Source organism: Pseudoduganella sp. UC29_106 (assembly GCF_044055365.1).
Taxonomy (GTDB): Bacteria; Pseudomonadota; Gammaproteobacteria; order Burkholderiales; family Burkholderiaceae_D; genus Rugamonas.
Genome location: NZ_CP171977.1, coordinates 1,514,562 through 2,423,145 on the forward strand (window position 1 = coordinate 1,514,562; position 908,584 = coordinate 2,423,145).

795 protein-coding genes, 14 tRNA genes, 3 rRNA genes, 2 other RNA genes, 105 pseudogenes and 4 riboswitches (2 of these 923 only partly in view) are annotated in these 908,584 nt (G+C 63.2%); of the genes and pseudogenes, 549 read left to right on the forward strand and 370 right to left on the reverse strand.

Translation table 11 applies throughout. From position 1 onward, the window contains the following. The 9 genes in view from ACHMW6_RS07985 to kduI are tightly spaced (at most 57 nt apart) and all read right to left on the reverse strand, a layout consistent with a single transcriptional unit that may run on beyond the window. Positions 1 to 452, reverse strand: partial view of a glycoside hydrolase family 88 protein gene (locus tag ACHMW6_RS07985; protein WP_395406588.1) — the start only. 748 nt of this gene lie to the left of the window's left edge; only the first 452 of its 1,200 coding nucleotides appear in the window; it begins with the start codon at positions 450 to 452; its stop codon lies beyond the left edge, outside the window. Next, positions 449 to 1,696, reverse strand: coding sequence for an oligosaccharide MFS transporter (locus ACHMW6_RS07990; RefSeq protein ID WP_395406589.1), 1,248 nt, complete (start codon positions 1,694 to 1,696; stop codon positions 449 to 451). Before ACHMW6_RS07990 ends, ACHMW6_RS07985 begins: the two co-directional genes overlap by 4 nt. A 10-nt stretch (positions 1,697 to 1,706) precedes the next feature. After that, positions 1,707 to 3,563, reverse strand: coding sequence for a glycoside hydrolase family 97 catalytic domain-containing protein (locus tag ACHMW6_RS07995; RefSeq protein WP_395406590.1), 1,857 nt, complete (start codon positions 3,561 to 3,563; stop codon positions 1,707 to 1,709). Between the two features lie 57 nt (positions 3,564 to 3,620). Next, positions 3,621 to 4,532 carry a carbohydrate kinase gene (locus ACHMW6_RS08000; protein WP_395406591.1) on the reverse strand — a complete coding sequence of 304 codons (912 nt, stop codon included), beginning with the start codon at positions 4,530 to 4,532 and terminating at the stop codon, positions 3,621 to 3,623. Then, positions 4,529 to 5,743 (reverse strand): AGE family epimerase/isomerase, encoded by a 1,215-nt coding sequence (locus ACHMW6_RS08005; RefSeq protein ID WP_395406592.1) that lies wholly within the window; start codon positions 5,741 to 5,743, stop codon positions 4,529 to 4,531. The genes ACHMW6_RS08000 and ACHMW6_RS08005 overlap by 4 nt, the downstream gene beginning before the upstream one ends. 11 nt (positions 5,744 to 5,754) lie before the next feature. Beyond that, positions 5,755 to 6,780: a hypothetical protein gene (locus ACHMW6_RS08010; RefSeq protein WP_395406593.1), complete on the reverse strand. Its 1,026-nt coding sequence runs from the start codon at positions 6,778 to 6,780 to the stop codon at positions 5,755 to 5,757. After that, positions 6,767 to 7,759: a sugar kinase gene (locus ACHMW6_RS08015; RefSeq protein WP_395406595.1), complete on the reverse strand. Its 993-nt coding sequence runs from the start codon at positions 7,757 to 7,759 to the stop codon at positions 6,767 to 6,769. The genes ACHMW6_RS08010 and ACHMW6_RS08015 overlap by 14 nt, the downstream gene beginning before the upstream one ends. Further along, positions 7,756 to 8,511: a 2-dehydro-3-deoxy-D-gluconate 5-dehydrogenase KduD gene (gene kduD / locus ACHMW6_RS08020; protein ID WP_395406597.1), complete on the reverse strand. Its 756-nt coding sequence runs from the start codon at positions 8,509 to 8,511 to the stop codon at positions 7,756 to 7,758. The genes ACHMW6_RS08015 and kduD overlap by 4 nt, the downstream gene beginning before the upstream one ends. 10 nt (positions 8,512 to 8,521) lie before the next feature. Continuing rightward, positions 8,522 to 9,370, reverse strand: coding sequence for a 5-dehydro-4-deoxy-D-glucuronate isomerase (kduI, locus tag ACHMW6_RS08025; RefSeq protein ID WP_395406599.1), 849 nt, complete (start codon positions 9,368 to 9,370; stop codon positions 8,522 to 8,524). Between the two features lie 281 nt (positions 9,371 to 9,651). On the opposite strand from kduI, the gene ACHMW6_RS08030 reads away from it, so the two are divergent. From ACHMW6_RS08030 to ACHMW6_RS08045, 4 genes are all read left to right on the forward strand, one after another. Then, positions 9,652 to 11,106, forward strand: a complete 1,455-nt coding sequence (locus tag ACHMW6_RS08030; RefSeq protein WP_395406600.1) for a hypothetical protein — start codon at positions 9,652 to 9,654, stop codon at positions 11,104 to 11,106. 84 nt (positions 11,107 to 11,190) lie between these two features. Next, positions 11,191 to 14,133 carry a TonB-dependent receptor gene (locus tag ACHMW6_RS08035; RefSeq protein ID WP_395406601.1) on the forward strand — a complete coding sequence of 981 codons (2,943 nt, stop codon included), beginning with the start codon at positions 11,191 to 11,193 and terminating at the stop codon, positions 14,131 to 14,133. 120 nt (positions 14,134 to 14,253) lie between these two features. After that, a complete protein-coding gene (locus tag ACHMW6_RS08040; protein WP_395406603.1) occupies positions 14,254 to 17,355 on the forward strand; it encodes a glycoside hydrolase family 2 TIM barrel-domain containing protein in 3,102 nt (1,033 codons plus the stop codon). Beyond that, positions 17,352 to 18,920, forward strand: coding sequence for a glycoside hydrolase 43 family protein (locus ACHMW6_RS08045; protein ID WP_395406604.1), 1,569 nt, complete (start codon positions 17,352 to 17,354; stop codon positions 18,918 to 18,920). The genes ACHMW6_RS08040 and ACHMW6_RS08045 overlap by 4 nt, the downstream gene beginning before the upstream one ends. On the opposite strand, the gene ACHMW6_RS08050 is transcribed toward ACHMW6_RS08045, so the two are convergent. Beyond that, positions 18,907 to 19,824 (reverse strand): AEC family transporter, encoded by a 918-nt coding sequence (locus ACHMW6_RS08050; RefSeq protein ID WP_395406605.1) that lies wholly within the window; start codon positions 19,822 to 19,824, stop codon positions 18,907 to 18,909. The two genes, ACHMW6_RS08045 and ACHMW6_RS08050, sit on opposite strands and share 14 nt — an antisense overlap. Before the next feature lie 182 nt (positions 19,825 to 20,006). Beyond that, a complete protein-coding gene (locus ACHMW6_RS08055) occupies positions 20,007 to 21,551 on the reverse strand; it encodes a beta-xylosidase (protein ID WP_395406607.1) in 1,545 nt (514 codons plus the stop codon). A 96-nt stretch (positions 21,552 to 21,647) separates the two neighbouring features. Here ACHMW6_RS08055 and ACHMW6_RS08060 point away from each other — a divergent pair, with 96 nt between their 5' ends. After that, positions 21,648 to 22,553, forward strand: a complete 906-nt coding sequence (locus ACHMW6_RS08060; RefSeq protein WP_395406608.1) for a LysR family transcriptional regulator — start codon at positions 21,648 to 21,650, stop codon at positions 22,551 to 22,553. On the opposite strand, the gene ACHMW6_RS08065 is transcribed toward ACHMW6_RS08060, so the two are convergent. The 6 genes from ACHMW6_RS08065 to ACHMW6_RS08090 all read right to left on the reverse strand — a co-directional run bounded on the left by ACHMW6_RS08065 (position 22,550) and on the right by ACHMW6_RS08090 (position 27,542). Continuing rightward, positions 22,550 to 24,808, reverse strand: coding sequence for a molybdopterin cofactor-binding domain-containing protein (locus ACHMW6_RS08065; protein WP_395406609.1), 2,259 nt, complete (start codon positions 24,806 to 24,808; stop codon positions 22,550 to 22,552). The genes ACHMW6_RS08060 and ACHMW6_RS08065 overlap by 4 nt on opposite strands. Further along, positions 24,808 to 25,275: a (2Fe-2S)-binding protein gene (locus ACHMW6_RS08070; protein ID WP_395406611.1), complete on the reverse strand. Its 468-nt coding sequence runs from the start codon at positions 25,273 to 25,275 to the stop codon at positions 24,808 to 24,810. Before ACHMW6_RS08070 ends, ACHMW6_RS08065 begins: the two co-directional genes overlap by 1 nt. A 63-nt stretch (positions 25,276 to 25,338) precedes the next feature. Further along, the gene (locus ACHMW6_RS08075; protein ID WP_395406612.1) at positions 25,339 to 26,004 is read right to left on the reverse strand and encodes a DUF429 domain-containing protein; all 666 of its coding nucleotides are present in this window, start codon (positions 26,002 to 26,004) and stop codon (positions 25,339 to 25,341) included. Positions 26,005 to 26,120: 116 nt separating this feature from the next. Next, the gene (locus tag ACHMW6_RS08080) at positions 26,121 to 26,828 is read right to left on the reverse strand and encodes a DNA-binding protein (RefSeq protein ID WP_395406614.1); all 708 of its coding nucleotides are present in this window, start codon (positions 26,826 to 26,828) and stop codon (positions 26,121 to 26,123) included. A gap of 102 nt (positions 26,829 to 26,930) precedes the next feature. Next, positions 26,931 to 27,341, reverse strand: a complete 411-nt coding sequence (locus ACHMW6_RS08085) for a type II toxin-antitoxin system HicB family antitoxin (protein WP_395406615.1) — start codon at positions 27,339 to 27,341, stop codon at positions 26,931 to 26,933. Positions 27,342 to 27,362: 21 nt separating this feature from the next. Next, positions 27,363 to 27,542 (reverse strand): type II toxin-antitoxin system HicA family toxin, encoded by a 180-nt coding sequence (locus ACHMW6_RS08090; protein WP_395406616.1) that lies wholly within the window; start codon positions 27,540 to 27,542, stop codon positions 27,363 to 27,365. A gap of 119 nt (positions 27,543 to 27,661) precedes the next feature. Here ACHMW6_RS08090 and ACHMW6_RS08095 point away from each other — a divergent pair, with 119 nt between their 5' ends. Continuing rightward, positions 27,662 to 27,892, forward strand: a complete 231-nt coding sequence (locus ACHMW6_RS08095; protein ID WP_395406618.1) for a hypothetical protein — start codon at positions 27,662 to 27,664, stop codon at positions 27,890 to 27,892. Between the two features lies 1 nt (position 27,893). Here the strand turns inward: ACHMW6_RS08095 and ACHMW6_RS08100 are convergent, their stop codons facing one another. Genes ACHMW6_RS08100 through merR form a run of 3 tightly spaced genes read right to left on the reverse strand, consistent with a single transcriptional unit; the run spans position 27,894 to position 29,476 of the window. Continuing rightward, positions 27,894 to 28,424, reverse strand: a complete 531-nt coding sequence (locus ACHMW6_RS08100) for a GNAT family N-acetyltransferase (RefSeq protein ID WP_395406620.1) — start codon at positions 28,422 to 28,424, stop codon at positions 27,894 to 27,896. Beyond that, complete coding sequence (locus tag ACHMW6_RS08105; protein WP_395406621.1) at positions 28,421 to 29,008, reverse strand: helix-turn-helix domain-containing protein; 588 nt, start codon at positions 29,006 to 29,008, stop codon at positions 28,421 to 28,423. Before ACHMW6_RS08105 ends, ACHMW6_RS08100 begins: the two co-directional genes overlap by 4 nt. A gap of 60 nt (positions 29,009 to 29,068) precedes the next feature. Next, on the reverse strand, positions 29,069 to 29,476 hold the full coding sequence (merR, locus tag ACHMW6_RS08110; RefSeq protein WP_395406623.1) for an Hg(II)-responsive transcriptional regulator: 408 nt from the start codon (positions 29,474 to 29,476) through the stop codon (positions 29,069 to 29,071). A gap of 42 nt (positions 29,477 to 29,518) precedes the next feature. Here merR and ACHMW6_RS08115 point away from each other — a divergent pair, with 42 nt between their 5' ends. The 4 genes from ACHMW6_RS08115 to ACHMW6_RS08130 are packed head-to-tail and all read left to right on the forward strand — an operon-like array spanning position 29,519 to position 30,812. Beyond that, positions 29,519 to 29,890, forward strand: coding sequence for a mercuric transporter MerT family protein (locus tag ACHMW6_RS08115; protein WP_395406625.1), 372 nt, complete (start codon positions 29,519 to 29,521; stop codon positions 29,888 to 29,890). Positions 29,891 to 29,906: 16 nt separating this feature from the next. Continuing rightward, positions 29,907 to 30,191 carry a mercury resistance system periplasmic binding protein MerP gene (gene merP / locus ACHMW6_RS08120; RefSeq protein WP_395408558.1) on the forward strand — a complete coding sequence of 95 codons (285 nt, stop codon included), beginning with the start codon at positions 29,907 to 29,909 and terminating at the stop codon, positions 30,189 to 30,191. Then, positions 30,188 to 30,418, forward strand: coding sequence for a GDCCVxC domain-containing (seleno)protein (locus tag ACHMW6_RS08125; RefSeq protein WP_395406626.1), 231 nt, complete (start codon positions 30,188 to 30,190; stop codon positions 30,416 to 30,418). Before merP ends, ACHMW6_RS08125 begins: the two co-directional genes overlap by 4 nt. Before the next feature lie 7 nt (positions 30,419 to 30,425). Next, positions 30,426 to 30,812, forward strand: a complete 387-nt coding sequence (locus ACHMW6_RS08130; RefSeq protein WP_395406627.1) for a response regulator — start codon at positions 30,426 to 30,428, stop codon at positions 30,810 to 30,812. Positions 30,813 to 31,112: 300 nt separating this feature from the next. Here the strand turns inward: ACHMW6_RS08130 and arsH are convergent, their stop codons facing one another. The 6 genes from arsH to ACHMW6_RS08160 all read right to left on the reverse strand — a co-directional run bounded on the left by arsH (position 31,113) and on the right by ACHMW6_RS08160 (position 33,778). Then, entirely contained in the window at positions 31,113 to 31,820 is a 708-nt protein-coding gene (arsH, locus tag ACHMW6_RS08135) for an arsenical resistance protein ArsH (RefSeq protein ID WP_395408559.1), read from the reverse strand. 8 nt (positions 31,821 to 31,828) lie between these two features. Continuing rightward, positions 31,829 to 32,164 carry a hypothetical protein gene (locus ACHMW6_RS08140; RefSeq protein ID WP_395406628.1) on the reverse strand — a complete coding sequence of 112 codons (336 nt, stop codon included), beginning with the start codon at positions 32,162 to 32,164 and terminating at the stop codon, positions 31,829 to 31,831. Further along, positions 32,146 to 32,550: an aquaporin gene (locus ACHMW6_RS08145; protein WP_395406629.1), complete on the reverse strand. Its 405-nt coding sequence runs from the start codon at positions 32,548 to 32,550 to the stop codon at positions 32,146 to 32,148. The genes ACHMW6_RS08140 and ACHMW6_RS08145 overlap by 19 nt, the downstream gene beginning before the upstream one ends. Continuing rightward, positions 32,547 to 33,032 carry an arsenate reductase ArsC gene (locus ACHMW6_RS08150; RefSeq protein ID WP_395406630.1) on the reverse strand — a complete coding sequence of 162 codons (486 nt, stop codon included), beginning with the start codon at positions 33,030 to 33,032 and terminating at the stop codon, positions 32,547 to 32,549. The genes ACHMW6_RS08145 and ACHMW6_RS08150 overlap by 4 nt, the downstream gene beginning before the upstream one ends. Beyond that, positions 33,029 to 33,355, reverse strand: a complete 327-nt coding sequence (locus ACHMW6_RS08155) for an ArsR/SmtB family transcription factor (RefSeq protein WP_395406631.1) — start codon at positions 33,353 to 33,355, stop codon at positions 33,029 to 33,031. Before ACHMW6_RS08155 ends, ACHMW6_RS08150 begins: the two co-directional genes overlap by 4 nt. A 102-nt stretch (positions 33,356 to 33,457) precedes the next feature. Next, positions 33,458 to 33,778: a hypothetical protein gene (locus tag ACHMW6_RS08160; RefSeq protein WP_395406632.1), complete on the reverse strand. Its 321-nt coding sequence runs from the start codon at positions 33,776 to 33,778 to the stop codon at positions 33,458 to 33,460. Between the two features lie 239 nt (positions 33,779 to 34,017). Between ACHMW6_RS08160 and ACHMW6_RS08165 the strand changes: the two genes are divergently transcribed. Next, entirely contained in the window at positions 34,018 to 34,389 is a 372-nt protein-coding gene (locus ACHMW6_RS08165; protein WP_395406633.1) for a LysR substrate-binding domain-containing protein, read from the forward strand. A 7-nt stretch (positions 34,390 to 34,396) separates the two neighbouring features. On the opposite strand, the gene ACHMW6_RS08170 is transcribed toward ACHMW6_RS08165, so the two are convergent. The 3 genes from ACHMW6_RS08170 to ssrA form a co-directional block, all read right to left on the reverse strand. Continuing rightward, positions 34,397 to 35,518, reverse strand: coding sequence for a TIGR03118 family protein (locus ACHMW6_RS08170; RefSeq protein ID WP_395406634.1), 1,122 nt, complete (start codon positions 35,516 to 35,518; stop codon positions 34,397 to 34,399). 96 nt (positions 35,519 to 35,614) lie between these two features. After that, entirely contained in the window at positions 35,615 to 37,285 is a 1,671-nt protein-coding gene (locus ACHMW6_RS08175; RefSeq protein ID WP_395406635.1) for an AMP-binding protein, read from the reverse strand. Between the two features lie 569 nt (positions 37,286 to 37,854). Beyond that, positions 37,855 to 38,213: a transfer-messenger RNA gene (gene ssrA, locus ACHMW6_RS08180) on the reverse strand. A gap of 252 nt (positions 38,214 to 38,465) precedes the next feature. Here ssrA and ACHMW6_RS08185 point away from each other — a divergent pair. Together ACHMW6_RS08185 and ACHMW6_RS08190 are read left to right on the forward strand one after the other, a co-directional pair. Then, on the forward strand, positions 38,466 to 38,786 hold the full coding sequence (locus ACHMW6_RS08185; protein WP_395406636.1) for a BPSL0067 family protein: 321 nt from the start codon (positions 38,466 to 38,468) through the stop codon (positions 38,784 to 38,786). 3 nt (positions 38,787 to 38,789) lie between these two features. Next, positions 38,790 to 39,226, forward strand: a pseudogene (locus tag ACHMW6_RS08190) (STY0301 family protein). A gap of 23 nt (positions 39,227 to 39,249) precedes the next feature. On the opposite strand, the gene ACHMW6_RS08195 reads toward ACHMW6_RS08190, so the two are convergent. The 5 genes from ACHMW6_RS08195 to ompA form a co-directional block, all read right to left on the reverse strand. After that, positions 39,250 to 40,221 carry a hypothetical protein gene (locus ACHMW6_RS08195; protein WP_395406637.1) on the reverse strand — a complete coding sequence of 324 codons (972 nt, stop codon included), beginning with the start codon at positions 40,219 to 40,221 and terminating at the stop codon, positions 39,250 to 39,252. 120 nt (positions 40,222 to 40,341) lie between these two features. Continuing rightward, positions 40,342 to 41,034, reverse strand: coding sequence for an HAD family hydrolase (locus ACHMW6_RS08200; protein ID WP_395406638.1), 693 nt, complete (start codon positions 41,032 to 41,034; stop codon positions 40,342 to 40,344). Between the two features lie 3 nt (positions 41,035 to 41,037). Next, positions 41,038 to 41,733 (reverse strand): bifunctional 2-polyprenyl-6-hydroxyphenol methylase/3-demethylubiquinol 3-O-methyltransferase UbiG, encoded by a 696-nt coding sequence (ubiG, locus tag ACHMW6_RS08205; RefSeq protein WP_395406640.1) that lies wholly within the window; start codon positions 41,731 to 41,733, stop codon positions 41,038 to 41,040. A gap of 138 nt (positions 41,734 to 41,871) precedes the next feature. Then, positions 41,872 to 42,594 carry a DUF899 family protein gene (locus tag ACHMW6_RS08210; protein ID WP_395406641.1) on the reverse strand — a complete coding sequence of 241 codons (723 nt, stop codon included), beginning with the start codon at positions 42,592 to 42,594 and terminating at the stop codon, positions 41,872 to 41,874. A gap of 225 nt (positions 42,595 to 42,819) precedes the next feature. Further along, complete coding sequence (gene ompA, locus ACHMW6_RS08215) at positions 42,820 to 43,533, reverse strand: outer membrane protein OmpA (protein ID WP_395406642.1); 714 nt, start codon at positions 43,531 to 43,533, stop codon at positions 42,820 to 42,822. Positions 43,534 to 43,807: 274 nt separating this feature from the next. Here ompA and gyrA point away from each other — a divergent pair, with 274 nt between their 5' ends. The 23 genes and pseudogenes from gyrA to ACHMW6_RS08330 all read left to right on the forward strand — a co-directional run bounded on the left by gyrA (position 43,808) and on the right by ACHMW6_RS08330 (position 66,685). Then, positions 43,808 to 46,453, forward strand: a complete 2,646-nt coding sequence (gene gyrA / locus ACHMW6_RS08220) for a DNA gyrase subunit A (protein ID WP_395406643.1) — start codon at positions 43,808 to 43,810, stop codon at positions 46,451 to 46,453. A 70-nt stretch (positions 46,454 to 46,523) separates the two neighbouring features. Continuing rightward, positions 46,524 to 47,114: a DUF2059 domain-containing protein gene (locus ACHMW6_RS08225; protein ID WP_395406644.1), complete on the forward strand. Its 591-nt coding sequence runs from the start codon at positions 46,524 to 46,526 to the stop codon at positions 47,112 to 47,114. Between the two features lie 13 nt (positions 47,115 to 47,127). Beyond that, positions 47,128 to 48,210 (forward strand): 3-phosphoserine/phosphohydroxythreonine transaminase, encoded by a 1,083-nt coding sequence (gene serC, locus ACHMW6_RS08230; protein WP_395406645.1) that lies wholly within the window; start codon positions 47,128 to 47,130, stop codon positions 48,208 to 48,210. 108 nt (positions 48,211 to 48,318) lie between these two features. Continuing rightward, positions 48,319 to 49,392: a prephenate dehydratase gene (pheA, locus tag ACHMW6_RS08235; protein ID WP_395406646.1), complete on the forward strand. Its 1,074-nt coding sequence runs from the start codon at positions 48,319 to 48,321 to the stop codon at positions 49,390 to 49,392. A 17-nt stretch (positions 49,393 to 49,409) separates the two neighbouring features. Further along, positions 49,410 to 50,525: a histidinol-phosphate transaminase gene (hisC, locus tag ACHMW6_RS08240; RefSeq protein WP_395406647.1), complete on the forward strand. Its 1,116-nt coding sequence runs from the start codon at positions 49,410 to 49,412 to the stop codon at positions 50,523 to 50,525. Further along, positions 50,515 to 51,504 carry a prephenate dehydrogenase gene (locus ACHMW6_RS08245; protein WP_395406648.1) on the forward strand — a complete coding sequence of 330 codons (990 nt, stop codon included), beginning with the start codon at positions 50,515 to 50,517 and terminating at the stop codon, positions 51,502 to 51,504. Before hisC ends, ACHMW6_RS08245 begins: the two co-directional genes overlap by 11 nt. A 29-nt stretch (positions 51,505 to 51,533) precedes the next feature. Next, positions 51,534 to 52,874: a 3-phosphoshikimate 1-carboxyvinyltransferase gene (gene aroA / locus ACHMW6_RS08250; protein ID WP_395408560.1), complete on the forward strand. Its 1,341-nt coding sequence runs from the start codon at positions 51,534 to 51,536 to the stop codon at positions 52,872 to 52,874. 86 nt (positions 52,875 to 52,960) lie between these two features. Then, on the forward strand, positions 52,961 to 53,629 hold the full coding sequence (gene cmk / locus ACHMW6_RS08255) for a (d)CMP kinase (protein WP_395406650.1): 669 nt from the start codon (positions 52,961 to 52,963) through the stop codon (positions 53,627 to 53,629). An 86-nt stretch (positions 53,630 to 53,715) separates the two neighbouring features. Continuing rightward, on the forward strand, positions 53,716 to 55,392 hold the full coding sequence (gene rpsA, locus ACHMW6_RS08260) for a 30S ribosomal protein S1 (protein WP_395406651.1): 1,677 nt from the start codon (positions 53,716 to 53,718) through the stop codon (positions 55,390 to 55,392). A 16-nt stretch (positions 55,393 to 55,408) separates the two neighbouring features. Further along, a complete protein-coding gene (locus ACHMW6_RS08265; RefSeq protein WP_107141261.1) occupies positions 55,409 to 55,714 on the forward strand; it encodes an integration host factor subunit beta in 306 nt (101 codons plus the stop codon). A 163-nt stretch (positions 55,715 to 55,877) separates the two neighbouring features. Continuing rightward, positions 55,878 to 56,183, forward strand: a complete 306-nt coding sequence (locus tag ACHMW6_RS08270; protein WP_395406653.1) for a lipopolysaccharide assembly LapA domain-containing protein — start codon at positions 55,878 to 55,880, stop codon at positions 56,181 to 56,183. A 12-nt stretch (positions 56,184 to 56,195) separates the two neighbouring features. Then, a complete protein-coding gene (gene lapB, locus ACHMW6_RS08275; protein ID WP_395406655.1) occupies positions 56,196 to 57,371 on the forward strand; it encodes a lipopolysaccharide assembly protein LapB in 1,176 nt (391 codons plus the stop codon). A gap of 2 nt (positions 57,372 to 57,373) precedes the next feature. Continuing rightward, positions 57,374 to 58,309, forward strand: a complete 936-nt coding sequence (rfaE1, locus tag ACHMW6_RS08280; RefSeq protein ID WP_395406656.1) for a D-glycero-beta-D-manno-heptose-7-phosphate kinase — start codon at positions 57,374 to 57,376, stop codon at positions 58,307 to 58,309. A 250-nt stretch (positions 58,310 to 58,559) separates the two neighbouring features. After that, positions 58,560 to 59,453 carry an OmpA family protein gene (locus ACHMW6_RS08285; RefSeq protein WP_395406657.1) on the forward strand — a complete coding sequence of 298 codons (894 nt, stop codon included), beginning with the start codon at positions 58,560 to 58,562 and terminating at the stop codon, positions 59,451 to 59,453. 102 nt (positions 59,454 to 59,555) lie between these two features. Further along, positions 59,556 to 59,858: a ComEA family DNA-binding protein gene (locus ACHMW6_RS08290; protein WP_395406658.1), complete on the forward strand. Its 303-nt coding sequence runs from the start codon at positions 59,556 to 59,558 to the stop codon at positions 59,856 to 59,858. 37 nt (positions 59,859 to 59,895) lie between these two features. After that, positions 59,896 to 60,276, forward strand: a pseudogene (locus ACHMW6_RS08295) (TlpA disulfide reductase family protein); the annotation flags it as partial. A gap of 91 nt (positions 60,277 to 60,367) precedes the next feature. Next, the gene (locus tag ACHMW6_RS08300; protein WP_395406660.1) at positions 60,368 to 60,607 is read left to right on the forward strand and encodes a DUF4266 domain-containing protein; all 240 of its coding nucleotides are present in this window, start codon (positions 60,368 to 60,370) and stop codon (positions 60,605 to 60,607) included. Next, positions 60,607 to 61,743: a DUF3570 domain-containing protein gene (locus ACHMW6_RS08305; RefSeq protein ID WP_395406661.1), complete on the forward strand. Its 1,137-nt coding sequence runs from the start codon at positions 60,607 to 60,609 to the stop codon at positions 61,741 to 61,743. The genes ACHMW6_RS08300 and ACHMW6_RS08305 overlap by 1 nt, the downstream gene beginning before the upstream one ends. Then, a complete protein-coding gene (locus ACHMW6_RS08310; RefSeq protein ID WP_395406662.1) occupies positions 61,737 to 62,630 on the forward strand; it encodes an FAD:protein FMN transferase in 894 nt (297 codons plus the stop codon). The genes ACHMW6_RS08305 and ACHMW6_RS08310 overlap by 7 nt, the downstream gene beginning before the upstream one ends. A gap of 622 nt (positions 62,631 to 63,252) precedes the next feature. After that, a pseudogene (locus tag ACHMW6_RS08315) lies at positions 63,253 to 64,223 on the forward strand (M20/M25/M40 family metallo-hydrolase). 118 nt (positions 64,224 to 64,341) lie between these two features. After that, positions 64,342 to 64,914 (forward strand): transcriptional regulator, encoded by a 573-nt coding sequence (locus ACHMW6_RS08320; RefSeq protein ID WP_395406664.1) that lies wholly within the window; start codon positions 64,342 to 64,344, stop codon positions 64,912 to 64,914. Further along, positions 64,911 to 65,954 carry a sensor histidine kinase gene (locus tag ACHMW6_RS08325; protein ID WP_395406666.1) on the forward strand — a complete coding sequence of 348 codons (1,044 nt, stop codon included), beginning with the start codon at positions 64,911 to 64,913 and terminating at the stop codon, positions 65,952 to 65,954. The genes ACHMW6_RS08320 and ACHMW6_RS08325 overlap by 4 nt, the downstream gene beginning before the upstream one ends. Further along, the gene (locus ACHMW6_RS08330; protein WP_395406668.1) at positions 65,951 to 66,685 is read left to right on the forward strand and encodes a LytR/AlgR family response regulator transcription factor; all 735 of its coding nucleotides are present in this window, start codon (positions 65,951 to 65,953) and stop codon (positions 66,683 to 66,685) included. The genes ACHMW6_RS08325 and ACHMW6_RS08330 overlap by 4 nt, the downstream gene beginning before the upstream one ends. Before the next feature lie 3 nt (positions 66,686 to 66,688). On the opposite strand, the gene ACHMW6_RS08335 is transcribed toward ACHMW6_RS08330, so the two are convergent. Beyond that, the gene (locus tag ACHMW6_RS08335) at positions 66,689 to 68,440 is read right to left on the reverse strand and encodes an FAD-dependent oxidoreductase (RefSeq protein ID WP_395406670.1); all 1,752 of its coding nucleotides are present in this window, start codon (positions 68,438 to 68,440) and stop codon (positions 66,689 to 66,691) included. A gap of 64 nt (positions 68,441 to 68,504) precedes the next feature. Between ACHMW6_RS08335 and ACHMW6_RS08340 the strand changes: the two genes are divergently transcribed. Next, positions 68,505 to 69,053, forward strand: coding sequence for a GNAT family N-acetyltransferase (locus ACHMW6_RS08340; RefSeq protein WP_395406672.1), 549 nt, complete (start codon positions 68,505 to 68,507; stop codon positions 69,051 to 69,053). 33 nt (positions 69,054 to 69,086) lie between these two features. Next, on the forward strand, positions 69,087 to 69,989 hold the full coding sequence (gene cysM, locus ACHMW6_RS08345; protein WP_395406674.1) for a cysteine synthase CysM: 903 nt from the start codon (positions 69,087 to 69,089) through the stop codon (positions 69,987 to 69,989). Between the two features lie 60 nt (positions 69,990 to 70,049). Here the strand turns inward: cysM and ACHMW6_RS08350 are convergent, their stop codons facing one another. From ACHMW6_RS08350 to ACHMW6_RS08375, 6 genes are all read right to left on the reverse strand, one after another. Further along, positions 70,050 to 70,385, reverse strand: a complete 336-nt coding sequence (locus ACHMW6_RS08350) for a hypothetical protein (RefSeq protein ID WP_395406676.1) — start codon at positions 70,383 to 70,385, stop codon at positions 70,050 to 70,052. Between the two features lie 394 nt (positions 70,386 to 70,779). Further along, positions 70,780 to 71,940, reverse strand: coding sequence for a lytic murein transglycosylase B (gene mltB / locus ACHMW6_RS08355; protein WP_395406677.1), 1,161 nt, complete (start codon positions 71,938 to 71,940; stop codon positions 70,780 to 70,782). Continuing rightward, a complete protein-coding gene (locus ACHMW6_RS08360) occupies positions 71,937 to 74,015 on the reverse strand; it encodes a DUF3488 and DUF4129 domain-containing transglutaminase family protein (RefSeq protein ID WP_395406678.1) in 2,079 nt (692 codons plus the stop codon). Before ACHMW6_RS08360 ends, mltB begins: the two co-directional genes overlap by 4 nt. Beyond that, a complete protein-coding gene (locus tag ACHMW6_RS08365; protein ID WP_395406679.1) occupies positions 74,012 to 74,368 on the reverse strand; it encodes a DUF58 domain-containing protein in 357 nt (118 codons plus the stop codon). The genes ACHMW6_RS08360 and ACHMW6_RS08365 overlap by 4 nt, the downstream gene beginning before the upstream one ends. After that, a complete protein-coding gene (locus tag ACHMW6_RS08370) occupies positions 74,355 to 74,996 on the reverse strand; it encodes a hypothetical protein (protein ID WP_395406680.1) in 642 nt (213 codons plus the stop codon). The genes ACHMW6_RS08365 and ACHMW6_RS08370 overlap by 14 nt, the downstream gene beginning before the upstream one ends. Positions 74,997 to 75,001: 5 nt before the next feature. Beyond that, positions 75,002 to 75,922 (reverse strand): AAA family ATPase, encoded by a 921-nt coding sequence (locus tag ACHMW6_RS08375; RefSeq protein ID WP_395406681.1) that lies wholly within the window; start codon positions 75,920 to 75,922, stop codon positions 75,002 to 75,004. An 84-nt stretch (positions 75,923 to 76,006) separates the two neighbouring features. Here ACHMW6_RS08375 and ACHMW6_RS08380 point away from each other — a divergent pair. Both ACHMW6_RS08380 and ylqF read left to right on the forward strand, forming a co-directional pair. Beyond that, positions 76,007 to 76,937, forward strand: a pseudogene (locus tag ACHMW6_RS08380) (histone deacetylase family protein). A 52-nt stretch (positions 76,938 to 76,989) separates the two neighbouring features. Further along, entirely contained in the window at positions 76,990 to 77,937 is a 948-nt protein-coding gene (ylqF, locus tag ACHMW6_RS08385; RefSeq protein WP_395406682.1) for a ribosome biogenesis GTPase YlqF, read from the forward strand. 63 nt (positions 77,938 to 78,000) lie between these two features. Here ylqF and ACHMW6_RS08390 read toward each other — a convergent pair. The 4 genes and pseudogenes from ACHMW6_RS08390 to ACHMW6_RS08405 all read right to left on the reverse strand — a co-directional run bounded on the left by ACHMW6_RS08390 (position 78,001) and on the right by ACHMW6_RS08405 (position 81,871). Next, positions 78,001 to 78,799: pseudogene (locus ACHMW6_RS08390) on the reverse strand (DODA-type extradiol aromatic ring-opening family dioxygenase). A 34-nt stretch (positions 78,800 to 78,833) separates the two neighbouring features. Next, positions 78,834 to 79,721, reverse strand: a complete 888-nt coding sequence (locus ACHMW6_RS08395) for a hypothetical protein (RefSeq protein WP_395406683.1) — start codon at positions 79,719 to 79,721, stop codon at positions 78,834 to 78,836. Between the two features lie 109 nt (positions 79,722 to 79,830). Then, on the reverse strand, positions 79,831 to 81,228 hold the full coding sequence (locus ACHMW6_RS08400) for a M1 family metallopeptidase (RefSeq protein ID WP_395406684.1): 1,398 nt from the start codon (positions 81,226 to 81,228) through the stop codon (positions 79,831 to 79,833). After that, entirely contained in the window at positions 81,146 to 81,871 is a 726-nt protein-coding gene (locus tag ACHMW6_RS08405) for a hypothetical protein (protein WP_395406685.1), read from the reverse strand. The genes ACHMW6_RS08400 and ACHMW6_RS08405 overlap by 83 nt, the downstream gene beginning before the upstream one ends. Positions 81,872 to 81,949: 78 nt before the next feature. Beyond that, a riboswitch (cobalamin riboswitch) is annotated at positions 81,950 to 82,232 on the forward strand. Positions 82,233 to 82,295: 63 nt separating this feature from the next. Here ACHMW6_RS08405 and ACHMW6_RS08410 point away from each other — a divergent pair. From ACHMW6_RS08410 to ACHMW6_RS08420, 3 genes are all read left to right on the forward strand, one after another. Continuing rightward, entirely contained in the window at positions 82,296 to 84,143 is a 1,848-nt protein-coding gene (locus ACHMW6_RS08410; protein WP_395406686.1) for a TonB-dependent receptor, read from the forward strand. 265 nt (positions 84,144 to 84,408) lie between these two features. Continuing rightward, positions 84,409 to 85,071, forward strand: coding sequence for a thiol:disulfide interchange protein DsbA/DsbL (locus tag ACHMW6_RS08415; protein ID WP_395406687.1), 663 nt, complete (start codon positions 84,409 to 84,411; stop codon positions 85,069 to 85,071). Between the two features lie 3 nt (positions 85,072 to 85,074). Then, the gene (locus ACHMW6_RS08420; protein WP_395406688.1) at positions 85,075 to 85,386 is read left to right on the forward strand and encodes a hypothetical protein; all 312 of its coding nucleotides are present in this window, start codon (positions 85,075 to 85,077) and stop codon (positions 85,384 to 85,386) included. A gap of 103 nt (positions 85,387 to 85,489) precedes the next feature. Here the strand turns inward: ACHMW6_RS08420 and ACHMW6_RS08425 are convergent, their stop codons facing one another. From ACHMW6_RS08425 to ACHMW6_RS08455, 7 genes are read right to left on the reverse strand one after another with little or no spacing between them, the layout of a single operon-like run. Further along, positions 85,490 to 86,347, reverse strand: a complete 858-nt coding sequence (locus ACHMW6_RS08425) for an efflux RND transporter periplasmic adaptor subunit (RefSeq protein WP_395406689.1) — start codon at positions 86,345 to 86,347, stop codon at positions 85,490 to 85,492. A gap of 13 nt (positions 86,348 to 86,360) precedes the next feature. Then, the gene (locus tag ACHMW6_RS08430) at positions 86,361 to 86,561 is read right to left on the reverse strand and encodes a DUF1656 domain-containing protein (RefSeq protein ID WP_395406690.1); all 201 of its coding nucleotides are present in this window, start codon (positions 86,559 to 86,561) and stop codon (positions 86,361 to 86,363) included. After that, positions 86,551 to 87,963 carry an FUSC family protein gene (locus ACHMW6_RS08435; RefSeq protein ID WP_395406691.1) on the reverse strand — a complete coding sequence of 471 codons (1,413 nt, stop codon included), beginning with the start codon at positions 87,961 to 87,963 and terminating at the stop codon, positions 86,551 to 86,553. Before ACHMW6_RS08435 ends, ACHMW6_RS08430 begins: the two co-directional genes overlap by 11 nt. Next, positions 87,960 to 88,736: an FUSC family protein gene (locus tag ACHMW6_RS08440; protein WP_395406692.1), complete on the reverse strand. Its 777-nt coding sequence runs from the start codon at positions 88,734 to 88,736 to the stop codon at positions 87,960 to 87,962. The genes ACHMW6_RS08435 and ACHMW6_RS08440 overlap by 4 nt, the downstream gene beginning before the upstream one ends. Before the next feature lie 8 nt (positions 88,737 to 88,744). Continuing rightward, on the reverse strand, positions 88,745 to 89,242 hold the full coding sequence (locus ACHMW6_RS08445; RefSeq protein ID WP_395406693.1) for a MarR family winged helix-turn-helix transcriptional regulator: 498 nt from the start codon (positions 89,240 to 89,242) through the stop codon (positions 88,745 to 88,747). A 52-nt stretch (positions 89,243 to 89,294) separates the two neighbouring features. Beyond that, complete coding sequence (locus tag ACHMW6_RS08450) at positions 89,295 to 90,719, reverse strand: efflux transporter outer membrane subunit (RefSeq protein ID WP_395406694.1); 1,425 nt, start codon at positions 90,717 to 90,719, stop codon at positions 89,295 to 89,297. Between the two features lie 21 nt (positions 90,720 to 90,740). After that, positions 90,741 to 91,004 (reverse strand): DUF4148 domain-containing protein, encoded by a 264-nt coding sequence (locus ACHMW6_RS08455; RefSeq protein WP_395406695.1) that lies wholly within the window; start codon positions 91,002 to 91,004, stop codon positions 90,741 to 90,743. A 159-nt stretch (positions 91,005 to 91,163) separates the two neighbouring features. On the opposite strand from ACHMW6_RS08455, the gene ACHMW6_RS08460 reads away from it, so the two are divergent. Continuing rightward, a complete protein-coding gene (locus ACHMW6_RS08460) occupies positions 91,164 to 91,559 on the forward strand; it encodes a hypothetical protein (RefSeq protein ID WP_395406696.1) in 396 nt (131 codons plus the stop codon). A 110-nt stretch (positions 91,560 to 91,669) separates the two neighbouring features. Here the strand turns inward: ACHMW6_RS08460 and ACHMW6_RS08465 are convergent, their stop codons facing one another. Then, a complete protein-coding gene (locus ACHMW6_RS08465) occupies positions 91,670 to 92,566 on the reverse strand; it encodes a LysR substrate-binding domain-containing protein (protein ID WP_395406697.1) in 897 nt (298 codons plus the stop codon). 100 nt (positions 92,567 to 92,666) lie between these two features. On the opposite strand from ACHMW6_RS08465, the gene ACHMW6_RS08470 reads away from it, so the two are divergent. Genes ACHMW6_RS08470 through ACHMW6_RS08480 form a run of 3 tightly spaced genes read left to right on the forward strand, consistent with a single transcriptional unit; the run spans position 92,667 to position 94,815 of the window. Next, positions 92,667 to 93,398, forward strand: a complete 732-nt coding sequence (locus tag ACHMW6_RS08470) for a glucose 1-dehydrogenase (protein ID WP_395406698.1) — start codon at positions 92,667 to 92,669, stop codon at positions 93,396 to 93,398. An 11-nt stretch (positions 93,399 to 93,409) separates the two neighbouring features. Continuing rightward, the gene (locus tag ACHMW6_RS08475) at positions 93,410 to 94,300 is read left to right on the forward strand and encodes an SDR family oxidoreductase (RefSeq protein ID WP_395406699.1); all 891 of its coding nucleotides are present in this window, start codon (positions 93,410 to 93,412) and stop codon (positions 94,298 to 94,300) included. Continuing rightward, the gene (locus ACHMW6_RS08480; protein ID WP_395406700.1) at positions 94,297 to 94,815 is read left to right on the forward strand and encodes a hypothetical protein; all 519 of its coding nucleotides are present in this window, start codon (positions 94,297 to 94,299) and stop codon (positions 94,813 to 94,815) included. Before ACHMW6_RS08475 ends, ACHMW6_RS08480 begins: the two co-directional genes overlap by 4 nt. On the opposite strand, the gene mgrA is transcribed toward ACHMW6_RS08480, so the two are convergent. Then, positions 94,784 to 95,821 (reverse strand): L-glyceraldehyde 3-phosphate reductase, encoded by a 1,038-nt coding sequence (gene mgrA, locus ACHMW6_RS08485; protein ID WP_395406701.1) that lies wholly within the window; start codon positions 95,819 to 95,821, stop codon positions 94,784 to 94,786. The two genes, ACHMW6_RS08480 and mgrA, sit on opposite strands and share 32 nt — an antisense overlap. A 65-nt stretch (positions 95,822 to 95,886) precedes the next feature. Here mgrA and ACHMW6_RS08490 point away from each other — a divergent pair, with 65 nt between their 5' ends. Next, positions 95,887 to 96,945 (forward strand): DUF2252 family protein, encoded by a 1,059-nt coding sequence (locus ACHMW6_RS08490; protein WP_395406702.1) that lies wholly within the window; start codon positions 95,887 to 95,889, stop codon positions 96,943 to 96,945. Here ACHMW6_RS08490 and ACHMW6_RS08495 read toward each other — a convergent pair. From ACHMW6_RS08495 to ACHMW6_RS08505, 3 genes are all read right to left on the reverse strand, one after another. After that, complete coding sequence (locus ACHMW6_RS08495) at positions 96,918 to 98,510, reverse strand: family 43 glycosylhydrolase (RefSeq protein ID WP_395406703.1); 1,593 nt, start codon at positions 98,508 to 98,510, stop codon at positions 96,918 to 96,920. The two genes, ACHMW6_RS08490 and ACHMW6_RS08495, sit on opposite strands and share 28 nt — an antisense overlap. A gap of 301 nt (positions 98,511 to 98,811) precedes the next feature. Continuing rightward, positions 98,812 to 99,510, reverse strand: a complete 699-nt coding sequence (locus tag ACHMW6_RS08500) for a hypothetical protein (protein ID WP_395406704.1) — start codon at positions 99,508 to 99,510, stop codon at positions 98,812 to 98,814. Then, positions 99,507 to 99,992, reverse strand: coding sequence for a hypothetical protein (locus ACHMW6_RS08505; RefSeq protein WP_395406705.1), 486 nt, complete (start codon positions 99,990 to 99,992; stop codon positions 99,507 to 99,509). The genes ACHMW6_RS08500 and ACHMW6_RS08505 overlap by 4 nt, the downstream gene beginning before the upstream one ends. Positions 99,993 to 100,306: 314 nt before the next feature. Between ACHMW6_RS08505 and ACHMW6_RS08510 the strand changes: the two genes are divergently transcribed. Beyond that, positions 100,307 to 100,900 carry a hypothetical protein gene (locus ACHMW6_RS08510; RefSeq protein ID WP_395406706.1) on the forward strand — a complete coding sequence of 198 codons (594 nt, stop codon included), beginning with the start codon at positions 100,307 to 100,309 and terminating at the stop codon, positions 100,898 to 100,900. A 49-nt stretch (positions 100,901 to 100,949) separates the two neighbouring features. Here the strand turns inward: ACHMW6_RS08510 and sodB are convergent, their stop codons facing one another. The 3 genes and pseudogenes from sodB to xseA form a co-directional block, all read right to left on the reverse strand. Then, the gene (gene sodB, locus ACHMW6_RS08515; RefSeq protein WP_395406707.1) at positions 100,950 to 101,528 is read right to left on the reverse strand and encodes a superoxide dismutase [Fe]; all 579 of its coding nucleotides are present in this window, start codon (positions 101,526 to 101,528) and stop codon (positions 100,950 to 100,952) included. A 76-nt stretch (positions 101,529 to 101,604) separates the two neighbouring features. Further along, positions 101,605 to 102,672 (reverse strand): LacI family DNA-binding transcriptional regulator, encoded by a 1,068-nt coding sequence (locus ACHMW6_RS08520; RefSeq protein WP_395406708.1) that lies wholly within the window; start codon positions 102,670 to 102,672, stop codon positions 101,605 to 101,607. An 18-nt stretch (positions 102,673 to 102,690) separates the two neighbouring features. Further along, positions 102,691 to 104,029: pseudogene (xseA, locus tag ACHMW6_RS08525) on the reverse strand (exodeoxyribonuclease VII large subunit). A gap of 967 nt (positions 104,030 to 104,996) precedes the next feature. Here xseA and ACHMW6_RS08530 point away from each other — a divergent pair. The 21 genes and pseudogenes from ACHMW6_RS08530 to ACHMW6_RS08630 all read left to right on the forward strand — a co-directional run bounded on the left by ACHMW6_RS08530 (position 104,997) and on the right by ACHMW6_RS08630 (position 129,697). Continuing rightward, positions 104,997 to 105,602, forward strand: a complete 606-nt coding sequence (locus ACHMW6_RS08530; protein WP_395406709.1) for a MotA/TolQ/ExbB proton channel family protein — start codon at positions 104,997 to 104,999, stop codon at positions 105,600 to 105,602. An 18-nt stretch (positions 105,603 to 105,620) separates the two neighbouring features. Then, positions 105,621 to 106,043, forward strand: coding sequence for an ExbD/TolR family protein (locus ACHMW6_RS08535; protein WP_395408561.1), 423 nt, complete (start codon positions 105,621 to 105,623; stop codon positions 106,041 to 106,043). Continuing rightward, entirely contained in the window at positions 106,043 to 107,098 is a 1,056-nt protein-coding gene (lpxK, locus tag ACHMW6_RS08540) for a tetraacyldisaccharide 4'-kinase (protein ID WP_395406710.1), read from the forward strand. The genes ACHMW6_RS08535 and lpxK overlap by 1 nt, the downstream gene beginning before the upstream one ends. Next, on the forward strand, positions 107,079 to 107,255 hold the full coding sequence (locus ACHMW6_RS08545; protein ID WP_395406711.1) for a Trm112 family protein: 177 nt from the start codon (positions 107,079 to 107,081) through the stop codon (positions 107,253 to 107,255). The genes lpxK and ACHMW6_RS08545 overlap by 20 nt, the downstream gene beginning before the upstream one ends. Before the next feature lie 3 nt (positions 107,256 to 107,258). Then, positions 107,259 to 108,009: pseudogene (kdsB, locus tag ACHMW6_RS08550) on the forward strand (3-deoxy-manno-octulosonate cytidylyltransferase). 116 nt (positions 108,010 to 108,125) lie between these two features. Continuing rightward, positions 108,126 to 108,782 (forward strand): adenylate kinase, encoded by a 657-nt coding sequence (gene adk, locus ACHMW6_RS08555; RefSeq protein WP_395406712.1) that lies wholly within the window; start codon positions 108,126 to 108,128, stop codon positions 108,780 to 108,782. A 508-nt stretch (positions 108,783 to 109,290) separates the two neighbouring features. Then, positions 109,291 to 111,468 carry a sodium-translocating pyrophosphatase gene (locus ACHMW6_RS08560; RefSeq protein ID WP_395406713.1) on the forward strand — a complete coding sequence of 726 codons (2,178 nt, stop codon included), beginning with the start codon at positions 109,291 to 109,293 and terminating at the stop codon, positions 111,466 to 111,468. Between the two features lie 72 nt (positions 111,469 to 111,540). Beyond that, positions 111,541 to 112,050 carry a hypothetical protein gene (locus ACHMW6_RS08565; RefSeq protein WP_395406714.1) on the forward strand — a complete coding sequence of 170 codons (510 nt, stop codon included), beginning with the start codon at positions 111,541 to 111,543 and terminating at the stop codon, positions 112,048 to 112,050. A 69-nt stretch (positions 112,051 to 112,119) separates the two neighbouring features. Next, a pseudogene (locus ACHMW6_RS08570) lies at positions 112,120 to 112,877 on the forward strand (3-hydroxyacyl-CoA dehydrogenase). Positions 112,878 to 113,021: 144 nt separating this feature from the next. Continuing rightward, positions 113,022 to 114,791: pseudogene (gene ggt, locus ACHMW6_RS08575) on the forward strand (gamma-glutamyltransferase). Between the two features lie 42 nt (positions 114,792 to 114,833). Further along, a pseudogene (locus tag ACHMW6_RS08580) lies at positions 114,834 to 116,002 on the forward strand (patatin-like phospholipase family protein). A 37-nt stretch (positions 116,003 to 116,039) separates the two neighbouring features. Beyond that, positions 116,040 to 120,227 carry a two-component regulator propeller domain-containing protein gene (locus ACHMW6_RS08585; RefSeq protein WP_395406715.1) on the forward strand — a complete coding sequence of 1,396 codons (4,188 nt, stop codon included), beginning with the start codon at positions 116,040 to 116,042 and terminating at the stop codon, positions 120,225 to 120,227. 48 nt (positions 120,228 to 120,275) lie between these two features. Continuing rightward, complete coding sequence (locus tag ACHMW6_RS08590) at positions 120,276 to 120,977, forward strand: response regulator (RefSeq protein ID WP_395406716.1); 702 nt, start codon at positions 120,276 to 120,278, stop codon at positions 120,975 to 120,977. Between the two features lie 172 nt (positions 120,978 to 121,149). Continuing rightward, positions 121,150 to 122,752, forward strand: a pseudogene (locus tag ACHMW6_RS08595) (AMP-binding protein). After that, a pseudogene (locus ACHMW6_RS08600) lies at positions 122,752 to 125,132 on the forward strand (bifunctional salicylyl-CoA 5-hydroxylase/oxidoreductase). Before ACHMW6_RS08595 ends, ACHMW6_RS08600 begins: the two co-directional pseudogenes overlap by 1 nt. Before the next feature lie 2 nt (positions 125,133 to 125,134). Then, a complete protein-coding gene (locus ACHMW6_RS08605; RefSeq protein WP_395406717.1) occupies positions 125,135 to 126,001 on the forward strand; it encodes an SDR family NAD(P)-dependent oxidoreductase in 867 nt (288 codons plus the stop codon). Between the two features lie 8 nt (positions 126,002 to 126,009). Continuing rightward, positions 126,010 to 126,480, forward strand: a complete 471-nt coding sequence (locus ACHMW6_RS08610) for a MarR family winged helix-turn-helix transcriptional regulator (protein WP_395408562.1) — start codon at positions 126,010 to 126,012, stop codon at positions 126,478 to 126,480. After that, a complete protein-coding gene (locus tag ACHMW6_RS08615; RefSeq protein WP_395406718.1) occupies positions 126,477 to 127,331 on the forward strand; it encodes an enoyl-CoA hydratase family protein in 855 nt (284 codons plus the stop codon). Before ACHMW6_RS08610 ends, ACHMW6_RS08615 begins: the two co-directional genes overlap by 4 nt. Position 127,332: 1 nt before the next feature. Then, a complete protein-coding gene (locus tag ACHMW6_RS08620) occupies positions 127,333 to 128,487 on the forward strand; it encodes an acyl-CoA dehydrogenase family protein (protein ID WP_395406719.1) in 1,155 nt (384 codons plus the stop codon). A gap of 9 nt (positions 128,488 to 128,496) precedes the next feature. Continuing rightward, complete coding sequence (locus ACHMW6_RS08625; protein WP_395406720.1) at positions 128,497 to 128,889, forward strand: RidA family protein; 393 nt, start codon at positions 128,497 to 128,499, stop codon at positions 128,887 to 128,889. Between the two features lie 58 nt (positions 128,890 to 128,947). Next, positions 128,948 to 129,697: a PEP_CTERM-anchored TLD domain-containing protein gene (locus ACHMW6_RS08630; RefSeq protein ID WP_395406721.1), complete on the forward strand. Its 750-nt coding sequence runs from the start codon at positions 128,948 to 128,950 to the stop codon at positions 129,695 to 129,697. On the opposite strand, the gene ACHMW6_RS08635 is transcribed toward ACHMW6_RS08630, so the two are convergent. Next, positions 129,636 to 130,532 (reverse strand): LysR family transcriptional regulator, encoded by an 897-nt coding sequence (locus ACHMW6_RS08635; RefSeq protein WP_395406722.1) that lies wholly within the window; start codon positions 130,530 to 130,532, stop codon positions 129,636 to 129,638. The genes ACHMW6_RS08630 and ACHMW6_RS08635 overlap by 62 nt on opposite strands. A 100-nt stretch (positions 130,533 to 130,632) precedes the next feature. Here ACHMW6_RS08635 and ACHMW6_RS08640 point away from each other — a divergent pair, with 100 nt between their 5' ends. The 3 genes from ACHMW6_RS08640 to ACHMW6_RS08650 all read left to right on the forward strand — a co-directional run bounded on the left by ACHMW6_RS08640 (position 130,633) and on the right by ACHMW6_RS08650 (position 132,927). After that, the gene (locus ACHMW6_RS08640) at positions 130,633 to 131,646 is read left to right on the forward strand and encodes an aldo/keto reductase (RefSeq protein WP_395406723.1); all 1,014 of its coding nucleotides are present in this window, start codon (positions 130,633 to 130,635) and stop codon (positions 131,644 to 131,646) included. An 8-nt stretch (positions 131,647 to 131,654) separates the two neighbouring features. After that, positions 131,655 to 132,071: an SRPBCC family protein gene (locus tag ACHMW6_RS08645; RefSeq protein ID WP_395406724.1), complete on the forward strand. Its 417-nt coding sequence runs from the start codon at positions 131,655 to 131,657 to the stop codon at positions 132,069 to 132,071. A 232-nt stretch (positions 132,072 to 132,303) separates the two neighbouring features. After that, positions 132,304 to 132,927 (forward strand): PEP-CTERM sorting domain-containing protein, encoded by a 624-nt coding sequence (locus ACHMW6_RS08650; protein ID WP_395406725.1) that lies wholly within the window; start codon positions 132,304 to 132,306, stop codon positions 132,925 to 132,927. Positions 132,928 to 133,012: 85 nt separating this feature from the next. Here the strand turns inward: ACHMW6_RS08650 and ACHMW6_RS08655 are convergent, their stop codons facing one another. Continuing rightward, a complete protein-coding gene (locus tag ACHMW6_RS08655) occupies positions 133,013 to 133,261 on the reverse strand; it encodes a hypothetical protein (protein ID WP_395406726.1) in 249 nt (82 codons plus the stop codon). Between the two features lie 104 nt (positions 133,262 to 133,365). After that, a tRNA-Arg gene (locus ACHMW6_RS08660) sits at positions 133,366 to 133,440 on the reverse strand. 79 nt (positions 133,441 to 133,519) lie between these two features. Here ACHMW6_RS08660 and ACHMW6_RS08665 point away from each other — a divergent pair. The 31 genes from ACHMW6_RS08665 (at position 133,520) to ACHMW6_RS08815 (ending at position 171,237) form a co-directional block, all read left to right on the forward strand. Then, on the forward strand, positions 133,520 to 135,427 hold the full coding sequence (locus ACHMW6_RS08665) for an ATP-binding cassette domain-containing protein (protein WP_395406727.1): 1,908 nt from the start codon (positions 133,520 to 133,522) through the stop codon (positions 135,425 to 135,427). A 110-nt stretch (positions 135,428 to 135,537) separates the two neighbouring features. After that, positions 135,538 to 136,266, forward strand: a complete 729-nt coding sequence (locus ACHMW6_RS08670) for a CAAX prenyl protease-related protein (RefSeq protein WP_395406728.1) — start codon at positions 135,538 to 135,540, stop codon at positions 136,264 to 136,266. A 15-nt stretch (positions 136,267 to 136,281) separates the two neighbouring features. Next, complete coding sequence (epsL, locus tag ACHMW6_RS08675) at positions 136,282 to 137,478, forward strand: XrtB/PEP-CTERM-associated polysaccharide biosynthesis outer membrane protein EpsL (protein WP_395406729.1); 1,197 nt, start codon at positions 136,282 to 136,284, stop codon at positions 137,476 to 137,478. 24 nt (positions 137,479 to 137,502) lie between these two features. Continuing rightward, entirely contained in the window at positions 137,503 to 138,885 is a 1,383-nt protein-coding gene (locus tag ACHMW6_RS08680) for an undecaprenyl-phosphate glucose phosphotransferase (RefSeq protein WP_395406730.1), read from the forward strand. A gap of 99 nt (positions 138,886 to 138,984) precedes the next feature. After that, entirely contained in the window at positions 138,985 to 139,959 is a 975-nt protein-coding gene (locus tag ACHMW6_RS08685; RefSeq protein WP_395406731.1) for an EpsD family peptidyl-prolyl cis-trans isomerase, read from the forward strand. A 39-nt stretch (positions 139,960 to 139,998) separates the two neighbouring features. Next, entirely contained in the window at positions 139,999 to 140,790 is a 792-nt protein-coding gene (gene epsE, locus ACHMW6_RS08690) for a polysaccharide export protein EpsE (RefSeq protein WP_395406732.1), read from the forward strand. Positions 140,791 to 140,808: 18 nt separating this feature from the next. Beyond that, complete coding sequence (epsF, locus tag ACHMW6_RS08695) at positions 140,809 to 142,215, forward strand: chain length determinant protein EpsF (RefSeq protein ID WP_395406733.1); 1,407 nt, start codon at positions 140,809 to 140,811, stop codon at positions 142,213 to 142,215. 13 nt (positions 142,216 to 142,228) lie between these two features. After that, positions 142,229 to 143,098 (forward strand): chain length determinant protein tyrosine kinase EpsG, encoded by an 870-nt coding sequence (gene epsG, locus ACHMW6_RS08700; RefSeq protein ID WP_395406734.1) that lies wholly within the window; start codon positions 142,229 to 142,231, stop codon positions 143,096 to 143,098. A 2-nt stretch (positions 143,099 to 143,100) separates the two neighbouring features. Further along, positions 143,101 to 143,982 (forward strand): exosortase B, encoded by an 882-nt coding sequence (xrtB, locus tag ACHMW6_RS08705; RefSeq protein ID WP_395406735.1) that lies wholly within the window; start codon positions 143,101 to 143,103, stop codon positions 143,980 to 143,982. Further along, entirely contained in the window at positions 143,979 to 144,665 is a 687-nt protein-coding gene (gene epsI, locus ACHMW6_RS08710) for an exosortase-associated protein EpsI, B-type (protein WP_395406736.1), read from the forward strand. The genes xrtB and epsI overlap by 4 nt, the downstream gene beginning before the upstream one ends. Further along, positions 144,662 to 146,245, forward strand: a complete 1,584-nt coding sequence (locus tag ACHMW6_RS08715) for a hypothetical protein (protein WP_395406737.1) — start codon at positions 144,662 to 144,664, stop codon at positions 146,243 to 146,245. Before epsI ends, ACHMW6_RS08715 begins: the two co-directional genes overlap by 4 nt. Positions 146,246 to 146,417: 172 nt before the next feature. Next, a complete protein-coding gene (locus tag ACHMW6_RS08720) occupies positions 146,418 to 148,793 on the forward strand; it encodes a heparinase II/III family protein (protein ID WP_395406738.1) in 2,376 nt (791 codons plus the stop codon). Between the two features lie 277 nt (positions 148,794 to 149,070). Beyond that, entirely contained in the window at positions 149,071 to 150,576 is a 1,506-nt protein-coding gene (locus ACHMW6_RS08725) for a lipopolysaccharide biosynthesis protein (protein WP_395406739.1), read from the forward strand. After that, positions 150,573 to 151,697: a glycosyltransferase gene (locus ACHMW6_RS08730; protein ID WP_395406740.1), complete on the forward strand. Its 1,125-nt coding sequence runs from the start codon at positions 150,573 to 150,575 to the stop codon at positions 151,695 to 151,697. Before ACHMW6_RS08725 ends, ACHMW6_RS08730 begins: the two co-directional genes overlap by 4 nt. Beyond that, entirely contained in the window at positions 151,694 to 152,671 is a 978-nt protein-coding gene (locus ACHMW6_RS08735) for a glycosyltransferase (RefSeq protein WP_395406741.1), read from the forward strand. The genes ACHMW6_RS08730 and ACHMW6_RS08735 overlap by 4 nt, the downstream gene beginning before the upstream one ends. Positions 152,672 to 152,676: 5 nt before the next feature. Beyond that, complete coding sequence (locus ACHMW6_RS08740; RefSeq protein WP_395406742.1) at positions 152,677 to 153,903, forward strand: glycosyltransferase; 1,227 nt, start codon at positions 152,677 to 152,679, stop codon at positions 153,901 to 153,903. After that, positions 153,893 to 155,233 carry a phenylacetate--CoA ligase family protein gene (locus ACHMW6_RS08745; protein WP_395406743.1) on the forward strand — a complete coding sequence of 447 codons (1,341 nt, stop codon included), beginning with the start codon at positions 153,893 to 153,895 and terminating at the stop codon, positions 155,231 to 155,233. Before ACHMW6_RS08740 ends, ACHMW6_RS08745 begins: the two co-directional genes overlap by 11 nt. Next, positions 155,230 to 156,300 (forward strand): glycosyltransferase family 4 protein, encoded by a 1,071-nt coding sequence (locus ACHMW6_RS08750; protein WP_395406744.1) that lies wholly within the window; start codon positions 155,230 to 155,232, stop codon positions 156,298 to 156,300. Before ACHMW6_RS08745 ends, ACHMW6_RS08750 begins: the two co-directional genes overlap by 4 nt. Next, positions 156,297 to 158,264, forward strand: a complete 1,968-nt coding sequence (locus ACHMW6_RS08755; protein WP_395406745.1) for an alginate lyase family protein — start codon at positions 156,297 to 156,299, stop codon at positions 158,262 to 158,264. Before ACHMW6_RS08750 ends, ACHMW6_RS08755 begins: the two co-directional genes overlap by 4 nt. 31 nt (positions 158,265 to 158,295) lie before the next feature. Beyond that, positions 158,296 to 159,606 carry a nucleotide sugar dehydrogenase gene (locus ACHMW6_RS08760; RefSeq protein ID WP_395406746.1) on the forward strand — a complete coding sequence of 437 codons (1,311 nt, stop codon included), beginning with the start codon at positions 158,296 to 158,298 and terminating at the stop codon, positions 159,604 to 159,606. Further along, entirely contained in the window at positions 159,590 to 160,837 is a 1,248-nt protein-coding gene (locus ACHMW6_RS08765; protein ID WP_395406747.1) for a glycosyltransferase family 4 protein, read from the forward strand. The genes ACHMW6_RS08760 and ACHMW6_RS08765 overlap by 17 nt, the downstream gene beginning before the upstream one ends. Further along, entirely contained in the window at positions 160,834 to 161,832 is a 999-nt protein-coding gene (gene galE / locus ACHMW6_RS08770) for a UDP-glucose 4-epimerase GalE (protein ID WP_395406748.1), read from the forward strand. Before ACHMW6_RS08765 ends, galE begins: the two co-directional genes overlap by 4 nt. Positions 161,833 to 161,852: 20 nt before the next feature. Further along, positions 161,853 to 163,004: a sugar phosphate nucleotidyltransferase gene (locus ACHMW6_RS08775; protein ID WP_395406749.1), complete on the forward strand. Its 1,152-nt coding sequence runs from the start codon at positions 161,853 to 161,855 to the stop codon at positions 163,002 to 163,004. An 11-nt stretch (positions 163,005 to 163,015) separates the two neighbouring features. Next, entirely contained in the window at positions 163,016 to 164,434 is a 1,419-nt protein-coding gene (locus ACHMW6_RS08780) for a mannose-1-phosphate guanylyltransferase/mannose-6-phosphate isomerase (RefSeq protein ID WP_395406750.1), read from the forward strand. Then, a complete protein-coding gene (locus ACHMW6_RS08785) occupies positions 164,431 to 165,447 on the forward strand; it encodes a TIGR03790 family protein (protein ID WP_395406751.1) in 1,017 nt (338 codons plus the stop codon). Before ACHMW6_RS08780 ends, ACHMW6_RS08785 begins: the two co-directional genes overlap by 4 nt. A gap of 428 nt (positions 165,448 to 165,875) precedes the next feature. Further along, entirely contained in the window at positions 165,876 to 166,400 is a 525-nt protein-coding gene (locus ACHMW6_RS08790; RefSeq protein WP_395406752.1) for a hypothetical protein, read from the forward strand. 124 nt (positions 166,401 to 166,524) lie between these two features. After that, complete coding sequence (locus ACHMW6_RS08795; protein WP_395406753.1) at positions 166,525 to 168,660, forward strand: ExeM/NucH family extracellular endonuclease; 2,136 nt, start codon at positions 166,525 to 166,527, stop codon at positions 168,658 to 168,660. A gap of 10 nt (positions 168,661 to 168,670) precedes the next feature. After that, entirely contained in the window at positions 168,671 to 169,285 is a 615-nt protein-coding gene (locus tag ACHMW6_RS08800) for an NF038129 family PEP-CTERM protein (protein ID WP_395406754.1), read from the forward strand. A gap of 164 nt (positions 169,286 to 169,449) precedes the next feature. Beyond that, positions 169,450 to 170,157, forward strand: coding sequence for a winged helix-turn-helix domain-containing protein (locus ACHMW6_RS08805; RefSeq protein WP_395406755.1), 708 nt, complete (start codon positions 169,450 to 169,452; stop codon positions 170,155 to 170,157). Then, the gene (locus ACHMW6_RS08810) at positions 170,145 to 170,831 is read left to right on the forward strand and encodes a LuxR C-terminal-related transcriptional regulator (RefSeq protein ID WP_395406756.1); all 687 of its coding nucleotides are present in this window, start codon (positions 170,145 to 170,147) and stop codon (positions 170,829 to 170,831) included. Before ACHMW6_RS08805 ends, ACHMW6_RS08810 begins: the two co-directional genes overlap by 13 nt. A 52-nt stretch (positions 170,832 to 170,883) precedes the next feature. Continuing rightward, on the forward strand, positions 170,884 to 171,237 hold the full coding sequence (locus tag ACHMW6_RS08815) for a hypothetical protein (protein WP_395406757.1): 354 nt from the start codon (positions 170,884 to 170,886) through the stop codon (positions 171,235 to 171,237). Between the two features lie 48 nt (positions 171,238 to 171,285). Here ACHMW6_RS08815 and ACHMW6_RS08820 read toward each other — a convergent pair whose 3' ends face one another. Together ACHMW6_RS08820 and ACHMW6_RS08825 are read right to left on the reverse strand one after the other, a co-directional pair. Then, positions 171,286 to 174,465 (reverse strand): S8 family serine peptidase, encoded by a 3,180-nt coding sequence (locus ACHMW6_RS08820; RefSeq protein WP_395406758.1) that lies wholly within the window; start codon positions 174,463 to 174,465, stop codon positions 171,286 to 171,288. 24 nt (positions 174,466 to 174,489) lie between these two features. After that, positions 174,490 to 175,260 (reverse strand): NF038120 family PEP-CTERM protein, encoded by a 771-nt coding sequence (locus ACHMW6_RS08825; protein WP_395406759.1) that lies wholly within the window; start codon positions 175,258 to 175,260, stop codon positions 174,490 to 174,492. Between the two features lie 362 nt (positions 175,261 to 175,622). Between ACHMW6_RS08825 and gspG the strand changes: the two genes are divergently transcribed. From gspG to ACHMW6_RS08885, 12 genes are all read left to right on the forward strand, one after another. Continuing rightward, a complete protein-coding gene (gspG, locus tag ACHMW6_RS08830) occupies positions 175,623 to 176,045 on the forward strand; it encodes a type II secretion system major pseudopilin GspG (RefSeq protein WP_395406760.1) in 423 nt (140 codons plus the stop codon). 14 nt (positions 176,046 to 176,059) lie between these two features. Then, complete coding sequence (locus tag ACHMW6_RS08835; RefSeq protein ID WP_395406761.1) at positions 176,060 to 177,244, forward strand: type II secretion system F family protein; 1,185 nt, start codon at positions 176,060 to 176,062, stop codon at positions 177,242 to 177,244. Then, on the forward strand, positions 177,241 to 178,926 hold the full coding sequence (locus ACHMW6_RS08840; protein WP_395406762.1) for a GspE/PulE family protein: 1,686 nt from the start codon (positions 177,241 to 177,243) through the stop codon (positions 178,924 to 178,926). Before ACHMW6_RS08835 ends, ACHMW6_RS08840 begins: the two co-directional genes overlap by 4 nt. After that, the gene (locus tag ACHMW6_RS08845) at positions 178,919 to 179,722 is read left to right on the forward strand and encodes a hypothetical protein (RefSeq protein WP_395406763.1); all 804 of its coding nucleotides are present in this window, start codon (positions 178,919 to 178,921) and stop codon (positions 179,720 to 179,722) included. The genes ACHMW6_RS08840 and ACHMW6_RS08845 overlap by 8 nt, the downstream gene beginning before the upstream one ends. After that, positions 179,719 to 180,258: a PilN domain-containing protein gene (locus tag ACHMW6_RS08850; RefSeq protein ID WP_395406764.1), complete on the forward strand. Its 540-nt coding sequence runs from the start codon at positions 179,719 to 179,721 to the stop codon at positions 180,256 to 180,258. Before ACHMW6_RS08845 ends, ACHMW6_RS08850 begins: the two co-directional genes overlap by 4 nt. Continuing rightward, on the forward strand, positions 180,255 to 180,794 hold the full coding sequence (locus ACHMW6_RS08855) for a hypothetical protein (protein WP_395406765.1): 540 nt from the start codon (positions 180,255 to 180,257) through the stop codon (positions 180,792 to 180,794). The genes ACHMW6_RS08850 and ACHMW6_RS08855 overlap by 4 nt, the downstream gene beginning before the upstream one ends. Continuing rightward, positions 180,791 to 181,381: a hypothetical protein gene (locus ACHMW6_RS08860; protein ID WP_395406766.1), complete on the forward strand. Its 591-nt coding sequence runs from the start codon at positions 180,791 to 180,793 to the stop codon at positions 181,379 to 181,381. Before ACHMW6_RS08855 ends, ACHMW6_RS08860 begins: the two co-directional genes overlap by 4 nt. An 8-nt stretch (positions 181,382 to 181,389) precedes the next feature. Then, the gene (locus ACHMW6_RS08865; protein ID WP_395406767.1) at positions 181,390 to 183,423 is read left to right on the forward strand and encodes a secretin N-terminal domain-containing protein; all 2,034 of its coding nucleotides are present in this window, start codon (positions 181,390 to 181,392) and stop codon (positions 183,421 to 183,423) included. 31 nt (positions 183,424 to 183,454) lie between these two features. Continuing rightward, positions 183,455 to 183,925 carry a type II secretion system protein gene (locus ACHMW6_RS08870; RefSeq protein ID WP_395406768.1) on the forward strand — a complete coding sequence of 157 codons (471 nt, stop codon included), beginning with the start codon at positions 183,455 to 183,457 and terminating at the stop codon, positions 183,923 to 183,925. Continuing rightward, positions 183,919 to 184,293 carry a type II secretion system protein gene (locus tag ACHMW6_RS08875; protein ID WP_395406769.1) on the forward strand — a complete coding sequence of 125 codons (375 nt, stop codon included), beginning with the start codon at positions 183,919 to 183,921 and terminating at the stop codon, positions 184,291 to 184,293. The genes ACHMW6_RS08870 and ACHMW6_RS08875 overlap by 7 nt, the downstream gene beginning before the upstream one ends. After that, positions 184,259 to 185,104 carry a type II secretion system protein gene (locus tag ACHMW6_RS08880; RefSeq protein ID WP_395406770.1) on the forward strand — a complete coding sequence of 282 codons (846 nt, stop codon included), beginning with the start codon at positions 184,259 to 184,261 and terminating at the stop codon, positions 185,102 to 185,104. The genes ACHMW6_RS08875 and ACHMW6_RS08880 overlap by 35 nt, the downstream gene beginning before the upstream one ends. Positions 185,105 to 185,232: 128 nt before the next feature. After that, the gene (locus ACHMW6_RS08885; RefSeq protein ID WP_395406771.1) at positions 185,233 to 185,733 is read left to right on the forward strand and encodes an FxDxF family PEP-CTERM protein; all 501 of its coding nucleotides are present in this window, start codon (positions 185,233 to 185,235) and stop codon (positions 185,731 to 185,733) included. Here ACHMW6_RS08885 and murJ read toward each other — a convergent pair. After that, a pseudogene (gene murJ, locus ACHMW6_RS08890) lies at positions 185,714 to 187,260 on the reverse strand (murein biosynthesis integral membrane protein MurJ). The gene ACHMW6_RS08885 and the pseudogene murJ sit on opposite strands and share 20 nt — an antisense overlap. 187 nt (positions 187,261 to 187,447) lie before the next feature. On the opposite strand from murJ, the gene rpsT reads away from it, so the two are divergent. After that, positions 187,448 to 187,714 (forward strand): 30S ribosomal protein S20, encoded by a 267-nt coding sequence (rpsT, locus tag ACHMW6_RS08895; protein WP_395406772.1) that lies wholly within the window; start codon positions 187,448 to 187,450, stop codon positions 187,712 to 187,714. 83 nt (positions 187,715 to 187,797) lie between these two features. Here the strand turns inward: rpsT and ACHMW6_RS08900 are convergent, their stop codons facing one another. Further along, positions 187,798 to 188,361 carry a pseudouridine synthase gene (locus tag ACHMW6_RS08900; RefSeq protein WP_395406773.1) on the reverse strand — a complete coding sequence of 188 codons (564 nt, stop codon included), beginning with the start codon at positions 188,359 to 188,361 and terminating at the stop codon, positions 187,798 to 187,800. A gap of 101 nt (positions 188,362 to 188,462) precedes the next feature. Here ACHMW6_RS08900 and icd point away from each other — a divergent pair, with 101 nt between their 5' ends. Next, entirely contained in the window at positions 188,463 to 189,716 is a 1,254-nt protein-coding gene (gene icd / locus ACHMW6_RS08905) for an NADP-dependent isocitrate dehydrogenase (protein ID WP_395406774.1), read from the forward strand. A 73-nt stretch (positions 189,717 to 189,789) separates the two neighbouring features. On the opposite strand, the gene ACHMW6_RS08910 is transcribed toward icd, so the two are convergent. Together ACHMW6_RS08910 and ACHMW6_RS08915 are read right to left on the reverse strand one after the other, a co-directional pair. Next, the gene (locus ACHMW6_RS08910) at positions 189,790 to 190,209 is read right to left on the reverse strand and encodes a hypothetical protein (RefSeq protein ID WP_395406775.1); all 420 of its coding nucleotides are present in this window, start codon (positions 190,207 to 190,209) and stop codon (positions 189,790 to 189,792) included. A gap of 147 nt (positions 190,210 to 190,356) precedes the next feature. Then, the gene (locus tag ACHMW6_RS08915; protein ID WP_107141363.1) at positions 190,357 to 190,560 is read right to left on the reverse strand and encodes a cold-shock protein; all 204 of its coding nucleotides are present in this window, start codon (positions 190,558 to 190,560) and stop codon (positions 190,357 to 190,359) included. 321 nt (positions 190,561 to 190,881) lie between these two features. On the opposite strand from ACHMW6_RS08915, the gene clpS reads away from it, so the two are divergent. The 3 genes from clpS (at position 190,882) to ACHMW6_RS08930 (ending at position 195,440) form a co-directional block, all read left to right on the forward strand. After that, the gene (gene clpS / locus ACHMW6_RS08920) at positions 190,882 to 191,184 is read left to right on the forward strand and encodes an ATP-dependent Clp protease adapter ClpS (protein ID WP_130185626.1); all 303 of its coding nucleotides are present in this window, start codon (positions 190,882 to 190,884) and stop codon (positions 191,182 to 191,184) included. Beyond that, on the forward strand, positions 191,181 to 193,481 hold the full coding sequence (gene clpA / locus ACHMW6_RS08925; RefSeq protein ID WP_395406776.1) for an ATP-dependent Clp protease ATP-binding subunit ClpA: 2,301 nt from the start codon (positions 191,181 to 191,183) through the stop codon (positions 193,479 to 193,481). The genes clpS and clpA overlap by 4 nt, the downstream gene beginning before the upstream one ends. Positions 193,482 to 193,550: 69 nt before the next feature. Beyond that, a complete protein-coding gene (locus ACHMW6_RS08930) occupies positions 193,551 to 195,440 on the forward strand; it encodes a hypothetical protein (protein WP_395406777.1) in 1,890 nt (629 codons plus the stop codon). Here ACHMW6_RS08930 and ACHMW6_RS08935 read toward each other — a convergent pair. The 6 genes from ACHMW6_RS08935 to prpR all read right to left on the reverse strand — a co-directional run bounded on the left by ACHMW6_RS08935 (position 195,437) and on the right by prpR (position 201,396). Continuing rightward, a complete protein-coding gene (locus ACHMW6_RS08935; protein WP_395406778.1) occupies positions 195,437 to 196,147 on the reverse strand; it encodes a LytR/AlgR family response regulator transcription factor in 711 nt (236 codons plus the stop codon). The two genes, ACHMW6_RS08930 and ACHMW6_RS08935, sit on opposite strands and share 4 nt — an antisense overlap. Then, on the reverse strand, positions 196,144 to 197,196 hold the full coding sequence (locus tag ACHMW6_RS08940; RefSeq protein ID WP_395406779.1) for a sensor histidine kinase: 1,053 nt from the start codon (positions 197,194 to 197,196) through the stop codon (positions 196,144 to 196,146). Before ACHMW6_RS08940 ends, ACHMW6_RS08935 begins: the two co-directional genes overlap by 4 nt. Positions 197,197 to 197,207: 11 nt before the next feature. After that, on the reverse strand, positions 197,208 to 198,059 hold the full coding sequence (locus ACHMW6_RS08945) for an alpha/beta fold hydrolase (protein WP_395406780.1): 852 nt from the start codon (positions 198,057 to 198,059) through the stop codon (positions 197,208 to 197,210). Positions 198,060 to 198,154: 95 nt separating this feature from the next. Further along, positions 198,155 to 199,186, reverse strand: a complete 1,032-nt coding sequence (locus tag ACHMW6_RS08950; protein WP_395406781.1) for a sensor histidine kinase — start codon at positions 199,184 to 199,186, stop codon at positions 198,155 to 198,157. Positions 199,187 to 199,263: 77 nt separating this feature from the next. Further along, the gene (locus ACHMW6_RS08955; protein WP_395406782.1) at positions 199,264 to 199,734 is read right to left on the reverse strand and encodes a DUF6328 family protein; all 471 of its coding nucleotides are present in this window, start codon (positions 199,732 to 199,734) and stop codon (positions 199,264 to 199,266) included. Between the two features lie 42 nt (positions 199,735 to 199,776). After that, complete coding sequence (prpR, locus tag ACHMW6_RS08960; RefSeq protein WP_395406783.1) at positions 199,777 to 201,396, reverse strand: propionate catabolism operon regulatory protein PrpR; 1,620 nt, start codon at positions 201,394 to 201,396, stop codon at positions 199,777 to 199,779. Positions 201,397 to 201,540: 144 nt separating this feature from the next. Here prpR and prpB point away from each other — a divergent pair, with 144 nt between their 5' ends. The 7 genes and pseudogenes from prpB to ACHMW6_RS08995 all read left to right on the forward strand — a co-directional run bounded on the left by prpB (position 201,541) and on the right by ACHMW6_RS08995 (position 210,778). Further along, on the forward strand, positions 201,541 to 202,458 hold the full coding sequence (prpB, locus tag ACHMW6_RS08965; protein WP_395406784.1) for a methylisocitrate lyase: 918 nt from the start codon (positions 201,541 to 201,543) through the stop codon (positions 202,456 to 202,458). 49 nt (positions 202,459 to 202,507) lie between these two features. Further along, positions 202,508 to 203,656: a 2-methylcitrate synthase gene (gene prpC / locus ACHMW6_RS08970; RefSeq protein WP_395406785.1), complete on the forward strand. Its 1,149-nt coding sequence runs from the start codon at positions 202,508 to 202,510 to the stop codon at positions 203,654 to 203,656. Positions 203,657 to 203,658: 2 nt separating this feature from the next. Further along, positions 203,659 to 205,196, forward strand: a pseudogene (gene acnA / locus ACHMW6_RS08975) (aconitate hydratase AcnA); the annotation flags it as partial. A gap of 444 nt (positions 205,197 to 205,640) precedes the next feature. Continuing rightward, positions 205,641 to 206,255, forward strand: a complete 615-nt coding sequence (locus ACHMW6_RS08980; RefSeq protein WP_395408563.1) for a hypothetical protein — start codon at positions 205,641 to 205,643, stop codon at positions 206,253 to 206,255. Then, the gene (gene prpF, locus ACHMW6_RS08985; protein ID WP_395406786.1) at positions 206,256 to 207,443 is read left to right on the forward strand and encodes a 2-methylaconitate cis-trans isomerase PrpF; all 1,188 of its coding nucleotides are present in this window, start codon (positions 206,256 to 206,258) and stop codon (positions 207,441 to 207,443) included. A gap of 88 nt (positions 207,444 to 207,531) precedes the next feature. After that, a complete protein-coding gene (locus ACHMW6_RS08990) occupies positions 207,532 to 208,347 on the forward strand; it encodes a PAS domain-containing protein (RefSeq protein WP_395406787.1) in 816 nt (271 codons plus the stop codon). Then, positions 208,331 to 210,778 (forward strand): EAL domain-containing protein, encoded by a 2,448-nt coding sequence (locus tag ACHMW6_RS08995; RefSeq protein WP_395406788.1) that lies wholly within the window; start codon positions 208,331 to 208,333, stop codon positions 210,776 to 210,778. Before ACHMW6_RS08990 ends, ACHMW6_RS08995 begins: the two co-directional genes overlap by 17 nt. Positions 210,779 to 210,826: 48 nt before the next feature. On the opposite strand, the gene xth is transcribed toward ACHMW6_RS08995, so the two are convergent. Beyond that, on the reverse strand, positions 210,827 to 211,591 hold the full coding sequence (gene xth / locus ACHMW6_RS09000; RefSeq protein WP_395406789.1) for an exodeoxyribonuclease III: 765 nt from the start codon (positions 211,589 to 211,591) through the stop codon (positions 210,827 to 210,829). A gap of 413 nt (positions 211,592 to 212,004) precedes the next feature. Between xth and ACHMW6_RS09005 the strand changes: the two genes are divergently transcribed. The 3 genes from ACHMW6_RS09005 to ACHMW6_RS09015 all read left to right on the forward strand — a co-directional run bounded on the left by ACHMW6_RS09005 (position 212,005) and on the right by ACHMW6_RS09015 (position 214,588). Next, positions 212,005 to 212,373 (forward strand): hypothetical protein, encoded by a 369-nt coding sequence (locus ACHMW6_RS09005; protein ID WP_395406790.1) that lies wholly within the window; start codon positions 212,005 to 212,007, stop codon positions 212,371 to 212,373. A 10-nt stretch (positions 212,374 to 212,383) separates the two neighbouring features. Continuing rightward, entirely contained in the window at positions 212,384 to 212,863 is a 480-nt protein-coding gene (locus ACHMW6_RS09010; protein WP_395406791.1) for a hypothetical protein, read from the forward strand. Between the two features lie 123 nt (positions 212,864 to 212,986). Then, positions 212,987 to 214,588 (forward strand): methyl-accepting chemotaxis protein, encoded by a 1,602-nt coding sequence (locus ACHMW6_RS09015; RefSeq protein ID WP_395406792.1) that lies wholly within the window; start codon positions 212,987 to 212,989, stop codon positions 214,586 to 214,588. Position 214,589: 1 nt separating this feature from the next. Here ACHMW6_RS09015 and ACHMW6_RS09020 read toward each other — a convergent pair. Beyond that, positions 214,590 to 216,084, reverse strand: a pseudogene (locus ACHMW6_RS09020) (leucyl aminopeptidase). Positions 216,085 to 216,154: 70 nt separating this feature from the next. Between ACHMW6_RS09020 and lptF the strand changes: the two are divergent. The 4 genes and pseudogenes from lptF to ACHMW6_RS09040 all read left to right on the forward strand — a co-directional run bounded on the left by lptF (position 216,155) and on the right by ACHMW6_RS09040 (position 219,586). Beyond that, positions 216,155 to 217,279: an LPS export ABC transporter permease LptF gene (lptF, locus tag ACHMW6_RS09025; RefSeq protein WP_395406793.1), complete on the forward strand. Its 1,125-nt coding sequence runs from the start codon at positions 216,155 to 216,157 to the stop codon at positions 217,277 to 217,279. Beyond that, positions 217,276 to 218,444 (forward strand): annotated as a pseudogene (gene lptG / locus ACHMW6_RS09030) (LPS export ABC transporter permease LptG). The gene lptF and the pseudogene lptG overlap by 4 nt, the downstream one beginning before the upstream one ends. Before the next feature lies 1 nt (position 218,445). Beyond that, complete coding sequence (locus tag ACHMW6_RS09035; protein WP_395406794.1) at positions 218,446 to 218,823, forward strand: sirohydrochlorin chelatase; 378 nt, start codon at positions 218,446 to 218,448, stop codon at positions 218,821 to 218,823. Further along, positions 218,813 to 219,586, forward strand: a complete 774-nt coding sequence (locus ACHMW6_RS09040; protein WP_395406795.1) for a carbon-nitrogen hydrolase family protein — start codon at positions 218,813 to 218,815, stop codon at positions 219,584 to 219,586. Before ACHMW6_RS09035 ends, ACHMW6_RS09040 begins: the two co-directional genes overlap by 11 nt. Here ACHMW6_RS09040 and ACHMW6_RS09045 read toward each other — a convergent pair. The 8 genes and pseudogenes from ACHMW6_RS09045 to ACHMW6_RS09080 form a co-directional block, all read right to left on the reverse strand. Next, on the reverse strand, positions 219,555 to 221,024 hold the full coding sequence (locus ACHMW6_RS09045; RefSeq protein ID WP_395406796.1) for a hypothetical protein: 1,470 nt from the start codon (positions 221,022 to 221,024) through the stop codon (positions 219,555 to 219,557). The genes ACHMW6_RS09040 and ACHMW6_RS09045 overlap by 32 nt on opposite strands. A gap of 48 nt (positions 221,025 to 221,072) precedes the next feature. Beyond that, positions 221,073 to 223,109 carry a M13 family metallopeptidase gene (locus tag ACHMW6_RS09050; protein ID WP_395406797.1) on the reverse strand — a complete coding sequence of 679 codons (2,037 nt, stop codon included), beginning with the start codon at positions 223,107 to 223,109 and terminating at the stop codon, positions 221,073 to 221,075. A 128-nt stretch (positions 223,110 to 223,237) separates the two neighbouring features. Continuing rightward, positions 223,238 to 224,006 (reverse strand): annotated as a pseudogene (gene cobA, locus ACHMW6_RS09055) (uroporphyrinogen-III C-methyltransferase). A 20-nt stretch (positions 224,007 to 224,026) separates the two neighbouring features. Beyond that, positions 224,027 to 225,335, reverse strand: a pseudogene (locus ACHMW6_RS09060) (sulfate adenylyltransferase subunit 1). Then, positions 225,335 to 226,258: a sulfate adenylyltransferase subunit CysD gene (cysD, locus tag ACHMW6_RS09065; RefSeq protein ID WP_395406798.1), complete on the reverse strand. Its 924-nt coding sequence runs from the start codon at positions 226,256 to 226,258 to the stop codon at positions 225,335 to 225,337. Before cysD ends, ACHMW6_RS09060 begins: the two are co-directional and overlap by 1 nt. Beyond that, positions 226,259 to 226,972, reverse strand: coding sequence for a phosphoadenylyl-sulfate reductase (locus ACHMW6_RS09070; protein WP_395406799.1), 714 nt, complete (start codon positions 226,970 to 226,972; stop codon positions 226,259 to 226,261). Between the two features lie 2 nt (positions 226,973 to 226,974). Then, positions 226,975 to 227,523, reverse strand: coding sequence for a DUF934 domain-containing protein (locus ACHMW6_RS09075; RefSeq protein ID WP_395406800.1), 549 nt, complete (start codon positions 227,521 to 227,523; stop codon positions 226,975 to 226,977). Further along, positions 227,516 to 229,210: a nitrite/sulfite reductase gene (locus ACHMW6_RS09080; RefSeq protein ID WP_395406801.1), complete on the reverse strand. Its 1,695-nt coding sequence runs from the start codon at positions 229,208 to 229,210 to the stop codon at positions 227,516 to 227,518. The genes ACHMW6_RS09075 and ACHMW6_RS09080 overlap by 8 nt, the downstream gene beginning before the upstream one ends. 150 nt (positions 229,211 to 229,360) lie before the next feature. Between ACHMW6_RS09080 and ACHMW6_RS09085 the strand changes: the two are divergent. From ACHMW6_RS09085 to ACHMW6_RS09095, 3 genes and pseudogenes are all read left to right on the forward strand, one after another. Next, positions 229,361 to 230,315 (forward strand): annotated as a pseudogene (locus ACHMW6_RS09085) (CysB family HTH-type transcriptional regulator). 80 nt (positions 230,316 to 230,395) lie between these two features. After that, a complete protein-coding gene (locus ACHMW6_RS09090; protein ID WP_395406802.1) occupies positions 230,396 to 230,809 on the forward strand; it encodes a hypothetical protein in 414 nt (137 codons plus the stop codon). A gap of 80 nt (positions 230,810 to 230,889) precedes the next feature. Continuing rightward, positions 230,890 to 231,972, forward strand: coding sequence for a porin (locus ACHMW6_RS09095; RefSeq protein ID WP_395406803.1), 1,083 nt, complete (start codon positions 230,890 to 230,892; stop codon positions 231,970 to 231,972). Positions 231,973 to 232,144: 172 nt separating this feature from the next. Here ACHMW6_RS09095 and ACHMW6_RS09100 read toward each other — a convergent pair whose 3' ends face one another. From ACHMW6_RS09100 to ACHMW6_RS09110, 3 genes are all read right to left on the reverse strand, one after another. Next, positions 232,145 to 232,876 carry a sensor histidine kinase gene (locus ACHMW6_RS09100; protein WP_395406804.1) on the reverse strand — a complete coding sequence of 244 codons (732 nt, stop codon included), beginning with the start codon at positions 232,874 to 232,876 and terminating at the stop codon, positions 232,145 to 232,147. 75 nt (positions 232,877 to 232,951) lie between these two features. Next, on the reverse strand, positions 232,952 to 233,719 hold the full coding sequence (locus tag ACHMW6_RS09105; protein ID WP_395406805.1) for a LytR/AlgR family response regulator transcription factor: 768 nt from the start codon (positions 233,717 to 233,719) through the stop codon (positions 232,952 to 232,954). 62 nt (positions 233,720 to 233,781) lie between these two features. Further along, the gene (locus ACHMW6_RS09110; protein ID WP_395406806.1) at positions 233,782 to 235,152 is read right to left on the reverse strand and encodes a sensor histidine kinase; all 1,371 of its coding nucleotides are present in this window, start codon (positions 235,150 to 235,152) and stop codon (positions 233,782 to 233,784) included. 514 nt (positions 235,153 to 235,666) lie between these two features. Here ACHMW6_RS09110 and ACHMW6_RS09115 point away from each other — a divergent pair. The 18 genes and pseudogenes from ACHMW6_RS09115 to ACHMW6_RS09200 all read left to right on the forward strand — a co-directional run bounded on the left by ACHMW6_RS09115 (position 235,667) and on the right by ACHMW6_RS09200 (position 255,134). Continuing rightward, positions 235,667 to 237,198 (forward strand): 16S ribosomal RNA (locus tag ACHMW6_RS09115). Between the two features lie 63 nt (positions 237,199 to 237,261). Beyond that, positions 237,262 to 237,338: transfer RNA gene (locus tag ACHMW6_RS09120), tRNA-Ile, on the forward strand. A gap of 18 nt (positions 237,339 to 237,356) precedes the next feature. Continuing rightward, positions 237,357 to 237,432, forward strand: a tRNA-Ala gene (locus ACHMW6_RS09125). A 189-nt stretch (positions 237,433 to 237,621) separates the two neighbouring features. Then, positions 237,622 to 240,494, forward strand: a 23S ribosomal RNA gene (locus tag ACHMW6_RS09130). Positions 240,495 to 240,599: 105 nt separating this feature from the next. Next, positions 240,600 to 240,712, forward strand: a 5S ribosomal RNA gene (gene rrf / locus ACHMW6_RS09135). Together the 16S, 23S and 5S rRNA genes with 2 tRNA genes alongside form the textbook arrangement of a ribosomal RNA operon. A gap of 87 nt (positions 240,713 to 240,799) precedes the next feature. Then, positions 240,800 to 242,203 (forward strand): SWIM zinc finger family protein, encoded by a 1,404-nt coding sequence (locus tag ACHMW6_RS09140; RefSeq protein WP_395406807.1) that lies wholly within the window; start codon positions 240,800 to 240,802, stop codon positions 242,201 to 242,203. Then, a complete protein-coding gene (locus ACHMW6_RS09145; RefSeq protein ID WP_395406808.1) occupies positions 242,200 to 244,818 on the forward strand; it encodes a DUF6493 family protein in 2,619 nt (872 codons plus the stop codon). Before ACHMW6_RS09140 ends, ACHMW6_RS09145 begins: the two co-directional genes overlap by 4 nt. An 88-nt stretch (positions 244,819 to 244,906) precedes the next feature. Then, the gene (locus tag ACHMW6_RS09150; protein WP_395406809.1) at positions 244,907 to 245,866 is read left to right on the forward strand and encodes an ABC transporter substrate-binding protein; all 960 of its coding nucleotides are present in this window, start codon (positions 244,907 to 244,909) and stop codon (positions 245,864 to 245,866) included. After that, entirely contained in the window at positions 245,845 to 246,144 is a 300-nt protein-coding gene (locus tag ACHMW6_RS09155; RefSeq protein WP_395406810.1) for a hypothetical protein, read from the forward strand. The genes ACHMW6_RS09150 and ACHMW6_RS09155 overlap by 22 nt, the downstream gene beginning before the upstream one ends. Positions 246,145 to 246,170: 26 nt before the next feature. Then, a pseudogene (locus ACHMW6_RS09160) lies at positions 246,171 to 246,984 on the forward strand (carbohydrate ABC transporter permease). After that, a pseudogene (locus ACHMW6_RS09165) lies at positions 246,981 to 247,824 on the forward strand (carbohydrate ABC transporter permease). The pseudogenes ACHMW6_RS09160 and ACHMW6_RS09165 overlap by 4 nt, the downstream one beginning before the upstream one ends. 2 nt (positions 247,825 to 247,826) lie before the next feature. Continuing rightward, positions 247,827 to 248,922, forward strand: a pseudogene (locus ACHMW6_RS09170) (ABC transporter ATP-binding protein). Positions 248,923 to 248,934: 12 nt separating this feature from the next. After that, positions 248,935 to 249,970: pseudogene (locus tag ACHMW6_RS09175) on the forward strand (LacI family DNA-binding transcriptional regulator). 92 nt (positions 249,971 to 250,062) lie between these two features. After that, positions 250,063 to 251,067: pseudogene (locus ACHMW6_RS09180) on the forward strand (family 1 glycosylhydrolase); the annotation flags it as partial. A gap of 76 nt (positions 251,068 to 251,143) precedes the next feature. Next, positions 251,144 to 251,437: a family 1 glycosylhydrolase gene (locus ACHMW6_RS09185; RefSeq protein WP_395408564.1), complete on the forward strand. Its 294-nt coding sequence runs from the start codon at positions 251,144 to 251,146 to the stop codon at positions 251,435 to 251,437. Continuing rightward, positions 251,434 to 251,991, forward strand: coding sequence for a glycoside hydrolase family 3 N-terminal domain-containing protein (locus ACHMW6_RS09190; protein WP_395406811.1), 558 nt, complete (start codon positions 251,434 to 251,436; stop codon positions 251,989 to 251,991). Before ACHMW6_RS09185 ends, ACHMW6_RS09190 begins: the two co-directional genes overlap by 4 nt. Beyond that, positions 251,873 to 253,888, forward strand: a complete 2,016-nt coding sequence (locus tag ACHMW6_RS09195; RefSeq protein WP_395408565.1) for a glycoside hydrolase family 3 N-terminal domain-containing protein — start codon at positions 251,873 to 251,875, stop codon at positions 253,886 to 253,888. The genes ACHMW6_RS09190 and ACHMW6_RS09195 overlap by 119 nt, the downstream gene beginning before the upstream one ends. 9 nt (positions 253,889 to 253,897) lie before the next feature. Then, positions 253,898 to 255,134 (forward strand): annotated as a pseudogene (locus ACHMW6_RS09200) (sugar MFS transporter). Here ACHMW6_RS09200 and ACHMW6_RS09205 read toward each other — a convergent pair. From ACHMW6_RS09205 to ACHMW6_RS09235, 7 genes are all read right to left on the reverse strand, one after another. Then, entirely contained in the window at positions 255,131 to 256,423 is a 1,293-nt protein-coding gene (locus ACHMW6_RS09205) for a tryptophan halogenase family protein (protein ID WP_395406812.1), read from the reverse strand. The pseudogene ACHMW6_RS09200 and the gene ACHMW6_RS09205 overlap by 4 nt on opposite strands. Then, entirely contained in the window at positions 256,344 to 256,643 is a 300-nt protein-coding gene (locus tag ACHMW6_RS09210; RefSeq protein ID WP_395406813.1) for a tryptophan 7-halogenase, read from the reverse strand. Before ACHMW6_RS09210 ends, ACHMW6_RS09205 begins: the two co-directional genes overlap by 80 nt. Positions 256,644 to 256,654: 11 nt before the next feature. Then, a complete protein-coding gene (locus tag ACHMW6_RS09215; protein ID WP_395406814.1) occupies positions 256,655 to 257,542 on the reverse strand; it encodes a cupin-like domain-containing protein in 888 nt (295 codons plus the stop codon). Between the two features lie 113 nt (positions 257,543 to 257,655). Further along, entirely contained in the window at positions 257,656 to 258,357 is a 702-nt protein-coding gene (locus ACHMW6_RS09220; protein WP_395406815.1) for a SapC family protein, read from the reverse strand. Between the two features lie 10 nt (positions 258,358 to 258,367). Next, complete coding sequence (locus ACHMW6_RS09225) at positions 258,368 to 259,903, reverse strand: tryptophan halogenase family protein (RefSeq protein WP_395406816.1); 1,536 nt, start codon at positions 259,901 to 259,903, stop codon at positions 258,368 to 258,370. 73 nt (positions 259,904 to 259,976) lie between these two features. Then, positions 259,977 to 261,533: a TonB-dependent receptor gene (locus ACHMW6_RS09230; RefSeq protein WP_395406817.1), complete on the reverse strand. Its 1,557-nt coding sequence runs from the start codon at positions 261,531 to 261,533 to the stop codon at positions 259,977 to 259,979. After that, positions 261,439 to 262,959, reverse strand: a complete 1,521-nt coding sequence (locus ACHMW6_RS09235; RefSeq protein WP_395406818.1) for a TonB-dependent receptor — start codon at positions 262,957 to 262,959, stop codon at positions 261,439 to 261,441. Before ACHMW6_RS09235 ends, ACHMW6_RS09230 begins: the two co-directional genes overlap by 95 nt. Positions 262,960 to 263,368: 409 nt before the next feature. Between ACHMW6_RS09235 and ACHMW6_RS09240 the strand changes: the two genes are divergently transcribed. The 7 genes and pseudogenes from ACHMW6_RS09240 to ACHMW6_RS09270 all read left to right on the forward strand — a co-directional run bounded on the left by ACHMW6_RS09240 (position 263,369) and on the right by ACHMW6_RS09270 (position 271,348). After that, positions 263,369 to 264,856, forward strand: coding sequence for a family 16 glycosylhydrolase (locus tag ACHMW6_RS09240; protein WP_395406819.1), 1,488 nt, complete (start codon positions 263,369 to 263,371; stop codon positions 264,854 to 264,856). 83 nt (positions 264,857 to 264,939) lie between these two features. Then, complete coding sequence (locus tag ACHMW6_RS09245; RefSeq protein ID WP_395406820.1) at positions 264,940 to 265,599, forward strand: hypothetical protein; 660 nt, start codon at positions 264,940 to 264,942, stop codon at positions 265,597 to 265,599. Continuing rightward, the gene (locus tag ACHMW6_RS09250) at positions 265,496 to 265,999 is read left to right on the forward strand and encodes a hypothetical protein (protein ID WP_395406821.1); all 504 of its coding nucleotides are present in this window, start codon (positions 265,496 to 265,498) and stop codon (positions 265,997 to 265,999) included. The genes ACHMW6_RS09245 and ACHMW6_RS09250 overlap by 104 nt, the downstream gene beginning before the upstream one ends. Positions 266,000 to 266,068: 69 nt before the next feature. After that, entirely contained in the window at positions 266,069 to 267,505 is a 1,437-nt protein-coding gene (locus ACHMW6_RS09255) for a DUF2868 domain-containing protein (RefSeq protein WP_395406822.1), read from the forward strand. Then, a complete protein-coding gene (locus tag ACHMW6_RS09260; protein ID WP_395406823.1) occupies positions 267,502 to 268,965 on the forward strand; it encodes a DUF3482 domain-containing protein in 1,464 nt (487 codons plus the stop codon). Before ACHMW6_RS09255 ends, ACHMW6_RS09260 begins: the two co-directional genes overlap by 4 nt. 44 nt (positions 268,966 to 269,009) lie before the next feature. Next, positions 269,010 to 270,441: pseudogene (locus ACHMW6_RS09265) on the forward strand (aldehyde dehydrogenase family protein). Further along, positions 270,425 to 271,348, forward strand: coding sequence for an AraC family transcriptional regulator N-terminal domain-containing protein (locus ACHMW6_RS09270; protein ID WP_395406824.1), 924 nt, complete (start codon positions 270,425 to 270,427; stop codon positions 271,346 to 271,348). Before ACHMW6_RS09265 ends, ACHMW6_RS09270 begins: the two are co-directional and overlap by 17 nt. Positions 271,349 to 271,447: 99 nt before the next feature. Here ACHMW6_RS09270 and ACHMW6_RS09275 read toward each other — a convergent pair whose 3' ends face one another. Then, the gene (locus tag ACHMW6_RS09275; protein WP_395406825.1) at positions 271,448 to 272,185 is read right to left on the reverse strand and encodes an SDR family oxidoreductase; all 738 of its coding nucleotides are present in this window, start codon (positions 272,183 to 272,185) and stop codon (positions 271,448 to 271,450) included. A 102-nt stretch (positions 272,186 to 272,287) separates the two neighbouring features. Between ACHMW6_RS09275 and ACHMW6_RS09280 the strand changes: the two genes are divergently transcribed. Then, positions 272,288 to 273,211 carry a LysR family transcriptional regulator gene (locus ACHMW6_RS09280; RefSeq protein ID WP_395406826.1) on the forward strand — a complete coding sequence of 308 codons (924 nt, stop codon included), beginning with the start codon at positions 272,288 to 272,290 and terminating at the stop codon, positions 273,209 to 273,211. A 49-nt stretch (positions 273,212 to 273,260) separates the two neighbouring features. Further along, positions 273,261 to 274,200: pseudogene (locus ACHMW6_RS09285) on the forward strand (exopolyphosphatase). A gap of 118 nt (positions 274,201 to 274,318) precedes the next feature. Here ACHMW6_RS09285 and ACHMW6_RS09290 read toward each other — a convergent pair. Together ACHMW6_RS09290 and ACHMW6_RS09295 are read right to left on the reverse strand one after the other, a co-directional pair. Then, positions 274,319 to 275,579, reverse strand: a pseudogene (locus tag ACHMW6_RS09290) (nitronate monooxygenase). A gap of 12 nt (positions 275,580 to 275,591) precedes the next feature. Further along, positions 275,592 to 276,077, reverse strand: a complete 486-nt coding sequence (locus tag ACHMW6_RS09295; RefSeq protein ID WP_395406827.1) for a YajQ family cyclic di-GMP-binding protein — start codon at positions 276,075 to 276,077, stop codon at positions 275,592 to 275,594. Between the two features lie 136 nt (positions 276,078 to 276,213). Here ACHMW6_RS09295 and murB point away from each other — a divergent pair, with 136 nt between their 5' ends. Continuing rightward, positions 276,214 to 277,239, forward strand: coding sequence for a UDP-N-acetylmuramate dehydrogenase (gene murB, locus ACHMW6_RS09300; protein ID WP_395408566.1), 1,026 nt, complete (start codon positions 276,214 to 276,216; stop codon positions 277,237 to 277,239). A 95-nt stretch (positions 277,240 to 277,334) separates the two neighbouring features. Here murB and ACHMW6_RS09305 read toward each other — a convergent pair whose 3' ends face one another. The 14 genes and pseudogenes from ACHMW6_RS09305 to ACHMW6_RS09370 form a co-directional block, all read right to left on the reverse strand. Beyond that, positions 277,335 to 278,360 carry a diguanylate cyclase gene (locus ACHMW6_RS09305; protein ID WP_395406828.1) on the reverse strand — a complete coding sequence of 342 codons (1,026 nt, stop codon included), beginning with the start codon at positions 278,358 to 278,360 and terminating at the stop codon, positions 277,335 to 277,337. 15 nt (positions 278,361 to 278,375) lie between these two features. Next, positions 278,376 to 279,401, reverse strand: a complete 1,026-nt coding sequence (gene cheB / locus ACHMW6_RS09310) for a chemotaxis-specific protein-glutamate methyltransferase CheB (protein WP_395406829.1) — start codon at positions 279,399 to 279,401, stop codon at positions 278,376 to 278,378. After that, complete coding sequence (locus tag ACHMW6_RS09315) at positions 279,398 to 281,257, reverse strand: response regulator (RefSeq protein WP_395406830.1); 1,860 nt, start codon at positions 281,255 to 281,257, stop codon at positions 279,398 to 279,400. Before ACHMW6_RS09315 ends, cheB begins: the two co-directional genes overlap by 4 nt. A 175-nt stretch (positions 281,258 to 281,432) precedes the next feature. Beyond that, positions 281,433 to 281,681 (reverse strand): annotated as a pseudogene (locus ACHMW6_RS09320) (Hpt domain-containing protein); the annotation flags it as partial. Beyond that, positions 281,678 to 282,346: a chemotaxis protein CheW gene (locus tag ACHMW6_RS09325; RefSeq protein WP_395406831.1), complete on the reverse strand. Its 669-nt coding sequence runs from the start codon at positions 282,344 to 282,346 to the stop codon at positions 281,678 to 281,680. The pseudogene ACHMW6_RS09320 and the gene ACHMW6_RS09325, both read right to left, overlap by 4 nt. 3 nt (positions 282,347 to 282,349) lie before the next feature. Then, a complete protein-coding gene (locus ACHMW6_RS09330) occupies positions 282,350 to 283,705 on the reverse strand; it encodes a CheR family methyltransferase (protein ID WP_395406832.1) in 1,356 nt (451 codons plus the stop codon). Further along, positions 283,702 to 284,160 carry a chemotaxis protein CheW gene (locus ACHMW6_RS09335; RefSeq protein WP_395406833.1) on the reverse strand — a complete coding sequence of 153 codons (459 nt, stop codon included), beginning with the start codon at positions 284,158 to 284,160 and terminating at the stop codon, positions 283,702 to 283,704. The genes ACHMW6_RS09330 and ACHMW6_RS09335 overlap by 4 nt, the downstream gene beginning before the upstream one ends. Before the next feature lie 4 nt (positions 284,161 to 284,164). Further along, entirely contained in the window at positions 284,165 to 285,976 is a 1,812-nt protein-coding gene (locus ACHMW6_RS09340; protein WP_395406834.1) for a methyl-accepting chemotaxis protein, read from the reverse strand. 129 nt (positions 285,977 to 286,105) lie between these two features. Continuing rightward, positions 286,106 to 287,338, reverse strand: coding sequence for an argininosuccinate synthase (locus ACHMW6_RS09345; protein WP_395406835.1), 1,233 nt, complete (start codon positions 287,336 to 287,338; stop codon positions 286,106 to 286,108). A gap of 78 nt (positions 287,339 to 287,416) precedes the next feature. Next, positions 287,417 to 288,352 (reverse strand): ornithine carbamoyltransferase, encoded by a 936-nt coding sequence (argF, locus tag ACHMW6_RS09350; RefSeq protein ID WP_395406836.1) that lies wholly within the window; start codon positions 288,350 to 288,352, stop codon positions 287,417 to 287,419. A gap of 47 nt (positions 288,353 to 288,399) precedes the next feature. After that, on the reverse strand, positions 288,400 to 291,225 hold the full coding sequence (locus ACHMW6_RS09355; RefSeq protein WP_395406837.1) for an ATP-binding protein: 2,826 nt from the start codon (positions 291,223 to 291,225) through the stop codon (positions 288,400 to 288,402). A gap of 18 nt (positions 291,226 to 291,243) precedes the next feature. Then, positions 291,244 to 292,140: a ribosome small subunit-dependent GTPase A gene (gene rsgA, locus ACHMW6_RS09360; RefSeq protein WP_395406838.1), complete on the reverse strand. Its 897-nt coding sequence runs from the start codon at positions 292,138 to 292,140 to the stop codon at positions 291,244 to 291,246. Continuing rightward, positions 292,137 to 292,472, reverse strand: coding sequence for a 4a-hydroxytetrahydrobiopterin dehydratase (locus tag ACHMW6_RS09365; RefSeq protein ID WP_395406839.1), 336 nt, complete (start codon positions 292,470 to 292,472; stop codon positions 292,137 to 292,139). The genes rsgA and ACHMW6_RS09365 overlap by 4 nt, the downstream gene beginning before the upstream one ends. Continuing rightward, positions 292,469 to 293,740, reverse strand: a complete 1,272-nt coding sequence (locus tag ACHMW6_RS09370; protein ID WP_395406840.1) for a M48 family metallopeptidase — start codon at positions 293,738 to 293,740, stop codon at positions 292,469 to 292,471. Before ACHMW6_RS09370 ends, ACHMW6_RS09365 begins: the two co-directional genes overlap by 4 nt. 46 nt (positions 293,741 to 293,786) lie before the next feature. Here ACHMW6_RS09370 and orn point away from each other — a divergent pair, with 46 nt between their 5' ends. From orn to ACHMW6_RS09390, 4 genes are all read left to right on the forward strand, one after another. Further along, positions 293,787 to 294,392: an oligoribonuclease gene (orn, locus tag ACHMW6_RS09375; RefSeq protein WP_395406841.1), complete on the forward strand. Its 606-nt coding sequence runs from the start codon at positions 293,787 to 293,789 to the stop codon at positions 294,390 to 294,392. A 75-nt stretch (positions 294,393 to 294,467) separates the two neighbouring features. After that, positions 294,468 to 294,956 (forward strand): energy transducer TonB, encoded by a 489-nt coding sequence (locus ACHMW6_RS09380; RefSeq protein ID WP_395406842.1) that lies wholly within the window; start codon positions 294,468 to 294,470, stop codon positions 294,954 to 294,956. 56 nt (positions 294,957 to 295,012) lie between these two features. Then, positions 295,013 to 295,558 (forward strand): DUF488 family protein, encoded by a 546-nt coding sequence (locus tag ACHMW6_RS09385; RefSeq protein ID WP_395406843.1) that lies wholly within the window; start codon positions 295,013 to 295,015, stop codon positions 295,556 to 295,558. A 96-nt stretch (positions 295,559 to 295,654) separates the two neighbouring features. Further along, entirely contained in the window at positions 295,655 to 296,059 is a 405-nt protein-coding gene (locus ACHMW6_RS09390) for a VOC family protein (protein ID WP_395406844.1), read from the forward strand. 64 nt (positions 296,060 to 296,123) lie between these two features. Here the strand turns inward: ACHMW6_RS09390 and ACHMW6_RS09395 are convergent, their stop codons facing one another. Beyond that, complete coding sequence (locus ACHMW6_RS09395) at positions 296,124 to 296,465, reverse strand: energy transducer TonB (RefSeq protein ID WP_395406845.1); 342 nt, start codon at positions 296,463 to 296,465, stop codon at positions 296,124 to 296,126. Between the two features lie 397 nt (positions 296,466 to 296,862). On the opposite strand from ACHMW6_RS09395, the gene ACHMW6_RS09400 reads away from it, so the two are divergent. After that, positions 296,863 to 297,474, forward strand: a complete 612-nt coding sequence (locus ACHMW6_RS09400; protein ID WP_395406846.1) for a hypothetical protein — start codon at positions 296,863 to 296,865, stop codon at positions 297,472 to 297,474. 183 nt (positions 297,475 to 297,657) lie between these two features. On the opposite strand, the gene ACHMW6_RS09405 is transcribed toward ACHMW6_RS09400, so the two are convergent. The 4 genes from ACHMW6_RS09405 to ACHMW6_RS09420 form a co-directional block, all read right to left on the reverse strand. Next, positions 297,658 to 298,035 (reverse strand): energy transducer TonB, encoded by a 378-nt coding sequence (locus ACHMW6_RS09405; RefSeq protein ID WP_395406847.1) that lies wholly within the window; start codon positions 298,033 to 298,035, stop codon positions 297,658 to 297,660. A 104-nt stretch (positions 298,036 to 298,139) separates the two neighbouring features. Next, positions 298,140 to 299,513, reverse strand: coding sequence for a DUF1501 domain-containing protein (locus ACHMW6_RS09410; RefSeq protein WP_395406848.1), 1,374 nt, complete (start codon positions 299,511 to 299,513; stop codon positions 298,140 to 298,142). 13 nt (positions 299,514 to 299,526) lie between these two features. Beyond that, a complete protein-coding gene (locus ACHMW6_RS09415; RefSeq protein WP_395406849.1) occupies positions 299,527 to 301,392 on the reverse strand; it encodes a DUF1800 family protein in 1,866 nt (621 codons plus the stop codon). Between the two features lie 185 nt (positions 301,393 to 301,577). Beyond that, complete coding sequence (locus ACHMW6_RS09420) at positions 301,578 to 302,270, reverse strand: UPF0149 family protein (RefSeq protein WP_395406850.1); 693 nt, start codon at positions 302,268 to 302,270, stop codon at positions 301,578 to 301,580. A 52-nt stretch (positions 302,271 to 302,322) separates the two neighbouring features. Here ACHMW6_RS09420 and ACHMW6_RS09425 point away from each other — a divergent pair, with 52 nt between their 5' ends. From ACHMW6_RS09425 to ACHMW6_RS09505, 17 genes and pseudogenes are all read left to right on the forward strand, one after another. Further along, the gene (locus tag ACHMW6_RS09425; protein WP_395406851.1) at positions 302,323 to 303,315 is read left to right on the forward strand and encodes a serine/threonine protein kinase; all 993 of its coding nucleotides are present in this window, start codon (positions 302,323 to 302,325) and stop codon (positions 303,313 to 303,315) included. Between the two features lie 291 nt (positions 303,316 to 303,606). Then, on the forward strand, positions 303,607 to 304,491 hold the full coding sequence (locus ACHMW6_RS09430; RefSeq protein WP_395406852.1) for a hypothetical protein: 885 nt from the start codon (positions 303,607 to 303,609) through the stop codon (positions 304,489 to 304,491). 141 nt (positions 304,492 to 304,632) lie between these two features. Continuing rightward, complete coding sequence (locus tag ACHMW6_RS09435; RefSeq protein ID WP_395406853.1) at positions 304,633 to 305,241, forward strand: TetR/AcrR family transcriptional regulator; 609 nt, start codon at positions 304,633 to 304,635, stop codon at positions 305,239 to 305,241. A 113-nt stretch (positions 305,242 to 305,354) separates the two neighbouring features. After that, positions 305,355 to 306,164, forward strand: coding sequence for an oxidoreductase (locus ACHMW6_RS09440; protein WP_395406854.1), 810 nt, complete (start codon positions 305,355 to 305,357; stop codon positions 306,162 to 306,164). 63 nt (positions 306,165 to 306,227) lie between these two features. After that, positions 306,228 to 307,304 (forward strand): alkene reductase, encoded by a 1,077-nt coding sequence (locus tag ACHMW6_RS09445; RefSeq protein ID WP_395408567.1) that lies wholly within the window; start codon positions 306,228 to 306,230, stop codon positions 307,302 to 307,304. A gap of 4 nt (positions 307,305 to 307,308) precedes the next feature. Continuing rightward, a complete protein-coding gene (locus ACHMW6_RS09450; protein WP_395406855.1) occupies positions 307,309 to 307,734 on the forward strand; it encodes a hypothetical protein in 426 nt (141 codons plus the stop codon). After that, positions 307,731 to 308,737, forward strand: a pseudogene (locus ACHMW6_RS09455) (NADP-dependent oxidoreductase). The gene ACHMW6_RS09450 and the pseudogene ACHMW6_RS09455 overlap by 4 nt, the downstream one beginning before the upstream one ends. Before the next feature lie 70 nt (positions 308,738 to 308,807). Continuing rightward, positions 308,808 to 309,266: a DUF2147 domain-containing protein gene (locus tag ACHMW6_RS09460; protein ID WP_395406856.1), complete on the forward strand. Its 459-nt coding sequence runs from the start codon at positions 308,808 to 308,810 to the stop codon at positions 309,264 to 309,266. Between the two features lie 149 nt (positions 309,267 to 309,415). Continuing rightward, positions 309,416 to 310,036, forward strand: coding sequence for a TetR-like C-terminal domain-containing protein (locus ACHMW6_RS09465; protein WP_395406857.1), 621 nt, complete (start codon positions 309,416 to 309,418; stop codon positions 310,034 to 310,036). Positions 310,037 to 310,148: 112 nt separating this feature from the next. After that, positions 310,149 to 311,123 carry an enoyl-CoA hydratase/isomerase family protein gene (locus ACHMW6_RS09470; RefSeq protein ID WP_395406858.1) on the forward strand — a complete coding sequence of 325 codons (975 nt, stop codon included), beginning with the start codon at positions 310,149 to 310,151 and terminating at the stop codon, positions 311,121 to 311,123. Beyond that, positions 311,105 to 312,046: pseudogene (locus ACHMW6_RS09475) on the forward strand (alpha/beta hydrolase); the annotation flags it as partial. The gene ACHMW6_RS09470 and the pseudogene ACHMW6_RS09475, both read left to right, overlap by 19 nt. A gap of 206 nt (positions 312,047 to 312,252) precedes the next feature. Then, positions 312,253 to 313,557 carry a class I adenylate-forming enzyme family protein gene (locus ACHMW6_RS09480; protein ID WP_395408568.1) on the forward strand — a complete coding sequence of 435 codons (1,305 nt, stop codon included), beginning with the start codon at positions 312,253 to 312,255 and terminating at the stop codon, positions 313,555 to 313,557. Beyond that, positions 313,554 to 314,332: pseudogene (locus ACHMW6_RS09485) on the forward strand (SDR family oxidoreductase). Before ACHMW6_RS09480 ends, ACHMW6_RS09485 begins: the two are co-directional and overlap by 4 nt. 404 nt (positions 314,333 to 314,736) lie before the next feature. Continuing rightward, positions 314,737 to 315,084, forward strand: a complete 348-nt coding sequence (locus ACHMW6_RS09490; protein ID WP_395406859.1) for an OmpW family protein — start codon at positions 314,737 to 314,739, stop codon at positions 315,082 to 315,084. Positions 315,085 to 315,098: 14 nt separating this feature from the next. Next, a complete protein-coding gene (locus ACHMW6_RS09495; protein ID WP_395406860.1) occupies positions 315,099 to 316,763 on the forward strand; it encodes an FAD-dependent oxidoreductase in 1,665 nt (554 codons plus the stop codon). Then, on the forward strand, positions 316,760 to 317,764 hold the full coding sequence (locus tag ACHMW6_RS09500; RefSeq protein ID WP_395406861.1) for an NADP-dependent oxidoreductase: 1,005 nt from the start codon (positions 316,760 to 316,762) through the stop codon (positions 317,762 to 317,764). The genes ACHMW6_RS09495 and ACHMW6_RS09500 overlap by 4 nt, the downstream gene beginning before the upstream one ends. A 110-nt stretch (positions 317,765 to 317,874) precedes the next feature. After that, positions 317,875 to 320,235, forward strand: a complete 2,361-nt coding sequence (locus ACHMW6_RS09505; RefSeq protein ID WP_395406862.1) for a hypothetical protein — start codon at positions 317,875 to 317,877, stop codon at positions 320,233 to 320,235. Here the strand turns inward: ACHMW6_RS09505 and ACHMW6_RS09510 are convergent. Together ACHMW6_RS09510 and ACHMW6_RS09515 are read right to left on the reverse strand one after the other, a co-directional pair. Further along, a complete protein-coding gene (locus ACHMW6_RS09510; protein ID WP_395406863.1) occupies positions 320,120 to 320,479 on the reverse strand; it encodes a hypothetical protein in 360 nt (119 codons plus the stop codon). The genes ACHMW6_RS09505 and ACHMW6_RS09510 overlap by 116 nt on opposite strands. A gap of 37 nt (positions 320,480 to 320,516) precedes the next feature. Continuing rightward, positions 320,517 to 321,548, reverse strand: a complete 1,032-nt coding sequence (locus tag ACHMW6_RS09515; RefSeq protein ID WP_395406864.1) for a DUF475 domain-containing protein — start codon at positions 321,546 to 321,548, stop codon at positions 320,517 to 320,519. Between the two features lie 77 nt (positions 321,549 to 321,625). Here ACHMW6_RS09515 and ACHMW6_RS09520 point away from each other — a divergent pair, with 77 nt between their 5' ends. The 4 genes from ACHMW6_RS09520 to ACHMW6_RS09535 all read left to right on the forward strand — a co-directional run bounded on the left by ACHMW6_RS09520 (position 321,626) and on the right by ACHMW6_RS09535 (position 328,257). Beyond that, positions 321,626 to 322,045, forward strand: a complete 420-nt coding sequence (locus tag ACHMW6_RS09520) for a divergent PAP2 family protein (protein WP_395406865.1) — start codon at positions 321,626 to 321,628, stop codon at positions 322,043 to 322,045. A gap of 240 nt (positions 322,046 to 322,285) precedes the next feature. Beyond that, complete coding sequence (locus ACHMW6_RS09525) at positions 322,286 to 323,467, forward strand: efflux RND transporter periplasmic adaptor subunit (RefSeq protein WP_395406866.1); 1,182 nt, start codon at positions 322,286 to 322,288, stop codon at positions 323,465 to 323,467. A gap of 3 nt (positions 323,468 to 323,470) precedes the next feature. Further along, entirely contained in the window at positions 323,471 to 326,677 is a 3,207-nt protein-coding gene (locus ACHMW6_RS09530; protein WP_395406867.1) for an efflux RND transporter permease subunit, read from the forward strand. 167 nt (positions 326,678 to 326,844) lie between these two features. Next, positions 326,845 to 328,257, forward strand: a complete 1,413-nt coding sequence (locus tag ACHMW6_RS09535; protein WP_395406868.1) for an OmpP1/FadL family transporter — start codon at positions 326,845 to 326,847, stop codon at positions 328,255 to 328,257. A gap of 162 nt (positions 328,258 to 328,419) precedes the next feature. On the opposite strand, the gene ACHMW6_RS09540 is transcribed toward ACHMW6_RS09535, so the two are convergent. From ACHMW6_RS09540 to ACHMW6_RS09555, 4 genes are all read right to left on the reverse strand, one after another. Beyond that, on the reverse strand, positions 328,420 to 328,839 hold the full coding sequence (locus tag ACHMW6_RS09540) for a hypothetical protein (RefSeq protein ID WP_395406869.1): 420 nt from the start codon (positions 328,837 to 328,839) through the stop codon (positions 328,420 to 328,422). A gap of 23 nt (positions 328,840 to 328,862) precedes the next feature. Beyond that, a complete protein-coding gene (locus ACHMW6_RS09545; protein WP_395406870.1) occupies positions 328,863 to 329,777 on the reverse strand; it encodes an NAD(P)H-hydrate dehydratase in 915 nt (304 codons plus the stop codon). A 9-nt stretch (positions 329,778 to 329,786) separates the two neighbouring features. Then, on the reverse strand, positions 329,787 to 330,551 hold the full coding sequence (locus tag ACHMW6_RS09550; RefSeq protein WP_395406871.1) for a histidine phosphatase family protein: 765 nt from the start codon (positions 330,549 to 330,551) through the stop codon (positions 329,787 to 329,789). A 135-nt stretch (positions 330,552 to 330,686) separates the two neighbouring features. Next, positions 330,687 to 332,087: an L-cystine transporter gene (locus ACHMW6_RS09555; RefSeq protein ID WP_395406872.1), complete on the reverse strand. Its 1,401-nt coding sequence runs from the start codon at positions 332,085 to 332,087 to the stop codon at positions 330,687 to 330,689. 83 nt (positions 332,088 to 332,170) lie between these two features. On the opposite strand from ACHMW6_RS09555, the gene ACHMW6_RS09560 reads away from it, so the two are divergent. Continuing rightward, positions 332,171 to 333,796 (forward strand): methyl-accepting chemotaxis protein, encoded by a 1,626-nt coding sequence (locus ACHMW6_RS09560; RefSeq protein ID WP_395406873.1) that lies wholly within the window; start codon positions 332,171 to 332,173, stop codon positions 333,794 to 333,796. Between the two features lie 51 nt (positions 333,797 to 333,847). Here ACHMW6_RS09560 and ACHMW6_RS09565 read toward each other — a convergent pair. Further along, a pseudogene (locus ACHMW6_RS09565) lies at positions 333,848 to 333,934 on the reverse strand (DUF2970 domain-containing protein); the annotation flags it as partial. 162 nt (positions 333,935 to 334,096) lie between these two features. Here ACHMW6_RS09565 and ACHMW6_RS09570 point away from each other — a divergent pair. Next, positions 334,097 to 334,300, forward strand: a complete 204-nt coding sequence (locus ACHMW6_RS09570) for a hypothetical protein (RefSeq protein WP_395406874.1) — start codon at positions 334,097 to 334,099, stop codon at positions 334,298 to 334,300. A 33-nt stretch (positions 334,301 to 334,333) separates the two neighbouring features. On the opposite strand, the gene ACHMW6_RS09575 is transcribed toward ACHMW6_RS09570, so the two are convergent. The 7 genes and pseudogenes from ACHMW6_RS09575 to ACHMW6_RS09605 form a co-directional block, all read right to left on the reverse strand. Beyond that, entirely contained in the window at positions 334,334 to 335,623 is a 1,290-nt protein-coding gene (locus tag ACHMW6_RS09575; protein ID WP_395406875.1) for a hypothetical protein, read from the reverse strand. 87 nt (positions 335,624 to 335,710) lie between these two features. Further along, positions 335,711 to 339,256 carry a pectinesterase family protein gene (locus ACHMW6_RS09580; RefSeq protein ID WP_395406876.1) on the reverse strand — a complete coding sequence of 1,182 codons (3,546 nt, stop codon included), beginning with the start codon at positions 339,254 to 339,256 and terminating at the stop codon, positions 335,711 to 335,713. 139 nt (positions 339,257 to 339,395) lie between these two features. After that, positions 339,396 to 339,974, reverse strand: a complete 579-nt coding sequence (locus tag ACHMW6_RS09585; protein WP_395406877.1) for a PEP-CTERM sorting domain-containing protein — start codon at positions 339,972 to 339,974, stop codon at positions 339,396 to 339,398. A gap of 296 nt (positions 339,975 to 340,270) precedes the next feature. Next, complete coding sequence (locus ACHMW6_RS09590; protein WP_395406878.1) at positions 340,271 to 341,188, reverse strand: GGDEF domain-containing protein; 918 nt, start codon at positions 341,186 to 341,188, stop codon at positions 340,271 to 340,273. Between the two features lie 76 nt (positions 341,189 to 341,264). Continuing rightward, positions 341,265 to 343,204, reverse strand: a pseudogene (locus ACHMW6_RS09595) (TRAP transporter large permease subunit). After that, positions 343,201 to 343,776 carry a TRAP transporter small permease subunit gene (locus ACHMW6_RS09600; RefSeq protein WP_395406879.1) on the reverse strand — a complete coding sequence of 192 codons (576 nt, stop codon included), beginning with the start codon at positions 343,774 to 343,776 and terminating at the stop codon, positions 343,201 to 343,203. Before ACHMW6_RS09600 ends, ACHMW6_RS09595 begins: the two are co-directional and overlap by 4 nt. A 21-nt stretch (positions 343,777 to 343,797) precedes the next feature. After that, positions 343,798 to 344,924, reverse strand: a pseudogene (locus ACHMW6_RS09605) (TRAP transporter substrate-binding protein). A 248-nt stretch (positions 344,925 to 345,172) separates the two neighbouring features. Here ACHMW6_RS09605 and ACHMW6_RS09610 point away from each other — a divergent pair. After that, positions 345,173 to 347,039, forward strand: a pseudogene (locus tag ACHMW6_RS09610) (helicase-related protein). On the opposite strand, the gene ACHMW6_RS09615 reads toward ACHMW6_RS09610, so the two are convergent. The 7 genes and pseudogenes from ACHMW6_RS09615 to ACHMW6_RS09645 all read right to left on the reverse strand — a co-directional run bounded on the left by ACHMW6_RS09615 (position 347,036) and on the right by ACHMW6_RS09645 (position 353,848). Beyond that, entirely contained in the window at positions 347,036 to 347,626 is a 591-nt protein-coding gene (locus tag ACHMW6_RS09615; protein WP_395406880.1) for an IMPACT family protein, read from the reverse strand. The pseudogene ACHMW6_RS09610 and the gene ACHMW6_RS09615 sit on opposite strands and share 4 nt — an antisense overlap. A 40-nt stretch (positions 347,627 to 347,666) precedes the next feature. Next, positions 347,667 to 349,289, reverse strand: a complete 1,623-nt coding sequence (locus tag ACHMW6_RS09620) for an amino acid permease (RefSeq protein WP_395406881.1) — start codon at positions 349,287 to 349,289, stop codon at positions 347,667 to 347,669. A gap of 19 nt (positions 349,290 to 349,308) precedes the next feature. After that, entirely contained in the window at positions 349,309 to 349,851 is a 543-nt protein-coding gene (locus tag ACHMW6_RS09625; protein ID WP_395406882.1) for an SRPBCC family protein, read from the reverse strand. Between the two features lie 215 nt (positions 349,852 to 350,066). Next, positions 350,067 to 350,375 (reverse strand): annotated as a pseudogene (locus ACHMW6_RS09630) (Rieske 2Fe-2S domain-containing protein); the annotation flags it as partial. 67 nt (positions 350,376 to 350,442) lie between these two features. After that, positions 350,443 to 352,050, reverse strand: a complete 1,608-nt coding sequence (locus ACHMW6_RS09635) for a GMC family oxidoreductase (protein ID WP_395406883.1) — start codon at positions 352,048 to 352,050, stop codon at positions 350,443 to 350,445. A 133-nt stretch (positions 352,051 to 352,183) separates the two neighbouring features. Then, positions 352,184 to 353,389 (reverse strand): YbfB/YjiJ family MFS transporter, encoded by a 1,206-nt coding sequence (locus ACHMW6_RS09640; protein WP_395406884.1) that lies wholly within the window; start codon positions 353,387 to 353,389, stop codon positions 352,184 to 352,186. Positions 353,390 to 353,398: 9 nt separating this feature from the next. Continuing rightward, entirely contained in the window at positions 353,399 to 353,848 is a 450-nt protein-coding gene (locus ACHMW6_RS09645) for a DUF6130 family protein (protein ID WP_395406885.1), read from the reverse strand. Positions 353,849 to 354,230: 382 nt separating this feature from the next. On the opposite strand from ACHMW6_RS09645, the gene ACHMW6_RS09650 reads away from it, so the two are divergent. Continuing rightward, the gene (locus tag ACHMW6_RS09650; RefSeq protein ID WP_395406886.1) at positions 354,231 to 355,166 is read left to right on the forward strand and encodes an acyltransferase family protein; all 936 of its coding nucleotides are present in this window, start codon (positions 354,231 to 354,233) and stop codon (positions 355,164 to 355,166) included. Between the two features lie 2 nt (positions 355,167 to 355,168). On the opposite strand, the gene prsT is transcribed toward ACHMW6_RS09650, so the two are convergent. From prsT to ACHMW6_RS09730, 16 genes are all read right to left on the reverse strand, one after another. Beyond that, positions 355,169 to 357,946: an XrtA/PEP-CTERM system TPR-repeat protein PrsT gene (prsT, locus tag ACHMW6_RS09655; RefSeq protein WP_395406887.1), complete on the reverse strand. Its 2,778-nt coding sequence runs from the start codon at positions 357,944 to 357,946 to the stop codon at positions 355,169 to 355,171. A gap of 67 nt (positions 357,947 to 358,013) precedes the next feature. Then, entirely contained in the window at positions 358,014 to 359,012 is a 999-nt protein-coding gene (locus ACHMW6_RS09660; protein WP_395406888.1) for an EDSAP-1 family PEP-CTERM protein, read from the reverse strand. A gap of 1,054 nt (positions 359,013 to 360,066) precedes the next feature. Next, on the reverse strand, positions 360,067 to 360,357 hold the full coding sequence (locus ACHMW6_RS09665; protein WP_395406889.1) for an Arm DNA-binding domain-containing protein: 291 nt from the start codon (positions 360,355 to 360,357) through the stop codon (positions 360,067 to 360,069). 589 nt (positions 360,358 to 360,946) lie between these two features. Further along, on the reverse strand, positions 360,947 to 361,264 hold the full coding sequence (locus ACHMW6_RS09670; RefSeq protein WP_395406890.1) for an HNH endonuclease family protein: 318 nt from the start codon (positions 361,262 to 361,264) through the stop codon (positions 360,947 to 360,949). A 44-nt stretch (positions 361,265 to 361,308) separates the two neighbouring features. Beyond that, the gene (locus tag ACHMW6_RS09675) at positions 361,309 to 361,839 is read right to left on the reverse strand and encodes a hypothetical protein (RefSeq protein WP_395406891.1); all 531 of its coding nucleotides are present in this window, start codon (positions 361,837 to 361,839) and stop codon (positions 361,309 to 361,311) included. Positions 361,840 to 361,910: 71 nt separating this feature from the next. After that, the gene (locus tag ACHMW6_RS09680; protein ID WP_395406892.1) at positions 361,911 to 362,471 is read right to left on the reverse strand and encodes a DUF262 domain-containing protein; all 561 of its coding nucleotides are present in this window, start codon (positions 362,469 to 362,471) and stop codon (positions 361,911 to 361,913) included. 425 nt (positions 362,472 to 362,896) lie between these two features. Then, a tRNA-Lys gene (locus ACHMW6_RS09685) sits at positions 362,897 to 362,972 on the reverse strand. 26 nt (positions 362,973 to 362,998) lie between these two features. Further along, positions 362,999 to 363,074 (reverse strand) — tRNA-Lys (locus ACHMW6_RS09690). Positions 363,075 to 363,200: 126 nt separating this feature from the next. Next, positions 363,201 to 363,950 carry a tol-pal system protein YbgF gene (gene ybgF / locus ACHMW6_RS09695; protein WP_395406893.1) on the reverse strand — a complete coding sequence of 250 codons (750 nt, stop codon included), beginning with the start codon at positions 363,948 to 363,950 and terminating at the stop codon, positions 363,201 to 363,203. A gap of 90 nt (positions 363,951 to 364,040) precedes the next feature. Beyond that, complete coding sequence (gene pal / locus ACHMW6_RS09700; protein WP_395406894.1) at positions 364,041 to 364,562, reverse strand: peptidoglycan-associated lipoprotein Pal; 522 nt, start codon at positions 364,560 to 364,562, stop codon at positions 364,041 to 364,043. Between the two features lie 34 nt (positions 364,563 to 364,596). Next, on the reverse strand, positions 364,597 to 365,859 hold the full coding sequence (gene tolB, locus ACHMW6_RS09705; RefSeq protein ID WP_395406895.1) for a Tol-Pal system beta propeller repeat protein TolB: 1,263 nt from the start codon (positions 365,857 to 365,859) through the stop codon (positions 364,597 to 364,599). Then, the gene (gene tolA, locus ACHMW6_RS09710) at positions 365,859 to 366,731 is read right to left on the reverse strand and encodes a cell envelope integrity protein TolA (protein WP_395406896.1); all 873 of its coding nucleotides are present in this window, start codon (positions 366,729 to 366,731) and stop codon (positions 365,859 to 365,861) included. Before tolA ends, tolB begins: the two co-directional genes overlap by 1 nt. Before the next feature lie 9 nt (positions 366,732 to 366,740). Then, the gene (locus tag ACHMW6_RS09715) at positions 366,741 to 367,178 is read right to left on the reverse strand and encodes an ExbD/TolR family protein (protein ID WP_395406897.1); all 438 of its coding nucleotides are present in this window, start codon (positions 367,176 to 367,178) and stop codon (positions 366,741 to 366,743) included. A 15-nt stretch (positions 367,179 to 367,193) separates the two neighbouring features. Beyond that, on the reverse strand, positions 367,194 to 367,886 hold the full coding sequence (gene tolQ / locus ACHMW6_RS09720) for a protein TolQ (RefSeq protein ID WP_395406898.1): 693 nt from the start codon (positions 367,884 to 367,886) through the stop codon (positions 367,194 to 367,196). A gap of 17 nt (positions 367,887 to 367,903) precedes the next feature. Then, positions 367,904 to 368,302, reverse strand: a complete 399-nt coding sequence (gene ybgC, locus ACHMW6_RS09725; protein WP_395406899.1) for a tol-pal system-associated acyl-CoA thioesterase — start codon at positions 368,300 to 368,302, stop codon at positions 367,904 to 367,906. Between the two features lie 116 nt (positions 368,303 to 368,418). Continuing rightward, a complete protein-coding gene (locus ACHMW6_RS09730) occupies positions 368,419 to 369,165 on the reverse strand; it encodes an SDR family NAD(P)-dependent oxidoreductase (protein WP_395406900.1) in 747 nt (248 codons plus the stop codon). A gap of 139 nt (positions 369,166 to 369,304) precedes the next feature. After that, a riboswitch (ZMP/ZTP riboswitch) is annotated at positions 369,305 to 369,406 on the forward strand. Positions 369,407 to 369,494: 88 nt separating this feature from the next. Here ACHMW6_RS09730 and glyA point away from each other — a divergent pair. The 9 genes and pseudogenes from glyA (at position 369,495) to ACHMW6_RS09775 (ending at position 376,530) form a co-directional block, all read left to right on the forward strand. Further along, positions 369,495 to 370,740, forward strand: a pseudogene (gene glyA / locus ACHMW6_RS09735) (serine hydroxymethyltransferase). A gap of 84 nt (positions 370,741 to 370,824) precedes the next feature. Further along, positions 370,825 to 371,283, forward strand: a complete 459-nt coding sequence (gene nrdR / locus ACHMW6_RS09740; protein ID WP_395406901.1) for a transcriptional regulator NrdR — start codon at positions 370,825 to 370,827, stop codon at positions 371,281 to 371,283. A 103-nt stretch (positions 371,284 to 371,386) separates the two neighbouring features. Next, positions 371,387 to 372,304 carry a type IV pilus modification protein PilV gene (pilV, locus tag ACHMW6_RS09745; RefSeq protein ID WP_395406902.1) on the forward strand — a complete coding sequence of 306 codons (918 nt, stop codon included), beginning with the start codon at positions 371,387 to 371,389 and terminating at the stop codon, positions 372,302 to 372,304. Between the two features lie 62 nt (positions 372,305 to 372,366). Continuing rightward, on the forward strand, positions 372,367 to 373,191 hold the full coding sequence (locus ACHMW6_RS09750; RefSeq protein ID WP_395406903.1) for a PilW family protein: 825 nt from the start codon (positions 372,367 to 372,369) through the stop codon (positions 373,189 to 373,191). Further along, the gene (locus ACHMW6_RS09755; protein ID WP_395406904.1) at positions 373,188 to 373,799 is read left to right on the forward strand and encodes a PilX N-terminal domain-containing pilus assembly protein; all 612 of its coding nucleotides are present in this window, start codon (positions 373,188 to 373,190) and stop codon (positions 373,797 to 373,799) included. The genes ACHMW6_RS09750 and ACHMW6_RS09755 overlap by 4 nt, the downstream gene beginning before the upstream one ends. Then, positions 373,796 to 374,248, forward strand: coding sequence for a type IV pilin protein (locus tag ACHMW6_RS09760; RefSeq protein WP_395406905.1), 453 nt, complete (start codon positions 373,796 to 373,798; stop codon positions 374,246 to 374,248). The genes ACHMW6_RS09755 and ACHMW6_RS09760 overlap by 4 nt, the downstream gene beginning before the upstream one ends. Then, positions 374,176 to 374,694 (forward strand): Tfp pilus assembly protein FimT/FimU, encoded by a 519-nt coding sequence (locus tag ACHMW6_RS09765; RefSeq protein ID WP_395406906.1) that lies wholly within the window; start codon positions 374,176 to 374,178, stop codon positions 374,692 to 374,694. Before ACHMW6_RS09760 ends, ACHMW6_RS09765 begins: the two co-directional genes overlap by 73 nt. A gap of 106 nt (positions 374,695 to 374,800) precedes the next feature. After that, positions 374,801 to 375,898 (forward strand): bifunctional diaminohydroxyphosphoribosylaminopyrimidine deaminase/5-amino-6-(5-phosphoribosylamino)uracil reductase RibD, encoded by a 1,098-nt coding sequence (ribD, locus tag ACHMW6_RS09770; protein WP_395406907.1) that lies wholly within the window; start codon positions 374,801 to 374,803, stop codon positions 375,896 to 375,898. 8 nt (positions 375,899 to 375,906) lie between these two features. Continuing rightward, entirely contained in the window at positions 375,907 to 376,530 is a 624-nt protein-coding gene (locus ACHMW6_RS09775; protein WP_395406908.1) for a riboflavin synthase, read from the forward strand. On the opposite strand, the gene ACHMW6_RS09780 is transcribed toward ACHMW6_RS09775, so the two are convergent. The 5 genes and pseudogenes from ACHMW6_RS09780 to ACHMW6_RS09800 form a co-directional block, all read right to left on the reverse strand. Continuing rightward, the gene (locus ACHMW6_RS09780; RefSeq protein ID WP_395406909.1) at positions 376,527 to 376,838 is read right to left on the reverse strand and encodes a hypothetical protein; all 312 of its coding nucleotides are present in this window, start codon (positions 376,836 to 376,838) and stop codon (positions 376,527 to 376,529) included. The genes ACHMW6_RS09775 and ACHMW6_RS09780 overlap by 4 nt on opposite strands. Beyond that, positions 376,792 to 377,856 carry a flavodoxin domain-containing protein gene (locus ACHMW6_RS09785; protein WP_395408569.1) on the reverse strand — a complete coding sequence of 355 codons (1,065 nt, stop codon included), beginning with the start codon at positions 377,854 to 377,856 and terminating at the stop codon, positions 376,792 to 376,794. Before ACHMW6_RS09785 ends, ACHMW6_RS09780 begins: the two co-directional genes overlap by 47 nt. Before the next feature lie 42 nt (positions 377,857 to 377,898). Then, a pseudogene (locus ACHMW6_RS09790) lies at positions 377,899 to 378,923 on the reverse strand (PepSY-associated TM helix domain-containing protein); the annotation flags it as partial. A gap of 9 nt (positions 378,924 to 378,932) precedes the next feature. Beyond that, positions 378,933 to 380,561 carry a tannase/feruloyl esterase family alpha/beta hydrolase gene (locus ACHMW6_RS09795; RefSeq protein WP_395406910.1) on the reverse strand — a complete coding sequence of 543 codons (1,629 nt, stop codon included), beginning with the start codon at positions 380,559 to 380,561 and terminating at the stop codon, positions 378,933 to 378,935. 77 nt (positions 380,562 to 380,638) lie between these two features. After that, the gene (locus ACHMW6_RS09800) at positions 380,639 to 382,810 is read right to left on the reverse strand and encodes a TonB-dependent siderophore receptor (RefSeq protein WP_395406911.1); all 2,172 of its coding nucleotides are present in this window, start codon (positions 382,808 to 382,810) and stop codon (positions 380,639 to 380,641) included. A 270-nt stretch (positions 382,811 to 383,080) separates the two neighbouring features. Here ACHMW6_RS09800 and ACHMW6_RS09805 point away from each other — a divergent pair. From ACHMW6_RS09805 to ACHMW6_RS09825, 5 genes and pseudogenes are all read left to right on the forward strand, one after another. Then, positions 383,081 to 384,842: pseudogene (locus ACHMW6_RS09805) on the forward strand (ABC transporter permease). A gap of 15 nt (positions 384,843 to 384,857) precedes the next feature. Continuing rightward, positions 384,858 to 385,939, forward strand: a pseudogene (locus tag ACHMW6_RS09810) (ABC transporter ATP-binding protein). Between the two features lie 26 nt (positions 385,940 to 385,965). Then, positions 385,966 to 387,060 (forward strand): YncE family protein, encoded by a 1,095-nt coding sequence (locus ACHMW6_RS09815; RefSeq protein WP_395406912.1) that lies wholly within the window; start codon positions 385,966 to 385,968, stop codon positions 387,058 to 387,060. Continuing rightward, positions 387,050 to 388,792, forward strand: coding sequence for an amidohydrolase (locus ACHMW6_RS09820; RefSeq protein ID WP_395406913.1), 1,743 nt, complete (start codon positions 387,050 to 387,052; stop codon positions 388,790 to 388,792). The genes ACHMW6_RS09815 and ACHMW6_RS09820 overlap by 11 nt, the downstream gene beginning before the upstream one ends. Next, positions 388,789 to 389,511, forward strand: a complete 723-nt coding sequence (locus tag ACHMW6_RS09825) for a GDSL-type esterase/lipase family protein (RefSeq protein WP_395406914.1) — start codon at positions 388,789 to 388,791, stop codon at positions 389,509 to 389,511. Before ACHMW6_RS09820 ends, ACHMW6_RS09825 begins: the two co-directional genes overlap by 4 nt. Positions 389,512 to 389,538: 27 nt before the next feature. Here the strand turns inward: ACHMW6_RS09825 and ACHMW6_RS09830 are convergent, their stop codons facing one another. After that, entirely contained in the window at positions 389,539 to 390,444 is a 906-nt protein-coding gene (locus ACHMW6_RS09830; protein WP_395406915.1) for a GntR family transcriptional regulator, read from the reverse strand. 132 nt (positions 390,445 to 390,576) lie between these two features. Here ACHMW6_RS09830 and ACHMW6_RS09835 point away from each other — a divergent pair, with 132 nt between their 5' ends. From ACHMW6_RS09835 to ACHMW6_RS09870, 8 genes are all read left to right on the forward strand, one after another. Then, positions 390,577 to 391,683, forward strand: coding sequence for a C45 family autoproteolytic acyltransferase/hydolase (locus tag ACHMW6_RS09835; RefSeq protein ID WP_395406916.1), 1,107 nt, complete (start codon positions 390,577 to 390,579; stop codon positions 391,681 to 391,683). 15 nt (positions 391,684 to 391,698) lie between these two features. After that, positions 391,699 to 393,264 (forward strand): ABC transporter substrate-binding protein, encoded by a 1,566-nt coding sequence (locus ACHMW6_RS09840; protein ID WP_395406917.1) that lies wholly within the window; start codon positions 391,699 to 391,701, stop codon positions 393,262 to 393,264. A gap of 6 nt (positions 393,265 to 393,270) precedes the next feature. After that, entirely contained in the window at positions 393,271 to 394,212 is a 942-nt protein-coding gene (locus tag ACHMW6_RS09845; RefSeq protein WP_395406918.1) for an ABC transporter permease, read from the forward strand. Then, positions 394,209 to 395,033: an ABC transporter permease gene (locus ACHMW6_RS09850; protein WP_395406919.1), complete on the forward strand. Its 825-nt coding sequence runs from the start codon at positions 394,209 to 394,211 to the stop codon at positions 395,031 to 395,033. Before ACHMW6_RS09845 ends, ACHMW6_RS09850 begins: the two co-directional genes overlap by 4 nt. Then, positions 395,033 to 396,829 (forward strand): ABC transporter ATP-binding protein, encoded by a 1,797-nt coding sequence (locus ACHMW6_RS09855; protein ID WP_395406920.1) that lies wholly within the window; start codon positions 395,033 to 395,035, stop codon positions 396,827 to 396,829. The genes ACHMW6_RS09850 and ACHMW6_RS09855 overlap by 1 nt, the downstream gene beginning before the upstream one ends. A 107-nt stretch (positions 396,830 to 396,936) precedes the next feature. Beyond that, on the forward strand, positions 396,937 to 397,980 hold the full coding sequence (locus tag ACHMW6_RS09860) for an arginine N-succinyltransferase (RefSeq protein WP_395406921.1): 1,044 nt from the start codon (positions 396,937 to 396,939) through the stop codon (positions 397,978 to 397,980). Next, positions 397,977 to 398,999 carry an arginine N-succinyltransferase gene (astA, locus tag ACHMW6_RS09865; RefSeq protein WP_395406922.1) on the forward strand — a complete coding sequence of 341 codons (1,023 nt, stop codon included), beginning with the start codon at positions 397,977 to 397,979 and terminating at the stop codon, positions 398,997 to 398,999. Before ACHMW6_RS09860 ends, astA begins: the two co-directional genes overlap by 4 nt. Positions 399,000 to 399,029: 30 nt before the next feature. Then, positions 399,030 to 399,830, forward strand: a complete 801-nt coding sequence (locus tag ACHMW6_RS09870) for a hypothetical protein (protein WP_395406923.1) — start codon at positions 399,030 to 399,032, stop codon at positions 399,828 to 399,830. 63 nt (positions 399,831 to 399,893) lie between these two features. Here the strand turns inward: ACHMW6_RS09870 and ACHMW6_RS09875 are convergent, their stop codons facing one another. Continuing rightward, a complete protein-coding gene (locus ACHMW6_RS09875; protein WP_395406924.1) occupies positions 399,894 to 400,994 on the reverse strand; it encodes an ABC transporter substrate-binding protein in 1,101 nt (366 codons plus the stop codon). 11 nt (positions 400,995 to 401,005) lie between these two features. Next, entirely contained in the window at positions 401,006 to 401,728 is a 723-nt protein-coding gene (locus ACHMW6_RS09880) for an ABC transporter substrate-binding protein (protein ID WP_395406925.1), read from the reverse strand. Positions 401,729 to 401,803: 75 nt separating this feature from the next. Between ACHMW6_RS09880 and acnA (ACHMW6_RS09885) the strand changes: the two genes are divergently transcribed. Both acnA (ACHMW6_RS09885) and ACHMW6_RS09890 read left to right on the forward strand, forming a co-directional pair. Beyond that, the gene (gene acnA, locus ACHMW6_RS09885; protein ID WP_395406926.1) at positions 401,804 to 404,431 is read left to right on the forward strand and encodes an aconitate hydratase AcnA; all 2,628 of its coding nucleotides are present in this window, start codon (positions 401,804 to 401,806) and stop codon (positions 404,429 to 404,431) included. Beyond that, positions 404,422 to 405,111 carry a hypothetical protein gene (locus ACHMW6_RS09890; RefSeq protein ID WP_395406927.1) on the forward strand — a complete coding sequence of 230 codons (690 nt, stop codon included), beginning with the start codon at positions 404,422 to 404,424 and terminating at the stop codon, positions 405,109 to 405,111. Before acnA (ACHMW6_RS09885) ends, ACHMW6_RS09890 begins: the two co-directional genes overlap by 10 nt. On the opposite strand, the gene ACHMW6_RS09895 is transcribed toward ACHMW6_RS09890, so the two are convergent. From ACHMW6_RS09895 to ACHMW6_RS09905, 3 genes are read right to left on the reverse strand one after another with little or no spacing between them, the layout of a single operon-like run. Further along, on the reverse strand, positions 405,108 to 406,178 hold the full coding sequence (locus ACHMW6_RS09895) for an isocitrate/isopropylmalate dehydrogenase family protein (protein ID WP_395406928.1): 1,071 nt from the start codon (positions 406,176 to 406,178) through the stop codon (positions 405,108 to 405,110). The genes ACHMW6_RS09890 and ACHMW6_RS09895 overlap by 4 nt on opposite strands. Before the next feature lie 2 nt (positions 406,179 to 406,180). Beyond that, on the reverse strand, positions 406,181 to 406,606 hold the full coding sequence (locus ACHMW6_RS09900) for a cupin domain-containing protein (RefSeq protein ID WP_395406929.1): 426 nt from the start codon (positions 406,604 to 406,606) through the stop codon (positions 406,181 to 406,183). Between the two features lie 11 nt (positions 406,607 to 406,617). After that, on the reverse strand, positions 406,618 to 407,988 hold the full coding sequence (locus tag ACHMW6_RS09905) for an NAD-dependent succinate-semialdehyde dehydrogenase (protein WP_395406930.1): 1,371 nt from the start codon (positions 407,986 to 407,988) through the stop codon (positions 406,618 to 406,620). Positions 407,989 to 408,112: 124 nt separating this feature from the next. Here ACHMW6_RS09905 and ACHMW6_RS09910 point away from each other — a divergent pair, with 124 nt between their 5' ends. Beyond that, positions 408,113 to 408,976: a GntR family transcriptional regulator gene (locus tag ACHMW6_RS09910; protein ID WP_395406931.1), complete on the forward strand. Its 864-nt coding sequence runs from the start codon at positions 408,113 to 408,115 to the stop codon at positions 408,974 to 408,976. 6 nt (positions 408,977 to 408,982) lie between these two features. Here the strand turns inward: ACHMW6_RS09910 and ACHMW6_RS09915 are convergent, their stop codons facing one another. The 3 genes from ACHMW6_RS09915 to ACHMW6_RS09925 form a co-directional block, all read right to left on the reverse strand. Beyond that, on the reverse strand, positions 408,983 to 409,378 hold the full coding sequence (locus tag ACHMW6_RS09915) for a 4-oxalocrotonate tautomerase family protein (RefSeq protein ID WP_395406932.1): 396 nt from the start codon (positions 409,376 to 409,378) through the stop codon (positions 408,983 to 408,985). A 36-nt stretch (positions 409,379 to 409,414) separates the two neighbouring features. Then, positions 409,415 to 410,122 carry an SDR family oxidoreductase gene (locus tag ACHMW6_RS09920; protein ID WP_395406933.1) on the reverse strand — a complete coding sequence of 236 codons (708 nt, stop codon included), beginning with the start codon at positions 410,120 to 410,122 and terminating at the stop codon, positions 409,415 to 409,417. A 110-nt stretch (positions 410,123 to 410,232) separates the two neighbouring features. Beyond that, positions 410,233 to 413,697, reverse strand: a complete 3,465-nt coding sequence (locus ACHMW6_RS09925) for an EAL domain-containing protein (RefSeq protein WP_395406934.1) — start codon at positions 413,695 to 413,697, stop codon at positions 410,233 to 410,235. A 231-nt stretch (positions 413,698 to 413,928) separates the two neighbouring features. On the opposite strand from ACHMW6_RS09925, the gene ribBA reads away from it, so the two are divergent. Genes ribBA through nusB form a run of 3 tightly spaced genes read left to right on the forward strand, consistent with a single transcriptional unit; the run spans position 413,929 to position 416,054 of the window. Continuing rightward, positions 413,929 to 415,038, forward strand: a complete 1,110-nt coding sequence (gene ribBA, locus ACHMW6_RS09930; RefSeq protein ID WP_395406935.1) for a bifunctional 3,4-dihydroxy-2-butanone-4-phosphate synthase/GTP cyclohydrolase II — start codon at positions 413,929 to 413,931, stop codon at positions 415,036 to 415,038. A gap of 34 nt (positions 415,039 to 415,072) precedes the next feature. Beyond that, positions 415,073 to 415,561, forward strand: a complete 489-nt coding sequence (gene ribH, locus ACHMW6_RS09935; protein ID WP_395406936.1) for a 6,7-dimethyl-8-ribityllumazine synthase — start codon at positions 415,073 to 415,075, stop codon at positions 415,559 to 415,561. Between the two features lie 22 nt (positions 415,562 to 415,583). Next, a complete protein-coding gene (gene nusB, locus ACHMW6_RS09940) occupies positions 415,584 to 416,054 on the forward strand; it encodes a transcription antitermination factor NusB (RefSeq protein WP_395406937.1) in 471 nt (156 codons plus the stop codon). 140 nt (positions 416,055 to 416,194) lie between these two features. Here nusB and ACHMW6_RS09945 read toward each other — a convergent pair. After that, a pseudogene (locus ACHMW6_RS09945) lies at positions 416,195 to 417,563 on the reverse strand (IS3 family transposase). A gap of 79 nt (positions 417,564 to 417,642) precedes the next feature. Further along, positions 417,643 to 418,557: a transglycosylase SLT domain-containing protein gene (locus tag ACHMW6_RS09950; RefSeq protein ID WP_395406938.1), complete on the reverse strand. Its 915-nt coding sequence runs from the start codon at positions 418,555 to 418,557 to the stop codon at positions 417,643 to 417,645. 474 nt (positions 418,558 to 419,031) lie between these two features. Here ACHMW6_RS09950 and ubiD point away from each other — a divergent pair, with 474 nt between their 5' ends. Next, positions 419,032 to 420,516 carry a 4-hydroxy-3-polyprenylbenzoate decarboxylase gene (gene ubiD / locus ACHMW6_RS09955; protein WP_395406939.1) on the forward strand — a complete coding sequence of 495 codons (1,485 nt, stop codon included), beginning with the start codon at positions 419,032 to 419,034 and terminating at the stop codon, positions 420,514 to 420,516. Between the two features lie 16 nt (positions 420,517 to 420,532). Then, positions 420,533 to 420,631, forward strand: an RNA gene (gene ffs, locus ACHMW6_RS09960) — signal recognition particle sRNA small type. Between the two features lie 8 nt (positions 420,632 to 420,639). Here the strand turns inward: ffs and ACHMW6_RS09965 are convergent. Then, positions 420,640 to 421,299 (reverse strand): DUF2987 domain-containing protein, encoded by a 660-nt coding sequence (locus ACHMW6_RS09965; protein WP_395406940.1) that lies wholly within the window; start codon positions 421,297 to 421,299, stop codon positions 420,640 to 420,642. A 95-nt stretch (positions 421,300 to 421,394) separates the two neighbouring features. On the opposite strand from ACHMW6_RS09965, the pseudogene ACHMW6_RS09970 reads away from it, so the two are divergent. The 4 genes and pseudogenes from ACHMW6_RS09970 (at position 421,395) to recR (ending at position 424,974) form a co-directional block, all read left to right on the forward strand. Next, positions 421,395 to 423,720 (forward strand): annotated as a pseudogene (locus ACHMW6_RS09970) (DNA polymerase III subunit gamma/tau). 33 nt (positions 423,721 to 423,753) lie between these two features. Continuing rightward, a complete protein-coding gene (locus ACHMW6_RS09975; RefSeq protein ID WP_395406941.1) occupies positions 423,754 to 424,080 on the forward strand; it encodes a YbaB/EbfC family nucleoid-associated protein in 327 nt (108 codons plus the stop codon). Positions 424,081 to 424,088: 8 nt separating this feature from the next. Continuing rightward, positions 424,089 to 424,379, forward strand: a complete 291-nt coding sequence (locus ACHMW6_RS09980; protein WP_395406942.1) for a YciI family protein — start codon at positions 424,089 to 424,091, stop codon at positions 424,377 to 424,379. A 4-nt stretch (positions 424,380 to 424,383) separates the two neighbouring features. Continuing rightward, entirely contained in the window at positions 424,384 to 424,974 is a 591-nt protein-coding gene (recR, locus tag ACHMW6_RS09985) for a recombination mediator RecR (RefSeq protein ID WP_395406943.1), read from the forward strand. Between the two features lie 288 nt (positions 424,975 to 425,262). Here recR and ACHMW6_RS09990 read toward each other — a convergent pair. The 5 genes and pseudogenes from ACHMW6_RS09990 to ACHMW6_RS10010 form a co-directional block, all read right to left on the reverse strand. Next, positions 425,263 to 427,355, reverse strand: a pseudogene (locus tag ACHMW6_RS09990) (putative bifunctional diguanylate cyclase/phosphodiesterase). Positions 427,356 to 427,357: 2 nt separating this feature from the next. Then, positions 427,358 to 429,904, reverse strand: coding sequence for a response regulator (locus ACHMW6_RS09995; RefSeq protein WP_395406944.1), 2,547 nt, complete (start codon positions 429,902 to 429,904; stop codon positions 427,358 to 427,360). A gap of 85 nt (positions 429,905 to 429,989) precedes the next feature. Further along, positions 429,990 to 430,244: pseudogene (locus ACHMW6_RS10000) on the reverse strand (hypothetical protein); the annotation flags it as partial. Positions 430,245 to 430,388: 144 nt separating this feature from the next. Then, a complete protein-coding gene (locus ACHMW6_RS10005) occupies positions 430,389 to 430,589 on the reverse strand; it encodes a YbdD/YjiX family protein (RefSeq protein WP_395406945.1) in 201 nt (66 codons plus the stop codon). Continuing rightward, positions 430,589 to 432,649: a carbon starvation CstA family protein gene (locus ACHMW6_RS10010; RefSeq protein ID WP_395406946.1), complete on the reverse strand. Its 2,061-nt coding sequence runs from the start codon at positions 432,647 to 432,649 to the stop codon at positions 430,589 to 430,591. The genes ACHMW6_RS10005 and ACHMW6_RS10010 overlap by 1 nt, the downstream gene beginning before the upstream one ends. Before the next feature lie 150 nt (positions 432,650 to 432,799). Here ACHMW6_RS10010 and ACHMW6_RS10015 point away from each other — a divergent pair, with 150 nt between their 5' ends. The 6 genes from ACHMW6_RS10015 (at position 432,800) to ACHMW6_RS10040 (ending at position 439,158) form a co-directional block, all read left to right on the forward strand. Continuing rightward, positions 432,800 to 434,155, forward strand: a complete 1,356-nt coding sequence (locus tag ACHMW6_RS10015) for a cache domain-containing protein (protein WP_395406947.1) — start codon at positions 432,800 to 432,802, stop codon at positions 434,153 to 434,155. A 4-nt stretch (positions 434,156 to 434,159) separates the two neighbouring features. Continuing rightward, complete coding sequence (locus ACHMW6_RS10020) at positions 434,160 to 434,789, forward strand: response regulator (RefSeq protein WP_395406948.1); 630 nt, start codon at positions 434,160 to 434,162, stop codon at positions 434,787 to 434,789. A gap of 230 nt (positions 434,790 to 435,019) precedes the next feature. After that, on the forward strand, positions 435,020 to 436,180 hold the full coding sequence (locus tag ACHMW6_RS10025) for an HDOD domain-containing protein (RefSeq protein WP_395406949.1): 1,161 nt from the start codon (positions 435,020 to 435,022) through the stop codon (positions 436,178 to 436,180). Between the two features lie 3 nt (positions 436,181 to 436,183). Beyond that, on the forward strand, positions 436,184 to 438,229 hold the full coding sequence (locus ACHMW6_RS10030; RefSeq protein WP_395406950.1) for a putative bifunctional diguanylate cyclase/phosphodiesterase: 2,046 nt from the start codon (positions 436,184 to 436,186) through the stop codon (positions 438,227 to 438,229). 225 nt (positions 438,230 to 438,454) lie between these two features. Beyond that, the gene (locus ACHMW6_RS10035) at positions 438,455 to 439,045 is read left to right on the forward strand and encodes an ABC transporter substrate-binding protein (RefSeq protein ID WP_395406951.1); all 591 of its coding nucleotides are present in this window, start codon (positions 438,455 to 438,457) and stop codon (positions 439,043 to 439,045) included. 23 nt (positions 439,046 to 439,068) lie between these two features. Next, positions 439,069 to 439,158 (forward strand) — tRNA-Ser (locus tag ACHMW6_RS10040). Between the two features lie 261 nt (positions 439,159 to 439,419). Here the strand turns inward: ACHMW6_RS10040 and ACHMW6_RS10045 are convergent. Together ACHMW6_RS10045 and ACHMW6_RS10050 are read right to left on the reverse strand one after the other, a co-directional pair. Then, on the reverse strand, positions 439,420 to 439,722 hold the full coding sequence (locus ACHMW6_RS10045; RefSeq protein WP_395406952.1) for a hypothetical protein: 303 nt from the start codon (positions 439,720 to 439,722) through the stop codon (positions 439,420 to 439,422). 113 nt (positions 439,723 to 439,835) lie between these two features. Continuing rightward, the gene (locus ACHMW6_RS10050) at positions 439,836 to 440,222 is read right to left on the reverse strand and encodes a YybH family protein (protein WP_395406953.1); all 387 of its coding nucleotides are present in this window, start codon (positions 440,220 to 440,222) and stop codon (positions 439,836 to 439,838) included. A gap of 238 nt (positions 440,223 to 440,460) precedes the next feature. Here ACHMW6_RS10050 and ACHMW6_RS10055 point away from each other — a divergent pair, with 238 nt between their 5' ends. Further along, positions 440,461 to 440,637 carry a DUF3606 domain-containing protein gene (locus ACHMW6_RS10055; RefSeq protein ID WP_395406954.1) on the forward strand — a complete coding sequence of 59 codons (177 nt, stop codon included), beginning with the start codon at positions 440,461 to 440,463 and terminating at the stop codon, positions 440,635 to 440,637. A 71-nt stretch (positions 440,638 to 440,708) separates the two neighbouring features. Here ACHMW6_RS10055 and ACHMW6_RS10060 read toward each other — a convergent pair whose 3' ends face one another. Then, positions 440,709 to 441,692 carry an oxidoreductase gene (locus tag ACHMW6_RS10060; protein WP_395406955.1) on the reverse strand — a complete coding sequence of 328 codons (984 nt, stop codon included), beginning with the start codon at positions 441,690 to 441,692 and terminating at the stop codon, positions 440,709 to 440,711. Between the two features lie 91 nt (positions 441,693 to 441,783). Between ACHMW6_RS10060 and ACHMW6_RS10065 the strand changes: the two genes are divergently transcribed. The 5 genes and pseudogenes from ACHMW6_RS10065 to ACHMW6_RS10085 all read left to right on the forward strand — a co-directional run bounded on the left by ACHMW6_RS10065 (position 441,784) and on the right by ACHMW6_RS10085 (position 445,199). After that, positions 441,784 to 442,698 carry an AraC family transcriptional regulator gene (locus ACHMW6_RS10065; RefSeq protein ID WP_395406956.1) on the forward strand — a complete coding sequence of 305 codons (915 nt, stop codon included), beginning with the start codon at positions 441,784 to 441,786 and terminating at the stop codon, positions 442,696 to 442,698. Beyond that, entirely contained in the window at positions 442,695 to 442,967 is a 273-nt protein-coding gene (locus ACHMW6_RS10070) for a hypothetical protein (RefSeq protein WP_395406957.1), read from the forward strand. Before ACHMW6_RS10065 ends, ACHMW6_RS10070 begins: the two co-directional genes overlap by 4 nt. A gap of 112 nt (positions 442,968 to 443,079) precedes the next feature. Next, positions 443,080 to 443,547 carry a MaoC/PaaZ C-terminal domain-containing protein gene (locus ACHMW6_RS10075; protein ID WP_395406958.1) on the forward strand — a complete coding sequence of 156 codons (468 nt, stop codon included), beginning with the start codon at positions 443,080 to 443,082 and terminating at the stop codon, positions 443,545 to 443,547. A 33-nt stretch (positions 443,548 to 443,580) separates the two neighbouring features. Further along, positions 443,581 to 444,469 (forward strand): annotated as a pseudogene (locus ACHMW6_RS10080) (ribose-phosphate pyrophosphokinase). Positions 444,470 to 444,473: 4 nt separating this feature from the next. Continuing rightward, positions 444,474 to 445,199, forward strand: a complete 726-nt coding sequence (locus ACHMW6_RS10085) for a hypothetical protein (RefSeq protein WP_395406959.1) — start codon at positions 444,474 to 444,476, stop codon at positions 445,197 to 445,199. Between the two features lie 234 nt (positions 445,200 to 445,433). On the opposite strand, the gene ACHMW6_RS10090 is transcribed toward ACHMW6_RS10085, so the two are convergent. Together ACHMW6_RS10090 and ACHMW6_RS10095 are read right to left on the reverse strand one after the other, a co-directional pair. Then, entirely contained in the window at positions 445,434 to 445,775 is a 342-nt protein-coding gene (locus ACHMW6_RS10090) for a hypothetical protein (protein WP_395406960.1), read from the reverse strand. A gap of 102 nt (positions 445,776 to 445,877) precedes the next feature. Beyond that, a pseudogene (locus ACHMW6_RS10095) lies at positions 445,878 to 446,892 on the reverse strand (zinc-binding alcohol dehydrogenase family protein). A gap of 100 nt (positions 446,893 to 446,992) precedes the next feature. On the opposite strand from ACHMW6_RS10095, the gene ACHMW6_RS10100 reads away from it, so the two are divergent. Beyond that, positions 446,993 to 447,889: a LysR family transcriptional regulator gene (locus ACHMW6_RS10100; protein ID WP_395408570.1), complete on the forward strand. Its 897-nt coding sequence runs from the start codon at positions 446,993 to 446,995 to the stop codon at positions 447,887 to 447,889. An 8-nt stretch (positions 447,890 to 447,897) separates the two neighbouring features. Here the strand turns inward: ACHMW6_RS10100 and ACHMW6_RS10105 are convergent, their stop codons facing one another. Next, positions 447,898 to 448,122 carry a hypothetical protein gene (locus tag ACHMW6_RS10105; RefSeq protein ID WP_395406961.1) on the reverse strand — a complete coding sequence of 75 codons (225 nt, stop codon included), beginning with the start codon at positions 448,120 to 448,122 and terminating at the stop codon, positions 447,898 to 447,900. A 126-nt stretch (positions 448,123 to 448,248) separates the two neighbouring features. Here ACHMW6_RS10105 and ACHMW6_RS10110 point away from each other — a divergent pair, with 126 nt between their 5' ends. From ACHMW6_RS10110 to ACHMW6_RS10125, 4 genes are read left to right on the forward strand one after another with little or no spacing between them, the layout of a single operon-like run. Beyond that, on the forward strand, positions 448,249 to 448,680 hold the full coding sequence (locus ACHMW6_RS10110) for a hypothetical protein (protein WP_395406962.1): 432 nt from the start codon (positions 448,249 to 448,251) through the stop codon (positions 448,678 to 448,680). Then, a complete protein-coding gene (locus ACHMW6_RS10115) occupies positions 448,634 to 448,972 on the forward strand; it encodes a phosphatase PAP2 family protein (RefSeq protein WP_395406963.1) in 339 nt (112 codons plus the stop codon). The genes ACHMW6_RS10110 and ACHMW6_RS10115 overlap by 47 nt, the downstream gene beginning before the upstream one ends. Then, positions 448,969 to 449,856: a diacylglycerol/lipid kinase family protein gene (locus tag ACHMW6_RS10120; protein ID WP_395406964.1), complete on the forward strand. Its 888-nt coding sequence runs from the start codon at positions 448,969 to 448,971 to the stop codon at positions 449,854 to 449,856. The genes ACHMW6_RS10115 and ACHMW6_RS10120 overlap by 4 nt, the downstream gene beginning before the upstream one ends. 12 nt (positions 449,857 to 449,868) lie before the next feature. Next, positions 449,869 to 450,699, forward strand: a complete 831-nt coding sequence (locus tag ACHMW6_RS10125; protein WP_395406965.1) for a metallophosphoesterase family protein — start codon at positions 449,869 to 449,871, stop codon at positions 450,697 to 450,699. 420 nt (positions 450,700 to 451,119) lie between these two features. Here the strand turns inward: ACHMW6_RS10125 and ACHMW6_RS10130 are convergent, their stop codons facing one another. After that, positions 451,120 to 452,628 (reverse strand): phosphatidylserine/phosphatidylglycerophosphate/cardiolipin synthase family protein, encoded by a 1,509-nt coding sequence (locus tag ACHMW6_RS10130; RefSeq protein WP_395406966.1) that lies wholly within the window; start codon positions 452,626 to 452,628, stop codon positions 451,120 to 451,122. 67 nt (positions 452,629 to 452,695) lie between these two features. Then, positions 452,696 to 453,992, reverse strand: a pseudogene (locus ACHMW6_RS10135) (acetyl-CoA hydrolase/transferase family protein). A 212-nt stretch (positions 453,993 to 454,204) separates the two neighbouring features. On the opposite strand from ACHMW6_RS10135, the gene ACHMW6_RS10140 reads away from it, so the two are divergent. Both ACHMW6_RS10140 and ACHMW6_RS10145 read left to right on the forward strand, forming a co-directional pair. Further along, positions 454,205 to 454,756, forward strand: coding sequence for a porin (locus tag ACHMW6_RS10140; protein WP_395406967.1), 552 nt, complete (start codon positions 454,205 to 454,207; stop codon positions 454,754 to 454,756). Then, positions 454,750 to 455,154, forward strand: a complete 405-nt coding sequence (locus ACHMW6_RS10145; RefSeq protein WP_395408571.1) for a porin — start codon at positions 454,750 to 454,752, stop codon at positions 455,152 to 455,154. The genes ACHMW6_RS10140 and ACHMW6_RS10145 overlap by 7 nt, the downstream gene beginning before the upstream one ends. On the opposite strand, the gene ACHMW6_RS10150 is transcribed toward ACHMW6_RS10145, so the two are convergent. The 4 genes and pseudogenes from ACHMW6_RS10150 to ACHMW6_RS10165 form a co-directional block, all read right to left on the reverse strand. Beyond that, positions 455,151 to 455,711 (reverse strand): DUF3617 domain-containing protein, encoded by a 561-nt coding sequence (locus ACHMW6_RS10150; protein WP_395406968.1) that lies wholly within the window; start codon positions 455,709 to 455,711, stop codon positions 455,151 to 455,153. The two genes, ACHMW6_RS10145 and ACHMW6_RS10150, sit on opposite strands and share 4 nt — an antisense overlap. Positions 455,712 to 455,723: 12 nt before the next feature. Then, positions 455,724 to 456,401 (reverse strand): annotated as a pseudogene (locus ACHMW6_RS10155) (OmpA family protein). Between the two features lie 95 nt (positions 456,402 to 456,496). Next, entirely contained in the window at positions 456,497 to 456,643 is a 147-nt protein-coding gene (locus tag ACHMW6_RS10160) for a lmo0937 family membrane protein (RefSeq protein WP_395406969.1), read from the reverse strand. 78 nt (positions 456,644 to 456,721) lie between these two features. Then, entirely contained in the window at positions 456,722 to 457,411 is a 690-nt protein-coding gene (locus ACHMW6_RS10165; RefSeq protein WP_395406970.1) for a glycine zipper 2TM domain-containing protein, read from the reverse strand. A 127-nt stretch (positions 457,412 to 457,538) separates the two neighbouring features. Here ACHMW6_RS10165 and ACHMW6_RS10170 point away from each other — a divergent pair, with 127 nt between their 5' ends. Further along, the gene (locus ACHMW6_RS10170; protein WP_395406971.1) at positions 457,539 to 458,285 is read left to right on the forward strand and encodes a Crp/Fnr family transcriptional regulator; all 747 of its coding nucleotides are present in this window, start codon (positions 457,539 to 457,541) and stop codon (positions 458,283 to 458,285) included. Here the strand turns inward: ACHMW6_RS10170 and ACHMW6_RS10175 are convergent. From ACHMW6_RS10175 to ACHMW6_RS10185, 3 genes are all read right to left on the reverse strand, one after another. Beyond that, a complete protein-coding gene (locus tag ACHMW6_RS10175) occupies positions 458,282 to 458,497 on the reverse strand; it encodes a glycine zipper 2TM domain-containing protein (RefSeq protein WP_395406972.1) in 216 nt (71 codons plus the stop codon). The two genes, ACHMW6_RS10170 and ACHMW6_RS10175, sit on opposite strands and share 4 nt — an antisense overlap. A gap of 23 nt (positions 458,498 to 458,520) precedes the next feature. Continuing rightward, complete coding sequence (locus ACHMW6_RS10180; RefSeq protein WP_395406973.1) at positions 458,521 to 458,832, reverse strand: BON domain-containing protein; 312 nt, start codon at positions 458,830 to 458,832, stop codon at positions 458,521 to 458,523. Positions 458,833 to 458,932: 100 nt separating this feature from the next. Beyond that, a complete protein-coding gene (locus ACHMW6_RS10185; RefSeq protein ID WP_395406974.1) occupies positions 458,933 to 460,975 on the reverse strand; it encodes an AsmA family protein in 2,043 nt (680 codons plus the stop codon). 175 nt (positions 460,976 to 461,150) lie between these two features. On the opposite strand from ACHMW6_RS10185, the gene ACHMW6_RS10190 reads away from it, so the two are divergent. From ACHMW6_RS10190 to ACHMW6_RS10215, 6 genes are read left to right on the forward strand one after another with little or no spacing between them, the layout of a single operon-like run. Continuing rightward, complete coding sequence (locus ACHMW6_RS10190) at positions 461,151 to 461,534, forward strand: DUF4398 domain-containing protein (RefSeq protein ID WP_395406975.1); 384 nt, start codon at positions 461,151 to 461,153, stop codon at positions 461,532 to 461,534. Between the two features lie 15 nt (positions 461,535 to 461,549). Beyond that, the gene (locus ACHMW6_RS10195; RefSeq protein ID WP_395406976.1) at positions 461,550 to 462,443 is read left to right on the forward strand and encodes an OmpA family protein; all 894 of its coding nucleotides are present in this window, start codon (positions 461,550 to 461,552) and stop codon (positions 462,441 to 462,443) included. Between the two features lie 20 nt (positions 462,444 to 462,463). Next, positions 462,464 to 462,997, forward strand: coding sequence for a bacterioferritin (locus ACHMW6_RS10200; protein ID WP_395406977.1), 534 nt, complete (start codon positions 462,464 to 462,466; stop codon positions 462,995 to 462,997). A gap of 24 nt (positions 462,998 to 463,021) precedes the next feature. Beyond that, entirely contained in the window at positions 463,022 to 463,324 is a 303-nt protein-coding gene (locus ACHMW6_RS10205; protein ID WP_395406978.1) for a YqjD family protein, read from the forward strand. Between the two features lie 6 nt (positions 463,325 to 463,330). Beyond that, complete coding sequence (locus ACHMW6_RS10210) at positions 463,331 to 463,729, forward strand: phage holin family protein (protein WP_395406979.1); 399 nt, start codon at positions 463,331 to 463,333, stop codon at positions 463,727 to 463,729. Between the two features lie 9 nt (positions 463,730 to 463,738). Beyond that, positions 463,739 to 464,125: a hypothetical protein gene (locus tag ACHMW6_RS10215; RefSeq protein ID WP_395406980.1), complete on the forward strand. Its 387-nt coding sequence runs from the start codon at positions 463,739 to 463,741 to the stop codon at positions 464,123 to 464,125. Positions 464,126 to 464,238: 113 nt separating this feature from the next. Here the strand turns inward: ACHMW6_RS10215 and ACHMW6_RS10220 are convergent, their stop codons facing one another. Genes ACHMW6_RS10220 through ACHMW6_RS10230 form a run of 3 tightly spaced genes read right to left on the reverse strand, consistent with a single transcriptional unit; the run spans position 464,239 to position 465,252 of the window. Further along, positions 464,239 to 464,592, reverse strand: coding sequence for a hypothetical protein (locus ACHMW6_RS10220; RefSeq protein WP_395406981.1), 354 nt, complete (start codon positions 464,590 to 464,592; stop codon positions 464,239 to 464,241). A 48-nt stretch (positions 464,593 to 464,640) separates the two neighbouring features. Then, positions 464,641 to 464,793, reverse strand: a complete 153-nt coding sequence (locus ACHMW6_RS10225) for a DUF3309 domain-containing protein (protein ID WP_395406982.1) — start codon at positions 464,791 to 464,793, stop codon at positions 464,641 to 464,643. A gap of 12 nt (positions 464,794 to 464,805) precedes the next feature. Beyond that, entirely contained in the window at positions 464,806 to 465,252 is a 447-nt protein-coding gene (locus tag ACHMW6_RS10230; protein ID WP_395406983.1) for a glycine zipper 2TM domain-containing protein, read from the reverse strand. Between the two features lie 199 nt (positions 465,253 to 465,451). Here ACHMW6_RS10230 and ACHMW6_RS10235 point away from each other — a divergent pair. The 3 genes and pseudogenes from ACHMW6_RS10235 (at position 465,452) to ACHMW6_RS10245 (ending at position 466,889) form a co-directional block, all read left to right on the forward strand. Further along, positions 465,452 to 465,741: pseudogene (locus tag ACHMW6_RS10235) on the forward strand (BON domain-containing protein). A gap of 151 nt (positions 465,742 to 465,892) precedes the next feature. After that, positions 465,893 to 466,066 (forward strand): annotated as a pseudogene (locus tag ACHMW6_RS10240) (AI-2E family transporter); the annotation flags it as partial. Between the two features lie 154 nt (positions 466,067 to 466,220). Continuing rightward, positions 466,221 to 466,889, forward strand: coding sequence for an AI-2E family transporter (locus ACHMW6_RS10245; RefSeq protein ID WP_395408572.1), 669 nt, complete (start codon positions 466,221 to 466,223; stop codon positions 466,887 to 466,889). On the opposite strand, the gene ACHMW6_RS10250 is transcribed toward ACHMW6_RS10245, so the two are convergent. The 4 genes from ACHMW6_RS10250 to ACHMW6_RS10265 all read right to left on the reverse strand — a co-directional run bounded on the left by ACHMW6_RS10250 (position 466,890) and on the right by ACHMW6_RS10265 (position 469,410). Then, positions 466,890 to 467,768: a YihY/virulence factor BrkB family protein gene (locus ACHMW6_RS10250; protein ID WP_395406984.1), complete on the reverse strand. Its 879-nt coding sequence runs from the start codon at positions 467,766 to 467,768 to the stop codon at positions 466,890 to 466,892. It abuts the gene before it with no gap. Between the two features lie 79 nt (positions 467,769 to 467,847). Then, positions 467,848 to 468,360, reverse strand: a complete 513-nt coding sequence (locus ACHMW6_RS10255) for an OmpA family protein (protein WP_395406985.1) — start codon at positions 468,358 to 468,360, stop codon at positions 467,848 to 467,850. A 13-nt stretch (positions 468,361 to 468,373) separates the two neighbouring features. Continuing rightward, entirely contained in the window at positions 468,374 to 468,889 is a 516-nt protein-coding gene (locus tag ACHMW6_RS10260; RefSeq protein WP_395406986.1) for an outer membrane beta-barrel protein, read from the reverse strand. Between the two features lie 275 nt (positions 468,890 to 469,164). Beyond that, entirely contained in the window at positions 469,165 to 469,410 is a 246-nt protein-coding gene (locus ACHMW6_RS10265) for a hypothetical protein (protein ID WP_395406987.1), read from the reverse strand. A gap of 227 nt (positions 469,411 to 469,637) precedes the next feature. Between ACHMW6_RS10265 and ACHMW6_RS10270 the strand changes: the two genes are divergently transcribed. From ACHMW6_RS10270 to ACHMW6_RS10280, 3 genes are all read left to right on the forward strand, one after another. Further along, on the forward strand, positions 469,638 to 470,276 hold the full coding sequence (locus ACHMW6_RS10270) for a winged helix-turn-helix domain-containing protein (protein ID WP_395406988.1): 639 nt from the start codon (positions 469,638 to 469,640) through the stop codon (positions 470,274 to 470,276). An 88-nt stretch (positions 470,277 to 470,364) separates the two neighbouring features. After that, complete coding sequence (locus ACHMW6_RS10275; protein WP_395406989.1) at positions 470,365 to 471,261, forward strand: zinc-dependent peptidase; 897 nt, start codon at positions 470,365 to 470,367, stop codon at positions 471,259 to 471,261. Positions 471,262 to 471,268: 7 nt separating this feature from the next. Next, positions 471,269 to 472,534, forward strand: coding sequence for an ATP-binding protein (locus ACHMW6_RS10280; protein ID WP_395406990.1), 1,266 nt, complete (start codon positions 471,269 to 471,271; stop codon positions 472,532 to 472,534). Here ACHMW6_RS10280 and ACHMW6_RS10285 read toward each other — a convergent pair. After that, on the reverse strand, positions 472,518 to 473,780 hold the full coding sequence (locus ACHMW6_RS10285) for an HD domain-containing phosphohydrolase (RefSeq protein ID WP_395406991.1): 1,263 nt from the start codon (positions 473,778 to 473,780) through the stop codon (positions 472,518 to 472,520). The genes ACHMW6_RS10280 and ACHMW6_RS10285 overlap by 17 nt on opposite strands. Beyond that, complete coding sequence (locus tag ACHMW6_RS10290) at positions 473,777 to 475,249, reverse strand: ATP-binding protein (protein WP_395406992.1); 1,473 nt, start codon at positions 475,247 to 475,249, stop codon at positions 473,777 to 473,779. Before ACHMW6_RS10290 ends, ACHMW6_RS10285 begins: the two co-directional genes overlap by 4 nt. A 134-nt stretch (positions 475,250 to 475,383) precedes the next feature. On the opposite strand from ACHMW6_RS10290, the gene ACHMW6_RS10295 reads away from it, so the two are divergent. Together ACHMW6_RS10295 and ACHMW6_RS10300 are read left to right on the forward strand one after the other, a co-directional pair. Next, entirely contained in the window at positions 475,384 to 475,935 is a 552-nt protein-coding gene (locus ACHMW6_RS10295; RefSeq protein WP_395406993.1) for a hypothetical protein, read from the forward strand. A gap of 167 nt (positions 475,936 to 476,102) precedes the next feature. Beyond that, positions 476,103 to 476,462 (forward strand): hypothetical protein, encoded by a 360-nt coding sequence (locus ACHMW6_RS10300; RefSeq protein ID WP_395406994.1) that lies wholly within the window; start codon positions 476,103 to 476,105, stop codon positions 476,460 to 476,462. On the opposite strand, the gene ACHMW6_RS10305 is transcribed toward ACHMW6_RS10300, so the two are convergent. The 7 genes from ACHMW6_RS10305 to ACHMW6_RS10335 all read right to left on the reverse strand — a co-directional run bounded on the left by ACHMW6_RS10305 (position 476,459) and on the right by ACHMW6_RS10335 (position 482,897). Next, positions 476,459 to 477,361, reverse strand: coding sequence for a universal stress protein (locus tag ACHMW6_RS10305; protein ID WP_395406995.1), 903 nt, complete (start codon positions 477,359 to 477,361; stop codon positions 476,459 to 476,461). The two genes, ACHMW6_RS10300 and ACHMW6_RS10305, sit on opposite strands and share 4 nt — an antisense overlap. 61 nt (positions 477,362 to 477,422) lie before the next feature. After that, positions 477,423 to 477,728, reverse strand: coding sequence for a TraR/DksA family transcriptional regulator (locus ACHMW6_RS10310; protein ID WP_395406996.1), 306 nt, complete (start codon positions 477,726 to 477,728; stop codon positions 477,423 to 477,425). Between the two features lie 21 nt (positions 477,729 to 477,749). Then, complete coding sequence (locus tag ACHMW6_RS10315) at positions 477,750 to 478,670, reverse strand: VOC family protein (protein ID WP_395406997.1); 921 nt, start codon at positions 478,668 to 478,670, stop codon at positions 477,750 to 477,752. Further along, positions 478,667 to 479,470, reverse strand: coding sequence for a hypothetical protein (locus ACHMW6_RS10320; protein WP_395406998.1), 804 nt, complete (start codon positions 479,468 to 479,470; stop codon positions 478,667 to 478,669). The genes ACHMW6_RS10315 and ACHMW6_RS10320 overlap by 4 nt, the downstream gene beginning before the upstream one ends. Before the next feature lie 100 nt (positions 479,471 to 479,570). Next, on the reverse strand, positions 479,571 to 480,359 hold the full coding sequence (gene hyi, locus ACHMW6_RS10325) for a hydroxypyruvate isomerase (RefSeq protein WP_395406999.1): 789 nt from the start codon (positions 480,357 to 480,359) through the stop codon (positions 479,571 to 479,573). Between the two features lie 95 nt (positions 480,360 to 480,454). Beyond that, positions 480,455 to 481,912: a DEAD/DEAH box helicase gene (locus tag ACHMW6_RS10330; RefSeq protein WP_395407000.1), complete on the reverse strand. Its 1,458-nt coding sequence runs from the start codon at positions 481,910 to 481,912 to the stop codon at positions 480,455 to 480,457. A 202-nt stretch (positions 481,913 to 482,114) separates the two neighbouring features. Further along, positions 482,115 to 482,897: an inositol monophosphatase family protein gene (locus ACHMW6_RS10335; protein WP_395408573.1), complete on the reverse strand. Its 783-nt coding sequence runs from the start codon at positions 482,895 to 482,897 to the stop codon at positions 482,115 to 482,117. Between the two features lie 154 nt (positions 482,898 to 483,051). Between ACHMW6_RS10335 and ACHMW6_RS10340 the strand changes: the two genes are divergently transcribed. From ACHMW6_RS10340 to ACHMW6_RS10375, 8 genes and pseudogenes are all read left to right on the forward strand, one after another. Beyond that, entirely contained in the window at positions 483,052 to 483,831 is a 780-nt protein-coding gene (locus ACHMW6_RS10340) for an RNA methyltransferase (RefSeq protein ID WP_395407001.1), read from the forward strand. Positions 483,832 to 484,020: 189 nt separating this feature from the next. Further along, complete coding sequence (locus ACHMW6_RS10345; RefSeq protein WP_395407002.1) at positions 484,021 to 484,536, forward strand: hypothetical protein; 516 nt, start codon at positions 484,021 to 484,023, stop codon at positions 484,534 to 484,536. Further along, positions 484,533 to 486,155 carry a GMC family oxidoreductase N-terminal domain-containing protein gene (locus tag ACHMW6_RS10350; RefSeq protein ID WP_395407003.1) on the forward strand — a complete coding sequence of 541 codons (1,623 nt, stop codon included), beginning with the start codon at positions 484,533 to 484,535 and terminating at the stop codon, positions 486,153 to 486,155. Before ACHMW6_RS10345 ends, ACHMW6_RS10350 begins: the two co-directional genes overlap by 4 nt. A gap of 12 nt (positions 486,156 to 486,167) precedes the next feature. Then, the gene (locus tag ACHMW6_RS10355) at positions 486,168 to 487,064 is read left to right on the forward strand and encodes an esterase/lipase family protein (RefSeq protein ID WP_395407004.1); all 897 of its coding nucleotides are present in this window, start codon (positions 486,168 to 486,170) and stop codon (positions 487,062 to 487,064) included. A 53-nt stretch (positions 487,065 to 487,117) separates the two neighbouring features. Then, positions 487,118 to 488,266: a sensor histidine kinase gene (locus tag ACHMW6_RS10360; RefSeq protein ID WP_395407005.1), complete on the forward strand. Its 1,149-nt coding sequence runs from the start codon at positions 487,118 to 487,120 to the stop codon at positions 488,264 to 488,266. 11 nt (positions 488,267 to 488,277) lie between these two features. After that, positions 488,278 to 488,691, forward strand: a complete 414-nt coding sequence (locus ACHMW6_RS10365; RefSeq protein ID WP_395407006.1) for a response regulator — start codon at positions 488,278 to 488,280, stop codon at positions 488,689 to 488,691. Between the two features lie 51 nt (positions 488,692 to 488,742). After that, positions 488,743 to 491,151, forward strand: a pseudogene (locus ACHMW6_RS10370) (EAL domain-containing protein); the annotation flags it as partial. Between the two features lie 118 nt (positions 491,152 to 491,269). Beyond that, on the forward strand, positions 491,270 to 491,944 hold the full coding sequence (locus ACHMW6_RS10375; protein ID WP_395408574.1) for a response regulator: 675 nt from the start codon (positions 491,270 to 491,272) through the stop codon (positions 491,942 to 491,944). On the opposite strand, the gene ACHMW6_RS10380 is transcribed toward ACHMW6_RS10375, so the two are convergent. The 3 genes from ACHMW6_RS10380 to ACHMW6_RS10390 form a co-directional block, all read right to left on the reverse strand. Next, entirely contained in the window at positions 491,941 to 492,153 is a 213-nt protein-coding gene (locus ACHMW6_RS10380; protein ID WP_395407007.1) for a nitroreductase family protein, read from the reverse strand. The genes ACHMW6_RS10375 and ACHMW6_RS10380 overlap by 4 nt on opposite strands. Before the next feature lie 450 nt (positions 492,154 to 492,603). Next, on the reverse strand, positions 492,604 to 493,794 hold the full coding sequence (locus ACHMW6_RS10385; protein WP_395407008.1) for a SagB/ThcOx family dehydrogenase: 1,191 nt from the start codon (positions 493,792 to 493,794) through the stop codon (positions 492,604 to 492,606). Further along, positions 493,745 to 493,990, reverse strand: coding sequence for a hypothetical protein (locus ACHMW6_RS10390; protein WP_395407009.1), 246 nt, complete (start codon positions 493,988 to 493,990; stop codon positions 493,745 to 493,747). Before ACHMW6_RS10390 ends, ACHMW6_RS10385 begins: the two co-directional genes overlap by 50 nt. A gap of 80 nt (positions 493,991 to 494,070) precedes the next feature. Between ACHMW6_RS10390 and ACHMW6_RS10395 the strand changes: the two genes are divergently transcribed. From ACHMW6_RS10395 to ACHMW6_RS10405, 3 genes are all read left to right on the forward strand, one after another. Continuing rightward, complete coding sequence (locus tag ACHMW6_RS10395) at positions 494,071 to 494,457, forward strand: phasin family protein (protein WP_395407010.1); 387 nt, start codon at positions 494,071 to 494,073, stop codon at positions 494,455 to 494,457. Between the two features lie 62 nt (positions 494,458 to 494,519). Next, entirely contained in the window at positions 494,520 to 495,185 is a 666-nt protein-coding gene (locus ACHMW6_RS10400) for a TetR/AcrR family transcriptional regulator (RefSeq protein ID WP_395407011.1), read from the forward strand. Further along, positions 495,182 to 495,751, forward strand: coding sequence for a TIGR00730 family Rossman fold protein (locus ACHMW6_RS10405; RefSeq protein WP_395407012.1), 570 nt, complete (start codon positions 495,182 to 495,184; stop codon positions 495,749 to 495,751). Before ACHMW6_RS10400 ends, ACHMW6_RS10405 begins: the two co-directional genes overlap by 4 nt. Positions 495,752 to 495,891: 140 nt before the next feature. On the opposite strand, the gene ACHMW6_RS10410 is transcribed toward ACHMW6_RS10405, so the two are convergent. From ACHMW6_RS10410 to ACHMW6_RS10430, 5 genes and pseudogenes are all read right to left on the reverse strand, one after another. After that, positions 495,892 to 496,413: a YgjP-like metallopeptidase domain-containing protein gene (locus ACHMW6_RS10410; RefSeq protein ID WP_395407013.1), complete on the reverse strand. Its 522-nt coding sequence runs from the start codon at positions 496,411 to 496,413 to the stop codon at positions 495,892 to 495,894. A 53-nt stretch (positions 496,414 to 496,466) separates the two neighbouring features. Then, positions 496,467 to 496,943: a GNAT family N-acetyltransferase gene (locus ACHMW6_RS10415; protein ID WP_395407014.1), complete on the reverse strand. Its 477-nt coding sequence runs from the start codon at positions 496,941 to 496,943 to the stop codon at positions 496,467 to 496,469. An 85-nt stretch (positions 496,944 to 497,028) separates the two neighbouring features. Next, entirely contained in the window at positions 497,029 to 497,319 is a 291-nt protein-coding gene (locus ACHMW6_RS10420) for a KGG domain-containing protein (protein ID WP_395407015.1), read from the reverse strand. A gap of 112 nt (positions 497,320 to 497,431) precedes the next feature. Further along, positions 497,432 to 497,962, reverse strand: coding sequence for a hemerythrin domain-containing protein (locus ACHMW6_RS10425; RefSeq protein WP_395407016.1), 531 nt, complete (start codon positions 497,960 to 497,962; stop codon positions 497,432 to 497,434). A gap of 55 nt (positions 497,963 to 498,017) precedes the next feature. After that, positions 498,018 to 499,028, reverse strand: a pseudogene (locus tag ACHMW6_RS10430) (NADP-dependent oxidoreductase). 123 nt (positions 499,029 to 499,151) lie between these two features. Here ACHMW6_RS10430 and purU point away from each other — a divergent pair. From purU to ACHMW6_RS10515, 17 genes and pseudogenes are all read left to right on the forward strand, one after another. Beyond that, a pseudogene (gene purU / locus ACHMW6_RS10435) lies at positions 499,152 to 500,020 on the forward strand (formyltetrahydrofolate deformylase). Positions 500,021 to 500,029: 9 nt separating this feature from the next. After that, positions 500,030 to 500,566 carry a YaeQ family protein gene (locus ACHMW6_RS10440; protein WP_395407017.1) on the forward strand — a complete coding sequence of 179 codons (537 nt, stop codon included), beginning with the start codon at positions 500,030 to 500,032 and terminating at the stop codon, positions 500,564 to 500,566. 18 nt (positions 500,567 to 500,584) lie between these two features. Then, positions 500,585 to 501,175, forward strand: a complete 591-nt coding sequence (locus tag ACHMW6_RS10445) for a hypothetical protein (RefSeq protein WP_395407018.1) — start codon at positions 500,585 to 500,587, stop codon at positions 501,173 to 501,175. A 28-nt stretch (positions 501,176 to 501,203) separates the two neighbouring features. Continuing rightward, positions 501,204 to 501,755, forward strand: coding sequence for a hypothetical protein (locus ACHMW6_RS10450; RefSeq protein WP_395407019.1), 552 nt, complete (start codon positions 501,204 to 501,206; stop codon positions 501,753 to 501,755). Between the two features lie 106 nt (positions 501,756 to 501,861). Next, complete coding sequence (locus ACHMW6_RS10455) at positions 501,862 to 502,203, forward strand: VOC family protein (RefSeq protein WP_395407020.1); 342 nt, start codon at positions 501,862 to 501,864, stop codon at positions 502,201 to 502,203. A 250-nt stretch (positions 502,204 to 502,453) separates the two neighbouring features. Beyond that, the gene (locus ACHMW6_RS10460) at positions 502,454 to 502,759 is read left to right on the forward strand and encodes a hypothetical protein (protein WP_395407021.1); all 306 of its coding nucleotides are present in this window, start codon (positions 502,454 to 502,456) and stop codon (positions 502,757 to 502,759) included. Beyond that, on the forward strand, positions 502,728 to 503,168 hold the full coding sequence (locus ACHMW6_RS10465) for a M48 family metalloprotease (protein WP_395407023.1): 441 nt from the start codon (positions 502,728 to 502,730) through the stop codon (positions 503,166 to 503,168). Before ACHMW6_RS10460 ends, ACHMW6_RS10465 begins: the two co-directional genes overlap by 32 nt. A 98-nt stretch (positions 503,169 to 503,266) precedes the next feature. Beyond that, the gene (locus tag ACHMW6_RS10470) at positions 503,267 to 503,662 is read left to right on the forward strand and encodes a DUF2946 domain-containing protein (protein WP_395407024.1); all 396 of its coding nucleotides are present in this window, start codon (positions 503,267 to 503,269) and stop codon (positions 503,660 to 503,662) included. A 32-nt stretch (positions 503,663 to 503,694) separates the two neighbouring features. Then, complete coding sequence (locus ACHMW6_RS10475; protein ID WP_395407025.1) at positions 503,695 to 504,045, forward strand: copper chaperone PCu(A)C; 351 nt, start codon at positions 503,695 to 503,697, stop codon at positions 504,043 to 504,045. Continuing rightward, positions 504,036 to 504,158: a hypothetical protein gene (locus ACHMW6_RS10480; protein ID WP_395407026.1), complete on the forward strand. Its 123-nt coding sequence runs from the start codon at positions 504,036 to 504,038 to the stop codon at positions 504,156 to 504,158. Before ACHMW6_RS10475 ends, ACHMW6_RS10480 begins: the two co-directional genes overlap by 10 nt. A gap of 10 nt (positions 504,159 to 504,168) precedes the next feature. After that, entirely contained in the window at positions 504,169 to 504,345 is a 177-nt protein-coding gene (locus ACHMW6_RS10485) for a hypothetical protein (protein WP_395407027.1), read from the forward strand. Further along, positions 504,309 to 504,617 (forward strand): annotated as a pseudogene (locus ACHMW6_RS10490) (DUF1775 domain-containing protein); the annotation flags it as partial. The gene ACHMW6_RS10485 and the pseudogene ACHMW6_RS10490, both read left to right, overlap by 37 nt. Before the next feature lie 262 nt (positions 504,618 to 504,879). Beyond that, the gene (locus ACHMW6_RS10495; RefSeq protein ID WP_395407028.1) at positions 504,880 to 505,458 is read left to right on the forward strand and encodes a TonB-dependent receptor plug domain-containing protein; all 579 of its coding nucleotides are present in this window, start codon (positions 504,880 to 504,882) and stop codon (positions 505,456 to 505,458) included. Beyond that, positions 505,433 to 505,798, forward strand: a complete 366-nt coding sequence (locus ACHMW6_RS10500; RefSeq protein ID WP_395407030.1) for a hypothetical protein — start codon at positions 505,433 to 505,435, stop codon at positions 505,796 to 505,798. The genes ACHMW6_RS10495 and ACHMW6_RS10500 overlap by 26 nt, the downstream gene beginning before the upstream one ends. Positions 505,799 to 505,805: 7 nt before the next feature. Continuing rightward, positions 505,806 to 506,090: a TonB-dependent receptor domain-containing protein gene (locus ACHMW6_RS10505; protein ID WP_395407032.1), complete on the forward strand. Its 285-nt coding sequence runs from the start codon at positions 505,806 to 505,808 to the stop codon at positions 506,088 to 506,090. A gap of 69 nt (positions 506,091 to 506,159) precedes the next feature. Continuing rightward, positions 506,160 to 506,324, forward strand: coding sequence for a hypothetical protein (locus tag ACHMW6_RS10510; protein WP_395407034.1), 165 nt, complete (start codon positions 506,160 to 506,162; stop codon positions 506,322 to 506,324). A 178-nt stretch (positions 506,325 to 506,502) separates the two neighbouring features. After that, on the forward strand, positions 506,503 to 506,790 hold the full coding sequence (locus ACHMW6_RS10515; protein WP_395408575.1) for a TonB-dependent receptor domain-containing protein: 288 nt from the start codon (positions 506,503 to 506,505) through the stop codon (positions 506,788 to 506,790). 4 nt (positions 506,791 to 506,794) lie between these two features. On the opposite strand, the gene ACHMW6_RS10520 is transcribed toward ACHMW6_RS10515, so the two are convergent. The 5 genes from ACHMW6_RS10520 to ACHMW6_RS10540 form a co-directional block, all read right to left on the reverse strand. After that, positions 506,795 to 506,926 (reverse strand): hypothetical protein, encoded by a 132-nt coding sequence (locus ACHMW6_RS10520; RefSeq protein ID WP_395407035.1) that lies wholly within the window; start codon positions 506,924 to 506,926, stop codon positions 506,795 to 506,797. 25 nt (positions 506,927 to 506,951) lie between these two features. Then, positions 506,952 to 507,173, reverse strand: a complete 222-nt coding sequence (locus tag ACHMW6_RS10525; RefSeq protein WP_395407037.1) for a GIN domain-containing protein — start codon at positions 507,171 to 507,173, stop codon at positions 506,952 to 506,954. After that, on the reverse strand, positions 507,077 to 507,451 hold the full coding sequence (locus ACHMW6_RS10530) for a GIN domain-containing protein (RefSeq protein ID WP_395407038.1): 375 nt from the start codon (positions 507,449 to 507,451) through the stop codon (positions 507,077 to 507,079). Before ACHMW6_RS10530 ends, ACHMW6_RS10525 begins: the two co-directional genes overlap by 97 nt. Further along, a complete protein-coding gene (locus ACHMW6_RS10535) occupies positions 507,417 to 507,566 on the reverse strand; it encodes a hypothetical protein (protein ID WP_395407039.1) in 150 nt (49 codons plus the stop codon). The genes ACHMW6_RS10530 and ACHMW6_RS10535 overlap by 35 nt, the downstream gene beginning before the upstream one ends. A 154-nt stretch (positions 507,567 to 507,720) precedes the next feature. Beyond that, a complete protein-coding gene (locus ACHMW6_RS10540) occupies positions 507,721 to 508,038 on the reverse strand; it encodes a hypothetical protein (protein WP_395407040.1) in 318 nt (105 codons plus the stop codon). Between the two features lie 544 nt (positions 508,039 to 508,582). On the opposite strand from ACHMW6_RS10540, the gene ACHMW6_RS10545 reads away from it, so the two are divergent. Beyond that, positions 508,583 to 509,695: a type IV pilus twitching motility protein PilT gene (locus tag ACHMW6_RS10545; RefSeq protein ID WP_395407041.1), complete on the forward strand. Its 1,113-nt coding sequence runs from the start codon at positions 508,583 to 508,585 to the stop codon at positions 509,693 to 509,695. Between the two features lie 63 nt (positions 509,696 to 509,758). On the opposite strand, the gene ACHMW6_RS10550 is transcribed toward ACHMW6_RS10545, so the two are convergent. After that, positions 509,759 to 511,033: a c-type cytochrome gene (locus tag ACHMW6_RS10550; protein WP_395408576.1), complete on the reverse strand. Its 1,275-nt coding sequence runs from the start codon at positions 511,031 to 511,033 to the stop codon at positions 509,759 to 509,761. Positions 511,034 to 511,049: 16 nt separating this feature from the next. Beyond that, positions 511,050 to 511,748 (reverse strand): c-type cytochrome, encoded by a 699-nt coding sequence (locus tag ACHMW6_RS10555; RefSeq protein WP_395407042.1) that lies wholly within the window; start codon positions 511,746 to 511,748, stop codon positions 511,050 to 511,052. Between the two features lie 91 nt (positions 511,749 to 511,839). Between ACHMW6_RS10555 and ACHMW6_RS10560 the strand changes: the two are divergent. Then, positions 511,840 to 513,277, forward strand: a pseudogene (locus tag ACHMW6_RS10560) (PLP-dependent aminotransferase family protein). On the opposite strand, the gene ACHMW6_RS10565 reads toward ACHMW6_RS10560, so the two are convergent. Further along, positions 513,244 to 513,936, reverse strand: a complete 693-nt coding sequence (locus ACHMW6_RS10565) for a 3'-5' exonuclease (RefSeq protein ID WP_395407043.1) — start codon at positions 513,934 to 513,936, stop codon at positions 513,244 to 513,246. The pseudogene ACHMW6_RS10560 and the gene ACHMW6_RS10565 sit on opposite strands and share 34 nt — an antisense overlap. Next, a complete protein-coding gene (locus ACHMW6_RS10570; protein ID WP_395407044.1) occupies positions 513,933 to 514,403 on the reverse strand; it encodes a ProQ/FINO family protein in 471 nt (156 codons plus the stop codon). The genes ACHMW6_RS10565 and ACHMW6_RS10570 overlap by 4 nt, the downstream gene beginning before the upstream one ends. A gap of 355 nt (positions 514,404 to 514,758) precedes the next feature. Here ACHMW6_RS10570 and rpoD point away from each other — a divergent pair, with 355 nt between their 5' ends. After that, positions 514,759 to 517,209 carry an RNA polymerase sigma factor RpoD gene (rpoD, locus tag ACHMW6_RS10575; protein WP_395407045.1) on the forward strand — a complete coding sequence of 817 codons (2,451 nt, stop codon included), beginning with the start codon at positions 514,759 to 514,761 and terminating at the stop codon, positions 517,207 to 517,209. A 140-nt stretch (positions 517,210 to 517,349) separates the two neighbouring features. Further along, positions 517,350 to 518,453, forward strand: a complete 1,104-nt coding sequence (locus tag ACHMW6_RS10580; protein WP_395407046.1) for a Gfo/Idh/MocA family protein — start codon at positions 517,350 to 517,352, stop codon at positions 518,451 to 518,453. A 180-nt stretch (positions 518,454 to 518,633) separates the two neighbouring features. On the opposite strand, the gene ACHMW6_RS10585 is transcribed toward ACHMW6_RS10580, so the two are convergent. Next, positions 518,634 to 518,969: an SMP-30/gluconolactonase/LRE family protein gene (locus ACHMW6_RS10585; protein ID WP_395407047.1), complete on the reverse strand. Its 336-nt coding sequence runs from the start codon at positions 518,967 to 518,969 to the stop codon at positions 518,634 to 518,636. A 59-nt stretch (positions 518,970 to 519,028) separates the two neighbouring features. Next, positions 519,029 to 519,502, reverse strand: a complete 474-nt coding sequence (locus ACHMW6_RS10590; protein WP_395407048.1) for an SMP-30/gluconolactonase/LRE family protein — start codon at positions 519,500 to 519,502, stop codon at positions 519,029 to 519,031. 225 nt (positions 519,503 to 519,727) lie between these two features. Here ACHMW6_RS10590 and ACHMW6_RS10595 point away from each other — a divergent pair, with 225 nt between their 5' ends. Next, positions 519,728 to 520,621: a DUF4351 domain-containing protein gene (locus ACHMW6_RS10595; RefSeq protein WP_395407049.1), complete on the forward strand. Its 894-nt coding sequence runs from the start codon at positions 519,728 to 519,730 to the stop codon at positions 520,619 to 520,621. 110 nt (positions 520,622 to 520,731) lie between these two features. Here the strand turns inward: ACHMW6_RS10595 and ACHMW6_RS10600 are convergent, their stop codons facing one another. Further along, positions 520,732 to 521,844 (reverse strand): HAF repeat-containing protein, encoded by a 1,113-nt coding sequence (locus ACHMW6_RS10600; RefSeq protein ID WP_395407050.1) that lies wholly within the window; start codon positions 521,842 to 521,844, stop codon positions 520,732 to 520,734. 79 nt (positions 521,845 to 521,923) lie between these two features. Here ACHMW6_RS10600 and ACHMW6_RS10605 point away from each other — a divergent pair, with 79 nt between their 5' ends. Continuing rightward, positions 521,924 to 522,280, forward strand: coding sequence for a hypothetical protein (locus ACHMW6_RS10605; protein WP_395407051.1), 357 nt, complete (start codon positions 521,924 to 521,926; stop codon positions 522,278 to 522,280). On the opposite strand, the gene ACHMW6_RS10610 is transcribed toward ACHMW6_RS10605, so the two are convergent. Then, positions 522,267 to 522,608 carry a zinc ribbon domain-containing protein YjdM gene (locus ACHMW6_RS10610; protein ID WP_395407053.1) on the reverse strand — a complete coding sequence of 114 codons (342 nt, stop codon included), beginning with the start codon at positions 522,606 to 522,608 and terminating at the stop codon, positions 522,267 to 522,269. The genes ACHMW6_RS10605 and ACHMW6_RS10610 overlap by 14 nt on opposite strands. Before the next feature lie 10 nt (positions 522,609 to 522,618). On the opposite strand from ACHMW6_RS10610, the gene ACHMW6_RS10615 reads away from it, so the two are divergent. Beyond that, positions 522,619 to 523,290, forward strand: coding sequence for a GNAT family N-acetyltransferase (locus ACHMW6_RS10615; RefSeq protein WP_395407054.1), 672 nt, complete (start codon positions 522,619 to 522,621; stop codon positions 523,288 to 523,290). Here the strand turns inward: ACHMW6_RS10615 and ACHMW6_RS10620 are convergent. After that, the gene (locus ACHMW6_RS10620; RefSeq protein WP_395407055.1) at positions 523,274 to 523,897 is read right to left on the reverse strand and encodes a head GIN domain-containing protein; all 624 of its coding nucleotides are present in this window, start codon (positions 523,895 to 523,897) and stop codon (positions 523,274 to 523,276) included. The two genes, ACHMW6_RS10615 and ACHMW6_RS10620, sit on opposite strands and share 17 nt — an antisense overlap. 99 nt (positions 523,898 to 523,996) lie before the next feature. Beyond that, a complete protein-coding gene (gene ppc / locus ACHMW6_RS10625; RefSeq protein ID WP_395407057.1) occupies positions 523,997 to 526,810 on the reverse strand; it encodes a phosphoenolpyruvate carboxylase in 2,814 nt (937 codons plus the stop codon). A 163-nt stretch (positions 526,811 to 526,973) separates the two neighbouring features. Between ppc and hemC the strand changes: the two genes are divergently transcribed. The 5 genes and pseudogenes from hemC to ppa all read left to right on the forward strand — a co-directional run bounded on the left by hemC (position 526,974) and on the right by ppa (position 531,782). Further along, on the forward strand, positions 526,974 to 528,008 hold the full coding sequence (gene hemC / locus ACHMW6_RS10630; RefSeq protein WP_395407058.1) for a hydroxymethylbilane synthase: 1,035 nt from the start codon (positions 526,974 to 526,976) through the stop codon (positions 528,006 to 528,008). Positions 528,009 to 528,043: 35 nt separating this feature from the next. After that, positions 528,044 to 528,807 (forward strand): annotated as a pseudogene (locus ACHMW6_RS10635) (uroporphyrinogen-III synthase). Next, on the forward strand, positions 528,804 to 529,964 hold the full coding sequence (locus ACHMW6_RS10640; protein ID WP_395407059.1) for a uroporphyrinogen-III C-methyltransferase: 1,161 nt from the start codon (positions 528,804 to 528,806) through the stop codon (positions 529,962 to 529,964). Before ACHMW6_RS10635 ends, ACHMW6_RS10640 begins: the two are co-directional and overlap by 4 nt. Continuing rightward, positions 529,961 to 531,163 (forward strand): heme biosynthesis protein HemY, encoded by a 1,203-nt coding sequence (locus ACHMW6_RS10645; RefSeq protein ID WP_395408577.1) that lies wholly within the window; start codon positions 529,961 to 529,963, stop codon positions 531,161 to 531,163. Before ACHMW6_RS10640 ends, ACHMW6_RS10645 begins: the two co-directional genes overlap by 4 nt. Positions 531,164 to 531,245: 82 nt before the next feature. Continuing rightward, a complete protein-coding gene (gene ppa, locus ACHMW6_RS10650) occupies positions 531,246 to 531,782 on the forward strand; it encodes an inorganic diphosphatase (RefSeq protein WP_395407060.1) in 537 nt (178 codons plus the stop codon). Positions 531,783 to 531,859: 77 nt separating this feature from the next. Here ppa and ACHMW6_RS10655 read toward each other — a convergent pair whose 3' ends face one another. Continuing rightward, complete coding sequence (locus ACHMW6_RS10655) at positions 531,860 to 532,396, reverse strand: carboxymuconolactone decarboxylase family protein (protein WP_395407062.1); 537 nt, start codon at positions 532,394 to 532,396, stop codon at positions 531,860 to 531,862. Positions 532,397 to 532,544: 148 nt separating this feature from the next. Between ACHMW6_RS10655 and ACHMW6_RS10660 the strand changes: the two are divergent. Then, positions 532,545 to 532,637, forward strand: a pseudogene (locus tag ACHMW6_RS10660) (AraC family transcriptional regulator); the annotation flags it as partial. Positions 532,638 to 532,738: 101 nt separating this feature from the next. Next, the gene (locus ACHMW6_RS10665; RefSeq protein ID WP_395407064.1) at positions 532,739 to 533,401 is read left to right on the forward strand and encodes a helix-turn-helix domain-containing protein; all 663 of its coding nucleotides are present in this window, start codon (positions 532,739 to 532,741) and stop codon (positions 533,399 to 533,401) included. 4 nt (positions 533,402 to 533,405) lie between these two features. Here the strand turns inward: ACHMW6_RS10665 and ACHMW6_RS10670 are convergent. After that, a pseudogene (locus tag ACHMW6_RS10670) lies at positions 533,406 to 534,529 on the reverse strand (GNAT family N-acetyltransferase). 169 nt (positions 534,530 to 534,698) lie between these two features. Here ACHMW6_RS10670 and ACHMW6_RS10675 point away from each other — a divergent pair. Then, positions 534,699 to 536,753: an NAD(+) synthase gene (locus ACHMW6_RS10675; protein WP_395407066.1), complete on the forward strand. Its 2,055-nt coding sequence runs from the start codon at positions 534,699 to 534,701 to the stop codon at positions 536,751 to 536,753. 20 nt (positions 536,754 to 536,773) lie between these two features. Next, a complete protein-coding gene (locus tag ACHMW6_RS10680; RefSeq protein WP_395407067.1) occupies positions 536,774 to 537,112 on the forward strand; it encodes a P-II family nitrogen regulator in 339 nt (112 codons plus the stop codon). Between the two features lie 20 nt (positions 537,113 to 537,132). Here ACHMW6_RS10680 and ACHMW6_RS10685 read toward each other — a convergent pair whose 3' ends face one another. The 3 genes from ACHMW6_RS10685 to trxB all read right to left on the reverse strand — a co-directional run bounded on the left by ACHMW6_RS10685 (position 537,133) and on the right by trxB (position 539,590). Further along, positions 537,133 to 537,762: a trimeric intracellular cation channel family protein gene (locus ACHMW6_RS10685; RefSeq protein ID WP_395407068.1), complete on the reverse strand. Its 630-nt coding sequence runs from the start codon at positions 537,760 to 537,762 to the stop codon at positions 537,133 to 537,135. Between the two features lie 168 nt (positions 537,763 to 537,930). Then, positions 537,931 to 538,632 (reverse strand): Smr/MutS family protein, encoded by a 702-nt coding sequence (locus ACHMW6_RS10690; RefSeq protein WP_395407069.1) that lies wholly within the window; start codon positions 538,630 to 538,632, stop codon positions 537,931 to 537,933. 7 nt (positions 538,633 to 538,639) lie between these two features. Beyond that, on the reverse strand, positions 538,640 to 539,590 hold the full coding sequence (gene trxB / locus ACHMW6_RS10695) for a thioredoxin-disulfide reductase (protein ID WP_395407070.1): 951 nt from the start codon (positions 539,588 to 539,590) through the stop codon (positions 538,640 to 538,642). 179 nt (positions 539,591 to 539,769) lie between these two features. On the opposite strand from trxB, the pseudogene ACHMW6_RS10700 reads away from it, so the two are divergent. The 3 genes and pseudogenes from ACHMW6_RS10700 to ACHMW6_RS10710 all read left to right on the forward strand — a co-directional run bounded on the left by ACHMW6_RS10700 (position 539,770) and on the right by ACHMW6_RS10710 (position 544,123). After that, positions 539,770 to 542,176, forward strand: a pseudogene (locus ACHMW6_RS10700) (DNA translocase FtsK). A gap of 8 nt (positions 542,177 to 542,184) precedes the next feature. Beyond that, positions 542,185 to 542,811 (forward strand): outer membrane lipoprotein chaperone LolA, encoded by a 627-nt coding sequence (gene lolA, locus ACHMW6_RS10705; protein WP_395407071.1) that lies wholly within the window; start codon positions 542,185 to 542,187, stop codon positions 542,809 to 542,811. Between the two features lie 4 nt (positions 542,812 to 542,815). Further along, entirely contained in the window at positions 542,816 to 544,123 is a 1,308-nt protein-coding gene (locus ACHMW6_RS10710) for a replication-associated recombination protein A (protein WP_395407072.1), read from the forward strand. Here the strand turns inward: ACHMW6_RS10710 and ACHMW6_RS10715 are convergent. Both ACHMW6_RS10715 and ACHMW6_RS10720 read right to left on the reverse strand, forming a co-directional pair. Next, positions 544,120 to 545,175 (reverse strand): PLP-dependent aminotransferase family protein, encoded by a 1,056-nt coding sequence (locus ACHMW6_RS10715; RefSeq protein WP_395407073.1) that lies wholly within the window; start codon positions 545,173 to 545,175, stop codon positions 544,120 to 544,122. The genes ACHMW6_RS10710 and ACHMW6_RS10715 overlap by 4 nt on opposite strands. Then, positions 545,120 to 545,596 (reverse strand): GntR family transcriptional regulator, encoded by a 477-nt coding sequence (locus ACHMW6_RS10720; RefSeq protein ID WP_395407074.1) that lies wholly within the window; start codon positions 545,594 to 545,596, stop codon positions 545,120 to 545,122. Before ACHMW6_RS10720 ends, ACHMW6_RS10715 begins: the two co-directional genes overlap by 56 nt. A gap of 99 nt (positions 545,597 to 545,695) precedes the next feature. Here ACHMW6_RS10720 and ACHMW6_RS10725 point away from each other — a divergent pair, with 99 nt between their 5' ends. The 7 genes from ACHMW6_RS10725 to ACHMW6_RS10755 all read left to right on the forward strand — a co-directional run bounded on the left by ACHMW6_RS10725 (position 545,696) and on the right by ACHMW6_RS10755 (position 550,348). After that, the gene (locus ACHMW6_RS10725) at positions 545,696 to 546,058 is read left to right on the forward strand and encodes an NAD(P)H-dependent oxidoreductase (protein WP_395407075.1); all 363 of its coding nucleotides are present in this window, start codon (positions 545,696 to 545,698) and stop codon (positions 546,056 to 546,058) included. After that, positions 546,045 to 546,356, forward strand: a complete 312-nt coding sequence (locus ACHMW6_RS10730) for an NAD(P)H-dependent oxidoreductase (RefSeq protein WP_395407076.1) — start codon at positions 546,045 to 546,047, stop codon at positions 546,354 to 546,356. The genes ACHMW6_RS10725 and ACHMW6_RS10730 overlap by 14 nt, the downstream gene beginning before the upstream one ends. After that, positions 546,353 to 547,405, forward strand: a complete 1,053-nt coding sequence (locus ACHMW6_RS10735) for a hypothetical protein (protein ID WP_395407077.1) — start codon at positions 546,353 to 546,355, stop codon at positions 547,403 to 547,405. Before ACHMW6_RS10730 ends, ACHMW6_RS10735 begins: the two co-directional genes overlap by 4 nt. A 117-nt stretch (positions 547,406 to 547,522) precedes the next feature. Next, the gene (locus ACHMW6_RS10740) at positions 547,523 to 548,281 is read left to right on the forward strand and encodes an alpha/beta fold hydrolase (protein ID WP_395407078.1); all 759 of its coding nucleotides are present in this window, start codon (positions 547,523 to 547,525) and stop codon (positions 548,279 to 548,281) included. Positions 548,282 to 548,581: 300 nt separating this feature from the next. Next, a complete protein-coding gene (locus ACHMW6_RS10745) occupies positions 548,582 to 548,779 on the forward strand; it encodes a hypothetical protein (protein WP_395407079.1) in 198 nt (65 codons plus the stop codon). A gap of 85 nt (positions 548,780 to 548,864) precedes the next feature. Next, positions 548,865 to 550,157 carry a serine--tRNA ligase gene (gene serS, locus ACHMW6_RS10750; protein ID WP_395407080.1) on the forward strand — a complete coding sequence of 431 codons (1,293 nt, stop codon included), beginning with the start codon at positions 548,865 to 548,867 and terminating at the stop codon, positions 550,155 to 550,157. Positions 550,158 to 550,258: 101 nt separating this feature from the next. Next, a tRNA-Ser gene (locus ACHMW6_RS10755) sits at positions 550,259 to 550,348 on the forward strand. Between the two features lie 195 nt (positions 550,349 to 550,543). Here the strand turns inward: ACHMW6_RS10755 and ACHMW6_RS10760 are convergent. Together ACHMW6_RS10760 and ACHMW6_RS10765 are read right to left on the reverse strand one after the other, a co-directional pair. Continuing rightward, positions 550,544 to 550,627 (reverse strand): annotated as a pseudogene (locus ACHMW6_RS10760) (PAS domain-containing protein); the annotation flags it as partial. 96 nt (positions 550,628 to 550,723) lie between these two features. Then, positions 550,724 to 551,008 carry a hypothetical protein gene (locus tag ACHMW6_RS10765; RefSeq protein WP_395407081.1) on the reverse strand — a complete coding sequence of 95 codons (285 nt, stop codon included), beginning with the start codon at positions 551,006 to 551,008 and terminating at the stop codon, positions 550,724 to 550,726. 5 nt (positions 551,009 to 551,013) lie between these two features. Between ACHMW6_RS10765 and ACHMW6_RS10770 the strand changes: the two genes are divergently transcribed. From ACHMW6_RS10770 to ACHMW6_RS10790, 5 genes are all read left to right on the forward strand, one after another. Continuing rightward, positions 551,014 to 551,652, forward strand: a complete 639-nt coding sequence (locus ACHMW6_RS10770; RefSeq protein ID WP_395407082.1) for a PEP-CTERM sorting domain-containing protein — start codon at positions 551,014 to 551,016, stop codon at positions 551,650 to 551,652. Positions 551,653 to 552,657: 1,005 nt separating this feature from the next. Continuing rightward, positions 552,658 to 553,632, forward strand: coding sequence for a transporter (locus ACHMW6_RS10775; RefSeq protein WP_395407083.1), 975 nt, complete (start codon positions 552,658 to 552,660; stop codon positions 553,630 to 553,632). Positions 553,633 to 553,685: 53 nt separating this feature from the next. Next, entirely contained in the window at positions 553,686 to 555,458 is a 1,773-nt protein-coding gene (locus ACHMW6_RS10780; RefSeq protein ID WP_395407084.1) for an FAD-dependent oxidoreductase, read from the forward strand. Positions 555,459 to 555,507: 49 nt separating this feature from the next. Then, positions 555,508 to 555,894 (forward strand): c-type cytochrome, encoded by a 387-nt coding sequence (locus ACHMW6_RS10785; RefSeq protein WP_395407085.1) that lies wholly within the window; start codon positions 555,508 to 555,510, stop codon positions 555,892 to 555,894. Between the two features lie 44 nt (positions 555,895 to 555,938). Next, positions 555,939 to 556,370, forward strand: coding sequence for a nuclear transport factor 2 family protein (locus tag ACHMW6_RS10790; protein WP_395407087.1), 432 nt, complete (start codon positions 555,939 to 555,941; stop codon positions 556,368 to 556,370). A 92-nt stretch (positions 556,371 to 556,462) separates the two neighbouring features. Here ACHMW6_RS10790 and ACHMW6_RS10795 read toward each other — a convergent pair whose 3' ends face one another. Beyond that, on the reverse strand, positions 556,463 to 557,290 hold the full coding sequence (locus ACHMW6_RS10795) for an IclR family transcriptional regulator C-terminal domain-containing protein (protein WP_395407088.1): 828 nt from the start codon (positions 557,288 to 557,290) through the stop codon (positions 556,463 to 556,465). A gap of 135 nt (positions 557,291 to 557,425) precedes the next feature. Here ACHMW6_RS10795 and ACHMW6_RS10800 point away from each other — a divergent pair, with 135 nt between their 5' ends. From ACHMW6_RS10800 to ACHMW6_RS10890, 19 genes and pseudogenes are all read left to right on the forward strand, one after another. After that, on the forward strand, positions 557,426 to 558,091 hold the full coding sequence (locus ACHMW6_RS10800) for a 3-oxoacid CoA-transferase subunit A (RefSeq protein WP_395407089.1): 666 nt from the start codon (positions 557,426 to 557,428) through the stop codon (positions 558,089 to 558,091). After that, positions 558,088 to 558,739 (forward strand): annotated as a pseudogene (locus ACHMW6_RS10805) (CoA transferase subunit B). The gene ACHMW6_RS10800 and the pseudogene ACHMW6_RS10805 overlap by 4 nt, the downstream one beginning before the upstream one ends. Beyond that, a pseudogene (gene pcaF, locus ACHMW6_RS10810) lies at positions 558,736 to 559,937 on the forward strand (3-oxoadipyl-CoA thiolase). The pseudogenes ACHMW6_RS10805 and pcaF overlap by 4 nt, the downstream one beginning before the upstream one ends. Positions 559,938 to 560,213: 276 nt before the next feature. Beyond that, positions 560,214 to 561,157: pseudogene (locus ACHMW6_RS10815) on the forward strand (LysR family transcriptional regulator). 156 nt (positions 561,158 to 561,313) lie between these two features. Then, positions 561,314 to 561,670, forward strand: a complete 357-nt coding sequence (locus ACHMW6_RS10820; RefSeq protein WP_395407090.1) for a Dabb family protein — start codon at positions 561,314 to 561,316, stop codon at positions 561,668 to 561,670. Between the two features lie 101 nt (positions 561,671 to 561,771). Further along, positions 561,772 to 562,306: pseudogene (locus tag ACHMW6_RS10825) on the forward strand (hydroxyquinol 1,2-dioxygenase). Between the two features lie 28 nt (positions 562,307 to 562,334). Beyond that, positions 562,335 to 563,339, forward strand: a complete 1,005-nt coding sequence (locus ACHMW6_RS10830) for a hydroxyquinol 1,2-dioxygenase (RefSeq protein WP_395407091.1) — start codon at positions 562,335 to 562,337, stop codon at positions 563,337 to 563,339. Between the two features lie 91 nt (positions 563,340 to 563,430). Next, a pseudogene (locus ACHMW6_RS10835) lies at positions 563,431 to 564,892 on the forward strand (aldehyde dehydrogenase family protein). A 41-nt stretch (positions 564,893 to 564,933) separates the two neighbouring features. Next, positions 564,934 to 566,000, forward strand: a pseudogene (locus tag ACHMW6_RS10840) (maleylacetate reductase). A gap of 74 nt (positions 566,001 to 566,074) precedes the next feature. Next, positions 566,075 to 566,626: an ABC transporter substrate-binding protein gene (locus ACHMW6_RS10845; protein ID WP_395407092.1), complete on the forward strand. Its 552-nt coding sequence runs from the start codon at positions 566,075 to 566,077 to the stop codon at positions 566,624 to 566,626. Next, on the forward strand, positions 566,551 to 567,348 hold the full coding sequence (locus ACHMW6_RS10850) for an ABC transporter substrate-binding protein (RefSeq protein ID WP_395407093.1): 798 nt from the start codon (positions 566,551 to 566,553) through the stop codon (positions 567,346 to 567,348). The genes ACHMW6_RS10845 and ACHMW6_RS10850 overlap by 76 nt, the downstream gene beginning before the upstream one ends. A gap of 67 nt (positions 567,349 to 567,415) precedes the next feature. Then, complete coding sequence (locus tag ACHMW6_RS10855; RefSeq protein ID WP_395407094.1) at positions 567,416 to 567,697, forward strand: ATP-binding cassette domain-containing protein; 282 nt, start codon at positions 567,416 to 567,418, stop codon at positions 567,695 to 567,697. After that, positions 567,595 to 568,137 (forward strand): ABC transporter ATP-binding protein, encoded by a 543-nt coding sequence (locus ACHMW6_RS10860; RefSeq protein ID WP_395407095.1) that lies wholly within the window; start codon positions 567,595 to 567,597, stop codon positions 568,135 to 568,137. Before ACHMW6_RS10855 ends, ACHMW6_RS10860 begins: the two co-directional genes overlap by 103 nt. Further along, positions 568,134 to 569,393: an ATP-binding cassette domain-containing protein gene (locus ACHMW6_RS10865; protein WP_395407096.1), complete on the forward strand. Its 1,260-nt coding sequence runs from the start codon at positions 568,134 to 568,136 to the stop codon at positions 569,391 to 569,393. Before ACHMW6_RS10860 ends, ACHMW6_RS10865 begins: the two co-directional genes overlap by 4 nt. Next, positions 569,317 to 569,544: a hypothetical protein gene (locus ACHMW6_RS10870; RefSeq protein WP_395407097.1), complete on the forward strand. Its 228-nt coding sequence runs from the start codon at positions 569,317 to 569,319 to the stop codon at positions 569,542 to 569,544. Before ACHMW6_RS10865 ends, ACHMW6_RS10870 begins: the two co-directional genes overlap by 77 nt. 389 nt (positions 569,545 to 569,933) lie before the next feature. After that, positions 569,934 to 570,353, forward strand: a pseudogene (locus ACHMW6_RS10875) (branched-chain amino acid ABC transporter permease); the annotation flags it as partial. 43 nt (positions 570,354 to 570,396) lie between these two features. Continuing rightward, a complete protein-coding gene (locus tag ACHMW6_RS10880) occupies positions 570,397 to 570,813 on the forward strand; it encodes a hypothetical protein (protein ID WP_395408578.1) in 417 nt (138 codons plus the stop codon). Positions 570,814 to 570,884: 71 nt separating this feature from the next. Then, positions 570,885 to 571,241 (forward strand): dioxygenase, encoded by a 357-nt coding sequence (locus ACHMW6_RS10885; RefSeq protein WP_395407098.1) that lies wholly within the window; start codon positions 570,885 to 570,887, stop codon positions 571,239 to 571,241. Positions 571,242 to 571,277: 36 nt separating this feature from the next. Beyond that, positions 571,278 to 571,793 (forward strand): hypothetical protein, encoded by a 516-nt coding sequence (locus ACHMW6_RS10890; protein WP_395407099.1) that lies wholly within the window; start codon positions 571,278 to 571,280, stop codon positions 571,791 to 571,793. 83 nt (positions 571,794 to 571,876) lie between these two features. Here the strand turns inward: ACHMW6_RS10890 and ACHMW6_RS10895 are convergent, their stop codons facing one another. The 4 genes and pseudogenes from ACHMW6_RS10895 to ACHMW6_RS10910 all read right to left on the reverse strand — a co-directional run bounded on the left by ACHMW6_RS10895 (position 571,877) and on the right by ACHMW6_RS10910 (position 575,606). After that, positions 571,877 to 572,680 (reverse strand): 2-keto-4-pentenoate hydratase, encoded by an 804-nt coding sequence (locus ACHMW6_RS10895; RefSeq protein WP_395407100.1) that lies wholly within the window; start codon positions 572,678 to 572,680, stop codon positions 571,877 to 571,879. A 76-nt stretch (positions 572,681 to 572,756) separates the two neighbouring features. Beyond that, positions 572,757 to 573,362 carry a L(+)-tartrate dehydratase subunit beta gene (ttdB, locus tag ACHMW6_RS10900; protein WP_395407102.1) on the reverse strand — a complete coding sequence of 202 codons (606 nt, stop codon included), beginning with the start codon at positions 573,360 to 573,362 and terminating at the stop codon, positions 572,757 to 572,759. After that, the gene (gene ttdA, locus ACHMW6_RS10905; protein WP_395407103.1) at positions 573,359 to 574,258 is read right to left on the reverse strand and encodes a L(+)-tartrate dehydratase subunit alpha; all 900 of its coding nucleotides are present in this window, start codon (positions 574,256 to 574,258) and stop codon (positions 573,359 to 573,361) included. The genes ttdB and ttdA overlap by 4 nt, the downstream gene beginning before the upstream one ends. A 47-nt stretch (positions 574,259 to 574,305) precedes the next feature. Next, positions 574,306 to 575,606 (reverse strand): annotated as a pseudogene (locus ACHMW6_RS10910) (MFS transporter). Between the two features lie 170 nt (positions 575,607 to 575,776). Here ACHMW6_RS10910 and ACHMW6_RS10915 point away from each other — a divergent pair. Continuing rightward, on the forward strand, positions 575,777 to 576,700 hold the full coding sequence (locus ACHMW6_RS10915; RefSeq protein ID WP_395407104.1) for a LysR family transcriptional regulator: 924 nt from the start codon (positions 575,777 to 575,779) through the stop codon (positions 576,698 to 576,700). A gap of 10 nt (positions 576,701 to 576,710) precedes the next feature. Here the strand turns inward: ACHMW6_RS10915 and ACHMW6_RS10920 are convergent, their stop codons facing one another. Further along, entirely contained in the window at positions 576,711 to 578,093 is a 1,383-nt protein-coding gene (locus ACHMW6_RS10920) for a sigma-70 family RNA polymerase sigma factor (RefSeq protein ID WP_395407105.1), read from the reverse strand. Then, positions 578,066 to 578,275, reverse strand: coding sequence for a hypothetical protein (locus ACHMW6_RS10925; protein WP_395407106.1), 210 nt, complete (start codon positions 578,273 to 578,275; stop codon positions 578,066 to 578,068). Before ACHMW6_RS10925 ends, ACHMW6_RS10920 begins: the two co-directional genes overlap by 28 nt. 182 nt (positions 578,276 to 578,457) lie before the next feature. Between ACHMW6_RS10925 and ACHMW6_RS10930 the strand changes: the two genes are divergently transcribed. From ACHMW6_RS10930 to zwf, 9 genes and pseudogenes are all read left to right on the forward strand, one after another. After that, positions 578,458 to 580,923 carry a TonB-dependent receptor domain-containing protein gene (locus ACHMW6_RS10930; RefSeq protein WP_395407107.1) on the forward strand — a complete coding sequence of 822 codons (2,466 nt, stop codon included), beginning with the start codon at positions 578,458 to 578,460 and terminating at the stop codon, positions 580,921 to 580,923. A gap of 48 nt (positions 580,924 to 580,971) precedes the next feature. Further along, positions 580,972 to 582,336 (forward strand): MFS transporter, encoded by a 1,365-nt coding sequence (locus ACHMW6_RS10935; RefSeq protein WP_395407108.1) that lies wholly within the window; start codon positions 580,972 to 580,974, stop codon positions 582,334 to 582,336. A gap of 19 nt (positions 582,337 to 582,355) precedes the next feature. Further along, positions 582,356 to 583,096, forward strand: a complete 741-nt coding sequence (locus ACHMW6_RS10940) for a serine hydrolase domain-containing protein (RefSeq protein WP_395407109.1) — start codon at positions 582,356 to 582,358, stop codon at positions 583,094 to 583,096. Continuing rightward, a complete protein-coding gene (locus tag ACHMW6_RS10945; protein WP_395407111.1) occupies positions 582,996 to 584,027 on the forward strand; it encodes a serine hydrolase in 1,032 nt (343 codons plus the stop codon). The genes ACHMW6_RS10940 and ACHMW6_RS10945 overlap by 101 nt, the downstream gene beginning before the upstream one ends. Positions 584,028 to 584,038: 11 nt before the next feature. After that, the gene (locus ACHMW6_RS10950; RefSeq protein ID WP_395407112.1) at positions 584,039 to 585,523 is read left to right on the forward strand and encodes a M81 family metallopeptidase; all 1,485 of its coding nucleotides are present in this window, start codon (positions 584,039 to 584,041) and stop codon (positions 585,521 to 585,523) included. 21 nt (positions 585,524 to 585,544) lie between these two features. Beyond that, positions 585,545 to 586,573 carry a DUF1611 domain-containing protein gene (locus ACHMW6_RS10955; protein ID WP_395407113.1) on the forward strand — a complete coding sequence of 343 codons (1,029 nt, stop codon included), beginning with the start codon at positions 585,545 to 585,547 and terminating at the stop codon, positions 586,571 to 586,573. Further along, positions 586,563 to 587,549 (forward strand): N-acetyl-D-Glu racemase DgcA, encoded by a 987-nt coding sequence (gene dgcA, locus ACHMW6_RS10960; protein WP_395407114.1) that lies wholly within the window; start codon positions 586,563 to 586,565, stop codon positions 587,547 to 587,549. The genes ACHMW6_RS10955 and dgcA overlap by 11 nt, the downstream gene beginning before the upstream one ends. 2 nt (positions 587,550 to 587,551) lie before the next feature. After that, a pseudogene (locus ACHMW6_RS10965) lies at positions 587,552 to 589,049 on the forward strand (leucyl aminopeptidase). Positions 589,050 to 589,156: 107 nt separating this feature from the next. Next, a pseudogene (gene zwf, locus ACHMW6_RS10970) lies at positions 589,157 to 590,619 on the forward strand (glucose-6-phosphate dehydrogenase). A 74-nt stretch (positions 590,620 to 590,693) separates the two neighbouring features. Here zwf and ACHMW6_RS10975 read toward each other — a convergent pair. Then, entirely contained in the window at positions 590,694 to 590,927 is a 234-nt protein-coding gene (locus tag ACHMW6_RS10975) for a hypothetical protein (protein WP_395408813.1), read from the reverse strand. Between the two features lie 218 nt (positions 590,928 to 591,145). On the opposite strand from ACHMW6_RS10975, the gene ACHMW6_RS10980 reads away from it, so the two are divergent. Further along, positions 591,146 to 591,367 (forward strand): hypothetical protein, encoded by a 222-nt coding sequence (locus ACHMW6_RS10980; RefSeq protein WP_395407115.1) that lies wholly within the window; start codon positions 591,146 to 591,148, stop codon positions 591,365 to 591,367. 254 nt (positions 591,368 to 591,621) lie between these two features. Next, positions 591,622 to 592,806, forward strand: coding sequence for an acetyl-CoA C-acyltransferase family protein (locus ACHMW6_RS10985; protein ID WP_395407116.1), 1,185 nt, complete (start codon positions 591,622 to 591,624; stop codon positions 592,804 to 592,806). A gap of 18 nt (positions 592,807 to 592,824) precedes the next feature. Here the strand turns inward: ACHMW6_RS10985 and ACHMW6_RS10990 are convergent, their stop codons facing one another. Beyond that, positions 592,825 to 593,835, reverse strand: a complete 1,011-nt coding sequence (locus tag ACHMW6_RS10990) for an AraC family transcriptional regulator (RefSeq protein ID WP_395407117.1) — start codon at positions 593,833 to 593,835, stop codon at positions 592,825 to 592,827. A 177-nt stretch (positions 593,836 to 594,012) separates the two neighbouring features. On the opposite strand from ACHMW6_RS10990, the gene icmF reads away from it, so the two are divergent. After that, entirely contained in the window at positions 594,013 to 597,303 is a 3,291-nt protein-coding gene (gene icmF / locus ACHMW6_RS10995) for a fused isobutyryl-CoA mutase/GTPase IcmF (RefSeq protein WP_395407118.1), read from the forward strand. A gap of 13 nt (positions 597,304 to 597,316) precedes the next feature. After that, entirely contained in the window at positions 597,317 to 599,107 is a 1,791-nt protein-coding gene (locus ACHMW6_RS11000) for an acyl-CoA dehydrogenase (protein ID WP_395407119.1), read from the forward strand. Positions 599,108 to 599,109: 2 nt separating this feature from the next. Here ACHMW6_RS11000 and ACHMW6_RS11005 read toward each other — a convergent pair whose 3' ends face one another. Continuing rightward, complete coding sequence (locus ACHMW6_RS11005; protein ID WP_395407120.1) at positions 599,110 to 599,814, reverse strand: biotin/lipoate A/B protein ligase family protein; 705 nt, start codon at positions 599,812 to 599,814, stop codon at positions 599,110 to 599,112. Between the two features lie 9 nt (positions 599,815 to 599,823). Further along, positions 599,824 to 600,270: a hemerythrin domain-containing protein gene (locus ACHMW6_RS11010; protein ID WP_395407121.1), complete on the reverse strand. Its 447-nt coding sequence runs from the start codon at positions 600,268 to 600,270 to the stop codon at positions 599,824 to 599,826. A 146-nt stretch (positions 600,271 to 600,416) separates the two neighbouring features. Here ACHMW6_RS11010 and ACHMW6_RS11015 point away from each other — a divergent pair. From ACHMW6_RS11015 to ACHMW6_RS11045, 7 genes and pseudogenes are all read left to right on the forward strand, one after another. Beyond that, positions 600,417 to 602,502: pseudogene (locus ACHMW6_RS11015) on the forward strand (acetate--CoA ligase family protein). A gap of 27 nt (positions 602,503 to 602,529) precedes the next feature. After that, on the forward strand, positions 602,530 to 603,711 hold the full coding sequence (locus ACHMW6_RS11020; protein ID WP_395407122.1) for an acyl-CoA dehydrogenase family protein: 1,182 nt from the start codon (positions 602,530 to 602,532) through the stop codon (positions 603,709 to 603,711). Further along, the gene (locus tag ACHMW6_RS11025; RefSeq protein WP_395407123.1) at positions 603,701 to 604,879 is read left to right on the forward strand and encodes an acyl-CoA dehydrogenase family protein; all 1,179 of its coding nucleotides are present in this window, start codon (positions 603,701 to 603,703) and stop codon (positions 604,877 to 604,879) included. Before ACHMW6_RS11020 ends, ACHMW6_RS11025 begins: the two co-directional genes overlap by 11 nt. Positions 604,880 to 604,911: 32 nt before the next feature. Then, the gene (locus ACHMW6_RS11030) at positions 604,912 to 605,724 is read left to right on the forward strand and encodes an SDR family oxidoreductase (protein ID WP_395407124.1); all 813 of its coding nucleotides are present in this window, start codon (positions 604,912 to 604,914) and stop codon (positions 605,722 to 605,724) included. A 167-nt stretch (positions 605,725 to 605,891) separates the two neighbouring features. Then, positions 605,892 to 607,238 (forward strand): spinster family MFS transporter, encoded by a 1,347-nt coding sequence (locus ACHMW6_RS11035; protein ID WP_395407125.1) that lies wholly within the window; start codon positions 605,892 to 605,894, stop codon positions 607,236 to 607,238. A gap of 37 nt (positions 607,239 to 607,275) precedes the next feature. Further along, entirely contained in the window at positions 607,276 to 608,241 is a 966-nt protein-coding gene (locus ACHMW6_RS11040; RefSeq protein ID WP_395407127.1) for a putative 2-dehydropantoate 2-reductase, read from the forward strand. A 9-nt stretch (positions 608,242 to 608,250) separates the two neighbouring features. After that, positions 608,251 to 609,111, forward strand: a complete 861-nt coding sequence (locus ACHMW6_RS11045; protein ID WP_395407128.1) for a sugar phosphate isomerase/epimerase family protein — start codon at positions 608,251 to 608,253, stop codon at positions 609,109 to 609,111. Here the strand turns inward: ACHMW6_RS11045 and ACHMW6_RS11050 are convergent. From ACHMW6_RS11050 to ACHMW6_RS11070, 5 genes and pseudogenes are all read right to left on the reverse strand, one after another. Then, a complete protein-coding gene (locus ACHMW6_RS11050) occupies positions 609,085 to 610,047 on the reverse strand; it encodes an aldo/keto reductase (RefSeq protein ID WP_395407130.1) in 963 nt (320 codons plus the stop codon). The genes ACHMW6_RS11045 and ACHMW6_RS11050 overlap by 27 nt on opposite strands. A gap of 18 nt (positions 610,048 to 610,065) precedes the next feature. Continuing rightward, a complete protein-coding gene (locus tag ACHMW6_RS11055; protein ID WP_395407131.1) occupies positions 610,066 to 611,679 on the reverse strand; it encodes a GMC family oxidoreductase in 1,614 nt (537 codons plus the stop codon). Beyond that, positions 611,672 to 611,869 (reverse strand): FAD-binding protein, encoded by a 198-nt coding sequence (locus ACHMW6_RS11060; protein ID WP_395408579.1) that lies wholly within the window; start codon positions 611,867 to 611,869, stop codon positions 611,672 to 611,674. Before ACHMW6_RS11060 ends, ACHMW6_RS11055 begins: the two co-directional genes overlap by 8 nt. A 52-nt stretch (positions 611,870 to 611,921) precedes the next feature. Further along, positions 611,922 to 613,433: pseudogene (locus tag ACHMW6_RS11065) on the reverse strand (FAD-dependent oxidoreductase); the annotation flags it as partial. Positions 613,434 to 613,457: 24 nt separating this feature from the next. Then, the gene (locus ACHMW6_RS11070; protein ID WP_395407132.1) at positions 613,458 to 614,831 is read right to left on the reverse strand and encodes an MFS transporter; all 1,374 of its coding nucleotides are present in this window, start codon (positions 614,829 to 614,831) and stop codon (positions 613,458 to 613,460) included. Between the two features lie 311 nt (positions 614,832 to 615,142). On the opposite strand from ACHMW6_RS11070, the gene ACHMW6_RS11075 reads away from it, so the two are divergent. From ACHMW6_RS11075 to ACHMW6_RS11120, 10 genes are all read left to right on the forward strand, one after another. Continuing rightward, the gene (locus ACHMW6_RS11075; protein WP_395407133.1) at positions 615,143 to 616,537 is read left to right on the forward strand and encodes an SRPBCC family protein; all 1,395 of its coding nucleotides are present in this window, start codon (positions 615,143 to 615,145) and stop codon (positions 616,535 to 616,537) included. Beyond that, a complete protein-coding gene (locus ACHMW6_RS11080) occupies positions 616,534 to 617,544 on the forward strand; it encodes an NAD(P)H-quinone oxidoreductase (protein ID WP_395407134.1) in 1,011 nt (336 codons plus the stop codon). Before ACHMW6_RS11075 ends, ACHMW6_RS11080 begins: the two co-directional genes overlap by 4 nt. A gap of 65 nt (positions 617,545 to 617,609) precedes the next feature. Then, complete coding sequence (locus ACHMW6_RS11085) at positions 617,610 to 619,178, forward strand: DUF1302 domain-containing protein (protein WP_395407136.1); 1,569 nt, start codon at positions 617,610 to 617,612, stop codon at positions 619,176 to 619,178. A 41-nt stretch (positions 619,179 to 619,219) separates the two neighbouring features. Then, complete coding sequence (locus ACHMW6_RS11090) at positions 619,220 to 620,587, forward strand: DUF1329 domain-containing protein (RefSeq protein WP_395407137.1); 1,368 nt, start codon at positions 619,220 to 619,222, stop codon at positions 620,585 to 620,587. Between the two features lie 7 nt (positions 620,588 to 620,594). Further along, entirely contained in the window at positions 620,595 to 621,674 is a 1,080-nt protein-coding gene (locus ACHMW6_RS11095; protein WP_395407138.1) for a WD40/YVTN/BNR-like repeat-containing protein, read from the forward strand. Between the two features lies 1 nt (position 621,675). Beyond that, entirely contained in the window at positions 621,676 to 624,177 is a 2,502-nt protein-coding gene (locus ACHMW6_RS11100) for an RND family transporter (RefSeq protein ID WP_395407139.1), read from the forward strand. 19 nt (positions 624,178 to 624,196) lie between these two features. Continuing rightward, positions 624,197 to 624,535: a hypothetical protein gene (locus ACHMW6_RS11105; RefSeq protein WP_395407140.1), complete on the forward strand. Its 339-nt coding sequence runs from the start codon at positions 624,197 to 624,199 to the stop codon at positions 624,533 to 624,535. A 13-nt stretch (positions 624,536 to 624,548) separates the two neighbouring features. Next, entirely contained in the window at positions 624,549 to 625,127 is a 579-nt protein-coding gene (locus tag ACHMW6_RS11110; RefSeq protein WP_395407141.1) for a VOC family protein, read from the forward strand. Then, positions 625,127 to 625,936, forward strand: a complete 810-nt coding sequence (locus ACHMW6_RS11115; protein WP_395407142.1) for a sugar phosphate isomerase/epimerase family protein — start codon at positions 625,127 to 625,129, stop codon at positions 625,934 to 625,936. Before ACHMW6_RS11110 ends, ACHMW6_RS11115 begins: the two co-directional genes overlap by 1 nt. A gap of 387 nt (positions 625,937 to 626,323) precedes the next feature. After that, positions 626,324 to 627,109, forward strand: coding sequence for a TetR/AcrR family transcriptional regulator (locus ACHMW6_RS11120; RefSeq protein ID WP_395407143.1), 786 nt, complete (start codon positions 626,324 to 626,326; stop codon positions 627,107 to 627,109). 14 nt (positions 627,110 to 627,123) lie between these two features. Here the strand turns inward: ACHMW6_RS11120 and ACHMW6_RS11125 are convergent, their stop codons facing one another. Genes ACHMW6_RS11125 through ACHMW6_RS11140 form a run of 4 tightly spaced genes read right to left on the reverse strand, consistent with a single transcriptional unit; the run spans position 627,124 to position 631,284 of the window. Beyond that, entirely contained in the window at positions 627,124 to 628,359 is a 1,236-nt protein-coding gene (locus tag ACHMW6_RS11125) for an NAD(P)/FAD-dependent oxidoreductase (RefSeq protein ID WP_395407144.1), read from the reverse strand. Positions 628,360 to 628,389: 30 nt separating this feature from the next. After that, the gene (locus ACHMW6_RS11130) at positions 628,390 to 629,739 is read right to left on the reverse strand and encodes an MFS transporter (RefSeq protein ID WP_395407145.1); all 1,350 of its coding nucleotides are present in this window, start codon (positions 629,737 to 629,739) and stop codon (positions 628,390 to 628,392) included. Between the two features lie 33 nt (positions 629,740 to 629,772). After that, the gene (locus tag ACHMW6_RS11135) at positions 629,773 to 630,510 is read right to left on the reverse strand and encodes a ThuA domain-containing protein (RefSeq protein ID WP_395407146.1); all 738 of its coding nucleotides are present in this window, start codon (positions 630,508 to 630,510) and stop codon (positions 629,773 to 629,775) included. A 12-nt stretch (positions 630,511 to 630,522) separates the two neighbouring features. After that, positions 630,523 to 631,284 carry an SDR family NAD(P)-dependent oxidoreductase gene (locus ACHMW6_RS11140; RefSeq protein WP_395407147.1) on the reverse strand — a complete coding sequence of 254 codons (762 nt, stop codon included), beginning with the start codon at positions 631,282 to 631,284 and terminating at the stop codon, positions 630,523 to 630,525. A 206-nt stretch (positions 631,285 to 631,490) separates the two neighbouring features. On the opposite strand from ACHMW6_RS11140, the gene ACHMW6_RS11145 reads away from it, so the two are divergent. The 13 genes and pseudogenes from ACHMW6_RS11145 to ACHMW6_RS11205 all read left to right on the forward strand — a co-directional run bounded on the left by ACHMW6_RS11145 (position 631,491) and on the right by ACHMW6_RS11205 (position 644,359). After that, the gene (locus ACHMW6_RS11145) at positions 631,491 to 632,735 is read left to right on the forward strand and encodes an SRPBCC family protein (protein ID WP_395407149.1); all 1,245 of its coding nucleotides are present in this window, start codon (positions 631,491 to 631,493) and stop codon (positions 632,733 to 632,735) included. 271 nt (positions 632,736 to 633,006) lie between these two features. After that, positions 633,007 to 633,933 (forward strand): thiamine pyrophosphate-dependent dehydrogenase E1 component subunit alpha, encoded by a 927-nt coding sequence (locus ACHMW6_RS11150; protein ID WP_395408581.1) that lies wholly within the window; start codon positions 633,007 to 633,009, stop codon positions 633,931 to 633,933. A 14-nt stretch (positions 633,934 to 633,947) separates the two neighbouring features. Further along, a complete protein-coding gene (locus ACHMW6_RS11155; RefSeq protein ID WP_395407151.1) occupies positions 633,948 to 634,955 on the forward strand; it encodes an alpha-ketoacid dehydrogenase subunit beta in 1,008 nt (335 codons plus the stop codon). 35 nt (positions 634,956 to 634,990) lie between these two features. Beyond that, complete coding sequence (locus ACHMW6_RS11160) at positions 634,991 to 636,676, forward strand: 2-oxo acid dehydrogenase subunit E2 (protein ID WP_395407153.1); 1,686 nt, start codon at positions 634,991 to 634,993, stop codon at positions 636,674 to 636,676. 7 nt (positions 636,677 to 636,683) lie between these two features. Further along, complete coding sequence (locus tag ACHMW6_RS11165) at positions 636,684 to 637,442, forward strand: SDR family oxidoreductase (protein WP_395407154.1); 759 nt, start codon at positions 636,684 to 636,686, stop codon at positions 637,440 to 637,442. Beyond that, positions 637,439 to 638,260 carry an SDR family oxidoreductase gene (locus tag ACHMW6_RS11170; RefSeq protein ID WP_395407155.1) on the forward strand — a complete coding sequence of 274 codons (822 nt, stop codon included), beginning with the start codon at positions 637,439 to 637,441 and terminating at the stop codon, positions 638,258 to 638,260. Before ACHMW6_RS11165 ends, ACHMW6_RS11170 begins: the two co-directional genes overlap by 4 nt. 19 nt (positions 638,261 to 638,279) lie before the next feature. Beyond that, positions 638,280 to 638,606 carry a 2Fe-2S iron-sulfur cluster-binding protein gene (locus tag ACHMW6_RS11175; protein ID WP_395407156.1) on the forward strand — a complete coding sequence of 109 codons (327 nt, stop codon included), beginning with the start codon at positions 638,280 to 638,282 and terminating at the stop codon, positions 638,604 to 638,606. Between the two features lie 31 nt (positions 638,607 to 638,637). After that, positions 638,638 to 639,411 carry an enoyl-CoA hydratase/isomerase family protein gene (locus ACHMW6_RS11180; RefSeq protein WP_395407157.1) on the forward strand — a complete coding sequence of 258 codons (774 nt, stop codon included), beginning with the start codon at positions 638,638 to 638,640 and terminating at the stop codon, positions 639,409 to 639,411. Then, positions 639,408 to 640,293: pseudogene (locus tag ACHMW6_RS11185) on the forward strand (enoyl-CoA hydratase). The gene ACHMW6_RS11180 and the pseudogene ACHMW6_RS11185 overlap by 4 nt, the downstream one beginning before the upstream one ends. 18 nt (positions 640,294 to 640,311) lie before the next feature. Beyond that, complete coding sequence (locus ACHMW6_RS11190) at positions 640,312 to 641,745, forward strand: aldehyde dehydrogenase family protein (RefSeq protein ID WP_395407159.1); 1,434 nt, start codon at positions 640,312 to 640,314, stop codon at positions 641,743 to 641,745. Positions 641,746 to 641,758: 13 nt separating this feature from the next. Next, positions 641,759 to 642,721: a DMT family transporter gene (locus ACHMW6_RS11195; RefSeq protein ID WP_395407160.1), complete on the forward strand. Its 963-nt coding sequence runs from the start codon at positions 641,759 to 641,761 to the stop codon at positions 642,719 to 642,721. Continuing rightward, positions 642,718 to 643,488 carry a TetR/AcrR family transcriptional regulator gene (locus ACHMW6_RS11200; protein WP_395407161.1) on the forward strand — a complete coding sequence of 257 codons (771 nt, stop codon included), beginning with the start codon at positions 642,718 to 642,720 and terminating at the stop codon, positions 643,486 to 643,488. Before ACHMW6_RS11195 ends, ACHMW6_RS11200 begins: the two co-directional genes overlap by 4 nt. After that, the gene (locus tag ACHMW6_RS11205; protein ID WP_395407162.1) at positions 643,481 to 644,359 is read left to right on the forward strand and encodes a ThuA domain-containing protein; all 879 of its coding nucleotides are present in this window, start codon (positions 643,481 to 643,483) and stop codon (positions 644,357 to 644,359) included. Before ACHMW6_RS11200 ends, ACHMW6_RS11205 begins: the two co-directional genes overlap by 8 nt. Here the strand turns inward: ACHMW6_RS11205 and ACHMW6_RS11210 are convergent. Next, a complete protein-coding gene (locus tag ACHMW6_RS11210; RefSeq protein WP_395407163.1) occupies positions 644,356 to 645,084 on the reverse strand; it encodes a Crp/Fnr family transcriptional regulator in 729 nt (242 codons plus the stop codon). The two genes, ACHMW6_RS11205 and ACHMW6_RS11210, sit on opposite strands and share 4 nt — an antisense overlap. A 47-nt stretch (positions 645,085 to 645,131) precedes the next feature. Between ACHMW6_RS11210 and ACHMW6_RS11215 the strand changes: the two genes are divergently transcribed. The 6 genes from ACHMW6_RS11215 (at position 645,132) to ACHMW6_RS11240 (ending at position 650,160) form a co-directional block, all read left to right on the forward strand. Then, positions 645,132 to 645,926 carry a class II aldolase/adducin family protein gene (locus tag ACHMW6_RS11215; protein ID WP_395407164.1) on the forward strand — a complete coding sequence of 265 codons (795 nt, stop codon included), beginning with the start codon at positions 645,132 to 645,134 and terminating at the stop codon, positions 645,924 to 645,926. Between the two features lie 11 nt (positions 645,927 to 645,937). Next, positions 645,938 to 646,522 (forward strand): HD domain-containing protein, encoded by a 585-nt coding sequence (locus tag ACHMW6_RS11220; protein WP_395407165.1) that lies wholly within the window; start codon positions 645,938 to 645,940, stop codon positions 646,520 to 646,522. 97 nt (positions 646,523 to 646,619) lie between these two features. Further along, a complete protein-coding gene (locus ACHMW6_RS11225; RefSeq protein WP_395407166.1) occupies positions 646,620 to 647,474 on the forward strand; it encodes a 3-hydroxybutyryl-CoA dehydrogenase in 855 nt (284 codons plus the stop codon). A gap of 15 nt (positions 647,475 to 647,489) precedes the next feature. Further along, positions 647,490 to 648,239 (forward strand): electron transfer flavoprotein subunit beta/FixA family protein, encoded by a 750-nt coding sequence (locus tag ACHMW6_RS11230; RefSeq protein ID WP_395407168.1) that lies wholly within the window; start codon positions 647,490 to 647,492, stop codon positions 648,237 to 648,239. Positions 648,240 to 648,436: 197 nt separating this feature from the next. Continuing rightward, positions 648,437 to 649,366, forward strand: coding sequence for an electron transfer flavoprotein subunit alpha/FixB family protein (locus ACHMW6_RS11235; RefSeq protein WP_395407169.1), 930 nt, complete (start codon positions 648,437 to 648,439; stop codon positions 649,364 to 649,366). 17 nt (positions 649,367 to 649,383) lie between these two features. After that, on the forward strand, positions 649,384 to 650,160 hold the full coding sequence (locus tag ACHMW6_RS11240) for an enoyl-CoA hydratase (RefSeq protein WP_395407170.1): 777 nt from the start codon (positions 649,384 to 649,386) through the stop codon (positions 650,158 to 650,160). A 15-nt stretch (positions 650,161 to 650,175) separates the two neighbouring features. On the opposite strand, the gene ACHMW6_RS11245 is transcribed toward ACHMW6_RS11240, so the two are convergent. Next, a complete protein-coding gene (locus ACHMW6_RS11245) occupies positions 650,176 to 651,276 on the reverse strand; it encodes an alkene reductase (RefSeq protein WP_395407172.1) in 1,101 nt (366 codons plus the stop codon). A gap of 147 nt (positions 651,277 to 651,423) precedes the next feature. On the opposite strand from ACHMW6_RS11245, the gene ACHMW6_RS11250 reads away from it, so the two are divergent. Continuing rightward, positions 651,424 to 652,308: a LysR family transcriptional regulator gene (locus ACHMW6_RS11250; protein ID WP_395407173.1), complete on the forward strand. Its 885-nt coding sequence runs from the start codon at positions 651,424 to 651,426 to the stop codon at positions 652,306 to 652,308. Here the strand turns inward: ACHMW6_RS11250 and ACHMW6_RS11255 are convergent, their stop codons facing one another. The 8 genes from ACHMW6_RS11255 to modA all read right to left on the reverse strand — a co-directional run bounded on the left by ACHMW6_RS11255 (position 652,309) and on the right by modA (position 660,321). Then, on the reverse strand, positions 652,309 to 653,397 hold the full coding sequence (locus ACHMW6_RS11255) for a Gfo/Idh/MocA family protein (RefSeq protein WP_395407174.1): 1,089 nt from the start codon (positions 653,395 to 653,397) through the stop codon (positions 652,309 to 652,311). A 13-nt stretch (positions 653,398 to 653,410) separates the two neighbouring features. Continuing rightward, entirely contained in the window at positions 653,411 to 654,622 is a 1,212-nt protein-coding gene (locus ACHMW6_RS11260; protein ID WP_395407175.1) for an MFS transporter, read from the reverse strand. 137 nt (positions 654,623 to 654,759) lie between these two features. Then, positions 654,760 to 656,535, reverse strand: a complete 1,776-nt coding sequence (locus tag ACHMW6_RS11265; protein WP_395407176.1) for an EAL domain-containing protein — start codon at positions 656,533 to 656,535, stop codon at positions 654,760 to 654,762. An 86-nt stretch (positions 656,536 to 656,621) separates the two neighbouring features. Then, entirely contained in the window at positions 656,622 to 656,852 is a 231-nt protein-coding gene (locus ACHMW6_RS11270) for a hypothetical protein (RefSeq protein WP_395407177.1), read from the reverse strand. A gap of 152 nt (positions 656,853 to 657,004) precedes the next feature. Beyond that, the gene (locus ACHMW6_RS11275; RefSeq protein ID WP_395407178.1) at positions 657,005 to 657,814 is read right to left on the reverse strand and encodes a TOBE domain-containing protein; all 810 of its coding nucleotides are present in this window, start codon (positions 657,812 to 657,814) and stop codon (positions 657,005 to 657,007) included. Position 657,815: 1 nt separating this feature from the next. Continuing rightward, positions 657,816 to 658,892 carry a molybdenum ABC transporter ATP-binding protein gene (gene modC / locus ACHMW6_RS11280; RefSeq protein ID WP_395407179.1) on the reverse strand — a complete coding sequence of 359 codons (1,077 nt, stop codon included), beginning with the start codon at positions 658,890 to 658,892 and terminating at the stop codon, positions 657,816 to 657,818. Further along, positions 658,889 to 659,563, reverse strand: a complete 675-nt coding sequence (gene modB / locus ACHMW6_RS11285; protein ID WP_395407180.1) for a molybdate ABC transporter permease subunit — start codon at positions 659,561 to 659,563, stop codon at positions 658,889 to 658,891. Before modB ends, modC begins: the two co-directional genes overlap by 4 nt. Before the next feature lie 2 nt (positions 659,564 to 659,565). Next, positions 659,566 to 660,321, reverse strand: coding sequence for a molybdate ABC transporter substrate-binding protein (modA, locus tag ACHMW6_RS11290; protein WP_395407181.1), 756 nt, complete (start codon positions 660,319 to 660,321; stop codon positions 659,566 to 659,568). A gap of 424 nt (positions 660,322 to 660,745) precedes the next feature. Here modA and ACHMW6_RS11295 point away from each other — a divergent pair, with 424 nt between their 5' ends. From ACHMW6_RS11295 to ACHMW6_RS11310, 4 genes are all read left to right on the forward strand, one after another. Continuing rightward, on the forward strand, positions 660,746 to 662,668 hold the full coding sequence (locus ACHMW6_RS11295; protein WP_395407182.1) for a TonB-dependent receptor plug domain-containing protein: 1,923 nt from the start codon (positions 660,746 to 660,748) through the stop codon (positions 662,666 to 662,668). Continuing rightward, complete coding sequence (locus ACHMW6_RS11300; RefSeq protein WP_395407183.1) at positions 662,665 to 663,264, forward strand: YfiR family protein; 600 nt, start codon at positions 662,665 to 662,667, stop codon at positions 663,262 to 663,264. Before ACHMW6_RS11295 ends, ACHMW6_RS11300 begins: the two co-directional genes overlap by 4 nt. 132 nt (positions 663,265 to 663,396) lie before the next feature. After that, a complete protein-coding gene (locus ACHMW6_RS11305) occupies positions 663,397 to 665,160 on the forward strand; it encodes an ATP-binding protein (RefSeq protein ID WP_395407184.1) in 1,764 nt (587 codons plus the stop codon). Further along, positions 665,150 to 666,079: a LysR family transcriptional regulator gene (locus ACHMW6_RS11310; protein ID WP_395407185.1), complete on the forward strand. Its 930-nt coding sequence runs from the start codon at positions 665,150 to 665,152 to the stop codon at positions 666,077 to 666,079. Before ACHMW6_RS11305 ends, ACHMW6_RS11310 begins: the two co-directional genes overlap by 11 nt. Before the next feature lie 13 nt (positions 666,080 to 666,092). Here ACHMW6_RS11310 and ACHMW6_RS11315 read toward each other — a convergent pair whose 3' ends face one another. From ACHMW6_RS11315 to ACHMW6_RS11345, 7 genes are all read right to left on the reverse strand, one after another. Then, complete coding sequence (locus ACHMW6_RS11315; RefSeq protein WP_395407187.1) at positions 666,093 to 667,094, reverse strand: TRAP transporter substrate-binding protein; 1,002 nt, start codon at positions 667,092 to 667,094, stop codon at positions 666,093 to 666,095. 13 nt (positions 667,095 to 667,107) lie between these two features. After that, positions 667,108 to 667,914, reverse strand: coding sequence for an HpcH/HpaI aldolase/citrate lyase family protein (locus tag ACHMW6_RS11320; protein WP_395407189.1), 807 nt, complete (start codon positions 667,912 to 667,914; stop codon positions 667,108 to 667,110). Continuing rightward, on the reverse strand, positions 667,911 to 669,260 hold the full coding sequence (locus ACHMW6_RS11325) for an MmgE/PrpD family protein (RefSeq protein WP_395407190.1): 1,350 nt from the start codon (positions 669,258 to 669,260) through the stop codon (positions 667,911 to 667,913). Before ACHMW6_RS11325 ends, ACHMW6_RS11320 begins: the two co-directional genes overlap by 4 nt. Before the next feature lie 9 nt (positions 669,261 to 669,269). Continuing rightward, a complete protein-coding gene (locus ACHMW6_RS11330; protein ID WP_395407191.1) occupies positions 669,270 to 670,448 on the reverse strand; it encodes a CaiB/BaiF CoA transferase family protein in 1,179 nt (392 codons plus the stop codon). Between the two features lie 11 nt (positions 670,449 to 670,459). After that, positions 670,460 to 671,617, reverse strand: a complete 1,158-nt coding sequence (locus tag ACHMW6_RS11335) for an acyl-CoA dehydrogenase family protein (RefSeq protein ID WP_395407192.1) — start codon at positions 671,615 to 671,617, stop codon at positions 670,460 to 670,462. A gap of 8 nt (positions 671,618 to 671,625) precedes the next feature. Further along, the gene (locus ACHMW6_RS11340; RefSeq protein ID WP_395407193.1) at positions 671,626 to 672,468 is read right to left on the reverse strand and encodes a MaoC family dehydratase N-terminal domain-containing protein; all 843 of its coding nucleotides are present in this window, start codon (positions 672,466 to 672,468) and stop codon (positions 671,626 to 671,628) included. 296 nt (positions 672,469 to 672,764) lie between these two features. Then, positions 672,765 to 672,923 carry a hypothetical protein gene (locus ACHMW6_RS11345; RefSeq protein WP_395407194.1) on the reverse strand — a complete coding sequence of 53 codons (159 nt, stop codon included), beginning with the start codon at positions 672,921 to 672,923 and terminating at the stop codon, positions 672,765 to 672,767. Positions 672,924 to 673,109: 186 nt separating this feature from the next. Here ACHMW6_RS11345 and ACHMW6_RS11350 point away from each other — a divergent pair, with 186 nt between their 5' ends. Both ACHMW6_RS11350 and ACHMW6_RS11355 read left to right on the forward strand, forming a co-directional pair. Beyond that, positions 673,110 to 673,247, forward strand: coding sequence for a hypothetical protein (locus tag ACHMW6_RS11350; protein WP_395407195.1), 138 nt, complete (start codon positions 673,110 to 673,112; stop codon positions 673,245 to 673,247). Between the two features lie 66 nt (positions 673,248 to 673,313). Further along, a complete protein-coding gene (locus tag ACHMW6_RS11355; RefSeq protein WP_395407196.1) occupies positions 673,314 to 673,676 on the forward strand; it encodes a hypothetical protein in 363 nt (120 codons plus the stop codon). Between the two features lie 91 nt (positions 673,677 to 673,767). Here the strand turns inward: ACHMW6_RS11355 and ACHMW6_RS11360 are convergent, their stop codons facing one another. From ACHMW6_RS11360 to ACHMW6_RS11370, 3 genes are all read right to left on the reverse strand, one after another. After that, positions 673,768 to 675,153 (reverse strand): M16 family metallopeptidase, encoded by a 1,386-nt coding sequence (locus ACHMW6_RS11360; RefSeq protein ID WP_395407197.1) that lies wholly within the window; start codon positions 675,151 to 675,153, stop codon positions 673,768 to 673,770. Positions 675,154 to 675,157: 4 nt separating this feature from the next. Then, a complete protein-coding gene (locus ACHMW6_RS11365) occupies positions 675,158 to 676,474 on the reverse strand; it encodes a M16 family metallopeptidase (RefSeq protein ID WP_395407198.1) in 1,317 nt (438 codons plus the stop codon). Between the two features lie 90 nt (positions 676,475 to 676,564). Continuing rightward, entirely contained in the window at positions 676,565 to 677,380 is an 816-nt protein-coding gene (locus ACHMW6_RS11370) for a transposase (RefSeq protein WP_395408583.1), read from the reverse strand. A 195-nt stretch (positions 677,381 to 677,575) separates the two neighbouring features. Here ACHMW6_RS11370 and ACHMW6_RS11375 point away from each other — a divergent pair, with 195 nt between their 5' ends. Next, positions 677,576 to 678,055 carry an acyl-CoA thioesterase gene (locus ACHMW6_RS11375; RefSeq protein ID WP_395407200.1) on the forward strand — a complete coding sequence of 160 codons (480 nt, stop codon included), beginning with the start codon at positions 677,576 to 677,578 and terminating at the stop codon, positions 678,053 to 678,055. Here the strand turns inward: ACHMW6_RS11375 and ACHMW6_RS11380 are convergent, their stop codons facing one another. From ACHMW6_RS11380 to ACHMW6_RS11395, 4 genes are all read right to left on the reverse strand, one after another. Further along, positions 678,056 to 678,244, reverse strand: a complete 189-nt coding sequence (locus tag ACHMW6_RS11380) for a hypothetical protein (RefSeq protein WP_395407201.1) — start codon at positions 678,242 to 678,244, stop codon at positions 678,056 to 678,058. Between the two features lie 26 nt (positions 678,245 to 678,270). After that, positions 678,271 to 680,115, reverse strand: a complete 1,845-nt coding sequence (locus ACHMW6_RS11385) for a putative bifunctional diguanylate cyclase/phosphodiesterase (protein WP_395407202.1) — start codon at positions 680,113 to 680,115, stop codon at positions 678,271 to 678,273. Beyond that, positions 680,030 to 681,139, reverse strand: coding sequence for a CHASE domain-containing protein (locus tag ACHMW6_RS11390; RefSeq protein WP_395407203.1), 1,110 nt, complete (start codon positions 681,137 to 681,139; stop codon positions 680,030 to 680,032). The genes ACHMW6_RS11385 and ACHMW6_RS11390 overlap by 86 nt, the downstream gene beginning before the upstream one ends. A gap of 87 nt (positions 681,140 to 681,226) precedes the next feature. Further along, positions 681,227 to 681,991 carry a transferase spermidine synthase gene (locus tag ACHMW6_RS11395; protein ID WP_395407204.1) on the reverse strand — a complete coding sequence of 255 codons (765 nt, stop codon included), beginning with the start codon at positions 681,989 to 681,991 and terminating at the stop codon, positions 681,227 to 681,229. A gap of 139 nt (positions 681,992 to 682,130) precedes the next feature. Between ACHMW6_RS11395 and ACHMW6_RS11400 the strand changes: the two are divergent. From ACHMW6_RS11400 to ACHMW6_RS11440, 9 genes and pseudogenes are all read left to right on the forward strand, one after another. Further along, positions 682,131 to 682,407 (forward strand): annotated as a pseudogene (locus tag ACHMW6_RS11400) (hypothetical protein). Positions 682,408 to 682,525: 118 nt separating this feature from the next. After that, on the forward strand, positions 682,526 to 683,584 hold the full coding sequence (locus ACHMW6_RS11405; protein WP_395407205.1) for a GGDEF domain-containing protein: 1,059 nt from the start codon (positions 682,526 to 682,528) through the stop codon (positions 683,582 to 683,584). A 223-nt stretch (positions 683,585 to 683,807) separates the two neighbouring features. Beyond that, positions 683,808 to 685,262 carry a Ppx/GppA family phosphatase gene (locus ACHMW6_RS11410; protein WP_395408584.1) on the forward strand — a complete coding sequence of 485 codons (1,455 nt, stop codon included), beginning with the start codon at positions 683,808 to 683,810 and terminating at the stop codon, positions 685,260 to 685,262. A gap of 51 nt (positions 685,263 to 685,313) precedes the next feature. Further along, positions 685,314 to 685,835 (forward strand): hypothetical protein, encoded by a 522-nt coding sequence (locus tag ACHMW6_RS11415; protein WP_395407206.1) that lies wholly within the window; start codon positions 685,314 to 685,316, stop codon positions 685,833 to 685,835. A 105-nt stretch (positions 685,836 to 685,940) separates the two neighbouring features. Continuing rightward, on the forward strand, positions 685,941 to 686,699 hold the full coding sequence (locus ACHMW6_RS11420; protein WP_395407207.1) for a GNAT family N-acetyltransferase: 759 nt from the start codon (positions 685,941 to 685,943) through the stop codon (positions 686,697 to 686,699). A gap of 97 nt (positions 686,700 to 686,796) precedes the next feature. After that, on the forward strand, positions 686,797 to 687,612 hold the full coding sequence (fdhD, locus tag ACHMW6_RS11425; RefSeq protein ID WP_395407209.1) for a formate dehydrogenase accessory sulfurtransferase FdhD: 816 nt from the start codon (positions 686,797 to 686,799) through the stop codon (positions 687,610 to 687,612). Further along, a complete protein-coding gene (locus tag ACHMW6_RS11430) occupies positions 687,605 to 688,123 on the forward strand; it encodes a molybdenum cofactor synthesis domain-containing protein (RefSeq protein WP_395407210.1) in 519 nt (172 codons plus the stop codon). Before fdhD ends, ACHMW6_RS11430 begins: the two co-directional genes overlap by 8 nt. 92 nt (positions 688,124 to 688,215) lie before the next feature. Then, positions 688,216 to 688,740, forward strand: coding sequence for a DUF1348 family protein (locus ACHMW6_RS11435; protein ID WP_395407211.1), 525 nt, complete (start codon positions 688,216 to 688,218; stop codon positions 688,738 to 688,740). Positions 688,741 to 688,749: 9 nt separating this feature from the next. After that, positions 688,750 to 689,310 carry a TetR/AcrR family transcriptional regulator gene (locus tag ACHMW6_RS11440; protein WP_395407212.1) on the forward strand — a complete coding sequence of 187 codons (561 nt, stop codon included), beginning with the start codon at positions 688,750 to 688,752 and terminating at the stop codon, positions 689,308 to 689,310. A gap of 54 nt (positions 689,311 to 689,364) precedes the next feature. Here ACHMW6_RS11440 and ACHMW6_RS11445 read toward each other — a convergent pair whose 3' ends face one another. The 6 genes and pseudogenes from ACHMW6_RS11445 to ACHMW6_RS11470 all read right to left on the reverse strand — a co-directional run bounded on the left by ACHMW6_RS11445 (position 689,365) and on the right by ACHMW6_RS11470 (position 693,851). Next, positions 689,365 to 689,655: a hypothetical protein gene (locus ACHMW6_RS11445; protein ID WP_395407214.1), complete on the reverse strand. Its 291-nt coding sequence runs from the start codon at positions 689,653 to 689,655 to the stop codon at positions 689,365 to 689,367. Between the two features lie 174 nt (positions 689,656 to 689,829). Continuing rightward, positions 689,830 to 690,511, reverse strand: a pseudogene (locus ACHMW6_RS11450) (ABC transporter ATP-binding protein). A gap of 4 nt (positions 690,512 to 690,515) precedes the next feature. Continuing rightward, positions 690,516 to 691,307, reverse strand: coding sequence for a phosphonate ABC transporter, permease protein PhnE (phnE, locus tag ACHMW6_RS11455; RefSeq protein ID WP_395407215.1), 792 nt, complete (start codon positions 691,305 to 691,307; stop codon positions 690,516 to 690,518). 1 nt (position 691,308) lies between these two features. Next, positions 691,309 to 692,148 (reverse strand): annotated as a pseudogene (locus ACHMW6_RS11460) (PhnE/PtxC family ABC transporter permease); the annotation flags it as partial. Next, positions 692,148 to 692,981, reverse strand: a complete 834-nt coding sequence (locus tag ACHMW6_RS11465; protein WP_395407216.1) for a phosphonate ABC transporter ATP-binding protein — start codon at positions 692,979 to 692,981, stop codon at positions 692,148 to 692,150. The gene ACHMW6_RS11465 and the pseudogene ACHMW6_RS11460, both read right to left, overlap by 1 nt. Positions 692,982 to 692,984: 3 nt before the next feature. Continuing rightward, positions 692,985 to 693,851, reverse strand: coding sequence for a putative selenate ABC transporter substrate-binding protein (locus tag ACHMW6_RS11470; RefSeq protein WP_395407217.1), 867 nt, complete (start codon positions 693,849 to 693,851; stop codon positions 692,985 to 692,987). 96 nt (positions 693,852 to 693,947) lie between these two features. Between ACHMW6_RS11470 and egtD the strand changes: the two genes are divergently transcribed. Beyond that, positions 693,948 to 694,946: an L-histidine N(alpha)-methyltransferase gene (gene egtD / locus ACHMW6_RS11475; RefSeq protein ID WP_395407218.1), complete on the forward strand. Its 999-nt coding sequence runs from the start codon at positions 693,948 to 693,950 to the stop codon at positions 694,944 to 694,946. Positions 694,947 to 694,956: 10 nt separating this feature from the next. Continuing rightward, a complete protein-coding gene (egtB, locus tag ACHMW6_RS11480) occupies positions 694,957 to 696,135 on the forward strand; it encodes an ergothioneine biosynthesis protein EgtB (RefSeq protein WP_395407220.1) in 1,179 nt (392 codons plus the stop codon). Here egtB and ACHMW6_RS11485 read toward each other — a convergent pair. The 3 genes and pseudogenes from ACHMW6_RS11485 to leuA all read right to left on the reverse strand — a co-directional run bounded on the left by ACHMW6_RS11485 (position 696,110) and on the right by leuA (position 699,630). After that, positions 696,110 to 696,529 (reverse strand): methyl-accepting chemotaxis protein, encoded by a 420-nt coding sequence (locus ACHMW6_RS11485; protein ID WP_395408585.1) that lies wholly within the window; start codon positions 696,527 to 696,529, stop codon positions 696,110 to 696,112. The two genes, egtB and ACHMW6_RS11485, sit on opposite strands and share 26 nt — an antisense overlap. 85 nt (positions 696,530 to 696,614) lie before the next feature. After that, a pseudogene (locus tag ACHMW6_RS11490) lies at positions 696,615 to 697,841 on the reverse strand (MCP four helix bundle domain-containing protein); the annotation flags it as partial. Between the two features lie 91 nt (positions 697,842 to 697,932). Further along, complete coding sequence (gene leuA / locus ACHMW6_RS11495; RefSeq protein ID WP_395407221.1) at positions 697,933 to 699,630, reverse strand: 2-isopropylmalate synthase; 1,698 nt, start codon at positions 699,628 to 699,630, stop codon at positions 697,933 to 697,935. 426 nt (positions 699,631 to 700,056) lie between these two features. Here leuA and ACHMW6_RS11500 point away from each other — a divergent pair, with 426 nt between their 5' ends. After that, a complete protein-coding gene (locus ACHMW6_RS11500; protein WP_395407223.1) occupies positions 700,057 to 700,494 on the forward strand; it encodes an Lrp/AsnC family transcriptional regulator in 438 nt (145 codons plus the stop codon). A gap of 198 nt (positions 700,495 to 700,692) precedes the next feature. After that, on the forward strand, positions 700,693 to 702,426 hold the full coding sequence (locus ACHMW6_RS11505) for an ABC transporter ATP-binding protein/permease (protein ID WP_395407225.1): 1,734 nt from the start codon (positions 700,693 to 700,695) through the stop codon (positions 702,424 to 702,426). Here ACHMW6_RS11505 and ACHMW6_RS11510 read toward each other — a convergent pair. Beyond that, on the reverse strand, positions 702,371 to 702,697 hold the full coding sequence (locus ACHMW6_RS11510; RefSeq protein ID WP_395407226.1) for a hypothetical protein: 327 nt from the start codon (positions 702,695 to 702,697) through the stop codon (positions 702,371 to 702,373). The genes ACHMW6_RS11505 and ACHMW6_RS11510 overlap by 56 nt on opposite strands. Positions 702,698 to 702,739: 42 nt before the next feature. Beyond that, positions 702,740 to 702,843, reverse strand: a riboswitch (SAM-I-IV-variant riboswitch). Between the two features lie 275 nt (positions 702,844 to 703,118). On the opposite strand from ACHMW6_RS11510, the gene ACHMW6_RS11515 reads away from it, so the two are divergent. Next, positions 703,119 to 704,309 carry a hypothetical protein gene (locus ACHMW6_RS11515; RefSeq protein ID WP_395407227.1) on the forward strand — a complete coding sequence of 397 codons (1,191 nt, stop codon included), beginning with the start codon at positions 703,119 to 703,121 and terminating at the stop codon, positions 704,307 to 704,309. Here ACHMW6_RS11515 and ACHMW6_RS11520 read toward each other — a convergent pair. From ACHMW6_RS11520 to ACHMW6_RS11530, 3 genes are read right to left on the reverse strand one after another with little or no spacing between them, the layout of a single operon-like run. Beyond that, positions 704,203 to 705,471: a YdcF family protein gene (locus tag ACHMW6_RS11520; protein WP_395407229.1), complete on the reverse strand. Its 1,269-nt coding sequence runs from the start codon at positions 705,469 to 705,471 to the stop codon at positions 704,203 to 704,205. The genes ACHMW6_RS11515 and ACHMW6_RS11520 overlap by 107 nt on opposite strands. Positions 705,472 to 705,476: 5 nt before the next feature. Beyond that, entirely contained in the window at positions 705,477 to 706,604 is a 1,128-nt protein-coding gene (locus ACHMW6_RS11525) for a TonB-dependent receptor domain-containing protein (RefSeq protein ID WP_395407231.1), read from the reverse strand. Beyond that, a complete protein-coding gene (locus ACHMW6_RS11530) occupies positions 706,598 to 707,977 on the reverse strand; it encodes a TonB-dependent receptor plug domain-containing protein (RefSeq protein WP_395407232.1) in 1,380 nt (459 codons plus the stop codon). The genes ACHMW6_RS11525 and ACHMW6_RS11530 overlap by 7 nt, the downstream gene beginning before the upstream one ends. Before the next feature lie 117 nt (positions 707,978 to 708,094). On the opposite strand from ACHMW6_RS11530, the gene ACHMW6_RS11535 reads away from it, so the two are divergent. From ACHMW6_RS11535 to ACHMW6_RS11545, 3 genes and pseudogenes are all read left to right on the forward strand, one after another. Then, positions 708,095 to 709,216, forward strand: a complete 1,122-nt coding sequence (locus ACHMW6_RS11535; RefSeq protein WP_395407234.1) for an ROK family protein — start codon at positions 708,095 to 708,097, stop codon at positions 709,214 to 709,216. Positions 709,217 to 709,357: 141 nt separating this feature from the next. Beyond that, positions 709,358 to 709,972 (forward strand): annotated as a pseudogene (locus ACHMW6_RS11540) (MFS transporter); the annotation flags it as partial. A gap of 67 nt (positions 709,973 to 710,039) precedes the next feature. Further along, complete coding sequence (locus ACHMW6_RS11545; protein ID WP_395407235.1) at positions 710,040 to 710,705, forward strand: MFS transporter; 666 nt, start codon at positions 710,040 to 710,042, stop codon at positions 710,703 to 710,705. Here ACHMW6_RS11545 and ACHMW6_RS11550 read toward each other — a convergent pair. The 3 genes and pseudogenes from ACHMW6_RS11550 to senB form a co-directional block, all read right to left on the reverse strand. Continuing rightward, a complete protein-coding gene (locus ACHMW6_RS11550) occupies positions 710,646 to 711,179 on the reverse strand; it encodes a hypothetical protein (protein WP_395407236.1) in 534 nt (177 codons plus the stop codon). The genes ACHMW6_RS11545 and ACHMW6_RS11550 overlap by 60 nt on opposite strands. Positions 711,180 to 711,183: 4 nt before the next feature. Next, a pseudogene (gene selD / locus ACHMW6_RS11555) lies at positions 711,184 to 712,232 on the reverse strand (selenide, water dikinase SelD). A 9-nt stretch (positions 712,233 to 712,241) separates the two neighbouring features. After that, positions 712,242 to 713,261, reverse strand: a complete 1,020-nt coding sequence (gene senB / locus ACHMW6_RS11560; protein WP_395407238.1) for a selenoneine biosynthesis selenosugar synthase SenB — start codon at positions 713,259 to 713,261, stop codon at positions 712,242 to 712,244. Between the two features lie 36 nt (positions 713,262 to 713,297). Here senB and senA point away from each other — a divergent pair, with 36 nt between their 5' ends. After that, positions 713,298 to 714,533: a selenoneine synthase SenA gene (senA, locus tag ACHMW6_RS11565; RefSeq protein ID WP_395407240.1), complete on the forward strand. Its 1,236-nt coding sequence runs from the start codon at positions 713,298 to 713,300 to the stop codon at positions 714,531 to 714,533. Here the strand turns inward: senA and ACHMW6_RS11570 are convergent. Beyond that, entirely contained in the window at positions 714,499 to 714,831 is a 333-nt protein-coding gene (locus ACHMW6_RS11570) for a hypothetical protein (protein WP_395407241.1), read from the reverse strand. The two genes, senA and ACHMW6_RS11570, sit on opposite strands and share 35 nt — an antisense overlap. Before the next feature lie 147 nt (positions 714,832 to 714,978). After that, positions 714,979 to 717,045 (reverse strand): prolyl oligopeptidase family serine peptidase, encoded by a 2,067-nt coding sequence (locus tag ACHMW6_RS11575; RefSeq protein WP_395407243.1) that lies wholly within the window; start codon positions 717,043 to 717,045, stop codon positions 714,979 to 714,981. A gap of 95 nt (positions 717,046 to 717,140) precedes the next feature. On the opposite strand from ACHMW6_RS11575, the gene ACHMW6_RS11580 reads away from it, so the two are divergent. Beyond that, complete coding sequence (locus ACHMW6_RS11580) at positions 717,141 to 718,964, forward strand: DUF885 domain-containing protein (protein WP_395407245.1); 1,824 nt, start codon at positions 717,141 to 717,143, stop codon at positions 718,962 to 718,964. Positions 718,965 to 719,184: 220 nt separating this feature from the next. Here the strand turns inward: ACHMW6_RS11580 and ACHMW6_RS11585 are convergent. From ACHMW6_RS11585 to ACHMW6_RS11610, 6 genes and pseudogenes are all read right to left on the reverse strand, one after another. Next, a pseudogene (locus ACHMW6_RS11585) lies at positions 719,185 to 720,388 on the reverse strand (malic enzyme-like NAD(P)-binding protein); the annotation flags it as partial. A 105-nt stretch (positions 720,389 to 720,493) separates the two neighbouring features. Then, entirely contained in the window at positions 720,494 to 721,777 is a 1,284-nt protein-coding gene (locus ACHMW6_RS11590; RefSeq protein WP_395407246.1) for a Glu/Leu/Phe/Val dehydrogenase, read from the reverse strand. Positions 721,778 to 721,933: 156 nt separating this feature from the next. Beyond that, on the reverse strand, positions 721,934 to 722,896 hold the full coding sequence (locus ACHMW6_RS11595; protein ID WP_395407247.1) for a LysR family transcriptional regulator: 963 nt from the start codon (positions 722,894 to 722,896) through the stop codon (positions 721,934 to 721,936). Between the two features lie 10 nt (positions 722,897 to 722,906). Then, a complete protein-coding gene (locus tag ACHMW6_RS11600) occupies positions 722,907 to 724,187 on the reverse strand; it encodes an MFS transporter (RefSeq protein ID WP_395407249.1) in 1,281 nt (426 codons plus the stop codon). Then, positions 724,184 to 724,372: a hypothetical protein gene (locus tag ACHMW6_RS11605; RefSeq protein WP_395407250.1), complete on the reverse strand. Its 189-nt coding sequence runs from the start codon at positions 724,370 to 724,372 to the stop codon at positions 724,184 to 724,186. Before ACHMW6_RS11605 ends, ACHMW6_RS11600 begins: the two co-directional genes overlap by 4 nt. Further along, entirely contained in the window at positions 724,356 to 724,613 is a 258-nt protein-coding gene (locus ACHMW6_RS11610) for a MarR family transcriptional regulator (protein WP_395407251.1), read from the reverse strand. The genes ACHMW6_RS11605 and ACHMW6_RS11610 overlap by 17 nt, the downstream gene beginning before the upstream one ends. Positions 724,614 to 724,711: 98 nt before the next feature. Here ACHMW6_RS11610 and ACHMW6_RS11615 point away from each other — a divergent pair, with 98 nt between their 5' ends. Further along, on the forward strand, positions 724,712 to 725,248 hold the full coding sequence (locus ACHMW6_RS11615) for a DUF882 domain-containing protein (protein ID WP_395407253.1): 537 nt from the start codon (positions 724,712 to 724,714) through the stop codon (positions 725,246 to 725,248). On the opposite strand, the gene ACHMW6_RS11620 is transcribed toward ACHMW6_RS11615, so the two are convergent. From ACHMW6_RS11620 to ACHMW6_RS11640, 5 genes and pseudogenes are all read right to left on the reverse strand, one after another. After that, a complete protein-coding gene (locus tag ACHMW6_RS11620; RefSeq protein WP_395407255.1) occupies positions 725,239 to 725,985 on the reverse strand; it encodes a M23 family metallopeptidase in 747 nt (248 codons plus the stop codon). The genes ACHMW6_RS11615 and ACHMW6_RS11620 overlap by 10 nt on opposite strands. Before the next feature lie 9 nt (positions 725,986 to 725,994). Next, positions 725,995 to 726,891, reverse strand: coding sequence for a L,D-transpeptidase family protein (locus ACHMW6_RS11625; protein WP_395407256.1), 897 nt, complete (start codon positions 726,889 to 726,891; stop codon positions 725,995 to 725,997). 238 nt (positions 726,892 to 727,129) lie between these two features. Continuing rightward, positions 727,130 to 728,694: pseudogene (locus ACHMW6_RS11630) on the reverse strand (DEAD/DEAH box helicase). A 254-nt stretch (positions 728,695 to 728,948) separates the two neighbouring features. Beyond that, positions 728,949 to 729,146 carry a hypothetical protein gene (locus tag ACHMW6_RS11635; RefSeq protein WP_395407257.1) on the reverse strand — a complete coding sequence of 66 codons (198 nt, stop codon included), beginning with the start codon at positions 729,144 to 729,146 and terminating at the stop codon, positions 728,949 to 728,951. Beyond that, on the reverse strand, positions 729,147 to 729,695 hold the full coding sequence (locus ACHMW6_RS11640) for an SPFH domain-containing protein (protein ID WP_395407258.1): 549 nt from the start codon (positions 729,693 to 729,695) through the stop codon (positions 729,147 to 729,149). On the opposite strand from ACHMW6_RS11640, the gene ACHMW6_RS11645 reads away from it, so the two are divergent. Beyond that, positions 729,685 to 729,936 (forward strand): hypothetical protein, encoded by a 252-nt coding sequence (locus ACHMW6_RS11645; RefSeq protein ID WP_395407259.1) that lies wholly within the window; start codon positions 729,685 to 729,687, stop codon positions 729,934 to 729,936. The genes ACHMW6_RS11640 and ACHMW6_RS11645 overlap by 11 nt on opposite strands. 250 nt (positions 729,937 to 730,186) lie before the next feature. Here ACHMW6_RS11645 and fabI read toward each other — a convergent pair. Then, a pseudogene (gene fabI / locus ACHMW6_RS11650) lies at positions 730,187 to 730,979 on the reverse strand (enoyl-ACP reductase FabI). A 195-nt stretch (positions 730,980 to 731,174) separates the two neighbouring features. Further along, positions 731,175 to 732,521 (reverse strand): transglycosylase SLT domain-containing protein, encoded by a 1,347-nt coding sequence (locus ACHMW6_RS11655; RefSeq protein WP_395407261.1) that lies wholly within the window; start codon positions 732,519 to 732,521, stop codon positions 731,175 to 731,177. 180 nt (positions 732,522 to 732,701) lie between these two features. Here ACHMW6_RS11655 and ACHMW6_RS11660 point away from each other — a divergent pair, with 180 nt between their 5' ends. Both ACHMW6_RS11660 and ACHMW6_RS11665 read left to right on the forward strand, forming a co-directional pair. Then, positions 732,702 to 733,262, forward strand: coding sequence for a DUF1415 domain-containing protein (locus ACHMW6_RS11660; RefSeq protein ID WP_395407262.1), 561 nt, complete (start codon positions 732,702 to 732,704; stop codon positions 733,260 to 733,262). Next, entirely contained in the window at positions 733,262 to 733,456 is a 195-nt protein-coding gene (locus ACHMW6_RS11665) for a DUF1289 domain-containing protein (RefSeq protein ID WP_395407264.1), read from the forward strand. Before ACHMW6_RS11660 ends, ACHMW6_RS11665 begins: the two co-directional genes overlap by 1 nt. A 109-nt stretch (positions 733,457 to 733,565) precedes the next feature. Here the strand turns inward: ACHMW6_RS11665 and ACHMW6_RS11670 are convergent, their stop codons facing one another. Then, entirely contained in the window at positions 733,566 to 734,072 is a 507-nt protein-coding gene (locus ACHMW6_RS11670; protein WP_395407265.1) for a DUF1993 family protein, read from the reverse strand. A 119-nt stretch (positions 734,073 to 734,191) separates the two neighbouring features. On the opposite strand from ACHMW6_RS11670, the gene ACHMW6_RS11675 reads away from it, so the two are divergent. The 4 genes from ACHMW6_RS11675 to ACHMW6_RS11690 are packed head-to-tail and all read left to right on the forward strand — an operon-like array spanning position 734,192 to position 739,590. Beyond that, positions 734,192 to 734,695: a hypothetical protein gene (locus ACHMW6_RS11675; protein ID WP_395407267.1), complete on the forward strand. Its 504-nt coding sequence runs from the start codon at positions 734,192 to 734,194 to the stop codon at positions 734,693 to 734,695. Then, the gene (locus ACHMW6_RS11680) at positions 734,611 to 737,307 is read left to right on the forward strand and encodes an EAL domain-containing protein (RefSeq protein WP_395407268.1); all 2,697 of its coding nucleotides are present in this window, start codon (positions 734,611 to 734,613) and stop codon (positions 737,305 to 737,307) included. Before ACHMW6_RS11675 ends, ACHMW6_RS11680 begins: the two co-directional genes overlap by 85 nt. Positions 737,308 to 737,320: 13 nt before the next feature. Next, positions 737,321 to 737,476 carry a hypothetical protein gene (locus ACHMW6_RS11685; RefSeq protein ID WP_395407269.1) on the forward strand — a complete coding sequence of 52 codons (156 nt, stop codon included), beginning with the start codon at positions 737,321 to 737,323 and terminating at the stop codon, positions 737,474 to 737,476. Continuing rightward, entirely contained in the window at positions 737,401 to 739,590 is a 2,190-nt protein-coding gene (locus ACHMW6_RS11690; RefSeq protein ID WP_395408586.1) for a molybdopterin cofactor-binding domain-containing protein, read from the forward strand. The genes ACHMW6_RS11685 and ACHMW6_RS11690 overlap by 76 nt, the downstream gene beginning before the upstream one ends. 88 nt (positions 739,591 to 739,678) lie before the next feature. On the opposite strand, the gene ACHMW6_RS11695 is transcribed toward ACHMW6_RS11690, so the two are convergent. Continuing rightward, positions 739,679 to 740,107 carry a thioredoxin family protein gene (locus ACHMW6_RS11695; protein ID WP_395407270.1) on the reverse strand — a complete coding sequence of 143 codons (429 nt, stop codon included), beginning with the start codon at positions 740,105 to 740,107 and terminating at the stop codon, positions 739,679 to 739,681. A 37-nt stretch (positions 740,108 to 740,144) separates the two neighbouring features. On the opposite strand from ACHMW6_RS11695, the pseudogene tsaB reads away from it, so the two are divergent. From tsaB to ACHMW6_RS11715, 4 genes and pseudogenes are all read left to right on the forward strand, one after another. Then, positions 740,145 to 740,853 (forward strand): annotated as a pseudogene (gene tsaB / locus ACHMW6_RS11700) (tRNA (adenosine(37)-N6)-threonylcarbamoyltransferase complex dimerization subunit type 1 TsaB). Then, a complete protein-coding gene (gene rimI / locus ACHMW6_RS11705) occupies positions 740,850 to 741,323 on the forward strand; it encodes a ribosomal protein S18-alanine N-acetyltransferase (protein ID WP_395407271.1) in 474 nt (157 codons plus the stop codon). The pseudogene tsaB and the gene rimI overlap by 4 nt, the downstream one beginning before the upstream one ends. Further along, the gene (locus ACHMW6_RS11710) at positions 741,320 to 742,489 is read left to right on the forward strand and encodes a uracil-DNA glycosylase (protein ID WP_395407272.1); all 1,170 of its coding nucleotides are present in this window, start codon (positions 741,320 to 741,322) and stop codon (positions 742,487 to 742,489) included. Before rimI ends, ACHMW6_RS11710 begins: the two co-directional genes overlap by 4 nt. Further along, positions 742,473 to 743,480: a DUF1853 family protein gene (locus ACHMW6_RS11715; RefSeq protein ID WP_395407274.1), complete on the forward strand. Its 1,008-nt coding sequence runs from the start codon at positions 742,473 to 742,475 to the stop codon at positions 743,478 to 743,480. Before ACHMW6_RS11710 ends, ACHMW6_RS11715 begins: the two co-directional genes overlap by 17 nt. A gap of 148 nt (positions 743,481 to 743,628) precedes the next feature. On the opposite strand, the pseudogene lplT reads toward ACHMW6_RS11715, so the two are convergent. After that, positions 743,629 to 744,892: pseudogene (gene lplT, locus ACHMW6_RS11720) on the reverse strand (lysophospholipid transporter LplT). Between the two features lie 128 nt (positions 744,893 to 745,020). Between lplT and alr the strand changes: the two are divergent. The 4 genes and pseudogenes from alr (at position 745,021) to fliD (ending at position 749,281) form a co-directional block, all read left to right on the forward strand. Continuing rightward, entirely contained in the window at positions 745,021 to 746,109 is a 1,089-nt protein-coding gene (gene alr, locus ACHMW6_RS11725; protein ID WP_395407275.1) for an alanine racemase, read from the forward strand. A 4-nt stretch (positions 746,110 to 746,113) separates the two neighbouring features. Beyond that, a pseudogene (gene radA, locus ACHMW6_RS11730) lies at positions 746,114 to 747,494 on the forward strand (DNA repair protein RadA). 63 nt (positions 747,495 to 747,557) lie between these two features. After that, positions 747,558 to 747,878, forward strand: coding sequence for a PilZ domain-containing protein (locus ACHMW6_RS11735; protein WP_395407276.1), 321 nt, complete (start codon positions 747,558 to 747,560; stop codon positions 747,876 to 747,878). A gap of 74 nt (positions 747,879 to 747,952) precedes the next feature. After that, complete coding sequence (fliD, locus tag ACHMW6_RS11740; RefSeq protein ID WP_395407277.1) at positions 747,953 to 749,281, forward strand: flagellar filament capping protein FliD; 1,329 nt, start codon at positions 747,953 to 747,955, stop codon at positions 749,279 to 749,281. Positions 749,282 to 749,684: 403 nt separating this feature from the next. Here the strand turns inward: fliD and sixA are convergent, their stop codons facing one another. Continuing rightward, the gene (sixA, locus tag ACHMW6_RS11745; protein ID WP_395407278.1) at positions 749,685 to 750,149 is read right to left on the reverse strand and encodes a phosphohistidine phosphatase SixA; all 465 of its coding nucleotides are present in this window, start codon (positions 750,147 to 750,149) and stop codon (positions 749,685 to 749,687) included. 25 nt (positions 750,150 to 750,174) lie between these two features. Next, positions 750,175 to 752,270, reverse strand: a pseudogene (gene ppk1 / locus ACHMW6_RS11750) (polyphosphate kinase 1). Positions 752,271 to 752,444: 174 nt separating this feature from the next. Here ppk1 and pstS point away from each other — a divergent pair. From pstS to ACHMW6_RS11820, 14 genes and pseudogenes are all read left to right on the forward strand, one after another. After that, positions 752,445 to 753,482, forward strand: a complete 1,038-nt coding sequence (pstS, locus tag ACHMW6_RS11755; RefSeq protein WP_395407279.1) for a phosphate ABC transporter substrate-binding protein PstS — start codon at positions 752,445 to 752,447, stop codon at positions 753,480 to 753,482. Positions 753,483 to 753,626: 144 nt separating this feature from the next. Then, positions 753,627 to 754,598, forward strand: coding sequence for a phosphate ABC transporter permease subunit PstC (pstC, locus tag ACHMW6_RS11760; protein WP_395407280.1), 972 nt, complete (start codon positions 753,627 to 753,629; stop codon positions 754,596 to 754,598). Beyond that, a pseudogene (pstA, locus tag ACHMW6_RS11765) lies at positions 754,598 to 755,453 on the forward strand (phosphate ABC transporter permease PstA). The gene pstC and the pseudogene pstA overlap by 1 nt, the downstream one beginning before the upstream one ends. A gap of 16 nt (positions 755,454 to 755,469) precedes the next feature. Further along, on the forward strand, positions 755,470 to 756,234 hold the full coding sequence (gene pstB, locus ACHMW6_RS11770) for a phosphate ABC transporter ATP-binding protein PstB (protein ID WP_395407281.1): 765 nt from the start codon (positions 755,470 to 755,472) through the stop codon (positions 756,232 to 756,234). A gap of 129 nt (positions 756,235 to 756,363) precedes the next feature. Further along, positions 756,364 to 757,074, forward strand: coding sequence for a phosphate signaling complex protein PhoU (phoU, locus tag ACHMW6_RS11775; protein WP_395407282.1), 711 nt, complete (start codon positions 756,364 to 756,366; stop codon positions 757,072 to 757,074). 8 nt (positions 757,075 to 757,082) lie between these two features. After that, positions 757,083 to 757,775, forward strand: coding sequence for a response regulator (locus tag ACHMW6_RS11780; RefSeq protein ID WP_395407283.1), 693 nt, complete (start codon positions 757,083 to 757,085; stop codon positions 757,773 to 757,775). Beyond that, positions 757,772 to 759,100: a phosphate regulon sensor histidine kinase PhoR gene (gene phoR, locus ACHMW6_RS11785; protein WP_395407284.1), complete on the forward strand. Its 1,329-nt coding sequence runs from the start codon at positions 757,772 to 757,774 to the stop codon at positions 759,098 to 759,100. The genes ACHMW6_RS11780 and phoR overlap by 4 nt, the downstream gene beginning before the upstream one ends. 58 nt (positions 759,101 to 759,158) lie before the next feature. Then, positions 759,159 to 760,167, forward strand: a pseudogene (locus ACHMW6_RS11790) (patatin-like phospholipase family protein). Positions 760,168 to 760,179: 12 nt separating this feature from the next. Then, positions 760,180 to 760,584, forward strand: a complete 405-nt coding sequence (locus tag ACHMW6_RS11795) for a heme-binding protein (protein WP_395407285.1) — start codon at positions 760,180 to 760,182, stop codon at positions 760,582 to 760,584. 26 nt (positions 760,585 to 760,610) lie between these two features. Next, positions 760,611 to 761,129 carry a GNAT family N-acetyltransferase gene (locus ACHMW6_RS11800; RefSeq protein ID WP_395407286.1) on the forward strand — a complete coding sequence of 173 codons (519 nt, stop codon included), beginning with the start codon at positions 760,611 to 760,613 and terminating at the stop codon, positions 761,127 to 761,129. Positions 761,130 to 761,368: 239 nt separating this feature from the next. Next, a complete protein-coding gene (gene carA, locus ACHMW6_RS11805) occupies positions 761,369 to 762,532 on the forward strand; it encodes a glutamine-hydrolyzing carbamoyl-phosphate synthase small subunit (RefSeq protein WP_395407287.1) in 1,164 nt (387 codons plus the stop codon). A 2-nt stretch (positions 762,533 to 762,534) separates the two neighbouring features. Continuing rightward, the gene (gene carB, locus ACHMW6_RS11810; RefSeq protein ID WP_395407288.1) at positions 762,535 to 765,753 is read left to right on the forward strand and encodes a carbamoyl-phosphate synthase large subunit; all 3,219 of its coding nucleotides are present in this window, start codon (positions 762,535 to 762,537) and stop codon (positions 765,751 to 765,753) included. Between the two features lie 103 nt (positions 765,754 to 765,856). Beyond that, positions 765,857 to 766,333: a transcription elongation factor GreA gene (gene greA, locus ACHMW6_RS11815; protein ID WP_395407289.1), complete on the forward strand. Its 477-nt coding sequence runs from the start codon at positions 765,857 to 765,859 to the stop codon at positions 766,331 to 766,333. Then, on the forward strand, positions 766,333 to 766,767 hold the full coding sequence (locus ACHMW6_RS11820; protein ID WP_395407290.1) for a DUF4149 domain-containing protein: 435 nt from the start codon (positions 766,333 to 766,335) through the stop codon (positions 766,765 to 766,767). The genes greA and ACHMW6_RS11820 overlap by 1 nt, the downstream gene beginning before the upstream one ends. A 115-nt stretch (positions 766,768 to 766,882) precedes the next feature. Here ACHMW6_RS11820 and yhbY read toward each other — a convergent pair whose 3' ends face one another. Continuing rightward, on the reverse strand, positions 766,883 to 767,350 hold the full coding sequence (gene yhbY / locus ACHMW6_RS11825; protein ID WP_395407291.1) for a ribosome assembly RNA-binding protein YhbY: 468 nt from the start codon (positions 767,348 to 767,350) through the stop codon (positions 766,883 to 766,885). A gap of 52 nt (positions 767,351 to 767,402) precedes the next feature. Here yhbY and ACHMW6_RS11830 point away from each other — a divergent pair. The 6 genes and pseudogenes from ACHMW6_RS11830 (at position 767,403) to ACHMW6_RS11855 (ending at position 772,754) form a co-directional block, all read left to right on the forward strand. After that, positions 767,403 to 768,051 (forward strand): annotated as a pseudogene (locus tag ACHMW6_RS11830) (RlmE family RNA methyltransferase). A 160-nt stretch (positions 768,052 to 768,211) separates the two neighbouring features. Further along, positions 768,212 to 770,099 (forward strand): annotated as a pseudogene (gene ftsH, locus ACHMW6_RS11835) (ATP-dependent zinc metalloprotease FtsH). Between the two features lie 129 nt (positions 770,100 to 770,228). After that, positions 770,229 to 771,054 (forward strand): annotated as a pseudogene (folP, locus tag ACHMW6_RS11840) (dihydropteroate synthase). Positions 771,055 to 771,073: 19 nt separating this feature from the next. Next, a pseudogene (glmM, locus tag ACHMW6_RS11845) lies at positions 771,074 to 772,425 on the forward strand (phosphoglucosamine mutase). A gap of 115 nt (positions 772,426 to 772,540) precedes the next feature. After that, positions 772,541 to 772,617: transfer RNA gene (locus ACHMW6_RS11850), tRNA-Pro, on the forward strand. Between the two features lie 60 nt (positions 772,618 to 772,677). After that, a tRNA-Arg gene (locus tag ACHMW6_RS11855) sits at positions 772,678 to 772,754 on the forward strand. 352 nt (positions 772,755 to 773,106) lie between these two features. Here the strand turns inward: ACHMW6_RS11855 and ACHMW6_RS11860 are convergent. Further along, positions 773,107 to 774,303 carry an IS256 family transposase gene (locus ACHMW6_RS11860; RefSeq protein ID WP_395404401.1) on the reverse strand — a complete coding sequence of 399 codons (1,197 nt, stop codon included), beginning with the start codon at positions 774,301 to 774,303 and terminating at the stop codon, positions 773,107 to 773,109. Between the two features lie 407 nt (positions 774,304 to 774,710). On the opposite strand from ACHMW6_RS11860, the gene ACHMW6_RS11865 reads away from it, so the two are divergent. Continuing rightward, positions 774,711 to 775,085: a response regulator gene (locus ACHMW6_RS11865; RefSeq protein ID WP_395407292.1), complete on the forward strand. Its 375-nt coding sequence runs from the start codon at positions 774,711 to 774,713 to the stop codon at positions 775,083 to 775,085. Between the two features lie 90 nt (positions 775,086 to 775,175). Here ACHMW6_RS11865 and ACHMW6_RS11870 read toward each other — a convergent pair whose 3' ends face one another. The 5 genes from ACHMW6_RS11870 to ACHMW6_RS11890 all read right to left on the reverse strand — a co-directional run bounded on the left by ACHMW6_RS11870 (position 775,176) and on the right by ACHMW6_RS11890 (position 779,345). Further along, positions 775,176 to 775,826, reverse strand: coding sequence for an acyltransferase family protein (locus ACHMW6_RS11870; RefSeq protein WP_395407293.1), 651 nt, complete (start codon positions 775,824 to 775,826; stop codon positions 775,176 to 775,178). Positions 775,827 to 775,869: 43 nt separating this feature from the next. Next, a protein-coding gene (locus ACHMW6_RS11875; RefSeq protein ID WP_395407294.1) for an IS3 family transposase occupies positions 775,870 to 777,128 on the reverse strand; the annotation gives its coding sequence in 2 pieces (ribosomal slippage) (positions 775,870 to 776,789 and positions 776,789 to 777,128; 1,260 coding nt in all). A gap of 54 nt (positions 777,129 to 777,182) precedes the next feature. Next, the gene (locus tag ACHMW6_RS11880; protein ID WP_395407295.1) at positions 777,183 to 777,761 is read right to left on the reverse strand and encodes an acyltransferase family protein; all 579 of its coding nucleotides are present in this window, start codon (positions 777,759 to 777,761) and stop codon (positions 777,183 to 777,185) included. A 153-nt stretch (positions 777,762 to 777,914) separates the two neighbouring features. Next, complete coding sequence (locus tag ACHMW6_RS11885) at positions 777,915 to 778,280, reverse strand: hypothetical protein (protein ID WP_395407296.1); 366 nt, start codon at positions 778,278 to 778,280, stop codon at positions 777,915 to 777,917. Positions 778,281 to 778,361: 81 nt separating this feature from the next. Beyond that, complete coding sequence (locus ACHMW6_RS11890) at positions 778,362 to 779,345, reverse strand: catalase family peroxidase (RefSeq protein ID WP_395407297.1); 984 nt, start codon at positions 779,343 to 779,345, stop codon at positions 778,362 to 778,364. 143 nt (positions 779,346 to 779,488) lie between these two features. Here ACHMW6_RS11890 and ACHMW6_RS11895 point away from each other — a divergent pair, with 143 nt between their 5' ends. Genes ACHMW6_RS11895 through ACHMW6_RS11915 form a run of 5 tightly spaced genes read left to right on the forward strand, consistent with a single transcriptional unit; the run spans position 779,489 to position 782,266 of the window. Then, positions 779,489 to 779,839 (forward strand): CidA/LrgA family protein, encoded by a 351-nt coding sequence (locus ACHMW6_RS11895; RefSeq protein WP_395407298.1) that lies wholly within the window; start codon positions 779,489 to 779,491, stop codon positions 779,837 to 779,839. Continuing rightward, entirely contained in the window at positions 779,832 to 780,569 is a 738-nt protein-coding gene (locus ACHMW6_RS11900) for an LrgB family protein (RefSeq protein WP_395407299.1), read from the forward strand. Before ACHMW6_RS11895 ends, ACHMW6_RS11900 begins: the two co-directional genes overlap by 8 nt. A gap of 9 nt (positions 780,570 to 780,578) precedes the next feature. Then, entirely contained in the window at positions 780,579 to 781,214 is a 636-nt protein-coding gene (locus tag ACHMW6_RS11905; RefSeq protein WP_395407300.1) for an NAD-dependent dehydratase, read from the forward strand. Between the two features lie 2 nt (positions 781,215 to 781,216). Next, on the forward strand, positions 781,217 to 781,786 hold the full coding sequence (locus ACHMW6_RS11910) for a flavin reductase family protein (protein WP_395407301.1): 570 nt from the start codon (positions 781,217 to 781,219) through the stop codon (positions 781,784 to 781,786). Positions 781,787 to 781,816: 30 nt separating this feature from the next. Then, on the forward strand, positions 781,817 to 782,266 hold the full coding sequence (locus tag ACHMW6_RS11915) for a MarR family winged helix-turn-helix transcriptional regulator (RefSeq protein WP_395407302.1): 450 nt from the start codon (positions 781,817 to 781,819) through the stop codon (positions 782,264 to 782,266). Here the strand turns inward: ACHMW6_RS11915 and ACHMW6_RS11920 are convergent, their stop codons facing one another. From ACHMW6_RS11920 to ACHMW6_RS11930, 3 genes and pseudogenes are all read right to left on the reverse strand, one after another. Further along, a complete protein-coding gene (locus tag ACHMW6_RS11920; RefSeq protein WP_395407303.1) occupies positions 782,267 to 782,752 on the reverse strand; it encodes a Dps family protein in 486 nt (161 codons plus the stop codon). It abuts the gene before it with no gap. Between the two features lie 26 nt (positions 782,753 to 782,778). Beyond that, positions 782,779 to 784,047 (reverse strand): glycerate kinase, encoded by a 1,269-nt coding sequence (locus ACHMW6_RS11925; protein WP_395407304.1) that lies wholly within the window; start codon positions 784,045 to 784,047, stop codon positions 782,779 to 782,781. 11 nt (positions 784,048 to 784,058) lie between these two features. After that, positions 784,059 to 785,391, reverse strand: a pseudogene (locus ACHMW6_RS11930) (MFS transporter). Between the two features lie 132 nt (positions 785,392 to 785,523). Between ACHMW6_RS11930 and ACHMW6_RS11935 the strand changes: the two are divergent. From ACHMW6_RS11935 to ACHMW6_RS11945, 3 genes and pseudogenes are all read left to right on the forward strand, one after another. Then, a pseudogene (locus tag ACHMW6_RS11935) lies at positions 785,524 to 785,922 on the forward strand (sugar diacid recognition domain-containing protein); the annotation flags it as partial. A 115-nt stretch (positions 785,923 to 786,037) separates the two neighbouring features. Beyond that, positions 786,038 to 786,388 (forward strand): hypothetical protein, encoded by a 351-nt coding sequence (locus ACHMW6_RS11940; RefSeq protein WP_395408587.1) that lies wholly within the window; start codon positions 786,038 to 786,040, stop codon positions 786,386 to 786,388. 104 nt (positions 786,389 to 786,492) lie between these two features. Continuing rightward, complete coding sequence (locus ACHMW6_RS11945) at positions 786,493 to 786,675, forward strand: helix-turn-helix domain-containing protein (RefSeq protein WP_395408588.1); 183 nt, start codon at positions 786,493 to 786,495, stop codon at positions 786,673 to 786,675. A 63-nt stretch (positions 786,676 to 786,738) separates the two neighbouring features. On the opposite strand, the gene ACHMW6_RS11950 is transcribed toward ACHMW6_RS11945, so the two are convergent. The 6 genes and pseudogenes from ACHMW6_RS11950 to ACHMW6_RS11975 form a co-directional block, all read right to left on the reverse strand. Beyond that, the gene (locus ACHMW6_RS11950; RefSeq protein WP_395407306.1) at positions 786,739 to 787,632 is read right to left on the reverse strand and encodes a TolC family protein; all 894 of its coding nucleotides are present in this window, start codon (positions 787,630 to 787,632) and stop codon (positions 786,739 to 786,741) included. 85 nt (positions 787,633 to 787,717) lie between these two features. Continuing rightward, a pseudogene (locus tag ACHMW6_RS11955) lies at positions 787,718 to 788,149 on the reverse strand (hypothetical protein); the annotation flags it as partial. Next, positions 788,146 to 791,433 carry an efflux RND transporter permease subunit gene (locus ACHMW6_RS11960; RefSeq protein WP_395407307.1) on the reverse strand — a complete coding sequence of 1,096 codons (3,288 nt, stop codon included), beginning with the start codon at positions 791,431 to 791,433 and terminating at the stop codon, positions 788,146 to 788,148. The pseudogene ACHMW6_RS11955 and the gene ACHMW6_RS11960, both read right to left, overlap by 4 nt. 10 nt (positions 791,434 to 791,443) lie before the next feature. Next, on the reverse strand, positions 791,444 to 792,628 hold the full coding sequence (locus ACHMW6_RS11965) for an efflux RND transporter periplasmic adaptor subunit (protein ID WP_395407308.1): 1,185 nt from the start codon (positions 792,626 to 792,628) through the stop codon (positions 791,444 to 791,446). Between the two features lie 105 nt (positions 792,629 to 792,733). After that, positions 792,734 to 794,977, reverse strand: coding sequence for a spermidine synthase (locus tag ACHMW6_RS11970; RefSeq protein ID WP_395407309.1), 2,244 nt, complete (start codon positions 794,975 to 794,977; stop codon positions 792,734 to 792,736). A 67-nt stretch (positions 794,978 to 795,044) separates the two neighbouring features. Beyond that, complete coding sequence (locus tag ACHMW6_RS11975) at positions 795,045 to 795,653, reverse strand: LysE/ArgO family amino acid transporter (protein WP_395407310.1); 609 nt, start codon at positions 795,651 to 795,653, stop codon at positions 795,045 to 795,047. A 98-nt stretch (positions 795,654 to 795,751) separates the two neighbouring features. Between ACHMW6_RS11975 and ACHMW6_RS11980 the strand changes: the two genes are divergently transcribed. Together ACHMW6_RS11980 and ACHMW6_RS11985 are read left to right on the forward strand one after the other, a co-directional pair. Then, a complete protein-coding gene (locus ACHMW6_RS11980) occupies positions 795,752 to 796,489 on the forward strand; it encodes an ArgP/LysG family DNA-binding transcriptional regulator (RefSeq protein ID WP_395407311.1) in 738 nt (245 codons plus the stop codon). Beyond that, the gene (locus tag ACHMW6_RS11985; RefSeq protein WP_395407312.1) at positions 796,467 to 796,649 is read left to right on the forward strand and encodes a hypothetical protein; all 183 of its coding nucleotides are present in this window, start codon (positions 796,467 to 796,469) and stop codon (positions 796,647 to 796,649) included. Before ACHMW6_RS11980 ends, ACHMW6_RS11985 begins: the two co-directional genes overlap by 23 nt. Positions 796,650 to 797,240: 591 nt before the next feature. On the opposite strand, the gene ACHMW6_RS11990 is transcribed toward ACHMW6_RS11985, so the two are convergent. Next, entirely contained in the window at positions 797,241 to 798,308 is a 1,068-nt protein-coding gene (locus ACHMW6_RS11990; RefSeq protein WP_395407313.1) for a type II asparaginase, read from the reverse strand. Positions 798,309 to 798,509: 201 nt separating this feature from the next. Between ACHMW6_RS11990 and ACHMW6_RS11995 the strand changes: the two genes are divergently transcribed. From ACHMW6_RS11995 to ACHMW6_RS12045, 11 genes and pseudogenes are all read left to right on the forward strand, one after another. Next, on the forward strand, positions 798,510 to 798,989 hold the full coding sequence (locus ACHMW6_RS11995; RefSeq protein WP_395407314.1) for a DUF3305 domain-containing protein: 480 nt from the start codon (positions 798,510 to 798,512) through the stop codon (positions 798,987 to 798,989). Next, on the forward strand, positions 798,979 to 799,563 hold the full coding sequence (locus ACHMW6_RS12000) for a DUF3306 domain-containing protein (protein WP_395407315.1): 585 nt from the start codon (positions 798,979 to 798,981) through the stop codon (positions 799,561 to 799,563). Before ACHMW6_RS11995 ends, ACHMW6_RS12000 begins: the two co-directional genes overlap by 11 nt. Continuing rightward, a complete protein-coding gene (locus tag ACHMW6_RS12005; RefSeq protein WP_395407316.1) occupies positions 799,538 to 801,616 on the forward strand; it encodes a 4Fe-4S binding protein in 2,079 nt (692 codons plus the stop codon). Before ACHMW6_RS12000 ends, ACHMW6_RS12005 begins: the two co-directional genes overlap by 26 nt. Then, on the forward strand, positions 801,616 to 802,227 hold the full coding sequence (locus ACHMW6_RS12010; RefSeq protein WP_395407317.1) for a molecular chaperone: 612 nt from the start codon (positions 801,616 to 801,618) through the stop codon (positions 802,225 to 802,227). Before ACHMW6_RS12005 ends, ACHMW6_RS12010 begins: the two co-directional genes overlap by 1 nt. 64 nt (positions 802,228 to 802,291) lie before the next feature. After that, on the forward strand, positions 802,292 to 802,486 hold the full coding sequence (locus ACHMW6_RS12015) for a hypothetical protein (protein WP_395407318.1): 195 nt from the start codon (positions 802,292 to 802,294) through the stop codon (positions 802,484 to 802,486). 17 nt (positions 802,487 to 802,503) lie between these two features. After that, positions 802,504 to 805,461: pseudogene (locus ACHMW6_RS12020) on the forward strand (formate dehydrogenase subunit alpha). A 10-nt stretch (positions 805,462 to 805,471) separates the two neighbouring features. Then, on the forward strand, positions 805,472 to 806,077 hold the full coding sequence (fdh3B, locus tag ACHMW6_RS12025; protein WP_395407319.1) for a formate dehydrogenase FDH3 subunit beta: 606 nt from the start codon (positions 805,472 to 805,474) through the stop codon (positions 806,075 to 806,077). Then, positions 806,074 to 806,301, forward strand: a complete 228-nt coding sequence (locus ACHMW6_RS12030; protein WP_395407320.1) for a hypothetical protein — start codon at positions 806,074 to 806,076, stop codon at positions 806,299 to 806,301. The genes fdh3B and ACHMW6_RS12030 overlap by 4 nt, the downstream gene beginning before the upstream one ends. A 12-nt stretch (positions 806,302 to 806,313) precedes the next feature. Continuing rightward, positions 806,314 to 807,561 (forward strand): formate dehydrogenase subunit gamma, encoded by a 1,248-nt coding sequence (locus tag ACHMW6_RS12035; protein WP_395407322.1) that lies wholly within the window; start codon positions 806,314 to 806,316, stop codon positions 807,559 to 807,561. Positions 807,562 to 807,571: 10 nt separating this feature from the next. Next, positions 807,572 to 807,934 (forward strand): hypothetical protein, encoded by a 363-nt coding sequence (locus tag ACHMW6_RS12040; RefSeq protein WP_395407323.1) that lies wholly within the window; start codon positions 807,572 to 807,574, stop codon positions 807,932 to 807,934. Between the two features lie 2 nt (positions 807,935 to 807,936). Continuing rightward, positions 807,937 to 808,779: a formate dehydrogenase accessory sulfurtransferase FdhD gene (locus tag ACHMW6_RS12045; RefSeq protein ID WP_395407324.1), complete on the forward strand. Its 843-nt coding sequence runs from the start codon at positions 807,937 to 807,939 to the stop codon at positions 808,777 to 808,779. Positions 808,780 to 808,825: 46 nt separating this feature from the next. Here ACHMW6_RS12045 and ACHMW6_RS12050 read toward each other — a convergent pair whose 3' ends face one another. Next, a complete protein-coding gene (locus tag ACHMW6_RS12050) occupies positions 808,826 to 809,377 on the reverse strand; it encodes an FxDxF family PEP-CTERM protein (RefSeq protein WP_395407325.1) in 552 nt (183 codons plus the stop codon). A 288-nt stretch (positions 809,378 to 809,665) separates the two neighbouring features. On the opposite strand from ACHMW6_RS12050, the gene ACHMW6_RS12055 reads away from it, so the two are divergent. From ACHMW6_RS12055 to ACHMW6_RS12080, 6 genes are all read left to right on the forward strand, one after another. Next, positions 809,666 to 810,547 (forward strand): LysR substrate-binding domain-containing protein, encoded by an 882-nt coding sequence (locus ACHMW6_RS12055; RefSeq protein ID WP_395407326.1) that lies wholly within the window; start codon positions 809,666 to 809,668, stop codon positions 810,545 to 810,547. Positions 810,548 to 810,762: 215 nt separating this feature from the next. Beyond that, positions 810,763 to 810,921, forward strand: a complete 159-nt coding sequence (locus ACHMW6_RS12060) for a hypothetical protein (RefSeq protein ID WP_395407327.1) — start codon at positions 810,763 to 810,765, stop codon at positions 810,919 to 810,921. 180 nt (positions 810,922 to 811,101) lie between these two features. Beyond that, positions 811,102 to 811,461, forward strand: a complete 360-nt coding sequence (locus ACHMW6_RS12065) for a LiaF transmembrane domain-containing protein (protein ID WP_395407328.1) — start codon at positions 811,102 to 811,104, stop codon at positions 811,459 to 811,461. Beyond that, complete coding sequence (locus tag ACHMW6_RS12070) at positions 811,462 to 812,166, forward strand: LiaF transmembrane domain-containing protein (protein ID WP_395407330.1); 705 nt, start codon at positions 811,462 to 811,464, stop codon at positions 812,164 to 812,166. Next, complete coding sequence (locus ACHMW6_RS12075; protein ID WP_395407331.1) at positions 812,166 to 813,221, forward strand: sensor histidine kinase; 1,056 nt, start codon at positions 812,166 to 812,168, stop codon at positions 813,219 to 813,221. The genes ACHMW6_RS12070 and ACHMW6_RS12075 overlap by 1 nt, the downstream gene beginning before the upstream one ends. Then, on the forward strand, positions 813,222 to 813,977 hold the full coding sequence (locus ACHMW6_RS12080) for a LytR/AlgR family response regulator transcription factor (protein WP_395407332.1): 756 nt from the start codon (positions 813,222 to 813,224) through the stop codon (positions 813,975 to 813,977). Positions 813,978 to 813,980: 3 nt separating this feature from the next. On the opposite strand, the gene ACHMW6_RS12085 is transcribed toward ACHMW6_RS12080, so the two are convergent. Together ACHMW6_RS12085 and ACHMW6_RS12090 are read right to left on the reverse strand one after the other, a co-directional pair. Beyond that, positions 813,981 to 815,522 carry a jacalin-like lectin gene (locus ACHMW6_RS12085; RefSeq protein WP_395407333.1) on the reverse strand — a complete coding sequence of 514 codons (1,542 nt, stop codon included), beginning with the start codon at positions 815,520 to 815,522 and terminating at the stop codon, positions 813,981 to 813,983. A gap of 55 nt (positions 815,523 to 815,577) precedes the next feature. Further along, positions 815,578 to 816,603, reverse strand: coding sequence for an NAD-dependent epimerase/dehydratase family protein (locus tag ACHMW6_RS12090; RefSeq protein ID WP_395407334.1), 1,026 nt, complete (start codon positions 816,601 to 816,603; stop codon positions 815,578 to 815,580). A 93-nt stretch (positions 816,604 to 816,696) separates the two neighbouring features. On the opposite strand from ACHMW6_RS12090, the gene ACHMW6_RS12095 reads away from it, so the two are divergent. Beyond that, on the forward strand, positions 816,697 to 817,593 hold the full coding sequence (locus ACHMW6_RS12095; protein WP_395407335.1) for a LysR family transcriptional regulator: 897 nt from the start codon (positions 816,697 to 816,699) through the stop codon (positions 817,591 to 817,593). Here ACHMW6_RS12095 and ACHMW6_RS12100 read toward each other — a convergent pair. The 6 genes from ACHMW6_RS12100 to ACHMW6_RS12125 form a co-directional block, all read right to left on the reverse strand. Next, positions 817,590 to 819,857 (reverse strand): helicase C-terminal domain-containing protein, encoded by a 2,268-nt coding sequence (locus ACHMW6_RS12100; protein WP_395407336.1) that lies wholly within the window; start codon positions 819,855 to 819,857, stop codon positions 817,590 to 817,592. The genes ACHMW6_RS12095 and ACHMW6_RS12100 overlap by 4 nt on opposite strands. After that, positions 819,854 to 821,497, reverse strand: a complete 1,644-nt coding sequence (locus ACHMW6_RS12105) for a VRR-NUC domain-containing protein (protein WP_395407337.1) — start codon at positions 821,495 to 821,497, stop codon at positions 819,854 to 819,856. Before ACHMW6_RS12105 ends, ACHMW6_RS12100 begins: the two co-directional genes overlap by 4 nt. 62 nt (positions 821,498 to 821,559) lie before the next feature. Next, on the reverse strand, positions 821,560 to 822,102 hold the full coding sequence (locus ACHMW6_RS12110; RefSeq protein ID WP_395407338.1) for a phasin family protein: 543 nt from the start codon (positions 822,100 to 822,102) through the stop codon (positions 821,560 to 821,562). A gap of 49 nt (positions 822,103 to 822,151) precedes the next feature. Further along, positions 822,152 to 822,346, reverse strand: coding sequence for a hypothetical protein (locus tag ACHMW6_RS12115; RefSeq protein WP_395407339.1), 195 nt, complete (start codon positions 822,344 to 822,346; stop codon positions 822,152 to 822,154). Next, positions 822,343 to 824,439 (reverse strand): ATP-binding protein, encoded by a 2,097-nt coding sequence (locus ACHMW6_RS12120; protein WP_395407340.1) that lies wholly within the window; start codon positions 824,437 to 824,439, stop codon positions 822,343 to 822,345. Before ACHMW6_RS12120 ends, ACHMW6_RS12115 begins: the two co-directional genes overlap by 4 nt. A gap of 42 nt (positions 824,440 to 824,481) precedes the next feature. Further along, complete coding sequence (locus ACHMW6_RS12125; protein WP_395407341.1) at positions 824,482 to 824,910, reverse strand: winged helix-turn-helix transcriptional regulator; 429 nt, start codon at positions 824,908 to 824,910, stop codon at positions 824,482 to 824,484. 87 nt (positions 824,911 to 824,997) lie between these two features. On the opposite strand from ACHMW6_RS12125, the pseudogene ACHMW6_RS12130 reads away from it, so the two are divergent. Beyond that, a pseudogene (locus ACHMW6_RS12130) lies at positions 824,998 to 825,857 on the forward strand (SDR family oxidoreductase). A gap of 104 nt (positions 825,858 to 825,961) precedes the next feature. On the opposite strand, the gene ACHMW6_RS12135 reads toward ACHMW6_RS12130, so the two are convergent. From ACHMW6_RS12135 to ACHMW6_RS12155, 5 genes are all read right to left on the reverse strand, one after another. Further along, a tRNA-Leu gene (locus tag ACHMW6_RS12135) sits at positions 825,962 to 826,046 on the reverse strand. Between the two features lie 34 nt (positions 826,047 to 826,080). Next, positions 826,081 to 826,165 (reverse strand) — tRNA-Leu (locus ACHMW6_RS12140). 108 nt (positions 826,166 to 826,273) lie between these two features. Continuing rightward, the gene (locus ACHMW6_RS12145; RefSeq protein WP_395407342.1) at positions 826,274 to 826,933 is read right to left on the reverse strand and encodes a phosphotransferase; all 660 of its coding nucleotides are present in this window, start codon (positions 826,931 to 826,933) and stop codon (positions 826,274 to 826,276) included. Continuing rightward, positions 826,892 to 826,976: transfer RNA gene (locus tag ACHMW6_RS12150), tRNA-Leu, on the reverse strand. The genes ACHMW6_RS12145 and ACHMW6_RS12150 overlap by 42 nt, the downstream gene beginning before the upstream one ends. Before the next feature lie 166 nt (positions 826,977 to 827,142). Further along, a tRNA-Leu gene (locus ACHMW6_RS12155) sits at positions 827,143 to 827,227 on the reverse strand. A 223-nt stretch (positions 827,228 to 827,450) separates the two neighbouring features. Here ACHMW6_RS12155 and rnr point away from each other — a divergent pair. The 6 genes and pseudogenes from rnr (at position 827,451) to ACHMW6_RS12185 (ending at position 834,452) form a co-directional block, all read left to right on the forward strand. After that, a complete protein-coding gene (rnr, locus tag ACHMW6_RS12160; RefSeq protein ID WP_395407343.1) occupies positions 827,451 to 829,964 on the forward strand; it encodes a ribonuclease R in 2,514 nt (837 codons plus the stop codon). A gap of 144 nt (positions 829,965 to 830,108) precedes the next feature. After that, positions 830,109 to 830,840, forward strand: coding sequence for a 23S rRNA (guanosine(2251)-2'-O)-methyltransferase RlmB (gene rlmB, locus ACHMW6_RS12165; protein WP_395408589.1), 732 nt, complete (start codon positions 830,109 to 830,111; stop codon positions 830,838 to 830,840). Between the two features lie 131 nt (positions 830,841 to 830,971). After that, positions 830,972 to 831,715 carry a serine O-acetyltransferase gene (gene cysE, locus ACHMW6_RS12170; protein ID WP_395407344.1) on the forward strand — a complete coding sequence of 248 codons (744 nt, stop codon included), beginning with the start codon at positions 830,972 to 830,974 and terminating at the stop codon, positions 831,713 to 831,715. A gap of 20 nt (positions 831,716 to 831,735) precedes the next feature. Further along, a complete protein-coding gene (locus ACHMW6_RS12175; protein WP_395408590.1) occupies positions 831,736 to 832,431 on the forward strand; it encodes a YceH family protein in 696 nt (231 codons plus the stop codon). A gap of 157 nt (positions 832,432 to 832,588) precedes the next feature. Continuing rightward, positions 832,589 to 833,587, forward strand: a pseudogene (locus tag ACHMW6_RS12180) (cache domain-containing protein); the annotation flags it as partial. A gap of 190 nt (positions 833,588 to 833,777) precedes the next feature. Continuing rightward, positions 833,778 to 834,452: a methyl-accepting chemotaxis protein gene (locus ACHMW6_RS12185; RefSeq protein WP_395407345.1), complete on the forward strand. Its 675-nt coding sequence runs from the start codon at positions 833,778 to 833,780 to the stop codon at positions 834,450 to 834,452. A 106-nt stretch (positions 834,453 to 834,558) separates the two neighbouring features. Here the strand turns inward: ACHMW6_RS12185 and ACHMW6_RS12190 are convergent, their stop codons facing one another. Genes ACHMW6_RS12190 through ACHMW6_RS12205 form a run of 4 tightly spaced genes read right to left on the reverse strand, consistent with a single transcriptional unit; the run spans position 834,559 to position 836,756 of the window. Continuing rightward, positions 834,559 to 834,837 (reverse strand): hypothetical protein, encoded by a 279-nt coding sequence (locus tag ACHMW6_RS12190; protein ID WP_395407346.1) that lies wholly within the window; start codon positions 834,835 to 834,837, stop codon positions 834,559 to 834,561. Then, a complete protein-coding gene (locus ACHMW6_RS12195) occupies positions 834,797 to 835,528 on the reverse strand; it encodes a hypothetical protein (protein ID WP_395407347.1) in 732 nt (243 codons plus the stop codon). Before ACHMW6_RS12195 ends, ACHMW6_RS12190 begins: the two co-directional genes overlap by 41 nt. Then, a complete protein-coding gene (locus tag ACHMW6_RS12200; protein ID WP_395407348.1) occupies positions 835,525 to 836,385 on the reverse strand; it encodes an ABC transporter ATP-binding protein in 861 nt (286 codons plus the stop codon). The genes ACHMW6_RS12195 and ACHMW6_RS12200 overlap by 4 nt, the downstream gene beginning before the upstream one ends. Further along, the gene (locus tag ACHMW6_RS12205; RefSeq protein WP_395407349.1) at positions 836,382 to 836,756 is read right to left on the reverse strand and encodes a GntR family transcriptional regulator; all 375 of its coding nucleotides are present in this window, start codon (positions 836,754 to 836,756) and stop codon (positions 836,382 to 836,384) included. The genes ACHMW6_RS12200 and ACHMW6_RS12205 overlap by 4 nt, the downstream gene beginning before the upstream one ends. Before the next feature lie 187 nt (positions 836,757 to 836,943). Between ACHMW6_RS12205 and ACHMW6_RS12210 the strand changes: the two genes are divergently transcribed. Beyond that, complete coding sequence (locus ACHMW6_RS12210; protein ID WP_395407350.1) at positions 836,944 to 837,696, forward strand: type 1 glutamine amidotransferase domain-containing protein; 753 nt, start codon at positions 836,944 to 836,946, stop codon at positions 837,694 to 837,696. On the opposite strand, the gene ACHMW6_RS12215 is transcribed toward ACHMW6_RS12210, so the two are convergent. Together ACHMW6_RS12215 and ACHMW6_RS12220 are read right to left on the reverse strand one after the other, a co-directional pair. After that, positions 837,644 to 838,387 carry an alpha/beta fold hydrolase gene (locus tag ACHMW6_RS12215; protein ID WP_395407351.1) on the reverse strand — a complete coding sequence of 248 codons (744 nt, stop codon included), beginning with the start codon at positions 838,385 to 838,387 and terminating at the stop codon, positions 837,644 to 837,646. The genes ACHMW6_RS12210 and ACHMW6_RS12215 overlap by 53 nt on opposite strands. 31 nt (positions 838,388 to 838,418) lie before the next feature. Beyond that, a complete protein-coding gene (locus ACHMW6_RS12220) occupies positions 838,419 to 839,174 on the reverse strand; it encodes a DUF72 domain-containing protein (protein ID WP_395407353.1) in 756 nt (251 codons plus the stop codon). A 47-nt stretch (positions 839,175 to 839,221) separates the two neighbouring features. Between ACHMW6_RS12220 and ACHMW6_RS12225 the strand changes: the two genes are divergently transcribed. From ACHMW6_RS12225 to ACHMW6_RS12250, 6 genes are read left to right on the forward strand one after another with little or no spacing between them, the layout of a single operon-like run. Next, positions 839,222 to 839,785 carry a DUF1439 domain-containing protein gene (locus ACHMW6_RS12225; RefSeq protein ID WP_395407354.1) on the forward strand — a complete coding sequence of 188 codons (564 nt, stop codon included), beginning with the start codon at positions 839,222 to 839,224 and terminating at the stop codon, positions 839,783 to 839,785. A gap of 47 nt (positions 839,786 to 839,832) precedes the next feature. Further along, complete coding sequence (locus ACHMW6_RS12230; protein ID WP_395407355.1) at positions 839,833 to 840,588, forward strand: tetratricopeptide repeat protein; 756 nt, start codon at positions 839,833 to 839,835, stop codon at positions 840,586 to 840,588. Positions 840,589 to 840,607: 19 nt separating this feature from the next. Next, on the forward strand, positions 840,608 to 840,994 hold the full coding sequence (locus ACHMW6_RS12235) for a hypothetical protein (RefSeq protein ID WP_395407357.1): 387 nt from the start codon (positions 840,608 to 840,610) through the stop codon (positions 840,992 to 840,994). Further along, positions 840,995 to 841,384, forward strand: a complete 390-nt coding sequence (locus ACHMW6_RS12240) for an NUDIX domain-containing protein (RefSeq protein WP_395407359.1) — start codon at positions 840,995 to 840,997, stop codon at positions 841,382 to 841,384. Next, positions 841,381 to 841,980, forward strand: coding sequence for a DinB family protein (locus ACHMW6_RS12245; RefSeq protein WP_395407361.1), 600 nt, complete (start codon positions 841,381 to 841,383; stop codon positions 841,978 to 841,980). Before ACHMW6_RS12240 ends, ACHMW6_RS12245 begins: the two co-directional genes overlap by 4 nt. Beyond that, positions 841,970 to 842,614, forward strand: a complete 645-nt coding sequence (locus tag ACHMW6_RS12250) for a DUF6928 family protein (protein WP_395407362.1) — start codon at positions 841,970 to 841,972, stop codon at positions 842,612 to 842,614. Before ACHMW6_RS12245 ends, ACHMW6_RS12250 begins: the two co-directional genes overlap by 11 nt. Before the next feature lie 129 nt (positions 842,615 to 842,743). Here ACHMW6_RS12250 and ACHMW6_RS12255 read toward each other — a convergent pair whose 3' ends face one another. Genes ACHMW6_RS12255 through ACHMW6_RS12265 form a run of 3 tightly spaced genes read right to left on the reverse strand, consistent with a single transcriptional unit; the run spans position 842,744 to position 844,745 of the window. Next, entirely contained in the window at positions 842,744 to 843,487 is a 744-nt protein-coding gene (locus tag ACHMW6_RS12255; protein WP_395408591.1) for a UDP-2,3-diacylglucosamine diphosphatase, read from the reverse strand. After that, positions 843,488 to 843,979, reverse strand: coding sequence for a peptidylprolyl isomerase (locus ACHMW6_RS12260; RefSeq protein ID WP_395407363.1), 492 nt, complete (start codon positions 843,977 to 843,979; stop codon positions 843,488 to 843,490). Between the two features lie 55 nt (positions 843,980 to 844,034). Continuing rightward, entirely contained in the window at positions 844,035 to 844,745 is a 711-nt protein-coding gene (locus ACHMW6_RS12265; protein WP_395407364.1) for a peptidylprolyl isomerase, read from the reverse strand. Positions 844,746 to 844,940: 195 nt separating this feature from the next. Here ACHMW6_RS12265 and cysS point away from each other — a divergent pair, with 195 nt between their 5' ends. From cysS to ACHMW6_RS12300, 7 genes are all read left to right on the forward strand, one after another. Continuing rightward, positions 844,941 to 846,341: a cysteine--tRNA ligase gene (cysS, locus tag ACHMW6_RS12270; RefSeq protein WP_395407365.1), complete on the forward strand. Its 1,401-nt coding sequence runs from the start codon at positions 844,941 to 844,943 to the stop codon at positions 846,339 to 846,341. 65 nt (positions 846,342 to 846,406) lie between these two features. Next, entirely contained in the window at positions 846,407 to 846,982 is a 576-nt protein-coding gene (locus ACHMW6_RS12275; protein WP_395407366.1) for a DNA-3-methyladenine glycosylase family protein, read from the forward strand. Positions 846,983 to 847,049: 67 nt separating this feature from the next. Beyond that, positions 847,050 to 848,024, forward strand: coding sequence for an acetyl-CoA carboxylase carboxyltransferase subunit alpha (locus ACHMW6_RS12280; RefSeq protein WP_395407367.1), 975 nt, complete (start codon positions 847,050 to 847,052; stop codon positions 848,022 to 848,024). 108 nt (positions 848,025 to 848,132) lie between these two features. Further along, a complete protein-coding gene (gene tilS / locus ACHMW6_RS12285) occupies positions 848,133 to 848,876 on the forward strand; it encodes a tRNA lysidine(34) synthetase TilS (protein WP_395408592.1) in 744 nt (247 codons plus the stop codon). Between the two features lie 23 nt (positions 848,877 to 848,899). Next, positions 848,900 to 849,436, forward strand: a complete 537-nt coding sequence (tilS, locus tag ACHMW6_RS12290; RefSeq protein WP_395408593.1) for a tRNA lysidine(34) synthetase TilS — start codon at positions 848,900 to 848,902, stop codon at positions 849,434 to 849,436. A gap of 136 nt (positions 849,437 to 849,572) precedes the next feature. After that, positions 849,573 to 850,820, forward strand: a complete 1,248-nt coding sequence (locus ACHMW6_RS12295; protein WP_395407368.1) for an aspartate kinase — start codon at positions 849,573 to 849,575, stop codon at positions 850,818 to 850,820. Between the two features lie 119 nt (positions 850,821 to 850,939). After that, positions 850,940 to 851,032 (forward strand) — tRNA-Ser (locus ACHMW6_RS12300). 437 nt (positions 851,033 to 851,469) lie between these two features. Here the strand turns inward: ACHMW6_RS12300 and ACHMW6_RS12305 are convergent. From ACHMW6_RS12305 to ACHMW6_RS12320, 4 genes are all read right to left on the reverse strand, one after another. Next, positions 851,470 to 852,666 (reverse strand): IS256 family transposase, encoded by a 1,197-nt coding sequence (locus tag ACHMW6_RS12305; RefSeq protein ID WP_395398832.1) that lies wholly within the window; start codon positions 852,664 to 852,666, stop codon positions 851,470 to 851,472. A gap of 108 nt (positions 852,667 to 852,774) precedes the next feature. After that, positions 852,775 to 853,071: a cupin domain-containing protein gene (locus tag ACHMW6_RS12310; protein ID WP_395407369.1), complete on the reverse strand. Its 297-nt coding sequence runs from the start codon at positions 853,069 to 853,071 to the stop codon at positions 852,775 to 852,777. Next, the gene (locus tag ACHMW6_RS12315; RefSeq protein ID WP_395408594.1) at positions 853,064 to 853,639 is read right to left on the reverse strand and encodes a LysR substrate-binding domain-containing protein; all 576 of its coding nucleotides are present in this window, start codon (positions 853,637 to 853,639) and stop codon (positions 853,064 to 853,066) included. The genes ACHMW6_RS12310 and ACHMW6_RS12315 overlap by 8 nt, the downstream gene beginning before the upstream one ends. After that, positions 853,608 to 854,006 (reverse strand): LysR family transcriptional regulator, encoded by a 399-nt coding sequence (locus ACHMW6_RS12320; RefSeq protein ID WP_395407370.1) that lies wholly within the window; start codon positions 854,004 to 854,006, stop codon positions 853,608 to 853,610. The genes ACHMW6_RS12315 and ACHMW6_RS12320 overlap by 32 nt, the downstream gene beginning before the upstream one ends. Positions 854,007 to 854,218: 212 nt before the next feature. Between ACHMW6_RS12320 and ACHMW6_RS12325 the strand changes: the two genes are divergently transcribed. From ACHMW6_RS12325 to ACHMW6_RS12340, 4 genes are all read left to right on the forward strand, one after another. Beyond that, positions 854,219 to 854,650 (forward strand): OsmC family protein, encoded by a 432-nt coding sequence (locus ACHMW6_RS12325; RefSeq protein ID WP_395407371.1) that lies wholly within the window; start codon positions 854,219 to 854,221, stop codon positions 854,648 to 854,650. A 343-nt stretch (positions 854,651 to 854,993) separates the two neighbouring features. After that, positions 854,994 to 855,584, forward strand: coding sequence for a hypothetical protein (locus ACHMW6_RS12330; protein ID WP_395407372.1), 591 nt, complete (start codon positions 854,994 to 854,996; stop codon positions 855,582 to 855,584). A gap of 224 nt (positions 855,585 to 855,808) precedes the next feature. Then, on the forward strand, positions 855,809 to 857,275 hold the full coding sequence (locus tag ACHMW6_RS12335; protein ID WP_395407373.1) for a putative bifunctional diguanylate cyclase/phosphodiesterase: 1,467 nt from the start codon (positions 855,809 to 855,811) through the stop codon (positions 857,273 to 857,275). Continuing rightward, positions 857,266 to 859,791, forward strand: coding sequence for a chemotaxis protein CheW (locus ACHMW6_RS12340; protein WP_395407374.1), 2,526 nt, complete (start codon positions 857,266 to 857,268; stop codon positions 859,789 to 859,791). Before ACHMW6_RS12335 ends, ACHMW6_RS12340 begins: the two co-directional genes overlap by 10 nt. Here the strand turns inward: ACHMW6_RS12340 and ACHMW6_RS12345 are convergent. From ACHMW6_RS12345 to ACHMW6_RS12360, 4 genes are read right to left on the reverse strand one after another with little or no spacing between them, the layout of a single operon-like run. After that, complete coding sequence (locus ACHMW6_RS12345; RefSeq protein ID WP_395407375.1) at positions 859,779 to 860,102, reverse strand: sensor histidine kinase; 324 nt, start codon at positions 860,100 to 860,102, stop codon at positions 859,779 to 859,781. The genes ACHMW6_RS12340 and ACHMW6_RS12345 overlap by 13 nt on opposite strands. After that, the gene (locus ACHMW6_RS12350) at positions 860,099 to 861,136 is read right to left on the reverse strand and encodes a HAMP domain-containing protein (protein WP_395407377.1); all 1,038 of its coding nucleotides are present in this window, start codon (positions 861,134 to 861,136) and stop codon (positions 860,099 to 860,101) included. The genes ACHMW6_RS12345 and ACHMW6_RS12350 overlap by 4 nt, the downstream gene beginning before the upstream one ends. Next, a complete protein-coding gene (locus ACHMW6_RS12355; protein WP_395407378.1) occupies positions 861,129 to 861,824 on the reverse strand; it encodes a response regulator transcription factor in 696 nt (231 codons plus the stop codon). Before ACHMW6_RS12355 ends, ACHMW6_RS12350 begins: the two co-directional genes overlap by 8 nt. 44 nt (positions 861,825 to 861,868) lie before the next feature. Continuing rightward, positions 861,869 to 862,165, reverse strand: a complete 297-nt coding sequence (locus tag ACHMW6_RS12360; protein ID WP_395407380.1) for a hypothetical protein — start codon at positions 862,163 to 862,165, stop codon at positions 861,869 to 861,871. Between ACHMW6_RS12360 and ACHMW6_RS12365 the strand changes: the two genes are divergently transcribed. The 7 genes from ACHMW6_RS12365 to ACHMW6_RS12395 are packed head-to-tail and all read left to right on the forward strand — an operon-like array spanning position 862,154 to position 868,605. Further along, positions 862,154 to 862,318, forward strand: coding sequence for a hypothetical protein (locus tag ACHMW6_RS12365; RefSeq protein ID WP_395407381.1), 165 nt, complete (start codon positions 862,154 to 862,156; stop codon positions 862,316 to 862,318). The genes ACHMW6_RS12360 and ACHMW6_RS12365 overlap by 12 nt on opposite strands. Continuing rightward, complete coding sequence (locus ACHMW6_RS12370; RefSeq protein ID WP_395407382.1) at positions 862,315 to 863,577, forward strand: TolC family protein; 1,263 nt, start codon at positions 862,315 to 862,317, stop codon at positions 863,575 to 863,577. The genes ACHMW6_RS12365 and ACHMW6_RS12370 overlap by 4 nt, the downstream gene beginning before the upstream one ends. Next, positions 863,574 to 864,656, forward strand: coding sequence for an efflux RND transporter periplasmic adaptor subunit (locus tag ACHMW6_RS12375; protein ID WP_395407383.1), 1,083 nt, complete (start codon positions 863,574 to 863,576; stop codon positions 864,654 to 864,656). The genes ACHMW6_RS12370 and ACHMW6_RS12375 overlap by 4 nt, the downstream gene beginning before the upstream one ends. Further along, positions 864,646 to 864,795, forward strand: a complete 150-nt coding sequence (locus ACHMW6_RS12380) for a hypothetical protein (protein WP_395407384.1) — start codon at positions 864,646 to 864,648, stop codon at positions 864,793 to 864,795. The genes ACHMW6_RS12375 and ACHMW6_RS12380 overlap by 11 nt, the downstream gene beginning before the upstream one ends. After that, positions 864,792 to 865,880 (forward strand): efflux RND transporter permease subunit, encoded by a 1,089-nt coding sequence (locus ACHMW6_RS12385; protein WP_395407385.1) that lies wholly within the window; start codon positions 864,792 to 864,794, stop codon positions 865,878 to 865,880. Before ACHMW6_RS12380 ends, ACHMW6_RS12385 begins: the two co-directional genes overlap by 4 nt. After that, complete coding sequence (locus ACHMW6_RS12390; protein ID WP_395408595.1) at positions 865,810 to 867,717, forward strand: efflux RND transporter permease subunit; 1,908 nt, start codon at positions 865,810 to 865,812, stop codon at positions 867,715 to 867,717. The genes ACHMW6_RS12385 and ACHMW6_RS12390 overlap by 71 nt, the downstream gene beginning before the upstream one ends. A 6-nt stretch (positions 867,718 to 867,723) precedes the next feature. Further along, positions 867,724 to 868,605 (forward strand): DUF535 family protein, encoded by an 882-nt coding sequence (locus ACHMW6_RS12395; protein WP_395407386.1) that lies wholly within the window; start codon positions 867,724 to 867,726, stop codon positions 868,603 to 868,605. Positions 868,606 to 868,620: 15 nt separating this feature from the next. Here ACHMW6_RS12395 and ACHMW6_RS12400 read toward each other — a convergent pair whose 3' ends face one another. Then, the gene (locus ACHMW6_RS12400; RefSeq protein WP_395407387.1) at positions 868,621 to 870,207 is read right to left on the reverse strand and encodes a glycosyltransferase family 39 protein; all 1,587 of its coding nucleotides are present in this window, start codon (positions 870,205 to 870,207) and stop codon (positions 868,621 to 868,623) included. 190 nt (positions 870,208 to 870,397) lie between these two features. Here ACHMW6_RS12400 and ACHMW6_RS12405 point away from each other — a divergent pair, with 190 nt between their 5' ends. The 11 genes and pseudogenes from ACHMW6_RS12405 (at position 870,398) to maiA (ending at position 881,602) form a co-directional block, all read left to right on the forward strand. Then, a complete protein-coding gene (locus tag ACHMW6_RS12405) occupies positions 870,398 to 871,486 on the forward strand; it encodes a LacI family DNA-binding transcriptional regulator (RefSeq protein WP_395407388.1) in 1,089 nt (362 codons plus the stop codon). Between the two features lie 84 nt (positions 871,487 to 871,570). Then, positions 871,571 to 871,996 (forward strand): sulfatase-like hydrolase/transferase, encoded by a 426-nt coding sequence (locus ACHMW6_RS12410; RefSeq protein WP_395407389.1) that lies wholly within the window; start codon positions 871,571 to 871,573, stop codon positions 871,994 to 871,996. Positions 871,997 to 872,027: 31 nt separating this feature from the next. Then, positions 872,028 to 873,176: a sulfatase-like hydrolase/transferase gene (locus ACHMW6_RS12415; RefSeq protein WP_395407390.1), complete on the forward strand. Its 1,149-nt coding sequence runs from the start codon at positions 872,028 to 872,030 to the stop codon at positions 873,174 to 873,176. Between the two features lie 320 nt (positions 873,177 to 873,496). Continuing rightward, positions 873,497 to 874,186 (forward strand): TonB-dependent receptor plug domain-containing protein, encoded by a 690-nt coding sequence (locus tag ACHMW6_RS12420; protein WP_395407391.1) that lies wholly within the window; start codon positions 873,497 to 873,499, stop codon positions 874,184 to 874,186. Continuing rightward, positions 874,131 to 874,709 (forward strand): hypothetical protein, encoded by a 579-nt coding sequence (locus ACHMW6_RS12425; RefSeq protein ID WP_395407392.1) that lies wholly within the window; start codon positions 874,131 to 874,133, stop codon positions 874,707 to 874,709. The genes ACHMW6_RS12420 and ACHMW6_RS12425 overlap by 56 nt, the downstream gene beginning before the upstream one ends. After that, positions 874,672 to 875,118 (forward strand): TonB-dependent receptor domain-containing protein, encoded by a 447-nt coding sequence (locus ACHMW6_RS12430; protein WP_395407393.1) that lies wholly within the window; start codon positions 874,672 to 874,674, stop codon positions 875,116 to 875,118. The genes ACHMW6_RS12425 and ACHMW6_RS12430 overlap by 38 nt, the downstream gene beginning before the upstream one ends. Continuing rightward, entirely contained in the window at positions 875,115 to 875,828 is a 714-nt protein-coding gene (locus ACHMW6_RS12435; RefSeq protein WP_395407394.1) for a TonB-dependent receptor domain-containing protein, read from the forward strand. The genes ACHMW6_RS12430 and ACHMW6_RS12435 overlap by 4 nt, the downstream gene beginning before the upstream one ends. An 88-nt stretch (positions 875,829 to 875,916) precedes the next feature. Continuing rightward, a complete protein-coding gene (locus tag ACHMW6_RS12440; protein ID WP_395407396.1) occupies positions 875,917 to 878,994 on the forward strand; it encodes a glycoside-pentoside-hexuronide (GPH):cation symporter in 3,078 nt (1,025 codons plus the stop codon). Between the two features lie 168 nt (positions 878,995 to 879,162). Further along, positions 879,163 to 880,240, forward strand: a pseudogene (gene gtdA, locus ACHMW6_RS12445) (gentisate 1,2-dioxygenase). 23 nt (positions 880,241 to 880,263) lie between these two features. Further along, positions 880,264 to 880,960, forward strand: a pseudogene (locus ACHMW6_RS12450) (fumarylacetoacetate hydrolase family protein). Positions 880,961 to 880,963: 3 nt separating this feature from the next. Continuing rightward, positions 880,964 to 881,602 carry a maleylacetoacetate isomerase gene (gene maiA / locus ACHMW6_RS12455; protein WP_395407397.1) on the forward strand — a complete coding sequence of 213 codons (639 nt, stop codon included), beginning with the start codon at positions 880,964 to 880,966 and terminating at the stop codon, positions 881,600 to 881,602. A gap of 89 nt (positions 881,603 to 881,691) precedes the next feature. On the opposite strand, the gene ACHMW6_RS12460 is transcribed toward maiA, so the two are convergent. Next, the gene (locus ACHMW6_RS12460) at positions 881,692 to 883,299 is read right to left on the reverse strand and encodes a DUF1593 domain-containing protein (RefSeq protein WP_395407398.1); all 1,608 of its coding nucleotides are present in this window, start codon (positions 883,297 to 883,299) and stop codon (positions 881,692 to 881,694) included. A gap of 169 nt (positions 883,300 to 883,468) precedes the next feature. Beyond that, positions 883,469 to 883,687: riboswitch (cobalamin riboswitch) on the forward strand. A 346-nt stretch (positions 883,688 to 884,033) separates the two neighbouring features. On the opposite strand from ACHMW6_RS12460, the gene ACHMW6_RS12465 reads away from it, so the two are divergent. The 10 genes and pseudogenes from ACHMW6_RS12465 to ACHMW6_RS12510 all read left to right on the forward strand — a co-directional run bounded on the left by ACHMW6_RS12465 (position 884,034) and on the right by ACHMW6_RS12510 (position 893,872). After that, positions 884,034 to 884,756, forward strand: coding sequence for a hypothetical protein (locus ACHMW6_RS12465; protein ID WP_395407399.1), 723 nt, complete (start codon positions 884,034 to 884,036; stop codon positions 884,754 to 884,756). A gap of 40 nt (positions 884,757 to 884,796) precedes the next feature. Beyond that, a pseudogene (locus tag ACHMW6_RS12470) lies at positions 884,797 to 884,913 on the forward strand (hypothetical protein); the annotation flags it as partial. 82 nt (positions 884,914 to 884,995) lie between these two features. Beyond that, the gene (locus tag ACHMW6_RS12475) at positions 884,996 to 887,143 is read left to right on the forward strand and encodes a cobaltochelatase subunit CobN (protein WP_395407400.1); all 2,148 of its coding nucleotides are present in this window, start codon (positions 884,996 to 884,998) and stop codon (positions 887,141 to 887,143) included. Further along, positions 887,041 to 888,219 carry a cobaltochelatase subunit CobN gene (locus tag ACHMW6_RS12480; RefSeq protein ID WP_395408596.1) on the forward strand — a complete coding sequence of 393 codons (1,179 nt, stop codon included), beginning with the start codon at positions 887,041 to 887,043 and terminating at the stop codon, positions 888,217 to 888,219. Before ACHMW6_RS12475 ends, ACHMW6_RS12480 begins: the two co-directional genes overlap by 103 nt. Further along, positions 888,216 to 888,659, forward strand: a complete 444-nt coding sequence (locus tag ACHMW6_RS12485) for a MotA/TolQ/ExbB proton channel family protein (protein WP_395407401.1) — start codon at positions 888,216 to 888,218, stop codon at positions 888,657 to 888,659. The genes ACHMW6_RS12480 and ACHMW6_RS12485 overlap by 4 nt, the downstream gene beginning before the upstream one ends. After that, positions 888,656 to 889,015 carry a hypothetical protein gene (locus ACHMW6_RS12490; RefSeq protein ID WP_395407402.1) on the forward strand — a complete coding sequence of 120 codons (360 nt, stop codon included), beginning with the start codon at positions 888,656 to 888,658 and terminating at the stop codon, positions 889,013 to 889,015. The genes ACHMW6_RS12485 and ACHMW6_RS12490 overlap by 4 nt, the downstream gene beginning before the upstream one ends. Then, complete coding sequence (locus ACHMW6_RS12495) at positions 889,012 to 891,051, forward strand: TonB-dependent receptor (protein ID WP_395407403.1); 2,040 nt, start codon at positions 889,012 to 889,014, stop codon at positions 891,049 to 891,051. The genes ACHMW6_RS12490 and ACHMW6_RS12495 overlap by 4 nt, the downstream gene beginning before the upstream one ends. A gap of 151 nt (positions 891,052 to 891,202) precedes the next feature. Next, positions 891,203 to 891,616 (forward strand): response regulator, encoded by a 414-nt coding sequence (locus ACHMW6_RS12500; RefSeq protein ID WP_395407404.1) that lies wholly within the window; start codon positions 891,203 to 891,205, stop codon positions 891,614 to 891,616. Between the two features lie 74 nt (positions 891,617 to 891,690). Next, positions 891,691 to 893,583, forward strand: a complete 1,893-nt coding sequence (locus ACHMW6_RS12505) for a putative bifunctional diguanylate cyclase/phosphodiesterase (RefSeq protein WP_395407405.1) — start codon at positions 891,691 to 891,693, stop codon at positions 893,581 to 893,583. Positions 893,584 to 893,692: 109 nt separating this feature from the next. Continuing rightward, positions 893,693 to 893,872 (forward strand): DUF3606 domain-containing protein, encoded by a 180-nt coding sequence (locus tag ACHMW6_RS12510; RefSeq protein ID WP_395407406.1) that lies wholly within the window; start codon positions 893,693 to 893,695, stop codon positions 893,870 to 893,872. A gap of 37 nt (positions 893,873 to 893,909) precedes the next feature. Here ACHMW6_RS12510 and ACHMW6_RS12515 read toward each other — a convergent pair whose 3' ends face one another. Then, positions 893,910 to 894,710, reverse strand: coding sequence for a hypothetical protein (locus tag ACHMW6_RS12515; protein WP_395407407.1), 801 nt, complete (start codon positions 894,708 to 894,710; stop codon positions 893,910 to 893,912). A 48-nt stretch (positions 894,711 to 894,758) separates the two neighbouring features. Here ACHMW6_RS12515 and ACHMW6_RS12520 point away from each other — a divergent pair, with 48 nt between their 5' ends. The 12 genes and pseudogenes from ACHMW6_RS12520 to ACHMW6_RS12575 all read left to right on the forward strand — a co-directional run. Further along, positions 894,759 to 895,457: a TetR/AcrR family transcriptional regulator gene (locus ACHMW6_RS12520; RefSeq protein WP_395407408.1), complete on the forward strand. Its 699-nt coding sequence runs from the start codon at positions 894,759 to 894,761 to the stop codon at positions 895,455 to 895,457. A 163-nt stretch (positions 895,458 to 895,620) separates the two neighbouring features. Further along, the gene (locus ACHMW6_RS12525; RefSeq protein WP_395407409.1) at positions 895,621 to 896,910 is read left to right on the forward strand and encodes an acyl-CoA dehydrogenase family protein; all 1,290 of its coding nucleotides are present in this window, start codon (positions 895,621 to 895,623) and stop codon (positions 896,908 to 896,910) included. A gap of 5 nt (positions 896,911 to 896,915) precedes the next feature. Beyond that, the gene (locus ACHMW6_RS12530; RefSeq protein WP_395407410.1) at positions 896,916 to 897,599 is read left to right on the forward strand and encodes a hypothetical protein; all 684 of its coding nucleotides are present in this window, start codon (positions 896,916 to 896,918) and stop codon (positions 897,597 to 897,599) included. Beyond that, the gene (locus tag ACHMW6_RS12535; protein ID WP_395407411.1) at positions 897,596 to 897,997 is read left to right on the forward strand and encodes a RidA family protein; all 402 of its coding nucleotides are present in this window, start codon (positions 897,596 to 897,598) and stop codon (positions 897,995 to 897,997) included. Before ACHMW6_RS12530 ends, ACHMW6_RS12535 begins: the two co-directional genes overlap by 4 nt. A 99-nt stretch (positions 897,998 to 898,096) precedes the next feature. Beyond that, a complete protein-coding gene (locus tag ACHMW6_RS12540) occupies positions 898,097 to 899,461 on the forward strand; it encodes a DUF1329 domain-containing protein (RefSeq protein ID WP_395407412.1) in 1,365 nt (454 codons plus the stop codon). A 98-nt stretch (positions 899,462 to 899,559) separates the two neighbouring features. After that, positions 899,560 to 901,249, forward strand: a pseudogene (locus ACHMW6_RS12545) (DUF1302 domain-containing protein). Between the two features lie 2 nt (positions 901,250 to 901,251). Next, a pseudogene (locus ACHMW6_RS12550) lies at positions 901,252 to 903,628 on the forward strand (RND family transporter). A 118-nt stretch (positions 903,629 to 903,746) separates the two neighbouring features. Next, positions 903,747 to 904,589 (forward strand): YCF48-related protein, encoded by an 843-nt coding sequence (locus tag ACHMW6_RS12555; RefSeq protein ID WP_395407413.1) that lies wholly within the window; start codon positions 903,747 to 903,749, stop codon positions 904,587 to 904,589. Positions 904,590 to 904,591: 2 nt separating this feature from the next. After that, the gene (locus tag ACHMW6_RS12560; protein WP_395407414.1) at positions 904,592 to 906,094 is read left to right on the forward strand and encodes a flavin monoamine oxidase family protein; all 1,503 of its coding nucleotides are present in this window, start codon (positions 904,592 to 904,594) and stop codon (positions 906,092 to 906,094) included. Positions 906,095 to 906,110: 16 nt separating this feature from the next. Further along, entirely contained in the window at positions 906,111 to 907,607 is a 1,497-nt protein-coding gene (locus tag ACHMW6_RS12565) for a flavin monoamine oxidase family protein (protein ID WP_395407415.1), read from the forward strand. 47 nt (positions 907,608 to 907,654) lie between these two features. Beyond that, positions 907,655 to 908,287 carry a c-type cytochrome gene (locus ACHMW6_RS12570; protein WP_395407416.1) on the forward strand — a complete coding sequence of 211 codons (633 nt, stop codon included), beginning with the start codon at positions 907,655 to 907,657 and terminating at the stop codon, positions 908,285 to 908,287. Between the two features lie 76 nt (positions 908,288 to 908,363). Further along, positions 908,364 to 908,584, forward strand: a pseudogene (locus ACHMW6_RS12575) (saccharopine dehydrogenase family protein) (it continues 909 nt past the right edge of the window).

Consider the following 908,584-nt stretch of genomic DNA (forward strand, 5'->3'; position numbering starts at 1 on the left):
TCCAGCAGCAGGCGCGCCGCGCCCATGGCCGCTTCCGCAGCCATTTCGCTGCCGGTCAGCTTGTAGGCCGCCACGCAGGACAGGCTGTAGAGGAAGCCCAGGTCATGGTGGTTGGTGCTGATGCGCCCGGCTTGGCGGTGATGGAAGCTGCGCACGTGGTTTTCTGCGGCATCGCGGTAACGTTGTGCCCCCGTCAGCTCGTAGGCCAGCCACAGCATGCCGGTCCAGAAGCCGTTGGTCCACTCGGTATTGCCCATGGCCGGATAGACACCGCCGGTGCTGGAGGGGGCCGGGAAGGCGTCGCCGAAGTGAGCCAGGTTGCGATCGATCGATGCCAGCGCGCGGTCGATGGCGCCTCGCAGCACGGCAAACGGAGGGCGGCCGGTCCAGTGGGCGGGCAGCGCATCATGGCACAGGGGCTCCAGGGCCGGGAGGTGGAGACGGGCATTCATGCGGATAACTCCTTGGCAGGCGCCGCCGAATTGCTACGGCGCGGAATTTCAGGTGGCGTGGGCGAGAGGAAGATGGCGGACAGCACCAGGAATATCAGCGCCAGTCCCGCCATGCTCAGGTAAGTGGCCGGGAAGCCAATCAGGTCATAGCTCTTGCCGGCGATCGGCGACAGGATGGCCAGGCCGAGCGAATGGCCGAAGCTCACGCCGACCATATAGATGGTGGAAGCCAGGCGGTTGTCGAAATGGTGGGCGATGTAGCGGAAGATGGAGACGACCAGGATCGGCAGCTCGAACGAGTGCAGCATCTTCATTGCCGAAATCGAGGCAGGCCCCACGGCCAGGCCGGAGCCGGCCACCCGGATCAGCATGATGGAGCCGGCCAGCAGCAGGCCGTTCTTGGCGCCGATGCGCTTGACCAGCAGCGGCGACAGGAACAGGCCACAGGCCTCGATAAAGATCTGCATCGAGTTCAGGTAGCCGAACATGGCAGCGCCGGTGGCCGGGTCGGGGAACAGCGAGGTGAAGTAGCTGGGGAACTGCTGGTCGAACACCAGGTAGAGGTTCGTCACGCCGAGGATGAAGACCATGAAGCGCCAGAACTGCGGCTGGCGCAGCACCTTCAGCGCTTCGGCCAGGGTGACGGTATGCGCCGGCGCTGCGTCGTGCTCGTCCCCGGCGCTGCGCCAGAACGCCAGCAGCACAAGCAGCAGCAGGCCGGCGCCGGAAGCGAGGAAGAAGTTGATGCCCGGGTTGATGTTGTAGATTTGCCCGCTCATGAAGGCGGCGGTGGCAAAGCCGAGGGAACCGAACAGCCTCACGCGGCTGTACTCAAAGCCGTGGCGGCGCCCGATGCGGTCGACGTAGGACTCGATGGCGTAGCTGCCGGCGATGAAGGTGATGCCCAGATACAGGCCGCCGACGGCCGCGCCGAGATAGATGTTCGCCTGCAGCAGCGGGGCGTACACATAGGTGAAGAACAGGCCGCAGCCCGAGACCAGGGCGGCTACGGTCCACAGGATATGCTTGCGCACGCCCACCTTGTCGGACACCAGGCCGTAGATCGGCTGCGAACACATGGCGGCAATGAAGTTGGCCGCGAACACGATGCCGGTCTCCGTGCCGGAAAGCTTCAGCGTGGAGCGCAGCCATAGCGCGAGCAGGGACACGCTCATCGCCTGTGCGAAGAAATAGATGAACAGGAATCCGCACAGGAAGCGGAAGTGCAACTGCTTGCTTGTCATTGTCTCCTCCTTATTTCAGCGGACGAATCCAGACGGCTTGTCCGCCGGATGCCTGCAGCGGCGCTTCCAGCACCGTGCGCGCATCGACTTTAATGGTGCGCATGCCGACCCTGGTCGCCGTTGGCGCCTTCGCGTCATCCGCATAGATGGTGGCTTCGTAGCGCTGGCCCGGCTGCAGGAAGTCAAGCGGGATTTTCAGCGTACGCGCTTCGTTATTGGTGATTGTGCCGACAAACCATTCCTCGCCCATGCGGCGCGCCGTGGTCACGAACTCGCCGGGGCGGCCGTCGATGATGCGCGTGTCGTCCCAGGTGGTCGGAATGCGGTCCCAGAATGCCAGCTCCGGCTCGTGCTGCGATTGCTCCGGCTTGTCGTACCAGTACAGCGTTTGCAACGGGCTGTAATAGATCGCGGCCAGGGCCAGCTGGTGGGCATGGGTGGTCCTGATGCGGGGGCTGTAGTAGCAGATCGTGTAGTCCGCGGCGCCGGCCAGGAAGCGGGTGAAGGGCAGCACCGTGTTGTGCGTGGCGTCCGGCATTTCCTCGTTGCCGCGGATACCTTCGGACGTCATCAGGTTGGGCCAGGTGCGCTGCTCGCCGGTGGGGCGCCAGTCGTCGTGGATGTTGACCATGATCTTTGCGTCCGCCGCCTGCTGGATAGCTTTTTCGATCCACGTGGTCCAGCGGTGGGAACCGACCTGCACGAAGCCGAATTTCACGCCTTGCACGCCCCAGTCGTGGTAGGTCTTGAACAGGGTGTCCGACTGCATCAGCAAGGCTTGCTGGTTCACGTAGAGCCAGACGCCGATGCCTTTCTGCTTGCCGTAGGCGATGATGCCGGGCAGGTCGAAGTCCGGGATGGCGACCCTGGTGGCGTCCGAATCGAAGGAGAAGGCGGGGCCGTACCACTTCCAGTCGAACAGGATGTATTGCAGACCGTGGCGGGCTGCGAAGTCGATATTCGCCTTGGCGTCCGCCGTGGTCTGGCTCATCACGCGGATGATCTTGCCCGGCTTGATCCAGCTTTCGTCCGGCAGCTTGCTTGGCTCATTCAGGTTCAGGATGAAGTGGCTGTTCTGCGCCAGCGCCGGATAGGACCCGGCGACCATGATGCCGCGCCAGGGTGTGGCAAAGGGCGAGATCAGGTCGGCCGGGTCGTGCATCGAAGTGACGATGGTGTCCGGTTTAGTCTTGTGCAGCTTGAACTTGGTGCGCGAGTAGTCGACCATCTGCGCTTCCAGCAGCGCGACGTTCAGGCCATTCGGCAGCTGCAGCGTGAGCGGACGCTCCGATTCGTCCGGCCAGTCCGCCAGCGGCAGCAGCTTGTACGGCGCTTGCGCCCAGCCGTGGAACCAGGCCTTCGTCCCCTTCGGCAGCGCGAACTCGGTGTTTTCCTGCGTGATGCGGTAGTAGCTCCCTTTTTCGTTTTCCGGGAAGGCGAAGCGGAAGGCGACGCCTTCATCGTAGGCCCTGGCTTCCAGCGCGAGCTTGTAGACCGGATTGTCATCCTTGACGAGGTTGACGGTCAGGGTGTTGTAGCGGTCCTTGATTTCCGCACGCTCGCCGGTTGTCGGGCGCCAGGTCTTGTCGGCGCTGCCTTGCTGGATGCCGGTGATCTTCAGGTTCTCGAACCATTTGCCGTGGCGGTCGATAGGCAGGGCCATCGCGCTCTCGGTCAGGTGGTTGTCCAGCTGCAGGTCCATCAGCGAATCGAGGATCACCGGCTTGCCGGCGTAGCTGACCGAGTAGCGCAGCTGGCGCTTGCCGTCGGCTTGCTGCTGCTGGCGGATCTCCATCTGCAGTTTTCCGTCCGGCGAACGCACGACCGCGTCCTGCGCCTGTGCAGCCGGCAGCAGCGCAGCGCCCAAGCATCAGGGCCGCCGCCAGGCGCCGTACTATCGCAGCGCAGGCCGGAGCGAGAGACGTCATGCGGCCTCCCGCAGCAGGGCCTGAATGGATGCAAGGGAAGGCGGCGTGGCGCCGGGGGACATGCAGGCGGCGGCGCCGGCGGCGACGGCGAAGCGCAGGTGGGCGCCGCCGTCGCGCTCAGGCCAGCTCATGAAGCTGTAGAGCAGCGCGCCGATGCTGGCGTCGCCCGCGCCGACCGTGTCCACCACATTCACCGGCAGGGCCGACGCGTGCCACGTCTGCTCGCCTTCCAGCAGTTGCGCGCCGCGCTCGCCGTGCGTGTACAGCACACGCGCCGCAGGATTCATCGCGCGCAGCGAGGCCAGTGCGGCATCGACGGACTCGGTGCGGAACAGGCCTCGCAAATCCTCGTCGGACACCTTGATCACATCCGCCAGCCCCGCCATGCGGCGCAGCGTCGCATCATAGCGCTCGTCCATCAGCGCCCGGAAATTCGGGTCATAGCTGATGCGCACCCCGCGCTGCTTCAATTCAGTAGCCAGCGCAATCAGCTTGCCGGCCAAAGGCTCCCGCGCCAGGCTGATGCCGCCGAAGTGCACCCAACGGACGCTGTCCTGCCAGCCGTCAGGCAAGCGGGCGGCGTCGAAATGCAGGTCCGCGCTGTCGTCGCCGATGAAAAAATAGCTGGGCGGATTCAGCTCGTGCACGACCGCCAGCAGCGGCGAACGGCCCACCAGCTGCAGGAAGCGCGGATCGAGGCCCGCCTCCGCATTGGCCGCGGCCAAAGCGCGGCCAAACACATCGCTGCTCACAGCGCCCGCAAACGCGCTCGCCACGCCCAGCCGCGCCATCACGCGCGCCACATTCCAGGTGGAGCCGCCCGGCTGGCTGTTCCAGGTCGAAGGACCGGTGCGCAGCAAATCCGTCAGCGCCTCTCCGGCCGACACAAAGGAAGGCAAAGCCGTCATGACGCCGATCCGATCACATTCAGCACCTCATAGCATGCGCCCATCGTGTGGTAGTCCACCTTGCCGGCTGGGCTCTTCTCGTTGGTCAGCTTCCCGTTGGACGGGCTCAGGATGCGATACCAGGCGCCATGCTCGTGGTCCACGAAATGCTCCCAGCTGTAGGCCCAGATGCGGTCGTACCAGTCCCAGTAGCGCTCCAGGCCAGTGCGCTGCGCCAGCACAGCCGCCGCGGCCAGGCTCTCGGCCTGCACCCAGAAATACTTGTCGCCGTCGCAGATCGAACGGTCCGGCGCGAAGCCGTAGTGGATGCCGCCGTGGACCGGATCCCATGCGCTGTCCAGCGCGATATCGAACAGCTGGGATGCGCGCGGCACCAGCCAGTCCGCCGCGCCGGCAAGGTGCGCAGCATGGCGCTCGAGCAGCAGCAGGAGCTTGGCCCACTCGGTCAGGTGGCCCGGCTGGTAGCCCCAGGGACGGAAGATATTGGTCTTGTCCTCGCGGTTGTAGTCCCAATCCACCGACCAGTCGGACTTGTAATGCTCCCACACCATGCCATCGGCCAGCGCCGCCTGGCGTATGGTGATGTTATGGGCCAGCTTTTCGGCGCGGTGCAGGTAGCGCACATCATCGGTCGCCTCGAACGCGGCAATCAATGCCTCGCAGGCGTGCATGTTCGCATTCTGGCCGCGGTAGGAGTCGAGCACCGACCAGTCGGCATTGGCCTGGTCGGCGTACAGGCCGTATTCAGGCTGCCAGAAACGCTGCTCCATCAGGGCGAAGGTTTCCTCGATCCATGGCAGGGCCTCATCGACACCGGCCGCGAATGCGTGCGAGTAGGCCAGCAGAACGAAGGCCAGCCCATAGCAGTGGTTGTCGCCGTCGAGGACTTCCTTGCGGCCATCGCGCCAGGAAAGCTGCCATGCATAGCCGCCGGTGGCCGGGTCGCGGTGCACATTGCGCAGGAAGGCCACGCCGTGGCGCAGCGCCTGGGCATAGGCCGGATCGCCGAAGCGGCGGCTGGCCATGGCGTAATTGAAGACGAAGCGCGTGCTGGAAACCAGGTGGCGCGTGTGCCTGTCATAGACCGTGCCGTCGTCCAGGAAGAAGTGATAGAAGCCCCCGCTCGGATCGATGCAGCGTGGATGGTAGAACTGCATGGTGTGGGCGATATGGGCCAGCAGCGAGTCGGGCGATCGGAAATCAGGGAGCATGGGATCTCTCATCAGGTTTGCGGCCATGCCGCGATACGGTATCGGGTAGTCCAGGGTTGCGCGGGATCGAGCGCAATGCCCGTGCGGGAAGCGAGCGGATGGTCCTGCGGTGCGCTGGCGACGCGGCCCAGGTCGAACTGTCCGTTGACCGGCTCCGCGCCAAGCGCGAGGTGGCGGCTCATCCAGGGGAAGTGAATGCGGCCGCCGTTGCTAATCCAGAGCATCAGGTCGGGCAGCTGGGCGGTGTCCCACCACAGGCCGACGCAGGCATCGTAATCGAGATAGTGCAGGGCGAGCGGCGCGCGGTTGCCGGCGCCATGGATGCCCTTGACCTGCACCAGTTCCTCGCCGGCGACCGCCAGCGGCAGGCGCGACAGATCGAGCGGGCCGTCCACGCCGGCCATGGCGGACAGATTCTCCGAGCGCGCATCCGGCACCAGGCGCGACACGGCGCCGGCCGGGCTGGCGGGATAGCTGTGGATGCCCTCATGCTCGCCCAGCAGCACGCGCACGCGCCCTGGCGCCGGCGGCAGGCGGAACGTCGGGTGCAGGCCTGCCGGCAGGCGGCCGGCGTGGCGCGCATGCACGGTCAGCGTAATGTCCAGTGCCGGCGCATCGGCGGCCGCTTCGATCACGCGTTCGATGCGCGAGACCGGCGAATCAGCCGGATATTCGATTGCCAGGTGCACGCGGGTCGGCGTGGCGGAGATGCATTCCCAGCGATGATTTGCGGCGTAACCATGCGGCCAGGTGTCGCCGGGATCGCGCGGCTGCCAGCCCTCCGGCAAGTCGGACGGCAGGTCGGTGCGGCCGAAGGGTACACAGGGCCACTCGCCGCGCAGGCGGCGCATCAAGCCGGGCAGGGCGGAGGCGCGCGTCATGCCCGCCCAGGGCGCCACGTGCATCACGTCCAGCTCGCGCTCTTCGCCGAGCCGGAACGTGACGGGGCCGAGCATGCCGCCCAGCGCCTGCACCTCCGCGCTGCCGTGTTCCCACTGCAGCCGCCAGGCCAGCCGTCCTGAATCAACGACGGACATCCAGCCCTCCTGCCGCTACAGCCTTGACCTGCGCTTCGCTGACGGCCAGGAAATCGCCGGCCAGCGAATGTTTCAATGCTGCCGCGGCTACGCCAAACTCCAGCGCGGCGGCATCGTCCCAGCCGGATTCCAGGCCATGCAGCACGCCGGATGCGAAAGCGTCGCCGGTGCCGATGCGCTCGACGATGCCCGGCAGCGAATAGCTGCCCGTATCGAACATGCCGCTGCGCGTGTACAGTGTGGCCTTGATCTCGTGATGGTCCACACTGTGCTGGGTGCGGATCGTGGCGGCCACGCGCTGCAACTGCGGGAAGGCGGCAAACGCAGCCTGCATGGCTGCCGCGCGGTCCTTCGCCAGTTCAGGACGGCGCAACACCAGGGCGATGTCGCGCTGGTCTGCAAATGCCAGGTCGGCGTGGGACAGCAATTCCTTCAGCACGTCCGCGCCGTCGCTGCCCTGCAGCGCCCACAAGGAAGCCCGGTAGTTGCCGTCGAAGGACACGCGCACGCCGGCGGAACGGGCCGCGCGCACGGCAGCCAGCACGGCCGCCGACGTTTGCGGGCCCACGGCCGGCGTAATACCGGAAACATGCAGCCAGCTGGCGCCGGCCAGCAGCGCCGGCCAGTCATAAGCCTCGTTCTGGGCGAAGACGGAAGCTGCACGGTCGTAAATGATTTCGGACGGGCGCAGCACGGCGCCGGGCGTCAGGAAATAAAGCCCCATGCGGCCGGGATGGAACTGGATGGCGCGCGTATCCACGCCCTGGGCGCGCAAGGCGTTGCGGGCCGCGTGGCCGAGGGCATTGTCCGGCAGCGCGCTGACCACGCGGGCATCATGGCCGAAGTGGGCCAGCGACACGGCCACATTCGCTTCCGCACCGCCGATGCAAGTATCGACCATCGGCGATTGCAGCAGCAGCTCGCCGGCCGGCGCGGAAAGGCGAAGGAGGATTTCGCCAAAGCAGACAATAGTATTCATCGCGCGAGCCATCCCCCATCAACCGGCAGTACGATGCCGTGGACATAATTGCTGGCGGCGCTGGCGAGGAATACCGCCGCGCCGGCGAGGTCGTCCGGCACGCCCCAGCGGCCGGCGGGAATGCGGGCCAGGATCGCGGGCGCGCGGTTCGGATCGTCGCGCAGCGGCGCCGTGTTATTGGTCTCGAAGTAGCCGGGCGCAATGGCATTGACGTTGATGCCCAGCGCGGCCCACTCATTGGCCAGGGCGTGCGTGATGCCGGCCACCGCGCTCTTGCTGGCAGTATAGGCAGGCACGCGGATGCCGCCCTGGAAGGAGAGCAGGGAAGCGACGTTGATGATCTTGCCGCCGCCATGCTTGGCCATGTAGCGCGCCGCAGCCTGGGACACGAAGAATACCGACTTCATATTCGTGTTCACCACCGCGTCCCAGTCATCCTCGGTCACGTCCAGGCTGTCGGCCCGGCGGATGATGCCTGCATTGTTGACGACGACATCGAGGCGGCCGCGGAAGGCAATCGCCGCGTCCACCACGCGCTGCACATCGGCCGTGCTGCCGAAATCGGCCTGCACGAAGTGGAAACCGCGGCCCGCTTCAGCCACGGCTTGAGCGGTTTCGCTGGCGTCGCTGCGGCCGGCGGCCACGATGTCGGCGCCGGCGCGGGCGAGGGCGATGGCGATCGCCTGGCCCAGGCCCGTGTTGGCGCCGGTGACCAGGGCGGTGCGCCCGGTCAGGTCGAACAGATTGGACATGGCGCGTTCCTTATTTGAGCTGGCAGATATCGAGCACGTTCATGTCGGTATAGTCGAGGTTTTCCCCGCCCATGGCCCAGATGAACGCGTAATTGGCGGTGCCCGAACCCATGTGGATGGACCAGGGCGGTGACACCACCGCTTCCTCGTTGGCCACGATGATGTGGCGTGCCTTGTCCGGCTCGCCCATGAAGTGGAACACGCGCTCGGATTCTTTCAGGTCGAAGTAGAAATAGACTTCGGAGCGGCGCTCGTGCAAGTGCGGCGGCATGGTATTCCACACGCTGCCCGTCTTCAGCACGGTCAGGCCAAGCAGCAGTTGGGCCGACTGGCACACGCCCGGAATCACGTACTGATAAATGGTGCGGGCATTCGAGGTTTCCAGGCTGCCGCGCTCCAGCGGAATGGCCTGGGAGTGATTGATCTTCACCAGCTCGAAGCGCGCATGGGCCGGCGTGGAAGCCAGATAGAAGCGGGCAGGTTTGGCCGCGTCCAGTGATTCGAAGGTGACGTCGGTGCTGCCCATCGGCACATACAGGCCGTCGCGCGGTGCCAGCTCGAAAGCCTGGCCATCAACGGTGACGCGGCCGGTGCCGGCCGACACATTGATGATGCCCAGTTCGCGGCGCACCAGGAAGGGCTGGCCTGCGGCGGACGCGGGTTCGGTCTGGTGGGGCAGGGCGAGCGGCGTATCCAGCGGCGCGGCGCCGCCGATCACGAAGCGTTCGTTATGGCAGTAATTGAGTGCGATCCGGCCTGATTCGAACAGGCCGTTGATCAGGTAGCGCTCGCGCAGCTGTTCGTTGCTGGCGTTCGCCATCATGTCGGGATGCGTAGCGTGAAGGGTCTTTTGGAACATGCGACCAGTCTCCAATGTAGTGAATTGCTGTTATCGATAACAAGTATAGCAGTGGATTTCGTGAAAAGGCAAAGAGCTTTTCACGTATTTTTCATAATTAATTATGCCGCTTCAGAAATGAAACAACAGAAGCTATGCCGATTCGATATGGATCAAAAGAAAAATTTGATAACTCTACTTGTTGTTAAGAACCCTCACAGGCTTGACCCGCTCAAGAGATTGACCTAACATCGATTCTGATATCGATAACAAGCGCCGCACAATGCGGGCAGGAGACAAGAGTGATCAGGAAGCTTTTCGCGTTGGCTGCAGCCACCTGCGCATTTGCCAGTACGGGCCAGGCCGCGCCGGTGGACAAACTGCAGGTATTTCCCTTTCCGCAGCCGATCCGCTACACCCACCACAACGACGACTTCACGGTGCGCGTGCGCACTCCGGGCGGCGTGTGGCAGGACCTGTACGAATATAACGTGAAAGTGGACCTGGACACCAAGCAGAACGCCTCCATGGTCTATTTCAATTTCGACGGCGCCGTTGAAGTGTCGGTGCAAAAGAACAACGGCATCTTCAGCAAAGTGGCCGTGCGTCCGGAATCGAAGGGTATCAAGCATACGGTCCGCAATGGCATCGTCTACTTCACGCTGAACCGCGCCGAAAACCTGAGCGTGGAATTCGACGACGACCGCCTGCACAACCTGCACATCTTCACCCACGCCATCCGCAAGGATATGCCGCAGCAGCCGGAAGATCTGACTTCCTACGACATCACCCAGGGCAAGGCGCCTGACCTGACCCAGCCCGTGGTGTATTTTGGCCCGGGCGTCCATAGCGGCGAGTTCCGCCTGCGCTCCAACACCACCGTCTACATCGATGGTTCCGCCCTGCTGAAAAGCCCGCTGGTCATCGATGGCGTGGAAAACGTGAAGGTGATCAGCGACGGCATCTTCGACGGTGTCGATATGACCACCATCCGCAACGCGAAGAACATCTCGATCGACGGCCCGATCTTCATCAACCAGCCGCACGGTACCATGCGCTGCATCACCTCGCAGGACATCGAAGAGCGCAGCATCCGCACCATCGGCGCCGGCCAGTGGTCCGATGGCCTGGGCCACTTCGCCTGCGAGCGAGTGAAGATCAGCGACAGCTTTGTCCGCACCTCGGACGACAGCATCACCCTGTACAACCACCGCTGGGACATCTGGGGCAATACGCGCGACATCACCGTGACCGACAGCACGCTGTGGGCCGACATCGCGCATGCGGTCATGATTGGAATTCACGGCAACACGCCAACAGCGGCCCATCCGGAGGCCGAAGTGCTGGAGCGTATCCGCTTCAGCAATATCGATATCCTCGACCACGACGAGGACGAACCGGAATACGAAGGCGCCATCGGCATCATGGCCGGTGACGACAACCTGGTGCGCGACGTGACCTTCGAGAACATCCGGGTCGAGCGCATCGAGGAGGGCAAGCTGTTCAACCTGCACATCGCCTACACGCCGAAGTACAACACCAGCCCGGGGCGCGGCATCGAGAACATCACCCTTCGCAATATCCACTACAGCGGCAAGGGCTCGCCCAGCGCGTCTGTCATCTATGGCTACGACAAGGACCGCAAGGTTAAAAACGTGGTCATCGAAAACGTCACGGTGGAGGGCAAGCGGCTCAAGGGCGCGGAGGCGAACGTGCTGGATATCGGTCCGCATACGGAAGGCATCAGTTTCAAATGACCTGAGGCCTTGCCGGGCGCTGCCCGGCTGGTCCGAAACTGTTATCGATAACGAAAATATAGACAACAAAGAGGAGATGGTGAAATGAGCAACAAGATCGTTTTGACGGGTATCGCATTGGCCGTTAGCCAGGCATTCGTTCCCGCGGCTTTTGCGCAGCAGAGCGGCAGTCCCGTCGTGGTTAATGGAGCCGCCGAACCGGAAGCACAGACCGTGGTGGTGAGCGGCATCCGCGCCAGTGCCCGTTCTTCGGTCGCCATCAAGCGCGATTCCGCCGAGGTGGTCGATTCCATCACCGCCGAAGATATCGGCAAGCTGCCCGATCCGAACGTGGCTGAAACCCTGACCCGCATTCCGGGCGTGCAGGGCTACCGTTACGGCGGCGAGGGCGCATCGCCGGTCGGCGCCGGCTCGGGCCTGACCATTCGCGGCCTGTCCGGACAGACGGCGTCGCAGGTCAATGGCCGCGCCTTCTTCACTGCAGGCGGCCGCGAATTCAATATCGAAGGCGCGATCCCTGGCATGGTGGCCGGCATCGACGTCTACAAGAATCCGACTGCGGAACACATCGAAGGCGGCATTGGCGGCCTGGTGAATATCCGCACCCGCAACCCGAGCGATTTCAAAAGCCTGACTGCATCGCTGGCCGTCAACGGCCGCTGGAACGACCTGGCCAAGAAATCCGATCCGGAACTGTTCGGCCTTGTCGCCAACCGCTTCGACCTCGGCGGCGGCCAGCGCATCGGCGTGCTGGCGGCGGCCATGTATCAGAAGAGCACCGGCCGTTCGGACAACAACCCGGCCAACGGTGGCTCCAACCTGAAGCGCGTGGTGCGCGCGGACAGCGCCGAGTACGCGACCAGGGCTGCCAGCAATACGAGCAACAGCCCGTTTCAGCCGCTGTCCGCCTACGTTGGCCGCAGCGACGTCAGCTTCCTGGACGCCGGCACCATGCCCACCGCTTCGGGACAGGACGCCAACCTGATCGCGGCACCGGCGCTGACCAGCAACGCCTTCCAGGAAACCATCATGCGCGAGCGCAAAGGCCTGAACCTGGCGGCCGACTGGCGCGTTTCGAACACGCTGCGCTTCTACACTGAAGCGAACTACATCTACTACCTGTACCACCAGAACTACCGCGGCCTGAACTCGGTCGACGGCGGCAACGTGCAGAACCTGCAAACCACGCCGTTCGCGCTGACCGAAGGCCTGGCCAACCGCAACATCAACGGCGGTAGCGATGATGTACTGGTCAGCAAGCGCTTCCTGAGCGGCAGCATGCTGAATTCCACCGTCAACACCGTGGGCGGCGACGAGCACCGTCCTTATACCACTTGGATCGGCGCCGGCGGCGTGGAATGGAGCCCGACGGACGCCCTGTCCCTGAAACTGGACCTCTCCTACATCAAGTCCGACCAGACCCAGGACAACCGCTCGGTGAATATGGACTCCGCGCCGGGCCTGATCTGGTCTACCAACCGCGTGGCTGACGGCGCTCCGCACCAGTTGACCTTCACCGGTCCGAACCTGAGCGACCCGAACAACTTCGTGTTCCGCGACTACAACAACGGCACCAACCAGACCTGGGACGACAAAGGTTATGCGGCCGCCTTCAGTGGCGCCTACAGCATGGACGGCCTGTTCAACAAGATCAAGTTCGGTACCCGCTACGCCCACCAGCAAAGCCTGTACACCAACGTGAACTTCTCCGGCCGGCCGATGACCACCGACGGCAAGGCCCTGGTGCCGATCACCCGCACCAACGGCATCAAGGTTGGCAGCACCAGTTTCTGGGAGCAGGCCCCGAGCAACTTCATGCGCGGCGATGCCGGTTATTCCGGCGGCTATGTGGTGTATCAGCCGGATGCACTGCTGGGCGACCAGGTGAAAAATGCCTTCCCCAACGCCGGCATTCTGGCGCAAGGCGCCTATCTGGAAAACCTCGGCGCACGCCGCTTCATCCGCGAGAATACGACTGCGGTATACGGCATGGGCGAGTTCTCCGCGATGGATGACCGCCTGAAAGGTAATATCGGTGTGCGCGTGGTGCGCACCGAGGGCCGCGCCATTGCCAAGATCGCCGACCTGCGTCCGGGCGCTGCCGCTGGCGCACTGGTGGACAACGTGCGCGACACTTCGTACAACAATGTGCTGCCTTCGGCTAACGTCACCTATGACATCACCAAGGACTTCCTGGCCCGCTTCGGCTACGGCAAGAGCCTGACCCGCGCCGGCCTGAGTGACCTGAACCCGAGCATCACGGCGAACGTGACTGCCGGTACCGCCAATGTCGGCAATCCGGACCTGCGTCCACAGACCGCCAACAGCTTCGACATCTCGCTGGAACGCTACTTCAGCCCGACCAACTATGTGGCAGCGGCGGTCTTCGACAAGGAGATCAACGGCTTCTTCAACGCCATCGTCGAATGCCAGACCTTGCCGGTGGCTTATGCCGGTGGCCAATCGAACAGCTGCTCGAACGGCCAGTGGCAGGTTTCGAAGTCGGTCAACTCCGAGAAGGGCTATGCACGCGGCGTGGAACTGTCCGGCCAGTATTTCTTCGATTCCAGCTACGGTATGCTGAACAACTTCGGCCTGTCCGGTTCTTACACCTATGTGAAGACCTCGAACCCGGTCAATTTCGGCAGCGCAGCGGCGCCGCGCATCGTCGATACGCCGCAGCCGTTCCAGTCGAAGAACAACTTCAGCATCTCCGGCATGTACGACGACAACAAGCTGTCGGCCCGCGTGGTCTACACCTGGCGTTCGCCGTCGATCCTGTTCGGCGTTTCGACAAACCCGATCGATGGCCGCTATATCGGTTCCTACGGCATCCTGGACGCGTCGCTCAACTACGAGATTGCGCCAAACCTGACCCTGTCCTTCAACGGTTCCAATCTGACGGACAAGGCCCTGAACCGCTTCGTCGGCGAGCCGGGCACGTATGAAACCGGCCTGGAACGCCAGCACTATGCGAATGGCCGTACCTACAGCATCGGCCTGCGTTACAAGTTCGGCGGCAAGTAATTCTTCTCCCACCTCTGCCGGACCTATGTCGAATCGATATGGGTCCGGTCTTTTTTTGATAACTCCTTGTTGTCAGTTCACCTAGCATAGCCTGATAACAACAATGGAGGAGAACAGTCAGTGAATATTCGCTTCAGTCTCGCGCCGCTCGCCCTGGCGGCCATGCTTTGCTGCGCCCACAGCGCGGCGCAAACCCCGGAGTGGGAACAGCCGGAAGTGGTGGCAGTCAACCGCTTGCCGATGAAGGCCACTTTCTTCAATTTCGAGAGCGTGGACAAGGCCGTCGCCGGGGAGCTGTCCGCATCCCAGTATTACCGCTCGCTCGATGGCGCCTGGTCCTTCGCCTATTCGCCCGGCGTTGACGCCCGTCCGATTGACTTCTACAAGCCCGGCTTCGACGTCAGCGCCTGGAAGACCATCCAGGTGCCCGGCATGATCCAGGCCCAGGGCTTCGGCAAGCCGATCTTCACCAATATCAAATACCCGTTCCCGGCCAACGAGCCCTTCATCCCGCACGAGACGAACGAAGTCGGCTCCTACCGCCGCGATTTCGAGGTCCCGGCGGGCTGGGACGGGCGTGACGTATTCCTTCACATCGGCGCGGCCGGCGCAGCTTACTATGTCTGGGTGAACGGCGAAAAGGTCGGCTACTCTGAAGACTCCAAGCTGCCTTCCGAATTTGACCTCACGCGCTTCGTGCGCCCCGGCCGCAACACGATCGCCATCGAAGTCTATCGCTGGGCGGACGGCTCCTACCTGGAAGACCAGGACTTCTGGCGCCTGTCCGGGATCGAGCGCAGCGTCTACGTGTATGCCGAACCGAAGGCTCGCCTGCGCGACTTCAGCGTGAACGCCTTGCTGGACAAGGCCACTTACCGCGACGGCCAGTTCTCGCTGCGCGCAGACTTCGCGGGCCAGCCCGCCGCGGGCGAGGTTGTGGCCACCCTGTACGACGGCGACCGTTCCGTTCTGAGCACTCGCGCGCCGATTGCCGGCGCCGGCGCTGCGCTGCAGGGCGTGATCAGGAATGTGAAGCCATGGTCCGCCGAAACGCCGAACCTGTACCGCCTGGTGCTGGAATACCGAGGCGCGGACGGCAAGCTCATTTCGGCAACATCGAAGCGCATCGGCTTCCGCACCGTGGAAATCGCGGACGGCGAAGTGCGCGTGAACGGCAAGCGCGTGATGATCAAGGGCATGAACCGCCACGAGCATGATCCGGTGACTTTCCGCACACTGTCGATGGAGTCGATGCGCAAGGACATCGAGTTGATGAAGCAGGCGAACATCAATGCCGTGCGCACTTCGCACTATCCGAACGATCCGCGCTGGTATGACCTGGCGGATGAATATGGCCTCTACATCATGGACGAGGCCAATATCGAGTCCCACGAATACATGCAGAAGGGCGATGCCGAACCGGCGAAGCGCGAGCAGATCCAGCTGGGCTACAAGGCGCACTGGCGCGCGGCCCACCTGGACCGCGTATCGCGCATGGTGCAGCGCGACCGCAACCATCCGTCGATCATCTTCTGGTCGCTGGGGAACGAGGCTGGCACGGGACCGAATTTTGAGAACGCGGCCAACTGGATACGCGAGAACGACCCTACGCGCCTGGTCAGCTACCTGGGGCACGGCACTATCGGCGAGGAGCACCTGCCGAATTCTTATGTCGATATCTATGCGCCGATGTATGACGATATCGAGAAGATGGCCGATTACGCCCAGGACCCGCGCTACCGCCAGCCGATGATCCAGTGCGAGTATGCGCACGCGATGGGCAACTCGCTGGGCAATTTCGAGGATTACTGGCAGACCATCCGCGCCCACCGCAAGCTGCAGGGCGGTTTCGTGTGGGATTGGGTGGACCAGGGCGTTTCCGCAGTCGATGCGCAGGGCCGCAAATACTGGGCCTCGGGCTTCGACCTGAATCCGGACCATGGCGACAACAGCGTGGTCGGCGACGGCGTGGTGCAGGCGGATCGCACGCCGGACCCGGAGTATTACGAGCTGCAGAAGGTGTATTCGCCGGTGGTGTTCGAAGGCGACCCGGCGCGCGGCTCGCTGCGCGTAGTGAACCGTTACGATTTCCGCGACTTGTCAGGCCTGGAGTTCGACTGGTCGGTCACGCGCGATGGCGTTGCTGTCGCCAATGGCACGCTGGCCGGCGTGCAGGCTGCTGCCGGCAAGTCGGCGCCTGTGGCATTCAAACTGCCAGCCGTCGCTGCGCAGGGCGGTGAGCTGGTGCTCACGCTGCGCGCCAAAGCGAAGGAGGGCGCCACCAAGGGCGTCCCGGCTGGGACGGTGCTGGGATGGACGCAGTTCGTGCTGGCGTCGCCGGCGACCGCGCCGGCCCGCCCGCAAACTGCCGGCGTGCGGCCGGTGCGCGACGGCGGCGAAGTGCGGCTGGCCGCAGCGGGCGCAGTGCTGGCAATCGACGCCAGCACTGGCCTGGTGCGCTACACGGCCAAGGGCAAGACTCTGCTGAAAGGCGGCACGCCGAACTTCTGGCGCGGCCTGACCGACAACGACGAAGGCACGGGCGTCGATAAATCCCACAAGGTATGGCAGCAGTTCACCGCCAACCGCAACCTGCGCGCGCTGGATGTGGGCAGCGACTCGGTGCGGGTGCTGTACAGCTTTGGCGCCGGCGCCGCACACTGGGAAACCATCTACCGCATGGCGAAGGATGGCACCGTGCATGTGAACGCCATCTTCACGCCGCTGCGCGACGACCTGCCAGACCCTCTGCGCCTGGGCCTGCGCTTCGATAGCGAACCCTCGCTGGACAAGCTGACCTGGTACGGCCGCGGCCCGCAGGAATCATACGCCGACCGCCTCACCGGCGCGGCGCTCGGCCTCTACAGCGGCGGCCTGAAAGACCAGTATCATGGCTATATGCGTCCGCAGGAGAGCGGCAACAAGACCGATGTACGCTGGGTTTCGCTGTCCGGCGCCGGTGTTGGCGTAAAGGTCGTTGGCGCCAAACCGCTGGCCGTGAACGCGCTGGCCTTCCCGTATGAAGACCTCTACATGCGTCCGCGCGGCGCCTGGAAGGGCAGCGAGATCGCGCAGCATGGCGACGGCACGCTGCTGGTCGACCTGGCGCAGACCGGCGTGGGCGGCGATACCGGCTGGAGCCTGGATGGGCGCCCGCTGGCCAAGTACCGCATCAAGCTGCAGCCTGCCAGCTACAGCTTTACGATCAAGGAGACTGAATGAAGCGCGCATTTAGCGCAGTCGTACTCGCGCTGGCGGCCTGCACCGCCGCCGGCGCGGCCGAATACCGCAACCCCATTCTTCACGCCGACTATTCCGATCCGGACGCGATCCGCGTCGGCCAGACCTATTACATGACAGCGTCCAGCTTCAACAGCGCTCCCGGCCTGCCGCTGCTGGAGTCGCGCGACATGGTGCACTGGGAGCTGGTCGGCCACGCTTTGCCGCAGCTGGTGCCGCAGGAGATGTTCGAGCGTCCGCAGCACGGCAAGGGCGTGTGGGCGCCAACCTTGCGCCACCATGACGGCAAGTTCTGGATCTTCTATCCCGACCCGGACCAGGGCATCTACGTGACCACGGCCACGGACTTTCGCGGCCCCTGGAGCGCGCCGCAGCTGCTAGCCGCCGGCAAGGGCCTGATCGATCCCACGCCGCTGTGGGACGATGATGGCCAGGCCTATCTGATGTATGCCTATGCGATGAGCCGCGCCGGCATCAACAACGTCCTTCGGCTGCGCAAGATGTCGCCGGACGCGACGCGTCTGCTGGACGAAGGCAAGATCGTCATCGACGGCAGCAAATACCCGACCTATCACACGCTGGAAGGTCCCAAGCTGTACAAGGCGCGCGGCTATTACTATGTGTTCGCCCCGGTGGGCGGCGTGGAATACGGCTGGCAGTCCGTGTTCCGCTCGCGCAGCATCGAAGGCCCGTATGAGGCACGCACTGTGATGGCGCAGGGCAGCAGCAATACCAATGGCCCGCACCAGGGCGCCTGGGTGCAGGCGGCCGACGGCAAGGACTGGTTCTATCACTTCCAGCACAAAGGCGCCTACGGACGTATCGTCCACCTGCAGCCCATGCGCTGGCAGGACGACTGGCCGGTGATCGGCGAAGCGGATCCCGGCAACATCACCGGTCAGCCCGTGGCGCGCTACGAGCAGCCGCTGGCCGGCGCGATGGCGGCCGTGGAGCCGGCGGCCAGCGACGATTTCTCGCAGCCCAGGCTTGGCCTGCAATGGCAGTGGAACGCCAACTGGAAGCCGGAGTGGTATTCGCTCAATGCCCGCAAGGGCTTCCTGCGCCTGAACAGCCAGCCGCTGGAACACTTGTGGAATATGCCTTCGATCCTGCTGCAGAAGGTATCCGCCGAACGCTTCACGACGACCACGAAGCTGGACCTGCGCGGCCTGGCCGATGGTGACAGCGCGGGCCTGGTGATGTATGGCACTGACTACGCCTGGCTGGGCGTGCGCCGCGCAGAGGGCGCCAACAAGCTGGTGCTGGTGACCTGCCTCGGTGCGATGACCGGCTGCACGGAAAACACAGTGGCCAGCGAGCCGCTGGCAGCCGCCGGCGTGAACCTGCGCATGCAGGTGGAAGAGGGGGCGCGCACGCAATTCTCGTACAGCGTGGACGGCAAGCGCTACACGCCGATCGGTGCGCCTTTCATCGCCTCCGTTGGCCGCTGGGTTGGCGCGCGCATGGGATTGTTCAGCGCCGGCAGCGGTGCGGCACGCGGCTACCTGGACGTGGACGACTTCAATGTGAAGGTCAGCCGCCCATAAGCGCGAGGAAGCCCTTGCTGGCGGGGACAGTGAGCGCCGCCAGCAGGGTTTGCAGCGTAATCAGGGATGCCATCAGCCTCGCATCGCCGCCCATCTGGCGCGCCATGATGTAGGCGTTGGGCGCCGTGGGCAACGCGCAGTAGAAGCAGGCTGCCAGCGTCACGGCCGGCGAAACGCCGAATGTCAGGCAGACCCACGCGGCAATCAGCGGCATCAGCAGCAGCTTGAGCGCGGACGTAAGGCCCAGCGCCATCGGGCGCAGTCCGTCGCGCGAGAAAACAAGGCCGCTGCCCACGCACACCAGGCCGAGGGCCAGGGCCGACTTGCCGAGGATATCCAGCGTATTCGTCAGCGGTGCCGGCAAGGCCAGGCCGGACAGGCTTGCGATCATCCCCGCCAGCGTGGACAGGATGATGGGGTTCTTGCCCAGCATCGCGGCCACCTTGCCGAGGTCCGCCTTGCTGCCGCTCCACCAGGCCAGCGCCAGAATGGACAGCATGTTCACCACCGGCAGGCAAAGCGCCAGGGCCAGCATCACAAGGGAAGCCGTCTGCGGCGGGAAGAAGAGCGTGGAGACGGCGATGCCGAAATAGCTGTTCGGCCGCATCGCACCCTGCACCACGGAGGAGCGGCTGGCGTCGGGCAGTCCGCGCCAGAACAGCAGCGCAAGCAGGGCCACGCCGACCACGATGAAGGTCGGCAGCAGCGTGGCCAGGGCCAGTTCGCTGACCATGCGGCCCTCGAACTTCAGGCGCGCCGTTCCGGTGAAGAGCAGGGCGGGGAAGGCGATGAAGTAGGAGAACTTCTCCACCGAGGGGAAGAACTCGTCCGGCAGCCAGCGGAACTGACGGATCGCTACACCCAGCATGATGACCAGAAAGACGGGAATGATTGAGGCAAGCATGGAGCCAGATATTACTCGACATTTCCATGCGGCGGCGAAAACCCAACCCGGCCTGCGGCCAAATGCTGGTGGCTGCCACGATGTGGCAGCCACCTGGTCAATGCCTGCGGCTATGGTTGGAGCCCGTGGCCCAAAACAGGTGTCTGCCACATCGTGGCAGACACCAGGGTTTGCCTCGGGTTTTAGCGCGGCGTAAGCTTGACGAGAACGATATCGTTAGTCTTCATCGGCAGCTTGACCGCCGCCTTGCCATCCTTGCCCACGCTGACCTGCCGCTGCACCTCAGGCTTGTCGACAGTAAGCGACTGCAATTGCTGCAGGTTCGCCGGCGTCAGCGACTTCGGCACCCCCATATCGATATAAGCCGAATAAGCATCATTCTTGCGGTACCCGGTGCGCTGCACGGTCAGCGCATAGCTGCCCGGCTTCAGGCCGCTGAAAGTCACGGTCGCCGGCTCCACAGCCTTGTTCGGTACGATCCGGCTATAGAAGGGACGATTGCTGATCTTCTGTTCCGGCTGCACGAAAGTCCAGACCAGGGCTGCAGCCGCCTTGCCATCGTAGGAAGCCATCACCTGCGCATCGGATGCCGGCACGACGTTGCCATTCAGCGCATGCAGATACTTGTAAGCGAACCATGCCGGCTTGCGGATGCCCTCGCGGTTCATCAGGCCAAAGCCGCCGTGGAATGGTGTCGGTGGCGGACCCGATTCCTCGAACAGATCCGAATAAGTCCAGTAGCTCATGCCCTGCAGCTGGCCCTGGCTCGCCTTCAGCTTGGCCAGGATGTAGGCCGCGCTGATATACGAATCGTGCACCAGGTCGCGCGACGTATAGCTCGTGCTCCATTCGGTGAAGTACAGCGGCAGGCCCGGATAGGCCGACGACTCGATCTCGCGCCGCACCTTGCGGATATCGCCAACGATCGCGTCCGGCGAAGGCGAGAGCTTGGTATCTGCCTTGCCCATCTCGTCGAGGAAGCCGCCATCCACGCCATAGGTATGGGTGGTCACGAAATCCACCGGCGTGCTGTTCGCCTTCACATGCGACAGGAATTCCGGCACCCAGGCCGCGCCCGCCGTGGAAGGACCGCCGACCTTCAGCTCCGGATCGATGGCCTTGATGGTGCGCGCGGTATTGTCATACAAATCAAAATAGGCCTTCTGGTCCGCCTTCTCCCAGAAACCGTCCAGGTTCGGCTCATTCCATACTTCGAACGGCCAGCTGCGCACTTCTTCCTTGCCGTAGCGCTCAATGATATGGGTGACGAAGGTGTGCACCAGGTCGCGCCATGCTTCCGGACGCGGATGCGAGGTATTGGCCTTCCAGTAGAAGATATCGTTGCCCGACGTGGCCATCGCCAGCGGCGTGAAGCCCAGTTCCACGAAAGGCTTGATGCCGCGCTTTAGCATCGAGTCGTACAGTTCATCGATTTTCGCCCAGTCGTAGACGATCTTGCCATCCTTCTCCTGCACGGTCTTGAACACGTCATGGAAGATGCCGTGGAAGCGCAGGTAGCGGAAGCCCAGTTCGTCCACAGCAGTCTTCAGCTGCCCCATGCTGTCGTCGCGCAGCAGCGTGCCTGGGAAATCCGAGCCGACGCTCAGGTCATAAAAGCGGTCCAGCGGCTGGGTGGCCTTGCTTACGTCCAGCTGGATGTCGCGTTCGGCGAAAGCGGGCGCCGCGAAGGCCGCGGCAAGGGCGAATGCAATCAGGGTTTTTGCCATTGATGTCTCCGGGTTTATTTCGAAACATTTTATAACAAGAAATGGATAGCGCTACCATAATTTAAACTGCGGGGGTTATTTTTAGACCGAGAATCCATGTCCAACCGGCTTGAAGCCCTGCGCGTATTCATCGTTGCCGCCAATTCGACCAACTTCCGCGAAGCTGCCGTGAAACTGGCGGTATCGCCGCAAGTCGTGTCGCGGGTGATCAAGGAGCTGGAGGACGATCTCGGCGAACCGCTATTCCACCGCAATACGCACGGCGTGCAGCTCACTTCATTCGGCGCGCAGTTCACGGAGCGCGCCAGGGCGGCGCTGACGGGCGTGGACGCGCTTTTCCACCGCAGCAGCCGGCGCAAACCGTCCGACCTTGCCGGCACCGTGCGCATTACCGCCCCATCCGGCCTGGGACGCTTCAAGCTGCTGCAGCCGCTGGCGGAACGCGTCGCGGCCTATCCCGGCCTGCTGCTCGACATGCGTTTCTCCAGCACTTTCGTGGACGTGGTGGACCAGCAGATCGATATTGGCCTGCGCGTCGGCACCCTCAAGGACAGCAACTTCATTGCGAAGCCGGTGTCGAAAATGACTTTTCACGTAGTGGCAGCGCCGTCCCTGCTGGCGCGCATCGCCCGCCCGCAGACGGTGGAAGAGGTGCTGCAGGCGCCCACCACAACGCTGATCGATTCGAATACGGGCCGTCCCTGGACCTGGTTCTTCAAGGGCGGCCGTCACTTGATGCCGTCCGCGCCGGCGTATATGACGGACGACCCGCTGGCCGAAGAAGCCGCCGTGCTGGCCGGTTTCGGCATCGGCCAGTTGTCCGGCCATCTGGCCTTGCCTCATGTCCGTGCCGGCCGCCTGGTGTCCTTGATCGAGCATGAGGCGCCCGACCCGTGGAATATTTACGTATACCGGCCGCGCCGCGGTCCGGTGCCGGCCCGCGTGCGACTGGTGTATGACAGCCTGGTCGACGCGCTGGCCGGTTTCGAAGACGGCGATTAAGCCTTCAACTGGTCGCGGATCGGCAGCTGGCGGATACGCTTGCCGGTCGCCGCGAAGATCGCATTGGCAAGGGCCGGTGCGATCGGCGGCACGGAAGGCTCGCCCACGCCGCCCGGCGGTACGGAGAAATCGCCGCCAACCATGTGCACGTGGAGCTGCTTCGGCGCTTCGTTCAGGCGCAGCACGGGGAAGTCGTGGTAGTTCGACTGTTCCGGCTGGCCATCCTTGAACGAGATTTCACCCATCAGCGCAAGCGTGAGGCCCTGGATGCAGCCGCCTTCCACCTGGGCGCGGATGCGCTCCGGATTGACTTGCGGGCCGCAGTCGACCGCCACGTCCACGCGCCTCACCGTTACCTCGCCGGCCGGCGAGACTTCGGCTTCGATCACCGCCGCCACATAAGTCACGAAGCTGTAGGCCACGGCGAGGCCCAGACCGCGGCCGGCAGGCAGCTTCCTGCCCCAGCCGGCTTCCTTGCTTGCGCGTTCGATCACGGCGCGCATGCGGCCGGTATCAATCGGATAAAGCTCGGGCGATTCGCCGTAGTTCCACTTGTCGCCCAGCGTTGTCGGGTCGATCCTGCGTGCGGGAACGATCAGCTCCAGCAGGTAGTCGCGATGGTCGCGCCCGGCCCTGTGGGCCAGTTCAGCTACAAAGCTCTGCACCGCGAAAGCGTGCGGGATGTTGGAGACGGAGCGGAACCAGCCGATGCGGGCATGCGCTTCCACGTCCGCCGCTTCCAGGCGCAGGTTTGGAATCTGGAAGGGCACATTGATCGCAGTCATGCCTGCTTCGAAGTCCGCCTTGCCCTTCGCGCCTTCCGCGAAGGTGGAGGCGATCGTGGGCGCGGCCGAGCGGTGCAGCCATGCTTCCGGACGTCCCGCCACATTCAGCACGCTTTCCAGGCGTTCGACGGATACCGTGTGCAGGTAGTCGTGGCGGATATCGTCCTCACGCGTCCATACGACCTTCACATGGCGGCCTTCGAACTGCTTCGCCAGCAGGGCCGCTTCCGCCACGAAGTCCGGCTTGGACTTGCGGCCGAAGCCGCCGCCCAGTAGGGTGGGGCGCAGGGTGACCTGTTCCGGCTTGATGCCCAGGTGCTGGGCCACGTTGTCCAGCGCGCCTTGCGGCGCCTGGACCGGCGCCCACACTTCGCATTTGCCGTCCTTGAAAATCGCGGTCGCTGCGGGAGCCTCCATGCTGGCGTGGGCCAGGTGCGGCAGATAGTATTCCGCGACCACGCGGCGCGAATCGTCGCCTTTGCGCAGCGCCTGATAAACGTCGCCATCGTCGCGCAGCGACTTTACAGGCTGCTGCACGGCGGCTGTGAGTTCCTTGCGGTAGGCGGCTGAATCGTAGGAATCGTGCTTGCTGGCGGCCCATTCGATCTTCAGCGCCGCGCGGCCCTGGTTGGCCGACCAGGTATTGCGGGCCACCACAGCCACGCCGCCCAGCGGATGGAACATCGGCGCACCGGGGTAGCTTTCCAGCTGCACGACCTTGATCACGCCGGGAACTTTCAGCGCTTCGCTCGCATCGACCTTCGCCACACGGCCGCCCAGCACCGGCGGGCGTGCGATCACGGCGTAGAGCATGTCCGGGAAGCGCACATCGATGCCGTAAGTGGCATGGCCGGTGACGATGTCCTTGTTGTCGTAGGCCCGCACCTTGCCTTTGCCGATGTAGCGGAAGTCTTTCGGCTCCTTCAGGCGCAGCTGGGTTGGCACCGGCTGCTTCATCGCCGCTTCCGCCAGCTGGCCGTAGGACAGGCGGCGTCCGCTGCGCTCATGCTTCACCTCGTGCCGCACTGCGTGCACTTCGGACACTGGCACGCCCCACTGCGCGGCAGCCGCCGCTTCCAGCATCTGTCGCATGGCCGCGCCTACGCGGCGCATCGGCGCCATGAAGTGACGCATGCTGCGCGAGCCGTCCACGTTCTGGCTGCCGTATTTCGCTTCATTCGCTTCCGCCTGGACGATCTTCACGCGCGACCATTCCGCTTCCATCTCGTCCGCCACCACCATGGGCAGGCTGGTACGGATGCCGGTGCCCATCTCGACGCGGTGCGCCGTGATGGTGACGGTGCCGTCCGTCGCGATGCTGACAAAGACCAGCGGCTTGTCGACTATCCCGCCGGGCATGGCGTCGCCGCCGGATTTTTTGCGGGCTTCCTGCGCCCACAGGCGGCCGCTCATGCTGACTGCCAGGACGGCGGCGCCGGCCTGGAGGAAACTGCGTCGGGAGGCTTGCATCAGCGGCCTCCGTTCAGTTTGGCCGCGGCGGTCTTGATCGCTTCGCGGATGCGCGGATAGGTGCCGCAGCGGCAGATATTGCCGCTCATGGCTTCGTCGATCTGCTTGTCGTTAGGCTTTGTATTGGACTTCAGCAGCGCCGTGGCGGACATGATCTGGCCCGCCTGGCAGTAGCCGCATTGCGCCACGCCGAGATCCATCCAGGCCTGCTGCACGACCTTGCCTACGCGGTCCGCTTCCATCGACTCGATGGTGGAAATCTTCTTGCCGACCGCTGCCGACACCGGCGTGGTGCAGGAGCGCACAGGCTCTCCGTCCAGGTGCACGGTGCAGGCGCCGCACAGCGCCATGCCGCAGCCGAATTTGGTGCCGGTCATGCCAAGTTCATCGCGCAACACCCACAGCAGGGGCATTTCCTCCGGCACGTCGACGCTGTGCGCCTTGCCGTTGATTTGTATCGTAGCCATGCTAACTCCCGGTTAATTGTTGCGGGAATTATGCATAGCGGTCCATGGCGACGGAATGCGTGTTTATGGAATACAGAAGTCCTGTCTACGGAATTCTGTGTTTTCCCCGGGCGCCGGGACAAGGATATAGCCACTTTCGGCATCGCCATAGGCGCGGGTTTGGCCCTGCAGGTAGTAGCGTGCGGTGAGCGCGCACAGAGCGGCGTCGATAGCGTCGATGGACTTCAGCGAGACAGTGGGAATACCTTCGTCTTCAAGCAGTTTGCGCCGCTGTGCTTTTTTCTGCTTCGCCGACGCTACTTCGCGGCCGAGCAGGACGCATGTGATCGCGTGGGGAAACGTCTCGAAGCAGACCCGCCCCGTGGCATGTTCGCCGAGCAGCGGATAGCTTGGCGCGAACGCGCGATAAATGCGCTCGCCGCAGAACATCCAGCCATAGAATCCGGTGGTGTTTGCGAGCGCGCGTTCGCGGGTGGGCGTGGCGAAAGAAAAGATGCGCTCCTTCGCCAGTTCCCGCTCGGCGCGGCGGCCGGCGCCCGCGATGCCCCACAGGCAGGGCGAGTCCACACCAACTGCAAGTACATCGTGCTCGAGGCAGAGCGCAAGCAGTTCTTGCGGCTCGCGGCTGTTCATGCTGCAAACCACTTCGTCACCGCGCAGCACGACAAGGTGGCAGCCCTTGCGCTCGCCGCCAATGTCGATGCCCGCGACGGTAAAAGAAGCGTTCACTATTTCGGCCCCCAACGCTGGTTCAACCCCACAGCGTAGGGCGGATCATTGATCCGCCGTCCCAGCTCAGTCAGAGCGCATCCCGAAGCGACGCCACCAGTGCACCTGAAAGTCAATCACCGCACCCGCAGCGACTCCAGCTCCGCCCGCAGCGCGCTACGATCCGCCCGCGCTGCATCCAGCTGCGCACGCAACTCCTGCAATTCCGCGGCGAGATTGTCGCGCGCCGTCACGGCGCCAACCAATTCCATCTGCGCGGCCAGCTTCGCATCCGAATCCGAAGAAGCGTTCGAAACGTAGCGCTCAACCTGCGCGCGCAGATCGGCAATCTGGGCATCCTTGCCCTCGATCGCAAGCTGGTCCTTCGCCTTGCCGACCAGCGCGTCCGCCGCGACCTGCTTGGCCTGGCGCACTTCAGCCGTCAGCCGCTCGATGCGCTCATCGCGTTCTTCCCGTTCGATCTTGGCGGCTGCTATGCCCGCCTGCAGCTCCTCACGCTCCGTCTCCAGCTCTTCGCCTGCCGCCAGCAGCGCCTGCATCTCGCGTTCGGACTGCGCCAGCGCGTCACGCGCGCCGCCGCCGGCCTGCTCCGCATGCTGCTGCGCCCAGCGCGTCAGCTCGTTCAGCAGCGACTCCGGCAGTACTGCACCGGCAGGTTCCGCCGGCTTGACGTTATCGGCGCGCCACGCAGCCAGGTGTTTGCCGATCGCGCTGAGCGACCCGCCGCCCAGGGCGTCACGTACCGTTTCGATGGTGACAGCCTGGCCGTCGATTTGCAGACCAGTGACTGCTGCCGTCACGTCGTCGAATGTGACCGTTTTCATAAGATAAAGATGCTAGTTGCCCAAAATCAATATGATACGCATGCGGGACCTGTCGGCGCAACAGCGGGAAGGGCCAGCGTGGCTGCGAGGCCGCATCCTGGGCTATGTGGTGGTTTCTTTCGCAATGAGGCTCAGCGCGGCTCTTGTCAGAAAGCCACTGCGGCTTTCGTGACGCGATTCGGCGTATTGGTCGATCTTGCTCAGCGCGAAGCGGGGGATGCTTACATTGATCCGCTCGGGCTTGGGATCCAGCTTGGCCATGTCAATTTCCACCAGGGCCCAGATCGCGCCTGCATACTCTTGCCGCTGTGCCAGTTCATCGATGCTGCTTGGCTCGATGTCCACAGGAAGGGATTCAAGCAGGGCCGCTTCAACGTGGACCCGAATCGCTTCGCGCACGTTCTTCATTGCGGTCTCAATAGTCTCTCCCGACGAAAAGCAGCCTGGCAGGTCAGGAACGCTCACGCCGTAGACGCTGCCAGCGTCCTTGTGAATTGCGACTGGTATTTCCATGTTCGGCTCTCCCTGCTTTAATCAAGTTCCGCGTTTCTCAGGATCTGTTTCACGATCCCCAATTGGCAGGTCTTTCGCTGGATGGGGCACAGTGCAGAGTTTTGGCTTTGTTGGGTGTTTGAACGTGATGTGACTGCCACGACTTCTGACTTCGTACCACCCGTTCCGATGCAAGATGCGGATGAGGGGCGCGGAGTCCATAACTGCTCCATCGGTGTAAGTGATGCTACACAGGATAAGAGTTTGTGTAAATGTGTGTATTGAGGTAAAGCAGAGGCGGGAGTGGAGCGGCGGCGGGCTGCTGACGTACAATGGCGCTCATGGCTACCCATATCCGTCACCGCAAAACCCGCATCGTCACCCTCGAACAGGGCGAAGAACTGATGGCGCATTGCAAGCCGAACGATATTGCCATCGTGCCCGATCCGGACGGCTGGTGGACTTGCTTCATCGCCGAAGATGGGAGCGTCGACAAGTACGACATCCCATTCCCCACCTATAACGAAGCGCTGTGGTCGGCCAAGGCCGCCGCCGAATTTGCCGCGGAATAGTTTAGCCGTCTACTGGATTGGCCGGCGTGTCGAGCAGCAGCTGGTAGAAGGCCAGATCCAGCCAGCGACCGAATTTGAACCCGACCTCCGGCAGCGTGCCAACGTGCCGGAAGCCGAGGCGCTCGTGCAGCGCAATGCTTCCTGCATTCGTGGCATCAATCCCGCCCATCATGGCGTGCACACCGTTCTTGCGGGCCTCCGCAACCAGCGCCTGCATGATCTGCAGACCCAGGCCCTTGCCGCGATGGTCCTTGTGCACGTATACCGAATGCTCAACCGAATACTTGTACGCGGGCCATGCACGGAAGGTGCCATAACTGCCGAACGCCAGAAGCGTACCGTCCTCGTCCTCGATCCCGATCACAGGAAAGTTACCCTTTGACTTGGTTTCAAACCAGGTGGACATGCTTTCGGGCGGACGGGGCTTGTAGTCGTAAAGCGCCGTCGAGTTCAGGATCGCTTCGTTGAAGATATCCAGGATGGCATTCGCATGCCGCTCGTGCGTGCAGTGAACGATCGTTTGCGACGTCATGGCGCTCTCCTTGCTGTAGTTTCGTTACTGGTCAATGCCAGCAAGTAGCGCGCTTGCTGGTTGGTCGGGTTGTGGAACACGATGCGTTCTCCATACTCCATCGCCAGGCAATCGCCCAGACCGATGCGCCAGGTCTGGTCCGCCACGGTGATGTCCATCTGCCCCTCCAGCATCCAGACCTGCTGGTGAAGCGCTACGCTGCGGACCGGGTTATCAAAAATGACGGTTTCGCTGGCCGGAAAGCGAACTTCCACAAGTTCGATCCGGGAGCCCCATCCAGGCGGGGACAGGTGGCGCCGGACATAGCCCGAGGCAGGGTCCGACCAGACCGCTTGATCTTCATGGCGGGAAACTGGCGATTTGACGTCGGCCCCGGCGTCGTGGGAAAACAGGCCCGGCAGCGATACGCCCAGTGCATCGGCCAGCTTGTTGAGGACAGCGGCGGTCGGGCTGGTCTCCTGGCGCTCGATCAACGAAATCATCGAGCGGCTGACGCCACTGCGTTCCGCCAGCTGTTCGAGCGACAGCCCGCGCGACCTGCGCAGCTCCCGGACCCGTCTGGAAATGAGTTTGTCGACATCCATCCATCTAGTATATTGGATTTTTCCTCCATCAAACAAGATGGAGCAGGTCTGACCCCACGGTTAGCGGCGGTAGAGGGATTCGATCAGGGGGCATTTCACGTTGTCCGCGGCTTCGCCGCAGTTGGCGACGAGTTGGTCCAGCGCCGCTTCGATTCCGCGCAGGTCGGCGATGCGCTGGCGGACGTCGCGCAATTTTTGTTCGGCTATGCTGCGGGCTTCGGAGCAATGTGTGCCTTCGTCGAGTTCCAGCAACTCGGCGACTTCATCCAGGGAAAAGCCGATTCGCTGGGCGGCCTTGATGAATTGCAGGCGCGCCAGATCATCGTCCGTATAGCGACGGATTGCACCCTGCATTCGGTCAGGTTCGGCCATCAGGCCCTTGCGCTGATAAAAGCGGATGGTTTCCACATTGACGCCTGTCGCCTTGGCCAGGGAGCCAATTGTAAATTTCGCATTATTGACGGTCATATGTCTTGATTCCGTACTTATGTACGGACGTAAGATTACCTGATGAACCTGAAATTACCAACGGCGGGTATCCGCCCGCCCGAGGGCGTCAGCTTGCTCGCGGCTGGTGTCGCCGCGATCCTGGCGTCGACCTGCTGCCTTGGTCCGCTGCTATTGCTGATGCTGGGTATTTCCGGCGCCTGGATTGGAATGCTAGCCCTGCTGGAGCCTTACCGGCCATATTTCATCGGACTCTCTTTCATCGCCCTGGTCCTGTCATGGCGTCGTATCTGGCGCCCCGTGCGGGCGTGTGCACCCGGTGAGTTTTGCGCCGCGCCTCGGATGAAGTGGACTTATCGCGTGCTCCATGTTGTCGTTGTCGGGCTGCTTCTCGTCGCTGTCAGCTTCTCGTGGATAGCGCCTTGGTTTTATTAATATGAGGGACTTCAACATGCGGAAGATTATTGCGGCCTTTGCCTTGTCTGCGCTAAGCGTCGTTTGCTGGGCTGCGCCCAAAGCCGTTACCTTGTCGGTGCCGGGGATGGACTGCGCCACCTGCCCAATAACGGTGAAGATGGCGCTTGGGAAAGTGCCTGGTGTGAGCACGATCGAGATCGCGCTGGAGAAGCGCGAAGCCATGGTTACCTTCGACGATGCAAAAACCAGCGTCGCCGCATTGATGCATGCGACGGAAGCTGCCGGCTATCCTTCGAAGCCTGTGGGGGCCGGCAAGTGAGCGGTTTCGTTCTCGAATCAGTCCTGACGTGTCCTGCCTGCGGCCATGCCAGACGGGAGAACATGCCGGTCGACGCGTGCCAGTGGCATTACGAATGCGAGAGTTGCCATACCGTGCTTCGGCCGAAGCAAGGCGATTGCTGCGTGTACTGCTCTTATGGGAGCGTCGTGTGTCCGCCGATGCAAAATCCGGCGGCGGGATGCTGTTCCTCGCCCGCGCGTCGATGAGGTGCGCATGAAAAGCACGGTACTGATCATTGATGATAATCGGCAGGCGCTGGATTCGCTGGCATCGCTTTTTCTGCGAAACGGCTGGATGGTCCAGCGGGCTGAGAGTGGCGACGAAGCGCTGGCGATGGCCAAATTGCATATGCCTTCCACCGTGGTGTCGAGTCTGACAATGCCGGGAGTGAGCGGATGCGACGTGGCCAGATCGATGCGTGCGAAGTATCGCGATGAGTGCCCTGTTCTGATTGCGCTGGCAGGGAACGCTGAAAGCGACATCGCCAAACAGGCGATCGAGGCCGGTTTCAGCATGGTGCTGGCAAAGCCTGTCGATTTCCAGCATTTGCTCTCGATGATCAGGCTGGGTAGAAGGGGGCAGAGGTCCGGTGCAAAGTAGAATCGATTGCGCGCAGGCGTGCAAGGCGTGTCATGAAGTGTGCAGCCGGGAGGTATCAAGACTGATGGACCGGAGCGTACCAACTGTCCTGGATGACGAAGCGATAGAAGCACTGATCCAGTGCGCTGCCATGTGCCAGACCGCCACCAAACTCCTTTACGGGAACAAGGGTTTCGCAGATGCGATCCGCATGACATGCGCAAGCAATTGCGAACGATGCGCTGAATCGCTCGGGCGCTATGAAGAGATGCGCGATTGTGTCGAGGCAGCCCTCCGGTGTGCCGCGTCCTGTCGAGAGATTTAGAGGCGTTCTATTTGCCTGTTGATCGTCTTGACTGCGCGTTCATTGCGTTCGCTATAGCGGTCGGTGAGATAGTCCGTGCGGCCCCGCATCAGCAAGGTAATCTTGAACAGCTCTTCCATCACGTCCACAACGCGGTCGTAGTAGGCGGAAGGGCGCATCCTGCCCGCATCGTCGAACTCCTTATAGGCCATCGGCACGGAAGACTGGTTCGGAATCGTGAACATCCGCATCCAGCGCCCAAGCAGCCGCAGTGTGTTCACCACGTTGAACGACTGCGAGCCGCCACAAACCTGCATGACAGCCAGCGTGCGGCCCTGGCTGGGACGCACGGCGCCTTGCTCCAGCGGTATCCAGTCGATCTGGTTCTTCATCACCGCGGTGATCGCGCCGTGACGCTCGGGGCTGCACCACACCTGGCCTTCCGACCACAGGCAAAGCTCGCGCAGTTCAACGACCTTGGGATGGGTCTCGGGAACGCTGCCCACCATCGGCAGTTCCATCGGGTCGAAGATTCTGACCTCGGCGCCGAAGTGCTCAAGGATGCGCGCTGCTTCATAGGTGAGGAACCTGCTGAAGGAGCGCTCCCGCAGCGAGCCATACAGCATCAGGATGCGCGGCGCGTGCGACATGTCGCCCTGTGGCGCGAGCTTGTCCGTGGTCGGAATATCGAATAATTCCGCCTTGATGTTCGGCAGGTCAGGCATGCTCATATTCAGTGCTTTTCCAGAGAGTCCGCAAAGTCGCCCGGTGCGACGGTGCCGCCGACCGTTGCGTCGGCTGGCGGTGCAGGATACAGCCAGCAGAACACCGTGGTGGCGGCAGCCATGCCCGCCAGTTGGGCGAGGATGAATCCCGGCGCATCGACGGGACGAATGCCGGCGAAGGTATTGGACGCAGCGCGTGCCAGGGTCACCGCCGGATTGGCAAACGAGGTCGAAGCGGTGAACCAGTACGCCGCCGTAATGTAGGCCGCAACGGCAAACGGCGTAATCGCAGGGCGGCTGCGGGAGCAGCCGATGATCACGCCGATCAGACCAAAGGTCGCCACGAACTCGCTCCACCACTGTGCAGGCCCGCTGCGCACATGTTCCGAGGCGAAGAACATCGGTTCGCCAAACATGCCGTGCGCAGCGGCGACGCCGGCAAACGCACCAATGACCTGTACCACGATGTACGGCAGCATTCGCCGGCAGGCACGTTGCGCTGCCAGGCTTCGGACAGCGTGACGGCAGGATTGAAGTGGGCGCCGGAGATCGTGCCGAACATCAGGATCAATGCGACCAGTCCCGCGCCGGTGGCGATGGTATTGGCGAGCAGCGCGACACCGACGTTGCCGCCGGAAAGGCGCTCCGCCATGATGCCGGAGCCAACCACCACCGCCAGCAGCAATGTCGTGCCGAGACCCTCAGCTGCAAGTCGTCGGGACAAAGTCATGGCTTTGCCAGCAGAGTACCAATGCGTTCCAGCTCCACCTTCATGCGCGCCGGATCCTTTTTCAATTCTTCCAGCGGCAGCGCGAAGAAGGTTTCAATGCGGTGACGCAGGATGAGATAGGCTTTCATGAAGGCCGCATCGATTTCTTCGTCGGTGCCGGTCGCATGGGCCGGGTCCTCGACGCCCCAGTGTGCCCGCATCACCGGGCCAAGGTAGGCAGGGCAAGTTTCGCCGGCGGCGCTGCCGCAAACGGTGATGACGATGTCCGGCGTGACCGGCAGATCCTCCCAGGACTTGCTGTGATAGCCCGCAGTCGAAATGCCTTCGCGTTCCAGCAAGGCCAGCGAGCGCGGATGGATGTAGCCGGCGGGTTTGCTACCGGCGCTGATCGCGTGCCAGCCAGCGGGGGCAAGGTGGTTGAAGGTTGCTTCGCCAAGGATGGAGCGGCAGGAATTGCCGGTGCAGAGAATCAGGACGTTCATGGATTGCAGCACTTGATGTTGGTTGAGGGGACGCAGCTTTCGCCGGCGCAGCAGTTCTCGGTCAGATAGGACAGCAAGCCGTTCATGGTGCCGAAGTTGGCGCTATAGAAGATGAACCGGCCGTCCTGGCGGGATTCGATCAGTCCGGCGTTGGTCAGCTCCTTCAGATGGAACGATAGGGAGGACGGCGCAACGTCCAGTTTTTCGGAGATCTTGCTGGCGGCAAGTCCCTGCGGCCCGGTCTGGACCAGCAGGCGGAAAGCACTGAGACGTGACTCCTGCGCCAGTGCCGCCAGCGCGGCGAGTACAGCTTTCGTTTCCATGATGCTTTCCTGTAAAGGGGTAATTCGACAATTCAAAGAATATCGAAATATTATGACAGATTGATGACTTGAGCGTTCCGGCTGCGCCGGTATCGTAGCGCTTCAATGATGAGATCTGCGCTCGCGCAGCCATTCAAACAGACTATTCATGTCTTCGTCGTTCGCGCCCGTCCAGGTGTGGATTTGGCCGCGAGGCGCGTTTGAAGAGCGGCGCCGCGCGCGCCCACCGCCGAAGAGCAGCCTCTGGATAATTTGCGAAGGGACTTTTTCACTGATCAGATAGGCGATGGCATAGCGCCATCCACATTCTTCGGCCAGGTCAAGCGCATCGTCAATGACGCCCGCCAGCCGATCACGCATACGGCGCTCCTGGACATTTAGTAGCACGTCAGTCTCCATTTTCGCGTAGCTGCGATTGGCCATGCGATTTTTTCAGGGTGCCGTCACCTTAGCATGTCTTGGCCTCGCAGGACAACCAACGCGAAAGGAGAGCAAGTCGCCTGCGACTTTTGGCCGAGTACCTGTACAGGTTGCCCGGTGGACGTCGATACGCTGACCTGCAATCCGCAGCTATCGCTCGATCTGCGCTTGTCGGAAACGATTTCCAGCGCGGTTGATGAGCGCATCGATGTCGGCCTGCGGATCGGCATCTTGCGCGATACGTGGTTTGTGGCTCGGCGGGAGGCGCAAATCAGCTTTCACATCGTCGGTTCGCCTGCGCTGGTCGCAGCCCGTGGCCCTGGCAATTCGGGCATGCCAAGTCATTCCTCGCCAAGCCATCGTTCGCGACCGATGAGATGGAGGCCGCAGTGCAGGCGGCCTTGCTGGGGCTGGGCTACGTCCAGTTGCCGAACTACCTGGTGGGCAGGCACCTGCGCGCGGGCACACTGGTCGAGGTACTGGCCAATGAGGCGCCCGCACTTTGGCCAGTGTCCGTGTACCGCTCCAGTGTTTCGCCCGTTCCGCCGCGTGTGAAAGTCGTGTTCGATGGCCTCGTTTCAGGGCTGGCGCACGCGGATGAACTCAGGGTTTGACTCCGATCTACTGCATGTCTATGCGCCCATACTGTCCGTGCTTCTCGTCACCAGGACCCGCAGTAAAGAAGAGGGTATTGGTGGGCTGGCTGTTGACGCCAGGTCCAAACGCGAGGCCCCACAAGCCGGCGATCACGATGGGCGTGCCGTCAGCCCTCGCCAGGGCGCCGGCAAATGCACCGGTGTTGGGATTGTAGGCGTTGATCTTCCCGTCGCCAAAATTGGCCACCAACAGCATATTGCTGGCTGCGCCGAAGTTGGCCGGCGCCATGACCATTCCCCACGGCGCATTCAGTGCGCCACCGGACGTGAGTTGCCGGATGTAGTTGCCACCGGTGTCGAATACGCTGATGGACCCGAGTCCCGGACCGGCATCCTCGTCGTCTCCAGTGGTTTCGCGCTTCGCATAGGCCACATAAATGCGGTCGCCGATCGCTTGCACATTGAACGGTGCATAGCCCGCCGGCAGGCCAGGAGTCTTGAACTGGCCCGGCAGCACGGCCGGCGCGAAGTTCCTGTCGAACACATCGATCGCATTGTTGTGGAAGTCTGCCGCATACAGGTAGTTCAGGCCCAGATAGCTGGCGGCGGCAAGCCCCTTGTACACCTTGTTGGCCGAGCTGCCATCAAATACCGTGACCGTGGCAGTACGGTTCACCGAAGGCGACCACGCGGCGATCATGCCGCTTTCGCTGGCGAAGACAAAGGGACTGGCGGCTGTGACGCCGTTCTGGGTGATCTTGAAGTCCTGCGAGCCGTTGAAGATGATGCCGGTGGGGCCGGGCGGCGTGGCCACCACCAGCGTTTGCGGCACTCCGTTACCGTCATATAGCGTAGAGGTAGCGGTGCCATTATTGACAACCCAGACAAATCCCGTGGGATCGAAGGCGATGCCCCAGGCGTTGATCAGCTTGGCATCTGTGTTGGCTGCGCCTGCAGTGGAAGTGTCGGCGACCAGGCTGGTGGTCTTGAAATTGGCCAGCACCATAGGCTGTTGCATCGTAGGCGGCGTGTACGGGGGCATATTGTGGTCGTGATGGCCACCGCCGCACGCTGCGAGGATTGCGCCGGCGATAGTCGCGGCGATGCCAGCCGCAAACATTCTGGCGGAAAAGGGTCGGAGTTCCATGGTTGCTCCTTTCGAGGGTGGGTTGTATGTTTATTCCCCACCGTGCTCGAAAGGTTCAATTGAATTCAATGTGTGCGTTGCGCTGTGTCCGGCGGGCTACGGTTCGGCCCAGACGATTGGCGCCTTGCGCGCGTACCAGCTGTCGAGGCTGGCGCTTACACCCTCCTCGATGCGGCTGCGCTTGATCTTCATGGTGGGCGTCAGGCAGCCGTTTTCGATGGACCAGTGCTCGTGGGCGACCACCAGCATCTGCAGCTTTTCGCAATTTGCCAGTCGCGCGTTGACCTCTTCCAGGTGGCGGCCCAGGGCCTGCTCCACCATGCTGCGGGTGGCGGGATCGTTTATCTTGTCGCGCAGCTCGTCCTTCAGTTCCACCAGCGCGTAGGCGGCCGCCTGTCCTGCGCCTGAGACCATGGCCAGTTCCAGCATGGGGTGTTCGCACAGATAGCTTTCGATGGGGGCGGGCGCCACATACTTGCCCTTGGCCGTCTTGAAGAGCTCCTTCTTGCGGCCGGTGATCCGGAGCAGGCCATCGTCGCTGTACTCGCCCAGGTCGCCGGTGCGGAAGTAGCCATCCTCCGTGAAACATTCCGCGTTCAGCTCAGGCAGCTTGTAGTAGCCGTGGAAGCAGCCAGGGGACTTGATCAGCAACTCGCCATCGTCCGCGATGCGGGTGAGCACGCCGGGGAAGGGGCGGCCCACATAGCCCGGCCTGGCGTGCTCAGGGTCGGACACATGGGACAAACTGAAGTCCTCTGACATGCCATAGCCTTCGATCAGGTTCAGGCCCAGGCGTCGGTACCACTCGATCAGCCCATTCGGCAGAGGAGCGGAGCCGCTGCCCGCCAGCCGTACCTGGTCCAGCCCCAGTCCGGCGAGGATCTTGCGGCTGACCAGCTTGCCCACCACTGGCAGGCGCAGCAGCAAATCCAGCCGCTTGGGCGGGATGTGGCTGAAGACGCCCAGCTGGAATTTGGTCCACAAGCGCGGCACGGACAGGAAGAGGGTGGGGCGGGCGCGCTGCAGGTCGGCGATGAAGGTGTCCAGGCTCTCGGCGAAGAAGATGCGGAAGCCAGCCACAAAAGAGCTGCATTCGATGTAGACGCGTTCCATCACGTGCGCCAGCGGGAGGTAGGAAAGCATGCGGTCGCTCTCGCTGCTGATTCCCATGTCGACCATTACTGTGGTGGCCGCCGTCATATTGCCGAAGTGGTGGATCACGCCCTTGGGCTGGCCGGTGGAGCCTGAAGTGTAGACCAGGATTGCCATCTCGTCTGCGCCACGCACGGGGCGGCCCTTGATCGGCGGTGTGCGGGCAATGATCTCGCTCCAGTCTTCGCCCGCGCCTGCAGGCGCCAGCGGCAGGGCGATGCGGCGCATGTCTTCCGGAACGCCTGCGGCCTGCTGCGCCCAGCTATCGAGTTTGCCGACCAGGAGCAGGGACGCTTCGCTGTGCTCCAGTACAAAGCGCACGTTGGCGGCGGTTTCGGTGGCGAAGATGGCGACCGTGGCGCCGCCCGCCATCCAGATCGCCAGCTCGGCGATGATGAAGTGGGCGCAATTCTTGGAGAGGATGGCCACCTTGATGCCGGGTCCGACGCCGCTCTGCTGCAGGTGGCTGGCCATGCGCCGTGCTTCGTCGAGGGCCTGGCCCCAGGTGTAATCGATCACCTTGCCGCCGCCGATGGGCTGGGTCAGGTAGATCCGCTCCGGGTGGGACGCTTCCCGGTCGTAGACATAATCCAACAGCAGAGACGGGGCGGCCATGATCTTCCCTTTCGGTGCTTTTGTTATCAAATCAGGAAGTACTTGCTTGCCAGTTTATACCGGCAGCTCGGCAGGGCCAGCAGAATGTGCAACGCGTGGCGGTCTTGATTTCGACGAGCTAGCCGTTTCAATTCGGAATTGTGAGAGAACGTCCGCCGCTGTCAAGCGAAGCCACAAGCGTTAGTCAGACCCCGATCATCAAGATCAGGTGGGAAGCTACAGCGAGGAAAGCGGCATGACCAGCTTCACACGTGGCGTTTCGTTTCTCACTTATTTTGTGGCCAAGGTTCGCTTTGGATTCGATGCACGATGATCGCTTTACGGCTGAGCTCGCCGTGAGCCGCTAACGCGGCGCGAAATCGCGGAGCGATTTCGAGAATGGGCGAATCGGAGAGCCGCCCGCTTGCAAGCGGGCGTCGCATTTCCGGCGCGCCGCATGCGGCGCGAAACCCCGGAAATGCCCCGCGTCCGTCTTCGACGAACGCGGATTTGATTCCAGCCAACTCTGCGCTGTCGAACAAAAAATTAGGGCCCCAAGCTTGCGCTTGGGGCCCTAATTTTTTGTTCGGTGGTGGAGACGGCGGGAATCGAACCCGCGTCCGCAAGCACTCTACAGACAGTTCTACATACTTAGCTCTATCAATTAGTTTAACCCGTACAACGCGGACGAGCACGCTTTGGACGGGCGATTCACCTTAAATTTAGGACTACTCGAAGTGACCCCTTGTAGTCCGAGTCCTTATAAATGACTCAACCGGCCTTGCGGCCACACCCTAAGGACGAGGTGTTGTTGAGCTGGTGCATTAAGCAGCCAGTGCGTACGAAGAATCGTTTGCAGTTAGTTTGTTTCTGGGTGTATTTACGAGGTAACCAGCCCTCGGTATGCCCTGTTCTGCTTTGCAACCCACGTCGAAACCAGGTCGTCCCCACAGAAGGAAACTCTATTCTACATGATTTTTTTGTTGGAAGTGGAGGGCTCTTATGCTTACGTTCAGCGGACGATGCTGAGCCGAATCGAAGCACAATCCTGGGTGGGGCAAAGTTTGTCTAATAGCAAAATATGGCTGTCTCCCTCGCCGTAAAGTCGAATCTCCGCACTTTTCGGGAGCTCGATCATGGCTTATGTGTACTCCAAGGCAGCTGAGTTGAGGGCAAGCCCCTCGTCGGCAGTCGGCAATGCGTGGCGCTGGTACAAAAGTATGCGGGTGCGCCTGTTACGTCCCGATGGCATCAGGGCCAGACGGTGCTTGGCAACAGTCAACTGAAAGCGGGGACTGCAATTGCTACCTTCGTGAAGGGGCGTTACGGCAACCGCCCGCATGGCAACCACGCCGCTCTCTATCTCAGGCAGGGAATCGACGGAATTTACGTCGTTGACCAGTGGAAGGCTGACAACAAAAACAGCATTTCGGTACGCTTCATCCGGTCCAAGGGCAAGGACAAGAACGGAAACTTCTTTCACCCTAGCGATAATGCTGACGCTTTCTTCGTCATCGAGTGAATTATGAAAATTCGATCAGCTCGGCTGTCAATAGGGGCGTTGATTGTTGCCGCGGCCCACGCGAGCGCAAGCTCATATGCGCCCCAGTGTCCGCCTTCCATTCCGGAGCAATCCATTCAAGTGACCAGTGTGGAACCTGGCTGGAGTTCCTTCGTCGGGGCTCCGCTCTTTTGCATGCGGCGGCGCCGATGAGCGGTCCCCCTGAGCAACAGGGTGAGCTTTCGGACTACACACAATATCGGAGAAAGGAGGGGACCACTTACGCTTACAAGCTGGATGGTCCGTTCGCCAGCGGCAAATGGTTGGCTTGCAGGTATGGCGAATCCGACCAGGTGACACTGGGCATGAAACTGCCCGACGCCACCCGGTCCTGCGCCTTCACCTACAGCAAAGGAGCAAACGTCGGGCAGAAGAAGATAAGGATTCGGTGTGAATCGTAGACGTGGAGAAGCACGCCGGCCGCTCATTCCTCCAGCTCGACCAGCGGACGGAAGTCGTCCGGCAGGGGCTTGATGGAGATTTCGCCATCCTCGAACGCGCAGTCGAGCAGGTGGCGGCGGGATTTGGCGGCGTGTTCGGACACGAGGTCGTGGAAGCCGTCCGCACCCTTGAAGCCAAGGTCGATGATCAGGCTTTCCAGCTGATAGGTGTCGATCAATGTGAGCAGGCGCTCGGCGCGCGTGCTCTGGTCGATTATTGAGCGGCCGCGCGGCTTTTCGCCTTCGAAGTGGCGGATCAGCATGGCCTCCAGCACGTCCACATGGGTGCGCATGGACGCTTCTTCGGACCAGTCGGTGGCCGCGGTGTCGACCGCCACTTTCATGCGCTTGATGAGCAGGAAGCAGTCGCTTTCTGCCTCCACTTCTTCACAGGCCCGGTTGACCGCCGTGTGGCGGCCTTTGGCCAGCTTGGCCGCAGGATCGCGGGTCTGGCCGACCATCAGCACCTTGCTGGGGAAGGAAAGGCCGGTGTCGAATTGCTGGATCAGGTCGTGCACGGAGAACACTTCCGTCATTGAGCCCCAGTTGAGGGCCAGGTACTTGTCGTGCAGCGTGACCTGTGGCTTCTTGAACGTGGCTTCGAACGGCACGGTCAGTTCGATCTGCAGGGAGTGCTTGCGCTCGTCCTTGCCGATCAGGATCGGCACGGATAGTTTCAGGCCGAAAAAGCCCCAGCTCGTGCCTTTTTTGACGTCGATACGAAGCCGTTCGCGCGCCACCAGCAAGTACAGCAGGCGCTTTTCCATCGTCGCATCGAGGGCGAACTGCATGCGGCGCTGATAGCGGCCGATGGGGTCGCGGAAGTCAGCGACCGGTGGGTCGTTGACGAGCAAGTCATACCAATAGTATTTGGCCTCGGCGACCGTGGCGTCCCAGCGCTGTGGCGCATTGCTGCGTGGGGGGAGGGATAGCTCGCTGTTTTCCTCGCCAGTCATACTTGGTCTCCGATCTAGAGTCTGTTTCTATTTCTAGTAAAACACGTTCCTCTACATGGTACGCCCGTTCGTTGCCGCGAGGCAATACGAAAATTGTATAGGCTTGCTAAAACGCAAACTTTAGGCGGCAAGTGGTGTCGGAGATGGTACAGTCGAGCGGATCAGGGCCAGCAAATCGGCCGGGGATGCCAGGAGATGGTCGGCGCCCCAGGCGGCCGGTTCCTCGGCGCCGCAGTAGCCCCATTGGCAGGCGACAGTTGCCATGCCGGCTGCCTGGCCGGCCTGGATGTCGCGCAGGTCGTCGCCCACATACCAGCACTGTTCCGGCGCGAGGCCGAGGCGGGAGGCCGCTTCCAGCAGCGGGGCAGGGTGGGGTTTCGCGTGCGGCGTGGTGTCGCCGGATACGACGCAGGAGGCCAGGTGCAGGCCGATCTGCGGCACCAGCGGATCGGTGAAGCGGGCAGGCTTGTTGGTGACGATGCCCCAGCGCAGGCCGGCGTCGGCAATGCCGGACAGCAGTTCGGCCACACCCTCGAACAGGGTGCTGTGCACGGCCATTGCGGCTTCGTAGTTGCTGAAGAAGCCGAGACGCAGTTCTTCAAAGCCTTCATCCTGTGGCGAGAGGCCGAAGGAGACGCCGATCATGCCGCGCGCGCCGGCCGAAGCCTGCGGACGCAGCAACTCATACGGCGTCGGTTCCAGCCCGCGCACGGTGCGCAGCAGATTGATCGCGGCGGCCAGGTCGGGCGCCGTGTCGGCCAGGGTGCCATCCAGGTCGAACAGGATGGCGCGCGGGGAGGAATTCAGGTTCATGCTTTACTCAGGACGGGTGCACGCCACCATGTAGTTCACACTGGTGTCGTTATTCAGCGAGTAGACCTTGGTCAGCGGGTTGTAGCCCAGGCCTTTCAGGGCATCGACTTGCAGGCCGGCGCTGCGGATGTATTGCGACAGCTCGGCCGGGGTGATGAATTTGTCGTAATCGTGCGTGCCCTTGGGCAGCATGCGCAACAGGTACTCGGCGCCGATCACGGCGAACAGGTAGGCCTTGGGGTTGCGGTTCAGGGTCGAGAAGAAGACTTTGCCGCCCGGTTTTACCAGCTTTGCCGCAGCGCGCACGATGGCGGCGGGATCGGGGACGTGTTCCAGCATTTCCATGCAGGTGACCACGTCGAACTGGCCCTCTTCGGCGGTGGCCATGTCTTCGGCGGCGATCAGCTTGTAGCGTACTTGCACGCCGGATTCGAGGCTGTGCAGGTCGGCGACTTTCAACGCTTTTTCGGACAGGTCGATGCCGGTGACTTTCGCGCCCTTGCGTGCCATGGACTCGGACAGGATCCCGCCGCCGCAGCCGATGTCGATCACGTTCTTGCCCGCCAGCGGGGCGCGCGCGTTGATCCACTCCAGGCGCAGCGGATTGATCTCGTGCAGAGGTTTGAATTCGGACGTGGGGTCCCACCAGTGGTGGGCCAGCTCACTGAATTTTTGCAGTTCTAATGGATCGGCGTTCATAGGGCGCATCATAGCAGGACATTTGTTGGGTTCCCAAGCGCGGTGTGGCGAACGTGCGCGGTGTCGGATGATCGAGCGCCCTCGGGGCGTGTAGGGCGGATCATTGATCCGCCGTGCGTGCGGACCGGGGACGCCAAATCACGCCACGTGCGGGCGCGTGTCGCCTGCCGTGTATGAGAGCTGCGGATACCAATCCTTGCCCCGACCGCCCGGCGTGAGGTCGAGCAGGGTCCAGAGGATCACCGGATCAGGCGCGCCGCGCGGGTCCTGGCCGGGGTCCTGGGTGCCGCCCATTTCCGGGCCCCAGAAATGGAACACCTTGCCGTCGCGCTTCGTCCACACATCCAGCGCCGGCCACTCGCTGCCGTCCGGCGCCAGGCCGCGGTAGTCGCGCGGAAAATCATCGCCAATGCATTGATAAAACTTCAAATTGCGCCAGCCGCGCTCGCGGGCGAAGGCCAGTTGGCGCGCTACCGGCGAGCGGCCGATGATGGCCAGCGCCACGCGCTGCGTGAGGTCGACGGCAGGGATTTCGAAGCCGCTGAGCAGGGCAGTGCACATGGGGCAGGGACGTTCGCGCTGTGGGCCGAACATCCAGAAGTAGGTGAGCAAGGTGTCGTGTTGTCCGAACATATCGGCCAGCGTGATGGTCTTGCCGTTTTCGTCGAGAAAGGTATAGCCGGGAGGTTCGCCGCCCATGGGCAGGGCGCGGCGTTGCTCTGCTACGCGCTCGATGTGGCGCCGCAGCTCGATTTCCTCGGCCAGCAGGGCGGTGCGGGCGGCGCGGTATTCGGGGCTGTCGTTCGGATAGGGATGGCTGTGGGCGGCGGCCAGGTCTTTTGCTGGTGTGAGGGTGGTCATGATGGCATCTCCTTGCCTTGGGATGCCGTCGTTTTAGCACTGCGGGGGAGGTCGCGGCGCGCAGTTCGGCCAGCGGCGTAGATGAGCGCGCAGGTCAATCAAAAGAAACCAAAGGCGTGAACCTGGTGTCAGGCACATCGTGCCTGACACCTGCTTTTGGGCCGTGGGGGTGAAAAAAGCCCCGCACTAGGCGGGGCTGCTTTCCGGCGCGGAAGCGCTCAGGAATTACTTCTTGGTGCCGACAACTTCGATTTCCACGCGACGGTTCTGGGCGCGGCCGGCGGCGGTCTTGTTGTCCGCAACTGGCTGCTTCTCGCCCTTGCCTTCGGTGTAAACACGGTTGGCTTCCACGCCCTTGCTCAGCAGGTAGGCCTTCACGGCTTCAGCGCGGCGCAGGGACAGCTTGTCGTTGTAGGCATCGGTGCCAACGGAGTCGGTGTGGCCGACAGCGATGATCACTTCCAGGTTGACGGTACCCAGCTTGGCGGTCACGTCGTCCAGCTTGGCTTTGCCTTCAGGCTTCAGCACGGCCTTGTCGAAGTCGAAGAAGGCGTCCGCAGCGAAGGACACTTTCTCGGAAACCGGTGCAGCCACCACAGGCGCCGGAGCCGGTGCCGGAGCGGCAGGTGCTGGTGGCGGTGGTGGAGGAGGCGGAGCAACGCACTTACCGTCTTTCAGTTCCTCTGGTGGAGTGCAAATCGGCAGATCGCAGCCTGGAACGGCGTCAGCCGGAGTCCAGTAGCCGGTGCGCCAGCACAGGCCGAAGGGATCACGGGCGATAATGCCGCGGGCATCCTGCACATATGCGCTCTTCGGCGTTGGAGCCTTGATGTCCTGCGTGACTGGAGCGAACGGGGGAGCGGTCGGCTTCTCCTGCGCCAGCGCGGCGCCGGCCAGCATGGCCGAAGCAGCGAAGATCGTGGTGATCAGTTGTTTCATATTGTGGTTGTCCTTTCTTGGGGTGAAACTAATTGATTTCTCGTCCATTTTGCCACATTTCGCGAAATGCCCAAAAAAAGCGCGCAAAAGGGCACATTTGCGTGTTCGACCAAAATGTTGTTTTCTTGCAACCAAGACGGAATAATAATTGATAATTATGTCAATCCCATTACTTTCGTCCGGTGCACCATGCCCCGTGATAAAATCGTAGGGTTGTGTGCCATGCGTCCGGGCCGCAACACTAACTAACGCCTGACAACAGATCGACCCGCCAATGGATCAATTCGCAAAAGAAACAATCCCAATTTCCCTCGAAGAAGAGATGCGCAAGAGCTACCTGGATTACGCCATGAGCGTGATCGTGGGTCGAGCCTTGCCGGATGCGCGCGACGGCCTGAAGCCGGTACACCGCCGCGTCCTGTTCGGGATGCACGAACTGAACAACGTCTGGAACCGCCCCTATGTGAAGTGCGCCCGTGTCGTGGGTGAAGTCATGGGTAAATACCACCCGCACGGCGACGCGTCGATCTACGACACGCTGGTGCGTATGGCCCAGGATTTCTCGCTGCGCTACATGCTGGTGGACGGCCAGGGCAACTTCGGCTCGATCGACGGCGACAACGCGGCGGCAATGCGTTATACCGAGTGCCGCCTGGACAAGATTTCGCAGGAACTGCTGGCCGACATCGACAAGGAAACCGTCGATTTCGCGCCCAACTACGACGGCAAGGAAAAAGAGCCGACCGTCCTGCCGACCAAGATCCCCAACCTGCTGATCAACGGTTCGTCCGGTATCGCGGTGGGTATGGCGACCAACATCCCTCCGCACAACCTGACGGAAGTGATCAACGGCGCCCTGCACGTGCTGGCCAATCCGGATTGCTCGATCGATGAACTGATCGAACTGATCCCGGCGCCGGACTTCCCGACCGGCGGCACGATCTATGGCGTGTCCGGCGTGCGCGACGGCTACCGCACCGGCCGCGGCCGCGTGGTGATGCGCGCCAAGACCCACTTCGAGGAATACGGCAAGGAAGGCGGCCGCATCGCGATCATCGTCGACGAGCTGCCCTACCAGGTCAACAAGAAGTCCCTGCTGGAGCGCATCGCCGAGAACGTGCGCGACAAGAAGCTGGAAGGCATTTCCGATATCCGCGACGAGTCCGACAAGTCGGGCATGCGCGTGGTGATCGAGCTGAAACGCGGTGAAGTGCCGGAAGTGGTGCTGAACAACCTGTACAAGCAGACCCAGTTGCAGGACACCTTTGGCATGAACATGGTCGCCCTGGTGGACGGCCAGCCGAAGCTGATGAACCTGAAGGACATGCTGGCGACCTTCCTGTCGCACCGCCGCGAGGTGGTGACCCGCCGCACCGTGTTCGAACTGCGCAAGGCGCGCGAACGCGGCCACGTGCTGGAAGGCCTGGCAGTCGCGCTGGCGAACATCGACGAATTCATCGCCATCATCAAGGCTGCGCCAACGCCGCCGATCGCGAAAGCGGAACTGATGGCCAAGGCATGGGACTCGTCCCTGGTGCGCGAGATGCTGGCGCGCACCGGCGAAGAAGGCCAGGCGGGCATTGAAGCCTTCCGTCCTGAGCACCTGCCGAAGCACTACGGCATGCAGGCCGATGGCCTGTACAAGCTGTCGGACGACCAGGCCAGCGAAATCCTGCAGATGCGCCTGCAGCGCCTGACCGGCCTGGAACAGGACAAGATCGTCAACGAGTACAAGGACGTGATGGCCCTGATCGCCGACCTGCTGGACATCCTGTCCAAGCCGGCCCGCGTGACCGCGATCATCACCGACGAACTGACGCTGGCGAAGAACGAATACGGCGAAAAGGATCCGCGCCGCTCGACCATCGAGCACAACGCAACCGATCTGGAAACCGAAGACCTGATCACGCCGCAGGACATGGTGGTGACCCTGTCCCACATGGGCTATATGAAGGCCCAGCCGCTGTCCGAATACCGCGCCCAGAAGCGCGGCGGCCGCGGCAAGCAGGCTACGTCGACCAAGGATGAAGACTGGGTCGACCAGCTGTTCATCGCCAATACCCACGACTACATCCTGTGCTTCTCCAACCGCGGCCGCCTGTACTGGCTGAAGGTGTGGGAAGTGCCGCAAGGCTCGCGCACTTCGCGCGGCAAGCCGATCGTGAACATGTTCCCGCTGCAGGACAACGAGAAGATCACCGTGGTGCTGCCGCTGTCCGGCGAAAACCGCACCTTCCCGGAAGACCACTATGTGTTCATGGCCACCAGCCTGGGCACCGTGAAGAAGACGCCGCTGAAGGACTTCAGCAACCCGCGCAAGGCCGGCATCATTGCCGTGGACCTGGACGAGGGCGACTTCCTGATCGGCGCCGCGCTGACCGACGGCGAGCACGATGTGATGCTCTTCTCCGACTCCGGCAAGGCGGTGCGCTTCGACGAGAACGATGTGCGTCCGATGGGCCGTACCGCGCGCGGCGTGCGCGGCATGAACCTGGAAGACGGCCAGAACGTGATCGCGCTGCTGGTGGCCGAGAATGAGCAGCAGTCCGTGCTCACGGCAACCGAGAACGGCTTCGGCAAGCGTACTCCGATCACCGAGTACACCCGCCACGGCCGCGGCACCAAGGGCATGATCGCGATCCAGACCTCCGAGCGTAACGGCAAGGTGGTGGCCGCGACCCTGGTCGATTCGGCGGACGAGATCATGCTGATCACGACCGGCGGTGTGCTGATCCGCACCCGTGTTTCCGAGATCCGCGAGATGGGCCGCGCGACCCAGGGTGTGACCCTGATCGCCGTGGAGGATGGCACCAAGCTGTCCGGCCTGCAGCGTATCGTGGAGGCGGATGCCGACGAACCCGAAGCAGAGAATGGCGAGGCCGGCGACAACGGCGGCGCGCCCGAAACGCCAGCCGAATAAGGCTGCAGCCCTGCGGGCCCCGTCTGAGCAAATCGGACCGGGCCCGTTAGTTTTTTTTGGAGTCACAATCATGATGATGAAGAAGACTGCCGTAACCGTATTCACCGCGCTGGCGCTGGCTGCCGGCGCGCCTGCTTTTGCCCAGCTGATTCCGCCGCCTCCGGCGCCTACCAATGCACCACCGGCCGCTGCGCCAGCGCCGGCCGTGTCGCCTGCCGCTGCCGCCAGCGTGCGCGGCTTGCTGGAAGCGATGCGCTACCGTGAGACGCTTGCCGCCAACAACAAGGCGATGTCGGACCAGTTGGTAAACGTCATGCGCAACCAGGTGGAAGCATCCATCCGCAACAATCCGAAGCTGGACGACGCCGCTCGCAAGACCGAGATGGCGAAGGCGGAAAAGGCATTGCCGAAGGCCGCGGCGGCCGTGCAGGGCGTGCTGACCGACCCGAAGGTGGTCGATGAGATGTACAACGAGGCGTCCTCGCTGTATGCGCGCTTTTTCACGCCGCAGGAGATGGACCAGCTGGCGGCTTTCTACCGCACGCCGACCGGCCAGAAAGCACTGAATGTAATGCCGCAATTGACGGCGGAAGCGATGAAGAGCGCCCAGCGCATCGTGGCGCCACGCGTACAGGCCGCGCTGAAACAGGCCAAGCAATAAGGAGATCGAAGCTGTGACGAACGTTTATAACTTCTCTGCCGGCCCGGCCGTGCTGCCCAAGGAAGTGCTGCAACAGGCGGCCGCTGAAATGCTGGACTGGCATGGCAGCGGAATGTCCGTCATGGAGATGAGCCACCGCGGACCGGAGTTCATGTCCATCTACCGCGCGGCGGAGGCGGACCTGCGCGAACTGCTTGCGGTGCCGGCCAACTACAAGATCCTGTTCATGCAGGGCGGCGGGCTGTCGCAGAACGCCGTGGTGCCGATGAACCTGATCGGCACGCCGGGCCGCACGGTCGATTTCGTGCATACCGGTTCCTGGTCCGGCAAGTCGCTGAAGGAAGCTGCGCGCTATGCCACCGTGAACGTGGCGGCCTCCTCGCAGGCGGATGGTTTCTCGGGCGTGCCGGCGCAGGAATCGTGGAAGCTCACGAAAGATGCCGCTTATGTGCACATCTGCACCAACGAGACCATCGATGGCGTCGAGTACAACTTCACGCCGACCGTGCAGGGCGATGTGCCGCTGGTGGCGGATATGTCCTCGCACATCCTGTCGCGCCCTGTCGATGTGAGCAAGTACGGCGTGATCTTCGGCGGCGCGCAAAAGAATATCGGCCCCGCCGGCGTGACGGTGGTAATCATCCGTGAAGACTTGCTGGGCAAGGCGCTGCCGATCACGCCGTCCGCGATGAATTTCCAGACGGTGGCCGAACACGAATCCATGTTCAACACACCGCCGACCTACGGCATCTACATCGCCGGCCTGGTGTTCCAGTGGCTGAAGCGGCAGGGCGGTGTGGCGGCCATGGAAAAGCGTAATATTGAAAAAGCAGAGCTGCTGTATGCGGCCCTGGACGCGGACGATTTTTACCAGAATCGCGTCGCGAAAGAATACCGCTCGCGCATGAATATACCGTTCTACCTGCGCGACGAATCGAAGAATGAAGCATTCCTGGCCGGCGCGAAGGCGCGCGGGCTGCTGCAGCTGAAGGGCCACAAGTCCGTCGGTGGTATGCGGGCATCGATCTATAACGCGATGCCGATCGAGGGCGTGCAAGCCCTGGTCGACTACCTGAATGAGTTTGCGGGCCGTTGAGTTTTTAGAACCCACGGCATGAACCGGGTGTCTGCCACGATGTGGCAGACACCAGCTTTAAGCCTTGGGTTTTGCAAGAGCCAACGGCACTTTGAATACGTTAAACGAATGACTGACAAACTGAAACCCTTACGCGAGAAGATCGATTCGATCGACGCGCAGATTCTCGATTTACTGAACCAGCGGGCGCAGGTCGCGCAGGAAGTCGGCCATGTGAAGGCCGAGACCAACGCGCCGGTATTCCGTCCCGAGCGCGAAGCCCAGGTGCTGCGCGGCGTGGCCGAGCGCAACCCGGGTCCGCTGGGCGACAAGGAAGTGCAATCCATCTTCCGCGAAATCATGTCCTCCTGCCGCGCGCTGGAGCGCCGCGTGACCGTGGCCTACCTGGGCCCGGCCGGCACCTTCAGCGAGCAGGCGGTGTATGCGCAATTCGGCACAGCCGTCGAAGGCCTGCCATGCCCGTCCATCGACGAAGTGTTCCGCGCCACCGAGGCGGGAACGGCCGATTTCGGCGTGGTGCCGGTCGAGAATTCGTCCGAAGGCGCCATCAACCGCACGCTGGACCTGCTGCTCACCACCCCTTGCCTGATCAGCGGCGAAGTGGCGATTGCCGTGCACCACAGCCTGATGAGCAAGACCGGCACGATGGACGGCGTGACTGTCATCTGCGCCCACTCGCAGGCGCTGGCCCAGTGCCAGGCATGGCTGAACCAGAACTATCCGAACATCGAGCGCCGCGCCGTGGCATCGAATGCCGAAGCGGCGCGCATGGCGGGCGACGACCCGGCCATCGCCGCCATCGCCAGCGAACTGGCGGGCAATATGTACGGCCTGGGCGTGGTGAAAGGCCATATCCAGGACGATCCGCATAACCGCACACGCTTCGCCGTAATTGGCAAGCTGGAGACGGGGCCTTCGGGCAGCGACCACACTTCGCTGGTGCTGGCCGTGCCGAACAAGGCGGGCGCCGTGTACCAGTTGCTGGCGCCGCTGGCCACGCACGGCGTGTCGATGACGCGCTTCGAATCGCGCCCGGCCCGCATGGGCACCTGGGAGTATTATTTTTACGTTGACATCGAGGGACACGTCCATAACCCGGCCGTGGCCAAGGCGCTGGCCGAACTCAAGGACAACGCCGCCTTCTTCAAAGTGCTGGGCTCTTACCCGACCAGCCTCACCTGATAAATCGAGAATTGAACATGTCCAAGCAATACGGTCCTGAATACGTTCGTGCAATCGCTCCTTACCAGGCTGGCAAGCCGATTTCGGAAGTGGCGCGCGAATTTGGTCTGAACGAAGAAGCCATCGTCAAGCTGGCTTCCAATGAAAATCCCTTTGGCGTGCCGGAATCGGCGCAGAAAGCCATGGCCGCCGCGGCCGCGGAGCTGGGCCGCTATCCTGACGCGAACGCCTACGATCTGAAACTGGCGCTGTCCAAGCGCTATGACGTGCCGATGGACTGGATCACCCTCGGCAACGGCTCCAACGACATCCTGGAAATTGCCGCCCACGCCTTCTGCGAGCGCGGCCAGTCCATCGTCTATTCCGAGTTCTCCTTTGCTGTGTACGCGCTGGCCACCCAGGGCATCGGCGCGCGCCACATCGTGGTGCCGGCCAAGGATTATGGCCATGACCTGGACGCAATGGCCGCCGCCATCGCTCCCGACACGAAACTGGTTTTCATCGCCAACCCGAACAACCCGACCGGCACCTTCATTCCCGGTGCGCAGATCGAAGCCTTCCTGAAGAAGGTGCCGTCGAATGTGGTCGTGGTGCTGGATGAGGCGTACAACGAGTTCCTGTCACCGGAAGACCAGTTCGAGTCAGCCCTGTGGGTGAAGCAGTTCCCGAACCTGCTGGTATCGCGCACCTTCTCCAAGGCTTACGGCCTGGCGGGCCTGCGCGTGGGCTTCTCGCTGGCCCAGCCGGAACTGACGGACCTGATGAACCGCGTGCGCCAGCCTTTCAACGTGAACTCGCTGGCCCAGGCAGCCGCTATCGCGGCGCTGAACGACAGGGAATTCCTGGCGAGGTCCGCGCAGAACAACAAGGCCGGCTACGAGCAGTTCGTGCAAGCCTTCCAGGAGCTGGGCCTGGAGTACGTGCCTTCCTATGGCAACTTCGTGCTGGTCAAGGTCGGCAACGACGACGGCGCCGGCGCGCGCGTCAACCTGGCGCTGCTGAAGCAGGGCGTGATCGTGCGCCCGGTCGGCAACTACGGCCTGCCGCAATGGCTGCGCATCTCCATCGGCCTGCCGCAGGAGAACGCCATCCTCATTGCGGCCTTGCAGAAGGCCCTGGCCAGTGCTGAATAAAGTCGTCATCTTCGGCGTTGGCCTGATCGGCGGGTCGTTTGCACGCTCGCTGAAGAGGGCTGGTTTTGTTCGGCATATAGTCGGCGTTGACCGCTCGCCGGCTTTCCTCGGCCGGGCGCTGGAGCTGGGCATCATCGATTCGTGCGTGTTGCCGGCTGACACCGAAACCAACGGCGTAAAGCTGGTGGCTGCCACATCGTGGCAGCCACCTGGTCCTGGCCGTGGGTTTGAAACAAGCATCGCCGGCGCGCTGGCCGGTGCCGACCTGGTGTTTCTCGCCGCGCCGGTGGCACAGACGGAGCGGATTCTCGCGGCAATCAAACCGCACCTCGATGCGAACACCATCGTCACCGACGGCGGCAGCACCAAGTCCGACGTTGTCGCCGCCGCCCGCCGCGCCTTGGGCGAGCGCGTGAAGCAATTCGTCCCCGGCCACCCCATCGCCGGCCGCGAAACCAACGGTCCCGATGCCGCCATCGACAACCTGTATGTCGGCAAAAAGGCCGTCCTCACGCCGCTGCAAGAAAACGCGCAGGAAGACATCGACCGCGTGGCCGCCGCATGGAAAGCCTGCGGCGCCATCATCCACAAGCTGACCCCGGAAGAGCACGACAAAGTCTTCGCCGCCGTCAGCCACCTCCCGCATCTGCTGGCCTACGCGCTGGTGGATGACATTGCCGGCAAGCCCCACTCAGGCCTGCTGTTTCAATATGCTGCCAGCGGCTTCCGCGACTTCACCCGCATCGCCGGCAGCTCGCCTGAAATGTGGCGCGATATCAGCCTCGCCAACCAGGCCGCCCTCCTGACTGAGCTGGATGCATATCTGGCACAATTAACCCGTTTGCGCGCCAGCCTGGCCGCCGGCGACGCCGCCGCCCTCGAATCCGTCTATGCCAACGCGCAGCGTGCGCGCAAGCAATGGATCGAGGCCATCGAGGCCGCCGAGACGCCGCTGCCGAAGGACTCGGCCGCCGAATGAAACGCGACCCCAAGGATTTCGCATGACTGATTACCCCGCATTACCTCGACCTGCAACCGGTCAGCCACGTTGAAGGCGTGGTGCGCCTGCCGGGCTCGAAGAGCATTTCCAACCGCATCCTGCTGCTGGCCGCGCTGGCCGAAGGCGAGACCAAGATCGTCGACCTGCTGGCTTCCGACGATACCGCCGTGATGCTGGCCGCACTGCGCTCGCTGGGCGTGGAATGGCAGGAAGAACCGCCGTCCGCCGTGCATGGCGACGCGCGCACCATCCACCGTGTGCAGGGCGTGGCCGGCGCCTTCCCGAACCGCACGGCCGACCTCTTCATGGGCAACGCCGGTACCGCGATCCGTCCGCTGACGGCGGCGCTGGCCGTGATCGGCGGCGACTTCAAGATCCACGGCGTGCCGCGCATGCACGAGCGCCCGATCGGCGACCTGGTGGACGCGCTGAACGCCGTCGGCGCCAATATCGAATACACGGGCAACAAGGGCTATCCGCCGCTGCACATCCACGCCGGCAACTTCGCGACCAGCAAGCTCTCGGTGCGCGGCAATGTCTCCAGCCAGTTCCTGACGGCGCTGCTGATGGTGGCGCCGCTGATGGCGCGCGACAAGGCCGTGACCATCGCCGTGGAAGGCGAGCTGATTTCCAAGCCCTACATCGAAATCACCCTGAACCTGATGCGCCGCTTCGGCGTGACGGTGGAGCAGGAAGAGTGGTCTTCTTTCACCATTCCGGCCGGCCAGGTCTACCAGAGCCCGGGCAATATCCACGTGGAAGGCGACGCTTCCAGCGCTTCCTACTTCATGGCGGCCGGCGCGATTGCCGGCGGTCCGGTGCGCGTGGAAGGCGTGGGCCGCGATTCCATCCAGGGCGATGTGCGCTTTGCGCATGCGCTGGAACAGATGGGCGTCCAGATCACGATGGGCGATAACTGGATCGAGTCGCGCTGCGACGGTCCGCTGAAGGCCATCGATATGGACTTCAACCACATCCCCGATGCGGCGATGACCATCGCCGTCGCCGCCCTGTACGCGGACGGCCCGTCCACCCTGCGCAATATCGCTTCCTGGCGCGTGAAGGAAACCGACCGCCTGTCCGCCATGGCGACCGAGCTGCGCAAGCTGGGCGCAGAGGTGGAGGAGGGGCCGGACTGGCTGAAGGTCACGCCGCCGCCGTCGATGCAGCCGGCCGAAATCGATACCTATGACGACCACCGCATGGCGATGTGCTTCTCCCTCGCTTCGCTGGACGGCGCGATCCGCCGCGGCACCGAGGTGCGCATCAACGACCCGAAATGCGTGGCCAAGACTTTCCCTGACTACTTCACGGCTTTCGCGTCCATCGCGCGCCGCGAAAGCCTTTAAAACCCAAGGCAAGGAGCAGGTGTCTTGCCACGATGTGGCAGACACCAGTTTTCGGCCTCGGGTTTTAGTTTGATATATTGACATACATGCCAACATCGCAAATCCCTGTCATCACCATCGACGGCCCTACCGCTTCCGGGAAGGGCACCGTGGCCCACAAGGTCGCGGACAAACTGGGTTACCACCTCCTCGATTCCGGCGCGCTGTACCGCCTGACGGCGCTGCAGGCCCTGCGCCGTGGCACACGGCTCGACGACGAGCACGCGATCGCCAAGCTGGCCGAGCACCTGAACATCCATTTCACGGGCGAAGCCGTCTTCTTGTCGCAAGAAAACGTCACTGACGCCATCCGCGTCGAGGAAGTTGGCAATACGGCATCAAAGATCGCGGCCCTGCCCATGGTGCGCCAGGCCTTGTTCGCTCTGCAACTGAGTTTCCGCAAGACTCCGGGCCTGGTGGCGGACGGCCGCGATATGGGCACGGTGATCTTCCCGCATGCCCAATTGAAGGTGTTTTTGACCGCTTCCGTGGAAGCCCGGGCCGATCGGCGCTATAAGCAATTGATCGCAAAGGGAATTTCTGCTAATATGCAAGACCTGCTGATGGATTTGAAAGCGCGCGATGACCGGGATATGAACCGGGCCGTTGCACCGCTGGCCCCCGCGGCAGATGCCCACGTGCTGGATACCTCCTCGATGACGGCTGAAGAAGCTGTTGATCAGGTCTTGAAATGGTACGCAGCCGTCGGCAAATAAGTAGCTGTTTGTGAGCAGTTTTGTTCAACCCTCAACCCAGTTGAAGCCGCATCGTGCGGGCCTTACTGGCTAACCTGGAATTAACAATGGAAAGTTTTGCAGCCCTCTTCGAAGAGTCCCTGTCGCGTCAAGACATGCGCTCTGGCGAAGTGATCTCCGCTGAAGTCGTGCGTCTGGACCACAACTTTGTTATCGTCAACGCCGGCCTGAAATCGGAAGCTTTCATCCCTGTTGAAGAATTCAAGAATGACCAAGGCGAACTGGAAGTCAAAGTTGGTGACTTCGTTTCCGTGGCCATCGAATCGCTGGAAAATGGTTTCGGCGACACCATCCTGTCCCGCGACAAAGCCAAGCGTCTGGCTTCGTGGCTGGCTCTGGAAAAAGCAATGGAATCCGGCGAAATCGTCGTTGGTACCGTCAATGGCAAAGTCAAGGGCGGCCTGACCGTTCTGACCAACGGCATCCGTGCTTTCCTGCCAGGTTCGCTGGTAGACACCCGTCCTGTCAAGGACACCACCCCGTTCGAAGGCAAGACCCTCGAATTCAAGGTTATCAAGCTGGACCGCAAGCGTAACAACGTGGTTCTGTCCCGCCGCGCCGTCATCGAAGCTTCGATGGGCGAAGAGCGTCAGAAGCTGATGGAAACCCTGAAAGAAGGCACCGTGGTGACCGGCGTTGTGAAGAACATCACCGACTACGGCGCGTTCGTGGATCTGGGCGGCATCGACGGCCTGCTGCACATCACCGACCTGGCATGGCGTCGTGTGCGTCACCCGTCCGAAGTGCTGACCGTTGGCCAGGAAATCACCGCCAAGGTCCTGAAGTACGATCAGGAAAAGAACCGTGTGTCCCTGGGCGTGAAGCAACTGGGCGACGATCCTTGGACCGGTCTGTCCCGTCGTTACCCGCAAGGCACCCGCCTGTTCGGCAAGGTCACCAACCTGACCGACTACGGTGCGTTCGTTGAAGTGGAACAGGGCATCGAAGGCCTGGTACACGTGTCCGAAATGGACTGGACCAACAAGAACGTGGCGCCGAACAAGGTTGTCCAGCTGGGCGACGAAGTGGAAGTCATGGTTCTGGAAATCGACGAAGAGCGTCGTCGTATTTCGCTGGGCATGAAGCAGTGCAAGGCCAATCCTTGGGACGACTTCGGCATGAGCCACAAGAAGGGCGACAAGGTAAAGGGCGCGATCAAGTCGATCACCGACTTCGGCGTGTTCATTGGCCTGCCGGGCAACATCGACGGCCTGGTGCACCTGTCCGACCTGTCCTGGACCGAGCCGGGCGAAGAAGCCGTGCGCAAGTTCAAGAAGGGCGACGAGCTGGAAGCTGTTGTTCTGGCCATCGACGTGGAACGCGAGCGCGTGTCCCTGGGCGTGAAGCAGCTGGAAGGTGATCCTTTCAACAACTTCGCAGCCATGAACGACAAGGGCTCCCTGGTTACCGGTACCGTTAAGTCGGTTGAGCCGAAAGGCGCCGTGATCCAGCTGTCCGACGAAGTTGAAGGCTACCTGCGCGCTTCCGAAATCTCCCGCGACCGCGTGGAAGATGCCGGCACCCACCTGAAGGTTGGTGATTCCGTGGAAGCCCTGGTGATCAACATCGATCGCAAGGCACGTTCGATCCAGCTGTCCATCAAGGCTAAAGACAACGCCGAAACCGCTGAAGCGATGCAGAAGCTGTCCGCTGATTCCAGCGCTGCTTCCGGCACGACCAGCCTGGGCGCACTGCTGAAGGCCAAGTTCGACAACAAGAACTAATTATCCGAGCGCTTAGATGACTAAGTCCGAATTGATCAACCGCCTGGCTGAGCGTTATTCTCAGCTGGTGGCCAAAGATGCGGAGTACGCCGTCAAGACCATTCTCGATGCGATGACCACCGCTCTTGCGAGCGGCCAGCGCATCGAGATCCGCGGTTTTGGCAGCTTTGCCCTGAATTCGCGGCCGCCGCGCATTGGACGCAATCCCAAGTCCGGCGACAAGGTGATGGTCCCTGAAAAGCGGGTGCCGCACTTCAAGCCTGGCAAGCAATTGCGCGAGCGGGTCGATGCGATGGTCGGGCAACCGATCATCGAGGACTGAGTCTCTGCAAGGAGAATGGAGGGGCGGGCATTTGCCTGCCCCTTTTTCGTTGACGAAACCAACGGCGAAATGCTGGTGCCAGGCACCTGTGTTGGCGCTAACCGGGTGTCAGGCACATCGTGCCTGACACCAGCTCTTGAATCGGGTTTAACAGGAACTGACGATGAAATTGATTTCCACCGCCATTGGCGTTGTTGTATTTGTCCTGTTCTTTGGTTTTGCCGTCAAAAACACGCAGGAAGTTGACCTGCACCTCTTCCTCAACTACGAATTGCGCGGCCCCCTGGTGCTGATGCTGCTGGCCTTCTTTGTGGCCGGGGCGGTACTGGGCGTTCTGGCCCTGACTCCGACCGTGTTCCGCCACCGTCGCGAGTCGAACAAGCAAAAGACCACGATCCAGACGCTGCAAAGCTCGGCCCTGAAAGCGGCCGTCCAGCCGGCGCCGGACAGCGTCAACACCCAGCACTAAAAAGAAGAAACTATGGAATTTGAATTCTGGTGGCTACTGGGCATACCTGCCTTCTTCGGCCTCGGATGGCTTGCTGCGCGCGTTGATATCCGCGCCGTGGTGTCCGAAGCCGGCACGCTCTCTCGCGGCTATTACAAGGGCCTGAACCATCTGTTGAACGACCAGCCGGACAAGGCCATCGATTCCTTCATCGACATCGTCAAGCTCGATCCCGATGCGGCGGACATGCACTTCGCCCTCGGCAACCTGTTCCGCCGCCGCGGCGAAACGGAGCGCGCCATCCGCGTGCACCAGAACCTGCTGTCGCGCCCGGACCTGCCGAGCGAGCAGCGCGCCCATGCCGAGTATGAGCTGGGCCAGGATTACCTGAAGGCCGGCCTGCTGGACCGCGCCGAGGAAACCTACCAGCGCCTGCTGGACACGTCCTACGCCGTGCAGGCCCGCCGCGCGCTGCTGGAGATTTTCCAGCGCGAGAAGGAATGGCAGCGCGCCATTGAAGCGGCCGTCGCCCTGCAGGAAGCGGGTGCCGGCTCGCGCCAGAAAGAAATTGCCCAGTTCTACTGCGAACTGGCGCAGGACGCGCTGGTGCGCCTGCACTACGACGAGGCGGAAGCTCAGCTGGAAAACGCCCTGCATGCGGACCGCAGCAGCGTGCGCGCCATGATCCTGTGCGGCGATGTGCAGCTGGGCCGCGGCGACGTGGAAGGCGCGCTCGTGACCTGGGGCCGCGTGGAGCAGCAAAGCGTGCCGCACGTGGCGCTGGTCGCCACGCGCCTGATGGATGGCTACCGCAAGGTGGGCCGTCCGCAGGAGGGCCTTAGTCTGTTGAAGTCCTACCTGGAGCAGGCATCGTCGATCGACTTGCTGGAAGTAGTGTTCAAGGCCGTGATCGAACTGGAAGGCGTGGACGCGGCCAAGCAGGTGGTGTCCGATGAACTGCGCCGCACGCCGACCCTGCTGGGCCTGGACAAGCTGCTGGAAGCGCGCATGATGGATGCGCCGGCCGGCGTGCTGTCCGAGCTGTCGATGGTGAAGAACCTGGTGCACGGCTACACGCAGAAGCTGGCGCGCTACCAGTGCAGCCACTGCGGCTTCAAGGCGCGCCAGTTCTACTGGCATTGTCCGGGATGCAGCCGCTGGGATTCCTACCCGCCGCGCCGCACCGAAGAACTCAATGTGATGAATTGAAGATGACCACCTATCCTGCACCAGCCCTGGACAAAGTCCGCATCCTCGTCGTTGGCGACGTCATGCTCGACCGCTACTGGTTCGGCGACGTAAGCCGCATCTCGCCGGAAGCCCCGGTGCCAGTCGTGCGCATCCAGAAGCGCGAAGCGCGCCTGGGCGGCGCGGCCAACGTGGCGCGCAATGCCGCCGCACTGGGCGCGCACGCCGGCCTGCTCGGCATCGTCGGCGCGGACGAAGCGGGCACCGAAGTGGAGAACCTGCTGGAAGGCGGCGGCATCCACTCCTACCTGAAGCGCGACGAAGCCATTTCCACCATCATCAAGCTGCGCGTGATCGGCCGCCAGCAGCAGATGGTGCGCATCGACTTCGAGGAGCCTCCCAGCGACACCGTCCTGCGCAACAAGCTGGTCCAGTTCAAGACCCTGCTGCCGGACTATGACGTGATCGTGCTGTCCGACTACAACAAGGGCAGCCTGGTCAACGTGGCGGACATGATCGCCACCGCGCGCGCCGAGGGCAAAATCGTGATGGTCGACCCGAAAGGCGAGGACTTCACACCCTACACCGGCGCCACCGTGCTCACGCCGAACAAGTCGGAGCTGAAACGCATCGTCGGCAGCTGGAACTCCGAAGACCAGCTGACCGCCAAGGCGCAGAACCTGCGCGCGGAACTGAAACTCGATGCCTTGCTGCTCACGCGCTCGGAAGAGGGCATGACTCTCTATACCGCCACCGACCGCTTCCACATTCCGGCCGACGCGCGCGAAGTGTTCGACGTGTCCGGCGCCGGCGACACCGTGATCGCCACCATGGCCGCCATGCTCGGCGCGGGCATGAGCTGGAACGAAGCCGTGCAGACGGCCAATCGCGCCGGCGGCATTGTCGTCGGCAAGCTGGGCACGGCTACCGTCACCCGCGAAGAGCTCTTCGGCGCCTGATTCAAAACCCACGGCCAAAACCAGGTGTCAGCCACGATGTGGCTGACACCAGCTTCTGCCCTGGGTTCTAAGAACGCCAGCGGCCCTTCGGTCATTACCCCCGCCGATTACCGGCGCATTGCGGCGCGGCTTCCTGCTATATTGACCTCCCGTCAACTCAAAGCCGGACATCGCATGCGCCACATCCCTCTTGCGGCTATCTTGCTGGTAGCCGCCTCTCATCGCCAACGCCGCCGACTACGACAAGGATATGGCCGGCGCCTCTGACCACCCCATGCTGAAGCGCTACGAAGGCTCGTCCCTGTACATGACAGGCGGCGAAAACCTCGGACAGGCGAAGATCGTGGCGCCCGGCCAGGGCAAACTGGTACTGCAAAGCGTCGAGGGCCGCACCAGCAACCGCTTCTACTGGGGGCCGAAAAACCGCAGCACCCTCGAAGTCCACCGCAACTTCCAGCAAGCGCTGGCCGCCGCCGGCTTCCAGACCATCTACGCCTGCGAAACCAGCCAGTGCGAACAGCAGAAGGTGCAGCAGCTAGTGCAGGAGCTGCCGCGCGAGGCGAACTGGAAGTCCTTCAATCCCCACGTCAGCAACATCTTCAACAGCGCCAACCAGCCGGCCTTCCACTACATCAGCGCCAGCAAGCAGCTGCCGGGCGGAACGATGTACGTGCAGGTGGGCCTGGTCGGCGGCGGCGAAGAAGGGCGCGTGCGCCAGTTCGTCCAGATTATCGAGCCGGCCAAACTCGAAGGCGGCAAAGTCACCGTCGACACGCGCGCCATCCAGGATGCGCTGCAGCGCGAAGGCAAGGTGGCCCTGTACGGCGTGACCTTCGACACCAACAAGGCCGTGATCCGCGAGCAGTCCGCCGAACAGCTGGAGCAGATGGCGCAGGCATTGAAGGCAAAGCCGCAGCAGAAGGTCTTCATCGTCGGCCACACCGACGACCAGGGCGAGTTCGAAGCGAATATGACGCTGTCGCAGAGGCGTGCGCAGGCCGTGGCCGAAGCCCTCGCCAGTAAGTACGGCATCGCCGCCAGCCGCATGACGGCGCGCGGCGTTGCCAACCTGGCGCCGGTCGCCAGCAATGCCAGCGACGAGGGCAGGGCGAAGAACCGCCGGGTGGAGCTGGTTGCACGCTGATTGATCTGCCTCAAACGCGCCGCGCGCGGCGTCAACGCCCGGCGAGGCGCGCCGTTGTGTGCGATGCGAGGTCGTCTCGCGTTCACACACATGGAGGCAGGTATGATCAGGAAACTGTTGCTGTCATTGGTGGCCTGGGTGGCGTTCATGGGCGTCGCGTTCGCCCAGGTCGATGTCAATAAAGCCGACGCCGCGGCGCTGGACTCGGTCAAAGGCATCGGGCCGGCCAAGAGCAAGGCCATCATGGAAGAGCGCGCCAAGGGTGAGTTCAAGGACTGGCCGGACCTTGAACGGCGCGTAAAGGGCATCGGCGAGAAGAATGCGATGCGCCTGTCCGAAGCCGGACTGCAGGTGAACGGCAAGTCCCGCGATGGCGCCCCACGTAAGGAAAGCGGCAAGAAATAACTGCTAAGATAGGCGCACGTCGGATTATGGAGTCGCTATGGTTCGTAGCTGCACGTGCGCCGTACTGTCTGGTCTTGCGTCGATTGCGGTGGCCGCGCCTGCGCCGCCGTTCGAGCTGCCGGGCGATCACGGCTCCGTGAACCTCGCCGCCCTGCGCGGCAAACTGGTCTACGTCGATTTCTGGGCGTCCTGGTGCGCGCCCTGCAGGAAATCATTCCCCTGGATGAACGGCCTGCACAAGCGGCACGCTGCCGAAGGCCTGCACATTGTCGCCATCAATCTCGACGAAAAAAGTGAGGACGCGGCAGCCTTCCTGGCCCAGGTGCCCGCAACCTTCACCATCGTCTACGACCCGGCCGGCGCCACGGCAAAGGCTTACAGGATCAAGGGCATGCCCAGCAGCGCGCTGATTGGCCGCGACGGGCAGTTGCTTTGGATGCACACCGGATTCAATCCAGCCGAAGCCGCGCAACTGGAAGCGAAGGTGGGGGCTGCCCTGAAGGAGGAAAATGAAACGCTCGCTGATTGGCCGCATTTGCCTGTTGATTGCGCCCTTGCTGGCGCCGGGATTGTCCGCCTGCGGCATGGTGCAGCCTGTGGCGCCCTGGGAAAAGGGCGCGCTGGCGCGTCCCGCCATGCGCTTCGACGGCAACCGTCTCGAATCGGCTTACTCCGCCCACACCTATGACAGCAAGGAAGCCGCCTTCGGTTCCGGCAGCGTGGGCGGCGGCGGATGCGGGTGCAACTGATGGCGGCCCCGAACGAGAAGCGCAGTCCCGGCCAGGCGCTGATGCTGGCGGCGCTGGCCCTGCCGGGACTGGACGCGGCGGCGCAAACCCTGCCTGAATACAGCGAAATCAGCGTCGGCTATCTTTACTACAAGGATGAGCAGCCCAGCCTGGACCGCGTCAGCGTGCGTTCGCCCTCGCTGCGGCTGATGGTGCCGGTGGCAGGCGAATGGCTGCTGGAGGGCGGGGCGGTATCCGACCATCTGTCCGGCGCCACGCCGCGCTATCACACGGCGCTTTCCGGCGCCTCGCGCATGGAGGAAAAGCGCAATGCGGGCGATGCGCGCGTTACGCGCTACTTCAATAACGCCACGCTGGGCGTTGGCCACACGACGTCGATCGAGAACGATTACCGCTCGCATGCATGGTCGGTGTCCGGCAGCTGGTCCACGGAAGACCGCAATACGACGGCCGGCCTGTCGCTGGGCGTATCGAATGACCGCATCGATCCGGTCAACCTGCTGGTGCGCAATGAGCGGCGGCATTCGACGGAAGCCATGCTCTCGCTGGAGCAAGTGCTGGGCAAGCGCGATGTGATGAAGGCCGATTACACGCATGTGCGCGGCCGCGGCTACTACTCCGATCCCTACAAGTTGCTGGACAACCGTCCCCGTGAACGGGACAGCGACAGCCTGCTGCTGCGCTGGAATCACGCGCTGGAGCGGGGACCGACGATCCGCAGTGGCTACCGCTATTACCGCGACAGCTACGGCATCCGCGCCCATACGCTGAGCCTTGAGATTGAGCATCCGATGCAGCACGGCTGGTCCTGGACGCCGAACCTGCGCTACTACACGCAGTCTGCGGCTGACTTCTACTTCGATCCCGTGTACGATCCGCGTTTCGGCCCGCCTTTCCCGCTGGGCTTCGTGATCGGTAGCACCGGCTTTACTTCTGCGGACCAGCGCCTGTCCGGCTTCGGCGCCGTAACGGCGGGGCTGCGCGTGGCCAAGCAGTTCGGCCAGGGCTGGAGCGCCTGGCTGAAAGGCGAGAAGTACCGGCAACGCGGTTCCTGGCGTGCCTTCGGCAGCGGCAGCCCGGGCCTGGAACGTTTTGATGCGCAGTTGTGGCAACTTGGAGTCAGCAAGCAATGGTAGCCTGGAAGGTCAGTTTCAACGCAATGGCAAGTCCCTGCCACCTGATGCTGGTGGCACCCACGCAGGAAGATGCGGAGCGCATCGCCGAGCCGGCGATAGCTGAGGTGCGCCGCATCGAAACCGATTACTCGCGCTATCGTGCGGACAGCATCGTTTCCCGCATCAACGCTGCGGCCGGCAACGGCAAATGGATCACGCTGGAAGACGAAGCATCCAGCCTGCTCGATTACGCGACCAGCCTGTTCGCCATCAGCGGCGGCCTGTTCGACATCACCTCCGGCGTGCTGCGCCGCGCCTGGAATTTCAAGGTACCGCGGATACCGTCAAGCGAAGAGCTGGAACCCTTGCTGGCGCTGGTCGGCTGGCACAAGGTCGAACGCAGGCGCGGCGCCGTGCGCTTGCAGAAGCCTGGCATGGAACTGGACTTCGGCGGCTTCGGCAAGGAATATGCGGCCGACCGCGCCGCCGCCGTGCTGCGCGCGCTGGGCGTGCAGCATGGCTATGTGAACCTGGGCGGCGACATTAGCGTCATCGGCCCACAGCCCGATGGCGAACCCTGGCTGATCGGCATCCAGGACCCGCGCAACGCCGATCGCACTATCGCGTCGCTGGCTGTCGCCCGCGGCGGCCTGGCGACGTCCGGCGACTACGAACGCTACTTCGAACTCGATGCCCGCCGCTACTGCCACATCCTCGACCCGCGCAGCGGCATGCCCGTTACCTACTGGCGCTCCGTCAGCGTGCTTGCCCCGCTGGCGGTGGCCGCCGGCAGCACCACCACCATCGCCATGCTGCTGGGCGCAGACGCCCCCCGCTTCCTCGAACAATCCGGCTTCTCCTGGCTCGCCCAGGACGCCGACGGCCGCCTGCACAGCCAGCGCTGCTAGCCCGGCTCCATGATCCGCCGCCGGAACTCTATGATCCGCCGCGGGGTTCCATGATCCGTCCCACGGGTTCCATGATCCGCCCCGGAGCGTAGGGCGGATCATTGATCCGCCGTCTCCGCGCAGAGCCACCGTCTGCAGCATCAAACAGCGCGCCTCCCTACAATATGATGCACAAGTCAAGCCGCAGCCATGCGATGATAGCTCGGTCATTTCACCGGGAGAGAAAATGAAACAGCAGTTCAAGCAGGCAGCGCTGGCGGCGGCGCTGGCCGCATGCGCCGTCAACAGCGGCGCGGCAACGCAGGGGCCGGACCTGGCCCGTCACCAGCCGGACATCGACAAGATCGTCAAGGAAATTTCCCCGCAGCGCATCGAAGCCATCATCCGCAAGCTGGTCAGCTTCAAGACGCGCCATACCATGTCCGAAACGGAATCCGATACCGTGGGCATTGGCGCGGCGCGCCGCTGGATCAAGGCGGAGATGGAGAAGTGCGGCGCGGGCACGCTGCAGGTTGCATTCGACAGCCATATCGCGCCCGTGTCCGCGCGCATCAGCCGCCCCACCGAAATCGTGAACGTCGTCGCTACGCTGCCCGGCGCGCAGGCCGAATCTCGCGACCGCATGTACGTGGTCAGCGGCCACTATGACTCGCGCAACTCCGATGTGATGGACGCCAAGGGCGATGCACCCGGTGCCAACGACGATGCCTCCGGCACGGCAGCCGTGATGGAAATGGCCTGCGTGATGTCGAAATATAGTTCGACGCCACCATCGTCTTCATGACCGTGGCCGCCGAAGAGCAGGGCCTGCTGGGCGCCGCCCACTGGGCCGAACAGGCGAAGCAGAAGAACCTGAACATCGCCGGCATGTTCACCAACGATATCATTGGCAGCTCGCGCTCGGACACCGGCAAGGTGGACGACAAGCAGGTGCGCCTGTTCGCCGAAGGCGTGCCGGCTGCGAAGGAAATGAGCGAGGCCGTGCGCAACCTCGTGACCACCGGCGGCGAGAACGACTCCATCAGCCGCCAGCTCGCGCGCCACGTGAAAGAGCAGGGCGAGCGTTATGTGCCGGGCTTCAAGGTCAGCGTGATCCAGCGCCGCGACCGTTACCTGCGCGGCGGCGACCACATGCCCTTCCTGGAGCGCGGCTTTGCGGCCCTGCGCTTCACCGAGCCGGCCGAGGACTTCTCGCACCAGCACCAGAACCTGCGCACTGAGAACGGCAAGGTGTACGGCGACCTGCCCGAGTACAACGACTACAACTACATCGCCCAAGTCGCGCGCGTGAACGCCGCTGCGCTGGCCACGCTGGCCAACGCGCCAGCGGCGCCGCAGCAGGTCAAACTGCGCACGGCGCAACTGGAGAACGACTCCACGTTGGTGTGGGCAGCCAACCGCGAACCCGATGTCGCCGGCTACCGCGTCGTCTGGCGCGACACCACGGCTGCCGACTGGCAGGGCAGCCAGTTCGTGGGCAATGTGACGGAAGCGAAGATCCCGCTGTCCAAGGACAATGTCTTCTTCGGCGTGCAGGCAGTCGACAAGGACGGCAACGCCAGTCCCGCCACCTACCCGTCGCCGCAGCGCTGATCCCGTTCAAGGCGCGCTTATCCTCGCGGGGCGGCGTTCATCGCAAGCCGCCCCGCTGGCGCCTGGCATGGTGCAAAGTTGCCATGACAATTTTGTCATGCCATGAGAGACTAATGCGATGAAACCTCACTTTGTGCTGCTGGCGGCCCTCGGCGCCGCATCCCTGCTGGCCTTTGCCCAACCGACCGCGAAACTCGGCGAGCCATGGATTATTTCCGGCGCTGCGCCGGACCACTATGAAATCGGCGTGGACAGCGAAGGCTACACGCGCGGCAGCAATGCGAAATACCTGCGCGCCAAGTCGGAGTCCGAGGAAGGCTGGGCCTCGCTGATGCAGCAGTTTTCCGCCAACGACTATCGCGGCAAGCGCGTGCGCTTTCACGCCATGGTGCGCACACGCGATATCGGCAAGTGGGCGGGCTTGTGGATGCGCGTCGATCGTCCTGGCCCGGAGATATCGGCCTTCTACAACAGCCATGACAAACCGATCAAGGGCACGACGGGCTGGCAGGAACGCAGCGTCGTGCTCGATGTGGCGCCGGACGCCAGCATCATTTCCTTTGGCGTGATTGGCGCCGGCAAGGGCACGGTGTTGATCGATGACCTGAAGATCGAAGTGGTCGGCAAGGACGTCCCAACGAACAGCATGCCATCCAGCCCGCAGGCCCTGGCCAGCAAGCCGAACCTGTGAGCGCAGCGGCTGATCATCACGGCCCCTATGCGGCGCTGCGCCAACTGACGGCATTCACCCTGCGTCAGGCGGCGCTCAGCGCCGTGTTTCTGCTGCTGCTTGCTGTGACAGGCTTTTCCCGGCAGGAATACGCGTGGCTGGCGCTGTTTGCCGCGCTGCTCACGCAATGCGGCGTCAGCCTGGCGTGCCTGCGCCTGCTGGGGCTTGTGCTGCCACGCGATGCCTCCTGGTCGTGGTGCTGGACCGCGTTGCCGCTCGTGCTGATGGTTGGCGCATGCCTGGCGGAGCTGCTGTATAGCCACCTCACGCTGCCATGGCTGCTGCCCGCACTGTCGGCGTCCCAGTTGCTTGTTGCCACGCTGTGCTTCGGCGCCGCCGTGATCGCGCTGCCCTTGCTGAACGCGCGCCGCCAGGCCAACGCGCTGCAGCTGGCGGACTTGCGGCAGGCAGCATTGTCGGCCGAGCTCAAATCGCTGCAAGCCCAGGTCGAGCCGCACTTCCTGTACAACACGCTGGCCAACACGCGCTACCTCATGCGCCATGAGCCGGACAAGGCTGTCGCCATGCTGGACCATCTCATAGCCTACCTGCGTACTGCCTTGCCGGACATGCGCGCGGCCATGTCGACTGCCGGCCGCGAACTCGAGCTGGCCAGCCACTATCTCTCTCTGATGGCGATCCGCTATGGCGACCGCCTGAGCACCAGCATCGACTGCCCGGCAGCGCTGCGCGATGCAGCAATGCCGCCGTTGATGCTGATGTCGCTGGTGGAGAACGCGGTCCAGCATGGACTGGAACCCAAGCCCGGCGCGGTGCACATTGCGGTGCAGGTCCGGGAAGAACAGGGCAGCCTCCACGTGCTCGTGTCGGACACCGGCGCAGGACCCGGCGTCGCAGTGCTGGGCAGCGGCGTCGGCTTGCGCAATGTGCGCGAGCGCTTGCAAGCCCTTTATGGCGAAGGGGCCGCGTTCACGCTGCGCGCAGGCGAGGGTGCGACCGAAGCGCTGCTGCAGCTGCCCCTGCAGCGGGAGACCACATGACTACACGCATCCTGATTGCCGACGATGAACCGCTGCTGCGCGCTGAACTGGCGGACCAGTTGCGCCAGCTATGGCCCGAGGCTGCGCTGCATGAAGCGGAGGATGGCTATTCCGCGCTGCGCATGGTGCGCGAACTGGCGCCCGACATTGCCTTTCTCGACATCCGCATGCCCGGCCTGAGCGGACTGGAAATTGCCGCGGCCTTCAGTGCCCGCGTGCATGTGGTCTTCGTCACCGCCTACAGCGAGCACGCCGTGGAAGCCTTCGATCAGGGTGCGGTCGACTACGTGCTGAAGCCCATCGATCCGGCACGGTTCGCGCGCACCGTTGCGCGTGTACGTGAACGGCAGGCATTGCCACCGGCCGATCTGGGCCGGCTGATGGATCGCCTGGAGCGTCCGGCGGGCGCACCGTCATGGATACAGGCTTCTGTCGGCCAGACCGTGCACTTCATCGACCTGGCGGACATCCTCTACTTCACCGCCGAGGACAAATACACGCGCGTGGTGACGGACACGCTGGAAGCCCATATCCGCACGCCGCTGAAAGACCTGGCGGAATCGCTGGAAAGCGCGGGGTTCTGGCAAGTGCACCGCAGCCACGTGGTCGCCGTCAAGCGCATTGCAGCCGCAGTGCGGGACGGAGATGGCGCGATGTGGCTGACTTTGCGCCAACACGCCGCGCGCCTGCCCGTCAGCCAGCGTTACCAGTACCGTTTCAAGGCAATGTAAAACTCAGACCTTGCGCGGCAGGTTGGCGAGGAAGGCGTGGATCTGGGACACCACGTTCGCGCCTTCGCCCACACCTGCCGCCACGCGCTTGGTGGAACCGGCGCGCACGTCGCCGATGGCGAACACGCCGGGCACGCTGGTTTCCAGCGAAGCGCGCACCGGCATATTCTTCGGATAGACGCCGTTCTCGAAGTTGGCGCGGCACTGGGCCTTGGCCACGTCGAAGCCGGTGCGGATGAAGCCCTGTCCGTCCACGTCCACGCCACAGTCTTCCAGCCAGGCCGTGTTCGGGTCGGCGCCGATGAAGAGGAACATGCGGCACACGTCGCAGTTCTCTTCCTGGCCGGTCTGGTTGTTACGGAACAGGACCTGCTTCAGGCCTTCCTCATCGCCTTCCAGCGCCACCACTTCCGTGTGCGTGTGCAGTTCGATGTTCGGCGTGGACTTGATGCGGTCGATCAGGTAGGTGGACATGGTCGCTTTCAGGCCGTCGCCGCGGATCACCATGTGCACCCTTTTCGCGAAGCCGGACAGGAATACGGCCGCCTGGCCGGCGGAGTTGCCGCCGCCAACCAGCACGATTTCCTCCGACGCGCACAGGCGCGCCTCGATCGGCGAAGCCCAGTAATAGATGCCCTTGCCCTCGAACTGCTTGATGTTGGCCAGCGGCGGACGGCGGTAGCGCGCGCCGCAGGACAGTACGACGGTCTTCGCCTTGATGCGCTGGCCTTCGGCCGTTTCGACCTGCAGGGGATAGGTGTCGCAGATCATGCGCGCGGCCGGGGCGGGGATGGCGATTTCCACACCGAACTTCTGCGCCTGCACGTAAGCCCGGCCTGCCAGCGCGCCGCCCGAAATGCCGGTCGGGAAGCCGAGGTAATTTTCGATACGCGCGCTGGCTGCTGCCTGGCCGCCGTAAGCGCGCTGCTCCAGCGCCAGCACGGACAAGCCTTCCGAACCCGCATACACAGCGGTCGCCAGACCCGCGGGGCCGGCGCCCACAACGACCACGTCCCAAATCTTCTCGCAATCGAGATCCGGCAGCATGCCGAGGCAGCGGCCGATTTCAGCGAGGGTCGGGTTTTTCTTCACGGCGCCGTCCGGGCAGACGACCAGCGGCCAGTCGTCATCGGTCGGCTGATAGTATTCGCATAGCGCGCGCGCCTGCTCATCGTCCTTCGGATCGAGCACGCGGTAGGGATGGGCATTGCTGTTCAGGAAAGCGCGCAGGTGGAACAGGGCGCCGTTGCCGGGCGGGGACACCAGCAGCAAGCCGCCGCCTTCCGATTCCAGCAGGCCTACGCGGCGCAGGATCAGCGCACGCACGATGCGCTCACCCAGTTCCGCTTCCGCAATCACCAGCGCACGCAGGTTCTCCGGCGAGATCACGAGCGCTTCCACGTCCGTGCTGGCAAAAGCATTGACCAGGGAAGGGCGGCCCGCCAGCTGCGACACTTCGCCCGTGAATTCGCCCGGACCGTGTTCGGTCATGTGCGAGGAATTGCCCAGGCCATCGTAGCGGGCGATCTCGATCGTGCCGGACAGCGTGACGATCAGGCCGAATGTGCTGTGGCCCGCTTCCAGGATGCGCACACCGCGCGGATAGGTGCGCTGCGTGCCGAAGCGCTGGATGCGTTTGAGTTCAACTTCGTTGAGCACAGGATTGACCTGGTGCATTCGGGTGGCCAGTACTGCCGGCATCGCAGGCACTTGCTCGTCTTTATTGGACTCGGGTTCGAATTCGGGGGCATTCATGTTGCGGATCTCCTGTGATACCGCCAGTGTAAACTAATTGAATAACCTTGCCTGAAATTCACATATGCATATACGTTCCCTGGCAGCCTCCGAGCTGGACGCCTTCCTCCGCTATCTCAACGAGCACTTGCTGGGCAACGGCCACGATGGCGCGCCGCTGTTCCAGCCCATGCCGCGCGGCCAGGGCTTCCCGCCGGAGAAGGGGGCGGCTTTCCGCAATGGCGCGGCGGCCGCGCTGGGGCAGCCGGGCTGGCGCCGTGTGTGGGTGGCGGAAAGCGACTCCGGCATCATGGGCCACATCGACCTGCGCTCGCGCCCCGAGCCGGGAACGGCGCACCGCGCCTTGCTGGGCATGGGCGTGCAGCGCGAGGTACGCCGCGCCGGTGTTGGCATGGCCCTGCTGGATGCGGCCATCGCCTGGGCCACGGAGCAGGGCCTGGAATGGATCGACCTGGAAGTATTGAGCGCGAATGCGCCGGCCGTGGCGCTGTACCGCAAGCGCGGTTTCGTGCAGACCGGCGAGATCCCGGACATGTTCCGCATCGACGGTGAAAGCCTCGCCTATACCTATATGAGCCTTGCGCTCCAAGCGGCGCCGCGCCAGCCGGTTTAAAATGGCTGTTTTGGTCAACGCATTTGGAATCCGATGGCTTACAAGACAATCGCCGACACGATCGGTAATACACCGCTGGTGCAACTGGTGCGCATCCCCGGCGCGGAAGCTGCCGCGCGCGGCAACATCATCCTGGGCAAGCTGGAAGGCGACAATCCCGCCGGTTCGGTGAAGGATAGGGCAGCGATGTCCATGCTGCGCCGCGCCGAAGAACGCGGCGACATCAAGCCGGGCGATACCCTGATTGAAGCCACCAGCGGCAATACCGGCATCGCGCTGGCGATGGCGGCCGCGATCCGCGGCTACAAGATGCTGCTGCTGATGCCCGAGAACCTGAGCGAGGAACGGCGCCAGAGCATGGCAGCCTACGGCGCGCAAATCATCCTGACCCCGAAAACCGGCGGCATGGAATACGCGCGCGACCTGGCGGAGCAGATGCAGAAGGATGGCAAGGGTATCATCCTCGACCAGTTCGCGAACGGCGATAACCCGCGCGCCCACTACGAGGCTACGGGTCCTGAAATCTGGCGCGATACGGAAGGCCGCGTCACCCACTTCGTGAGCGCCATGGGCACCACGGGCACGATCATGGGCGTTTCCCAGTTCCTCAAGGAGAAGAACGAGAACGTGCGCATCATCGGCGCCCAGCCGGAAGAGGGTTCTTCGATCCCCGGCATCCGCAAATGGCCGGAAGCCTACCTGCCGAAGATCTTCGACAAGGCGCGTGTGGACCAGATTGAATACGTGTCGCAGGCTGCGGCGGAGCGCATGGCGCGCCGCATGGCTGCGGAGGAAGGCATCTTCTGCGGGATTTCGGCAGCAGGCGCCTGTGAGATTGCACTGCGTATTTCGCAGACCGTGGAAAACGCAACGATCGTGTTCATCGTGTGCGACCGCGGTGACCGCTATCTTTCGACCGGGGTGTTCCCGGCCTGAGAAAAGTCGTTCCCTCTCCCCTCGGGAGGGGAGGGAGCGCTCAACTCCGGAGCAGCTGGATCAGCCTTTCGACGGGCTTTCGCCTTCTTTAGGCTTGAACTGCTTGTCGCTGATGCGGAACTTGTTGCGGCGGTCGCCCATCAAGTAGCGCAGGTCGCGGATGCTCAGGTCGCTAACCTCGTGCATGCGGATCAGCAGGGATGCGCCCACCGGCAGGCGGTGGTGACGAATCTTGCTGATCACTGGCGGGGCCACTTCCAGGGCGCGCGACAGGGCTGCGTCATTCTTCAGACGCAGGTTTTCGATCAGGGTGTCCAGCAGACGATTTGGGTTGTACTGCAGCAGATCATCGCCTTCCGACTCGCTGTTCATATCAATGCCGACTTGGTTGGTCATGTTGTCTGTTCCTTCTGTAAAGTTGTCCTGCAAAGTGAAACACTCGGAGCTCGATCTTGCTGCGTTAATGTTCTTCCTTCACTAAGGAACGAAATCACACACTGACGGATTCCGGGATAACAAGTTTCATAATATATACACAATTGTACAACAGTAGGCTTTGGCAGTACTTATTAGCAACAAAAAATATAAAAATGCTCTCGCCCGCCGTTGTCGTGTTGCAACATTGTGAGAGAATTCTACCCCATTTTTTGTGCTAGGGTAATGCTGGAGCATGTCTATCGTGCAAGCTTAAGTATACCTTCAGGTTACAAAAGTTGCTGCACAATACAAGGGCGTATATCTGCACAATATATGCTGCTTAGCAACTTTTTCAACCGCGTTTTACGCTTGCTTACAAACTCTCGCCCCGTGACAGGCGCACGGCGCGCCCGAGTTCTACCACCGACATCGCGTAGAAATAGCTGCGGTTGTATTGTGTGATTGTGTAGAAATTGTTACTACCCACCCAGTATTCCGTCGGCTCCGAGCCGTTTTGCAAATCCACCAAGCCATAGAGCATGCCTGGCGGCAATGAGGAAGTGGTGGCAACACCGGCCGCAATCAAGTCTTCGGCGCGGAATTTCGCTTCAAGTCCCTGATTGATATAGGGTTCCCAGGCGCGGGCGGGGGAGACGGTGGCCGCGTACACCAGAGGACCCGAGTCCTCGCGGCGCCAGCCGTGACCGACCAGGAAGGCAGCCACGCTGCCGATCGCGTCGGCAGCGGAATTGCGCAAGTCGATCTTGCCGTCGCCATCAAAGTCGACGGCAAACTTGGCAATATTGCCTGGCATGAATTGCACCATGCCAACGGCACCGGCGAAGGAGCCGGTCAATGCAAATGGATCGGTGCCGGTCTGGCGAGCGTACAGCAGGGTCTGCTCCAGCTCGCTGCGGAAGAAGGCCATGCGCGACTCGCGGTTGGGCGCTTCCGGATAGGAGAAGGCAAGCGTGGCCAGCACATCCATCACGCGGAACTTGCCCATGTCCCGCCCATAAATCGTCTCCACGCCGATGATACCGACAATTACTTCGGCCGGAACGCCGTACAGCGCTTCGGCGCGCGCCAGCGTGTCACGGTTTTCGTTCCAGAAATTCACGCCCGCGTTGATGCGGATGGGCTCGATAAAGCGACTGCTGTAGGCCTGCCAGTTCTTTGGTTTGCCCGGCGGTGCAGGTTTCACCAGTTGCACGGCGGATTCGATATAGCGCACCTGCAGGAACAGGTTCTCCAGTTCGCTGCGCTGGTAGCCATGCTTTTCGACCATTTCGTCGAAGAATTGCTGTACTTCCTTCCACTGGCCGAAGTTGACGAACTCGCCCGTGTAATCGATGGCGGGCTTTTTCGGAGGGATCGGATTTTTCGCCTTCTTGGCCGGCTTGCGCGCTGCAGCATGGCTTACGGTCGCGGCGTGGGAATCCGTGGCCGGCAGGGCAGCGGCGCCAGCCCCCATCACGGCTGCCAGCAACAGGGCGCCGAGCTGGCGGGGGCGGTATTGCGATTTCAGTTTCATTGCGATTGCTTCAACAATTTCGCCAGCCGCTTGACTGACTGTGTTCTTTCGTCGGTCCGCGGCACGCCGTACTTGAGCGCGCCGTAGAGTTCCAGGAATTCGGTCATGGCAGCTCGCTTTTCCCCCGGCAGTTCCAGCGCCTGCAACCGTCGGGACAGAGTCATCGGTCCCTCGTCCGGCGCCCGTTGCACGCCGCGCCGCGCCAGTGCTTCGCAGAAGGCGCGGAAGGCGGCCTCGACCGGGTCCGTCGAGCGCACTTGCTGGCGCCAGCGCACCAGTCCGATGAGTGCGGCGATCAGGGCCAGGCCGGCCAGCGTGCGCCAGGTGGCGAATGCATCAGCTAGTTCCTTGAGGAAATTTTGCTGCCTGTCTGGATTGTAATCCAGGACCCATTGATTCCAAGCATTATTCATCGCACTGACGTTAAAACGCATCTTCGACAGCCACGAATCCTTGTCGTTCTGTAAAGCGGCCAGGCCCTCGAAACCGAACGGGGCGGACTGGGGCAGGGCGCGGGCCAGGCTCTGGCGCACCCGCTCGGGCGCAACGGCCGCCGTGGGATCGACCCGCACCCAGCCCCGTTCGCCCAGCCATACTTCGGCCCAGGCGTGGGCGTCGGACTGGCGCACCGTGTAATAGCCGTCCACCGGATTGAACTCGCCACCCTGGTAGCCGGTGATCACGCGGGCCGGCAGGCCGGCGGCGCGCATCAGGAACACGAAGGCGCTGGCATAGTGCTCGCAGAAGCCCTGGCGGGTCTGGAACAGGAATTCATCGATGCTGTCGCGGCCCAGCAGCGGCGGCTCCAGCGTGTACTCGAACTTCTCCTTGCGGAACAGCGTCAGCACGGCGCGCACGGCCGCTTCCGGCGAGTCATGGCCGGCCAGCGCGCGGCCCAGTTCCAGCGCGCGCGGGTTATAGCCGCCCGGCAGCAGCAGCCAGCGCCGCAGCTGCTCGCGCTCCAGGGCGGGCTCCATGGTGTAGCTGGGGTGGGCGCTGGAGACGTAGCGCACGCGCTTGGCGACGGGAGTAAAGGCAAGGGATTCGAATTCGTCGGTGCGGCCTGCACGCAAGTCGCCCAGCATCACGCGGGTGTCGCTGTACTCGAGCGTAAACAGGAAGCGCTTGTTGCTGGGCTCCATGGTCACTTCGTAGCGGTAGGCGTTGCCGCGCGTTTGCACATGCTCGCTGTCCATCGGGCGCAGCAGACGCCCGCCGCGCGTCCAGGTACGGCCATCGTAGTTGCTGAGGACAACGCCGCGCCAGTACAGCTTGTCCTGCGTCGGTGCGCCCTCGGTGAAGAGTACGCGGAAGGCGATTTCGTCGGACAGCGCCAGGGCGGACATGGAGCCCGGCGCCATCGTGTCCGAAATGCCGGTGCGGCCGCCGTGGGCGTCGCCGGGCATGCCCCACAGCGGACCCTGGATGCGTGGGAAGGCCACGAACAGCAGCAGGCCAAGCGGGGCGGCCATCAGGAACATCTTGCCGGACGTCTTCAGCCGCGTCGCCAGCGGCGGCACCTTGCCCGTGTACTGGAAGGTCAGCTGGGCGGTGAGCAGCACGACCAGGGTCGCCATCATCGTCAGCGCCGTGAGAATGCTCTGCGAGTAGAAGAAATTCGTCAGCAGCAGGAAGAAACTGAGGAAGGTGACCACGTACAGGTCGCGCCGCGCATGCATTTCCAGCAGCTTGAAGGCGAGCAGCAGCGCCAGCATGGCGACGCCGGGATCGCGTCCCAGCAGGGTGCGGTAGGAATACAGCACGCCGGCCATGGCGGCGATCGAGATCGGCAGCAGCAGCCACAGTGGCGGCATGCGCGTGCCGCGCAGCGTGATCACGGCGCGCCAGGCCAGCGTGAGCAGCACGGTGGCGCAGGTCCACAGCGGCAGGTGGTTGAAATGGGGCGCGATCACCAGCAGGGAAGACAGCAGGAGCAGCAGGGTATCGGCCTTGTCGCGCGTCAGGCGCTGGGCCGCCACGCGCCAGGAGGAGCCTGCGTCGCGCGCCATGCCGGCGCGGCTCGCGCCCCGGGTGGCGCCGCGCCTTTCCTTCACGCCCGGCGGCGGGCCGTTCATGTGAAAGCCTCCTGCCCGTACAGGGCCAGCGCGCGCAGGCAGGCTGCCTGGTGGGCGTCGCCGTTGGCAGGCGGGTAGTAGTGCTGGGCGATGCGGAAGGAATAGGGCAGGGCGCGCCGTTCGGCCTCCAGCACCCAGGCCGCCATGCGCGACAGGCGCAGCTCCACGTCCAGCTGGTGCGGCAGCTGGCTGAAGTCCAGCCCCAGTTCGGCCACGGCGCCGCCTTCGAACTGCTTGGTCAGCAGGTTGCCGCCCAGTGCGGGATCGACACGCGCAATCTGGCGCCAGGCCAGGTGGCGGATCGGGTCGCCGGGCTGGTAGCTGCGCACGCCGCTGAAATTATCCAGGCCCACGGTGCCGTAGCCGTCTTCGCTGGCGGCGCCGCGCGTGGGCAGGGGCGGCGGATTCGGCCTCGGGCTGGGGATAGACCAGGATCCGGATGTCCGGCTGCCAGTAGCTCCAGGCATTGAACAGACCAAGGGGAAAGCGGGTGGAGAGGCGCACGCGCGGCGCCTTCAGCCAGCCCCGCTCGCGCGCGGACAGGGCCAGCACGGCCACGCCGCTGCCGCGCGCCGGCACGTCCACCACATGGCGCGGTTCTCCGTCCTGCTGGAAGCCGAGCCAGATCGCATAGCGGTCGCGCGTGGTGGGGTTCAGCAGGTGCAGCTCGAACTGGGCTTCGCTGCCGGCGAACACGGACTGGGCGCGGCCCGGGCGCAGGCGCAGCAGGCCGAGGTTCTTGGCGGTCAGGTACATGTCCGCCACGGCGCAGGCGCCGGTAAAGAAGGTCAGTGCAAAGCCCAGGCCCAGGGTGTAGTTGATGGAGCCGATCAGCATCACCAGCAGCAGGCCGACGAACGCCAGGCCGGCGCGCGTGGGCAGGATGAACACGCGCCGCATCGACAGCACGATTTCACCGGGCTCGCTGTCCTTCAGCTGGAACAGCCAGCGGTCGGTGAGAGTCCTGACGGCGGCGAACATGGGGCTCAGACCGGAACGGATTTCTGCAGCTGCAGCACCAGGTCACGGCTGGCGAGCGCCACGCCGTGCGCGGACTTCACGGGCCGCAGCCGGTGCGCACAGACGGGAATCAGCATGGCTTGCACGTCCTCCGGCATCACGTGGTTGCGGCCTTCCAGCGCCGCCCAGGCGCGCGCGGCCTGCAGCAGGGCCAGTGCCGCGCGCGGACTCAGGCCCTCGGCAAAGGAACCGTTCTGGCGCGAAGCCTGGGCCAGCGCCTGCACGTAGTCGATCAGCGCGGAGGAGGCATGGATCTGGCGCAGGCCCTGCTGCGCTTCCGCCAGTTCGGCCGGCGTCATCGCCGGGCGCATCTCTTTCAGCATGGCGCGGCGGTCCTCGCCCATCAACAGTGCGCGCTCGGCCTGGGCATCGGGGTAGCCTAAGGAGAGGCACATCAGGAAGCGGTCCAGCTGCGATTCGGGCAGGGGGAAGGTGCCGATCTGGTGGGTCGGGTTCTGGGTGGCGATAACGAAGAAAGGCACCGGCAGGGTACGGGTCACGCCGTCCGCCGAGACCTGGCGCTCCTCCATCGCTTCCAGCAGGCCGGACTGGGTCTTGGGCGTGGCGCGGTTGATTTCGTCGGCCAGCAGGACCTGGGTGAAGATCGGGCCAGGGTGGAACACGAAGCCGTTTTTCTCGCGCTCGTAGATCGAGATGCCTGCCACATCGGCCGGCAGCAGGTCGCTGGTGAACTGGATGCGGTTGAATTGCAGGCCTAGGGACTGGGCCAGCGCATGGGAAAGCGTGGTCTTGCCGACACCGGGCACGTCTTCCAGCAGCAGGTGGCCGCCCGCCAGCAGGCAGGTCAGGGCCTGCCGCACTTGCAAGTCCTTGCCAACGATGATCTGGCTGACCTGGCGCGCGACGGCGTGCAATTTTGTGTACATGAGATTATCCTGTTGTTATATTTGCCCTTGCCGGCGATTTTATGCGAGAAATTGGGGACACGCAGTAGTACTGAACAGAAAACCATGAGCACAGCCATCTACAGCCATCCCGATTGCCGCCGCCACGAAATGGGCGAGTGGCATCCAGAATGCCCGGCGCGGCTGCAAGCCATCGCCGACCAGCTGATCGCTTCCAAGATCGACGACTTCATCGACCACCGCGATGCGCCGCTGGCCGATGTCTCCTCCATCGCCCGCAACCACACGGCCAATGCCATCGCCATCGTGCGCGACCATGTGCCGCAAACGAGCGGCGACTACTACCCCGATCGATCCCGACACCTCGCTGAACCAGCATAGCTGGCAGGCCGCCCTGCGCGCCGCCGGCGCCGCCGTGGCTGCAACGGATGCCGTGATCGACGGTGAGATCGACAACGCCTTCTGCGCCGTGCGCCCGCCCGGCCACCACGCCCGTCCCACCGAGCCGATGGGCTTCTGCCTGTTCAATAATGTGGCAATCGCCGTCAAGCATGCGCTGGATGCGCGCGGGATCGCGCGCGTGGCCGTGGTCGATTTCGATGTCCATCATGGCAATGGCACGGAGGAGGCGCTGCTGAATGAGCCGCGTGCGCTGATGGTGAGCTTCTTCCAGCATCCCTTCTATCCCTATACGCCGGTGCTCGAAGAGACGCCGAACCGCGTCAACGTGCCGGTCCCGGCCGGGACCAAGGGCGACGTGATCCGCCAGCTGGTGCAGGAAAAGTGGCTGCCGGCGCTGCACGCCTTCCAGCCCGAGATGATCTTCATCAGCGCCGGTTTCGATGCCCACCGCGAGGATGACCTGGGCGGCATGGGCCTGGTGGAGGCGGACTACGCCTGGATGACGCAGCAGGTGATGGAAATCGCCCGCCTGTACGCCAAGGGCCGCATCGTCAGCTGCCTGGAAGGGGGCTACAACCTGTCCGCCCTGGGCCGCAGCGTGGCGGCCCATGTGAAGGCGCTGGCGGGGATCTGAGGCCGATCTGGGTAAAATAGCCGGTTTTCCCTCAGATTCAGAAGGCAAGAGCATGTCTATTCAATGGTTCCCCGGTCATATGAACGCCGCCAAAAAGAAGGCGGCGGAGCAGATGGCGGACGTGGATGTGGTGATCGAGGTGGTGGATGCCCGCCTGCCTGCGGCCAGCTGCAACCCGCTGGTCGAGGAGCTGCGCAAGTTCCGCCAGCGCCCTTGCCTGAAGATCCTGAACAAGATCGACCTGGCCGATCCGAACGCCACGGCGGCCTGGATCAGGCACTTCGAGCAGGACAAGACCGTTACCGCCTACGCGATGACGACCAAGAAGCAGTCCGACGTGGCCCAGGTGATCGGCAAGGCGCGCAAGCTGGCGCCGCACCGCAATGAACCGACCAAGCCGCTGCGCATGATGATCATGGGGATTCCCAACGTCGGCAAGTCCACCCTGATGAACGCGCTGCTCAAGCGCCGCGTGGCCAAGGTGGGCGACGAGCCGGCCGTGACCAAGACCCAGCAGAAGATTTACCTGGACATCAATACCGCCATCATCGATACCCCCGGCCTGCTGTGGCCCAAGATCGAGATGCCGAGCGATGGCCTGGCCCTGGCGGCCAGCCACGCCATCGGCGCCAATGCGCTGATCGAGGATGAGGTGGCGGAGTGGCTGGCGGAGCTCTTGCTGGCCCGCTATCCGGAGCTGCTGGCGGCACGCTATAAGCTGAAGCCCGAGGGGATGGACGGCGTGGCCGTGGTGGAACGCGTGGCGCAACTGCGCGGCTACCGCCTGCGCGGCGGGGACTGGGACTATGAGAAGGCGTCCCATATGCTGCTGCAGGATTACCGCAGCGGGGCGCTGGGGAGGATTTCGCTGGAGACGCCTGAAACCCGAGCGGCTGCGCTGGCGGTGTTCATGGAAGAGGAGCGGGTCAAGGCCGAGAATGCGGCCGCAAAAGCGGCTGAGAAAGAGGCCGAGCGCATGAAGGGCAAGCGCGGCACTTAAAACCAGCGGCGTGAACCTGGTGTCTGCCACATCGTGGCAGACACCTGCTCCTTGCCTTGGGTTTTAACCAAGCCGGAAGCTGGTCACTGCAAGGGCGCCAAAGAAGTCATCCTCATGGTAGGGCACGGATGCAACTTCATCCTCCGCCGCACCCACCACCACCATCAACGGCAGCAAATGCTCCTCGCGCGGATGCGCGGCGCGGGCAGCGGGCGCCTTCTCCCAATCCAGCAAAGCCTGCGTGCGCTCGCCAGCCGGAAGCGCCATCGCCGCGCGCAGCCAGTCGTCAAACTGATGCGAAGCCGCCGCGCCCATGGCATTGAACGCCCGCAGATTGTGATAGCTCAGCCCCGAGCCCACGATCAGCACACCCTCGTCGCGCAAGGGCTTCAGCGCGCGGCCGACGGCCAGGTGGGTGGCTGGGTCCAGCCCGTGCTTGAGCGACAGCTGCACGATAGGCACATCCGCCTCCGGGAACACCGGATACAGGGCGCTGAACGTGCCGTGGTCGAACCCGCGCTCGGGGTCGAGTTGCGAGGCGTGTCCAGCGGCGGACAGCAAGCCTTGCACGCGCTCCGCCAGCTCGGGCGAGCCGGGCGCCGGGTACTGGATCTGGTAGGTATGCGCCGGGAAGCCGCCGTAATCGTAGATCATGGGCGGACGCGGGCTGGCCGAGATCATGAAGTCGCGGCCTTCCCAGTGCGCCGTGATCACGAGGACAGCTTTCGGCTTGCCGCCGATCTGGGCCGGGATATCTTTGAGGGAAGCATCCAGCTTGTCATAAGCGGAGCCGAATTGATCGCGCATCCAGGGCCAGGGGCCGCCGCCGTGCGAAAAGGAAGTAGGTGGGCAGTGTTTTCATGATATATCCAATATACGGCCTGCCCACCCCGGTATCAATGCACAATTTGTGAATGCTGCATTGCCTTATCCGCAGCGGACACCGTCATCAGCGCAAACAGCCGCGTAGCCCGCATCCAGGCCAGGACGAGGGCGATCAGCTGGGTGACAAGGAAAGCCACGATCAGCAGCGCGGTATTGCTGCCGGGGATATTCACGCGCAGCACGGCCAGCAGGGCGACCGCCAGCAGGCCCACCATGCTTACGCCGAGATAGATGCCCAGCACCGTAGCGGGATTCTGCCACAGCAGCTTTACGCCGCGCCACCAGGCTTTCACGGCCGAGGTGCGGCGGCGGTCGATGGCCAGTTCCGCGCGTCCCGCGTCCAGCGTGGCATGGACGAGGGCCAGCAGCAGCGCCAGCACCAGCGCTGCCGCATGCTTCCACAGGTGCGCGTCGGACTGCAGGATGGCTTGCTCGCCATGCTTGTCCGCCAGTTCGATCAGCTGGCCGCCGATGGCGCCAGCCGCCGCCAGCAGCACCACGCCCCAGACCAGCATGCGGAACATGCGCGGATACTCGGCCACGCCGCCTGCGAACAGCTCGCGGAAGCGCGCCGTGTCGTGGGCGCGCGCCGCCGTCACCGCCACGCCGGTCAGGAAGGGCGACAGCAGCAGCGTGAACACCAGCGCGGCAATGCCGCCGCCGTGGATCGCTGCGCCGTTGCGGCGCACTTCCGCCATCAGGTCGGCCAGCGTTAGCAGGTCCAGCTGCTGCGCCAGTGCGGCCGCGTGCACGGAGCGGTCGAGGCTTCCCGACAGCGTGTTCCACACGGGCAGCGCCATCAGCAGCATGGGCAGCAGCACGGCGCCCAGCCAGATCAATAAAAGGCGCCACTGCAGGGCGACGCGGCTGGCGTTCTTCAGATTGGTGGTCAGCTTCATACGGTCACGATCAGGGCAATGAGGGACTGGATAATGGCGGCGATGTCGAAGCTCCAGCGGCGCGAAGCGCTGCCATCGGATTTGATGGTCTTGCTGTCATCGAGCTTGCTCACGTCCAGCAGATGCTTGCGTTCGGGTCGATTTCGGCGGAGACGGCCTTCACCGGCTTGGTCCACTCGAACTTCTGCCAGCGCTGTTCGCCGCCCCAGCGCACGGTTTCCTTGCTGCCGTCGACAAAGGTCACGACCAGCGTCTGCGGCACATCGGCGCCGCGGCGGCGCACGATGACTTCGGTGCGGTAGGGGAAGGGACCGGTGCCATCCTTGGCGTGCGGATGGGCCTTGTCCCAATCTTCGCGGATCTTGTCTTCCTTTTCCTCCGCCTGCTTGGCGCTCAGCTTGACGCCCGGCTGCGGCAGCACTTCCTCGCTGGAGAAGCTGCTGATGCGGTCATCCACGCGCGTGGTGGCATAGACCTGCTGGGCGAACACGCGTTCCACCAGCTGGCGCTGGCCGCTTACCTCGGCCAGCGTTTCGCGCAGGTCGGCCACGCTTGGGTGGCGGAATTTCCAGCGCTTGTAATACTCCTTAAAGGCGCGTTCGAGGACTTCCTTGCCCAGCTGCTCCTCCAGGTCGTGCATGGCGGTTGCCGTGCGCGCATAGACCGGGCCGATGCCCTGCAGTCGCGTATAGGCATTTTCGCCCAGCGGGTCGGCCGGTTCCTCGCGGGGACTGCCCAGGCGCGAGAAGTCGAATACCTTGAAGCGCGGTGCGATGCCGATGGCCTTGAGGAGCGGCGTGGTGGCATCGATCCCGCGGCCGGCTGCGCGCAGCATGCGCTCGTCCCAGTACTCGTTCAAGCCTTCATCCAGCATGGGTTCTTCGAACTCGTTGCTGGCGAGGATGCCGTAGAAGTAGCCGTGGCCGAATTCGTGGATGGTCACGAAGTCCAGCTGGTACGCATCAAGGGTGCCGGGTTGCAGGCCGGCGTAGCTGTCGGCAGTGAAGAAGGTCGGGTATTCCATGCCGGCCGCTTCCCCCGCGTTATGGGGCGGGATGACGACGGTCACGGTCTTGTAAGGGTAGGGGCCGAGCGTATTGGAGAACCACGTCAGCGAATCCTTGGTGGCCTTCAGCGCCGGCGCCGCGTTGGATTCATACTCGGGCGGGAACAGCACGGTGATTTTCACCTGCGGGCTGCCGGGGCCGGACCAGGTATCGACCAGCGGCCTGGCGGTGCGCTTGTCCGCCGTCCAGGCGAAGTCGTGGACGTCGCCCTGCACGTAGTGGTGGGTCAGCTTGCCGTCCTTTTCGGCCGGCGTGCCTTGCAGCTCGCCCGTGGCGCCGATGGTGTATTCCTTCGGCGCGGTCAGCTTCACGTCGTAATTGCCGAAGTCCGCGTAGAACTCGGATTCGGCGTGGTATTCATGCGCGTTCCAGCGGACCGCCGTTGCGCCCCGTTCGCCCGGCAGTTCCAGCACGGCGATCTTGGGGAACCATTGCGCCACCAGGTGGAAGCTGCCGAAGTAGCCCGCTGCGCGCGATCACGCGCGGCAGCTGGTCGAAGAAGGCGATGTCCAGCGTGGTGCTGGCGCCGGGCGCGACGGCCTGCGGCAGGTCCAGGCGCACCACGGTCTGGTCGGTGGCGGGGCCGCCATCCGGCCGCACGAATTTCCACGACACGGCTGCGCCGTTCTGCGCCACGCTGCGCAGGTCCGTGTAGCCCCATTCGTCATCCTTGACCTGACGGATGTCGTCGCCGCGGTGGCGCATCTCCGTGAAGAAAGTGCTGTCCTTGCCCCGGAAGGCATTCAGGTAAAGGTGCAGGTAGACGCTGTGCACCGGCCGGTCGCTGCGGTTGCGCCAGGTGAGTTTTTGCTTGCCGTCGATGGTGTGCTTGACGGGATCGAGGCTGGCTTCGATTTCGTAGTTCACCACGCGGTCGGACAGCGTGGCTTCGCTGCCGCTGCGGGCTCCGCCCCAGGCATCGGGCGCGCTCGGGGTGGTGACGGCGGCGGCTTTGGCAGGCGCGAGCGGGATATCGCCGGCCGTCGCAGCCTGCGCTGGCGCGGGCGGTGCGGCCGTCTTCGCGCCTTGCGCCATCAGGGCCGATCCTGCGGCCAGCAGCGCGATCGCGGGCAGCCACTTCATGATGCTTCGCATAACTCTCCAATATCAGAATGGCAACCCATTAACTATAGCTAGGCTTATGGCATAAAAGCAAACGGTTTATAATGGCGGCGCTCTGGTGCCCGCGTCCTGCTCATGGACGCAGTTAAACGGGAAACACCGGGGCCGCGCGCGAAGCACAGCGCGGCGGCCAAGGTGTGCTGCCCCCGCAACGGTAAGCAAGCGTCGACCAGAACCTCAAATCTAGTGGCTGCCACGATGTGGCAGCCACTTGTTTTGCGGTTTGGCGGCAAGCCGGTTTTGAGACCACTGCGCTTTGGCGTAGGAAGGTGAACCGGTTCGGCTTGTAGCCCGGATACCGGCCAGGGAGGTGGAGGCGTTTGCGCCTCTGTGGATTCCGGCTGCGGGGACGCAGGCGGATACTCTTTTCAGTACTGGTTTATCCATGAATATCTTTGCATCCCGCCGCGCGCTGGCGCTGGCCGTTTCCCTGTGCTTTGCCGCGCCTGCGTTCGCGGAAGGCGACGTGGTCGTGATTTCAGGCGCGCGCTTCGCGGCCGATCCGGCCCTGCTGCCGATCGGCGCGACTTCGATCACCGCCGCTGAAATCCGCCGCTCCGGTGTTTCCGACGTCAATCAGGCCATCCGCAAGATCGGCGGCGTGTACGGCCGCCAGAGCCTGACCGGCAGCCCGGACTTCGGCCTGGACCTGCGCGGCTTCGGCACCAACAGCGACCAGAATATGGTGGTGGTGCTGGACGGCGTGCGCCTGTCCGAGAATGAGCTGACTGGCCCGCTGCTGTCCACCATTCCGGTCGATTCCGTCGAGCGCATCGACATCATGCGCGGCGGCGCCAGTGTGCTGTATGGTGAAGGCGCCACGGGCGGCGTGATCAACATCGTCACCAAGCGTCCGGAAGCGGGCGCCACGCGCGGCACCGTGTTCGCCGAAGGCGGCCAGTTCAGCGCTGGCGAAGTGCGCGGCTCCGTGGCCAAAGCGTGGGACGGCTTTGCGATGGACCTCTCGGCCGGCCACCAGCGCACCGACAACTACCGCGACAACAATGAATTCAAGCAGAGCCACTTCGGCGGCGGCGCCCAGTGGAGCACGTCCTACGGCCGCTTCGGCGTGCGTGCCGAGATCACGCGCCAGGACAACCGCTTCGCCGGCTCGCTGACCCAGGCCCAGTTCGACGCCAATCCGCGCCAGACCAATACGCCTAACGATTTCGGCAAGCTGGATAGCGATCGCTACACCGCTTTCTATGAGCAGAAGCTGGGCGCCTTCGACTTCGCAGCCGAACTGTCGCACCGCAAGAAGGAAACCGAGGCGACTTATGTCAGCTCCTTCGGCACCTTCAGTTCCCACTACGACAGCAAGCAGACCCAGTTCTCGCCGCGCGTGCGCCACCTGGCGCAGTTCGGCGAGCTGCTGAACGAAGTGGTGGCCGGCGTGGACCTGACGCGCTGGAACCGCGTCACCGACGGCACTTACGACACGACGCAGCGCTCCAAGGCATTCTATCTGCGCGACGAGATCAAGTTTGGCGGCGTGTACCAGCCGCGCCTCGCCGCAGGCGTGCGCCGTGAGCTGTTCGACAAGGAAGCCACCGATCCGCTGCGCGCCCAGCCGGCCTACGACATCACCCAGGCCCACAACGCATGGGAAGTGCAGGGCAGCGTGCTGGCCGCGCCGAATCTGACCGTGTACGCCAAGGCGGGCCAGAGCTACCGCGTGGCGAACGCCGACGAGAATGGCTTCACCGTTGCCTGGGGCGTGCCGCTGAAGACCCAGACTTCGCATGATGTGGAGCTGGGCGCGGGTTATTCGATCGCCGGCGTGAAGCTGGATGGCCGCGTGTTCCGTCATAACCTCAACAACGAGATCTTCTTCGATCCGACCGCAGGCGATTTCGGCTTCGGCGCGAACACCAACCTGGATCCGACCCGCCGCGAAGGCTTCGAACTGGACGCAAGCGCCCATGTGGCGCGCGACTGGCAGGTCAGCGGCCATTACCAGCATGTGAAGGCGGAGTTCCGCGAAGGCCCGAATTCCGGCCGCGAGATGGTGCTGGTGCCGAAGAATATCGTCACCGCGCGCCTGGCCTGGCTGCCGTCCGATGGCCAAACCGCGGATGTCGGCGTGCAGTGGGTGGATGAGCAGCGCTTCGGGTCTGATTTCAGCAATACCTGCAGCGCGCGCATTCCTTCGTTTACGACCGTGGATGCACGGTATGCACGCAAGTTTGGACAGTGGGAGGTGGCGGTGTCCCGGACTGAATCTGGCGGATAAGCATTATTACACTGCGGCTTTCGGCTGCCGGTCGGGGATTTATCCGAGTGATGGTCGGCAGTTGAAGCTGTCCGTGCGTTACGATTTCTGACGCAGCGGCGGATCAATGATCCGCCCTACGCGGTGCGTCGGCGCGGCGGGCGCGGGCTTAAACGGTGCTTAAATTGGGTGCGGCGGCGGCATTTTTGCCGCCGGGGCTGAAATTGGGGGCCGAAAAAATGGTAATCTCGCGGCGTTTACCACCCCAATTCATTAAAGGATGACTATGCGTTTCCTGCGCCTCATGCTGGCTTCCGCCGCCCTGATGTTCGCCGCCACCGGCGCTGCTTATGCTGCCGAACCGAAGGAGGGCGTTGAATTCAAGACTCTCGATACGCCTGTGCGCGCCGACACCGGCGGCAAGAAGGTGGAAGTGGTCGAGTTCTTCATGTACTCCTGCCCGCACTGCAATGCACTGGAACCGCTGATGGCCGACTGGGTCAAGAAGAATGCGGACAAGATCGTGTTCAAGCGCGTGCACTTCCCGCGCACCGGCGAGAAAGACCCGCAAGCCCACGCTTACCTGACGCTGGAAGCGATGAACAAGCTGGATGCTGTGCACGACAAACTGTTCCGCGCTATCCACGTTGAGCATAACCGCCTGATGACCGACGATTCGATCACCGAGGTGGTCACCAAGAACGGCGTGGACAAGGCCAAGTACCTGGAAACCTTCAATTCCTTTGGCGTGCAGACTAAAATGAAGCGTGCCAATGCGCTGATCAATTCCTATAAGGTGGACAGCGCGCCGACCATCGTCATCGACGGTAAATACGTGACTTCGCCGTCGCAGGCAGGCCGTCCGGGCGAGTCGGAAGTAGTATCCCAGCAAAAGACCCTGGCCGTGATGGACTACCTGGTCGCAAAGGCTGCTGCTACCAAGAAGTAAACAATGAAGAACCGTGAAGAAGACGTAATGGAGGCATTCAGGCAGTCCTCTCCGGACGAGGCGGGGTTGTACGACCGCCCCTGGATCAACCACCTCGCCTGGACCCTGGTCGTGCTGCTGACTGGCCTCGTGTTCTGGATGGCCATCGCCATCGTGAATGCCGAGAACCAGCGCAATGCACTGGCCAATAAGCAGTGCCGCGACAGGGTGTTCAAGGAGGAGATCGACAAGACTTGCATGCTGACCGTGCAGTCGCGCGAACATTGGTGGGAACACCTCGCTTACGCTATGTGGCATACGAAGCCGCAGAAATGAAAGAAGCCCGCTAGCAGATAGCGGGCTTTTTTTTTAGAACCCAAGGCAAAAGCAGGTGTCAGGCACATCGTGCCTGACACCAGGGTTACGCCTCTGGTTTTTGCTAGCTGTGCCGGATCACGACGGTGCAGGTGCTGCCTGCCACCAGGGGCTGGCCAGGCGGGGGCGTGTCGATGTGGATGCGCACCGGAATGCGCTGGGCCAGGCGCACCCAGTTGAAGGTCGGGTTCACATCGGCCAGCAGTTCGCGGCCCGTGGTGGCGTCGCGGTCGGTGATGCCGCGCGCGATGCTCTCGACGTGCCCCTGCAGCGAGGCGCCGTCCATCAGCTGCATGTCCACCTTCGCGCCGGGCTGGAGCTGCGGCAGCTTGGTTTCCTCGAAATAGCCGATCACGTAATACGATTCGCTGTCGATCAGCGCCAGCCTGGCGGCGCCCACGGCTGCGAAGTCGCCCACGTGCACATTCAGGTTGGTCACATAGCCGCTGACGGGCGCGCGCACCACCGTGCGCTCCAGGTTCAGCGCGGCCACCTTGCGCGCCGCCTGCAGCGCTTCCAGCTGGGCGGCGGCGCTGCTGACAGCGTAGTCCGCATTGTCCTTCGCTTCGGCAGACACGATCTCGCTGCCCAGCGCCGCGCGGCGGCTCGCTTCACGGGCGCGGCGGCCTTTCTCGACCTGCTGCGCGGCCAGAGTGGCGTTGGCCTGGGACAGGGCGCTGGCATAGCGCTCCTTGTCGATCACAAACAGGATGTCGCCCTTATGCACGAACTGGTTGTCGCGCACCTGGACTTCGGTCACGATGCCGGCCACGTCGGCCGAGATGTTGATGACGTCGGCGCGGATATGGCCATCGCGCGTCCATGGCGATTCCATATAACGGTCCCAGGCCATCTTGCCGGCCCAGACGGCAGCGGCCAGCAGCAGGGCGGTCAACGTGAAGCGGAAGATCTTGGTCAGCATAGCGATCCTTTTTTTATTGGTAGAGAGTGATGGTCAGGCCGCCGAAGATGCAGGCGAGCAGGCAAAAGCGCGCCAGGGCCGGATGCCACAGATGACGGTAGACGCCGGCCCAGCCAAGCACGCGGTCCAGCAAGCCTTGCAGCAGCAGGCTGGCGAAGAAAATGGGCAGCAGGGTCGGAATCAGAACGCCGAACACGGAAAGTTCACGCGGCATGGCTTGGTTCTCCTCGGTCGAGCAAAGACGTGTAAATGGAATGCAGGTCGGTCAGCGCCGTGTGCAGGCGCGGCACGCGCTCAGGGGACGCCTCCGGCAGCGCGGCGCGCACGATCGGGCCGGCGGCCAGCAGCGCGTCCAGCGCCGCCTCGCGCGCCCTGGCGCCGGCGGGCGACATCGGTTCGCGCAGGAAGCGGGACAATTCATCGACCACGCGCCGCAGCACTTCCTGCACCACGCCCGGTTCGGAAGTGGCGATCAGCGCGCGCAATTCGATCACGGAGTGGCCCAGTTCCAGCAGCGTGAGGCCGCGGCGCACCACGGCACGGGCGGCATCGCCCGGCGCCGGGCCGGAAGCGGCATTCAACTGGCTTAGCAAGTCGCGCACGCGGTTGTCGAAGCGGTGGCGCAGGCGGCGTGCCGCTGCCGCCGTGCCGCGGCGCGGCAGGCGCGCGGTGCAGGCGTTCAGGGCTTCGCGCCACAGCGCCTCGGACACGTGCTCGCGGTTGCCCATCGTATGCTCGGGCAGCAGGATTACGAAGGCCAAATAGGCGATCAGCACGCCGACAATCTGCGAGATGGCGCCATTCAGGTAACTGCCGGCGTCGAGGCGAACCAGGTTGGAGGGCGCGATATACATGCTGCTGAAGAGGGCAGCGCCCACGCCCATGCCGCCGCGCTTGGGATCGGTTATCAGCCACATGGCCAGGGCCAACAGGGGCAGGGTGGCCAGCACCAGGGTCGGGTAGTCGTGGCTCTGCACGACCAGGCCGAAGATGGTGAGGAAGCACAGCGGGGCGGCAATCAGGAAGCCGGCCATCAGCTGGTTCACCATCGCCGTGGGACGCGGCGAGGAGGAAGCCAGCGCGCAGAAGATTGTGCCCAGGATGATGGAGTTGGCCAGCTGCGGCCATGCCAGCCAATACCAGATGGCGGCTGCCGCCAGCAGCGACAGCCCGGCGCGCGCGCCGCTGGCCAGCACGATGGCCGGCGGCGTCTTCGGCGAATAGGCCTGCGGTTCGCTGACCTGCATGCGGCGGCGCTGGGCCAGGCCATCATAGAGCTGGGCGAAGCCGGTGATATTGGCGCTGAAGCGCTGCAGCAGTTCAACGGCCGTGTCGAAATCGATGCGCCAGCGGCGCGCGGCTTCCGAGCCGCCATCCGAGTCCGCCAGCGCCAGCGCGTCGCTTGCATCGGCAATCGCGGCTTGCAGGCGCGGGCCCAGCGCAGACAGGGCCGCAGCCGCGCCGCCTGGCGTGCCTGCGGCGGCAATCGCCGCGGACAAAGCGCCGGCGAATTGGCGGTTCAGCGGCTCGAGCAGGCCAGGCACCGGCGAATCGGGCTGCGTGCCGGCGCGGTGGATCAGGCGGTGCAGCGTGTAGAAGGTGGTCAGCGCCGTCATGAACGATTCATTGAAGGCGTGCAGCTGGCGCGTCTGCGAGCGCGCATGGGCCGCTTCGAAGAAAGCTGCCGCGCGGCCGGACTCCAGCGCCGCATATCGGCCGCGAAGCGCAGGTGGGCCACTTCGGCTTCCGAGGGCGGCAGGCTGTGTTCCAGCACCTTCTGGCAAAAGCCGAGGAAGCTCTCGAAGCGCGCCTGCACGGTGCGCATCACCAGCAGGCCATGGGCGCGCGGGAACAGCAGGTCGTTGACGACGGAGGCGCAGATAATGCCCAGCCCGACCTCCGACACGCGGGTGACGGCCAGCGAAAAGGCGGAAGCGGGATGGTCCAGCGCGGGCACGGCGATCATCACCGCCGTATAGCCGGCCAGCACGAAGCTGTAGGACTGCTGGTTGCGGTGCATGGCCGCGCCGGCGGTGCACACGCCGACCCACAGCGCCAGGCCGAGGAAGAGCAGCGGCGCCTGTTGCGGGAAGAGGCCCACCAGGGTCAGTGCGGCGGACAGCCCGACGACAGTGCCGAGCAAGCGGTAGAAAGCCTTCTCCAGCACCATGCCGCTGCTGGGCAGGGCGAGGATGAAGGTGGTGGTCATCGCTGTCGACGGCGAATCGAGGCCGAGGCGGAAGGCCAGCCATAAAGCGGAAAAGGCTGCCACCAGCGTACGGGCCACGAAAATCAGGCGCCCGCCGTCGGTGGCAGCCCAATCGCGGAACTGCCTGCCCAGCCAGCCCGCCTTGCTTGTGTTACTGGTGTTGGCGGGGGCTGGTGTCATCGTGTTCTCTACAAACTGTGGTCTAAATTATCCAGCTGTCGCTTGAACAACTGTTCCTGGACCCGGATTTCTTCCAGGTTGTAGCCGTCATAGGCCCTGGTAGTGCGTTCCCATACTTCCGGCAGGACCTGCTCGATCAGCGTACGGCCCGTATCGGTCAGCGAAATCATCACGCAACGGCGGTCGCCGGGGCGGTTGCCTCGCGTGATCAGGCCCTGCGATTCCAGGTCATTGCAAACGCGCGTCAGGTTCGCCGGTTTCTCCATGCATGCCTCGCCGAGCGTGGATGCGGTGGAGGTTTCGTTTTCGGAACCGTACAGCACGGCCAGGACCATATAGCTTGCGTCCACCAGGTCATACTTGCGCAATACCGCGTTGGACAGGTCCTTCATGCGCTTCTGAACGTGGTAAGTCATGCGCAGCAGGCGGACCAGATCTTCCGGAAAGCCCGGCATGCGCGTATGAATGTTCTTCAGTCGCTTGTTGGTGGCATCAAAACTGCCCATTTGCAGTCACTCCCTGTGCAATATCGAAAGTCTTGATTCTACTATTGTTGACCTAAGGTAAAGACATTTTTAGGCCTCCCCCGAGCGCCGCCATCAGGCTGGCGTAGTTATCCAGGCGCTGCATTTCGACCCGCGCGGCCTGCTGTTCCTCGCCCAGCAGAACCAGCCGCGCGGACAGCACAGTCAGCGAATCGGTTATACCTGCGCGGAAAGATCGATCCGCGAGGGTATGCGCCTGGCGTGCTGAAGCCAGCGCTTGCGTGGCAAGTTGGCGCTGCGTTTCGTTAGATTGCATCTGAGTCACGGTGTTGGCAACTTCCAACAGTGCGTGAATCAAAGTCGAGTTGTATTGCTCTACGGCGGCGTCGTAATTCGCTGATTGCGCTCCCAACTGGCTGCGCAGCCGCCCGCCCTCGAAAATCGGCAGGCTCAGTGCCGGCGTCACGCCGCGCACCATCGAGCCTGAGTCCAGGAACTTGCTGAAGCCCAGCGACTGGAAGCCCGCGAACGCCACGATATTGATGTTCGGGTAGAACGCAGCCTTGGCGGCGGCGATGCCCTGGCTTGCCGACTCCACGCGCCAGCGCTGGGCCGCCAGGTCGGGGCGGCGGCTTACCAGTTCAGCGGGCAGGGCGGACGGCAAGCCTGCCTCGGCGCGAAGGTCCAGCCTGGGCCGGGTGATCGATTCGCCGTCACCCGGTCCCCTGCCGATCAGGGCTGCCAGCTGGTTGCGCAGCAGGGCGATCGCTTCTTCGATCTGCTCCTGGTCGCGCCGGCCGGCTGGCAGCGTTGTCTCCACCGTCGACACGTCGATCGAACTGGCCAGTCCGGCGGCGTGGCGGCGTTTGGTAATCTCCAGAATTCTTTCGCGCTGTTTCAGGCTGTCGTGCACCTGGTCCAGCACGAGATAGTCGTACCACAGCTGGATGTAGTTGCGCACCACGGCCGTTTCCAGCGTGAGGCGTGAAGCCTGCGCTTCGGCGGACGCCACTTGCGCATCGTCCAGCGCCTGCGCCAGCAGGTCGCGGTTGCGGCCCCACAGGTCGAGGTCATGCGCCGCCGTGATGTTGGCCGTATTGCGCCACGCCCAGTTGCCGGCCAGCGGAGCGGGCACGGTACTGTGGGCGGAATAGCGTTCGCGGTCCAGGCTCACGCTGCCGTCGACGCGGGGCAGGGTGGCGGCTTCCGCCACGCCGGCATAGGCCTGGGCCTGGCGCACACGCGCCTGGGCCACTTTCAGCGTCGGATTGTCGGCGATCGCTGCCTGCACCAGGCGGTTCAGCTGCGCGTCGCCCAGCGCTTCCCACCAGGCATCCGTCGGCCAGGCCACGGCTTTCGCGGCATGGATGGCGCTGCCGGCTTTCAGCTCGTTGGCGGGCACGGTGTGCGACTGGGGCTTGATATCGCCCATGTCGGCACAGCCGGCCAGCGCCAGCGCGGCCATTGCCAGTGCGGTGGGAGCGAAGCGGCGCAGCATGATCTCGGCTTGCCTTCCAGCTTACTTGGCGGTCTGCTGGCGGGTCTGTGCAACGTCCAGGTCGGCTTCGGTCTGGATCAGGGTGCCGTTCTTGCGCGCTTCATAGAATTCAGCCATGACTTGCTCGCGGGTCAGGGCCGGGGCTTTTTGGGTCGCTGCGACAGCGGCTGCGGCGGGGGCGGCGGATGCGGCGGTGGTGGTGGTCGCGTTGCTGTTGTCGGCTGCGAAGGCAGCGCTGGCGGCAGACAGGGTGATCGTGGCGATAAGGAAGTGAGCGGCGTTCATGGCATTTCTCCTGAGAAGTGATCTACGATGAACACAGTATATACATGAATAGTACATTCATGAAATAAGTAGAAATACGGTACGCCGCCAAATTTTTTTCCTTGTTAAAGTAAATGCAAGACCCACTTGTGAATCATGGACTTGCAACAGGAGGACGATATGACTGGCACAAGTACTTTAGATCCGGACAATATGCCGAACAGTAAGGACCGTACCCTGCACAAGGGGCATGGCACCCGGGCCCTGGGCCCCAGCGACAGTTCGGATTCCGGCAGTGACGTGACGGGTGGACCGGGCCTGGCGCAACAGGACAATCTTGGCCTCGACCGCGGCGCCTATGACGACCTGGAACAAAGCACGGCCGGCGGCACCGCCGGACCGGACGTCGGCGATGCGAACCTGGACAGCGATTCCGATTCCTACGGCACCGGCGAAGTGGCCGCCGCCGGGCGCGACACGGTGGCCCCCGATGGGGCCGACATCAATGTGGACCACATCGAAACCATCTCCTCCCCCGAGAGGAAGGAGAAGGATGACGTGGAACGCGGCCCGTAAACCCAAGGCGTAACCCTGGTGTCTGCCACGATGTGGCAGACACCCGTTCGGAGTCCGCGGCACAAAACAGGTGTCTGCCACATCGTGGCAGACACCTGCCTTTCCGGTTTTTAATGCGCCACCGACATCACGTCGGCCAGCCAGTCGACAAAGGCGCGCACGCGCGGCGACAGCTGGCGCTGGTGCGGATACAGCACGGACACCGGCATCGGCGGCGGCACCAACTCCGCCAGTACTTCGCGCAACGCGCCGCCCTGCAGCAGGCTCTCGACGTGGTAGCGCGGCAGCTGAATCAGTCCCAGGTCATTCAGGCAGCACGCCACATAAGCTTCGGCATTGATGACGCCGACCTTGCCCGGCAAGTCCACATAGCGCATCTCACCGCCCACGCGGAACTCGAAGGGCACCATGCGCCCGCTGGCGCTAGAGTAGAAGTTGACGGCGCGATGGCCGGTCAGCTCATCGGGCGTTGCCGGCACACCGTGCCTGTCGAAATAGCCGGGCGTGGCCACGGTCACCTGGGCCAGTGATGCGACACGCCGCGCCACCATGCTCGAATCGCGCAGTTCGCCCGCGCGCAGCACGCAATCCATGCCCTCGCGCACCAGGTCCACGAAGCGGTCGCCCATGCCGATTTCGAGGTCGATGTCCGGATAGCGGGCGAAGAATTCGCGCAGGCGCGGCAGCACATAGTGACGTGCCAAGGTTTCCTGCAAATCCACGCGCACCTTCCCCTTGGGCAGCACGCCGCTGGTGCCGAAGCCCGCTTCCGTTTCCTCCACGTCTGCCAGGATGCGCAGGCAGCGCTGGTAATAGGCTTCCCCATCCAGCGTGGGACTGACCTGACGCGTGGTCCGGTGCAGCAGACGCACGCCCAGCCGCGTTTCCAGTTGCTTGATCGTGTGCGTGGCGGTGGCGGCGGGCAGCATCAAGTCGTCCGCCGCCTTGCTGAAGCTGCGTAGTTCCACGATGCGGGTGAACAGCCGCATGGCATCGAATCGGTCCATTATTGATGATTTTTGAATAGTCATCGCAACTTTACCTCATTTATCCAAGTGGCGAAAAGGAAGAAACTGTCTCCATCAACTCAACCACTGGAGAAAAATCATGAAACAAGTCGCAATCGTTACCGGCGCATCCCGCGGCATCGGTGCCGCCATCGCCCACCGCCTGGCGGGTGAAGGCTACGCGGTCATCGTCAACTACGCGGGCAAGCAGGAAGAAGCCCAGGCCGTGGTGGGCGCCATCGAAGCCAGGGGCGGCGCCGCCTTCGCCGTGCGCGCCGACGTGTCGGACAGCGCGGCCGTGCGCAGCCTGTTCGATGCCGCCATCGACCGCTACGGCCGGGTGGACGTGCTGGTGAACAATGCCGGCATCATGCCGCCGGCCCTGCCGCACTTGGCCGAGACGGACGACGACACCTTCGACCGCCTGTTCGCCGTGAACGTGAAGGGCACCTTCAACACGCTGCGCGAAGCGGCGGCCCGCCTGCAGCAGGGCGGCCGCATCGTGAACTTCTCGACCAGCGTGATCGGCATCGCGCTGCCGGGTTATGCAGTCTACGCCGCCACCAAGGGTGCGGTGGAAGTGATGACCAATATCCTGGCCAAGGAATTGCGCGGCAAGAACATCACGGTCAATGCCGTGGCCCCTGGTCCTACCGGCACCGATCTGTTCCTGAACGGGAAAACGCCGGAGCAGATCGAGCGCCTGGCGAAGATGGCGCCGCTGGAGCGCCTCGGCAAGCCGGAAGACATCGCCGACGCCGTCGCCTTCCTCGCCACGCCCGGCAGCTGGATCAATGGACAAACCCTGCGCGCCAACGGCGGCATCGTTTAAGGAGAGACATCATGACGCAATCTGTCGTTCTCGTTACCGGCGCCGCCACCGGCATTGGCGCACTGACCGTCCGTTCGCTGGCGAAAGCCGGCCACGTCGTGTACGCCAGCATGCGCGATATCGCGGGCCGCAATGCCGCCAGAGTGCGCGAGCTGCGCGACTGGGGCTTTGCCAACGGCGCCGATGTGCGCGTGGTGGAGCTGGATGTGCTGTCCCAGGCTTCGGCCGATGCGGCAGTGGCGTCCATCATCGCTGACCGCGGCCGCCTCGATGCGGTGGTGCATAACGCGGGCCACCTCGTCATCGGCCCGACGGAAGCCTTCACGCCTGAGGAAATTGCGCAAGTGTTCGACACGAATTTCCTCGGCGCCCAGCGCGTGAACCGCGCCGTGCTGCCGGTGCTGCGCCGGCAGGGCAGGGGACTGGTGCTGTGGGTCAGCAGTTCCACGGTGCGCGGCGGCTTCCCGCCTTTCCTCGGCCCCTATGCGGCAGCCAAGGCGGCGATGGATTCGCTGGCGGTGAGCCTGTCCTACGAACTGGCGCGCTTCGGCATCGAAACCTCGATCGTGGTGCCGGGCGCGTTCACTGCGGGCACCGAGCACTTCCCGAAGGCGGGCAAGCCGGCGGACTCGGACACCGCTGCGGCCTACGCCCGCTACGATGGCCTGCTGGACCAGGTTGGCGTTCGCCTGAGCGAACTGTCGCCGCCCGAATCCGATCCGGCGGCGGTAGGCGAGGAGATCGCCCGCATCGTCAGCCTGCCGCACGGCACGCGTCCCTTCCGCTCGGTGGTGGACTTCATCGACGATGGCGCGGCTGAAGTGACCGAAGTGGCGGAGCGCGTGCGCGAGCAGTTCGCCCACCGCATCGGCATCGCCGACCTGCTGAAGGTGAACGCATGATGCTGCGCAACCTGTCCGCCGCGGCGGGTGTCGCTGCCGCGGTGGCCTTCTGCCTGAGCGCGTGCGCCGAGGAGAAGGGAATGAAACAGTCCGTGACTTATCTGCACCTGCTGCGCCACACGCCGTTCTTCACGGCGCTGGACAGGGAACAGCTGCAGTACGTGATCGCGCATTCGACGGAATGGGAGGCGCGCGCCGGCCAGGTGATCAGCACCGGCGCGGAAGCCGGCGATTATATGTGGGTGCTGCTGGATGGCGGCTGGCAGGTGGAGCAGGCGGGGCGCACCTCGCCGTCCGGCCACGACGACCCGGGCAAATGGTATGGCGGCGTGCCGTCCGCCATGCCGCCGGCCGACAGCCGGCTGGTCGCCAACCAGCGCAGCTACGTGATGCGCATTGCGCGGCGCGACCTGGAGCAGATGCTGTCCCGGGGCTTCGATTTCGGACCGCACCTGCAGCAGGGCGCGGGCTTCTACGCCGGGCTCAATGCTTTGACGACACAGCCCACAAATTGAGGTTGCCCTCCTGGGCTTGCGCGTCGATGGCGCGCAATTCGTCGGCGCTGAAGGAGAGATTCTTCAGCGCCGCGACGTTTTCGCGGATCTGCGCCGCATTCGATGCGCCGATCAGCGTGGAGGTGATGCGCGTATCGCGCAACACCCAGGCCAGCGCCATCTGCGCCAGCGTCTGGCCGCGCGACTTGGCAATATCGTTCAGGGCGCGCACCCGTTTCAGGTTTTCCTCGCTCAGGTGCTGCTCCTTCAGCGAGCCGCCGCCGGGACGGTTGACGCGCGCATCCTGCGGAATGCCGTTCAGGTATTTGTCGGAGAGGATGCCCTGCGCCAGCGCAGTGAAGGTGATGCAGCCTATGCCTTCCTGGCCCAGCGTGTCCAGCAGGCCCTCGGTTTCGATCCAGCGGTTCAGCATATTGTAGGAAGGCTGGTGGATCAGGCAGGGCACCTTCCATTCGGCCAGCAGGCGCTTGGCTTCCTTCGTCTTTTCGGCCGAGTAGGACGAGATGCCCACGTACAGCGCCTTGCCCTGCTGGACGGCGTGGGCGAGGGCAGACATGGTTTCCTCCAGCGGCGTGTTCGGATCGAAGCGGTGGGAGTAGAAGATGTCCACATAATCGAGCTGCATGCGCTTCAGGCTCTGGTCCAGGCTCGCCAGCACATATTTGCGCGAGCCGCCGCCCTGGCCGTAGGGACCGGGCCACATATCCCAGCCGGCCTTGGTGGAAATGATCAGCTCATCGCGGTAGGGCTTGAAATCCTGCTTGAACAGGTGGCCGAAATTGGTTTCGGCGCTGCCGTAGGGCGGGCCATAGTTGTTGGCGAGGTCGAAGTGGGTGATGCCGTGGTCGAAGGCGGTGCGCAGCATTTCGCGCTGCGTGGCCAGGCTGGTGGTGTCGCCGAAGTTATGCCACAGCCCGAGCGACATCAGCGGCAGTTGCAGGCCGCTGCGCCCGCAAGTGCGGTACTCCATCTCTTCATAACGGTGGCGGGAAGCGGTATAGGTCATGTTGGCTCCTGGCGGGGTATTTCGGGGATAATGAATTCTACGTCTTTGATCGTCCGGAGGGGAGGATGGTTGATTTTTACAGCGATAACATGCACTACGAGTTCTGGCTGCGCAGCCAGTGCGACGTGGTGGAAGATGGCTTGCGCAGGAAATACGAGCGCATGGCCGAGAATCCCTTCCGCTTCCTGCGCGCGACCTACTTCCGCTGGGCGAAGCGCTTCGAGGAATTCGCTGCCGAATGCGCGGGCGATCCTTCCGTGCTGGCCGTGGGCGACTGCCATATCGAGAACTTCGGCACCTGGCGCGATGGCGACGGGCGCCTGGTCTGGGGCGCCAACGATTTCGACGACGCGGCCGTGATGCCATATTCCCTCGACCTGCTGCGGCTGGCGACCAGCGTGCGCATGGCGGGCACATTCGATCTCTCGCCGCGCGCCGCCTGCGAACAGATCCTGCTGGGTTACCGGGCCGGCCTGGCTGCGCCCGGGCCCGTGCTGCTCGACGAGGGCAGCCAGTGGCTCAAGATGATTATCAATCGCCTGGAAGATGAGTCGGACAAGTTCTGGTCCGATCTGGACGTGAGCGAGCCCGCTCCGGTGCCGGACAATGTGCGCGCCCTGCTGGCGATGACGATGCCGGAGGGGGCGAAGGTGAAGCGCGTGTCCGCATGGCAGAAGGGCGGCGGCAGCCTGGGACGGCCGCGCTTTCTCGCGGTGGCGCAGTGGCAGGGCGGGCGCGTGGTGCGCGAAGCCAAGCTGCTGGTGCCGTCCGGCTGGCACTGGGCGCAGAGCCACGATGAGAAGCGCGCGCGCTTCCTGGACGCGGCCCAGGGCAAATACCGTTCGCCAGACGCGGTGTTGACCGCGCGCGATGGCTACATCTTGCGGCGGCTGGCTCCGGACACGCAAAAGCTGTCGGCCAAAGAGCTGGCGCGTTCCGGCTCCGCGGCGGAAGTGCTGCAGGCCATGGGGCACGATGTGGGCGCGGTTCACGCCGCCCACAAGCACGCCGGCCGTGTGGCGGCCCACGTGGCGAAGCGTCGCAAAGGCTGGCTCGACGCGCTGTCGGCCGATGCCGAAGCCTTTGTGCGTGCCGATTACGAGGCCTGGACCAGGCCCTTATAGCTGAAGGAGCGCGCGCGGACGGTGCCCGTGCCGGTGCTGAACAAGCCGATCTTCAGGCTGAGGAAGCCACCGAACACATTGTGGTGAAAGCCTGAGACTTCCATCTGCCACGGATGCTGGGTCCAGTTCTTGCCGTCGCGCGAGTAGTGCCAGGTGACGATGTTTTCGCGGTTGACGACCTTGATGTGCACCGTGCTGCCGGCCGTGGCCTCGCGCATCCAGCTTTGCTCTTCGGAGTGCGTGTAGGTGTACATATGCGTCGGGCTGAAGCCCACGCCGCAGTAGGCGCGCTCGTTATAGAACAGCAGCAGCCCGCCCTGTGCGCCTTCGGACATCTCCAGTTCGACCGAGGCTTCGTAGCTGCGGTCGCCGACAATGCAGGTCAGCGGCGAGCTGGCGGCAGCCGTCTGGCCTTTGGCGGCGATGAGCAGGCTGCGGTTCTCGTAGCGCACCCGTTTCATCTCGTCGGGCCCCGGCGCGAAGAAGCTCCACTGCGTGCCGAACTTGTTGGTGCTGAAATCGTCGGACAGCGCAAAGCCTGCGGGGCTGGCCTTGCCGCCGCGCGGCTTAGGCAGTGGCGTTGACAGCGTGCCGCCCTTGGCGCGCGGCCAGCCGTCCTTGGTCCATTCCATCGGTTCGAGCAGGGTCTGGCGGCCCAGCGTGCGGAAGCCGTTCTCGTAGCCGTGATAGACCAGCCACCAGTCGCCGGCGGGCCCTTCGACCGGCGTGGCGTGGCCGCGCGACCACCATGGTTCGTCGGCGCTTTGCGTGCGGAGGATTGGGTTGGACGGGCAGTCCACCCACGGACCGTGGATGGAACGTGAACGGGCGACGGTGACCATGTGGCTGGTAGGCGGTCCTGACGTGCCGCCTACCGCGGCCACCAGGTAGAACCACTCGCCGCGGCGGAAGACTTTCGGGCCTTCGGGCGCGAACATCTCGACCACCCAGTCCTTTGGATAGTGCCAGGGCTCGTAGACTTTTTCGAGCGGGCCGGCGGTGGCGAGACCATCGTCGGACAGCGCGATGCGGCGCACGCCGTTGAAGAACAGGTAGCGCTTGCCGTCCTCGCCCACCGCGTGGCCGGGATCGATGCAGCCCTTGATCTTCAGGTCGACCGGATCGCTCCACGGTCCCTTGATGTCATCGGCGTGGATGACGTAGATCGATTCGCCGGCGGGGATGTAGATGAAATAGCGGCCCTTGTGCTTGACCAGGTCCATCGCCCACACACTGCCCAGCGGCTTGCTCAGGGCAGGGCCGATCGGCGCCCAGTTCACCAGGTCGCGCGAGTGCCAGATCACGGCGCCGGGGTAGGAGAAGAAGGACGAAAACGTCATGTAATAGTCTTCGCCGTCCTTCAGGATGGTCGGATCGGGATGGTCGCCGGAGATGATCGGGTTCAGGTAGCTGCCGTTGCCGAGATCTGCCTTGCGCTGGCCTTCGATGCCCTGGGCGGGGCGTGGCGCTGCCGGCCGGGCGCTTGCTGCAATCGGGCCCGCAACGGCGCCCGCCAGCGCGGCCTTCAGCAGTCCGCGGCGTTTGGGTTGGTCTGGTGTGTTCATGCCCCATTGTGTTCGCGCTGCCGGCCTAGGGCAATTTCGAAATTCACCAACGCCGCGTCAATTTTTCGGGCTTATACTCGCCTGCGTGATCAATCCTGGGAAAGGAGGGCGTCGTGACTTATTCACTACGTTGCCGCGTGAACCGGAGGCCCGGCTTTCCTCACGCTGCGCATGGGCAGCCGCGCAGAAGCCGAGCGCATTGCGCAGGTGCTGGGCGAGGGCGGCCGGGTGAGGATGCTGGCGCAGTCGGACCGCGCGCGGGCCTTCTGCACGCTGTACGACAAATTCGGCGTCCACTGGGTCATCGAGGCGGGGCCGGGACCGGCGGCTGAATGACTGGCAGCCCATCCGGGCCAAGCACGAACGGCGCCGCTGTCGGCCCGTTCGGCTTTGCCGGGATGGCTTTCGGCAGCGATGCTGCAAGCGCGAACAGTTCCGGCCGCGAGCGGTCCAGCACCACATTGGTGTCGATCCACAATTCGTAATAGCGCCTGCCTTCCGTCCAGCTCAGGACGGAGGCTGCCTTCTTCTGCGCCTGCAGCACCACCAGCCGTGCAGGCAGGCCGTTCACGCGCTCCGGTTCGTCCTTCGGATTACGGTAGGCGCGCACGCCGTCGGCGGACATGTCATGCTCGAACAGCGTGACCGTCCGGCCCTTCGCATCTCGGAAGCCGCGGTAGAAGCGGGATTTCACATCGCCCACTGCTTCGGCTACGCCGCCCAGCGCTTGCAGCCGCGCGAACGGCGTGTTCGACAGATCCACGGGCTTGAACGCAAGCCCCTTGCTGGCCGACGCCAGCGGCGTGAGATTGGAGCGCACGTCATAGCGCTCCAGGTTCGCTTCGCAGACGGTCAGATAACCCTTGCGCGCCACCTCGTCGGCCTCTCGAGCCTGCTGCGCTGCAAATCCCTTCGTTCCGGGCGGCGCCCCCAGCCCGCACGGCAGGTCTGCAGCCGCGGCGTGCGCTGCCAGCGCAATCGTCAGTGCCAGGATTTTCACGACAGCGGCCTCAAGTGATCGATCATCCGCACGACTTCGTCCGGCACCTTTTTGCTGCGCCGCGCCAGCACCATCGGCACGCCGTCCGGGCCTTTGCAAGTGATCGACGGCGCCGTCGCGACGTAGCGGCAGGACAGGACCATATCGCTGGCCATCGGCGATTGCCCTGCCTTGGGGATAAATGGGCGCACAATCAGCTCGCCGCCTTGCAACGTTGCCTGGAAGGGGAATCCGATGATCGCGCGCGGCGCATGCACGCCCGGATCAGCGGGCGCGCCGCCGTTCTCCTGCGCCGGCGGCGTCGAACCTGCCAGCACGCCGAAGCCGTCCGCCAGCAGATGCATTTCCGTCTGGCCAGTGCTGCCCGCATACAGCGACTCCGCCGTGGACCAGCTGCCCGTCAGTCCTTCCGGAATCCGGTCCGCCGCCATGGACGGCAGCTGCCACAACACCGCAAGCAAGAACACCAGGTTCTTCCGCATCGCCGCCGCCTTCCCTCGAAATGTGATCGGCAGAGAATATCAGACCGATCCTGGGGAATTATTCACGCATTGTCACGCCCACCGGGCGAAAAGGGTATGTGATCGCGATCCGAGTCAGTCGGCCGTTTTGTTCCTTTTGTGTGTTCCTTTGTGTCTTTTCCTGTCTCTTTTTGTTCCTTTTTCGAGACCGCGGAAAAGGGAACAAAAAGGAACAAAAAGGAACAGTAAAAGAACAAGGAAAGGAACAAAACGGCCGACTGACTCTGGAACCAATGGGTATACAGATAGTCCAATGATCTCAAGGGAGAAAGATCATGAACAAAGAATCTGGCGTTGTTCCATATGCGGCGCTGGCCGAGCTGCGGACTTTCCTGCGCACGTCCGGCAGCGCGCTGTGCGCGTCGGAAGCAATAGCGCGCGCCATCAAGCTTTGGATCAAGAATCAGCAAGCAGCCGAGGCGGCAGGGCAGGGATACCAATGGAAAAATCTCTTCCTGCCTGCCGGGACGCAGTTGCGGATGCGCTGCGCGGAGCAATTGTTCTTTGCCGACGTTATGGGCGATCAGATTATTTTCCGCGGCCGCCCGGTCTCGCCGCGGCAGATGGTGTGCGCCGCAGCGGGCGAACAGCGCAATGCGTGGCGGGATCTCTGGATCAGGCGGCCGCAGGACCGTGGCTGGGCGCCGGCGGCTCAGTTGAGGCGCGCGGCCGTAGAGGAAGCGAGCGTAGAGCAACCATCGCCTACCGAAGCAATCCGCCTGGCGGCGAAGAGCATGAGCGAAGCGCTGCAAACAGCGCTGTTGCTGGTCGACCAAAGCCGGATGCGGGCGGAGCTGCAGGTGGAACGGCGAGTGCCGAAACACCGGCGGCGCGACGATGACCTGGCAAGTGAATGCCTGGAAGACTAAAAGAAAACGCCCGCAAAAGCGGGCGTTCGCGGAGTGAACAGAAACGCGATTAAGCGAAGTTCTGGTTCACGAAGTTCCAGTTCACCAGGTTCCAGAAGGACTCAACGTACTTCGGACGGGCGTTGCGGTAGTCGACGTAGTAAGCGTGCTCCCACACGTCGCAGGTCAGCAGAGGCTTGTCGGCGCTGGTCAGCGGGGTAGCGGCGTTGGAAGTGTTGACGATGTCCACGGAACCGTCAGCCTTCTTCACCAGCCAGGTCCAGCCGGAACCGAAGTTGCCCACGCAGGACTTGGTGAATTCTTCCTTGAACTTGTCGAAGGAACCCCACTTGGCGTTGATCGCGTTGGCCACGGCGCCGGTTGCTGCGCCGCCGGCGTTCGGGGCCAGGCAGTTCCAGTAGAAGGTGTGGTTCCACACCTGGGCGGAGTTGTTGAACACGCCGCCGGACGACTTCTTGATGATCTCTTCCAGGGACAGGTTTTCGAACTCGGTGCCCTTGATCTGGTTGTTCAGGTTGGTCACATAAGCCTGATGGTGCTTACCGTAGTGGTATTCCAGGGTCTCCTTGGAGATGTGCGGCTGCAGAGCGTCCATTGCATACGGCAGCGGGGGCAGGGTATGTTCCATGAGGTTTCCTTTAGTAGAGACGAAAGATTATTTTTGACGAAACGACCATCATTGTAATACGGGAGCCGGATGACTGCTAAGCGTAGCGTCGAGTTGTCTCCCGCACAACAAGTTCCACAGGCGGAATGTTCGCCTCGGCCGGATCGCCGTGGATCAGGCGCAACAGCGCATTGGTCGCAATCAGCCCCATTTCATAGAGCGGCTGCTTGACGGTGGTCAGCGGCGGCGTGGTGTAGGCCGAGCCGGGCAGGTCGTCGAAGCCGACCAGGGAAATGTCTTCCGGCACGCGGATGCCTTTGCGGTACAGCGCCAGGCGCACGCCATAGGCACTCTGGTCATTGGCGGCAAAGATGGCGCTGAATTGCTGGCGGGTATCGAGGAGGTGATTGACAGCCAGCAGGCCGCTGTTTTCGTGGAAATTACCTTCCACAATCAGCTTCGGGTCGACTTCCAGCCCGGCTTCTTCCAGTGCGCGGCGGTAACCGTTCATACGATCGATCGCATCGGCATGGTTGGCGGGACCGGACACGAAAGCGATGCGCCGGTGGCCCAGTTCGATCAAATGGCGCACCGCCAGCCAGGCGCCGCGCTCATGATCGAGGCGGAAGCCGAGGGCGCGCTTGGTGTCGAGGTGGCGGCCGGTCGAAACGATGGGACGCTGGGTCGAGAATTGCAGCACTGTTTCATCGGACATGCGGCCGGATAGCAGCACGATGCCGTCCACTTTGCGCGCCAGCAGCAGGCGGATACGGTCCGCTTCCTCTTCCGCGTTCCAGTGGCCGGACACGATGACCGAAGCGTAGCCGGTGTTCTTCAGCCCATCGTCCACGCCGTGCAGGATCTCGTCGAAGAAGGGCGAGGAAATGTCCTGGACCACGATGCCGATCGTATGAGTGCGGCCTTTCTTCAGCGCCTGCGCCATCAGGTTCGGGGCGAACTGGTTGCGCTCGATGGCCTTGAGCACAGCCTGGCGCTTCTCGTCGGACACCCTGGCGGTGCCATTCAGGATGCGCGAGACGGTGCTGGGTGACACGCCGGCTTCGCGCGCGACATCGATCAGGGTCGAGGGCCCGGACTTCTTCTCTTCTTCTGCCAATTGCTGTCCCGTATTGAAATCCTTTTCACCCAGATTACCTGAAAACACGGGCACTTTCAATTTTACTCACAGCAAAGGCTGAACCGACGCCACGCCCACTTCGGCGCTGCCCTCCGCCAGGCGCACCGTCACCGTTTCGCGCGGCTTCAGCTGATCCGGCGAGCGCAGCACGGCGCCCTTGGCATCGCTGACGATGGCGTAGCCGCGCTCCAGCGTACGCTGCGGGTTCAGCAGTTCCAGCTGGGCGGACAGCGCAGCCAGCGCTTCACGCCGTTGGGCGATCTGCGCATTGGCCGCCAGCGCGGCGCGGTGCTGCAGGCCGCCCAGCTGGCGCGCGCACAGCGGTCACGTCCGGACGGCGCGCGGCCAGGCGGCCGGCCAGCCGGTCGAGCGTGAAGCGGGTCTGCGACAGCGGCGCGCGTTTGGCGTGCAGCAGGGCCGTCGCCAGCGATTTCAGCTGCATGCGCTGCTGGGCGATGCGCGCGGTCGGGCTCAGCAGGCGACGCGCATGGTTATCCAGGGTTTGCGACGCATCCCCCAATGCGCGGCGCATCGAGCGGCGCAGGTCCGTCACGTCCGTCCGCAGCGAAGCGAGCCAGTCCGCGTGAGGCGTGGCAGACAGTTCGGCCGCTGCGGTCGGTGTGGCGGCGCGCAGGTCGGCCGCGAAGTCGCAGATCGTGAAGTCGGTTTCGTGGCCCACGCCGGAAATTACCGGCATGCTGCAATTCGCCACGGCGTAGGCGACGGCCTCGTCGTTGAAACTCCACAAGTCCTCGATGCTGCCGCCGCCGCGGCACACGATCAGCACATCGCATTCGGCGCGGCGCGAGGCCAGGTTCACGGCGTTCACAATTTGTTCAGGCGCCTGCGCGCCCTGCACCAGGGTAGGGTAGATGATGACATTGACGTGCGGGGCGCGGCGGCGCAGCGCCGTCAGCACGTCACGCAGCGCAGCGGCGGATGGGCTTGTCACAATTCCGATCGTGCGCGCGAACATGGGCACGGCCCGCTTGCGCTCCGCGTCGAACAGGCCGGCTGCCGCCAGCTTTTCCTTCAGGCGCATAAATGCTTCGAACAGGGTGCCAACTCCGGCCCGGCGGATCGCTTCTACATTGATCTGGTAATCGCCGCGTGGCCCGTAAAGCGTGACGAGGGCCCGCACTTCCACCTTGTCGCCCTCGCGCGGGATGAAGCCGGCGTACTGCGCCCGGCCGCGGAACATGACAGCGCGCACCTGGGCTCCGTCATCTTTCAGGGTGAAGTACCAGTGGCCCGAGGCGGCACGCGTGAAATTCGAGATTTCCCCAGCGATCCAGGTCAGTGGAAAACTGCGTTCGAGCAGGCGCGCAACGGCCTGGTTGAGCGCGCTGACAGTGATTACCTGGGCTTGATCGGTCGTGTTCATCGTTACGGATTAGTGAAGCTGTCCACACTTCTTTGCGGAGGTCATGCTTATGTCATACATCACTTCATTTCGCAAGGATTTTTTGTAAATGGCTGATTATTAAGGGTAAACCTGGATGCTACATTCGCGTGCATTTCACAAATATCCTTACGGATCAAGTACTTTGCGTTTCGGCTGCGTTGTTACGCACAAAGATATCCACAGAAAGTGTGCGGAACTTTTGCCGCGAGAACCGCCGTGCTAAAAATTCTCGCAGAGTAACTTTCATTTTAGAAATCAAATACTTAAACTAGCTGCCGGGGCCTTGCTCACAATTTTATCCACAGAAGTTGTGAAGAACCCGATGTGCGCCCGCACAATGCGAACGGTCGCAGATCGGAGTTCTCCACTGCAAAATCGCTGCCTAAAATTTGAGCTGTGGCACTTTTTTGTTTCAAATCAATGACTTCACCCCAGGTCCCGTCCCTTGCTCACAACATTGTCCACAGAATTTGTGCAGAAGCGTGGATAGTACTAAAAACGATGTCACTGCGAAATTTTTACGCATGGCAAGAATGTTCTTTTAAATCAAGGACATTGATATACATCAAATGCCTTGCTAACAATCTTATCAACAGAATATGTGGGGAAATCCAAGACCAGGGTAGCTGCCTTTTCCGCCCCCTGCGCGATTTTTGCGCATGAGAATTATTCTCTTTCAGATCAAACGCTTAGCTGGCTTGCAGTGGCATTCTGCACAATTTTGTCCACAGAATATGTGAAAAACCCGGTCGGCCAGGGGACAAAAAAGTGCTGCTGAAAAATTTTGCATTAGGAAAATTCACTTGCAAATCAAAAGCTTAGTTAATGCTTGTACGGCTTGCCAACAATCTTGTCCACAGATTATGTGGGTTTCGCACACACTTGCCGTAAGCTTGCCAACACGATACATTGCGCGTTTAGGTTCCCTCACAAACAGGAGTTCGAGTTGCTCGCAATTTTCCAAGCCGCAGGCTGGCCTATCTGGCTGCTGTTGATTGCCTCTATTGTTGCCACCGCGCTGATCATTGAGCGCCTGATGTATCTCCGCCGATCCCGCATCATTCCCAAGACCCTGCTGGACGAAGTCGTGCGCGTCTACCGCAGCGGCAGCATTTCCGCGGACATCGTGAACAAGCTGGAAAGCAGCTCGCCGCTGGGCGTGGTGCTGGCCGCGGCCCTGCGCAATGTCAATGCACCGCGCGATGTGATGAAGGAATCCATCGAAGAAGCGGGCAGCAGCGCCGCCCACACCCTGGAACGCTTCCTGACCACCCTCGGCACCATCGCCACGCTGGCGCCGCTGATGGGCCTGTTCGGCACCGTGGTCGGCATGATCGAGATCTTCGGATCCACCAGCGCTGCCGGCACCAACCCGGCCCAGCTGGCGCACGGTATTTCCGTCGCCCTGTATAACACCGGTTTCGGCCTGGCGATCGCGATGCCGACCCTGGTGTTCTACCGTCATTTCCGCGCCCTGGTGGACAGCTTCATCATCGACATGGAACAGCAGGCAGTGAAGTTTGTGGACATCGTCCACGACTCGCGCAAGTAAGCGGGGCGCCTCATGGCCATGAATTTCCGCAGGGGACAGAAGCGCGAAGATCCGGAAATCAACCTGATTCCGTTTATCGACGTGTTGCTGGTCATCCTGATTTTCCTGATGGTCACCACGACCTATAGCAAGTTCACCGAGCTGAAGATCACGCTGCCGACCGCGGAAGCGGAAAAGGCGCTGGAGAAGCCGGCCGAGATCAATGTCACGGTCGACGCCAAGGGCAATTACACCGTGAATAACCAGGCGGTGTCCTTCTCGAATGTGGCCGGCCTGGCCGAGCATCTGCGCGCGGCCGCCAAGCCGGGCGAGCAGCCGGTGGTCATCATCAACGCCGACCAGTTCGCCATGCACCAGATGGTGGTCAATGTGATGGAAGCCGCGCGCATCGCCGGCTTCGACAAGCTGACCTTCGCTGCGCAGACCGGCCAGGGCAAATAATGTCCTCCTCGCTGGAGAGCACGCTCAGCCGTGAGTGGCTGCGGCGCGGGCCGCTGGCGTGCGCGCTGTGGCCGCTCTCCCTCGTGTTCCGCTCGCTCGCCGCCGTGCGCCGGGGCATGTACGCCGCCGGCCTGTCGCGCGCCGCGCGCCTGCCCGTCCCTGTGGTCGTGGTCGGCAATATCTTCATTGGCGGCACCGGCAAGACGCCGCTGACCATCTGGCTGGTCGATGCTCTCCGTAACGCCGGCTACACGCCCGGCGTGATTTCGCGCGGTTTCGGCAGTGCGGCTTTGGCCGCGCCGCAGCTGGTGACGGCATCCTCCGCGCCGGCCGACGTCGGCGACGAGCCGGTTCTCATCGCGGCCCGCACCGGCGCGCCTGTCATGGTCAGCCGGCGCCGGGCGGAGGCGGGCAGGGCGCTGCTGGCCGCCCACCCCGAATTGGACATCATTGTCGCCGACGATGGCCTGCAGCATTACGCCCTGGCGCGCGACGTCGAAATCGTGCTGTTCGACGGCCGCGGCGTCGGCAACGGCTGGACTTTGCCCGCCGGCCCACTGCGCGAGCCGCCTTCCCGCCGCCGCGACTTCACCGTCGTCAACGCCCCCGAACTGACGCCGACCCTGGCAGCCAGTGTCGCCCCGCGCGCCGCCGGCGGCGCCGTGCCGGTGCAGATGGTGCTGGCCGGCGACGTCGCCGAGCGCCTGCTCGCCCCCTCGCAGCGCACCACGCTGGCCGAGCTGGCCGCACGCGGAGGCAAGGTGCTGGCGGCCGCCGGTATCGGCAACCCGGGCCGCTTTTTCGCCATGCTGCGCGCCGCCGGCCTGGAGCCGGAAGAACTGCCGTTGCCGGATCATCACGACTTCCGCGACAATCCCTTCGCCGACCGGAGAGCTGACGTTATTCTGGTGACGGAGAAGGATGCAGTAAAATGTCGACAAATTGAAGAACTAAGCAACGATCCCAGAATCTGGGTCGTTCCGGTCAGCGCCCGCATCGACCGTGCGCTGGCTGACCAAATTGTGGAGAAATGTCGTGGATGCACGTCTGCTTGATATCCTGGTCTGCCCTGTCTGCAAGGGTCCATTGGAATACGATAAGAAAAACCAGGAACTGATCTGCCGCGGCGACCGCCTGGCCTATCCGATCCGCGACGGTATCCCCATCATGTGGGCCGACGAAGCGCGCACGCTGCAGGACAGCACGGAGTAAGCTGTGTCCTTCATCGTCATCATCCCGGCCCGCCTGGCCTCGACCCGCCTGCCGAACAAGCCGCTGGCCGACCTGGGCGGCAAGCCCATGGTGGTGCGCGTGGCCGAGCGCGCCGCGCAATCCGGCGCCAGCCGCATCATCGTCGCCACCGACCACGAAGACATCAGGGCCGCCTGCGAACAGCACGGCGTGGAAGTTTGCATGACCCGTGCCGACCATCCGTCCGGCACCGACCGCATTGCCGAAGTGGCGCAGAAACTGGAGCTGCCAGCCGACGCCGTGGTGGTCAACCTGCAGGGCGACGAGCCGCTGATCGACCCCGCCCTGCTGCAGGCGGCCGCCGCCCGCATCGGCGCGGACGTGCCGATGGCCACCTGCGCCCACCCGCTGCATGAAGCGGCTGACACCTTTAACCCCAATGTGGTGAAAGTCGTGCAGGATAAACAGGGCCGCGCCCTGTATTTTCAGCCGCGCCACCATCCCCTGGCACCGCGACGCCTTTGCACAAACGAAGGACGCGCTGCCCTCCGGCTATACCCCGTTGCGCCATATCGGACTTTACGCCTATCGCAACGACTTCCTGCAAGCCTACCCGACGCTGGAAGTATCCCCGCTGGAAAGCATCGAAGCGCTGGAGCAGTTGCGCGTGCTGTGGCATGGCTATCCCATCGCCGTCCACGTGACCGCATCGGCGCCAGCAGCAGGCGTGGATACACCCGAAGACCTGGAGCGCGTGCGCGCCCACTACAAGTAGTCGAATAACCAACGGCCAATTTGGGTTCGGATTGGCGTTCCGGCTTACTTTTGTGGTAAGTTTCGTAGCAAGGTAGTCAAGGCAACCACATTATTTATATTGTTTTAGGAAATTTCATGCGTCTCATTCTGTTAGGAGCACCCGGCGCCGGCAAAGGCACCCAGGCCAACTACATCAAGGAAAAGTACAACATTCCGCAAATTTCCACGGGCGACATGCTGCGCGCGGCCATCAAGGCCGGCACGGAACTGGGCCTGGCTGCCAAGAAGGTGATGGACGCTGGCCAGCTGGTGTCCGATGACATCATCATCGGCCTGGTCAAGGAGCGCCTGAAGGATGCGGATTGCGCCAACGGCTACCTGTTCGACGGCTTCCCGCGCACCATCCCGCAGGCAGACGCCATGAAGGATGCCGGCGTGGCTGTGGACTATGTGCTGGAAATCGACGTGCCCGATGAGCAGATCATCGAGCGCATGTCCGGCCGCCGCTGCCATCCTGGCTCGGGCCGCACCTACCACGTGAAGTTCAACCCGCCCAAGGAAGAGGGCAAGGACGATGTGACCGGCGAGCCGCTGGTGCAGCGCGACGACGATAAGCCGGAAACCGTCAAGAAGCGCCTGGACGTCTACCACAACCAGACCGAAGTCCTGCTGGGTTATTACAACAAGTGGGCGCAATCGGGCGAGCCTGGCGCGCCAAAATACCGCAAGATCGAGGGCGTAGGCCCAGTCGAGGAAATCCGCGACCGCGCGTTCGCGGCGCTGTCCAACTAACTCGAGCGGGCCACTGGCCCGCTTTTTAATTTGCAGGTATGCACGCACGGCGGATCAATGATCCGCCCTACACGCCCCGTGCCGGGATGCACCGCGATGCGCGATCGACCGGAACGCGTTGTCGACGGATTCGCCTCGTGCCGGGACGCGTTCGTGGCGAATGGGCCTCGGCCCGGCATGCGTTGTGGACGGATTCGCCTCGTGCCGGGACGCGTTGGTGACGAATGGGCCTCGGCCCGGCATGCGTTGATGATGGATGCGCTCCCGGGCCGGGACGCGTTGGGATGGATGCGTTGCCGCGAGGCGTAGGGCGGATCATTGATCCGCCGCTGAACGGCCCGCGGCGTAACAAAAAATTCGGCGGAAAAACCGCCATTGAACGGCCCCCTGGCCGTTGCAGTATCAAAGGTTTGCAGTACGTAGTTCGGTTAGTGCCGCGCCCACAAGGCATGGTGGTTTCTGATTTCGTGATGTAGCACTTGATTCTAATAACAGAAGGGGGCAATTTATGGCAGCAAGTCTGTGGTTCGCGATAGCGTGCGGTGTGCTCGCGGTCGTCTATGGTTTGTGGGCACGCAACTGGATTCTTGGTCAGGACGCGGGCAATCCGCGTATGCAGGAAATCGCGACAGCCATTCAGCAAGGCGCAGCGGCCTATCTCGCGCGGCAGTACCGCACGATCGCCATCGTCGGCGTCGTGCTCCTCCTTGCCATCTTCTTCCTGCTCGGCTGGCAGACTGCGCTGGGCTTCTTCATTGGCGCCGTGCTGTCCGGCGCTTGCGGCTTCATCGGCATGAACGTCTCGGTGCGCGCCAATGTGCGCACGGCGCAGGCGGCATCGGTCGGCATGAACGAAGCGCTGAACGTCGCCTTCAAGGGCGGCGCCATCACCGGCATGCTGGTGGTCGGCCTCGGCCTGCTGGGCGTGGTGCTGTTCTATTGGCTGCTGACGGCGCAGGCCGCGCCCGGCGTCACGCCGCATGACGTGATCAAACCCCTGATCGGCCTGGCCTTCGGCGCTTCGCTGATCTCGATCTTCGCCCGCCTGGGTGGCGGCATTTTCACCAAGGGCGCGGACGTGGGCGCCGACCTGGTGGGCAAGGTCGAAGCGGGCATCCCGGAAGACGATCCGCGCAATCCCGCTGTGATCGCGGATAACGTGGGCGACAACGTTGGCGACTGCGCCGGCATGGCGGCCGACCTGTTCGAAACCTATGTGGTCACGCTGATCGCCACCATGCTGCTGGGCGCACTGCTGATCGTGAATGCGCCGACCCAGGCCGTGCTGTATCCGATGCTGCTGGGCGCCGTGTCCATCCTCGGGTCCATCGTCGGCTGCTCGATGGTCAAGGCCAAGCCTGGCAAGAAGATCATGTCCGCTTTGTACACCGGCCTGTGGTGGGCGGCCGGCCTGTCCCTGATCGGCTTCGTGGTCGTGACCTGGATGCTGTGGCCGGACGATGACATGCGCTACAAGATGCTGGGCGCCACGGTGGTCGGCATCGTGCTGACCGGCCTGATGGTCTACATCACCGAGTTCTATACCGGCACCGATTTCAGGCCGGTGCGCCATATCGCTGAAGCTTCCACCACCGGACACGGCACCAATATCATCGCCGGCCTGGGCGTATCGATGAAATCCACTGCCTGGCCGGTAATCGCTGTCTGCGTGGCTATCCTGGTTTCCTTCAAGCTGTCCGGCCTGTACGGCGTGGCGATTGCGGCGACGGCCATGCTGTCGATGGCGGGCATCGTGGTGGCGCTGGATGCCTATGGCCCGGTAACCGACAACGCGGGCGGCATCGCGGAAATGGCCGGCATGCCCGATTCCGTGCGCGCCATTACCGACCCGCTGGATGCGGTGGGCAATACCACCAAGGCCGTGACCAAGGGTTATGCCATCGGTTCCGCCGGCCTGGCCGCGCTGGTGCTGTTTGCCGACTACACGCACGCGCTGGAAACGCGCGAGTTGAAGATGACCTTCGACCTGTCCGACCCGATGGTCATCGTGGGCCTCTTCATCGGCGGCCTGATCCCCTACCTGTTCGGAGCCATGGCGATGGAAGCCGTGGGCCGCGCCGCCGGCGCCGTGGTGGTCGAGGTGCGCCGCCAGTTTAAGGAAATCAAGGGCATCATGGACGGCACCGGCAAGCCGCAGTACGACAAGGCGGTCGATATGCTGACCGCCTCCGCCATCAAGGAAATGATCCTGCCTTCGCTGCTGCCGGTGCTGGTGCCGATCCTGGTCGGCATGCTGCTCGGACCGCGCGCCCTGGGCGGCCTGCTGATGGGCACCATCATCACCGGCCTGTTCGTGGCAATCTCGATGACTACCGGCGGCGGCGCCTGGGATAACGCGAAGAAGTATATCGAGGACGGCAACCACGGCGGCAAAGGCTCCGACGCCCACAAGGCGGCGGTGACCGGCGATACCGTTGGTGACCCGTACAAGGATACCGCCGGCCCGGCCGTCAACCCGCTGATCAAGATCATCAACATCGTGGCCCTGCTGCTGGTGCCGCTGCTGCCGGCCACCGGCATGCTGTCGGTGACGATGGCGCCGATCCAGGCCAATGCGCCGATGGTGGCGCCGGCAACCGCCGCGCCGCCTGCTGCCACCGCGGCTGTCGCATCGGCGTCCGCCACCACGGCCGCCGTCGAAACGGCGCCCGCCACCGCGAAGTAGGGCGGCCGGCCAGCCCGCCGCCGCGCGCGGCGGTGTGGCGAATTGGACTATGATGGGAGCCAGGAGGCTCCCATGTTATTTCTGATCTCCAGCGCCTTCGCCGCGCTTGCGGGTGCGGCGCCCGCCCTCACACCCGAGCAGGAGGCGTACGCCCGCCTGCCGGTCTGCACCCTCAGCAAGGATGGCAGCCGCCTCGCCGTGGAACCCTGCCGCACCGCCCCGTCGAAAAAGCTGATGCCGCGCCGCCCGGTGCCCCAGCTGACCGATCCCATGCCGCGCATGGCCGCGCCGAAAAACACGGAGATAGCGCCGCCCGCCTGGGCGCCGACGCTGACGCCGGCCACGCCGCCGTCCGCCGTGGCGGCAGCCTCGGGCAATTTCACGCCGGGCAAGGCGACCGTCGTGCCAACCCTGCCGGCCCTGACACCGCTGCCCGGACCCAGCGCGCCCATTCCCGTCACCTGCGGACCGGCCGGCTGCCGCGACGCCGGCGGCACTATCTACAACAACCCGCAGGGCGTGAGCGTCAGCCCCACAGGAAAGCCTTGCGCCAGCAATGGAATGTGGATGACCTGCCCGTGATTCGCTACAATAAGCCCTGTTTGACGTTTACGTAACGTAAAGCAAGTCCATCAACGAATAGGGGAAGACATGCAGATCAAGGATCAGGTATTCATCATCACCGGCGGCGCGTCCGGCCTCGGCGCCGCAACGGCGCGCATGATCGTGGAAAACGGCGGCAAGGTGGTGCTGGCCGACGTGCAGGTGGAAGCCGGCGAGAAGCTGGCCGCTGAACTGGGCGGCAAGTTCGTCAAATGCGATGTGACGTCGGAAGCGGACGGCCAGGCCGTTGTCGCTGCCGCCACCGCCATGGGCACGCTGCGTGGCCTGGTCAACTGCGCCGGCGTGGCGCCGGCCGTGAAAACCGTCGGCAAGGATGGCCCGCACCGCTGGACGTCTTCCAGCGCACCATCAACATCAACCTGGTCGGCACCTTCAATATGTGCCGCCTGGCCGCTGATGCGATGTCCAAGACCGAGGCGGCCGAGTGGGGCGAGCGCGGCGTGATCATCAACACCGCTTCCGTCGCGGCCTTCGACGGCCAGATCGGCCAGGCTGCCTATGGCGCGTCCAAGGCCGCCGTCGCCGGCATGACCTTGCCTATGGCGCGCGACCTGTCCCGCAGCGGCATCCGCGTGATGACCATCGCGCCGGGCATCTTCGAAACCCCTATGCTGCTGGGCATGCCCGCCGAAGTGCAGGACGCGCTGGGCAAGATGGTCCCGTTCCCGCCGCGCCTGGGCAAGCCGTTCGAATACGCAAACCTCGCCAAGTCCATTATCGAGAACACGATGATGAATGGCGAGACTATCCGCCTGGATGGCGCGATCCGCATGCAGCCTAAGTAAAACCCAGGGCAAACCCTGGTGTCAGCCACGATGTGGCAGACACCTGTTCCGAGTCCGCGGCAATGAACAAGTGGCTGCCACATCGTGGCAGCCACTAGCCTTTCCGGTTTTAGGTTACGATGCAGTCTTGTCCCTGGAGAATGCATGATCCGCCTCAAAACCCTCGCCCTTGCAGCCGCGCTGCTCACCAGTTCCCTCGTTCACGCCCAGGACGTCGCCCAGCGCGCGCCTGAAATTGCCACCGGCTACCAGGAAAAGGCCGGGTGGAGCGCGCAGAAATACATGGTCGCCGCGGCTAATCCGCTGGCCACCGAAGCCGGCTACCAGATGCTGAAGCAGGGCGGCACGGCGCTTGACGCGGCCATCGCAACCCAGCTCGTGCTCACCCTCGTCGAACCGCAATCGTCCGGCATCGGCGGCGGCGCCTTCCTCATGCACTTCGACGGCAAGCGCGTGCAAGCCTATGACGGCCGCGAAACCGCGCCCGCCGCAGCCGACGAGCACCTGTTCCAGGACGCGAACGGCAAACCAGTCTCGCGCGTGGAAGGCGTGGTGGGCGGACGCTCCACCGGCGCCCCCGGCGTGCTGCGCATGCTGGAGCTGGCGCACAAGACCCACGGCAAGCTGCCTTGGGCCAGACTGTTCGAGCCGGCGATCAAGCTGGCGGAAGAAGGCTTCGCGGTCAGCCCGCGCCTGAACGCGCTGCTGACCTGGGACAAATACATCATCCGCGACCCGGTGGCAGCGGCCTACTTCTACGACAAGGAAGGCAAGCCCCGTCCCGTCGGCTACATCCTGAAGAATCCCGAGCTGGCAAAGAGCCTGCGCGAAATCGCGGCGGGCGGCGCGGATGCCTTCTACAAGGGCCGCATCGCGCGCGATATCGCGGCCAAGGTCGCATCCATGCCACCAATCCGGGCAAGCTGACTGTCGCCGACATCGCCGGCTACCAGGCGAAGGAGCGCGAGCCGGTGTGTTCCGACTACCGCGCCTATACCGTGTGCGGCATGCCGCCGCCGTCGTCCGGCGGGATTGCGATCGCGCAGATTCTCGGCCTGCTGGAATCGAAGAATATCGGCGCCTATGCACCGAAGGATGGCGTGCTCACGGCCGATGCGGTGCACCTGATGTCCGAAGCCGAGCGCCTGGCCTATGCGGACCGCAACCGCTATGTCGCCGATACCGACTTCGTGCCGCTGCCGGGCAAGGGCGTCTCCTCGCTGCTGGACAAGACTTACCTGCTGCAGCGTTCCAGCACCATTGCCGACAAATCCATGGGCCGCGCCCGCGCCGGCACACCGCCTGAGGTGAAAGTGGCCTGGGGCGACGATACGGCGCTGGACAAGCCATCCACCTCCCACCTCGTGGCGCTCGATGGCTACGGCAACGGCCTGTCGATGACCACGTCCGTGGAAGACGCTTTCGGCTCGCGCCAGATGGTCGATGGCTTCATCCTGAACAACCAGCTGACCGACTTCTCTTTTCGATTCCGTCGACGAGAACGGCCCGGTGGCCAACCGCGTGCAGGCCAACAAGCGTCCGCGTAGCTCGATGGCGCCGACGCTGGTGTTCGACAAGCAGACCAAAAAGCTGGTGCTGGCCACGGGCTCGCCGGGCGGCTCGACCATCATCAACTACGTGGCCAAGGTGCTGGTCGGCACACTGGACTGGAACCTGAACGTGCAGCAGGCCATCAGCCTGCCCAACTTCGGCAGCCGCAACGGCCCGACCGAACTGGAGGCAGGGCGCTTCCCGCAATCGGTCGTCGACGAACTGAAGGCGCGCGGCCACGATGTGCGCCAGATGGAGCAGAATTCCGGCCTGCAGGGTTTGCAGCGCATGCGCAAGGACGGCAAGGAGTTCTGGTTCGGCGGCGCCGACCCGCGCCGCGAAGGCATCGTCCGCGGCGATTGATCCGCCGTGCAAGCGCCGTCGTGGACGTGTTAATCTTTCCGTATGGGACAAAAAAAGAAGACAGGACTGATCCTGACGGGGGGCGGCGCCCGTGCGGCCTACCAGGTCGGCGTGCTGCAGGCCGTCTCGGAAATCCTGTGGGAAGAAGGCTGGCCGCCGGCGCGCTCGCCTTTCCAGGTCATTTGCGGCACCTCGGCCGGCGCCATCAACGCGACCGCGCTGGCCTGCCGCTCCGATAATTTCGGCGAAGGCGTGCAGAAGCTGCTGGACGTCTGGAACAATATCGAAGTCGAACAAGTCTACCGCGCCGACTCGCTGGGCGTGCTGCGCTCCGGCGCGCGCTGGCTGTCGCTGCTTTCCTTCGGCTGGCTGCTGCGCAAATGGCGCGCGGCGCCGCCCCAGTCGCTGCTGGACAACACCCCGCTGGTCAACCTGATGCACCGCATGCTGGACTTGCCGCGGCTGGACGCCAACCTGCAGGAAGGCCTGCTGCACGCGCTGGCCGTTACGGCGTCGTCCTACACCGGCGGCCAGCACATCACCTTCTACCAGACCGCCGCCGAAATCGCGCCCTGGATCCGCATGCAGCGCGTGGCGATGCAGGACCAGATCGGCGTCCAGCACCTGCTGGCGTCGGCCGCGATTCCCTTCATCTTTCCGGCCGTGCCGCTCTATCTCGGCGGCCACCTGGAATACTGCGGCGACGGTTCGATGCGCCAGCTGGCCCCGATTTCGCCCGCCATCCACCTCGGCGCGGCCAAGGTGCTGGTGGTGGGCGCGGGCGCCTGACCGAACCGGCGCGCCAGGCCACGGAAACGCCGCGCTATCCGAGCCTGGCGCAGATCGCGGGCCATGCGATGTCTTCCATCTTCCTGGACGGGCTGGCGGTCGATATCGAGCGCCTGAACCGCATCAATCACACGCTGTCCGTGCTGCCGCAGGAGCTGCTGGACAACACCCCTCTGCGGCCCATCGAGCTGCTGGTGATCGCGCCCTCCGAACGGCTGGACGACATCGCCATCCGCCATATTGCAAGCCTGCCGGCGCCGATCCGCACCATGCTGTCCGGGATTGGCGCCACCGAAGCGCGCGGCGCGGCATTGGCGTCCTACCTGCTGTTCGAGTCCAGCTACACCAAGGAGTTGATACGCCTCGGGCAGCACGACACGCATGCGCGGCGGGCCGATGTCATGGCGTTTTTTGAGAGATAGTAGAATTGCTCATTTTGCAGCGTTGCCGAGTAAACTTTTGCCAGCTTTTCCCTCCCTGCTGAAATCCCTTGCCGCCTTCGGACTGGCAGGCTGCGTCGCGTTGTCCGCAGTGGCGGCGCCGCCGCGCACGCTGCGCTTCGACCAGCTCGATGTGGAAGACGGCCTGGCCCAGGAATCCGTGCTCGCCATCGCGCAGGACAGGCAGGGCTTCATGTGGTTCGGCAGCCAGGCCGGCCTGTCGCGCTACGACGGCTACCGCGTCACCGTGTACCGCAACATCGTGTCCGACCGCCGCAGCCTGGCCGAGAACTGGGTGGGCGTGCTGCATATCGACCCCAAGGGCCGCATGTGGGTGGGCACCGATGGCGGCCTCGATCTGTTCGATCCCGTCACCCAGCACTTCACACACTTCCTGCCGCAGGAGCCGGAGAAGCGCGGCAGCGGCAACCGCCATGTCAGCGCCATCATCGATGACGGCGCCGACGGCCTGTGGGTGGGCACGCGCGACGGCCTGCAGCGCTTCGACCCGTCCACCGGCCGTTTCACGATCTGGCACAATGAAAAGAACAAGCCGGGCAGCCTGTCGCACGACCAGATCAACGGCCTGGCGCGCGACCGCGAGGGCAGGCTGTGGATCGCCACGGCGGCCGGCGTGGACATGCTGGCGCCCGGCGCCGGCGAATTCCGCCATTTCCCGCTTGAGCCCAGCGGCGGCACGCGCCTGGCGCCGCAGTCCCTGCTGCTGGACCGCGATCACGTGCTGTGGGTCGGCACCCAGAACAATATCGAGCAATGGACGCTGGACGGCGCCGTACCGCAGCGCCGCCGCCTGGGCGCAGCCGAGGGCCTGCCTACCGGCCTGGTACGCCGCATCTACCAGGATATCGACGGCGCGCTGTGGATAGGCACGCAGAACGATGGCCTGTTCCGCTGGCGCCCTGCCGAAGGGCGCTTCGTGCAATACCGCCACCAGCAGGGCGACCCGCACGCACTGGCCGACAACTACGTCTACTCGCTGTTCCGCGACCGTGTCGGCACGCTGTGGGTCGGCACCTGGTACAACGGCGTGAGCCGGGTGGACCTGGGCAGCGGCGGCTTTTCCCGCCTGGTGAAGGACCCCGGCCGTCCGCGCTCGCTGACCGACAACAAGGTGCGCGGCATCGTCGATGCGGGCAATGGCAAGATCTGGGTCGGCAACAGCGACGGCCTGAATTACTACGATCCGCTGAACGGCGAAACGGTGCTTTACCGCCTGCCGGAGAGCGCCGGCTTCGCACAGAACATCACGGCGCTGGCCAGGGATCCCAGGGATCCGGACGGCGCGCTGTGGGTGGGCAGCCGCCAGGGCGTGCGCCGCTTCGATACGAAAACCCGCCGCTTCGGCCCCCTGATGTTGACCCACGGCGATCCCGAGAACGACACCGTGCGCTACATCTACGGCGACAGGCAGGGCGTGCTTTGGGTTTCCACGCGCGCCGGACTGCACCGCCTGGACCCGGAAAGCGGCGGCGTGCTGACCTACCGCCACGATCCGGCCGACAGCAACAGCATGGCGGACAATGTGGCGCGCCCGGTGCTGGAAGACCGCCGCGGCAACCTGTGGGTGGGCACTTTCAACGGCCTCGATCTGCTGGACCGCGCCACCGGCCGCTTCACGCACATCCGCCACAACCCGGGCGACCCGAACAGCCTCAGTCACAATGAAGTGCACTTCCTCTACGAGGATGGCGACGGCACGTTGTGGGTGGGCACGGCGGCGGGCCTCAACCGCATGGAGCGGCGCGGCGACGGCAGCGTGAGCTTCCGCCGCTACCTGCGCAAGGATGGCCTGGCGGACGATGCGATTGCCGCCATCCTGCCCGGCAAGGAAGGGCAGCTCTGGCTATCCACCAACACCGGCATCTCGCGCCTGGATACGCGCAGCGGCCAGGTGCGGAATTACTCGGGCGCGGACGGCACCATCGAAGGCGCCTACTTCGACGGCTCGGCCCTGCGCGCGGCGGATGGCACCCTGTACTTCGGCGGCTTCAATGGCATCACGGCCTTCGATCCTGCGGATGTGCGCGAGAACAGCGTGGCGCCCACGGTGGCCATCACGGACTTCCAGATCTTCAACAAGTCCGTGCGGCCGGGCCAGGCCGGCAAGGTGCTGAGCGCGGCCATCGAATACACCAGCGAGCTGTCGCTGCGCGAGCAGGATTCGGTGTTTGCGCTGGAGTTCGCGGCCCTGCATTACGCCGCGCCGCAGCGCAACCGCTTTGCCTACCAGCTGCAGGGTTTCGACAAGGACTGGGTGGTCACCGACGCCGGCAAGCGCTTCGCCACCTATACCAATCTCGATCCGGGCAGCTACCTGTTCCGCGTGAAGGCCGCCAACAAGGATGGCATCTGGAACGACAACGCCGCCACCTTGCGCATCACGATCGAGCCGCCGCTGTGGAAGACCTGGTGGTTCCGCGGCATCGCGGGCCTGCTGCTGGCCGGCGTGGGCTACGGCGTCTATCAGGCGCGCGTGCGGGTTCTGAGTCATGCGCGGGCAAGGCTGGAGCAGCAGGTCAGCCTGCGCACGGCGGAAGTGGAACTGAAGAACAAGCTGCTGCAGGAGCAGAAGCGCGAACTGGAACAGCGCGACAAGAACCTGCGCCAGGCCAAGCAGCGCGCCGAGGAGGCCACGCGCCAGAAGTCCGAATTCCTGGCCAATATGAGCCACGAAATGCGCACGCCGCTGGCCGGCGTGATCGGCATGCTGGGCTTCGCGCTGCGCGATGCGGCCCTGAAGGAGCGCACGCGCGACCAGATCGAGCGCGGCCAGGCCAACGCCCAGTCGCTGCTCACCATCATCAACGACCTGCTGGACTTCTCCAAGATCGAAGCGGGCAAGCTGGCCATCGAGCATATCGATTTCGCGCTGGCCAGCGCGGTGGAAAACGTGGTGAGCCTGTTTGCCGAGCAGACCACCACCTCCACCGTCGGCTTCCGCGTGGAGTTCGATCCCGCACTGCCGCCTTTCGTCGTGGGCGACCCCACGCGCCTGCGCCAGGTGCTGGTCAACCTGGTCGGCAATGCCTTCAAGTTCACCGAGCAGGGTGAAGTGCGCCTGCATGTGGAGCTGGTGGAGCAGGAAGGCATGAAACCGGGCTGGCACCTGATCCGTTTCACCGTGCAGGATACCGGCATCGGCATCCCGCCCGACGAGCTGCCGCGCCTGTTCGAGCACTTCGAACAGGGCGATACGACCACCACCCGCCGCTACGGCGGCACGGGCCTGGGCCTGGCGATCTGCCGCCAGCTGGTCGACCTGATGGGCGGCGAGATCGTGGCGGACAGCCAGCCGGGCGTGGGTTCAACCTTCAGCTTCACCATCCCGCTGCCGAACGGCGTGGCGCCGCCGCTGGTGCCGCACGTGCCGCGCAAGGCACATAGCCACCAGCTGCGCGTGCTGTGTGCGGAAGACTTCCCGACCAACCAGATCATCATCCGCATGATGCTGGAGGAGCTGGGCCACAGGGCCGACATTGTCGGCAATGGCGCACTGGCCGTTGCCGCCTGCGCCCAGGCCCGCTATGACCTGATCCTGATGGACGGCCGCATGCCCGAAATGGATGGCCCGACCGCCACGCGCCTGATCCGCTCCGGCGGCCCGCACGAGGCGCCGGTGCTGGACCAGGAATTGATGATCATCGCGCTGACCGCCAACGCCAGCGAAGAAGACCGCAGCCGCTACCTCGCCTCCGGCATGGACGATTTCCTGACCAAGCCGATCGACGAGGGCGCCCTGCATTTCCAGCTGAGCCGCGCCATCGAGCGCCAGCTGCAGCGCGGCATTGCGCTGCCGCCGATGCCGCACAAGGAAGCGCGTCCCTCGATCGCGGAACTGGACGCGATGTTCGGCGTGGGGGACATGCCGGAAACGGCCACCATCCTGCCGCCGGGCAGCCACGCGGCGGACGCCATCAAGCTGCGCCTGCGCGACGCCTTCATTGCCGACCTGCCGGCCCGCCTGCGCGAACTCGACGCGGCGCTGGCGGCAGCCGATGCCGATGCGGCGGGCCGCCTGTTCCACGGCATGAAGGGCAGTGCGGCTTACCTGGACGAAGCGGAATTGCGTGCGCTGTGCACGGAGCTGGAAAAGGCGGCTGACCGGGCCTTGTGGCCCGCCATCCAGTCCAAGCTGCCGCGCCTGCGCGTGCTGTTGGACCATGTCGTGGCGCCGCCGCGCCACTGAGCAGTGCATAATGGCGGCTGTGCGAACGCACACTGTGGAGATTGTTGAATGAAAGTGCTGGTAGTAGATGATGATGTCGTGTCGCGCATGGTGCTGATGCACCTGATCGATGGATGCGGCAAATTTGAGATTGCGGAAGCCGAAGATGGCGCCGACGCGTGGGAGCAGCTGGAGGCCGGCCTGCGCCCTGCGATCTGTTTTTGCGACCTGCGCATGCCGCGCCTGTCCGGCATGGAGCTGCTGCAGCGCGTGAAAAGCCATCCGGAACTGAGCGGCTTGCCCTTCGTGCTGGTGTCTTCCGCCACTGACAAGGAAACCGTGCAGCAGGCCACGCTGGCCGGCGCTGCCGGCTATATCGTCAAGCCCTTCCAGTCCGACCAGGTGCGCGTGCATCTGTCGGCCTTCCTCGACCAGGCGGCGCAAGGCTACCAGCACCGTGCCGAAGAACCGGCCGACACCCAGCTGCGCCTCGGCATCAGCGCCGACCGCCTGCTGGTCTACCTGGCCGGTTTCCAGAACCAGATCACCGCCGCCGGCAACGAACTGCAGGCCTTGCTCGCGCGCGGCGAGCAGCAGGAAGCCCGGGCCCGCATCGACCGCCTGCACGCCGGCTGCGTCACCCTCGGCCTGACCGGCGCCGCCGCCGTCCTGCACGACTCGCAGCTGCACAACGACTCCGTGCAAGCCGCCCTGTCCGACGTCATCCGCGCCGTCATCCAGCAAAGCTCCCTGGTCCGCCAAGCCGCATAATCCGCCCGCCGCCCGCCGCCGTGCCTTCTGCCTCACCACTGGCGCGTAGGGCGGATCATTGATCCGCCGTTTTCGCGCTTGCCACAAAATTACTTTAGGTTTAAAGTAACCGCGTGCAGCCTGAATTCAACCTCCCACCACCCCCAGGGCGACCATGAACAGACCAACTGCAATCGAACCGAGCGCGCATCTCGATCAGTTCGCGCGCCAGCATCTCCCTCCGCAGGACCAATGGCCCGACCTGGTCTTCGACCTGCCGGAGCTGCAATACCCTTCCCGCATGAACTGCGTCGCCGAAATCCTCGACCGCGCGGTAGAGCAGGGCAAAGGCGCGCGCATCGCCCTGCGCGGCGAGCATGAAACCTGGACTTACGCCCAGTTGAAGGAAAAAGTCGACCGCATCGCCCACGCGCTGCGCGGCCCGATGGGACTCGTGCCCGGCAACCGCGTGCTGCTGCGCGGCGCCAACCACCCGATGATGGCAGCGGCCGTGCTGGCCGTGCTCAAGGCCGGCCTGATTGCCGTCCCCACCATGCCGCTGCTGCGCGCGCGCGAGCTGGGTGTGATCATGGACCGCTCCAAAGTCAACGCCGTGCTGTGCGCCGACGCCCTGCACGAAGAAATCGAAGTCGCGCCGACCCGGCCGGACAAGATCGTCTACTTCAATGGCGACAGCGGAGAAGGCTCGCTGGAAGCCCTGATGGCGCAACAGCCCTCAAGCTTCGAACCCTGCGACACGTCAGCGGAAGACATCTGCCTGATCAGCTTTACCTCCGGCACCACAGGCGTCCCGAAAGGCACGATGCACTTCCATCGCGACGTGCTGGCCATCTGCGACTGCTTCCCGCGCCACATCCTGCAATCCGAACCGGACGACCTGTTCATCGGCACGCCGCCGCTGGCCTTCACCTTTGGCCTTGGCGGCCTGCTGCTGTTCCCGTTGCGCATCGGCGCAGCGGCCGTGCTGCTGGAAAAGCTCACGCCCGAAGGCTTGCTGCAGGCGATCGAGCAATACAAGGCCACGATCTGCTTCACGGCGCCCACTTTCTACCGCCAGATGACGGCGCTGGTCGGCAAGTATGATCTCTCGAGCCTGAAGAAATCCGTCTCCGCCGGCGAAGCGCTGCCGGTCGCCACGCGCGAAGGCTGGCAGCAGGCCACGGGCCTGCGCATGATCGACGGCATCGGCGCCACCGAGATGCTGCATATCTTCATCTCGGCCGCCGGCGACAATCCGCCCCGGCGCAACCGGCAAGCCGATTCCCGGTTACCGCGCCTGCATCCTGGACCGCGCCGGCAATGCCGTCGGCCCCGGTGTGATTGGCCGCCTGGCCGTGAAAGGCCCGACCGGCTGCCGCTACCTCGATGATCCGCGCCAGAAGGACTATGTGCTGAACGGCTGGAACCTGACGGGCGACGCCTACGAAATGGATGCGGACGGCTACTTCTTCTACCGTTCCCGCACGGACGACATGATCATCTCCGCTGGCTACAACATCGCCGGCCCCGAGGTGGAAGACGCCTTGCTGCGCCACCCTGCGGTGGCCGAATGCGGCGTCGTGGGCGTGCCGGACGAGGAACGAGGCCAGATCGTCGCCGCCCATGTAGTGCTGAAGCCCGGTTTCGAAGGAACGCCTGAACTGGCGGCTGCGCTGCAGGACTTCGTCAAGGAGCAGATCGCGCCCTACAAATACCCGCGCCAGATTCGCTTCCTGAGCGCCTTGCCACGTACTGAAACCGGAAAGCTGCAGCGCTTCAAGCTGCGAGGAGCCTGATGAATATTGTTTGTATCGGCGGCGGGCCGGCCGGCCTGTATTTCGGCCTGCTGATGAAAAAGCAGAACCCGGCCCACCGCATTGTGATCGTGGAACGCAACCGGCCTTATGACACCTTCGGCTGGGGCGTGGTGTTCTCCGACCAGACCCTGGGCAACCTGGTGGCCGCCGACGAACCCACCGCGCGCGAGATCCTGCAGTCCTTCAATCATTGGGACGATATCGACGTTTCTTCAAGGGCCAGAAGGTCACCTCCGGCGGCCACGGCTTCTGCGGCATCGGCCGCAAGCGCCTGCTGAACATCCTGCAGCAGCGCTGCGAAGAGCTGGGCGTGGAGCTGGTGTTCGAGTCGGAAGTGATGGACGACCAGGAACTGGCCGCGCGCTACGAGGCCGACCTGGTGATCGCCTCCGATGGCCTGAACAGCCGCGTGCGCGCCCGTTACGAATCGACCTACCAGCCCATGATCGAAGCGCGCCAGTGCCGCTTCGTGTGGCTGGGCACCACGAAGAAGTTCGACGCTTTCACCTTCGATTTCCAGGAAACGCCTCACGGGTGGTTCCAGGCCCACATCTACCAGTACGACGGCGAGACCTCGACCTTCATCGTCGAAGCGCCGGAAACCGTGTGGCGCGCGGCGGGGCTGGAAGAGATGTCGCAGGAAGAGACGATGGCCTTCTGCGAAAAGCTGTTTGCCGAGCGGCTGGAAGGGCACAAGCTGATGTCCAACTCGGCCCACCTGCGCGGCTCGAACGTGTGGATCAAGTTCCCGCGCATCGTCTGCCAGCAGTGGGTGCACTGGAACGACAAGGTGCCCGTAGTGCTGATGGGCGACGCGGCGCACAGCGCCCACTTTTCGATCGGCTCCGGCACCAAGCTGGCTCTGGAGGATGCGATCGAATTGACGCGCTGCTTTGCCGCGCATCCCGGCGACATCGCCGCGGCGCTGCGCGAATACGAGTCCGTGCGCGCCGTTGAAGTGATCAAGATCCAGAGCGCGGCGCGCAACTCGATGGAATGGTTCGAGAACGTGAAGCGCTACACGGCCATGGAGGCGCCGCAGTTTGCCTACTCCATGCTCACCCGCAGCCAGCGCCTCTCGCACGAGAACCTGCGCCTGCGCGACGCCGGCTATGTGGCGCGCTACGAGCAGTGGCTGGCCGAACGTGCCTATGCGGAGGCCGGCCTGCCGCTGCCGCCCTCCGGCTCGCCAACACCGCCGCCCATGTTTACGCCTTACCGCGTGCGTAGCCTGCTCCTGAAAAACCGCATCATTGTCTCGCCGATGGCGCAATACAGCGCGGTGGACGGCTGCGTCGGCGACTATCACCTGACCCACCTCGGCGCCCGCGCCATGGGCGGCGCCGCGCTGGTGATGGCCGAGATGACCTGTGTTTCCGCCGATGCGCGCATCACGCCTTTCTGTCCCGGCATGTACGCGCCCGCGCACATGATGGCTTGGAAGCGCATCGTCGATTTCGTGCATGCCAATACGGACGCCGCCATCGGCCTGCAGCTCGGCCACGCCGGCGCCAAGGGCTCTACGCGCGCCATGTGGGACGGCATCGATATGCCGCTGGACAAAGGCAACTGGCCGCTGCTGTCGGCATCCCGGCACCAGTACCTGCCGGGCATTTCGCAAGTGGCGCGCACGGCCACGCTGGAAGACATGAACCGCATCGTCTCCGACTTTGTGCGTGCCACGCGCATGGCGGACGAAGCGGGCTTCGACTGGCTGGAACTGCATTGCGCGCACGGCTACCTGCTGTCGTCCTTCATCTCGCCGCTGACCAACCAGCGCGGCGACGAATTCGGCGGCAGCCTGGAAAACCGCTGCCGTTTCCCGCTGCGCGTGTTCGCGGCCATGCGCGCGGTCTGGCCTTCGCATAAGCCGATGAGCGTGCGCATCTCGGCGCACGACTGGGTCGAAGGGGGCATCACGCCGGACGATGCGGTGCGCATTGCGCAGCTGTTCAAGGCGGCTGGCGCGGACATGATTGATTGCTCGTCCGGCCAGGTCAGCAAGCTGGAAAAGCCAGTGTTCGGCCGCATGTTCCAGACGCCGTTTGCCGACCGCGTACGCAATGAAGCGGGCATCGGCGCGATCGCCGTCGGCTCGATTTTCGAGGCCGATCATGTGAACGGCATCATCGCTGCGGGGCGCGCGGATTTGTGTGCGGTGGGGCGTCCCCATCTCGCCAATCCAGCGTGGACGCTGGGCGAGGCCGCGCGGCTGGGCTATCGTGAGCTGTGGTGGCCCAAGCAGTATTTGGCCGGCAAGGCGCAGCTCGAGCGCAATCTCGAGCGCGAACGCCAGCTTGCCGCGGCCAGCGCTGGCCTCACGCCGCAGCAGCTGGCGGCCAAACTACTGGAGGGTTGACGATGACGCTGTCCGGCAAACACGCATTCATCACCGGCGGCGGCCGAGGCATCGGCGCCGCCTGCGCCCGCGCGCTGCTCGCGCAAGGCGCTTCCGTCACCATCGCCGGCCGCGACCTCGACACCCTCGAGCGCACGGCATCCGCGCTCGCCGCGCAACACGACGCGCCCGCTGCGTCCAACCCCGCCGCAACGCTCGCCGCGCCCGCCGACGCCACTGCGCCGCCGCACGGCGCGATCGCCACGCCCGCCGGCCCCCGCATCTTCGTGCACCAGCTGGACGTAGCCGACGAAGCCTCCGTCCGCGCCGCAATGCAAGCCGCGGCCGAAGCGCTCGGCCCCATCGCCATCCTGGTCAACAATGCAGGCCAGGCGCAGCCCGCACCTTTCGCAAAGACCACCAGCGAACACTGGCAGCAAATGCTGAACGTAAACCTGACCGGCGCCTTCCTCTGCACGCAGGCAGCCTTGCCGCACATGCTGGAACAAGGCTGGGGACGCATCATCAACATCGCCAGCACCGCCGGCCTGAAAGGCTATAAATACGTCAGCGCTTACGTCGCCGCCAAGCACGGCCTGGTCGGCCTCACGCGCGCGCTGGCGCTGGAGCTGGCAACGAAGAACATCACGGTGAACGCCGTCTGCCCCGGCTACACGGAAACGGACATCGTGGCCGGCGCCATCAGCAATATCATGCAAAAGACAGGACGTAGTGAAGAGCAGGCCAGGGCAGAACTGGCCGCCGGCAACCCGCAGCAAAAGCTGGTGCAGCCGGACGAAGTGGCGAATGCGGTGGTGTGGCTGTGCCATCCCGCTTCGTCCGCAATGAACGGACAATCCATCGCCGTCGCCGGCGGCGAAGTCATGTGAGGGATACGATGCTCGACCTCTCCAGTCGCCTGCAGGACGAACACCACCAGTCGCTCAAACTCTGGCTGCGCATGCTCTCCTGCACCACCAGGATCGAAAACGAAATCCGCAGCCGCCTGCGCACGCAGTTCGGCATCACCTTGCCGCGCTTCGACCTGATGGCGCAGCTGGAACGCTATCCGGACGGGTTGCGCATGGGCGAATTGAGCAAGCGCATGATGGTCACTGGCGGCAACGTCACCGGCATCACCGACCAGCTGGAGCAGGAAGGCCTGGTCGCGCGCGTGCCCGATCCGAACGATGGCCGCGCCTTCAGCGTCAAGCTCACGCCCACCGGGCGCACGGCCTTCAGCCAGATGGCGCTGGTGCACGAGCGCTGGGTGGCTGAACTGCTGCAGGACATCTCCACCGAAGACAAGGCCCAGCTGATCGACCTGCTGTCGCAGATGAAGGGCCATCTCAATAAGGACACACCATGAAATACCTCCAGGGCCAGCCGCAAGAGCTGCCGGGCAACCGCGCCCGGTTGGCAGGCTACCAGGCCAGGCACTTCCTGTTCAGCGTTGCCGGCGGCGTCGCCACGCTCACGCTGGACCGCCCCGAGCGCAAGAACCCACTTACCTTTGAATCCTACGCCGAGCTGCGCGAGCTGTTCCGCGCACTGGCCTATGCGGACGATGTGAAAGCCATCGTCATCACCGGCGCCGGCGAAAACTTCTGTTCCGGCGGCGACGTCCACGAAATCATTGGCCCGCTGACCAGGCTCGATATGCCCGGCCTGCTGGCCTTCACGCGCATGACGGGCGACGTGGTGAAAGCCATGCGCGCCTGCCCGCAACCCGTGATCGCGGCCATCGACGGCGTTTGCGCCGGTGCGGGCTCGATGCTGGCGCTGGCGTCGGACATCCGCCTCGGCACGGAGCGCAGCAAGACCGCCTTCCTGTTCACGCGTGTGGGGCTGGCCGGCTGCGACATGGGCGCCTGCGCGCTGCTGCCGCGCGTGATCGGCCAGGGCAGGGCGTCGGAACTGCTGTACACGGGCCGCTCGATGTCCGGCGCCGAAGGCGAGCGCTGGGGCTTCTACAACAGCCTGCACGCGCCGGAATCGCTGCTCAAGGCCGCGCAGGATTTTGCCCAGGGCCTGGCGGACGGTCCCACCTTTGCACACGGCATGACCAAGAAGATGCTGCAGCAGGAATGGAATATGGGCGTGGACGAAGCCATCGAAGCCGAAGCCCAGGCCCAGGCCATCTGCATGGCCACCAACGATTTCCATCGCGCCTACCATGCCTTCGTGGCGAAGCAGAAGCCGGTGTTCGAGGGCGATTGAAATGACCGACAAATCGTATCTGAGCTGGCCATTCTTCGAGCCGCGCCACGCTGAACTGGAGCGGGAACTCGACGCCTGGGCCGCGGCCAATGTGCGCGATGCCCACGGCCACGACGTCGATGCGCAATGCCGGGACCTGGTGCGCGCCCTCGGCGCCGCCGGCTGGCTGCGCCACGCGGTCGGCGGCACGTCCGGCGCCGGCGCGGCCATCGACACGCGCGCCATCTGCCTGATCCGCGAAACGCTGGCCCGCCATAACGGCCTGGCGGATTTCGCCTTCGCCATGCAGGGCCTGGGCTCCGGCGCCATCAGCCTGTTCGGCAGCGTGGAAAACAGGCGCGAATACCTGCCGCGTGTGGCAGCCGGCGAAGCGATCGCCGCCTTCGCCCTGTCCGAGCCCGAAGCCGGCTCCGACGTCGCCGCCATGCAATGCGCGGCGGTGCAGGAAGGCGATCACTACGTGCTGAATGGCGAAAAAACCTGGATCTCGAACGGCGGCATCGCCGATTTCTACGTCGTCTTTGCGCGCACCGGCGAGCAGCCCGGCGCGCGCGGGATCAGCGCCTTCATCGTGGACGCCAACACCCCCGGCTTCGAGATCGCGGAGCGCATCGACGTGATCGCCCCGCACCCGCTGGCCCGCCTGCGCTTCAACAACGTGCGCGTGCCGGCCGCCAAGCGCCTGGGCGAAGCAGGGCAAGGCTTCAAGGTCGCCATGGCGACGCTGGACGTGTTCCGCACGTCGGTGGCTGCCGCCGCATTGGGCTTCGCGCGCCGGGCGCTTGACGAGGCGATGGCGCGGGCCAAAGGGCGCAAGATGTTCGGCCAGACGCTGGCCGACTTCCAGCTGACACAGGCAAAGCTGGCGCAGATGGCGACCGGCGTGGACAGCAGCGCGCTGCTTACCTATCGCGCCGCCTGGCAGCGCGACCAGGGCGGCAAGGTCACGAAGGAAGCCGCCATGGCCAAGATGACCGCCACCGAAACCGCGCAGCAAGTGATCGACGCCGCCGTGCAAATGTTCGGCGGCCTGGGCGTGGTCAGAGAGCAGCCGGTGGAGCGCCTGTACCGCGAAATCCGCGCGCTGCGCATCTACGAAGGCGCCACCGAAGTACAACAATTGATCATCGCGCGCGAAATGCTGCGCGAAGCGTAAGGAGCTGGTATGCAAATTCTTCAACCGCCGGGCTGGGCGAGGCCGCGCGGCTACTCCAACGGCATCGCGGCGTCCGGCCGCATGGTATTCGTCAGCGGCACCGTGGGCTGGGATGCCGACGGCCAGTTCCAGACCGACGATTTCGCCGGCCAGGTACGCCAGGCGCTGCATAATATCGTCGCCGTGCTGGCCGAAGCGGGCGCTCGCCCCGAGCACATTGCGCGCATGACGTGGTACGTGGTGGACAAGCACGAATACATGAACGCCTATAAAGAAATCGGCCAGGCGTACCGTGATCTGATAGGCAAACACTATCCCGCCATGACGGCCGTCGAAGTGGCCGGCCTGATGGAGCCGCGCGCGCGGGTGGAGATCGAAGTGACGGCAGTCGTGCCCACATAATTTTTCTAAAGTGCTATATTCGGCGGTGTTTTTACAGACGCTGAAGAGAGGTGCCACCATGGCCCAGCATTTCCCGCGCCTTGCCGGAGCCGCGTTTGCGGTGCTCGTGCTCAGCGCAAGCGCTCCCGTCCATGCCGCCACGCCGCTATTGAGCGAGTCGGACAAAAGCCAGCTCGCCAAGTGGCTGGGGCAGGGACCAATCGAACTGGAGCGCATCTACAAGAAGCGCATCGGACAGACTGCCGCGGACTTCCACGCAGCGGTCGATGGTAAAGGACGTACCTTCGTGGTCATGGAAGCGACCACGGAGTTGGGCGACACATTCCTGGTGGGCGGCTACAACCCCCAGAGCTGGGATTCCTCGGGGCGCTTCCATATCACGACCGATCAGTCGCAGCGCGTCGGCTTCATCTTCAACCTGACTTCGCGCCAGCTGCACATCCAGACGCCGCGCACTTACGCGCTGGATACGGTCGGTTCCTTCCAGACCTTCAATGACGCCAAGCTTGGTCCCGTGTTCGGCGCCGGCCACGATCTGTACGTGCCGTTCGACCTGACCAATGGCGGTTATTCGAGCATGTATTCGTATATCGATCCGGCACGCAGCAACTTCGATTCCAGCCTGCTCGATGGCCGCGATTTCACCAAGCCCAATGTCACCTTCGGCGATATGGAAGTGTTCACCATCGCCGTCCCCGAACCGGCTGCATGGATGATGCTGCTGCCGGGGCTGGGCCTGCTAGGCTTCATGCGGCGCTCGACGCCAGCAGGGTCTTCCGGAATATCTCGACCAGCGGCCGCAGGTTGACCTTGTGCCATGCCGCCCACAGCGGCGTGCGGTAGGTGAACCAGGACAGGTCGCGCAGCACGACCCCTTGCGGCGCCTGGTAGCGCAGGCTTTGCTGGATCATCGTCAATCCCAGTCCCGCCGCAACCAGGCCCAGTGCGGCCAGCGGTTCCGTGGCTTCCATCCGGATCTGCGGCGTGAAACCGGCGCGGGCGCAGGCGGCGACGAAGTTATCGTGGCCCAGCGAGCTTTCCTTGTGCAGCACCCCTATCCACTTTTCCGCACCGAGGTCGGCCGGCGTGAGGTTCAGCATGGTCGCCAGCGGATGGCCTTCGGGGATGGCGAGCAGCATCGGGTCGTTCAGCACCTGGGCATACTCCAGGTCCGGATCGTCCGGCGCCGGCGGTTCGCAGACCAGGGCGATATCCAGGCTGCGCTGGCGCAGTCCTTCCAGCTGTTCCGCCGAGTGGTAGTTATACAGCGCCACGTGGACGGCGGGACGCTCTCCGCGCAGCTCGCGCAGGGCATTCGGCAGCACGCCCGAATGCATGGCGTTTTCCAGGTAGCCGATGCAGAGGCCGCCTTCATCGCCCCGTCCCAGGCGTTTCGCCAGCGATTCGAGGCGGTTGGCGTGGGTGAGAAAAGCCTTGGCCTCGGCGAGGAAGGTGCGGCCGTCGCGCGTCAGGTAGATGCGCTGCTGGGAGCGCTCGAACAGGATCAGTCCCAGCTTTTCCTCCAGCTGCGCGATCTGGCGGCTGAGGGGCGATTGCGAGATGTGCAATTTTTCCGCGGCCCGTCCCACGTTTTCCTCTTCGGCGACGGCGACAAAATAGTGCAGCTGGCGTATATCAAGCATTTCAGACCTCCCGGGACTCAAGTGTCGCATATTCCGTCTTGGACAGACTTATGTTCGCTATCTAGACTGGGCTCTACCAACTTACCTCATGGAGAGCACAATGAGTATCAAAGACAAACTGATCGGCACCAATCCCCTTGGCTTCGGCACTGCACCGCTGGGCAATATGTTCCGCAACATCCCGGAGGCGGAAGCCGAGGCGACGGTGGACGCGGCCTGGGAACAGGGCATCCGCTACTTCGATACCGCGCCCTTCTATGGCGCCGGCCTGTCTGAGATCCGCCTTGGCAAGGCGCTCGCCAAGCACAAGCGCAGCGAGTATGTCTTGTCAACCAAGGTCGGCCGCCTGGTCCTGGACGAAGTCGAGGACGCCAAGGCGCGTGACCTGGGCGAGAAGGGCGGCCTGTTCGAGCATGGCTTGCCGAACAAGATTGTCAACGATTACACGGCTACCGCCACCCTGCGTTCGATCGAGGACAGCCTGAAGCGCCTCGGCACCGATTACCTCGATATCGTCTATGTGCACGATGTGGCGCAGGACTTCTACGGCGATGAATGGCTGGCCAAATTCGAGGAAGCACGCACCGGGGCCTTCCGTGTGCTGACCCAGCTGCGCGAGCAGGGCGTGATCAAGGCCTGGGGCCTGGGCGTGAACCGCGTCGAGCCGCTGGAACTGACGCTCGACTTGCAGGAAGCGCAGCCGGATGGCTTCCTGCTTGCAGGCCGCTACACGCTGCTCGATCACGAGCGCGCCCTGCAGCGCCTGATGCCGGCGGCCATAGCGCGCAACGTGGACATTGTCGTCGGCGGCCCTTACAGCTCGGGCGTCCTGGCTGGCGGCAGCACCTTCGAGTACCAGCAGGCTTCGCCTGAAGTGCTGGCACGGGTGGAGCGCATCAGGGCGCTGGCCGCGCGCCACAATATCAGCGTGAAAGCTGCAGCACTGCAGTTCGTGCTGGCCAATCCGGCCGTGGCTTCCGTGATCCCTGGCGCCAGCCGTCCCGAGCGCCTGCTGGAAGACCGCGCTGCGCTGGCGGAGAAAGTGCCGGCGGACTTCTGGCGCGAATTGCGCGAGCAGGGCCTGGTCGCTGCCAACGCACCGCTGCCGGCGTGAGGTGGATCATGGCGAATGCATCTGCACACATCGAGATCCCGGCGTCCGCGGACAAGGTATGGCAGCTGATTGGCGGCTTCGACGCGCTGCCGGACTGGCTGCCCTACATCCCGCAAAGCGAACTGAGCGAAGGAGGGCGGGTACGCACGCTGGCAAATCCGAACGGCGAGGCGATCGTGGAGCGCCTGCTGTCCTTCGATGAGGAAGGGCGCAGCTACAGTTACGCCATCCTGTCCGCGCCGTTCCCGGTGACCGGCTACCGCTCCACCTTGCGCGTGCTGGAGGCGGGCAACCATGCCCGCGTCGAATGGTCCGGCCAGTTCACGCCCGCCGGCGTCAGCGACGACGAAGCCGTCCGCCTTTTCCGCGGCATCTACCAGGACGGTCTCAAAGCGCTCGCAGCCTCATTCAGTCCAGTCAAGTGAACCAGGTGCCTGCCACATCGTGGCAGGCACCAGCTTCTGGTCCTGGTTTCACAGCCTGACCTCGTCTACGTGGCGACCCCGTCCCTAGCTTTGTGCTACCTTGCCTAACAGTGTTGTCATATTGATATCACTTGGCAACATTGGGCTTGGGCAATTGTTCGCCCAGGCTTAGGGCGCGGCGCCGCGCACGATCGGCGCCTGCAATTGTTGACATTGCTTAACGGGGTCCACAATGAAGAAACTACCTCAGAAGTTGGCTGCGGCGGCTGCTGCATGCCTTTTGGCGGGAAGCGCTTTTGCCGATATCGGCACGGCGTCCGTCAATGATGTAACGCTGAACGGCAGTCCCGCAGATGCCTTTGCCTACCAGGCAGGGTGGAATCCGCAGGCCGGTCCGAATGGCGACACCAGCGGTTTCGGCACCACCTTTGATGCCTTTGGAACCGGCTCGGCATGGGATCTGCTGGGCAAGAAGGACGGCAGCACGCCCTTCAGCACTACGGGACCGCTATCCTTCACGCTCACAGGGTCCGGCAGCAGCGGCACCTGGACCGTGACCAACACCAGTGCCACGCAGAACATCCAGCTGGACCTGGTCTTTGCCCTGCACGCGGGGAACCAAGGGGGCGCCTGGCTGTTCGATAACCAGGCCATCGCCGCCGGCCAGACGCTGAACGGCACCTGGCAGATGAACTGGACCGTCGGGAATAACGGAGCCCATCCGGACTTCTCCAACGCAACCGTGTTTGGCCGCGATATGGCCACCACGCCGGTCCCCGAACCGGCAACCTACGGCATGCTGCTGGCAGGCCTGGGACTCGTCGGCGCCATCGCGCGTCGCCGCCGCGGCGAGTAATTCGCCGATGTAACAAAAGTACGTAGTAGCGTGATTCGCGCGCAGGCCCGCTGATTTGGCCGCCAGCCGGCCGGCGCAAATTCTTTCAAATGATTCCCGCCAGGTGGATAATGATCCCGACGGTGAAGGTCAGGTTTGCGAAAACCAGGCCGCACAGCCAGCGGATATCCTTACGCAATTCAGCAAATCCGCGCCCTATCGCAGCACGCTGCTCGGCAAAGCCACGCTCTGTGCTGACGCGAAGGGCCTCGATCACATGCTCAAGCCGGTCGATATCTTTCCTGTTGTTCTCCACTTCCGCCTCAACTTTGGCAACGCGTTCTTCAAGGTCCATATAGGCCTCCGCAGCGTGATATACCGCCAAGGTGGCGCAATTGCGCGGAAAGCATATTGAGTTAGGACAGGGGACGTGGGGATAAGTTCCCGGGGAGGGCGCCGTGGTCCCCCCGACTGGAATCGAACCAGTATCCCACGCTTAGGAGGCATGTGCACTATCCATTGTGCTACGGGGAGGACGCAAAGCGAGCGCAATTATAGCCGACGGCGCGGCAGTTGTTACAATGCTCGTTTATCCCACAGATTTCATCCCCTCATGGCAGTCGTTTCCCTCTCTTCCGCGCAGCTGGCATTTGGCCACCATGCGCTTCTCGACCACGCGGAATTTTCGCTGGAAACCGGCGAGCGCATCGGCCTGATCGGCCGCAACGGCACCGGCAAATCCTCGCTGCTGAAGATTATTTCCGGCCGCATGAAGCTGGACGATGGCCTGCTGGTCATGCAGCAGGGCCTGAAGGTCGCCTATGTCGAGCAGGAGCCGCAATTCGAGCCGGAGATGAGCGTGTACGACGCGGTGGCGGCCGGCCTCGGCGAGTTGCCGGCGCTGGCGAAGGAATACGAAGGACTGACCGGCCAGCTGGGCCAGGGCAACGACGATGCGGTCATGGAGCGCATGCACGAGATCCAGCTGAAGCTGGACGCCGGCGATGCCTGGAACCTGAAGAACAAGGTCGAACAGACCCTGGACCGCCTGAACCTGGGGGGCGACGCGAAGATGGGCACGCTGTCCGGCGGCATGCAGAAGCGTGTGGCCCTGGCGCGCGCCCTGGTCGCCGCGCCGGACGTGCTGCTGCTGGACGAGCCGACCAACCACCTCGACTTCACGTCCATCATGTGGCTGGAAGGCTTGCTGCGCGACTTCAAGGGCAGCATCCTCTTCATCACCCACGACCGCTCCTTCCTCGACAACGTCGCCACGCGCATCGTCGAACTGGACCGCGGCAACCTGATGTCCTACCCCGGCAACTTCAGCGCCTACCAGACGCGCAAGGCCGAGCAGTTGGCCATCGAGGAAGTGGAGAACGCCAAGTTCGACAAATTCCTGGCGCAGGAAGAAGTCTGGATCCGCAAGGGCGTGGAAGCGCGCCGCACCCGCAATGAAGGCCGCGTGCGCCGTCTCGAAGCCTTGCGCGCGCAGCGCTCGGTGCGCCGCGACCAGCAGGGACAGGTGCGCCTGGAAGTGGCGTCCGGCGAGCGCTCGGGCAAGATCGTGGCGGAACTGGAAAACGTCGACAAGGCTTACGGCGAGAAAGTGATCGTCAAGGACTTCAGTTCCATCCTCATGCGCGGCGACAAGGTCGGCCTGATCGGCACCAACGGCGCCGGCAAGACCACGCTGCTCAAGCTGATCCTCGGCGAAGAACAGCCGGATTCGGGCGCCATCAAGCAGGGCACGAAACTGCAAGTCGCCTACTTCGACCAGATGCGCGCCCAGCTCAATGAAGAAGCCAGCCTGGCCGACACCATTTCGCCCGGCTCCGACTGGGTCGAAATCAACGGCCAGAAAAAGCACGTGATGAGCTACCTGGGCGACTTCCTGTTCGCGCCGGAACGCGCCCGCTCGCCGGTGCGCACCCTGTCGGGTGGCGAACGCAACCGCCTGCTGCTGGCGCGCCTGTTCGCCAAGCCCGCCAATGCCCTGGTGCTGGACGAGCCGACCAACGACCTTGATATCGACACACTGGAACTGCTGGAAGAACTGCTGGAGGATTACAGCGGCACCGTCTTCCTTGTCAGCCACGACCGCACCTTCCTCGACAATGTGGTGACCCAGGTTATCGTGGCCGAAGGGCAGGGCAGGTGGAAGGAATATGTGGGCGGCTACAGCGACTGGGAACGGGTGCGCGATGCGGCGCCCGCACCGGCGGCGTCGGCAGCGAAAAAGCCCGCGCCAGCCGCCGCAGCGCCCGCCGCCGCCGCGCCCGCAGCCAAGCCGAAAAAGCTCAGCTTCAAGGAGCAGCGCGAACTGGAAGAATTGCCCAAGCTGATCGCCACGCTGGAAGACGAGCAGAGCGCGCTGAACATCACCCTGTCCGACCCCGACTTCTACAAGAAAACGCCGGGCGAAGCGAAGCGCCTCAATGAGCGCATCGGCCAGATCGAGGAGGAATTGATGATGGCGCTTGAGCGCTGGGAAGAGATCGAGTCGCGTAACAAAGTTTGATCTGCATCAATATAGTTTCTTGTCCCATTTCCAAACCGCACTTTCGTGCGCGCCAGCTCAGCAGGACATTGTAAGATCTGCAAAACCTTTCACGAGGAGGCAGATCCACAATGTCAGTCCAGCACCCGGAACCACCGATCGCAGGAGCCGCAGCGGCGCACAACGCCGCTGACACGGCAACGGGCGGCGTCCTGCCGCGCGTGCTGCCCTTCGCCATCTACCTCGGCTTCATCGGGGTACAGGATGTGCTGGAGCGGGCGGGCCTGACCGGCGACCAGCTGCGCTGGCTATATGCCGTGAAGATCGGCGCCGTGCTGCTGGCGCTGCTCGCCTGCCGCCGCCATTACACCGAACTGACCCGCGCCCGCCTGGGCGCCGGCATGGCCGCCATCTCGGCCGTGGTCGGCGTGCTGGTGCTCGCGCTGTGGATCAGCCTGAACGCGGACTGGATGCAGGTCGGCGTTTCCACTGGTTTCAATCCCACCGATGCGGCAGGGCGCATCGACTGGTTGCTGGTCGCACTGCGCATCGGCGGCGCGGCCCTTATCGTGCCGGTGATGGAGGAACTCTTCTGGCGTTCCTTCCTGCTACGCTGGCTTGAACGGCAGCATTTCCTCTCTGTACACCCTTCACAAGTGAAGGTTAAAGCTGTCGTGATCACGGTGCTACTATTCGGCATCGAACACAACCTGTGGCTGGCCGGAATGGTGGCCGGCGCAGCCTACACCCTGCTCTATATGCGCAGCGGCACACTATGGGCGCCCATCCTCGCCCATGCCGTCACGAACGGTCTGCTGGGGGCGTGGATCCTCGCCACCGGCAACTGGACATACTGGTAAAAAGAAGGCTCTCTCATGCACAAACCTTTGTCCCCATTGCGGCTGATTCCATTGGCCTGCACGCTTGCCGCCGGTGCGGCCCATGCCGATATCAGCGACACCATCAAACCTTTCGTCCAGGTGGCTTACACCTATGACGACAACCTGCTCCGGCTGCCCGACAATACGCCGCCGGACTTCCAGCGCTCGGACAAGGCCACGCAAACCATCGCCGGCTTCCTGCTGGACCGTCCTATCGGCCGCCAGAAGCTGACGGGGCAGGCGAAAATCTCGCGTGTGACTTTCGATCACTACGACCAGCTCGACTACAACGGCAAGGACTTCAGCCTGGATTGGGCCTGGGTCCTCGGCAACCACCTGGACGGCAATGCCGGCGGCAGCTATTCGCAAACGCTGACTCCGTTCAACGACTTCCACAGCGATGACCGCAACCTGCGTACGCAGCGCCGCGAGTACGTGAATGGCGGCTGGAAATTCCATCCGAGCTGGCGTGCGCGCGCCGGCTTCCAGCGCTACAAATACAGCTACGAGCTGCCGGCCCAGCGCATCAATGACCGCAACGAGGACCTGACCGAAGCGGGCATCGATTACCTGGCGCCCAGCGGCAGCAAGGTCGGCTTCGTCGTGCGCCGGCTGAAGGGCACTTACCTGAACGAACGCCGCCTCGGCACCGCCTTCCTCGACGAAGGCTATACCCAGGACGAACTGAAGGCCAATATCAACTGGCTCTACAGCGATATCACGCAGCTGACCGTGCTGGCCGGCTACGCCAAGCGCAAGCATGACCAGTTCACTTCGCGCGATGCCAGCGGCGCCAACGGCCGCGTAACGCTGACCTGGAAGCCGCGCGTGAAACTGAAATTCCAGGCCGACGCGTGGCGGGATTTCTCCGCCGTCGAATCGACTCTAATCAGTAACAGCCTGAATCGCGGCGCCAGCGTGGCGGCGAACTGGGAAATCACTTCCAAGGTTTCCGCCAATGCCGCCTACCGTCACGAGAAGCGCCAGTTTGAGCCGGTGGGCAATGTCGTCTTCACCGGTGGCGACAGCGATACCACCAAGAACAGCAGTGTGGGCCTGCAGTACATGCCGACCCGCAATATCCAGCTGAACCTGAGCGGCTTCCACGAGCGCCGCAGCGGGGCGCCGCTGATCGGCACCGGCAGCTACAAGGCCAAAGGCGTTTCGTTCAGCGCCACGGCACAGTTTTGAAACACGCAGTAACGGGAACCAGCAATGACTGTCAATGATTTACCCATCGTCGCATTCTTTCAGCGGGTGCTGGACCCGCTGATTATCATGGGCACGCTGTACGCCACCTCGGTGCTGTACGGCGAACCCTTCACCGGCTATTCGCTGGTGTTAATGGTGTTGGCCTTTTTTATTTCGTCCTCGGTGTACCAGCACGTGGACCCTTACCGTACCTGGCGCTCGGGCCGCATCCTGGCCTATTCGCGCGATATCTTCATGGGCTGGTTCGTCACGGCCCTGATCCTGGTCTTCCTCGGCAATGCCAGCGGCCTGGCCTACCACTATGAAGAATCGGTGGTGCTGAGCTGGTTCTTTGCCACACCGTTTGCGCTGCTGTTCAGCCACCTGGCGGCGCGCAAGGTCAGCGTCGATCCCGCCAAGGCGAGCGAAGTGCGCTCGGTGCTGATTGTTGGCGCCAATGATGTGGGCGCGAAGTTTGCCCGCACCATCGAGCGCTACCCCAATCTCTTTCTCAGCGTGCGCGGCTTCTTCGATGACCGCATGGAAGAGCGGCGCCCGAGCGACCTGCACTATCCCGTGCTGGGCAAGATGAGCGAAGTCGCGCCCTATGTGCGCGAGAACAATATCAAGATGATCTTCATCAGCCAGCCAATCTCGGCCCAGCCGCGCATCCGCAAGCTGCTGGACGAGCTGCAGGACACGACCGCATCCGTCTACTTCCTGCCGGACATCTATGTGTTCGACCTGATGCAGGCGCGCTTCGACAACGTCGGCGGCATGCCTGTCGTTGCCATCTGCGAGACGCCCTTCATGGGTTTCAACAGCTGGCTCAAGCGCGCCAGCGACATCGTGCTGGCCAGCGTGATCCTGCTGATGCTGCTGCCGGTGATGAGCGTGATCGGCCTGGCCGTGTGGGCCAGTTCGCCCGGTCCCATCATCTTCCGTCAGCGCCGCTACGGCCTGTATGGCGAGCAGATCATCGTCTACAAGTTCCGGTCGATGAAGGTGACGGAAGACGGGGCGCAGGTGGTGCAGGCCAAGGTCAACGATTCGCGCCTTACGCGCATCGGCGCCTTCCTGCGCCGCACCTCGCTCGATGAATTGCCCCAGTTCATTAACGTACTGCAGGGTTCGATGAGTATCGTGGGGCCGCGCCCGCATGCGGTCGCGCACAATGAGCAGTACCGCAAGCTCATCAAGGGCTACATGCTGCGCCACAAGGCCAAGCCGGGCATCACCGGCTGGGCCCAGGTCAACGGTTTGCGCGGCGAAACGGAAACGCTGGACAAGATGGAAGCGCGTATCCGTTACGACCTCGACTACCTGCGCAACTGGTCGCTATGGCTCGACCTGTGGATCATCTTGCGCACGGTAAAGGTTGTGCTCGCGCGGCAAAACGCGCATTGAATTTTTTCATTGCTTTCAATCGTGCGCGGCAGTATGCCCGTTAAAATTGCATCATAAAGTTGCTATTTTGTCTATTTGCAACATACCGGAGGACTTATCTTGAACTACTCACTCAACAAGCGAATCCTGAGCGCCGGACTGGTTGTCCTCACCGCCGCCGCCATGACCGCATGCGGCGAAAAGGCCGAGAAAAAGCCGGGCCAGGCGCTCGCCAGCGTCAATGGCGAAGAGATCACCGTGCTGCAGCTGAACGATGAACTGTCGCGCAGCAATGCGCAGGCAGCCAACCTGGAAACCACGCGCAAGCAGGTGCTGGAAGCGCTGATCGACCGCCAGCTGCTGCAGGGCGAAGCGGCCAAGGAAAAGATCGACCGCGACCCGAAAGTGGTGCAGGCCATCGAGCGCGCCAAATCGCTGATCGTGGCCCAGGCCTATATGCAGAAGCGCGTGGGCACGCTGGCCAAGCCCACCAAGCCGGAAGTGGAAACCTACTTCAGCCAGAACCCGCAATTCTTCACCAACCGCAAGCAGTTCGACATGCGCGAACTGGTGGTCGCCACGCGCGACGTGAGCGACGACATGAAGACGGCGATGGATTCTTCCAAGTCGCTGGACGACGTGGCCGGCTGGCTGGACCAGCACAAGATCAAGTATGCGCGCGCCCAGATCAGCCGCACCAGCTCGGACTTGCCGCCGGAACTGTCGGCCAAGCTGCTGGCGATGCCGAAAGGGCAGATGTTCATCATCCGCGAGGGTGAGCGCAGCATGCTGATCTCGATTGCCGACATCCGCCCGGCGCCCGTCACGCTGGACGTGGCAACGCCGCAGATCGAGCAATTCCTGTATGCGAAGAAGAACAAGGAAGCGGCCGAAGCCGAAATCAAGCGCCTGCGCTCGACGGCCAAGATCGCTTACATGAACCAGGCCGGCGGCACCGGCACGCCGGCGGCAGCGCCGGCCACCGCCGCCGCTCCGGGCACGGCAACTGCCGCGCCGACCCAGTCGGCGGACGCCACGCCGGCCGATGGCGCCCGGCATGAAATAAACGAACGCGGTGTGGCCGGACTCAAATAAGTCCGTCCATTTTTACGTGAAGAAGAAGGGAGAACGATTATGAAACGACTGATGATGTGGATGATGGCAGTCCTGCTGGGCCTGTCCTTCGGCATCGCCCAGGCGGCGGATATCACGCTCGGCCCTGGTGACGTGGTGAAAGCCTCCGTTTACGGCAATCCCGACCTGGCCATTGAAACGCGCATCAGCGATGCGGGCCGCATGACCTTCCCGCTGGTCGGCGAAGTCGATGTGAACGGCCTTACCGTGCAGCAGGCGGAAAAGAAAATCGTCGGCTTGCTGCAATCGGGCGGCTACGTGAAGAAGGCGCAGGTGAACCTGATCGTATCGCAGGTCGCCAGCGCGCAGGTGTCGGTGCTGGGCATGGTTAACCGTCCCGGCCGCTATCCGCTGGAAGGCGGCAAGCGCGGCGTGATGGACATGCTGGCCCAGGCCGGCGGCTTCAATGCCGACGGCGGCGACGCGGTGAGCCTGGTGCGCACCCGCAACGGCGCCACCACCAAGACCGTGGTCGACGTCATCGATATCGTGCGCAACGGCGGCACGAACAAGGACCTGGAACTGGCGCCCGGCGATGTGATCTATGCCGAACGCAGCCCGCGCTTCTACATCTATGGCGAAGTGCAGCGCCCCGGCGCCTTCCGCCTGGAACGCCAGATGACGGTGGCGCAGGCGCTCGCTGTCGGCGGCGGCCTGACCCCGCGCGGCACCGAGCGCGGCATCAGCGTCAAGCGCCGCAACGGCGATGGCTCCCTGCATGTGGTGAACGTGAAGAACGATGACCTGGTGCAGGTGGACGACGTCATCCTGATCAAGGAAAGCTGGTTCTGACCGGCGAAAGGATAATCAATGAATTTCGCCCAGTTTCTGTTGATCCTGCGCGCCCGCAAGCGCATTGTGCTGCTTACGCTGCTCGTGACGGTGTGTGCCACCCTGGTTGTCAGCTTCCTGCTGCCCAAGACCTATAAGGCAACCAGCTCGCTGGTAATGAATTTCAAGGGCATCGACCCGCTGACCGGCCTCACCCTGCCGGGCCAGCTGCTGCCCGGCTACATGGCCACCCAGATCGACATCATCAGCAGCAAGAATGTGGCGCTGCGCGTGGTGGACCAGCTGAAGCTGGCCGACAGCCCGGCCGTCGTGCAGCAGTTCAATGACTCGACCGGCGGCCAGGGCAATGTGCGCGACTGGCTGGCCGAGCTGCTGCAGAAGAAGCTCGAGATCGTGCCGTCCAAGGAAAGCTCGGTGGTGGACGTGACCTTCAAGGGTTCCGACCCGCAGTTCGTGGCGGCCGTGGCCAATGCCTTCGCCGACGAATACATGAAGATCAGCGTGCAGCTGAAGACCGACCCGATGCGCAAGGCCACGCGCTACTTCGATTCCCAGCTCAAGTCGCTGCGCGACAACCTGGAGGTGGCGCAGTCCCGGCTCTCCAAGTACCAGCAGGATCATGGCATTGTCAGCGTGGATAACCGCCTGGATGTGGAGAACACGCGCCTGAACGACTTGTCCACCCAGCTGGTGATGGCGCAGTCGCAGTCGATGGAAGCCAATTCGCGCCAGTCCGTTGCCCGCGGTTCGGGCGGCGAGTCGCCGGACGTGGCCAACAGCCCCGTGGTGCAGAACCTGAAACTGCAGCTGGCCACGGCGGAAACCAAGCTGGCGGAAGTGAGTGGCCGCCTGGGCCGCAACCACCCGCAGGTGGAAAGCGCCCGCGCCGAAGCCGAGCGCCTGCGCCGCGCCCTGCGCGACAACACGGCCGTGGCCATGGCCTCCGTCAGCAACAACGCCGGCATCTTCGCCCAGCGCGAAGCGGCCCTGCGCGCGGCGCTGGCCGAGCAGAAGTCCAAGGTGCTGGAACTGAACCGCAGCCGCGACGAGCTGAATGTGCTGAACAAGGATGTGGAAAGCGCCCAGCGCGCCTTCGACAATGCCTCGCTGCGCTTCTCCCAGACCCGCATCGAGGGCGGTTCCGACCAGGCGGACGTATCGGTGCTGAATCCGGCCGTGCCGCCGATCGAGCCGGCTGGTCCGAAGATCATCCTGAACACCGTGCTGTCGCTGTTCCTGGGCAGCATGCTGGGCATCGGCCTGGCCATGCTGGCTGAAATGTTCGACCGCCGCGTGCGTTCGGCTTCCGACCTGACCGAAGTGGTGCAGATCCCCGTGCTGGGCGCCATCGACTGGAATCCGCCGAAGCCGCGCCGCTTTGGCCCGCTGCGCCTGAATCCGTCGCGCCAGCTGCGTTTGAATTGATATGGAGCCCGCAATGAACCATCCCTATCCCATCAATCCCGGCCTGCATGGCGCGCGCCAGGCCAGCATCGGCACGCTGCTGCTGGAGGCGGGCAAGATCACGGCGGAGAATGCCGAGAACGTGGCCGCGCTGCAGCAGGAAGAGGGCATCCGCTTCGGCGAAGCGGCCCAGCGCCTGGGCCTGGTCAACGAAGCCGACATCCAGCAGGTGCTGGCGCGCCAGTTCGATTATCCCTATGTGCAGGTGGGCGAGAAGCAGTTCTCGCCCAAGCTGGTGGCGGCCTTCCAGCCCTTCAGCCGCCAGGTGGAAATGCTGCGCGCCGTGCGCGGCCAGCTGATGATGCGCTGGTTCGCCCGCGGCCGCAAGGCGCTGGCCATTGTCGGCGCCGGCCCGGGCGACGGCGCCAGCCTGTTTGCGGCCAACCTGGCCGTGGTGTTCTCCCAGCTGGGCGAACGCACGCTGCTGGTGGATGCCAACCTGCGCCATCCGGCGCAGCAGGAAATCTTCGACCTGCATGGCCGCAGCGGCCTGTCCGACCTGCTGGCCGGGCGCGCCGGCATGGAAGCGGTGGCGCCGGTCGATGGCTTCGTCTCGCTGTCCGTGCTGCCGGCCGGCACCCAGCCGCCCAATCCGGCCGAGCTGCTGGCGCGGCACGCCTTTACCGGCCTGAATGCGCAGCTGGAACTGTCACACGATATCGTGCTGTATGACGTGCCGGACCTGGCCACCGCGTCCGACGCGCTGCCCGTGATCGCGCGCGCCAAGGGCGTGCTGCTGGTGGTGCGCAAGAACAAGACTTCGCTGTACGACGTCGCTGCCGTCGGCGAACAGGCGGCGCAGGCGGGCGCCGAAGTGGTCGGTTCGGTGCTGGTCGACTTCTGATCATGGAACCGACACTGGCCGTCCGTCATAACAGCCTGGATGCGCTGAAGGCCGTGCTGCCGGACTGGTGGCCGGTCCTGCTGGGCATGCTGGTGCTGTTCGTGCCCACCTTCCACACGCTGTTCACGGGCCTGTGGGCGACCGAGGAGCAGGCCCACGGGCCCATCATCCTCGGCCTGTCGCTGTGGCTGATGTACCGCAACTGGTCCGCCATGATGGCGCGCACCGAAGGCCAGCCGCCGCTGGCGGCCGGCTGGGTGATGCTGGGTGCGGGTCTGCTGCTCTACATCCTGGGGCGCTCGCAGGGCATCATTGCCTTCGAGATCCTGTCCTTCGTGGTGCTGCTGGCGGCCGTGCTGATGCTCAAGTGCGGGCGCGGCGCGCTGCGCGTGCAGTGGTTTGCTTTCTTCTTCATGCTGTTCATGGTGCCGCTGCCCGGCCCCGTGGTCAGCATGCTGACCATGCCGATGAAAATGGCCGTGTCCTGGGCCACCGAGCACATCCTGTTTGCGCTGGGCTATCCGATTGCGCGCAGCGGCGTGATCCTGCAGGTGGGCCAGTACCAGCTGCTGGTGGCCGATGCCTGCGCCGGGCTGCAGACCCTGCTGACCCTCGAGGCGCTGGGCCTGTTCTACCTGAACGTGGTGCGCCACTCGTCCACCTTCCGCAACGTGACGCTGGCCACCCTGATCATTCCGATCTCGTTTACGGCCAATGTGATCCGCGTGATCACGCTGTCCCTGGTGACCTACTACATGGGCGATGCGGCGGGGCAGGGCTTCCTGCACGGCTTTGCCGGCATGGTGCTGTTCGTTACCGCGCTGGTGCTGATCATCGGCGTTGATTCCTTCCTTCAGTGGTTCGTCAAATGGCGCAATTCATGAAAAAGTCGATGATGGTGAGCCTGGCTCTCGGCGCGCTGATGGTGTCATCGGCAGCCGTGACCAAGGTGGTCACGCCATCGGTCAAGATGGCGGATGCGGGCGGGCGCTTCAGCCTGCCCTCCATGGTGCCCCAGTCCTTCGGCGAGTGGCATGAGGATACTTCCATCATCCCGCTGCAAGTCGATCCGGCCACGCAGGCCAAGCTGGACAAGATCTACAACCAGACCCTGTCGCGCACCTATGTCAACCGGGCCGGGCAGCGCATCATGCTGTCCATCGCCTATGGCGGCGACCAGGGCGACAATATGGGCGTGCACAAGCCGGAAGTGTGCTACACGGCGCAGGGCTTCGACGTCAGCGGCGCCAGGACCGGCAGCATCAATACCGGCTACGGCGCCTTGCCCGTCAAGCGCCTGTATGCCGTGGCCGGCGCGCGCAACGAGCCGATCACCTACTGGATCACGATCGGCAAGAAAGCCACGCTGCCCGGCATGGAGCAGCGCCTGCAGGAACTGCGCTATGGCCTGACCGGCATGGTGCCGGACGGGATGCTGGTGCGCGTCTCGAGCATCGGCGCCGACGCGCCCGCCGCCTACGCGCTGCAGGAAAGCTTCATCAACGCGCTGCTGCGTTCGATGGATGAAGCGTCCCGCATCCGCCTGATTGGTGTGTTTGACGCATGAAGCTGCCTTTCTTCCGCAAACCAGCAGTAGCCGGCGGCGCCATTCCTTCGGCCAGGCCCGGCGGGCCGCTGCGCCGCGCGCCGGACCGCGGCATCCCGCTCATGCTGCTGCTGCCTTTCCTGGTGCTGGCGGCCTTCGTCGGCATGGTGGGCGGCCTCGATTCGCCGGCCCTGGTGGCCATCATCGGCTCGGCCGTGCTGTCGGTGCTGCTGCTGTTCGTGCTGCCGCTGTACGGCATGTTCCTGTGCCTGTATGTGCTGACCTTCCTCATACAGGGCTCGGCCCTGTACTTCCTCGGCTTCAAGTCCGCCACCTGGCTCGCCTTTGGGCTCGCCATCCTGTTCTTCTGCCGCGCGCTGCTGGACCTGGTGACCAAGCGCCAGCGCAATGCGCGCACCATGCAGGGCGACGGCTCGGTGGTCGTGCTGGCGGCCGTGCTATTCATCGCCTGCTTCGCCCTCAGCCTGGTGTTCAACCGTACGCCGAAGGCGCAGATCGCCTCCGGCATCAAGGCAACGCTGCCGATGTTTTCCGTGCTGTTTGCGCTGTACTGGTTCCAATGGAAGGAATTGCAGCTGGTGCGCATCTGGAAGCTGTTTTCCATCATCGTGCTGCTGCAGTTGCCCGTGGTGCTGTACCAGCACTTCGTGGTCGCCAGCGCCACCTCCTTCGACGCCATTGTCGGCACCTTCGGCGGCACGCCGGGGGCCGGCGGCAACAGCGCCATCATGGTGTTCTTCACGGTGGTGGCCATGGGCTACGCGGCCGCGCGCTGGCAGGCGGGGCTGCTGTCCGGGCGTGCCTTCTTCGGCATGCTGGTGGCTGGCCTAGCCATCATCATGCTGGGCGAAGTGAAGGCCGCCTTCATCTGGCTGCCCCTGGTGCTGGGCTGGGTGCTGCGCAAGCGCATCCTGCGCAGTATCACGGCCTTCATCGGTTTCGGCCTGCTGGTGGGCGCCTTCATGGGCGCTACCTACGTGGTGTACGACAGCCTGTACTGGGGCAAGAAGGTCGATGCCCAGCATAGCGTGGCCGACAAGCTGGACCAGGGCGGCGGCTATTTCTTCGACCCGAACAACGTCAACTACCGTACCGGCGAAATCAGCCGCGGCGCCTCGCTGGCGCTATGGTGGCGCGACCCGCAATCGACCGTGCCGCGCCGTCTGGTCGGCTACGGACCGGGCGCCTCCAAGCCCGCGGGCCTGATGGGCGCGGGCGAGGTGGCGCAGCGCTACCTGCCGCTGCACCTGGATGCCACGGCACTTGCAATCTTGTTGTGGGACCTGGGCCTATTGGGCGCTGTCGCCTACGGCTCCATGCTACTGTTTGGGCTCCTTGCCGCGTGGCGTTATATGCGGCAGGGCAGGGGAACTCCGGCCCAGCGCGCAATCGCTGACACTTGCGTCGCCGCAATGCTGCTGTTCCTGATGATGTTAGTTTACAGCCGGGCGGTAATGGATGAGCCAACTGCGCAACTGTTGCTGATGCTGTGCCTGGGAACCGTCGTTCAGTTATGCCGGTTTACCGACTCTCAACAAGCTGCTGCCAAACGGGTAACACCTGTTGTAAGGATGGCTTGACATTTCTCCTAGCTTGTGTATTTTTCGCGCGACATTTGTTAAAAAGTGCCGTGAGGAAACGGTTGTTGCAGCCGTTTGATGTACACTTTCCCTTCCTTAGAGAATCACTGACCTCGGGCTTATCAAGTCTCTAAGTTATTGATTTGAAAACGAATTGCTTGGAGAGTCTTACATGAAATTCCGTAAAGCCGCCGTTTTACAATTGGCCGTGTTATCCGCACTGGCAGCCTTCTCTTCGGCGAGCTACGCCGACTGGGCAACGTCCGTCAATATCGAAGCCGTGCGCCCCGCGCCGGACAAGATGCAGCTTCAACCGCAGAACCCACCCGGGTTCTCCTGGTCCCGATATCCGACGGCCACCTCGAGTACCTGGTACTTTGTCGTCATCCAGCCGCCTGCGCCCGCAGCGCCGATCAAGGCGGTGGTGTCGCGCAACTGGCTGCTGCCGACCCATGGCTTTACTGCGCCGGGCATCTACACCTGGAAGGTGGCGCCGTTCACCTACACCCAGGCGATGGCCGATGCGGCAGCCGCTTCGCGCGCCAAGTCCGCCTCGCTGAACTACAACACTGCGCAGACCGAAGCGGCTGCGGAAGCCGCCCTGGTGCCACTGGCCGAGCCGGTGGCCAAGGACTGGTCGTCCATCCGCAGCTTCACGCTGGATACCACAGCCATCAAGTTCGAAGTGCCGGACAATGCGACCTTGCGCGCCAACGTGACGAACCACGTGCGTCCGCGCATGCTGTCGAAGTACTTTGTGCCGTTCAACAAGTGGCCGGCATCGATGGTGACCGAGCGCGGCGACCAGGTGCGCCGCCTGACGGAAACCGTGGTGTCGCGCATTCCGCTGGCGCCGCTGAAGGATAGCGACTGGCCGCTGCCATACAGCACCACGATGACCACGGCGCTGAGCAACCAGAACACCGATATCCGCAATCGCGTCAACAAGATGGGCCACCAGGTGGAAGCGGCGTCGCTGCTGTACTTCCTGAAGTCGTACGATCCCGCGGCATCGACTTACCTGAATGAAGCCATCAAGCGCGGCGACGAGCTGGCCAGCCTGAGCCCAACCGGCCCGACCAGCTACGCGACGCAGGACCAGGCGACACGGACTATTGCGCTGTCGCTGTCGAAAGCGAAGGACGTGCTGTGGGATAAGCTGGATGCCACGCGCAAGGCCAAGTGGGCCGCCGCCATTGCGGCGCGCACTACGGACATCTACAACGACCTGTCCGGCAGCAATGGCCGCATGGACCAGTACCCGTATGACGCCCACGGCGGCAACACGCTGGGCTTCCTGGCCCTGATCGCGGCCCTGAACCTGGGTGAAGTGCCGCAGGCCCAGACCTGGTTCGACTTCGCCGTGCGTACTTATGTGCATCAGGTTTACACCTGGAGCGGTCCGGAGGGCGGCTATGCGAACGGCACGGCCTATGGCCAGGCCGCGGCCGATTTCTCCGTGCAGATCTGGGATCCGCTAAGCCAGGCGCTGGCCGTGTCGATCTACCGCAAGCCGTGGTCCGACGGCTTCCTGCGCTTCATGGCGCACTTCGTGCCGCCCGGCACCCCGAACCATGTGTTCGGCGACGGCCATGAAGATGTGCCCAACACTTATCTGCTGAAAGCCTTCGCCTCGCGCTTCGACACGCCGGCCGCGAAATGGTACTACCAGAACATGACGGGCGTGGAAGATCCGCTGACGCTGCTGCAGGCGCCGTCGCCGCTGCCGGTCAACACGGTCGCCAGCGCCGCGCCGCCGCCCAATGCCGCGATGTATCCGAGCGTGGGCTGGGCTGCGATGCACAGCTCGCTGGCCGATCCGAAGCGCACGTCGCTGTACTTCAAGTCCAGCCCCTACGGTTCGTACAATCACAGCCACGGCGACCAGAACAGCCTTGTGCTGAACAGCGGCGGCAAGCGCCTGCTGATGGAGGCAGGTTACTACGACTGGTACGGTTCGCCGCTGTGGACCAGCTGGTACCGCGCGACCAAGTCGCATAACGCGATCACCTTCGACAATGGCGTCGGCCAGAAGACGGACGGCAATACGGTCAACCTGGGCCGTAACGGCAAGATTACCGGCTTCTCGACCACGACCGAGATGGACTACGTGGAAGGCGATGCCACGCCGGCCTTCGAGGGCCTGGTGTCGCTGGCGCGCCGCAAGCTGTGGTACCTGCGCAGCCAGGACCTGGCGGTGGTGATGGATACGATGACGTCCTCCGTGGCGCGTTCCTTCGAATGGAATTTCCACGCACCGGTGACGATCGCGGGCCAGGCCGACGGCAGCGCCACCATCGTCAACGGCGACCGTTCGCTGTGCGTGCGCTCGATCACGCCGGGCACGACGCTGATCAAGCGCACCGGACCGGCGCCGCTGACCGGCTTCGAGGACCACGCCGCCTTCACCCGTCCCGCCGCCACCAAGGCTGAGTTCCTGGTGCTGCTGGACGTGGGCTGCAAGAACCCGGCCGTGAGCCTGACGACCGGCTCCAGCAGCCGCACGCTGACCGTCGGCAGCCAGACCATCACGCTGCCGCTGCCGTAAGCCCTCTTACTCTTCCTCACCCGAAGCGCCGGACTCGAAAGAGCCGGCGCTTTTTTTTCAACCCACGGCCAAAAACTGGTGGCTGCCACATCGTGGCAGCCACCTGGGTTACGGCCCTGGTTTTTGCGCGCGCTTTCTTTGATCAAACGCAAAATATCTTGCCACAATCCCCCCTAATCTGACCCCTTTTGACCCCGCGCACGATTGAAACCATCAACCGTTGAAATCAGGGGAACTTGTTATACTAATTTCAAGTTTTTCGATTGGGCATGAGGATATGACAGCGCCATACTCGGGACATCAAACACGGCGCAATATCGTTGCCTTCCTGGCCGGTAAAGTGCCTACCGCACTACTGACGGCCGCCGTGCTGGGCTTGTCCGCCCGCGTACTGCCGGCGGCCGATTTCGGCTACTACGTGATCGGCATGGCCTTTGTCGAGCTGGCGCTCGGGCTGTCCACGCTGGGCATGGACTGGGTCCTGCTGCGTTTCATACCGGACGTGCGCCTGCACGGCAGCCGCAGCGTGCTGGCGCGCCTGGTGGGCGGCGTGGCGGGCTGCCGCCTGCTGGTGCTGTCGCTGATCGCGGCGGGCATGCTGCTGTGGCGCGAGCCGTTGCGCCAGGCCACGGGCTTCCCGCCTGAACTGGCGGGCGTGCTGGCGATGCTGCTGGTGGCGGAAGGCACGATGCGCGTGCTGCGCGATAACACGCTGGAAGCGCTCGCACTGCAAAGCCGCATGCAGGCCGCCACCGTGCTGAAAAGCTCCATCGTCGCCGTCGCGCTGCTGATGATGGACAGCGGCACGGCGCGCGGCCTGCTGCTGGCCGAGCTGGCGGCGGCTGCCGCCACGCTGCTGCTCGCTGCAGGCTTTGTCGCACACGCCATGCGCGCCTTGCCGGCGCAGTCCAAGCCAGGGTGGCAGCGCGCCACGTTCACGCAGATGCGCCAGGTCGCGCTGCACAACTATGCCAGCGGCATCGTGGAGTACCTGTATTCACCGGCCTTCCTGATCCTGCTGCTGGCGCGCGTGCAAAGCGCGGAAGCGATGGCCGGGCTGGGCTTCGTGCTGCGCCTGACGGACATCATCCGCAACTACATGCCGGGCATGGTGATCTTCTCCGTGGTGCGCTCGCGCATGATCGGCGCCTATGCCGGCAACCGCGATTACGGCGAGCTGCAGCGCTGGGCGCACTTCGTGTTCAAGATCAGCGCACTGACCTTGCTGCCCGTGCTGGCCGTCGCCGTCGTGTACGGCGACCTCGTGCTGCGCCTTGCCAGCGGCGGGCGCTTCGCCGAATACCACGGGCTGTTTGCCGTGCTGTGCGCCTGGCTGGCGCTGCGCCTGCACCGGCTCATCCTGAACGTGGTGTGCAATGCGATCGGCCTGATGGGCATGTGGGCGCGCGCCGCATTGTGTTCGCTGTTCGTGCTGCCCATTCTCTACCTGGTGGGCTTTGCGCACCTTGGCGTATGGTTCGTCGCGCTGGCTTTGCTGGGCAACGAAATCGTCATCAACTCGCTGGTGGTGGCGGGCATGCGCGCACATGGTTTCGCATGGCCGCTGGGCCTTGGCTGGTGGCTGCGCGCGCTGGCCGCACTGATGGCAGCGATGCTCGCGGCAACGCTGGTGCCGGGCCACGACGTGCTGGCCGCAACGGCAGGAGGCCTGCTGCTGTGCGCCGTATTCGGAGTAGCTCTGCTATTGTCCGGCGTCATCGACAAGATGGACCGCAAACTGATCAACCGGGCCCTTGGCCGCCAGCTTTTGCCGGATGCATGATGAGAATTCTCGCGATATACCCGGGCTTGAACCCGGTCTTTGATGAAGTGGCTTACGCCTTGCCGCCACTGGTGGCGCGTGGCGCCGCAGTACGTGTGATCACCTCGCGCGTATCGGCGCTGAAAAGCGCGGAGCAGGGCGCCGACTTCGAAAACTTCAACGGCGTGGAAATCCACCGCGTCTTCCCCGACCTCGCTGCGCTGTCGCAGCGTTCGGACGAATACCTGCAATCGGTGGAGAAGCTGGCCGACGATTTCGAGCCTGATGTGCTGCTCGTGAACTCCTTCCACACCTTGCCGCTGCTGTCGCGCCTGCGCGAGCGCTACAAGGTGCCCGTGCTGCTGCGCGTGGAGTCAGCCGATCCCAGTCTGCTGGTGCGGCGCCGCTATTATGGCGGCGTGCCTGCGCTGGGCCGCCTGGCGGGCCGCATGCGCTGGTGGCAGGTGTGCGGGCAGGTCGATGCCGTGATGAGCAATGACCCGGCCGATCTGCCCGGCCTGGCGCACATCGGCCTGCGCGGCCGCCGCGCCTACTACGCCTCGCATTGCGCGCAGCGTCCGCCCGAGTGGCGTCCCGCCAGCGAACGCAATCCTGCGGAAATGATTTATATCGGATCGCTGATCCGCCACAAGAACTGCACGCGCTGGCTGGAAACCGTGCCCGCCATTCTTGAGCAAACGCCGGTGCAGCGCTTTGTCGTCATTGGCCGCGGGCCCTACCTGCACGTTGTGGAAGAACTGAAGAAGCGCTTCGGCGACCGCATCGAACACATCACGGGCGTAACGCGGCTGGAAGCCTTGCAGCGCATGTCCTCCGCATATTTCGCCTACACCGAAAGCAATTCGGGCTGGGGCTTCCTGTGCGATGCGTGGTCCACGCGCACGCCGGTGCTGTGCCCGCAATCGACGTTCAGCATCGTGCCCGGCTGGACCGGCATGATGCCGCAGGATGTGCCGGCGCTGGTGTCCACCGTGCGCCGCCTGTATGACGACCCGGAGTATTACAGCGCCCTGCAGGATGGCGGCGCGCTGCGCTACGCCTCCGAACACACGGCGGACGTGGTCAGCAAGCAGTACCTGCAGATCCTGCGCGAAGTGGTGGCGGAAGGGCGCAAGCCATGATCCACGTGCTGCTCTCGCAAGCCGGCGGCTACCGCGACATCATCGCCTACCTGGCCGGACGCGGCGCGCGCGTGACCGTCATCGGTCCCGAACCGAGGGAAGGCATACGGGGCAAGAAGGAAATCGTGCGCGCCATGCTGTCGCCACGCGTGCTGCGGACGCGCGGCCTCTGGACGCGCGAGGACCGCGTGCTGATCGTCGGCTGGCAAGCCTTGCCGGTGCTGGCGCTGATCAAGGCGGGCGTGCTGCCGCGTCCCGCGCGCCTGCTGGTGATGGGCTGCTTCATCCACGGCGAGGGCGCGCGCCGCGTCGTCAATCGCGCATGGAAGACGCTGCGCTTTCCCGGCCTTGGCTTCATCACTTTTTCGCCGGGCGAAACGCGCAACCTGATCGATGAAGTGGGCATGCCGGCAGACAGCGTGCATTACCACCTGTGGCGCCAGGAACTCGATGGCCAGGCGCAGATGCAGGCGGAGGACGGCAGCATTTTCGCGGGCGGCTTTTCCAACCGCGATTACGACCTGCTGCTGCAGGCGGCCGAACCGCTGCCGGCGCCGCTGGTGATCGTGGCGTCCGCGCGCAATGCGATCGCGCCGCCGTCGAACGAGCACACGACCATCCACCGCGACCTGCCGGAAGGCGAGTTCGAAGACCTGCTGGCGCGCAGCACCGTCGTTGCAATGCCGCTGCGCAGCCAGGGCGAGGCTTGCGGACAAAGCGTGCTGCTGCGCGTACTGCGCAATGGCAAGCCGCTGGTGGCCACGCGCCACGAGTCGATCGAGGAATACCTGGGCGCCGATTATCCGGGCTTCGTGCCGCACAACGATGTGACGGCGCTGCGCACCGCGCTGGCTTCCGCGCTGGAGCAGCCGGGCCTGCGCGCCGTGCTGTCCGAACGCATCCGCGAAGCGGGCCGCAAGCTCGAACAGCGCGGTGAACCGGGCGCCGAAATTGAAGAGTTTTTGTTAGCATAATTTACATGAAACGCTTGCGCATACTGCAACTTGTGCCGGAGCCGCTACCGACTTTCAGGGCGGATGTGGCCACGCTGTTTGGTAAATACCTGCCGCGCCACGGCGTCGAATGCCACCTGGTAGGGAAGGGCAGCGCGGCCCCGCTCGACGCGGCAACCCACGGCTTCGCGTCGCAGCGCCGCTCGCGCGATGGCGCGCGCTGGAAGTCCGAACTGTCCTTCGCCTGGCTGTGCCTGCGCGCGCTGCTGGGGGCGAACCGCCGCAACTGTGACCTGATCCAGGTGCGCGATATGGTGTCCATTGGCCTGCTGGCGCTGTGCATTGCGCGTCTGAAGCGCATCCCGATGGCGTACTGGGTTTCCTATCTGATGAGCGAAGGCCGCATCGAACGCGCGCAAGCCGATCTGGCGCGCCGCGGCGGCCTGCGTGCGCGCCTCGTGCTGGCGAAAGGCGTGGCCGAACGCTGGCTGCTGTATCGCGTGCTGCTGCCGCGCGCCGACCATGTGTTTGTGCAAAGCGAGGCGATGGCGGCATTGATGGCCAGTCATGGCGTGCCGCCTTCGCGCCTGTGCGCCGTGCCGATGGGCGTGGACATGGAAACGGTCAGCGCCGGCGGCCTGGCGCCGCGCGCCTGGGCCGGTTGGGAAGGCCGTCCCGTGATCGCCTATCTCGGCACGCTGGACCGTGCGCGCTGCCTGGACAAAGTCATCGATGCGCTGGCCCTGGTCCGCAAGCAGGTGCCCGATGCATGCCTGCTGCTGATCGGCTCTTCGCCGCGCCCGGAAGACATCGCGCTGTGGATGAACACGGCGCAGCAGCGCGGCGTGGCCGATGCGGTGCAGGTCACGGGCTGGCTGCCGGCCAGCGAAGCCTGGCAATACCTGCTGGGCGCGCAGGCCGCCGTTTCCTATATTCCGCGCGGTGCGCTGTACGACGTCAGCTCGCCAACCAAGCTGCTTGAATACCTCGCGCTGGGCATGCCCTGCGTGGGCAACGACACACCGGACCAGGCGGCCGTGCTGTCCGCCAGCGGTGCGGGTTGGCTGTCCGCCAGCACGGCTGAAGCGATGGCCGACGGGCTGGTTGCCATCCTGCGCGACCCCGCAGCGGCGCGCCGGCGCGCGGCCGCGGGTCCGAATTTCATAGAAGCGGTGCGCAGCTACCGCGTGCTCGGTGAAGCCGTGGCGCGCCGCTATCACGACGTATTGGGAGGAGAGGGCCATGCTGTCTGATCTCCGCAAGGAATTGCTGTACGGCGGCCGCGCCCTGGTGCGCGACAATATGCTGAGCCGCCAGCTGGTGAAGCGCCTCGGGCGCCACGAAACGATGGACGATGCGCAGCTGGAGAAACTGCGCAAGGGATTGCTGCACCGCAGTCTGCAAACAGCGGTGGACAAGCTGCCTTACTACCGCCACGTTCCACGCAGCTTCTCCGTCGATGAAGCGGACGTGGTGCTGCGCGAATTTTTCCCCGTGCTGGAAAAGCATACGCTGCTGGACAACCACGAAGGCCTGTATCCCAACGGCGGCGCCAAGCGGCCCTGGGAAGCGCTGGGCAAGACCAGCGGCACCACGGGCACGCCGCTGGTGGTGCTGCGCAGCCTGCAGTCGGTGCAGATGGAGCAGGCTTTCATCAAGCGGCACTGGACCTGGGGCGGCTACCACGACGGCATGCCGCGCGCCACGCTGCGCGGCGATATGATTGTGGGCCTGGACCAGCAGCGCCCGCCGTTCTGGTTCGTCAACCGCTACAACCGGCAGTTGCTGCTGTCTTCGCGCCACCTGACGGACAACTGCATCGATTCCATCATCGACAAGATCGAGCACTTCGGCCCCGCGATGATGCAGGCCTACCCGTCCACAGCCTACACGCTGGCGCAGTACCTGGAGCGGCGCGGCAAGAAGCTGAAGATTCCTTTCCTGTTCACGGCGTCCGAGCCGCTCTATCCGCATCAGCAGGCGCTGGTCACGGAACGCCTGGCAGGGCAGGTGATGGATATGTACGGCATGGCGGAACGCGTGGCCTTCGCCACCCAGTGCGAGCACGGCGAGATGCACGTCAACCCGGATTATTCCTGGGTCGAGATCCTGGACGATGACGGCAAGCCGACCAGCGGCTACGGCCACATCGTCGGCACCACCTTCCACAACCTCGCGATGCCGCTGGTGCGCTACCGCCTGAGCGACCGCACGCGCTGGAAGCCGGGCCGCTGCGCCTGCGGCCGCAACTTCCCGATGATCGAGCCGGTGACCGGCAAGCTGGAAGACGAAATCACGGGCGGCGACGGCAATCCCGTCAGCCCCTCTGTCCTGACCTTTGCCTTCAAGGGCGTGGAAAACATCCGCAAGTCGCAGGTGGCCCAGGTCGGCCCTGGCCACTGGGAACTGCGCCTCGTTCCCGACAAGGGTTACAGCAATGCGGACCGCGAAAAGCTGCTGGATAACATCCGGCACCTGGTCGACGCCACGGTGCGCGTGACGGTCGTGGTCAGGAATGAATTGCCCAACACGGCGGCCGGCAAGTTCCGCTGGGTCGTCAACGAATGGCGGCCCGCAGCATGAAGAAGATCGTCATGCTCGGCACAGGGCTGGACACGATGGGGGGCATCGCCTCCGTGGTCCGCGTTTACCAGGAAGCGGGCCTGCTGCGCCGCTACGGCATCCGCTACATCGCCACCCACTGCGACGGCGGCAAGCTGCGCAAGTTCCGTGCGATGGCCGGCGCCTACGTGGCCTTCCTCGGCATGCTGTTGCGCGGGCAGGTGGGACTGCTGCATGTGCACGTGGCTTCGCGCGCCAGCTTCTGGCGCAAGTCCGGTTTCTTTGCGCTGGCTTTTGCATTCGGCATTCCCGCCATCCTGCACCTGCACGGCGCCGAGTTCGCGCAATTCTACGGCGAGGAATGCGGCCCGCTGCGCAAGCGCATCGTGCGCGGCATCTTCGACCGCTGCCGGCGCGTGGTCGTGCTGTCGGACGCGTGGAAGCGCTGGGTGCAGGGCGTGTCGAAAAATCCTCATGTGGAAGCGATCTACAACCCCGTGCTGCTGCCGCCTTCCGCCGTCGCATGGACGGCGCGCCAGCCCGGCGCCGTGCTGTCGCTGGGCCGCCTGGGCAAGCGCAAGGGCAGCTATGACTTGCTGGAAGCGGCGGCGCGCGTGCTGCCTTCCGCACCGGCCGTCGAACTGCGCCTCGGCGGCGATGGCGAACTCGATGCGGTGCGCGCCCGTGCCGCGCAACTGGGTATGGCCGACCATTTGAATTTGCTGGGCTGGGTCAATGGCGAGCGCAAGGAGCAGCAGCTGGCAGGCGCCATGCTGTATGCGCTGCCGTCCTATAACGAAGGCCTGCCCATGAGCGTGCTGGAAGCGATGGCGGCAGGACTGCCCGTGCTGGCCACGCCGGTGGGCGGGATTCCGGAAGCCGTGTCCGACGGGGTGGAGGGCTTCCTGGTGGAGCCCGGCGATGTGGAAGCGCTCGCTGCCCGCCTGGCGCAGCTGCTGCAGGATGAGGCGCTGGCCCAGCGCATGGGCGCGGCCGCGCGGCACAAGGTGGAGACGACGTTCTCCAGCCAGGCCGTGCTGCCGCGCGTGGAAAAAATGTATCAGGAATTGGGATTTGCGCCGCTATGACGTCACTGGCCTGGAAAATCAACCGTCTCAAGCTGATGGGGGCGCCCGAGATAGCGTGGCGCGTGCGCCAGCTGGTGCAGAAGAAGGCCAGCAGGCTGGGACTGGGCCTGGTGCTCGATCCCCCGGCGCCGTCGCTGGAGCGCTTGGGCGCGCACTTCCTTGCGGCCGGCGCTCCCGCACTGGCCGGTGCCGCGGCCCTGAGGGCTGCGGCCGATGACGTGCTGCACGGCCGCTGGAATGTCTTCGCCATGCGCGGCATGCAACTGGGCTTCCCGCCGCAGTGGAACCGCGACCCGAAAACGGGCACCGTGGCGCCCATGACGCTGGGGAAGACCATCGACTACCGCAGCGAACGCGTGGTGGGCGACATCAAATACCTGTGGGAGCCCAGCCGCCACCTGGAACTGGTGACGCTGGCGGCCGCCTACCGCGCCACCGGCGAGCAGCATTATGCGCAGGGCGCCAAGGTGCTGCTGCTGTCCTGGTTCGAACAATGCCCGTATCCGATGGGTGTGCACTGGACCAGCTCCCTGGAACTGGCGGTGCGCCTGCTGAATTGGGCCTGCGCTTGGCAGCTGCTGGGCGACGAGGTCGGGCGCGACGCGATTTTCCGCAAGCGCTGGCTGGACAACATCTACCAGCACTGCCACTTCATCCGCGGCTACTTCTCGCGCCACTCGTCCGCCAACAACCACCTGTTCGGCGAATTCATGGGCCTTTACGTGGCCAGCCTGCAGTGGCCCTGCTGGCCGGAGAGCGCGCGCTGGCATGCGCTTGCACGGCGCGGCCTGGAAGCGGAAGCGCTGAAGCAGAATGCCACCGATGGCGTGAACAAGGAACAGGCCATCTACTACCACCATGAAGTGATGGACATGATGCTGCTGTGCCAGCACATCGGCGCGGCCAATGGCGAAAGCTTCCCGCCGTCCTATCTGCAACGCCTGGAGCGCATGGCCGAATTTGTGGCGGCCCTGATGGACGTGGGCGGCAATGTGCCGATGACGGGCGATGCGGACGATGCGCAAATGGTGCGCCTTAGCCACGAGCCGGAATGGAGTCCTTACCGTTCGCTGCTGGCCAGTTGCGCCATCCTGTTCAGCCGTGCGGACCTGAAAGCGAAAGCCGGTGCGCTGGACGACAAGAACCGCTGGCTGTTTGGTGCACACGGCGTCGCGCACTGGGCGGCGCTGCAGCCGGCCGGGCCGGAGAAACCCGTGATGGCCTTCCCGGAAGGCGGCTACTACCTGCTGGGCAAGGACTTCGGCACGCCGGGCGAAGTGCGCATCGTTGCCGATTGCGCGCCGCTGGGCTACCTGTCGATCGCGGCCCACGGCCATGCCGATGCGCTGTCCTTCACGCTCTCCGCCGGCGGCGAGGAACTGCTGGTCGACCCCGGCACCTATGCCTATCACACGCAGAAAGCGTGGCGCGACTACTTCCGCGGCACGGCCGCGCACAACACTGTGCAGGTGGACGGGCAGGACCAATCCGAGATCGGCGGCAACTTCATGTGGTTGCGCAAAGCCCATGCGCAACTGGTCACGCACCGCATCGCTGGGGAACACCAATTGTTCGAAGGAAAACACGACGGATACCGCCGGCTGGCGGATCCTGTGCTGCACCGCCGCATGATTGCCTTCGATTCCAATCGGAACGGGGTAGTTGTCAAAGATATCTTAGAATGCTTTGGCGAGCATGAGGTGGCATTGCACTGGCATTTCGGGGAGAACTGCCAGGTTCGGGCCGAAGGCGGCAGCCTGTCGGCACAAGCCGGGCAGCGTGGATTGCGCATGGCCTGCGGCTTCGGAAATGGCCCGGATTTATTGCATTGCAGCATGACTCCCATCGCCGGATGGATTTCGCGCAAATTCGATGAAAAGGCCGGCATCACGACGGCGGTGTGGCGCGGCAGGATCCGCGGCACCACCGAGATCGTGACCGAGATTGCACTGACGGCGGGCTGAAGACGGCCCGCCCAACAAAAGGAGCAGTATCTTGAAAATCAGTATCTTTGGCATGGGTTATGTGGGGGCGGTATCGGCGGGTTGTCTCGCGTCGGACGGCCATAATGTCATCGGCGTGGATCCCAACCGCACCAAGGTCGACCTGATCAACCAGGGCCAGACACCCATCATTGAAAAGGATATCGGCGAAATGATCGCCGCCACCGTGAAGGACGGCATGCTGCATGCCACCGACGATGTGCGGCACGCGGTGCTGAACACCGATATGTCGCTGATCTGCGTGGGCACGCCTTCCCAGTTGAACGGCAACCTGGACCTGTCCGCCGTGCGCAAGGTGTGCGAGCAGATCGGCGCCGCGCTGAAGGAAAAGAAGGACTTCCACGTCGTGGTCGCCCGCAGCACGATGTTGCCTGGCTCCATGCAGGCTGTCGTCATTCCGGCGCTGGAGGAAGCATCGGGCAAGAAAGCGGGCGTGGACTTCGGTGTCTGCAACAACCCGGAATTCCTGCGCGAAGGCACTGCCGTGCATGACTACCATCATCCGCCCAAGACGGTGATCGGCGAGACCGATGAACGCTCCGGCGAAATGCTGCTCAAGCTATACGAGAAGATGGATGCGCCCGTGGTGCGCACCAGCGTGGAAACGGCTGAAATGGTCAAGTACACGGACAACACCTGGCACGCGCTGAAGGTCGCCTTCGCCAACGAGATCGGCAATATCTGCAAGGCGGTCGGCATCGACGGCCATGAAGTGATGGAGATCTTCTGCCAGGATACCAAGCTGAACCTCTCGCCTTACTACATGAAGCCCGGCTTCGCCTTCGGCGGCTCCTGCCTGCCGAAAGACGTGCGGGCGCTGACCTACAAGGCGCGCGCGCTGGACCTGGAACTGCCGCTGCTGAATTCCATCCTGCCGTCCAACCACAAGCAGATCGAGAAGGGTCTGAAGATGGTGATGGACAAGGGCAGCAAGAAAGTCGGCATCCTCGGTTTCTCCTTCAAGGCCGGCACCGACGACCTGCGCGAGTCGCCGCTGGTCGATGTGATCGAGCAGCTGATCGGCAAGGGCTATGAACTGCGCCTGTACGACCGCAATGTGAACCTGGCTGCACTGACCGGCGCCAACCAGGACTACATCCTGAACATGATCCCGCACATCTCCAAGCTGATGATGACCTCGATGGCCGGCGTGCTCGATTTCGCCGACACCATCGTGATCGGCAACGGCGCCGCCGAGTTCAAGGATGTGCCGAACATGCTGCGCCCGGGCCAGAACCTGGTGGACCTGGTCCGCATCAGCAGGGAACACAGCGGAGGCGCATACGATGGCATCTGCTGGTAAACGTGTGCTGATCCTGGTCGAGAACCTGCCGTCGCCGTTCGACCGGCGCGTATGGCAGGAGGCGACCACGTTGCGGGCGCACGGTTATGAGGTGTCCATCATCTGCCCGACCGGCAAGGGCTACGAAAAGCGCTATGAGGAGCTGGAAGGCATCCACATCTACCGCTACAAGCTGCCGCTGGAGGCGGAGGGCGCCAAGGGCTATGCGATCGAATACTCGCTGGCGCTGTTCCACACCTTCCGCCTGGCGCTGAAGGTACTGTTCCAGCGCGGCTTCGACATCATCCATGCCTGCAATCCGCCCGACCTGCTGTTCCTGATCGGTGGCTTCTTCAAGCTCACGATGGGCAAGAAGTTCCTGTTCGACCATCACGACATCAATCCGGAACTGTACGAAGCCAAATTCGGCAGGCGCGATTTCTTCTACAAACTGATGGTGCTGTTCGAACGCTGGTCCTTCAGCACGGCCGACGTGTCGATCGCCACCAACGATTCCTACAAGAAGATTGCCATCGAGCGCGGCGGCATGGACGCGGACAGGGTCTATGTGGTGCGCTCCGGCCCCAAGCTGGACCGCCTGCGCGTGCTGCCGCCGGTCGAGGCGCTCAAGATGGGCCGCCAATATCTGGTAGGCTATGTGGGCGTGATGGGAGCGCAGGAAGGCATCGACCTGCTGCTGAAAGCCGTGCGCCACCTGGTGCACGATATGGGCCGCAAGGATGTGCATTTCGGCCTGGTCGGCGGCGGCACTTCGCTGGAGCAGATGAAGCAGCTGGCAGCCGAACTTGGCGTGGCCAACTTCGTGACCTTTACCGGCCGCGTGCCCGACCAGCAGCTGCTGGAAATGCTGAACACGGCCGATGTCTGCGTCAACCCGGACGTGGCCAACGATATGAACGACAAGTCCACCATGAACAAGATCATGGAGTACATGGCGCTGGCCAAGCCCATCGTGCAGTTCGACCTGGTGGAAGGGCGCGTGTCGGCCCAGGAAGCTTCGCTGTATGCGAAGAAAAACGATCCGGTGGACATGGCGCGCAAGATCGCCGAACTGCTGGACGATCCGGCCCGCCGCGCCCGCATGGGCGAATACGGCCGCAACCGGGTGGTCAACGAGCTGGAATGGAAGTATGAAGCACCGAAGCTGCTGGCTGCGTATGAGCGCCTGTATTCCGAACAGGCCCCGCGGCCGGGCGCGGTCCCGCAACTAAGCAAGAAGGAAGCTGAATGAAGATCCTGGTTACCGGCGGCATGGGCTATATCGGTTCCCACACCGTAGTGGAGCTGATGACGGCCGGCCATGAGGTGGTGGTGGTCGACAACCTGACCAATGCGGACATCTCCGTGCGCCACCGCGTAACCCGCATCACCGGCCGCGAATTCTCCTTCCAGGAAGCGGACATCCGCAACCGCCAGGCGATGGAAGCGCTGTTCAGCGTCCACAAATTCGATGCCGTGATCCACTTCGCCGGCCTGAAGGCCGTGGGCGAATCGGTGGCCCAGCCGCTGCGCTATTACGACAACAATGTCGGCGGCAGCGTGGTGCTGTTCGAAACCATGGCGGCGGCCGGCGTGAAAACGCTGGTGTTCAGTTCCTCCGCCACCGTGTACGGCGACCCGGCCAGCGTGCCGATCACGGAAGACTTCCCGCTGCAGGCCACCAATCCTTATGGCCACAGCAAATTGATGATCGAAGAGATCCTGCGCGACACGGCGCAAGCCGATGCCACGTGGCGCATTGCGCTGCTGCGCTACTTCAATCCGATCGGCGCCCACGAGAGCGGCCTGATTGGCGAAGAACCCAGCGGCATCCCGAACAACCTGCTGCCCTATATCGCCCAGGTGGCGGAGGGGCGGCGCGAAAGCCTGAACGTCTTCGGCAGCGACTGGCCGACGGTGGATGGCACCGGCGTGCGCGACTACATCCACGTGGTCGACCTGGCCATCGGCCATGTGAAAGCGCTGGACAAGCTGGCGGCGACGCCCGGCCTGCATACCTGGAACCTGGGAACGGGACGCGGCAGCAGCGTGCTGGAAATGGTGCGCGCCTTCGAAGCGGCCAGCGGCAAGCCCGTTCCTTACAAGATTGTCGACCGGCGGCCAGGAGACATCGCCGCATGTTATGCCAACACCGAGCGCGCCGAGCGCGAGCTTGGCTGGAAGGCTCAGTTTGACGTGGCGCGCATGTGCGAAGACGCATGGCGCTGGCAATCGTCACCGAAATAGCGCTCCGAAAGGAAGGGAATATGAAAGCAATGATTCTGGCGGCCGGCAAGGGCACGCGCGTACGTCCATTGACCTATGAATTGCCCAAGCCGATGATCCCCATCCTCGGCAAGCCCGTGATGGCTTACCTGGTGGAGCATCTGGCCAAATACGGCGTGACCGACATCATGGTCAACGTCAGCTACCTGCACGAGAAGATCGAGGAATATTTCGGCGAAGGGCACCAGTTCGGCGTGCAGATCGGCTATTCCTTCGAAGGCTATACGAAGGATGACGGCGAAGTCGTGCCGGAGCCGCTCGGCTCGGCCGGCGGCATGAAGAAGATCCAGGAATTCGGCGGCTTCTTTGACGAAACCACCCTGGTGCTGTGCGGCGATGCGATGATCGACCTGGACCTGAAGTCGGCGCTGCACGAGCACCGCCGCAAGGGGGCGCTGGCCACCGTGATCACGCATGAAGTGCCGTGGGAGAAGGTGAGCAGCTATGGCGTGGTGGTGAGCGACGCCAACGGCCGCATCACAGAATTCCAGGAAAAGCCGTCGCGCTCGGCGGCCAGGTCCAATTGCGCCAGCACCGGCATCTACCTGTTCGAGCCCGAGGTGATCGATTTGATCCCGTCCGGCCGCGTGTTCGACATCGGCTCCCAACTGTTCCCGCTGATGGCGGAAAAGGGCATGGCCTTCTACAGCCAGACCCGCAAGTTCAACTGGATCGATATCGGCAGCGTGAAGGATTACTGGGAAGTGCTGCAGGGCGTGCTGATGGGCGAAGTGGTCAACATGAACGTGCCCGGCGTCCAGGTGCAGGAAGGCCTGTGGGTAGGGCTGAACACCAGCATCGACTGGGAAGACGGCACGAAGATCGTGGGCCCGGTGTATATCGGTTCCGGTTCGCGGGTGGATGCAGGCGCTACCATTATTGGCCCGACCTGGATAGGACACGGCAGCCACATTTGCTCGGGCGCGAAGGTAGTTCGCAGCGTCTTGTTCGAATATACTCGAGTGTTACCAGACGTTACGCTGGACGAATTAATCGTATTTAAGGATTATAGTGTCGACCGCGTGGGCGAAATGAAGCATATTTCGCAATATGAATCCGACGAATGGGCCAATGCCCGCGATCGTCGTGCCAGCCGCCGTCGCATGGAAACTGAAGCAAATTCAATAACTTAGCACATAAGAGTATGAAAATTTATCCCGTTATCCTGTCCGGCGGCGCCGGCACCCGCCTGTGGCCCCTGTCGCGCGCGGCCTTGCCGAAGCAATTGCTGCCCCTGGTCTCCGAAAAGACCATGCTGCAGGACACGGCACTCCGCACGGCAGGCCGTGCGGAAATGATGCAGCCTCTGATCGTCTGCGGCAATCAGCACCGTTTCCTGGTCGCCGAGCAGCTGCGCGAGATCAAGGTCAATCCGCTGGGCATCCTGCTGGAGCCGGTGGGCCGCAACACGGCGCCTGCCGTGGCCGCCGCCGCCAACTACCTGAAAGCCGTCGATCCGGAAGCCGTGATGCTGGTGCTGCCGGCCGATCACGTGATCAACGATGTGGAAGCCTTCCACGCCGCCATCGCCCGCGCCTCCGGCCTGGTGAAAGAGGGCGCCCTGGCGACCTTCGGCATCGTGCCGACCGGCCCGGAAACCGGCTATGGCTATATTCAGAGCGGCGATTCGCTGGCCAATGGCGACAAGTGCTACAAGGTGGCGAAGTTCGTCGAGAAACCAAATCGCGAAACGGCGCAGGAATTCATCAGCGCCGGCAACTTCTCCTGGAACAGCGGCATGTTCCTGTTCCGCGCCGATTCCTTCCTGAAGGAGCTGGAACAGTTTGCGCCGGCCATCGCCAAGGCATCGGCCGAAGCCGTGACCAAGGGCTATCGCGACCTGGACTTCTGCCGCCTGGACGAAGCGGCGTTTACCGCCTGCCCGTCCGACTCCATCGACTATGCAGTGATGGAGCATACGAAGCACGCGGTTGTGGTGCCGGCATCCATCGGCTGGAGCGACGTGGGTTCCTGGTCCGCGCTGCATGAAGTGCAGGCCAAGGATGAAGCGGGCAATGTGACCCGCGGCGACGTCTACCTGGACAATGTGCAGAACTCGCTGGTGCGTGCCGAAGGCCGCATCGTGGCCCTGGTGGGCGTGAAGGATGTGGTCGTGGTGGAAACCGCCGACGCCGTGCTGGTGGCCCACAAGGACCAGGTGCAGCGAGTGAAGCAGGTGGTGGATCACCTGAAGGACAAGGATCGCACCGAGCACATCTACCACACCAAGGTCTATCGTCCGTGGGGCTGCTACGAAGGCATCGACATGGGCGAGCGCTTCCAGGTCAAGCGCATCACCGTGAACCCGGGCGGCAAGTTGTCGCTGCAGATGCATCACCACCGTGCCGAGCACTGGGTGGTCGTCAGCGGCACGGCACGCGTGACCTGCGGCGAGTCGGTGAAGCTGCTGACCGAGAACGAATCCACCTACATCCCGATCGGCATGAATCACCGCCTGGAAAACCCGGGCAAGGTGCCGCTACATCTGATCGAGGTGCAGTCCGGCTCCTACCTGGGCGAAGACGATATCGTGCGTTTCGAGGACGTGTATTCCCGCACGTGACCGGCTTGCGCAAGCTCCTGCTGCTGACCCTGGCGCTGGCTGCGGCCGGCGCTGCACGGGCGCAGCTTGCGCCTTCCCAGTTGGCCCTCATCGTCAACGATGAGGAGCCGAACAGCGTGTCGGTCGGCGAGGAATACCGCAAGCTGCGCAATGTTCCCCCCGCCAATGTCATCCACGTCCGCATTCCCGGCAGCCCGCGCAAGCTCGATGCCGATACCTTTGCCCACCTGAAGTCCGATATCGATGCGCGCCTGCCGTCCGGCGTGCAGGCCGTACTGTTCGTGTGGACGGCGCCGTATGCCGTGGAATGCAACGGCATCACGTCCGCCTATACGCTGGGTTTCGATTCGTCGCAGTGCGACAAGCCCTGCGGGCCGGGACGGCGCAATCCCGTATTCAACGCGCTGCCTGGCCTGGCGCCGGTGCGCCTGTCCATGCTGCTGCCCACAACCTCGGTGGAACTGTCGCGCGCCGTGATCGAGCGCGGCATGGCTGCCGGCTTCAGCATGCCGAAGGCGGGCGCCTATTACCTGCGCACCAGCGAAGCCGCGCGCAACAGCCGCGCCGCCTTCTTCCCGCACGACGGCGTGGTGCCGCCGCGCCGGCTCACCATCCATAACCTGAAGCAGGACACGCTGGAAAACGCGTCCGACGTGATGATCTACCAGACCGGCAAGGCGCGCGTGGACAAGCTCGACACGCTGAAGTTCCTGCCCGGCGCGCTGGCCGACCACCTCACGTCCTTCGGCGGCGACCTGCTGGCGGACCACCAGATGAGCAGCCTGCGCTGGCTGGAAGCGGGCGCTACCGCCAGCTACGGGACCGTGTCCGAACCCTGCAACCACTGGCAGAAATTCCCCCATCCTGACATCCTCCTGCGCGCCTACCTGCGCGGCGCCAGCGCCATCGAGGCGTACTGGCGCAGCGTTGCCTGGCCGGCGCAGGGGCTCTTCATCGGCGAGCCCCTCGCCGCGCCGTACCGCGGATTCGCGCCGCCGGCCGCCGCCAAATAACGCGGCCCGCATGCACGGCGGATCAATGATCCGCCCTACGCGCCGTCGAGACGCTTTGGCCCGCAGGGCTGTAGGGCGGATCATTGATCCGCCGTGCGTGAGCAGCTCGTGACGCCCCCGTTAGTCCGTTCGGACTAATGTCCTGTCATTAAGTAGTCATACCATCTGGATAATATACAGAAAACAACAAAAAGTTCCTTTCTGTAAATATTTCCGGGGTCTAAAAATGAACAAGAAACAGTCACTTCGCCTGACTGCGCTCGCCAGTATCCTGGCCAGCCTGTCGGCATCGGCATGGGCAGTGCCAGCAGACGTGGTCATCAGCCAGGTCTATGGTGGCGGCGGTAACAGCGGCGCCACACTGAAATCCGACTTCATCGAAATCTTCAACCGCAGCGCCAACCCGGTCACGCTGACCGGCTGGGGCGGTGCAGTATGCGGCAACGACCGGCAGCAGCTGGACCAACCGCACCAACATACCGACCATCACGCTCCAGCCGGGCCAGTACTACCTGATCAAGGAAGCCGATGGCACGGGCGGCACCACGGCGCTGCCAACCCCGGACCTCACCGGCACCATCGCCATGGCCGGCGGCGCTGCCAAGGTTGCCCTGACCAGTAACCAGACCGCCCTGACCGGCACGAACCCGAGCGGCGGTGCGATTGTCGACATGATCGGCTGGGGCAACGGCACCAATGGCTTCGAAGGCGCCGCCGCCGGCCAGACCTCGACCAACGCGCTGGCAGCGATCCGCAACAACGGCGGCTGCGACGACACTGACAATAACGCCAACGATTTCACGATCGCCACCGCGAACCCGCGCAACAGCTCTTCGGCCTTCAACGTTTGCACTACCGGCCCGGTCGTCAAGAACATCGTCCCAGCCTGCCCGGCATCGGTCTCCGTCGCCCCAGGGCTTCGCCCAGATCGTCGCCCTGAGCGCCTCGGATGAAGACGGCACGGTCAACACCGCGGGCATCACCAGCGCGGCCATCCCCGGCATCACCCTGATCGGCTTCAACGCAGCCACCGCCGACGGCGGCAGCGCCACGGCCAGCCTGAGCATCAGCACCGCTGTGCCGGCCGGCAGCTACCCGGTCGCCATCCAGTGGGGCAATAACCAGTCGCAGACCGCGAGCTGCACCGTCAACGTGACCGTGGCCGGCCTGGCCGCAGTGACCAAGACCATCCCGCAAATCCAGGGTAACGGCGCCGCCAGCCCGTTCAACGGGACCACGCAGACCACCGAAGGCGTCGTCACCGCGAAAATCGCGAACGGCTTCTTCATCCAGGACGAGAACGGCGATGGTGATCCATCGACCTCGGACGCCGTCTTCGTCTACATGAACACGACCCCGTTCAGCGTAGCCATCGGCGACAAGGTGCGCGTGACCGCTACCATCAGCGAATTCAAGCCGACCGGCGCCAACCGCAGCTACACCGAGCTGGTCAACGCCTCCGCTATCGTGACCGTCGGCAGCGGCAGCATCACCCCGACCAATATCACGCTGGCCGACAACCTGGCCAATGTGGAAGGCATGCTGGTGCGCTTCGCCCAGCCGCTGGTCGTGAACCACTCCGAATACCTGGGCAACCGCGGTGAACTGGAACTGGGCAGCACCCGCCACGAGCAGCCGACCAACCGCTTCCCGGCCCGCAGCGCCGATGCGTCTGCACTGAATGCGCAGCAGCTCGCCGATACTATCGTGCTGGATGACGGCATCTTCGTCACCCCGACCGTGATCCCTTACATCGGCCAGGACAACACCGTGCGCGTCGGCGACACCGTGCACAACCTGACCGGCGTGATCGACTTCGGTTCCGTGGGCGGCGGCGGCGCCGGCTTCAAGCTGCAGCCGACCGCAGCGCCGCAATTCTCGCGCGACAATCCGCGCACCACTGCACCGCAACTGGCCTCCGGCAATGTGAAAGTGGCCAGCGCCAACGTGCTGAACTTCTTCACCACCTTCACCAACGGCAACGACATCTTCGGTAATGTGAACCAGGGCTGCACCCTGGGCGCAGGCACCAGCAAGAGCAACTGCCGTGGCGCCGACAACCTGGCCGAGTTCGTCCGCCAGCGCGACAAGATCGTCGCCGAGCTGAAAGCGATTGATGCCGACGTGTACGGCCTGATGGAAATCCAGAACAACGGTGAAACCGCCGTGACTTATCTGGTGGACCAGCTGAACACCGCCATCGGCACGCCGACCTACGCCGTCGTACCGAAGCCGGCCGCCACCGGCACCGACGCCATCCGTGTCGCCATGATCTACAAGCCATCGAAGCTGGCCCTGGTTGGCAGTGCGCTGTCCGACGCCGATGCGATCAACAACCGTCCGCCGATGGCCCAGACTTTCCGCGCCCTGAACGGCGAGAAGTTCTCACTGGTCGTGAACCACCTGAAGTCCAAGGGCAGCTGCCCGTCCGGCTCCGGTGCGGATGCGGACAATGGCGACTTCCAGGGCTGCTGGAACGCGACCCGTATCCAGCAGGCCCAGCGCCTGGTGAATACCTTCGTGCCGCAAGTGGCGACGGCCGCCGCCGACCCGGACGTGCTGCTGATCGGCGACATGAACTCCTACGGCATGGAAGACCCGATCGCCGCCATCGTGGCGACCGGCTACGTCAACCAGCTGGAGCGCTTCGTGCGTCCGAGCGGCATTCCGCATTCGTATGTGTTCGACGGCCTGAGTGGCTACCTCGACCACGCCCTGGCCAGCAGCACGCTGAGCACGCAGGTGGTGGGCGCGGCGGAATGGAACGTGAACGCGGATGAGCCTGTCGTGATCGACTACAACACCGAGAGCAAACCCCAGGACCTGTACAACCCGCTGCCATACCGCGCTTCCGACCACGACCCGGTGGTGGTGAGCCTGGACCTGCAGCCGGCAGTGCAGGACGTGACGGCCAGCGTGAAAACCTTCACCACCGGTTACGTGGTCAACCGTATCACCAACAAGTACTCCAGCACGCTGTCGCTGACCAATACCAGCGGCGCAGCGCTGAACGGCCCGCTGCAAGTAGAGTTCCAGGGCTTGAGCGCTGGCGTCACCCTGGCCAACCCGACCGGCAGCCACAACGGCAACGCCTACATCACCGTGCCGGGCGGCCTGGCAGCAGGCGCCACCGTGAACCTGCCGCTGCAGTTCAACAACCCGTCCAAGGTTGCCATCAGCTACACGCTGAAGGTAGTCAGCGGCAACTTCTAAGGAAAAACAAATGATCGCTACGACTTTCAAACGACTGCTGGGCCGCACGGTACTGGCACTGGGCCTGGCCCTGAGCGCGAACGCGGCCCTGGCCGATGTGATGCTGAGCGTGAACATCAACACCAGCAGCTTCGGCAACGGTGCCGTGGGCTTCCTGGACTTCCAGTTCAATCCCGCCACCGTCGGCCAGCCGCTGGCCACCGCCACCATGACGGACCTGAGCGGCTTCGACCCGAGCAAGTTCGGCTCGCCGGAAGGCGACGTCACCGCGCTGGCGAACGGCTTCCAGTTCGCCAACACCACGCCGCTCAACGCGCTGCTGTACGAAGCCACCTTCGGCGGCGTGTTCAGCTTCAATCTGACCTTCGCCGGCGACGCCATCGACGCCGTCAGCTCGCGCTTCTCGGTGCAAGCCTACGACGCCAACGGCAACGCGGCCGGCAACCTGGCCGATCCGCTGCTGCTGGCGCTGGACTGGTCGGTGTCGCCGGCCGGCGCTCCGGCCGTGACACCGGGCTTCGTCGACAGCTCGGCGCAAGCCACTGCCGTGCCCGAGCCATCCGCACTGATGCTCGCCGCCCTCGGCCTCGGCATGCTCGGCCTCATCCGCCGCCTCCAGTCCTGATGCAATAACGCCACACCCCCAATCCCGGGGTCAGATCTGGCAATCCGCCATTGATGGCGGATTGCCAGATCTGACCCCGGGATTTTCATTTATTCAATGAAAATATTAATCCTTAAATAAAATCGTATTGGCTTTGCCTTGCCGCCATCGGGCATAGTTTTCGAATGGCGGCGGACATTCTTATCATCGATAGCGACCTTTCGGCCCGGCAATTGCTGACGCTGAACCTTGGCCATGCCGGTTATGCGGCGCGCGCCGTGGGCGATGCCGAGTCCGCGTTGCCGCAGCTGGATGCGATGCTGCCCGATGTGCTGGTGCTGGAGTGGGACTTGCCGGGCCAGTCCGGCCTGTCGCTGATCCGCCAGCTGCGCGCCACGCGGCGCAGCCGCGATCTTCCCATCATCATGCTGTCCGCCCGCAACGCCGAGCAGGACAAAGTACTGGCTCTGGAGAGCGGGGCGGACGATTACATCAGCAAGCCCTTCAGCCCGCGCGAAACCCTGGCCCGCCTGCACGCCTTGCTGCGCCGCCGCCGTTCCGCCGCGCTTGCCGATGCTGCGGACGCGCTCGAAGTAGCGGACCTGCGCCTCGATCCGGCCACCTTGCGCGTCAGCGCCGGCAGCCGCCAGATCAGCATGGGCCGCATCGAATTCCGCCTGCTCAATTTCCTCATGCACCATCCGGGCCGCGTGCATACCCGCGCCCAGCTGCTGGACCAGGTCTGGGGCAACGCCGTCTACCTCGACGAGCGCACCGTCGACGCCCACGTCGGCCGCCTGCGCAGCGCCCTGCAGCCCAGCGGCCACCATGCACACATTGAAACCGTGCGCGGCAGCGGTTACCGCTTCAAAGGGACAGCGTGGTCATCCTGAATTCGCGCGAGCAGGAATATCTGCTGCATGCGCTGGAAACAGCGCATGGGCTGCGCGAGCAAAACCAGTTCTATCTGTGGAGCCAGGGCGCATTGCAGGCGCTGCTGCCGCATCGCTTGCTGCTCTGCCTGCGGCTCGACGGCGAGGGCAACCCGCAGCGCATCGATTGCCTGCACAGTGCCGTATTGGACGCGTCGCAACGCCGCCAGCTATGCGACGCGCGGGAAGGTCCCGCATTGGACTTGTTGCGTCAGTGGCGGCAGGGCGGCGCCGTGCCGCTGGCGCTGGAGACGCCGGCGTTGGGGCCAGCACTGATCCACGGCACCGGTATGTTGCCCAGCGGCGGCAGCTGTTTCATGCTGCTCGGCCTGCCGGCGCCGGCCGAAGCGAGGCACAGCTGGCTGCTGCAACTGCTCCTGCCCTGCCTGCACATGGCGCTGCAGCGCATCGCGGCGGGCGAGGTGCAGGCCAATCATGCACTGATGTCTGTCTCGCCGCGCCAGGCGCAGATCCTGGACGGCGTGCGCGAAGGCAAGAGCAATGAGGAGATTGGCCAGATCTTGGGCATCAGCTCCCTGACCGTGAAGAACCATTTGCAGCGGCTGTACCGCCAGCTGGGCGTGAACAACCGGGCGCATGCGGTCGCGCTGTACGGGGCATGTAAATTCGATTGACCCCGGACGGGGCAGGGCGGGATCATGGCGCATGTCCCGATGAGGCCCCGCCATGAATCGATACCTGCTTCTTTTGCTGGCCTGCGGCGTTTCCGCCTGCAGCCATGCCCAGCCTGACCTGCTCAGCCAGCTCCGTGCGCTGGATCGCGGCTGCACCAGCGATGCCCAGTGCCGCACCGTGCCGGTAGGCGCCAAGCCCTGCGGCGGTCCGGAAACCTTCCTGCCTTATTCCAACGCCCGTGAACAGCCGGCCAAAGTGACCGAGCTCGCCGAGCGCTACAGCAAGGAACGCGAAGCGAAATTCAAGGGCATGGGCGTGGCAGGCGATTGCATGATCGTGACCGATCCCGGCGCCGTGTGCCGCGCGGGCAGCTGCCAGACGGCAGGCGGAGCGAAAGCCCAATAAAAAAACGCCGCGCACATGGCGCGGCGTTGAGCTTGCTGCAGGGGCTGATCAGAAGCGGCCTGGCGCGTCATTGCGCTGGGCGGTTGGTTCCGGCACCGGATCGGTGGTGTCCACTTCCAGCACGGTGATGGCGGTGTTTGCATTGTTGACCGTGTACACCATGGCTGCCAGGTGTTTGGCCGCAGCCAAGTCATACCAGCTGGCAGCGGCGGTTGCAGTGCCGCTTTGTACCACGCCCGGTGGCGCATTCACCTTGAAGTTGCCGCCGATCTCGCCGTTCTTCAACACCCACGAAGAAAGCGTGTAGTTCGAGGTACCGCCCTTTGGTGCGTAGCCGACCACGCAAGCCTTGTAGGTGCCTGCTGCTGGCACGGATACCGTCACCACCTCGTTGGAGCTGGAGCCGCCGCTGCTGCCCACCACCGTGCCGGCCTGGTTCAGCACGATAAGATCCAGGTCATCCTTGCCGCCGGCCTGGTAGCCCGACGTGTCGGTGTCGTACAGCGCGGCGCGCAGCAGCAGGGAGTCCGAAGGCACGGTGATGCTGTGCACCTTTACGCCTGCGCTGCCGCCGGCGACGCAGGCTGCCACGCCGCCATCGCTGGACTTATCAATGCCGACCGTGTTGGCGCTGCGGCTGGCTGCCTTCAGGCCGCCTTTCTTGATGCCCAGGATGCCGGTGTAACCGGCGCCCACCGTGAAGGACACATTACCGCTGGCAGCTTCGCTGGTCAGCAGGGACGGCACGGCCAGGCTGGCCGCACGGGCGGTCAGCGGGCTGCGCACAGTGTGGCCGTTGGTGTCGGACCAGATCAGGCTACCGTAGGCCCAGGCATTGATTGCCCCCGTGGTGCGGGTCAGCGTCACGTTGAACGAGCCCTTCTCGCCTTTCGCCAGGTTCAGCGTGCTCGGCGACACAACTACGTCATACCCTGGCAGCGTGGCCTGGGCGGTGTAGTTGCCCGGTTGGTCGCTGACGTTGGTTACGGTGCGGGTCAGCGTGATCTTGCCCAGCACGGCGGAGGCAGTCAGCGACGGCATGTTCAGGTTGTATGGCTGGATCGAACCGAAGCTCTGGCAGGTGGACGCTTGCAAGGTGCCCGGAATGCCGCACATGTAGCGGACCCAGTCGACCCAGCCGTGGTCGTACACGAGGCCCGGATCGACAGCCTTGTTCGGCGCCACATGGCCCGCGCCCTGCGCCCATGGCAGCCTGCCGTTGGCCATGCCTGGCTGGCCATCGTTGAAGGTATCGAAGGCGGTGGTCATCAGTGCCGACTTGATGGCGGCCGGCGACCAAGTCGGATGCGCCTGGCGCAGCAGGGCGGCGAGGCCCGCGACGTGCGGGCTGGACATCGACGTCCCCTGATACGAAGCCCAGTTTGGCTCCGGCACATCGATATTGTTGGCGATGGCGTCGCGCTGGGCCTGGGTCTTGTCCGCGGTCACGCCGGCCAGGATGTCCACGCCAGGCGCGGTCAGGTCAGGTTTCAGCAGATTGGCGTTGTGGCGGTTCGGGCCGCGCGAGGAGAAGTCGGCCATCTTTGGTGCCGGCGTTGTGCCTACTTGGGGGCTGAATTTGCCTATGGCGCTCAGGGTATCGGTGTTGGCGGCAATAAAGGCTTTGACAATGGCGCCATCGTTGAAGTTCAGGTGCACCGCCGGCACGCTGTGCGGGTCGGCAATCGGCGCCGTCGTGGCCGAGACATCGATCAGGATCATGCCGACGCCGCCGGCATCCTTGACGGCCCTGGACTTGTCCACGCGGGCGCTGACGCCACGCTCGCACAGCAGCACCTTGCCGGCAACCTTGGCCGGGTCCAGCGCGGCTGCGTCAGTGGCATTGTTGGCGGCGCGGTCGGTCGCGTTGTAGCAGCGAGCGGCGGCCTGCTTGTCGAAGGTGCTCATGCTGGCGAATGGCTGCATGGCCGCATCCTGGGCCAGGATGGTCGGCGTGCCCGGCAGCGGCGTTTCATTGTAGGACGCGCCGAGGTAGGTGGCGCCGCCGATGGTCAGGTTGGCGCCGTTGAAGCGGTTGTGGGTGGAGGCGGCTACCGTGGTCAGCCATGGCGACACGTGGGCCACGGCATTCGATGGGCCGCTGTTGCCGGCCGAGGCGGCGACGAACACGCCGGCGGCGGCAGCGTCGAAGAAGGCCAGTTCAACCGGATCGGTCACCGAAGTCTGGGACCCGCTGATCGAGTAGTTGATCACGTCCACGCCGTCGGCCACGGCCTGGTCGATGGCGGCCACGCTGTCCGAGGTGAAGCAGGAGTTGCGGCTGCCGGTGCCGTCCGGGTTGGTTTCGTCCACATAAGTCCAGCACACCTTGTAGGCGGCCAGGCGGGCGCGCGGCGCCATACCGGACAGGCGGCCGATATTGATGCCGGACAGGTTAGCGGCCACACCGTTATTGCCTCCGGCGGTCGTCGAGGTGTGGGTGCCGTGGCCGCCATGGCCCTTGGCGCCGGCGATGGAATCGCGCGGCGAGGTGAATTCGGTCCAGTGCTGGGTCAGATTCTGGGCTTCGAAGCCGGTGCGGAAGGCACGTGCGCCGATCAGCTTATTGTTGCAATGCTGAGCGGTGAAGCCCTCGCCGGTATCGCAGCCGCCGTTCCAGCCGGCCAGCGGCTGGTAGGCCGGGGTGCCGGACGAGTCGAAAGTGGGGTTGCCCTGGGCATCGACGCGGTCGGCATAGGCCGGGTTTTCCGGCCAGATGCCGCTATCCACCACGCCGATGACGACGTTTTCGCCGGCGGCGATCTTGCCGCCCAGCTTGTCCCACAGGCCGGTGCCCGGCTGGTCCAGGCCCAGGAAGGTCGGGGTGTAGTTGGTTTCAAGCGAGCGTGCCTCGTCGGCAGTGATGCCGGCCACAGCGGCATTTTTCTTCAGGGCGCGCACTTCAGCGTCGGTCAGGCGGGCGGCGAAGCCATTCAGCACCAGCTTGTACTGGTGGATGATCTGGGCGGCCGGCACGGTGGCGGCAACGCTGGACTGCTTCTGCTCCAGGTAGCTCAGGTAAGCCTGCACATCGCCGGCGCTGACATCGAGGCGAGTACCGGGAGCGGGGCGGGTGGCCGGCAGGCCGCTGACGCCGCCGGTATAAGTGGCGGCCGGCGCGTCGGCCAGGCGCACGATATAGGTGTGGCGGGCTTCATCGGCGCCGGCTTGCAGCGCGAGACCGGACAACAGCGCCATCACGGCGAGAGAGACTGGACGTAGTTTCATATCGGGTTCCTCGACTGTGTTCGGTTATTGGGCGCGGCGGCGGCGGATCATGGCCAGGCCGGCCATGCCGAGCAGCATCAGCGGAGCGGTGCCGGGCAGCGGCACTTCCACCTGCAGGTCGTCTACGGCGAACTGGGCGAGGAAGACGGGCGCGCTGGCATCGTTGACGCAGTTGCCGGCGCCATCGAACATGCAGGCGTCGATGGTCAGGCTTGACAGGTTCAGGCGGCTGAATTCCGGGTCCAGCAGCCAGTTGGCGAACGGGAAGTTGCCGCCTTGGTCCTGGCCGGCGAAGTCTTTGGCGGCCGACACGGTGCTGCCGTCGGTCAGCAGGCCGGTCAGGCGCAGCTGGCCATACACACCGTCGGGCAGTCCGCCCAGTGGTGCGAGGAAGGCGAAGTTCAGTGAGCTCACACTGAAGAAGCCCACGCCGCCATCGCGCATGATGGTGAGGGATCCGTCATTCTCGCCACCGAAGTAGTGGCTCAGATTGCCGGATGGGCAGGAAAAGACCTGGTTGCAGCTGGCGGGATTCGAGCCGTCGAAAATTGCGCCGGCCTGGCCACTCGCGCCAAGCGATTGCCAGAAGGCGCTGTCATTCACAGTCATCTTGAAACCGCTGTCCTTGAAACTCTGGCCGCCGGTGTAAATCGTGTCGCCAGCGCTGAGCGTCGGCGTCACCACATTTGTGACGGCTTCAAACGAAATGAAATCGGCGTGCGCGGCCGGTGCGGCCAATATGGCCGCCGTGCTGGTAAGCACGGCACAAGCAAGCTTCTTGAGTTGGAGTTTCATGACTCGGGGCCCTTGGAATTATCATTTTAGAAAGAAAGGCGACGGGATCACCGCGGCGTTTCTGCTCGCACCTGGGTTGCTCAGGTTGCAATGAATATAGCAACAAGTTTAATTTTGGTGGTCAAAAATTTAATGTTTTTAATTTAGTTAGATGAACAAATTTTCAAAATTTATTCGGTTCTCCCTAAGGAAACTCATGTTGGCTGAGGTCTACAAAATTGTGAAAAATTTACGACAGTTTTGACAACTGTCAAAAGAGCAAGTTAAGACGTTGAAAAATGCTCACGCACGCATGGGAAAATATTGTCGAAACCTCAAACCGCGTGGTAGCCTGTGCCGTTATTTCAAGGGAGGTTGTACTGATGGTCGCAAGGAAGCATGGCAAAGGATTCACGCTGCTTGAGCTGTTAGTGGTAATCGTCATCATCGGCCTCCTGGCCGCCTATGTCGGCCCCAAATACTTCTCGCAACTGGGCAAATCCGAGGTCACCGTGGCCAAGGCCCAGATTGAAGCGTTCGAGAAATCCCTCGATACTTACCGGCTCGACGTGGGCCGCTATCCGACCACGGAAGAGGGCCTGGCCGCGCTGCTGGCCGCGCCGCCGACGGCAGGCGCCAAGTGGAACGGTCCTTACCTGAAAAAAGGCGTGCCGCCCGATCCTTGGGGCCGTCCATATCAGTACAAATCGCCGGGCGCCAAGTCCGAGTACGAAATCGTCTCGCTGGGCAAAGACGGTCAGCCGGGCGGCGAAGGCGATAACGCCGATATCAGCAGCGCCCAGTAAGCTCTACCCAAGCCATGCAGTTCGAGGTTCGCACCCTGTCGCCGGAAATGGTGATCGGCCACGCCGTGGTCGATGGCCGCGACGAGGCTGACGCACGCCGCCAGGTGGAGGCGCGCGGCCTGTTCGTCTCGTCCATCACCCCCAAGCGCGGCGGCCTGCGCGCTTCGAAAGGCAAGGCCCTGAACCTGGTGCTGTTCAGCCAGGAATTGCTGGCGCTGCTGAGCGCGGGCCTGGGCATCGTGGAAGCGCTGGAAGCCCTGCTGGAAAAGGAAGCGACGCCCGCCACCCGCAGTGTGCTGGAGCGCCTGCTGGGCGGCCTGCGCGAAGGCCAGCGATTTTCCACCGTGCTGGCCGAGCAGCCGCAATTGTTCCCGCCGCTGTATGTCGGCATCGTCAAGGCGGCCGAAGGCACCAGCGATCTGCCGCGCTCCCTGGCCCGCTACATCGATTACCAGCAGCGCATCGATACGGTGCGTGCGAAGATCGTCAGCGCCGCCATCTACCCCTGTATCCTGCTGCTGGTGGGCGGCGGCGTTTCCCTGTTCCTGATCGGCTATGTGGTGCCGCGCTTCGCCGAGGTGTACCAGGGCGCGGGCCGCAACCTGCCGTGGATGTCGCAAGTGATGCTGACCTGGGGCCAGTTCGCCGCCGCGCATACAGCGCCGCTGCTGGCCGGGATTTTTGCCGCGCTGGGCGGGCTGGTATTGACTGTGCGTCGCCTGATTGCCAGCGGCGGCCTGGCGCGCCTGCTGGCGCGCATGCCGGGCATCGGCGAGCGGGTGCGCATCTATGAATTGTCCCGCCTTTACCTGACCCTGGGCATGCTGAGCGAGGGCGGCATCACGATCCTGCACGCGATCGACACGGTGCAGGGCATGGTGTCGGCCAATGTGCGCCAGGGCTTGCAGGGCGCGCGCGCCATGATCGAATCGGGGCTGCCGCTGTCGACCGCCTTTAACGCCAATGGCCTGACCACGCCGATTTCGCTGCGCATGCTGCGCGTGGGCGAGCGCACCGGCGATATGGGGCCGATGCTGACTCAGTCCGCCGCTTTCTACGACGGTGAAATCAGCCGCTGGATCGACCGTTTCACCCGTACTTTCGAACCGCTGCTGATGGCCTGTATCGGCCTGGTGGTGGGCGCCATTGTGGTGCTGCTGTATATGCCTATCTTTGATCTCGCCGGAGAGATGTCATGACCATTCCGGCTATCGACGCGGCGACCCTGTCCCGTGCCCGGAGCCAGCGCGCGCAGAGCAAGCGCAGCCTGGTGGAAGAATTGCACGCCATTTCCGGCATCGAGCCGCGCGTGGCCGTGCGCGCGCTGGCCCAGCCCTTCGGCCTGGCCGTGCTGGAAACGGTGGAAATGCTGGCCTTCGAGCCGGCCTTCGACCTGCTGCCTTTGTCGCAGGCGATGGCGCGCCATTGCGTGCTGCTGCGCGCCCACGACGGCGTGATTGTCGGCGTGATTGCCGATCCCTTTGACATCGACCAGCAGACCTGGCTGACGACGCTGGCGCGCTGCACGCCGCAGGCGCCGCTGCAGATCCGGCTGGCGCTGCAGTCCGATATCCAGGCCTATCTATCGAAGCAGGAGGAATCGGCGCGCGCGGTCGATACGCTGCTGCCGGGCGCCGACAACTCCCGCCGCGACGGCAAGACGGCGGCCGTGCTGTCCTTTGCCTCGGTATCGGAGGCGGCCAGCCCCGCGGTGCGCTTGGTGAATTCCACCTTGTATGACGCCCTGAAAGCGGGTGCGTCGGACATCCACCTGGAAAGCACGGCATCCGGCCTGGCGGTCAAGTACCGCGTGGACGGCGTGCTCGATCACGCCACGGCCGTCAACGGCGTCGAAGTGGCGGAGCAGATCATCTCGCGCCTGAAGGTGCTCGCGGAACTGGACATTGCCGAACGCCGCGTGCCGCAGGACGGCAGCTTCCGCGTCGAATCGAACAGCCGCGAGATCGACCTGCGCGTGTCCATCATGCCCTCGATCCACGGCGAGGATGCGGTGATCCGTATCCTGGACAAGCGTGCCATGATCGAGTCCTACGGCGCGCTGACGCTGGAAGCGCTGGGCTTCGATGCGCCGTCGCTGGCGACCTTGCGCACGCTGGCCCAGGAAGCCTACGGCATGCTGCTGGTGACCGGCCCAACGGGTTCGGGCAAGACCACCACGCTGTATGCGGCGCTGACCGAGATCCACAACGGTCGCGAGAAAATCATCACGATCGAAGACCCGGTCGAGTATCAGCTGCCGGGCATCCTGCAGATTCCCGTCAACGAGAAAAAGGGCCTGACTTTCGCCAAGGGCCTGCGCTCCATCCTGCGCCACGATCCGGACAAGATCATGGTGGGCGAGATCCGCGACCGCGAAACGGCCGAAATCGCCGTGCAGTCCGCGCTGACGGGCCACCTGGTGCTGACTACGGTGCACGCCAATAATGTGTTCGACGTGTTCGGCCGCTTCACGCACATGGGCATCGATCCTTATGCTTTCGTGTCCGCGCTGAACGGCATCTGGGCGCAGCGCCTGGTGCGCATCAACTGCCCGCACTGCGCGGCGGAATACACGCCGAGCGATGAGGAGCTGGAGAGCGTGAGCCTCACGCGCGCCGATGTCTACGATTACGACTTCAAGGAAGGCAAGGGTTGCGGCGACTGCCGCGGCACCGGCTTCAAGGGACGCCGTTCGATCGCCGAAATCCTGGTGCTGAACGACGAAATCCGTGAACTGATCGTCGAGAAGCGCCCGATCCGCCAGATCAAGCAGGCCGCCTATGAAGCGGGCACGCGCAGCCTGCGCCACGCCGCGCTGGAACTGGTGCGCCGCGGCGGCACCACATTAGCTGAAATCAAGAGGGTGACGCTGCATGCTTAAGAAACACGCCCTCTGCATCGGCGTGGCGCCGAATGCCGTCAGCCTGCTGCGTATTGCGCGCTGGGGCAAGGCCGCGCCGGAAGTGCTGGCCGAGCACAGTTTCGCGGCCGGACCGGAAGCGCTGGCGGCCGCGCTGCGCGATCTGTTGACCGCACAGGACTTTGGCGGCTGGCCGGTCAGCTTTGTGCTGGCCGATGAATTGACCCGCCTGTGGCAAGTCACGCCGCCGCTGCAGGCCGCGCGCATGGCCGACCTGGAAGCCGCTGCCGCGCTGCGCTTCCATGCGCTGTTCGGCGAGTCGCCCGCTGCCTGGGATGTGTCGGCCGACTGGAACGCCGACCAGCCTTTCTTTGCCGCCGCCATGCCGCGTGCGCTGAAGGCCACGCTGGAGCAGATTGCCGCCGAGCGCAGCCTGGCCATTGTCGCCATGCAGCCGCATTTCATCAGCGTGTGGAACCGTTGGCACAGGACGCTGAAGGCCAATGCCTGGCTGGGCGTGATACACAGCGGCGTGCTGACGCTGGGCGCCGTCGATGGACGGCAGCTGCGCTTCGTGCGTGCGCTGCCCGTGCCGCATGGCGCCGACCACTACTGGCTGACGCAGATGGTGCAGCGCGAAGCCCTGTTGCACGACCTGCAGCCACCGCAACTGGTGCAGCTGGCCGGCCCGCTGCCGGCGGCGCTGGCCAAACCGTCCACGCACGAAGGCCATATCGCGACGGTGCAGCTGGGGGCAGGGCAGGGCGAAGGCTGGTCCACTGCCAGCCTGCTGGCCTGTGCGGGAGGTGCGGCATGAAGGTCATGCATATCGATTTCGCCACGCCGGGCTGGCGCCGCACGCTGTACCGCCTGCATCCGGCGATGCTGGCGGCCGGCGTGGCCGGTGCGCTGCTGTGCATTGCCGCCGGCACGCTGGCGTGGCAGACGGCGCAGGAACGCGAGGCGCGCGAGCGCCAGTTGAACGCCGCACGCCAGAAGGCGGCCGTGAAGGCGCCAGTGCGCCTGCCCGTAACCGCGATTCCGGAAGCCCAGGCGACGGCTGTCAACACCGCCGTCATGCAGCTGAACATCCCCTGGCGCGGCCTGCAGGATGCGGTGGCCGCCGCTACGCCATCCACTATTGCCCTGGTCGCGCTGGAACCGGACGCGCGCAAGCAGACGCTGAAGATCACGGCCGAAGCGAAGAATGCCGATGAAATGGTGGCCTATGTGGAGCAGCTGAAGCAGCAGGAATTCTTCCGCGGCGCCGGCATCATCCGCCATGAAATCAATACGGGCGACCCGAACCGGCCGCTCCGCTTCCAGGTCGAAGCACAGTGGAGGGCGCGATGAACGCCAACGCAACCCTGCTGCGTCTGCAGCTGCTGGCGCGCCGCGCTGGTCCCGCCGCCTGTGTGGCCGCGGCGCTGCTGCTGGCTGGCGCTGCTGCTATCGCCTGGGCGCTGGTGTCGCGCGAAGCACAGCAGGCGGCCGCCGCTGCGCTGCCCGCCGCGCCTGCGCAGCTGGTCGAAGCGCCCCCGCCGCCCAATGCCAACGAAAATCTGGCCGCTTTCTACCAGACGCTGGGCGAGAAGCGTTATGCCGAGCAGCAGGTGAAGATCCTGTTCGGGATTGCGGCCAAGACCAATCTCTCGCTCGACCAGGGTGAGTACAAATTCGGCTACGACAAGGCCAGCCGCGTGAGCACTTATCAGATCACGCTGCCGGTGCGCGGGCCTTACGCGAACATCTGGCAATTCAACCTGCAGGCGTTGGCGGCCATGCCCTTCGCCGCACTGGATGAGGTGAATTTCCGCCGCGAGACGATCACCGATCCCGTGGTGGAAGCGCGCCTGCGCTTCACGCTCTATCTGAAGGAGCAGCCATGAAGCCGCGCCATATGCTGATGGGCGCGGCGTTGGCCGGCGCCGCCGCGCTGGTGATCTTCGGCGACAAGGCACCCTCCGGCGGCGTCGTGGAATCGGTCGAGCGTGCGCCAACCGCGCGCCCAGTCGCCCCGGCGCGGCCCGCCACGTCCGCCGCCGCGCCGCAGCCAGCCGTGCGCGCTGTCGCGGCGTCCGGCGCGGCTGCGGGGCCGGCTCCGGCCATCCTGGCCCTCATCCCGCGCGCCCAACTGATCGGCGAGGCGGGCGACGGCGCCTTCAAGAGCGCCGACGGCGTCTTCGGCGGCCAGACCTGGAACCCGCCGCCGCCACCACCGCCGCCGCCAGTTGCGGCACCGCCACCGCCGCCGCCCAGCGCGCCGCCGCTGCCGTTCACGGTGATCGGCAAGGCCGTGGCGGACGGGCAGTATGAGGTCTACCTTTCGCGCGGCCCGGACCAGACCTTTGTGGTGCGCAAGCACACCGTCATCGATGGGCTGTACCGCGTCGAGACGATCGCACCGCCGACCATGACCATGACCTACCTGCCCATGAACCAGGTGCAGCAGCTAAATATTGGAGTAATCGAGTGAAGCCAAGTATGAGAATGCTCACGCTGTCCGCGCTGGTGCTGGCGCTGAGCGGCTGTGCGGCACAGATGGCCTACCGCGACGGCAAGTCGCTGGTTGAAAAAGACCAGGTGGAAGCAGGGCTGCTGAAGTTCCAGGAAGCGATCCAGGCCGACCCGTCGAATGCGCAATACCGCGCCGCCTATCTGCAGGCGCGCGACCGCGCCACGATTCGGGCGCTGGAGCAGGCGGACCGCCTGATCGCCGAGCGCAAGTACGACCTGGCGGCGCAGAACCTGCAGCGCGTGCTGGCGATGAATCCGCAAAACGAGCGCGCCCGCGCCGGCCTGCGTGCGCTGGATGCGGCCGACCGCTATGACAAGCTGCTGGCCGCCGGCTCGCTGGCGCTGGAGCAGAAGGACTATGACCTGGCCAAGTCCAGGGTCAACGCCGTGTTATCCGAAAAGCCCGACCACGCCCAGGCGCGCGAGCTGCTGCGCGAGATCAACGACAAGGCCCCGCCACCGCCGCCGGATAATGGCTTGTCCAAAGCCTACAAGCAGCCGATCACGATCGAGTTCCGCGAAGCGCCGCTGAAGCAGGTGTTCGATGTAATCTCGCGCCGCTCCGGGCTGAACTTCGTGTTCGACAAGGATGTGAAAAGCGATACGCGCACTACCATCATGCTGAAGAACAGCACGGTGGAATCGGCGATCTACTACCTGCTGATGACGAACCAGCTGGAACAGCAGGCGATGGATGCGAACACGATCCTGATCTACCCGAACACCGCAGCCAAGCTGAAGGAATACCAGGAAACCGTGGTGCGCACCTTCTACCTGCAGAATGCCGATGCGAAGGCCGTCACCAATACGCTGAAGACCATCCTCAAGTCGCGCGACGTGATTGCAGATGAAAAGCTGAACCTCGTCATCATCCGCGACAGCGCCGATGCGATCCGCCTCGCCGAAAAAATCATCGCCACCCAGGATCAGGCGGAGCCTGAAGTGATGCTCGATGTCGAGATCCTCGAAATCAAGCGCACCCGCCTCACGGAACTGGGCGTGGTGTGGCCAAGCTCCGTTGCGCTGACGCCGCTGTCCACCTCGGGCGGCGACACGCTGACCCTGCGCGACCTGGATAACCTGAACCGCCGCACGATCGGCATCAGCGATATCAGCGCCAAGCTGAATGCGAACAAGGCCGATGGCGACGCCAACCTGCTGGCCAATCCGCGCATCCGCGTGCGCAACAAGGAGAAGGCCAAGGTGCTGATCGGTGATAAGGTGCCGGTGATTACGACCACGATTTCGCCCGGCACCGGCGGCTTCGCTTCTGAATCCGTCAGCTATGTGGACGTGGGCCTGACCCTGAACGCCGAGCCGACCATCTACCTGAATAACGAGGTGGGTATCCGCATCCAGCTGGAGGTTTCCAACCTGGTAAGCACGGTGACGACGAAGACCGGCACCACGGCCTACCAGATCGGCACGCGCCAGGCCGCGACCTTCCTGCAGCTGAAGGACGGGGAGAACCAGGTGCTGGCGGGGCTGATCAACAGCGAGGAACGCAGCTCGGCCAATGTGGTGCCGGGCATCGGCGATATCCCCATCCTGGGCCGCCTGTTCGGGTCGCAGAAGGATGACAAGCAGAAGACCGAGATCGTGCTGTCGATCACGCCGCACCTGGTGCGCAATCTGCAGCGTCCTGAAATCAGCGCGGCGGAATTCTCGGCCGGCACGGAAGCGAACTTCCGCCGCAAGCCGGATATCGCGCCGCGCTTGCCGGTCGCGCTGCCGGCGCGTCCGGGCGCGGCTCCGGCGGCTCCGGGCGCAGCGGGCGTGGTCCCGGCGCCGGGCGCACCTACCGCACCTGCCGCCGCCGGCGCACCGGTCACGCTGCCGCCAGGCGCCATGCCGGGCCAGATCCAGCCCGCGCCGGACCTGACCGCGCCGGCCGGCGTGCCGCTGTCCACGCAGCAGCCCGGCCCCGCGACCAGTGTCACGCAGCCTGCAGCGCCTGCACAGCCAGCGCCTGCACCGCAGCCGCAGCCGGTACAGCGATGAGTCCGTGTAACAAAACGTGCCTGACCCCAGAATGCGCGCGCGCGGGTTCACGCTGATCGAATTGCTGGTCACGCTGGCCATCCTTGGCCTGCTGGCCACGCTCGCCGTGCCGGTGGGGCAGACGGTCGTCCAGCGCCGCAACGAGCAGGATCTGCGCCGCGGCTTGCATGAAATCCGCAAGGCCATCGATGCCTACAAGGTCGCCTATGACGAAGGCCGCATCGCCAAGAGCATCACCGGCAACGGCTATCCGAAGAACCTGGAGCTGCTGGTGGAGGGGGTGCCGGACCAGAAAAGTCCCAAGCGCGCGAAGATTTTCTTCCTGCGCCGCGTGCCGCGCGATCCTTTCAGCAGCGACCCGAACCTGACCGACGCCCAGACCTGGGGCAGGCGCAGCTACGCCAGCGAGGCGGACGATCCGCGCGAAGGGGAAGATGTGTATGACGTGTATTCAATCTCGGAGGCGGTGGGCCTGAACGGCATCCCGTACCGCAAATGGTAAGACGCAAAGGCTTCACGCTGATCGAACTGCTGGTGGTGCTGGGCATCATCGCGCTGCTGCTCACACTGGCCGTGCCGCGCTATTTCCCCAGCGTGGACAAGAGCAGGGAAACCGTCCTTGCCGATAACCTGCGCAATATGCGCCTGGTGATCGACCAGTTCTATGGCGACACCGGCCGCTATCCGGACAGCCTGGAGCAGCTGGTCGAGAAAAAATACCTGCGCTCGATTCCGCTCGACCCGATCACGGAGAAGGCGGACAGCTGGCTGATCGTGCCGCCCGAAGATGTGACCAAGGGTGGCGTGTCCGACATCAAGAGCGGAGCCCCCGGCAATGACCGCAGCGGCAAGCCTTATTCGGACTGGTAGGCAGCGCGGGTTCACCTACCTGAGCGTGGTGATCCTGGTTGCCATCATCGGCCTGGTGGGCGCGGCCACCTTACGCCTCGGCGTGACGATGCAGCGCGCGGCGGCCGAAGAGGAATTGCTGCGCATCGGCGCGGAGTTCAGCGATGCCCTGCAAAGCTATGCGGCGGCCACGCCGGCCGGACAGCCAACATTCCCGCCGTCCCTGAAGGAGCTGCTGAAGGACCCGCGCTTTCCCCAGGTGCGCCGCCACCTGCGCCGCATCTATGTCGATCCGATGACGGGCAAGCCGGAATGGGGACTGGTGCGCGCGGGCATCAACAAGCCGGGGACGCCGGGCGCCGTGCCGGGGGCAACGCCAGGCGCACCGGGAGTGCCGCCAACGAGCGAGCCGCCGACCAGTTCGATGTCCGCCGGTGAGGGCGGCATTATCGGTATTTACAGTTTTTCCAGCGCCGAGCCGATCAAGATTGGCAACTTCCCGCAGCGCTTCGTCAGGTTCGAAGGCAAGGCTCACGTTTCCGACTGGAAGTTCACGGCGGAGACGTCGCTGGCGCCCGTGACGACGGCCGTCAAGATGCCGCAAACGCCGGCGGCGCCAGCGAATCCGCTGCAACCGCAACAGCCCGGCATGCAGCCGGCCATGCCGCAGCCCAAGCCCGCGCCGCAGCAGGAACCAGCGCCGCAGGAGCCGCCACAAGCGCCGCAGGAGCCGGAACAGCCCGCCGAACCGCCGGCCGAAACGCCGGAAAAGGCCGAGCCATCTTCACCACAAAACGAGCCCGAACGTAGCACGAATGACCCTCAACGCTGAGACTGTCTGAATTTGTTAACTCTTCAATCGTGCGCGCCTGACAATCTTTAGAAAAATGCTATTCTCTTTACATCCTTATAACGAGATCTAGACCAGCGACGACTACTCTCACGTAAAGGAATGGCATCATGAATCTGAAATTCGCAATCGCAGGTTTGCTGGCCGCTGCTTCTTTTGGCGCTTCTGCTGCTGACCAATCCGTCGCTATCACCACCACGCCGGTGCTGGACACCGATAACCACTTCATCGGCGTAACCAGTGGCAGTGATGGCCTGCTGTCGGGCGGCCTGGACGTCATCACCTTCACCGGTCTGAATGCCGGTGTGTACGATTTCGTGCTGACGCTGAGCGGCCAGAACATCAGCATCGATGGCGCGAAGACCAACCTGAACGGTACTGTTGGCTCGGCTTACGAGTTCGGCAAATACCGATTCTTCGGTGTGGAATACACCGGCTCTTCGCCGTTCACGCTGGAGCTGTACGGCAACGCCATGGCAGGCGCGACCTACAGTGGTGAAGTGACCGTGTCGGCCGTACCAGAGCCTGCCACTTACGGCATGCTGCTGGCAGGCCTGGGCCTGGTTGGCGCGGTCGCCCGCCGCCGCCAGTCTACTTCGCGCGGCGCTTGAAGTCCCGCAGTCGGAAACCCAGCATAAAAAGAATACTGAAATAGACTACGCCGCTCACCGCGACGACCAACAATAGGGCGCCGGCGCGCATAAGGGGATGTGCGCGCATGGCGATCCAGTCAAACTGGGATGCACCGAACCAGGCTCCAACACCCATCACCGCCACCGCCGCCAGCAGTTTCAGGAAGAAGTTCGTCCAGCCGGGCGCAGGCTTGTAGATATCGCGCTTGCGCAAGCCGCGGTACAGGAAGGCCGCGTTCAGCGAGGCGCCCAGGCCGATCGACAGCGCCAGGCCCGCCACCTGGATGTAGGGCACGAAGATCGCATTCATCACCTGCGTGGCAATCAGCACGCCGATGGCGATGCGCACCGGTGTGCGGATATCCTGCTGCGCGTAGAACGCCGGCGCCAGCGTCTTCACGAGGATGATGCCCGTCAGGCCGACCGCATAAGCCATCAGCGGCCGCGCCGACATTTCCGCCGCGTGAGCCGTGAACTGGCCATAGTGGAAGAGGGTGGCGATCATCGGCTGCGCCAGCACGGCCATGCCAACGGCAGCCGGCAGCACCAGCAGGAAGGTCAGGCGCAGACCCCAGTCCAGCAGGGACGAGTACTCAGCATGGTCGCCTTCGACATTGGCCTTGGACAGGCTGGGCAGCAGAATCGTGCCCAGCGCCACGCCCAGCAGGGCGTTCGGGAATTCCATCAGGCGGTCGGCGTAGGTCAGCCAGGAAATCGACCCTTCCGGCAGGTAGGAGGCGATGCTGGTATTGATCATCAGGCTGATCTGGGCGGCCGACACGGCAAACACGGCCGGTCCCATTTTCTTCAGCACGCGGCGCACGCCGGGTCTTTCAGCCCGCCGGCCGGATTCCAGGACAGCGAAGGCAGCATGCCCACGCGCACCAGCGCCGGCACCTGGATGGCGACCTGCAGGATGCCGCCCACCATCACGGCGATGGCCTGGGCATACACGGGGCGTTCCAGGTAGGGCGCCAGGAACAGCGAGCCGGCAATAAAGGAAAGATTCAGCAGCACCGGCGTGAAGGCCGGAATGCGGAACTCGCGCCAAGTATTCAGCACGCCGCCCGCCAGCGCCACGAAGGACATACAGGCGATATAGGGGAACATCAGGCGCGTCATCCACACCGCCTCGTCGAAGGCCGTGCCCTTGCTCAGGCCGGACGCTATCAGGAAGACGAAGGCGGGCGCGCCGACGATGCCCAGCGCGCTGACGATCAGCGTGGACCAGACCAGGGTATTGGCCACATGGTCGACCAGGGTCTTGGCAGCGTCGTGGCCCTGCGCATTCTTGTACTCCGCCAGAATGGGCACGAAGGCTTGCGAAAACGCTCCCTCGGCGAACAGGCGCCGCAGCAGGTTGGGGATGCGGAAGGCCACATTGAAGGCGTCCGTATGGGCGCCGGCGCCAAAGGCGCGGGCAAACAGGGTTTCGCGCAGCAGGCCGGTGATACGCGACAGCATCGTCATGCTGGAGATGGCGGCGAGGGTCTTGAGCAGATTCATGGGCTGCGATTATAGCGAAACCTGCAACGATTCGATATTTGGCAATTGCCCTGGCGGCAAATCCCCGCTATAATTTAAGGCTGTACAGAATTCAGTAAGGCAGGCAAGACGTTCCGCCGGCTCTGAACACACCGGTTTGGCAAACTATTGTTTGCGAACGAACTTTGACAACGAATTAGGATTTCTCATGGCAAATACCGCACAAGCGCGCAAGCGCGCTCGTCAAGCTGTTAAGGCAAACGCTCACAACTCGGCACAGCGTTCCACCCTGCGTACCGCTATCAAGGCCGTGCGTAAGGCAATCCAGGCTGGCGACAAAGCCGCTGCTACCCAGATCTTCCAGTCGTCCGTGTCGACCATCGACTCGATCGCTGACAAGAAAATCATCCACAAGAACAAGGCTGCTCGTCACAAGAGCCGTCTGGCAGCTGCCCTGAAGGCACTGTCCGCTTAAGTTCGTGTGCGGCGGCAGTAGCCGCCAATCTGGTGTACCGAATAACCCGCATGGCGATGGCCATAGCGGGTTTTTCGCTTTGCTTATCGGGTTTTCAGGTCGTCCGGGGAGACTTCGCGCCATTCGCCCGGCAGCAGGGGATGGCTGGACAGGGAAATACCGCCAATCGCGGCGCGCACCAGGCGCAGGGTGGGCAGGCCGACGGCGGCCGTCATGCGGCGCACTTGGCGATTCTTGCCTTCCTGTAAAGTAATCGCCAGCCAGGACGTGGGCTGGCTGGCGCGCTCGCGGATCGGCGGGTTGCGCGGCCACAGCCATTCGGGCTCGGCGATGCGCACGGCCTTGCAGGGCAGGGTGGTGAAATCGCCCAGGTCGAGCGGGGCCTGCAGGCGGGCCAGCACGTCCGGCGTCGGCACGCCTTCGACCTGTACTAAATAGGTCTTGGCTTCCTTGCGGTCCGGGTGGGCGATCTTATGCTGTAGCTTGCCATCGTCCGTCATCAGCATCAGGCCCTCGCTGTCATAGTCGAGGCGGCCGGCGGGATAGACGTTCGGGATCTTGATATAGTCGGCCAGGGTTTCTTTCTCTCCGGAGGGGGAAAACTGGCACAATACCTGGAAGGGTTTGTTGAATAGTATGAGCGGCATTTGTGGATTGTAGCGCCAAGTAAAATACTCGTGCATAATGTGGAACACTAGTGTCTTATGTCTTATAGAAGACCTGTGGAACCCCAACTTCGGAGAACACGATGTACCAACATATCAAAGTACCCGCCGACGGCCAGAAGATCACCGTCAACGCCGACTTTACCCTGAACGTACCGGATACCCCGATCATTCCTTACCTGGAAGGTGACGGCACGGGCGTGGACATCACCCCGGTGATGATCAAGGTGGTGGATGCAGCCGTGGCCAAGGCCTATGGCGGCAAGCGCAAGATCAGCTGGATGGAAATCTTCGCTGGCGAAAAGTCGACCACCGTGTACGGCCCCGATGTGTGGCTCCCGGAAGAGACGCTGGAAGTACTGAAGGACTACGTGGTCTCCATCAAGGGTCCCCTGACCACCCCGGTCGGCGGCGGCATCCGCTCCCTGAACGTGGCCCTGCGCCAGGAGCTGGACCTGTACGTCTGCCTGCGTCCCGTGCGCTGGTTCAAGGGCGTGCCTTCGCCGGTGCGTGAGCCGGAGAAGACCGACATGGTCATCTTCCGCGAAAATTCGGAAGACATCTACGCCGGCATCGAGTGGGCGGAGGGTTCCGATGGTGCGAAAAAGCTGATCGATTTCCTGGTCAAGGAAATGGGCGTGAAGAAGATCCGCTTCCCCGAAACCTCCGGCATCGGCGTGAAGCCTGTATCGCGCGAAGGCACCGAGCGCCTGGTGCGCAAGGCGATCCAGTACGCGATCGACAACGACAAGCCGTCCGTGACCATTGTCCACAAGGGCAATATCATGAAGTACACCGAAGGCGGCTTCCGCGACTGGGCCTATGCCTTGGCCCAGAAGGAATTCGGCGCACAGCTGATCGATGGCGGCCCATGGTGCAAGTTCAAGAATCCGAAGACCGGCCGTGAAATCACGATCAAGGATTCCATCGCCGACGCTTTCCTGCAGCAGATCCTGCTGCGTCCGGCCGAATACTCCGTGATTGCAACCCTGAACCTGAACGGCGACTACATTTCGGACGCGCTGGCTGCGCAGGTTGGCGGCATCGGCATTGCGCCGGGCGCCAATATGTCCGACTCCGTGGCCATGTTCGAAGCCACCCACGGCACGGCGCCGAAGTACGCCGGCAAGGATTATGTGAACCCGGGTTCGCTGATCCTGTCCGCTGAAATGATGCTGCGCCACATGGGCTGGACCGAGGCCGCCGACCTGATCATCAGCTCGATGGAAAAGGCCATCACCTCCAAGCGCGTCACCTACGACTTCGCCCGCCTGATGGAAGGCGCGACCCAGGTGTCCTGCTCCGGTTTCGGCCAGGTCATGATCGAAAACATGTAATCCCGCCGCGACGCGCCGGGATCCTCCCGGCCGCCCGTGCCCAGCCCCGGCCCGCCGCAAGGCCCCGGGGCTTTTATATTAGCCGCGCCGCCAGGCCCAGCACGCCAACCAGCGTCGTCACCTGCAGGCCGATCAGCCAGCGAAAGCCGGATTCAAGTTTGTCCACGCGCTTTTCGAGCTGGTCGTAAAGCTGCCGCATTGCCGCCATCCCGCGCGCTTCCGACTTGTCGATCATAGACTCGACCTTGTCGAATCTGGCGTCGACCTTGTCGAACCTCGCGTCGACCTTATCGAACCTGGCGTCAACCTTGTCGAATCTGGCGTCAGTACGGGCCTCAAACTTATCGATCCGTGCGGCCAGCGCGTCGGTGTTCGCACTCTGGGCCTTGAAGCCTTCGTCTACGTGCTGTCTTAGCAAAGCCAGTTGGCAAGATACCTGTTGCATGGCTTCCTCTAGTGTTTCAGTCCGGCGTTCAAGCGTTTCTGATGGCATGATGCGCTCCGGTGAGGTGAGGTGAGGAGCGTCATTGTTCGCTCGCCCGCGACTATCGTTTGAGGGCGCGCGGGCGAGGAAAGTTCCGTGCTTCAGGCGAAAAAAAACCTCGCGGTTGCGAGGTCTTTTTGAGTCCGAGGCTGAAAATCAGGAAGCTTGGATATTGGAAGCTTGCTTGCCTTTAGGGCCTTGCGTGACTTCGAACTGCACTTTCTGACCTTCTTTCAGGGTCTTGAAGCCGTTCATGTTGATTGCGGAGAAGTGTGCGAACAAATCCTCACCGCCGTCATCAGGAGTGATGAAGCCGAAACCTTTGGAGTCATTGAACCACTTAACGGTACCAGTTGCCATAAAAAACTTTCAATTTAAAAACGAATCACACGAGCCATAAAAGCAAGAAGCTTCCTGCCCCCTCCTCGACAACTCACTTCTTACCAACGTGTACATTTCTGCACAAAGTCGATATCGCATTGTTGGCGGAACAATTTTTAATGTCAAGCTGTTTCACTAGCACATCGTAAGATTTTTGCAACAGCTATTTTCGCAACTCTTGATTTTGCGCGGCAAGACCGCATCTGCGGTGAATCGAGAAAACGCGTAAGATGAGTACTAATGGAAACGCGCCGCTAAATGGGCGTTGCATCTACCCTGAAAGCATTAGAATATAAGCGTATGGCAACCAAGCATGACACTGAAACCGTCCTGGAGCGACAGACGCTGAAACCGCCCCCGATGTATCAGGTGGCGCTGCTGAATGACGACTACACCCCGATGGAATTTGTTGTTGCGATCATTCAAGAGTATTTCAATAAGGACCGTGAAACGGCCACGCAAATTATGCTGAGTGTCCATCGCTATGGCAAAGGAGTGTGCGGCGTTTTCTCTAAAGATATAGCTTCAACCAAAGTGGAGTTTGTTTTAACGCATGCACGCAAGGCGGGACATCCCCTGCAATGTGTGATGGAGGAAGTATGATTGCGCAGGAATTGGAAGTAAGTTTGCACATGGCGTTTGTCGAGGCGCGGCAGGCACGGCATGAATTCATTACGGTGGAACATCTGCTGCTGGCGCTGCTGGACAATCCTTCGGCGGCCGAAGTGCTGCGCGCCTGCGCGGTCAATATCGAGGACCTGCGCAAGACCCTCACGAATTTTATCGGCGACAATACCCCGACCGTGCCCGGCACCGGCGAAGTGGACACCCAGCCCACGCTCGGTTTCCAGCGCGTGATCCAGCGCGCCATCATGCACGTTCAATCGGCATCGAACGGCAAAAAAGAGGTTACGGGCGCGAACGTGCTGGTCGCCATTTTCGGTGAGAAGGATTCGCACGCTGTTTACTACCTGCACCAGCAGGGTGTGACCCGCCTGGACGTGGTCAATTTCATCTCCCACGGCGTCCGCAAGGACCAGCAGGTCGATTCGACCAAGGCGTCCGAGGGTGTGGAAGAGGGCCAGCCGAGCGAAGGCAGCCAGAAGGAATCTCCGCTGGATCAGTTCACGCAGAACCTGAACAAGTCCGCCGCGGAAGGCAAGATCGACCCGCTGATCGGCCGCGAGGACGAAGTGGATCGCGTGATCCAGGTCCTGTGCCGCCGCCGCAAGAACAATCCGCTGCTGGTGGGCGAGGCCGGCGTGGGCAAGACCGCCATCGCGGAAGGCCTGGCCTGGCGCATCACCCAGGGCGACGTGCCCGAAGTGCTGAACAACGCCGTCGTCTACTCGCTGGACATGGGCGCGCTGCTGGCCGGCACCAAGTACCGCGGCGATTTCGAGCAGCGCCTGAAGGCAGTGCTCAAGCAGCTGAAGGATAACCCGAACGGCATCCTGTTCATCGACGAGATCCACACCATCATCGGCGCCGGTTCGGCGTCGGGCGGCACGCTGGACGCGTCCAATCTGCTGAAACCGGCCCTGGCCAACGGTCAGCTGAAGTGCATCGGCGCGACCACCTTCACGGAATTCCGTGGCGTGTTCGAGAAGGATCATGCATTGAGCCGCCGCTTCCAGAAGGTCGACGTGAACGAGCCGACCGTGGAGCAGACCGTGCAGATCCTGCGTGGCCTGAAGTCGCGCTTCGAGGAGCACCATGGCGTGAAGTATTCGTCGTCCGCCCTGTCCACCGCGGCAGAGCTGGCAGCGCGCTTCATCAATGACCGCCACCTGCCGGACAAGGCCATCGACGTGATCGACGAGGCGGGCGCCGCACAGCGCATCCTGCCGAAGTCGAAGCAGAAGAAGACCATCGGCAAGACGGAGATCGAAGAGATCATCTCGAAGATCGCGCGGATTCCACCGCAGACCGTCAACCAGGACGACCGCAGCAAGCTGCAGACCATCGACCGCGACCTGCGCAACGTGGTGTTCGGCCAGGACCCGGCCATCGAAGCGCTGGCATCGGCGATCAAGATGTCGCGTGCTGGACTGGGCAAGCAGGACAAGCCGATCGGCTCCTTCCTGTTCTCCGGCCCGACCGGCGTCGGCAAGACCGAAGTGGCAAAGCAGCTGGCCTTCATCCTGGGCATCGAGCTGATTCGCTTCGACATGTCCGAGTACATGGAGCGCCACGCCGTAAGCCGCCTGATTGGTGCGCCTCCGGGCTATGTGGGCTTCGACCAGGGTGGCCTGCTGACGGAAGCGATCACCAAGAAGCCGCACTCCGTGCTGCTGCTGGACGAGATCGAAAAAGCGCATCCGGATATCTTCAATATCCTGCTGCAGGTGATGGACCACGGCACGCTGACCGATAACAACGGCCGCAAGGCTGACTTCCGCAACGTGATCATCATCATGACCACGAACGCGGGCGCGGAAAGCCTGCAGAAGCGTTCGATCGGCTTTACGGATACGAAGGAAGCAGGCGACGAGATGGCCGACATCAAGCGCATGTTCACGCCGGAGTTCCGCAACCGCCTGGATTCGATCATCAGCTTCCGTGCGCTGGACGAGGACATCATCCTGCGCGTGGTGGACAAGTTCCTGATGCAGCTGGAAGAGCAGCTGCACGAGAAGAAGGTGGAAGCGATCTTCAGCGAGAAACTGCGCAAGTTCCTGGCGAAGAAGGGCTTTGATCCTCTGATGGGTGCACGTCCGATGTCGCGCCTGATCCAGGACATGATCCGCAAGGCCCTGGCCGACGAACTGCTGTTCGGCCGCCTGGTCAGCGGCGGCAAGGTCATCGTGGACCTGGACGAAGCCGACCAGATCAAGCTGGACTTCCCGGAACCGGATGCAGCGCCGACGCCGCCGCCGGAAACCGTCGAAGTCGAGTAAGCCTCTGTCCCCAAAAACCCGCTCCGCAAAGAGCGGGTTTTTTTACGGCCGTCTGAGATGTGAAGATTGGTGAGTATTGAGGCGGGTCTTTCCGCCGACAATGACGCCAACTACGTCTATGAAAGGATTGCTGTGGCTGAACACATCACGCCCGCCGAATGCGACATCGTCATGGAAGGGGGAGTGACATCCGGCGTCGTCTACCCCCGCTTCGTGACAAGACTGGCGCGCCGCTTCACCTTGCGCAGCATCGGCGGCACCAGCGTTGGCGCGGTGGCCGCAGTGGCTGCCGCCGCCGCGCAATACCGCCGCAACGCCGGCGGCGGCAATGCCGGATTCGACCAGCTGGAGAAACTGCCGGAAGACCTGGCGGAAACGGTGGCCGACGGCCGCTCCCGCCTGTTCTCCCTGTTCCAGCCCTGCGCCGACCTGAAGCCGCATTTTGCGGTCATCGAAGAAGCCCTCAACCGGCACAGCATGGTCACCCGCATCGGCGCTTTTGCCGGCGGCCTGCTGCAGCAATTCCAGGTCGGCGCCCTGATCGCAGCCGCACTACTGGTGGCATGGCGCTGGATGGCGCAGACGCTGCCTTCGGGCGGCCTGGCGTGGCTTGGCTTTGCAGTCAGCCTGCTGCTGGCCGCGCTGTTGGGCGCGGGCGTCCACTTCGCATGGACGGCGTGGCGCGGGCTGCGCCGCAACCGCTGCGGCATCTGCTCCGGCATGAGCGACGCAGACAGCGAGTTGCCGGCGCTGACCGTGTGGCTGCACGGCCTGGTGCAAGGGATGGCCGGACTGCCGCTGGCGCAGCCGCTCACCTTCGGCACGCTGCGCTTGTCCAGCCCGTCGATCGAGCTGGCCTTCATCACCACCGGCATCAGTGAATTGAGCAGCCACCGCCTGCCGCATGCGAGCGCGGACTTGCTGTTTCGCGTGTCCGAACTGCGCCAGCTGTTCCCGGCGGAGGTGGTGAAATTCATGGTGGACGCTTCGCTGCGGCGCCGTACCTCGCGGCGGGACACGGTGGACCTGCTGCGCGCCGCCGATCCGCATTTCGATGGCGAGCAGCGTGACCTGTACTTCCTGCCCGACGCGGACGACCTGCCGGTGCTGGTCGGCGCCCGCCTGAGCCTGAGTTTCCCCATTCTGCTGCAAGCCGTACCGCTGTACCGGCTGCGCTTTACCGAGGGCGATGGCGTGGTGCGCGGCGCGCCCGGCGTGAAGCCGGTGTGGCTGAGCGATGGCGGCCTGACCAGCAATTTCCCTATCCATTTCTTCGATGCGCTGCTGCCCGAGCGGCCGACCTTTGGCGTGTCCCTGCAATCGACATTGGCGGAGAAGGCGCCGGCCAGCGAACGTGTGGTCCTGCCCGAGAATAATAACCAGGGCTGGACGCCGCCTTATGTCGACATTCGCGGCCGCGACGGTTTGCCATCGCCGCTGACCTTTATCGGCGCGCTGCTGGTGACCATGCGCACCTGGCGCCACGAAGCGCTGAAACGCACGCCGGGCTATCGCGACCGCGTCGTCGTGATCCGCCATACTGCCGCCGAAGGAGGGCTGAACCTCAATATGCCCGCCAGCGCCATCGCGTCAATGGGTGGAAGCGGCGCGCTGGCCGCGGAAAAAATCATCGAGCGCTTCCTCGATACCGAAGGCGTTGAGAATGGCTGGCTGAATCACCGCCAGGTGCGCATGCGCTGCGCGGCCGCAGTGCTGCAGCCGAAGCTTGATCAACTGGCGAAAGCCTGGAGCACGGGCGGCTACAGCTATGCGGCGCAATGGCAGGATGCGGAGCTGCAGAAAACCATTGCCTACCGCCTGACCGGTCACCAGCAGAAATTTGGCGCCGTCTGGTGGCAGGGCCTGAGCGCAGCAGCCACGCAGCGCCCGCATGCCGACCTCACGCGGCGCAGCCCGAAGCCGCAGCCTACGCTGGATGTGGCGCCGCGTCAGACTTAAAGCGTCGTCATTTCCTTCAGCTGCGCGGCGCGCCGGCGCGATACGTCCACGCACTGGCCGTCGTGCAGGGTGATGGAGAGGCCGCCGCCATCGGCCGGCGCGAGCTGCGCCACGTAATCGAGATTGACGATCTGGCGCCGGCTGGCGCGGAAGAAGCGCAGCGGATCGAGGCGCTGTTCCAGCTGGTTCAGTGAGCGCAGCATCAGCGGCTGTTCGCCGTCGAAATGCACGCGCGTGTAATTGCCCTCGGATTCGAACAGGCGGATGCGGTCCAGCGTGACGAACCAGCAGCGCTCGCCGTCCTTGATGAAGAGCTGCTGCGGGCGCTGCGTGACCGACGGCGCGGGCAAGCCACCAAGGCGCAGCGCGGCACGCGACAAGGCATTGGCCAGGCGTTGCGCCTGGATCGGCTTCTGCAGATAGTCCAGCGCGTTGACTTCGAAAGCGCGCAGCGCGTACTGGTCGAAAGCCGTGGTGAAGATCACGTCCGGCGCGGCATCCAGCGCCTGCAGCAGGTCGAAGCCGCTGCCGCCCGGCATCTGCACATCGAGCAGCAGCAGATCCGGTTGCAAGGCGGCCACCTGGTGCAGCGCTTCCTCCGCATTGGCCGCTTCACCTACGATCTCGACCTGCGGGTGCGCGGCCAGCAGGCGCCGCAGCTCGGCGCGCGCCAGTCTTTCATCATCGACGATCAGTACGCGCATCATGCGGCCACCGGCAGCTGGAGAGTCGCGCGTACCCATCCAGCGCTTTCGCTCAAGTCCAGGCTGGCGTTGCCGCCGACGGCGAGCGCCAGCCGCTTGCGCGTGTTGGCCAGGCCCACGTGCGTGGAATTGGCGAAGGGCAGGATGGCGCCCATGTTGGCGATCTCGATCAGCGTGGCGTCCGCCGTGCGGCGCGCGATGATGCGGATATCGCTGCCCGTGGCGCTCAGCTCCACGCCGTATTTGACGGCGTTCTCCACCAGCGTTTGCAGCGACATGGGCGGGATCATCACGTTCTCCAGCCCCGGCTCCACGCTGATGCTGGCGCGCAGGCGCTCCTCGAAACGAATCTTTTCGATCGCCAGGTAGGCTTGCACGGCTTCCAGCTCCTCGTGCAGCGGCACGGTGTCGCGCTGGCCGGAGCGCAGGGCATAGCGCATCAGGCTCGCCAGCTGGTCCACCATTTGCGCGGCGGCGTCGTGGTTTTCGTAGATCAGTGCGCGCACGCTGTTCAGGCTATTGAAGAAGAAATGCGGGTTGACCTGGGCTTGCAGGGCGCGCAGTTCGATGTCCTTGGCGTGGATTTCCAGGCGCAGCGCTTCGGATTCGAAGCGGTTGGCGCGGCGCAGGGCCAGCGCTGTCATATAGCAGATGTTCCAGGCCAGGAAAATGCTGCCCCACAGGACCAGCGAACCGGGCACGAAGCTCAGGTCGCGCAAGCGCTGCTGCAGCAGGTGGATGGCCAGCGCGATCGATGTGACCTGCAACGGCGCCGGCAGCAGGAAGGGGCCGACGATAAGCCGCCAGTTGATGCCGCTGCGGTTCCAGCCGCGGGCCTTGATCAGCCGGTGCCACAGGTCGGACAGCGCCAGGCCGCTCACGCCCGTCCACACGCAGACTGCCAGCACGCCCTGTTCGCCCAGATGGCTGCCGAAGACGATCATGAAGGCGATGATGATCAGCGTCCAGGCAAGGACTTGCAGTATCCAGTACCAGTTCAGGCGTGCCAGCAGGGGCGGCCGTGCGGGTGCGAGTGGTGCGAGCGCTTCCATTGAGTTCGGTCTCACTTCAGGAATTGGTCGATGCGAGCATACATCCAATCCGGTTCGTCGTACATCATGAAATGGCGCGCCGTGTCGGCAAGTTCGATGCGGGCGCCCGGCAGCTTTGCGTACTGCATGCGATAGGTGGCTTCGATGGCTTCCTTCGGCGCGAAGGCCTTGAACGCAACCCAGGTGCCCAGCACCAGCGTAGGCGCCTTGATGCGGGCGATGTCGCCCCGCATGTCGGTGGCCATCACGCTGTACATGGCATTGGTGACGGTGGCGCGGTCGGAAGCCTTGCCCCAGTCGGAGATGCGCTCGGCGTGGGCGGGCGAAGTGACCATGCCGGCGACGGCGCGCTGCTGGGCGGCCGCATAGCTGGCAGCGTCCTGCTGCGCCATGCCGTCGCGCATGCGGACGGCCATGGCTTGCAGCTGCTCCGGCGTGGCGTTCGGCGCCGCGGTTGCGCCGAGTGCGGGCAGGGCGTCTACGATGACGAGGCGGCCGACCTTGTCCGGATGGTCGCTGGCCAGCTTCAGTGCGAGGAAACCGCCCATGCTGTGGCCGATGACGACCGGCTTATCGAGCCTGTTGGCCGTGATGTAGTCGGCCAGCTGCTGTTCGGCGGCGGCAATCAGCTCGCCTTCCTGCAGTGCCGGCTGGCCTGCGAAGCCGGCCAGCGTGAGCACATGGCACTGGCGCGGGCCGCACAGGTGGGCGGCGGTTTCCTTCCACACTTCGCCGGACGAAGCCAGGCCGGGGATCAGGATGACGGGCTGGCCCGAGCCGCTCACTTCAGCCTTGAAGGCGGTGGCGGCAAAGGCCGGGATGGTTGCGGCGAACAGCAGTGCGGCGATGGTTTGCTTGAACATGATGTGTTTCCTCCTTGTGGAAGCCATCGTATGTCAGGGCGGGGCGGCGGACACGGTGCTTGTGACGAGTGGCTGAAAGCGGTGATGAGCGGCGCTCACGCCGCCACGGGCAGCTGCAGCGTCGCGCGCACCCAGCCGCTGTTCTCGCTCAGGTCCAGGCTGGCTTCCTTGCCGACGGCCAGCGCCAGGCGCTTGCGGGCGTTGGCCAGGCCCACGCGTGTGGAGTCCACGAAGGGCCGGATGGCGCCCGTGTTGGCAACCTCTATGCGGATATTGCCGCCGTCGCGCCGCGCCACGATGCGGATATCGCTGCCGCTGGAACTGCTCTCCACGCCATATTTGACGGCGTTTTCGACCAGCGTTTGCAGGGACATCGGCGGAATCGGCAGATCCTGCAGCCCGTCTTCGATATCGATGCTGGCGCGCAGGCGCTCCTCGAAGCGGATCTTCTCGATCGCCAGATACGCTTCCACCGCTTCCAGCTCCTCGCGCAGCGGCACCGTTTCGGACATGCCCGCCGTCAGTGCATAGCGCATCAGGCTCGCCAGCTTGTCGATCATCTGCGCCGCCGCTTCGGGCGATTCGAAGACCAGGGCGCGTACGCTGTTCAGGCTATTGAAGAAGAAGTGTGGGTTCACCTGGGCCTGCAGCGCGCGCAGTTCGGCGTCCTTGGACAGTACCTCCAGCCGCAGCGCCTCTTCCTGCAGCCGGTTGGCGCGGCGCACGGCGACAAAGGTCACATAGCTGATATTCCAGGCCAGGAAAACGCCGGCCCAGAACAGCAGCAGCATGGGCAGCCAGGAAAGGCTGTCGAAAGTGTGCTTCAGCAGCCAGTCCACCAGCGCCAGGAAGGCTGTCTGCAGGGGCGCGAGCAGCAGCACGGGCCCGGCAATCATGCGCCAGTTGATGCCCACGGCCCAGCGCCGTCCCTTGACGAGACGGTGCCACAGGTCGGAGATCAGCAGGCCGCTGGCGCCCGCCACGACATCATTGACCAGCACATCCAGGCGGTGCAGCTGGCGGCTGGAGGCGGTGATCAGGAACAGGGTCACGAAGGACCAGCCGATCACTTGCAGCACCCAGTACCAGTTGACGGCCTGCAGCCGTTGCGAGCTCGAATTTTTCATGGATAGGAGCATACCGCGAAGGCCCTGCGGCGGCTACCGGCAAAGGATGAGCGGCAGGAAGCGGTGATGAATGGCGGCTAGCCGGCTTCGCCGCCGCGGCGCAGGCGCGAGAACAGGGGATAGCCGAACCAGAATCCCGTCAGCAGCAGGAAGGCTGCGCCGCCGCCGAGGGCGCTGTACAAGTCTTCGTCCGTCACCATATGCAGCACGACATAGACGTCCAGCGCCAAGCCGCCGGCCAGCGGCAGCAGGGCGGAACAGATGGCCGCCGAGGAAACCTTGATGGCATGGTGCGACACGCGGCCCGGTTCGGCCAGGCGGTGGTAAGCGGCCGGCATCATGACCAGGGCAATGGCCATCACCACGAGCGCCAGCGCGCCCACGTGGCAATCCTGCACATGCATGGGCAGCTTCTTGAAGGGCTCATTGAACACGGCAATCGTCTGGAAGCCGAACAGGGCCTGAATACCGGGCAACACCATGCGCGCCTCCTCGATCACGCGGCTCATCTGGTCCTTCAACGATTCCTTTTCAGTAGGCGGGTCCATGCGGACCATTCTAGCGATGCGGCGCTGCGAACGGCGCGCGGCTCAGGTAGAGCTTTCCTCGCGCAAACGGCGCCACAGCGTGGTGCGGCTGATGCCGAGGTACTCGGCGGCTGCGTCGCGCCGGCCGCCAAAACGGGCCAGGATTTCGGCGGCCGATTCGGTGCGGGGGCGCAGCGGTACAGCATCGTCGCCCGGCGCCGGCAGCGCCGTCGCCAGCTCCGGCACAACGGAGGCCACAAAGCTCGGCGTGAGTGCCTGCAGCGGCTCCGCGGCAAGGAAGAGTGCCAGGCGCTCGGTCATATTGCGCAGTTCACGCACATTGCCCGGCCAGTCGTAACGCATGAACAGCGGGGCGCAGGCTGCGATTTCCGCGCTGAGGTTGGGATGGGGGCGCGCGCCCAGCGCCGCCAGCGCATTGCGCAGCGACCATTCGACCAGCGGCACGATGTCCAGCGGACGCTCGCGCAGCGGCGGCAACGTCATGCGCAGCACGGCCAGGCGGTAGAACAGGTCGGAACGGAAGCGGCCCTCGCGCACGCGCTGTTCCAGGTCGCAGTGGGTGGCGCTGATGATGCGCACACTGACCGGGATGGGGCGCGTGCCGCCTACCCGTACCACCTCGCGTTCTTCGAGCACACGCAGCAAACGGGTTTGCAAGGCCAGCGGCATCTCGCCGATCTCGTCGAGGAAGAGCGTGCCACGGTTGGCCGCTTCGAACAGGCCCGCATGGCCGCCGCGCCGTGCGCCCGTGAAGGCGCCTTCTTCGTGGCCGAACAGTTCGGACTCCAGCAGCGATTCCGCGATCGCGCCGCAGTTCACGGCGACAAAGGGACGGTTCGCGCCCAGTGCGCGGGGGCTCTCGCGGTGGATGGCCTGCGCCACCAGTTCCTTGCCGCTGCCCGTTTCACCCTGGATCAGCACAGTGGCGGGCGATTTCGCATACAGCACTACCGCCTGCCGCACGCGCTCCATCACCTCCGACTCGCCGCGCAAGTCGGCCAGGCCATGCTTGGCGCGCAGCGTGTCTGCCACCACGGTGCGGTGACTGCGGTTGGATTCCAGTTGCGCCAGGCGGGCGATTTCCAACGCATCGTCGAAGGCCTGGCGGATCGAAGTCGAGGAGTAGACGAACACGCCGGTGAGGCCCGCTTCCTCGGCCAGGTCAGTGATCCGCCCGCCGCCGACGATGGCCTTGATGCCGGAAGCTTTCAGGTCATTGATCTGGGCGCGCGCATCTTCTTCCGCCGTATAAGTGCGGCGTTCGATGTCCACGCCGAAGGTGGCCGCGAATTCGGCCAGCGCGGGCAGTTCTTCCTGATAGGTGATCACGCCGATGCGGGGTGACACTTTGCGCGCGCGGGCCAGCGCCTGCATGAAGTCGAAACCACTGGCCCTGGCGATGACCAGCGGCACGGACAGGCGGCCTTTCAGATAGGCGGCGTTGGAGCCTGCCGCGATCACAGCATCGCAGCGCTCCGTCGCGAGGCGTTCGCGGATGTGGCGGGCCGCTTCGTCGAAACCGAGGTTGATCGGCTCGATCGTGGCCAGCGCATCGTATTCCGGCGTGATATCGCGGAACAGTTCGGACAGGCGTGAAACGGCAACCGTCCAGATGACCGGCTTGTCGGCGGGATCGAAGGGCAGGGGGGTGGAATGTCTCATGTTTCAATTATAGCTGTTTCACGTGTTTCAATGTGAAACGCTGAGAATGATGATGATGTCGCAAGTGCTTGATTTTACGTGGGGTGAGGGCCTGGCATGGCACTTGCAATAATGTCCCCAAACCAATCCGTTTGAAAGGACATCATGAGCCAATACTCCGCCGGCGCCGCCTTCCGCAAGGCAGTGCAAGAAGAAGCCCCGCTGCAGGTGGTGGGCGCGATCAATGCGAACCACGCCCTGCTGGCCAAGCGCGCCGGTTTCCGAGCGATTTACCTGTCCGGCGGCGGCGTTGCTGCCGGCTCCCTGGGCCTGCCGGACCTGGGCATCTCCAACCTGGACGATGTGCTGACCGACGTGCGCCGCATCACCGACGTGTGCGATCTGCCGCTGCTGGTCGACGTGGACACCGGCTTTGGCGCCTCCGCCTTCAATGTGGCGCGCACTGTGAAGTCCATGATCAAGTTCGGCGCGGCCGCCATGCACATCGAAGACCAGGTTGGCGCCAAGCGCTGCGGCCACCGTCCGGGCAAGGAAATCGTGACGCAGGGCGAGATGGTGGACCGCATCAAGGCTGCCGTGGACGCGCGCACCGACGAGAACTTCGTCATCATGGCCCGCACCGATGCGCTGGCCGTGGAAGGCCTGGACGCCGCCATCGAGCGCGCCGTAGCTTGCGTGGAAGCGGGCGCGGACATGATCTTCCCGGAAGCGATGATTACGCTGGATATGTACAAGCAGTTCGCCAAGGCCGTGAAGGTGCCGATCCTGGCCAACATCACCGAATTCGGCTCCACGCCGCTGTTCACCGTCGAGGAACTGAAGTCCGCCGACGTGGGCCTGGTGCTGTATCCGCTGTCCGCCTTCCGCGCCATGAACAAGGCCGCCGAGAACGTGTACGGCGCGATCCGCCGCGATGGCACGCAGAAGAATGTGGTCGATACGATGCAGACCCGCGCCGAATTGTACGAGCGCATCAATTACCACGATTTTGAACAAAAATTGGACGCATTGTTCGCCGCCCGAGAAAAAATAACGCGGCCGTCGAGCCGCCGAGAAGCGTAGGGCGGATCATTGATCCGCCGTCTTTGATTCACCGAGGAGATTAAACAAAATGACCGACGCACCAACCTTCAAACCAAAAAAATCCGTTGCCCTGTCCGGCGTTGCTGCGGGCAATACCGCGCTGTGCTCCGTGGGCAAAACGGGTAACGACCTGCACTACCGCGGCTACGACATCCTGGACGTGGCCAATGTCTGCGAATTCGAAGAAATCGCCTACCTGCTGGTGCACGGCAAGCTGCCAACCCAGGCGGAACTGAAGGGCTACAAGACCAGGCTGAAATCGCTGCGCGGTCTGCCGCAGTCGGTGAAGTCCGCGCTGGAAGCGCTGCCTGCGTCCGCCCACCCGATGGACGTGATGCGCACCGGTTGCTCGGTGCTGGGCTGCACCCTGCCGGAAAAGGACGATCACAATATCGCCGGCGCGCGCGACATCGCCGACCGCCTGATGGCCTCCTTCGGCTCCATGCTGCTGTACTGGTACCACTTCAGCCACAACGGCAAGCGCATCGAAGTGGAAACCGATGACGACTCGATCGGCGGCCACTTCCTGCACCTGCTGCACGGCGCGAAGCCGTCCGAATCCTGGGTGCGTGCGATGCACACCTCGCTGATCCTGTACGCGGAACACGAGTTCAATGCTTCCACCTTCACCAGCCGCGTGATCGCCGGCACCGGTTCCGATATCTACTCCGCCGTGACCGGCGCGATCGGTGCGCTGCGCGGCCCGAAGCACGGTGGCGCCAACGAATTCGCCTTCGAAATCCAGAAGCGCTACGAGAATGCCGATGAAGCCGAAGCGGACATCCGCAAGCGCGTGGAAAACAAGGAAGTGGTGATCGGCTTCGGCCACCCTGTGTACACCATCTCCGACCCGCGTAATGTGGTGATCAAGGACGTGGCCAAGAAGCTGTCCGTGGAAGCCGGTTCGACCAAGATGTTCGACATCGCCGAGCGCCTGGAATCGGTGATGTGGGAAATCAAGAAGATGTTCCCGAACCTGGACTGGTTCTCCGCCGTGTCCTACCACATGATGGGCGTGCCCACCGCCATGTTCACGCCCCTGTTCGTGATCTCGCGCACCTCCGGCTGGTCCGCGCACATCATCGAGCAGCGCATCGACAACAAGATCATTCGCCCAAGCGCGAACTACGTGGGCCCTGAAGACCTGCAATTCGTACCGATCAAGGACCGCAAGTAATCATGAATACCGCATTCCGCAAACAGCTGCCGGGCACCAAGCTCGATTTCTTCGACGCGCGTGAAGCCGTCGATGCGATCAAGCCGGGCGCCTGGGACAAGCTCCCATATACCTCGCGCGTGCTGGCTGAAAACCTGGTGCGCCGCTGCGACCCGGCCACGCTGAACGCGTCGCTGGAACAGCTGATCGAGCGCAAGCGCGACCTGGACTTCCCCTGGTTCCCGGCGCGCGTCGTCTGCCACGACATCCTGGGCCAGACCGCACTGGTGGACCTGGCCGGCCTGCGCGATGCCATCGCGGACCAGGGCGGCGATCCGTCGCTGGTCAATCCGGTGGTGCCGACCCAGCTGGTGGTCGACCATTCGCTGGCCGTGGAGTGCGGTGGCTTCGATCCAGACGCCTTCGACAAGAACCGCGCCATCGAAGACCGCCGCAACGAGGACCGCTTCCACTTCATCGACTGGACCAAGAAAGCCTTCCAGAACGTGGACGTGATCCCGCCCGGTAACGGCATCCTGCACCAGATCAACCTGGAGCGCATGTCGCCCGTGATCCAGGTGAGCGACGGCGTGGCCTATCCGGACACGCTGGTCGGCACCGATTCCCACACCCCGATGGTCGATGCGCTGGGCGTGATCGCCATCGGCGTGGGCGGCCTGGAAGCCGAGACCGTGATGCTGGGCCGCGCATCCTGGATGCGCCTGCCGGACATCGTCGGCGTTGAGCTGAGCGGGAAGCCGCAGCCGGGCATTACCGCCACCGACATCGTGCTGGCGCTGACCGAATTCCTGCGTAAGGAGAAAGTGGTGTCGGCGTACCTGGAGTTCTACGGTGAAGGCGCCACCGCGCTGACGCTGGGCGACCGCGCCACCATTTCGAATATGGCGCCCGAATTCGGCGCCACGGCCGCGATGTTCTCCATCGACGAGCAGACCATCAAGTACCTGAAGCTGACCGGCCGCGACGACGAACTGGTGGCGCTGGTCGAGCAGTACGCCAAACACACCGGCCTGTGGTCGGACAGCCTGAAGAACGCCGAGTACGAGCGCGTGCTGAAGTTCGACCTGTCCACCGTAGTGCGCAATATCGCCGGCCCGTCCAACCCGCACAAGCGCGTGGCCACGACCGATCTGGCAGCGCGCGGCATTGCCGGCGTGGTGGAGAACGAACCTGGCAAAATGCCGGATGGCGCCGTCATCATTGCGGCCATCACCAGCTGCACCAACACCAACAACCCGCGCAATATGATTGCTGCCGGCCTGCTGGCGCGCAATGCGAACAAGGCCGGCCTGCTGCGCAAGCCGTGGGTCAAGTCCTCGCTCGCCCGGGCTCGAAAGCCGTCACGCTCTACCTGGAAGAAGCGGGCTTGCTGCCGGAGCTGGAAAAGCTGGGCTTTGGCGTGGTCGCTTATGCCTGCACCTCGTGCAACGGCATGTCCGGCGCGCTCGATCCGGTGATCCAGAAGGAAGTGGTGGAGCGCGACCTGTACGCAACTGCCGTCCTGTCGGGCAACCGCAACTTCGACGGGCGTATCCACCCGTATGCGAAACAGGCTTTCCTGGCTTCGCCGCCGCTGGTGGTGGCCTACGCCATCGCCGGCACCATCCGCTTCGATATCGAGAAGGATGTGCTGGGACACGACGCGAACGGCAAGCCTGTCACGCTGAAGGACCTGTGGCCAAGCGATGAAGAGATCGACGCCATCGTGGAAGCTTCCGTGAAGCCGGAGCATTTCCGCAAGGTCTATATCCCGATGTTCGCGCGCAACGAAGAAGCGGGAGAGCGCGCCGAGCCGCTGTACGACTGGCGTCCGCAATCGACCTACATACGCCGTCCGCCATACTGGGAAGGCGCGCTGGCAGGCGATCGCACGCTGCAGGGCATGCGTCCGCTGGCTGTGCTGGGCGATAACATCACCACCGACCACCTGTCGCCGTCGAACGCCATCATGCTGAATTCGGCGGCGGGCGAGTACCTGGCGAAAATGGGCTTGCCGGAAGAGGACTTCAACTCCTACGCCACCCACCGCGGCGACCACCTGACCGCGCAGCGCGCCACCTTCGCGAATCCGACGCTGAAGAATGAGATGGTGCGCGACGCGGACGGCAATGTGAAGGCCGGTTCGCTGGCCCGCATCGAGCCGGAAGGCAAGGTCATCCGCATGTGGGAAGCCATCGAGACCTATATGGACCGCAAGCAGCCGCTGATCGTGATCGCCGGCGCCGACTATGGCCAGGGTTCCTCGCGCGACTGGGCGGCGAAGGGCGTGCGCCTGGCCGGCGTGGAAGCGATCGTGGCCGAAGGCTTCGAGCGCATCCACCGTACCAACCTGGTGGGCATGGGCGTGCTGCCGCTGGAGTTCAAGCCGGGCACCAACCGCCTGACCCTGGGCATCGACGGCACCGAAACCTTCGACGTGATCGGAGAACGGGCGCCGCGCGCTACGCTCACGCTGGTGATCCATCGTCGCAACGGCGAACGCGTGGAAGTGCCGGTGACCTGCCGCCTGGATTCGTCGGAAGACGTGTCGATTTACGAGGCGGGCGGCGTGCTGCAACGCTTCGCGCAGGACTTCCTCGAGTCAGCAAAGGCGGCATAAATGGCCCACGTCCCGCAAATCAAAATCCCCGCCACCTATATGCGTGGCGGCACCAGCAAAGGCGTTTTCTTCCGCCTGCAGGACCTGCCGGAGGCCGCCCAGGTCCCCGGCCAGGTGCGCGACAGGCTGCTGCTGCGCGTCATCGGCAGCCCCGACCCCTACGCCAAGCAGATCGACGGCATGGGCGGCGCGACTTCGAGCACCAGCAAAACGGTGATCATTTCCAAATCGAGTCGTCCCGATCATGACGTCGACTACCTGTTCGGCCAGGTCTCCATCGACAGCGCCTTCGTCGACTGGAGCGGCAACTGCGGCAACCTGTCCGCAGCGGTCGGCCCCTTCGCCATCAGCGCCGGCATGGTGGACGCCAGCCGCATCCCGCACAACGGCGTGGCCGTGGTGCGCATCTGGCAGGCCAATATCAGCAAGACCATCATCGCCCACGTGCCGGTCACGAACGGCGAGGTGCAGGAAACCGGCGACTTCGAGCTGGATGGCGTGACCTTCCCGGCCGCCGAAGTGCAGCTGGAATTCATGGACCCCGCAGCTGAAGAAGGCGAGGGCGGCGGCGCCATGTTCCCGACCGGGAACCTGGTCGACAACCTCGAAGTGCCTGGCATCGGCACGCTGAAGGCGACGATGATCAACGCCGGCATTCCGACCATCTTCGTCAACGCCGATGCCATCGGCTACACCGGCACGGAGCTGCAGGACGCCATCAACGGCGATCCGAAAGCGCTGGCGAAGTTCGAAACCATCCGCGCCCACGGCGCCATCGCCATGGGCCTGATCAAGACCGTGGAAGAAGCCGCCGGCCGCCAGCACACGCCAAAAGTCGCATTTGTGGCGCCGCCAGCAGCTTACGCGGCATCCAGCGGCAAGCAGGTGCAGTCCGGCGACATCGACCTGCTGGTGCGTGCGCTCTCGATGGGCAAGCTGCATCACGCGATGATGGGAACGGCGGCCGTGGCGATCGGCACGGCTGCTGCCATTCCGGGCACGCTGGTCAACCTCGCTGCCGGCGGCGGCGAACGCGAAGCAGTGCGCTTCGGTCATCCTTCCGGCACGCTGCGCGTTGGTGCGGCGGCGCGGCAGGTGAATGGCGAATGGAGCGTGACGAAGGCCATCATGAGCCGCAGCGCGCGCGTGCTGATGGAAGGCTGGGTGCGCGTACCGGGCGACTTCTGATCGCCGAAACAACTTTGTTGTTTTGAAGCCCGGCCTCGCCGGGCTTTTTCTTTGTAGAATCAATGTTCTAGGCTATGATCCGCCATACATGGACCGAGCCACAGCCAACCTGGATATTGTCGCCGAAGCACTGCAGCTGATCGGCATGCCCGCTTGCGGCTGCGACGCGGAGGGGATCGTTATCGCCTCCAATCCGGAGCTGGATGCGCTGCTCGAAACCGATCCGCGCGGACGCGATATCCGCGACTACTTCGCGCCCCATGTGCGCCTGGATGCCGCCGCCCAGCTGCAATCCGCCCGCAAGCAGTGGGACAGCTGCCTGGCCAGCGCGAGCGGTGCCTATATCTCCGTGCAGCTGACGGTGAAGGCCGTGGAAGAAGGCGGCTTCACGATCGTGTTTCATGACATCAGCAACGCCCAGCGCGACCAGCGCGCGCTGCGCAAGGCCATGCTGGAGCAGCAGGCCATCCTCGAGAATGCGGCAGTGGGCATCATCCTGAGCAAGGGCGGCGTCATCGTCGAATGCAATATGCGCGCGGCGGAGATGTTCGGCTATGCGCGCGACGAGATGGAAGGTGCACCCAGCATCATTGTCTATTCATCGCCGGAAGAGGGCGAACGCTTGCGCGCCGAAGGCCGGCAAGTGCTGCGCCAGGGCCGCGCGCACTCGGTCGAACTGCAGCTGCGCCGCCGCGACGGCAGCCTGTTCTGGTGCCGCACCCACGGCCGCGCACTCGATCCCACGGACACGCGCGAAGGCACGGTATGGATCGTGGAAGACATCCACGAACAGCGCGCTGCCAGCGAAGCCACGCGCCAGCTGCTGCTGGAGCAGAAAAGCCATCCTGGACAACGCCTCGGTCGGCATCCTGTTCACCAAGAACGGCATGATGTTGAGCTGTAATCCGCTGCTGGCCGGGATGTTCGGCTATGCGCGGGAGGAAATCGTCGGCCGCCATGCCAGCGACATGTTTTTGTCGCAGGAGAGCTACCGCCATTTCGGCAGCCTGGCCGGTCCGCGGCTGGTCGCCGGCCAGCTGTTCGAAATGAATGAGTGCGAATTCCGCCGCAAGGATGGCAGCGCAATCTGGTGCAGCGTGCGCGCCAAGCCGGTGGACGAGGAACACAACGACGGCGGCACGATCTGGATCCTGGAAGACGTGACCCAGCTGCGCCAGACCAAGATGGAGGTCGAGGCCATCATGACGAATGCCTCGATGACCATCCTGTTTACAAAGAACCGCCAGATCACCCGCTACAACAAGGGCTTCAGCGATATGTTCGGCTACCAGGGCGAGGAAGGCCTGGGCATGCCGGGCCGCTGCCTGTATCGGGACGATGAAAGCTATAACCACGTCGGTGCGCTGGCCGCACCGCTGCTCAGCGCCGCAAAGCCCTTCCGCACCGAAGTCGAAATGGCGCGCAAGGACGGCAGCAGCTTCTGGGCGCAGCTGATCGGCTATGTGGTCAATCCGGAAGATCCCTCGCAGGGCACGATCTGGATCATCGAGGACCGCACGGAGCAGAAGCGGGATGAGGAATCGCTGCGCAATGCGCTGCTGGAGAACCAGGCGATTCTTGACAGCGCGGTGCTGGGCATCTCCGTCTGCGAGAATGGCTACAACCTGCGCTGCAATGCGAAGATGGAAGAGTTGTTCGGCTATCCGCCGGGCGGCATGGTGAATGTGAGCGTGCAGTCCTTCTATCCGAGCCTGGATGCCTGGGATGCGGCGCGCAAGGAGACGGCGCAGGATTTCCTGGCCGGCCGTGTCAGCTCCTACGAATACCAGCTGGTGCGCCAGGATGGTTCGACTTTCTGGGCCCGTCTGTCCGGCCGTCCGTTTGATCCGCGCCAGCCGCGGGGCCGTTCGGTATGGCTGGTGGACGATGTGACGGCGCGCCGCGAAGCCGCCGAAGCCGTGCGCCGCGCGCGCGATGAGCTGGAAGTGCGCGTGCTGGAACGCACGGCGGAACTGGCGGGCGCCAACGCCCAGTTGCAGGCCGAGATCGTGGAACGGCGCCAGGCCGAGGCACGCGTCCATCACATGGCGTATCACGACAGCCTTACAGGGCTGCCGAACCGCGCGCTGCTGGCCGATCGTCTCGACCGCGCCATGCTGGCGGCCCAGCGTTCGGACCGTGGCCTGGCGGTGATGTTCATTGACCTCGACCGCTTCAAGACCATCAACGATTCGCTCGGCCACATGACCGGCGACCAGCTGCTGAAGGAAGTGGCGAATCGCCTGTGCGGCTCGGTGCGCGCCAGCGATACCGTGGCCCGCCTCGGCGGCGATGAATTCGTGGTGCTGCTGCCGGGCATACGCAACGCGGATGAATCGAGCCATGTGGCGCAGAAGATCATCGATGCGCTGGCCGTTCCCTTCCCCCTGGAAGGCCGCATGCTGCATATCTCGCCATCCATCGGCATCTGCATGTATCCGGATGACGGCAAGGATGTGGCAACGCTGATGCGCAATGCCGATGCCGCCATGTATCACGCCAAGGCGTCCGGCCGCAATAATTACCAGTACTTCACGCAGACGATGAACCTGGCGGCGGCCCAGCATTTCGAGATGGAGAGCAGCTTGCGCAGCGCCCTGGCGCTGGGCCAGTTCGAACTGCACTTCCAGCCTATCATGGACGTCTCCACGCGCCGCCTGGCTACCCTGGAAGTGCTGCTGCGCTGGCGGCGTCCCGCCTCAGGGCTGGTGATGCCGGACCAGTTCATTCCCATCATCGAGGAGAATGGCCTGATCGTGCCGATCGGCGAGTGGGTCATCCGCCGCGCCTGCGAGCAGAGCATGGAGTGGCAGCGTCTGGGGCTGCAGCCGGTGCCGCTGGCGATCAACTTGTCGCCGCGCCAGTTCATGCACAAGGGACTGGTCGATGCGATTCGCCGCATCCTCGCCGAAACGGGCATCGATCCCGCGCTGATCGAATTTGAAATCACCGAGACGGCGCTGATGCAGCACGGCGAGCATACGATGGCCGTGCTGAAGGAGATCAATGCGATGGGCATCCGCCTGTCCATCGACGATTTCGGCACGGGGTATTCGTCGCTGGCCTATCTGAAGCGCTTCCCGGTGCGCAAGATCAAGATCGACCGCGCCTTCGTGCGCGACCTCGAACACAGCGCCGAGGACCGCGCCATCGTCGCCGCCATCACGGCGCTGTCCGAAAGCCTGCAGCTGTCCATCGTAGCGGAGGGCGTGGAAACGGAGGAACAGTTCGAGCTCCTGCGCATGCAGGGCTGCGATTACGCGCAGGGGTATTTGTTCAGCAAGCCCGTATTGGGCGTGCGCGCGCAGTTGATGTTGGAGCGGGTGGCGGCATAAAGGGGCCCGCAGGGGCTGTAGGGCGGATCATTGATCCGCCGTCTATGCTCAGTCGAGCGTCGCAATCACAGGCGCGTGATCGGAAGGCTGCGCCCACTTGCGCGGCGCCCGGTCCACGATACACCCCGAGCAGCGCTTCACCAGCGACCCCGACAACAGCACGTGATCAATCCGCAGTCCCTTATTCTTCTGGAACCCCAGCATCCGGTAATCCCACCAGGAGAAGCTCTTCTCCGGCTGTTCAAACAGGCGGAAGGAATCCGCCAGCCCGATCCCCAGCAGCTCCTGCAGCGCCGCGCGCTCCTTGGGCGACACGTGGACCATGCCTTCCCACGCCGCCGGATCGTGCACGTCGCGGTCTTCCGGCGCAATGTTGTAGTCGCCCAGCACGGCCAGGTGCTCGTTGCGCGCCAGTTCCTCGGCCAGCCAGTCGCGGAAGGATTGTAGCCAGCCCAGCTTGTAGGTGTACTTGTCGCTGTCCAGCGCCTGGCCGTTCGGCACATAGGCGCAGACCACGCGGATGCCGTCGATGGTGGCAGCCAGGATGCGCTGCTGCTCGTCCGGGTACTTCGGATTGTTCTTCACCACATCTGTCATCGGCAGCTTCGACAGGATGGCGACGCCGTTATACGTCTTCTGCCCGCTGAAGACGACCTGATAGCCGGCCTCTTCGATTTCCTTTTGCGGGAACTTGTCATCGGTCAGCTTGGTCTCCTGGATGCACAGCACATCAACCGGATTTTCGCCCAGCCATTTCAGCACGTGGGGCAGGCGGACATTCAGGGAATTTACGTTCCAAGTGGCAAGTTTCATACGTCGTCTTTCCAAATTTCAATTGCGTGGGCGCCATCTTACCTTAACGGCTATGATCCAACGTTGTTACCAGGAACGAGTTACTTTCTGTTTGCTATTGTAAAGTGTTGGTTTTTTGTTGCAGAGCAGCGTGCTGAGCAATGCGAAAACGGGCGAACAGCCCGCGGTTTCGGATTTCCGCAACGGATTCTGTCGCAAAATGTAACAGGCTGAAAAATAATTTCCAATAGTGCTTCAGAGTTATCAGAATGGTACTAAAATCAGGGTATCGGTGGCCAGATAGGCATCTATACTTATCTTGGTTGATTCGAATTTTCCGGTTCGCTCTATTTTTGTATGGCAAATTGTTGTCTTACGTAAATAAGTGGTACCATACGGAAATTAATTCGGCACTGCAAAACTAAAGGAAAAACATGCGATCTGCATTTGAAGCATGGGCGCAAAAGGAAGGACAAATTGTCCGTCGCCGCGAAGACAAACCAGACGAATATCTGGTGTATGAGACGCAACGCCGTTGGCTGATCTGGCAAGCGGCGCTGGAGCACGGCAAATCGCCGAGCGGCCGCAAGTCGGCGGCAAAAGAAGTGGGGGCAACGACCTCTGCTCGTTCGAGCTTGCAGCGTCCGCAAGCCATGGCCTCTGATGATGCCGCGATGCGCACCCAGGTCCTGAATGAGGTGCTGGATGCGTTCCAGGGGATGGACGGTAACAAGGGTATGGAAGACATCCTGAGTGTCATCCAGAACCTGAAGCAGAAACAGAAATCCCATCCGGATTTCTAAGACTGCCTGCATGCCAGTTTGGCCGACCTGCCTGGTCGCCGCGGCGAAGTATTCGCGCCGCCCAGCCAGCCTGCTCGTCGCCGTCCTGATCGGGACGGCTGGGGTGGGCTGTGCCACGTTAACGGAAACTACTGAACAATACCTGCTCGTACAGACGGTACTGGACCACCAGCAGGTGTCCGGCATCGGCTGCATGCTGAGCAATGACGTGGGCCGCTGGTTTGTGACCACGCCCGGCCGCGTCGCCATCCGCAAATCCACCCAGCCACTGACCGTCGATTGCCGCCAGGCCGACGTGTGGGCTTACGACCAGATCATTCCCCGCCAGAACGGCTCCCGCTGGGGCAATTACATCCTTACCGCCGGCGCCGGCCAGTACGTGGACCGCAGCACCGGCGCGGGTTTCGATTATCCGGAAACCCTCACCATGGTCCTGCAGCGTGGCGAGCCGCCGAGGCCTGCGCCAGCGGCGGGATCCGTCGTCTATTGACGATACGGTTTGACTTTCATTTAACTACTTGTTGTTTTGTTATCACAACTAGAAGTTTCGTAGGACTGGTCCTACGGCGCGTGGCTATAATTTCTCCTGGGAACATTTTTCGGAGACTTGGCCATGCGCAAGAACCTTCCAGTTACGGCAATTGAATATCACATGGACGATGGCCGCCCCATCGTCTCCAAGACTGACCTCAAGGGCAAGATCACTTATGTGAATCCGTACTTCATCGAAGTCAGCGGGTTTAACGAAGACGAACTGATCGGCGCTCCGCACAACCTGGTGCGCCACCCCGACATGCCGCCGCAGGCTTTCGCCGACCTCTGGTCCAGCCTGAAATCCGGGCTGCCATGGACTGGCCTGGTGAAGAACCGCCGCAAGAACGGCGACTTCTACTGGGTGGTGGCGAATGTGACGCCAGTGCTGGAGCAGGGCCGCGTGGCAGGCTATATGTCCGTGCGCAGCAAGCCGACGCGCGCCCAGGTCGAAGGCGCTGACCGTTTGTACCGCACACTGAATGAAGGCAGCGCCGCCATCACGCTGCGCCAGGGCCGCGTGGTGCGTACTGGCTGGCAGGGGCAGGTGCAGGCGCTCACGCGGCTCTCGCTGCCGGCCCGCATTGCCGCCAGCGCGGCGGCGGGCAGCATGCTCTTTGCAGTGATGGGCGTGGCTGGGATGGCCGCGGTGGGTGGCGCGGCGGGCGGCTGGCTCGCTGCCGGCGGCGCGCTGGGCGTGGTGCTGTCGCTGGGCAGCGGCTACCTGCTGCACGCGGGCGTGTCGGAGCCTTTGCGTGAAGCCACGCGCGCCGCGCGTGCGCTGGCCGGCGGCGACCTGACCGGCCATATCGCGGCCGACCGGGGCGACGATATCGGCAAGCTGCTGCAAGCCTTGCAGCAGATGCAGGCCAACCTGGTCGCCATGATCGGCGACGTGCGCGCCAATGTGGACATCATGTCCGATGCCACGCGCGGCATCGCCGCCGGCAACCGCGACCTGTCGGCCCGCACCGAAGCGCATGCATCCAGCCTGGAGGAGACGGCATCGAGCATGGAGCAGTTCTCCGCCACCGTGCGCCAGAATGCGGACAATGCGCGCCAGGCCGCCCAGCTGGTCGGCGGCGCTTCCGATGTGGCGGGCCGCGGCGGCGCCGTGGTGGCGCAGGTGGGCAGCACGATGGGCGACATCAGCACGTCCGCGCGCAAGATCGTCGACATCATCGCCCTGATCGACGGCATCGCTTTCCAGACCAATATCCTGGCGCTGAACGCCGCGGTGGAAGCGGCGCGCGCGGGTGAACAGGGCCGCGGCTTTGCCGTTGTTGCGGGCGAGGTGCGCAGCCTGGCGCAGCGCTCGGCCAGCGCGGCCAGGGAAATCAAGGGCCTGATCGACGACTCCGTGCTGCAGGTGGAACAGGGCGCCAAGCTGGTCTCGGAAGCCAGCCACACGATGGAAGAAATCATCGGCGCCGTGCAGCGCGTGGCCAATATCATGCGCGAGATCGACACGGCCAGCGGCGAGCAGGCCAGCGGCATCGAGCAGGTAAACCGGGCGGTGGGAGAGATGGATGAAGGGACGCAGCACAATGCCGCGCTGGTGGAGCAGGCCGCCGCGGCAGCGGACAGCCTGAATGAACAGGCCGGCCAGCTGGCGCAGGCGGTGGCGGTGTTCCAGCTGCCGCGCGCCGGCGGCGGCAAGCAGCTGGCGCTGCGCGAACGCTAGATCAGGCGCGGCCGATCAGGAAGCTGGTCAGCATCGGCACCGGACGGCCGGTAGCGCCTTTGGCGGCGCCCGATTTCCAGGCGGTGCCGGCGATGTCCACGTGGGCCCAGTTGTACTTGCGGGTGAAGTTTTCCAGGAAGGCGGCCGCGGTGCAGGATGCGCCGCCCGGCGTGCCGATGTTCGCCAGGTCGGCGAAGTTGGACTTCAGCTGATCGTTGTACTGTTCGCCGATCGGCAGGCGCCATGCGGTGTCGCCGGTGGCGCGGCCGGAGGCCATCAGTTCTTCGACCAGCGCGTTGCCGCCTTCGTCGTCGCGTGCGAAGATGCCGCTGTTGTGGTGGCCCAGGGCCACGATGCAGGCGCCGGTCAGGGTCGCCACGTCCACCACGGCGGCCGGGTTGAAGCGCTCGGCGTAGGTCAGGGCGTCGCACAGCACCAGGCGGCCTTCGGCATCCGTGTTCAGGATCTCGATGGTCAGGCCGTTCATCGAGGTCACGATGTCGCCCGGCTTGGTGGCGCGGCCGGAAGGCATGTTCTCGGTGGCGGCGATAATGCCGATCACGTTCAGCTTCAGGCCCAGTTCACCGATGGCGCGGAAGGTGCCCAGCACGGAGCCGGCGCCGCACATATCGTATTTCATCTCGTCCATGCCGGGGCCGGCCTTGATCGAGATGCCGCCGGTGTCGAAGGTGATGCCCTTGCCCACCAGGACAATAGGCGCATCCTTGGCCTTGCCGCCCATGTGCTTCAGCACGATGAACTTGGGCGGCTCTTCGGTGCCGTTGGTGACGGATAGCAGGCTGCCCATCTTCAGGGCTTCCATCTGTTTGCGGTCCAGCACTTCCACGTTGAACTTGTAGTCCTTGGCCAGCTTCTTGGCGGTGTTGGCCAGGTAGGTCGGGGTGCAGACGTTGGCGGACAGGTTGCCCAGGTCCTTGGTCAGTTCCATGCCGTTGGCGATGGCGATGGCCTGCTGCAGCGCGAGCTTGTTCTCTGCGCTGTTGGCCACGGCCAGGGCCAGCTTCTTCACGCCGGCAGCAGCCGGGTCCTTCTTGGACTTCTGCGCATCGCTGCGGTACATGCTGTCACGGCTTGCCAGCACCACGCTGCGGATGGCCCACGCTGCATTGCGGCCTTTCACTTCTTCCAGCGGCAGTGCGATAATGGCGTCCGCAGCGCCGAGGGTGGAGAAAGCCCTGATGGCCGCGCCCACGGCGGAGCTGAAGGTCTTGTCGGAGACTTCCTCTTCCTTGCCCAGGCCTACCAGCAGCACGCGTTCGGCCGCGGCGCCCTTCAGGCCGCGCAGCAGCAGGGTGGTGCCGGCCTTGCCGGTGATGTCGCCGGACTTCAGGGCTGCGGTGATTTCACCAGAGCCGTCGAGGGACTTGGCAGCTTGCGAGAGTTTTCTTGTTCTCGAACACCGCAACAGCGACACAGCCGGTCTTGGCCGACGCGACGGTGTTCTTGGTGTCGAATGCTTTTATGCTAAAGTCCATTTGATTCTCCGTATGGTTTGCGTATTTTTTACGCAGTAACTTGATTTGCTAACCGAATTATAAACGTCGAATGATTTTCCAACGCGCCTTCCGCAGAGAGCTCATAAGCTCCGCCGGGGCCACCTTTACGGTGCTGTTCACCATCATCCTGACGTGGACCCTGATCACAATCCTCGGCAAGGCCGCAGGCGGCAAGGTCGCGTCCAGTGATGTGCTTGCGCTGATCGTCTTCGCAGCCCTGAATTATCTGCCAACGATCCTGATCCTCACCAGCTTTATTTCCGTGCTGATGGTGGTCACGCGGACTTACAAAGACTCGGAAATGGTGGTGTGGTTTGCCTCGGGCCTGAGCCTCACGCGCTTCATCAAGCCGGTGCTGGTGTTCGGCACGCCCATCATCCTGCTCACGGCCGGCCTGGCCTTTTATGCCACGCCGTGGGCCAAGCAAAAGAGCTCTGAATACGTGGACCGCTTCGCCAAGCGCGAGGACTTGCAGAAGGTCGCGCCGGGCCAGTTCCGCGAGTCCTCGTCCAGCAACCGCATCTTCTTTGTGGAAGCCGTGTCCGGCCAGAGCGCGGTGGTGCAGAACGTATTCGTCAACTCGGTCGATGAAAAGGGCACCGCCGTCATCGTCGCCAGCGAAGGCGAGGTGACGCAGACCGAAAACGGGGACCGCTACCTGGTGCTGAAGAATGGCCGCCGCTACCAGGGCACACCGGGGCAGGCCGACTTCCAGACCATGGAGTTCGAACGCTACCACGTGCGCGTGGCGCAGCAGGCCCAGGACCTGGATGCGTCGCAGGATGCCAATGCCACGCCGACCATGCAGCTGCTGCAAACGCCGACCAACCAGGCGCGCGCCGAAATCCTCTGGCGCGTCTCGCTGCCCATCACTTGCCTGGTGCTGATGCTGCTGGCCATTCCGCTGGGCTTCGTGAATCCGCGCGCCGGCAGTTCGACGAACCTGATTATCGCGCTGCTGATCTTCTTCACTTATAACAATGCTGTGAAAGTGATCGAGGCCAGCGTCAAGCAGGGCAAGTTCGCCTTCGGCATGTCGTGGTGGCCGCTGCACCTGGCGGCGGCGCTGGCGGTGCTGGTGCTGTTCGCATGGCGCCTGAATGTGAACCACCGCTACCATCCGCGTGCGCTGTTGGCGTCCCTGAAACGCGGCAAGAGGGGGGCGGCAAAATGAAGATCCTGCAACGCTATTTCGCGGTCTCGATTTCCCAGGCCGTCGCCTTCGTGCTGCTGGCCTTCCTCGGCCTGCTGGCCTTCATGGACCTGACGGGTGAGCTGCCTTCGGTCGGCAAGAACGGCTATGGCATGCAGCACGCCGCGCTGTATGTGATCGCTTCGATCCCGCAGCACATATATGAAGTGATGCCGGTGGCATCCCTGATCGGCACGATTTATACGATGGCGCAGTTTGCGTCCACATCCGAATTCACCATCATGCGCGCTTCCAGCATGTCCACGCGCATGGCGGCGGGCATGTTGTTCAAGATAGGCATCGTGCTGGTGATTATTACCTTCATCTTCGGCGAGCTGATTGCACCGCGCACCGCTCCATGGGCGGAGAAGGTGCGGCTGACGGGGCGCGGCACCACGGTGTCCGCCGAGTTCCGCTCCGGCCTGTGGACCAAGGACATCGTCAAGAGCAATGGCATGACCGGCACGGTGCTGGGCACGCGCTTCTTCAACACGCGCGAGGTGCGCCCCGATGGCCAGCTAGTGGGCGTGAAGCTGTACGAGTTCGATACCAGCTTCCGCCTGCGCACGCTGACCGAGGCCAAAGGGGCACCTTCCAGGGCAATAATGTGTGGCGCCTGGAAGATGTAACCGAGAGCGTGTTCAGCAACCCCGCGCTGGCGGCGCCCGGCGGCCAGGCGACCGTGCAGAATAATTTCGCCCAAGAGACCAGCATGGTCGAGATCCGCAAGCATCCCAGCAAGGAGCTGATTTCCGAGATCACGCCGAAGATCCTGTCCGTGGCGGCCTCTGATCCGGAGCGCATGTCGGCCAACGAGCTGGCCGTGTACACGCGCCATCTGCAGGAGAACAAGCAGGGGACGGAGCGCTTCAAGATCGCGTTCTGGAAGAAGCTGATCGATCCGCTGGCCATTTTCGTGCTGATGGCGCTGGCGCTGCCTTTCGCTTACCTGCATACGCGTGCGGGCGGCGTATCGTTGAAGATCTTCATCGGCATTATGATCGGCGTCAGCTTCCTGCTGGTGAATACACTGTTTTCGCATATCGGGCTGCTGTCCACCCTGCCGGCCTTCGTAACGGCGATCATGCCAAGCCTGCTGTTCCTGATGCTGGCGGTGGGCGCGCTGTACTGGGTGGAGCGGCACTGACATGGGCAAGCGCGCACTGATCCTGTTTGCTCACGGCGCGCGCGCGGCCAGCTGGGCTGCGCCGTTCGAACGGCTGCGCGACCTGGTGCGCGCGCAGCAGCCTGACGTTGACGTTTCGCTGGCCTTCCTTGAACTGATGTCGCCGCGCCTGCCTGAACGCGTGGCCGAACTGGTGGCGGGCGGCGTGTCCGACGTAACCGTGGTGCCCGTGTTCCTCGGCCAGGGTGGCCATGTGCTGCGCGACCTGCCCGTGCTGCTCGACGGGCTGCGCGCCGCGCACCCCGGCCTCACCGTGCGCGCCGTGGATGCCGTCGGCGAAGACCCCGATGTGCTGCGCGCCATGACCGAGTACTGCGTGAAGGCGCTCGGTGCGGCCTGACTTGCCTGACCTGCCGCTGTGCGCGGCCGTGCAGTCCATTTCCGTTCGCGGCGATATCGCGGCCAATGTGCGCCGCCATGCCGCGCTGGCTGCATCGGCCGCGGCGCATGGTGCGCGCCTTGCGCTCTTCCCTGAACTTTCGCTGACCGGCTATGAGCCGGATGTCGCTGCGGACTGTGTCGTCGCGCCGGACGACTCGCGGCTGGTGCCGCTGGCCGAACTGGCAGTGGCGTCGGGCATGACGATCGTTGCCGGTGCGCCGGTGCGCGGACTGGCGGGCGCGCTGCACATTGGAGCGCTGTGCTTCCTGCCGGGCGGCGGGGTGGCGGTCTATACCAAGCAGCACCTGCATCCCGGTGAGGATGCCGTGTTTGCGCCCGGCACCGGCGGCCAGATGCTGGACGTGGGTGACGCGCCGGTCGCGCTGGCGGTTTGCGCGGAGATTGCACACGCCAGCCACGCGGAAGCCGCCGCACGCGGCGGTGCGGCGCTTTACGCTGCCAGCGTGCTGGTTTCGCCAGGAGGCTATGTGAAGGACAGCGGTCTGCTGCAAGGCTATGCGGCGTCGCTGGCCATGCCTGTGCTGATGGCCAACCACGGCGGCCCCACGGGCGGCTGGCAGTCGGCTGGCCGCAGCGCGCTGTGGGACGAGGCGGGCAAGCTGCTGGCTGAAGCGCCGGAAGAGGGCGAATGGCTGGTGATTGCCGGCCGGCGTGGCGGACGCTGGGAAGTCAGCTCTGTGCGTCCCGCCAGTCAGCCATAAGCTGGGCGATCGTGCCCGGCTCGCGCAGTTCGCGGCGCGCCAGGTCGCGCGTGTCTTCAGATTCGATCAGCGACAGCGCGGTTGCTGCCAGCGCTTCGGCACCGGCCGAATTGCCGTTCAATTTCAGCACGCCGCACTGCAAGCGTAGATCGTCGACAAAGGCTTGCGTCTCGCCGAAACGGCGCGGCATTGTGCAGTCGCGCACTACGTCGTTGAGATATTGAGCGCGGTAGCGCGTGCCTTCCTGCGGTTCCGGCAGGTAGCGCTGCAGCACGGCGGCTGCGCCGCATTCGAGCAGCACGTCGGCGACGTAATGGAAGCAGCGGCGCGCAAGCGCCGGAGCGCTGGACTCCAGCTGGAGGAAGAGGGCCAGCGTATGGCGCGGGTCGGGCAGGTGACGGTTCAGCTCAACGAGGCAAAGAAAACGCAGCTCCGGCTCAGCTTCGAGCTGCGCGGCTTCGCGCTCGCGCAAGGCTTGCATGGCCAGCAGCGCGGGAGGATATTCGCGGGCCAGCAGGCCCCATTCGAAGAAGGCAAAGCGGCGGAAGCTGTGTTCCTGCCGCTCGTCCGGCGGCGGCATGGGCGCATCGTGGATGGCCTGGTTCAGGCGCAGCGCCTCCGCATACTCGCCGCGTTCGCGAGCCTGGCTGGCTCGTTGCATCGCGGCGAGTGCGTCGCTCATTGCGGGTCGGCGGGGAGGTTGTTCGCCGGCTTTGGCGTGGGCCACCATGGCAGCGATGGTGGAGCCGGGCGTTTCGAACTCGCGCTGCACGGCGTCGCGCAGGGCGTCGGACTTCAGCTGCTCCAGTGCGGCGCTCGCGACTTGCTCGACCAGTTCATCCTCGCCGGTACGCCGCAGCACTTCAGTGATCAGCCGCACTTCCTTCGTGTAGTTCAGCACATAGGACAGCAGCGCCGGGGCGGACGAGGTATTGCCGCGGCGCGCCAGTTCCTGTGCAAACTCGTTCAGGCGCTGGGCCAGCGCGGTGATGCGTTCCAGCGGCGCGGGCAGGTAGCGGCGGGCCAGGGTGAAGTCTTCGACCGCCACCAGCGACGGCATGGCCAGTTCGGCGCATTGCTGCGCCAGTTCGGGAATCTGGGCATCGATCTGCACGAACAGTTCGTGCGTGGCGCGGTCGTCGCCGAGGGCGCTGTTGATGGCATTGATGTCCTGGAAACGCTGCAGCGTGGCGCCGCCGTTCAGCACGCGCTGGGTGTCGCGGTCGCGGATCGCTTGCAGGGCGCGGCGCGCCAGCGGGAACTGCTCGGCGAGATAGATCCAGTCGCGCAGCGCGAACGACAGGCGCACGCCCGCCAGCGACGGGTCCTCGTCCAGCGCATGTTCGTGGAACCACAGGTGGTCGCGCAGGGCGTCCTCATACTTGCCCTCCAGGCGCGCATTGCGGGCGCGCTCCAGAATTTCATGTGCTTGGCTCATCATCATCCTCAAAAAATACGAGGCCGGTATTTTACCTGCTTACGGCCTTTACCATACGCGGCACATTTTGGCCGGTTCCTTGACCATGGCCTGTCCCGGCTTGCAGGAGAAGGCTTTGGTGAATTCCGGCATATTCACCATCAATCCGTTCACGCGGTACTTACCCGGCGAGTGAGGATTGGTCAGCGCATTCACGCGCGCGTTCTCGGGACGGTCGTTTTCGCAAGCCCACTGAGCATAGCCGACAAAGAAACGCTGCTCCGGCGACAGATCATCGCGCGCCTGCTGCGGCACGCTGGCGATTTCGGATTTCCACGCCATCCACGCCAGAACCAGGCCGCCGAGATCGGCCACGTCCTCGCCCAGCGTGAGCTTGCTGTTGATCTTGATGTCGTCGATGATGGTGTACTGCGCATACTGGTCGACGATGCACTGTGCGCGGTCCATGAATGCCTTGCCATCCTTCTTGCTCCACCAGTCCTTCAGGTTGCCCTGGGCATCGAACTGGCGGCCCTCATCGTCGAAGCCGTGGGTCAGTTCGTGTCCGATGGTTCCGCCCGTGTTGCCATAATTGGGCGCCGGGTCCATCTTTGCGTCGTACAGCGGCGGCTGCAGCACGCCCGCAGGGAAATTAATGTCGTTCATCTGCGGGTTGTAATAGGCGTTCACTGTCGGGGGTGTCATTGCCCATTCGCTGCGGTCGAGCGGCTTGCCGATCTTGGCCAGCTGGCGTTTCGTCTCGAAGGCCACGCCGCGGGTCACATTGCCGGCGAAGTCCGTGCGCGAGACGTTGTAGCTGCTGTAGTCGCGCCATTTGTCCGGATAGCCGATCTTGTTGGCGACGGCCGCCAGCTTTTCCTGGGCTTTTTTCTTCGTCGCATCGCTCATCCAGTTCAGCGAGGCTATGTCTTCTTTCATGGCCGCTTCGATCTGGCGCGTCAGGTGCTGCGTCTGTTCCTTCAGCTCGGGGCTGAAGGCGCGGCTGACGAATTCCTGGCCCAGCGCTTCGCCCAGCTGTGCGTCCACCAGCTTCACGCAGCGCTTCCAGCGCGGCTGCAGCTCCGGCACGCCGCGCAAGGTTTTCTGGTAGAAGCCGAAGTTCTCGTTGACGAAGTCGCTGGAGAGGTAGGGCGACATGGCGCGCGCCACGTTCCAGCGCAGGTAAGTCTTGATCTCGGCCAGGCGCAGGCGCTTCAGCGAGGCGTTCAGCGCGCTGTAGAACAGGGGTTCCGAGACATTGAACACGCGGGTGTCCGGCACGCCGGCGCCGTCCAGGTATTCCTTCCACGCGAAGCCTGGCGTGAGCGCCTGCAGCTCGGCGAGCTTCTTCTTGTGGAACAGCTTATACGGATCGCGCTTGTCCACCTTGGAGAGCGAAGCCTGCGCCAGCACGCGTTCGAAACGCACGATGCTGTCGGCGGCGCGGTCGGCGGCAGCAGGCGAATCGCCGAGCAGCTCGAAGGTCCGGGCGATGTGGGCGCGGTACTTGGCCAGCATGTCGCGTGATTTCTTGTCGTGCTTCAGGTAGTAGTCGCGGTCCGGCAGGCCAAGCTCGCTGGCGTTGGCAAAGGCGATGACCTGGGTGGAGTCGGCGAAGTCCTGGTTGGACTGGAAGTCGAACAGCATGCTGCTGGCGATGTCCGTATGCAGGCGCGCCATCACACGCGGCAAGTCCTTCTTGCTGCGCATGCCGTTGATCAGCTTGAAGTAGTCGGTGAGCGGGAAGGAGCCACGCTGCTCGGCCGCGTTTTCGTCCATGCAGGCGGCGAAGTAATCGCCCGTTTTCTGCTGTGCGGCGTTGCGCTCGGCGCCGCCCTTGGCCAGGTTTTCGAGGATGCCCCACAGGTAGCGCTGGTTGTCGTTGGCCAGCTTGCCGTAGACGCTCCAGATGCTCTGGTCGGACGGGATCGGGTTGTTCTTCATCCAGCCGCCGCAGGCGTACTGGTAGAAGTCTTCGCAGGGATTGGCGCTGCGGTCCATGGCGCTTACGTCCAGGCTGGGCGTGTAGGGCAGGGCGCTCAGGGGAGCGTCCTGGGCATGCACGGCGGCGCTGAGGACGAGCAGGAGGAGGCCAGGTTTGCGCATGGTCGGGTTCCGAGGGGGGCAATGTTGGCAATTCTACACCTGAGAACCCACGTCAAACCCTGGTGGCTGCCACGATGTGGCAGCCACCCCAGCCGGCGCCGCGTAACACCAGCAGCTGGGGTGGGTTTTCAGGCAGGCTTGCGGGTCAGCGCAGGGAGGTCGACGCCGTGGTCGGCATCGTCCGGCTGGTGCGGGCGGGCGGCCATGGCGTCGCCCAGCATCACGAGCACGGGGCCATGGGACATATGCAGGCCATGTGCCAGTGCATCCAGCGTAATGCGCTCGATGCGCTGGTCATGCCGGCTGACATTCTCCAGCACCAGCACCGGCGTTTCGGGCGCGCGGCCCTGGTCCAGCAGGCGCTGCGCGGTGGCGATGGCTTCGCGCCCGCCCATATACTGCACCAGCGTATCGGTGGAAGGAATTGCCGACTTCGTCCGGATGGCCCGGAGCGGTGGAGGACGTGAAGAAGGCCACGCTGCGCGCCACGCCGCGCTTGGTCAGCGGCTGCTTGGCCGCAGCGGCGGCGGCGACAGCCGTGGTAATGCCCGGTACGACTTCGCATTCGATGCCGTGTTCCTCCAGCGCGCGCAATTCCTCGTCCGCACGGCCGAACAGCATCGGATCGCCGCCTTTAAGGCGTACCACCAGCCGATAGCGTGCAGCGCATTCGACCAGTTGCTGGTTGATGAAATCCTGCGCCGCCGAACGCTGGCCGGCGCGCTTGCCGACGCAGATCTTCTCGGCCTGCACGCACAGTTCCAGCATTTCCGGCGTGACCAGGGCGTCGTAGAGAACGACTTCGGCAGCGGCCAGCAGGCGCGCACCGCGCATGGTAATCAGATCCTGGGCTCCGGGCCCTGCACCGATCAGATAGACTTTCCCATACGCTGGCATACCCGCTGGCTCCTCAAGCATCATTCGCCGAGGCGAATCATGCCTGCGGCCACAGTCTGGTGCGTCACCTCATCGATCAGGATGAAGGCGCCGGTCGCGCGGATGTCTGCATAGGCATCGGCGGCCAGCGGCTGCTGCACGGTGAGGGCGATGCGCGCCACATCGTTCAGCTTCAACGCCTCTGCATCGTGACGCTGCTGGGTGTTGATGTCAAGGATGGAGTCGATTTTCGTGACCTTGGCGGCGGTCTGCCTGGTGCCGTGCTTGATCCAGTACTTGCGGCGCTGGTCCAGCGGTTCCTCGGACAGCCAGCACACATCGGCATTCACCTGCTTCAGCAGGGTGGCCGGCTGCTCGCTGGACGACAGGATATCGCCGCGCGACACGTCCACATACTCGTTCAGCACCAGGGTCACGGACTGGCCGGCGGAAGCCGTTGCCAGCGAGCCGTCGAAGGTCACGATGTCCTTCACGGTGGCGGTGTGGCCCGAAGGCTGCACCACCAGCTTGTCGCCGACAGACACGCTGCCCGCCTCGATGCGGCCCATATAGCCGCGGAAGTCATTGGCTTCGTGGCCGTTGTGGCGCGCTACCAGCTGCACCGGGAAGCGGAAGGCCGACTTGTGCGATTCATCGTAGACGGACAGGTTTTCCAGCAGCTCGATCAGGGTCGGGCCCTTGTACCAATCCATCTTCTCGCTGGCTTCCACCACGTTGTCGCCGGTCAGGGCGGACAGCGGAATGGTCGTGACATCCTTGATGCCCAGGGTGTCGGCGAATTCGCGGTAGGCCTTTACGATGCGGTCGTATACGTTCTGGTCGTAATTCACCAGGTCCATCTTGTTCACGGCCACCACCACGTGCTCGATCTGCAGCAGGTGGGCGATGGTGGAGTGGCGTTTGGTCTGGATCAGCAGGTCGACGCCGCCATCCTCGCGCAGCTTTACCTTGGACACGTCGATCAAGATGATCACGGCGTCGGCGGTCGAAGCGCCGGTCACCATATTGCGAGTGTACTGCTCGTGGCCCGGTGTGTCGGCGATGATGAACTTGCGCTTCGGCGTGGCGAAGTAGCGGTAGGCCACGTCGATCGTGATGCCCTGTTCGCGCTCGGCTTCCAGGCCGTCCGTCAGCAGGGGACAGGTCGATGGTATCGCCCACGGTGCGCTTATGCTTGGCGCGCGACACGGCGGCCAGCTGGTCGGCGAAGATGCCCTTGCTGTCGAACAGCAGGCGGCCGATCAGCGTGCTCTTGCCGTCGTCGACGGAGCCGGCGGTAATAAAGCGCAGCAAACTATGCTGGGACAGGTTTTCGTTCAGGGCGTTCATCAGAAATATCCTTGCTTCTTGCGTTTTTCCATCGAGGCTTCGGACGTCTGGTCGTCCATGCGGGTCGCGCCGCGCTCGGTGATCTGGGTGACGGCGGTTTCGGCGATGATCGCATCCACGTCCGCTGCATCGGAAGACACAGGGCAGGTGCAGGAGATATCGCCCACGGTGCGGAAGCGCACCACCTGGGTCTCGATCGTTTCGCCATCGCGCGCCGGGGTCAGGTCGGTCAGCGGCACCAGCAGGCCGTTGCGCGGAATCACCTGGCGCTCGTGCGCGAAGTAGATCGACGGCAGGGCCAGTTTTTCGCGGGCGATGTACTGCCACACATCCAGCTCGGTCCAGTTCGAGATCGGGAACACGCGCATGTTCTCGCCGGGATGGACGCGGGTGTTATACAGGTCCCACAGTTCCGGGCGCTGCGCCTTCGGATCCCACTGGCCGAACTCGTCGCGGAAGGAGAAGATGCGCTCCTTGGCGCGGGCCTTCTCTTCATCGCGGCGCGCGCCGCCGATGCAAGCGTCGAAGCCGTGTTCGGCGATGGTTTCCAGCAGGGTCACAGCCTGCGCGGCGTTGCGCGAATCGGTCTGCGGATTACGCAGGCGCACGGTGCCCTTCCTGATCGAGTCTTCCACCGAACCCACGATCAGGCGCTCGCCCAGTTCGGCGACGCGGCGGTCGCGGAACTCGATCACTTCGGGGAAGTTGTGGCCGGTGTCGATGTGGACCAGCGGGAAGGGGAATTTGCCAGGACGGAAAGCCTTCTCCGCAAGGCGCAGCAGCACCACGGAGTCCTTGCCGCCCGAGAAGAGGAGGGCGGGATTGGAGCACTCGGCTGCCACTTCGCGCATGATGTGGATCGCTTCGGATTCCAGCGCGTCCAGGTGGCGCGAGTTAACTTGTTGTTCTACCAGTGCGTTCATTTAGCTTACCTTCTTGATGCGAATCAGTTTGCCGTCGACCATGTGCAGGCCGCATTCCTTGGAGTCCGGGTTTTCCCACCACCAGCGTCCGGCGCGGACGTCTTCGCCCGGCTGGATGGCGCGGGTGCAGGGTTCGCAGCCGATCGACGGATAGCCCTGGTCGTGCAATTCATTGTAGGGCACCCCGTTGGAACGCAGGTATTCCCACACTTCCTCCTCTGACCAGTCGGCTAGCGGATTGAACTTCACCATGCCGTGCGCGGCGTCGTCTTCCTGCACCGCCAGTTCGGCGCGCGTGGTGGACTGGGCGCGGCGCTGGCCGGTGACCCAGGCTTTCTTGTCCTTCAGCGCGCGGCCCAACGGTTCGACCTTGCGGATGCGGCAGCATTCCTTGCGCATATCGATGCTGTCGTAGAAGGCGTTCAGGCCGTTTTGCGAGACATAGGCTTCCACGGCTTCAGGCTGCGGGCGGAACAGGGCGATGTCATAGCCGTATTGCTCCTTCACGCGATCCACCATGGCCAGCGTTTCCTTGTGCAGGCGGCCCGTCTCCAGCGAGAAGATGCCGATCGGGAGCTGATTCTTCAAGATCAGGTCCGTGATCACCATGTCTTCCGCCGCCAGGCTGGATGCGAAGACGGCAGGCGTGAAGTCGCGGGCGATACGTTCGAGCGTATCGCGCGTCGCCGCGACGCGGTTGGCAAGCTCGCTCATGATCAGATCCCGAAGCCGACGTCCGTGTTTTCCTGCGGACCGCTGCGCAGGTGGCGGCGGAACAGGGGATTACGCACGTCCACCGATGCCTGGTAGGTCTCGCTGAAGACGGTCAGGCCTTTCAGTGCATCTTCGATGCTGCGGTCCGGACGGGTGGCGTAGGCGTCGAAGCCCACGCGGTGCATGGAGAACAGTTGGTCGCGCAGCACGTCGCCAATGGCGCGCAGCTCGCCCTGGTAGCCGAGGCGCATGCGCAGGTTGTAGGCGATCGAGTAGCCGCGGCCATCGGTGAATTTCGGGAAGTCGACGGCGACCAGTGCGAACTTTGGCAATTCCTCCTTCAGGGCGAAAGGATCGTCGTCCGGCGCCAGCCACACGGCGATCTCGGCGCGCGACGCCAGCGCGTCGCGTTGGGCATTCCACACGCTCAGGGGAACGATGACTTTGCCTTCCGGGACCACGGCAGCTGCCGGCTCTTCACCTTCAGCGAGGCGGAATTCAATCCAGTCGTCCGCCACGATTTCGCGGCCTTTAATGATTTGATTAGGCATATTCATCTTCTCCAACCAGGCGGCCCGCATCGGGGATCGGCGTGGCGTATACAAATTCCTTGAACGGTGCGACGCCGAGACGTGCCACGGCTTCCACGAAAGTCTCTTCCGGCGCCAGGCGCTCGCGCAGGTAGACTTTCAGCAGGCGGTCGATCACTTCCGGCATCTGCAGTGCGGAGAAGGACGGGCCAATGATCTTGCCGATGGCGGAGTGGTTGCCCTGGGCGCCGCCGATCGACACCTGATACCATTCGCTGCCGTCCTTATCCACGCCCAGCACGCCGATATTGCCGACGTGGTGGTGGCCGCAGGCGTTGATGCAGCCGGAGATATTCAGCTCGAAGTCGCCGATATCGTGCAGGAAGTCGATGCGGTCGAAACGCTCGGCGATGGCGGCGGCGATCGGGATCGATTTCGCGTTCGCGAGCGAGCAGAAGTCGCCGCCCGGGCAGCAGATGATGTCGGTCAGCAGGCCGATATTCGGCGTTGCCAGGCCCTTGGCCTTGATCTCTTCCCACAGCGTGAACAGCTTCGATTGCTCGACGTCGGCCAGCACGATGTTCTGTTCGTGGGTCACGCGCAGTTCGGCAAAGCTGTAGCGGTCCGCCAGGTCGGCCATGAAGTCCATCTGTTCGGCGGTGGCGTCGCCCGGCGGCACGCCGGTCTTCTTCAGCGACAGTACCACGGCGGCATAACCCGGCACCTTGTGCGGTTTCACATTGCGCTTCAGCCAGTTGGCGAAGGCCTTGTTGTCTTCGTGGCCGGCAGCCGGATTCACGTTCGGCAAGGTAGCGTAGGCGTGCGGCTGGAAGTAGGCGATGATGCGCTCCATCTCTTGCAGCGTCAGCGTCTGTTCAGTGCCTTTCAGGTCTTCCCATTCAACTTCCACCTGGCGCGTGAATTCTTCGGCGCCGATGGCCTTCAGCAGGATCTTGATGCGGGCTTTGTACTTGTTGTCGCGGCGGCCGTGCAGGTTATACACGCGCATGATTGCTTCAACATAGGTCAGCAGGTGCTCGCGCGGCAGGAATTCGCGGATGGTGGTGCCCAGGATCGGGGTACGGCCCATGCCGCCGCCAACCATTACCTTGAAGCCGATTTCGCCGGCTTCGTTCTTCACCACGGTCAGGCCAATGTCGTGCACGGCAATCGCGGCGCGGTCTTCTACTGCGCCATTGATGGCAACCTTGAATTTACGCGGCAGGGCGATGAACTCCGGGTGGAAGGTGGACCACTGGCGCAGCACTTCGGCGTAAGGACGCGGATCGATGATCTCGTCCGCTGCCACGCCCGCGAACTCGTCCGAGGTCACGTTGCGGATGCAGTTGCCCGAAGTCTGGATGGCGTGCATCTCGACGGAGGCCAGGTCGGCCAGGATGTCCGGCGTATCTTCCAGGTTGACCCAGTTGAACTGGATGTTCTGGCGGGTCGTGAAGTGGCCATAGCCGCGGTCGTACTTGCGGGCGATATGGGCGAACATGCGCATCTGTTTGGAGCTGAGCAGGCCGTAAGGCACTGCAATACGCAGCATGTAAGCGTGACGCTGCATATATAAGCCGTTCTGCAAGCGCAGCGGCAGGAATTCTGCTTCGGTCAGCTCATCGTTCAGGCGGCGTTTCACCTGGTCGCGGTACTGTGCGATGCGTTCCCGCACGATGAGATGGTCGTATTGATCGTATTGATACATAGCTTTCCCAGTAAGGCATGGCCCAAAGTAGCTTCAATGGTAATAAACTGGAGCTTTATTCCAAACGACTTAGTCTTTATTTGCTTATATGCAGTTTGGGTATAAGCATCAGCGTAAAATACGGGCTGGGGAAGTCCAACGAGAACGACAATGAATCTTCATCAACTGCGCTTCGTGCGGAAGCCGTACGCCAGAACTACAACCTGACCGACGCCGCCAAGGCGCTTTTCACCTCCCAGCCGGGAGTTTCCAAGGCCATCATCGAACTGGAAGAAGAGCTCGGCGTTGATATTTTCACAAGGCATGGCAAGCGCATCCGGGGCCTGACCGAGCCCGGCAGGCTGGTCCTGCAGTCGGTCGAACTGATCATGCAGGAGATCGACAGCCTGAAACGCATCGGCAAGGAATATGCGGCCCAGGATTCCGGCAGTTTCACCATTGCAACTACGCACACCCAGGCGCGCTACACGCTGCCCAAGGTGGTCCAGGCCTTCATGCAGAAATATCCGAAGGTGCGCCTGTCGTTGTTGCAGGGAAACCCTCGCCAAATCGCCGAAATGGTCCAGCGTGACCAGGCCGACCTGGCCATCGCGACCGAGTCGGTTGCGGGTGTCGACGGCCTGATCACCTTGCCGTGCTACCAGTGGGAGCACGTGGTGGTGGTGCCGCCGGATCATCCGCTGCTGAAATCCAAGCCGGTGACGCTGGAAGAGGTGGCCGGTTATCCGGTGATCACGTATGATGCCGCCTTCGCCGGCCGGTCCAAGATCGACCATGCTTTTTCCCTTCGTGGGCTGAAGCCGGACGTGCTGCTGGAAGCCATCGACGCGGACGTGATCAAGACCTATGTGGAACTGGGCATGGGCATCGGCATCATCGCCGGCATGGCTTTCGACTCCGAACGCGACCGCAACCTGCGCGCCATCCCGGCCGGCCACCTGTTCGGCATGAATGTGTCGCGCGTGGCGGTGAAGCAGGGTGCTTACTTGCGCTCCTATATATATACCTTATTGAGCTGCTCGCGCCGACGCTGAACCGCAAGCTGATCGAGCAGGCCATGAAGGGCGAGCAGGAAAATTACGAATTATCAGTGTTAACGATCTGAAGGCCGCAGAAGCGGAAGATTACGCCCGTCCCGAGCGCCAGAGTGACCTGGCTGAACTGCAAGAACGTGTAGAAGAATTGTTGTTCGGACACAACGTTTTGAATCTTGGCAATGATTACTGGACGCCAATTATTGCCGCAGCAGCCGAATCGGTGGACGCAGGCGACTACACCGCCGTGTTCTCCAACTGGTCGCACATCAAGCGCGAAGATCACGACCGTTACCTGGCCAACCTGCGCCAGCGCGCAGGCAAGGATGCAGTGCTGATCTTGCTGGGTGAGGCTTATGTAGAGGGTTCCAGCACTGTTACAGCCCGAACGGACGCGGCTGGCAACACGTATCAGATCCGCACTGACGCCACCGGCCAGCGTTTCGAGCTGCTCAAGAACTATCCTTCCGATAGTTACCTGAAGAAGAAATTAGCCGCTTTTGGCCGTGAAATCCGGCTAGAAAAGAGCAAATATTACTGGTTAGTGAACTGTCGCTTGAAATAAACACTTTTTACTTTGTCATATTGTTGAAATTTTTGCCCGGCATGATACGCCCCGTCATTAACCAAACAGTAGGACAACAAGTGAAAAAACTGACTCTGGCAGCACTGATCGTTGGCGGCTTTGCCGCGCAAGCACAAGCACAATCGAACGTGACCATCTACGGTATCGTTGACGCAGGTATCGTCGCTGAGCGCGGCGGCGTTAACGGCAGCGTGAACAAGGTCACCAGCGGCGTAGGCTCGGCATCCCGCCTGGGCTTCCGCGGCAACGAAGATCTGGGCGGCGGCAACTCCGCGATCTTCGTGATCGAGTCCGGCGTGAAGATCGACACCGGTGAGCAGGATACCGCCGGCGTGTTCGCACAGCGCCAGGCTTACGTTGGCCTGAAGAGCAAAGACCTGGGTACCGTAACCCTGGGCCGTCAGTACACCATGCTGTACAACGCCGTGTCCCAGGTGATGGACCCGTTCGGCGCCGGCTACGCTGGTTCCGCCAAGAACCTGTTCCCGACCGCCGGCATCCTGACCCGTACCAGCAACGCCGTGGTCTATAACTCCCCATCCTTCGAAGGCTTCGGCGTTGATGCTGAGTACGCCCTGGGCGAGCAGGCTGGCGACAACACCGCTGGCCGCCAGTTCGGCTTCGGTCTGAACTACTCCAACGGCCCGCTGAACGCGCGCCTGGTGTACAACAACAAGAACAACGACGTTGCTGCTGTTGGCACCACCCCGGCCGTGGACAAGGAAGACGCAAAGAACACCCTGCTGGCTGTCAACTATGACTTCGGCGTGGCCAAGGCATTCTTCGGCTACGAAAAAGACAAGGGCGCCGGCTCCGCTCCGATCCCGGTCGCTAACGCCTACGGCCTGAAAGTGGCTCCGAAGTCGTCCGCTGACTCCGCTGTATGGCTGATCGGCGCTTCCGTACCAGTCGGCACGGGCAACATTGTTGCTTCCTACATCCACAAGGATGACAAGCAAAACGACCAGAATGCCAACCAGTACGCCCTGGGCTACCTGCACAGCCTGTCCAAGCGCACCACCGCATACGTGGCGTTCGCGAAGATCAAGAACAAGAACGGCGCTGGCTACACCGTCGGCAACAACACCGAAGCCGGTTCTGGCGACAAGGCATTCAATCTGGGCGTGAAGCACACGTTCTGATTTAGCTGCACCGCGGACCGCAAGGTCCGCAACTCTCGAGGTGATTCATGATCTTTTGGCGGGCTTCGTGCCCGCCTTTTTTTTTAAACCCACGGCAAAAGCAAGTGTTAGGTGCGAGCCCCCAGTGGGGGCTCGCACGTCGTGGCTGACACTAGGGTTACGCCTTGGGTTTTTAATGCGGCAGGGGAAGGCGTATTGCCACTTGCGTGCCGCCCGAGCCGTGCATACCCCCGCCAATCTCAATCGTCCCGCTTAGGGCGGCCACGCGCTCGCGCATGCCGAGCAGGCCGAATGAAGCGGGTTTCTCCAGGTCCCCCGGTCCGATGCCGCGTCCATCATCCTGGATGGCGATGCGCAGCTCTCCGTTCGCCCGTGCCAAACGCAGCGATACCTGGCTGGCCCTGGCGTGCCGCGCGATATTGGTCAGTGATTCCTGCACCAGGCGGTAGACGGCAGTGCTGTAGCGGTCGTCCAGCTCCAGCTGGTCTTCGCAAGCCAGCAGGTGGCAGGGGATGCCATTGCGGTGTTCGAAGTCCGACCGCAGTGACTGCAGGGCGAAATACAGCCCGCCTTCGTCCAGCGCGCGCGGACGCAGGTCGGCGGCAATGCGGCGCAAGGACGTAATGGCGGACATGAGCAGTTCATCCATGCTGACCAGCAGTTCCGGAGAGGGCTTTTGCTGCATCAGGTGCAGGTCGAGGCGCAGCGCGGCCAGCAGCTGGCCGAGATCATCATGCAACTCACGCGCGATATAAGCGCGCTCTTCTTCACGTATGCTTTCCAGCGCAGTATCGGTGGCGCGACGGCCGGTACCGCGGTTGCGCTGAGGGCGAGCGTCCATTTGCCAGACCGCGCCGAGGGCGAACATGGTGGCGGCAGCGAGCAGTAGGCGGGAAGTACGCATGAAGGACTCCATGCGGCACAGTGTGGCCGCACCCTTCACAGTACTACAGCCCGCTGCAGGCGGGCTTGCGAAACATCACATTTGTTTAAATAAATGTAGAAAACTGCGACTGACTTCCAGTTTGTCCGGTCTGCCCTTGATCATGACCAGATGCCGGCCACGAATATCGCGCGTTACTCCCTCAATCGCATTCACGTTGACGAGGGTGGCGCGGTGGATTTGCCAGAACAGGGATGGATCGAGCTCGTCGGCCAGGTCGCGCACCGGTTTGCGGATCAGGGCTTCGAACTTGTCGGTCTGCACGCAGGTGTATTTTTCATCCGAACGGAAGAAAAGGATTTCCTCGACCGGAATCATGCGCAGGTCCTGGCCGATACTGGCCTGGATCCATTGCAGGTATTTTGGCTTCGGTTGCGCGATCTTTTCGGTCAATTGCGAGAGGATGGACGCAATATTGGCGTTCGCGTCGGCGCTCACAGCAGGTTTGTCCAGTCGGCTCTTCAGACGTTCGACCGTGATCTTCAGGCGCTCGGGCTCGGGTGGCTTCAGCACATAGTCCACGGCGCCGCGTTCAAACGCTTCAACTGCGTAAGCGTCATAGGCAGTCACGAACACCACCTGGCTCTTGTTGCCGATTTCGGCAGCGGCCTCCATGCCGGTCTTGCCGGGCATGCGGATGTCGAGAAAAGTGAAATCGGGATTCAGCTCATCGACCAGGTCGATGGCTTCGTCACCGTTCTTGGCTTCGCCGACGATGTCCAGTTCGGGCCACACCTGGTTCAGGCGCATGCGCAGTTGGTCGCGCATCAAACGTTCGTCGTCAGCAATGATTGCAGTTGGCATAGTCTCTCAAGTGTTGAAAAACAGGTATTAATTATTCAATGATTTGGCGTCCGGCGCAATCGCTATTGCTTGGCCAGCTGGTAGGGTACTTCAATGATGGCGATGACGCCGGTGGGGAAGTTGGGCTCGATGTTGAGGGATGCCTGGTCGCCGTGCAGCAGCTTCAGGCGCTCGCGGATATTGCTCAGTCCCAGGCCGGTGCCGGTGCTGGGCTTGGCGCCGAAGCCCAGGCCATCGTCGGTGACGGTCACGCGCAGCTTGCTGTGCGCAACGTCCGCGCGGACCCTCAGGGTGCCGCCTTCAGGCTTGCCTTCCAGGCCGTGCTTGATTGCGTTTTCCACCGTCGACTGCAGCATCATCGGCGGGAAACAGGCGGTGCGCAGGCCGTCCGGGATGTCGAAATCAATGGTCAGCCGTTCTTCCATGCGCATTTTCAGCAGGGCGAGATAGGCGGCGACCATGTCCGCCTCCTGGCCGAGGTTGGACATCAGCGACGATTCGCGCATTTGCGGCAGCACAGCGCGCAGGTATTTGATCAGGCTGCGCTGCATGGCGGAGGCGCGCGGCGGGTCGGTCTCGATCAGGTGCTCGACGGAGGCGAGGGTGTTGAACAGGAAGTGCGGTTCCACCTGGGCCTGCATCATCTGCATTTTCGCTTCGCTCAGCTGGCGCTGCATGGATTCGCGCTCGGCGGCGGCGGTTGCCGTCTGTGCTTCCGCTTCAGCTCGCTTTTTGCCGCCAACCAGGGCCTTGGTGCCGAACAGGGCCAGCAGCAACAGGGTCACGAAGCTGGTGAACCAGGTCGAGGCCTGCTTGTGATAGCGGGAGACTTTTTCCTCTGCGGCACTGTCGACCGCCTGTTCCAGCGCGTTGGACAGTTCCTCGCCGATCTGTGGCGGCAACTCAATATGGACTTCTTCGCCTGGCATCGGCGCAGCGGGCGGCAGCGGCGGCTTGATGCCCTTGGCTCCTTTCGGTGCCGGCGGCGCCGGCGGGGCGGGTGCAGCGGGCGCGGCTGGCGTTGCCGGAGTTGCCGGCTCGGCTGGCTCAGCGTGCGGGGCGGGTTCGGTGGCAGCCGTATCGTCGCTCGTGTCGACAGAGGCATCGGCGGAGGCGTCCGCGCCGTCTTTCGGTTGTTCCTTCTTGATCTTTCCGGCGCGCGGGTTGAAGTGAATGCCGCTGTCGTCGATGGTGATGTTGGTATCCGAGCCGCCGTGCGGCCGCTTATGCGAGCGCATGACGATGTCGTCTTCCTGGCGTGGCGAGAACAGCTCTTCCTGCAGGATGGAGGCAGCGATCAGCGAAAGGGCGGCGAACAGAAAGAACTTCCACCACGAGAGCTGGCTGACCCAGTTCGCGGTGACGTCGAATCCACGATGCAGCCAGGAGAGGACAGTCTTCGCGGTATCTTGCACTTTAGGCTGAGGGAACATTCAGTACTTTCATCTTAGATATGCAGCAAGTGTAGATAACCTTGCGCAAACCTGTCTATGGGAGTGCGACAGGATGCAGAAAACGGGGAATGGAAAACCCACGGCGTGAACCAGGTGTCAGGCACATCGTGCCTGACACCCGTTTTTGGCCTTGGGTTCTAAAAAGCCCTTGCGACCCTTCGAGTGCTTTGTTATAGTTCTGTCCCTCGCAACGCAACGCAGCAAACAGCGCGAAACGAAGCGAGGAAAACGAGGGGTTGACGAGTTGCACGCTGTACCGCATAATCTCGCTTCTCTGCTGCTGACAAACACAACGATTTGTCGCTAAACGCAGCGATCTTTAAAAATCAACAGTCGATAAGTGTGGGCGTTTGACGATGTGCAACGTGCCGAATGGCGCGATGCTCAAATTATTAGTTTCAAACGCTCGCACAAAATAAACGTAAATCTCTTTATCGAGATTTCGTCAGTATTTTGAGTGAGTGACCCGCTAGAAATAGCGAAAACAGAGATTGAACTGAAGAGTTTGATCCTGGCTCAGATTGAACGCTGGCGGCATGCTTTACACATGCAAGTCGAACGGCAGCGCGGGCTTCGGCCTGGCGGCGAGTGGCGAACGGGTGAGTAATATATCGGAACGTACCCAAGAGTGGGGGATAACGTAGCGAAAGTTACGCTAATACCGCATACGATCTACGGATGAAAGCAGGGGACCGCAAGGCCTTGTGCTCCTGGAGCGGCCGATATCTGATTAGCTAGTTGGTGAGGTAAAGGCTCACCAAGGCAACGATCAGTAGCTGGTCTGAGAGGACGACCAGCCACACTGGAACTGAGACACGGTCCAGACTCCTACGGGAGGCAGCAGTGGGGAATTTTGGACAATGGGGGCAACCCTGATCCAGCAATGCCGCGTGAGTGAAGAAGGCCTTCGGGTTGTAAAGCTCTTTTGTCAGGGAAGAAAAGGGAATGGCTAATATCCGTTCCTGCTGACGGTACCTGAAGAATAAGCACCGGCTAACTACGTGCCAGCAGCCGCGGTAATACGTAGGGTGCAAGCGTTAATCGGAATTACTGGGCGTAAAGCGTGCGCAGGCGGTTTCGTAAGTCTGTCGTGAAATCCCCGGGCTTAACCTGGGAATGGCGATGGAGACTGCGAGGCTAGAGTTTGGCAGAGGGGGGTCAGAATTCCACGTGTAGCAGTGAAATGCGTAGAGATGTGGAGGAACACCGATGGCGAAGGCAGCCCCCTGGGTCAAAACTGACGCTCATGCACGAAAGCGTGGGGAGCAAACAGGATTAGATACCCTGGTAGTCCACGCCCTAAACGATGTCTACTAGTTGTTGGGTCTTAATTGACTTAGTAACGCAGCTAACGCGTGAAGTAGACCGCCTGGGGAGTACGGTCGCAAGATTAAAACTCAAAGGAATTGACGGGGACCCGCACAAGCGGTGGATGATGTGGATTAATTCGATGCAACGCGAAAAACCTTACCTACCCTTGACATGGCAGGAATCCCGGAGAGATCTGGGAGTGCTCGAAAGAGAACCTGCACACAGGTGCTGCATGGCTGTCGTCAGCTCGTGTCGTGAGATGTTGGGTTAAGTCCCGCAACGAGCGCAACCCTTGTCATTAGTTGCTACGCAAGAGCACTCTAATGAGACTGCCGGTGACAAACCGGAGGAAGGTGGGGATGACGTCAAGTCCTCATGGCCCTTATGGGTAGGGCTTCACACGTCATACAATGGTACATACAGAGGGCCGCCAACCCGCGAGGGGGAGCTAATCCCAGAAAGTGTATCGTAGTCCGGATTGTAGTCTGCAACTCGACTACATGAAGTTGGAATCGCTAGTAATCGCGGATCAGCATGTCGCGGTGAATACGTTCCCGGGTCTTGTACACACCGCCCGTCACACCATGGGAGCGGGTTTTACCAGAAGTAGGTAGCTTAACCGCAAGGAGGGCGCTTACCACGGTAGGATTCGTGACTGGGGTGAAGTCGTAACAAGGTAGCCGTATCGGAAGGTGCGGCTGGATCACCTCCTTTCTAGAGTCTGCACGGACTCAAACGTCCACACTTATCGGCTGTTAGATCAAAAGAAACGAGCGCGGGTCTGTAGCTCAGCTGGTTAGAGCACCGTGTTGATAACGCGGGGGTCGTTGGTTCGAGCCCAACCAGACCCACCAAGTATCGTGTTGTACCACGGGGGATTAGCTCAGCTGGGAGAGCACCTGCTTTGCAAGCAGGGGGTCGTCGGTTCGATCCCGTCATCCTCCACCACTGCCTTTACGTAAGCCACGCAGGTTTAGGTAAGAGTAGTACTCGTTCTTTAACAATCTGGAAGAAGTAAAGTTTTATTAAGCGTGAATCGAGAGATTCACACTTAGGGTAGTGTTCCGAAAGGAACGCATACAAAAACTCATCAAACACAGTAGTAAGTGCTTAGAACTATAGCCGTCAAGGTTATAGGGACAAGTGACTAAGTGCACATGGCGGATGCCTTGGCGATTACAGGCGATGAAGGACGTAGAAGTCTGCGATAAGCTTCGGGGAGCTGACAAACAAGCTTTGATCCGAAGATTTCCGAATGGGGAAACCCGGCCTTATAGGTCATCGTATTCTGAATACATAGGAATACGAAGCGAACGCGGCGAACTGAAACATCTAAGTAGCTGCAGGAAAAGAAATCAACCGAGATTCCCAAAGTAGTGGCGAGCGAAATGGGAAGAGCCTGTACGTGATAGTCGTTTGGATAGTGGAAGCCACTGGAAATTGGCGCCATAGCGGGTGATAGCCCCGTACACGAAATTCAAGCGGTGGTACTAAGCGTACGACAAGTAGGGCGGGACACGAGAAATCCTGTCTGAAGATGGGGGGACCATCCTCCAAGGCTAAATACTCGTAATCGACCGATAGTGAACCAGTACCGTGAGGGAAAGGCGAAAAGAACCCCGGGAGGGGAGTGAAATAGATCCTGAAACCGTGTGCATACAAACAGTCGGAGCCTCGCAAGGGGTGACGGCGTACCTTTTGTATAATGGGTCAGCGACTTACATTCAGTGGCGAGGTTAACCAGATAGGGGAGCCGTAGAGAAATCGAGTCCGAACAGGGCGCCAGTCGCTGGGTGTAGACCCGAAACCAAGTGATCTATCCATGGCCAGGTTGAAGGTGCGGTAACACGCACTGGAGGACCGAACCCACTAATGTTGAAAAATTAGGGGATGAGCTGTGGATAGGGGTGAAAGGCTAAACAAACTTGGAAATAGCTGGTTCTCTCCGAAAACTATTTAGGTAGTGCCTCAAGTATCACCACCGGGGGTAGAGCACTGTTATGGCTAGGGGGTCATCGCGACTTACCAAACCATTGCAAACTCCGAATACCGGTGAGTGCGAGCTTGGGAGACAGACGTCGGGTGCTAACGTCCGGCGTCAAGAGGGAAACAACCCAGACCGCCAGCTAAGGTCCCAAAGATTGGCTAAGTGGAAAACGAAGTGGGAAGGCTAAAACAGTCAGGATGTTGGCTTAGAAGCAGCCATCATTTAAAGAAAGCGTAATAGCTCACTGATCGAGTCGTCCTGCGCGGAAGATGTAACGGGGCTAAGCCAGTCACCGAAGCTGCGGATATCCGCAAGGATATGGTAGGAGAGCGTTCTGTAAGCCTGCGAAGGTGGCTTGTAAAGGCTGCTGGAGGTATCAGAAGTGCGAATGCTGACATGAGTAGCGATAATGCGGGTGAAAAGCCCGCACGCCGTAAGCCCAAGGTTTCCTGTTCAACGTTCATCGGAGCAGGGTGAGTCGGCCCCTAAGGCGAGGCAGAGATGCGTAGCTGATGGGAAGCAGGTTAATATTCCTGCACCGTCGTATGATGCGATGGGGGGACGGATCGCGGAAGGTTGTCTAGCTGTTGGAATAGCTAGTTTCTGGTTCATAGGAGGTACTTAGGCAAATCCGGGTACGTAATCCAAGGGACTGGGACGAGCGCTCTTGTAGCGCGAAGCAATCGGAAGTGGTTCCAAGAAAAGCCTCTAAGCTTCAGTCATACGAGACCGTACCGCAAACCGACACAGGTGGGCGAGATGAGTATTCTAAGGCGCTTGAGAGAACTCGGGAGAAGGAACTCGGCAAATTGGTACCGTAACTTCGGGAAAAGGTACGCCCCGGTAGCTTGACCACTTTACTGTGGAAGGGCGAAAGGGTTGCAATAAACTGGTGGCTGCGACTGTTTAATAAAAACACAGCACTCTGCAAACACGAAAGTGGACGTATAGGGTGTGACGCCTGCCCGGTGCTGGAAGATTAAATGATGGGGTGCAAGCTCTTGATTGAAGTCCCAGTAAACGGCGGCCGTAACTATAACGGTCCTAAGGTAGCGAAATTCCTTGTCGGGTAAGTTCCGACCTGCACGAATGGCGTAACGATGGCCACACTGTCTCCTCCCGAGACTCAGCGAAGTTGAAGTGTTTGTGATGATGCAATCTACCCGCGGCTAGACGGAAAGACCCCATGAACCTTTACTGTAGCTTTGCATTGGACTTTGAACCAATCTGTGTAGGATAGGTGGGAGGCTTTGAAGCGGGGACGCCAGTTCTCGTGGAGCCAACCTTGAAATACCACCCTGGTTTGTTTGAGGTTCTAACCTTGGTCCGTAATCCGGATCGGGGACAGTGCATGGTAGGCAGTTTGACTGGGGCGGTCTCCTCCTAAAGTGTAACGGAGGAGTTCGAAGGTACGCTAGGTACGGTCGGACATCGTGCTAATAGTGCAATGGCATAAGCGTGCTTAACTGCGAGACCGACAAGTCGAGCAGGTACGAAAGTAGGACATAGTGATCCGGTGGTTCTGTATGGAAGGGCCATCGCTCAACGGATAAAAGGTACTCTGGGGATAACAGGCTGATTCCTCCCAAGAGTTCATATCGACGGGGGAGTTTGGCACCTCGATGTCGGCTCATCACATCCTGGGGCTGTAGCCGGTCCCAAGGGTATGGCTGTTCGCCATTTAAAGTGGTACGTGAGCTGGGTTTAAAACGTCGTGAGACAGTTTGGTCCCTATCTGCCGTGGGCGTTGGAAATTTGAAGGGGGCTGCTCCTAGTACGAGAGGACCGGAGTGGACGAACCTCTGGTGTACCGGTTGTCACGCCAGTGGCATTGCCGGGTAGCTAAGTTCGGAAGAGATAACCGCTGAAAGCATCTAAGCGGGAAACTTGCCTTAAGATGAGATTTCCCGGAGCCTTGAGCTCCTTGAAGGGTCGTTCGAGACCAGGACGTTGATAGGTCAGGTGTGGAAGTGCAGTAATGCATTAAGCTAACTGATACTAATTGCCCGTACGGCTTGTCCCTATAACCTTGCCGGTTATACGCACTTACCGTGTTTGAGATACCCAACTTACTTCTTCCAGATTCAGTGTGACGCCGCAGTGCGCGGCGACATGCGTACAAGTTATGCCTGATGACCATAGCAAGTCGGTCCCACCCCTTCCCATCCCGAACAGGACCGTGAAACGACTTTGCGCCGATGATAGTGCTGCAACCAGTGTGAAAGTAGGTTATCGTCAGGCTAGTTATTAGAAAAGCCCGCCAGGGCTTTCCGAGATGGGGTCTCGGAAAGCGCTCGGCGGGCTTTTTGCATTCTCAGAACCCACGGCGTGAACCTGGTGTCTGCCACATCGTGGCAGACACCTGCTTTTGTGCCGTGGGTTTTGGTTTATATTGCTGGCATGACTGCGCTCAGCCATGCCTATCGTTACGCGTTCGCGTCCGCGCTCTCGGACGAGGCCCGCCCGCGCCTGATGCTGGCGACGTCGAACGCCGACGAGCAGCCTCACTTCTTCGAGGGCCAACTGCGCCAGCCGCGGCTTGCGTCCGAGCTGCTGACCGCCGTCCACCTGATCGTCGGATCCCGCTTCTTCGTGCCTGCGAACTCCCTGGCCAAGGTGCTGCGCCTGGCCGATCCGGTCGTGACCTGCGGCGAAGGGCAACTTAGATTCGAAGGATTTTCCGGCTGCTGCAGCGCCTACATCCGTGCCGACTTCCTTCGCGATGCCTACGATGGCCAAGTCGTGCGTAAGGGGACTACCAACGTCGACTTCAACGCACCCATGCGCGCCGCCCTGGCGCGATTGCGTGATGCCGACGGACTGGATTTATCTGTCGGCGCCGACGCGGTGACACTGCGCTCGGCCAGGGATCAGGTGACTGAAACGAAGGTCGAGCTGCCGCTGCGCTGGCTGCGCGGCATGCTGGAGGTGCAGTCCTACCAGGCCGGTATGCGTCTGCGGCACACGATGAACGGCGTGGAAGCCTTGCGCTTCCTGCGCTCCTTGCCGCGCAACGCGAATGGACGGGAGCCATTGTGGATCGTACCGTCTCCCTCCGGCCTGCGCACCACCGCGCGCCGCTCCGATGATGGCGTGCGCATGACGGACAGCTCCCGCCTGCGTGTACTGGAAGTGTTGGCGCCGAAGGCGAAATCAGTCTCCCTTTATGCCGACGATGCCCAGCAATCCAGCGCGTGGCTGCTGGATTTCGGCGCGATGCGATTGACACTGGCGCTGAGCGCCGAGACCTGGCGCGGCTTCTCGGGCGAAGGCCAGGCATTGCGCGCGCTGCTGCGTGCTTCCGCGTCGCCGGCCCTGTCATCGGTACGCGCGCAATTGAACTGGCAGGATGCCCTGGACCCTGGTGCGATCTCGTGTGATCTCGGCCTGCAGCCGGGCGACGTAAGGGATGCGCTACATGTGCTGGGCGCGACAGGCCTGGTGGGGTTCGACGTGGCAGAGGGCCGCTACTTCCACCGCGTGCTTCCTTTTGATCTGAGTCTCGTGGAAGACCTGAATCCGCGGCTCGCTTCCGCGCGGGAACTGCTGGAGCAGGGCGCTGTCAGCATCATTCGCGAACAGCCGCTGGAAGCGACGGTTGCCAGCGGCGGCACCGTGCATCGTGTGCGCGCAGTTGATGATCTGTTGCACTGCACCTGTCCGTGGTTTGGCAAGCATCAGGGCGCCCGCGGTCCCTGCAAACATGTGCTGGCCGCGGAGGCGTTCCGATGAGCTTTGTTCCGAAGAATGCGCTGGAAACGCTGATCCATGCGGGCGACGGCGAGGGCGTGCTGAATGCGCTGGAGCGGATGGATGTGCAGGAGCGCGAAGCATTGACAGAGCGCCTGTCAACCGTGGCTGACTTGATGAAGTATTGGTGGTACGACCGCGAAGCCGTGCATGCCAGCTGGGGCATGCGCACAACGGACGGCCAGCGCGATGCTGTAGCAGTGGCGATGGTGGTATGCGGCACAGCGCACGACGCCGCGAAATACCGGTTGCCTGCGCGGCGCCTGGTCGAGGTGGCACGCCGCTTCATGCCGCGCAGCCTGGACGGCCTGGCGAAGGAGTCCGCGTTTGCGAATATCGCCGCGTCGCTTGCGCTGGCCCGTGAAGGCTTGTCGGAATTCACGATGGACGAAGAAGCGGTATTGCGGCTGATCGCTTTGCCGCGCATGGTGCGCAGCCTGCGCGAGTATCTCGTGCTGCATGCTGAAGAGCTGAAGCCTGTGCTGCCGTTGCTGTTCGAGGTGCAGGGCACGGGCGAGGACAACCTGTCTGCAATTGATAAATACAGCGGCGGTGAGGAAAGGACGTGGGCGTGGAACCTGCTGCGGCTTTGCGACGATGGTGTGCTCGATCGCGCCTCATTGCTGGCGTCATGCCTCGACACGCTGGAGCAGGACTGGCCACAGTTCCGCGCCGGCTGGTTTTCGCGCTTCCACGACATGCTGGCGCCGACGGTGGACGAGATGGACGTTCACAGCCAGCGCTACCTTGGCCTGCTGCACAGCCGGATTCCGCCCACCGTAACGCTGGCCCTGAAAGCCGTCGGCAAGCTGGCGCCCAGGCTTGAGGCGCGGGACGTGATGGATGGACTGCTGCCGGTGATGCTTTCCGCCGTCAAGGCGCAGATTACCGGCGCCTTGAAGCTGCTCGATGCGCTGGTCAAGCGCGATGGCAGGTTGCGGCACGAGGCGGCGCACATCGCATTGAGCGGCTTGCAGCATCCGGAGCCGGAAGTACAAATGGCGATCGTCACGCGCCTTGCGCAGTGGGGGCTGGACGCGCCGGCACGCGATGCGGCTGCGGACATGCTGCCTTTCGTGGCCGCCAGCGTGCGTCCGCAATTCGAACAGCTGTTGGGCGACACGCAGCCTGCGGACGGGCCGGTATGGCGCGACATTGCGCTGCCGCCGCGCGCCGAACCCGCGACTCCAGTCGATCCCGCACGCGCGCTGGCGGCGCCGGCCACGCTGGACGACCTCATTGCCATTTGTGCGCGCTTGCTGGAAGACGAGTCGGATCTCGACTTGCTGGAAATTGCCATCGGCGCACTGGCAGCTGCGGCGCCATTCGCACCGGATGCAGCGGCGCGGTTCGCACCCTTGCTGAAAAGGGCGCGCAAACTGAAGCACGACCGCTGGGAATACAAGGGCGCCGTGTCGTATGAGTTCGCGCGGCTGTTGCTGGCTCTTGTGACCGGGGAGCAGCGAGAAAGCCCATGGGAAGGCAAGGGCGCGGCCGGCGTTCTGGCGGAGCGCATTGACGATGTGATAGCCGGTGCCGGCAGCGTACCGTTGGACACGGCAACCCATCGCGGCGGTTTCATTGATGCGGTCACGCTGGTGCAGCGGGCCGCAGTGCTGGGGCCAGCCGTTGCGGAGCTGCCGCTGCGTGCGCAAGTGCGGGCGCTGCTGCGTCTTGCGCCGGGGCAGGGCGGGAGCGTGCTGGCGACCGCCGAAGCGCTGCCGGCCACGCCGTTCTCCCGGGCGCTGTGCTATGCGCTGGGCGGCGACTGGCCGCAGCAGCCGGTGGAAGCCTTATGCCTGGCGGCGGCGCGTATACGCTATCCGCACGATGACGATCCGATCGCCCTGACGATGTTTGGCGCCGGCGTGCCGGATGGTGCGATGGCAGCGGTGCCGCATCTGCGCAGCGAATTCGTCCAGTCCCAATATAGCGACTATTACCGCGCGAAACGCGAGGTGGTGCCGCCGCCGGTACCTGTGACCAGCGAGCTGCTGGCGCCATTCCGCTATCAGGACTTCTGGCAGGGCTCCCACTCGCTGGTCATGTTCGGCGCCTCGCTGTTCCCATCCAGCCAGGAAGCCATGTATGCGGAGGCATTGCCGGACGTGGCGATGAATGTGCAGTATGCGGAGGCGCGCTGGCATCATGCTGCCTATTTCCGCCTGCTGGGCGAGCCGGTCACAAAAATGACGTCCGCCGCTACGCTGTTGCTGGCTCTGGGCCTGATGGAAAAAGAGCCCCGGCCGCCAGGCGCTGGCGGTGGATGCTTTCGTCTGCGGCAGCCTGGGAGGCCGGCTGGAGGCGGAGGAGCTGGGGCGCGCACTGCTGCAGCTCAATCCCGCCTTCTTTTTCAGTGGACGGCTGGCAGCGAGCCTGGCGTCGGCGGCGAACGCAGATCTCGCAATGGCTTCCGTGGTGCTGAGCGTGCTGGGTATACTGTGCCGTGCGCCGGTGCGCGATATGGCAAAGCTGCTGCAGTTGATGCAGGAACTGATGTTGCAGCACCGCCTGCGGCCCGACGGTCGAGCGATAGAGGCGCTGCAGGCGCTGGAATTGACAGGAAAAGGGAAGGTGATCAGGGACGCCATGCTTAATGTGTTGACATCGTAAAATCGCCGATGCTATAGTCAGCATAGAAAATGGTAACGTTTCCAAAACGTGCCGGAAAATCAAGGAGACGGGATGTTCAAGATTGCCTGCGGCCTGGTGTTCTGCGCGGCCGGCGTGGCCTATGCCGGCGCCGGCAATGTTGGCGCGGCGCCGAGCGCCGAAGTCATACACTGGTGGACATCGGGCGGCGAATCGGCTGCCGTCAAGCAGCTGGCCGGCGCCTACCGCGCTGCCGGCGGCAACTGGATCGACACGGCCATCGCCGGCGGCGACCAGGCTCGCGCCGTCACGCTGAACCGCCTGGTTGGCGGCAAGGCGCCGGCGGCGGCGCAATTCAATATCTCCAAGCAGTTCCTCGACGTCGTGGAGCAGGACATGCTGATGCCGCTCGACGACATCGCCAGACAGCAGGACTGGGACCGCACGCTGCCCGAGCCGATTGCCCGTGTCATCAAGGTCGATGGCCATTACTATGCGCTGCCGCTGGACATCCATATGCAGACCTGGATCTGGTACTCCAAGGCCGCCTTCAGGAAAGCGGGCATCACGAAAGAGCCCGCGACCATGGACGAACTGTTTGCGGCGCTCGACAAGCTGAAAGCCGCCGGCCTGATCCCGCTGGCCCACGGCGGCCAGGCCTGGCAGGAAAACGTACTGTTCGCGGGCATCCTGGCGAATGTCGGCGGCAAGCAGCTGTACCTGCAGGTGATGCGCGACCGCGACCAGAAGGCGATCAATTCCGAAGCGATGCGCAAGGTGCTGCTGGCCTACAAGCGCATGCAATCCTATGTGGACCCGAATGCGCCTGGCCGCAACTGGAACGATGCGACGGCCCTGCTGGTCAGCGGCAAGGCGGGCGTGCAGATCATGGGCGACTGGGCGAAAGGCGAATTCACCGCCGCTAAGCAGCTGCCGGGCGAAGATTATGGCTGCATCGCGGGCCTCGGTGCTAATGTGCCTTACCTGGTGCAGGGCGACGCCTTTGTCTTCCGAAGTCCGAGCAGGCCAGCGTGCAGCAGGCACAGAAGCTGATGGCGCGCACCCTGGTTGCTCCAGCCACGCAGATCGCTTTCAACAAGCTCAAAGGCTCGCTGCCGCCGCGCACCGACCTCGATACCAGTTCGCTCGATGCGTGCTCGCGTGCGGGCGCCGCCATCATGCGCGACAAGACCCGTCTGGCCGGCGCACCCGAGGTGTATCTGACGCCCGACCAGAATGGCGCGCTGCAGGATGCGATCACGGCGTACTGGAACACGTCCATGCCGGTCGAAAAAGCGCAGAAAGCGCTGGCCGCCGCGCTGCGGAACTGAGCCGCCGATGCTGCAACGACGAGTTCATGCCTTATTTCGCGCTGCTGCCGATGCTGGCGACAGTGTGCGTGGCCTATCTGGGCGCTTTCGCCTGGACCTTCTACGTGTCGCTGACCAATTCGCGCAGCATCGCCAGCAACAAATTCGTCGGCATGGCGCAGTACGAACGCCTGTTCAACAATGAACGCTGGCTGCTGTCGCTGAATAATCTTCTCATCTTCGGCGTGCTGTTCATCCTCGCTTGCATGGTCATCGGCTTCCTGCTGGCGGCCTGCATCGACCGCCAGGTCACAGGGGAGGGGGCGCTGCGCACGGTGTTCCTTTTATCCGTATGCGATGTCCTTCGTCGCCACGGGCCTGGTGTGGCAGTGGATTTTCACGCCGGGCGACATTCCCGGCTTTGACTGGCTGGTCGATCAGGACCTGGTGATCTACACGGTGGTCATCGCGGCCGTATGGCAGGCTTCAGGATTCGTGATGGCCCTCATGCTGGCCGGCCTGCGCGGCATCGATCCGGAAATCTGGAAGGCTGCGCGGCTGGATGGCGTGCCGGTGTGGCGTGTCTACGTTTCAATCGTGCTGCCCATGCTCGGTCCCACATTGGGCACGGTGCTGATCCTGCTTGCGACCATGGTGGTCAAGCTGTATGACGCGGTCGTGTCCATGACCCAGGGCGGGCCCGGCACGGCCAGCGAAGTGCCGGCCAAGTTCATCATGGATCACCTGTTCCTGCGCGCGAACATCGGCCTGGCTTCGGCGGGCGCCGTAGTCCTCTTGCTGACGGTGCTGGCCCTGCTGGCGCCATACGCGTATGCGCGCAGCCGCCGGAGGATCGCATGAAGCCCGCCCGCATCGGCCTCTACGCCTTCCTGCTCAGTGCCGCGCTGTTCTTCATGTTGCCGCTGTACGTGATGATCACGACGTCCCTGAAGTCGATGGACGAGATCCGCATGGGGCATCTGTTCGCCATGCCGCTGCAACCCACGCTGGAGGCGTGGCGCGCGGCCTGGAGCGAAGCCTGCACCGGCGCTTCCTGCGAGGGCGTGCAGGCCGGCTTCTGGAACTCCGTGCGCATTACGGTGCCGAGCACCATCCTGCCAATTGCGCTGGGTGCGCTGAATGGCTATGCGCTGTCGTTCTGGCGCCCGCGCGGGGCCGACCTGCTGTTTGCCGTGCTGCTGCTGGGCGCTTTCGTGCCGGTCCAGGTGATGATTATCCGCTGGTGCGCATGCTGGCACCCGTCGAGTGTATGGCTCGCTGCCTGCCATCGTGCTGGTGCACCTGGTGTTCGGCATGCCGGTGCTGACCCTCCTGTTCCGCAACTATTACGCCTCGCTGCCGCATGAACTGTTCCAGGCGGCACGCATCGACGGCGGCGGTTTCTGGCGCATCTTCTGGCATGTGATGCTGCCTGCCTCCCTGCCCATGCTGGTGGTGGCGGCCATCATGCAGGTCACGGGCGTATGGAACGATTACATCCTGGGCCTGGTGTTCGCGGGCCGCGATAACCTGCCGATGACGGTGCAGCTGAATAATGTGATCAATACGACGACGGGAACGCGTCTTTATAACGTCAACATGGCGGCCACTATCCTCACGGCGCTGGTGCCATTGGCGATTTATTTCTTGTCCGGCCGCTGGTTTGTACGCGGCATCGCCGCCGGCGCTGTGAAGGGTTGAAAATGTCGAACGTACATTTGCGTAATCTGAGCATCAACCTGGGCGGAAATCACGTGATCCGCGATCTCGACCTGCAGGTGGAAGAGGGCGAGTTCCTCGTGCTGCTGGGGCCTTCCGGGTGCGGCAAATCGACCCTGCTGCACAGCATCGCGGGCCTGATCGAGACCAGCGGCGGCGCCGTCGAAATCGGCGGCAGGGACATGTCGCGCACCGATCCGAGCGAGCGGGGCATCGGCATGGTATTCCAGTCCTATGCGCTGTATCCGACCATGACGGTGGAAAAGAATATGTCTTTCGGGCTGCGCATTGCAGGCATGCCGAAGGAGCAGATCAGGCAGCGTATCGAACGGGTGGCGCAGATGCTGCAGCTGCAGGACCTGCTGGGCCGCAAGCCGGCGCAGCTCTCCGGCGGCCAGCGGCAGCGTGTGGCCATCGGCCGCGCCCTGGCGCGCGACGCCAGCGTGTATCTGTTCGACGAGCCGCTCTCCAACCTCGATGCGAAGCTGCGCACGGAACTGCGGCGTGAACTGAAGCTGCTGCACCAGAACCTGGGTTCCACCATGATCTACGTGACCCACGACCAGGTGGAAGCGATGACGCTGGCCACGCGCATCGTGGTCATGCGCGGCGGCGAGATCCAGCAGATCGGCACGCCGGCTGAAGTGTACGAGCGGCCGGGCAACCTGTTTCGTGGCGGGCTTCCTTGGTGCGCCATCGATGAACTTCGTGCACGGCGAACTGGAAGGGCATGGCCGCTTCCGCGCCGGAAAGCTGTCGCTGGGCGTTGCGGCGCCGGGGCAGGGCAAGGCGGTGCTGGGCGTACGCCCCGAGCATATCGCCATTGTTGAAGGCGGGCCGTTCGCGGCCACCGTAACGCTGGCCGAGCCGATGGGCAGCCATCAGGTGGTCTGGCTGGATTGCGGCGGCCACCAGTTGTCCTGCATCGTGCAGGAGCCGCGCAACTTTGCGCCAGGCGAGCCGGTGCAGCTGGCGATCGATGCGCGCCGGGCCTGCCTGTTCGACCAGGACAGCGGAAAGGCTTTATCGGAAAGCACGCTTAAAGTATCCTCTCGACTGAGTCTCGTAGACGTGAACTAACCAAGGAACAACGTGGCCACTATCAAAGACGTTGCCCGCCTCGCGGGCGTTGGACTGGGAACCGCCTCCCGCGTAGTCAGCGGCAAGGGTTCGGTGTCGCCCGCCACGCTCGAAAAGGTCAGGAAGGCGATCGACGAACTGGGCTTCCGGCCCTCGCACGCGGCGCGCTCGCTGCTGTCCGGCACCAGCCGCATGATCGGCGTCTACATCCCCGTTTTGAGCGGCACCTTCTATACGCCCATCCTGCAGATCATCGATACCGAGCTGCGCGCGGCCGGCCTGCACATGGTGGTGGCCTTCGGCGTGGGCCTGGGCGACGAACGCCGCCAGGCGAAGGACGGCATCGAATTCCTGATCGAACGCGGCTGCGATGGCCTGATCATCATGACGGGCGCACTGCAGGACGAGGACATTGCCGCGCTGGGCGCGCACCAGAGCCGCCTCGTCGCGCTGAACCATCCGTTCACGGATATTCCCGAACAATGCTTCACCGTGGACCACACGCTGGGCGGCCGTCTTGCCGCGCGTGCGCTGCTGGACCACAAGCACCGCGAAATCGCCGTCATTGCAGGCCCTTCGCGCCTGCCGGACAGCGTGGCCCGCATCAACGGCTTCATGGATGAATTGCAGGCGAACGGCATCGACACCAACAAGATGTGGGTGGCCGAGAGCGACTTCTCGCCGGCCGGCGGCTGGGCCGCCGCGAAGGAGCTGGTCGAGTCGGGCCACCGCTGCACCGCGCTGTTCTGCGCCAACGATGAAATGGCGGTGGGCGCCTTTGTCCTACTTCCAGGAGGCGGGCATCCGCGTGCCGCACGACCTCTCCGTGATCGGCTACGACGATACGCCCAGCGCCGAATTCTCCGCACCGCGCCTGACTTCCGTGCATATGCCGTGGCGCGAGATGACGATGAACGGTTTGAGCGCGCTGCTGAACAAATGCTACGACCTGGGCCGGCCTGTGACTCGCAGCTTCCCCGTAACCGTCACCTTGCGTGCATCGCTGGCAAAAGCCAGCGCCACTACGAAGCGCAAGGCGGCGGCATGAAGTGAGCGGCTTCCCAAAAGGCTGGCCGCCTTTTTTTGCACTCGATTTGGAAACCTTTCCACACTTTTTGACAATTTGGCTGAACCGAGAACATGACGACACAACACCGCACTGAACCCCAGGCGCCTGCGCGCAGCGAGTTCGCCTCCGATTTCCTGTGGGGCTGCGCCACATCCTCATACCAGATCGAGGGCGCCGGCTCGCTTGACGGCCGCGCCGAGTCAATCTCGGACAGGTTCGCCGCCACATCAGGGAAGGTGCGCGACGGGTCCAATGGCTCTGTGGCCTGCGACCATTACCACCGCTGGCCGCAGGATTTCGACATCGCCCGCGACATGGGCCTGAACGCCTACCGTTTCTCGATCGCCTGGCCGCGCATCTTTTCGGAAGCAGGGGCAAGCCGAACGGGAAGGGGCTGGACTTCTACTCGCGCCTGATCGACGGCATGCTGGAGCGCGGCCTGCAGCCATGGGCCACGCTCTATCATTGGGACTTGCCGCAGTTCCTGCAGGACCGCGGCGGCTGGGAGTCGCGCGAGACTGTCGACCGCTTCCTCGAATTCGCCGACGTGATGACGCGCCGCCTGGGCGACCGGATGCAGCACTGGATCACACACAATGAACCCTGGTGCACGGCCATCCTCGGTAATTTTGAAGGCATCCATGCACCCGGCAAGCAGGACCTGCGCGCAGCCCTGCAGGTCTGCCACCACGTGCTGCTCTCGCATGGCAAGGCCGTGCCACTGATCCGCGAGAATGTGGCCGATGCGCGTGTCGGCATTGCCTTGAGCCTGCACCCCGTGCGGCCGGCCAGCGGCAGTGCGGAAGACTGGGCCGCCACGGAGCGCCACGACGGTCTGCGCTACCGCTGGTTCCTCGATCCGCTGTTCGGCAAAGGCTATCCGGCCGCCACGCTGGACCGGCTGCATGCCGCGGGCACCCGAGGTGCACGCCGGCGATATGGAAGCCATTGCGGTAAAGACTGATTTCATGGGACTGAACTACTACTTCCCCGAAACCATTGCCAACGCTCCTGGCCACAAGCCGCTGGATGCGCGGGTGCTGGCGCCGAACGGCGTGCAGACCACGGCCATGGGCTGGGAAGTCGCGCCGGAAGGCCTGACCGAGCTGCTGGTACGCATCCAGCAGGAATACAGCCCGGGGCCCCATCTACATTACGGAAAACGGCTCCTGCTACGAGGACACCGTTACGCCGGAAGGGGAGGTACGCGACGTGGAGCGCCGGCACTACCTGATGCGCCACCTCGAAGCGTTGAAGGCAGCCATCGCGGCGGGCGTGCCGGTAAAAGGATACTTCGCCTGGAGCCTGGTGGACAACTTTGAATGGGCCGAGGGCTATCTGCGCCGCTTTGGCCTTGTACATATCGACTATAAAACCCAGGAACGCCGACTGAAAGAGAGCGGCAAATGGTATCGCGCGTTCCTGAAATCGGAGAACCAAGAATGAAGAAACTTAGCCTAGCGCTGGCAGTGACGCTCGCGCTGCCCGCGGTAGCGACACCGGCAGCGCCAATCAAGGACTGGCCGCACATCCAAAGCGCCATCAAGCGCGATGAGGCGCTGGAAAAGCGCGTGCAGGAAATCGTCGGCAAGATGACGCTGGAGCAGAAGATTGGCCAGATGACCCAGCCCGAGATCAAGACGGCCAAGCCGGAAGATGTGAAGCGCTACTACCTCGGCTCGGTGCTGAATGGCGGCGGCAGCTGGCCGAACGGGAACAAGCACGCCAGCGCGAAGGACTGGCTGGACCTGGCGGAAGCCTACCACCAGGCTTCGATGTCCACCGATATGGCGGTGAAGGTGCCCGTCATCTGGGGTATCGACGCGATCCACCGGCAACAGCAATGTCTACGGCGCCACGCTGTTTCCGCACAATATCGGCCTGGGTGCGGCGCGCGATCCGAAGCTGGTGGAGGAAATCGGCCTGGCAACCGGCAAGGCGGTACGGGCCACCGGCATCGCCTGGGTCTTCGGTCCGACCATCGCGGTGGTGCGCGATGACCGCTGGGGCCGCACTTACGAAAGCTTCTCGGAAGATCCGGCACTGGTCGAAAGCTATGCCGGGCCTTATGTAAGGGGCTTGCAGGCCAATGTGGCAGCCAGCATCAAGCACTTCATGGGCGACGGCGGCACCGACCAGGGCAAGGACCGCGGCGTGAACAAGTCCACCGCCGAACAGATGATGAATATCCACGCACGCGGCTATTACAAAGGTCTCGCGGCAGGCGCCCAGACTGTAATGGCATCGTTCAACAGCTGGAACGACGAGGCGGCGGGCGTCAACTACGGCAAGATGCACGGCAGCCGCGCCATGCTGACCGATGCGCTCAAAACGAAGATGGGCTTCGACGGCTTCGTGATCAGCGACTGGAACGGCATCGGCGAAGTGCCGGGCTGCCGCAACGACAGCTGCGCGCAGTCGATCAATGCCGGCGTGGACATGATCATGGTGCCCGATGACTGGAAAGCCTTCATCACCAATACGATCGCGCAGGTAAAGTCCGGCGAGATCCCGATGGCGCGCATCGACGATGCGGTCACCCGCATCATCCGCGTCAAGCTGCGCATGGGCCTGTTCGGCAAGTCGCCGGCGCAGAACGCCTATGCGGGCAAGGATGGTGCGCTGCAGGCGCGCGATCTGGCGCGGCGCGCCGTGCGCGAATCGCTGGTGCTGCTGAAAAATGAAGGCCCGGCGCTGCCGCTGGCGCGCGGCAAGAAGATCCTCGTGGTCGGCAAGAGCGCGGATAACCTGGCCAACCAGACCGGCGGCTGGTCGCTGACCTGGCAGGGCACGGACAATACCAATGCCGACTTCCCGCATGCGGACAGCATCCTGGCCGGCCTGCGCGCCGCAGCAGGCGAGGGCAATGTGAGCTTCAACGCCGATGCGCACGATGTCGATGTCGGCAAGTTCGATGTGGTGGTGGCGGTGATCGGCGAGCGCCCTTATGCGGAGGGCGACGGCGATATCGGCCCGTCCGGCACGCTGCGCCACAGCAGCCGTTATCCGGAGGACCTGGCGGTGCTGGAAGCGGTGGCAGGGAAGGGCAAGCCGGTGGTGACGGTGTTCCTGTCCGGCCGGCCGCTGTTCGTCAATGACCTGCTGAACTTGTCGGATACCTTCATCGCCGCATGGCTGCCGGGCACGGAGGGCAAGGGCGTGTCCGACCTGCTGGTGGCGGGTGCCGGCAAGTATGACTTCAGGGGCAAGCTGTCCTTCTCCTGGCCGAAGTCGGCGTGCCAGACGCCGCTCAATGTGGGCGACGCCGATTACGCGCCCTTATTCGCTTACGGGTATGGCCTGCGTGCGGGGCAGCGCTCGAAACTGGGCAAGCTTGATACGAGTTATGCGCCGGGCGGCTGCGGCGCGAGCAACAGCTATCCGGTGCATAGCCAGGCGGACCGCGCCAGCTTCCCGCTGGCGATCCGCAGCGGCAGCGAGCGTACCGCACTGGGGGCCGACCTGAACGCGAGCTACGGCCTGCCGGGCATCACGGTGGCCACGTCCCAGATCATTACCCAGCAGGATGCCAAGCTGGTGACCTGGACCGCGCCGGCAACCTTCGAGGCGAAGGGCGCCAAGCCGCTGGCCCTGCCGGCCGCGATTGCCAATGGCGGCGCGCTGCGCTTCGATACCATCGTGTCCTCAGCGCCACAGGGCAAGGTCACGATTGCCATGCAGGACAGCGCCGTCAACGCCACCGCGCTGTTCCAGCGCCTGGCGGGCAAGGGCAAGCAGAATGTGGCTATTCCGCTGTCCTGCTTTGCCGGCGTGCAGCCGGAGCGCGTTGATACGCCATTCAGCGTGACGGCCGACGGCGCCTTTGCCGCGTCCTTCGCGAATATCGAAATTGTCGCCGGCGCCACGGACCTCGTGCGCTGCGAAGGGCTGAAATAAGGAGAGCACATGGCCAGCACAGCTCCGGGCGCCGCGGTGGCGCCCAGTACCGGCAGCGAGAACGGCGCGAATACGATGCCGCTCGTTGTCATCACCATCCTGTTCTTCATGTGGGGCCTGCTCACGTCGCTGAACGACGTGCTGATTCCCACCTGAAGGCGAAGTACACGCTGAACTATGTGCAGGCCATGCTTGTGCAGTTCTGCTTCTTCGGCGCCTACTTCATCGTGTCGCTGCCGGCGGGTGCGCTGATCCGCCGCATCGGCTACCAGCGCGGCGCCGTCACGGGCCTGCTGATTGCGGCTGCCGGCTGCGCGCTGTTCTATCCGGCAGCGGACAACGGCTACACGCTGTTCCTGTTCGCCTTCTTCGTGCTGGCGGCGGGCATCACGATCCTGCAGGTGGCGGCGGATCCTTTCGTTACCGTCCTGGGACCGGCGCGCACGGCGTCCAGCAGGCTGACGCTGACGCAGGCGTTTAATTCGCTGGGCACGACGGTGGGCCCGGCGGTGGGCGGGCTGCTGATCCTGGGCGGCGGCAGCGTGCGGGGGCCTTATCTGGCGCTGGCGGGTGCGCTGGCGGTGCTGGCGCTGCTGTTCGCGGCTGCGCGGCTGCCGCACATCATGCACGCCGACGCCGATGGCACGACGACTGCAGGCGAGGAGGAGGGCGCCAAGCACTCGGCGGCGTCCTTCCGCACCTGGTGCTGGGCGCCATTGCCATCTTCGTCTATGTGGGCGGTGAGGTCAGCATCGGCTCCTTCCTGATCAACTTCCTCGGCGAGCCGCAGATCGCGGGGCTGACGCACGAAGCGGCGGCGCGCTATGTGAGCCTGTACTGGGGCGGCGCCATGGTGGGCCGCTTCATCGGCTTCGCCGTGATGCGCAAGGTCAGCCCGGGCAAGGCGCTGGCCTTCAATGCGGCCAGCGCAATCGTCCTGATCCTGGCGGCGGCGGGCGGCAAAGGCGCGCTGGCGATGTGGGCGATCCTGGCAGTGGGACTGTGCAATTCCATCATGTTCCCGACCATCTTCAGCATGGCGCTGCACGGCCTGGGACGTTTCACGGGCCAGGGTTCGGGCATCCTGTGCATGGCCATCGTCGGCGGCGCACTGGTGCCGTTTGCGCAGGGTGCGCTGGCCGATGCGGCAGGCGTGCAGGCTTCCTTCATCCTGCCTGCCGCCTGCTATGCCTTCATTCTCTTCTTCGGCGTGAAATACGCCGGCCTGCACAAAACCCCGGCTTAGCCCGGGGCTGCGCAGTACTGCCGCACATAAGCTTCATGCTGCGGCAGCTGCGCCACGGTGCGGCTTACCGAATCGCGGATGCTGCCCAGGAAGGCGGACAGCTCCGCATCCCCCATCAAATCAGCGGACTGGTGATGCTGCTCGGGCATGATGCCCTGGCCCAGCATCACCTGTATCCATGAATTCTCTGCAAACAGCTCGTTCGGAATGCGGAACACGCGGCCTGTTTCGCGGAACAGGTTGATGCGGTGGCGCAGGGAAGGCGGGATGTCCATCTCCGCGCAATGGCGCCAGAACGGCGTATCGCGGCGGTTCGTCACGTTGTAGTGCAGGATGATGAAGTCGCGGATATGTTCGATCTCGGCGCGGGTCTGGCTGTTGTATTCGTCGATGTCCGACTGGCGAATGCCGTCTGCCGGGAACAGCTGCATCAGGCGGATGATGCCGCGCTGGATCAGGTGGATGCTGGTGGACTCGATCGGTTCCAGGAAGCCGCTGGCCAGGCCGATGGCGACGCAGTTGCCGCTCCAGGTCTTGCGGCGCTGGCCCGGCTTGAAGCGGATCACGCGCGGCTGCACCAGCTGTTCGCCCTGGATATTGGCCATCAGCGTGGCTTTGGCGTGGTCATCGTCGATGAATTTGCTGGAGAAGACGATGCCGTTGCCCACGCGGTGCTGCAGCGGGATGCGCCACTGCCAGCCGGCGTCACGCGCAATGGAGCGGGTGAGGGGAATGGCGGGGCCGACGGAGGCCGTCTGCACAGCGATCGCGCTGTCGCAGTGCAGCCATTGCGACCAGTCGTCGTATTCCTCCTTCATGGTTTCGCCGATCAGCAGGCCGCGGAAACCCGTGCAATCGATGAACAGGTCGCCCTCCAGCAGCGTGCCGTTCTCCAGTTGCAGTGAGGTGATGTCGCCGCTGGCGGAATCGGTGTTGACGCGCGCGATCTTGCCTTCGATGCGCTGAGCGCCATAGCCTTCGCTGTATTTGCGCAGGAAGCGCGCGTAGGCGCTGGCGTCCAGGTGGTAGGCGTAGTTCATCCCATTGTGTGGCAGGTGGGCGAAGCGGTTCTCCTGCGCGGCCTTCAGCTCCAGGCAGTAATCGCCATAGTCGCTGGCCAGATTACGCTTCACGCCCTTCATCCAGAAGTGCTGGAAGCCGGCTGTCCAGTGGTCGGTGCCGGTCAGCCCGAACGAATGGATGTAGTCTTCATTGACGTTGCGCCAGTTCTCGAAGCTGATGCCCAGCTTGAAGGTGGCGTGGGTGGCCGCCCATGAATTCCTGCTCATTGATTTCGAGCAGATTGTGGAAGTTCATCAGCGTGGGGATGGTTGCCTCGCCGACGCCCACGGTGCCGATTTCGTCCGACTCGACCAGTTTGATGTCCAGCAGCTTGCCCAGGGTGCGGGAAAGGCCGGCAGCCATCATCCAGCCAGCCGTGCCGCCGCCGGCAATCACGACGCGGCGGATGGGACGGCGGCCGCGTTCTTCGCCATTTTGTTCTCGCATGGCTGTCTCCTTTATCGGTTTATCTTTTTAAGCAGTTGCGCACGCAGCGCGCGCGCTGCGTCGTCATTGAAGGGGCCGAGCACACGCCGGGCTTCCGGCGCGATATGGGCCGAAGTGTTTTCGTCCGCGTCAAACACATAGTGCAGGAACAGCTCCTTCCACGCCTTGCGCTGTTCCGGCGGCAGGTCGCGGATGCTCATCAGGGACAGCATCAGCGCGTTGGTCGGCGTATCCATGAAGTCCGGCGACTGGCGCCACCAGTAGTTGATCAGCATATTGAAACTGTCCAGCGATTCCACATGGTGCCACCACATGCTGGGGATGAAGATGGCGTCGCCCGGGCCGAGTTCGGCCACCTGCGCGTGGCGCCAGGCCTCGGCGAAGCGCGGGAAGCGCTCAAGGTCGGGATGCCTGAAATCGACAAGGCTGATGGGCTGACCGGCGGGCGTGAAGTCCAGCGGGCCGATATACAGGTTGTCCAGCTGGTGCGGCGGGAACAGCGTGAAGCGGCGGCGGCCGGCAGTGACGCAAGCCAGGTTGTCCGGCAGATCGTAATGGGCGGCGATGCATGTGCGGTTGCCGAACCACACGCTCATCAGGGCGTCGCGCGCCCCGAGATCAATGGGGTTCTCTTCCCGGAAGCCGGGCAGCGCCACTTCCACCGTGGTCGAGCCGACATAGATGGCGGGTGGACGGGGATTGTCGCGCTGGGCCGCCAGTTCATCCAGCACCTGGTCGATGCGGGCGCGCAGCGGTTGGAAATTGAAGCCGCTCAGGTCTTCGTTATAGAAGAAGCGGCCCTCGATGTCGTCGCGGCCCAGCATGGCGACCACGGTGGCGTCGCGATAGAAACGGCGCAGGTAAGCATCCGCCGTCTGGTGCGAGGCGCCGGCGCGCACGGCCGGCCAGTCTGCCGACCAGGCCGCGCAGGATCACAGGTTCGGTGGCGGTCAGGATTTCGTCGCTGAGCGTGGCGCGCGTAACGCCATGCAGCTCGCGCATCGGTGTGGCTTCAGGCAGCATTGGCGCGGTTCTTGCGGTCGATCAGGGCGCGGAAGTTGGACATGGACGCGATCTGCATATAGATAGCCTGCAGATAGCCCGCGCGGTGCAAGCCCTCCAGCGCCGGCCCGCCCAGCGCTGCCAGGCGCTCCTCATGGATGGTGTAGAAGCCTGCCAGGCGGTTCTGCGAGCCGTCATCAAGCTCAATGTCGGCCACGAAGGATTCGAGCAGCTCGCAATGCAGCAGGGCGGCGATGAAGCCGCGCGACTGCTGAATGCCGTTGTGCAGGGCCAGCAGCATGGAGTTGACGTTCTCCAGGTACTCCGTGGTGCCGCCGTGCGGCAGGAACACCGCTTCGCCTTCCGTGCTGCTGACGCGCGGGCTGTCCAGGTCCACGTGCACCATCAGTTCTTCGCCGTTGATCCCGATCAGGAAGGGCTGGCGCTCGATGGCCAGAGGAATATAGTTCGCCTTCCAGCCGCGCGGGCCGAGGAAGAGATTTTCGCCTTCCTGGAAACCGAACAGGGCCAGCGCCTCGAAGGAGCCGTCCGCGCTCTTTCGGAACACGATGGGATAGTGCGCCTGCAGGTCGCGGAACTCGCCGGGGAAAGTGAGGGCGCTCATGACGCTGTCGCCATACTGCGCGCCGCGTGCCGTGATGATGCGCAGGTCCTTGTGAGACACGTTATTGAGCTGTGCGTGGTTTGGCATGTGGACTTTCTCAGATCTTGGGTAAGCCGTGGCGACGGATATGGTCGATCAGCTCGCGGTTGGTGGGCAGGGCGGGCAGCATTCTTGCAGTCAGCGCCGCAGCTTCGCGGAAGTAGCCATCGGCCGCCGCATCGTTATCGGCGCGGCGCTGGCCGCCGCCGGCTTCGCTGCGGAAGCCCATGCCGTACAGGATGTACTGGTAGCTGGCGGCGGGGAAGACTTCCTCGATGCGGTAGAAGTCGTTGCGCGATGGCGGACGGTGGCGCCACAGCGTGAGCAGGTCGGCCAGGCGTTCGGGCACGGTGTTGCGGTTGTCGCGCCAGTAGTCGGAATCGTCGCGGCGGCTCAGCACATAGTGCAGCTTGAGGAAGTCGATCACGCGCTCCCAGCGATAGCGGAAGGTTTCGTTGAAGCGGCGCGCCACGATGTCCATCGCTTCGCGGCTGGCCGGCATATCGTCGCTGATCAGGGCCGCCGACAGTTCCACCAGCGCCAGGGCGGATGCTTCCAGCGGTTCGATGAAGCCCATGGAAAGGCCTACGGCCACGCAGTTGCGGTGCCAGAAGCGCTCGCGGTAGCCGGGATCGAAGCTCAGTTTACGCGGCGCCGGCATATCATGGCCGACGTAGGCGCGCAGTGCGCGCTCGGCCTCCTCGTCGCTGGTGTGGGCACTGGAATACACATGGCCGATGCCGCGCCGCGTTGGCAAGCCAATGTCCCAGATCCAGCCTGCGCTTTGCGCGGTGGACGTGGTCTGCGACGCGATAGGGCTGTCCGCGGACGGGTAGGGCACTTGCACCGCCAGCGCGCAATCGTTGAACAGCACGTGCTTCTGCGAGATGAAGGGTATTTCGAAGTGCTGGCCCAGCAGCCGCGATTGCATGCCCGTGCAGTCGATGAACAGGTCGCCCGCCAGTGCGCCACCGTCGCGCAGGCGCAACGAGGCGATGTCGCCGCTGGCGCTGGGCGTGATGCCGTCCACATGGGCCAGCACGTGGCGCACGCCCAGGCGCTCGACGCAGTGCCTGCGCAGGAAGACGGAGAACTTGCCCGCATCCAGGTGGTAGCCATAGTTGGACACGGCTGCAAACTCCGGCGTGGAAGCCTGCTCGGGCGCCTTGCCATGCACGCAGAGGTGGGGCTGGAAGCTGGCCAGGTCGGCAAAAGGCACATGGACGTGCGCCTGTTGCCAGCGCTCGGCCAGATTCGCTTCGCCATAGCCCTGGGGCAGCACGAAAGGGTGGAAATAGTAATCGTCCGCCGCGCCGGTAATCCAGCGCCTGAACAGCGAGCCCTGTTTGAAGGCGGCGTCGCACTCGCGGAAGAAGTCGGATTCGGAAACGCCGATGCGGTGCAGCGTGTCGCGCATCGTCGGCCAGGTGCCTTCCCCCACGCCGATAATGGGGACGTCCGGCGATTCGACGAGGGTGACTTCCAGTCCGCCGGGCAAGTGCGCCGGATGGTCGGCGGCGAGGATGGCGGCGGTCAGCCAGCCGGCTGAACCACCTCCTACTACAACAATCTGTCGGATACTGCTAACTGCCATGAAGCCCGTCCCCGTTTGATCTTTGAAGCAGTCTAACCGAAAAGGCCGCCGCCGGGCAGCGGCCTTTTCATGGTCAGAACTTGTAACGGGCGCCAATCATGTAACGCGGACCGGCCTGGGTCACATACAGCACTTCGGACTTGGCCCGGCCATGGGTGCGCTGGATTTCATCCGTCAGGTTGATGGCTTCGAACTGGAAGCTCAGCTTGTCGTTGAAGTTGTAGCTCACACTCAGGTCCAGCTGGCCGTATGGCTCCGTGTACTGCGGGTTGGGCCCGGCGCCGTCGAAGGTCGCTGCGAGGAACTCGCCGCGCCAGTTCCAGGCGGCGCGGACCGACCACTTCTTGTCCTCGTAGATGCCCACCAGGTTGGCCGAGTTGCTGAGGCCCACCAGCGCGAACTGCTCGCCGATGGCGGCATTGTCGTATTTCAGGCCCGAATGCACCCAGGTGTAGTTGGCCGACAAGCCGAATCCCGTGTTGCCGAACATGTGCTGGACGTTGACCTCCGCACCGTGCAGCTTGGCCTTCTTCTGGTTCGAGAAGGAATTGATCTCGAAGGAGGCGACCGGATCGCCCGGCTGGCCGACAATGGTGCCGGTGGCATTGCCGCTGGCATCGTCCGCGCCGCGCGTCACGCCGGGGGCGGTCGGGTGGTTGCGGAAGATGTAGTTGCGGATGCAGACCGTGTCGCTGCCGCAGTTACCCTTGCTGACAGCCTCGTTCCACAGCGCGCCCCCAACCGGCGTATGCAGGTTGGCCGAGGTATCGGTGAACTTGGACTGGCCCGCATAATCCTTCAGGTCCTTGTGGAACAGGCCCAGGGAGGCGAAGCTCTGCGAATTGTAGTACCACTCGGCAGAGAGGTCGAGGTTCTTCGATTTCACCGGCTTCAGGCCCGGATTGCCCTGGGAACCGGTGCCGCCGTTGACGCGCGCCAGGTTGTCGATGGTCTTGCCGCCCTGGATCTGGTCGTAGCGCGGACGGCCGATGGTCTCGCCGTAGCTGGCGCGGACCTTGATATCGTCGCGCAGGTCGGCATCCCAGTCCACGCTCGGCAGCCAGTGGCTGTACTTGCCGGCCAGCGTGGTGAAGGAGGGCGGACCGAAGGTCACCGGGAATTCATTGGCCGAGACCATGCTGATGCTGACGGGCGTCGGCACCAGTGCGGTGGATACGACATCGGTCGTTTCATAGCGCACGCCCACGTTGGTATGCATCGGAACGCCGAATTCCCAGTCGGTGCCCAGCTGCACATAGCCGCTCTTGGACGTTTCCTTGGTGCGGCGGTCGGTATCCCAGGTGGTCTTCGGCAGGTACAGTTCCGGCAGGCCGGAAGCCTTGGCCGCGATGGCACGCACTTCGGCGAAGTTGAAGGTGTAGAACTGGTTGAACAGCTTGGGGCTGTCGCTGCCATTGATCTTGTCGAAGTACTGGCGCACCGTGTCGGCGTGCCACAAGCTGCTTGGATAATCGGCCGGGCTGGTGGCGCCACCCCAGGTGTCGCGCTGCTGGGTGGAGAAGGCGGAGCGGTTTTCATACTTCGTGTGCGCCACGCCGAAGTTCAGGTTGGAGGTTTCCATCACCTTCCAGCTGCCCTTGACCTGGGTCTGGTCGATCTTGGCCTTCATATAGCCATTGCGGAAGGCCGAACCGGGTGACCTGCTGGCGCGCCTTGTTGAAGTCCGCACCGTCGATGCTCAGCACCGGGAAGTCGTTGGTGAAGTCGGCCGTGGTGTTGCCGCGGCTGAAGCTGGCGGTGCCCAGCACGTTGTCCGAGCCCCATGGGCTGTCCGCCTTCGATTCGGCGGTGGAGTGGTGGGTATCGAGTTCCAGGCGCAGGTCGTTGGACGGCTTCCACACGGCGTTGAAGCCGAGGGACTTGTTCTGGGACCGGGTCGCGAAGTCCGCGCCGCCCATGGCGATATCGCTGTTACCGGCCGGGATCAGTTCCGTGTAGATTAGCGGCGCCGCCACCGGTCCGTTGGTCCAGGTGCTGGTGGACGGGCCGAAGTTGAACCAGGCCGAGATATCGTTACGCTTGGTGTGGATCTTGTTCTCGGAATAGGTGTAGTCCAGCGTGGTGGTCAGCGACTTGGCCGGCGCATACTGCAAGGTCAGCTGGCCGTTGGTGCGCTCGCGCTGCACGCCGCTCATGCTGTAGTTCAGGTTTTGCGGCACCGAGTAGATGTCGGTCGGCTTCGGGCGGTTGGTGATGCGGTTGGCGCCGTCGGCGCCCGGTTGGGGAATGGTGCCCCAGTTGTTTTCATCGCCGCGGAACGGGCCGCGCCATCCGTTGCCCACTGAAGCCTGGTTGTAACCGAGGTTGCGTTCCTGGTAGCTGGCGCTCAGGGCGATGCCGATAGTGTTGTTGGCGAAGGTATTGCTGTAGATGCCCGAGACTTCAGGCGTCAGGGAGTGGCCGGCCTTCACGTCGCCCGGCAGGTTGTTGTTCGACGTGTCGTACATGCCCTTGGCGCCAATGCTGCCGTGCATGCCGGGGCGGTCGAGGGGACGCGCCGTCATCACATTCAGCGTGGCGCCAATGCCGCCGGTCGGCGTTTCTGCGCGGCCCGTCTTGTACACCTGGATCTGCGAGATCGCTTCCGACGCGAGGTTGGCGAAATCGAAGGCGCGGCCATTCAGGTCGCCCAGGCTGGACGTCGGCATCTGGCGGCCGTTCAGCAGCACCAGGTTGAAGTCCGGGCCGACGCCGCGCACGGTGACTTTGGAGCCTTCGCCGATGGAGCGGTCAATGGAAACGCCGCTGATACGCTGCAGCGATTCGGCCAGGTTGGTATCGGGGAACTTGCCGATGTCCTCGGCCACGATGCCGTCCACGATACCGTCTGCATTGCGCTTCAGGTTCATCGACGACTGGAGGCTGGCGCGCAGACCGCTGACAACCACGGTCGGCATCGCCTGCGGGGAAGACTGGCCAGCGCCGCCTTCCTGTGCTGCCGCAGCGTCCTGCGCATGGAGCGGCGCGACGAATGTCGAACACGCAGCAGCGACGGCCAGGCTGATCAACTTCTGCTTCGCCTTTGGATGATGCATTTGGTCTCCTTTGTTTTTATACCTTATGGCCGGATGGGCTGTTTTTCATCCGGTGGCGTGGAAACGTTTCCACTATTTTTTAAAAATACTAGGGGTAGCGCAAAAAATTGTCAATAAAATACACGGCAGGGTGGGACTTTCTGCCTGGTTCTGGCGATGCCGTACAACAGATGCCAATATTGCGGGTGACGCGCTCAGGAAATTGGAAACCTTTCCATAATGCCAAGGCAATATAGCATTGTTTAATTTTTGAAGTCAACTTGCAACGCACCATCGTGGAAGCCATGTGGCATAAGGCGTTGCGGCGCAAGCACACCAGCGCCCACGAACGCCTTTGTTTGACACGAAAAATTTTGCGATGCTATATTTTGCGCTTTGCATGGGAACGTTTCCACCTCAAGGAGGCTTGATGAAGCTGGTTTTCGTTGCATTGGCTGCAGCGCTGATGGCGCCGCCAGCCGCCCACGCTTTCCGCTGGCCGGGCCACGCGAAGGCTGCCGTGAGCCTCGCATATGACGATGCGCTCGATTCGCAGCTCGATAATGCGCTGCCGGGGCTGGACCGCTATGGCCTGAAGGGCAGCTTCTACCTGCAGCTTTCCAACCCCGCCGTGCAGCTGCGCATGGGGGAGTGGCGCGCGGCCGCGCAGCGTGGGCATGAGCTGGGCAACCACAGCCTGTTTCACCAGTGCGTACACAACGCCAGCGACCGTGCCTGGGTGCAGCCGCACCGCAACCTGGCCGCCACCAGCGTGGAGCAGATGACGGACCAGGTCCGCGTCGCCAATACGATGCTGACGGCGATCGACGGCAAATACGAGCGCACTTATACGGCGCCCTGCGGCGATGCCGATGCGGGCGGCAAGCCTTACCTGCCGGCGCTGGAGAATGACTTCGTGGGCATCAAGGCCGGTGGCGCGGATGGCGTGTTGCCGCGGATCTCGGGACTGGGGCCGGTGCCCATCCATGCGCCGGTGGGGCTCACCGGCCAGCAGCTGATCGCGATGGTGAAGGAAGCGGGCGCGAAAGGCACGATGCTGAACCTGACCTTCCACGGCATCGGCGGCGATTACCTGACCGTGTCGAAGGAAGCCCATGAGGAACTGGTCCGCTTCCTCGCCGAACACAAGGACGAATACTGGACCGATACCTTCCTCAACATCATGAAGTATGCGCGGGCGCCCGGCTGGGTGCTGGACTGGAGCGACGAATTCGATGGCGCATCGCTCGATCACTCGAAATGGATCGAGGAGACGGGCGGCGGCGGCTGGGGCAATAACGAGATGCAGTTCTATACGGCGCGCCGCGACAACGTGCGCGTGGCCGATGGGCGGCTGATCATCGAGGCGCGCAAGGAGCAGTACGAAAACCGCGGCTACACGTCGGCGCGCATCAAGACCGCCGGCCTGATGGAGCGGCAATACGGCCGCTTCGAAGCGCGCATCAAGCTGCCGCGCGGGCAGGGCATCTGGCCGGCCTTCTGGATGCTGGGCGCGGACATCGGCAAGTCCGGCTGGCCGCGCAGCGGCGAGATCGACATCATGGAAAACATCGGCAAGGAGCCCGGCACCGTCCACGGCACCCTGCATGGCCCCGGCTACTCGGGCGACAAGTCGATCGGCAAGCCGTCCGCGCTGCATACCGGCGCTTATGCGGACGATTTCCACGTCTATGCGGTGGAATGGGAGCCGAAGGAAATCCGCTGGTACCGCGACGACGTGCTCTATCACACGGCGCGGCCGAACACGATCCCCGGCGACTGGGTCTTCGAGCATCCATTCTTTGTGCTGCTGAACCTTGCCGTTGGCGGCTACTGGCCCGGCTATCCGGACGCCAGCACCACTTTCCCGCAGCGGATGCTGGTCGATTATGTGAGGGTCTACCGCCGCGCCGACTGAATTGTCGGCGCACGATTGCGAATGCTTACAAACTGAGATGCGTCTTCCAGTTATAGTGCCGTCAGGAAATAACTGGAGATTACATGAAGAAGTTGACTGTTTCGGCGGGCGTACTGCTGGTGCTGAGTGCTTGTGGCGGAGGCAGCCTGGACGCAGGCGGCGGCGGCGTGACGCTTCCTTTACCGCCGTCCACGCCGCCGTCGGTCGGGTGTTCGACCAAAGCCGCCGATCTGGCCAAGCTGCAGATCTTCCCGCCGGACAGCCCGTGGCGCACCGATATCTCCAAAGCCCCGCTGGACTACCGCTCGAACGACATCATCAGCTTCCTGGCCCAGACCAATGGGCCGCTGTTTGCCAACTTCGGCAGCGGCACCTACAACGGCGCGCCGATCGGCATGCCCTTCGTGGTCGTGTGCGACCAGGCGCCGGTCGGCGTCAGCTATCGCGCCAACAGCTACGACGGCAACTACGGATCTGAAAGCGATCCAGGCCCGATGCCGGTTCCGCTCGATGCGCCCATCGAGGAGAATGGCGCCGGCGATTCCCATGTACTGGTGGTCGACGCGAAAAACTACAAACTGTATGAACTTTACAACGCCAGCCTGACCGCCGGCGGCACCGGCTGGGCCGCATCGTCCGGTGCGAAGTTTCGACCTGAACAGCAATGCCCAGCGCCCCCTGTGCTGGACTTCGGCCGATGCCGCCGGCCTGCCCATTTTCCCGGGCCTGCTGCGCTACGATGAGGTGGCCAGCGGCGCCGTACGCCACCCGATCCGCTTCACGCTGCAGGCGAACCGCGTCAGTCCGACCTTCACGGCGCCGGCCCGCCATGCCGTCTCGGGCAGCAATGGCAGCACCACGGCGCCAACGCCGATGGGCATGCGCCTGCGCCTGAAACCGGGCGTCGATATTTCCGCTTATTCGGCGGCCAACCGCACCATCCTCACGGCCATGAAGAACTACGGGATCATCCTGGCGGACATCGGCTCCAACTTCTTCATTTCGGGCGCGCCGGACCCGCGCTGGGACAACGCCGACTTGCAAAAGCTGCGCGCGATTCGCCCGTCCGATTTTGAGGTGGTACAGATGGATCGGATCTACAATCCCCAGATACCGGCGGATAGCGCGTTGTGTGGCCGCTAATAAATTCCCCGCGACGCCATTTCTATTGCTAAACTGCTTAATATGTGACAGCTAAGAAAGGCTTGCAGGATGAAAGAGCTTGGGGCGAGGGCGGTCCTCCTGGTCAAGGCCGTCGAAGAAGCGGACACGGCCCACGAAGTCCTGTCCGAAGAAGACCGCAACTACGCCAGCCGCACAGCCCGTGAGCTGGCCCAGTGGGATGCGTCCGAGCGCAAGTCTGCCGCCACTTTCCCCGCATTCCTCGAACTGCGCGCCGATCAGCTCCTGAAACGCCTGGAGGCGCGCTACCCGACGTTTTCCTCCTTCCTGCGGCGGCAGAACGCCGTGTGGATGTTCGGCTGGCTGATGCCGCTGGCCGCTTTCCTGATCGGCGTCGCGGCCGACCGCATCGACGATCCGGAACGCGTGGATCTGCTTTCCCTGCCGCTGCTGCTGATCATCGGCTGGAATGTGCTGGTGTATGTGATGATCCTGGCATGGGCGCTCATGCCGAAGAAAGGCCTTGGGCCGCTGCGCAAGGCCTGGGTGCGGCGCGTCAGCGTGGGCAAGGGCGCACGGCCGCGCCGCCTGCATTATGTGGTGTCGGCAGCGATGCTGGAATTCCTGCACCAGTGGACGCGCCTCAGCGCAAAACTGAATGGCGCCCGCCTGGCGCGCGCATTGCATCTGAGCGCAGCCGCGCTGGCCCTTGGCGCCATTATCTCGCTCTATTCGCGCGGTGTGCTGACGCGTTATTCGGCCGGCTGGGAAAGCACCTTCCTCGATTCCGAGCAGGTCTACGCAGCGCTGTATTACTTCTTCTATCCGGTCATTGCGGTCTTTCACATGCAGGGCTTTTCCCTGGAAGAGGTGGCGACCCTGCGCTTCGGCCACGATTCCTCCGCGCTCACGCTGAACGACAACGGTGCGCGCTGGGTACACCTGTATGCGGGCGCCCTGATGCTGTATGTGGTGGTGCCGCGTGTGCTGCTGGCGTTGCCGGCCGCCTGGCGCGCCTGGCGCCTGCAGCGCCGCTTCCCGCTGGACCTGGACCAGCCGTATTTCCGCAAGCTGGTGCAGGCGGCGGGCGGCGAAGCGGGCGTGCTGCGTGTTGTGCCCTACAGTTTCAGCGTGGATGAAACACGCGGCAAGACGCTGGAAAGCGTGGCGGCGGAGCAGCTGGGCGACCGCGCCCGCCTGCGCCTGCTGCCGTCCGTAGCCTATGGTACGGACCCCGCACCGTCCATGCGCGAACCGGGAGCGGGCAATAGTTCCACGGTCACGGCCCTGTTGTTCAGCATGGCCGCTACGCCGGAAAAGGAAAACCATGGCGTGGCCGTGGAGGCGCTGGTCGCCGCTTCCGGCGAGGGCGCGACCGTATTGCTCGACCAGTCCGCACTGGTGCGGCTGGAGCCGGAGCGGCGCAGGGAAAGGGTAGAATTGTGGCGCGAGTTCTGCATTTTTCACGGCGCCCAGCCTTTTGTGGTTGACCTGCTGGCGCCGGACCACATCAGGGAGAGCGCATGAGCGGCGCGCAGGCCACGATCCAGCTAGCACTGATTTCCCACACCAATAACGGCAAGACCACACTGGCCCGCACCCTGCTGGGGGCCGATGTGGGCGAAGTCAGGGACGCCGCCCATGTCACCGTATTCGCCGAATCCCATACTTTACTGAGCACCCAGCAGGGCGACCGCCTGATGCTGTGGGATACGCCCGGCTTTGGCGACTCGGTGCGTCTGATGAAGCGGCTGGCCATGTCCGGCAACCCGATCGGCTGGTTCCTGCGCGAAGTGCTGGACCGCTACCGCGACCGTCCGTTCTGGCTTAGCCAGCAGGCACTGCGCGCGGCGCGCGACGAGGCGGACGTGGTGCTCTATCTCGTGAACTCCATCGAAAACCCGGGCGATGCCGGCTATCTGCCGGCCGAGATGCGCATCCTGGAGTGGCTGGGCAAGCCGGTGCTGGTGCTGCTGAACCAGATGGGTCCTCCGCGCCCCGCCGAAGAGGAGCACGCGGAGCAGACGCTGTGGAAGGAACACCTGCTGCAGTATGACGTGGTACGCGAAGTGCTGCCGCTCGACGCCTTCGCCCGCTGCTGGGTGCACGAGCGCGTGTTCTACGACGCGATTGCCGCCGTGCTGCCACCGGCCAAGCAGGAAAGCTACCGGCGCCTGTTCTCGCTGTGGGAAGAGAACAATGAGCGGCGCTTCCGCCACTCGATGTCGATCACGGCGCAGCAGCTGGTCGATGCGGCGCGCGACCGCCAGTTCGTCGAAGTGCCGGAGAAGGGCGTGATCGCCTCTGCGCTGAAGATCGTCGGCTTTGGCAAAGGCGATGACCGCAAGCGGCAGGAGCGCGCCATGAATACCCTGATCGGGCGCCTCAACCTGTCCATCGGACAGACCACGGTGCATTTGCTGGCGCTGCATAAGCTCGATCCGAGCGAGGCGCCCAAGATCAATGCGCGCGTCAGCAAGAATTTCGTGGTCAGGGCGCCGGTGGAGAAGGCGCAGGCGGCGCTGCTGGGGGCGATCGTGTCCGGCGCGGCCACGGGACTCTCGGCCGACCTGGCGGCGGGCGGGCTCACGCTGGGCACGGGCGCGCTGCTGGGCGGGGTGATCGGCGCGCTGGCGTTTTCAGGCGCGGCGTGGGGTTTCAACGTGGGCACGGACCGCAAGGTGCCGAACATTACGCTGTCGGACGAATTCCTGCGCACGTTGCTGGTCTCCAGCGTGCTGCGCTACCTGGCCGTGGCCCACTTCGGGCGCGGGCGGGGTAACTTCGTGGAGAGCGAAGCGCCGCCGTTCTGGCAGGAGGAAGTGGAAGCCGCGGTAGCTGCACGCGATGATGAAGTGGGCGCCCTCTGGCGCCAGCTGCGCGACCAGGAGGAGCCGGATCTGGCCCCTGCCAGCGCCATCGTCACCGCCGTCACGGCTGACGTGCTGGAAAAGCTGTACCGGCAGGATCAGGCAATCCTTCACTAGTTTTGGTCTACCGCCCCGGGCGGCTGCGCTCCTAAGATGGACGCATGAAAACTCTCGACCAGATCTATATCAACGGCGAATTCGTGATCCCTCACGGCAGTGAGTTCATGGAATTTGCCAATCCTCTTACTGGCGCAGCGCTGGTCCGTACCCGTCTTGCCGACGAAACGGACGCGCGCCGCGCCATTGCCGCCGCCACGGCGGCTTACCCTGCGTTTTCGCGCACCACGCGCGAGGAACGGATGGACATGCTGCAGCGCCTGCACGACGTCGTGCGCGAAGGCGAGCAGGAATTGATCGACACCATGCTGGACGAATACGGCGGCCCGCTGGCCACCACGGCCGCGACGGCACGCCGCGCTTCTGCAACCTTCCTCACGGTGAAGAAGGTGCTGGCGGACTACGACTTCGAACGCCTGGCCGGCATTGCGCGAGTGCGCATGGTGCCGCTGGGCGTGGCCGGCCTGATCACGCCGTGGAATGCCAATTATGGCTTCATCAGCGGCAAGCTGGCGATGGCGATTGCGTCCGGCAGCACGGCCGTGATCAAACCGAGCGAAATGAGCGCGCTGCAGACGGACGTGCTCACGCGCCTGCTGCACAAGGCGGGCCTGCCGGCAGGCGTGTTCAATATCGTCACCGGCCGGGGCGACACGGTGGGCGGGGAAATCACGCGTCATCCGGACGTGGCCAAGATTTCCTTCACCGGGTCCACCGCAGTCGGCAAGGCGATCGCACGCGGCGCGGTGGATACGATGAAGCGCGTGACGCTGGAGCTGGGCGGCAAGTCGCCCCACCATCCTGCTCGATGACGCGGACTTCGCAAAGGCCATGCCCTTGGCCGTTACCGCCGCCACCTTCAACAGCGGCCAGGCCTGCCTGGCGGGCACGCGCCTGCTGGTCCCGGAGAACCGGCTGGAGGAAGCCAAGCGGCTGGCCGCGGCCGAAATGGCGAAGCTGCGGGTTGGCGATCCGCGCGATCCGTCCACGCGCATCGGCCCGATGGTCAGCCACAGGCAATGGGAGCGCGTGCAAGGCTATATCCGCAAGGGGCTGGAGGAGGGCGCGGAATTGCTGGTGGGCGGGGAGGGCAAGCCGTCGGGGCTGGAAGCGGGCAACTTCGTGCGGCCCACGCTGTTCGCAGGCGTACGCAACGATATGGCGATTGCGCGGGAAGAGATCTTCGGTCCGGTGCTGTCCATCATCAGCTACCGCACGGAGGAAGAGGCCATCGAAATTGCCAACGACACGGATTACGGCCTGCACGCCTATGTGTTTTCGGGCGATGTGGCGCGCGCCAACCGCGTGGCGTCGCAGATCGTGGCCGGGCGCGTGTTCATCAATGGGCTGTATGATGAACCCTTGGCGCCGTTCGGCGGTTTCAGGCAATCCGGCCTGGGACGGGAATTCGGCGTCCATGGACTGGAAGCCTATCTCGAACCGAAGGCCCTGATGGGGTATGACAACGCACTCTGAACAACTGGCGTCTCTGCGCGCGGCGGTGGCGGCGCGCTTCCGCTGCGTGCCGCCGGCGCAGCGCGACATCGTTACTGCTATTCCGTGGCTGACGCTGATCCGCATTCCCGCGCCCACTCCCACGGGGCGCGGCATGCTGCAGCCGTCGCTTTGCCTGCTGCTGCAGGGCGCCAAGCAGATGCTGGTGGGCGCGGACGTGCTGGAATACGGCCCTGGCGATTATGTGCTGACCGCTGTTGAAATGCCGGTGGCAGGGCAGGTTACGGCGGCCACGGCGGAGGCGCCTTATTTCGGCATGCGCATCGATTTCGATCCGCGCGAGGTGGCGTCGTTCATCATCGATATGGGGATTGCGGCGCCGGCGGCTGCAGCGGCGGAAGGGCAGGCGGCGACTTATGTGGAGCGTGCCGATGGTGCGCTGCTGGATGTGTTCGGGCGCGTGCTGGCGCTGCTGGACAGGCCGGGTGACATTCCGGTGCTGTCTCGGTTGCTGAAGCAGGAGATGTTCTTTCACCTGCTGATGGCGCCGCGCGGCGCGGCGCTGAACCTGGCCGTGCGCGGCGGCGGCAAGGAAAAGGCGATCGGCGAGGCGATCATGTGGATACGCGAGCATTTCGACCAGCCGCTGCGCATCGAGGCGCTGGCCAGGGCGGTGCGCATGAGCAGCTCGGTGCTGCACCGGCGCTTTAAAGCGATGACGGTGATGAGTCCCTTGCAGTACCAGAAGCATGTGCGCCTGCTGGAGGCACGCAAGCTGCTGATGGCGGGCGGGGTGGAGGCGGCGACCGTGGCTTATCAGGTGGGGTATGAGAGCCCGTCGCAGTTCAGCCGGGAGTATCGTCGCCTGTTCGGTGCGTCCCCGTTGCAGGATGCGCAGCAGTTGCGGCAAGTTCACACCGAGCCGTGATGCACACACGGCGGATCGAATGATCCGCCCTACGCGGTGTGGTATTTCGACGATTCGACGATGCGCGTAGGGCGGATCATTGATCCGCCGTGTGTCCCGTCACGCGGCAAAACCGCCGTCGATATTCAGGCTGGCGCCGGTAACGTAAGCCGCTTCCGGCGACGCGAGATACGCGACCATGCCCGCGATCTCCTCCGGCGTGCCGTGGCGCTTGATCGCCATCAGTCCATGCTGCGACGATGCAAACTCGCTGGACTCCGGATTCATATCCGTATTCACTGGCCCCGGCTGCACGTTATTGACGGTGATGCCGCGCGGCGCCAGGTCGCGCGACAGGCCCTGCACCAGCCCTTTCAGCGCCGACTTGCTCATCGCATACACCGCGCCGCCGGCGAAAGGCATGCGATCCGCATTGGTGCTGCCGATATTGATCACGCGGCCGCCTTCCTTCATGTGGGCCACGGCTGCCTTGATGGCGGCAAACACGGCGCGCACGTTCACGTTCACGGTCAGGTCAAAGTCTTCCATCGAGAGCTCGGACACATCGCCCAGTCGCAGCACGCCGGCGTTGTTGACCAGGATGTCCACGCCGCCGAACTGTTTCGCCACGCTGTCGATCGCGGACTGCACGGCTGCCACGTCGGCAGCGTCGGCGCGCAGCGCCAGGGCGCGGCCGCCGGCGGCATTGATTTCGCTTGCCAGCGCATCGGCCGTTTCGCCGGAGCTTTGGTAGGTGAAGGCCACGGTAGCGCCTTCAGCAGCCAGGCGGCGAACGGTAGCAGCGCCAATGCCGCGGGAGCCACCGGTAACGAAAGCGATTTTTCCTTGGAGTTTCATGATGTTTTTCCTTAGTGGGTAGTCGATGGATGCAGTATGGTCGCGAAATTAAGCTTAAACTAGCTGGTAATCGCGACAATCAATTTCAACCGTTGGTATCAAATGGAACCACTCAACTATCTGGAATCCTTCCTGCAGAGCGCCGAAGGCGGCGGCTTTTCCGAGGCCGCCCGACGGCTGGGACTGACCCCGGCTGCCGTCAGCAAGAACGTGGCGCGGCTGGAAGCGCGGCTGGGCGTGCGCCTGTTCCAGCGTAGCACGCGCAGCCTCAAGCTGACGGAAGCCGGAGAGCGCTTGCTGCAGCAGGCGCGCGGGCCGCTGGCCGAATTGCAGGGCGCGCTGGCCGACGCGGCGGGTGATGCAGGCCGTCCGTCCGGCGTGCTCAAGGTCGGCATGGCGCATGCGGTCGGTCGGCTTTACCTCGTGCCGCTGCTGGCCGAGTTCCTGCGCTGCTATCCGGACGTGCAGCCGGACTGGCGCTTCGATAACCGCCCGGTGGACCTGATTGGCGAAGGCTACGACGTGGCCATCGGTGGCGGCATCGAACTGGCGCCCGGCGTGGTAGCGCGCGAGCTGGGGCGCCCGCGCATCCTCGTCTGCGCCTCGCCCGCCTATATGGCCGGCCGTCCCATGCCGCGGCGGCCCGAGGATCTGGCCGGCATGGAAGGTTTCTCGCGCCGTTCGGCGGAGACCGGGCGCTTGCGTGGCTACGTGCTGCGCAACGGAGCCGGGCAGGAAGCAACGGCTGAGTTTAAGGTGATCGCCACCTTCGACGATCCGGATGCGATGGCGCAGGCGGTAAAGCTGGGACTGGGCGTGGCGCTGCTGCCCGGTCCGCACGCGGCGCCGCTGCTGGAGAGCGGTGAACTGGTGAGGCTGTTGCCGGACTGGCATGCCGAAGTCGGGCCGCTGTCGATCTACTATTCCAGCAAGAAGGGCTTGCCGGCCAAAACGCGCGTCTTCGTGGATTTCATCATTGAACAATTTAAGGCTACCGGATTTGCTGCACGTCTCGACAGGCTTTGAAGCCTCAATGTATGATGGGCGCTCTTTCCTAAGCGATAGAGGGGTGCCCATGTCTGCCGAAGCAAAGAAGTATCGCCTGGTAACACGCAGCGATTTTGATGGACTGGTCTGCGCGGTGCTGCTCAAGCACCTGAACATGATCGACGACATCCTGTTTGTGCACCCGAAGGATATGCAGGATGGGAAGATCGCAATCACCGGCCGCGATATCACGACCAACCTGCCTTATGTCGCAGGCGCCCACCTGGCCTTCGATCACCACCTGTCCGAAACCCTGCGTAATACCGGCGACCGGCAGAACCATGTGCTCGATCCGCAGGCGCCGTCCGCGGCCCGTGTGGTCTATGAATACTTCGGCGGCGGCAAGGCTTTCCCGTCGGCCTGGCATGACATGATGCGCGCCGTGGACAAGGGCGATTCAGCCCAGTTCAGCGAAGAGGAGATCCTTCATCCGAAGGGCTGGGATTTGCTGAACTTCCTGATGGATGCCCGAACCGGCCTGGGACGCTTCCGCGAATTCCGCATCTCGAACTACAACCTGATGATGGACCTGATCGAGTACTGCCGCGATCACTCCATCGACCAGATCATGGCGCTGCCCGATGTGAAGGAGCGCAGCGATCTTTACTTCGACCATGCGGAGAAGTGCAAGGACCAGATCCGCCGCTGCGCGACCGTGCACAAGAATCTCGTTGTGCTGGATTTGCGCGAGGAGGAGATGATTTACGCGGGCAACCGCTTCATCATCTATGCGCTGTTCCCGGAGACGAATATCTCGATCCACGTGCTGTGGGGGCTGAAGAATCAGAATACGGTGTTTGCGGTTGGGAAGTCGATTGTTAATCGGTCCTCCAAAACCAATATCGGGGCGCTGATGCTGGAGTACGGCGGCGGCGGACACGCGAATGCGGGGGACGTGCCAGGTGGATAATGAGATTGCGGAGGATGTGCTGGGGGCACTGATCACGCGCATTACAAATGAGGGGTGACGCAGGCACGGCGGATCAATGATCCGCCCGACGCGCCTCGTATGATCGTCGAAATACCGCACGGCGTAGGGCGGATCATTGATCCGCCGTCTGTGAGCCGCCGTTGGCGTCTAACGAATCAGGACTCTTTCTCGGGCATGGCAATGGAATTATCAGTCGAGAACTGATAATCCTTGAACACATGCTCCGCGGTCAGCAGCTGGTAAGTGCCGTCCGGCTTCTTGAAGGAGGTGTCTTTCAGGCGGTAGGTATAGTGCCCGCAAGTCCAGCAGTTGAAGTTGCGCATGTGGGTGCAGAGACAGGTCTTGTCCATCACCTTGATGCCCTTGTCGCTGCCGCCGTTGGCCGTCACTTCGCGGTTATACGAATTGATGTAGGCGCAGTTGCCGGTGGCGTCGAGCAGGTAGCCGTAGGATTCGCAGCCCGGGCGGATGCCGGCGCCGATGGCGGGGGGTCTGCTGCAGCATGCGCATCGGATAGCCGGTCGGCGAGATGCCGTTGACGATCACGTCTGCCTCGGTCGCCTTGAAGTACTCCTGCTTCACATCTTCCGGCAGGCCGCATTCCTTGGTCACGGTGAAGCGGGTCGCCACCTGCACGCCCGCTGCGCCCATCTCCAGGAAGGATACGGCATCGGTACCAGTGAACACGCCGCCCGCCGCGATCACGGGGATCTCCAGGTTTTCGTTCTTCAGGTAGTCCAGCACTTCGCGCACGATCTGGTGCAGGTCGTAATCCTTCCAGTCTTCCAGGCCAAAGCCCAAGTGGCCGCCGGCCAGCGGGCCTTCGACGATCACATAGTCAGGCAGGCGATTCAGCTTCTGGTTCTTGCGCAGGAAGATCTGCAGCGCGCGCACGGAGGAGACGATGATGCCCAGCTTCGCTTCGCGGAAGCGCGGGTGGTCGGCCATCAGAGCGAAGGAACCGAAGTGCAGGCCGGCGGACAAGGTGATGCCGTCGATACCCGCATCCAGCGCCGCGTTCAGGCGGGTGCGCAGGGTTTCCTTCGGACCGTTCATGGTCAGCTTTTCCATGCAGTTCACGAAGATCAGGCCCGGGCCCTTCTTCTGCTCCATGGTCTTGCCGATATGCAGGCGCTGCGCCTCGGCCAGGCGGCCCAGGTCGAACTGCACTTCGGACTTGTCCATATTATGGATGTTGTACTTGTACAGCTTGGTCTTGTCCTTGACAAAGGTGGTGTCGAACTTGCGGTCCGAAACATCTTCCACCATGGCGTCGGAAATGTGGCCGATGCCACCGAGGCGCGCGGCTTCCAGCGCCAGTTCGGTCGTGGAAATATCCACGCCCATTCCGCCGATCATGATTGGCACATACTCTTTGTCGCCAAACTTCAGGCGGAAATCATCAACACGTTTCATTACTGTCCTTAATCAATCGCGGAAATTGTTGAATTCCAGCGGGGTGTCGGGCACATCCTTGCGCAGCAGCTGCATGGCAGCCTGCAGATCGTCGCGCTTGGCGCCGGTGACGCGCACGGATTCGCCCTGGATGGACGCCTGGACCTTCATCTTGCTTTCCTTGATGACCTTGGTGATCTTCTTGGCAGTCTCGGAGTCGAGGCCATTCTTGATCTTGATGACTTGCTTGACCTTGTCGCCGCCGATCTTCTCGACCTTGCCTTCGTCGAGGAAGCGCACGTCGACCTTACGCTTGGCCAGCTTGTTGGTCAGCACGTCCTTGACCTGGGTGAGCTGGAATTCGGAGTCGGCGAAGGCGGTCAGGTCGTTTTCCTTCTGTTCAACGCGCGCATCGCTGCCCTTGAAGTCAAAGCGGGTGCTGATTTCCTTATTGGACTGATCGACGGCATTGCGCACTTCGATCATGTCCGCTTCGGACACTACGTCAAACGATGGCATACGGATTTCCTTTACAATAAAGCAACGGCAAGTTGATAGCCGCACAAAAGATGCGACATTTTAACGGACAACGGGGCGAACGCTCGGTCGATTTTTGGGATTTGACCCTATAATCTGGCAAATTCTTGACATAGGTATGACTTTGATTCTCCCTCTGCAGCAGAACTTTTCCCTCAAAGCCCTGAATACCTTTGGTATAGATGCTTCCGCGAAACTGTATTTACAAGTAGTTAATGTCGATCAGCTGCGCGCCGTCTTCGCCGACCCTCAGTTGGCGGCCATGCCGCGCCTGGTTTTGGGCGGCGGCAGCAATCTTCTGCTGACCGGAGATTTTTCCGGACTGGTGTTGCATATTTGTCTCGAAGGCCGCGAGTTGTTGCCGGGGGATGCCGATCATCATCATGTGCGCGCCGCCGCGGGCGAGAACTGGCACGAGTTCGTGCAGTGGACGCTGGCGCAGGGCGTGGGCGGGCTGGAGAACCTGTCGCTGATCCCTGGCACCGTGGGCGCGGCCCCTATCCAGAATGTGGGGGCCTACGGCGCCGAAACCAAGGATGTTTTCCTGTCGCTGACGGCGTTCGATCCTGCGTCGGGCGAGACTGTGGAGATGGATGCTGCGGCTTGCCGCTTTGCCTATCGCGATTCCGTCTTCAAGCACGAGGGACGCGAGCTGATCATCGTGGACGTGCGTTTTGCGCTGCCGCGGGCGTGGCAGCCTAACCTGCGTTATGCGGAGCTGGCGAATGCGGTGGCGGAGCAGGGCTTGTCCGCGCCCACCCCGCAGCAGGTGGCGGATACCGTGATCGCGATCCGCCGCCGCAAGCTGCCGGATCCGGCGCAGATCGGCAATGCGGGGAGCTTCTTCAAGAATCCGGTGGTCAGCGCGGAGCATTGCGCGCGCTTGCTGCAGCAGTTTCCTTCATTGGTGCATCATGCGCAGGCGGATGGGTCGCAGAAGCTGGCGGCAGGGTGGCTGATCGATCAGTGCGGGTGGAAGGGACGCTCGCTCGGGGCGGCGGGGGTTTATCCGAAACAGGCCCTGGTGCTGGTGAATAATGGCGGGGCTTCCGGGGCGGATGTGCAGCGGCTGGCGGCGGCGATTCAGGCGGATGTGGCGGCGCGGTACGGTGTGCGGCTGGAGCCGGAGCCGGTGTTCGTTTAGGCACGGCGGATCAAACGATCCGCCCTACGCTGTACGGATTGTTTAACGTTGAATCATCGAAGTGCGTAGGGCGGATCATTGATCCGCCGTGGCGGTCACGCGGCGGATGAGGGGATCGATGCCGCGTCGATGGCGCGGTTGCGGCCGGCGCGCTTGGCGGCGTACAGGGCCTGGTCGGCGGCGCCGATCAGGTCTGCTGGCGAGAAGGGCTTGGCCGGCACCATGGTCGCCAGGCCGATTGACAAAGTCACCACGCCGGAAGAAACCCCGCGATTCTCGATCGCCAGCTGTTCCATGGTCTGCACGCAGGCGCGGGCCACCGACAGGGCGCCGGCGCCGTCCGTATCCGGCAGGATGATGGCAAACTCCTCGCCCCCATAGCGCGCCGCCAGGTCGGCCGGACGCCGCAGGTGCTCGGTCAGCACGGCCGCCGCGCGTTTCAGGCACATATCGCCCGCCTGGTGGCCATAGGTATCGTTGAAAATCTTGAAACAATCGACGTCGCACATCAGCAGCGACAGCGGTGTGCGTTCGCGCTGACCTCGCTGCCACTCCAGCAGCAGGGTCTCATCGAAGCGGCGGCGGTTGGCGATGCCGGTCAGCGCATCGAGGGCGGCCAGCTTCTGCAGCTCGATATTGGCAGCCGCCAGTTGTTGCTGGCTCTCGCGCAGGAAACGGAAAGCCTGGTCGCGCTGCAGGCGGCTGATGTGGGCGTTCGAGTGATAGCGCACGCGAGCCAGCATTTCGAGCCGGTCGGGCAGCTTCACGAGGTAGTCGTTGGCGCCCGTGGCGAAGGCATGCGCCTTCAGCTTGGGGTCTTCGCGGGCCGAGAGCACGACCACGGGCACATGCTCCAGCGCTTCGCAGGCGCGGTACTGGCGCAGCAGCTCGAAGCCGTCCGCGCCCGGCATGACGAGGTCCTGCAGGATCACGGTGGGCTGCAGCTCGATGGCGCATTGCAGTGCATTGGCGGCATCGGTGACAAAGTGGAATTCGATATCGTCCGTATCGGCCAGCATGCGGCGCAGGGCTTCAACGATGATCAGCTGGTCGTCTACCAGCAACACGCGCACTTTGAACTTGGTGAGGGTTTTTTCCGTGTCCGGGATTTCCAGGGACATTCCGTCTCGCTCTACTTAATGGTTCTTGCCCCCTATCGTGCTGCGCAGGAAGGGGCCGATCTTTTCCAGGGGCAGGACCATTTGCGCCGCGTCGATTTCGATGGCCGCGCGCGGCATGCCGAAAACGGCGCTGCTGGCCTGGTCCTGTGCGACCGTGGTCTTGCCTGCGCGACGCAGCGCCAGCAGGCCTTCGGCGCCGTCGCGCCCCATGCCCGTCAACAGCACGCCAATGGCGTCCTGCTTCCAGTTCTGGGCCACGCACTGGAAGAACACGTCCACCGAGGGGCGGTACGCGTAATCCCGAGGATTAGCATCGTAAACCAGATGTAGCGATTCATCCAGCACGAGATGGTCATTGCTCTTGGCGACCATCACCATGCCGCCCTGCAGCGTGTCGCCATGCTCGATGGCGCGCACCGGTACAGCCAGCTGCTCGCCCAGCCATTTGGCGAAATGGTCGGCAAAGTTTTCGTCGATGTGCTGCACGATAACCACGGCGCAGCCGGGCGGCGGCGTCCAGGCGGCCAGGGTCTTGGCAATCGCCAGCGGGCCGCCGGTGGACGCGCCGATGGCGACCAGCATGTTGAGGGGGGCGTCCCTGCGCTCGGGGGCTGCGCGGCGCTTGGGCTGCATGGACTGGGTGCCGCCGCTGTGGCGGATCAGGCTGTCCATGGTCTTGAGCTTGTGCAGCAGTTCAGCGTCGCCGCCGGCCTTGCCCTGCAGGATGGGGGTGGCCGTGACATCCAGGGCGCCGGCGCCGAGGGCGCGGAAGACCTGGTTCACATTGTCCTTGGGCTGCGCGGTCACGATCAGGATGGCGCAGGGCGACTCTTCCATGATCTGGCGCGTGGCTTCCACGCCATCCAGTTCAGGCATGTTCAGGTCCATCAGCACCAGGTCGGGGCGGTTTTCGGCGCACAGGCGCACCGCTTCGGCGCCGGTGCGCGCGATCCACAGCACCTGGTGTTCGTGGGTGCTGGCGACCACGCGGCGCAGCGCTTCCGCCGCCATGGCGACGTCGTTGGCGATCCCGATTTTCATCGGTAGGCGTCCCCGATGAGGTCTGTGACGGCGTCCAGCAGCGTCTCGTCGTGGAAGCTGCCCTTGGTCAGGTAGTAATCGGCGCCCGCAGCGAGGCCGCGGGCCCGGTCTTCGGGCCTGTCCTTGTACGACACGATCATCACGGGCAGCTTGTGCAAGTGCAGGTCCTTCTTGATCAGGTTGACCAGCTCGATGCCATCCATGCGCGGCATGTCCACGTCGGTGATCACGAGGTCATAGTCGACGCTGCGCACCACGTTCCATCCATCGATGCCGTCGATGGCGATGTCCACTTCAAAGCCGCGTCCGACCAGCAGCTTGCGCTCCATTTCGCGCACGGTCAGCGAATCGTCCACGACAAGAATTCGTTTCATTCTACGCCGTTCCGCCAGATCGGCGCGCGCGAGCTGATGCAGGCCGCCTTCATTGAGCAATTTTTCGATGGAAATCAGGAGGTCGGGCACGTCCAGGATCAGCACCGGCTCGCCGTCGTCTAGCAGGGCGGCGGAGCTGATATCGCGCATCTTGCCGAAAATCGGGTCGATGGTCTGCACCGCCAGGCTTTCTTCGCCGCGGATCTTGTCCACCACCAGGGCGTAGCGCCGCGCGCCCGTGCCGATGACGACCACCGGCAGCTCGCCGCCGTTTTCCATCTCGCCCAGCTCCAGCACCTGCGATGCCGCCACGAGGCCGAGGTGCTCGCCATTGTGGTCGAAGAACTGCTTGTTTTCCAGGGTGTGGATGGCCGACTGGTCGACGGTGAGCACGCGCTCCACCTTCACGATGGGCAGGGCGTAGGCTTCGCCCCGGATGTCCACCACCAGGGCGCGCACGATGGACTGGGTAAGCGGCAGGGTAATCGAGCTGCGGAAGCCCTTGCCCAGTTCGGACTCGATGCGCACCGTGCCGTTTTGCTCGCGGATGGTGTCGTGCACGATATCCAGGCCGACGCCGCGGCCGGAGATTTCGGTGATGTCTTCCTTCAGGCTGAAAGCGGGCAGGAAGAGGAATTCCAGCAGTTCGGCCTGGGACATGGCTTGCGCCATCTGCGCCGTGGCCATCTTCCTTTCGACGACGGTGCGGCGGATCTTTTCGATGTCCACGCCGCGGCCGTCGTCGCTGATTTCGATATTGAGCATGCCGGCGCGGTGGCGCGCCTCCAGCACGATGGTGCCGCACTTCGGCTTGCCCGTCGCCGCGCGCTCCTGCGGCGTTTCCATGCCGTGGTCGACGGCGTTGCGCAGCATGTGGTTGAGCGGGCTTTCGATCCGGGCGAGGATGTCGCGGTCGACCAGGGTGTCCTCGCCGATGATATGCAGCCTTACGTCCTTGCCCAGGCTGCGCGCGAGGTCGCGCACCATGCGCGGGAAGTGCTGCACGCCGTCGCGGAAGGGGCGCATGCGCATGGCCAGCACTTCGTCCACCATGTTCTGCGAGACGGTAAGCAGCCTGCGTTCGTAGCTCTCGATGTCGGCGATGTGCTCCAGCATGAACTGCTTCAGCGGCTGGCTTTTCTGGATGGCCAGCAGGGCCTTTTCCTTCAGCGACGGATCGATGCTGTTGGAGACCGCTTCGTGCAGGTCTTCCAGCGCCGTGAACAGGCTGGCCTGGTTGCGCTTGAAACGCTGCAGCGCCTGGATCATCGGATGCAGCTGGTGGGCGTTGATGCGCGATTCGCTGGCCAGTGACAGCAGTTGGTCGAAGCTTTGGGCCGCTTTCAGGGCGGCCGGGGTGTGGCCGGCCGGCGCGGACGGCTCGTCGGGCGCGCTGGGCGGCTCGGGCGGGGACGGTGGACGGATCCGGCGGGGCGGCCGGCGGTGGCGGCGGTGGCGCAGTGGGCGGCGGGGGCGGAGCAATGGGCTCGGGCAGGAAGGCGATGCCGGCCACCGCGTCCATGGTCTTCTTGATCAGCGCCGCATTGGACGCCATCCAGGGCTGCACGCCGTTATCGGTCAGGCGCGAGCATTGCAGGATCAGGTCCACGCCGGCGAGCAAGGCATCGACCCGGTTCGGCGTGAGCTTGAGCTTGCCCGCCTGGGCGGCGATAAACGCATCCTCCATGCCGTGCGCCAGCTGGACGATCATGTCCAGGCCGACGATCGAGGCGGCGCCCTTGATGGAATGGGCGGCGCGCATCATCGGCTCGACGGACGCGGAATCTGCGCCGCCGCGTTCCAGTGCCAGCAGACCGTCGGTCAGAATCTGGGTTTGCGCGTCCGCCTCCATGCGGAACAGGTCGAGCATGGAGAACTGGCTCAGGTCGCGGTTGTCGCTGCTCATCGCAGGGCCCTCGCAAGCTGGTGGCCGATCAGGTCCGCGTCGAGACAGCCGACCTGCTTGTCCTCAAACGGCAGCACGCCGGACAGATAGCGGATCAGGCCCTTGCTGATCGTGGCGGCAGGCGGTTTCACGTCTGCGCCGGCATAGCGTACGATGCCATGCATCTCGGCCACGGGAATCGCGTAAGCCTGCTGCTCCCACTGCACCAGCATCAGGCGCTGGAAGGTGTAGCGCCCCGTGCTCGATTCGCCCTCGCGGCCGTCGATGTCCAGCAGGTCGGCCAGGTCCATGCAGGGGTAGAGCCGCCCCGCTATGTTGACAACGCCGCGCAGGCCGCGCGCATTGCGGTGGGGCAGGCGGTGCGGCGCGGCTGTGGGCGCGATCTGGACGAACAGCGGCGTGGGCAGGGACAGCCATTCACGGCCGATGCGGAACACCACAGCGCTGCCGTCGAGCTTGACGAGATTCGTTTCCCGTTCGCGGAAGTGCTCGGCCCATTCGCGCTTGTACTCCGCGCTGACGGGGCGGCGCAGGTTGCGCTGGGCGGCGTCCGCATAGACATCGCAGTTGCGGCAGTGGACGGCGCGTTCGAGCAGCTGGCAGCTGTGATCTCCGCCTACCCCGATGCGATTCCAGCAGTCGTTCAGGTTCTCGGTTTCGCTCATGTTCTATCGGCTCGCATGCTGGCGCTCATAGGCGCGCGCCGCGCGCGCTTTCAGCGTGGCGGCCGCGCTGCGGTTGCCGCCTTGCTCGGCGAGCAGGGCAAGGTGGCAGAGCGCTTCGTAGTGGTCGGGGTGCAGGTAGAGGCAGCGTCGCAGCTGCTGCTCCGCCTGTTCGGTGTCCTGCGCCGCTTCCGCCAGCAGGCCGAGGATGAACCAGGCTTCGGCCGTTTCCGGCTTCTGGGCCAGCAGGGCCTTGCAGGCGGCGGCGGCTTCCTTCAGCTTGCCCTGGTCGGCGAGCTGGCGGGCGGCGGCCAGCAGCGCATCGCTTGAAGGCGCCGGCGGCTCCTGCCCTGGCGCGCGGCCAGGAGCGGAAGCGCGGCCGGCTGCCGGTGTGGCGCGGCGGTCCGGCGCGGCAGGAGAGGCGCGATGCGCGGGGGGATACGGGCGGACGGCGCGGGCAGTGCAGGCAGCGGCGTCGCCGGGATGCGCGGTGCCGGGACCCGGCGGGCGGTGGCGGACGGGCGCGCGGCGGGGGGCGGCGAAGCCGGGCAGGTTGGCCCAGCCGGGCGCTGCCGGCTGGCCGGCCGCCTTGCGCAGGGCGAAGGCGTGCTGGTAGGGCAGGGCCACGAAGCCATTCTGCGTAAATACGGGCACCTCGGCATAGCCGGCCATCAGCATGCCGTCATCGGCCAGCAGCGCGGAAAGGCGCGCCGCCGCGGCAGCGGCCGTGGGACGGTCGAAGTAGATCAGCAGGTTGCGGCAGAAGATGATGTCGTAGGACGATGACGGCGCGGCGCCGCCGGCCAGCACATTGCCCTGCCTGAAGCGCACGCGCTGGCGCAGGCTGGATGCGATGGCGTGTTCGCCTTCGCTGCCCGCGACCGGCGTGAAGTAGCGGTCGCGGAAGGCCAGGTCCTGGGAGCGGAAGGCATTGCGGCCGAAGATCCCCGCTTCGGCGCGTGCGATGCAGTCGGCGCTGATGTCCACCGCGTCGATCATGAAGGCTTCGAGCGGCACGCCGGCGTCGCACAGGGCCATGGCCATCGAGTACGGCTCCTCGCCGCCGGCGCAGGGCAGCGACAGGATGCGCACCAGCCGCGTGCCGCGCGCCAGGCGCCCCTTCACGTATTCGGTCGCCAGCGCAAAGGCCTGTGGATCGCGGAACAGCCAGGACTCGGGCACCACCACCAGTTCGACCAGTTGCGCCAGTTCGTCCGGGGACGCGCCCTGCATCAGATCATGGGCGTACTGCTTGCGGTCGGACTGCCCCAGCGCTTCCATGCGCGCGCGGATGGCCCGCTCCACCGCGCTGCGCGGCAGGTTCAGGCCAGTGGCGTCCTTGAGCATGCCCTGTACGGTCATGGCGCGCTGCCCTCAGGCTGGAACAGCAGGGCGCGCAATTCGGCGGGCAGCAGCCGCTCCACTTCCACCACCTGCACGAGGCCCTCGGCATCGCCGGCCACCGCGCCCAGGAAGGGTGCGGCCTGGACGCCGCTGGGCTGCAGCGCCTGTTCGGCGACATCCTGCACGCCCGACACACGCTCGGCCAGCAGGGCCAGCGCATGCGTGACGCCATCCGGGGCCGTGTAATCGACCAGCACGATGCGGGTATCGAATTGCTGGCGCGCCGGCGCGCCGCCACTGATGCGCGACAGGTCGATCACCGGCACGGTATCGCCGTGCAGGTTCATCAGGCCGGCCACGGCATCCGGCGCCAGGGGCAGCGCCTTCAGTTCCAGCAAGGGCAGCACGCGCCGCACGGCCCGCAGGGGCAGGCCGTAGCGGTCATGGCCGATGTGGAAAACCAGCAGCTTCATGGCGTCACACGTTCACCGCAAAGGTGGCCACGCTGGACTGCAGGTCGCCCGCCGCATACTGCAGCTGGTGCACCGCCTCGCTGGTGGCTTTCAGCGATTCCACCGTCTGCTGGGTGGCGTCGTTCAGCTGCATCATGGTTTCGCTGATCTGCTGCGCGCCCACGGCCTGCGCCTGCATGCCCTGCAGGACGGTATCGAATTGCGGCGCCAGCTTCTGCACCTGGTCTATCACGCCGGAAAGCTGGTCCGTCACCTGGCGCACTTCGCTCACGCTGCGGCGGATCTCTTCGCTGAACTTGTCCATGCCCATCACGCTGGCCGACACGGCGGACTGCATCTCCTTCAGCATCTGCTCGATGTCCCAGGTGGAGACGGACGTCTGGTCCGCCAGCCGGCGGATCTCGGTCGCCACCACGGAGAAGCCACGCCCCGCTTCGCCCGCCTTTTCGGCCTCGATGGCCGCGTTCAGCGACAGGATATTGGTCTGGTCCGCCACCTTGGTAATCGTGGTCAGCACGCTGTTGATATTGGACGCCTTCTCCGACAGGGCCGCCAGCTTGGCGTTGATCGAATCGGTGGCGCTGACCATGTTCTGCATGGTCTGGTCCATGCGGCGCAGGTTGACCTGGGCTTCGGAGGTGGCGGTCGTCGTGTAGTCCGCCACGGCGGTCGCGTCTTCCATGGTCTTCAGCAGCTGGCTGGTGTTGGCCGAGATTTCCTTGGTCGTGCTCAGCACCTCCACCGACGTCTGGGCCTGTTCGACGCCGGTCGCTTCCTGCTGCTTGGCCGACGCCGCAATTTCGGTGGCGGAAGTAGTGACCTGGATGCCGGCTTTCTGCACATTGTTCAGCAGGCCGCGCAGATTCTCGAACATGCGCGTCAAGCCATTGCCCAGGCGGCCGATGGCGTCATCGCCGGTCACGTTGACCTTGCTGGTCAGGTCGCCGGCGGCGGCGCGGGTCACGGTTTCCATCAGCAAGTCCACCTTGGCGCGCAGTTCGTCGGTCTGCGCCTGTTCGCGCGCCTGGGTTTCCTGCAGCAGCTGGGCCATATTGTTGAAGTCCTGCGTCACCTTGCCCAGTTCATCGCGCGACAGCACTGCGGCGCGTGCGGACTGTTCGCCGGCCCCCAGGCGCCGCAGCGCCGAGGTCAGGTTGTTGAGCGGGGTGACGATGGCGCGCGCCAGGAAGTAGGTGATCAGCAGGGCCAGCACCACGACGGCGACGGCGCCCAGGGCCAGCACATTATTCATCTGGCGTTGGAGGTCGGCCAGCGTGGCGCTGCGCTGGGCCAGCAGGCGTTCCTCTTCGGTGGTCGCGTCTTCCAGCAGGGCGCGCACGCTGGCCACGGCGGCCGAGCTGTCGCGCAGTTCGTTGGACTGGCCCAGCGCATCGGCCGCGCCCTTGACATCGCCCAGCGCGCGGCGCTTGTCGATCTGGCGCTTGAGGTTCACGTTCAGCCAGGTGTCGAGGAGGCTGCCGGCTTTCTTCAGGCGCTCGTTCTGGCGCGGATTGTCGGCGGTGAGCTGGATTGCGTTCTGCATGTGCTGCGAGACTTCCTGCGCGTATTCGCGCTCCGACGCCAGCACCGTATCGTTGCCGGTCAGGAGATAGCCGCGTATCTCGACCTGCGTGCGCAGCACGGCGTTGTTGATGCGGTCGATTTCAATCAGCACCTGCATGGTGTGCTTGTCCCAGCCATTGGCCTCGGTCAGGCGAGAGAAGTTATTGTAGGCGACGGCCAGCAGTATCAAAATGATTGCGACAATGCTGCCGAAGCCCAGGTAGAGTTTTTTCTTGACGCTCAGGTCTTTCATGCGGCGGCCTCCGGGGCGAATGGTCGTGAGGGCAATGTAACAAAAAAAACGGGCCGCGCAAAGGCAGCCCGTCCGGACGGTAACGCACCCAGGTGCGAAGGGCGGATCATCGATCCGCCGTTGCTAGCATCACTGACCGCGCTTCAGGCGAGCGTTGGCCGCAATACGCATGCGCAGCGCGTTCAGCTTGATAAAGCCGCCGGCGTCGGCCTGGTTGTAGGCGCCGCCGTCTTCATCGAAGGTCGCGATGGTCTGGTCGAACAGCGAATCGGTCTTCGAATCGCGCGCCACGACGATGACATTGCCCTTGTACAGCTTCACGCGCACCCAGCCGTTCACGCTTTGCTGCGTGTGGTCGATCAGGGTTTGCAGGGCGACACGCTCCGGCGCCCACCAGTAGCCGTTGTAAATCAGGGAGGCGTAACGCGGCATCAGGTCGTCCTTCAGGTGGGCCACTTCGCGGTCCAGGGTGATGGATTCGATGGCGCGGTGCGCTTTCAGCATGATAGTGCCGCCCGGCGTTTCATAGCAGCCGCGCGACTTCATGCCCACGTAACGGTTTTCCACCAGGTCGAGGCGGCCGATGCCATGCTTGCCGCCCAGGCGGTTCAGTTCCGTCAGCACTTCGGCAGGGGATAGGCGCTTGCCGTTCAGGGCCACGATGTCGCCCTTTTCGTATTCGATGTCCAGGTATTCCGCCTGGTCCGGCGCCGCTTCCGGGCTCACGGTCCAGCGCCACATCGATTCCTCGGCTTCGGCGCTCGGGTTTTCCAGGTGGCGGCCTTCGAAGGAGATGTGCAGCAGGTTGGCGTCCATCGAGTAAGGCGCGCCGCCGGCCTTGTGCTTCATGTCGATGTCGATGCCGGCGTCTTCCGCGTATTTCAGCAGCTTCTCGCGCGACAGCAGGTCCCATTCACGCCACGGCGCGATCACGCGCACGCCCGGCTTCAGCGCATAGGCGCCCAGCTCGAAACGCACCTGGTCGTTGCCCTTGCCGGTGGCGCCGTGGGAGATGGCGTCGGCGCCGGTCTGGTTGGCGATCTCGATCAGGCGCTTGGCGATCAGCGGACGCGCGATCGAGGTGCCCAGCAGGTATTCGCCCTCGTACACGGTGTTGGCGCGGAACATCGGGAACACGAAGTCGCGCACGAATTCTTCGCGCACGTCGTCGATGAAGATGTTTTCAGGCTTGATGCCGAACTTCAGCGCCTTGGCGCGCGCCGGTTCCAGCTCTTCACCCTGGCCCAGGTCGGCGGTGAAGGTCACGATCTCGCACTTGTAGTTATCCTGCAGCCACTTCAGGATCACGGAGGTGTCCAGGCCGCCGGAGTAGGCGAGGACGACTTTTTTTACATCGCTCATTTTGGTTTCTCTTACAGTTGGTATTGGTTGCTTCCCCGTAGGGCGGATCATTCGATCCGCCGTTGCGGGCCACGTGCCTCAATCGGGCTGACTCTGTGTATCGATGCGGCCCAGCAGCAGGTACTCGATCAGCGCTTTCTGGATGTGCAGGCGGTTTTCGGCTTCGTCCCAGACCACGGATTGCGGCCCGTCGATCACCTCGGCGGACACTTCCTCGCCGCGGTGGGCGGGCAGGCAGTGCATGAAGAGGGCGTCCGGCTTGGCGCGTTTCATCTTGTCGGCGTCCACGATCCAGCCATCGAAGGCGGTCAGGCGCGCCGCGTTTTCTTCCTCGTAGCCCATGCTGGTCCACACGTCGGTGTTGACCAGGTCCACGCCTTCGCAGGCGTCGGACGGGTTGGCGAACAGGGTGAAGCGGTCGGTGGACACCAGCGACATGTCCATCTCATAGCCATGCGGCGTGGACACGTTGACGTGGAAACCGAACACCTCGGCCGCCTGCAGCCAGGAATACAGCATGTTGTTGGCATCGCCGATCCAGGCCACGGTCTTGCCCTTGATGGAGCCGCGATGCTCGATGTAGGTGAAGATGTCCGCAAAGACCTGGCAGGGGTGGTGTTCGTTGGTCAGGCCATTGATCACCGGCACGCGCGAATTGGCGGCGAAGCGCTCGATGATGTCCTGGCCGAAGGTGCGCACCATGATGATGTCGCACATGCGCGACATGACCTGGCCCGCGTCTTCCACCGGCTCGCCGCGGCCCAGCTGGGAATCGCGGGTATTCAGGTAGATCGCGGCGCCGCCCAGCTGGTGCATGCCGGCCTCGAAGGAGAGGCGGGTGCGGGTCGAGTTCTTGTCGAACACCATGACCAGGGTGCGGTCGATCATCGGGTGATAGATCTCGTAGTTCTTGAACTTGCGCTTGATATCGTGCGCGCGCTCGATCACGTATTCGTATTCGTCCAGCGTCAGGTCGCTGAACTGGAGGTAGTGCTTGATCTTCGAAGTGGACATATTTGCAACTACTTTATTGCGGGGTGAATAACGATTATAAGGGCATTTCAGTAGATAGTGGCCGGTCGCGCGGGATCGTGCCGCGGCGCCGTGAGCGGGAGGTCCAGGGTAAAGGTGGTCCCGCCGCTGCTGCTGATCACGCTGATATGCCCACCCAGCAGCGAAGTGACGATGTTGTAGCTGATGGAAAGTCCCAGCCCGGAACCTCCCTGGCCGAGCTTCGTGGTGAAGAACGGATCGAAGATGCGCGACAGGTTTTCCTGGGTGATGCCGCCGCCGTCGTCGCTGAAGGAGACCAGCACGCGGCCTTCGACCGGCATGGTGGCGACCAGGCGCATGCGGCCCTCCTCGCGGCCGTCGAAGGCGTGCAGCAGGGCGTTGTTGATCAGGTTCGTGACCACCTGGCCGAAGGGGCCGGGGTAGCTGTCCATCGTGATGGACTCGGGCACGTCGAACTCGATCTTGTGGTAGGCGGCGCGGATGCGGTTCATCATGGTGGCGATGATTTCATGCGTGACCTGCTGCAGGTTGAACTTGCGGCGCTGCTCGGTGGTGCGGTCCACCGCCACCTGCTTGAAGCTGTTCACCAGGTCGGCCGCGCTATTCAGGCCGCGCATCACCAGCGAGGAAGCCTTGCGCGCATCGGCGATATAGGCCAGCAGCTCGGACTTGCGCAGGCCGGCGCCGTTGATGGCTTTTTCCAGGTCCTCGGTTTTCTGTTCCAGCGTGCTGGCGATCAGCAGGCTGTTGCCGATCGGCGTATTCAGTTCGTGCGCCACGCCCGCCATCAGCGAGCCCAGGGCCGCCAGCTTTTCCTGCGACACCAGCTGCGTCTGCGCTTCCTGCAGCTGGCTGTAGGCGTGGGCATTATCCAGCGCGATGGCGCCATAGGCGCACAGGGTGCGGAAGATCAGCCGTTCGCGCTCGCCGAAGGCGCCCGGCTGCATGGACTGCACCGTCATCACGCCCAGCGCGCGCTCGCCCACCAGCAGGGGCACGAAGAGGGCGGAAGCGCTGGCCGCCGTGCCGGGCGTGATCAGGCTGTTGGCGTTGTCGCCCAGGTGCTCGACATAGACTTCGCGCCGCTCCTTCAGGCAGCGCGCAGTCCAGGCGCGCGGGTGGTCGAGCGGAATCTCGAAGTGCGGCAGCAGGTCGCCCGCCTCGATGCCGAAAGCGCGCTGCAGCTTGGTCACCGCCGGATCGGTCAGGTAGATGGCGAAGGTATTGGCCGCCATCAGGGCCTGCACGTGGCGGTTCAGGGCCTGGTGCACGGCGCCGGCGTCCAGGTAGGTGGTGATTTCCTGGCCGATGGCCGACAGTCGCTCCAGCAGCTTGGTGGTCTGCTGCAGCACTTCGGCGCGGCGCGCTTCGGACATGGCCAGCTCGCGGTGGTGCTGGCCCTCGGCGCGCGCCTGCTCCGTCTGGTGGTGCACCTGCATGGCCACGGCGCGGCTGGTCGCTTCCAGCGTATGCGTCTTCTCGCGCGCCGTACTGGCGGCGGTGGCCATGTCGTAAGCCGCTTCGTAGTCGCCCAGGCGGGCGTATTCGCGCCCCAGGTTGTCGTACAGGTCGCCCGGCACCGTGTAGCCTTCGATGGTGGACGCGGTATCGAGTGCACGGTGCAGGTAGTGCAGGATGGCGTTGGGCGCCGTCATGCCCGGCGGATCGGGCAGTGCGTGGCGGCTGTGGATCAGGGCCAGCACGCGCAGCGCGGCGATGTGGTTGTAGGCATTGTGGTGGCTGGCGGCATGCTCGACGGCCTGCTGCGCCATTTCCAGCGCTTCCTGCGGGCGGTCCAGGTAGCACAGGGCGTGCGCCTGGCCGCGCCACGCCACGCTGGTGAAGTCGGCCTGCTGCAGCGCTTCGGCCCGCACGGCCAGGCGCTGGAAGGAGTCCAGCGCGCCGGCGTAGTCATATTTGGACAGGCACAGGTCGCCGAGGAATTGCAGAGCGATGGCGTAGCTGCGCGCATTGGACACGGGCGCCAGGATGCCCAGCGCCTCGTGCAGCATTTCCTGGGCCGCGTCCAGGCGCCCCAGGCGGCGCACGAAATCGGCGGTATGCATCAGCACCGAGCCGATGCTGCGCGGCCAGCTGGTGGGACGCGCCAGCTCCATCGCGCGCTGCATCCATTCCAGGGCGGAGTGCAGGTCGTTCAGGTTGGCGAATTTTTCCGCGATATTGGTGGCTGAAATAATGGCGGAACGGACCTGCCCCGTTTCCAGCGCGGCTTCATAGCTGCGGATATAGAAGCCGGCGGCGTTGCCGAAATCGCTGGCCTGGCTGGCGGCCATGCCGAGGAAGTCGTTGATCCAGCAGTCGACCGCCGGCGGCACTTCTTCGGACAAGTCGAAGCGCTTGCCCCAGGTGGCGGTGGCGGTATTCAGGTCGCGCAGCACCGCCCAGCGTGCGCTGGCGGCATCGGCAATCGCTTCGCGGTCGGCGTCGCCGGCCAGGCGGGCGCATTCGGCGGCGGCGGCCAGTTCGGCGTCGCGCCGGGCATGGTCGCCGCGGTCGACGGCAATCCAGGCCCTGAGCCAATGGGCGTCGGCACAGCCGGCGTGGTCGCCGACGCGGTGCAGCTCCGCCTCGGCCTTGTTCGCCAGTTCGTCGGCAGCATCGAGGTGGCTGCAAAGCCAGTCGAGCTCGCCCTGTACCAGCAGCAGGCGGGCGGCGCAGGCGTCCATTTCGTCCGCTTCCAGCCCGGCGTGCGGCAACAGGGAGGACGCTTCTTCCACCAGCGCCGAGGCGCGCGCGCCGTCACGCTGGCGCAGGTGCCAGGACAGGGAGATCAGCAGCGGCAGGCGGGCGGCGCCGCGCAGGGGGAGCAGATCCAGCTCCCACTGGGCGATGGCGTCGTCGTCTGCGAACATCTCCATATGCGGTCCCGGTCAGTAAAGCGTCTGTGACGATTCGTGCAGCAGTTGGCCGTACAGAGTATGGCGCATTTTTGCGATCTTGCCCTGTTCCACCGCTTCCAGCACTGCGCACTGGGGCTCGCTCAGGTGGCGGCAGTTATAGAATTTGCAGCCGCCCAGGTAAGGGGCGAAGTCGCGGAAGGCCCGCTCCAGCATGCCCTCGGTCAGGTGATACAGGCCAAATTCCTGGAAACCGGGCGAATCGATCACGCTGGCATCGGGGCCAAGGTGGTAGAGACGGGTGAAGGTCGTCGTATGCTTGCCGGTGTCCAGCGCTTCGCTGATTTCGCGGGTGGCGATGTCGGCGTCCGGCACCAGCAGGTTTATCAGGGAGGACTTGCCCATGCCGGACTGGCCGATCAGGATCGACGATTCGCCCTTCAGCAACGGGCCGAGGGCGGCCACCGTCGCCTCCGGCTGCGCGGTGGCGGAAACTTCGATCAGCTCATAGCCCATGGCCGTATAGACCTGCAGGCGCTCGCGGGCGCGGGGCAGGGCCTCTTCCACGTCGATCTTGTTCAGGATCAGGCGGGCGCGCACGCCGGCCGCTTCGGCGGCGACCAGGGCGCGGGAAACCAGGTCGTCCGAGAAGCTTGGCTCGGTGGCGACCACGATGAACAGCTGCGTGACGTTCGCCGCCAGCAGCTTGGACTTGTACTGGTCGGAGCGGTAGAGCAGGGTCTTGCGCTCCTGGATGCGGTCGATCACCGCCTGGTCGGGGGAGGTAAGTGTGAGGTCGACGATATCGCCCACCGCCACATTGGTCTTCTTGCCGCGCGTGACGCACTGCAGATGCTGGCCATTGGACTCCGCCAGGTAGTGGCGGCCGTGTGCTGCAATGATGGTGCCGGTACGTTTTTCCTTGCTCATGCCAATGCGTCCGCCTTCGCTGCGCAGATGAAGTCATTCAGCGAAAGCCCGCCTACCGAGTGCGTGTCGTAGCGCACCTCGCAGGTCTTGTAGACCACCACTAGTTCCGGGTGGTGGTCTTCCTTGTGCGAGACCCAGGCCAGCGCGTTGACGAAAGCCATGGTCTCGTAATAGTTGGCGAAGTTGAAGGCTTTCACCAGCTTGCCGCCCGCGATGGTCCAGCCGTCCAGCAGGTGGCACAGGCGCGAGGCTTCGTGGGCGTTCACGCCATCCTTGGCGTGTGTGGATTGCAGCGAGCGCAGGTGGGCTGCGCTCTGGATAGCGGCGGTCATTGTGCTGCCCCCAGGTTGAGGTGACGAATGCGCACGCTGGCAGGCGGATGCGAATCGTAGAAGGCCGAATGCAGCGGATCGGGCGTCAGGGTCGAGGCGTTATCTTCGTACATCTTCACCAGGGCCGACACCAGGTCGCGCGAATCGGTATGCTTGGCGGCGAAGGCGTCCGCCTCGAATTCATGCTTGCGCGAGCTGAGCGAAGTCAGTGGGCCGAACAGGAAGGTGAAGACCGGCAGCACCAGCATGAAGAGGATCAGGGCCACGGCGTCATTGCTCTGGCCCGGCACGATGATCGGGTTCACGCCAAGGCCGGTGTAGAACCAGATCTGGTTTTTCAGGTAGCCGAGCAGGGCGAGGAAGGCCAGCGAGATCAGGAACATCACGCTGATGCGCTTGACGATGTGCTTCAGCTTGAAGTGGCCCAGTTCGTGCGCCAGCACGGCTTCGATTTCCTGCGGCGCCAGGCGCTCGATCAGGGTGTCGAAGAAGACGATGCGCTTGGCGGCGCCGAAGCCGGAGAAGTAGGCGTTGCCGTGGGCGCTGCGCTTGGAGCCGTCCATCACGAACAGGCCCTTGGAGGCGAAGCCCACGCGCTGCATCAGGCCCTCGATGCGGGACTTCAGCGATTCATCGGCCAGCGGGGTGAATTTGTTGAACAGCGGCGCGATTATGGTCGGATACAGCACCATGATCAGCAGCTGGAAGCCGGTCCACACGAACCAGGCGTACAGCCACCACAGGTCGCCGGCCTTGTCCATCAGCGTCAGCACCACCCATACCAGGGGCAGGCCGATCACGCCGGCCAGCAGCAGGCCCTTGAGCATGTCGGTGATGAACAGGCCCACGGTCATCTTGTTGAAGCCGAAGCGCTCTTCCAGGCGGAACTGGCGGTAGAAGTCCAGCGGCAGGTCGATCAGGCCGGAGATCAGGCCGAAGGCGATGATCAGGCCAAGCTGGTAGCCCATGCCGCCGCCGGTGGCGTTGAAGACCGTGGTGTTCAGCCATTGCAGGCCGCCCAGCAGGGTAAAGCCGATCAGCGAGACGGTGCTGACCAGCATGGCCACCAGGCCGAACTTGGTGCGCGCCACGGTGTAATCGGCGGCTTTCTGGTGGGCGTGCAGGGGGATTTTTTCCGCGAATTCGGCTGGCACGGCGGCGCGGTGCGCCAGTACATGCCGGATGTGGCGCGACGCCAGCCAGAAGCGGACCAGCAATGTCACTACCAGGAAAACTACAAACAAAATCGAAAACGCGTGTGAATACATTCTGTGCCTGTGAGAAAATGGCGGATTAATTTGGCTAGAGAGAATTATGTCACAAGCGAACGATACCCCAGCAAGCACTCAAGTGGCTGAAGCCAAGGTTGCTGCCCCGCGTCCGAACGAAATGAACCTGGTGTGGGTGGATATGGAGATGACCGGCCTGGAGCCGGAAACCGATCGTATTATCGAAGTGGCAATTGTGGTGACGGACATGCACCTGAACGTGCTGGCCGAGGGTCCGGTCTTCGCCATCCACCAGACCGACGAAACCCTGGACAAGATGGACGCCTGGAACAAGGGCACGCACGGCCGTTCCGGCCTGATCGACCGCGTGAAAGCGTCGACCGTGAACGAAGAGCAGGCCGAGGCCGAGCTGATCGCGTTCATGAAGCAGTGGGTCCCGAACGGCAAATCGCCGATGTGCGGCAATACCATCGGCCAGGACCGCCGTTTCATGGTCAAGTACATGCCCAAGCTGGAGGCGTTCTTCCATTACCGTAACATCGACGTGTCCACGCTGAAGGAGCTGGGCCGCCGCTGGAAGCCAGAGATGGTGGCCGGCTTCAAGAAGGCGCAGAAGCATACTGCGCTGGCCGACATCGTCGAGTCCATCGAAGAGCTGAAGTACTACCGCGAGAACTTCATCAAGCTTTAATCCTGCAAGTTGCGTCAACGCAATGTTGGCGCATTTATAATTAGGCCTTTCATAATTTTATGAAGGGCCTTTTTCATGCGCATCGCCGCACTGCTGCTTCTGTTGGCCGCCACCACCGCGGCGCAGGCCGACGAATACCATCTGAAATCCGCCGAAGCGCGAACGGGCACCTTGATCAAGCGCGATGCCGCAATTGGCAGCCTGCCATTCGACAAGCCCTATGCCGACCTCTCCGCCGAGGACAAGGCGCGTTTCCGCGCGATCTACGAGAGCATGGCGGAGGACGATGAGCCGCCTTTTCCCCTGCGCGGCTTCAAGCCCCTGTATCGCAAGATTGAAGTCCTGAACCGCAAGCTGGATGCACGCGGCATGCTCGATCTGGCGGTCGTTGTGGGCCCTGATGGACTCGCGCAAACCGTGACCGTCTACAAATCGCCGGACGATGAACTGACTCGTTCCGTTTCCTACCTGCTGATGCAGGAGAAATTCAAGCCGGCGCTGTGCCACGGCCAGCCGTGTTCGCAGGAGTTTCCTTTCCGCGTCAACTTTACGATGCGTCGCTGACGCCAGCGAGGCCGGACGGTGCGCTGCGCGTGGCGCGTCCATGCCAGAATGTGTGCATGGAACTCGTCTGCACCATCGGCCATTCGAACCGTACGATCGAGGACTTCATTGCGCTGTTGCGCCAGAACGGCGTCCACTGCCTGCTCGACATCCGCACGGTCCCGAAATCGCGCCACAACCCGCAGTTCGGCCAGGATCAGCTCTCAGTCTCGCTAACCGAGGCCGGCATCGAATACCGCTACCTGCGCGGGCTCGGCGGCTTGCGCCGTCCACTCAAGGATTCGCCCAACGCCGGCTGGCGCAACCTGTCATTCCGCGGTTACGCCGACTATATGCAGACCGACGAGTTTGCGGCCAATGTCGAGACAGTCGTCGAGCTGGGCCGCGACAAGTGCTGCGCCTTGATGTGCGCCGAAGCCGTGCCGTGGCGCTGCCACCGCTCACTTGTAGCCGATGCCTTGCTGGTACGCGGCGTGCGCGTTGACGACATCATCGATGCCCGCCAGCGGCGGCCGCACAAGCTCACGCCTTTCGCTCATGTCGAGGGCTTGCGCATCACCTATCCGCCCGAGGAGTCGGATCAAGCGGATCAGCAGCCATAACGGTCATTTTTTCGAAAGCGTGTCGATTTTGCGCGCCGCCATCCGTCGTCTGGATGAAGCACCGGTTAGCCATTCCACTTTAACCAAGGAACCGCTATGAAAAAACAGATCATCCTGAACTTGCCGGTGAAGGACCTGGAGAAGTCCAAGGCCTTCTTTTCCGCGCTCGGTTTCACATTCAATGCCCGATTTAGCGGCGAAAACGCTGCATTCATGAACATTGTCGGCGACACTATCCAGCCCATGCTGACGACCGAGCCATTCTTCAAGTCCCTCATCGACAAGCCCGTCGTGCAGGCGAAGGAGGCCAATGAAATGGTCATCTGCCTGAACTGCGATAGCCGGGAGGAAGTCGACTCCCTCATTGCCAAGGCGCTTGCCGCCGGCGGTCGTACGCCACACCCACCGGAGGATCATGGCTTCATGTATGACCAGGGTTTCGAGGACATTGATGGCCACCTGTGGAACCTGGTCTGGGCGGCGCCGGAAGCCAGCTCATAATGCACTGTCGTTGCGCTGAACCGGGCTGCTGGCGTTGGGCACGCCAGCAGCCGCGCATGCGCCTTCAATCGACGACCCATTTGTATTGCAAGGTGGTCCAGCCAGCCACGCTGTCGCGGTCTTTCGAAGCCGCCTTGCAGGTGGCGCCGGCGCGCAGCGAGGCCTTGTCCAGCATGCGGCGGCCACTCGACTCGACCACTTTTGCGTCTTTCACCGAACCGTCGGCGCCGACCAGCACGGCCAGGCGGACGGTACCCTGGACCTCGTCGTCTACCCAAGCTTTCGGGTAGTGAGGAACGCCGCAGTTGACCAGTTTCTGGCGCACAGTTGGTTCCGCGGCGTTGGCGGCGAACGTGGTTAGCGACAGGACAGAGGCGATAGCAATAAGGTGCAGTTTAGCGATCATGATGGGCTCCAATGGGTTGGGTTCGAAAACGTCCCGGGTACGATTCGACTATAGTGCGCCGCAGCATATATTGAAAATTTATTCTTGGAATGCTGGTCATTTTCATTGCGAATAACACCGCCCGCAGCGGGCGGATGCATGGAGGGGTACTGTCTTTTTCCCGGTTTTTACTAAAACCAGATAAGGCTTACTAAACCGCGCTAGCTGGCGATATTTCATCGGAGAGCGCGCTAATCAGGGAACTAAATCGCACGGCCCGTCTCTAAAGAACAATTGCCAAGACGATTTAGTACGGATTGGTGTTCCTGGCGGCAGTTTTAGTAAGAGGAAGTGCGCTTTAGTGAGCCTTAGCAGGAAGTAGCAGCGCTTGGTAAAAACCGACTTTTCGAGACCCATCATGTCTACTCTCCACTACCCGATCCGCGTGCCCAGCGACTTGCTGGAATCCCTGGGTGAATTCACCGGCCAATGCTGGTCGGATTCCCTGGCGCTGGAGCCTTTCATTTGCGAGGCGATACGCAACTATCTACGGCCGGCAGCGGCGGCCCAGACGCAGCCGGCGGGCGCGCCCTCCGGGACGGGATACCAATGGAAGCAAGTCTTTCTTCCCGAGGGAACCCGGCTGCGCGCGAGCTTCGGCGGCCACTGTTATTTCGCCCAGGTGGAAGGCGGAACGATTAAACATGACGGGCATGCGATGTCGCCGTCGCGCTTTGCGAACCTTCAGGGCAGCGGCAATCGCAACGCCTGGAAGGCCGTCTGGCTCTGCCTTCCCGGCAGTGAAGAATGGCTGCTTGCCGATGTCTGCCGGTCAGCACGGCAAGCGGCGATAGCGCGCCTGATTGGAGGTGAAGCTCCGGCTGAACGACCCCCGAGGCAGCGGCAACGGGAGCGGCGAGTTGCGGAGCGACGCACAGCCGCAGGCGTGGCAGGCGCTAGGAGAGGGCGTGACCTGAATCAGTTCGCCCGCGCCAAAGCGGGCCTCGCCAGAGCGAGCCAGGCGCACTGAGCGCCTTGGTGGCGTTGATTGCCAGGAATGCTAACGGCCTACAGCGCAAGAGCGGCGCCGGACGCAATGGGCGCCGCAAGCGCCGCGCGGCGAGGGTTGGCTGGGGCATGCAGGCTTGAGCGACGCCGGTTACGTGGTGCGTCGATTAATTGGTCGGCGGCGAGGGCAGCCCCTTTGCCCTGTTCATTGGTTGAGAGTCCAGACATAGGTCGCGCTCATCCAGCGTGGTTCCTGCGCGCCGTCGGGCATGCGGTAGAGGCATTTGGAGAGGGCGACGTAGGCGGCCCGGTCAAGCTCGGGGTGGCCGGAGGAGCGTGAGATTTTGCCGTCGAGGACGGAGCCGTCGAGCCCGATCAGGTAGGAGAGGACGACCCGGCCTTGTTCGTTATTGCGCAGGGACGATTGCGGGTAGACGGGCCGGGCGCAGCTGGGGTCGCCGGGGCCGCGGCGGGTAATGGTGGGGAGTGGATCCGAGGACGAGGCCGGGGCCGGGGCAGCGAGGGCGGCGCCGGTGGTAGCGAGCAGGAGCAGGGTCAGCAGAGTAGAGGAAGGGCGGGTCATAGGAGTCATGATTGAAGTTGTTGGGCGGACCAGGGCGGCCGATCATGCTTCGCCCCACGCGCAGTGGCGGCGCGTAGGGCGAAGCATCGACGCCAATGCTGCGCTTAGACCATGAAGCCGAGGTCCTTCACGCTGAAGTTGGTGAGCTCGTTCTTGAACACCTGATTTTCGAGCAGATCCGGCTCGGCGCCGAACCAGCGGCCGAGGGTGGCGCCGTACTGCTGGTTCGAGATCTGGGGAATCCAGACGCCGCGGCCGGTAGCATCGTCCTTCCCGCCGAGGACGAAGTCGGGGAAGGAGCCGTACAGGCCGCCTTTCACGCCGGCACCGATGATCAGGTGATGGTTGCCCCAGCCGTGATCCGTGCCGCCGCTGTTCGGCTGCAGGGAACGGCCGAAGTCGGACATCGTGAACGTGGTCACCATCTGCTCGGCATGGATCTCGTTCAGCGCCTGCTGGAAGGCGGCGATCGATTGCGACACCTGGCGCAGCATGTCGAACTGCTGGTAAGCCTGTCCGCCGTGCGTATCGAAGCCGCCCAGTGACACGAAGTACACCTGGCGGCCCGGCCCCTGCGTGGAGCGCAGGCGGATCAGCTGGGCCACGGTCTTCAACTGCTGCGCCAGCGAGTACCCAGGGAACACGGTGGACAAAGGCGAGCCGGCGTTGGCGGCTTTCAGGTCTTTCACCAGGTCCATGCCATTCAGCAGGGACTTGTTGGCGGCCTCAGCGATCACGTTCGGATTCTGCGCGGACAGCAGCTGCAGCAGCGCCGCACGGCGCGTATCGGCCTCGGATTGCGGCCAGAAGTTCATGCCCGCCAGATCGAGCTGACCATTCCCCGGCAGCAGGTTGCCGTGGTTGGACATGCCCTCCACGAACAGCCCGCCCGCGCCGACCGACACCGCATCCAGGTGCCCGCCATTGCCCAGCGCATCGACCAGTCGTCCGCCCCAGCCCGTGCCGGCGGCGGACGGCGTGCCCGCCTGGTTCTGCACGTTCTGGTCGGGATGCGAGAACAGCTGCGGCGGCACACCGGCGCCGGACTGGTACTCGGGCTTGGTCAGCGGCTTGCGCAGATTGCCCACATTGAGCAGGCCCGCGACCATGCCCTGGCCGTACAGCGCGTCGATCTCGGGCATGCCGTAGTGGAAGGCGAAAGGCTGGTCCACGCCGGTGGACGTGCGCGCGCTGCGCTCGGCCAGCAGGGTCTTGGCATTGACCGACAGCGCCAGTCCCTGGCCGCTGCGGATCGCGTTGTAGGCGGAGTAGTGGGCCGAATCCAGCGGCACGATCATATTGTTGCCGTCGTTGCCGCCGAACAGGTAGACGCAGACCAGGGCCTTGTAATCGGACACTGGCGCGGCCTTGGCGGTGCGCGGCATGCCCAGCAGGCCGAGGGCGGACATGGTGCCCAGCATGCCCAGTTGCGCACCGGCGCCGAGGAAACCGCGGCGCGACATCGTAGTTTTGCTCATATTCTTATCCTCTTCACTGCTGGACGGCGAATTCGGCCGTGATCGCGGTCAGGTACAGCGCGGTAATGGCGCGCTGCTTCAGGTCGGTGGTGCGGCTGACGGTGTCGCCGATGGCAGCCCGCGCCGAGGGCGACATGCGGCCTTGCAGCAGTGTGGCGTCCACCAGGTTCAGCAGCGTGGTCGGGTTGCCCGCCACGGCCACGAACGGCGCGATATCAATGCGCACCATGCCGCTGTACTGGCCCGAGATGAAGTTGTAGAGGAAGTTGGCGCGCGCCACCGACTGGGCCGGCGAGAACAGCTGGAACTCGGGGCCGAACATGCCCGGATTGCCCGGCAGCGGCGTCAGCGGCGAGTAGAAGTTGAAGACGCTTGGCGCACTCAGCAGCTTCTGGCCGAGCAGGAAGTACTCCCAGAACGCGTTGTTTGGATCGACCACGGTGGCGTTCAGCGCGCGGAACAGGCTCAGGCTGTGCAGCATCGGGTCCTTCAGCTTGCCGGACTGGGTCGTCACAGCCTGGGCTTCCGGGTCCATCAGCACGGCGCTCAGCGTGGTTTTCAGGTCGCCGCGGCCGGCCGGGCCGAAGGCGAACACGTCCGCCACGCGCTGGACATAGGCCGGGCTCGGATTGCTCATCACGAAGGCGCGGATCAGGCGCGTGGCCACGAAGGGCGGCAGGTTGGGGTGGTTGAACAGGGCGTTCATCACCGCGTCGTAATCCTGCACTGTGGTCTGGCCGGCCGACAGGGTGATGCCGCCGACGATGGTCTTGGCGGTCTTGTCGTGCAGTCGGTCGCGCGGCTGCAGCGGACCGGTGAAGTTTTCCCAGTTGGTGCCGGTGGCATTGGTGCCGGTGTAGGTCCAGCCGCTCAGCGCGCGGGACATGGCGGCAATCGTGGCCTGGTCGTAGCTGGCGATCGGTTCGCCGTTGCGATCCAGCTGCACGCTGCCGTCCTGGTTCAGCATCACGGGGCCGATGGTGAACAGCTGCATCACTTCACGTGCATAGTTCTCGTTCGGCGCCGGCAGGATGCTGTTGCCCAGGTCGAGGTATTTGCCCATCGACGGGTTCAGCGTCATTTCGCGCAACAGGTTGTAGTAATTGCCGAAGGCGTGTTTTTCCAGCGTGGCCAGCCACGGCGTCATCTCGTTGGCGTAGTTGTTCTTGTCGGAGGAGACGACGAAGATTTGCGACAGCGCGAAGATCATGCGCTGGCGCAGCTGGTCGGGTGCGGTGGCCATGTTCACGTACCAGCCCTTGCGCAGCACGTTCATGTCCGTGGTGACGGGCAGGGGCGTGGCGGGCATCTGGAATTGCTGCTGCAGCCAGGACTGGGCGCCGCCTGTCTTCAGGGCGGCGATGTCGGCGGCGGTGGGGCCGAAGCTGGCCTGGGCGAGCAGGCGGGCGGCGGCGACGGTGGCGGCATCGGCGGGCGGCTGCTGGCCGATGGGGCCGGGCGTTGGCGTGGGTGTCGGCGTTGGGGTGGGCGACGGCGTTGGCGTCGGAGTTGGCGACGGCGTGCTGATCGCGCCGGGCGCGCGCAGGGTCAGCGTGGTGCTGGCGCTGAGCTCGGGCGTCGTCGTGGTCTTGCCGGTGAAGGTGACGACGGGGTTGGCCGGCATGACCCTGGGCGCCACGTATTCGCCGTTCTGCGAATTGATGGTGCCGAAGGTGGCGTTGCCGCCGGGGATGCCGTTGACGGCGAAGTTCATGTAGACGCCCTTGCCGTCTACCTTGCCAAGGAACCAGACCTTATTGCCAAGTTCCACGGACGCGTTGCGGGCTGTGTGCGTCAGCTCGGCCGTTGCGGCCCAGGCTGAGGCAGACAGGCTCATCAGGCAGGCCAGCGTCCAAGCCCTGTACTGGGTTAGGTGCATTTTTTCTCCCATTTTTATTAACCGGCGGGATATCGCCGTTTAATACCGTATGGCAATTTTTGTGCCAGGCGGGGAGAAAACCAGAGGCTAGGGCTGGTGGCAGGCACGATGTGCCAGCCACCTGGTCAGGGGCGCGGATTAAGGCTTGGGGGAGCGACAATTTTTGTCACTTAAGACAAAAATTGTCAGTTTTCGGACGCGCCGTGGCACTTTTTGTATTTTTTGCCGCTGCCGCAGGGACAGTCGTCATTGCGGCCGACTTTCGGGTCTTCGCGCTTGACGGTTTCCACGCCGGCCTTGCGGCGCGGTACCCAGTACTTGTGGATGGCCGGCAGGTTGGCTTCCAGTTGCAGTGCCAGCTTGTGGGCCAGGTTCGGGTCTTCCACTTCCTTCAGTTCCTCGGGCTGGATCTCGTCCGCGCCCAGCAGGTAGACCGGTCGCATCAGGTCCGCCACCTCGGAATCCCAGATCGAATCCCAGGAGCCGGGACGCAGTTCCATGCCTTCCCAGAAGCCCCAGCACCAGGCTTCGGCGTCGATCAGGGTCTGGCCCATGTGCTCGTGCTCGACGAACAGCGGTTCGAATTCCTTCGGCGCAACTTCGAAGGTGATCAGCACCTCGTTCATGAAGCGCATGATCAGGTTGAGGATGCGTTCTTCCTGCTTCGCGTTCTTCCACTTGGGTGCTTGCTTGCCGTCCTCGCCCCACACGTGCGGCAGCCATTCGGCGGGCGTGATCGGCTCCGGACCGATGGCGATAGCCGTCAGGAAGCCATGCAGGTGGTCCATGGTCATCGCATCCTCGGGGCTTTGGTCGCCCAGCAGGAATTGGTCAAGTTCGTCGAATTCTTTTTCGGTGAGTGGCTGCTCGAGTTGCATGATGGGCTCTGATTTGCGGTTAAGGGCGACAGTATACGCTGCGAGTCTTACAATGGCGAGCATGACTCCCGCACATCCATTTTCCGACCTGAGCCCCGATTGCGTACTCGACGCCCTGGCCAGCATCGGCCTTTACGGCGATGGGCGCCTGCTGGCGCTGAACAGCTATGAAAACCGCGTCTACCAGGTAGGCATCGAAGACGGCAAGCCGCTGGTGGCCAAGTTCTATCGGCCGGCCCGCTGGACCGATGCGCAGATCCTCGAAGAGCATGCATTCGTCGCCGAACTGGAGGAGCGCGAGGTGCCGGCCGTGCCGGCGCTCGCCATCGATGGCCGCACGCTGCACGAGTTCCAGGGCTTCCGCTTTGCCGTCTTCCCGCGCCACGGCGGGCGGGCGCCGGAGCTGGACGATCCGGCCGTGCTGGAATGGACGGGGCGCTTCATCGGCCGCATCCACGCGGCAGGGGCGGCGAAACCGTTCGCCGAGCGTCCGGCGCTAAACATCGCCACCTTCGGCACCGAGCCTCGCGACTGGCTGCTGGCCCACGAATTCCTGCCGCCTGAACTGGTCACGCCGTGGAAGAGTGTGGTCGACCAGGCGCTGGAGGGCGTCGCGCGCTGCTACGAGCGGGCGGGGGACGTGTCCCTGATCCGCCTGCATGGCGACTGCCACGGCGGCAATGTGCTGTGGACGGACGCCGGCCCGCACTTTGTCGACTTCGACGATGCGCGCACCGGGCCGGCGGTGCAGGACCTGTGGATGATGCTGTCCGGCGAGCGCCAGGACATGGTGCGCCAGATGGGCGATATCCTGGCCGGCTATGAGGACATTCGCGAATTCGATCCGCGTGAACTGTACCTGGTCGAAGCCCTGCGTACCTTGCGCCTGATTCATTACTCCGCCTGGCTCGCCCGCCGGTGGGACGATCCCGCTTTTCCTGCCGCCTTCCCCTGGTTTAATACCCAGCGCTATTGGCAGGACCGTATTCTCGAATTACGCGAACAAATAGCGCTGATGGATGAACCGCCGCTATGGCCGGTTTAAATTATTTTAAAACCTATATTTAAATGAAATAGTCGTTGTCTATTCGTTCAACATTATGGGCGAATAAGCAACGACTTTAATTTTTTGGAAATAGTGTTGCTCCGCACTAGATTGCGGAACTCCGCTGCGCTTCGTACGTGTTTCCCTCATCTCCCTCTGCGTACCTGGTCAAGGCGCGTTACAATTACTTACGAAATCCTACAAGTGATTTACCAATGTGTTGCAGTGCACACTTGAGTTTTCCTTGATTGGTAAGCAAAATTTTGTAAGTTTCAGATTAATGAGGTTTTCATGCAAATCCAGCGCGTTCCGCCGTTGCTGCAGGGCGTAGTTGATGTCCGTAACTGGATTGTTCAGAATATTCCTACATCGTCGTCGATGGTGGGGCATGATTTATTTTTAAAGATCGGCAGTGATTTCTTTTCCGGTAAAACTATTGAACTTGAAAGTCTTGTAAAGGAAATCCCGCACGCCGATGCCGAAGTGCGCGAGCACATCGCGGCGATGGTGCAGGGCGGATTACTGGCAGAGCAGACCTTCAGCGACGGCCATGCCAGCCGCGTGGTGCCGACCGAGCGCTTTGTCGAGCTGCTGAAGCAATACCAGACCAAGTTCGAGAGCCATTTCATCCTGCGCAAGGATTTGCGCGAGCGGCAGTTGCTGGCTTCCGCGCCGGACGCCCGCCTGCAGCGCCTGGTCGATACTCTGTACGACCATTTCCACGATATCGGCTGGCTTTACCTGCACAATTTCGGCGGGATCTGCTTCCTGATGTCCTCGCTCGTGCGGCGGGTGGCGCTGGCTTATGGCTTCAAGGCGCGCCTGGAATCCTGTCACGTCGAGATTCGCGGCGACGAGCGGGCCTTCATGCTGGGCAGCCCGGGCTACGCAGCGCCGGGGCAGATCGAGGGGCATGCCGTTTGCATCATCGATGATGCGATTTTGGTCGACTTCGGCCTGGGCAACGTCCGCCGCGGTTTCCGCCGCGACTTCTACTGGGGGCTGGCTTGCCCCTATGCCCCGCATGACGCCGTGATGGCCCACATGCTCCTGCCGCAGGGCGAGACCGTCACCTGGAAAAACGACTGGCAAACCCCGGACGGCCCGGCCGAATTCGCCAAATACGAGGCGCTGGTCGAGCAGCTTTTTGCCGGCTACGTCGACCGCTTCGGCTGAGCGATCCAACCTTTTTGTCCGCCGCGTCCTTGCGGCGGGCCCTTCCCTGCAATTCATTAAACAACCCGTTCACCTTCGGCTTTGATGCGCGCCGTCGGCGCTGGCCCAAATCCAGGTATACGCCTTCGTTTAAAATGGTATATGATGGTCATCATGAATATGAAGCCATCCAAGCGCCCAGCCGTTAGCCGTAAGGAAGAAACCCATGAGCGTATCGTGGAGGTGGCCTCACGTGCCATCCGCCGCTCGGGCTATGGCGGTACCGGTGTGGCCGACATCATGAAGGAAGCGGGGCTGACTCATGGCGGTTTTTATGCGCACTTCGAGTCTCGTGATGCTTTGCTGGCTGAGGCCGGCGACCGCGCGGGAGCCGAATCGGTAGCGATGGCAGCGCGGGTAGCGGCTGCGGCGCCGCACGGAAAAGCGTTGCAGGCGATGATGCAGGCCTATTTATCCCCGGATCACATTGAGGCAATTGAAACCGGCTGCCCCGTCTCCGCCCTGGGTTCAGAAATGCCGCGTCAGGCGCCTGAAGTCCGGCGCGCCGCAACCATCCATATCAAGGAAATGATAGATCTGTTCGCCCGGCAGTTGCCCGACTGGGGGCAGCCGCAGGCGCATGAGCAGGCGATGGCCCTGGTCTGCGCCTTGATCGGCACCACCATGGTGGCCCGCGCGGTGGACGATCCGAAATTGTCAGAAGCGCTCTGTGCGGCGGCATTGAAGCAATTTATACCCCTTGCCAGCTGAGGCAGGTGACGACGGCAATCGACGCATTTTTTTTTGCCAAGGAATATGATGGTTATCATATTCTGTGCCACTTCAGGCGCTGAAAAGCGTCCATTGAATTGAAAGGAAACACCATGAAAAACAAGATTGCGCTGGTCACAGGAGCCTCATCAGGAATCGGCGAATCCACCGCAAGGCATCTGGCTGCAGCAGGCTATACGGTATACGGCACCAGCCGCCGCGGCGCGCAAGCGGGCCAGCGCGGGTTCAACATGCTGGCACTGGATGTGACTAGCGATGCCTCGGTCGAAGCCGCTGTCGCAACCGTAATGCGACGGGAAGGGCGCATCGACCTTTTGGTGAATAACGCGGGTTTCGGTGTTGCACCGGCCGGGGCCGAGGAAAGCTCAATCGAACAGGCACAGTCCATCTTCGACACGAATTTTTTCGGTGTTATACGCATGACGCGTGCTGTGCTGCCGTACATGAGAGCGCAGGGAAGCGGTCGCATCATCAACATCGGATCCGTGTTGGGCTTTCTGCCGATGCCATATGGGGCGCTGTATGCCGCCAGCAAACATGCCATCGAAGGCTATTCGGAATCACTGGACCATGAGTTGCGCAATTGGGGCATCCGGACGGTGGTCATCGAACCGGCATACACCAAGACGCCGTTCGATGCCAACTTCCTGGAACCGGACGCGAAGCTCGAAGCCTACCGGGAAGTGTGTGCTGCGGTGAATAAGCGTGTGCAGGAAGTTATGGCGGGCGCCGAGGGGCCGGAAGTGGTGGCCGAGGTCGTGCTGAAAGCGGCAGAGGCGCCGATACCAAAACTGCGTTATACCGCCGGCAAAGTCGCAGGGCGGCTGCGCCTGCTGCGCACTTTTGCTCCAGCTGGCTTGCTGGATTCCGGTGTGCGCAAGGATCTGCGGCTGGCGTCGTGAGCCGCAACCATTGGCTGATGCTGACGAACGGGCATGGCCGCCCCTACTTATCTGAGGATAAAAATGCTACTTGAACCCTTCTCATTGCGCAGCATCATGCTTAACAACCGCGCCGTGATGTCGCCGCTCACACGCAGCCGCGCCGTCGACAACAATACGCCTAACAGCTTGATGGCGACCTACTATTCACAGCGCGCAAGCGCCGGCCTCATCATCACAGAAGGGACATCGCCATCGCCAAATGGGCTGGGGTACGCGCGGATACCCGGCCTCTTCAATGATGAGCACGTGCGAGCCTGGAAACTTGTGACGGATGCAGTCCATGCCGGTGGCGGCAAGATCGTCGTGCAGCTTATGCATACCGGTCGCGTCAGCCACACGGCTAACTTGCCGGCCGGCGCAGAAGTGGTGGGGCCGTCCAGCGCGGCCTGTCCAGGCGAAATGTGGACGGATGCCCAAGGTAGCCAGGCGCATACGCCGCCACGCGCGATGAGCAAAATCGACATTGAATCAGCCATCCATGAGTTTGCAACGTCAGCACGCCTGGCCATCGATGCAGGATTTGATGGCGTCGAGTTACACGCCGCGAATGGTTACTTGCTCGAGCAATTCCTGAATGCCAATGTCAACCTGCGAACGGACGAATACGGTGGCACGGCCGAACGGCGCAACCGGTTCGTGCTTGAGGTGGCGCGCGCTGCCGCAAAGGAAATCGGGTCGGAGCGAGTTGGCATCCGTTTCTCGCCCCATGGCGCCTTCAACAGCACCGGCGCCTTTGCCGGAGTGGATGAGCAGTATCAGGCACTCGCAAGGGAGCTTTCTGCGCTTGGCCTCATGTACATGCATGTCCTTGATCATTCGGCGATGGGTGCGCCCCAAGTCCCGGCCAGGCTGAAGGTTGATCTGCGAACTGCGTTCAATGGCCCGTTCATCCTGGCGGGTGGATTCGATAAGCGCAGTGCGGAGCAAACTTTGTGGGACCGGCGCGCCGATCTGATCGCGCTGGGCCGGGCTTTCCTGGCGAACCCGGATCTGGTCGAGCGCATGCGGCAGGACGCGCCGTTGAACACTCCCGACCCTGACACGTTCTACACGCCGGGAGCCCAGGGCTATACGGATTATCCGACGCTGGCAGGCTAATTCCATGAAGCTTACTTTTCGGAGTCTTGCAATCCTGGCGGCGCTGCTCTTCTTCTGCCTGGCGTTCGTATGGATGTTTGCGCCCAATCTGCTGCTGTCGGATTGGGGTGTCGAATTGACATCGTCGGTGGCAATTATTGGCCGCCGCGCCTCGGCCTTATATGCGGGTATCGCCGTGATGTTCTTTGCCGCCAGAAACGCAGAGCCATCGCCAGCCCGATCAGCATTGAGCAAGGGTTTTATGGTCGCCTGTCTGATGCTGGCTGTGCTGGGCGTTTTTGAGCTCACCGCAGGCCATGTAAAGCCAGCCATTTTGATCGCCGTCGCTATTGAAATCGCGTTCACACTCGGCTTCCTGTATGTGGGCTATGCGGTGCCCGCGCATTCTGGAGTCCAAGGAATGACCTCGCTGCAAAGAAAGAAAAGATGAAAGCACTTATCCTGAAACGTTATGGCGGACTAAACCAGGTCGCGCTGGCCGACATCCTCCGGCCCACAATCAAGCCGGACGAAATTCTCGTCCAGGTTCATGCTGCGGGCCTGAATCCGATCGATTACATGATTTCGAAGGGAACGTTCAAACCCATCCTCCGCTTTCAGCTGCCTGCCGTGATGGGGAGTGATCTGTCCGGTGTTGTGGTCGAGGTTGGCAGCCGGGTGACGCGCTTCAAGCCGGGAGATGGAGTCTTCGCCAGCATCTTCGATCTGGCTGGTGGCGCGCTCGCGGAGTATGTGGCTGTACCCGAGAGCGCTGCTGCGCTTAAGCCCGCCAATCTCGACTTCGTGCAAGCGGCTTCGATTCCGATGGTTGGACTGACGTCATGGCAGGCGCTGAAGGAACGCATGCAGCTGAAGCCCGGCCAGCAGGTATTCATTCCGGCAGGTTCCGGTGGGATAGGCACATTCGCGATTCAGCTTGCGAAGCACCTTGGCGCAAAGGTTGGGACGACCACGAGCACGGGAAACGTGGAACTGGTAAGAAGCCTGGGCGCAGATGAAGTGATCGATTACAAAAAGCAGGAATTTGAAGAAGTGCTGCGGAACTACGATGCGGTGCTGGGTACCACCAGGGGCGACGCGCTCGAGAAGTCTCTTCGGGTATTGAAACCCGCAAGCTCCGTGGTCTCCCTGATCGGTCCACCGGACGCTGCTTTCGCACGTGCGCGCGGCATGAACGCCTTCATGACCTTCATCTTTGGTTTGCTGAGCCGGAAAATCATCCGCCTCGCGCGAAACGCGAGGCTGAATATTCCTTCCTCTTTGTACGCCCGGATGGCCGGCAACTTGGCCAGATTGCTGAGTTGCTGGAAGCGTCGCGCATCCGTCCGGTAATTGACCAGGTATTCCCGTTCGAGCAGGCGAAGGAGGGACTTGCCTATCTCGAAAAGGGGCGCGCCAGAGGAAAAGTCGTTGTACAAATGGTGAGTACGTAGCAGCCATCAGCTTTAGTCACGGCGTGCGCGGGCTCGCCAGTAACAAACCTCAATCATGGAGACCTTTGCTATGCATACTTTGAAACAGTCATTTGCTGTCGGACTAACGTTGGCAACGGCATTCCTGTCGTCGGCAGCGTGGGCTGACGATACATCACCCGCAGGTCTGTGGAAGAACGTCGATGATGTGACGGGCAAGCCAAGGGCGCTGATCCGTATTACCGAGTCAAATGGCGCACTTCAGGGCAAGATTGAAAAGGTCTTTCCCGCTCCGAACGAGAGCCAGAATCCGAAATGCGAAAAATGCGAAGGTGCAAACAAGGACGCACCGATAATCGGCCTGGTCATATTGAGTGGGCTGAAAAAAGACGGCGATGAATACAGCGGTGGTCAGATCCTCGACCCGGACAATGGCAAGACCTATCGCAGCAAAGTTCAGTTGAGCGAGGGCGGCAAGAAACTGAGCGTGCGCGGATACATCGGAGTACCAATGCTGGGCCGATCGCAGACCTGGGTACGGCAGGAATAGGGGGCTGGAATGGCGAGGGGGCATGCTATGATAACTTTGTTATAGTTCTGCTCCCAATCCAAATGACCCCTGCCGACTCCCTCTCGGACCCACGTACGCGCCTTGTTGAAGCCACTATCCGATTGCTGGCGAGGAGCGGGCCATCCGAAGTGAAAGCCCGCTCCGTATCGAGCGAAGCAAAGTTATCCACCATGGGAGTTTATACCCACTTCGGCGGGGTGCCCGAATTGCTGCAGGCCGTGGCCGATGAGGGCTTTAGCCGGCAGGCGCTGGTCTTCGGCAGGCTGCCGCTGACGGACGACCCGATGGTCGACTTATGTGCAATGGCGTTGGCCTGCCACGACTTTGCGCGGCGTAATCCCCATCTGTATGACCTGATGTTCGGACTGTCTATTCATGGCCGATACAGCCCGTCGCGCGGAACGGTGGAACCCATTCTAAGTGGACAGTCAGCATCCTTTCGCACGGCCTACGCCTTCCTGCTCCAGGGCTGCGCACGCCTGGTAAATGCCAAGTGTGTGCGCAAGGCGGATCCAGATTTCATTGCGCTGCAGTTCTGGAGTGCATTGCACGGCTTCATTATGCTGGACCTTGCCGGACACTTCGCTCACACGGCTTCTCCTTCCGCCGACGTGCTGGTGCCGATGTGCGTGAACCTGGTCGTCGGGCTTGGGGCGAAACGCGATAAGGCAGAATCCTCTGCCGTCGGGGCCCAGGCAATGTGGGCGGCTAATCAAAGCAGCAAAAACGGCAAACCCCGCAACAAATAAGTGACCGCCGCAACAAATGGTGCGGCTGTCGCCTTGAATTCGGAAAATAACAGTGTTATTGTTAAGTATAACGATGTTATTCTTATCGGCAGTTGACTAGAGGAGACAAGACATGAAGAACACAAAGATCCGCGCCGGCGGGTTAGAGGTGGAGAGCCGTGGCGCAGTGTTGATTGTGCGGCTGGACGGCGGCCCACACGGTCTGATGGGGCTGGAAATGGCAGATGGGCTGGCGGCGTTTATCGACGAGATCGAGTCCGATCGTTTGGTCAAAGCTGTGGTGCTCACGGGAACACATCCGGGACGATTCATCGGCCATGCCGATGTACGCTGGCTGCAGGAGGGAGGCACCACGCTGCCAGCTATCGCACGTGGCATGACGTCGGCGGTAGCTCGCACTGCCGCCACTGTCAGGCGCATGCCGCTTGTCGCTCCAGTGGCTTTCATTACGCCGCTGGGCGGCGCCATGCAGCTCGACAAGCTGCACGAGACTTTCATGCGCATGAACCGTTGCGATGTGATTTTCATCGCCGCCCTGAATGGCTCGGCGCTGGGTCTTGGCAGCGAACTGGCCCAAGCCTGCGATGTGCGCTTGATGGCAGATGGCGACTACTTCATTGGGCAGCCCGAAGTCCTGCTGGGCATTCCGCCCGGCGGCGGTGGCACACAACGGCTGACGCGCCTGGTCGGCGCCCATCGCGCGCTGATGATGATGCTCGAAGGGCGGCCCGCGTCACCGGCCAAGGCCCTTGAAATCGGCCTGGTCGACGAGGTGGTGGCTCCCGACGAACTGATGGAGCGCGCGGTGGCGTTGGGACATTACCTGGGATCACGCCCACGCGACGCCATCGGCACCATCAAACGCGCGGTCTATCTCGGCGGCTCGATGTCGCTGGAGGAAGGCATGCATGTGGAGCGTACCGAATTCATGTCAGTGCTGCCGGGCGATAGCGCGCAGTCGTTGATGATCGAGTACATGGAGCGCACCGAGCGCGACGGCGACTTGCCCTTGTACGACCCGGCCATCTACGACAAGGCACTGAAGTATGGCCACTTTCCCTTCACCAGCAGCCAGACTTCCGAATAGACGCCATGCACGAGACTTCCAACAAATTTATCCGCCGCGATATTCGCTTCAGTTCAGGCGAAGCGTTCTGCTCGGCATGGTTGTATCTGCCAGTCGGAGTCGAACGGCCGCCGGTGGTGGTGCTTGGGCATGGGCTGGGCGCCGTCCGCGAAATGCGCCTGGACGCCTATTGCGAACGCTTCGCCGCAGCGGGAATCGCGACACTGGCCTTCACTTACCGTTATTTCGGTGACAGCGGCGGTGCGCCGCGCCAGTTGATGTCGGTGCGGCGTCAGCTCGAGGACTGGGATGCGGCGCTGGATTTCGTCAAGGTCTGCCCGGAGGTCGATGGCGGCCGCGTTGCGATCTGGGGCAGTTCCTTCGGCGGAGGTCACGCGATCCAGGTCGCCAGTCGTCACCCCGAGCTGCGCGCGGCGATCAGCCAGTGCCCGTTCACCGATGGATTTGAGTCGGCTGCTGCATTGGGTGTGCGTGCCTCGCTGCGGATGACGCCCGTGGTCATGCGGGACTTCGCTGCGCGACTGTTTGGGCGGCCGCCGGTAATGGTCCCGATCGCGGCGCTGCCTGGCCAGCCGGCTTTGATGAATGCTCATGACGCCTTGCCCGGGTATCTGGCACTGATGCCAAAGGGGCTGACTTTTATCAACCGGGTGGCGGCTCGCGTGATCCCGGAAATTGTCAGCTACCGCCCCGGCCGTCGTGCAGCCAAAGTCAAGCTGCCCATTCTGTTTTGCGTCAGCCGGACCGACACTGTGACGCCGCCGGAACGCACCCTGGCAATGGCCGGCCGCGCACCGCTCGGCGAGATCAAGCTCTACGACTGCGGCCACTTCGACTTCTACCTGGGCGAGCACTTCGAACGGGCGGTGTCGGATCAGACGAACTTCCTGTCGCGGCACTTGCTCGCGCGGTCAGCACATTGAGCGGCGGGACTAAACAACGTCTTCTTTGAAAGAGTAATGATGCGATTTTCCAAACTTCCAGATATGCGCGCGGCGCAGGTACCGGCGGGACCTTGCATTGCCGATGCCACGACCAGCCTGTCTAACAGCGACTTCCATTCAAAGGTGTTGGTGGCAGCCGGCTCTTCTCCGAACTCGGCATCGGGGCGGGCGATGTGGTGGCCATCATGCTGCCGAACCAGGTCGAGTTTGTGGTGGCGATGTTTGCCGCATGGCGGCTGGGTGCCGCCATCACACCGATCAACCCAGCCCTCACGGCAACTGAAGCGATCCATCAGATGAGCGATTCCGGCGCGAAGCTGCTGATCAATGTCAGCGGTGTGGCAGTGATTGACCATGTGCAGGCGCTGCCTGCGGCCGCGCTGAATGGTGAAGTGCAGTATGGTGCCAAGTATGCCGCGCAGCCGGCCGATGATGCGGCTGCTCTCGCGCTGCTGATCTATACCAGCGGCACCACCGGCCTGCCAAAGGGCGTGATGCTGGATCATGCCAATATCGAAGCGATGGCGGACATGTCGCGCCAGGCCATGCAGATCGCATCTACGGATCACTGCTTGCTGGTGCTGCCTCTCTTCCATGTCAACGGCATCGTTGCCAGCATCCTCACGCCACTGTCGGCCGGCAGCCGGGTCACTATCCGTACGCGCTTCGACATCGAGACGTTTTTCGCCGATGTCGAGCAACTGCGGCCTACGTACTTTTCGGCCGTCCCGACCATCTATGCCTTGCTCAACGCCTTGCCCGAGCAAGTGAAGCCGGACGCTTCCAGCTTGCGTTATGGCATTTGCGGCGCGGCGCCAGCATCGGCCGAATTGCTGACGAGCTTCGAGTCGCGCTACGGCTTCCCGCTGGTTGAGGGCTATGGTCTGTCGGAGGGAACATGCGCATCGACCATCAATCCCTTTAATGGTGTACGCAAGGCCGGAACCGTGGGAGTGCCGTTTCAAGGCCAGCGTATCGCGATCGTGGATGCCAGTGGCCGCCGCCTCGCGCCTGGTGCTACGGGGGAGGTGCTGGTGCAGGGCCCAAACGTCATGCGCGGCTATGTGGGCAAGCCGGAAGAGACGAAGAAGACCATCGTTGACGGCTGGCTGCACACCGGCGATCTCGGGCGCATCGATGCGGACGGATACCTTTCCATCGTCGGGCGCCTGAAGGAAATGATTATCCGAGGCGGGGAGAATATTTATCCCAAGGAAATCGAGGATGCGCTGACCGCCGCGCCCGGTGTGCTGGAAGCAGCGGTGATCGGCGCGCCGCATGAGACTCTGGGTGAAATCGTCATCGCCTATGTTGCCTATCGTGCTGGGCATGCCGGCACGCTGGCGGAACTGAACGAGCACTGTGCAGCGCGCTTGACTCGCTACAAGCGGCCGGCGGCTATCCATGTTATTGGCAGCTTGCCCAAGAACGCCGTCGGCAAGATCGACAAGCTGAAACTTCGCACTATGTGGGAACAGCAATCAACATGAAGAGGCCGGCGATCTTCGTGACTGGCGCTGCTTCCGGAATCGGCCGCGCCTGTGCCGAACTGTTTGCGCAGCGCGGCTGGTTTGTCGGTCTATACGACCTGGATGCGAAAGGCGTGGCCGGGGTCGCCGCCACGCTGGGCGAGGGCAATGTTGTTTGTGGCACGTTGGACGTCAGGGATTCCGGCGCATGGGAGCGGGCGCTGGCACATTTCTGGACGCATAGCGGCCACCGGCTCGATGTGCTGCTCAATAATGCGGGCGTATTGACAGCCGGGCATTCGAGAAAGTGCCGCTAAGCAGGCACCGCGCAATGCTGGATGTGAATGTGGACAGCATGATTGTCGCTTGCCACAGCGCCTTCCACTATTTGCAGCAGACGCAGGGAGCACGGGTGATCAACATGGCGTCGGCCACTGCGATCTATGGCCAGCCAGAGCTGGTGACCTACTCGGCAACCAAGTTCGCAGTGCGCGGATTTACTGAGGGGCTTGACCTCGAATGGAGCCGGTATGGCATCCGCGTCAGCGACATTTGGCCGAGCTTTGTGAAGACCGGAATGGCTACTGGCTTCGACCGCATCGCCAGCGCCAAATCACTGGGCATTCGACTGACCCCAGACCACGTCGCTGCCATCGTGTGGCGATGCGCAACAACGCGGCGACGCATCCACAAAACACATTGGACCGTCGGTCTCCAGGCCGGATTGCTCTCTCTCGGCAGTCGCATCGCACCGACGGCAGTCACACGGTGGATCGTTCGGAAATTAGCACTATGAACCATATAAGAAAAAACGACATTCGCACCATAGGAGACAAAATAAAATGCAAGGCAAGAAGCTTATCACCACCGTTGTTGCAGCGTTTCCAGCTGCATTGAGCTACTGCGGCGCCGTTCAGGCCGATGACCAGGAGAATAACGTCGTCAGGATTGGATATGCCAACGTCCATTTCAATCTTCAATCCGGCGATTTGACGGGACCACCGGGAACGACGCCGCCGGGGTCTTCGAATCGGAGCCAAGGACCTGGACATCCTGGCGATCAGCTACGAACGGCGTCTCTCCAGCAGTTGGGCGCTTCAGTTCCAGGCCGGTATCCCGCCAACGCTTACAGCTGTTGGGGCAGGGGCCGCGACGCCGGTAGGAACTGTCGCAAAAGCACGCATCTGGTTTCCGACCGCTATGGTGCGTTACACCTTTGCCGACTTTGGGGCCATCAAACCATATGTGGGCATAGGCATGACCTACACGTTTTTCACCGAGCAGCAGTCAAGTCCAGCCTTTACGGCCGCACTTCAAGGTACCAACAGTTCGATCAGATTGAAGAGCGATTGGGGGCTTTATGCGAGGCTTGGATTTGAGTATCCGATTGACCAGCGCTGGTGCGTCAATATGGAATATTCCAGGTTCCGCCTGAAAACATCGGCCGCGGTTGTTACGCAGACGCCTGGCTTCGGGCCCATCACACGGCACGTCGCTATCAAAGACTCTCCGCAAATCTTTGGCCTGACCTTAGGGTATAAATTTTGACAGGCATGACCAGGATGGCATTCGACTTTGACTGGCTGGTGATCGGCTCGGGCTTCGGCGGCAGCGTCTCGGCGCTGCGCCTGGCGCAAAAAGGCTATCGCGTGGCAGTGTTTGAGCGTGGCCGGCGCTTTCGCGATGAAGACCTGCCCAAGTCGGCATGGCAACTGCACAGATTTTTATGGGCTCCCGCAATAGGCTTTAGGGGCGTCCTGCGGATGAAAGTGTTTCGCCATATCTTTTTTCCAAGCCAGTCCGGTGTCGGTGGCGGCAGCACGGTATATGGCGGTGTGCTGTACCGTGCCCGCCCGGAGTTTTTCGCAAACGCCCAGTGGCGCGAGCTTGCTGACTGGAAGGCGCTATTGCGGCCACACTACGATACGGCTGAACGCATGCTTGGGGTGCAGACCGTTCCATTCGACTCCACCAATCAACAGCTCGCCCGCGAGATGGCGCGACACTTCGGTGGCGATGATGGATTTGCCCGTTCTCCCACCGGGATATTCTTCGGCGAGCCGGGCAAGACAGTTAAGGATCCCTACTTCGGTGGTGAGGGGCCTGACCGCACGGGCTGTACGCGGTGTGGCGCTTGCATGGTGGGTTGCCGCACTGGTGCGGTGAATTCACTGGGGAAGAACTATCTGTGGTTCGCAGAGAAAGCTGGGGCTCAAATCCTGGCGGATCGCGAGGTAGTTGATGTCTGCCCGCTCGGAGCGCCCGATGGCAGTGAAGGCTACCGTGTGACCACGCGGCGCCCCGGAGCATGGTTCGCCACGAGTCGCGAGACTTTTACGGTCCGCGGAATTGTTTTCGCGGGTGGCGCATTGGGTACCAACGAACTTCTGGCCAACTGCAAGCTCGGCGGCTCGCTGCCCCGCGTCAGTGATCGTCTCGGGGAATTAGTGCGGACCAACAGCGAGTCTGTTCTCAATGTGCGCTTGCCTGCGGATCTCAAGACCTGGAACGATGTCACCGCCAGCAGCAGTGTGCATGTCGACCAGAATACCCACATAGAGTTTCTCACCTACGGGCGCAAGGCCGACTTCATGAGTCTGATGTACACGGTCCTGGTTGGCAATGGCAACCGAGTGACGCGGCCATTAAAGTGGCTGTCCAATATCGCCTTGCACCCGCTCCAATGGCTGAAGACCGTGTGGCCAGTCGGCTGGAGCCGGCACATGGTGACGCTGCTGGTGATGCAGACTTTGGATAACGCCATTGCGCTGCGACCCAGGAAGCGTTGGCTGGGGCGCGGCTACCGCCTCGTCACCGAGCAGAATCGCGACAAGCCAAATCCCACCTACATCGACGTGGCCAATAAGGCCGCCCAGTGGCTGGCGCGGCGTACCGGGGGCATCGCCCAAAGCAATGTGCTCGAAGCGCTGGCTAACATTCCGACGACAGCCCATGTGCTGGGCGGCGCCGTCATCGGTGCCGACGTTTCGACCGGTGTGATTGATCGGCATCTGCGCGTGTTTGGCTACCGCAACATGCTGGTCTGTGATGGCGCCGCGATGCCTGCCAACCCGGGTGTCAATCCAGCGCTCACGATCACCGCATTGGCCGAGTATGCGATGGCGCAGATTCCTGAAGTGCGTCCGGAGGGAAAGTACCAAGGCCGCAGCGCGTCGCGGTCCGCAACATCTGCATTTATGGAAGTCGAACACTGGAGAAACAAATGAAGGCATTCGTAATTGATCGTTATGGCAGTAAGAGTGTGGTTCACGCCGGAGAGATGCCGGAACCGGAGTTGCGAGACGATGATGTGCTGGTCCAGATCCACGCTGCCAGCGTCAATCCCCTGGACCTGAAAATACGCAGCGGCGCGCTCAAACTGGTGTTGCCTTACCGCTTGCCGCTAATACTCGGGAATGATCTGGCGGGGGTGGTGGTGCGTGTGGGGGCGCGCGTGCGGCGTTTCAAGCCCGGTGACGAAGTGTATGCGCGGCCGGCGCAGGAACGCATTGGTGCTTTCGCCGAATACATCGCAGTACGCGAGGATGCGCTCGCGCTCAAGCCGAAGACGCTGAACATGGACGATGCCGCGTCGATCCCGCTGGTCGGCTTGACTGGATGGCAGGCGCTGGTTGAGAAGGCGAACCTCAAGAAGGGGCAGAAAGTGCTGATCCACGCAGGCTCAGGCGGCGTCGGCACTTTTGCTATCCAACTCGCAAAGCAACTGGGGGCCCATGTTGCTACGACAACCAGTGCCGCCAATCGCGACTGGGTTAAGCGCCTGGGCGCCGATGTGGTCATCGATTACAAGCAGACAGATTTCGATACCATGCTCCACAACTATGACGTTGTGCTGGACACTCAGGGCGGCGCGACGCTCATGAAATCTGTCCGTGTACTCAAGCGGGGTGGCAGGCTGATTTCGATTTCCGGCCCGCCTGATCCAGACTTTGCCAGGGCGAGCGGGGCGTCGTGGTTCATCCGGCTGGCAATGGGCATGCTCAGTTACCGGATCCGCAAGCTGGCCAGGCAGCACCACGTGAATTATGCCTTCCTGTTCATGCGCGCGGATGGCGAGCAGTTGCGCAGCATTGCTGAGTTGATCGATGCTGGGGTCATCCGACCGGTGGTGGACAGGATCTTTCCTTTCTCAGCCACGCCGGATGCGCTTGATTATGTTGAGACAGGCCGGGCCAAAGGCAAGGTTGTTGTCAAAGTGAATACTTAGGCAAACTGGCCTAATTGCGGAAAAGGCGGGGAAACCTGCCTTTTCTTTCCCTCTGGGGCCAGGCTGCCCTGCTTGATAATGACAACTCAACCTATCAAGCGAGAGCCCTCATGCAAGCAAACCTGGACCAATCTTTTGAAGCAGACGATCTGGCAAGCCCGCACGAGGAGGAGCTCGCGCGTCCGGCGCGTGCCGAGGCGGAGCTGAAGGCGATCCAGGAAGCGATTGCGCGTGTGGAAGCCGAGGCGAAAGCCGCTTGCGCCGCCGAGAGCCGCGCCCATGCCGAAGCCCGTGCCCGTGCGCTGGCGGAAGACCGCGCCGCAATGGACGCGGAAGCCGCAGCCGCAGCGCTGCAGAATGCCCAGGCCGCAGAAGACGCCATTGCCGCCAACCGCGAGCGCCTGGAAACCCTGCGTGCCGCCGCATCGGCCAGCGTGGCCCGCGTGGAAGCGGTCAAGATGGAAACCGCCGAACTGCGCGCCCGCGTGGAAGCGGATATTGAAGTGCGCAAGGCCGCCGAAACCCGCGCCAGGGCGGAAGAGGAAAGCCGCCGCCGCGCCGCCGAGCAGGTGGCCGCCGAGGTGGAACTGACCGCCAAGGCCACCCGCGCCACGGAAGAATTGATGGCCCAGACCGAACAGGCGCGTCTGCAGGCTGTGGAGCGCGCCGCCGCCGTGCAGGCCGCAAAGGATGAAGTCGTGAGCATCGCGTCCGCCGATGCGCGCATGGCGACGCTGGCCCGCGAACGCGAGCGCCAGGCGCACGGCGCCCGCCAGACCGCGCAGCAACTGGCCCAGGCGGAAGCCGAGGCCCTCGAAGCGACCCGCCAGCGCGAGCGCGCCGACCAGGTGGTGCTGGAATCGTCGTTCAAGCGCGCCGCCGCTGAAGTGCGCGCCGCCGAGGACGCCCGTGCGCTGGCCCACCTGGAGCAGGAACGCGAGGCGATCGCGCTGGCCAAGGCGGAATCCGACCGCAGCGCCGCCGCATCGCTGCGCCTGCGCCTGCAAACCGAGAAGGAAATCCGCGACGCGGCCCAGCACCGCGAGCGCCTGGAATCGATGGCCGCGACCAGCGCCCAGGCCCGCCGCGACGCGGATGCACGCATCATTGCCGCCACCGAGGCGCGCATCGAAACCGACCGCCAGCTCTACGCCGTCGCCATGGCCCGTGTGGAAGCCGAGCAGCAGGCCGACTTCGACGCCCGCACAAAAGTGGAAGTGGAAGCCGTGGCCCTGGAGCAGGCCAAACTGCGTCAGGCTGCCGAGCTGGCCGCCGCCGAAGCGGCCCGCACCCAGACCGGGGAAGAACAGCGCGCAGCGCAACTGGCCGACGAGCGCGCTGCACTGGCCCGTGCGTCCGCAGCGCTGATCGCTGAACAGACTGCGGCGGAGCAGGTGGAACTGGCTGCGCAGGCCGAGCAGGTCGAGGCGCAGCAGGCTGCCAATGCGCTGGCCCAGGAGAAAGCTGCCGTTGCCGCCCGCCTGGCGGACGCCGAGCGTGCGCGCGTGGCTGCCGAGCAGGAAGCGATTGCCGCCATGAAGAACCGTATCGAGGAAGAAGAGCGCGCAGGCGCGGCGGCTGTTGCCCGCGCCGCGGCGGAGGCGGAGCAGGCGGAAGCTGCGCGCCGCAAGGCTGCTGCGGAAGCTGAGCTGCAGGCTGCGGCTGCGGCCCAGGCTGTGGCGACCCGTGGCCTGGCCGAACAGGCTGAGGCGGATGCGGCGGCCCAGGCGCAGGCGGCACAGGCCGTCACCGCACAAGCCCGTCTGGCGGAAGAGCTGGGCAAGGTGCAGGCGGAACGCGCTGCTGCTGAACAGGAAAAGGCTGCCGCGGCGGAAGCGCTGCTGGCGGCGGAACAGGAATTCGTGGCCGCCGAGCGCGCGACGCTGGCGCTGATCGATCAGAAGCTGGTGCAGCAGCGCGCGGCCAACGCGGCCGAAGTGCGCGCGGCCAAGGCGATCGAGGGACGCCTGGAAGCGGAGAAGGCGCTTGCCGCCAGGGCGCAGGATCGTGCCGACGCCGAGGAAGCTGCGGCGCAGGCTGGGCAGGACAAGCTGGCGGGCCAGCGCGCGCTGGTTGAAACCGCCCAGGCGCACGCCGAGATGCAGCGCAAGCTGGCCAATACGACTGCGGCCATGGTCGAGGCGAAGAAGGAATTGCTGGCGGTGGAGGCGCGTCGCCAGCAGGCGGCTGAGAAGGCGCTGGCGGGCATCCAGGCCAAGGTGGCTGTGGCCAGCGCGGCAGGATCGGCGGCCAACGTCGGCGCCTGCGCGCCGCTGCAGTTTGACAAAACCCGAGGCCCAAAGCTAGTGGCTGCCACGATGTGGCAGCCACTTGGGTTACGCCTCGGGTTTGGGTTTAAGGCGTCACCGTCACCCGACCGACAAAGTACTCGCTATCGCCAAAGCACTTGCTCGGCACGCCCTTATGCTGGGCATAGGTCAGCACCACGCGCTTGCCTGCGGCGGCGCTGAGCTGGGCGGCCAGCACATCATCGCGCACGGTGAATTCAAACTTCTCGGGAATCGCTCCCGGCATCGAGGACAGCAGGATCTCGCCCTCCCACGTCTTGCACAGCCATCCGCGCTTGGAAAACTTTTGCAGATAGCCGGCGCGTTCGCCCTCGGAATACGAGTAGTGCAGGGCGATCCAGGTATAGGCCGCGGCCAGCAGGATGAGGCCGAGCAGCAGGCCCAGGACAATGGTAATGATGCGCATGGTTCCCCGAGGGAGAGTTATCAACGGCGCAATCTTATCACTGCGCCACCAACTGTCTCTTGTAGCGCACCGAGGACCACAGCGAAATCACGATGAAGGCCACGCCGGACAGGCCCGTCACCCACTCGGCGATATGGTATTTCACGCTGGCGAACATGATCAGCGCCAGGATGCCGATGGCGTAGTGCGCACCGTGCTCCAGGTAGATGAACTCGTCCAGCGTGCCGCGGTGGACCAGGTAGACCGTCATCGAACGCACAAACATGGCGCCGATGGCCAGGCCCAGCATGATCACCACCACATCGCTGGTGATGGCAAAGGCGCCGATCACGCCGTCGAAGCTGAAGGACGCGTCCAGCACTTCCAGGTAGAGGAAGCCGCCGATGCCGCCGCGCTGGATCGCCTTGCCGACTTCACCGTCCGATTCCTCGCCTTCCAGCAGACCGCTGATCCAGCCCACCGCCACGTAGATGGCAATGCCGATCACGCCCGAATACAGCACGCTGAACTGCTTGGCTTCCGGCACCAGTCCGACGCAGAAGAGCACGGCCAGCAGGGTCAGCAGCACGGCCAGGCTCTCGGTGCCGTACTTGCCGACCTTTTCCTCGAACCAGTGGATCCAGTGCACATCCTTCTCTTCATCGAACAGGAAGTTCAGGAAGACCAGCAGCAGGAAGGCGCCGCCGAAGGCCGACACTTCCTCATGCACGCCCATCAGGTGCTTTGAATACTCATCCGGCGTGGTGGTCGCCATGGTCCACACGTCGGTCATGCCCAGTCCGGTCGCGGCGGCCACGATGGCCAGCGGGAACAGCAGGCGCATGCCGAACACGGCGACGATGATACCGACCGTAAGGAACAGCTTCTGCCAGAATGCATTCCAGTCCTTCAGCACGGAGGCATTGACCACGGCATTGTCGAAGGAGAGGGACACTTCCATCACGCCCAGCACCCCGGTGATCCACAGCGCCGTCAGCGCCGCGCCCAGCCCTCCATGGTTATATCCCCACCAGCCGGCACAGGCCATCAAAACGATGGTGACAATGAACGAAATGCGGAAATGCTTCATGCGGTCCAGCCCCTTTGCTATTTATTATGTAATGCGGCGATTATAATGGGCGATTGCCAACTCGGACGCACTTCCCAATGGACCTCGCTTACCTGCTGACTCCTCTGATTACCTGGATCACCGTCGGTCCAATCAAATTCCTGATCAATTCCATTCGCGCCCGCCGCTGGGCTTTTAATCTGGTCGGCAACGGCGGATTCCCGTCCAATCACAGCGCCGTGGTATCCAGCATGGCCACCCTGATCGCGCTGCGCGAAGGGATCGGCCATCCGGCCTTCGGCGTGGCCGTAACCCTGTGCTTCATCGTCATCATAGACGCCAACAGCCTGCGCCAGCACGTGGGCCGCCAGGCCGCAGCCATTAACCGCCTGGCTGGCGACGCCGCCGAACACAAGTGGCTGCGCGAACGCATGGGCCACACGGTGGTCGAAATCATCGGCGGCCTGTGCACCGGCGTGCTGGTCGGCTACGGCATCTTCACCGTCTTCGCCCGTTGAAATCCCACGGGGATTAATACACAAATGTATTAATCCCCGCCTGCATTGCAATCTCTCCAAATATCACCTGAAATACGGTTTATCCGCGATTTCAGCAGTCCATCCATTTATTCCCGCAGTCTGGTCGCTGATGAATTGACAGTCCCACGGGCTCCAAGGATACTCTGCGCCTTGCAGAAGTTCGCAATTTAATAAGATAAAAGTCGTTTCACCAAAAGCCCAAACCGTCTGGAGATTTCTATGTTGCGTAAAACCCTAATAGTCCTCGCCGTTGCCTCAGCGCTGACCGCCTGCGGCAAGTCAGACAAGGCGCCGGAAGCCGGCAAGGCCAGTGCTACCGCAAAGGCCGATGCGAAGGACGAGAAGAAGCTGGCGACATTGCAAATTGCTCCGGAAGACCTGGTCACGGTGGAATCGAACGCCCTGGCGACCGGTCCGGTGATTACCGGCTCCGTGCAGCCTGAGCGCAAGGCCGATCTGCGCGCCGAAGTGGGCGCCGTGGTCATGCAGGTATATAAAGAGAACGGCGAAGTGGTGAAGAAGGGCGACCTGCTGGTGCGCCTGGACGACACCTCGCTGCGCGACGCCATGAATTCCGCCCAGGAAGCGGTGCGCGCCTCCAGCCAGTCCCTGGAGCAATCCGAGCGCATGTTCCAGCGTAACAAGACGCTGCGCGCTTCCGGCATGGCTTCTGCCCAGGCCCTGGAAGACGCGGAAATCCGCCGCAACAATGCCCAGAGCGACCTGGCCGCCGCCAAGGCGCGCCTGGTGGCCGCCAACCAGCAGCTGTCCCGCACCCTGGTGCGCGCTCCGTTCGACGGCATCGTTTCCGAGCGCAAGGTGTCCAACGGCGACACCGCCCAGATCGGCAAGGAACTGGTGAAAGTGGTCGACCCGAACTCGATGCGCTTCGAGGGTCGCGTTTCCGCCGACAAGGTCGGCATCGTGAAGGCGGGCCAGAGCGTGCTGTTCGCCATCAATGGCTATCCGGGCCAGAACTTCTCCGGCAAGGTCAAGCGTGTGGACCCGGCCGCCAATCCGGTTACCCGCCAGGTCGAAGTGCTGGTGGACTTCACCGGCAACAGCCAGCCGCGCGTGGCCGGCCTGTTCGCCGAAGGCCGCATCGAAGCCGAAACGAGCTCGGTGCTGATGGTACCGGAATCGGCCCTGATCAAGCAGGGCGACAATACCTACGCCTGGAAGATCAAGAACAATGCCCTGCAAAAGATCACGCTGGGCGTCGGCCAGCGCGATGCGCGCTCCGGCAACTGGGCGGTGCAGACCGGCCTGGCGGTTGGCGACCAGGTGCTGCGCGCACCGGGTTCCGGCTTCCGCGATGGCCAGAAAGTCGAGCTGCAGACCCCAAAGGCGGTAGCGTCCGCTAACGGCACGGCCGCGGCGGCTGTCAGCAAAGGAAATTAAAACATGTTCTTGTCCAATTTCAGTGTCAAGCGCCCCGTCGCCATGATCGTGCTGATCGTGGCGATGATGGCGATGGGCCTGCTGGCCCTCTCCAAGCTGCGCGTCAACCAGAACCCGGACGTGGAAGTCCCGGTCCTGATCGTCAATATCCCGTATCCGGGCGCCTCGCCGGAAACCGTGGAGCGCGAAATCGTCAACCGCCTGGAAAAGTCGCTGCAGAGCATTTCCGGCGTGACCGATTCCTATTCCACCTCGCGTGAAGGCTCGGCCACCATCGAACTGCGCTTCAACTTCGACAAGAACCTGATCGAAGCGTCGGACGAGGTGCGCAACGCCATCGCGGCCGTGCGTTACAAGCTGCCGCTGGAAATGCGCGAACCGATGATCCAGCGCGTGGATACTTCGGCCCAGCCGATCATGCAGCTGTCGATTTCGTCGAAGAGCATGTCGCACGCGGGCATCTCGCGCCTGGCGGAAGACAAACTGGCCGACCGCTACCGCGCCATCGATGGCGTGGCCGTGGTCAACGTGAACGGTGCGCTGCGCCGTGAACTGTCCGTGCTGCTGCGCGCCGAAAAGCTGCGTGAATACAATGTCTCCGTGGCCCAGGTGGCCGACGCGCTGCGCATGCAGAACACCAACGCCCCGGTGGGCAAGGTGCGCGGCTCGCTGGAAGAGAAGAGCATCCGCCTGGTAGGCCGCATCGAGCGTCCGGAAGAATTCCAGGAAATCGTGGTCAAGCGCAACGGCGAACAGCTGATCCGCCTCGGCCAGCTGGCGACCATCGAGGACGGCTTCGCCGAAATCAATAACGTCAGCCTGCGCAGCGGCAAGGCCAATGTGGGCCTGTCCATCATCCGCTCGCGTGAAGCATCGACCGTCAGCGTGGCGACCGCCGTGCGCAAGCTGACCCAGGAAATCAACAAGGAACTGGACGGCCAGGCGTCGCTGGAAATCACCCAGGACGGCGGCGAGGACGCCCAGAGCTCCCTCAACAATGTGATCGAAGCGCTGGTGTTCGGCGCCGTGCTGACCATCTTCGTGGTGTACGCCTTCCTGAATTCCTGGCGTTCGACCCTGATTACCGCGCTGTCGCTGCCGACTTCCGTGGTGGCCGCCTTTATCGCGGTCTGGCTGTGCGGCTTCTCGCTGAACTTCATGACGCTGCTGGGCCTGTCCCTGGCGATCGGCGTGCTGATCGACGACGCCATCGTGGTGCGTGAAAACATCGTGCGCCACATGCAGAGCGGCAAGGACCGCCGCCGCGCCGCGCTGGAAGGCACCGCCGAGATCGGCCTGGCCGTGGCTGCGACCACCTTCTCCATCATGGCCGTGTTCATTCCGGTGGCCTTCATGCCGGGCATATCGGGCGAATGGTTCCGTCCCTTCGCGTTGACCGTGACCTGCTCGGTGGCCGTGTCGCTGTTCATTTCCTTCACGCTGGACCCGATGATGTCCGCGTTCTGGGGCGACCCGCCTGATTATCACAATGCGCCGAAGAAGGGCATCGGCAAGGTGCTGGACAAGTTCAACCACTGGTTCGACCATCAGGCCGACCGCTACGGCAAGGTGATCGCGTGGGCGCTGCACCACCGCCGCTGGATGGCCGTGATTGCCCTGTCCACCTTCGTGGCCGCGCTGTTCCTGCAAGGTAAGTTCGGCGGTTCCAGCTTCCTGCCGAAAGTGGACTTCGGCACCATCGCGGTCGAGGTGCGCACGCCATCCTCGTCCAGCCTGGACTACACCAAGATGAAGATGGACAAGGCGGCGCAAATCGCCCACTCCATCCCTGAAGTGAAGGCGACGTCGACCTACGTGAACCTCTCCGGTGGCCGTATCTGGATTGACATCGGCAAGCGCAAGGAACGCAAGCGCGACGCGACGGCCATCGCCATCGAGCTGCGCCAGAAGCTGGCCGGCCTGGTGGGCGGCGAGTTCGTGGTGCTGGAAGACATCAACAACGGCGCCCGCAAACCGGTGCAGATCGACTTCGTCGGCCCCGATTCGCGCAAGCTGATGGAACTCACCAACGCCTTCATGGAGAAGCTGCGCCAGGTGCCGGGCGCGGTGGACGTGGGCCTGTCCGAGCAGGATCCGAAGGATGAGCTGCAGATCGAACTGAATCGCGGCCTCGCCAATTCCATGGGCATTTCGGCCGGCGACGCCGCCCAGGCCCTGCGCGTGGCCTTCGCCGGTATCGAAGTGGGCGACTGGGTCGATCCGACCGGCGAAACCCGCGACGTGGCCGTGCGCCTGCATCCGGACGACCGCGTGAGTCCGGAAAACATCGAGCGCCTGCCGATCGGCGTATCGGGCACCAATATGATGGTTCCGCTCGACCAGATCGCCAAGATCACCATGGGCAAGGGCCCGTCCACCATCCGCCACAAGGATGGCAAGCGTTCGATTTCCGTGTCGGCCAACGTCGAAGGCCGTTCGCCGGGTGAAGTCACGACCGAAGCGCTGAAGATCGCCAAGGCCATGGATTACCCGCCGGGCTTCGGCCTGGACGTAGGCGGCGCCGGCAAGGACCAGAAGGAAGTGTTCACCCAGATGGCAATCTCGCTGGTGGCTGGTATCGGCCTGATGTATCTGGTGCTGGTGATGCAATTCGGTTCCTTCACGGCGCCGGGCGCGGTGATGCTGTCGCTGCCGCTGTCCCTGATCGGTGTGGTGGTGGGCCTGCTGCTGACCGGCGACACCCTGAACCTGATGAGCTTTATCGGCGTGATCATGCTGATGGGCCTGGTTGCCAAGAACGCCATCCTGCTGCTGGATGCGGCGCGCAAGCGTGAGGAAGAGGGCTACGGCCGCGAGGAAGCGCTGATGCACGCCGGCCGCATGCGTCTGCGTCCGATCCTGATGACGACCTTCGCGCTGATCGCGGGCATGATGCCGGTGGCGATCGGCATGGGCGAGGGCGGCGAGTTCTACCGTCCGATGGCGATTGCGATCATCGGCGGCACCGTGACCTCGACCCTTTTGACCCTGCTGGTCGTGCCGACCTTCTATGACAGCATCGAGATCGCCAAGGACCGCATGATTGCCAAGTTCAACCGCCGAGCCGAACGCTTCCCGGTCGCGCTGGCTTTCCTGATGACCTTTGTCGAGGCCATCCTGGCACTGACCTTCATCCGCCTGGTGTTCCGCCTGCTGATGAAGCCGGTCAACATGGTGCTGCGCCGCGGCAGCAAGCCAGCCGCAGTATAAGAAAACTGTTGGTTTGCCGCGAAAAAGGACCTTCGGGTCCTTTTTCTTTTGCTGCGCGGAAATTAAAAGGACAGTCGTTCTCCTTTTAGTGTATGCTTCGGTTCCCGCTCCCCGACTTCGGCGCGGAGATTGCCTAAAGATTAATAATTATGTTGCGAGACTCCACCTTGAACCCAAAGTATATTTCCCTGCTCATCGCGGCTGCCCTGGGCGCCGTTTCCCTGTCGGCCAATGCATCCGGCTACCGTTTCGGCTCGCAGAGCGTGTCCTCCCAGGGCACGGCTGAATCCAACGGCGCCGAAGCGGCTGACGCTTCCACCGTCTTCGCCAACCCTGCCGGCCTGACCCGCCTGGAAGGCACCGAGATCATGGGCGGCATTACCGCCGTCGTACCGCACTCGACCTTCTCCGATTCCGGTTCCAAGCGCTTCACCGGCACTTCGTCCGGCGGCCTGACGACCCAGGATGGCTATGCACCGGACGTAGTGGCCGCTCCTTCGCTGTACGCCAGCAAGAAGATCAACGACCAGTGGACCGCCGGCTTCGGCCTGTTCGTGCCTTACGGCACCAAGCTGGACTACGACAACAACTGGTCCGGCCGTTACGCGCTGACCCGCGTCAAGCTGGAATCGATCGCGCTGAACCCATCCGTGGGCTTCAAGCTGAACGAGCAGCATTCCTTCGGCTTCGGCGTGACCGCCCAGCATATGAAGGCCAAGCTGGGCCAGGGCGTTGACGTGCCAGGTTCGATCGCTGCCCTGACCGGCACCCCGCAAAGCGCTGCACTGCTGAAGGCCATCGTGGCGGCCGGCGGCAATCCTGCCGCCCTGGCAACCGTGAAAGACGGCCATGGCGAGATGGACGGCAAGGACTGGGGCTTCGGCTGGAACATCGGCTATCTGTTCACGCTGGACCAGAACACCCGCTTCGGCGTGGCCTACCGCTCCTCCATCAAGCAGGAGCTGAAGGGCAATGCGGTATGGGACTTCAACGTGACCAGCGACCAGGTGGTCAACAAGATCATCGCCGCCAACTCGGGCAAGGCGAATTCCGCTGCGCTGGTGGAAATCCGCTCGCCGGAAACCTTCTCCATCAATGGCTTCCACCAGATCGATTCCCAGTGGGCCGTGATGGGCGATGCGACCTGGACCCGCAACTCGCGCATGCAGAACATCGACATCCAGTTCCCTGGCACCGTGCAGGGCGACGAGGTGATCCGCCAGCAGTGGAAGAACACCTGGCGTTTCTCCGTCGGCGCGAACTACAAGCTGAACGATAACGTGCTGCTGCGCGGCGGCCTGGCCTACGACCAGGGCCCGGTGCCGAACGCCACCCTGCGCCACCCGGCGCTGCCGGATGAGGACCGCACCCAGCTGTCCTTCGGCGCGAACTGGAAGCTGTCGCCGAATTCTTCGATCGACCTGGCTTACTCCTACCTGCACTTCAAGGATGCCGAGGGCAATTACAAAAACACTTGCTCTCCGCTGACTGTTGGCTGCACGGGCAATGGCGAACTGACCAAGGGTACCTGGCAGACTCACCTGTCGCTGATCGGCCTGGCTTACAACTACAAGTTCTAAGTTATAGGCGGAGCGTAGACGGCGGATCAATGATCCGCCCTACGCGCCTCGTTGGCGCATATGCGTCCGTGATCATTTTGTCCGACGCGCGGCGTAGGGCGGATCGTTGATCCGCCGCATAACCGGCTTCCGCCTCTGCGCGGACGCCGGTTTTTTATTGCCTCAATATGTTGGCCGGCGGTCGCGGGTGGACGTGTTGCGGCTGTCGTCGCGGTCGGGAACGGTGCCGCTCGTTCCCGATGGCGGGGTGGACGTGCCCGGCGTGGCGCTGGTGCCGGAGGTGCCGGATGTGCCACTGGTGCCCGAGGTGCCGCCGGGCGTGGTGCCGGTGGCGCCCGTGCCGCCCGTGGTGCCCGATTCGCCGGCGCCGCCGCCGGTGCCCGGACCGGCATTCTCGGCCGGCGGCGTCACAGGTGCGGGCGCCGTGCCGGTGCCGCCGGTGTCGGGCGTGGTGCCGGCGCCGGACGTGCTGCTCGGTGGGTTGTTGGCGCTTTCAACGTCGCGGTTCTTGCAGCCGCCGAGCATGGCCGCGGCCAGGGCGGCGCCCGCCAGCAGGGCGGTGGTGGTGCGTGTTGCAATCATTGGGATTTCCTTTCAAACAGCCGCTAGGGTGCGAGGGTGCGCAGCAGGGCAGGGATTTCTGCGGAGATTTCGCGCGCCAGATAGCCCAGCACGCCATAGCGGATCGATAGTTGCTCGCCGGTGGAAGCATGCAGGGCCACGCCCCAGGCCGCAGCCTGGGCCAGCGTCGCGCCGCGTGCCGACAGTCCGGCGATGATGCCGGCCAGGACATCGCCCGAGCCGGAGATGGCCAGGCCGACGTTGCCGCCCCGGTGCTGCCACAATTTGCCTCCCGGGGCAGCCAGCACTGTGGTGGCGCCTTTCAGGGCCACCACGGCGTTCCAGCGCGCTGCGGCCTGGGCAGCAGCGGCATGCGGTTCGTGTTCGATGGCGCTGCGCTGGGCGCCCGTGACGCGCGCCATTTCGCCGGCATGGGGCGTCAGCAGCACGCTGCCGGTGAAGCGGAACTGTTCCCAGTCCACCGGATCTTCCAGCAGATGTGGCTCGCGCGGCGGACACAGCGCGGCCAGCGCGCCGGCGTCCAGGATCAGCGGCGTGCTGCCCAGGCGGGGCAGCAGCGCGTGCACCAGCTCGGACGTGGCCACCTCATCCTGCATGCCGGGGCCGATCAGTACCGCGTCCGCTTTCGAAGCCAGTTCGGCCAGGCGGCGCGTGCTGTCGGCCGTGAAGCCGCCGGCCGCCGTTTCGGCCAGCCCGGCCACGCGCGCTTCCGGCATGGCCGCGCCAACCACGGCGCTGACGCTGGCGGCGGTGGCGACCGTCAGCTTGCCGGCGCCGGCCCGCAGCGCTGCCGTACCGGCCAGGATGGCGGCGCCCGGCATTTCGCGCGAGCCCGCCACGACCATCACGTGGCCGCGCGCTTCCTTGTCGCCGTCGTGGCGGGGCTGGGGCAGGGGCCATTCGCGCAGGAAGGCGGAAGTGATGTCGTCCGCTTGCATGATAGGACCTTATGGTTTGGGGGCGGCCGGAATGTCCGGCTTGTCGGTGACGGGGGTGCCGGTTTCCTTCATCGGCGCCACGATATTGGCCCCACGCAGCACCAGCTTGCCGTTCTTGCCTGCGGTGGGGTCGAATTCATAGGCGGTGATGCCGCAGTTGGGCACGTCCTCGGCGCGGTCGATGGCCAGGATGGCGGCTTCGTCCAGCCGCTCGAACAGGTAGCGGAAGCAATTGACGATGACCTGGTGGCCCACGATCAGCACGTTTTCCTTGCGGTATTCGCGGGTGATCGTGTCCAGCACGCTGCGCAGGCGCAGGATCACGTCGCACCAGCTTTCGCCGCCCGGCGGCCGGAAGTAGAACTTGCCCACGTGCTTGCGCTGGGCCGCCAGTTCGGGATGTCTGTCCGCAATGCCCAGCGGCGTCAGGCGGTCGGTGATGCCGAATTCCTTTTCGCGCAGGCGCTCATCGGCCACCGCGGCCACCAGCTCGTCGCGCCCCAGCTTTTGCATGACGACCTCGGCGGTGCTGAGCGCGCGCAAATAGGGGGAAAAGAGCACGACGGTGGGGCGCTCTTCGGCGGGCAGGGCGCAGAACCATTGCGACAGGGCCTCGGCCTGGCGCATGCCCAGCTCGGACAGGGGCACGTCCACATCGCGCTCGGCGATATCGATCAGCAGTTCGGAGGCTGCTTCCGCCGCGTCACGCGCCACATTGCCGGCGCTCTGTCCGTGACGGACCAGCCAGATTCGTTGGGGCCATTTCTGTTCCATCGTCTGTCCATCCTGAATCTGATGGGGCAAATGGTAGACGATTCATCCAAATGGCGGCGCAAATTAAAACCCGAGGCGTGAACCTGGTGTCTGCCACGATGTGGCAGACACCTGCTTTATGCCTTGGGTTCTAAATCATGCCGCGGCACTTTCGCTATCCACGCGCAACTCTTCATCGCTATTGAAGATTTCCATATTGGTCTCGCCCATCACGCGGCTGGTCAGCGTGCCGGCCGTGATGGCGCCGCTGACGTTGAGCGCAGTGCGGCCCATATCGATCAGCGGCTCGATGGAAATCAGCAAGCCCGCCAGCGCCACCGGCAGGTTCAGCGAAGACAGCACAATCAGTGCGGCAAACGTCGCGCCGCCGCCCACGCCGGCCACGCCCACCGAACCCAGCATCACGATGGCCAGCAGCGGCGCAATAAAGCTCGCGCTCCAGGGATCGATGCCGACGGTCGGCGCGATCATCACGGCCAGCATGGCCGGGTAAATGCCCGCGCAGCCATTCTGCCCGATGGTGGCGCCGAAGGAGGCGCTGAAGTTGGCAACGCCTTCCGAAGTGCCGAGGCGGTAAGTCTGGGTGCGCACATTCATCGGAATGGCGCCCGCGCTGCTGCGCGAGGTGAAGGCGAAAGTCAGCACAGGCAGGATCTTCCTGGCGAAGCGCACCGGGTTCAGGCCCGTGCCGGCCACGATGGCCAGGTGCACCAGGAACATCAGCAGCAGCGCCGTGTACGAGGCCGCCACGAAGCCGATCAGGTTGAGGATGTCGCGATAGCTCGACGTTGCCACTACCTGCGCCATCAAAGCAAACACGCCATACGGCGTCAGGCGCAGGACCAGGGTCACGATGCGCATCACAATGCTGTGCGCCACGTGCACGGCCGTGTCGAAGTAGGTGAAATGCTCGGGCTTCTTGTCCGCGATGCCGATGGCGGCGATGCCGATGAAGACGGAGAAAATGACGACCGCAATGGTGGAAGTCTTGCGCGCGCCGGTCAGGTCGAGGAAGGGATTGGCGGGAATAAAGCTGAGCACCATGCTGGGCAGGTTGATCGCCTTGGCGTCGGCCAGCTTGCCTTCCAGGTAGGCGCCGCGCGCCACTTCCGCCGCGTTGGAGGCGAGGCCGATCGCACTCAGCCCGAACAGCTTGGCCATCGCGATGCCGATGGACGCGGCAATCACCGTCGTGACCATCAGCGTGCCGATGGTAAGGGCGCTGATTTTGCCCAGCGAACTGGCGTTGCGCAGCTTGAGGATGGCGGACACGATGGACACCATGATCAGCGGCATCACAATCATCTGCAGCAGTTTTACATAGCCGCTGCCGACGATATCCAGGTAATCGCCGGTCAGCTGCACTTCCGCGCTGGCCGCGCCATAGGTCGCTTGCAAGCCTGCACCCAGCGCCAGGCCAAGCCCCAGGGCAGTGAAGACCCGGACGGTAAAGGATGCGTGGCGTCGTTGCTGGGTGTACAGGAATCCAAGCAGGACCAGGGAAATGGCGAGGTTCAGGGCGACGGGCAGGGTCATTGGATTTTGGCAAGGGTGGCTTAAACTGGACAGATTCTAATGGAATCGGCGCAGCATTGCCGATCCACATTCGGGGAGGGGGTATGGCTAAGCAAGCAATGAAGGTGGGTACACGCCTGGGGCTGGGCTTCGGGGCCGTGCTGGTGCTGCTGATGGCGGTGTCCGGATTGGGTATATATTATATGCATCATATCAATGCGCAGCTGGAGCGCATCGTGCAGCTGAATGTCGCCAAGCTGGGACTGGTGCAGGACATGTCCGAGGCCGTGCACGTGGTGGCGCGCGTTACGCGTACCGTGGTCATGCTGGACGACGTGCCCGCCATGCAGCGCGAATTGCAAAAAATGACGGCGGCCCGCGCCAGCTATGACCGTGCCAATGCCGAACTGAATCGGCTGCCCACGGGCGCGGAGGGCCTGGCGCTGCGCCAGCGCATCGATGCCGCGCGTGCCGTCGCCCGTCCGTTGACGGACAGGATGGTGGCGCTGGCGTTGGAGCACAAGGATGCGGAAGCGACGGCATTGCTGATGTCCCAGGCTGGCCCCGCCACTCAGGCCTGGCAGGACGTGATGGACGAGGACATGGCCCTGGTCAAGCGCCACAACGCCGAGGATGCCGCCGCGGCCGCCGCAGCCTACCGCTCGGCGCGCGCGCTGATGCTGGCCCTGAGCGGGCTGGCGCTGCTGGCCGGCATCGGGGCATCGGTGCTGATTGCGCGCCGCCTGCTGCGCCAGCTGGGCGGGGAACCGGACCACGCCGCAGAAATCGCGGGCCGCATCGCGTCCGGCGACCTCACGGTGGATGTGGCCACGCGCCACGGCGACAGTGGCAGCATGATGGCGGCCATGAAGACCATGCGCGACAGCCTGCTGGACATCGTCTCCGAAGTGCGGCGCGGCACGGACACCATCGCCACCGCCACCACGCAGATCGCCAGCGGCAACCTGGACCTGTCCTCACGCACCGAGCAGCAGGCCAGCGCACTGGAGGAAACCGCGTCCTCGATGGAGGAGCTGACCAGCGTGGTGCGCGAGAACGACAATCATGCGCGCCAGGCCAATGTGCTGGCGGCCGAAGCCTCGCGCGTGGCGCAGCAGGGCGGCGCCGTGGTGGGCGAAGTCGTGCAGACCATGGGTTCGATCAGCGACGCTTCGCGCAAGATCGTCGACATCATCGGCGTCATCGACGGCATTGCCTTCCAGACCAATATCCTCGCGCTGAACGCGGCGGTGGAAGCGGCGCGCGCCGGCGAGCAGGGACGCGGCTTTGCCGTGGTGGCAGGCGAGGTGCGCACCCTGGCCCAGCGCTGCGCGGCGGCGGCGCGCGAGATCAAGGGGCTGATCGGCGACTCGGTGCAGCAGGTCGATTCCGGCAGCCAGCTGGTGCAGAAGGCCGGCCGCACGATGGAGGAGGTGGTGACGGCGGTGCAGCGCGTGTCGGCGATGGTGGAGCAGATCGCCGCGGCCGGGCGCGAGCAGAGCGAAGGGATCGAGCAGATCAACCGGGCCGTGTCCGAAATGGACAGCGTGACGCAGCAGAATGCCGCGCTGGTGGAGGAAGCTGCCGCCGCCGCCGAATCGCTCAAGGATCAGGCAGACCGCCTGAGCGGCGTGGTCGGCGTGTTCAAGGTAGGCGAGGGCGGGGCTCAGCTGACGGCGAAGCGCACCGCCGTGATCAGTGCGCCCACGAAGCCGGCGGCGCCCAGATAGGGCTGCGGCAATCACATAGCCTGGCTTGAGGGCATCGACGTCGCGGTCGAAATCGCTGCGGCGGCGCAGTCCGATGAAGGACCAGGCGATAGCCAGCATGGTGGAGCCGAAAGAACGTTTCTCAGTCGAGGTAGCCATTTGGGATTCCTTTCACATTGGACTCATTCTGCGCCATTGCGCCGGGGAAAGACAGACTCAGAATCGTTCGGAATCGACCGTATCAGATGTGGTGATTGGAGAGATTATTCGGCGGGATTTGTCCTAAAGTGATCAGGTAGACCTGCCCAGGGAGATTTCGCCATGCATTATCAGGACAGCACCACCCTGCCGGAGCTGCGCGCCCGGCTGAGCGAACTGGACGAGGAGATGGCCCTTAACGAAGTGGCATTGAGAACCGCCGAAATGGCCGGCGGGCGCACGATGGCGCTGCAGGCGCGCAAGCAGCGCATTGCCGTGACGATTGCCGAGCTGCGGGCGCGCGAGCAGGCGGTCGGCAGCGCTTGAGCGCGCCGCCCTGGCGCCACGGCTCTGCTGGCGCTAGCGCAGCAGTTCCAGGATGTCGCGCATGCGCGGCAGGTTCTTTTGCAGGCCGGGCCGGCGTTCCGCCACCCATTTCAGGCGCAGCAGGTCCGCCTCGCTCAGGCCCACCAGGCTGGACGAGGCCAGCGCGGCCACCTGGGCATCCGGCATATCCTCCAGCTCTGCGCGCAGCACCGGATAATTCTGCAGACGCATCAGCGTTTCATCCTCCAGTTCGTCGTCACACAAGGCTTCGCCGCAGGCCAGCAGCTGGTCGCCCTGGCTGCACAGCATTTCCATCTGCAGCACGCCGCTCTTGCCCTGGTAGGCCAGCTGGTGGGCCGTAATCGTCAATTCCTGGAACACGGCCAGTGCGCCATGCAGCAGCTGGGACAGCGCCAGCACATCGCCCGTCGCCGCGGTAAAGCGCTTCAGTTGCGGCAGGTGATCGCCGGCCTCGCCCTGGGTGTGCAGGAAGCCCGGCAGGCCGGGGTGATAACCGAAGAAGAGGCGGCGCCACTGCATATCCATCGCGCCGCCGCCGATCGGCGTCTCATCCTCCTGGCCTGACGACAGGGCGCGCAAGGTATCGCGCAGCGGTTCCAGCTGGCGTGAAATGGCGGCGATGGCGAGGGCCAGTTCACGCTGGCGCGCCGCGAACTGGCAGGCCGCGCGCTGGCTGCGCAGGTGCTGGACCAGGGCCGGTGGCACTTTTGCGCTGAAAGTCTCGTCGAAGTGATTCAGGTAGAGGCTGGCGCCCAGCGGATGTTGGGGCTGGGCCAGGCCATATTCCGACAGCTTGAACTGGCGCCAGGCGCCGTCCCGCGTATGGCTGGCAATCACGCGCGACCAGTCGCTGCGCGGCTCGTCCGGCTGCACGTGGACTTGCAGATCGTCATACAGGGCGCCGACAAATTGGCAGCAGGCCGATTCGCTGTCCGGCGCTTCGGAACGCAGCAGGGCTTGCACGTCGTAGCGCTGCTTGTAGAAGAGGTTGGCGCGCTGCATGATGCGCGGCCCGGCGTCCGGATCGTGCGCCAGCTTGCGGTTGCGCGCCACGCGGCTGGCGGAGAGGTCCACGTGGTCGATCAGGTCCTGCCAGTGGCGCAGCATGACGCCGTGGCGCGGCATGGCTTCGGCGACCATCTGGTCATTGAGGACCACGGCAATGTGCCTGAACCGGCTGCTGCCCCGGCGTTCGATAGCTTGCGCCAGCAGGCTGCCTCGTCCGCGCGCGCCCCGGCTGCTTAGCAGCAGGATGTCGCCCGGTGCGACATGGTGGTTTGAGTCTGGCAATACCCCGTCCATGGCATCCTCCATTCGAGTGCATGCATCGGGTAGTGTGCTCCCATTGGTTGAGCGCCGCAAGCGCGGCAGCTCAGCCGTTGGAAGGGCTTACGGGGTCCAGCCCGCGCCGCTGTTGAAGCCGGCGAAAATCTGGGCGCGCGTGGCGAAACCGGCAGCCACGTCGGAGCTGCTGAGCTGATAGCCACCCACGCGGGTGGAGAGGTTCAGCGGGTTGCCGGCGAGGTCGGTACTGCCGTACTCGCGCCAGCCGCTGGCGGCGTTGGGCGTGGCCGGATTTGGCGCAGGCTGGCCATTCACGCCGGCGCCGGCCCAGCCGACGGCGGCGATATGGCTATCCATCCTGCAGTTGATGAAGGCGATGTTGTCCCACACGTTGCTGCTGCCGGAGCTGCGCGCGAGGTAGGTGGCGCCGTTCGGCACGTCGCCGTGCAGGGGACCGGGGCCGGGGCCGTGGGTCAGGCTGCTGTTCAGGAAAACGTAGCCTTTGTCCGTGGCCGCTGCCACCCGCGCCTGCAGCACGTAGCCGCCGCTGGAGGCGCTGGACGTGTCGCCCACCGAGCGGATTTCGCTTTCCTCGAACAGGGCGGCCTTGCTGGAGCCCCAGATGAAGTCCACATTGCCCGCCACCAGGCTGCGGTAGAACCAGGACCAGCCCTTCAGGTTCAGCGTGTCCTGCTCGCTGAAGAAGTTCGCTTCGCGTGCAATCAGGCGACCGGCGTCGTTATTGAAGTAAAGCGCTTCCGCCTGGGCCGAGATGCTGGACGAGCGCAGCGTGGTATTGCGCAGCGTGAGCGTTTCGAGGGACAGCAGGTCCGACGCCTCGACCAGGAAGACGGCGCGGCCGCCGGCTGCGGTCGTGCCGCCTGGCGCCTGGCTGCCGCCGGTGCCGCTGTTCAGCGAGTCATTGTTCGTGTACTGGATCACGGCGCCATCACGGCTCTCGCCACGCAGGGTCACATTGTCCTTGCCGCGCAGGTAGAGCAGTTCGTTGTAGGCGCCGTTCCGGATCGTCACCGTGGCCGGCGTGGCCTTGGCCACGTTCTGCATCAGGAAGCTCAGCGCGCCCTGCACGGTATTGAAGTCGCCATCTGCGCCGACCACGAGGTCCGGCCCGGCGGGTGCCGCGGCGCGCGTGGCGAAGGACCAGTCACCCAGCTTGCCGATGCCGACGAAGGCCGTGCCGTTCAGCGTGGCGCCATTGAGCACGCCGTTGGCAATCGCCACGTAGTACTCGGTGCCGTAGGCGAGCCTGCCGCTGTGCGGCTTGATGGTGACGGTGTTGCCGCTGATCGAGATCGGCGTGGTGTTGACCTTGCGGATCGCGGTCTGGCCGGGATAGCCCAGTTCATCGCTTTCGCCCGTGGTCTTGATCACGTCCACCAGCGCATCGTCGGACTTGCGGAAGATGCGGATGGTGCCGGCAGCGCCCAGCGTGGGTGGGCTGTCGAAGGTCAGGCGCAGCACGGTGTCGACCGGCGCCTGGCCCAGCGCGGTGGCCGGGCTGGCAACGCCGTTCAGCAGATACGATTGCGTGGGCTGCACGAATTGCGCGCCAATGTTGGCTGCGATGATGCGTACCAGCGTGGGATCGCTGTCGCTGGTCAGTGTGATGTTCGCGGTGCCGGCGCCGACAGGCGTGAGCGTCAGCGTGTTGCCGGCGATGGCGACCGCCACTGCGGAAGGATTGCTGGAGCTGGCGCTGAAGGTGTCGGCCGTGCCATCAGGCTTCACCGCGGTGACGGCCAGCTGCAGCGGCGCATCGCCCGCTTCGGCGATATAGCTGGTGGTGGCGGGATTGATCGTCAGCTGCGAAGGCTTCAGGCGCGGGTCGCCGATGCGCACGTCATCGATCTGGAAGGATTTGTTGGCGGTGAACAGGCCGACCAGGCCGCGCGCGGCGAAGGCGGTGTCCGTGACGGAGCCGAGGTTTTCGCCATCGAGGTAGATGGTCAGCGTGCTGCCGATCATTTCGAAGCGCACGGTGTACCACTGCGCATCCATATTGATAGGCTTGCGCACCTGCCTGGGGCGGTTCAGCGTGCCATTCAGCATTTTGGCAATTTCGACCTGGGTGCTGGTGTTCGCATTCTGCACATTCAGGCCGCCGCCGTACCAGTTGCTGGCGTTGACGTAGCGCGTGATCAGGTAGAGCTGCTTGTTGCCGGTGGTGCTGTTGGTGAGCGGCTTGATGCGCGCTTCCACGAAGTAGTCACCGGAGGGCACATTGGCCATGGCAGCCGGCTTCAGCGTGGCGAGCACCCCGCCGGTGGTGGCGGCTGTGTATTGCATCAGCTGGTTCGCTGCCCCGACGGCTTCGGCTTTCACGCTGAAGCTGCCGTTCGGGCCGGCCACGGGCAGCAGATCCCAGTTGGCGCTGGTGCCGTTCTGGAAATCGTCGCAGAAATACAGGCCGGTGGACGGGCAGGTGAGCGTGAGGATGGGCGTGCTGCTGACATCACCGGTGCCAGTGATGGTGGTGGTCAGCTTGCCGCCGCCCGCCTGCGCCAGCGCGTTGGCTTTTACCAGCGGCGTGGGGCGCACGCTGAAGGCGTAGGGCGGAGTCCAGCTGACGTTGTTCGAGATCGTGCAGTTATTCAGCAGGGTGCCGTTCAACAGCGAGCCCGTGTCCTTGAAGGTTCCCGTCGCCGTGCCGCCGGGATTGACGACAATGTCGCTGCAGCCTGCCGCGCCGGCAATCTCGAACACATTCGCGTTGGACAGGATCTTCGAGTTGAAGCCGGCGCCGATGCTGTACAGGTTTTCGTAGACGTCCGTGTGCTGGCTGCCGACGAAGTAATTATTGAACAGGTGGACCTGGCCATAGCGCACGCGTGGCGCGCGGCTGGACACATTGCGGAACACATTGTTGCTGAAGGTAACGCGCAGCTTGCCTTCGTCGCCGCTGGCGCTGTCGCTGGAGCCGATCAGGTTGTTCTTGTGGTGTTCGCCGAAGACGTTGTACGAGACGGTGACGTAGTCGGAGCCGTTGGTGATGTCCAGCGCGCCGTCGTGGCATTGCTTGATCTGGCCGTTCTCGATGGGCAGCAGGTTGTCCGTCATCGGCGCATCGGTGAAGGTCACGTGGTCGACCCAGATGTGATCGGAGCCGGAGACGCCGATGCCGTCGTAGGCGGAGTTCCATGCGCCATTGGCGCCGTCGGTCGGATCGAAGACCGGGCCCACGTCGCAGGGATTGACGATCTTCAGGTTGCGGATGATGACCTGGCTGACATTGGTCAGCAGGATATGGCCGTTCACCAGCCCCGCGCCGGCGCCGTCGCCGATCAGCGTGGTATTGCTGCGCAGGCGGATCGCGCCGCGGATGGCCTGGTCGCCCGTGTTCGCATACGGCACGCCTTCCGTCATGTCGATGGTGCCGGTGAGCTTGATGATTTTCGGGTTGGTGCCGGCGTTGTTGATGGCGGCCAGCAGCTGCTGGCGGTTCGTTACCGTATAGATTTGCGCGGCGGTGGCGTTCGCTCCGCCGCTTGTGCCGCCGGCGTGCGATGCCCAGCCGTCGGCGGGCGCCGTTTGCCGCGCCGGGTCGGTGGCGGCGTTCGTATTGCATGTGAAGGCGAGCAGCAGCGATGCCGCCGCGAGGCGCAGCGCCGCCCTGAAACCAGTATGTTTCATAGCATTCTCCTTGATCTTTTTGACGCGAAACCGGGAAAATCTGGTGTCTGCCACGATGTGGCAGACACCCGTTTTTAAGCCGCGGACTTCGACCTGGTGTCTGCCACATCGTGGCAGACACCAGGGTTCGCATTGGGTTTTAGGCCACCGCCCGCCGGCGCCGCAACGCCGACATCACCCCCAGCCCGCCCAGCAGCAGCGCAACGCTGCCCGGCTCCGGCACGGCCGCCGCGTCCAGCTGCGCGGTGACGGCAGCGAAATCGCTGTTCCAGCTGATGGTACTGAGGTCGATATCGATCGACCTGCCATCCGCCGCCAGCTGCAGCAAGGGCAGGCCGCCAACCGCACTGGCGTCCGTCAGCACGAAGGACGTCAGCGGACGCGCCAGCGTGCTGCCGAAATCGAAGTGGAAGTGATAGCTGCCCGGCGTGATCGAGCCGTTGCTGTAGATCGTCAGCGCGCCGCTGGCGGCAAAGTCAAAGCCGAACAGGCTGTCCGCGCTGAGGAATTCGATGCCGGTGTCGGTGGGATCGAGGGCTGTGGTGTTGGCGCCCGGTTCGAGCTGGAAAGAATGATCAAGGCCCAGCATATCCGCCCCCACGCCGTTATAGCTGGCGGTGATGACGGCGTCCTGCAGGGGAAGGGGTGCTGCGTGTGCTGCGACTGCTCCGGTGGCGAATGCGGCGGCCACCATGGTCTCCATAATGGTTTTTTTCATTGTGTGCTCCGATGGGTGATGGACCGGAAACTGCATGTGGACACCTCGCGTGTCCACTGCCATTGAAACGAAGGCCGGAGGGGGAAGTCAGCCGAGGTCGCCTGGTGGAGAAGTACCGATTTGGTCAGGCCATACTATATTGGCCTGACCAATATTGCAAGATTGGCGGACCAATAGTGTGTATTAAGCGACAAGCCGCTGCGGGGATCAATGATCCGCCTTACGCGTCTCGAAACAGGTTTTGCCCGAAGGGCTGTAGGGCGGATCATTGATCCGCCGTGTGTATGCCGCCACCATCAACTGCGGATGATGCGATTCCGCCCCTGCCGCTTAGCCTGATAAAGCGCATCATCGGCGCGCTTGAGAACGTCCTCGCCCGAAGTATCGCCCGCGGCGATTTCGGAGAGCCCCCCGCTGATGGTCGACTGGCAGCCGATCTCCCCCAGCGCGCACAGAGCTTCGGCAATGCGCGCGCGCAGGCGTTCGGCGATGGGTTCGGCGTGATCCCAGGACGTGTGGGGCATCAGCACCACGAACTCGTCGCCGCCCAGCCGCGCCGGCGCATCGGTGGCGCGCAGTTCACGGCGGCACACGTCGGCCGTGGCGGAGATGACCTTGTCGCCGCACAGGTGGCCATGTTCATCGTTGACCCGCTTGAAGTGGTCGATATCGAAGATCAGCACCGAGGTCGGCGTGCCATAGCGGACAAAGGTTTCGTAATGCTCGGCCAGCACGTGCATCAGCTTGCGGCGGTTCAGCAAACCGGACAGCGGATCGACTTCGCTCAGCGTGCGCAGCTTGCATTCGAGCTCGCTGCGCGCCGTGATATTGCTGGCGACCCAGAGCACGGCATCCTCTCCCTGCACGGGGAATTGCAGCGGCTGCACGCGGCCTTCGAAGCGCAGCGTTTCGGTGGGGCCGTTGGTATCCAGGCCCTTTACATCGCTGGATGCGAGATCGTATTCGACCACGTGCAAACCGCCCTCCGCCAGTGCGACAGCGATCTCGTTCACGAACCAGTCGGCCTTGGGCTTTTCCAGCACGTCATGAATGCGCTGTCCGATCAGGCTATCGCTGCGGTGGTAGTAGCGCACGTCCGCACCGCCGAAGATGGCGATGTAGCGGCCGCTGCGCGTCAACACAAAGGCGGGGTCCGGCAATGCGTCGAGGATGGCGTCCAGCTGCACGCCGGAGAAAATGGAGTCGTCTCTCAACCCTGGTCCAATACTAATGCTCTGTCCAGCACAAAGTAGCAGAACTCTTTCTAAAAGACAAAGGAATTTCTTGTAATTATTGATAGAGTACGTTGGGCAGCCACAGGCCGATGCCGGGGAACAAGTAAAGTAGCACCAGTGCCAATACCTGGATCGCCATGAAGGGCATCATTCCCAGGAAAATCTGGTTCAGTGTGACATGCGGCGGCGCTACGCCCTTCAGGTAGAAGGCCGCCATCGCCACCGGCGGCGAGAGGAAGGCCGTCTGAAGGTTCAGCGCGACCAGCAGGCCGAAGAACAGCGGGTCCACGTTGAAGTGGGGCAGCAAGGGAATGAAGATAGGCATGAAGATCACGATGATCTCCGTCCATTCCAGCGGCCAGCCAAGCAGGAAAATGATGAACTGGGCGAGGATCATGAACTGCAGCGGGGTCAGGTCCATGGACAGCACCCAGGCGTTGATCAGTTCCTGGCCGCCCAGCAGGGCGAAGGCGGCGCTGAAGATGCTGGAGCCGACGAAGAGCCAGCACACCATGGCCGTGGTCTTCGTGGCCAGGAAGGCGGACTCCTTCAACATGGGAAGTTGAACCTGCGGTAGGCAGCGGCCAGCAGCAGGCCGCCGAAGGCGCCCAAGGCCGCAGCTTCGGTGGGCGTGGCGAGGCCGAACACGATGCTGCCCAGCACGGCCAGGATCAGGATGGCCAGCGGGAACAGGGAGCTCAGCATCATCTTGAAGATTTCCAGCCGCGCGAAGTTGAAGGTGGCGTAGAACAGGACCAGCGCGGCCACGACAACGGCCAGCGCAATCCAGAAGCCGCTTGGGGCCGGGCGCCGATCGCCGTCCGCGGCCAGTTTTTCCGCTGGCGTGACCGTTGGTTCGGCCGCGCTTGCCGGCGCATGCGGCGTGGCGGCGGTGGCGGACGCAGGCTCGGTTGGCGGCTCGGCGAGGGCGTCGGCGGGAGGCGGCTCGGCGAGCGTATCGGCGGGCGGGGGCTCGGCGAGGCCGCCGTCGCCGGAAGTAGAGGAAGTATCGGCGGCGGAGCCGAATTCGATGGCGCCGGCGGCGGCGTCCGATTGCACGGGCGCGGTGGAAACGCGATAGCTGACGCCCAGGATCAGCGCCAGGGCCAGCGCCGGCAGCAAGACCAGTCCCAGCTGGCTCAGCACAGCGCCGCGTGGGATGCCGGGCGATCCGAGCGCCCCGGCCAGCCCGGCCAGCGCAGAACGGCGGGGCCCGATCTGCTGCGCCAGCGCGGGCATTTCTAGAACACGCTCCGCCTCAGGCAAGGGCGGCGCCAGCGAAGGCTTCAGCTTGGCCAGCACGATCACATAACCCACATACAGCGCCGCCAGCATGATCCCCGGCAGAAAGGCTCCCGCATACAGTTTGACGACCGACACGCCCGCCGTCGCGCCATACACGATCAGCAGCACGGAAGGCGGAATCAGGATGCCCAGGCAGCCGCCGGCCGTGATCGCGCCCGCCGCCAGTTGCGTGCTGTAGCCCGCCCTGAGCATGGACGGCAGCGCCAGCAGCCCCATCAGGGTCACCACGGCGCCGACAATCCCGGTCGCCGTCGCAAACACGGCGCAAGTGACGATGGTCGCCACCGCCAGCGCGCCCGGCACGCGCGCCATCGCAATGTGCAGGCTCTTGAACAGGCGCTCGATCAGGTTGGCCCGCTCCACCAGGTAGCCCATGAAGATAAACAGCGGAATCGAGATCAGCACATCATTTGCCATCACCGAATAGGCGCGCTGCACCATCAGGTCCAGCGTCTGCTGCCAGGCGACGGTTGGATCGCGGCTATGGAAGGCCAGCCACGCAAACAGCACGCCCATGCCCATCAGGGTGAAAGCCGTGGGAAAGCCCAGCATGATGGCCACTACAACGAGGGCCAGCATCAGCAGCCCCAGATGGCCATTCGTCATTTCGCTGGGCGGCGGCATGAGCGCCAGCACGGCGACGACCACCGCCGCCAGCATGATCAGGCCAAACCAGATTTCTTTTTTCATTGTGGTTCCTGGCGCACCATGGCCTTGAGTTTGTCCACGTCCACTTCCTCCACATCCTCCTCTCGGCTGGGCCAGTCGCCCATGCGCAGGCAGATGATGCAGCGGACGATCTCCACCAGCCCCTGCAGGAGCAGCAGCACGCCCGCGCAAGGGATCACGATCTTGAAGGGGTAGAGCGGCGGCCCGTTGGCGGTCAGTGTCGAATGCTCGTTGATCGCCACCGATTCGGCCGCGTAGAAGTAGCCGGCCCACACCAGCGCGATCACGCCGGGCAGGAAGAAGGCGAGGTAAAGCACCAGGTCGATGCCCGCCTGCAGCCGCGGAGGGAAGAAGCGGTACAGCACATCGCCCCGCACATGGCCGTTCTTTGCCAGGGTATAGGCGCCGCCCATCATGAAGGCGGTGCCGTACATCATGATCATCAGGTCGAAGGACCAGGGATTCGGGTGGTTGAGCGCGTAGCGTGAGAACACTTCCCACGACACGAGCAGGGTCAGCCCGACGATCAGCCAGGAAAACGCCTGGCCGACCCACGTGCTGACCCCGTCCACAAAGCGCAAGAGCCTTTGCATGCGAAGCCTTTCAGGCGCGTGTCAGGACTGCTTGGCGGCGCGGCCGAAGTAGTGGTTGTACGCCATGCGGCGGTTGTTGTTGGTGTCCATATCCCACTTCATGGCGCGTTCTGCAAAGGCGCGCTGGGACTTTTCCACTTCCTTGAAGAGGGGATTGTCCGCGCCCTTCTTGGCCACCACTTCGTCCCACACCTTGAGCTGTTCCTGCAGCAGGGTATCGGGCGTCTTGTAGAACTTCACGCCATCTTTGGACTGCAGCTCGCGGTAGTCCTTCGAATAGCGGTCGATGGCCTTCCAGGACATATCCGCCGACGAGGCTTCCACCGCATTGGCAATGATGGCCTTCAGCTTGGTCGGCAGGGTGTTGTACTTGGTCTTGTTGAAGGTGATCTCGAACTGCTCGGAGCTCTGGTGGAAGCTTTGCAGCATGCAGATCTTGGAGACGTCCGGGAAGCCGAGGATGCGGTCGGAGGAAGCGTTATTGAATTCGGCGCCGTCCAGCAGACCGCGATCCATGGCCGGCACGATCTCGGCGCCGGGCAGGGCGTTCACTGCGGCGCCCATGGCGGTGAACAGGTCGATCGCCAGGCCATTGGTGCGGAACTTGAGGCCCTTCAGGTCTTCCTTCTTCGTGATGGGCTTCTCAACCAGCCCAGGGGCTGGGTGGGCATGGGGCCGGTGAGGAAGGACACCACGTTGGCGCCGATCTGGTTGTAGAGCTTTTCCAGCAGTTCCTTGCCGCCGCCGTATTTATGCCAGGCCAGGACCATATTGGCGTCCATGCCGAACACGGGCCCCGAAGTCCACAGCGCGATGGCAGCCTGTTTGCCGTAGTTGTAGCCCATCACGCCATGGCCGCCATCCAGCGTGCCCTTGGACACGGCATCCAGCAGGCCGAAGGCCGGCACCACGGCGCCCGCCGGCAGCACTTCGATCTTCAGTTCGCCGCCCGTCATGTCATTGATCTTGGCGGCAAAATCCTGGGCGTATTCGTGGAAGATATCCTTGCTGGGCCAGGTGCTCTGGAAGCGGAAATTGGTGACGCCCTGGGCGCTGGCAATCGAGGGAAGGGCGAGGGCGGCAGCAGCGCCCGACGTGGCTGCGGTGTTCAGGAACTTGCGGCGGGACTGCTTGAGCTTCTTCTCCATCGTCTACCCCTCCTTCATTATGATTGTTGGAAGTACTCGTGGCTGAATTGGCAACAGGCCAGGTGCTAGGATGCGCCAACTGATGCATATGTCAAGCTGCACCGCCACAAATTCACAATCCGGGCGCGGCACCGTTGCTTTTTTTAAGCGGCTATACTCGCGCCATGACTGCACGCCACGAATACGACCCAGACGAGAAAATCCTTATCGATACCGGCCTCGCGGACCGGGGCATCAGCCTGGTCAAGATGGAAGGCCGGGTGTTCCTGCGCATCTCCGGCACGGTGGAGGCGGGCGGGCGCCAGGTGCCGTTCTCGCTGGTGCCCGAGCAGGGCGTGCTGGCCAAGCCGTCCAAATGGCGCAAGCTGGACGAGGAAGGCCGTGCGGCCCTGCTGCGCGAGCGCGGCAACGAGCGCGCGGTGCGCGAGCTGCGCGCCAGCGTGGCGGCGTTCGTGTCCGAGCTGGAAGCGGCCAGCGGCGAATTCGGCTTCGACGCCGAGCCTTTCCTGAAATCGCTGGCCGAGGCCCAGAGTTCCGAACCCGCCAGCCTGCTGTTCGACCGTATCCGTCAGCGGCTGGAGCACGCCGCCGAACGCCAGCGCGAAGAGCGGCACGCCGAACGCACCAAGCAAAGCATCAACCTGGCCGAGTATCCGACTTCCTTCGAGGTGGCGCGCCGCCTGCCGCGCCGTTTCATCGCGCTGCTGGGCCCCACCAATTCGGGCAAGACGCACAAGGCCATCGAAGCGCTGGCCAAGGCGTCCAGCGGCATCTACCTGGCGCCCTTGCGCCTGCTGGCGCTGGAAAACTATGAACGGCTGCAGGAACAGACGCACGGCGGCAAACCGCTGAAGGTCAACCTGATCACCGGCGAGGAGCGTCGCCTGGAGGAAGGCGCAACCCACGTCGCCAGCACGGTCGAAATGCTTGACCCGCGCACGCCGGTGGACGTGGCGGTGATCGACGAGATCCAGATGCTGGCCGATCCTGAGCGCGGCGCGGCATGGACGGCAGCCGTGTGCGGCGCTCCGGCACGCACCGTCTACCTGGTGGGCGCGCCCGAGGCGAAGCGTGCCATCGAGGCGCTGGCGGAGCGGCTGGAATGCCAGCTCGAAGTGCATATCCTGAAGCGCAAGGCGCCATTGGCGATGGAGCCGTCCGCCGTGCGTAATCTGAAGTCCCTCAGGCGCGGCGATGCGTTGATCGCGTTTTCGCGGCGCGAAGTGCTGATGTGGCGCGACCTGGTGACGGAGCTGGGCATGAGCGTGGCCACCGTGTACGGCAACCTGTCGCCGGAAGTGCGGCGGGCCCAGGCCGCGCGCTTCCGCGATGGCTCTGCCGATATCGTGGTCGGCACCGACGCGATCGCAATGGGCCTGAACCTGCCGATCCAGCGCGTGGTGATGACCACCACCGTGAAATTCAACGGCTACGACGAGGAAGAAATTTCCGCCGCGCTGGCCAAGCAGATTGCAGGCCGCGCTGGGCGCTACGGCATCCATGAGGAAGGCCATGTGGCGGGCTTCGACCATGAGTCGCACGAGGTGATGCGCGCGCTGCTGAAGGAGAAGCTGGCGCCGATTCCATCGAGCGGCTTTTCGGTGGCGCCCACGCTGGAGCACCTGCACCGTATTTCGTCCGTGACCGGCGAGACCGCGCTGGCCAAGCTGCTGAAGCGATTCGTCCACAGATATCGATGTGCCGGACGGCTTCTTCTTCCCGCGCATCACGGACGAGCAATCGAGCCGCGCGGAGTGGCTGGATACGCTGCCGCTGTCCGTGGCGGAGAAGTTCACGATGTCGCTGGTGCCGGTGTCGACCAAGGTGCTGACCCTGCAGCACGCCTGGGAGCAGTGGTCGCTGGCCCTGTCGCGCAAAAAGGTCACGCAGCTGAAGCGACAGCACGACGAGCTGTATTATCAGAGCCTGCAGGAAGTGGAGGATGCCTGCCGCCTGTACTCGGCCTATGCCTGGCTGGGCTACCGCATTCCCGAATACTTCCCCGATATCGAAGTGGCGCAGGAATTGTCGCGCGAGGCTTCGGAGCGGGTGGACGCCATCCTGCGCGACCAGAACGCTGCCGCGCGGCGCAAGCAGCCGAAGAAATACCGTTAGTCTTGCTCGCGCCAGGCCAGGCGGCCGTGGCAGGCTTCGTTCAGACGGTGCGCCAGCGCATCCGCCGCATCGGCCGGCACGCTGAATTCGATGTGCACCGCATCGCGGTGTTCGACGCTGCCCAGCGTGGCGCCGGACGCTTCCAGCTCGCGCCGCACCGTGCCTTCCAGTGCGTACGGAACCGAACAGGCCAGCGTGCGCTGCTTGATGATGGCGATTTTTTCGGCCGTGAGCAGGGCTTGCGCCACGCTGTCCGTATAGGCGCGCACCAGGCCGCCCGCCCCCAGCTTCACGCCGCCGAAGTAGCGCACCACGGTGGCGAGCACGCCTTCCAGGTCCTGGTGGCGCAGCACATCCAGCATGGGACGGCCCGCCGTGCCGCTTGGTTCGCCGTCGTCGACGGCCGCCGACTGGCCTCCAGCCAACAGGGCCCAGCAGACGTGGGCCGCACCGGGATGTTCGGCGCGCAGCCCTGCCACCACCGCCTGTGCGCCCGCGCGGTCCGCCATGGGCTGGACGCAGGCGAGGAAACGGCTTTTCTTGATCACCAGTTCATAGTGAACCGGCGCGGCGATGGTCTGGGGCATGGCGGACTTGCGTGCGAATCGAAGCCGCGATTGTAACCGGTCACCCGCCGCGCATCAGCTTGCGGGCGTGGAGGCGCGCTTCCTCGCGGCTCATGCCAGCCTTTTCGAGGTGGCTCAGCCACTCCTCGAACAGCGCGCGGCGCTGGTCGCCGGCGGCACTGGTGTCGCGCCGGTTGGAAAAGAAATCCATCAGCGTGGAGCCGCAGGCGCAGTTGCGATAGACCTCGACAATCGTCAGGTCGTCGTCGTCCCGGCTCTGTTTCAGGCCCCTGCCGCGCGTTTGCTGCAGGAAGTCGTCCGCAGTCTGATAGACCACACCGCAGTTGCGGCAGCGCTTGGGGAAGGCGGCTTCCACCAGTGCCTGGAGGAATCGGGTGTCGTCGCTCATGGCGTCACCAGCCGCGCACGGGCGCGATAGCGGGCATACCAGAACAGGGGCAGGCTGAGCGCACCCAGCGCCAGCGCCCACAGGAAGGATTCCTGGCCGACGCCGTAAAAAGCCCCAGACGGAGAACACGCAGGTGCCGGTGGCGCCGGCCAGCAGGCTGGCGCTGCGGCCTTTGACCACGCCGCGCTGCCACAGCTTGATGAGGGCGAAACCGCCCACCAGATAGAGCGGCAGGCTGGCGGCGGTGACCATTACGGTGAGAAAGGTGAAGGCATCCGCCAGCGTGCGCGTATAGCTCATGCCTACCATCACGCTGGCCAGCAGGCCGACCAGCACCAGCGCGCGCGCCGGGGCGCCGCGCCGGTTCTGCACCTGTAGCGCTTCGGGGAAGGTGCCGTGAGAGGCCAATGATGCGGTGACTTCGCCGGCCACCAGGGTCCAGCCATTCAGGCATCCCATGCCGCTGACGACAATGAAGGCGGACAGCCACTGCCCCCAGCCCGCGCCCCAGTAGCGGTCGAACAGCGCGGCGAAAGGTGCGCTGGACTGCGCCAGCTCCGCGTGCGGCAGCAGCAGGAGCGGCGCGGCGGAGACGCACACATACACCACGGCGATGATGGCGGTGCCGGCAATGGTGGCGCGCGGGATGGTGAGCTCGGGCTGCACGATCTTCCCGGCCGGGATGGTCGCGCATTCCACGCCGAGCACCGTGAACAGGGCGATGGTGCCGGCGGCTGCGGTGGCGTCAAGCGTCAATGGCGCCGGAGCGAGATGGCCGGCGACTGGCTGGCCGCTTGCCATGGCGGCTGCGCCGAGGGCGATGACGGCGGCCATCGGCATCAGCTTCAGCGCCACGGAGATGAGCTGCACGCGGCCCGACGTGCGCGCGCCGCGCAGGTTAATGAGCACGAAAATCCACACCAGCGCGAGCGCGGTGGCCGAGGAGGGCGCGCGTGCCAGCGGCGGGAAGAGGGCGGAGAGATAGCCCACCAGGCCGATCGCCAGCGCGGCATTGGTGACCCAGATGGACACCCAGTAGCACCACATCGTGAAGAAAGCCACGCCGTTGCCGAAGGCGCGCCGCGTGTAGCCGTATGGGCCGTCTTCCTCCGGCAGGCTGCGCGCCAGCCGCGCAAACGTGTAGGCGACGAAGAGGCAGCCGGTGACCGTGGCGGCCCAGCCGGCAAAGGCATTGATGCCGTAAGGCGCCAGCGACACCGGCAGCAGGAAGATGCCCATGCCGATCACGTTGCCGACAATGAGCGCGGTGCTCATCCAGAAGCCGAGTGGCTTGTCATTCCTGGCCATGGCGGGCGTAGGCTGTGCGCAGCAGGTTCTGGAAGTGCCATACGCCGCTTTCGCGGCGCGGGTTCAGGCGCCCTGCTTCATAGGCGCCGGAAGCCAGCCCTTTTTGTACGCGCTCGCAGATGAAGATGTCCTCTTCCTGGATGGCGTGGCTGAATTCCTGTTCCGCTGCAACGCGCGCCAGCGTTGCTTCATCCTGCGCGTAGTAGTAATCGAATTCGACGATGCAGCGCTCATGCCCATCCGGCAGCACGCGGTTGGTCTGCAGGCGGCCCGGCGTGATGTTGAGCATGACGTTCGGGTAGACGAAATAGTAGAAGGCGTTGCCATCGCCGTAGATGCCTTCGTTATTGCGCAGGGGCGAGTGCTGCAGCGAGTACCAGTCCTGCAGTTCGGTGTCGTAGGCACGGTAGTCGAGCACTTTCGACAGGCCGGGATGGACGAAGGGCAGGTGATAGCCTTCCAGGAAGTTGTCCACGTAGACCTTCCAGTTGCAGTGGATGCGGTAGGTGTCGCGTTTGGCGAAGCGCATGGCGGCGAGGTCGATGGGAACGATGCGCTCTGCGATGCCGCCGTAGACCCGTTCGATAGCGGCGTCTCATCGCTCAGGGCGACGAAGACGAGGCCTTGCCATTCGCGCACCCGGATTTCAGGCAGCCGGACGCTGCGCGGGTCGAAGCCGGCCGCGTCCCCCATCTCGGTCGCCGCGCGCAGCCGGCCATCGAGCTCGTAGGTCCAGCCGTGGTATTTGCAATGCAGTGCGCGCGCCGCCTTGCCGTTGCAGACCGCCAGCGGCCCGGCGCGGTGGCGGCACACATTGTGGAAGGCCTTCAGCTCTCCGTCCGGCTGGCGCACGACCAGCACCGGCTGGCCGGCGACTTCCGCAGGTACATGGTCGCCCGGTTCGCTCAGATCGCCCGTGTGTGCGGCCAATTGCCAGCTCGCGCCGAACACGCCGCGCCGTTCGACGTCCAGCCAGTGGGGGCTGCTGTAGAAACTCGCGTGCAGTGCGTGAGCATCCTCCAGCGCTTCGTGACGGCAGTGATCCGGCGGCATGCGGGGCTCCTTCCCTGAGATTGAGTAACTGTCTCACGAATCGGGCCTGCATGCTGTTGCAAAAACGTTACGCTGCGATCATGCGCGCGGCGCGTTCCCCGATCATGATGGCAGGTGCATTGGTGTTGCCGGTGGTGATAGTCGGCATGACCGAAGCATCCGCGATGCGCAGGCGTTCCACGCCGCGCACCTGCAATTGCGGATTGACCACCGCGCGCTCGCTCAGCCCCATCGCACACGTCCCCACCGGATGCCAGTAAGTCTGGAAATTGCGCCTGACATAATCGGCGATGGCTTCCCTGCCGCGCGGCAGTTGGCCTGCGTCACGTTTGCGGATCGGGGCAAAACCGCTGGCCATGCCGATGTCGCGCGCCCGTTCGGCGCCGGCCACCAGTGCATCGAGATCCGCCTGGGCCGTCAGGTAGCCCGGGTCGATCAGCAGGGGACCGCCCGGTTCGGCCGTCGCCAGTTTCAGCCTGCCGCGGCTTTGCGGGCGCACCAGTCCCACCAGCAGCGAGTAGCCCTGGTTACGCTGCAGCGCGGGACTCAGCGCGGCGGGTACGAAAATGGTCTGGATGTCGGGTACGAAGCCATTGCCATTGGTCCGGTAGAAGACATGGCTGTCGGAACGGAAGCCGTTGTGGTTCAGGGGCTCGCGCACTTCGGCGACAAAGGCATTGAGCATCAGATGGTCGTGCAGGTTTTCGCCGACGCCGGGCAAATCGGCAACAGGCTTGATGCCCAGCTTGCGCAGTTCGTCGGCGTTGCCGATGCCGGATTGCAGCAGCAGGCGCGGCGAATCCAGCGCACCGGAGGACAGGATGGTCTCTTCGTTTGCAACGATATCGCGAGCCTTGCCATCGATGCGTACGCGTACGCCGGTGCAGCGGGTACCGGCAAACAGCAGCTTTTCGACCGTGGCGCCGGTGACCAGTGTGAAGTTTTCGCGCTGCAGGGCGGGCATCAGGTAGCCATGAGCGACGCTGAAGCGCTTGTCGTCCCTGACGCTCAGGTCCATCAGCCCGGCGCCCTCGCGGATCGGGCCGTTCACATCGGCATGTACAGCATGTCCGGCCTCGCGGCAGGATTCGAAGAATGCCTGGTTCAAGGGATTGGCGCGCGACATCGAACCCACGTGCATCGGGCCCGATGTGCCGCGCCCGGTGCCGGCGTTAGCGCGCGTGCTGGTTTCGATGCTCTGGAAAACGGGCTTCACGCGGGCATAGTCCCAGCCTTCATTGCCGGCGTAGGCCCAGTCATCGAAGTCCGCCTGGTGTCCCCACACCCAGATCATCGCATTGATGCTGCTGGAGCCTCCAACCACCTTTCCGCGCGGCCAGTCGAAGACGCGGTTGTTGGCGCTGGCCTGGGGCGTGGTCTGATAACCCCAGTCCACGTCCTTGCCGCAATTGGCGCCCCACGCGTGAGGGCTGGTCAGCGAGGCGCGCTCAGTGTCGGCGCCGCCAGCTTCGAGCAGCAATACTTTCCGGGCGCCTCCCTCGGCGAGGCGGGCGGCCACTGCGCAGCCGGCAGAACCGGCGCCGACAACAATATAGTCATAGGCCGCAGCGATCCGGCGCTCGCCGGACGCCGCAAATGCGAAATCGCTAAGGGTGGCCTGGACACCCAGGGCCGCGGCCAGCTTCAGAAAACCGCGCCGGTCAATCTGGCCCAAGGCAGCCCGTCGTTCGAGATGTGACAACCAGCTCTCGTCTGCATTCCATGCATCGCTCGCCATACTTTGTCTCCATATTGTGATTGGGTCTGCAAAGTATCGCGACGGTTGTGTGACAGTGTCAAGTTAACTTTTACGTCCTGGCAAGCGCTTTCTGACGTGTGGCAAGCAGGGCGCCCAGCCAGAGGGCGAGTGCCGAGACGATGAGGCCGCGCTCAAGTCCGCCGGGACCGTCCGATATCCAGCCGACGGCGAGCGGGCCGATGATCTGGCCGGCGGCGAAGATGATGGTAAAGGCGCCGATACCGGCGGGCCATTGAGCGCCCGGCAGGTTGTGGCGCACCAGCGCGGTGGTTGACGCCACCACCGACAGGAACACGGCGCCGAACAGCACGCCGGACAACAGCATGGCCGGCCAGGAAGCCGTCAGCGCCGGCAGGATGGTCGCGACGCCGAGCAGGGCGTTCAGGATGGCCATGGGGCGCCCGTCGTGGTGCTTGTCCAGCAGGCCGGACCACAGACGCGATGAGCCGACAACGGCCAGTCCCAGCAGGCTATAGAACAGGGTAATGGCTGGCCCGCCGGCGCCCTGTTCGCGCAGCAGCGCGATCACGAAGGTCATGTAGCCGATATAGCCGACGCCGAACATCAGATACCCGCTTAGTGCGTAGGCCAGCGGACGCGGATGGAAAGGCGGGGCGTGTCCCTCCGCCGGCGCGGCCGCGGCATGGCCGGAATCCAGCACCCGTGCCGGCCAGGCCAGCACGATCGTCGCCAGGACGCAGACGATGGCCAGCGCCCACCATGCCCATGTCCAGCCATGCGGCGCAGGGCCGGCCAGGCGCAGCACCACCGGTGCGAGCAGGGCGGAGGCCACGATGCCCAGGCCCGAGCCGCCGTAATACAGGCCAATCAGGAAGCCGCTGCGCTTCGGATGCTGCGACCCGATACGCGCGGCCAGCAGGCCTCCGCCGATGAAGGCCAGGGCGCTGGCAACGCCGGCCAGCAGGCGCAGGGCCAACCACGGCATGACGGTGACGAAACAGCCACTCAGGCCCATGAACACGCAGGCCGCCAGAGCACCGGCCATCATCACCCGCGCCGGTGCGTAGCGGCGCATCAGCAGGGGCGTTATGAGCGCGCCGAGCAGGTAGCCGACCGCATTGGCCGTGTTCATGGCGCCCGCCAGGGCATACGACCATCCCAGGTCAGCGCGCATCACGGGCAGCAGCAGGCCATAGGCGAAGCGGGCCAGGCCAAGCGAGATGGCGGCGCCCATGGAAAGCGCCAATGCGAGAAGGATGATGCGCAGTTCGGAAGTGGCCTGATGATTGCTCATCAGGATATTTTAATGCCCGTGCGCCTTGTCGGCCGGCTTGGGCGGCACGGTGAAGCTGACCGTTTCGGCGGCGAGGATCTTGTGGTTGGTTTCGGCGATCTCCAGCAGGATCTTGTGCGGACCGGGCGGCAGCCCGACCAGGATGATGGGGTCATTGCTGGTGTGCGCCCAGGTGCCTTGCCAGTTATCGACTGTCACGTGCAAATGGCCGAGGCGCGGCGTGACTTCGGTGGCCTTGGCGCCGAACACGGGCATCAGGCGCACATTCTCGGTCCGGAACTGGATGATCACCACGCCGCGCGCCAGCGCGTCCGGGATCGGCGGGTAGGCGAGCAGCTTCGGTGCCGGCTCCGATTCGAGCGGCAGGAGGGCCGGCGCGCCGGGTTGCGCCCAGACCAGCGAACAGATGCACACGCCGAGCATGGCAGCGAGTACGAAACCAGTACTAGCACGCATCATTATCATGGCGACCTCCGCTGCTTCCAGTATAGGCCGCCGACTGGCGGGCCGGCCCGGCGCCGGCGAAAAACTTGTATCTGTGGCATCAAACTCACAATTTGTCACTGTTTTTACGGGCCTATTTCAGGCTCGGCGGCGCCTGCAATCCGCTAAGTCGGCTATCATGGCGCCCTTTCAATGGTTAAACTAGCGCGTTGCTAGGAATCACTAGGGATGACGGCAACAAACAAGGTCCAGACGCAGTTTGGCTTAATCAATATGTTAAAAGCGGGCGCGGCGCAACTGATCGTGCTGCATCACCTCGCGTTTTACGGGCCGATGTCTGACCATGTTCGCCAGATCCTGCCTGAACTGATCAACTGGCTGGCCGGCAGCGCGCGCATTGCCGTGGCAGGTTTTCCTCGTCGTTGGCGGCTTCCTGGCGGCCAAGTCGCTGTCCCCGGAAGGCTACCCCGGCCACGCGAACCCGCTCGGCGCCATCGGCCGCCGCTACGCCAAGCTGGCGCCGCCCTTCATGATGGCCACGCTGTTTGCGGTTATTGCCTCGTCCTGGGCCGGGGCATTGATGCAGCATGATTCGATTTCCCCTCCCGCGACCTGGGGCCAGCTGAGTGCGCACGCCTTGCTGCTGCATGGCGTGCTCGGTTTTCCCTCGATTTCCGCCGGCGCTTGGTACGTCGCCATCGATTTCCAGCTGTATGCCTTGGTCGTGCTGCTGCTATGGCTGGCAGGAAAGATGGCTGGCCAGACGCAGCTGCGCTGGCTGGTGCCGTTCTGGATCGCCGTAGGCGTTACGCTGTCGCTGCTGCACTTCAACCTGGATTCGGAATGGGATAACTGGGCGCCTTACTTCCTCGGCAGCTATGGCCTGGGCCTGATGGCCTGGTGGGCGAGCGATCCGAAGCGCAAGCCAGGCGCGGTCGCTTTGCTGCTGGTGCTGGTATTGCTGCCGACGCTGACGGGCCTGCTGGTCGAATTCCGCAGCCGCATCGCGCTGGCGCTGGCCGTTGCCTGCGCTCTGCTTCTGTTCGGCCGTGCGCGCACCAGCTCGAACGGCCCGGCGTGGTCGGCTATCAATGGCCTGGCCACGATTTCCTATTCGGTGTTCCTGATCCACTTCCCCGTCTGCCTGCTGGTCAACGCGCTATTTACGCGCTTTACACCGCCCGTGCCGGAGTTGCAGGCCGCCGGCATGCTGCTGGCATGGGCCTCCAGCCTTGCCGCCGGCGCCGCATTCCACCGCTGGGTAGAAGCGCCGCTCGGCCGAATCTTCGACTTCGCCGGAAGCCAGGCGGCAGTGCGCCCAAGCTCCGCCTGATCTCACAGCACTTTCAGCAGGGCCTTTGCCTGGTCGGCTTCAGGGAATGGCTTCCTGTCCGCAAACAGCTTCTCCAGTTCTTTGCGGGCGCCGGCCTTATCGCCGGATTTCTGCAAGGCGATCGCCATGTGATAGCGGATATCCTTGGCTTCCGGCGCCAAGCCGGCGGCTTTCTGCAGCATCGGCAAGCCACGCTTCAAGTCGCCTTGTTCGACCAGCATCCAGCCCAGCGTGTCCATGATCACCGGATTATTCGGCGCAATCTTGGCCGCGTGTTCGGCCGTTTCCAGTGCGCGCGGGTCCTTGTCTTGCTGGTAGACCCAAGCCAGGTTGTTCAGCGCGACCTGATTATCCGGCCGTAGTTTCAGCACGGTGCGCAGCGCTTCCGCGGCCGGCTTGTACTGCTTGTCGTTGCTGTACTGCTGCGATTGATACAGGGGAATCATCGCGTCGTTCGGGTTGGTCTGGCGCCACTGGGCGAGGCGGACTTCCGCGTCTTTCCATTTGCCGGCCAGCTTCATCGCGTCCGCGATCCGGATCAGCGAATCGGGCGCCTTGTTCAGCGCATAGGCCTTCTCATACGCGGGGATCGCGTTTGCCGCCTGGTTCTGCCGCATGAACAGGTCGCCTTCCAGCACATAGCCAACCGGCGAGTTGCCGGCCTTCTTTTGCAGGTCGCGCACCATATTCAGCGCCTCCCCCCACTTTTGCTGGCGCATGGCGATCTCGATCAGGCCGGTATGCGCGGAGAATGCGCCAGGGTCGACTGCCTCCGCGCGTTTGAGATCTTCTGTCGCAGCCGCATAATTTTTTGCCGCGACGTGCGCCGCCGCCAGGCGTAGATGCGAAGTCACCGACCTTGGGCGCAGGCTGACCAGCTTGCCATAGGAATCGAGTGCGCCGGCATTGTCATTGTTCGCCATCTGCGCCAGTCCCAAGGCGTCGAGCAGCTCGGGGTTGGAAGGATTGGCAGCCGCAAATTTGCGCAGTAGCGTCAGGGCTTTCTGATTTTCCTTGTTCTCAAGATAGTGGTAGCCGAGCTTGATGGCAGGCGGCAGCGCTTGCGGATTATCCGCGCTGGCCCTTTCCAGCCAGTGGGTAGCCATGGCCGCATTACCTTGCTCGGCTTCGATTTCAGCCAGCCCCCACATGGCGCCAAAGTGCTTCTTGTTTTTTGCGAGGAAACTCTCGTAGCGCTTTTTGGCAACGTCGAGTTTCCCCTCGGCCTTGTCCATGCCAACCAGATTCGTGATCGGCACAAAATAGTCGGATTGTGCGGCTGCGGACTTTTCGAAACTCGCGCGGGCGTTGGCCTTGTCCCTTTGCGCGATATAGAGGCCGCCCTTGAGGTTCAGGATTTCAGCATTGTTCGGCTGCGCTTGCTCCAGCTTCTGAACGGTAGCCATCGCCTTGTCGTAATGCTTAAGCTGCATCTCGGTCTTGACCAGCAGGAAGGCGGCTTCGGTCTGCTTCGGATTGAGCCTGACCGCGGTCTCCAGTTCGGCGACTGCTTCGGCGCTATTGCCCATCCCGAGTTTGCTCATTGCGATCGATGTATGCAGGGCTGCACTTTCCGGCACGAGCCCGCTGGCTTTCTCGAAGAATTGTGCAGCATTCCGGTAGTCCTTTCCTTGCAGCAGGGCCTCGCCGGCAAGTTCCAGCAACTGGGGATCCTCGCCTCCGGATTTCAGCAATGGGCCAAGAATTACCATTGCTTCGCCCGGCCGGCCATTCTTCAACATGGCTTTTGCGAGCAGCTTGCGCGCTCCGGCGTGCTCCGGGAAATTGTCGACAAACTTCTTCAAGTGCTGTTCGGCGGCTTCCGTCGCGCCAAGCTTGAGCTCGACCATGCCGGCCAACAGCGAAGACGGCAAATGATCCGGGGCCACGGCCAGGACTTTTTGCACTCCCTCTCTGGCTGCGGCGAAGTTGCCTTGAACGAGGTCGAACTTAGCCTGGGTAAAGACGACTTGGACGGTGTCTGGTGCGATCTTGCGGGCGGCTGCGATATCGGCTTTGACAGCGTCATATTTTTTCAGTTCCATCTCGTCCTCGGCGCGCTCGAGGTACGGGCCTGGAACAGATGGATTAATTGCGATTGCCTGGCTAAACGCGGCAATGGCGTCGTCAAACTTTCTCTGCATGCGCAGCAGCATGCCCTTGTGGCTCCAGGCCGCCGGCTCCTTTGGATTGGCTGTGATGGCCTGATCGGTCAGGCTGACGGCGTTTTCCAGATCCTTGTTGCGGGCTGCGATTTTCGCCAGCCCGATAAAAGCATGCGCATTGCCGGCATCCGCGGCCAGCGCTTGTTTATATGACTCGCGGGCCCTTTCGATATCGTTCAGCGCGAAGTAGGCTTCGCCGCGTGCATTGAGCAGGGCCGCACCGCCATTGGCTGCGTCTGGCGCGGTTTCATCGATTACTCTTTGCGGTTTGCCCTGGAGTAGCAATGCGATGGCAAGGTCGGGGGCGGCGCGTGTGCGATCTTTGCTGATCGCGATGGCCTTGCGAACTTCCTTCTCGGCGGAAGCGCCATCAGCCATTTTGTTGTGCAGGGCGGCAAGCTGGAACCTGATCTCGGCGTTATCCGGAGACTTGGCCGCAGCATTCTTCAGCTGGATCAGGGCCGCCTTATCGTTATCCTTCTGCTGAAACTGCTTCGCCTCGGCCAATAAACCATCGCTTGTCTGGCTATGACAACCGGTCAGCCCGGCGGCCAGCAACTGGCAAGTGGCGATTACTGTGGCGCTGGCGGCCAGTTTGCTGAAGCGACGCGGCATAGGGATAAGGGGAGGCGAAATGAACAAGGTAGCCCGGGACGGGCTACCTTTAAGGGGAAAGGTCGAATCAGACCTTGCGGCGACGGGTCGACAGGGCCAGGCCAGCCAGGCCCAGGCCGAGCAGACCGATCGTGCCGGGCTCCGGAACGACGTTGGTGGTAGCGTCCGTAGAGGTCATGGCCAGGGTCAGGGTGTAGGTGCCGACGTTCATGGCATTGGTCACTGCATGGAAGGCACCCAGGCTGACGCCGGTATCGGAGAAGTTCAGCGAACCGCCGCCGGTGAAGATAACGTCGTTGGTAACGGACAGGTTGAGATTTTCGTCATCGGCCAGTTCGTTGCCGCCGATTCGGCCGGTTACGCCGGAAGTGCCGTCCGCTACACCGTCAGGCGCCCAGGCGAACACGACGGCGCCGAGACCGATAAGGTTGCCCCTGGCATCCCTGCCGCAGTTGGTGGCGGCACAGGAAATCGTCAGCGAGGCGCTCAGGGTGCCTTGGGCGATTTTGCCGCTTTCAGGTTGCAGGAAAGTGCGAATCAGCGGGTCCGCAGTGAAGGCGAAATCGATGACGCCGCCTGGCTGGTTCACTACAAAACCCGCAACGAAACCAGTTGCCGACGAGTTAGTGGAACTGCCGCCGGCCGTGCCGGAAGCAGCCAGGTTGCTTTCGGCGATCGTTTGAGCGTTGAATACGTTCGGCGTGACATGGGTAATCAACGCGTCGGCATACGAATAACTCGTCGCTGTCATGCCAACCGGATTGATGCCCGTAGCAGTGAACTGGCCGTTATTCGTCACAGCAGGGGTACCGAGGGCCGCGATCGGAGCGTCGCTGGTGCCCGGGACGCCGGGACCGCCGACATTCACGCCGTTCAATGCGGCAGTGGCGCCGGATGTGTCGGTCGACGCGCCGAACGTAATGAGATTGCTGGCGCTTTGCGTGATAGTAAAGTTTTGGATGTTGTTGGAAGCCAGCGCATACGCACCAGCATGTGCGCTACCCGTTGCCGCGCTCATCAGGATAGCAGAGGCCAAAGTGGCCAACTTAATTTTGGAAGTTTTCAATTTGGTTTCTGGTTAGTTAGGTTAGAGAAGTGTCAGACTTCGCTGCCTTGGGGCGCGGATGGCGGCGAGACATAAAAAAGGCAACCCCCGCAACGGGCTACCCTTAATACCCTTAAGTACCAAGTCCGAATGAAGCTTTGCGGCGGACGGGAAATCACTGCTTGGCCAGCCAGGTCCTGGCCAGGCAGACTGATCGTGCCAGGCTCCGGAACGACCTGCGTGTGCGCCAACCGCTGCGCACGCATCAGGATGGCGGATGCCAATGTGGCCGGTTTGAATTTAGAGATGTCTATTTTCGATACCTGGTTGGTTATACGTTAGGAAGTCTTGGTTTTCCAGCAACGACCCCCGCTACGCGTGAAGCAATATCCGTGCCGGAAATTCATATTGCTTTTAAATCAATGACTTAGGAAAGTCATGTTAATACTTTTAGTATGATCGTTGTCCGAATGTAAAAAAATTCGACAGTTCAATCGTTGTTGCTAGAAGGATTTTTAGTGAATCAATCTTTACACGCATAGCCAGCGCCTCGTTGTGTCGGAACTGCTTCGGGCTACGCACTTGAGGGGGGGGGCGACGGCGACGAGCGCGCGGTTGGGGAGGGGTACTGATTTTTTCGGTTTTACTAAAACGCGATATCCCTTGCTACTCCGCGCTTGTCATCACTCGAACCAATCCTGACTGAATTGGCTGAGCACGAGGAGCCGCCTAGCTCGGATGGCTCTCGCTCTCGCGTAAATCTAAGCGATGTAGAGATCGACTAGAACGTACATTTACCGCAAGCCTTGATGCTGGCGACGTCGGAGTGAGCCTAGTGCTCGCTCATTCACCTTAGATCAAACGTGGCCGATGCCCGCCTTGATCGATTACATCAGTGGAGGTTCTACAATATGAATTACTCCGGCGCTTCGGCCAATGGCCACGTTAGTTATGTTTTACATCTGCCCCGCTAGTGCGCTGGGCAAGAGTTTTATGATGCAGGTATCGGTCGTAGCCTTAGCTGCGCCACACCAACCAAAAAAAAGCGCTCTAGTCTTTGGCTAGAGCGCTTTTTTTACGTCTGTGCGGTGGCCAGCTGTGCAGCAGCGATGATGGCCGAGACGTGTCCGCTCGCCTTGCGCAAGTTTGCTGATGCAACGTGTGCATAGTCCCCTAACTTCATGCTGCGCTTTGCGCCGTTGAGGGTGTAGCGCAGTAGGAAGTACTTGCGCCCTTTGCGGGTCACGATCACCCGCAGGCCTGCTACTTCGGTATCGGAGTATTCACTTTCTTTGGACTTTGCATCCTCAGGATGCGGAGGAAGGGCATCGATCAGCTTCTTGTTGAAGCGGAACTGTCGGTTCATTGCTTACGCTCCTATGGTGGATAGGTTGGTTGATGGCGGTAGGTTTTCGGGTACTGGAAGTTCGAATCCGTGTAACTGGGAGTGGTTGGGAGTCAACAGCTGAATGGCTGTCTCGGTGCCTCACTCATTGCTTCCCTTAGCTCGTCGGTGCCCCTGTCGGCACTGGCTCCGGTCCATTTCCGGTCGGGGGTGGCACCACGCCGGAGTTTTCGGGCGCAGGTGATTAGAGATTGGCTCAATGCGTGTAATGCAGACGCTGCTGGCCCATTAATGGCGCAGCCAGGACGCCAACGACTTCAGTTGTGATTTATGAGTTGCCGGGCAAGTTGCGGGAGTCAGCAAAGGCTTAAGCTGCTGCGCACGAGGCTGCGTAGGGACAAGGGGAACGCGAAGGGGGGCAGCGGTGGCGGGTGAACGAGCGTGTTCAGCTGGGAGTAGTGCAATAACTACTCCCAGCTGAAAAATCTTAATTCAAGGGTTGTCGAGTATGCTTGCTGCGAAAGATTTAGTGTTTGTCTTAATTTTGTCGATGGTCCAGTCTGCCTCTGTCACTACCTTCAGACTTCGCGGGTAATCAGACATTCGATCTTTAAGATACCGTATTTTTTTTTACGGGGAAATCATGATTGCTTGCTGATGAATTCTTTGACTTACTTAAAAGAACTAGATTGCCGATGCTATTTACTACGGATTTGTGCTCAGAAAAATCAGGGTCTTTTGCCCAGTCTGAAGTTGCACTAGGATTTTGAGGGAACACGTGTTCAATTGATTTTGCGTTAATTTCCTTGTAGACGTCGTGCTCACTATTTATTATTTCAAGGCGTAGCAAGAAGTACTTTGCGTATCTCGAATTGTAGAGATTCGCGTCGGCAGCAGCCTTTTTTATTATGGTGGCATCATAAGTCATATCTTTTATTACATCGCTAGGATCAGACGAGGTGTCGATAGACTTTAGAATTTTAGAGTAGGTTCCAAAGCGTTCGTCTTCCGCACTCCACTAACCCATTGCTCCAAGTATTTCTTCTCTAGTGCGAGCATAAATTCGTAAAACAAAGTGCCGGTAAATTTCTTTGCGAAAAACATAAGACAAGCGCGCCATTCTGACGCCTCAAATTCCTTGTCCATGATGTGGATCATCGCTTTAAACTTTACGTGGTTAACATCAGTATTTGGAACATAATCCTTGTCGATAAAAATTCCGCGATATAAGTCCCCGTACGTCTTCACTTCGTCGACAAACTTTTCGCCCCGTTGTAATAAGCCCCTCTTGAATATTTTATTGTCAAATTCAGTCAGTAAGTCCTCTTGGGGTTTCTCTTTGATAATAATCATCCGCATCGAGTAAAGAATCGACTCAAACTCGGCCTCGCCGATCTCGTTCTCTAGCGTCTCCCACACTTTTGCCACTCGATCCCGAGTGATCTGAACAGGGATAGCGTCTGGCGATATATTTTGAGCCTTTAGTACATCGATACGTCTCAATTGTCGCCCGCGATCATTTACGATTGTGAATAATTTAAATGCGTCATCAAAGGTGGTTGTTGCAATATAAATTATATTGCAATGCTGGTTAATGAATTGGACAAATTTTTCCAAATCAGTTTGACTGTACTTGGAAAGTGTTTTTCTAAAAATCGAAATCGCTTGAACATACCTTGTTTCCGGCTCAGCGAGATCTTCCTGTTTTTCTTCGTTAGTGTTCCATCCTGCCCAAGAACTAATTCTCGGAAAATGGCGCGATCTTTAGATGTGACTCGCGGCAGCTCAGGTATTCCGTCAACCTTATTTTCTTCTTGTACGATTTTGTCTTGTAGGCTTTTTTTGAACTTCGGATCATTTATCATGTCACGAAGGCAAGCTAAAAGAATAAGCAAGGAAGTTATGCGCTGCTGACCATCGACGATATCGTAGTTATTCTTTCCACCACGCTTATGCAACACTAAAGTTCCAAGGAAATATTGTTGTCCATTTCGAGCTTCCTCTAAATCGTCAACCAAATCTTGAAAGTTCGATTCCTCCCACGCAAACGGACGTTGATAGTCAGGCACTGTAAAGAAGAAGTCCGAGGAAAAAAGCTTTCCGATCGGTTCAATTTTTCCTTCGATATTTTGCATATTCGATTAATACTTAAATGGAAATTGGCTCGTCTTTGCGGCGTAGACTTTCGGCAAAACGAGGACTGGTTTCATATGCGCCTCTCAAATTCCGAACTGAGGAGGACATTACCGCTGTGCAGTTTATTAGACTGGTTGCTCTCTTGGCAAGTACTTTATTGTTATTGGGGAGAGTTGGTGTGCCGTGACTTACCGAATGATAAAGTCATGTCGGTACGTAGGGTGAATGACCGGGAAAGCCTCTGCTGAGCTTCGAAATTGCTAAATCGCGGAGGGCGGGACTGGGTTCAACGTCTAGCGTGGGGCCGCTGGTAGTAGATGGTTGCTAGCCTGAGGGGAGGTAGGAATCTCGCAGGAGCGACCAGAGAGCGACCAGAAACGAAAAAGCCCACGAACCGAAATTCGTGGGCTTCCTTGATAATTCTTGGTAGGCCGTGCGGGATTCGAACCTGCGACCAACGGATTAAAAGTCCGCTGCTCTACCAGCTGAGCTAACGACCCAATGTACAACTTGTTCTGCTTTCGAATGGTAGGCCGTGCGGGATTCGAACCTGCGACCAACGGATTAAAAGTCCGCTGCTCTACCAGCTGAGCTAACGACCCGTCGAAAGAAGAAGCAGGATTATAGGCCCCTCATCTGTTCTTGTCAAATGCTTCGGAGCACTAAACCAAAGTCAGATCCTGGTGGCTGCCACGGCGTGGCAGTCACCGGTTCGGGGCCTCGGGCTGTTATTTGCCCTTCAGGCGGTCGCGGGCGGTGGCGGCGGCCTGGGAGTCCGGATAGCTCTTGATCAGCTCCTGCAGCGTCTTCTTGGCGTTGTTGACTGCCTTCAGCTCGGTCTGGCAGCTGGCGATGTTGAGCATGGCTTCCGGCGCGCGCGGACTGTCGGCATAGTTCTTCACGACGGCTTGCTGGGCGACGATGGCGGTCTTGCAGTCACGCTGGGCGTAGTAGGCGTTGCCGAGCCAGTACTGGGCGTTGGCGGCGTAGCTGGACGCCGGATAGCGCTTCACGAAGTCGCTCAGCAGGCTGGCCGCGCCCTTGTAGTCGCCATCCTTGAACTGCTGCATGCCGGTGTCGTAGGCCTTCTGCTCGGCCAGGTCGACCGACGCGGTCTTGCCGTCGATGGTCACTTCACGCGGCTCCAGCTTGCGCAGGCGCGCGTCGAGGTCGGAGTAGAAGTCTTTTTCACGCTTGGCGGCGGTATCGATCGAATGCGCCAGCAGTTCCACCTGGCCGCGCAGACGGTTGATTTCTTCCATCAGGTTCTGCTGCTGTGCGATCAGGTCCAGCGTAGCGCTCTTGTCGGTCTTGGTGTCGATCAGGTTCTTCAGGTCGCCTTCCATCTTGGTCACCCGGGTGCGCATGTCGAGGATGGCGCGGCGCGCTTCATCGTCGTCGAACAGGCCGGCGGAGGCGGTCAGGGGCAGGGCGGCAAAGGCGGCCAGCACAAAGGCTGTCTTGGCGAATTTGATCATGGTTGGACGCTTTCAGTGCTCAAATAAAAAAACGGGGCAGGGCGCAGTATAAACTGCGCGCCACCCCGTGTGCGTGTCTTACAAGAAGGATTACTTGTACACGATGTCAGCACGGCGGTTCTGTGCCCATGCTTCTTCGTTGTGGCCTTCAGCTTTCGGCTTCTCTTTGCCCAGGGACACGGCTTCCATGCGGGCTTCCGGCACGCCCAGGGCTGCCATCGACTTGCGCACGGCTTCAGCGCGCTTCTGGCCCAGGGCCAGGTTGTACTCGGCGCCGCCGCGTTCGTCGGTGTTACCCTGGATCAGGATCTGGCGCTGGTTCTTGGCCAGGTAAGCGGAGTGGTTCTGCACCACTGGCTGACCGTCGGCACGCACCACGTAGCTGTCGAAGTCGAAGTACACGGAACGGTTGGCCAGAACGCCTTTCGGATCGTCCAGCGGATCGATCGACTTGGTTTCCACCGGTGCTACCTGGCGGGTGTCAGCTGCCGGCGGGGTAGCTGGCTTGGACTCTACCACCGGTGCTGGCTCTTTCACAGGCACGGAGGTCGAGCAAGCGGACAGCAGGGCCGCACTGGCGATGAGGAAGGCTACACTTTTTACGTTTTGCATTTTGCTTCTCCTGGTCGTTGATAAGTTTACTGCTTCACTTCATGAAAGGACCCCAGGTGGGTTCCTTGATATTGCCCGCCTGAATAGTCAGGCGTTGCTTTACTCGGCCGTCTACCGACACTACAGCCAGCGACTTGCGTCGTCCCGATTCCGTCGCGTACAGCAGGTACTGGCCGTTCGGCGCGAAACTCGGCGATTCGTCGCTGGTCGTATCGGACAGGCGTAGCTCCTGACGGGTTTCCAGGTTCAGCACATACAGCTGGAAATTGCCGTCGCGGCGGGAAATGTAAGCCAGCGTCTTGCCATCGGCGGAGATGCGCGGGCTGATATTGTAGGGGCCACCGAAAGTAACGCGCTGGGCCTCACCGCCGTTTACACTCATGCGGTAAATTTGTGGGCCGCCGCTGCGGTCGCTGGTGAAGTAAATGTACAGGCCATCGGCCGAGAACTGCGGCTCGGTGTCGATGCCGTTGCTGTTGGAGACGCGGCGCAGGCCGCTGCCGTCGGCATTGGCGACGTAGATCTGGGTATTGCCGGTCTTGGACAGTGCTACCGCTACCTTGCTGCCGTCAGGCGACCAGGCCGGCGCCGAGTTGCTGCCCTTCTCGTTGGCGATCACGGTGCGCTGGCGGGTCATCAGGTTTTGCACATAGACCACCGGCTTCTTCTGTTCGAAAGAGACGTAAGCGACCTTGGTGCCGTCCGGCGACCAGGACGGGGAGATGATCGGTTCGTTCGAGCTCAGGGCCAGCTGCACGCCTTCGCCGTCCGCGTCCGCCACTTCCAGGCGGTAGCTGCGGCCTTGCTGCGTCACGTAGGCGATGCGGGTGGAGAAGGCGCCCTTGATGCCGGTCAGCTTCTCGTACACGTCGTCGGCGATGCGGTGCGCGGCCAGGCGGCCGTATTGCGGCGGCGCCTGCTGGTCCAGTTGCGACAGCTTGGACGACTGGATGGTCGACATCAGCTTGTAGCGCACATCGAAGGAGCCGTTGCCGGCCGGGGTCACGGTGCCGATCACCACGGCGTCGGCGCCGCGCGACTTCCAGGCGCCGTAGTCGATGGTGTTCATGTCGGTGATGGTGCCGGCGTCGATGATTTTGAAGGCGCCGCTGCGCTGCAGGTCGGACTTGATGATCTCGGAGATCTGGGTCGGCGCCTGGCCTTCGTTGACGAAGGTCGCCACGGCGACCGGGATCTGGTTGCTGCCGACGCCGGTGATCTCGACGCGCAGCTGGGCCTGGGCGGAGACGCTCAGCGCCGCACCGGCTACTACAAACAGGTATTTGATTTTATTCATCAGGGCAAATCCTTCAGGTTGAACACGATATCCAGTTCCCGCTCCACCGTCCCATCCTTCTTCTTGGGCAGGGGCGAAGACTTGTTGATCGCATTTTCCACGGCGGCGTCATAGGATGGCACACCGCTGCTCTTGATCTTGCGGACCGAAATCACTTCGCCGGTCGGCAGCTGGGTGATGCGGAAGACACCTTCCACGTCCTGCTTGCCGCCCGTGTACGAAACATTGCTCTGAATCTTGGCCTTCAGCGCCGCCACATAGCCGTTATCGATACGCGGCGCAGTGGACTTGGCAGCCGTGCCGGTCGCCGTGCTCGCCGCCGAACCCGTGATGCGTTTCATCTCGGCTTCGCGCGCCTTGGCCAGCTTGTCGGCTTCCTTCTTCTCGGCCAGCTTCTTCGCTTTTTCTTCGTCCTTCTTCTTTTGCTCGGCGAGTTTCTTCTCTTCGAGCTTCTTCTCTTCTTCCAGCTTGCGCTGCTTTTCTTCCTCAAGCTTGCGCTTCTCTTCGGCCAGGCGTTCCTGGCGCTCCTTCTCCAGCTTTTCCTTCTTGCGCTGCAGGGCGATATCCGGCTCCTGCGGCTTGGGCTGCACGACCTCCGGCGGTGGCGGAGGAGGCGGCGGCGCCTGCTTCACCGGCTCCGGCTCGGGTTCAGGCTCCGGCGTGGGCGGCGGCGTTGGCGCGGCCTGCTGCGTGGTCATGTCCCACACTTCCGCTTCCACCCCAACCGGCTCCGAGCTTTGCCAGCGGATGCCGCCCCACAGGAACACGAACAGCAGCACGTGCATGCCGATCGCCAGCGAGAGCGAGCGGAAGCCGTCGTGCCGCTTGGGCACGCGGTATGGTGAACCTACGCTCGCTGCTGCACTACTCATGGTTATGCCTTACTTCGTTGCCAGGCCGACGCGGTTGATGCCCATCTTCTTCGCTTCCGAAATCAGCTGGATCACGTCGTCGTACTTGCTTTCCTTGTCACCGGCGATCAGCACCGGGTAGTCCGGGTTGGCCTCGTGGATCTGGCGCAGCTTGCGCACCAGGGCGTCGCGGTTCGGCTCCGTCTCCGGTGCTTCCGCGTTCTTGCCGGCGATGCCGATGGACAGCGCGCCATTCGGCTTCACCGTCACCTGGATGTACGTATCGGGTGGCCGCACCGCCTTCTCGGCGTGCGGCAGGTCGATCGTGCTCGGATTGTTCGAGCTCGGAATCACCATGAAGATAATCAGCAGGCAGAGCATCACGTCGATATACGGCACGACGTTGATCTCCGACTTGAACTTGCGGCGGCGGCCGCCGCGCATGCTGCTGGAGAATGAGGAGGCCATGGCTGTTGGTCCGCCTTATCGCGACTGGCGCTGCAGGATGTTCGAGAACTCTTCGACGAAGCTCTCGAAGCGGATGGCCAGGCGGTCGATGTCGTGCGAGAAGCGGTTGTAGGCCACCACCGCAGGGATCGCCGCGAACAGGCCGATCGCGGTGGCGATCAGCGCTTCCGCAATGCCGGGCGCCACGGCCGACAGCGTGGCCTGCTGCACATTGGCCAGGCCGCGGAACGCATTCATGATGCCCCACACGGTGCCGAGCAGGCCGATGTAAGGGGACACGGAACCGACCGAAGCCAGGAAGGCCAGGTGGGCTTCCAGCGCATCCATCTCGCGCTGGAAGGCCGCGCGCATGGCGCGGCGGGCGCCATCCAGGATGGCGCCGAGATCCAGCACTTCGCGGCTGGTGGCGTAAGCCTGCTTGCCCTTGATGAATTCACCCATGCCGGCTTCGAAGATGCGGGCCAGCGCGCCGCTGTTGGCGCGGTTGCTGCCGGCGCTCTGGTGCAGGGCGTGCAGGTTGCCGCCGGCCCAGAAGGTCTTTTCGAACTCGATGGTCTGCTTGCGCGCGGCGCGCACGTCGAACAGCTTCTTGAAGATGTAGGTCCAGCTGACCAGCGAGACGCCGAGCAGCAGCGCCATGATCAGCTGAACGATCAGGTGCGCGTGGGTGATGAGGGCGATGAAGGAGAGGTCTTGAGTGACGTTCATTATTTCACTATCTGGTTTCAGGGTCGCATGCGGGCGGCCACGGCATCGGGCACGGCGCGCGGACGCAAAGCGGAATCCACGCAGCCGACTTTTACATGGGCCGTATTGAGCAGGCGGTCGCCGCACCATGCTTCCTGCACGAACTGGATCGAGGCGCGGCCCAGCTTTTCGATTCTTAATGTCAATTTTAGTACATCGTCCAGCTTTGCCGGCGCATGATAGTCGGCGCTCACGGACTTCACCACGAACATCGCGTCATGTTCTGCCAGCAAAACCTGCTGTCCAACGCCGATAGCGCGCAACCATTCGGTCCGCGCGCGCTCGAAGAACTTCAGGTAATTCGCGTAATAGACAATTCCGCCGGCATCTGTGTCCTCGTAATAGACACGGACCTCCCAGTTGAACTCTGACGACATGTTGGTTTGACTACTTAATGTGATTAAGCAACATTTTACGTCAATTTGTGATTCGAATTGCGTAAATGCAGGTTATGTAACAATCTCTTACGTTTTTCCCTTATTAACCCGCCATTTTAGCTCCGTTTGATATTGAATGGGGAGAAACCTTGGCAGGTCGGCATCAGCTCGATCAGGTTAACGTTGATATGGGCCGGCAAAGTGGCAATCCAATAGGCCGTTTGGGCGATGTCGTCGGCCGTCAGGGGCAGGGTGCCTTCATAGACTTTGGCGGCCGCCGCATCGTCACCCTTCAGGCGCACGTTGGAGAATTCGGTGCCGCCGCACAGGCCGGGCGCCAGGTTGGTGGCGCGCACGCCGCTGCCCACCAGGTCGGCGCGCAGGTTCAGCGTGAATTGCTCGACAAAGGCCTTGGTGGCGCCATAGACGTTGCCGCCAGGGTAGGGGTAGTGGCCGGCGACCGAGCCCAGGTTGATGATGGTGCCGCGGCCGCGCTGCACCATGCCCGGCAGCAGGGCGCGAGTGACGGTGACCAGGCCGGTGCAGTTGGTGGCGATCATGGTTTCCCAGTCTTCCAGGCTGGCTTCGTGGGCGCCTTTCACGCCCAGCGCCAGGCCGGCGTTATTCACCAGGACATCGATTTCACGCCAGCCCTCGGGCAGGGCGGCGAAGGCGGCGTGGATGGCGGCCTTGTCGGATACGTCCAGCTTCAGCGGCAGCAGGTTCGGGCCCAGTTCGGTGGCCAGGTCCTGCAGGCGCTCGGTGCGGCGGCCGGCGGCAATGACCTTATGGCCGTTTTTGACGAAAATGTGCGCCATGGCGGCGCCAAATCCGGCGGTGGCGCCGGTAACGAGAACTATCATGGGTCCCTCAAGGTGGCAATCGAACACATAGACACGGGGCAGATCTTTGATCCGCCGCAAATTGTAGCCGATATGACAGTTTTGACGGTGTTTTGACGTTGCTCGGATTTGCCGCATGAAATACAATCTTGGCTCCATTACTGTCTCACGTAACTGGCGAAAAGCCGGCGCTGGCCGGCGAGAGGTGGGCAACCACCGGGGAACGTGAGATTTCAACAAGCCGTTCGCCTGGGCAGCCAACGATGGAGTCGTGCGAAGACGGCTGCTCTGACTGATTCCGGCGCCCTCATTCGATCCAATCTGCCTTAGATAAAACTTGGAGTTTTTTCATGTTCGCTAAAGATCACACCCTCGCCAATGTTGACCCGGAACTGTTCGGCGCCATTCAGAACGAAAACAAGCGCCAGCACGACCATATCGAGCTGATCGCTTCCGAAAACTACACCTCGCCGGCAGTGATGGCCGCCCAGGGTTCCCAGCTGACCAACAAGTACGCCGAAGGCTACCCGGGGCAAGCGCTACTACGGCGGTTGCGAATACGTGGACGTCGTCGAGCAGCTGGCCATCGACCGCGTGAAGCAGCTGTTCGGCGCTGAAGCCGCCAACGTGCAGCCGAATTCCGGCTCCCAGGCCAACCAGGGCGTGTTCTTTGCTGTGCTGAAGCCGGGCGACACCATCATGGGCATGTCGCTGGCGGAAGGTGGCCACCTGACCCACGGCATGGCGCTGAACATGTCCGGCAAGTGGTTCAACGTCGTTTCCTACGGCCTGACCGCTGCAGAAGACATCGACTACGACGCGATGGAAGCCCTGGCCAAGGAACACAAGCCGAAGCTGATCATCGCCGGCGCGTCCGCCTTCTCCAAGAAGATCGACTTCGAGCGCTTCGCCAAGGTGGCCAAGGCCGTTGGCGCCTACTTCATGGTGGACATGGCCCACTACGCCGGCCTGATCGCCGCCGGCCTGTACCCGAACCCGGTGCCGCACGCCGACTTCGTGACCTCGACCACCCACAAGTCCCTGCGCGGCCCGCGCGGCGGCATCATCCTGATGAAGGCCGAACACGAAAAGGCCATCAACTCCGCGATCTTCCCTGGCATCCAGGGCGGCCCGCTGATGCACGTAATCGCCGGCAAGGCCGTCGCCTTCAAGGAAGCGCAGTCGCCTGAGTTCAAGGAATACCAGCAACAGGTGGTGAAGAACGCCGACGTGCTGGCCAAGACCCTGATCAAGCGCGGCCTGCGCATCGTGTCCGGCGGCACCGAGTCGCACGTGTTCCTGGTGGACCTGCGTCCGAAGAACCTGACCGGCAAGGAAGCCGAAGCGATCCTGGGCCAGGCCCACATCACCTGCAACAAGAACGGCATCCCGAACGATCCGCAGAAGCCATTCGTGACTTCCGGCATCCGCCTCGGTTCGCCGGCCATGACCACCCGCGGCTTCAAGGAAGCGGAAGCGGAGCAAGTGGGCAACCTGATCGCTGACGTGCTGGATAACCCGAACGATGCAGCGACCATCGAGCGCGTGAAAGCCGCGGTGCAGGTGCTGGTCGACAAGTTCCCCGTTTACGCTTAAGCCGACGGTTGGTACTATCAGGGCGCCGGGTCGAAAGGCCTGGCGCTTTTTTCATTAGAATAGTTAAATTCAGACGCCTCCAACATGAAATGCCCGTTTTGCCAGCATGACGATATCCAGGTCCTCGATACGCGCGTATCGGAGGAGGGGGATGCCATCAAGCGGCGCCGGCGCTGCGTGAACTGCGACAAGCGCTTCACGACCTGGGAGCGCATCGAGCTGACCATGCCTTACGTGGTCAAGAAGAACGGCAGCCGCACCGAATTCGCGGCGTCCAAGCTGCGCGCCAGCCTGATGCTGGCATTACGCAAGCGTCCCGTGGCGGCCGAGTCGGTCGACAAGGCGATCGCCTCCATCGAAGAAAAGCTGCTGACATCCGGCCAGCGCGAGGTTGACTCGGGTTACATCGGCGAACTGGTGATGCAGGAGCTGCAGCGCCTGGACAAAGTCGCCTATATCCGCTTCGCCTCCGTCTACAAGAATTTCGAGGACCTGGCCGAGTTCCAGGACGCGATCGAGAAATTCGAGCGCAAGCCGCGCTGACAAATACTCGCCGGAAATTTTCGGTTTCCCTCTCATCCTTTGATCTGACGCAAACGCGCCTCTCTACCGCTGGCTAATGTGAACAGCGGGGGAGGGCCTTGTCATGCGCAATGCTACCGTTGCGGCTGCGAACGCCGCAGCCGGGTTCACGCTGATCGAAGTGCTGATCGCCACGCTCGTGCTGGCGCTGGGGCTCGTCGGCGGCGTCGCCATGCAGCTGCATGCGATGCGCACGCGCTACGAGTCGGCGCAACTGTCGCGCGCGGTGCAACTGGCCGCGGGCATGGCTGAACGCATCCGCGCCAACGCCGCGCAGACTTCGGCTTACGTTGGCTTCGATTACGACACCGCCACGGACCCGCATCCTCCTGCCTTCGCCCCAAGCGCCGCCCCGCCTCGCGCCCCCGTCCCCATCGCTGCCGCTGCCGCCACAGCCTCTGCCGCAGCGCCTGCTGCCGTTGCCCCCGCTCCTGCCCCCGCCGCTTGCCTCGACGCGTCCTGCTCGCCTGCCGAGCTGGCCGGCGCCGAGCTGTCGGAGCTGCAGCGCGCCGTGGCCCGCCAGTTCGCCACGGGCCGCGCACGCATCTGCCGCGACGCGCAAATGTGGCAAGCCCGGCGCCTGCGCTGGGCCTGCACGGGCGGCGACACCGACCCTTTGGTCATCAAGATCGGCTGGCGCGGCAAGAACCCCGACGGCACCCCGCCGCACCTTCGGCGCCGACGACTTCGCCCCCGGCGTCGCCATCGCTGTCGCCGCCGCGCCCCTCGCCGCCGCCGCGCCACCACCGCATCCTCGCCATCGCTCGCGCAACCCGCGCCCACCGCGCCGCCGCCCGCCCCCATCGCGCCGTCGGCCGCGCCCACCGCGCCGCCGCCCGTGCCCACCGCGCCGCCGCCCGCCCCCATCGCGCCGTCGGCCGCTCCGCCAGCGCCGTCCACGCAGCCGCTTGCGCGGCCCGTCCCGTCCGCGTCGTCGACGGCGCCGCAGGCTTCGACGCTCACGTCTGGAGGCTCGCCATGAGCCCGCGCTGCTCAACCATTTGCTCTAAGACGCGCCAGTCAGGCTTCAGCCTCGCTGAAATCATGGTCGCGTCAACAGTAGGCCTGCTGCTCACGCTGGTCGCCACGACAATGCTGCTGGCCGCAAATGCCAGCTACCTGAACACCGGCGCCAGCACGCGCGTAGACGACAGCGGACGCTTCGCGCTGGCCATCCTCGCCCAATCGATCCGCCAGGCCGGCTACCACGACAACGCCGGCACCCCGGCCGTCGAGCCCGCGGCCATCACGGGCCTCGATGCGGCCAGCCTCCGCCCACGGCGCCTCCATCGACCATCCATGCCAGCCGAAGCCAACCGCAGCGACGTCCTGCTCATCCACTTCACTGGCAGCGCAGACGGCGCCATCGTCAACTGCGCCGGCTTCGACGAAACCGGCGAGCACGCCTGGAGCATCTTCTATGTCGCGAAGGCGGACGACGGCGAGGCCGAACTCCGCTGCAAATACAAAGGCGCATCCAGTTGGGCGTCGGACGCGATCGTACGCGGCGTGGACAGTTTCCAGGTCCTCTACGGCATCGACACCGATACACCGCGAGACGGCATCGCCAACCAATACCTGACCGCCAGCACCATCGCGGCACTGGACGGCGAGATTGACCCCGTCGGCGCCACCGCCGAAGAGCGCGACCGGGACCGCGCGCAGAAATCGAACTGGCGGCGTGTGGTCGCCGTGCGCGTGGCCTTGCTGCTGCACGGCGAGTTCGGCTCGCGTCCGCCCGGTAGCCTGCTGCAGCGCTACGAGCTGTTCGAGGGCGAGCCGGCAGTGGACGAGGCCATGATGCCCACGCCGCTGCAGCGACGCGTGCGGCGCGTGTTCACGGCCACGTACGCGGTGCGCAACCTGTGAGGAGGCGGACATGGGACGGCGCCGAGCGCGGCGTGGCATTGCTGGTGACCTTGCTGATGTTGGTGGCAGTGCTGCTGCTGGGCGCGTCCGCGTCCACAATGGCGCTGCTGGGCGAGCAGGCCGCGCGCGCCGAGCGCGACCGGCTCATCGCATTCCAGGCAGCGGAGGACGCACTCATGGACGCAGAACGCGACATCGAATCCGGCCGCTCCCCAGCGGACCCACCCGCCACGCCGCCCGCGCAGCCCGCGCCGCAAGCACGCTCGCCGGCCTGGCAGCTCGTCGACCTGGCGAGTGATGCGACGACGCCGTTCGGCGTCCTGTCCGGCGCCGTGATGGAAACAGGGGAAGGTTTCGAGCCCTTCCGCCGCCCGCGCTACCTTGCTGAAAGACTACCCCGTCCGGGCGGCGGCTTTTTCTACCGGGTCACGGTGATCGGCTTTGGCAGCCGCTCCGACACCGAGGTCGTGCTGCAATCGACCTACCGCCGCGCCGCCGACGCCCCACCGGGCGCGTCCGGCCCGAGCGGACGGCTGAGCTGGCGCGAAATCGCCAACTGGCGCGAACTGCACGCCGCCGCCCGCGCCGGAAGAGAGGAAAAGCCATGAGCGTCCGTGAAGCCGGATTCACGCTGATTGAAATGCTGGCCGCCGCCGCGATCGCCATCCTGCTTGCCACCGTGGCGCTGCCGGTATTCCAGCAGGCGGTAATCGCATCCAAGCGCGCGGAAGCGCAAAGCCTGATGGAAGAGCTGATGCAGCAGCAGGAGCGTCACTTCACCCAGTTCAACACCTACATCGCCTTCTCGTCCACCGCCACCGAGCCGGAGGCGCGCCAGTTCCGCTGGTGGTCGGGACGCTCGCCGCCCCGCAGCGCCTACGAACTCGAAGGGAAAGCCTGCGACGGCGACGATATCCGCAACTGCATCCAGCTGATCGCCAGACCGGGCACCGCGCAGGTCGACAGCCACTTCCAGGACCGCCAATGCGAACAACTGACCCTGACCAGCACCGGCCAGCGCGGCGCCACCGGCCCCGCCACCAACTGCTGGCGCTGAGCGCCGTCCGCACCGGATGCCGGCGTGCCGGCGGCGTCTCCCTGATCGAGCTGATGATCGTCCTGGCCGTCGCGTCCATCATGCTCAGCAGCGCTTTGCCCAGCATGCGCCAGGCCATCGAAGCCCTGCAGCTGAAAGCCGCCTCCGGCGACTTCGTGGCTGCCATCCACGAAACCCGCGCCCAGGCTCTCGCCCAAGGACAAATCGTCACGCTATTACCCAACAATGGCGACTGGAAGCAGGGCTGGACCCTCTTGATTGACGCCAACGCCAACCGCCGCTCCGACCCGGCGAGCCTGTTCTGCGCCGCCACGGCGCCCTGCCAAAAGGCATGGAAGTGCGCTTCCGGTTCACCGACCAAACGGTGCCTTCCTACATTGCTTATAATTCTGCTGGACGCAGCTGTCGCGCCGCCCATGCCAAGGCTTCCAATTTCGGCACCGTAACACTGGTCATCGGCGAACAGCAGCGCAATATCAAGATCAATATGCTGGGCCGCGTGCGGCTGTGCGACCCGGCCCGAGAATCGCCCTGCACCGGCGTGGACTGAATATGCGAATCAATAGCGACCTGGAAGGCATGCAGCTTGCCCTGCAATGGGCGGAGAAAGGCCTGTACACCACCTCCCCGAACCCGCGCATCGGCTGCGTGATCGTGCGCGACGGCGAAGTGATCGGCGAAGGCGTCACGCAGGCCGCGGGCCAGGATCACGCCGAAATCCAGGCCATGAAGGACGCCCAGCGCCGCGGCAACGACGTGCGCGGCGCCACCGCCTACGTCACGCTGGAACCCTGCAACCACCACGGCCGCACGCCGCCATGCTCCCATGCGCTGGTGCGCGCCGGCCTTGGCCGCGTGGTCGCCGCCATGGAAGACCCGAATCCGCTGGTGGCCGGGCAGGGCATGGCCACGCTGGCCGCCGCCGGCATCCAGACCAGCACCGGCCTGCTGGCCGCTGAAGCCCACGAAATGAATATCGGCTTCTTCAAGCGCATGAAAACAGGTCTGCCCTGGGTGCGCATGAAAGTCGCCGCCAGCCTGGATGGCATGACGGCCCTCCACAACGGCAAGAGCCAGTGGATCACCGGTCCGCAAGCGCGCGCCGACGGTCACGCCTGGCGCGCCCGCACCTGCGCCATCCTGACCGGCATCGGCACCGTGAAGGCCGACGACCCGCAACTGAACGTGCGCGAAGTGCAGACACCGCGCCAGCCGCGCCGCATCGTCATCGACAGCAAGCTTGAAATCAGCCCGCAAGCCCGCATTCTGGAAGGTGGCAATACGCTGATCGTGGCCGCTGCACATGACGAAGCAAAGGAAGCGGCGCTGCGCGAAAAAGGCGCCGAAATCATGGTACTGCCCAATGCCCACGGCAAGGTGGATTTGCCGGAGCTGATGCGCGAACTGGGCCGGCGCCAGATCAATGAAGTGCACGTGGAAGCAGGCACCAAGCTGAACGGCTCGTTGATCCGCGAAGGCTGCGTTGACGAATTGCTGGTCTACCTGGCGCCCATGCTGATCGGCGACGCGCAAGGCATGTTCGCGCTGCCCGAACTGGCGGAGCTGGCCGGCGCCAAACGTTTGAAATTCCATGAGGTGACCCAGGTCGGCGACGACCTGCGCATCCTCGCCCGATTCAACTCTCAATAAAGACCATTATGTTTACTGGAATCGTAGCCGCTGTCGGCAAAATCAAAACGGTGACGCCGCTGGAAGGCGGCCATGACGCAGGCGTGCGCCTGGACGTGGATGCAGGCGGCCTGCCAATGGCCGACGTGGCCCTGGGCGATTCGATCGCCCTCAACGGCGCCTGCATGACGGTGGTGGAGAAGACCGAGACTGGCTTCACCGTGGACGTGTCGCGCGAAAGCCTGAACAAGACCGTGGGCCTGGACACGACCACCGAAGTGAATCTTGAGAAGGCGCTGACCCTGGCCGAGCGCCTGGGCGGCCACCTGGTTTCCGGCCACGTCGATGGCCTGGGCACCGTGCGCGAATTCGACCCGGTCGGCGAATCTTTCGAGCTGGTGATCGAAGCCCCGCGCGACCTGGCGAAATACCTGGCCTACAAGGGTTCGGTGGTGGTGAACGGCGTATCGCTGACGGTGAACCGCGTCAGCGACACGGGTACCGGCTGCGAATTCTCGATCAACCTGATCCCGCACACAATCCAGGTCACCACGCTGAAGCACCTCAAAGCAGGCGCCAAGGTCAACCTGGAGATCGACCTGATCGCCCGTTACGTGGAGCGCATGCTGTCCGCTGCGGCGAAGGGCGCTTAATACACGTCGCGGCAATAGCCGCCTTCGGCCTGCAGCAGGTCGAGGTGGCTGTCGCCGAGGATGCGGCGCAGCGCCGCATCGACCGCCGCTCCCATGGCCGTGCCGCCGCAGACATAGATCACGGCGCCGGCCGCCATCCAGTCGCGCACGGCCTGCGCCTGCTGCTCCAGCAGGTCCTGCACATAGCGCGGGCCTTCGCCGCCGCGCGAAAATACAAGGTCGCAGCGCGCCAGCACGCCGCTGCGCTGCCACGCCTCCAGTTCATCCCCGTACAGGCGGTCCGCTTGCGGCGAGCGCTCGCCGAACACCAGCCATGCGCGCTGCAGTCCCCAACTCGGCGCGGTGCGCCAGGTGGGAGCGCAGGCCTGCCAGGCCGGTGCCGGCGCCGATCAGCAGCATGGGCCGGTCGCTTTGCGGCGGACGGAAGCCGGTGTTGGCGCGCAGGCGCAGCGGGATCACGCCACCCAATGAAGCATCATGCGTGAGCCAGCCGGACGCCAGGCCAAGGCTGCCATCGTCCAGCACCGTTTTGCGCACCAGCAGTTCCAGCCGGCCGGCGCCGGGCAGGCAGGAGATGGAGTAGCTGCGCGGACCGGGCAGGCTGTTCTCGCGCTCCGGCGGCATCACTTCCGCGATATCGCCTGCTATCCATTCGCAGGCCGTTCCGGGCGGCGGCGACAAGGCGATATGCCAGGTTTCCTCTCCCGGGCTGCCCGCGTTCAGCAGGCGGCGTTCGTACAGGCGCCAGTCGCTGAAGGGGGCATCCTCATTCATGCTGGCCGGAACGCAGGCGCCCAGTGAGGCCAGCCATTCGCGCCAGTTGTCCAGCGCCGCGCGGTCGGCGGGGCCGTTGACTTCCACACGGGCGCGGATAGGCTGGGCGCCGCTCGCCTCCAGCCAGGAATCGATGCGGCGGCCGAAGGCGCAGAAGTCGTCGTGGGCCCTGTCGCCCAACGCGAGAACGGCGTAGCGCAGCTTTTGCAGCTGAAGGGGAGCAGCCATCGTATTGCGCTCGAAGCTGCGTGCGGTATCCGGTGGTTCGCCTTCGCCATAGGTGCTGGCCACCACCAGCAGCGTGCCGGCGGAGGCCAGCGCATCAGGTGTGAGCTTGTGCAGCGAGCTGGCGCTGGCCTGCACGCCGCCTTCGTTCAGCGCGGCCACGGTGCGCCACGCCAGTTGTTCGGCGGTGCCGCTCTGGCTGGCGTAGGCGACCACGATGCCGTCGGCGCCATCGCCCGTGCCAGTGCCGGTGCCGACGCCGACGCCGGCCAGTGCCGCCGCCTGCCGCGCCAGCGCCTGGCCCCTGCGGCGGTTCAGGTACAGCATCCATCCGGTGATGAAGAAGCCCGGCAACGTGATGGCCGCCGCCGCGACGACAAGCCGGCCGGGCAGGCCGAAGAAGGCGCCGCGATGGACCGGAACCATGGCCTGCATCATCTTTGCCCCCAGCGCCTGGCTGTCGTAGCGCGTCAGCTTGTCGACATGGCCGTTGGCCAGGTTGATCATCGCGATATCCTGGGCACGGTTATGCGTGGAACCGACGGGCAGGTGGGCCATGCGCACTTGTTTCGCCGAGGCCTTGGGTACGGTGATGGTGACAATCTCGTAGTGCCCGCCGTTCAAGGCCTGCATGCCGATCCACGCTGCATCCATGGAGGGCGGCGCATCCTTCTTGCCGGATTTTTCCTTCGGCGACGAGGACTTGGGCGGCGGCGCGGCGCCCGTCAGCACGGCGGAAAGTCCGTTGCGCCACCACTCGTAGGAGAAGGAAATGCCGGTCGTAGCGCTCATCAGGTAGACCAGGAACAGCCAGGTACCGGCGGTCAGGTGCAGGCTGCGCCACAGGGCGGGGCCGCGCATCTTGGTGTCCGCCAGCAGCCAGGCGCGCCAGCTTGCGGCGGCCTTGGGCCAGCGCAGGTACAGGCCGGAGAAGACGAAGAACATCAGTGTGAAGGCCGCCACTGCCGTGAAATGGCGCCCGGACCTTCCGAGCCACCCGGCATCAGCAACACGCGGTGCAGCAGCAGCACCTGCGCGAAGAATTCTTCGCCGGTGGCCTGGCCCAGCAGCTTGCCCGTGTAGGGATCGAGATAAGTCTTGGAACGTTCCTCGCCCACCGTATAGGTTACGCGCGCCGAGCCGCCGGGCTGGCCGCTGATGGCTAGTACCGTGGGCTTGGCGGCCGGCATCTGCTCGGAGAAGTGTTGCAGCAGCTGGTCCGGCGTCAGGGCGGGCAGGCTGCGGGGCTCGACGCGGATCACGCCGTGGTCGAGCGCGGACATGATGTCCTCGTCCCAGGCCGTGATGAAGCCGGTCAGCCCCATCAGGGCTAGGATCGTGCCTATCGTAATCCCGAGGTAAAGGTGAATCTGGCGTATCGTGGCTTTGAACATGGCCGGCCCTTACTGTGGCGCCACGCAGGCAAAGCTGGAGGCTTCATTTTCCGGGCCGCCCTTGTAGCGCGCCACTTCCGGATACACACAGAGCGGGCGCTGGAACACGATCTTGCGCGCCTTGCTCTTCGGTTCATCGAACCGGGTGGCGACCAGCGCGCCCGGCGCCTTGCCCTGTTCCACCCATTCTTCCAGCGCGATCGCCATATCATGTTTCGCATCGGACACCGGCGGCTCGGAATCGCGGGTCGCAGTCGAGAAGTGGGTTGCACCGGGGCCGCCCGCGCAATGGGCCATGCCAGGCACCATGTAGAGGCGCAGGAAGTCCTGCGTATCGCGGCGGCGATCGGCCGCTTTGGAGGCCGCTTCCACATCGTTGTAGTAGTTGATCGCTTCGGCCGCCGCGCCGACCGGATCCTGCCAGCCCATGAACATCAGCAGCTTGCCGCCGTTGGCGCGGAAGCGGCGCAGGTCCGGATTGGTGGCGTTGAAGGTGGCAGCGATGCGGCTGTTGACGGCGTCAATGTCCGAGCCCCAGTTGAAGCCTTTCCAGTTCCAGTTTGGGTCGTTGAACACCCAGTAGCGGAAGAAGTCCAGGCGCAGCGGCTCGTCCGGCTTGGCGTTATTGGCCCAATAGGCGCTCCAGCCCGGATGGGTGGTCTCTTCGCCACCCGCGATGCCTTCGCTACCGAACACGTAGCCCGGATACAACGGCTTGCCGGTGCGGACATCCGTCGGTCCCGCGTACAGCTTGCGCACGACCTCCACCTGTTCGGCGCTCAGGCAGTTGGCCTCGTCGCCGGCCTTGCACTGCAATTCGGCCGGGTCGAATTTGCAGGCGCTCACGTCGCCGATCACGCCATCGGCCACGCCATCCGTGCGGTCGCATTTCTGGACGACGGCGCTGGTGATCATGCCCAGCTTGGAGGCGGGCAGGATGCGGCTGCCGTCCGCACGGTGATTGACCTTGTAATTCCACAGGAAGGCCATGTTCAGGGTGGAGCGGTTATTGCCCGGAGCGCCGGCAATGATGCCGTTGAAATCCTCCGGGTAACGCTGGGCTTCGCTCAGGCCCTGATAGCCGCCGGTGGAGCAGCCGCTGAAATAGGAATATGCGGGCGGCGCATCATAATAGGCTTTGGTGACTGCCTTTGCCGACACCACTGATTCGTGTACCGCGCGGTGCGCGAAATCCACGATGGATTCCGGCTTGCCGATCGCGAAAGTCAGTTCGCGGCCGCGATGGCCTGTATTGGTGCCCACCGCCACGTCGCCCCGTTTCAGGCGCGTGATCATTTGCGCGTAATAAATGTTGGAGGAATAGGCGCCATTGCCGACCATGTGCAGGCGGCGAGTCCAGGAAGCGCGGCGCGGCAGCCATACTTCGAATTCGATTTCCGAGCCGGCCACGGGCGACGCCAGGCCGCGCACGCGGCAAAAGTCCGGCAAGCCCTTGTAGATGCGGCCTTCACGTCCGAAGGCGGTGTCTTCGTTGAAGGTGCCGCCGGTGATTTCCCGCGCCATCGTGATCTGCACATGCGGCAGCTTGAGGCCCGCCAGTTGCGCGCAATCGCCAGCAAGGGCAGGGGAGGAAATCGCCACCAGGGCGCCGAACAGGCTACAACGTTTCATCATCATGTTGGTACGGCCTTCAAAATGGAAAAAACGGCCGGCACGCCTTGGGAGGGTGCGCACCGGCCGTAACCAGGACAGGTTCAGAAGTCGATCTTCGCTGCGAATTTGACGGTGCGCGGCAGGCCGGATGCCAGCAGATTACCACCAGTGGCGGACCAGTAGGTCTTGTCGCCCAGGTTTTCCACATTGAGCTGGAAGCTGGTCTGATAGCCCATCAGTTTTGTCACATAGCGGGCGCCCGCAGTGAACAGCGTGTAGCCCGGGATGAAGGCCTGGTTTTCATTGTTCACGGCGCGGCGGCCGGTGTAATAGGCGCCCGCGTTCACGCTGAAGCCCGGCAGGTAGGCCGGCTTGTACTCGATCAGCACACTGCCCGTCTTTTTCGCCGTGTTTTCCGCCTGCTTGCCGACCTGCGCGGCGTTGGCGGCGCTGCGCAGTTCCGCATCCAGGAACATGCCGGAAATGTAGGCAGAGATTTCAGGCGTGACGCTGCCGGTCAGCGACAGTTCGAGGCCGTTGTAGTGGGCCTGACCATCAACGACGAAGCGGTTCTGCGCATTGGTATAGGCCGAGGCGCGGGTGATCTGGAACACGGCAGCTGCAGCCGTCATGCCGGACCAGGCTTCGGAGCGGATGCCGATTTCCTTGGTCTTGCTGACCGCAGGCGGCATCGCCTCGAAGGCGTTGACGGTGGCGGCAGGCGCAATGCCGGTTTCTTCCACACCTTCCAGGTAGGCGGCGTAGATGCTGGTGTCCGGACGCAGCTTGTACACGATGCTGGCCGACGGTGAAGTCTTCTTCACCTCATAAGTCGTGGTGGTGGTCTTGTTTTCGTAATCGCTGTGGCGCGCGCCGACCAGGAAGGACAGCTTGTCCGTGAAGCGCATCTTGTCGAAGAAGTAGAGGCCCTTGTCGTCGATCGACTGCGGATTGAAGGTAATGTTGTTGCTCAGCGCCGGTGGCGTCAGTTCGCGCGGGTTATACAGGTTCTGCTTGAAGTTCACCGTTTGCACGCTCGGCGCATTCTGGTCGCGCTTGTTCTGCATCACGCCGATGGTCAGCTCATGGTCCACCAGCAGGTCCACGCGGCCCGTGACTTCGGCACGGATGTTCTTGTTCACATAGACCTGGCCGCGCACGAATTGCACGCGCAGCGAGCCTTCGCCCGTATCGATGTTGTAGTTCTGCAGCTGGCCGAAGCTGCGGCGCTTGCGCTGGGTTTCGGCGCGGCCGACTTCCACTGTGGCGGCCCAGGCGTCATTGATGGCGTAGTCGGCGCGGAACAGGTAGTTCTGCGCCGACGCATCGTAGTGCGACCAGGTGCCGGACAGCAGCTTGGTCTGGTCCTGCACCGGCGGGAGGGCGATCTTGCCGTTCACTGCGGGCAGCAGGCCCACGCCCGCGTTCTCGACGATGTCCTTGCGGATGTCTTCACCATCGAAGCGGAAGGTCAGGTCCTCATTGGCGCGCCAGTCCAGCGCGATGGAGCCGAACTGGCGGTCGCCCGTCACGCCTTCGGTCGCATTGCGCAGGCGGCCGCCGGCGGCATTCACGCGGATGCCGAATTGATCCTTGTCGCCGAACTTGCGGCCGATGTCCACAGCGCCGACCGCCTGGCCATATTCGTTGCCGCTGACCGAGAACGAAGTCACCGGGGTCGCGCCGGCGCGCTTGGTGACCAGGTTGATGATGCCGGCCGGCGTGGAGAAGCCGTAGTACAGGGCGGAGGAGCCTTTCAGCACTTCCACGCGTTCCTTGTTCTCCAGCGGCAGGTCGATCAGGTTAATGATGGGCAGGGAACCGTTCAGGCGGTAGTTGGTGCGCGCGTCCACCGAAATGCCGCGGATGGACAGCGAGTCGTTGACGCTGCCGCTGGTCTGGGAGCGCGACACGCCCGCCGAGTTTTTCACTGCGTCGAATACGCCCTGCGCATCCTGCGATTCCAGGATGGCGCGCGGGATGATGTTGACGGTGAAGGGGGCATCGAGCAGCAGCTGGTCGCGGAAGGCGCCGACCTGGACGTACTTCGATTTGAAGCCTTGCTGTTTTTCCGCATTCACTGTCACGGTCTGCAGCACAGGCTTCTCATGGCCTTGCGCTTCCCCGCCTTCCGCTGCTGGCGCCGCAGGTGCTGCGCCTTCGGCCGCTGGCTGCGGTTCGTCCGCCGCGAACGCGCCGCCCGCCATCAAGGCCAACGCCAGGCTGATGCTAAGCGAAAGCGTGCTGCGTTTGAATTGCGTGTTGCTCTTCATGTTGCCGATCCCCTCGAATTATTGATTGATGTCTTCTCAGATGCGTAACGCTAAGGCAAGAATAGTGCTGTCTTTTTTGCGTGTCAAATACAATCTTATTGTTTTCTTGGTGTCGATGCATCATTGCCACAATCAGCGCCGTCATAGTGCGGTTTATGCTGCGGCGCACAGTGCTGGTGCGGGATTTCACCGTCCTCGGGCATTGTGAATCTGCTTGCACTTTTTCAGGTAAGAGTACAAAATGATTTCACTGTCTACAAGGAAAGAGCAATGCACTCACCAACGTTCAGGCTGTACAACTGGCCGCGCGCAGCGGTCACCCTCCTTACTGTCACGGCCGTGTTTGTGCCGCTGGCGCTGGTCTTCTACCAAAGCTTTTTGTCTGCACCGTTCTTCATGCCGATGGCCGCCGCGGGGCTCGACGCCTACCGCTTCATCGCCGAAGATCCCGAATTCGCGCAAGCTTTCATCAACGGCCTTGAACTGGCAGCCGGCCTGGCTTTCATCGCCGTCCCGCTGGGCGGCATGCTGGCCTTCCTGATGGTGCGCACCGATCTGCCGGGCCGCGGCTGGATCGCGCCGCTGCTGCTGGTGCCGATCTTCGTGTCGCCGATGGTGCTGGGATTCGGCTATGTGGTTTCGATGGGGCCAGTAGGCTTTTACTCCACCTGGGCCAGGAGCCTGCTGGGCTTTGTGCCCTGGAATATCTACTCCTTCACCAGCATCGTGATCATTGCGGGCCTGACCCACGTGCCGCACGTTTATCTGTACGCTTCGTCCGCGCTGAAGTCGCTGGGCTCCGATGTGGAAGAAGCGCGCGCGCGTGGCCGGCGCCTCGCCGCTGCAGGTGATGTTCAATGTGTCGCTGCCGATGATCATGCCGGCGCTGGCCTATGCCGGCGTGCTGGTGTTCTTCCTGGGCTTTGAGGTGTTTGGCCTGGTGCTGGTGCTGGGCGATCCGGAAGGCCACCTGGTGCTGCCGACCTATCTTTACAAGCTGACCAACAAACTTGGCACGCCGTCCTATCACCTGATGGCGGCTGTGGCGGTGTGCCTGGTCGCCGTGACGATGCCGCTCGTGATGCTGCAGCGATGGCTGCTGAAATCCGCTAACAAGTACGTGTCGATCAAGGGGAAGGGCGCGCGCCAGAAGGCGCTGCCGCTGGGGAGCTGGAAGTGGCTGGCGCTGGCGCTGCTGGGCGCCTGGCTGCTGTTCACGATCGTGTTTCCGCTGTCCGGCATTGCCTTGCGCTCTTTCGTGCAGTACTGGGGCGAAGGCGTGAAGCTGGCCGATGTACTGACCTTGCAGCATTTCCGCGACATCCTTGCCCAGCCTTCGCTGGTGCGCGGCATCGTCAACACGGTGCTGATCGGCGTGATCGGCGGCGCGCTGGCCATCGTCTGCTACTGCGCGATCGCGCTGGCCATGCACCGCAAGAATGACGCGGTGTCCCGGCTGCTGGACTACAGCGTGCTGGTGCCGCGCGCCGTGCCCGGCCTGCTGGCGGGCCTGGCCTTCCTGTGGGTCTTCCTGTTCGTGCCTTCCTGGCTAGACGGTGCGCTGAAGGGCACCGAGAGCGCCTTCGGCATCTGGCTGGCCGAGCAGATCGTGCCGCCCCTGCGCGCACTGCGCTCGACCATCTTCTCGCTATGGCTGGCCTACTCGGTGGTGTGGCTGGCCTATGGCATGCGCCTGATTTCGACCGCCCTGCTGCAGGTCGGACCGGAGCTGGAGGAGGCGGCGCGTGCGGTCGGCGCCCGTCAGGGGCAGGTCACGCGCGACGTCACGCTGCCACTGGTGAAGTATGGCCTGCTGGGCGGCTGGCTAATGATTTTCCTGATTTTCGAACGCGAATATTCGACCGGCGTCTACCTGCTGTCGCCGGGCACGGAAGTGATCGGCGCCATGCTGGTGTCGCTCTGGGCGGGCGGGGCTACGGAGCTGGTGGCGGCGCTGTCCTTCATCAATATCACGCTGGTGGCCGTGGGCCTGGGCGTCGCGCTGCGCTTCGGCGTCAAGCTGCATAACTAATTACAAGACATGATCATGAAACGAGACTTGCACACCAATGAATTATCCGTCGATGCGCTGCACCTGGATTACGGCAGCGGCGCCAGCGCCAATCCCATCCTGAAGGGCGTGTCGATGCACCTGCAGAAGGGCGAGGTGGTGGCCCTGCTTGGCCCCTCCGGCTCCGGCAAGACCACGCTGCTGCGCGCCGTCGCCGGCCTGGAGAGCCCGCGTGCAGGCACGATCGACATCGGACAGCGCCGCGTGTTCGACGGCGCGGCCGGCCTCGAAATGCCGGCCGAACAGCGCAACCTGGGCCTGGTGTTCCAGTCCTATGCGCTGTGGCCGCACAAAACGGTGTTCGACAATGTGGCCTATGGCCTGAAGCTGCGCAAGATGGGCAAGGGCGACATCGCGGACCGCGTCAACGATGCGCTGCGCCAGCTGGGGCTGGGCCACCTGGGCGAACGCTATCCGCACCAGCTTTCCGGCGGCCAGCAGCAGCGCGTGGCGATTGCGCGCGCCCTGGTCTACAGCCCGCCCGTGATTCTGCTGGACGAGCCGCTGTCCAACCTCGACGCCAAGCTGCGGGAGGAAGCGCGCGCCTTCCTGCGCGAGCTGATCGTGCGGCTTGGGCTGTCTGCGCTGATGGTGACGCACGACCAGGCGGAAGCAATGGCGATTTCCGACCGCATTCTGCTGCTCAATAACGGCAGGATCGAGCAGCAGGGCACGCCGCAAAGTATGTACGAGACGCCGGAAACCCTGTTTGCGGCGGAATTCATGGGCAGTAACGACCGCCTGCCGGCGAAGATCCTGAGCCGCAATAGCGCCAGCGCGGAACTGGAAATCGAAGGAATGAGCATGCGCGCCACCGCGCGCGGCGCCGCGAACGGCGGCGAGCCAACGGCCCTGATTCGCATCGAGGAAATCATTGTGGGCACTTCGCGCGTGGACAACGCCATCGAACTGCCTTTGCTGACGTGCATGTACCTGGGCGACCGCTGGGAATGCCTGTTCAAGCGCGGCGATACCAGCCTGCGCGCCTATGCCAGGCGCCGGCTCGATGCGGCAACTACTGGCTGCACATGCCGCCCGAAAAATTGTGGCTGTTCTGAGAAAGAGGAGAAAAGAGGAGATGAATTTGAAGAGTACTATTCTGGCCGCGACGCTGCTCGGTGCAGTGGCTGTGGCATCGGCGGGGATGCCTTTGGCGGCAGGCAGCAGCTACCGCTTCGAGTCCGCAACTGTCCTGCCCAGCACCAATACGGACTGGGATTACCTGGCTTTCGACGCGGCGCGTTCCTATCTGTTCATCGCGCGCCGCGGCGATGGCCTGACGGTGTTCGATGTGAAGAGCAATAAGGTGGTCGCCAATGTCGCCGGCACGAAGGGCGCGAATGGCGTGCTGCTGCTGCCGCATTTCGACCGCGCCTACGTGGTCAACACGGACGGCACGATGACCACGATCCAGCTTTCCACGCTGACCCTGATCAAATGGGAAAAGCTGGATGAGGCGGGCCTGAACGCCATCGTCTACGAGCCTACTACGCAGGAAATGCACGCCATCACGGCCCTGCGGCCAAAGACTTCCACCTATATCACGTTGGACCCGCGCACCGGCAAGGTGCTGCGCCGCACGAACTTCGACAGCACCAAGATGGATACGCCCGTCAGCGATGAGAAGGGCGCCATGTTCGCGCCCATGCGCGACAGGAATGTGCTGAACAAGCTGAATGCGAAAGACCTGAGCATCCAGCAGACCTGGCCGCTGGCGCCCTGCGAGCAGCCGGTCGCCGTGGAATACGACCATTCCGCGAATCGCATCTACATCGGCTGCCGCGGCGCGAAGCCGGTGTTCGTCGTGGTCGACCCGTCCAGCGGCAAGGTCACCGCCTCGCTGCCGATCGGCCAGGGCGTGGACGGCATGGTGATGGACCACGAGCGGCACCTGATCATGACGACCAGCGGCACGGACGCCAATATGGCCGTCATCCGCCACGCAGGCCCGGACAAGTATGAGCTGGTCGAGAATATCAGCACCCGCCCCATGGTGCGCGTGCTGGCAATGGACCCGTCCACGAAAAAGCTGTACTCCGTCACCGCCGGCTACAGTGTGCCTGCGCCCGATGCCGGCAAGCAGCCGCCGCCCGTGTTCCACCCGGATTCCTTCACGGTGCTGAGCTATGCACCGGTACAGCCAACGCCCCCACGCGACGAGGAGAAGCATGTTCATTAAGTTCGCAGCCGCCGCAGCGGCACTGATGATTGGCGCCGGCGCTATCGCCGGCGAACACGCAGACCTGATCCTCTACAACGCCAGCGTGTGGACGGTGGACGACAAGCGGCCCGAGGCCGAAGCGGTCGCCGTGCGCGGCAAGAAAATCGTCAAGGTCGGCAGCAGCAGGGAAGTGTTGAAGCTGAAGGGCGAGAAGACAAAGTTGCTGGACCTGGAAGGCAAGCGCGTGCTGCCGGGCTTTAACGATTCGCATACCCACCTGGGCAATGCGGCCGAATGGTTCTTCCAGGTGCCGGTGACCGATGTCAATGATGTGCAGCTGCTGGCCAAGCGCGTGGCGGAAGTGGCGGCGCGCGTGCCGAAGGGCATCTGGATCACGGGCGGCGACTGGGCGACGAGCGCCGCCAATGCCGCCAACAAGAATCGCCAGGCCGGCTTCGAGCCCATGGTGCCCGACCTGAAGACCATCGATGCCGTCTCGCCGGACCACCCGGTGCTGATCCGCCGTTTCGACCACGTGTACTTCGCCAACTCGGCCGCGCTCAAACTGGCGCGCCTTTCGCCGAAGACGCCCAATCCTGCGGGCGGCTCCTACGGCCGCGACCCGAATACGGGTGAGCTGACGGGCATGTTGTATGGCACGGCAGGGGAGGGCCTGGAGCGCCAGCTGCCGCCGATGTCGCTGAAGCAGAAGCTGATCGGCGCGCGCGCCGTGATGCGCGACCTGAACCGGGTCGGCATCACTTCGATTACCGATATGGCGCGGCTGGATGAAATCTCCAACGAGCAGATCTATCCCTTCTATGTGGAACGCAGCGCCACCGACGGCCGCATCTTCCAGGCGCTGAAGAAGAATGAGGAGCTCACGGTTCGCGTGTACGCGATGCTGCCGATCGAAACGGAGAAAAGCCTGGTCGATCACAAGGTCAGGCCGGGCAGCGGCGATGCCTGGCTGCGTTTCGGCGCACTGAAAGCTTATGGCGACAGCGGCTTGATGTTCAAGCCCCTTTCCAACCACGGCCTGCCGGGCGAATGGTCTTACCGCTTCCCTGGCGAGACGGAGTTCGCGCACAATCTGATCGATGCGGACAAGGCGGGCTACGACGTGGGCGTGCACATCATCGGCGACAAGGCCGTCAACGCCCTGATCGATTGGTATGCCGATGCGTTCCGCCAGAACCCGGCGCGCGACCGCCGCCACCGCCTGATCCACATCTGGCACACGACCGAAGCGGATATCCAGCGCGCAGGCAAGATGGGCTTTGTGGCGGACGTGCAGCCCTACCATCTGGAGCGCGAGGTGGCGCAGATCGGCAACACGCTGGATGAAGAGCGCGCCCGCACCAGCCATCCCTACAAGAGCTTCATCGATGCGGGCGTGGTGCTGAACCTTGGTTCGGACATGCCGGGCTCCTTCAACCGCCTGCACGTATCGCCCTACAACCCGCTGGAGAATATTTACTCGGCGGTCACCCGCATGGACAAGAAGGGTTTTCCGGCCGGGGGCTGGCATCCGGAGCAGAGGCTGACCATCCAGCAGGCGATCAAGGCTTATACGCTGAATCCCGCCTGGTCCTCGCGCGAGGATAATATCAAGGGCAGCATCACCGAGGGCAAGCTGGCCGACATCGTGGTGCTGGACAAGGACGTGCTGGCTGTCGAGCCGAAAGAGTACCTGAGCACGAAAGTGGTCTACACCATCGTCAACGGCAAGATCCTGGACCTGCAATGAAGACGCTTGTAACAGCATTGGCCTTCCTCCTGTGCGCCGCAGCTGGCGCGCAGGAGTGCCCGGCGGGGCAGGGCCTCCGCGCCGCGACGCCGCAGCCGCCGGAGCGCAAGCTGGAAAGCTGGACGGCGCAACACCAGGCCGTCAGCGAACGGCTGAAGGCGATGCCGGACGCGGACATCGTCTTCGTCGGCGACAGCATCACCGCCCACTTTTCCGACAACGGCCGCTGGGACAAGCTTCCCGGGCTGGCGGGCCGCAAGGCCGTGAACCTGGGCGTTCCGGGCGACCAGACGGAAAACGTGTTGTGGCGCCTGGATCACATGGATCTGCGTGGCGTGAAGCCGCGCCAGGCCGTGCTGCTGATCGGCACCAACAACCTGCGCACCGAGGACGCGCCCTGCGACATCCTGGGCGGCATCGGGGCCATCGTGCAGCGCCTGCACGCGGCCTGGCCGCAGGCGCAGCTGGTGGTGCTCGGCATCCTGCCGCGCGGGGCGCGCATGGAGTATGCGCTGGAGCGCCGCCAGGCCGTCAACGCCGGATTAAGCGCCGGGGCGGAGGCGGGCGGCTACCGCTTTGTCGACACGACCGGCGCGTTTTTCTGCGGCGGCGGCAATAACTGCGGCTATTACCAGGACGACTTGCTGCACCTCTTACCGGAAGGCTACGAGCGACTGTGGGCGGTGCTGCAGCCGGTGCTGCAGCCAGCACCGAAATAATGTATTTTGGATTGTATTAAATTAGATTTAAGTACTTTGTGCTGCCGAGGGCTTGGGCGTTGCAATTTTCAGGTGGCGGCGCATCAGCGCTGCCGCCAGTTCGCGATCGTCCGCCTCGATGGCGCTGATGATTTCCAGGTGTTCGGTGCAGGAGCCGTGCACGCGCAGCGTGCGGTAGTAGGCGGCGGTTTCATCGAGGCGGCGCAGGTTGTTCTGCTGCTGCATCGCCTGCAGGATGTAGCGGTTGCCCGAGAAGCGCGCCACCATTTCGTGGAAGGCGGCATTGAGGGCAAAGAACTCGCCGGAGTTGGGCGGGTTTTCCGGGGTGTCGAGCACGCGCTGGTGGGCGTCCTTGATACGTTTCAGCAGCACGGGATCGACCTTCCACGTCGGCTCCAGGAAGGCGCCGCATTCCAGCAGCATGCGGAAGCGGTAGCTCTCCTGCATGGCTTGCGGCGTGCCGAGGGAGGGCAGGAAGGACCAGCCATGGCCGGTGCGCTTGATGATCAGGCCTTCGGAGGCCATGCGGGTCAGCGTCTTGTTCAGGAGGCTGCGCGGCGCATCATAGCGCGACAGCAGTTCCTTCTCGGTGATGTTGTCCGGCAGGCCGTTGCGGATGCGGTCGACGACAATGGATTTATACAGGTCGTCGATGGTCTGGCCGCCGGGATTCATGCCGTCCAGCGTGACGTCGGCGCCGCCTTCGACCACGAAGTAGCCGGCATTGGCGCGGTACTCGATCATGCCGCGGTCGGCCAGCAGCTTGAGGGCGGCGCGCACCGGAGTGCGGGAGACGCCATAGCGCGAGCCGAAGGATTCTTCGGTCAGGTGGGCGCCGACGGGCAGGGTGCCGTTATGTATTTCGCGGCCGATGCGCTCCGCCAGTTCAAGCTGCAGGGGGCTTGGCGCGGCGGCCTTGGTGACTGTATTCATGGTCGTATGGGGACAGGGTTTCGTCGCATTATGCACGAATTTTTTGTTCCCAATGAAAATAGAAAACATTCAGATTGCATTTATTCTGCATTTAGTACAAAATGAATCCATTCCCAACAAGGAGCTACAGACATGCAGAACAATGAAGGTTTTCCGCTGGTAGAGGTTTCGGGCACACCGTTCGAGCGCGGCGTCCAGCATGGCCGGGCGGTACCGGACCGCGTGCGCGGCAGCATTGCCCTGTACCGCGACCAGTTGGCCAAGCGCGGCATCGACCTCGAAACCATTGCCACGCTGGCGCGCAACTTCATCCCCAACATCGTCGCTTTCGATCCCACTTACTTCGAAGAGATGCAGGGCATGGCGGAAGGCGCCGGTGTCGCCGTCGAGGACATCATCACCGTCAACTGCCGCACCGAAATGATGTTCGGCCACTCCGCCCTGAAACAGGCGCGCGAAGCGCTGGACGACGGCTGCACCGGCCTGGTCGTGCTGCCCAAGGGCACCCGTGACGGCCGCCTGATCCACGCCCATAACTGGGACTGGCGCGAAGCTTGCGTCGATACCGGCATTGTGCTGAAGGTGAAAAAGCATGGCGACGGTCCGGACATGCTGATGTTTACCGAAGCGGGCACGCTGGGCCGCCATGGCTTCAATTCGGCCGGCCTGTCCCTGTCCGGCAATTTCCTGACCTGCGAGCGCGACTACCAGCGCAGCGCGGACGTGCCACTGGGCCTGCTGCGCCGGAAAATGCTGGAATCGACCAATATGACGGCGGCCATGCGCACCGTGTTCGGCGCGCGCCGCTACTGCTCCAATAACCTGATGCTGGCCCATGCCGATGGCGAAGCGGTCAATCTGGAATGCGCGCCGGATGAAATCTTCTGGATCACGCCGGAGGATAATATCCTGGTGCACGCCAACCACTGGATCAGTTACCCGGCGCGCGCCAAGCTGGTGGACCTGGGCCTGTTGAATACCCCCGACTCGATCTATCGCCAGCGCCGCGTGGCGTCGATGCTGCAGGAAGCGCAAGGGAAGATCACCTGGGAGACCGTGAAGGAAGCCCTGGCCGATGAATTCGGCAAGCCGGAAGGCGTGCTGACCCACCCGGCCAAGGCCAGCTTCAATAGCGTCTACTGCACGGTGGCCACCACGTTGATGGACCCGGCGGCGGGCAAGATGTGGGTGGCGCGCAAGCCTTACGAGGGCCGCAATTTCGTCGAATACACGCTGTAAGACGGAGGAATGGGAATGACGCGAATCAGCTCGGCATGGCTGGCGGTGGCGCTGGCCATCGGAGCAGGGGCCGCCGGCGCGGCAGGCGTAATGGCGCCGGCTGCCGCTGCCTTGCCCGAGATCCGCTTTGCCGATGCGATCGACACGCCTACCTCGATGCCCGGCCACCGTTCGCGCAACACGGCAACCGACGGCATCCTGCTGCACGTGGTCGAATCGCTTGTGGCACTGCGTTCGGATTTCTCCGTCGGCCCGATGCTGGCCGACAGCTGGACCATCTCGCCGGATGGCCGAACCTATGATTTCAAGCTGCGCAAGGGCGTGCGCTTCCATAACGGCGCGCCCGTGACATCGGCCGAAGTGGTTTGGAGCCTGCAGCGCATCCTGAATCCAAAGTCGGAATCCTACTGCCGCAACCAGTACGATGGCAGCAAGGGCGCCAGGGTGGTCAGCGCCAGCGCGCCGGCGCCGGATGAAGTGCGCATCGTGCTGGAGCAGCCCTATGCCTTGCTGCTGCAGCAGATGGCGAATATCCAATGCCCGCTGGCCGTGCTGCACCCATCCAGCGTGGACGCGAACGGCAAGTGGATCAAGCCGGTCGGCACGGGGCCGTATATGTGGGGCGAATGGCGCAAGGGCCAGTATGTTCAGCTGAACGCCTTTACCGGCTATATGCCGCGCGAAGAGAAGCCGGATGGTCTGGCGGGCGCCAAGCGCGCGCTGGCCAATCTGCGCTTTGTCGTGATTCCCGATGCGGCCTCGCAGAAAGTGGCCTTCATGTCCGGCCAGGTGGACCTGATCGTGGCGGACAGCCAGAACCCGCCGCCGCCGTCGCCGTCCTGGGACATCGTGCCCGAACAGGATATGGACCCCAACGCGCTGCTGATGCAGACCGGCGATCCGCTGCTGGGCAAGCCCGAAATGCGGCGCGCCATCGCGCTGTCGCTGGATCTCCCTCTGCTGGTGAGCAGCCTGAGTAACGGCCAGACGCGCTACAACCCTTCGCTGGTGCCGCTGGTATCGCCGTACTATTCGCCGGTGCACGCCGAAGGCTACCGCAAGGACCTGGCGCAGGCGAAGCAGCTGCTGGCGCAGGCAGGGTACAAGGGCGAGACCATCAGGATCCAGACCAATAAGCGTTATCCGGACACGTACCGGCTGGCCGTGGTGGTGCAGAACATGCTGAGCAAGTCCGGCATCCGCACCGAGATCGAAGTGCTGGAGTGGGCCACGCAGGTGAGCAACTTCCGCTCAGGCAAATTCCAGATGATGGCCTTCACCTATTCGGCGCGCATTGATCCCTCCACCATGTATGGCGACATTCTGGGCGACAAGTCCAGGTCCGCCACGCTGCAATGGACCAATCCGGAGGCGAGCGGCATCCTGGCCGGCATCAAGGGCGAGACCGATCCTGCCATGCGCCGCGCCGCCTTCGAGGAACTGCACAAGCGCATGGTGGCGGATGTGCCGCTGCTGCATGTGAATAACACGCCGGTGCTGCTGGCGGTGAGCAAGCGCCTGCATGGCTTCGCGCCATGGCCGCTGCGCCGCCCGCGCCTTTTCAACGTCAGCAAGGATTAAGGGGCCATGCTCATTTACGCAATCAAGCGCATCATGATGGCGATACCGACGGCGCTGATCGTTTCGCTGCTGGTATTTGTCATGATCCGCCTCATTCCGGGCGATCCCGTGGTGCTGATGCTGGGCGATGGCGGCGATCCCGCCATGGTGCAGGAAATGCGCAGCTCCCTGGGCCTGGACCAGTCGCTCCCGCGCCAGTTCGCCAACTGGTCGGGCAAGGTGCTGCACGGGGACCTGGGTAACTCGGTGAAGACCAATGAGCCGGTGCTGGACCTGATCGCCGAACACTTCCCGGTCACGGCGCAAATCGTGCTGGCGGCCACCGCGCTGTCCTGCCTGATCGCGCTGCCGGCGGGGCTGGTGGCTGCCTGGCGCCAGAACCGCTGGCCGGACCTGGGCATCGTCACCGGCGCCATCATGCTCGTCTCCATCCCCAGCTTCTGGGCCGGCATCATGCTGATCTGGCTGTTCGGCGTGAAGCTGAACTGGCTGCCCACCTTCGGTTTCCAGTCGATGGCCGATGGCGGCTGGGGTGCGCTGAAATACATGGTGCTGCCGGTGATTGCGATCACGCTGACCGAGATCGCCGTCCTGACCCGCATGATGCGCGCCAGCACCATCGATGTGCTGCGCCTCGAATACATCGCCCATGCGCGGGCCAAGGGGCTGGGGGAGCAGCGGGTGATGCTGAAGCACGCCTTCCCGAACGCCTTCGGCCCCGCGCTCACGGTGATCGGCCTGGTGCTGGGCCATCTTCTGTCCGGCGCGGCGGTGATCGAAACCGTCTTTACCTTGCCGGGCCTGGGGCGCCTGCTGGTCGAGAGCATCTATGCGCGCGACTACCCGGTGGTGCAGGGCTGCCTGCTGTTCGTGGCGCTGCTGTACGTCTTCGTCAACCTGGTCATCGATTTGCTGTACCCGCTGTTCGATCCACGTATCAAGCTATGAAACTGACATTCAAACGCATCAATCTAACCGTGGGCTCGGTCGTTGTCGGCGCACTGCTGCTGATAGCGCTGGTAGGCACGGTCTACACGCCTTACGACCCGATCGACGGCGACCTGGTGGCCCGTTTCAGCGCGCCATCCTGGCAGCACTGGATGGGTACCGATGAATTCGGGCGCGATGTGCTGTCCCGCATCATGGGCGGGGCCGGCGTCAGTGTGGCCGTGAGCCTGGGCGCCGTGCTGTTCGCCATCCTGTGCGGCGCCACCATCGGCGTGTTGACCGGGTACATCGGCGGCTGGTTCGACCGCATCGCCATGATCCTGCTGGAATCGTTGATGGCTTTCCCCGGCCTGCTGCTGGCGCTGGGCATCATGGCGATCATTGGCCCGTCCAAGGTGGGCGTGGTGCTGGCGCTGGGCCTGGCCTATACGCCGTCCGTCGCCCGCATCGCCCGCGCCACCGTGTTCTCGCTGCGCCAGCGCGACTTCGTCATCGCTTCCCAGGCGATGGGCAACAGTGGCCTGTGGACGCTGGGCCGTCACATCCTGCCGAATTGCGTGGCGCCGCTGATCATTTTCTCCACCTCGCTGTTCGGTTCCGCTCTGCTGGCGGAAAGCGCCTTGAGTTTCCTCGGACTGGGCGTACCGCCGCCGGCGCCGTCCTGGGGCGGAATGCTGTCCGATGCGCGCAATTCGATGGAGCAGGCGATCTGGCTGTCCATCTTCCCTGGCGCGATGATCTCGTTCGCCCTGCTGGGCATCAATATGCTGGGCGATGCGGTGCGTGACCTGCTGGACCCGCGCATGAAAGGAGCCCACTGATGCTGCTCAGCGTACGCGACCTGACCATTTGTTTCCCTTGCCCGGACAACGGCACGCGGCCGGTGGTCAAGAACATCAGCTTCGATCTCGCGGCAGGCCAGTCGCTGGCCATCGTCGGCGAATCGGGCAGCGGCAAGACCATGATAGGCAAGGCCCTGCTAGGCCTGCTGCCGGATGCGGCCAGCGTGACGGGCGGCTCGATGTTGTTCAACGGCGACGACCTGGCGCACTGCACGCCGGCCCAGTGGCGCGGATTGCGCGGCACCGAGATCGGCATGGTGTTCCAGGAGCCGATGGTATCGCTGAACCCTGCCTTCCGCATCGGCGACCAGCTGACCGAAGGCCTGATCTGCCGCCGCGGTTTGGCGCCGGACGAGGCGCGCGGGCTGGCGCTGGCCATGCTGGAGCGTGTGCTGGTGCGCAATCCCAAAGACTGCATGCAGCGCTATCCGCATGAATTCTCGGGCGGCATGCGCCAGCGCATCATGCTCGCTGCCGTGATGCTGCTCAAGCCCAAGCTGCTGATTGCCGATGAACCGACCACCGCGCTCGATTGCGTGGTGCAGAAGGAAGTGCTGGACCTGATGACGGAGCTGACGCAGCAGGAGGGCACGGCCCTGGTCTTCGTCAGCCATAACCTGTCGCTGGTGGCCGAGTACACCGAGCGCGTGCTGGTGATGTGCCGCGGCGATGCGATGGAAACCGGCCCTGCCTCGCGCGTGCTGGCCCATCCCGACCACCCGTACACACTGAGCCTGCTCGATGCGCTGCCCAAGCGCGACCCGGACGCGTTGGCGCCGCCGCCGCGGTCGCCCATCCTGGAAGTGCAGGACCTGACCATCGATTACACGATGCAGGAGGGCTGGTTCGGCAAGCGCGCAGTGCGCGCCGTGCACCCGGCAAATTTCCGCGTGGCGCCGGGCGAGACGCTTGCCATCGTCGGCGAGTCGGGCAGCGGCAAGACCACGCTGACCAAGGCCATCCTGGGGCTGGTCGCGCCGTCCGGCGGCAAGATCATTTTCGGCGGCAAGGAGCTGCAAGGCTGCAGCAAGGAAGAATTGCGTGCGGCGCGCCGCCGCATCCAGATGGTGTTCCAGGACCCGTATTCCTCGCTCGATCCGCGCATGACGGTCGGCGCCCTGGTTGCCGAGGGCCTGCGACTGGACCGCAGCCTGGACAAGGCCGAACGCGCGCGCCGCGTGGCCCAGGCGCTGGAGGATGTGCAACTGGGCGGCGCTTATGCGCAGCGCTATATTCATGAATTGTCCGGCGGCCAGCGCCAGCGCGTGGCGATTGCCCGTGCCCTGGTGGTGCGGCCGGAAGTGATCATTGCCGACGAGCCGGTGTCCGCGCTCGATGTGACGGTGCAGAAGCAGGTGCTGGACATCCTGGTGTCCCTGCAGGACCAGTACGGCTTTGCATGCCTGCTGATATCGCACGACCTTGGCGTGGTCGAACAGATCGCCGACCGCGTGCTGGTGCTGCTGCGCGGCCACGTGGTGGAGGAGGGCACGCGCGACGATGTCTTCGATACGCCCAGCCATCCCTATACGCGGCGCCTGCTGCAGGCCGTGCCCGAGCTGCACGGCGACCGCGAACAGGGCTTCAGTATCGCCACCCGCAAGCTGCCGCCCGCGCGCGCCGGCTTGAGCTACTTCCAGCCCGAAACCGATGTCGCCGCCGCGCGCCGCCTGGTCGCGCTGACGCCGGCCGATGCCGCCACGCCCCACCGGGCGGCGGTATCCGCTGCGCCGGCTGCCCCGGCCAGCGCCATGCCGGCGGCGGCGGTCGGCTAGGACCGCAATACCAGATACCGCTTCGGTGCGCCGGAGCGCCCGCGCCAGGCCCTGGGTCCGGCGCGTCGCGGCGTGCGCCCCGGACAAACGAGACCGAGGAGATGACGATGCATGTTGTACGGCCGGTAGAAATGGGCGATTTGCCCAAGCTGGAAGCGCTGGCGCGGCGCGATAACCGCCGCGTGCATACGCTGCCGCAGGAGAGGGCGGCGCTGGAGCGCCTGGTGGGCGAATCGCTGGAATCCTTTGGCGCGCCTGTGCCGCCGCCGCTGTCGTCAGGCGGCCGCTATATCTTTGTGCTGCAGGCGCCCGACGGCACGCTGGCCGGCACCGCCTCGCTGCTGGCGCAGGCTGGCAGCGGCGCCAGCTTCCTCTCCTTCCGGCAAGACATGATGCAGCAGCTGTCGCCAGATCCATTGGTCTGCAACGACGTGGCCACGCTGATGCTGTGCTCCGACCTGAGCGGCTATTCCCAGCTGGCCGGCTACCACGCGCCGGGCGCGGACCTGGGCCGCACGGACAAGAGCCTGCTGGCCTGCGCGCGCCTGATGTATGCCGCGCTGGCGCCGCAGCGTTTCGCCGGCAAATTCTTTGCCTCCCTGCCGGGCCAGGTCGATAACGACAGCCAGTCACCATTCTGGGACGCGGTAGGCCGCCACTTCTTCCAGATGGATTTCCTGCAGGCCGAGTCCCTGCTGGAGGGCGGCCGCAACCAGCCGCTGATCGTCGGCCTGATGCCGCACTATCCGGTGTATATGGCGCTGTTGCCGGAGGCGGCGCGCGAGGCTGTCGGCGCGGCCGATCCCTGCGCCGGCGATGCGCTCTCCATCCTGCGCGGCGAGGGATTCGAAGCCTACGACTATGTGGATATCTGCGATGGCGGCCCCGTGCTGCAGGCCAGCGCGCATGCGCTGCGCTCGCACGCCAGCGCGCTGCGCCGCCGCGTCGCCAGCCGCAGCGCCGCCAGCCCGGCCGGCGCGCTGCCCTACCTGGTCTGCAACGCCCGCACGCGCCGCTTCCGCGCCATCGCCGTCCACTCGGACCCGCTGGGCCAGCAACAGCACATCAACCTGACCTCCGAGCAGGCCGACCTGCTGGAAGTGGAAAACAGCGACGAGGTGCTGTGTGTGGCCGTTGGAGAGCAACCATGATCGTCGTACGCAATGCCGCATTGGGCGACCTCGATGCGATTTACGACCTGGCCAGCCGCATAGGTCCCGGCATGACCACGCTGAAGGCGGACCGCGCGGCGTTGGCGCGGCGTTTGGAAATTGCCGCGGCATCGTTTGCCGGCAGCGCCAGTTGCGAAGAGTGCGATTACCTGTTCGTGCTGGAAGACTTGTCCAACGGCCGCATCGGCGGGGTCTGCGCAATCAAGCGCGCCATCGGGCTGGATGAGCCTTTCTACAACTACCGCATCGGCACCCTGGTGCACGCCAGCAGCGAGGCGGGCGTCTTCGCCCGCATGCAGGCGCTGTACCTGTCCTACGATATGACGGGCAGCGCCGAATTGTGTTCGCTGTATCTGCATCCGGACTATCGCAATGGGCTGAACGGCAAGCTGCTGTCCAAGAGCCGTTTCCTGTTCATGGCGCAGTTCCCGCAACTGTTCCCGGACAAGGTGTTTGCCGAAATGCGTGGCTACCAGAAGCCCGACGGCAGCGCACCATTCTGGGAGAGTCTGGGCCGGCACTTCTTCAAGATGGATTTCGACGCGGCGGACGACCTGTGCGGCCAGGGCCGCAAGTCCTTCATCGCGCAGCTGATGCCGCGCCATCCCTTGTACACGGACTTCCTGTCCGAAGAAGCGCGCGCCGCCATCGGCCGCACGCATGACGACACCGTGCCGGCGCGCCGCCTGCTGGAGCAGGAAGGCCTGCGCTACGATGGTTATATCGACATCTTCGACGGCGGCCCTGTGCTGCAGGCGCGTGTCACCGAGCTGCGCGCCGCGCGCGAGAGCCGGCTGGCGGCGCTGGAGCACGGCGGATGCGCCGATGCGCCGCTGGCGCTGGTCTCGACCACGTCGCTGGACGCATTCCGTGTGATCGCCTTGCCCGCCGAGCCGCGCGGCGGCAGCCTGGCCTTGCCGGCCGATGCGCTGTCGGCGCTGGAATTGCCGGCTGGAGCCAGCGTGCGCACGATGCCGCTGTCCGCATCGCGTAAATAATTTTTCAACCAACCGATAAGGAAGAAGAAAGTGCACAACGCAATCACCTCTTTGTGGCGCCATGTGGCGCTGGCCTGCGCCTTGCTGTTTGCCCTGCTGGCCGGCGGCCCGTTCGCCTACGCCCAGCCGCTGCCCGACCCGCAGGTGGCCGGCACGACTTCGCTGGTGCTGGAATACCACACCTCGCCCGTCAATCGCCTGCCGCTGCGCCAGTACATGCAGCAGGATGGCCTGGCGCAACTGGAACGCTGGAAGAGCGAAGGCCTGTTGAGCGCCTACAAGGTCCTGTTCAACCGCTGGGCGGACAACCAGAACTGGGACATGATGATCCTGCTGAACTTCCCGAGCGCGGCGAAGATGTCGGACTGGCGCAAGATCGAAGCCGAGATGCCGGCCGGCCTGCCGCAGAAGGCGCTGGCGCTGGTGAACAAGATCGACACCAACCCGGGCGACCTGTACCTGCAGGGCGGCAGCAGCAAGGGTTCGGGCGTGTATGTAGTGATCCCTTACGACTACCTGGTCTCGACCGACAAGTACCTGGCCTACCTGCGTGGCTACCTGGTGCCGCAACTGGATGGCTGGCTGAAGGAAGGTGTGCTGAACCAGTACAGCGTGTACTTCGGCCGCTACGTCGTCGGCCGCCACTGGTCGGCGCTGATGTTCTACGAGTACAACGGCGACGAGGGCCTTGGCTTGCGCGAGAAAACCCAGGCCAAGGTGCGCGCTGACCTGGTCAGGAACAATCCGAGCTGGGTTGAGTGGAGCAAGGACAAGGGGCAATACCGCGTGAACCGCCAATACATCATCGCCGATGAGCTGAAGGCCAAATAAAAACCCAGGGCTTAAAGCTGGTGTCTGCCACATCGTGGCAGACACCTGTTTCACGCCGTGGGTTTATTTCTTAGCCGTCGACTCCTTCCACCGCTTGATAAACGCCAGGCGCTTCGCCGGCTCCATCCCCGCCAGGATAGTGGGATCAACCGGAATCGGCTTGATCGCCGCACCATGCTTGCGCAGCAGGTCCGCGGCCGTGCCGTCGCCGCTGATGTCGGCACGGATCGAGAACAGCTGGGCATCGTTGGCGATAATGGTCTGGCCGCGTTTGGAAAGCAGGTAATCCAGCCACAGCCTGGCCGCATTCGGATTCTTCGCGGCCTTGCTGATGGACGCCACGCGCGACAGCACCAGCGCGTAATCGGTCGGCACCACATAACCCAGCGACGGATCCATCTTCGCCCGGGCGTGGGCGTAGGAGCCGAGGATGTTGTAGCCGATCAGCTGCTCGCCGGAAGAAATCCGCTCCATCATAATGCCGTTGGACGACTGCACGCGCACCGAAGCCTTGCCCATGGCCTGCGCCAGGTCCCAGAACTGCCTGTTCTGCTGCGCGTCGTGATTGGTCAGCAGAAAGCCGACGCCGGATTTTTCGATGTCGTAGGTCGTGACCTTGTCCTTGTAGGTGGCGGCCTTGGCGTTCAGCAGTTGCAGCAGGGCGGCATGGGTGGTGGGTACGTCCGCGGCCGGCACCAGGCGCTTGTTGTAGACAAAGACCGCCGGCTCGAAGGTCGTGCCGTAGGCCATGCCCTTGTAATTGGCCCAGGCGGGAATCGAGGCGGCCTCGGGTGACTGGTACACGGCCGCATAGCCCTCGGCCACGAGCTTCATCTGCAAGTCCATGCTGGAATTCCACAGCAGGTCCGCGCTGGCGCTGCCGGAAGCCATTTCGGACACGTAGCGGCTGTACATCTCGGTCGAATTCATATCGTTGTACTCGACCTGGATGGCCGGGTACAGGGCACGGAAGTCCTTCACCAGCGCGCCGGCCAGCTTGGTATCCGTGGTGCTGTAGATGATCAGCCGGCCTTCCTTCTTTGCCGCTTCGATCAGTTGCGCGTAGGACGCCGGATAGCCGGCCGGCTGCTGCGCCAGTGCGGCCGGAACGGCCAGGGCAAAGGCAGCGCCGATCAGCGCTGCCAGGGTCCTTCTCTTGTTCATGCAAAGTCTCCTCAGATTGCGGGCGGGGCAACGGCCGCGCCTTCGATGTTGTGACGGGCCAATGCCGCGGCCACGAAGCCGCTGCGCTTCATGTCTTCCACGAAGCGGCACAGATACAGCCAGGCGTCGTCGCTGGTTTGCAGCGGCAGGCCCATGGCCTGGTTGATGGTCATGAAACGGCCTGGCAGCAGGCGCAGGCCGGGGTGCCGGCGCGCGTCGCTTTCCAGCTGCTGGCGCACGCCGGCGGCCACGTCCAAATCCTGCTCCAGGAAAGTGTCCGTAACGGCGGGTGAGGTTGGTGCGCGGACGATTTCCGCGTGCTTCAGCGAACGGCTCAGGAACAGGTCGTAAGCGCTGCCCAGGCCAACGGCGACGCGGGTGCCGGGACGGTCCACTTCGGCCATGGACCGCAGTGGCGATTCGGCGCGCACCATATAACTGCCCTCGATGCACACATAGGCGGGCGAGAAGCGGATGCCCTGGCTGCGCTCCGGATCGATGGCGAGAAAGGCGAGGTTGACTTCCGATGCGGCTAGCGCCTGCGCCGCCTTGCCGGCCGTCGCAAAGGGCACCAGCTGCACCGGCACTTTCAGGCGCTGCGCCAGTTGCCGGGCCAGGTCGACCGACACGCCTGCCGGTTCATCTGTCAACGCGTCGCGCCGCGCCAGGATGGGGTTGCCAAGATTGATGGCGACGCGCATCACGCCGCCGCTGAGGAATTCGTTTGCCAGCACGTCCGCTCTCCCTGTGCAAATCATGTTCAGTCATTATTGCATTTAATTGCAATTAAGTGCAATATGGAGTGCATCATGAAAACCACGTTCGAAACCACAACGATTGCCGTAAGCGGTAATCATTATCAGGTCGTTGACCTGCCTTCCAGCGGTGGTGAGCGCCTCTGGTGCTTGCCCTATGTGCTGCGTATATTGCTGGAAAATACAATCCGCAATGCACGCGGCGCCGAGCGCGAAGCGGCGGTTACCGCCATCTTCGGCTGGCTGGAGCGCGGCACCAGCGAAGCCGAAATCGCCTTCCAGCCGGGCCGCGTGCTGATGCACGACACCACGGCCACGCCGGCCCTGGTGGATATCGCCGCCATGCGCGACGCGCTGGCTGAGGCGGGCGCCGATCCCGCGCGGCTGAAGCCCGCCTTGCCGGTGGACGTGTCGGTTGACCATTCGCTGGCAGTGGAAGCGTTCGCGCAGCCGGGCGCCGCGGCGGTCAACCTGGAATGGGAAATGCGCCGCAACGCGGAGCGTTACCGCTTCCTGCGCTGGGCCTCGAAGGCGCTGGACGGGGTGCGCATCCACCCGCCTGGCACCGGCATCATGCACACACTGAACCTGGAGCAGCTGGCGACAGTGGTTGCCGTGCAGCCGGACCCCGATGGCGGCTTGCCATGGGCCGTGCCGGACACGCTGATCGGCACCGACAGCCACACGCCCATGATCAACGGCATCGGCGTATTGGGCTGGGGCGTCGGCGGACTGGAAGCGCAGACCGTGATGTTCGGCATGCCGACCATGCTGCGCATTCCGGACGTTGTCGGCGTGCGCCTGACGGGCAGGTTGCGCGCGCCCGCCTTGTCCACCGACCTCGCTCTGGCCGTCACGCAGTGCCTGCGCGCGCTGGATGTGACGGGAGATTTCGTTGAATTCATCGGCCCCGGCGTTTCCACGCTGACGGCGGGCGACCGCGCGGTGGTGGCGAATATGGCGCCCGAATACGGCGCCACTACTGGTTATTTCGCGATCGACCTGGAAACCCTGGCCTATCTGCGCGCCACCGGCCGCAGCGAGGAGCAGATCGCGCTGGTGCATGGTTATGCGCGGCGTACCGGCTTGTGGCATGAGCCGGACCGCGAAGCGCGCTACACGCGCGTGCTGGAAATCCGCCTGGACGATATTGGCGTGTCCGTCGCCGGGCCCGCACGTCCACAGGACCGCATGCCGCTGGCGCAAATGGCGGCATCGGTGCGGGCGCAGCCCCTCCCTGCGCCTGAGCTTGTGGACCACGGTGCGTCCGCGCTGCCGCAGTATCCGGTGGCGATCGCCGCCATCACCAGCTGCACCAATACCTCGGATCCGCGCCTGCTGGTGGCCGCCGGCCTGCTGGCGCGCAAGGCACGGGCACTGGGCCTGCACGCCGCCCCGTGGGTCAAGACTTCGCTGGCGCCCGGCTCGCCGGCCGCCGCCTCCTACCTGCGCCGTGCTGGCCTGCTGGACGAATTGCAGGCGCTGGGCTTCGGCATCGTCGGCTACGGCTGCACCACCTGCATCGGCAATTCCGGCGCCCTGACGGCGCCGGTGCGCGCGGCGCAGGAGGCGGGCGGCGTGAAGCCGGTGGCCGTCCTGTCAGGCAACCGCAACTTCCCCGGCCGCGTGCATCCGGAGCTGGAGCTGGGCTACATCATGTCGCCGCCGCTGGTGGTCGCCTATGCCATTGCTGGCGATGCCGCACGCGACCTGGCGACCGAGCCGCTGGGCGTGGACGGCACCGGCCGTCCGGTACATCTTGACGAACTGTGGCCCGGCAGCGAAGAGATCGAGCGCTGCCTGCGCATCGCGGGCGACCCCGCCGACTTCCCGCGCGACTTTGCGCAAGCGGGACGCAACCCCGCATGGCACGGCATGGACGCGCCGGACAGTCCGCGCTTCCCTTGGGACCCGGCGTCAAACACCTTGCAGCGTCCACCATTCGCCTCGGCGCAGCAAGGCAGCCTGCTTGGCAGCTATGCGGCCTATCCGCTGCTGGTGCTGGGCGACGACGTCACGACCGACCATATTTCGCCGGCCAGCGCGGTTCCGCCCAACAGCCTGGTGGCCGATTACCTGGTGCAGCGCGGCGAGCAGCGCAACGACCTCAATGTGTTCGCCTCGCGCCGCGGCAACTGGCAGGTGATGCTGCGCGCGGCCTTCCACAGCCGCATGCTGGTCAACCACCTGCAAAGCGCGCTGCCTCTTGCCCATACGCTGCATGTGCCGTCCGGCGAGGTGCTGCCGATCTGGAAAGCGGCAAAGCGTTACCAGGACGAAGGCGACAGCGTGGTGCTGGTGGCCGGCGAGCGTTACGGCACTGGCTCATCGCGCGACTGGGCGGCCAAGGGCTTGCGTCTGCTGGGCGTGCGCGCCGTGCTGGCCGTCAGCTTCGAACGCATCCACCGCTCGAACCTGATCGGCATGGGCATCCTGCCGCTGCGGATTCCGGCCGATGCGCTGTCCGGCGCACGCGCGCTGTCGCCTGGCGACCGCATCGAAATCTCGGTCGACGCAGCCATGCTCCGGCCGCGCATGGCGTTGCCGGTGCGCGTTCTGCGCAGCGATGGCAGCGCCGAGACCTTCGAGGCCACGGCGGCGGTGGAGACTGCGCTGGAAATTTCGCTGCTGGAGAAGGGCGGCGTGATGCCATCCATCCTGCGGGAGGCTTTATGCGGCTGATTGCCGCCGCATTGCTGGCCTGTGCTGGCGCGGCAGCGGCGCAGGATGCGCGCTGGGAAGTCATCGCGGGATCGGAAGCGGAGCACAGCAGCGAAGGCTGGCGCATCGCCGTGCCCAAGACGGAGCTCAAGTACCAGTGGTCGCCGCGTCTTGAACTGGGTGTGGAGGTTTCGTGGATCGAGGCGCGGCCGACGGGCGCACCCACCAGTTCCGCGCTGAGCGCGGGCACTTTGGCAGCCAAATACCAGCTGCTGCCGGAGGATGCAGGCTTCGGCTTCGCGCTGGCGCCGGAGTTTGCGCGCCGTCTTTCCCGCGCATCGGTGCGGCGCGGCATCGCCTCCGAAAACCAGGAATACCTGCTCGGCACGGAAACCGTGTTCGCCATCGGACGCACGGAAGTTGAAATCAAGGCGGGACGAAATTTCGTCGAGCGCCAGCCGGACGAATGGACTTTCGAGCTGAAGGTGACCGATCCCTGCATGTCGCGTGTCGATTGCATCGTCAATGCGGAACGCAAGCTGGCCTCCAACGATGAAGGCCAGACCCTGCTGCGCCTGGGCGTGGATGTGGAGCTTGGTCGCGGCGTCTATTTGCGCCTGCTGGGCGGACGCGAAATCGGTCCGCGCACGCCCGGACAGGTGGACCGCACTTTCGAGGCGGCCCTGAAACTCTTCTTTTAAGCAGCGAGTCGCGCGGCCACTTCACGGCCGAAGGCGCGCGTGCCCATGCCGCCGCCCAAGTCACCGGTACGGCTGGCCGGGTTTTCCAGCACGGCGTCCACCGCGGCGTGGATCGCGTCGCCAGCCTGGTTCAGCGCCGGCTGCCCGTGATGCTCGCCCAGCCACTGCAGCAGCATCGCCACGGACAGGATCATCGACGTGGGATTGGCCTTGTCCATGCCCTGGATGTCGGGCGCCGACCCATGCTGGGCCTGGGCGCAGCACTGGAGGTCGCCGGCCATCACCGAGCCCGCCAGGCCAAGGCTGCCGGACAGTTCGCTGGCCAGATCGCTCAGGATGTCGCCGTAGAAGTTGGTGGCCACCAGCACATCGAAGCGCTCCGGATTGCGCACCAGGTGGGCAGTGGACGCGTCGACCAGCAGCTCATCCAGCTGCACTTGGGGGAATTCCGCAGCGACCGTGCGCACCGCTTCCAGGAAGAGGCCATCGGTCATGTGGAAGCTGTTGGCCTTGTGGATGGCCGTGACTTTCTTACGCCGCTTCATCGCCAGTTCGAAGGCGCGGCGCGCGATGCGCTCGCTGCCGTGGCGCGTGATCTTGCGCACGGAGAGGGCCATGTCCGGCGAGGGCATCATCTCGCCCCAGCCCAGGGCCATATTGCGGTCCGGGTAGAAGCCTTCCGTCGCTTCGCGCATGATGACGAGGTCCATCTGTTTACCGGCACGCATATTCGAAGGCAGGAAGCTGCGCGTGCGGGCTGGGCGGGCGTTGGCATATAGGTCCAGGCCCACGCGGAAGGCGGCGGATACATTGCGGCCGCCTTCCGCCGGCTTTGGGTAGTCCGCGTGCGAAATGGTGCCGAGGATGATGCCTTCGTAGCCGCGGGCCTTTTCCAGCAGCGCGTCGGTCAGCGTGGTGCCATGGCATTGCAGGCTGGCGAAGCCTACCTCGTCGTGATCGAATTCGAGGCCGAGGCGAAAGGCATTGTTGGCGCTGTGCAGGACGTCGAGTGCAGCCGCGGTAATTTCGGGGCCGATGCCATCGCCGGGAAGAACGAGAATACGCATGATCAGGCTTTCTTGTGATGTTCAAGGGATACTGGGTTGGTCTGGCCGCTGTCGCGCAGGGAGCGCGTTGCGTTGGCGTTCGCATAGATCCACAGGATCTTCATCGGCTTCGTCGAAGAGATGTTGCGGAAGCGGTGCATGACGTTAGCGGGAATGTAGGTGGTGTCGAGCGGCTGCAGCGGATGCTCCTGGCCGTCGATATCCATCACCGCTTCGCCTTCCAGCAGCACCACACTCTCCTCGCAGTTATGGCAGTGGAAGGGAATCGCCACGCCGGCCTCGAATTCCGTAATGCCTGTGATGAAACTGCCGGCACCCAGCGAGGGTGCGACCAGCGGAGTGGTGCGCGCGCCGCCGCCGCGGTCAAAGGCAGGCAGGTTCGATGGCCGCAGCAGCGCGGCGTTGGAAGGTGTTCTGAGTATGGACATGCAGGGTTCCTTTATACGGCAGGGCCGATCCAGACGGTTTTCACATTTGTGAACTCGCGCGCGCCAAAGGCGCCCAGCTCGCGGCCATAGCCCGACTGTTTGATGCCGCCGAAAGGCAGGCGTGCGTCCGAGGCGACCATGCCGTTGACGAAGACCGCGCCCGCTTCGATGCGCCGCACCAGCACGCGGGCGCGATCGAGGTCGGCGGTCCACAGGGCGGCGCCGAGGCCGAATTCGGTGGCATTCGCAAGGCGCACCGCTTCGTCCGCATCCTTTACCCGGATGATGGCAGCCACCGGGCCGAAGGTTTCCTCGCGTGCGGCCGGCATGTCCGGCGTGACGTGGTCGAGCAGGGTGGGGGGATAGAAGGCGCCGGGGCCAGTCGGCATCTTGCCGCCCAGGCGCAGCCGGGCGCCAGCGGCCACCGTGCGTTCGACCTGGCTATGCAGGTCTGCGCGCAGATTGCTGCGCGCCATCGGGCCCATTGTCACGCCTTCGGCCAGCGGGTCGCCGGTGACGATGGCTTGCGCCAGCCTTTCGAAGTGCGCCACGAAGCGGTCCGCCACCGATTGCTCTACCAGGAAGCGCTTGGAGGATATGCAGCTCTGTCCCGCATTCTGGTAGCGCGCGCGTACGGCCGTCAGCGCGGCCTGTTCGATATCGGCATCGGCCAGCACGATGAAGGGATCGGAGCCGCCCAGTTCCAGCACCTGCTTCTTCAGTGCGCGGCCCGCCTGCGCCGCCACCTTTTTGCCGACCTCCGTGGAGCCGGTCAGCGTGACGGCGGCAATGCGCGGATCGTCGATCAGGCCGGCCACGCGGCTGGAATCGATCAGCACAGTGTTCACCAGACCGGATGGGAAGCCAGCCTCCTGGAAGGCACTTTCCAGCGCGAGCGCGCACTGCGGCACATTGTTGGCGTGCTTGAGCACCGCGCCATTGCCGGCCGCCAGGGCGGGAGCGGCAAAGCGGATGAACTGCCAGAAGGGGTAATTCCAGGGCATCACGGCCAGCACCACGCCGAGCGGATCGAATACCACCTTGCTGTCGGAAGCATTGCTTTCCACGGTCATGTCGCCAAGGTAGCGCGGCGCGGATTCGGCGTAGAACTCGCAGGTCCACGCGCATTTCTCGATTTCGGCCGTAGCTTCGGCCACGGGTTTGCCCATTTCCAGCGTGATCAGGCGGGCGTATTCGGCTTTGCGGATGCGCAGCACGCGGGCCGCTTCGCGCAGCATGCGGGAACGTTCGGCGAGGGGACGCAGGGCCCACTCAGCTTGCGCGGCGGCGGCGCGGTCGAGGATGGCGTTCAGCTGGGAGGGCGTGTGCTGGTCGAATTCGGCCAATGTGGCGCCGGTGGCCGGGTTGATGGATTCAATCATGGCGGATCTTTTCGGGTTTTGAATGAGTGGTATTTTATACGTTCAAAATACCACGTCAACGCATTTCTTGGCTGATCGGTGGTTTTTTGTCTTATCATTGAGCCGTTATTACTTCGGAGCAGTTATGGCGAGCCAGGTCGCGGACCAGCTGGTTGTCAGCATCAAGGAACACATCGTGGCGCGGCAGCTGGCGCCGGGGACGCGCTTGTCCGAACGGGGACTGGCGGAACAGTTCCGCGTGTCGCGCTCGCCCGTGCGGGAAGCGCTGAAGAAGCTGGAAGAGAATGCGATCGTGCTGAAGCAGCCGGAGGGCGGCTATGTGGTGGGCGAAACGCCACCGGAGACGCCATCGGAAGAAGAGGGCGCTTCACGCGAGGAAGAGATTTACCTGCGGATCGCACAGGACCGCCTGGCGGGCGAGCTGCCGGAGCGCTTCACGGAAAACCAGATGATGCGCCGCTATGGCGTCACTCGTGCGGTGCTCAACAACATCCTGCGCCGCATGGCGCAGGAGGGCTGGGCGGAACGGCTGATGGGGCATGGCTGGGCCTTCCTGCCGACGCTGTCGTCCAGCGAGGCCTACAACCAGGGCTACCGCCTGCGCATCGTGCTGGAACCGGCGGCCCTGCTGGAGCCGGGCTACCGGCTGAACGAGAAGGAATTGCGGCGCTGCCTGCAGGAGCAACAGGCGCTGCTCGACGGCGGCATCGAAACGGCGTCGCCGGCGCATATCTTCGATGCCAACTCGCGATTGCATGAAGTGATTGCCGGATTTTCCGGCAACGCGTTCATCGTCGACGCGCTGCGGCGGGTGAACCGGCTGCGGCGGCTGATGGAATACAAGAAGGATGTGGACCGTGTAGCGTCCGCACGGCGCTGCCGCGAGCACGTGCGGTTGATCGAACTGCTGCTGAGCGGGAAACGGGAAGAGGCGGCGGACTATCTGCGCCTCCACCTGCGCGACGCCGCCCGCGAAAAGGCCGACTGACTGGTGCTATTGCTCGTCCGGCGTCCAGTCCGGGCTGTAGCCGCCCAGCGTGGGGTGGTACATCTCGTCGCCCGTGTGCTGGGTGAATTCGACGTTGAGACGGTCTTCGCGCAGGCCCAGGATCTCGACGCAATGCGCGCACAGAGCCTGCGCCACGGCCATGCGCAGTTCGGGCGGCCGGCCTTTGCGGATGTCCAGCATCATCAGGGACACCGGCTCCGGCTCGCCGCCTTCCTCCGTGATCCGCCACACGCCGCCCTCGCCCAGTTCGCGAATGGCCACGCTGATGCGGCGGATATCGACAGTCATCATCCGGGCATAAGTCTCGCTCATCTTCGCTGCGAGCAGCTTCTTGGTCTCGGCCGGGTAATGGCCGTTCACATCGAGTTGAAGATAGGGCATGGGACTCTCCGGATGATGGTGTACTCAGCTTAAGCTTCAGCTGCGCGGCGCCCCCAAGTATGCACCACGCTCGGCGCGCAGGCCCATGCGGACCTGGCGGGCGATATCGTCCGCCAGCACTTCATCTTCACCGGCTTCCAGGCCTTCGAAGATGATGCGGGCCACGTCTTCCGGCCTGGCTTTCGGCGCATCGATACCGGCGGTCATGTCGGTATCCATATAACCCATGTGGGCGCCGACCACGCGCGTGTTCTGCGCCGCCAGTTCGCCGCGCAGGCCATTGGTCACGGCCCAGGCAGCGGCCTTCGACGTGCTGTAAGTGCCGGTGGAAGGGAGGCTGATCCAGCTCAGGGCCGACAGGATATTGATGATCGCGCCGCCGCCATTCTGCTTCAGGATCGGCGCGAAGGCATTGCTCAGCGCCATCGGACCGACTACGTTGGTCTCGAATTCCGCGCGCAGCTTGTCGATGCTGCCTTCGCCGACGACCGGGCTGCCGGTTGCAATGCCGGCATTGTTGACCAGGATGCTCACGTCTCCGAGATCGCGCGCCAGGGCGGCCACGCTGGCCGGATTGGTCACGTCCAGCTGCACCGGCGTCACGCCCGGCAGGGTCACGGCCGACGCATCGCGCGCCGCGCCATAAACCTTTTTCGCGCCTGCAGCCAAAGCGGCTTTCGCCAGGGCCAGGCCCAGACCACGGTTAGCGCCAGTGACCAGAACGACGGAATCCTTGATTTTCATTTTTACAGCTCCTTGAGGTTTTAAATTGCGAGTGCAATCAATATGACTCAATCATAGCGCTCACAATTAATAAGTCAAGCAAAATTTTGGGGTCAGATCTGACCCCGAGGTTAGCCGGTGCGGCGTTCGGCGGGGGGATGGCGCTGGAGGTCGGCTTCGTCAAAGGCGGCGCGGATGACAGCTTTGAGTTCTTCGTCGTCCCAGGGCTTGCTGAGGAAGCGCCAGACGGCGCCGCGGTTGATGGCGTCCGTGACCGTTTCCAGGTCGGCGAAGCCGGAGAGGACAATGCGCACCGTTTTCGGATACAACTCGCGCGCCCGCGCCAGGAATTCGGTGCCGCTGATCTCGGGCATGCGCTGGTCGGCCATCACGACTTGCACGTCGTTGGCCGCCAGCAGTTCCAGCGCTTCGCGCGCATTGTCGGCGACCAGGATGCGGTAGCCCTCGCGCCGGAACAGTCGTACCAGCGAATAGAGCACGTTCTGTTCATCGTCCAGCAGCAGCAGGGTGCGGTTGGGCAGCAGGGCCAGGTTGTCCTGCTGCAGAGTGCGCTGTTCGCGCAGCAGCGCGGCCAGCCCGTCCGCAGGCAGGGGACGGCTGAACAGGTAGCCCTGGATCTTGTCGCAGCCTATGCTGCGCAGGAAATTCAGCTGGCCCTGGGTTTCCACACCCTCGGCCACCACGGTCAGCTTCAGGCCATGGGCCAGCGCGATGGTGGCCTGGGCGATGGCGGCGCTGCGCGGTTCGCTCGTGATGTCGCGCACGAAGGCCTGGTCGATCTTGAGCTTGTCCAGCGCGAAGCGGGACAGGTAGCTCAGCGAGGAATAGCCGGTGCCGAAATCGTCCAGTGCAATCGAGACGCCGATGCCGGCCAGCTCGGCCAGCTGCGCCTGGGTGTAGTCGCTGTCTTGCATCATCACGCTTTCGGTCAGCTCCAGCTCAAGGAAGCGAGCGTCCAGGCCACTGGCCTGCAGGGCTGCGCGCACCACGTCCGGCAGGTCGCCCGCAGCGAACTGGCGTGCCGACACATTCACGGCCACGCGGTGCGGCGCCAGTCCCGCATGCTGCCAGGCCTTGTTCTGCCGGCAGGCCTGCTCGATGACCCAGTTGCCAATCGAGAGAATGAGTCCGGTATCCTCGGCCAGCGGAATGAAGTCGGCGGGCGACACGGCGCCCAGTTCCGCGCTGTTCCAGCGCAGCAGCGCCTCCATGCCATTCATGCGCCCATCGGCCAGCGACACCTGCGGCTGGTAATGCAGCTCCAGCTCATTGCGCTCGAGCGCGCGCCGCAGCTGGTTTTCCATGCCCACCCAGCGCAGCGCGTGCGTGTTCATCTCCGCCGTGAAGAAGCGGAAACTGCTGCGGCCACTTTCCTTGGCACGCGCCAGCGCTACGTCCGCGCCCACCAGCAGGGCGCCAGGCGTGGCGCCGTCGCGCGGATAAAGGCTGATGCCGATGCTGGCGGTGACGATCGCGTCGTGCCCATCCAGCTGCACCGGTTGCGATACCTGCTCCAGCAGGCGCCGGGCGACAACGATCACATCGTCGATACCCTTGCAGCGCGTGAGCACGAGGGCGAATTCGTCCGATCCCAGATGGGCCAGCGTATCGCCCGGTCCCACCAGCAGATTCATGCGCTGCGCGAGCCGCTGCAGCAGCCGGTCGCCCGCCTGGCGGCCAAAGGCATCATTGATGCGCTGCAGGCGGTCGATATTAAACAGCAGCAGCGTTACCAGCTCGCTGCCGTGCTCCGCCGTGCTCATGGCCAGCTGCAGGCGGTCATTGAGCAGGTTGCGGTTGGGGAGCAGGGTGAGGGCGTCATGGGTGCTGAGGAAGTCCAGCTGATGGTGCGCTTCTTTCAGGTCGCTCAGGTCGGTCGAGACGGAAACATAGGCGCTGACCTGGTTCCTTGAATCCCGCACGGTTGAAATGCTCATGCGCTTGGGGTAGACCTGGCCATTCTTGCGGCGATTCCAGATCTCGCCGCGCCACTGGCCATCGCGCGCCAGGCTGTCCCAGATCTCCTTGTAGAATTCCGCGTCGTGCCGGCCCGAGCGCAGCATGCGCGGATTCTGTCCCAGCACCTCCTGCTCGCTGTAGCCCGTGATCTGTTCGAAGGCGGGATTGACGGCGATGATTTTTGCATCCGCATCGGTGATCATGATGCATTCCTGCGTATTGTCGAACACCTGGGCGGACAGGCGCAGGCGGTCCTCCAGCGCTCGCCGCGCGGTGGTGTCGCGCAGGATGGCGGTGAACAGCTGCTCGCCTTCCACATTCGCCATCGACAGCGCCAGTTCGGCGCAGAATTCTTCGCCGCTGCGCTTCAGGCAGAACACCTCCACGATGCGGCCGCTATACAGGCGCTGCTGCGTTTGCCGGTAGCGCTCGACCCGATGCTGATGTTCGGCGCGCGAGCGTTCGGAGATCAGCACGGTCACTTCGCGGCCCAGCATTTCCTGCTCGGTGTAGCCGAACATGTATTCGGCCGCGCTGTTAAAGTGCAGCACGCGCTGGTTGACGTCGAGACCAATGATGGCGTCCGGCGCCGACTGGGTCATGGCGCGGAAGCGCGCTTCGTTGGCGCGCAGGGCTACGTCCGCCAGGCGGCGCGCGGTCGCTTCCAGTTGCAGCTGGGCCGCGTGGCGCTGCACGGTGGCGTACAGCGAACTGTTTTCATAGGCTACCGCGAGCTGGGCGGACAGCATCTGCACGATCTGGCTGTCCTCCGCCGTGAAGCGCGAGCCCTCGCTGCGATTGGCCACATACAGCCAGCCGTACAAATGCACCGCGTCGCGTACCGGCAATCCAAGCAGATTACGCACCGGCGGATGGCCGGGCGGCATAACGGGTGGCGTGCCGCCGTCGCCGCCCTGGTTCAGCGGCCCCGGTTCATGCAGCAGGCTGGTAGGGAAGCCGGGCTGCGTCAGGATGGCCGTTTGCAGAACCACCGCGGGCACGCCGTGCGCCTGCACCAGGTGGGCGTTGTCGGTGACGGGATCGAGCAGGCACAGGGCGGCGATCTCCGCCTCCATGATATCGGCCGCCGCTTCGCAGAACAGGCGCGCCATCGATGTGCTGTCACGCTCGCCCTGCAGGCGCAGGCTCAGCTGGTGCAGCGCCGCCATGCGTTCCAGCGCGCTGCGTGGCCCGGTGCGCCCGATGTCGCGCGGCAGAGCGGCGGGCGGGGGCGCATTGGCCGGCTGCTGTTCGCCCAGTTCGAAGGCCACCGCGTCCAGGATGGCCTGCGGGTCGGACGGCTTGGGCAGCACCGTGCGCACACCGGCGCTCAGGGCCATGGCGCGCATTTCGGCCACGGAGTAGGTGGCGCTGAAAAAGATCACGGGGGTGGAGCACAGCTCCGCCGTGGCGCGCAGGCGCTGTACGAACTCGTAGCCGTCCATGGTGGGCATCAGGATATCGGTGACCACCAGATCGGGACGGTGCTTCATTGCCAGTTGCAGGGCCTGGGCCCCATCATTGGCCTGCAGCAGGGTGTGCTCGGTGAAACTGAGAAGCGTCAGCAGATAATCCCGGTTGCTGGCGCGGTCATCGACGATCAGGATGGTTGCCATAGTGCGCTAAGTTCCCCCGGGTGATGGCTGATGCTACTCCGGCGCCTTCCCTGCGGGCGCACGGCTGTCTGGTGTTGGCTGATCATAAATCCTCGTTGCCGCGCACGCCAATTTGTTTCTTGGTGAATTGCTGTATTTGACAATCTTTATTGCGCCAGAGGCAGAGGCTCGGCCGGCCGGCGCCAAATCCTTTAAAATAACGGGTTAACAAGAAACCTAGGGATACTGAACATGTCTATTTCCAGCACCGAAGAAATCGTCGCCGAACTGCGCGCCGGCCGGATGGTGATCCTGGTCGATGAGGAAGACCGCGAGAACGAAGGCGACCTCGTGCTTGCAGCCGACTTCGTGACGCCGGAAGCCATCAACTTCATGATCAAGCACGCACGCGGCCTGGTCTGCCTGACGCTGACCGAAGAACGTTGCGACCAGCTCGACCTGAGCATGATGACCAGCCGCAACGGCACCTCCTTCGGCACCAACTTCACGGTGTCGATCGAAGCGGCCGAGGGCGTGACCACCGGCATTTCGGCGGCCGACCGCGCCAAGACCATCCAGGTGGCGGCAGCGAAGAATGCCAAGCCGTCGGACATCGTCCAGCCCGGCCACATCTTCCCGCTGCGCGCGGTCAAGGGTGGCGTGCTGATGCGCGCCGGCCATACCGAGGCAGGCTGCGACCTGACCGCGATGGCGGGCCTGACGCCGGCTTCCGTGATCTGCGAAATCGTCAAGGACGACGGCACCATGGCGCGCCTGCCGGACCTGCTGGATTTCGCCCAGGAGCACAACCTGAAGATCGGCACGATTGCCGACCTGATCCACTACCGCAGCCAGAATGAATGCATGGTGGAGCGCGTGGCCGAGCGCCCGCTGCGCACCGCCTTCGGCGATTTCCGCATGATCGCCTTCCGCGACACGCCGAGCGGCGCGGCCCACCTGGCCCTGGTGCACGGCGATCCGAAACCGGGCGTGGAAGCGCTGGTGCGCGTGCACCAGCCGGTGTCCATCCTCGACCTGCTGGAAACCGAAGCCACCACCCACTCCTGGAACGTGTCGTCCTCGCTGAAGGCGATCAAGGAGGCGGAGTCGGGCGTGATGGTGTTGCTGAACTGCGGCGAAACGGCGGAACAGCTGTTCGGCCAGCTGGAAGCGCTGCAAAAGGACCAGCGTCCGACCGGCCGTGCTGCTACGATGGACCTGCGCAGCTACGGTATCGGCGCACAGATCCTGCGTGCGGTCGGCGTTTGCAAGATGAAGCTGCTGGCCAGCCCGCGCAAGATGCCGTCGATGACGGGCTTCAACCTGGAAGTGACCGGCTACATGGCCAAGCCTGCCGCCTGAGCGCGGTTTAACCCAACTGAACAAGAGGACCACCATGACCATTGGTAGCTACGAAACCAACCTGTCCGGCGAAGGCCTGCGCATCGGCATCGTGCAAGCCCGTTTCAACGAAGATGTGTGCCACGGCCTGCTGTCGGCCTGCCTGCAGGAGCTCAAGCACCTGGGCGTTGCCGATGAAGACGTGCTGCATGTGACCGTGCCGGGCGCGCTGGAAATCGCGCTGGTGCTGCAAAAGATGGCCGAGTCCAACCAGTTCGACGCGCTGATCGCGCTGGGCGCCGTGATTCGCGGCGAAACCTACCACTTCGAGCTGGTGTCGAACGAATCGGGCGCCGCTATTACCCGCGTGGGCCTGGACTATTCGATTCCTATCGCCAACGCCGTGCTGACTACCGAGAACGACGAGCAGGCTGAAGTGCGCATGGCCGTGAAGGGCGCCGACGCGGCGCGCGTGGCTGTCGAGATGGCCAACCTGTCGATCGCACTGGAAGAACTGCACCAGGATGCAGGCGACGACGAATAATTACCGTAGAAAGCTTTAAAAGATGACTGATAAATCCGTGCATGCCAACCCGAGCAAGAACCGCACGCCGCGCCACCGCGCGCGCGAGTTCGCGCTGCAGGGCCTGTACCAATGGCTGCTGAACAATGAAGAATCGAACAAGGTGCTCGCCAATATCCGCGGCGCCCACGGCTTCGACAAAGCGGACGGCGAATATTTCTCCGACCTGCTGCGCGGCACGATTGCGCAATCCGTCGAACTGCGTGAATCGTTTACACCGCTGGTGGACCGCGGCGTGGGCGAGCTGTCGCCGATCGAGCACGCCGTGCTGCTGCTGGGCGCTTACGAGCTGAAGAACCAGCTTGAAATCCCGTACCGCGTGGTGATCAACGAAGCCGTGGAACTGACCAAATCCTTCGGCGGCATTGACGGCCACAAGTACGTCAACGGCGTCCTCGACAAGCTCGCCGCCCAACTCCGCGCCGACGAAGTCGCCGCCGACAAGAAGCGCTAAATCCTTTTTCGGGGGTCAGGCACTAAATGTTACATGAGCTCGCTTGCAAAGCGAGCTCATGTAACATTTAGTGCCTGACCCCCAAAAGCAAAAAAGCCACCGCGATGAACTGACCCCAAATAGTTGGACGATTTAGTTTGTTAGGCTGCCGAGGGCTGAGTCCTGTATTGCACAGGGCTCAGCCCTTTTAGTTTCAGTTTGATGCGGTCGTGATTATAGTAGTGGATGTATTTCTTGAGTCCTTCCTTCAGTTCCTCGACGCTGCTGAATTTGTTGAGGTGGAAGAATTCCGACTTCAGTATGGCAAAGAAGCTCTCCATCGCGGCGTTATCAAGGCAATTCCCTTTGCGTGACATACTTTGTTGTACCCCCTTGCAGCGTAATGCACGTTGATATGCGGGCATGCGATATTGCCACCCCTGGTCTGTGTGCAGCAGAGGTTTGTCGCTGGCTTTGAGCTTGGCCAATGCCTTCTTGAGCATGGAGCCCACCAGTTCATACACTGGGCGCGTGGCCGTCTCGTAAGCGATGATTTCTCCGTTGTACAGGTCCATGACCGGCGACAGGTAAAGCTTATCTCCCGCGACGTTAAACTCCGTCACATCCGTCACCAATTTCTGTTTTGGCGCCTTCGCTTCGAACTGCCGCTGCAGCACGTTGGCAGCAGCATGCCCCACTTCTCCTTTATACGATCGGTATTTCTTGGGACGCACCAACGACTTGAGGCCCAGCAGCGTCATCTGACGTTGCACGGTCTTGTGGTTGATCGTCTGGCCAGAATTTCGGATGGCCAGTGTGATGCGCCGATAGCCATAGCGCCCCTTGTGGCTGGCGAAAATGGATCGAATCTGCCGCTTCAACGCCTGATGCTTGTCCTCCACCTGAGCGCGCTTCTGCTGATAGTAAAACGTACTGCGTGCCAAGCCAGCGACCTTGAGCAAGCCTGCGAGGGGAAAGTGCTGCCTTAGTTCATGCACTACTTGCGCTTTTTGCGCGCAGTTGCCCGCTGCATCTGCTGTTCCTGAACTAAGGCTTTCAACTTTTTTAGGTACGCGTTCTCCATGCGCAGTTGATTCACTTCCGCGAGCAGTTCTTCGCGGGTTCGAGATTCATCATCAACTGGAGGTTGGTCCTGAGGAGGGAGTGGGTCTGGCATTTTCTGGGGCGGCCACGCTGGCGCGGCGTTAAGGCATCTATACCGCCACTATGATAGCAGCGCTCCCAGCTGGAGAGGCTGCCAGGACTACGAATGTTGAACGTGGCAGCGGCTTGCTCAAATGACAGCTCGTTGTCCCACATATGCTGCAAAATCGCGACCTTCTGATGCGGGCTGAATGACGTATGTTTCCTCTCCAACCCCGCGACACCATGCATTTTGAACAAGCCCACCCAACGCTTAACGTGAGCATGATTGACGCCGTGCTGCTTCCCAAGTGATTTGAAGCCAATGAAGCCTGCCAGGTATTGCTGGACAACTTCCAGCTTGAATTGTGTTGTGTGCTTCGCCAATGAAAAAAACCCGGAAGTTGGTGTCCAACTTTCGGGGTTCAGTTCAGCGAGGTGGCTTTTTTTACGTCCGTAGGGAGGATCAGAGGCCGGCGAGCTGCTCGGGGGTGACTTTGACCTTGTCGTTGCTGGCAACGGCGGTTGCCTGCTGCTTGGCGACAGGGGCGGCCGCGGCGAGCACTGGGGTGATCGTCGGGACTTTCTTGCCGGCGGAGACCTGCTTCAGGCGGTTGTACTCAGCCATCACGCGAGAGCCGTAACCATCGTCCGTTTCGAAGGCGCCTGCGCCGACGTAGGATTTCAGGCCCGCTTCCACGGAGCCGCCCTTGGCGACGTAATCCTTCAGGATCAGCGCGCCGACGCGGATATTGGCTACCGGGTTCAGCGCAGCCTGCACGCCGCCCATGTCCTGGAACTTCTCGGTGTGGACCTTGGACATCACCTGCATCAGCCCCTGTGCGCCCATCGGCGACTCGGCAAACGGATTCAGGCCCGATTCGATGGCCATCACGGCCAGGATCAGCAGCGGGTCCAGCTTGATTTCACGCGCCGTCAGGTAGGCGGTGGAAACCAGCATATTGGTGGCGTCGCCGGCCACGCGGTAGCGCTTGGAAAGCCAGCTGGTGACGAATTCCTGCTGTTTCCTGGTGCCCATCAACGCCTTTTCGTCGGACGTCGGGGTGGCCTCAGGAGCAGCCACAGCAGCCGTTTTGGCTACGGCCGGTGCTTCCATCAGTTCGGACAGCGGCGGCACGCTCACAATGGGCGTTTCCTGCACGGTTTCACCGACCAGGGTCTTGCTCAGCGAGACAGCCAGGTCAGGGCGGAAATACAGTACGCCGATCATGACCAGCGCGGTGATACCAAAGATGCTCATCGTGTGATGAGCGGTGGCCAGCAGGCCACGAGCCGAAATGCGTGACGCAGACAGGAGCGCCGCTGGCTGGCTGGCCAGGGTGCGGGCGGCAGAAGCCAGCCCAGTCAGTCGATTGTTCATAGAACTCCCCTGAAATGTAAGTCAAAAGCGTACCCGCTGCGTGCGATCGCAGTCTTCGACGTGCCAATGTCGTTACATCAGTGTTATCTTCGTCAGCCGGCGCACTGTGCGTGCCGCTGGTTGACGCCATCATTGTTTGCTTGAGCTGGTCGATCTATGGGGACCAGTTGCAATACAACTTTTCTCCGGGAGGGAAGGCAGACGCCTTGCGAAAAACACTCCTTAAAATGTCATGTGGAGCCCGGACTCCGTGAAATGTAATGAGGACAATTTATGTTGGCGAAGTAGCCATATCCTCATCAAGTAGGTCAAATTGTAGAAGCCGCATTATACGCCGTCAATACTAACGCGAACGTTTCTTATTACTTTTGAGTATGATTTTTCCATGTGTCAGTTGGCAAAAACCAATAAAATCAACCACTTGTTCAAAAGTGCTCAGCTAGCGTGTTGGGTGCAAAAAAATCGTAAAAAAATATGAAGTACACCGATCTGCGTGATTTTCTTTCCCAATTGCAAGCAAAAGATGAGCTGAAGCGCATTTCTGTGCCAGTTTCGCCACACCTTGAAATGACGGAAGTGTGCGATCGCACCCTCCGCGCGGCCGGACCCGCAATTTTGTTCGAAAAACCAGCCGGTTTTGACATTCCCGTGCTCGGCAATTTGTTCGGCACCCCGCGCCGGGTCGCGCTCGGCATGGGCGCCGACGATGTGAGCGAATTGCGCAAGATCGGGCACGTATTGGCGCAGTTGAAGGAACCGGAGCCGCCCAAGGGTTTCAAGGATCTGATGGGCATGGGTTCCCTGGTCAAGGCCGTCTGGGATATGTCGCCGAAAGAGCTGCGCGGCGCGCCCTGCCAGGAAATCGTGTGGGAAGGGAATGACGTGGACCTGGGCCGCCTGCCCATCCAGCATTGCTGGCCCGGCGACGTGGCGCCTCTTATTACATGGGGCCTGGTCATTACCAAGGGCCCGAACAAGAAGCGCCAGAACCTGGGCATCTACCGCCAGCAGGTGCTGGGTCCTGATAAAGTGATCATGCGCTGGCTGGCCCACCGCGGCGGCGCGCTGGACTTCCGCGAGCACTGCATCCGCAACCCCGGCCAGCCTTATCCGGTGTGCGTGGCGCTGGGCGCGGACCCGGCTACCATCCTTGGCGCCGTCACGCCGGTGCCGGATACCCTGTCTGAATATCAGTTTGCCGGCCTGCTGCGCGGCAGCCGTACTGAATTAGTAAAGGCGATCGGCAGCGAGCTGCGCGTGCCGGCGTCCGCCGAGATCGTGCTGGAAGGGCATATCTATCCGGACCAGAACCATCCCTCCGGCTACGAGCATGCGCTGGAAGGTCCATACGGCGACCATACCGGCTATTACAATGAGCAGGACTGGTTCCCCGTCTTCACGATCGACCGCATCACGATGCGCCGCGATCCTATATATCACTCCACCTACACCGGCAAACCGCCCGATGAGCCGGCGGTGCTGGGCCTGGCACTGAACGAAGTCTTCGTGCCGCTGCTGCAAAAGCAGTTCACCGAAATCACGGACTTCTACCTGCCGCCGGAAGGCTGCAGCTACCGCATGGCCGTGGTGCAAATGCGCAAGCAGTACGCGGGCCACGCCAAGCGCGTGATGTTCGGCGTGTGGAGCTTCCTGCGCCAGTTTATGTATACCAAGTTCATCGTGGTGGTGGACGAAGACGTGAACATCCGCGACTGGAAGGAAGTGATCTGGGCCATCACCACCCGTGTCGATCCGACCCGCGATACCACGCTGGTCGACAACACCCCCATCGATTACCTGGACTTCGCCTCGCCGGTGAGTGGCCTGGGCAGCAAGATGGGCATCGACGCGACCAATAAATGGCCGGGGGAAACCAGCCGCGAATGGGGCACGACCATCACCATGACGCCCGAAGTGAAAGCACGGGTGGACGATATTTGGCAGCAGTTAGGTTTATAGCCTATAATTGCGCCCGGGCGGGCCCCTGCGCATTGCGGCACGGTTAACCTGGTCAGGTCGGGAACGAAGCAGCCAAAGCTGTTCACCGCAAGTGCCGCAGATCAGGCTCGCCTCCTTATTCTTCTACTCGTCAAGCTCCGCTTCCTGCGGACGCGCCGTGACCACCATCAGCGGATTTTCCTTCTGCAACGCGCTGTCCAGCGCAAGGTGGATTTCATTTTTCCCATCGGTGGACAGCTGTTTAGGGCCGCCCTTGGCCTGAATGGTCAGCTGCGCCGGCTTGTCGAATTTCAGCGTCACGCCTTTCAGCGTCGGGAAGAATACGCGGGCGATGCCGGCCAGCTTGCCGATCATATTGTTCGATTGCGGCACGCTGTCCATCAGGGCGTTGTACTGCCACTGCTGGCCGTCGGGCACGATGGCGTCCATGCCCTGGGCAATCTGCACTTTTTCGCCCGAGGGCTGGGTGGTGACGATCTTCGCATCTTCCGACAGCCACTTCGGGTTCAGCGCCAGGCGCAGGCGGCCATCGGCGCTCACGGGCAGCGGCGTGCGGCCGCCGGAGTGCACCACGGTCAGGTTGAAGTCGGTGGCTTTCAGCGCCTTGTTGGCGGGCTTGAGCAGCACATAGTAGTCGAGCTTGTCGCGCTCGGTGGCGGGCAGGGCGTAGAACTTGTCGAGCCGCATGGCGTCAACCAGCTTCTTATAGGGCGCCCATTCGCGCTCCTGCGCGGCGGCGAGGCTGGACGCGGCCAGCAGGGTGATCAGCAGCAGCTTTTTCATTGTCAAAAAATTAAAGTGTAATTGATGAGCTCCCATTTTGCCAATGTTGGCTAATGTTGTCCGCAGTGCTCGCCAACTACGGTAAAATCGCGCACATGTCCTATCAAGTCCTCGCTCGCAAATACCGTCCCCGGAACTTTGAAACGCTCGTCGGCCAGGAGCACGTCGTGCGCGCGCTCACGCATGCGCTGCATACGGGGCGCCTGCACCATGCCTACCTGTTCACGGGCACGCGCGGTGTCGGCAAGACCACCTTGTCGCGCATTCTGGCCAAGTCCCTGAATTGCGTCGGGCCAGACGGCTCGGGCGGCATCACCGCCACTCCTTGCGGCGTTTGCGAAGCCTGCACCGCCATCGACGGCGGCCGCTTCGTGGACTATATCGAGATGGACGCGGCGTCCAACCGCGGCGTCGACGAGATGGCGCAGTTGCTGGAGCAGGCGGTGTATGCACCGTCGAATGCACGCTATAAGGTCTATATGATCGACGAGGTGCACATGCTCACCAACCACGCCTTCAACGCGATGCTGAAGACGCTGGAAGAACCGCCCGAGCACGTGAAGTTCATCCTCGCGACGACGGACCCGCAAAAGATTCCGGTGACCGTGCTGTCCCGCTGCCTGCAGTTCAACCTGAAGCAGATGCCGCCGGGGCATATCGTCGGCCACCTTGAAAACATCCTGGGCCAGGAGAACGTGCAGTTCGAGCAGCCGGCCTTGCGCCTGCTGGCGCAGGGCGCGCACGGTTCGATGCGCGATGCGCTGTCGCTGACCGACCAGGCAATTGCCTATGCCGCCGGCGCGGTGACGCTGGATGCGGTGCAGGGCATGCTCGGTGCGCTGGACCAGTCCTACCTGGTGCGCCTGCTGGATGCGCTGGCCAATCGAGATGGCGCTGACCTGATGGCGGTGGCCGACGAGATGGCGACGCGTTCGCTGTCCTATAACGGCGCCTTGCAGGACCTGGGCACCTTGCTGCACCGGATCGCGCTGGCCCAGACCGTGCCGTCCGCCGTGCCTGCGGACCTGCCTGAATATAACGATATTGTGCGCCTGGCTTCCCAATTCGATGCGGAAGAAGTGCAGCTCTATTATCAGATCGCGGTCCACGGACGCAATGAGCTGGGCCTCGCGCCGGACGAATATGCCGGGTTCTCCATGACCCTGCTGCGCATGCTGGCCTTTCGGCCCGGCGTCGGCGGGGCAGAGGGCCTTCCGGCCAGCGCCCCGGTAGCGGCGCGTCCCGCCGGACCTAATCCGGCCCGCGCCGGCTGCTGCCGCTGCTGCCGCTGCGCCGGCCCAGGCTGCGCCTTCCGTTGCAGCTTCCGCTGCCGTCGCCGACCGCGCCAGCGTTCCCGTTCCGCCGCCTCCGCCTGCCGCTGCCGCTCCGGCGCCCGCACCGGTTGCGCCTGCGCCGGCCCCCGCGCCTGCGCCGGCTCCCGCTGCTGCCGCCGGCAAGCCGCTAAGCCCTGCTCGCGCTGCGATCAACGCCGCGCTGGAAGCCGCACGCGCCGCCTCCGCTGCAAGGACCGGTGCGCGTCCTGCCGCGCCGCGCCCAGCGCCGGCGCCTGAACCCGCGCCATCCGCGCCCGCGCCGTCTGCACCCGGCCCCGCCATGCAGGCCGCCGGCGCAGCGTCTGCGCAATCGCCGGCTGCATCGGCTGGCGCTGCGTTCACTGCACAGGCCACGTCCCCTCAGGCGGCCGCTCGCGGGCCTGCGCCGTGGGAAGATGCAGCGCCGGGCAGTATGGGCGACGCCGCCGTGCTGGAAGCTCCGCCGCAAGTACAGGTCCAGCCGCGTCCCGCCGCCGCGCAACCGGCCGTCGCGAAGCCGCAGCAGGATGACGACCTGCCGCCCTGGGTAACCGAATTCTCGGACGACAGCGCCGTCCCCGCCGGTCCGTCGCATATCGGCGCCGATCCCGGACAGCCCGCTGCCGCGCCCTCTGCAGCGCCGCAGCAGCGTGCCCCGGCCCAGGCCAGGCCGCCGTACGAATACGTGATCACGCCGGTCCCGCAATTGAGCTGGGATGGCAACTGGCCGCTGCTGGCCGCCCATTTGCCGCTGCGCGGCGTGTCGCAGCAGCTGGCGACCCAGGCCGAACTGGTGAGCGTCACTTTCGACGGCAATATGGCGGTGTTCCGCCTGCGCTGCCCGATCGACACCTGGAGCACGCCGGCCAACGTGGAAAAACTGACCGTGGCGCTGAGCGAGCGCTTCAACCACCCAATGCGCGTCGATGTGGAACTGGGCAAAGCCTGGTACACCACCAGCGCCGAAGCGCAAGTCCACCGCGAAGCCTGCCAGCGCGCGGCCGAAGAAACGGTGGCCAACGACCCATTCGTAAAAAGCATGGTGCGCGATTTCGGCGCCTTCATCGTCCCCGGCTCCATCGTAGCCCCGATGACGCCCGCGCATTAACGTTATACTTACCCCAATACGGAGAATCACATCATGATGAAAGACCAACTGGCAGGCCTGATGAAACAAGCGCAGGCCATGCAGGAAAACATGAAGAAGGCCCAGGAATCGCTGGCCAATATCGAAGTCGAAGGCCAGTCCGGCGCCGGCCTGGTGAAGGTTGTCATGACCTGCAAGAACGATGTGAAGCGCGTCTCCATCGACCCGTCGCTGCTGGCCGACGACAAGGACATGCTGGAAGACCTGGTTGCCGCCGCCTTCAACGACGCGGTGCGCAAGGCTGAAGCCACCGCCGCCGAGAAGATGAGCGGCCTGACATCCGGCATGAACCTGCCGGCCGGCTTCAAAATGCCGTTCTGATAACGATCATGTTCATCATCACGCTCACGTACCTGAAGCCCGCCGAGGAGATCGACAAGCTCCTGGCGGCGCATCGCGAGTACCTGCGTGAACAGTACGACAATGGCATGTTCCTGATGTCCGGCCGCCTGGTGCCGCGCACCGGCGGCATCATCCTCGCCACGGCCGACAGCCGCGCCGACATCGAAGCGGTGGTCGAGCTCGATCCCTTCAAGGAGGCCGGCGCGGCCAGCTACACCATCACCGAATTCGTGCCGACCATGACGGCCGATATCCTGAGCGCCTTCAAGCAAGCCTGACCCCATGGCGAAGTCCCTCGAATTCCTTACGGAGGCCTTGCGCCGCCTGCCCGGCGTCGGCCCGAAATCGGCGCAGCGCATGGCCTTCCACCTGCTGCAGCACGACCGCGAAGGCGCGGCCATGCTGTCGCGCGCCCTGTACCAGGCGGTGGAGCAGGTGCACCACTGCGCCCTGTGCAATACCTTCACCGAAGACGAGATCTGCGCCACCTGCGCGGACGAGGAGCGCGACCGCAAGCTGCTGTGCGTTGTCGAGACGCCGGCGGATCAGGCGATGATCGAGTCGACTCTTACTTACAAGGGCTTGTACTTTGTTCTCATGGGCCGCCTGTCGCCGCTGGATGGGATTGGGCCGAAGGACATCCACCTGGAGAAGCTGCTGGCGCGCGCGGCGGACGGCGTGGTGTCGGAAGTGGTGCTGGCGACGAACTTCACCAATGAGGGCGAGGCCACGGCGCATTACATCAGCGAGATGCTCAAGGCCCGCGGCCTTCAGGTCAGCCGCCTGGCGCGCGGCGTGCCGGTTGGCGGCGAGCTCGAATACGTGGACGCCGGCACCATCGCCCGCGCGATGCTGGATCGCCGCAGCACGTAACCCCGTGACGCGCCCGCAGTGCGCACGCACGGCGGATCAATGATCCGCCCTACGCCACACCTCGGCATCCCATGAACGCGCCGCCACGGCAGCACCACGACATCACATGATGCCCGGCAGGGCGAACCTTGGCATCACATATACGCCCCGCAGGACGCATCACGACAACAGTTGATGGCCCCGCGGTGGCGCCCACGACATCACATGAACGCCCCACAGGTACCGCGCAACGACGCGCATGCTGGCCCCGAAAGGGGCTGTAGGGCGGATCATTGATCCGCCGGGTTTTCACGCGGCGGGTTGCGGCGCGGCGAGCATGGCGGTGATGGATTCCTGCGGCGAGGGCCGGCCGAGGTAGTAGCCCTGGGCCATGTCGCAGCCGAAGTTACGGAGCAGGGAAAGCTGCTCGTTGGTTTCGACCCCTTCCGCGACCACGATCATTTTGAGCCCGTGCGCCATGGCGATGATGGCGCGGGTGATGGCGGCATTCTCGGAGTCCTGCGGCAGGCCGGAAATGAAGGTCTTGTCGATCTTGAGTGCGCGCACGTCGAAGCGCTTCAGGTAGTTCATGGACGAATAGCCGGTGCCGAAATCGTCGATCGACAAAAACACGCCAATGCCGCGCAACTGCTCCAGCGTGGCCAGGGTGGCCAGCGCATCGTCCATCAGCGTACCCTCGGTCAGCTCCAGCTCCAGCAAGCGCGGATCGAGGCCGGTATCGTGCAGCACGGCGAGCACGATGCCCGCCAGGTTCTCGTCCTTGAACTGGCGTGCCGACAAATTGACGGCCATGCGGATCGAGCGCGCGCACTGCTGCTGCCAGGCGCGCGCCTGCAGGCAGGCCGTGCGCAGCACCCACTCGCCGATCGGCACGATCAGCCCCGTCTCCTCGGCCAGCGGAATGAACTCGTTGGGCGGGATGATGCCGTGTTCGGGATGGCGCCAGCGCACCAGCGCTTCCACGCCCACGATCTGCGCCGAGGGCACGTCCACTTGCGGCTGATACAGCAGGTAAAGCTCATCGTTCTGCAGCGCCTTGCGCAAGCCCACTTCCAGCTTCACATGCGACATGATCTGCATCGTCAGCGAAGAGCTGTACAGCTTCGCATTGTTCTTGCCGCAGTTCTTGGCGTGGTACATCGCAGTGTCGGCATACTTCAGGAGGGAAGTGCAGTCCTCGCCGTCTTCCGGATAGAGCGAGATGCCGATGCTGACCGTGACGAAGATCTCATGCCCCTCCAGCATGAACGGCCGCCGCATCGCATCCTTCACGCGGTGCGCCACATTGAGCGCATCCTCGGCGCGGTCCAGGTCCGGAATCAGGATGGTGAACTCGTCCCCGCCCAGCCGCGCAAGACTGGACTGGAGTTGCGCCACATGGTCGCCGGGCCGTATCGTCTCGTGCAGGCGCTCGGACACGATGCGCAGCAGCTGGTCGCCCACATTGTGTCCCAGCGTATCGTTGATGCGCTTGAAGGAGTCCAGGTCCATGAACAGGATGGCAAACTTGCGCTGCTCGCGCGCCGAGCGTTCCAGTTCGCGCTCCAGCGTTTCAAGGAAGGCCTGGCGGTTGGGGATGCCGGTCAGGCTGTCGCAATAGGCGAGGCGGCGGATCTGCTCTTCCGTGCGCTTGCGCTCGCTGATGTCGCGCACCAGGCCAAGCACTTCGCCGCCGGCCGCCGTGCTGACCAGGCGCGCTTCGAAATGATGGACATCGCCGCGCCGTGTCAGCTCATAGTCCACCGAACGGATGGACTGCGTGGACAGCACGCTGTTCAGCTGATCCAGCAGGCGCTCGGCGATCTGGCGCGGCAGCACATCGCGCACATGGCGTCCACGCAATCCACTTCGCTGAAAGCGGCGCCGGGATCGTGGCCCTGTTCGTAGTCGAGGTAGTAGCCGTCGGCGCTGAGGCGGAAGAAAGTGTCCGGGATGGCTGCCAGCACGGCGCGGTTCTGCGCATCCGCAATGCGCAGGCGGACGATGGCGTCGCTGGCGCGCAGTACGTAGAGCACGCGGTGGCCGAGGATAGGCCAGTTGATCGGCTTGGACACGAAATCGGTCGCGCCCACCTCGTAAGCCTGGGTGACGGCTTCGATATCGTCGCCGCCCGTGACCATGATGATGGGCACCGTGGTACGGGTTTCGACCGCGCGGATGGCGCGGCAGACGGCGAAACCGTCCATCTGCGGCATGTCCACGTCCAGCAGTACCAGGTCCGGTTCATTCTGCTGGAAGCTGGCGACGGCGGCGTGGCCGTCGGCCGCCTCGATCGCGTCCAGTCCGACCTGGGACAGCATCTCCAGCATCAGCAGGCGCATCACGGGATCGTCATCGGCCACCAGCACCGTGCCGCGTTTTGGAGATCGAAGCGCTGCCATGACTAGACTCCCTTGACGAGGATTGCGCTGAGCGAGCGGCGCACTGCCTGGAATTCCCGCTCGGCTTCAAGCAACAGGCGCGCGGCGCCTTCGGTGGACTCGGTGCGGCCCAGTTGTTCGAGTTCCTTGCACAGCTTCGACAGAGCGTCCGCACCGACGTTGGCGCTGCTCGATTTCAGGCTGTGCGCGGCGCGGCGCATCACGTTCGTGTCCGTCGTGTCGATGGCCTGGCGCAGCGCGTGCAGCTGCGTTGGCGTGTCGTCGATGAAGGCGTGGACGACGCGCTGCACCAGTAGTTCGCCCTTGTCGACGCTCAGTGCGCGGATGGCGTTCAGCGCCTCCTGGTTGAGCGCGACCGGGATGTCGTCCAGTGTGGCCAGGGCGTCGGCAGCGGCGGCTTGCATTGACGCGACCGTGGCGGACACCGGGGCGGTGGCCGCAAGGTGCGCGGCGGTGGAAGTGCGGGAGCGGGCGACGGCGGCGGTGGCGGGGCGGCGCACGCGCTGAGGTGGATCGTCGTGGTGGGCGACGGCGGCACGGGGCAGGGCGACCCAGCGTCCGAGGGCGGTGGACAGCGCCTGCTGGCTGAAAGGCTTGCTCAGGTAATCGTCCATGCCCGCCGCCAGGCAGCGCTCGCGGTCCCCCTCCAGCGCATTGGCGGTGATTGCGACAATTGGCAATTGCCGCGCGTGTCCGTGCTGCTGTTCGTGGCGGCGGATTTCGGCCGTGGCCGCGAAGCCATCCATCTCGGGCATCATGCAATCCATCAGCACCAGGTCAAACTCGCTCTCGCGCACGGCCGACAAGGCTTCCTCGCCATTGCCCGCGCAAGCCACCTCCAGCCCCAGTCCCTCCAGCATGGCCGACGCCACCTCCACATTGACGGCATTGTCCTCGGCCAGCAATACCTTCAGCCGGCGCCGGTCCCGCGGCGCGCGCTGCGCACTGGCGGAAGCGCTGCGCACGCCTTCGCTGGCGCGCATGCGCGACACGATGCAGTCATACAGGTCCGGCTCGCGCGCAGGCTTGATCAGCTGGAAAGCCACGCCTGCCTCGCGCCGCTGCACGGCGTCTGCCGCGTCGCGGTGGGAGCTGAGCAGCAGCAGGCGCACATCGGCAATGGCAGGGGCGGACTTGATATCGGCCGCCAGCGTCAGCCCGCTGCCGCCGGACTGCGACATATCCAGCAGCGCTGCGTCATAAGGCTCGCCGGCCGCCGCGGCAGCGTGCAAGTGGCGCAAGGCCTCGTCCGGCCGTGAAGCGCCATCGCAGCGCAGCTGCCAGCGCCGCATCACGCTGGCCAGCGCCTCGCGGCTGGACGCATCCGGGTCCACCAGCAGCACGCGCAAGCCCGGCGCCACATCGCCGTCGATCCGCCGCTTGTCGAACTGCACGGTGAACCAGAACACCGAGCCGCGCGTCAGCGCATTCTCGACGCCGATCGTGCCGCCCATCAGCTCCACCAGCTGCTTGGAGATTGCCAGGCCCAGGCCGGTGCCGCCATGCTTGCGCGTGGTCGAGCCGTCGCCCTGCGAGAAGGAATCAAAGATGCGGGCACGCGCCTCGCGCGCAACGCCTATGCCCGTGTCGTGCACCTCGAAGCGCAGGCGCGCCGACTGGGCGTCTTCGTCCGTGACCTGCACTTTGACCGTGATGCGGCCCTTGTCCGTGAACTTGACCGCATTGCCCAGCAGGTTGACGACCACCTGGCGCAGGCGGTTAGGGTCGCCGCACACGGCCAGCGGGATCTCGTGCGCGATCTCGAAATCGAGCGCGACGCCCTTGGCGGACGCCTGGGGCGAGAACACGTAATCGATATCGTCCAGCAGCTCGCGCAGGTTGAAGTTGATGTATTCGACGGTCATCTTGCCCGCTTCGACCTTGGAGAAGTCGAGGATGTCGTTGATGATCACCAACAGATGCTCGCCGGAGCGCTTGACCATGGTCGTGTAATGCTGCTGGCGTTCGTCCAGCTCCGTGGCCAGCAGCAGTTCGGTCATGCCCAGCACGCCATTCATCGGCGTGCGGATTTCGTGGCTCATGGTGGCCAGGAAGGCGCTCTTGGCCTGGCTGGCCGCTTCGGCCGCGTCCTTGGCCTTCTCCAGCTGCTCGGTACGCACGGCGACCTGGCGTTCCAGCTGGTCGCGGTACTGCGCCAGCTTGCCGTCGCGGCTCTCGATCTGACACAGCATGGCGTTGAAGCTATCGATCAGCGTGCCCAGTTCATCGTGGCGCGCGTGCTGCACCAGGGCGTAGGTCTGGCTGGTGGAGACTTTCTCCGACGCTGCAATCAGCTGCGCGATCGGCTGTGCAATGCTCTTGCGGAAGCGGGCCGACAGCACCAGCGCGAGCCCGAAGGAGATGGCTGTCGCCACGCCCGTCGCCGCCAGGTTCTTCAGCACGCCGAGCCACATGCGGCCCTGTCCCGCTTCGATCATCACGACGCCGACCACGTGCGGCTGCACGCGCACCGCGCGGTACACCCTCAGTCGCGGCGCCCACGCCGGACCGCTGCGCTCTTCCCGGCCGCCTTCCGCAATACGGGCCATGTCCGTCGTGTCCAGCGTTTCGGGCGTCGCGCTGGACGGATAGGCGGCGAAAAGGCTTGCCGTTGCGGTCGTACAACGTGGCGCGCTCGATATCCTCCATCACCTCCAGCGCCGCCAGCGCCTGCGCAGCGGTGGCGCGGTCCGCGTAGAGCAGGGCAGCGACGCTGTTCGCGCCGATCACGTCCGCCAGCGACACCAGCTGCTTGCGCTCTTCGGCGGTATGCGTGAGCACGGAAGCGATGGCGAACGCCAGGAACACCAGCAGCAGCGCGCTGCCGGTGGTCAGCACCGAAATGATGGTGAGCTTGCGACTAAGGCTGGAGCGTTCGAAGTTGAGCATGTCCGCCACCGATGGTGGGATTCCATCCGGCAAAATATACCGGTCGAGGAATCTTGCACATTGAGGTGGCGCAAAAGCAGAGCCCGTGTAGCATTTGGGGTCAGGCACCAAATGCTACACGGGCTCGTGCAAGGGGATGGGGAATCAGCAGCAGCCGCCGCGTTTGCCGGCGCCGCCGTAGCGGGCTTCCTGGCGCTCGCGGAAGAATTCCTCGTAGCTCATGTAAGGCTCGCCGGGATGCGTGGTTTCGCAGTGGGCCACGTAGGTGTCGTACTCGGGCAGGCCCACCATGAGGCGCACGCTTTGCCCGAGATACTTGCCGGCTTTGACGATCTCACCGAACATCACTGCACAGCCGGCATCAGCTGCGCCGGGCTTTCGTTGTGGGACGGCTTGCTGTTGGTGTAGGCCCTCAGCGCAGTACGCACGCCGAACACCAGCACCGACAGCACCACGATCATGAAGAAGCCCGCCAGGCCGGCATCCAGGTAATCGTTGAAGATCACCTGCTGCATCTGCTCGATGGACTTGGCCGGAGCCAGCACCTTGCCTTCAGCCAGCGACGCGGAGTACTTGGCGGCGTGGGCCAGGAAGCCGACCTTCGGATTGGCGTCGAAGATCTTCTGCCAGCCGGCGGTCAGGGTGCAGATCAGCAGCCAGATGGTCGGCACCACGGTGACCCAGGCGTACTTGGCGCGCTTCATCTTGAACAGCACGCAGGTGCCCAGCACCAGTGCGATACCGGCCAGCATCTGGTTGGCGATGCCGAACAGCGGCCACAGGGTGTTGATGCCCCCCAGCGGATCAACCACGCCCTGGTACAGGAAGTAACCCCAGGCGGCCACGCACAGGCCGGTGGCCAGCAGGCCGGCGAAGGTGTTCTCGGACTTCTTCAGCGACGGAGCGAAGGCGCCCAGCAGGTCCTGCAGCATGTAGCGGCCGGCGCGGGTGCCTGCGTCCACGGCGGTCAGGATGAACAGCGCTTCGAACAGGATGGCGAAGTGGTACCAGAACGCCATCATCGCCTTGCCGCCGATGGCGTTGGACAGGATGTGCGCCATGCCCACGGCCAGCGTCGGTGCGCCGCCGGCGCGGGAGATGATGGTGTGCTCACCGACGTCCTTCGCGGTCTGGGTCAGCATGTCCGGCGTGATGTGGAAGCCCCATTGCGAGATCGCCTGGGCCGCAGATTCGGCGGTGGTGCCGATCAGCGCGGCCGGGCTGTTCATCGCGAAGTAGACGCCAGGCTCGATAGTCGAAGCGGCCACCAGCGCCATGATGGCGACGAAGGATTCCATCAGCATCGCGCCGTAGCCGATGAAGCGGGCATGGGTTTCGTTTTCGATCATCTTCGGCGTGGTGCCGGAAGAGATCAGCGCGTGGAAGCCGGAAACGGCGCCGCAGGCGATGGTGATGAACAGGAAGGGGAACAGGTTACCCGCCCACACAGGGCCGGTGCCGTCGATGAACTTGGTCATGGCAGGCATCTGCAGATACGGTGCAACGACCACGATGCCCAGCGCCAGGCCGACGATGGTGCCGATCTTCAGGAAGGTGGACAGGTAGTCGCGCGGCGCCAGCAGCAGCCACACCGGCAGCACGGAAGCGATGAAGCCGTAGCCGATCAGCATCCAGGTCAGTTCAGTGCCGGTAAAGGTGAACAGCGGCGCCAGGGCCGGATTTTCCTGCACATACTGGCCGCCGAAGATGGCCGCCATCAGCAGGACGAAGCCGATCAGCGACACTTCGCCGATGCGGCCAACGCGGAAGTAGCGGGTGTACACGCCCATGAACAGCGCGATCGGGATCGTCGCCATCACGGTGAAGGAACCCCATGGAGAGCCGGTCAGCGCCTTCACGACGATCAGGGCCAGCACGGCCAGGATGATCACCATGATCATGAAGGTGCCCAGCAGGGCGATATTGCCCGGGATCGGGCCCAGTTCGGACTTGATCAGGTCACCGAGCGAGCGGCCGTCGCGGCGCATCGAGATGAAGAGGACCATGAAATCCTGCACGGCGCCTGCAAACACCACGCCCGCCAGGATCCACAGCATGCCGGGCAGGTAACCCATTTGCGCGGCCAGCACGGGGCCGACCAGCGGACCTGCACCGGCGATCGCGGCGAAGTGGTGGCCGAACAAAACGTTCTTGTTGGTGGGGACGTGGTCAAGGCCGTCGTTGAACTTGTAGGCCGGGGTCATGCGCTTGGCGTCCAGGCCCATCACCTTCTCGGCGATGAACTTGGAATAGAAGCGGTAGGCGATCAGGTATACGCAGACGGCTGCGATCACGATCCAGATAGCGCTGATTGGTTCGCCGCGTTTCAGTGCGACGACGCCCAGTGCGGAAGCGCCAGCCAGCGATAGCGCCGCCCAGCCTAGTTTCTTCAAAACGGGATTCATTGTTTCCTCCAGGGGTCCGGTTGCTGCTCTTCGCGCAGCTTATGGACAGTATTCATGAAGCGCATAACACCGCACAAGCGCAGCACTACGCAGATCCGGTCCGTAGTACTACGTAGGACCCGGTCCGGCAGGTGGACGTACAATCGCGGAATGAAGCTGCGCCATAAGTTCATTTTCCTGGCCATCGCGCCCCTGATCGTGGCGTTGTGCGCCATCGCCATTGCGGTGCAATACCAGGCGCGCACGCTCGCCATGCAGCAGCGCGCCACCATTCAGCAGGCCTACCTGGCCAGCAAGGAGGCGGAGTTGAAGCACTACGTAGCGCTGGCCTCCCACTCGATTTCGCACCTGGTGAAGTCCGGCCGCAACGACCGCGCCACGCTGGACGAGGCCAAGCGCATCCTCTCCACCCTCAGTTTCGGCGACGATGGTTATTTCTTTGTCTACGATATGAAGGGCAATTCGCTGATGCACCCACGCCAGCCGGAGCTGGTGGGGCAGAACCTGTTCGAGCTGCGCGACGAGGAAGGCACACCCACGATCCAGCGCCTGCTGGCGACTGCCGCCGATGGAGGAGGGCTGGTGCGCTACAAATGGGTGAAGCCGTCCAGCCACAAGTCCGCGCCCAAGCTGGGCTATGTGATGCACATTCCCGAATGGGGCTGGATGATGGGCACCGGCATCTACCTCGATGACGTGGAGGCGGCCCTCGCTACCGTGGATGCCCAGCAGCGCGGCAATATCCGCAGCACCATGCTGTGGATCGCGCTGATCGCCATCATGGGCGCGCTGATCGTGGGCTTTTCCGGCATGGCCCTGAACATTTCCGAATTCCGCGTGGCGGACGCCAAGCTGAAGGTGCTGGCCCAGCGCGTGGTCGAATCGCAGGAAGAGGAGAGGGCGCGCCTGTCGCGCGACCTGCACGACGGCATCAGCCAGTGGCTGGTGTCGATCAAGCTGCAGATCGAGGCCGGCATCATCCGTCTCTCCAATCCCGACCAGCAGGACAAGGCGAAAGCTGTCTTCGAGCACACCGCCGAACAGTTGAACAATGTTCTGGGCGAGGTGCGCCGCATCTCGCACAACCTGCGTCCCGCCATCCTGGACGACCTGGGCCTGGCGGCGGCACTGGACCATCTCTCCGGCGAATTCCAGCAGCACAGCGGCACACCGGTGACCTTCCACGCCGAAGGCTGCACCGACCGCCTGCCGGACGTGGCGAACACGGTGCTGTTCCGCATCGCCCAGGAGGCGCTGACCAATATCGAACGCCACGCCGGCGCCACCCACATCGTGATCGACCTGCGCGGCGACGAGCGGCGCGTGGCGCTGCGCATCAGCGACAATGGCAGCGGCTTCGATGCCGAAGGTATAGCGGGGCACCCGAAGCGCGGCATCGGTTTGCGCAATATGATGGAACGTATGGAGGCGATCGGCGGCCAGTTCGCGATTTCCTCCTCACCCGCGGGCACGGTGGTGGAAGCCCGCGTCGAGAACCGGAGTTAAAGTAATGACAATCAGGATCCTGCTGGTCGATGACCACCCTTTAGTGCGTGACGGCCTGCGCGCGCGGCTGGAAGCGATGGGGCAGTTCGAGGTGGTGGGCGAGGCGGGCAGCGCGTCCGAAGCGCTGGAGGAAGCCGGGCGCAGCTCGCCCGACCTGGTGCTGATGGACATTAATATGCGCGGCACCAACGGCATCGAAGCCACCGCCCAGTTCCGCGCGCAATTCCCGCGCATCGGCGTGCTGATCCTGTCCATGCACGACAAGCTGGAATACGTGACGCAAGCAATCCAGGCCGGCGCGCGCGGCTATGTGCTGAAGGATGCGCCGGGCAAGGATATCGTGGTGGCGATCGAGACGGTGATGTCCGGCGGGATTTACTACAGCGCCGCGCTGGCCGCCCAGCTGGCCAAGCCGCAGAACCAGGACAACCAGCTCACCCAGCGCGAGCACGAAATCCTGCGCCACATTGCCAATGGCGAATCGAATAAACAAATTGCGCGCGAATTGGACCTGAGCGTGCGCACTGTGGAAACCCACCGTCTCAACATCAAACGCAAGCTCGGCATCGAGGGCCAGGCCGAGCTGATCAAGTTCGCCGTCCAGCACGCGCAGTTTCAATCGGGCAATAGTTAGCCCTTAGTGACCCGAAGTGTATCGTGGCAGGCACACCTGCCGGGCTTTCGAACGCATACTCTATCTGCTGAACCTGTGTTTTCGGCAATTTCTGTTATATTCCACAGGTCCTGAAGTTCAGGAAAGTTTTATTGATTTCGTATTAAAGCTTCCGGTGTCGGTATCGCGCCAATGGTTGCCTCCCGTTAACAGTTCAACTACCATTGTTGCACGAAAACACCGAGATACCGATGTTTGCTTCAGATTCGAGCCCGTTCCCGCTGGTGGGACTAAAGCCGGTTTCCAACACCCAGAATCAGTGGGTGGCACTGGCCTTCCAGCCTGTAACGGGCGCCGCACCAAGCGCCCTGCTGTCCCTGTTGTCCGATGCGGACGCGCAGGTGCTGGCATCCCTCGATTGCATCATTCCCCTGACCGATCCGCTGCAGCTGGAACTGTCCCACCTGGACGGTCTGGCGACGGGGCGCATCGTGCTCTCGATTCCTGCCGCCGCCTGTGACGACGAAGCCGCGCTGAAACGCTGCGCCGCCTTGTCCGACGCCGGCTGCCGCCTGCTGGTGGAAGGGGAGGCGGGCATCCACGCCTCGCGTGCCGGCGTGCGCGGTCTGAATGTCGATTGCGGCGCTGCGCTGCCATCCGCGCTGGCAATGCTGACCTTCCCCGGACCGCATCTCGCGCGCAACGCTGCCGCCGCCGCCCGCGTGGAAGAGTGCCGCAAGGCCGGCTTCACCTGGTTCAGCGGTGCACCGGCCGAGCCGTCCGCTGACGAGCCGGGCGACGACGGCACCTCGCGCAAGCGCCTGCTGGCGCTTCTCGGCCTGCTGGCGCGCGATGCCGATTCGCGCGAACTGGAAGCCTTGCTGAAGCAGGATCCGGCGCTGTCCTACCATTTGCTCAAGCTGGTGAATTCGGCCGCCTTCGCGCCCGCGTCCCCGATCCACAACTTCGGCCAGGCCATCAATGTGCTGGGCCGCCGCCAGTTGCAGCGCTGGCTGCAATTGCTGCTGTATGCGCGCCGCGAGGTGGATGGTCCGCCCAACGCGCTGTTGCCGCTGGCTGCGCTGCGCGCTGCGCAGATGGAAGCGCTGAGCAAGCTTCAGGGCGGCGACCGCGATGCGCAGGATATGGCCTTCCTGGTCGGCGTATTCTCGCTGCTCGATGTGCTGCTGGCCATGCCGATGACCGAGATCGTGGCCGCGCTGAACCTGGACCTGGATGTGGTGCGCGCGTTGGTCGAACGCGCCGGTCCGCTGGGCGCCATGCTGCGCCTGGTGGAACAGCACGAACCGGACGCCGGCGCGCTGAGCGAGGTTGGCATCGACAACGAAACTTACTGGCGCAGCCTGCTGCAGGCTTACCAGTGGGCGCTGCAAGTCAGCAGGAACGTCTGAACGATGGCGCCGCATCCGGTCTCCGATTTCCTCGGCAGCAGCGCCGCCCTGTGCGACGCCGTGCTGCGACTGCGCGGTCCAGCTCTCAACGAGGAGCTGGGGCGCATTGCGCGCGAAGTCACGCACAGCCCTAACGGCCGCTGGGTGCCTGCAGGCGCACAGCCGGCCGATACCTTGCCGGACGAAACGCTGCGCCAGGATGTGCTGTTCGATGACCAGTACTTTGGCCGGTTCGAAGTGTCCGGCCGCGATTACGATGCCAGTGTGCGCCAGCACCTGGCCAGCCTTGCCGCGCTGGCAGGAAGCGTGCTGCAGGTGCATTCGATCGCCCAGCGCACCACCCACGCTTATGTGCAGGTGGAAGCGAAGTTGCAGCACCAGTCGCAGATCCTTGACCAGATCCACGAATCCGTGCTGACGATGGATATGAATGGCTTCATCACCAGCTGGAACAAGGGTGCCGAGCGCCTGTTCGGCTATTCAGCGGTGGAGGCGGTGGGGCGCAACATCATCTTCCTGTACGAGGACGAGGAAGCGGGCTTCCACGATTCCTTCCTGGAGATGGGCGGCCGGCTGATGGAAGTGCGGCGCAAGAAAAAGTCCGGTGAAGTGTTCTGGGCCAGCCTGTCGCTTTCGCCACTGTGCGATATGCACGACCGCTCGATCGGCCTGATCGCGTACATCACCGACATCACTGAGCGCAAACACGCAGAGGAACGCATCCACCACCTCGCGTATTACGATGCGCTGACCAATCTGCCCAATCGTTCGCTGCTGACCAAGCTGGTGGACCAGGCCCTGACCGTGGCCCAGCGCAGCAAGCAGACCGGCTGTGTGATGTTCATCGACCTGAATCGCTTCAAGATGATCAACGACACGCTGGGCCGCGAGGTGGGCGATGCGCTGCTGTGCGAAGTGGCGCAGCGCTTCCGCGTCGCCCTGCGCGACCAGGATATCGTGGCGCGCCTGGGCGGCGATGAGTTCGCCATCGGCCTGTTCGACATCAGCCAGCACTATGAAGCGAGCATGGTCGCGCAGAAGCTGCTGCAGGCGCTGACCGCACCCTTCATCATCGATGGCCATGACCTGCGCGTGGGCGCGTCGATCGGCATATCGGTTTATCCGCAGGATGGGCAGGATGCGGAAACCCTGCTGCGCCTGGCCGATATCGCCATGTACCGCGCGAAGCAGGGCGGCGATTCGGACGCGGAAAACGTCGCCTTCTACAGCCAGGACATGAACCAGGGCATGCAGGAGCGCATGCGCATCGAGTCCGGCCTGCGTCAGGCGCTTGGGAATGGGCAGCTGCTGCTGCACTACCAGCCCAAGTACTCGATTGCCACGGGACAGATCATCGGCGCCGAGGCGCTGGTGCGCTGGAAGCATCCGGAGCGCGGCCTGGTGCCCCCGGCCGAATTCATTCCGCTCGCCGAGGCCACCGGCTTGGTCGTGCAGGTCGGCGAGTGGGTGCTGGAAGCGGCGTGCGCGCAGGCGCAGCGCTGGAAGGAAATGGGATTGCCCCCGATCCGGCTGGCGGTGAACGTGTCCGCGCGCGAGTTCACTTCATCGCTGCCGGGGCGCGTGATGGAAACGCTGAAGCGCTATGGGCTGGAGCCCTCGTGGCTGGAGCTGGAGATTACCGAGTCCACGCTGATGCACAATATCGACCGCGTGATCGGTATCATGGACCGGTTGACGGCGCTGGGCATTACCTTGTCGCTGGACGATTTCGGCACCGGCTATTCCAGCCTGTCCTACCTGAAGCGCTTCCCGATCGACACGCTGAAGATCGACCGCTCCTTCACCACCGGCATCCCGACCGACACCAACGATTGCGCCATCGCCAGCACCATCATCAGCATCGCGCAGCAGCTGCGGCACAAGGTGATCGCGGAAGGCGTGGAGACGGTGGAGCAGCTGGCCTTCCTCAAGGATTCCGGCTGCGATGAAGTGCAGGGCTATCTGTTCTCGCGCCCCTTGCCGGCGGTCGAATTCGAGAACGTGCTGCTACGGTCCCTGCTGCCTGCTTACGCCTCAGGCTCCGTATGAAGCGCCTCTTGCTGTGCGGCGCGCTGCTTTATGGCGCCGCTGCCCACGCCAGTGACACACTGAAGTTCGGCGTGTCTTCCACCATCGCGCCTTTCGTCATGCCCAACCGCGACTCCGGCCTGCTGGTCGATGTGTTCCGCGAAGCGCTGGCCACGCAAGGCGCTTCGGCTGAATTCCTGTATTTGCCAGAGAGCCGCACCGAGGAAGCGCTGAAGACGGGCTGGGGTGGATGCCACGGGAACGCTGCGCTCCGCGCCGCCAGCCGTTGGCGTGACGGGTCGCTGGCCCGTGGTCTACTTCCACAATATGGCGATCACGCTGAAGGTGCGCCTACCGCGTATCGGCGTGGAGGACTTGTCGCACTACCGCGTGAACGCCTTCCGCGGCGCATCGAAGGCGATGGGCGGCGCCTACCAGGAAGCGACGGCCGACAACCCCGCTTACCGCGAAATGCCGAATATGCCGTCCGCGCTGCTGATGCTGGGGCAGCTGGACGTGGTCGTATCGCAACCGGATATCTTTCGCTACTATCTCACGCGCCAGGCCCAATTCGCCCGCTCGGACGACAGCGAGGTGGCGTATCACGATATTTTGGGAAAGGGCGTCGATTACTGGTTCCAGTTCCGCACCGCCGAACAGCGCGACCTGTTCGAACGTGGCCTCGCAGCCCTGTACCGCTCCGGCGCCGTCGACAGGATATTCGACCGCTACCGCCGCGAATACGGCACCTCGCGCGAGTTCTTCCGTCCCCTGGACTGTCAGTTCCTTGTTGTCAAACCGCGCGGCTGCCCCGGTGATGCTGGCAAGGCGAGTTGAATTGGGTATAATGCTGCCTCCAAGGAAGCGTGGCCGAGTGGTTGAAGGCAACAGTCTTGAAAACTGTCGACGGGTGAAACCGTTCGTGAGTTCGAATCTCACCGCTTCCGCCAGGAAATAAACAAAGCGCCGCAAGGCGCTTTTTTATTTCCTGGCGGAAGCGAGGGGAGCGCCTGCGCGCTCCCCGTGTGAGATTCGAAGGGCATGGCCCTACCGGGCCATCCCGCTCCGAATCGCCACTTTGCTGCCCGCGACGCGGGCAGCCCCCGCGCGCCGAGGGCGCGCGATGCATGCGTCATCTAAAACGTATTGAGAAAAGTCAAAGAACTAGCGCGCCTGTCCGAATGACAGAGCTGACCCCGAATTGCGGGATGCTAGGCGCCGTTGATGAAGTTGTCGCACATGGCGATTACCTGGGAGAGTTGCTTGGCGTCAGCGCGTTCGAGCAGCGCTTCACGGACCATGGCGATTTGCGCTCGGCTGGGGATGATTTCCGTTGCGCCATTTTCCATCCAGGCAACGAGCAGGGTGCGGAGCTCGGCCGGGGAAAGAGTCGCAATGTCCTTACGGGACGGAACGACCGTGTGCTGGGCATGCTTGTTGGTCGGACGCTTCTGCTTGGCGGCGCGGATATTTTCGGCTGGGATGCCGAAAAAATTGAAGTCTTCTGTCTTCATGCGGCAAATTCCTGCTGCTTACAAGGGAGCCATGATAACGCTTTCACAGGGTTGTCCGACAACAAGTTGTTAGCGCTTGTAACCAAACTGTCACAAATTTGATTATAAATTTGTTACCACTGGTTCAAAAGATCTGTTCCGTAGGAATTGTCGACAACGCATAGCCAGCGTACTCCTTTTTCTCGCCGGAAAACATACGTTGCGCGGCGATTTATTTTGAGATCGCCGGCTTCGAGCAGGGTTTCCATCAGCACCAGCGCCGTGTCGGCGCCTTCGACGATCTGCATTTCGCCTTGCTTTACAACGAGCTTGTGCTCGAAGTGCTCGGCGATGGCCACGAATGCCTTGCGGATCTGTTCCTTGCCGCGTGCGATGAGGCCGGGTTTGATGACGAGCGTGGCGTCCTCGGCGTAGAAGTCGAGGAGGGCGTCGAAGTCCTCCGCGGTGATGGCGCGGTCGGCGGCTTCGATGGCGAGTTGGACTGGGTGTGGTGCTTGCATGTCGGTCTCCCTGTTGGGCCAGGAGAGGGACAGAAAAAACCCGCCTCCTGGCGGGTTGCTTTGCGATAGTGGAAACGTGCCTAGCCCGCCTGTGAAAGGAAGGAGCTGATAATGATGGCGTGCACGGTTTTCATGCGGTAAGTATTGCAGGCTTGGGGCGCGCAGGTCAAGCAAGGTGCGAACGCGCACGGAAGAAGTAGCGTTGGAGGCGCAGATTGGGGCAAACAAGGAGGCCATCATGTCTGACGATCTGAACAACCGCGGCGCGCAAGACCGCCAGCGCGTCAATATCAATGAAGAGCACGAAGTCCGTTACTGGACCGGGGCCCTCAACGTTACGCCCGAACAGCTGCGCAAGGCTGTTAAGGAAGTGGGCCCCATGGCCGAGGATGTGAGGAAATGGCTGGGAAAGTAGGTCCGCGCCGGTCGGGTTGGCTACGCACCCGATTCGGTCCTTCGCGCGGCAGAGCGTAGCCGGCTTCGTCATCAGATGTTGAAGCGGACGCCGGTGAGGCGTTCGCTCAGTTCCCACAGGCGGTCGGCAAGCACTGGGTCAGCGGCCCAGGGGCGCACGCCGGCGTGGTCTGTCGAGTCGGCTTCCACGGCCGGCGCGATGTCGACATCGGCGCAGTAGACGCCGCCCATGCCCTCCAGTTGCGCGCTGGCCGCGCACCACGCTATCGTTGCGGCGCCTTGCTCGATATTCTTGCCGTTGACGTCCGCGATCTCCCTGCCTTGTTCATCGAGCAGTCCCGATGCGCGCATGACGGCTTTCAGCTCCTCGTCGCTGAGGTAGCGATTGAGGCCTGTGCTCATGATGCGACCCGGGTGCACGGAGAAGGCGCGGATGCCGTGCTGTTCGCCACGCGCATCGAGTCCCAGCGCGAACAGGGCATTGGCAGTTTTCGACTGGCCGTAAGCGACAAATTTATTGTAGGCGCGGTGCTCGAAGTTCGGGTCGTGTAAGTCGACGGGTGCGAAGCTGTGGCCGCGCGAAGATACGGCGACAACGCGCGCACTGCCGGCCTTGCGCAGCGCCGGCAGCAGTTGCGCCGTCAGCTGGAAGTGGCCGAGGTGGTTGGCGGAGAACTGGGACTCGTAGCCGCGGGCGTCGCGTGTGAGCGGCGTGGCGGCGATGCCGGCGTTGTTGACCAGGATGTGCAGTGGACGGCCGCTGCCCACAAAGCCGCGCGCGAAGCCGGCGATGGAGGACGGGTCGAGCAGGTCGAGTACGGCGATTTCTACGCGCGGGATGCCGGTTAGCGCGGCGCGCGCCTTGTCGATGCTGCGTGCGGGAACGACGACGGTGGCGCCGGCCTGGGCGAGCACGCGCGTGGTTTCGAGTCCGAGGCCGGTATAGCCGCCGGTGACGATGGCGTTCTTGCCACGCAGGTCCGTGCCACGCATTACTTCCGCGGCCGTGGTGCGCGGGCCGAAGCCGGAATTGATGGGGATTTGTTTGCTGGGCATAGCTGAAGCTCCTTGCGAAAACTCCATTCTGGCGCCGGCGACCTGGATGATCCATAATCCAGACTCCGTTATATTTGCTCGAAAATCCTGAATGGATCCCTTGTCCGAAGTGCTGGCTTTGCTGGATGCCCGCGGCGCATTGTCGGCCCGGCTGGTCGCGGGTGGCCGCTGGTGCATCAATTCTCCGGCCTACGACGGTCTGCGTTTCGGCGCGCTGGTGCGCGGGGCTTGCGAGCTGCAGGTGGAAGGCGGACAGGCGCTGAAGCTGCGGGCAGGCGATTGCTATTTGCTGACCGACGGGCGGCCGTATCGGATCGGCAGCGATCTTTCGCTGGCCGGCGTTGAGATGGGCGTGGTACTGGCGCAGCTTGTCGATGGCGTGGCTTACTGCGGCACCAGCCCGGACCTGCTGCTGCTTGGTGGCCGTTTCGTGCTCGACGCGGCGAATGCACCTTTGCTCCTCGATGCGTTGGCGCCCGTGATCCACATTCCGGGCGGCTCGGACGCGGCCGACGTACAGCGCTGGATCATGGAGCGCCTGGCCCTGGAGCTGGCGGGCGAGGAGGCGGGCGCCAGCGCGATGATCGGCAGCCTGACGCACATGATGATGGTGCAGATTCTGCGTCAATACCTCGCTTCAGGCAGCGCACCTGTGGGCTGGATGGCGGCGCTGCAGGATGCGCGCATCGGCAAGGTCCTGAGGCAAATGCACGCCTTGCCCATGCAGCGCTGGACGGTCGATGGCCTGGCGTCGGTGGCGGGTATGTCGCGGTCAGCGTTTGCGGCGCGATTCAGCAAGCTGGTCGGCACAAGCCCGCTGGATTATCTGCTGCGCTGGCGCATGCGCCTTGCGGGACAGGCATTGCAGCGTACGCCGGCTTCCGTAGGTTCCATCGCGTTTGCGCACGGCTACGAGTCCGAGGCGGCTTTCAGCAATGCGTTCAAGCGCGTCACGGGCAGTTCGCCGCGGGACTTTCGGGGGAACAGTAAAGGGGGACGAGCGTGAGCGGGATTTCCAGAGATCTTCCATCTGTCAGCTTGCTCGCGCTGCTGAAAGGCGTGCTCCGGGGCCGCAGCGGCAATGGCGGACGTGGCGCGGCGAGCCAGTCCTGCTACCGGCTGGCGGGCCTGGACCTGGCGCAGCTGGACGCGTACCGGGCGCTGTTTGGGCTCGCGCCGGATGCGATGCCCGTCACGTTCTACTATCTCATTGCGCAGCGCGCGCATCTGGCCACGATGACGGGCGGGCATTTCCGTTCAGGCTGGCCGGCATGATCCATGTGGAGAATGCGATCACCGAGTTGTCCCGCCGCGGCTGGATGCCGAATTTGTGCTGCGGGACGGCTTGCGGGTCGAGCCGCGCACGGAGACTGGCGCGCAGTATTGCGTGTTCGAGACCATGGTGGAGCAGGGCGGCCGACCGGTGTTTCGCTGCGAGAGCCGCTACCTGGCCGTGCGCGGCGAGCGGCGCCCCAGGCTCAGGCTGGCGCTGGATGGCGCGCTGGGCGATCCGGTCGGCGGCTGGCAGCTTGCGGACGATGAGGGACGGCGCTATGCGCAAGTGTCCGGCGACTGGAATCCGATCCACCTGTGGCGCTGGTCGGCGCGCCTGTTCGGGCTGCGGGAGCCGATTGTCCACGGAATGCATACAATCGCCAGGGCTTGCGCGTTGCTGGAGCAGGCGGGCGGAGAGCGGATTGCATCGATTGGCGCGCGCTTCGTGGCGCCGGTTCCGCTGGGAAGCGAGGTCCGGCTGGAAGCAGACTGGGCTGCGGGACGCTACTTTGTGCTGATCAGCGATCGGCTCGCGGTCGAAGGCGGATTTAGCACTAATGCAAGGATTGATGTGCTGTAGAATTGGCTGATGCTTTTCCGAGGAGGAGAGGGGATGAAGCCCATTCTGTTTGCCTTGCCTGGTGGCGAGGAGCTTGCGCGGCGGCTGGCGCAGGAGCTTGGCTGGGAGCCGGGCGGCGCAACGGTCCGCCGCTTCCCGGACGGCGAGGCCTATGTGCGGCTGCTGTCCGATGTGGCCGGCCGCGAGGTCGTGTTTGCAGGCAGCCTGGACCCGGCCGGACGAAAAATTCCTGACCCTGTATTTCGCCGCCAGCCTGGCCCGCGAGCAGGGCGCAACGCGCATCGGACTGGTGGCGCCTTACCTGGCTTATATGCGGCAGGACTCTGTCTTCCACAAAGGCGAAGGCCAGACTTCGGTCGCCTTCGGCAAACTGCTGTCATCGATTGTCAACTGGTTGGTGACAATCGATCCCCACCTCCATCGGCATAGCTCGCTGGACGAGTGCTACAGCATTCCGACGAAGATCGTGCACGCGGCGGCCGATATCGCACGGTGGGTGAAGCAGAACATCGAACGTCCCCTGATCATCGGGCCGGACGCGGAAAGCGAGCAGTGGGCCGGCGAGGTGGCAAAGTTTGCGGGCGCCCCCTGCATCGTGCTGGAGAAGATCCGCCGCGGCGACCGCGATGTCTCCGTGTCGGTGCCGGACACGGACCGCTGGCGCGATCACACGCCAGTGCTGGTGGACGATATCGCGTCCACGGCCCGCACGATGATGAGCGCCGCCGGCCATGTGCTGAAGGCGGGCCTGGCCCGGCCGGTTTGTGTGGCCGTGCATCCGGTCTTCGCGGACAATGCCTACGCCGAGTTGCAGGAGATGGGCGTGGGCCAGGTCATCAGCTGCAATACGATCGCGCATCCGAGCAATGCAATCGACCTGGTGCCTGCCCTTGCCCCTGCCGTGCGCGCGATGATAAATTAGGACGATGCTGAACTGGATCAAATATCAATTCCGCCGCTTGCGTCTTCCGTCCGCATACCGCGCGTGGGAGCATGCGCGGCGCGCTGAATACGAAGCCGAGGGCGATCAGAAGTTCTCTACGATCCGCCTCGAAGCGCGCCTGCTGGCCGCGAACAAAGCGCTGGAAGAAAAGGCGCATCGCCGCTTTGGCATCGCGCTGAGCAAGCTGCAACTGGAAGTGCTGGCGCTGGAAAAACAGATGGCGGCATGCCGTGCCCAGCTGGAGGGCTTCCAGCGTCCCTTCAAGGACGAATTCCAGTTGCTGGAAGCAGAGATGAGCCTGCTCTCCGAGCGACGCAGCGTGGCCTACGCTGAAAAGAGCAAGCGCGATATCGAGGCGGTCAACACCGAAATCGCCGACCTCCAGCGCCGCATCAACGTCGTGCGGTCTGACATGGCCGTCCTGGCCGATTTGCGCAAACAAGGCATTACGCCGGAAAAATTGCGCCGCACCGTGCAGCGCTGCGAAACGCGGGTATCGGAGCTGGCCGATGAAGAGCACAAGCTGAAAAACCAGCGCGCCGAATTCATGCACTTCTCGCCGGAAGCGGCGGAAATCGATCAAATCGAGCGCGACATCACCCAGATGCAGCGCAGGCACCGTGACTATCTCAGCGCCTTTGATGCGCCGGCCGAACGGCGCCGGCGCGAACGCGAGCATGAAGAAGCCTGGTTGAACGGCTCGCGCTGATCCCCCTCCCTGCTGAATGCACAGGTTTTAATCTGCGTCAATTCAAACGAGCGGCCCCAAGCGTCGCGGCTGCCTATACTTGGAGTGTCGCAGAAACTTCCGGGGGGGAGGTACATCATGCGCAATGATCCTTTGGTTGCCAGTATTGGTACGCTGCTCAAGAAATTCAAACGATTCGAAACGCAGATGCGCAAATTTGGCATGCCGCTTTTCCTGGCCCAGTTGCCAACCTGGCTACTGTGTCTGAACTACTGCCTTATGATGGAGGGGAAAACGGCGCGTATCAGCCGCATCGCTGGACGCATCCAGCGCTGGCTGTCCACGATACGTGAACTCTCCGCACATGAAAAGGCGCGTACCGAACTGATCGACATCGATCGGGGCATGCGGAATGACATCGAATCCACCAAACGCACGCTGCTGCAGTTGCGTGAATTGTGTGTGGAAATCGGTACGCAGTTCGTCAGCATCGGCTTTCGTTCGTGGTTCCTGGAGCGGACGCAAAAGGCGTTCCTGACGGCGGTCGATCTCTCCTGCGAACGGGCGACGACTTTGCAAGGCGCGCTGGAAGCCCACGATACCGCGCGCGCTCTCTCTCCTCCGCCAGGAGCAGGCGCAGCAGCTTGCAGCGCAGGCCAGCGCGGAAGCGCACGCTGCCCGCGCCGGAATCCAGCCGGTTTAAAAGCCTTCCAGCACGATCTTGCCTCGCGCCCGGTTGCTCTCGATCAGGGCGTGCGCACGCTTCAGGTTTTCTGCATTGATCTTGCCATAGCGGTCGTTCAGCGTCGTTTTCACTACGCCGCTATCCACCAGTTGCGACACGTCGTTCAGCAGCGCGTGCTGCTTTTGCATGTCCGCGGTTTCGAACATCGAGCGCGTGAACATGAACTCCCAGTGCAGCGACACGCTCTTGCGCTTCAGCAGGCGCACATCGAGCTGGTCAGGGTCATCGATCAAGGCCAGCCTGCCTTGTGGCGCGATCAGGTCGGCCAGCGCAGCGAAGTGTGTGTCCGTCTGATTCAGGCTGGCGATGTAATCGACCGGCGGCAGGCCGGCGCGTTTGATTTCTTCGTTCAGCGGCTTGCTGTGGTCGATCACGTGGTGGGCGCCCAGCGCGCGCACCCATTCCGCCGTCTCGGGACGCGAAGCGGTGCCGATGATGGTAAGGCCCGTGAGCTGGCGCGCCAGTTGCACGAGGATGGAGCCGACGCCGCCGGCGGCGCCGGTAACCAGGATCGACTTGCCGGTCTCGCCCTTATCGCGCGATACCTGCAGGCGGTCGAACAGCAGTTCCCAGGCCGTGATCGCGGTCAGGGGCAGGGCGGCGGCCTCGGCGAAGTCCAGCTTGCGCGGCTTGTGGCCGACGATGCGCTCGTCCACCAGATGCAGCTCGCTGTTGGTGCCGGCCCGGGTCAGCGCACCGGCGTACCACACTTCATCGCCCGGCTTGAACAGGGTGACGTCGGGGACCCACAGCCTTGACGATGCCGGCGGCATCCCAGCCGATGACTTTCAGCTCGCCTTCAGCAGGCGCCACATTGCGGCGGATCTCGGTGTCGACCGGGTTGACGGAAATCGCTTTGATTTCGACCAGCAGGTCGCGGCCCGTAGCCGCGGGCGCAGGCAATTCAACGTCGATCAGGGCTTCGGCATGGTCGATGGGCAGGGAGGCGCGGTAGGCGACGGCTTTCATGGTCTTTTCCTCTAAAGATTGTCGATGCCGCTATCTTCATTTATCGCTGAATGAAGAAAAAGACTAGAATCGCCGAAACACTTTCAATGAAATGAAGAAAATGCTTCGCCTCGATGACCTCACTGTATTCGTCAGCACGGCCGACCAGGGCAGCCTGTCCGCGGCCGCGCGCATCCTGGCCATTTCGCCGGCCATGGCCAGCGCCTCGCTGAAGCGGCTGGAAGCCGAATTGCAGTTGCGGCTGTTTGCCCGCACCACGCGCTCGCTGCGGCTGACCGATGAAGGCGAACACTATCTGCGCCATGCGCGGGAAGCGCTGCGCCTGCTGAGGGAAGGCCACGAAACCCTCATGCAGGGCAAGGAAACGCTGACGGGGACCTTGAAGATTTCCCTCTCATCGGACGTGGGACGCAATGTGTTGCTGCCCTGGCTGGATAAATTCCAGGCCCAGTATCCGGGCATCAGCTACCAGATGAGCGTGAGCGACCGCCTGGCGGACATGGCGCGCCAGCCCGTGGACCTCGCGATCCGCTACGGCAAGCTGGAAGACTCAAGCCTCGTGGCCATGCCGATCACGGCGGACAACCGGCGCGTGCTGGTCGCCTCGCCGGACTATGTACGCCAGCATGGCAGGCTGAATGCATTAGAGGATTTGCGGCGGCATAACTGCCTCCGTTTCGCGCTGGATGAAGTGATTTACGACCGCTGGACCTTCGCCCCCCAGGAAGGGGAAACGTCGATGGTGCAGGTCAGCGGCAATCGATGCACCGATGATTCCGACCTCGTGCGGCGCTGGGCCGTAGCCGGATTGGGCATCGCCTACAAATCACGCTTGGACGTGACCGCCGACCTGAAGGCCGGGCGCTTGCAAGTGCTTTTGCCAGAGATAGCGGGTGAAGAGGTGCCGCTAAACCTTGTGTGTATACACCGCTCGCAGGTCACGCCCATCGTGATCCAGTTGCGCGACTTCTTGCGCGCGCAGGTAGAACAGATGTGAGAAACTGCTCAGCGGGCTTTGGACAGGATCAGCAGCCAGCGGCCAAACAGCAGCACCTCGACATGGCCCGGCTGCACGCCGGTATCGCATTCGATGATCGGGTTCACCGCGTAGAAGCGCTTGCGGAAGTCACGGCACACCAGCATCTCGCGCTTACCGAAGCGGATCAGGAACGACATGGGGGCGTATTCGAGGCCAAAACGAGAGTCGAAGGTGCTTTGAATAGTGGTCATGACAGTTCCCTTTGCGGTGGTGTTTTCAAGTTAGTGTTGAACCAGTGAGAGTAGAATAGCACAACTACTGTACAAAAACACAGGACTGTATGAAAAATCAGGTTTTTTTGTTAATCGTTGTTTTTTGTGCATACGCCGCCTGCGAATGTCCACATCGCCTATAAGAAGCTGAAGCGCTTCCTGGCCGCCCGCCTCGCCCCGGGCCAGCAACTGGGCCTGCACCTGACCGTGGGCCTGACGCTGCTGTTCACTGCCACCTATGCCTTCCATGAACTGGCCGAAGCCATGCGCCGCCAGGCCGGTGTGGCAGCCCTCGACCTGCAACTGGCCCAATGGTTGCACGCGAATGCATTCGAACCATTGACCACCTTCATGCTCGTGCTCACGCATCTGCACAGCCTGGCAGGCATTTCGGTATTGGGGCTGCTGCTGGCCGTGTGGTTCTGGCGGCGCGGGGAGTTCTATTGGCTGGCGACCCTGTTCCTGGCGCTGCCGCCCGGCATGCTGCTGAATGTCGCCCTCAAGCACAGTTACCAGCGCACACGTCCGTGGTTTTGACGAACCGCTGCTGACGCTGGCAACCTATAGCTTCCCCAGCGGCCATACGGTGGCGGCGACGCTGTTCTATGGTTTGCTGGCCTGCTATCTGGTCATGCGCGGCCGGCGCTGGCTGCCTGTGGCTGGCGCTACGCTGATGGTGCTGCTGGTGGCCTGCAGCCGCATGTATCTCGGCGTGCACTACCTGAGCGATGTGCTGGCCGCGGTGGCGGAAGGCGTGGCCTGGCTGGCCATCTGCGTGACGGGCATGTCCACGTGGCGGCGCCGGCGCGAAGCAGGGAAGCAGCAATGAGCAGCATCACCGTCATCGTCAATGCAGGCGCCGGCCTGGGGCACGATGAGACGCTGGTGCAGTCCCTGCACGGCAAGTTTGCCGTCCACGGGCTGCGGCCGGACGTGGTGCTGGCCCACAGCGCCCAGGAAATGATCACGGCTGCGCAGTCGGCGCTGGCGCGCGGTGCGGATGCCGTGGTGGCGGGCGGTGGCGATGGCACCATCAACGCCGTAGCGTCGGTGGTGGCGGACAGCCGAACCGTCTTCGGCGTGCTGCCGATGGGCACCCTGAACCACTTTGCCAAGGACCTGCGCATTCCACTGGCGCTCGATGATGCGATTACCGTCATCGCGCAGGGCCGGGTGCGGCGCGTGGATGTGGGCGAGGTCAATGGCCGTATCTTCCTGAATAATTCCAGCCTCGGCCTGTATCCGGACATCGTGCGCGACCGCGAGCGCCAGCAGCGCCGGCTGGGCCGCGGCAAATGGCTGGCTTTCTGCTGGGCGACACTGGCGGCGCTGCGGAGGTATCCTTTCCTTAACGTGCGGCTGCAGCTGGGCGAGAACAGCCATCCGCGCCGCACGCCATTCGTTTTCATCGGCAACAATGAGTACACGATGCAGGGCTTCAATATCGGTGAACGGGCCCGCATCGATGGCGGACAGCTGAGCCTGTACGTCGCCCAGCGGACCACGCGGCTGGGGCTGGTTCGTCTGGCCTTCCATGCCTTGTTTGGACGGCTGGCCCAGGCACGCGACTTCGATGCGCTGCTGGCGCGCGAACTGATGGTGGAAACCCACCATAAGCGCTTGCGCGTGGCGACCGATGGGGAGGTGACCGTGATGGCCACGCCGCTGCGCTACCGCATACGTCCGGCGGCGCTGGCGGTGCTGGCGCCTTGAGGAGGCTTGAGCATGCGAACACTGGTGCATTTGTCGGACTTGCATTTCGGCCGGGTGGACGAGCAATTGCTGGCGCCGCTGCGCGCGACGGTGCATGGGCTGCAGCCCGATGTGGTGGTGGTGTCCGGCGATCTGACGCAGCGGGCGCGCAGCGGCCAGTTCGCCGAGGCCAGCAGCTACCTGTCCACCTTGCCCCAGCCGCAGATCATCGTGCCCGGCAATCACGATATTCCGCTGTACAACGTGCTGGCGCGATTTCTCACGCCCTTGACCAATTACCAGCATTACATCAGCGACGATCTGACGCCCGAATACATCGACAATGAAATCGCCGTGCTCGGCCTGAACACGGCGCGCTCGCTGACGTTCAAGGATGGCCGCGTGAACCGCGAGCAGATCGCGGCGCTGCACGAGCGCTTCGACCAGCTGCCGCGGCACATCACGCGCGTGGTGGTGACCCATCATCCTTTCGACCTGCCTGAACATTTTGATGAGGACGACCTGGTCGACCGCGCCGGAATGGCGATGGAGGCGTTCGCGCAATGCGGGGTGGATTTGCTGCTGGCGGGCCATATGCACACCAGCCATACGCATTCCAGCGACGACCGCTACAAGCTTGGCGGTTACGCAGCGCTGGTGGTTCAGGCCGGTACCGCCACCTCCACCCGCGGACGCGGCGAGTCCAATTCCTTCAACGTCCTGCGCGTGGAATCTTCCCGCATCGAAGTCGAGCGCTATAGCTGGGATGAATCTTTCATGAATTTCCGCCCCGCCGGCCTCGAAGATTTCCAGCGCATCGGCGACGTCTGGCGCTCGGTCTTAACGAAGGAGGCCAATGCCTAGCGTGCCCACCAGCGCAACCAGCGCCACAATCAGGGTGACGAGAACCCGGATAACAAGGTGATGCGTTTTTCTGCAGCGCGCCGACAAGGAACTGGAATCTGGCATCGGATTCATTGCGCAGAGCTTGCGTTCGGTCCTCGCCTTCCTTGCGTGAAACCTGCCACCGCTCATCGCTTTCTTTGCGCAAGGTCTCGAAATGCATATTTGATTCTTGCCGATATGCGGCAATCTGCTGCTGCAGAAAGTCAAGACGCCTGAGCACTTCCTCCACAGTCGCCCTCCTGGCGCGCGACGCGCGCGGACATGACTGCATCATTGGCGTCATGGGAGCGTTGTCAAGCGAGGGGGACGGTGAGCGGTCGGGTGGCACCCGTCCAGCATACGCGCTGCGGACAAGCGGCTGCTTGAGGCGGCGCAAGCTCAGAGCCAGTAGTCCCACAGGCGTGCAAGGAATTCCTTGAGCTTGACGGAGATGGGCCGGTCGTCCCAGGACTGGCGGGTGATTTCGGTGGAGATGCGGAGGTCTTCCTTGAACGCGTTTTCCATTTCCTGGCCGAAGGCGTCGCCCATGACGATGACGTTCATCTCGGCGTTGTGCAGGAAGCTGCGGGTGTCGAGATTGGTGGAGCCGACGGTGGACCAGACGCCATCGATTACTGCAGTCTTGGCGTGCAGCACGGACTTCTTCAGCTCGTGGATGCGCACGCCGGCTTTCAGCAGCCGCGAGTAGAAGGCGCGGCCGGCGTGGAACACCAGCGCCGCATCGGACACGCTGGGCAGCACAAGCTGAACGTCCACGCCGCGCTGGGCGGCATCGATCAGCGCCTGCAGGGTCTGCTCGTCGGGCACGAAATAGGCGCAGGTTATGTGGATGGACTTCTTCGACTCCTGAATTGCGAGCAACAGCGCCTTGTAGATCTCGAATTTGCCATCGGGTTCGCTGCCCAGGATGCGCACGACTTTGTCGCCGGCGACCTGGGGAGTGGGGAAGTAGACGGCGTCGCGCAGGTCGTCAGCGTCCTGGCGCACCCAATGCTGGATGAACAGCCACTGCATGGCCTGCACAGCCGGACCTTCGATGCGCACATGCGTGTCGCGCCAGCCTTCTTCCTTCGGATCCTTGGGCGCGCCGGGCGTACCGCCACCGAGGCCGGAGCCGATGCCGCCGCCGGAGCCGATGACCGAACCTCCCGCGCCTGAACCGAGCGGGCTGGAGCCGCCGGTGCTGCCGGAACCTGAAGCGCGGCGGCCCTTGGAGCGGAAGGGCCAGCTCTTGGCATAGGTATCGCTGATATTGATGCCGCCCGCAAAGCCCACGCGTCCATCGACGATCAGCATCTTGCGGTGGTCGCGGTTATTGACCTTCCAGCCGTTGCCGCGCGTCTTGGCGGGATTGACCGGGTTGTAGACCAGCACCTGCACGCCGCCATCGCGCATGCGTTTGAAGAACTCGCCCGGTACGGCAATCGTGCCCACGGCATCGACGATCACGTTGACGACTACGCCCTCGCGCTGTTTTTTGATCAGCAGGTCGGCAAACTTTTCGCCCAGTTCGTCCTGGTCGAAGATATAGGTCTCGAAGTTGATGTTGTTCTTGGCCGCGGCGATGGCCTTGGCCATTTCGGTCAGCGTCTGCGGGCCATCGAACAGCAGCTGCACCTTGTTGCCTGCGATCAGGGGCACGCCGGTGGCGGACTCCTCCAGCGCGGCCTGGGCCTTCAGGTCCAGCGTGGACTTGGCCCAGCGCTTCTGCAGCAAGGCTTCCGTGGTTTGCGCCGGCAGCTTGCCGCCGGCGGCCTGCACCACCGGTACAGGCTTGGCATTCGCCTTGGTCTTGTCCGGATCGACTTCGGGCAGGGATGCACAGGCGAACAGCGTCCATCCCATCAGGATCATTGCCAGCCATGTCTGTGCCTTGCCGTGTCGCATAGACCACCTCCACGGCTCAGTCTATGCCTGCGTCAGGAATTTGATTGTACGCTGCCGAACATTGCGCTCAGGCCAGCAGTAGCTTCGATGCCTGCTGCCTCAGTTCGGCCCTGAAGTCCGGGTGGGCGATCGCGATCAAAGCTTCGGCCCGCTGGCGCGCCGACTTGCCGCGCAGCTGGGCCACGCCATACTCGGTTACCACATAATTGACGTCGTTCTTGCCGGTGGTGACATGGGTGCCCGGCGTCAGGCAGGGCACGATGCGCGAGATCGTGCCTTCCTTGGCGGTGGACGGCAGCACGATAAAGGCCTTGCCGCCGCGTGAACGGTTGGCCGCGCGCACGAAATCGACCTGGCCGCCGGTGCCGGAATAGGGCAGGTGGGCCAGGCTTTCCGAGCCGCACTGGCCCAGCAAGTCCACCTGCAGGCTGGCGTTGATGGCCACCAGTTTGTCGTTCTGGCCGGCGATATAGGGATCGTTGGTGAAATTAACGGGATGCATTTCCAGCATCGGGTTGTGGTGCATGAACTCATACAGGTTCTGTGAGCCCAGCGCGAAGGTCGCCACCATCTTCCCGGGCAGGAAAGACTTGCGGCGGTTGGTCACCACGCCGGCCTTCACCAGCTTGAGGATGCCGTCGCCGATCATTTCCTGTGTGGATGCCGAGGTCGCGCTTGTCCGTCAGCTGTTGCACCACCGCATCGGGGATGCCGCCGTAGCCGATCTGCAGAGTCGAGCCATCCTCGATCATCTCGGCCACGTAGCGGCCGATCGACTCTGCACCGGGCCGATCTTGGGCAGGCCCACTTCAATCACGGGCGCGTCGCTTTCGACAATGGCTGTCACCTGGGAAATATGGATGTGGCACTGGCCGTGGGCGAACGGCACGTTGGGATTGACTTCCAGCACCACCGCGCGCGCCTTCTGGATCGCGGCCATCGTGTAATCGGCGCCCAGGCTGAGCGCAAAGTAGCCGTGCTCATCCATGTCCGACGCCAGCGTGAAGACCACATCCGCCGGGATCTGGCCGCGTTCGATCATCGATGGAATTTCAGAGAAGTAATTCGGAATGAAGTCGCCCCAGCCGCCCTGGCCGCAGCCGCGCGAGGCGCCGCCGAAGAACAGGGCCACATGGCGCACATTCGGCCGCCGTGTCGCAATCGAAATAATCATATTTCTTCATTGCCAGGATCTGCGACACCTTCACGTCGCGGAAGCTCTGCCGCTGGGCGGACAGTTCCGTCAACAGCACGGGCGGCTCAGCGGCGCCGGTGGGAACAATGATGGTGTCGCCGTCGCGCACCAGGCGTATCGCCTCGGCGGCGGACGTGCGCTTGCTGGCATACAGGCTTTGCGCTTGCATGGAGTCTCCTCAGGTGTTTTTTGTGAGTGTCCGCACAGAGTGCCTCATCGTGCTTACCGTATTCTGACAGCCAGCTTGAGGGACGATCATGAAGACCACTGCCACCTTGCTCGCTTGCCTGCTGCCTATGGCAGCTTACGCCCAGAACTCCAGCTCCGTCCAGATTTATGGCGTAGTGGATGCGGGCGTCGTGGCCGAGCGGGGCTGCCGCGATGGTTGTCCCGGGACCAAGCTTCTCGCCCGGCGTGGAATCGGGCTCGCGGATCGGGTTCAAGGGCCGCGAGCAGCTGGGTGGCGACACGGCAGCTGTGTTTACCCTGGAGGCGGGCGTGGAAAACGACACCGGCCGCTCCGAGGAGGGCCGGCTGTTCGGACGCCAGGCGTTTGTGGGGCTGGATGGCCGCTGGGGCATGCTCACCCTCGGGCGGCAGTACAACCTGCAGTACGAAACCCTGGCCGAGGTTGCCGATCCCTTCCACGCCGGGCTGGCGGGCGCCGCCACCAACCTGATGGGCTATACCACCAAGCGCTACGATAATTCCGTGAAGTATCAGACGCCATCGATGCGCGGCTGGAGCGCCGGCGCCATCTACAGCTTCGGCGAGTCGGCCTTCAGTGTCTCGCGCAACCGCGCTTACGGGGCCACCATCGGCTTCGCCGACGGCCGCTTCAACATCCGCATCGCGCACCAGAAAAAGAGTAATCCGCTGGAGGCGGCCGGGTCCACCCAGCCGGTGGACTTGTCTGCACGAATACTCTGGTAGCGGCCAATGTAAGCCTCGGCAGGGCGACCGCCTATGCCGCCTTTGGCGTCAACCGCGGCATCGGCAGCTCGCCGTGGGATCCGGCCAATCCTTTTGGAGTGCTGGTGATGTCCTCACCCACACCGAAGAGCAACGACGTGCTGGTCGGCATCTCGGTGCCGAGCGGCAATTCGACGTATATGGTGTCCTACATCCGCAAGGATGACCGCACCCTGGCCAATATGGATGCCGACCAGCTGGCCGTGGGCATGACCTATGCGTTATCGAAGCGCAGCGCGCTGTACGCGGCTTACGCGCACATCAAGAACCGCAATGGCGCGCCCTATACGGTGGGCAACGCCACGGAGCGCGGGCGCGGCAACAGCGCCCTCAATATCGGCTTCCGCCACGCGTTTTAACGGCCGGAGGGCTGCGCCTTCGCGGCCGTGCCGCAATCGTCGGACAGCCAGCGGCCCGTGCCTTCCACCGTCATCTGCTGGGCCTTGCCATTGCCCTGGCCATTCACGTTCATTTTCATCGTGTAGGCGGTATTGCCGTTGAAGATCACCTGGCCATTGCCGCTGGAGGGCGGGGTGGTGCAGTTGAACGTTACGTTCAGGCCGCCGGGGATCGGCGTGCGCGTGGTGGTGCACTGGCCCGGCTGGCCGGAAGGCAACTCCTGCTTCTCGGCCATTTCCTTCGTCAGGCAATAGGTCAGCTTGACGCCGCCGCCTTCAGCCAGGTTCATGTTGGACACGCCATGCTGGGCCATCTTCTGTTCGATCATTTTGCGCTGCTCGGGCGGCATATTCGCCATCTGCTGCTGGGCCGCAGCCATCAGGGCCATGGTCTCGGAACTGCCGGAGGCGATGCGGTTGGACAGCTCCCACAGACCTGGTTTCAGCGTGGTCTGGGGCGCGGCGGATACGGCAGCCGTGGCCAGGCCGGCACACAACAGGAACAGATGGCGTTTCATGATTTCTCCTTGTTAGCCGCGTGGGGGGGCCGGTTCGGCCACGAAGATTTCCACGCGACGGTTACGGGCCCGGCCCGTGTTGTCGTCATTGGACGCGATCGGTTCGCGCGAACCGCGGCCTTCCACCACGACCCGCGTCGGCGACACGCCGCGCGAGGCGAGATAATCGCGCGTATGGGCCGCGCGGTCAACCGACAGCGGCTGGTTGATGGTATCGCCCCCCCGTATTGTCGGTGTGGCCGACGATGGTCACCGTGGTCGCCGGATTCTCATTCAGCGTGGTGGCGAAGCGGTCCAGGATGGGACGGAAGTCGGGCTTGATATCGGAGCGGTTGGTATCGAACGAAATGTCGCTCGGGATATCCAGCTTCAGGCGGTTGTCCCGGTCTGGCTGACTTGCACGCCGGTGCCGCGCGTTGCCTGTTCCATGGCCTGCTTCTGCGCTTCCATGCGCTTGGACCAGATATTGCCCACCACCGCGCCGGCTGCTGCGCCCAGTACGGCGCCGCCGGCTGCGCGCCCGCCGCCGCCATGGCCCGTGCTGGCCCCCAGGATGCCGCCCAGGGCCGCACCTACGCCGGCGCCGGTGGCGGTGCCGCGCTGTTCGGCGCTCATGTCGGCGCATCCGCTCAGGGTCAGGGAAAGGGCCGTTACAGCGGCCAGGACTTTGCTTGCAAAGGGTGCATTCATGGCAATCCTCCAAAATCTTAGTGTAGCGCGAAAGAAAGCGAGGCAGCGCTGCAAGATCTGCAGGGCTGCCCCGGTAGGTGTCCCCGTGGGGACCGCTAGATGCCGCGTCCGCTAATCAGGCGCAGCAGGATCATGATGATGGCGACGACGAGCAGGATGTGGATGAAACCGCCGACGGTGTAAGACGTAACCATCCCAAGCAGCCACAGGATGATCAGAACAACTGCGATGGTGTAAAGCATGATGTGGTCCTTTCATTTCCGGGGGTGTTCGGTGTAATTCTGCGTCCAGCAGGCCATCACATCTGTACGTTGCCGTACTTAACGATGATGCAGAACACCTTTCACCACCTTTACGTGTTCACCGGCCTGGAAGGACGGCGAGCTGGTGTGGAAAGTGCGGTACTTGCCGTTTTCCATGCGCACCCGAACGTTGTAGGTCGTGGAAGCCTTCATATTGCCTTCCACCTGGTTGCCGACCACGGCGCCGCCCACTGCGCCCGCAACGGTCGCCAATTTGCGGCCGGTACCGCCGCCCACCTGGTTGCCCAGCAGGCCGCCGACCACCGCGCCGGCGCCGGCGCCAAGGCCGCTGCCCTGGGCCCGCTGCTTGGTGACGCTCACGGATTCAACCACGCCGCAGCTGCTGCACACGGCAGGCCTGGCCACCGGTTGCGGTGCATAGCCGGGTTCATTCTGGGCGTAGCTGCCGCCGCTGTAACCTTGCGCATAGCTGGCGCCGCTCGTTTCATAGCGGGGCGCTGGCGCCGGCGCCGGCAATGCCGGTGGCGGGGCCGCTGCCTTTTGCAGCGCCAGCTGGGTTGGCGCGTCGGCCACAGGCGGACCCATCGGGACATTCGCATATTGGCCGGCCGGCGTGCTGCTGCCCATTGAGTTGGGCAGCCAGCCCATGATGGCGGCAATGCCGAACGTGCAGAACAGCACGACAGCCACCGCCGCGATCAGCAGGACCGGGTGAGTGGTGTAGCGGGACATATGTTTTTGTTCCATGATTTCTTCCTTTCCTCTGAGACATTCTCATTGTCGGCGGGGAGGCCCCGGGCTTCCGTGCGTCAGCGTACATACAGTCGATTTAATTGCCGCTACGCTCCGGCTAAAACCCATCAGGCCCCATGCGATGACTTTGAATCTCAACACTGCGCACCGCAACAACCTTTCACCGCAGAGCTCGGGCAATCGACTGCTGTCCAGCCTGCCGGAGGAAGACCAGGGCCACATGCAAGCGCTGTGCGAACTGGTCGAGGTCGAGGTGGGCGAGGCGCTGTTTGAACCGGGCCAGCCGATCGACTTCGTGTACTTCCCCATCGATGCCCTGATCTCCCAGCTGGCCGTGGCCGACGGCCGCATGACGCTGGAAGTGGGTGCGGTGGGCCGCGAAGGCATGATCGGCACTTCCGTGGCCCTGGGCCATACGCTGGCCCAGGTGCGCGCCGTGGTTCAGCGCAGCGGCCAGTGCCTGCGCATGAGCGCTGCCGACTTCTGCAATGAATTTGCCCATCTTGAATCCCTGCAGCATCTCTTGCACCGTTATACCAACACGCTGCTGGCCCAGGCCATCCAGATCGCTGTCTGCAGCCGCTTCCATGTGCTGGAAGCGCGCCTGGCGCGCTCGCTGCTCATCACGCGCGACCGCCTGCAATCGGAAAAATTCCACATGACCCATGAATTCCTGGCCCATGCGCTGGGCGTGCGGCGGGTTGGGGTGACCAAGGCCGCCAGCGCGCTGCAGCAGCAAAAGCTGATCAGCTACAGCCGGGGCAATATCGAAATCCTGGATGCGGCGGGACTGGAGGCGGTGTCCTGCCGCTGCTATGAACTGGTCAAGGACAGCGGCAGTATCGGGATGGGCAGCGTGTTTACTTAACGGCTGGGTTTGCTGACCTGGTTACCAATCACACCGCCAACGGCAGCGCCGCCGACAGTACCCAGGGCGGAACCGCCGGACAGCACGGAACCAGCCACACCACCGGCTGCCGCACCCAGGGCGGTATTCTTATCTTGCTGCGACATCGAGCTGCAGGCGCCCAGGCTCATTGCTGCGGCGGCCATGGTAAGGGTAATGGCAAGCTTCTTCATGATGATCTCCTTGTGGGGTTGGTTTATTTCAGGCGCATTTCGTTCTTGACGACCTTGACGCCATTGACGCTGCGGGCGGTAGCGACAGCCTGGTCGATCTGCTCCTGGCTGTCCAGGAAGCCGCTCAGCCTTACTTCTCCATCGTAACTGTCCACCGTGATGGCCGTCGCGTTCAGTCCGGGCTGGATGCCCATGGCGGCCTGCACGTTGCTGCGCAGTTCGGTATCGCCGACAACCTGGGCAGTCGGGGCAACGGATTGCGATGCCGCGCAAGCAACCAGGGTTGCCAGAACGAAGCCGGACAACAGGGTGGGAAGGGTAGTCAAGGTCTTCATTACACGCTCCTTGTCTGAAACGGCGCTGTCGCGTCGACAGTTCCAGCTTAAGGATTGGCGCTTTTTGGATCTGTTCGGCATCTCACGATGTAACGCTTTGTTACTTAATCGCTTTTTTCTCCTTGAGGGGCTTGCCGGGCGGTGGCGCCTCGGGCTTGCTCTTGACCTCGGCCAGCATGGCGGCGCAGTTGTTGTCCTTGCTGGCCCCGCCGCTGATGAGCGGCGCCAGCGCTGCCACCGGCGCTGCCAGCGTGGCCAGCGCGAGGGCGCCGCCGGCCCGCATGGCCAGCACGCCTTTGTCGATGTCCACGTCCGGATGCTTGAGCGTGCCGCGCACGTAGATGGGGGAGCGCAGCGAGATGATGCGCAGACCCTTGGCGTCGGGCTTGAGGGTCAGGTCGATCTGCTCATTGGCCAGGTTCACTGAGCCGTTGACGCGTACCACGGCGTCATCCGTATCGAGGACCAGGTAGCGCGTGCGCGCCACGCCTTTTTCCACGCCGAAATCGCCGGCCAGGCAGTTCAGGTGCACGGGCTTGTCGCCGAACAGTTTGGTCAGCACCACATTGCCGATGTTCAGCCCCATCTGTTCCAGCAGCAGCTTGCTGATGGTGCCGTCATTGATCAGGGTGTGCAATTCGCCGTTGGACGAAGCCATCAGCGTGGCGACGGAATTGCCGGTCGCGCTCAGCTTGGTTTCGGCATTGATTTCGCCCACCGTGGCCTGCTGCAGCTGGGGCAGGTTGGGGAAGAGTTCCCTCAGCTTGATGTGTTTGCCGCTGGCGGTGAGCTCGGCCGCGATCGCGTCCTTGACCTTGTTGTTGCTGCCATCCAGCTTGACGGTGGAGGCGATATTGCCGCCGGCGAAGTTGAAGTTCAGCGGCGTCAGGCGCAGCACGCCATCCTTCATATGCACTTCCGCATTGAGTTTGCTGATCGGCAGCTGCTTGGTGCGGACGAGGTGGTCGGCGCGGAATGTCACGTCGGCGTCCAGCGCGGTCCAGCGCTCGGTCTTGAAGGTTTCCACCGGCAGCAGCTTGTCGCCGGGCTGTACGGGCGCCACGCCGCGCGCCACCTTGCTGGCGTTGTCGTCGCCGCCGACCAGCGGCCCCAGATCCTTGAACTGCAGCAGCTTCGAGTGCACATCGCCGGTCAGCAGGCCGCGCGGCCGGCGCTGCTGGAAGGCCAGCCGGCCCGCGATATCGCTGTCGCCGACGCGGCCGGTGAAGTCCTCGTACGTCCATTTGGCGGCGCCCGTGGCCAGGTTGCCGATCAGGTGGCCCTGGGTGCTGAAGGCTGGTGTTTCCGGCAACAGCAGGCCGGTGATCGAATACAGGCGCGCCATCGAAGCGCCGGAAACCTTCAGGCGCATGTCCACGGCCGCCAGGTGCACGGGATTGGTCAGCGTGCCTTCGGCCGAACCGCTGACCAGGCCGATCTTCACATCGCCCTGCACGGGGAAGGGCAGGCTGGAATCCTGCAAGGCCAGCACGGCGCCCGTCTTGCCCTGGCCGCTGATCGGCTGCTTGTTCCACTGGCCTTTCAGCTTCCAGGCAATGTAGTACTTGGGATCCTTGACCAGTTGCTCCAGTTCGGCGGTGGCATCGATCTTTTCCATTTCATCGAACAGGTGCACGGTGCCTTGGGTAAACACGATGCGGTCGAGGTCCATCTTCCACTTCATCGGGGTTTTCTTCTTGACGAAGGTCCAGTTGTTATTGCCTTGTGGCGTGCGCAGCAATTCGGCATGGGGCGCCTCGAAGCGCAGTTCGGGAATCGCGATTTCCTTGTGCAGCAGCGAGAAGGGATTGAGCGAGAACGCGATACTGCGGGCGGCCGCCATGTCGCCTTGCGGCATCGCGGCCGGATTGCCGAGGTGGACGTCCTGCGCTTGCAGATGGGGCCACGGGATCCAGTCGCGCCAGCCGCCTTCAGTGGTGGCGCCGGGCTGGCGGTGCCAGCTCAGCGACAGATTGCCGCGGATGGCGAAGGGGCGTTCCAGCGCTTCCGTGGCCTTTTCATTGAGCCAGGGGCGAGCGCGGTTCCAGTCGTAGTTAAGCAGGATCACCACCGCGATGGCGGGAATGGCGATCAAGGTACCCACGGTTGCGAGGGCGATCTTGGTGCGGCGTGTCGTCGGCATACCTCGGCCTTTCATTGTGCACACAGGATGACCCAGCCTAGCACTGCCTTGCGGCATGTACTGTTCGCTCGCGCACATCCCGAAAACTATGTGCGGAAACGTACTGAAGGCCAGCTCTCCAGCTTATATAACGTCCCTACGACAAGATCCTTCTAAACGAAACAGGAGAACAACCATGGATTCTTTGTATCGTCTGCAATTCCTGCTGTGCGCCCTGTGCATAGTCGCGCTGAGCGCCTGCAGCAGCATGAAGGCGCCGGCCACGGCCGATGTGGCGGTGTCGAAGGAAGCGGTGGCGAACGCCGCGTCGGCCGGCGCACCGGAACTGGCGCCCGCTGAAATGGCGGCCGCCCGCGACAAGATGTTGCGCGCCAACCAGGCGCTGGCGGCCAAGGATTACCGTACCGCGAGCGACCTGGCGCAGCAGGCCCAGGCCGACGCCAAGCTGGCGCAAAGCAAGGCCAGCAGTGCCAAGGCCACCGAGGCCGCCAATGCGCTGCAGGAAGACATCCGCGTGCTGCGCGAAGAGCTGGACCGTGCCAACAGCAGCAACCGATAGGAAAAGGAGAGCACCATGAACAAGCCCATTATCAAGCCCATGCTGCTGGTCCTGGCCTTTGCGCTGACCGCCTGCAGCACCGCGCCCACTTCGACCAGCCAGCTGGAAATGGCGCGCAGCGATTACGCTGTCGCTCAGGCCAGCCCGGATGTGGCGAAGTATGCACCGTTGGAACTGGCCGCTGCCACGCGCGCGCTGGACCAGGCCAACACGGCTGCCGCCAAGCATGACAGCCTGAATGAAATCGACAAGCTGGCCTATGTCGCCAAGCAGAAGATTGCCGCCGCCCAGGAAGTGGCGCGCGCCAAGGCCGCGGAAGCCCAGGTGGCGCAGGCGGGCCAGCAGCGCGACCAGATCCGCCTGGAGGCGCGCACGGCCGAGGCCGAGCAAGCCAAGCGCCAGGCCGATGAAGCCGCCGCCGCGGCCAATGCCGCCCAGAGCCAGGCCGCCAGCGCCGAAGCCGCCACGCGCGATGCGCAGGCGCGCGCCGCCGCCCTGGCCCAGCAACTGTCCGACCTGCAGGCCAAGCAGACCGAACGCGGCATCGTCATCACCTTTGGCGATGTGCTGTTCAACACCGACCAGGCCGTGCTGACCGCGCAGGGCATGCAGACGGCACAGCGCCTGGCGGACGTCCTGCGCAACAACACCGACCGTTCGGTGCTGGTGGAAGGCTTCACCGACAGCACCGGCACTGCATCCCACAACCTCGAACTGTCGCAGCGCCGCGCCGAAGCGGTGCGCAGTGCGCTGATGCAGACGGGGGTGGAGCGTTCGCGCATCGATACGCGCGGCTATGGCGAAGCGTATCCGGTGGCCGGCAATAACACGGCTGCCGACCGCCAACTGAACCGCCGCGTGGAGATCGTGCTGTCCGAGGCGGGTCGTCCGCCAATCACCCGCCGCTAACCGCAACAGAGGAAAATCCCATGGCTGATACCAATCAAACCCCGCGCGGTATCGACAAGGCCGCGATCCGCGCGGCGGCCCAGAACCTCACCGATGGTCCCGTGACCGCCGGCTACAAGGGCGACCGGGCTGCCGTCCTGAAGATGCTGAACGAAGCGCTGGCCACCGAGCTGGTCTGCATCAACCGCTACAAGCGCCACTATTACACGGTGGTCGGCTTGCAGAACGCGGCCATCAAGGCTGAGTTCCTGGAACATGCAACCCAGGAACAGGAGCATGCCGACTGGCTTGCCGAGCGCATCGTGCAGCTGAACGGTGAACCGGATTACAATCCTGCAACGTTGCTCGACCGTAGCCATGCCGAGTATGATGAGTCCAGGGAGGTGCAGGCCATGGTCCGCGCCAACCTGATTGCCGAGCGTGTGGCCATCGAGTCCTACCGCCAGATGATCGAGCAGATCGGCGACAGCGATCCGACCACTAAACAGCTCTTGATCAAAATCATGGCGGTCGAAGAGGAACACGCCGACGATATGCGGGATTTGTTGATCTAACCGAAGCCAAAGAGGAGCCCTATCATGCTGGAAAATAACATCAGTACCGTGAACAACGACGTCAAGACCCTGGTCAAGGATGCCCAGGCCCTGTTCACGGCCGCTACCGCCCTGACCGGCGAGAAGGCGGAAAAGCTGCGCGGCCGCGGCATGCGCGCGCTGGACAGCGCTTTGGCCAAGGCCCATGAAGCCCAGGCCAGCGCCGTGCAGGCGACCAAGCAGGCGGCCACTTCGACCGACGCCTATGTGAAGGAAAATCCATGGCGTTCGATCGCCGTGGCTGCCGGCGTGGGCTTGCTGGTGGGCGTCATCCTGGGCCGTAAGTAAACCGCCATGGCCGCCGTACCCATGGAGGAAGAAGCCGCCCCGCCGCAGCCGGGCCTGATTGGGTCGCTGTCGGCGGTCGTTCGCAATACCATGCGCCTGTTGCTGTCGCGGCTGGAGCTGGCGGCACTGGAGCTGTCCGAGCTGCGCAACCACCTGATGCAACTGTCGGTGGTGTTTGCGCTGGCCATGCTGGCAGCCTGGTTCGCCATCGCCTTCGGTACGGCAACGCTGATCTACCTGGCCTGGGCCGCCCTGGGCTGGAAGATCCTGCTCATCCTGGCGGTGGCCTTTGCCGTCGTAGCCATCGGCCTGATCTGGTATGCCGTGGGCCTGGTGAAGCAGGGCAAGCTGGCGCTGCACGCCACCATGGCCGAACTGAAGGCGGACCGTGACGCGCTCTTGTAAAGGAAGACCATGAGCAAGAAAGAAGAACATGCCGCGCGCGCTTCGCAAAAGGAGCGCCTGATCCGCGAGGGGGAGATTTACCGGCTGGGCGTGCTGCAGTCGAAGTACCAGGTGGTGAATGCCCTGCATCCGGACCGCCTGATGCACGATGCGATGGAGCATGCGGTGGGCGCCGTGCAGAACCGCCTGGGCAATTTGCTGGGCGGCCTGGGCGGACCCGGCGGCGGGCTCGATAAGATCAACTTCCGCTCGATCAAATCGCTGGCGCCGTATGCGCTGACGGTCGGGTCCTTCATCATGCGCAGGCGGCTGCTTAAGCCGGCGCTGGCTGTGGCCGCGCTGGCGGCCGTGGGCGCGGGGTGGCTGATGCGGCGGCGCTCCGATCCGAATCCCTGATTGGAGCCGCAGGCGGCGCGAAGACGGCGGATCAATGATCCGCCCTACAGCCCTGCGGGCCTGAACCTATCGTGCTGGGTAGGGCGGATCATTGATCCGCCGTGCGTGCTCAGTCAGCGGCCGCTGGTTTCATACGTCTTCGACAAATCCTTCGAAGCCATGTGGATTTCGCGGATGTTTGCCATGTCATCCTGGTAGGTGGCGCGCGCGTCGCGCACGCATTCGCTCTTCGGCCCGGCGTGGGCCTGCTTGCAGGCTTGCAGTGCCTCGCGCAGCGCGGCGTTGATGTCCTTGCGCAGCGTTGCCATTTCCGCTTTCTGTGTGCGGTCGGCCTTGTACCAGCGGGCCGGGTCGCCATGTCTGATTTCCTGCTTTTGCTGGCGCGCGATTTCGGGCGGCGTCACCTGGGCGTAAGCGTTGCACAGGCCAGCTGCAAGCACGGCGCCGAGAAAGATGGTCCGTTTCATGTCAGTTCTCCTGGAAAAAAAGTGAGGGGCGCCGCAGCGCCCCGGGGTCTACAGTCTGCCGGTCAGTAGCATGACCAGCAGGATCACCACGATTAGGCCGACGATCCCGCTGGGGGCGTAACCCCAGCTGCGGCTGTAAGGCCAGGCAGGCAGGGCGCCGATCACCAACAGGACCAGCACGATCAGTAGAATGGTTCCCATAGTCGATCTCCTTTAGTAGCGGTAAATGCGGCCATCGACCATGCGCACGCGGCTGCCCACGCGCAGGTCATAGATGCTGTCCTGATTCACGGTGCGATAGTCGCCGTTATCCAGGCGCACGCTGACCTGGTAGACCTCGTGCGGCGCATTGCGGCTCTTTTCGACCTGGTTGCCCACGACGGCGCCGCCAATGGCTCCGGCCGCGGTTGCTGCGGTGCGGCCGGAGCCGGAACCGATCTGGTTGCCGGCCAGCGCACCAATCAGGCCGCCTGCCACGGCGCCTGCACCGCTGGTGGAGTCGTCGACGCGCACAACCTGGATCGAGTCGATGGTGCCGTAAGTGGAAGCGTCCGCGCGGGTCGAGTAGTCAGTCGACTGCGGATAATTGTTGCTTGCGCAGCCGGTGGTGAGAGCAGCGACTGCAAGCATCATCGCTGCCAGGGTGGTAGTCGATTTCATTTAATGTCCTCCAGAATGATGTGTAGCCAGCATAGTCATCTGGCACAAAGGGGTCTGTGCGATGCCGCACCGTGATATTTATGTTCGGCAGCGAACAGAAAGAGCGCGGATTTAGCTGGACACTAGGCAATGTCGCAAGGCGACTAACCACTCTACAACCCTAGGAGAAGCACCATGAAAATCGCCCCGCAATATTGCAATGGCTGTGTTTGCTGCCGCTACCGTGTTCGGTGTGGTCGGCTGTCAATCGACCCGACCAAGGAAAGCGCCGGCGAGTACATCGACGACGCTGCCATCACCGCCAAGGTGAAGGCCAGCATCATCAATGAGCCGACCCTGAAGGCTACCGAAATCAATGTGGAAACCTTCAAGGGTACCGTGCAGCTGAGCGGCTTTGTCGCCCAGCCGGCCGATATCACGAAAGCGGGCGAAATCGCGCGCGGCGTGAACGGCGTGAAATCGGTGAAGAACGATATCCGCGTCAAGTAAGCGCATAAACGGCCCGGCGCCATGGACCTGCCCGAGGAGCTGAACGGCGAGCAGCGCAGTACCGTTGCATGTCGAGGCACGCGGGCTGGCGCTGGGCATCATTGCCACGGTCGCCTTCCTGTACGCCCTGCAGTGGGGCCGCAACTTCCTTGTGCCCCTGCTGCTGGGCATTCTCATTGCCTATACCCTGAATCCCCTGGTGTGCTGGCTGGAGCGCTGGCATATACCGCGCGCCGTCGGCACCACGCTGGTCACCATTGCGCTGCTCGGCGGCATGGCGGTGGTGGCGCAAAAAGTGCAGGGCGAGTTTGCCAATATCGTGGAAGAGATTCCGGTCGCCGGGCACAAACTGTCGCGCCTGCTGGCCTCGACCACCGGCGCCAGCGGCGGCGCGCTGGAGCGCATACAGGCCGTGGCCAATGAACTGGAGCAGGCCACTACCGGCGCCTTGCGCAAGGCGCCAAAAGAAGGCGGTGACCGTGACGAGCGAGGGCGGCAGCATCAAGATCATCGACTGGGTCTGGGCCGGTTCGCGCGGCCTGACGGCCTTCCTCAGCCAGGCCACGATGGTGGCCTTCCTGGTCTATTTCCTGCTGCTGTCCGGCGATATCTTCAAGCGCAAGCTGGTCAAGCTGACCGGGCCTTCCTTGTCGAAGAAGCGCATCACGGTGGCGATCCTGGAGGACATCAGCGCTTCCATCCAGGGCTATATGTTCATGCTGCTGGTGACCAATGGCTTGCTGGCCCTGCTCACCTGGGGCGCCTTCCTCTGGATCGGACTCGATAACGCGGGCGCCTGGGCCATCATGGCCGGCCTGCTGCACATCATGCCTTACTTCGGCCCGCTGCTCACCGCGCTGGCCACGGGCATCATCGCCTACCTGCAGTTCGAATCGCTGCCGCCGGTGCTGCTGGTGATGGGCGCTTCGCTGGCCATCGCCGCCCTGGTCGGCCTGGTGGTCGCCACGCTGATGACGGGACGCATCGCGCGCATGAATGCGGCCGCCGTCTTCGTCAGCCTGCTGTTCTGGGGCTGGCTGTGGGGCGTGTGGGGATTGCTGCTGGGCGTGCCGGTGACGGTGATCCTGAAGGCCGTCGCGGAAAAGCTGGAAGGCATGGAAGTGGTGGCGGAGCTGCTGGGCGACTAGTCAGCGCCGCAAGTCGTCGCGGTGGCGCAGGCTGCCCAGCTGCAGCGCATACTGGCGGGCGAATTCGGCGCCCAGGAAAAAGATCTGCGCCGAGTAATACACCCACAGCAGCACGGCAATCAGCGATCCGGCGGCGCCGAAGCTGTCCGTCACGCCGCTGTTGCCGATGTAGGCGCCGATCGCGAATTTCCCCAGCGTGAACAGGGCGGCGGTGCCGAGCGCGCCGATTACCACGTCATACCAGGACAGCCGCACGCGCGGCAGCATCTTGTAGATCACGCCGAACAGGGCGGCGATGACGAGGAAGCTGATGGCGTGGTTCATTACCGTCAGCACGGCTGCCCAGCCCTGCCAGTAGCCATGCATGATCTTCTCCAGCAGGGCCAGCGCGGCGCTGACCACCAGCGAGACCATCAGCAGGAAGCCCAGCACCAGCACCATGCCGAAGGACAGCAGGCGCGTGCGTATGGTGTCCCACAACGTGCCCTTGGTCAGCGGCGGCAGCTGCCAGATTTCATCCAGGCTGGTTTTCAGTTCGGCAAACACGCTGGTGGCGCCGAACAGCAGCAGGGCGCCGGCAATCAGGGTGGCCAGGCGGCCCTGGTCCTTGTTGTGGGCGCCGGCCAGCACCAGCTGGATGGCTTCCGCGCCGCCGCTGCCCACCAGGCCGCGCAGCTGGAAGAACAATTCGCCACGCGCCGCTTCCTGGCCGTAGAACAGACCGGCGACGGCGATCACCAGCACCAGGATGGGCGCCAGGGAGAACAGGGTGTAGAAGGCGAGGGCGGCGCCCTTGCTGCTGCCGCGATGCTCGAACCATTCGCTGACGGAGCAGAAGCCGACATGGATCAGCTTGCGTGAGAAATTTCTCCAATGCATTTCAGACCCTCCAAATGCAGATGGGCGCACGAGGCGCCCATCTGCTGCGGTCAGGGACGGCGTCCCTTGGTCGGATCACTTACTGAACTTTACGTTCGATGGTGATCTGTTCGATTTCCACGCGGCGGTTCGGTTCCAGGCACTTGATCAGTTCCGGACGCTTCATCTTGCCATCGCAAGCCACGACCGGGTTCGCCTTGCCCTTGCCCTGTGCGGTCAGGCGGTCGGCGCCCACGCCCTTGCCCACCAGGTAAGCCTTGACGGAGTTGGCGCGCTGCTCGGACAGCTTCTGGTTGTACTTGTCCGAACCGATGCGGTCGGTGTAGCCGGTGATGGTGATGCCGCTGATGGACGGGTTGTCGTTCAGCAGTTTGGCCATGTCATCCAGTTTAGGCTGGTTCGGTGCCAGCTTGGCGCTGTCGAAGGCGAACAGTTCGGTGGCCGACATGGTCACTTTTTCGAAGCGTGCTGGTGGTGGCGGCGGAGCGACCGGTGCCGGGGCCGGTGCCGGTTCCGGCGCAACCACTGGAGCCGGTGCCGGTGGAGCAGGCGGCTGCGGGGTCGGGCCGAAGGCATAGTTCAGGCCAAACATCAGGTATTGGTTGTCAACTTTGGATGGACGGAATTCGTCTCCTCGGAGGAAACCATGTACATTGCGCAAGTCCGCCTGGAAGGACCAGCGATCGTTGATAACGGATTGGAAGCCGACGCCGGCGCTGATATGGAGAAGAGCGGCGTGCTCGGTCCGAATTGATACCAGGAGCCAGCGTGTCACGCTCAGCACCTACGCCTACCATCACGAAAGGACGGAAAGTCTTGCGCGAGAAGAAGTACAGAGCGTCCAAGCCCAGAGTCTGCTGTTTGTAGGATTTATTGCCTTCCTCGGACAGGCCCCAGAGATGGCTAATCTGAATATCCCAGCTTTCATTCAGCGGCTTGCCGACTCGCAGACCGAAAGCCTTGTCATTGCTCAGGTCATTCCAGTCCTTGTCTGGGCGGATCGCGCCGATAGAGCCTCCGACGTACCAGTTAGGGTTAATGGAAGGTACTTCTTGTGCCGATGCTGCGAAGGTGGTGCCGAGCAGGGCGGCGGCGATGGCGATCTTCTTGATGTTATTCACTAGAAAACTCCCGATGTAATTGAGTGACTGGTTGTAAGCGGGTGGCGCCCGCCACTCCACTGTTCCCAGCGGAGACTTGCTGTGTGGGATCAGTTTATGGGATGTAACTTCCCGTCTTTTGTGCGGCAGCGCACAAAAGACTAGCATTTTAAAAAGATTGTAGTTTTTTTGCAACCGTTTTATTGCTATATAGAAAAAGAAGCACCCCGCCGGAGCGGGGTGCGGGTGCTTCCCCGCCGCAACGGCGGGGAATGCGTTGGCGCCGGAACGCAAGATCAGCGGTTTGGCGGCGGATTTTCGGCCGGCGGCACGACGATGGTGGTATCGCCGCCCGGCTTGCCAGGTTCGCCTTTCGGGCCTTCCGGTCCCTGAGGACCCGGCACTGGCGTCGGCACCGGAACCGGAACCGGAGTGGTCACGTGTTTTTCCACCGTAGCCGGCGCCGGATTATTGGTCACCGTCTTTTCGCAGGCCGTCAGGCCAATCATGGCCAGCAGGGCCAGGAGAATCGTTGTCTTCATCGTTCGGTCCTCTCGGAAAAGTCATGGATGAAGTGTTCTCAGCATAAAGCGCACCGGGGGGGCGTTCTGTTCGGGCGCGCACACAGCGTGCACCGGCTGCCGAGTTACCAAAAAAGCAATGCTAAAAAGCTTTTATGTTCGTTGCCGCACAGACCGATGAGCACCCCGGACGGCATTCTGGATCCCAGTGATTTCCGCATCCTGGATCGTTATAAGGAGTGTACAAAATGCATGCAATCAGAGAAGCAAACGATGTGACCCCCGCAGAAGCAGCGGCAGCCCGCCAGGAGCTGTCCCCGGCCGCGGCATCCAACCGTCCGCGCCTGGCTCTGGTCGAAAGGCCCGGTCCCGTGACCGAGCGTAAAGCCCTGTCGCTGGCCCCGATCGAGCGCGTCCGCTCGACGTCCGCAACCCTGCGCCGCATCGAGAACATGCAAAAGCTGATCGCCGAGTTGCAGAACCACGAAATGCTGGCGGATGAAATCGCCTGGTTCCTGAAGTTTTCCCCATCGGGTGCCCGCGAATACATCCGCGACCTGCGCGACGCAGGCGTGATCGAACTGGCTCGCTATATTGAAGGCACCGCCACCTACCTGGGCAAGGCGGTCTATCAGCTGACGCCGGACGCCGAGCGCGTCAAGGCTTTCCTGGCTGCGATCGCCCAGCCGAAGCGCGAAGGTGCGCCGCCGCGCAAGGAGCGCCCCAGCCTGCGCGAGCAGAGCATGGCCGGCAGCGGCCGCCACTTCCACATCCTGGCCGACGACACGCACTATGCGATCCGCGTCAACCGCGGCCCGGTCACGCGCGACCCGCTGGTGGCCGCCCTGTTCGGCGCGCCGATGTCGCAACAGAAAGCACAGCCCTGAGCTAAAGGTGTAAGCTTCCATTGCCGGTATTGAAATGTCGGCACACAGCCTCATCTGTGGCGGACATGTTCTGTTATGGACGGCCTCTATGGAAGCTTTGATCTGGTTGACCCTGGCGGCGCTGGCCTGCTCCGCGCCGTTCTGGTATCCGCGCTGGACCCTGAAGCGGGCCCTTGCCCGCCCTTTGCCGCCTTCCGTGCTGGCCATCCTGGAATGCAATATCCCCGTCTACCGCCGCATGGCGCCTCCCCTGCAGCAACAGCTGCAGCGTCTCATCATCCAGTTCCTGCACCAGAAGAAAATCGTCGGCTGCCTCGATCTCGAAGTGAGCGAGGAAATGCGCGTGACCATTGCGGCCCAGGCATGCCTGCTGCTGCTAAACCGCCCCAGCAAGGTCTATCCGGCCCTGCATACCATTCTCTTGTATCCGGGCGCCTTTGTCGCCGGCCGCCAGGAAGTGGGGCCGGGCGGCGTGATCACCGATACGCGCCAGCAGATGCTGGGCGAATCGTGGCAGGATGGCCGCGTGGTGCTGTCGTGGGAAGATGTGAAGCGCGGCGCCGAAGACTGGTCGGACGGCCACAATGTGGTGCTGCACGAATTTGCCCACCAGCTGGACAGCGAATCGGGCTCCAATAACGGCGCGCCTTACCTGGGCAGCCAGGAAAGCTACCGCAGCTGGTCGCAGGTGCTGCAGCGCGACTTCGACGCCCTGCGCCGAGATGCCTACTTCGGCCGCCACGACAGCGTGATGGACCATTACGGCGCCACCAGCCCGGCCGAATTCTTTGCCGTCGCCACCGAAACCTTCTTTGAAAAGCCCTGGCAGCTGGCCGAGCGCCACGCTGCGCTGTTCGGCGAGCTGCAGAAGTACTATCGCGTCGATCCGCGCGAATGGATGCCGGCGCCGCCCCCGCCGGAACCGGAGCCGACGCTGTTCGGCATCCCCGTGCCATCGCGTTCCTTCGCCTGGGCCAACTGGTAGACCGGCCATGGAGTTTGACGAATTCGAATTCATCAGCTCCGATACCCCGGCCCGGGCCAGCGAACCGGCTTCGCCCCTGCAGCGCCTGCAATACCTGGTCGACAATACGCCGGCCATCATCTACGCCACCGTGCCTTCCGGCGACTTCAAGCTGACCTTCGTCAGCAACAACGCCTTCAACGTGCTGGGCTACCGGCCCGAAGACATGGTGGCCGATCCGAACTTCTGGTTCGACCATATCCATCCGGACGATGCGCCGAACATCTTCTCCAGCCTGGCCATGCTGTTCACGGAAGGGGAGCGCGTGTACGAATACCGCTTCCGCGCCGCCGACGGTCACTACCTGTGGATGCACGACCAGTTGCGCCTGATCCGCGACGAATCCGGCGCGCCGCTGGAGGTGATCGGTTCGCTGACCGACATCACGCACCGCAAGCAGATGGAGGAAGAACAGAGCGACCTGATCGTCCGGCTGCGCGAGGCGCACGAACAGCTGCTGCAGGCGGAGAAGATGGCCTCCATCGGCCAGCTGGCGGCGGGCGTGGCGCACGAGATCAATAACCCGGTGGGCTTCGTCAATTCGAATATGGGCACGATGGCGTCCTATCTCGCCACGCTGTTCACGGTGATCGACAGCTACCAGCTGGCCGTCGCCGGCCAGCCGGCGCTGGAGGCGAAGGTGGCGCCGGTGCTGCAGAATGCCGACCTGGACTTCCTGAAGGATGACGCGCGCGCCCTGGTGCGCGAATCGCTCGACGGCCTGCGCCGCGTGCGTGACATCGTGCAGTCGCTGAAGGACTTTTCCCATGTGGGCGAGACGGACTGGCAGATGGCCGACCTGCACAAGGGCCTGGACAGCACGCTGAACATCGTCGCCAATGAACTGAAGTTCAAGGCCAAGGTGGAAAAGCACTATGGCAGGCTGCCCCTGGTGCGCTGCCTGGCGTCGCAGCTGAACCAGGTGTTCATGAACCTGCTGGTCAACGCCGGCCAGGCCATTGTGGAGCAGGGCGTCATCCGCATCATCACCGGCACGCGCGACGACTGGGTGTGGGTGCGCATCCAGGACAATGGCGTCGGCGTCGCGCCCGAGCACCTGAAGCGCATCTTCGAACCCTTCTTCACCACCAAGCCGGTCGGCAGCGGCACGGGACTGGGCCTCTCGCTCTCGTACGGGATCGTCAACCGCCACGGCGGCCATATCGACGTGATTTCGGAACCCGGCAAGGGCACGGCCTTTACCGTGCACCTGCCTGTCAATGGCGGGGCCTGACCCAGATCGGCAGCCGTGCGCCGCTCTTTTTCTCGAAGTCCTGCACCTGCTGGATCATGCGCGCATCGAGCACGTGGTCGGCCGCCAGCAGCATCAGGCCGTCGCGGCTGATCAGGTCGCGCGCCAGCACCATGCCCGGCATCAGTTCGCCGGACAGCAGCTCGACGCCGTTCGGTTCCTCGCCCGTGGCAATGCCGCCGTCGACCACCTGGCGGAAGGCCATCACCACGGCCGGGTCGTAGCGCTTGCCGCTGGCGTCCAGGATCAGGGACTTGGCTTCCTCGGCGCGCACATGGCGCTGCACCAGCGCCCCCTGCTGCAGGTTGTAATAGTCGGCCGCCAGCGCCAGAATGCGGGCGCCGAGCGGGATGGCAAAGCCGATCAGCCGGTCCGGATGGCCGTTGCCGTCGAAGCGCTCCATCTGCGAGCGCAGGATCGCCGCCACGCCGCGCAAGTCTTCCAGCGGCATCAGCAAGTGCTCGGCATGGAGCGGATGCTTGCGATGCTGCGCCAGCTTCTCGCCCTGCAGCAGGGTCATGGGCGTGTGCAGCATATCGTCGGAGAAGCCGATGCGGCCCAGGTCATGCAGCAGGGATGCGATGAACACATCCTGCGTTTCCCTGGCGTCGAGCTTGAGCTGGACGGAGATCTTGCGCGCCAGGTCCGCCACCTGGCGCGCGTGGCCCGGCAGGCTGCTGCCGCGCATCTCGACGATGCCGGACAGGATCTTGATCGTGGTCAGGAAGTTGTTCTTCAGGCGTGCCGTGCGTTCCTCGACCTTTTGCTCCAGCGTGCGGTTAAGCACCACCAGCTCTTCGTGCTGGCGCCGGGTCAGCGCTTCCAGCGCATGCCGCTCCAGCGCGTGGCGCACCACCAGCAGCATATCGTTGTCGTCCCAGGGCTTGGTGATGTAGCGGTAGATCTCGCCGCAGTTGATTGCGTCGAGGATGGACTGGATGTCGGAATAGCCGGTCAGCAGCAGGCGTATCGTATCGGGCCAGCGCTGGCGCACCTGGGCCAGGAAGCGCGCGCCATCCATCTCGGGCATGCGCATGTCCGAGATCACCAGGTCCACGCTTTCCGCTTCCAGCACCTTCAGGCCTTCGGCCCCGCTTTCCGCCGTCAGCACGCGGTAGCCCTTGCCGCGGAACAGGCGGCGCAGCGAGGACAGGATATTCGGCTCGTCGTCCACGCACAGCATGGTCTGGACGGCGGCATCGGCAGGCAGTGGGATGGCGGAATTCATCGGCCGGGCTCCTTGTCATTCGCATAGTCGTGGCGGATGGGCAGCGTGATGCGGAAGGTGGTGCCCTTGCCCGGCTCGGATTCCACCTCGATGCGGCCATTGTGCTTCTGCACGATGCCGTAGGCGAGCGACAGTCCCAGTCCCGTGCCCTTGCCGACTGCCTTGGTGGTGAAGAAGGGATCGAAGATGCGGCCCAGGTTTTCCGGCGCGATGCCGCTGCCGTTGTCGCTGACGGTCAGCCACACCTGGTCGCCTGCGCGGCCGGTGCGCAGCGTGATGCAGCCGCGCTGCTGCCCGCCGATGGCGTGGGCGGCGTTGACAATGAGGTTCATCACGACCTGGTTCAGCTGCAGGGGCAGGCATTCGATGTCCGGGATATCGCCATATTCGCGCAGCACGTCGGCCTTGTATTTGACTTCATTGCTGACGATGTTGAGGGTGGAGTCGATGCCGTGGTGCAGATTGGCCCATACCCAGTCCTGGCGGGTGTCCACGCGCGAAAAGTCCTTCAGGTCCTGCACGATGTGGCGCACGCGCACGATGCCTTCGCGCGACTCTTCCATCAGCGAGGGGATGTCTTCGCGCAGAAAGGCCAGTTCGACCTGCTGGCGCATGGCGCGCAGGCGTTCGGCCACCTCGGGCGAGGCAATGCTGCCTTCGGCCTGCTGGTAGGCGTCCAGCATGGCGAACAGATTGTCCAGGTAATTCTGCAGGGTGCCGAAGTTGGAGAAGATATAGCCGATCGGATTGTTGATCTCGTGCGCCACGCCGGCCGCCAGCTGGCCGATGGAGGCCATCTTTTCCGACTGCACCAGCTGCTGCTGGGCCATCCCGAGCTGTTCGTTCAGCGCGGTCAGTTCCAGGTTGCGCCGGCGCAGTTCGTCCTCTGCGGTCTGGCGCTGGCGGATATCCTCTTCCAGCTTGCCGTTGACCTCGGCCAGCTGGGCCGTGCGCTTGTTCACGATGTGTTCCAGGTTGTCGTGGGCGCGGCGCAGTGCATTTTCCGCCACGCGCCGCTCCGTCACGTCGCGCAGGCTCTGGATGGCGCCCACCAGCTCGCCGTCGCGGTCGCGCAGCGGCGCCGCCGTGAACTGCAGCCAGTGACCGGCCTCGCCGATGTTGGGGAAGAAGTCTTCCGCCTCGTAGGCGCCGGCGATCATGGGCGAGCGGATGTGCTTGCCGCGGTAGTACTCATCCTGCGCCGGATCGACGCCGGAAACGATGAGGTCGGCCAGCAGGGGGCGCTGCTTGCTGTAGAAGGCTTGCCAGTGGTTGCGGGTGCCCACCATCTCGGCCGTGCTCCAGCCCAGCAGGTGTTCGCACGCCTTGTTCCAGTGCCTGACCACGTGATCCATGCCGATCACGAAAGTGGCCACCGGGTGGCCATCCAGCAGCTCGGACATACCGATGGCCGCCGGCGGCATGGCCGTCTGCACGTCGTCCGAACTTTCGTTATAGAAGCGACTCATATCAAAGTGGCATCTTTGTCGGAATTTTTATTATACGGCCCCGTCGGCGAAAAGCGGTGTGTGCGTACGCGTACGGTGTGGTGCTGGAGCGCACGGCAAGCTGGGAGCATTTTTCACTCTGGCAGGAGAACGTCATGAGCAAGATCATTGGAGCGCATTTCCAGTTGCAGGAAGAAACCGACCGCGCCCGTGAAGCCCTGGTAGCGGCCGGTTTTCCTGACGATCGCATCAGCAACTTCTTCGTCAGCGACGCCGGGCAGCATGCCGTGACGCCGATCGGCGGCGATCACATTGTGTCGCCCGGCGCCAAGGAGTCGCCGGAAGGCGCCGCCAAGGGCATGGCGACGGGCGGCGCAATCGGCGCAGCCCTCGGCGCCGCCACCGTGCCGGTCACCGGTCCGCTGGGGCCGGTGATCGGCGGCCTGGTCGGCGCGCACGTGGGCTCGCTGTACAGTTTTTCGCATATGAAGGAGGCAGGCGAGCAGGAAGACGGCAGCGTGGCCAACCAGGTCGAGCCGCGGCGCGGCGGCATGATGGTCGCCGTGGCGGTGGACGGGCAGTCCGAACAGAAAGCCATCGACATCTTCCGCCAGCTGGGCACCCACCATATCGAACGCGCCGAAGGCACGATCGAGAACCGCGACTGGCGCGATTTCAATCCGGTTTCCGTCCCCGACTGGGTGTGAGCATTGTTGCTGCCCGCTTACAGTGCCTGTAACTAAGAGTGCGCCGGCAACGAGAGTTGCTACAATAAAGTCAGCGTTAGGCTAGACGCAGATCAACAGCTTCTTGGTGCTGACCAGTACATTATCTGCCAGAAGATGCACGCGCTTTTTGAAGAAGGAGAGCGTCAATGACACAGGCATGGGTAGTGCTCACACGGCCGGACGGCCGTGATGTTTCGGCGCCGACGGAAGCCCAGCTCGTTGCGGCCCTGGCGGATGTCTATGGCGGAAAGTCGACGGCAGCGGACGGCTCGCCCGGTTCGGCCACGCTCAAGTTCGGCTATGACGATGGCCTGATGTACCAGGTCGAAGTCGCGCAGGATGGCGCCATACGCTTCGAGGAATGGTCCGACCGCGATTGCGAGATCGCCCTGGCCAGCCCGCGCCACATGTCCTGCGGCCAGGACGATGCGCTGCAAGTATGGAAATGGCTGGCGCAGCGCCAGGTCGCCAAGATCCGCAGCCTGCCCTGGCAATCCGAAGGCTAGTGCGACATCAGCACGGGCAGGTGCATGGCATCCAGCACCGTGCGCGTGACGCCGCCCAGCAGGGACTCGCGGAAGCGTGAATGGCCGTAGGCGCCCATGACCAGCAGGTCGCAATCGCGCTCGCCAGCCATGGCCAGCAGGGCGTCGCCCGTGTTGCCGGGCCGTTTCAGCAAACCCTGGCGTTCGGTCTGTTCGACGACGATTTGGGCGCGCACATCGTGGCGTTCCAGCCACGCCTGCACTTCGCTGCCCGGCGCTTCGCCATATACGCCGGGGCGCTCGTCCGCATCGAAAATCGCCAGCGTCACGCTGTCGGCGCGCTGCAGGAAGGGCAGGGCGTCAGCCAGCGCGCGCGCCGCCTCCTTGCTGGCGTTCCAGGCGGCGAGGATGTGGCGGCCCGGCAGCGGGGCGCCGGGACTGGCCACGCCCGCCGAATCGACCGCAATGGCCGACGTGGCGCGCGCCTCATGCGGCAGCAGCAGCACCGGGCGGCCGGCGCCGCTCAATACTTCGGCCGGCACATCGGGCACGCCGCGCTGGTTCGGCCGCGACTGGCCGATGATCACCAGGTCGGCATGGCGCGCCATCAGGCTGATGCCGGCGCCCGCCTCATCGTCCAGCACGCGCTGCTCGAAGGATTGCACGCCCACGTGGCGCAGGCGCGGCGTGAATTCGGCCAGCGCCTGGGCGGCGCGCTCGCGCAGCACGTCCAGGTGGCGCATCAGGTTCAGGTCCTGTTCGTCGACGGTTTCGCCGCGGTACAGGAAGCGGGAAATGCCGGTCGTGGCCACGCCAATCACATGCGCGCCCTCGCGCAGCGCCAGTTCGGCCGCGAGCATGATGCGCGCCGCGGAATCGGGCGCTTCATCGGCATGGACGAGGATGGTCTTGTAGCTCACCGTATCGCTTTCTCCAGGCGCGTCTGGCACGCAATGCACAAGCCCGCCTCGGGCCGCGCATTCAGGCGCGAAACGGGATTTCGGCATCACAGTTCTCGCACAAGCCATAGCTGCCGTCCTCGATCTTGGCCAGCGCATGGCGGATGCAGCTGAGCTGGTTCAGCTTGTGCTCGTCCGCCTCCAGCTCCAGCTGGTTCAGGGTACGGTTGCTGGCGCTGTCGGCCGGTGACGTTTCGATTTCCTCGACCGCGGGGGCACGCGTAATGATGCCCTCGACGCGGTCGCCGAGCTGGTTCAGCAGCGTCACCTTGCGCTGCTCCAGAGCTGCCTGCAACGACGCAAGCTGTTCAGGCGTCAATCCGTTCATGGCGACCCCCTGCGGGCAGAATTACTGGTTTTGCGACCCTTCGTGCATGACCATCCATGGTGCGCCGAACTGGTCGGTGACCATGCCGAAGCTGCTGGCCCAGAAGGTCTGGCCCAGCGGCATCGTGACCGAGCCGCCTTGCGCCAGGGCGTCGAACCAGCGCTTCGCTTCGGCATCGGAGGACGCGTTCAGCACGACGGAGACGCCCTTCATCCCCTCATAGGGAATGCCGGGTGGGCAATCGGAGGCCATCAGCGGGCTGCCGCCTACGCTCATGGAGGCATGCAGGGTCTTGTCGCGCCAGTCTTCCGGCACGTCGGCTTCCGCCGGGGAGCCGCGGAAGGGCATGACCATGACGTCGGTCGCGCCGATGTGCTGTTTATAGTACGCGAACGCTTCCTTGCAATTGCCGCCGTACGTCAGGTAGGGGGTAAGTTGCGCCATGGCAGGTCTCCGCAGGTATTGTTGTCCGGAAGACCATTGTATGCCTGCCGCGCAGTTTACTGCACTCCTGTCCTTATGCAGTGCAGCCAGGTGGGATTTCAGGCTTTGCAGCGGCGTGGCGAGCTGGTCGGGCTTCATGCCGGCCACGGCGGCGGCTACCGCCAGCAGGTCGGCGCTGATGCCGGCCAGGTCCTTCATGACATCGATGCGGCGAATGGCCAGGCGCGCCTGCGCCGCCAGGTCCAGCAGCTCCTGGCGCGTGGCGCCCAGGTTGCGCATGGTGATGGTGGCGGCATCCACATACAGGCTGTTGGCCTGCTGGCGCAGCGCCACCTCGTTCTCGAACAGGGCCTGGGCGGCGCCCTGGGACAAGCCGCCCTGCATGGGCTGCTGCCGGCGCAGGGCGCGCATCAGGCGCGAATGCAGTTCATCCGCGCAGGCGGACAGGCTGTCGGCCAGGGCTTCGAGGTCATGCGGCAGGTTGGCGGTCTGGCTCATGGTCGGGTTCCTTGCAGGGAGGCGGTGACGGGGGCGGCGCCGGGCGCGGGATCGAGTTCCCTGTACAGCGCCGCATGGCGCGCGCGCAGGTCTTCGACGTGGCGGGCGGCTAGCGTGTGGCGCAGGCCCAGCAGCCGGTATTCACTGATCTTCTCCTGCTGGTGCGACTTGGCCAGCGCCGCCAGCAGGCGGTCCTTGGGCGCGGCGGAGTAGGGGATTTCCACTTCCAGCATGCCGAGCACGATGCGCTGCTCGTTGTCGTGGTTCTTGTTGAAGAAGCGCAGCAGGGTATCCATGGCGTCCAGCGAATCCTGCATCGGCTGGTAGCCTTCGCGCAGCATGGCTTGCACGGCCTTGTCCTGCTCGCGGATGCCGGCATATTTCACCAGCAGGCGCGTCAGCCTGGCGTAGGCGTTCACGTGACGGTCTTCCAGGCCGGTGCCGGGCCAGGCCTTGATGCCGTCCGCCAGGGCCTTGGTCTCGCCCTGGAAGTCGAACTGGCCCTTGCCGGCCAGCGCGCCCAGCGCATGCAGATAGGCGGTGACGGCGTCGTGCAGGGCGATGAAATCGGGATAGGCTTCGCGGCGTTTGGCATCGATGGCGCGTTCGCGCTCATCGGCTTGCGGAGAGAGATAGGGCTGCTCGCGCTGGTAAGTGTCGCGGTAGCGCGCGCTCAGGTCGGCGAAGGCGGCCAGCTTGGGCGCGTCGTCCGCCAGATCGCGCACCTGGGCCAGGCGCGCGTCCGGGGCCGCGCAGCCGGCCAGGGCCAGCACCAGGGTAAGCAGGATGACGGGACGCATGGCACCTCCTTGACAGAGATCCCATCTTGCGCCGCCGCAGACGGGACACGCTTGCGCGAACGCAAATTATGCGGCGGAAAATACGGTAGCGGCGCGCGGCTCAGGCGGTTTTTTTGAGGGAACGTGGCAGCCAGCCCAAACTGGCTTCGGTCGTCGTCGACGGCAGGTATTCGGCGCTCACCCAGCCCTCGTAGCCGATTTCATCGAGCAGGCGGAACAGGTGAGGGAAATTGATTTCGCCGGTGCCCGGTTCGTTGCGGCCGGGCGAGTCGGCAAACTGGATGTGGCGGATCCGGGGCAGGGCGGCGCGGATGGTGCTGCTCAATTCGCCTTCCATGCGCTGCATGTGGTAGATGTCGTATTGCAAGCCGAGGTTGGGGCGATCCGCGTCTGCCAGGATATCGAGGGCCTGCTTGCTGCCGGTCAGGAAATAGCCGGGAATATCGAAAGTGTTGATCGGCTCGACCAGGACGTCGATGCCAAGAGGGGCGAACTGGTCGGCGGCATATTGCAGGTTGGCGACTAACGTTTCGCGCGCGCGTTCCGGCGCCAGACCGCCGGGCAGGATGCCGGCCATGCAATGCACGCGCGGCACTTTCAGCTCGCCGGCGTATTCGAGGGCGGTGTGGACGCTGTCCTCGAACTCGGCCTTGCGGCGCGGATCGCAGGCCATGCCCCGTTCGCCCGCGTTCCAGTCGCCGGGCGGCAGATTGTGCAGCACCAGCTGCAGCTGATGGCGCTGCAGGCGCTCCAGCAGGTCGTCCGGATCGAAAGCGTAAGGAAAGAGGAATTCCACCGCCTCGAAACCGGCGGCGCGCGCAGCCCCAAAGCGCTCAATGAACGGCGCCTCGGTGAACAGCATGGACAAATTTGCGGCAAATTTCGGCATGGCTAGCCGCATGCTACCACGACAACATGGGGTCAGATCTGACAATCCGCCACTTTCATCCTGCAATGGCGCAATGTCGGATCTGACCCCGAAAGTTAGCGGGAGCCGGAGCGGAGGCCGCCGGTGCGCGGGCCGTTGCCGGAGCGGGGGGCGCCGCTGTTGCGGCGGATGCCTTCGACGGCGCCGCCGGCAGCACGCTGGCCGCCGTTGTTGCCGTTGCCATTGCGCTGGGCATTGCCATTACCATTGCGCTGGCCGCCGTTGCCGCCATTGCCGTTGGCGGCCGCGCGCGGCTGGCCGTTGCCGCGTCCGCCGCCATTGCCGCCGCCGTTGCCGGGACGCTGGTTGCGCTGGTGGCCGGTGCCGCTGCGCAGCTGGATCGGCTGCGGCTTGGCGCTCAGGTCGGGTTCGAAGCCGGCGATGATTTCACGCGGCAGCGTTTGCTTGATCAGGCGTTCGATGTCGCGCAGCATCACGTGTTCGTCGACGCAAACCAGGGACACGGCCTCGCCCGTCGCCCCCGCGCGGCCCGTGCGGCCGATACGGTGCACATAGTCTTCCGGCACGTTCGGCAGGTCGTAGTTGACCACGTGCGGCAGCTGGTCGATGTCGATGCCGCGCGCGGCGATGTCGGTGGCGACCAGGCACTGCAGCGTGCCATCCTTGAATTCAGCCAGCGCACGGGTACGCGCGCTCTGGCTCTTGTTGCCGTGGATGGCCATGGCATTGATGCCGTCGCGCCCCAGCTGCTCGACCAGCTTGTTGGCGCCGTGCTTGGTGCGCGTGAACACCAGCACCTGCGTCCACTTGTGGGTGCGGATCAGGTGGGACAGCATCGGGTGCTTCTTGTCGCGGTCCACCGGATGGATCTTCTGCGAAATGACTTCGACGGTCGAATTGCGGCGCGCCACTTCAATGGTGGAAGGGCTGTTCAGCAGGCCGTCGGCCAGGGCCTTGATCTCGTCCGAGAAGGTGGCCGAGAACAGCAGGTTCTGGCGCTTCGGCGGCAGGGCGGCCAGCACTTTGCGGATATCGCGGATGAAGCCCATGTCCAGCATGCGGTCGGCTTCGTCCAGGATCAGGATTTCGATCTTGTCCAGCTTGACGGTGCCTTGGGACAGGTGGTCCAGCAGGCGGCCCGGCGTGGCGACCAGGATGTCGACACCGTGCTTCAGCAGCTTGATCTGGGGATTGATGCTCACGCCGCCGAAGATCACGGCCGAATTCAGGCGCGTGTACTTGCCGTACACCTTCACGCTCTCCTCGACCTGGGCCGCCAGTTCGCGGGTCGGGGTCAGGATCAGCGCGCGGATCGGGCGCGGCGACGTGTTATTGGTCAGCTTGATGCCGAAGGCGTCGTTGGACAGGCGATGCAGTATTGGCAGGGTAAAGCCGGCGGTTTTGCCGGTGCCGGTCTGCGCCCCCGCCAGTAAGTCGCCGCCGTTCAGCACCGCAGGGATCGCCTGGGTCTGGATCGGGGTCGGCGCCGTATAGCCGGTTTCGGTAACGGCGCGCACGATCGCTTCGGACAAACCAAGTTGGGAAAAGGACATAAAGTTATTAATCTTTGATTAGTGAAACGAGTTGCCGATAGGCAACTGTGGTCAGTGCCCAGTATAGCAGCAAACCACGGGAAATTGACGCACGGAAACAACAAAAGAGGCCGGAGGAGCCTCTTTTGTTTGTTAAAACCCAGTGCAGACCCGGGTGTCAGGCACAGCGTGCCTGACACCAGCATCCGCCCTGGGTTCTAAATCAGGCGAACTCGGCCAACAGACCTACCATTTGGCCAAAGATTTTCGGGCTGCCGGCGATGATATGGCCGGTGTTCATGTAGTTGGACTCGCCATTGAACTCGCCGGCGATGCCGCCCGCTTCCGTCACCAGCAGGGCGCCGGCGGCGATATCCCAGGGCTTCAGGTTCTTCTCGTAGTAGCCGTCCAGGCGACCGCAGGCCACGTAGGCCAGGTCCAGCGCGGCCGAACCGGCGCGGCGGATGCCCTGGCTGCGCTCAGCCATGATGGTGAACATCTTGGCAAATTCAGCGATGGCCAGCGGGCTGCCCGGCTTGTAGCCGGAAGCGAGCAGGGCGCCGCTGATGCGGTCCAGTTTGTTGACGCGGATGCGCTTCTCGTTCAGGTAGGCGCCGGCGCCCTTGGTGGCGGTGAACAGGTCGTTGTGCACCGGGTCGTAGACGACGGCCTGGGTTACCACGCCGCGCTGCTGCAGGGCGATGGAGATGGCGTACTGGGGGAAGCCGTGCATGAAGTTGGTGGTGCCGTCCAGTGGATCGATGATCCACACAAACTCACTCTCGTCGTTCACAGTGCCGGTGATGCCGGATTCTTCGGCGTAGATGGCGTGCGTCGGGTAGGCATTCAGCAGCACTTCGATGATGGCCTGCTCGGCGGCCTGGTCGACATCGGTCACGAAGTCGTTGTGTTGCTTTTCAGTTACGCTGACGCGGTCCAGGTCGAAGGAGGCGCGATTGATAACAGCGGCGCCACGGCGCGCGGCCTTGATGGCCGTATTGAGCATTGGGTGCATACTAGCTTCCGTAAAATAGGCAATACCGCCCGCGGCGCGCTTCGCGCATCCGGCGACGGTCTGTGAACAAGAATGAGAAAGAACGTTGCGTTGCTGCGAGAGGTACAATTCCGCCCTTCGCCAACGCTGAATTCCGCTATTTTAAATGAAGCCGACTGAATCCGCACCTTCCCTGTTTTCCAGGCTCCGCATCATCCTGGTCGAAACCAGCCGTCCCGGCAATATCGGCTCGGTGGCGCGCGCCATGAAAACCATGGGATTTTCCGAGCTGGTGCTGGTGAATCCGCGCTTCGAGGGGGCACTGGAACACGAGGAGGCGGTGGCGTTTGCCAGCGGCGCGCAGGATATCCTGTCCTCGGCGCGCATCGTCGGTTCGATGGCGGAGGCACTGGACGGGATCAACTTCGCGGCCGCCGTGTCCGCCCGCCTGCGCGAATTTTCGCCGCCGGTGCAGACGCCGCGCGAACTGGCGGAGCATGTCGCCGGCGATTCCACGCTGAACGCGGCCCTTATCTTCGGCAACGAGCGCTTCGGGCTGCCGAATGAGATTGTGCAGGCGGCTAATGTGCTCGTGAATATCCCGGCCAATCCGGATTACTCCTCGCTCAACCTGGCGCAGGCGGCGCAGGTGCTGGCTTATGAGTGCCGCATGGCGGCGCTGGCGGGGCACCGTGCTGCTTCCGATGTCGGCTTCCATGGCGAGGCAGCCAGCCTGGCGCAGATTGAGGGGATGTATGTGCATCTGGAGGAGGCGCTGGTGACGGTCGGCTTCCTCGATGCGAGCAACCCGCGCAAATTGATGCCGCGCTTGAAGCGCATGTTTTCCCGCACAGGGCTTGAGACGGAGGAGGTCAATATCTTGCGCGGCATCGCGCGCCAGATCATTGCCCGCTCCCGCGGCGGATCCAACACGTCGGATCAATGATCCGACCTACGCGTTTCGATGATTTTCCGTCCGTTCGAGCCGCGACGACGCGCGACAATTTGATCCGTAGCGCGGCGTAGGGCGGATCATTGATCCGCCGTCTATGCGCCGCCATTAGAGTCAATCCTCTAACCACAACCTCCGCACGCTCGTACACTTTTATGATCAAAAAACTCATAAGGGGAGACGATGCAGCGCAGAACACTTCTAAAGGCCGGTCTGCTGGGCGCGATTGCGCTGGCGGCGGGCGGCGCGGTGTACCGGCAACTGAATCCGCCGCGCCTCGAACGTTATGCAATGGACGACCAGGCGCGCGCCATCGTGGCAGCCCTGGCGCCGGTAATCGTCGGCCCCGTGCTTCCGCCAGAAGCCGTGGCGCGCCAAGCCGCCGCTGACGGGGCCGTGCAGCGCGTGGCGGGCGCCATCGCCGGCCTGCCCCTGGCCACGCAAAAGGAAATCGCCGACCTGTTCGCGCTCCTGTCCCTGGCGCCGACGCGCAGCCTGATTGCCGGCATCAGCGACTGGCAAAGCGCCACGCCCGAGCAAGTGGCCGCCTTCCTGCAAAGCTGGCGCACCCACCGCTTCGAAATGCTGCAAACCGCCTACCTGGCCCTGCACGACCTGGTGCTGGGCGCCTGGTACGCCGATCCAATGAGCTGGGCAGCCATTGGCTATCCCGGCCCACTGAAGGAGCTGAGCGCATGAGCAGCCCTGTCCCGGACCCAATTGCCGCCGGCCTGGCATCAGGCTGGAAAGTCATCGATGCCGCCACGCTCGACAAGGACCTGACGCTGGAAGCTGACGTGGTCATCGTCGGCAGCGGCGCAGGCGGCGGCGTGACTGCCGAAATCCTGTCCCTGGCCGGCCTGAAAGTCATCATCGTGGAAGAGGGCGCGCTGAAATCCTCGCGCGACTTCAAGATGCGCGAAGCGGACGCCTATCCTGCCCTCTACCAGGAATCAGCCGCGCGCAAAACGAAGGACAAGGCCATCAACATCCTGCAGGGCCGCACCGTCGGCGGCACCACCGTGATCAACTGGACCTCCAGCTTCCGCACGCCGCCGGACACGCTGGCCTGGTGGCAGCAACGGTATGGCCTGCAAGGCTACACGGTGGAAGCGCTGGCGCCATGGTTCCAGATGATGGAAGAACGCCTGCACATCGGCGACTGGCTCACGCCGCCCAACGCGAACAACGGCTTGCTGGGGGAGGGCGCGCAAAAGCTGGGCATCAGCTTCGGCCATATCCGCCGTAACGTGAACGGCTGCTGGAACCTGGGCTATTGCGGCATGGGCTGTCCCACCAATGCCAAGCAGTCGATGCTGGTGACGACCATTCCGTCCGCGCTGTCGCACGGCGCCACGCTGCTGACACGCGCGCGTGCCGAGCGCCTGCAACTGCAGGCGGGCCGCGTCGAGAGCATCGACTGCAGCGCGCTGAGCGCCGACGGCATCGAAGCGACCGGACGCCGCATCAAGCTGCGCGCCCGGCATTATGTGGCGGCCGGCGGCGCCATCAACACACCGGCGCTGTTGCTGCGTTCCAGCGCTCCCGATCCGCACGGCCAGCTAGGCAAGCGCACCTTCCTCCATCCGACCCTGATCTCGGCCGCCAGCTACAGGCAGCCTGTGGAAGCCTTTGCCGGTGCACCGCAAACCGTCTATTCCGACCACTTCCTGCACACCGGTCCGATCGACGGGCCGATGGGCTACAAGCTGGAAGTGGCGCCCATGCACCCACTGCTTACGTCCACCGCGCTGGCCGGCTTTGGCGCCGGGCACGCCGCGCTGATGCAGCGCTACCCGCACACGCAGGGTATGCTGGCGCTGCTGCGCGACGGCTTCCATGATGGCGCACCGGGTGGCAGCGTGGGCCTGCGCAGCGATGGCACGCCCGTGCTGGACTATCCGCTCGGACCATATGTATGGGAAGGCGCGCGGCGCGCGTTGCTGACGATGGCCGAGATCCAGTTTGCCGCCGGCGCGCAAACCGTCACGCCGATGCATGAACAAGGGGGCAGCTATGCCAGCTGGCAGCAGGCGCGCCAGGCGATTGCGGCGCTGCCGATGAGGAAGCTGGAAACGCGCATCATGTCCGCTCACGTGATGGGCGGCTGCACCATGTCCGCCGATGAGCGCAGCGGGGTGGCGGACCAGAAGGGACGCTACCGCGGCATTGCCAACCTGTCGGTGCATGACGGTTCGCTGTTCCCCACATCGATCGGCGCCAACCCGCAACTCTCGATCTATGGCATTGTAGCGATGCTGGCCAGCGGGCTGGTGGAGGAGCTGAGCGGCCGTCCCGCGCCGCGGCCGGTGGCATAGGAGGGCAGGGCAGTGGTGGCACGCATACTGGGGATTATCATGGCCGTGCAGCTGGCCGCGGCCGGCCTGTTCTGGTATTTCCTCTCGCGCGTGCTGCCGCTGGACGTAGCCCTCGTCGTCGCCGTGCTGATCGTCCTGCTGGTGCGCATGGTCATCACAGCCAATAACTTCCGCCTTGCATGGCGCATGCGCAGCGAGCCGCCCGAAGCGCACCGCCTGGACCTGCCGGGCAGCGCGCGCCTGTTTGCGCAGGAGTACGCGTCCACCATGCTGGCTACGTCGTGGCATATGCTGCGCCATCGCGAGCGCGTGCATACCGCGCTCGTTCCGCGCGGCGTCCCCGTGCTGCTGGTGCATGGCTACGGCGCCAATGGCGGCTACTGGGCGCGTTTGAGCGCCTTGCTGGAACAGGAGCGCATCAGCCACGCCACGGTTAACCTGGAGCCGATGACCGCATCCATCGATGATTATCCGGAGCAGATCGAGCGCGCGGTGCAGGCGTTGCGGGCGGCGACCGGCGCCGAAAAAATAGTGATCGTCGCGCACAGCATGGGCGGCCTGGTGTCGCGCGCCTATCTGCGCCGGCATGGCGCCGCGCACATCGCCCGCGTGATCACGCTCGGCACTCCACATCATGGAACGGGCCTCGCCAGTTTCGGCATCGGCAGCAATGCGCAGCAGATGCGGCTCAGCGCCGCGTGGCTCTCGCAACTGGAAGCCGATGACCGCGAGCAGCGCAGCCTGTTCACGTCCATCTACTCCTATCACGACAATATCATTGCGCCGCAATCGTCCTGCCATTTGCCGGGCGCGAAAAATGTGGCGCTGGGTGGCATTGGCCACGTCGCGCTGGGTAGTCATCCTATTGTTATGCAGCGTGTTGTTGCGGAGATTTTAGCGATCCCGTAGACTGTCCTTGAAGCAATCTGGAGAGTAGGAAACTTCTGTTCTGAAAGCTGGGGATGGCGACAGACTTCGGTAGGCTCGATCACAAGGATGCGCGGGATGCGGATGCACGTTTCGGCGGCCTGCTGGAATCCGTGCCGGATGCGGTCATCATCGCCAATGCCAGCGGCCGTGTGGTGCTGGCGAACAGCCAGGCGGACGCGTTGTTCGGCTATACGCGCGGCGAGTTGCGCGGCATGACGCTGGAAGACCTGATGCCGCCGCGCTTTCGCCATGCCCATGTGTCGCACCGGGACGGCTACTTCCGCCAGCCGAGCGTGCGGCCGATGGGCGCGGGCCGCGAGTTGTTCGGCCTGCGCAAGGACGGCCACGAGTTCCCGGTCGAGATCAGCCTGAGTCCCGTTGCGACCGAGCATGGCACGCTGATCATGAGCGCGATCCGCGATATCAGCGAACGCAAGCGCATCGAACAGGCGCTGCATGAAAAGAATGTAGAACTGGACCAGGCCAACCAGGCCAAGGACCGCTTCCTGGCGAGCATGTCGCACGAACTGCGCACGCCGCTCAACGCGGTGATCGGATTTACCGGAACGCTGCTCATGCAGCTGCCCGGTCCCATCAACGCCGAGCAGGAAAAGCAGTTGCGCACCGTGCAGTCCAGCGCACGCCATCTGCTCTCATTGATCAACGACTTGCTGGACTTGACGAAGATCGCTTCAGGCAAGGTGGAGCTGCATCCCGAACCGGTGAATTGCCGCGCCGTGATCGAGGAGCTGGCGCTGGTGTTCCGGCCGCAGGCCCGCCAGAAGGGACTGGTGCTGCAATTCCGCGCGCCATCCGAGGTGGTCACCCTGCGTACCGACCGCCGCGCGCTGCAGCAGATCCTGATGAACCTGATGAACAATGCGATCAAGTTCACGGACTCGGGCGAAGTCAATGTGGTGCTGGAGCGGGCGTTCAGCGACGGTCGCGCGCGGGCGCTGATCAGCGTGGCCGATACGGGCGTCGGTATCGCCAGCGATAACCAGGACAAGCTGTATCAGGCATTCACGCAAATTGACGAGGGCAACACGCGGCAGTTCGAAGGCACCGGCCTGGGCCTGCATCTGAGCCAGCAACTGGCCGGCTTGCTGGGCGGGCAGATTACCTGCACCAGCCAGCACGGCAAGGGCAGTGTATTCGTGCTCTCCCTGCCGCTGGAATAAGGGATACTCACGTGAACGATATTATCAGGAGCACCACCGTGTCAGCCCGCATTCTTATCATTGAAGACAATCCGACCAATATGGAGCTGATGGTTTATCTGCTCCGTGCGTTCGGATATCAGCCCTTGATGGCGCATGACGGGGAGGAGGGTGTGGAGGCAGCGCGGCGCGAGCGTCCGGACCTGATCATCTGCGATGTGCACCTGCCCAAGCTCGATGGCTACGGCGTGGTTTCGCGCCTGAAGCAGGACCCGCAACTGCGCACCATCCCAACGCTGGCGGTGACCGCACTGGCCATGGTGGGCGACCGCGAGAAACTGCTGGCCGCCGGTTTCGACGGCTATATCGGCAAGCCGATCGAGCCGGGATACTTTCGTGAGCCAGCTCGAGTCTTTTTTGCCGGGGGAGATGTCGCCCCAGGCTGAAAACGACATCGCCACGATTCTCATTGTCGATGACCATGTGCTGAATCGCGAATTCCTCATGACTTTGCTGGGCTACAGCGGCCACCGCCTGCTGGAAGCGGCCAGCGGCATCGACGGCCTGAAGGTCATGGAGACCGAACGCCCCGACCTCGTGATTTCGGACATCCTGATGCCGAACATGGATGGCTACGAGTTCGTGAGCCGCATGAAGGCCAACCCGCAGACGGCGGATGTGCCCATCATCTTTTATACGGCGACCTACCGCGAGAGGGAAGCGATGGCGGTGGCCGAAGCCTGCGGCGTGCGCTGGGTGCTGCCCAAGCCATCCGATCCCGATGTGATCCTGAAGACGGTGCACGAGGCGCTGGGCGTGGCGGAGAGCGAAGAGGAAGCCGTGCCGGCCTTTGCACCGGAGCCGCCGACCGAAAGCCGCCTGTCGAACATCGAAAACAAGGTGGCCGAGTATCTCGACGAGCTGGAGTCCAGCAGCCAGCTGATCACGCACCTGGCCACCAACGGCGAAGTGAAGGAAGCGGAACCCGAACACCTGACGCAGATGACGCAGCGGCTGTCGCGCTCCCTCTCCAGCCTGCAGGCGGTGAGCCTGCGCCTGACTGCCCTGATCGAACTGGGCATCGAACTGGGCGCCGAGCGCGATCCGCAAGGGCTGATCGAGATCGGCTGCCGCGTCGCGCAGAATATCTGCGTGTCGCGCTATGCCTGCATCGGCGTGCTGGAGCCGAAGGCCGAAGAACTGAGCTTCTTTGCTTCCTGCGGTGCGAGCGAACAGGCGGGCGTGATCGCCGAAACGCCGCGCGCGGGCATCCTGAATGCTCTGCTCGAGCAGCGCTCGCCGGTGCGCATGAGCGCACTGCCGGGCGCTGCGACCGAGATCGGCCTGCCGCAGCGCCACCCGCCCGTCCACTCCTTCCTCGGCGTGCCGATCTCTTCGCGCGAGAGGGTGCACGGCTGGCTTTATCTGGTGGACAAGCTGGGCGCCGAGGAATTCAGCGAAGTCGATGAGCGCGTCGCCGTTACGGTGGCGGCGCAGATCGCGGTCGCTTATGAAAACTTGTTGCTGTACGAGGAAATCCGGCGTCATCACGCCCAGCTGAAACTGGACATGAATGCGCGCATCCGCATGGATGAAGACTTGCGCCGCTTCCGCCTGGCGATGGATGCCACGGCCGATGCCATCTTCCTCGTCGACCGCGCGAATATGTGCTTCATCGACGTCAACGTGACGGCCTGCCGCATGCTGGGCTTTGAACGCGAGGACTTCCTGCGCGTGGGGCCGAACAAGTCCACCATTCCCGAACTGGTTCCGCTGGAGGATCTGTACGACAAACTGCTGGCAGGCGACCAGAGCGGCGCCATGGCGGAACTGCTGCTGCAATGCCGGGACGGCAGTTCACTGTCGGTGGAAGTGCAGCGCCGCACGCTGCGTTCGGGACAGAACTGGATCCTGGTGGCCGTGGCGCGCGATATCACGGAACGCAAGGAGGCCGAGAAGCGCCTGCTCAAGCTGGCCCGCTTCGATACGCTGACCAATCTGCCGAACCGCAGCCAGTTCTACGATTCGCTGGCCCATTCGCTGAAGCAGGCGCAGGACCATAACTGGTCGCTGGCCGTGCTGTTCATCGATATGGACCGCTTCAAGAATATCAACGATACGCTGGGCCATACCATCGGCGACGAACTGTTGATCCAGTTCTCCAGCCGCCTGGTCGATTGCCTGCGCGTGCGCGACACCATCGGCCGCTTCGGCGGCGATGAATTTGCCGCCATCCTGATGCTGCCGGAGGGCGCGCAGAATGCGGTCGCCGTGGTGGAAAGATCCGCGAGGCGATGCGCCATCCGTTCGACCTGAAGGGCCATGAAGTCACGGTGACCGCGTCCATCGGCATTTCCGTGTTCCCGGAGGATGGCACCGATCCGGACACCCTGATCCAGTATGCGGATACGGCCATGTACCGCGCCAAGGAAGCGGGGCGCGACGCCTTCCGCTTCTTCACGGCGGAGATGAATGCGCAATCGCTGGCGCGGCTGGATATGGAGAACGCGCTGCGCCGGGCCATCGACAACGAGGAATTCGTGCTGTTCTTCCAGCCCAAGGTGCATATCGCCACGGGACGCATCAGCGGAGCGGAAGCGCTGATACGCTGGCAGCGTCCGGGTCACGGCATGGTGTCGCCGGCGCTGTTCATCCCCTTGCTCGAGGAGACGGGCCTGATTGTGCGCGTGGGCACCTGGGTGATCCACGAGGCTTGCCGCAAGATCGCGGAGTGGAACCGGTCCAAGACGGGCGCGGTGCATTTGTCGGTCAATGTATCGGGTATCCAGTTCTTCGTGGGCGGGCTGGAAGAGGAGGTCATGCGCGCGATCAAGGAACACGATATCGCGCCCGAGCTGCTGGAGCTGGAGCTGACCGAGAGCTCGCTGATGTCCAATGCCGAAGAGACCATCACGGTGCTGCAGAACCTGAAGGCGCTCGGCATCAAGATTTCGATCGACGATTTCGGGCACCGGTTATTCCTCGCTGGCGTACCTGAAGCGCTTCCCGATCGACAAGCTGAAGATCGATATCGCTTTCGTGCGCGAGGTGACCAGCAATCCGGACGATGCTGCCATCGTGCTGGCCATCATCAATATGGCGCACAGCATGAAGCTGAAGGTGATTGCGGAAGGGGTGGAAAAGGATGCGCAGCTGTCCTATCTGCGCCGCCATGAGTGCGACGAGATGCAGGGCTATTACTTCAGCCGCCCTGTGCCGGCGGACGAATTCGAGCAGATGCTGCGCGAGGGTCGTCACTTGCAGGCGCCGGTGGACGAGCATATCGTCGACCAGCAAACCTTGCTGATCGTGGACGACGATGCCTTCATGCTCGATGTGCTGAGCGACTTCCTGTCCCAGGATGGTTACCGCATCCTGACGGCGCAGACGGCGGCCGAGGGTTTTGACGTTCTCGCCCAGCACCGGGTGCAGGTGATCCTGTGCGACCAGTGCATGCCGATGATGAGCGGCACGGAGTTCATGGAGCGCGTGAAGAACCTGGCGCCGGATACCTTCCGCATCATGCTGTCGGCGTATGCTGACCTCACGCCGATCATGGCGGCCATCAATCATGGCGCGATCGACCGCTTCTATACCAAGCCGTGGAAGGGGGCGGTGCTGCGCGAGAATATCCGCGAGGGCTTCCGCCTGCACGGGCAGTTGCGCGCTTCGCCGGTGGCGACGGCATTGCTGGCCTAGTTTGCCGGTTTGCCCAACGCCGCGAAGTGCAGCACCCAGCGCTGCTGCGGGTTCACGCTGATCAGCTTTGCCGCTTCGTCGTCGTAGAATGCCCCGACGGGGCAGGCGGCCAGTCCCCTTGCGGTGGCGCCCAGCAGCCAGCGCTGGCCCATCATGCCCGCTTCCAGGAAGGCCAGCCGGTAGCCGCGCGCGCCGTGCCAGGCGAACATCGCGCGCGCGCTCGGCGGACAGGATCAGCACTACCGCGGCGGCGCCGATTACGTCCTGCGACAGCGCTGCCGACTGCGCTTCTTCCGCGAACCGTCCTTCCCGCACCCGCTTTAGCGCATGCCGCTGCGGCAGGTAGCGGTACACGCCTGGTTTTATTCCCGTCACCCGGTTCACCACCAGATCCACCTTTACCGCGTCCGATAGCATCGGCTCCTGCGACATTTCCGCCAACATCGCCGCCAGGGCGGTGAGCGGCACCGCCTCTTCTGCAAACCTGCGCTGGCTGCGGCGCTTGACGATCGTTCCATACAAAATCCGCGCCCGCCTCGCCCGTTCCGCCCGCGGCAGCTCCACTAGCTCCCCTTCCGCATCCTGCCCCTTCGACCGCGTCCGCGACGCATCGTCCGCTAATCCCGCTCCCAGCGACGTCGCCGCGTGCACCGCCTCCGTTACGCCTGCCGCGCCATCACCGGTGTGGCCGGCGCCGCCCGTCCCGGACATGCACCGCGTCCCGTTCCTGTCCCACCACCACCCACCGCACCGACGCTTGCTGCCTCGCCGCGCGCCGCGTCCACCCCTGTCGTGCCGCCGCCCGACTGCCCAACGCTTGGCCCCCCGCCGCGCGGCGCGCCGCCTGGCGCTCCGTCACGCGCATCGTCGTCGCCGGCCACACCGCCGAGGCGGGCGAGGGCCAGAGCGCCTTCCTGGCGGCTGTCCAGGTTGAAGGCATGGGTGAGTTGGGACTCGGGGAATAAGACAGGCAGGTGAACAGGGAGGCCAGCGTAGTGGCCAGCCAGGCGCACGTTCTCGAGCAGGTGGCCCAGATCCGCGGCGACGTAGCGATAGGCGCGGTTGCGGTACTTCCACGCGGTGCGGTCGAGCACCGCGGCAACAACGACCAGGACATCGGCGTTGCCAATAAGAGGTGCGAGCGAAAGGGGAAGGGCGCCGAGACCATCGAGCCGGTGATGCTCGGGATCATAGTGGTACAGGCCTGCGGGCAAGCCATCCACGTGCCGCGCCGCGATGTACACCTCGCCGGGGAACAGGGCGCCTGAAGAAGGGGCAGCGCGCAAGGCGAGCCCACCGCGATGCGCTGTCACCCCGGCGGAGAGGAACAATATCTCCCCCAGCGCGGCCAGCGTGAGAGGACGCGCTGCGCCGGGACCGCCCAGCATCGCGCCCAGGCTGCGCCCATCTCTCGACGGCGTGCCGCGGCCCAGAGGGATATGAGGCGCATCTGGATAGGACTTGAATACTGGCGGTTGGACATCCAGCGCCGGCACGGGAGCGCGGCGGAAGGCGCTGGTGCGCGATTCGGAAGAGTATTCGTGGAAGCGCAACACAGCATGGATCGGATCGTCAGGCGCCGCACGCTGTGGCGCCGGAGCGCTGGCAAACTGCGCGCCCAGCCAGAAGGCGGCGCCCAGTGCGAGAGGCGCGGCGAACCACACAGCCAGCGCTCGCCAGCGCCGGGACGAGGCAGCGGCGTGTGGCGGCGAAGATGCGGACGGCGGTGTAGCGGGCGTGGCGGCCGCGGTGCGTCGCAGCCACCGCACGAGCACCGGCAGATCGAAGAACAGATGCAAGCTAACGAGCAGCAGCGTCGCATACCCAAACAGGTAATGCCAGTCGAACACCGGCAACTGCTGGTTCGCGACCCCAGAAGATCCCCAGGCCGGCGGTGCAAAGCAGATAGACCACGAGCAGCAGGCTGCCGTGCATATTGACTGAAAGACGCGATGGCGCCCGCCCGCGCCAGGCCAGCACGAGCAGCACGCCGTACAACAGCAACGGCAGCAACACCCATAGGATTTTCGGGCCCATGGCGACCATTCTAGACCTGCACAACAGCTTTAGAAGCCCGTTTCTAGATTGTCTGGCTTACAATGAAAGCCCGCACAAGGAGAATGGCCATGGCCAAGAAAATCAAGACTCAGGAAAAGAGCGAAGACCATATGACCAAGGCCGTACGCTCATCCGCGCAGCAGATCTGGCAGGCGGGCCTGGGCGCGTTCACCGACCTGCAGCAGCGCACGCGCAGCATGGAAGGCGACAAGGCCGGGCACGTGCGTGAAACCGTCAACACGCTGGAGCAGGTATTCGAAGAGCGGGTGACGCGCGCGCTGGAGTCGATCGGCGTCCCGATGCGCAAGGAGATCGATGCGCTGACCGCCCGTGTCGACGACCTGACGCGCCAGGTGGAAAAACTGAGCGCCGCAAAGAAAGCAGAGAAGGCAGCCGCGAAACCCGCCGCAAAAAAAGCCGTCAAAAAGCCCGCTGCGAAGAAAGCTGCCCCGTAAATCTGTTGCCTGAGGCCCATCAATGATATGCTTGCAGGGGAAACAATAGAGACTCCCCTCATATGCTACAAAAAGCTCCACGACGAACCCGCGAACGCATCCTGGAACTCTCGCTGCGCCTGTTCAACGAGTTCGGCGAGCCGAATATCACCACCACCGTGATCGCGGAAGAGATGAATATCTCGCCCGGGAACCTCTACTACCACTTCCGCAACAAGGACGATATCGTCAACTCCATCTTCGTCCAGTTCAAGGCCGAAGCCGAGCGCATGCTGCAGGTGCCGAGCGGACGCCGCTCGAACATCGAAGACGTGTGGCTCTACCTGCACCTGATGTTTGAGCTGATCTGGCGCTATCGCTTCTTCTACCGCGACCTGAACGACCTGTTGTCGCGCAACCGCAAGCTGGAACTGGAGTTCAAGGAACTGCTGGCGCACAAGATCAAGGTGGCGAAGAACCTGTGCGTGGACTTGCGCACCGAAGGCTCGCTGGAAGCGAGCGACATGGCCATCGATGCGATGAGCGTCAACATGGTCGTGGTGGCGACGTACTGGCTGTCCTACGAATTCGTGCGCAATCCGCGCAAGTACTCGGAGCAGCAATCGATGGCGGACGCGCTGGCACGCGGCTGCTACCAGGTGCTGTCCCAGATCGGCCCTTACCTGCGGGGCGAGACGAATGTCCTGTTCCAGAAACTGTCTGAAGAATATCTGAAGAAGCTGAAATGAAATCGATTTGCGTATATTGCGGCGCCAATGCGGGCGTCGATTCCCGTTACGCCGAACAGGCGCGCGCGCTGGGCGCTGCGCTGGTGGAGCAAAACCTGTCCCTGGTCTACGGCGGCGGCAATGTGGGCCTGATGGGCATCATTGCCGATGAAGTGCTGCGTCTTGGCGGCGAGGCGACGGGCGTGATTCCATCCGCCCTGGTCGAGAAAGAAGTTGGCCACACTGGGCTGACGCGCCAGTTCATCGTCAAGGACATGCACGAGCGCAAGGCGATGATGGCGCAGCTGTCGGATGGCTTCATCGCCATGCCGGGCGGCATGGGCACGCTGGAGGAGCTGTTCGAGATGCTGACCTGGTCGCAGCTCGGCTTCCATGCCAAGCCGGTCGGCCTGCTCAATGTGGATGGCTTCTACAACCACCTGGTGCAGTTCATCGCCCACGCCAGCGCGCAAGGCTTCATCCGCCCGCAGCACGCGGCGCTGATGATGGTCGAGGATTCGCCGCAAAAGCTGATCGAACGATTGCGCGAGCCGCGGCCTGAAAATGTCAGCAAATGGACGCGCTAGAGTGACGGCGGGGCTCGGCGCCCCCATTTGATCCGCCCTACGCGCTTCGACGGATCGACCGTCCGGCGCGAATGGCTTGACCGATCGGATCTCAGCTGGTGGGCGCGAACATTTTGATCGGCCGGTTCGCGTAGGGCGGATCATTGATCCGCCGTGCCTCCCGACCAGAGGCGCGTGCCGCCAGCCAGCTCCAGCTGCGTCAAATAAAGCCGCAAATCAAACTCATACTGATGATAATTCGGCTCCATATAAGTGCACAGCTTATAGAAAGCCTTGTCGTGCTGCTTCTCCTTCACGTGCGCCAGTTCATGCACCGCGATCATGCGCAGGAACTCCAGAGGCACGTCGCGAAACACCGTCGCCACGCGAATTTCATGCTTGGCCTTCAGCTTCCCGCCCTGCACCCGTGAGATCGAAGTATGCAGTCCCAGCGCGTGATTGATCACGTGGATCTTACTGTCGTAAGCCACCTTGTCGATCGGCGCCGCATTGCGCAGGAATTCCGACTTCAGGTCCTGGACGTAGTCATACAAGCCACGGTCCGTGCGGACATCGTGAGCTTTCGGATAACGTTTCAGCAGCACTTCGCCCAGGCGGTCCTGATCGATCAGGAGCCGCACCTGTTGCAAAGTCTGTTCGGAGTAAGCGCTGAGGTATTTCATGGAGGCGCGATGGTATCACGAACGCACTCCCATCGCGCCCGGCGGCGTTGTGGCTACAAGGCCAGTACGTAGCTGCGGTTAGCGCCCGAATCAGGATGCGGATCCTCCGCGCGCTGCCAGCCGAATGACTCGTACAGGTGCACCGCCGCCTGCATGTCGTCCCAGGTATCGAGATGAAGGCGCGAAATGCCAAGTGCGTTTGCTTCCGCGATCGCCGCGGCGAGCAGCGCGCGGCCCACGCCACGGCCCTGTCGCGAAGCATCGACATGAAAACCAAACAGTTTCGCACTTTCCCGTCCAAGCCGCTGAATCGCGACGCAGCCGGCAAGCGCGCCATCGATAATGGCCACCAGCTCGATTGCGTTGCCGCTCTCGAACGTGCCAAACAGCGCGATTGCGCGATCCAGATGATCAAAGTCCGCCTCAATGCCAAAAGCTGCCAGCGACACGCGCACCAAGTCCCTGGCTGCGCCATTGTCGGAAGGGGCGGCTTTGCGGATCTCCATAAAATTCGGGGTCAGGTCTGTCATATGGACACTACACACGGAAGTTTGATCCGCGTCAATACGCAAAGCAAAAAGCATAGCCGGGTCCCATACCAGACCCGGCTGGTATTCAGCTCTTTTCCTCCTTGTCGGCAGCCTGTCGATTGCCGCGTGTGGATTGCCTGCTTTCTCCTCCTTTGCGCCCGATCTCCGCCATGTGCTCGCGGTTGCGGCTGACGGCCTCGCCGCCTTTTTGTCCAGCCCGACGTGCCTCTTCCGAGTCGAACTCGTGCGCCGTGCCCTTCTGATGGGCGGCCTGGCCGCCCTTGCTGGCGATGGCGCGCTGTGTGGCTTCATCCATGGCGGCGAAGCCGCGCTTGGCCTTGGGTTGCGTGCTGCCTTCTTGTTGATCGCCCATCATCCACCTCCTTCAAAGCAAAGGAAAAGTTCCGGGCAACGCGCCCGGCACTGGGCGGTTCGGGCCGCCCTGATGGATTGGAGAAGTGTACTCCGCCGAAGTTCCCTGAATTTGATCAGGCGCCGGCCTGGCCCACGGCAGACTGCTCGCCGGCCGCTTCGCTGTCGGCGCTGCCGCGGACCGGCGAAGCGCCCATTTCGTGCTCCAGCTCCTCCTTGCGGTCCCGCATCTGCTCGCACAGCTGGCCAAGATCGGCGTCCGACTGGCGCATCTTCGGGAACATCTCCGTTTCCTCTTCGGTCACGTGGTGTTCGATGGCCGCGCGCAACTGGGAAACAAGCTGGTCCATCCCGGCATCTTCCGCCTGCATGGAGCGCAGGCGCTCGACCATCTCCTTTGCCTCGGCGTGCTCTGCCAGCGCTTCATCGACCAGCTGCTCGTCCTGCGTTTCGACACGCACGGCGGGGTAGAAGATTTCTTCTTCGATATTGGTGTGGATGGTGAGTTCGAGGCAAATCTGGTGGGCGATGTCAGCCTTCATGCCCTGATGATTGGCATCGCATTTCTCGTACTCGCGGAACAGCTGCTTGACCTTGTCGTGATCGGCGGTGAGCAATGCTACGGCATCTTTTGCTGGCGTATTCATGACTGGCTCCTTTTGTGTGGTTGAAGTGGCGCCGCGCAAAAGGAGCCGGAGGAAGTCAGTCGACCTGCAAGACCAGTTTGCCGAAGTTTTTGCCTTCGAAGAGCATGTTCAGCGCCGGCACGAAATTCTCGAATGCCGCGCACCACATCTTCTTTGCTTCTGATCTTGCCTTCCTTCAGCCACTTGCCGAGCGCGGCAGCGGCAACGGGGTAACGATCCGCATAGTCGAATACCACCATGCCTTCCATGCGCGCGCGATTGACGAGCAGGGAAAGGTAATTGGACGGACCCTTGATGGGGGTGGTGTTGTTGTATTGTGAGATGGCGCCGCAGATAACAATGCGCGCCTTCATATTGATGCGTGTCAGGACTATATCCAGGATGTCGCCACCAACGTTATCGAAGTATACGTCAACGCCATTTGGACAGTGTTCCTTTAGACCGGCCCGCACATCGGCGTTCTTGTAGTCAATGCAGGCATCGAAGCCGAGCTCGTTGACGACGAAGTCGCACTTGTCCTTGCCGCCGGCAATGCCGACCACGCGGCAGCCGAGCTGCTTGGCGACCTGGCCTACGGTCTGGCCGACAGCGCCTGCCGCACCGGACACCACCACGGTCTCGCCCGAGCGCGGCTGTCCACTTCGAGCAGGCCGAAGTAGGCGGTCATGCCGGGCATGCCGAGCATATTGAGCCAGGCGGGCAGGGGAGCGAGCGCGGGATCGATCCTGCTCAGGGCGGCGCTGCGGTCGTCGGCCGGGCCGGACCAGTAGGTTTGCACGCCGAGGCCGCCGGCCACATGGTCGCCGGCGGCAAACTTCGGCGACTTCGATTCCACCACCACGCCCACGCCGCCGGCGCGCATGACCTCGCCGATCGCGACCGGACGGATGTAGGATTTCGCTTCATTCATCCAGCCGCGCATGGCCGGGTCCAGCGAGAGGTAGAGGGTCTTGACCAGTACGTCGCCATCTTTCAGTTCGGGCACGGCTTCCGTGGTGCGCTGGAAGTCGCTGTCCTTGGCCATGCCTACCGGGCGCGCGGCCAGGCGGTATTGTGTGTTCTCCATCTGTTCTTTTCCTTATGGTTGGGTTGTTTTTCCACTATACCTGAAAATGAAACGAACGTGCTATTTCGGAATTATCGGTGGTTCATGCGACAATAGACGGCTCATCCATTCAGAGATCACGCCATGAGTCACCCGGAATACATCCTCACGCTATCCTGCCACGACCAGCGCGGCATCGTTCATCGCGTTTCGGGATTCCTGGCTGAGAATGGCTGCAATATCATTGACTCGGCCCAGTTCGGCGACCAGGAAACGAAGCGCTTCTTCATGCGCGTGCACTTCGCGCGCGAGGATGCCGGCGTCACCGACGCCGACTTGCGCGCCGCCCTGGGCCAGGTGGGGGAGGCGATGGGTCTCGAATGGGAATTGCACGACGCCGGGCGCAAGCCGCGCGTGCTGCTGATGGTGTCCAAGATCGGCCACTGCCTGAACGACCTGCTGTTCCGCTACAAGAGCGGCCTGCTGCCGGTCGAGATCCGGCCATCGTGTCCAACCACATGGACTTCTACCAGCTGGCGGCCAGCTATAACATTCCCTTCCACCACCTGCCGCTGGCGGCCGGCGCGCCGGAATCGGCCAAGCAGGCGCAGGAAGCGCGCATCATCGAGCTGCTGGATTCGCACCAGATCGACCTGGTGGTGCTGGCGCGCTATATGCAGATCCTGTCGCCGTCGCTGTGCACTCGTCTGAAAGGGAAGGCGATCAATATCCATCACTCCTTCCTGCCCAGCTTCAAGGGCGCCAAGCCGTATGCGCAGGCGCACCAGCGCGGCGTGAAGCTGATCGGCGCCACGGCACACTTCGTGACCGGCGACCTGGATGAAGGTCCGATCATCGAGCAGGACGTCGAGCGCGTGGACCATTCGATGGACGCGGAGACGCTGTCGGCCATCGGCCGCGACGTCGAATGCGTGGTGCTGGCGCGCGCGGTGAAATGGTTCACCGAGCACCGCATCCTGCAGAACGGTCACCGCACCGTTATTTTCAAGTAAATTGTTTTCATGGCTCTCAAATCTACAATCTATAAGGCAGAACTCTCCGTTGCGGACATGGACCGCAATTACTATGGCACGCACTTGCTGACCCTGGCGCGTCACCCGTCCGAGACGGACGAGCGCCTGATGATCCGCATCCTGGCCTTCGCCATCCACGCCGACGAAAGGCTGGTCAACGCCAAGGGCATTTCCGACACCGAGGAACCGGACCTGTGGCAAATGGACCTGACCGGCGCGATCCAGCTGTGGATCGAGGTCGGCCAACCGGACGAGCGCCGCCTGCTGAAGGCTTCCGGCCGCTCGGAGCAGGTAATGGTCTACTCCTATAGCAGCGCCTCGCCTGTCTGGTGGAAGCAGCTGGCCTCCAAGATCGACCGCGCGAGGAATGTCAGCGTGATCAATATCGACCCCGAGTCCTCCGCCGCGCTGGAGAAGATGGCCCAGCGCACCATGCAGCTGCAATGCACGATCCAAGATGGCCAGATCTGGCTGACTGATGGCGAGACAACCGTAGAAGTGCTGCGCGAGGTGTGGAAGGCCTGACGCGCGCAAAGGAGGAGTGTGCATCGGCTGCGCAGCGTCCTGTTAGTTATCGGCACGGCGATCGTGTTCGCCGTCTGTGCGGCCATGCTCGGCCAGGTCATCGGCTTTTCATCGCCCTGGCTCGCGCTGCTGCTGATGTTCTACTTCATGGCGCTGGCCAAGCTTGCCGAGCCGTTCTTCATGTTGCCCATGCCGGGTGCGCTCCTTCGGATTCGCCCCTGGGAGCAATCCGGACGACTCTATCGTCGGCTCGCTGTCCCCCAATTCGGCAGCGTCCTGCGCAACACGCCGCTGCGCTACTTCAATGCGCAGGTCTACTCGTCCGGCGCCGACGACCTCCTCAGCCTCCACCGCCGTCTGCTATCTGTCGAAGCCACTCATTTCTGGGCGGCCGTGCTCTTCACACCCTACATTGCCTTCCTCTTCCTCCGCAGCCAACCCGGCCTGTCCGCGCTCTTCCTGCTCATCCAGTTGCTCGTTAACGTCTATCCCATCCTCCACCTCCGCTCCGCGCGCAGCCGTCTGGCGACTTTGCTAAAGCGGCAGCAGGCGCGCGCAACGCGGGTGTGTAACACTCGTCTGCCCGAGGACGACACTTCGGCATGTTAAATTTATGAAAGCACCAATAAAAAAGACAATGCAGAAGCTTGATTGGCAATTAGATGGAGAGTGGCAGCCGCATTCTCACTCTGCAGTTTTCACGACTGAAATAACGTCGGCAGGAACAGCGCGGCTACTTGCCGGAGTTCCTGTTGGTGACTTTTGCGTACCTGCGCAGCTTATCAAATGCCTGGCTCCACCGTTTTTCGTCCTGTACGTATTGCACACTCCGCGTGGTGAAGGTACTCCCGGACGATACCAAAGTCCGCAGCTCAGCGGCGATGAGCTGCAAGCATTCCTTGATCGCTTCGCTTCGTTCTTCGCAGGTGATTCGCGTTTCGATCTTCGGGTGCATTCACCTGCAACAAAGGGCACGATTGTCTGGGATCGTCACAACCTGGTCTATGGTTACGGCCCGATTGAATGTTTCTGCGAAGTTCTTCAATCGATTAGTTTCACGGATGGCGTTCCTATTGTGCCGACGCCGCACGCGCACCACTATCGCCAGCAATTCGACGGCGACGCCAAGGCTTTGTTATCCATGTTTCCCTGGCAGATCTTCCCGCTTCAGCCGCAAGATGAGCAATGAAACTATACTGCCATCGAAACCGCACTTTTTGCGGTCTGAATAAAGTCAGGAGTCCAGATGCCAGCCATCGGTTTTTAGTCATTACAATTTGCGCGCCGATCGAGCGTTGCTCGACGAATTGCGTGATTTTTACTGTGAGGTCGTCGGCCTCGAAGTTGGCGACCGTCCGCCTTTCCGCAGCTTTGGCTACTGGCTTTATGCCGGAGGACAGGCCGTCCTGCATCTGTCAGAGTCAAGGCCAACCGAAAATAGGCCGGCCCAGCCGGTCGGCACATTCGACCATGCTGCCTTCCAATGTACCGGCCGGGCGGCCTACGAGCAGGAGCTCACCAGGCGGGGCATCCAATATAGGACCGCCCTTGTCCCGGAAACCCAGCTGCTTCAACTGTTTTTCAGTGACCCAGCGGGCAATGGCGTTGAGCTTAACTTCGAAAATGAAGACGCCTAAGCGCTTATTGCGAGGCGTTCGGCGACGTCGGGCTAAGGATATGCATGATGGCACGATAAGTCTTGTACGCGCGGCAGCTTCCGGCTCCGGTCGCCGTTGAAGCGGCGCTTACGCTGCTGGATATTCCGTTCGAGCCTGATCGAGGGGGAAACGTGGTCGTCCGAGGCGGCGCGTGGGCGGGTTGCCGGGCAGAACGCGATGCGGCAGACAGCGACCCGCGCGTGAAGGCTCTTTCGGAGAGGCGCTTCCCATGATGAAGTATGCAATCGCTTTGTTTTTCATGCTGAACGGCGCTGCTCAGGCGGTGACGCAGGAGGAGGTGGCGGCGGGCGGCGCGGCTCTATCGCGAGCGCATCGAGGCACTGCGGGCGGCGTATCGGCTGGATCGGACGAGCGCTTTCAGGCGCGGGTGGAGCGCGTCGTGCGGCCGCTGATTGCGCAGGCGATGCGCGATTACCCGGCGGCCGCCAGCTTCTCATGGGAGGTGCAGTACGACGCCGGACGGCGACCCGAATGCATCATCAATGGCAGGCGGACTGCTGCTGGTCGGCGGTGAGCACGTGTCGGAGCTGGGCCTGAACGACGCGGAGCTGGCGATGCTGCTGGCGCATGAAATCGCGCATTCGGTGTTGCTGCATAATCTGCGCGAGGCGGAGGAGGCGATAAGGCTCGATCCTGCGTGGTCCAGGCGGCCGTATGCAGAGCTGGAACATGCGATTGACAACGATGGTTCGCTGATGCGGGCGCTGGGTGGATTCAATGCGGCGTGCGAAGAGGAGGCGGACCGCGAGGGGATGCGGCTGGCGTGGCGCGCCGGGTGGCCGGCCGAGGCGCTGGCGGGCTACTTCCGCAAGCTGGCGCGCAATAGCCGATCGCCGAATTTGAGCAGCGCGGAACATCCGTCGCCGAATGCTCGGTGGCAGGCGGCGCGCGCGCTGGCGCGACAGCTCGACGCCGCGCGGTAGTGGCCGGGCGCTTGTGCCTGCGGGGCTGCGGGCGCCGGCAGCATACACGGGCATCGGCTATAATCCAGCCCATGCGACTGAAATCGAAATCGAGGCTGATGTTCATCTGGCTCGCCTGCCTGGCGGTGCTGCTGAACGCGCTCGCGCCTTCGATTTCGCATGCCGTGGCCCTGGCAAAAGGCAAGCCGCGCGTGTGGGAGATTTGCCTGAACGACGGTACCCGCATCAGCGGGACCGGCGAGCTGACGGCGGAGACCTTCCGAGCGCTGACTGACCGCAGCAAGCCATCCAAGTCCGCGCCGGTCATGGCAATGGACATGGCGGATTGCGCATACTGCCTGCCGCACGCCGGCAGCACAGGCCTGCCGCCATCCGACGCAATGCCCGCACTGGCGGCGGCCGAGCCGAGCCTGCGTCCACTGCTGTTCTATCAATCTCCGGCGCCGCTGGAAATCTGGGCAAGCGCCAACCCGCGAGGTCCGCCACGCTCCTGAACCTATTTTTCAATAACTTCAGGAGCAAATAAATGAACAAGCAAATCCTCGCGTTCGCAATGGCGATCGCATTCGCCGCTGGCGCCAACGCCCAAGTCACCGTCAAGGATCCGTGGATCCGCGCCACCGTCCCCGCCGCCAAGGCATCGGGCGCTTTCATGCAGCTGCAGTCCGCACAGGACGCGCGCCTGGTCGAAGTCCGCACTCCCATCGCCGACGCTGAAATTCACGAGATGAAGATGCAGGGCGACCGCATGCAGATGTCGCATGTGGAAGGCATCGATCTCCCTGCCGGCAAGCCGGTCGCGCTGGCATCGGGCGGGTACCACGTGATGCTGATGCAGCTGAAACGGCAGCTGAAGAGGGCGAAACCGTGCCTCTGACCCTGGTGGTCGAAAACAAGAAGGACAAGAAGCGCAGCAACGTGGAAGTGCAAGTCCCCGTCAAGCCTCTGAGCTACAGCCCGGCCGCTGCCGGCGCTCACGCGCAACACTAAGGGGCCAGCCATGAAACGTATCGTTATTGCTGCAGCCGCGCTGCTGGCAGCGTCCGCGCACGCCCATATCACGCTGGAAACAGAAACCGCCACGGCGGGCAGCTATCAGAAGCTGACCTTCCGTGTGGACATGGCTGCGCAGGCAGCGCCACCCGTGAAATCACCGTCACGCTGCCGGAAGGCGTGAAAGGCGCCAAGCCAATGCCGAAGCAGGGCTGGCAAATCAAGACCACGCCGACCAGCGTGACCTGGTCCGGCGGGCCGCTGCCGGACGAGTATTACGATGAATTCGTGATGCAGGTAAAGCTGCCGGCCGACACGGGTACTCGCTACTTCAAGGTCATGCAGGCTTGCGTGAAGGGCAGCGCTGCGTGGACGAGACGCACGCCCGGCGGCAAGAATCCCGCGCCGGTGCTGGAGATCCAGCCTGCCGCTGCAGGCGAACACGCGCACCACTAAGGAGACGCCATGCAACTGCAATATAAACCGCTGGCAGCGATGCTGGCGGCGATTGGCTTCGCCTGTCCGGCTTATGCGGACCACGTGGTGACGATCAATGGGGGCGTCCGACATCGCTCCCGACCCAGATCCCGACCACGATCGAGGGCATCACCGGTGCCCAGATCGAAGACCGCATCAACGCGATCGACAGCGAGGATGCGCTGAAGTACCTGCCCAGCCTGAACGTGCGCAAGCGCTATCCGGCGACTACGACCACGCCGTGCTGGCCAGCCGTGCTTCCGGCACGGGCAATAGCGCGCGTTCGCTGGTCTATGCGGACGGCATCCTGCTTTCCAATTTGCTGGGTAATGGCGCCACGTTCACGCCGCGCTGGGGGCTGGTCACGCCCGAGGAAATCGAGCGGGTAGACGTGTTGTACGGACCGTTTTCGGCGGCGTATGCGGGTAACTCGGTCGGCGCGGTGGTGGATTACCAGACGCGGATGCCAAGCCAGCTCGAAGCGCATATGAAACTCAGTGCCTTTACGCAGGGCTTCGAGCAGTATGCGTCGGACTCGCGCCACTATGGGCGCAACGGCAGCGCGTCGCTGGGGAATCGCAATGGCGCGTTGTCGTGGTGGGTGGATGTGTCGCGCCTGGATAGCGATGGTCAGCCGCTGGCGTTCGTCACCAAGCTGGCCTCCGCCGGGGTGACGCCGGCGCCGGGCGCCGCAACGGGCGTGCCGGTCACCGGCGCCGTGGCCGACCGCAATCCATCGAACAAGGACTGGTTCATCCTTGGCAGCACGAATCAGATCAACACGAAGCAGGATCATGCCAAGGTCAAGCTGGCCGTATGATCTGTCGCCCACGCTACGCGCCAGCTACACGCTGGGGTGGTGGCAGAACGATGCCACGCGCAATGTCGAATCGTATCTGCGCGATGCGGCGGGCAACCCGGTCTACAAGGGCGATATCAATATCAATGGCAAGCGCTTCACGGTTACGCCAGCCGATTTCGCAACCAGCAAGGGCGATCTTGAGCACATCATGCAGGGCTTGTCGCTGAAGACGCACGGGCGCTGGCAGCTTCGACTGGGAAGTCGGGGCCAGCAAGTACGACTATGTGCGCGATGTGGTCAATCAGAGCGGCATCGTGACCGACCTGGAAAGACAGCGGCTGGAATACCCTGGCGCTGAAGGGCAGTTGGCGCCCCGGCGGGGGCATGCACTGGACTTCGGCGTGCAGCGGGACACGGCCAAACTGCGGTCGCGCGTCGGCGGCACGGTGTTCAACGGCAGCACGCGGCTGGAAGCGCTGTATGCGCAGGACACCTGGCGCATCAACGAGGACTGGAAAGCCATGCTGGGCCTGCGTGCCGAGCGCTGGACGGCGTTCGACGGCAAGCTGTCGGGCGTGCCGTTCGGCGAGCGCCGCGAAAACAGCACGTCTCCGAAAGCGGCGCTCTCCTGGCGGGCGAACGAGTTGTGAGATGCTGAAAGGTTCCGCGGGCCGCGCCGTGCGCAATCCGACGGCGGCGGAATTGTTCCGGGTTCGGTGGTGGACGGGAGAATCCTCAACAACGATCCCAACCTGCGTGCCGAAAAATCCTGGACCAGCGAACTGACCGCCGAGCGCCTGACCACGAAAGGCAGCCTGCGTGCCACCGTCTTCCACGAAACCACGCGCGATGCGCTGTATTCGAGCCGCTCACGCCGACCGTGAGCACCGTGCAAAACGTGGGCAAGATCCGTACGACGGGCCTGGAACTCTCGCAGCAGGAAGACGATGTGCTGGTGCATGGCCTTTCGATCAGCAGCAGCCTGACTTATGCCGATTCGAAGATCGTCAGCAACGCCAGGCTGCCGGCCAGCGTTGGCAAGCGACAGCCGCGCGTGCCGGACTGGCGGGCGACCTTCCTGGCGTCCTATCACGTGGGCAGCACTGGACCACGAGCTTGGGCGCGCGCTACAGCGGCAAGCAGTACGGCACGCTGGATAACAGCGATCCGAATGGCTTCACGTACACGGGGGTGTCGGATTACTTCGTGGTCGATGCGCGCGTGCGCTACCGGTTTGACAAGAACTGGTCCGCGTCGGTCGGGGTGGATAACCTGAACAACAAGAAGTACTGGGCCTTCCACCCCTACACACAGCGTACCGTCAGTGCGGAACTGAAGTACGACTTGTAAAAACTTACTGCGGCGCCCCGCTCAGGCGGCGGATGCTGCCGGAACCCATGATCGATTTGCTGATCTGCGGGTCGCCGTAGTAGGACACGTCGCCGGAACCGGCCACGCTGACGGAGAGCGACTGCTTGGCCCACACGGTCGCCTGGCCGAGCCGCCACTGCTCACGCTGACATCGCGGCTCGCCCAGCTGGCCGGTGCCCCACCTTGCCGGAACCGCCGATCGATACGGCCAGGTGCTCCGTATGGCCGCTGGCTTTCAGGTTGCCGCTGCCGCCCAGCGACACTTTTACCGATTCTGCTTCCAGCCCGCGCACATTGATGGAGCCGGAACCGCCGACGTTGAAGGACAGGCGCTGGCCGCGCAGGCCCTCGGCATCCAGCATCGCCGGAACCGCCGACGGATATGCTTGTCGATCTTGCGGGCGCTGATGAAGATCTTCATGCCGCGGGTATTGAGTTGCAGTTCCTTGCGCACTGGGCGGATCTTCAGGGTGCCGCCTTCGATCACGGTTTCGATCAGCGGCTGCAGATTGTCGTCGACTTCGATGGTCACGTTGTCGGAGCCGCCGATGCGCACTTCCACGCTGCCCGGCATGCCCAGTTCCAGGCCTTCGAAGGGGCTGACGTCACGTGTTTGTTTTAACAATGGCCCCGCTGCCATGAACCTTTTCGCCTGCAAACCAGCCCGGCGAGGCGGATACCTGCGCCACCGGAGCCACGGCGGCGATCAGGCCGATCGCCAGCACGATTTTGCGCACTGCAGCAGAAAATTCCATCATCATCTCCTTTAAGCTTCAATATTTGATGATGGAATGATAGTTCAGGGGAGCCTGCTGCCGCCTCACGATTGCGACAGGCTGCACTCAGCGGGTAACAGAATGCAAATGGGTGGCGTTGGGGCGGACCTGCCCCGGGCGACACAGCGGCGGATCAATGATCCGCTTCGTTCCGGCGGCGCCTGTTTCTCAGCATCGGCCCTTGAACATCGTAGGCGACTTCCCCGTTACAGGCGATGCTCAGGCGATGTTGCTCTTCACAGCCGTCCAGCTCCTGACGGTATTGTTCAACGCGCTTCATTTCGGCTTTGATCATTGGCCACAGCCATGTATCCAGCTGGTCGTTCAGGATATTCAGCGCCTGCCCGGTCGAGGCAAAGACAGGTTTGCCGTCATAGCGCTCATTCAATGCCGCTCGGATGCGCTGCTCCACCTTCGGTAAATGCTCAAGGTAGAGTCGTACATGATCCATCTCGTGCGCAAGTACCGTACGATAAGGACAGCCGCTCGGTGTGAACTCACGCGCCACATACACGTGCAAAGGGAGATACCGAAGCTCTATTTCGACTCGGGGAGCGATGCACCACGCCCCGATTCGACGTCCACCAGCACTTTGCCGTCCGTATCCAGCTGGACGCGGGACGTCGCCGAGGTCAAACCCAAAGTCATGTCACCTTGAATTGCGTGCATGCGGCGCTGGAATAGGACCCTGGTCGAGACGGTGTTGTCGACGCGATAACCGGAATGGACGGAGCGGATGGTGAAATTAGGCTGATCTCTGAAGCGCAGCGCTGCTCGAAGGTTTGAGCCGCGGCGGACGTAGCCAATCCAGCAAGTGCGGCAGCAAGCAGGATGGCGCGAGTAGCAGGCATGATCGGATCCCCCTGAAATTCATTCTACGCTCAAAGTGGGACGGGTCAACTGTTGTACCTAGGATGCAAGGGTCTTATATCCGTTGCGCAAATGAAATAGAATCATGGCAAGCTGTACAAAACCACCAGAGGAAGCAGAGGCACATGGAAAACTCGCAAATTCGGACCCTGTCCTATATCGAGAACGAAGATCATCCGGTATTTGGCACCCTGGTCGAACAGATCCTGCACCTGCTGAACTCAAAACTGGTATTCAGCGATATCCTGATCCATCAGAACAGCCCCTTGCTGCTGCGCCAGCCGAAAGGCATGGTGGCGGTGAGCGATTCGCCGATCACGCGCGAGGAGCTGGAGGAATTCTTTGAAGTGGTGGAGCCGAACTGGCGTGAGCGCATCCAGGACCGCGCCTTCGACCGCGCGATCGACCTGCACACGGCGCGCATCCGCGCCAACTGCTTCTCCTTCCAGGGCAAGAAACGCCTGGGCTGCGTGGTGCGCCGCTTCCCGCGCGAACCGCTGCCGCTGGCGTCGCTGGGCCTGCGTCCGAACGAGACGCAGTTCGCCCACCTGACCAGCGGCCTGCTGCTGATCATCGGCGACACCTGCCAGGGCAAGTCCACCACCATCGCGTCGATGCTGGACGAGATCAACAAGACCCGTTCGGGCCACATCATCACCATCGAGGACCCGGTCGAAACCCTGATCCCGCAGCGCAAATGCGTGATCACCCAGCGTGAGGTGGGCTTCGACGGCGACGTGGAAACCTTCGATCTGGGCGCGAAGGATGCGCTGCGCGAGCGTCCGGACGTGATCGTGATCGGCGAGATCCGCGATGCCGAAACGGCGCGCGAGGCGCTGGCGCTGGCGGAATCGGGTCCGCTGGTACTGGCGTCGCTGCATGCCCGCTCCACGGAGCTGGGGCTGCAAAAGATGATGCGCTTGCTGGGGAATTCGGAATCGCAGAACCAGGCGCTGGCGCATGCGCTGCGCGGCGTGCTGTGCCAGGCTTTACTGCCGGCGCAGGATGCGGACGGCTATTACCTCGCCACCGAGTCGCTGACCGTGAATCCGGAGGTGAAGGATTTGATCGAAGGAGCGAATTTGTCCGGTATCCGGCAGCTCATGGAGCATAAGGATTCGGAAGGGTGCCATACGATGAACGCGGCATTGCGCGTGCTGCTGGCCAGGAAGAAGGTCAGCGTGGATGATGCGCGCAATGCGACCACGGACCGGATCGGGTTCGCCGACGTCAATTAAAACCAACGGCGGAAACCTGGTGTCAGGCACGATGTGCCTGACACCTGCTTTAGGCCGTGGGTTTTAATCGAGCGGCACGTTGCGGTAACGGTTCACGTCCACGCTCGAAACAGGGGGCGCGTTGTTGCCCCAGGCGCTGCGCAGGTAACTGACCACCTGCGCCACTTCCAGATCGTTCAGGGAATGGCTGAACGGCGGCATGCCGTATGGCCGCGGATTACCGGCCGTGCCCGGCGCGAAGCCGCCATTCAGCACAATGCGGATCGGATTCACCGCCTCGTCCATGGTCAGCGCGCGGTTGCCGGACAGCGGCGGGTAGTGCGGCGGAATGCCTTCGCCCGACTCGCCGTGGCAGTCCATACAGGCCTTGCGGTAAATCTTCTCGCCAGCAGCCAGGAAGGCAATGGCTTCCGCCTCCTTCGAGCGCTCATACTGCGGGCGTCCCTCATGCTCGGCCGGCAAAGACTTCAGGTACACGGCCATCGCGCGGATATCTTCGTCGCTAAGGTGCTGCAGGCTCTCGCGCACCACTTCCGCCATCGGACCGAACACCGTGGCGCGCGGCGAAATCCCCGTCTTCAGCAAATCGGAAATATGCTCGACCTGCCAGTTGCCCAGTCCCGCTTCGGCATCGGAAGTCAGCGAAGGCGCATACCAGCCCAGCACCGGAATCAGGCCGCCGGACAGGCTGTTGTCGCTGGCGCCCAGCACATTGCGGGTACTGTGGCAAGCCACGCAGTGACCAAGGCCGTTTACCAGATAAGCGCCGCGGTTCCAGTCGGCGGGCTTGGACTTGTCCGCTTCATACACGCCAGGTTTGAAGAAGAGTGCCCGCCACACGGCCAGGCCGATCTGCTGGTTGTAGGGGAAGCGCAGCTGGTGCGGCTGGCTGGCGCGCTTCACGGCCGGAACGGTCTGGAAGTAGGCGTACAGCGCATCCGAATCGTCGCGAGTAACGGTGGTGTAGTTCGTGTAGGGGAAGGCCGGATACAGCAGGCGGCCGTCACGGGACATGCCGTTGTGCAGGGCATTCCAGAAGTCGTCCGCGCTCCAGCGGCCAATGCCGGTCGCGGCATCGGAGGTGATGTTGGGCGAGACCACGCCGCCGAACGGCGTTTGCAGCGTGCGGCCGCCCGCATACGGCGCACCGCCGCGCGTGGTGTGGCAGGCCATGCAGTCGCCGGCCTTGGCCAGGTAGGCGCCGCGCGCGACTTTGTCCGCGGCGGACATGGCCTTGGAAGCCGCACTCGGTGGCGGGCCCGCATCGCGCCGGGGCCAGATGTAGATAGCGGCCGCAACGATCAGCAGCGCAACGATAGCGATGATGGTTTGAATTATTCTTTTTCATGACAAATCAGCTTTGTGGAACGCCGCCGCATTTAACCCAGCGCGGCAGGACTTCGGTGCCGACGGGGCGGGCCTCGGCATCGGCCGGCTGGCTCGCCAGCCAGCCCGACACCGCGGCCACATCGGCCTCGCTCAAGCGGTTGGCAACGTCGGCCATGCAGTCCGGTTCATGCGCCTTGCGCACCTTGTTGCGCCATGCTCCGAATTGCGCATTGATGTAATCTCGCGGCAAGCCAAGCAGGCCAGGGATCGCGGGCGCAACGCCGGTCAGCTTCTCGCCGTGGCAGGCGATGCAGGCCGGGACCCTCTGCGACTGGTCGCCCTCGTGCACGATGACGCGTCCGCGCTCGATCATGGCCGGCGTGGCGCTGTTCGGCGCCGGAGGCGGGTAGGGCGGGTGCAGGTCGGAGAAGTACTGGGCGATTTCGCGCAGGTAGGCGTCCGGCAATTGTTCGACCATATAGGACATCATCGGATACTTGCGGCGGCCTTCACGGAAGTTCAGCAGCTGGTTGTACAGGTAGCCGGCCGGCTTGCCGGCGATGCGGGGAAAGAAGGCGTCGCCTTCTTCCTTGGCCTTGTGGCAGGCCACGCAGGCGGCCACGCGCTGCTCCATGGTGTCCGGCAGCTTGGCAGGAGCAGGAGGCGCCGCATGGGCCAGCAGCGGCGCAGCCACAAGCAGGACGATTGATGAGAAAATTCGCATGATGCATCCGTTATTCTTGGTGTATGCCAAGGATACGCCTGCTCGCCGAAGAATGACAGGATCAAAAGTGGTAGGAAAAGAGGGGATCAGTTTGAAGCTGTATGAGGCGCTGGCCGACGAACTAGCGGAATTGATGGCCAGTGGCGTGCTGCGCGAAGGCGAGCGGCTGCCCTCGGTGCGGCAGCAGCAGGAGCGGCGCGGCGTCAGTCCTTCGACCGTGTTCCAGGCTTATTATCTGCTCGAGGCGCGCGGCCTGATCGAGTCCCGTCCGCGCTCCGGCTATTACGTGGCGGCGCGGCGCGCTCCGCCGGCTCCCGAGCCGGAACCTTCGAGGCCGGACCCCGCATCGACCCGCGTCGATGTCAGCGAGCTGGTATTCAGCGTGCTCGATGCCAGCCGCGTGCCGGACATCGTGCCTTTCGGCTCGGCCTTCCCCAGCCCCTTGCTGTTCCCGCTTGAAAAGCTGGCGCGCGCTGCCGCCACCAGCCTGCGCCACATCGACCCATGGAGCACGGTGGCGGACCTGCCGCCGGGAAATGCGGAACTGCGGCGCCAGATCGCGCTACGCTACCAGCTCGATGGCGTGCAAGTGCCGGCTGACGATATCGTGATCACCAATGGCGCCCTGGAAGCGCTCAACCTGTGCCTGCAGGCGGTGGCGCGCCCCGGCGATACGGTGCTGATCGAGTCGCCCAGTTTTTACGCGGCCCTGCAGGCGCTGGAGCGGCTGGACCTGAAGGCTGTGGAAGTGGCGACGCATCCGCGTGATGGCATTGACCTGGATTCGCTGGCTGCGGCATTGGCGCAGCACCAGCCCAAGGCGTGCTGGCTGATGACCAGCTTCTCCAATCCCCTGGGCAGCCTGATGCCGCCGGCGAAGAAGCAGGCCCTGGTCGAGCTGCTGGCCGCGCACGGCGTGCCGCTGATCGAGGACGATGTGTACGGGGGAACTGTATTTCGGTGCGCAGAGGCCCGCGCTGGCCAAGCGCTTCGACACGCAAGGCCTGGTCATGCATTGCAGTTCGTTCTCGAAGTCGCTGGCGCCGGGATTCCGTGTCGGCTGGGCCGCGCCGGGCCGTTTCGCGCGCGAGGTCGAGCGCCTGAAAATCACGACCAGCCTGGCGGCCGCCATGCCTTCGCAGCTGGCGCTGGCGGCCTACCTGGGGCAGGGCGGCTACGAGCGCCACCTGCGTCAATTGAGGTCGGCGCTGGCCGCGCAGCAGCGCTGCATGCTGGATGCGATTACCCAGCACTTCCCGGCCGGCACACGCGTGACGCGTCCCGAAGGCGGCTATTTCCTTTGGCTGGCCTTGCCCGAGCAATGCGACGCGCTGGAACTGCATCGGCAGGCGCTGGCGGCAGGCATCAGCATCGCACCGGGGCCGATGTTCAGCGCCAAGCGCGAATTCAGGAATTGCATCCGGCTGAATTATGGGCACATCTGGGATGAGCGGCATGCGGCCGCCGTTGCCACGCTGGGCCGGCTGGCTTGTGCTCAGTCGGCTGGCCTGGAAGGCTGCGCGGCCTGAGCCGGCGCTGCCTGACGCGGCGCGCGCTTTGGCTTCTGCGGCTTGGGTGGACGGATGGGCGGCAGCACATTGCCCGCCGCAATCCAGTGGCGGAACACGCGCAGGGCCACCTGGGCGTCGTCCGCCGCGTAGAGGATCTGCTTTTCACTGAGGCGCGGCGCGGCCCAGTTGGTGGTGGAAATCTTCTTGGACTTTTGCAATGCCTGGCCAAAGAACTTGGCTACCGCGCTCTTCGCGCCCAGGTCATTCTTCTGGCCCGGCACGCGCAGCACCACGGACAGGTCGACCACTTTCAGCGGCTCGATGCCCAGCTTGGCGCGCACGCGCTTGATATCGTCGGTCAGGCCGAAGCCCACTTTCAGCGTCGATTCCGATTGCAGGATGGCGCGCAGCGTGGGCAGGAAGGGTGTGGGATCGGCGCCGACCTGGAACAGCCAGGCGTGCTTGTCGTCGGCCAGCTGCACCAGGTGCGGGCCGTCCGAGCTTTCACCTTTGACAAAAGTGGGGCGGGATTCGGTATCGAAACCGATCGCGTCCGCGGCCAGCAGGGCCGCCTGGGCGGCGGCTGCGTCGGCGGCGGACTTCACGAGCCGTACGTCGTCCAGTCGAATGCCGGGGTAGGGTGGCAGTTCGGGGGCGGTTTCCGGCGTGTCGATCATTTGCGTGAGAATTTGGCGGTCAGCGCTTCCAGCTTTTCCTGGCGGCGTTTCGCGGCTTCCTCGGCGACCGCGGCTTCGCGCTCTGCCTTGCGGCGCTCGGCTTCCTTCTTGAAGCGTTCCTGCAGCACTTCCTTGGCATGCTTGCGGTGGGTGTCCGTCACTTCGGCGCCGGTGCTGCCGTCCAGGTTGTAGCGCACGGTCGCTTTTTCCATGCCGCGCAGATAACGCTGCGAGCTGGTATGAATGCCCAGTGCGGCACGCATCAATTTACGGTTGATATCCGGGATGGCCGCCACAATCTGCTTGTCGATGCCGATAGAGAGGGGCAGACAATCGCGGAAGGGAGCGTAATCTTGCTGCAATTGCTTGAGCAGGGAACGTGCAGACTGCGAAGCAGGCTGCGCTACTGCTTGCGGCGCGGCCGGAGTTTCGGTGGCCGGTGCCTGAGGGGTAGTGCTAGTGTTCATTGACTTCAGGGGTTACTCGGAAGTCGCCAGCATACCATGCACAAGGGGTAGACGCATTGCATTTCCTGCCATGATGTTGTTTTGCTCAGCGAAATGGCACGTGCGGCGCGCGCACAAACTGTGTATAATGATCGACGCACCAAATGCAGCACGGTGCTGATTCAGTTTGGTAAAGAGTTGTAGACCGGGGCCGCGCCGCCCTTAGTAGTCCAGCCGCAGGGCATGTGCCCTCTCTTCTATTCAGCACTGAATACATAGCGGAACGAGGCCCGTACAACGGGCTTTTTTCATTCCGGATGATCCCAACCCGAACAATCGAGTTGTGTGCCTGTTGGCGCACAAAGGAAGATATTCAATGACGAAAACGCCGAAAACCCTTACGTTGTCCGCCAAGAAGCCGGCCGCTGCCGCCAACCTGGCTGTACCGAAACCTACTTTATCGTATGTGATCGACAACGCGCAAGAGGAAGCCGGCAAAGTCACCGTCGTCAAGAAGACCCGTCGCCTGGCCGCTGTGCCGGTTGAGTCGCCGGTGGAAGCCGCGTCCGAGGTGAAGGTGAAGACTGTGCGCAAGACCGGCGCCGCCAAGCCGGCGCCGCTGGCTGCCGCCGTCGAAGAAGCGCCCACCGGAACGCCGGACCGCCCGAAGGTGACCCGTGCCCGCAAGTCCAAGGTCGAAGCTGCGCCCGTGACCAGCGGTCCGGCCGCCGTGACCGAAGTGAAAGATGCCGCCGTACTGGCGTCCATCGATACCTCCGGCTACCTGCTGCCGCAAGTGAAGGTGCCGGGCCGCCGCGGCCGCAAGCCGAGCGAGTTCACGCCCGAGAACGATGAAGTGGCGGCACTGAACGCCGTGGAACGCGCCGAGATGAAGGCGGCGTCCAAGGCGCGTGAGCGCAAGGCCAAGGGCCTGGACGCGCTGAGCATGGCCGATGGCTCCTCCGCGGAGGAGATGGAAAAGCGCCGCCTGCAGTTCAAGAACCTGATCAATCTGGGCAAGGACCGCGGCTACCTGACCTACGCCGAGATCAATGACCACCTGCCGGAAAACATTGTCGATCCTGAAGCGATCGAAGGCATCATCACGACCTTCAACGACATGGGCATCGCGGTCTATGAGCGCGCTCCGGATGCGGAAGCGTTGCTGCTGAGCGATAACGTGCCGGCTGCTGCCAGCGACGATGAAGTGGAAGCTGCCGCGGCGACCGCGCTGTCCACCGTGGATTCGGACTTCGGCCGTACCACCGATCCGGTGCGCATGTATATGCGTGAGATGGGCGCCGTGGCGCTGCTGACCCGCGAAGGCGAGATCGAGATCGCCAAGCGTATCGAAGGCGGCCTGCGCGACATGATCCAGGCCATCTCCGCCTGCCCGACCACCATCGAAGAAATCCTGTCCCTGGCGACGAAGATCGAAAACGATGAAATGAAGGTCGACGACGTGGTCGATGGCTTTGTGGACCTGAACGAAGTGAACGTCCCGGCCGCTCCGGCGCGTCACGTTGCGCCCTCCAGCGATGAAGACGAGGAAGAAGAAGAGCTGGACGAGGACGAAGACGGCGACGCCAACGGCGGTGCGGCCGGCTTCTCCACCGAACAGCTGGCGCAGCTGAAAGTCGACGCGCTGGAAAAGTTCGCCCTGATCTCGTCGCAGTACGACAAGATGGGCAAGGCGAGCTACGGCTCCGCCGCTTATCAGAAGGCGCAGGACATCATCTCCAACGAGTTGCTGGGCATCCGCTTCACCGCGAAAGTGGTGGAAAAGCTGTGCGACACCCTGCGTTCGCAGATGGAACAGGTGCGCTCGATCGAACGCGCCGTGCTGGAACTGTGCGTGAACCGCTGCGGCATGCCGCGCGCCCACTTCATCAAGGTCTTCCCGGGCAACGAGACGAACCTGGATTGGGTGGACGGCGAAGTGGCCGCGGGCCATCCGTATTCCGCTGTGCTGGGCCGTAACGTCCCTGCCATCAAGGAACTGCAGAACAAGATGATCGACCTGCAGGAGCGCGTGAAGCTGCCGCTGGCCGACCTGCGCGTGATCAACAAGCAGATGGCAGCCGGCGAGAAGCGCGCCCGCACCGCCAAGCGCGAAATGACCGTGGCTAACCTGCGCCTGGTGATCTCGATCGCGAAGAAGTACATCAACCGCGGCCTGCAGTTCCTGGACCTGATCCAGGAAGGCAATATCGGCCTGCTGAAGGCGGTGGACAAGTTCGAATACCGCCGCGGCTACAAGTTCTCGACCTATGCGACGTGGTGGATCCGCCAGGCCATCACCCGTTCGATCGCGGACATGGCCCGTACCATCCGCGTGCCGGTGCACATGATCGAAACGATCAACAAGATGAACCGCATCTCGCGCCAGATCATGCAGGAAACCGGTTCCGAGCCGGATATGGCTACCCTGGCGGTGAAGATGGAAATGCCGGAATCGAAGGTTCGCGAAATCATGAAGATCGCCAAGGAGCCGATCTCCATGGAGACGCCGATGGGCGAGGATGGCGATTCCCAGCTGGGCGACTTCATCGAGGACAACACCACGCTGGCGCCGCTGGACGCCGCGATGCACGCCTCGATGCGCAATGTGATCAAGGAAGTGCTGGACTCCCTGACCCCGCGCGAAGCGAAGGTGCTGCGCATGCGCTATGGCGTGGAAATGTCCAACGACCACACGCTGGAAGAAGTGGGCAAGCAGTTCGACGTGACCCGTGAACGTATCCGCCAGATCGAGGCGAAGGCGATGAGCAAACTGCGCCAGCCTTCGCGTTCGGACAAGCTGAAGACTTTCCTGACCCAGGGTTGATCGAAAAGGGACGCTTCGGCGTCCTTTTTTATAAACCCAAGGCTTAAACCTGGTGTCTGCCACATCGTGGCAGACACCTGTTTTACGCCGTTGGTTTAATGTTATGATTGCGCTACCATTTGACAAAAAGGGGAGACGCAATGATCGACCGACGTGATTTCGTACTCGCGGCAGGCGCCGCCATCGCGGCCACCGCCACCGGACTGCCGGCCGCCGCGCAGGATACGGGCCGCAAGATTGGCTACGCCATCGTGGGCCTTGGCGGCTACGGCCTTGGCGTCATCATCCCCCAGTTCAAGAACTGCCAGCACAGCAAGCTGGTGGCGCTGGTCAGCGGCGATCCGGCCAAGGCGCGCCGCGTGGCGGCCGAATACGGCGTGCCGGAGCGCGGCATCTACAACTACCAGAACTACGACAGCATCAAGGATAATCCGGACATCGACGTGGTCTACGTCTGCCTGCCCGTGTCCATGCACGCCGAGTACACGATCCGTGCGGCGCAGGCGGGCAAGCATGTGCTGTGCGAGAAGCCGATGGCCGTATCGTCCGCCGAGTGCGAGCAGATGATTGCCGCATGCCGCAAGGCGGGCAAGAAGCTGATGATCGGCTACCGCTGCCACTTCGAAGCCTACAACCTGGAAGCGATCCGCCGCGCCCGCGCCGGCGACATCGGCAAGCTGCGCTACTTCCGCTCCGAGCACGGCTTCGTGGCGGGCAATCCGAATGCGTGGCGGCTGAAGAAGGCGATGTCCGGCGGCGGTTCGCTGATGGACATCGGCATCTATGCGCTGCAGGCGGCGCGCTATATGACGGGCGAGGAGCCCGTGGCCGTGTTTGCGCACGAGCAGACCGACCGCAACGATCCGCGCTTCCGCGAAGTAGAGGACATGATCCAGTTCCAGCTGGAGTTTCCGTCCGGCGTGATTGGCTCCTGCATGTCCATGTACAGCGCGAACCAGAACCACGTCCTGCTGATGGGCGACAAGGGACGCATCGAACTGGAGCCGGGCACTTCCTACAGCGGCAATCGCCTGTGGGTCGGCCGTGGACGCGAAAACGAAATCACACCGCCGCCGGGGCCCGGCGCCACACAATGGGCCGGCCAGCTCGATCACATGGCGCAGTGCATCGTTTCGAATCGCGAGCCCATCGTGGCGGGCGAGGAGGGCTTGCGCGACATCCGCATCATCGAAGCGATCTACCAGTCCGCCCGCGAGCGCCGCCGCATCACGCTCCGCGCCTGACCTGATCCGCCGGTCCAAACCGACCGCCGACCGGCCCGTTCACCGTCCGGCGCAACCGATCCTCGACCGGCGCAACCGATCCTCGACCGGCGCAACCGGTCACCGACCGGCGCAACCGGTCACCGACCGGCGCAAACCGACCACCGTCCGGCATAAACCGACCTCGCTGCGTAGGGCGGATCATTGATCCGCCGTGCGTGCGTCGTCGGCGGCTTTCGCCTGATACGGCCTGCCCGTGACGTCCAGCCTAATCTGCCACACGGCGCCCGCCCCGGTGATATAAAGCGTCCTGCCATCAGCGCCGCCAAACCCCACATTGGTCACGTTCGCATCCACGCGAATGGTGGCCAGCTCCTTGCCCTCCGGGCTGAACACGCGCACGCGTTTCGCACCGTGTTCAGTCACGTACAGATTGCCGTGGCAATCCAGCGTCATGCCATCGCCGCCATCGATGCGCGCGAAAGCACGGCCCTGCTGCGGCATGCCGTTGACGATCGGGGTAGCTGCGCACCTCATTGTCACTGGCATTCACATACAGCACATCCTCCTTCAACGACATCGCAATGCCATTCGGATTATGCCGCGTGCCATCCACCAGCGTGACCTTGCCATCCGTGTCCACGCGATAGATGCCCGTCACCGGCTGGCCGCCTGGCGCCGGCGGCTTTCTGGTAGTCCGGATCGGTGAAGTAGATCGTACCGTCAGCGGTGATCGCGATATCGTTAGGCGAATTAAAAACCTGTCCGTTGTAGTGCTGCGCGATCGGCGTGCGCTTGCCGTCTTTCAGCGATTGGCGCAGCAACGCCTTGTCCTTATGGCTCGCCACCACCAGGTCGCCGTTCGCATCCACCGCCAGGCCGTTGCTGCCGCCGTCTTCCGTGACCGTGCTCACGCTACCGTCTGCAGCCAGCTTGCGGATGCGCGAGGGGAAACCCTGGCTGAACGCAAAGTCCGAAAAGTACAGCGCATCCTTCACCCACACAGGCCCCTCATACAACCCCGCCTCCTTGCGCGACGGCTTCACAGCTTCCACCCGCTGCGCCGCCATCTCCCCCGACGGCGCCTTGCCGCACGCGGCGGGCGATGCGGCCGCTGACGCCGCGGCGGGCAGGACGAATGCTGTGGCGATTGCGAGCAGGGCGGGATAGTGCGTGTCATGCGCGGGCTCCTGTAAGTTGGTGCCCGCCAGTTTATCCTGCTTCCCCGTCGCACTGGGCGCTTTCTTTGCGGCCGATCAAGGCGCGCTGTCCGACCAGGCAGCAGACTGGCCCGAATGCCGCCCCCATCTCGCGCCTGCTACGACTCGCCCTGGAAGACCGCGCTCACGCACGCCTTCCGCGCCTTCCTTGAGTTCTACTTTCCCGCGCAATGTGCACGGATCGACTGGCGCAGGCGCCCCCGCTTTCTGGACAAGGAACTGGCCCAGACTGGATGCGGCGCCCATCCCGCCGGCCGCGTCGCCGATAAACTGGCCCGCGTTCACCTGCGCGATGGCAGCGAGCAGTGGGTTATGGTGCACATCGAAGTGCAGGCCCAGCGCGACGACGCACTCGCACGCCGGGTGCTTGCCTACAACTACCGCATCTTCGAGCAGTATGGTCAGCCAGTGGCGAGCCTGGTCCTCCTCGCCGACGATTCGCCTGGCTGGAAGCCAAGCGCCTTCCACAACACTGTGCTCGGGACAGTGATGGGCATCTCCTTCGCCACAGCGAAGCTGCTGGACCATTCCGGCCGCACGGATGAATTGCTGGCGTCAGGCAATCCATTCGCGATCGTCACACTGGCCCACTTGCGCACACAGCAAACGCGCGGCAGCGTCGCCGACCGCTATGCCGCGAAATGGCAGTTGACCAAACTGCTGTACGACCGCGGCTGGCGCAAAGAGCGCATAATTATTTTGTTCAAAGTGATCAACTGGATGATGACCTTGCCGGAGCAGTGGGAGTCCCGTTACTGGGAGGCTATCAACAGGCTGGAAAGGAGTCGCAAAGTGGAATGGATCAGCCCGCTTGAAGAATCGTTCATAGAGAAGGGGCGGTTAAAAGGCCTGAAGCAGGGCATGGCGCAAGGCCTGGAACAAGGACTGGAGCGTGGGCGGGAGGAAGGCGCTGCCCAACTGCTCGAACGGCAGCTCGCGCAGCGGTCGGCCCCCTACCGCAGACGATAAGAAAAGGCTGGCGAAGGCCAGCCTGGAGCAGCTCGCGGCCTGGAGCGATGCGGTGCTGACGGCGCAAACGCTGAAGCAGGTTTTCGCCTAGCCGGCGGCGCGGCCGCAGGTCAGAACGAGAAGCTGAACATGCGGAACTCGAAGCCTTTGCGCCGGTGCTCGAAGACTTTGAACACTGCCCACAGTAGCACGGACACCAGCAGGGCGAAGGTCATCCAGTCGCCGGGATTCCAGCGGGCGGCGCCTTCGGGGACTTCGGTGGGGACGGCGCCGGCCTTTAGGATGTGGCCTGTGTACCAGGCGCCGACGATCTGGCCGTCGTCGGTGATGCGCTTGGTCAGATAGAGGCTGTTGCCGCCGGCGCGGATGCGCATGCGGCCGTCCTTGTAGATGAAGGTGTGCGGCGCGTCGTGGTCCTTGAGCTTGAGGGTGCCGACGATGTCGCCGTTGGCGTTGATGGCGGTGGCGAAGCTGTTCCCGCTGACCATCATGGCGCCCAGGTCGGTCACGCGCTTGCCATCGTAGATGAAGGCGTGCCACTTGTGGTCGGCGGTTTCGGCCGAGCCGACGACGATGCCGTTGTCGTTGACTGCGGTGGCCACGCTGATGCGGCCGCCCAGGCCGGGAATCTCGATCATCCCGCTGCCCGGCTTGTAGAGGAAGGCGCGGCGGTAGCCGTTCGGCAGCTGGGCGGCGCCGACCACCATGCCGTTATTGTTCACCGCCGTGGCGTAGCTGTTCTTGCCGCCGAAAGTGCCCAGGTCCAGCATGCCGATGCCGTTGTCGACGAAGGCGTGGAAGGTGCCTTGTTCCGTGTCCGCGTAACCGGCGATGTAGCCCTTGTCGTTGATGGCCGTGCCCACGCTGCTGTTGCCGCCCAAGGTGCCCAGGCTGCGCATGCCCTGGCTTTCGTCGTAGCGGTAGGCGTGCCAGGCATTCTGCGCCGTCAGCGCGGCGCCGGTGACCACGCCGGCATTGTTGATCGCATTGGCGAAGCTCTCGCTGCCGCCCAGGGTACCGATCTCGATCGGGCGTCCCTGGCTGACGAGGATGGCGCGGCGGTTACCGTCTTCATCCTTGATCTCGCCCACCGTTTCGCCGGCAGCGTTGACGTCCATGATGGCGCTCGATTCTCCCCGCTTCTCGCCCATAGGGCCGGCCGCATGCACCGCGCCGATAGAGGACAGGAACAAGACGCCTGCAGCAATCAACGCTTTACGCATACACAGCCTCCACTAGTGAAAGGAGGCTTGACTATACGTTATTATTTATCGGGAAATAGTCTCAGATTGTCACAGGGGAGTGAATGAGAGCAGGTATCGCATTGCTGTCGCTGGCGCTGTCGGTCCAGGTCCAAGCCGCGGAGCCGGCAGCGCTGGCGGTGGGTTCGTCTACCGCACGCCATCGATCGTGCCGGGCGAACCCGAGTGCACGCTGAAGGTTGGCGTGCGTGGGGACAGGCTGTTCCTGACGGACCGGGCGGCGCCGGGCGAGGCGTCAAGCTGCAGGGACTATTGCGGCGTGCGCGGAAGCCTGGGCGACTATTCGGTCGCCCGCAGCAGCAAACGAAAGATCCGATACATGGACCGCCTGAAGGCTTCGCGCGAGTACAGGCGCGCGGTGGAGGAGCACGAGAAGAAGGCGGTTAAACCTTCTTGACGAACTCCGACTTCAAGCTCATGGCGCCGAAGCCTTCGATCTTGCAGTCGATATCGTGGTCGCTGTCGACCAGGCGGATGTTCTTGACCTTGGTGCCCTGCTTGATCACGCCGCCCGAGCCTTTGGGCTTGAGGTCCTTGATCACGGTGACGGTGTCACCATCTTGCAGGATGTTGCCGGCGGAGTCGCGGTAGACGCGCGCGGTATCAGCGGCGGCTTCGGCGGCCTGGATCGGCCACTCGTGGGCGCATTCGGGGCAAACGTAATTGGCGCCGTCTTCATAGGTATACTCGGACTGGCATTTGGGGCAGGCAGGAAGATTACTCATCGGGAAAGCTATGCAGGAATTGAAGAACCCTTTGTGGGCTGCGCTGACATCGGCGCAGCAGCATTTTAGCATTGCGGCCGGCGCGGCCCGCCGTTATCCCGCGGACGTGGCGCCATTCCTGGCGGTGGCGGAGGACGGCATGCCACTCTCCGCAGCCGACCTGGAGGATATGGATGGCGACTATTACGTGCTGGACGTATTCCCCGCGCTGCCCGAAGGCTGGTCGCTGCAGCCCATCTCGAACGTGCTGCAGATGGTGTACGAGGGCGGCCCGGTCGGCGCGCCGGAGGAAAGCGCAATCCGCGAACTGGCGTCGGACGATCCGCAAATGGTGGAGCTGACCAATGTGGCCTTCCCGGGATACTTCCGCGCCCGCACAGGGTTGATGGGGCGCTATGTGGGCATCCACGAAGAGGGCCGGCTGGTGTCGATGTCCGGCGAGCGCATGGATTTGGGAGCGCTGCGCGAGGTGAGCGCGGTGTGTACGCATCCGGACTTCACGGGGCGCGGACTGGCCAGGCTGCTGATCCTGGACTGCCTGCGTCACATGCAGCGGCAGGGCGTGCAGCCCTTCCTGCACGTCGGTGCGGCCAATAAACGCGCGCAGGCGCTGTACGAGGCGCTGGGCTTTCGGCCCACGCGCGAGCTGAAACACGCGAAGGTGATCAGTCCTTCGCGCTGACGTTGCCGATGCCGCCCACGGACTTGTTCACCGTCTTCGGGTGGCCGTAGTAGCTCAGGTTGCCCATGCCGCGCACCACGAGGTTCAGCGTGTCGCTGGCATGCACGGCCACGTCGCCCATGCCGTTGAAGTTGACGTCGGCGCGTTCGGTCTTCAAGTCTTTGGTATTGACTTCGCCCACGCCCTGGGCTTTCAGGCGCAGCAGCTTGACCTTGCCGTTGGCGTGCAGGGCGCCGGCGCCCTCGAAGCTGATGTCGATGCGCTCGCCGGCGACGCCGTTCAGGTCGGCCTGACCGGCGCCTTGCACGCGGAAGCTGGTCAGCGCGGGCACGGTGATCAGGATTTTCGATTCGCCCTTGATGTTTTTTGGGCCGTTTTCGTCGTAGGTGATGCGCAGGACGCCGCCGTCGACCACGGTCTGCACACGGTCGATGAAGGCTTTTTCGCCGCTGATCGTGACCGTTTGCGCCTTGCCGACGTCGACCTGCATGTTGATCGGGCCCTTCACGTTGATGCCGACGAAGTTGTCCAGCTTGCGGGGTTGCTGGTCGGCGTGGGCCGATGCGGCGAGCAGCAGGGCGGGGAGGATCGTTATGAGTTTTAGCATTCGTGGCTCCGGAGAGACGGCGGATCGAATGATCCGCCCTACGCAGCACGACGGAGCGTAGGGCGGGTCAGACGGGGGGGGCTAGCCCGCCGTGGTGGATCAGCCGGTATTGCGCAGACCTGCCGCAACGCCGTTGATGGACAGGTGAATGCCGCGGTTCACGCGCGGCTCCACCTTCTCAGGATCGCTGACCATTGCGCGGCGGCGCTTGATCAGTTCCACCTGCAGGTGGTTAAGCGGATCGAGGTAGGGGAAGCGGTTGGTGATCGAGCGCGCCAGCAGCGGGTTGCCAGCCAGGCGTTCGTTCGTGCCGGTGATCTCTTCCAGGCGCGCCAGCGTGCCGTTGTACTCCTCGCCGATACGCTTGAAGATGCGCTCACGCAGTTCCACGTCCGCCACCAGCTCGGCGTAGCGCGAGGCGATCGCCAGGTCAGTCTTGGCCAGCACCATGTCCATATTGGACAGCAGGGTGGCAAAGAACGGCCATTCGCGGTACATCGCCTGCAGCTGCGCCACGCGCTCCTCCTTCTTGCCGGCTGCGATCCAGGACGAGATCGCGCTGCCGAAGCCGTACCAGCCCGGCAGCAGCAGGCGGCACTGGCCCCAGCTGAAGCCCCAGGGGATCGCGCGCAGGTCTTCGATGCGGCGCGTCGACTTGCGGGACGCAGGACGCGAACCGAGATTCAATTCCGCGATTTCCGCGATCGGCGTGGCCGCGAAGAAGTAGTCGGTGAAACCTGGGGTTTCGTACACCAGGTTGCGGTAAGCCTTGTAGGCCAGTTCGGAAATCTCGGCCATCGCCGTTTCGAAGCGCTGCAGCTGCTCGCCGTGGCAGGCATCGGCGGGCGCCGGCGTCAGGCTGGCTTCCAGCGTGGCGGACACCAGCAGCTCCAGGTTGCGGCGGCCGATTTCGGCGTTCGAGAACTTGGACGCGATAATCTCGCCCTGTTCCGTCAGGCGGATCTGGCCATTGACCGTGCCCTTGGGCTGGGCCAGGATCGCTTCGTAGCTTGGGCCACCGCCGCGGCCCACGGTGCCGCCGCGGCCGTGGAACAGGCGCAGCTTCACGCCGGCCTTCCCGAATACGTCGATCAGGCGGATCTCGGCCTTGTACAGTTCCCAGTTCGACGTCATGAAGCCGCCATCCTTGTTCGAGTCCGAATAACCGAGCATGACTTCCTGGATCTGGCCGCGCTGGGCGATCAGTTCCTTCACCAGCGGCAGGGCCATGAAGACTTCCATGATGCCGCCCGCGCGCTGCAGGTCGGGGATGGTCTCGAACAGCGGGATCACCATCAGGTCGGATTTGCGCGAACCGTCCGCATTCTGGCGCAGCAGGCCGGTTTCCTGCTGCAGCACCAGCACTTCCAGCAGGTCGGACACTTCCTCCGTGTGCGAGATGATGTAGTTGCGGATGGCGCGCTGGCCGTAGCGCTGGCGGATGTCGTAGGCCGCGCGCATGATGGTCAGCTCGGACGTGGTTTCGTCCGAATATTCGATGTACGGCGAATACAGCAGGCGCGGTTGCGCCAGTTCGGCCAGCAGCAGCTTGACCTTCGCGTCTTCGTCCAGCGAGGCGTAGTCGGCGTGGGCGCCGGCCTTGGCGAACAGCTCGGCCAGCACGCGCTCGTGGATGTCCGAGGACTGACGCATGTCCAGCGACGCCAGGTGGAAGCCGAAGATTTCGGCGGCGCGCTTCAGCGTGGTCAGGCGCGGGCGGGCCATTTCGCTGCCGTGGTTCGCGTCCAGCGAATCGACCAGCACCTGCAGGTCGGCCACGAAATCGGCCGGGCAGGGGTAGGGCTCGGCGTGGCCCACTTCCTTGCGCAGGATGTTGGTGGCGCCCAGCGCGCGGGCCGTGCTGGCCAGGCGGGCATAGATGCCGATCAGGGCGCGGCGATAGGGCTCGTCCGAACGGTGGGCGGACGTATCCGGCGAGGCATCGGCCAGGGCTTGCAGCTCGGGCGAGCAGGCCACCATCAGCGTGGAAATGGACAGCTCCGCGCCCAGCGCGTGCGCTTCATCCAGGTAAAAGTCCAGGATGGTCGTGGCCTGGCGCTCCAGCGCATGCTTCATCGTGCCGGCGTTGACGTTCGGATTGCCGTCTCGGTCACCGCCGATCCAGCTGCCCATCTGCACATACGAGGCATCGATGGCGGACGCCGGCTGCTCATAGCGCTCGGCGATTTCGCATTCGATATCGTCGTACAGGGCCGGCAGTTCGCGCAGGAAGGTGATGCGGTAGTAGGACAGGGCGTTCTCGATCTCGTCCGCCACGGTCAGCTTGGAGTAGCGCAGCATGCGCGTCTGCCACAGCGTGGCGATGCGCGACTTCAGCATGTGCAGGGTGTTGGCGAGCTCCTTCGGCGTTTGCGGCAGGTCGCGCGACGCCAGCAGGCGGGCGATGTCGTGTTCCGCATCCAGGATGGACTTGCGCTGTACTTCAGTGGGGTGTGCAGTCAGTACCGGCGAAATCAAGGCTTCGTTGAAGAACTTGTTGACAGTGTCCAGTTCTACGCCGGACTCCTTCAGTTTGCACAGTGCGTAGCTGATGCTGCCGCGCTGGGGCGCCGAACCGGCCAGCAGGTGGGCGCGGCGGCGGCGGATGTGGTGCTGGTCCTCGGCGATATTGGCCAGGTGCGAGAAATACGAGAATGCCCGCACCACGGTAATAGTCTGTTCGCGCGTGAGAATCTTCAGCATTCCGTCCAGCTCTTTTGCTGCGCCTGCATCGGCCTCTCGGCGGAAGCGCACGGCTGTCTGACGGATGGTTTCAACCACGGAAAATACTTCTTCTCCCTCCTGGTCGCGCAGGACATCGCCCAGCAGGCGGCCCAGCAGCCGGATGTCTTCCTTCAAAGGCGCGTCCTTGTCGACGCCTTGTTCGTCTGTTGCACTAACTTGATTTGCCATAGTAAATCTTCACAAAGATGTTGAATGGTCGTGCATATATTGTGCGTAAGGCTTATGGCCGCAGTTTGCATATTGCGCGCATGATAAAATTTATGATCTTAATCACGCGCTGCTTTTACTGGTGAACGCCGGTTCAGCGTCAGCAACAGCGAAAGAACAGGTTTTGAATACTTCAGAATTGGCCCTTCAGATCCCTTCCCGTTTGGTGATCGCATCGCGCGAAAGCCGCCTGGCCATGTGGCAGGCCGAGCATGTCCGCGCGCGCTTGTCTTTATTATATCCGCAGTGCAGCATCGAAATTCTAGGGATGACAACGCGCGGCGACCAGATCCTGGACCGCACCCTGTCCAAGGTAGGCGGCAAGGGCCTGTTCGTGAAGGAGCTGGAAGTGGCCATGGCCGAAGGCCGCGCCGACCTGGCCGTGCATTCGCTGAAGGACGTGCCGATGGAGCTGCCGGAGGGCTTTGCCCTGGCGGCGGTGCTGGAGCGCGAAGATCCTCGCGACGCCTTCGTGTCCAATGACTATGCCTCGCTGGGCGAGCTGCCGGCCGGCGCCGTGGTGGGCACCAGCTCCCTGCGCCGCCAGTCGCTGATCGCGGCGCGCTATCCGCACCTGGTCATCAAACCTTTGCGCGGCAACCTGGATACCCGCCTGGGCAAGCTGGATCGCGGCGATTATGCGGCCATCATCCTGGCGGCGGCCGGCCTGAAACGCCTGGGCCTGGCCCAGCGCATCAAGGCGCTGCTGGAGCCGGAAACCAGCTTGCCTGCCGCAGGGCAGGGCGCGATGGCGATCGAGATTGCCGAGCGTTCGGATGGCGTGGACTTGCGCGCCTTGCTGGCGCCCCTGAACGATTTGCCGACCGCGCAGGCGGTGCGCGCGGAGCGCCAGGTATCCAAGGTGTTTGGCGGCAGCTGCCAGGTGCCGCTGGCGGCCTATGCGACCGTGGACGGCGAGCAGATGTTCCTGCGCGCCATGGTTGCCACGCCGGACGGGACACGCGTGGCCAGCGCCGAAGTGCGCGGCGCCGCTGCCGACGCCGAGCAGCTGGGCCATGACGTGGCCGAACTGCTGCGCGGGCAGGACGCTGCCGCAATCCTGGCCGCCAGCCTCGCCGAAGCGGCGGGCGACATGGACCCGAACGCTGCGCCCGGCGCAGCGAACGCGGGCCGCGCGACGGATGTCGGCGCCGGCTGACGGCGCCCGCCACAGCGTCCGCTGACCCGCGCCGCATGACCGCCACCGTCATCATCACCCGTCCGCTGGCCCAGGCCGAGCCGCTGGCGGCGCGCGTCGCCGCGCTGGGCCGCGCGGTGGAAGTCCTGCCGCTGCTGGAAATCTCTCCGCTGCCCGACCAGGCGCCGCTGCAAGCCGCCTGGCCGACCTCACGCCTTACGCGCTGGTAGCCTTCGTCTCGCCCAACGCCATCGACGCGGCCTTTGCGCACATCAGGACGTGGCCGGCCGGCGTGCGCGCCGCCGTGGTGGGCGAGGGCAGCCGCGCCGCGTTGCTGGCGCATGGGTTGGCAGAGGGCGATATCGTCAGCCCGGCCGACCCGGCGCACAGCGATACCGAGCACCTGCTGCAAGCGCTGGACGTTGCCGCGCTGCGCGGCAAACGCGTGCTGATCGTGCGTGGCGAGTCCGGCCGCGAGCTGATGGCTGACAGTTTCCGCGCGGCTGGCGCAGATGTGACACTATTGCCCGCATACCGGCGCGGCGTCCCGGTGCTGGACGACACGCTGGCCGCCAGGCTGCGCAAGCTGCTGGCGGAACCCAACGACTGGCTGATTACCAGCTCCGAAGCTCTGCGCGGACTGGCCCGGCTGGCCGAACAACTTGACGGACCTGCAGGCGTTGCAAAGTTGCAACAACAGCACCTGATCGTGCCCCATGCCCGGATTGCCGACACTGCGGCCGCCCTGGGCTGCCAGAGGGTGACCCTGACAGGTTCTGGCGACGAACGCCTGCTCGCCGCGTTACAATCACGACCATGAACGATTTACCTACTTTGCCAAACTCCTCATCTGGCCAGCAGAGCAGCCAGACCGTGGAACCGACTCCTGTACCCCCTGCGGCCCCCGGCCCAGCCCCCCGCGAGCCCGGCATGGCCGGGGCATTCCAGCGTCCGCTGACGATCGCCGTCATCGTGCTGGGCATCCTGCTGGCGGCCCAGACCTGGTCCTCGCACAAGCGCGTGAGCAGCCTGCGCGAAGAGATGGCGCGCCGCCTGCAGGCGGGCGACAACTCCAATTCGCAAACCGGCCAGCTGGTGCGCGCCACCCAGGAAACGACCAAGGAGCTGCAAATCAAGGTAGGCCTGCTGGAAAGCCGCCAGCAGGAAGCCCAGAGCCAGCAGCTGGCCCTGGAGCAGCTGTACCAGGACCTTTCGAAGAACCGCGACGAGTGGGCGCTGGCCGAGATCGAGCAGGTGCTGTCCACCGCCAGTCAGCAACTGCAGCTGGCCGGCAACGTGCCGGGCGCGCTGATCGCGCTGCAGAATGCGGACCGCAGCCTGTCCCGCTCGGACAAGCCCCAGTTCATCACCATCCGCCGCGCCATCGCCAAGGATATCGAGCGCCTGAAGGCGCTGCCCAGCGTGGACAACGTGGGCCTGGCCGTGCGCCTGGATAACGTGATCGCCCAGGTGGACAACCTGCCGCTGCTGGCTGACGAGAAGCCAGCCGCGCCGGCCCTGCCCGAGAAGAAGCTGAAGCCACGCGCCGCCAAGGGTGCGGCGCCGACCCAGGAAACCGCCCCGGCGGACGAAACCTGGGCCCAGCGCGTCCAGCATGCATGGCATGACTGGAGCACCGAGATGTGGTCCGAAGTGACGCAGCTGATCCGCGTGCGCACGGTGGACTCGCCGGAAGCGCTGATGCTGTCCCCAACGCATTCCTATTTCCTGCGCGAGAACCTCAAGCTGCGCCTGCTGAATGCGCGCATGGCCCTGCTGTCCCGCAACGAGGCGGCCTTCCGCGCCGACCTGCTGGCGGCGCAGGAAGCCCTGGCCAAGTATTTCGACACCCGTGCCAAGCAGACCCAGACCGTGCAGCAGCTGCTGCGCCAGGTCCAGGGCAGCAACCTGTCGATCGAAATGCCTACGCTGGCGGATTCCCTGAACGCCGTGCGCAACTACAAGGCGAAGCCATAAGATGCGTTTTATTCCTCTGGTTAGTCGCCCTGATGGCAGCCGCCATCGGCATCGCCGTGACGGCGCGCTTCAATCCGGGCAATGTCGTACTGTTCTACCCGCCGTACCGCGTTGACCTGTCGCTGAATTTCTTCGTGTTGCTGGAAGTGCTGCTGTTCATCTTCCTGTACGTGCTGGTGCGCGCCTTCCGCGCGACGACCCGCATGCCGGCGCGCGTGGCCGAGTACCGCCTGCGCAAGCGTGAACGCGACGGCAACAAAGGCTTGCGCGATGCACTGAAAGCCCTGTTCGAAGGCCGCTTCGGCCAGGCCGAGAAGGCCGCCCTGCGCGCCGCCGAGCTGCCGGACAATGCCGGCGTGGCCGCACTGATCGGCGCCCGCGCTGCCCACCGCATGCGCCAGAATGCGCGCCGCGAGCAGTGGCTGAACCGCATCGCGGACGACAATGGCATGAAGACTGCGCGTCTGATGACTTCGACCGAACTGCTGGTGGACGACCACCAGGCCGAGGCGGCGCTGGAAGCCGTGCGCGAGTTGCATGAGAGCGGCCAGCGCCACATCCACGCGCTGCAGCTGTCGCTGAAGGCGCACCAGCAGGCCAAGAACTGGCCCGAGGTGCTGCGCCTGGTGCGCCTGCTGGACAAGCACAAGGCCCTGCACCCGGCCCTGTCCGCGCGCCTGCGCGAGCTGGCTTATGACGACCTGCTGGCCAGCAGCACCCATGATGCCGAGTCCATCCAGCGCGTCTGGGCGACGATTCCGACCGCCGACCGCGTGAAACCCTACGTCGCCTGCCGTGCCGCCACCGCCCTGAACGAGCGCGGCCTGCACGACGAAGCGCGCCAGGTTTGCGAGGAAGCGCTGGCTGCGAACTGGGACGATCGCGTGGTGCGGGCCTACCGCGACGCCGCCGCCCCGGCCGGTTCCGCCGCGCTGCTGGCCCAGATCGAGCACTGCGAAGGCTGGCTGCGCGAGCGTCCCACCGATGCCGAGCTGGCCCTGACCCTGGGCTCGCTCTGCCTGAAGCAGAAGCTGTGGGGCAAGGCGCAGCGCCACCTGGAGCAGGCCCTGTCCGACGCCACCGAACCGCGCATGGTGCGCGAATCCCACCTGAAGCTTGCCCAGTTGCACGAAGCGCTGTCCCAGCCCGACGAGGCTGCCAACCACTACCGCCAGTGCGCCCTTGCGACCATCCTGTGATGTTGTGCGCCGCACAAGCGGCGCCCGCGGAGCTATAATTGCAAGGTTAAACTGACGAATTCGCATTAACCCGAGGAAAAAAATGAGCCTGAACAAAGTACCGGCCGGCCGCGACGTGCCGAACGATTTCAACGTGATTATCGAGATCCCGATGAATGCGGATCCGATCAAGTACGAAGTGGACAAGGAATCCGGCGCCATCTTCGTGGACCGTTTCATGGGCACTGCCATGCACTATCCGTGCAACTACGGTTACGTGCCGAACACCCTGTCCGACGACGGCGACCCGGTGGACGTGCTGGTCATCACCCCGTTCCCGCTGATCCCGGGCGTGGTGGTGCGCTGCCGCGCAATCGGCGTGCTGAAGATGACCGATGAGTCGGGCCAGGATGCCAAAGTGCTGGCGGTGCCGGTCGATAAGGTCCTGCCGATCTACAAGCACTGGCAGAAGCCGGAAGACCTGCAGGACCTGCGCCTGCAGCAGATCCAGCACTTCTTCGAACACTACAAGGACCTGGAACCAGGCAAGTGGGTGAAGGTGGACGGCTGGTTCGGCCCGGAAGAAGCCAAGCAGGAAATCCTGCACGGCGTAGACCAGTACAAGAAGCAGAATCCGTAACACCATCGCAACATTGTAAAAAAAGCGCACCCCCGAAAGGCGGTGCGCTTTTTCTTTTGCTATGCTGGCTTAGATGCTTAAATTGCAGCGGGGAAGTCCAGTTCAGTGGCATTCACGCGATTGAACAAATTCGTGAAATTGATGCTGGACATGGTCAGCAGGATATCGACGATCTGCTGGTCGGTGTATCCCGCCGCTTTCACGGCATCCACGGCGGATGCGGGGGCATCGCCGCGCGTGGTCGCGAGGGTGTGAACGAAGGAGGCGAGGGCGTCCGCCTTGGCATCGCCGGAAGGCAGGCCGTGGCGGGCGGCAATGGTCTGTTCCTTGCTCAGGCCGGCTTTCTGGCCGAAGAGGGTGTGGGCAGCGAGGCAATAGGCACAGGACGCATCTTCACTGACCGCCAGCTTGATGATTTCGCGGTCTTTAGCGCTCAGGCTGCTTTTGCCGAGGGTAGCTTCCAACGTCAGTACAGCTTGTAGTGCCAACGGACTGTTGTTGCCAATGGTCGCGTAAGCGTTGGGCACCATGCCTACGGCTTTTTTGATGCCGGCGAAGAGTTGGGCTGCGTCGCCGGTGGCTTGGTCGATGGCTTGGTTGAACAGGCGGGACATGATGAATTCCTTTCAGTAAGTGTTTGCGATGAAGGAATTCTAGATCGTCCCTATGCGACGTAGAATGACTTAAAACTACTATTATTTGCTCATTCGTCTCATGGATGCCCTCAGCAAAATCCTATCTCTCTATCCGCCGCAGACGGCCATGGATGTCCGCTGTCATTTCGGCGCACCCTGGGTGCTCGATCACCCGGCTATGCCTTCCGGAGTCGCTCCCTACCATTTGCTCACGCGCGGCAAGGCGCGGCTGCAGGTGGGCGAGCGCGAAGATATTGAACTCACCGAAGGCGACATTATCGTTTTCCCCGAGGGGAAGCGCATAAGCTCTACGGCGGGCAGTTGTCCGGCGCTACGCCAGGCGTGGTGCAGCTGGGCGACCATCCGTTGCGGCTCGTGGAAAACGGCGGACGCGGCGAAATCTCCGACGTGCTGTGCGGTGAATTCCGGTTCAGCGCCCATGGCGACGGACTGCTGCGCAGCCTGCCGCGTGTGATGCTCGTGCACACCAGGCATCATCCCAACCTGCGGGCGCTGCTGGAAGTGCTGCAGGATGAGTCGGAGGAGGAGCGCCCCGGCGCAGCCGCCGTCCTGGCTCAACTGGCCGCGGCCCTGTTCACGCTGATCCTGCGCGCATGGATGGAGCAGGAGGAGCCGGTGCCGGGCCTGTTCGGCGTCCTGGCCGAGCGGCGGTTGCATGCGTCGCTTGAGGCAATGATGCGCCAGCCGGAGGTGCCGTGGACGCTGGAGGAGCTTGCTGAGCTCTGCCATATGTCGCGCGCTACTTTTGCGCGGCTATTCACGAAGGCGGCCGGCATGCCGCCCGCCGAGCTGCTGACCCAGCTGCGCATGCAGACCGCGGCCCAGCTTCTGGGACAGGACGGCGCCACGTCGGCGCGGGTGGCGGAAGCGGTGGGCTACCAGTCGGAAGCGGCGTTCAGCCGGGCGTTTTCGCGGCATCACGGAGTGGGGCCGGGCGAGTTCAGGCGCCGGGCGCGTCCCTGATCGGCTACCTGAAGGGATTGCGCTCGTTGAGCTCGCTGATGTAATCGTCAATGCCGCCGCCCTCGCGTGCCAGGAAGCGCTCGACGGCGTCGGCAAAGGCAGGGTGGGCCAGCCAGTGGGCGGACCAGGTCTTCACCGGCAGGAAGCCGCGCGCCATTTTGTGCTCGCCTTGGGCGCCGCCCTCGAAAGTGGCGATTTTCTGGTCGATGCAAAATTGCAGCGGTTGGTAGTAAGCTGTTTCAAAATGCAGGCAGGGTACATGCTCGATCGCGCCCCAGTAGCGGCCGTAGAGGGTGTCCGGCGTGTGGATGACGAGGGAGGCGGCAATCGGATGGCCGTTGCGCTCGGCGACAATCATCAGGATGTTGTCCGGCATGGTGGCGCCGATGCGCAGGAAGAAATCCAGGTTCAGGTAGGCGAGGAGCGGTGCTCGGCGTAGGTGTTGCTGTAGCAGAGGTGGAAAAAGCGCCAGTCCAGGTCCGTAAGGTCCTTGCCGCGGATCTGGCGCATCGTGACGCCCGCCTCCTGCACCTTGCGCCGCTCGGCGCGGATATTCTTGCGCTTCTTGTGCTCCAGCGAGGACAGGAACTCGTCGAAGTCCTTGTAACCCTGGTTCAGCCAGTGGAATTGCACGCCCGAGCGCAGCATGAAGCCGGCCTTCTGCAGCCGTTCTGCCTGGTCCTCCGGCGGGTAGAGCACGTGGGTGGACGACATGCCGGCCGCTTTCTGCTGCTCGCACAGGTAGTCGAGCAGGGCGCCCCTTGCCGCATCGTCTTTCGCCAGCAGCCTGCCGCCGGTGACGGGCGTGAAGGGGATGGCGGACAGCAGCTTGGGGTAGTACTCGATGCCGTTGCGGTGGTAAGCGTCGGCCCAGGCCCAGTCGAAGACATATTCGCCGTAGGAGTGATGTTTGACATAGAGCGGCATGGCCGCCACCAGTTGTTTACCCTCGTGGACCGCCAGGTATTGCGGCTGCCAGCCCGTGTCCGCACTGGCGCTGCCGGATTCGTGCAGGGCGTGCAGGAAGGCGTAGGAAAGGAAAGGATTGCCGTCGGCGGCCGCCAGCGCATCCCAGGCGGGTTGGCCGACGTCCGCGAGGGAGGAGATTACGGTGAATCGGTAGGTCATCGGCATATTTTCAGCTGGGGTCAGGCACTAAATGGAACATGAGCTCGCCTTGCAAGGCGAGCTCATGTTCCATTTAGTGCCTGACCCTAGTTGCGCTGACCCCAGTTGCGGGCGCTGCTGCGGAGGCAATGTTACAATCTTCGCCATCTCGTCGTAACGGCTGCATCCTATGTCGCACTCATTCCATAATCTGTACCACCACGATTTCGCCCGTGTGGCGGTGGGCGTGCCGCGCTGCCGCGTCGCCGATCCGCTGCATAATGCGGACGAAACGATCGAACTGGCCGAGGAAGCCGCGCTGCGCGGCGCGGCGCTGATAGCGTTCCCGGAACTGGGCCTGTCCGCCTACAGCTGCGATGACCTGTTCCACCAGCGCACGCTGCTGGATGGGGCGCTCCAGGCGCTGCACAAGGTGGTGGAAGCGTCGCAGAAGCTGCAGATTGTGATGATTGTCGGCCTGCCGCTGCGGGTGGACCATCAGCTGTTCAACTGCGCGGCCGTGGTCAGCGGCGGCAAGATTCGCGGCGTGGTGCCGAAGACGTATCTGCCGAACTACGGCGAATTCTACGAAGCACGCCAGTTCAGCGCGGCCGACGAGGCGGTGTCCACCGAGATCGACCTGTGCGGACAGCGCGTGCCCTTCGGCGCCAACCAGCTGTTCGAGATCGAGAACCTGCCGCTGTTCAAATTCCACGTCGAGATCTGCGAGGACGTGTGGGTGCCGATTCCGCCATCGTCCTTCGCCGCGCTGGCAGGGGCGACGGTGCTGGTGAATCTGTCCGCATCAAATGTATTGGTCGGGAAGGCCGACTACCGCCGCGCGCTGGTCAGCCAGCAGTCGGCGCGCTGCCTGGCCGCCTATCTGTATTCCTCGGCAGGGCGGGGCGAATCGACTACTGACCTGGCCTGGGACGGCCAGGCCCTGGTCGCCGAGAATGGCGAGCTGCTGATGGAGTCCGAGCGCTATAGCGACGAGTCGCACCTGATCTTTGCGGACGTGGACCTGGAACGCCTGTCGCGCGAGCGCATGCGCACCACCACCTTCGGCAAGTCCGTGCGCCGCCACAAGCAGGAAGTGCAGCAATTCCGCACCGTGCGCTTCCCGATCGAACTGCCGACGCACCGCGTGCTGCCGCTGGAGCGCAATGTCGCGCGCTTCCCCTATGTGCCGGCCAATCGCGCGCTGCGCGACCAGCGCTGCAATGAGGTCTACAACATCCAGGTGCAGGCGCTGGTGCAGCGCCTTTCCGCCAGCAGGATCGAGAAGGTCGTGATCGGCGTTTCCGGCGGACTGGATTCCACCCACGCGCTGCTGGTCTGCGCCAAGGCGATGGACCGCCTCAACCTGCCGCGCACGAATATCATCGCCGTCACGATGCCGGGCTTTGCCACCAGCACGCGCACGCTGGACCAGGCGAGGGCGCTGATGGCCTTCGTGGGCTGCAGCGCGTCCGAGATCGACATCCGCCCGAGCTGCATCCAGATGCTGAAGGATATCGGCCACCCGTATGCCGAGGGCAGCGAGCAGTACGACATCACCTTCGAGAACGTGCAGGCCGGCGAACGCACCAACCACCTGTTCCGGCTGGCGAACCACCATAACGGCATCGTCATCGGCACCGGCGATCTGAGCGAGCTGGCGCTGGGCTGGTGCACCTATGGCGTGGGCGATCACATGTCCCACTACAATGTGAACGCTTCCGTACCGAAGACGCTGATCGCCCACCTGGTGCGCTGGGTCGCAGAGAGCAAGCAGTTCGGCGACGTGAATTCGAGCGTGCTGCTGGCGGTGGTGAACACCGAGATCAGTCCCGAACTGGTGCCCGGCAAGGTGGGCGACGAAGCGCCTGCCCAGATCACGCAGAATGTGATCGGCCCATATGAGCTGCAAGACTTTAATCTGTACTACACTTTGCGTTTCGGCTTCGCGCCGTCCAAGGTGGCCTTCCTGTCGCTGCACGCGTGGCGGGACCGCAATGTTGGCATGTGGCCGGAAGACGAGCACGTGCAGCGCAACCAGTACGAACTGAAAGACATCAAGCACAACCTGGGCATCTTCCTGAAACGCTTTTTCCAGACCAGCCAGTTCAAGCGCACCTGCGTGCCGAACGCGCCCAAGGTCGGCTCAGGCGGTTCGCTGTCGCCACGCGGCGACTGGCGTGCCCCGAGCGATTCCGAAGCCGCCGTCTGGCTGGAAAACCTGAAGACCGTGCCCGACGCCTAACTCACTATAAGGAGAACGCAATGAAGCAAATTACCGCCATCATCAAGCCATTCAAGCTGGACGAAGTGCGCGAAGCGCTGGCCGAAGTGAACGTCACCGGCCTGACCGTGACTGAAGTGAAAGGCTTCGGCCGCCAGAAAGGCCACACCGAGCTGTATCGCGGCGCGGAATACGTGGTCGATTTCCTGCCCAAGGTCAAAGTGGAAGTGGTGGTCGATGACGTGGTGGCCGAGCAGGTCGTCGACGCCGTCATCAAGGCCGCCCGCACCGGCAAGATCGGCGACGGCAAGATCTTCGTGCAGAACGTCGAGCAGGTCATCCGCATCCGCACCGGCGAAACCGGCCCGGACGCAGTTTAATCAGCAGCGGCGGGTCTGCTTCAGGTGGACCCGCGCAGCTTGAGATCAAACTTCCAGCTGATCAAGCGCATCGCCATAATCAGCGCGGCACTCGCCCACAGCGCGAAATCATCGGAAACGTTGGTGTATTGCAGCCCGATATAGAGCCAGCACCCAAAGAACGCGCAGATCGCATACGGTTTCCCATCGCGGAACACCATGGGCACCTCATTGCAAAGCACATCCCGCAGCACGCCGCCGAAGATGCCCGTGATCACGCCCATCATGGACGCGATGAACAGCGGCATCCCGGCCGCCAGCGCCTGCGCCACGCTCGCTACTGCGAACAGCCCCAGTCCCGCCGCATCGGCGATCACGATCAGCCGTTCGGAAACGATATGCCGCAGTTGCTTGATGAAGGGCGCCGCGCCCAGCGCTACGACGAAGAGCAGGATCGTATATTCCTGATGCGCCACCCAGAACAGGGGACGCTTATCCAGCAGCACATCGCGCATCGTCCCGCCGCCGAACGCGGTAATGAAGGCGACGATGAACACCCCCACAATATCCATCCGCTTGCGCCGGGCCTCAATAAACCCCGAAAACGCCCCGACCAGGATAGCCACGATCTCGATGATGGTAATGAGCGAGACGTGCGGGACTATTTTCATGCGCGATGGTTATCTGGAAGTCAAAAATAACCAAAGGTTAGCACTTGGGCTGAGGAGCGTGCAAGTCGCGCGATTTTTTGCGTGCGGGCCGGGGGAGCGATTAAAAACCCAAGGCGTGAAGCAGGTGGCTGCCACATTGTGGCAGCCACCAGTTTTACGCCGTGGGTTTTAGCGGACGGGGGCGAGAGCGGCGCGGAGGAGGACCATGAGGGCGCCTTCACCGCCTTCGGCAGCGTGCGCCTGGGTAAAGGCAATCACCCCATCGGTCTGCACCAGCCAGCTGTGCACCATGGACTTCAGCACCGGCTCACCGCCGCGCGAGCCGAAGCCGCGGCCGTGGATCACGCACACGCAGCGGTAGTTGCGCTGCGACGCCTTGCGCAGGAATTCGCCGATGGCGTTGCGCGCATCGTCGCGGCGCAGGCCATGCAGGTCGAGTTCATCCTGCACCGGCCAGTAGCCCTTGCGCAGGCGCTTCATCACGTCCACGCCAACGCCGGGCGCCAGGTAATTCAGCGCCGGGTCTTCTTCAATATAGTGATCGACCTCGAACTGGTCGGACAGCATGGATTCGCGCAGCACGGCCGCATCGTCCGCCGCCTGCTCCGCGGCGTTCAGCGGCTTGCGCGGACCGGACCTGGCCGCCGCAGCGCGCGCCGCCGCGGAAACGGCAGGCGCCTTGGCAATCGGCGGCACATAGCGGTCGGAAGCCTTCATGCGCTGCACGCCGCCCATCGAAGTGGAAAAGACGTTCGCCTCCGCAGCAGCCACCTTCTCGCGCTGCACGCGCTCCTTCTCGGCGATGGCCTTGGCTTCTTCCTGCTCCTTCAGCTGCTTGCCAAAGCCCTTCAGGTCGGCGAACGACTTCATACGACGATTACTCCTGCGATTCCAGGAAGCGCTGGGCGTCCAGCGCGGCCATGCAGCCGGTGCCGGCCGAAGTGATCGCCTGGCGGTAGACGTGGTCCTGCACGTCGCCGGCCGCGAACACGCCCGGAACGGTGGTGGAGGTTGCCATGCCTTCGGTGCCGGTGCGGGTCTTGATGTAACCGTTGTGCATTTCCAGCTGGCCTTCGAAGATGCCGGTGTTCGGCTTGTGGCCGATGGCGATGAACAGGCCGTGCACGGTCACTTCGCTCAGGCCGCCGTCGTTGTGCTGGATCACGATGCCGGTCACGCCGGAGTCGTTGCCCTTCACTTCGTGCAGGTTCGAGTTCAGTTTCAGCTCGATCTTGCCTTCGGCGACCTTGGCCATCAGGCGGTCCACCAGGATAGGCTCGGCGCGGAACTTGTCGCGGCGGTGCACCAGGGTGACCTTGGTGGCGATGTTGGACAGGTACAGCGCTTCCTCGACTGCGGTATTGCCGCCGCCGACCACGGCCACTTCCTGGCCACGGTAAAAGAAGCCGTCGCAGGTGGCGCAGGCGGACACGCCGCGGCCCATGAACGCTTCTTCCGACGGCAGCCCCAGGTACTGGGCGGAGGCGCCGGTGGCGATGATCAGGGTGTCGCAGGTGTACTCGCCGCTGTCGCCCAGCAGGCGGATCGGCTTTTCATTCAGCTTGGCGGTGTGGATGTGGTCAAACACGATCTCGGTATTGAAACGCTCCGCGTGCTGCAGGAAGCGCTGCATCAGGTCCGGACCCTGGACGCCCATCGCGTCAGCCGGCCAGTTTTCCACGTCGGTAGTGGTCATCAGCTGGCCGCCTTGCTCGACGCCGGTCACCAGCACCGGATTCAGGTTGGCTCGCGCCGCGTAGATGGCGGCGGAGTAGCCGGCGGGGCCGGAGCCAAGAATCAATACGCGCGCGTGTTTGGTAGTGGTCATGGGAAGCTTCTTCAAATTGGTTGAACTTGCACTGTAATTTGGGGCAGGGTGCGTTGGCGCAACCCCTGTTCCGGAAAACGAGAATTATATGCCAAGCACCGATTTCGCATGAATTGAGAGGCCGGTTGCACCCTGAATGCCTTAGAATAAGCGCAATACGGAAAAAATTCCTCCAAGCAATGAGTAAAGCCAGTCAAGCGACTACCAAAGACGGTTACAAGCGGACTCCGATCGAACGACAGCCCCTGCCGAACCGGCTGGTGCGTCTGCTCTCGGAGGCAAAATTCTTCGCGCTGCTGGTTGTCTGCGTCTATTTCATCCTGATCCTGGCCAGCTATAACCGGATCGACCCGGGTTGGTCGCACAACACCAATGTCGCCAAGGTGATGAATCTGGGTGGCCGCGGCGGTGCCTGGCTGTCCGACCTGATGCTGTTCATCTTCGGCTTTTCGGCCTGGTGGTGGTGCATTTATATGCTGCGTTTCGTCTGGCAGGGCTACCGCCGCCTGACGCATAAATTCGTGCTGGAGACGGAGCCGGAAGCCGAGCACCGCTCCGAAGGCCCGATCCGCCTGGTCGGTTTCGCCTTCCTGCTGGTCGGCTCGATGGGCCTGGAATACCTGCGCATGTACACCATGAAGGTGCAGCTGCCGCGCGCGCCGGGCGGCGTGCTGGGCGAGTTGATTGGCCACGCGGCCCACGTGGGACTGGGTTTCACCGGCGCCACGCTGGTGCTGCTGCTCCTGTTCGGCACCGGTTTCAGCCTGTTCTTCCATGTGTCCTGGATGGCCGTGGCGGAGCGCATCGGCGAAGCGATCGAGCTTGGCCTGGACTGGGTCAAGGCGCGCATGGAAATGCGCGAAGACCGCCGCCAGGGCGAGGCGGCCATGGTCAAGCGCGAGGAAACCGTAGTCAAGGAGCGCGTGAAGCACGAGGAGAAGCATCCCGCGTCCGGCACCGGTGGCGCCGATCGCGCCGGGTGTGCCAGAAACGGCGCCGCCGCCGATGGTCAAGATCGAGCCACAGGTGACCCAGGTGGTGCAGTCCGAACGCGCCGTCAAGGAAAAGCAGGGCATCCTGTTCCAGGACCTGGAAAATACCGACCTGCCGCCGCTGTCGCTGCTGGACGATGCGCCGCCGGCCCAGGAAACCGTGGCCGTGGAAACGCTGGAATTCACCAGCCGCCTGATCGAGAAGAAGCTGTCCGACTTTGGCGTGGAAGCCAAGGTGGTGGCGGCTTATCCGGGTCCGGTGGTCACGCGCTATGAGATCGAACCGGCAACGGGCGTGAAGGGCAGCCAGATCGTGAACCTGGCACGCGACCTGGCGCGCTCGCTGTCCCTGACCTCGATCCGCGTGGTGGAAACCATCCCCGGCAAGAATTACATGGCGCTGGAGCTGCCGAATCCGAAGCGCCAGATCGTGCGCCTGACCGAGATCCTGGGCTCCAAGGTCTATAACGACAACGCCTCGCCGCTGACGGTGGCGCTGGGCAAGGACATCGCCGGCAAGCCGGTGGTGGCCGACCTGGCCAAGATGCCGCACCTGCTGGTGGCGGGTACCACCGGCTCCGGTAAGTCCGTTGGTATTAATGCCACGATTTTGTCGCTGCTGTACAAGGCCGACCCGCACGATGTGCGCATGATCCTGATCGACCCGAAGATGCTGGAAATGTCCGTCTACGAGGGCATTCCGCACCTGCTGGCGCCGGTGGTGACCGATATGCGCCAGGCCGGCCACGCGCTGAACTGGGCGGTGAACGAGATGGAGCGCCGCTACAAGCTGATGTCCAAGCTGGGCGTGCGTAACCTGGCCGGCTACAACGCCAAGATTGCCGAAGCGGCCAAGCGCGAGGAAAAGATCCCGAATCCATTCTCGATCACGCCGGATTCGCCGGAACCGCTGGAAAAACTGCCGACCATCGTCATCATCATCGACGAATTGGCCGACCTGATGATGGTCGTGGGCAAGAAAGTGGAAGAATTGATCGCCCGTATCGCCCAGAAAGCCCGTGCGGCCGGCCTGCACTTGATTCTGGCGACTCAGCGCCCATCTGTAGACGTGATTACGGGCCTGATCAAGGCGAACATCCCGACGCGTATTGCCTTCCAGGTATCGTCCAAGATCGACTCGCGCACCATCCTGGACCAGATGGGCGCGGAGGCGCTGCTGGGCATGGGTGACATGCTGTACATGCCGCCGGGTACCGGCCTGCCGATCCGCGTGCACGGCGCCTTCGTCTCGGATGATGAAGTGCACCGCGTGGTGAAGCATTTGAAGGAGCAGGGCGAACCGAATTACATCGAGGGCATCCTCGAAGGCGGCACGCTGGAAGAGGGTGGCGACGCCGCGATGGCGGGCGGCGGTGGCGAGGGCGGCGGCGAAGCCGACCCGATGTACGACCAGGCCGTGCAGGTGGTGCTCAAGCACCGCAAGGCCTCCATCTCGCTGGTGCAGCGCCACCTGCGCATCGGCTACAACCGCGCGGCGCGCCTGCTGGAGCAAATGGAACAGAGCGGCGTGGTGTCGGCCATGCAGTCGAACGGCAACCGCGAAATCATCGCGCCGACGGCGTCCGCCGAATAAGGATTTATATGAAACTGAAAATTGTTGCGGCCCTGGCCGCGGGCCTGTGCATTGCAGGCAGCGCCGGCGCGGCAGCGCTGGACCAGTTCAAGACCTTCGTCGCCTCGACCAAGTCGGCGCGCGGCGATTTCACGCAAAAGCTGATCAAGAATGTGGACGGCAAGGAAAAGGTGTCCCAGCCTGCCTCGGGCACTTTCCTGTTCGCGCGCCCCGGCAAATTCATCTGGACGTACCAGAAACCCTACGAACAGGTGCTGCAGGCCGACGGCGACCAGCTTTACGTCTACGACAAGGACCTGAACCAGGTCACCGTGAAGAAGCTGGGCGACGCGCTGGGTTCCTCGCCGGCCGCCATCCTGTTCGGCAGCAATGACCTGGAAAAGAACTTCACCCTGTCCGATGCCGGCGCCCGCGACGGCCTGGAATGGTTGAAGGCCATCCCAAAGACCAGGGACACCAGCTTCGAGCAAATCCTGATCGGCCTGAAAAACGGCGCCCCGGAAGCGATGGAGCTGAAGGACAATTTCGGCCAGACTTCCGTGCTCGCCTTCAAGAAATTTGAAAAAAATCCAGCACTGAACGCCACCTCTTTTAAATTCGTCATGCCGAAGGGCGCAGACGTCATCAATAATTGAGGTCATGGCCGACCTTTTTTCCAATGAACCACGCCAGCCACTGGCCGAATCGCTACGTCCCAAGACACTGGACGAGGTGATTGGCCAGCAGCACCTGCTGGGCGAAGGCAAGCCCCTGCGCCTGGCTTTCCAGGCCGGCAAGCCGCACTCGATGATCCTGTGGGGCCCGCCCGGCGTGGGCAAGACCACGCTGGCGCGCCTGACCGCCAACGCCTTCGACGCTTCCTTTATCGCGCTTTCCGCCGTGTTTGCGGGCGTGAAGGATATCCGCGCAGCGATGGACCAGGCGCAGCAGACGCTGGACCAGTATGGCAAGCACACCATCCTGTTCGTCGATGAAATCCACCGCTTCAACAAGGCGCAGCAGGATGCGCTGCTGCCCTTTGTCGAATCGGGACTGGTGACCTTCATCGGCGCCACCACCGAGAACCCAAGCTTCGAGGTCAACTCGGCATTGCTGTCGCGCGCCCAGGTCTATGTGCTGAAGTCCCTGAACGACGAGGAAATGCGCCAGCTGCTGGCGAAGGCGCAGAAGGCCGCGCTGCCGAATCTCGAATTCGAGGACGTGGCCGTCGATACCCTGATCGGCTTTGCCGACGGCGATGCGCGCCGCTTCCTCAACCTGCTGGAGCAGGCCGATACGGCCGCACGTTCGGCCCGCGTGCAGAAGATCGACGCCAAATTCGTCGAGAACGCAATGACGCTGAATGCGCGCCGCTTCGACAAGGGCGGCGACAATTTCTACGACCAGATCTCGGCCCTGCACAAGTCCGTGCGCGGTTCGAATCCCGACGCGGCCCTGTACTGGTTCTGCCGCATGATCGACGGCGGCGCCGACCCGCGCTACCTGGCCCGCCGCATCGTGCGCATGGCCTGGGAAGATATCGGCCTGGCCGATCCGCGTGCGCTGACGATGGTCAACGATGCCGCCGCCACTTACGAGCGCCTGGGCTCACCCGAGGGCGAGCTGGCGCTGGGCCAGGCCGTGATCTATCTGGCGATCGCCGCCAAGAGCAACGCCGGCTACAACGCCTTCAACGCCGCCATGGCTTATGTGAAGCGTGACAAGTCGCGCGAAGTGCCGGTTCACCTGCGCAATGCGCCGACCAAGTTGATGAAGGAACTGGGCTACGGCCACGAATACCGCTACGCCCACGACGAGCCGCACGCCTACGCGGCCGGCGAGACCTATCTGCCGGACGGCATGGCCGAACCGGGCTGGTACCAGCCCGTCCCGCGCGGCCTGGAATCCAAGATCGCCGAAAAACTCGCCTTCCTGCGCAAGCTGGACGAAGACGCCGGCAAGTCCTAAGGCTTCAGCGCCAGCCCCTCCAGCACCTTTTCAATGCCGTCCATGCCCTGGCGCATGGCGGTTTCGTCGAACGCGGAAAAGCCCATCACCAGTCCCGGCGGAGCCTTGTGCTGCACGCTGTAGAAGGAGAGGGGACGCGTTTCGATGCCGCCCCGGTGCAGCGCGGCCGCCACCTGGGCATCGCTGGCGTGCGCCGGCAGCAGCACTGTCGCATCCAGCCCGGTGCTGACGGGGATAGGCGAAAGCAAGCCATCGAAGCGCGTCTCGCACTCTTGCTGGAAATGCTGCGCGCGTTCGCCATACAGCAGTCGCATGCGGTGCACATGGCGCGCCATATGGCCTCCCGCAATGAATTCGGAGAGCACCGCCTGCTGGTGCAAGGGCGCATGGCGCATCGTCAGCGAAATGGCGGCGCGGCAGGGCTCCGCCAGCCAGCCGGGGACGACCATGTAGGCCAAACGCAGCGAGGGGAACAGCATCTTGCTGAAGGAGCCCATGTAGATCACGCGCTGGCCGGCATCCAGGCTTTTCAGGGCCGGCATGGGCTGGCCGTGGAAGCGGAATTCGCCATCGTAGTCATCCTCGATCACGGTGGCGCCGCAGGCTTCTGCCCAGGACAGCAGCGCAAGCCGCCGCTCCAGCGGCAGGCTGCCGCCCAGCGGTGTCTGATGGGCGGCCGTCACATAGGCCAGCCGCATGTCCGGCTGCACGGGCAGGGGCGGCTCGGTGCACAGGCCCTGCGAATCCACCGGCACGCTGACCACCTTGGCCCCGGCCGCCGCAAAAATCCGCGCCGCACCCGGATAGCCGGGATCTTCCATCAGCACACCATCGCCGGGATCGAGCAGCAGTCGCGCGCAGAGATCCAGCGCCTGCTGGGTGCTGGCGAAGATGATGACCTGGGCTGGTTCGCAGGCGATACGCTGCGAGAAGCGCAGGTAGTCGGCGATCGAGCGGCGCAGCGGCAGATACCCGGCCGCGTCGCCATAGCTCAATTCATTGGCCCAGCGCGTACGGCTGTAGCGGTTGGACAGCTGGCGCCACGTCGCCATCGGGAAGGCCGACAAGTCCGGCTGGTTGGGGCGGAAAGGGGCGCAGTGGCTGGTGCACGGGTTCCACTGGAAACGGACTGCAGCCGAGCAGCCGGCCGCGCTCGGACAGCTTGCCTGCGCCTGCAGCGCGAACCGGCTCGGCCGCGTCAGGCTTGATAGGCAGCGCAGGGGACACCCTGGTGCCGCTGCCGGTCGTGCCGGTCAGATAACCTTCGGCGATCAATTGTTCATACACAGCCAGCACGGTGCCGCGCGAAACGGCATGCTGGCGCGCGAAATCGCGGCTGGACGGCAGGCGCCGGCCCGGTGCGAAACGGCCCGACAGCACCGCGTCACGCAATTCGCTATACAGCCAGCGCTGCAGAGTGGTTCCTTGCGGACGTTGCCCCAGGCCTATCTTCAGTTCATTCGCACGTTTCACCACGAAGTGGCCTAATCAATATGTCGGTAAATGGGCATTCTAATTATACCGTATTGCCCTTAGGATCTTTAACTAGTGAAAGAACTCCTGGGTGCAATCATGAAACAACTGAAACTACTCCTTATTGAATCCAGCCCGCGCAAGGCCAACGCGAATGCCACCAGCGGCGCGCTGGGCAGGCGGCTGGTCGAAGCGATCAGCGCGCGCAGCGGACGGCAAGTGGAACTGGTCGAGCGCAATATAGGCGCGCAACCGCTGCCGGCCATGTCCGCAGAATACGCCGAATCGGTGCTGCTGCCGCCGGGCGAGGGCGCTGCCCGCTATGGCGATGCGCTGGCCGTATCCGACCAGTTGATCGCGGAGCTGAAGTGGGCCGATGTGGTCGTAATCGCATCGCCCGTGCACAATTTCACCGGTGCCCGCGTCGCTCAAGCTGTGGATCGACCATGTGCTGCGCAATAACGTCACCTTCCGCAATACGCCCGAAGGAAAGATCGGCCTGCTGGAGGACCGTCCGACGCTGATCGCCGTCTCGTCCGGCGGCGCCATGTTCCGCGACCCGCCGCGCCAGCCGGACTTTTTCCGTCCCTACCTGACGGCCGCGCTGGGCGTGATCGGCCTGCACGATATCAGCTTTGTTGCCGCGACCGGCCTCGCTTTCACCGAAGAACCGATGGCGCAGGTGCAAAGCCAGGCTGATGCCTGGATCGATGACGGCCTGGCCGCCTTCCTGCAGCGCTTCGAGAAGGCCGCTGCATGAGCCTTGCGCAGCACCCGTATGCCATTCCTATGGCGCAGGGTGGCGCCGCCCGCCTGCGCTATGTGGCGCCGGCAGCGGCACTCGCCTATCCATTCCTGCTGATGGCCTTCCATTATGCGGCGGGCCTGGCGCCGCAGGACCGCGGTGCCGTGTTGGTGGCAGCCGCCAGCTTGCTGGCGTCGATCGTCGTGCCTGTGGTGGCGCTGCTGTCCGCCATGCGCTACTTCGCGCTCACCAGCCCTTCCGAGGCCGACCTGATGGCGCGGCGCGTGGCGCTGGCGGCCGTTGCCGCGCCGCCGCTGTACGTGCTGGTGGGCGTGGCGACTTGGTTGATGGAGATGCCCGGCCTCGATACCTGGCTGGTGTCCGCCCTGTGGCTGGGCGCCATGGCGGCCATTGCGATGGCCGGCTCACGGCCAGCGTCCGTTGTTGCCTCCCGCTCGCGCATGGCGCTGGTGGTGGCGCACGGCGTAGCGGCAGCCCTGTTCATCCTGCTTTATCTGGGGCTGCACCTCGGGAACCACCTGGTCGGCCTCGTCGGCGAAGCGCAGCACACGGCCGTGATGAAGGCGTTGCGCCACTTCTACCGCTCGTCGTTGGGCGAGCCGCTGGTGCTGGGCTTGCTGTTCTTCCTGCTGGTCTCAGGCGCCGTGCTCGCCTGGGAGGGTTCCCGCCAGCGAGCGGACCGCTTCCGAGCCTTCCAGATCGCTTCCGGCGTTTATCTGCTGGTTGCGATCACGAGTCACGTCAACGCCGTGCTCGACCTGGCGCGTGTGGTGCTGAAGATCGATACGGACTGGGCCTTCGCCACCGGCGGGCCGGCAGGCCTGATTGCCGACCTGTGGAATATCCACCTGCTGCCTTACTACCTGATGGCCGTGTTTTTTGCGGTAGCCCATCCATTCTCTGGCTTGCGCGTCATCATGCTGAAGCATGGGGCGGAGCATCCCCTGGCGGACCGCATCATGATTGGCGGCGCCGTCTTCGCGGCCTTGCTTGCCATCATCATCCTCCTCGCAACGTGCGGCTTGCGCTTAAGTTTTGCTTAAGACAGCTGTTGCTTCCCAATCGCTACTGCTTTTAGAGGCTGGACAGTGACACTTCCTATGAGTATGATATTGTCATAGTTTTAACAAAAAATATATAAAAACTCGGGGGGTGTCAGAATGCAGGGGCAGCTCGTGGTTGATGGGGTCACGGTCCACGTGGAGGGCCATGGCCAGGATGCCATCGTGATGATCCACGGTTGGCCGCATGACCGGCGCCTCTGGGATGCACAGGTCGACGCATTGTCGCCGCATTATCGTTGCGTTCGCTTTACCTTTTCCAGTCCGCGCGGCAGCCGCGGACGCACGCTCGATGAAGTCTGCATGATGTTTGCACGTACTGTCGAACAGGTCAGCCCCCAGCGTCCGGTGGTATTGATGCTGAACGACTGGGGCTGCGTCTACGGCTATCAGTTTGCAATGCGCTACCCCGAGCTGGTATCGCGCATCATCGGCGTGGGTATCGGCGGCTCCAGCCAGGCATCGTTCCGCGGCGCGCTGGACTGGGGCGGCAAGCTCAAGCTGGCCTTGTACAAGATGCGTCTCTCCATGGCCGACAGCACACGCTCGCAGGCGCAGAAGGTGAGCTCTCACCTGAACTGTCCTTACGCCGTGGGTTGGTTCAATGATCATCCCGCACGCCGCGCGGCGCTGCCATTCAAGATCCGCTGGCCCATGCTGTTCATCTACGGGCGGCGCCGTCCCTTCCAGTTCCACACGCGGAATTTCGAACAGGCCGTGCAGTCCAAGCCGGGCAGCAAGGTGATGGCTTTCCGCAGCGGCCACTGGGTCATGCGCGAACAGCCGGACGCCTTCAACGACGCGGTCCTCGGCTGGCTGCAGACGCCGGTGCCGGTGGGCGAGCAAGTCATGCATTAGCAGGCGCCGCGGGCGGCATACACACGGCGGATCGATGATCCGCCCTACGCCCCGGTGGTCCCGCAAATTCCTCACCCGTGCCACCATCGCGCTTCGGTACGTGCGTAACGTTACAGCGTAGGGCGGATCATTGATCCGCCGTCTATGCGCCACCTGGAACGCAAACCAACGCCGCATTTCCCGCATTTCATTCCGTGTTTTCCGCACTTCGTCGCAACTCCATGGCAGGCAAGGGCGCCTTTACATACAGTGGAACCATACAAGCAGTACTTGATTCCACCGAACCCAAAGGAGAACATCATGAAAGCCCTGAAAAACTTCGAAGCCACCTTCGTTATCGCTGCCGCTCTGGCCATCGTAACCAGCTTCGCCACCGCCAAAGCCCCGATCGTCAAAGTCGCTGCTGATCCGGTTGTCGCAGTTGCTGCCGAAAAGATGCCTGTCGTGACCGTGAGCGCCAAGCGCCTGACCGCAGCTGAAAAATCCGCACTGATCTGATGGCTGGGCGTCGGAGGGCGTAAAACTCGTTAGAAGTGGCGTCATCTTGGTACAATTGCTCCTTTCGACATAAGCCGGCAATGCCATGATTGACATCCAACTTCTCCGTAAAGATATTGATACCGTCGCCGCCAGGCTGGCGACCCGCAAGTTCCAGCTGGACGTAGCTGGCTTCAATGCCCTGGAAGGCGAGCGTAAAGCGATCCAGATGCGCACTGAAGAACTGCAAAGCAAGCGCAATTCGCTGTCCAAGCAGATCGGCATGCTGAAGGGTAAAGGGGAAGACACCTCCGCCGTGATGGCCGAAGTGGCTGGACTGGGCGACGAGCTGAAAGCGAATGAAGCAGCGCTTGGCGTTGTGCAGGAAAAGATGTCGGCCTTCCTGCAGTCCGTACCGAACCTGCCGCACGAATCCGTGCCCGCAGGCGTTGATGAAACGGCCAATGTCGAAGTGCGTAAAGTGGGTACCCCGCGCAGCTTCGACTTCGAGATCAAGGACCACGTTGACGTGGGTGCAGCCCTCGGCCTCGATTTCGACACCGCTACCAAACTGACCGGCTCGCGCTTCTCCGTCATGAAGGGCGGCATCGCACGCCTGCACCGCGCGCTCGCGCAGTTCATGCTGGACACGCACACCGAAAAGCACGGCTACACCGAGTGCTACACGCCATACATGGTCAATGCCGATTCGCTGCTGGGCACCGGCCAGCTGCCAAAGTTCGAAGCGGACCTGTTCTCGGTGAAGAAGGGCGGCGCGGAAGGCGAGGGCGAGACCTTCTACCTGATCCCGACCTCCGAAGTCTCGCTGACCAATATGGTGCGCGACGAGATCGTGGCTGCCGATGCGCTGCCGATCAAGGTCACCGCGCACACGCCATGCTTCCGTTCCGAAGCCGGCTCCTACGGCCGCGACACGCGCGGCATGATCCGCCAGCACCAGTTCGACAAGGTGGAGCTGGTGCAGGTCGTGCATCCGGAGAAGTCCTACGAAGCGTTGGAAGAGATGGTGGGCCAGGCCGAAACGATCCTGCAGGCACTGGGCTTGCCGTACCGCGTGATGCAGCTGTGCACCGGCGACATGGGCTTCGGCGCCGCCAAGACCTATGACCTCGAAGTGTGGCTGCCGGCGCAGAACACCTACCGCGAGATCTCGTCGCTGTCCAACTGCGAAGCCTTCCAGGCCCGCCGCATGCAAGCCCGCTTCCGCAACGCCCAGGGCAAGCCCGAGCTGCTGCACACCCTGAACGGCTCCGGCCTGGCCGTCGGCCGCACGCTGGTCGCTGTGCTGGAAAACTACCAGCAGGCTGACGGCAGCGTGGTCATTCCTGAGGCCCTGCGTCCCTACATGGGCGGCGTCGAGCGCCTGACCGCAGCCTGACGGAAACTATTTTCAAGATTTGGCAACTTGCCCCTTCCTTTTTCGGACAACGCTGCTATAATCTTGGCTCTCAACGGCGACCACCGTTGCTAGCAGTACCTGGAGAGGTGGCAGAGTGGTCGAATGTACCTGACTCGAAATCAGGCGTACGTTAAATCGTACCGTGGGTTCGAATCCCACCCTCTCCGCCAGAATATTGTCTTGGCAAGTCCAAGAATGTCAAAGAAACCGCTGATTCCCGCTACGGGACAGCGGTTTTTTTGTTTTATATTGTCCAGCACTGCACGCCACAATCCACGAATTTTCGGGGGCCTGCACGGGGGCTTCTTCCGCAGGTTGGGGGCTTGTGCCTCAACAGTCAACGTAAGAGGCCCCTTGATTTCTGCCAGCGTATAGCCGGTCAACTGTTCGAATGCCGGGTTGACGTATCCGATCTTGTGTTCGCCGTCCTCGCAGCAGGTAATGATAATTGCGTTGACACTGGAGTAGAGCGCCGGTCACGGATTCGCAGTGCTTGGTCCGCGCGCTTTCTGGTCAGGGCGCAGTGATACAGGTATGTCGTGCGCTTAGCCGGGCAGGGTGACCTTATTGCTGGTCGAGGCGAACATATCGTAGCGCCGGATGATGCCCAGGCCGGCGCCCGGGGGGCGGGCGTGCAGTCGTAGCGGTTCCCCGGCGAGAAGGTATTCCTTGGCTCGTGGACTGACACATTTCCGCTGCATCGCAAAACTTACCGGAGCACGGCCGCACCTCAAAGGATAAGACTTGTCAGAAATCTTTACATCGAGAAAATTAAAATCGAGCCATTCCCCGCCAACTCTTTGAAAAGGATCAGTGTTTTCTTCCGGCACACAATATGCTTGTTCACCACCCGCTGGGTGCTGTTCCGATCGACATCAACGTGGAGGAAGAAATGAAGATATCTCAAAGAATCGCCAGCATTTTCAAAAACGGTGCAATGGTTGGCACAATTGCCGGTTACTTGCTTTGCGCAACAGCAAACGCGGTACCGGTTTCAGTCACGGTCGATGAAAACGGTGTCGGTATCGGGACGACGGGCCCCGGGACTTTACACGCCGACCCCGGACCAGGCGGTCTGTCATCGGTCCTCACCTATGGACTGCCATTCCAGACGGTCACGGGCGATGTTTTTTTGACGGACAATGGGCTGATTCTCGACGTCGTTCGCTTTAATGGCACCACGATTGCCTTCTATTCTGACAACGTCGACGGCGCTGATAGTCTTGCAGATACGCCGAGCCCACCCTTGAGCTTTTACACCAACGTTGTCTCCATTCCGGAGCTGGGCACCGAAACCGACAATGGCGCTTTTTATACGCCCACGGCTGGTCAGCCGGGATATATTTCCAGTGATTTTCAAGTGACCTATCACTTCATTAGCGATGGCTCTGCCGCAGTACCTGAACCGTCGGAAATTGCGCTGTTTGCACTGGGCTTGGGCTGCCTGATCGGATTGAAGCGAAAACCCGGTTAGGCTGTAATCGTTTGGCGTCATGTGGCGGTGTCATGTTCTCTATTACTTACCGTTGCCACTGAACCTCTTCTCTTGTTTGGAAAAAAATTTAAGTAGATCCTGCTCGCCGAGAGGGCGGGGATAGGCTCCATGCGTATATTGGACCTGCTCCCGCGTGGACACACTGTTTGGCGGCCACGATAGCTCAGTCTTAGAGTGGTCAGCGCTCGCTTGTGCGTAATAGGCATTGATTTCAAAGCAGGCAAGCGGCGCCCAGCGCCGTTGGAGCCGGCAGTTGGTGGCATGGGCGGCTAGCGCCGCCCTTTTCTTTCGCGAGGTCACGGTTGCGTAAAGGAGGCCGGGACTGTTCATTTGCATGCTGGTTTGCCCCGCGTCTATTGACCCGCCTTGAACTGCCTTGGCCGGCTCCGTCGAGCCAGGGAAGAATACGCATCGCCTTTTATGGCGTAGGTCATCTGATTGAGCCGACTAACGCCTGAGGCGGGGCAAAATCGGATGCAACGCACACAGTGACGTTCATCGATCGCTTATAGAATGGTGATCGTCCGCAAAGGGCGCGGAAGCGGAAGTTCAGTAAGGCTTGCGTTGGGATACGTAGAATCGCCGAAACGCCAGTGTCGAACGGGCTGAAAACAGTGCGATTTTTTCTGGTAGCTTGATCGCCAAGCTCGTGATTTTTTTCGGCCCCAAACGGCCTACATAGCCGTCACCTACCGTCCTGCTTCAGTCAAGCGGTCGCAGAAGTGTCGCAAACCTGTTGGTTCCCGCCAACGGATCTCCGAGCGCGTTGCCGCCGTCTCCGGCCATGGCAGCAGCTGTCACCCATCTGCAAAATCAGATTGTTCTCGATTCCCAAAATGTGCAGTCGCAATTTGCACACTACCCGATCATTTTTTCACTTGTTAAATTTTGACTGTCTGTTGCGGCTTGCTTGCTGCAACAGGGGCCTTGATTACAAGGCATAAAACGGTTGCGACATAAATCAATTAGAACGAGGAGTGAGACATGCACAACGTTTCCACGTTGGCCGGGCCCGTGTTTGCCCTGAAAACACGACTTCAATGTTTTTCTTCGAAACCCGCTCTGACAGCGGTTGCGGCCACGGTGCTTGGTCTTTCTTCGACGGTGGCGAACGCCAGTGGTATCCCGTTCGCGGGGAACCGACCCGAGAGCTTTGAATTCAGCACCAACTTCAAAGAACCGTATGACTCCTTCGGCCAGTACCTGCAAATCAACGACAACAATCGAGTCTTCAATGCGGCAGGCGACAAGGTTGACGGCCCTGGCGGACATACCGTGGTTGGATTGTCGTCCCGCCTGCATTACTTCAAGATCGACGCACTGCCAAACTGGGGATGGGTTGCCAGCGTAACGATTCCGGAAGTGCGCGTACAGAGCCGCTCGTTCTCGGCCAGCGGTATCGGCGATCCTTTGGTCGGCGGTTTGGCGTTCACTAATCCAGCACCGGGCATAACCACTGGACTTCAAGCCTATGTGCAGCTTCCCATTGGTCAGAAAGACGTCGCTACCGATACCTGGTCGTTCTGGCCATCGGTGTTCTACAACCAGTGGATAGACCGCGTCAATGTTGATCTTGTGGTTGGCGGCATCCTGCGCGGTACGACGAAGAAGACCGGTGTTCCCGACGTCGACCAAGGCAATACCGTTCACACCAACCTGCGCGTTGGCTACAGCCTTTCGCCTCCCACCGATCCATTTGCGATTCCTTTCCTGTCGCTCGACTATCAGCGCACGACCGAAACAAAGGTCAGGGAAACCGGTGCCACGGTGGCCAACTCGAACAGCCGCGAGATGGCGCTCGGTGTCGGCGTGCTTTTCCAACTGAAGCCGGGGTCGACTTCGATCTGGCGCAATCAGAAGACCTATGACCAGCTGTCGCTCCACTACTCCAAAGGTGTGAACGGCAGGAATACCACGGTCACTAACGGTCTCTTTCTCCAATACTGGCATTACTGGTGATGCGATATCCGCCTGGATCCAACATCTAACGTATTCAGACCCTGGGAATAATCATGAAAGAAAAAATGACTGAAGAATCGCGTCGCCGCTTTTTGAAACAATCCAGTGCTGGCCTGGCAGCCAGCCTTGGCACAGTAGGCGCCGGCTCCGCACTTGCTGCACAGGCTTCAAAGATGCGCTTCGACGCGGAGTATGACATCGTCGTAGTTGGCGGCGGGGGAGGCGGGCTGCCTGCGGCGCTCTTCTCTCGTTGGCATGGCAATAAGGTGCTGGTACTGGAAAAGGCCCCGACCCTGGGCGGGACTTCGTTCAAGGCCGCGTATTGGTACTGGGTCCCGAACAATGCCGGGATGCGTGCAGCCGGGATGGAGGACCCCAAGCCTGATTTCCTGCGGTATGTCGCACGGCTCACTGCTCCGCAATCATACGATCCGGAGCATCCGCGATTCGGACTGAATGAGTGGGAATACGCAATGTGCGAGGCAATCTATGACAGCGCCTCGCCGGCGGCCGAGCTGCTCGCGCAAAAGGGCGCACTACCTTACCGCCACATCGCAGAAGTGCCCGACTATTTCGCGGAGCTCGAAACCAAGGGCAGGAAAGGCCGCGTGCTGTTTCCTAAAGAAGGCTCGGCTTCGATGTCCGATGGCGGCCAGGTCGCTACGCGCACGCTGACGGCTGCGGCACGCCGCGACGGTGTCGTCATCAAGACGGGGCATCGCGTGGAGCGTGTGATCCAGAACGCCAAAGGTGCAGTTATCGGTGTTGAGGCCAGTACGGAAGAAGGGCAGGTTTTCCGTGCGCGAGCGCGCAAAGCGGTCATTTTCGCCACCGGCGGTTTTACGCACAATGCCGAACTGCGTAAGAACTTCCTCAACATGCCGCTGTATGGTGGCTGCGCGGCGCTCACCAACGAAGGTGATTTCGTCCGCATTTCCAGTTCACTTGGAGTGCAATTGCGGAACATGAACCACGCCTGGATGTGCCCGATCTCGCTGGAGAAGGCAATAGCGCGCGACGGTTCGATGTCCGGCATGTTCTCGAACGCAGGCGATTCGATGATCATGGTCAGCAAGGAGGGCAAGCGCGTCGTCAATGAAAAACTGCAGTACAACGAGCTCGCGCAGAAGTTCTTTGAATGGGATGGCCAGAAGGTCGAGTATCCAAACCTGGTATTGCTGTCGATCTGGGATCAGCGCGCGCAGCAACATAGTGCGAGCAATGAGTACGGCAGGATGATTGTTCCACCAGGTGGCGATGACCGCCACGTCATCAAGGGAGCCACGCTGGAAGAACTGGCGCGGAACATTTCGGATCGCCTGAAGAAATATCACGGTGTCATTGGCGGCATGACGCTGTCCGACGATTTCGTCAGCAACCTTAAGGCAAGCATCGCCAGGTTCAATGGCTTTGCACAGAACGGCAAGGACCTGGACTTCCAGCGCGGGGACCGGATCGTTGAGCACCTGTTCAATGGCGATGTCAAAGAAGAAGCGAACCGAAAGAACGCGACCATGTGGCCAATCAGTGAAACCGGCCCATACTACGCCGCGCTTGTTACTGGCGGAACGCTCGATACCAAAGGAGGTCCCAAGACCAATACTGATGGCCAGGTGCTCGACAGCCAGAACAAACCGATTCCAGGTCTTTATGGGGTGGGTAACTGCGTGGCTTCCGCTTCTGGCGGCGCGTACTGGGCTGGCGGCGCGACACTGGGCCCAATCATCGCATTCGCCTACCGTGCGGCGAACAAGGCCGCTGTAGAACCAGTCAAGACTGGCGAGCCGGTGACGCCGAGCGACGTGACGAGCAGGCCCGCAGCCTGATAACGCGGCGCCGCCACACGGCGGCGCCCTCTTCGAGAATGAGGAAGATATGACAAACCAATTTACTCCAACTGCAATGCTTCTTGCTGCCGTGTGCCTGATGCCTTTGGCGAGTGGCGCGGCCGATGATGTCACCGCGGGGAAAAACCTCGCGACCAATCACTGCGTCGCCTGCCATACGTTCGGGAAAGGCGAGCCTGCTGGTCAGGGGCCGAATCTGTTTGGAATTGTCGGCCGAAAAGCGGCATCGGCGGAGGGCTTTGCCTATTCCGAGGGCTTCCGGAAAGCGATGGCGAATCGGACCTGGGATCCCAAATTGCTGGACCAATGGCTGACAGATACTCAGGCAGTAGCGCCAGGAAGCGGCATGGTGTACTTCCAGGACGATGCCGCCAAGCGCGCGAAGATTTTGCGCTATCTGTCCTCACTGAAGTAGGGATCAAAATCTGTTTTTAGTTTAATGAACCAATAGAGGAAATCATGGAAGTAAAAGTTATGGCAGATGAGCAGCGAAAAGCCGTCGCCCTGGAATATCTGAAACGCCTTGATCGGAGCGAGAATTTCTTTGACTTGTTCGACGACCATGCCGAGGTGTACTTCCCGAAATGGGGTATCGCAAGCGGCCGCGCCCAATTCGAAAAACTGTTCATGGACCTTGGCTCAATCATCGCCAGGTTCAAGCACGACATGGCATACGTGAACGTGATCCAGCAAGGCGACACGGTCGTCGTCGAAGGAACCAGCTACGGTGCAACCAAGTCGGGTGTCGAATGGCGCGCGGGGCAGACGCAGGCGGGCCGTTGGTGCGATGTGTTCGAGATTCGCGACTTCAAGATTCAGCGTTGCTTCATCTACCTCGACCCGGATTACGAGAGCGCCGATACGGCGCGATACCCCTGGCTCGCGAAGTAGCAGGGCGCTGGCCTGCGTGATCCGAAACCGGAAAAAAAACACCGCTTCACATGGGCGGTGTTTTCTTTCGAGGCCGGGACTGCAGGGCCGCCTCATGGTAACAATATTGAGAGTTCCTGCGCTGCTTGCTGTAACACGGGCAGTACGTTGTGCTTCAGGGCCGGGATGTCGACGCGCGCGGCCTGCACACCAACATTCAACGCAGCCAGCACGGTGCCGGAGGCGCCCCGGACTGGCACCGCGATCGAACGCAATCCAATTTCAAGTTCCTCATCGTTGATGGCATATCCGTCCCGGCGCACGGTGTCCAGGATCGCCCGCAGCTGTTCATGATCCACCACGGTCTTGTCAGTCTTGGCAATGAGCCTGGTGCGCGCGAGATAGGCGTCCAGTTCTGCCCGCGGGAGATGAGCGAGCATTACCCGCCCAAGCGAGGTGCAGTAGGCCGGTAAGCGGCTGCCGGTATTGAGCGCCACCGACATCACGCGTGAAGTGGACGCGCGCGCAACATACAGGATTTCATCATCGTCCAATACAGCCAGGGAACTCGATTCGTTGAGCGTGCGGCTGATGTTGTCCAGGTACGGCTGTGCAGAGACCGTCAATGGCGTCGACGACAGGTAGGAATACCCGAGTGTCAGCACCTTGGGGCGAAGCGAGAAGTTGTTCAACTCGGCATCGACATAACCCAATTCACGCAAGGTATGCAGGCAGCGACGGACGGCGGCTCGCGGAATGCCTGTCTTTTGGCTAATGCTCGTGATGGTCTGAGGCTTGCGGGCATCGCTGAAGGCCTGTAGCACGGCCAATCCGCGCGCCAGCGACGTCATGAAACTTGGATCGGTTAGCGCGTCGATCTGTTCGGAGATGGTCGCTGCGCATTCAGCATCAGCAGTAGGAAGTGAAGTGACTTTTGACATGAGCTGATTTTAATGCAGGGAATTGCCTTGGCCGGTGGTTTTTTCTTGACCATGGCAGATCTCGGCTCTACACTGGTTGTGCGGTGATCGATTTTTTGTGCGATTATCGCACAAAACACGACTGAGAGCTAAACCATGATTGATAAAACATTTGAATCGCTGGAGAGAGCGGTGGCTGACATACATGACGGGGCCACCGTCATGATCGGCGGATTCGGCAATGCAGGCATGCCGTCAGCGCTAATCGATGCGTTGATAGCGCAAGGTGCGCGCAACCTCACAATCGTCAACAACAACGCGGGCAACGGCGAAACTGGCCTGGCTGCCCTGCTTAAAGCGGGCCGCGTGCGCAAGATCATCTGTTCCTTTCCTCGCCAGGCAGATTCGCATCATTTCGACGCTCTTTACCGTGCCGGAAAGATCGAACTGGAGCTGACACCGCAAGGCAGCCTGGCTGAACGAATCCGCGCTGCCGGCGCAGGCATCGGCGGCTTCTTCACTCCCACTGGCTACGGCACGCTGCTGGCCGAGGGCAAAGAGACCCGCGTCATCAACGGCCGAAATTACGTGCTCGAATCCCCAATCAGTGCGGACTTCGCATTGATCAAGGCACTGAGGGGAGATCGTTGGGGCAATCTGGTTTATCGAAAAACCGCCCGCAATTTTGGCCCGATCATGGCGATGGCGGCAAAGACGACGATCGCCCAGGTGCAGGATGTGGTAGCCCTGGGTGAACTTGATCCCGAGGTTATTGTCACGCCCGGCATCTTTGTACAGCGTGTTGTGAAGGAGTCAGTATGAGTAACCGTTACACACGCGAACAGATGGCAGCGCGCGTCGCGCAAGACATTCCTGAAGGTGCTTACGTCAACCTGGGCATAGGTCTGCCGACCAGGGTGGCCAACTATCTGCCGTCCGACCGTGAAGTGTTCCTGCATAGCGAAAATGGCTTATTGGGGATGGGCCCCGCGCCGGCCGCAGGGGAGGAGGATGACGACTTGATCAACGCGGGCAAGCAGCCAGTGACGCTGCTGACTGGCGGTGCTTTTTTTTCACCACGCTGATTCGTTTGCGATGATGCGGGGCGGTCATCTGGACGTTTGCGTGCTGGGTGCCTTCCAGGTTTCGATCAAGGGCGACCTGGCCAACTGGCACACCGGTGCGCCCGATGCGATTCCGGCGGTTGGGGGCGCTATGGATCTGGCGCTCGGCGCCAAGAACGTCTTCGTCATGATGGACCACCAGACCAAGACCGGTGAAAGCAAGATTGTGGAAACCTGCAGTTATCCGCTCACTGCGATGACTTGTGTCAGCCGTATCTACACCGACATGGCAGTGCTGGATGTCACCGCCGACGGCCTCGTTGTGCGTGAAATGGCGCCGGGACTGACGTTCGACGAACTGCAAGCCGCGACTGCGGCGCCTCTGATCAAAGGAAACATACAATGAAAGACGCATTTATCTGCGACGCCATCCGCACGCCGATCGGACGTTACGGCGGTTCCCTGCAAGGTGTTCGTGCCGACGATCTCGGCGCCGTTCCGCTGCGCGCCCTGATCGAGCGCAATCCAGGCGTGAAGTGGGAGCAGGTCGACGACGTCATTTACGGCTGCGCCAATCAGGCCGGGAGGACAATCGCAACGTAGCGCGCATGTCCCTGCTGTTGGCCGGCTTGCCGCAGACGGTGCCGGGAACGACGGTCAACCGGCTGTGTGGCTCCGGCATGGATGCAGTTGGCACCGCGGCACGTGCCATCCAGGCCGGCCAGGCTGAATTGGTGGTCGCCGGCGGCGTGGAGTCGATGACGCGCGCGCCATTCGTCATGGGCAAGGCCGATAGCCCGTTTTCGCGCAGCGCGAAGATTGAAGACACGACCATGGGCTGGCGTTTCGTCAACAAGGCTTTGAAAGAAGTCTATGGAACGGAGACGATGCCTGATACGGCCGAAAACGTGGCAACAGACTACAAGATCAGTCGGGAAGATCAGGATGCCTTCGCTTTGGCGAGCCAGAGCAAGGCAGCTGCGGCCATCGGAAACGGCAGATTCGACCAGGAGATCGTGCCTGTCACGATCCCGCAGAAGAAGGGCGACCCTTTGGTATTCAAGGTAGACGAGCATCCGCGTGCGACGACGCCGGAAGCATTGGCCAAGCTGAAGGGGGTTGTTCGCCCCGATGGGACAGTCACTGCCGGCAACGCATCGGGTATCAACGATGGCGCTTGCGCTGTGCTGATCGCGAGCGCTGAAGCGGCGGAGCAAAACGGCCTGAAACCGTTGGCCCGCATTGTCGGAATGGCGACTGCCGGCGTAGCGCCTCGCGTCATGGGCATTGGTCCGGTGCCGGCGGTACAAAAGCTGCTGCGCCAGACCGGCCTGACGCTGGAGCAGATGGACGTCATTGAACTGAACGAAGCCTTTGCGGCTCAAGGGCTGGCTGTGCTGCGCGAGCTGGGTCTGCGCGACGACGATCCACGCGTGAATCCGAATGGGGGCGCCATCGCTTTGGGGCATCCGCTGGGCATGAGTGGCGCACGCCTGGTCACAACCGCAACATATCAACTGCATCGCCACGGCGGCCGTTATGCATTGTGCACCATGTGCATCGGCGTAGGGCAGGGCATCGCCTTGATCATTGAACGAGTCTGATATGCGCGACGCGGCAGCGTTCGATAATTTTCATCATACGAGGGTAAATTATTCAATTTAGAACGCCGCAACTGCTCGTTATACTGGTGTTTAAGTGTTGTCGAGTCGCCGCCTTGCCAGCACTTGCTATTGGATTTTGGATAACTCAGCAAATAACGAATTTAGAAGATTAAAGCTGTCGACGGCATCCAGATTACTGGGCCGTGAAAAGCTCGGTGGAATGCGAAGTGGAGGGCTCAATCCCTTCGCGCGCATTCAGCCGGGTGAGGAGACCTGATGGACCGCTTTCTATCAATCGAAGCATTCGTAACAGTTGCAAAAGCAGAGAGTTTTGCCGAAGCCGCCCGGCAATTACGCGTCTCGAAGTCGGTAATTACGACACGCGTGCAGCAGTTGGAGGATTACGTAGGGGCGCCCCTTTTCCATCGAAATACCCGCAACGTCAGGCTATCCGAAATTGGCCAGGCGTTCTTCGCCGAATGTAGTGATCTCGTCTGCAAGACCGAAACAGTCGTAGACCAGATGCGGGAGCATAAAGGGTCGTTCGCAGGTCAATTGAAGATTCATGCGCTCCCCGGTTTCGTGCTGGGGCATCTGGCGGCTTATATTTGCGAGTTTCAGGAGCAGTACCCGGAAATTGAGCTTGAAATGTTCGTTAACGATGCGGTTGTAGACCCGATCAGGTCAGGCGTCGATTGCTCTCTCCAGATTTTCTATCCTCCGTCGGAAGAGTTGATTGCCCGGCGTGTCTTTCCAGTGCGGCGGGTGTTTGTGCGTCCCCGGCTTATCTGGAACATCACGGGGTGCCGAGAAATCCTCGTGATCTGCATGAACATATGGTCGGGTTGTATTCCGGTTACCCGACGCGTGATCGCTGGAACTTCCACCAGGGCGACGAAAGAGTCGAGCTGGATCTCAGACCCTCATTTCGCAGCAATAGCGTCCACCTGCTCAAGGAGTATGCCCTTGAAGGCGGCGGCATTGTTTGCCTGCCGACGCTGGTAGCATCGGCCGGTCTGCTGGAAGGCAAGCTTCAGCTAGTGCTGCCTGACTGGCAGCTGTCCTCCTTCTGGTTGTCCATCGTTTATCCGCGCAGCCATCGAGGTGGAGTAAAGCTCAGCATGTTTGCCGATGGTCTCCTCGCGCGCTTTTCCGGCGAACCGCCATGGGATCGGGCGCTGAAAGAGAAGGGCCTGTTGTCCGAAAGTCAAATGGACTAGTACTGACCGGCATCGGTACTTCCCGCGCCAGTCCAGACACGATTATTCGAAAAGGCCGAATGATCTGATCTGCGTTCGTCGTCTACTCCGGTGACTTAGCGGGCCTAGACTAATCGCTCAACCCTGCTTCTTCAGCTTCGTATAGGCGATGACGGCGTGATCAAACATATAGTGATGTGGAAGCTCAAGGAGCCCAGCGAGGGCGAATGCAGGGGCGCAAACGCGCTGCAGGTGAAAGCCTGGCTGGATACCTGCTCCGACCTGGTGCCGGGAATCAGGCGATTCGAGGTCGTGGTTGCGCAGGAAGACATGGAGGCGACATGTGATGTGTTGCTCATTGCTGAATTCACCTCGCCTGAAGCTTTAGCTGCATACAACGGCCATCCGGATCATCTGGCGTTAAAGGCGCGTGTGGCGCCGCTGCGTGAGAGCCGCCAGTGCTTCGATTATGTCTTTGATGTGAATTTACCGCTGCAGCACGCGGGTGCGGCTGCATTGGCCGTTCGCCCGTAATGCTAGCTGGGTTTGTTCTGAAAATCCGAACAAGCCGACCGGCAAGTGCCTACTACTCTCGCCAATAGGCCCTGCATATACTGGGTTCAGTAAGAAAAATAATCTTTAACGATTCTGTTCTAACGGAGACTAACGTGGAATACACGACCAAATTCGGCTCGCTCAGCATTACGAAAAAGGCGGCGTGCAAATCATCAACGACGATGCCAAACACTATGCATTCTCCAACTGCTTCGAAATTGCCAACATATCGAAAGCATACGAGAAAGTGGTCTTTGGTATCAATCAGATCTATGTCCTGGAAGTCCTCCGTACTGAAGGCACATCGCCCTGGTTCACCTGTGCGCATGACGAATTTGCACTGTGCATGGATAAGGAAGTCGATATTCATCTGATCAGCTCGATCCTTCACAACAGATCGGGGGATGCCGATAAAAACGGTGCTGTGATTGTTGCCGGCGAGCCGAAAAGGAGCGGCTATGGGATGGATGCGCCTGAAGCGCGGCCATCAAGCGCTGCTGCCTGCAAATACCGCTTATCAGTTCCGTGCCGCAAAGCCTGGCGTTGTCTGTTCTCCAGACCTGCAAAGGGGATCTTTCAGTCGAAAAGTGGGCTGACATTTGCCAGGCGGCCTGACCCCCCAAAATCAAGAAGGAGACAATCAATGGACATCGCAGTCAAGTTTCAATCCACGGCCACCGAACCGCATCCGGTATATGGCTACAAGGCTTTCCACCTCGGCGCTTTCACCTTTGAGCGCGACGAATATTTCGCTCACATCCATTGGTCGACCGCAGAAGAGAAGCCCGCTTCGCACACCATGGATATTGGTGATTTCCTTCGCGCGCTGATGCGCGACGTGGGCTGGGGCTTCTTCTACGGCTGGGTAAATTTCGATGACGTGTTCGGCACCACCAATCATTACAAGACGATTGACGTCTTCGCCGGCACGTATAACGGCGCCTACAAGAAAGCCAATGTGGATCTGCTGCAGAACTTCCCCACCGAAGAAGTGCGCGTGACGTTTGTCGATATCCTGGAAAACTGGACCAACGCCGGCTTTGACCCATATGCCGCACCACAGGAAACGGGTACGCCATATGGCCGCAAGAACGGCGACAACCTGAGCGCTGTCCGGCGCGTGCGGCAGCTGGCCGACCGATGCGTCGGCCTGAAAGACGATTTGGGCATGCGCACCGACAGTGCAGGCTATCCGATTAACCGCGCATTCGCGGATGTGCCGCAGGATCCGCCGGAACTGCATCCCGAGCCTGGCTTCGAAAACGAAGTGCACGCGTTTAACCTGTTCGCCTATCTTTCGCGTTCAGACGTGGTCTGGAACCCGTCATTTACCTCGGTGGTCAAGCACAGCTATATGTGTCCTACCACTGAAGAACATAAGCTGCCGATCATCCACGGCAACGATCGTGTGGAGTGGTTCTTCCAGATGTGCGACGAGATCACCTGGGACTGTGGAGACAAACTGACGGCCGAGCCGCGTGCCCGCGTCGTGATGAAGGCAGGCGATATGGCGGCAATGCCGGCCGACTGCCGCCACCAGGGCTTCTCGCCCAAGCGTTCGATGCTCCTGGTTTGGGAGAACGGATCGCCGCAGGTGGTGTACGACATCCAGGAAGGCCGTGCGCCCATCAATCCTGTTTCGTTCTAAAGCCGCTTCCTGATGCCAGCATTGCCTCGCGGACGGTTTCCATCCGTGAGTGGGCTCGTCTCAGCACATTGAAAACAATACGGAGTTACTCATGCAAACCCAACTTTTCATCAACGGCAGATCATTCCAGCGGAGGACGGCGCGACCCTTCCCACGCTGAATCCGCACGACAATTCCGTAATTGCCAATGTCTCCATGGCTGGTAAGGCGGATATTGATAAGGCGGTGGCGGCCGCAAACAAGGCTTTTCCAAAATGGTCGCGCATGGCCGCCATGGAGCGTGGCCGCCTGCTGTTGAAGCTGGCTGATGCGATCGAAGCCAACGCCGACGAATTGGCGCGGCTGGAGTCGTTGGACACCGGTCACCCACTGCGCGACACCCGCAACCTGGATGTGCCGCGTACGGCCGTCACGTTCCGCTATTTCGGTGGCATGGCCGACAAACTGGAAGGTACGGTTATTCCGGTGGAAGCAGGCTTCCTGAACTACATGTTGCGTGAACCGGTGGGCGTGGTCGGCCAGGTGGTGCCTGGAACTTTCCGCTCATGTTCACCAGCTGGAAGATGGCGCCGGCGCTGGCGGCCGGCAATTGCATCGTGATGAAGCCGGCAGAACTTACGCCGCTGACCACCTTGCGTATTGCCGAATTGATGGCCGAGGTTGGCTTCCCGGAGGGCGTCGTCAATATCGTCCCGGGCCTTGGCCATGTTGCAGGTCAATACCTGGCGGAGCACGAGGATGTCGCGAAGATTGCGTTTACTGGCTCCACCGCCACTGGCCGCCGGATCGTCCAGGCCTCCGCGGGCAATTTGAAAAAGGTCCAGCTGGAGCTCGGTGGCAAAGGCGCCAACATCGTCTTCGGCGACGCCAACATTCAGGCAGCGGTGCAGGGCTCGGCATTCGCGATCTTCCACAACCAGGGCCAGGCCTGCATCGCCGGTTCGCGCCTGGTCCTGCACAAGTCCATCGCCGACGAGTTTACGGAGCGATTCGCCGCGCTGGCAGCATCCATCAAAATCGGCGATCCGCTGGATCCGACCACTGAGCTCGGCCCGCTAACCTCGCTGCAGCATCGCGACCGCGTGCTGTCGTATGTCGAGGTTGCCCAATCAGAGGGCGGCAAGCTGGTATTGGGCGGCAAGGTTCCCTCTCGCGCGGACCTTGCAGCTGGCTGCTATGTCGAGCCGACTATCGTCAAAGCGAAACCGGGTGACCGGGTTAGCCAGGAAGAGGTGTTCGGTCCGTTCGTCACCGTCACCACCTTTGAAACGGACGAGGAAGCGCTGGCAATCGCCAACGGAACCGAGTATGGACTGGGTGGTGGGCTGTGGACGAATAACCTGACCCGGGCACATCAAATTGCGCGTGAAATGAAGTCCGGCATGGTATGGATTAACTGCTACAAGCGCGTCAATCCGGCTTCTCCGTTCGGTGGCGTAGGCAAGTCCGGGTACGGCCGCGAAATGGGCTTCGAAGTCATGCGTGAATACACGCAGGCCAAGTCCGTGTGGGTCAACGTGGACGCCAACCTGCCGCCGTACTACCCGCGTTAAGCGCCATATCAAACCTTGAAATTCGCATTGGAATAATCATGATGTCGTTGCCAAGTTTCACGTTTGACAGCCGGTTTCCCCGTGTGGTGTTCGGGGCTGGAAGCATGCAGCACCTTGAACGTGAGATTGCGTTGCTCGGCGCCACTCGTGCACTCGTTCTGTGCACCCCGGAACAGCGTGCGAGCGCTGAAAAGGTGCAGGCAATCATTGGTCCGCGGTGCGCGGAATCTTCGACCGGGCGGTCATGCATGTCCCGATCGAGACCGCTCGCGAAGCCGTGGCCATGGCCAGGAAGCTTGACGCCGATTGCGCCATCGCGATTGGCGGCGGTTCTACTACCGGCCTGGGCAAGGCCATCGCGTTGGAGTCTTCCATACCGATCCTCGCCATTCCCACGACGTATGCCGGCAGCGAAATGACGCCAATTTACGGCATCACCGAGAAGGGCATCAAAAAGACGGGGCGCGACGCCCGTGTCCTGCCCAAAACGGTTATCTATGATCCTGAATTGACGGTGAGTCTCCCGCGCATGCTCTCGGCAACAAGCGGCATCAATGCCATTGCCCATGCTGCCGAGGGGCTGTATGCACGCGACACTAATCCAATCCTTTCCTTTTTTGCCGAGGAGGGCATAGCGGCCTTAGCGCAAGCTCTGCCAAAAATTGTAGAGAATCCGTCCAATATCGAGGCGCGGGCCCATGCGCTGTATGGGGCTTGGTTGTGCGGGACAGTCCTTGGGAATGTCGAAATGTCGCTTCACCATAAGCTGTGCCATACGCTTGGCGGCAGCTACAACCTGCCGCACGCAGAGACCCATACAGTCGTACTCCCTCACGTGCTCGCGTTCAACGCTGCCGCCGCGCCGGAGGCCATGGAGAGGATTGCCCGTGCGCTCGGTGCAGAAGATGCCGCGCAGGGTATGCATGCGCTTGCACTCAGCCTCGGCGTTCCAATGGCGCTGAAATACATTGGGATGCGCGAGGAGGACCTGGATCGCTGTGCACAGATCGCCAGCGAGAACGCTTATTGGAATCCTCAACCAATCGACCAGGCATCAATCCGGAAACTGCTGGATGACGCTTACTCTGGGCGCCAACCCGGAGGTTGATCAGCGCCGCAACCCACGCCTTAAGCCATTCTAAAAATATGCGCACCGATGCGCGGGCAATCACAGGAGGAGACATGAAAGGGTTTAATCAACGACGCCGCCGTGTACTGCAAAGCGCTGGTGTCGCTGCAATGCTTAATGCGGTCGGCATGAAGTCCGCGTTCGCAAGTGCAAAGGAAGTTCGCATTGGCTTCGTATCGCCTCAGACTGGCTCGCTCGCTGCTTTCGGTGAAGCGGACAAATGGGTGATCGCTGGGCTGCAGAGCAAGTTCCAGGCGGGTATTCAGGTGGGCGGAAAAGTCCTGCCTGTCAAAGTGATTGTGAAGGACAGCCAGTCTTCCCCTAACCGGGCTGGCGAGGTCGCTAGCGACCTTATCCTCAAGGACAATGTCGACCTGATCCTTGTGTCGTCCACTCCGGAAACTGCCAATCCTGTTTCCGATGCGTGCGAGCTGAATGAGGTGCCGTGCATCTCCACTGTCGCGCCCTGGCAGCCATGGTTCTTCGGCCGTGGCGGAAACCCGATAAAGGATTCAAGTGGACATACCATATGTTCTGGGGGCTTGAAGATGTTATCGCCAACTTTACCAATGGCTGGAAGAGCCTTCAGACAAACCACAAGGTAGGTGGACTCTTTCCTAACGACGGTGATGGCAATGCGTGGGGTGACAAGGATCTCGGCTTCCCCAAGGCCCTGTCGGCGCAAGGCTTCAGCCTGACCGACCCGGGCCGCTACCAGAACATGAATCAGGACTTCTCGGCACAGATCGCGGCGTTCAAGCGCGACCGTGTCGAGATCGTCACCGGTGTGATGATTCCACCTGACGCCAAGACTTTCCTGACCCAGGCGCGGCAGCAGGGCTTTAAGCCGCGCGTGGTAACACTCGGGAAAGCACTGTTATTCCCTGCGGCGATCGATGCCTTGGGTGACCTTGGCGACGGCTTGACAACGGAAGTGTGGTGGTCGCCCTGGCATCCATTCAAATCGACCATCACTGGGGTGGATGCGAAAGGCCTGTGTGCCGCGTACGAAGACCAGACCAGGAAGCAGTGGACACAGCCGCTTGGCTTCTCCCATGCGCTCTTCGAAGTCGCGGTGGATGCATTGCGCCGCGCGAAGTCCGCCGAGCGCGCGGCGATTCGCGATGCGATCGCGGCGACCAATATGACTACCATCGTCGGCCCGGTAAAGTGGGGCGGGGCGGGGCCATTCAAGAATGTGTCCAAGACGCCTTTGGTGCTGGGGCAGTGGGTCAAAGGGAAGAAATACAAGTACGAGTTGGCCATTGTCGATTCGGCTGCCAGTCCCGCCATCCCGACCAATGGCCAGCTGCGGCTGATAGCCTGACTCTGCCGCCGGAACGGCGGCATCCCATTACCTGAATATGCCGGCCTGAAGGTTGGCAGGGTTCTTCATGACCGCACTTCTTAGTATCGAGGGTGTTAGCAAGAGCTATGGAGCGTTGAAGGTTACCGACAACGTTTCGATGAGCGTCGCTGAAGGCGAGACGCTCGGCATCCTTGGCCCGAACGGGGCTGGCAAGACCACGCTGTTCAACGTGATCTCGGGGACGTCAGGCCCGACAAGGGGCGCGTGCTGTTCGGCACTACGGACATCTCCAAATCCCCGGCGCATCGGCGCTGCCGGGCCGGTATCGGTCGATCTTATCAAGTGCCTCAGCCCTATGGGGCGATGACCGTGTTTGAGAACTGTCTGGTCGCCGCAACTTTTGGCGCCGGCTTGCCGGAGACGGACGCATATCCAGTGTGTATCGATGTGCTGGAAAGACAGGATTGCTGGGCAAAGCGAACAAGCTCGCTGGCGCCTTGCCTTTGTTGGACCGCAAGCGGCTGGAACTTGGCGCGCGCGCTATCGACGAGACCCAGGCTCCTGCTGCTCGACGAAATTGCCGGCGGGCTGACCGAACATGAGGCGAGGACGCTGGTCGACGAAATCAAAGCAATCAAGGCGCGGGGAGTAACGATGATATGGATCGAACACGTCGTCCATGCATTGCTTGCCGTGGCCGACCGGTTCGTCGTCCTTAACTTCGGCGCGGTGCTTGCCGAGGGGACGCCCACTGCAGTGCTCGAGAACCCCGAAGTCAGGCGCGTCTATATGGGAATGGAAGTATGAGCGCGCTACTGAAAATTCAGGAGCTAACCGCGTTCTATGGCGATTTCCAGGCCCTTTTTGGCGTCGACTTTGAGATTGCGGCAGGCGAAGTGGTTGCGCTGATCGGCGCCAATGGTGCGGGCAAGTCGACTCTCCTGAAGTCGATCACAGGCTTGCTTAAAGCACCGAAGGATTCCGTTCGCTTCGCAGGGGAGGCCATCTCAGGCCTGGCTCCAGGGAAGATCGTTACAAAAGGCATTGCGATGGTGCCGGAAGGGCGACGTCTTTTTCCAAGCCTGTCGGTGGAAGAGAATCTGATGATCGGCGGCTATAGCCGGCGGCCTGGGCCGTGGAATCTCGAAGCCGTCTACCGCTTGTTTCCTGTTTTACGCGAGCGCCGCCGCCATCCTGGCACCGAGCTGTCTGGTGGTCAGCAGCAGATGGTCGCGATCGGCCGCGCGCTGATGAGCAACCCCTCGCTGCTTATCTGCGACGAGATATCCCTGGGGCTCGCTCCAATTATCGTCAAGGAGATATACGACGCGCTGCCGGTGATTACGGAAGGCGGACTTAGCGTGATTGTTGTGGAGCAGGACGTGGCGACTGCCCGCAGCGTATCGCATCGGCTTTACTGCATGCAGGAGGGGGCGGATTTCCCTGACCGGCAAATCGCAGGACGTGACCCACGATCAAATTTCGCAGGCCTACTTTGGCCTTTGACCGGAGAGCTATTCATCATGTGGAGCTGGATTCACACGCTGTTGCAGGGACTGATGCTGGGTGGCCTGTATGCCATGTTTGCCGCTGGCCAGTCACTGATGTTTGGTGTCATGCGGCTGACTAATACGGCCCATGGCGATTTCACGATACTGGCCGCTTTCGCTGCTTTTTCATTGCTCGCTGCGACCGGCCCACACGGCGCGGCCGCGAGTATTGCAGTCGTGCTCGCCTTGCTCCCGCTCGCCTTTGTGTTCGGCTACGGCTTGCAAAGACTGGTGCTGAATGGAACGCTTGGCAAGGATCCGCTCCCTTCGCTGGTCGTGACATTTGGGATCTCCATTGTCATTCAGAACGTGCTGACGGAAGTCTTCACCTCGGACCCGAGAGCTATCGATATCGGCGCCTTGGGAACCCAGAGCCTGAGTCTGGGGGAGAACTTGTCGGTCGGAGTCCTGCCGTTGGCGGACCTTCCTGATCGCGGTGCTTGTCATCGCCGGCTTGCAATGGCTGTTTGGAAGCACGGCGCTTGGGCGCGCATTCCGAGCCACTTCGGATGACCAGGATGTCGCTCAACTGATGGGTCTGGATTCACGCCATGTCTATGGTCTAGCGACCGGCCTCGCGTTCGTATTGGTTGCCATTGCAGGAACGTTGCAAGGGACTCGCACGACGTCTCACCAACGGATGGCCCGGCGCTTCTGCTGTTAGCGTTCGAGTCCGTGATCATCGGCGGAATGGGGTCGTTCTGGGGGACGTTTGCAGGCGCCCTGACTCTTGGCGTCACGCAGAGCATTGGCGCACGGCTTGATCCAGGTTGGGGCATCTGGTTCGGCCATATCGCATTCTTGCTGATGCTGGCATTCAGGCCTCAAGGACTGTTCCCCAAGACCCGGTAATTGCCATTGCCGGCACCTTCTGACGCAGAATTCATTATGAAAAACGAACACTATACGGTTGTCAGGACCAGTCGCTCCAGCCAGGGCGCCCTGATCGCAGGGGCGCTGTTGCTTGCAGTGGGATGCACCCTGCCCTGGTGGGGGGAATCCAGCTGGATGCGCGAATTTAACCAGATTGCCTGCTATTTCATTTTCGCGAGTATGTGGAATCTGCTGGCCGGCTATGGCGGTATGGTCTCAATCGGGCAGCAAGCCTATCTTGGCCTGGGCGGCTATGTGATGGTCATTCTTGCCAACCTCTGTGGCGTCAATCCGTTTGTCGCCATTCCTGTTGCAGCAGTCCTGACGGCGCTGGTGGCGATACCGGTTTCCAGGCTCGCGTTCCGACTAAAAGGCGGCTATTTCGCGATTGGCACGTGGGTAATAGCGGAAGTGCTCCGTCTTTCATTTGCCAACCTGACGGTGGTAGGCGGTGGCTCCGGCACTAGTCTGACCGCGCTTGCCGGGATTGAGCGTGCAACGCGTGAGTCCGTGACCTTTTGGATGACATTCGCTGCAGTCGCTGTGACCATCGCTTTGACGTACTTCTTCCTTCGCAGTAAGCAGGGGCTGGCGTTGATGGCTATCCGCGACAGCGAGACCGCCTCGGAATCGCAAGGGATTGATGTCAGGCGCGTCAAGCTGGGAGTCTTATGTTGTCTCGGCGTTCGGCGCCGGCCTTGCGGGTGCTCTGTATTTTCTCGGCAATCTGCGGATATCACCGGACGCCGCTTTCGCTGTGAACTGGACGGCATTCGCAATCTTCATGGTGATGATCGGTGGCTTGGGGACGATCGAAGGCCCGATCGTGGGAGCGGTGATCTTCTGGGCGCTAAACAAATTCTTCTCGGATTACGGAACCTGGTACCTGGTCGGGCTGGGGCTGTTGGCAATCACGGTCACGCTTGTGTTCAAGCAGGGATTGTGGGGATACCTGCAAGCGCGATTTGACTGGCGCGTATTCCCGGTTCAGCGTCGGCTGGCAATGAAGCAGTCGAGTGCACTTGTACAAACCCTCGACGGGGCACCGGTTAAAGCTTGACATGCCGAGCAAATCTCGCATGCAAGCGCGAGCCCATCAACTTTACGCAATCGCAAACAAGGATTCTTCAAATGGAATACGACTTCACCCACATTGTTACTGATCCTGATTCGGTGACTGACATCGTCCTGGCTGCCATGAGCAATACAGCGGATGCCCGCCTGAAGGAAATCATGTCAGCCCTGATCCGTCACAGCCATGCATTCCTGAGGGAGGTGAACTTGACGGATGACGAGTTTGAGCAGGGACTTGATTTCATCCGGAGGGTAGGGGGCGCCTGTTCGGATAGCCACAACGAAGTGGTCTTGCTTTCCGATGTGCTCGGCCTCTCGACACTGGTGAAATCCATCAACAACTCCAATACGCCGGAGGGCACTGGCGGAGCGTTGCTTGGCCCGTTCTATCGAGCCAACTCGCCTAAATACTGATCAGGTGACTCGATCGCCCAGAGTGGCACACCTGGCATGCTGTTGTACGTCAACCTTCGCGTGCTCAATACCCGAAATGAGGTGGTGCCAAACGCGATGGTCGAGGTCTGGCAGGCCTCACCAGTTGGGATGTATGAGAATCAGGACCCGCAACAACCGGAAATGAATCTGCGCGGCCATTTCTTTGCCGATGAAAATGGTCGGGTCAGCTTCAAAACTGTACGTCCGGCAGGCTATCCGGTGCCGACGGATGGACCAGTCGGCACTTTGCTGCGGAAACAGGCACGTCACCCGTATCGTCCGGCACACTTGCATTTCATCGTCGTCGCTGAAGGCTATTCGACTTTGATTTCCCAAGTATTCTCGGATGACGCGGAATATCTGGATTCGGACGTCGTTTTTGGCGTGACCCGTGACCTGGTAGGCAGCTTCGAATCGCATGCGGCCAGCACTGGACCGCTTGCGGAAACCGGTGAGCCATACTACACGTTGGACTACTCGTTCGTGTTGAGCGAAGGCGAGTCCACTCGTCCAACACCGCCGATTAAGTGAATGGGATGGCCCCTGCGGTCAGGCGTTGCCAGGTGACGCTCTGCCGCGTGCTCGCGCCGCGTGCGTCAGGGCCGCCGCTGATTTCAGCTGGTCGCGGCTGGAGCCGCCGCGACGGCGCGCAGGGAAAGTACCTGCTGGCCGTCGAAGCGGACAGTCACGGCATCGCCCACGCTCATCGGGTGGACACCGGTGCTCGCGCCGGTCGAGACCCAGTCACCTGGACGCAAGGTGCCGCCGCGTTCGGCCAGGCTGTTCGCCAGGAACAGCAGCGAAGCCAATGGCCCGCCAGGAATGCGGTCGGCGCTGCCGCTGCCGACGAGCGCGCCGTTGATGTCGGTCTCGACACGCCAGTCAGCCAGATCGCGTTCAAAGAATTTCGGCAGTTCGGGACCAACGGCCAGGCCAAGGTTGTTGCCGAAGTCGCTGATCACAGCGCCTGGTCCGAGTGAGCTGAGAGTGGGCAGGGGACTGCCGGCGATTTCGATTGCGGCGTGCACGGCGGCCACGAACGGCTGCAGGTCTGATGCGTTCTCGAAGCGGGTATGCAGTGGAAAACCGTCACCGAGACGCAGTGCGAACTCGGCCTCGGCTGCGGCATAACCACCTTTGATGACCGGGAAGTCCACCGCGTCTGCGGCGGCGAGGAGCACGGATCGGGCAAATACCGGCCCGTAGACCCTCTCTGCCGGATAGGTCTCCCGCCACTGCGGCTGGATCGCTGCGACCTTCCAGCCGGAGAGGCGAACGGGCCAGGCCGCGATGGAAACCTCTTGAATGTCATAGGCCTGAGATAGCGTTGCGGGAACGCGATCGCCGGGATAGCCTGGAAGCGGAGTGGCGGCCAGTCGCGCGGTACGGAATGCGAGCGAAATTTCGTCTGGTGTCATTGTGAATCCTTGAGCGTATGTGGAACCTTCGCATTGGATTCTACTAGAGAGGACGCATAAAGCGTCCCCGTCGCGCTTACTTGATGAAGCTAAGCTGCTTGCTGATCTTCTCCAGAATCGGCTTCTTCTTCTCGTTGAACGTAGCCTTATTGTTCTGGATAAGGTTATTGCCCTTGGTGTCGATTGAAATGATCAGGGGCCCGAACTCTTTCACGCGGTTGATCCACAAAGTCTCGGGCATGCCCAGATCCTGCCATTCCGCGCCTTCGATTTCCTCGACCTGCGTCGCTGCCAGCACTGCGCAGCCGCCGGGGAAGATCGCGTGCACCGCCGTATGTTCCTGGCAGCCGGCCGCCGTTTCCGGGCCCATGCCGCCCTTGCCGATGATCAGCTTGACGCCAGTCTGCTTGATGAATTCGCGTTCGAATTTCTCCATGCGCATGCTGGTCGTGGGGCCGATCGACACCATCTCGAAGCCCTCATCCTTCTTGCGCACGATAGGACCGGCGTGAAGGATGGCGCCGCGGTCGAGGTTGACGGGTAGTTCGCGCTTTTGCTCGATCAGGCGGCGGTGTGCCACGTCGCGGCAGGTGATCAGGCGGCCGGTCAGGTAGACAACGTCGCCGACGTTGAGGCCTTGCAGATCCTCATCCTTGATGGGGGTCGTCAAAATCTTCTTCACAGTACAACTCCTTCGTGGGACAGAATGTCATAGGACAGGTCAGCGTTGATGCGGATTTTGCCGCGGCGGTGCGCCCAGCAACCTGTATTCACGGCGACGCCAATGGTGGACGGGTGGCGGGCGGACGATTCAATGTTCACGCCCATCACGCTGTTGTTGCCTGTCAGGCCCTGCGGACCGATACCGACCTCATTCAGGCCTTGCTCAAGCAGTTCTTCCATTAGTGCGGCGCGTGGATTCGAACTCTTCGAATCGACCGGACGCATGATGGCCAGCTTCGATAAGCGCGCCGCCGTTTCCACCGAAGTGGACACGCCGACCCCGACCAGCAGCGGCGGGCAAGCGTTCACGCCGCGTTCGGTAATCACGTCCATAACGAACTCCGCCACGCCTTCGTAGCCCTGACCGGGCATCAGCACCTTGGCCGCGCCGGGCAGGGTGCAGCCGCCGCCCGCCATGTACACGTCGATCGTGCAGCTGTCCTTTTCCGGCACGATGCGCCAGTCCAGCCAGGGGATGTTGGTACCGGTGTTGGTGCCGGTGTTCTTCTCGTCGAAGGTTTCCACAGCGTTGTGGCGCAGGGGACCGATGCGGGTCGCTTCGGCGGTCGCCTCCTGCAGGATCTCTTCCAGTTCGCCCAACAGAGGGAAGTGCGCGCCGGCTTCGACGAAGTACTGGATAACGCCGGTGTCCTGGCAGCTGGGACGATCCAGCCTGTCTGCGGCCTCCTGGTTGCTGTGCATCGAATCGTAAATCGATTTCGCCAGCGGGTTGGTTTCCATCGTGCGCAGGTCGGCCAGCTTGGCCTTGACGTCCTTGGGAAGACGCTTGCCGATGTAGGCTGTGAATTTGGCCATGGTGTCCGTCAGAGACAGAACGGCTGCTTCCTTGTCCATGTGGTGCTCCTCTTTTGAAAAATGTCAGTGGATTGTTCGGGCGAAAATCAGTGCGCGACCGCCTGCGCCGGTACAGTGCTGCCGGTCTTGAAGCGCGACAGCATCAGCGTCAGCACGGCGGAGAGAATCAGCAGGCCTGCGACGAAGTAGAGGCCGCCGCTGAAGCTGCCGGTCCTGTCCTTCATCCACCCGATCATTGCCGGGCCGGCGAAGCCGCCCAGATTGCCGATCGCGTTGATGGTTGCAATGCCGGTTGCGGCAGCGGCGCCGGACAGGAACGTCGTGGGCATGCTCCACAGCGGCGGCTTGGCGCAGCTGATGCCGATATTGACCAGGGTCAGCGCTGCAATCAGGCCAACGATGCTGCTGGCGCCAGCGGCAACCACCAGCCCGACGGACGCAGCCAGGCAAGCCAGGATCACGTGCCAGGTGCGCTCACCGGTGCGGTCCGAATGGCGCGACCACCAGACCATGGCGACCACCGAAACGATGGGCGGGATGGCGTTCAGGAAGCCAACGGTCATCGACGAAACGCCCAGTTGCTTGATGATCTGCGGCGCCCAGATGCCAAGGGTGTACAGGCCGGCGGAGGTGCCGAGTAAATCATGGCCAGGGCCAGCACGCGGGGATTGAGCAGGCCGCTTGCGATGCTGTGCTTGGCGTCGTGGCCTTTGCCGGCGACTTCCTCGTTCATGGCATTGATCAGCCAGGCACGCTCATCGTCTTTCAGCCATTTCGCCTTCTCCGGTTTGTCCGTCATGTAGAAGAACACGACAACGCCGAGGATCAGGGCGGGAATCGCCTCCAGGACGAACATCCATTGCCAGCCGTGCATGCCCATGATGCCGTCCATCTCCAGCAGTGCTGCGGAAATCGGCGAGCCCAGCGCAGTGGAAATCGGTGCGGCAGCCATGAAGAAGGCCGTCACGCCGGCGCGGTGACGGGCCGGGAACCAGTAGCTGAGGTAAAGAATGATGCCGGGGAAGAAACCCGCTTCCGCTGCGCCAAGCAGGAAACGCATGATGTAGAAGCTGGTCGGCCCGCTGACGAAGGCCATGGCGCCGGAAATAATGCCCCAGGTCACCATCACCCGCGCAATCCAGACGCGGGCGCCGACCTTGTGCAGGATGATGTTGGATGGGACTTCGAAGAGGAAATAACCCCAGAAGAAAATGCCTGCGCCGAAGCCCAGGATGGAGGCAGTGAAGCCCAGGTCGCCCTTCATCTGCAATGAGGCGAAGCCAATGTTCACCCTGTCAATGTAGGCAATGAAATACAGCAGCATGATGAAGGGCACAATGCGCCACCAAATCCGGCGCAAGGTGCGCTTTTCGATCTCTCGCTCCACGGGAAGTCTCCTTGATGTTCGATAAACGAGCGTTTTGTCGACGACCGGACTAATTGCCGGCTTTTGCGTCGTGAATGCCTCAGAAGGTGTGAGGCGTAGTGAGAGGTTATAGTTTTCCGCGATGAGGAGAATCGATGTAAACTTAATTCATTCTTCAGAAAAACTTACGAATGAACACCGATTCCGAACTGGCCTTCTTTTGCGTGCTGGTCAAACAGGGCAGCCTGGCGGCCGCGGCGCGCGAGCTGAACCTCACGCCGCCGGCCGTATCCCGCCGCTTGTCCCTGCTGGAGGAGCGCCTGGGCGTGCGCCTGCTCAACCGGACCACGCGCCGCATCAGCCTGACCAGCGAAGGGGAGGTCTACTTTGAAAACGCCCAGCGCATCCTGAGCGACATTGACGAGATGGAGCAGCGGGTTTCAAGCAGCCGCGCAGCCCCGCGCGGCATGTTGCGGGTGAATGCCCCGCTGGGTTTTGGCCGCTCCTACATCGGGGCGGCGATTTCGGGCTTCAGCAAGGCTTATCCCGATGTTGAGGTGCAGCTGCACCTGACCGACCGTCCCATCGTCTTGCCCGATGAGGCGATCGATATCTCGATCCGCTTCGGCGACATTCCCGACTCGCGCCTGATCGCAAAGAAGATTGCCGCCAACCGGCGTCTGTTGTGCGCTTCGCCCGCCTACCTGCGCGCCGCCGGCACTCCCACTTATCCGCACGATCTGACGCAGCATCTGTGCATCGTGCTGCGCCAGAACGAAGGCGCTTATGGCAACTGGCGTTTAAGCCGCGGCAAGCAGGTCGAGACGGTGAAAGTGCATGGCAAGCTCAGTACCAACGATGGCGAAGTGGCGCTCAAATGGGCGCTGGAAGGTCATGGCGTGCTGATGCGGGCGGAGTGGGATGTCGCCAAATACCTGCGCAGCGGGCGACTGGTGCAGGTGCTCGCCGATTACGAGACCCCTCCGGCCGATATCTATGCCGTTTACCTGGAGCGGCTGAACCTGTCCGCCAAGGTGGCTTACTTCGTCGAATACCTGCGCGAATATCTGGAGCAGCATAGCGACAGCCCCAGTCAGCTGCCGCGGAACTGGTAGCGCCCCCAGCTCAGCGTACCGGGCTGGAAACGCGGATCTCGTCCCCCGCTATTTGCACGTTCAAGCCGAAGCCGGCATGCAGCAGGCGCGCAAAGGCTTCGACATTATTCGCGTCGAACACTCCGCCAATGCCGATGCCTGCGGCGGCGTCGTCCTCGATGACCAGCTGCATGCGGCCGTAGCGGTTGAACTGGCGCGCCGCATCCGCCAGGCTGACCTCATCAAAGACCAGTTTGCCCTGTAGCCAGCCCAGGCTGGCGCTCAGCTGCTCACTGGATTTCTTCGACACCAGCACATTGCCGCCATCGGCCAGGGCCGCATCGTCGCGCGTCAGTATGACAGGATTGCCGCGTGCCGACTTGACCTGTACGCGGCCCTCCAGCACTGCCACGCGCAGCTGCTCGCCCTCGCGGAGCAGGGAAAACTTCGTACCCAGCACCGTCACCGTCTGCCGCCCGGCATGGATCACAAATGGCCGTTGCGGATCATGGGCGATGTCGAAAAACGCTTCGCCCTGCTCAAGCCAGACCTCGCGCGTTTGCGCCGTCACGGCCGTGCGCAGCTGGGTGGCAGTATTGAGCGTCAGGCGCGAGCCGTCAGACAAGGCCACCGATTCGCGCTGGCCACGCTTGGTCGCATAGTTCTGTGCAGGCTGCGATGTGCGAAAGTCCGCTACCAGGGTGAAGGCGAGCAAGGCCAGCACGGCCAGGCAGATGCCGGCAGCCGCGCGGTAGACCTGCGGCCGCGCCAGCCGTGCCAGTCCCAGCCACATCGTCGGCTCGGCCAGGGCAGGGCTGGCGGATTGCAGCGCCTGCAGACGATTGGCGCGGCGCCAGGCGTGGTCCAGGCGGAGGAATGCGACGCGATGGGCGGTCGAGGCGTCCAGCCAGGCATCCAGTGCGACCTGGCGCTCGGGCGGCAGGCCCGCATCGCTGCGGTCGCGCTCGGCGATCCAGTCGGCCGCGCGCGCTTCGATCTCATTCAATTCCTTGCTCTTCATCTGTATGGTTCCTTCTTTGCGCAGCGCCGAGCCGGGGCGCGCTGCGGCGCCGCTACTGGCCAACCCTGGGGCGTGCAAGGCCACTGCCAGGGCGCGCACGCCCTTGGAAACCTGGCGCTCGACCGTGTCTTCGGTGATCCCCATGCGCGCAGCCACCTCGCGCTGCGACAATCCTTCTATCTTTCTCAACTCGACCACTTCCCGGCAGCGCGCGGGCAACAGGTTCAGCGCGCGTTGCAACAGGTTCAGCTCGCTGCGCGCAGCCAGATGGCGTTCGGGAGTCAGTTCGTCGATGGTCGGCGCCAGCGTATCCATATCGGCAAAAGTTTCGATCGCTACAATCTGCGCGCGGCGCGCCCGGTCGATCAGCAGGTTGCGCGCCGTCGACAGCACAAAAGCCTGGGCCGACTCGGGCGCCGCTGCGCGCAGCCATCGTAGACGCGCGCATACACCTCTTGCCGCAAATCGGCAATTTCGCTCGCATCGCGCCAGTTACGCCGCAAATAGCGTTCGAGCACGCCTTCCAGCGGCAGGACCTGTTCGACAAACCAGGCGCTCAAGTCGTCATCTTTCAATCGGAACCCCTCGCATTATGCGGTTCAGCAATCAGCCTACCCCTTAAGACGAAGCGGCGCAAAAAATCCGGTATTGTTGGACAAAATATTTTCCGGTCACGAAAAAAACACGCGCAGCATACCGGATTGGCGCGGCGTCTTCGTCTAAGTTTTGCAGAGACACCAGACCGAGAAAGAAAATAATGAAAACGAAAACCAGCTTGAAAATCCTGGCCCGCATGGCCTTGAGCAGTGCGGTGCTATTTTGCGCCGGCGTCCAGGCGCAGGTGCGCAATTTCGATATCGCCGGCGGGGAATTGAAAGCCGCGCTTGATATCTATGCGGCGCAGTCGGGTACGCAATTGATCTATAAGGTCGAGGACGTAAAGGGCCGCAGCACCAAGGGGCTCAAACGTGCACTCTCGGTCGAAGAGGCGTTGCGGCAGCTCCTCGAGGGAACTCCTTTATCCGTGCGTCGCGACGTCTCCGGCGCGCTGGTGATCTTCGTCGCGCCTCCGCCTCCGCCGCCGCCCAAGCCGGAGAAGAGTGCGGAGAGCGAAGCGCCCGTGGTGGACACCGTGATTGTCAGCGCCACCCGGCGCCGCGAGCCTGCGCGCGAGGTGCCGATGCAGGTTTCCAGCCTGTCGACCGAGAAGCTGGACCGTTCCGGCGCCAAGAACCTGCAGGACTATCTGGCCAATGAGGCCGGCGTCGACGTCAAAAGCAGCGGCGGTCCCGGCATCGGTACCCTGACGATCCGGGGTGTCAGCACCGGCGTCCAGACCATTTCGACGGTTGGCGTGTATATCGACGAAGTGGCCTTCGGCTCCAGCACGGCCACCGCGAACGGCGCCCAGATGGCGCTGGACATGGCTTTGCTGGATCTCAATCACATCGAGCTGCTGCGCGGCCCGCAAGGCACGCTGTACGGCGCCAGCGCAATGGGCGGCCTGCTCAAGTACGTGACCAACGAACCCGATACCACCGAGTTCTCGGGCAAAGCAGCGCTGAGCGTGGCCGGCACCCAGCGCGGCGGCGCGAGCCAGACGGCCAGCGGGGTCGTCAATGTGCCGCTGAAGGAGGATGTCGCAGGGCTGCGGTTCTCGGCCTTCAGCGACCATGCGGGCGGCAGCGTCGACAGCGTGGGACCGGCCAGCGGGCGGAATATCGACCGCGGCAACACGAGCGGCGCCCGCGTTTCCGTCCTGCTGACGCCGGTGCATCAATTCAGGGCGAGGCTGACCGGTACCACCCAGAAGATCCGCCGCGGCGGCACCGACTTTGTCGACTACGACCCCGCCACCGGCCGCCCCGTCGATACCGAGCCGACCCGGCGCCTCGATGTCCCCGAGCCGTACAGCGTCAAGATCGATCTTCTGGCGGCCGACCTCGAATATGACTTCGGCTGGGCACGGTTGAATTCGATCACCTCCCGCCAGCGCGTGCGTTCTAGCGTGCCGGTCGACCTCAGCTCGGTGTATGTGCCCTTGCTGGCCGACTTTGGCCTCCATGTCAGCCGCGCGGCGGTGACCATCAACGTTGCGGTGGACAAGACGACGCAGGAGCTGCGCCTGACGTCCAAATCCGACAAGCAGCTTGAATGGCTGGCCGGCCTCTATTACAACCACGAAAAGGCCAATAACCGGCAGCGCGCGGTCAGCACGCTGGTGGACGGCACGCCGGGCCCCGACCTGCTGACCTCGGCGTTGCCCGCCGAGTACAGGGAACTGGCGGTGTATGGCGACCTGACGTGGAAGATGGCTTCCCGGCTGGCGCTGACAGGCGGCCTGCGCGTTGCGCACAACAAGCAGCATTACGTGCAGGTGTCGGATGGCCTGGTCGTGGGCGGCGCGCAATCCATCGATGCCCGCTCGGCCGACACCAGCCGCACCTGGCTGCTGACCGCGCGCTATGGGATGACGCCGGCCAGCTCCATCTATGCACGCGCTGCCACCGGCTACCGGCCCGGCGGCCCGAATGCTGTCCTGCGCGATCCGTATACCGGCGAGACGACCGGACCGGACGCGTTTCGACCCGATACTCTCACCAGCTACGAGCTTGGCTATAAGGCCGATTTGCTGAACAAACGTCTCGCCATCGGCGCCGCCGTCTTCAAGCTGAACTGGAAGGATCTCCAGCAATACCGGCCGGTCAACGGGCTGTCGGTGATCGTCAACGCCGGCGCGGCGCGCATCCGCGGCGCCGAACTGACATTGGGCTACCGGCCCGATTCCCACTGGACCCTGGCCGGCAACGCCGCCTACATCGATGCCGCCCTGAGCGAGGACGCGCCGGGACTGGGCGCCATGGCCGGCGCGCGGCTGCCCAGCAGCGCGCGGCTGTCGGCCAGCGTCAGCGCCAACTATGCGTTCGAGCTGGCCGGCTTTGCCAGCTACGCCGGCGTGGCGCAGCGCTACGTTGGCGCGCGTACCGCCGGCTTCGCGGGCAGTACCCAGGTTCCGCTGTACCGCTTGCCAGCCTACGCGCTGACCGATCTGCAGGCCGGCATCGATTTCAAACATGCCAGCCTCGCGCTGTTCCTGCGCAATGTATTCGACCGCCGCGCCCAGCTCGCGGCCGACAGCACCGTGCAGGCGCTCGGCGGACCCGCCTGGGTATCGCTGGCCCAGAGGCGCACGCTGGGCGCGACCCTGACGGTGCCGTTCTAAGCCACCTCCGCTTTTCCACATTCTTTTTTTTCTTAGAGGGCTACGCTCATGGATAGTCACGCCTTGAATTTCGCTGCGCCAGCGCAGCCTGCCACTTCCCGGGCGAGCAGCCTGCTGGCCTGCTATGGCTTGCTGGTGCTCGTCACCGCCGCCATTTTCAGCGCCCTGGACCGCCAGATCCTGGTCCTGCTGGCCGAGCCCATGCGCCAAAGCCTGGGATTGTCCGACACCAAGCTGGGCCTGCTCCAAGGCGTCGGCATCACCCTGTTCTCCGGCGTGGCCGCCGTGCCGCTGGGCTGGCTGGCCGACCGCTACGGCCGGCGCGTGCTGCTGGCGGCCTGCGTGCTGGTGTGGGCGGCCGCCACCGCGGCGTGCGGCCTGGCGCAGGACTTTTCCGCCCTGTTTGCCGCAGCCATTGGCCTGGGGCTGGGCGAAGCCGGCCTGGCGCCCATTGTCTACGGCCTGATTCCGGAGATTGTGTCCGAGCGCCGCCGCGTGCTGGCCAATGGCGTCTATACGCTGGCGGTGATCCTGGGTTCGGGCTTGGGCATTGCACTCAGCGGCGCGCTGGTGCAGGCGCTCGACAGCACCCGGCCGCTGTTGCCGCCCACCTTGCAGCTGATGGAGTCGTGGCGCCTGGCCTTCCTCGCCGTCGCGCTGCCGGGTCCGCTGGTGGCGCTGGCGGTACTGCTGATACGGCTGCATCCGCAGCGTAGCGGCGCCGAAGCGCAAACGAGCGGCGCCAGGCCGGCCCTGTCCGCCTATTGCCGCGACCATGGCCGCACGATGGTGTGCGTGTTCGGCGGCTCCGGCCTGCTGGCGCTGGCCATTGCCGCCAGCGCCAATTGGGCGCCGGTGGTCGCCGCGCGCGAGTTTGGCGCAACGGCGGCAGAGGCCGGGCAGGGCATTGGCATGGCGTATTTGCTGGGCACGGCCGCAGGGGCAGTGCTGGGTGCGGCTGGCGTCAATCTGCTGCGCCGCCGCGTGGGGCTGGCGACACCGATCCGCGTCATCACGATCGGTTCGGTGCTGGCCGCGCTGGCGTCGCTACTGATGCTTGCCGTGCACAGCGCCGCCGGACTGTACCTGTTGTTCGGCATGCAGGTGGCGGCGTTGATAGCGGGCAGCGTGCTGGTGCCGACCCTGCTGCAGGACATGACACCGGCCGCGCTGCGTTCGCGGCTGATCGCCATCGGCACCGGCGTGACCGTGGGCCTGAGCGCGCTGAGCCCGGTGCTGGTCGGCGCCCTGTCCGATCTGTTGCAAGCCTCTGCACAGGGGCTGCTGACCGCGATGGCAGGCGTTGGCGCCGCCGCCTTCGCGCTGGCCGCCGGCGTGATGCAGATCGCCGAAACGCCGTTTGTACAAACCGTCGAAGAAATCCACCCCGGCCTCGCATTGCGCGAGGCCTGATTCCCCAACAGGAGATACCATGAACGAAGCGAAAGCTACCGAAACCAAGTCCGGCGCCGCTGCGCTGGACGAGCTGTTCCAACCCTTTAACCGCAGCGATGCCCCTGGCCTGGTGGTTGGCGTGGCGCAGCACGGCCAGCGTGTCTACCGGCGCGGGTTCGGCCTGGCCAGCATCGAGCTGGGTGTGGCCAACACGCCGTGGACGCGCATGCGGATCGGCTCGACCAGCAAGCATTTCACCTGCCTGGCCGCGCTGCTGCTGGCCGAGGAGGGCAAGCTCGATATCGACGCTGGGGTACGCCGCTACTTCCCGACCATGCCGCTGCTGCAGGGCGAACCCACCCTGCGCCAGTTCATGACGCACACCAGCGGCTATCGCTGCTACCTGGACCTCAGCTCCCTGTCCGACGGGATGGCGATCAAGCCCGAGGGCGAAGTACTGGCGGCGCAGCTGCGGCAGGGGGCGGCCAATTTCGCACCCGGCGAAAATATGATCTATTGCAATGGCGGCTACCACTTGCTGTCGCTGGCGATCGAACAGGCTGCCGGCATGCCGTTCGAGCAGTTCCTCCAGGAGCGCATCTTCGCGCCGCTGGGGATGAAGGACACGCTCTCGGTGCGTAGCGATTTCGAGATCCATCCCGGCATGGCGACCCTGCATGTGCCGCGCCCGGCCGAGCAGGGCGGCGGCTGGCGCCGGGGGCATCTTCCCGTCCGAGGAGATGCGCGGCGAGGGCGCCATGATTTCGACGCTGGATGACATGCTGGCCTGGCTGGCGCACATGCGCGCCCCGGAAAAGACGGTAGGCAGCGCGGAAAGCTGGCGGCAAATGCTTACCCGCACGAGGCTGAACAACGGGCTGGTCAACCCTTATGGCCTGGGCCTGATGCTGCACGACTACCGTGGCGTCGACGTGATCCACCACGCCGGCGGCGTGATCGGCGGCACCTGCCAGATGATCACCGTGCCCGATCACGCGCTCGACATCATCATCATGACCAATGGCGCGCCCGCCAATCCCATCGAGCTGGCCTACAAGATCATCGACACCATGCTGGGCGATGTCCTGATCGTGGCGGCCCCGGAGAAGGCGGCGGCGGAGCGCTTCAAGCCGATGCTGGGAACGCGCTACCACGCCAGCGGCTCCGGGATGGTGTTCGGCTTCGGCGAGGCGCCCGAAGGGCGGCTGGGGCTGACCTTGGTGGACAACCTGCCGGTGGCGTTGACCGTGAGCGGCGATGTGCTGCGCATCGGTTTCGAAGACTTTGCGCTGGGCCCGCTGGTGTTGCCGGCCGCAGCAATGGCGGTAGAGAACCAGGCGCCGCCGTCAGCGCTGACCCTGAGCGAAGCTGGCCGTGCCGAGCGCTACGAGCGCTTGCCGGACACGCCACCCTCCCTGGCCAGCGCGGGCCGGGCCCTGGTGGGCCGCTACCACGCGCGCGACCTGGGGGCGGACGCGCTGATGCGCTTCGAGGGCGAGCAGCTGCTGCTCGAAGTGTTCGGGTCGCATGGCCGCGATGTGATGGTGCTCGAAGCCTTCTCCGACCTGGTGTTTGGCCTGCGCTTCGGCGGCGAATATCCTCCGATGCGCGGGGTGCTCAGCGCCGAGCCTTCGTCCGGCGCTATCAAGGCGTTCCGCATCAATACGGCGCGCACGCGCCACCTGCGCTTCGAGCGCCTGACCGACTGACGGGGCCGGAGATGAAATTCTTTATTGCCCAGTTCGCAACCGAGACCAACACCTTTGCCGCCACCCCGACTGGCCGTGGCGGGTTCGAGGAATGCGGCATTTACTACGGCGATGCCAGCCTCAAGGCGCCGGACGGCACCGGCGCCGTCATGCACGCCTACCGCTCGATGATGGAGGCCGATGGCCACCAGGTCGCCGAGGGGCTGTGCGCCCTGGCGGAACCATCGGGCCGTACGGTGCGCGCCGTTTACGAGGAGCTGCGTGACCGGTTGCTGGCCGATCTGCGCGCCGCCTTGCCGGTCGATGCGGTGCAGCTCATGTTGCATGGTGCGATGGTGGCCGAAGGCTATGACGATTGTGAAGGGGACGTGCTGCAGCGCGTGCGCGAAATCGTTGGACCCGGCGTGCCTGTGGGCGCCGAACTCGACCTGCACTGCCATTTCACGGAAAAGATGCGCGTGTCGGCCGATATCATCATCGCCTTCAAGGAGTATCCGCATACCGATATTGTTGCGCGCGGGCGCGAGCTGTATCGCCTGCTGGCCGACATGCATGCCGGGAAGGTACGTCCGTCTACGGCGGTCTTCGATTGCAAGATGGTCGGCAACTGGCAAACGACGCAGGAGCCGATGAAGAGCTTTGTCCAGCGCATGCAAGCGCTTGAAGGGCAGGGTGGCGTGCTCTCCGTCTCGCTTGGCCATGGCTTCGCCTGGGGCGATGTGGCCGATGCCGGCGCCAGGCTGTGGGTCATCACCGACGACGATATGGCGCTGGCGGCGTCGCTGGCCGAACGGCTGGCGCGTGAATTCTGGGAGTTGCGCGAACTGACCGGGCGCAATGTGCTGCAACTCGATGCCGCGCTTGACCGCGCAATCGAGCAGGCGTCGGCGCCGGACGGCGGGCCGGTCGTGCTGGCCGATGTGGCCGACAACCCAGGGGGCGGCGCGCCCGGCGACTCGACCTTTATCCTGCGGCGGCTGCTCGAACGCGGTATCGGCAACGTGGCCATTGGCGCGTTCTGGGACCTGGGTGCGATCCATATCTGCCAGGAAGCTGGTGTCGGCGCGGCGCTGGACCTGCGCATCGGCGGCAAATGCGGCCCCAGCTCGGGCCAGCCGCTGGACCTGCGCGTGACCGTGCGCGCCATCGCCGAGGACCACAGCCAGAGCGCCGTGGCGATTGGCGGGCGCGTGCTGCTGGGCACCAGCGTCTGGCTGGAAGGTCCGAACAATGTGCACATCCTGCTGGCCTCGGTGCGCGGCCAGGTGTTCTCTCCCGAAGCCTTCACCGGCCTTGGCCTGGACCTGGACGGCAGGAAGCTGGTGGTGGTCAAGTCGGCCATCCATTTCAACGCCGAATTCGCTCCCATTGCCAGGTCGGTGATCTACGCCTCGACCCCGGGGGCGATCGCACCCGATTGCGCCGCCATCCCCTACCAGGTGCGCAACCTGAACTACTGGCCCCGCGTCGCGCGGCCGCATGCGGCCTGGTCCTGAGTGCACACGAACGGAGACATCATGCTTTTACTTCGCAAGCCTTATCTGCTTTTCCTCGGCGACGTCCGGAGCGCGGTGCATGCCAAGACCGCCTTCGGCGTGGCCCACTGGTGCCCGGACGATGTGGTGGGCGAGCTACGCTTTGACGGCGCGGCGGTCAGCACCGGCAAGCCCGCCTTGAGCATAGCCCAGGCCGCTGCTGCCGGCGCCGGCTCGCTCCTGATCGGCATTGCCCCGGTCGGCGGCCAGTTGCCGCCGCATTGGCTGCCGACGCTGATCGAGGCCGCCCAAGCGGGCCTGGACATCGTGAGCGGCCTGCACACGCGCCTCGGCAGCTTCCCGGAGCTGGTGGCCGCCGCTGCCGCCGCCAGGGTGCAGCTGCACGACGTACGGCATGGCGACTGGCCGCGCGTCACCGGCAGCGGCCGCAAGCGTCCAGGCAAGCGCGTGCTGACAGTCGGTACCGATTGCGCGCTTGGCAAGAAATACACGGCACTTGCGCTGACCCGCTCGCTGCAAGCGCGCGGCATGCCGGCCACGTTCCGCGCCACCGGCCAGACCGGCATCATGATCTCCGGCGCCGGTGTCGCCATAGACGCCGTCGTGGCCGATTTCATCGCCGGTGTGGCCGAGCAGCTCTCGCCGGACAACGCCGGCAGCCACTGGGACGTGATCGAAGGCCAGGGCTCGCTGTTCCATCCTGCCTATGCCGGTGTCAGCCTGGGGCTGCTGCACGGCTCCCAGCCGGATGCGCTGGTGCTGTGCCATGACCCTGGCCGCCAGCACATCGACGGATTGCCCGATTTTCCCATGCCCGCCCTGGCCGAGGCTATCGCGCTCTATCTGCAGGCGGGACGCCTGACCAACCCCGATGTGCGCTGCATCGGCATCAGCGTCAATTCATCATCGCTGAGCGAGGCGGCCTGGAGTGCCTACCAGGAGCGGCTCGAAGCCGAACTCGGCTTGCCGGTGGCCGATCCGCTGCGTGGCGGCGTCGAAACGCTGACCACAGCCCTTATTAATCAAGAGGAGACCTGTCATGAGTCTTGAATGCACTATCACGCCGGAAAGCTGGCGTTTGCAAGAGCCGTTTGAAATTTCGCGTGAAGTATTGACCGACATCGGCGTGATCGTTGTGCGCCTGCTCGATGGTCATGGCAATGCAGGCTGGGGCGAGGCCGCCGGCGTGTCCTACGACGGCGAGACGCTGCGGTCGATGGCGGCGCAAATCGATGCCGTGCGGCCCAGGCTGCATGATGGCCTGACCAGCCTGGAGCTGATGCAATGGCTGCCTGCCGGCGGCGCGCGCAATGCACTCGATTGCGCATTGTGGGACTTGCGTGCCAAGCAGGCAGGCCGGCCGGTCTGGCGCCTGGCTGGCTGCCCACCGCCCACGCCGGTAACGACTGCCTATACCATCGGCCTTGGCAATGAGGCCGATGTGCGGCGCAAAATTCGCGCCGCGCGCCATTTCCCGCTGCTGAAGCTGAAGGCAGACGCCACCCGGCATTGCGAGATGGTGCGCATCGCGCGCGAGGAGCATCCGAATGCCCGGCTGGTGATCGATGCCAACCAGGCGTGGAACCGTGAATTGCTGGAAAAGATCCTGCCGGAGCTGCAGGCCCAGGGCGTCGAACTGATCGAGCAGCCCGTGCCGCGGGGGACGGACGCCCAGCTCGACGGCTTGCGCTCGGCCATCCCGCTCGCCGCCGACGAGTCCTGCACCGATCGCAACTCGCTGGACCAGCTGCTTGGCCGTTATCAATACATCAATATCAAGCTCGACAAGTGCGGCGGCCTCAGCGAGGGGCTGGCGCTGGCGCGCCGCGCGCGTGAACTGGGTTTCAAGCTCATGGTGGGCAATATGGGAGGAACTTCGCTGGCGATGGCGCCGGCCCATCTGGTGGCGCAGGAATGCATTTATGTCGACCTGGATGGCCCGCTGCTCCTGCGCGAGGACCGCGCCCTGGGAATGCGCTATCAGGCGGCGCTGCTGAGCGCGGCGGAACCGGACTTTTGGGGATAACAGTGGAATTCGGAATCAAGGAAAAGGATAGCCGCAGCGCCTGCGTCGCGGTGGGCGTGTACGAGCAGCGGCGCCTGTCGAACGAAGCCAAAGCTCTGGACGGCGAGGGCGCCGTCACGCTGGCGATGCGGTCGGGTGACATCAGCGGCAAACCGGGCTCCACGCTGTTGCTGCATGGCGTAGGCGGCATGGCGCGCGTGCTGCTGGTTGGACTGGGCGAGGCGGGCGCGGTAAGTGAAACGGCCTTCGGCATGGCGGTGCGGGCCATGGTGAAGGTGTTCGCCACCCTGGGCGCGACGCAGGCGTCCGTGGCGCTGCCGCTGGATGGCGTGGCGGGGCGCGATATGTGCTGGGCCATCGCCTGCATCGTAATCGGCCGCACGGGACAATGCATTGCGTCGCGATGCACTGAAAAGCCGCAAGGAAGTTCCGGTAACGGGCGTGAGCCGCATCGTGCTTGTCACTAAACCGGATGCGGCGGCCAGGGCTGCACTGGCCCGCGCGCTGGCGACCGCGAACGGTGTTGAGTTGTGCAGGGAGTTGGGCAACCTGCCGGCCAATATCTGTACACCTGCCTACCTGGCCGAGGCCGCGGGGAGGCTGGGCCGCGACTGGGGCGTCGAGGTGCAGGCATGGGGGCGCAGGCAGATCGAGCGGCTGGGAATGGGCTGCATGCTGGCCGTGGCCGACGGCAGCGAGGTGCAGCCCCGCTTCATCGTACTGAAGCATATGGGAGGCAAAGCAAAACAGGAGCCGGTGGTCCTGGTGGGCAAGGGCATCACCTTCGATTCCGGCGGCATCTCGCTGAAACCCGGCGCCGGCATGGACGAGATGAAATACGATATGTGCGGCGGCGCCGCCGTGCTCGGCGTGTTCCGCGCCATCGCCGAGCTGCGCCTGCCGCTGAATGTGATTGGCCTGGTGGCGGCGTGCGAAAACATGCCGTCCGGGCGTGCCGTCAAGCCCGGTGACGTGGTGACCTCCATGAGTGGCCTGACCGTGGAAGTGCAAAACACGGACGCAGAAGGGCGCATGGTGCTGTGCGACGCGCTCACTTACGCGGAGCGCTTCAAACCCGCCGCCGTGATCGACATCGCCACGCTGACCGGCGCCTGCGTCACGGCGCTCGGCCAGCATCATTCCGGCCTGTTCACCCGGGCCGATCCAGCGCACGACCTCCTGGCCAGCCAGTTGCTGGAGGCCGGGCGCACCTCCGGCGATCTGGCCTGGCGCATGCCGCTGGGCGACGCCTATCAGGAGCAGATCAAGTCCGTCAGCGCAGATCTGGCCAATTTGGGTACGCCCGGAGCGGGCAGTATTACGGCGGCCTGCTTCCTCGAGAACTTCACGCGCAGTTACAGCTGGGCCCATCTCGACATCGCCGGCACTGCCTGGCAGCACGGCGGGGCAGGCGGAGCAACGGGCCGTCCGGTACCGCTGCTGGTCGCCTTCCTGCTGGCGCGAGTGCTGGACAACGCTCCGGGCCGCGCCAGGTCATAGCTTGGGTTCGGACCTGCCCGGCGCGTTCCCGGCATAAGGCTGTTAATATTGCTGGCTGCAAGTAGACTTAATTCCAGCTAACGAAACCAATTTCCAGCCTGATCGACATGACCTCGCCAGCTCAACCTGACACCAGCCTCCCCCTCGACATGATCATCTTCGGCGGGATGGGCGACCTCGCGATGCGCAAGCTGCTGCCTGCGCTGTACATGGCCCACCTGCACGGCAACCTGCCGCCGGCGACCCGTATTATCTCCACGGGGCGCCAAGACTTCGGCCGCGACGCCTACCTCGCCTTCGTGGAAGAGCATTCGCGCTCCTTCATCAGCGGCGGCAATTTCACGGAAGAGGCATGGGCCAGCTTCAGGCAGTTGCTGGAATATGTGCGCGTGGACGTGCAGCAGGATGACCTGGCCTCGCTGGCGAAAGCGTCGCGTGTCGGCGTCGAGCGCGTGTTCTACCTGGCGACGGCGCCATCGCTGTTCACGACCATTTGCGACAAGCTGGCCGCGGCTGGCCTGGTGGACCGCAATGCGCGCGTGGTACTTGAGAAGCCGCTGGGACGCGACCTGGCGTCCGCGGTGGAGATCAACGAAGCCGTCGGCAAGCATTTCGCGGAATCGCAGATCTACCGTATCGACCATTACCTGGGCAAGGAGACCGTGCAGAACCTGATGGTCCTGCGCTTTGGTAATTCGATCCTGGAACCGCTGTGGCGCGCGCCGAATATCACGAGCGTGCAGATCACGGTCGCGGAGGAAGTGGGCGTGGGCAGCCGCGCCGGTTTCTACGACAGCGCCGGCGCCATGCGCGACATGGTGCAAAACCACCTGTTGCAGTTGTTGTGCATTGTCGCCATGGAGCCGCCAACTTCTCTGGCGCCGGATGCGGTGCGCGATGAAAAGCTCAAGGTGCTGCGTTCGCTGCGCCAATTCAGCCTGGCCTCGATTGCGCGCGACACGGTGCGTGGACAGTATGTGCGCGGCGCCAACGGCAACCAGCCAGTGTCCGGCTATCTGGAGGAGAGCAATGTGCCGGCCGACAGCAGCACCGAAACCTTTGTCGCGCTGCGCACCTATGTCGACACCTGGCGCTGGTCCAAGGTGCCGTTCTACCTGCGCACCGGCAAGCGCATGCAGCGCCGCTCGTCCAAGATCGTGATCGAGTTCGCCAACCCGCCGTTCCCGCTGTTCCCGGAAAATCCCGGTGGTGTTGCCAACCGCCTGGTGATCGAGCTGCAACCGGAAGAGGCGATCAAGCTGCAGGTGATGGCGAAACAGCCGGGCAGCGGCATGAAGATGCAGCAGGTGGAACTGAACCTGGACCTGCAATCCGCGTTCTCCCAGCGCCGTGCCGAGGCCTACGAGCGCCTGCTGATCGACGTGGTGCGCGGTCGTCTCACCCACTTCATGCGCCGCGACGAACTGGAAGCGGCCTGGCAATGGGTCGAGCCGATCATCAACGGCTGGGGCACGCTGGCGGAGAAGCCGTACAACTACGCCGCCGGTACCTGGGTCCGTCCGAATCGTTCGCGCTGCTGGCGCGCGACGGGTTCAGCTGGGTCGAATAAGCGCTTCCCTGGCAGCCGTGCGAGGACCGGGCGGTCCGGATGCGGCTGCCCTTCAAGCGATAGTCACCTGAGGCTCAGGAAGACTCTTCGCGTGTCCGATTGACAGAGCTGACCCCGAATGGGTGGGCCAACTGGCGGCGCTGGGCGGTCGAGGAGAGGACGCGGTCGATCACTTCCTGGGGGACGCTGCGCGCGACGAGGTAGCGCCGGGCTTCGGTAATGCCGGCAACATACATCAAGGAAATCCCGCGCTGGACGTATTCGGACAAGATCGAATCGTTTCGCCTGCTTTGATAAATGCGATTCATCCTTTGCATCTTACGCCAAAGTGGAAAAGGGAGTTGGGGAGTACCGACAGCATAGGTTATTTTCGATGGCAAGGCCAGAACCATACGCATGAGCTACCAAGTGAAAAAACGCTAATGAAACTTTCTGTCGTCGCACGATAGCCGTTTGCTAGGAAGCGGGATCGGCGCTAGGCTAGTTTCACCGGCGAATATTGGTGGATTTTGGGTGAGGGATCAAAATGGCACTCTGGCGCATTCGATACGAGGACCGCTATGCCCGGCCCCGGTCGATTTATCATGAGCTGTTGATCCAGCCGACGAAGGCTGAGGCGGTCAACATTGTTCGGCAGGAATTATTGCAGTCGGCTTATGCAGCAGGCAACCAGCAGAAAGCGTCCGACACATTGTCGGCCGACCTGGCTGGGATCAATGTGATTGGAATCGAGGCGGTTACTTCGTAAGCCGCAAATTTCGGGGTCAGCTCTGTCATTCGGACACAGACGCAAACTGTTTGATCTTCCGCAATACGCGGAATGGCGTGTTTTCGCGTATTGATATCGCTCAAACATTGGTCGTGCGTGTCCGAATGACAGAGCTGACCCCGAATCGGGGGTGCCAAAAAATTGCAGCGAGATTGGCGGTTTCGGGCATGGCGCTTTGCTTGCGGTTTTCCATACTAGGCACTTATGGGTACTTAAATCATGGAGGAGCGGAAATGAAGCAACGTGAAGTGGTGGTCGTTGGCGCGGCAAGAACTGCAATTGGCACTTTCGGGGGATCGCTGAAGGATGTCCCCCTCAGCACACTGGCGACCACCGCAGTTTCCGCGGCGCTGGCTCGCTCGGGCGTTGCGCCTGGCGACGTCGGCCACGTTGTGATGGGGAATGTCATTCCGACCGAGCCGCGCGATGCGTATCTCAGCCGTATCGCGGCCATGGATTCCGGCATTCCGCAGGAAGTGCCGGCCTTTAACGTGAACCGCCTGTGCGGCTCGGGCCTGCAAGCCATTATTTCGGCGGCCCAGTCCATCCTGTTGGGCGACGCGGCCATCGCCATTGGCGGCGGCGCCGAGGCCATGAGCCGCGGTCCGTATCTGCTGCCGGCCGCGCGCTGGGGCGCCCGCATGGGCGACAGCCAGATGCTCGATTATATGAATGGCATCCTGCATGACCCATGGGAAAAAGTGCACATGGGCATCACGGCCGAGAATGTGGCGGCGCGCTATGGCGTCAGCCGCGAAATGCAGGATGAGCTGGCGCTGGAGAGCCAGCGCCGTGCGGCCCGCGCGATCGCGGCCGGTTATTTCAAGGACCAGATCGTCCCCGTTGAAATTGCCACTCGTAAAGGGACCGTGCTTTTCGATACCGACGAGCATGTCCGCGCCGATGTCACCCCAGAAGGCCTGGCGAAAATGAAGACGGCCTTCAAAAAGGATGGGACGGTCACCGCCGGCAACGCCTCCGGCATCAATGACGGCGCCGCCGCCCTGGTGCTGGCGGAGGCAGAGCAGGCCGCAGCACTGGGCCTGAAGCCGCTGGCGCGCCTGGTCGGCTATGCGCACGCCGGCGTGGAACCGCTGTTTATGGGCATTGGCCCCGTTCCGGCAACGCGGCTGGTGCTGCAGAAAACCGGCCTGCGCGTGCAGGACCTGGACGTGATCGAATCCAACGAAGCCTTCGCCGCACAAGCCTGCGCCGTGGCGCGCGAACTGGACCTCGACCCGGCCAAGGTCAATCCGAACGGTTCCGGCATTTCGCTGGGACACCCGGTCGGCGCCACGGGCGCGATCATCGCCACCAAGGCTATCTACGAATTGCACCGTACCGGCGGGCGCTACGCTCTGGCAACGATGTGCATCGGCGGCGGGCAGGGTATTGCCGCCATCTTCGAACGTCTGTGAGCCGTAAAGCCCGGCAGCCTAGCGCTGATGCATGCGCTGCCGGTATTCGCCGGGCGAGGCGCCGGCCCATTTCTTGAAGGCGCGGTGGAAGGCGCTCGCCTCCGCAAATCCCAGTTCAAACGCGATCTCCGCCACGTTCTTGGACGAGTGGCACAGGTAATCGATCGCGATGTCGCGTCGCAGGTCGTCCTTGATGGCCTGGAAGGATTGGCCTTCGTCGTCCAGCCGGCGGCGCAACGTTGACGGTGTCATGTGCAGGCTTGCCGCGAAGGCGTCGAAATCGGGCCACTCGCTCAGCGTCGCAGTGCGCAGCTTGCGCCGGATCTGTGCGGACAGGCTGTTGGTGTTCTTGTATTTGAGGACGATGTTGGCTGGCGCCTGGCGGATGAAGTCCCTGGCGCTGCGTTCATTCTGTATGACCGGCAGCGACAGGTAGGAGCTGTCGAACACGAGACGGGTGGCGTCCCGGCAGAAATGCAGTTCCTGCGAATACATGCGCGCGTATTCGGCGCTGCGCGAGGGCTCAGGGTAGGCGAATTCGGCGGACAGCACGGGGATACGGCGTCCAATGAGCCAGCAGGCCAGGCCGTGCTGCAGCATCAGCAGCGTTTCGTAGCCGAACACCCGCGGCGCTTCCGTGTTGGGCTCATCGCGAATGAGCAGGGCGGCTTGATGCCCATCGTTTTCCACATCGCAGTGGAAGTCGTCGAGAATCAGGTTGAAAAAGCGCGCCATGCGCTGCAGCGCGCTGTCCAGCGTGTCGCAGTGAACCAGCGTGTAGCACAGCATGGCGAACGTGCCGACCTTCATGCGGCGCGAATCCTGGCCAAACAGTTCGTCATCCAGTACGCGCGCGACGGCAAGCCACAGGGCGCTGAAGCACTGGGCGGTCACGCGGCCTTGGGGAGCGCTGAGCAGGGCCGGTGAAATGCCGGCCGCGCGCAACAGGGGCTCGGTATCAAGACCGCGCTTTACGATCGGTTCCAGCGCGGATTGGACGAAGTAGATTGAAATACTGCCTTTTTCCATGTGTCGATTCTATGCCGATAAGGGCGAAACTTACAACTTATAAGTATCCAATGCGGCCCGGCGTTGCGGCCGGTGTGGCTATTCGTCGCAAGCAGTTTGCCATTTTTGGGCATCGTTCTTTCAGGGGGCGCTTCCTATACTCAGGCATCACCGACCGCAATTTATACCGAGATAGCGATGACAGACCTTTCCGCAGCGAAACAGATCACTGAATACGCCCCCGCCAACAAAGTCCGCTTCGTCACCGCCGCCGCACTGTTCGATGGCCATGACGCTTCAATCAACATCATGCGCCGCATCCTGATGGCCAATGGGGCGGAAGTGATCCACCTTGGCCACAACCGTTCGGTGGACGAAATCGTCACTGCGGCGCTGCAGGAAGATGCGCAGGGCATCGCCATCTCATCCTACCAGGGCGGCCACGTCGAATATTTCAAATACATGATCGATTTGCTGCGCCAGCGCGGCGCCGGCCATATCAAGGTGTTCGGCGGCGGGGGGGGCGTGATCGTGCCGGCCGAGATCCAGGAGCTGCATGATTATGGCGTGACGCGCATCTTCAGCCCCGAGGATGGCCAGCGCCTTGGCCTGCTCGGCATGATCCTGTCCATGATCCAGGAGTGCGATGGCAGCGCGCCCGTCGACGCGCCGGCTGCGCTGGATGCCCTCGGTGAAGGCGGCATCACGGAGCGCCATCGTCCGCTCGCGCAACTGATCACGGCACTGGAAAACGGCAGCGCCGCGCCGGGACTCAAGGCGGCCTTGCACCAGGCCGCGGACACCATCGAGACGCCGGTGCTGGGCATCACGGGTACCGGCGGCGCTGGCAAGTCGTCGCTGACCGATGAACTGATCCGCCGCATCCGACTGGACCAGGGCGATGCCCTGAACATCGCCGTGATTTCGATTGACCCGTCGCGCCGCAAGTCGGGCGGTGCGCTGCTGGGCGACCGCATTCGCATGAACGCTATCAATCCCTGGGCCGGTCAGGTGCGTGTGTTCATGCGCTCGCTCGCCACGCGTGAAGCCGGCTCCGAAATTTCCCAGGCGTTGCCGGACGTGATCGCTGCCTGCAAGGTGGCCGGTTTCGACCTCGTTATCGTCGAGACCTCCGGCATCGGGCAGGGCGATGCGGCGATCGTGCCGCACGTCGATGTGTCGATGTATGTGATGACGCCCGAATTCGGCGCCGCCTCCCAACTGGAAAAAATCGATATGCTCGATTTTGCCGATTTCGTCGCCATCAATAAATTCGACCGCAAGGGCGCCCAGGATGCCCTGCGCGACGTCGCCAAACAATACCAGCGCAACCGCGAGCGCTGGAGCGAGAAGCCGGACCAGATGCCGGTCTATGGAACACAGGCGTCACGCTTCAATGACGACGGCGTGACCGCGCTGTACCACGGCCTGCTGCCGAAACTGCAGGAGTTCGGCCTGAAAACGGCGCAGGGCAAGCTGGCGCCCGTAGCGGTGCGTTTCTCCTCCGGCAAGAACGCCATCGTGCCGCCGGCCCGCTCGCGCTACCTGGCCGAGATTGCGGACACGGTGCGTGGCTACCACAAGCAAACGAAACGCCAGGTGAAGCTGGCGCGCGAACGCCAGCAGCTGCAGGAAGCCCGCCGCATGATCCTGGCCGCCGAGCGCCACGCTGACTTCGATGAGTTGATTACCGAGCGCGAAAGCACACTCGATGCCGGCTGCCGCAAGCTGCTCGATTCCTGGGATGAGCTGAAAGCCGCCTATGCGGGGGACGATTTCGTGGTCAGGATCCGCAAGGGCGAGCAGTTTGTCGAAAGCCGCACGCGCCTGGTGCAATCGAGCCTGTCCGGCACCAAAATCCGCAAGGTTGCGCTGCCCCGCTACGAAGACCACGGCGAAATCCTGCGCTGGCTGTTGATGGAAAATGTGCCCGGCTCCTTCCCCTATACGGCCGGGGTATTCCCGTTCAAGCGCGAAGGCGAGGACCCGACCCGCATGTTCGCCGGCGAGGGTGACGCATTCCGCACCAACCGCCGCTTCAAGCTGGTATCGGCTGGCATGGATGCGAAGCGCCTGTCCACCGCCTTCGATTCCGTCACGCTGTACGGCGCCGATCCCGCGCCGCGTCCAGATATCTACGGCAAGATCGGCAACTCGGGCGTTTCCATCGCCACGCTGGACGATATGAAGGTGCTGTATGACGGATTCGACCTGTGCGATCCGGCCACCTCGGTCTCGATGACCATCAACGGGCCGGCGCCGACCATCCTCGCGATGTTCATGAATACCGCGGTGGACCAGCAGGTGGCGAAATTCGAGCAGGAACGCGGGCGCAAGCCCGACCCGCAGGAGATGGCGCAACTCAAGGCCTGGGTGCTGAAGAATGTGCGCGGCACCGTGCAGGCGGACATCCTGAAGGAAGACCAGGGCCAGAACACCTGCATCTTCTCGACCGAGTTCTCGCTGAAGGTGATGGGCGATATCCAGCAATTCTTCGTCCACAACCAGGTGCGCAATTTCTATTCGGTCTCGATCTCGGGCTACCACATCGCCGAAGCGGGCGCGAATCCGATCTCGCAACTGGCGTTCACGCTGTCGAACGGCTTTACCTTCGTGGAAGCCTATCTGGCACGTGGCATGCACATTGATGATTTCGCGCCCAACCTGTCCTTCTTCTTCTCGAACGGCATGGACCCGGAATACACGGTGCTGGGCCGCGTGGCGCGCCGCATCTGGGCCGTTGCAATGCGCGACAAGTACGGCGCCAATGAACGCAGCCAGAAGCTCAAATACCACGTGCAGACTTCCGGCCGTTCGCTGCACGCGCAGGAAATCGACTTCAACGATATCCGCACCACGCTGCAGGGCCTGATTGCCATCTACGACAATTGCAACTCCCTGCACACCAACGCCTACGATGAAGCGATCACCACGCCGACCGACGAATCGGTGCGCCGCGCGCTGGCGATCCAGCTGATCATCAACCGTGAATGGGGCCTGGCGAAGAATGAAAACCCGAACCAGGGGGCCTTCATCATCGAGGAACTGACCGACCTGGTGGAGGAAGCCGTGCTGCAGGAATTCGAGCGCATCGCAGAACGCGGCGGCGTGCTGGGCGCGATGGAAACCGGCTACCAGCGCGGCAAGATCCAGGAAGAATCGATGCACTATGAGCAGCTGAAGCACGATGGCAGCCTGCCCATCATCGGCGTGAACACCTTCCGCAATCCGAAGGGCGACACGGTCGCGCAAACGCTGGAACTGGCCCGCTCCACGGATGAAGAGAAGCAGTCGCAATTGCAGCGCCTGGCGGACTTCCAGGCGCGCAATGAGAAAGACGCACCGGCCATGCTGCGCCGCCTGCAGCAGGCGGTGATCGATGACGATAATGTGTTCGCAGTGCTGATGGACGCGGTTCGTGTCTGCTCGCTGGGCCAGATCAGCAGCGCGTTGTTTGAGGTTGGCGGCCAGTACCGCCGCAGCATGTGAGGGTCGAAAAGAGATGAGCCAGTATCAACCTCCCTACCGCGACGCAGCTTTCTTGCTCAAGCACGTGTTCAGCGTCGACGCGCATGCACAGCGATGCGGACTGGATCTCGATGCCGACACGGCACTGGCAATCCTGGACGAAGCCGGAAAATTTGCCCGCGACCGGATCGATACCATCAACCGCGCCGGCGATATGCAGGGCGCGCGCTGGTCGGATTCGACCGTCACCACCGCGCCGGGATTCAAGGAAGCCTATCAGGACTTCTGTGCTGGCGGCTGGCAAGGCCTGCGCTTTCCGGAGCAGTATGGCGGCCAGGGTCTGAATGCGGTCGTCGCAAGCCTGATCGATGAAATGTGGCACGGGGCCAGCTTCAGCTTCGCCCTGTGCCCGATGCTGACGAATGGCGCCGTCGAGGCGCTGTTGACCGCCGGCAGCGATTATCTGAAGGATACCTATGTTCCGAAGATGGTGAGCGGCGAGTGGACCGGCACCATGAACCTCACCGAGCCGGGCGCCGGCTCCGACCTTGCTGCAATCCGCAGCAGGGCCGTCCCGCAGGCCGACGGCACATATCGCATCAGCGGCCAGAAGATCTTCATCACCTATGGTGAGCACGATTACACCGACAATATCGTGCACCTCGTGCTGGCGCGCACCCCGGACGCTCCGGCCGGCGTGAAGGGCATTTCCCTGTTCGCGGTGCCGAAGTTCATGGTGCAGCCGGACGGCAGCCTTGGGGCGCGGAACGATGTGCGTTGCAGCTCCATCGAACACAAGTTGGGCATCCATGGCAGCCCGACCGCCGTCATGCTGTTTGGCGAAGGTGAGGGCGCCGTCGGTTACCTGGTGGGCGAAGAGAACCGCGGGCTCGAATACATGTTCATCATGATGAACGATGCTCGCTTCTCGGTCGGGTTGCAGGGCCTGGCCATTTCGGAGCGCGCCTACCAGCACGCCGCCCAATACGCGCTGGAGCGCGTGCAGGGCAGGGCGGTCGGCGACGATGGCAGCCATGGCGATACCATCGTCCGCCATCCGGACGTGCGGCGCATGCTGCTCTCGATGCGCAGCCATATCGACGCCATGCGCGCGCTGGCCGTGCACGTGGCGATGAAGAAGGATGCCGCGCATTCCGCCGGCGTTGATGCCGCAGCCCGGGACGCCGCCAAAAGCGAGCTTGAATTACTGGTGCCGGTGCTGAAAGGCTGGTTCACCGAAACGGCGCAAGACCTTACCTACAACGCGGTGCAGGTTTTCGGCGGGATGGGCTATGTCGAAGAAACCGGAGCCGCGCAGTACTACCGCGATGCGCGCATCACGACCATCTACGAAGGCACGACCGCGATCCAGGCCAATGACTTGGTGGGCAGGAAAACTGTGCGTGACGGCGGGCAGACGGCGTTCGCGCTGCTGGATACCATGGCCGCTGCGGCCGATAGCCTGGCGCGCGAGGATGCCTCGGCTGCGCGAGTGCTTGGCGCGCGCCTGGCGGAATGCTGCCGGGCCGTGCGCGGCGTCGTGCACTGGCTGCTGGACGAGCAGCGCAATAATCCGCGTGCGGTCTATGCTTCCTCGGTTCCCTATCTGCAGCTGTGGGGCGAAGCCTGCGGCGGATGGATGCACGCGCTGCGGCTGCAGGCGGCACTGGGCGGCGGCCAGTCCGGCAACGACCTGCGGGCAACGGCCGAAAGTGCGCGCTTCTTCGCCGAGCAGGTGCTGGTGCGTGCGCCTGCGATGGCCTCGGCCATCGTCAATGGCGGGCAGGCCGCGCTTGACTTCCCTGACGAGGCGTGGCTGGCGTAGCACTAAGCTGTGCCGAGTGCTTCCCGGAGTGCTCGCGCCAGGGGGGCGGCGATCTCCTCCAGCGTCAGCTCACGCCCCAATTGTTCGGCACAGGAAGTCGTGCAGGCCGCCAGTTCGGCGGCGCTGCCGGCAGCCTGATTCATCGCGCGGGCCAGTAATCCCCAGTCAGGTCGGCCAAGCAGCACGCCGCTGACAACCAGGGTTCCGGTGCGGCGGCGCGCCTGTGCCAGGCCCACGATCTTGCGGTTGTCGACAACCACTTCCCACGGCGAGAAGCCGGCGAAACACGCCCACGTCAGCGAGGGGGGAACGCCGGCCTGCAGCGCCCTGGCCTGTTCCGGGGGCAGGGCATGGGCTGCGATGTCGAAGCCGTGCAAGACCTTCGCATACAGCTCGCCGATCCACTGGTAACTCTGCACCAGCTTGTCCGACGCCAGCGGATGGCCGTTCGGCAGGATGATGGAAGCGCTCAACATCCAGGAGCCCGCCAGGACCGCGCCACCGCCGGACTGGCGTGCCGTTGATCCGATGCCGGCACGCTGTGCGATTTCCTCCTGCGTCACCGTGCGAGCCTGGGAGCAGCCCAGAACCACGGCCGGTGCTTCGTAAGCCCATAGCTGGAACAGCGGACGTGTCACGGGCTCGCGCATCTGGTCCTGGTTCCAGGCCTGTTCCGCAGCGCCGGTCGTCATCAGAAAATCTGGCATGGGTGGGCCTTATCTCGATGTCGTCACGCCGCGGCGCAATACCACGGGGGCGCCGCCGCTGCGTTGCTTGGTCATCCACTGGGCGAGGGCAGCATCCATATAATCGGCGTGGCCCGGGAACCAGTTCATCAACTCGGCGGCCAGTGCGCGGCCGGTTTCGAAGTCGCGCTGCGAGGCAATGCGCTCGCGCACTTCGTAGACGGACTTAAGCACGGCATCGTGTTCATCGATGTGGCATTGACGTGCGGGAAATTCGGTTTCCGTCATCCACGTTTTTTCCTGGGAAAAGTGATCTTCGGCGTGCCGGATGAAGGCATCCAGGCAGGCGGCAAAACCTTCGTCGCTGGCGGCAATCATGGCCGCAACGGTATCGACGAATTCGCGGTGGGTGTCGTCCATTGGCGGGTAGCCGAGCAGGAAATGATCGGTCCAGGCGGGCGGAGTGGTCGTCGTCATTGCTTCATCCCCGTTTGTATGTTTCAGCCAATTGTACAGCGTTTTTATTTTGCGCCGAAATAAAAAACAAGGTAGACTGTTTTTTATTGGGGCGGCGAAGTCCGCCTCCATACCCGCGGCAACCAATTCAGAGAGAGAAGGTTCCTATGTCCCATCGCTTGTCCCCACTCCTGCAACCGCGTTCCATCGCCATGATCGGCGCGAGCAATAACCCGGCGCGTATCGGCGGCATGCCGCTTGATCTGCTCAAGACCTTCAATTTCGAAGGCGAGGTCTATCCGGTCAATCCGAAATACGAAGAAGTGTTTGGCTACCGCTGCTATCCGGACATCGAGTCCGTGCCGCAGGCGCCCGACCTGGCCGTGCTGGCGATCGGCGCCGCCGACGTCACGGCCATGCTGCGCCGCTGCCATGCACGCGGTGTAAAGGCGGCCATTGTCTACGCCGCCGGCTTTGCCGAAATGGGCGGGGAAGGAAGCGCGCTGCAGGAGGCGCTGGAACGCTTCGCGGAGGAGAGCGGCATGGTGGTGGCCGGTCCGAATTGCATGGGCTTTGCCAACCTGAATTTGAAAGCCTTCACGGCGTTCGCCACGGTGTTCAAGAATGTGGCGCCGCAGACAGGCATTGGTCGCGCCAGCCTGGTGACCCAGAGCGGCAATGTCTGTTCCACGGTCTTTGCGCTGATGCGCCAGCTGGGCATCGAGGTCAGCCACTTCATCAACACCGGCAACGAGGCCTGCGTCGAATTCTCAGAATACCTGGAATTCCTGGCGCAGGACGAACAGACCGACTGCGTGATCGGCTATGTCGAGCAACTGCGCAATGGCCAGCGCTTCATCGATTCCGCGCTGGCCTTCGCCGAAGCCGGCAAGCCGCTGATTCTCTACAAGGCGGGCCAGACGGAAAAGGGCTCGGAAGCGGTGCGTTCGCACACCTCGGCGCTCGCCGGCAATATGGCGCTGTACGAGGCGGGGTTCCGCCAGCTGAATATCATCCAGGGCCAGGACTTTACGCACATGGCGGATATCGCCTGGCTGAGCGGCTTCCGCCAGCGCACGGGCGGCAAGCGCATCGCGATCGTCACCCTGTCCGGCGCGTTGGGCGCCATCCTGGCCGACAAATTCATCGGCGCCGGCCTCGATGTGCCGACCCTGCCGGACGAAGTGCAGCAGACGCTGCGTGACGGCATTCCCGACTATGGCATGGTATCCAATCCGATCGATGTGACGGGCAATATCGTCAACAACCCCGAGTTTGTCAGTTCCGTGTTCAACGCCCTGGCGCGCACGGATGCGGTGGACACCGTCGTGATATACGCCAATGGCGCGCTGCTGGACCGCATGGCCGAACCGCTGATCAAGGTCTGCGCCGAGCATCCCCGCCTGTTCGTGGCCATCGATACCGGCAAGGCCAAGTGCCGCGAGCAGCTGGCCAGCGCCGGCATTCCCGTTTTCACCGATATCGGCCGCGCCACCCAGGCGCTGGCGCCATACTGCCACTGGCTGGAAGGCCGCGCCGCTGTGTCCTACTGGGCCAGCCTGCGCAGCCAGCAACGCAGCGCTGCTGCCGTGCCCGAGCTACGAGGACTGGATGAATACCAGACCAAGCGCCTGCTGGCCGATTTCGGCGTACCGCCCGTACAGGAAGTGCCGGCGGCGGATGCGGATGCGGCGGTGCAGGCTGCTAATCGCATCGGTTATCCGGTCGTACTCAAGGTCCTCAGTGCGGATATCGCGCACAAGACCGAAGCGGGGCGGCGTGCGCCTGAACCTGCAGGACGAAGCCCAGGTGCGCACGGCCTGCGAGGAAATCCTGGCGTCGGCACGGGCGTATGCTCCGGATGCACACATCAAGGGTGTGCTTGTACAGCCGATGTCGAAGGGCGTGGCGGAACTGATCGCCGGCGTGACCCACGATCCGGTGTTCGGCGCAGCCATCACAGTGGGCCTGGGTGGCGTGCTCACAGAGCTTTATCGCGACGTCAGCCATCGCATCCTGCCGGTGGACGAAACTATCGTGGCGGACATGCTGCGCAGCCTGAAAGCCTTCCCGTTGCTGGATGGATTCCGCGGCAGGCCCAAGGCCGACGTGGCTGCCGCACAGAAGGCCATCGCGGCCCTGTCCAACGCCGCGCTCGGACTGGCGCCGGCGGCCCAGGAGATCGAGGTCAATCCGCTCCAGGTCAAGGAAACGGGCGCGGTCGCGATCGATGCCTTGCTGCTTACCCGCTGATTTCCGTCACTTCTTCTGGAGCCGACCGTGCTGCTCTCATTAACCGAGTTGCAGGAAATGATCGAGACAAGCGTGCTCGAATTCCTGACCCATGAATACGATTTTCTCAAGCGCGCCAACAGCCTGAAGGCGCCGTATGCCAGCGCGCCGTTCATCTGGCAGAGCTTTGCCGATATGGGCTGGCTTGGACTGCCCCTTTCCGAGACGGACGGCGGCATCGGCGGCCATGCGATGGAAAGCGGCTTGCTGATGCGCGCTTTCGGCCGCCATCTGGTGGTCGAACCTTATCTGCCCAACGTCCTGCTTGGCACGCGCTTGCTGGGCGCACTTGGCAGCGCCGCGCAGCGCGAGGCTTGGCTGCCCAGGCTGGTGGACGGCTCGCACCGGCTGGTGCTGGCCCACGAGGAATCGGCCAGCAATGACCCTTGGGCGCCGCGAGCAACTAAGGCCATGCAAGTAGACGGCGGCTACGTGCTGGCCGGAGGCAAGTCGCTCGTAGCGGGCGCGCCGGGTGCGGATGCGGTGCTGCTTTCCGCTCGTCTGGAAGCGGGCGAACATGCGCTGTTCATCCTGCCGCTGGATACGCCGGGCCTGCGTGTGACCGAAGGCCGCACCCTGGACGGCGGCCGCGCAGCCGATCTGCACCTCGATGAAGTGCGCCTCGATGCCGCGACGCGGCTGGAGGGCGCAAGCGATGCAGCGCCGGTGCTGAACCGCATTCTGGCCGAAGCCATCGTCAGCCAGTGCTGGGAGGCCAGCGGAGCCATGCAGGCGGCGCTGGAGCAGACCGCAGCCTATACCGGCGAACGCGTGCAATTCGGCCAGCCGATCAGCAAGTTCCAGGTGGTGCAGCACCGCCTGGCCGAAATGGCGGTTTGCTGCGAAGAGGCGCTGGCGGCCTGCCAGCTGGCGTCGATGCGCATCGACAGCGATCCGGCGTCGGCGCAGGCGATGGCCTCGCTGGCCAAGTCCAAGGTCGGGCGGGGCGCGCGCTTCGTTGCGCAGGAAGCGGTGCAATTGCATGGCGCCATGGGCGTATCGGAAGAATTGGCGATCGCCAGCTATTTCCGCAAGCTGCTGGCGTTCTCGCAGCAGGCCGGAGGTACGGCGTGGCATAGCGAGCGCTATGGAGAACTCATGCTGGGCAGCGGTGGCTACCGCAAGAGCCAGGTCCTGCCCAACGACACAGGAGTTAGCAATGAATCTTGAACTGAGCCCTGAACAGCAGGCGTTCCGCGATGAGGTGCGCACCTTCCTGCGCGAGAACCTGACGCCGGAATTGCAGCACGGACAGCGCTACACCACCGCGGTCTACCCTGAGCCGCATATTTCCGGGCCATGGCAGCAAGCCTTGCAGCGCAAGGGCTGGCTGGTGCCCATGTGGCCCAGGGAATGGGGCGGAACCGGTTGGAACGCGGCGCAGCGCTTCATCTTCGAATCAGAATGCGCCCTCGCTGGCGCGCCGCTGGTGCATCCCATGGGCGTGCGCCTGGTCGGTCCCGTGATCCTGCGTTTCGGCACCGAGGAACAGAAGCGCCAATACCTTCCGCGTATCCTGAACAGCGAGGATTACTGGTGCCAGGGCTTCTCCGAGCCCGGCGCCGGCTCCGACCTGGCTTCGCTGAAGATGACTGCCGTCTCCGACGGAGACGATTACATCCTCAATGGCTCCAAGATCTGGACCACCCATGCCCACCACGCCAATATGATGTTCGCCCTGGTGCGCACCAGTAATGAGGGCAAGCGCCAGGAGGGCATCACCTTCCTGCTGATCGACATGAAGTCGCCGGGTATCGAAGTGCACCGCATCGACACCATCGGCGGCGACTATGACGTGAACCAGGTCTTCTTCACTGACGTGCGCGTGTCGAAGGCCAACCGCGTCGGCGCTGAAAACGCCGGCTGGGATTGCGCCAAGTACCTGCTCGAATTCGAGCGCGGCGCAGGCATTTTCAGCGGCCGATTGCGCTCACAGCTCAAGCGCGTCGGCGCCGCCATCGACGAACTGCAGGCCCAGGGCAAGGATGTGCGCCGCGACGTGCGCCTGGTTGCGCGCTTCGGCGAAGTCTGCGCCGATCTCGATTGCTTCGAAATGATGGAGTTGCGCATTATGGGCACTTTGCAGCCGGGCCAGAATCCGGGCCCGGTGTCCTCCATCCTCAAGCTGCGCGCCAGCCGCATGAAGCAGGCGATCGCCGAGCTGGGCGTGGAAATCCTGGGGCCGCAGGCCCTGCAATGGAATGCAGAAGAACATCAGGAGGGCAGCCTGCTGCCGCTGCTGGTGCCGGACTACCTGAACAGCCGTGCATTCACGATCTTCGGCGGCGCCGCCGAAGTGCAGCTGACCATTATTGCCAAATCGGTTGTCGGCGTCTGATCTGGCGCCGGCCAATACAAAGGAGACATGAAATGGGTAAATTGAATGGAAAGCGCGCACTGGTGATGGGCGCGGCCGCACGCGGCAATATGTCGCAGTCCATCGCCCGCCGCTTCGCGGACGAAGGCGCGGAGGTCATGGTAGGTGGCCGTCACATGGAGGAACTGCAGCGCTTTGCCGACGAAATCCGTGGCCATGCATTCAGCTGCGACATCACCGGACGCGAAGACAACCACGCGCTGGTGCAGGCCGCGGTGGAAAAGATGGGCGGTATCGATATCGCCGTCAACGGCACGGGCTGGGGCTTGCTCAAGCCTTTCGAGCTGACTACGGAAGAAGAACTGCGCCGCATGACGGATCTGCAGTTCATCGGTCCCTTCCTGTTCTTCCAGGCGGTGGTGCCGGCGATGCAGCAGGGCGGCTCGCTGATCCAGATTTCATCCGCCACCGCCACCATCATGCTGGACGACCATGCCGCCTACATGGGTACAAAGGCCGGCTTCGACCATGTGATGCGCTGCCTCGCCAATGAGTACGGCCGCCGTGGCATCCGCGCCAATTCCATCTCGCCCGGGTTGACCGAGACGCCGATGACGGCGGGCGCCAAATCCGTGCCTGGCATCTTCGAAACCTACCAAAGCCGCTATCCGCTCGGCCGCATCGGCACGCAGGATGACATTGCCGCGGCAGCGGTCTGGCTGGCCAGCGACGAGTGCTTCATGTCCGGCCAGAACCTGCAAATCAATGGCGGACTTACCCTGCGCGGCAACCCCACCGCCGCCGAACTCGACGCCGCCGCCATCAAAGCCACCGGCAAGCCCCGCCCGCGCCCCTGGCAGCAATGAGCGCCGCACCCGCAACCACGCGCTGCACGTCCGCAATGATGCGCCGCCGATGCGCTGCACCCCCGACGATGCGCCGTGCATCAAAACGCCGTGCCGCCGAAGCGCGTAGGGCGGATCATCGATCCGCCGTGCATGCAGAAACGTGGCTTCGGCCCAGGAGACAAGCAATGAACGACATGAGAATCGGCGCCCACCCCCGGTCAGCCATCCCCACCACCAGCACGGTCAAACTGGACGGCGCCTACGCCTGGTACGCCGTCTACCTGCTCACCTTCGCCTACACGGTCGCCTTCATTGACCGCCAGGTGCTCAACCTGCTGGTCGACCCCATCAAGCGCGACCTGTTGCTGACTGATGTGCAAATCAGCCTGCTGCAAGGCTTCGCCTTCATGACCTCGTATGTAATCTTCGGCCCGGTGTTCGGCCGCTGGGTCGACACCGGCAGCCGCCGCCGCGTGCTGGCCTTCGGCGTGGCGCTGTGGAGCGCATTCACGGTCATGTGCGGCATGTCGCAGGAATTCTGGCACCTGTTCCTGGCGCGCGCCGGCGTGGGCGCAGCCGAAGCGTGCCTGGCCCCCGCGGGCTTCTCGCTGATCGCCGACTACTTCAGCCGCGAACGCCTGCCGCGTGCCATGAGCATTTTCATGCTTGGCCCGTCGCTGGGCGCGGGACTCGCGCTGGTGGCCGGGGGATTGATCGTCGGTTCCGCGAAAACCTTGGGACAGTGGTTCCCGATCCTGTCGTCGCTCTCACCCTGGCAGCTGGCGTTTGTAATGGTCGGCGCGCCAGGCCTGCTGCTGGCCGCCCTGCTGCTGACGATCCGCGAACCTGAACGCACATCGCTGACAGGCGCTGCAAGGAGCGCCAAACACTTCTCCCTGCGCGAAACCCTGCAGTTTTTCTGGACGAATCGCGCCTTCTATGGACGCTACTTCATCGGCCTGTCCCTGCTGGCCATCGTCGTCTACGGTTTTCCAACCTGGATGCCTGCCTACCTGATGCGCCATTTCGGCGCCGCGCCCGCCACGGTCGGCCTGCGCTACGGCACCCAGGTACTGATCGTTGGCGCCATCGGCATCTATTCGGGCCCTTGGGTGCAGCGCTGGCTGGCCTCGCGTGGCTGGCGTGATGCGCCGGTACGCTGCGCCATGCTGTGCGCGGTGGCGGCGGGCCTGCTGTGCATCGCGTTCCCGTTTGCCGGCAGCTATCAGGCGGCATTGGCGGTGGCAGCGCTGATCAACCTTTTCTATGCGCTGCCGTGGGCGGTGGCGGCTTCCGCGCTGCAAATCTCGACGCCGAACCGCATGCGCGGCATTGCCGTATCGATCTTCTATTTCCTGATTTCGGTATTCGGCATGGGCATCGCGCCCAGCATCATCGCCTTCGTCACGGAACACGTGCTGGGTGATCCCGCCCGCGTAGGAACATCGTTGGCTATCGTTTGCTGTACCAGCGCCTTTGCCGCGGCCTGGCTGCTGTCCGGCGCGATGAAGCATTATCATGAGGCGCAGTAGCGCCATGGCTGGTCAACCTGAGTGGAAAGAAAATACCATGAGCACAGACATGCAGCGTCCCCGCATCGGCATCATCGGTGCCGGCGCCATCGGCGGATTCTACGGCATGATCCTGGCCCGCGCGGGCTACGACGTGCACTTCCTGTTCCGCAGCGAGTACGCGGCAGTAGCCGCGGATGGTCTGCTGTTGCAGAGTGAGTCGCTGGGCGATTACCGGCTCAAGCCCGCCAACGCCTACCATGACGCGGCCGATATGCCGCCTTGCGACTGGCTGCTGGTGGCCGCCAAGACCACCAGCAATGCGGCGCTGGCGCCCGCCATCATCCGCGCCGCGGCCCCGGGGGCGAAAGTGATGTTGTTTCAGAACGGCCTGGGCGTGGAAGAGCAGATGCGCGCCTTGCTGCCAGACAGCCTGCACGTACTGGGCGGCATTTGCTTCATCTCCGTGCATCGCGAGGGTCCGGGCGTGATCAAGCATCACGCTTACGGCAGCGTCAGTATCGGCTATCACTCCGGCCCGGCCGCGGACGAAGCGGGCAAGCGGCAAATCCTGGCGCAGGCGCAGGTCATGCTGGGCGAAGCCGGCGTTGATGCGTCGCTGGTGGCGGACCTGGAACAGGCGCGCTGGCAGAAACTGGTGATGAATATTCCTTTCAATGGTGTGAGCGTGCTGCTCAACTCCGGCACCAAGGCGCTGATGCTGCATCCCCGCACGCGGGCCCTGATCCGCGAACTGATGGAAGAAGTGATTGCCGGCGCAGCAGCCTGTGGACGTTCGCTGGGCGAGCATTACATCAACACAGCTTGGGCGGCGACCGACGGCAAGCCGGATTACACGCCCAGCATGCTGCTGGACTACACGGAGCGCCGTCCGCTGGAGCTGGATGCGATCTATGCCGCGCCCCTCGCAGCGGCGGCCGCCGCAGGCAGTCCGATGAAGAAGGTGGAAATGCTGTATCAGAGCCTGTGCTTCCTGGATGAGCGCAACCGGGACGATGCCTGAGGCCCGCCGATGCCACGCTCGCTCGCGCTGCATCAGATCACGGCGCTGCAATGTTCGCCGCCCGAGCTGGTTTCGCTGGCCGCGGAACTGGGCTGCGACGGCGTGTGCGTATTCGTGCACACGCCCAGCAATCCCGGCCCCGGCCGGCCGGTCTTTCCCAAGGTGACGCCAGCGATGCTGCCGGCAATGCGGCAGCGCATGTCGGATGCCGGCGTTGCGATCACCAATGTGGAATATTTTCCGCTGACGGCCGATGTGGACCTGGATGCATTCCGGCCGGCGCTGGAACTCGGCGCCGAGCTGGGAGCGCGCCGCGCCGTCGTCCATTTGCACGATGCGGACGACCAGCGCGGCAGCGACACGCTGGAGCGCTTCGCCGGCATGGCGGCCGAATATGGGCTGGGTGCGGGCCTGGAGCTGCTTGGGCTGTCGCCCGGTTGCCCGAGCCTTGCGCGGGCCGTGCAACTGGTCGAACGCATTGGGCAGCCCAACCTCGGCGTGGCGGTGGACGCACTGCACCTGCAGCGCACCGGCTCAACGCCGCTGGACCTCGCCGGGATGCCGCGTAGCCTGTTCAGCTATGCACAGCTGTGCGACGCGCCTGCACTGGCCGATCCGGCGCAAGCGCTCGACCCCACCCGCTATATCGCCGAAGCCTTTGACCGGCTGCCGCCGGGGGAGGGCGCGTTTCCGCTGGTGGAGATGGTGCGGGCGTTGCCGTCGGACCTGCCCTACGATGTCGAAGTGCCGGCTCTGCGCCTCGTCAGGGCCGGCGTGTCGCCGCTGGAGCACGCGCGGCGCGCCGTAACGGGCGCGCGCCGCGTACTCGCGGCGGCCGGCCTGTCATCGTGGAGTGCTGGCGCGGTCTAGCAAGGACAGGTGTTCGTCGCTGAGGCGCAGCTCCATCGCCCGCAGCAGCTCCTTTACCTGCGCAGGTGTGGTGGCGCTGGCGATCGGCGCCGTGATGCCCGGCTGCGCCATCAGCCAGGCCAGTGCGACTTGCGCCTGGCTTGCGCCTGTCTGCGCGCTGACGGTGTCGAGCGCCGCCAGGATGCCCAGGCCAAAGGGATTGATATATTTGGCGACTTCCGCGCCGCGCTGGCGACCGGACAGGTCGCCGGCATCGCGGTATTTGCCGGTCAGGAAGCCGCTGGCCAGTCCATAGAAGGGCACAACACCGATTCCGCTCTGGATGCACGCCTGCTGCAGCGGGCCTTCGAAGGCATAGCGCGTCAGCAGGTTGTAGCGTGGCTGGAGCACCTGGTAGTGACCCAGTCCATGCGCCGCACTGATTGCATTGGCCTCGAGCAGGCGCTCGGCGCTGTAATGCGACGCGCCCGCCGCGCGGATCTTGCCGGCACGGATCAGGTCATCGAAGGCGCCCAGCGTTTCTTCCAGCGGCACTACGCTGTCGTCCAGGTGGGCGAAATAGAGATCGACGTAATCCGTGCGCAGGCGCTGCAGCGATTCATCGATGGCCTTGAAGATGGTCCTGCGTGAGAGGCCGGCCAGATCGCCATTGCCGCGCCCGACCTTGGTGGCAATCAGGATGCGGTCGCGGCAGCCGCGGCTGGCCTGCCACTCGCCGATCATGTTTTCGGATTCGCCGCCGGCCAGGCCCGGGATCCAATTGCTGTAGACGTCGGCGGTGTCAATCAGCCTGCCGCCGCCTTCCACGAAAGCGTCAAGCACCGCGAAGCTGTTGTCGCGGTCAGCCGTCCAGCCGAACACATTCCCGCCCAGCATGAGCGGCGTGGTCGAGATTCCGCTGTGGCCAAGCGGCCGCTCGTTCACATGTAGTTCCATTTGCACCTCGAATGGGTTTTATCGGATCATCGATGCTGCTTGCCAGGCCAGCGCCATTGCCGGCGCATTGGTGTTGCCTGATATCAGACCGGGCATGACCGAGCAATCCACCACGCGGACGCCGGAAACGCCGCGCACACGCAATTCGGGATCGCAGACATCGTCTTCGCTGCCGCCCATGCGGCATACTCCCACCGCGTGGATGCCGCAGCGGGACAGCCGGCGGAAGGCATCCAGGATTTGCTGGTCGCTCTGTACCTCGGCGCCGGGAATGAGTTCGTGGCTCAGATAGTTGGCAATGGCCGGTTGCGCCATGAATTTGCGGACATAGCGCACGGCGCCAATCGCCGATTCTTCGTCGGCGGCATTGGTCAGCCAGTTGGGCTTGATGTCCAGCTTTGCGTTGGGATCGCGGCTGGTGATGCCGATGCTGCCGCGGCTGCGCAGGTGCAGCAGTTGGGTGTACACGGTGAAGCCGGGCTCGCGTTCCACCGTGCCTTGCTGCACCGGATAATTGCGGTCGGCGACGCGCTTGGCCTGGAAGGTGAACGCGCTGCCGAACAGTTGCAGGTCGGGGCGTTCGATATCCGGCCGGCTGCGCACAAAGGCCCCGACTTCGTAAGGGCCGGTAGCGAGCGGCCCGCTGCGCGTGAGCGAGTAGCGCAGCGCGTTTTTGGCGAGGCCGAGGCCATAGAATTCGCGGTTATTGCCAGCTAAGCCCTTGAGCCGGTAGGGCATGGAAAACCCCAGGTGTTCCAGCAAGTTGTTTCCGACCGAGGCACGGTCGGCCACCACCGGAATGCCCAGGGAAGAGAGCAGCACGCCGGGACCAATGCCCGAGCGCTGCAGGATGACCGGCGACCCCATGACGCCCGCCGACAAAATCACTTCGCCGCGCAGCTTGAAGGAATGGGGCTGGCCGTCGATGAAGGCCTCGACCGATACGGCGCGCTTGCCCTGGAATAGGATACGGTCAACCAGCACGCCGGTCTTCACGGTCAGGTTGCGGCGGTCGCGCGCACGTTTCAGGAAGGTGCCTGCTGCACTTTGCCTGCGGCCCTTGCGGATATTGTGAGCGTAATAGCCGATGCCTTCCTGGCTGCCGTTCAAGTCTTCGCGGCGCTGCAACCCCATGCCCTGGCCGGCCGCGATCATGGCCTCCGCCAGCGGGTAGCGGAATTTGCCGGTGCTGATGTGGACGGGACCACCGACGCCGCGCTCCTCGCCGGCGCCCAATTCGTGGTCCTCGATCGCCTGGAAGGCGGCGGTCATGGTCTTGCTGCCCCAGCCCGTGCAGCCCATGCGTTCCCAGGCGTCATAGTCCTCGTGCTGGCCGCGGATCCAGATCATGCCGTTGATCGATGAGGAACCGCCCAGGCCTTTTCCGCGCAACCAGGACTCGGTCGACGGCACATCCGGCACGCGTGGCTGCTCGACAGGGAATATCCAGGCGTGGTTGGGATTGGAGGCCAGCTTGCCGATCCCCTTGGGCATATGGATCAGGAGATTGGTATCCGGTCCGCCCGCTTCGAGCAGCAGCACGCGGTTGCCCGGCCTTGCCGACAGCCGGTCCGCCAGCACGCAGCCGGCCGAGCCGGCGCCCACGATGATGTAGTCCCAGGTGTCATGCATGGCTGAACGTTTCCTGCTTGCGTTGAGCGGAGCGCGCTGCGGTTGGTTCTGCCGCGGCGGCGATATGCCTGGCGGCGATATAGGCCAGCGTCATGCCCGGGCCCAGGGTGCCGCCGGCGCCGGCGTAGGCGCCGGACATGAAGTTGAGCGCGTCGTTGCCAGCCGCGTAAAGGCCGGGGATAGGCCTGATTGTCCGGCCCGATCACGCGCGCGCTGCCGTCGGTGCGGATGCCGGCGAAGTTGCCGATGTCGCCCGCAATGATCTTGAGCGCATAGAAGGGGCCTTCCTCCAGCGGCGCCAGGTTTGGATTCGGCTTGTGGTCCGGATCGCCCTGCGAATGGTCATAGATGTTGCCGCCGCGGCCGAATTCGGGATCGGTCCCGTTGCGGGCGTGCTCGTTGAAGCGGGAGACTGTTTTTTGCAGTTCGGCCGGATCGATGCCTGCCTGTAGGGCCAGGTCCGCCAGTGTCTCGCCGCGCAGGATATAACCGGAGCGCACATGCTGGCCACGCGGAACCGGGTTGGGCTTGACGTAGCCGATGCCATAGCGCTTGACGGCGTGATGGTCGGCGATCAGGTAGCAGAAGGTCTGTGGCAGGTGTTCGCAAGCCTTGACCATGGCCGGCACGAAATCGTGATAGGGCGCGGCTTCGTCGAAGAAGCGCTTGCCTTCCACTGTGACGGCGATGAAGCCCGGCTTCTGGCGGTCGACGATATGCGGCCACAGCGCCTTGTGGCCTTCGTGCCCCGGGATGACCGAGATCGGCATCCAGGCCGATGGCTGCTGTACGCGCGTCTCGACCCGGCCGCCCACGGATTCCGCCATGCGCGCGCCGTCCCCGGTGTTGCCGGGAGAGGCCAGGCTGATGTGCTGGCGGCCGGCCGCCTTGTGCGAGTAGACGGCCGAGGTGCGTGCATGGTCGTGCGGGAAGCCGCCGCTCGCCAGCACCACGCCCTTGCGTGCAATGACGCGCACGCGGCCTTCCTGGGTCTCGACGTCGGCGCCTTTCACGCGGCCATCGGCGAAGACCAGTTGTTTTGCCGGGGAGTTGAGCCAGAGATCGATGCCGATATCGAAAGCGGTGCGGGCCAGGCGGGCGATCAGTGCGCGGCCGCGCGTGACCGGGTCTGGATGGCCATAGCGCAGGATGTCGCGCGCCACCATGCCGAATTTGCGCAGTACGAACAGCAGGCCCTTGAGCGAGCGGCCGGCGTTCATCAGCTGTTTCATTTCGACGTTCGATCCGACCGCCAGGCCCATGAAGTTGGTCTGGGTCAGGCCCTGGCGCATCAGCTTGCGGTACTTGCCCAGGCGCCAGGCGTCATAGTCCTTCGTGCCCAGCGAGCGCACGGTGGAATGGCCCGGATAGGAGGGGTGGTAGTCGGGGTACAGGAAGGGATAGCATTCCACTTCGGTTTCCCGCTCCAGGAAGTCGATCATTTCCGCGCCGTTGGCCAGGAAGGCATCCACGCGCTCGGCATCGAAATATTCGCCGGCTTCCTGCTGGATGTAGGTGCGGGCTTTCTCCAACGTGTCCGGGCCGAGCGAAGGGGAGTGGCGGTTGCCGGGAATCCACATCACGCCGCCGGAAAAGCAGCTGGTGCCGCCGAAGACGCTGTCCTTCTCGACCATGAGCACGTCGAGGCCCTGCTTGCGCGCCGTAATTGCAGCGGTGAACGCGGATGCGCCACTGCCGATCACGAGGACATCCACCTCTTTGGTGGTGGCAGGGGTGGAAGTTTTCGAATCCATTTTGTCTCCTTCTGGTTCTTAATGTCAGATATCAAATGCCGGCGACTGCAGGGCATTGGACGGTGCGGCCGGATTGGCATCCGGGTCATCGCGATCAAAGGGGCTGATGGCGTTACGGCGCGGCCACAGGATGAAGGCCGCCGTGATGGCAAACAGCACGAACAGGGCCGGGTAAAAAGCTGGGTAGTCGAGCGAGTAGCGCGCGATGAAGGTCATGACGATCAGTACGGTGCCGCCGAAGATGGCGATCGGAATGTTGTAGCAGGTGGCCAGGCCGGTATAGCGCACTTGCGCTGGAAAGGCACGGGCCAGCAAGGCCAGCGACAGCGCCATCGCCGCGCCGCAGCTCAGACCGAGGAAGACGGCGGGGCGCCACAGGTTTTCAGCGCTGTTCTGGCTGTACATCCAGCCCATGCACGCCGCGGTCAGCAGCAGTGCCACGATATACCCGTTGCGCAGGCTGATCAGGCGCCAGGAAACGGCCGCGCCGCCAATCACGTTGCCAACCGGCGTAAAGGCAATCAAGAGCGTTAGCGCGGTGGACACGTCGGCCATCGGCATCTTTTTCAGCGTTACGAAATAGGTGATGGGAAATTGCTGCGTCGCCCCTGCCACCACCGTAGTGCACGCGGCCAGGAACATGGCGCATATCAGGTTGGTGCGATGTTTGGATACCAGCTCAGTGAAGGGCGGACGTTCCGCCAGCATCAGCCGTGCGCGCATGGCTTCGAACACCGGCGTTTCATGAGTAAAGCGGCGCAGGTAGACCGACAGCGCGCCAAACACGCCGCCCATCAGAAAGGGAATGCGCCAGCCATATTCCATCATGGCGTCGGCGCCGAGGGTGCGAGTGAGCCCGCTGACCACGGCCGAGCCCAGCACGGTGCCGCAGCTGGTGGCCGCCGCCATGATGCCGAGCGCAAAGGCCACCTTGCGGCCGCTGACCTGTTCCGATACGAAACTAATGGCGCCGGGCAACTCTCCGCCCAGCGACACGCCTTGCAGCAGGCGGCACAGCAACAGCAGGATGGGCGCCCAGATGCCGATGGCCGCGTAGCCGGGCAGCAGACCGATCGCCAGGGTAGGGCCCGCCATCAGGGCCAGGGTCAGCGTAAATACGCGCTTGCGGCCGGCGCGGTCGCCCACCTGGGCCATCAGGATGCCGCCCACCGGGCGGATCAGGTAGCCGGCGGCGAAGATGCCGAAAGTCTGCAGCAGCGCCAGCCATTGCGGCATGTCCGGCGAAGAGAAATGGTGGCTGATCTGCGGGGCGAGGAAGACGTAGATGATGAACTCGAAGTATTCGAGCGTGCTTCCGAGCGAAGCCAGGGCCAGTGCCTTGACCTGCTCGCGCGGCTTAGCGGACGGCAGGGCAGCCGCGGCGGATTTCTGATGCATGTCTCGCTCCTTGAAATCGTTTTGTCTACTGCGGTATGGCTTGCATGCCAGGCCGAGGGTCTGCCGCCCGCGTTCACCTGCCAAGACTCCAAAATACCCGATCGCACAAAAACAGTCTAGCTGGTTTGTGTATTTTTCCATCACTATTTCGGTCTTCATTGGCGGCAACATACTATGAGGACTGGGTGGTTGCGCCATCAAGAAAATAAAAAAACAGTCTGGCACGCTTGTTATTTGTTTTTAGCGGGTGTACATTTGATTCGACAACAGCACAAAAGCCCGCCGGATGCGGCGGGCAAGAGAGGATCAAATTGGTTGCCAACAACACTAAGGAATTGTCTGCAGCGCGCGCTCCCGGAGTGTCATGGGATGAGCTGGCGGAAGCCGACAGCCGCCCGGTGCCGGAATACCTGAAGCAGGGCTCCTGCCCCGACCTGGGTTCCGAACCGCTGTCGACCGAGCGCTATACCAGCCCGGAATTTTTCCAGCGTGAAAATGACAGGATGTGGCCGCGCGTCTGGCAGTTTGCTGCGCGGGAAGAAGAATTGCGCAACCCCGGCGACGTGGTCGTCTACGAAAACGCGGGCCGCTCCTATGCGCTGACCCGCCAGCAGGACGGCTCGGTCCGCGCCTTCTTCAATGTCTGCCTGCATCGTGGCCGCAAGCTGCGCACCGCCGACGGCAAGGTGGGCGAGTTCCGCTGCCCCTACCACGGCTGGACGTGGAATATCGACGGCAGCCTGAAGACGATCCCGTCGCGCTGGGACTTCAAGCACCTGGATGATGAGCCGCTGAACCTGCCGGAAGCCGAAGTGGCAAGCTGGGGCGGCTTCATCTTCGTCCGCGAAGAGCAGGGCGGTCCCAGCCTGAAGGAATTCCTGGGTGAGCTGCCGCTGCATTTCGAGCGCTGGCTGCCCGAGCGCCGCTACACGACGGCGTGGGTGGCCAAGGTGGTGCCGGCCAACTGGAAGGCGACGGCGGAAGCGTTCATGGAAGCCTACCACGTGATCGCCACCCATCCGCAGATCATGCCCTTCACGGGCGATGCCAACAGCAAGTACAGCCTGCATGGCGATAACGTCAACCTGGCGATCACACCATTTGGCACGACCTCGCCGCACCTGCATGGCGCAGGGCTGGACGAGCAGGCCATCATGGATGCCTTCCTGCGCTACAACGGACGGGTGGTGCCGAAGGACAGCACGATCGAAGTGCCGGCCGGCGTCACCGCGCGGCGCGCCATGGGCGACTTCAACCGCCGCCGCTTTTCGGAAATGGCGGGAATGGACCTTGATCACGCCAGCGACGCCGAAGTGCAGGACGCCTTTACTTATAACGTCTTTCCCAATTTTTCGCCCTGGGGCGGATTCTCGCCGGCCGTGGTGTACCGCTGGCGGCCGTGGCAGGACCAGGACCACACGCTGATGGAAGTACGCATCCTCGGCCTGGTGCCGGAAGGCGAACCGCTGCCGGACGTGGTCCGCATGCAAATGCTGGAGCCGCACCAGAACTGGGCGGAAGCGCTGGGCGTGCTGGGCAGCATCATCGACCAGGACATGGGCAACCTGCCGCACGTGCAGGCGGGCATGAAGCTCTCCAAGACCAAGAAGCTGCAGCTGGCCAACTCGCAGGAAGTGCGGATCCGTCACTTCCATCAAACCCTGGACAAATATCTGGCCGACCCTGGCCACGGAGAAGTGGAATGAAGAGCATCGCAATCACCGCCTATGGTGGCCCGGACGTATTGCAGCTGGAAGAACGGCCGATGCCGGCGCCGCAGGCGGGCGAGGTACTGATCAAGGTCGCTGCTTCCGGCGTGAATCGCCCGGATGTCTCCCAGCGCGAAGGCAACTATCCGCCGCCGGCCGGCATTTCCGACCTGCCGGGCCTGGAGATCGCCGGTGAAATCGTGTGGGGCGACCTGGCCCATGCGGACAATGTCTGGTCGCTGAAAGCGGGCGACAAGGTGTGCGCCCTGGTCGCAGGCGGCGGCTATGCAGAGTACTGCGTGGCGCCCATCGCCCAGTGCCTGCCGGCGCCGCAGGGCCTGTCGCTGGTGGAAGCGGCGGCGCTGCCCGAAACCTATTTCACGGTCTGGAGCAATGTGTTCGACCGTGCCCGCCTGGGCCTGAACGAAGATGGCCAGCCGGAATCGCTGCTGGTCCACGGGGGAACCAGCGGCATCGGCGTGGCGGCGATCCAGATTGCCCACGCGCTGGGCCATCGCGTGTTTGCCACCGCCGGCAGCGAAGAGAAATGCCGCGCCACCGAGAGGCTTGGCGCCGCGCGCGGCATCAACTACCGCACCGACGACTTCGCCGCCGTCGTGAAAGACCTGACCCATGGACGCGGCGTCGATGTCGTGCTGGACATCATCGGCGGCGACTACATCCCGCGCGATATCGACTGCCTGGCGGCCGACGGCCGCCTGGCCCTGGTCGCCGTGCTTGGCGGCACGGAAGCGAAAGTGGACCTGCTTAAGGTGCTGATGCGGCGCCTGACCATCAGCGGCAATACGCTGCGGGCGCGCTCCATCAAGTTCAAGCAGGCCATCGCGCAGCAACTGGTCGAGCACGTGTGGCCGCTGTCGGAATCCGGCCGGATTCGACCGGAAATCCATGCCAGCTTCGGCCCTGGCGAGGCACCGGAGGCGCACCGGCTGATGGAAAGCAACCAGCACATCGGAAAGATCGTCATCGACTGGAGCAAATAGGGAAAGTCACCAGAACCGCCACTTTGCTCACTGCTACTACACCACAAAAACTGAGGAGACCAAGCATGTCGCGAAAGACCACGAAGCGCCAACTTACTGCAAGGCTGGCTGCAGCCTGGCTGGCAATGTACGGAGGCGCCACGGCAGTCCATGCGTCCGATATCGACGTCGGCAACCCTGACCTGTCGGTCCAGTGGGGCAATACGCTGCGCTACAACGTCGGCTGGCGCGCCGAAAACCGCAATCCCGGCTGGGAAACCAGCGGCATCGCCAGCACTCAGGCCAAGTACGACAAGGGCGACGTGGTGGTGAACCGCGGCGACTGGCTGACCGAACTGGACGTGAGCTACAAAGGCCAGGTCGGCTTCCGCCTGTCCGGCGCGGCCTGGTACGACGCCAGCTTTGACAGCAAGGTCGGCGTGCCGCCGGGCCGCGAAGCATTCGGCAACTATATCGGCAACGTCTTCTCCAACTACACCAAGCGCTACTTCCAGGGCCCGTCCGGCGAATTGCTGGATGCCTATGTGTTCGGCAACGTCGATGCCGGCAGCATGCGCGTCAACGTCAAGGCAGGGCGCCAGGTCAACCTGTGGGGCGAGGCGCTGGTGCTGAGCGCGCACAGTATCTCGAACCAGCAGCAGCCGGTGGACGGCCTGAAGGCAGCGGCTTCGCCTGGCGTCGATGCCAAGGAAGTCCAGCTGCCGGTGGGGCAGGTGCATGCCACGGTGCAGGTCAATGAACGCCTGACGCTGGCGGCCATGTACCAGTACGAGTGGCTGCCCACACGCCTGCCGGAAAGCGGCACCTTCCTCGCCAGCTCGGACCTGCTGCTGCGCGGACCGGACCGCGCTTATAACGCGGCGACCGGCGGCTTCCGCGTCAACCAGAAACTGGCTGAACCGCAGGACAACAAGGATTGGGGCGTGAATGCGCGCTACAACTCCGACATCCTGGACGGCATTGTGGGTGTCTATTTCCGCAACTACACGGAAAAGGCCCCAACGCTGAGCCTGGCTCCCACCTTCTATCGCGCTGTCTATGCCAGGAATACCAAGCTGTATGGCCTGAGTATTGCGAAACTGCTGGGTGGCCTGAGCGTGGGCGGTGAGCTGTCCTACCGCCGCCATGCCGCGCTGAAGAGCACCATCCTCAACGGTGCGGACGAAGGCGCGCGCGGCAACACCTGGCATGCGCTGGCCAATGTGCAGAAGCAGTGGGGACAGAACAACCTCTGGAGCTCGCTCAACTTGTCCGGCGAGGTGGCTTTCAGCCATCTCGAGAAAGTCACTTCCGGCGCCACGTTCTTCCGGCCCTGCGCAGCGGGCGCGGACATCAAGCGCACTGGCTGCTCGTCCCAAAACAACTGGGAAGGCACCATCCGCCTGACGCCGGCCTGGACGGCGGTGGCTCCGGGCTGGGACCTGAGCGCAACCACCTCGGTCACCTATGGCCTGAAGGGCAACGGCTCGACCACCGGCAGCGCCAGTGAGCACGCCGGCAGCTGGACGATCGGCGCAACGGCCACCTACAACGGTAAGCACGATATCAGCATCGCCTACAACGATGCGATGTCGCCGGTTGGCCCGCAGCCTGACCGCGGCTGGGTATCGGTGACCTACAAGTATCAGTTCTAAGGTTTTTTCACGACGACCAATACAGAATACTGGAGACAATCATGACCTCGATGTTGAAATACGCCCCGATCGCAGTGCTGCTGGGTGCAGCAGGCCTGGCCCAGGCCGAACCGCCGGCCGACGTGAAACAGCTGGGCAGCACACTGACCCCGTGGGGCGCCATTGCGGCCGGCAATGCGGATGGCAGCATTCCCGCCTATACCGGCGGCCTGACCAAGCCGCCCGCGAATTACGACAAGTCCAACCCCGGCTGGCGTCCCGATCCCTTCCCGGAAGACAAGGCGCTGCTCCGCATCGACGCCAGCAATATGGAAAAGTACAAGGACAAGCTGAGCGTCGGCACGATGGAACTGATGAAGAAATACCCAAGCTTCTACATCGAGGTCTACCCGACGCGCCGCACCGCCGCCTATCCCAAGGAGGTTCAGGACAACACCATCAAGAATGCCTCGCGCTGCAAGGTGATCAACGATGGCGAAGGCCTGGATACCTCGACCGGCTGCGGCCATGGCATCGCATTCCCGATTCCAAAGAACGGCAACGAGGCGATCTGGAGCTTCGGCACGCGCTATCGCACGCCCGCCTATTACCTGAAGAACGTGACCGGCCTGTATGTCAAGCCGAGCGGCGAGATCGTGAAGACTTATGAAGGCCAGAGCTACCGCGGCTGGGACTTCTATGATCCGAGCCAGAAAAATCCGGACCGTTATTATTCGTACAGCTACGAATACAGCGCGCCGACCCGCCTGGCCAACAATACCTCGCTGACCTACGACGATGTGAAGACCGGCGAGCGCGTGGCCTACAACTACAGCCCGGCAACCCGCCGTGTGCGCCTGTCGCCGGACAACTCGGGCGATACGCCGGTGTCGCAGATGGGCGGCGCCATGACCTTCGACGAAGACCAGCTGTTTGCCGGCAAGAAGGACCGCTATGACTGGAAGCTGATCGGCAAAAAAGAAGTCTATATCCCGTACAACAACTTCCGCTTCCAGTATCCCGATCCTAATGGCGAGTGCGCGGGCGAGAAGCGTTTCACGCCTTTCCACCTGAATCCGAAATGCGTGCGCTGGGAGCTGCACCGCGTGTGGATCATCCGCGCCACGCTGAAGGACGGCAAGCGCCATATCTTCAAGCAGCGCGACATGTACGTCGACGAGGACAGCTGGAGCGATGGCCTGTCCGACAACTTCGACCAGAACGGCCGCCTGTTCCACGTCAATCAGCAGATCGGCTCGCCACTGTATGAGGCGCCTGCTCCGGCCGCCACCGACAATATGGTGATCGACATGAACTCGGGCGTGTACGGCTATTCGGGCCCGATGGGCGGCATCGTCCTGACCGAGCCGTGGCCGCGTTCCAAGTTCTCGCCGGACCTGCTGGTCAACCGGAAAATCGTTGTCAAGTAAGCCTGCCATGTCTAACGCTCCATTCGGATACGTATTCCTCGCCGCGGCGCTCCTATGCGGCGCCGCCGCAGCCGGGGAATACAAGGGGCCGCTCGACGTGGCGGCGAAAGTGAATACGGAGTTCGCCCAGTCGCATCGCTTGACGGCCGTTGCCAGCACAGGCAGGAACCTGGTGGCGGTCGGGCCGCGCGGCCATATCCTGACGTCCGGGAATGGCGGCCGCGACTGGACCCAGGTGCCGTCGCCCGTTTCCTCGGACCTGGTGGCAGTGCGCTTCGTCAACGAGAGCGAAGGCTGGGCGGTGGGCCACGACGGCATCGTGCTGCACAGCGTGGATGCGGGGCGCACCTGGGCCCGGCAACTGGACGGGCGGCAGGCTGCCGCTATTGTCGACCAGTACTATAAGCGCGCCGCGGCAGCCGGCGATGAGCAGGCCGTCAAGCAGCAGGATGCACTGGCGCGCTTCGTCCAGGAGGGGGCGGACAAACCTTTCCTGGACGTGCTGTTCCTCACTCCGAAGGAAGGCTTCGTGGTTGGCGCCTTCAATGCAGCTTTCCGCACACGCGACGGAGGGCAGACCTGGGAGCCTTTGCTGACGCGCGTGGACAATCCGAATTCCAATCACCTGTATTCCCTGGCGACCCATGGCGGAGAGCTGTATGCAGCCGGAGAGCGCGGCCTGCTGTTGCGCTGGGACCGCCAGCAGGAGCGCTTTGTCGCGCTGTCTTCGCCTTACCAGGGCAGCTTCTTCGGACTGCTGGATACGGGCAAGGAGCTGGTCGCCTACGGCCTGCGCGGCAATGTCTACGCCACGTCAGACGGCGGCAAGAGCTGGAGCAAGGTCGATACGCCGGCCCCGGATTCAGTGGTAGGCGGCACGAGTCTGGCCGGCGGAAGGTACGTGCTCGTGACGCGCGGCGGGCGCTTGTTGCTCAACAAGGGCGAAGGCAGCGGTTTTGAAAAGCTGGCGGCCCGCCACGCCATGGCGTATGCAGCGGTCACGGCGGCTGGCGGTGAATCGCTTGTTACGGCGGGCTCGGGTGGTGTGCAGGTCGAGACTATCAGCGCCCTGGCGCAGGAGAAATAAGATGGCAGTATCTAGCAAAACGACGGACGCGATGCCGGCAGTACGCGACCTGGCCAGTTTTGACCGGCGCAGCGGCAATGTGCTGGAACGGCTGGTGTTCAACAACCGCCTGCTGTTCCTGGCCATTTGCGTCCTGCTCACGCTGTTCCTGGGTTATCAGGCCCATGGGCTGACGGTCAATGCCAGCTTCGACAAGATGATTCCGCAGGCCCATCCCTACATCAAGAATTACTTCGCCAACCGCGACAAGCTGGGCGGCCTGGGCAATGTGCTGCGTGTGGTCATCGAGAACAAGAACGGCGACATCTTCCAGCCGGAATTCCTGGAAACGGTCAAGAAGGTCAATGATGATCTGTACCTGACCCCGGGTGTGGACCGGGCGTGGCAGAAGTCCATCTGGATGTCCGGCGTGCGTTGGGTAGTGGCCACCGAGGAGGGTTTCCGCGGCGGCCCGGTCATGCCGGACGACTACAACGGTTCGCCGGCCAGCCTGGCCAAGCTGCGCACCAACATCGATACCGCGCGGCTGGCCGGTAACCTGGTGAGCAAGGACTACAAGTCGGTGATGATTATCGTGCCCCTGCTGGAAAAGGATCCGGCGACTGGCAAGGCGATGGATTACGGCGCCTTCTCGCAGGGCCTGGAAAAGAATATCCGTGCCAAGTACAGCACGGCTGGCAAGGTGGATGTCCATATCGTCGGTTTCGCCAAGATGATCGGCGACCTGATCGAAGGCATGATCCAGGTGCTGCAGTATTTCGCCTTTGCCGCCGTGGTCGCCGCTGCGATCATCTATGCCTATACCCGCTGCCCGCGCAGCACAGCCCTGGTTCTGGCGTGCTCGATGGTGGCCGTGGTCTGGTTGCTTGGTGCGCTCAGGATGCTTGGCTTCTACCTCGACCCATACTCGGTGCTGGTGCCTTTCCTGGTGTTCGCGATCGGCGTCAGCCATGCCGCGCAAAAAATGAACGGCATCATGCAGGACGTGGGACGTGGCACGCACAAATACGTGGCGGCACGCTACACCTTCCGCCGCCTGTTCCTGGCCGGCTTCACGGCGCTGCTGGCCGATGCGGTCGGTTTCGCCGTGCTCATGGTGATCGATATTCCGGTGATCAAGGACCTGGCGCTGGCCGCCAGCATCGGCGTGGCGATGCTGATCGTGACCAACCTGCTCCTGCTGCCTGTCATGCTGTCCTTTACCGGCGTCAGCGCGGCGGCGGCTCAGCGCAGCCTGGTCAAGGAAGCGGCCGATGGCAGTGCGCGGCCGGGTGGCTTGATCCGCTTTATCGAGCGCTTTACCACGCGCTCGTGGGCGTCTGGCGCGGTGCTCGCTTCGACGGCGCTGCTGGCAGGCGGTTTCTGGGTCAGCCAGGGCCTGAAGATTGGCGACCTGGATGCAGGCGCGCCTGAATTGCGCGCCGATTCGCGCTACAACCGCGATGTGGCTTACATCAATGGGCATTATGGCTTGTCCAGCGACCAGTTTGTCGTTATCGTCAAGGTGCCGGACCAGATGTGCTCGGACATGACGGTGATGAAGAAGGTCGAGAACCTCTCCTGGCGGCTGCGCGAGGTGGCCGGCGTGCAGACGGTGACTTCGCTGTCCGAAGCGGCTGCCTATTTCATCGCAGGCATGCAGGAAGATAATCCGAAGTGGATGTCCATTCCCAGCAGCCCGAGCATGACCGACGCGGCCGCGCAACTGATCATCACGAATATTCCGGAAGCGGTCGATACCGCCTGTTCCACGATTCCGGTCTCGGCTTTCTTGGCCGACCACAAGGCGGAGACGCTGAAGGGCGTGGTGGCAGCAGTCGAACAGTTCGCTGCCGAGAACGACAACAAGGACATCAAATTCATGCTGGCGGCAGGCCCGGCCGGTATCGAGGCCGTCACCAATATCGTGGTGCATGATGCCAACCGCCTGATGCTGCTGTACGTGTATGCGGCCGTGATCGTGCTGTGCTTTATCACCTTCCGCAGCTGGCGCGCGGTGCTGGTGGCCGTCATTCCGCTGGTGGTGACTTCCGTACTGTGCGAGGCGCTGATGGCGGTGCTGGGCATCGGGGTCAAGGTTGCCACGCTGCCCGTGATTGCGCTCGGCGTCGGGATTGGCGTTGATTACGCTCTGTACCTGCTGTCGGTCCAGTTGCAATTCCAGCGTGCCGGCATGCCGCTCAAGCTGGCTTACCGCAACGCCATGCAGTTCACCGGCAAGGTGGTGGCGCTGATCGGCGTTACGCTGGCGGCCGGTGTGATCACCTGGGCCTGGTCTCCGATAAAATTCCAGGCAGACATGGGGATTTTGCTGACCTTCATGTTCCTGTGGAATATGGTGGGCGCCTTGATCATGATTCCGGCGCTGTCGCACTTCCTGCTGCGCTCGAAAGCGGAAAAGGCGGCGGATGGCGCATCGGAACCAGTGCGCGAAGCCAGAAGCGAGGATCGGACCGGGCAGCGGGGCAGGGCGCCGGCGCCGAAGTTCAGGACTGCAAAATAACCATTAACAGGAGGAGTGCATGTCTATTTTCATGAAGGCCACGATCAAGGTCGATGCCTACAAGTGCCAGGAATTCGTCGATGTGTTGCTGTCGGACCTGGTGCCGGTGATGGAAGAGCAGGGCTGGAAGCTGCACGGCTGCTTCGTCGAGCGCTTCGGCCCGATCAAGCCGGCGGTCGTGGTCGACATCTGGGAAATGGAAGATATGGCCCATGTGGAGCGCGTGATGCGCGGCGATTCCTACCGCAGCGATCCCCGCTACCAGCGCGCGGTGCCTGTGATGAAGGCCGCGGTGATCGAGGAAAGCCTGACCTTCATGGAAAAGCGCGGCGGCGCGCTGGCCTGCATCTACGAATAAAGGAGGAGATACCATGCTGGACGCCAAACTGCCATCATCCCTCGCACCCATGCGGCAAAAGCTCTCGTCGCTGGGCGAAATCTTCCAGATCGCTTTCGTGCCGGCCGATTTTGACGCCGCGCTGCGCTTCTGGACCGAAACCATGGGCGCCGGGCCTTTCTTCCTGCTGGAACACATCCAGGCGGAAAACAGCAAGTACCAGGGCGAGCCCGCATCTTTCGACTTCAGCGCCGCCGTCGGCTACTGGGGCGACCTGCAGATCGAACTGATCCAGCAACACGACGACAAGCCCTCGATCTACAGCAGCTGGCTGCAGCAGGGCATGCAGGGCGTGCACCACGTCTGCGTGGCCGTGCAGGATATGACCGAAACGCGCAAGGTATGCGCCGAACTGGGTGCGACCGTGCTGCAGGAAGCCCAGTTCCGGGGCGGCAGCGCCGAAGTGATCTATGTCGACACTCACGGCGGCCCAGGCACCATGGTCGAGTTCTGGAAGGGCGACGACGCCGGCCGCAAGTTCTTTGCCAGTGTGCGTGAAGCCGCCCGTAATTGGGACGGCAGCAAACCCTTGCGCCGCAGGGGCGAGTGGTAATGCCTCAGCGCATCATTTCCCTGGCCTCCGGGGTGATGCCGGAGGCCACTCCCTTGCAGACTGTGCAGGCAGCCGGCGCGGCCGGCTTTGACGCGGTGGGGATCTGGATTGAGCCGGCGAAATGGACTGCGCAGACCACACGGGAAGTGCGCCAGGCTGTGCGCGACCATGGCCTGCAGCTACTGGATGCCGAAGTCATCTGGCTGCGGCCCGGTCCTGCCAACCCGGATCATTTGCGCGCAATCGACATCGCCGCCGAAATCGGTGCGGCCAACGTGCTGGTGGTCAGTTCCGATCCCGATGCAGCAGCCACCGCGAGCAAATTTGCTGCGCTGTGCGAGTACGCACGTCACATGCCCCTGCGCATGGCGCTGGAATTTGGCGCCTTCACCGACGTGCCGGATCTCGAAGCCGCCGCCGCAGTCCTGGAGCATGCGGCGCAACCGAACCAGGCCTTGCTGGTGGACGCCTTGCACCTGCAACGTTCGGGGGGGCAAGCCGAGCGTCTGGAGCGCCTGCCGGCGCAATGGTTCAGCTATGCCCAACTGTGCGACGCGCCCCTGTCAGGGCCGAGTGCCACCGATCGTGCGGCGATCCGGGCTGAAGCTGTCGATGGCCGCCTGTGTCCCGGCGCCGGCGAGCTGCCGCTGCATGGCTTGCTGAAGGCGTTGCCCCCAGACCTGCCGCTCAGTGTCGAAGTGCGCTCCAGGCAGCTGCGCGACGACTATCCGGACTTGGTCACACGGGCGGAGATCGTGCAACGGGCGACCCGCCAGTGGCTGGATGAAATGAGCCGCTGCCCCGCATAATAATTCCTTTGCTTTTTACGCTCACACGGTGTAAAACATTCAAAGTGAACTGTTTTTTGCGAGGCGCCCCTCAGAGGGCGCCGGCAATCAGGCGCAATCCATGGTGTGGAGACAAGCATGGTAATCGTTAAATGCATACTTGGTGGTTTCGTATTGTCGCTGGCGGTCAATGCCGGAAACACGGAATCCGGGTCCAGTCCAGCGCAACAGGCGGCGCCTTCCGCTACCAGTTATCCCCCCACGGTCGACATGGGCCAACTCTTGCTGCAGGCATCCCGTTACTGAGCCGCAGCGCGTTACGCACACGCAAAAAAAAAGCAGCTGGTACGATTGTTTTCAGTATGATTGCGGCTATGTGACTATTCCGCAATCGAGGAACCATCGTATATGAGCAATCAATTGTCGACCGCAATCCAGGAACTGGCGCCGGAAGGACTGGCGCCGGCCAATCCGAACAGCCTGCAGGAGCAGAAGAGCACCAGGATGCGGGAAACGATTCTGGAAGCTGCGCTCGACTGCCTGGCCGAGCATGGCTATGCCAACACCACCCATAACCTGATCTGCCAGAAGGCGCAGATTTCGCGCGGCGCGCTGCTGCACCACTATCCGTCCAGCCAGGACCTGATGGTAGCCGTCATCGACTATGCGTTCTACAAGCATATGACGGCCTTCAGCGCCATGGTTGCCAGCCTCAGCGAAGAGAGCCGCACCGACCGCAATACGGCAATCGCGATCGACTGGCAAATGTGCCAGAGCAGGGAAATGACGGTCTACCTGGAAATGCGCACGGCATCGCGCACCAATAGCGAACTGCGCGCGATCTTCATCCCGCGTGCGCGGCATCACGACCTGGTGTGGAAGGAAGAACTGCTGAAGGTCTTCCCGGAGTGGCGCGACGATATGCGCAAGCTCGACCTGACGCGCCGCCTCACGCGTTCGATCATCGAAGGCATGACCATGAGCCGCGAGCTGTGGCGCGACAACGACACCGAATGGACGCTGGTGGCCTTCGCGGCCGACATGATCCGCAAGATTCGCATCGATGAACTGAGCTTCCCGTCGCCGGAAACTGTGGAAGCCTTCAAGCAGGCGGCATCGGCCAATTCGAAGCCGCCACGCAGCGTGGCCCGCAAGGCTCCGGTGGGACGGCTGCGCAAGAAGGCGGCCGCCTGAGTCACTGACCCAAGTCAGGCTGCGGCCAGGGCCGCATCCTTGGCCTTGGCCGACATATCGGCCAGCCGCGCCGCAGAAACCGCGACGCCGCTGGCAATGAACTGCTTGCCGGCGACGAAGTCCAGCGGCGAATTCATTGCCTCGACCGCCACCACGCGGTCGCCGTCCAGGTGGTAGACCGCGAATTTCCGCAGTTCCGCGCTGCCGCGCATCACTTGCCGGTCGGCCGTGAACGGCAGGCCGGCGATCTGCAGCTTGGCGTCATACTGATCCGACCAGAACCAGGGTACATCGGCGGCCGGCCGCGGCTTGCCGACAATGGCGCAGGCAGCCTGGCGCGCCTGTTCCAGCGCGTTGGGCACGCTCTCCAGCCGGCACATCCTGTCCCCATAGACGGGCAGGGGGCGCCAGCTCAGGTCGCCGATGGCGAAGATGGCAGGGTCGCTACTGCGCCCGTCGCCGTCCACCACCACGCCATTGCCGCATTCCAGGCCGCAGGCGCGCGCCAGCGCATCGCGCGGCACGGCGCCGATGCCGACCACGGCCACGTCGCACTCCACCCGCCGTCCATCCTCCAACCGCACAGTGCTTACGGCGCGCCCGCCTTCGAAGGCGCTCACATCGGCGCCGCAAATAACCTGCACGCCTTGCTCCGCGTGCAGGTTTTCGTAGAATGAAGCCAGGCTCTCGCTTGCCACTCGCGCCAGCAGCCGGGCTTCCCGTTCGATCACGGTGACGTGCAGCCCGAGTTGCCGCGCCGAAGCCGCCACTTCCAGGCCTATGTAGCCGCCGCCGACTACGGCTAGCCGCCGGCCGGGCTGCAGTGCCTGCTGCAGGCGCAGGGCGTCGTCGATGCCGCGCAGCACGAGGATGTTGTCCAGGCCGGCGCCCGGCGCCGCCAGCAGGCGCGGCGCCGCACCCATGGCCAGCACCAGGAAATCGTAGTGCAGTGTGTCGCCATTGGCCAGCGTGACGCTGCGGCCGGCGCGGTCGATCGAGCTGACGGTCTGGCCAGTGCGGATCTCGATACTCTTTTCCTCGTAGTAGGCGGGATTCTTCAGGAAGAGCGAAGCTTTGTCCGCCGTCCCCTTCAGGAAGGCCTTGGACAGCGGCGGCCGCTGGTAGGGCAGGTAGGCTTCGTCGCCGACGATGCATATGGGACCGACGTGCCCTTGTTCCCTTAGCTGGGCGGCCAGGGCGCCACCGGCATGGCCGGCGCCGATAATGATGACTTTAGAATCTATGGACATGATTCACCTGTATCAGACTGGGTGCGGCGCTCAAACGGTGTGCGCCGTGGCGAGACTGGCCCGCGCCGGATTGACATCGGGGTCGTTGGCGTCGAAGGGACTGATCGCGTGGCGGCGTGGCCACAGCATCAACGCGACGATGCAGGACAGAAGACAGAAGAAGGACGGATAGAGCGCCGGATACTGCAACGAAAAGCGGGACAGGTAAGTCAGGATGATCAGCGCCGTGCCGCCGAAAATGGCGATCGGGATGTTGTAGGCGGTCGCCAGGCCGGTATAGCGCACCTGGGCCGGGAAGGAACGTGCCATCAGGGTGAGGGACAGCGCCATGGCGCCACCGCCGCTGATGCCGAGCACGATGAAGGGCGCGGCGATGCCGGCAACGCTGTCCTGCCGGAAGGCCCAGAACACGGCGGCAATGGTGATCAGCTGGAAGACGATGTACGCGGCGCGCAAGGAAAGGATGCGCCAGGACACCAGCACGCCGCCAAGCACATTCCCGACCATGGTGAAGGCAATGAGCAGCGTCTGCATATTGGCGATTTCCGCCATGGGCAGATGTTTCATCGTCACGAAGAAGGTGATGGGGAACTGCTGCAGCGACGCGGCCGTGACTGTTGTAGTGGCGGCCAGCACCATGCTGGCGAACAGGTTGAAGCGATGTTCCGCCATCAGTACGGCAAAGGGCGGGCGCTCGGCCAGCATCAGGCGTGCCTTCATCTCTTCGAAGACTGGCGTTTCGTGCGTGAAGCGGCGCAGATAGACGGAGATCAGCCCGAACAGGCCTCCCAGCACGAAGGGAATGCGCCAGCCGTAGCTCATCATCTCATCCGGGCCCAGCAGGTTGGCCACCGTGCTGACCACCACCGAGCCGGCGAGCGAGCCGAGGCAGACGGTCGATGCCAGCACGCCGAGGGCGAAGGCGACGCGGCGTCCACTGACTTGTTCCGACACGAAACTGATGGCGCCTGGCAATTCGCCGCCCAGCGCGAGGCCCTGCACTAACCGGCACAGCAAGAGCAGCAGCGGCGCCCACACACCGATCTGTGCATACCCGGGAAGCAGGGCGACCGCCAGCGTGGGTGTCGCCATCAGCGCCAGGGTCAGCGTGAAAACGCGCTTGCGGCCGACCAGGTCGCCAAACTGGGCCATCACGATCCCGCCCACAGGACGGATGAGAAAACCTGCTGCGAAGATGCCGAAAGTTTGCATCAGGCGCATCCATTCCGGCATGTCGGGCGACGAGAAGTTCTTCGTGATCTGCGGCGCGAGGAAGACGAAGATGATGAACTCGAAATATTCCAGCATCCCGCCCAGCGAGGCGACCGCAAGGGCCTTGAACTGCTCGCTCGGTGACAGGGTGACGGGAGCTTGTCTCATATGGTTATTTTGCATCGGCGGTGGCTCCGGTAATCATTCATTCCTGGTTTTGGCCCAGGACAGGCCGCGGCGCAGCAGTTCGTAATACACGGGGTTTTCCCATGAGCACCGTTCGACCTGCGGATAGTATTCCATCATGGGCTGCAGGTCATGGTGGCCGCGGCAGTGGCCCAGCGTCAGGTACATGACGGCGCCCTTGTCGAGCTTACGCTGGTAGAGCACGGGATGGCGCTGTTTTTCCCACTGATTGTGGACGAAGCGGCCGGCCGGGCCTTCGAATTCAGCGTCCAGCAGGACTTCGATCGGCGCGTAGACTTCCGAAAGGTACAGTTCGTCCACCACTTCGAAGGGCTCGATGCCTTCCACCATCGGGTGCTTTACGCCCGTTGGCCAGACGGTGTAGGGACCGATGGGCGGATGGGCCCGGAACATCGATCCCAGCGTTTCCATGAACAGCGGCGCCGTGCAGGGCGTATCGATGCTGCCGTTTTCAAGGAAGCGCAGGATCGAGTTGGTGCCATGCAGGGCCAGCCAGCGTCCGCCACGGTTGAGGTAGTTGCGCAGGGCGACCTGCTGCTCTTCTGTGGGCGTGACATCGCAGGTGTAGCTCACGAGAAAGTCGGCCGCCGTGATCGCTTCCAGGTTCGCATAATCCTCGAACACGCGGACCCGGACGTTTTCATCTTCGGCGAGCAGCTTCAGCAGTTCGAGGCGGGCAAAGTCGATGTCATGCCATTTCCCGCCCGCAATCAACACGCAGTTCAGACGCACGGCTGGGGCTCCTTAATGCTGCACGCGCTTGGTCATGCCCCCATCGATCACCAGGTTGGTGCCGGTGGTGAAGGCGCTGAGGGGAGAAGCCAGGAAGGCGACGGCATCGGCCACTTCGCGTGCTTGTCCAAGACGGCCGAGCGGCACCTGGGTCAGGGTCTTTTCATAGAATTCCGGCCGGCCCTGCTTGATCTTGTCCCACGAACCGCCCTCGATGAACACCGGGCCGGGCGATACCGTGTTGACGCGAATGCGCTTGGCCGCCAGGCTGTGCGCCAGCGCACCGGCATAGTTCGTGACGGCGGCTTTCAGCGCAGCGTAGGGCTGGGGGCCAAAGGCCGGTTCGATGGCGACCGTGGTCGAGATGACGATAATTGCCGCGTTGTCGGATTTTTCCAGGGCGGGCAGGGCGGCATCGATGCCGCGGTAGGTCGCCAGCAAATCCAGCTCAAACGCGGCCTGCCAGCGCTCTTCGTTGGCGGGGCCGCCGCCAGCGGAGCCAAAGCACACGAAGATGTCGCAGCCGCCGAGGCGTTCGCCGGCACGCACTACCCAGTCGCGGTAAGCCGCGGCGTCGGCGAGGTCGACGCTTTCGCCTCGTGCATTCGCGCCCTGGCTCTGTATGTGATTAACTGCCTGGTCCACGCCCGCCTGGTCGCGTGCACATAATTCGATGGCGCAACCTTCCGCCGCCAGTACCTCTGCAACAGCACGCCCGATGCCTTTGCTGGCGCCTGCGAGAATTGCCCGTTTGCCCTTCAGTTGGAGATCCATGGTGTGTTTTTCCTCTGGTGTGACGAAAGTGTCATTGCAGTCTATACCTCAATCTAAAAACCGTCCAGCTTGTTTTTTAGTTGCGCAAAAATGTGTGGCGGCGTGTAGAATAAAACCGTTCAAACCGCTTGTTATTTGCACGGTTGATGAGTAGAGTGTGAGGAAGAATTCAAGAATCGTTATCGCTAAAGCAGAGGAGACATGCCATGAGTGAACAAGCGACGTTGGATCCGACGTCCGATCAACAAGAGGCCGAATCGGCGAGCGTCGACTGGGCAAAATTGCGCCGCGAGTCGGGCAACGCGCTGCGGCGCCGTACGATCACTCACATCAAGAACCGCACCACCGACCTGGCCGAAGGGCCGATGCTGGTTGATCCGGCCGTCTATACTGACAGCGCACGCCACGAGCAGGAAAGGCGCGTGCTGTTCCGCGAGCGCCCGGTGCTGGCGGCCCTGAGCTGCGACTTGCCTGCGCCCGGCGATACCTTCCTGTTCGATGAAACGGGGCCGTCGATCCTGCTGGTGCGCAACAAGGAGGGCAAGGTCAACGCCTTCCTGAATATGTGCATGCACCGCGCGGCCAAGCTGGTTACCGAGCCCAAGCGCAAAGTCCGCATGAGCTGCCGCTTCCACGGCTGGACCTTTGACCTGGACGGCAAGCTGGTGGGCATTCCCGGCGCGGAAGGCTTCAAGGGCATCGAGAAGGAAGAGCGCAGCCTGATCCCGGTGCCGGTCGCGGAATGGCACGGCCTCATCTTCGTACGCGCGGTGCCGAATGGCGAACCAATCGATGTCGAAGCCCACCTGGGCAAGGACTTCGCCCGCGAGCTGGCGCACCTGGAACTGGCGCAGGCGCGCCCCATGAAGTCGACCAGCTTCGGCGTCAACGCCAACTGGAAGTACGCGATGGACACCTATGGCGAAGGCTACCACTTCGCCACGCTGCATCCGACCAGCATTGGCGCGCTGGCCCTGTCCAACATCATGAGCTACGACAACTACGGCCCCAACCACCGCATGGAAATGCCGCGCGCCGAGTTCCTGGAGTATAGCGACAAGCCGGAAGAGGAGTGGCCGGATACCACTTACAACGGGCTCTACTACATCTTCCCGAACGTGGTCATCAACGTGAACAGCATCAAGGGCGGCAAGCAGTTCTATGGCATTTCGCGCATCTTCCCGAACGACAAAGTCGATGAAGCGACGACCGTGATCACGACCTACAAGCCGGCCTCGATGAAGGAATTCGACGAAGAGGAGCCGTGGACCGAGATGCACGACTTCATCGTCAAGGTCGTCAGCACGGAAGACTATTCCGTGTCGCAGGAAGGGCAGCACAATATGATGTATGCGCCGCCCGGCTTCAAGCCGGTGCTGGGCGCCAACGAACTCGCGCTGCAGAATATCCACCGGCACATCAGCAGGCTGCTCGAGGAAGCCGGCAACTAAGCTTCACCTGCCGCACCCGGCAGGCCCGGCCGCCGCTGCATTGGCGGCCGGGTGAAGGTCTGGCCGGAATTGCGGATTCGATTTGATTTGCTTTGCCTTTTCCAAGATATTCATGTAAAACATACAGGCTGTCCGGTTTTATTTGCGGCGGCCCGCCACCGAGGAAATCATGACTACAGAATTGAAGACTGCAGAAGAAGTAGTGGCTGCGCCAGCCGCCAGGTTGAAGAGCGGGCTGTCCCGGGAGCAGCTGTTGAGCGCCTACCGGCAGATGAAGCTGATCCGTGAATTCGAGGAACGCGTCAACACCGAATGCCTGGCCGGCAAGATTCCCGGCTTCACTCACCTGTACAGCGGACAGGAAGCAGTGGCCGTTGGCGCCTGCGAGCATCTGGGTGAAGCTGATTACATCATCAGCACCCACCGTGGCCATGGCCACTGCATCGCCAAGGGATGCGATGTGGTCGGCATGATGAAGGAACTGCATGGCCGTCGCGATGGCTTGAATGGCGGCAAGGGCGGTTCGATGCACATCGCCGATGTGGCCAAGGGCATGCTGGGCGCCAACGGCATTGTGGGGGCCGGTTCGCCGATCGCCCTCGGCGCGGCAATCGCGTGCAAGCTGCGCGGTGAGGGCAAGGTGGCCGCGTCCTTCGTGGGCGATGGCGCATCCAACCAGGGCACGGTATTCGAAGCCATGAACATGGCGGTGGTGCTGCAAGCGCCCAAGATCTTCGTCTTCGAGAACAACGGCTACAGCGAGCATACGGGCGCTTCCTACGGCATCGGCTGCGACGACGTGGTCAAGCGCATCGAAGGCTTTGGCATCCCGGTTTTCGAAGCGGACGGTTTCGATTTCTTCTCCGTGTACGAGGCGATGCGCAAGGCGCTGGAAATCGCTCGCAATGGGGGCGGGCCGGTCGCGCTGTATTGCACCACCATCCGTTATTTCGGCCACTTCGTCGGCGACCCGCAGAACTACCGCGCCAAGGATGAAGTGCAGCGCTATCGCGACGAACACTGCTGCCTGCAGAATTTCCGCGAGCGCATGCAGGCCAGCGGCGAGCTGGATGCAGCCAGCCTGGACGATATCGATGCCGAAATCGCGGCGCTGATCGAGCGCGCAGTGACTGAAGCGCGTAACGCGCCGCGTCCGCAGCCGGAAGACCTGTTCAAGAACGTCTACGACCACTACTGATTTGAGCCACAGCCATGACTACAAAGACAATGCGGGAAGCCATCAACGAAGCGCTGCACCAGGAGATGGCGCGTGACCCTTCGGTGATCGTGATCGGTGAAGACGTATCGGGCGGCGCCGGCGGCACCTCCCGCCAGCGCGATGCAGCCGGCGGCGTGTTCGGCCTGACCAAGGGCCTGCTGCCAAAATTCGGCGAGCAGCGCGTGATCGATACGCCTATCAGCGAATCCGCCATCATCGGTGCGGCCAATGGCGCCGCCCTGGCCGGACTGCGTCCGGTGGCGGAGATCATGTTCAGCGATTTCGTTGGCGTCTGCTTCGACCAGATCCTGAACCAGGCGGCGAAGTTCCGCTATATGTTCAATGGCGCCAAGGCGCCGCTGGTGGTACGCATGACCGTGGGCGCCGGTCGTAGCGCGGCGGCCCAGCATTCCCAGACCATGCATTCCCTGTTGACAGCCATCCCTGGCATTAAGGTGGTGATGCCGTCCAACGCCTATGACGCCAAGGGCTTGCTGCTGGCGGCCATCCGCGACGACGACCCGGTGATGTTCCTGGAGCACAAGATGCTCTACAACGATGCCTGCGATGTGCCGGACGGCGATTACACGATCCCGTTTGGCGAGGGCGTGCTGGTGCGCGAAGGCGAACACGTTACCGTTGTGGCGACGGGACAGATGGTCAAGCTGGCCGCCGGCGTGGTGGACAAGCTGGCAGCGGAAGGCATCCGCTGCGACCTGATCGATCCGCGCACCACGTCGCCATTGGATGAAGAACTGATCCTGGAAAGCGTGGGCGAGACCGGCCGCCTGGTCGTGATCGACGAGTCTTCCCCGCGCTGCGGCCTGGCCGCGGACATTGCAGCGCTGGTGGCAACCAGGGCTTTCTCCAGCCTGCGCGCGCCCATCGCGACCGTGACGCCGCCGCATACTCCGGTGCCGTTCGCGCCCGAACTGGAGCGCGAGTACCTGCCGGACGCCGCGCGTGTCGAACGTGCGATCCGCTCCGTGGTGGCCCATTAAGGGGGATGAGATCGAGCAGAATTCATCCGATCAGCATGCCCCAGTGGGGGCTGGAGATGACCGAGGGCAGCATCGCCGCCTGGCATATCGCCGTGGGCGACACGGTGCGCAAGGGCCAGCCGATCGCCGACGTGGAAACGGCGAAGATCGTCAATGCGATGGAAGCGCTGGAAGCAGTGCCGGGCGTTGTGCGCCGCCTGGTCGCAGCCGTGAACGATGTCGTTCCGGTTGGCGGACTACTGGCGGTGGCCGCCGAGGCGGATGTCAGCGATGAAGAGATCGACCGCTTCATCGGCGGCGGCGCTCAGCCCGCAGCGGCGCCGGCGCAAGCACCGGCCGCAGCCCCGCAACCGGCCGCAGTCCAGCAACCGGCCGCTCCGGCCGATGCCGCCGTGCCCGCGCTGTCGCAGGTCGACCAGGTCGCGGCGAGCGCTGGCCCGGCGGTCGTGGCGCGCAGCGAAGCCGAGATGGATCGCATCATCGCCGCCAACGCTGTGGCCCATGCCAGCCCTGTGGTGCGGCGCCAGGCGAATCGCGCCGGCATCGAGCTGTCGCAACTCCGCGGCACTGGACGCCATGGCCGCATTTCGGTGGCCGATGTCATTGCAATCCATCCCGGCACCGCGCCACGCGCCAGCGAGACACCGGCGCCGGGCAAGGAGTTGCTGGCGCAGCGCAATGCGGCGGTACATGCGTCGCCAGTGGCGCTGCGCCTGGCCAATCAACACGGTGTCGACCTGTCTGCGCTGACTGGCAGCGGCCGGCATGGCCGGGTCGCGGTGGCCGATGTACAGGGGTTGCTCGGCCAGCCAGCGCCTGCAGCAGTAGCAGCCACCGCACTGGCCGCACCATGCGCATCGCCTGTCGCCAGGGGCGATGTGCGCGCCGGCCCTGCCGCACGCAAGCTGGCGGCCGAAAATGGCGTCGATCTGGCAGCAGTGCAGGGCACCGGCCCGCGCAATCTGGTGCTGAAGGCCGATGTGCAGAAGCTGGTCGCCAACGGCGCGCCAGTCCAGGCAGCGCAGCCGCAGGAAGACTACGAGCTCATTCCGCTGACGCCCATGCGCAAGGCGATCGCCGCCAGCCTGACGCAGTCCAAGCAGACCATCCCGCACTTTTACCTGACGGCGGACCTGCAGCTTGACGCTTTGATCGCGCTGCGCCAGACCATCAATGCCCAGAGTGAAGGCAAACGCAAGCTGTCGATCAACGATTTCCTGATGCGCGCCGTAGCGCTGGCGCTGCAGGACGTTCCGGCCGCCAACGTGCATTTCACCGACGCCGGCATCAAGCAGTTCAGCAGCGTGCATCTGAGTCTGGCCGTTGCCATCGAAGGCGGACTGGTGACCCCCGTCATCCGCCAGGCCGAGAGCAAGGGCGTGTTTGCGATGGCTGCCGAAACCGCCGAACTGGCGCAGCGGGCGCGCAAGCGCAGCCTGACGCAGGCTGACCTGAGCGGCGGCACCTTCACCGTATCGAACCTGGGCATGTTCGGCATCCGCGAGTTTGGCGCCGTCATCAATCCGCCGCAGGGCGCCATCCTGGCTGTCGGCAGCGTGCGCCGCGAGGCTTGCGAATCGGCTGGCGGCGGCGTCGAGTTCCGCTCGCTGATGTCGGTCACGCTGTCCTGCGACCATCGAGCCATCGATGGCGCCGTTGGGGCGGCGTTCCTGAGCGCTTTGGCCAAGTGGGTCGAGCGTCCATATGCACTGCTTGCGTGAGTCAGCCATGAGCGGACGCCTGCAAAACAAGATTGCCCTCGTGACGGGTGCTGCGAACGGGATCGGAGCGGCAACCGCGCGCCTGTTCGCCGCGGAAGGCGCCACGGTAGTGCTGGCGGACATCGACGAAGCGGCCGGCGCGGCGCTGGCCGGCCAGCTTGGCATGCATTTCATCCTGGCCGATGTGAGCTGCGAAGCGCAGGTCGAGCGCGCCGTGCAAGCGACCGTGGAGCGCCACGGCCGCATCGACTGCATGGTCAACGGCGCCAGCATCGTCGGCGCGGTGGGGTCCCTTATGGAGACTACGGCGCAGGCATGGCGCGCAACTCAGGGGGTGCTGCTGGATAGCGTGTTTTTCGGTATCAAGCACGCCGCGCGCGCCATGCGCGAACAGCGCGGTGGCGTCATCCTGTCCGTATCGGGCATTGCCGGCGTGATGGGCGGGCTTGGGCCGCATGCCTATACCGCGTCCCGGCATGGCGTTATCGGCCTTACACGCTCGGCAGCCTCCGAGTTGTCGCAATACGGCATCCGCGTCAATGCAGTGGCGCCCGGCAGCGGCATGCCGAAGGAGGAGATCGCCGCCAGTCTGCTGTTCCTGGCAAGCGATGCGGCGCCCCATGTCACAGCCCATACCCTGGTGGTGGACTCCGGCCATACGGCCGGCGGCTTTGCCTCCGGCGCCAGCGTGCTGCGCGACCGGCCGGTTGCGTTCATGGGGCCGAGCGGCCAACGTGCCGTGCAGGCGGCGGAGGGGCAGCCATGACTGGACGCCTGAAGGACAAGGTGGTGCTGATCACAGGCGCCGCAAGCGGCATCGGCGAGCACACGGCGCGCCTGTTTGCCTCCGAGGGAGCGCTGGTGGTCATTTCCGACATCAACGCCGCAGCGGGCGAGCGGCTGGCGCGCGAACTGGGGATGCACTTCATCGCGGCGGATGTCAGCAAGGAGGAAGAAGTGGAAAGGGCCGTGTCCAGCACGGTCGGCTGGCACGGGCGACTGGACTGCATGGTCAACAACGCGGGCATGGTCGGCGTCGTCGGCTCGATCCTCGAGACCGGCGCGGAGGATTGGCGCCGCACCTTGTCCGTGCTGCTGGACAGCGTTTTCTTCGGCATCAAGCATGCAGGCCGGCAGATGCGCGAACTGGGCGGCGGTGGGGTGATCCTTTCCCTGTCCAGCCTTGCCGGCTTGGTCGGCGGCGTGGGCCCGCAGGTATACAGCGTGGCCAAGGCAGGCGTGATTGCGCTGACGCGTGGCGCCGCTTCTGAACTGTCGGCATATGGCATCCGCGTCAATGCCGTCGCGCCGGGACTGGTGATGACGCCGCTGGTGGAGGAAGTGTACGGCGGTCACGACGCGGCGCTGCGGGGCGGGGCGGCGAAATCGCCCTTGGGCAGCGCGGCTATGCCGCAGGAAATCGCGGCGAGCTTGTGCTATCTGGCGAGCGATGAGGCCCGCCACGTCAGCGCGCACACGCTGGTCATCGATTCCGGCGTGTCCGCAGCAGGAGCGGGCGCTGCGCCGCAGTTCCATCACCAGCCCGCAGATTTTCTCGGCAGATTGCCCGAGCAGTATCAATGAGATTTTGGGAGCAGTGTTTATGCCAAACGTAGTGTTTATTGCGCCTGATGGCCAGCGCAAGGAAGTCAGTGTACTGAAGAACGAGAGCGCCATGAGTGGCGCCATGCAGAACGGCGTTGCAGGAATCGTTGCCGAATGCGGCGGTTCCTGCTCCTGCGCCACCTGCCATGTTTATGTGGACCCTTCGTGCGAGAGCCTGCTGCCGCCGGTGGGCGACCTGGAGGACGAGTTGCTGGATGCCGTGGCGGCCGAACGCAAGCCCACCAGCCGGCTCAGTTGCCAGATCAAGGTCACGCCGGAGCTGGATGGCTTGCTGGTCCTGCACGTGCCGGATCGCCAGGCCTGAGCCGCCAACAACCCTAGCCGGAGTATTCAGAATGAGTTCAGTGCTGTACGTCGAAGTGTCGGAGCAGATCGCCCGCATCCAGTTCAACCGGCCGGAAGTGCTCAATGCACTGAATGAGGATATGGCGGTGCAGCTTGCTGCAGCCTGCCGCGACCTGGCGGCTAATCCAGCGGTCCGCGTGGTGGTCCTGAACGGCAGCGGCAAGGCTTTCATGGCCGGTGGCGACCTGCAGGCGTTGCGCGCGCAGCCAGCCGAGGCGGTCAATGCGCTGATTCCGCCCGTGCACGAAGCAGTACGCCTGCTCGCCACGATGCCCAAGCCGGTGCTCGCCAGTGTGCATGGCGCCGCGGCAGGCGCCGGCATGAGCCTCATGCTGGCGGCGGACCTGGCGCTGGCTGCGTCCAATACCCGCTTTACTTTCGCTTATTCCGACATCGGCACCAGCTGCGACGGCGGCATGTCATGGGCGCTGCCGCGCCTCGTCGGCCTGCGCAAGGCTATGGAAATCGCGCTGGCCGGCGAAACCTTCGATGCTGTCGAAGCCTTGCGCCTGAATCTGGTCAACCGCGTTGTCGACAGGGAGCAGCTGGCCGAAGCGACGCTTGAACTGGCCCGGCGCCTGGCGCGGCGCGAGCCGCATGCGTTGGCGCATCTCAAGCGCCTGCTGCGCGGCTCGTCGCAGCGCGACCTCTCCACCCAGTTGGACGAGGAGCACGCCGCCTTCCTCGATTGCGCCGTGCGTCCCGAATTTACCGCGGCAATCGATGCCTTTTATGCGCGGCGCGCCGCCAGGGAGCAGCAATGAACGATTTTGTGGACCGCGAAGACCGCTCCGAGTACGAGACCGATGAACCGGTGCTGTACCGGGTCGCGGATGGCATCGCCACCGTTGAAATGAACCGGCCGGGCTTCAATAATGCGCAAAACTCGCAGATGACCTATGCGCTGGATGATGCCCTGCGCTGTGCCGCCAGCGACGATGCGGTCAAGGTCATCATCCTGCGCGGCGCCGGCAAGCACTTCTCCGCCGGGCACGATATCGGCACGCCGGGCCGCGACATCAACAAATCCTTCGAGCGTGTGAGCCTGTGGTGGGACCACACCAACAAGCTGGGCGGCGAATTCCTGTATGCGCGCGAACAGGAAGTCTATCTGAACATGTGCCGCCGCTGGCGCGAGCTGCCCGAAGCCTACTATCGCAATGGTGCAGGGCGCCTGCGTTGCCGGCGGGCTGATGCTGGCCTGGGTATGCGATCTGATTGTCGCCAGCGACGATGCGTTCTTCCAGGACCCTGTGGTGCGCATGGGGATTCCGGGCGTTGAGTACTTCGCCCATCCATATGAACTGAATCCGCGCATCGCGAAGGAGTTCCTGTTCACCGGCGACCGCATGAACGCGGAACGCGCCTACCAGATGGGGATGGTGAACCGCGTGCTGCCGCGCAGCGGACTGGAAGCCGGCACCTATGAGCTGGCGGCCCGCATTGCGAAGCAGCCGCGCCTGGGACTGGCGCTGACCAAGCAGGCCATCAACCATGTCGAAGACTTGCAGGGCAAGCGTAATGCAATGGAGGCGGTATTCGCCTGGCACCACTTCGCGCACACGCACAGCGAGCTGGTTTCCGGCGACCGCACAGGGGGCTTCGATGCAAAGAGCATGGCTGCGGCAAACAAGGCGGCCGAATAGCTGCGAAAGGGCGGGCCAATGAGCAATCTGGAGAAGTTCTATATCGACGGGGCGTGGCGCGAGCCTCAGGGCCTGCAGTGCCGCGACGTGGTCAATCCGGCCAACGAGGAAGTCGTCAGCCGCCTGCGCATGGGCAGCGCCGCCGACGTGGACTGCGCTGTTTCGGCCGCCCGCCGCGCATTCGCCAACTACTCCGAATGGACGCGCGAGCAGCGCATTGCACTGCTTGAGCGCATTGTCGACGTCTACCAGCGCCGCCTGCCCGAACTTGGCCAGGCCGTATGCACGGAGATGGGAGCGCCGCTGCAGATGGCGGTCCAGATGCATGCAGGCATCGGGCTGGGCCACTGGAAAGCGAATCTCGACATCCTGCGCGGCTACCGCTTCGAACAGCGCGCCGGCAAAAGTGTCGTGCGGCGCGAGCCGATCGGCGTGTGCGCATTGATCACGCCCTGGAACTGGCCGCTGAACCAGATGGTGTGCAAGATCGCACCGGCGCTAGCGGCTGGCTGCGCGGTCGTCCTGAAGCCGAGCGAATATGCGCCGCTGTCGGCCACACTGCTGGCGGCGATCCTGCATGAAGCGGGCGTGCCGCCCGGCGTCTTCAACCTGGTGCACGGTGACGGCCAGACGGTAGGCGCGGCACTTGCAGCGCACGCGCAAGTCGATATGGTGTCGTTCACAGGATCCCTGCGCGGCGGTATCGCCGTGGCGCAGGCTGCGGCGGGCACGGTGAAACGGGTTACCCAGGAGCTGGGCGGCAAATCAGCCAACGTCATCCTGGCCGGCCGGGACTTTGCCGACGCCGTGCGCGCGGGCACCATGGCATGCCTGGTCAACAGCGGCCAGACCTGCAAGGCGCCGACGCGCATGCTCGTTCCCGCTGCGCGCCATGACGAAGCCGTGCAACTGGCGTGCGCAGTCGCGGAAGCGTACCGAGTCGGCAATCCGCTCGACGATTCGACGCAGATGGGCCCACTGGCTAACCGCGCGCAATACGATAAGGTACGCCAGATGATCGCCGCCGGCATCGAGGAGGGCGCGCAACTGGCATGCGGCGGCGCTGCGCTGCCGGCGGGGACTGCGACCGGGTATTACGTCCGGCCCACGGTGTTTGGCCGAGTGAACAACAATATGCGCATTGCCCGGGAAGAGATCTTTGGCCCGGTACTGTGCATCCTGCCTTTCGAGTCGGAAGAGGAAGCGGTAGCGCTGGCCAACGATACGCCGTACGGCTTGTCCGGCGCGGTGTGGGCCGACTCGCTTGAACATGCGGCGAATGTGGCGCGGCGCCTGCGTACCGGCTCGGTACATCTGAACGGCGCACCCTCGGATTTGCTGGCGCCCTTTGGCGGCTACAAGCAGTCTGGTAATGGACGGGAGTGGGGCGTCCAGGGTTTCGAGGAATATATCGAGACCAAGGCGCTGATCGGCCTGGATATGCCAGCGTGACCGGGAACCAGCCATGACGAAGCCACAGGCAGCTGGGTTGGGAGTACATATCGGACTGGCCGCCACGATGGCCGTCTGGGCCCTGAACGTGTCCGCCGTCAAATGGTTGACCGGCGTGTTGGACGTTACTCTCGTTGCCAGCCTGCGCATGGTCTGTGCGAGCGTGGTGCTGATGCTATTGCTGGTCCTCGGCGGCCGCAGCTTTCCGCGTTGGCGCGGTAGAACACTGGCTCTGGCCTGCGCGGGGGCGCTGCTCATGGTGTATGCCAACCAGATGCTGTTCGCGTCCGCGATGGGCAAGACCACGGCCAGCAATGCGGCCCTGATCCTGGCCTTGAATCCATTGATCAATGGCCTGCTGGAAGCCCTGGTCTACCGTAAGCGGCTGAGCGTTACTTATGTGATCGGCGCGCTCCTTGCTGTGGCGGGCGTCTGCATCGTGATCCTTAACCGGCCGCATGCGAATTTTGCCGGGCCGTCCGTAGGGGATCTGCTGGTCCTTGCTTCCATGTTCTCGTTTGCCGGCGGCGTCCTGATCGTGCAGCGGCTCGCCAGATCCAGCGGCGCCCAGGAAATCAATGTGTTCCTTTACCTGGTGGGCAGCGCCGCCCTGGTGATCCATACCGCGCTGACCATTCCTTCGCCTGTTGCGGCGCTGCAGGCGCTGAGCTGGCGCGAATGGGCCTGCCTTGCCTTCTCCGGCGCCGTGGCCACCGCCATGGGCGCCATTGCCTGGACGCGCGGCGTAGCTGCGCTGGGACTGGGACGGGCAGCGGTCTATATGTCGTGGGTGCCGGTGCTGGGCGTGGCGTTCGGCGCGCTCCTGTTGGGGGAACAGCTGACATTGTGGCACCTGCTGGGCCTGATCCTGGTCCTGTCAGGCACGGTATTGAGCTCGCAGGGATTCCGGCTGCCGGCGCCGGCCCCCGTTTCAACGGTTTTCAGCAATCGCGCAAGGAAGGATTTTCATCCATGAATAATGAACTGTCGGCCGCCATCCAGGAACTTGCGCCGGAAGGCCTGTCGCCCAATACGGGCAGCGTACAGGAACAAAAAAGCACCAGGACACGGGAAACGATCCTGGAGGCTGCACTTGACTGCCTGGCGGAGCATGGTTATGCCAGCACCACCCACAACCTGATTTGCCAGCGCGCGCAAATTTCGCGTGGCGCCTTGCTGCACCACTATCCGTCGACCCAGGAACTGATGGTCGCGGTCATCGACTATGCCTTCTACAAGCACATGGAAACCTTCAGCCGGCTGGTTTCGGGCCTGACGGACGAAAGCCGCACGGACCGTAATTCGGCTATTGCGATCGACTGGCAGATGTGCCAGAGCCGCGAAATGCAGGTCTATCTGGAAATGAGGGCTGCCTCGCGTACCAACGGGGAACTGCGCTCGATCTTCATCCCGCGTGCCCGTCACCACGACCTGGTGTGGAAGGAAGAGCTGCTGAAGGTGTTCCCCGAGTGGCGCGACGACATGCCCAAGCTTGACCTGACGCGGCGCCTCATCCGGGCCATCATCGAGGGCCTGACCATGAGCAAGGAGCTGTGGCGCGATAACGATGCCGAATGGGCGCTGGTGGCCTTCACGGCTGACATGATCCGCAAGATACGTATTGGCGAGCTGAATTTCCCTTCGGCGGAACGTGTCGAAGCCTTCAAGCATGTAGCGCCGGTCAACACGAGGGCGCCGCGCAGGACCGTAAGGAAGACCAGCGCGAGGTCCCGCAATGGCTAGCGATATTCCCGACCACCATTCCGGCCGCAGCGGCAGCGGAGGGCAGACATTTTTCCCGCCGAAAGGCACGAAGAAGAATATCCTGCTGGCGACGCGTGGCCATGCCTTCGCGCGCGACGAATTCTACGCTGTCTTCGAAGACAACCCGGATATAGAATGGTCCGGCGTCGAACATCCCGCCGCGCAGCTGATGTTTACGCCGCAAATTGCCGCCCACATCGACTGCTACGTGCTGTACGACATGCCCGGCATTGAGTTCAAACGCCATGGCGACGGCGTTCCGGTGTTCCACGAGCCGCCGCAGTTCTTCAAGGACGGCCTGCTGGCGATGCTGGAAGAGGGAAAACCGCTGGTCATCCTGCACCATGCCTGTGCGTCCTGGCCGGCGTGGCCCGAGTGGGCGGAAATTGTCGGCGCGCGGTTTCTGTACCAGCCAATGAAGCTGCGCGGCGTCGACAGGCCGGATTCCGGCTACCGGCTGGATGTGCGCCATAAGGTAAGCGCGTTAAGCCGGCACCCGATTACCGAAGGCGTGTCCGAATTCGAGCTGCTGGACGAACTCTATCTGTTTGAAGTCTTCGAGGAATCCGTGATCCCGCTGTTTCGCAGCGATTTCACCTTCACTGCCGAACACTTTTATTCGGCGAAGCTGGCACTGGCCGGCCGCTTGAATGCCAACGAGGGCTGGCAGCATGCGCCGGGCAGCAATCTGGTCGGCTGGGTGAAGCGCTATCGCAACAGTCCTATTGTGTATCTGCAGTTTGGCGACGGTCCTTCGACTTATCGAAATCCGGCGTTTCGCAAGATCCTGAAGAACGCGATCAACTGGGCCTGTTCGCCGGAGGCGGAGCGCTGGGCGCGTGAACTTTAGTCCGGCGCGGCCAGCCGTTGCAGGGCGTCGAGGTCGCACAAGGTAATGTTGCTGTAATGGAGTTCAATCAAACCGCTGCGTTCCCAGTCCCGGAGCACCTTATTGATGCTCTGCCGGCTGGTGCCGAGCATCAGGCTGAGATTTTCCTGCGAGACTTTCAAGGTCTGGCGCGGCAGTGCGTTTGCGCCCTGCAGGATATTCTGCGCCAGAAGCAGCAGCCGGCTTGCCAGCCTTTCCTCCATGGTCAGCAGGGCATTGTTCTCGAGGAGCAGGGTAGAGAGCCGGATGCGCTGGCAGAGGAAAGGAATGATGTAGCGGTAAAGAGTGGGCTGAGCCTCCAGCAGATCGGTCAGGCGGTCGCGGGGTACGAACAGAAGCTCGCAGTCGCCCTGTGCGTCGGCCTGATAGTTGCGCGGTGTGCCTTCCAGCGCGGAGGATTCGCCGAACCAGCAGCCTTCCTCGAACAGCGCAAGCAGCGCTTCGCGGCCTTCGGCGGTAGTACTGCTGGCGCGTATGCAGCCTTTAAGCACCGCATACATGCCGTCAGGCGGAGCGCCTTTTTCATAGAGGCGGGCGCGGTCGGGCAGGTGGCGCAGGGAAGTTATCTCGACCAGGCTGTCCAGGATCTCGGCAGGAACGTCCTGGAACAGAGGATTACGCAAGAGGAAGTCCCGCCGCCTGGCTTTTTCAGTGATTGTAAAAATCCCGACAGTCGAAGCAGGCATCGCTTTATATACTTAAATCACTCAAGAATTGACAAGGAGACTGACAAATGAACGCCCCCCTCGACTTCGTCCACGCCGACGTAAAGCAGAAAGTGTCCGCCATCGAATGGCAAACCCGGGTCAATCTGGCCGCGTGCTACCGGCTGATTTCCCTGTTCCGCTGGGAAGACCTGGTCTACACCCATATTTCCGCCAAAGTGCCCGGTACGGAAGAATTCCTGATCAATCCCTTTGGCCTGATGTTCGACGAAGTAACCGCCTCCAGCCTGGTGAAAGTCGACATGGCAGGCAACAAGCTGCTGGACAGCCCTTACGATATCAATCCGGCCGGCTTCATTATCCACAGCGCCATTCACGAAGCGCGTCACGACGTGGGCTGCGTGCTGCATACGCATACCGCGGAAGGCATTGCCGTCTCGATGCAAAAGGACGGGCTGCTGCCGCTGTCGCAGCAGTCGATCTATATCCGTGCGAGTCTAGCATACCATCCCTATGAAGGCGTTGCGCTGAACCCCGAAGAGAAGGTTCGCCTGCAGCAGGACCTCGGCAAGAATGGCTATCTGATCCTGCCGAACCACGGCCTGCTCACCTGCGGCGAAACGGTCGAGGATACCTTCCTCATGATGTACATGCTGCAGCGCGCCTGCGAGGTGCAGGTGAAGGCGCAGAGCTGCGGTGTACCGCTCATTCATATTGCGCCGGAAGTCGAACGGAACACCATCGCCATGACGGTGGCAATGAACGAGAGCGGACGCGGAACGCGCAAGCAACTGGACGGGTCGCTGCCATGGCCCGCGCTGCTGCGCCGCCTGGACCGCGTTAGCCCCGGCTACCGTAACTGAGGCGGCCGCACATGAGCGAAACCACTTTCACCAATATCGGCAACAGCAGTGCCGAAGACTGGGACATCATCATGCGCAGTTCGGCGCCATTCATCGCAGCCCTGCCGGACCGGATACTGGCGCACCTGAAACTGCTGGAGGGAGACTTTGGTGGCCTTCCCGTTGACCGGCTGACGCATTGCCTGCAGACGGCCACACTGGCGCACCACGACGGGCGCGATGAGGAATATACGGTGTGTGCACTGCTGCACGACATCGGCGATGTGCTGGGTTCCTACAACCATGCCGACATAGCCGCGTCCATCCTGCAGCCCTTCGTGAGCGAAGCGAATCACTGGATGATCGAGAAGCACGCCATATTCCAGGGCTATTACTTCTTCCAGCATCTTGGGCTGGACCGCCACATGCGCGACCAGTTCCGGGATCATGCATATTTCCGGCAGACCGTGGAATTCTGCGCGCTGTACGATGCGCCGGCCTTCGATCCAAAGCGTGAAACCCTGCCGCTGGCCTTCTTTGAGCCCATGGTAAGGCGCGTTTTCGCGAAGCCAGTACGATCAATCTACCAGCGCGCGGACGGCGAACTGGCCTACTGACTGGTCAAACCTTCCAGCGTGATTGATATTTTTTGGCATAGGTATCGCATTCACGCACTTCTATACTAGGCTGCAGACGAGTCAGTGGAGAGTAGACATGGAGTTGAAAAGCATTGGAGTTATCGGAGCAGGCATCATGGGCAGCGGTATCGCTCAAGTCTGTGCAATGGCCGGCCGTGATGTGTTGCTGGTCGACGTTTCGGCTGCGGCGCTGGATCGCAGCGTGAGCGGCATGCACGAAGCGCTTGCACGCATGCAGTCCAAGGGCCGCATTACGGAAGAAGAAAAGTCCGCAGCGCTGGCGCGCATCAGAACCACAACGGAGTATGGCGACCTCGCGGACTGCGACGCCATCATCGAGGCGGCAACCGAAAACGAGCAATTGAAGCTGAAGATCCTGCAGCGGGTCGAAGAGGTGGCGCGGCCGGACGCCATTATTGCCAGCAATACCTCGTCCATTTCGATCACAAAGCTCGCGTCGGCTGGAAAAAAGCAGCCGGACCGCTTTATCGGCATGCACTTCTTCAATCCGGTGCCGGTGCTGAACCTGGTTGAACTTATTCCCGGTCTGCAAACCTCGGAAGCAACGCTCGAAAGCGCCAGGGAGCTGGTCGTCGCCATCGGCAAGACGCCGATCGTGGTGAAGAACAGCCCGGGGTTTGCAGTGAACCGCATCCTGTGCCCGATGATCAATGAGGCCATCTTCGTGCTGCAGGAGGGTCTCGCTTCGGCCCAGGATATCGATGCCGGCATGAAGCTTGGCTGCAGCCACCCTATCGGCCCGCTCGCGCTGGCGGACCTGATCGGCCTCGATACCTTGCTGTCGGTACTGGATACCTTCTACACGGCCTTTAACGATCCGAAATACCGTCCCGCGACCCTGCTGCGCGAGATGGTCGATGCAGGAAGGCTGGGACGTAAGAGCGGCCGTGGCTTCTACCATTATTTTTGATTGCTGGAGTGTTGCATGAAGATTCTAGTTCCCGTGAAGCGCGTCGTGGATTTCAACGTCAAGGTGCGCGTGAAGTCCGATGGTTCCGGCATCGAGCTGGCCAATACCAAGATGTCGATGAATCCATTCGATGAAATTGCGGTGGAGGAGGCTGTGCGCCTGAAGGAAGCCGGCAAGGCTGACGAAATCATTGCGGTTTCCTGCGGTACGGCCCTGTGCCAGGAAACGCTGCGCACGGCAATGTCGATCGGCGCCGACCGCGCCGTGCTGGTCGAGACAGAAGAGGAATTGCAGCCCCTGGCCGTCGCCAAATTGCTGAAGGCCGTAGCGGACAAGGAGCAGGTCCAGCTGGTCATCCTGGGCAAGCAGGCGATTGACGACGACTGCAACCAGACCGGCCAGATGCTGGCTGCGCTGCTGGGCTGGGGGCAGGCGACTTTCGCTTCCCGCCTGGTGTTGGAGGGCGACTCTGTCACCGTCACGCGCGAAGTGGACGGCGGCTTGGAGACCTTATCCCTGCCGCTGCCGGCTGTAGTTACCACCGACCTGCGCCTGAACGAGCCGCGTTACGTCACGCTGCCCAACATCATGAAGGCGAAAAAGAAGCCGCTGGAGACTGTCCGGCCTGGGGACCTCGGGGTCGATGTGAGCCCGCGCCTGAAAACGCTGAAAGTGGCCGAGCCGGCGAAACGCGGCGCCGGTGTGGTCGTGCCGGATGTCGCCACGCTGGTTAGCAAGCTGCGCAACGAGGCCAATGTCATTTGACTGTCTTGTGAGGACAAGAATGATGCGCAAGAGAATTCAGCCGAGCAAAGAGCAAATCCGGACCTGGCTGCATGACCGTTGGCAGCGGCAGCAGCCCTTGCCGGAAATGAGGCAAATCAAATGCCGCCTGGGATGGGCCGTGTGCACCGAGTTGCCCGCCATCCCTGAACGGACCGTCACTGAATATAGGATTTGATATGACAGCACTCGTCATTGCAGAACACGACAACGTTGCGCTCAAGGGCAGCACGCTGAATACCATTACTGCCGCGGCCCAGTGCGGCGACGTGCATGTGCTGGTGGCCGGGCATCAGGCTGGCGGCGTGGCGGAGGCCGCGTCCAAAATTGCCGGCGTATCCAAAGTGCTGCTGGCCGATGGCCCGCAATTCGCGGACGGACTGGCCGAAAACGTGGCCGGGCAGGCCATCGCGCTGGCGCCGGGCTATACGCACATCCTGGCGCCCGCCACTGCCTACGGAAAGAACATTCTCCCCCGTGTGGCCGCCCGCCTGGACGTGGGCCAGGTCTCGGAAATCACCAAGGTCATTTCCGCGGACACCTTCGAGCGCCCCATCTATGCGGGCAACGCTATCGCCACCGTGCAATCCATCGATGCGGTCAAGGTGATTACGGTGCGCACCACTGCCTTCGAGGCCGCCGGAAATGGTGGCGCGGCGACCATCGAACAGGTGGCGGCAGTGCCGGATCAGGGCAAATCGCGCTTCATCGGCCGTGAGCTGGCGAAGTCCGACCGGCCCGAATTGAGCGCCGCGAAGATCATCGTCTCTGGCGGCCGCGGCATGGGCTCCGGCGAGAATTTCAAGATCCTGGAGCCGCTTGCGGACAAGTTGGATGCCGCCATGGGCGCTTCCCGCGCCGCAGTCGATGCCGGCTATGTGCCGAACGACTGGCAGGTGGGACAGACCGGCAAGATCGTCGCACCGCAGCTTTACATCGCGGTGGGCATTTCAGGCGCGATCCAGCATCTGGCGGGCATGAAGGATTCGAAGACGATCGTCGCGATCAATAAAGACCCGGAAGCGCCAATCTTTGCCGTGGCCGATTACGGCATCGTGGGCGACCTGTTCGAGATCGTACCCCAGTTGGCCCGGCAACTTGAGGCCTGATCGGTCAAGGAGGAATGATGGAAGAAAATGTGATCCTGGTCCGGCGCGAAGGACGTGTTGGATTTATCCAGCTTAACCGGCCCGCCCAGCTGAATGCCATAAACGATGCGGTCATGGACGCACTGGGTGCGGCCCTGCTTGAAATGGATGCGGATAGCGCCATCGGTTGCATCGTCATAACCGGTAACGCAAAAGCCTTTGCCGCCGGCGCCGACATCGCGGCCTTACAGGGCAAGAGCTACAGCGATGTGGTGCGCAGCAATTTCATCAGCCGCAACTGGGAAACCATCCTGCAGGTTCGCAAGCCGGTGATCGCAGCGGTAGCCGGCTTTGCGCTTGGCGCCGGGTGCGAGCTGGCGATGATGTGCGATTTCATTATCGCCGCCGACAATGCGAAGTTCGGACAGCCGGAGATCAAGCTGGCGATCATCCCCGGCGCGGGCGGTACCCAGCGGTTGCCGCGAGCGGTATCCAAGTCGAAGGCGATGGAGATGGTGCTGACTGGCCGCATGATGGACGCGGCAGAAGCGGAGAAGGCCGGCCTGGTTGCGCGCGTCGTTCCGGCAGAAAAGCTCGAAGAGGAAGTGTTTGCGGCGGCAACCGTGATCGCCAGCATGTCCCTGCCGAGCGTCATGGCGGCAAAGGAGGCGGTAAACCGGGCCTACGAATCGAGCCTTGCCGAAGGCGTCCTGTTCGAGCGCAAGAGCTTCCATGCATCGTTCGCGACCCGCGATCATGAAGAAGGTCTTGCGGCTTTCCTGGAGAAGCGAAAGCCGCAGTTTCGGCATGAGTGAACCGGCCGCCGCGCTTCAGGCGGCCTCGCGGTAGAACGGATAATCGGTATAGCCGATTTCGCTGCCACCAAAGAATGAGTCGCGGTCGTAGGCGTTCAGCGGCCAGCCGTTGCGCAGGCGTGCCGGCAGGTCGGGGTTGGCGATGAAGTGGCGGCCGAAAGCCACCAGGTCGGCGTTGCCGGATTCAATGATGGCGTTGGCCGAGTCGCCATCGAAGCCGCCGGCCGCAATGATGGTGCCTTTGTAGTGCTGGCGGATCAGGCGCGAAGCGACTGGGGCCTGTTCGCGCGATTCGTCTTCGACGTTGCCGGCGATGCGCGGCTCGATCAGGTGCAGGTAGGCTAGATTCAGCTTGTCCAGTTCACGCGCCACATGGGTGAACAGCGCTTCGGGATCACTGTCGGACATATCACCGAAGCTGCCGCTCGGGCCGATGCGCACGGCCACGCGCTCGTGGCCCCAGACCGAGGCCACGGCTTCTACAACCTCCAGCAGGAAGCGCGTGCGGTTTTTGATGGAGCCGCCGTAGCTGTCCGTGCGCTTGTTGCTGCCGTCCTGCAGGAATTGATCGAGCAGGTAGCCGTTGGCCGAGTGCAGTTCGACGCCGTCGAAGCCGGCCGCGATACCGCGCCTGGCGGCCTGGCGGAAACTTTCTACCAGGTCTTTGATTTCTTCAATAGTCAGCTCGCGTGGTGGGGTATTCGGCACCCAGCCGGCCTCGGTATAGGCGACGCCGCCGTGTTCCACTGCGGACGGGGCCACCGGCGCGGCGCCGCCCGGCTGCAACTGGCTGTTGGACTGGCGGCCTGCGTGGTAAAGCTGCAGGAAGATCTTGCCGCCCCTGGCGTGGACTGCGTCCGTGACCATTTTCCAGCCGGCGATCTGGCTGTCCTCGTACAGGCCAGGCGCCCCGAGGTAGCCATTGCCATTGGCAGCCGTGATGGTGGCTTCGCCGATCAGCAGCCCGCCTTCGGAAGTGCGCTGGGCATAGTACTCGGCCATCAGCGGGCCTGGAATGGCGCCTGCGTCAGCGCGCATGCGGGTCAGCGGCGCCAGCACGACGCGGTGAGAGATGTTGTGGGGGCCTACTTTGATACCGGTATGCAGCTTGGACATGATGTCAATTCCTGTCAGTGGTGAATAGATGTGAGCAATATAGGCATTTTGAGGTGCCAGAAAAACGGGCCGAGGCGCCGAACATTCCGGACAAAATATCCGCAATCGCTGGTTGCGCAGGGGGAACTCGTAGGCTAAAGTCCGCTTATGGACAGCCTCAGTGGAATCGCGATGTTTGTGCAGGTTGCCGAAACCCGCAGCTTCACGGAGGCGGGACGGCAGCTGGGCGTCTCGTCGTCCGCCGTCGGCAAGGCGATCGCGCGGATGGAGGAAAGGCTGCACGTACGCCTGTTCCACCGCAGCACGCGCAGCATCACGCTGACTGCGGAAGGAGCGCTGTTTCCCGAACGCTGCCGGCGCATCCTGAGCGAAGTCGATGCCGCCGAGGCCGAGCTCTCCGGCCTGGCCGGCAATCCACGCGGGCGCCTGCGTGTCGGCACGCCCCAGTTGGGCAGCCTGATGATGCCCGCCTTCGACGGTTTCATGGAGCGCTATCCGGAGATTGAACTGGATATCGATATGTCCGACCGCATGGTGGACGTGATCGAGGAAGGCTTCGATGCCGTGATCCGCACGGGCGATCAGACGGATTCGCGCCTCGCTGCGCGCCGCCTCGGCGCCAGTGCCCACGTGCTCGTCGCTTCGCCAAAATACCTGAAGCGGCACGGCACACCCAGCACGCCGCGCGACCTGGAAAAACACTTCTGCCTTCAGCACAAATTCCCTGCCACAGGCAGGCTGGAACGCTGGCCGCTGAAGCTGGACGCCGCCGAGCCCGAACTGGCGCTGCCGGAAACGATGACCGCCAATACCGTTGAACCACTTGCCTACGCGGCCCTCCAGGGCAGGGGCATCACTTTCGTGCCAGCCTTCCTCGTGCGCGAAGCGCTGGAAAGCGGCCAGCTGGTTACGGTGCTGGACGAATACATGGACCGCCAGGTCGTCTTCTGGATCCTGTGGCCGGCCAGCCGCTACGCCTCGCCCAAGCTGCGCGTGTTCATCGACTACATGAGCGCGCACCTGCGCATCTGATCACGGCAGCTTCACGCGCACGCCGTCGCGGTTGGACAGTTCAATCGCGTCGATCAGATCGTGCATGCGCTGGGCGTCGGCGAAAGTTGGCGCCAGGCGCGTGCCATCACGGACATCTTGCGCATAGGCTGCGTAGAGATTGGCCAGCTCCTGCTGGCTGCCTCCCAGTTCATTCTCCGGCAGCCAGTTGTAGCGCGGCGGCACCTTGAGCATGCGCATCGGCTGCGAGTCGCCTTGCGCGGCTTCGATCATATTGAAGGCGTTGCCAAAGCTGGTCGTGTTCCAGATTCTGATATCGCCTCGGGTGCCGGTCAGGTCCAGCTGCATGCCGTGGTTATTGCGCTTGCCGGCTTCGATATGCGCGGTGAGCACGGCGCCATTGGGGAATGTGCCGCTCAGGACAACCTGGTCGGCAGTCGTATGCTTTAGCACTTCGCCGGTCTCGATCAGCGTCACCTCGGGGAACTGGTTGACGGTGAGGGCGCTGATGCTGTCCGGATGGCCCAGCATGGTGAACACGGCGTCGAAATAATGGCCGCCATAGATGGACAACAGGCTGGAGAAGTTCTCCGGCGGGATGGTGAAATGCAGCGACGCCTTGCGCTCGCGCTGGAAATATTCGACGCTGATGTGCAACCGCACCGAGCGCAGCTCGCCGATATAGCCATCCTTCAGCAGGTCGCGCACATAGCGGTAGTCCGGATTGAGACGGCGCTGCAGGCCGGCGATGTGGCGCACGCCGGCCTTTTCCGCCAGCGCCGTCAGCTCGCGCGAAACGGCGGCGCTGGGTGTCAGCGGCCATTCGCAGTACACGTCCTTGCCGGCGGCGATGGCGGCGCGCACGGTGGCCTCGTGCTGAGGCGCGGTGTTCAGCACGACGACCAGGTCCACCTCTGGATGGTCCACAAGCGCGTCCACCGAATCAAGGGCATAGCGGATACCGTGACGTTGCGCCAATTGGGCGGCTTTGGCGGGATCGCGGCTGTGGACGGCCGTCAGTTCATATTCGGGCAAGAGCTTGAGGGCAGGCAGATGGCCGTATTCGGCCCAGTTGCCGACGCCAATCAGGCCGACGCGGATCTTGGTCATGAAAAACTCCTGTTTAGTGAGAGCGGTGGGCTTGCGGAGCGGGACGGACGCCGAACGCTCCGGCCAGGGCCAGCGCCGCGCCGGCGCAGAGCGCACTCACAAAGCCCAGGTTGGAGAGAGAGCTGTAGCGCAGAGTCAGCGACCCGAGCGCCGCGCCCAGCGAGAAACCGAGATACATGAAGGAGGCATTCAGCGACAGCGCCACCGGCGCCGCCGCAATGCCCGCCACGCCGACCAGCGTTGTTTGCTGGGCAGGATAGAAGGCCCAGTGGGCGATGCCCCAGGCGGCGATAGCGAATGCAACCGGCACGATTGCGAAGTGCCTGCCTGCGAAATGGGCGACCAGCGACAGCACGATGAAGGCTGTAGTGGATGTGGCCAGCGCCGGCAGCACCACGGCGCGCGGCCCCTTTCGGTCCACGGCGGGGCCGCTAATGGCAAGTCCGATCGCGGCCGAAACGCCCCAGGCGAACAGCACGAAACCGATGGCCGTCCCGTGCACGATGGTGGTGGCGTCCAGCAGAGGGGCGAGATAGGTGTAAGTAGTGTAGCTGGCCATGGCCCACAGCATGGTGACCAGCAGCGTAACCAGTACCGCCGGCTGTGCGGCCGTGGCTACGCGCTGGCGCAACGTTGCAGTGGCGAGGCCGGTGCCGATCCCGCGCGGAAGGCCCCGCAGCAGGCCGGCGACTGCCAGCGCGGCAAGGATGGCAACGCTGCCGAAAGTCGCGCGCCATCCGAGCGCGCCGCCAAGCACGGCGCCGGCCGGCACGCCCAATGCAATTGCCAGCGAAAGGCCGCCATTGACGATGGCGATTGCGCGCCCGCGCTGTTCGGGAGGAACGACGACGCTGGCCAGCGCATTCGCGCCTGGCACGTACATGGCGGCCGTCAACGCGAGCAGCACGCGCGCGGCCATCAGGGACCAGTAGCCGGAGGCTGCAAATGCAAGTACATTGGCGGCCGCGAAGGCGGACATGGCGCCGATCAGCAGTTTGCGACGATTGATATGGCCGGTGAGAGTAGCCAGCAGCGGGGAGCCCAGTGCATAGGCCAGGGCAAACACTGTCACCAGCTGGCCCGCCGTGCCGACACTGACGCCAAGGTCCTGCGCCATGCCGGGCAGCAGGCCGGCGATCATGAAGCTTTCAGTGCCGACGGCAAAGGTGCCCGCGGCCAGCCAATAAAGTGGCCGCTTGTTGGTGATGTAACGCGTTGAGTCCATTTCTGTCACGCCTGAGGTGTTGATGGCCTCAGTGTAGGGACGGAAGCGGGCGGGAAAAATACTCCAGGATTCCGAACACTTCGGACGCACTTGTCCGGAATCGCGCCAAGGACTTGCGCGCCAATCGCGGCGGCGACTTATGCCGCCGCGTACTCGCGCACGTGTGCGATGAAGGCGTCCGGGGGCAGGGGTTTGGCGAAGTGGTATCCCTGCGCCACCTGGCAGCCCCAGTCGCGGATCAGCTCCAGGGATTGTTCTGTCTCCACGCCCTCGGCAACGACTTCGTAATCGAGTTCGCGCGCAAGGGCGATCAGTGAACGCACGATGCGCTGGTCGCGTTCATTTGTGTGGACGTGGCGGATCAGCGACTGGTCCACCTTGATCACCGTCGCCGGCACTTTCTGCAGATAGGAGAAGTTGCTGTAGCCGGTGCCGAAATCGTCCAGCGCCAGGCCCATGCCGAGGTCGCGGATGCCTTGCAGCGTTTTCAGGATGGCGGGACTCTCCATCCACACACCCTCGGTACATTCGATTTCGACGTAGCGCGGTTCCAGCCCATATTCTTCGCAGATCGCGCCCAGGCGTTTGCAAAGGTCCGGCTCATCGAAGTTGTGCGCCGACAGGTTGAGGGCGATCTTGATACGCTGGCCTTCGCTGTGCCACTGCGCTGTCTGGCGGATTGCGGTGCGGATCACCCAGTCCGTCAGCGGTCCAATCAGCGCGGTCTTTTCGATCAGCGGAATGAACTCCGCGGGCGAGATGGTTCCGAGTTCGGGATGTTGCCAGCGCAGCAGCGCTTCCGCAGACACGCTGGCGCCGCTGTGCACATCGTGCTTGGGCTGGTACACGAGCTGGAAGGCGCCGTTGGCCAGGCTGTGGTGCACGCTGTTCAGCAGCAGGAAAGCGCGCTGCTGGCTGGCGTCCGCCTGCGTATCGTAGTCGCGCCAGCGCTGCTGCGCGATCAGCGCCTGGTTGACGGCAGCCGAAGCCTTGCGCGGCGCGTCGGCGTAGGATTGCGGGCAAAGCCTGAAAGGCACAATGCCGCCGAAGCTGGCCAGGTTGAGCGGCACATTCAGGTCCATCAGCGGTTCCTGCAGCGCAGCTTCCAGGCTGTGCACGAAGTCGATGAATTCCGCCGTCTCGGCGTTTTTCGACAGCACGGCGAAACGCGCGTCCGTGATGTGATAGACGATGGCGCGGTGGCGGAAGAGATGCGACAGCTTGCGCGCCACGCCGCGAATCAGGTCGTCGTACACGGTAACACCCAGCACGCTGGCGATCTCGAAGGCTTTGGCCGCATCCGGCATATCGATATACAGCAGCACACGGTTCTCGCCTTCGGCAAGAGCGCTTTGCTCCTTCAGGTCTTCCTCCAGCTGGTATTTGTTCGGCATGCCGCTCACGGCGTCCACATGGCCGACGGCGCGCCGCAGTTCGATATGCGCCATCACCAGCGCAGCCAGTTCCTGCAGCCTGGTACGCTGCGCTTCGTCCAGCCGGCGCGGCTGGCGGTCCACTACGCACAGGGCGCCGATGGCGAAGCCGTCGCGCGTGAGCAGGGGCGCGCCGGCGTAGAAGCGGACCTTGTCCTGGCCCGTCACCATCGGATTGTCGCGGAAGCGGCGGTCGAGGAGGGTGTCTTCGATCACCAGCACGCTGCCGTTTCCGATGGTGTGCGTGCAAAAGGAATGATCGCGCGAATCGGTCGGCGAACAGAAGCCCGCCTTGGCCTTGAGCCACTGGCGGTCGCGGTCGATCAGCGAAATGAAGGCGCCGGGCATGTCGAAAAGGTCCATGGCCAATCGCGTAATGCTTTCGAAATACTCGGACGTCTGGCTGTCCAGGATGCCCAGATTTTCCAGAGCGGAGATTCGTTCTGCGTCAGCGGCCGCGGCCTCTTCGGTGATATACATGTTCGTGATGTTAGATTGCAATTTAAATTGCTACATCAACATATATTAATCCTTTTGACCGGGTGTTGCTGACGGTGGCTCGCCGTTCATAATGAGGCGGAGGCGGCGGCTTTGCGCTTGACGGTGCTGAGACTCCCGTCGGCCACGCGCCGCAAACTGGGATTGCTCGACAACACGCGTTCGATAATGCCGTCGTCTATATTGTTGTTCCGCAGATAGCGTTGCGCTTCTGCGATGCCGGCGATACCCGCCAACGTGATTCCGCACTGCACGCGGTGCGCCATGGCCGTGTCCTTGCGGCGTGCCTCGTCTAGCATGGCAGTCCCCTCGTTGACTTTGTTAATTGTTCTGTTGTTTTATTTAACATTGACAGTATCATGGCTGCACGAAGGGGCTTTGATATTTATCAAACACTGATGTTGCGGCGATTGACGATGCACGCGACAGTGTCTCCTACGCGGTGGGCGGTTCAGGCCGGCACGCCGACGATCACGCTGGATGCCTTGAAAATGGCGGTGGCGGAGCCGCCAACGGAGAAGCCAAGTGAGTACAGGCTTTCGTTGGTGATGATTGCCGCGATCACGCCGCCACCGGGCAGTCCGATCACTACTTCGGAATTCACGGCTCCCTCCTGGATGCGCGAGATGATGCCGCGCAGGCGGTTGCGGGCGGAGAGGCGAACGTCGCTGTCCTCGCCCATCAGGATGATGGACGAAGCCTTGACCAGCGCGAACGCTTCGGCGCCGACTACGAGCCCGAGGGTTTCGGTGCTCTCATGCGTAACGATGGCGACAATCCTTTCGCCGCCGGGGATTTCCAGTTCCACCTCGTCGTTCACTGCGCCGGTCTTCACGCGCATCACCTTGCCGGCGAACTGGTTTCTTGCACTTGTTTTCATGCTTATTCTCCTCAACAGCAGGCAGTCGTCCGCAAGCGCGGGCGCTTGCTGACCCAACTGGTCGATGAAGCGGCGGTGCTCACGTTCGATCAGCCTGAAATTCTCAACGAGTTGCTGGCCGCGCGCGGTAAGGCGCGTGCCGCCGCCGCCGCGTCCACCGGTAAGACGCTCCACCAAAGGTTCGCCCGCCAGCGTGTTCATGGTGTCGATGGCGTCCCACGCCGCCTTGTAGCTCATGCCGGTCGCCTTGGCGGCCTTGGTGATCGAGCCGCAGTCGGCGAGGCTGGCCAGCAGGGCGATCCGTCCATGCCCGCCGAAGTTTTCGCCGCCGACTGTCATCCAGACCGACCCTCGCAGCTCGATTGTGTTGTCTTTTTCCATATCAGTTCACCAGGCTGACGGACTTCACTTGCAGCCACACGTGCATGTCCCTTGCGATCTGCAGCGCGTCGAAGGAACGCGATGTAATGCGCGCGACGATGCGCGCCGAGCCGCACTGGCATTCGATCAGCATATGCCCAGCATGCGTCGAAGCGGCGAAGGACAGCACGACCGCCGGCAGCACATTCAGGATGCTCGAATCCTCGTGCCGCGACAGAGCCAGGCTGACATCGCGTGCGTGAATGCGCACGCGGGTCGTAGCGCCGGGGCGTAGCGTACCGGCGGGCGCCCACAGCACGCCGGCAGGCGTGGCCAGCGCAGCCAGCGCATGCTTCGCGTCGATTTCCGAGGCTACGCCTTCCAGCACGGCGCCCGCTTCTTCGATAAAGGCCGGCGGCAGGTCCATGCGCGACAGGGTGTCGGCCAGAGGCCCGCTGGCGACGGCGCGGCCGTCATCCAGCAGCACGATGTGGTCGGCCAGCCGCACCACTTCATCGATCGCGTGCGTGACGTAAATGATAGGAATGTCCAGCTCCTGGTGCAGGCGCTCGAGGAAAGGCAGGATCTCCTGCTTGCGCTTGAGGTCCAGTGCGGACAAGGGCTCGTCCATCAGCAGCACGGATGGTGATGTCAGCAGCGCACGCGCGATGGCCACGCGCTGCCGCTCGCCGCCGGACAAGGTGGACACCGCGCGGTCCATCAGGTGGCCGATGCCGAGCAGGCCGGTCGCCTGCTCGAGCGCAATGCGCTGCTGCGCGGCGGGAATGCGCGAGCGCCCGTAATCGAGGTTGCGGCGCACATTGAGATGATCGAACAGGCTCGCCTCCTGGAAGACCATGCCGATATTGCGACGGTGCGTGGGGATGAAGAGCTGGCGAGCGTCGTCCTGCAGGCAGTCTTCGCCGATGCTCAGCTGGCCGCGCGCCCCAGGCTCGAAGCCAGCGATGCAGCGCAGCAGCGAAGTTTTGCCGGAGCCGGAAGGGCCGAACAGCACGGTCACGCCGCGGCTGGGCAGGGCAAGGTCCACGTCCAGCACGAAGTCGCCGTGATCGAGGCGGAAGCGGGCGCTGATGCTCATTTCGGCCGCCGGTTCAGCAAGTGCAGCGTGAGCAGCACCACGAAGGTGAAGGCCAGCATGCCCGCCGAAAGCCAGTGCGCCTGCGGATATTCGAGCGCTTCAACGTGGTCGTAGATTTGGACGGAAACCAGGCGCGTTTTGCCGGGGATATTCCCGCCGATCATGAGCACGACGCCGAATTCTCCGACGACATGAGCAAAGGTCATCACGGCCGCCGTCATGATGCCCGGCTTCGCCATCGGCAGCACGACGGAAAAGAAAGCGTCGAGCGGTGAGGCGCGCAGGCTGGCCGCCACTTCCAGCGGGCGGTTGCCGATTTCCTTGAAGGCTTGCTGCAGCGGCTGCACGCAGAAGGGCAGGGAATAGATGACGGAGGCGATCAGCAGGCCAATAAAGCTGAAAGGCAGCAGTCCCCAGCCCAGTGACTTCGTCAGATGGCCGAGCGGGCCTTGCTCGCCCATCAGCACCAGCAGGTAGAAACCAAGCACGGTCGGCGGCAGCACCAGCGGCAATGTGGTGATGGCGCTGACGATGGTGGCGCCAAGCGATTGCGAGCGGGCCAGCCACCACGCCAGCGGCGTGGAGAGCAGCAGCAGGATGACGGTGGTAGCCGTCGCCAGCTCAAGCGTTAATCGGATGGCGGACCAGTCGTCCGCGCCAAAGGCGCCCATCGTCAGAGCGAGTAGCCGGCGGCGGTGATCACGGCTTTCGCCGCATCGGTTTTCATGAACTTCATCAGCGCTTCAGCGGCGGGCTTGCCCTTGCCTTTTTCAAGCAGGATCATGTCCTGGCGGATCGGTGCGTGCATGCTGGCGGGGACGATCCAGCCGGAGCCCGACTTGAAGCTGCCGCCTTCCTGCACCTGCGACAGCGCGACAAAGCCCAGTTCCGCATTGCCGGTAGCGACAAACTGGTGGGTCTGCGCGATGTTCTCGCCGACTACGAATTTGGGCGTCAGCGCGTCGGTCAGGCCGAGGGCCTTGATGGTTTCCATGGCGGCCTGGCCGTAGGGCGCCAGCTTGGGATTGGCGACGGCGAGGTGGGCGAAGTCGCCTTTTTTCAGCACTTCTCCTTTGCTGTCCACGCGATCGGCCTTGCTGCTCCATAGAACCAGCTTGCCAACGGCATAGGTGAAGCGGGAGCCGGGCACGCCGGCGCCTTCGGCTTCCAGTTTGGCGGGTGTTTCATCGTCCGCAGCGAACAGCACTTCGAATGGTGCGCCGGCTTTGATCTGGGCGTAGAACTTGCCGGTCGAGCCGGAGGTTTGCAGCACTTTGTGTCCCGTGCTCTGTTCGAAGGCCGCTGCGATCTTCTGCATGGGGCCGGCAAAATTGGCGGCGACGGCGACTTGTACCTCGTCGGCGCGAGCGCCGGCAGATGCGAGGAGAAGGCTGGCTGCAAGCGCCAGCTTCTGTGCTGCAGTGTTCATGGAGGAGTCCCTTTTAACAGCGTTATATACAAGATGATACAACGGTTCTTTGCCGGAGGCCAAAAAATTGTTAAATGGAAAATTCATTGCGGCGGGCTGCTCATATACGGCGGATCAATGATCCGCCCTACATGTCTCGACGGATTTTGTGTGGCGGCTTGGGCTTTGTCGGCTGGGACGGGCTTTCGACGATGATTAGCGTGGGGTCGACTGGGCCGGCGCCGGTCTGGCGGCGCTGCACGACTTGGGTGGCTACGGCGCGTTGTGGCGCCACAGGTTTGGGGTGTTTGGGGAACATGTTTTACCAGTTGGCGGTAACTATCAATTTAACAAGAGGCAAAGTTGCCACAGCGATCAAATTGTGCGCGAGAGGAAAAAGGATGTTGTTTATAATCGCTGAGACGAATTCGAGTCCCAGGGGCCCATGAACAATAACAACATCCGTAGCACTTTATTGTTTGCGGCCCTGCTTGCCAGGGCGTCCACGGCGGCGGCGCAGGCCAGCGACCAGTTTGCCGACCTGTCGCTGGAAGAATTGAATGACATTGTCATCACTTCCGTCTCGCGCCAGGAAGAGCGCCTGAGCAAGGCGGCGGCTTCCATCTTCATCATCAGCGGCGTCGACATCCGCCGCAGCGGTGCGCGTACGCTGCCGGAAGCCTTGCGTCTGGCTCCCAACCTGCAGGTGGCGCGGCTGGATGCGATGAACTACGCGATCACCGCGCGCGGCTACAACACATCCCTGCAAAACAAGCTGCTGGTCCTGATCGACGGCCGCCCCGTCTACTCGCCTTTGTTCTCAGGCGTGTTCTGGGACTCGCAGGACGTGGTGATGGAGGATATCGAGCGTATTGAAGTGATCAGCGGTCCCGGCGCCACGATCTGGGGCGTGAATGCGGTGAACGGCGTGATTAATGTGATTACGCGCAGCGCCAAAGACAGCCAGGGCACGCTGGCCAGCGCCGTCGCCGGCAAGGAGGAGCGCGACGGAACCTTCCGCTACGGCGGCAAGCTTGGCGACAGCGGCCATTTCCGCGCCTATGCCCGCTACTCGCGCCAGGAAGACACCGAAACCGAGGCGGGAGCGCCGGTGCGCACGGGAGGTCAGCGCCATCAAGCGGGCTTCCGCGGCGACTGGGCGCTGCGCGACGGCGCCTTCGCACTGTCCGGCGATGCCTATGAAGGCCGCTTTGGGCAGGTTGCAAGTCCCGACGACACGCGCGTCTCCGGCGCCAACCTGGTGGGCAGCTACACGCGCAAACTGGACGCCGGTTCCGACCTGCGCCTGCAGCTGGTGCTGGATCACACGGAGCGCAGCCAGCCCGGTGTGCTGATCGACAAACTGAATACCATCGAAATCGAGGGGCAGCACGGCCTTCGCTTCGGCCGCCACAATATTGCGTGGGGCGTGGGCTACCGCTACTCGGAAAACGAAGTCCATAACGGCTATGCGGTCGCATTCTTCCCGACCAAGATCAACCTCCATTGGGGGAACATATTCGCCCAGGATGAAATCGCGCTGAGCGACAAGGTGACCGTGACGCCGGGCGCTAAGGTCGAGCACAATAATTACACGGGCGCCGAATTCCTGCCCAGCGTGCGCCTTGCCTGGTCGCCCAGCCAGAACCAGCTAATCTGGGGCAATGTGGCGCATACCGTACGCGCGCCGTCGCGCGTGGACCGCGACCTCTACCTGCCGGGCGTCACGGTGCCGATCGCCGGCTTGCCGCGCTATGTTATCGGCGGCGGCCCGGACTTCAAGTCCGAAACGGCGAATGTGGTGGAACTGGGCTACCGCGCCCAGCCGCGCGCCGATCTCACATATTCGCTCACGCTGTTCAATGCGGATTACGACAAGCTGCGCACCATCGAACCGAGTGGGGTGAATGCACCGAACACCGGTTTGTATGTGCTGCGCAATGAATCGGAAGGGCGTGCGCGCGGCGCCGAGATGTGGCTGCAGTGGCAGCCTGCGTCGCGCTGGCGCCTGTACGGCGGCCTGGTGCTGCAGGATGTGGAAACCACGCTGAAGCCCGGCAGCCGCGACATTACCGTGGCGGGCGCCACCAACGATCCGCGCAGCCACTGGCTGCTGCGCTCCTCGCATGAGCTGCCCAACAATATGCAGCTCGACTGGACGCTGCGCCGTATGGGCCGCTTGCCGAAACCGGAAGTTCCGGCCTACCATGAACTCGATGTGCATTGGCTGTGGCGCCTGAACCCCAATCTCGACCTGTCCCTGATCGGCCAGAACCTGCTGCACCGTACCCACGCCGAATTCGGCGCACTGCCGGGACGCAGCGTCTTTGAACGCAACGTCCTCCTGAAACTCACCCTGCGACTATGAGTACTGCAACGCTGCCACCGCTGTCATCACCCAGCCCGGCATGGGGCAACCGCCTGCTGGCGCTGCTGCTTCCACTATTCCTGCTGGCCGCGCTGAGCTGCCTGGCCGGCGGCGCGCAACCCAACCAGGCGCAGGGGCAAAACCTGGAGCGCAGCGTGAAGGCTGCCTTCCTGTACAAATTCCTCGGCTATGTGGACTTCCCTGGCGAGGCGCCGGCACAGTACACAGTGGGCGTAATGGGTGCGGATGACGTAGCGGCCGAATTGACGCAGATTGCGAAGGGGCGCACCGTCAACAATCGTCCCATCGAGGTAAAGTCCCTGCATGAGGGCGATGCGCTGAGCGGCGTGCAGCTGCTGTTCGTGGGGGGCGATACGTCGCGTCCCCAGCAGGTGCTGCGCACGGCCGCCCAGCAGGGCGTGCTGACCGTGACGGAAGTGGAAAACGGCCTGCAGCAGGGCAGCGTGATCAATTTCCGCGTGGTGGAAGATCGCGTGCGCTTCGAGGTCTCATTACCGGCAGCGGAAAAGAATAATGTGAAGCTCAGCTCCCGTTTGCTGTCGGTGGCTTACCAGGTGCAGAAGGGCGGGCAGTAATGTTTCAGTTGAAGGCTGGTACGGTAAGGACCAAGCTGATTTTGATGGTCCTGGTCACTACCCTGGTTGCGCTGGTGACGACCTCGGTGTGCATGCTCATATATGACCTAAAGAGCTTCCAGCAGGGCTGGGGTGGATGACCTGACCACGCAGGCGGAAATCATCGCCACCATGTCCGCCCCGGCAGTCAGCTTCAACGATCCGGCGGCAGCGCGGCAGAATCTTTCCCTGCTGCGCGTGCGGCCGCAGATCCGCTCCGGCGCGGTCTACCTGGCAAATGGCTCGCTGTTCGCCGCCTATGGCCTGTCGCCGATTGAAACGCCCACCTTCCCGGCAAAGCCCGGCCCCATCGGCTATGCGATCCAGGGCGGCAGCATGATCGTCTATCACCCGATCGTTGACAATGGCGAGCGTGTTGGCACCGTGTACCTGAACGCCAGCTACCGGCTGCTGGACCGGGTTGCCAGCTATGCGATGATCCTGGTGGCGGTACTGGTCTTCAGCCTGGCGGTGGCGGCACTGGTCGCATCGCGCCTGCAGAGCGCCATTACGCGGCCGCTGGAAGCCGTAACCGGCGTGGCGCGGGAAGTGATGCAGCGGCGCGACTTCAACCTGCGCGTGCAAAGCGATGCCACGGGCGAGATCGGGACCCTGGTCGCGGCCTTCAACGACATGCTGGCCGAGATAGGGCGCCGCGCCCACGCGCTACAGGAGGCCAATCGCACGCTGGAGCATGAAATGCAGGTGCGTCAGGGCGCCGAGCGCGCGCTGCTGCTGGCCGACCGGCGCAAGGATGAGTTCCTGGCCACGCTGGCGCACGAGCTGCGCAACCCGCTGGCGCCGATCCGCACGGGACTGGATATCATGCGCGTCAACAGCAGGGATGCGGGCGCCGTCGAGCGCGCGCGCACCATCATGGAACGGCAGTTGAAGCAGATGGTGCGACTGGTGGACGACCTGCTGGACGTATCGCGCATCACGACCGGCAAGCTGACCATCCGCCATGACCAGGTGAGCCTGCAGGACGTGGTCAACGATGCACTGGAAGTGACGCGGCCCTTCATCGAGAACCAGGGACACAAGCTGGAAGTGGCGCTGCCCGTGACGCCAGTGATCCTGCTGGGCGATGGCACGCGCTTGTCGCAGGTGCTGTCCAACCTGCTGAACAATGCGGCCAAGTACACGGCGCGCGGAGGGGCAATCAGCCTGCGCGCCGAGGTGCAGGATGAGCAGGTGCAGATCCGCGTCAAGGACAACGGCATCGGCATCCAGGCCAATATGCTGAACGAAATCTTCGAGCTGTTCATCCAGGCCGATACGTCGCTGGAGCGGACGACGGCCGGCCTGGGCGTAGGCCTGTCGCTGGCGCGCAAGCTGGTGGAGCTGCATGGCGGTACCATCCGCGCCTACAGCGAAGGGCAGGGCAAGGGCAGTGAAATGGTCGTGACGCTGCCAGTGCAGGCTGTGCCCGGCAACGCGCCGGTGCCGTTGCAAGGGACGGCGGGGCCGGTGCGCCAGTACCGCATCCTGCTGGCGGATGACAATATCGATTTCGTCAACAGCATCGGTTCGCTGCTGCGCTCCATGGGCCACACGGTGCAGATCAGCCATGACGGCAACCAGGCGCTGGTGGCAGCGGAAGCCTTCGTGCCCGACTTCGCCTTCCTCGATATCGGCCTGCCGCAGATGAACGGCTACGACCTGGCGCGCGCGCTGCGCCGTCTGCCTGTGCTGCGCAAGACGGTGCTGGTCGCCGTCACCGGCTGGGGACAGCAAAAAGACCGCCAGCAAGCTTTCGATGCCGGCTTTGAAGGCCATCTGGTGAAACCCGTCAGCTTTGAGCAGATCAGCGCAATCCTGGCCGGCAGCCGGGAAGGATTCGCCCATGCTGTTTGACCTGACCGACCTGCGCCTGTTCATCCATATCGCCGAGCAGAAAAGCCTGACGCGCGCGGCGGAGCGCATGCATATCTCGCTGGCGGCGGCCAGCAACCGCATCAAGGAACTGGAAACGCGCTTCGGCACGCGGCTGCTGTATCGCGAGAACAAGGGCGTGCAGCTGTCGCCAGCCGGCGAAACGCTGCTGGTGCACGCGCAGGCCTTCATGCAGCAGGTGGAGCGGCTGAAGAGCGATATGCAGCAGTACAACAATGGCATCAAGGGCCATATCCGCATATTCGCCAACACCACGGCCGTTACGGAATTCATGCCGGAGGTGCTGGGGCATTTCCTCAGCCGCCATCCGCAGGTGAACGTGGCGCTGGAGGAGCGGCTGAACCAGGATATCGTGCGCGGCATCCAGGAGGGTACGGCCGATATCGGCATCGCTGCCGGGCCGGTGTCCGGCGCGGGGCTGGAGATCATCAATTTTTCGACGGACCGGCTGGTGCTGGCGGCGGCCCTTGACCATCCGCTGGCCCGGCTGAGCGAAACCAGTTTCGCGGAAACGCTGGATTATCAGCATATCGGCCTGCACGAGGGCAGCACGCTGCAGCACTTCCTGTCGCGCATTGCGGCGGAGACTGGGCAGCGCCTGCAGCTGCGCATCCAGGTGCGCGGCTTCGAGGCCATGTGCCGCATGGTGGAGAACAATGTCGGGGTGGCGATCCTGCCGCATTCCTCCGCCATGCGCCTGAGCCGCACGATGCGGCTGGCGCTGGTGGAGTTGAAGGAGCCGTGGGCGGTGCGCGAACGCAGCGTGATCGTGCAGAAGCTGGACGCGTTGCCGCAATATGCGCGCGAGTTGGTGGATTTTATTTGCGACGAGGGCCGCAAGGCAGGCGCCCCAGACGGCACACGCACGGCGGATCAATGATCCGCCCTACGCTCTACTTGGCTGCGTCGGCGGCGGCGGCCTCCCGGTTGAACGACGCGATCAAATCCTTGCCCACGCGGTCCTCCACCGTCTTTTGCACCGGCAGCAGCGCCTTGCGCCATTCCGCCTTTTCCTGCGGGGAGAGCTTGTAGACCTCCGTCTTGCCCGCCTTGCGGATGCCTTCCAGCGCCTCGTCGTTCTCCTGCTGCGCGATCTGGTTGGCGTATCTGGTCGCCTCTTTCATTGCGCCTTCAAGCTGCGAGCGGACATCGGCCGGCAGCCCGTCCCAGAACTTCTTGTTCGTAATGACCGCATAACCGATATAGCCATGATCGGACACCGTCAGATGCTTCTGCACCTCATGCATCTTCTGCGTATAGATATTGGAAGGTGTATTCTCGCCGCCATCGACCACGCCCGTCTGCATCGCCTGGTACACCTCCGAGAACGCCAGCACCTGCGGGTTCGCGCCGAGCGCGCGCATTTGCGCGTCCAGCACCTTGGACGACTGGATGCGCAACTTCTGCCCTTTGAAATCGCCCATGCTGCGGATCGGCTTATTCGACGTCATTTCCTTGAAGCCGTTATCCCAGAAGGCCAGGCCGACAATGCCCTTCGGCTCCAGCTTCTTCAGCAGCGACTTGCCGACCGGCCCTTCGTTCACGCGCTGCAGCGCCGCCTTGCTGGGCAGGATGTAGGGTATGTCGTACACCTCGAATTCCTTCACGCCGAGCGGACCGAATTTGGACAGCGAAGGCGCCAGCATCTGCACGGCGCCCATCTGCAGCGCTTCCAGTTCTTCCTTGTCCTTATACAGCTGGCTGTTCGGATAGACCTCGACCTTCACGCGGCCCTTGGTGGCCGCCTCCGCCAGCTCCTTGAACTTTTGCGCGCCTTTGCCTTTGGGCGTGTCCGCGGCCACCACGTGGCTGAACTTGATCATGATCGGCGCCTGCGCAAAAGCGCTGGCGGCGAACAGGGTGGCGGCGGCAAACAGGATGGATTTCAATTTCATGGTGTCTCCGGATTTATGGTCTGTTTGATGAATCAATGATGCGCTGGGCGGAGAGGGTGACCGGGCGGTCGATCATCCTGCCGTCCAGCGCCACAGCGGCGCCTTCTGCCCCTTCGGCTGCCTGCAGCACGCGCTGTGCCCAGGCGATTTCCTCCTGGGTCGGCGCAAAGACGCGGTGTACGGTTTCGATCTGCTTGGGATGGATGCACAGCTTGGCGCTGAAGCCCAGCGCCTTGACGTAGCGGGTATCGCTTTCCACCGGTGCGGGATCGTCGAAGGTGGTGGTGACGCCGTCCGCGGGCGGCGGCAGGTCCGCCAGGCGCGATTGCAGCACCAGTTCGGAACGGAAGTAGAGCAGGCCTTCACGCTCGTCTTCGATGCCGAGGTCCACGCGGAAATCGATGGAACCGAACAGCAGGCGCTGCACGCGGCTCGCGTAGGCCAGCTTGTGCAGGTGGGCGAAGCCCTGCGCTGTTTCGATCAGCGGCAGCACGGGCGCCACGGCGCTGGCGCGCGCCAGCTGCTCGATGCGCTCGGCTTTGGGCAGTACGATGCCGGCCAGCTTCTTGCCGGCCGTGCGGCACAGCGCCAGGTCGTCGGCGAACCACCGGGTGTCGGCTGTATTGGTGCGGATATAAATGGCCGTACCCGCCGGTGCGGCGCCGAACCAGCCGGCGAGCGCTTCCCGCGCTTTGGACTTGTCGCCTGGAGCAACGGCATCTTCGAGGTCGACGATGACGGCATCTGCGCCGGAAGCGAGCGCCTTGTCTATGCGCTCCGGCCGGGTGGCGGGCACGAACAGGTAGGAACGGGGGATCACAGCAGGGCTCCGATGTGTTCGACATCTGGCAGCGACCATACTTTCTCCGCCAGTGCGCTGATTTCCGCGGCGGTAGCGCCGACGCGGAAGGCGGCCAGTCGGATGGCCTTGTCCAGCAGCTCGTCTCGGCTCAGCGTATTGCCCGGATCGCCCTTCGGCTCGTCAACTCGGCCGGACAGCGTGCGGCCGTCCTGGGTGGTCACGACCACCTTGCCGATCCAGCGCATCGGATAGGCGGCATCGACTTCTTCGTCCAGCACCATGTTCACCCTGTCGCGCAAGGCGGCGATCGGCGGTGCGTTGAAGGATTGTTCGAACTCCGCCAGGCCGGCCGAACCGAATTTGGCGATCATCGCGAGCACGGTGCCCATCGAGAACTTGGCCTGGTGCACAGTCTGCGGATCGGACACGGGGCCCAGCACGTCGATGGCGCCCTGGTGGACCAGGGCGTCCACGCGTTCGATCTGGTTCGCGTGCAGGCCGTGCTCGCGCATCACGGCTTGCAGCGCGTCGGCGGCGGGATGCGTGTGGCGGCAGGAGGCGTGGAACTTGAACGAGGTTTCGGCCAGCGCCCAGCGCGTGCCGAGGCGGTCGGTCAGTTTCGCCGGGTCGGCGTCGCGCGACATGCCGGCGGCCATGCCCTGCAAGCCTTCCAGTATGCGGCGGGCGCCGGTGAAGCCTTCCCGCGCCAGCCAGGCGGCCAGCAGGCCGTCGCTGGCCGCCTTGGCCGTGTGCAGCTGCTTGGAATCGGCCGCGTCACGCAGGAATTCCCACAAGCCGGCCGCTTGAGTGCCGGCGGAGCCGAAGGCATGCAGCATCTGCTCTTCGCTCAGGTTCAGCAAGCGTCCTGCCGCTGCAGCAGCGGCGATCGTGCCGGCCGTGCCGGTGGTGTGGAAGATCTTGTAGTGCGAGCGGCCCAGGAATTCGCCGACGCGGATGCCGACCTCGTAGCCCGCCACTACGGCGGTCAGCAGTTCCTTGCCCGAGCTGCCCTGGGCCTGTGCGATGGCCAGCGCGGCGGGGATAACCACGGCGGCCGGGTGGAACACGGAACCGTTGTGCACATCGTCCTGTTCCGCAAAGTGGGACGAGGCGCCGTTGATCATTGCCGCGAACAGCGGCGTGGTGCGCGCCCGCGAGATCAGCACCTCGCACGGTGCGTCGGGCGGGCTGGGGCACATCGCCTCGGCGAAGCGGGCGATGGCCTCGACGGGATGGGCGCCTTTGCCGGCGAGCGCGGAGCCGATCCAGTCCAGGAACAAGTCCTCGGCCCGGTTCACCACGTGGTCCGGGATACCCTCAAACTGCAGGGATGCCGCAAAAGAAGCGAGTGCCTGTGTGCTCATGCAAGAACCTCAGATAGCGTGCTGGCTGCGCAGTGCGGCAATGGCCGCCGCATCGTAGCCCAGGTGGGAAAGAATGGCGTCCGTATGCTGGCCCAGGGCCGGAACTTCGTCCATGCGCGCATCCCAGGTATTGGGAACGCCCGGCGGCAGCAGCGCGGGCAAGGGGCCGGCCGGTGTGCCGACGTCAACCCAGCGCTCGCGCGCCTTCAGCTGCGCGTGCTGCCACAGATCGTGCATCGAATTCATATGCGCGTTGGCGATCTGCGCGCTGTCCAGGCGCTCGATAACCTGCTCCGCCGTCAGCGATGCGAAGGTATCGACGATCAGAGCCCGCAGTTCCGCGCGCGCCTCTGTGCGCTTGGCGTTGGATGCATAGCGCGGATCGCTGGCCAGCTCTGGCCGCAGCAGCACCTTCTCGCAGAACAGCGCCCACTCGCGTTCATTCTGCAGCCCAAGCATGACGGTCTTGCCGTCGCCGGCAGGGAAGGGGCCATAGGGATAAATGGTTGCATGCGCCGCGCCGGCGCGCGGCGGCGGCGAAGCGCCATCCATCGCGTAATACAGCGGATAGCTCATCCACTCCGCCAGGCTTTCCAGCATGGAGACATCGATGCGGCAGCCCTTGCCGGTCTTGCCGCGCTGGATCAGCGCCGCCAGCACATTGGTGTATGCATACATGCCCGCCGCGATATCGGCGATCGAGCAGCCTGCCTTGGCCGGTTCGTCCGGCGTGCCGGTGATGGAGAGGAAGCCGGATTCGCTCTGGATCAACAGGTCATAGGCTTTCTTGTCGCGGTAAGGTCCATCGGAGCCATAGCCCGAGATATCGCAGACGATCAGGCGCGGATGCGACTCCTTCAGCGCCTCATACGAGAGGCTCAGCCGCGCGGCGGCGCCCGGCGCCAGGTTCTGCACCAGCACATCCGCCTCGTCCAGCAGCCGGCCCAGGATTTCGCCTGCCGCCTCGTGCTTTACATCCAGCGTCACGCTCTCCTTGGAGCGGTTGGTCCACACGAAATGCGAAGCGAGGCCGCGTGCGCGGGCATCGTAGGCGCGGGCGAAGTCGCCCACACCTGGGCGCTCGACCTTGATCACGCGGGCGCCCAGGTCGGCCAGCTGGCGCGTGCAGAAAGGCGCGGCGATCGCGTGTTCCAGGGTGATGACGGTAATGCCGTCCAGTGGTCGCATGGCAGGCCTCTTCAGAAGGAACGCGGCATCCCGAGCACATGCTCGGCCACGTAGGACAGGATCAGGTTGGTCGAAATCGGCGCCACCTGGTACAGACGCGTTTCGCGGAACTTGCGTTCCACATCGTATTCATGGGCGAAACCGAAGCCGCCGTGGAACTGCAGGCAGGCGTTGGCCGCTTCCCAGGACGCGTCCGCCGCCAGCATCTTCGCCATATTCGCCTGCGCGCCGCAGGGCTGGTGCGCGTCGAACAATTCGCAAGCCTTGAAGCGCATCAGGTTGGCCGCTTCCACATTCACATAGGCTTTCGCGATGGGAAACTGGACGCCCTGGTTCTGGCCGATGGGACGCCCGAACACTTCGCGCTCGCTGACGTATTTCGTGACCTTGTCGATGAACCAGTAGCCATCGCCGATGCATTCCGCGGCGATCAGCGTGCGCTCGGCGTTCAGTCCGTCCAGGATGTACTTGAAACCCTTGCCTTCCTCGCCGATCAGGTTCTCCGCGGGGATTTCCAGGTTTTCGAAGAACAGCTCATTGGTCTCGTGATTGACCATGTTCAGGATGGGCTGCACGCTCATGCCCTTGCCGATGGCTTCGCGCAGGTCCACCAGGAAGATGGACATGCCCTCGGACTTCTTCTTCACATCGGCCAGCGGCGTGGTGCGCGCCAGCAGGATCATCAGGTCCGAATGCTGCACGCGCGAGATCCAAACCTTCTGGCCATTGACCACATAACGGTCGCCCTTGCGCACGGCCGTGGTCTTGATCTTCGTGGTGTCCGTGCCGGTTGTCGGCTCGGTCACCGCCATCGACTGCAGGCGCAGTTCGCCGCTGGCGATCTTCGGCAGGTAGAACTCCTTCTGCGCTTTGGACCCATGCCGCAGCAGGGTGCCCATGTTGTACATCTGGCCGTGGCAGGCGCCGGAATTGCCGCCGCTGCGGTTGATCTCCTCCATGATGATCGATGCTTCCGTCAGGCCCAGTCCGGAGCCGCCGTATTCCTGCGGGATCAGCGCGGCCAGCCAGCCCGCCTTGGTCAGCGCGTCGACGAAGGCTTCCGGATAGCCGCGCGCCTCGTCGACTTCGCGGTGGTAAGAGGCGGGGAACTCGGCGCACAGTGCGCGCACGGCGTCGCGGATGTCCTGGTATTGGTCGCTGGTGTGCATGCTTGCTCTCATTCGATGGTGGCTTCGGCCTGCATAGCCAGTTCGCCGCGGTGATTCAGGGCCCACAAAGTGATGCGGCCATCGCCTTCGGGGCGGCCGCAAACGCTGAAGGGATTGATGTCGAACAGCGGCGACACGGCGCGGAAGCTGAACGACTTCACACGTGCGGCGGGCAGCTCGGCGCGCAGCAGTTCGATCAGCAGCGTGGCGATCAGCGGGCCATGCACGACCAGGCCAGGATAGCCTTCCACTTCGGTCACGTAGCTGCGGTCGTAATGGATGCGGTGGCCGTTGAAGGTGAGCGCGGAGTAGCGGAACAGCAGCACAGGATCGGGCGTGATCTCACGCGACCATTTGGCTTCGGCCGGCGCAGGGCGGGGCGCGGGCGGCGGCGCATCGGGCGCCGGCATATCGCGATAAACGATATCGTGTTCCTCGGTGACGGCAAGGCGTCCGCCGCAGCGGATCTCGTGGCGCACCGTCACGAAGACCAGGCGACCGGTGGCGCCGGTCTTGTCCTTCACATCGAGGATGGACGAAGTGCGGGCCAGGGCGGCGCCGATCGGCACCGGCTCGGGAAAAGTCAGGCGGCCGCCGGCCCACATGCGGCGCGGCAGCGGCACGGGCGGCAGGAAGCCGCCGCGGCGCGGATGGCCGTCCTCTCCCAGTTGCGAGGCAGGGGCGACGGACCAGAAGTTGATCCAGTGCCAGAGCGGGGGCAGGAGCCGGTCGGGAACGGGCTTATCCAAAGTGGCAGCGAGCGCCGCCACAGCTTCTGGGCGGACCACGTCGTGCAGGTTCTCGGACTTGCCGATCCATTGCTGCAGCAGGGAAAGATCGAAGTCGGACATTGTCGGCTCATTAAGTTTGCGGTGATGAGCCAGTGTATGGCGCACACAACGCCGCGACAATTTGCATTTTCAGAAGGGGGGCTTGATAAATCCAAAAGCCGCCCGATCTGAAAATTGAGCAGTAAATTTTTGCCAATATTTATCGAGGAGAAATGCTATGCACGCCATCGATATCCGGGCACATATCACCCCCGATCCCGAAACACCCCCACCGCCGGCGGAAAAGGAACCACCGCCGGACATCGAACCGGTGCCGGCGGATCCTCCCGTCGTGGAACCGGTTCCCAAGCCGCCGCCTATGAAGGCTTAGGCGGCTCCGAGGGCAGGGGAGGAACCTTGCGGATTTCCTCCTCGATTTCTTTTTCGGCAGGGGTTTTCTCCCCGCTGCCGATGTCTTCCTCATCCATCAGGTGGTGGCGGCGTTCGGACTCGTCTGGTTCATAGGGCTGGTTCATGGCTCATTCCTCCTTTCACTTCATCCTAGCAGGGCGATTATTGGGGCGGCGCAGAGTTGCTATCGAATAACTAGTGTTGCGCTGAGGTTATATTTGTGGCGTTTTGTGCTCACTGTCACAGGGGCGTCATCAAAGACTTCCTATAATTTAGACATCGACAGTCTCATTGCAACCCTGGAGGCCAATATGGGCAATTCCCTGCACAACAAGATTTATCTGGGTCGCCGGCTCGACCTGCACAATCGCGGCGCGGTGGCGCTGATGTGCGTGGGTGCAGCGGCAGGCCTGGTGCTGGTCTTGCTGGCACTGCGCGCGTTCAAGTAGCTTGCCGCGCCCCCGATGGGCGCGTACCATGATGGCCGCAATGGCCCATCATGGATTTAGCAAGCAATGAAAAACGAAAAACTGAGCACTGACGAATTCAACGCGCTGGAAGAAATTGCCCGCGGCATCAAAGGCAAGCCCAGCGCCTGCGTGGGCCGCAACAGCAAACGGCTGTCCGGCATCAAACTCATTTCCTTCGCCCGCGACGGGCGGATTTCCCTCACTGATCAAGGCAAGGAACGGCTGTTCCTGCGCCGCTGCGTGCTGGCGCTGAAGGCGCTGACGGCTGATGCTTCTGCGCCGCTGGATGCGGATGTGGCGCTGTTCCTGGGGAAGAAGTCGCACATCGTGGCGGTGGAAGGTGGTGGCTTTACGGTGACTGAGAAGGGGCGGGAGTCGCTGGCGGATATTGAGGCGCACGGCATCTGAAACCAGGGCGCTAGTGTCTGCCACGATGTGGCAGACACTAGGTAGGCGGCGCGGGCTGAGGTGTCTGCCACGTAGTGGCTGACACCAGGGGTCAGGGTTTTGGTGTGAAGCCGTCCGCCGTGATCTCCAGCTCCGTCACCTCACCGTATTTGGCCGCGATCCCGCGGATCGCCTCCGCCTTCCCCACCATCACCATCTGCAGGTTCTGTCGCGGGAAGTGCTTCCCGATCAGCAGCTTCGCGCGTTCCGGCGTCACGCTGTCCACATCGCGCATAAAGTTATCGATCTGCTCGCGGCTCACGCCCAGCGCATACATATCGCCCAGCAGGGCAGCCAGCTGCTCGCTCGTTTCGAAGCGCGGCGGATACTGGCCCTTCACATAAGCCTTGGCCGAATCCAGCGTCGCCTTATCGATGCCTTTGGTGAACAGGCGATCGTAAGTCTTGTGCGCCAGGTCCAGCGCCGCTTCGGTTTTGGGCTGCGCGGTAAAGGAAAACACCGAGAACGTTCCAGTTTGCGACAGCGGATTGAACGAGCTGTTCGCGCCGTAGCTAAGTCCCGAGTTCGTGCGCAGCTCCTCGTTCAGCCAGGACGTGAAGCGTCCGCCCAGCACCGTGTTCAGCACCTGCAGCGGCACATAGTCCGGATCGTTGCGCGCGACGCCCGGACCGCCGATCAGGAAAGTCGTCTCGATGGCGTCGGCCTTGTTGACCAGCCAGACGCGCGGCTTGTCCGCCACCACCTTGCCGTAATCGGCGCGCTGCGGTGATGGGCCTTCGGCGCGCCATTGTCCGAACAGAGTCTCGACCTGCCTGCGCATCTCGGCCGGATCGAAGTCGCCCACCACGATGATGGCCGCATTATCGGGACGGAAGAAGCGCTGGTGGAAGCCCTGCACGTCCGCCTGCTTCAGCGCGCCCAGGCTGTTGACCGTGCCGCCGACAGGATTGCCATACGCCGCGGGGCCGAACAGCATGGCGCGGTAATAGGTGCCGGCCACCTGGCGCGGACTCTCCTTGGCCTGGCGCAGCACATTCATCTTGCGGCCGACCAGCTTGTCCAGCTCCTTCTCATCGAAGCTTGGTTGCTGTACCAGTTCCGCAAACAGCGGCAGCAGCACCGGGATGTCCTTGCGCGCAAAGTTGGCCTGCACGCTGCTCTGTTCCGTGCCGCTGCCGCCGGAAATCGCGCCGCCGCGGAAATCGAAGGCTTCATCGATGGCGGCCTTGTTATGGGCCTGGCTGCCGAGCAGGATCGCGTCGCCGGTCAGGTTGGACAGGCCGGCTTGCGGACCGTCGTTGACCGCGCCGGCCTTCACCACGGCGCGCACCGAAATGATGGGCACCTCGTGGCGCTCCATCAGGTACACGGTGAGGCCATTCGGCAGCATTGTCGTTTCGAAGACGGGCAGCTTGAAGTCGGCGGCGCTTGCGGTTACTGCGCTGGCGGCCAGCGCCAGGGCGAAGATTTGCTTCATGTGCTTATTCCTCCTGCGCAGCCAGCACGCCGACAGTGCGCTGCGACTTCTTCAGGTATTTGGCGGCGACGGCCTGGATATCGGCCACGGTGAGCTTCTCGTAGGCGGCGGGCGCTTCGAACATCTTGTGATAGTCGCCGAAGAAGACTTCGTGGTTGCCCAGCTGGAGCGCCTTGCCGTTGATGGTTTCCTGCGCGCGGTAGATGTTCAGCAGCTTGGCATTCTTGGCCTTTTGCAGCTCCTGTTCCGTGATGCCCTCCTTGATCACCTTGTCGAGCGCATCGAGCAGGGCCTGCTCCACCTTGTCCGCGCCAACGTGGCCGGCGGAGACGGTGTAGAAGTACAGCAGGCCGGGATCGAAGCCTTCCGTGCTGAAGGCGGCGATGCTGTTGGAGATTTGCGCGTCCACCAGCGCGCGGTACAGGCGCGAAGTCTTGCCTTCGGCGAGCACGCTTTGCAGCACGTCGAGCGCGTAGAAGTCCGCGTGGCCGGCTTCGGGGACCTTGTACGCCACCATCACATTCGGCGCGCTGGCCGAGGGCTTGGCGATGAAGAGGCGGCGCTCGCCCTTCTGTTCCGGCTCCACGGTGCGCACGGCCGGCGGGGCAGGGCGTTTGGGGATGCTGCCGAAGTATTTCGTGGCCAGCCGCTTCACATTGTCCGCCTTCACATCGCCAACGATCACCGCCACCGCATTGTTCGGCGCGTAGTAGGTGCGGAAGTAGTTTTCCAGGTCCTTCTGGGTCCAGGCCTTGATGTCCGACTCCCAGCCGATGGTGGGGATGGCGTAGGGGTGGGCGGTGAAGGCGACGCTGTTCAAGTCCTGCATCATCATGCGCACATTGGAGTTCTCTAGGCCCGTGCTGCGTTCCGACAGCACGACCCCGCGCTCGCTCTCGACCATCTTCGGATCGATGCTCAAATGCGCGATGCGGTCGGCCTCCAGCTTGAACACGGTTTCCAGCGCGTTGGCGGGGAACCAGTCTTGATAGACGGTGACGTCGCTGTTCGTATAGGCGTTGTTCGCGCCGCCCTTCGCCTCCATCGTGCGGTCGAACTGCTTCGGGCCGTAGTTCTTCGACCCGTTGAACATCATGTGCTCGAAGAAGTGCGACAAGCCCGTCGTCCCCGTCGCCTCATTGCGCGAGCCGACCTTCCAGAACGTATACATATTCGCATTCGGGATCGCGCTGCTCTCCAGCACAATGAACTTCATCCCGTTCGCCAGCGTGAACGACTTCACCTGCTCCGCCGTCAACGCCGCCTGCGCATACGCCGCCGTGGCATACACCACCCCTGCCGCCAACAGTTTCCACTTCATACGCCCCCCTATTCGTTGTTTCTGGAAAGCATACCAAAATTCGGGGTCAGCTCTGTCATTCGGACACGCGCGCAGCACCTTTGATTTATCTCAAGACGTCCGCTTGATTTCTCGGGACTTTTTCACCGCCCGCTGCACGGTTTTCACGCAAACCCCGCAATATCGGGCAATTTCGTGCATCGAATATCCGAGCGACAGGTAGGCCATCGCCATCGCCTCTTTCGGATCTCGGTACTGTCTGAAGTAGTCGGGCAAGGCGTGCACGATAGCGCGCCGTTGCGCGCGTTTGACTTCGATCAGGTCGCCGGGCACCTGGTGGTCGATGAAGTTCTCGCAGAAATCGTCGTTACCAAGAAACAGCTGGTTCCTGATTGCTGCGAGCGGGCTGGGCTTGCCTATACCTTTCAGTACGAACTCTTCATACGCCCGGCGCGCGCTGGCCTGGTGGGCGTCGAAATGCGCCAGCGTTAAGTCGTGCTGCAGCCATGATGGCGCATCGTGCAGGCCCACGATTGCCCGGTAGCTGCTCCAGGGCCATTCGACGGGTTGCGAGACCAGCTTCGCCCGCACGGGATTCAGCACAACGTAGCGTGACAGCTCCATCAGATAGGTTTCGCGCTGGCACAAGATTGCCGTATAGCGGCCTTGGAATACATGCCCAACGAGCTCATGCTGCCGGTTGAAGTACTGCGAATAATTTCCATTGAGGTAGCGCATGCCGCGCGCCAGTCGGCCGCCAACGGTCTCGACCACCATGTGATAGTGGTTGGTCATCTGGCAGTAGGCATGCACTCGGAAATTGAAGCGTTCACAGGTTTCGCCGAGCAGGGATAGCCAGACCAGCCGGTCGCTGTGGGTGCGATAGATGGCGCCGCGCCGGTTACCGCGCGCTATGACGTGGTACAGGGCCCCGTCGAATTCTTAGCCGTAAAGGTCTGGTCATCGCGCTAGTGTAGCGCTCGCCTACCAGGGCATCATTGTTATTGAGCAAGGAAGCGCGAAGTAGGCGACAATAACAACGGCAGCGTATTGAGATTTATCAAAGAATGCGGCTGCGTGTCCGAATGACAGAGCTGACCCCGAATTTTAGAAGGATGTGAGATGGAAAGCCCGATGCACTGGTCGGCTCATGAGCTGACGATGACTGTTTTGATGACGCCGGATATGGCGAATTTTTCCGGGAATGTTCACGGGGGCGCAATCCTGAAGCTGCTCGATAGCGTGGCGTATGCCTGCGCGAGCCGCTATTCGGGTAGCTATGTGGTGACGCTGTCGGTGGATCAGGTGATGTTCCTGCAGCCTATCCATGTGGGCGAGCTGGTGACTTTCCTGGCGTCGGTCAATTACACGGGCTCCACGTCGATGGAGGTGGGCATCCGCGTGGTGACCGAGAATATCCAGCAGCGCCTGGTGCGCCATGCAAACAGCTGCTATTTCACAATGGTGGCCGTGGACAAGGACCGCAAGCCGCTGCAGGTGCCGACCCTGGTGCCGGAGACGGAGGAACAGAAGGCGCGCTTCGAACAGGCGAAATTGCGCAAGGCGGCGCGGCAGCAGGTGGCGTTGGCGCGCAAGAAGTAGTTAATGGCGGCGCTGCGACGGGTAGATCAGCGTGCGCACCGCGACGTCGTGCGGTACGCCCATGGCGGCGAGGAATTCGGCGGCGCGGCGCAGGCCGATTTCGGGCAGGGCGGCAATCGCCTGGTTCACCACGTCGCGGGTGCGATAGTCGGAACGCACCTGTTGACGGTGCAGAGTATTCGTTTGCATTTGTTGTTTTCCCTGTTTCGGGCCGGTCAGGCCCGTAACAGGGCTGGCTGACCGCCATCCAATTGTTTGCCCTCATGCAACAATTGCTCGAACTCCGGCGGGGCGACCGGGCGGCTGAAATAGTAGCCCTGCATTTCGTCACAGCCGTGACGGCGCAGGAATTCCAGCTGCTCTTCAGATTCTACACCTTCCGCGATCACGCGTAGCTGCAGGTTATGGGCGAGGGCGATGATCGAGACCACGATCGCGGCATCGTCCGCATCGGTGGCGATGTCCGACACGAAGGAGCGGTCGATCTTCAGGACGTCGATAGGGAAGTTGCGCAGGTAAGAGAAGCTGGAGTAGCCGGTGCCGAAATCGTCGATGGCCAGCGCCACGCCCAGCGCCTTCAGTTCGTGCAGCAGGTTCACTGCCTGCGTGACATCGTTCATGAACAGGCTCTCGGTCAGCTCGATCTCCAGCGCCGATGCCGGCAGTCCCGTTTCGGCCAGCGCAGTGGCAATCGAGGCGACCAGGTTCTGCTGCCCGAACTGGCGCGCCGACAGATTCACGCCCACGCGCAGTCCTTCGTAGCCCGCCTCGTGCCAGGTCTTGGCCTGGGCGCAGGCGGTGCGCAGGACCCAGGCGCCGATCGGCACAATCAGTCCCGTTTCCTCGGCCAGTCCAATGAAGCGGGCCGGCGGCACCATGCCCAGTTCCGGATGCTGCCAGCGCAGCAGCGCTTCCATGCCGACGATGCGTCCGGAGTCGAGATCGACCTGCGGCTGGTAGTGCAGCACGAATTCGTCGCGCTCCAGCGCATTGCGCAGCGCGCTTTCGATGCGGATGCGTTCCTGCGCTTCTTCGTTCATCGCGGGCTGGTAGAACTGGAAGCAGTTGCGTCCCTGCTTCTTGGCGGAGTACATGGCGATGTCCGCATGTTCGATCAGGCGCTCGGCCGGCGTGCCGTCCGCTTCGTACACGGCCACGCCGATCGAGCAGGTGACGAAGAACTCTTTCCCTTCCAGCATGACCGGCTGGGCCAGCGCCTTCATCACGCGCTCGATGATCACCGGCGACAGCGATTCGTCAGGATACTCGCTCAGCACCGCCACGAATTCGTCGCCGGACAGGCGCGCCACCGTGTCGCTTTCGCGCACGCTCGATTGCAGGCGCGTGGCGACGGTCTTCAGCAGCAGGTCGCCTGCCTTGTGTCCCAGGCTGTCATTGACGAACTTGAAGCGATCGAGGTCGATCAGCATCACCCACAGCGGATGCCCGCTGCGGTTGGCGTAGGCGATGGCCTGCGACAGGCGGTCCTGCAGCAGCATGCGGTTCGGCAGGCCTGTCAGCACGTCGTGGTGGGCGATGTGCTGGATGCGCTGCTCGGCCAGTTTGCGGCCCGTGATCTCGCTGCCCACGCCGCGGTAGCCCTTGAAATTGCCCTGTGCATCGTAGTGCGGTTCGCCGCTGGTGGTGTACCAGCGCATGACGCCGTCGTTGCCGGCGATCGCGTATTCGAGGTTGGAGAAGGGCAGGCGCGCCTGCAGCCGGGCGATGTGTTCGCGGCCCCACTTGGTGTTCAGCATGTCCGGGTTGGATTCCCAGCGCGTACGGCCAATGTAGTTTTCGCGCGTCAGGCGGCCTTTTTCGAAGAAGCCGGCCGTGATGTTCGTGAAGCGGAACTGCGAGTCCTGCTCCCAGTACCAGTCCGAGGACAGGGCCAGCAGGCGGCGGAAGCGCTGCTCGCTTTCCTGCAGCGCGCGTTCGGTGCGCTTGCGCGCTGCCACGTCGGCGTTCAGGCGCTCATTGCTGCGCTGGAGGTCGGCGGTTTGCGCATCGACCAGCAGCTGCACGCGGCGCGAGCGCTGCACCAGCGTATGCACTAGCACCGCACTCGAGTATGCTGAACAGGATGCCGCCCAGGAGGGTGCCGAGGGAGCCCAGGTGATCGTCCAGGAAGGGCCGGGGCAGGGCTTCCACGCGCACATGCCAGGTGCGGCCCAGTACATCGAAGCTGCGCAATTCGCTGTCGCGGTAGTGGAAGTTCAGCCAGTCGTGCAGCAGGCTGCTGCCACTGTCACCGGTGCGCACGCCGTGGCTGTAGACCAGGTTTTCCGGCTGTGCAGGGTCGTCCGCATACACGCGCAGCATGACTTGCGGATCGTCCAGCAGGCCATTGTTTTGCAGGATGGTGTAGACCAGGTGATGGATGCGGATCACGGCCGCCGTGTCGCCCAGCCAGGCCGCATGCCGCTCCGCATAGGTATCCGTTGGCGCGCCGGGACGGTAGACCGGCATGATCAGGATGAAGCCGCGCTGGCCGGACGGTGTCTGGGCCAGGCGCAGCAGCGAAGTGGCGGACGGCAGGCCGGTCTGCAGGATGCGCTCGATGGCGTCCTGCACGGCCAGGTTGGGTGCGACGTTCAGGCCAAGGGCCGCTTCATTGCCGGCCAGCGGTTCGATGTAGTCGACCACATTGTAGAAAGGGTGCTGCGGCGCGGCGACCAGGCTGGTGTCCGTCAGTTCGGTGATCGTGAAACCGGGATGCTCGACGCGCATGGACGCTTCATAGGCCGCACGGTCGGCATGCGGCAGCAGGCGGTGGAAGTTGAAGGCCTGGATGAAGGGGTAGCGCTCCAGCAGCGGTTTGCTGAAGGTGTAGAACTGTTCGCGTGACACGGGAGCGACGGTGCGGAACAGCTGGTTGGTCACACTCAGTACTTCAACCGCATCATCCAGGCCGCGCCGGATGGCTGCCACGCGCGCATTGGCGCGCTGCTGGAAGCCCAGTTCCTGCTTGCCGTATTCGAGGGCGCTGACGGCCACGAAGAGAACGGCGGTAACAGCGAGGCCTGCACCAAAAGTCAGTGCCGCTGCTCCGTATACCGATGTTCTCCTGCGGCGATGCGCCATGCTCTTCCCTGGAAAAAGCAGCCCGGGGACGTGAGGCTGCGCCCTTCAGTGTGGCATAAGTTTGTGCACTATGGAAATATTTAACAACTATTCGCCCAAGGCGCGGCGCAAGCGCGCAACAGTCCATTGGGCCAGCATGCGGTTGGCGAGGGCAAAGCCCAGGCCCGGACCGTACCCGCCCCAGGCGGCTACGCGGCGCTGCATGCGGCTGGCCGGTGCGCCCGGGGCGCGGCCGGGACGGATGGCAAACACGATGCGGTTGTTACCGGCGATGCCGGCGAACTGGCAGATGCGTTCCTGGAAGCAGTCGCGCAGGCGGGTCAGCATGGCGCGGTAGTTCGGGTCGTAGCTGAAGACGTTCGCCACCAGCACGCCGTCGGGACGCAGGGCGCGGCGGCAGTCGGCGTAGAAGCGGGCGCTGGTCAGGGAGGGCGGCAGGCCGCCTTCGTCGAAGCCGTCCACCAGCAGCACGTCGGCCGAGTCGCGCAGCTGCGGCATATAACGCACAGCGTCGGCATGGATGACGCGGAAGCGCTCGTCGTCCGGGGGGATGGCGAAACTCTCGCGCAGGGCGATCACGTCTTCGCGCAGTTCGAGCACGGTGATGCGGCTGTGGGGCAGGTAACGGTAGCAAAACTTGGCCAGCGAGCCGCCGCCCAGGCCCACCATTACGATATGCTGGGGGCGCGGCTTGAACAGCACGAAGCACATCATGGCGCGGGCGTAGGCCAGCACCAGGCTGTAGGGATCGGCCGGGTCCATCTGGCTCTGCACTTCGCCGGGCGTGAATTCGAGCGACAGGTGGCGCCCGCGCCGGCGGACCTGGGGCCGCTTATAGATGGCGGTAGACATTTTGCTGGCTTGTTGTCAACACTGATGTTCTGATAAGCTCGCGGGCTCGAGACAAAGTGTACCGGTATCACGTTTACATCGGCAACTTTTATAGGTACATTGCCAACCATAATGCCCCGGGGGCCGAACGGAGAAGAGCATGTTTTTAGATCACCCGACCATCACCGCAACCAACAGCTTTACCGAGCCTGACCGCATCGACCGCCTGACCCGCGTGTACGGCTATGTGGCGGCCCTGGCCGACATGTCCGGCAAGGAGCACTTCATCGAGAAGGTCAGCCAGCTGCATGACCACAAGGGCACGCTGATCGTGTTCTGGCACGATACTCCCTCCGAGGAAGAAAAAAGAACTCTTTACCAAAGCCTGGGCCAGCAAGATGGGCGATGGCAGCACCAACGTCGAACACGAGATTTAACGCGGCGCGGCCGCATTGCAATGGACATCAAGACCCTGGTTCTCGCCCTGGCGCTCGGCAATCTGAGCCTGTGCGCCGCCCTGTTTTTCTTCGAGTACGAGAGCAGAAATCGCTGACGTTGTCCACCTGGGCGGTGGCCAAGCAATGCCAGGCCGTGGCCTGGTTCCTGTTGTATTTCCGCGGTGTGGTGCCGGAGTGGTTGTCCGGTCCCGCCGCCATGGCGGTGCTGCTGGCCGGTTTCGCGCTGGATGCGGGCGCGCTGTGGGAAGCGGCCGGCAAGCCGGCCTGGCGCCACGTGCTGCTGCCCGGGCTGGCGGCCTCCATAGCGGCGCTGCTGGGGCTTCATTTTGCCGACGCCGATCCCGGCCTGCGCGTGGCAGCGGGTTCGCTGCTGGTGAGCGCCTTCTTCCTGTCGGGGGTGGCGGCGCTGGCCGTCGCCTGGCGCCATGGCAGCATGCTGCGCCGTTTCCTCGTCATCGCCATGTTTGTATTGACCGTGGTGGTGGCCGCGCGCGGTGCGCTGACGGCACTGCAGCCGGATGGCTCCTCCTGGCTCAGTGCCGCCGCCCTTCAGATGTTCGGCTTTGGCGCCTTCTATCTGATGATGCTGACCAATGCCTTCGGCTACCTGCTGCTGTCCAAGGAAAAACTGCAGGGGGAACTGAAACGCCTGGAAATCATCGATCCGCTGACGGATGTGCCGAACCGCCGCGGCTTCTATCAGGCGCTGGCGCCATGGATGGCGCTGGCGCGTCGCCCCGGCCAGCCGACCGCCCTGATCATCCTGAGCCTGGACCAGTTCAAGCGCGTCAACGATAGCTATGGCCACAATGCAGGCGATGCGGCGCTGAAAGCCATGGTGGATACTTGCCGCAAGCAGTTGCGCGATTCCGACCTGATCGGCCGCCTGGGCGGCGCGGAATTCGCGATCCAGTTGCCGCGCACCTCGCTGGCAGACGCTAAAATCGTGGCCGAACGCGTGCGCTCTGCGATCGCCAATATGCCGGTGAAAACCGAGCGCGCTCTTATCAGCCTGACGGCGAGCATGGGCGTGACCACCATCCGCGCCGATGACAGCACCGTCAGCCTGTTCAAGCGCGCCGACGAGGCGTTGCAGGCGGCCATTTTGCGCGGACATAATCAGATCGCGGAAGCGTCCGAAGCGGCCGAGGTTTGATGCATGCGTCCCCGGGATGCAGGCACGGCGGATCAATGATCCGCCCTACGCGCCGTGACGGAACGTACGAATGCACCACTGCGGCGTAGGGCGGATCATTCGATCCGCCGTGCTTGCGTCACGACGGCGTAAAATATCGCCGCTACCCTGTGTCATTACCCCGTAACAATACCCCGGTAATGTGGTAGCATTTTCGGTATAAACGATATAAATGGAATCGACTATGTTTGCCGCCGTCGATCTCGGCTCCAACAGCTTTCGCCTTTCCATCGGCCAGCACGATGGAGAAGTTATCCGTATACTGAAATCGCAGCGCGAGCCGATCCGGCTTGCCGCGGGCCTCGATGCGTCGGGCAACCTGACGCAGGACGCGATGCAGCGCGCGCTGAATTGCCTGAAGACTTTCCGGCAAGTGCTGGCCGCCTACGACCTGGACGCCGTGCGCGTGGTGGCCACCGCCGTCATGCGCCAGGCGCGCAATGCGTCCGCTTTCTTGCCGCAGGCCGAACTGGCCATCGGAGCGCCCATTGAAATCATCTCCGGCGAGGAAGAGGGGCGCCTCATTTATATGGGCGTGGCCAATGCGCTGGGCCAGCCGGCCGAGCGCCGCCTGGTGGTGGACATCGGCGGCGGTTCCACGGAGCTGATCCTGGGACGCGGCCTGGACATCGAGCGCGCCGAATCGTTCAGCGTGGGCAGCGTAAAACAGAGCCTTTCCTTCTTCATCAATGGCAGGGTCGATGCGCCTTCCTTCGAAGCCGCGATTCTGTCCGCGCGCAGCCATTTCGAGGATGGGGCGCCGCCATATCATCCGGAGTACTGGAAGCGGGCCTATGGCTCCTCCGGCACCATCCGCGCCATTGCCGAAATCATCGAGAAGAACAAGCTGGGCGACGGCATCACGCCCGCCAGCCTGGATGAAGTACGCCAGCGCTTCATCTCCTTCGGCCAGGTAGGCAAGATCGACATGCCCGGCCTGCGTCCGGACCGCGCCAGCACCGTGATCGGCGGCCTGGCCATCCTGATCGGCGTGATGCACGAACTGGGCGTGCAGCGCCTGGAGCCGGTGGAGGCGGGTCTGCGCCTGGGCGTGATGTGGGACCTGTACATGCGCTCCGTGCGGCGCGACCGGCGCGAAGAGTCGGTGCGCTTCTACATTAAGAAGTTTCACGTTGACGAAGTCCGCGCCGACCGGGTGGCGGATGATGCGCTGACGCTCTTTTTGCAAATGAAGCCGTCCGGCGATTCGATGCAGCGCTATTTATATTGGAGCGCCCTGATGCACGAAACCGGCGCGGTGGTATCGCAGACCGGCTACCACAAACATGCCGCCTACATGGTGGAAAATGCCGACTTGCCAGGTTTTACCACTCGCGAACAGAAAGTCATGGGGCGGATGATCCTGGCCCAGAAGGGCAATCTGCGCAAGGTGACCGAGTACCTGTTGGACAGCGATTTCGCAAAGGCAGTGGTGGCGCTGCGGCTTGCCATCCTGTTCATGCACTCGCGCATTCCTGTCGACGAGAAGTCGGTGCGCCTGCGCATGAAGAACAGAATTGATCTGGAAGTGAAGCGCGATCGCGTGGCGGAACATCCTACGCTGTCATACTGGATCGAGAAGGAGCAGGAGTTCTGGGACGAGGTTGGAGTGGATTTCAGCATCCGGACTGCTGCCTGAAAGCAAAAAATAGTATATATTGTTTATATTATTCAATCCTGAGGAATATCCATGAACGCCACCAAGACGACGGCCGCTAAAACAGCCGCCAAGCCGGCTGCCAAACCCGCCGCCAAAACCGCAGCCCGCCCGGCCGCCAAGTCCGCCGCCGCCAAGCCTGCAGCGAAAGCTGCCGCCAAGCCGGCCGCCAAGCCCGCTGCCAAGACGACTACCGCCGTGAAACCGGCTGCCAGGAAGGCGCCCGCGGCCAAGACCGCCGCCAAGCCGGCGAAGCGAGCCAAGGCCGTGAAGCCGGTGAAGGCGCCGAAAGCCGTGAGGCCGGTGGAGAAAGAAGTTGACGTGCTGAAGCCACGCAAGGAAAAACTGGTGCGTGACAGCTTCACCATGCCGGAAGCCGAATACGCCGTGCTTGGCCAGGTCAAGAAAGCTTGCCTGAAGGCTGGTTTTGAGGTGAAAAAGAGCGAATTGCTGCGCATCGGCGTCGCCCTGATCAGCCAGATCGACCTGGCAACGCTGCAAAGCGTTCTGGCATCCCTGCCACAGCTGAAGACGGGCCGTCCAAAGAAAGTGTGATCGCACGCCGGGGAGTGTGGCCATGTCATAAAACTGACACGGTTTTGTCATTTTCTGGCAGTAATCGATAGTTACGCTTGCTCTGACTCAACAAGGAGGCAGAGCATGCAAACTATCATCCAAGTAGCCGACCAGAAGGTCATCAGTGGCCGCCTGACGCTGAGCATGGCCAGCACTCAGGAAGAACTGCGCGAAGTGCAGCGCCTGCGCTACAAGGTCTTCATTGAGAGCATGGGCCTGACGTCCCTGGCCAGCGAAGATGGCCTGGACAGCGATGAATTCGACGACGTCTGCGATCACCTGATCGTGCGTGAAGCTGACAGCCTCAAAGTCGTTGGCACCTACCGTCTGCTGAACCCTGCAGGCGCGCGCAAAGTGGGCCGCGTCTATTCCGAGAACGAATTCGACCTGGGCCGCCTGCGCCACCTGCGTGGCCGCATGGTGGAAGCGGGCCGCGCCTGCATTCATCCCGACTACCGCGGCGGCAGCGTGATCATGCTGCTGTGGTCCGGCCTGGCCGAATACATGCGCCGCCACCAGTGCGAATACCTGACCGGCTGCGCCAGCATCAGCCTGGCGGACGGCGGCCACAATGCCGTCGCCGTGTACCAGCACCTGCAGAAGGCCCATATGGCGCCGCCGGAGTACCGCGTGACCCCGCACCTGCCGTTCCCGATCGGCCAGGTGGAGCCGGCGCGCAGCGCCCAGGTGCCGGCCCTGCTGAAAGGCTATATGCGCTCCGGCGCCTGGATCTGCGGCGAACCGGCCTGGGATCCTGATTTCGAAAGCGCCGACCTGTTCGTGATGATGCCGCTGGCGAACCTGGACAGCCGCTACGCCCGCCACTACGGCGTGGCCGCCTGAGGCAACTGTACCCCTGCGCCGCGTGCCTAACTGTGCACGCGGGCGCAGCGCCTCTGTTCTTACCATGCAGACTGGCATGGTAAGAATGAGGTGAAATATGGACTGCGATCTCCCGCTCCGCGCTGGCTACCAGGAACGCGCCATCGTGCGCCACCGCGGCCCCAGCGCCGTGCACGCGCTGGACAATGTGGCCGAGGAAGTGCCGGTCGCCCTGGTCTTCAACGGCATTTCCCACGCCGTGATGATGGCCACGCCGCGCGACCTGGAAGAACTGGCGGTCGGCTTTGCGCTGACCGAAGGCATCGTCCGCTCCGAATCCGAAATCTATGATGTGGAAGCCCGCGTGCTGCCCGCCGCAGCCGAGGTGCAGCTGACCATCGCCCAGGGCGCCTTCATGCAGATGAAGGAGCGCCGCCGTTCGCTGGCGGGACGCACCGGCTGCGGCGTATGCGGCATCGAAAGCCTGGAGCTGCTGGACCTGGACCCCGAACCGATGGCGCCGGCCGTGTTGCCCGATCCGCTGCCGCCCGCGATCGCCCGCGCCGCCCGCGAACTGCGCGAGCACCAGGACCTGATGCGCGAGACAGGCGGGGTGCATGCCGCCGCTTGGTGCAGCCGCGATGGCGCCGTGCTGCGCGTGTTCGAGGACGTGGGCCGTCATAATGGCCTGGACAAGCTGGTGGGCCACCTCGCCATGCAGGGCACGGATATGCGCAGCGGCTTCGTTTTCCTCTCCAGCCGCGCCAGTTACGAGCTGGCCCGCAAGGCGGCCCGCATGCAGATCCCCATGCTGGCGACCATCTCGGCGCCGACTTCGCTGGCCATCGACATCGCCCGCCAGGCCGGCCTGAAACTGGTCAGCTTCTGCCGCGAGGATGGTTTCGTCGAGTACACAGAGGTGGCGCATGGCTGATCCGGTCAGCCTGCGCTGCGCCGTTTTCACCATCAGTTCGCGCCGCACGGCGGAAGATGACAGCTCGGGCGACTTGCTGGCCGACTGCCTGCAGGCTGCCGGCCACCAGCTGGTGCGGCGCGCCATCGTGCCGGACAACCTCTATCAGATCCGCCGCGTACTGAGCGACTGCATCGCCGACGGGGAAGTGCAGGTGGTGCTGACCAATGGCGGTACGGGCTTTGCAGCGAATAATGTGGTGCCGGAAGCGGTTTTGCCCCTGCTGGACCGCGAAATCCCCGGCTTCGGCGAACTGCTGCGGCAACTGTCCCATGACGATATCGGCAGCAGCGCGCTGCAGGCGCGCTCCTTGGGCGGACTGGCCAACGATACGCTGATCTTCTGCCTGCCCGGCTCCCCCGGCGCCTGCGCGCTGGCCTGGCACGGCATCCTGGCCGAGCAGCTCGATTCCCGCCACAAACCCTGCAATTTCGCCTCCCGCTTCCGCGGCTTGGAAAAACCCACGGCGTGACCCTGGTGTCAGGCACATCGTGCCTGACACCTGATTTACGCCGTGGGTTTTAAAAAAGCCCTTGCGCAACAGCCAGCCTCAGCCTATAGTGAATGTACCGATCGGTACATAGTGTTCCGAATGGTACATTTAAAGGAGAAACCCCATGTCCACCCGCCCACCCCCTGCCGCCCTTCACCCGCGAAACCGCCATCGAAAAAGTCCGCCTGGCCGAGAACGGCTGGAACACGCGCGATCCCGAAAAAGTCGCCCTGGCTTATACCGAGGACAGCTGGTGGCGCAACCGCGGCGAATTCGCGCAGGGCCGCGCAGCGATCATCGGTTTCCTCAAGCGCAAATGGACGCGCGAACTCGACTACCGCCTGATCAAGGAGTTGTGGGCGCATGACGGCTCGCGCATTGCCGTGCGCTTCGCCTACGAATACCATGACGATTCCGGCCAGTGGTATCGTGCCTACGGCAACGAGAACTGGGAATTCGACGAGAACGGCCTGATGCACCACCGTCACGCCAGCATCAACGAGCACCCGATCAAGCCGGAAGAGCGCAAGTTCTTCTGGGATGCCAGCGGCCCGCGTCCGGCCGACCATCCGGGCCTGAGCGATTTTGGTTTTTGAGGAGTAGTAATGGCGAGAGTAATTGCGGAACGGGAGGATGTGGTCCCGCTGCTGGCGGAAGTCTTCCGCACCTATGGTTTCGAAGGGGCCAGCCTGGCCCGCATCACCGAAGGGACCAGGTTGGGGAAGGGCAGCATTTACCACTTTTTCCCGGGCGGCAAGGAGGAAATGGCGGCGGCTGTTCTGGCCGAGATCGATGACTGGTTCAGGCGCCACGTGTTCGAGCCGCTGCGCGAAAGCGCCGACGCGGCCGGGGGCATCGCTGCCATGTTCGACGAAGTCGGCCGCTATTTCCTGTCCGGCCGCAAGGTCTGCCTGGTTGGCGTGTTCGCGCTCGGCAATGAGCGCGACCGTTTTGCGGAGCGGGTCCGCGATTACTTCGCCGCCTGGATCGATGCGCTGGCTGCCGCGCTGATCAGGGCCGGCCGCAATGCCGAGGACGCGCGTGCTCTGGCGGAAGAGGTAGTGGGTGGCATTCAGGGAGCTTTGGTGCTGGCGCGTGCATTCGATCGCACGGATATGTTCACTGCTACTTTGGATCGCCTGCGCGCTCGCTTGCTGGCGCAGTAAGGAAGAGATTGGCGCCGGGTGACTGCGATGCCGGCGCCTGGCATCGTGCTAGGCTTAGTGCACTTGAGAGGCAGTCGAGAGTTCCTTGAGTTCCCGGATGGAGAGCTCGGATTTCTCATGCATGCGCAGCAGGATGGTGGCCCCTACTGCCAGCTTGCGATGACGGATCTTGCTGATGATCGGGGGCTGAACTTCCAGCACACGGCACAGCTCCGCATCGTTCTTCAGGTGCATCTTCTCGATCAGAGTATCGAGTAACTTATTCGGGACGAAGCTTGAGGGTTCCAAAGCCCGTGCCCGGTTCATCGCTTCGATCAACTCCAGTTTTTTTTGCCTGACGCTCATTTGCTCCTCCCTGAATTTAACACCATGGATAGAAAGGCAATGCTTGTCTGGCGCCACTGATTTTTGGTTTGTCCCTGGCGTGGCGTGTGTTGTTGTAAATATGACCAAGCAAGTTAACTAAATCATACTACGGTTACAAATTTTTGCGAGGTTTTATGTAAAAAATAATGGAAGTCATTGCGCTGTCGGGTTGACAGGGCGAGTTTCGCGTAAACCGGACTTTGTAAGTCTTAGTATGCGGTCGGCCATGGCGGCCGCGGCGGGAGAATGTGTCACTAAAATGGTACAGGCTCCGCTGGCGCGGATTTCCTTCTGAAGCAATTCCAGGATGGCGTGGGCCGTTTCGGGATCGAGGTTGCCGGTGGGTTCATCGGCCAGTACCAGGGCCGGGCGGTGCACCAGGGCGCGGGCGATCGCCACGCGCTGCATCTCGCCGCCGGAAAGCTGGTGCGGATAATCGTTCTCGCGCCCGCCCAAGCCGACGGCGGACAGCATTTCGTCGGCGCGGCCGTCCGGCAGTCCGTTCAGCAGCAGGGGCAGGGCCACGTTCTGGCGCAGCGTGAGGTGGGGAAGCACATGGAAGGCCTGGAAGATGAAGCCCATGCGCTCGCGCCGCAGCCTGGTAGCTGCGTCGTCATCGAGTGCGGACATGGCAACGCCATCGACCAGGATAGGCGAGGCCGCGCCGTCGTCCGGCTGGTCCAGCCCCGCGATCAGGTTCAGCAGCGTGGATTTGCCCACGCCGGAATCGCCCATGATGGCGACGAATTCGCCCGGTCGGAATGTCCAGGCTTAGCCGGTCCAGCACGGGGCGGCCGGGCACGTAGGATTTGCTGAGGTTGCGCAGTTCCAGCATGTTTTTATCGGGTCAGGGTGCGGCGCATGGCAAAACTCAGCGCGTCGACGAGGGCCACCAGCAGCAGCATCGCCAGCACCACGGAGGCCGCGCGCTGCATCTGGAACAGGGACAGGTGGTACTTCAGCATCTGCCCCAGTCCGCCGGCGCCGACCACGCCGAGGATGGCGGCGGCACGGATATTGTTTTCCCAGCGGTAGAGCGTGTAGGACAGCATCTGCGGCAGCGTTTGCGGCAGCGTGGCGTAGAAGAAGGCCGCCAGCGGCGAGGCGCCATTGGTGCGCAGGCTCTGTTCCGGCAGGGGCGGCGCGTTTTCCAGCGCATCGGCAAACAGGCGTCCCAGCACGCCGGAGGTGTGCGCCGCCAGCGCCAGGGTGCCGGCGAAGGGCCCGAGGCCGGCGGCGATCAGCAGGATGGCGCCCCATACCAGCTCCGGAATCGAGCGCAGCACATTCAGCGCGCCGCGCACGGCCGCACGCGCGGCGCGGCCGAAACGTCCCGCCGCGGGAATCGCCAGCAGCAGGCCGGCGGCAACGGCCAGCAGGGTGCCCAGGGCGGACATGGCCAGCGTTTCGCCCGTGGCGAGTGCCAGCTTGCGCAGGAAGCCGCTGCCCGTTTCGGGCGGGACGAAGCCGCGCAGGAATTCGGCGACGCTGTGCACCGCATCGGTAGTGAAGAAGGCGGACCATTTCAGGTCCAGCGTCGCGAAGCTGGCCACGACCAGCGCGGCCAGCGCCAGGAGGAAGGCTCGTCCGGCCCAGTCGCGCGGTGGCGGCGGCGGCATCTGCTGGTTCATCCAGCCTCCTGCGCAGGAATCGCGAAATGAGGTCAGCCACTGCGACCAGCAGCACGAACACGATCAGCATGGACGACACTTCATCGCCCGCCAGCATCTTCATCGATTCGTCCATGCGCTGGCCAAGTCCGCCCGCCCCCACGAAGCCCATCACCACGGAGCCGCGGATTGCGCACTCCCAGCGGTACACGGTGTAGGACACCAGCTCGGACGCCGATTCCGGCAGCGCGCCATAGAGGAAGGCCGCCAGCCGTCCGCTGCCGTTCTGTAGCAGCGTGTCGCTGGCTAGGTGTTCGGAGGATTCGAGGATCTCCGCATAGACCTTGCCCAGCATGCCGCAATAGGTGAGGGCGATTGCCATCACGCCGGCCGTCGGGCCGAGGCCGATGATGCGCACGAACAGCAGCGCCCACACCAGTTCCGGCACGCTGCGCAGTACGATGAGAACCCAGCGCACCAGCTGGCGCAGGGCGCGCGGGGCCAGCGCCATGCGACCGGTGCCGAGGCGCGATATGGAAAGGCGCTCGGTGACGATCAGCGTGGCCGGCACCGCGCCCAGCATGGCCAGGGCGAGGCCGCAGGTGGCGATGGCGACGGTCTTCCAGGTTTCGGTGAGCAGCATCTGCAGGAATTCAGCGGAATGCGCGGGCGGCACAAAGGCAGCCAGGAAGCGCCACGTGGCCTGCAGGCTCTGTGCATCGAACAGGATGGCCGGATTGAACTCGCTGGCCACGATCATGGGCCACAGCAGCACAAGGGCCAGCAGCGTGAACGCCACGCGGCCGCGCCAGGCGGGATCAGGGTGGCGTTCGGATTGGGGAACTGCAGGAACGGTTTGCATTACATGCAGGCGCCAATGGCCAGCTTGGTGGAGAAGTCGGCAGGCATGAAGGCTTCGCCATATCTTCGCCCTGATACAGCTCGTCTATCATCGCCTGCGTAACCTGCTCGCGCGGCAGGTCGAACACGATGCGGCCGTGGCGCAGCGCAACGATGCGCGGGAAGTGGGCCAGCGCCATGTCCACCTGGTGCAGGCTGCATACCAGCAGGGCCTTGCGGTCGCGCGCTTCCTGGATCAGCGTCGTGGTGACGAGCTGGGGACAGGGCCGGGTCCAGCGCCGACAATGGCTCGTCCACCAGCAGCACTTCGGCCGAGGACATGAGCAGGCGCGCCAGGCCGCAGCGCTGGCGCTCGCCGCCGGACAGGCGGTCCACGCGGGAATACAGTTTATCGCCAAGGTGCAGGCGGCTCAGCGCGCGAAAGGCCGCTTCGGGATCGGCGGGCTTGACCAGCGATACCAGGGATTGCCACAAGCCCCAGTGCGGCAGGCGCGCGGCCAGCACCGCCGTCACCACGCGCTGGCGCGGCGGCAGCGGCGGGGTTTGCGGAGCGAGGAAGAGGCGGGCGCGCAAGGCATGGCGGGCGGCTTCGCCCAGCTGCCATGGCGACTGGCCGAAGACTTCGAAACCGCCTTCGTCCGGCTTGTGCGCCAGCGCCAGGACGGCCAGCAGCGTGGTCTTGCCGGCGCCGGAAGGGCCGATTACCGCTACCGGTTCGCCGGCGTTCAGTTGCAGGTCCAGGCCTTGCAGCGCATAGTCCCGCGTGCCGCCGCTGTGGCGCGCCGACAGATTCGTCAGGCGGTACAGCGGCGTATTGTTGCCAGGTTGGGTCATTGATTACTTCTGCAGCAGGCCCGCGTTCCTGGCGGCGGCTTCGATGTTCACGTAGTTCTCGGCCTTGGTCGGGATGAACTTGGTGGCGCGCTGCAGGTCCAGGATGGCCTTGCCTTCAGGCGTGCTGCTGTCCAGGGCCAGGAAGGCGTCGGTGATTTTCTTCTTCAGCTCCGCCGGCATGTCGGCGCGCACGGTCCAGTTGTAGTCGAAGTAGGGCGGGGTGGTGTAGAACACGCGCACGGCGCCGGTGTCCACCTTCTTCTGTTCGATCAGCTTTTCCCAGACGGAGATGTTGAGCGCGCCGGCATCGACCTTGCCGCCTGCAACGGCGGCCACCGTCGCATCATGGGCGCCGCTGAAGGCGATGCGTTTCAGGTCGGTGTCCGGATCGATCTTGGCGGCCAGCAGGAAGGAGCGCGGCATCAGGTGGCCGGAGGTCGAGGACTCGGAACCGAAGCTCAGGGTCTTGCCCTTCAGGTCCTGCAGGCTGTTGATGTTCTTGGACGTGGTGATGAACACGGAGCGGAACTTCTCGTCTTCCACGCGCTGCACCAGCGGCACTACCTGGCCCTTGCTGCGGTCCTTGGCCTGCACGAAGGTGAAGCCGCCGAACCAGACCATGTCCAGCTTATGGTTGACCAGGCCTTCGACGGAGGCCGCGTAATCGGTGACCGGCGTGAACTCGACCTTCATGTTGAGTTTTTTCTCCAGGTACTCGCCCAGCGGCTTGAACTTGCGCTGCAGTTCGGTCGGCGCTTCGTCCGGAATAGCGGAAACGCGCAGGACTTGCTGCGCCTGGCTATGTGCGGCGGCAAACATCAGGCTTGCAGCGATCAGGGTTTTCAGGGTACGGAGGGGAGAGAAGGTCATTTTCAGGTCCTTTGTTATTGGGTGCGCCAAGGGTCAACGGGGCGCGGTATCTTGGATATTCAGCTATCATAACAAAAATGTCATTGGAGCCTTGTCATGACCTCGTCCCGTTCCGCAGCGATGCGCGTGGTTGAACCTGAAGCGAACCAGCCTGCGGTGGGCGCCGCCCATGGCGACAGCGCCACTATTGCAGAGATTGGCGCCGGCCTGCTGGCGCCGCAGGCCGCGGTCTCGCCAAAATACTTCTACGACGGCATGGGCTCGAAGCTGTTCGAAGCCATTACCGAATTGCCCGAATACTATCCCACGCGCACCGAAGCCGCGATCTTCGCCGCCCATGGCGCGGACATGGCAGCCTGCACGGGCCCTGGCATGACGCTGCTCGATCTGGGCGCGGGCAACTGCGCCAAGGCGGCCAGCCTGTTCCCGCTGCTGCAGCCGAAGCATTATGTGCCCATCGACATCTCGCGCGACTTCCTGAACGGCGCCGTCGAGCGCCTGCGCCAGCGCTTCCCGCACATCGAGATGACGCCGCTGGCGCTGGACCTGGCAGGGCCCTTTGCGCTGCCGCCGGAAGTGGGGCATGAGCGGCGCCAGTTCTTCTATCCCGGCTCCTCGATCGGCAACTTCACGCCGCGCGAGGCAGTGAACTTCCTGCGCCATGTGCGGGAGAACATTGGCGCCGACGGCGGCCTGCTGATCGGGGTGGACCTGGTCAAGGACCATGGCGTTCTGAACGCGGCCTATGACGACGCCATCGGCGTCACGGCGGCCTTCAATCTGAACATGCTGCGCCACCTGAATCACCTGGCCGGCGCGAATTTCGACGTGACGCTGTGGCGCCACATCGCCTTCTTCAATGCAGCAGAAAGCCGTATCGAGATGCACCTGGAAGCGCTTGAAGCGCAGACCGTGCGCTGGAGCGGCGGCGAGCGCGCGTTCGCACGCGGCGAACGCATTCATACCGAAAACAGCTACAAGTACACGCGCGAAAGCTTTACGGCCTTGCTGGCCGAGGCAGGCTTCCGCGTCGATGGCGTGTGGACCGACGCAGCCGAATGGTTCGCCGTGATGCACGCCCGTGTAGCGGAATAGGGAGAATCCCATGCATATGCACGATGCGGGCCTTTGGGCCGCGCGTTACCAGACTGTCCGTGCCGCCTCGCTGTCGCTGGCGGAGCCGCTGTCGGACGAAGACTGCAGCGCGCAATCGATGCCCGATGCGAGTCCCATCAAGTGGCACCTCGCGCACACCACCTGGTTCTTCGAGACCTTCATCCTGGAGCGCATGGAGCGCGGTTTCAAGCCTTTCCATGTCGCCTTCCGCGTGCTGTTCAATTCCTATTACAACGGTGTCGGCGAGAAGCACCCGCGTCCCCAGCGTGGCTTGCTGACGCGGCCTTCGATGGCCGAAGTGCGCGCCTACCGCGCCAACGTCGATGAGCGCATGGCGGTGCTGATCAGCGCAGGGATTTCGCCTGAACTGGCGAACCTGATCACGCTGGGCTTGCAGCACGAGCAGCAGCACCAGGAACTGATGCTGACCGATGTGAAGCACTTGCTGGCGCAGAACCCGCTGATGCCGGCCTATCACGCTGCGTCCGCGCCGGACGCCGAACCGGCCGGTCCGCTGGCCTGGATTGGTTTTGATGCCGGCCTTGCCGACATCGGTTATGGCGGCGACGGCTTCTGCTTCGACAATGAATTGCCGCGCCACCGCGCCTATGTCGCGCCGTTCGAATTGTCCTCGCGCCTGGTGACGAATGGCGAGTTCCTGGCCTTCGTGGAGGCGGGCGGCTACCGCGATCCTGCAGTGTGGCTGGCCGAGGGCTGGGACTGGATCAATGCGCAGCGCCTGTCCGCGCCGATCTACTGGCAGCTGCGCGATGGGCGCTGGCATGAATTCACCTTGCACGGCCTGGCGCCGCTGGACCTGCGCGCGCCCGCTGCCCACCTGTCCATGTTCGAAGCCGACGCCTACGCCCGCTGGGCCGGCGCCCGCCTGCCGACCGAAGCCGAATGGGAAGTCGCCAGCGCCGACGAGCGCCTGCGCCAGCTCTTCGGCCACTGCTGGCAATGGACCAGCAGCAGCTACGCGCCGTACCCCGGCTACCGCCCGGTAGAGGGCGCGCTGGGCGAGTATAACGGCAAGTTCATGGTCAACCAGTACGTGCTGCGCGGCTCCTCGCAAGCCACGCCGTCCGGCCACTCCCGCGCCAGCTACCGCAATTTCTTCCCCGCGACTGCCCGCTGGCAGTTCACGGGGATCCGGCTGGCCCGCTGATCAACTTTCTGCCGCGTGCCTCGATGCGGCGCTGCTGACCATCCCCGGACAGGCGGAATTGGCTGACCAGTTTTTCGAGGGCGTCCGCCTGTTCGTGCATGGCTGCGGCCGCGGCGGCGGCTTCTTCGACCAGGGCGGCATTTTGCTGGGTGGTTTCGTCCATCTGGGTGATGGCGACGTTGACCTGCTCGATGCCGTCCGATTGTTCGGTGGTGGCGAGGGTGATGTCGCTGACGATGGTGGTCACGCGGCTGACCGAGGCCACGACTTCGTCCATCGTGACGCCGGCTTGCTGGACGAGGCGGGCGCCGGTTTCGACCTGTTCCACTGAATCGGCGATCAAAGCCTTGATCTCCTGCGCTGCAGCGGCCGAGCGGGCGGCGAGGTTGCGCACTTCGCCGGCGACGACGGCGAAGCCGCGTCCCCTGTTCGCCGGCGCGGGCTGCTTCGACGGCGGCGTTCAGCGCGAGCAGGTTGGTCTGGAAGGCTAAGCCGTCGATGACGGCGATGATATCCGCCACGCGGCGCGAGGAATCGTTGATCGAGCCCATGGTCGCGACCACTTGCGACACCACGTCACCGCCGCGCTGCGCGACTTCGGAGGCGGAACGCGCGAGCTGGTTGGCTTCGCGGGCGTTGTCCGCATTCTGGCGCACGGTCGAGGTCAGTTCTTCCATTGAGGACGCGGTTTCTTCCAGCGCGCTGGCCTGGGTTTCGGTGCGCGCGGAGAGGTCCAGATTGCCGCTGGCGATCTGGCTGGAGGCGGACGCGATGGCGACGGTGCCGTGGCGCACTTGTCCGACGATCGTGGACAGGCTGTGATTCATGTCGCGCAGCGCATGCAGCAGCTGGCCCGCTTCGTCGTGGTGCTGGGCCTTGATGTCGGTGGTGAGGTCGCCGGCGGCGACGGCGCGCGCCACTTGCAGGGCATGGGAAATCGGCCGCGTGATCGAGCGCGTGACCCACCAGGCGCAGGCGGCGCCCATCAGCAGGGCGCAGATGCCCAAGCCTATCATTAGCTGGCGGGCCATCGAGATGTCCTGCTTCACCAGCGCGCCGTTATCGGTGACGATGTCCGATTGCAGCGCGACCAGCTTTTCGACGCTGGCCTGGAGGGCGGCCAGGCGCGGCATCGTGTCCTTCATCGCCAGCTGGGTTGCCGCTTCGCGCTGGCCTTCGCCCAGCTGCTTCAAGACCTGCGTAAAGGATTGAACGTAGGCGGCGCGCTCGCTGCGGATGCGGGCGATCAGCTCTTTTCCCTCGGGACGGTAGACCAGTTTTTCGAGGGTGTCGAGGGCGTCCGAGATGATCTTCTTGTTGGACTCGATCTGGCGCTTTACAGCTGCTTCCTGGGCCGGATCGGTGTTGAGCAGCAGCTGCAGCACGAGCGCGGCGTTGGCGCGCGTGGTGCCTGCCACGGTGGAGGCGGCGCTGGCCTTGACCCAGTCCTTGTCGATGATGGTGTCATTCAGCTCGCCGATGCTGCTCAGGCGCTGCTGGCCGACCACGATGAGGATTGTCATCAGGATGAAGACAATCGCAAAGCATAGTCCCAGCCGCGTGCCGATCTTCAGATTTGCAAGTCGCATGGCGCCATCCTCCGATGAATGTTGCAGTGCATCATCCCAATATAGCAAAACGCCGCTGCTTTGGGGCAACGGCGTTGTGGGTGTTGCGGATTTTGGTCGGGGCCGCGGGCGACGCATGCACGGCGGATCAACGATCCGCCCTACGCTTGTGTGGCTGTTCAATGGTCCGAAGGGCTGTAGGGCGAGATCATTGATCCGCCGTGGCGGCTCAGGCGGCGGCTTGGGCTTTGTCCGCGTCGGCAGTGGCCCTGGCTTTCAACTGACGATTCACTGCACTGAGCACCGCCTTGAACGAGGCGGTAACGATATTGCTGTCGATCCCCGCGCCAAAGAGGGTAGGCCCATTGTCAAGGCGCAGCTCCACGTAGCATGCCGCGCGGGCATTGGCGCCATGGCCGATCGCGTGTTCGTGATAATCCATCAGCTTCACATCCAGCCCCAGCGCATCGACAAACGCGTCGATCGGACCATTGCCGCCGCCCTGCAGGGCCATCGGCGCCTTGTTGTGGAACAGCGAAATATCGATCTGCACCGGCTCGTCGCTGCTGGTATCTTCAACCATCTTGTGCGCGCCGTAGGCGTACGGCGTGTTCTGGGCCAGGTACTCGCGCTCGAAGATCTCGTGGATGCCTTCGGCGGTGATCTCCAGGCCGGTCTGGTCGGCCACAGCCTGCACCGCGCGGCTGAACTCAATCTGCAGGCGGCGCGGCAGTTCGAGGCCATAGTCCTGCTCCAGCAGGTAAGCCATGCCGCCCTTGCCGGACTGGCTGTTCACGCGGATCACGGCATCGTAGCTGCGGCCCACGTCCTGCGGGTCGATCGGCAGGTAGGGGATCTCCCATGGCGCGCCTTCTTCCTGCTTGGCGAAGCCCTTCTTGATTGCGTCCTGGTGGGAGCCGGAGAAGGCGGTGAACACCAGGTCGCCCACGTAGGGATGGCGCGGGTGCACGGGAATCTGGTTGCACTCTTCGACCACCTTGCGCACCGAATCGATATCCGAGAAGTCCAGGCCCGGATGGACGCCCTGGGTGTACAGGTTGAGCGCCAGGGTCACCAGGTCCACATTGCCGGTGCGTTCGCCATTGCCGAACAGGCAGCCTTCCACGCGCTCGGCGCCGGCCATCACGGCCATTTCGGCGGCGGCGATGCCGGTGCCGCGGTCGTTGTGCGGGTGCACGGAGATGATGATGGAATCGCGGCGTTCCAGCTTGCGCGACATCCATTCGATCTGGTCGGCGTACACATTCGGCGTCGAGCATTCGACGGTGGCCGGCAGGTTGACGATCATCTTCTTCTGCGGCGTCGGCTGCCAGATGGCGGAGACGGCGTCCACGATGTGCTTGGCAAAGTCCAGCTCCGTGGTGGAGAAGGATTCCGGCGTGTATTCATAGGTCCAGTCGGTTTCCGGATGCTGGGCCAGCAGCTCCTTCACCAGCTTCGTGCCGTCGGTGGCGATCTTCGTGATCTCTTCGCGGCTGGCGCCGAACACCACTTTGCGGAAGACCGGCGCAGTGGAGTTATACATGTGCACGATGGCGCGCCTGGCGCCGATGCAGGACTCGACGGTGCGGCGGATCAGCTCTTCGCGCGCCTGGGTCAGCACAATGATGGTCACGTCGTCCGGAATGCGGTTTTCTTCGATCAGCTTGCGCACGAAGTCGAAGTCCGTCTGCGATGCGGAAGGAAAGCCCACCTCGATTTCCTTCAGGCCGACCTTGATCAGCAGGTCGAAGAACTTCAGCTTCTTTTCCACGCTCATCGGCTCGATCAGGGCCTGGTTGCCATCGCGCAGGTCGGTGCTCATCCAGATTGGAGGCGTGTCGATGGTCTTGTTCGGCCAGGTGCGGTCGCTCAAGTCGATGGTCGGGTAAGGGCGGTATTTCGCGGCTGGGTTCTGCAGCATCATGGTGGTACTCCTGTGTTCTTAAATTTGGGAAAGCGGGCTCGATGTGGCGAGAGGCTGCCTGATGGGCCACGGGGCGCTAGACCAGGCAACCGGTCGGTAGCAGTAGCGCTGGTAGTGCTGGCAGCGGACGAAAAGCCTTGGTGGACATCGGTGCAATCTTTCCTGGATTTTGAGAACTTTGCCGGCTTGTGGCCGACGCAGGGTACTTCGTGGCGCCGCGGACGCGGCGGAAAATCAGGCGCGTGCTGGTAGTAGCGCCTCGGATAGGGCGCTTAGCAGGAAAGCGGATAGGTGCAGATGCGTGAACATGTAGAGCAATGTAAGTGAGCTCAGCGGGGCGTGTCAAGAATATTTTGCAGTGCCGCAAGGCGATAGAATCGCATTTTCAAGTGCTAAAATCGCAGAATTGCCGAGGAAAAATAGACCATGGATAAGATCGATCGAGAAATAATCGGATTTTTGCGCGATGATGCGAGGATAAGTTTTAAGGATTTGGGCGAGCGCGTACGCCTCAGCGCCAACACCGTGGCCGACCGCGTGCGCCGCCTGGTGGCCGATGGCGTGATCCGCGGCTTCGAGGCGAGCATCGACCCCGCTGCCCTCGGCTTGCACCTGCAGGCCTATATCGACGTAAAGCTAAAGGCCGGCACCAATACCCACGAGTTCGAAACGGTGGTGCAGACCATCCCGGGCGTGATGGAGGTTGCGCTGCTGACCGGTAATTACGACGGCCTGCTGCGTGTCGCCTGCCAGGATCAGGCGCATTTGCTGCGCCTGATCGATGCCTTGCGTGCAGCCGGCGTTCAGGATACCTATAGCCGCGTGATCCTGCATCAGACGCCGGTGCGCGCGCCGCTGGCCTGAGCGCGCCTTATGTCCGTTTCCGCACCGAACGGCTTCGTGCTGAGTCGTATGCTGGGGGTATGACTCCGGCAGCAATGCGCGATAACGAAAATGACTACTTCCACTTCAGCCAAGCCCCAGGCCAGGACTGACCAGGCGCCCAGGAAAAGGTCCAGGCCACCGCGCTTGTCGCTCGCGGCGTGGAAACAGTTCGTCAATGTGGCGAAACCATATTGGCTGGGAGGCGAAAGGAAGAAGGCCTGGAGCCTGCTGCTGGTTTCCATCGTGTTGATGCTGATCGAGACCAAGCTGGCTGTCATGCTCAACGACCAGTCCGGCGAGATGACCTCGGCGCTGGCCGCCCGGGATGGCGGCCGTTTCTGGAAGTCGGTGCGCGAATGCCTGTATATCCTGGCGTTTGCCATACCGACCTACGCTTTCTATTACTTCATGCGCGACCTGTTCGCCAACCAGTGGCGGCGCTGGCTCACCGGCCGTTTTCTCGACGGTTATCTGAAAGGCCGCAAATACTATGTGCTGGGTTCCGAAGGCGAGATCGACAACCCGGACCAGCGTATCAGCGAAGATATCAATACCTTCACCGGCCGGTCCATCCACTTCCTGCTGATTTTCCTGGGCTCGATCATGCAGCTGGTGGCGTTCAGCGCCGTGCTGTGGTCCATTTCCCATTTGCTGGTCGGCGTGCTGGCGGTGTACGCGCTGCTAGGCACCGTTGTCGCACTTTACATATTCGGCACTCCGCTGATCCACCTGAATTTCTGGCAGCTGCGGCGCGAGGCGGACTTCCGCTTCAGCCTGATGCGCTTGCGGGAGAATGCCGAATCGATCGCCTTCTACCGTGGCGAGGTACAGGAGCGCGCACATATCGACAGCAAATTCGACCGGGTGATTGAAAATTTCGCGAGGCTGATCCGGAAACAGCGTTCCCTCAATCTGTTCCAGCGCACTTTCAGCCAGCTCACTTTGGTGATACCGGGCATGATCCTGGCTGACGGCGTTTTGTCGGGCCGACTGGAAGTAGGGCGGGCGATTCAGGCGGCCGGGGCGTTCACTGCGGTGCTCGCTGCCGTGGGCGTCATTGTCGATAACTTTGAGAGCCTGAGCCGCTTCGTGGCGGGGATAGGGCGCTTGCAGGCATTGTCCAACCTGCTGCTTTCCAGCGGGGATGCGACACCCGTCGCCGACAACAAGTATCCGCTTATCGAGACCCGCCCGGGCCAGCATCTCGCGCTGGAAGCGCTCACCCTGTATCCGCCGCAATCGGAACGAGTGCTCATTAAGGAACTGAGCCTTGTGTTAAAGCCAGGCGATGCGCTGTTGATCACCGGTGACAGCGGCTGCGGCAAAAGCTCGCTGCTGCGTGCGATTGCCGGCTTGTGGAATACGGGCAGCGGCGTGATTCTTCATCCGCCTCTCGAAGATTTTTTCTTCCTGCCGCAACAGCCCTATATGCAGCACGGAACACTGCGCAGCCAGCTGATCTACCCCAGCGTGGAGGCCAGCCAGAGCGATGAAGAGCTGCTGGAAATCCTGGAGCAGGTGCATCTGCCGCACCTCGCCGAGCAGGTGGGCGGCCTGGATGCCGTGCATGACTGGGAAAAACTGCTGTCGGTAGGCGAGCAGCAGCGCCTGGCATTCGGCCGCGTGCTGGTGCACGAGCCAAGCATCGTCATCCTCGATGAAGCAACCAGCGCGCTTGACAGCGCCAATGAAGCCTCGCTATATGGCCGCCTGCGCGAGAATGGAACCACGCTGATCAGCGTGGCCCACCGCTCCGGCGTGCTGCAGCACCATACCCATGTGCTGCGCATCATGAGCGAGGGCGCGTGGGAGGTGCATGACGCCAGCGGCTACGAATTTGATGCGCCGCCCGCGGTCAACGATGCGCCGCCGCGCCGGCAAAGTGAACCATATGTTCGACATGCACTTTGATCTCGCCATTCAGGTTTGCAAATTCCTTGCGCAGCTCGCGCGCCGACTCATCGCCGATACCCTCGACAGTAATACAGTGGTCGTAAAAGCCGCCGCGACGCGAGATCACCCATTTGTCGACTTTTGCCTGCGAACGTTTCAATGTCGATTCCACCTGCCCGGCAATCGGTTCATTTGTCCCTAAGGAGAGATGAAAGGTATGCGTCAGGCGGTATTGGTCGCGCCATGCGCTGATGTCGTGGGAGGGCGAGTGAGAGGTATGGGTCGTCATGGTTTTCTCCAGAAAGCTTGGCCCGATTCGGAGCAAACCATGTCGCGCCCGCTTCGTTGCCGTTCATAGGCCGCATCGCCGTAATGGCTTCCACCTTGCCCGGGGAGGCAGGTTGGCGTCGGACGAACCGACTCGTGATGCAAAGTTGCTAATCAGACTTCGTTGAACGAAATCCGTTATACAGAACTGATGTTCAATATAGCGGAAATTCTTCGGGTCGGCAATAGGTCGTTGGAGCGGACGAGACGGTCACCGCAAACGCTTTGCGACGATGATGAACCGGATCTCGCAATATCACCCATTTGGATGATGGTGATAATTGGTGAGATTGTCGGCATTCGGCGTGACTATCCTGAAATTCTCTGCGAACTTAACTGATAGTTGGTAGATGTGGGCAAACCCGGATGCAAAGGAGGCTATCGTGAAAAAGTTCGCTTCACGTGTTGGCAAGTTGTGGCTGGTGATGTGCGTACTAAATCCCGCCGCCCTGGCGCAGACAATTCCGATTGGAGATATCGAAGAGCTTTACAGCAATGTGAATAATCCCGCGAACGCCGGGGCGACGCTGTTACTGGCGCCGGGACGGTACGTTTTGACGACGACCGATCCATCCAACGTAGCGCGGCCAAAGGGCGGACGGATCGAATTCCAGCCGAACATGAGCATCATGGGCGTGGAAGGTGACCGCACCCAGGTTGTCATCGATGCGATCAAGCTGCCGAGGACTTCGTTCCCCAATGCGGACGGGCCGAACGCCGCGGTCAGGATGGGGCTCGGCCATAACGCGCTGGAGTGGCTTACGGTCAGTGGCGCCGCGAACGGGCAAGCGAACATCGACACGGGGCTGCAAGCGCTCGATCCCGCCGACACTTCCATCCTGCTGGCGCACATCGCGTCAACGGGATCGGCCCGCGGTGCGAATATCCGCAACTTCGGACCACAGACCTCGGGCCAGACCATTGAAGCGGACGTTATCGACTGCGACTTTTTCGAGAACCCCTTCGGCGTCTCTGAAGGCATCCGCATGGGGAATTTTGGCGGAGCTATCGGCAGCATCGTAAATGTCCGCATGTCCGGCAACCGCTCCTGGGGACAGCAGCAGGGCAGGCTCATCGTCAACAATACCGCCAGCAACTCACAAGTGAATGTCGTTTCTACCGGCAACCGTTTTTACGGCAACGGATCAGGAACCGGCATCGGCGGTGCATTGACGGCTGGCCCTGTGAGAGCGGATGGCAATACCATCAATTTTGAGGCGCATGGCGACTCGTATCTGGACAACACGCAATTTACCGAATTCGATCACGGCGGCATTGTCGTGCTGGGGGTCGAAAACGTTTCGCTTGAGGGCGGAGGTGGAAGCAACAATACGGTCAGGATCCAGCTCTGGGGCGTCAAGCTGGAAAATAACGGAGGTACGGATCTGTATGTGGTCGGCGCGAGGTCAACCTTCATACCCGGCGTTGATCCGACCACGAGCAAGAACAATCACGTGACGGTCACGATCAAGGGCAATGGCCAGGGCAAGGGCCGATGGCAGCCGACGATCTACCGCGCCGACAGCCTGCCCGGTACGCCGGATGAGGGAAATACGGCGACCGTGATTGATTAGGCTGCAGCGCGGAATGGCTCAGGGGTCGAGCGGATCCAGTGGGTCGATGCGGAGCGAGCGCAGGGAAGGGGCGGAACTCCAGCACGTATGGCGACAGGCGCGGCCCGACGGTACCTGGCTCGTAACCCAGTTCCGCGGCGTTGCGGGCCGCAAACTCGGGGCTTTCGATGTAGCGGCTTTGCTCGGTGTTGGCGACTATCAGCGCTGGTTGACTGGCCGGCGCACCGAGGGCGGCAAGGCGCCGGGTGACGTTGCGCAGGTTCGTGGTTGTGTGCCGCGCATATGGCTCAATGACGATGCGGTCGGCCGGAACGTGGTGGCGTTCGATCAGCGCCTTGCGCATTTCAACGGCTTCCACGAACTGCGACCCACGCGGATGCACGGCCGCGCCGCTGACGATGATGAAGGCCACGTCGCCTTCCGCGAATCGGCTGGCGGCCAACTGCACATGCAGCTTGCCGCGGGCGCTCAGCGGAATGATCGGGTTTTCAGGCCCCACGCCTGGCACGATGATCGACGTGTAGCGGTATCGCTTCCAGTCGATGCTGCGGGCGCGCGCCAGCGCCGCTGCGTTGTGGCCCTGGTCGAGCGGCTCGAAGCTGGCTGCTTCATGGCGCTCGTTGACATCGAGGAGCGCGAGCGCAAGCGCGATGCTTGGGTCCAGCTTGGCCGCAGGATCGTTCTTTGCCGTGTCGGCCAAGGTGATCGCATCCGCCACCAGCGTCTTGAAGTCCGGGCTGCCGCCCTTTTCGAGCGGGCCGTCGATCGTCGGATAGCGCGGCTGGGTGCCGAAGCCGTAGACCTGCAGGATCGCGTTCAGGCCGCGCAATTCGCGCGCGACCTGCGCCCGCATGCCATCGTCGGCCACCGGCGGCTGGTGCGACGAAGTCGCGGCCGCAGGGATCGCGTCAGCCAGGGCGGCCATTTCGGCATCAGTCCACGTGGCGGCAAGCAGCAGGCATTTCGGCGCCTGTTCGCAGGCGGCCATGCGCTTCTTGCGCTTGTCCAGCACCGCTGCGACGCCGGCCGATTCCTGCTTCATGCTGGAGACCAACGGGAACAGGCGCCCCGCCAGCAGGGACCAGTGCTGGTCCCCGGCCGGCGCAGCATGGAGGGGCAGGGCGGCGGCCAGCGCCGCCGCCAGGATGATTCCTTTCGTCACTGCCATCACCATGCCTTGCTCACGACGAAGCGTGCACTGCGTCCGAATACCGGGCGGCCATAGATCGCGGTGGCGCTGCCCTGTCCCGCCAGGGTGTCGGTACGGGTGTTGCCTTCCGTGAGGCCCTTTGCGTTGGTCAGGTTGTCGCCGGTGAGCTGGAACTGCCAGGAGCCGTGCGTGACCGTGATGCCGGCGCCGATGGAGTGGAACGACGGCAGTTCGGTGGCGTTGAAGAAGTCCACGTAACGCTTGCCGGTAAAGGAATAGCTGCCGTACACGTCGACCTGGTTATTGTCCATGTCGAAGCTGTAGCTTGGACGCACATTGCCGAACACCTTGGGCTCGCGGATGATCTGGTTGCCGACCACTTTCGACGGGTCCGCACCGGTAGCGCTGACGAAGTCGCGGTATTGCGGGTCCTGCACGGTCAGCGATGCGTTCACGACGAAGCGGTTGGTCAGGTACCAGGCGCCATCGAGTTCGGCGCCTTTCACGACGGCCTTGCCGAAGAAGGGCACGGTCTGGTCGTTGCGGCCGGTCAGCGGATTGAAGGCGACGAAGGAAGCATTGAGCGGATCGAACTTCGTGTAGAAGCCCGTCACGTACAGGTAGGAACGGCCGAAGGTGGTCTTGAAACCGGCTTCGTACTGGTCGGCCTTGGTCGTCAGCACCAGCGGGTCCACCGAAGCCGCCACCTGCATCGACGGCGGGATTTCGAGGTGGGATGCGCGCACGTAGCCGCCGAACCGGGACGAGAAGTCATAGTTGGCGCCGGCCGTCCAGTTGGTGGTGTGCGGCTTGTAGATGTGCGACTGGCGGTCACCCGTGAATGCGCGGGTGGTATCGTCGGCCAGCGTGGTCTTGTCGCCCAGGTTGGCCTGCTTGGTCAGCAGGGCGTAACCGTCGTATTTATAGCGTTCGGTGCGCACGCCGGCGTCGAGGCGCAGGCGGTCTGTCACTTCCCAGGTGTCGTTGATGTACAGCGCGCCCATCTTCGCATCGACGTCGCCCTGGTTCAGCGTAGTGGTGTAGCGCAGCACGCCCTTGTCCGTGACGGATCCGAGCACCGCGCCCGAAGCCGAGTAGGCCAGCAGGTCGAGGGTGCGCGGCTTGCCCTGCACTTCGATCAGCATGTCGTTGTAGACGCTCTTGCTGGTCTGGCCGTAGGAGCTGCCGTAGAGAAGCCCGCCTTCACGTCATGGTTACCGACGCCGGTCTGGAAATTGCGGGTGACGTTGACGTCCACCTGGTTCGAGCGGAAGTCCGAACCCGCGGCGCGGTACTGGCCCTGCATCACGAGGCCGGAGGCGGAGGCCGGATCATAGGCCTGGCTGCCGTTGCTGCCGGCGATCGCATAGCCCAGGTGGTCCACGGCGCCGAATGCGGCTTTGGAGGGAGCGAGGAAGCCGTTGGCGAAAGTTTTCGCATCGGCCGGATTCGAGGTCGAATAGAAGGCGTCGAAATCCAGTTTGCCCTTGGTGAAGCCGGCCTTGGCCGACAGCAGCCAGGCGCCGATTTCGCCCTCATATTGAAGGCCGATGTTGCCGAATTCGAGGTGGCGGCCGTTTTTCAGGTCGCGCTGGTCGGTCTGCAGCGTGCCCGAGCCGTCCAGGTATTTCTGGCTGACGTTGCGCAGCGACGGCGAGTTCATCGTCCCCTTGAAGTAGTCGATGTAGGGATCGAGGGAGACGGACGGGTTGCGCGGGTCGGCGATCGGGATCGGCAGGTAAAAGACGTTATGGTCGTTCAGGTAGTTGGCGCTCAGCTTCCAGGTGCCGCTGTCGGTCACGCGCTTGATGTTCGCGCGGATCTGGCCGCCGCGGTCGTTCGGGAAGCCATTGTCGCGATGGCCGTCGTCCTGGCGAATGAAGCCGCCGATGGCATAGAAGGTCTTGTCGTCGATGGCGCCGGCCTGGTAGGCGTCCAGGCGCTTGAGGCCCGTGGTGCCGACCGAAACCTGGGCCTTGCCCTGGGTTTTCTCCGTGCCCGTGACGGTCGTATTGTTGACGATGGCGGCGGCCTGGCTGGCGTAGATTGGCGCGGGGCCGCCGCGCACCACTTCCACGGTCTTCGTCATCAGGTCGTAGCGGTTCATGCTGTCGCCACGGAAGAAGAAGCCGTTAATCTCGGTGAACAGGGGCAGGCCATCCTGCTGGAAGAGGGCGTAGCCGTCGTCGGTCGGGATGCCGCGCACGCGCGTGATGTTCTGCACCTCGCCGCCCGTGGCCTCGACCTGGATGCCGGGCATCTTGCCCAGCAGGTCAGCCATGTTCTGGGGCGCCAGCTTTTGCACATCGCTTTGCGACAGCGAATTCACGGCATAGGACACGTCGAAGCGGCGCTGCGGGCGGGCCGAGCCTGTCACGACCACGACCTGGGAATCGGTCGCTTCCGCAGTCGGGTTGGCCGAGGCCGGCGCCTCTGTTGCTGTCTGGGCAAATGCCTGGGCTGCGAGGGCGCACAGGGCGCTGGTCGCGGCCGCCAATGTCGTCTTCTTCATGCTCATGGTTTCTCTCCTGGGTAGATAGTGACTAACGATCACGAGAGCATGACGTCCAATTTTGACGCCTTTATTTATTACTTGTAAAATAAATCGAAGAAGAACTGAAGGGCAGGAGTTGGGATGAGAGCGGCGCGCTTGCACCTGGTGTCGGAGGAAAAGCGCTTGCTGCGGCATCTGCGCACCAAGGGGCCGATGCCGCGCACCGAGCTGGCGCTGGCGCTGCAGGTCAGTAACTCGGCCTTGACGAAGCTGTCCCACAACCTGATCAGCCTGGGCCTGATCGAGGAACAGGCGTCGACCGAACCGCCCGTGCGCGGCCGGCCAACCGTTCCCCTTGCCATCTCCCCGTCGGGCGGTTTCGCCGCTGGCGCCACCGTCCACAAAGGCGTGCTGGAAATCGCCCTGGTCGATCTGGCCGGCGGCGTGATCTGCCTGACCAGCGAGCAGGTCGGCGCCCCGGACCCGATCGAGTTCGCCAATATCCTCGAGGACCGGATCAACGAGCTGTGCGTGAAGCACAAGCTGCTTGGCGTGCGCTTCCTCGGCATCGGCGTGGGCGTGCCCGGTCCGGCCGTGTCCCGCAAGGGCGATCGTTGGCATATTGTCAAGGAGCTGCCGGGATGGCGCGACGTGCCCTGCGCCAGATCCTGGACGAGGCGCTCGGCACGGCGGTCCTGCTGGAAAACGACGCCAAGGCGGCCGCCCTGGCCGAGTACTATTCGGACGGCAAAATCGGCAAGGCCGCCACGGTCGTGGTCATTCTCCTTGGGTACGGCAATCGGTGCCGGCGTGATCGAGGACGGGCACCTGGTCAAGGGGGAATTCGGCAGCGCCGGCGATATCGGCCGCCTGTATCCTTCGGATCTGCCGCGCCCGACCACGATGGACTTGCTGTCCGTGCTGCAGCAGGCCGGCTGCCCCATCGAATCCGTGGCCCGGTTCGACGAACTGACAGCCGGCTACGAAGACGTCATCGATCAATGGCTCGACCGCGCAGCCGTGCAGCTGGAATTCCTCGTGAACAGCGCCATCGGCTGGTTCGATCCGGATGAAATCGTGATCTCCAGTCCTTTGCCGGAATCGATCACTTCGCGACTGGCGGCCAGGCTGAACGCGCTGCCCTTGCGCTGGCCCAGCTACCGCGAGCGCGGCCAGGTGAGGGTGTCGAAGCTGGGCGGCAGCGCGATTGCCATCGGCGCGGCCCTGCTGCCGATTCACGCCGCAACAGCGCTGCTTGCATGACATAAGGCTGTCATCGTGGGCGAGTATGCTCGACCCATGTTAGCCCGCCGTTTTTTCCCGTGGATCGTAAAAGTCAGCGCTGTCGTCAGGAATGACCGGCATGTGATCGGCTATGCGTCCGGCAATTTCGGCAAGGCGATCATGCTGGGCAGCGTCGATGTCACCTTGCTCTATCTGCTGACGGATATCCTCGGCATCGCTCCGGGGCGCGTCAGCCTCCTGATGATGATGGTCCTGGCGGGCGATCTGGTGTTCGATATCCTCGCAGGATTCATCGCCGCAAAGGCCGAACGGCATGGCGTCGGCTACCCCCGCCTGATCGCGCTGTTTGCCGTGCCGTGCGGGCTGGCTTTCTGCGCCATCTTCAGCCTGCCGCTGCTGCGCGTCAGCGAGCTGGCGGTCATCGCCACTCTTATCCTGTTTCTGCGCTGTGCTTTCGCGGTCATCGACGTTCCGCATAACAGCCTGCTCGCCCGGGTTACCACCGATAGCCGCACACGGGGGCGCGCGTCCGGATACCGTACGATCTTTAGTTCCGCTGCCAGCGTGATCGTCGCCTGCGTGATTGGGCCGCTGATGCACACCGCCGCCGGGGATGTGGCGACGACGCGCCTGGCCTGGCTGGGCGCCGTCGGCGGAGTGCTGTTTTCAGGCGCGTTGCTGCTGGCAGCATGGTCTTCGAAGTCGGCACAGGCTGCGGCCCCGCCGCGTCCCCGGCGGCCGCATCGCCGGCGGTGGTCGCCGGCGGCTCTGTGTCCGGCGCTGGACCGGCTGTTTGCTGCGATGGCGGCCATCGCCCTCGTCACCGGCTTCGCCACGCCGAATGTTTACGAAAACCATGCTCTATCTGTGCACCTATGTGTTGAAGAGCCCCGAGTTTGCGGGCCAGGTGCTGCTGGTCCTTGCCCTGAGCCAGATGCTGGGCGCAGTGTTCTGGATCACCCTTGTGCGGCGCTGGGACAAAACCACTTTGCTGGCGATGAGCCACGGTGTGGCCGCGTTGGGAATCATGCTGTTTGCCGCAGCAGGGGAGAGCAGATCTGCGCTGCTCGCGTGGTCGGTATTGATCGGGATCGGCTTCGCCGGCGTTTTCATGCTGCCCTGGGGCATACTGGCCGACATCATCGATTTCTCCGAGTTTCTCCATCGCGAGCGGCGCGAAACCGTCTGGTTTTCCACGGTCCTCGTCCTGCTCAAATGCGGTGGGGCGGCGGCACTGGCAACCATCGGGTGGGTGCTGGGGGAATTGGGCTACACGCCTGGCGCGCCCCAGGCGGATCCGGTCATGCTGGGCATGAAGGCGCTGGCCTTTGGCGTGCCCGTTGCGGGTTCGGTGGCCGCGATCATGGTCCTTCGGCGCGTGCAAATCGGGCATGCATTGCATGCGCGGGTACGCAGCGTGAATCAGCGTCGGCGCGATCGAACGAGCTTACCAGCGCATCATGGGCAGGGGGCTGAAGGGATGGCGCAGGGCGCGGCGGCCGCTTAGCTGCAACAGGCGCAGGTGGAAGCCAGCGTCCGGGAAGGCGGTTTGGACCTGGCGGATGAAGGCGCGCGGCAGGCCGTGGCGCAACACGCCGGCGGTGACGTCGATCCAGTCGGCCTGGCGGAAGGCTTCGGTGAGCGCGGTGTGGTGCGCCGCGCAGGCGGTGATCTTGTGGTGCTCGGTGATCATGGCCGCGATTTCGTCGGCCCAGTCGGCGCGCTGGATGGCCGGCAGCCAGGCGCGGGCCTGCTGCTCCGAGGGCGGCAGGTAGTCGAAGGTCTGGTGGGTCCAGATGCCAAGGTCGTGGAAGGCGGCGGCGATGGACAGTTTGTCTTGCTGGTCCGGATCGCCGGTGGCGAGGGCATTGGCGAAATTGACGAGGCGATAACAGTGGTTGCGATAAGCGGCCATGTCATCGCCGATGACCGGCGCGTGCTTCTGAAGCAGATCGTCCAGAAGCGCGAGCCGGGTCAGCATGGCTTTAGCCGGCGACCTGGACGCGCGGTTCGCCCGCGCTCATTTCGCCGATCACGGCCGCTTCGCCGAAGCCTTCGCGGCGGAACAGGGCCAGCACTTCGTCCACGGCGGACGGATCGCAGGACACCAGCAGGCCGCCCGAAGTCTGCGGGTCGGTCAGCAGGGTGTGCTGGGCTTGCGTGATGTTCGGCGACAGGGTCACGTCCTTGCCGTAGGCATCCCAGTTGCGGCCGGAGGCGCCGGTGAAGAAGCCGTCGTGCGCCAGTTGCTCCACGCCCGGCAGCAGCGGGATCTGGACATATTCAGCTTTGCCGTCAACTTGGCGCCGCGCGCCAGTTCCAGCAGGTGGCCAAGCAGGCCGAAGCCGGTAACGTCGGTCAGCGCGTGCACGCCGGCCAGTTCGCTCAGGGCCTTGCCAGGCTTATTCAGCTTGGTCGTGTTAGCGATCATGGCCTGGTAGCCCTCGTCGCCCAGCACGTTTTTCTTCAGCGCGGCCGACAGCACGCCCACGCCCAGCGGCTTGCCCAGCACCAGCACGTCGCCCGCTTTCGCGTCGGCGTTGCGTTTTACTTTGGACGGGTGCACGAGGCCCATCACCACCAGGCCGTAGATCGGCTCCACGGAATCGATGGTGTGGCCGCCGGCGATCGGGATGCCTGCTTCGGCGCAGATCGACTCACCGCCCTTGATGATCTGGCCGATGGTTTCGATCGGCAGTTTGTTGACCGGCATGCCGACCAGGGCCAGGGCCATGATCGGTGTGCCACCCATGGCGTACACGTCGGAGATGGCGTTGGTGGCGGCGATGCGGCCGAAGTCGAACGGGTCGTCGACGATGGGCATGAAGAAGTCGGTGGTGGCGATCAGGGCCTGTTCGTCGTTCAGCTTGTAGACGGCTGCATCGTCGGCGGTTTCGATGCCGACCAGCAGTTCCTTCGGTACCGGAAACCCGTTGGAGTTCTTCAGGATCTCGGACAGCACGCCAGGCGCGATCTTGCAGCCGCAGCCGCCGCCGTGGGAGAAGGAGGTCAGTTTGATTGGTTCAGTGCTCATTGGAGTCTCTCATTTCTTCTGATGGAGCAGATTATCCACTAAAGCGAGCAACGCTGCCTGCTCGGTGGCTGGTTCGAATAGTCTGGCGCGGGCGGCGCACTGGGCAAGCAGCCGGGCGGCTAAGGCGCCGTCTTCCAAGCTGCGGTCGATCAGCCTGGCCAGCGCCTGCGCGTCGCCCAGCGGGAAGTAGCCCTCGTAATCGCTGCCCAGCATGCCCCGGTTGCCGCTGATGTCGCTGGCCAGTACCGGAACGCCGCTTGTTACCGCTTCGATGATGACGTTGGCGCCGCCTTCCATTTTCGAGCAGATGACCATGGCGTGGGCCTGGCGCAGGCGCTCTCGCGTTTCGTCGTGCGGCAGGGCGCCCAGCCATTCGTAGCGTGGCGCGGCTTTTTGCGTGGCTTCGGCTTCATCGCCCAGGTCCGGGTCGAGCGCGCCGCCGATGTGCACCAGCTTTGCCGACGGCGCCTGCACCAGCGGGGCGGCGCGCATGAAGGTCAGCGGGTCTTTTTCGTCGCGCAGGTGGCCGATCATGACGATTTCGCGCTGCCTGCTCGCGGGCATTTCGTGCGGCTGAGCTTGTGTCCGAATGTCGGATCTGACCCCAGGGTGTGGCAGGGGCGGGGCGGACTGGAAGATCACGTGGGCTTTGCCGCGTACGGCGGCCGGCAGTTCGTCCAGGCCTGCCGACTGCAGGACGACCAGCGCGTCGGCGGCGGAAAGCGAGGCCTGGGCGCTGGCGTCCGTGCGGATATCGCGGTACAGGTCCGTGCCGGTGAGTACCAGCAGGGTGGGGCGCGCGGGATGCTCGGCGCGGAAGGCGGCCAGCGAGGCGGCCGAGCGGCGGGCGTGGAGCGCAATCAGCAGGTCCGGCGGCGGCGCGTCCGGTCCGGCATCGGGCCAGGCGCTGGCGATGGACACCTCATAGCGCGGCAGGAGGAATCCCGCCCAGCGGCTGGCGGTCTGCCAGTTACCGTTGTTGGCCGCGGCGAGCGCAGGGCTGACGATGCAAATTGTGGGTTTGCTCACTGGTTTTTATCGATCAAAAGTCGCTACAATCGTTTCATGAGTTCAATCACCGCCTCGTTCCGGAACGCGCGCACCCAGCAGCTGGCAGACGCCTTGCAGAATGCGCGAAATTATACGCTTAGCCTGTTCGAATGTTTCGCCGCCGCCGGCATGGATAATGCCATGCGCGTGCCGCAGCTGCGCATCGTCAATCCCCCCTTATGGGAGCTGGGTCACACCGCCTGGTTTGCGGAGTGGTTCATCCTGCGCGAATCCCTGTCCAGCCACCCGGCGGATGCCCAGTATCCTTCCCTGCTTAGCAAGGGCGACGACTGGTTCGATTCCGCCAATGTGCCGCACCGCAGCCGCTGGACCCTGGACCTGCCCACGCCGGGCGGCGTGAAGACCTACTGCCACGAAGTGCTGGACCGCGTGCTCGATAAGCTCAGCCGCGAGCCGAACACGGACGAGGCGCTGTATCCCTACCGCCTGGCCCTGGCCCATGAGGACATGCACGGCGAAGCCTTCCTCTACACCCTGCAAACCCTGGGCCTGCAGGCGCCGCCGCAGCTGACCCACGACGAGCCTGTACGCGCCGCGCAACAGGAGATCGCCTTCCCCGGCGGCACCCTGCAGCTGGGCAGCGCGGACGACACGGGCGGTTTCATCTTCGATAACGAGAAATTCACCCATCCCTGCTATGTGCCGCCGTTCACGATGGACGCGTCCCTGGTCAGCAACGCGCAGTACATGGACTTCGTGGAAGACGGTGGCTACGACCGCCGCGAGTACTGGAGCGATGCCGGCGCCGACTGGCTGATGCGCCAGGAGCGCTCGGCGCCGCGCTACTGGCAGCGCGAAGGAGGCCAGTGGCGCACGCTGCGTTTCGGCAAGCTGACGACGCTGCCGTCGTGGGAGCCGGTACGCCACCTGAATCTGTTTGAAGCGCAAGCGTATTGCGCCTGGGCGGGAAGGCGTTTGCCGACGGAAGCGGAGTGGGAATATGCTGCGCTGTACGGCCATCCGGCGTTTCGCTGGGGCCAGCTCTGGGAGTGGACGGCCTCGCCGTTCGAGCCTTATCCGGGCTTCACGGCGGACCGTTATCGGGAATATTCGGCGCCGTGGTTCGGCAACCATCAGGTATTGCGCGGCGCCTCATTCGCGACGCCGTCGCGCCTTGGCTCGGCCAAGTTCCCGCAATTTCTACCTCCCCGAGCGGGACGATATCTTCTGCGGCCTGCGCACCTGCGCGCTATAGTTAACGCAACAGCAGCGAGTCGGGAATCGGCGTGAAGCTGGTGCGCTTGTCGCCCATCTGTTCGCGCAATTCTTCCAGCGAAATGCCGCTCGCTTCGTGCATCACCACCAGCAGGGCCGGGGAGATGGCCGCACGGCGGCTGCGTACCTTGCTGATCATGGGTGGCATGATCGCGAGGGTGCGCGCCAGCGCGGCGTCATTCTTCAGTTTCAGCCGCTCGATCAGGAAATCGAGCAGGCGATTCGGGTCGTACTGCAGCAGGTGCTCCTGGCCGTCGGCAGGGTTAGCCGGCTCGGCGGACGAAGCACCAGGGTTGTCGGTTAGATCGTGCATGGCGGTGCTCGGTGCAATATTGTCAAAAGGAAAACGTTGGTGCATGGCAGCAACTGTATATTCTCATTATGCGACGCGAGTGGTCACTATGCAAGAAAAAGGCCGCCTGTTAGAAGGCGGCCTCGGCAAAAGTAACAGAATCGTTGTTTAGTTCTTAATGTGCTTGTCCAGCCAGTTCAGCACAGCGTGGTGCCACTGGATCGAGTTCGCAGGTTTCAGTACCCAGTGGTTCTCGTCCGGGAATACCAGCAGCTGCGACTCGATGCCCTGGCGCTGCAGCGCAGTAAAGGCGCCCAGCGCCTGCGAGGTCGGGATGCGGAAGTCCAGGTCGCCCTGTACCACCAGCATCGGCGTCTTCCACTTGCTCACGTGGCTGACCGGGTTGAACTGCTCGTAGCCTTGCGGGTTGGCGTAGTAGGTGCCCTTGTTTTCCCACTCGGTGAACCACAGTTCCTCGGTGGCGTAAGCCATGCCGCGCTGGTCGAACACGCCGTCGTGGTTGACGATGCACTTGAAGCCGTCGCTCCAGTTACCCTGGATCCAGTTCATCATGAAGCCGCCGTAGGACGCGCCCAGGGCGCAGCTGCGCTCGCGGTCCAGGAAACTGTACTTGGCCACGGCAGCCGCCAGGCCTTTCTGCAGGTCCTCCAGCGGTGCGCCGCCCCAGTCGCCGCTGATCGAATCCGTGAACTTCTGGCCGTAGCCGGTGGAGCCGTGGAAGTCGATGAACACGGTCGCATAGCCGGCGCCCGCGTACACCTGCGGGTTCCAGCGGTAGCTCCAGGAGTTGCCGAAGCTGCCCTGCGGGCCGCCGTGCACCAGGAAGGCGACCGGATATTTCTTGCCCGCTTCCGCATTCCACGGCTTCATCACGTAGCCATGCACGGTTTCGCCGTGGGCGCCGGCGAAGGAGAACTGCTCGTATTCGCCCATCTTCACGTCCTTCAGGCGCTCGGCGTTGGCCCAGGTCAGCTGGGTGCCGGCCTGCTCGGCGGCGCCGTCAGCCTTCAGCTTTATCAGCTGGGCGCCGGAGGACAGGCTGGCTTGCGCGACGACGACGGTGTCTTTCGCCACATCGAAGTCGCCCGCATAGCCCTTGCCGGTCAGCGCGGTGACCTTGCCGCTGGCGACGTCCAGCGAGAACAGGCGGTGGTTGCCGACATCGTCGGCATTGGCCAGCAGGGCCTTGCCGTCCGGGCGCCACTGGTAGTCGGAGATCGAACGGTCCCAGTTATCGGCCAGCACGCGCTTCTTGCCGCTGGCGACATCCATCAGCACCATCTTGAAGCGGTCCGCTTCGAAGCCGGGGCGGGCCATGGCCAGGTAGGCCAGGGTCTTGCCGTCCGGGGAGTAGGATGGCTTGGTGTCCCAGGCCGGATTGTCGGCGGTCAGGTTGCGCGGAGCGGCGCCGCCTGCGGCCGGCACTTCATACAGGTCGAAGTTGGTGGACCAGGATTCGCTCTTCCCGGCAGCGCGCACGGAGAACACGATGTTCTTGCCGTCCGGGCTGAAGGTGAATTCCTTGGCGTCGCCGAAGGGCTTGGAGGGCACATCGCCATCCAGCGTGCCGCTCAGGCTGACCGGCTGCGCGCTGACCTTGCCGGAAGCGTCGATCGGCGCGGTGTAGAGCACATTGCGGCGGCCATCGGCCCAGGTGTCCCAGTGGCGCACGAACATTTCGTCATACAGTTTGCCGGTTGCCTTGTTCTTGGCCTTGTCGTCCTCGCGCTTTTTGCTGCAGGCCAGGTCGGCGCAGTCGCGGTAGACGGCAAAGCTGAGTGCAATTCGGTCGCCTTTCGGGGATACCTTGAATGCTTCCACGTCCACCGGGGTATCGGTGACCTTCACCGCTTCGCCGCCGGCCAGCGGCAGGCGCCACACCTGGGTGGAACCGGAACGGCCGCTCAGGAAGTAGATGGCGTCGCCGTTGGCGGACCATTCAGGATCGCGGCTGCTGGCATCGTGCTGGGTCAGCTGCACCGGCGCCGGCTTGGCGGCGCGCAGGTCAATCATCCACAGCTGGGTGATGCCGCGGTTCTTTTCCATATTCGTGCTGCGCACGGTGTAGACGACGCGGTGCGCGTCCGGCGACAGCGCAGGGCTGCCGACGCGGTCCATGGCCGCAAGGTCTTCGATAGTCAGGCCGCGCGGCGCGGCAACGGCACTGGTTGCCGCAGCGATGGCGGCGCCCATAACCAGCAGGCGTAGAGTCATTCGGTATCTCCGATGCGTTATCAAAATTGGCCAGCTTTTGGCCGGCCAGCGCGCATTATAATGCCCGTATCTTCAACATTCGGGAAAGAAGCTGTATGACGCGATTGGCGGCCTGGCTGCTGACAGGTGTCATGGCGGCGGCCTTTGTCGTTGTGGCCCTGCTGACCCAGACCTGGTACTTCAAGCCATTGAAGCTGGAGTGGTTCTACCTTCGGGCTTTCACAGCGTATGCCTTGCAAAGCCCGGAGATGATGTCGGCCATGCGGCCAGTGCCGGCGTGGGCGGATTTCTACAGCTCCCGTCTCGACGATGCCTCGCCGCGCCATGCGAAGGCCATGATGGAGGAGTTGAAGTCCGACCTCGCCACGCTGGAAAGCTTCGACCGCAAGGATCTCGACCGCAAGGGGCAGATCTCGTACGACACGCTGCGCCACTATCTCACGCTGGAGATCGAGGGCGAGCCGTACATGTTCTACGATTTCCCCGTCAACCAGATCCACGGCCTGCAGACGGCGCTGCCCGAGTTCATGGCGGACGTGCACCAGGTCACCAGCAGGCGCGAGGCGGATGCCTACATCGCGCGCCTGCGCAAATTCCCGCTGAAATTCGAACAGCTGGTGGAAACGCTGCGCGCGCAGGAGGACCGCGGCGTGCTGCCGCCGAAATTCATGATCGGCCGCGTGCTGGACCAGCTGCAGGTGTTCGCCGGGCGACCGGCGCGCGAGAACACGCTGTACACCAGCTTTGCCGCCAAGCTGGAGAACATCCCGTTGGCGGAAATGAATGAAGCCACGCGCAAGGAGCTGCTGGCGCAGGTGGCCGACGCGATCCAGACCAGCGTCTATCCCGCCTACGTAACCTTGATAAGCCACTTCCAGGAAATTGAGCCGCGCATCCAGGGCAACCGCGGCGCGTGGGCGCTGCCCAATGGCGACGCTTATTACGCATGGTGCGTGCGCCGCCACACCACAACCAATCTCACGCCGCAGCGCATCCACGAACTGGGACTGGCGGAAGTGGAACGCGTGTCCGAACTGATGGACAAGATCCTGCGCGCCAACGGCATGGCCGAGGGCAGCATCGGCGAGCGCATGGCGCAGCTGGCCGAAGATCCTGCCCAGCACTACCCGAATACGCCGGAAGGGCGCAAGGCCATGCTGGACGATTATCAGGCGATCGTCAGCGAGGCATACAAACGGCTGCCGTCCGCCTTTGATGCGATGCCGAAGCTGCGCGTGGAGGTGCGTCCCGTGCCCGAGGCGACGCAGTCGGGCGGGCTGGGCGCCTATTACATTCCCGGCGCCTTCGATGGTTCGCGTCCCGGTGTGTTTTACGTGAATATGCGCTCAGTGGACGCGGTGCCGAAGTATTCGATGCGCACGGCCGCTTATCACGAGGCCGTGCCGGGACATCATCTGCAGGTGCAGCTGGCGCAGGAACTCGAAGGCGTGCCGTTCTTCCATAAGGTGATCGGCTTTTCGGCTTATCAGGAAGGCTGGGCTTTGTATGCCGAGCATCTGGCGGGGGAGCTAGGTCTGGAGCCGGAGCCTCTCGACCAGCTGGGCCGCTTGCGCGATGAGATGATGCGCGCGGTGCGCCTGGTGGTCGATACCGGCGTCCACCACAAGCACTGGACGCGCCAGCAGGCGATTGCCTATCTGTCCGACAAGACGGGGATGAATACGCTGGATGCGATGGCGGAGGTGGAACGGTATATGGTCGATCCGGGGCAGGCGCTGGCCTACAAGGTCGGCATGCTCACCATCTTGTCCCTGCGCGAACGTGCGAAGATGGAGCTGGGGGATCGTTTCGATCTCAAGCAGTTCCATAACGAAGTTTTGACCCACGGCGCCTTGCCGTTGACGGTCTTGGAGCGCGTGGTCAACGATTGGATCACGGCGCGCAAGGCGGGGCGTTGACCGGACGAGCCGCGTCAACGCATGCACGGCGGATCAATGATCCGCCCTACGCGTCCCGTGTGAATCGTAAATTGCGACCCGCGGCCAGCGACACGCACGATCGGGACAAAATGCGCGCGCATTCGGCACCGAAATGCGAGCTGCCGAGGTGCGTAGGGCGGATCATTGATCCGCCGTGCCAGCGGGCCGCTAACGCTTACAGCAGCGTGGTCTTCAGCGTCGCCAGGCGATCGGCATACGCATTCATATCCAGTTCCTTGCGCGCCACGCCGCTGCGGATTGCAGCAGCGGCGATCTTCGGCGTCACCTGTGCCAGCAGGCGCTCGTCGAGCAAGGTCGGCACCACATAGTCCTTGCTGAAATGGGCATCGCTGCGCGCCAGGCCGGCCAGGGCAGTCACGCAAGCGCGCTTCATATCCTGGTTGATGGTGGTCGCACCGGTATCCAAAGCAGCACGGAACAGGTAAGGGAAGCACAGCGCGTTATTGATCTGGTTCGGATAATCCGAACGGCCGGTAGCGATGATTGCATCCGGCGCCACTTCGCGCACCAGTTCAGGACGCAGCTCAGGCTCAGGATTTGCCAGCGTGAAGATGATCGGCGCCTTCTTCATCGACTTCACATCATCCTGCGACAACAGGCCAGGGCCGGACAGGCCGAGGAACACGTCCGCACCGGCGATCACTTCGGACAGCGTGGAAGCGGTCGTATCCTGCGCCCAGTCGGCCTTCTCGCCCGTCAGCTTGCGCGCGGTGGTCAGCACGCCCTTGGAATCGCAGACGTAGATATTCTCGCGGCGTGCGCCGATATCCACCAGCAGTTCCAGGCAGGCGATAGCAGCAGCGCCGGCGCCGGAGCAGACGATCTTCACTTCAGCGATATCGCGGCCCGTCATTTCAACGGCGTTCAGCATGCCGGAACCAACCACGATGGCGGTGCCGTGCTGGTCGTCGTGGAAGACGGGGATCGACAGGCGCTCGCGCAGCTTGCGCTCGATATAGAAGCACTCGGGCGCCTTGATGTCTTCGAGGTTGATGCCGCCGAAAGTCGGGTGCAGGGCGGCGATGATTTCAACCAGCTTGTCCGGATCGCTTTCATCGATTTCGATGTCGAAGGAATCGATGCCGGCGAATTTCTTGAAGAGGACAACCTTGCCCTCCATGACCGGCTTGCCCGCCAGGGCGCCGATATTGCCCCAGGCCCAGAACGGCGGAGCCATTGGTGATCACGGCGACCAGATTGCCTTTAGCCGTGTATTCATAAGCCTTTGCGGGGTCGCGCTGGATTTCGACACAGGGCGCTGCCACGCCCGGCGAGTAAGCGAGGGCCAGGTCATCCTGGCTGCTGACACTTTTGGTGACGGCGATGGCCAGTTTACCTGGTGCGCCTTCCTGGTGGTACGCAAGAGCTTTTTCGCTCCAAGCTGCTCATTATTCTGTTCCTTTCACTGCGAAAAACGCCCGCAACAGGCCGAAACCTGTTGCGGGCGCGCTTTGTCGAGCGCTACTAAGGCGCCCAACTACGTATTTTTACGGATACAGGCCGCGAACTTCGCGCGCTGCCAGCACCCGGGTGCATGCCAGGATAAAGGTCGCGGTACGCAGCGAAACCTTCTTCTCCTGAGCAACTTCCCAAACCGAGTTAAACGCATCCTGCATGATGCGGGTCAGGCGGGCGTTGATTTCTTCCTCGCTCCAGAAGAAGCTCGAGAAGTCCTGCACCCACTCGAAGTATGACACGGTTACGCCGCCGGCGTTAGCCAGCACGTCGGGAACGATCAGGATGTCCTTGTCGTTCAGGATATCGTCGGCCTCAGGGGTGGTCGGGCCGTTTGCGCCTTCCAGAATGATCTTGGTGCGGATCTTCGGTGCGTTTGCGGCCGTGATTTGCTGTTCCAGGGCCGCCGGGATGAGGATATCAGATTCGATGCCCCAGAAGGAATCACGATCTTGAGTAACTTCCGCGCCTGGGAAATTAGCTACGCCACCGGTTTCCGCTACATACTTGTGCAGCTGGGCGATATCCAGACCACCCGAGTGTACCACGGTGGCGGTATGGTCCTGGACGGCGATGACTTTCGAGCCTGCGTCAGCGAACATGGTCGCAGCCACGCCGCCCACATTGCCGAAGCCCTGGATCGCAATGCGTGCACCCTTGATGTCCACGCCGCGCTTGGCGGCAGCCTCGCGGCCTGCCACGAACACGCCGCGGCCGGTTGCTTCGCGGCGGCCCAGCGAGCCGCCCATCGAGATCGGCTTGCCGGTCACCACGCCGGTGGACAGGTTACCTTCGATCATGGCGTAGGAGTCCATCATCCATGCCATCACCTGCTCGTTGGTGTTCACGTCCGGCGCCGGGATGTCCTTGGTCGGGCCGATGATCAGGCTGATTTCGCTGGTGTAGCGGCGCGTCAGGCGCTGCAGCTCGCCGCGGGACAGGGTTTTCGGGTCAACACGGATACCACCTTTAGCACCACCGTATGGCACGTTGACGGCGGCGTTCTTCACCGTCATCCATGCCGAAAGGGCCATCACTTCCGACAGCGTTACGTCCTGGTGGAAGCGCACGCCGCCTTTACCCGGGCCGCGCGACATATTGTGCTGCACGCGGTAGCCTTCGTAGTGAGCGATGGAGCCATCGTCACGTTCGATCGGCACGTCAACGACGAGGATGCGCTTCGGGCGCTTCAGGGTTTCCACCCAGCGGGACAGGCCGCCCAGGTGCGGGGTAACGCGGTCGATTTGTTTCAGGTACTGACCCCAAGGACCGAGATCGTCGGCGTTGAGATAGGAAGGCAGTGCGTGGTTCGTCATTATGTGACTCCTCTGATTCGCGATTGTTCGGATTGATACGCTTAGTCGTTGTAGTTGTTGGTATCAGGGCGAGGCGAATCTTATGCCTGAGCTCACACGGCGGCCAATGCTGTATGCGCATCCGGTTATGCAAAAAATGCATAACCTGTCAAAACGCTATCGGTCGGATGCCGGCACGCGGCGCTTCTTGTCGGCCGGCTGCTGCCGCTCTTCGAGGAATTCCCACAGCTTGCCGACAATCGGCTTGCCTGGCCGCGCGGCGCTTGGGCGCTCGCGATAGAGGCGGATTTCCATCTCGATTTCCCACTCGCTGCGGCCGCCGCCGGCAGGCGCCAGCAGCTTCTGTTTGACTTCGCGCGTGACCGCGGATTCAGGCAGGAAGGCGATGCCGCGGCCTTCCAGCGCCATCATCTTCAAGCCTTCCGCCATATCGGTTTCGTAATGGTTTTCGAGGTGCAGCGCCTGCTTGGCGTCGGCCAGGATCAGATCGACCATGCGGCCAAGATAGGCGTTGTTGGTGTAGGAAAGGAAGGGGATCGGCGAGGATTTGCGTCCCGGGAGCGTGAACTCCGGCTGGCGCGCCTTGTCACAACGCGCATATGCGCGCAATGCTTCACGGCCCAGCACCAGCATGTCGTAGCGGCCCGGATCGAGCTGCACCGGCTGGCGCGGATGGTGATAGCACAGGAGAAGATCGCAGCCGCCATCAACCAGTTGAAGAACTGCGTCGTGCACGTTGAGCGCCATCAGGCGGCTGTTGATCGGCGCGAATTCCGTTTCGAGCTCGGTGATCCATTTCGGGATGAAGGTCAGTGACAGCGTGTGCGGCACGGCCAGGTCGATGCTGGTCTGGGTGGCCGCGCGCTTGCCGCGCAGGAGCTCGCGCACGCCATTGATCTGGCCCAGCATCTCCAGCGCCTGTTCGTAGAAGACCATGCCGGCCGGCGTCACGCGCGTCGGGTAGGAAGTGCGGTCGATCAGGTCCGTGCCGACCCAGTTTTCCAGCGACTGGATGCGCCGCGAGAACGCAGGCTGCGTCACGTGGCGCAGTTGCGCGGAGCGGCTGAAACTGTTCGTTTCAACGAGGGAGATGAAGTCTTCGAGCCATTTGGTTTCCATAGCCGTGATTCTACCGCGCGGCTTCGATGCGGCGCATGGACGTGAGCGTCCACGCGGCCGCCACGCAGGCCAGCAGGATCGCGCCGCCGCCGGCAAACAGTTGTTGCAACGTGACCTGGTTCAGCAGCCAGCCTGTCACCGCGGACGACAGCGGCGCAAGGCCGAACAGGATGAACATGAAGATGCTCATGGTGCGTCCTATCGCTTGCGGCGGCACGCGGCGCTGGATCCACGTGAACACGCCCACCTGTACGAAGCCGGTCAGCGCGCCGAGCAGCAGCAACAAGGCGGCGCCTTGCCAGGTAGCGGTGATGGCGCCCAGCGGGAAGAGTATCACTCCTGCGATCGCGTCGACCGTCAGCAGCAGGGTGCCGAAGCGGGGCAGGCGCAGCTTGCCGCCGGCGCTGGACGCGACCATGCCGAGCAGCGTGCCGCCGCCGTGGGCGGCCATCAAGATCCCCAGCGCGGCGGCGTCGTGCAGACGGTCTTTCGCCAGCACCGGCAGGGCCACCTGCATCACGCCGCCAACCAGCACCGAGACCAGGCCCCAGTAGGCGAAGCAGGTGCGCAACTCGACGTCACGCCAGACCATCAACAGCCCGTCGCCGACCGAGCGCAGCACCGCCCGCACCGCGCCCGCCTGCGCCGCCGCAGCCGCCGAAGCCGCCGGAGCGGTCGCGGGACTTGCGCTGGGCGATGCGACGGGCAGGGGCTGGACGCGGGACAGGGTCCAGGCGGAGACAATGAAGCTGAAGCAGTCGAACGCGAACGCCAGGCCGAGCGCGCGCTGGTCGCCGGCGAAGGCAAGCAGCAGGGCGGCCAGCAAGGGCCCGGCGAGGAAGGTCACCTGCCGCAAGCCCATCATCGCGCCATTCGCCGCCTGCAGCAGTTCGGCCGGAATCGCGCGCGGCATCATCGAAGTCCCCGATGGAATGCTGAAGGCCTGTGACAAGCCCAGGCCAAATGCGAGTGCATATAGCGCTGGCAGGGAGGCGTGTCCGGCCAGGGTGAGGGCCGCGAGCACGAACAGTAGCAGCGCGCTGGCCTGCTTGGTCAGCATCAACACCTGCTTGGGCGAGTAGCGATCCACGAGCGCGCCGCCGATCAGGATGAACACGGCGCGCGGTATGCCCATCAGGGCGAGCACGAGGCCGAGCGACAAGGGATCGCCGCTCAGCTTGAGCACCAGCCAGGGCAGGGCGACCATGGTGAACTGGTCGCCCAGCAGCGAAAGCACGCCGCCGGACATCAGCCAGCGGAAGTTGGCATTGGCCTTCAGCGCGGGAGTCATCGTCCAGGCCCGATCAGGTTGGCCAGCACGGCGCCCAGCGCGTCCAGCTGGTCCTGCGGCGCATGGCGCAGCAGCTCGCCGCAGGTTTCGCGCGCGGTAATGGTGGCGTTGTCCAGCAGTTCGTGACCGGCGGCCGTGATCACCGCGTAGCCGACGCGCGCGTCGCGTTCATCGGACTGGCGCACGACCCCAGCCGGTTTTCTCCAGTGGCAGCAAGGTGCGCGTGACGCCGGAAGCCGTCAGCCCCTGGCGGTCGGCCAGGTCCACGCGCCGCAAACGTCCGCCGGGCGCGCGCGCAAGATGCTGCAGCAGCATGAAATCGCTGAAACTGAGGCCGTGGTGGCCGCCGAGGACAGTGTCCAGCCGGCGCACGATGGCGGCATGGGCCCGCGACAGGCGCAGGCAGAATTCGAGAGCTTGTTCCATGACTAGTACTTGATGATTGCTTGAGTAATCAATGATATCGCAAATTCTTGCCGCGCGCCATAAAAACATGAAAAAGCCGGGCTTGCTATCATGGAGCCATGAATCAGCGTAGATCTTTTCTCAAGAGTTCGGTGGCGCTGGCTTCAGCATTGAGCCTGCCGTCACTCTCGCGGGCCGCCATCGCGGCGCCCCACGAACGCAGTCTGCGTTTCTACAACACGCACACGGGCGAAACCCTGCGCAGCATGTTCTGGGCGGAGGGGCAATTCATCCCCGAAGCGCTGCAGGACATCAACCGCGTCCTGCGCGACCACCGCAGCAACACCATCGCCAATATGGACCCCGAGCTGATGCTCCTGCTCGACAAGGTCAGTTCCCAGTTCAGCAACAATGAAGTGATCCACGTGATCAGCGGCTACCGCTCGCCGGAAACCAACCGCAAGCTGGCGGAAGCCAGCGGCGGCGTGGCAAAGCACAGCATGCACCTGGAAGGCAAGGCGATCGACATCCGCCTGCCGGGGCGCGACCTGGCCCAGCTGCACAAGGCAGCGATGGCGTTGAAAGGCGGTGGAGTGGGCTACTATCCGACGTCCCAGTTCGTCCATATGGACACGGGGCGCGTGCGTCACTGGTGACGGTTGAACATGGGGTAGGGATTGATGGGCGTGCCCAGCCACCAATGCTTTTCCGGACCGAGCTCGAACACAGCGAAATGTAGATGCGGCGTGCCCGGATCTGCATTTCCCGTCGTGCCCACATAGCCGATCAAATCGCCTTTCTTCAGGTGCTGGCCTTCCTGCAGCGAGTTCGCATAGTGGTCGAGATGCGCGTAGTAATAGGAAAAGCGCTCGGTCGGATCGAAGGTATAGACAGTCAGGCCGCCCGGTTTGCTGTTGAACAGCTTGACGACGGTGGCATCCGCGGCGGCCACCACGGGCGTGCCGCGCGGCGCCAGGATATCCAGCGCTTCGTGGCGCCGTTCGCTGCCGCGTGACTGGTTGAAGGTGTCGCTCAACTGCGAGACGGTTACGCCGGCTACCGGCACTTGCAGGCCTTCGATTGGCGAGGTGGCCGCGCTGCTGCCAATATTGCCGCCGCCTGATGCGCCGCTGGTTTGCGGCGACATGGCCCAGTTGGCAGCCGCCTGCCCTGGCGTGGCTGGCGGCGGCGTGCCGCGCGGCTGGTCCTCGTCGGAAGAGGGCTGGTTGCCTGGCGATGCCTGCGGCGCCGGTGTTGCCGGCGCCGGAACCGCCGGCGCCGTGAGCGGCGTTTCGGAGCTGTCGGAAGGCGGCAGCGGCATCTGGTTCAGGTAAAGGATCGTTCCACCGGCGCCTATCACGGCGCCCGATAACAGGATGCCCAGTGGTCGCATCGTTTCTCCTTATTCTTTGAGCACCACGGCGAAGCCCGGCGTGACCGCGTCCGCCACGAGCAGCGCATCCCAGTTGGTGAGCCGGATGCAGCCGTGCGATTGGGTCTTGCCAATATTGCCCGGTTCGGGCGTGCCATGGATGCCGTAGTGCTCCTTCGACAGGTCGATCCAGACCACGCCGACCGGGTTGTTCGGGCCGGGCGGAATGGTGGCCTTGCCTTCGTTGGGGCTCGCGTCCCAGAACAGTTTCGGGTTGTAGTGGAAGGGCGGATTACGCGCCACGCCGTTGACCTTCCAGTCGCCGATCGGCAGCGGATCGTGCTCGCTGCCTGTGCTGGCCGGCATTTGCGCGATCGTCTGCCCGCCGGCATCGACCAGGGACAGCGTATGCGCGCTGCGGCTGACCACCAGCTGCGCGGCCTTCGGCAGCATCTTGCCGCCGTTCACGTTAGGCACCATGATCTCTTCGCCGGCGTGGCTGAGGGCCTTGTTGCGATTGAGGCGTTTCAGCAGCATAGGGCTGGCGTGGAAGCGCTCGCCCAGCGCTTCTTCGACGCTGGAAAAAGTCAGTGCAGGCAGGCGGGCCTTGTCCGCCATCTCCTCGGGAACTGGCTGGAAGGGGCCAGTGATGTCCGCCTCGGTGATCGTGTACGGGATCAGCGCGGGCTGGCCGTCGTCCAGCGCGGCCAGGGTGGACTTGTCGGCCTGGCCCGTTGCGGGCAGGCCGTGGGCTTGCTGGAATCCCAGCAAGGCTTGCCGCATATTATTGCCGTAGACGCCGTCGATCTGCCCCACGGAAAAGTGGGCGCGATCGAGCAGCACCTGCGCGCGCAACACGGGCGGCACGTCGGTTTCAGCCTGCGCCCAGGCGCAAGCCAGCAGGAGGGGGATGATTGAGGTTTTCATGCCCGACAGTCTCGCGCGTTCGCGACAGCGCTTCTGTTCGGGAACGAACGAAGCCCGAATTCGGGGTCAGCTCTGTCATTCGGACAGTCAGCGCTACCATTTGAGCTGGATCAATACGCCAAATCGGGCAATTTCCCGTATTGAGCTGGATCAAAGAAACGGCTCGCATGTCCGAATGACAGAGCTGACCCCGAATTGGGGGCAAAAAAAAACGCCGACTGGGCCGGCGTTTTCTTATTTAGCGGTCACCCCATGGGCGGCGCGGGGCGTCGGTGCGCGGGCCCTTGTTGTAACCGCCTTCGCGGTTGCGGAAGGTGGATTCGCCGCGCTCGCGGAAGCTGCCTTCCTTGCGGAAGCCGCCTTCGCTGTGGTCAGCGCGGAAGCCGGGGGTGTCGTTGCGGTAGCCGCCGCCTTCCTTGCGGAATGGAGCGCTTTCGCTGCGGAATGGACGGCCTTCGTTGCCTTCACTGCGGAACGGGGCGCCTTCGCTGCGGTAGTGGCCGCCTTCGCTGCGTGGCTTGCTGAAGCTGCGCTGGTCCGGCTTGCGGCCCTGGCCTGGCTTCCAGCCCGGACGGGCGGCGCTGCGCGGTGCGGCTGCGCGTTTCGGTTCGAAACCTTCCACCACTTCCACAGGAATGGTTTGCTTGGTGAAGCGCTCGATGCGGCGCACGTGCATGTTCTCGGCGTGGTTCACCAGGGACACGGCCAGGCCATTGCGGCCAGCGCGGCCGGTACGGCCGATGCGGTGCACGTAGTCTTCCGGGAACTTCGGCAGGTCGTAGTTGAACACGTGGGTGATGTTCGGCACGTCGATGCCGCGCGCGGCGACGTCGGTGGCAACCAGCACCTTCACGTTACCGCGGCGCAGGCCGTCCAGCGTGCGGTTACGGGCGCCCTGGTGCATGTCGCCATGCAGTGCGGCGGCCGAGAACCGGCGATGTTCAGCCGGTCGGCGATGGTGTCGGCGTCGCGCTTGGTGGCGGTGAAGACTACGGCCTGGTCCAGCGACTCGTCGCGCAGCAGGTGGTCCAGCAGGCGGTTCTTGTGCGACAGGTCATCCACGAAGTGCACGCGCTGCGAGATGTTCTCGTGGCGCGAGGTGGTGCTTGCCACCTGAATAACCAGCGGATCTCTGGTGATGCGGCGGGCCATATTGCCCACTACGCCGTCCAGGGTCGCGGAGAACAGCATGGTCTGGCGCGATTCCGGAGTGGCGGCGACGATCTTTTCGATATCGTCGATGAAACCCATGTCCAGCATGCGGTCGGCTTCGTCCAGCACCAGGATCTGCAGCTGAGAGAAATCGATCTTGCCGGATTCCATGTGGTCGATCAGGCGGCCCGGGGTCGCAACCAGGATGTCCGGATTACGGGACAGCAGCTGCATCTGCTTCGGGTAAGGCATGCCGCCCAGGATGGACACGGCCTTGATGTTGCGCAGGTTGACGCTGTACTTCGAAGTGTTGGTGGTGACCTGCAGTGCCAGTTCGCGGGTCGGGGTCAGCACCAGCATCTTTGGCTGGGCCGGGCGGAAACGGGGGCGCTCGCCGCGCGCAAACGCAGCCTGCTTTTCTTGATTCGGGGTGCGGCCCTGCGACGACTGGCCCAGGGAAGCCAGACGGTGCAGGGAAGGCAGCATGAACGCTGCGGTCTTGCCGGAACCGGTCTGCGACGAAACCAGCAGGTCCTTGCCCTCAATGGCGGCTGGAACAGCCTGCTCCTGCACGGCGGTCGGCTTGGTGTAGCCGGCTTCGGTCAGGGCATTGAGGATGGACGGGTTCAGGCCAAGTGCTTCAAAAGTCATTGATATCTTTCGTAAAATGCGGAAATAGCTACGCCAACCAAAAACGAAACGACTCTAAATACTTAGAAATTTCGGCACAAAAGCTTTGCGCCGGGACGGTGTCAAAGTTCGACACGCAGGGCGGGGGGCTTTATGGACGTTCCCGGTTTTTCGGGATACGGCAGAGGTTTGCGAAGCTGCTGTTTTGTTTTTTTCTTTGCAGCTGCGGTATTGGTGCAGCGCACAAGGACAGGATTGTACAGGAGTTCCGGTTTTTATGCACCGGTTTCTTCATCCGGAGTGCCAGATGCGGCATTTTTGGCCTTGATGCCCCGGCGCGCCAGGGCTTCGCGCAGCAGGAATTCGATTTCCGCGTTGACGCTGCGCAAGTCCTGGGCGGCCAGGCGCTGCAGTTCTTCCCACAGTGCCGGGTCGATCCGCAGGGGGAAGGCTTTCTTGCCGGGGCTTGCCATTTAGTTATACAGGGTTCCGGTGTTGACGATGGGCTGGGTGTCCTTGTCCGAACACAGCACCACGAGCAGGTTGCTGACCATGGCCGCCTTGCGCTCGCCGTCCAGTTCGACGATTTCCCGCTCGGCCAGGCCTTTCAGCGCCGCTTCAACCATGCTGACCGCGCCGTGCACGATTTTCTGGCGGGCGCTGATGATCGCCTCGGCCTGCTGGCGGCGCAACATCACTTGCGCGATTTCGGGGGCGTAGGCGAGGTGGGTCAGCTTGGCGTCCAGCGTTTCCACGCCGGCGGCGCAGATGCGCTCCTGCAGTTCGGTTTTCAGGGCGTGCGCGACTTCGTCCATGCCGGCGCGCAGCGTGGTTTCGCCAGTGGCAAGGTCTTCGCCTTCGTCATAGGCGTACAGCGAGCCCAGATGGCGCAGGGCGGCCTCGGCCTGGATGGCGACATAGCGCTCGTAATCGTCCACATCGTAGATGGCCTGCGCCGTATCGCGCACGCGCCAGACGATGGCGGCGGAAATCTCGATCGGATTGCCGCGCTTGTCGTTCACCTTCAGCGTAGGGGCGTTCAGGTTCGCGCGCGCGCAGCGACAGGCGCTGCTTGATGTACAGGGGGAACGCCCAGCGCAGGCCTTCGCTGCGGTCGGTGCCAATGTACTGTCCGAACAAGGTCAGCAGTGCGCTCTCATTCGGACGCAGCATGTACAGGCCGGCAAACGCGAAGATGGCGGCGAGGCCGCTCAGGCCCGCCAGCACGGGCTGGAAACCGCGCAGCGCGAAGATGGCAAATAAGGCCAGCCCAAGACCGACAACCACTGCAAGATAGCCACTAAACGAGGAAAACGGTTTTTCGGTTCGGTTCATGACATTCCCATAAAGGTTAAATCAAAGTGATATCACTTTAGTGTCACTTTTGCTCGTTGTCAAGAAAATAAACCCACGGCAAAAACAAGTGTCAGCCACGATGTGGCTGACACTAGGGTTTGCTTTGGGTGTAAAAAGCCGCACTGACTGGGCGGCTTTTTTAGGAGGACGCTAAGGCTTAGGTGTAATCGCTGGCGTTCAGGCCCATCACGTGGCTGAAGCCGCCGTCGACGTACATAATGTCGCCGGTGATGCCGGAGGACAGGTCGGACAGCAGGAAGGCAGCAGTGTTGCCGACTTCTTCGATGGTCACGTTACGGCGCAGCGGGGCGTGGCTGGAGGCGAAGCCGAGCAGCTTGCTGAAGTCCTTGATGCCGGATGCGGCCAGGGTCTTGATCGGGCCGGCGGAAATGCCGTTGGAGCGGATGCCGTGCTGGCCCAGGTTTTCGGCCAGGTAGCGTACGGACGCTTCCAGCGATGCCTTGGCCAGGCCCATCGTGTTGTAGTAAGGGATGGCGCGCACTGCACCCAGGTAGGACAGGGTCAGCACCGAAGAACCCGGCTTGAGCAGCGGCAGCGCGGCTTTCACCATGGCCGGGAAGCTGTAGGCCGAGATATCGTGGGCCACGCGGAAGTTTTCGCGGGTCAGGCCGTCCAGGAATTCGCCGGCGATCGCTTCACGCGGGGCGAAGCCGATGGCGTGCACGAAGCCGTCCAGTTGCGACCATTCCTTGCCCAGGTCGGCGAACAGGTTGTCTGATCTGCTCATCGCTGGAGACGTCGCAATCGAACACCAGCTTGCTGCCGAATTCAGCGGCGAATTCGGTGATGCGGCCCTTGAAGCGTTCGCCAACGTAGGTGAAAGCCAGTTCGGCGCCTTCACGGTGGCAGGCCTGGGCGATGCCGTAGGCGATGGAACGGTTGGACAGGACGCCGGTGATGAGGATTTTTTTGCCTTGCAGGAAAGCCATGTTTACTCCAATTGGTGCTGCTTATGAATACGGCGGATCAATGATCCGCCCTACGCAGTGTCGGTTTGTTGATTGCCGTGTGGCCCGTATCGGACCGTAGGGCGGATCATCGATCCGCCGTCCGCAGCCGCAAAACAGAGATTGTATTGCCATGCCGCCACGACTGCAAGTTTGCCAAGTCGTGGCGTGGCGGGGTCAGTTGCTCTTGCGGTGGGATTTGCCGGCTTCGTCGCGCTTCACGCGCGCCTTGACCATGCTGACTGCCGGCTTGGCGTTGGTATTCGATTCGCTGGCTTGCTTGTAGCCGTTGCGCTTGGTGGAAGTGCGCTCGGTATCGAGGGCCAGGGTGGCGGTGTCGGCGATTTCCGACGGGATATCCTGGTTCAGGTTGGCGGAGGTCTTCGGCACCAGGATGGTGGAGCCGGCCTTCAGCACGCTGCGCTGGGGGATATTGTTTGCCATGCGGATCGCTTCCGGCGTGGTGCCGAACTTGCGCGCCAGGGAAGCGATGCTTTCGCGGGCGCTGCTGATTTTGTGCGTGGTCCAGCTCGACAGGGCGTGGCTCCAGGAAGCCAGGTTGGCGTAGAACTTTTCCACGTTCGCCTTCGGCAGCAGGATCTGGGTCTGCTCGCCGCCGGTGATGACCGGACGGTTGAACTGCGGGTTCAGCGCCTTGAACTCATCCACCGACATTTCGGCCAGCTTGGCGGCCACGGCCACGTCCATATCGCTGGTTTTCTCTACGGTAGCGAAGTAGGGCTGGTTATCGATCTGCGGCAGGTTCAGGCCGTATTGCGAAGGGTTGGCGACGATATTCTTCACAGCCTGCAGCTTCGGCACGTAGTTGCGGGTCTCGGCCGGCATCAGTTCCGCCAGGCTGTCGAAATCGGTGGGCTTGCCGGCGGCCTTGTTGCGCTGCACGGCCTTCTGCACATTGCCTTCGCCCCAGTTGTAGGCGGCCAGGGCCAGGTGCCAGTCGCCGAACATATCGTACAGGCGCTGCAGGTAGGACAGGGCGGCGTCGGTGGAAGCGATGACGGAGCGGCGATCATCCTTGAAGGCGCTCTGCTTCAGGTCATAGTCGCGGCCGGTGCCGGGCATGAACTGCCACAGGCCGGCGGCGGAAGCGCTGGACAGGGCGTTCGGGTTGAAGGCGGATTCGATGAAGGGTAGCAGGGCCAGCTCGGTCGGCATGCCGCGCTTTTCCAGCTCACTCACCACGTGGTAGAGGTAGAGCGAGGCGCGGGCCGAGGTACGGGCCATGTAGTCGGGACGGTCCGAATACCACTTGGCATGCTTGCCTACCAGGGTGTTGTTGACATCGGGAATAGCGTAGCCGGAACGGATACGGCCCCACACGTCCGTTTCGCGGAAGGCTTCTTCGCTCATTGCTTGCTTGGCGAAGGTCTTGGACGCGTCGGCCGGGCTGGCTTTCGCCATGGCGCTCAGGGGCAGGGCAACAGGCTCGCTTGCCTGGCTGATCACCGGGGCGGCACTCACGATCAGTGCGGCCAGCAGGGCAGTATTAATTCGTACTTGCATAGTTTTCCACTGTTGTCGACAAGAAACATCGGACGGACTATCCAAACCCGGAGTGTAAGGAGCATGCCCAGTTGAGTCAAGAAAAAATGTGCTATGTCACTGATTTTTATCGGCAATTTTATGAGTTTATACAGTGAAAGGGTATAATGGGCCCCAAGTTTTAATAATCAGGAATCATTAATGAGCAAGCCTACCGTTGATCACGACGCCATTATCGAAGCCACCCGCAACTGGGTGGACAGGGCCGTGATCGGCCTCAACCTGTGTCCCTTCGCCAAGGCCGTGTATGTGAAGGAGCAGATCCGCTACGTGGTGTCGGACGCGGAAACCCCGGAAGAGCTGCTGGAGCAGCTGATGGACGAGCTGCAATTTCTGTCTGATACGCCGGCGGAGAAGGTGGACACGACCTTGCTGATCCATCCGAACGTGCTGAACGACTTCGCGGACTATAACGAGTTTCTGGACGTGGCCGACGCCGCCGTCGAGGATATGGAGCTGGAAGGCGAAATCCAGGTCGCCAGCTTCCATCCGGATTATCAGTTTGCCGATACGGACAAGAATGACATCGGCAACTACACGAACCGTTCGCCGTATCCGACCCTGCACCTGCTGCGCGAGGAGAGTATCGACCGCGCCGTGGAAGCCTTCCCGGAGGCGGAAGCCATCTTCGAGAAGAATATCGAAACCATGGAAAAGCTCGGCCACGAAGGCTGGGACAAGCTGGGCTTGCAGGTGAAGTGATGGCTGAAGAGAAATTGCCTGAGCGCCCGGATACGCCTTGCGTGGCGGTGTGCTCGACTACTTTCGATGAAATCTGCCGCGGATGCGGGCGGACTTACATTGAAGTGGCACATTGGGTGTCCATGAGCGAGGACGCAAAAGAGAAAGTGTGGCAGCGCATCCTTTCGCAGGGTTACCCGCGCCGTAACAGCTGAAAACCCACCCCGACCCCTGGTGGCTGCCACGATGTGGCAGCCACCTGTTCCACCGCCGCGGGCCCGGTGGCTGCCACATCGTGGCTGCCACCAGCCTTTGCCTTGGGTTTTACCAGGACCCGATAAAATCCTTCTTCCCGATTTCCAGTCCATTGTGGCGCAGGATGTCGTACGCGGTTGTCGCATGGAAATAGAAATGCGGCAGCGCGTAATGCACCAGATACTCCTGGCCCACGAAGTGGCGCGTCTTCTCGCCCGAACCGGACGTTATAGCGCGGCCAGCGCTGTCCTCGATCGCCGCCTGCGGCAGTGAATCCAGGAACGCCAGCGTGCGCGTAATGCGCAGCTTCAGCTCGCCAAAAGTCTTTTCACTGTCCTCGTAGGACGGCACATCCTGGCCGGCCAGGCGGGCGCCGGCGCCCTTGGCGAAGTCGGCCGCGATCTGGATCTGGCGGGTGAAAGGCAGCATGTCCGGATAGAGACGGAATTGCAACAGTGCGTTGGGATCGATTTTCTTCTCTTCGACATGGGCTTCCGCCTTGTTCAGAATCGCCAGAAGGCTGTTCAGAATCTGGCGAAATACCGGAATGGATGCGGAATACATGGAAAAAGACATAAGATGCTCCTCTGTTCAAGAGCGCCGATCATAGCAAGAATGCTCGGAATAGGGTGACTACGCCCTTGAATTCCGTGCATAATTGCTGCTGGGGTATTTTTTCAACTCCACCGTCCTGCATGGCTAGCCACTTTTACCGAAAACTGCGAACCCGCCTCGGCGCCTTGTACGGACTTTCCATCTATGGCGCTTTGCTACTGGTGGTCTTCGGTGGGCTGGTCATACCAGCGATGATTGGCAGCTACCTCCTGATCGGCGTCCATGAGCAGCAATCGGCGCGCACGGCGCTGAACGAATCGCTGCAGCGCAACGCCGACATCCTCGCCCTCGGCATGCAGGAATCCCTGTGGAATATGAATGCCGAATCGGCCCATTCGCTGGTGGAGTCGGTCATGCGCGACCGTTCGGTGATCAAGGTCGAAGTGACCGGCCAGGCCGACACCCAGTTCATGCGCCTGGAAGCGCCCAAGAGGGCCATCGGCAATGTCTACCGCGCCGAGCGCGAGATCCTGGTGCGCGGCGAGAAATCGGACGCATCATGGTCGAGATGGACGATGCCAAGAGCCAGGCCGAGCTGCGCGACAAGCAGCTGTCCTATGTCTTTGTGCTGGCGGCCCAGCTGACGATCTCCCTGGTGCTGATCGTGCTGTTCCTGAATTCGCGCCTGCTGAAACCCCTGCGCAAGCTGATGCGCTTCTCCGACCGCCTGTCGCATGGCGATTTCGAAACCCGCATGGACTTGCGCGGCAGCGACGAATTGGGCCGCCTGGCCAGCCAGCTGGAACAGATGCGGGTGGCGATCAAGCACCTGTTCGAAGACATCGGCCAGCGCGAAGAGCGCTTCCGCACCATCGTGACCCAGGTGCCGGGCGCCGTGTTCCGCTTCCGTCCCGATGGCCCGATCGACTTCGTGTCGGACGCCATCGAGGACATCTCCGGCTATTCCGCTTCCCAGTTCATGCGCAGCACCACGCACGCCTGGGCCAACCTGATCTGCCCGGAAGACCGCAAACGCCAGCGCCGCACCGTGGTGGCAGCGATCGCGGACGGCAAACCTTACGAAATCGAATACCGCATCATCGACGCCACCGGCACCGAGCGCTGGGTGGCGGAAAACGGCCAGCCGCAAATGGGCGAGAACGGCCAGACGCCCTGGGTCGACGGCATCATCTCCGACATCAGCCAGCGCAAGCACAATGAAATGCGCATCGAAGGCTTGCTGGCCGAGCAGAGCGCGATCCTGGACAACGTGATGTTCGGCGTGATGTTCGTGCGCCACCGGACCATCGTTTCCGTCAACCGCCGCTGCGAAGAGGTGTTCGGCTACGAGCCGGGTCAGATGGTGGGCTGCTCGACGGCCATCGTGTTCCCGACCTCCTTCGACTTTGAAACGGCCGGCGCCCGCCAGTACCCGACGCTGGGTGCGGGCGAGTACTTCAGCGAAGAGCGCCACTACCGCCGCCGCGACGGCACGCTGTTCTGGTGCATGGTGTCCGGCTGTGCGATCGACCAGAACCGCCCCAACGACGGCTCGATCTGGGTCTACGCCGATATCACGTCGCGCAAGGAAGCGGAAGAGAAGCTGCGCCTCTCGGCCACGGTGCTGGAGCACATTGCCGATGGCGTGATGGTGATCGACGAAAAAGGCACGATCGTGGCCGTGAACCCGGCCTTCACCCAGATTACCGGCTACACCGAAGCGGAGGCCCTGGGCCAGGACCGCAACCTGACGCGCTCCGGCCGCCATGACGAAAACTTCTACCAGGAGCTGTGGAAGGAACTGGTCAACACCGGCTACTGGCGCGGCGAGATCTGGTGCCTGCGCAAGAACGGCGAGCAATACCTTGAGTGGCTGACCTTGACCGCCGTGCGCGACACGCGCGGCATCACCACGCACTACGTGGGCGTGTTCAGCGACATCACCCTGGTCAAGGAATCGCAGGAAAAGCTGGACCACCTGGCCCACCACGATCCGCTGACCCAGCTGCCGAACCGCCTGCTGTTCCACGACCGCCTGCAGCACGCCATCCAGCGCACTACGCGCGACAATGAGCAGCTGGCGCTGCTCTTCATTGACCTGGACCGCTTCAAGAACGTCAACGACACGCTGGGCCACCATGTCGGCGACGAGCTGCTGAAACAGGTGGCGCAGGCGCTGTCCGACAAGCTGCGCGAAGGCGATACGCTGGCGCGCCTGGGCGGTGACGAATTCATCGTGCTGCTGGAGAATGTGGATGGCCAGTACGGCGCCAGCCTGGTCGCCGAAAAGCTGGTCGGCATGTTCGAGCAGCCTTTCATGGTGGCCGGTCACGAACTGTTCGTGACTTGCTCGGTGGGGATCTCGCTGTTCCCGGCCGATGCCTCCGACCTGAATATGCTGATCCGCAATGCGGACGTGGCCATGTACCAGGCCAAGGCGCGTGGCCGCAACGGCTACCGCTTCTACGCACCGTCGATGACGGGGGAGGGCGTGGAGCGCCTGCGCCTGGAAACCTTCCTGCGCCGCTCGATCGAAAAGGAAGAAGTCTTCCTGAACTACCAGCCGCAGGTCGAAATCGACACCGGTCGCCTGATCGGCGTGGAAGCACTGGTGCGCTGGAATCATCCGGAACTGGGCCTGGTGCCGCCGATCCGCTTCATCCCGCTGGCCGAGGACACAGGCTTCATCAACCAGCTGGGCAAGTGGGTCTTGTACGAAGCCTGCCGCCAGATGGTGCGCTGGCAGGAGGGCGGCCTGGTGGTGCCGAAGATCGCCGTCAACCTCTCGGCCAAGCAGTTCGAGCGCGGCTCGATGGTGGCCATGGTGCGCGACATCCTGGCCGAAACGGGACTGGAGCCGCACCGCCTGCAACTGGAAGTGACCGAGTCCCTGATCATGAACACGGGCGACGCGCTGGCCTTCATCAACGACCTGCACGCGGTAGGCGTCTCCCTGGCGATCGATGATTTCGGAACGGGTTATTCTTCGCTTGCCTACCTGAAGCAGATGCCGGTGCAGACGTTGAAGATCGACCGTTCTTTCATCAAGGATATTTCGACGGACGTCAACGACGAAGCGATCGCCATCGCGATCATCCAGCTGGGCAAGAGCATGAACCTGTCCGTGATTGCGGAAGGCGTGGAGACCGATGAACAGGCGGCCTTCCTGCTGCGCCACGGCTGCAACCAGGCGCAGGGCTATTTCTACAGCCGCCCGGTGATGCCGGAGGATTTGCTGCAGCGCTGGTTGCCATAAGGGAGACTCGCAGATGCTGAAGCCGTCCCGTATTTCGAGAAGGCGCTTCCTGCTGAGCGGCGTTGCCGTTGCGGGCGCCGCGATGGTCGTGGGCTGGGGCGTTGCGCCGCCGCGCCAGCGCCTGCACAGCAAGGCAAAGCTGCCGGTGGAGAAGACGCCGTGGCGCTGAATGGCTGGATCGCCATTGCGCCTGACAACACCGTCACCCTGGCCATGCATCGCGCCGAGATGGGGCAGGGCGTGCATACCGCCTTGCCGATGCTGGTGGCGGAGGAGCTGGATGTGCCGCTGTCTTCGATCCGGCTGGTGCAGGCGCCGATCGACAAGATCTACAGCAACCTGACCGTGATGCGCGACAACTGGCACTTCCATCCGGATGAAAGCGGAAAGGTGCAGGAGTTCACGGAATGGATGTTCCAGAAGGTGGGCCGTGAGTTGGGCGTGAACCTGACGGGCGGCTCGTCCAGCATTGCCGATTCCTGGGGTCCGCTGCGCGAAGCCAGCGCCACGGCGCGTGCGCTGCTGGTTGCCGAAGCGGCGCGCCAGTGGAAGGTGCCGCCTGAACAGGTCCGCACGGAAGATTCCCATCTTTATCACGACATCAGCGGCAAGAAAGCCAGCTACGGCAGCATGGTGGCGCGCGCCGCGATCGGCAAGCCGCATAAAGTGATCCTGAAGGACGTGCACAGCTTCCGCCTGATTGGCAGCAGCGTGCCGCGCCGCGATACGCCCGTCAAGGTCGATGGCAGCGCGAAGTTCGGCATCGATGTGCGGCTGGATGGCATGGTGTACGCGGCGGTGCGCATGTCGCCCCATATCGGCGGCTCGATCCAGGGCATCAATCCGGCCGATGTGCTGTCCATGCCCGGCGTGCTGGCCGTGATCGATTTCAGTGGCGCGCTGCAGGAAAAGAGCGGGGCCGGCGCCGGCGTGGCCGTGGTGGCGCGCAGCTGGTGGCAGGCGCGCCAGGCTGCTACGGCGCTACCGATCCGCTGGAACGACGGCGGCAACGGCGCCCTGTCCAGTGAGCGCATTTACGCCGATTTCACGGCGGCGCTGGCCAGGGAAGACGGATACACCTACTACAGCCGCGGCGATATGGCCAGGGCGGGCGACGCACTGCGCACTATCCATTCCGAATACCGCGTGCCTTTCCTGGCCCACGCGACGATGGAACCCGTCAACTGCACGGCCCAGGTGAAGGATGGCAAGGTGTACCTGTGGCTGGGCACCCAGGCGCCCACCTTCGCCGTGCGCATCGCGGCCATTGTCGGTGGGGTAAAGGAATCGGACGTCGTCCTGAGCGAGCATTTGCTGGGCGGTGGTTTCGGGCGCCGCCTGGAAGTGGACATGGTGGCGCAGGCCGTCGCCATTGCCCGCGAATGCAAGGGCGCACCCGTGCAGGTGATCTGGACGCGCGAAGAAGACATGACCCATGACATCTACCGCCCGGCGGCGATGGCGCGCATGACGGCGGGGCTGGACGAGGGCGGCAATATCATCAGCTGGGAGGCGCGCAGCGTCAGCGGCGTGCTGGTGCACCAGTTCCTGAAGCGGAACCTCGGTTTGCCCGTCATGGGGCCGGAAAAGCATACGTCCGAGGGCCTGTTCGATATGCAGTACGAGATTGCCAACCAGCGCATCAGCCACGTTTCCGTCGATAGCGCGGTCCCGCTGGGGAACTGGCGTGCTGTGGGCCACTCCCACAATGCCTTTTTCAAGGAAAGCTTCATCGACGAAATGGCCGCCACGGCGGGCAAGGACCCGGTGGAATTCCGCCGCGCCATGCTGTTCAACCATCCGCGCCACCTGGCCGTGCTGAATGCCGCTATCCACAAGGCCGGTACGCCGCCCAAGGGGCGCGCACATGGCGTCGCGCTGCATCATTCCTACGGCAGCATCGTGGCGCAGGTTGCGGAAATATCGGTGGTGGACAAGCAGATCCGCGTGCACCGCGTGGTGTGCGCGATCGACTGCGGCATGGCCGTGAATCCGAACCTGATCGCGCAGCAGGTGGAGTCGGGCGTGATTTTCGGGTTGTCCGCCACGCTGGGCGGCGAGGTGACGATCAGGGACGGCAAGGTCCAGCAAACCAATTTCGGCGATTATCCCGTGCCGCGCATGAACGAGGCGCCGCATGTGGAGACCGTGATCATCCTCAGCACCGAGCCGCCGCAAGGCGTCGGCGAGCCGCCCGTGCCGCCCGTTGCGCCGGCCGTGGCGAATGCCGTGTTCAAATTGACCGGGCAACGTTTGCGCAGCTTGCCTTTGCGCCTGGTTTGATTTCGCGGCCGTTCACGGCGGATCAATGATCCGCCCTACAGCCCTTCGGGCCTTATCCCGTGGTGCCGTCGACGGCGCGTAGGGCGGATCATTGATCCGCCGCTGCCAGCAGGACGCGGAGATTGCAATCCCTCTGCCACTGCTGCCGTTCCGGCGTGCTCGCCGCCTGCCGCGCCAGCTCCTCATCGCCAAGCTCCGCCTGCGTCTCGATCAGCCTGTGCGCCACGTTCGGATCCGGCAGCATGGTCCCAAAAAAGGCCACGTTCTCGTGTTTCTGGATCAGCAGGGTAGGGAAGTTCTCGACATCCAGGTCGCCCACGATATCCGCATGGTCCTCGATATCGACCCACAGGAAGTATTTGTCGGGATGGCGCGCGGCCAGCTCATCGAACACCGCGCGGTAGCTGGAACAGGTGCCGCACCACGCTGCGCACAGGCAGGCCACGATCAGGCGGTCCTGGGCCAGGGCGGCTGCCACTTCGGCGCGGTTGTCGGCGTGTAAAGTAGTGCTGTGCATGGGGACGTATTGTACATGGCAGGTTAAAATACCGCTTATGCCTATCATTCTTGCCATTGAAACGTCCTCTGAAATGGCCTCCTGCGCGCTGCTGCGCGGCGGGGAGGTAATCTTCCGCGAATCCTCCGGCGTGCGCACGCACTCGCAGTCCGGTGCTGCCCATGGTGCAGGAGCTGCTGGACGAGGCGGGCATCGTGCTGCGCGATTGCGACGCGATCGCCTATGGCGCCGGTCCCGGCTCCTTCACCGGCGTACGCACGGCCTGCGGCATTTCGCAGGGCCTGGGCTTTGGCGCGGGCCTGCCGCTGGTGCCTGTCGTGACCCTGGACGCGATGGCGCTCGCCTGCCGCCAGGCCCACGGCGCCGATGCCGTGCTGGCCGTGCTCGATGCACGCATGAATGAGGTGTACTGGGCGCAGTACCGCTTCGACGGCGACACACCCGTTGCCACGCTGCCCCCCGCGCTCTCCGCGCCCGCCGACGTCGCCCCCGCCGACTCCGCTGCTCCTCTGTCCGCCTGCGGCAACGGCTTCTCGGCTTACGCAGAAGCCTTTGCTGGCAAGCCTTTCGCGGCCGGCGCCGACGCGGCCATCATGCCGCACGCCGTGCAAATCGCCCGCCTCGGCGCGCGCCTGTTCGAACAAGGCCACGCCGTGCCCGCCGCGCAGGCGCAGCCGCTCTACCTGCGCAACAAGGTCGCGTACACGAAGGAAGAGCGCGCGGAAATGAAGGCGTCGCAGGCATGAAGCAGCAGGTATGGGATCTGGCGCGGCTGGTGTACGAGCCGATGCAGGAGGCGGATCTGGACGAAGTGGTCGCCGTGGAGCGCGCCGTGTATCCGCATCCGTGGACGCGCGCCAATTTTGCCGATTCGCTGTCCCAGGGCTACCAGGCATGGGTGCTGCGCGCGCAGGACCGTGAACTGCTTGGCTACTTCCTGATCATGGCCATTGTCGACGAGGCGCATTTGCTGAATGTGGCCGTGTCCGCGCCCTGGCAGGGCAAGGGCCTCGGGCGCTTCCTGCTGAACCAGTCGGTCGCGCTGGCGCGCGGACTGGGCATGGAGTCCATGCTGCTTGAGGTGCGACCGTCCAACGTGCGCGCGCTGCAGATTTACCAGCGCTATGGATTCAATGAAATCGGCCGCCGCAAGGGCTACTACCCCGCGGCCAACCAGACTCGCGAGGACGCAATCGTGATGCGTTACAGCCTATGAGCGGATTGCTGCCGCACCGCAGCGCGGTGTTTTTGGATGAAATGGGCGTGGGCGTGCAGTGGCGCCTGCGCAATCGGCCGGCCGCGGGGTATTCCGCCCCGGTCGATGCCGCGCTCGCCGACGCCACGCCCGCGCCCGTGACCACGGTCGCTGCTGCCGTCCCGCCGGCGCAACCCGCCGCCCAGTCCGCGCCGCCCGCCGCCCAGCCGACGCCCACCCCTGTGTCCGCGCCCGACGCCGAGTGGGACGGCGCCCTCGCGCAAGCCCGCGCCGCTGCGCCTGCACCCGATGCCGCGTTGGAAGACGCTCCGGCCGCGGCAAAGCCGTCCGCCGCCGCGCAAGCGCCGGATGCTGCGCGCCAGCCGTCGCCAGCGCGCACGCCAGCGCCCGAATCGGCGTGGGACGACGCGCCGCCTGTCGCGCCACGGCCGGAAGCGCAACCGCGGCCGATTGCGGCTGCACAGCCGCCGGCTGCTGCGCAGGCACGCGCTGACGCAGATCAGGCGGATGAACGGCAGCAGTCGCCAAAGTCGGATGATGCCTGGTTCGACGACGTGCCAGCAGCAGCCGCTCCGGTGCGCCGCCCGGCATTAAGCGGTCCAGTCACGGATGAAGAAATCGCGGCAATGGACTGGCCAACCCTGCAAGCCGCAGTAAAGGCGTGCACGCGCTGCGGCCTGTGCGAAACAAGAGAAGCCGCCGTCACGGGTAGGGGCGACGAGCACGCCACCTGGCTGGTGCTGGACAGCGCGCCAAACGCTGACGACGAAGAATACGCCGAGCCGATCACCGCCAAGCCCGGCAAACTCCTCGACAATATGCTGCGCGCCGTGAACCAGAGCACCGCCAGCGGCGCCTATGTGACCACGCTGGTGAAATGCCGTCCGAGCGACGACCGCGCGCCAACGCAGGAAGAGCTGCAAGCCTGCCGTCCCTACCTGCAACGCGAGCTGCAGCTCACGCAGGCCAAGGTGATCGTGGCGCTGGGACACGCAGCAGGCAAGGGCCTGCTGGGCGCCGCCGCGCGCGGCCGCATCATGATGCACGGCGAAACGCCGGTGGTGGCGACTTTCCACCCGGCCGACTTGCTCAATCGTCCCGAAGAAAAGGCCAAGGCATGGGCTGACCTTTGCCTGGCCAAGTCCGCCCATGCCGGACGCCGCTAAACAGGAACTCACCAACTACCAGGCGCGCTTCCGGCGCACATGGGGCCACCTGACGCGCCCCCATGTGCGCGCGCTGGCCTGGCTGCTCGACTCGCCCGACCTGCTGGATCGTCAAAGCCCCTACTGGCAAAACCAGATCGCCTCGCTCGGCCCCATCACGCCGCAGGTCGCGAACTGGCTGGCCGATCTCGACGCCGACCCGTCCCCGGTCGAGCTGGCGCTGGGCAGCCGCTTCTACTCGCGGCTTGGCCTGTACGCCGAAAAGCTGATGGCCTTCTATTTCGCCCACCAGGGCGTGCTGGCCGCGCACGGCCTGCAGGTCCGCACTGCGCGCAACGAAACCGTGGGCGAGTTCGACTTCCTGCTGCGCGAGGACGGCCGGCTGCGCCACATCGAATTCGCCACCAAGTTCTATCTGCTGGACGGCCCGCCCGACCCCGGCAATTTCAACCACCTTGTCGGCCCCAACCTCGCCGATACGCTGGGACTGAAGATGCGCAAGATCTTCGAGCACCAGCTGCAGCTGTCGCAGCACCCGGCCGCGTTGACCTTGCTGTCCGAGCCGGTTGCGCTGGCGCAGGCGCTGGTCAAGGGATGGCTGTTCTTTGAGGAGGGCAGGGAGTGGCGCATCGAGGGCGTATCGCCGGACCATTGCCGGGGACACTGGCGGACTTTGTCCGCGCAGGCCGCGGCGGCCGGCGAGCAGTTTGTGGTGATGCCACGGTTGCAGTGGCTTGCTCCGCTCAAGATTACCGCCGCCAGGCCGGCGCCCGACGCCACGCAACTTCCCCCGACACCCGCGCCGCTTTCGCGCGAGCTGCTGCTGCAGACGCTCGCGGAGAAATTTGCGGCCGACCCGTCGCCGGTCATGGTTGCGACCGTGGAGGAGGAGGGTGGTTGGCTGGTGGAGATCGAACGCTGTTTCGTCGTCCCCGACGATTGGCGCACCCGCGCGCAGGTGCGGCGCGAAAGCGGCGCGTTGCCAGGGTGATGCGGGCCCGACGCCGCGGACGGATCACAGACGGCGGATCAATGATCCGCCCTACAGCCCTTTGGCCTGATACGTCGTGGTGCAAATGGGGGAGCGTCCCATGAGGGACGTGTAGGGCGGATCATTGATCCGCCGTGTGTGCGCAGAGTTAGTGTTTGTGCTCGCCGATCAAGGCCAGCGAATCATGCTCCCGCTGATTCGCCGCATGAATACGCATGATCATCAACATGGTCCCGGCGACGAACAGCCCGAACAGCACAATGATGGCATTCAGATCGAGGTGCAGGCGCAGCATCAGCGAATACATCGCCAGCATCGTCAGGATCGACAGATTCTCGTTAAAGTTCTGCACAGCAATCGAATGTCCCGCGCTCATCAGCACGTGTCCGCGGTGCTGCAGCAGTGCGTTCATCGGCACCACAAAGAAGCCGGACAGCACACCGATCAGGATCAGCAGCGGATAGGCCAGGTACACGCTGTCAACCAGCACCATGCCCATCACAATCAGGCCCATGGCAATGCCCAGCGGGATCACCGTCAGTGACTTGCGCAGCGTGATGAAACGGGCCGACAGCGCCGCGCCCAGCGCCACGCCAATTGCCACCACGCCCACGGTGCTGGTTGCCTTGTCGAACGTCATATTGAGCGACTTCTTGGCCCACTCCAGCACGATCAGTTGCAGGGTGGCGCCGGCGCCCCAGAAGCAGGGTGGTCACGGCGAGGGAGATCTGGCCCAGCTTGTCCTTCCACAGGATCACGCAGCAGTTGGAAAAGTCGGTGATCAGCTTGAGTGGGTTGCGTTCCTGATGTTCGTAAACGCAACCGGTATCGGGAATCTTCAGGTTGAAAATGGCGGCCAGCACATAGGTCACGCCCACCACGCACAACGCAATTTCGGTGCTGGTGTTAATGCCGGTTTCGATATAAGGCACGTCGATTGCAAGCAGCGAAGCGGCGACTTTGCCGCTGACCAGCGCGCCGCCCATCACGGTGCCGAGAATAATCGATGTAACAGTCAGGCCCTCAATCCATCCATTTGCGGCAACAAGTTTCTCGGGTGGAAGTAATTCGGTCAGGATGCCGTATTTGGCCGGCGAATAAATGGCGGCGCCAAAGCCGACGACAGCATAAGCGGCCAATGGATGGATGTGCCAGAAAATCAGCGCGCAGCCCAGTATCTTGATCAGATTGGCGATGAACATCACCCGGCCCTTGGGCAAAGCGTCCGCGAAAGCCCCGACAAATGCGGCCAAAAGCACGTAAAAGAGCACAAAAGACAGCTTCAGCAGCGGCGTAATCCACGCCGGGGATTTCATGGAAACGAGCAGGTCGATCGCCACGAAAAGCAGAGCATTGTCTGCCAGCGACGAAAAAAACTGCGCTGCCATGATGGTGTAAAAACCACGATTCATTCTGGGGCCCGAAAACTTATCTCGGGATGCTTTATACCATGGAAAGGATGGTTTCCCAAGAAATCGGGAAGCTGTTAAGCGGACCCTAATGTAAAATGCGAACTTCCTTTTCAGCCCGGTTTTAAAGCATGCCAAGGCCAATTGAAGCACGCATCCACATTGACTCCATGAAACACAATCTGGCCCGTGCGCGCGCCTGTGCGCCGCTGTCCAAAACCTGGGCCGTGGTGAAGGCCAACGGCTACGGGCATGGCCTGGAGCGCGCCATGCGCGGCTTTGCCGATGCCGACGGACTGGCGCTGATCGAACCGGACAATGCGTTGCGCCTGCGCCAGCTGGGCTGGACCAAGCCCATCCTGCTGCTGGAAGGTTTCTTCGACGCGGCCGACGTGGAAATGATGGCCGAGCACGACATCAATGGCGCCGTCCACTGCAATGAGCAGATCGACATCCTGGAGTCGGCCCGCCTGCCGCGCGCCGTCAATGTGCACCTGAAAATCAACACGGGCATGAACCGCCTTGGTTTCAAGCCCGAAGCCTATGCCGCCGCTTACGAGCGCCTGCGCGCGCTGCCCCAGGTCGGCGAAATCACGCTGATGACGCACTTCGCCAACGCCGACGAGCGCGCTCATCCCTGCATGCCGATCGACGAACAGATCCGCCGCTTCCAGGCCGCTACCGCCGGCATTCCGGGCGAGCGCAGCCTGTCCAATTCGGCCGGCATTTTCCAGATGCCGGAGATGGGCGAGGCGTTGCCGAGCGACTGGATCCGCCCCGGCATCATGCTGTACGGCGGAACGCCCGGCGGCAAGACGGCCGAGGAATTCGGCCTGCTGCCGGCGATGACCCTGGCCAGCGAACTGATCGGCGTGCAGGACATCGCCCGCGGCGATTTCGTCGGCTACGGCAGTCGCTTCGAAGCCGAAGGCCCGATGCGCATCGGCGTGGTGGCCTGCGGCTATGCGGACGGCTATCCGCGCCACGCGCCGGTCGATACGCCGGTGCTGGTCAACGGCGTGCGCACCCGCATCGTGGGCCGCGTGTCGATGGACATGCTGACCGTCGACCTCGGCCCGGTGCCGGACGCGAAGGTTGGCAGCCCCGTGATCCTGTGGGGCAAAGGCTTGCCGATCGATGACGTGGCCACCGCTGCCGGCACCATCGGCTATGAGCTGATGTGTGCCGTGGCGCCGCGCGTGCGGGTGGTTGAGGCGTAAGACGATGGCAAAGGCAAAGACTAATTACACCTGCAGCGAGTGCGGCGGCGTGTCCAGCAAGTGGACGGGCCAGTGCTCGTCCTGCCAGCAGTGGAACACGATGGTGGAGACCGTTATCGAAAGCGCCGGCGTCAACCGCTTCTCGCAGACCCCGCAGTCGCTGGCGCAAACGGCGCCTGTGCTGTCGCTGCAGGATATCGAAGCGATGGACGTGCCGCGCTTCGGCACCGGCATCGAGGAATTCGACCGCGTGCTGGGCGGCGGCCTGGTGTCAGGTGGCGTGGTGCTGATAGGCGGCGATCCGGGCATCGGCAAGTCCACGCTGCTGCTGCAGGCGCTGGCGAATATGTCCCAGGTGAAGAGCGTGCTCTACGTATCCGGCGAAGAATCCGGCGCCCAGATCGCGCTGCGTGCCAAGCGCCTTGCCGTGGACGCCAAGGACTTGAAGCTGCAGGCTGAAATCCAGCTGGAGAAAATCCTCGGTACGCTGAACGAGCTGAAGCCGCAGGTTGCTGTAATCGACTCGATCCAGACCCTGTATTCGGACGCGCTGACTTCGGCCCCCGGTTCGGTGGCCCAGGTGCGGGAATGCGCGGCACAGCTGACCCGGATGGCGAAAATGACCGGCGTCACCATCATCCTCGTCGGGCACGTGACGAAAGAGGGTTCGCTGGCCGGCCCGCGCGTGCTGGAGCACATCGTGGATGCCGTGCTGTACTTCGAGGGTGATAACAATTCAAGCTTCCGCCTGATCCGCGCCATCAAGAACCGCTTTGGCGCTGTGAATGAGCTGGGTGTATTTGCAATGACGGAGAAGGGCCTGAAAGGCGTGTCGAATCCGTCGGCGTTGTTCCTGTCCCAGCACGACAGCCAGGTGCCGGGTTCGGTGGTGATGGTGACCCAGGAGGGCACGCGTCCGCTGCTGGTGGAAATCCAGGCACTGGTGGACGCCAGCCATCTGCCCAACGCGCGCCGGCTTTCCGTCGGCCTGGAGCAAAACCGCCTGGCGATGCTGCTGGCGGTGCTGCACCGTCACGCCGGGATCGCGGCCTTCGACCAGGATGTATTCATCAATGCGGTCGGCGGGGTGAAGATTACCCGAGCCGGCTGCCGACCTGGCCGTGCTGCTGGCGATTAACTCATCGATGCGCAACAAGCCGCTGCCGCGCGGGTTCGTGGTGTTTGGCGAAGTGGGCCTGGCCGGTGAAATCCGCCCGGCGCCGCGGGGCCAGGAGCGCCTGCGCGAAGCGGCAAAATTGGGATTTTCGGTAGCAATGATCCCGAAAGCCAACGCGCCCAAGCAGCCGATCGAGGGCATGACCATCATCCCGGTCGAGCGTATCGACGATGCCTTCAGCCGGTTACGCGAACTGGACTTAACTTGATCCCTATCAAGTTTGAATGCGCAGTACAATATTACACTTTTGAGAAACATTGGAAGAAGTGAAATGTTGGTCGATAGCAGGCAAGGGGCGCGCAAAATCCTGCGCGTAAAAGCGATGATCGTGATGGACGGCGCTGGCCCGGCCCATGCGCGGACGTTTGATCTCGGCCTGGCCGGGATGTCGCTGACCTCGGAGAGCAGGGTGATCATTGGCCAGACGGGCCAGATCGTGTTTGAAATGCTGGTGGATGGTAAGCCGCAGCTGGTTAGCGTGCGCGGCAAGGCTACCCACTGCATTTTCAGCGGCGACGAGTTCAAGTTGGGATTCACTTTCCTGCCGCTGGACAATGACGCCGCCGGCGCCATCACCAAATTCATGCGGTAATTACTGGTTTATTTCGCGCTTTGATTACCGGGGTTATACTGGACAATGATGTAATCCTGTCCAGTATTGAAGCCATGAACAACGTCAGTAATCTACTCAACGCGACCTACGGTAACACCGGCGCTGCCGGGCTATCCACTTCGCTGTCGCCCACGGTGGCGGCGCGCGTCGAGCAAGCCCTGGCCAGCCAGAAGGGCGTGGTCAACAAGCTGAACACCAGCCTGGCCAGCAGCCAGGCCAGGCTGTCCGGACTGGGGCAGCTGCAGAGTGCGCTGTCCGTGTTCCAGGGTATTGCCGACAGCCTCGCTGGCACCGGGCTCAGCACGAGCGCCAGCGTGTCAACCAAGGGCGTGCTGGGCGCGGCCACTTCGGCCAGCGCCAAGGCCGGCACTTACAAGATCGAAGTCAGCCAGCTGGCGCAGGGGCAGATCCTCAATGGCGCCGTGCTGGCTTCGGCGGACACGAAAGTCGGCACGGGCGGCGCCGCCGCCATTAAGGTTGGCGACAAGACGATCACCATCGACAGCCGCAACGACACCCTGAGCGGCATTGTGGGCGCGCTGAAGGATGCGGGCCTTGACGCCAGCGTCGTCAAGGCCGGCACCGGCTATGCGCTGCAAGTGCGCAGCGCGAGCGGTGAAGCGAACAGCCTGAAGTTCAGCGTGACCGGCGATGCGGGCGTGAAGAACCTGTTTAATAATCTCACGCAGAGCCAGGCGGCGCAGGATGCCGTGCTGACCGTGGACGGCAAGGAAGTTCGCAGCGCAGATAACGCGGTGGAAAGCGTTATTCCGGGCGTCACGCTCAATCTGCAAGGGAAGGGCAAAGCCGACGTTGCTATCAGCACGGACAGCGCCCAGATCGCTAAAAACGTCAGCGCCTTCGTGGCCGGCTTTAACGCGCTGGGCGACAAGCTGGCCGCGCTGCAGAAGGGTGACCTGAAGGGCGACACGGCCCTGAACCAGGCCGCCAGCCAGCTCGAACAACTGGTCAGGACGGGCGGCGGCACCTCGGCCGCCAAGCTGGCCGAGGCTGGCCTGACCTTCGAAGGCGGCAAGCTCCAGCTGGATGAGAAGAAGCTGAACGCGGCCGTGGCGGCCGATCCGGAAGGCGTGGCGAAGCTGTTCACCAATGAGGGCAGGGGGATCGCCGACCAGCTCGACAAGAAAATCGATGCGCTGACGGGCAGCAGTGGTGTGATCCGCCGTGAGGCCACCCAGGTCGGCAAGGAAGTGGCGTCGTTGAATTCGAAGAAGACCCAGTTGGCGCAGGCGCTCACGGTGCAGGCGCAGGCGCTGGCGCAGCTATATACCCAGGAGGAGGCGCAGGGCTCGGATTCCGGGCTGCTGGGCTTGCCCGGCTATACGGGCGGGGCGCGGTCGCTGTTTGATTTCTTTGCGTGAGCTAACGACTGCGGTGAGACGGCGGATCAATGATCCGCCCTACGCTGTGCTGAACAGTCCGCTCACCAATGGCGTGTAGGGCGGATCATATGGGGGCGCCTAGCCCCGCCGCATTTGTGCAGACCGGGGAAAATCGAAAAGGCCCCGCCGGCCGAAATGGCTGCGGAGCCTGGCTTCATGGAAGCGCTATTCTACTCGTGGTAGCGGTCGACCAGCTTGTGATGTCCTCCACGGGATTCGGACACAATTTCATACGCAATCAACGCGATCATTGCCCCGAAGATCCCCAGAGTAAACAGGGTCCACATAGCAATCCAGCTGCCGTTGCCGGTAGCTGCTCCTCAGTTGATACAACTAAAATTTAGCAGGCAAAGAAGCAATTTCAAGCACGGGCGTGCTGAAGTCACTTCACGAGATCGGCCTGCATGACCGCTTTCAGGTAGAGGGTGCTCGGATCGTCGGTTTCGCGCATCACAAACCACCAGGCCGCGCCTTTCTTCATTTCCCAGTCCTGCTCTTCGCCCGTCAACAGCAGCGAAGCGACCTGGCCCAGGGTAGGCTGGTGGCCGACGATCAGCACGGCTTCCTTGGAATTTGGCCAGTTGGCCGCCTTCAGGATGTCTTCCGGATCAGCATCCGGCGCGAGATCGGGATGGGTCTTGTACTTGCGGCCCAGGCCCTCGGCCGTCTGTACCGTACGCACCGCCGGGCTGACCAGCACACGGCAGGATTCCGGCAGCTGGGAATCCAGCCACTGGCCCATGCGGCGTGCCTGTTTCTGGCCCTTGGGCGTAAGGGCACGTTCCATATCGGGCAAATCAGGCCCGCCCGGCTCCGCTTCTGCGTGCCGCCACAAGATCAGGTCCATACGACGTCCTCCCATATGCAGACTCTCAATCGGCGGCCTGGACGGCCGGACTGCCCAAGGTCTCCATCAGGTGCTGCTGGGCGCTGAACGCTCTTTTGCTTGCCGCGCGCTTTGCGGCGCTGGTAGTGGCCGTCAGGTTCAAGCTCCCACGTATTGGAGTTGTCCTTCAGGTAAGGGTTCAAACCTTCCGCAAGTACGCGGCGCTTCAGGCGCCGGTCAAGGACCGGGAATGCCACCTCGATGCGTCGCAGCAGGTTGCGGTTCATCCAGTCCGCGCTGGCCAGGTAGATATCGTGCGCCAGGTCGTTGCGGAAGTAATAAATTCGGCTATGTTCCAGGAAGCGCCCAATGATCGAGCGCACCCGGATGTTTTCCGATAGCCCCGGCACGCCCGGCTTCAGCGTGCATGCGCCGCGCACAATCAGGTCGATCTTCACGCCATCCCTGGAGGCGGCGTACAGGGCGCGGATAACGGGTTCGTCCGTCAATGCATTGATTTTAGCGATAATCCGCGCCGGACGCCCGCTCTTTGCGATTTTTGCCTCATTTTTGATGGCTTTGATGATTTCCGCCTGGAGCGAGAAGGGCGCCAGCCACAAGTAGTTCATTTTTTGCGGCTTGGCCAGGCTGGTCAGGTGCATGAACACCTCGTTGACGTCGCGCCCCATGGCCGGATCGCAGGTGATCAGGCCGAAATCGGTATACAGCTTGGTGGTCGTCGGATGGTAGTTGCCAGTGCCGAGGTGGGCGTAGTAAGCCAGTCCGCCTTCTTCGCGGCGGATCACGAGGGCGATCTTGGCGTGGGTTTTCAGCCCCACGACGCCGTACACCACCTGAGCGCCGGCCTGTTCCAGCTTGTCCGCCCAATTGATATTGGCTTCTTCATCGAAGCGCGCCATCAGTTCCACCACCACCGTTACTTCCTTGCCGCTGCGGGCTGCCGCAATCAGGCATTCCATCAGGTCGGAGTTCATGCCGGTGCGGTAGACGGTCTGTTTGATCGCCACCACGGCCGGGTCGGCCGCCGCGCTGCGGATGAAGTCGATAACCGTCTGAAAACTTTGATAAGGGTGGTGCAGCAGCACGTCGCCCTGGCGCACGGTGGAGAAAATATCGGCGCCGATAGTCTTGCTCAGCACGCCCGGCACGAAGGGCGGCCAGCGCAGTTCGGGCTTGCGTGACTGGTCGATGATTTCATTCAGGCGGCCCAGGTTCACGGGGCCGTCCACCTGATACAGGCGGGTCTGGTCGAGGCTGAACTGGTCGAGCAGGAATTGCGAGAGCTCCGGCGGGCAGTTTTTCGCCACTTCCAGGCGCACCGACGTGCCGAACTGGCGGCCCTGCAGTTCGCCCTTCAGGGCCTGGCGCAGGTTCTTCACTTCATCCTCATCCACCCACAGGTCGGAATCGCGGGTCACCCGGAACTGGGAATAGGCCAGCACTTCACGGCCGACGAACAGATCGGATATATGCGCGTGAATAATAGAGGAGAGCAGGCAGAAGGATGTACCGTTCGGCGACAGGTGCTCCGGCAGGCGGATCACGCGCGGCAGCACACGCGGCGCTTTCACGATGGCGATTGCCGTGCCGCGGCCGAAGGCGTCCTTGCCGCTCAGGGCGACGATGAAATTAAGACTTCTTGTTTACGACTTGCGGGAAAGGGTGGGCCGGATCGAGGCCGATGGGGGTGAGCAGGGGACGGACTTCGCGTTCGAAGTAATCCTTGACCCAGGCACGCTGCGCTTCGTTGCGCTCGCTGTGCCGCACTATATTAATTCCGTGCGCCTTCAGTTCAGGCAGGACGGTGGTGTTCAGGAGTTCATACTGGCGCCGCACCAGGGCGTGGCATTCTTCGCTGACCTTGGCCAGGTTTGCCTGCAGGGCGGGGTGTTCGGCCAGGTCGCCGTCCACACTCGCCGCCGCCAGCAGGCTGGCAACCCGTACTTCAAAGAATTCATCCAGGTTGCTGCTAACAATGCATAAATAGCGCAGACGTTCAAGCACGGGGATCGAAGTATCCTCGGCCTGGGCCATCACGCGACGGTTAAATGCTAACTGCGAGATTTCACGATCGAGGAAGATCGCCTGTTTGGCCGCTTCTGCACGGATTTCAGGTTTCATTGTGCTTATCATTTTCTTACTGTTTCATTGGCCTCATTGTAGTGTAATAATGTTATGTGACAGGTTTATGACGAGCGGGAAATGAATTTCATCGATGTCATAAAGCTGTAATATTCAGGTCATACACTGCGCAGCATTCAAACCCCAACCCCTAGAGGATCTTTGATTATGCGTATGAAACAGTTGTTGACCTCCTTCGTTGTTGGCGCCTCCGCGGCAATGACGTTCGCTACCGCTTTTGCGGCGGATATGACCGGTGCAGGCGCAACTTTCCCCTATCCAATCTACGCCAAGTGGGCTGAAGCCTACAAAGCAAGCAGCGGCAACGGCCTGAACTACCAGTCCATCGGCTCCGGCGCCGGCATCAAGCAGATCAAGGCCAAGACCGTCGATTTCGGTGCTTCCGACATGCCTCTGAAGGCGGAAGAACTGGAAGCGGACGGCCTGATGCAGTTCCCTGCAATCATGGGCGGCGTGGTAACCGTAGTCAACCTGGACGGTATCGCTCCAGGCCAGCTGAAGCTGACCGGTCCGGTTGTTGCCGACATCTACCTGGGCAAGATCACCAAGTGGAACGATGCTGCCATCGCTTCCCTGAACCCTGGCGTGAAGCTGCCGGCCGACGAAATCACCGTGGTGCACCGCGCTGACGGCTCCGGCACTTCCTTCCTGTTCACCGACTTCCTGTCCAAGACCAACCCTGAGTTCAAGAGCAAGATCGGCTCCGGCACCGCTGTGAAGTGGGCTACCGGCGTGGGTGGCAAGGGCAACGAAGGCGTGGCCGCCAACGTGCAGCGTATCAAGGGCGCGATCGGCTACGTTGAGTGGGCTTACGCCAAGAAGAACAAGATGGCTCACACCCAGCTGAAGAACAAGGATGGCGTGTTCCTGCAGCCGGATGATGACAACTTCAAGGCCGCTGCCGCCAACGCGGAATGGACCAAGACGCCAGGCTTCGGCGTAGTGCTGACCGACCAGGCTGGCAAGCAGTCCTGGCCGATCACCGGCGTGTCCTTCATCCTGATGCACAAGCAGCAGGCTGACGCAGCCAAGGGCAAGGAAGTTGTGAAGTTCTTCGACTGGGCCTTCAAGAACGGCGGCGCCGCTGCTACCGAACTGGACTACGTTCCAATGCCTGCTTCCGTGGTCAAGCTGGTCCAGGATTCCTGGAAAGCTAACCTGAAGGATGCTTCTGGCAAGGCAATCTACTAATCTGCCCAACCCCTCGCCCGCGCCAGCCGGCGAGGGGGTTAGCCGGGAAGTCCAGTGCAGGGCTTCCCGGCTAGCCTACATTTATAAGAAAATCTCATGAGTGCAGATATCTCCTCTCCCACTATCTCCGTTCCGGAGCCGGCCATGAGCGACAACGCCCAGACCGCAGCCATGCATTCGATCATGCGCAAGCAGCGCATGCAGGACTTCATCTTCCACAAGGTGACGATGCTGTTCGCGCTGTCGGTGCTGTTCGTCCTGGTCGGCATCATCATTTCCCTTTTCATCGGCGCAGTACCGGCGCTCAAGGAATTCGGGCCGGCTTTCATCACCACCGTCGAGTGGGACCCGGTCAATGACCAGTATGGCGCGGCAATCGCCATTGTCGGCACCCTGGTGACCTCCGGCATCGCGCTGCTGATCGCCTTCCCGGTCAGCTTCGGCATTGCCCTGTTCCTGACCGAGATCTGCCCGGTCTGGCTGCGCCGCCCGCTGGGTACCGCAGTAGAACTGCTGGCAGGCGTGCCGTCCATCATTTACGGCATGTGGGGCTTGTTCGTGTTTGCGCCGATGTTCGGCGACTACGTTCAGCCGCTGCTGAAGAACTCCCTGGGCCAGCTGCCGTGGATCGGCGTGATCTTCCAGGGCCCGACCATGGGCATCGGCATCCTGACCGCCGGCCTGATCCTGGCAGTGATGATCATCCCCTTTATCTCCTCCGTGATGCGCGACGTGTTCGAGATCGTGCCGGCCGTGCTGAAGGAATCCGCTTACGGCCTGGGCTGCACCCGCTGGGAAGTGGTGCGCAAGATCGTGCTGCCGTACACCAAGACCGGGGTGGTGGGCGGCGTCATGCTGGGCCTGGGCCGCGCCTTGGGCGAGACCATGGCCGTGACCTTTGTGATCGGTAACGCCAACAAGCTGAGCGCCTCGGTGTTCGCGCCGGGTAACTCGATCGCCTCCACTCTGGCCAATGAATTTGCCGAAGCATCCACGCCGCTGCACGTGTCCTCGCTGTACACCCTGGCGCTGATCCTGTTCGTGATTACCTTTATCGTCCTGTCCGCCGCGAAGCTGATGTTGACGGGTATGTCGCGCAAGGAGGGCGTGAAATGATGAATACCAATAATCCTGTTTATCGCAAGCGCCTGCTGACCCACCGTATCGGCATCGCCCTGTCCGTCGGCGCCATGGCCTTCGGTATCCTGATGTTGCTCTGGATCCTGGCCACGCTGCTGATTCATGGTTTCTCGGCCCTGAGCGGCGCCATGTTTACCGCCACCACGCCCGCACCGGGCAGCGAAGGCGGCGGCCTGATGAATGCAATCGCCGGCTCGCTGATGATGGTGGGACTGTCCACGCTGGTGTCGACCCCGATCGGCATCCTGGCCGGCATTTACCTGGCCGAGTATGGCGAAGAGAACAAGGTCGCCCAGGTGACCCGCTTCGTGACCGACATCATGCTGTCCGCACCGTCGATCGTGATCGGCCTTTTCGTGTACGCCTTCTATGTGGCGAACGTGAAGCACTTCTCGGGCTACGCCGGTTCGATCGCGCTGTCCCTGATCGCGATTCCGGTCGTGGTGCGCACCACCGACAATATGCTGCGCCTGGTGCCGAATTCGCTGCTGGAAGCGGCCTTCGCACTCGGCGCGCCGCGCTGGAAAGTGGCCATGCTGGTGCGCCTGCGCGCCGTGACGGCGGGCGTGGTGACCGGCGTGCTGCTGGCCGTGGCCCGGGTGTCCCGGCGAGACCGCTCCGCTGCTGTTCACCGCCCTGAACAACCAGTTCTTCAGCGCCGACATGAACCAGCCGCTGGCCAACCTGCCGGTAGTGATCTACCAGTTCGCCATGAGCCCGTACGACAACTGGCGCGCCCTGGCATGGGGTGGCGCACTGCTGGTGACCTTCAGCGTGCTTGGCCTGAACATCCTGTCGCGCACCGTATTTGCCCAGAAAGCGCCGAAATAATTAACGAGCAAAGATCATGACCCAAGCAAGCAAAATCATTGAAATCTCCGGCCTGAACTTCTACTACGGTAAGACGCGCAGCCTGCACAATGTGAACCTGGACATCCATGAGAAGAAGGTGACTGCCTTCATCGGCCCGTCCGGCTGCGGCAAATCGACCCTGCTGCGCACCCTGAACCGCATGTATGACTTGTATCCGGGCCAGCGCGCCGAGGGCAGCATCGCCTACCGCGGCCGCAATATCCTGGAGCCGGGCCTGGATGTGAACATGCTGCGCGCAAAAGTCGGCATGGTGTTCCAGAAGCCGACCCCGTTCCCGATGTCGATTTACGATAACATCGCGTTCGGCGTGCGCCTGTACGAAGACCTGTCCAAGGGCGAGATGGACGAGCGCGTTGAATGGGCGCTGAAGAAGGCGGCCCTGTGGACCGAAGTGAAGGATAAGTTGAACAAGAGCGGCCTGTCGCTGTCCGGCGGCCAGCAGCAGCGCCTGTGCATCGCGCGCGGCGTGGCGGTGAAGCCGGATGTGCTGCTGCTGGACGAACCAACGTCCGCACTGGACCCGATCTCCACCTCGAAAGTGGAAGAACTGATCAGCGAACTGAAACTGGACTACACGATCGCGATCGTGACCCATAATATGCAACAGGCGGCCCGCTGCTCGGACTACACGGCATATATGTACCTGGGCGAGCTGGTGGAGTTCGGCGAGACGGACCAGATCTTCATGAATCCGGCCCGTAAGGAAACGCAGGATTATATTACCGGCCGATTCGGTTAAGCCAACGGCACGCAAGCACGGCGGATCAATGATCCGCCCTACGCCGTGTAGCTGACCGTGATTTACCTGATCCGCCGCGACCGGCCCGTAACGTTTAATACAAATAGAAATCTCAATGGAGAGATAGCCATGATGGGCGAACATTCTAGCAAGCAGTACGATCACGAACTGGAAGCGATCCGCTCCAAAGTCCTGCTGATGGGCGGCATCGTCGAGACCCAGTTCCTGGACGCGATGACCTGCTTCCGTATCGGTAACTCCGAACGTGCCGACCGCGTGATCCGCGAAGACGACAACGTGAACCAGCTGGAAGTGCAGCTGGACGACCAGTGCAGCCACCTGATCGTGCGCCGCCAGCCGACCGCCAACGACCTGCGCACCGTGATGGCCACCATCAAGGTGATCACGGACCTGGAACGCATCGGCGACGAAGCGGCCAAGATCGCGCGCACCTCCAAGAGCCTGCATGGCCGCGGCGCCGTGACTGTCAACCACTACGAGATGGTGCGCAGTATCGCCAACGCCACCAGCGACCTGCTGCACGACGCGCTGGACGCGTTTGCCCGCAACGACGGCAAGCAAGCCCTCCAGCTGATCGCGCAGGACGCCATCATCGACCACGAATTCCGCACCATCATGCGTAACCTGATTACCTTCATGATGGAAGATCCGCGCACGATTTCGGCCGCGCTTGATACGATGTGGGTGGCGAAGGCCATCGAGCGCATCGGCGACCACGCCAAGAACATCGCCGAATACGTGATCTATGTCGTGGAAGGCAAGGATATCCGCCACAGCCGCGCTGCCGTGGACGCACAGACTGAGGCCAGCCCAGAGTAAAGCAAGCAATGGCATCCGATAAGACGACTGTATTGATTGTCGAAGATGAACCGGCAATCGTTGAACTGGTAACTTTCTCGCTGCGCGAAGCGGGCTGGAACTGTGTCTCGGTGCAGCGCACGCAGGAAGCCTGGGAGTATATGCAGACCCGGACCCCGCAGCTGGTGCTGCTGGACTGGATGCTGCCCGACCAGAGCGGCCTGCGCCTGCTGGCCCGTATCCGCGGCGACCGCCACTTCGGCAATGTGCCGGTGATCATGCTCACCGCGAAGAGCATGGAAGAGGACAAGCTGGCAGGCCTGAACAGCGGCGCCGACGACTACATCACCAAGCCGTTCTCGCCGCGCGAGCTGCTGGCCCGTTCCCGTGCGCTGCTGCGCCGCAAGAGCCCGGAGCTGGCGGAGACGCTGATGAAGGCCGGTCCCGTCACGCTGGACCCGGTCAGCTGCACCGTATCGCTGAACGACAGCAAGATCGACATCGGCCACGCCGAGTACAAGCTGCTGAAGTTCTTCCTGGCCCACCCGGAGCGCGTATTCTCGCGCAGCCAGTTGCTGGACAAGGTGTGGGGTGACCACGTGGTAATCGAGGAACGCACGGTCGACGTGCATGTGCTGCGCCTGCGCAAGGCGCTGAAAGAGGCTGAACACCTGATCCGCACGGTGCGCAGTGTCGGCTACATGCTGTCCGAGAAATCATGAATCCACTCGTCGTGTTCTGGGTGCCCGTCGCCTTGCGGCTGGGCTTCCTGTTGGCAGGCGCCGCTTTGGCCGCCTGGCTGTTCGGCGTCTCCGCCGGCATTTTCGTCATCATCGCCGGCTTGCTGGCGGCCGTGTTCACGCAGCTGCGCTACCTGTACCAGGCCAGCCAGTGGCTGGACAACCCGCAAAGCGGCCGCCTGCCCGATGGCTGGGGCGAGTGGACGGGCGTGTTCGCGCGCCTGTACCGCCTGCGCCGCGACGATGAAAAGAACCAGGCCGAGCTGACCGAATGGCTGGCCCGCTTCCGCCAGGCCATGCACCTGCTGCCGGACGGCGTGGTGATCATGGACGACGTGCTCTTCCTCGAATGGTGCAATCCGGCCGCCGAGGAACACCTGGGCCTGCGCCATGACCGCGACAAGGGCATGCGCGTGACCAACCTGGTGCGCAGCCCGGACTTCATGGATTACCTGATCCTGGGCCGCTACGAGCAGCCGCTGACCCTCAGCTTCCGCGAGCGCAAGCTGATCGTTCACATCATCCCGTTCGAGAACCGCCGCCAGATTCTCGTCACCCACGACATCACGGAAACCCAGCGCGCCGAAATGATGCGCCGCGACTTCATCGCCAACGCTTCGCACGAACTGCGCACGCCGCTGACCGTGATCGTGGGCTTCCTGGAGATCGCCGCGTCGATGGACCTGGATGCGGAAACCCGCGCCGCCCACCTGAAGCTGATGATGGAGCAGGGCCACCGCATGCAGCACCTGATCGAGGACATGCTGACCCTGTCGCGCCTGGAATCGGTCGACCACCCGGTGCGCCCGGAGCATGTGGACGTGGCCAAGCTGATGGAGCAGATCCTGCACGAGGGCAGGGCGCTTTCCGGCGGCAAGCACACCATCACGCTGGAAGTGAAGGGCGGCGATGTGATGGGCAGTTCGGACGAATTGCACAGCGCCTTCGGCAACCTGGTGTCCAACGCCGTGCGCTATACGCCGGCCGGCGGCGAGATCCGCATCCGCTGGGAAGATACGGCCACCGGCGTCCAGTTCCAGGTGCAGGATACGGGCATCGGCATCAGCCCCGAACACATTTCGCGCCTGACCGAGCGCTTCTACCGCGTGGACAAGAGCCGTTCGCGCGAGACGCAGGGCACCGGCCTGGGCCTGGCCATCGTCAAGCACGTGCTGCTGCGCCACAGCGGCAAGCTGACCATCACCTCGGAAGCGGGCCACGGCAGCAGCTTTACCGTCAGCCTGCCGAAGTCCACCTCCAACGCGCCGCAGCCTGCAGAAGCGCTGCCAGCCCCGCGCGCGGCGTGATGACTCTCTGGATGCGTTACAATCTGCACGCTCAAACCGTGCAGACCCGTAACCATCCATGTATTTGAAACGTTTCACCCTGGCCGCGCTGGCAGCCCTGGCGCTGGCCGGATGCCAGACAACTCCTGTCGCTCCCACCCAGCCTGCCGTCTCCGGCCAGCCTGGCGCATCGGCGCCGGCTCCCGGCACGCCTGGCCTGCCCAATGACGGCGCTGCGCCCGTGCAGCCGCCGGTCGTGCAGGCTCCGCCTCCCGTCCCGCAACGCAAAGTCCGGATCGGCCTTGCCCTGGGCGGCGGCGCCGCGCGCGGCTTCGCCCATATCGGCGTGATCAAGGCCCTGGAAGCGCAGGGCATCGTGCCGGACATCGTGGTCGGCACCAGCGCTGGCAGCGTGGTGGGCGCCCTTTACGCGGCCGGCAATAACGCCAGCACCCTGCAGAAGATGGCCTACGACATGGACGAATCGGCCATTTCCGACTGGGCGCTGCCCCTGTTCGGCAAATCCTCCGGCGTGCTGAAAGGCGAGGCCCTGCAAGCCTATGTGAACAAGGCGGTCAACCACCGCACCATCGAGAAGCTGAAGATTCCCTTCGGCGCCGTTGCTTTCCGACCTGAAGACGGGGCAGCCCATCCTGTTCCAGCGCGGGAATACCGGCATGGCCGTGCGCGCCAGTTCCGCCGTGCCGGGCGTGTTCCAGCCGGTGACGATCTCCGGCCATACCTACGTCGACGGTGGCCTGGTGGCGCCCGTGCCGGTGCGCTTTGCGCGTGAAATGGGCGCGGAGTTCATCATCGCCGTGAACATTTCGACCCAGGCCGAGGCCCAGGCCACGAATTCCTCGCTGGAAGTGATCATGCAAACCTTCTCCATCATGGGGCAGCGCATCAACCAGCTCGAGCTGCGCGATGCGGACATCGTGATCCAGCCGCCGCTGGGCAAGATGGGTTCCAGCGATTTCAATAACCGCGCGGTCGCCATGCAGGCCGGCGAGCGCGCCACCATGGCCGTGATGGCCCAACTCAAGCAAAAACTGAAGGCGCGCCGTGAGCAGCCTGCGGTGCAATAAGGAAGAATAGCAATGCAAACCAAGCCGTACCTGACCCTGGAAGACGTGAAAAAGATTGCCGCCGGCTGCGAAGCCGAAGCCAAGGCGAACAATTGGGCCGTGAGCTTCGCCATCTGCGACGATGGTGGCCACCTGCTGTGGTTCCAGCGCCTGGATGGCGCGGCGCCGATGTCTTCGCATATCGCCCCGTCGAAAGCGCGCACGTCTGCACTGGGCCGCCGCGAATCGCGCATCTATGAAGAAATCATCAACAACGGCCGTACTTCCTTCCTCAGCGCCCCTGGCGTGGAAGGCATGCTGGAAGGCGGTGTGAATATCGTCATCGACGGCCATACCGTGGGCGCTGTGGGCGTGTCCGGCGTGAAGTCGACCGAAGACGCGCAGATCGCCAAGGCCGGCATCGCCACCCTGGGCTGATCCGCCGCCCTTCGCTCGCCGCCGCCATGGACCTGCTGCTCGTCTCCGCCGCGCCCGCCGATGCCGAGGGCCTCTTCGCCTTCGAGCTGGCGAACCGGGCGTGGTTCGAGCACTGGGTCGTGCCGCGCTCACCGTCTTTCTATTCGCTGGCCGCCGTAACCGGGTCCCTGGTGCTGGCCCAGCGCGAGCGCGAGATGGACCTGTCGCACCAGTACCTGTTGAAACAGGATGGCGAAATTATCGGTCGCGTCAACCTCACTGGCGTCCAGCGCGTGGCCTTCAACAAGGCCACCCTGGGCTACCGCATCGGCCAGCAGCATGCAGGGAAGGGCGTCGCCTCGCGCGCCGTCGCCCTGATGCTGGAGGAAGCCTTCGGCAAGCTGGGATTCTGGCGCATTGAGGCCAATTCACGGCCCGAAAACGCCGCTTCCGTGCGCGTCCTGCAGCGCAACGGCTTCCTCGAATACGGCCGCGCCACCCGCAGCATGCAGCACAAGGGCGAATGGTTCGATCAGATTCTGTTCGAGCGCCACCGCGATACCTGAAACCACAAGCCTGAAACAGGTGGCTGCCACGCCGTGGCTGCCACCAGCCTTATGCCTTGGGTTGGGATTGTCGAACGGGCGAGAATGGGTTATAATTCAAAGGTTTAGCCAATTACTATTCGACCGTAGCGCCTACCCCTCATCCCATCATCATCTGACCCGCAAGCCCGGCGAATGCGCCCGGATTCGCTGTGGGTCGTCTGAGTGGCGCCGCTACGGTAACTTTACAGGAGTTGCCCTTGCCGCCATTTTTTTCTGGCCCAGCCGTTCCAGCCATTCTGGCCCTCGCTGACGGAACTATCTTCAAAGGATTTTCCATCGGTGCTGCCGGCCATACGACGGGCGAAGTCGTTTTCAACACGTCCATCACCGGCTATCAGGAAATCCTGACCGATCCGAGCTACAGCCGCCAGATCGTCACCCTGACCTATCCGCATATCGGTAACTACGGTGTCAATGTTGAAGACATCGAAGCGACCAAAGTCCACGCCGCAGGCCTGATCATCCGCGATCTGCCGCTGCTGGCATCGAATTTCCGTTCCCACCAGTCGCTGGCCGACTACCTGAAGGCCGAGAACATCGTCGCCATCGCCGGTATCGACACCCGCAAGCTGACCCGCATCCTGCGCGAAAAGGGCGCGCAGGCCGGCGCCATCCTCACGGGCACCCAGGGCAATGAGCCATCCGTCACGCAAGCGATTGAACTGGCGCGCAACTTCCCTGGCCTGAACGGTATGGACCTGGCCAAGGTCGTGACCACCCCCTCCATCTTCGAATGGAACGAAACCGAGTGGGAGCTGGGCAAAGGCTACGGCAAGGTGGAAGATCCCAAGTTCCACGTGGTCGCCTATGACTTCGGCGTGAAGCGCAACATCCTGCGCATGCTGGCCCAGCGCGGCTGCAAGGTCACCGTGGTGCCGGCGCAGACCAGCGCCGCCGACGTGCTGGCCCTGAACCCGGATGGCGTGTTCCTCTCCAACGGTCCCGGCGACCCTGAGCCATGCGATTACGCGATCGCGGCCACGAAAGAATTCCTGGCGAAGAAGGTCCCGACCTTCGGCATCTGCCTCGGCCACCAGATCATGGCGCTGGCTTCCGGCGCCAAGACGCTGAAGATGAAGTTCGGCCACCACGGCGCCAACCACCCGGTGCAGGACCTGGACAGCAAGAAGGTGATGATCACCTCGCAGAACCACGGTTTCGCCGTGGATGCGGATACGCTGCCGGCCAACTGCCGCGTGACCCACGTGTCGCTGTTCGACGGCTCGCTGCAAGGCTTCGCCCGTACCGACACGCCGGCCTTCTGCTTCCAGGGCCACCCTGAAGCATCGCCCGGCCCGACCGACGTCGCCTACCTGTTTGACCGCTTCATCACGATGATGGAAGCCGCGGAGAAGAAATAAAAATGCCAAAACGTACAGACATTAAAAGCATCCTGATTATTGGCGCCGGTCCGATCATCATCGGCCAGGCGTGCGAGTTCGACTACTCCGGCGCGCAAGCCTGCAAGGCACTGCGCGAAGAGGGCTACAAGGTCATCCTGGTGAACTCCAACCCGGCGACCATCATGACCGACCCGGAAATGGCGGACGTGACCTATATCGAGCCGATCACCTGGCAGGTCGTCGAGCGCATCATCGCCAAGGAAAAGCCGGACGCGATCCTGCCGACCATGGGCGGCCAGACCGCGCTGAACTGCGCGCTGGACCTGCACCGCAACGGCGTGCTGGACAAGTACAAGGTTGAACTGATCGGCGCCACTCCGGAAGCCATCGACAAGGCCGAAGACCGCGCCAAGTTCAAGGAAGCGATGACCAAGATCGGCCTCGGTTCGGCACGTTCCGGCGTGGCCCACTCGATGGAAGAATCGTGGGCCGTGCAGAAGGAAGTGGGCTTCCCGACCATCATCCGTCCGTCCTTCACCATGGGCGGCAGCGGCGGCGGCATCGCCTACAACGAAGAAGAATTCGAAGCGATCTGCAAGCGCGGCCTGGAAGCCTCGCCGACCAATGAGCTGCTGATCGAAGAGTCGCTGCTGGGCTGGAAAGAGTACGAGATGGAAGTGGTGCGCGACAAGGCGGACAACTGCATCATCGTGTGCTCGATCGAAAACCTGGACCCGATGGGCGTGCACACCGGCGACTCCATCACCGTCGCGCCGGCGCAGACGCTGACCGACAAGGAATACCAGATCATGCGCAACGCCTCGCTGGCCGTGCTGCGCGAGATCGGCGTGGACACCGGCGGCTCCAATGTGCAGTTCTCGATCAACCCGAAAGACGGCCGCATGATCGTCATCGAGATGAACCCGCGCGTGTCCCGTTCCTCGGCACTGGCATCGAAGGCCACCGGCTTCCCGATCGCCAAGGTGGCAGCGAAACTGGCCGTGGGCTTCACGCTGGATGAACTGCGCAACGAAATCACCGGCGGTGCAACCCCGGCCTCCTTCGAGCCTTCGATCGACTACGTCGTGACCAAGGTGCCGCGCTTCGCCTTCGAGAAATTCCCGGTTGCCGACGACCGCCTGACCACCCAGATGAAGTCCGTGGGTGAAGTGATGGCCATCGGCCGTACCTTCCAGGAATCCTTCCAGAAAGCCCTGCGTGGCCTGGAAGTGGGCGTGGATGGCCTGAACCAGAAAACCATCGATCGCGAAACGCTGGAAGTGGAACTGGGCGAGCCGGGTCCTGAGCGCATCTGGTACGTGGGCGACGCCTTCGCACAGGGCTTCACGCTGGAAGAAGTGCACAGCCTGACCAAGATCGACCCGTGGTTCCTGATCCAGATCAAGGAGATCGTGGACCTGGAACTGTGGATGGATACCCAGAAGCTGGAAAACATCGACAAGACCACGCTGTTCAAGCTGAAACAGAAGGGCTTCTCGGACCGCCGCCTGGCTTACCTGCTGCAGACCACCGACACCGAAATCCGCAAGAAGCGCCGTGAACTGGGCATCCGCCCGGTGTACAAGCGCGTCGATACCTGCGCGGCCGAATTCTCGACCAACACCGCGTACATGTACTCGACCTACGATGAAGAGTGCGAGTCCAATCCGACCGACAGGAAGAAGATCATGGTGCTGGGCGGTGGCCCGAACCGTATCGGCCAGGGTATCGAATTCGACTACTGCTGCGTGCACGCCGCGCTGGCCATGCGCGAAGACGGCTACGAGACCATCATGGTCAACTGCAACCCGGAGACCGTGTCGACCGACTACGACACCTCCGACCGCCTGTACTTCGAGCCGCTGACGCTGGAAGATGTGCTGGAAATCGTGGACCTGGAAAAGCCGGCCGGCGTGATCGTGCAGTACGGCGGCCAGACCCCGCTGAAGCTGGCGCTGGACCTGGAAGCCAACGGCGTGCCTATCGTCGGCACCTCGCCGGACATGATCGACGCCGCGGAAGACCGCGAGCGTTTCCAGAAGCTGCTGCAGGACCTGGAACTGCGCCAGCCGCCTAACCGCACCGCGCGCACCGAAGAAGAAGCGCTGAAGCTGGCGCAGGAAATCGGCTACCCGCTGGTGGTGCGTCCTTCCTACGTGCTGGGCGGCCGTGCGATGGAAATCGTGCACGAGCAGCGCGACCTGGAGCGCTATATGCGCGAAGCGGTGAAAGTGTCGAACGACTCGCCGGTGCTGCTGGACCGCTTCCTGAACGACGCCATCGAGTGCGACGTGGACTGCATCTCCGACGGCGACACCACCTTCATCGGCGGCGTGATGGAACACATCGAGCAGGCCGGCGTGCACTCGGGCGACTCCGCCTGCTCGCTGCCGCCGTATTCGCTGTCGCAGGAAACCATCGATGAACTGAAGCGCCAGACTTCGCTGATGGCCAAGGGCCTGAACGTGGTCGGCCTGATGAACGTGCAGTTCGCGATCCAGAAGCAGGACGGCAAGGATGTCGTCTACGTGCTGGAAGTGAACCCGCGCGCATCGCGTACCGTGCCTTACGTGTCGAAAGCGACCGGCCTGCAACTGGCCAAGATTGCGGCGCGTTGCATGGTGGGCCAGAAGCTGGCGGAGCAGGGCATCACGAAGGAAGTCGTGCCGCCTTACTACAGCGTGAAGGAAGCCGTGTTCCCGTTCGTGAAATTCCCGGGCGTGGACACCATCCTGGGCCCTGAAATGAAGTCGACCGGTGAAGTGATGGGCGTTGGCACCACCTTCGCGGAAGCCTTCGTGAAGTCCCAGCTGGGCGCGGGCGTGAAGCTGCCGAAGTCGGGCAAAGTCTTCCTGTCCGTGAAGGCGTCGGACAAGCCGCGCGCCGTGAAAGTGGCGAAGGACCTGGTGGACGCCGGCTTTACCCTGGTGGCGACCAAGGGTACGGCAGCCGTGATTTCGGCCGCCGGCATTCCGGTCACCCCGGTCAACAAGATGTCCGAAGGCCGTCCGCACATCGTCGACATGATCAAGAACCACGAAATCGCCCTGGTGATCAACACGGTGGAAGAGAAACGGACCGCCATCCACGATTCGCGTAATATCCGTACTTCGTCGCTGGCGGCACGTGTAACGACCTACACGACGATCGCGGGCGCCGAGGCGGCCGTGGCCGGTATCCGCCATCTGGACGAGTTGCGTGTGTACGATTTACAAGGGCTGCATAAGTCTTTAAACTAAGGTTATGAAGCAGTAAGCAGAACGCTGTAACAAACTAACCTCAGAGCCCGCGCTGAAGCATGGCGCGGGCTCTGTGCTTTTAGCAATTTCATAAGAGACGAATATGAACTCAGTTCCATTGACCAAGTACGGCGCCGAACTTCTGAAGGAAGAGCTGCATCAGCTGAAGACCAAGGAACGCCGCAATGTGATCGACGCGATCGCCGAGGCCCGTTCCCACGGCGACCTGTCCGAAAACGCTGAATACGATGCCGCCAAGGAGCGCCAGGCCTTCGTGGAAGGCCGCATCGCGGAACTGGAAGGCAAGCTGAGCTCGGCCCAGATCGTGGACCCGTCCACCCTGGATGCGGAAGGCCGCGTGGTGTTTGCGTCCACCGTGGACCTGGAAGACCTGGAGTCCGGCTCCAAGGTGAGCTACCAGATCGTGGGCGTGGATGAAGCCGACCTGAAAATGAGCAAGGTCTCCGTGACCTCGCCGATCGCGCGCGCTCTGATCGGCAAGTACGCCGGCGACGTGGTCGAAGTGCAGGCCCCGAGCGGTCCGCGCGAATACGAAATCCTGGAAGTGCGCTACGTTTGATGGCGCTCGCTAAAGTACGCCTGCTGGTGGCCGCCCTGTGGGCCGGCAGCCTGTGGGCGGTCGGCTACCTGGTGGCGCCGACGCTGTTCGCGACCCTGAGCGACCGTACGCTGGCCGGCTCGATTGCCGGCAGCATGTTCCATGTGGAGGCGATGGTGTCCCTGGGCTGCGGCGTGGCGATGGGCGTGCTGCTGTGGCTTGCCACGCCGGCCTGGACGCCGAAGCGCCGCCGCACGGCGCTGCTGTTGATCGTGGCAATGGTGATGTGCACCGTGGCCAGCCACTTCGGCCTGCAGCCGATGATGGCCGAACTGCGCGCCACCGGCCTGGTGGACGAGGCGGTAAAGAGCCGCTTCGGCATGCTGCACGGGATTTCGAGCAGCATCTATCTGGTGCAAAGCCTGCTGGCGGGCTGGCTGGTGTGGAAGCAGTAGAACCCACTGCAACCCCTGGTGGCGGGCACTAAAGTGCCAGCCACCTGCTTCCGGCCACGGACTACGAACAGGTGGCTGGCACCTTGGTGCCTGCCACCAGCCTTCGGGGTGGGTTTCAGGCGAGAGTCGACTTCTTGGTACTGGTCTGGCGCTTCTTGGCGCGTTTGATATTGCCGCCGCTGGTCACGCGCTCATTCCCCTTCAGCAGGACTTTCGAGACGCTCGGCTTGGAGCGGCCGCTGGGGCTTGGCTTGACGATGGTCACCATGCGCATGCCCTTGCCGGCCTTGCCGCTGGAGGTCTTCTCGGCTTCCTTCTTCGGGCGGTACAGCACGAGCAGCTTGCCGATGTGCTGCACAGGCGCCGCGTCCAGCTGGGCGCAAATGGTTTCATACATTTCGATGCGCGCTTCGCGGTCATCGCCGAAGACGCGGACCTTGATCAGGCCGTGGGCATCGAGACCGAGCTCGATCTCCTTCATGACGGCCGGGGTCAGGCCGGCTTCGCCGACCAGCACGATCGGTTTCAGGCCGTGAGCTTCGGCGCGCAGGGCGCTGCGCTCGACAGGTGTCAGGTTCAACATAATTTTCTTCTAGATTCTCTAGTGGTTCTCTTAAAGGCAGTATTCTACGCTAATGGCAAAGAACAAAATAAACAAAAACTGGTTACACGACCATATTAATGACCCCTATGTGCGCGCCGCCCAGAAGGATGGCTACCGTGCGCGCGCGGCCTACAAGCTGAAAGAGATCGACGAAGACGAGAAGCTGATCAAGCCGGGCCAGGTCATCGTGGACCTCGGCTGCACTCCTGGTTCCTGGGGCGAGCACCCGCCGCAAGCTGGCGGGCAAGGAGGGCGGCGGCATCCACGGCACCATAATCGGCCTGGACATCCTGCCGATGGAGCCGATCGCCGACATGCACTTCATCCAGGGCGACTTCCGCGAGCAGGAGATCCTGGACCAGCTGGCCGAAGTGCTGCAGGGCCGGAAAGCCGACCTTGTATTGTCGGACATGGCGCCCAATCTGTCGGGTATTTCGGTGGCCGATGCCGCGCGCATGGAAGATTTGATCGACCTGGCCATCGACTTTTCGCAGCATCACCTGAAACCGGGTGGGGCGCTATTGGTTAAATGTTTCAAGGATCTGGGATTCAGCCAGATCGTGGAAAAATTCAGGGCCGAATTCAAGACCGTCACTCAGAAAAAGCCGAAAGCCAGCCGGGATAAATCCTCCGAAATTTTCCTATTAGGGCGCGGCTTGAAGAATCCGGTCGAAAATTGACATTTTGCCCTTGTTTTTGCGAAAAAATGCCGCATATTCAGCCACAGAGCGTGGCGGTTTGCGCACCTTTGGGCTGGTTTGTAGCACGGCCTGCCCAATACGAGTAAAATGAACTACATGCTACAGGTAACTGGTGCGCCGTCGCATCCAAGGAGTTTTCGTGAATAACATGTTTTCTAAATCGGCTATTTGGGTCATCGTTGCCCTGCTGTTATTTATGCTGTTCAAGCAATTTGACAGCCACAGCATCGCGAGCGGCAGCAAACCAATTGCCTATTCCGACCTGCTGGATGAAATCAAAGCCAAGCGTGTTAAGGAAGTCCTGATCGAGGGTACCAGCATTACCGCGACCCGCAGCGACGATTCCAAAGTACGCACCACTTCCACCTTCCTGGACCGCGGCCTGATCGGCGACCTGCGCGACAACGGCGTGCGCTTCGATGTGAAGCCGCCCGAGGGAGCCGGGCTTCCTGCAGCAGGTGTTCGTGTCCTGGTTCCCGATGCTGCTCCTGATCGGTGTATGGGTCTTCTTCATGCGCCAGATGCAGGGCGGAGGGAAGGGCGGCGCGTTCAGCTTCGGCAAGTCGAAGGCGCGCATGCTCGATGAATCGAACAACACCGTGACCTTTGCCGACGTGGCAGGTTGCGATGAAGCCAAAGAGGAAGTGACCGAGATCGTCGACTTCCTGAAAGACCCGACCAAATTCCAGAAACTGGGCGGCCGCATCCCGCGCGGTGTGCTGATGGTAGGTCCTCCGGGTACCGGTAAGACCCTTCTGGCGCGCGCCATTGCCGGCGAGGCGAAAGTGCCGTTCTTCTCGATTTCCGGTTCGGACTTCGTTGAAATGTTCGTCGGCGTGGGTGCATCCCGCGTGCGCGACATGTTCGAAAACGCCAAGAAGCATTCGCCCTGCATCATCTTCATCGACGAGATCGACGCTGTGGGCCGTCACCGCGGCGCCGGCATGGGCGGCGGCAACGACGAACGCGAACAGACGCTGAACCAGCTGCTGGTGGAAATGGACGGCTTCGAAGCCTCGTCCGGCGTGATCGTGATTGCCGCGACCAACCGTGCGGACGTGCTGGACAAGGCGCTGCTGCGTCCGGGCCGTTTCGACCGCCAAGTGTCCGTGGGCCTGCCGGATATCCGCGGCCGCGAACAGATCCTGAACGTCCACATGCGCAAAGTGCCGATCGGCACCGACGTGAAGGCCGACATCCTGGCCCGCGGCACCCCGGGCTTCTCCGGCGCCGATCTGGCCAACCTGGTTAACGAAGCCGCGCTGTTTGCCGCCCGCCGCTCCAAGCGCCTGGTCGACATGCAGGACTTCGAAGACGCGAAAGACAAGATCTTCATGGGCCCGGAACGCAAGTCCATGGTGATCCGCGAAGAGGAACGCCGCAACACGGCGTACCACGAGTCCGGCCACGCCGTGGTGGCGAAGCTGCTGCCGAAGGCGGACCCGGTGCACAAGGTCACGATCATGCCGCGCGGCTGGGCCCTGGGCCTGACCTGGCAGCTGCCTGAGCACGACAATATTTCGGGCTACAAGGACAAGATGCTGGAAGAGATTTCCATCCTGTTCGGGGGCCGCATCGCGGAAGAGATCTTCGTGGGCCAGATGTCCACCGGCGCTTCCAATGACTTCTCGCGCGCCACCAAGCTGGCACGTTCGATGGTCACCAAGTTCGGCATGTCCGATGCGCTGGGCGTGATGGTGTACGAGGACACCCAGAACGAAGGCTTCCTGGGCGGTACCAACAAGACCATCTCGGAAGCGACCCAGCAGAAGGTGGACGCGGAAATCCGCTCCATCCTGGATAACCAGTACGCCCTGGCGCGCAAGCTGCTGGAAGAGAACCGCGACAAGGTTGAAATGATGACCAAGGCCCTGCTGGAATGGGAAACCATCGATGCGGACCAGATCAACGACATCATGGCCGGCCAGGAACCGCGTCCGCCGAAAGCCGGCGTGACCCTGCGCAAGCAGCCAAGCGGCGACGGCCCGGGCTCCAACCCGAATCCGAACGTCACCGCACCGGCCTGATCGCCGGCCAAGCAATACACAAGGGTGAGGAGCGATCCTCGCCCTTAATTTTTTTTAGAACCCACGGCATAAAGCAGGTGTCTGCCACGATGTGGCAGACACCAGGTTTCCGCCTCTGGTTTTGCACACATGCCAACCCTCAAATTCGGCCGCTTCAATTTCCCCGCCAGCCGCGCGCTGGTGATGGGCATCCTCAACGTCACCCCCGATTCCTTCAGCGACGGCGGCGAATTCGCCTCGCTGGACTATGCCATCAACCATGCCGAGCAGATGATCCGCGACGGCGTCGACATCATCGACGTGGGCGGCGAATCGAGCCGTCCCGGCGCTCCCGCCGTGCCGCTCGATGAAGAGCTGCGCCGCGTGCTGCCGGTGCTGTTCGCGCTGCGCGACTGCGGCAAGGCGATCTCGGTGGACACCTATAAACCGGAAGTCATGCGCGAAGCGATACTGGCCGGCGCCGACATGATCAACGATATAAACGGTTTCCGCGCGCCCGGAGCGATCGAGGCCGTGAAAGACAGCGATTGTGCGTTGTGCATAATGCACATGCTTAATGATCCTACAACAATGCAAGACAAGCCCGAGTACAATGACGTCGTGCAGGAGGTGACCGACTTCCTGCGCGAGCGCATTGCAGTGCTGACTGCCGCGGGTATTGACCGGGATCGCATCTGGATCGATCCGGGCTTTGGCTTTGGCAAGACCGTCGAGCATAATTACGCCTTGCTCAAGGCCGGACGCCGCATGGTGGCCGAGCTGGGGGGTGCCGCTGCTGGCGGGCCTGTCGCGCAAATCGATGATTGGCGCGGTGACGGGCAAGCCGGTCGAGCAGCGCCTGGCGGGCAGTATCGGCGGCGCACTGGCTGCCGTGGCCCATGGCGCGCAAATCGTCAGGGTGCACGATGTGGCCGAGACTGTGGACGCATTAAAAGTGTGGCAGGCAGCTCAATAACAAGGAAGAGACCAAGTATATGGCACGCAAATATTTTGGCACCGATGGTGTCCGCGGCCTGGTTGGCGAAGCGCCGATCACGCCTGATTTCGTCATGCGCCTCGGCTATGCCGCAGGCAAGGTGCTGGCCAAGACGGCCACGCCCGGCATGGCGCCCCCACCGTATTGATCGGCAAGGACACGCGCATCTCCGGCTATATGCTGGAAGCGGCTCTGGAGGCAGGCCTTGCGGCTGCCGGCGTGGACGTGATGCTGGCCGGCCCGATGCCAACCCCCGCCATTGCCTACCTGACGCGCGCGTTGCGCCTGCAGGCCGGCGTGGTGATCTCCGCTTCGCACAACCCCTTCCAGGACAATGGCATCAAGTTCTTCTCGGCCCAGGGCACCAAGCTGCCGGACGCGGTGGAGATGGACATTGAAGCCCTGATCGACCAGCCGATGGGCTGCGTGCCGTCCGAGAAGCTGGGCCGCGCCAAACGCCTGGAAGACGCGCAGGGCCGCTACATCGAATTCTGCAAGAGCACCTTCCCCAACGAGCAGGACTTGCGCGGCCTGAAGATCGTGGTCGATTGCGCCCACGGCGCCGCCTACAATATCGCGCCGCACGTGTTCCACGAACTGGGTGCGGAAGTGGTTGCGATCGGCAACAAGCCCGATGGCTTCAACATCAACGACGGCCATGGCGCGACTGCGCCGAAAGCGATGGCCGCGGCTGTCCTGCAGCACAATGCCGACCTGGGCATCGCCCTCGACGGCGACGCCGACCGCCTCATCATGTGCGACGCCAACGGCCGTCTCTACAACGGCGATGAGCTGCTGTACGTGATGGTGATGGACCGCGCCGCACGCGGCAATGTGCAGGGCGCTGTCGGTACGCTGATGACCAATATGGCGCTGGAAGTGGCCTTCAAGAAGATGGGCATCGGCTTCGCGCGCGCCAAGGTCGGCGACCGCTATGTGCTGGAAGTGCTGCAGGAAAAGGGCTGGATCCTCGGCGGCGAGGGCAGCGGCCACCTGCTGGCGCTGGACAAGCACACCACCGGCGACGGCATCATCTCGGCGCTGCAGGTGCTGTGCGCACTGAAGCGCTCGGGCAAGAAGCTGTCCGACATCGCGGGCGAGCTGCAGCTGTTCCCGCAAACGCTGATCAATGTGCGCGTACCGGCCGGCTTCGACTGGCAGAAGAACCCGGCCATGGTCGCGGAAAAAGAAAAGGTTGAGAAAGAGCTCGGCGATTCCGGCCGCGTGCTGATCCGCGCCTCCGGCACCGAACCGCTGATCCGCGTGATGGTCGAAGCGCGCGACGCCAACGCCGCAGAAAGTATGGCCCGCCGCATCGCCGCCAAAGTCGACACCCAGCTCGCCGCTTAGTCAACCTGGGCTTCGTCAAACCGCGTAGGGCGGATCATTGATCCGCCGTCTATGCGCCGACGTTGCCGTATTAACATTGACGCCCCTCGCCCCCGGGAGGTATCATGAAGTTAATCGGAGTGTAGCGCAGCCCGGTAGCGCACCTGCTTTGGGAGCAGGGGGTCCAAGGTTCGAATCCTTGTACTCCGACCACAAATCCTCAGCGGGTTGTCTCTTGACAACCCGCTTCTCTTTCTGAGAATCCCTTCCGCACTGCCCATAGCTCAGTTGGATAGAGCATCGGCCTTCTAAGCCGAGGGTCGCAGGTTCGATTCCTGCTGGGCAGGCCAATGAAATCAAGGACTTACCTCTAATCTCGACGTTGGATCCTTGGCTACTCAGGCCGAGAGTCATTGGGATAATGCTGTTAGACAGACCCAATGAAATCACTGGCTTACACAGAAATTTTGTGTCGGGCACTCTGGCAGAAGTTCTTTGCGTTGGCACTGCGTAGGCACTTTCCAGCAAACAGGCGGAAAGTCTGCAGGTTCGGACATCACCGGGCGCGCTCCAAAAGCGGCTCAGTCTTCGACGCAAATCATCAGGGAGTTCGCGGAAGGGCGCAACGGCCGGTTCCAAAACGAAGATGGTGTCCCCAGGAGTGGTGTACGAGAAGTGATTCTCAAGGGGCTGGGTCCCCGATCAGTTGATCACGGCAGAGAGCCGTGCGGACTGATTGTCGCTCAAGGACTGCAATCCTTCAAGCTGCATGTATCGGCGTTGCAGTGACCACTCGTCATTTTGCTCCAGCATCAAGGCGCCCACGAGCCGGATGATGGCGCGGTCATTGGGGAAGATGCCAATAACGTTAGTGCGGCGTTTGACCTCGGCGTTCAGGCGTTCCAACGGATTGGTGCTGTGAATCTGGGTTCGGTGCGCCTTGGGAAAGCTCATGAAGGATAGAACCTCATATTCGGCGTCATCCATCATGGCAGCCAGCTTGGAGAATTTGGCCCGCAGCTGGTCGGCCACTGTTCGCCACTGTCCGCTGGCTGCCTCGGCGCTTTCCTGCACAAAGATGGTATTGATCATGGCCAGTACGGCCTGGCGCTGGCCTTTACCAACATGCGCCAGGGCGTTACGGATAAAGTGCACACGGCAACGCTGCCAAGTTGTCTTCAACACCTTGCTGGTGGCCGCCTTCAGCCCTTCATGGGCACCCGAGATAACCAGCTTAACGCCACGCAGCCCTCGCCGCGTCAGGCCGCGCAGAAACTCGGTCCAGAAAGGCTCAGCCTCGGAAGGGCCGGTCGCCACGCCAAGGATTTCGCGCACGCCGTCAGTGTTGACGGCCACCGCGATTATCACGGCCACTGACACAACTCGGCCGGCCTGACGCGATTTAACGTAGGTGGCATCGATCCACAGGTAAGGCCAATCGCCTTCGATAGGCCGACCAAGGAAAGCTTGTACCCGCTCATCGATCTCTTCGCACAGCCGCGAGACCTGGCTCTTGGAGACGCCGGTCATGCCCATAGCCTTGACCAGTTCATCGACTGAGCGGGTGGAGATGCCCTGAATATAGGCCTCCTGAATCACCGCTGTTAGCGCCTTTTCGGCTGTGCGCCGTGGCTCCAGGAAGCCGGGGAAATAACTGCCGCTGCGCAGCTTGGGTATTTTGAGATCGACTTTGCCGGCCCGGGTTTCATAAGCGCGGTCGCGATAGCCGTTGCGGCTGTTGATGCGTTCATCACTGCGCTCGCCATAGGCGGCCTGGCAAAGCGCTTCCACGTCCATTTCCATGAGCCGCTGCAAGGCATGTTGCAAGGTCTGACGGATGAAATCTGCATCCGCCCCCTTTTCGGCGAGCTCGGATAGTGCGATAGTGGCGTTGGTCATTGTGTTTCCCTTAGGTTGAGTTAAGGTCTTCGCAAACCCAACATTACCTTAAGAATCACAATGGCCGCCCTCAAGCAGCCTTCCTAAACGCCGACTCCGGCGACCTCTTCATACACCACACCCTGGGGCACCATCTCCGTGCTAGCCCGCATGCTCGATTGGGCAATTGCGGTCGTACGACCCTTCATAGCCCAATTCCTTCTGATCAAGGTGTAGCTGCCGCAAATTTCGCCGCTGCTTTACGAGACTTGCTCGCCTCGGTCTTGAGCCAGCATGGTTCCGTCGGTAGAAAAACGGCGCGCCGATTAAGACGGGTGTATTGTTAGCAAATTGGACGCCTCGCGTCTCGACACCTCCAGCACCGATGACCGCGAAAAGCGATGTTTGAGGATTCAATCGGAGGGGGTATGAAAGTTCTAATTGTTGATGACGATCATTTACTGGCCGATAGGGTCGTTCGTGACCTGTATGAAGTGGGCATTGAGGCGGAGGCATTCTACTCAGGAGAGGAATGTATCGTCTCCGCTAGGCGTGACCGGCCTTCCCTGATACTGCTGGACATCAGCATGCCTGGAATTAGCGGCTTCGAGACCTTGCGCAGACTGCGCTATTTCCCAACCCTGGCGCGCACGAGGGTGGTGGCTATCTCTAGTCTGGCTGATGCGGCGTCCATGTTTACTATTGGCTCGGCAGGATTTGATGCCTGCGTCGCGAAGCCGATAGTGATGAGCGAAGTTCTGAATCAAGTTTATCACCAGCGAGGCGCCGACTCTAGACCTTAAGGTCGCGTAACCAGTCAGAAAGTAGAGCTTGCCCGGCGGGACCGACGTGCAGCCACAGGTTCGATTCCTGCTGGGCAGGCCATTAATTCTTCAGCCGCGTGAATGAACGATTGTGAAGCGCCGTTTCAGCCGCAAGAAGGGGGCTTCGACAGAGTGATACAGCACAGAGGCGAAGAACACCGATGCGGCAAATGCGATCAGTGCGCCGATGGCGTCCTGCCAGGTGCCGACACCTGCCGCTTTGGCGATGTGCGTTAACCAGGGTTTGCACTTGTCGTACACCAGCCAGAAAAAGAAAATATGGATCAAGTACAGGCCGTACGAGATGCGTCCAAGGTAGATCAGCGGCGCGGGCAGGAACCGTCGTGGGGTACCGAGCAGGGCAATTAACATCAATGCCGCACCGGCCAGCACTAGAGGCCAGCCCGCCAGACTCTGGCCTACGGTGGCTTGGGGATTATCGGCTTTGATGTCAAAAACGGTGTACGCGACCAGCCAGGCAGCGACGGCGACTGCAAACAGGCCAGCCCTGCCTGCGATATGCCACTCGGGCTGCCGGCCGCGCAAGACGAGCGCCAACAACATGCCGCCGGCGAAGAACTGGAATTGAACGAAGCTATTGGTCCACTGGCCGCTGAAATAAGAGGCGGTTGTGAAGCCCTGGGCATAGTAAATGACGACCACGTATGAGAGGGCAAGCACAGCAAGGTTGACCGCGATTAATGCGCGCCGCCCAAGCAAGGCAAGTGATCTTGCCCCGCTACTTCCGGACACTGCCTATCGCTTAGTTAGCGCCGATTTGAGCCCGGCGTATTAGCTCTTTCCGAAACATGCTTGGCGACTTGTAACCCAAGGACGAATGCGGATGGATCTCGTTGAAATGCTTGAACGCCGCCGGCATTTGCCGCAACACGATGTCGGCACTGCTGCGGTCCATTCGACTGACGTAATCGCGCTTGAACGTGTTCACGAAGCTCTCAGCCATGCCATTGGATTGCGGGCTGCATACCGGTGTGTGGACCGGCTTGATGCCCAAGTCCTTAACCAGTGCATGGGTCTCCTTGGCGCGAAAAGCGCCGCCATTATCGCTCAAGAATTCCAGCTCCACACCGGCGCCGACTTTTGCATTGCCGAAGCGGGCCTCCACGCCCTCGACCAACATGTCGCGCACTGGCTCGCCGGGCAGGCCGCGACTGGACCAAGCGCGCCACGAAATAATCTCGCGATCACAGCAGTCTTTCAGAAACACGCCGGTGACGACGTCGCCGTTGTCGCAGCCGATTTCAAAGCCATCCGAGCACCAGCGTCGGTTCGATGTCATCACGGCGACCACACCATCATGGACACGCGTGCTGGCCACTCGCTTAGGCGCCTTCGGCAGCAGCAAGCGATACGCCTTCATTACGCGATAGAAGCGCTTGTGGTTGAACGGCGCCAGGCCCACGGCCGAGCGCCGGCGATTAACCAAGGCGCCCGCACGCCGGTAGCCGTAGGTCGGCAACTCGCCGATCTCGGCGCGTACCGCATCCGCCAGCGCCAAGTCGGCAGCCCCTGCTCGAGCGCGCGCCGTACGGCCATCGGTCCAGCCGGCCGGTCGTGTCTTCAATTCGGAAATGTGCGAGCGCGCCACGCCCAATGCCTGGCAGACCGCCTTCACTGGTCGTCCGTCGGCAACAAGGGCGCGCGCGCAATCCACTTTTTTGACCGGGCAATGTCCACGGCTTCTTTGAGGATTTCCGCTTCCAACGTCTTTTTGCCGAGCATGCGCTGCAGCTGCGCGATCTCGGCGCGAGCGGCGGCCAATTCACTGGCAGGCACTACCGATTCTCCGGCCTGGACGGCGATCAGTGCCCCTTCGCGCTCAAGCTTGCGCCAGTTGAACAGCTGGCTTGCGCTGATACCATGCTTGCGCGCCACCAGCGACACGGTCATTCCTGGCTCATACGTTTCACGCACCAAGGATGCCTTTTCGGCCGCGCTCCAGCGTCGCCGGCGCTCCTCGCTGATGGTTACTACCTCTACGGTTTGCTTGTTCTTAGTCATATGCACAGTCTTACTCCTAGTCGTAAGGATAGCGCATAGACTGTGTCCGGCGATTCAGGGGGCTATCTCAGCAAGGAAGGGGATCAGGATATAGAATTGCTCCTCGACCGAGAGACTCCACATCGGATTGACAGGATATTCAATCCACCCATTGAATGTGATGTACCAGTTTCCGGCAAACAGCATGAAGAAGAGCCATTTTGTCAGGGAGTTCGCGCCGGCCCCCGGAAGAAAAATGCCGAGGAAGACCAGGCCGAAGAAGACGAGAAAATACAGGGGCCAGATCCGCAGGATTCTCCTGGCGTAGAAGGCACGGACGTTGATACCGCCGGTCATCCGCCGCTCCCGCTCCAGGAGCTCGGTGATCAGGAAGGCGCTCAGGAAGAAGAACACCGGAACGCCGAACACACCGATCTGAGAAATCGCGTCCAGCCATGGGTGCGCAGCCCGATCAATCGGCGCCAGGTCGTTGCGATGCGTTACAAAGACGAACATGAACGCGATGAAGCGCAGTACGTCCAATTCAGGCCGATAAAATCTTGCCGCTGTATTTTGAGAGGTCTGCAGGCCGCGTACGTGCTCGTCGCGGGCTCGGGACTGCCCTTCCGGTGCCAAAGTCGCTTCCAGGACCATCTCCTTGCTTGGTCAATGTATTTTAATATATTTAAATCATTGGCGATGATACCTGCACTGCGGCTGCAGTGGCGCGGTCCCCTATTATGGAAATCACCAAACTTGGAAACGATTATTGCGAAGCGCCGCGCGCGGGACGGGCGTTTTGTCGCGTCAGCGCCGCCCGCGCCATCCGCCGCGGCTGCCGCCACCGGTGCTACCGCCTCGGTAGCCGGCACCGCTGTGGTTGCGCCAGCCGCCCCAGCCGCGTCCGCCCCAGTATGAGCCACCGCGATAGCCGTGATCGTAGTAGCCGAAGCTGAGCGAAACGGGCGGCCAGACGTAGGCCGGGTAGCCGTACGCGTAGGAGCCGTAACCGTAGGGATAGTAATAAGTCGACGCCCCGGGCGCGCCATCGTAGTAGGTGCCGTCGTAGGTCGTCGCGTAAGGGGGAGCATAGACCGCGCAGCCGGAGAGGGCGCTGCCTGCCGCCAGCGCAAAAATCATGCGCTTGAACAAACTGCTTTTACGGGCGTCCATGACAGTATCCCCCGTGTAGTTATCCTCCTTGCATTTTAGGCTACGGGAAGCGCTTAGCAATTCCCGTTACATTTCCATTCACTATTTCTGCCGCTGGCCGTAGCTCACCGCATAAGCGGGGAAGCGCATCGCCAGCACCGGATCGTCCGAAGGCTCGATACCCGCGGGCAGGCCGACCGGATTGAAAAGGATCTGCCGCTGGGCTTCGGCATCCGTAACCGCCTTGTTCAGCGTGATGACGCCCAGCTCAACGACCTTATTGCTGGCCGGCCAGACTTCGGTCGGGTCGTTGACCTTGTCGCCTTCATTGGCCACCTGTGCCAGCACCTTGAACTTGATCGGGCCTTTGGCCAGGCGTTTCGGCAGCTCTTCCATCAGATAATTCGGCGCCAGCTCGGTCTTTTCCGGCAGGGCCTTTTCGCCGGCGAGAGGAATGATCTGATAGCGGGCGTAGGAAGCCGCGCCTTTGGCATTGGTGAACTTGAAAGCGTTCACGCCGTAGAAGGCCAGCGTGCCGAAGCTTTCCGGCGCCGGGCGCGGCGTGGTGACGAATTTCATGGCCGCCGGATGGGTGCCCAGGAATTGCTCGATCGGCGTCGGCTTGGCCGCATCCGGGCCGCTGGAGGCCACGGCCTGCAGCAGCGAGAGGAAATCTTCCGGCGTGGCGACCGGGAAGCTATTCGCTGAGATGGCGACGATGTCCGTCGTGCCGCCGCCCGGCAAGTGGAAGCGCGTGGCCATGCCGTGCGGGCTGGCATTGGGATCGGCATCGGGCATGTTCGGTACGCCGGTCGCGTTAGAGAAGCGCACGGTGACCGGTACCGGTTTAATAAAATGCGGAGCCTTGCTCAGGCTCCGAGCCTTTGGTGAGGGCGTAAACGTTCCAGTGGCCATGACCCCCTTGGCATGATTGGCGCGGAAACCCGCGTGCGGTCCGCCGGAGGTCTTGTTGAGTGCTTCGACCAGCGCGGCCGGCAAGGGTTTGGGCTCTTCCTGCGCCATTGCCAACTGCAGGACAGGCGTTGCGAAACCAAAGACAAGCAAGGCACATGCGCGTCGATTCATGTTCGTTCCCCAGGTGAGTGTTGGTTATGACGGCTACAGCACAATAAGTATAGGAAAGAAATTGTTCGTTTGCAGGCCGCTGCATGCATCGTGATGCCCTTGCTGTTACGCTCATGGCAAATGCGCTTACTGTGGAGGAATCTATGCTGGCTTCATTGGCGGTACTGCTGGTGTTTCAATGCCTGGGCGAAGGGCTGGTCTATGTGCTGGGGCTGCCGGTGCCCGGGCCCGTTGCTGGCATGTTGCTGCTGTTCGCTGCGCTGATGGCGTTTCCCGCGCTGCAGGAGCGCATCGAAGACACGGCCAATGAGCTGCTGCGCCACCTCTCCCTGCTGTTCGTACCCGCCGGCGTTGGCATCGTGGCGGCGGCGTCCAGCGGCAGCGGACACTGGCTGGCGCTGGCGGCGGGGCTGATCGGCAGCACGCTGTTGACGCTGGCCGTCACCGCCGTCGTCCTGCGCCTGCTGGGCGCACCGGGGCAGGGCGATGTTTAAGCTGAACGAGCTGGGACCGTTCTGGGTCTACCTTTCCGCCTCGCCGTTGCTGGGGCTTACCCTCACGTTGTGTGCCTACGCGATCGCCCAGGCCATCTACCAGCGCTGCCGCATGTCGCCGCTGGCCAATCCCGTCGCCATCGCGATTGCACTGGTGAGCGCTGTGCTGCTGGCCAGCGGCATGAGCTATCAGCGCTACTTCGCTGGTGCGCAATTTGTCCACTTCCTGCTGGGGCCCGCCACTGTGGCCCTGGCCGTGCCGCTGGCCCGGCAGTGGCCGCGCTTCCGGCGTGCTGTGCTGCCGCTGGGCGTGGCGCTGGTTTGTGGATCGGCGACCGCCATCGTGTCGGCGGTCGGCATTACGGCGTTGCTGGGTGGCGGCGAGCAGCTGATGCTCTCCATCGGACCCAAGTCCGCCACGACGCCCATTGCCATGGCCATTTCGGAGCGGCTGGGAGGCGTGCCCGCGCTGACGGCAGTGATGGTGATCGGCACCGGCATCTTCGGCGCCATCGCGGCGCGCTTCCTGTTCAACGCCCTGCGCATTCCCGAGCATGAGGTGCGCGGCTTTGCGCTGGGCGTGGCCTCGCATGGCATCGGCACGGCGCGCGCCTTCCAGGTCAGCGCGCAGATGGGCGCCTTTGCAGGACTGGGCATGGGCCTGAACGGTGTCGCCACGGCGCTGCTGGCGCCCTGGCTGGTACCGTGGGTGATGGCAGCGGTGCGATAATGCGGTCTTATGAGACTTTTGCTCGTCGGATCAAGTGGACTCGTGGGGCGCGAGGTGCTGAAGCTGGCGCTGGCGTCGCCGGCCGTCGGCCGCGTGACCGCGCTCACGCGCAAGCCGCTGGGCGAGCACGCGAAGCTGCAGGCGGAATTCGTCGACTTCGACCGGCTGCCTGAAGATGCGCCATGGTGGAAGGCGGACGCCGTCCTGTGCACGCTGGGCACGACGATCAGGACCGCCGGTTCGAAGCAAGCGTTCCGGCGCGTGGATTACGACTATCCGCTGGAAGTGGGGCGCCGCGCGCGGCAGGCCGGGACACCGACCTATGTGCTGAACTCCGCATTCGGCGCCGATCCCTTCTCGCACATCTTCTACAACCGCACCAAAGGAGAGCTGGAGCGCGACCTTGCCGCGCTGGGCTTCCCGTCACTGACGCTGGTGCGGCCCGGCATGATCGGCGGCGCGCGCGAAGAGTTCCGACTGGTCGAGCGCCTCTGGCTGCCCGTGCTGGGCGCGCTCGCCCCTGTGCTGCCGACAGCCTGGCGCATCAGCCCCGCGCCCGTGATTGCACGCGCCATGATCGAATCGGCCATCTATCCCGCGCATGGCGTGAATGTCATCTCATCGGATCAACTATCAGGAACTTAGACATGGACAGCCATATCGCTCCCGTCGCGCTGGATAAAGCCAGCCGCCTTATCAACCACGGCCCGACCGTGCTGGTCTCGGCCCGCCATAATGGCGTGGACAATGTGATGGCCGCCGCCTGGGCCTGTGCGCTGGACTTCATGCCGCCCAAGCTGACCGTGGTGCTGGACAAGAGCGCCGCCACGCGCGCGCTGATCGAGCAAAGCGGCCATTTCGTGATCCAGGTGCCGAACGCCGGCCAGCTGCAGCTGACGCACCAGGTCGGCACGCGCAGCATGCTGAATGAGCCGGACAAGCTGCAACAGGCCGGCGTGGCGCTGTTCCAGATCGACGGCCATGACATGCCCTTCGTCGCGGGCAGCTCGGCATGGCTGGCCTGCCGGCTGATCCCCGAGCCGCACAACCAGCAGACCTATGACCTGTTCATCGGTGAAATCATCGGCGCCTGGGCCGACACGCGGGTGTTCCGCGATGGCCACTGGGAGTATGAAAACGCCGACCCGCAGTGGCGCAGCCTGCACTATGTGGCGGGCGGCCATTTCTACGCAATAGGGGAAGCGCTGGACGTGTAAAATCCGTCTATCGCTTTCGATGAGACCTACATGGCAGCCAAACACATCCCCGACACGCTCGACCTGCACCTGTGCTTCAAGCTGTATTCGACTTCGCTGAAGATGACGCAGATCTACAAACCGATGCTGTCGGCGCTGAATCTCACCTATCCGCAATATCTTGTGATGGTGATTCTGTGGGAGGAGGAAGGGCTGGGCATCAAGGATCTGGCCGAGCGGCTGGGGCAGGACCCAGGCTCGATCACGCCGCTGGTGAAGCGGCTGGAGGCGGTGGGCTACGTCAACCGCGACCGCGACCCGAACGACGAGCGCAATCGCGTGCTGACGCTGACCGACGCAGGCAAGGCCCTGCGCAAGGATGGTTGCCTGATCCAGAAACACATCGCGGAATCGGCCGGCATCACGGTGGAACAGGTCCAGCGCATGATGGACGACCTGAATTCCCTCAACGCCAACCTGGCGGCAACCCTCGGCGAATAATTACTCTTCCAGCAGGCTGCGCAGCATCCACGCAGTCTTCTCGTGCACGTCCAGGCGCTGGGTCAGCAGGTCCATCGTCGGCTGGTCGTTGGCTTCGTCAGCCAACGGCAGCAGTTCGCGCGCGGTGCGGGCCGTGGCTTCCTGTGCGGTGACGAGGTGGCCCACCATCTCCATCGCCTTCGGCACGCCTTCCACTTCCTTGATCGTCGCCAGCTTCACGAATTCCGCATAGGTGCCCGGCGCCGGATAGCCGAGGGCGCGGATGCGCTCAGCGATCAGGTCCAGCGCGGTCCATTGCTCGCTGTACTGGGTCATGAACATCAAATGCAGGGAGTTGAACATCGGACCCTTCACGTTCCAGTGGAAGTTGTGGGTCATCAGGTACAGGGTGTAGCTGTCGGCCAGCAGGCGGGAAAGGCCGGCGGCGATCTTGCCGCGGCTTTCATCCGTCATACCGATGTCGATCTTGGGCGCTTTTGCATCCATCGTCAGGCTCCTTTTTTAACGGAGACTTATTGTAGCCCGCCTATCAAAATCGCGCGGAAATCGTTCACATTGGTGAGCGTGGGTCCCGTGATCACGGAATCGCCGAGTGCGCCGAAGAAACCGTGGCCATCGTTGTTGTCCAGCGCATCGCGCGGGCGCATGCCCTGGGCCCAGGCGCGCGCCAGCGTATCCGGCGCCAGCACGGCGCCGGCAATCTCTTCCTGGCCGTCCACGCCATCCGTATCGCCGGCCAGCGCATGGACGCCGGGCAGGCCATCCAGTGCGATGCCCAGCGAGAGCAGGAATTCCACGTTGCGCCCGCCGCGGCCCTGGCCGCGCACGGTGACGGTGGTTTCGCCGCCGGAGATCAGCACGCACGGCGCGGCGAAAGGCTGGCCATGCACGGCTGCCTGGCGCGCCATCGCGGCCATCACCTTGCCCACGTCGCGCGCTTCGCCTTCGACGCTGTCGCCCAGGATGTAGGGCGTGACGTCCGCCTCGCGCGCCACGCGGGCCGCCGCTTCCAGCGCCATCTGCGGCGTGGCGATCATGCGCAGCTCCGTGTTTTCCAGGCGCGGGTCGCCCGGCTTCACGGATTCGCCGCGGCCGCTTTCCAGCACGGCCAGCACATGGGCCGGCAAGTCGATGCCGTAGCGCCGCACGAGGGCCAGCGCGTCCCCGCAGGTGGTGGGATCGGCGACGGTGGGGCCGGAGGCGATGTCGCAGGGATTGTCGCCGGGGACGTCCGAAATCGCCAGCGTGACCACTTTCGCCGGGTGGCAGGCGGCGGCCAGGCGGCCGCCCTTGATGGCGGACAGGTGACGCCGCACGCAGTTCATTTCGCCGATGGTGGCGCCGCAGCGCAGCAGCTCGCGGCTCACATGCTGCTTGTCTTCCAGCGAGATGCCTTCCAGCGGCAGGGCGAGCAGGGCGGAACCGCCGCCGGAAATCAGGCACAGCACCGTATCGTCCGGCGTGAGGCCACGCACCGTGTCCAGGATGCGGCGTGCGGCAACGAGTCCCGCCTCGTCCGGCACTGGATGCGCCGCTTCCACGATCTCGATGCGCTCGCAGGGGACCGCATAACCGTAGCGCGTGACGACCAGGCCGCTGAGCGGACCGTCCCAGTTGCGCTCCACAGCCTGCGCCATCGCGGCCGAAGCCTTGCCGGCGCCGATGACAATCAGGCGGCCCTTCGGCTTCGCGGGCAGGTGGGGCGGAATGCACAGGGCTGGCTGGGCCGACGCGATGGCGGCATCGAACATTTGCTTGAGCAGGTCGCGCTGCTTGGACATGGCTCTTCTCCTTAGCGGTTCACGGTGCGCGCAGGGATGCGCAGCACGAGGATGGCGCCCAGCAGCAGCACGCCGGAAAGCACATACAGCGCCACGTCCGTGCCGCCCGTCTTGTCCTTGATCCAGCCCACCAGGAAGGGGCTGACGAAGCCGGCGATCTGGCCCAGCGAGTTAATCAGCGCCAGGCCGCCTGCCGCTGCCGCGCTGCCCAGGAAGGCGGTCGGCAGTGGCCAGAACATCGGCAGGCCGGTAAGCGCGCCCATGGTCGCCATCGACAGGCCAATGATGGCGACAACCGGATTGCCCGCGGCCTGGGTCGCGATCATCAGGCCGGCAAGGCCCAGCAGCATCGGGCCGCTCAGGTGCCAGCGGCGTTCCTTGCGCGCGTCCGCCGAACGGCCGACCCAGATCATGAACAGGCAGGCGAAGAAGTAGGGGATGGCGCTGATCCAGCCCACTGTGACGGGGCTGTTGAAAACCGAGCGACTTGACGATGGTCGGCAGCCAGAAATTGATCGCATACACGCCCATCTGCAGGCAGAAGTAGATCACGCCCAGCATCCAGACCTGGCCGTTGCGCAACACGCTGGCGAAGGATTCGGACGTTTGCGCGATGGCGCGGCGCTGGTTTTCATCCTCGGCCAGTTCCGCGTTCAGCAGGCGCTTTTCTTCGGCGCTCAGCCACTTTGCCTGGTCGATGCCGTCGTTCAGCAGCACATAGACCAGCAGACCGAGGGCGACGGTCGGCAGACCCTGGAGCAGGAACATCCACTGCCAGCCGGCCAGGCCGTGGGTGTCGGCAAAGTGCTGCATCATCCAGCCGGACAGCGGGCTGCCCAGCACACCGGAAATCGGAATGGCGGACATGAACAGGCCCATGATGCGGCCGCGGCGCGAGGACGGATACCAGTTCGTGAAGTACAACACGATGCCGGGGAAGAAGCCCGCCTCGAACACGCCCGTCACGAAGCGCAGCGCATAAAACTCAAAAGGAGTGGTGACGAACATCAGCGCCGCGGAGGCCGCGCCCCAGGCCACCATCAGCGTGCCGAGCACGCGGCGCGCGCCCAGGCGGTGCAGCAGCAGGTTGGCGGGCACGCCGCTCAGCACATAGCCGATAAAGAAGATGCCGGCGCCCAGGCCGTAGATGGTTTCGCTCCACTTCAGCGCATCCAGCATCTGCAGCTTGGCGAAGCCCACGTTCACGCGATCCAGGTAGTTGAACAGGTAGCAGATGAAGATGAAGGGAATCAGGTGCAGCGTCACCTTGCGGTAAGCGCCTTCCAGGACGGATTGCTCTGCCGCGCGGCCGATGGGCTGCGCCGCCTGGGCGGTGGTGGTCATACGGGGTCTCCTTTTGTTATCCGTGCCGGCCATTGTAGGATCGGCCAGCCGCGCGGCGCAGCGTGCCGACGCACCGATATTGGCGCTCCGGCTGCGCTAAAATTAGTGCATTTGCACAAAAGAGGCGGGACGATGGCCGTCATCAGCGCTGCGCTGGCGCAGCAGATTGTTGAAAGAACAATGAAAATCATCCCGTTCAATGTGAACGTGATGGACGCGCGCGGCGTGATCGTCGCCAGCGGCAACCCGGCGCGCATCGGCACCGTGCATGCGGGCGCGCAGCTGGCGCTGTCCCGTCATGGCGTGATCGAAGTCGATGCGGCTACGCTGCCGCACCTGCCGGGCGCGCAGGCGGGCATCAACCTGCCGCTGTCCGTGCGCGGCGAAATCTGCGGCGTGGTTGGCATCACCGGCCAGCCGGAAGACGTGCGCCAGTTCGGCGAACTGGTTTGCCTGACCGCGGAAATGATCCTGGAGCAGGCGCAGCTGACGGGCGAACTGCAGCGGGAGAAGGGCTACCGCGAGGAATTCATCTACCAGCTGGTGCGCCAGACCGGCGTAGCGCCGGCGGCGATGGAAGCGTGGGCGGCGCGCCTGGGCCTGGACTTGCAGCAGCCGCGCACGGTGCTGGTGCTGCAGTTGTCCGATGAAAGCGTGCGTCCCCGACCTGGCGTTGGCAGAGCTGCAGCGCGCGCAATCGGCGCTGGCGGCGCGCTGGCCGGCGCTATTGACGGCGGTGATCACGCCGCGCGAAATGGCGATGCTGGACCGCTTCGAGCCCACGCCGGCGGGCGGGGAAGCGGCGCAGGCGCGTCGCCGCCTGGGAACGCTGGGCGAAGTGCTGGCGCAGGCCTTGACGATGCCCTGGCTGCTGGCCATGGGGATCGCGCTGCCGGAATTGGAGGGTGCGGCTTCATCCTACGAATCGGCCCGGCGGGCGGCGCGCGTGGGCGCCAGCGGCAGCCGGAGCGCCAGCTGTTTTCGTATTACGAATTGAGTCTGCCGGTGCTGCTGTCCGGCCTCGACGTGGGCTGGCAGGCGGACCAGTTGCGCCAGCCCTTGCAGCGCCTGCGCGACTTCGACCGCAAGTCCGGCACGCTGGTGAAAACGCTGGCGGCGTGGTTTGCTCATAACAGCCAGCCCGTGGCTACGGCCAAGGCGCTGCATATTCATCGCAATACGCTGGATTACCGATTGCAGAAGATTACTGAGCTGACGGGGCTTGATCTGGGGGCGACGGATGATAGGCTGCTGCTCTACGTGGCACTGCAGTTGGCGGTCTAAGAACCCACGGCAGAGACTGGTGTCTGCCACGATGTGGCAGACACCTGGCTTACGCCTCTGGTTTTAAGGGGAGCCCCAGCCGCCGGCGAGGGCTTTGTAGACGACTACGAGGGAGCCGGCGGCGCCGGCCTGGGCTTGGGCCAGGCGGTCGCGGGCGGAGAGTAGTTCGCGTTCGGCGTCCAGCACCACGAGGAAATCGGTGGAGCCGACGGAGAAGCGCTCGCGCGCGATGAGCGCTGCCTGTTCGGAGGAGACGACGGCGTCGAACAGCAGGGCGGCCTGTTGCTGTGAGCGCGTGTAGTTCATGAAGGCGCCTTCCGTTTCCTCCAGCGCCGCCAGCACGGCCCGCTCGTAATTGGCAGCTGCCGCTTCGCCGCGTGCATCCGCTGCGGCGATATTGGCGCGGATGCGGCCGAAGTCGAGCAGGTTCCAGGTCAGCTGGGCGCCCAGGTTGTAGGCGTAGGACGCGCCTTTGCCCAGGTCGCCGATGTGCGAGGCGTTCTGGCCGATGGTGCCGCCCAGCGTGATGGTGGGGAACCAGGCGCTGCGCGCTACGCCGATGTTGGCGGCGGCGGCGGCAAGCTGGGCCTCGGCCACCTGCACGTCCGGACGGCGGCGCAGCAGATCCTGCGGCGTGCCGATGCCGCCCAGGTCCACCGTCTTCAATCCGGGCAGGGGCTGCACGGTCCCGAGCTCGGTGTCGAGCGCGGTGGGCGACAGGCCGCACAGCACCGCCAGGCGGTAGCGTGTGCGTGCCAGGGCGGACTCGAACGCGGGCACGCTGGCGGCCGTCGATTGCACCAGGGCGCGGGCGCGTTCCGTATCCAGGGCCGTGCCGCGGCCCGCACCTTCGCGCGCTTCCACCAGCTGCAGGGCGGCGCGCTGGGTTTCCAGCGAAGCGATGGCCACGCGCAGCTGTTCCTGCAGGCCGCGCAGATTGAAGTAATTGCGCGCCACCTCGGCGGCAATGCTCAGCTGGGGCCGCGCGGTAGCCCGCTTCGCCGGCCAGCACGCCGGCCTGCGCGGCGCGCCGCGCGTCGCTCAGGCGGCCGAACACGTCCGCTTCCCACAGCACATCGAGGCCGGCCGAGTAGGCATTGTTTGTTTGCGGCACGCCATCCGCATTCTTGGCGCGGATGCGCGCGGCGCCCGCGTTCACATTCACGGACGGGAACAGGTCGGCATCGGCCAGGCGGCCGACGGCGCGCGCTTCTGCCAGGCTGGCAGCGGCCGCGCGCACGTCCGTATTGGCTTTCAGGGCGCGCTGGATGAGGGACGTCAGTTCCTCATCCTGAAAGCGCTGCCAGAACTCGGCCACCGGCTCGCCGGTGCTGGCCTGGTCGGGGGCGTTGACAAAGCCGGTTTGCGCCGGCGGCTGATAGCGCGCCAGTTGCGGCGCGTGCGTGCAGGCGGCAAGCGTGGCCAGCGCGAGCAGGGCGCCGGCACGCAGCAGGGGGGAAGGTGCGCGCATCATGATTTCCCCTTTGGCGGTTCGGCATCGTCGATGCCGGCGTGGAAGGGATGGGCGGCGGCTTCGACAGTGCGCCGCACTTCGGCGGCATGCGCGCGGCCCTTCTCGGTGCTCTTGCGCACCAGGCTGTAGAACACGGGCGTGAGGAAGATGCCGAAGAAGGTCACGCCCACCATGCCGGAGAACACGGCGATCCCCATGGCGCGGCGCATTTCGCTGCCCGCGCCGCTGCCGAGGATCAGCGGAATCACACCGGCGCAGAAGGCGATCGACGTCATCAGGATGGGACGCAGCCGAAGGTGGCAGGCTTCCATCACCGCGTCAAGCATGGGCATGCCGCGCTCTTCCAGCTCCTTGGCGAATTCCACGATCAGGATCGCGTTCTTGCACGCCAGGCCGACCAGCACGACCAGGGCCACCTGGGTGAATATATTCAGGTCGCCCGTCTGCCGGAACGGCGGGAAATGCGACAGCCATACGCCAAACAGCGCGCACAGGATACACATCGGCACGATCAGGATGATCGCCATCGGCAGGCTCCAGCTCTCATACTGCGCCGTGAGCACCAGCACCACCAGCACCACGGAGAGGAACAGCACCGCAGCCAGCGTGGGGACTTTGTAGCCGACCACGGGCAGGGTGATGTCGCGGGTGAGGCGGTCCTGGTAGGTCAGGTCGGTCCATTCGAAGGCCATGCCGCGCGGCAGGGACTTCAGCATCTTCTCGATTTCCGCTTCGGCCTGGCCGCTGGAGAAGCCTGGCTTGGGAGCGCCGTTAATGTCCGCCGAGGGGAAGCCGTTATAGCGCGTCACGCGGGTCGGGCCGAAGGTGGGATTGATCTGCATGACGGAGCCCAGCTGCACCATCTGCCCATCGCTGTTGCGTGTTTCCAGGCGCGTGATGTTGTCCGCATTGGCGCGGTAGGGCGCATCCGCCTGCACCACCACCTGGTAAGTCTTGCCGAAGCGCGTGAAGTCGTTCACGTACAGCGAGCCGAGATTGATCTGCAGGGTATCGTAGATCGCCTGCAGCGGCAGGCCCATTTGCTTGGCCTTGGTACGGTCGATGTCCGCAAACAGTTGCGGCACGTTGACGTCGTAGGTGGAGTAGGGCGTGGCAATGGTGGACTTTTGATTGCCGTAGATCGGTCCCAGAATGCCCCACACGCTGCCGTACAGCGCCTGTTCACCCTGGCTGCCGCGGTCCTGGATCTGCAGCTTGAAGCCGCCGGCTGCGCCCAGGCCCTCGACGGCAGGCGGCGGCACCACGAATATGCGCGCGCCCTGGATCTGCTGCATGGCGCCGTTCACCTTGCCAAGGATGGCGTCCTTCGACAGGGCGGACGAGGTGCGTTCCTCGAACGAGGCTAGGCCGAAGAACACGATGCCCTCGTTGGGCGCGGCCGAGAAGCCGGCGATGGAAAGGCCGGGGAAGCCGATCGAGTTCTCGATGCCGGGGACCCTGAGCGCGATGTCGCTCATGTCGCGGATGACTTTCTCGGTGCGGCCCAGGGTGGCGCCGGCGGGCAACTGAGCCACGCCGATCAGGTATTGCTTGTCCGGCGCCGGCACAAAGCCGCTGGGCACCACGCCGAACAGCAGGGCGGTGCAGGCCAGCAGCACGCCATAGACCAGCAGCGCGGCCGATTTGCGTTTCAGGATGGTGCCGACACCGCGGCTGTACTTCTTGCTCTGGCGCTGGAAGAAGCAGTTAAACCAGTGGAAGAAGCGGCCGAACAGCTTGTCCATCACGAGCATGATCTTGTCTTTCGGTGCATCATGTGGCCGCAGCAGCAGCGCCGCCATGGCGGGTGACAGGGTCAGCGAATTGATGGCGGAGATCACGGTGGAAATGGCGATGGTGACCGCGAACTGCTTGTAGAACTGGCCGGAGAGGCCGGGCACGAAGGTCAGCGGAATGAACACCGCGCACAGCACCAGGGCAATGGCGACAATTGGCCCGCTCACCTCACTCATCGCCTTGTGCGTGGCGGCGTGCGGCGTGAGGCCGTCCGCGATATTGCGCTCAACGTTTTCCACCACCACGATGGCGTCGTCCACCACGATACCGATGGCGAGCACGAGGCCGAACAGGGTCAGGGTATTGATCGAGTAGCCAAGCAGGAGCAGCACGCCGAAAGTGCCGACGATCGATACCGGCACGGCCAGCAAGGGGATCACGGAAGCGCGCCAGGTCTGCAGGAAGATGATCACCACCAGCACCACCAGCAGCACGGCTTCAATCAGCGTATGCACCACCTTCTCGATCGAAGTCTGCACGAAGCGCGTGGGGTCGTAGACGATGTCGTAGTCCACGCCCTGGGGGAAGCTCTGCTTCAGGCGCGCCATGGTGGAGCGCACATTGTCCGACAGCGCCAGGGCATTCGAGCCGGGCGACTGGAAGATACCGATGGCCACCGCTTCCTTGTTGTTCAGGAGGCTGCGCAAGGCGTAGGAGTTGGCGCTCATCTCGACGCGGCCCACATCCTTCACTCTCACCACGGCGCCCGTGCGCGGATCGCTGCGCACGATGATGTTGGCGAAGTCCTCTTCCCTGACCAGGCGGCCCTGGGCGTTGACGGCCAGCTGGAACTCGGTGTTGTTGACCGCCGGCGGCGCGCCGACCACGCCGGCTGCCACCTGCGTGTTCTGTTCGCGGATGGCGCTTACCACGTCGGCGGAAGTCATGCTGCGCGAAGCCAGCTTTTGCGGGTCGAGCCAGATGCGCATTGCATAGTCGCCCGCGCCGAACAGGAGCACGGAGCCCATGCCGGGGATGCGCAGCAGGTCGTCGCGCACATAGAGGTTGGCGTAATTGCGCAGGTAGAGCGTGTCGTGGCTGTTGTCCGGGCTGACCATGTGCACCACCATGGTCAGGTTGGGCGCCTGCTTCTCGGTGGTCACGCCGATCTGGCGCGTGATATCCGGCAGGCGGGGCAGGGCGCGGTTGATGCGGTTCTGCACCGCCGTTTCAGCCTGTTCCGGCACGGTGCCGATCTTGAAGGTGACGGTGATGCTCACGCTGCCGTCCGCCGTGGCCTGGCTCTGGAAGTAAAGCACGTTTTCCAGGCCGTTGATCTGTTCTTCCAGCGGTGCGGCCACCGTTTCCGAAATCACGCGCGGGTTGGCGCCGGGGAACTGGGCGCGCACCACGATCTGCGGCGGCGCCACTTCCGGATATTCCGAGATCGGCAACTGGAAGATCGCCAGCAGGCCGGTCAGGAAGATGAAGATCGAGATGACGGTGGCAAGGCGCGGGTGCTCAATGAAATACTTTGAGATGTCCATGGCGCCCCCTTCAACCCTTGGCCGGCGCCGGCGGGGCGGGCGGCGGCGCGGGGATGGGCATGCCCTTGTCGTCCACCTTCAGCACCTGGGGTGTGACGGGCGCGCCGGGGAAGGCGCGCAGCAGGCCGTCGACGATGACCAGCTCTCCTTCCTTCACGCCTTCGACCACGCGCATGCCGTCGATCAGGGCGCCGGACTTCACTTCGCGCTGTTCAACGATATTGTTCTTGCCGACCACGAGGACGACCTTGCGCGTCTGGTCCGTGGTCACGGCGCGGTCGGCCACCACGGTGGCGGTATAGTTACCGCTACCTACAAGCTTCAGGCGAGCGAACAGGCCGGGGGTGAACAGGCCATCCTTGTTGTCGAACACGGCGCGGCCGCGCAGGGAAGCGGTGGCGGGGTTGAGACGGTTGTCCACGAAGTCCATTTTGCCTTCGTGCGGGAAGCCGTCTTCGTTGGCCAGGCCGAGGTAGATCACGTTCGGCGTATCGCGCGAGGAAGGGCGTGTGCCTTCGCGCGCGGCGCGCATGTATTTGAGGTAGAGGGCTTCGCTGGCGTCGAAGTAGGCGTAGACGCGGTCGGTGGACACCACCGTGGTCAGCACGGGATCACCGACATTCACCAGGTTGCCCTCGGTGACGTTGGCGCGCGAGGTGCGGCCCGCCACGGGCGCTGTAATATTGGTGAATTCGAGATTCAGGCGCGCCTGCGTCAGCGCCGCTTCGCCGGCCCGGATCGAGGACTGTGCATTGGCGACGGCGGCCTTCAGCTGGTCCAGCTCCTGCTGGCTGACGCCACGCACGGCCACCAGCTTTTCCGCCCGCGCCAGTTCGGACTTGTTCAGGTCGGACTGCGTTCGTGCCGCCTGCAGCTGCGCTTCCGCGCGCGCCACTTCGGCCGCAAAGGGCCGCGGATCGATGGTGAACAGCGGGTCGCCTTTCTTGACCAGCTGCCCTTCCTTGAAATGGACCTTGACCAGGTTGCCGGCAACCCGCGCTCGAACATCGACAGTATGCGGGGCCTCGAGACGGCCGGTGAACTCGTCGAACTCCTGCACCTGTCGCTTCACGACGGGGGCCACCGAAACGGCAGGCGGCTGATTGGCCTGCTTCGATGGATCGTCCTTGGCGCCGCAGGCGGCGAGAGCGATCAGGACGGCAAAAGGGACGAGACGTGCTGCCAGCTTATTCATAGCGAGAACCCTTCCAAACTGCGTTGCACAGCGAGGTAACCGATTCTTACAGCGTCGCGCGCCAGAATATCACAAATATACAAATTGCAAGCAAATGCGGACTAGTTAACGAAGGATGCCGGCAATGCTCGAATAATTGTCGGTCCAGAGACGTTGGCGCGGGGCCTCCGGCAGTGGCCGCAGGGGGCCGGATTGTGCCAGCCGTTCTGGTGGCCCGATCAGCACCCATTGCGAGGCATTGGTGCCGATGGCGTGGTTGCTGCGCGAGCTGACGATGAAGGCGCTGCGGTGGTAGTAGTCCGCGGCCTTGCTTACCACTGGCGCCAGATTGAGATAGAGGTTGGAGGTGTGCACGGCCAGCACGCCGCCCGGTTTCAGGTGGCGGAACCAGGTGGCGAAGGCTTCGCGCGTGAGCAGATGGACGGGGATGGCGTCGCCGGAGAAGGCGTCCAGGATCAGCAGGTCGAATTGCTGGTTCGCTTCCGCTTCGAGCGTGAGCCGTGCGTCGCCCGGCACGACTTCGGCTTTGCCGGGGCAGTCGGCGAGGTAGCTGAAATGGCTGGCGGCGAGCTGGCTGACCAGCGGATTGATTTCATAGAAACGGTAAGTGTCGCCGGGCTGGCAGTAGGCGGCAATGGTGCCGGCGCCAAGGCCGACGATGCCGACTTTTTGCGGTCCTGCGCCGCGGGTGGCTTTGATGGCGATGCCGGCGCCGCTGTCCGGGCCGAAGTAGGCGGTGGGCCAGCGGCGCTTTGCCGGGTCGAGGAACTGGTAGCCGTGCATGATGGCGCCGTGCGAAAGCTGGCGCACGTGGGCCTGTCCGTACGTGGTTTCGTGGACCTTGACGGTGCCGTAGAAGTTGCGCGCTTTGACCTGGTGGTCTTCCGGCAGCAGCACGCTGGCTGCCCACATCAGGCTGACCAGCGAGGCGGATGTCAGCAGGATTTTCGGCCAGAGGTTTTCCTGCCGCCACAGCGCGGCCGCCACCACGCACAGCGCGGCCAGGCAGGCGAGGGCGAGTTCGTATTCGTCATTGAAGATGCGCGGCGCGATCAGGGCCGTGAAGCAGCCGCCCAGCGCGCCGCCGCCGGCGATCATCAGATAGAAGGTGGTCAGTTGCTCGGGCTGCGGCTTGCGCTTCGCCAGTTCGCCGTGGCAGCACATGCAGAATACGAATACGCTCGCACAGTACAGCGCCACGGGCCAGGCGATGCCGCGCGGGAGCAGGCTGGGATGGTTGGTGTAGCCGATGATCAGCGGCGTCAGCGCGGCCAGCAGCGGCAGGAAGAGTTTTCTCTGGTACCAGCGCGGGCTTTCGAAGCAGAGGATGAAGGTGAGCAGGTAGAGCGCCAGCGGCAGGACCCAGAGCAGGGGCATCGGCGCGATGTTGGCGGTCAGGTGGCTCGTTGCCGCCATCAGGAAGACCGTTGGGACGGCGGCGAGGGCTGACCATAGCGCCAATTCGCTACCCGCGCCGCCCATGTCGCCCGTCTCCCTCGCGCCGCTGGTGCGCCCGGCGCCGCCTGCGTGGCCCGTGATGCTTTCACCGCTCGCGCGTCCTGTGTCGCCGATGTCGGCCGCGGAACTCGCGCCATGCTCGCAGCCTCCGCCAAATGGGCCACCTGCACCATATATCGCGCCCAGGCTTGCACGTCCCGCGGCCATGCTGGCGCCGCCGGCCGACGCGTCGACGGACCTGCCGAAGGCCGCGCCAACGGTGGCGCCAGCCGGGCTGGTCGCGGCGGCCAGCGTCGCCGGCATCGGCAACATGCCCGCCGAGCGCAGCGCAAGCATCGCGCACAGGCAAGCAAACGCGATAAATCCAACCGACCACCCGTTAGCAATCTGCGTCATCACGAAAGCGGGTTCGAAAGCCAGCGGGAAACTGAGCAGCCCGAGCATCGAGCCGAAGTTGGACAGCGCGAACAGCCGGTAAGGCACGCTGCCCGGACGCTCGCCCGCAAACCAGTGCTGCAGCAGCGGCCCGGTGGACGACAGCAAAAAGTAGGGCAGGCCGACCGTCACCGCGAGCATGCCAAGCAGCAGCGTGGCCGGATCGCTGTCCGGCGACGGCTTCCAGCCTTCGCCCGCCGACAAAGGCAGTGTGAAGGCAGCGGCGACAAGGAGCGCCACATGAAGTACCGCCTGGCGCCGGGGCGAAAGGTAGCGCGTGGTCAGGTGCGCATAGAGATAACCCAGCAAGAGCAGCACCTGGAACAGCAGCATGCAGGTCGTCCACACCGCCGCCGATCCGCCAAACCAGGGCAGCACCATCTTCCCCACCACAGGTTGGACCTGGAACAGCAGGAAAGCGCTGAGGAAAATGGTAGCCGCGTAAATTATGACCATTTGGTCATATTAGCCCCGTCGGCGGCGAAAAAGTGTTGGCTGATGCCAACATTGCAAAATTTTGCGCTCAGCCCGTGAAAACCAATCCTGCCGCCAGTGCGATCATCGTGGCGCCGGTCAGCGCTTCGATGCCTTTCCACACGACAGGGCGCTGGAACACGCCGGAAAGCTGCACCGCGCCAAAGCCGAGCGCCGTAAACCAGAGAACGGACGCTGTCATCGCGCCGAAAGAGAAGCCAAGACGCTGCTGGCTGTCCGGGTAGCTGCCGCCGACGGAGCCGAGCAGGACGACGGTGTCCAGGTAAACGTGAGGATTCAGCAGGGACAGCGCGACCACGCTCGCCAGCGCCTGTCGCGCATTGGGGGCGGTAGCCTGCTCGCCGAGTTGCAGCGACTTCGGCGTCACCAGCGAACGCCAGCTGCGCAGACCGTACCAGAGCAGGAAGGCGGCGCCGCCCCAGCGCGCTATCTGAAGCAGGGTAGGAGAACTCTGGATCACCGCGCCCGCGCCCGCGACGCCGAGCGCGATCAGGACGATGTCGATAATCACGCAGGCGACTACCGTTATCAGCACATGCTGTCGGCGGATTCCCATCCTCAGGACGTGCGCATTCTGAGCGCCGATGGCCATGATGAGGCTGGCTCCGAGACCGAGTCCGTTGACGTAGCTTTGCATTGATTCCTCCGTTTTCGATGTCCCGCATTCTGCCGGGACTGGCGGTGGAAATGAAGCTGATTTAATATTTTTCAGTGATCATTAATTTTGCTTAAGTTATGCTACCTGATTCCCGCCAAAGCGAAGCCCTGCTTGCCATCGTCGACACCGGCAGTTTTGAGCAGGCGGCTGCCCAGTTGCACCTGACGCCGTCCGCCATTTCGCAGCGGCTCGGCGCGCTGGAGGCGGCGATCGGCACGCCCCTGCTGATCCGCAGCCGTCCTTGCCGTCCCACTGCCGCGGGACAGCGCCTGGTCCAATATCTGCGCCGGAGCCAATTGCTCGAACAGGAATTTCTGGCGGAATTGTCGAATGACGAGAACCGGCCCACCTCAATTGCGGTGGCAGTCAATAACGACACGCTCGGCACCTGGTTTTTGCCCGGGCTGAGCGAATTTCTGATTCGGGAAAATGTGCTGCTGGATATTATCCTGGACGACCAGGATCACACTTATACCCTGCTTGAAAAAGGGCTGGCGCTGGCTGGCGTCTCCAGCGAACCAAAACCAATGCGCGGTTGCACGGCGCAATATCTGGGCGCGATGCGCTACCGTATGCTCGCGACGCCCGATTTTGTCCGCCGCTTTTTTCCCGAACGGTTTCACGCGCGAATCCGCCAAAAAGGCGCCCGTAATGAATTTCGACCGCAAGGATTCACTGCAAGCCAATTTCATCAAAAAAGAACTGGGGTTGGCGCCGGGAGCGTATCCGGTGATGTACGTGCCCTCCAGCGACCCTTTTGTCGAAGCGATCCGCCTTGGACTCGGCTATGGCATGCTGCCGCAGCAACAATATAAAGACATGATTAACGCCGGCGAACTAGTCGACCTCGCGCCGGGTAAATATAAGGACGTGGACTTATATTGGCATTCATGGCGCGTCCAATCGCCCAAGCTCGAAAAGCTCAGCGCCCAGGTGCTGGCCGCAGCCGCACGCGCGCTGGGAGCCGAATGCTGAAATCTAGCAGGATCGCGCCAGTAGTTGGCGCGACAGGTGCGACTTCGTCGCCGAGTGACAGAGCATACGGTGTGTCGAAACGCCACGCAGTCTAATTTGGTCTAAATCGGCCTGGACCGGTCTAAACAGGCCTGAATCTCGAAGGTCGAAGTCTAAAAAAGCCTGGAAAATCAAAGCAAAATTCTAAACCGATCTATTTTGAAGACCTGAAAGTCTAATCCCTCTACAAATCGTTTCTGAATTGCAGCTTTTAGACTCAATTGGCCGGGCCTTTCCTGCGTGCGCGGCAAACTGAAGTGGCCGGCGACACCGGGTCCGATGCAGTCTAAAAATTGAAACCAAGCAGCGAAACTTGGACTGTTTTAGACTTTCGGCTTCTTGGAATCGACGAAATTAGACTTTTGAAGCGATCTTCTAGCTCTTTTTAGATTATGGGGCGCGTATTCCAGACCTGTTTAGACTAAAAGGGTTGAATTTAGACTGAATTAGACGTGGCACTGCCATAAAGCCCCCTTTTTGGATGGGGGCGGGGTGTGGAAACAAAAAAGCCCGCCGAAGCGGGCTGGGTTGCGCCGGCGTAGATCCGAGGAATTAGTACATGTAGAACATGCGCTGGATTTCTTTGGTGTTGCTGGTTTTGGTCAGGGCCAGCATCAGCAGGATGCGCGCTTTTTGCGGGCTGAGGGTGTCGGAAACAACGAAGTCCAGTTCGTCGTCATTGGCTTCGCCATTGCGGGCCAGGATGCCGTTGCCGACGCGGCTGGCGCGGACGATCAAGGTACCGTTCTTGCGCGCGGCGATCAGCGAAGGTTTTACTTTGGCGGCCAGGCTGCCGTCGCCGGTACCGGCGTGAATAATGCCTTTGGCGCCGGCGGCGATAAAGGCATTCAGCGCCACGTCGTTCATATTCGCGTAGCCGTAGACGATATCGACCTGCGGCAGCGCCTGGATATTGGAGATATCGAATTCGGTTTCAACGGTGTGCTTGCGGGTGGAGGCGCGGTAGAAATATGGCTTATTTCCCTGCATATAACCCAGCACGCCCAATTCCGGCGTGCGGAAGGAATCAGGCGTGGAGGTATTGGTCTTGCTGACATCGCGCGACGACTGGATCTGGTCATTCAGCGAAACCAGCACGCCCTTGCCGACGGCTTCCGGGCTGCCGGCCAGGATCACGGCGTTGTACAGATTGATCGGCCCGTCCGCGGACAGGGCGGTGGAGGGGCGCATCGCGCCAACCAGCACCACCGGTTTGCGGCTCTTGACGACCAGGTTCAGGAAGTAGGCGGTTTCCTCCAGCGTGTCGGTGCCGTGGGTGATCACGATGCCATCGACATTCGGCTGGGCCAGCAGCGTGTTCACGCGCTTGGCCAGGGTCAGCCAGTGCTCATTGGTCATGCTTTCGCTGGCGATCTGGAAGACCTGCTCGCCGGTCACGTTGGCAACTTTAGCGACCTCAGGCACGGCATTGATCAGCTGCTGCACGCCGACGGTGGCGGCGGTGTAGCCCACCGTGGTGGTGGAGCTGGCGCCGGTGCCGGCGATAGTGCCGCCGGTGGCGAGTACCATCACATTCGGCAGCTTCTGAGCTTGCACACTGAAAGCGACGAGTAAGGAAAAGAGCGCGACAATAAAGCGGACTGACTGGGTGCGGATCATGCAAACTCCTTCTTATTGGGATGGCACGCATCTTATAGCAGAGGAAGCGGTAGAGCAAAATTCGAAACGTTTTACATATGGCATTTGTCTTAAAACTGGTGCACTATGTTGGGGTCAGTTTCAGAATGATTTTTGCTGCAACGCAATAATGCGTGTGACGGGGGAGCGTTGGAAACAGATGCACTGAGCCTGGCGGTCGTCATGCAGAGACGTCCGCTCAAAAGCCGCTGGCAACCGTATCAGTGGCAACCTGCAGAAGTGGTAGTGTCACCCTGGGTACGCGATGGCGCGCCCAGGTGCCTGCACGACGATCCGTCCGACACCCGCTGGCTGTATACCGGATTCGAACTTCGCCTGTATTCCGACGAGGCGGAGGGGTATTTTCTGAATCTCGATTCGCGGGCGCCATGCTGGTTCGTCATGTGGCGCATGGACGAGGTCAGCGAGCTCGCCGTGCCGCAGTTGGTAACGCTCTCATATAACGAAGCGGCGCGCATGATGGATGGCGGGGAAATGGTCGACACCCTCCCGGCGCCTTCCTATATCGTGCGGCAGCTCGAGACTTTCGTGCAGGAGTTTTACCGCCCGGAGCCGAAGCGCAAGCGCCGCAAACCCTCGTTCGAAGGCGGGGCAGGTGTGCAGCAGATGGCGGAACAGGAGGGCTGGCGCCGTGGCCGCTGAAACCTTCTTCGCGCGCTGGTCGCGGCGCAAGGCGGAAGCCGTGCAGGCTGAAGCTGCCGCGCCCGAGGCGGTCGAGGAGGTTCAGACTGAAGTTCCGCAGCCCACGCTGGAGCAGGTGGCCGCACTGACCACCGCCGATGACTTCACGCCCTTCGTTGCGCGCGGCGTCGACGAGACCGTGCGCAGGGCGGCCATGAAGAAGCTGTTCTCCGATCCGCACTTCAATGTGATGGACGGGCTGGATACCTATATCGAGGACTACAACAAGTTCGTGCCCATGACGCCGGCCATGATCGCGGCGCTTAATCATGCGAAGGACTTGCTCAATCCGCTGGCGGCGATTGAAAGGGAATGGGCGGCCAGCAAGGGGGCGTTGCCGTTGCCGCACGCGGACGGTGCGACGCCAGGGCAGGATGGGGCGCCTGATGGCCAGGCCGTAGCGGAAGCCGGGGACGACAAGGCGGGCGAGGCGCCGGCCGTCGCGGGGGACCCAGCGGAGCAGGACGCAGCGGGTGTCGACAATCTCCAAGCCACAAGCCAGGAATCCCATGACCACGCGAATCAAAGTCTGTAACTGCAATCACACGATGCCGGTGGACGGTGCGGCGCTGGGCGCTGCGCTGGGCGAGGAAAATCTGCCGGTCGCGCACCAGTTGTGCCGCCGCGAAGTCAACAGCTACCTGGACACGCTGGAAGGCGCCGAGCGCATCGTGGTGGCCTGCACCCAGGAGCAGCCGCTGTTCGAGGAACTGGCGGAGATGAAGGAAACGGTGGCGCCGCTGCGCTTCGTGAACATCCGCGAAACGGCCGGCTGGAGCGCCGAAGCCGCGCATGTGACGCCGAAGATGGCCGCGCTGCTGGCGGCAGCCCGGCTGCCCGACCCCGAGCCTGTGCCGGAAGTCGAGTACCAGTCCGAAGGCCGCGTGCTGCTGACCGGCCCCGCCGAACGCGTGCTGCGCTGGGCGAAGCGGCTGGACCATCAGCTGCAAGTGAGCCTGCTGATCACCAGCGGCGAGGGCGCTCTGACGGGACACCAATGGCCTACCTGGACCGGCGCCCAGCCGAGCATCGAAGGCTGGCTTGGCGCCTTCAAGGCCAGCTGGCAGCAGGCCAATCCCATCGATCTCGATCTGTGCACCCGCTGCAACGCCTGCATCAAGGCCTGTCCCGAGAACGCGATCGGGCTGAACTACCAGATCGATCTCGACGCCTGCAAGGACCATCGCGCCTGCGTTCAAGCCTGCGGCGCGGTCGGCGCCATCAGCTTCGAGCGCCGCGACACGCAACGCAACGCGGAATTCGACCTCATAATTGACCTGCACGAAACGCCGCTGCTGCGCATGCACCAGCCGCCGCAAGGCTATTTCGCGCCCGGCGCGGACGAAGCCAAAGCCGCGGAACTGGCGCTGCAACTGGCCGAGCTGACCGGCACCTTCAGCAAGCCGCGCTTCTTCGCCTACAAGGACAACATCTGTGCCCACAGCCGGAGCAAGCAGCCCGGCTGCAACGCCTGCATCGACATCTGCTCGGCCGAAGCCATCAGCGCCGACGGCGACCATATCAAGGTCAACCCGCAGCTGTGCGCAGGCTGCGGCGCCTGCACCACGGTGTGCCCGTCCGGCGCCTTGAGCTATGTCTACCCGCGCACGTCGGACCTGGGCGTGCGCATAAAGACTATGCTGGGCACTTACGCCAAGGCAGGCGGCAAGCGCCCGGCGCTGCTGCTGCATGGCGAAGGGCAGGGTACGGAACTGATTATGCAGCTGGGCCAACTGGCCGGCGCCGGCGCCGCGCAAGGGCTGCCGGCGCGCATGATGCCGCTGTCGCTGCACCACGTGGCATCGACCGGCATCGACGTCTGGCTGTCCGCCGTCGCTTATGGTGCCTCCAATGTGTTGCTGCTGGCGGCAGGTGACGAAGCGCCGCAGTACCGCGAAGCGCTGGCAAAGCAGATCGACATCGCACAAACCATTCTCACGGGCCTGGGCTATTCGGGCCAGCACCTGCAGTTGCTGCAGGCGTCGAACGCGCCGGAACTGGATGCCGCGCTGCGCCGCATCGAAGCAGGGCAAACGCCCGAGCTGGCGGCCAGCTTCGATCTGGCCGCCCTCAAGCGCAACACGCTGGACTTCGCGCTCAGCCACCTGCTGGCCCATGCACCGCAACCGCAGCAGGAACTGGCGCTGCCGCAGGGCGCGCCCTTCGGCACGCTGGACGTGAACAAGGATACCTGCACGCTGTGCATGGCCTGCGTCGGCGCCTGTCCCGAATCCGCGCTGTCGGATAATCCCAGCCTGCCGCAGCTGCGCTTCACTGAAACGAACTGCGTGCAGTGCGGCCTGTGCGAGCACACCTGTCCGGAAAACGCCATCACGCTCACGCCGCGCCTGCTGCTGACGCCCGAAGCGAAGCAGGCGCGCGTGCTGAACGAGGCACAGCCCTATCACTGCATCCGCTGTCAGAAGCCTTTCGGTACCCTGCAAATGGTGGAAAACATGGTCGCCAAACTATCCGCCCACGGCGCCTTCGCCGGCAACCTGGACCGGCTGCGCATGTGCTCCGACTGCCGCGTGATCGACATGATGGAGCCGGCCAGGGAAGTCTCGATCTTCGAGGTGAAACGGTGATGAACGAGATGCCATTGCGTTTCGAGCACGCGGACGGCGGCGAGGAATCCGCCCGCGCCGAGCTGTATGCCGTGCTGGCGATGCTGTTCTACGCGCCGCCCCTGCAGGACTTGCTGGACGAGATCGGACCGACGCCCGTCGAAGGCGAGGGCATCCTCGTCGATGCCTGGCGCGGACTGCAGACAGCCTGCCGCGAGACGAGCGCCGAGATCGTGCGCGACGAATACGAGACGCTGTTCATCGGCGTCGGCAAGCCGGAGGTCTTCCTTTATGGCTCTTATTACCTGACCGGCTTCATGATGGAAAAGCCGCTGGCCCAACTGCGCACCGACCTGGCACAGCTTGGGCTGGAACGTGTCGACGATATGCCGGAAACCGAAGACCACTTCGCCGCGCTGTGCGATGTGATGCGCTACCTGATCACGTCGGAAGAGGTGCTGCATGGCAGCATTGCAACGCAGAAGGAGTTCTTCGCGACACACATCCAGCCCTGGGCTGACCGCATGTGCAACGCGATCCTGGCGCATCCGCAGGCACGCTTCTACGCCTCCGTGGCCAGGCTGGCGCAAGCCTTCGTTTCGGTTGAAATGCAGGCATTCGACATGTGCTGAATTTATATGCTAATGTAAATTAATCATCTTTTAAAGCAAGGCATCTTCCTACGAGGAGAAGACGATGTCCACGCAATCGAAGAACGGCCGCCGCACGTTTTTTGCCGGATTGGGCGCAGTCGCTGCCGCCGGCGTGGCCGCCAGACTGGCCTCGCGCCCCAGCGAGCCTGAAGCTGCACCGGAACCGGCCGATCCGCCGGGCCCGGGCTACCGGGTCACCGAACATATCAAGAAGTACTACCGCACCACCAAAATCTGAAGCGGGAGGAGGACATCATGCTCTTGACGCGTAAAGGGCCTGCGGGCCAGCGTTCGTCCGGACGTTTTGCGGCCAGCCTGGGCGACAGCCTGTCGCGCGCGCTGCCGACCATGGACCGCCGCGCATTCCTGAAACGTTCCGGCATTGGCGTTGGCGTCGGCCTGGCGGCCACCCAGTTCCAGCTGGTGCGCAAGGCGCAGGCCAAGGATGAAGCGGCGGCCGGCGCCAAACAGGTGGTGCGGCGCACCGTGTGCTCGCACTGTTCGGTGGGCTGCGCGGTGGACGCGGTGGTCGAAAACGGCGTCTGGGTGCGCCAGGAGCCGGTGTTCGATTCGCCCATCAACCTCGGCGCCCACTGCGCGAAAGGCGCGGCGCTGCGGGAGCATGGCCACGGCGAGTACCGGCTGAAGTATCCGATGAAGCTGGTGAACGGCAAATACCAGCGCATCAGCTGGGATACGGCGCTGCAGGAAATCTCGCAGAAGATGCTGGACATCCGCAAGGCCAGCGGACCGGATGCGGTGTTCTTCGTCGGCTCGTCCAAGCACAATAACGAGCAGGCGGCGCTGCTGCGCAAGTTCGTGTCCTTTTTCGGCACCAATAACTGCGACCACCAGGCGCGCATCTGCCACTCCACCACGGTGGCGGGCGTGGCGAACACCTGGGGCTACGGCGCCATGACCAACAGCTACAACGATATGCAGAATGCCAAGGCGGCCATGTATATCGGCTCGAACGCTGCGGAAGCGCACCCGGTCTCGATGCTGCACATGCTGCACTCGAAGGAAACCGGCTGCAAGATGATCGTGGTCGATCCGCGCTTCACGCGCACTGCCGCCAAGGCCGACCACTACATCCGCATCCGCTCCGGCTCGGACATCCCCTTCCTGTACGGAATGCTGTGGCATATCTTCAAGAACGGCTGGGAAGACAAGAAATACATCAACGACCGCGTCTACGGCATGGACAAGGTGCGCGAGGAAGTCGCCAAATGGACGCCGGACAAGGTCGAGGAAGCCTGCGGCGTGCCCGAGGCGCAGGTGCTGCTGGCCGCGGAGACGATGGCGAAGAACCGTCCCTCCACCGTGGTCTGGTGCATGGGCCAGACGCAGCACTCGATCGGCAACGCCATCGTGCGCGCTTCCTGCATCCTGCAGCTGGCGCTGGGCAATGTGGGCGTGAGCGGCGGCGGCACCAATATCTTCCGCGGCCACGACAATGTGCAGGGCGCGACCGACGTGGGCCCGAACCCCGACTCGCTGCCGGCCTACTACGGCCTGGCCACCGGCGCCTGGAAGCACTGGTGCGCCGTTTGGGGCGTGGATTACGAATGGGTGAAGAGCCAGTTTGCCTCCCAGGCCATGATGGAAAAATCCGGCACCACCGTGTCGCGCTGGGTCGACGCTGTGCTGGAAAAGAATGAGCTGATCGACCAGGACAGCAACGTCAAGGCCATGTTCTTCTGGGGCCATGCGCCGAATTCGCAAACGCGCGGCCTGGAAATGAAGAAGGCCTTCGACAAGCTGGACATGCTGGTCGTGATCGATCCCTACCCATCGGCCACCGCGGCCATGGCGGCGATGAAGGTGGAAGGGCAGGAGCTCAATCCCAACCGCACCGTCTATCTGCTGCCGGCAGCCACCCAGTTCGAGACTTCCGGCTCGGTCACGGCTTCCAACCGCTCGCTCCAGTGGCGCGAGAAAGTGATCGAGCCGCTGTTCGAATCGCGCACCGACCACATGATCATGTACCAGCTGGCCGAGAAGCTGGGCTTCGGCAAGCAGCTGGTGGCCAAGCTGAAACTGGTGCCGGGCAAGGGCGGCATGATGGAGCCGGAACCGGAATCGATGCTGGAAGAGATCAACCGCGGCAGCTGGACCATCGGCTACACGGGTCAATCGCCGGCGCGCCTGAAGGCGCACATGCGCAGATATGCACATGTTCGACGTGAAGACGCTGCGCTGCAAGAGCGGCAAGGACCCCGTGACCGGCTACGACCTGACCGGCGATTACTTCGGCCTGCCGTGGCCCTGCTATGGCACGCCGGAGATGAAGCATCCCGGCTCGGCCAACCTGTACGACAACAGCAAGCACGTGATGGACGGCGGCGGCAACTTCCGCGCCAATTTCGGTGTGGAGAAGGATGGCGTCAACCTGCTGGCCGAAGACGGTTCGCATTCGCTGGGCGCGGACATCACCACCGGCTATCCGGAATTCGACCATGTGCTGATGAAAAAGCTGGGCTGGTGGGATGAACTCACCGACGACGAGAAGAAGGCGGCCGAAGGCAAGAACTGGAAGACCGACCTCTCCGGCGGCATCCAGCGCGTGACGATGAAGGTGCACGGTGTGCACCCCTTCGGCAATGCCAAGGCGCGCGCCGTTGTGTGGAACTTCCCGGACCCGGTGCCGCTGCACCGCGAGCCGCTGTACGGCACGCGGCCGGACCTGGTCGAGAAATACCCGACCCACGACGACAAGAAAGCCTTCTGGCGCATGCCCACGCTGTACAAGAGCATCCAGCAGAAGAATGTGCAGGAAGGGCTGGCGAAGAAGTTCCCATCATCCTCACCTCCGGCCGCCTGGTCGAGTACGAGGGCGGCGGCGAGGAAACGCGTTCCAATCCGTGGCTGGCCGAGCTGCAGCAGGAGAACTTCGTCGAGATCAACCCGGTGGCAGCCGAAGCGCGCGGTATCCGCAACGGCGATTATGTGATCGTCTCCACCCCGACCGGGGCGCGCATCAAGGTGAGGGCGCTGGTGACGCAGCGCGTCGGCCCGGATACGGCCTTCATACCGTTCCACTTCTCCGGCTGGTGGCAGGGCAAGGACATGCTCGAGTGGTATCCGGAAGGCGCGGCGCCTATCGTGCGCGGCGAAGCCGTGAATACGGCTACAACCTACGGCTACGATTCGGTGACCATGATGCAGGAAACCAAAACGACTATCTGCAATATCGAACGCTTCAACGCGTGAGGGGACGGCCATGGCTCGAATGAAATTCATCTGTGACACCGAGCGCTGCATCGAGTGCAATTCCTGCGCCACCGCGTGCAAGAATGAGCACGAGGTGCCGTGGGGCGTGAACCGGCGCCGGGTGGTCACCATCAACGACGGCATCGTCGGCCAGGAAAAATCGGTGTCGGTGGCGTGCATGCACTGCTCGGATGCGCCCTGCATGGCGGTGTGCCCGGTGGACTGCTTCTACCGCACGGACGAAGGCGTGGTCCTGCACAACAAGGATGCCTGCATCGGCTGCGGCTACTGCTCGTATGCCTGCCCGTTCGGCGCGCCGCAATTCCCTTCCAACGGCACCTTCGGCCTGCGCGGCAAGATGGACAAGTGCACCTTCTGCGCCGGCGGTCCGGAAGAAAACGGCTCGCAGGCGGAGTTCGAGAAGTATGGGCGCAACCGCCTGTCCGAGGGCAAGCTGCCGGCCTGCGCGGAAATGTGCTCGACCAAGGCGCTGCTGGGCGGCGATGGCGACGTGGTGGCCGATATCTTCCGCACCCGCGTGATCACGCGCGGCAAGGGCAGCGAAGTCTGGGGCTGGGGAACGGCATACGGCAAGCCGCAGGGAGGCAAATCATGAAAACGATCGTGATCGTGGCGGCGGCGCTGCTGCTGTCCGCCTGCGGGGACGTGGACCAGTCGATGACCGGCACCAAGGTCAGCCGCGGCGACGACCCAGCCTACAAGGGCGCGCACAACCAGTACATGGCCAAGGGCTGGGAAGCGGGCAACAAGGACGCCTGGAACAAGCAGATCCGCGAGCGCGGCCAGCTGCAGAACGAGTATGTGAAGACCAACCGCTAAGGGAGGCGCATCATGCAACGATGGCTTGCAATCCTCGCGCTGAGCTGCGCGGCGCTGGCGGCGCCGCTGGCCGTCGCGGCCGATACGCCTGCGCCGGCAAAGGCCGCCACGCCGCCCGAAGTGGCCGATCCGGCCAGGCGCGGTGCGGACAATGCGAAAGGCCCCGGCGCCGAAACGCCCGGTCCCACCGCTCCCGGCCAGGCGCTGAAAGGCCCCGTGCCCGACCCGCGCTCGCCCGGCGCGCCCTATGTGGAATCGGTGGACATCCTCAAGCAGAACCAGGCCGAGCGCACGGCCACCCAGCCGGGCAACAATGCGCCGACCTGGCGCCTGGTGAAGTCCGGCGTGGAAAACTATGCCAGCCTACCTTACCGCGAGGCGGGCATCCTGATCCAGCCCAAGGCGCAATATCCCTTCCAGAACGTCCCCACCACGGCCGGCGAGGCGTGGCGCCGCTTCCGCAATGGGCCAATGACCATCATCGGCGGCTGGCTGATCCTCCTCACAATCGTCGCGCTGGCGGGTTTCTACCTGATCAAGGGCGAGATCAAGCTGAAACGCCCGCGCACGGGCCGGCTGATCGAGCGCTTCACTTCCGTTGAGCGCATCGCGCACTGGACCACCGCGATCAGCTTCGTGATCCTGATGATTTCGGGGCTGACCATGCTGTTCGGGAAGTTCGTGCTGATGCCCGTCATCGGCCACTCGCTGTTCGGCTGGCTGACCTATGCGCTGAAGACGCTGCACAATTTCGTGGGGCCGCTGTTCACCATTTCGCTGGTCGTGACCTTCATCATCTTCGTCAAGGATAATTTCCCCAATGCGGCGGACGTGAAATGGCTGTTCACGCTGGGCGGAGCGCTGAGCCACGGCCACGCCAGTTCGGACCGTTTCAACGCCGGCGAGAAGCTGTGGTTCTGGGGCGGCATGACGGTGCTGGGCCTGACGGTCAGCGCCACCGGCTTCATGCTGGACAAGCTGGTGCCCAACCTCGATTACACGCGCTCCCTGATGCAGGACGCGAACCTGATCCACCTCGGCGCGGCCGTGCTGATCATGGCGTTCAGCCTGGGCCACATCTACATGGGCACGATCGGCATGGAAGGCGCCTACCGCGCCATGCGCGACGGCTATGTGGACGATGAATGGGCGATCGAGCACCACGATATCTGGTACGACAAGATCCAGAAAGGCGAAGTGCCGCGCGTGCGCACGCAGGAAGGCGCCGCCGTAGTGGGAACGGCGCCCAAGACAGTTTGAGGAGACAGCGATGAACAAAGCACTGTGCGCCGCACTGGCGCTGGCAGGACTGGCGGCACTGGCTCCGGCGGCGCAGGCCAAGCTGCCCACGCCCAGCGAAGAGCAGAAGGCCGCCGCGGCGGCGACCAAGGACAAGCAGGCGTGGACCGACAAGGTGGCCGCCTACAAGCTTTGCCTGGTGCAGGACAAGGTGGCCGCCAGCTACTTCAAGAACAAGGGCGCCGCCGCGCCGAAGCCGACGGTCGCCGTGCCGGCTTGCGCGGACCCTGGCCCCTATGTCGCGCAGGTTGCGGCCACCCAGGAAGTGGGCGTGGCGGACTCGAAGCCGGTGCCCGAAGCGGGCGCCAAACAGCCGCCACCACAAAAGAAATGACCATGCCATACCGCCCCTACATGACGAATGCCAGCGCGCCGCTGACGCGCGAGGTCGAAGTGCTGGACGAGAAAGGGCGCAGCTCCCTGATCTCGATCCCGGCCGAGCGCCCGCTGACCGTCTACGTCGACAAGCGCGAACTGGTCACCCTGATGACGTTGGGCGGCGCACCCGAGCTGCTCACGTTGGGCTACCTGCGCAACCAGCGCCTCGTCGATTCGCTGGAAGACATCGTTTCGATCACCGTCGACTGGGAAGTCGATGCGGTCGCCGTGCAGACCCGCAATGGCATCGCCGACGTCGAAGCGCGCACCTCGAAAAAAGTCGTCACTACTGGCTGCGGGCAGGGCTCCGTATTCGGCGGGCTGATGGACGAGATCGAGAAAATCCACCTGCCGCCGGAGGCGCGGCTGTCGCAGGGCACGCTGTACCGCATCGTCGATACCATCCGCACCCAGCAGTCGATCTACAAGCAGGCCGGTTCCGTGCATGGCTGCGCGCTGTTCAGCGCCGAGGGCGAGCTGTTGTGGTTCGTGGAGGATGTGGGCCGCCATAACGCCGTGGATGCGATCGCCGGCATGATGTGGCTGGAAGGGATGGAAGGCGGCAACAAGGTGTTCTACACCACGGGCCGCCTGACCTCTGAAATGGTCATCAAGGGCGCTCAGATGGGTATCCCCTTCCTGTTGTCCCGTTCAGGGACGACGCAGATGGGGCATTTGGTCGCCGAACAAGTCGGCATGACCCTGCTGGCGCGCTGCACCGGCAAACACTTCATCCTGTTGACAGGCAAGGAGCGGCTCATCTTCCAGACTGAACTGGCCGAGGTGCTGCGCTTCGCCTGAAAAAAAACCCGCCGCAGCGGGTTGCCACTGGGGAAGTGGTTGCGGCTTAGCCGAGCTTGTCGTTGGACTTGCGGCGGGCGGTAAAGCCCAGCAGGCCAACGCCAACCAGCAGCATCGCATAGGTTGCAGGTTCCGGAACCGGTGCAGCCAGGTTCAGGTTACCGGCGTAGGAACCGCCCATGCCAGCGATGGCGGTGGAACCGGTCACGGTGAAACCATAGTTGCCGCTCATCAGCGCGTCCAGCGGATAGAACTCAATGCCGGCCGAGGTCGAGAAGCTGGTGCCCAGGTCGGTATGGGAAGTGTCCGCATTCACCTTGAAGAAGGTGATGTCGGTGATGCCATAGTTTGCCAGACGTGCCGAGTCGATCCAGGTTTTACCCACGACAGCGGTGCCGCTTGCATAGCTGGCGTTCGTATCGACGGAGAACAGATAAGTGTCGATAAAGTCGCCCGGCGTAGCGTGCAGGCTACCGAAAGTGGTATTGCCCGCTGCATCGAAGGTCAACGTGGTCTGTGCGCTGGCACCCGCGGCAGCGAGCAGTCCAGCAGTACACAGGAGAGTACCGGCTACCTTGCTAAATAACGCTTTCTTCATGTTAATACCCCTTGAAAATCGTGTTGTTGTGTTACGTAGTAGCGCTTGTTGCAGATGTCGGCAGCGGGATATTGCAGATTTTTACTTTCTATGGCCTATAGAAAATATCAACCTTTCCCATCTGCTAACGCTGCAAATATATCCCACAGTGTCTAAAAAATAATTCATTAATGAAGTGTGTATGTACGCCTGCGGACATAAGGCCGAGCGCTTTCCGGGGCACGCGCAAATTAAGCAAAACGTCAAGGGATAAATTTTTCCGTGCGGCCGAGTCCGTATAATCCCGGCATGGACATTCATTCTGATGAGCTGAAGACTTTCGTCACCGTGATCGACAGCGGATCGCTGAGCGCGGCTGCCGTACACCTGGGCCAGACCAGTTCCGGCGTTAGCCGGGCACTGGCGCGGCTCGAAGAAAAATTACAGACATCGCTGCTGACGCGCACCACGCGCCGCATGGAGCTCACCGAGGAGGGTCAGCTTTTTCTGGTGAAGGCTAGGACAATTCTGAGTGCGATGGAAGAAGCGGAAGAATCGATACGCATGCGGCGCCAGCAGCCTGCCGGCCGCCTCAGCGTGGATGCGGCTTCGCCCTTCATGCTGCACTGTGTGGTGCCCCATGTGGCCGAATTCCGCCAGCTGTATCCGGAAATCCGCCTCGAGCTCACCAGCAATGACCGCATCGCGGATCTGATCGAACACCGTACCGATATCGCCATCCGCATCGGCACGCTGAGTGATTCGACGCTGCATGCGCGGGCGCTCAGTTCGAGCCCCTTGCATGTGCTTGCCAGCCCGGCCTACCTGGCCCGGCGCGGCGTGCCGCAAACGCCGGAAGACCTGGCGCAGCACGGGCTGCTTGGCTTCTCGGGCTATGAGCTGGGCAATCAATGGCCCTTGCGCCATAGCGAAGGCAATACGCTGGCGATTGCGCCGGCACTCGCTGCTTCGAGCGGCGAGACCTTGCGCCAGCTGGCGCTGGAAGGGCAGGGCATCGTGTGCCTGGCCGATTTCATGACGCGTGACGATATTGCGGCAGGCCGCCTGGTCAAGGTACTTGAGCCGTTCTATACCGGTTTCCGGCAACAGATACACGCCGTCTATTACCGCAACACGCAGCTGGCGCAGCGTATCAGCTGCTTCCTCGATTTCCTCCAGCAGAAACTGTAGGCGCGCACCTACGCTATCTCGAGCCGTACCGGCAGCCTTTATGTTCGAAGGCGCACGGTAGGTTGAGCCCCTGCGACCTAAGATGAAACTGTGATCGACGCGAATGCAATTCGAACCAAGAACGAAGGCAAGACGCTCATCCCGGGTAAGCCGGTCACCCCAAGTTCCGGCACCAGAATTCAGGCTAATAACCAACACCAATATGGGAGGCCATCATGACTCAGGCTAATCATCCATCCAAGTACGTAGTGCGCGAATATCTTGAACGCCGCTCGCAGGAAGTCAAACCGCCACCGACCCCGGAAGAAATCCGCCGGCAACTCGGCTGGGGCCTGATGATGTTTGACCAGAAGATGGAATCAGGCAGGTCCTAGCGCGTACCCCCGCATCACCAGCCAGTATGGAAACCCGCTGCCGCCATCAGCGGGTTTTTTTTCGCCGTTCGCTGAATTCCGCGTCATTCACCGGCCGCCTTCCGCCATTCGCCGAAAAGCCGTTTTCTCCCGTCGCCGGCCCCGTTACATTAGCGTCATGACATCAACGGGGAGGCAGCAATGAGCAAAGAATCACAGGAAATGCGCCGCCAGATGATCTGGGGGATCCTGATCATTTGCGTGGGTGTGGTGTTCCTGGTGGGGCACAACGACTGGGTGGAGCTGAGCCGGTTCTGGCGTTACTGGCCCTTTGTTGTGATCGCTTTCGGCATCAATAACATGATCCCGCCGACCACGGGCAAGCGCTTCATGGACGGCGTGTTCGAAATCTCCTTCGCACTCTGGTTCTACGTCTCATTCGAGCATATCTGGGGACTGAGCTTCCGCAACAGCTGGCCCTTCCTCGTCATCATGGCGGGCGTGAGCCTGGTCGTGCAGCCAATTGTGATTAAATACTTCGACAACAAGAAGGAGATGTAAATGAGGTCTCAGCGCCAACGCAGCACGGCTGCGCAGATGATCATCGGCTTTGCCGTGATTTTCATGGGCTTTGTCTTCCTGCTCGATAACCTGGGCTGGATCGATATCGATTACAACCTGCAGTTCTGGCCCGTGATCCTGATCGTGGCGGGACTGCTGAAGATTTCGCAGGCGAACTCGGAGCGCGGCTCGATTGTGGGCGGCATCCTGCTGCTGATCGGCACCGTCTTCATGCTGCAGGGCTTTGGCTGGTTTTACCTGAGCTGGCGCGTGGTGGCGCCGCTGCTGATCATCGCCGCCGGCCTGATGGTCGTGTTCAAGTCCACCCGCAAGCACGCCACGCCGGATAGCGATGGCGTGATTGCGGCCGACGATGGCGACGGTGCGCTGAACCTGACGGCCATCCTGGGCGGCTTCAAACGCCGCGTAACCAACCAGAACTTCCGCAGCGCCGAGATTACCGCCATGTTCGGCGGCTGTGACCTCGACCTGCGCGATGCCAACATCGCCAGCGAAGCCGTCATCACCACCTTTGCCCTGTGCGGCGGGATCACCATCAAGGTGCCCGTCGACTGGACGGTGGAAATGGAAGGCACGCCGATCATGGGCGGTTATGACGAAAAGACCGCCGTGCCGAAGGATACCAACAAGCGCCTGATCGTGCGCGGCTACGCCATCATGGGCGGCGTGGAAATCCGTAACTGATGCAGGGCGCGCTGACAAGCCGCGGCGCCGCGCTGTACCTGCTGGTCTGGCTGTTGCTGGGGGCGGGACTGGGCGGCGTGGTTGCCGTGATGGCTCCCGGGCCCTGGGTCTATGCGATGGTGCTGATGATTCCGGCCACACTGGTGTTCTCGGTGGGCGCCGGTTTCTCCGCTTATTACCTGTGCCGGTCCAATCCCCTGGGGGAACGTTCGCCTGCCGCGATCCTGCTGTCGCTGTCCACGGCGGCCGTGCTGGCGGGCTTTATGTGGGTGGGCATCCTGCAGGGCTGGAATGCGGTCGGCAGCGTATTCGGCACGGCTGTGACGGTGAGCCCTTCGCTGACCGCGCTCCTGTTCGCGCTGGGCGTTCTGCTGTATGGCTTGCTGGTGGCGGTAAACTATCTGGTGGCGGAAGCGTCGCGCGCGCGCAATGCGGAGCGGCGCGAGCTGGAATCGAAGCTGATGGCGCGCGACGCGGAATTGCGCATGCTGCGCACGCAGATCGACCCGCACTTCCTGTTCAACAGCCTGAATTCGATCAGCGCGCTGACGTCGATGGACCCGAAAGGGGCACGCGAGATGACCTTGCGCCTGTCCGATTTCTTCCGCCAGAGCCTGGGCATGGATGCGCACAGGAAGGTCACGCTGGAGCAGGAGATGGCGCTGAACCGGCATTTCCTGGCCATTGAGAAGGTGCGTTTCGGCGAGCGGCTGGTACATGAGGAAGCGATCGAGAAGGGAGCCCGGGACTGCCTGGTGCCGCCGATGATTGTGCAGCCGCTGGTGGAGAACGCCGTCAAGCACGGCATCGGCCAGTTGCCGGAGGGCGGGCTGGTGCTGGTGGCGGCGTGGCGCAGCGGCTCGCGGCTGAAGATCACGGTGAGCAATGCGATGGACGAAGGCGCGCCGGCGCGGCGCGGCAATGGGCTTGGCTTGCGCAATGTGCGCGAGCGCCTGTCCTGCGCCTATGGGCACGAGGCGAGCGTCGAGTGGAAAAAAGAAGATGGCCGGTTCATTGTGGAGATCACGATGCCAGCCGAGACAAACGAGGACTAAATGCGGATCATCATCGTCGACGACGAAATGCTGGCGCGCGGGGTCATGCGCGAATACCTGGCCGCGCATGCGGACGTGGAGATCGTGGCCGAATGCGCAAACGGCTTCGAGGCCGTGAAGGCGATCACGGAACTGGAGCCGGACCTGGTGTTCCTCGATATGCAGATGCCCAAACTGGACGGCTTTGAAGTCGCCGAACTGGCGGGCGGCAAGACGCGCTTCATCTTCGCCACCGCCTTCGACCAGTATGCGCTGAAGGCTTTTGAGGTCCATGCGCTGGATTACCTGCTGAAGCCTTTCAGCCAGCAGCGGCTGGACCAGGCGCTGGCCCATGCGCGCGCCAGCCTTGCCGCTGGTTCCGGCCAGCGCGACGCGGAGGCCGCCGCGGTGTCGGCGGCGGCGCGCGATGTCGCGGCCACGCGCGTGCGTCCGGCCGAGCGGGTGCTGATCCGCGACGGCGCACGGGTGCATGTGATTCCGGCCGAGAAGATCGAATACGTGGAGGCGCAGGACGACTATGTGCAGATCCATTCGGATGGCAAGGCCTACCTGAAGAACCAGCGCATGGCCGAACTGGAAGAGCAGCTGGATGCGGACAAGTTCATCCGCATCCATCGGTCTTATCTCGTGAATATCGAATGCGTGGCCCGCATCGAGCAGGCCGGCAAGGATAGCCACCAGGCCGTGCTGCACGACGGGACACGGCTGGCGATCAGCCGCAGCGGTTACCAGCGTATCCGCGCCGTCATGCAGTAGGCCTTACTTCACCCATTTGGCGGGCTGCAGGCGCGCCACAACAGGCTGGATCTTGTCCAGCCTTGCTGCGCTGCGGCCGGAGTAGCCCAGTACGATGTCGGCAGCGCTTGCGCTCCAGTCGAAGGGGCTGCCGCCGTTGCCGCCGCCGCCCAGGGTGCGGCCGTCGCTGAGCGTGAACAGCAGCCGGTCGACCCGCGCCCCGGAGCGGCCATCGATGCGCGTCACGAACTGGCCTGGAAGGACGGTCAGCGCCTGGCTCAGGCCCCCGCCGCCGCCGCCGTGATCAGTGGTCCAGGCATTGCCGTCGGCGTCCTGGTAGCTGGTGATCAGCCTGTCGATTTCGGCGCCGCTGCGCAGTTGCAGGGCCGAGATGCGGGTCTGCTTCTGCAGGTAGGTGTTGATGTTCACATCATCGAAGGGATCGCCGCCATCGCCGCCGTGCGCGGCCACCGGCACGATCTGGTATTGCAGAATGGGCGTGCCCAGCTGCAGCGAAAGCAGGGCCGGGCGCTGGAAGTTAGCCGTGGGGTCGTCCACGAAGGTCGCGATCTGCGTATTGATGGCGGTTTCGTCTTTCTTCGATTCGTCCAGCCCTTCCTTTGCCTTGCCATCGCCGTTGTAGCCGCGGTAGAAGGCATACAGCTTTTCAATCCACAGCAGCTGGTTCTTCAGCTCGACCACCCTGGCCAGCGAGGTCGCCAGCCCCGGCGTAAGGTTGGTGCCGACGAAGTAGTCGCGGTTCTTCGCGATTGGGCCGAAATCGTTGATCTCGTTGACGTGCTCGTAGCCCGTGCAGGCAAAGGACAGGATGGCCGGCGCGTCGATGGGCAGGCTGGGGAAGGCCAGCGCGTATGCAATCAGCTCGTTGGGGTTCGGTAGCCTGGGATTAGCGATGCCGGCCACGTTCTGGCTGAACGAAATACGGGTGTGCGAATTTTTCGTGACTTTGTCGATCTTGCTCTGGAAGTCGCCGCCAATGGTGCCGAAATCAAAGATGCCGTTGGCTGCCAGTTCTGCCTTGATGCTCATCTGCTCTTCGCGCGACTGCGTATAGAAGGTATAGACGGCGTAGTACTCGGCGCCGGTGGTTAGCGAGGACATGAAGGAATCGCCATAGCTGCGGAAGAATTTCTTCAGCTGCTCGTTGCCGGAAGGCGGGCTGACGCCATCGCGCAGGCGGTAGGCGTTGGCGGTATCCGTTCCCTTCACATGCCTGGAGTGCACGACGATATTCAGGCTGTGCATGGTGAGGCTCAGGTTCTGCACGAACTGGCTCTTTTCATTCACGCTGCCGAACGGCCCGAAGCCGACCGAGATGGACTGCGAGATATCGAGCGCGCGGTACAGCGATTCCACGTCTTCCGTCACGTGATAGACGACGCTGCTGATGCCGCCCGTCGTTACGAAGGAGCCTTGCACGGCGGTAGAAATTCCGGAGCCGGTAACGGTGTCGCAACCCTGGAACAGGCTGGCGGGAGGTGGCGGGGCGATGAAGCTGCTGGACTTGAACTCACGCGAGGTAGGGACTTCATTGTTGACTGTCATGATGATCGTTCTCCCATTGGTTTTGGAACCTCGATAGGGACTGCAATGGCACAGTCTAGTAACTCATCGGGCGCTGACAATCTCCAATTGTCACGGCCGGATCTTTTAATTTTGGCAGGCAGCCCAATGCCTGCAACGTGTCGTGGACAGCGCCATCCAGCGGCGTGTGCGGCTCGGGGCCGCCCAGTGCGGCTAGCAAGGCGCTGTTATCCATGCGGATTTCGCGCTGCCACAGGTAGCGCATTTCAAGCAGCTCACGGAACACGGTGACGAAAGGCGACAGGGCAATGAACAGCCACCACGGCGCGGCGCGCAGCATTGGCGCGCGTCCGGACTGCGCCTGCACGACGCGGCTGATGGCGGCGGCCATTTGCGTGCCGTCGGCGTCCCAATGCCCCGCCATGTGATAGCGGGCGAACAGCGGCAACGCGTCGCCTCGCTCGGCGAGGAGGAACATGGTCTCGGCCAGGTCGGGCAGGTAGGCCCAGTGATGCCCGACGCCGGGCGTGGCGGGGTTGCTGATGCTGCGCACCGGCCGGGCGGGCCGCACCAGGCCCTGGGCAAACCAGTTGTTGGCGTCGCGAGCGCCGAAGAAATCGCCGGCGCGCACGATCAGCACCGGTACGTCATGCTCGGCCGCCGCGCGCTCGAGGCGGCGCTCCAGTTCCACGCGGATGGCGCCCTTGCGCGTGAGCGGCCGTTGCGGCGCATTCTCGGCGATGGGCGCGCCGGCCTCGGCGTCGGGAGCATAGTTGTACAAGGTGCCGGGCAGCAGGATGCGGGCGCCGGATGCGCGCGCGGCGGCAATCGTGTTGTCGATCATCGGCAGCACCAGTTGCGCCCATTTCTGGTAGCCCGGCGGGTTCACGGCGTGCACGATCAGCGACACGCCCTCCGCCGCCGCGACGACATCCTCGCGCCGCATGGCGTCGCCCTGCAGCCATTGCAGGCCGGGGCGCGGCGCCTGCGCGGCTGCATTGCGGTTCAGGGCCTTTACCTTCCAGCCGCCCGCCAGCAGGCGTTGTGTGAGCGCGCCGCCAATGCCGCCGGTGGCGCCGAGTACCAGTGCAGTTCTGTTCATGGTGAATCCTCCTTTGCTGCGCATTGTGCGCCGTCGTAGGGTTAAAGAAAATTGGTTAGAATGGCATGGTCGCTATTCAAAAATGCATAGGCCATGGATGAACCGAACTGGGACTGGTACCGCAGCTTTCTGGGCGTGATGGACGAGGGATCGCTGTCCGCTGCGGCGCGCGCGCTGGGCATGACGCAGCCGACTGTCGGCCGCCACATCGATGCGCTGGAGCAGGCGCTGGGCCTGGCGTTGTTCACCCGCGCGCATGACGGCTACACGCCGACCGAGGCGGCGCAGCAGCTGCGTCCCTATGCGGCCACGCTAGCGTCCAATGCGGCGGCGCTGCGGCGCGTGGCGAGCAGCCATGGGCAGGCCGGCGAGGTGCGCGGCACGGTGCGCATCACCTGCAGCGAAGCGGTTGGCGGCGAAGTGCTGCCATCCATCCTGCGCGACATGCGCGAGGCGCATCCGGCGCTGTCGGTGGAGCTGTCGCTGTCCAACCGCGCAGGCAACCTGCTGCAGCGCGAGGCCGACATTGCGGTGCGCATGTTCCGGCCCACGCAGGAAGCGCTGGTGGCGCGCCATCTTGGCACCGTGGAACTGGGCTTCTTCGCGCGGCCGGAGTATCTGGAGCGTCACGGCACGCCGGCCTCGGCGCGCGAGTTGCAGAAGCGCACGCTGATCGGCTATGACCGCGAGAACGATTACACGCGCAAGCTGCGCCGCAGTTATCCGGCGCTGGAGGGGCTGCACTTCGACGTGAAGGCGGACAGCGATCTGGCGCAAATGGCGGCCATCCGCGCCGGCGTCGGCATTGGTATTTGCCAGGCGCCGCTGGGGACGCGGCATGGCCTGGTGCGCGTGCTGCCGCGCGCCTTGTCGATACCGCTGGAGTACTGGCTGGTGATGCACGAGGACTTGCGCGACAACCCGCGCTGCGCGGCGGCCTTTGTGGCGCTGGGCGAAGGGCTGTCGGCCTACGTGTCACAGGCGCGCTAGGCGCCGACCTTCCACCAGGCCGGGAACAGGGCCTGGATTTCCGGGCGCATGAAGCGGTCGTCGATCAGGTGGACGGTGCCGCGGTCGGTGGTGGTGCGGATCACGCGTCCTGCCGCCTGCACGACTTTCTGCAGGCCCGGATACAAATAAGTGTAGTCGTAGCCGGCGCCGAAGATGGCGTCCATGCGTTCGCGGATCTGTTCATTGATGGGGTTCACCTGGGGCAGGCCAAGCGTGGCGACAAAGGCGCCGATCAGGCGCGCGCCGGGCAGGTCGATGCCTTCGCCAAAGGCGCCACCCAGCACGGCGAAACCGATGCCGGCGCTGTCGTCGCTGAAGCGGGCCAGGAAGGCGGCGCGCTCGGCTTCGTCCATGCGGCGCGACTGGCGGAACACCGGCACCTGCGGGAACTGCTGTTCGAACAGGTTCGCAACCTTTTCCATGTAATCGAAGCTGCTGAAGAAGGCCAGATAGTTGCCGGGCTGCTGCCCGTACTGTTCGCCCATCAGCTTTGCGATCGGCGCAAGCGAGCGGTCGCGGTGCTGGTAGCGGGTGGAGATGTGGCCGGCCACCTGCACGTCCAGCTGCTCGGCGGCGAAGGGGGATTCGACGTCGATCCAGGCGGTGTTCGGCGGCAGGCCGAGCGTGTCGGCGTAGTAGTTCCAGGGACTGAGCGTGGCCGAGAACAGGGCCGTGGCGTGGGCGGCTTCGAAGCGCGGCTTGAGGAAGGGCGCGGGCAGGATGTTGCGGATGCAGAGTACTGAACTCGCTCGAGTGCCGCTGCCCTGCTTCGTGATGTCGAACAGCGAGTGTTCGGCGAAGCTTTCCGCCAGGCGGGCGAAGAGCAGGCCGTTGAAGTAGAAGTCCAGTACCTCCGCGTCGAACCAGGATGGGTTTTCGGCCATGTAGTCGCCGATTTCCGTCGTTGCCGTCTGCAGCGCGTTCATGAACTTGTCCGGGAGTTCGCCGTAGCTCCTGTATTCCTCTTCCTGGTCTTTTTCCAGGGCGTTCCATTGGCGGTGGACGCGGTCGAGCGGCTTTTTTAGTGCCTCCGGCGCGGACTTGCGCAGGAACTTCAGGCCGGTGTGGCTCATTTCGGCGCTGTACATCTGCCTTGCCCGGTTGACCATATTGTGCGCCTCGTCGGCCAGCACGGCGACCTTCCAGTCGTTCATTTGCGCAAGGCTGTAGAGCATGGCGCTCAGGTCGAAGTAATAGTTGTAGTCGCCGATGATCACGTCCGCCCAGCGCACCAGTTCGGACTGCAGGTAATAGGGGCAGACGTTGTGTTCCAGCGCGATTGCGCGCACCGTCGCGCGGTCGAGCAGGCGGCCCGGCGCGGCCGGGGCGATCGCGGCGGCGCGGGCGGCGGGGAGGCGGTCGTAGAAGCCGGCGGCGAGGGGACAGGATTCGCCGTGGCAGGCTTTGTCCGGATGTTCACAGGCGGTGGTCTTGGCGGCCAGCTCGAGCGCGCGCAGGGGCAGCAGCGGCGCGCTGCGCTGGATGGTGTCGACGGCGCCGAACGCCATGGCGCGGCCGCTGGTTTTGGCGGCGAGGAAGTAGACCTTGTCCAGCCCATGCTCGGCGGACGCTTTCAGCAGCGGGAACAAGGAGCCGATGCTCTTGCCGATCCCTGTCGGCGCCTGTGCCAGCAGCGAGCAGCCGCGCGCGCTGGTCCTGTACATCGCTTCGGCCAGCTGGCGCTGGCCCGGACGGAAATCGGCGTGCGGGAAGCGCAGCGTGCGCAGCGCAGCATCGCGTGCCGACCGGTGCGCCAGCTCCTGCTCGGCCCAGGCAACGAAGGCAGAACACTGCTGCTCGAAGAAGATGCGCAGCGCGGCAGCGTCGGCATCCTCAGTCAGCAACGTCTCTTTTTGCGAAGCGATGTCGAAATAGACCAGGGCCAGGCGCACAGAGGACAGGCCACGCGCGGCGCACAGCAAGTGGCCATAGACCTTGAGCTGCGCCCAGTGCAGGTGACGGTGGTTGGCCGGCTGGCGCGCCAGGTCGCCGCGGTAGGTCTTGATTTCCTCCAGCTGGTTCTGGCGGGGACAGTAGCCGTCGGCACGGCCGCGCACCGACAAAGGACCGAACGAGCCGGAGAGCGAAATCTCGCGCTCGTAATCATCGGCGCGGCGCGACGCGACCAGGGCGTGGCCGGCGATGCCCTCCTGCGCCGTCGGCGTAGGCGTAAAGCGCAGGTCCAGGTCCCCCTGCTTGGCCGTGAACTCGCACAGCGCGCGCACTGCAACCGTATAGCTCATTCCGCCCACTGCAAATAGCAAACGGACACCGGCATCGCGTGCTCAGCACAGTAGTCGATCCAGCGCAGCTGGTTATCCTGCAGACGGTCGCCGGGGCCCTTCACTTCGACCATGTTGTAGCGACGCTCGGCGGGCCAGAACTGGATCAGGTCCGGGAAGCCGCTGCGGTTGGCCTTCACATCCTGCAGGATGCGTTCGAACCATTTACGCAGGTGGGCGGCGGGAATGCAGTCCAGGGCGTGGCCGAGCAACTCGTCGTCAAGCACATCCCAGTAGACGAAGGGCGACTGGAGGCCGTCCTTCAGCGCGCGATTGGCCAGGATGGTGGAGCGGTAACGGCCATCCTCCAGCTGCGCGAAGCAGGACGCGAACAGCGCAGCGCGCCGCTGCTGGAAGTCGGCGCTGTGCAGGTCGGCCGGCGCATGGTGGAAGGGATGGAAGAAGGCGCCGGGAATGGCGGCAAAGATCGCGTCCCAGCACAGCAGGCCGAAAAGCGAATTGGCCAGCGCATTCTCCACGTAATAGCAGGGCACGTCGTCGCGCCACAGATGGTCACGCACCACGCCCTCCACCCACCAGGCTTCGGCGGGCATGGGCAGGCTCAGGTCCAGCCGCTCGACGGCCGTGCGCTTGTGCGCCGGCTCGCGCATATGACCGAGCTTGCGGCGCAGCCGCGGCGCCATGCGCAGCAAGGCCTGGCGCTCCGCCTCGCTCTCCGGCGCCGCCTGGGCGCGCTGCAGCCATTCATAGGCGAGGCCGAAGCGCTCGTCCTTCTCCAGTACGCGGATGGCGCGGGCGCGCGCGCCCGGATAGCCGCATTGCTCGTACACGCTGAAGGCGGCCGGCCAGTTGGACAGCTTTTCCAGCTGCTGGCCGATCTGGAACTGCAGCTTGTGGCGGCGGCTGTGCAGCCACTCATTATCCGGCGACGGCGGCGGCATGTCCGCCAGCACGGCCAGCGGGTCTTCGCCATCGGCAAAACGCTCCCGGCAGGCGTGCAGGGCCAGGTATTCGTCAATGTCGCGGCGCGAACGGAAGCCGCGCGCGGACGGCGAAAACTCCACCTTCTCATAGCGGTAGATGCCCAGGTCGGACAGCACGAATTCCGACCAGTCCTGGTGATAATTGCCGAAGAAGATCAGGCGCAGGCGGTCGCACAGGGGTTTCGACAGGATGCGCCAGGCGCGGTCCGGCGCCGCTTCACCGCACCAGGCGGAAAAGCGGTGTTCGCCGTCGTGGCGTTCGCGCAGCGCTTCCAGCTGCTCGGCCTTGCGCGCCGAACGTTCATGGCCGGCGAGGGAGAAAACGGCGACAATCTCGGGCTTCTGCAGCAGCTCGAACAGTTCATCCAGGGTAACGAGCGGATCTTCGTCCAGCCAGCCCTCGGCGGCCAGCGGCGCGGCGGCGGAAACGGTGCAGCCGATCTCCGGATAACTCAGCTTGGACGCGCGGAACAGCTCCCCCTTGCGCATGACCATGCGCACGAACAGGGCGCGGGAGGGCTGGGGCAGGGCGGGGAAGCGCTGGAGAAAGGCGTTCTCATCATCATTGAGCAGATCGCTGTAGCGCTCTCCGATCCACTGCAAGACCTGGTGAAAGTTGTCCAGGTAATAAAACGGGTTTTCGAGAACTCTGATCATCGGGGGCGAAGCCGGAAAAACTGTATTTTTATACAGTGTACCGCGCCCGCCCCGCTAATGCACTATTTTTTGGTCACTTCTTCAGCCTGGGCGCTGACTTTGGCGATTTGCTGCTCGAAGGCCGCTACCGCTTGTCGCGTTGCAGTGGTGACCTGCTCGTAACCCTTGAAGGCGTTCTCGATCGCATCTTTCACGATGATGACCGCGTTTTCTGAACCTGGCTTCACGTTTTTGGTCACGTCCTCGATCAGGGCGCTCAGGTTGTTCTTCGCTTCGGCCACATGGGCTTCGGCGGCGCGGGTGAATTCGTTGTGGATCTCGGTAATGATTTCCGTGAGCTGGCGGTTATAGGCGTTGGTTGCAGCCATGCCGGGTTGCAGCCGGGCGGCGACAACATCCAGGGCGGCTTTCGGATCGCTGGCCTGGCTGACGGCCTTGCTGGCCGCCAGGCTGTTTTCCACCCCGGTCTTGGCGGTGTGGATGTTCAGTTCCACCACCTGTTCCAGGCCATGCACGGCTTTTTCGGTCAGGGTGTTGAAAGTCTCCAGCTGGAACTGAAACAGGGCCTTGGTGGCGGCGGCGAACTGCTCGGGATTCTGAAACATACGTGCTCCTCTCAGGTTGGACTTACGTTTGCTTCTTGTTTTGTCTGCATTATTTCCTAGACAGCGGCTTTTCGCAACGGGCATCTTTGTACGGGCCGCTGGCGCGCTCCCAGCCGGGGCCCAGCGGCGATTGCGAGCAGACGCGCTGGCCGTCGATCTTGCTGGCCCACCAATACCAGGGCGCTGGTCCAGCCAGGGCGGCGCTGCAGGCGAAGGCGGTGAACAGAGCGAATAGACGGATCATAGCGGAGCGACAAGTGGAAGGCGCATTGTAAACGCAGCGCCGCGGGCCGGGCTGCTGTCGACTTCGATTTCACCGCCCAACACGCCGGTAACGATATTGTGCACGATGTGCAGGCCCAGGCCTGAACTGGCGCCAAGGCGGGTAGTGAAGAAGGGATCGAAAATCCGGCGCAGATTGTCGGGCGCGATGCCGACGCCGTTGTCGGCGACCGAGAGCAGGATCCAGCCCGCTTCGGCGGCGGGGCGTGCGGTCACCGTGATGGTGCCCGCGCTGTCCGGGAATGCGTGCACCAGGCAATTGTCGAACAGGTTGGACAAAGCCTGGCCCAGCGGGCCGGGGTAGCTGTCCATTTGCAGGCTGGGCGAAATATCCTGCACCAGGCGGGGACGGGGCGGCCGCGCTGCGGCCAGCAGCGGCGCCAGGGTTTCGCTGACAAGGGAGTGCAGCGCGAACTGGCGGCGTTGCGCATCCGGCGCGTCCACCGCAATCTGCTTGAAACTGCTGATCAGGCTTGCGGCGCGATTCAGGTTGCGCAGCAGGACCACGTCCGCTTCCAGCGCCTGGTTCACATAGGTTTCCAGCTCGGAGCGGCGCAGGCCGTGTTCAAGGCGATTCGCCAGGCCGGCCGTGTGGTCGCTCATGGTGCTGACCATCATCAGGCTGTTGCCGATCGGCGTATTCAGTTCGTGCGCCACGCCTGCGACGAGGGTGCCGAGGGCGGCCAGCTTGTCGCGCCGGACCAGTTCCTGTTCCGCGCGTTTCAGTTCCGCCGTGCGCGCCTCGACCAGCTGCTGCAGGTTGGCGCGGTGGCGCTGCAATTCGGCTTCGGCGCGCGTGCGCTCGATGGCGATGCCCGCCAGGTGGGTGGCCACGCCGATCAGGCGCTGGTCTTCCGGCGTGGGATGGCGCACGGTGCGATAGTACATGGCGAAGGAGCCCAGCACCGTATTCGCGTCCAGCAGGATGGGCATGGACCAGCAGGCGCGCAAGCCGAAGGGCTTTACCAGTTCGCGGTAGGGCGCCCACAGCGGGTCGTGCTCGATGTCGGACACGATCACGGCTTCGTGGCGGAACATGGCCGTACCGCAGGAGCCCACCATGGGGCCAAGTTCAAGTCCATCCAGCAGCGCCAGGTAATCCTTGTGCAGGTTGGGTGCACTGCCGGTGCGCATGCGCGTGCCCGTTTCGTCGAGCAGCATCACGGAGCAGATCACGCCGTCCGACTGGTGTTCGATCAGTTGCACCAGCGCGTCCAGCGTGGCTTGCAGGGGCGCGCCGCGCGCCACCATTTCAAGCAATCGGTTCTGGCCTTCGCGCAGCGCCTCGGCGAGCAGCTGCCCGGTGACGTCCACCATGCGCATGTGGAACAGGCGCCGTCCATTCTTCTCGATCAGGACGACGCGGATTTCGCAATCGACCTGCCGTCCGCCGCTGTGCTGGAAGGACATCGGGAAAATGCGGATCTCGCCTGCGCCCACTCGCTCCATCAGGTCCTTCAGCGCGGCAGCCGACGGGCGCCCGTCCGGCTGCATGGGCGGGCACAGGGCCGATAAGGGCAGCGACATCAGCTCGCCCGCGCTGCGGCCGAACAGCTGCTCGGCTTTCAGGTTCACGTCCACCGGGCGGCCGCTCCCGGCATCGAACAGCAGGATGGCGTCCGGCGAACCGGCCATCATCATGTGGTAATTGACTTCCAGCGCATCGGGCGGCAGCGGACCGCACCCGGCGTTGAGCGTAACAAGAATTTTTTCGACCACGGCGCTGGCTGTGAAGGGCATGCGGATATAGGCATCGGCGCCGGCCAGCGCGGCGCGCTGCTGTTCTTCGTCCGAGGGGCGGGCTGACATCAGCAATACCGGCAGGCGGTGGCCGTTGGCCATGGCCACACGCTGGCACAGTTCGAAACTGGCGCTGCCGGCGATGGCCACGTCCAGCAGCACGAGGGCAATGCCGCCGGCCGCCACTGCATCCAGCGCACTGTCGCCCTTATTGACGACTTGCACCCGGAAAGCGTGGCGGGCTAGCGCGAGCTCCAGCCCTGCCAGGTCGAAGTCCGTACTTGTGACAATCAGGATGGTCTTGGTTGGGTCCAAGTAAGGCGCACCTTTCGTTAGTCCTTCCTGCCCCCAAGTGTATTACAAGACGGGGTCCCCGTACGTGTTTGCCTCTGCCAACCCGGCGCGGGCGGCCGCAATGCGTGGGAAATTATCCTCAATCCAGTCCACCAGCACTTCCAGGCGCTCGGCGATTTCGGCGCCCATGGGCGTGAGGCTGTACTCGACGTGCGGCGGAATCACGGGCAGCGAAACGCGTTTTACGAATCCGTCCTGGACGAGCGCATCGAGGGTCTGCGCCAGCATTTTTTCGCTGACGCCGCCGATTTCGCGGCGCAACTGGGCGAAGCGGTGCATGCCGCCCAGCAGGACGACCAGCACCAGCACGCCCCAGCGGCTGGTCACATGGGACAGCACGGCGCGCGACGGACAGTCCGCCGCCAGCACCTGGCCGCGCTGGGCGGCATTGTTGACGGCCAGTGCCGTCCGCAGCGATTTGGATGTTTTCATATACTTACCAAAATGTACGTACTTACAATTCGTTAGTGTCGGTCCTATTATACGCCCCACGATCAACCGACTTTGAAAGGAAACATCATGATTGTAATTACGGGCGCAACAGGACAACTGGGCCAGCTGGTCATTTCGCAGCTGCTGGAAAAAGTGCCGGCGGGGCAGATTGTGGCGGCGGTGCGCGATCCGGCCAAGGCTTCTGCGCTGGCGGCGCGCGGCGTGCAGGTGCGGCGGGCAGACTATAACGATGCGGCGTCGCTGGATGCGGCGTTTGCCGGCGCGGAGAAAGTGCTGCTGATTTCGTCCAGCGAGATTGGGCAGCGCACCGCGCAGCACCGCAATGTGGTCGACGCCGCCGCGCGGGCTGGCGTGAAATTGCTGGCCTATACGAGTTTGCTGCATGCGGATTCGTTGGCCCTCGGCCTGGCCGCCGAGCATGTGGCGACCGAGGAGGCGATTCGTTCGAGCGGTGTGCCGTATTCGTTCCTGCGCAATGGCTGGTATCACGAGAATTTTGTGACGCGCGTGCAGGCGGGGGCGGCGCATGGCGTGGTGTCCGGCAGCGCTGGTTCGGGACGCATCGCGTCGGCGGCGCGGGAGGATTATGCGGCGGCAGCGGTGGCGGTGCTGACGGCTGCTGCGCCGGAGCAGGTGTATGAACTGGCGGGCAGCGAGCGGTTTACCTTGGCCGATCTTGCCGCCGAGACGGCGCGCCAGAGCGGACGCACGGCGGTTTATCAGGATTTGCCGGAGGCGGAGTTCAAGGCAGTTCTGCTGGGCGTGGGCGTGCCGGAAGTGTATGCGGAGCTGATTGCGAATTCGGATGCGGGGGCGGCGCGTGGGCGCTGGATGATGACAGCGGGACGTTGGCGCGCCTGATTGGCCGGCCGACGCGCGGGTTGAAGGAGGCGGTGCGGGCGGCGCTAGCAGCGGCGGATCAATGATCCGCCCTACAGCCCCTGCGGGGCCGGGGTGGCGCGGCGGGGGAGGCTGAAATGAAAAACGCCGCAAGCTTGATAAAGGCTTGCGGCGTTTCTGCGGAATTCTGTGGTGCCCACGGAGGGACTCGAACCCCCACACCTTGCGGCACATGGACCTGAACCATGCGCGTCTACCAATTCCGCCACGTGGGCACAGGTACTGCATTGTGACTTCGAAAACAGCGCTTGGTGCCCACGGAGGGACTCGAACCCCCACACCTTGCGGCACATGGACCTGAACCATGCGCGTCTACCAATTCCGCCACGTGGGCGCTGCTTTCTTTGTCATCCGTTGCGGTGTTCAGCAACAGAAGGCACGCATCTTAAAGGGCGGAATGGCTCCGGTCAAGGACAATTTGTGCTTTATTGAAATAATGGTGTCAAAAGAATTCGTCGAGCATCAGGTGGAAGCGCAGGCGGCGCTCGTCCGGCCGGGGAATGCCGTAGCTTTCGAACAGGCGCCGCTGCAGGGACGGGCCGAATTCGCCCAGGCAGTTCCACAGGATGGCGAGGTCCTGGTAGCGGTCGGCGACGCCGGCGCGGCCAACGTCGATGCAGCCGGCGACTTCGCCGTGGTGCAGGAAGAGATTATTGAGCGAGAAGTCGCCGTGGGTGACGACGGGGTCGGGCGGCAGTGGCAACAGCGCCGTCATTTCGGCCCAGACGCGTGCCGCGCTCCAGCCGGCGCGCTCTGCGTCGAAATCCTCTTCATCCACCAGGCCCGCATCGAGGCGGGCACGCGCCTTGTGCAGCCGGGCAGTGCGTCCATCATCAGCCAGGCTTCGTCTTGCCCATGTTCGAAATGCCGGATGGCCGGTACCGTGACGTGGGGCGCCAGCCAGCGCAGGCGCAGCATCTCGTCGGCCAGGTCGTGGGCGATCTCGCCGCGGCCGTGCTTGATGTAGCGCGGCGGTCGTTCGGCATGTTGCCGAGCTTATCACGCGCGCAAAAAGAAAAACGCCGCGATCATTGCTGATCGCGGCGCTCTTCCCGGAATCTGGTGCCCACGGAGGGACTCGAACCCCCACACCTTGCGGCACATGGACCTGAACCATGCGCGTCTACCAATTCCGCCACGTGGGCCTTGTTGCGGTGAGCTGCAACAGAAGGCACGCATCTTAATGATCCGGTCGCGATCGGTCAAGGGTAAATTGACAATTTTGCCGGCACGTCGGCCGGGATGGGAAACGTGGCGCCAAAATGAAAAACGCCGCAGTCATTTCTGACTGCGGCGTTTTTACGGAATTTTTGGTGCCCACGGAGGGACTCGAACCCCCACACCTTGCGGCACATGGACCTGAACCATGCGCGTCTACCAATTCCGCCACGTGGGCAATGCAACATCTGTTATTATAACGCCCTGGAGAGTTTTGCGCCAGATGAACTTTCGTTCCACGCTGCACATCCACCCTTTACTGCGTCCCCGCATCGCTGCGAGAGCCGTGATTATAGAGGAATAATTTCAGATGTCAAAGGCCTCTGAGCATTTTCCCCTCGTTAGGAAATCAGGCCGACCTCCGGTACACTACGATCAATAATAAAACGACCGAATCTCTTTTGAACCAGTCTACCCATACCATTCCCAGCCGGGAGGACATCCTCGGCATCTTCCGCAGCGCGAAAGCGCCGCTCGATTTGCGCGCCCTGGCGCTGCAACTGAAGGTCAAGCCTGAATCGCATGCCGTGCTGACGCGCCGCCTGAACGCAATGGAGCGCGACGGCCAGATCACGTCCGACATCAACGGCTTCTACGTGCTGGCGGACCATTCCGAATTCATCGCCGGCCGCGTGAGCAGCCATCGCGACGGCTTCGGTTTCCTGATCCCGGACGAGCCGGGCGAGGATATCTTCCTCAGCGAACGCGAAATGCAGAAGGTGCTGCACGGCGATAAAGTCCTGGCGCGCATCACCGGCCACGACCGCCGAGGCCGCCCGGAAGGCACGATCGTCGAAGTCGTCCAGCGCGGCACCACGCATATCATCGGCCGCCTGCTGAAGGATAACGGCGTGTGGATCGTGGCGCCGGAGGACAAGCGCATCAGCCAGGACATCCTGGTCGAGGGCTCCGTCGGCAAGGCCAAGTCCGGCCAGATCGTCAGCGTCGAACTGACCGAGCAGCCGGGCCGTTTCAAGCAGCCGCAGGGCAGGATCGTCGAAGTTCTGGGCGATATGGACGACCCGGGCATGGAAATCGAAATCGCCGTGCGCAAGTTCGGCGTGCCGCATATCTTCTCGGACGCTGCGCTGAAGCAGGCCGGCAAGCTGCCGGACGTGGTGCGCGAATCCGACTGGGGCGAGCGCGTGGACTTGCGCGACGTGCCGTTGGTGACCATCGACGGCGAAGATGCGCGCGACTTCGACGACGCAGTCTACTGCGAGCCAATCAAGCTTGGCCGCGGCAAGGGCTACCGCCTGATTGTGGCCATCGCGGACGTGTCGCACTATGTGAAGCCGAACGACGGGCTGGATGCCGATGCGCTGGAGCGCAGCACGTCCGTGTACTTCCCGCGCCGGGTGATTCCGATGCTGCCGGAGAAGCTGTCCAACGGACTGTGCTCGCTGAATCCGCGCGTGGACCGTCTGACCCTGGTGTGCGATGCGGTGATTACCGCCCAGGGCGAGATCAAGGCTTATCAGTTCTATCCGGCCGTGATGCACTCGGCCGCGCGCTTCACTTATACCGAAGTGGCGGCGATCCTGGGTAACACCAAGGGTCCCGAGGCTGCGCGCCGCGCTGCGCTGGTGCCGCACCTGCAGAATCTGTACGACGTCTATCACGCGCTGCTCAAGGCTCGCCTGGAGCGCGGCGCGATCGACTTCGAAACCACCGAGACCTATATCGTCTGCAACCCGGCCGGCAAGATCGAGAAGATCATCCCGCGCACCCGCAACGATGCGCACAAGCTGATCGAGGAATGCATGCTGGCGGCGAACGTGTGCGCGGCGGACCTGCTGCTGCGCCACAAGCACCCCGGCACCTACCGCATCCACGCTGCCCCGACCAAGGAAAAGCTCACCCAGGTGCGCGACTTCCTGAAGCAGGTCGGCCTCACGCTGGGCGGCGGCGACACGCCGGTGGCGCGCGATTACGCGGAGCTGATGAAGAAGGTCAAGGAGCGTCCGGACGCGAACCTGTTGCAAACCATGCTGCTGCGCTCCATGCAGCAAGCGGTCTACAGCCCGGAAAACATCGGCCACTTCGGCTTGGCGTATGAGGCGTATGCCCACTTCACCAGCCCGATCCGCCGCTATCCGGACTTGCTGACACACCGCGCGATCAAGGCTATCCTGAGCGGCAAGAAGTACGAGCCGAAGATCGCGGACAAGAGCGTGCTGAATACCAGCATCTCGAACGCGCAGCGCCGCCAGCAACTGCGGGACAAGCAGGAAGGCAAGGAGCCCAAGTCCAGCGCCGACACGACGATCTGGGATGCGCTGGGCGTGCACTGCTCGGCCAACGAGCGCCGTGCGGACGAAGCATCGCGCGACGTGGAAGCCTGGCTGAAGTGCTACTTCATGCAGGATAAACTGGGCGAGGAGTTCAGCGGCATCATCACCGGCGTGACCACCTTCGGCATCTTCGTGCAGCTGGACCAGCTGTTCGTGGAAGGCCTGGTGCACATCACGGACCTGGGTGCGGATTACTTCCAGTACGACGAGGCGCGCCATGAACTGCGCGGCGAACGCACCGGCAAGCGCTACCAGCTGACCGGCCGCGTGAACGTGCAGGTGGTGCGCGTGGACCTCGAGTCGCGCAAGATCGACCTGCGCCTGGCCGATAGCGAAGCGATGTCCCTGCCGGTGCCGAAGAAGGGCGGCCGCGGCAAAGGCGGCGGCCTGCTGGGCTCCTTCGGCGACTTCGATTCCTTCGAAGACGAACAGGACATGGCGCCGCGCGCCCGCAAAGGCAAGACGCAGCCCAGCATCTCGCCGCGCACCGCCGCGCCCACCAAGGCGCCGGCCAAGCGCAGCAAGGCCGCCGCCCCGGCGCCCGTCCCCAAGCGCAGCAAGGCCAAGCCCCAGGCCGCCCCGCGCGTGACCAAGTCGGCGAAAGCCAAGAAGAAACGATAACCCGCGAGCCGCCGGTTGCGGCCCCCGCCGCCGCCGCGCCAACGAATGTCGCCAACGGCGTGTAGGGCGGATCATTGATCCGCCGTGCGTCCCGTCCGGCGGCTCAAACCCTGCACCAGAGAAGCAAACATGAGCAAGAACAAAATGATTTTCGGCTTCCACGCCGTCACCTCGCGCCTGCGTCACGAGGCATCCAGCGTTGAAGAAATCTTCGTGGACGCCACGCGCGACGACCGCCGCATGAAAGACCTGATCGCCAACGCGAAAGCCGCCGGCGTGCGCGTAATGCCGGTCGACTCGGCGCGACTGGACAAGATCGTCGGCACGCGCCGCCACCAGGGCGTGATCGCCTTCGCCTCCCAGCTGGCGCTGGCGCGCAACCTGGACGAGCTGCTGGACGCCATCGAAGGCCCGCCGCTGCTGCTGGTTCTGGACGGCATCACCGATCCGCACAACCTGGGTGCCTGCCTGCGCGTGGCCGACGGCGCCGGCGCGCACGCCGTGATCGCACCGAAGGACCGTTCCGTCGGCCTGAACGCGACCGCGGCCAAGGTGGCGTCCGGCGCGGCCGAGACTGTGCCTTACATCACCGTGACCAACCTGGCGCGCACCCTGCGCGAACTGAAGGAGCGCGATATCTGGCTGATCGGCACCTCCGATGACGGCGAGAAGGGACTGTACGAAGGCGACTACCGCGGCCCGACCGCAATCGTGATGGGCTCGGAAGGCGAGGGCATGCGCCGCCTGACGCGTGAGACCTGCGATGTGCTGGTGTCGATCCCGATGTTCGGGTCGGTGGAGTCGCTGAATGTTTCGGTGGCGTCGGGGGTTTGCCTCTACGAGGCGCGCCGCCAGCGCCTCGCTTCGGAAACCTGACCCATCACGCGGCGCGGATCGGGTGTCAGGCACGTTGTGCCTGACACCAGCCCTTGCCCTGGGTTTGGCGCCATGCAGCCCCGCAGCGGATGCGTTATGATGGATTTCTGAACAATCACGCAATACGCCCTATGTTTTCCCGCCTCCGCGACGACATCAGCAGCATCATCGAGCGCGACCCCGCTGCGCGCAATGGCTGGGAGGTACTGACCTGTTATCCGGGCCTGCATGCGATCGTGGTGCACCGCTGGGCGCACTGGTGCTGGCATTACCACATGAAATGGCTGGGCCGCTTCCTGTCCTACCTGGCGCGCATCGTCACGGGCATTGAAATCCACCCCGGCGCGAAGATCGGCCGGCGCGTGTTCATCGACCACGGCTTCGGCGTGGTGATCGGAGAAACGGCAGAGGTGGGCGACGACTGCACGATCTACCAGGGCGTAACCCTGGGCGGCACCAGCCTGCACACCGGGACCAAGCGCCACCCGACGCTGGCGAAAGGCGTGATCGTGGGCGCCGGCGCAAAAGTGCTGGGCGGCTTCACAGTCGGCGAATATGCGAAGGTCGGCTCGAACGCCGTGCTGCTGAAGCCTGTGCCGCCGGGCGGCACAGCGGTCGGCAATCCGGCCCACATCGTACAGAAGGACCAGGCGCGCATCAGCCCCACCGAGCGCCTGTTTGCGGCATATGGCGTAACGCCGAACGGCGACGATCCGCTGTCCAAGGCGCTGCATGGACTGATCAATCACGCCGTCACGCAGGAGCAGCAAATCGAGCGTATCGTGGCGACGATGAAGGCGGCCGGACTGCATTGCGAAAGCATCGAAGCTTGCGATAAGTTCGATCCGGCCCAACTGAATAAACTGGTCGACTAAGGAGCATAAAATTGGACGATATCCTCGATCCGTTTGAGATCCGCGTGCTGGCCGTGCTGGCCGAGAAAGAAGGCCTCACGCCGGATAACTATCCGCTGTCCCTGAACGCGCTGACCAATGGCTGCAACCAGCTTTCCAGCCGCGATCCGGTGATGCAGCTTTCCGAGGACACGGTAGCCGATGTGCTGGCGCGCCTGACCGAGAAAAAGCTGGTCAACTCCGTCAACCAGTCCGGCTCACGCGTGACCAAGTACGAGCACCGCATGCGCATCAAGTGGTCGCTGGAGCAGGACAAGGTCGCCATCATGGCGATCCTGATGCTGCGCGGCCTGCAGACGGCGGGCGAAATCCGCACCCGCAGCGGACGGCTGCACGAGTTCAAGTCGGTAGGCGAGGTCGAGACCGGCCTGCAGTTCCTGATGGATAAATATCCACCGCTGGTGGCGTCCGTGCAGGCGCCGGGCACGCGCGAGCCGCGCTACGGGCAGCTGCTGGGCGGCGAGGATTCGCTGGCGCGCGAGGCGACCGCGAGCGCCTACGGCGGCGCGGCCAGCGCAGCCGGCGGCGCCACCGGCGGAGGCGGCGCAAGCGGGGCAGGGCGCGGCGCTGCGGACAGCGAACGCGTGGCCGCACTGGAACGCGAAGTGCAGGCCCTGCGCGCCGAAATGTCCGCGCTGACGGCCGCCTTCATAGCGTTCAAGCGTTCCTTCGAATAGTACTTTGCGCCAATAGTTATTATTCTGTTGCAAGCGTCCAAAGCGCACGCCGCCTCGCGCCCTAGGTTGATATGCTGGTTCGATACATATCAACACCGCGAGGGAAATCATGGACGCGCTTCGCCGCCTGTCAATCCGGCACAAGCTCCTGCTCAGCATGGGCCTGTGCCTGCTGCTGTTCATTGCCATCTCATCGACGCTCAGCATCCTGCAGACCAGCAAGGCCGCGCGCGAACGCGTCGTCCAGCATGAACTGCCGGCGCAGGTGGCGGCGATCCGCAACGATATCCTGCGCCAGATCGCCACGCCGCTGGCGGTGTCGCAAACGATGGCCAACAATACCTTTCTTACGTCCTGGGAAGACGCCGGCCTCGGTGACGAGGGCGTGGATGCGTGGGTGGCGCTGGCGCGAAACCTGAAGGCGAAGAACCAGGCGGCGACGGTGTTCTGGGTGTCCGAGGTCACCGGCAAGTATTACACCGACAAAGGCTATGACCGCACGTTGGGCAAAGGCGTGGCGCGCGACGCCTGGTTCTACGGCTTCCTGTCCGGCAGCGCGCCCTACGAAATGGTGATCGACAAGGATGTCAGCGCCGATTCGTATATGTTGTTCATCAATTCACGCGTGCAGATCCCTGGCGGCAAGCTGGCGGTGGCCGGCATCGGCCTGGCCGTCAATTCGCTGGCGCAGACGGTGCGCAACTACAAGCTCGGCCAGTCCGGCTACGTCTACCTGGTACGCGCGGACGGCACGATCCTGATCCACCGCGATGCCAAGCTGGTGGATGGCAAGCACCAGCTGAAGGAGATGCCGGGCATGTCCGCGGAGCTGGCGCAGCGCCTGCTGGGCGGCGCGGCTTATACGGCCGACAAGTACCAGGCCGGGGGCGGCGAACAGCTGGTGGCTTCGGCCTTTATCCCGGAAGTGAATGCCTACCTGATCGCGCAGGTGCCCGAAGCGGAAGTGCTGGCCGGGATTGCGCGCGGTGCGGCCATGACGTCGCTGGTGGCGGCCGTGATCGGCGGCGGCGTGGGCATGCTGGCGATCTTCGTGATCAGCCGCGCCATTGCGGCGCCGGTGGCCCAGGCGGCCGAACTGCTGGAAGACATCGCCCGCGGCGGCGGCGATCTGACGCGGCGCATGCCGGTCGAATCGCAGGACGAGATCGGCGCGCTGGCGTCCGCCTTCAACCGCTTTGTCGAATCGCTTAACCAGACCATTGCGCGCGTGCGCGACAGCAGCCGGGCGATTGCGTCTGCCACGGGGCGATATCGCCAGCGGGAATATGGATCTTTCGGCGCGCACGGAAGCGCAGGCGTCCAACCTGGAGCAGACGGCGGCGGCGATGGAGGAGCTCACGTCTACCGTGCACAATACCGCGGCGCATGCGGAGGAAGCCCACAAGCTGGTGGCGTCCACTTCCGATTCCGCGCGGCGCGGCGGGGTAGTGGTGCGGCAGGTGGTGGAGAAGATGGCGTCCATCACCGCCAGTTCGAACAGGATTGCCGACATTATCGGCGTGATCGACGGCATCGCGTTTCAGACCAATATCCTTGCGCTGAATGCGGCGGTGGAGGCGGCGCGCGCGGGTGAGCAGGGACGCGGTTTCGCGGTCGTCGCCAGCGAAGTGCGCAACCTGGCGCAGCGTAGCGCGGCAGCGGCGAAGGAGATCAAGGAGCTGATTACGGCTTCGGTGCAGCATGTCGCCGACGGCGGCAAACTGGCCGATTCGGCCGGCGTGGCGATGCAGGATATCGTGCGCTCGGTGCAGGAGGTGGCAGGCTTGATGGGTCAGATCGCGGGCGCCAGCCAGGAGCAGAGCCTGGGCATCGGCCAGGTCAACGAGGCGGTGGGGCAGATGGATGATACGACGCAGCGCAACGCCGCTTTGGTCGAGGAAGCCGCCGCCGCGGCCCAGTCGCTGAGCGAACAGGCCGCGCAGCTGGAGCAGGTGGTCGGGCTATTCAAGCTTGACGCTGCGCCGCGGACCCTGGCCCTTCGCAGCCGGGCCGCGGGCTGATTACACACGGCGGATCAATGATCCGCCCTACACGCTGCTTGGACTTCGCGCTCCGAAGGAGTGTAGGGCGGATCATTGATCCGCCGTGCCTGGACGGCCCGCGGCCTCAGCTAGCCTCGCTCCAGCGGCGAATCCAAACCGCCGCCACAATCATCACCACGCCCGCAACCACGCCAACCCAAACTTCCGGCGTCCCGAGCGACACCCACGCCTGGTTGAAGAACTCCATCACCGCTGCCACCGGCCGATCACGGCCGCTGGTGCTGGACATCGCGTGCTGCGCATCATTGCTGAAGATGATCCACTGTCCCGGCATCACGCCGACCAGCAGGCGCGATATCACGTTATCCCACACCCATTTGCTGTACACCGGCAGATGGAACACCTTCTCCATCCACACCAGTGCGGCCCCGGCCAGCAAAGGCGCGGTCACAGCCCACAGGAAGGGACGTCCGCGCGCCCCAGCTGGACACCAGCAGCAGCCAGCCCACAGTAGGCAGCGCCCACAGCATATAGATCGGCACCAGCGACAGCAGGCGCAAAGGCGTCAGCCAGAACTGCGCCGACGAGAATAGTGCGCCAAACAGGTTCGCCCCGTGCGTAGCCAGCGCGATCCCGGCCAGCGCCATGATCAGCAGCGACGTCAGGCAGCCGACGGCCACGATCAGCAGCGGCACGCCAATCAGCGCCACCACGGCTTTCGACAGCACGGTCTGCGCATCGGAGATCGGCAGCGATTTCCAGAACAGGATACTGCGGTCGCGGCGCTCGTCATGCAGCGCGCCCAGGCAGTAGAAGAACACCAGGAAGCCCAGCATCACATACACCGGCACGGCGACCATCGGATAAGCGGTGGCGGCAAGCTGCGCGATCTGCGCGCTTTCGTTGGGGGCGATATAGACAGTGGTCCCGTTGCCGGCCATATGTCCATTGATATCGAACTCGAACTTCTGGCCCGCCAGCAGCATCACCAGCGTGAAGATCACCATCGCGGCGCCCACGGCCAGCGGCGCCCACACGAGCATGCCCTTGTGCTCCCAGTACTCGCGCTCAATCAGCCATTTCATCGTTTTCACTCGTATGTTCCTTTCATGCTTGCCACGAACAGGTCGGCGACGCTGGGCGTACGCATTTCGCCGAAGCGTTCCAGCTGGTGGCGCGAGACGCCGTCGAACAGCATCACGGCCTTGCCGAACACGGTGCGCTGCGATACCGGCTGCAGTGCGCTGGCGGCGGTCATGTACTCCGGCTGCACCATCACTTCGGTGTAGCGGTCGCCGATTTCGTCCATCGATGCGGCCAGCGTGATGCGGCCCTCGCGGATGAACATCAGGTCCGTGAGGATGTGCTCCACTTCCTCGATCTGGTGCGTGGTGATGACGATGGTCTTGTTTTCGTCGAAGTAGTCCTCCAGCAGGTTCTGGTAGAACTGCTTGCGGTACAGGATGTCCAGACCGAGGGTGGGCTCATCCAGCACCAGCAGCTTGGCGTCGATCGCCATCACCAGCGCCAGGTGCAGCTGCACGATCATGCCCTTGGACATGGCCTTGACCTTCATGTCCGGCTTCAATTTGGTCGCAGCCAGGTATTTCTCGGCGCGGGCACGGTTGAAACGCGGATGCACGCCTTCCACGAAGCTGATCGCATCCTTCACCTTCAGCCATTTCGGCAGGATGGCCACGTCGGCAATGAAGCACACGTCCTTCATCAGCTCATCGCGGTGCAGGCGCGGGTCCATGCCCAATACCGACAGCTCGCCGTCGAACTGCGTCAGGCCGAGGATGGCCTTCAGCGTGGTGGTCTTGCCGGAGCCGTTCGGGCCAATCAGGCCGACGATGCGGCCGGGCTGCACTTCAAAGCTGGCCTGGTCCAGCGCTACCGTCTTCTTGCCGTAACGCTTGCTCAGGTTTTTCGCCGTGATCAGCGCGCTCATGCCCGGCCTCCATTCGGCGCCGGCGGCACAGCGGCGGCGCGCAGCAGTTGTTCAATGTCCAGCCCCAGGCGGCGAATGCGCTCGACCATCGCAGGCCATTCTTCGCGCACGAAGCGATCGCGTTCGGTGGACAGCAGCTTATCGACAGCGCCTTCAGTGACATACATACCTAATCCCCTCCGTTTTTCTACCAAGGTTTCATCAACCAGCTCCTGATAAGCGCGGGAGACGGTGATCGGATTCAACTGATAATCGGCTGCGACCTGCCGCACGGAGGGCAGGGCGTCTCCCGGCTTCAGCAAGCCGTCCAGCATCATGCCAATTACCCGCTCCTTGAGCTGGCGGTAGATCGGCGTGTTTTCATTCCACATACTGCGGCTCCTCCAGTTGGTGTATTAATGGACTGGTGTTGTAGTGAACTATAACACTAAACTTTGGCCGCGCAAGTAGTAATTTTGCAACGGGCATCATTGCCAACGCAAATGAACAAACGGTGCTTGAAGGTCGCTTCCAACTGGTTAATATGACAAGTGGACTGCTGACAGCGAGGGGATAGCCATGAGTGTGAAACACATCTTGTTTATCGTAACTAACACGCACGTGATTGGGCCGAAGAAACGTCCGACTGGATACTTCTTTCCGGAGATCGCTCACCCAGTAGAGGTATTCGGAAATTCCGGCATAGCTGTGGAGTATGTCACTCCACTGGGCGGCGCCCCGACGGACGATGGCTATGATGAGAACGATCCGAGCCAGGTCGCGTTCCGGAATGGAAAATCCATTCGACGGCTGAGCCGAAGCCGCAAACTCTCGGAAGTGGATGTGCTCGACTATGATGCAGTCTTCGTGCCGGGCGGCCTGGGTCCAATGGCCGACCTGGCCACAGACCCGGGCGTCAAGACAGTTCTCGCCCGCGCATGGAATGCCGGAATGATTTTGGGGGCGGTTTGCCATGGCCCATGCTCGTTCCTTGGCGTCAAACTCCCTGATGGAACACCCCTCGTCAGGGGGCGCAAACTGACTGCGTTCACGAACAAAGAGGAATTCGGCTACGCAGAAGATGACGTGCCATTCAAGCTGGAGGATGCGCTCATTGAGGAGGGGGCGCAATTCCTGCAAGTGGAGCCTTGGCAGCCTAAAGTTGTGGTTGACGGCCGCTTGTTTACAGGCCGAAAACCCGGCATCGGCCGGCCCCTTGGCCGAAGAAATTGTGAAGGCAATGCGAAGTATGTAGACAAACGCGTAGCCTTCATGAGTCTCACTGAGCGGCTTCCTGAATCACCTTCGCCACCGCGGCCGGCTGCGCAATGAACACGGAGTGGCTACCCTTGATCTCCACCGTTTTGCTGCCGGCGCGCTGTGCCATATAACGTTGCAGCTCGGGATTAATTATCCGGTCCTCCGTGGCGACCACATACCAACTCGGCTTTGTGTGCCAGGCTGCGGTTGTTATCGGGCTGGTCAGTGCCTTGGTCGAGGTGGGTACCTGCGAGATGGCCATGAATCTGGAAACGTCTTTGGGCAGATCGGCCGCGAAGTCAGCCGCAAAGCTGTCGGGATTACGGATAATGAATCCGTCGCCTACCTGAACAACGTTAGTCGTGACGGGTGGGCGGGCGGCGCGGAGCGCCTTGGGGTCTTCAGCCGAGTCAGGGGCAAACGCGGCCACGTACACCAATGCCTTTACTTTCGGATGATTGCCTGCCTCGCTGATAACCGTGCCACCATAGCTGTGGCCGACCAGAATAACTGGCCCATCTTGCATATCAAGTATGCGCCTGGTTGCGCGCACGTCTTCGGCAAGGTCTGAGTCCGGGTGCTGCACAACGCTTACCTTGTAGCCAGCGGCAATTAATATGTCAGCCACGTTCTTCCATCCGGAACCATCGGCAAACGCACCATGCACCAAAACTATGTTGGCGGTTGGTGCGGCACGTCCATCGGGAGAAAACATCACTGTGGCGCAGATCATCATGGACGCGGCAAGATTCTTGATCTTCATTGTGGGCTCCTGTCGAAAGGGCAATGCCCTTTTACATTAGCCCATCCGGCATGGTCCTGCAAAACCCTATTGAGGGCTGCTGGAGAGAGGCGCGCAGGTCGAGCGCGTTCGCCATTGCTGCACCGGACGCTGTGTTGTCGAAGATGCACCACGCTGACGCCTGGGCGCCAAGCCATTCGCGCACCTGCGCCAGCCGCTCCGGCTCGTAGGAAGACCAGTAAATCCGTGGACTGCCGTGCAGCCGCACATAGGCTTTCGGCGCAGTGGCGATGTACGGCCCCGGCACGCCGACAGCAGGATCGGCAATCACCCGCGTCACGCCGAACTCGCGCAGCAGGGCATTAGCATCCTCGCCGAACCACGTCCCATGACGCGCCTCGCAAGCTAGCAGGCAATCGAAGCGCTCCCGCAGCGAAGCCAGCGCCGCCCGCGCAACCGGCAAATCGAGCACCAGTGACGGCGGCAGTTGCACCAGCACGCAGCCCAGCTTCGAGCCCAGCGCCCCGGCTTCGCCGGCAAAGCGGTCCATCAGCGCCTCGCAACCGACCAGACGCGCCTCGTGCGTGATCGCCTTCGGCAGCTTGACCGCAAAGCGAAAATGCTCGCCAACGCTGGCAGCCCAGCGCGCATAAGTCTCAGGCTTGTGCGGCTTGTAGAAGGAAGAATTGATTTCGGCACAGTCGAACACTGCCGCATAGCGCTGCAGCGCGCTCCCCTCGGACGGAAACGCGTCCACGACCGCCCGCGGAATCGACCACCCTGCAACGCCCACGTGTAAACCGTTCATCGCCAATCCCCGTTAAGATGCAATCAATTTAAAACAAAGGAAAGCGCATGACCGTCACCCGCCGCACATTGATCGCCGCCGCCTGTATTGCCGCCGCCACGCTGAGCGGCTGCGCCTCTTTCGTGGGGCCGCGCGACGTGGAAGTGCCGATGCACCGCCTGCAGGCCGGCCTGGAAAAGCGCTTCCCCGTCCATCATCGCGCGCTGGGGCTGTTCGATATCGAGCTGGTGCGCCCGCAACTGGCCGCCGATGGACAATCCGACCGGCTAGCCCTGAAGACCGACCTGGCGGTCACTTCGCTACTGGCGCGCAGCGGCTGGCAGGGCAGCCTCACGCTCTCGGGCTACCTGAAGGTGGACAACGTCCGCAACGCCGTCTATCTCGCCGATGCAAGGCTGGACAACTTCATCGTCGACGGCATGGACGAGCGCACCCAAGGCCGCCTGGGCGCCGTCGGCAACGTGCTGGCCGACTCGCTGATCCGCGATTTGCCCCTGTATACTTTCAAACTGGAAGACTTGCGCTACGCCGGCGTGCAGTTCCAGCCCACCTACATTCGCGCCAGCGAGCGTGGTTTATTGATCCACCTGGAACCGCTAAGCCAGCGCTAAGCGAACATTGCATATAATGAGGCATCGCTAATATTGGAGCCTCAGCAATGCCGTTTATCGGAGTCGGCCTTCACATCCTGGTCGCCATCTTCTTTGCAATCCACGCCATCCGCAGCCGCCAGCAGATGTACTGGCTGCTGATCCTGTTCAGCTTCCCGCTGCTGGGCAGCGTCGTGTACTTCTTCGGCATCTACCTGCCGAATTCGCGCATCGAGCATGGCGCGCGTAAAGCCGTTGCTGCCGCCGCCAGGTCGCTGGACCCGGGCCGCGAACTGCGCGAAGCCCGCGCCGCTTATGAATTCACGCCGACCGCGCAAAACCAGATGCGCCTGGCCGCCGCCCAGCTGGAAGCGGGCGAGGCTGCCGAAGCCGCGCAGACTTATGAAGCCTGCCTGCAGGGCGCTTTCGGCAGCGACCTCGAGATCCGCCTTGGCGCCGCACGCGCCAACATCGCCTGCGGCAAGCCGGCCGACGCCATCACGCACCTGGAATTTATCCGCCGCACGGACCGCAACTACCGTCCCGAGCAAACCAGCCTGTTGCTGGCGCAAGCCTTTGCCGCCGCCGCGCGCAACGAGGAAGCACGGGCCGAATTCGAATCCGCCGTCAACCGCTTCGGCAGCTTCGAGGCGCGCGCGGAATTCGCCATCTGGGCCGCCAGCCAGCGCGAGTTCCAGCTCGCGCAACGCTTGCAGAATGAGCTGCAGAAGACTATGGATCACTGGAACCGTCATACGGTGTCCATGAACCAGCCCCTGATCCGCCGCCTCAACGCGGCCTTCGAAAGCGTGCCGCGCGTTTGACGCGCTGGGGAGCATCAGCATGCACAGCCCCATCCTGATGTTCCAGTCTTCCCACTTCGCCGCCATTCCCGGCGAAGATGAACTGACCAATCCCGGCATCTTCGGCCGCCAACTGGCCGAATGGGTGGCCGCCGAACTGCCAGCGCTGGGCTTCGAGCTTACCGGCCCCGCCATCCCCGAGGACTTCGGCTGGTGCGTGCCAGTGGCCTCCGAGGAATGCGACCTGTATGTGGCTTGCGCCAATTCGGAAGAGGGCTGGCAGGCCTTTGTGTTCGCCGAGAGCGGCCTGATGGCGCGCCTGCTCGACCACGATCCCCGTCCTCCCGCCGTTTCTGCGCTTTACATCGCGCTGTTCGACCTGCTGCAGCGCGCTCCCCATATCGATAGCCTACGTGAGGACGCCTGAATGTATCCAGTATCCGTGAAAGGCGTGCTGGCCGCGCCGTCCGGCGAAGTCGTGCTGCTGATGAACGAACGCGCGGAGTGGGAGCTGCCGGGCGGGCGCATCGAGATCGGCGAGTCGTCGGCCGAGTGCCTGGCCCGCGAAATCCGCGAAGAGCTTTGCCTCGACGTGGCCGTCGGCGCGCCGCTGGACAGCTACCTGTTCGAAGTCATCCCCGGCAAGCACGTCTTCATCGCCACCTATGCCTGCACGCTGCAGGGCGACTTCAATGCGTCCATCAGTCATGAACACAAGCGCCTCGGCCTGTTCCATCCGGACGCGCTACCCGAGCGCATCCCGCCCGGCTACCGCGCTTCCATCGCCGCCTGGCGCGCTCACGGGCACGCGCAATGACGGCCAATCGCCTGTCGCGCCACCTGCGCGCCGCCGCCTATAACAACGCCTGGGCCAACCACCGCCTGCTGCGCGCCTGCGCCCAGCTATCGCAGGAGAACTTCGAGGCAGGGCGCACCGGTTTCTTCCCGTCCCTCAAGGCTACGTTGAACCACATCCTCACCGTGGACTGGTTCTACATCGACGCGCTGGAACGCAACCTGCGCGGCGAGCCGCCGCATCCGGATTACCAAAGCTTCTTCCGCCCCGAGCAGCCCTTCGCCAGCGCGGCCGAACTCCGCGCCGCCCAGCGCGCTTCCGACCAGCGCTTGATCGACTACGCCAGTAACCTGACCGACGATATGCTGGACGAAATCGTCGTCATCCAGCGCATTGGTCACGAGCAGCGCGATACGCGCGAGCGCCTGCTCGCCCACGTCTACCAGCACCAGATCCACCACCGGGGCCAGGTGCACAACATGCTGTCCGCCACGCCCGTCGCCCCGCCGCAGCTGGACGAATTCTATGCCGCCGGCGAAGCGCCCTTGCGTACGCAGGACTTCATCGAACTTGGCTGGACCGAAGAACAGATATGGGGAATAGACAATGGGCGCTAAAACCTGGTTGATCATGTACGCCGACGGCGATCCGATCCAGATCCTGCGATCCCGTCCGCAGCTCGATCGCACCGCCAGCGCCGCCGTCGCCGCGCAGCTTTTCCCCGCCGACCGCTTCACCGAAGCGCCGGACGGCAGCCTGGCCTTCGCCTGCCCGCCCGACAATACGCTGATGGTGGCCTGTTTCCCCGGCCTGACCATCGTCGCCGACGGCTCGCTCGGCATCGACTACCCATCCCACCTTGACCGCCGCTTCATCGACCATGCGGCCGGCCGCAAGACCTATCTGCACTGCATGCACAGCGTGGTGGACTGGTTCGCGTTTGCGGTGTGGGAGAATGGGCAGCTGCAGCGTGCGCTGAGCCTGTCGCCTGACAGCGGCATCATGGAGGACCTGGGCGAGCGCCTGCCGTTCGAGGCGCCATACTGGTCCGGCCAGCGCCCCGCCGTGGACCCGGAAGATGATCCTGACGACTACCCGCTGCCATTCCATCCGCTCGAAATGGGCGAGGACGCGCTGAAAGCGCTCTTCGGCTATAACCTGGAAGGCGAAATCGACCTGACCCAGCCCGATCCGCAAACAATTCCGATGATGGTTTTCGCGCGCAAGAAGGCTTGGTGGAAGCTTTGGTGAACCCAACCCAAAAGCTGGTGTCTGCCACGATGTGGCAGACACCTGTTTGGGTGCCCGTCCCTTTTTTTCTCCCGCGGCGTTGACCAGGTGGCTGCCACATCGTGGCTGCCACCAGGGTTTGCATTGGGTTCAAGGCAAAACCGCCCCATCCAGCGCATGCCGCGTAATCGCGCCGTCATCCGCAATGGCAATCCAACCGCCGCGTGGAGGAGAAGCCTCCGGCTCCCAATCCGGCAGCACATAACGGCGCTTGCCGTCGACCACATGCAGGGCAGGGCGGTGCGTATGGCCGTGGATCATGACCGAAGTGCCGGTCTGTGCGAAGACATCGGCGATGGCCGCCGGCGTCACATCCATGATTTCGTAGGACTTCTCCGCGTGGCCTTCCTTGCTCTTCTCGCGCAGGCCCGCGATGATCTGCTTGCGCTGCGCTAAAGGCATGGACAGGAACTGCTGCTGCCAGGCCGGCTGACGCACCTGCGCGCGGAATTCCATATACTTGACGTCCGCCGTGCATTGCGCATCGCCATGCAGCAGCACAATGCGCTGGCCGCCCGCTTCGATCACCCAGGTCTCGGGCAGCAGGGTCAGGCCGCAAGCTTCGGCAAATCCGGAACCGACAAGAAAATCGCGGTTGCCCGCGATCCAGGACACCTGCACACCCGCGTCGCTCACGCGGCGCAAGGCCGCCACGATCTGCTGATGGAAGGGGGCCGACAGATCGTCGTCGCCCGCCCAGTATTCGAACAGATCGCCCAGCAGGTACAGTTGCTGCGCCTTCAGCGCGCGCTCGTCGAGGAAGCGCAGGAACGCTTCCGTCAACGCGGGACGCTCCGGCTGCAGGTGCAGGTCGGAGATAAGGAGAATCAAGATTTAAGCAGCTTCGATCTTCTCAATGATGATGTCTTCCGCCGGCACGTCGGCAAACATGCCGGAGCGGGTGGTCTTGGCCTTGCGGATTTCATCGACCACTTCAGTGCCTTCGGTTACCTTGCCGAACACGGCATAGCCCCAGCCGTCCTGGCCTGGGTAGTCCAGGAAGGAATTGTTCTTCACGTTGATGAAGAACTGGGCGGACGCGGAGTGCGGCGCCGAGGTACGGGCCATGGCCAGGGTGTAAGGCTCGTTCTTCAGGCCGTTCTTCGCTTCGTTTTCCACGGTCTGGTCGGTCGGCTTCTGCTTCATGCCCGGCTCGAAACCGCCGCCCTGGATCATGAAACCGTCGATTACGCGGTGGAAGATGGTGTTGTTGTAGTGGCCCGCGTTCACATAGTGCAGGAAGTTCTCAACGGTCTTCGGCGCTTTTTCCGCGTCCAGTTCTGCGACGATCTTGCCTTTGTTGGTGGTGATGGTGATGGTGGTCATGTTCTTCTTCCTTAAATTCGAGGGCCGGGAGTGTATCCCAGCCGATGGCAAAACGCTATTTTACCGCCTCAGGCGTCGGGGCGGGCTGCTGGGGAGGCGTTGGTTCGGCCGGCGGCACCGGCTCGGCCGGTTGCGCAGGCTGCGCTGGCTGTGCCTCGGGCGCCGGTGGAGCTGCCGGCGGTTCTGGCGGCGGCACAATACGTGTCTTGAGCACGGTGACCGATTTCACGACGATCGGCGTGACCGGCAGGTTCTGGAAGTTCGGTTTATCGTCCACCAGCACGGCCTTGATCTTGTCGACCGTCTCCTTGCCCTGGATCACGCGGCCGAATACCGTGTAACCCTTACCATCCGGCAGCGGGAAGTCGAGGCCGATATTGTCGGCCACATTGATGAACCATTGCGACTGGCCGGAATTCGGATCGTCATGGCGCGCCATCGCGATCGTATAGGCCAGGTTGCTCAGGCCGTTCTTTGCCTCGCTCTTGATAGTGGGACGCAAGCCTGGCTTGCTCTTCAGGTCCGCCGTGTAGCCGCCGCCCTGGATCATGAAGCCATTGATCACGCGGTGGAAGATCGTGTCCTTGTAGAAGCCGCTCTTTACATAGGCCATGAAGTTGGCCGTGGAGATGGGCGCTTTCTCCTGGTCCAGTTCAACAATGATCTCGCCCATCGTGGTCTTCATCGAGACCTGGGGATTCTCGGCCGCGTGCGCCGCGCCGGTCAGCAGCATGGCCGCCAGGGCCAGGCCTTTCAGTTTATGCATGGTTTTCCTTATGAGTACAATCTCGCTCGGGCGATTTTATCAATGCTATACTTCCGCTGACGTTCCATTCTAGCAAAGAAGAACTATAACAAAGGGCGGCTGGATCCCACTGCACTGACGACCTGGCGCGGCACACCTGTGCTTGCGCCATATTGTCGTTCTGCTATGGGTTGCCGTCCCGTTTAACAGAACCCGATGAGCAATTTAAAGATTTACAACACGCTGGCGCGCGAAAAGCAGACGTTCAAACCGATCGACGAGGGCAAGGTCCGCATGTATGTGTGCGGCATGACCGTCTATGACTACTGCCACGTTGGCCACGGCCGCATGCTGATGGCGTTTGACGTGATCTACCGCTGGTTGAAGGCATCGGGCTACGCCGTCCAGTACGTGCGCAATATCACGGACATCGACGACAAGATCATCAAGCGCGCTGTCGAAAACGGCGAGACCATCGGCCAGCTGACCGGCCGCTTCATCAAGTATATGGATGAAGACTGCGCCGCTCTGGGCATCCTGGAGCCGACCGACGTGCCGCGCGCCACCCAGTACGTGCCGCAGATGCTGGGCATCATCGGGAAGCTGGAAGCGAAAGACCTGGCCTATAAGGCCGCCGATGGCGACGTGAACTACTCTGTGCGCAACTTCCCCGGCTACGGCAAGCTGTCCGGCAAGTCGCTGGACGACCTGCGCGCCGGCGAGCGCGTGGACGTGAACACCGGCAAGCGCGACCCGCTCGACTTCGTGCTGTGGAAGGCCGCCAAGGAATCCGAGCCGGATGAAGTGAAGTGGGATTCGCAATGGGGCAAGGGCCGCCCGGGCTGGCATATCGAGTGCTCCGCCATGTCCTGCGCGCTGCTGGGCGAACAGTTCGACATCCACGGAGGCGGCGCCGACCTGCAGTTCCCGCACCACGAGAACGAGATCGCCCAGTCCGAAGGCGCCTTCGGCCACGATATGGTTAACTACTGGGTGCATAACGGCTTCGTGCGCGTCGATAACGAGAAGATGTCCAAATCGCTGGGCAATTTTTTCACCATCCGCGAAGTGCTGCAAAAGTTCGACGCCGAAGTGGTGCGCTTCTTTATCCTGCGCGCCCACTATCGCAGCCCGCTGAACTATTCGGATGCCCACCTGGAAGATGCGCGCGGCGCGCTGACCCGCCTCTACACCGCCCTCGACGGCGTGCAGGGCGACGGCCAGCCGCTGGACTGGAACGAAGAGAATGCGAAGCGCTTCGCCGAAGCGATGGACGATGACTTCAACACGCCGATCGCCGTATCCGTGCTGTTCGACCTGGCTTCGGAAGTGAACAAGACCAAGTCGCCGGCAGTCGTGCGCCAGCTGAAAGGCCTGGCTTCCGTGATTGGCCTGCTGGAGCGTAGCCCGGACGAATACCGCAAGGCCGCACCGGCCGGCGCGGCAGGCGAGGGCGGCCTGGACGAAGCAGCCATCGACGCAGCCATCGCCGAACGCGCGGCCGCCAAGAAGGCGCGCGACTTTGCGAAGTCGGACAAGATCCGCGCCGACCTGCTGGCCGCTGGCATCGTCCTCGAAGACAAGCCAGACGGCACCACGAACTGGCGCCGCGCGTAATGTTCCAGGAACGTGGCAAAGCGGCCTCCGTGCCGCCTTATTGGGAAGAAGCCAAGGCGGAGCTTATGAAGCGGGATCGCATCATGAACCGCCTGATTCCCCAATTCGGCGACTTGCACCTGGTCGGCCACGACGATCCTTTCATCACGCTCGCCCGTTCCATCGTCAACCAGCAAGTGACGCAAAAGGCCGCCAACCTTGCCTGGGGCAAGCTGCTGGAGGCGCTGCCGAAATTCACGCCCGCCGCCGTGCAAAAGGCCGGCGCGCCCCAACTGGCCGCCTGCGGCCTTTCCAAGCGCAAGACCGAATACATCCTGGACCTGGCCGACCACTTCAAGACGAAGAAGGTGCATGCCAATGAATGGGGCCAGATGGACGACGAAGCGGTCATTGCGGAACTGGTCCAGATCCGCGGCATTACCCGCTGGACAGCAGAGATGTTTTTGATATTTAATCTGCTCCGTCCCAATGTCTTGCCGCTGGATGACCCGCGCCTGATCGATGGCATCAGCCAGAATTACTTTTCCGGCGAACCGGTTTCGCGCAGCGATGCGCGGGAAGTGTCCGCCAACTGGGAACCGTTCCGAACAGTTGCTACCTGGTATTTATGGCGTAGCCTGGACCCGGTTCCGGTAAAATAGCGAAAATTGGGCGCCGTGCGCCCGCCAAAAGCTGGCGCGACACGGCTGTCATACTCTCGGAGGTACAATGATTAAAACGACTTTCCTCAATTTTGAGCAACCAATTGCGGAATTGGATTCCAAGATTGAAGAGCTGCGTTTCGTGCAAGACGACTCGGCCGTCGACATTTCAGAAGAAATCGACCGCCTGGCCAAGAAGAGCCAGCAGCTGACCAAAGACATCTACGCCAAGCTCACGCCCTGGCAGGTTTCCCAGATCGCCCGTCACCCCCAGCGTCCATACACGATGGACTATGTGAACGAGATCTTCACCGACTTCCACGAACTGCACGGCGACCGCACCTATGCGGACGACCAGTCCATCGTTGGCGGCCTGGCCCGCTTCAACGGCCAGCCTTGCATGGTCATCGGGCACCAGAAGGGCCGCGACACCAAGGAACGCGCCGCGCGCAACTTCGGCATGCCGAAGCCGGAAGGCTATCGCAAGGCCATGCGCCTGATGAAGGTAGCCGAGAAATTCAACCTGCCTATCTTTACCTTTGTCGACACGCCTGGTGCCTTCCCTGGCATCGACGCTGAAGAGCGCGGCCAGTCCGAAGCGATCGGCCACAACCTGTACGTGATGGCCGAACTGAAGGTGCCGCTGATCGCTACCATCATCGGCGAAGGTGGTTCCGGCGGCGCACTGGCCATTGCTGTCGGCGATGCGGTGCTGATGCTGCAGTACGCAACCTATTCCGTGATCTCGCCGGAAGGCTGCGCCTCCATCCTGTGGAAGACTTCCGAGCGCGCTGCCGACGCAGCCGAAGCGCTGGGCCTGACCGCGCACCGCCTGAAGGCCATTGGCCTGATCGACAAGATCGTCAACGAACCGCTGGGCGGCGCCCATCGCGACCCGAAAGAGATGGCCCGCCTGCTGAAGCGCGCGCTGGCCGACTCCCTGCGCCAGTTCCAGGGCATGAAGACCAAGGACCTGCTGGAAGCGCGTCACGAAAAGCTGATGAGCTACGGCAAATTCAAGGAAACCACTCCGCAAGAGTGAGCCTCAGCGCTTTATTCTCCGCCTCCCCTGAGCGCGCTTCCGCGCGCGCCAGGGCAGGCCATCGCCATCGCCCTCAGCGGCGGCCTCGATTCCTCCGCACTGCTTCACCTGGCCCACGCCTGGGCCCGCAGCGCCACGCCCATCGTGTCGCCCGCTGCCGCGCCGGAGCTTGACGCCGCGCTCGCGCCACGCCTGTACGCCTTCCACGTTCATCACGGCCTTAGCCCAAATGCCGACGCCTGGCTCGCCCATTGCGAGCGCGCATGCGCCGCGCTGGGCATCACCTTCGCGTCCCGCCGCATTACGCTGGACGACAAGCGCTCCGGCACCGAAGCTGCCGCCCGCAAGCAACGCTACGCCGCACTTGGCGAGATGTGCCGCGAGCACGGCGTCCAGCTGCTGCTCACCGCCCACCACCAGGACGATCAGGCTGAAACCATCCTGCTCCAGCTTCTGCGCGGCTCCGGCCCCGCCGGACTCTCCGGCATGGACGCCGCCAACCGCGCGCCCGGCCTGCTGGGCAGCGATGACATCCTGCTCGCCCGTCCCTTGCTCGCCGCCAGCCGCGCCGAGCTCGAGCACTACGTCCGCGAGCATGGCATCGCGCACATCGAAGACGAATCGAACGCCGACCAGCGGTATGCCCGCAACGCCTTGCGCCACAGCGTGATGCCCCAACTCGAGCGCGCCTTCCCCGGCTACCAGGAACGCTTCGCCCGCAGCGCCCGCCACGCCCAGTCCGCCCAGCGTCTCCTGACGACCTCGCAGCCGACGACCTCCGCGCCTGCCTCCGCCCAGCCGAGAGCGCGGACTCGCGCGCCAGCCTTGATCTCGCGCGCCTGCGCGCCCTGAGCGAAGACCGCTGCAACAACCTCCTGCGCCACTGGTTCGCCAGGCGCAACATCCGCCTGCCATCCACCAGCTGGCTGGCCGAAATGCGCGAGCAGGCGCTGACGGCAAGAGACGACGCCAACCTGCGCGTCACCCATCCCGACTGCGAAGTCCGCCGCCACCGCAACCGCCTGTACCTGGTCGAACGCCGCGATCCGCTGCCGGACGAAGATCAGCACTTCCGCTGGAACGGCGAAACGCGAATCGACTTCCCCGCATTCGGCGGCACGCTGCACATCGAGCTGGCAACAGAAGGCCTCGACCCTGACTGGCTGCGCGCCCAACTGCTCGCCATCGGCAAGCGCAAAGGCGGCGAACGCCTCAAGCCGGCCAGCAACAGGCCCACCCGCGACCTCAAGCACCACTACCAATCCCTCGGCGTTCCCACATGGGAGCGCGACAGGGCAACAATTGTCTCGATTCCAGGCCAATTGATATACGCCGCAGGAATCGGCATGGATTGCCACAAAATGACCTTAGGTCAGTTCCCGCGCATAGTATTCCGCTGGGAAACCAAATAATATTTTCCTATAGTTGTCTATACGTATGTACTTATGCCAATTTGGTATGAGTTTAGTACCTTTTTGACTTGAGGTTTTGCAACGCAGCATGTAGAGTAAAGGGCTCCTTTTAATACATCAGTGCGGAAATACAAGCATGGCTTTAATTGTCCACAAATACGGCGGTACGTCGATGGGCTCGACGGAACGCATCAAAAACGTCGCGCGTCGCGTCGCCAAATGGCACGATGCGGGACACCAGATCGTGGTGGTGCCGTCGGCAATGTCCGGCGAGACCAACCGTCTGATTGCCCTGGCCAAGGAAGTGCAAAACCCGCCCGACCCGCGTGAACTGGACATGATCGCCTCCACCGGCGAACAAGTCTCCGTGGGTCTGCTGTCGATGGCGCTGCAAGCGATCGGCAAGAGCGCGGTCTCCTACGCCGGCTGGCAAGTGGCCATTAAAACCGACTCCGCCTTCACAAAGGCGCGCATCCAGTCGATCGACGATGCCCGCGTGCGCAAGGACCTGGAAGAGAACAAGATCGTCATCATCACCGGCTTCCAGGGCGTGGACGAGAACGACAATATTGCCACCCTGGGCCGTGGCGGTTCGGACACTTCCGCCGTGGCGATCGCCGCGGCGCTGAAGGCCGACGAATGCCTGATCTACACGGACGTGGACGGCGTCTACACCACCGACCCGCGCGTGGTCTCCGAAGCGCGTCGCTTGAAGGCGATCACCTTCGAAGAGATGCTGGAACTGGCCTCGCTGGGCTCCAAGGTCCTGCAGACCCGCTCGGTGGAATTCGCCGGCAACTACCGCGTCCCGACCCGCGTCCTGTCCTCGCTGACCGATCCGATGATGGATCTGACCGAAGAAGCCAGCTCGGGCACCCTGATTTCGTTTGAGGAAGACAAGAATATGGAACAAGCAGTTATCTCCGGCATCGCCTTCAACCGCGACGAAGCCAAAATCACCGTACTGGGCGTGCCTGACCGTCCAGGCGTGGCCTACCACATCCTGGGCCCGGTCGCCGAGGCGAACGTCGAAGTCGACATGATCATCCAGAACCAGTCCGTGGATGGTAAGACCGACTTTACCTTCACCGTGTCGCGCAACGACTACCAGAAGGCCATGGACGTGTTGCACAACGAGAAGGGCGAGATCGGCCACCACACCCTGGTGGGCGACGCCAAAGTGTCCAAGATTTCCGTGGTCGGCGTCGGCATGCGCTCGCACGTGGGCGTGGCCTCCAAGATGTTCCAGACGCTGGCGGAAGAGGGCATCAACATCATGATGATCTCCACTTCCGAGATCAAGATTTCCGTGCTGATCGACGAGAAATACATGGAGTTGGCCGTGCGCGCGCTGCACAAGGCATTCGAGCTGGATAAAGAGTAAATATTTCCAAAAAAAACTGTCGGATTGCCTTGACCAAAGCAGGATCGGTCTTTAATATGGCGGTCGTCTGATCTGACGCAGCAATGAAGAAGAGCAGACGATCGTTGAGCAATCGACGAGGAGACGTGGCCGAGTGGCCGAAGGCACTTCCCTGCTAAGGAAGCATACGGGCAAAACCTGTATCGTGGGTTCGAATCCCACCGTCTCCGCCAGAAATCTTTTGTTGAGGAAATTCAACAGCGAGGAACCCGCAAGCTTGGATGTTGCGGGTTTTTTCGTTTACTCCGGACGCACGCGCCACCTCAACGTCTTTTATTGTGGGACGACACTTCAAATATTACTCACCATCCCAGTAACTAACTTCGGTATCAACGCGGCCGATAAAGAGAAAGTCCTGTTGTTGCCCGTGCGTACCGGGCGGCTGGCCGTGAACTGCGAACTTACCCGAATCGGGATATTCCACAATATCCGGCTTTAGTTTTGTACTGACAGCCAAATAGCGTAACGGCACTAACCCGTTATTGATGATTTGATGAGCTGTTTCCCTGCCGCCTGGCGGGCACGCAATGATATCGCCGACTTGTATTGAATAGATGGTGTCCCCAGGAGTGGTGTACGAGAAGTGATTCTCAAGGGGCTGGGTCCCCGATCAGTTGATCACGGCAGAGAGCCGTGCGGACTGATTGTCGCTCAAGGACTGCAATCCTTCAAGCTGCATGTATCGGCGTTGCAGTGACCACTCGTCATTTTGCTCCAGCATCAAGGCGCCCACGAGCCGGATGATGGCGCGGTCATTGGGGAAGATGCCAATAACGTTAGTGCGGCGTTTGACCTCGGCGTTCAGGCGTTCCAACGGATTGGTGCTGTGAATCTGGGTTCGGTGCGCCTTGGGAAAGCTCATGAAGGATAGAACCTCATATTCGGCGTCATCCATCATGGCAGCCAGCTTGGAGAATTTGGCCCGCAGCTGGTCGGCCACTGTTCGCCACTGCCCGCTGGCTGCCTCGGCGCTTTCCTGCACAAAGATGGTATTGATCATGGCCAGTACGGCCTGGCGCTGGCCTTTACCAACATGCGCCAGGGCGTTACGGATAAAGTGCACACGGCAACGCTGCCAAGTTGTCTTCAACACCTTGCTGGTGGCCGCCTTCAGCCCTTCATGGGCATCCGAGATAACCAGCTTAACGCCACGCAGCCCTCGCCGCGTCAGGCCGCGCAGAAACTCGGTCCAGAAAGGCTCAGCCTCGGAAGGGCCGGTCGCCACGCCAAGGATTTCGCGCACGCCGTCAGTGTTGACGGCCACCGCGATTATCACGGCCACTGACACAACTCGGCCGGCCTGACGCGATTTAACGTAGGTGGCATCGATCCACAGGTAAGGCCAATCGCCTTCGATAGGCCGACCAAGGAAAGCTTGTACCCGCTCATCGATCTCTTCGCACAGCCGCGAGACCTGGCTCTTGGAGACGCCGGTCATGCCCATAGCCTTGACCAGTTCATCGACTGAGCGGGTGGAGATGCCCTGAATATAGGCCTCCTGAATCACCGCTGTTAGCGCCTTTTCGGCTGTGCGCCGTGGCTCCAGGAAGCCGGGGAAATAACTGCCGCTGCGCAGCTTGGGTATTTTGAGATCGACTTTGCCGGCCCGGGTTTCATAAGCGCGGTCGCGATAGCCGTTGCGGCTGTTGATGCGTTCATCACTGCGCTCGCCATAGGCGGCCTGGCAAAGCGCTTCCACGTCCATTTCCATGAGCCGCTGCAAGGCATGTTGCAAGGTCTGACGGATGAAATCTGCATCCGCCCCCTTTTCGGCGAGCTCGGATAGTGCGATAGTGGCGTTGGTCATTGTGTTTCCCTTAGGTTGAGTTAAGGTCTTCGCAAACCCAACATTACCTTAAGAATCACAATGGCCGCCCTCAAGCAGCCTTCCTAAACGCCGACTCCGGCGACCTCTTCATACACCACACCCTGGGGCACCATCTATTGAATAAGTCAGCTCTCCAATGCGAACCTCTCCACTTCCTTCGAGGATGAAAAACATCTCTTCGTTCACACGATGGTTGTGAAGCGGGAAAGCTCGCTTGCCCGGTGGGACCTCGGTGATGTTATATCCCAGATGCTGTGCTCCGATTCTTAACCCGATCAGCTGCATGCGTGCCTCAAATCTTTCTGCTGCCGGACCCGTGGCAGTGAAGGCCGCCGCTCCGGGTTGAAGCTCGACGTCTGCGACATTGATAATTGGTCTATCCATACGGTTCCCCTGGTTGCGGAGGCGCAGGCGGATCTTCGGTAATCGTCGGCACCTCAGAGGCCAGATAATCGATGAGGGCCCGTACCGATGGCAACATCCCCCTGCGGCTCATGAACACTGCATGAATGATGAACTCTCGGCTGTGCCAGCCCGGCAATACATGGAGGAGTTCACCTGATTTAAAGTTCAGCCAGCAGAATCGTTTCGGCAGCAATGCCAGACCCAACCCGGCGATCGCCGATGCGCGCACTATGTCAAGGCTGCTGCAAAACAGGCGAGGTTGATGCCGGAAGAAATGCATCGCACCATCCGGGCCTTCCAGTTCCCAGCAATCGCCTGCCGCATCTTCTGCTGTCGAGAGGGTGGGAAAGTCCGCCAATTGATCTACTGTAGCTGGAGCCGCGCGATCAGCCAACAGCGCCGGATTCATGGCCAGCACAGGGCGGCTGCAGCCCAGTGGGCGCACAATGAGTGAGGGATCAGTCTCAAGGCGCATCCTGCCCCGAAGGGCAACATCCACACGGTCCTCAATGAGGTCAGCAGGCCGATGGAAAACCTGTAATTGAATTCGTACCTTCGGATAACGTGCCGAAAAAACCTGGCAGCAGCGTCACCATCATGTACTGGATCAGTCCTGGCGGACAGCTCACACGCACCAGCCCTTGCGGTTCAGCACGCGATTGCGCAGCTACGGCCTCTGCCGCTTCTGCGCCTGCCAACATGACCTCACAGTGTTCATAGAATTCGCGGCCGACATCGGTTGTCCGCAAGCTGCGTGTGGTGCGTTCGAGGAGACGGACGTTCAGGCGATTTTCGAGCTGGGCCACACGCTTGCTCAGCGTCGATTTCGGCACCCCAATGTGCCGCGCGCCAGCCGCGAACCCGTTACAAGAAACCACGGTGTGGAAAAAGTACAAGTCGTTCAGGTCATGCATGGTTTGCTCCGCTTGCGAGCAGCAGTGCCCCGTGATCGTTTCCGCTGGTGGACGATGTGTCCACATTTCCCAGTCTAGTCCATCGATTGGTGCAGCCCTACACTGGTTTTCAACGACGAGCGCCAATAGCGGGGCTCAGCGTAAACGGGCCCGACGGGCAATACCCTTGCCCGAATCGCCAACCTCACCATCGAAACGAAACGGAGTTCATCATGACCAAGATCGACAAAGTACTGCTGACCGGTAAAACCCACACTACCGCGTCCAAGCCGGGCGACCACAACAGCACAGTGAACCTGAAGCTGTCAGGTACCGGCGCCAAGGACATTTCCTTTGAAGCCATTGCTGCCCATCCGACCGCTGAGCAGTTGTTCGCTGGCGCGTGGTCTTCCTGCTATACGTTGGCCCTGGGCTTGGCAGCGGAGCAGAGCAAGGTTACGCTGCCTGGCACTATGTCGGTCGATATCGAAGTCGACCTGGGCATCGCCGGCGGCGCGTACTTCATCGGCGCTCGCTTCACCGTCAACTTGCCGGGATTGGAACAAGATACCGCGAGCAAGGTCGCGCACCTGGCCGATACGCTCTGCCCGTACTCGAAAGCTGTGCATGGGAATATCGACATCGACTTTACAGTCAACGTGTGATGGCAGTAGCCCGGCTCTCGCCGGGCGTTTTTCCGAGGCTTGCGGCACTCGCAGGCCTTGACCATATCCCCTTTGGCGTCAGCGCGAAGGCGCCCGTCGTAGGATGGTTCTATCATTTCTAAAAGAGCAACATGGCATAGATAGTGCTTACGATGACTTGCCAAAAGCAACAAGCATGACATTTTCATCGTAAGCCCTGCCACCAGCACGCGGTAGAGATTGAATCTGAAGAGAACCTGCACACTTTGGTGCAACTGTCGTCGATAGAGCCGACTGTTTGCATCGTTGTGGTTCATTTTGGGGGCGCCGTGCACGCGCCTTCAATAAATTTTCAGGAGAGCTTTTGCACAATCAAATGCCCGCGCAGGCCGATCAGATCGACGAACTCGCCGGATTGGGCCGTTGGTCCATGGAGCGGCACACTTCCCATATGTCTCTCTCGCCGGTCGCCTGGCGCTTGCTCGGCCTGCAGAACGGAACGGGAAGCGACGTATGGACGACCGTCGTTACAGATGACGCGGAGCCGCTGCAGGCCGTACTGTCTGCAATCAGCCGCGATGGTGCGGCGTTGGTGCATGATTTCCGCACTGTCGATCCAGGGCATGGGATACGCTGGCTGCGCCTGCAGGCACTGGCGGCAGGGGACCTGCCCGTAGCCACCGGCATACTCACTGACATCACGGCGGCAAAGCGGGCCGCCACACGCGAGCGCTTTAACTTCGCGCTGACACAGTACCTGATCGGCACGGATACCTTCGACGACGCAGTCGACAAGATCCTGCACCTGGTCTGCGATGAACTGGGCTGGGAATGGGGTGCGTTCTGGGCGCGGAAAATCACGGCGCAGCTGAAATCCTGCGTTGCCGGCACGTCTGGCATAAACCGGATGGCGACTATGCGCAATTCCGCAGCGCTGCAACAGGGCTGGTGGTGATGCCGGGCCACGGACTGGTGGGCGAAACCTGGCTCACCGGCCAGGCGCAATGGGTCGAAGCAACGGCCACGCATGCCGACATGGTGCGCGTGCAAACGGCCCGGCGTTGCGGCCTGCAATCCGGATTCTTTTTCCCCGTCACTTATGTCGCAGCCGATGGCAAGCTGCATCGCGCGGGCGTGCTGGAATTTTTCAGCGCCGCACCGCGCCAGCGTGAAGCGCAATTGCCGGCCCTGGCCGAGTCGATCAGTGCGCTCGTCGCGCAGACCGCCCAGCGCATGGTGCAGCAGGAGCGCGTACGGGTGCTGGCGCAGACCGATGAAATGACCGGCCTGATCAACCGCGCATATTTCCATGAACTGCTGGACGCGGCTTGTGCCAGGGGCCGCGAGTTCGGCCTGCTGTACATTGACCTCGACCAGTTCAAACCCATTAACGACGGGTTCGGGCATGCCGCGGGCAATGTAGTGCTTTGCCAGTTCGCGGATCGCTTGCGAGCGCTGGCTCCCGGCGGTGCAACGATCGCACGCCTGGGCGGCGATGAATTCTCCATCCTCGCGCCGGCCGGGTATGGCAAAGCGGAGCTCGACGCTCTGGCACGCGCAGTGCTGGAGGCGGCGCGCGGTCGTTTCAATTACGCGGGACATGAATTGTCAGTGTCGGCCAGCATCGGCGTCAGCATGTTCCCCGTCCATGGTCAAAATACCGCGCAAATGCTGCATGCGGCGGATGCGGCAATGTATGTAAGCAAGGGCAATGGCCGTAATCTGGTCAGCTACTTTGACCGCGGAAGCGACACGCAGCATCGCGCGGTGGCGACTCAATTGCTCATGCTCTCCGAACTGAGGAACGCCTTGCAGCGTGAAGAGTTCTTCCTTGAATATCAGCCCATTTGCGACACGCAAAGCGCGCAGCTTGTCGGTCTTGAGGCGCTGATACGGTGGCGGAAATCGGATGGGCGTGTCGTTCCTCCCCATCAGTTCATTCCAGTCGCCGAGCAGAGCCGCCTCATTGCACTGATAGGACGATGGGTCATCCAGCAAGTGTGCCGGGACTTGCCGCGGCTGCACGCAGCCGGCATGCCGGGTGTGAAGGTCCACGTCAATATGGCAGCACCGGAGTTCCTTGATGCTGGATTACCGCAGGAACTGGCAGCCATCACTTCTACCGCCAACGTCGATCCACGGCATATTTGCCTGGAACTGACCGAGGGCGTCATCATGCAACGCATGGACAAGGCCTTGCCGGTCATGCAGGAACTGGTGCGCCTGGGCTTTGAAATCAGCCTCGATGATTTCGGCATGGGCTATTCCTCGCTTTCCCTGCTGAAGTCCTTGCCCATCAGCTCCCTGAAGATCGATCGCTTGTTCCTGCAGGGCGTTCCGCACGATCGTAACGATTGCGCCATCGTGCGCTCCATCATCGACCTGGGGCGCAATATGAAACTGCAGGTCATCGCAGAGGGCGTCGAGCTGGATGCGCACCTGGGCTTCCTGCGCCAATTTGGCTGTACCCTGATCCAGGGCTACTTGTCGGGCCGTCCGATGGAGCTTGCGAAGCTGATCGAAATGCACTGCGCGACGACGCAGCCCCGTACGGCGCTCCGGCCCGCCAATATTTCCCATGCCGCCGCCAGCCTGGCCTTGCTCCCGATTCCGAACTTCATTAGCGAATACTCATCATGGATCTGAACCCCGTCTTCCCGGTATCGCGCTTCCTTCCCTATATGCCCGACATCGGCAAATGCGAACGCTCGCTGCATGAACTCAGCCTGATGTGGCGCATGATCGAGGCCTCGGCCAAGATGAATTGTCCGGCGGAGGCCAGGACGATACTGCCAACCGTGGCGGCCACCCGTGCCGGCGTCAGTCAACTGGAGGAAGAACTGGTCGCGAGCCTGGCGCGCGAGAAAATGAACACTGTCCTGGCCGAGATGGCGACCAAGTCCGAGTACATCATAGAGATTGTCGTGCGTAATTTGTACGAACGCACGGCGGATGTCGGCTTTCTTGCGACCGATCGGGAGCTATGTTCCTTCGTGGCAGGCCTGAGCAATGATGCCGACGCGATACGTGCACGCCTGCGTTCCTATCGCAGTAAATACTCCGTCTACGATGAAATCATCCTGCTTGCCCCGGATGGCAAGGTACTGGTGCAGCTTGACGGGACCACGCCAATCACCCACAGCCAAGATCCGCTCATTGCCGAAACCCTGGCCTCTGACGGCTATGTCGAAACGTTCCGCGCCAGCGATCTGCGCCCGGGCAAGCGCGAGGCTTTGATTTATTCGCGCCGCATGTCTCATCCCGTCACCGGCGCCGCCGTCGGGATATTGTGCCTGTGCTTCCATTTTGAAGAGGAGATGGCGCGGATCTTTCAGACCTATCGCGACCGTTCGGAGCGGAGCGCCATGCTGCTGCTCGACGCTGACTGCCGCGTGATCGCCAGTGCGGATCCACTATGGATACCTTTGGGCGTCAAGGTTCCGGCCAATCCTCAGGGCAGTCCCACTTTAATGAAGTACGCAGGCAGGGATTACCTGGTACGGACAGCCAGCTCGCCCGGATATCAAGGCTATCCTGGCCCTTCCGGCTGGCAGGGACAGGTCATGATACCGGTCGACGTGGCCTTTGGCAGCGTGGACAGCGATGTGCTGGCGAGCCTGGCGCCTGATTGGGCGGAGGGCCTGTTGTCGCACGCCGGTTCCTTCTGTCCGCCGCTGTTCGAGATCATTCAGGCGGCCGACATGATCCGGCGCGTGGTGTGGAATGGACAGGTAATGAGCGCCGGCCAGGAAGGCGACATGGCGCGGCTTCAGAGTGTCCTGGAGCAAATCAGCGAAACGGGAGCGCGCAGCAATGCCTTGTTTTCGCGTTCGATCGGCGAGCTGTTCGAGACAGTCCTGGCCTCGGGACTAAGGGATGCGGAATTTTCCTCACACCTGATGGTCGATCTGCTGGACCGCAACTTGTACGAGCGGGCCAATGATTGCCGCTGGTGGGCCCTGTCGCCGGAACTGCGGCGGTTGTTGGCGGGCACTCTGCCCGACCGCGAGGCGCGCATGGAGGAGGTGCTTGCGTACATCCATGGCCTCTATACCGTTTATTCCTCATTGATTGTGTACGACCGCGATGGCGCCATTGTCGCCCGCTCTGGCAGCTGCACTGAAACGGCCATCGACGCCGTCACGCTGGAAGCGGTGACCGCCCTGCGCACGGAGCAGGACTATTACGTCACTCCGTTTGCGCCATCACCGCTCTACGATGGCAAGCCGACCTATGTTTACCATGCGGCGATTCGTGCGCCTGGCGATGACCAGGCCGTGATAGGGGGCATCGGCATTGTTTTTGATGCGGCAGCCGAGTTTGATGCGATGCTGCGCGGTGCATTGGGCGATCAACCGAAGGTGCATGCCTATTTCATGGACCGGGCCGGCAATATCATCGCCACAACCGATGCGGCCCGGCCGGTGCTGGGACAGCTTTCCATCGCGCCGCATTTGTCCGCGATGGAAAACGGCCGTAGCGGCTCCTGCCTGCTAACCCACGATGGCCACTATGCGCTGATGGGGTGCACAGTATCGAATGGCTACCGTGAATTCAAAGTGTCGGATGGCCGTCCTGTGGATGTCCTTGCCGTAGTGGTGGAATCGTTCGGCGCGGTTCGAGCCGGCACGCCGGAGAATGCGGCGCCGGCGCGGCGCCTGCAAGGCCCCCTTGGCCGGGTACAGGGCACAGAGTTCGCTACCTTCTTTGTTGCCGGTGCACTCTTCGCCATGCCGGCGGGCGATGTGCAGGAGGCGCAGCCGGCGTCGAAGCTGTCTTCGGTCTCAATGGGCGGTGGCGGCGCATGCATAGGCGTACTGACCCGCGAAGAAAGGAATGATGACGACGCAGCATTCGTGTGGGCTTACGATCTGGGCTTCCTGCTCACGGGGCAGGCGACGCCGATCGATAGCGGGGCACAAATCATCGTGGTACGGCACAACTCGCGCACTGTGGGGCTGCTGGTCAGCGAATTGCATGACGTGGCCAAATTCAACGAGGAGGACTTGATCGCGTTGCCGCTGGCAAGCGGTGGATGCATGCTCGTCTCGCATGTGATCAGCGCAAATCAGGGCGATGTGCTGATACAGCGAATCGATATCGCCCGTCTGTTTGATTTGCTGGGCAATGGCAGGGACATGCAGGCCCTTTACGCAGCCTGATTTGCGAAGAACATCCGGACTTCCAGGCCGGGATGCCGGTTGCGGACGATGAGCGATCCGCCGTGCAGTTTCAGGATGGCGTTGATGTTGGACAGGCCAATGCCATTTCCCGGCAAATGGCGCGAGCGGTCGACGCGGAAGAAGCGTTCGGTCAGCATGGGGATGGCCTCGTCGGGAACTCCCGGGCCGGTATCCTCAACAACCAGTTCAGCGCCGCCTTCCACGGGCACGCAGCGCACCGTGACCGTGCTGCCCGCACCGGCGTATTTGAGGGCGTTGTCGAGAAGTCCTCCAAGAGCGGAGGCAATCAAGTCGCGGTCGCCGGGAATTCCGCCAACTTGCCGTATATCGCTTGCCAGGCGGATTGACGACTCCTCGGCGGCCGCCTCGTAGAGCTCGACAATTTGGCAGCAATCTGCGCGAGGTCGATGCGGTCGGCGTAGCTTGGCCGCATGCCGGATTCGGCCGCCGCGATGCGCAGCAGCTTTTCAAACAGGACGATCAGCTGGTCGATGTCTGCGATGGATTTTTCCGCGGCCAGCGCCAGTTCACCAGTCGCCCCCGGACGCAAGCTCGCAGCGAGGCGGTTGCGCACCCGGCTCAGGGGCGTGCGCAAATCATGGGCAATGGCGTTGGAGACATTGCGCACGCCTTCCATCAACCGTTCGATCTGGGCCAGCATGCGATTGATGTCACGGCTCAGCAGGCTGAATTCGTCCTCGCCCGATTCCGGCACGCGCTGGGCCAGGTCACCCGCGCTGACGCGGTGTGCGATGCGGCGCACCGCGCCAACGCGATGGTCGATGGAGCGCCGCAGGAACCACGTGCCAGCACCGACAAAGAGCAGCGCCACCAGCAAACCGATGATGGCGGCGCGCTTGATCACTCCCTGCAGGGCATCGAGCTCGCGCAAGTCGCGGCCGACCAGCAGGCGCGTGCCTCCCGGCAGCCGCTGGATGATGAAGCGCGCACGGATCTCCTCATGGTCGCGCGTCAGCAGGCCGTTGACCAGGGTGCCGTCCTTGCTCTTGTCGGGGAACGCTGAGACATTGCCCAGCAGGATACGGCCATCGGTGGACTGCAGCAGAAACAGCTCAGTGTCCGTATCGGTCTTGTCATGCAGTTGCAGCGTGATTTCGCTGCTCAGGCTTTCAATGCCGCCTTCCTCGCTGGCCTCGCGCAGGCGCGCGCTGATGGACTGGATCTTCGAGTCGGTCAGGCTTTCGAGCACGCCGACCGTGCCGAAATAGAAGGCCAGCACCGCGGCCCCCACCGAGGCGAAAGCAATCAGCCCATACATCAGCGCCAGGCGTGATGCAATGGACGAGACCAGCGAACTACGCATTGCCATCGTCAGCCACTTGGCAAAGCATATAGCCCTCGCCGCGGATGGTATGAATCAGCGGCGAGGCAGCATCCTTATCGACCTTGCCGCGCAGGCGGCTGATCTGAACGTCGATGACATTGGTTTGCGGGTCAAAGTGATACTCCCACACGCTTTCCAGCAGCATGCTGCGCGTGACCACCGTGCCGGCATTGCGCATCAGGTATTCGAGCAGGCGGTACTCGCGCGGCTGCAGGTTCAGGCGCACGCCGGCGCGGCTGGCGCGCAGGGCGCGCAAGTCCAGTTCCAGGTCGCCCACCCGCAGTACCAGCGTGTCTTCGGCGGGTGCGGCGCGGCGCACCAGGTTTTCCAGGCGGGCCAGCAATTCGGCCGCGGCGAAAGGCTTGCTGAGATAATCGTCGGCGCCGGCGCGCAGGCCGTGCACCCGTTCGTCCACATCGCCCAATGCGCTCAGCACCAGCACCGGCAGGCGCATGCCGCGCGTGCGCAGGCGCCTGAGCAGGTCCAGGCCATCGAAATCGCCAGGCAGCATGCGGTCGAGGATCATCACATCCCACTCTCCGCTTTCCAGCTGCAGCCAGCCTTGCTGCGCATCCTCGCAGCCCAGCGCCGTGTGGCCGGCCTGGCGCAGCGCGGCCATCAGGTATTCGCGGGTCTCCGCATCATCGTCAACGATCAGGCATTTCATTTGCGGATCATAGCATTGCGTCCGGGCCGGCCACTGATTGAACATTACAGCTTCGTAATCATTACGCAGCTGTAATCGTCCGCCGCTGTGATCCCGATAAGCTTCCAGCCTTTGAATTGACCGAGGATTACATGCGCGTTCTGCTGCCTGTTGCCCTGGCCCTTGCGCTGTCCGCTTGTGCCGGCAGACCCTTTATACCCGAAGCGGAATGGCAGGCCGGGGCCCGAGCCGCGACCATCGACGGCGTCGATATGCCGGGATCGCCATTGGCCGTACCCGCCGCTTGCGCCGCCGCAGTCGGGCGCGCGCGCGAGGCCGGCCAGCAAATCGTGGCTGTCCATTACAGGCTGCACCGCGCCCAGCGCCATATGCTGGCGGTGGCGGAAACGGGCACGCCGCTGTCCGCCGGGGCATGGGTCGAGCTGTGGCCGGCCGATTGCCGAGAGGGTCAGCTGGGGCGTGTCGTGCCATTGGCCGGGAAGCCGCAGCCATGAAGCGCCTTGCCTTGTACTTGCTGCTGGCGGCAGGCGCCGATGTGCGCGCCCAGCAAGTGATGCGCCTCAGTGAACAGCAGGCGCTTTCCATCGCCCTGCAGCAGCACTGGGACTATCGCCAGAGCGCCATCGCAGTGCGCGGCGCCGAGGCGGACGCCGTGCAGGCGGCGGCTGCCCCGAACCCGACGCTGACCATCAGCACCGCCAATATCAATCCCCATAGCGGTGTGGGCGCCGGCCCGCTCTCCAGCAAGGCGGTCGACAGCATTCTGCGGGTGGACCAGCTGATCGAACGGGGAGGGAAGCGGCAGCTGCGCAGCGACGTTGCGCAACAGCGCGTAGCCGCAGCGGAAGCTGATCGCGCCGACAGCCGCCGCGCGCTGGAGCGCGACATTTCGCAGGGCTATACCGACTTGCTGGCCAGCCAGGAACGCATGCGTGTGCTGACGGAAATCGCCGCGCTGCATGACCAGTCGCTGGCCGTCGCACGGAAACGCCATCGGGCCGGCGACCTGGCTGAAGTTGAAGTCGCCCGCCTGCAGCTGGAGGTGCAGCGCGCGCACAATGACCTGACCTCGGCCAGCCTGCAGCGCCGGACGGCTTCGTTCACGCTGGCGCAGCAGTTGGGCCTGGCCCTCCCGTTGCCGCAGATCGAAGCCAGCGACACCTGGACGGATTCGCTGCCGGCCATGCCCGCCGGCGCAGGTGGCGCGTGCGATGGCCGAGCCGATGTGCAGGCCGCACGTGCGCGGCTCGCCGCAGCGAACAGCGGACTGGCGCTGGCCCGCGCCGGCCGCACGCGCGATGTCTCGCTTGGATTGCAGGCAGAGCACTTTCCAGCCGATCCGGCGCATCCGCAGGGCACCGGCAACAGTTTCGGCTTCTCGGTGCAGATCCCGCTCTTCATCCGTTACAACAATGACGGCGAAATCGGCGCTGCACTGGCCGCGCAGGATGCGGCCACGCTGGCGCTGGAAAAAGCGCGGACACAAGCCTGCAGCGAGGCGGATCAGAGCAGCCAGCAGCTGCTAGCCAGCCAGGAGCGAGCCGCTGCTTATCAGGGAGGCTTGCTGCAGGCATCCCGCCATGTTGCGGAAACCTCGGAGTTCGCTTTCGAGCACGGCGCGCTTGGCGTGACGGACGTGCTGGACGCCCGCCGCTCCTATCGCATGACGCAGCTGGACGGCATTGACGCCCGTGCCGACTACCTCAAAGCGCTCGCCGCCTGGCGCGCCACCCACACTTTTGCAACGCCATGAAAATCCGCCATCTGCTTACCTTATCGGCCGCTCTCGCAGTCTCGGCCTGCTCACGCGCTCCATTGCCGGCTTCCCAGGCAGCGGTCCAGCCGGCCGAATTTATCCGCGTGGCGGCTGCCGACAGTGCACCGTTGCCCGAAGCCGAACCCATTGCCGCACGCATCGCCTTTGACGAGGACCACACGGCCCGCGTCAGCGCGCCGCTGGCGGGCCGTGTCAGCCGGATCATGGTGCAAACCGGCCAGCATGTGCGTGCCGGGGAAGCGCTGGCCAATGTGGCTTCGCCCGACCTGGCGGCGGCCGCCTCGGACGAAAAGAAGGCCGTTGCCGACGCGCGGCTGAAGTCCAGCGCACTGGCGCGCGCACAGCTGCTGTTTGACGCCGGCGTCATGGCAAGCAAGGACCTTGAAGCCGCCAGCAGCGACAGTGCGCAAAGCGCGGCCGAACTGGAGCGCGCCCGCCAGCGCCTGCAGGCACTGGGCGCTTCCGGCGCCGCGGCGGGCGCGCTGGTATTGACTTCCCCGGTCTCGGGCACGGTCGTCGACCGGCAGATCAACCCGGGCCAGGAGGTCAGGCCCGACCTGCCGGCGCCGCTCTTCATCGTTTCCAATCTCGACCAGCTATGGCTGATCGCCGACGTGCCGGAGCAAATGGCGCTGGAACTCAGGATCGGGCAAGCGGTGCAGTTTGAAGCGGATGCCTTGCCGGGCAAGCAGTTCATGGCCCGCATTGCCTATATCGGCGAAATGGTCGATCCGAACACGCGCCGTATTCCGGTGCGCTGTGTGCTGGCGAACGACGATCACCGCCTGCGGCCGGAGATGTTTGCGCGCGTGCGCTTCCAGGGCGGGCAAGGGCAGGCCGGCATTCCCTTGCCGAATGAAGCCATTGTGGTTGATGGCCGCGATGAGTATGTATTCGTGCGCGTCAAGGCGGACGGTTATGCGCGCAAGCGGGTGCACGTGGCGCGACGCGGTCCGGTCACGAGTTACCTGGACAGCGGCGTCGCAGCGGGTGAGCAGGTAGTGGTGGCAGGCGCGCTGCTGCTGAAGGCACAGGCGGGCAACGATGTTCGCTAAATTCATCGACTTCGTCCTGGCCCAGCGCCTGTTCGTGCTGATCATGACGGCTGCGCTGATAGGCTTTGGCTGGCGCGCGGCGCAGCAATTGCCGGTGGAAGCCTTCCCGATGTGCAGGATGTGCAGGTGCAGATCGTGACCCAGTTTCCGGGCCAGGCAGCAGAGGAAGTGGAGCGGACCGTCACCATGCCTGTTGAGCGGGAACTGAGCGGAGTGCCGCACCAGACCCAGTTGCGGTCGGTGACGATTGTGGGCCTGTCGGTGGTGACCCTTACCTTTGAAGACGGCACGGACGATTACTTTGCGCGCCAGCAGGTGCTGGAAAAGCTGCAGAACGTCAGCCTGCCGGCTGGTGTCCAGCCCTCGCTGGCGCCGCTGACCACGGCTGTGGGCGAGATCTACCGCTATGTGCTGGACGCGCCGGCCGGCATGCCGGCCAGCGAAGTGCGCGCCATCCAGGACTGGACCATCCGGCCTGCCTTGCGCAGCGTCTCCGGTGTGGCGGATGTGGTGACTTTCGGCGGCGTGCTGCGTGAATACCAGCTGGCGCTCGATCCCCTGGCCCTGGCCCGCTACGGCATCAGCATCGACCAAGTGCGGCAGGCACTGGCCGCCAACAGCGCCAATACCGGCGCGGGACTGCTGCACCAGGGCGACGAGGCACTGGCGGTGCGCGCCATCGGCCTGGTGACCAGTCCCGAAGAACTGGGGCGCGTTGTCATTGCCAACAAGGGCGGCAAGCCGGTGCACGCCGCCGACCTGGGGGAGGTGCGCATTGGCCATGCTCCGGCCTCGGGCATCGTTGCCTATAACGGCCGCGACGATGTGATCGAAGGCATTGTCCAGATGAGCAAGGGCGCGAACGCGGCCGCCGTGGTAGCCGCCGTGCGCGACAAGGTGCAGCAGTTGAACAAGACGCTGCCGCCCGGCGTACGCCTGCACATTATCTACGACCGCACCGACCTGATCGCCCACACGGTGCACACCGTGCTGGAAAACCTGGTGGTCGGCGCGGTGCTGGTGGTGGCCGTGCTGGTGGTCTTCCTCGGCAACTGGCGCGCCGCGCTGATCGTGGCAGCCGTGATCCCGCTGTCCCCTGCTGTTCGCCTTCATCCTGCTGGATGCACGGGGCATACCGGCCAACCTGATTTCTCTGGGCGCGGTGGACTTCGGCATCATCATCGACAGCGCTGTGGTGCTGGTCGAAGCGCTGCTGGTGCGTAACAGCCTGCGCGAGCCGGGCGCACCGCGCAAGTCGCCCCGCAAGACGCTGCGCGAAACCCTGCTTTCGCTGGGTCATCCCATCCTGTTCGCCAAAGCCATCATCATTGTCGCTTTCCTGCCGATCTACACGTTTCAACGCGTAGAAGGCAAGATTTTTACGCCGGTTGCGTTCACGCTGAGCTTTGCCATGCTGGGCGCCATCATCCTCAGCTTCACCCTGGTGCCCGTTCTGCTGCTGTGGACCATGCACCACCATCCCCTGCAGGAGAAGCACGCCGGGTGGCTGGCCAGCCTGCAGCAGCACTACCGGCGCCTGCTGCAGCGGGCGATGGGGGCGCGTTCGCTGGTGTTCACGGTGTCCATTGCCGTGCTGCTCGGCACAGTGGCCGCGGCACCGCTGCTTGGCAGTGAATTCCTGCCCAAGCTCGATGAGGGCAATATCTGGCTGACCATGAGCCTGCCCGCGTCCGCGGCGCTGCAGCGCACGCAGCTGGTGGAGCATGAGGTGCGCCGTATCCTGCGCAGCTATCCGGAAGTGACGGACATTGTGTCGCACGTGGGACGTCCGGACGACGGCACCGATCCCAAGGGGCCGAACAATATCGAAATCCTGGCCGCGCTGGCACCGCACGGTACCTGGCGTTACGCCGACAAGGAGAGCCTGGTCAGCGCCATGAGCGCGCAGATTCACCGGATTCCCGGCGTGCCGACCAATTTCTCGCAAGTGATCGAGGATAACGTGGAAGAAGCGCTGTCCGGCGTGAAGGGCGAGATCGCGGTCAAGGTGTTCGGTCCTGACCTGGATGTCATCGGCGCCAGGGCGCGCGACATTGCCGCCATCCTGGCCACCGTGCGCGGCGCCAGCGATATCGAGGCCGTGCCCATTGGCGGCCAGAGCGAACTGGATATCGTGCTGGACCGCGAGCGCATGGGCCGCCTGGGCGTCAGCGTTGCCGATGTCAATGGCGCCCTGCAGACCGTGCTGGGTGGACTGGCCGTCACCAGTTACTACGAAGGCGAGCGGCGTTTTGACGTGACCCTGCGCCTGCGCGAGGAGAGCCGTGCCTCGGCCGACCAGATCGGCGCGCTCCCCATCGTCACGCCCGGCGGCGCCAGCGTGCCGCTGGCCTCCGTAGCGCGCATCGATGTGCGCCAGGGCCCGTCGCGCATCAGCCGCGAAACGGGCGGCCGCGTGGCCTCGATCAAGGCCAATGTGATCGGGCGCGACCAGGCCAGCTTTGTCGCCGAGGCGCAGGACAAGGTGGCACGGCAGGTATCGCTGCCGCCCGGCTACAGCATCACCTGGGGCGGCCAGTTCGAGAACCAGCAGCGCGCGGTACGCCGCCTGCAGGTCATCGTGCCGGCGGCGGCCTTGCTGATTTTCCTGCTGCTGTTCTGGGCCTTCCGCTCGGTGCGGCAGGCATTGCTGGTGCTGGGCATCGTGCCGTTCACCCTGATCGGCGGCGTGGCTGCGCTGGCCGCCGCCGGGCTGCACTTTTCCGTTTCGGCAGCAGTGGGCTTCATCGCGGTGGCCGGCATTTCCGTGCAAAACGGCGTGATCATGGTGGAGCAGATGATCGAGCACCTGCGCAGCGGTGTCCGCGTCGGCGAGGCCGCGATCGAAGGCGCAGCGGGCCGCTTGCGCCCGATCCTGATGACGGCCCTGATGGCGGGCCTGGGCTTGCTGCCGGCAGCCCTGTCGCACGGCATCGGTTCGGAAACCCAGCGTCCGTTTGCGCTGGTGATCGTGGGCGGGATTGTGTCCGCCACGGCATTCACGCTGCTGCTGTTGCCGCTGGCTTTTCCCATGCTTCGCGAAGACAAGGAAGAAGAGTAAGAATCAATGCAGAACATACTTTCAAGCGCCACGCCGACCCTTGAGTGGCGCAATCCGGACTTCAAGGAGCGGCTGAAGATGCTGGCCGGCGCCCTGATTTTCCCGCGCGTTACCCGCCGCTGGCTGCTGCAACTGGCCAGCGTGCCGGTGCTGCGTTCCCTTGCGGCGCGCGATCCCCGCATGCGTTACCAGATTTACCGGCCTTACCTTTCCAGTCACCTGAGCGTCGGGGCGCGCGCCGATGCCATCGCCGGCCATTACTGCCTGCTGCACGAACTGGGCTGGGGACGCGCGGCGTTGCTGTCCTCCGGCGCAGCGATCCTGGCGGCACGCTTCGCGGGCCGCACGGACGCGGCATTCGAAGTTCGGCTGTCTACCGCCCATGTCAATGAACGCGAAGGGGAACAGGCGCTGCAGCTGGTAAGCGGTGGCCGTGTGATTTATACGGCCAGCTTCACGCTCGGCCTGGAGGGCGCGCGGCGCCAGCTCACCATCGGTTCACTGCAGGGCTTGCGCGCGGCGGACGGCGAAGACTGCATGCGCGAGGCAACGCGTGAGCTGCACGGAATGCGCCCGTCGAATTTCATGATGGCCCTGCTGCGTGATCTGGCGGCGGCCCTTGCTTGCGACGATGTGGTATTGGTGAGCAACCGGAACCGCATCGTCGTCAATTATCGCCGGCGCAAGCGCATCTGCTTTGATTACGACGGCCTGGCTGGTGAACTCGGCGGCGCCCGCAACGCAGGTGGGAATTTCACGCTGGCGCCGCGTAACGTCGAGGCGCAGGACCAAAGTGAAGTCCGTTCCTCCAAGCGCGCGGCCTTCCGTCGCCGCATCACATTGATAGCGGACGTGCGAACGCAAATCCTGCAAACTGTCGCCGGCTAAGGGCGAGCGCTCACCTTATTTGGGGCAGGACTTCGCGTCATGTGGCGCCAGGAACGCCCAGCGAACGGTGCGCCGCTCGTGTTTTCCGCCGCCCCAGGTCAGCGTCCATGCGCCGGACGCGGCGGCGCCGGCCATCAGCGTCTTCAACTGCAGTGGAGTTCCGGCGCGGCTGTCAGTGATGGCGTCCTCGATGACCATCACGCCGCAAGCGTCGATATCGCCTGGCCTTATCCAGGGTGACTTCGTGTAGTCGCCATCGATCAATACCGATACGCCAGGCAGGCCGGATGCGCGCAGGTTCCCACCCAGCCAGATATCCGTTGCGACGATGCGCAGGGGCGCTCCTGTGTGCGTACGCCACACTTGCCCGGTTTCTTGTGCAAGTTCGGCAGCCGGGAAATTAGCCCTGGTTCGTTTGCCGAAGTGGTCCGCGATGACGGATTTTCCCAGCACCAGGCCCGCGCACAGCACAAGGTGAGCGCAGAGTGTCAAGGCCATCGCGGTCCTGAGCCGTTCCGCCGGCAAACGTGGACGCAGCACCATAACGGCCAGCAAGCCGGCGCACAGGAAGGCGTTGGCGCCCCAGCGCGCTTCGAGTCTGGAACCAGACATCAGGCTGAACAAGACTGTCATCAGCAGTGGTGCGAGGCCAACCACCCAGATGAACAACCGGTCGCCCCCGGAGGTGGCCGTGCCGCAGTCCGGCTCATTCCTCATTGGCGCCGCTTGGCGAGCATGCGCCATATAGGCCAGCAAGAGCAGCATGGGAAGCAGCCGGAAGCACTGGGTCTGAAGGAAGCCGGCCATGCTGGCGAACGCCGCTGCAATGCCGTCCAGCGGCTGCATGACGGACCGCGCATATTGCATGGGCGGGTAGCCACTGGCCTGCAGCCAGTAGAGATGCGGACTGATGACAAGCGTCAGGACGGAGCCGCCCAGCAGCACACCCGCGAATGTGCAGCGACTTCTCGCGCTGCGGTCCAGCACCAGGTATAGCAGCAGCCCGGTAATGTGGAGGATTGCCACATACTTGACCAGAATGGATAAGCCTGCGAATAAGCCGGCGGCTATCCAGCAGGGCAGGCTGCTTCGGCGCACTGCCAGATAGAAGGCCAGCGTTGTAGCAGCCTGGAATGGCAGCAGTACCGTATTGTGGTTAAAGCTGTCTGCGCCGGCGTTGTGATACAGGATCAGCGATGTGAGTAGCACGGACAATGCAGCCTGGCGCTGCGGCAGCATCTCCCGTGCGAGACGCCAGGAAAGGGCGAGGGCGATCACGACTGCAGCTTGAGCCATCACCAGTGGCAATACGACCGAAGGGGGAATGAGGGTCAATGCCGCATGCATGATCCAGGAGGGCAGGGGCGGGTGCTTCCAATATCCCAACTCAAGCGTCGTGCCCCAGCTTAGCTGCTCAGCGGAGTCCAGTTCAACAGAGGAGTAGGACAGCCCGGCCGCAACGCCCCACATGATGACCTGCGCCAACCCGAGCGCCAGCAGCGCTGCCGAGAGGTGCTTGTCAGGGGACGGCCGGGAGGAAGACCGGGCCTGGCCGACGCACCCGTCTTTTGCGCCGCGAGGCGCAGTCAATTTCTGCTGCACGGCCATTCCTTGCTTTCGCTGATCGATACATCGCGGGCACAGGCCGAACTAGGGCAGGCGACGCTCTGTTGTAACGCTACGTTGCTGCTGTATCGTATTGTATCAATGAACGCTGAGCAGGACTTCTCCGCCAATGGGCGCACACGCGTTATTATTACGCCGTTTTACAGCCATCCCATCGCGCCATCCGATGAGCAAAGCCTCCGATTCACCAACTGTCACTATCCGCCACGTGGCTGCGCATGCCGGCGTCTCCATCAAGACCGTCTCGCGCGTGCTGAATTGCGAACCGGGCGTGATTCCTGAAACCCAGGCGCTGGTCCGGGCATCTGTTGCCGCGCTCAACTACAGCCCCAATCCATCCGCCCGCAACCTCGCTAGCGTCGTCTCGAACATGATCGGGTTCGCCTACCAGCACATCAGCCCGGAGGAGGACGATATGCGGGGCGGCCACCAATATTCGAGGCTGCTCCAGATTGGCGCCCTGGAAGCCTGCGAGCGGCACGGATTCGGTCTGATCCCGATTCCCTGCGATACGCGGGCGCAAGACCTGCCTGAGCGCCTTGTCATGAAAGCGCGCGAGCGGCGGCTGGGCGGCCTGGTGATCGCCGCACCGCTTGGCAATAATGCCTTCGGCATGCTGGAAACGCTGAACCGGGCAGGTATGCCGCACGTCTGCATCAGCCCCAACGACCTTGAGCACGACGCACCGTGCGTGGCGATCGAGGAGCAATCGGCTGCCTACGAAATGGCGAAGCACCTGATCGGGCAGGGCCATCGGCGCATCGGTTTCGTCACCGGTTTGCGCAACCTGCGGGTGACCCAGGCGCGTTATGAAGGCTATCTTCAGGCAATGGAAGAACACGGCCTGCCGGTTGATCCGCGCTGGGTCGCCCAGGGTGAATTCACCTTTGCCTCGGGTATCAAATGCGGGGAGAACCTGCTGTCGCTGTCGCCGCCGGTCACGGCCATTTTCGCGAGCAATGACGACATGGCGGTCGGCGTGATGCATGCCGCCTATGCCAGGGGAATCCGGATTCCGGAGGATTTGTCCGTGGCCGGCTTCGACGATACGGAGCTGGCGCGCTTTTCGTGGCCCCCCCTCACCACTATCCGCCAGCCGCTCGAGCAGATGGCGCAGACGGCCGTCGCGCAATTGATCGGCCTGATCCGCCCGCAAAGGGTAAGTGGCGAAGCGCTTTCACCCAGGGCCATATTCCCCTGTAAGCTGATTGCGCGGGCATCGGTCGCACCTCCATCCGACTCCCCCATAAAATAATTCTTGACCATATCTTTGCTTCAGCAGTATCGTTTCGTAAAACATGAATGACAGCGGTGTCATTGGCTGCAAAGGAGACTCTGGATGGCAAAATTTAATCGGGGCCGGCGCCAGCTGCTCGGTATTGCGGGGGCGTCCGCCCTTGGACTGATGGGCTTGCCGCTTGAGTCGAATGGACAGGGGGCTGCGGGGCAGGGCGCCGCCAGCGGGCGGCCGAACATGATCTTGTATTTCCCCGACGAAATGCGGGCCGACACCCTCGGCTGCTATGGCAACCCAACGGTGCAAACACCGAATTTCGATCGCCTGGCCCGGGAAGGGGCGCGCTTCGAAAATTGCCACGCCCAGCATCCCGTCTGCGGAGCATCGCGCTGCAGCATGCTCACTGGCTGGCCCACCAGCGTGCACGGTCACCGCAGCCTGTATTACTTCCTGCGGCCGGACGAGCCGAACATGTTCCGCTACCTGAAACGAGCGGGGTACGACGTTTTACTGGCTGGGACGCAATGACGCGCTTGCCTCGCAAAGTTTCCCCGACAGCGTGACAGAGTGGTTTGACGTGCCCGGCCCGCGCATCGGTTCCGCCACCCCGGCCGCCGCTTCGCAAGGCGCCGCCCCGACCACGATGCTGCTGCCTGGCGGTGCGGCGCCGGGTGAGGGCGGCGATTATGCCCTGGTGCAACGCGCCATCAAGATGCTGGAGACGCGCAAATCGGATCGCCCGTTCTGCATTTTCCTCGCATTGACCCAGCCGCATCCGCCATACCGCGCACCAGCCCGGTTCGACACCATGTACCAGCCGGAACAGATAGCTCCGCTCAGTCCGCCTGGTCTGGCGAAGAAGCCTGCCTTCCATGCGGCGATCCGCAAGGCTTACGGCCTCGATGCGGTATCCGACCTGGAGTTGCGCCGGGTGCGCGCGACCTACTACGGCCAGGTCAGTTATGCCGACTGGCTGTTCGGCCACCTGCTCGATGCGCTGGACCGTACCGGGCATGCGAACGATACGGCGTTGTTTGTCGCATCGGACCATGGCGATTATGCGGGCGACTATGGCCTGGTCGAGAAATGGCCTAGCGGCCTGGAGAGTGCGCTGACCCACGTGCCGCTGATCGCCCGCATTCCCGGCGGCGCGCGCGGGGCGGTGTGCAAGGACATGGTCGAGCTATACGACATCATGGCGACCATGCTCGAACTTGGCGGCGCCAGCGCTACCCACACCCATTTCGCGCGTTCGCTGCTGCCGCAATTGCACGGCGCACCCGGTGACCCCGAGCGCGCCGCTTTCAGCGAAGGCGGCTACAACACCTATGAACCGCAGGCGTTCGAGCCGCCGCTGGCCGGCATCTATTTTGCCAAGTCGGCGCTGCAAAACAGCCAGCCGGATATGGTGGCGCGGGTGGCGTCGGTCAAGACGCGGCGCTACAACTACATCGCCCGCCCGGGTGGCCAGAGCGAACTGTATGACCGTCTCAGCGACCCGCGGGAGAACCGCAACCTGATCGACAGCCCGGCTCACGCCAAGGTGCGCGCCGAACTGCAGAACCGTTTGCTGAACTGGTACATCAACACCACCGGCGTGCCCCCGCTCGACAAGGACCCGCGCGATCTGCCGCCGTTCTACCCGACACCGGGTAACCTGCCGGACGATGCGCAGCGCCGTGCGCGCATCCTGAACGCCAGCGACTAGCCGGACCCGGCCAGCCTGGACTTGCCCGGATGAGCCAAAGGCGGCGCAGGGCAAGGCGGTTGCGCACGTCCGTACTGCCTGTCCAGCCTCATGTCGTGGGCTCGCAGCAACGCTTTGCAAAGTTCCAAATAACGCTTGACCTGGCCTGGCAACGCCGCTAGAGTTCGATCAATGACAGCGGTGTCATTTGCGACAAAAGCCTGCATTTCGAAGGCTGGCCTGAAGAAAACACCGGCATCGGGAGCGCATCCTGGCGCCGAGAAACGATAACAAGCTTCAACATAAAACCGGAGACAAAAGATGGTTGCATCACGTACTGCATGTGTTCGCTCGTCCTTCCGCAAGACCACGCTGGCGACTGCCCTGATGGGCTGCTATTCGCTATCGATGCTGGTCGTCCCCGCAGCGGCATCCGCCCAGGACAGCCAGGCGCCCGCTGCCGAAACGCCAGGGCAGATCCAGGAAGTCATCGTGACGGCGCAAAACGCAAGGAGAACCTGCGCGAGGCGGCGGTGTCGGCCGCGGTGGTCACGGCCGATAGCCTGGTCAAGAGCGGCGTGGAAACGCTGGATGATGTGGGCAAGGCGGTTCCTTCCCTCGTCGCGGCGCCGTCGGGCGGTAACCTGCGTTCGGGCTTCACCATGCGCGGCATCAGTACCAGTGTGGTCACGGTGGGTGCACCCAGCGGCACCGCCGTGATGATCGACGGCGTGACCCTGGCGCCCGAGTCGATGGCCGCCAAGCAGCTGACCGACATCCAGAACCTCGAGGTGCTGCGTGGCCCGCAGGCCACGCTGGGCGGCCGTACCGCCTCGTCAGGCGTCGTCAACATCGTCACCCGCGCGCCGGAAGACAGCTTCAGCGGCCGGGTTGGGGCGACCGCTGACCAACGATGGCCAGCGCCGGGTGGAAGGCTTTGTTACCGGCCCCATCAGCGACAAGCTGAAATTCAGCGTGTCCGGCTACGATGGCAAGACCGAGTACCCGACCCGCAACCTGAACACCGGTGAGAATGACTTCGAAAAGGCCAAGGGCATCCGCGCCAAGCTGCTGTTCACGCCAATCGAGGGCCTGGATATAACCCTGACCGCTTCCCGCAGCGACATGGACAACCACGGCACCTTCCAAAGCTATATCGTGCTCGACCCGAACGCCAAGTATCGCGGCTTCATCCCTTACCGCACGGCGCTGCCGGCCGGTATCAACGTCAGCCGAGACAACTTCGACTACGCCGTGCGCGGCAATCCCGGCACCGACGCCGTCGACAAACTGTATTCGGCCGTCGTCAATTACAAGGTCAATGGCTGGACCTTCAGTTCTATCACCGCGCGCCAGCAGGAAGACCGCGATCTGCTGGCCAGTAACCATATCCAGAACTCGGACCTGTCGGCGCTGCTGACGAATGGCCAATACAGCTGGGACATGATGCAGCGTTCGATCCTGGACGTGACCACAACCAGCCAGGAATTCAAGGTTGTCTCGCCGCAGATGGGCATTGTCGACCTGCTCGCCGGGGATCTACGGCCACGATGACACCCGCTTCGATTTCGTGCGCGCCAGCTTCGGTGTGCCTTCCGGCCCGACGCCGCTCAGCGTTTACCGTGTGGCCGATACCACTACCAAGGCGCTGTACGGCCGTGCAAACTGGACCCTGACGCCGGAAGCGACGCTGGTCACGGGCCTGCGCGTGAACCGCGACGAGATCGGGTACACCTATAACCTGCGCTACAACACCACGCCCGCCAGCGCTTCCGTCCCGTTCACGCGCACCGATGCCGCCAGCCAGAACACGACGGTCGGCGATGTGGCGCTGCGCTACAAGCTGTCGCCGAATGTGATGAGCTATGCCAGCATTGCGCGCGGCTACAAGCCTGCGATCTGGAACCTCGACGGTGTCGTTACCGCTACCAATAACTTCCGCCCGTCAACCGTGAGAATGTGACCGGGTACGAACTGGGCCTGAAGGGCGTGTTCCTGAACCGCCGCCTGACCCTGAATGCGGCGCTGTTCAATACGGTCTATAAGGACTTCCAGGTCCAGACTTTCGATCCGATCTCGCCGGCATCCACCTTCGCGCTGAGCAATGCGGGCAAGGCCAGCACGCGCGGCCTGGAGCTCGATGGCCGCGCCGTCCTGCCCGCCGATTTCAGGCTGAACGCCAGCCTGGCCTTCGTCGACGCCAAGTTCGACGATTACGCCGCCGCCACCTGCTACACGGCGCAAACCGTAGCCCAGGGTTGCTTGCGCGCCGCCAGCGGTACCAGTTACCAGAATCTGTCCGGCACCAGGCTGCCGAATGCGCCGCGCTGGAAGGCCAACCTCGGGCTGGACAAGACCATCCCGTTCGACAGCCTGCCGTTCGACCTGACCCTGAGCAGCAACTACACCTTCCAGACCAAGGTCAATTTCGACCCGAACGGCAACCCGATCGCGACGCAGGGCGCATACGGTATCCTGAACCTGAGCGCAAAACTGGTGGATCGGGCAGGGCATTACGACGTGGCCCTGTTCGTGAACAATGCACTGGACCGCAGCTATATCTCGGGCCTGATCGACCAGGGTTCGCGCTGGGGTAACCTGGCGGCGCTGACCGCGTGGCGCAGCCGCGATGCGCAGCGCTACATTGGCCTGCGCCTGAACAGCTACTTCTGATCGTTGGCGATGCCGTCCGGCCAGGCGCTGGCCGGCGTCACTGCAAGCCCACCAATGTGACGCGCCGCCGGTGCGCGCGAGGACACCGATGTCAAGCCCGAACCCGATACCCATGCAGGAAAAGATCGCCTATGGCATGGGCGATTTTGCCAGCAACCTGATCTTTCAGAGCGTTGGCACCTTCCTCATGTTTTATTACACCGATATTTATGGACTGCCCGCCGCAGCGGTCGGCACGCTGCTGTTTGTTGCCCGCAGCGCCGATGCCGTCTGGGACATTTTCCTGGGCACGCTGATCGACCGCACCCGCAGCCGTTGGGGCCAGTGCCGGCCCTACCTGCTGTTCGGCGCGCCGCTGCTTGGATTGTGCGCGATCGCGACCTTCACCGTACCCGGTGGCGGCAGCGTCGCCAAACTGGTGTACGCCTATGTGACGTATATCGGCCTGATGATGGCCTACAGCATCGTCAACATCCCGTACGGCGCCATGCCGACCCTGATGACCGACGATGCGCGCGACCGCACTAAGCTCGCCTCGGTGCGCATGTTCTGCGCGCTGGGCTGCGGCCTGCTGGTCAACACCTCGATGGTCAAGCTGGTGCACTTCCTCGGCGGAGATGACCGCCAGGCCGGCTACCAGTACAGCATCATCGCGCTGGCGCTCACCGGGATCCTGTTGTTCTGGGCCTGTTTTGCCGGCGTGCGCGAACGGGTCGCGCCGGTCGTGCAGCACGCCGAGGTCGGGCGCGACCTGCGCACACTGCTGGCCGGCCGCGCGTGGTGGATGATGGCGCTGATCGCACTCTGCATCTACACCTCGTTTGCGATCACCAGCGGCTCGGCGATGTACTACTTCACCTACCTGGTCGGCGATAGCAGCCGGGCCGCCAGCTATTTCCTGTATGTCGGCCTCGGCAATCTGTGCGGTGTGCTTGCCTCCTACCAGCTGACGCGCCGCTTCTGCAAGCGCCGGGTCATGATGGCCTTTTCGCTGTGTGCGGCGGCGCTGTATGGCCTGTTCTATTTCATCGATCCGCACCAGGCGCTGCAGGTCAACGCGCTCGCCTTCTGCATCTATTTCTTCGGCGGCGCCAGCCTGCCGATCGTGATGTCGATGGTGCCGGATACCGCCGATGATGCCGAACTGCGTTCCGGGCGCCGCATGGTCGGGCTGACCGCCAGCACCAACGCCTTTGCCGTCAAGTTCGGGCTGGGCCTCGGCGGTGCGCTGTCGGGCTTGATCCTGGCCTCGGTTGGCTACCACCCGAATGTCGCCCAATCGCCGGAGACACTCGAAGGGATCAGGCTGATCATGAGTGTCGTCCCGGCGGCGGGCAAGGTGCTCGTCTTCATCATCCTGTTGTTCTATCCCTTGAATCAGAAGCGGCTCGACCAGATCCAGCCGCTGCTGCGGGCAAGCCCGTGCCGCCAGGCGTTCTGCCTCGCCCGTGCTCCAATCCACTACCGTTTGAGAATATTTATGATCGATACACTTGCCCTGCCACCGTTTAACCTCTCGCCGGACGACATTGCCTGGGTGCGCGCGACCCTGAATCGCCTGAGCGCCGAAGAAAAAGTCGGCCAGCTCTTCAACTACGTCACCTTCGGCGATGACCTGGACAATATCCGGTCGCTGAGCGCGCTCAAGCCGGGGGGCATGCACCGCTTCATGTACGGCCTGGAGCAGGGGCATGAGGCCACGCGGCTCGCCCTGGAAATGAGTGAGGTGCCGCTGCTGATCAGCGGTGATATCGAAGGCGGCATCACCAGCTTCCCCTTCATTACGCCGCTGCCGAACCAGATGGGCGTGGCGGCCTGCGACGACCTGGAACTGAGCACGCGCATGGCGGCGGTGGTTGCCGCCGAGTGCCGCGCGCTCGGCTTCAACTGGACGTTTGCCCCGGTGGTCGACATCAATCACGCGTTCCGCAGTGCAGTGGTGGGCACGCGCTCATATGGATCGAATGTCGACACTGTGCGCGAACAGGCGCTGGCCTTCATCCGGGAATTGCAGCGCCAGGGCCTGGCCGCCACCGCCAAGCACTGGCCGGGCGAGGGCTTCGACGATCGCGACCAGCATCTGGCCACCACCGTCAATCCGCTCGATATGGCGCAGTGGGAAGCCACCTTCGGCAATATCTACCGTTCCGTCATCGATGCCGGCGTGATGAGTGTGATGTCCGCCCACATCGCACTGCCGGCGTGGGTACGCGAAAAGCTGGGCAAGCCGTTCAACGGCCGCGACGACTTCCAGCCGGCCTCGGTCTCCGCGCTGCTGAACCGCGACCTGCTGCGCGGCGAACTGAAGTTCAACGGCCTGGTCGTTTCCGACTCCACCACCATGGGCGGCTTCGTATCCTGGGCCGAGCGCGCGGAACTGGTGCCGATGGTCATTGAAAATGGCTGCGACATGTTCCTGTTCAGCCGTACGCCCGCCGAGGATTACAAGTTCATGCTCGATGGCCTGCGCCGCGGCGCCCTGTCGGAGCAGCGTCTGGAGGAAGCGGTTACCCGCGTACTGGGCCTGAAGGCGGCGCTGGGACTGCACCGCATCTCGCACCAGGAGCGCCTCAAGCCGCTGGCAGAAATCCGGCGCGTGCTGCGTTCGGGGCCGCATATGGAGGTGGCCGGCGAGCTTGCCTCGCAAGGCATCACACTCGTCAAGGACACCCGTGAAGTGTTGCCGCTTTCCGCCGACCGGTACCGGCGCGTGGTGGTGGTCAAGCACAAATTTGAAACCTTCTTCCCGGGTTCAACCACACCCACGGTCGAGCCGCTGATCGAAGGCTTGCGCGCTGAAGGCTTCGAGGTGCGCGAGTATGACGAGCAGAATCTGCCCAAACGCGAAGACACTGACCTGGTGCTCTACCTTGTCGGCAACGAGGCGACGCCGACGGCGTCGCGCGTCTTCCTCGACTGGCGCGCACTGCAAGGCGGCACGCGCGCGGCGATGACGCGCTTCTGGGCCGAAATTCCAAGCCTGATGGTGTCCTTCGGCCAGCCATACTTCCTGTACGACGCACCGGGTGTTCCGGCCTACATCAACGCCTACACCTGCCTTGAGCCGGTGCTGGAAGCGTTGCTGCGCAAGCTGATGGGACGCGAGGAGTTTACCGGGGTGTCGCCGGTGGATCCGTTCTGCGGCCAGGACGCCGCGCGCTATTGAACGCAGCCGAAACGAATGCGCCCGCTGACCCGTTGCCTGATGTTTGCAGTGTCGTTGCCGCCAGCCCGGTCTGGTGCGCCGGCGAACGCGCGCAAACGAATCACGGCATCACACCTTATCGACGCCGGCGCTTGACGCGGTAACGGCTTCAACCCTGAGGAGAAAGAAATGAGTTCGCAAACAGACCAGGCATCGTCAGCGCAGGAGGGCGCAGGGAAAAGCACGAAGGAACAACGTGCCGATTTTTACCAGCGCATCAGCGCGCGCCACCTCACGCCTTTATGGGAAGTGCTGGGTGCGCTGGTTCCACCTGCACCGACTTCGCCAGTGGCGCCGGCCCTTTGGCGCTACGCTAAAGTGCGTGAGCAGGTGATGGAAGCGGGCCGCCTGATCAGCGCAGAGGAGGCGGAGCGCCGCGTCCTGGTGCTGGAGAATCCTGCGCTGCGCGGCAACTCGTCGATCACCCAGTCACTCTACGCGGGCCTGCAGCTTATCCTGCCCGGTGAGGTGGCGCGAGCGCACCGGCACACGCAGTCGGCATTGCGCTGGTGCTGGACGGGGAGGGGGCCTACACGGCGGTCGACGGCGAGCGCACCACCATGCGCCGTGGCGATTTCATCATCACGCCGTCCTGGACTTGGCACGACCACGGTAACCTGGGCGACGAACCGGTGGTGTGGCTTGATGGGCTGGATATTCCGACCGTGCGCTTCTTCGACGCAGGCTTCGCCGAGCGCGCAAGCCAGGCCTCGCGGCCCGGTGGCGCGACTGGAAGGGGATGCGCTGGCCCGTTACGGCCACAATATGCTGCCGGTCGACCTGGCGCCGCAGGCCGCATCCGACCCGGCAAAGCTTTTCGTCTACCCCTACGCCGCGACACGCCAGGCGCTTGAATCGATCGCGCTTACGGCGCCGGACGCGCACTTCGGCCACAAGCTGCGCTATGTCAATCCCGCCACCGGCGCATCGCCCATGGCGACCATCGGCGCCTTCGCCAGTTGTTACCAGAGGGCTTTACCAGCAAGCCCTATCGCAGCACCGATGGCACAGTCTACGTTTGCCTGGAAGGTGAGGGGAGGCGCCGAGATTGGCGGCGAAACCTTCGCGTTCGGGCCAAACGATATTTTTGTCGTCCCATCCTGGCAGCCATTGCGGTTGCAGGCCCGCTTCAGGACGGTCTTGTTCAGCTTTTCAAGACCGGCCGATGCAGCAGGCGCTTGGACTGTGGCGAGAAGAAAAGATGTAATTACCCTCAATCTGGAGAGCATTATGAAATACGCAGTAGCGCCAGCCCCGGTGTACAGCTTGCCGATCGCCGGCAGCAGCGAGCAGTTTCCCGTCAACCGTATTTTCTGCGTCGGCCGTAATTATGCCGCGCATGCGCGCGAGATGGGCAAGGATCCGGACCGCGAACCACCGTTTTTCTTCATGAAGCCCGCCAACGCGCTGGTCGTTGCGGGCGATGCGGAAACCACAATCCCGTATCCGCCGCACACCGCCAATTTTCACCATGAGATCGAGCTGGTGGTCGCGCTTGGCCAGGGTGGCGCGAACATTCCGCTCGGCAGGCGCTCGACCATGTCTTCGGCTATGCGGTCGGACTGGACATGACGCGGCGCGACCTGCAGCTGGAAGCCCGCGACAAGGGCCGCCCGTGGGAGTTCGGCAAGTCCTTCTCGAAGTCGGCGCCGATCGGCCCCGTCCATCGCGCGTCCGAAGTGGGGCACCTGCGCCAGGGCGTGCTTGCACTCACAGTGAATGGCCAGCCACGCCAAAGCTCCGATATCGACAAGCTGATCTGGTCTGTCGCCGAATCCATCGCCTATCTGTCGGAATATGAAACGCTCGAACCCGGCGATATCATCATGACGGGAACGCCGGAAGGGGTGAATGCGGTCCAGCCGGGGACCTGATGGTCGGCACGCTCGAGGGGCTGGGATCCATCTCCGTACGCGTTGCGGGCTGAAAGATGAAACTCTTCAGCTTCTTCGACAGTTCCACCTCCTTCCGGGTGCGCATTGCGCTGGCGCTGAAAGGCCTTCCCTACGAATATGCGGGCGTCAATCTCAGAGAGGGAGCACAAAGGGACGCGGCGTATCGCGAGTTGAGCCCTGCCGCAATCGTACCGGCCCTGGTCGACGGCGAGACTGTGCTGACCCAGTCGCTCGCCATCATCGACTACCTCGATCATCTTCGACCCGAACCACGGCTGATTCCAGAGGCGCCGATCGAACGGGCCCGCGTGCTGGAAATCGCGCAGACGATCGCTTGCGATATCCACCCGATCAATAATCTGCGCGTGCTGAATTATCTGTCCACGACTCTGGCCGTGAATGACACGGACAAATCGGACTGGTACCGGCACTGGGTCGATGAGGGCCTGGCTGCTGTAGAAAGCCTGTTGGCAAGGCGCCCGGCAAGCGAATACTGCATCGGCAATGTGCCGACGCTGGCCGATTGCTGCCTCGTGCCCCAGGTGGCGAATGCGCTGCGTATCGGGTGCAACCTGTCTCGCTTCACACGCGTCCTGGCGGTCTACGAGCGTTGCATGGCGCATCCGGCGTTCGTCCAGGCGGCGCCCGGAAATCAGCCGGATTACATCGCCTAGCCAGGCGAGGGCGGGCCTGCTGCCTGCCGGAGGCGGCGCCTGGTTTCACCGGCGCCGTCTCGATCCTCCTTACTCCGTCACGACAATCACTACTTTTCGTAGTGCGTCAGGGCCGGCGAGCCATTGTCGGTCGCTTCGGCGATCACCTGAATCATGTCATCCGGTTTCGTCTCCGCCGGCACGACGAAACTCACGCCATGATCAAGTGGTTCGAGCCGCACCGCCCCTTTGTAACCGTCCGCCTCCTCCCAGCGCCACCACTTCAGAGTGACCGCGTTGCCATCCGGATCGGACGTCTTCGCGCGAAGCGTGATCCGCTGCCCCGCCTTCGCCCGGATCAGCTGCGGGCCTGCCAGGGCGATCATCGGATTATGGTTGGCGCCGGCAAAGTTCGCTGTTGTCGCCCACTGAAGCCGGGCTGCGAAATCGCGCTGTGCCGCTGCCAGGAACGGATGCGTGGGCGCGCGCTCGATGGGGCGCGGCGGGGGCGGATTGGCGATGTTGGCTTCCATTGCCTTGAGCAGCACAGCAAAGCTCCTCGTGGGGCCGTTGTTCGGGGTGCCCGCCCAGCCGCCGAAGCTGTCGCCGCGGTAGCCGCGCAAGCCGTTATCGAGCAGGTTGAGGAACGTTGGCGTGTCGCCTTCAGCCAGGAATTCGCCTTTTGCGCGCGGTGGTGTCCAGACGATATAACCTTCCTTTTTCAGCTCCTCGGCGGATTTTCCCGCAATGCCGAAATAGTCGAAGATGTCGTTCTGCACCATGTGCTTGCCATCGCCCCATACGCGGTAGGATGCGCCAAGCGGGCCGCGGTCGAGAATATTGGACTTGGTCCAGTCCACCGTAAAGTAGGCAGCATCGTCTTCGCCCACCCTCGACTGTGTCGCATAGCCCAGCGGGACCCCGCCCGCCAGCAGGCGATAGCGGATGTCGGGCCAGTCGGGCTTGATGTAATTGGCGTAGGTATCGTCCTGGTCGCCCGACGGGTGGATGACGGCCTTGCGGATTACTTTGGCGCGGATCGATGCCCACTGCGGCGATCCCTGGTACTGTTCCTCGATCGATTTCAGCGCACGGGCGATGGTGCTTTGGCCTCCCCAGGCATGCAGGTAAATTGGCGACTCCTCATTATCGAGCAGCAGTGCTTTGATAAGGTCCGAACCAGGCGTGTCATGCTCCATCTCGCCGTCGAACTGCACATTGCCCCAGCGGATCTTCGACTTCAGTACCTCTGGGGCCGGATAGTCGTGGTTGTGGACGCGCAGGTTCGGATAGGCCTTGGCGTAATTCTCCACGGCGTCATCAATGAAACGCTCTCCCGGCGCCCAGCGCCACGATGTGCAAGGGCAGAGCTTCAGGCCAAAAAGGGTGTACTCGCGAGTTGGCACTGACAGCCTGGTCCCTTTGCCGTCGCCGGTCCAATGAAACTGGCTGCTGGCATAGATCAGCCCTTCGGTACGGAAATCCGAGCTGTATAGCAGAAACCGAACCATCGAGTTCGAATCGTCGAGTTCAGGATCGGCCGTGATCACTACCCTCGGCTTTTCGTTGGGCGGTGTCTCCAGATATTGTGGCTTGGCCGGACTCTCGCCGGCCATCGTCTGTGTGGCAGCCGCGATCGCAAACATTGCCACGCAGGCGCGGGCAAGGAAGGGGAGCGGACAATTGAAACGGAGCTGCGCGGTGCTTGAGTGAATCAAGTTTGTCTCCATCGATTAATTGTTTGTGGATGACAGCGGTGTCATTCGGCCAGTGTACGCAAAACCGCCTTATCGGAGCAAGCTAATTTTTCGCAAATCTGGCTCGCTGCGCGGCAGTTGAATCACTCTCCACCGCAATTTTGGCAATAATCCGCAATGCAGTTAAAATACCGCTGATTCAGTGAATGGTGCCCTCCAGCTTTTCAGCCGGAGGGTGAAACGGGAAGCCGGTGACGCATGGGATTTTCATCGCATGCCAGTCCGGCGCAGCCCCCGCTGCTGTATGCCTGACGACTTTGATCGAACGCCACTGTGCTTAGCACGGGAAGGCAGGTGCAAAGGAGGATGACGGCAAGCCAGAAGACCGGCCAGTCACGATTGCTTGCGCAAAACCCGGGGTGAGGTTTTGCGTGGTGGTTGTTCGTTGTTTCTTCCTTTGCCTGCAGCGCAGCCGCATTGTGCGGTCGCCATATCGCGCCCGCGCCACGCGCGTGTGCCCGTCCGGCATGGAAAAACGCAGCAGCCTGTGTTCATGCGCGCCAGGCGCGCGTTACCGGTCAATGTCAAATTGAGCACTTCTACTTTCGTGCGGATTCTCGCAGCACTGCTATGCGTTCTCACCAGCGCGTACGGCCAGGCAGCCACCTTGTTTGCCATTGTGACTGAGCGCGCCGCTCCGGCGGCGATCGAGGCGGCGCATCGCCATCTGGCCAGCCATCCGCGGGACCGCACTCGTGTTACGCACGCCTGCCCAGTGGATGGCGGCGAGTGATGCCGACGCCGGCCTCTGGATCAGACAGGCCGACAGCGTGCTGGCGGTTTCCCTGTTCGGAGACCCGGCGCGCCGCCTGAAGGACGCCTTGCCGCGCCACGCCCGAGCACAAACCACCGTTTTAGCCTTCGACGGAGAGGCTGGCCTCAGTCTGATGAGCCGCAGCGCGCGCGGCGGCCTGCATGATTTTTCGCCCGAGTTGTTGCGGGAACTGTCGACGGAAGCGCCACCGGCAGCGGCCCTCAAAGCGGCACAGGCCCATGCCGCCGCGAGCCACTGGCTGGCTGCGCGCCAGCTGTGGCAGGCGGGCTGCGCCGACAACACGGCAGCGCTGTTCGCGCATCTGCTTGATCCGACCGTGGCGCTGGCCAGCCCCCAGCCCGAACCCACGTTGCGCCTGCGCGTCGGCCGGCGCGAACTGACCGATGCGGGCGCTTCGGGCAATGCCGCGCAACTGGGACTGAAGGCCCAGCCCACCGTGGTGGTGCTCGACCTGTCGAATATGGACAGCATGGTGCCCGCGGCAGTCTGCCAGCGCATCGAACAGCGGGGCCAGTCCTGCGTGCAGGTGCTCACGCGCTGGGGCGGCGCCTCGCGCGAGGCACTGGAGCGCCTGCCGAGCTGCTTGCGCCGGCCCAGCCGGCCGCGCTGGTGGTGCTGCGGACTTCGTCGTGGGCGCAGCTGAAGGACGCGAAGCCGTCACGGAAGCGCTGAAGCGGTTGAATGTGCCGGTCTTCAAGGCGATTCGCCTGTCCGACCGCACCGCGCTGCAATGGCATCTGTCGCCGGATGGCTTGCCGCCGGACTCGGTGCAATACCGCGTGGCGCTGCCGGAGTTGCAAGGCATCGGCCAGCCGATCGTGATCGCAGCGCTGGGCCAGGCGCAGCGCGACAAGCTGACCGGTACTCGAGAACCGTCCGCCCGTGGTGCTGCCCGTGGAGGCCGACAGGCTGACCGCACGCGTCAGCCGCTGGCTGGCATTGCGCGCCAAGGCCAACCGCGACAAGCGGGTGGCGCTGATCTATTACAACCACCCGCCGGGGCGGCAGAATATCGGCGCCGACAACCTGGACGTGCCGGCCTCGCTGTTCGACATGCTGCACGCGATGAAGAACGCCGGCTATACGGTGGGCGCCTTGCCCGAGTCGCCGCAAGCGCTGCTGGACATGATCATGGCGCACGGCGTCAACCTGCCGGAAGACCGCGCCGCCTTGCGCGAATTAAGCGGTACGGTGAACAGCGTCAGCGCAGCGGAATACGCGCGCTGGTTCGGCACGCTGCCGCCGCGCGTGCAGGGCGAAATGACCAGCGGCCTGCTGGGCCGCCTGCATGCCGACGTGCTGGAAGCCGAAACAAGCGGCGAGCGGAACCTTGGCCGCAAGCAGGCCGACGTCATCATCAAGGAATTGCAGCACCTGGTGGAAGGCGCGGACCATCCGCAGCGCGAAGCCGCAATCCGTGACCTGGCGGCGCTGGCGGAAGGCTACCGCGCCTGCCTGGAGGTGCGCGCAGCCCGTCCTTGCGCAGCGCTCGCGCCGCTCAGCAAGCGCCTTGCCGGCTACGGCATCGAAGGCCTCAAAGGTTGGGGCGCGGCGCCCGGCAGGATCATGGTCGACAGCGGCAAGCTGCTGGTGCCCGGCCTGGTGTTCGGCAATGTGTTCATCGGGCCGCAGCCGCCGCGCGGCTGGGAAGTGGACGAGGAACTGCTGCACGCGAACACCAGCATCACGCCGCCGCACCAGTACCTCGCCTACTACCATTGGGTGCGCGACCGTTTCAAGGCCGACGCGCTGGTGCATATAGGCCGCCATTCCACCTACGAATTCCTGCCCGGTAAAGCGGTCGGCCTGAGCTCCGACGACTATCCGAGCCTGATCGCCGGCGACCTGCCCGGCATCTATCCCTATATCGTCGATGGCGTAGGGGAGGGCACGCAGGCGAAGCGGCGCGGCCTGGCGGTCATCGTTGATCACCTGACGCCGCCGCTGGCCAGCACGCCGCTGTACGACGAGCTGCTGGCGCTACGCCAGGTGGTCGAGAGCTATGAAGCCGCCAGCTCGGAGTCGCTGAAATCCCAGGCCGCGGCACTGATGCGCGAGCGCGTCACGGCGCTGAACCTGAAGGCCGAACTGGAAGCGTCCATGGCCGACGTGCTGGCCGTGCGCGGCATCGGCTTCGATGCGGCCGATGACGATCTGCTGGCACACGAGGTGGGTCACTACCTGACCAAGCTGCAGGAAAAGTTCATGCCGCATGGCCTGCATATTTTCGGCCGTCCCTGGAAACAGGAATCGATCGGCCTGATGCTCGATTCGATGAAGAAGGGCGGCATCGACGGCCCGGACATCGCCGCCAGCCTCGCCGATTCGCCGCGCCGCGAGATGGCGGCGCTGCTGGCCGGCCTGGATGGGCAGTTCATCGAGCCGGGCAAGGGCAATGACCCGCTGCGCTCGCCCGAAGCGCTGCCCACCGGGCGCAATTTCCATGCGGTTGACGGCGATATCCTGCCCACGCGGCTGGGCTACCAGCTGGGTGAGCGCATGGCCGCCAAGGCCGACGCCCGCGACACTTCGGCCAAGGGCAGCGAGGGCATCATCCTGTGGGCGTCGGACGCCGTGCGCGACGAAGGCGTGATGGTGGCGTTCGCGCTGGCCATGATGGGCGCCGAGCCGGTATGGAATGCACGCGGCATCGTCACCGACGTGCGGCTCAAGCCCGGCGCAGTGCGGCGCGACGCGCTGGTGACCACCTCCGGCCTGTTCCGCGACCTGTATCCGAACCTGATCCGCCTGATCGACCGCGCCGGACGCCTGGCGCTGGCCGCTTCGGCCGGCGCCCTGGCCGAGCGGGATCCAGCCTTGAAAGAGGCCTTGCAGGCGGCGCTGGCGCCGCTGCCCGGTGTGGCATGGGCAGCGAAGAGCCGGCGCGCAATCGGGTGGCGCAACAATGGTTGCTGCGACAGCACGCATTGGCGGGTGGCGGCATGTCCGTCGCCGACGCCGGACGCGCCGCCGCGCAGCGCGTGTTCGGCGACGCGCCGGGCGCATACGGCGCCGGCGTCAACCGCCTGACCGAGCGCTCCGGCGCCTGGCGCGAGCGCGATGAGATTGGCCGCGCCTACCGCAACCGCATGGGGCACGCCTATGGCCTGGACGCCAGCGGTGAGGCCAGCCACGCTGCCTTCGACGTGGCGCTGGACGGCATCGAACGCAGCTACCACGGCCGCGCCAGCAATCTGTACGGACTGCTCGACAACAATGACGCCTTCGACTACCTCGGCGGTCTGTCGCTGGCGGTGGAAGGGCGCACCGGCCGCGTGCCGGAAGCGATGATCCTGCAGCATGCCCAGCCTGGCCGCGCCGACGTAGAGCCGCTGGCGTCGGCCCTGCTCGGCGAATTGCGCGGCCGCTTCCTTAATCCAGCCTGGCTCAAGCCGCTGATGGGGCACGGCTACGCCGGTGCGCGCACCATGGGCCAGGAATTCCTGGAGAACCTGTGGGGCTGGCAGGTAACGCGTCCCGACCTGGTGAAGAACTGGGCATGGGACGAAGTGAAGTCGGTGTACTTCGACGACGCCCACAAGCTGGGCTTGCCGCAATTCCTCGGCCAGCAGCATAACGCGCACGTCAAGGCGCACATGCTGGCCATTTTCATGGTGGCCGCCGAAAAAGGTTACTGGAAGACCGACCCTGCCACCGTCAGGCGCATGGGCGGCGAACTGGCGCGGCTGGTGGTCCGGAATGGCCTGCCGGGCAGCGGCCACACCGCCCCCGATCACCCGATGTGGGCATGGCTGGCGCCGCAGCTGGATGGTGCGGACGCACAGGCGCTCGGCGTGGCGCTGGCGAAGGCGCGCGGCGACATGCTCACGGCCCCCGCAGCAAGCACGCTTCATCCAGCGCCAACGCACGGCAGATCCGCACGCGTCGTCAATGCGCAGGTCGCACCAGTCGGGGCGCATGCACCTGCATCGGAACCGACGGGCACTGCGCGCGTCTATGAGCTGCACGAACAAGCCCAGGCCGCTGTGCCGCCCGCCATACAGATCATCCAACTGCTGGCGTCCCTCGCCACCGGCTCTGCGCTGTTTGCGCTGGGCTTGTGGCGCGGTCGCCAGGCCCCTCAACCTGCAAGGAGTCCCACATGATTGAATCGTTTTCGTTCGCCTGGCTGCATGACGCGGTCAACTGGCTGCTGATGCCGTCGCTGGGCGCGCTGCTGGTCGCCTGCGTGATCGCGCTTGTGGAGGCCGGCATCGCAGTCGGCGAACGCTTCCATGGCCTGGACCGGCTGCGGGCCGGCGGTGATGTGGTCCAGGTGCAGGCGCTGGCCCGCCACCGCCTCGAGCGCGCCGACCTGCTGGCGCGCATCCCGCCGATGCTGGGACTGATGGCCACGATCATCCCGCTGGGCCCGGGCCTGGCCGCGCTGGGCGCCGGCGATCCCGCCAAGCTGGCGAGCGCCGTCACGGTGGCATTCGATGCGACCGTGCTGGGCCTGGTGGCCGGCATTGGCGGCCTCGTGATCGGCAAGCTGCGCCGCCGCTGGTACGAAGAAACGCTGGACGCGATGGAGCACGCGGCATGAACGACAAACCCGCCCGCAAGCGCCTGCGGCTGTATTCCCACCTCGATGCCCGCTTCGACCACAGCGATGAAGACCCGCGCGCCAGCCTCGTGAACCTGGTCGATGTCATGCTGGTTTTCGCCTGCGGCCTGATTGCCGCGATCGCCGGCGCGAACGGCGCACTGAAATCTCCGCAGCCGGTAGAGAAGGGCAAGCAGATCGAGCGGCCGGCCGATGGCATCACCCAGGATGACAGCGGCTATGACCGTGTTGGCGAGGTGTTCCGCGATCCGAAGACCGGCAAGTTGATGCTGATCGAGCCGGCCCGGAAAAGCAGCATCAGCATTTCACCCTCATCAAGCGTATCAGCACCATGAAAAAGAAAATCCTGCCACTTGCCATGGCCGCCAGCGCCTGGGGCGCCCATGCCGACGACCAGCTTGCGCTGCGCGTCGTGGTCGATGGCTCCCGCATCAGCCAGCTCGGCATGGCCGATTCCGCGGCAGAGGGCAGCGTCACGCAAAGCCAGCTGCAGGCCCGCACCACATACCGTCCCGGCGAACTGCTCGAGGCCACACCTGGCCTGATCGTCAGCCAGCACAGCGGCGAGGGCAAGGCCAACCAGTTCTACCTGCGTGGCTTCAACCTCGACCACGGCACCGATCTGCGCACGACCGTGGACGACATGCCCGTGAATCAGCGCAGCCACGCGCACGGCCAGGGCTGGACGGATCTCAACTTCGTTATCCCGGAACTGACGGCGCGGCTCGACTACAGGAAAGGCGCTTACTCCGCCGAGACCGGCGACTTCGGCTCCGCCGGCGCTACGACGCTGACCTACGCGAACCGCCTCGCCACGGGCATTGCGAACCTGACGGTCGGCCAGAACGGCTTCGGCCGCGCCCTGATCGCGGACACGCGTGAGCTCCCGTCCGGCAGCGGCAATCTACTGTATGCGCTAGAGGTAATGCATAACAACGGCCCGTTCACCCGCGGCGACAACTATCGCAAGCTGAATGGCGTGCTGCGCTACAGCGAGGGCTACTCGAACAATGGTTTCCACATCACGGCGATGGCATATGGCGCGCACTGGAACGCCACCGACCAGATCCCGCGGCGCGCCGTGGACAATGGCACGCTCGGCCGCTTCGATGCGGTTGATCCGACCGATGGCGGCAGCGCCCACCGCTACAGCCTGTCCGGGGCCTGGCAGCGCACGACCGATGATTACACGACGCGGGCCTCCGCCTATGTCATCGCAAACCGCCTCGATCTGTTTTCGAATACCACGTACTACATGGACGACCCGGTCAACGGCGACCAGGTCGCGCAACCGGACCGCCGCGTCACCAGCGGCTTCGATGCCAGTCATGCCTGGCGCTTCCGCGGCGACGCGATCATGTCGACAACCACGGTTGGCGTCACCGCACAGAACGACAATATCCATAACGGCCTGTATCACACGAAGGCGCGCCAGGTGATCGGAATGACACGCCAGGACCACATCGTCGAAACCAGCGGAGCGGTCTATGTGGAGAACCAGACCCGCTGGACGCCAGCCTTGCGCACCGTTGCCGGCCTGCGTGCGGATCACTACCGATTCGACGTCGAGGGCGACCGCGCCGCGAACTCCGGCAAGGCAAACGACACGCTGGTTTCGCCCAGCCTCAGCCTGATTCTCGGCCCCTGGGCCAGCACCGAATTTTTCGTCAATGCCGGCAACGGCTTCCACAGCAATGATGCGCGCGGCACCGTCATCACGGTCGATCCGAAGGCCAACGAAGCGGTCGAGCGGGTCACGCCGCTGGCCCGCTCGCGCGGACTCGATCTTGGCGTGCGCAGCGAATGGCTTCCTGGGCTGCAGACGTCCTTATCCCTGTTCCGGCTGGATTTCGACTCTGAACTGGTATTCGTCGGCGACGCGGGAAGCACCGAGGCAGGCCGCCCGAGCCGCCGCTATGGCATCGAATTTTCGAACTATTACAAGCCGGTCAAATGGCTGTCGCTGGACGCAGACCTTGCCTACGCGCGCGCCCGCTATCGCAACGCGGACGCGGCTGGCGACTACGTCCCGGGGGCAGTGGAAGGAACGGCCCAGTTGGCGGTAACCGTTACGCCGGAAGGCCCGTGGTCTGGCGCATTGCGGCTGCGCTGGTTCGGACCGCGCCCGCTCATCGAGGACAACAGCGCGCGTTCAGCAGCCACGATGACGCTGAATGGCCGCGTGGGCTACAAACTCGGCAAGACCACGCACCTTGAGCTCGAGGTCTTCAACCTGACAAACCGGCGTGCTTCCGCGATCGATTATTACTATGCTTCCCGACTGAAGGGCGAGACGGCGCCGGTGGACGATTTCCATTTCCACCCGATCGAGTCGCGTTCCCTGCGTTTCTCGCTGACGCACGGTTTCTGATGCGCTGTGCGTCCCGGCGCGTCAGAATATTCCTACATCAAGGGGGGATTTTGTCCGGCTACGGGTTTGCTATTGAGCATTTATCATCTGGACAGGGCGTTTATTAATTGGCAATAGCCCCTTTTTACTGCGGAACCAGCGGATGATGCTTATGGAAAATACGATCCTGATAATTGACTATAAGCGAGAGGCTGTGGATTCGCTGGGCGCGCTTTTTCTGCAAAGTGGCTGGAGGGTTCAAAGGGCGCTGGGCGGAGAAGAGGGGCTCGCTGCTGCTCGTCGCCATTTGCCCTCAATCGTGGTGTCCGACCTGGCCATGCCCGGCATGAGTGGCTTTGACCTTGCTGAAGCCATGATGGAAATGTTTGGCGAAGCATGCCCGATCATGATCGCGTTGACCGGCTGGAGTGATAAGGGTGTCGCGAAGCAGGCCCTGGATGCGGGATTCAGCGTTGTTCTGACCAAGCCTGTTGAATTCCCCGAGTTGTTATCGGTTGTCAGGCTTGGTGCCGTGGCGCGAGCGGGACGTGCAAGCCAGGGTGCCGCCGCCGTCGATAGCCACTAAATGCCGGTTTCAGCTGTTTCTTTGATTGAAGAGTTAGGGAATATAATGAAATTGTCACACGCGGGATCGGAGCGATGGCAAATATTCCTGATGAAACAGCTGAAGCGGACGGGCGTGAGCTGGCGCGCATTGCCAGGGCGCTCGCGACCTTAAGCGCTGGTAACCGAACCCTCCTGCGGGCTTCGGACGAGGAGCAGCTGCTGCGCGAAATGTGCCACGTCATCGTGAAGACGGGCGGCTACCGCCTCGCTTCCGTGGCCTACGCCGAACAAAACGCGGAAAAGACCATCCGCTGGATGATCACCGTCGGTACCGATGCAGCCGATCTCAATGCCGCGAATTTCACCTGGGAAGATAATGAACTGGGGCAAACCGCGACCGGCATCGCGATCCGAACGGGCAAGCCTGTCGTCGACCGCCATCTGCTGACTGACCCTGTCTACGACGGTCCTGCCTATGCAACGATTCGCGATCGTGCGATCCGGGTTGGTTATGCTTCGGTGAGCGCATTTCCCCTGCGTATAGAGGGACAGGTACTGGGCGCCCTGATCATGGCCGCAGGCGATTCGGATGCCTTCGACGAGCCCGAAGTCAAGCTGCTCAGCGATCTGGCGGACGATCTGGCCTATGGCATCGCCAACCTGCGCATGCGCATCCAGCGCGAGGAAGCGCAAGCCATGATTGCCCGCCTGGCGTACTACGATGCCTTGACCGGCCTGCCGAATCGCTCGCTCCTGATGGAAGAGCTGGAGTCGGCAATCGCCGCCGCCCGGGAGGACCATCACTCGCTTGCTCTTTTGCATCTGGAAGTGGGCCATTTTTACGACATCAACAAAGTACTTGGATACAGCTCCGGCGACAAGCTGCTGCTGGAACTTGGCGCGAGGCTGGGGCATGCCGTGCAGGAGGGGGAAACGCTGGCCCGCGTGGGCGAAGCAGAGTTCGCCCTCTTGCTGCCGCACGCCGACGCCGACGAAGCAGTCCAGGTGGCGCAACGGCTGATAAGCACGTTGCGCAAGCCGGTGGAAGTGTCCGACCTTACGCTGGATGCGCGCGTAGGCATCGGCATCGCCGTGTTCCCTGCCCACGCGCCGGATGCGGATTCCCTGGCGCGGCGCGCGAGCGCCGCTGTGCACCAGGCGAAACCCACCCGCGGCGGCTACGCCATCTATACCGGCGGCCAGGAAAAGGAGCATACGCGGCGCCTGGCGCTGATGGGGGATTTGCACCGCGCCATCGAGCATCACGAGCTGCGCCTGTATTGCCAGCCCAAGGCCGACATGAGCTCGCGCCACGTGTGTGGCGCGGAAGCCCTGGTGCGCTGGCTTCATCCGCTGAAAGGCATGATCTCGCCGTCGGAATTCATTCCCCTGGCCGAACAGGCGGGCACGATCACGCCATTGACCAACTGGATGCTGGAAGCGGCTTTCCGGCAATGCTCCCTGTGGCAGGAGGAAGGGCTGGCATGGCCTCTGGCGGTCAATTTGTCCGCGCTCGATCTCTACGATCCTGGCTTGATCGACAATGTGCGCCGCCTGTTTGCCGATTCCGGCATTGCTCCCGAGCTGATTCAGTTCGAGCTCACTGAAAGCGCCTTGATGGTGGACCCGATCGGTGCGCTCGAAACGCTGACCCAGCTGAAGCAGCTGGGCGTGCAACTCTCGATCGATGATTTCGGCACTGGCCAGTCCGGCCTGTCCTATCTGCAAAGGCTGCCGGTCGATGCCGTCAAGATCGACCAGTCCTTCGTCCGGCCCATGGCGCGCAGCGACGATTCCGCGGTCATTGTCCGCTCCACCATTGAGCTGTCCCACAACCTGGGGTTGAAGGTGGTTGCCGAGGGCGTGGAGAACCAGTCGATCTGGGAGCGGCTGGAAGTGCTCGGCTGCGACGTTGCGCAAGGCTATTTCATCAGCATGCCGATGCCGGCTGCCCAATTCCGGAAGTGGGCGAGCACATGGGCTTGACCAGGGTTGCGCCTAGCGCCGCCTGATCAGCGCTCATCCGTGCGTGCGCGCACCGAGCATGCGCGCCGACCGCGCATAGGCTGGTTGCAAATGCATCGAGGAGAGAATCATGGCTAACGATCTGTCCAAACGTGGCCCGCGGGACCGCTCCCGCATTAACATCAATGAAGAGCGTGAAATGCGTTACTGGACCGAGGAACTGGGGATCACACGCGACCGGCTGCTACTTCTGGTCAAGCAGGTCGGCATCAGCGCGGAGAGGGTGCGCGCGCAACTGGAGAAACGCTGAAGCGGAGCCTGGAGCGAGCGGCCGCTGGCGGATTGGTCTACTTCTGCATTTTTCGGACTGCTTGCCTGTATTCCCGCGAGGTATTGAGATCAGCGATCGCCTGCCATAGCGCCTCGGCAACCGGCGCCTTGGCCTCAAAGTAGCGTTTCGAAAACACGAGGAAGAATTCCTCGGTAGCGAAGGGCGCCGCCAGGGCCTCGATTTTGTCCGCCCACTTCGGCTCGCGCAGCAATGCCAGGCCGTCGTGCTGCGGCAGGATGGCCAGTTCGCCGCGCTTGCCGATCAGCTTCAGGAAGTTTTGCTCGGCAGCCGCCGCGCCGCTATCGAAAGGTATGTGCATCGATTCGAGGCGGCGTGTGATAAAGACATGGCCCGTCTGGGCAAGCACCGGGCTGTTCAGATGGGCGAAGCGCTTGCCATCCCAGGAGGCGCGGCAGCCTTTGCAACGGAATACCAGGGCACTCGTGGTTGCGACCGACTTTGCAGAGTCGGCGCGACCATTGCGCAGAGGGAAGACATACCTGTTGAGCGCTTCCGGCTCGAATTCCGCTACCGCAATCGCATCGGCGCCGCCGTTTTGTATTTCGGCCTCGCATCGCCGCACCGGCATTGGCACGATCTGCAGGTCGACGCCGGCGCGCTTCGCGGCCATTTGGAGCAGCAACTGCACCGTTCCTTCCCGGTCGGGAAAATAGAAAGGTGGATGCGGCTGGTCGTCGCTGCACACGCGTACGATCTCCGCCGCCCCTGCAGGAAGCGCCAGAAATGCCAGCAAGGCGGCAAGGAAAACGGTGAGCAATCGGGTCATGGCACACTCCACATCGCTATGGTAGCGCACTGGGGGCCCCGAGGCGGCCATTGACTTAATAGGACAAACGACATAACAATGTCGCTCTGTTATTCCTGCCTGAAGATCAACAAGATGACCGTATCCACCGCCGAGAAGCGCGCGCCGAGAAAGCGCCGCGCAGCCGAGGAAACTCCCGCCGAACCAGTGCGGCGCGATCTGCGTGCGCAGGGCCAGCGGACGCGCAACGCCATCGTCAAGGCGGCGCGCAAGCTGCTGCTCGAAGGCGGCAGCCTGGAATTCACCCTGCGCGAAGTGGCGCTGCGGGCGGAAATCAGCATCAGCAATCTGCAGTACTACTTTCCGACGCGGCTGTCAGTGCTGCGTGCTGTCGTCGAACCCGTGGTTGAAGCATACCTGGCCGATTTGCGGAACGCGATCAGGAACGGCATCGTCCCCCGCGAGACTCTGACCGGCCTTGTGGCGCGGGCGATCATTGATGCAAAGGACGTGGAGAGCTCCGCGCTCTGGTGCCATTTCGCTTCCCTGGCCGCGGTCGATCCCGAATGTTCGCGCCTCCTGGATGAATGGTACGAGACGCTGACCAATGAGATCGGCTCGCTCTTCCACAAGATCAATCCCGCCTTCAAGATGAGCGACTGTCTGCAGAAGGCAACACTGCTGATTGCGATGGCTGACGGTATCGCCTTCCAGGCGGGGGCAGGCCGCCGCCAGCGCGATTACCTGCGCCACCTGGACGCCCAACTGCTCTCGCTCATCGAGTGCATGCTGCGCTAGGCCCCCATTAACGCATACCCCTGACGGCGGCGGGCCACAGGTCCGCCGCCATCATTTTAAAATTTCTTTGTACTTTTGTCCTAAGTTTGGTAATCTGTCCTAAATGAAGAAGCCAACCAAGGCTGGTGACCCGGTTGCCAAACATTGAAAGGAGACACACCAAATGATTCGCCTGTATAAATCCACGGCGCTGCCGATGGCGGGGCTGAGCGGTTTCGAGACGCCCTTGAGTGAAGAGGAAAGCGCGATCCAGCACACCGTGCACCGTCTGGCGCGCGACGTGCTGCGCCCCATTGGCCGTGAACTGGACCGCATGGCGCCGGAGGACGTGATCGCTCCCGGCTCGCCCTACTGGGTCGCGATGTTCGAAGCCGCCAAGCTGGGTCTCGACCCGCAACTGATTTCCCAGTTTCCTCCTGAAATGGCGGTGCGCATTGAATCGCTGATTGGCGAAGAACTGGGCTGGGGTGATTCCGGCCTGGCTGTCTCGATCGGCGTCGCCACCGCGCCGCTGATGATGGCGCAGTCCGTCGGCAACCAGGAGTTGATCGATATGTGTGCCGGCAAGATCGGCTGCTGGATCAACACCCAGCCCGATCGCGGCTCCGATGCGGCAATCCTGTACCGCGAAGAGTTGGCCGCTGACGGCAAACAGCCGGTCGGCAACCTCACCGCCAAGGTCGGGGCGGACGAAATCACCATCAATGGCCAAAGCTCGGCGTGGATTTCGAATGGCTCCGTGGCGCAGGTTGCGCTGGCCTATATGGCTGCCGACTATGGCGACGGCTTCCACAGCAGCGGCAAGCACTGCAACTTCACCAACGGCATCGCGATGATCATTCCCCTCGACCTGCCGGGCATCACGCGCGGCAAGCCATTGGCGAAGATTGGCCAGCGCGCGCTGCCGCAGGGCGAGATCTACTTCGACAACGTCAAGGTACCGAAGCGCTTCGCCATTGCGCTGCAGGAGGAATACCTGGGCAACCTGGCTTCGATGTGGTCTTTCGCAGGAACCCATATGTGCCAGGTCTTCGTTGGTGCGGCGCGCGCAGCGTTCGAGCTGGCGCTGGCATATGCCCATGAGCGCAGGCAGGGCGGCTCATTGCTCATCGACCATCAGATGACGCATCTGCGCATCGGCGAGATGCTGCGCCGGCTGGAAATGGCGCGCGCGATTGCCCGCCGCAGCCTGTCCTTCGCGCGCATGTCGCCGCAAAGCCATCCTTATGTCACCGCGCAGGCCAAGGTCAGCGTGACGGAAGAGGCGATGAAGATTACGCACGAAGCCTTCCAGCTTTTCGGCGGCAATGGCACCACGCAGGAGTATCCGATCGAGAAAATGTTCCGCGACGTGCGCTCTGCGCTGATCGAGGATGGCGAGAACTATATCCTGACCTCCCGCCTGGGCGTGCTGGCGAGCCAGCTGTACCAGAGCGGCTGGACGCAGGAGTAAGCGCCATGGACTTCAAGACCTATATGCTCCTGTTCGGGACTGCGGTACTCGTGGTGACTTCGCTCGTCTATGGAGTGAAGTTCCTCAAGCGGGGCAATTACCTGCTCGGGATCGAATGGCTGATCGTCACTTTCTCCGCAACGAACTTCCTGATCTTTGCCCTGGCCGGTGTGCAATCCAGCTACAGCATCTCGTATTTCTGCGATGCCTTCTCGCGCGGCTTCGGCATACCCGTGATCACCGTTGCGGGCCTGATGGCGGTCACCCACGGCTACAAGCCATCGATGAGGGCGGACGTCACCTTGTTTGCGCTGGCGTTCCTCGGCGGCCTTGTCCTCGTGGCGGCAGCTGCCGTTGCGCCGCTCAAGCCCTATTTCTACCTCGTGATGTGGACCGCGTTCTCGCTCTATCTCGCCTATTTCGCCAAGCGGCTGCTGAATGCGGGCGAAGGTGGCCACGCCATCGGTGTCGTGCTGGTGCTGGTGTCGGCGCAGGCCATCGCCAGTATCTATGACTTCTATACCATCCCGGGCGACACCCCCGACCACGTGATCTTCTACATCTTCGCAGGGCTGGCCTGGTCCTTCCTGTGCGTGGAAATGTATTACGCATATTGCGCACTGGAGCGCGCAGAGCAGCGCGCCGTCCTGCAAGACCGGCAAATCTACGGAAAGGCTTACACATCATGAAGCGGCAACTGATTATCCCGCCTGGCACCCAGGCGCTTTACGACGCCTTCCATTTCTCGCCAGCGACCCGCGTCGGCGACATCATCTGGGTGTCCGGCCAGGTTGGCCTGGATGCGGAAATGAAGCCCGCTGAAGGCATGGAAGCACAGGCCAGGCTGGCCTTCGGCTATCTGAAATACATCCTGGAGGAAGCCGGAGCAACGCTGGCCGATGTGGTCGAACTCACGACTTTCCATACGGCGCTGCAACGCGACGTCCAAGCCTTCGCGAAAGTAAAGGATGAATTCTTCCCCCGTAGCTATCCGTCCTGGACTGCGGTAGGCCTGACGGAGCTGGCCTTGCCGGGCCTGTGCATAGAGATCCGCGCTGTCGCCGTGGCGGGCAGCGGCGAGAAGTAGTCCCTTCATTTTTTTTCGACCTATGTTTGTACGTTTGTCCTAAGTTTGGTTTGTTGTCCGAGCGGTCGTGACCGCACATATATTACAAAGGGAGACGATGTGAACCTCAAGACAGTGTTATGCAGCACGATGCTTGTGCTGGGTGGAGCGGCCGGCGCGGCCGATCCTGATCAGGATGCAGCGCGGCTCGGCAAGGACCTGACACCGGTCGGCGCCGAACGGGCAGGCAATAAGGAAGGCACCATTCCGGCATGGACAGGCGGCGACATGAAGGCGCCTGCCGGCTGGAAGACCGGGGCGCCTCGTCCCGACCCATACGCGAACGACAAGCGCCTGTTCAGCATCGACGCCTCCAACGTTGAGCAGTACAAGGACAAGCTGGCGCCGGGCCAGACCGAAATGGTGAAGAGCGTCCCCGGCTACCGGATGGACGTATATGTGACGCACCGCTCCTGCGGTTTCCCCGACTTCTACTATGAACGAACGAAGAAGAATGCGTCCAGCGCCAGGCTTGCGGCGAATGGCCAGGACATCTCCGAAGCGCTTGGAGCCGGCGTACCTTTCCCCATTCCACGCAGCGGTGCGCAAGCAATCTGGAACCACAAGCTGCACTGGAAGGGCGAAGGCTTCCACATCACCCATGCGGGCTACATCCCGCCCAAGGGCAGCGACAGCCTGGGCGAAGCCATCGTGCAGGATGAATGGGAAATGTCGCCCATGTGGTCGCCGTCGAACAAGGGAATTGCCGACGCCAACGGCGTGGAGTTCTACCTGCTGAACGTCTACACCGGACCGGCATCCATCGCCGGCGATGCCACGCTGGCCCAGTACAACTTCGCCAAGCCGAACGATATCTGGCTGTACTTCTCCAGCCAGCGCCGCGTGCGCCGCGCCCCGACCTACCAGTACGACGCGCCGCAGCTGAACACCGAGAACCTGCTGGTGGTCGACCAGTACCTGCAGTTCAACGGTGCCCTGGACCGCTATGACTGGAAGCTGGCGGGCAAGAAGGAGTTGTTCGTTCCCTATAACACTTACCGCCTCAATTCCGCCGCCAACAAGGTGGAAGACGTGGCCAAGCCGAAGTTCTTCAGCCGTGACCACACGCGCTACGAACTGCACCGCGTGTGGGTGGTGGAAGCCACGCTGAAGGAAGGTATGCGCCACACCTTCCCGAAGCGCACCTTCTACCTCGACGAAGACACGTGGATGGTGCTGGTCGAAGACATGTACGACGCACAGGGCAAGGTCTGGCGCACGGCCGAAATGGGCCCGTACATGGCCTGGGAAATCCCGGCCTGCGTGTGGGCCGCCAACAGCAGCTATGACCATGTGGCACGCCGCGTGGCGCTTGACCGGGTGCTGGCGGGCCGCAAGGAGCCGGACTGGCTGGCGGCGCGGGAAGGGCGCGTGAAGGCGTCCACTTTCGAGCCGGACGGCTTGCGCCGGGCAACGGGCCGCTGAAAACCATACAGACAATAACGGAGACGGGAATGAAAGTGCGTGAGAGTGCGCAAAAGCGCATGGTCAGGACGCTGGCTTGCTCGGCGGTGCTGGCTGCAATGGGAAATGGGCCGGCCAAGGCCGCCCAATGGTCGCTGGAAAACGGCTGGATTGTGAATTTCGATTCCACGGCATCGTTCGGCGTAGCCGTGCGTACGTCGAAACCGAAGTGCGGCTTGATCGGCAATGATAATGGCGGTTGTGTGGGTGACGCAGCGACGCCGCTGCAAACGAGCAATCCGTCGGCGTTCTTCATGAACCTGGACACCCTGCGTCTGAACCAGGATGACGGCAACCTGAATTTCAGGCGCGGGCAGGTGGCGTCGGCCAATCTGCAATATACGGCGGATCTGTTCGTGCGCGCCAGCGATGGCTGGAGCGGCCTGCTGCGCGGCGTGGTCAACACGGACTTCAGGGCTGGCCATACGCGCACGCCGCTCGATCCGGTCGCGAAGGATTTCGCGGACGGCAATCCGCGCTGGCTTGACGCCTACATCAACAAGAAATTCGATATCGCCGGCAAGGAAGCGCGCATCCGCGTCGGCAACCAGGTGCTGAGCTGGGGCGAAAACCTGTTCATCACCGGCGGCATCAATTCGATCAATCCCCTGTACCTGCCGGCTGCGCACCAGCCAGGCACGCCGCTCAAGACCCTGTTCATTCCTTCGCCCATGGTGTCGGCCAGTTTCGCGCTCGCACCGGGGCTGGGTGTCGAAGGCTATTACCAGTGGAAGTGGAACAGCTTTGCCTTCGATGCGCCGGGCACTTTCTTCTCGACCAGCGATTTCCTCGGCAGGGGCGGGCGTGGCCTGTATCTGCCGGCCTCTCTCATGCAAATGATTGGCGCCCCGGCCGACATGAACCTCATCCCGCGCGGGGCCGACCGCATGCCGAAAAACGGCCAGGGCGGCGCCGCCCTGCGCTACCAGTTCCCCGACAGCGGCAATGAGTTGGGCATTTACTACTATCGCTACAACGACAAGGTGCCCTTCGTGAGCTACCAGGTGACTGGTGCGGCGAGCAATCCATTTGGCTGGGAGGCGGCGCTCGATTACGGCAGGAACCGCCAGCTGTTCGGCGTGTCGTATAACTTCCAGGCAGGGGAGTGGGCCATCGGCACCGAGCTGTCCTACCGCCCAAGGGACGGTGTGGCGATCGACCCGAGCGCCGTCATCGATCCCGCCAACCGCCATTACTGCAATGCGCTGGCCGATTTCACGGTTGCGCCGCTGGGCCACCGCTGCCAGGGCTGGGTCGACACCCCAACACTACCAGTGGCATCTGACCGGCATCCACATCCTGTCGCCATCGGGTTCGCTGGGTGGCCTGCTGCATGCGCTGGGCGCCAGCGAGGGGACCATCACCGCTGAAACGGCTGTCGCCTATTACCCGAAGCTGAAGTTCGGCCAGGACATTCCTTATGCCGCGACAGCCGACTACAGGCTGCCGACGAAAGCTTCATGGGGCATGGTGGTCGCGGCCGGGCTGACCTATCCCAATATCTTCGGCACGCGGGCCTCACTGTCGCCGGATATCGCGGTGTCGCAGGGCTTGTCCGGTATTTCGGCGACGGCGACGCCGGGCTTCGTCAAAGGCGCGGGCGCTGTGGTCCTTGGCGCAACCCTCGACTTCAAGACCAAGCCTGAAACGAAGCTGCGCGTCGACATTACGCAGAACTGGGGCGGTGGTGCGAGCAACCTGCTGCGCGACCGCAATTTCATGTCCGTCAGCCTTAGTTCCTCGTTCTGATCATGCTCAATCTGATTTCACGCCTGGAAAAGGCGCTGTTCGGGCAGCGCGGCAAATTCCTGCTGGCGCTGGCGGTATTTACTGCGCTGATGGGAATGCTGGCGACCAGGCTCCATCTCGAGGCAGGCTTCGAGAAGCAGATGCCGCAAGGCCACGAGTACATCCAGACTTTCGACAAGTACCGTGACCAGCTCTTTGGTGCAAACCGGCTGACCATCGCCGTCCATGCGCGGCAGGGCGATATCTGGAATGCGCAGGCCCTGGCTCAGGTGCTCCGCGTTACCGAAGCGCTTACCTATCTGCCCGGCGTTGACCGCACCAGCGTCACTTCGCTGTGGACGCCCAATGTCTTCTTCACTGAAATCACGGAAGATGGCTTCCAGGCCGAACCCGTGGCGGGCGGCGATATCGTGCCGGCGAAACTGTCGGCCGACGTCATCGCGAAAATGCGCCAGCGCGCCACGGCCGGCGGCCATATCGGCACGCTGGTGGCGCGCGACCAGACCAGCGCGCTGATTACGGCCGGGCTGGTGGACATCGATCCGCGCACAGGGAAAAAACTCGACTACATCGAGTTCAACCGCCTGCTCGAAGACAAGATCCGCCGCCAGTTCGAGAACGCAAAGGTGGAGATCGAGATCATCGGATTCGCCAAGCAGATCGGCGATATCGCCGACCGCTCGGACGAGGTGACGCGCTTCTTTGCCATTGCCTTCCTGCTGACGGCGGGCGCGGTCTACTGGTACTGCCGTTCGATTCGCCTGACCCTGCTGCCGCTGGCATGTTCTCTGACGTCGCTGGTATGGCAATTCGGCACGCTGCACCTGCTTGGCTTCGGGCTCGATCCGCTCGCAATCCTGGTGCCCTTCCTGGTGTTCGCAATCGGCGTGTCGCACGGCATCCAGCAGATCAACTTCATCGTCCGCGAAGTGGCGCAGGGCACGGATTCCGTGGTGGCGGCGCGGCGCAGCTTCACCCGGCTTGCTGATTCCCGGCACGCTGGCATTGATTACGGCGTTCGTGAGCTTCGTTACCCTGACGCTGATCCCGATTCCCATGATCCGGGAGCTGGCCATTACGGCGGCAATTGGGGTGGGCTACAAGATCCTCACCAATCTGATGATGCTGCCGGTCGCGGCTTCGTACTTCCACTTCACCCCGGAGTTTGCAAGGAAAGCGCTGGCGCGCCGCGAGCGCCACGGCGCCTGGCTGGGCGTGCTGGCGCGCATCGCGCAGCCGCGCAATGCCCTGCTGGTCACGCTGGCAGGCGCACTGCTGTTCGGCCTCGCATTCTTGCAAAGCCAGGGCCGCCATGTCGGCAGCCTGCAGGGCGGGGCGCCGGAACTGCGCGCCGATTCGCGCTACAACCAGGATGCCGCCGCGATTGTCGACCGTTTCGACGTAGGGCTGGACTGGCTCACCGTGGTTTTCGAAGCCACGCCGCAGCATCCCGGAGGAGTGTGCTCGCGGGCAGACCAACTACTGTTCGTGGACGATTTCGAATGGCAGATGCGTAGCGTGCCGGGCGTGGTATCCACCGATTCGCTGGCCGGCCAGCTCAAGCTCTATAACGCCGGTCTGAACGAAGGCAATCCGAAGATGGCTACGGTCACGCGTGACCCGCACGGCTTGGGTTCACAATTCCAGGGCGTGAACAACCGGATCGCCGGCCTGTCGTCCAATGACTGCCGCGTGCAGGGCGTGAACCTCTACCTGCCGGACCATCGCGCTACCACCATCAAGAGCGTGGTTGCGGCAGTCAAGGACTTCCGCGCATCCAACCATCTCGACGGCGTGGCCGTGCGCCTTGCCAGCGGCAACGCTGGCGTGCAGGCAGCCACCAATGAGGTGCTGGAGGCCAGCGAGGCGCCGATGATGGCGTATGTGTATGCCGCCATCCTGATCCTGGTCTTCCTCGCCTACCGCGACTGGCGTGCCATGGCGGCCTGCTGCCTGCCGCTGACGGTGGCGACCTGGATCGGCTACTGGTTCATGAAGGAGCTGGAGATTGGCCTGACCGTAGCGACCTTGCCGGTGATGGTGCTGGCTGTCGGCATCGGCGTCGACTACGCGTTCTACATCTACAACCGCCTGCAGGTACAGCTGTCGCATGGCCTGGCCTTTACGCAGGCACTGGAGCGGGCGCTGAAGGAAACCGGACTGGCAACGGTGTTCACCGCAATCACGCTGGCCATCGGCGTGGCCACCTGGACCTTCTCAAGCCTGAAGTTCCAGGCCGACATGGGTGCGCTGCTGACGTTCATGTTCCTGGTGAATATGGTCACGGCGATCACGCTGCTGCCGGCATTCGCTGCGGCGCTTGAGTGGCTCATTCCGCGCCGTGGTCCGGTGCGCATGCCCGCCATTTTGCAACACTGAAGGAGCCGCAATGCGCTTACCTAAAATTCTCTCTGCTTTTCTGCTTGTCGCCTGCGGGGCGACAGCAGCCGGAACGCCGCCTGCACCGCACTGGCCAACCATTGCGCTCGCCACTCGCATGGCCACTACGGAGGGCGTCCCCCTGCTCGCTGCAGCGCGCGCCGGCAATCGTGTGGTGGCCGTCGGCGATCACGGCGCCGTGCTGCTGTCCGACGATGGCGCCACTTTCCGGCAGGCGAAATCGGTGCCGGCGCGTTCGACGCTGACTTCCGTGATCTTCGTCGACGGGCAGCAGGGTTATGCGGCGGGCCACGATGGCGTGGTGCTCGGCACCCTCGACGGCGGTGAAACCTGGACGCTGCTGCGCGCCGCAGCGGGCCGCGAGCAGCCGATCCTGTCGCTGCATTTCGACAGCCTGGCGCATGGCATCGCGATCGGCCTGTACGGCTGGGCCATCGAAACGCGGGATGGCGGCCACACCTGGAGTGAGCTTCGTATCGCCAATGGCGACGATGCCGACCGCCATTTGCTACACATCTTCGCATCCGGCGCCGGGACGCTGTTCATTGCAGGCGAGGCCGGCGCCATCTTCCGCTCGTCCGACGGTGGCAAGTCCTGGCAGCCGCTGTCGACCGGGAACAAGGGCTCGCTGTGGTACGGACGCGCACTTGCCGACGGCACGCTGCTGGTGTGCGGCATGCGCGGCCACCTTTATCGCAGCAGCGACGATGGCCAGACCTGGCAGGCCGTCCAGTCGCACACCACCCAGTCCCTGACCGGTATCGCGGAGCAGGCCGATGGCAGCGTTGTCGTCGTCGGCATGGCTGGCACGGTATTGCGCAGCACCGATAGCGGCCGTTCCTTCACGCTCTCCGAACGTCCCGGGCGCGAGCCGCTGACAGCGGTGCTCGGAGGCGAAGCCAAGCCGCTGCTGCTGTCGATGGCAGGACAAGTGAGGTAGAAATGGAAAGCAACAAAGAAGAGAATGGCGTGCGCCTGGCGCGCAACCGCCGCGGCTTCCTGGGCCTGGCCGCCACCGCAACTGCCGCGATGGCAGGCGTGGCGGCAGCGCAAGGAACCCGGGGTGCGGCCGGTTTCGCCAAGGCGGGGGCCGCCGGCGGTGTGCTCGATGTCGCCATTATCGGCGCCGGCCTGGCCGGCCTGACGGCTGCACGGGACTTGCAGCGCGCGGGCTGCGAATCATTTGTCGTGCTGGAAGCGCGTGACCGCGTGGGCGGCCGTACGCTGAACCATGATCTCGGCAACGGCTATTTCTCGGAAGCGGGCGGCCAGTGGATCGGGCCTGGCCAGACCGCGATCCTGGACCTGTGCCGCGAACTTAACGTCGGCACGTTCCCGACCTGGTGGCAGGGCAAGACCACAATGCTGGCGGGTGGCGCACGCGCCACTGCGGAAAGCGACGGCGGTTTCGGCACCGATGCGAAGCTGCGGCACGAACTGGAGGAGCTGGCGAAACTGGTCCCGTGCGGCGCGCCGTGGAAATCGCCGCGTGCGGCCGAATTCGATGCGATGTCCTTCGGCGACTGGCTCGCCAGGAAGAAGCTGTCGCCGGAGGACCAGTTCAGCTGGACGCTCGGCGCGACCCTGACCACGGGCGCCACACCGGGAAAAATCTCGCTGCTGCATTATCTCGGCCTGATCAACTCTGCCGGCTGCAATTACGAGCGGCTGGAAGCCATCAAGGGCGGTGCGCAGGAAACGCGCATTGCCGGCGGTGCGCAGGTCCTTTCGACCAGGATGGCTGAAGGGCTGGCCGGCAAGGTGCGCCTGTCGTCTCCCGTGCTGCGTATCGAAAACTGGAAGAGCGGACCGGCCGCCATTCACACGCCGGGTGGCGTGATCCGCGCGCGCAGCGTGATCGTCGCATTGTCGCCGGCGCTGTGCCACCAGATTGCCTTTGACCCTCCGCTGCCGGAGCGCCGCCGTGAAATGCAGCGCCGCTGGCCTGCATTCGCACCGATGCGCAAGACAGCGCACGTCTACAAGAAGGCGTTCTGGCGCGAGAAAGGCTTGAACGGCTGGGTGGTGCAGGCCAAAGGCCCCGTGTTGTGGGCTTACGACAATTCGCCGCAAGACCTGTCATTCGGCGTGATCAACGCCTTCGTCAGCAGCGCCGGCCTGCCTGCCGATCCGAAGGCAGCCAGTGTCGAACTGTCGCGCATCTATGCCGAGGCGCTGGGTGAGGAAGCCCTGCATCCGGTTGCCTGCCACGACCATGACTGGGCCAAGGCGGACCGCTGGTCGCTCACCTGCACCTCGCCCATCCCGCCCGGCTTCCTCACGCGCTTTGGCGATGTCCTGCATCCGCCGATCGGGCGCCTGATCTGGTCCGGCACGGAAACGGCGGACATCTGGGCCACGTCCATGGATGGCGCGGTGCGGTCCGGGCACAAGGCAGCCCTGCAGGCACTGCATGCGGTGGCGCCAAAGACTGAACAATCATAAGACTGAAGGAAACAAGATGGATAAGGAATCGAATCGGGACGAGGGCCAGGCCGGGCCCGTGCTGACGCGGCGGGGATTTCTTGGCGTGGCCGCCGCTGCCACGGCCGCCACTGCGGGCTTTGCGGCGGGAGCACGCGCGGCGACCCCGGGGAAGGACGCAAAGGGCGACGGTGGCGTGCTGGAAGTCGCCATCATCGGCGCCGGCCTGGCCGGACTGACCGCGGCGCGCGACCTGCAGCGCTCGGGCTGCGACTCGTTCATTGTGCTGGAAGCGCGCAACCGCGTCGGCGGACGCACGCTCAATCACGACCTGGGCAAAGGCTATTTCACGGAAGCGGGCGGCCAGTGGATCGGTCCGGGCCAGACCGCCATCGCCGACCTGGCGCGCGAACTGGGAGTCGGCACCTTCCCGAATCTTTGGCAGGGCAAGATGTCCATGGTCTCGGGCGGAGCGTGCGCCAGGATTGAATCCAAAGGTGGCTTCGACACTGATCCCCGGCTGACGCACGAACTGGAGGAAATGGCGAAGCTGGTGCCGAGCGGGGCGCCGTGGAAGTCGCCGCGCGCTGCGGAATTCGACGCCATGTCGCTGGGCGAATGGCTCGCCAAGAAGAATATTCCGCCGGAAGAGCAGATTGGCTGGGCGACGGGTATCGCGCTGTCGGGTGGGACGGCGCCCGCGCGGCTCTCGCTGCTGCACTGGCTGTCGATGATCAATTCCGCCGACAACATCTACGAGCGGCTGGAAGCGGTGAAGGAGGGTGCTCAGGAGACCCGGATTTCCGGTGGCTCCCAGATCCTCTCCATCAAGATGGCGCAGGCGCTGGGCGACAAGGTGCGCCTCAATTGGCCCGTGCTGCGCATCGAAAACTGGCAGGACGGACCGGTCGCCATTCACACGCCGAATGGGGTGATCCGGGCGCGCAATGTGATCGTGGCGCTGTCCCCGCCGCTGTGCAACCAGATTACTTTCGACCCGCCGCTTCCGCCCAGGCGCCGGGAAATGCAGCGGCGCTGGCCGAGCTTTGCGCCAGCACGCAAGACCGCGCACGTCTACAAGAAGGCGTTCTGGCGCGACAAGGGCTTGAACGGCTGGATCTTCCAGCCCAAGGGGCCTGTGCTGTGGGCTTACGACAATTCGCCGGAAGACGCGTCCTTTGGCGTGATCAATGCTTTCGTCAATGTGAGCGCCTTGCCATCCGACCCCAAGGCGGCGGAGGTGGAACTGTCGCGCATCTACGCGCAGGCCCTCGGCGACGAGGCACTTCATCCGGTCGCTTACTACGACCATGACTGGGGCAAGGCCGACCGCTGGACACTGACCTGCATTTCGCCCATGCCGCCGGGATTCCTGACGACCTACGGCGAAGCCTTGCATCCGCCAGCCGGCCGCCTGATCTGGTCGGGAACGGAAACCGCGGATATCTGGGCCGGCTATATGGATGGCGCCGTGCGCTCCGGCCACAAGGCTGCGCTGAATGCGTTGCACGCAATGAATGAAAGGAGGGCATGATGAGTGCCGAAAAAAAGCCACGCAGCCGTGGCAAAGGGATGCTTGTGATGTCGGGCTGGCTGTTGCTGGCGGCTGCAGGCGTGGCGGGCGTCGCCTATGGACCTGAACTTGTGGGCCTGTATCAGCTGGGCCGGCAGATCGAAACGATTGCGCAGGAGGACAATCTCCTGGGCGGGACCTGGCCGCGCCATAGCGATGCCTGCATGTACTGCCACGGCTTCGAAGGAAATTCCCGCTCCCAGGTCTATCCGCGTCTCGCGGGCCAGCCGGAAGCTTACCTGCGCAAGCAACTGAAGGACTTTGCCGGCGGCGAGCGCAGCGACCCAACCATGACGCCCATGGCGCTCAGCATGTCCGAGCGCGAAATGGAATCGCTGGTATCGCATTTTTCGAAGATGAAGCCTGCCCCGAACGCGACCTTCCAGGGCGACCGCGAACGCCTGGCTCGCGGCGAGGCGCTGGCCAAAGCCGGCAACTGCGTGGCCTGTCACGGCCAGCAGCTGGAAGGGCAGGGCGAATTCCCTCGCATTGCCGGGCAGGGTTACGACTACCTGCGCGATCAGCTCATGCACTTCAAGAGCGGCGTCCGGCGCGACTCAACAGGCGCGATGCAGGCTGTTACAAGCCAGCTTTCACAACAGGACATCGAGGACGTGGCGCAATACGCCGCCAGCCGGTGACCAGGTAATTCAAATCGGACCGGGTGGGCGCCGTAAAGACCCACCGCAATCAAATTAAAACTCAAGGAGATACAAAATGGCTAAGCATCCTGTTGTCGTCTACGGCGCGAGCGGTTACACCGGCATGTTGATCATGGACTGGCTGATTGACCAGGCCATCCCATTCACCGCAGTAGGGCGTAACGCCGGACGCGTGAAGGAGCTCATGGCGCAGCGCGTGGTGCGCCTGGAATCGGCTGAATACGAAATCCTCGAAGCGGAGCACGATGTCGAATCGCTGACGAAAGCCTTCCAGGG

Coding starts and splice junctions, on each gene's coding strand:
- ACHMW6_RS09795 (WP_395406910.1), bottom strand. CDS start 380,561: ATGATGATGAAACGTTGTAGCCTGTTCGGCGCCCTGGTGGCGATTTCC.
- ACHMW6_RS10600 (WP_395407050.1), bottom strand. CDS start 521,844: ATGCGTAAAGCGTTGATTGCTGCAGGCGTCTTGTTCCTGTCCTCTATC.
- ACHMW6_RS08350 (WP_395406676.1), bottom strand. CDS start 70,385: ATGACCAACCAAGTCGGCATTGATATGAACAGCGAGTCGGAAGGCGAT.
- pstB (WP_395407281.1), top strand. CDS start 755,470: ATGACCCAAGCAAGCAAAATCATTGAAATCTCCGGCCTGAACTTCTAC.
- ACHMW6_RS09410 (WP_395406848.1), bottom strand. CDS start 299,513: ATGAGCAAAACTACGATGTCGCGCCGCGGTTTCCTCGGCGCCGGTGCG.
- senA (WP_395407240.1), top strand. CDS start 713,298: ATGAGTTCAATCACCGCCTCGTTCCGGAACGCGCGCACCCAGCAGCTG.
- ACHMW6_RS08455 (WP_395406695.1), bottom strand. CDS start 91,004: ATGAACGCCGCTCACTTCCTTATCGCCACGATCACCCTGTCTGCCGCC.
- ACHMW6_RS11985 (WP_395407312.1), top strand. CDS start 796,467: ATGCTGCCGCAGCAACAATATAAAGACATGATTAACGCCGGCGAACTA.
- ACHMW6_RS11915 (WP_395407302.1), top strand. CDS start 781,817: ATGGCAGCCAAACACATCCCCGACACGCTCGACCTGCACCTGTGCTTC.
- ACHMW6_RS11860 (WP_395404401.1), bottom strand. CDS start 774,303: ATGACCAACGCCACTATCGCACTATCCGAGCTCGCCGAAAAGGGGGCG.
- ACHMW6_RS12230 (WP_395407355.1), top strand. CDS start 839,833: ATGCCGTTTATCGGAGTCGGCCTTCACATCCTGGTCGCCATCTTCTTT.
- ACHMW6_RS10935 (WP_395407108.1), top strand. CDS start 580,972: ATGGATAGTCACGCCTTGAATTTCGCTGCGCCAGCGCAGCCTGCCACT.
- ACHMW6_RS09340 (WP_395406834.1), bottom strand. CDS start 285,976: ATGAAAGACCTGAGCGTCAAGAAAAAACTCTACCTGGGCTTCGGCAGC.
- ACHMW6_RS11600 (WP_395407249.1), bottom strand. CDS start 724,187: ATGACTCCCGCGCTGAAGGCCAATGCCAACTTCCGCTGGCTGATGTCC.
- ACHMW6_RS09760 (WP_395406905.1), top strand. CDS start 373,796: ATGAGCGTCCGTGAAGCCGGATTCACGCTGATTGAAATGCTGGCCGCC.
- prpR (WP_395406783.1), bottom strand. CDS start 201,396: ATGAGACATTCCACCCCCCTGCCCTTCGATCCCGCCGACAAGCCGGTC.
- ACHMW6_RS08730 (WP_395406740.1), top strand. CDS start 150,573: ATGATGAGAATTCTCGCGATATACCCGGGCTTGAACCCGGTCTTTGAT.
- ACHMW6_RS09995 (WP_395406944.1), bottom strand. CDS start 429,904: ATGGCCCGTATTGCGGAAGGCGGCCGGGAAGAGCGCAGCGGTCCGGCG.
- ACHMW6_RS10500 (WP_395407030.1), top strand. CDS start 505,433: ATGCCAAGGTCAAGCTGGCCGTATGATCTGTCGCCCACGCTACGCGCC.
- ACHMW6_RS08825 (WP_395406759.1), bottom strand. CDS start 175,260: ATGAAACTCCAACTCAAGAAGCTTGCTTGTGCCGTGCTTACCAGCACG.
- ACHMW6_RS11535 (WP_395407234.1), top strand. CDS start 708,095: ATGAGAGCGGCGCGCTTGCACCTGGTGTCGGAGGAAAAGCGCTTGCTG.
- ACHMW6_RS09585 (WP_395406877.1), bottom strand. CDS start 339,974: ATGAAAAAAACCATTATGGAGACCATGGTGGCCGCCGCATTCGCCACC.
- ACHMW6_RS11965 (WP_395407308.1), bottom strand. CDS start 792,628: ATGAATAAGCTGGCAGCACGTCTCGTCCCTTTTGCCGTCCTGATCGCT.
- phoU (WP_395407282.1), top strand. CDS start 756,364: ATGATGGGCGAACATTCTAGCAAGCAGTACGATCACGAACTGGAAGCG.
- rlmB (WP_395408589.1), top strand. CDS start 830,109: ATGATTTTCGGCTTCCACGCCGTCACCTCGCGCCTGCGTCACGAGGCA.
- ACHMW6_RS09415 (WP_395406849.1), bottom strand. CDS start 301,392: ATGCACCTAACCCAGTACAGGGCTTGGACGCTGGCCTGCCTGATGAGC.
- ACHMW6_RS11800 (WP_395407286.1), top strand. CDS start 760,611: ATGGACCTGCTGCTCGTCTCCGCCGCGCCCGCCGATGCCGAGGGCCTC.
- ACHMW6_RS09305 (WP_395406828.1), bottom strand. CDS start 278,360: ATGTCCCTGGAAATCCCGGACACGGAAAAAACCCTCACCAAGTTCAAA.
- ACHMW6_RS11940 (WP_395408587.1), top strand. CDS start 786,038: ATGAAAGCGTGCGTCCCCGACCTGGCGTTGGCAGAGCTGCAGCGCGCG.
- ACHMW6_RS12395 (WP_395407386.1), top strand. CDS start 867,724: ATGCAGAACATACTTTCAAGCGCCACGCCGACCCTTGAGTGGCGCAAT.
- ACHMW6_RS10945 (WP_395407111.1), top strand. CDS start 582,996: ATGTGCCGCGCCCGGCCGAGCAGGGCGGCGGCTGGCGCCGGGGGCATC.
- ACHMW6_RS08270 (WP_395406653.1), top strand. CDS start 55,878: ATGAAATTGATTTCCACCGCCATTGGCGTTGTTGTATTTGTCCTGTTC.
- ACHMW6_RS11655 (WP_395407261.1), bottom strand. CDS start 732,521: ATGCAAGTACGAATTAATACTGCCCTGCTGGCCGCACTGATCGTGAGT.
- ACHMW6_RS12260 (WP_395407363.1), bottom strand. CDS start 843,979: ATGACCACCATCACCATCACCACCAACAAAGGCAAGATCGTCGCAGAA.
- ubiD (WP_395406939.1), top strand. CDS start 419,032: ATGAAGTACACCGATCTGCGTGATTTTCTTTCCCAATTGCAAGCAAAA.
- ACHMW6_RS09875 (WP_395406924.1), bottom strand. CDS start 400,994: ATGAACAAGAGAAGGACCCTGGCAGCGCTGATCGGCGCTGCCTTTGCC.
- ACHMW6_RS10010 (WP_395406946.1), bottom strand. CDS start 432,649: ATGAATCCCGTTTTGAAGAAACTAGGCTGGGCGGCGCTATCGCTGGCT.
- ACHMW6_RS09730 (WP_395406900.1), bottom strand. CDS start 369,165: ATGATAGTTCTCGTTACCGGCGCCACCGCCGGATTTGGCGCCGCCATG.
- ACHMW6_RS10790 (WP_395407087.1), top strand. CDS start 555,939: ATGGAAGTAAAAGTTATGGCAGATGAGCAGCGAAAAGCCGTCGCCCTG.
- ACHMW6_RS09820 (WP_395406913.1), top strand. CDS start 387,050: ATGTTCATTAAGTTCGCAGCCGCCGCAGCGGCACTGATGATTGGCGCC.
- ppa (WP_395407060.1), top strand. CDS start 531,246: ATGAGCCTGAACAAAGTACCGGCCGGCCGCGACGTGCCGAACGATTTC.
- ACHMW6_RS08720 (WP_395406738.1), top strand. CDS start 146,418: ATGAAATTCCGTAAAGCCGCCGTTTTACAATTGGCCGTGTTATCCGCA.
- ACHMW6_RS09800 (WP_395406911.1), bottom strand. CDS start 382,810: ATGAAGAGCAACACGCAATTCAAACGCAGCACGCTTTCGCTTAGCATC.
- ACHMW6_RS10380 (WP_395407007.1), bottom strand. CDS start 492,153: ATGTTCGCCTGGCACGGCGCGCGCGGCTACCGGCTGGCCTTCCTGGAA.
- ACHMW6_RS12520 (WP_395407408.1), top strand. CDS start 894,759: ATGTCGCTCTGTTATTCCTGCCTGAAGATCAACAAGATGACCGTATCC.
- ACHMW6_RS11885 (WP_395407296.1), bottom strand. CDS start 778,280: ATGGACGCCCGTAAAAGCAGTTTGTTCAAGCGCATGATTTTTGCGCTG.
- ACHMW6_RS12555 (WP_395407413.1), top strand. CDS start 903,747: ATGGCCACTACGGAGGGCGTCCCCCTGCTCGCTGCAGCGCGCGCCGGC.
- ACHMW6_RS12355 (WP_395407378.1), bottom strand. CDS start 861,824: ATGAAATGCCTGATCGTTGACGATGATGCGGAGACCCGCGAATACCTG.
- ACHMW6_RS11820 (WP_395407290.1), top strand. CDS start 766,333: ATGGCGCTCGCTAAAGTACGCCTGCTGGTGGCCGCCCTGTGGGCCGGC.
- kduD (WP_395406597.1), bottom strand. CDS start 8,511: ATGTCCAATCTGTTCGACCTGACCGGGCGCACCGCCCTGGTCACCGGC.
- ACHMW6_RS08615 (WP_395406718.1), top strand. CDS start 126,477: ATGAAATACCTCCAGGGCCAGCCGCAAGAGCTGCCGGGCAACCGCGCC.
- prpB (WP_395406784.1), top strand. CDS start 201,541: ATGAGCCAATACTCCGCCGGCGCCGCCTTCCGCAAGGCAGTGCAAGAA.
- icd (WP_395406774.1), top strand. CDS start 188,463: ATGTACCAACATATCAAAGTACCCGCCGACGGCCAGAAGATCACCGTC.
- ACHMW6_RS08410 (WP_395406686.1), top strand. CDS start 82,296: ATGAATATCTTTGCATCCCGCCGCGCGCTGGCGCTGGCCGTTTCCCTG.
- tolB (WP_395406895.1), bottom strand. CDS start 365,859: ATGAATAAAATCAAATACCTGTTTGTAGTAGCCGGTGCGGCGCTGAGC.
- ACHMW6_RS12375 (WP_395407383.1), top strand. CDS start 863,574: ATGAAAATCCGCCATCTGCTTACCTTATCGGCCGCTCTCGCAGTCTCG.
- ACHMW6_RS10725 (WP_395407075.1), top strand. CDS start 545,696: ATGAAACAACTGAAACTACTCCTTATTGAATCCAGCCCGCGCAAGGCC.
- ACHMW6_RS10175 (WP_395406972.1), bottom strand. CDS start 458,497: ATGAAGAAGCTTGCCATTACCCTTACCATGGCCGCCGCAGCAATGAGC.
- ACHMW6_RS10350 (WP_395407003.1), top strand. CDS start 484,533: ATGAGCAGCCCTGTCCCGGACCCAATTGCCGCCGGCCTGGCATCAGGC.
- ACHMW6_RS11155 (WP_395407151.1), top strand. CDS start 633,948: ATGACTACAAAGACAATGCGGGAAGCCATCAACGAAGCGCTGCACCAG.
- ACHMW6_RS08080 (WP_395406614.1), bottom strand. CDS start 26,828: ATGAAAACGGTCACATTCGACGACGTGACGGCAGCAGTCACTGGTCTG.
- mgrA (WP_395406701.1), bottom strand. CDS start 95,821: ATGACCTATACCGCTTCCCGCCACCGTTATGAAGAGATGGAGTACCGC.
- ACHMW6_RS08915 (WP_107141363.1), bottom strand. CDS start 190,560: ATGGCAACTGGTACCGTTAAGTGGTTCAATGACTCCAAAGGTTTCGGC.
- ACHMW6_RS09400 (WP_395406846.1), top strand. CDS start 296,863: ATGTCTACTCTCCACTACCCGATCCGCGTGCCCAGCGACTTGCTGGAA.
- ACHMW6_RS09365 (WP_395406839.1), bottom strand. CDS start 292,472: ATGACCGCCGCTATCCAGAGCGCAGCCCACCTGCGCTCGCTGCAATCC.
- ACHMW6_RS11735 (WP_395407276.1), top strand. CDS start 747,558: ATGTTGGTCGATAGCAGGCAAGGGGCGCGCAAAATCCTGCGCGTAAAA.
- ACHMW6_RS09855 (WP_395406920.1), top strand. CDS start 395,033: ATGCTGCTCAGCGTACGCGACCTGACCATTTGTTTCCCTTGCCCGGAC.
- ACHMW6_RS12565 (WP_395407415.1), top strand. CDS start 906,111: ATGGATAAGGAATCGAATCGGGACGAGGGCCAGGCCGGGCCCGTGCTG.
- epsE (WP_395406732.1), top strand. CDS start 139,999: ATGAAACGACTGATGATGTGGATGATGGCAGTCCTGCTGGGCCTGTCC.
- ACHMW6_RS11180 (WP_395407157.1), top strand. CDS start 638,638: ATGAGTTCAGTGCTGTACGTCGAAGTGTCGGAGCAGATCGCCCGCATC.
- ACHMW6_RS11145 (WP_395407149.1), top strand. CDS start 631,491: ATGAGTGAACAAGCGACGTTGGATCCGACGTCCGATCAACAAGAGGCC.
- clpA (WP_395406776.1), top strand. CDS start 191,181: ATGATTGCGCAGGAATTGGAAGTAAGTTTGCACATGGCGTTTGTCGAG.
- ACHMW6_RS11895 (WP_395407298.1), top strand. CDS start 779,489: ATGCTGGCTTCATTGGCGGTACTGCTGGTGTTTCAATGCCTGGGCGAA.
- phnE (WP_395407215.1), bottom strand. CDS start 691,307: ATGAACCAGCAGATGCCGCCGCCGCCACCGCGCGACTGGGCCGGACGA.
- hyi (WP_395406999.1), bottom strand. CDS start 480,359: ATGCCGAAATTTGCCGCAAATTTGTCCATGCTGTTCACCGAGGCGCCG.
- ACHMW6_RS11295 (WP_395407182.1), top strand. CDS start 660,746: ATGAACAATAACAACATCCGTAGCACTTTATTGTTTGCGGCCCTGCTT.
- ACHMW6_RS12560 (WP_395407414.1), top strand. CDS start 904,592: ATGGAAAGCAACAAAGAAGAGAATGGCGTGCGCCTGGCGCGCAACCGC.
- ACHMW6_RS09150 (WP_395406809.1), top strand. CDS start 244,907: ATGTTCAAGATTGCCTGCGGCCTGGTGTTCTGCGCGGCCGGCGTGGCC.
- ACHMW6_RS08665 (WP_395406727.1), top strand. CDS start 133,520: ATGGCAGTCGTTTCCCTCTCTTCCGCGCAGCTGGCATTTGGCCACCAT.
- ACHMW6_RS08115 (WP_395406625.1), top strand. CDS start 29,519: ATGAACCTGAAATTACCAACGGCGGGTATCCGCCCGCCCGAGGGCGTC.
- epsI (WP_395406736.1), top strand. CDS start 143,979: ATGAAAAAGTCGATGATGGTGAGCCTGGCTCTCGGCGCGCTGATGGTG.
- epsL (WP_395406729.1), top strand. CDS start 136,282: ATGCACAAACCTTTGTCCCCATTGCGGCTGATTCCATTGGCCTGCACG.
- ACHMW6_RS08835 (WP_395406761.1), top strand. CDS start 176,060: ATGCAGTTCGAGGTTCGCACCCTGTCGCCGGAAATGGTGATCGGCCAC.
- ACHMW6_RS11240 (WP_395407170.1), top strand. CDS start 649,384: ATGGAAGAAAATGTGATCCTGGTCCGGCGCGAAGGACGTGTTGGATTT.
- ACHMW6_RS09560 (WP_395406873.1), top strand. CDS start 332,171: ATGGCTAAGCAAGCAATGAAGGTGGGTACACGCCTGGGGCTGGGCTTC.
- ACHMW6_RS10795 (WP_395407088.1), bottom strand. CDS start 557,290: ATGTCAAAAGTCACTTCACTTCCTACTGCTGATGCTGAATGCGCAGCG.
- ACHMW6_RS08845 (WP_395406763.1), top strand. CDS start 178,919: ATGCTTAAGAAACACGCCCTCTGCATCGGCGTGGCGCCGAATGCCGTC.
- ACHMW6_RS08860 (WP_395406766.1), top strand. CDS start 180,791: ATGAAGCCGCGCCATATGCTGATGGGCGCGGCGTTGGCCGGCGCCGCC.
- rpsA (WP_395406651.1), top strand. CDS start 53,716: ATGGAAAGTTTTGCAGCCCTCTTCGAAGAGTCCCTGTCGCGTCAAGAC.
- lptF (WP_395406793.1), top strand. CDS start 216,155: ATGATTTTCCAACGCGCCTTCCGCAGAGAGCTCATAAGCTCCGCCGGG.
- ACHMW6_RS08725 (WP_395406739.1), top strand. CDS start 149,071: ATGACAGCGCCATACTCGGGACATCAAACACGGCGCAATATCGTTGCC.
- ACHMW6_RS09715 (WP_395406897.1), bottom strand. CDS start 367,178: ATGGCCTCCTCATTCTCCAGCAGCATGCGCGGCGGCCGCCGCCGCAAG.
- ACHMW6_RS12080 (WP_395407332.1), top strand. CDS start 813,222: ATGCGGATCATCATCGTCGACGACGAAATGCTGGCGCGCGGGGTCATG.
- ACHMW6_RS10895 (WP_395407100.1), bottom strand. CDS start 572,680: ATGACACCAGACGAAATTTCGCTCGCATTCCGTACCGCGCGACTGGCC.
- ACHMW6_RS08415 (WP_395406687.1), top strand. CDS start 84,409: ATGCGTTTCCTGCGCCTCATGCTGGCTTCCGCCGCCCTGATGTTCGCC.
- ACHMW6_RS09395 (WP_395406845.1), bottom strand. CDS start 296,465: ATGATCGCTAAACTGCACCTTATTGCTATCGCCTCTGTCCTGTCGCTA.
- ACHMW6_RS09490 (WP_395406859.1), top strand. CDS start 314,737: ATGGTGCGTTACACCTTTGCCGACTTTGGGGCCATCAAACCATATGTG.
- ACHMW6_RS09640 (WP_395406884.1), bottom strand. CDS start 353,389: ATGAGCAATCATCAGGCCACTTCCGAACTGCGCATCATCCTTCTCGCA.
- pheA (WP_395406646.1), top strand. CDS start 48,319: ATGACTGACAAACTGAAACCCTTACGCGAGAAGATCGATTCGATCGAC.
- ACHMW6_RS08460 (WP_395406696.1), top strand. CDS start 91,164: ATGACTGGCACAAGTACTTTAGATCCGGACAATATGCCGAACAGTAAG.
- ACHMW6_RS11140 (WP_395407147.1), bottom strand. CDS start 631,284: ATGGATCTCCAACTGAAGGGCAAACGGGCAATTCTCGCAGGCGCCAGC.
- ACHMW6_RS08000 (WP_395406591.1), bottom strand. CDS start 4,532: ATGACGGCTTTGCCTTCCTTTGTGTCGGCCGGAGAGGCGCTGACGGAT.
- ACHMW6_RS09105 (WP_395406805.1), bottom strand. CDS start 233,719: ATGCCAACTGCAATCATTGCTGACGACGAACGTTTGATGCGCGACCAA.
- galE (WP_395406748.1), top strand. CDS start 160,834: ATGAAGATCCTGGTTACCGGCGGCATGGGCTATATCGGTTCCCACACC.
- ACHMW6_RS09510 (WP_395406863.1), bottom strand. CDS start 320,479: ATGCGCATCATTACCATTGTCCTGGGCCTGCTGCTCGGCCTCATCCTG.
- ACHMW6_RS12060 (WP_395407327.1), top strand. CDS start 810,763: ATGACTCAGGCTAATCATCCATCCAAGTACGTAGTGCGCGAATATCTT.
- acnA (WP_395406926.1), top strand. CDS start 401,804: ATGAAAACCACGTTCGAAACCACAACGATTGCCGTAAGCGGTAATCAT.
- ACHMW6_RS11175 (WP_395407156.1), top strand. CDS start 638,280: ATGCCAAACGTAGTGTTTATTGCGCCTGATGGCCAGCGCAAGGAAGTC.
- ACHMW6_RS10180 (WP_395406973.1), bottom strand. CDS start 458,832: ATGAAGACCTTGACTACCCTTCCCACCCTGTTGTCCGGCTTCGTTCTG.
- ACHMW6_RS09670 (WP_395406890.1), bottom strand. CDS start 361,264: ATGACTTATGATGCCACCATAATAAAAAAGGCTGCTGCCGACGCGAAT.
- ACHMW6_RS10130 (WP_395406966.1), bottom strand. CDS start 452,628: ATGCGACACGGCAAGGCACAGACATGGCTGGCAATGATCCTGATGGGA.
- ACHMW6_RS08395 (WP_395406683.1), bottom strand. CDS start 79,721: ATGAAGCTGACCACCAATCTGAAGAACGCCAGCCGCGTCGCCCTGCAG.
- ACHMW6_RS11900 (WP_395407299.1), top strand. CDS start 779,832: ATGTTTAAGCTGAACGAGCTGGGACCGTTCTGGGTCTACCTTTCCGCC.
- ACHMW6_RS11085 (WP_395407136.1), top strand. CDS start 617,610: ATGTCGCGAAAGACCACGAAGCGCCAACTTACTGCAAGGCTGGCTGCA.
- tolQ (WP_395406898.1), bottom strand. CDS start 367,886: ATGAACGTCACTCAAGACCTCTCCTTCATCGCCCTCATCACCCACGCG.
- ACHMW6_RS10190 (WP_395406975.1), top strand. CDS start 461,151: ATGGATTCTTTGTATCGTCTGCAATTCCTGCTGTGCGCCCTGTGCATA.
- ACHMW6_RS10775 (WP_395407083.1), top strand. CDS start 552,658: ATGCACAACGTTTCCACGTTGGCCGGGCCCGTGTTTGCCCTGAAAACA.
- cysS (WP_395407365.1), top strand. CDS start 844,941: ATGAGCAATTTAAAGATTTACAACACGCTGGCGCGCGAAAAGCAGACG.
- ACHMW6_RS08195 (WP_395406637.1), bottom strand. CDS start 40,221: ATGACTGGCGAGGAAAACAGCGAGCTATCCCTCCCCCCACGCAGCAAT.
- gyrA (WP_395406643.1), top strand. CDS start 43,808: ATGGATCAATTCGCAAAAGAAACAATCCCAATTTCCCTCGAAGAAGAG.
- ACHMW6_RS10955 (WP_395407113.1), top strand. CDS start 585,545: ATGCTTTTACTTCGCAAGCCTTATCTGCTTTTCCTCGGCGACGTCCGG.
- ACHMW6_RS12360 (WP_395407380.1), bottom strand. CDS start 862,165: ATGGACAGCCACGATTTGCTGGCCGGCCTCGCGCGCGCGCCCGACTGC.
- ACHMW6_RS10215 (WP_395406980.1), top strand. CDS start 463,739: ATGAGCAAGAAAGAAGAACATGCCGCGCGCGCTTCGCAAAAGGAGCGC.
- ACHMW6_RS11110 (WP_395407141.1), top strand. CDS start 624,549: ATGCTGGACGCCAAACTGCCATCATCCCTCGCACCCATGCGGCAAAAG.
- ACHMW6_RS10390 (WP_395407009.1), bottom strand. CDS start 493,990: ATGGTCGCCATGGGCCCGAAAATCCTATGGGTGTTGCTGCCGTTGCTG.
- ACHMW6_RS11970 (WP_395407309.1), bottom strand. CDS start 794,977: ATGGTCATAATTTACGCGGCTACCATTTTCCTCAGCGCTTTCCTGCTG.
- epsF (WP_395406733.1), top strand. CDS start 140,809: ATGAATTTCGCCCAGTTTCTGTTGATCCTGCGCGCCCGCAAGCGCATT.
- ACHMW6_RS11005 (WP_395407120.1), bottom strand. CDS start 599,814: ATGCCAGATTTTCTGATGACGACCGGCGCTGCGGAACAGGCCTGGAAC.
- ACHMW6_RS09035 (WP_395406794.1), top strand. CDS start 218,446: ATGGGCAAGCGCGCACTGATCCTGTTTGCTCACGGCGCGCGCGCGGCC.
- ACHMW6_RS08160 (WP_395406632.1), bottom strand. CDS start 33,778: ATGGCCAATCGCAGCTACGCGAAAATGGAGACTGACGTGCTACTAAAT.
- ACHMW6_RS08840 (WP_395406762.1), top strand. CDS start 177,241: ATGACCATTCCGGCTATCGACGCGGCGACCCTGTCCCGTGCCCGGAGC.
- ACHMW6_RS09080 (WP_395406801.1), bottom strand. CDS start 229,210: ATGTATCAATACGATCAATACGACCATCTCATCGTGCGGGAACGCATC.
- phoR (WP_395407284.1), top strand. CDS start 757,772: ATGAATCCACTCGTCGTGTTCTGGGTGCCCGTCGCCTTGCGGCTGGGC.
- ACHMW6_RS11210 (WP_395407163.1), bottom strand. CDS start 645,084: ATGCCTGCTTCGACTGTCGGGATTTTTACAATCACTGAAAAAGCCAGG.
- ACHMW6_RS08370 (WP_395406680.1), bottom strand. CDS start 74,996: ATGTTCGCCGCCGTCAGGACTCTCACCGACCGCTGGCTGTTCCAGCTG.
- ACHMW6_RS08330 (WP_395406668.1), top strand. CDS start 65,951: ATGACTACACGCATCCTGATTGCCGACGATGAACCGCTGCTGCGCGCT.
- ACHMW6_RS11090 (WP_395407137.1), top strand. CDS start 619,220: ATGACCTCGATGTTGAAATACGCCCCGATCGCAGTGCTGCTGGGTGCA.
- ACHMW6_RS12185 (WP_395407345.1), top strand. CDS start 833,778: ATGGAGGAGCTCACGTCTACCGTGCACAATACCGCGGCGCATGCGGAG.
- ACHMW6_RS11190 (WP_395407159.1), top strand. CDS start 640,312: ATGAGCAATCTGGAGAAGTTCTATATCGACGGGGCGTGGCGCGAGCCT.
- ACHMW6_RS11990 (WP_395407313.1), bottom strand. CDS start 798,308: ATGATCCGCACCCAGTCAGTCCGCTTTATTGTCGCGCTCTTTTCCTTA.
- ACHMW6_RS08630 (WP_395406721.1), top strand. CDS start 128,948: ATGGCCCAGCATTTCCCGCGCCTTGCCGGAGCCGCGTTTGCGGTGCTC.
- greA (WP_395407289.1), top strand. CDS start 765,857: ATGAACTCAGTTCCATTGACCAAGTACGGCGCCGAACTTCTGAAGGAA.
- ACHMW6_RS08870 (WP_395406768.1), top strand. CDS start 183,455: ATGCGCGCGCGCGGGTTCACGCTGATCGAATTGCTGGTCACGCTGGCC.
- ttdA (WP_395407103.1), bottom strand. CDS start 574,258: ATGGACAAGGAAGCAGCCGTTCTGTCTCTGACGGACACCATGGCCAAA.
- ACHMW6_RS09920 (WP_395406933.1), bottom strand. CDS start 410,122: ATGAAAATCAAGGATTCCGTCGTTCTGGTCACTGGCGCTAACCGTGGT.
- ACHMW6_RS10265 (WP_395406987.1), bottom strand. CDS start 469,410: ATGAAGACAACGATTCTCCTGGCCCTGCTGGCCATGATTGGCCTGACG.
- ACHMW6_RS08440 (WP_395406692.1), bottom strand. CDS start 88,736: ATGACACCAGCCCCCGCCAACACCAGTAACACAAGCAAGGCGGGCTGG.
- ACHMW6_RS11200 (WP_395407161.1), top strand. CDS start 642,718: ATGAATAATGAACTGTCGGCCGCCATCCAGGAACTTGCGCCGGAAGGC.
- ACHMW6_RS08755 (WP_395406745.1), top strand. CDS start 156,297: ATGACGTCACTGGCCTGGAAAATCAACCGTCTCAAGCTGATGGGGGCG.
- ACHMW6_RS09385 (WP_395406843.1), top strand. CDS start 295,013: ATGGAACTCGTCTGCACCATCGGCCATTCGAACCGTACGATCGAGGAC.
- ACHMW6_RS12015 (WP_395407318.1), top strand. CDS start 802,292: ATGTCCACGCAATCGAAGAACGGCCGCCGCACGTTTTTTGCCGGATTG.
- ACHMW6_RS08095 (WP_395406618.1), top strand. CDS start 27,662: ATGGCTACCCATATCCGTCACCGCAAAACCCGCATCGTCACCCTCGAA.
- ACHMW6_RS09335 (WP_395406833.1), bottom strand. CDS start 284,160: ATGAAGCTGCTGGTTTTCCACATCGGCCATGACCGCTACGGCCTGCCC.
- ACHMW6_RS10030 (WP_395406950.1), top strand. CDS start 436,184: ATGGCGCCGCATCCGGTCTCCGATTTCCTCGGCAGCAGCGCCGCCCTG.
- ACHMW6_RS10620 (WP_395407055.1), bottom strand. CDS start 523,897: ATGCTAAAACTCATAACGATCCTCCCCGCCCTGCTGCTCGCCGCATCG.
- ACHMW6_RS11880 (WP_395407295.1), bottom strand. CDS start 777,761: ATGGTCCTGGAAGCGACTTTGGCACCGGAAGGGCAGTCCCGAGCCCGC.
- ACHMW6_RS08475 (WP_395406699.1), top strand. CDS start 93,410: ATGACGCAATCTGTCGTTCTCGTTACCGGCGCCGCCACCGGCATTGGC.
- ylqF (WP_395406682.1), top strand. CDS start 76,990: ATGTCTATTCAATGGTTCCCCGGTCATATGAACGCCGCCAAAAAGAAG.
- cysD (WP_395406798.1), bottom strand. CDS start 226,258: ATGAACGCACTGGTAGAACAACAAGTTAACTCGCGCCACCTGGACGCG.
- ACHMW6_RS10865 (WP_395407096.1), top strand. CDS start 568,134: ATGAGCGCGCTACTGAAAATTCAGGAGCTAACCGCGTTCTATGGCGAT.
- ACHMW6_RS10205 (WP_395406978.1), top strand. CDS start 463,022: ATGCTGGAAAATAACATCAGTACCGTGAACAACGACGTCAAGACCCTG.
- ACHMW6_RS08620 (WP_395406719.1), top strand. CDS start 127,333: ATGACCGACAAATCGTATCTGAGCTGGCCATTCTTCGAGCCGCGCCAC.
- ACHMW6_RS10610 (WP_395407053.1), bottom strand. CDS start 522,608: ATGAGTAATCTTCCTGCCTGCCCCAAATGCCAGTCCGAGTATACCTAT.
- ACHMW6_RS08445 (WP_395406693.1), bottom strand. CDS start 89,242: ATGGGCAGTTTTGATGCCACCAACAAGCGACTGAAGAACATTCATACG.
- ACHMW6_RS09190 (WP_395406811.1), top strand. CDS start 251,434: ATGAAGAAACTTAGCCTAGCGCTGGCAGTGACGCTCGCGCTGCCCGCG.
- ACHMW6_RS09405 (WP_395406847.1), bottom strand. CDS start 298,035: ATGACCCGCCCTTCCTCTACTCTGCTGACCCTGCTCCTGCTCGCTACC.
- ACHMW6_RS10485 (WP_395407027.1), top strand. CDS start 504,169: ATGAAACGTATCGTTATTGCTGCAGCCGCGCTGCTGGCAGCGTCCGCG.
- ACHMW6_RS10050 (WP_395406953.1), bottom strand. CDS start 440,222: ATGCAAGCACCACACCCAGTCCAACTCGCCATCGAAGCCGCCGACCGC.
- ACHMW6_RS10165 (WP_395406970.1), bottom strand. CDS start 457,411: ATGGAACAAAAACATATGTCCCGCTACACCACTCACCCGGTCCTGCTG.
- ACHMW6_RS12380 (WP_395407384.1), top strand. CDS start 864,646: ATGTTCGCTAAATTCATCGACTTCGTCCTGGCCCAGCGCCTGTTCGTG.
- ACHMW6_RS10285 (WP_395406991.1), bottom strand. CDS start 473,780: ATGAATTCCGCCATCCCACTGCCTGCCGATGCCGCCGTCCAGACCATG.
- ACHMW6_RS10525 (WP_395407037.1), bottom strand. CDS start 507,173: ATGCTGGATGCCGAGGGCCTGCGCGGCCAGCGCCTGTCCTTCAACGTC.
- ACHMW6_RS11795 (WP_395407285.1), top strand. CDS start 760,180: ATGCAAACCAAGCCGTACCTGACCCTGGAAGACGTGAAAAAGATTGCC.
- ACHMW6_RS10020 (WP_395406948.1), top strand. CDS start 434,160: ATGACAATCAGGATCCTGCTGGTCGATGACCACCCTTTAGTGCGTGAC.
- ACHMW6_RS10845 (WP_395407092.1), top strand. CDS start 566,075: ATGAAAGGGTTTAATCAACGACGCCGCCGTGTACTGCAAAGCGCTGGT.
- ACHMW6_RS11620 (WP_395407255.1), bottom strand. CDS start 725,985: ATGCGACCACTGGGCATCCTGTTATCGGGCGCCGTGATAGGCGCCGGT.
- ACHMW6_RS08855 (WP_395406765.1), top strand. CDS start 180,255: ATGAACGCCAACGCAACCCTGCTGCGTCTGCAGCTGCTGGCGCGCCGC.
- ACHMW6_RS11530 (WP_395407232.1), bottom strand. CDS start 707,977: ATGAGCATGAAGAAGACGACATTGGCGGCCGCGACCAGCGCCCTGTGC.
- ACHMW6_RS11100 (WP_395407139.1), top strand. CDS start 621,676: ATGGCAGTATCTAGCAAAACGACGGACGCGATGCCGGCAGTACGCGAC.
- rpsT (WP_395406772.1), top strand. CDS start 187,448: ATGGCAAATACCGCACAAGCGCGCAAGCGCGCTCGTCAAGCTGTTAAG.
- ACHMW6_RS11510 (WP_395407226.1), bottom strand. CDS start 702,697: ATGACGACCCATACCTCTCACTCGCCCTCCCACGACATCAGCGCATGG.
- ACHMW6_RS09540 (WP_395406869.1), bottom strand. CDS start 328,839: ATGATTGCAACACGCACCACCACCGCCCTGCTGGCGGGCGCCGCCCTG.
- ACHMW6_RS08450 (WP_395406694.1), bottom strand. CDS start 90,719: ATGCTGCGCCGCTTCGCTCCCACCGCACTGGCAATGGCCGCGCTGGCG.
- ACHMW6_RS10195 (WP_395406976.1), top strand. CDS start 461,550: ATGAACAAGCCCATTATCAAGCCCATGCTGCTGGTCCTGGCCTTTGCG.
- ACHMW6_RS08935 (WP_395406778.1), bottom strand. CDS start 196,147: ATGATGCGCGTACTGATCGTCGATGATGAAAGACTGGCGCGCGCCGAG.
- ACHMW6_RS11040 (WP_395407127.1), top strand. CDS start 607,276: ATGAGCACAGACATGCAGCGTCCCCGCATCGGCATCATCGGTGCCGGC.
- ACHMW6_RS10990 (WP_395407117.1), bottom strand. CDS start 593,835: ATGGAAAAAGGCAGTATTTCAATCTACTTCGTCCAATCCGCGCTGGAA.
- ACHMW6_RS08200 (WP_395406638.1), bottom strand. CDS start 41,034: ATGAACCTGAATTCCTCCCCGCGCGCCATCCTGTTCGACCTGGATGGC.
- ACHMW6_RS11710 (WP_395407272.1), top strand. CDS start 741,320: ATGAGCGGATTGCTGCCGCACCGCAGCGCGGTGTTTTTGGATGAAATG.
- ACHMW6_RS09240 (WP_395406819.1), top strand. CDS start 263,369: ATGAAGCTGGTTTTCGTTGCATTGGCTGCAGCGCTGATGGCGCCGCCA.
- ACHMW6_RS11300 (WP_395407183.1), top strand. CDS start 662,665: ATGAGTACTGCAACGCTGCCACCGCTGTCATCACCCAGCCCGGCATGG.
- ACHMW6_RS09010 (WP_395406791.1), top strand. CDS start 212,384: ATGCCAGTTTGGCCGACCTGCCTGGTCGCCGCGGCGAAGTATTCGCGC.
- ACHMW6_RS09500 (WP_395406861.1), top strand. CDS start 316,760: ATGAAGGCATTCGTAATTGATCGTTATGGCAGTAAGAGTGTGGTTCAC.
- ACHMW6_RS12275 (WP_395407366.1), top strand. CDS start 846,407: ATGAAGCGGGATCGCATCATGAACCGCCTGATTCCCCAATTCGGCGAC.
- ACHMW6_RS12050 (WP_395407325.1), bottom strand. CDS start 809,377: ATGAAGAAAGCGTTATTTAGCAAGGTAGCCGGTACTCTCCTGTGTACT.
- cysE (WP_395407344.1), top strand. CDS start 830,972: ATGTTTTCCCGCCTCCGCGACGACATCAGCAGCATCATCGAGCGCGAC.
- ybgC (WP_395406899.1), bottom strand. CDS start 368,302: ATGTCGTCAGAGTTCAACTGGGAGGTCCGTGTCTATTACGAGGACACA.
- ACHMW6_RS08435 (WP_395406691.1), bottom strand. CDS start 87,963: ATGACGGCGCTGACCACCTTCTACACGCTGCACCGCCTGATCCACCGC.
- ACHMW6_RS12350 (WP_395407377.1), bottom strand. CDS start 861,136: ATGCGTAGTTCGCTGGTCTCGTCCATTGCATCACGCCTGGCGCTGATG.
- ACHMW6_RS10395 (WP_395407010.1), top strand. CDS start 494,071: ATGGCCAAGAAAATCAAGACTCAGGAAAAGAGCGAAGACCATATGACC.
- merR (WP_395406623.1), bottom strand. CDS start 29,476: ATGACCGTCAATAATGCGAAATTTACAATTGGCTCCCTGGCCAAGGCG.
- ACHMW6_RS10400 (WP_395407011.1), top strand. CDS start 494,520: ATGCTACAAAAAGCTCCACGACGAACCCGCGAACGCATCCTGGAACTC.
- ACHMW6_RS09665 (WP_395406889.1), bottom strand. CDS start 360,357: ATGAACCGACAGTTCCGCTTCAACAAGAAGCTGATCGATGCCCTTCCT.
- ACHMW6_RS11390 (WP_395407203.1), bottom strand. CDS start 681,139: ATGGCGCATCGCCGCAGGAGAACATCGGTATACGGAGCAGCGGCACTG.
- ACHMW6_RS12245 (WP_395407361.1), top strand. CDS start 841,381: ATGACGGCCAATCGCCTGTCGCGCCACCTGCGCGCCGCCGCCTATAAC.
- sixA (WP_395407278.1), bottom strand. CDS start 750,149: ATGGACCTGATCTTGTGGCGGCACGCAGAAGCGGAGCCGGGCGGGCCT.
- ACHMW6_RS10715 (WP_395407073.1), bottom strand. CDS start 545,175: ATGGCGACGTGGCGCCAGCTGTCCAACCGCTACAGCCGTACGCGCTGG.
- ACHMW6_RS09425 (WP_395406851.1), top strand. CDS start 302,323: ATGGCGAGCATGACTCCCGCACATCCATTTTCCGACCTGAGCCCCGAT.
- ACHMW6_RS11500 (WP_395407223.1), top strand. CDS start 700,057: ATGGATAAGATCGATCGAGAAATAATCGGATTTTTGCGCGATGATGCG.
- maiA (WP_395407397.1), top strand. CDS start 880,964: ATGAAACTCTTCAGCTTCTTCGACAGTTCCACCTCCTTCCGGGTGCGC.
- ACHMW6_RS10055 (WP_395406954.1), top strand. CDS start 440,461: ATGTCTGACGATCTGAACAACCGCGGCGCGCAAGACCGCCAGCGCGTC.
- ACHMW6_RS09550 (WP_395406871.1), bottom strand. CDS start 330,551: ATGGAACAGAAATGGCCCCAACGAATCTGGCTGGTCCGTCACGGACAG.
- ACHMW6_RS12535 (WP_395407411.1), top strand. CDS start 897,596: ATGAAGCGGCAACTGATTATCCCGCCTGGCACCCAGGCGCTTTACGAC.
- ACHMW6_RS09905 (WP_395406930.1), bottom strand. CDS start 407,988: ATGATTGAATCCATCAACCCGGCCACCGGCGCCACATTGGCCGAATTC.
- ACHMW6_RS11345 (WP_395407194.1), bottom strand. CDS start 672,923: ATGAACCAGCCCTATGAACCAGACGAGTCCGAACGCCGCCACCACCTG.
- ACHMW6_RS10220 (WP_395406981.1), bottom strand. CDS start 464,592: ATGAAACGGACCATCTTTCTCGGCGCCGTGCTTGCAGCTGGCCTGTGC.
- ACHMW6_RS10295 (WP_395406993.1), top strand. CDS start 475,384: ATGAGCAAGATCATTGGAGCGCATTTCCAGTTGCAGGAAGAAACCGAC.
- ACHMW6_RS12090 (WP_395407334.1), bottom strand. CDS start 816,603: ATGAACAGAACTGCACTGGTACTCGGCGCCACCGGCGGCATTGGCGGC.
- ACHMW6_RS10415 (WP_395407014.1), bottom strand. CDS start 496,943: ATGACAGACCTGACCCCGAATTTTATGGAGATCCGCAAAGCCGCCCCT.
- ACHMW6_RS12005 (WP_395407316.1), top strand. CDS start 799,538: ATGACCACGCGAATCAAAGTCTGTAACTGCAATCACACGATGCCGGTG.
- ACHMW6_RS10210 (WP_395406979.1), top strand. CDS start 463,331: ATGGCCGCCGTACCCATGGAGGAAGAAGCCGCCCCGCCGCAGCCGGGC.
- ACHMW6_RS11045 (WP_395407128.1), top strand. CDS start 608,251: ATGCCACGCTCGCTCGCGCTGCATCAGATCACGGCGCTGCAATGTTCG.
- ACHMW6_RS11975 (WP_395407310.1), bottom strand. CDS start 795,653: ATGCAAAGCTACGTCAACGGACTCGGTCTCGGAGCCAGCCTCATCATG.
- ACHMW6_RS10045 (WP_395406952.1), bottom strand. CDS start 439,722: ATGAAGACAGAAGACTTCAATTTTTTCGGCATCCCAGCCGAAAATATC.
- ACHMW6_RS10940 (WP_395407109.1), top strand. CDS start 582,356: ATGAACGAAGCGAAAGCTACCGAAACCAAGTCCGGCGCCGCTGCGCTG.
- ACHMW6_RS11470 (WP_395407217.1), bottom strand. CDS start 693,851: ATGACCTTCTCTCCCCTCCGTACCCTGAAAACCCTGATCGCTGCAAGC.
- ACHMW6_RS10450 (WP_395407019.1), top strand. CDS start 501,204: ATGCAGAAGCTTGATTGGCAATTAGATGGAGAGTGGCAGCCGCATTCT.
- ACHMW6_RS10830 (WP_395407091.1), top strand. CDS start 562,335: ATGGACATCGCAGTCAAGTTTCAATCCACGGCCACCGAACCGCATCCG.
- ACHMW6_RS11170 (WP_395407155.1), top strand. CDS start 637,439: ATGACTGGACGCCTGAAGGACAAGGTGGTGCTGATCACAGGCGCCGCA.
- ACHMW6_RS12485 (WP_395407401.1), top strand. CDS start 888,216: ATGATTGAATCGTTTTCGTTCGCCTGGCTGCATGACGCGGTCAACTGG.
- ACHMW6_RS11440 (WP_395407212.1), top strand. CDS start 688,750: ATGGCGAGAGTAATTGCGGAACGGGAGGATGTGGTCCCGCTGCTGGCG.
- cheB (WP_395406829.1), bottom strand. CDS start 279,401: ATGAAAATCGGGATCGCCAACGACGTCGCCATGGCGGCGGAAGCGCTG.
- ACHMW6_RS08490 (WP_395406702.1), top strand. CDS start 95,887: ATGGTTGATTTTTACAGCGATAACATGCACTACGAGTTCTGGCTGCGC.
- adk (WP_395406712.1), top strand. CDS start 108,126: ATGCGTCTCATTCTGTTAGGAGCACCCGGCGCCGGCAAAGGCACCCAG.
- ACHMW6_RS12055 (WP_395407326.1), top strand. CDS start 809,666: ATGGACATTCATTCTGATGAGCTGAAGACTTTCGTCACCGTGATCGAC.
- egtB (WP_395407220.1), top strand. CDS start 694,957: ATGCATATGCACGATGCGGGCCTTTGGGCCGCGCGTTACCAGACTGTC.
- ACHMW6_RS08865 (WP_395406767.1), top strand. CDS start 181,390: ATGAGAATGCTCACGCTGTCCGCGCTGGTGCTGGCGCTGAGCGGCTGT.
- ACHMW6_RS12240 (WP_395407359.1), top strand. CDS start 840,995: ATGTATCCAGTATCCGTGAAAGGCGTGCTGGCCGCGCCGTCCGGCGAA.
- ACHMW6_RS11265 (WP_395407176.1), bottom strand. CDS start 656,535: ATGTATATCACCGAAGAGGCCGCGGCCGCTGACGCAGAACGAATCTCC.
- ACHMW6_RS11095 (WP_395407138.1), top strand. CDS start 620,595: ATGTCTAACGCTCCATTCGGATACGTATTCCTCGCCGCGGCGCTCCTA.
- ACHMW6_RS09345 (WP_395406835.1), bottom strand. CDS start 287,338: ATGAGCGATGTAAAAAAAGTCGTCCTCGCCTACTCCGGCGGCCTGGAC.
- ACHMW6_RS10255 (WP_395406985.1), bottom strand. CDS start 468,360: ATGTTTGGCCTGAACTATGCCTTCGGCCCGACCCCGCAGCCGCCTGCT.
- ACHMW6_RS09100 (WP_395406804.1), bottom strand. CDS start 232,876: ATGCGTACTTCCCGCCTACTGCTCGCTGCCGCCACCATGTTCGCCCTC.
- ACHMW6_RS09370 (WP_395406840.1), bottom strand. CDS start 293,740: ATGTATTCACACGCGTTTTCGATTTTGTTTGTAGTTTTCCTGGTAGTG.
- ACHMW6_RS09645 (WP_395406885.1), bottom strand. CDS start 353,848: ATGATGCGTGCTAGTACTGGTTTCGTACTCGCTGCCATGCTCGGCGTG.
- carB (WP_395407288.1), top strand. CDS start 762,535: ATGCCAAAACGTACAGACATTAAAAGCATCCTGATTATTGGCGCCGGT.
- ACHMW6_RS12205 (WP_395407349.1), bottom strand. CDS start 836,756: ATGTGGAATGAAAACACGCCGATCTACCGCCAGCTCAAGGAGCGGGTA.
- ACHMW6_RS08780 (WP_395406750.1), top strand. CDS start 163,016: ATGAAAATTTATCCCGTTATCCTGTCCGGCGGCGCCGGCACCCGCCTG.
- ACHMW6_RS11215 (WP_395407164.1), top strand. CDS start 645,132: ATGAACGCCCCCCTCGACTTCGTCCACGCCGACGTAAAGCAGAAAGTG.
- ACHMW6_RS08305 (WP_395406661.1), top strand. CDS start 60,607: ATGGCGGCCCCGAACGAGAAGCGCAGTCCCGGCCAGGCGCTGATGCTG.
- ACHMW6_RS12490 (WP_395407402.1), top strand. CDS start 888,656: ATGAACGACAAACCCGCCCGCAAGCGCCTGCGGCTGTATTCCCACCTC.
- ACHMW6_RS12320 (WP_395407370.1), bottom strand. CDS start 854,006: ATGCATGACCTGAACGACTTGTACTTTTTCCACACCGTGGTTTCTTGT.
- ribD (WP_395406907.1), top strand. CDS start 374,801: ATGCGAATCAATAGCGACCTGGAAGGCATGCAGCTTGCCCTGCAATGG.
- ACHMW6_RS09765 (WP_395406906.1), top strand. CDS start 374,176: ATGCGAACAACTGACCCTGACCAGCACCGGCCAGCGCGGCGCCACCGG.
- ACHMW6_RS11625 (WP_395407256.1), bottom strand. CDS start 726,891: ATGAAAACCTCAATCATCCCCCTCCTGCTGGCTTGCGCCTGGGCGCAG.
- ACHMW6_RS08800 (WP_395406754.1), top strand. CDS start 168,671: ATGATCGCTACGACTTTCAAACGACTGCTGGGCCGCACGGTACTGGCA.
- ACHMW6_RS12500 (WP_395407404.1), top strand. CDS start 891,203: ATGGAAAATACGATCCTGATAATTGACTATAAGCGAGAGGCTGTGGAT.
- arsH (WP_395408559.1), bottom strand. CDS start 31,820: ATGCCTGACCTGCCGAACATCAAGGCGGAATTATTCGATATTCCGACC.
- ACHMW6_RS11670 (WP_395407265.1), bottom strand. CDS start 734,072: ATGTCTTTTTCCATGTATTCCGCATCCATTCCGGTATTTCGCCAGATT.
- ACHMW6_RS11905 (WP_395407300.1), top strand. CDS start 780,579: ATGAGACTTTTGCTCGTCGGATCAAGTGGACTCGTGGGGCGCGAGGTG.
- ACHMW6_RS09225 (WP_395406816.1), bottom strand. CDS start 259,903: ATGGCAGTTAGCAGTATCCGACAGATTGTTGTAGTAGGAGGTGGTTCA.
- ACHMW6_RS09045 (WP_395406796.1), bottom strand. CDS start 221,024: ATGAGCCAAGCACATGAAATTCTGGAGCGCGCCCGCAATGCGCGCCTG.
- ACHMW6_RS08335 (WP_395406670.1), bottom strand. CDS start 68,440: ATGAATGCCCCCGAATTCGAACCCGAGTCCAATAAAGACGAGCAAGTG.
- egtD (WP_395407218.1), top strand. CDS start 693,948: ATGACCTCGTCCCGTTCCGCAGCGATGCGCGTGGTTGAACCTGAAGCG.
- ACHMW6_RS09295 (WP_395406827.1), bottom strand. CDS start 276,077: ATGCCATCGTTTGACGTAGTGTCCGAAGCGGACATGATCGAAGTGCGC.
- ACHMW6_RS12045 (WP_395407324.1), top strand. CDS start 807,937: ATGCCATACCGCCCCTACATGACGAATGCCAGCGCGCCGCTGACGCGC.
- prpC (WP_395406785.1), top strand. CDS start 202,508: ATGACCGACGCACCAACCTTCAAACCAAAAAAATCCGTTGCCCTGTCC.
- ACHMW6_RS11310 (WP_395407185.1), top strand. CDS start 665,150: ATGCTGTTTGACCTGACCGACCTGCGCCTGTTCATCCATATCGCCGAG.
- ACHMW6_RS10420 (WP_395407015.1), bottom strand. CDS start 497,319: ATGATGGGCGATCAACAAGAAGGCAGCACGCAACCCAAGGCCAAGCGC.
- dgcA (WP_395407114.1), top strand. CDS start 586,563: ATGAGTCTTGAATGCACTATCACGCCGGAAAGCTGGCGTTTGCAAGAG.
- ACHMW6_RS10690 (WP_395407069.1), bottom strand. CDS start 538,632: ATGAAGTCGTTCGCCGACCTGAAGGGCTTTGGCAAGCAGCTGAAGGAG.
- ACHMW6_RS10275 (WP_395406989.1), top strand. CDS start 470,365: ATGGAAGCTTTGATCTGGTTGACCCTGGCGGCGCTGGCCTGCTCCGCG.
- ybgF (WP_395406893.1), bottom strand. CDS start 363,950: ATGATCAAATTCGCCAAGACAGCCTTTGTGCTGGCCGCCTTTGCCGCC.
- ACHMW6_RS12220 (WP_395407353.1), bottom strand. CDS start 839,174: ATGAACGGTTTACACGTGGGCGTTGCAGGGTGGTCGATTCCGCGGGCG.
- ACHMW6_RS09895 (WP_395406928.1), bottom strand. CDS start 406,178: ATGCGTATTCTCGTTCTTCCCGGCGATGGCATCGGCCCCGAAATTACC.
- ACHMW6_RS11050 (WP_395407130.1), bottom strand. CDS start 610,047: ATGGAACTACATGTGAACGAGCGGCCGCTTGGCCACAGCGGAATCTCG.
- ACHMW6_RS10985 (WP_395407116.1), top strand. CDS start 591,622: ATGAAGCAACGTGAAGTGGTGGTCGTTGGCGCGGCAAGAACTGCAATT.
- ACHMW6_RS08145 (WP_395406629.1), bottom strand. CDS start 32,550: ATGACTTTGTCCCGACGACTTGCAGCTGAGGGTCTCGGCACGACATTG.
- ACHMW6_RS11220 (WP_395407165.1), top strand. CDS start 645,938: ATGAGCGAAACCACTTTCACCAATATCGGCAACAGCAGTGCCGAAGAC.
- ACHMW6_RS12095 (WP_395407335.1), top strand. CDS start 816,697: ATGGATGAACCGAACTGGGACTGGTACCGCAGCTTTCTGGGCGTGATG.
- ACHMW6_RS09775 (WP_395406908.1), top strand. CDS start 375,907: ATGTTTACTGGAATCGTAGCCGCTGTCGGCAAAATCAAAACGGTGACG.
- ACHMW6_RS11255 (WP_395407174.1), bottom strand. CDS start 653,397: ATGACCAAGATCCGCGTCGGCCTGATTGGCGTCGGCAACTGGGCCGAA.
- trxB (WP_395407070.1), bottom strand. CDS start 539,590: ATGACCACTACCAAACACGCGCGCGTATTGATTCTTGGCTCCGGCCCC.
- ACHMW6_RS09530 (WP_395406867.1), top strand. CDS start 323,471: ATGTTCTTGTCCAATTTCAGTGTCAAGCGCCCCGTCGCCATGATCGTG.
- ACHMW6_RS12420 (WP_395407391.1), top strand. CDS start 873,497: ATGTGTTCGCTCGTCCTTCCGCAAGACCACGCTGGCGACTGCCCTGAT.
- ACHMW6_RS10140 (WP_395406967.1), top strand. CDS start 454,205: ATGGTTGTCCCGGGACCAAGCTTCTCGCCCGGCGTGGAATCGGGCTCG.
- ACHMW6_RS11660 (WP_395407262.1), top strand. CDS start 732,702: ATGAGCAAGCCTACCGTTGATCACGACGCCATTATCGAAGCCACCCGC.
- ACHMW6_RS11445 (WP_395407214.1), bottom strand. CDS start 689,655: ATGAGCGTCAGGCAAAAAAAACTGGAGTTGATCGAAGCGATGAACCGG.
- ACHMW6_RS09330 (WP_395406832.1), bottom strand. CDS start 283,705: ATGACCGTACAGGGCATGCTCAAGGACGCCACTGGCCTGAACCTGCCG.
- ACHMW6_RS10590 (WP_395407048.1), bottom strand. CDS start 519,502: ATGGCGGCGCAGCGGGTGGAAGCTGTGAAGCCGTCGCGCAAGGAGGCG.
- ACHMW6_RS08805 (WP_395406755.1), top strand. CDS start 169,450: ATGGCGGCGGACATTCTTATCATCGATAGCGACCTTTCGGCCCGGCAA.
- ACHMW6_RS12570 (WP_395407416.1), top strand. CDS start 907,655: ATGTCGGGCTGGCTGTTGCTGGCGGCTGCAGGCGTGGCGGGCGTCGCC.
- ACHMW6_RS10290 (WP_395406992.1), bottom strand. CDS start 475,249: ATGAGTCGCTTCTATAACGAAAGTTCGGACGACGTGCAGACGGCCATG.
- ACHMW6_RS09925 (WP_395406934.1), bottom strand. CDS start 413,697: ATGGCAACCATCCTGATCGTCGATGACCGCGCCAGCAACCGGGATTAT.
- ACHMW6_RS08085 (WP_395406615.1), bottom strand. CDS start 27,341: ATGGAAATACCAGTCGCAATTCACAAGGACGCTGGCAGCGTCTACGGC.
- xrtB (WP_395406735.1), top strand. CDS start 143,101: ATGGAACCGACACTGGCCGTCCGTCATAACAGCCTGGATGCGCTGAAG.
- ACHMW6_RS10545 (WP_395407041.1), top strand. CDS start 508,583: ATGGAAAACTCGCAAATTCGGACCCTGTCCTATATCGAGAACGAAGAT.
- ACHMW6_RS11205 (WP_395407162.1), top strand. CDS start 643,481: ATGGCTAGCGATATTCCCGACCACCATTCCGGCCGCAGCGGCAGCGGA.
- ACHMW6_RS07990 (WP_395406589.1), bottom strand. CDS start 1,696: ATGACAAGCAAGCAGTTGCACTTCCGCTTCCTGTGCGGATTCCTGTTC.
- ACHMW6_RS09450 (WP_395406855.1), top strand. CDS start 307,309: ATGAAGCTTACTTTTCGGAGTCTTGCAATCCTGGCGGCGCTGCTCTTC.
- ACHMW6_RS08430 (WP_395406690.1), bottom strand. CDS start 86,561: ATGCCGCGTGAACTTTCCGTGTTCGGCGTTCTGATTCCGACCCTGCTG.
- ribH (WP_395406936.1), top strand. CDS start 415,073: ATGACCATTGGTAGCTACGAAACCAACCTGTCCGGCGAAGGCCTGCGC.
- ACHMW6_RS08300 (WP_395406660.1), top strand. CDS start 60,368: ATGAAACGCTCGCTGATTGGCCGCATTTGCCTGTTGATTGCGCCCTTG.
- ACHMW6_RS09325 (WP_395406831.1), bottom strand. CDS start 282,346: ATGAGCGAAACCGAGAACCTGAACGACTGCTGGAATCGCATCGGGGTA.
- ACHMW6_RS08750 (WP_395406744.1), top strand. CDS start 155,230: ATGAAGAAGATCGTCATGCTCGGCACAGGGCTGGACACGATGGGGGGC.
- ACHMW6_RS11525 (WP_395407231.1), bottom strand. CDS start 706,604: ATGCTGATCGAAGTGCAGGGCAAGCCGCGCACCCTCGACCTGCTGGCC.
- ACHMW6_RS08150 (WP_395406630.1), bottom strand. CDS start 33,032: ATGAACGTCCTGATTCTCTGCACCGGCAATTCCTGCCGCTCCATCCTT.
- ACHMW6_RS09480 (WP_395408568.1), top strand. CDS start 312,253: ATGCTGCCGAACCAGGTCGAGTTTGTGGTGGCGATGTTTGCCGCATGG.
- ACHMW6_RS11580 (WP_395407245.1), top strand. CDS start 717,141: ATGACGCGATTGGCGGCCTGGCTGCTGACAGGTGTCATGGCGGCGGCC.
- ACHMW6_RS12295 (WP_395407368.1), top strand. CDS start 849,573: ATGGCTTTAATTGTCCACAAATACGGCGGTACGTCGATGGGCTCGACG.
- ACHMW6_RS10890 (WP_395407099.1), top strand. CDS start 571,278: ATGCTGTTGTACGTCAACCTTCGCGTGCTCAATACCCGAAATGAGGTG.
- ACHMW6_RS11030 (WP_395407124.1), top strand. CDS start 604,912: ATGGGTAAATTGAATGGAAAGCGCGCACTGGTGATGGGCGCGGCCGCA.
- ACHMW6_RS08495 (WP_395406703.1), bottom strand. CDS start 98,510: ATGAACACACCAGACCAACCCAAACGCCGCGGACTGCTGAAGGCCGCG.
- ACHMW6_RS08995 (WP_395406788.1), top strand. CDS start 208,331: ATGATGTTGAGCTGTAATCCGCTGCTGGCCGGGATGTTCGGCTATGCG.
- ACHMW6_RS11675 (WP_395407267.1), top strand. CDS start 734,192: ATGGCTAGCCACTTTTACCGAAAACTGCGAACCCGCCTCGGCGCCTTG.
- ACHMW6_RS08640 (WP_395406723.1), top strand. CDS start 130,633: ATGAGTATCAAAGACAAACTGATCGGCACCAATCCCCTTGGCTTCGGC.
- ACHMW6_RS11340 (WP_395407193.1), bottom strand. CDS start 672,468: ATGTCCGACTTCGATCTTTCCCTGCTGCAGCAATGGATCGGCAAGTCC.
- ACHMW6_RS12410 (WP_395407389.1), top strand. CDS start 871,571: ATGGCAAAATTTAATCGGGGCCGGCGCCAGCTGCTCGGTATTGCGGGG.
- ACHMW6_RS11130 (WP_395407145.1), bottom strand. CDS start 629,739: ATGAGACAAGCTCCCGTCACCCTGTCACCGAGCGAGCAGTTCAAGGCC.
- ACHMW6_RS09915 (WP_395406932.1), bottom strand. CDS start 409,378: ATGCCCTATCTTCAACTCGATGTGAACGGCCATTACCCGGCCGAGACC.
- icmF (WP_395407118.1), top strand. CDS start 594,013: ATGACAGACCTTTCCGCAGCGAAACAGATCACTGAATACGCCCCCGCC.
- ACHMW6_RS11595 (WP_395407247.1), bottom strand. CDS start 722,896: ATGGAAACCAAATGGCTCGAAGACTTCATCTCCCTCGTTGAAACGAAC.
- ACHMW6_RS08265 (WP_107141261.1), top strand. CDS start 55,409: ATGACTAAGTCCGAATTGATCAACCGCCTGGCTGAGCGTTATTCTCAG.
- ACHMW6_RS12310 (WP_395407369.1), bottom strand. CDS start 853,071: ATGGATAGACCAATTATCAATGTCGCAGACGTCGAGCTTCAACCCGGA.
- ACHMW6_RS12085 (WP_395407333.1), bottom strand. CDS start 815,522: ATGACAGTCAACAATGAAGTCCCTACCTCGCGTGAGTTCAAGTCCAGC.
- ACHMW6_RS12215 (WP_395407351.1), bottom strand. CDS start 838,387: ATGAAGATCAAGAATCTTGCCGCGTCCATGATGATCTGCGCCACAGTG.
- ACHMW6_RS08560 (WP_395406713.1), top strand. CDS start 109,291: ATGGCAGCAAGTCTGTGGTTCGCGATAGCGTGCGGTGTGCTCGCGGTC.
- ACHMW6_RS11080 (WP_395407134.1), top strand. CDS start 616,534: ATGAAGAGCATCGCAATCACCGCCTATGGTGGCCCGGACGTATTGCAG.
- ACHMW6_RS10015 (WP_395406947.1), top strand. CDS start 432,800: ATGAAGCTGCGCCATAAGTTCATTTTCCTGGCCATCGCGCCCCTGATC.
- astA (WP_395406922.1), top strand. CDS start 397,977: ATGATCGTCGTACGCAATGCCGCATTGGGCGACCTCGATGCGATTTAC.
- ACHMW6_RS10310 (WP_395406996.1), bottom strand. CDS start 477,728: ATGAACGGATTGACGCCTGAACAGCTTGCGTCGTTGCAGGCAGCTCTG.
- ACHMW6_RS10880 (WP_395408578.1), top strand. CDS start 570,397: ATGTCAGGCGCGTCAAGCTGGGAGTCTTATGTTGTCTCGGCGTTCGGC.
- ACHMW6_RS08680 (WP_395406730.1), top strand. CDS start 137,503: ATGACTGTCAATGATTTACCCATCGTCGCATTCTTTCAGCGGGTGCTG.
- fliD (WP_395407277.1), top strand. CDS start 747,953: ATGAACAACGTCAGTAATCTACTCAACGCGACCTACGGTAACACCGGC.
- ACHMW6_RS12225 (WP_395407354.1), top strand. CDS start 839,222: ATGACCGTCACCCGCCGCACATTGATCGCCGCCGCCTGTATTGCCGCC.
- nusB (WP_395406937.1), top strand. CDS start 415,584: ATGACTGATAAATCCGTGCATGCCAACCCGAGCAAGAACCGCACGCCG.
- recR (WP_395406943.1), top strand. CDS start 424,384: ATGGCGAAGTCCCTCGAATTCCTTACGGAGGCCTTGCGCCGCCTGCCC.
- ACHMW6_RS11235 (WP_395407169.1), top strand. CDS start 648,437: ATGACAGCACTCGTCATTGCAGAACACGACAACGTTGCGCTCAAGGGC.
- ACHMW6_RS08100 (WP_395406620.1), bottom strand. CDS start 28,424: ATGACGTCGCAAACGATCGTTCACTGCACGCACGAGCGGCATGCGAAT.
- murB (WP_395408566.1), top strand. CDS start 276,214: ATGACTTTGATTCTCCCTCTGCAGCAGAACTTTTCCCTCAAAGCCCTG.
- ACHMW6_RS10115 (WP_395406963.1), top strand. CDS start 448,634: ATGTCGCCCTCAAGCACAGTTACCAGCGCACACGTCCGTGGTTTTGAC.
- ACHMW6_RS10580 (WP_395407046.1), top strand. CDS start 517,350: ATGATCGACCGACGTGATTTCGTACTCGCGGCAGGCGCCGCCATCGCG.
- ACHMW6_RS11415 (WP_395407206.1), top strand. CDS start 685,314: ATGAACGCCACCAAGACGACGGCCGCTAAAACAGCCGCCAAGCCGGCT.
- ACHMW6_RS10065 (WP_395406956.1), top strand. CDS start 441,784: ATGGATCCCTTGTCCGAAGTGCTGGCTTTGCTGGATGCCCGCGGCGCA.
- ACHMW6_RS10950 (WP_395407112.1), top strand. CDS start 584,039: ATGAAATTCTTTATTGCCCAGTTCGCAACCGAGACCAACACCTTTGCC.
- ACHMW6_RS11350 (WP_395407195.1), top strand. CDS start 673,110: ATGGGCAATTCCCTGCACAACAAGATTTATCTGGGTCGCCGGCTCGAC.
- ACHMW6_RS08465 (WP_395406697.1), bottom strand. CDS start 92,566: ATGGACCGATTCGATGCCATGCGGCTGTTCACCCGCATCGTGGAACTA.
- ACHMW6_RS12370 (WP_395407382.1), top strand. CDS start 862,315: ATGAAGCGCCTTGCCTTGTACTTGCTGCTGGCGGCAGGCGCCGATGTG.
- ACHMW6_RS08990 (WP_395406787.1), top strand. CDS start 207,532: ATGGACCGAGCCACAGCCAACCTGGATATTGTCGCCGAAGCACTGCAG.
- ACHMW6_RS11335 (WP_395407192.1), bottom strand. CDS start 671,617: ATGCACACCAGCGACCAATACCAGGACATCCGCGACGCCGTGCGCGCA.
- ACHMW6_RS09520 (WP_395406865.1), top strand. CDS start 321,626: ATGGACCTCGCTTACCTGCTGACTCCTCTGATTACCTGGATCACCGTC.
- ACHMW6_RS12105 (WP_395407337.1), bottom strand. CDS start 821,497: ATGATCAGAGTTCTCGAAAACCCGTTTTATTACCTGGACAACTTTCAC.
- ACHMW6_RS08655 (WP_395406726.1), bottom strand. CDS start 133,261: ATGGACCTTGAAGAACGCGTTGCCAAAGTTGAGGCGGAAGTGGAGAAC.
- ACHMW6_RS09950 (WP_395406938.1), bottom strand. CDS start 418,557: ATGAACAATCGACTGACTGGGCTGGCTTCTGCCGCCCGCACCCTGGCC.
- ACHMW6_RS09965 (WP_395406940.1), bottom strand. CDS start 421,299: ATGAAAAAGCTGCTGCTGATCACCCTGCTGGCCGCGTCCAGCCTCGCC.
- ACHMW6_RS10785 (WP_395407085.1), top strand. CDS start 555,508: ATGACAAACCAATTTACTCCAACTGCAATGCTTCTTGCTGCCGTGTGC.
- ACHMW6_RS10745 (WP_395407079.1), top strand. CDS start 548,582: ATGAAAGCCCTGAAAAACTTCGAAGCCACCTTCGTTATCGCTGCCGCT.
- ACHMW6_RS11910 (WP_395407301.1), top strand. CDS start 781,217: ATGGACAGCCATATCGCTCCCGTCGCGCTGGATAAAGCCAGCCGCCTT.
- modA (WP_395407181.1), bottom strand. CDS start 660,321: ATGAACACTGCAGCACAGAAGCTGGCGCTTGCAGCCAGCCTTCTCCTC.
- ACHMW6_RS08090 (WP_395406616.1), bottom strand. CDS start 27,542: ATGGACTCCGCGCCCCTCATCCGCATCTTGCATCGGAACGGGTGGTAC.
- ACHMW6_RS11055 (WP_395407131.1), bottom strand. CDS start 611,679: ATGCATGACACCTGGGACTACATCATCGTGGGCGCCGGCTCGGCCGGC.
- ACHMW6_RS11395 (WP_395407204.1), bottom strand. CDS start 681,991: ATGTCTACCGCCATCTATAAGCGGCCCCAGGTCCGCCGGCGCGGGCGC.
- ACHMW6_RS12100 (WP_395407336.1), bottom strand. CDS start 819,857: ATGAGCTATACGGTTGCAGTGCGCGCGCTGTGCGAGTTCACGGCCAAG.
- ACHMW6_RS10675 (WP_395407066.1), top strand. CDS start 534,699: ATGTCGCACTCATTCCATAATCTGTACCACCACGATTTCGCCCGTGTG.
- ACHMW6_RS10125 (WP_395406965.1), top strand. CDS start 449,869: ATGCGAACACTGGTGCATTTGTCGGACTTGCATTTCGGCCGGGTGGAC.
- ACHMW6_RS08340 (WP_395406672.1), top strand. CDS start 68,505: ATGCATATACGTTCCCTGGCAGCCTCCGAGCTGGACGCCTTCCTCCGC.
- ACHMW6_RS10405 (WP_395407012.1), top strand. CDS start 495,182: ATGAAATCGATTTGCGTATATTGCGGCGCCAATGCGGGCGTCGATTCC.
- ACHMW6_RS12115 (WP_395407339.1), bottom strand. CDS start 822,346: ATGATCCGTCTATTCGCTCTGTTCACCGCCTTCGCCTGCAGCGCCGCC.
- ACHMW6_RS08535 (WP_395408561.1), top strand. CDS start 105,621: ATGAATTTCCGCAGGGGACAGAAGCGCGAAGATCCGGAAATCAACCTG.
- ACHMW6_RS10200 (WP_395406977.1), top strand. CDS start 462,464: ATGGCTGATACCAATCAAACCCCGCGCGGTATCGACAAGGCCGCGATC.
- ACHMW6_RS09015 (WP_395406792.1), top strand. CDS start 212,987: ATGCGCAAGAACCTTCCAGTTACGGCAATTGAATATCACATGGACGAT.
- merP (WP_395408558.1), top strand. CDS start 29,907: ATGCGGAAGATTATTGCGGCCTTTGCCTTGTCTGCGCTAAGCGTCGTT.
- ACHMW6_RS09625 (WP_395406882.1), bottom strand. CDS start 349,851: ATGCGCTTCGCCAAACGCGACACCTACCGCATCCACTGCAACTGGAAG.
- ACHMW6_RS08290 (WP_395406658.1), top strand. CDS start 59,556: ATGATCAGGAAACTGTTGCTGTCATTGGTGGCCTGGGTGGCGTTCATG.
- sodB (WP_395406707.1), bottom strand. CDS start 101,528: ATGGAACATACCCTGCCCCCGCTGCCGTATGCAATGGACGCTCTGCAG.
- ACHMW6_RS08010 (WP_395406593.1), bottom strand. CDS start 6,780: ATGTCCGTCGTTGATTCAGGACGGCTGGCCTGGCGGCTGCAGTGGGAA.
- ribBA (WP_395406935.1), top strand. CDS start 413,929: ATGTCTATTTCCAGCACCGAAGAAATCGTCGCCGAACTGCGCGCCGGC.
- ACHMW6_RS09220 (WP_395406815.1), bottom strand. CDS start 258,357: ATGCCAAACCACGCACAGCTCAATAACGTGTCTCACAAGGACCTGCGC.
- ACHMW6_RS10850 (WP_395407093.1), top strand. CDS start 566,551: ATGTTCTGGGGGCTTGAAGATGTTATCGCCAACTTTACCAATGGCTGG.
- cysM (WP_395406674.1), top strand. CDS start 69,087: ATGGCTTACAAGACAATCGCCGACACGATCGGTAATACACCGCTGGTG.
- ACHMW6_RS09075 (WP_395406800.1), bottom strand. CDS start 227,523: ATGCCTAATCAAATCATTAAAGGCCGCGAAATCGTGGCGGACGACTGG.
- ACHMW6_RS09825 (WP_395406914.1), top strand. CDS start 388,789: ATGAAGACGCTTGTAACAGCATTGGCCTTCCTCCTGTGCGCCGCAGCT.
- ACHMW6_RS08060 (WP_395406608.1), top strand. CDS start 21,648: ATGTCCAACCGGCTTGAAGCCCTGCGCGTATTCATCGTTGCCGCCAAT.
- ompA (WP_395406642.1), bottom strand. CDS start 43,533: ATGAAACAACTGATCACCACGATCTTCGCTGCTTCGGCCATGCTGGCC.
- ACHMW6_RS08735 (WP_395406741.1), top strand. CDS start 151,694: ATGATCCACGTGCTGCTCTCGCAAGCCGGCGGCTACCGCGACATCATC.
- ACHMW6_RS10930 (WP_395407107.1), top strand. CDS start 578,458: ATGAAAACGAAAACCAGCTTGAAAATCCTGGCCCGCATGGCCTTGAGC.
- alr (WP_395407275.1), top strand. CDS start 745,021: ATGCCAAGGCCAATTGAAGCACGCATCCACATTGACTCCATGAAACAC.
- ACHMW6_RS09600 (WP_395406879.1), bottom strand. CDS start 343,776: ATGCAAAGGCTCTTGCGCTTTGTGGACGGGGTCAGCACGTGGGTCGGC.
- ACHMW6_RS09750 (WP_395406903.1), top strand. CDS start 372,367: ATGGTCGCGTCAACAGTAGGCCTGCTGCTCACGCTGGTCGCCACGACA.
- ACHMW6_RS10885 (WP_395407098.1), top strand. CDS start 570,885: ATGGAATACGACTTCACCCACATTGTTACTGATCCTGATTCGGTGACT.
- ACHMW6_RS08880 (WP_395406770.1), top strand. CDS start 184,259: ATGACCGCAGCGGCAAGCCTTATTCGGACTGGTAGGCAGCGCGGGTTC.
- ACHMW6_RS09555 (WP_395406872.1), bottom strand. CDS start 332,087: ATGACCCTGCCCGTCGCCCTGAACCTCGCCATTTCCCTGGTCCTGCTT.
- ACHMW6_RS10335 (WP_395408573.1), bottom strand. CDS start 482,897: ATGCTCAATACGGCCATCAAGGCCGCGCGCCGTGGCGCCGCTGTTATC.
- ACHMW6_RS08740 (WP_395406742.1), top strand. CDS start 152,677: ATGAAACGCTTGCGCATACTGCAACTTGTGCCGGAGCCGCTACCGACT.
- ACHMW6_RS08850 (WP_395406764.1), top strand. CDS start 179,719: ATGAAGGTCATGCATATCGATTTCGCCACGCCGGGCTGGCGCCGCACG.
- ACHMW6_RS09255 (WP_395406822.1), top strand. CDS start 266,069: ATGAAAGAGCTTGGGGCGAGGGCGGTCCTCCTGGTCAAGGCCGTCGAA.
- ACHMW6_RS10315 (WP_395406997.1), bottom strand. CDS start 478,670: ATGAGCCAGACCGCCAACCTGCCGCATGACCTCGAAGCCCTGGCCGAC.
- ACHMW6_RS10085 (WP_395406959.1), top strand. CDS start 444,474: ATGCTGAACTGGATCAAATATCAATTCCGCCGCTTGCGTCTTCCGTCC.
- ACHMW6_RS08225 (WP_395406644.1), top strand. CDS start 46,524: ATGATGATGAAGAAGACTGCCGTAACCGTATTCACCGCGCTGGCGCTG.
- ACHMW6_RS10470 (WP_395407024.1), top strand. CDS start 503,267: ATGTTCATCTGGCTCGCCTGCCTGGCGGTGCTGCTGAACGCGCTCGCG.
- ACHMW6_RS08625 (WP_395406720.1), top strand. CDS start 128,497: ATGCAAATTCTTCAACCGCCGGGCTGGGCGAGGCCGCGCGGCTACTCC.
- prpF (WP_395406786.1), top strand. CDS start 206,256: ATGGCCCACGTCCCGCAAATCAAAATCCCCGCCACCTATATGCGTGGC.
- ACHMW6_RS10735 (WP_395407077.1), top strand. CDS start 546,353: ATGAGCCTTGCGCAGCACCCGTATGCCATTCCTATGGCGCAGGGTGGC.
- ACHMW6_RS10615 (WP_395407054.1), top strand. CDS start 522,619: ATGCAGGAATTGAAGAACCCTTTGTGGGCTGCGCTGACATCGGCGCAG.
- ACHMW6_RS09145 (WP_395406808.1), top strand. CDS start 242,200: ATGAGCTTTGTTCCGAAGAATGCGCTGGAAACGCTGATCCATGCGGGC.
- ACHMW6_RS08375 (WP_395406681.1), bottom strand. CDS start 75,922: ATGTACACAAAATTGCACGCCGTCGCGCGCCAGGTCAGCCAGATCATC.
- ACHMW6_RS12440 (WP_395407396.1), top strand. CDS start 875,917: ATGTCAAGCCCGAACCCGATACCCATGCAGGAAAAGATCGCCTATGGC.
- ACHMW6_RS08175 (WP_395406635.1), bottom strand. CDS start 37,285: ATGGCCGCCCCGTCTCTGCTGTTGGATTATGTCTACGACCGGGAAGCG.
- ACHMW6_RS11165 (WP_395407154.1), top strand. CDS start 636,684: ATGAGCGGACGCCTGCAAAACAAGATTGCCCTCGTGACGGGTGCTGCG.
- ACHMW6_RS11680 (WP_395407268.1), top strand. CDS start 734,611: ATGGTCGAGATGGACGATGCCAAGAGCCAGGCCGAGCTGCGCGACAAG.
- ppc (WP_395407057.1), bottom strand. CDS start 526,810: ATGGCAAATCAAGTTAGTGCAACAGACGAACAAGGCGTCGACAAGGAC.
- ACHMW6_RS11230 (WP_395407168.1), top strand. CDS start 647,490: ATGAAGATTCTAGTTCCCGTGAAGCGCGTCGTGGATTTCAACGTCAAG.
- ACHMW6_RS11035 (WP_395407125.1), top strand. CDS start 605,892: ATGAACGACATGAGAATCGGCGCCCACCCCCGGTCAGCCATCCCCACC.
- ACHMW6_RS10170 (WP_395406971.1), top strand. CDS start 457,539: ATGACTTTGAATCTCAACACTGCGCACCGCAACAACCTTTCACCGCAG.
- ACHMW6_RS09460 (WP_395406856.1), top strand. CDS start 308,808: ATGCATACTTTGAAACAGTCATTTGCTGTCGGACTAACGTTGGCAACG.
- ACHMW6_RS10100 (WP_395408570.1), top strand. CDS start 446,993: ATGCTTCGCCTCGATGACCTCACTGTATTCGTCAGCACGGCCGACCAG.
- ACHMW6_RS09275 (WP_395406825.1), bottom strand. CDS start 272,185: ATGAAACTCCAAGGAAAAATCGCTTTCGTTACCGGTGGCTCCCGCGGC.
- ACHMW6_RS09380 (WP_395406842.1), top strand. CDS start 294,468: ATGCGCATCGCCGCACTGCTGCTTCTGTTGGCCGCCACCACCGCGGCG.
- ACHMW6_RS10230 (WP_395406983.1), bottom strand. CDS start 465,252: ATGAAATCGACTACCACCCTGGCAGCGATGATGCTTGCAGTCGCTGCT.
- ACHMW6_RS09840 (WP_395406917.1), top strand. CDS start 391,699: ATGACGCGAATCAGCTCGGCATGGCTGGCGGTGGCGCTGGCCATCGGA.
- nrdR (WP_395406901.1), top strand. CDS start 370,825: ATGAAATGCCCGTTTTGCCAGCATGACGATATCCAGGTCCTCGATACG.
- epsG (WP_395406734.1), top strand. CDS start 142,229: ATGAACCATCCCTATCCCATCAATCCCGGCCTGCATGGCGCGCGCCAG.
- ACHMW6_RS08170 (WP_395406634.1), bottom strand. CDS start 35,518: ATGGAACTCCGACCCTTTTCCGCCAGAATGTTTGCGGCTGGCATCGCC.
- ACHMW6_RS09570 (WP_395406874.1), top strand. CDS start 334,097: ATGCATTATCAGGACAGCACCACCCTGCCGGAGCTGCGCGCCCGGCTG.
- ACHMW6_RS08210 (WP_395406641.1), bottom strand. CDS start 42,594: ATGACCACCCTCACACCAGCAAAAGACCTGGCCGCCGCCCACAGCCAT.
- ACHMW6_RS10530 (WP_395407038.1), bottom strand. CDS start 507,451: ATGGCAGCGGGGCCATTGTTAAAACAAACACGTGACGTCAGCCCCTTC.
- ACHMW6_RS09835 (WP_395406916.1), top strand. CDS start 390,577: ATGCAGAACAATGAAGGTTTTCCGCTGGTAGAGGTTTCGGGCACACCG.
- ubiG (WP_395406640.1), bottom strand. CDS start 41,733: ATGAACGCCGATCCATTAGAACTGCAAAAATTCAGTGAGCTGGCCCAC.
- ACHMW6_RS11980 (WP_395407311.1), top strand. CDS start 795,752: ATGCTACCTGATTCCCGCCAAAGCGAAGCCCTGCTTGCCATCGTCGAC.
- ACHMW6_RS08045 (WP_395406604.1), top strand. CDS start 17,352: ATGAAGCGCGCATTTAGCGCAGTCGTACTCGCGCTGGCGGCCTGCACC.
- ACHMW6_RS08875 (WP_395406769.1), top strand. CDS start 183,919: ATGGTAAGACGCAAAGGCTTCACGCTGATCGAACTGCTGGTGGTGCTG.
- ACHMW6_RS11545 (WP_395407235.1), top strand. CDS start 710,040: ATGTTTACGAAAACCATGCTCTATCTGTGCACCTATGTGTTGAAGAGC.
- ACHMW6_RS11010 (WP_395407121.1), bottom strand. CDS start 600,270: ATGACGACGACCACTCCGCCCGCCTGGACCGATCATTTCCTGCTCGGC.
- ACHMW6_RS10105 (WP_395406961.1), bottom strand. CDS start 448,122: ATGACCACTATTCAAAGCACCTTCGACTCTCGTTTTGGCCTCGAATAC.
- ACHMW6_RS12250 (WP_395407362.1), top strand. CDS start 841,970: ATGGGCGCTAAAACCTGGTTGATCATGTACGCCGACGGCGATCCGATC.
- ACHMW6_RS08945 (WP_395406780.1), bottom strand. CDS start 198,059: ATGTTCAAGCAAACCATCGCCGCACTGCTGTTCGCCGCAACCATCCCG.
- ACHMW6_RS10655 (WP_395407062.1), bottom strand. CDS start 532,396: ATGTCCCGCCTGTTCAACCAAGCCATCGACCAAGCCACCGGCGACGCA.
- ACHMW6_RS11890 (WP_395407297.1), bottom strand. CDS start 779,345: ATGAATCGACGCGCATGTGCCTTGCTTGTCTTTGGTTTCGCAACGCCT.
- ACHMW6_RS09270 (WP_395406824.1), top strand. CDS start 270,425: ATGACAACGCACTCTGAACAACTGGCGTCTCTGCGCGCGGCGGTGGCG.
- pal (WP_395406894.1), bottom strand. CDS start 364,562: ATGCAAAACGTAAAAAGTGTAGCCTTCCTCATCGCCAGTGCGGCCCTG.
- ACHMW6_RS10280 (WP_395406990.1), top strand. CDS start 471,269: ATGGAGTTTGACGAATTCGAATTCATCAGCTCCGATACCCCGGCCCGG.
- yhbY (WP_395407291.1), bottom strand. CDS start 767,350: ATGTTGAACCTGACACCTGTCGAGCGCAGCGCCCTGCGCGCCGAAGCT.
- ACHMW6_RS11715 (WP_395407274.1), top strand. CDS start 742,473: ATGCCGGACGCCGCTAAACAGGAACTCACCAACTACCAGGCGCGCTTC.
- ACHMW6_RS11360 (WP_395407197.1), bottom strand. CDS start 675,153: ATGAAGCAAATCTTCGCCCTGGCGCTGGCCGCCAGCGCAGTAACCGCA.
- ACHMW6_RS09495 (WP_395406860.1), top strand. CDS start 315,099: ATGGCATTCGACTTTGACTGGCTGGTGATCGGCTCGGGCTTCGGCGGC.
- ACHMW6_RS12280 (WP_395407367.1), top strand. CDS start 847,050: ATGATTAAAACGACTTTCCTCAATTTTGAGCAACCAATTGCGGAATTG.
- ACHMW6_RS08590 (WP_395406716.1), top strand. CDS start 120,276: ATGAAAGTGCTGGTAGTAGATGATGATGTCGTGTCGCGCATGGTGCTG.
- ACHMW6_RS10410 (WP_395407013.1), bottom strand. CDS start 496,413: ATGAAATACCTCAGCGCTTACTCCGAACAGACTTTGCAACAGGTGCGG.
- ACHMW6_RS10345 (WP_395407002.1), top strand. CDS start 484,021: ATGCAGCGCAGAACACTTCTAAAGGCCGGTCTGCTGGGCGCGATTGCG.
- ACHMW6_RS08310 (WP_395406662.1), top strand. CDS start 61,737: ATGGTAGCCTGGAAGGTCAGTTTCAACGCAATGGCAAGTCCCTGCCAC.
- leuA (WP_395407221.1), bottom strand. CDS start 699,630: ATGATGCTGCAGAACCCAGCCGCGAAATACCGCCCTTACCCGACCATC.
- cmk (WP_395406650.1), top strand. CDS start 52,961: ATGCCAACATCGCAAATCCCTGTCATCACCATCGACGGCCCTACCGCT.
- ACHMW6_RS10150 (WP_395406968.1), bottom strand. CDS start 455,711: ATGAAACGCCATCTGTTCCTGTTGTGTGCCGGCCTGGCCACGGCTGCC.
- ACHMW6_RS12035 (WP_395407322.1), top strand. CDS start 806,314: ATGCAACGATGGCTTGCAATCCTCGCGCTGAGCTGCGCGGCGCTGGCG.
- ACHMW6_RS11125 (WP_395407144.1), bottom strand. CDS start 628,359: ATGTCCATAGATTCTAAAGTCATCATTATCGGCGCCGGCCATGCCGGT.
- ACHMW6_RS10855 (WP_395407094.1), top strand. CDS start 567,416: ATGACCGCACTTCTTAGTATCGAGGGTGTTAGCAAGAGCTATGGAGCG.
- ACHMW6_RS10460 (WP_395407021.1), top strand. CDS start 502,454: ATGATGAAGTATGCAATCGCTTTGTTTTTCATGCTGAACGGCGCTGCT.
- ACHMW6_RS09505 (WP_395406862.1), top strand. CDS start 317,875: ATGCAAGCAAACCTGGACCAATCTTTTGAAGCAGACGATCTGGCAAGC.
- modC (WP_395407179.1), bottom strand. CDS start 658,892: ATGAGCATCAGCGCCCGCTTCCGCCTCGATCACGGCGACTTCGTGCTG.
- ACHMW6_RS12340 (WP_395407374.1), top strand. CDS start 857,266: ATGGATCTGAACCCCGTCTTCCCGGTATCGCGCTTCCTTCCCTATATG.
- ACHMW6_RS10570 (WP_395407044.1), bottom strand. CDS start 514,403: ATGAACACTAGCACTACCCCTCAGGCACCGGCCACCGAAACTCCGGCC.
- ACHMW6_RS08425 (WP_395406689.1), bottom strand. CDS start 86,347: ATGCTGACCAAGATCTTCCGCTTCACGTTGACCGCCCTGCTGCTGGCC.
- ACHMW6_RS10595 (WP_395407049.1), top strand. CDS start 519,728: ATGCCGCCCCCATCTCGCGCCTGCTACGACTCGCCCTGGAAGACCGCG.
- fdhD (WP_395407209.1), top strand. CDS start 686,797: ATGGACTGCGATCTCCCGCTCCGCGCTGGCTACCAGGAACGCGCCATC.
- ACHMW6_RS09910 (WP_395406931.1), top strand. CDS start 408,113: ATGGCGAGCCAGGTCGCGGACCAGCTGGTTGTCAGCATCAAGGAACAC.
- ACHMW6_RS11250 (WP_395407173.1), top strand. CDS start 651,424: ATGGACAGCCTCAGTGGAATCGCGATGTTTGTGCAGGTTGCCGAAACC.
- ACHMW6_RS08775 (WP_395406749.1), top strand. CDS start 161,853: ATGAAAGCAATGATTCTGGCGGCCGGCAAGGGCACGCGCGTACGTCCA.
- ACHMW6_RS11435 (WP_395407211.1), top strand. CDS start 688,216: ATGTACCGATCGGTACATAGTGTTCCGAATGGTACATTTAAAGGAGAA.
- ACHMW6_RS12495 (WP_395407403.1), top strand. CDS start 889,012: ATGAAAAAGAAAATCCTGCCACTTGCCATGGCCGCCAGCGCCTGGGGC.
- ACHMW6_RS10565 (WP_395407043.1), bottom strand. CDS start 513,936: ATGATCGACACGCCGGAAACCGCCCCCGAACTGCCACCCTACCCCGGC.
- orn (WP_395406841.1), top strand. CDS start 293,787: ATGTCACAAGCGAACGATACCCCAGCAAGCACTCAAGTGGCTGAAGCC.
- ACHMW6_RS11685 (WP_395407269.1), top strand. CDS start 737,321: ATGCTGAAGCCGTCCCGTATTTCGAGAAGGCGCTTCCTGCTGAGCGGC.
- ACHMW6_RS09575 (WP_395406875.1), bottom strand. CDS start 335,623: ATGGACGGGGTATTGCCAGACTCAAACCACCATGTCGCACCGGGCGAC.
- ACHMW6_RS09070 (WP_395406799.1), bottom strand. CDS start 226,972: ATGAGCGAGCTTGCCAACCGCGTCGCGGCGACGCGCGATACGCTCGAA.
- ACHMW6_RS10340 (WP_395407001.1), top strand. CDS start 483,052: ATGAAGCCGACTGAATCCGCACCTTCCCTGTTTTCCAGGCTCCGCATC.
- rsgA (WP_395406838.1), bottom strand. CDS start 292,140: ATGAGCAAGGAAAAACGTACCGGCACCATCATTGCAGCACACGGCCGC.
- ACHMW6_RS11070 (WP_395407132.1), bottom strand. CDS start 614,831: ATGCATCAGAAATCCGCCGCGGCTGCCCTGCCGTCCGCTAAGCCGCGC.
- ACHMW6_RS11330 (WP_395407191.1), bottom strand. CDS start 670,448: ATGCGACCACTGGACGGCATTACCGTCATCACCCTGGAACACGCGATC.
- ACHMW6_RS10800 (WP_395407089.1), top strand. CDS start 557,426: ATGATTGATAAAACATTTGAATCGCTGGAGAGAGCGGTGGCTGACATA.
- ACHMW6_RS08005 (WP_395406592.1), bottom strand. CDS start 5,743: ATGCTCCCTGATTTCCGATCGCCCGACTCGCTGCTGGCCCATATCGCC.
- ACHMW6_RS12235 (WP_395407357.1), top strand. CDS start 840,608: ATGCACAGCCCCATCCTGATGTTCCAGTCTTCCCACTTCGCCGCCATT.
- ACHMW6_RS11960 (WP_395407307.1), bottom strand. CDS start 791,433: ATGGACATCTCAAAGTATTTCATTGAGCACCCGCGCCTTGCCACCGTC.
- ACHMW6_RS09860 (WP_395406921.1), top strand. CDS start 396,937: ATGCATGTTGTACGGCCGGTAGAAATGGGCGATTTGCCCAAGCTGGAA.
- pstC (WP_395407280.1), top strand. CDS start 753,627: ATGAGCGACAACGCCCAGACCGCAGCCATGCATTCGATCATGCGCAAG.
- ACHMW6_RS11115 (WP_395407142.1), top strand. CDS start 625,127: ATGCCTCAGCGCATCATTTCCCTGGCCTCCGGGGTGATGCCGGAGGCC.
- hisC (WP_395406647.1), top strand. CDS start 49,410: ATGTCCAAGCAATACGGTCCTGAATACGTTCGTGCAATCGCTCCTTAC.
- ACHMW6_RS09785 (WP_395408569.1), bottom strand. CDS start 377,856: ATGCTGTACCTGAACCGCCGCAGGGGCCAGGCGCTGGCGCGGCAGGCG.
- ACHMW6_RS08320 (WP_395406664.1), top strand. CDS start 64,342: ATGAAACCTCACTTTGTGCTGCTGGCGGCCCTCGGCGCCGCATCCCTG.
- ACHMW6_RS09545 (WP_395406870.1), bottom strand. CDS start 329,777: ATGCAAGCGGACGACATCACTTCCGCCTTCCTGCGCGAATGGCCCCTG.
- ACHMW6_RS11105 (WP_395407140.1), top strand. CDS start 624,197: ATGTCTATTTTCATGAAGGCCACGATCAAGGTCGATGCCTACAAGTGC.
- ACHMW6_RS11380 (WP_395407201.1), bottom strand. CDS start 678,244: ATGCAAACGAATACTCTGCACCGTCAACAGGTGCGTTCCGACTATCGC.
- ACHMW6_RS12325 (WP_395407371.1), top strand. CDS start 854,219: ATGACCAAGATCGACAAAGTACTGCTGACCGGTAAAACCCACACTACC.
- lpxK (WP_395406710.1), top strand. CDS start 106,043: ATGTCCTCCTCGCTGGAGAGCACGCTCAGCCGTGAGTGGCTGCGGCGC.
- ACHMW6_RS12530 (WP_395407410.1), top strand. CDS start 896,916: ATGGACTTCAAGACCTATATGCTCCTGTTCGGGACTGCGGTACTCGTG.
- ACHMW6_RS11615 (WP_395407253.1), top strand. CDS start 724,712: ATGAATCAGCGTAGATCTTTTCTCAAGAGTTCGGTGGCGCTGGCTTCA.
- ACHMW6_RS11430 (WP_395407210.1), top strand. CDS start 687,605: ATGGCTGATCCGGTCAGCCTGCGCTGCGCCGTTTTCACCATCAGTTCG.
- ACHMW6_RS08565 (WP_395406714.1), top strand. CDS start 111,541: ATGTTATTTCTGATCTCCAGCGCCTTCGCCGCGCTTGCGGGTGCGGCG.
- ACHMW6_RS11195 (WP_395407160.1), top strand. CDS start 641,759: ATGACGAAGCCACAGGCAGCTGGGTTGGGAGTACATATCGGACTGGCC.
- ACHMW6_RS09900 (WP_395406929.1), bottom strand. CDS start 406,606: ATGTCCATACTCAGAACACCTTCCAACGCCGCGCTGCTGCGGCCATCG.
- ACHMW6_RS10640 (WP_395407059.1), top strand. CDS start 528,804: ATGAACGATTTACCTACTTTGCCAAACTCCTCATCTGGCCAGCAGAGC.
- ACHMW6_RS12510 (WP_395407406.1), top strand. CDS start 893,693: ATGGCTAACGATCTGTCCAAACGTGGCCCGCGGGACCGCTCCCGCATT.
- ACHMW6_RS10465 (WP_395407023.1), top strand. CDS start 502,728: ATGGCAGGCGGACTGCTGCTGGTCGGCGGTGAGCACGTGTCGGAGCTG.
- ACHMW6_RS08820 (WP_395406758.1), bottom strand. CDS start 174,465: ATGAAACTACGTCCAGTCTCTCTCGCCGTGATGGCGCTGTTGTCCGGT.
- ACHMW6_RS11550 (WP_395407236.1), bottom strand. CDS start 711,179: ATGCTGACCCGGCTCGCGCTTCTGGACGATCTGCTTCAGAAGCACGCG.
- ACHMW6_RS10160 (WP_395406969.1), bottom strand. CDS start 456,643: ATGCTTTACACCATCGCAGTTGTTCTGATCATCCTGTGGCTGCTTGGG.
- ACHMW6_RS09245 (WP_395406820.1), top strand. CDS start 264,940: ATGAAGAAGTTGACTGTTTCGGCGGGCGTACTGCTGGTGCTGAGTGCT.
- ACHMW6_RS11325 (WP_395407190.1), bottom strand. CDS start 669,260: ATGAGCACACAGGCACTCGCTTCTTTTGCGGCATCCCTGCAGTTTGAG.
- ACHMW6_RS10980 (WP_395407115.1), top strand. CDS start 591,146: ATGGCACTCTGGCGCATTCGATACGAGGACCGCTATGCCCGGCCCCGG.
- ACHMW6_RS11570 (WP_395407241.1), bottom strand. CDS start 714,831: ATGCACGATCTAACCGACAACCCTGGTGCTTCGTCCGCCGAGCCGGCT.
- ACHMW6_RS11275 (WP_395407178.1), bottom strand. CDS start 657,814: ATGGAAAAAGACAACACAATCGAGCTGCGAGGGTCGGTCTGGATGACA.
- ACHMW6_RS10005 (WP_395406945.1), bottom strand. CDS start 430,589: ATGTTCGGTGAGATCGTCAAAGCCGGCAAGTATCTCGGGCAAAGCGTG.
- tolA (WP_395406896.1), bottom strand. CDS start 366,731: ATGAGTAGTGCAGCAGCGAGCGTAGGTTCACCATACCGCGTGCCCAAG.
- ACHMW6_RS12010 (WP_395407317.1), top strand. CDS start 801,616: ATGAACGAGATGCCATTGCGTTTCGAGCACGCGGACGGCGGCGAGGAA.
- ACHMW6_RS09525 (WP_395406866.1), top strand. CDS start 322,286: ATGTTGCGTAAAACCCTAATAGTCCTCGCCGTTGCCTCAGCGCTGACC.
- pstS (WP_395407279.1), top strand. CDS start 752,445: ATGAAACAGTTGTTGACCTCCTTCGTTGTTGGCGCCTCCGCGGCAATG.
- ACHMW6_RS08505 (WP_395406705.1), bottom strand. CDS start 99,992: ATGCGGAAGAACCTGGTGTTCTTGCTTGCGGTGTTGTGGCAGCTGCCG.
- ACHMW6_RS12030 (WP_395407320.1), top strand. CDS start 806,074: ATGAAAACGATCGTGATCGTGGCGGCGGCGCTGCTGCTGTCCGCCTGC.
- ACHMW6_RS09445 (WP_395408567.1), top strand. CDS start 306,228: ATGCTACTTGAACCCTTCTCATTGCGCAGCATCATGCTTAACAACCGC.
- ACHMW6_RS09435 (WP_395406853.1), top strand. CDS start 304,633: ATGATGGTCATCATGAATATGAAGCCATCCAAGCGCCCAGCCGTTAGC.
- ACHMW6_RS09470 (WP_395406858.1), top strand. CDS start 310,149: ATGAAGAACACAAAGATCCGCGCCGGCGGGTTAGAGGTGGAGAGCCGT.
- ACHMW6_RS09420 (WP_395406850.1), bottom strand. CDS start 302,270: ATGCAACTCGAGCAGCCACTCACCGAAAAAGAATTCGACGAACTTGAC.
- ACHMW6_RS09355 (WP_395406837.1), bottom strand. CDS start 291,225: ATGTTCGCAGACGACGACGCCATCGCCCAGTGGGAGCTGGATCTGCTC.
- ACHMW6_RS08420 (WP_395406688.1), top strand. CDS start 85,075: ATGAAGAACCGTGAAGAAGACGTAATGGAGGCATTCAGGCAGTCCTCT.
- ACHMW6_RS10185 (WP_395406974.1), bottom strand. CDS start 460,975: ATGCCGACGACACGCCGCACCAAGATCGCCCTCGCAACCGTGGGTACC.
- ACHMW6_RS08050 (WP_395406605.1), bottom strand. CDS start 19,824: ATGCTTGCCTCAATCATTCCCGTCTTTCTGGTCATCATGCTGGGTGTA.
- ACHMW6_RS08715 (WP_395406737.1), top strand. CDS start 144,662: ATGAAGCTGCCTTTCTTCCGCAAACCAGCAGTAGCCGGCGGCGCCATT.
- ACHMW6_RS10425 (WP_395407016.1), bottom strand. CDS start 497,962: ATGAATACGCCAGCAAAAGATGCCGTAGCATTGCTCACCGCCGATCAC.
- ACHMW6_RS09280 (WP_395406826.1), top strand. CDS start 272,288: ATGGAACCACTCAACTATCTGGAATCCTTCCTGCAGAGCGCCGAAGGC.
- ACHMW6_RS08745 (WP_395406743.1), top strand. CDS start 153,893: ATGCTGTCTGATCTCCGCAAGGAATTGCTGTACGGCGGCCGCGCCCTG.
- ACHMW6_RS09110 (WP_395406806.1), bottom strand. CDS start 235,152: ATGTTCCCTCAGCCTAAAGTGCAAGATACCGCGAAGACTGTCCTCTCC.
- ACHMW6_RS09210 (WP_395406813.1), bottom strand. CDS start 256,643: ATGCGAGAACAAAATGGCGAAGAACGCGGCCGCCGTCCCATCCGCCGC.
- ACHMW6_RS10270 (WP_395406988.1), top strand. CDS start 469,638: ATGCATGCAATCAGAGAAGCAAACGATGTGACCCCCGCAGAAGCAGCG.
- rimI (WP_395407271.1), top strand. CDS start 740,850: ATGAAGCAGCAGGTATGGGATCTGGCGCGGCTGGTGTACGAGCCGATG.
- ACHMW6_RS10320 (WP_395406998.1), bottom strand. CDS start 479,470: ATGCGTCCCGTCATCCTGCTTACCCTGGTGCTGGCCCTGGCCGGCTGC.
- ACHMW6_RS11465 (WP_395407216.1), bottom strand. CDS start 692,981: ATGACCCAACCTGGCAACAATACGCCGCTGTACCGCCTGACGAATCTG.
- ACHMW6_RS08815 (WP_395406757.1), top strand. CDS start 170,884: ATGAATCGATACCTGCTTCTTTTGCTGGCCTGCGGCGTTTCCGCCTGC.
- ACHMW6_RS11260 (WP_395407175.1), bottom strand. CDS start 654,622: ATGGACTCAACGCGTTACATCACCAACAAGCGGCCACTTTATTGGCTG.
- ACHMW6_RS08480 (WP_395406700.1), top strand. CDS start 94,297: ATGATGCTGCGCAACCTGTCCGCCGCGGCGGGTGTCGCTGCCGCGGTG.
- ACHMW6_RS08055 (WP_395406607.1), bottom strand. CDS start 21,551: ATGGCAAAAACCCTGATTGCATTCGCCCTTGCCGCGGCCTTCGCGGCG.
- ACHMW6_RS11610 (WP_395407251.1), bottom strand. CDS start 724,613: ATGGAACAAGCTCTCGAATTCTGCCTGCGCCTGTCGCGGGCCCATGCC.
- ACHMW6_RS11120 (WP_395407143.1), top strand. CDS start 626,324: ATGAGCAATCAATTGTCGACCGCAATCCAGGAACTGGCGCCGGAAGGA.
- ACHMW6_RS11635 (WP_395407257.1), bottom strand. CDS start 729,146: ATGGCAAGCCCCGGCAAGAAAGCCTTCCCCCTGCGGATCGACCCGGCA.
- ACHMW6_RS08105 (WP_395406621.1), bottom strand. CDS start 29,008: ATGGATGTCGACAAACTCATTTCCAGACGGGTCCGGGAGCTGCGCAGG.
- ACHMW6_RS11925 (WP_395407304.1), bottom strand. CDS start 784,047: ATGTCCAAGCAGCGCGACCTGCTCAAGCAAATGTTCGATGCCGCCATC.
- ACHMW6_RS11245 (WP_395407172.1), bottom strand. CDS start 651,276: ATGTCCAAGCTGCATACCGGTATCAAAGTAGGCCCCCACAACATCTCT.
- ACHMW6_RS11025 (WP_395407123.1), top strand. CDS start 603,701: ATGAATCTTGAACTGAGCCCTGAACAGCAGGCGTTCCGCGATGAGGTG.
- ACHMW6_RS09235 (WP_395406818.1), bottom strand. CDS start 262,959: ATGCATCATCCAAAGGCGAAGCAGAAGTTGATCAGCCTGGCCGTCGCT.
- ACHMW6_RS09620 (WP_395406881.1), bottom strand. CDS start 349,289: ATGAGCACCGCGCTCATTGTCGGCAACGTGATCGGCATGGGCATCTTC.
- ACHMW6_RS09050 (WP_395406797.1), bottom strand. CDS start 223,109: ATGCGCAAACCTGGCCTCCTCCTGCTCGTCCTCAGCGCCGCCGTGCAT.
- ACHMW6_RS09850 (WP_395406919.1), top strand. CDS start 394,209: ATGAAACTGACATTCAAACGCATCAATCTAACCGTGGGCTCGGTCGTT.
- ACHMW6_RS09430 (WP_395406852.1), top strand. CDS start 303,607: ATGCAAATCCAGCGCGTTCCGCCGTTGCTGCAGGGCGTAGTTGATGTC.
- ACHMW6_RS11420 (WP_395407207.1), top strand. CDS start 685,941: ATGCAAACTATCATCCAAGTAGCCGACCAGAAGGTCATCAGTGGCCGC.
- rpoD (WP_395407045.1), top strand. CDS start 514,759: ATGACGAAAACGCCGAAAACCCTTACGTTGTCCGCCAAGAAGCCGGCC.
- modB (WP_395407180.1), bottom strand. CDS start 659,563: ATGGGCGCCTTTGGCGCGGACGACTGGTCCGCCATCCGATTAACGCTT.
- ACHMW6_RS10975 (WP_395408813.1), bottom strand. CDS start 590,927: ATGAATCGCATTTATCAAAGCAGGCGAAACGATTCGATCTTGTCCGAA.
- ACHMW6_RS08035 (WP_395406601.1), top strand. CDS start 11,191: ATGAGCAACAAGATCGTTTTGACGGGTATCGCATTGGCCGTTAGCCAG.
- ACHMW6_RS08130 (WP_395406627.1), top strand. CDS start 30,426: ATGAAAAGCACGGTACTGATCATTGATGATAATCGGCAGGCGCTGGAT.
- ACHMW6_RS08285 (WP_395406657.1), top strand. CDS start 58,560: ATGGCCGGCGCCTCTGACCACCCCATGCTGAAGCGCTACGAAGGCTCG.
- ACHMW6_RS09260 (WP_395406823.1), top strand. CDS start 267,502: ATGAGCGGCGCGCAGGCCACGATCCAGCTAGCACTGATTTCCCACACC.
- ACHMW6_RS11575 (WP_395407243.1), bottom strand. CDS start 717,045: ATGACTCTACGCCTGCTGGTTATGGGCGCCGCCATCGCTGCGGCAACC.
- ACHMW6_RS11270 (WP_395407177.1), bottom strand. CDS start 656,852: ATGCTAGACGAGGCACGCCGCAAGGACACGGCCATGGCGCACCGCGTG.
- ACHMW6_RS08645 (WP_395406724.1), top strand. CDS start 131,655: ATGGCGAATGCATCTGCACACATCGAGATCCCGGCGTCCGCGGACAAG.
- ACHMW6_RS10025 (WP_395406949.1), top strand. CDS start 435,020: ATGTTTGCTTCAGATTCGAGCCCGTTCCCGCTGGTGGGACTAAAGCCG.
- argF (WP_395406836.1), bottom strand. CDS start 288,352: ATGTCCACTTCGAAGATCAAGCACTACCTCCAGTTCAGCGACCTGACG.
- ACHMW6_RS10770 (WP_395407082.1), top strand. CDS start 551,014: ATGCTTGTTCACCACCCGCTGGGTGCTGTTCCGATCGACATCAACGTG.
- fdh3B (WP_395407319.1), top strand. CDS start 805,472: ATGGCTCGAATGAAATTCATCTGTGACACCGAGCGCTGCATCGAGTGC.
- ACHMW6_RS11375 (WP_395407200.1), top strand. CDS start 677,576: ATGGAAAGCCCGATGCACTGGTCGGCTCATGAGCTGACGATGACTGTT.
- ACHMW6_RS10915 (WP_395407104.1), top strand. CDS start 575,777: ATGAACACCGATTCCGAACTGGCCTTCTTTTGCGTGCTGGTCAAACAG.
- ACHMW6_RS11780 (WP_395407283.1), top strand. CDS start 757,083: ATGGCATCCGATAAGACGACTGTATTGATTGTCGAAGATGAACCGGCA.
- ACHMW6_RS09440 (WP_395406854.1), top strand. CDS start 305,355: ATGAAAAACAAGATTGCGCTGGTCACAGGAGCCTCATCAGGAATCGGC.
- ACHMW6_RS11695 (WP_395407270.1), bottom strand. CDS start 740,107: ATGCACAGCACTACTTTACACGCCGACAACCGCGCCGAAGTGGCAGCC.
- ACHMW6_RS12505 (WP_395407405.1), top strand. CDS start 891,691: ATGGCAAATATTCCTGATGAAACAGCTGAAGCGGACGGGCGTGAGCTG.
- ACHMW6_RS09515 (WP_395406864.1), bottom strand. CDS start 321,548: ATGAAGCATTTCCGCATTTCGTTCATTGTCACCATCGTTTTGATGGCC.
- ACHMW6_RS08650 (WP_395406725.1), top strand. CDS start 132,304: ATGAAGAAACTACCTCAGAAGTTGGCTGCGGCGGCTGCTGCATGCCTT.
- ACHMW6_RS08670 (WP_395406728.1), top strand. CDS start 135,538: ATGTCAGTCCAGCACCCGGAACCACCGATCGCAGGAGCCGCAGCGGCG.
- ACHMW6_RS12210 (WP_395407350.1), top strand. CDS start 836,944: ATGAGTGTGAAACACATCTTGTTTATCGTAACTAACACGCACGTGATT.
- ACHMW6_RS08510 (WP_395406706.1), top strand. CDS start 100,307: ATGAACAAAGAATCTGGCGTTGTTCCATATGCGGCGCTGGCCGAGCTG.
- ACHMW6_RS08950 (WP_395406781.1), bottom strand. CDS start 199,186: ATGAAAAATTCGAGCTCGCAACGGCTGCAGGCCGTCAACTGGTACTGG.
- ACHMW6_RS08070 (WP_395406611.1), bottom strand. CDS start 25,275: ATGGCTACGATACAAATCAACGGCAAGGCGCACAGCGTCGACGTGCCG.
- ACHMW6_RS10535 (WP_395407039.1), bottom strand. CDS start 507,566: ATGGAATTTTCTGCTGCAGTGCGCAAAATCGTGCTGGCGATCGGCCTG.
- ACHMW6_RS11150 (WP_395408581.1), top strand. CDS start 633,007: ATGAAGCTGATCCGTGAATTCGAGGAACGCGTCAACACCGAATGCCTG.
- ACHMW6_RS11365 (WP_395407198.1), bottom strand. CDS start 676,474: ATGAAGTGGAAACTGTTGGCGGCAGGGGTGGTGTATGCCACGGCGGCG.
- ACHMW6_RS10330 (WP_395407000.1), bottom strand. CDS start 481,912: ATGTCCTTTTCCCAACTTGGTTTGTCCGAAGCGATCGTGCGCGCCGTT.
- ACHMW6_RS10120 (WP_395406964.1), top strand. CDS start 448,969: ATGAGCAGCATCACCGTCATCGTCAATGCAGGCGCCGGCCTGGGGCAC.
- ACHMW6_RS12405 (WP_395407388.1), top strand. CDS start 870,398: ATGAGCAAAGCCTCCGATTCACCAACTGTCACTATCCGCCACGTGGCT.
- ACHMW6_RS10475 (WP_395407025.1), top strand. CDS start 503,695: ATGAACAAGCAAATCCTCGCGTTCGCAATGGCGATCGCATTCGCCGCT.
- ACHMW6_RS08065 (WP_395406609.1), bottom strand. CDS start 24,808: ATGCAAGCCTCCCGACGCAGTTTCCTCCAGGCCGGCGCCGCCGTCCTG.
- ACHMW6_RS08610 (WP_395408562.1), top strand. CDS start 126,010: ATGCTCGACCTCTCCAGTCGCCTGCAGGACGAACACCACCAGTCGCTC.
- lapB (WP_395406655.1), top strand. CDS start 56,196: ATGGAATTTGAATTCTGGTGGCTACTGGGCATACCTGCCTTCTTCGGC.
- ACHMW6_RS11920 (WP_395407303.1), bottom strand. CDS start 782,752: ATGGATGCAAAAGCGCCCAAGATCGACATCGGTATGACGGATGAAAGC.
- ACHMW6_RS08470 (WP_395406698.1), top strand. CDS start 92,667: ATGAAACAAGTCGCAATCGTTACCGGCGCATCCCGCGGCATCGGTGCC.
- ACHMW6_RS11160 (WP_395407153.1), top strand. CDS start 634,991: ATGCCCCAGTGGGGGCTGGAGATGACCGAGGGCAGCATCGCCGCCTGG.
- ACHMW6_RS10300 (WP_395406994.1), top strand. CDS start 476,103: ATGACACAGGCATGGGTAGTGCTCACACGGCCGGACGGCCGTGATGTT.
- ACHMW6_RS09680 (WP_395406892.1), bottom strand. CDS start 362,471: ATGCAAAATATCGAAGGAAAAATTGAACCGATCGGAAAGCTTTTTTCC.
- xth (WP_395406789.1), bottom strand. CDS start 211,591: ATGAAACTTGCCACTTGGAACGTAAATTCCCTGAATGTCCGCCTGCCC.
- ACHMW6_RS09005 (WP_395406790.1), top strand. CDS start 212,005: ATGCGATCTGCATTTGAAGCATGGGCGCAAAAGGAAGGACAAATTGTC.
- ACHMW6_RS10680 (WP_395407067.1), top strand. CDS start 536,774: ATGAAGCAAATTACCGCCATCATCAAGCCATTCAAGCTGGACGAAGTG.
- ACHMW6_RS09845 (WP_395406918.1), top strand. CDS start 393,271: ATGCTCATTTACGCAATCAAGCGCATCATGATGGCGATACCGACGGCG.
- ACHMW6_RS12305 (WP_395398832.1), bottom strand. CDS start 852,666: ATGACCAACGCCACTATCGCACTATCCGAGCTCGCCGAAAAGGGGGCG.
- ACHMW6_RS09830 (WP_395406915.1), bottom strand. CDS start 390,444: ATGAATACAGTCACCAAGGCCGCCGCGCCAAGCCCCCTGCAGCTTGAA.
- ACHMW6_RS08910 (WP_395406775.1), bottom strand. CDS start 190,209: ATGCCATCAGAAACGCTTGAACGCCGGACTGAAACACTAGAGGAAGCC.
- ACHMW6_RS12065 (WP_395407328.1), top strand. CDS start 811,102: ATGAGCAAAGAATCACAGGAAATGCGCCGCCAGATGATCTGGGGGATC.
- ACHMW6_RS11355 (WP_395407196.1), top strand. CDS start 673,314: ATGAAAAACGAAAAACTGAGCACTGACGAATTCAACGCGCTGGAAGAA.
- prsT (WP_395406887.1), bottom strand. CDS start 357,946: ATGCCGCGTCGCTTCAGCAAACTGGCCGCCAGCGCCACAGTAATCGCC.
- ACHMW6_RS10225 (WP_395406982.1), bottom strand. CDS start 464,793: ATGGGAACCATTCTACTGATCGTGCTGGTCCTGTTGGTGATCGGCGCC.
- ACHMW6_RS11410 (WP_395408584.1), top strand. CDS start 683,808: ATGTTTGCCGCCGTCGATCTCGGCTCCAACAGCTTTCGCCTTTCCATC.
- ACHMW6_RS08765 (WP_395406747.1), top strand. CDS start 159,590: ATGGCATCTGCTGGTAAACGTGTGCTGATCCTGGTCGAGAACCTGCCG.
- gspG (WP_395406760.1), top strand. CDS start 175,623: ATGGTCGCAAGGAAGCATGGCAAAGGATTCACGCTGCTTGAGCTGTTA.
- ACHMW6_RS08955 (WP_395406782.1), bottom strand. CDS start 199,734: ATGGACCCGCCTACTGAAAAGGAATCGTTGAAGGACCAGATGAGCCGC.
- ACHMW6_RS10555 (WP_395407042.1), bottom strand. CDS start 511,748: ATGCGAATTTTCTCATCAATCGTCCTGCTTGTGGCTGCGCCGCTGCTG.
- ACHMW6_RS12525 (WP_395407409.1), top strand. CDS start 895,621: ATGATTCGCCTGTATAAATCCACGGCGCTGCCGATGGCGGGGCTGAGC.
- ACHMW6_RS08405 (WP_395406685.1), bottom strand. CDS start 81,871: ATGAAGTGGCTGCCCGCGATCGCGCTGCTGGCCGCAGGATCGGCCCTG.
- kduI (WP_395406599.1), bottom strand. CDS start 9,370: ATGTTCCAAAAGACCCTTCACGCTACGCATCCCGACATGATGGCGAAC.
- ACHMW6_RS12070 (WP_395407330.1), top strand. CDS start 811,462: ATGAGGTCTCAGCGCCAACGCAGCACGGCTGCGCAGATGATCATCGGC.
- ACHMW6_RS09390 (WP_395406844.1), top strand. CDS start 295,655: ATGAAAAAACAGATCATCCTGAACTTGCCGGTGAAGGACCTGGAGAAG.
- ACHMW6_RS10780 (WP_395407084.1), top strand. CDS start 553,686: ATGAAAGAAAAAATGACTGAAGAATCGCGTCGCCGCTTTTTGAAACAA.
- ACHMW6_RS12110 (WP_395407338.1), bottom strand. CDS start 822,102: ATGTTTCAGAATCCCGAGCAGTTCGCCGCCGCCACCAAGGCCCTGTTT.
- clpS (WP_130185626.1), top strand. CDS start 190,882: ATGGCAACCAAGCATGACACTGAAACCGTCCTGGAGCGACAGACGCTG.
- ACHMW6_RS12265 (WP_395407364.1), bottom strand. CDS start 844,745: ATGCATAAACTGAAAGGCCTGGCCCTGGCGGCCATGCTGCTGACCGGC.
- ACHMW6_RS12200 (WP_395407348.1), bottom strand. CDS start 836,385: ATGAGCGCGCTGATCACGGCGAAAAACCTGAGCAAGCGTTACGGCAAG.
- ACHMW6_RS08155 (WP_395406631.1), bottom strand. CDS start 33,355: ATGGAAACGAAAGCTGTACTCGCCGCGCTGGCGGCACTGGCGCAGGAG.
- ACHMW6_RS08605 (WP_395406717.1), top strand. CDS start 125,135: ATGACGCTGTCCGGCAAACACGCATTCATCACCGGCGGCGGCCGAGGC.
- ACHMW6_RS11865 (WP_395407292.1), top strand. CDS start 774,711: ATGAAAGTTCTAATTGTTGATGACGATCATTTACTGGCCGATAGGGTC.
- ACHMW6_RS08980 (WP_395408563.1), top strand. CDS start 205,641: ATGGGCTTGCCGGAAGAGGACTTCAACTCCTACGCCACCCACCGCGGC.
- ACHMW6_RS10060 (WP_395406955.1), bottom strand. CDS start 441,692: ATGCCCAGCAAACAAATCCCCATCAATTCCGGCTTCGGCCCGCGCACC.
- ACHMW6_RS11665 (WP_395407264.1), top strand. CDS start 733,262: ATGGCTGAAGAGAAATTGCCTGAGCGCCCGGATACGCCTTGCGTGGCG.
- ACHMW6_RS10710 (WP_395407072.1), top strand. CDS start 542,816: ATGGCCGACCTTTTTTCCAATGAACCACGCCAGCCACTGGCCGAATCG.
- ACHMW6_RS08360 (WP_395406678.1), bottom strand. CDS start 74,015: ATGAACGGCCCGCCGCCGGGCGTGAAGGAAAGGCGCGGCGCCACCCGG.
- ACHMW6_RS09890 (WP_395406927.1), top strand. CDS start 404,422: ATGCGGCTGATTGCCGCCGCATTGCTGGCCTGTGCTGGCGCGGCAGCG.
- ACHMW6_RS12125 (WP_395407341.1), bottom strand. CDS start 824,910: ATGAAAACATCCAAATCGCTGCGGACGGCACTGGCCGTCAACAATGCC.
- ACHMW6_RS11315 (WP_395407187.1), bottom strand. CDS start 667,094: ATGAAATTGAAATCCATCCTGTTTGCCGCCGCCACCCTGTTCGCCGCC.
- ACHMW6_RS08015 (WP_395406595.1), bottom strand. CDS start 7,759: ATGAATACTATTGTCTGCTTTGGCGAAATCCTCCTTCGCCTTTCCGCG.
- ACHMW6_RS11995 (WP_395407314.1), top strand. CDS start 798,510: ATGCAGAGACGTCCGCTCAAAAGCCGCTGGCAACCGTATCAGTGGCAA.
- ACHMW6_RS10685 (WP_395407068.1), bottom strand. CDS start 537,762: ATGAAAATAGTCCCGCACGTCTCGCTCATTACCATCATCGAGATCGTG.
- pilV (WP_395406902.1), top strand. CDS start 371,387: ATGCGCAATGCTACCGTTGCGGCTGCGAACGCCGCAGCCGGGTTCACG.
- rfaE1 (WP_395406656.1), top strand. CDS start 57,374: ATGACCACCTATCCTGCACCAGCCCTGGACAAAGTCCGCATCCTCGTC.
- ACHMW6_RS11000 (WP_395407119.1), top strand. CDS start 597,317: ATGAGCCAGTATCAACCTCCCTACCGCGACGCAGCTTTCTTGCTCAAG.
- serS (WP_395407080.1), top strand. CDS start 548,865: ATGATTGACATCCAACTTCTCCGTAAAGATATTGATACCGTCGCCGCC.
- ACHMW6_RS10250 (WP_395406984.1), bottom strand. CDS start 467,768: ATGCATTGGAGAAATTTCTCACGCAAGCTGATCCATGTCGGCTTCTGC.
- ACHMW6_RS10740 (WP_395407078.1), top strand. CDS start 547,523: ATGCAGGGGCAGCTCGTGGTTGATGGGGTCACGGTCCACGTGGAGGGC.
- lolA (WP_395407071.1), top strand. CDS start 542,185: ATGAAACTGAAAATTGTTGCGGCCCTGGCCGCGGGCCTGTGCATTGCA.
- mltB (WP_395406677.1), bottom strand. CDS start 71,940: ATGAAACTGAAATCGCAATACCGCCCCCGCCAGCTCGGCGCCCTGTTG.
- ACHMW6_RS11225 (WP_395407166.1), top strand. CDS start 646,620: ATGGAGTTGAAAAGCATTGGAGTTATCGGAGCAGGCATCATGGGCAGC.
- ACHMW6_RS08635 (WP_395406722.1), bottom strand. CDS start 130,532: ATGCTTGATATACGCCAGCTGCACTATTTTGTCGCCGTCGCCGAAGAG.
- ACHMW6_RS10360 (WP_395407005.1), top strand. CDS start 487,118: ATGGCGACAGACTTCGGTAGGCTCGATCACAAGGATGCGCGGGATGCG.
- ACHMW6_RS10585 (WP_395407047.1), bottom strand. CDS start 518,969: ATGAGGTGCGCAGCTACCCCGATCGTCAACGGCATGCCGCAGCAGGGC.
- ACHMW6_RS12075 (WP_395407331.1), top strand. CDS start 812,166: ATGCAGGGCGCGCTGACAAGCCGCGGCGCCGCGCTGTACCTGCTGGTC.
- ACHMW6_RS09230 (WP_395406817.1), bottom strand. CDS start 261,533: ATGAAGGCCAAGATCGACCAGACCCAGGTCAAGGGCAGCTGGAAGGTG.
- ACHMW6_RS08940 (WP_395406779.1), bottom strand. CDS start 197,196: ATGGAAGCGCTCGCACCACTCGCACCCGCACGGCCGCCCCTGCTGGCA.
- ACHMW6_RS09580 (WP_395406876.1), bottom strand. CDS start 339,256: ATGAAACATACTGGTTTCAGGGCGGCGCTGCGCCTCGCGGCGGCATCG.
- ACHMW6_RS09205 (WP_395406812.1), bottom strand. CDS start 256,423: ATGAGCAGGAATTCATGGGCGGCCACCCACGCCACCTTCAAGCTGGGC.
- ACHMW6_RS08885 (WP_395406771.1), top strand. CDS start 185,233: ATGAATCTGAAATTCGCAATCGCAGGTTTGCTGGCCGCTGCTTCTTTT.
- ACHMW6_RS09975 (WP_395406941.1), top strand. CDS start 423,754: ATGATGAAAGACCAACTGGCAGGCCTGATGAAACAAGCGCAGGCCATG.
- ACHMW6_RS11590 (WP_395407246.1), bottom strand. CDS start 721,777: ATGACGAACCACGCACTGCCTTCCTATCTCAACGCCGACGATCTCGGT.
- ACHMW6_RS08900 (WP_395406773.1), bottom strand. CDS start 188,361: ATGCCGCTCATACTATTCAACAAACCCTTCCAGGTATTGTGCCAGTTT.
- ACHMW6_RS10440 (WP_395407017.1), top strand. CDS start 500,030: ATGGCTCTCAAATCTACAATCTATAAGGCAGAACTCTCCGTTGCGGAC.
- ACHMW6_RS12040 (WP_395407323.1), top strand. CDS start 807,572: ATGAACAAAGCACTGTGCGCCGCACTGGCGCTGGCAGGACTGGCGGCA.
- ACHMW6_RS10540 (WP_395407040.1), bottom strand. CDS start 508,038: ATGGATCATGTACGACTCTACCTTGAGCATTTACCGAAGGTGGAGCAG.
- ACHMW6_RS09615 (WP_395406880.1), bottom strand. CDS start 347,626: ATGCCCCAGACCATCGCCGCGCCGGTTCACTATGAACTGGTGATCAAG.
- ACHMW6_RS09980 (WP_395406942.1), top strand. CDS start 424,089: ATGTTCATCATCACGCTCACGTACCTGAAGCCCGCCGAGGAGATCGAC.